Source organism: Bordetella genomosp. 13 (assembly GCF_002119665.1).
Lineage (GTDB): Bacteria > Pseudomonadota > Gammaproteobacteria > Burkholderiales > Burkholderiaceae_B > Bordetella.
The window spans coordinates 2658759-3567259 of the sequence record NZ_CP021111.1 but is presented as its reverse complement, the minus strand read 5'-3'; the positions used below and the strand labels follow the sequence as shown (position 1 = coordinate 3567259).

The window sequence follows — 908501 nt, the reverse complement described above, 5'->3', positions numbered from 1 at the left end:
GCCCGGCGCGACCTGCTGGGCCATGCGCTGCCCATCTGCCCGTCGGCCTTCGACTATGCCAACGTGGCGGCCGAGCACTCGCGCTACAACACGCCGCCGGCCTACGCCATCTACGTGGCGGGGCTGGTGTTCAAGTGGATCAAGGCGCAGGGCGGCGTGCCCGGCATCGAAGCCGCCAACGCGGCCAAGGCGGAACTGCTTTACGGCTATCTCGACAGCAGCGCCTTCTATCGCAATCCGGTGCACGCCCCCGTGCGCTCGCGCATGAACGTGCCCTTCGTGCTGCGCGACGAGTCGCTCAACGACGCCTTCCTGCGCGGCGCCGAAGCGGCCGGCCTGATGGCGCTGAAGGGGCACAAGAGCGTGGGCGGCATGCGCGCGTCCATCTACAACGCCATGCCCATCGAGGGCGTGCGGGCGCTGGTCGAGTACCTGAAGGAATTCGAGCGCACTCATGGATGACGATACGCTGCAGTCCAGGCTGCGCCCGCTGCGCGATCGCATCGACGCCATCGACGCGCAGATCCTCGACCTGCTGTCCGAGCGCGCCCGCACGGCGCAGGCGGTGGGCGAGGTCAAGCACGAAGTGCAGGCCGACGGCGCGGTGCTGCGCCCCGAGCGCGAGGCTGCCGTCATCCGCGGACTGCAGCAGAAGAATCGCGGGCCGTTTCCCAATGCGGGCGTGGCCGCCGTCTGGACCGAGATCATGTCGGCCTGCCGCGGTCTCGAGCGCGGCATGACGGTCGCCTACCTCGGTCCGCAGGGCTCGTTCTCCGAGCAGGCGGCGCTGGACCATTTCGGACACTCCGTGCAGCGGTTGCCGTGTCCCTCGTTCGACGAGGTGTTCCGCGCCGTCGAGGCGGGACAGGCCGACGTGGGCATGGTGCCGGTCGAGAACTCCACCGAGGGGGCGGTCAACCGCAGCCTCGACCTGCTGCTCGCCACGCCGCTGAAGATCCTGGGCGAACGCTCGCTGGTGATCCGCCATTGCCTGATGACCCGCAGCGGCGGCATGGACGGCGTCACCACCATTTCGGCGCACCCGCAGGCGCTGGCGCAGTGCCAGGGATGGCTCACCCGCAATTACCCCGACCTCGAACGCGTGGCGGCCGCCAGCAATTCCGAGGCCGCGCGCGTGGCGGCCGAGAATCCCGCCGTGGCGGCCATCGCCGGCGAAGTCGCGGCCGAGCCCTGGGGCCTCTCGGTGGTCGCCGCCGGCATCCAGGACGACGCGCAGAACCGCACACGCTTCGTGGCCGTGGGCACCCTGCAGCCCGGTCCCAGCGGCCGCGACAAGACCAGCCTGATCCTGGCCGTGCCCAATCGCGCGGGCGCCGTGTACGAAATGCTGGCCCCGCTGGCCGCCAGCGGCGTGTCCATGACGCGATTCGAGTCGCGCCCGGCGCGCACGGGCCAGTGGGAGTACTACTTCTACATCGATCTTCAGGGGCATCGCGACGATCCCCAGGTGGCGCAGGCGCTGGCCACGCTGCAGTCCCAGGTCGCATTCTTCAAGGTGCTGGGGTCTTACCCGGCGCAACAGGCTTAGGTCACCATGAGCAACGACAAGACATTCGCCGCGCCCGCGCACATCGGCGCCATCGCTCCGTACCAGGCAGGCAAGCCGATCGAGGAACTGGCGCGCGAGTTCGGGCTCGATCCTGCCGGCATCGTGAAGCTGGCCTCCAACGAGAATCCGCTGGGCATGCCGGCCTCGGCCCGGGCCGCCATCGCCGTCGCCGCCGAGGCGCTGGCGCGCTACCCGGATGCCAACGGCTTCGACCTGAAGGCCGCGCTGTCCAAGCGCTACGGCGTGCCCATGGACTGGATCACGCTGGGCAACGGTTCCAACGACATCCTCGAGATCGCGGCGTCGGCGCTGCTGTCGCCGGGCGCATCCACGGTCTATGCGCAGCACGCGTTCGTGGTCTACCGGCTGGCCACGCAGGCGCGCGGGGCGCGCCACATCATGGTGCCCGCGCGCGACTACGGCCATGACCTGGACGCCATGTTCGAGGCCATCGCCGACGACACGCGCCTGCTGTTCATCGCCAATCCCAACAACCCCACCGGCACGTTCGTCACCGGCCAGCAGCTCGACGCCTTCCTGCAACGCGTGCGCGACGCTCATGGCGAGCGCGTCACGGTGGTGCTGGACGAGGCCTACAACGAATACCTCGATCCCGAACTGCGCTTCGACAGCACCGAGCTCGTGCGCCGTTTCCCCAACCTGATCGTGTCGCGCACATTCTCCAAGGCCTATGGCCTGGCGGGCCTGCGCGTCGGTTTCGCGCTGGCCCAACCGCGCCTGACCGACCTGCTCAACCGCGTGCGCCAGCCGTTCAACGTCAACACGCTGGCCCAGGCCGCCGCCATCGCGGCGCTGGCCGACACGGCCTTCATCGAACAGGCGTACGCCGGCAACAAGGCCGGCAAGGCCCAGCTGTGCGACGCGTTCGATCGCATGGGGCTGCAGTACGTGCCCAGCTACGGCAACTTCGTGCTGGTGCGCGTGGGCGACGCCGCGCACGTCAACCTCGAACTGCTCAAGCGCGGCGTGATCGTGCGCCCGGTGGCCGGCGACGGCCTGCCCGAATGGCTGCGCGTCACCATCGGCCTGCCCGCCGAGAACACGCGCTTCCTCGAGGCGTTGGCGCAAGTACTGCCCGCCGCGCGATGAGCCAGCCGTCCGTACTGGCCGTCGTCGGCGTAGGCCTGATCGGCGGCTCGTTCGCCGCCGCGCTGCGCCGGGCCGGACGGGTGGGGCGGGTGCTGGGCGTGGGGCGCAATGCCCAGTCGCTGCAGCGCGCCGTCGACCTGGGCCTGATAGACGAGGCCGTCAGCGCCGAAGAGGCCGCCCGGCGCGCCGACATGATCATGCTGGCCACGCCCGTGGGCAGCCTGGGCGCGGTGCTGGCGCGGATGCGGCCGCACCTGCGCGCCGGCACGGTGCTGACGGATGCCGGCAGCACCAAGGCAGAGGTGGTCGAGGCCGCGCGCGCCGCGCTGGGCGACAGGCTGTCGTGCTTCGTGCCGGGCCATCCCATCGCGGGGGCTGAACGCACCGGTCCCGAGGCTGCCGATGCCCTGCTGTACCAGGGGCGCACCGTGGTGCTGACCCCGCTGCCCGAGAACCCGCCCGAGGCATTGGATGCCGTGCGCGCCGCCTGGCAGGCATGCGGGGCGGCCGTCATCGACATGGATGCCGACACGCACGATCGCGTGCTGGCCTCGGTCAGCCACATGCCGCATCTGCTGTCCGCCGTATACATGGCGCAGGTGGCCGCCGCGCCCGACGCGGCGCAGCGCCTGGCCCTGGCAGGCAGCGGTTTTCGCGATTTCACCCGCATCGCGGCCGGGTCGGCCGAGATGTGGCGTGACATCTTCCTGTCCAATCGTCCCGCGCTGCTGGCCGAGCTGGCCGAAGTGAGGACTATGCTCGACCAGGCCGAGGCCGCGTTGCGCCAGGGCGATGGCGCGACCCTGCACGACATGCTCGAGCATGCCGCCAGCGCGCGCCGCAACTGGCGCAAGGAACCCCAATGAGCGCCTGCGCCAGGCCGTCCTTACACGGCGCGCCGCGCGACATGCCGCCGCCTAGCGACACGAGGGAACACCGTTGAACGCCTCCGACTATCTCGACCTGCCGCACGTCGCGCAAGCGCGCGGCGAGGTGGCCCTGCCGGGCTCCAAGAGCATCTCGAACCGGGTGCTGCTGCTGGCCGCGCTGGCCGAAGGCGTCACGGAAATCGCCGGCCTGCTCGACTCCGACGACACGCGCGTCATGCTGGCCGCGCTGCGCCAGCTGGGCGTGCAAGTCGATGATCATGGGGCAGGGCGGGTGTCGGTGCACGGCGCCACGCCGTTCCCGTCCAGCCAGGCCGACCTGTTCCTGGGCAACGCGGGCACCGCGTTCCGGCCGCTCACCGCGGCGCTGGCGCTGATGGGCGGCGAGTACCGCCTGTCGGGCGTGCCGCGCATGCACGAGCGGCCCATCGGCGACCTGGTCGACGCCTTGCGCGGCCTGGGCGCCCAGGTCGACTACCTGGGGCAGGACGGCTATCCGCCGCTGCGCATCGGCCCGGGCGCGCCGCGCGGCGACGCGCCCGTGCGCGTGCAGGGCGGCGTCTCCAGCCAGTTCCTGACAGCGCTGCTGCTGGCCTCGCCGCTGCTGGCGCGTGCGGCCGGGCGCGAGGTGGCCATCGAGGTCGTGGGCGACCTCATCTCCAAGCCCTATATCGAGATCACGCTGAACCTGATGGCGCGCTACGGCGTGGCCGTGCGCCGCGAGGGCTGGCAGCGTTTCACCGTGCCGGCCGACGCCGCGTACCGCAGCCCGGGCAGCATCCTGGTCGAGGGCGACGCCTCGACCGCCTCGTACTTCCTGGCGCTGGGCGCCATCGGCGGCGGCCCGCTGCGGGTCACGGGCGTGGGGGTCGACAGCATCCAGGGCGACGTGGCGTTCGCGGACACCTTGCGCGCCATGGGCGTTACCATCGAGGCGGGACCCGGCTGGCTGCAGTCCAGCGGCGTGCGGGTGGCGCGCGGCGAGCGCCTGCGCGCCTTCGACGAAGACTTCAACCTCATTCCGGACGCCGCCATGACGGCGGCCGCGCTCGCCTTGTACGCCGACGGCCCGTGCCGGCTGCGCAACATCGGCAGCTGGCGGGTCAAGGAGACCGACCGCATCCACGCCATGCACACCGAGCTGGCCAAGCTCGGCGCGCAGGTCGAGTCGGGGCCGGATTGGCTGCGCATCACGCCGCCGGCGGCCGGCCAGTGGCGCGACGCACACATCGGCACCTGGGACGACCACCGGATGGCGATGTGCTTCTCGCTGGCGGCCTTCGGGCCGGCGGCGGTGCGCATTCTGGATCCGGGCTGCGTCAGCAAGACGTTCCCGGGCTATTTCGACGTATATGCGAGCCTCGTCGGCTCGTGAATTTCCTGGGGAACCGGATGACTCAATCCCCCATTCCGCGCGAGGACGGCGCCGTGCCGGTCATCGCCATCGACGGACCCACCGCCTCGGGCAAGGGCACCATCGCGCATCGCGTGGCGCAGGCGCTGGGCTGGTCGGTGCTGGACAGCGGGGCGCTTTACCGGCTGACCGCGCTGGTGGCGCTGCAACGCGGCATCCCGCCCGACGACGAGGCGGCGCTGGCCGAGGCGGCGCGCACGCTGGACGTGCGCTTCGAGGGGGCCTGCATCTTTCTCGAAGGCGCAGAGGTTTCCGAGGCGATCCGCCACGAGCAGGTGGGCAACCTGGCCTCGCGCATCGCGGCGTATCCGGCCCTCAGGCAGGCCCTGCTGGCGCGCCAGCGCGCCTTTCGCCGGGCGCCGGGCCTGGTGGCCGACGGGCGGGACATGGGCACGGTGGTGTTTCCCGACGCCGAACTGAAGATATTCCTGGTGGCCGACGTCGAGGCCAGGGCGCAAAGGCGCTGTAAGCAGTTGATCGAAAAGGGAAATCCCGCTAATATTGACGACCTGTTGCCCGCGGTGCGGGAAGACTTGCGCGCACGCGATGCGCGCGACACCCAACGCGCCACGGCGCCGCTGGTAGCGGCGGCAGATGCCCGCGAACTCGATTCGTCGAACCTTACGATCGAGCAGACGGTGCAGGCAGTGCTGGATTTCTGGGGGTCGGCCCCGCGGCAACCGCAGTAGCAAAGCAGCAGCAAACGTCGAGCAGTAAACATCATCGATGGCCCTGGCGGCCTAGCGCGCATTCCCACGGGACCACCCCGCAAGAATTCGTGATGCTTCCAGGTTTTTTCCACTCCGCTGTGGCGGGCAATCCGCCCTGGCGTGTATTCAACGGCCATTTTGGCCATGGACGCTTAACCTAATGTCTTCCGTTTCCACTTCCGCCACCGGCGGCGAAAGCTTTGCCGCCCTATTCGCAGAGAGCCTCAAGAACCAGGACATGAAGTCCGGTGAGGTCATCAGCGCCGAAGTCGTACGCATCGACCACAACTTCGTGGTCGTCAACGCCGGCCTGAAGTCCGAAGCTCTCGTTCCGCTGGAAGAGTTCCTCAACGACCAGGGCGAACTCGAAGTCCAGCCCGGCGACTACGTCTCGGTGGCCATCGACTCGCTGGAAAACGGCTACGGCGACACCATCCTGTCGCGTGACCGCGCCAAGCGCCTGTCGGCCTGGCTGCAGCTGGAAACCGCGCTCGAGAACGGCGAGCTGGTCACCGGCACCATCACCGGCAAGGTCAAGGGCGGCCTCACCGTCATGACCAACGGCATCCGCGCGTTCCTGCCGGGCTCGCTGGTCGACCTGCGTCCCGTCAAGGACACGACGCCGTACGAAGGCAAGACCCTCGAATTCAAGGTCATCAAGCTCGACCGCAAGCGCAACAACGTCGTGCTGTCGCGCCGCCAGGTGCTGGAAGCCAGCATGGGCGAAGAGCGCCAGAAGCTGCTCGAAACCCTGCACGAAGGCGCAGTGGTCAAGGGCGTGGTCAAGAACATCACCGACTACGGTGCGTTCGTCGACCTGGGCGGCATCGACGGCCTGCTGCACATCACCGACATGGCATGGCGCCGCGTGCGTCACCCCTCCGAGGTCCTGCAGGTGGGCCAGGAAGTCGAAGCCAAGGTCCTCAAGTTCGACCAGGAAAAGAGCCGCGTCTCGCTGGGCGTCAAGCAGCTGGGCGAAGATCCGTGGGTGGGCCTGGCTCGCCGCTACCCGCAAGGCACCCGCCTGTTCGGCAAGGTCACCAACCTGACCGACTACGGTGCGTTCGTGGAAGTCGAAGCCGGCATCGAAGGCCTGGTGCACGTCTCCGAAATGGACTGGACCAACAAGAACGTCGACCCGCGCAAGGTTGTCACCCTGGGCGAAGAAGTCGAAGTCATGGTCCTGGAAATCGACGAAGACCGCCGCCGCATTTCGCTGGGCATGAAGCAGTGCCGCCAGAACCCGTGGGAAGAGTTCGCCACCAACTTCAAGCGTGGTGACAAGGTCCGCGGCGCCATCAAGTCGATCACCGACTTCGGCGTGTTCGTCGGCCTGCCCGGCGGCATCGACGGCCTGGTGCACCTGTCCGACCTGTCGTGGACGGAAACCGGCGAAGAAGCCGTGCGCAACTTCAAGAAGGGCGACGAACTCGAAGCCGTGGTCCTGGGCATCGACACCGACAAGGAACGCATCTCGCTGGGCATCAAGCAGCTGGAAGGCGATCCCTTCAACAACTTCGTCGCCACGCACGACAAGGGCGCCGTGGTCCCGGGCACGATCAAGTCGGTCGAGCCCAAGGGCGCCGTGATCACCCTGTCGGTCGACGTCGAAGGCTACCTGCGCGCTTCCGAGATCTCCTCGGGCCGCGTCGAAGACGCCACCACCGTGCTGAAGGCCGGCGACAACATCGAAGCCATGATCATCAACATCGACCGCAAGGCGCGTTCGATCCAGCTGTCGATCAAGGCTCGCGACAACGCCGAAACCGCCGAGACCATCCAGCGCATGTCGGATGCCAGCGCTTCGTCGGGCACCACCAACCTGGGCGCCCTGCTGAAGGCCAAGCTGGACCAACAGCGCAACGACGGTTGATAAGTGACCAAGTCGGAGCTGATCGCCGCGCTGGCGGCCCGCTATCCACAGTTGGCCGCCCGCGACACCGACTACGCCGTCAAGACCATGCTTGACGCGATGACCCAGGCCCTGGCCTCGGGTCAGCGCATCGAGATCCGCGGTTTTGGCAGCTTCTCGTTGTCGCAACGGTCTCCCCGGATCGGGCGCAACCCCAAGTCGGGCGAACAAGTGCTGGTACCTGGCAAACAGGTGCCGCACTTCAAGGCCGGCAAAGAACTGCGCGAGCGCGTGGATCTGGTTGCCAGCGAGCGGGACGGCACGGCCAGTGCGGGAACGGCGGACTCCGATCCGCTGCCCTCGGCGCTGGACCTCCATGCCATGCACTGACGCAAGCACGACCGACACGAAGGTTCACCCCACGAAGCCCTCCGATAGGAGGGCTTCTTGCTTTCTGGCCCTCCGACAAGAGGGCTTCTTGCTTTTGGAGACAGCGGACGGGCTTCGGAGGCAGCCGACGGCGTCAGATCACGTCCAACGCTCCGGCATCGAAGTGCCGCAGATTCGGGAACACCAAATCCATATCGGACCGGCTGGCGCCGAACCAGGCTCCCAGCGCGACTCCCAACTGTTCCACCGCGAGCGTAGGCAGCAGCCGCCCGTTGTCCACGAACCCCGGCCCATCCCGGGCGATCTCCGGATGCGTGCCGTAGTACCGACCGCCACGCACCGCGCCGCCCAGCACGAAGTGATGCGAGCCCCAACCGTGGTCCGACCCGTTGCCGTTCGAGCCCAGCGTGCGGCCGAACTCCGAGGCCGTGAACGTGGTGACCTGGTCGGCCACGCCCATCGCCGTCAGCGCTCCCTGGAACGTCGCCAACGCCTGTCCCAGTTCGCGCAGCAGGGCAGGGTGCGTGTCCGCCAGCCCGGTGTGGTTGTCGTAGCCGTTCTGCGAGACGAAGAACACCTGGCGCCGCGCGCCCAGCGCCTGCCGCGCGCCGATGATGCGCGCCACGATCTTCAACTGCTGCGCCAGCGGCGTGCCGAAGTCCCCGGGCACGGCCACGTCCTGCAGGGCGGCGCGCAGCTGCGCGTCGGCGACGATGGACTTCGCGGCGATGCGCGACAGCTCGCTTTCCATCAAGTGCGTGCGCGGCGCGGTGATGAGCTGTCGCAGCAATGCCGTGCAGGCGGTGGAGCCATACATGTCTCGCCGCAGGGGCTCGATCGGGGTCGAGCCCTCGGGGCCGACGCGATAGCCCGTCACGCGGGATCCGGCCAGCAGTACGGTATTGCCGCCCGCGGTGATGCCGGTGAAGCTGCCGCGCACGTTGTCGGCCGCGGCACGGTCGGCCAGCCGTCCGAACCACCCCGAGGCGGCGCCTTCGGGCGCCAGGGCCTGCCAGTACGCCTGCTGGTCGTTGTGCGAGAACAGCTTGGGGGGCAATGGCACGCGCGCGCCGATGTAGTCGCGCTTGCTGGTGGGCCGCACCAGCGGCCCGATGTTGAGCACCACGGCCATCCGCCCTTGGTCGAACAGCGGCTTCAGCGGTGCCAGCGACGGCGCCAGTGCGAACTGCGGTTCGCCGGCAGCCGGACGGCGGCTCTTCAGCGCGGTGGCCGCCAAGGACTCGCGCGGCAGGGCGATGTCGGGGCGCGCCGCGGCGTACGCGCGATGCCAGGCGGGTTCATAAGGAACCACGGTGTTGTAGGGATCGTTGCCGCCATAAAGAAACACGCAGACCAGCGCCTTGTACGAACCCGCCGGCGCCGAGGCCGCTGCCGCCCCGCCCAGCGCGGCCAGGTTCAACGCCAGGGGCGCGGCCAGTCCCGTTGCGCCGAGCGCGGCGGCGCGCAGCAGCAGTGCACGGCGCTCGGCATCCTGTACGGTCTTCATTTCTGCACCAGATATTCAGGGGTGGCGGCGACCAGCATGATGGTCGCGCGCACGCGGTCCAGCGGCCGATCCGGCGGCAGCGTCGCCACCGCCTGTGCGATGAGGGTGGCCGTCTGCGCGCTGAAGGCATCGCCCGCCAGCAGCAGCACGACGCGCGCCACCAGCGCCGCGGGATCGTGCGCCACCGCGACTTCGGCGGCGTAACGCGTCTGAAGATCCTCCCAGCCGCGATCCACATAGATCTCGAGAAAGTTCAGGTAGCCCGCGATGCTGGTCTCGTCGGTGATCTGCAGTTCGGGCGCTGCCAGGCGCCGCTCGGCCAGCGGCGTTGCCGGCGGCACGTACTGGGGCCGGAAGAAATTGAACACGCTGGCCGAACGCATCGGACTCTGGGCCAGCCGTATGGTGTTGTCGGTGGTGTCGGGCATGGTCCACTTGCCGTTGGTGGATTGCGCCCCGAAGGCCCGCGCCCATGCCGCGAAGCGGACGATGGGCTCGCGCACCTTGCCCCACGTGGGCGAGGCCAGATCCGGGAAGCGCGCCTCGCGGTCCAACAGGATTGCGCGCACCACCGCGCGCAGATTGCCGCGCGCGCCCGTGCCGTCGTCATCGAACACCGCGGCGACGCGAGCGACGTACGCAGGGCTGGGATTGCTGGTGACGAGACGCTGGATCAGCTGCCTGCCGATGAACGGTCCGACATTGGGATGCGCGCTCAGCACGTCCATGGCAATAGCCAGCGAGCGATGGCCATCGGTGCCGGCGGGAATCACCGTGCCCAGGAAGCGCTTCTCGGACATCGAGTGCTGCGCGCGGTCCAGCGCCATCGGGCGTCGGTGAAACTCCACATCGGTCTCCGGGCCGTCCAGGTCCCATCCCGTGAACACCTTGGCCAGGCCCTGCACGTCCGCGTTGGTATATGTCTCGACCGGACCGCCTTCGGCCAGGCGGGGCGTGCCGTCCCGCTGCAGCTCGACCAGCCCGATGCTCATCAGCTGCATCACCTCGCGCGCGTAGTTCTCGTCCGGATGGCGGCCGGTAACAGGATCCTCTTTGCGGTTGCCGCGAAACGTCAGCATGCATGCCATGGAGAGATTGCGCGACACGGCGCCGAGCAGGGCGCGATAGCTGCCCAGGGCGTGCTCGGCCAGCAGGTCCATGAAGCCCGCCGCGCCGAACAGCGGCCACGATGCCGTGATTGATGACACGCCCACCACGAAGATCTCCGACAGCGCAAAGGCGACGCGCGTACGCACCTGGTCGGGGGCCGAGATGAACTTGCGCCACAGCGTGGACTCCAGCGGCGCGTTGATGCCGTTGCCCTTGAATTCCTCGGTGTTCTTGCCCTGCGCCACCAGCCAGTCGAAGTGGCTCTGCGAAGGCGGCATGCGCAGCTGCGCGTCCAGCCAGCGGGCATAGCCCTGCGCGACGACCGCCTCGATCTGTGCCGGCGTCGGGCCGAAAGTGGCCTGCGCCAGGAAGCGCGAGGCCTGGCCGGGGGTGGGTTGCGGATAGCGTTCGGGCTCGGTGGCGCCGGCCTTGGAAAGCGGGTCGGGCATGGGCGAAGATTCTGAAAACCTAGGCCCCACGGTATCGAAGCCGCGGGCTTGGTTCAACACCCCCCTACGGACGAAGGGCTCATCCGTAGGCATGACGCCATGTTCATCGGGCGTCGTGGCTTGCGGATGGCGCCTCAGGCCGTCGGCAACGCGCCGTCCAGATACGCCCTGACGTCCACGTGGTCGATCTGTTGCGGAGCCAGGTAGGCCTCGGCATAGCGCCTGTACACGCCCGAACTGAGAAACAGGTCGAACAGGCTGCCGTCGATGTGCCCGCGGGTCTTGAAGCCCGCCAGGATGTGCACGGCCTCGGACAGAGGCTTGGCCTTCTTGTACGGACGGTCGGAGGCCGTCAAGGCCTCGAAGACGTCCGCGATGGCCATGATGCGCGCCGGCACCGACAACTGCTCGGCGCGCAGGCGGCGCGGATAGCCCGTGCCCGTCAACGTCTCGTGGTGCGTGCCCGCGTACTCGGGCACGCGCCGCATGTTGGCCGGCAGCGGCAACTGGTCCAGCATCACGATGGTCTGCGTGATGTGCTCGTTGATCTTGTAGCGTTCCTCGGGCGTCAACGTGCCGCGCTTGATGGAGAGATTGTGCAGCTCGCCGAAGTTGTACAGGTGCTCGGGCACCTCCATGCGGAACCCGTACCGCTCGTCGTGGCGGTCGCGATCTGTGCGGGGCACCACGTGCTCGGGGCGATCCGCCAGCAGTGGCTCGCGCACGGGCAGCGCGGGCGCCGGCACCTGCGCGATGCGCGCCTCCTCGGCATGCGACAGGCCGATCCGGTCGTCGAAATAGCGCAGCCAGGTGCGCTGCCCGATCTGGCGCAACCGTTCGGCGTGGCCATCGGGCATCGACTCTCCGCCGATGTTGCAGCGGGCCACGAACGCGAAGTCGGCCAGCAGCTGGGCGCGCTCCGCGTCGTAGGCCCGCTGCGCCTCGGCGCGGTCGCCGCCGGACAGCAGCGTCTCCAGCCGCCGGATGTCGGCGTCGCGCAGCATCACCTCGAAGCGCGTGCGGATCTCGTGGATGCGGTTGTAGATGGTCTCGAGCTTCGTGGCCTTGTCCACCACGTGCTCGGGCGTCGTCACCTTGCCGCAGTCGTGCAGCCACGTGCCGATGCGGAACTCGCGCCATTCCTCTTCGGTTTCGAAGCGGAAGTCGGCCAGCGGGCCGCTGTCGACCTTGCAGGCTTCCTCGGCCAGCATGCGCGCCAGTTCGGGCACGCGCGCGCAATGCGCGCCGGTGTACGCGCTCTTGGCGTCGATGGCGCCCGCCAGCAGCTGCAGTATCGCGTCCATCAGCTCGCGTTGCGCGGCCACCAGATCCATGTTCTCGAGCGCGATGGCCGATTGCGCCGCCAGCGTCTCGGCATAGCGCACGGTTTCGGCATCGAAACCGGCTGCGCCAGCGGCCGAGCGGCCGTGTTCGGACAGCACCAATACCCCGATGGGCTTGTGGCCGCGCGCGAGCACGGGCACCGCCAGCAGGGCGCTGGGCATGCCGCCCGGCAGCAGCGCCTGCGTGCTCAGGTCGAACTCGTGCACAGTGCTGTCGATGCGCAGCGGACGCTTGTGCGACAGCGCCCATGCGCACGGATCCAGCGCCGCGCCGTCCAGCGGCACATGCAGCGCGGGCGTCGGCCAGTCGTCGTTGCCGGCGTGCACGTGCGCGGCAAGCTGCAGCGTGTCGTCGCGAGTGCACAGCCAGAACTGTCCGGCCCGCGCATGCGACAGGCTGCGCGCGCTATCCAGCGTCTGCTGCAGCACCGTCTCGCGGCTGCGGCGCGAGGCCAGCTGCATGCCGCTGTCCAGCAGCGCCTGCAGATTGACCCGTGCGCGATCCAGTTCCTCGGTGCGTTGGCGGATGGCCGCCTTCATCGTGTGCTGCGCGCGGCCCAGCAGGTCGATCTCGCGGAATATCGAGTGCACGGTGCGGCCGCCGCTGAAGTCCAGGCGCTGGATGCGTTCGGCGTCGGCCGCCAGTGTTTCCAGCGCGCCCGAGATGCGGCGCGCCACGAAGTACGTCAGGGGCAGGAAGATGCACAGCACGGCCAGGCCGAACAGCATCAGGCCGTTGCGCGCATTGTCCACCGCGCCCGTGTACAGGCTCATCGGCGCGAAGGCCACCACGTGGATGGAAGCGGACGGCGTGATCGCCAGCGAGCGGCTGGCGTAGGCCAGCTCGGTGCCGTGCACGTCCACGATCTGCGTGCCGCCGTGGCGGATCATCTCGGCCGCATGCGAAAACATGGGGTTGGCCGAGCGCGCCGCGGGCTGCAGCGAATCCAGCAGCGGCGCATTGAAGTGGCGGCTGGCATGCGCGGCCAGCACGCGGCCGCGGTCATCGGTGATCAGCACGCCGCCTTCGCGGCCCTCGAGCGTCTGCGCGGCGAAGCTTTCCAGGTCGCCCAGCGCGACGTCGGCCCCGAACACGCCGTTGCCGTTGCGCAAGGCGCGGGACAGCGTCAGGCCCAGCCCCTGCAGCGATTCATACACGTAGGGCTCGGTCACATGCAGGCCGGGCGCGGCCAGCGCGCTGTCGTACCAGGGCCGCGAACTGGGCACGTAGGCCGCCTCTTGCGACAGCGCGCCCAACTGCTTCTCGTTGGCCGCGAGGAATCGCCAGTTCTCCAGCCGCGGTTGCCCGCCGTCGGCGGACCCTCCTTCGATGAGCCGGATCGCGAAATGCGTGCCGGCCGGCGCCCGGATCCTGTCGGCGATGCGGGCATCGCCGCGCACGCCGATCACCTGCAGGAACGTGCCGTCGCCGAAACCGTAGTAGACGCTGTAGATATGCGGATTGGTGCGCAGTGTGGCCATCAGCGCGGGCGCCAGCGTGACCTCGTTGACCCTGCCGCCCCGTTCGATCTGCTGCGGCAGCAGCACCGATTGCGCGTCGACCACGCTGCTCATGCTGGCCAGCAGCGCCTGCAGCTGGTCGGCATTGCGCTGCGCGATCAGCGAGAACACCGTGCTGGCGCCGTCTTCCGAGAGACTGCGCAGCTTGGACATGGAAAACACGATCATCACGGCCGTCAGGGCCAGCACGAACGCGCCCAGCAGCATCGTGGGCAGCAGGTGGAAGCGGACTTTCATCGATGATTTCCTACGCGAGGACGCCGCGGCCGATCCGTGCAAAACCCACGCGATCGCAAACGATAGTGTGTTAATTCGACATTATTCGTTACAACGACAGCAGGATTTCGGCACGGAGGCCTGGCGTTGCGCGCGGCAACCAGCGAGGGCGGCGCAGGGGCGGGCGGACCGTCGCGCCGCCTCTGGCCGGCAAGCCCCTGAAGATCGTATCGTCAGGCGGTCTCGATTGCGCTGGCGATGGCCTTTCCAGCCTCGGTGGTGGAGGCCTTGCCGCCCAGGTCGGCCGTGACGTTGCCGTCGACCAGCGTCTTCTCGATGGCGCGCAGGATGGTGTCATGCGCCTCGCGGTACTGGCCCTGGCCGTGGCCCAGGAAGTCCAGCATCATGGCGCCCGACCAGATCATGCCGATCGGATTGGCGATGTTCTTGCCATAGATGTCGGGCGCCGAGCCGTGCACGGGTTCGAACAGCGACGGGAACTTGCGCTCGGGATTCAGGTTGGCCGATGGCGCGATGCCGATGGTGCCGGTGCAGGCCGGGCCCAGGTCGGACAGGATGTCGCCGAACAGGTTCGAGGCCACCACCACGTCGAAGCGTTCCGGGCTCAGCACGAAGCGCGCGGCCAGGATGTCGACGTGATATTTGTCCCAGCGCACGTCGGGATACTGCTGGGCCATGGCTTCGACGCGCTCGTCCCAGTAGGGCATGCTGATCGAGATGCCGTTGGACTTCGTGGCCGAGGTCAGGTGCTTCTTGGGCCGGCTTTGCGCCAGGTCGAAGGCGTACTTCAGGATGCGATCGGTGCCGCGGCGCGTGAAGATCGATTCCTGCACCACGAACTCCTGGTCGGTGCCTTCGAACATGCGTCCGCCGATGGACGAATATTCCCCTTCGGTGTTCTCGCGCACCACGTAGAAATCGATGTCGCCGGGCTTGCGGCCGGCCAGCGGCGAGGGCACGCCGGGCATCAGGCGCACCGGACGCAGGTTCACGTATTCATCGAACTGGCGGCGGAACTTCAGCAGCGAGCCCCACAGCGAGATGTGGTCGGGCACCGTGTCGGGCCAGCCCACCGCGCCGAAGAACAGCGCCTCGCAGTCCTTCAATTGGTCGTACCAGTCGGCGGGCATCATGTCGCCGTGCTTGGCGTAATAGTCGCAACTGGCCCAGTCGATGTGCACCATTTCCAGCGGGATGCCGAACCGTTTGGCCGCGGCTTCGACCGCGCGCACGCCTTCGGGCATGACTTCCTTGCCGATGCCGTCTCCGGGGATGACTGCGATTTTGTGAGCTTTCAAGGCTACCTCTTGTCTTCAGTACGGATGAGAACGCGGGGCGGGCGTACCGTTGCCGCGGCGCGCCGCCGATCGCGTCCATCATAAACTCCCCACCCGGAGCGGGGCGCGGCAGCTTGCGCTTACAATCTAAGTCTCGAATTATTGGGAGCACGCGCCATGCGCTATCTCGTCTGGGCCCTGCGGTTGCTCGTCTTCGTCGCGGTGCTGATGTTCGCACTGAAGAACACGCAGCCGGTAGAAGTCACCTTCTACGCCGATTATGTGGTTCATAACGTGCCGCTTATCGTCGTGATGCTGGCCACCTTCGTGGTAGGCGCCCTGTTCGGTCTGCTGCTCAGCGTGCCGGCCGTCATGCGCCGCCGCCGCGAGGCCATGCGGCTGCGCCGCGAGGTCGAGCGCCTGCAGGCCGCCGCCAACGGCACCGCCACGCCCAATCCGGCCACGGTCGCCCCCGAGTCCGTCGCGCCCATGTCGCCGCTGTAAGGGCCATCCCGGCCGCTTGCCCGATCCTGTTTTCTCGCACGAGCCCGATCCGTGGATTTTGAGCCCTGGTGGTTGATTTTCGTGCCCATGCTGTTCGCATTGGGCTGGCTGGCGGCGCGTTTCGATTTCAGGCAGATGCTGCGGGAAACCCGCACGCTGCCCGATTCGTACTTCCGCGGCCTGAACTTCCTGCTGAACGAGGAGCCCGACCGCGCCATCGACGCCTTCGTCGAGGTGGCCAAGCTCGATCCCGAAACCACCGAACTGCACTTCGCCCTGGGCAGCCTGTTTCGCCGCCGCGGCGAAATGGAGCGCGCCATCCGCGTGCACCAGAGCCTGCTGAACCGTTCCGACCTGCCGGTGGCCGATCGCGAGAACGCGCAGCACGAACTGGCGCAGGACTTTCTCAAGGCCGGCATGCTCGACCGCGCCGAAGCGGCCTTCGGGCAATTGAAGGACACGCGCCACGCCTTGCCGGCGCTGCGCTCGCTGATCCGCATCTACGAATCCGAGCACGACTGGGTGCGCGCCATCGATGCGGTCAAGACCCTGCAGGGTCTGGCCGACGAACCCGTGCCGCAGATCGTGCACTATCACTGCGAACTGGCCCAGGCGGCGCTGGGCACTAAGCCCGCCCCCGATCTCGAGGCGGCACACGCCGCCCTGGACGCTGCCGACAACGCCGCACGCGCGTCCGAGCGCGCCGGTCATCCCGCCCATGGCGGCCGTGTGCGCATCGCCATGCTGCGGGCCAAGCTGGCCGCGCTCGAGAACGACCCGAAGGCCGAGCGCCTGTACCTGGGATCGGTGCTGGCCGAGGCTCCCGAATTCGCGGGCCTGGTCGCCGAGCCGCTGCTGGCCAACTACCGCCAGGCCGGCCAGCAGGAACAGGGCCTCGAAGAACTGCGCAAGCAGTACGTACGCCACGCCTCGCTCGATCTGTTCGACGTGGTGTTCCGCGAACTGCGTGTGCAGCAGGGCGCCGGCCCCGCATGGACCTTCGCCCGCGAGGCGCTGCGGCATCACCCCTCGCTGCTGGGCCTGGACCGCCTGCTCGAGGCCGAACTGGCCACGCCGGCCGACGCCGACACGCCCAAGGATGCCGCCGTGCCGGGCGGCGACCTGAGCCTGCTGCGCAGCCTCATCCACAAACATACCCAGCGGCTGGACCGCTACGCCTGCCGCTCCTGCGGCTTCCAGCCGCGCCGTTTCTATTGGCAGTGCCCCGGTTGCAACGCGTGGGAGACCTACGCGCCGCGCCGCCTGGAAGAGCTTCAATGAGCATGGAATTTCCCACTCAATCCATCACCGGGGCCCGCGTGCTCGTGGTCGGCGACGTCATGCTGGACCGGTACTGGTTCGGCGAAGTCGACCGCATTTCGCCCGAGGCCCCCGTGCCCGTCGTGCGCGTGGCTCGCCGCGAAGACCGCCTGGGCGGCGCGGCCAACGTCGCGCGCAACGTGGCCGCGCTGGGGGCGCAGGCCACCCTGATCGGCGTGGTCGGCGCCGACGAGGCGGGCGACCGTATCGAGCGCCTGGCTTCCGAGGCCGGCGTGCAGGCCGACCTGATCCGTGATGCCGAGCATCCCACCACCCTGAAGATGCGCGTGCTGGGCCGTCAGCAGCAGTTGCTGCGCGTCGATTTCGAACAGCATCCGGCCATTGCGGCCTTGGACGGCATCGACTCGGCCCTGGCCGCTCACGTGGCGCGTCACGACGTCGTGGTGCTGTCCGACTATGCCAAGGGCGCGCTGGACCGCGTATCCGGCCTGATCGCTGCGGCGCGCGCCGCCGGCGTGCCGGTGCTGGTCGATCCCAAGGGAGACGACTATGCGCGCTATCGTGGCGCCACCCTGGTCACGCCTAACCGATCCGAGATGCAGCAGGCAGTTGGACGGTGGAATACCGAGGCCGAGCTGACCGAGCGCGCGCAACGCCTGCGCACGGAACTGGAACTGGAGACGCTGCTGGTCACACGTTCCGAGCAGGGCATGACCCTGTTTACCGATGCCGGGCGCGAGCATGTCGACGCCCAGGCCCACGAGGTATTCGACGTATCTGGCGCGGGCGATACCGTGCTGGCGACGCTGGCGGTGATGCGCGCCGTGGGCCTGCCCTGGCTCGAGGCCATGCGCTGGGCCAACCGCGCCGGCGGCATCGTGGTCGGCAAGCTGGGCACCTCCATCGTCACCGCCGCAGAATTGGCAGGAGAACCGACATGATCATCGTCACCGGCGCCGCCGGCTTCATCGGCAGCAACATCGTGCGCGGCCTGAACCGCCGCGGCATCCATGACATCATCGCCGTCGACGACCTGACCGAGGGCGACAAATTCCGCAACCTGGTGGATTGCAGCGTCGCGGATTATCTGGACAAGGACGACTTCCGCGCGCGCGTGCTGAACGGCTCGCTGCCCGCGCCCCAGGCCGTGTTCCACCAGGGCGCCTGCTCGGACACCACCGAGCGCAACGGGCGCTACATGCTGGACAACAACTACCGCGTCACCCTGGAGCTGTTCGAGTATTGCCAGGCGCGCAAGGTGCCGTTCATCTATGCGTCGTCGGCGGCGGTGTATGGCGGGTCTTCAGTGTATGTGGAAGATCCGGCCAATGAAGGGCCGTTGAACGTGTATGGGTATTCGAAGCTGCTGTTCGACCAGGTGTTGAGGCGGCGCATGGCTGCGGGGTTGGCGTCGCAGGTGGTGGGGTTGCGGTACTTCAACGTATACGGTCCGCATGAACAGCACAAGGGGCGCATGGCTTCCGTGGCGTTCCACAACATGAACCAGTTCCTGGCCGAAGGGCATGTGAGGCTGTTCGCTGGGTGGGACGGGTATGCCGATGGCGGACAGAGCCGGGATTTCATCTCGGTGGAAGACGTGGTCGCCGTCAATCTGCATTTTCTGGATCATCCCGAGACGTCGGGGATATTCAACTGCGGCACCGGCCGCGCGCAGCCGTTCAATGACGTGGCGGCGGCGGTGGTGAATACCTTGCGGATGGAGCAGGGGGATGCGGAACTGCCGCTGGAAGAGCTGGTGAAGGCCGGGTTTATCCGGTATATACCGTTTCCGGAGGATTTGAAGGGTAGGTACCAGAGCTATACTCAGGCCGATGTCAGCAAGCTGCGCGAGGCGGGGTTTGATGCGCCGATGCGGGATGTGCGGACGGGGGTGTCTGAGTATGTGAGGTATTGGCGGGGGAAGGGGTAGAGGCCTTTCGCACGAAATTCAGGGTAGCCACGCTAGTTCGTGGCTATTTTTTTGTCTAGGGCAAGCGTCAAGTGCCGTCCGACTTGCAAGGTTACAGCTCCTCCTGGCGTTTCTAATTGAAATAAAAGATTCACAAAAATCCGGGTGGATTTAGATACATTTAGCTCGGTCGTACGGATTCATCCCGGCAATGGCTATATGCCCGGTGTTGCCTTCAATGGTGTGCGCAAGAGCGAATATTCTGAGGTTGCGCATCGGAGCGTCCCCGGGGAATTGCCGTTCGTCAGACGGACCTGAAAAAAAAACCGTGGCCATACCGATATGGATTTGGACGAGTAAGACGCTCAGAAAGCTATGCGTCGGATTTCTTTGTATTGGCATATTGATAATTGATTCAGTTTGAGCGCAGGTTTCATGACGAAATGTTCGGATGTTGTTGTTTGCTGAATTTAAGATGTTTATTTTAAGGTCCCGTTGAATGAATTGGTTGTCGCGCGTTAAGCGGCCGGAAGTGCTGCTGGAACTTTGTGGTGTGATGCTTCTCGCCTTGTATATGAGTGTGCTGCCGCACGCTCATTTGTATTGCCAACCTTACTCACAGGCTCTAACGACGCAGACGACAGAAGGGGTGTTGGATTTTCGGCGCAACAACAAGACGGGGCAAGTGATATTAATTAACGGCCAAGTGTTTACTTGCGCTCAGGACACAATAGTTCGGAATGACTGCTATTACCGTTCAGGCGATGGAACAAGCGTGTCATTGCCTAATGAATTGGTTGGTAAACACGGGATTGTGCAGTGGACATCATTTGAGGTGTTTCCCTGGCAAACTCTAAAGGTTGTCATTAGTTTGTCGGTTGATGGAAAGTTTTACCGCACTGCTGCTGATTTCGATAGAAGTCTTGCTTTTTCAAAAAAATCTGCCATGCAGTGGGATTTGTTTGTGATCCTACTGTTTTTGGTATATGCCTGGTTTCGGCTGTATTTCCGCCCAAGACTTTATAAGCATTAGCACCAGTTCCTGGACGAAGGGCACGTAAGGTTGTTCGCTGGGTGGGACGGGGATGCCGATGGCGGACAGAGCCGGGATTTGATCTCGGGTGAAGACGTGATCGCCGTCAATCTGCATTTTCTGGATCATCCAGAGCAGTCGGGGATATTCAACTGCGGCACCGGCCGCGCGCAGCCGTTCAATGACGTGGCGTCGGCGGTGGTGAATACCTTGGAGCTGGGGGATGCGGAATTGCCGCTGGAGGAACTGGTGAAGGCCGGGTTCATCCGGTATATACCGTTTCCCGAGGATTTGAAGGGCAGGTGCCAGAGTTATACGCAGGCCGATGTCAGCAAGGTGCGCGAGGCTGGGTTTGATGCGCCGATGCGGGATGTGCGGACGGAGTGTCGGAGTATGTGACGTACTGGCGGGAGAAGGGGTAGGCCGCCTTCCTCGCATGAATGTTCAAAATGGCCGCGCTAGTTCGCGGCCATTTTTTTATGGACGAATGGCATGAGTTCCTACAGTTTTATTACGCGCCGTCGTTGTGGGCCGAAGCGGAAATAAAAAGTTCATAATAATCATCAGAAAGTTCGATACAGTCCCCGTTGGCTCCGCCAAAACGGGCATGCGGCTTCACCAGACTCGATATTCGTAAATCCTGCAATCGCGACGCATGCGGAACAAGGGCGTTGGTGCGAGTCGCGGCGATTGCTGTGTGCTCAGTCTGATTGGGGAAAGGATGAAACGGCGGAGAAAGTGGATGGCCGGATTGGCCTGCGGCGGGCTCGTGTTGGCGGCGGTCGCGGCATGGGAGATGTGGCGGAATTACGAGATGCAGCAGTATCGGCATTTTCTGCTCGCGGGAAAACAGTGGTTCGTCCCCAAACCATACGGACTATTCCTGAACAGTCGTACTCGCCCTACCTTATTTGCTACGCAGCTTGAATATCCCGACATGACCTCGCCTACGACTTACGATCTGTCCAGTGGCAACCGCGTGTCGGTCACGGTCAGGCTGCGGTCGTCCAAAGAGCAAGATAGCGTGTCCCAGGGCAGGCTTAAGCTACTGAGGGAACTGAAGGAGCCGGTCTATATCGGTGAGAACAACGGATTCGAGCAATATCGAGTCGCTGGCAAGCCGCCCGATTCGCATACGGTTTATTGGTTCAAGAAGGACGAGTCCGATTACTCCATGTATGTTTGGTATCAGGAAAACCCACAGCTGCACGCTTATGACGTAATTCGTAGTCTCGGCGGAGATTTGGTCCTAGAGTACTCGGCAAAGAAGGTCCATTTTGACAGGTTTGAGAAAGTGGACGAATTGGTTGTCGGAAAGGTGAGGTCTTTCGCTGTGTCGGCAAAAAAGGTCGATGAATGAAGCATGTCGCAGTGACACTGCTGATAGGAATTATCCTGCTTCTAGGTGCTTTGGTTGCTGCCGACTTCTTACGGGGTGCCTGGTTATTGTTTGGCCCTAAACCTAAGGAGTACACATTTGTTCTTGGAGGGCAGAGGTGGGAAATCCCTAGCCGTTATTCGATCATTCGTGACGGAGAGCTTCGGGCATCGTCGCTAACCATCCATCTGCAGTACCCCGATATGTTACCTCGAAGCGGTATCACACCCCCTGACGACAACATGATAATCGCGACTGTGAAATCGCAACAGTTGCACGGTGAGGATGGTGTTTCGCAACCCGTGCTGAGATATATCAAGGAACAAGGGGCTGCATTCCTTGGTGAAATGGATGGGTTTCTCGTCTACAGGAAAGAGATGGTGAAGAGCCCATCGGAAATATACTGGTTCAAGAGTGAGGAATCTGATTATTCCATGTACGTGCACTTTGCTGACAGCGAGCAATTTCTTGCCTACCACGTAACGCGCAGTTTGGGGGACGCCATGACGTTGTCTTACTCAGTTCAAAAGGTACATCTGAGCGAACTTGCGGAAATAGATGCGCGTGTGGTAGCTCGTCTTGCGTCCTTCATCAAAGGCCCGGAGATTTGAAATGGCCGGATTCCAGTACGTACTGCAGGGGAACGACATCGCGATTCTTGAGAGCTGCCAGGGGAAATAAGGACTATGGTGCCGCGTATAGGCGCATTCGGGAAATAATCGCAGACGCCATTTGGACAGGTTTTAGATAGTGTACGAATTGGCTATCGGAAAAGTCAGTTCCTTCACCGTGCCGGCAAAACAAGGTGGATGAATGAAGCATCCTGCTGTGAAGCTGCTGATAGGAATTCTCTTGCTTCTAGGAATTTGGGTCGCTGTTAATTTCCTGCGAGGCGCTTGGATCTTGTACCGCCCAAAGCCTGAGGCGTATAGCTTTGTCCTAGCGGGGCATAAATGGCTAATTCCTAACACCTATTCAATAATCCGGGATGGTGAAAGTGAAGTGTCTTCACTACGCATATATCTCCAGTATCCGGATATGTCTCCCAGACACGGCCTGAAGACTCCCGATGACACCTGGTGGTCGTGTCAATCACGGAGAGGGCGCCGAGTGAAAAAGCGAGCGTAGCGGCACCGACTCTGGCCCTCATTAAGCGCGCTAAAGACGCCGAATATGGTGGGGCGGAAAACGGGTTTGATGTGTTTAGGCGGCCGATAAACGATCATCTGTGGGGCGTCTATTGGTTCAAGCGCGACGAGTCGCAATACTCGATGTTCGTCGACTATGTCGATAGCAATCAGTTCTACGCATACAACGTGACCCGTAGCTTACGGGACACGATGAAGGTGACGTACTCGGTTCAAAAAGTTCATATGTCTGAATTCGAAGACATAGATGCACGCATCGTTGAAAAGGCGAACTCATTCATCCAGGGCTCGGAGAAGTGAAATGGCTGGCGTCCAGTATCCCTTGCAGGCTTCCGATGTGGCAATACTCGACAACCACGTGAAGAACGAGAACTACGTGGCGGCGTATGGGTACATTCGTAACGTTATCGAGGCTGGATTGGAAAGCCAACTGGACGCTGCGAATAGAGAGAATCTGGAAAGCTTGGCCACTTGGTACAACATTGCATGGCATGTTAATCAAAACGATGGGTCATTTTGGTCTGAATACGTACGTGGCGCCACTCAGCGGGTCGCCGAGATCCATGGCAGCACATTAAGCGAAACCGCATTCAATGCAGCTTCTAATCGACTTGCGGGAACTCTGCTAAGCGAGATCGTGCGGACGGGCACGTTGCTCTCCCCAGAGGATACTGTTCGGGCGGATGCTCAGAATATGCAGCAGGAGTTTGGAGTCCCGCCCTGGACCTGGCCCGGCACGTTCTTCGATTGGGTCCCGTCCGGTATGGGTGGTTTGGGCGGAGACTATGTTGGCTTCCGCGGTGAGTCACTTGCCGATTACTTGCACGCCTATGGCATCGCTCTTCAAGGCATTGATGCAGGCACAGCCCGCGTGGCCGGCCAAGTCCTCGTGGACGTGCAGACGGCCATCAGTGATGGCTTCGTCGATGGCTTGCTGGGGCTTCGCGCAGCGCTGGAAGCATTCAACTCGGGCGACGGTGCGATGCTGGGCTTCGATTTGGGGTCAGCCGGCTCGTTGACGGTAGACTTATTCCAGCGCGGCACGACCTTCTCGGTCGACCCGGGCAAGCTTACCAGCATCGGCCTGGACGACAAAGGCCAGCTTACATTCGGCTTGACCTTAAGCGACCGGCAGGGCGACTGGGGGCCATCCTTGGTCTGCCTGCCCGACGGCACCACGACCGCCACGGTCCTAGGCCGAGGGGTACTGGACATCGCCCCGGGCGCGTCGATCCGGGTGGACGGGCAGTCGTTGTCCATCGCCTTGGGCGAGGGAGCGCTTTCCGGAGAGTGCGTGGTACAGCGCGACAGTCTAGCCGTGAGTTGGAGCAGTTCCAGCACCGATTTCGCCTTCTCGTACACGATAGACTTGATCGATTCGAGCGTGATCTACCAGATACGCTCGGACGGCAAGATCTATTCGGGAACGGCCGACAATATCGGCGAAGTGCTCGGCAATGCCATCCAGACCGAAGTGCTGGGGCTGGCACCAGGGGAGAACGCATCGTTGCTGCAGATCATCGGGCGCCAGTTGGGGGTGGCGCCGGAGGGTTACGATACCCTCATCGACAATCTACTGGCGGTGTTGGCTGGGCATGGCCGCTCTCAACTATGTCGCCCATTTGCTGTCAATCGGCCTCATCGCCTTGCAAGGCGACCTTTCTACAGCCGAACTACAGCGCGAGATCACACTGCGTCTACTCGTCACGAGTGTCCTTAGTCTGTTGCAGGTCCCGCTAATCTGGCTGGTCATTCGGCTTGTGGGCAGGCGGTTTCCCGACCCGCCCAGTGTTTCCGGCCAGACGGCCGCATAGGCATATCACGGGATATCGCCGTCTCAACCCAGAGCAATAGAGATGTAAAAGGGGGCGGTATGTGCAGGGACCCTCATCAGGGAAAGTCCACCGTGGCCAAGGCGAGCCGTCAGTACGATCTCTCGCCATCGGAGATTGGACAGTGGGTCGATACACACGCCCGCCACATCTCAGCTCGGCTCGATACCCGCCGCCTTCACCACCCGCGCGTACTTCTCCATCTCCGACCGGAAGTAGGCGGCCGTCTTCTCGGGCGGCATCAGCACGATGCGGTTGCCTTGCGCGTCCATCGCCTGCTTCACTTCCGGCGCCTGGAAAGCCGTGCCCAGCGCCGGGTAGATGCGCTGCACGTCGGCGGCTGGAAGCTTCGCCGGGGCGACCACGGCGAACCAGCCTTCGACCACGTAGTCCGCCAGGCCCTGCTCGCGCAGCGTCGGCAGGTCGGGCAGCGCGGCCATGCGTTCGCCGCCGCAGGCGCCCAGCGCCTTCAAGGCGCCGCTCTTGATCTGCGGCAGCACGGAGGGCTGCGACAGCACGCCGAAATCCACCTGGCCGCCGATCAGGTCGGCCATCATCGGTCCCACGCCCTTGTAGGGAATATGGCGCGCCCGGACGTTGGCTTGCTGCAGGTACATCTCCACCGCCAGCTGCAGGATGGTGCCGTTGCCCGACGAGGCGTAGTTGTAGCGCCCGGGCTGGTTCTTCAGCAGTGCCGTCAGTTCGCGGACGTTGTTGGCCGACACTTTCTGCGGGTTGGCCACGATCATCAGCGGCGTGTTGCCCACCATGCTGATCGGGGTGATGTCGCCCAGCGGATCGAACGGCACTGACTTGTATACGCTGGGGAAGATGACGTGATTGTTCGACACCATGCTGAGCGTGTAGCCATCGGGCGGCGAGCGCACCAGCGCGGCGGTCCCGACGATGCCGCCGGCCCCTGGTTGGTTCTCGACCACCACCGTATGGCCCAGGGCGGCCGACAGGCCGGGGGCCGCGGCGCGGGTGATGGTGTCCACGCCGGATCCCACGCCGACCGGCAGGATGAATTTGATGGGCCTGTCGCTTTGCGACCAGGCTGGCGCGCCCACGCAGGGCGCGCCCATTGCGCCCAGGGTGCCCAGCAATAACTTGCGGCGGCCCGGGCTGCCGATTCCATGGTTCATGTCTCTCTCCTTTTGATTATGAACGGTCCGTCGACGCGGCCGTGGTGATGAGGTACTTCGCTGATCTCCTGCGGAGAATGGTCTAAAGAAACGATGCGATGGGCACGGCGGGTCAGGCGGCGATGCGCCGTTCGCGCATCCCGGCGATCTGTCCCGCCGAATACCCCACGCCGGCGAGCAGGTCATCGGTGTGCGATCCCAGCACGGGCGGGTGTTCGCGCACGCCCAGCCGGCGGCCGTCCATCATCAGCGGAAACAGCGGCGCGCCGGCGGTCTGGCCCGCGCGCTCGCCGTCGGGCAGGCGCACGTCGGCCAAGCCTCCGGTGGCGCGGAGATGCGGGTCTTCGTAGAGCTCTTCCGGCTTGAGGATGGGCGCGAAGGGCAGGCCGATGCGTTCGAACACGGCCGCGAGCTCGCTCGCGGTGTAGCGCGCCAGGCGCTCGCGCAGGTCGGCCAGCAGCGTGGGCCGCACGCGCACGCGGTCATTGTTTGTCGCCAGCTTGGGATCGCTCTTCAGGTCTTCGAAGCCGAACGCGTCGCAGAAGGTCATCCATTGGCTGTCGCTGACCGCCGCCAGGAAGATCTGTTCGCCGTTCTTGACGGTGAAGACGTCGTACAGCGCCCAGGCCGACACGCGGTCCGGCATGGGCGCCGAGGCCTGGCCGGTGATGGCGTACTGCAGCATGTGCTGTCCCACCAGGAACACATTGTTCTCGAACAGCGAGGACTGCACTTCCTGTCCGCGGCCCGTGATGCCGCGCTTGATCAGCGCGGCCAGCGCGCCGATCGCGCCGAACATGCCGCCCATGATGTCGTTCACGCTGGTGCCGGCGCGCACGGGGTCGCCGGGCCGGCCGGTCATGTAGGCCAGACCGCCCATCATCTGCACGACCTCGTCCAGCGCCGTGCGCATCTCGTAAGGACCGGGCAGGAAGCCCTTGTGGCTGACGTAGATCAGGCGCGGGTTCACCGCCGACAGCGACGCATAGTCGAGCCCGTACTTCGCCATGGTGCCCGGCCGGAAGTTCTCGGCCACGACGTCCGCGCTGGCGGCCAGTCTGCGCGCCGCCTCGCCGCCTTCGGGCGACTGTATGTCCAGCGCGATGCTCTTCTTGTTGCGATTGAACATGGGGAAGAAGCCGGCGCCCACGCCCAGCAGGTGGCGCGTGCGGTCGCCCTGCACCGGCTCGACCTTGATGACTTCCGCGCCCAGGTCGGCCAGCACCATGCCGCAGGTCGGGCCCATGACCATGTGAGTGAATTCGACGACGCGCAGGCCGGCCAGGGGGAGGGCGTCGGAAGAAAGGGTCTCGGTAGTCATGACTCGTTGGTCCAATGAATAGCGGTTCCAGGATACGATCGCGCCCGCGGCGGCGGGAAAGGTCTTGGGCAGGCCGGCGCGCCATATCGAGCCGTGCAGGGGTTGGCCTTGCAGCCAGCCGGCCGCGGCCTCGCGCAGGGCCAGCAGCTTCGGCAGGTCGACGCCCGTGGCGATGCCCATGCTTTGCAGCATGAAGACGAGGTCTTCCGTGCTGACGTTGCCGCTGGCGCCCGGGGCGTGCGGACAGCCCCCGATGCCGGCCAGGCAGGCGTCGAACCGCGTGATGCCGGTCTCCAGCGCGGCCAGCGCATTGGCCAGTCCCAGACCACGGGTGTCGTGGAAGTGGGCGCAGCACAGGCGGTCGCCGACGCGGTTCAACGCCGCTTCGAACAGGCGCCGCACCGCCGCCGGATCGGCATAGCCCACGGTGTCGGCCAGGCTGACGCGGTCCGCGCCGGCGTCCAGCAGCGCCTGCAGAAGGTCCAGCACGGTGTCCGGGGCGACCGCGCCTTGCAGCGTGCAGCCGAAGGCCGTGCCCACGCCGCCTTCGATCAACATCGATGAGCCCGCCGCGTCGCGCGCGGCGCGGATCTCCGCCACCATGGCCACCACTTCCCCGGGCGTCTTGCGCAGGTTGGCCAGGCTGTGGTCGCGGCTGGCGGATAGCGGGACCAGCATCAGGTCGGCGCCGCTCTCCAGAGCCCTTTCCGCTCCCTTCACGTTGGGCACCAGCACCGACACGAACAGCCCCTCCAGCCGCTTCGCATGCGCCACCAGCTCGGCGGTATCGGCCATCTGCGGCAAGAGCCGCGGCGGCACGAATGACCCCACTTCGATCTCGCGCTGGCCCGCCCGGTAGGCGGCGTCTATCCATTCGCGCTTGATGTGGGTGGGCACTACGACGGGCAGGCTTTGCAGGCCGTCGCGCAGCCCGACTTCGCGGACGGTGACGGCTGAAGGGAAGGAGGTCGACGCCATGCTCGTTGCACCAGATGAAAAAGTCGATGCGCTAGTTTAGGTATTCTCGGCCGGCAAATTTTCGCAATTTCGGAACGGATAAAATTCCGTGAAGGAAAATCTCATCGAGGCATGAATTCCATGCGCGACCTGGACATCACCACATTGCGGCTTTTCATCAAGGTGTGCGAAACGGGCAATATCGCCCGCGTAGGGCAGGATGCCAGCATCGTGGGCTCCGCCATCAGCAAGCGCCTGGCGCAGCTCGAGGACACCGTCGGCGCCAAGCTGCTGGTCCGCAAGCGGCATGGCGTCGAGCCCACCGAAGCCGGAGAAACCTTGCTGGAACACGCGCGAGCCATCATGGCCAGCTCCGACCGCATCGAGCGCGACATGGCGGCGTATGCCAGCGGCGTGCAGGGACAGGTCCGCATCCTGGCCACCGCTTCGGTCATCGCGCAATCGCTGGCGGCAGACATCGCGGGCTTTCTGCAGGCCGGGCAGCACCGCAACATCCGCGTGGACCTGGAGGAGCGCGTCAGCCACGAGGTGGTGCGCGACGTGAAGGCCGGCATCGCCAGCCTGGGCATCTGCTGGGACGCGGCCGATTTCCGCGGGCTGCAGACCCGGCCGTATCGCGGCGACAACCTGGCGGTGGTGACCGACCCGCGCCATCCGCTCGCGCAGCGCGATGCGGTGTGGTTCGAAGAAACGCTGGACTACGAATACGTCAACATGCACGCGGCCGGAGCAGTGCTGCGCATGCTGCAGGCCGCGGCCGCCCGCGATGGCAGGACCATGCGCCACAGGGTGACGGTAAGCAACTTCGATTCGGCTTTCCGCGTCGTGGAGGCCGGGCTGGCCATCAGCGTGGTGCCCGCCGAGGTGGCGATGCCGCAGGCCGCCGCGCACGGCCTGCGCGTGCTGCCCTTGAAGGACACCTGGAGCAAGCGGCGTTTCGCCATCTGCATGCGTGACGAGCAGGCCCTGCCCGTGGCGGCGCGCCGCGTACTTGAGTACCTGGTCGAAGCGGCGCGGCTGGAGCGCGGCGCGGAGAGGGAGTGACGCGTCGGCGCTCAGGCCCGCCCGCGGTTCAGGCGGCCAGCTCCAACCCGTGTCGCTGCATCACCGCGCGCATCTTCGCCATGTCTGGCGGACCGCCGGCGCCCAGCACCTCGGCCACCTCTTGGAAGTAATCGGGGCCGATGTTGGCGGGCGAGAACACCACGAGCGCGCGCGCCGGCACGTCGCCGGGATTGGAGAAGTGATGCACGCTGCCGCGCGGCGAGAAGCACTCGTCGCCCGCGGTCAGCACGCGTACGTCGTCGTTCACCCGATAGGTCAGGGTACCTTCCAGCATGTACATCGTCTCGTCCACGTCGACGTGCCGGTGCGGCGGCGGCACTTTGGCCTGCGGCTGCACCACCATCTCCGCCATCGCCACGTTGCCCGCGGTGTGGCGCCCGTCGACGAGGAAGCGCATCGAGATCGATCCGATGATGATCTCGGGTTCGCGCGTTATAGTCATGGCCGGCTCCTTTGGGTTGGTAAAGTAACTTTACTCGAATATGTCCAAACGTCAAGCGTCCGTGGACCCACATTTTCCCGGCGATCCGGATACTGGCGATCCGCTGATCGGTGCAAGGCTGCGCTACGGGCTGGAATATGTGGAGCGGCGCATCGGCCAGGCGCTGGCCGACGCCGGGTATGCCGACATCCATCCCGCGCATTTCAAGGTACTGCGCTTCCCGCCGCCGGACAACGAGCGCCCCATCGATCTGGCTGCGCGCGCCGGCATGACGAAGCAGGCGATGAATTACCTGCTGGTCCAGCTCGAGGAGATGGGTTATGTGCGGCGAGTGCCGGTGAAGGGCACCCCGGCACGGTTGATATCGTTGACCGACAAGGGTTGGAAAGTGGCACAGATCCAGCGCGCCACGGTCCATGCCATCGAAGACGAATGGCGGCAGCGGATCGGCGAACGGCGCTTCGACGTGTTCTATGACGTGCTGACGGAATTGACGGATGCCGAGCAGCAGCGGGCCACCGGGCCGCTGCCGGAGTAAACGGGACAGGTTCGGCAGTACGTGGAAACCGAAGTGCCGTTTCCATGCACTGCCCGCCCCGTGCGCCGGGGTGCTGCCGCAAGATGCATGCAGGGCGGACGCTCCCATCCGCCCGCGTTCATCAGGAGAACCGCATGAATCCCTTCATCCATGATCCCGTTGCGCGGCACCGGCCCGAGCCCTGCCGCTTCACCGCGCAGATTCCCTTGGCCGCTCGCCGTCCGACGCGTCGCTTGCTGGCGCGCGCGGTGGGCAGGCTGGCAGTGGCCGGCGGCCTGGGTTTGGCCATGCTGCCCGCGCACGCGCTGGACGTGAACAGCGCCAATGCCGAGCAACTGGAGACCATACGCGGCGTGGGCCCGCGCATGGCGCAGATCATCGTCCAGGAACGTACGCGAGGCGGACGCTTCGAATCGATGGACGACCTGTCCGACCGGGTGCGCGGCATCGGTCCCAAACGCGTGCAGGCCTTGCAGGCGGCGGGGCTTACCGTGGGGCCAGGCGCGCCGGCCGCGCCCGACGCCGCGCCTGGCAAGCCCGCGGCGGCGGCGCCGGCGAACGCGGCGGCCGCGCGCCGACCCGCGACGAAGTAGGGCGACAGGCCGAAGCGTCCAGGCCGCGGGCCGCCGTATCCCTTGCGGCAGCCGGGCCATGCCGCCCGCCGCCGCCGGGCGGAGTTATCATGCCCCGCATGAGCGAGCACACCTACCCCACTATCGAGCAGACCGTCGGCAACACGCCGCTGGTCCGCCTGCAACGCATCCCCGGCAATGCCGGCCAGCCGCGCGGCAACGTCATCCTGGCCAAACTCGAGGGCAACAACCCGGCCGGCTCGGTGAAAGACCGCCCCGCGCTGTCGATGATCCTGCGCGCCGAGCAGCGCGGCGAGATCCAGCCCGGCGACACGCTGATCGAGGCCACCAGCGGCAACACCGGCATCGCCCTGGCGATGACGGCGGCCATGCGCGGGTATCGCATGATCCTGATCATGCCCGACAACCTGTCGGTCGAGCGCCGCGCGGCCATGACGGCCTACGGGGCTCAGCTGATCCTTACTCCGGCGGCCAAGGGCGGCATGGAATATGCCCGCGACCTGGCGATGGAGATGCAGTCCGAAGGCAAGGGTAAGGTGCTGGACCAGTTCGCCAACCCCGACAATCCGCAGGCTCACATCGACGGCACCGGCCCCGAGCTGTGGCGCCAGACCGATGGGCGCATCACGCACTTCGTCAGCGCCATGGGCACCACGGGCACCATCATGGGCGTGTCCGCGTACCTGAAGTCGCAGAATCCGGCGATCCAGGTGGTGGGCGCCCAGCCCGCCGAAGGCTCGCAGATTCCCGGCATCCGCAAATGGCCCGAGGCCTATCTGCCCAAGATCTTCGATCGCAGCCGCGTGGACGCGTACGAATCCATCGTGCAGGCCGAGGCCGAGGACATGGCGCGCCGCCTGGCTGCCCAGGAAGGCATTTTCGGCGGCATCTCGTCGGCCGGTGCGCTCATTGCCGCGCTGCGCGTGGCGCAGCGGGTCGAGAACGCCACCATCGTGTTCATCGTCTGTGACCGCGGCGACCGCTACCTGTCCACCGGGGTATTCGATCCCCCGGCATGAGGCCATGCGCCGGCGAACGCCGGCCGCGATGTGAAAGAGGCGTCCCACGGACGCCTCTTTGCTTTTGGGCATTCGCCCGCGTATTCGATCCTCAATACGAAACGCCGACTCCCGTCGCGATCGCATCCGCCAGGTCGGACACCGACGTGGCGTAGAAATAGCTGCGGTTGTATTGCGTCAAGGCGAAGAAGTTGGGCGTGCCGGTGCGGTACTGCGCGGTGCCGCGCGCTTCCTCGACCAGGTCGACCACGCCCAGCGGCATGGACAGCCAGGCCGCGCCCGGGTTGGCGCCCGCGCCGAGCCGCGCGCCCGCGGCCTGCAGTCGCGGCCAGTCCTGCGTGGGCTGCAGCCCGCCGGAGGCCAGCGCCGAGGGATCGGCCGGCAGCACCACCGGCGCGAACACCGGCGCGCCGCGCTGCCAGCCGTGCTGGGCCAGGAAACTGCCCACCGACATGATCGCGTCGGGCAGGCTGTTGGCCAGGTCGATGTGGCCATCGCCATCGCCGTCCACCGCATAGCGCAGGATGCTGCCCGGCATGAACTGCGGCATGCCGATGGCGCCGGCGTACGAGCCGCGCGTTTCCAGTTCCAGCTTGCCTTGCAGCACCAGGACGATGAAGTCGCCCAACTGGTCGCGGAACAGCTGCACGCGCTCGGGCCGGGCGGGCTGCGGATAGTCGAAGGCCAGCGTGGTCAGCGCGTCCATGACGCGGAAGCTGCCCATGTTGCGGCCGTAGATGGTTTCCACGCCGATGATGGCGGCGATGATGGGCGCCGGCACGCCATATTGCTGCGCGGCGCGCTCGAGCAGCGCCTGGTTGTCCTGGTAGAAATCGATGCCCCAGCGGATGCGCTTGGGCTCGACGAAGCGCGAGCGATAGGTCAGCCAGCTGCGCCAGACCTTGCGTCCCGGCGGCGCGGGCGCGATCAGCCTGGCCACGGTCGCGTTGTAGGTCGATCCCGCCAGGCTGGCCTGCACCTGGGCCAGCGGGAGGCCCGCGCGCGCCGCAAGATCGCGGGCATAGGCGGCGACCTCGGGACGCAACTGGCCGGTGGGCGTTTCGGTGGAAGAGGGCTCGGGCGCCGGCGCGCTGGGGCCGATGCGGATGGCGCCGTTGGCGTCCGGAGTGAGGGCCGGGGCGGGGGCCGCCTGGGCCGTGGGAACGGCGGCAAGGGGTGCGGGGGGCTTCGAGGCGGCGCAGCCGGTCAGGGCCGCGAGTATGCCGAGTTGCAGTATTCGCCTACAGATGAACATAATCTTCCCTATGGAGACCATGTATCTTACCCACCCGTCTTGCCGCCTGCATGAAATGGGGGGCTGGCATCCCGAATGCCCGGAGAGGCTGGATGCCATTTCCGACCAGCTGCTTGCCAGCGGCGTGATGTCCTACCTGGACGAGCGCGAGGCGCCGGAGGCCACGCGCGCCGACATCCTGCGCGTGCACGCCGAAGCGTATCTCGATGCGCTGCAGGCGCGGCAGCCGGCCAGCGGCTACACGCCCATCGATCCCGACACCCTGATGAACCCGCACACCTATCAGGCCGCCTTGCGCGCGGCGGGCGCGGCGGTGGCGGCGGTGGACGCGGTCATGGGCGGCGAGGTCCCCACCGCGTTCTGCGCGGTGCGCCCGCCCGGCCATCACGCGTGCCGGGCCCGGGCCATGGGCTTCTGCTTCCTGAACAACGTGGCCATCGCGGCCGCGCACGCCATGGCCGTGCACGGCGTCCAGCGGCTGGCCATCATCGATTTCGACGTCCATCACGGCAACGGCACCGAGCAGGCCTTCGCGGGCGATCCGCGGGTGCTGATGTGCAGCTTCTTCCAGCATCCGTTCTATCCCAATTCGGGCACCGAGAACCCCGCCGCCAACATGCTGAACGTGCCGGTGCAGGCCTACACGGCAGGGCCGGCGGTGCGCAGCATCGTGCTGGATCAGTGGCTGCCGCGCCTCGAGGCGCATCGTCCCGAGCTGGTGCTGATCTCGGCAGGTTTCGACGCCCATCGCGAGGACGACATGGCCCAGATGGGTCTGGTCGAGTCGGACTACGCCTGGATCACCGAGCAGCTGGTGCAGGTGGCCGAGCGCCATGCGCAGGGCCGCATCGTCAGCACGCTCGAGGGCGGCTACAACCTTTCGGCGCTGGGTCGCAGCGTCGTCGCGCACATACGCGCCCTGGCAAAGCTGTAGAATCAAAAAATTGTGCATTGCGGGCCCGGGAAGTGCCGGGCGACTATTTCCATATCTGGAGGCTGCTGGATGAAGGTGCTTGTTCCTGTCAAGCGCGTCGTTGACTACAACGTCAAGGTGCGCGTGAAATCGGACCAGACGGGCGTGGACATCGCGAATGTGAAGATGTCGATGAACCCGTTCGACGAGATCGCGGTCGAGGAGGCGACGCGCCTGAAAGAGAAAGGCGCGGCCGCCGAGGTCATCGCCGTCTCGTGCGGCGCGTCCCAGGCGCAGGAAACCCTGCGCACCGCCATGGCCATCGGCGCCGACCGCGGCATCCTGGTGCAGACCGATGTCGAGCTGCAGCCGCTGGCCGTGGCCAAGCTGCTGAAGGCGGTGGTCGACAAAGAGCAACCCCAGCTGGTCATCCTGGGCAAGCAGGCCATCGACGACGACGCCAACCAGACCGGCCAGATGCTGGCCGCGCTGCTGGACTGGCCGCAGGCCACGTTCGCCAGCAAGGTCGAGCTGGCAGACGGCAAGGTCACGGTCACCCGCGAGGTCGACGGCGGCCTCGAGACGGTGGCCCTGACGCTGCCCGCCATCGTCACCACCGACCTGCGCCTGAACGAGCCGCGCTACGTCACGCTGCCCAACATCATGAAGGCGAAGAAGAAGCCGCTGGACACCGTGTCCGCGCAGGATCTGGGCGTGGACCCCGCGCCGCGCCTGAAGACGCTGAAGGTCACCGAGCCTCCCGGCCGCAAGGCGGGCATCAAGGTCGCTGACGTGGCGGCGCTGGTGGACAAGCTGAAGAACGAAGCGAAGGTGGTGTGATCATGACGACTCTGGTAATTGCCGAACACGATAACGCCCAGCTCAAGGGCGCGACCCTGAACGCCGTGGCCGCCGCCGCGAAGATCGGCGGCGACGTGCACGTCCTGGTCGCCGGCTCCAACGCCCGCGGCGTTGCCGACGAGGCCGCGCGCGTGGCCGGCGTGGCCAAGGTGCTGCTGGCCGACGCGCCGCAACTGGCCGAAGGCCTGGCCGAAAACGTCGCGGCGCAGGTGCTGGCCGTGGCCGCTTCGTACAGCCACATCCTGTTCCCTGCCACCGCCGCGGGCAAGAACGTGGCTCCGCGCGTGGCCGCCAAGCTCGACGTCGCGCAGATCTCCGACATCATCTCGGTCGAATCCGCCGACACGTTCCAGCGTCCCATCTACGCCGGCAACGCCATCGCCACCGTGCAGTCGGGCGACTCGGTCAAGGTCATCACGGTGCGTACCACCGCGTTCGACGGCGCTGCCGCCGAAGGCGGCTCGGCCGCGGTCGAAGCGGTCGAGGCCGTGGCCGACTCGGGCAAGTCGACGTTCGTCGGCCGCGAAGTCGCCAAGAGCGACCGTCCCGAACTGGCCGGCGCGCGGGTAGTGGTCTCGGGCGGACGCGGCCTGGGCAGCGCCGAGAACTTCAAGATCCTGGATCCGCTGGCCGACAAGCTGGGCGCGGCCCTGGGCGCCTCGCGCGCCGCGGTCGACGCGGGCTATGCCCCCAACGACTGGCAGGTCGGCCAGACCGGCAAGATCGTTGCCCCGCAGCTGTACGTGGCAGTGGGTATCTCGGGCGCCATCCAGCACCTGGCCGGCATGAAGGATTCCAAGGTCATCGTGGCCATCAACAAGGATCCCGAAGCCCCGATCTTCGGCGTGGCCGATTATGGGCTCGTCGGCGATCTGTTCACGGTCGTGCCCGAACTGACGTCGGCGCTGTAAGGCCGTCATCGCCTGCGGCCGGCCGCGCCTGGCCGCGCCGCCTGTTCCATGCAAACGCCCGTCCAGTTGCCTGGACGGGCGTTTGCATTCCTGCCGCCCGGCGGCGTGCGGCCGCGGCCTACCAGCGATACCGGACGCTGGCGATCACCGTGCGCCGGCTGCCGAGATAGCAGTAGCCCGCGTCGCAGGTGGTGTATTCGCGATCGAACAGGTTTCGGGCGTTGACCTGCGTGCTCCAGCCCTTGAAGCGCGAGTCGAGGCGCTCCAGGTCGTAGCTGATCTTCGCGTCGGCCAGCGTGTGCGGCGAGTTGCTGAAGGTGTTGCCGGCATCGCCCCAGCTGGTGCCGGTGTAGCGCACGCCGAATCCCAATCCCAGGCCGGCCAGCGCCGTATCGGGTTGGAATTCGTAGTCGGCCCATAGCGAGAAGTTGTGCCGCGGCGTGCCCGACAGCGTACGTCCCACGGTGGCCTCGTCGCCCGCGCGGTTGACGGCCGCCAGGTAGGTATAGGCGCCGCGCAGGTTCAGTCCGCGGACCACCTCGAGGGCGGCTTCCAGTTCGACGCCTCGCGAACGCACCTCGCCGGTCTGGACCTGGAAGAGCGGGTTGTCCGGATCGGTGACGAGGCTGTGGTTCTGCGTCAGCTGGAAGAGCGACGCGGCCACGTAGCCGTCCTGGCCCGGCGGAGCATACTTGACACCCACCTCCACCTGTTTGGCCGTCGTGGGCGCGAAAGCGCTGCCGTCCATGCCGGCGCCCAGGTTGGGCGAGAACGAGGTGGAGTAGCTGGCGTACGGCGCGATGCCGTTGTCGAACACGTAGGTCAGGCCGGCGCGTCCGGTGAACTTCCGGTCGATGGCCTTCTGCCGGCTGCTCGCCAACAGGTCGTCGGTGATGGTGGTGCTCCAGTCGTGGCGGCCGGTAAGCGTCAGGACCCAGCGGTCGAACCTGGCCTGCTCTTGCAGGTACAGGCCGGTCTGGCGCTGGCTGCGGTTATAGCGCGAGTATGTCGACGGCGGATCGTTCACGGGGCCCAGCGGCTCCAGCGTGCTCGCGTCGACGGGCGAGGCTTCGCCGAAGCCGATGCCGCCGTCCAGCGACAGGCGCGAATAGTCCAGGCCGGCCAGCACGGTGTGCCGCATGCCGGCGGCCGAGAAGTCCGCCTGGACCTGGTTGTCGACGACGAAGGAAGTCATCCGGTCGTGGACGTAGCCGGTGGAGCGGCCGATGGTCTGCGTGGCCTCGTCAGTCTCGCCCAGGGAGGTGTAGCGCACGTGGGTGTTGGCGCGGCCGTACCGCAGGTTCTGGCGCACGGTAAGCGCGTCGTTCACGCGATGTTCGGCCAGGTAGCCGACGCGGTACTGCTCCTGCGTCTGCTCGTTGTAGTCGTCCAGCACGCCGGGCGAACCGTCGTCCGCGGATCCGGTCCAGGCATAGGCGGGAAGCGCGGCCGGCGTCTTGGACTTCTGGTATTCGCCCAGCAGGGTGATGCTGGTGCGCGCGTCGGGCTTCCAGGTCAGGGCCGGGGCGATGAAGGTCATGTCGTCCGTGCCGCGACCCAGTATGTTGGGCGAGCCGGCATCGCGCACCACGCCGGTCAGGCGGTACAGCCACTGGCCGCTGTCGTCGGCGCGGCCTCCGATGTCGAACTGGCCCTGCTTGCGCTGGTAATTGCCGGTCTGCAACTCGACCTCGCCGAACGGCTCATCCACCGGGCGCTTCGAGGTGACGTCGACCACGCCGCCCGGCGAGCCCAGCCCATACAGCGCCGAACTGGGGCCCCGCAGCACGGTGACGCTTTCCACGCCATAGGGCTCGATCTTGAACACCGACATGCTCGAGCCGGGCAATCGCAGACCATCGCGATAGATGCCGTTGTAGGTCATATCGAAGCCGCGGACCGTGAAAGCGTCGAAGCGGGGGTCGAAGCCGCTTTGCTCGGTGCGCACGCCCGGCGTGTAGGCGATGGCCTCGGTCAGCGACTGCACCTTGCGATCGTCCAGTTCCGTCCGCGTGGTGACGGTGACGGCCTGCGGCGTCTCGATCAGCGGCGTGTCCGTCTTGGTGCCGGCGTGGCTTTCCTCGGCCACGTAGCCGGCGCCCACCGCGCTGTTCCAACTGCCTACCGTGGTGACGGCGGGCAGCGTCGGCACGGCCTGCGGCGCGGCCGGTGGCGCCGGGCGCAGCACGTAGCCCGACCCGGTGCGGCTGGCGGCGTAGCCGCTGCCTCGCAACAGCTGGTCGAAGCCTTCCTGGACCGTATGGCGGCCCTGCAGGCCCGGTGTGTTCAATCCGCGCAGCCGGCCGGCGTCCATGACGATGGAGACGCCCGATTGCTGTGCATAGCGGTTCAGCGCGGAAGCCAACGGTCCGGCGGGTATGTCGTATTCGATGGCGCCGGGCGCGGCCTGCGCGTGCGCGGCGGCCACGCAGGCCGATCCCAGCGGAACGAAGGCGGCCAGGGCGGCGCGCAGCGCCAGGGCGGCCGGCGACAGGCGCGCCGGACGGCTGCGTCCGTCGTTCGGCGCGGCAATGAAGAAGGACATGAGACGTTTCCTCGTGTTTGTGGTTTCCCACGGTTTGACGAACGAGAAACGGAAAGTGGAACCGGAGGATGCGACGACCCGCTTCGCCCCAAGACTCAGCGCGGGGCGCGTGGCGGGGCGTCGACGAGCACTAGGTAAGGGGTGTAGGTGCGCACCCGCAGCGCCGGGAAACTGGCCTGCAGCAGCGCTAGCGCGCGGTCCGGGGCGTCGAGCGGCAATACCGCGCTGACGCGGATGTGTGCGATCTGGGCGCGGTCGTAGCGCATCATGCCCGGCCGGTGCCGCCGCAACGTGTCCAGGACCTCTGACAGCGGCCGGTCGTCGACCACCAGTTGCCGCCGTCGCCACGCCTCTTCCAGCGCCTCAGCGTCGACGGGACGCACGGCGCCGACCGAGGTGGCCGTGATACGCACCTGCTCGCCGGCGTGCACGCGCACCGCGGCCTCATCGCCGGCATTGCGCTGGGCGGCCGCCTGCACCGAGGTGGCGGATTCGATCATGCCCAGCCGCGTGGCGTCGTCGCCGCGCTCGACCACGAAGCGCGTGCCCAGCGCGCGGATGCGTCCGTGCGATGTGTCGACCAGGAAGGGCCGGCCGGCGTCGCTGGCCACCTCGATGAGTATGTCGCCCCGCAACAGCTCGATCTCGCGGCGATGACTGTCGTAGCGCAGGTCGACGGCGCTGTCGCTGCCGAGGGTGATGCGGCTGCCGTCCGGCAGGGTCTGCATGCGCCACTGTCCCGTCGAGGTGCGCAGGTCGGCCGTCAGGTGGGCGAAGGTCGGCACGCCTAGCGCTGCCCAGAGCGCCGCGCCCAGTACAAGCGCGACGGCGGCGAACGCGGCATTGCGGCGCCTGGCGCGCTGGCGCTTGCCGGCATGGGCCCGTGCGGCGTCCAGGGCCGCGCGGACCGGGCGGGCGCTGCCCGCGGCCTGGCCGCGCAGGGTCCTCACGCGGCCGAGCAGGGCTTCCATGTCCGCCGCCGCCGCGGCATGGCGCGGATCGGCGCGCTTCCAGTCGTCGAACTCGCGGTGTGCGCGTTCGCGCTCGGCCGCGTCGTCGTCGGTCAGCAGCACGATCCATTGCGCTGCCTGCTCGGCCAGCGCATCGGGCGGCGGCGCGGCAGCGAAAGGCGGGGACATGCCGGACGTCATGGGCGGCACTCGTCCAGGGCCGGACACAGCGCGCGGCACTGCAGCAGCACCTGCACCAGGTACTTCTGCACCATCCGTTTCGAGACGCCGAGGTCCGCAGCGATAGCCGCGTGGGTCTGCCCATCCAGGTAATGGCGCAGGAATGCTTCGCGCATCCGGGGCGACACCGCGTCGAGAGCGGCGCCTATCTGTTCCAGCGCCTGCACCGCCATCAGCACCTCGTCTGGCGAAGGATGGCAGGGCAGCGAGTCGGCCAGCACCGCCAGTTCGGCCAGATAGGCCTGTTCGATCGCCTGGCGTCGGGCGCGGTCGGCGAGCAGCCATTTGGCGGTGGAGGTCAGGTAGGCGCGCGGTTCCCGGATGCCCAGCAAGGCATCGCGCGAGGCCATGATGCGCACGAACGTGTCCTGCGCCAAGTCGGCGGCATGATGGGCGTCGCCGAGCTTGTGGCGCAGCCAGCGCTGCAGCCAGCCATGATGGTCGGCGTACAGGGTTTCGATCTGCTGGGGATGGGAAAGCGGGTTGGAGGCCACCGGGATCTTTCTCGTGTCCGCGGCGTACGTCCGGCGGTGCTGAGGATGCGAATTATTTTCATTCTAGTGGATGCCGCGCGGCGCTGGCAAGCGCGTGCGCAAGGCGGGGATGCCTCCGGATTTCCGGGTAGCATTGGGCTTGGAGTCAGCCGCGACAATGGCGCGGTGGTCGGTAAGTTCCCCCGGCGGCGCAGAACGCCGGTCGGCCCCTGGCACAACAGCAAATGGAGACGAGCTTGATCCCCTTCACTCCCCCTGTGCGCGATATCCGGTTCGCGCTCGATGAACTGGCTGGATTGGCCGACGTGCTCAAGCTGCCGGGCTTCGAGGAAATCACTCCGGACCTGGTGGACGCCATCCTCGAAGAAAACGCGCGCTTCGTCGCCGAGGTGGTGGGGCCGCTGAACGACAAGGCCGAACGGCAGCCCCCTGTGTGCGAGAACGGCTCGGTCACCACCACGCCCGGTTACGCGCAGGCGTTTCGGCAATACGCCGAGGGCGGCTGGCAGGGCCTGCAGCATCCCCAGCGTTGGGGCGGCCAGGGCCTGCCGCACCTGGTGGCCGCGCCCGCCGGCGAGAACATCCAGGCGGCCAGCCTGGCTTTCTCGCTGTGCCCCATGCTGACTGACGGGGTGATCGAGGCGCTGTTGACGGTGGGTTCCGAGCCGCAGCGCAAGCAGTTCGTGCCCAACCTGATCGGCGGCAAGTGGACCGGCACCATGAACCTGACCGAACCGCAGGCCGGTTCGGACCTTGCGCTGATTTCCACGCGCGCCGTGCGCCAGGACGATGGCAGCTACCGGCTGACGGGCCAGAAGATCTTCATCACCTATGGCGAGCACGATCTCGCCGAGAACATCATCCACCTGGTGCTGGCCCGCACGCCGGACGCGCCGGCTGGGGTGAAGGGCATCTCGCTGTTCATCGTGCCGAAGTTCCTCGTCGACGACGCCGGCAACCTGGGCAAGCGCAACGACGTGTGGTGCGCCTCGCTGGAGCACAAGCTGGGCATCCATGGCAGCCCCACCGCGGTGTTGCTGTATGGCTCGGGCAAGGGCGAGGTGGGCGAGGGCGCCGTCGGCTATCTGGTGGGCGAGCAGAACCGCGGTCTCGAGTACATGTTCATCATGATGAATGCGGCCCGCTATTCCGTGGGACAGCAGGGCATCGGCGTGTCCGAGCGAGCCACCCAGCAGGCGCTGGCCTATGCGCGCGAGCGCATCCAGGGGCGTGCGGTGGAGGGCTCGGCGGGCCCCGTGTCGATCGCCCACCATCCCGACGTGCAGCGCATGCTGCTGACGATGCGCGCGTTGACCGACGCGGCGCGCGCCGTGTCCTACGTCGCCGCGGCCGCGCACGACAAGGGCACGCACCATACCGATGCCGAGGTGCGGTCGCGCAACCGCGCGCTCTATGAGTACCTGGTGCCGGTGGTGAAAGGCTTCTCCACCGAGTCCGCGGTCGAGGTGGCCTCGCTGGGCGTGCAGGTGCACGGGGGCATGGGTTTCATCGAGGAGACCGGCGCCGCGCAACACTATCGCGACGCGCGCATCCTGCCTATCTATGAGGGCACCACCGCCATCCAGGCCAACGACCTGGTCGGCCGCAAGACGCTGCGCGACGGCGGCGCCACGGCGTATGCCATCGTCGCCGCGATGCGCGACACGCTGAAGGCCGTCGAGGCCGAAGTGGCGCGAGCCGACGAGGCCGACCGCGCCGGCCTGCGCCTCTTGCGCGACAACCTGGACCAGGCCATCCAGGCCTACGAGCACGCGGTGGGCTTTATTCTCGAGAACGCCTCGTCGAACGTGCGCGCCGTCTTCGCCGGCAGCGTGCCCTATCTGATGCTGGCCGGCACGGTGCTGGGCGGCTGGCAGATGGCCCGCGCGGCGCTGGCATGCCGGCGCAAGCTGGCGGCACGCGCCGACGCCGATCCGTTCTACCGCCACAAGCTCGCCACGGCGCTGTTCTATGGCGCGCACATACTGCCCCGCGCGCTGGCGCTGTCGTCGGCGGTGCGCAGCAGCGATGTGGCCGACGCCTGCGCGGCGCAGGCGGATATTGCATAAGGTTATATGCGTTCGATATTTCCGCCCGATTTGGTTTGATGAAAGAATCGATCGGCTCACCAACCTGACATCAGGGAGATAAACATGCCTCAACTCCGCCTGGGCGATACCGCCCCCGATTTCGAACAGCAATCGTCGCAGGGTCTCATCCGCTTCCACGAGTACCTGGGCGACAAATGGGGCGTGCTGTTCTCGCATCCGGCCGATTTCACGCCCGTGTGCACCACCGAACTGGGCTACACGGCCAAGCTGGCCGATGAATTCGCCCGCCGCAACGTCAAGGTGCTGGCCCTGTCGGTGGATGGCGCCGAGTCGCACACGAAGTGGATCGACGACATCAACGACACGCAGTCCACCACGGTGAACTTCCCCATCCTGGCCGACGAAGACCGCAAGGTCTCCGAGCTTTACGACATGATCCACCCCAACGCCAGCGCCACCGCCACGGTGCGTTCGGTGTTCATCATCGATCCGGCCAAGAAGGTGCGCCTGATCATCACCTACCCGGCCAGCACGGGGCGCAACTTCAACGAGATCCTGCGCGTCATCGATTCGCTGCAGCTGACCGACAGCCACAGCGTGGCCACGCCGGTCAACTGGGAAGACGGCGACGACGTCATCATCGTGCCCTCGCTGAAGGACGAGGCGGTGATCGCCGAGAAATTCCCCAAGGGCTACAAGGCGGTGCGTCCCTACCTGCGCATCACCCCGCAACCCAACAAGTAGCAGCCGCGGCGCATGCCGCGCCTGCCACGACCATGCCGGCCTCGCGCCGGCATTTTTTTGGCCGTCGGCGCGGCATATATCGTCTGGCGATGAACAACCAATAAATCATTAGTTCCGTTCACAAGCGTCGCCGAGCAGACTTGCTTCCAGCTTTTCACAACTTGAAGAAACGGACGGAAGCATGCGACTCAAGAAGCTCGGACTTTTCAGTGCAGTGCTCGCCTTGGCGGCCGCCACGCTGGTCGGCGCGCCCGCCGCCCAGGCGCAGAAGACACAGGCGTTGCTGAACGTCTCGTACGATCCCACGCGGGAGCTCTACCGCGCCATCGATGACGCCTTCATCAAGCAGTACAAGGACAAGGCCGGCGTCACGCTCGCCATCCGTCAGTCGCACGGCGGCTCGGGCAGCCAGGCACGGTCGGTCATCGACGGCCTGGAAGCCGACGTGGTGACGCTGGCGCTGGCCTATGACATCGACGCGATCTCGGCGCGCGGGCTCCTGCCTGCCGACTGGCAGAAGCGCCTGCCGAACAACAGCTCGCCCTACACCTCGACTATCGTGTTCCTGGTGCGCAAGGGCAATCCCAAGCAACTGCGCGACTGGGACGACCTGCTGAAGGACGGCGTGCAGGTCATCACCCCCAACCCCAAAACGTCTGGCGGCGCCCGCTGGAACTATCTGGCGGCCTGGGCCTATGCGCTGGAGAAGAACGGCGGCAGCGAAGAGAAGGCCCGCCAGTTCGTCGGCGATCTGCTCAAGCACGTGCCCGTGCTCGACAGCGGCGCGCGCGGCGCCACCACCACCTTCGTCGAGCGCGGCGTGGGCGACGTGCTGCTGGCGTGGGAGAACGAGGCCTTCCTGGCGCGCGAGGAACTGGGTCCCGACAAGTTCGACATCGTGGTCCCATCGCTGTCCATCCTGGCCGAGCCGCCGGTGGCCGTGGTCGACAAGGTGGTCGACAGGAAAGGCACCCGCGAGGCCGCGCAGGCCTACCTGAGCTACCTTTACACGCCCGAGGCGCAGGAGATCATCGCGCGCAACTTCTACCGTCCCACAGACAAGACCGTTGCCGCCAGACATGAAAACCGCTTTCCCAAGCTGAAGCTCGTCACCATCGACGACCCGATCTTCGGCGGCTGGCAGGCCGCGCAGAAGAAGCACTTCAGCGACGGCGGCACGTTCGACCAGGTCTACAAGCCGCAGCGTTGACAGGCGATACGAAGATGCAGCCATCCGAGGGACGGGCCGCCCCACTGCGCGGCATGAAGGGGCACACATGATTGCGGCGAATCCGGCAGGCGCGCAGGCGCCTGTCCGCCCACGGCGAAACCGGCCCGGCGTGCTGCCGGGTTTCGGTCTTTCGATGGGCTACTCGGTCTTCTATCTTTGCGTGCTGGTGCTGATACCGCTGGCCGCGCTGCCCATGAAAAGCGCCGGACTGGGGTGGGGCGGGTTCTGGGAGACGGTGACTTCGCCCCGCGTGGTGGCCTCGTACCAGCTCACGTTCGGCGCCTCGCTGCTGGCGGCCTTCGTCAACCTGGTGTTCGGCTCCATCGTGGCGTGGGTGCTGGTGCGCTATCGATTCGCCGGCAAGCAGATCATCGACGCGCTGGTCGATCTTCCTTTTGCGCTGCCCACCGCGGTGGCTGGCATTGCCCTGACGGCGCTGTACGCGCAGAACGGCTGGCTGGGCAAGCCGCTGCAGCAATGGTTCGACCTGAAGGTGGCGTTCACGCCGCTGGGCATCGTCATCGCGCTGATCTTCATCGGGCTGCCCTTCGTGGTGCGCACGGTGCAGCCGGTGCTGGAAGACGTGGAACGCGAGCTCGAGGAAGCCGCCGCCAGCCTCGGCGCCGGGCGGTGGCAGACCCTGCGCCGCGTGCTGTTGCCGGCGCTGCTGCCCGCGCTGTCCACGGGATTCGCGCTGGCCTTCGCGCGCGCGGTGGGCGAGTACGGGTCGGTGGTGTTCATCGCGGGCAACATGCCCATGGTGTCCGAGATCACGCCGCTGCTGATCATCGTCAAGCTCGAGCAGTTCGATTACGCCGGCGCGGCCGCCATCGCCACCGTGATGCTCGCCATTTCGTTCGTGCTGCTGCTGTTGATCAATCTTCTGCAGGGTTGGCAGTCGCGACGCGGCGGGAGGGCCCGATGAGCGCCGTGCCGCGTCCGCCCCACCTTACCGAGCCGCGCTGGATCCGCGGGCTGCTGATATCTGTGGCGCTGGGCTTCCTGGCCCTGTTCCTGCTCGTGCCGCTGGCCGCGGTGTTCGCCGAGGCGCTGCGCAAGGGCTGGGACCTGTACCTGGCCGCCATCGTCGAGCCCGACGCGTGGGCCGCCATCAAGCTCACGCTGCTGGTCGCCGCGATCGCCCTGCCGCTCAATCTGCTGTTCGGCGTGGCCGTGGCCTGGGCCGTCACCAGGTTCGAGTTCCGCGGCAAGCAGATACTGGTCACGCTGATCGACCTGCCGTTCTCGGTGTCGCCGGTGGTGGCGGGCATGGTGTTCGTGCTGCTGTTCGGTTCGCAGGGATGGTTCGGCCCATGGCTGCAGGACAACGACCTGAAGATCGTCTATGCGCTGCCTGGCGTGATCCTCGCCACGCTGTTCGTCACGTTTCCGTTCGTCGCGCGCGAACTGATTCCGCTGATGCAGGCGCAAGGCAGCGAGGAAGAGCAGGCCGCCCTGACGCTGGGCGCCAGCGGCTTGCAGATCTTCTGGCGCGTCACGCTGCCCAACATCCGATGGGGCCTGCTGTACGGCGCGATCCTTTGCAACGCGCGGGCCATGGGCGAATTCGGCGCGGTGTCGGTGGTGTCGGGCAAGATCCGCGGATTGACCAACACCATGACCCTGCACGTCGAGATTCTCTACAACGAGTACCAATTCGCGGCGGCATTCGCGGTGGCCTCGCTGCTGGCGCTGCTGGCGCTGGTCACGCTCGTGGCCAAGAACCTGGTGGAGTGGCGCGGTGCGCGGCAGGCGCGCTCTGCTCCTGTCGCCCGGCCTTCCGGCGCATCGCCCGCGGCGTTGCCCGCACGTCTCGAGGAAGCGGCATCATGAGCATCGAAGTCAGGAATCTCCACAAGCAGTTCGGCGCATTCCGCGCCCTGGACGACGTGTCGCTGCACATCGACACCGGCGAACTCGTGGCGCTGCTGGGGCCCTCGGGCTGCGGCAAGACCACGCTGCTGCGCATCATCGCCGGCCTGGAGACGCCGGATACCGGCAGCGTGCTGTTCTCGGGCGAGGACGCGACCGACGTCGACGTGCGCCAGCGCCAGGTCGGCTTCGTGTTCCAGCATTACGCGCTGTTCCGCCACATGACCGTGTTCGAGAACGTCGCGTTCGGCCTGCGCGTGCGGCCGCGCTCGCAACGGCCTTCCGAAGCGCAGATCCGCGCCAAGGTGCACGAGCTGTTGAACCTGGTGCAGCTGGACTGGCTGGCCGACCGTTATCCGGCGCAACTGTCGGGTGGGCAACGCCAGCGCATCGCGCTGGCCCGCGCGCTGGCGGTGGAGCCGCGGGTATTGCTGCTGGACGAGCCGTTCGGCGCGCTGGACGCCAAGGTGCGCAAGGAACTGCGGCGCTGGCTGCGGCGCCTGCACGACGAACTGAACGTCGCCAGCGTGTTCGTCACGCACGACCAGGAAGAGGCGCTGGAAGTGGCCGACCGGGTGGTGCTGATGAACGCCGGGCGGATCGAGCAGGTTGGCACGCCGCGCGAGGTCTGGGAACGTCCCGCCACGCCGTTCGTGCACGGCTTCCTGGGCGATGTGAATACGCTGCACGGCCACGCGGCGCGCGGGCTGTGGCAGGCCGACGGCATCACGCTGGCCGCGCCCGGGCTCGACCAGGACGAGCGCCTGCCGGCCATCGCCTACGTGCGCCCGCACGACATCGACCTGGTGCGCGACGAGGGCGGCGCGTCCGGCGGCATACGCGTGCGGGTAGGGCACGTCTACATGGCCGGACCCAGCGCCTGCCTCGAGCTGCAACGCCTGGACCAGGACGCCATCATCGAGGCCGAGCTGCCCGAGCCCCTGTATCGCGGGCTTGGGCTGAAACAGGGCGACGTGCTGCTCGCGCAGCCGCGCCGGGCCGCGGTGTACGCCTCGCAAACAGGGGCTGCGCGATGAGCGGGCAGTCTTTCGGGCCGACCGAGCAAGCCGCGCCGGCGCTTTCCGCCGCCGTCGCGGCGCGCTGGCGCGCGTTGCAGGACAGCCTGGCCGCGATAGCGGAAAGCCATCCCGATGCCGTCCTGGCTTCGTCGCTGGCCGCAGAAGACATGGTGCTGACCCACGCGATTTTCCGCGGGGGACTACCGCTGCGCGTGTTCACGCTGGACACAGGGCGGCTGCATGCCGAGACCCTGGCCATGCTGCCGCGCATCGAGACGACGTACGGGCGCGCGGTGGACGTGTGGCGGCCCGATGCGCAGGCCGTCGCCGCGCACGTGGCCCGGCACGGCGCCTATGCGTTCTATGAAAGCGTGGAGCTGCGCAAGGCCTGTTGCCAGATCCGCAAGGTCGACCCTCTGCGGCGCGCGCTGGCCGGGCACAGCGCCTGGATCACCGGCCAGCGCCGCGAACAGGCTGCCACGCGCGGCGAGTTGCCCGAGTCCGAGCACGACCCGGTGTTCGGCCTGCACAAGTTCAATCCGCTCGCGGCCTGGACCGGGGACGAGGTCTGGCAACTCATCCGCGTGTTCGACATCCCCTACAACCCGCTGCACGACCAGGGCTATCCGTCGATCGGCTGCGAGCCCTGTACGCGCGCCATCCGCCCCGGCGAGGACGTGCGCGCGGGGCGCTGGTGGTGGGAGTCGTCCGACTCGAAAGAGTGCGGCCTGCATGCGGGCAACCGCGTCATACCGGTGACGGCGCGTTGAGGCGCGGCGCCGGGGCATTCGATACACACTGAGGAAATTCCATGTCCATCGTGACCCATCGCAGCCATCTCGATTGGCTTGAGTCGGAGGCGATCTACATCCTGCGCGAGGTGGCCGCGGAATGCGCGCGCCCCGTGCTGCTGTTCTCGGGCGGCAAGGATTCGGTGGTGCTGCTGCGCCTGGCCGAGAAGGCCTTCCGGCCGGGCCCATTTCCTTTCCCGCTGATGCACGTCGACACCGGCCACAACTTCGACGAGGTGATCGCGTTTCGCGACGCCCGCGCGGCGGAGCTGGGCGAGACGCTGATCGTGCGCAGCGTCGAGGATTCGATCCGCCGCGGCAGTGTGGTGCTGCGCCATGCGAACGATTCGCGCAATGCGGCGCAGGCCGTGACGCTGCTCGAGGCGATCGAGGAATTCGGCTTCGACGCGTGCATCGGCGGCGCGCGCCGCGACGAAGAAAAGGCGCGCGCCAAGGAGCGCATCTTCTCGTTCCGCGACGCGTTCGGGCAGTGGGATCCGAAGGCACAGCGCCCCGAACTGTGGAACATCTTCAACACCCGCGTGCATCCGGGCGAGAACATGCGGGTGTTTCCCATCTCCAACTGGACCGAACTGGACGTGTGGCAGTACATCCAGCGCGAGAGCCTGGCGCTGCCCTCCATTTACTACAGCCACGCGCGGGACGTGGTGCGCCGCAAGGGACTGCTGGTGCCCGTGACGCCGCTGACGCCGCCCGCCGAGGGCGAGACGGTCGAGCGGCTGGCGGTGCGCTTTCGCACGGTGGGCGACATCTCGTGCACCTGCCCGGTGGCATCCGAGGCGGCCGACCCCGCCGCGATCATCGCCGAGACCGCCGTGACCGACATCACCGAGCGCGGCGCCACGCGCATGGACGACCAGACTTCCGAGGCGTCGATGGAACGGCGCAAGCGCGAAGGCTATTTCTGAATGCGGGCAACGCCGCAGAGGGCTGCATGAATACCATCAACGATTCGTTCCTGGGCGGGGCCGACAACGGCGTGCTGCGCCTGATCACCGCCGGCTCGGTGGACGACGGCAAGTCCACGCTGATCGGCCGGCTGCTGTACGACAGCAAGGGTGTGTTCGCCGATCAGCTGGATGCCATCGCGCGCGCCAAGTACAAACGCGTGGCGGGCGACGGCATCGACTTCTCGCTGCTGACCGACGGCCTGGAGGCCGAGCGCGAGCAGGGCATCACTATCGACGTGGCCTACCGCTACTTCTCCACGCCGCTGCGCAAATTCATCATCGCCGACGCGCCGGGGCACGAGCAGTACACGCGCAACATGGTCACGGGCGCGTCCACGGCGGATGCGGCCATCATCCTGATCGACGCCACGCGCGCGGCCGACGGCAATCTGTTGCCGCAGACCAAGCGCCACAGCACGATCGCGCGGCTGCTGGGCATCCGGCACATCGTCGTGGCGGTGAACAAGATGGACCTGGTCGATTGGGACCGCGCCGTGTTCGAGCGCATCCGCCTGTCCTACGCCGAACTCGCGGGCCGCCTCGACCTGCCGGATTTCCACATCCTGCCGCTGTCGGCGCTGAACGGCGACAACGTGGTGAGCGTCTCGGCGCACACGCCGTGGTACCCGGGCCCGCCGCTGCTCGCGCTGCTGGAGACCCTGGCTGTGGCCGATGACGGCCGCGGCCTGCCGCTGCGCCTGCCGGTGCAATGGGTGCTGCGGCATGGCGGCGATCGCGCCGACGATTTCCGCGGCTACGCGGGGCGACTGGCCAGCGGTGTGCTGCGCGTGGGCGATGCCGTGGCCGTGCAGCCCTCCGGGCAGCAGGCGATTGTCAGCCGCGTGCTGCGCGGCGGGCGAGACGTGGACGAGGCGGTGGCCGGCGATTCGGTGGCCGTGGTGCTGGACCGCGACGTGGATGTGTCGCGCGGCGACACGCTGTCGCATCCCGGCGCGCAGGCGCGGACCGCCCGGGAGTTCGAGGCGGAGCTGTGCTGGCTCGATGCGCAGCCGCTCAACCCGGCGCGCCGCTACCTGCTCAAGCATGGCGCCCGGCTGACCTCGGCCAGGATACGCGCCGTGCATACACAGCGCGACATCCACGAACTTCGCGAGATCGCGAACGAGGGCGGCACACTGGCGATGAACGACATCGGCACGGTGTCGCTGCAGACGCGCGAGATGCTCGCGGTGGATGGCTACCACGCTTTGCCGGCCAATGGCGCCTTCATTCTCATTGACGAGGCCACTCACCAGACCGCGGCCGCCGGAATGCTGCGTTGAGCCCTTGTTGTTTTTTGGCAAAACCCAACGCCGGCGCGGGTTTGCAGGCGGTGCCAGCGGCCTTTCGTCCGCTGTGCCGGCGGCGATGCGACGCGGCGGCCGTCTTGGAGTAAATTGAGGCGTCGCCAGAGGCGTTACGGGGCTTGTCAAAAGTACTGTGTTTTTGTACAGTACTTTCATGGCACGCACCGAACAATCTTTTTCCGCCGGTTCTGGGTCCCCGGCTGCCGCCCCCGCCGCCTTGCGCGGTCGGGGTGCGGTTACTAATGTTCGGCATCGTTTCCAGCAAACCGAGCGCCAGGCGTCGGCCGATGCGGTCGACATGTTCGCCGACACCGCCCCGGTCGGGCTGCGCACCGAGGTCAGGGCCGAACAGGCCCGCTCCATTCTTTCCCGCAACGATTCCCCCGACGTTCCTTTCGACGTCGCCATCAACCCCTACCGTGGTTGCGAGCACGGCTGCGTGTATTGCTTCGCCCGGCCTACCCATGCCTACCTGGGATACTCGCCGGGGCTCGACTTCGAAACCAAGCTGGTGGCCAAGGCCAATGCGGTCGACGTGCTGCGTGCCGAACTGTCGCGCCCCGGTTATCGGGTGTCGCCCATCAACCTGGGTTCTGCCACCGACATCTACCAGCCAATCGAGCGCAACTGGCGCCTGACGCGCGGCATTCTGCAATTGCTGCTGGAAACCGGGCATCCCGTCACGCTGGTCACCAAGAACGCGCTGGTCGAGCGCGACATCGACCTGCTGCGTGTCCTGGCCGAGCGCAATCTGGTCATGGCGTTCGTCAGCATCACCACGCTGGATGCCGAAATGGCGCGCACCCTCGAACCGCGCGCTTCCGCCCCGTGGCGCCGGCTGCAGGCCGTGCGCACGTTGGCCCAGGCGGGCGTGCCGGTGGGCGTGCTGGCCTCGCCGCTCATCCCTTTCATCAACGACGAATTCCTCGAAGCCATCCTCGAAGAAGCCGCCAATGCCGGCGCTCGCTTCAGCGGCTACACCGTGGTGCGACTGCCATGGGAAGTGAAAGACGTCTTCGAAGAATGGCTGCAGGCTCATTTTCCCGATCGCGCCCAGCGCGTACTGCACCGCATCGAAGACATGCGTGAAGGCCGCCGCAACGATCCCGAGTTCGGCACGCGCATGCGCGGCACCGGCATCTGGGCTGACCTGCTAAGGCAGCGCTACACGCTTGCGGTGCGCAAGTACGGTCTCAATGCCATGCGGCCGCAGCTTGACTGCAGCCAATTCGTTGCGCCTCAGCCGCCGGCGCGTACGTCCGGCAATAGCGCCTCGCCTAGTGCCGTGCCAGTGCGCTTCCACGAAGGCGGCCGCCGCGTGGCGGCCGCAGCCCTGGCCGTGCAGGCGCAGCGGGCAGGGCAGTTGTCGCTGTTCGACTAACGCTTACCACCGATCTGTTCAACGGACGCCCGCGTCTCGCCGCTTCGTCGTCCAGCCGTTCCGTACGCATACCGACATACCCATCGCCAGTCCTACCAATCTCGCCGCATCGCCCAGGAGCCCGTCATGACCATCGCCACGCTTCCCTCCGTTTCCGCGCCGCTTACCGGCGCCGCAGTGCGCCGACTGTTCCCGGGCTGGGGGCGCCGCTTCGCACGGGCTCAGGCCACGATGCAAGGCGGGGCTTTGGCCGGGATGTCCGAAGCTGCATTCGGCTCGATTCCCGCGCGCAAATGGCCTTTCCCGCCGCAGCAGCCGGCGGCTCAGCTGCCGGTCGATGGCGGCAAGGGGCAGGCGGCGCCCACCCCGGCAGAGGCCAAACGCCCGGCGGCGTCCGATGGCGGCCTGGCCGATGTGCGCAGCCTGTCCACCGTGCAGGCGCTGGGCATGCGCCGCATGGTCATCGACGTGCTGCTGGTGGCTGTGTGGGGCGCCCTGATCCCCGCACTGATGTGGCTGGGCGCGGCAGCCGGGTTCTGACACGACGTGCGTTACCGGCGCTTTTGAAGTAGAATGCCTGGTTTGCCAAATCTCATCCTCTGCTTGCGGCAACAACACGGTGGCAACAACGCGGTGGCAACAACGCGCTGTCACTTCTTCCCGAAGAATCATGCTGGCAAAAATTTCGGGAAAACTCGCGCGCAAAGACATGATGACCAAGGAGTTTTCGTGAATCTCATCGCTATCCTCGAACAGGAAGAAATCCAGCGCCTGACCGGCGGCAAGGCTTTCCCTGACTTCAACCCCGGCGACACCGTCGTGGTCAACGTCAACGTGGTCGAAGGCACGCGCAAGCGCGTCCAGGCCTACGAAGGCGTCGTCATTGCCAAGCGCAATCGTGGCCTGAACTCGTCGTTCATCGTGCGCAAGATCTCGTCCGGCGAAGCCGTCGAGCGTACGTTCCAGCTGTACTCGCCGCAGATCGCTTCCATCGAAGTGAAGCGCCGTGGTGACGTGCGTCGCGCCAAGCTGTACTTCCTGCGCAACCGTTCGGGCAAGTCGGCTCGCATCAAGGAAAAGCTGGTCAGCAAGGCTGCCAAGGCGGCATAAATTGCTCGAGGCCGCATACCGGGCTGTCGTACGCTTTGCGTGCCGGCCCGCTGCGGCCCGCCCGGTGGGCACCAGAGGCACCTTTCGAGGTGCCTCTTCCATTTCTGGCCCCGGTTACTGATTCCGCCCATTCCCTACGGTATGTCGGATACTCCTTCCTCTCGTCCCCGCCGCCCGTTGGTTCGTCCCGGCTTCGATCCGGCCGCCCAGCCCTGGCAGGCGGCCGACCAGGGGCTGCCCGCCATTCCCGCCGAGCGGCTCACCGCCGATGCGCTGCGGCACGCCTGGCAGGCGCAAGCCCCCTGGCAGCTCGATCCCGTGGTGGCAAGCGAATTGCGCTATCCCGGACGCGAGGGCGCGCCGGTGCTGGCCGCCGTGCTGATTCCGATGGTGCTGCGGCCCGACGGCGTGCGGGTCATGCTGACGCAGCGCGCGGCCCATCTGCACGACCACGCCGGGCAGATCAGCTTTCCGGGCGGGCGGATCGAGACCGATGATGCCTCTCCGGTGGCGGCAGCGCTGCGCGAGGCGCAAGAGGAAACCGGGCTGCCGCCCGAATATGTGGACGTGCTGGGCACCATGCCCGCGTATGTCACGTCCACGGGGTTTTCGGTTACGCCCGTGGTGTCGCTGGTGCGACCCGGCTTCACGCTGGTGGCCGACACCTTCGAGGTGGCCGAAATCTTCGAAGTGCCGCTTTCGTTTCTGATGAATCCCGCGCACCATCGCCTGTACGAGGCCACGCAGGACGACGGCCGGGTGCGGCAGTACTACGCCATTCCCTGGGAGCGCTATTTCATCTGGGGTGCGACGGCGGGCATGCTGCGCAACCTGTACCACGCCTTGCGCGCGGCGCTGCGCTGATGCCGCCGGCCGCCGGGCTGCCCGGCTCGGCCGTCGATAATCAGTAACGCTGCTGGCCCGCCTCGTTTTCCTCGAGGATGCGGCAGTACAGCGCATAGCGCCCCGCATCTATCCGACCGGCCTGCAAGGCGGCCACCACGCCGCATCCCGGTTCGTGCCGGTGGCTGCAGTTGTAGAAGCGGCAATACTCGATCGGCTCGAGGAATTCGGGGAATCCCCGCACGATGTCTTCCCGCGTCAGGTGCTGCAGGCCGAAGGCCTGGAAACCCGGCGAATCGATCAGGTCGCCGCCCGGCGCAGGCAGGTGATACAGCCGCGTGCTGGTCGTGGTGTGGCGCCCCATGTCCAGGGCGGCCGAGTATTCTCGCGTGGCCGCCTGGGCCTCGGGCGCCAGCGCGTTGAGCAAGGTGGACTTGCCCATGCCGCTTTGACCCAGCAGCAGGTTCACCTGGCCGGCCAGCAGCGGCGCCAGGCGTTCGCGCGCGCCGTGGGTGTCGTGCGCGCTCAGTTCGATAATGGGTACGCCCAGGGCGCGCACCGGCGCCAGGCGCTCGCGCGCGGCCGCCAGCCCGGCGTGCAGATCGGTCTTGTTGAGCACGATCAGCGGCTTGATGCCGGCGCTCCATGCGCCGGCCAGCGCGCGGCCGGTCAGGTCGTCGGAGAAGGTGGGCTCGACCGCCACGACGATCAGCAACTGGTCGACGTTGGCCGCGAACTGCTTCGTGCGCATTTCGTCGGAGCGGTACAGCAGATTGGTGCGAGGCAGCACCGCGTCGATCGATCCCTCGTCCCGCCCCTGCGGCGTGATGCGAACCCGGTCTCCGACGGCAGGGCCGGTCTTCTTGCCGCGCGGATAGCATTGCCGCAACGCGCCGTCGGCCATTTCCACCATGTAGTGGCGGCCGTGCGCGGCGATGATGCGCCCTTCGGTGTCGCTGTCTTTACCGACCTGCATGCTCATGCAGTCGTCAGATGGCGGATGCGCACGGCGGCGGGAGGGTGGCTGTCGTAGAACGCGGAATGCACGGGATCCGGAGTCAGGGTGGCGGCGTTGTCATCGTACAGTTTGACCAGCGCCGAAACCAGCTGATTCGATGAACTTTGCTGCGCGGCGTAGCGGTCGGCCGCGAACTCGTCGCGACGCGAGTACCAGCTTGCCAGCGGCGTCAGCATGAAAGTGAACACGGGTACGGCCAGGAAGAACAGGATCAGCGCCATGGCATGGTTGGGGCCGTCCAGGCGCGGCAGCACGCCCAGGCCGTCGTAGAACCACGGCTGCTGCGCCAGCCAGCCCAGCACCGCGAAGAACAGCAGCGCGCCCGCGAAGCCCAGCACGACGCGCTTGATGATGTGCCTCAGCGCGAAGTGGCCCAGTTCGTGTGCCAGCACGGCCTCGATCTCGTCGGCATTCAGACGGGCCAGCAGGGTGTCGAAGAACACGATGCGGCGGGTCTTGCCGAAGCCGGTGAAATAGGCGTTGCCATGCGCCGAGCGCCGCGAGCCGTCCATGACGAACAGCCCGTTCAGCGCGAAACCGCAGCGCTGCGCCAGGCGCTGGATGCGCTCGGCCAGCGCCGGGTCGGACAGCGGCGTGAACTTGTTGAACAGGGGCGCGATGAACGCGGGGGCGATGAACAGCAGCAGCACGTTGAACACCATCCACAGACACCACGCCCACAACCACCAATAGGCGCCCGCCTCGGCCATCAACCACAGTATGGCCGCGGCAAGCGGCACGCCCAGCACGAGCCCGACCGCGATGCCCTTGACCGCGTCGACGGCAAACAATGCCGGCGTCATGCGGTTGAACCCGAAGCGGGCTTCGAGCCGGAACTGGCGCCACAGCGTGAAGGGCAGCCCCAACAGGCCCAGCACGGCGAACACGGCAACCATCAGCAGCAGCTGGCGCAGCATGTCGTCGTCGACCAGCCGCGCCACGGCCAGGTCTATCCATTGCAGGCCGCCCATCAGCGTAAGGCCGATCAGCACGACGGCGTCGAACACCCGTTCGACCATGCCCAGGCGGACACGCGCGATGGTGTAGTCGGCCGCGCGCTGGTGGCTGGGCAGCCCGATGCGCGCCGCGAACTCCGGCGGCACGTGGTCGCGGTGGCGCGCCACGTGGCGGATCTGCCGCGAAGCCAGCCACAGGCGCACGCAGATGTCGGCGAGCAGCAGGAAGACGAACAGCAGGGTGAAGAAGGGCAGGGAGTGGGGCACGACGTGGGTATGAGAAAATGGCGTGTTTTCAAAGGCAAATTATATGGCTGCGAACGAGAATCGCCTGGTCTGGCTCGACATGGAAATGACGGGGCTCGATCCCGAGAAGGAACGCATCATCGAGGTGGCCGTCGTCGTGACGGAGCCCGACCTGAGCGTCGTGGCCGAGGGTCCGGTGCTGGTGGTCCACCAGCCCGACAGCCTGCTGGACGCCATGGACAACTGGAACAAGTCCACGCACGGCAAAAGCGGCCTGATTGACAAAGTCAGGGCGTCCACGCTTACCGAGGCGCAGGCCGAGACCGAACTGCTGGCCTTCCTGTCCCAGCACGTGCCGGCCGGCAAGTCGCCGCTGTGCGGCAACACCATCAGCCAGGACCGGCGCTTCATGTACGCGTACATGCCCAACCTCGAGCGCTTTTTCCACTACCGCAACCTGGACGTCAGCACGCTGAAGGAACTGGCGCGCCGCTGGGCGCCCACGGTGTACAAGGGCTTCGAGAAGAAGAGCCGGCACGAGGCGCTGGCCGACATCTACGAATCCATCGACGAACTGAAGTACTACCGCGAACACCTGCTCAAGGTGTAGGCGGACGTCCGGGGCGCTCATGGAACTGCCCGTGGACCGGATCCGGCGCATCGAGCGCGACGCGTTGGCCCGCGGCGTTCCGCTGATGCCGCGTGCCGGGCTGGCCGCGGCGCATTTCGCGGCCGCGAAACTGGGGGCGGCAGGCATGAGACCCATGGGCGCGGCCCCGGGCATGGCGGCAAGCGTCGCACCGACATCTGCGGCTGACACACCGACCCGCCCCGTCGGAGATGTCGCGGCAGGCACAGTGCTGGCGCTGGCGGGGTCCGGCAACAACGGCGGCGATGCCATGGTGGCGGCCACCTGGCTGCGCCGATGGGGCTACCGGGTACAGGTGGTCCTGTTCGGTGATCCGGACCGCCTGCCATCGGATGCCCGGCAGGCGCTCGACGGCTGGCGCGACGCCAGCGGCCCGCTGCTTTCCGATCTGCCCGCCGATCCACCCGCAATGGTGCTGGACGGACTGTTCGGCATCGGCCTGAACCGTCCCCTCGACGCCGCCTGGCAATCCCGCATCGACGCGGTCAATGCCTGGGGCATTCCCGTGCTGGCCTTGGACGTGCCCAGCGGCCTGGATGCCGCCGCGGGCCGCCCGCTGGGCCGGCCGATATGGGCTACGTGGACGCTGTCATTCATCGCGTCCGCGCCTGGCTTGCGCCAGGGCGTCGGACCTCAGGTTAGCGGGGAGTGCCATCTCGATGAACTGGGGCTGAATGTCGCGGATCCGGCATCGCCTAGCCATGCACCGACCCATGCGCCGGCGACCGCACCGGCCCCCACCCCGCCCGACGCGGCGTCCGGCGACGACGCTCAGGCGCCGTAGTCCCCCGCCGCCTCCGGCTGGTAGACGATCTCGGCCAGAACCGCCTCGTGGCGCACGCGGTCCGGCCCCTGCCAATGCATGGACTGGCCGGCCCTGTGCCCCAGCAGGCCCAGGCCCAGCGGCGACATAACCGAGATCTGGCCTGTCGCCGCGTTGCTTTCCGCGGGATAGCACAGCACGACAGTCATGTCCTCGCCATCGGCGGTAACCAGCCTGACGCGCGAGCGCATGGTGGCGACGTCCGCGGCGACCTCGCGGGCGGGCACGGTGACGACTGAATCGAGCAGTTCCTGCGCGGCTTCTTCGACGCCGGCGGGCAGGCCGTCATTGGCCATGCGGGCAAGCAGGCTGCTCAACCGGGCATGGTCGAGTTCGGTAAGAATACGTTCCTGGTCCAGGGTAGGCATGAAACACTCCGGTGTGCCGGGCGCCGCGGGTGGCGACGCCATGGTGGTTTGCGCGGGGTGGCCCGACGACCTGGGTAATGCGCTTTGAATGAAAGAGAAGGTGGCGGTCGCCGGGCTCAGGCATGTGCGGCGAGAGCCGCTGCGTGTCCGTGTGCGCTTGCCTGAAGCCGGCTCGCGCGCGCACCCGTGCGGCGCCGGAAAAGGCGGCCGTACGAAGCAGGTATGCGCGCGGCGGGGCGGGGTGTCATGAAACGATTGTAGGCGCGTGCCCGCGGATCGCCAACCCGAACGGCGGGCGGCATGCCGCAGCGCGCGGCAGCCCCCGTCAGTCCGCGTCCGGCCGCCCGCCGAACCGATCCAGCGCCGCCGGGTCCAGTTCGCGATAGCCCGCGTTCTCGCGGCCGGCCAACCCAGCCACGTGCGCTTCCGACGCGTCGAAGAGCTTCCAGTACAGGCGCCCGCACAGGTCGCGCGCCGGATGTCCGGGCCAATTGTCGGGCAGCATGGGCGCGGGCAGCTGCGGGTCGTGCAGTGCGATGCGCCGCCAGCTGTGCAGCAGCAGCACCCGCGCCGCGAAGGCCTGGTCGGGCGAGGCCGGCGCCTCGTCCAGCAGTTTCTCCAGCGGCCCGAAGTTGCGCGTGAACTGGCGGTACTGCTCGGCCACTTCGTCCAGGTTCCAGCATTGCGTGGCCAGGCTGGCAATGGGCAGGCCGCCCGCGTCGGCCAGGTCGCGCGCCGACAGCACCAGCGCCTTGTCGGGGATGCCCAGCTTGTCCAGGATGGCGTGAGCGGCGCGCGCCTCGGTTTGCGGATGCGCGAACAGGCCCGGCGCCACCATGCCGAAGCCCTCCCACAGCAGTTCGCGGCGCAGCTCCGCCCGCTCGGCCAGGCCATTGTTGCCGTTGCGCGGCAGGGCCACGAGGGTCCATTCCCCGTTCCACTGGCGCGCCGGGCCCTCGTAGATGCGTTGCGACGCGCGCGCCGTGTCGCGCAGGCCCCGTTCGGTCATCAGGTACAGGCTGCGGCGGCCGTGGCGCTCGGACCGCAGCCAGTCCTGCGCCACCAGGCGGAACACGCTGGTGCGCAGCAGGCGTTCGTTGATGCCCACCGGGGCCAGCAGCTCGATCAGGTCGCCCAGCCAGATCGCGCCGCCGTGCGGTGCCAGCGCATCGCCCAGCAGGCTGACGCACAGGGATTTGGCACGGGGCGGGTCCTGCTTGAGCAGGCGGGCGAGGAAGCGATCCAGCGAATTGGGGGCAGTTGCCATACGAAAGCCGGAAGCCGGCGGCTAGGGTGGGTACGCCGCCGCCCGCGCCCGACAAAAAGGCGCGGCAGGACTGCGTCGCGACCGTCCCGCGGAAGGGCCGGGCCGGTCATCCGTGACATGATACATAATTCGAACGTGATACGGAATTTCGTTTGACAATCGTTTTTCTGTATTAAATAATGATCTCTATCGAGCGGCATCCGGCCGCGGGCGCAAAGCCCGCGCAGCCGCCCAGCAAGGAGACAAACCATGTACGCGCAATTGGTCGAAACCGGCGTCAAGCGGGTGCGCAGCGTCGACGAGCTCACCGGGCCCGAACAGGCCTTCCAGCAACGCATCGACGACGGCGTGCGCATCGAGCCCAAAGACTGGATGCCCGAGGCCTATCGCAAGACGCTGGTGCGCCAGATCTCGCAGCACGCCCACTCCGAAATCGTCGGCATGCTGCCCGAGGGCAACTGGCTCACGCGGGCGCCGTCCCTCAAGCGCAAGGCCATCCTGCTCGCCAAGGTGCAGGACGAATGCGGCCACGGGCTGTACCTGTACAGCGCCGCCGAAACGCTGGGCGTGTCGCGCGACGAAATGGTGGCCGACCTGCACGCGGGCAAGGCCAAGTACTCCAGCATCTTCAATTACCCCACGCTCACGTGGGCCGACATCGGCATGATCGGCTGGCTGGTCGACGGCTCCGCCATCATCAACCAGATCCCGCTGTGCCGCTGCTCCTATGGTCCCTACGCGCGGGCAATGGTGCGCGTCTGTAAAGAAGAGTCCTTCCACCAGCGGCAGGGCTACGACCTGCTCATCCAGATGTGCCTGCACGGCACGCCCGAGCAGAAGGCCATGTGCCAGGACGCGCTGAATCGCTGGTGGTGGCCGGCCCTGATGATGTTCGGTCCTCCGGACGCCGATTCGCCCAACAGCGCGCAGTCGATGCAGTGGAAGATCAAGCTCTTCTCCAACGACGAGCTGCGCCAGAAGATGGTCGACCAGAGCGTGCCGCAGGCCGAGTATCTGGGCCTGACCGTGCCCGATCCCGACCTCAAGTGGAACGCCGAGCGCGGCCACTACGACTTCGGCGAGATCGACTGGAGCGAGTTCCACGCCGTGCTGAAGGGCAACGGCCCGTGCAACCGCGAGCGCCTGGCCGCGCGCGTCAAGGCGCACGAAGAGGGCGCCTGGGTGCGCGACGCGCTTGTCGCCTACGCCGACAAGCAGGCCCGCCGCAAGGCAGCCTGATTCCGTCCCATCGCGGGCGGCCGGCATGCGCCGGCCGCCGTCCGATATCCGTCATGCCGGGCGCGCGGCGCCCCAGGAACGCATCATGAGCAAAGAGTGGCCCCTGTGGGAAGTCTTCATCCGCAGCCAGCACGGGCTGGCGCACAAACACGTCGGCAGCCTGCATGCGCCCGACGCCGAGATGGCCATCAACAACGCGCGCGACGTGTACACGCGCCGCAATGAAGGCCTGAGCATCTGGGTGGTGCGCGCGGCAGACATCGTGGCCAGCAGCCCCTCCGACAAGGAACCGCTGTTCGAGCCGGCCAACAACAAGGTCTACCGGCATCCCACCTTCTTCCCCATGCCCGACGAAATCAAGCACATGTAAGGCGGGGTACCATGGATAAATCCCTGTTCGAATACGTGCTGCGGCTGGGCGACGGCAACCTCGTCCTGTCGCAGCGGCTGGTGGCCTGGACCGGCCACGGCCCCATCCTCGAAGAAGACCTGGCGCTGACCAACACCGCGCTGGACCTGCTGGGGCAGGCCCGCCTGTGGCTGACGCTTGCCGGCGAGATCGAAGGCGCCGGGCGCGACGAAGACGCGCTGGCCTATCTGCGCGATGCGCCGCAGTTCCGCAATCCGCTGCTGGCCGAGCGCCCCAACGGCAACTACGCCGACACCATGGCGCGCCAGTATTTCTACGACGTCTGGCATTACTACCTGCTGCAGGGCCTGCAGCACTCGGCCGACGAACGCGTCGCGGCCATCGCCGCCAAGTCCATCAAGGAAGTCACCTATCACGTGCGCCGTTCGGCCGACCTGGTGGTGCGCCTGGGCGACGGCACCGACGAAAGCCATGCGCGCATGCAGGCCGCGGTGGACGAGGCATGGCGCTACACCGGCGAACTCTTCTCCGACGACGACGTCGACCGCGACGTGGCGGCGCGCGGCATCGGCTGTGAACTGGCCGCGCTGCGCGAGCCCTGGCTGGCGCACGTGCGCGAGGTGCTGAGCGAAGCCACGCTGTCCATCCCCGACGAGGCGCAGGCCTTCCATGCCGCGCAGCGCGGCGGACGCCAGGGCCGCCACACCGAAGAACTGGGTTATCTGCTGGCCGAGATGCAGCACCTGCAGCGCGCCTATCCCGGAGCCGCGTGGTGAACGCGCCGCACGCTTCCAACGCGGCGCCGCATGCGCCGGCCGGGCAGGTGATGCACTGGCTGCACGACGTGCCCGATCCCGAGATCCCCGTGCTGTCGGTGGTGGACCTGGGCGTGGTGCGCCAGGTCGACTGGGACGGCGACACCTGCGTGGTCACCATCACGCCCACGTATTCGGGTTGCCCGGCCATGCGCGAGATCTCGCAGGACATCGAGCGCACCTTGACCGCGCGCGGCGTGCCCAGCGTGCGCATCGAGACGCGCCTGGCGCCGGCCTGGACCACCGACTGGATGAGCGAACGCGGCCGCCAGGCGCTGGCACGGTACGGTATCGCGGCGCCGGCGCAGCGCGCCATCGACGTGTCCGGCATCAGCCGCCGCGCCGCCCAGCCGGCCGTGGCATGTCCGCTCTGCGGCTCGTCCAATACGCGGCTGGTCAGCAATTTCGGCTCGACGTCGTGCAAGGCGCTGTACCGCTGCGGCGCCTGTCGCGAGCCCTTCGATTACTTCAAGACTCACTGAGCGGGCCCGCTATGAGCCAGACTGCCTTCCATACGCTGAAAGTGGCGTCCGTGGCGCGCAACACGCGCGACGCCGTCGTGGTCACCTTCGACCTGCCGCAAGACCTGGCGGGCGACTTCGCATTCCGGCCGGGGCAATACCTCACCCTGCGCACGCAGCTGGCCGGCGAAGAGATCCGCCGCTCGTACTCCATCTGTTCGGCTCCCGATGACGGCGTGCTGCGCGTGGCCATCAAGAAGGTGGACGAGGGCGTGTTCTCCAGCTGGGCCAACCATCAGCTGCAGCCTGGCCAGACGCTGGAGGTCATGCCGCCCGCGGGCAACTTCACCGTCGACTTCGATCCCGCGCAGTCGCGCCGCTACGTGGCGTTCGCCGTGGGTAGCGGCATCACGCCGGTGCTGTCGCTGGTGAAGACGGCGCTGTCCACCGAGCCCGACAGCCGCTTCACACTGTTCTTCGGCAACCGTGCGTCGTCGTCGGTGCTGTTCCGCGAAGAGATAGAAGACCTGAAGAACCGCTACATGGAGCGCTTCTCGCTGGTCTACATCATGAGCCGCGAGACGCAGGACATCGAGCTGTTCAACGGCCGGCTGGACGGCGAGAAGGTCGACCAGCTGCTGCGGGTATGGATGCCGCCGGGGCAGATAGATTACGCTTTCGTGTGCGGCCCGCAGACCATGATCGAGAGCGTCGTCGAGCATCTGCAGGCCCAGGGCATTCCGAAAGACCGCATCAAGTTCGAGCTGTTCGGCGCGCCCAAGGGACCGCGCGCGCTGCGCACCGGCCGCGAGGTCGCCGCCGCCCCGGGCAAGGGGCAGTGCGAGGTCACGGTGGTGCAGGACGGCCACAGCCGTACGTTTTTCATCGACAAGAACAAGGACAGCGTGCTGGACTCCGCGCTGGCGCAGGGCATCGAGCTGCCGTACTCGTGCAAGGGCGGCGTGTGCTCCACCTGCCGCTGCAAGGTCATCGAGGGCGAGGTCGACATGGACGCCAACTTCGCGCTCGAAGACTACGAGGTCGCGCGCGGCTTCGTGCTCAGCTGCCAGAGCTATCCGGTCAGCGACCGGCTGGTGATCGACTACGACCAGGAAACCTAGAACCCGATTCCGTCCGCCGCCTAGCGCCGCGGACATTGCCGTACAACAAGCATGCGGCCTGCCGGCCGCATCGCCACTACTGGAGAGCGCCCCGTGTCACAGGATTTCTTCGAACGCCATCAGGCCGTGCTGGAACAGGCGCAGCGCGCCGCCGCCGAGCGCGGCTATTGGAGTCCGCACGCCGAATCGCCCAGCCCGCGCAACTATGGCGAAACCGCCGCGGCCGACGGCCAGGCCGCCTTCGAGGCGCTGCGCGGCAAGCCGTTCCCGCTCGATCTTCCGCTGGCCGACGGCAGCGTCGGCGGCGAGGTGTCGCCCTTCGGCTTCGCGCTGGACATCACGTATCCGCGCGTGCGCCCCGACGCGCTGATCCAGGCCGGCACGCGCGCCCTGGAAAAATGGCGCCGCGCCGGTCCGCGCGCCTGGGTGGGCGTGTCCCTCGAAATCCTGCACCGCGTGAACCGTCGCAGCTTCGAGATCGCCCACGCCGTGCAGCACACCACGGGCCAGGGCTTCATGATGGCCTTCCAGGCCGGCGGCCCGCATGCGCAGGACCGCGGCCTCGAGGCCGTCACGTACGCCTGGCAGGAAATGTCGCGCGTGCCCGGCAGCGTCATCTGGGAAAAGCCGCAAGGCAAGAACGACCCCATCCGCATGGAGAAGCGCTTCACGATCACGCCGCGCGGCATCGCGCTGGTGATCGGCTGCTCCACCTTCCCGACCTGGAACGGCTACCCCGGCCTGTTCGCCAGCCTGGCCACGGGCAACGTGGTCATTGTCAAGCCGCATCCGGGCGCCATCCTGCCCCTGGCCATCACGGTGCAGGTCGCGCGCGAGGTGCTGGCCGAGGCGGGCTTCGATCCCGACGTGGTGCAGCTCGCCGCGCATGAGGCCGGCGACGACACCGCGCAGGATCTTGCGCTGCGTCCCGAGGTCAAGATCATCGACTTCACCGGCAGCACCGCCAACGGCGACTGGCTCGAGGCCAATGCGCGCCAGGCGCTGGTCTATACCGAGAAGGCCGGCGTGAACCAGGTCATCATCGACTCCGCGCCCGACCTGAAGGGCGTGGCGCGCAACCTGGCGTTCTCGCTGGCGCTGTACTCGGGCCAGATGTGCACGGCGCCGCAGAACATCTACGTGCCGCGCGACGGCATCCGCACCGCCGAGGGTCAGGCCAGCTTCGACGACGTGGCCGCGGCGCTGGGCACCGCGCTGGAAAAGCTGCTGGGCGATCCGGCCAAGGCGGTGGAAGTCACCGGCGCCGTGCAGAGCGAGGCCACCGCGGCGCGTATCGAGAAGGCGCGCGCGCTGGGCCTGCCCATCGTGGCCGACAGCCGCGAACTGCAGCATCCCCAGTTCGCCCAGGCCCGCGTGCGCACGCCGCTGGTGCTGCGCGCCGATGCGGGCAACGACGCGCTGCGCCAGGAGTGGTTCGGGCCGATCGCCTTCGTGGTCGCCACCGATTCCACCGAGCACAGCGTCGAACTGGCTCGCGAATCCGTGCGCCAGCATGGCGCGCTGACGCTGGCTGCCTATACCACCGATGATGACGTGGCCGCGCGCGTGCAGGACGCCGCCGAGGTGGCCGGCGTGTCGCTGTCGCTGAACCTGACCGGCGCGGTGTTCGTGAACCAGACCGCGGCATTCAGCGACTTCCACGGCACCGGCGCCAACCCCGCCGCCAATGCGGCATTGTCCGATGCCGCCTTCGTCGCCAACCGCTTCCGCGTCGTGCAGACGCGCTGGCACGTCTGAGCCCGTAGGGGCCGTCCCGCGCTGCCGGAAGGCGAACTCGCGGGCGGCCCGCCATCGACCACGCCTGCAACGCATAACGAGAGACAAGCCGCCATGGCCTATGAAGACATTCTGTTCACCCTGGAAGGCGGCATCGCGCGCCTGACGCTCAACCGTCCCGACAAGCTCAACAGCTTCACGGCGCGCATGCATGGCGAAGTGGCCGACGCGTTGACGCGCATCGAGACCGAAGGCGCGCGCGTGCTGGTGCTGACCGGCGCGGGCCGCGGCTTCTGCGCCGGACAGGACCTGAGCGAGCGCCGCCCGGCTCCCGATGGTTCGCCGCCCGACCTGGGCGAGACGGTCGAGAAGTACTACGCCCCGCTGGTGCGCCGCCTGCAGGCGCTGCCGATGCCGGTGGTGGTGGGCGTGAACGGCGTGGCCGCGGGGGCTGGCGCCAACCTGGCGTTCTCGGGCGACATCGTCATCGCCAAAGAGTCGGCCACCTTCATCCAGTCCTTCTGCAAGCTGGGCCTGATCCCGGACACGGGCGGCACGTACGCGCTGCCGCGCCTGGTCGGCCGCGCCCGCGCGCTGGGCCTGGCGCTGCTGGGCGACAAGCTGGGCGCGCGGCAGGCGCAGGAGTGGGGCCTGATCTGGCAATGCGTGGCCGACGACGAGTTCGACGCCACGCTGGACAATCTGGCTCGGCATCTCGCGCAGGCGCCCACCAAGGGCCTGGCCTTTACCAAGCGGGCGCTGCAGGCCAGCCTGGGCAACGACCTGGCCACGCAGTTGGATCTGGAACGCGACATGATGCGCGAGCTGGGCCGCAGCGCCGACTACGCCGAGGGTGTGGCGGCTTTCCTGGACAAGCGCGCGCCGCAGTTCAAGGGGCAATGATGAGCAGCACCAGTCTCTCCGCGGGCGTGCCCGCCGATCCCCAGGCGCTGGCCGAGGCCGTGCGCGAAACGATGTACGCGAACGACGCGGCCTCGCAGGGCCTGGGCATGGAAGTGGTAGCCATCGCGCCGGGCCATGCGCGCGTCACCATGAAGGTGCGCGCCGACATGCTCAACGGCCACAAGACCTGCCACGGCGGCTTCATCTTCGCGCTGGCCGACAGCGCCTTCGCGTTCTCGTGCAATTCGCGCAACGTCAGCACCGTGGCGTCGGGCTGCTCCATCGACTTCCTGGCACCTGGGTTCGAAGGCGACCTGCTCACGGCGGAGGCGCAGGAGCGTTCGCTGGCGGGCCGCACCGGGGTGTACGACATCACCGTCACCAACCAGGACGGCCGGCTGGTCGCGGTGTTCCGCGGCCGCTCGTACCGCATCAAGGGGCAGGTGGTGGGCGAGGCCGCCGACGCCGCGCAGCCCTAGGATCACGTCCGGGCGGCGGGCGCCGCCCGGGGAAATTTCAGGAGAGAGACTTCATGTCCAACACCATGAGCAAGCCGGGGCTCGATCCCATCGAGCATGCCAGCCGCGACGAGATTGAGGCGCTGCAACTCGAGCGGCTCAAGTGGACGCTGAACCACGCCTATCAGAACGTGCCGCACTACAAGCGCGCATTCGATGCCGCGGGCGTGCATCCCGACGACCTGAAGCAGTTGTCGGACATTTCGCGCTTCCCGTTCACCGTGAAGCAGGACCTGCGCGACAACTATCCGTTCGGCATGTTCGCGGTGCCGCGCGAGCGCGTGTCGCGCGTGCATGCGTCCAGCGGCACCACGGGCAAGCCGACCGTGGTGGGCTACACCACGCGCGACCTGGACAACTGGGCCAACCTGGTGGCGCGCTCGATCCGCGCGGCGGGCGGCAAGCCGGGCGACATCGTGCACGTGGCCTATGGCTACGGCCTGTTCACGGGCGGGCTGGGCGCGCACTACGGCGCCGAGCGGCTGGGCTGCACGGTCGTGCCCATGTCCGGCGGGCAGACCGAGAAGCAGGTGCAGCTGATCCAGGACTTCCAGCCCGACATCATCATGGTCACCCCTTCCTATTTCTGCAACATTCTCGAGGAGCAGCGCCGGCAGGGCATTGATCCACGTCAAAGTTCGCTGCGGGTGGGCATCTTCGGCGCCGAGCCGTGGACCGGCCAGATGCGCGCCGACATCGAATCGCAGGCCGGCATCGACGCGGTGGACATCTACGGGCTGTCGGAAGTGATGGGGCCGGGCGTGGCCAGCGAGTGCGTCGAGACCAAGGACGGCCCCGTGGTGTGGGAAGACCACTTCTACGCGGAGATCATCGATCCCGTCACGGGCGAGCCCGTGGCAGACGGCGAAGAGGGCGAACTGGTGTTCACCTCGCTGTCGAAAGAGGCCATGCCGGTCATCCGCTATCGCACGCGCGACCTGACGCGCCTGCTGCCGCCCACCTCGCGCAGCATGCGCCGCATCGGCAAGATCACCGGCCGCAGCGACGACATGCTGATCGTGCGCGGCGTGAACCTGTTCCCCACGCAGGTCGAGGAACTGGTGCTGAAGGTGGCGCAACTGGCCCCGCACTACCAACTGGTGCTGACCAAGGCCGGCAACCTGGACGAGCTCGAGATCCTCACCGAGGTCCGCCCCGAGTTCTCAGGCCTGGCGGGCGGCGAGCGCGAGGCGCTGGCCAGGCAGTTGCAGCACGCCGTGAAGGCCTACATCGGCATCAGCGCACGCGTGCAGGTGGCCGACACCGGCTTCGTCGAGCGCACGCTGACCGGCAAGGCGCGCCGCGTCGTGGACAAGCGTCCGCGCGGCTGACGCAAGCGCCCCATGCGGGGCGGATGTTGCCGGCCGCCGCCACTGGTCGCCGCGAGATGCCGCGCCGACCGGGCGGTCGGGAACCAAATACGGGGCCGCCCCTGTCCAAGGGGCAGGGTGCCCGCCTGGCGGGCGCCTTTTTCGCGCCCCGGCCGCACCCGCGACGGCCGGCGGGTATTCTTCCAGAAGCCGCGGGCTTTCCGCGGGTTCTTCCCTAGGTTGTGACGATCGCCCCGATGACGGACTCTCCCGAACTCCGGCCGCGCGTGCGCGCGGGCCTTGCCTCTTCCGTGCGCCTGGGCCTGCGCATGATGCTGCGCGACGCGCGCGCCGGCGAACTGCGCCTGCTGGTGCTCGCCCTGGTGGTGGCGGTGGCCGCCATCACCAGCGTGGGCTTCCTGGCCGATCGCGTGTCGCGCGCGCTCGAGCGCGACGCCAGCCAGATGCTGGGCGCCGATCTGGTGCTCGAGGCCGACGAACCGGTGCCGGCCAGACAGCTCGACGAGGCCCGCGAACGGGGCCTCACGGTGTCCTCGGCGGTGCAGTTTCCGTCCATGGCCAACGGGGGCGGGGGCGCGCAGCTGGTGTCGCTGAAAGCCGTCGAGCCCGGCTATCCGCTGCGTGGCACGCTGCGCGTGGCCGACGAAGCCTATGGACAGGATGCCGCCACGCGCGAGGTGCCCGAGCCCGGCACCGTGTGGGTCGATCCGCAACTGCTGTCCCTGCTGGGCATCAAGGTGGGCGATACGGTCGGCCTGGGAGACATGCGGTTTCGCGTGTCCAAGGTGCTGACCTACGAGCCCGACCGCGGCATGCAGTTTGTGAACGTTGCGCCGCGCGCCATGATCCGGCTGTCCGACCTCGAAGCCACCGGGCTGGTCACGCTGGGCAGCCGGCTGGACTACTTCATGCTGGTGGCGGGCCAGCCGCCCGCCATGGGCGAATACTCGGCCTGGCTCAACCAGAACCTGCAGCGCGGGCAAAAGGTGGCCACCGTCGAATCGGGCCGTCCCGAGGTGCGCCGCACGATGGACCGCGCGCAGCGCTTCCTGTCGCTGGTGGCCATGCTGGCGGTGATGATCTCGGCGGTCGCGGTGGCGCTGGCGGCGGGCCGCTTCATGCTGCGGCACCGCGACGGCATCGCCGTCATGCGCTGCCTGGGCGCGCAGCAGGGCGACATCGCGCGCATGCTGACGGCCGAGTTCGCCATGGTGGGCCTGCTGTCCTCCGCGGCGGGCGGGCTGCTGGGCTATGGCGTGCACGAACTGCTGGTGGCGGTGCTGGCCGGCCTGATCGACACCACGCTGCCCGCTCCCTCGATCGTTCCCGCGTTGCAGGGCCTGCTGACCGGCCTGCTGATGCTGCTGGGCTTCGCGCTGCCTTCGCTGGGCCAGCTGCGCCACGTGCCGCCGGCCCGCGTGTTGCGCCGCGATGCCGAGGGATTGCGGGTGCGCAGCGCCGGCGGCTACGCGCTGGGCGCGGTGGGCCTGGCGCTGCTGATCTGGTGGTTCGCCGGCGATGCCCAGCTGGGCGCCGTGGTGGCCGGCGGCTTCCTGGCCGCCTTTCTGCTGTTCGCGCTGGCCGCCTGGGCCTGCGTGCAAGGCCTGGCGCGCGTGCGCCGCGCGGCCCAGGGCCTGCCCGCGTTGCGCTTCGCCCTGGCCGGTGTGGTGCGGCGGCGCACGGCCACCATCACGCAGGTGTGCGCGCTGGCGATCGGCCTGATGGCGCTATTGCTGCTGACCCTGACGCGCACGGACCTGATCGACGGCTGGCGCGGCACGCTGCCCGACAACGCGCCCAACCGCTTTCTCATCAACGTGCAGCCCGACCAGCGGGAAGAAGTGCAGCGCCAGATGACGGCCAACGGGCTGGGGCAGGCCCGGCTGTGGCCCATGATCCGGGGGCGGCTGGTCGCCATCAACGAGCGCCCGGTCGGCCCGGCGGACTACGAAGACCCGCGCGCCAAGCGCCTGGTCGACCGCGAATTCAACCTGTCGTACGGCGAGACCCTGCCCAGCTCGAACCGCGTCGAGCAGGGCCGCTGGATGGAGCCCGGCAGCCAGGGCGAGGTGTCGATGGAGTCGGGCCTGGCGACGACGCTGGGCGTGAAGATGGGCGACAAGCTGAGCTTCGACGTGGCCGGACAGATGGTCGAGGTGTCGGTCACCAGCCTGCGCCGGGTCGACTGGGACTCGATGCAGGTCAACTTCTTCGCCATTCTTTCGCCGTCGTCGCTGGCCGATGCGCCGCAAAGCTGGATCACCTCGTTCCACCTGCCGGCCGACAAGACGCCGGTGCTGCGCGAGCTGGTGGCGCGCTTTCCCAACCTGACCGTGTTCGACGTGGGCGCCATCCTGCAGCAGCTGCAGACCGTGCTGGACGAGGTGTCGCGCGCGGTGCAACTGCTGTTCCTGTTCACGCTGCTGGCCGGCGTGCTGGTGCTGGCCGCCGCGCTGACCGCCACGCGCGACGAGCGCATGCGCGAGGCCGCCGTGCTGCGCGCCCTGGGCGCGACGCGGGCACAGCTGGCGCGCGCCCAGCGCATCGAACTGCTGGCGGTGGGCGGCCTGGCCGGCCTGCTGGCGGCCGCGGGCGCCACGGCGGTGGCCTGGGGCCTGGCCACGTATGTGTTCCATTTCGCCATGACGTATAGTCTCTGGCCCTGGCTGGCGGGCCCCGCCGCCGGCATGGCCGGCGCATGGGCGGGCGGCGCGCTGGCCCTGCGCGGCGTGCTGCGCACGCCGCCCCTGGTTACCCTGAGAGAAGCCTGATGACCGCAACCACCCGGGTCGAACCGATCTTCGAGCCGCTGGACACCAGCAAGACCCTGTACGAACTGCTCGGCGGCGAACCCGCCGTGCGCGCCATCGTCGAGCGTTTCTACGACCTGATGGACCTCGAGCCCGATTTCCGCGAACTGCGCGCGGCGCACGGCCCCAGTCTGGACGACGCGCGCCAGAAGCTGTTCCTGTTCCTGTGCGGCTACTTCGGCGGCCCCAATCACTACATCGAGCGCTACGGCCACCCGCGCCTGCGCGCGCGCCACCTGCCGTTCTCCATCGGCGAGATCGAGCGCGACCAGTGGGTGGCCTGCATGGGCCGCGCGATGCAGGACGAGGGCGTGCCGCCCGAACTGCTCGACCGCCTGCTGCATTCGTTCTTCGGCGTGGCCGACTGGATGCGTAACCGTGCCGGCTGAGCCGTCATCCCAAGCGAAAGCGCGCCGCCAGGCGTGGCCCGCGCCCGCCACCGGCGCGATGCTGTGGAACGAGGCGCGCCTGGGCGATGCGCTGCCCGTACGCTGGTTCGACCCGGCCGCATACGGGCAGCGGGCGCGCCCGGTGCAGGCCGGCGGCCGGCAGGCGGCATGGTTCGTGGCGGGGCAGGGCTGGGAAGGCGTGCTGCGCGCCTATCGGCGGGGCGGGCTGGTGGCGCGGGTCAGCCGCGACGCCTACTTCTGGCAGGGCGAGGACCGCACCCGTAGTTTCCGCGAGTACAGGCTCCTGGCCGCGTTGCACGACAAGGGTTTGCGCGTGCCCGCCCCGTTGGCGGCGGGCTACTGGCGCCAGGGCGTCGCGTATCGGGCCGCCATCCTGGTCGAACGCATCCCCGAGGTGCGGCCGCTGGCCCAGGCGCTGGACGCGCCGGCCGACGAAGTGGCCGGCGCCATCGCGCGCATGCATCGCGCCGGGGTATGGCATGCCGACCTGAACGCGTACAACGTCCTGCTGGATGCCGACGGCCGGGCGTGGCTGATCGATTTCGACCGCGGCACGGCCGGAGGGCTGAGCGACCGCGCCCGGGCAGGCAACTTGCTGCGCTTGCGGCGGTCTCTGCGCAAGGTGGCGGGCGAACGGGGCGAGGCCTGCTGGCAAGGGCTGCACAAGGCGTACGAGCGCGCCTGGTCGGCCGGTGGCTGAAGCCGGCTGGCGGCATCGGCCTCGATGGCGCCCGATGCGCCAATTGTCGCGGAACCGCGCTATCTCGCGGCTAAGCCGTCTGCATCTCACTGTGAAAAGGCTTTATTATTTTGCCTTTTGGTTTCCATCACGCGTTTTGGCAAGGGGTACGCGATGAAATTCTCGGCGGGGGCGCGGCTGGCGCTGGGTGTGACGCTGGCGGCGGCCGCAGGCGGCGGGGCCATCCCGGCCCAGGCGCAGGACGGCAAGGTGGTCAACGTCTACAACTGGGCCGAGTACACGGCCCCCGACACGATCCCGGGCTTCGAGAAGCAAACCGGCATCCGCGTCCGCTACGACGTGTATGACAGCAACGATACCCTGCAGGCCAAGCTGCTGACCGGCAAGTCGGGCTACGACGTGGTGGTGCCGTCCACGCATTACGCGTCGCGCCAGATCGAGGCCGGCGTGTTCCAGAAGCTGGACAAGTCCAAGATCCCCAACTGGAAGTACCTCGATCCCGACATCATGGCCCTGGTGGCCACCATCGATCCGGGCAACCAATACGCCATTCCATGGGGCTACGGCACCAACGGTCTGGGCTACAACGTCACCAAGGCGCGCCAGGCGCTGGGTCCGGACGCCGACCTGGGCAGCTGGGACATGCTGTTCAAGCCCGAGAACGCCGCCAAGCTGCAGTCCTGCGGCATCTCCATGCTGGACGAGGCCGCGCAGGTCTTCCCCGCCGTGCTGCACTACCTGGGCAAGGATCCCAACAGCGACAAGCCCGACGACTACAAGGCCGCGCTCGAGGTCCTGAAGAAGATCCGTCCGTACATCCGCCAGTTCAGTTCGTCGGGCTACATCGACGAACTGGCCTCCGGCGACCTGTGCATGGTGTACGGCTTCTCGGGCGACGTGATGATCGCCCGCCGCCGCGCGCAAGAGGCCAAGCGCACCGACGAGATCAACTACTTCATCCCGAAGGGCGGGGCGCCCGCGTGGTTCGACGTAATGGTCATTCCCAAGGATGCGCCGCATCCCGAATCCGCGCACGCGTTCATCAACTACATCGAGACTCCGCAGGTGCATGCGGCCATCACCAACACCATGTACTACCCGAACGCCAACAAAGAGGCGCGGAAGTACGTGAGCAAGGAAGTGGCCGACAACCCGATGATCTACCCGCCGGCCGACGTGTCCAAGACGCTGTTCGTCATCAAGGCGCAGCCCCTGCCGGTGCAGCGTCTGCAGACGCGCATGTGGAACGAGCTGAAGTCCGGAAGATAAGCACCATGAGCGATAGCCGGTATTCGGCGCCGCACGGCGGCGACGCGGACGCGTTCGTCAAGGTCGTCGACGTCGTCAAGATTTTCGGCGACGTGGTCGCCGTGCAGTCCACCAACCTGTCGGTACGCCGCAACGAGATTTTCGCCTTGCTGGGAAGCTCGGGCTGCGGCAAGTCCACGCTGCTGCGCATGCTGGCGGGCTTCGAAGAGCCGACCTCGGGCCAGATCCTGCTGGACGGCGAGGACATCACCTCCGTGCCCCCGTACCGGCGGCCGGTCAACATGATGTTCCAGTCGTACGCGCTGTTCCCGCACATGACGGTCGAGGCCAACGTGGCCTTCGGCCTGAAGCAGGAAGGCGTGCCGCGCGTCGAGATCCACGACCGCGTGTTCGAGGCGCTCGACCTGGTGCAGATGGCCGGCTATTCGCGCCGCAAGCCGCACCAGCTGTCGGGCGGCCAGCAGCAGCGCGTGGCGCTGGCTCGCAGCCTGGTCAAGCGGCCCAAGCTGCTGCTGCTGGACGAGCCCATGTCGGCGCTGGACAAGCAGATCCGCCAGAAGACGCAGATCGAGCTGGTGAAGATCCTGGAGAAGGTCGGCGTGACCTGCATCATGGTCACGCACGACCAGGAAGAGGCCATGACCATGGCGCATCGCCTGGCCGTCATGACCGAAGGCCAGATCGTGCAAAGCGGCACGCCGCAGGACGTCTACAACTTCCCGAACTCGCGCTTCGTGGCGGGCTTCATCGGCAACACCAATCTGTTCACCGGCCCCATCGTCATCGACGAGCCAGATCACGTGGCCATCGAATGCGAAGACCTGGCGCGGCCGCTGTACGTCAGCCATGGCGTCAGCGAACCCCTGGGCATGCAGGTGCACGTGTCGGTGCGGCCCGAGCGCCTGGTGGTCTCGCGCGAGCAGCCGCAAAGCCAGTACAACTGGGCGCGCGGCGTGGTAAGCCACATGGCATGGATGGGCGGCTACGCGCTTTACCAGATCCGTCTCGATTCGGGCAAGTCCATCGAGGCCAGCGTGCCCAGCCTGGTGCTGGCGCGCATGGACGCCCCGGGCTTCGACGAAGAAGTGTTCGTCAGCTGGGACGCCGACAGCGCGACGGTGCTGGCGTCATGATGCGCTTGCCGCTGCGCCGACTGGCGCCCTCTAGCCGCGCGCTGGCGATCATTCCGCCCTACGCCTGGCTGGTGCTGTTCCTGCTGGTGCCGTTCCTGCTGGTGCTGAAGATCAGCTTCGCGGAACTGCAGTTCGGCATTCCTCCGTACACGCCGCTGGCGCAGTTCGAGGAAGAGGCGCTGCAGATCAGTATGCACCTGCGCGGCTACGTGCTGCTGTTCACCGACAGCCTGTACGTGGCCACCTACCTGAACTCGGTGAAGATGGCCGGCATCACCACGCTGTGCTGCATCCTCATCGGCTATCCGGTGGCCTATTACATCGCGCGTTCGTCGCCATCGGTGCGCAACGTGCTGCTGCTGGGCGTGATACTGCCGTTCTGGACCTCGCTGCTGCTGCGCGTGTATGCCTGGGTGGGTATCCTGCGCAACGACGGGCTGCTGAACAAGGCGCTGATGTGGCTGGGCGTCATCTCGTCGCCGCTCGAAATCTACCGCACCGACCTGGCCGTGTACATCGGCATGGTGTACGCCTACCTGCCGTTCTTCATCCTGCCCTTGTACGCCAATCTGGTGAAGATGGACCTGCGCCTGCTCGAGGCCGCCTACGACCTGGGCGCGCGGCCCTGGCAGGCGTTCTGCCGCGTCACGGTGCCGATGTCCATGCCGGGCGTGATCGCCGGTGCCATGCTGGTGTTCATCCCCTGCGTGGGCGAGTACGTCATCCCCGAGATGCTGGGCGGCGCCAACACGCTGATGATGGGCCGCGTCATGTGGAACGAGTTCTTCAACAACGCCGACTGGCCCATGGCCTCGGCCGTGACCTGCGTGATGGTGCTGTTGCTGCTGGTGCCGCTGGCCCTGTTCCAGTACAACCAGATGCACAGCCAGGGCGCCGGAGGCCGCCGATGAAAGGCCCGAACAAGACGCTGCGCCTGCTGGCGCTGGCGGTGGGGTACGGATTTTTGTACATCCCCATCCTCAGCCTGATGGTGTTCTCGTTCAACGATTCGGCCATGGTCACCACCTGGAGCGGTTTCTCGTTCCGCTGGTACGGCCAGCTGCTGCAGGACGACGCGCTGCTCTCGGCCGCCTGGCTGTCGCTGCGCATCGCGCTGCTCACGGCCACCGCCGCCGCCATCATCGGCACCTGGGCCGGCTACGTGCTGGCGCGCATGCGCCGCTTCCGCGGCTTCGCGCTGTACGTGGGCATGCTCAGCGCGCCGCTGGTCATCCCCGAGGTCGTGCTGGGCATCTCGCTGCTGCTGATGTTCGTGGAGCTGCGCGGGCTGATGGGCTGGCCGGCCGAGAACGGCATGTTCACCATCTGGATCGGCCACGTGACGCTGTGCATGGCGTTCGTGGCGGTGGTCATCCAGTCGCGCGTGCGCGACCTGGACCGCTCGCTCGAAGAGGCCGCGCTCGACCTGGGCGCCACGCCGCTGCGCGTGTTCTTCACCATCACGCTGCCGCTGATCGCGCCCGCCGTGGTGTCGGGCTGGCTGCTGGCCTTCACGCTGTCGCTGGACGACGTGGTGGTCTCGTCCTTCCTGTCCGGACCCGGCTCGACCACGCTGCCCATGGAAGTCTTCTCGCGCGTGCGCCTGGGCCTGAAGCCCGAGGTCAATGCCCTGGCCACGCTGTTCATCCTGGCCGTCGGCACCTGCGTGATCGTGGCCAACCGCATGCAGTGGGGCAAGGAGGCCCGCAAATGACCCAACCGACCCTGTACGGCCTGGCCAAATGCAGCACGTGCGTCAAGGCGCGCCAGTGGCTGGACCAGCATGGCGTGGCCCACACATTCGTCGACTATCGCGACCACCCCGTGCCGGCCGTCACGCTGAAGCAGTGGGCCGAGAGGCTGGGCGGCTTCGAGAAGCTGGTCAACCGCACCTCCATGACCTGGCGCGCGCTGTCCGACGACCAGAAAGCCGCGTCCACCGACGCGCAATGGACGATGCTGATCGCCGAATACCCCGCGCTGGTGCGCCGCCCCGTCACCGTCACGCCCGACGGCGAGGTGAGCGTGGGCTTCTCCGAGAAACGCTACGGCGAACGCTTCGCCTGAGCGCGGACGGCGCGGCATGGCTGGCGGCAACCGCTCAGCCCCCGACCCTGCCGTCCGGCAGCCGCAAGGCGCACTCGCGGCCGATGCGGCGGCCACGCCCGGCCGCGCGCTGTCCGACGCCTTCTTCGACCGCGACGCGCGCCTGCTGGCGCGCGAACTGATCGGCAAGGTGCTGCGGCGGCGCCTGGGCGGTCTGTGGCTGTCCGCCCGCATCATCGAGACCGAGGCCTATTACCTGGACGAAAAGGGCAGCCACGCCTCGCTGGGCTACACCCACAAGCGCCGCGCGCTGTTCATGGACGGTGGCGTCATCTACATGTACTACGCGCGCGGCGGCGACTCGCTGAACTTCAGCGCCGGCGGCCCCGGCAACGCCGTGCTGATCAAGTCCGGCCATCCCTGGCTGGACGCGATGTCCGGCCCCGAGTCGCTGGCGCGCATGCAGCAGCTCAATCCCGACGCCCGCGGCGAGCCACGCCCGCCCACGAAACTGTGCGCGGGCCAGACCCTGCTATGCCGGTCCCTGGGCCTGAAAGTGCCCGACTGGGACGCGCGACGTTTCGATCCGCAAGAGTTCTACGTGGAAGATCTGGGCCACACGCCGGACCGCCTGGTCTGCACGCCCCGGTTGGGAATTCCCGCGGGCCGTGACGAACACTTGTTCTACCGGTACGTGGACCCCGCTTATGCCGCCTTCTGCACCCGCAATCCGTTGCGGCGCGGGCAGGAGGCGGGGCGGGACTATCTGTGGGTGGACCTTTCCGGAGCGGTGCTGGTTTAACCCTTGTTGCCGCACTGCCGGTTCGGCGCGATGCGCCTAAGTCTGCATTCTTCTGCCGCCGCGTCCATACCTGCGACGTCCCGTCCTCGCGCTGGCGCGCTGCGGGCGCGACTTCTCCGGCACGGACGCGGCTCAGATCAACGAAGTGAGACGATCGTTCGCGTCTGCACGGTGCGCATTTCCCGCTGCGAGCCTGCCTGATCGACGCATGACGAAACCTTGAGCCTGGTCCATGGCGGAGGGTTCGCGCCCGCAGCGCGCCAGCGCGAGGACGAGAATCCGCAGTCATGGACCAGGCGCTCAAGAACTCGACTCCCGCCCCGCATCAGGCAGGCGGACCCTCCGCAGTCATGGACCAGGCGCTCAAGAACTCGACTCCGTCCCGCATCAGGCAGGCGTCTACGGCGCCACCGCCGTCAAATCGATCGAGTACACCGCCCGCCCCGAACCGTCGTTCGCCGTTTCCAGGCTGATCTCGCTCAGTCCCGCGTCCTGCGCCACGTCGATGGCGTTCAGGCCGGACTTGAACAGGACCTTGCCGGCCATGGAGGGCTGCTCCGTGAAGTACCAGCTGCGGGCCGAGCCGTTGGCCGCACGGGTGATCGTCGGGTTCGCCTTGATGTAGTTGATCACCACGTCGCGGTTCGCGTCCGGCGAGGCATAGACGATGTCGAAGCTCTTGCCTTCGCCCAGGATGAAGCGGGCGCTGCTCTCCGCGCGATAGTTGTTCGTCGCGACGATGAACTCCATGCCGCTGGTCACCGGGGCGCCCATGTACTGCAGGTTGCGGATGCGGTCGTTCTCGGCACGCGTGACGTCGATCTCGTACTGAAGGTCGGGCGTGGTGAACATGTCGAAGTTGTAGCCCGCGAACGCCGACTGGCCGGCCGGCACCATGCCGGTCTGCGTGTCCTTGATCAGCCACTGGTCCGCCGTCTCGGTCGGATCGATCCGGTTGAAGCGCTTGGCGGCGTTCTCCAGCCACAGCTTCAGCTCGTCGCCGTTCACCTTCACCGCGTATACGGTGTTGGGGTACAGGTACAGGTCGGCCGCGTTGAAGATGGCGACCGGGCCCTGGGCCACGTCGGTGTAGTCGGTGCCGCTCTGGAACCCGGCCTTGAATGGCGCGCTGATCGACAGCACCGGCAGCGACGCGTGCTGCGGCAGGTTGTCCTGGATGTACTGCGACACATACGCGGCCTGCGCCTGGTTCACCAGCTGGATCGCGGTGGGGTCGCCCACGTCGGCGAACAGCGTGCTCATGCGGAAGTCGGACTCGCCGATTTCCTCCTGCACGTACTCGACCGCGGCCTCGTGCTGCGCCTGTACCGCTTCGGCGACGGCGGCGTCGGCGGCCACATACTGGGTGGAACCATCCTGGCCGGTGGTCTGGATATTGCGCAGCTCGACCTTGGTCTGGGCCTTGTTCACCTCCCAGTCCTGGGCCTGGGCGTTCCAGGTCAGCGAGTAGTCGATCACGCCCAGCGCCTTGCCCCACGAGCTGGCCATCACGGCCGGCACGCCATGCACGGTGCCGGCGGTGTTGTCCACGCCCAGGTAGGTGTAGGCCGGCGAACGGCCGCGGTCCGGGAAGACGCCGTGCTGGTGGCCCATGACCAGGCCGTCCACGCCGGGGATCTGCGCGATGTACAGCCCGGGGTCATCCATGGTGGTGGAGTAGGGGGCGTCGCTCATGCCGCCATGCAGCAGCACGAAGACCAGGTCGGCGCCGGCTTCGCGCGCCTGCTCGACCGACTGTTGCGCGGCCTCGCGGCTGTCGCGCATCTCGACCTTGCCGTCCAGGTAGCGCTTGTCCCAGTTCATGATGCCGGGGGTAGTCAGGCCCACCACGCCGATCTTGATGGGCAGCGTGACCGCGTCGCCGTCTTCCTGCGTGGCGCTGACCTCGCGGTCCAGGATCACGTACGGCGGCAGCAGTTCCTTGTCGGTCTTGGTGCTGGTCACGTTAGCCAGGGCCATCGGAAAGCCCGGGCCCGCGCACGTCGCGGCCGGGTCCACGCCATCCACGTCCAGGCCGCCGCCCAGGACCTGGTTCAGGAAGGGCAGGCCGTAGTTGAATTCGTGATTGCCCAGGGTGCCGGCGTCGAACTGCAGCACGGACATGGCCTTGTACATCGACAGCTGCTGCGAGCACGGGATGGGCGCGACCTGCGCCTCGTAGTCTGCCAGCGCGGTGCCCTGGATGGTGTCGCCGTTGTCGACCAGCAGCGTGTTGGGATACTGGTCGCGCGCCTGGCGGATCAGCGTGGCCGTGCGTTCGAAGCCGAACGAGCGGTCTTCGGCCAGCTTGAAGTAGTCATAGCTGCGCACGTTGTAGTGCAGGTCCGTCGTGGACAACAGCGCGAGCTGGGCGGTGGCGTTCTCCTGCGCCGCGGGGGGCGGGGTCGAGCCGTTGTTGTTGTCATCGTCATCGTCGTCGCTGCCTCCGCACGCGGACAGGGTGACCGCCAGGCCCAGGGCCAGCGCGGCGTAGAGCATGCGAGGACGGAACGTTCGGGTCTCGAAGGGCGACGCAGGGGCGGACATCGTGGCTCCTAAGTACAGGGGAAAGCGACCGATTATTCCGACGCGCGCTTTCCGGCCCATGACGAGGCTGCGTAGCAAATGACGACCATGTGTAGCAAAACATGCCTCCCTCTGAAGCGGCGTCCATGAGGTCCCGATACGTTGCGTGCAGGCCACGCATACGCGGCCGGTGACCCGCCATGGGCGCCGTCCGGCGGCCTTTAGAATTGGCGCTTTGCGGAGAACTGCTTGGAACCCATGATCCTGCTTTGGGTGGCCGCCTGCGCGTCGTGCGCGGCGCTGCTGGCCAGTCTGGTCGCGCTGTGGCGCCAGCCCGCGCGCGCGGAGCCCGTGTCCGACACGCTGATGCGCCTGGAGCGCGCGATGCGCGCCGAGCTGGCCGACAGCCAGCGCAGCCTGCGCGACGAACTGGCCGAGTCCATCCGCGGCCTGCGCGGCGAGCTGGCGCAAAGCCACGAAGAACTGCGCGCCGCCCTGGCCCGCGATGCGCGGGCCGCACGCGCGGAGCACGGTGAGTCCCTGGCACGCTTCGCCAGCCAATTCGGTGAACGCCTGCAGGGCCTGGTCGAGTTGAACGACCGGCGCATGGCCGAGGTGCGCCATACGGTCGACCAGCGGCTGCAGGCCCTGCAGGCCGACAACGGCGAACGTCTCGAGGCCATGCGGCGCACGGTCGACGAGCAGCTGCATGCCACGCTCGAGCAGCGCCTGGGCGAATCCTTCCGACTGGTGTCCGAGCGCCTGGAGGCCGTGCACAAGGGCCTGGGCGAGATGCAGGCGCTGGCGGCCGGCGTGGGCGATCTCAAGCGCGTGCTGACCAACGTGAAGTCGCGCGGCACCTGGGGCGAAGTGCAGTTGGCGCGCCTGATCGAGGACGCGATGACGCCCGAGCAGTACGGCCGCAACGTCAAGCCGATACCGGGCAGCGACGCGGTGGTGGAGTTCGCCATCCGGCTGCCGGGCAGGGCGCAGGACAGCGAGCCGGTGTGGCTGCCCATCGACGCCAAGTTTCCGAAAGAAGAGTACGAACGCCTGGCCGACGCGCACGAGGCCGCGGACCCCGAGGCCGCGCGCGCCGCCGCGCAGGCGCTGGGCCGGGCCGTCGAGACGCAGGCGCGCCTGATTTCGTCGAAGTACGTCGCCCCGCCGCACACGACCGACTTCGCCATCATGTTCCTGCCCACCGAAGGCCTGTACGCGGAGGTGCTGCGCCTGCCGGGCCTGCACGATCGGCTGCAGGCCCTGCGCGTGAGCGTGGCGGGCCCGGGCAACCTGGCCGCCATGCTGAACAGCCTGCAGATGGGCTTTCGCACCTTGGCCATCGAGCGGCGCTCGTCCGAGGTGTGGCAGGTGCTGCGCGCGGTGAAGACTGAGTTCGGCAAGTTCGGGGCCGCGTTGGCCAGTGTCAGGAAAACACTGGACAGCGCCAGCAGCAAGATCGGCCAGACCGAGGTGCGCACCCGCGCCATGCTGCGCAATCTGCGCGAGGTCGAGGCCCTGCCGGACGCGCAGGCGGCCAGTCTGCTTGGCGCGGACGATGTGGACGATGGCGACGACGGGAACGGCGGAGAGAACCCGGCGCCCGCCGGCGCGCCGGACCCGTCGGATCGCCGAAGTGGCTGAAGAACGCGGCGGATTCGGGCGGGATTCCGGCCATTTCGGGCGGCAAGCGTTGACACTTTTGCGCGCCGGTTGTTAGCCTAGCGCCTATCTGTATACAAGACGGAGGTCGCGTGGCGACCCGCAAGGACGATTCCGAAGGACCTTTGGCCAACCAGGTGTTCGATCACCTGCTCGACGCCATCTATCAGGGCAGGCTGCTGCCCGGCAGCGTGGTCAACGAGGTGGCGCTGGCACAGGAGTTCGGCGTCAGCCGCGGACCCGTGCGCGAGGCGGTGCGGCGGCTGCAGGGCATTCAGCTGATCACCCGCGAGCCCTACCTGAAGGCACGCGTCGTGTCGCTGTCCGCCGAATCCGCGCTCGAGCTTTTCCAGATGCGCATGGCGCTGGAAGGCATGGCCTGTAACCTGGCCACGCGCTACATGAGCGACGACGAGATCGCGGTGCTGCTGTCCGAGCTCGAGCAGGATCGTCATTCGCAGATCCTCGGCGAAGGCAATGCGCGGCCGCGCATCTTCGACTTCCATGAGCGCATCGTGCGCGCCAGCCGCAACCAGCGCATCATCAACACGCTGTGCGGCGACCTGTACCACCTGCTGCGCATCTATCGCCGCCATTCCGGCACGGTGCTCGAACGCAAGGACGACGCCTATGCCGAGCACTGGCAGATCCTGCGGGCCATCAAGGCCCGCGACGCCACGCTGGCCGAATCGCTGATGCGCTCGCACATCGAGCGCGCCGCCAATCACCTGTTCGAAAACCTGATGGACGAGCCGGTGCGCGCAGGCGTCGCGACGCGCCAGGGCTAGGGCTGGCGCCGAAATAAATCGGCCGCCGCCGTTCCGTGGAACGACGGCGGCCGAGGCCCTCCGGCGCCGCTTTTTTTTGTCATGCGGACATGCCTGCCCGCAATGCGGCTGCCTTGGTCGGCGCCCTGACGGGCGCCATGACTGGGTGCGCTTCGCCGTGCTTGCCCAGTATTCGTTGAACCTATGCCGCGCGCATGTCGCGCACTGCGGCGCGGCCGGCCAGATATCCCAATCCCAGAGCCGACAGCAGCCCGTTGCCCGACATGTACCCCGTGCTGCCCTGGTTGCCGCTGATGCCGGCTGCCGCGCCGCCGCCCGCATACAGGCCGGGTACCGCGCTGCCGTCGGCGCGCAGTACGCGCCCGTCATCGTCCACGCGCAGGCCGCCCTGCGTGTGGAACAGCGCCGGGCCGATGCGCGTGGCGGTGTAGGGCGCCTGCAGGGCGCCCAGGCCCCAGTGGGTGCGGCCATGCGGATCCTCGGCCTCGCCGCGCGCAGCCGCCGCGGCGGCAGACAGCGTATCGGCCAGCGCATCGCCGGGCAGGCCTAACCGCGCGGCCAGCGCGTGTGCATCGTCGGCCTGCAGCACGCCGTTGTGAGCCACCAGTTCCGCGTACTCTTCCTGGCCCGCGGCGGTAAGGTCGCGCACGCGGGTATCGGCCACGACGTAGAACGGGCCGGCGCGGTCCAGTTCCAGTGCGGCGAAGGCGGAGTAGCCCATGCTCTCGTCGCCGAAGCGCCGTCCCTGGGCATCGACGACGACGCCGCCTTTCTCCACCACGGTCCAGGTCACCAGCGAACCGTGCGGGTCGGCCAGGCTGGCATGCGCCTGGTAGGCGCCCATGTTGGCCAGCGAGGCGCCGAGCGCCTCGCCCCATACCACTGCCTCGCCTTCGCTACCCGTGCTGCCGCCGTATGGCGCCGCCGCAAGTTCGGGGCAGAAGCGCGCCAGCAGCGGCCGGTTGGCGCCGAAGCCGTTCGAGGCCAGCACGACCGCGCGCGCCGCGATGACGGTACGCACGCCATCCGGTGTCCGGGTGATCGCGCCTTGCACCGCGCCGTCCGGACCGGCCAGCAATTCGACGGCCGGGTTGCCGAAGGCCAGCGGGATGCCGCGCGCGTCCAGCGCGCGCGCCAGGTCGTCCATCAGGTCGGCGCCGCGCCGCGAGGGGGGCGAATGCAGCCGATACTGGCGATGGCCGATGTGCTTGTAGGTTTCGACCAGCGTGAGCTCGACACCGGCGGCATCGACCAGCCATTCCACCAGCTCGGCCGAGATGCCTGCCAGGCGCGCGGTCAGCGCCGGCATCTCGTGCGGACCCGCGATGCGCTGCAGGTCTTCCACGAAGTCGGCCGGGCTGTCCGCCAGGCCGGCCTGGCGCTGCATGCGCGTGCCGGCCGCCGGGATGGAACCGCTGGACAACATGGTGTTGCCCTGCAGGCGTTCCGCTTTCTCGACCACCGCCACGGACACGCCGTCGCCCGCGTCGTGCGCGGCCACCGCCGCGGCCAGGCCGCAGCCGCCCGCGCCGATCACCAGGACATCGAACTCGGCGTCCGGCACGACGGAATCGGAAGAGACGATGGCCATCGTTCAGTCGACCTGCGCGCCGGAGATCTGCACCGCCTCGCGCCACTGCGCGATCTGCCTGGACAGGAACGCCGCGAACTCGGCCGAGGTCGTGGGCTGCACTTCCAGGCCCAGCTTGTGCATTTTTTCCTTTACGTCGTCCTGGCCCAGCACCGCCGCCAGGTCGGCCGACATCTTGTCGACGATGGCCTTGGGCGTGCCCTTGGGCGCGAAGATGCCCGAGAACGCGGCGGTGTCGAAGCCGGCGAATCCCTGGCTGGCGATGGAGGGATAGTTGTTGCCGCTGTAATCGCGCGCCGACGTGATGGCCAGCAGTTTGAGCTTGCCGGACTGGATATAGGGCGCGGCGGAGGGCAGGCCGGTGATGCCGACGGGCACGGTGCCGCCCAGCAGATCGTTGAGCAGCGGCGCGCTGCCCTTGTACGGGATGTGCGTCATCTCGATCTTGGCCTGCGCCTTGACGAGCTCCATCGACAGGTGGCTGGCCGCGCCGTTGCCGTCCGAACCGTAGGCGTACTTAGCGGGCTCTTTGCGAGCCAGGGCGACCAGCTCCTGCAGCGTATTGGCGGGCACGCCGGGGTTGGCCACGATCGCGTTCGCGTAGATGGCCGCCATGCCGATCGGTTCGAAATCGGTCTGCGGGTCGTACGGCAGGTTCTTGTACAGCCACTTGTTGATGGCGTGCGAGCCGGTGACGCCGAGCACCACGGTGTAGCCATCCGGCTGCGCCTTGGCCACCATGGCCGAGCCGATGTTGCCGCCCGCGCCGGGACGGTTCTCGATGATCACCGGCTGGCCCCACTTCTTGGCCAACGCCTCGCCGATGATGCGGCCGGTGAGGTCGGTCGGGCCGCCGGGCGTGTAGGGCACCACCAGCGTGACGGGGCGCTTCGGAAATCCGGCGGCGGCATCCTGCGCCCAGGCGGACGCAAATGGCGCCAGCGCCAGGGCGGTCACGCCGCCGAGTACGGCGGTACGGCGGGAAAGATTGAAAGCGGTGCTGCGGTACGTCATCGAACTCCCCTGTTTTAGTGTTAACACTCTAGGCCGACGGGTCGATGAAGTCAAACCTCTGCCGCCCGTCTGCCTGCCGAAAATAGCTTGAATTAGGGAAAATGCTGAGATCGCGGTTGGGAGATCACGTTGCGTATGTCACCCCGCGAGCCAAAACTGTTAACAATCTAGCTGACCGCCGATTGCGATGCCGAGTTGCTGGCATCCGGGTCCAGCACGGCCATCGAATCGCCGATTTCCTCGGCCGACATGTCCTGCGCGATGACCACGATGGCGGTGGCTGGCGCGTCCCGCTTTGCCGGCCCCAACGCGTGAGGAGGGCTGAACAGGTGCCGCACGCCATGGATGGCATAGCGCTCGCCGTCGGCGAAATCCAGGATCGCCTTCACGCGCAGCAGGCGGTCCCCGCCGTGCCGCTGCAGATGCGCGACCCAGCGTGCGTAGGCGGACCATGTCACAGGCCTGCTCACGTGCAGGATGTACGACGCGATGCCGTAGCGCAGCACGTGCGCCAGCGGCGTGGCGAGGCTGTTGCCGGCGGACGGCTCAGGCATGCGTGGCGCGGCCTGGATGCCCGCGAAGAAGTCCGCCTCGCCTTCCGACGTATCGGCCGTGGCCAGTCGCACCTGGGCGGTGCCGTTCAGCCCGCCCAGCGCCGTGCGCACCTGCGCCACCTGTTCCGGCGCGCACAGGTCCGTCTTGGTGATGATCAGCACGTCGGCCAGGGCCGCCTGCGCCGAGGCTTCGCGATAGGCGTCGAGCGTGGCCGGTCCGTTGACGGCATCGACCGTGGCGATCACGCCGGCGAAGCGATAGTGACGCGCCACCGACGCGTCGCCGGCCAGGGTGTTGATCAGCGGCGCCGGATCGGCCAGGCCCGAGGTTTCCACCACCATGCGTGCGTACGGCGGAATCTCGCCGCGCACGCGTCGGTAATACAGCGATTCCAGGCCGTCCTGCAGCGAGCTGTTCAACGCGCAGCACAGGCAGCCCGAATCCAGCAGCACGGTGTCCTCGTCGCTGGCCTTGCCCAGCAGGCGATGGTCGAGCCCGACCTGGCCGAACTCGTTGATGATGACGGCCGTATCCGCGAACGCCGCGCTGCGCACCAGCCTGGACAGCAGCGTGGTCTTGCCGCTGCCCAGGAATCCGGTCAGCAGGTAGACCGGAATGGGGCCCGCCGGGATATTCGTCATGATCGTGCCGTGTTCCGACGCGCCCCGCTTATTCTGCCTTGGCGGCGGGCGCGGGCAGGCTGGCCAGGTACTCGCCGACTTCCTTGCTGGGGATGACGTCCGCGTACTTGCAGTTCAGGTCGAACAGGTTGATGGCGTGGCTGGCCTGGAAGCGGTCGAACGCCGCTTCCTCGGGGATGATGACCTTGAAGTTGTACGAGTACGCATCCACCGCCGTGGCGCGCAGGCAGCCGGAACTGGTGCAGCCCACCAGGATCAGCGTGTCCACGTCCAGGAAGTTCAGGTGGCTCATGAAGATGGTGCCGAAGAAGCACGAGGGCTTCTGCTTCGAGATGCGGATGTCCTGCGGACGCGGCGCCAGCGGCTCGACGGTCTGCGTGGCATGCGTGTTGGCCACCACGGTCTTCTCGCCGCCGCGGTGGTTCTTGCCCACCTGCACGCCGCTGTCCAGCAGGTCGGGACGGCGGCCGCTTTCGGTGTAGAACACAGGGATGTTCTTCTCGCGCGCCAGTTCCAGCAGCGGCACCATGTGGGCCACGGCGTCCCAGGCTTCCTTGCCGCAGTGCGTGCGGTACTGCTTCAGGCCCTCGAGGATGTCCTCGGGCTTGTCGCCGCAGAAGTTGTACTGCACGTCGATGATGAACAGGGCCGGGCGCTTGCCGAAGCCGCCGCGCTTGCCGTAGCCGGCCTGGGCCAGCACCAGCTTGTCGCGCTCGGTCAGGAAGTCGTCCCAGATTCGTTTGTTGTCGCTCATGAATTTCCTCTTCGGATGATCGGTGCGGATGGGCGCTCAGCGGCGCAGGAAACGGCCGCCGGGGTTGGTTCGGGCGTCGTCGGTGATGCGGCCGTCCTGCATGACGGTGCGGCCTCGCACCAGCGTGCGGATCGGCCAGCCCTTGAGCGTCATGCCTTCGTACGGCGAATAGTCGGCGTGCGACTCCAGCGTGGCCGGGTCCACGGTGCGCTCCAGGTCGGGGTCGACGATCAGCAGATCGGCGTCCTTGCCGACCACGATGCCGCCCTTCGAGGGCATGTTGTAGATGCGCGCCGAGGTGCCCGAGGCGATCTCCATCAGCCGCTCCAGCGGCACGCCGCGGCGGTGATATCCCTCGTGCAGCAGGATGGGCAGGATCATGCCCGTGCCGGGGAAGCCGTTGCTGGCGGCCCAGATGTCCTTGTCCTTGGTCTCGCGCTTGCGCGGCACGTGGTCCGAACCCACCGTGGTGATGGAGCCGTCCAGCACGCCTTCCCACATGGCCTCGACGTCGTCCTGCCCGCGCACCGGCGGATTCACCTTGGCGTAGGGGCCGGCCGGCGATTCGTCGTTCAGGAACAGGTAGTGCGGGCAGGTTTCGACGTAGATCGGCGCCGTGCTGCGGCGGCGGTGGCGCCGCACTTCGTCCAGCGCCTCGCGACTGCTCAGGTGCACGATATTGACCGGGGTCTGCGTCTTGGACGCGAAATAGCACACGCGGTGCACGTTCTCGGCTTCGAGAAAGTCGGGGCTCTGTTCGTTCCACGCCTTCAGGTCGTCGCGCCCGGCGGCGCGCAGCGGGTCGCGCAGCACCGGGATCACCTCGACGTTCTCGCAGTGCACGCCCAGGATCGCGCCGGGAATGCGCGCGGTGGCGCGCAGCGCCTCGAACAGCAGGCCGTCGTCGATGTCGGTGAAGCCTTTGGACAGGCCAGCCGCGCCCTTGTACATCATGTACAGCTTGTACGAGGTCACGCCGAACTGCTTCGAGATCGCTTCGAGCGTCTCGACGTGCAGGTGGCTGGTGATGCCGAAGTGAAAGCCGAAGTCGATGCAGCTCTGGCTCTCGCCGCGCTCGCGCGCCGCGTCGCAGGATTCGCGGATGTCCTTCGAGCGATGGAACGACAGCACCGAAGTCGTGCCGCCCAGCACGGCCGTGCGCGCCTCGGTCTCGAAGTCCGTCTCGGGCGATCCGAAGCCGAAGTGCACGTGCGGGTCGATGACGCCGGGCAGCACCCACAGCCCGCCGCAATCGATGATTTCGGCGGCCGTGAGGTCGGCGCCGTGCTCGGCGATGACGGCGATGCGGCCGTCCTTCACGCCCAGCGTGCCCAGGGTCAGGCCCTGTCCGGGCAGCATCATTCGGGCGTTGGTCAGTACGAGATCCAGGGACATGGGATTGGGGTCTCTGCGCGGTTGATGAAGGAGTCGATAACGGGATATTGGATCAGACCGCGGCGCCTTCGTGCGCGCCGGCGGCCAGGAAATGCTGCAGGACCTGTGCCGGGATGCCCCCGTCGGCCAGCAGTTCGCGCTCGGCCTGCGTCAGCACCTGAGGCACGGCTTCGAACTCGATGCGGCCGTTTGCGCCTTCGGCCGCCACCCGCACCGGCGTGCCGTCGCGCAGGGCCTGCGCCACATTGCTGAACGTATAGGTTTCGGTGCCGCTCAGGCCCAGCTGACGCCATCCCTGGCCCGGCAGGAAGGCCAGGGGCAGGATGCCCATGCCGACCAGGTTGGCGCGATGAATGCGCTCGAACGATTCGGCGATGACGGCGCGCACGCCCAGCAGTGCCGAACCCTTGGCGGCCCAGTCGCGGCTGCTGCCCGTGCCGTACTCCTTGCCGGCCAGCACGATGGTGCTGACGCCATCGGCCTCGTAGGCGCGCGAGGCGTCGAAGATGGACATCTGGATGCCTTCTTGCCGGGCAGCTGGGGCCTCGCCTTCGGCACGATCGGAAGGGGCGGCCTCGGCCCCACGCGGGAAATAGCGCGTGACGCCGCCCTCGACCTCGGGCACCAGCAGGTTCTTCACGCGGATGTTGGCGAAGGTGGCGCGCGTCATCACCTCGAAGTTGCAGCGGCGCGCCACATAGGTGTTGAAGTCGCGCGGCGCAATGCCGGCGTCCATCAGGTAGCGGCCCGCCGGAGAGTCCTGCGGGATCTCGCCTCCGGGCGAGATGTGGTCCGTGGTGAGCGAGTCGCCGAAGGCGGCCAGCACGCGCGTGCCGCGCAGCTGGCGCTCCAGGCGCGACAGCGCGTCGCCGTCGTCCGCCGCTTTGAAGAAGGGCGGCTCGACCAGGTAGTACGACTGCGGATCCCACGGAAAACGCAGGCCCTGCGGCGCTTCCATGTCGCGCCACAGCTTCAGGTCGTCGTTCTCGTCCGACGAGGCCGTGTACGTCTGCAGGAAGGCGGTGCGCTGCTGCGCCAGGGGCAGCAGCGCCGCGATCTCTTCCGGCGTGGGCCAGATGTCGCGCAGGTATACGGGCTGGCCGGACTTGTCCGTGCCCAGCGGGTCGTTGTCCAGGTCCAGGTCGATGCGGCCGGCCAGCGCGTAGGCCACCACCATGGGCGGCGACGTGATGTAGTTGGCGCGGATCAGCTTGTGGATGCGCCCTTCGAAATTGCGATTGCCCGACAGCACGGCCGCGGCGACCAGTTCGCCGGACTCGATGGCCTGCGGCACGCCCTCGGCCAGCGGACCCGACTTGCCGCCGCAGGTGGTGCAGCCGTACCCGATGACGTAGAAGCCCAGCGCCTCGAGTGCGGGCAGCAGGCCCGCCTGCTGCAGATAGCCTGTGACCACGCGCGAGCCCGGGGCCAACGAGGTCTTGACCCACGTCGCGGGCGCGAGGCCGCGGGCCACGGCCTTCTGCGCCACCAGCCCGGCAGCCAGCATGACAGCGGGGTTGGAAGTGTTGGTACAAGAAGTGATGGCCGCCAGCACCACCGAGCCGTGATGCAGCGGTCCCGACGTGACGCCCGGCGTGGCGTTGAAGCCGCCTTCTTTCAGCGGCAGCGGCAGGCGCTCGGCGAAGTCGGCGGGCACGCGCCCGATGGGCATGCGGTCTTGCGGACGGCGCGGGCCGGCCACGCTGGGCTTGGCGGCCGACAGGTCGATCTCGATCACGCGCGAATAAACTGGATCGGGCGACCCGGGCGCGCGGAACAGGCTGTTGGCGCGGCAATAGGCCTCGATCAGCGCCACATGTTCGGGGCTGCGGTCGGTATGGGCCAGGTAGGCCAGCGTGCTCGCGTCCACGGGGAAGAAACCACAGGTGGCGCCATACTCGGGCGCCATGTTGGCCATGGTGGCGCGCTCGGGCACGCTCAGCGCGGCCACGGCCGGGCCGAAGAACTCGACCATGCAGCCCGCCACGCCCGCGCGCCGCAGGGTTTCGGTAATGAGCAGCGCCGCGTCCGTGGTGACGGCGGGCGCCGCGATGCGGCCGGTCAGTCGCACGCCCACGACCTCGGGCACCGGGAATGTGTAGGCCTGGCCAAGCAGCGCGGCCTCGGCATCGATGCCGCCCACGCCCCAGCCCAGCACGCCCAGCGAATTCACCATGGGCGTGTGCGAGTCGCCGCCGATGACGAAGTCGGGATAGGCCCAGGCCTGGCCGTCGCGCTCGGCGCGCACCACCACGGGGGCGATGTGCTCGATGTTGACCTGGTGGATGATGCCGGTGCCCGGCGGAAACACGCGCAGGCCGCGGAACGCCTGCTGCGCCCACTTCAGGAAGCGATAGCGCTCGGCATTGCGTTCGAACTCGCGCCCCAGGTTGCGGGCCACGGCCTGGTCGCTGCCCCAGTGGTCCACCTGCAGCGAATGGTCGACGATCAGGTCCACCGGCAACTGCGTATTCACCGCGGCGGCGTCGCCGCCCTGGCGCGCCACCGCGTCGCGCAGCGCTGCCAGATCCTGCAGCACCGGCAGTCCGCTGGAGTCGGGCAGGATGACGCGCGCCACGCGCAGCGGCAGGTCGGCGCCGGTGCGTTGGTTCCAGGCCGCCACCGCGTCGATCTCGGCGTCTGCCACGGGCAGACCCCATTGCTGGTTGCGGCCCAGGTTCTCCCACAGCACGCGGATGACGTAGGGCAGCGTGGCGATGTCCAGTCCGCGGTCGCGAGCCGCGGCAGCGATATCGAAATAGCGGATGGCGTCGCCGGACAGGTGGAATACAGAGAGCATTGAATCGATGGGCAGTATGGAAACGGCGATTGGATAGTAAGTCTGCCTGATTTTACTGTCAACACTTATACCGTTTTTCTAAGATCATCGCCCGGTGGATGAAACCTGCCTTCGGCGGCTTGGCGGGGCACCGTCTCGCATGCCGAGTTCTCCATGTAGAACGATGCTGCGCTGCATCGTGCCGCGGCCTCTCCGCCCGGTGGCGCAAGCCTCGTGAGGATGTCCGCGCCGCGTATCGTTCTATCCAAAAGAGTTGACACTTTTGACGCGTGTTTGTTAGGCTACCCATCATTCGGCCCGGCTGCGGCTGTCGCGCCGCCGTACTCGACCAGGCTTTTCAATTGGAGCAAGCAATGACCAGCGCACAGAAATTCCGCCAACTGCTGCAGAGCGGAGAGTTCATCGTCTCGCCCGGCGTCTACGACGGCTACAGCATCCGGCTGGTCGAAGCCGCCGGCTTCAAGACGGCCTGCACCAGCGGCGCCGCGGTGTCGAACGCGCTGCTGGGCGTGCCCGACATCGGCGTCATGGGCCTGACCGAGAACGTCAACCACTGCCGCAACCTGGCGCGCTCGGTATCGATTCCGCTGACGGCCGACGCCGACACCGGCTACGGCAATCCGGTCAACGTGTTCCACACCGTGCGCCTGTTCGAAGAGGCCGGCGTGGCGGGCGTCAACCTCGAAGACCAGGTCAGCCCCAAGCGCTGCGGCCACATGCCGGGCAAGGACGTGGTGCCCCAGGAAGAAATGGTCCGCAAGATCGAGGCTGCGTGCCAGGCGCGCCGCGATGACGCCTTCGTCATCGTCGCCCGTACCGATGCGCTGGCCGTCGAAGGCATCGAGGGCGCGGTGCGCCGCGCCAAGGCCTATGCCGCCGCGGGCGCCGACATGCTGTTCCCCGATGCCGTGCGCAGCGCCGACGACATCAAGCGCATCGTCGATGCGGCCGGCATCCCGGTCAGCATCAACATGGGCTTCGGCATCCGCAACCGTCCCACCACGCCGCTGATTCCGCTGCCCGAACTCAAGGCCCTGGGCGTGCGGCGCATCAGTCTGCCGCGCATGCTGCCGGCCGCGGCCATCCGTTCGATGACGCAGGCCCTGCAGGTCATGCGCCAGGTCATGGAGACCGGCGAGCCGGCCGACCGCCCCGACCTGCTGGCCAGCATCGAGGACATCATGGAGCTGATGGGCTACAAGGATGCGCGCGCGCTGGAAGCGCGCCTGCTGAACTGAGTCCGCGCGGGGCGCTTGCCTGACGGCGGGCGCTGCTGCTAGCGTGTGGTTTCGGGCCCGTCGGACGCAGCCGCGCCGTACGGGCCGGCCAGGGAGGGCCCATGCACGCTTTCAGCACGCATCAGGTGGTGAACCAGGTCCCGCCGCTCGAAGACTACTCTCTGTACGACACCGATCCGGTGCTGCGCGAGGCCGTGCTGCGTGAAGGCGCCGCCGCCTGGCAAGAGGAACTGCGCGAACACGGCGCCTGGCTGGGCCGGGCCCAGACCCTGCAGGCGGCCGAACTGGCCAATCGCCACGGCCCCATCCTGCATGCCTACGACCGCACGGGCCAGCGCGTCGACCGCATCGAATTCCATCCCGCCTGGGCGCAACTGATGCACGGCATCGCGGCGCGCGGGCTGCACAGCAATGCCTGGCTGCAGCGCAAGCCGGGGGCCCACGCGGCGCGCGCCGCGGCCTATCTGATGCAGGGCCAGGCCGAGGCCGGCACGCTTTGTCCCACCACCATGACGCATGCCGCCGTGCCGCTGCTGATGCGCGAGCCGGCCGGCGCGCTGGACTATGCGCACGAGTGGCTGCCCGTGCTGTTCACGCACGAGTTCGACGGCGGCGATGTGCCCTTGGCCGGCAAGCGCGGCGCGCTCATCGGCATGGGCCTGACCGAGAAGCAGGGCGGATCCGATCTGCGCGCCGTGGCCACCACGGCGGAACCCGTCGGTACGGCCGGCCGTGGGCAGGCCTATCTTCTTACGGGCCACAAATGGTTCTTCTCGGTGCCGCAGGCCGACGCGCATCTCGTGCTGGCGCGCGTGGACGCGGGCCCGTCGTGCTTCTTCGTGCCGCGCTGGATTCCCGAAGGGCCGCGCAACGCCGTGCGCATCCGCCGGCTGAAGGACAAGGTCGGCAACCGCAGCAATGCCAGCGCGGAGGTCGAGTTCGAACAGGCTTGGGGCGTGATGCTGGGCGAGCCCGGCCGGGGGCTGGCCGTGCTGCTGGAAATGGCCGCCGCCACACGGCTGGATTGCGTGCTGGGCAGCGCCGCGCTGCTGCGCCAGGCGCTGGCCCAGGCCTTGCATCACGCCACCCACCGCCAGGCTTTCGGCCGCAGGCTGCTGGACCAGCCCGTCATGCGCGGGGTGCTGGCCGACCTGGCGCTCGAAAGCGAGGCGGCCACCGCGCTGGCCATGCGCCTGGCGCGGGCGGTGGACCATGCCAACCAAGCGGGCGAACGCGCGCTGTTGCGCGTGGGCACGCCGGCGGCCAAGCTGTGGGTATGCAAGCGCGCCATCGTCGCCGCTGCCGAGGCCATGGAGGCGCTGGGCGGCAATGGCTACGTGGAAGAGGGCCCATTGGGCCGCATCTACCGCGAGGCGCCGGTGAACTCCATCTGGGAAGGCTCTGGCAACATCATGGCGCTGGACGTGCTGCGGGCGCTGGCGCGCGAGCCCGAGACCCTGCCGGCGCTGCGCGCCGAGCTGGATGCGGCGCGCGGCGTGCTGGCTTCGTACGATCAGGCCATGGATGTCTGGCTGCGCCTGTTGGACGATCCAGCGGGCGCCGAGCCGTTGGCGCGCCGCGTGGCCGCGGGGCTGACGCGGCTGTGGCAGGCGGCTCTGCTGATCCGCCATGCGCCCGCGCCGGTCGCCGCCGCCTTCGCGGCGACCCGGCTCGCGCAGCCGGCCGGCATCGTCGGCGAATGGCCCGAGGGCCACGATACGGGCGAGGCGCTGGCGCGCGCCTGGCCGGGGCTGGGATAGCGGCGACCGCGGGACAGTAGTGCGGACGCATCTGCTACATTGCCGGACTGGCTTTCCGTTTTACCGATTTGCGCGGCGCGCGCCGGACATCACATCATGCTTACTCAGCAGGAACTCAAGCAGCAGGCGGCCGATGCCGCCCTGGAATTCGTCGACGCCGTCGCGGCGCCCGACGTGGTCATCGGCGTGGGCACCGGCTCCACGGCCGACCTGTTTATCGACGGCCTGGCGCGCTTCAAGGGACGCGTGCGGGCCACCGTGGCCAGTTCCGAGCGCAGCGCGGCGCGGCTGGCCGGCCATGGCCTGGCCGTGCTCGATCTCAACGATGTCGAATCCATGCCCATCTACGTGGACGGCGCCGACGAGATCGATGCCAATCTGCACATGATCAAGGGCGGCGGCGGCGCGCTGACGCGCGAGAAGATCGTGGCCTCGGTTGCCGAGCGCTTCATCTGCATCGCCGACGAGTCCAAGCTGGTGCAGCGGATGGGCGCCTTCCCGCTGCCCATCGAAGTGATTCCCATGGCCCGCGAGGCAGTGGCCCGGCGCATGGCCGCGCTGGGTGGGCGGCCCCGCCTGCGCGAGGGCTTCGTCACCGACAACGGCAACGTCATCCTCGACGTGGCAGGTCTGTCCATCGCCGATGCCAGGGCGCTGGAAACCGACATCAACGGCATGGCGGGCGTGGTGACCTGCGGCCTGTTCGCGCTCGCCGGGGCAGACGTGGCGCTGCTGGCCACGCAGAGCGGCATCCGGCGCCTTGACAAGCCGGCCTGACCGGCCGGGCGGCCCGCTGCGCTTCACATTGCTGTCATATACAAGTCATAAGCTGGCGGGCCGAATAGGTTTCCCTTGGGGCGGTCGCGGTCGCCCCTTGTGATTACGCAGCCCGCGGGGCACTATTATCCAGGCGACGTGCCTGCTCATAACCACGCAAGGAATCCGGATGACGGAGCACACCAACAAGCAGTTTGACGCCGACCTTGAACACGTACGCTCGCAGTTCCTGCAAATGGGCGGCGTGGTCGAGGCCATGATCTACGAGGCCGTCGAAGCGCTGTCGTCCCATGACCCGCAACTGGTCGAAAAGGTCCGCGAGCGCGAGAAAGAGGTCAACCGCTACGAGGTCGAGATCGACGAGCGCATCAGCCTGCTGCTGGCGCGCCACCAGCCCACCGCCATCGACCTGCGCACGCTGCTGGCCGTGTCCAAGATGCTGACCGACATGGAACGCTCCGGCGACGAGGCCGACAAGATCGCCACCACCGTGCGTCGCATGCAGGACACCGACCGCCCGCAGATCCAGCTGGTCGAACTGCGCCACATGGCCGACATGGTCGGCAACATGCTGCGCCTGTCGCTCGACGCATTCGCCCGCCTCGACGCCGTGCAGGCCGCCAAGGTGGTGCGCAGCGACAAGGAAGTCGACAAAGAGTGGAAGGCTGCCCTGCGCAACCTGATCACCTACATGATGGAAGATCCGCGCACCATCTCGCGGGCCATCGACATGGTGTTCATCGCCCGCGCGCTAGAGCGCATCGGCGACCACGCGAAGAACATGTCCGAGCGCGTCATCTACATGGTCAAGGGCGCCGACGTGCGCCACACCGGCGTGCGCAACACCGAGCGCCAGGCGCGTGGCGACGAGGAAGGCGAGGCCGCGGAAGGCTGAGCTTTCGCTCTCATGGATTGCCGCCCTCCGCGGCGGCATGTCGGACAAGGACCCGCAAGGGTCCTTTTTCTTTTCGGGCCGAATGCATCAACGTTGTAGAGAGGGCACGGTTTGATGCTAGCCATGTCAATATCAATGAGAATGATTCTGTTTTTGCTATCATCGCCCCTTGCTTTGCAGTTCCTATTTCTCTACACCCCCGAACCGTCGCATGAAACTACGTCCCCTGGCTTACCTGATCGCCACGCTGCCCTGCATGGCCGCCCCCGTCCACGCTCAAACTCCGGCCGCGCAGCAGAACAGCGCTCCGATCACAACGCTGGAGACCGTGTCGGTCGAAGCCAGCGCCGACGCCTCGGCCGAAGGCTTGGCGCCGGCCTATGCAGGAGGGCAGGTCGCCACTGGAGCCAAACTCGGCATCCTGGGCACCAAAGACAACATGAGCGCGCCCTTCAGCGTGACCAGCTACACCAACGAGCTGATCCAGGACAAGCAAGCCCGCAGCGTCGCCGACGTGTTGCTGAACGATCCCAGCGTGCGCGTGGCGCGTGGCTTCGGCAATTTTCAGGAAACCTATTTCATCCGCGGCCAGGTTCTGTATTCGGATGACGTGGCCTACAACGGCCTGTACGGCCTGCTGCCCCGCCAGTACATCGCCAGCGAATTCTTCGAGCGGGTCGACGTGCTGCGCGGCGCCTCCACCTTCCTGACTAGCGCGCCTCCGGGAGGCAGCGGCGCAGGCGGCGTGGTGAACCTTGTGCCCAAGCGTGCTTCCAACGAGCCGCTGACGCGCTTGACCACCGGCGTGGGCAACGACGGGCAGGGCTCGCTGTCCACCGACATCTCGCGCCGGTTTGGCCCCGACGACAGCGTGGGCATCCGGCTGAACGCGGTCGCCCGCGGCGGCGATGGCGCGGTGGACGACGAGAATTCGCGCCTGGGCGGTGGGATGCTCGGTCTGGATTGGCGCGGCGACCGCCTGCGGCTGTCAGCCGACGTGGGCTGGCAGGAAAACCGCCTGAAGCGCATCCGTCCCAGCGTAGATGTGCTAGATATGTCCGGCCTGCCTTCCATCCGCGATGCCGAGCACAACTGGGCACAGCCGTGGACGTACTCCAACGAGCGAGACGTATTCAGCACGCTGCGCGGCGAGTACGACATTTCCGATAACGTCACGACCTGGGCCGCGTTCGGTCTCCGCGACTCCACCGAAAAGAACCAACTGGCCGGCATGGACGTGACCAATTCGTCTACCGGCGACGGCTACATCTCTCGCTTCGACAATAAGCGCGAGGAGTTCGTGTACACCGGCGAGGTGGGCATGCGCATCAAAGGCCGCACCGGCCCAGTCGGCCATGAAGTGGTGTTGTCCGCGACCTACTTCGACAAGAAAGAGAAGAACAACTATGCGATGACGTTCTCGAATTCGTGGCCCAGCAATCTGTACCATCCCACCATGTACGATAGCAGGGATGTTGCCTACGAGTTCCAGGGCGGCGATCTGGACAATCCCTTGGTGCGCAACCGTGTGCGCACCAGCAGCTTTGCCATCGGCGACACGCTGTCCTTGCTGGACGACAGTGTACTGTTCACGTTGGGGCTGCGGCATCAGCGCCTCGCGATGCGCACGTTCGACTATGACACCGGCGAACTGATCGACGGCGGCGACTACAAGACCAGCCGCGATTCTCCGGCGTTGGGTCTAGTGGTCAAGCTGAATCCGGCGTTCTCTGTCTATGCCAATTACATCGAACAGCTGGCGCAGGGCTCGGTGGTCGGTGATCGCGACGCCGACAACTATGGCGAGATGCTGCCGCCCTATGTGGCGCGCCAGCGCGAGGTCGGGATCAAGTACGATGGCGGCCGGATCGGCGGCGGCCTGGCTTTCTTCTCCACCAATCGCCCGCACGGAACTCGCACGTCCGACAACCGCGTCGCCATCGCTGGCGAGGACCGTTACCAGGGCATCGAACTGACCGTTTTCGGCGAAGCCGCGCGCGGCGTGCGCGTGCTGGGCGGCGTCACCTGGTTCAATGCCAAGCAGCGCGACACCGGCACTGCCAGCATCGACGGCAACCGCGTGGTCGGCGTGCCCCGCTACCAGGCCAACATGGGTGTCGAGTGGGACCTGCCCGGTCTGGACGGGGTGACCATCGACGGCCGGATGGTGTACACGGGTTCGTTCTATGCCGACGACGCCAATGAATTGCGCGTGCCATCGTGGACGCGCTTCGATGCCGGCGCGCGCTATGTCACTGAGGTCGGCGGTCGCATGCTGACCTTGCGCGCCCGCGTCGAGAATATCGCCAACAAGGCCTATTGGGCTTCGGCAGGTGGGTATATCGGATCCGGTGCCACCTCCGGCTACCTGGTGGCCGGCGGACCGCGCACATTCTGGCTGAGCGCCAGCATGGATTTCTGATTCCGAAGCCGGCAGTTCGGCAGCCGGCAAACGCCGACCTCGCCGAATTGCCTGCGGCGAGAACGAAGAAAGGCCCCCGATGGGGCCTTTTTTGCGCGCATCGCGTGTGCGTGCTTCGTTTGCCGGGCGCAAAACATCTCATGCATCGCCCAAGGGATCGGAGCGATCCAAGGCCTTTGTGCTTCCGGCGGTGAGCAGGCCATTGCGGCCCGCTGTCGCTTTAGTTCGCTACCGTCACGAACACCGGATTCGAGTAGAACCACAGGTCGTTGTAGTTCCGAGCGTTGATCGCGTTGAAACGCGCGACGTTGTCGGCGAAGTTGATGGTCTCGTCGGCCAGCGGCTCGCCGTCGGCCATCTCGTTGGCGACGTCCACGCCCAGGTTCGTGCCGCGCAGGCGCAGGTATTGATTGCCCGAGACCGTCATGCGGTACTTGATGACGTTGTAGCCTTCCTCGTCCACGGTCCAGTCGTCGCGGTCGAAGCGCGCCAGCACTCGGGTCGAAGGATTCGTGGCGGCGGCATACTCGGGCGTGCCGGCTTCGGCGCGTTCGCCCACGTCACCCACGATCAGGTCCACGTGATCGACCGTCGGCTTCACGTACGTCGGGTTGCCGCTTTCGATCGGGTACTCGTAGTTGTTGCGCTCGGGGCTGCGGAAGCGGATGGTGACTTCGACTTCCTCGCCGGCAGCGGCCTGCAGTTCACCGCCCATCTGGGCGGTGCCGGCCGCGCTGGTGGCGGAGAAGTCCAGCGCGTCGATCAGGTCGCCGAACACGCCGAACACGCGGCCGCTCTTCAGCCCCGCCACCACGGCCGCCATGTCGTCGCCGTCCTTGTGTACGTAGGTCTTCGAGTACTCGCCGGGGGCGTAGCCGCTGCTGTACAGGCCCAGGCGGGTGCGGAAGTGATAGTCGGAGTCCGCCACCGTCCAGATGCGGCGGCCTTCGCCCAGCAGCGAGTCCCAGATGCCGCCCAGTTGCGCGACCATGGGGTCCGCGCCGCCATAAGTGCGCGCCGGCGCCACGTAGCCGCCACGATCGGGTTCCATCTGGTTGCCCACCATGCCTTCGATGGTGAAGAACTGGTCGGGCGCCAGGTCATGCATCTCGCGCACGTTCTCGGCGCTATAGCGGCCCACATAGCGCAGTGGATGGTTCAGCAGCATGTAGCTGTCGGGATGGTTGTCGCGCAGCCAGGCGAGCGCGGTCAGCGCGTCGGCATGCGTGGTATAGGCGCGCGTCTCGCCGCTGAGGCGATCGACCAGCACGGGGTCGAACAGGGCGGGGGCGCGATTGGTGAACAGATATTCGAACTCCGCCACCGCCTCCAGCGATTCGGCCGACATCGGATCATTTACGCCGATGCCGATGTTGACGTGGTCATGCGTCGGCATGTCCCATTCGAAGGACGAGAAGATGATCTTGCCTTCGTACCGGCCGAGATCTTGCTGCTGCTTGATGAACGGTACTTCGTACTCGGCCATGCCGCGCGAAAAGGCGATCGGGCCGCCGGCGATGGTGGCGCCGGTATGGTCGCGGGTCGACGTACGCAGGTGATTCGAGATGGACGCCCAGTCCAGTTCATAGCGATCGAAGGCCTGATCCAGTGCATGTTCCAGGCTCACCTGTGCGTCGTCCGACTGATAAGTGTGCACGTGCAGGTCGCCCTTGCTCCAGGCTCCGGTCTCGACGGGCTCGGGCTCGGGCGTGTTCTCCGGCGGCGTTTCAGGAGCGGGCTGTTCCGAAGCGGGCGGCGCCGGCTTGTCGTCATCGTCGTCGCTGCCGCATGCCGACAGCAGGGTTGTGCAGGCGAGGAGGGCGGGCAGGAGTGCCCGGCGAAGCTGGCTTAGGCCGTACTGCAATGTCATGGCTTGAGAGTCCCCATGGGAAGGCGGCCGGGGTGCCGCCTTTTGAAGAGGCGCCAGTATGGTCAGCAGTAATGACTCGATCGTGACATAGTGTCGACAGATTTTGCGGTTGTGAGGCGAATGTTATGAGATAACATTCTATAGTGTAGACAGTTGGTCAGAAATGCAGAAGGCCTCGGATCGCTCCGAGGCCTTCTGTCCGAGTGCCGGAAGGGCGGCGGTCGCCGCCTTTGCCTTACACCTCGATCACGTCCGCCACGTCCTTGTAGTCGGCGATCTTGTCGAAGTTCAGGTACTGGTAGATCTGGTCGCCGCTCTTGTTGATGACGCCCATGTCGGCCATGTACTCGTCCTTGGTCGGGATGCGGCCCAGGCGCGAGCAGATGGCGGCCAGTTCGGCCGAACCCAGGTACACGTTGGTGTTCTTGCCCAGGCGGTTCGGGAAGTTGCGGGTGCTGGTGGACATCACCGTCGCGCCTTCGCGCACCTGCGCCTGGTTGCCCATGCACAGCGAGCAGCCCGGCATCTCGGTGCGCGCGCCCGCCGTGCCGAACACGCCGTAGTGGCCTTCCTCGGTCAGTTGCTGCGCATCCATCTTGGTGGGCGGCGCTACCCACAGCTTGACGGGGATGTCGCGCTTGCCTTCCAGCAGCTTCGACGCCGCGCGGAAGTGGCCGATGTTGGTCATGCAGCTGCCGATGAACACTTCGTCGATCTTGGCGCCGGCCACGTCCGACAGGGTCTTCACGTCGTCGGGATCGTTGGGGCAGGCCACGATGGGTTCGTGGATGTCGGCCAGGTCGATCTCGATGACGGCGGCGTACTCGGCGTCGGCATCGGGTTGCAGCAGCTGGGGATCGGCCAGCCAGGCTTCCATGGCCTTGATGCGGCGGCCCAGCGAGCGCTCGTCTTCATAGCCGTTGGCGATCATCCACTTCAGCATCACGATGTTGCTGTTGATGTATTCGATGATCGGTTCCTTGTTCAGGTGCACCGTGCAGCCGGCGGCCGAGCGCTCGGCCGAGGCGTCGGACAGCTCGAACGCCTGTTCCACCTTCAGGTCGGGCAGGCCTTCGATCTCCAGGATGCGGCCCGAGAACACGTTCTTCTTGCCTTGCTTGGCAACCGTCAGCAGGCCCTGCTTGATGGCGTACAGCGGAATGGCGTTGACCAGGTCGCGCAGCGTGACGCCGGGCTGCATCTTGCCCTTGAAGCGCACCAGCACCGACTCCGGCATGTCCAGCGGCATCACGCCCGTGGCGGCGGCGAAGGCCACCAGGCCCGAGCCCGCGGGGAACGAGATGCCGATGGGGAAGCGGGTGTGCGAGTCGCCGCCGGTGCCAACTGTGTCGGGCAGCAGCATGCGGTTGAGCCACGAGTGGATCACGCCGTCGCCCGGGCGCAGCGAGATGCCGCCACGCGTGCTGATGAACTGGGGCAGCGTGTGGTGCGTCTTCACGTCCACTGGCTTGGGATAGGCGGCGGTGTGGCAGAACGACTGCATCACCAGGTCGGCCGAGAAGCCCAGGCAGGCCAGGTCCTTCAGCTCGTCGCGGGTCATGGGGCCGGTGGTGTCCTGGCTGCCCACCGAGGTCATGCGCGGTTCGCAGTAGGTGCCCGGGCGCACGCCCTTGCCTTCGGGCAGGCCGCAGGCGCGGCCGACCATCTTCTGGGCCAGCGTGTAGCCGCGGCCGGTGTCGGCCGGGTCCTTGGGCAGGCGGAACAGCGTCGAGGGCGGCAGGCCCAGCGCCTCGCGGGCCTTGGCGGTCAGGCCGCGGCCGATGATCAGCGGAATGCGGCCGCCGGCGCGCACTTCGTCGAACAGCACGTCGGACTTCACTTCGAAGGTCGAGATGACTTCGCCGTTCTTCAGGGCCTTGCCTTCATAGGGACGCAGCTCGATGACGTCGCCCATTTCCATCTTGGACACGTCCACTTCGATGGGCAGCGCGCCGGCGTCTTCCATGGTGTTGTAGAAGATCGGGGCGATCTTGCCGCCCAGGCACACGCCGCCGAAGCGCTTGTTGGGCACGAAGGGAATGTCCTCGCCCGTGAACCACAGCACCGAGTTGGTCGCCGACTTGCGCGACGAACCCGTGCCGACCACGTCGCCCACGTAGGCGACCAGGTGGCCTTTTTTCTTCAGGTCCTGGATGAACTGCACCGGACCGCGCTTGCCGTCTTCCTCGGGCTGGAACGCCGCGCCTTCGCGCTTGTTCTTCAGCATGGCCAACGCGTGCATCGGGATGTCGGGGCGCGTGGTGGCGTCGGGAGCGGGCGACAGGTCGTCGGTGTTAGTCTCGCCGGGCACCTTGAAGACCGTAATGGTCAGGCTCTGCGGCAGTTCGGGACGATCGGTGAACCACTCGCCATCGGCCCAGCTCTGCATCACGGCGCGCGCATTGGCGTTGCCCTTGTCCGCCTTCTCCTTCACGTCGTGGAAAGCGTCGAACATGAGCAGAGTCTTCTTCAGCGCGTCGGCCGCCACGGTGCCCACTTCGGCATCGTCCAGCAGCTGCACCAGCGGTCCGATGTTGTAGCCGCCCAACATCGTGCCCAGCAGCTCGGTGGCCTTGGCGCGGCTGATCAGCGCACACGATTCCGTGCCCAGCGCGATGGCGGCCAGGTACGAAGCCTTGACCTTGGCGGCGTCGTCCACGCCAGCCGGCACGCGGTGGGTCAGCAATCCCAGCAGGTTCTGCTCTTCGCCGGCGGGCGGATTCTTCAACAGCTCGATCAGGTCCGCGGTCTGTTGGGCCGAGAGGGGAAGGGGAGGAATGCCCAGCGCGGCGCGTTCCGCCACGTGTTTGCGATAGGTTTCCAGCATGGTGCCTGCCTAAGTAGTCGGGTTGGCGTGAAGGTACGGCGGCGATTGTAGAGGCAACGGGGCCATGAGGGCAAACGTCTTATATCTTATATAAGAGTTGCAATCGACTCGCATTCTCTGGTCGCCCCGGTGGCGGCTTGGCGACTCGGCGGGCACGCCGCTTGCGATGGCCAGGCTCTTCCAAAATTGGCCGTGTCCTACCGCGGTCCTCACCTTCGAAGGAGCCTCGCATGACCTACGACTTCTGGTATTGGGACGGCATCCCCGGACGCGGCGAATTCGTCCGCCTGGCGCTGGAAGCGGCCGGCATCGACTATCGCGAACGTGCCCGCGAACCGGGCGCCACGGCCAAGACGGTGGTCCAAGACATGAAGTCGGATCGCGCGCAACCGCCGTTCGCCCCGCCGTATCTGCAGGCTGGCAACATCACGCTTGGCCAGACCGCAAATATTCTGCTGTACCTGGGCGAGAAGCACGGCCTTGCGCCGGATACGGTCGCCGGCCGTTATTGGGTGAACCAGTTGCAGCTGACCATCGCCGACCTGGTGGCCGAAACGCACGACGTGCATCACCCGATCGCCGCCAGCGAGTACTACGAAGATCAGCGCGACGAGGCCGTGCGGCGCGCCGCGAATTTCCGTGAAGAGCGCATACCGAAGTTCCTGGGCTATTTCGAGCGCGTGCTGAACGGCTCCGATGGACCATGGCTGGCGGGCGGCCAGCGTTGGAGCTACGCCGACCTGTCGCTGTTCCTGGTGGTGGACGGCCTGCTGCACGCGTTTCCGCGGCGCATGTCCACGGTTGCCGCGCGCTGCCCCAAGGTGATGGCGCTGCACGAACGCGTGGCCGCCTTGGCCGAGCTGCAGGATTACTTCGCCAGCGACCGTAGGCTGCCCTACGGCGACGGCATATTCCGCCATTATCCCGAGCTGGACGCGGAATAGCGGCAAGGAACGAGCCGGATCACGGCCGGGCTGGCAATCGAGAAACAGGGCGCGGCATGGTGATGGCAGGGCCGCGCGGGCTGCGCGATCCGGCCGGCCTACAATGGCCGTTTTCGCCCACCGTCCGCCGCGCATGGCCTACTACCGTCGCCGATACTCCACGCCGAATCCCTACGCCGGGGCCTACGCCGATCCGTATTCGCCCGTGGCGGCCGACCCCGCTCACGTACCGGCCATGCTGCCCGCGCGACCCGCGCCCGTGGCGCGCCAGGCCAGCGCCGCGCTGCGTGCGCTGGGCGCTCCGTTCGCGGTGGCCGACCTGGAAACCACCGGCCTGTCCTGTTCGTCTTGCGAGATCCTGGAGTTCGCCGCGGTGCGCGTGTCGGCCTGTGGCGAGGTCGAGCGCGAGTACACGCAGGTCGTGCGCCTGCGGGGCCGCCTGCCTCCGTTCATCTCGCGGCTCACGGGAATCACGCAGGCCGAGGTCAATCGCGACGGCATACCGATGCAGGATGCCTTCAGCGGTTTCCTCGACTTCGTGGGCGACGTGCCCGTGTTCTTCCATAACGCTTCGTTCGACCGGCGCTTCCTGCTGGCCGCGTCCGAGATCACCGGCATGTCGTTCGCCAATCCCACGCATTGCACCTTGGCGCTGGCGCGCAAGGCCTGGCCCGAACTGCACTCGCACAAGCTGGGCATCCTGGCGCAGCACCTGGGCGTCAGCGCGCCCACCCACCGCGCGTTGGCCGACGTGCGCACCACCGTGGCCGTCGCCCTGGCGGCGCGTACACGTCTGGCCACCGATTGATGGCCAAATGTTGCGGCGGCGCGGCCGCTATTTCAGTGGATTTCCAGCCCCTTCCGCAACCTGACGCGATCCTTATACTGAAGTCTCCCTGATTCGTATGAGGACGTGCCATGTACAAACGCTTGCTCGCAGCCGCGCTCAGCTGCTCGCTGCTGGGTGTCAGCTCCATGGCCTGGGCCGATGACCATCGCGGACGGGATCGCGACCGCCATGAACATCGCAAGGAACACCGGCACGAACATCGCGGCGATCGCCATGACAAGCACGACCGCAAGGAGTGGCGCCGCGACGATCATCGCGACGACCGATGGCACCATGCGCGCCGCGGCCCGCCACCTCGCGTCGTGGTCGAGAAGCACTACCACGCGGCGCCGCGACCCCATCACCGCTGGTCGCGGGGCGAATATGTGCCGCGGATGTATCGCGGCGGCCATTACGTGGTGGCCGACTATCACGCCTATCACCTCGCGCCTCCGCCGCGCGGCCATCACTGGATCAATGTCGGAGCGGATTATTTCCTGATCGGCGTGGCCACCGGAGTCGTGCTGCAGGCCGTACTGGGCGGCTGAAAATACCGAAGGGGCCGGGGGCGTCGCGTGGCGGCGCCCCGTCATTCTCCCGATCGCGGCGCGCAGGTATGCAGGCGGGCTGGCATGGCGTTAGCATGAACATACCCTGGCTCGCCCACCGCGGCAGCCGCGGCCGCATATGTCCGCCATCATCGACCCTCCCGCCAACCTGGATGCCCTCATCGCCAGCTGTCGCCGATTCGAGGCGGAGCTGCGTTCAGGCACGGCCGGCGGGCTCTCCGACATTCCGCGCCCCGTCCGCGATTTCTTCCCTCCGGACAATCCCTATCCGCGCCTGCCAGGTATGTGGGCGCCCTTGATGTGGCTGCTGTCGTGCTCGCTGGCCCTGACGGGCATCGACGCGATCATCCTGCAGGTGATGCCGCGGCCATTGGGCGACGCTTCCGGCAGGGTGCTGTTGATCATGCTGGTCAATGTGCTGGCTGCCATCGCGGCGGTGGCCGGCATCGTCGGGGCCGCGCGCGCATCGAGCCAGGCCTTCGATGGCCTGCGCCGCATGACGCAGGGCATGCTGCTGGTGGCCGCGAGCACGGCGGTGCTGGGCGCGCGCGCCGGCCTGTTCTGGATGTTTCCCACCATGACCATGCTGGGTGCGCTGCTGATGTGGCTCACGCTGAATTCGCGGCCGTTCTGCCTGTGGGGCGGGTACCAGCTGGCGGGACGGATGGTGCGCACGCTGCGCATACAGGCGCGGCGCGCCTGAGCGGCCATGCGCGCGGCGCGGCATGCCGCGCGCCCGTAGCCTGCTACCAGCCGGCCGCCGCGCCGTCGCTGCGCGGATCGTTCCCGCCTTCGAACAGTCCGTCCGCATGGCGCACGATGGCGCCGGCGTGGCCCATGGTTTCGTCGTAGCCGTGCAGCACTTCCACCGGATGGCCCAGTGCGCGCAGCGTGTCCACGGTGGCCTGCGGGAAGCGCGACTCCAGCTTCAGCGTCTCGCTGCTGTTGCCCCAGGTGCGTCCCAGCAGCCAGCGCGGCGCATCGATCGCCGCCTGCGGATTCATGCCGAAGCGCGCGATGCGGCTGAACACCGCGGCCTGCGATTGCGGCTGCCCGTCCCCGCCCATGTTGCCGTACACCATCGTGCGGCCGTCGGAAAAGCGCGCCAGCGCGGGGTTGAGCGTATGGAACGGCTTGCGTCCCGGCGTGAGCGGATTGCGCGCCTCGGGATCGAGCGAGAAGCTGCAGCCGCGGTTCTGCCACTGGATGCCGGATTGATCCAGCACGATGCCGCTGCCGAACTCATGATAGATGCTCTGGATGAAGCTGACCGCGACGCCGTTGGCGTCGATCACGCCCATCCACACCGTATCGCCGGGGCCCTTGCCGCCCGCCCACGCGCCGGCAAGTCCGGGCCGCACGCGCGCGGCCAGCGTATCGAGATGGTCGGCTTGCAGCAGCTGCTGCGGATCGATGCTCATGTACGCGGGATCGGTGATGTCGCGGTCGCGTATGGCAAAGGCCTGCTTGGTGGCCTCGACGCAGGCATGCACGAACGGCGCGCCCAGCGGGTCCATGTCCGGCGTCAGCAGGCGGTCCAGTTGCCCCAGGATCAACAGCGAGACCAGCCCCTGCGTGGGCGGCGGCATGTTGTAGATCGTGCCCAGCGAGTGCGTCAGCGCGAGCGGCGTTTTCCATACGGCCTTGTGCGCCTGCAGGTCGGCCAGCGTGAGCGGGCTGCCGGCCTGCTGCAGATCCTGCGCGATGCCGTGGGCCAGGTCGCCCTGGTAGAAGTCATCCAGTCCCTTCAGCGCCAGGTGTTCCAGCGTGGCGGCCAGTCGCGGTTGGCGAAAGCGGCTGCCGACGGCCGGCACCGCGTCGTCCGGAAGAAAGGTGCGCGCGAAGCCGGGCACCGCGGCCAGCTCGTCACGCTTGGCGGCGATGCAGGCCGACAGGCTGCGCGATACCGGGATGCCGTCGCGCGCATACGCGATGGCGTCTTCCAGCAGACGCGCCACCGGCATGCGGCCGCGCAGCTCGTTGCGCGACCAGCCATAGGCGGCGTCCCATCCCGACACCGTGCCCGCCACGGTGTTGGCCGCCAGCCCGCCGCGAAACGGAATGCTGGACAGGCCCAGTGCGCGATAGGACTCGATACTGGCCGCGCCCGCCGCGGCGCCACAGGCTTCCAGGCCGATGGGCGCATGGCCCGGCCGGCTGATCAGCCAGAAGCCGTCGCCGCCCAGGCCATTCATGTGCGGGTACACGGCGGCAATGGTCGCGGCCGCGGCGATCATGGCCTCGACGGCGTTGCCGCCTTCGCGCAGGACAGCCAGCGCGCTTTGCGAGGCGAGGGCGTTGGGAGCGGTTGCCATGCCGCAGGTGCCGCGCACGGGATGATTGGGATGCTGCATGGAAGGACTCACGAAGCGGGCGGCGCCGCGGCGCCATGTCGATGAAAGGGTCGCGGCATTGTAGGCCGCCGCTATATCCTGCGCCGGCGCTACAGGACCTGCTGCTCGTGGTGCACTTCGGGAGGCTGCTCGAAATGCTCGCCCACCAGCTTGCGCCATTCCTGGAAATCCTCCGATTGGCGGAAGTCGACCATGTGGTTGTCCACTGTCTCCCAGTCCACCACCAGCGTGTACTGCAGGGGCTCCTCGATGCTGCGGTACAGCTGCATGCCATGACAGCCGCGGGCGCGCAGGAACAGCGGCTTGGCCTTGGCCACGCCGGCTTCGAAGTCGGCTTCGTGTCCGGCACGGACGCGGATGCTGGCGATTTCCTGGATCATTGTGTGTCTCCGATGATGCCGGGCCCGGAACGGCGCCGGTCAGTCCGCCAGTATGGCGCAACCGGCCCGGCCGCGCGACGACCTCCGCGTTTATGATGATGCGCCTGCGCATATTCCTTTGCGCGAGGAGACCGCCATGCATTTCCTGCTGTTCTACGACGTAGTGCCCGATTACGTGGTGCGGCGCGCCGCCTGGCGCGATGAGCACCTTGCGCTGGCGCGCCAGGCTGTGCAGCGTGGTGAGCTTGTGCTGGCCGGCGCGTTGGCCGATCCGGCCGACGGCGCCGTCCTGCTGTTCCAGGGCGACACGCCCGCCGCCGCCCAGGCGTTCGCCGCCGCCGACCCCTACGTGCGGGAAGGCCTGGTCACCCACTGGCGCGTGCGCCCGTGGATGACCGTGGTGGGCGAGGGCGCGGCGCATCCTGTTCCCTGAGTCCATCGCGCCGCAATTCAGCCGGCATGCCATGCCGGCTTCGGTACACTCTTGCGTTTCCCGGGCGTACCGCCATGCCCACGCCGTTCCCTTTGTCCTGACATGCCCTTATCCCACCTGCTGCTGGCGTTGTCCGTCGTCTTCGTATGGGGCACGAATTTCGTCGTCATCAAGTGGGGGCTGGACGAGTTCCCCTCGTTCCTCTTCTCCGCGCTGCGCTTCGTGCTGTCGGCGTTGCCGTGGGTCTTCCTGCTCAAGCGCCCGGCCGTGCCGTGGACCCGCATGGCGGCCCTGGGCACGCTGTTGAGCGTCGGCCAGTTCGGGCTGCTGTACTGGGCCATGCGACACGACATCTCGCCCGGACTGGCGTCGCTGGTGGTGCAGGCGCAGGTCTTCTTCACCATTCTGCTGTCCATGGCGATCAGCGGCGAGCGGCTGCGGCCCCTGCAGGTGCTGGCGCTGGGGCTCGCCGTGGCAGGCTACGTCGTGGTGGCTTGGCACAGCATCATCGATCCGGCCGCCGCGGTCACGCTGGCGGGGCTGGCCATGGTGCTGTCGGCGGCTTTCTGCTGGGGATGCGCCAATACGCTGGTGCGGACGGCGGGGAAGGTCAACATGCTGGCGCTTACCACCTGGAGTTGCCTGTACGGTTGCGTGCCGGTGCTGGTCCTGAGCCTGTTGGTGGACGGCCCGCAGGAGATCGCGCATGCGCTGGCGAACGCGACCTGGCATGGCTGGCTCGCGGTGCTGTGGCAGGCGCTGGGCAATACCACCTTCGCCTTCGGCGTATGGAACTGGCTGATGGCGCGCCATCCCGCTTCCACGGTGGCCCCCACGGCCTTGCTGGTCCCGGTGTTCGGCATGCTGTCGTCAGCCTGGCTGGTGGCCGAGCCGCTGCCCGACTGGAAACTGTACGCGGCCGTTCTCGTGCTGGGCGGCCTGGCGTTGAACCTGTACTCCGGGCGCCTCGCCGCGCGGCGCCACGCCTGATTGTCCGCGGCGAACCTCAGGCCCTGGGCGGAGGCGGAGGACCCATGTCGGCCGAGCCCGACGCCTGGGCCGCGAGGTCGTCGCGGGGCGGCGGCACCGCGCTGCTGCCGGGCGGCTGCGCGGCCTCGGCCTCGTGCCGCGCATCGCGCAGCAACATGGTCGCCTGCGGTGCCATCTCCAGTCCTGCGGCGGCCAGGCGCTGCAGAATCTCGAACAGCAGCTTGCTGCGCACCACATAGGCCGCGCGCGGCGAACTTACATAGCCCACGGCGTTGAATATCAGCCGGTCGCCTTCGATGCCGTCCAGGAACACGTCGGCGGCGGGCGTCTCCAATATCTCTTCGCGCTCGGAGAAGGCCGACAGCATCAGGTCGCGCACCTCGGCCGCATGCGTGCTGAGCGGCATGGGCAGGCGTATCTGCACGCGCCCCAGCGGATTCGAGTGCGTGACGTTGCGCACGGTCTTGGTGATGAATTCCGAGTTCGGCACGATCACCGTCGAACGGTCGCCCATCTGGATCTCGGTCGCGCGCACGTTGATGCGCTGGATGTCGCCCTCGATGCCGCCCAGCGATACCCAGTCGCCCACGCGCACTGGCCGTTCGGCCAGCAGTATCAGCCCCGACACGAAGTTCTGCACCACCGCCTGCAGGCCGAAACCGATGCCCACCGACAGGGCGCTGGCGATCCACGCGACCCGCTCCAGTCCCAGGCCCAGCACGGACAGCGACAGCGAGACGGCGAACACGATGCCGGCATAGCCAAACAGCGTGGCGGCCGAGGTCTGCATGCCCGGGTCGAAATTGGTGGTGGGAAGATAGCGTTCGGTCAGCCAGCGCTTGAGCACGCGCACCGCCAGCACGCCTAGGGCCAGCGCCATCAAGGCCTGCACCAGCGACCCGGGGCGCAACTGCACCTCGCCGATCTGCAGGCCGCGATGCAGCAGCCCCAGGCGATGGATGAGTTCGCTCGGCCCTTCGCCGAACGGGCTTACCAGCAGCACGGCAGCCACCGCCAGCACGGCGATGCGGCTGGCGCCCGACAGCAGCACCGCGGCCTGCTGGCGCAACTGCGACTGCGGCGTCTTCTCTTCCTGCTGCTTGCCGGCCAGCACCGTGGTGAAGCCGTCCTCCAGCAACAGCGAGATGAGGTAGGCCGAGGACAGCACGATCAGCACCCACAGCACCTGCCCGATCACGAAGCTGCCGAACGCGGCGTATCCGATCAGCAGTCCCGCCAGCCCCACGATCAGAGCCGCCCACGCCAGGTTGGTGGCGACCCCGACCCAGAACGGCCGCGGCGGCGTGGGCTGATCGGCATCGGCGGGCGCCGCCGCCGCTGCGGCCTGGCGCCGCAGCCGTTCGCCCCGCCGCAGCGCCACGACCAGTACCACGCCGAGCGCGGCGGCCGCGAGATTATTGAGCGCGATGGTGGTGGTCAGGCTGACATTGAGCAGGGCAGGCAGACGTTGCGACAGCCACACCGCCACCGCCAGTATGGCCAGGCTGCCGGGCAGCCAGCGCAGCCCTTCCGCCACGGCATCGGGCAGCGGCAGCAGGCGCCACGAGGGCCGACTGGCCGACAGCAATGCGTAGCCCATCCCCGCGATATAGCCAGCCAGACAGATGACGCCGACCAGGTCGGCAAGCAGGGTCTGCGTTGCGTCGGGCAGCGCGCCGTTCCAGGTCAGGCCCACATTGATCAGCGCGGCGACCGCGCCGGGCACCGCCGCGCCCAGCAGCGCGAACGCAGCCGCCAGGAAGGAGCGGCGCAGGCGGCCGGGCGGAACCCGCGTGCTGGTCAGCTTCAGCAGCAGGGCCCGCAGCCATCGCCGCACGAACAGCAGTGCGGCCAGCAGTGCCGCCAGCGCCAGCCATGCCCAGGCCGGCGTGCCGCGCATGCCGGCCAGCAGGTCCCGGCCCAGGTTGCCCGCACGGCTCAGGTCACGCGGCATCTCGCTGCGCAGATCCCGCCAGAAGCCGCCGGAAAGAAAGGTGCCGCGTCTTTCGCCCAGCGTTTCCTGGAATTGTGTGCGCCGTAGCGCGGATATGCGCTCGGCGGTCTGGCCGGCTTCTACCGACAGTAGGCGCGCCAGCTTGATCTGCGCGTCGATGCTGCTGCTGGACTTGCCCAGTTCGCGCCGTTGCTCGGCCACGTCCGGCGCTTCCTTCACCTCTTCGGACACGGGGCCCAGCTGGTTCAGGCGCGCCGTCACGTCCGCCAATTGCGGCGTCAGCGCCTCGGCGAGCGCGTCGGCCTGCGACTGGACCTTCTGCACGTCGGCGCGCCATTGGTTGAGGTCGCTATCGCTGGGTTTGCCCTCCAGACCCTTGCGGATGGTGTCGATGCGCTCGCGTGCCTCGGTCAGCTTGGCCTCGGCGTCGGCCACGTCTTCCTGCTGCGCATGGACCGCGCCGGCCGCCATGAGGGAGGCCAGCGCCAGGCAGCAGCACAGCAGCCAGGCATACAGGCGGTGGGAGCGACGGAAGTGGGAGAAGGTCATGCAGCACGATCAGAGTCTTTGCGATCGCGGCAGCATAGCAATTCTGGATGGGGGCGGTTGCGACAAAATCTGTCGCTGCGCGGCGGCGATCCGGATCGTCCGGACGCCGATGAGCGGGTCGAAGAAGAAAGCCGCCGCGCGCTGCGGTATGGGCCCTGTGAAGCTGGACGACGATCCGGCTTCGAAAGGCCCCCACCAGGGCGACTGCACAGCGGCGGCTGGGCGTCCGATCAGGTCGCCGGGTCCACGATCACGTCGGGAGTACCGGCGGCGATCCGCAGAATGGTCTCCGACTCGACGGCCGGCGAGGCGGGCGCGCGGTCGCCGTCCAGCGGCTTCAGCCTCTTGAAGCTGCACACCAGCTGGCTCGGCGTCAGCGTCACCACGGCAAAGCCCTGCGCGTCGGTCTCGATATAGCGCAGCCAGTTGGAGTTGAACTGCGTCAGCGTGTCGTTGAACGCGTTGGTGATCACGCCCGCGGCTTCGCTATAGATAAGCGGTTTGGCCGCCGAGAACACCGGGTTGCTATCCACCACGTTCTTGAAGTAGCTGAAGAACGAGTTGCTCGACACGCCCGCCGTGACCAGGTCCACCATCACGGGAACGGGCGTCGCCGCGTCGTAGTCGTCCATCACCGGCCCGGCGAAGAAGGCATGGATGTCGCCCGTCAGCGCCACCAGGTTCTGGATGTTTTCGTCGCGCACGAACGCCATCATGTCCTTGCGCTCGGCATTGAAGCCGTCCCACTGGTCGGCATTGAGCAGATACTCGTCCAACAGGATCGACGGCGGCAACTGGCCGTCCAGCGCGGCCGTGATGACGGCAATGTTCGCCGGCGGTACGTTCAGCGGAGGGGCGGCGAGCAGTGCGGAAAGGTTGGGATAGGTCGTCACAGGCTGCGCCCCGGTCTTGTCCGCGGCGGCCAGGTCCAGCACCAGTGCGGTAAGAATCTGGCCTGCCGCCGAGGAGAGGGCCGGCGTGGAGGCAACCAGCCCCTGCGTGAGAAGCGCTGCCACGGCCTGGATGCCGTTGAACTGCATGCGCAGCAGCGAGACTTCATTGCCCCAGAGATTCCATGTCGTGGTGCTGTCGCGCAGCTGCGTCTTCCACCACGCGCGCTGGGTATCGCCCAGGATCGACACGGGCGTCAGCGTGCCGCCCGCGGCGCCCATTTTCATCGCTTCCACGCCCGCCAGCGTTGCCTTGGGCACGAAATAGCGGCTGCCGATCTCGCTGCCGGCTTCCTGCTCCGGAAGAACGTGGTCGCTGCGATACAGGCGCTCGTCGGTCATCACCAGCGTGGCAAGGCTGCCGAAGCGGAAGGCGCGGTAGATCTGGATGTTGTCGAAGGACGGATCGTTCAGGTCCAGGCGCACGTCGGCCGGCATGAACTCGAACCAGGCCTGGTTCGCGCTGCGGCGGCGGCTGGTGCGCGGCGTCTCGTCCTCGCCCACCGCGTATGTCTGGCGGTCTTCCCAGCAATCGTCCGAGAACTCGTGGTCGTCCCAGATCGCGATCATGGGAAAGCGCGCATGCAGCGCCTGCAGGCGCGGATCCGAACGGTAGCTGCGGTACAGCGTGCGATAGTCGGCCAGCGTGGTCGCATAGATCGCGCCATCGTCGCGGCGCGTGCCATCGGGCAGCGTCAGCGCGCCATGGGCGCTTTCGACGACGCCGGTCTGGAAGGCCGCGTCCACCGTCTCGTACACGTAGTCGCCCAGGTGCACGATGAAGTCCAGGTCTTCCTTCAGCATCTCATCGAACGCGGCCCAATGGTTCACGCTCCAGTCCTGACAGGAGATGAAGGCGAAGCGCAGCTGCGCCACCGCGGCGCTGTCGGCGGGCGCGGTGCGCGTGCGGCCGATGACGCTCGCGTTGTCGCCGGCCACGAAACGGTAGTAGTAGTTCGTGCCGGCATCCAGGCCGGTGACCTTGTGGCGCACGGTGTGATCCCAATCGGGCTCGGCGCTGATGCGTTCGTTCACCAGCAGTTGCGTGAAAGCTTCGTCGCGCGCCAACTGCACGGTCACCGGAACGGCTGCGCCATCCTCGCCGATCACGCGGGTCCACAGGATGATGCCGTCCGGCCGCGGGTCGCCCGAGGCGATGCCTTGCGGATAGGTGTAGCGGGTCGAGCCGCCGCCAGCGCCGCCGTCGCCATTGCCGTTGTCATCGTCATCATCGTCGCTGCCGCCACAGCCCGCCAGGCCGGTGGTGGCGACGGAGACGGTGAGGAAGCTGCCCCATTTCAGGAATTTTCTGCGGTCCATGGATGTGTGCCCGATGTGATGGTCGATGAAGACGGGGCCGGCGCGTGGCGCGGCGGCCCGTTGCTGTATGTTTCCAAGCGCGGGTATTACCGCACCGACCTATTGCATCGGCGTGACAACAAAGGGCAGCCTACCCTGATTCGGGCATATGGCGCAGTTTGGTTTGCGCGGCCCGCAGTTCCTGCCGCAGCCAGAGGCGCAGGGCCCGCAGCGGAGGCCAATCGCGCAGCTCCGGCCTGTACGCAAGGTGGTAGGTCTGCGTGTCCTCATAAGGTACGGACAGGGGTGACAGCCGCACCAGCTTGCCGGCGGCCAGTGCGTCCGCGGCCAGTAGTTCGCGCGTCAATGCCAGGCCGATCTGCTGTTCCGCGGCTTGCAAAAGCAGCCCCGCATCGTTGAACACCGCCACGGGCTTCACTTGAGCACGTACGCCGGCCGCCTTGAACCACGCATGCCACAACTCGTCCTCGCCCAGCAGGGGTTCGCGCGTGTAAGCCTCCGGCGGTGCACCCAGCAGCCTGCGGGCGGCCGAGGGCGAGCCGACCACGATCCAGGGCAATGGGGCATCCAGCAAGGGCTCCGACTCGAGTCCATGCCATGGGCCGCGCCCATAACGTATCGCCGCGTGCAGCCCCGCGCGGTGCAGGTCCACCAAGTTTTGCGAGGCATCGATCTCCAGAGCCAGATGCGGATGCTGTGCGCGCCAGTCGCCCATGCGGGGCAACAGCCAGCGTTGCGCGAAGGAGGGCAGGACAGTGATGCGCAGCCGCTGCTCGGTGCCGCTGGCCACGGCGGCGGCCGCCTGCATGCCATCCTCCAGCAGGCCCAGTGCCGGCTGCACGCTGCGCAGCAGTGCTTCTCCCGCCGCGTTCAGCACCACGCCGCGGCCGCGTCGATCGAACAGCGCGAAACCGAGCTGCGTTTCCAGCGTCTTGATCTGCTGGCTGACGGCGCTATGCGTGAGATGCAGCGCCGCCGCGGCCGCGCGCAAGTTCTGCATTTCGGCCACGCAGCGGAAGACGGGCAGGGTGCTCAGGGGAAGACGCATATTGGTAAGGTTTCTCGACCGATATGGACGGAATATATCGATTTTCGACGCGGAAGTGGATGGATATTCTGACCAATAAGCCGCTCAGGCTACAGATCGAGGAGATATCCATGTCGACCGACCCCATGACCAGCACACCGCTGATCGCCATGCCTTGTCCCGAGCGCGGCGCTGCTCCGCGTCTACGTTCGCGCCTGGGCCGTTGGTGGGGGCGTCTCTGGGCCTTTGGCGATGGAGCGGGCTGCCACCGTACAGAGGTCCTGCATATGGACGACAGGCTGCTGCGTGACATCGGCGCGCCCAGTGACATGCGCGATGCAGCGTCGAGCGCGCGTGACAGGGCCGGACGCATCGGATGGGATGTGCAGCCGTGGTAGTCCCGGGAGTGCGGTATGCCAAAGAGGGCGGTATGTCAGGAGTACGGTATGCCAGGAATGCTGTATGCGGAGTATGCGAGAGAGGACACCATGCGTCTGACGCGTTGGTCGCAGGATGTCGTCGTGCCTACCATGAGGCACCGACAAGGCGTTCCGGCGCGATCCTGCGGCGCAGATAGGGCGTTGTTGCGTATGCATGGGGCCCCATTTGCATCCGCCAAAGCAGTTGTGCTATAGTTTCTGGCTCGGCAGTTGATTGCGACATGCATGCGCAGGTCTGAAGAAATTCAGATGCAGGCGCGGCGGTCAGGTTGGCAAGCCGAGGGTTGTGAAGTAGGTCAGGTCAGCGGTTCTGCGCAGTAGGGGCAGGGCGGCTTGGCGAAGCAGGGTCGGGTGGCGCGAGGCGCGGCCGGATCCGGTGGATGAAAGATCCGCCCGCTTCGCGAAGCGAAACAAGCTGATTTGACACGCTGAAAAAACTTCTTCATAATCTCGTTTCTCTGCTGCTGACACAGCAGCGGAGGCGAAAGTAGAAAGTGAAGTAGGCAAGACCAAGCAACAAACCCGCCGGTGGCGCGACGCAGCGATGCGATGTGTAGCCGGGCAGGCGCAGGCAGTACCCGCTCTTTAACAATTGAACAACCGATAAGTGTGGGCGCTTGATGCGTGTGCGCGGTACGGGCAACTGTACCGAAGCAAAAGTATCATCAAGCGCTCATATAGAAGTAAGGTTTTTAATAAACCTCACTTCCTTTGAGAAGCTAGCGAAGTCGTCTTGTGTTTTGTCTACGGATGGGATGCAAGGCGCGAAACAGAGATTGAACTGAAGAGTTTGATCCTGGCTCAGATTGAACGCTGGCGGGATGCCTTACACATGCAAGTCGAACGGCAGCACGGACTTCGGTCTGGTGGCGAGTGGCGAACGGGTGAGTAAAGTATCGGAACGTACCCAGTAGCGGGGGATAACTACGCGAAAGCGTAGCTAATACCGCATACGCCCTGAGGGGGAAAGCGGGGGACCGAAAGGCCTCGCACTATTGGAGCGGCCGATATCGGATTAGCTAGTTGGTGGGGTAAAGGCCTACCAAGGCGACGATCCGTAGCTGGTTTGAGAGGACGACCAGCCACACTGGGACTGAGACACGGCCCAGACTCCTACGGGAGGCAGCAGTGGGGAATTTTGGACAATGGGGGCAACCCTGATCCAGCCATCCCGCGTGTGCGATGAAGGCCTTCGGGTTGTAAAGCACTTTTGGCAGGAAAGAAACGGGCCCGGTTAATACCTGGGTCAACTGACGGTACCTGCAGAATAAGCACCGGCTAACTACGTGCCAGCAGCCGCGGTAATACGTAGGGTGCAAGCGTTAATCGGAATTACTGGGCGTAAAGCGTGCGCAGGCGGTTCGGAAAGAAAGATGTGAAATCCCAGAGCTTAACTTTGGAACTGCATTTTTAACTACCGGGCTAGAGTGTGTCAGAGGGAGGTGGAATTCCGCGTGTAGCAGTGAAATGCGTAGAGATGCGGAGGAACACCGATGGCGAAGGCAGCCTCCTGGGATAACACTGACGCTCATGCACGAAAGCGTGGGGAGCAAACAGGATTAGATACCCTGGTAGTCCACGCCCTAAACGATGTCAACTAGCTGTTGGGGGCTTCGGCCCTTGGTAGCGCAGCTAACGCGTGAAGTTGACCGCCTGGGGAGTACGGTCGCAAGATTAAAACTCAAAGGAATTGACGGGGACCCGCACAAGCGGTGGATGATGTGGATTAATTCGATGCAACGCGAAAAACCTTACCTACCCTTGACATGTCTGGAATCCCGAAGAGATTTGGGAGTGCTCGCAAGAGAACCGGAACACAGGTGCTGCATGGCTGTCGTCAGCTCGTGTCGTGAGATGTTGGGTTAAGTCCCGCAACGAGCGCAACCCTTGTCATTAGTTGCTACGAAAGGGCACTCTAATGAGACTGCCGGTGACAAACCGGAGGAAGGTGGGGATGACGTCAAGTCCTCATGGCCCTTATGGGTAGGGCTTCACACGTCATACAATGGTCGGGACAGAGGGCTGCCAACCCGCGAGGGGGAGCCAATCCCAGAAACCCGATCGTAGTCCGGATCGCAGTCTGCAACTCGACTGCGTGAAGTCGGAATCGCTAGTAATCGCGGATCAGCATGTCGCGGTGAATACGTTCCCGGGTCTTGTACACACCGCCCGTCACACCATGGGAGTGGGTTTTACCAGAAGTAGTTAGCCTAACCGCAAGGAGGGCGATTACCACGGTAGGATTCATGACTGGGGTGAAGTCGTAACAAGGTAGCCGTATCGGAAGGTGCGGCTGGATCACCTCCTTTAAGAGCTTAAGTGCGCGTGTTAAGCGTCCACGCTTATCGGTTGTTCGAGAAATGACTGCCCGGATTGCTTTAGGGGGTCTGTAGCTCAGTCGGTTAGAGCACCGTCTTGATAAGGCGGGGGTCGTTGGTTCGAATCCAACCAGACCCACCAGTCGATCAAAGGGGGATTAGCTCAGCTGGGAGAGCGCCTGCTTTGCAAGCAGGATGTCGTCGGTTCGATCCCGTCATCCTCCACCAAGACCTTCAGGCGCGTGAAGCCAGGCATAAAGCGCAACGATGAATGCTGTGAATCAGTATTGATCGTTGGGTTTTACACCAACAGTCATTTCGTTCTTTAACAATGAGGAAGAAGCACAACGTAAAGTGTTTCCGAGTAATCAGAGCCCACCAGGGGTGATGATGAAAGGGGATACGGGTTGTGATTGCATGATTTTAGTTCTCAAAAGTCTCAAAGTCGGCCAGTAGCAGGCAGTACCGGGGGGAAGCTTCCGGGGGTGGCGAAGGTCGATGAGCTTTGAATGAACGGCACAAGCGCGAACTCAGCACCTATAAGACTTTAGTGTTATAGGATCAAGCGACTAAGTGCATATGGTGGATGCCTTGGCGATCACAGGCGATGAAGGACGTGGTAGCCTGCGAAAAGCTGCGGGGAGCTGGCAAACAAGCATTGATCCGCAGATGTCCGAATGGGGAAACCCACTGCGCAAGCAGTATCCCTGGCTGAATACATAGGCCAGTGGAGGCGAACCGGGTGAACTGAAACATCTCAGTAGCTCGAGGAACAGAAATCAACCGAGATTCCGAAAGTAGTGGCGAGCGAAATCGGAAGAGCCTTTACGATTTAGCATTTTATCTAGCCGAACAGTCTGGAAAGTCTGGCCGTAGCAGGTGATAGCCCTGTAGGCGAAAGGTAGAGTGTGGAACTAGGCGTAAGAGAAGTAGGGCGGGACACGTGAAATCCTGTCTGAAGATGGGGGGACCATCCTCCAAGGCTAAATACTCGTGATCGACCGATAGTGAACCAGTACCGTGAGGGAAAGGCGAAAAGAACCCCGGAAGGGGAGTGAAATAGATCCTGAAACCGTATGCATACAAACAGTCGGAGCCTCTTTATGGGGTGACGGCGTACCTTTTGTATAATGGGTCAGCGACTTACATTCAGTGGCGAGCTTAACCGGATAGGGAAGGCGTAGCGAAAGCGAGTCCGAATAGGGCGTCCAGTCGCTGGGTGTAGACCCGAAACCAGATGATCTACCCATGGCCAGGTTGAAGGCACGGTAACACGTGCTGGAGGACCGAACCCACTAGTGTTGAAAAACTAGGGGATGAGCTGTGGATAGGGGTGAAAGGCTAAACAAATCTGGAAATAGCTGGTTCTCTCCGAAAACTATTTAGGTAGTGCCTCAAGTATTACTGCGGGGGGTAGAGCACTGTTATGGCTAGGGGGTCATGGCGACTTACCAAACCATGGCAAACTCCGAATACCCGCAAGTACAGCTTGGGAGACAGAGCACCGGGTGCTAACGTCCGGACTCAAGAGGGAAACAACCCAGACCGCCAGCTAAGGTCCCGAATTATCGCTAAGTGGGAAACGAAGTGGGAAGGCATAGACAGTCAGGAGGTTGGCTTAGAAGCAGCCATCCTTTAAAGAAAGCGTAATAGCTCACTGATCGAGTCGTCCTGCGCGGAAGATGTAACGGGGCTAAGCGATAAACCGAAGCTGCGGGTGTGTACTATGTACACGCGGTAGGAGAGCGTTCTGTAAGCCTGCGAAGGTGGCTTGTGAAGGCTGCTGGAGGTATCAGAAGTGCGAATGCTGACATGAGTAGCGATAAAGGGGGTGAAAAGCCCCCTCGCCGTAAGTCCAAGGTTTCCTGCGCAACGTTCATCGGCGCAGGGTGAGTCGGCCCCTAAGGCGAGGCAGAGATGCGTAGCTGATGGGAAGCTGGTTAATATTCCAGCACCGTCGTACAGTGCGATGGGGGGACGGATCGCGGAAGATCATCAGGGTGTTGGATGTCCCTGTTGCTGCATTGAAGAGGGCACTTAGGCAAATCCGGGTGCGTGACTCAAGGGTGTGGCGCGAGCGAGCATAGCTTGCGAAGTGATTGGAAGTGGTTCCAGGAAAAGCCTCTAAGCTTCAGCTGTACGAGACCGTACCGCAAACCGACACAGGTGGACGGGATGAATATTCCAAGGCGCTTGAGAGAACTCGGGAGAAGGAACTCGGCAAATTGATACCGTAACTTCGGGAGAAGGTATGCCCCGGTAGTGTGAAGCGCCTGCGCGCTTAGCATGATGGGGTCGCAGAGAATCGGTGGCTGCGACTGTTTATTAAAAACACAGCACTCTGCTAAGACGAAAGTCGACGTATAGGGTGTGACGCCTGCCCGGTGCCGGAAGGTTAAGTGATGGGGTGCAAGCTCTTGATCGAAGCCCCGGTAAACGGCGGCCGTAACTATAACGGTCCTAAGGTAGCGAAATTCCTTGTCGGGTAAGTTCCGACCTGCACGAATGGCGTAACGATGGCCACACTGTCTCCTCCCGAGACTCAGCGAAGTTGAAGTGTTTGTGATGATGCAATCTACCCGCGGCTAGACGGAAAGACCCCATGAACCTTTACTGTAGCTTTGCATTGGATTGTGAACCGGCCTGTGTAGGATAGGTGGGAGGCGCAGAAACCCAGTCGCCAGATTGGGTGGAGCCGTCCTTGAAATACCACCCTGGTTTGTTTGCGGTTCTAACCTTGGTCCGTTATCCGGATCGGGGACAGTGCATGGTAGGCAGTTTGACTGGGGCGGTCTCCTCCCAAAGCGTAACGGAGGAGTTCGAAGGTACGCTAGGTACGGTCGGAAATCGTGCTGATAGTGCAATGGCATAAGCGTGCTTGACTGTGAGACTGACAAGTCGAACAGGTGCGAAAGCAGGACATAGTGATCCGGTGGTTCTGAATGGAAGGGCCATCGCTCAACGGATAAAAGGTACTCTGGGGATAACAGGCTGATACCGCCCAAGAGTTCATATCGACGGCGGTGTTTGGCACCTCGATGTCGGCTCATCTCATCCTGGGGCTGTAGCCGGTCCCAAGGGTATGGCTGTTCGCCATTTAAAGAGGTACGTGAGCTGGGTTTAAAACGTCGTGAGACAGTTTGGTCCCTATCTGCCGTGGGCGTTGGATACTTGACGGAGCCTGTTCCTAGTACGAGAGGACCGGAATGGACGTACCGCTGGTGTACCGGTTGTCATGCCAATGGCATTGCCGGGTAGCTAAGTACGGAAGAGATAACCGCTGAAGGCATCTAAGCGGGAAACTCGTCTGAAGATTAGGTATCCCTGGGGGCTTGACCCCCCTGTAGGGTCGTTCAAGACCAGGACGTTGATAGGTCGGGTGTGCAAGTGCAGTAATGCATTGAGCTAACCGATACTAATTGCCCGTGAGGCTTGATCCTATAACTCTACAGTCTTGGGCAGGGAACAATCCCTGCCCCGGTGCAGCGCGCACCACGTGCCGGCGAGAACGCCGTGCAACACAACCCCATACACACACACTGTGCTTCTTCTTCAGAGCGGTTGACCCCAGCGTCAACGGCTCAACCCCTTACGCCTGACGACCATAGCAAGGCGGTCCCACCCCTTCCCATCCCGAACAGGACCGTGAAACGCCTTAGCGCCGATGATAGTGGATGTACATCTGTGAAAGTAGGTCATCGTCAGGCTCTTATCCCCAAAACCCCGTAGGCACCGCCTGCGGGGTTTTGTCTTTGCGGCGCCAGAACAGGCAGCCCCACCGCTACGCGGCATCACTAAGCGGCATCACGACGCGGCATCCACTGCTCGCGCCATCAGTGGGCAACTCGCAACCGCGCGGGAAGCCCCCGGTCCGATAAACCGCGGATCTGACAAGCACCAAGTAAAAGGCCATTCTCTCGAATAAAAGGCCATTCTCTCGAATGGCCTTTGTTGTCTGAGCGCAGTCCATGTCGGATGGCACTCTCAGTGCAGACCATGTTGATGCCCTCTCATTGCGCTCTCGACCAGCCCTTGGTCGTCTGTTGCGCGCGCAACGCCGCGCCGCAATGTCATCAGTCGTCCGCGCGGTCGGAGCGGGTTCCAGACGGCGTCGGCTCGGCATACGACTGCCGATCGATCCCATGCTTACGCAGCTTGTCGTAGAAGGTCTTGCGGGGCAGGCCTAGCGCCTGCAATGTGGCGCGGACGTCGCCGCTGTTTTCGGCCAACGCCTGGCGGATCAACTGCGCCTCGTACCGTTCGACGCGCCGGTTGAGGGGGAGGGGCGCCTCTTCGGGCTGGTCGTCCGCTTGCGCCTCAGCGGGCAATACGCCCAGCACGAACCGCTCCGCGTAATGCGCCAGTTCGCGGATATTGCCGGGCCAGTCATGCCGTTCCAGATGAGCTCGCACGGCGGCCGACATGGGTGGAATCTCGCGCCGGAAGCGGCGCGCGGCCTGGCCCACGTAGTGGGCAAACAGCAGGGGGATGTCGTCCCGGCGCTCGCGCAGCGGCGGCAGCGGCACCGTGACGACGTTCAATCGATAGTACAGGTCGTCGCGGAACTGGAACTGGGCGCGGACCGCGGCGTCACCCAGGTCCACCTTCGCCGCGGCAACCACTCGAAGGTCCACGTCGCGAACCTCGTTGGTGCCCAAAGGCGCCACTTGGCGATTTTCCAGCACGCGCAGCAACTTCACCTGCGCCGAGGGCGGCATGCTCTCTATCTCGTCCAGGAACAGCGTGCCGCCGCTGGCGTGCTCGATGCGGCCGATGCGCTTCTTCTGGGCGCCGGTGAAAGCGCCCGCCTCGTGGCCGAACAGCTCGCTTTCGATCACCGTCTCGGGCAGGGCTCCGCAATTGATGGCGACCAGCGGATGGTCGCGGCGCGGGCTGAGCTTGTGCAGCACGGTGGCGACGACTTCCTTGCCGGTGCCGGTTTCGCCTTCGATCAGTACGTCCACGTCCGCGCTGGCGACGTGGCGCAGCATGCTCTTGATCCGCTGCATGGCAGGCGTGGCGCCGATGAAGGCGAGATCGTCGAACTCGGATTCCAGCGCCGCCTGGCGCAGTCGCCGGTTCTCGAGCAGCAGGCGGCGCTTCTCCGCGGCGCGGCCCACCGCGGCCAGCAGCATATCCGCCGGATAGGGCTTGGCCAGGAAGTCGTAGGCGCCGTCGCGCATGGCCTGCACGGCCATGCCAATGTCGCCATGACCCGTGATGAGGAGGACGGGGATCTCGGCGTCGATGCCGCGCACGCGGCGAAAGAGTTCCAGGCCGTCCATGCCAGGCATGCGTACGTCTGTCACCACCACGCCGGGATAGGCATCGTCGAGCTGTTCCAGGGCCTGTTGTGCGTCGGCATGGGCGTGCACCTCGTATCCATGCAAGGCCAGCGTTTGCGCCGTGGCGCGCAGCAAATCGACGTCGTCGTCGATAAGCACGACGGGACAGCCGGATGGAAGAGGCGGCGCAGTCGCCGAGGATGCGTGGTCAGCGGGTAATGTCATTCGGTTCGGGCCCTGGCGCTGCCGCCAGCGTGACGGTGAATATGGCGCCGTGCGGCGTGGCATCCGCGGCATGCAGCGCCCCGCCGAATTCGGTAAGGATGTCGCGCGAGATGATGAGCCCCAGCCCCAACCCTTCGGGTTTGGTGGTCTGGAATGGCGTGAACAGGCGCTGGCGCAGATGCGGCGCCAGGCCGGGGCCGTTGTCCTGGATATGCACGAGCACGGCCGCCGCTCCCGAGGCCTCCGCCGCGGATGGCAAAGCGTCTTCCGTGCCGGCGCTGAAGCGCGTGGGCGCGGGCTCGCCTGCGCCCGCCGCGCGGCATCGCGGCGCTTCGACGATGATGTCGATACGCGGCTCGTCGGCTTCCAGCAATGCGTCCAGTGCGTTCTGCAGCAGGTTCACGAACACTTGCTCCAACCGCATGCGATCGGCCACCACCCACAGATCGGGCACGACGCCGGACTGGTGCAGTCGCACGTTCTGCCGCTTGATGCGGGGGCCGACCAGCAACAGCGCGCCCTCGAGCGCATCGTTCAGCAGCGTGGGCGCGATGCTGGCCGAGGCCTTGCGCGAGAAGGCGCGCAGCTCGCCGGTGATGCCGCCGATGCGGTCGGTGAGCGAGCCGATGGCGCGCAGGTTCTCCATGACCGCGGCATCCTGGCCGCGTCGGGCGAATTCGATCGTGTTGTCGGCGTAGGCGCGGATGGCGGCCGCCGGCTGATTGATCTCGTGAGCCACGCCCGCGGCGACCTGGCCCAGCAGCGCCAGCTTGTTGGCCTGCACCAGCTCGTCCTGCATGCGGTGCAGCCGCGCTTCGGCCTGCTGGCGTTCGTCGATCAACGTCTGCAGTTCGACGTTTGCGCGCCGCAAGTCCGCGGTACGCTGCAGCACCTGGCTTTCCAGCTCAGCCTGTACCGAGGCCTGAGCCTGCGCGCGTCGGCGCGACCGGCCGCGCAGGTAGATGACGAGGCTGGCGGCCAGGCCGAAGGCGATCAGGGCCAGCAGTGTGGCCAGTTGAGCATTGGCCGCGGCACGTTCGACGGCCGGTTGCACGGCGGATAGGGTGTGCAGGGTCCAGCCGTCCGACCCAGCGATCGGCCGGGCCGTATGCAGCAGGCTGGCGCCGGCAGGCTGCGCGCGGACGGGCTCGGCCACTCGCACGACGGTGCCGGCATCGTGTTGCCCGGATGGCAAGGCCGCGGGCACAAGATCGAAAGGCGCGTCGCCGAACTGCTGCTGCTCGCGCATGGCTTCGGTGGCCTCCGCCGGCAATGGGGCGGTGGCGCGATAGCGCCAGGCGGTGACATTGCCCATGAGCACGACGCCATTGCGGTCGGTGACGAACAGGACTTCGTCCAGCGCCTGCCAGTCCCGTTCCAGCGTGAGAAAGTCCATCTTCAGCACAATCACGCCCAGCAGACGCTCCGCCTGGCCGGAGACGCGGCGCGACAGGTACAGCCCGGGTTCGTGGCTTACGGTGCCCAGGGCGAAGTACTCGGCCTGGCCCTCGTCGACCGCGCGGCGGAAGTATGGGCGGAACTGATAGTCCACGCCGACGAAGGTGGCGGGCTCGTTCCAGTTGCTGGCCGCGATGGCCGTGCCGGAAGTATTCAGCAGATAGATCGCCGAGGCGCCCACGCCTAGGCTGAGCGCCTGCAGCTTCTGGTCGAGCTGCAGGATCCTGGCGGCGTCCGGCGCGGCCAGCGTGGCGCGGACTTCAGGATCCTGCGCCAGAACGAAGGGCACCGAGCGGAACTTGTCCAGACTGCTGCGCAGCGCCACGGTGTTCATCTGCGCCGACGCTTGCGCCTGAGTGGCGGCCTCGCGCAAGGCGCGTGCTCCGCCCCATTCTCCCGCCAGCGCCAGCAGGCCGAGCGCCGCGCCCGTCGCCAATGCCGCCGCGACGCTGCGCCCCAGCCAGCGGCGCACGGCGGCCCCCGGGCCGGCGCGCCTGGTAGCGGTGGCAGATCGGAGCGGGGTGGCAGAGGTATCCGAGGACGTCTGATGCGCGGCGGGAGGCGGGGGGATGTCTGAAGTCATGCGGTGCAAGCGCGCGCGGCCGGCCGATGCAGTCTCGTGCGGCTTATGGATGCCGGCGCTGAGGCGCACTGGGCCCCACGTTGTGCGGAATTTCTCACATTTTACACGTCGCCGTGCGGAGACCCGCCCAACGGCGTCATCGACGGCCGCGCACTAGGCTTCGAATATCTTTATTTCTCAAGGGTTTGTGAACCATCAACCGCGGATGGCAAAGCTGGCATGGACCTTGCATGGTGGTTCGGGTTGCCGCGCCCGCCGTGCGGCAGGATTTCAGAAGAAACGTCCGGATCGGCCCTGGCCGGCAGACCGGTTTTTGGTGGGGACACTCCCGATGCTAGACGCAAGCCAGGGCGCCGCCGCGCCCGTACGCAAACAAAAGTTCTACCAGATCCTTTACGTGCAGGTCCTGTTCGCCATTGCGGTGGGCATTCTGCTGGGGCATTTCCACCCGGTATGGGGCGAAGCCATGAAGCCGCTGGGCGATGGCTTCATCAAGCTGGTGAAGATGATCATCGCGCCGGTGATCTTCCTGACGGTCACTACCGGCATCGCCGCCATGAGCGACCTGAAGAAGGTCGGACGCGTGGTCGGCAAAGCCATGATCTATTTCCTGGTGTTCTCGACGCTGGCCCTCATCGTGGGCATGATCGTCAGCCACATCGTGCAGCCCGGGGCCGGCCTGCACATCGATCCGAAGTCGCTGGACTCGCGCGCGGTGCAGGACTACGTGACCAAGGCGCATGATTCCACCATCACCGGGTTCCTGCTCAACATCATTCCCAACACCATGGTCAGCCCGTTCGTGTCGGGAGACATCTTGCAGGTGCTGTTCGTCGCAGTGCTGTTCGGGATCTCGCTGGCCATGGTCGGCGAGCGCGCCCGGCCCGTGACGGCCTTCCTGACCACGCTGGCGCAGCCGGTGTTCAAGCTGGTCGCCATCCTGATGCGCGCGGCGCCCGTGGGCGCGTTCGGCGCCATGGCATTCACCATCGGCAAGTACGGCATCGGGTCGGTGGTCAACCTGGCCATGCTGGTCGCCACGTTCTACGCGACCTCGCTGCTGTTCGTGGTGTTCGTGCTGGGCGCGGTGGCGCGCTACAACGGGTTCTCGATCCTGCGCCTGATCCGCTACATCCGCGAGGAACTGCTGCTGGTGCTGGGTACCAGCTCGTCCGAGGCGGCGCTGCCCACGCTGATGCAGAAGATGGAGCGCGCGGGCTGCGCGAAATCGGTGGTAGGCCTGGTCGTGCCCACCGGGTACTCGTTCAACCTGGACGGCACCAACATCTACATGACTATGGCCGCGCTGTTCATCGCGCAGGCGTGCGACATTCCGCTCTCGCTGGGCGACCAGATCCTGCTGCTGCTGGTGGCGATGCTCAGTTCCAAGGGCGCGGCCGGCGTGACGGGCGCTGGCTTCATCACCCTGGCCGCCACGCTGTCCGTGGTGCCCACCATTCCGGTCGCCGCGATGGCGCTGATCCTCGGCGTGGACCGCTTCATGTCCGAATGCCGCGCGCTGACGAACCTGGTGGGCAATGCCACCGCCGCCGTCGTCGTGGCGCGCTGGGAAGGGGAGCTGGACAAGGATCGCCTGGATGCCGCGCTCAGCGGCCAGGCGTTGCCGGATGGTGCTGACGTGGCCGCCGATCACGGTCATGGCCGGGCGCACGCGCCCGCGCATTGACGCGAACGGGGCGACACGACCGATATCGCCATATGGCGGCCAGAGGTGAAAAGAATGAGCCGGGGTATCCGGCTCATTTTGCTGTCCAGCGCGATGGGGCCCGCGGCGCGGTATCGATCAATCTTTCGCCGATGGCTGTGCATCAGCTGCCGGCAGGGCTGTCGCAAGTGGCGGGATGTCCCGGAAAGATCGGCTCGACGCGATCTCAGGGCACGTGGATGCCGGCGCGGCCCAGCAGGGCCGTGGTCTCGTACAGCGGCAATCCCATCACGCCGCTGTAACTGCCGGCGATATGCGCGATGAAGGCGCTGGCCAGGCCCTGGATGCCATAAGCGCCCGCCTTGCCATAGGGTTCCCCGCTGTCGCAGTAGCGTTCACGCTCGCCTGGCGTGGTGGCGCGCATGCGGACGCGCGTCACGGACACCGCTTCGTGCAGCTGGTCTGCCGTGGCGAGCACGACCGCGGTATGCACCTCGTGTTCGCTGTCGGAAAGCGCCTGCAGGATGCGCAAGGCGTCGTTGCGGTCGGCCGGCTTGCCCAGTACTTCGCCGTGCAGGATGACGGTAGTGTCCGCGGCCAGCACGGGCAACACGGACAGGCCCTGGTCGCGCATCCACTGCTCGCCGCGCTGTGCCTTTTCGCGCGCGGTGCGGCGTACATAGTCATCGGCGCTTTCGCCGGCAAGCCGCGGCTCGTCCTCGCCGGGCGGCGCCGGCACGCGCAGCACCTCGTGCGCCAGGCCGATCTGCAGCAGCAGTTCGCGGCGCCTAGGGCTGGCCGACGCCAGATACAGGCGAGGAGAGGCGGAGGAGGTCGCGTCGGACATCGTACTCAATGGAGCGCGTCAGGCCCGGTGATAGGGGTGATTCGTCATGATGGCCCAGGCGCGGTACAGCTGTTCGGCCAGCAGCACGCGCACCATGGGGTGGGGCAGCGTCAGCGAGGACAGGCGCAACAGGCCATCGCACGTGGCCTTGAGCCCGGCGTCCAGCCCGTCCGGGCCGCCCACCAGAAAGGCCACGTCGCGTCCGCCGCCGCGCCATTGCTCGAGCTGTTGCGACAGGGCCATGGTGGTGAGGTCGCGTCCGCGCTCGTCCAGGGCCAGCTTCAGGGAGCCGGAGGGCAGCGCGGCCTCGATGCGGCGGGCTTCCGCCGCCATCATCTGCGCGGGCGTCTTGCCCGTGGTGCGGGGTTCGGGCTTGATCTCGCGCAGTTCCAGCGCACAGTCCGCCGGCAGGCGCTTGGCGTAGTCGTCCCAGGCGGTCTCGACCCAGCCGGGCATGCGCGTGCCCACGGCAAGCACGAAGAGCTTCATCGGGGCGCGCCGGCCTCAGGCCGGGTCGTCGCTGCTGAACACGGCCGGGCGGGCGCCCGATTCGGGAAGCAGCTTCACGCGTACCGGCTTGCCGCCCCAGATCTCTTCCAGGTTGTAGTACTGGCGGATGGCCGGCTGCATGATGTGGACCACGATGTCGCCCAGGTCGACCACCACCCATTCGCCCGTGTCCTCGCCTTCGACCGTGATGCCCGTGAGCTTCAGGGCACGGCCGCGGTCGGCCACGCTGGAGGCCAGGGCGCGGGTCTGCCGGTTCGAGGTGGCGGTGGCGAGCACCACGCGGTCGAACAGGCTGGTGAGATGCGTGGTGTTGAAGACCTTGATGTCTTGCGCCTTGACGTCTTCGAGGGCATCGATGACGTTGCGCTGCAGTTTCTGTATATCCATGTTTTCCAAATATAACCCCCGCGGCGAGCCCGCGAGGCGTCGGACATTGGGGACAGCTTAACGGTAAAGGCCGTGCCGCGCGATGTAATCGGCCACGGCAGGGTTCAGCAAATGCGATGCCGAGGCGCCATGGGCGAGGCGATCGCGGATATCGGACGCGGAGACGTCCATGGGCGCGAAGGGCACTTCTCGCAGCGGGCGCTCGTGGGCGGCCAGCCACTGCGCCAGTTCGTCGGGCACGCGCAGCGCGGTTCCCGGGCGCACGGCCACGGCCAGGTCGACGCGCGTGGCGATTTCCTGCCAGCCGCGCCAGGTGCAGAAATTGGCCAGCTGGTCGGCGCCCAGCAGCCAGACATAGTGGCCGGGCGGCAGGGCGCGCAGCGTATCGAGGGTATAAGTGGCGCCGCCGCGGGAAATTTCAATGGGATTGACCGACAGCCCCGCGTGACCGGCCACCGCCAGTTCGAGCATGCGCAGGCGGTGCTCGGCGGATGCCTTGAGCGGTTCGCGCTGCCAGGGGTTGGCCGCGGGGATCAGCTGCACTTCGGAAAGCGCGAGCGCCTGGAGGGCGGCCTCGGCCAGGGCGATGTGCGCCTCGTGCACCGGGTCGAAGCTGCCGCCGAGCAGCCCGATGGCCGTCGCGCGGCCGGACGGGCTCATGCCCAATCCCGCGGCGTCAGGTAGGCCGCCAGTTCGCCCTCGGGCGTGCCGGGCTGCGGCTGCCAGTCGTAGCGCCAGCTGGCCAGCGGGGGCATGGACAGCAGGATGGATTCGGTGCGGCCGCCGGACTGCAGCCCGAACAGCGTGCCGCGGTCGTAGACCAGGTTGAATTCGACATAGCGCCCGCGCCGGTAAGCCTGGAAGTCGCGTTCCCGTTCGCCGTAGGGCAGGTCGCGGCGCCGCTGCACGATGGGCATGTAGGCGTGCAGGAAGGCGTCGCCCACGGAACGCATCAGCGCGAACGAGGCGTCGAAGCCGGGCTCGTTGAGGTCGTCGAAGAAAATGCCGCCCACGCCGCGCGTCTCGTTGCGATGCTTGAGGAAAAAGTACTCGTCGCACCAGCGCTTGTAGCGCGGATAGTAGTCGACGCCGTGCGGGGCCAACGCATCGCGGCAGACCTGGTGGAAGTGCCGGGCGTCTTCGGCATGGGGGTAGTAGGGCGTAAGGTCGATGCCGCCGCCGAACCAGAAGACGTCTTTCTCGTCATGGCCCGGGCGCGCCGCGGCCAGAAACATGCGCACGTTCATGTGCGTGGTGGGCACGTGCGGATTGCGCGGATGCAGCACCATGGACACGCCCATGGCCTGCCACGGACGGCCGGCCAGCTCGGGCCGGTGCGCGCTGGCCGAAGGCGGCAGGCGCGTGCCCATGACGTGGCTGAACAGCACGCCGCCGCGCTCGAGGAACTGCCCGCCCTCGATCAGCCGCGAAATGCCGCCGCCGCCTTCCGCGCGCTGCCATACGTCGGTGCGGAAGGGCTCGCCGCCGGCCTGCTCGAGCGCTTGCACGATGCGGTCTTGCAGACCGGTGAGGTAATCGCGGACGGTTGCGGCGGGGACGGCTTCGATCATAAAGCGGAGACGAGGATTACGAGCGCGGCTTCTGCTGCGACGGCTTCAGTGCGCGCCAGCCGATGTCGCCGCGGTACTGGCGGCCATCGAAATGGATGGCCGACACGGTTTCATAGGCGCGGTCGCGCGCGATGCGGATGGAGTCGCCCAGCGCAGTGACGCAGAGCACGCGGCCGCCCGAGGTCTGCACCTGGCCGTCCTTGCGCGTCGTGGCGGCATGGAAGACCATGCGGTCGTCGGCGTCGGCGGGCAGGCCCGTGATGGCATCGCCGGTGCGTGGCGTGCCCGGATAGTTGTGTGCGGCCAGCACCACGCCCAGCGCGGTGCGGCGGTCCCAGACGATGTCGGCCTGGTCCAGCGTGCCCTCGACCGCGTGCTCCAGCGCGTCGAGCAAGTCGCTCTTGATGCGCATCATGATGGGCTGGGTTTCGGGATCGCCCATGCGGCAGTTGAACTCGAGCGTCTTGATGGGACGGTCTGCGCTGTCGCCCGGCGCGATCATCAGGCCCGCGTACAGGAAGCCGGTATACGGAATGCCATCGCGCGCCATGCCCTGCACGGTGGGCAGGATGATCTCGCGCATGATGCGGTGGTGCAGTTCGGGCGTGACGATGGGTGCGGGGGAATAGGCGCCCATCCCGCCGGTGTTGGGACCGGCGTCGCCGTCCTGCAGCCGCTTGTGGTCCTGGCTGGTGGCCAGGGCCAGCACATGGCGGCCGTCGCACATGACGATGAAGCTGGCTTCTTCGCCGGTAAGGAACTCTTCGATGACCACGCGCGCGCCGGCCTCGCCCAGCGAGCCGTCGCCCAGCATGGCGTCGATGGCCGCATGCGCCTCGTCGGCGGTCATGGCCACCACCACGCCCTTGCCCGCGGCCAGGCCATCGGCCTTGATGACGATGGGCGCGCCTTGCTGGTCGATGTAGGCGTGCGCCTGCGCCGGATCGGTGAAGGTGGCGTAGGCGGCGGTGGGAATGCCGTGGCGCGTCATGAACGCCTTGGCATAGTCCTTCGAGCTTTCGAGCTGCGCCGCGGCGCGGGTCGGGCCGAAGATCTTCAGGCCGCGGGCGCGGAACACGTCGACCACGCCGGCGGCCAGCGGCGCCTCGGGGCCGACGACCGTGAGCGACACCCCCGATTTCTGGACGAAATCCGCCAGCTCCTCGGCATTGGTCAGGGGCACGTTCTCGAGCAGGTCGCCCGCCTCGGTGCCGCCGTTACCCGGCGCCACGTAGACCTTGTGCACGCGGGGCGAACGGGCGAGCCGCCAGGCGAGGGCGTGTTCGCGGCCGCCCGAGCCGATAACCAGGAGTTTCATGAGGATATTGTGATGGTTCTGGAGGTTGCCACTTCGGCCCGCAGTGGAATAGGTGCCAGGCCGGCACGCGCCGGCAAGGCAGGTCCGCCGGCGTTGCGCGGCGACGGATGCCGCTGCAGCGCCGCCCGCTTCATTGCGCTTCGTCGAAGACGACGTTGGTGTAGACGTCCTGCACGTCGTCCAGGCCTTCCAGGGCGTCGAGCAGCTTCTGCATCTTGACGGCGTCCTCGCCGGTGAGTTCGGTTTCGTTCAGGGCCTTCATGACGATGCCGTCGACTTCGGCCTTCAGGCCGGCCGCGTCGAACGCCTGGCGCACCGCGGCATAGTCCGCCGGGGCGCACACGACTTCGATCACGCCTTCCTCGTCGGTGGTGACGTCTTCGGCGCCGGCCTCGAGGGCGGTCTCCATGACCTTGTCCTCGGACGTGCCGGGCGCGAATACGAACTGGCCGCAATGCTTGAACATGAACGCCACCGAGCCTTCCTGGCCCAGGTTGCCGCCGTTCTTGGAGAAGGCGTGGCGCACTTCGGCCACGGTGCGGGTGCGGTTGTCCGTCATGCAATCGACGATGACGGCGGCGCCGCCGACGCCGTAGCCTTCGTAGCGGACTTCCTCGTAGTTGTCGCCGTCGGCTCCGCCAGCGCCGCGCTGGATGGCGCGCTGGATGTTGTCCTTGGGCATGTTGGCGTCGGTAGCCTTGTCCCAGGCCAGGCGCAGGCGCGGATTGCTGTCCGGATCGGCGCCGCCGGCACGCGCGGCGACGGTGATCTCACGGATGATCTTGGTCCAGAGCTTGCCCCGCTTGGCGTCTTGCCGGCCCTTGCGATGCTGGATATTGGCCCATTTACTGTGTCCGGCCATGGCTACTCTTATCTAATAATGGTGTCAAAGGCGGTTATTTTAGCCTGCCAGCCCTGGGCGCGCCGCGCGATGTGTGTCACGCGCGCCACGCCGCAGACCCGCGCCAGAGGCTCTACACTTGCGCAACCATCGCTCGCCCGGAGACCCGCCGCCATGATTTCCCCGCTCATCGTCGCCAGGAACGCCCACGCCGAACTGGCGCTGCTGCCCGCCCTGGCCAACCGCCACGGCTGCATCACCGGCGCGACCGGCACGGGCAAGACAGTCACGCTGCAGGTGCTGGCCGAGGCCTTCTCTCGCATCGGCACGCCGGTCTTCATGGCCGACGTGAAGGGCGACCTGACCGGCATCTCGCAGGCGGGCGCCAGTTCGCCGAAGCTGCAGGAGCGCCTTCAGCGGCTGGGCCTGGCCGAGCCGGCCTGGGGCGCGAGCCCTGTCGCGCTGTGGGACGTGTTCGGCGCGCAAGGCCTGCCGGTGCGCGCGACCGTCTCCGACATGGGGCCGCTGCTGCTGGCCCGCATGCTGGAACTGAACGATACCCAGGAGGGCGTGCTGACACTGGTGTTCCGCGTGGCCGACGACGAGGGACAACTGCTGCTGGACCTGAAGGACTTGCGGGCCATGCTGCAGGACGTGGCCGATCGCGCTTCCGAGTTGAAGACGCGCTACGGCAACGTGTCGGCCGCGTCGGTGGGCGCCATCCAACGCAGCCTTCTGCGGCTCGAATCCGAGGGAGCGGACCAGTTCTTCGGCGAGCCCATGCTGGACGTGGCGGACCTGATGCGCACCGACGCGCAGGGCCGCGGCATCGTCAACATCCTGGCGGCGGACAAGCTGATGCAGGCGCCGCGCCTGTACGGCGTGTTCCTGCTGTGGCTGCTGGCCGAGCTCTATGAGATGCTTCCCGAAGTGGGCGACGCCGCCCAGCCCAAGCTGGTGTTCTTTTTCGACGAGGCGCACCTGCTGTTCAAGGACGCGCCGGACGCGCTGCTCGAGAAGATCGAGCAGGTCGTCCGTCTGGTGCGATCCAAAGGCGTAGGCGTGTACTTCGTCACCCAGAATCCGCTGGACATCCCGGACACGGTGCTGGGGCAGCTGGGCAACCGCATCCAGCATGCGCTGCGCGCCTTCACGCCTCGCGACCAGAAGGCCGTGCGCACGGCCGCGCAGACGATGCGGCCCAATCCGGGCCTGGACATCGAGGCCGCCATCACCGAACTGGGCGTGGGCGAGGCGCTGGTGTCGCTGCTGGACGACAAGGGGCGTCCGATGCCCACCGAGCGCGCGTGGGTCGTGCCGCCCGGCAGCCGCATCGGTCCGGCCACGGATGCCGAACGTCAGGCGCTGCGCCAGGGCAACACGCTGGCGGGCAAGTATCAGAACGCGGTGGATCGCGAATCCGCGTACGAAGTGCTGACGGCGCGTGCCGCGACGGAAGTGGCGCAGGCGCCCGAGTCCAAGGCGGGTGGCAGGAACGGTGCGCCCGCGGGCGCCGCGCCGCAGCAGGAGCAGGGGGGCCTGATGCAGAGCGTCAACGAGGTCCTGTTCGGCTCGGTAGGGACGCGTGGCGGACGCCGCGATGGGGTGGTGCAGTCGGTGGCCAAGAGCACGGCGCGATCCATCGCGCGCGAACTGGTGCGCGGCGTGCTGGGATCCCTGCTGGGTTCGCGCCGCCGGCGCTAGCCGCCTGTCCTCGGGGCGCATCGGGGGCGCTCGAAACGCTGCTCGATGACCTCTGTGCCCCACCGCTTGCCAGGAGCCTGTTCCACCAGTACGAAGCCCGCCCGTTCGTATAGCGCGCGCGCCGCGTCCAGGCCCTGGAAGGTCCACAGATACGTCGTCTCGAAGCCCTGCGCATCGCAGAAGGCGAGGGCCTGCTCCAACAGGCGACGCCCCACGCCGGCGCCGCGCAGGCCGTCGTCGACGATGAACCAGCGCAGATGCGCATGGTGTCCCGCGGCGCCATCGATGGCTACGGATGCCACGATGCGGCCCAGATGGACCGCCAGCCACAGGCCGTTGCCAGGCTCGTCCAGGCGTGTGCTGAATTCGGCCACGCCTTCGGCGACCTGCCGCTCGAAGTATGCCCCGAAGCCGTTGGCCCGCGCGTAGTAGCAGGCGTGCATTTCGGCGATGCGGCCGATGGCGCCCGGCTGGTAGCCCGTCACGATGGCGGGGGCGGCGGCGGGCGGGACGCTGCCGCCCTGGCGGCCGGCCGCCAGCGCCTGCGCATAAGCCGACAATCCCTCACGCACCGCCAGGCGCTGCGGCTCGTCGAGCTGACGCAGCGCGGTGCGCACCTGGTTGCGGCCATAGGCCTGGATGGCCGCATACGTGCGCCTGCCCTTGCCGGTGAGGGACAGCAGTTTGGCGCGGCCGTCCTGCGGGCTGGCGGCCTCGGCGATCTCGCCGGCCTGCACGAGCTTGGCGATCATGCGGCTGACGCTGGACTTCTCCAGCCCCAGATGCGCGCTGAGGTGCGCCGCGGTGGCCGTGCGGCGCGCGCCGATCTCGAGCAGCGCATGCACGAACGATGGCGGATACGTGGTGGCGGCCAGCGTGGACTGCATGAAGCCGAGCTCGCGCACCATCTGGCGGGAGGCGGTCCGGATGTCGTCGACCAGCGCGGAATCGGATGAGGGCATGCGGCACCTTTGCGGAAAGGTTGTATGATACAACCAAATGGCGGTTCGCGGCGGCCGGCACGGTGCGCGGCGGCGACATCGCGGGATGCGTACGATGGACCTTTCCGTGGAAGCGGGATGGAATGGCGGCCGTCCCCGGCTGCTGGCCGGGCGCGTATGCCTGGTGACGGGCGGAGGCTCCGGCATCGGGCGTGCCGCGGCCCTGCGCATGGCGGCCGAAGGCGCCCGCGCGGTGGTCATCGCCGGGCGGCGCGTGCCGCAGGGCGAAGCCGTGGCCGCCGCATGCGCCAAGCAGGGCGCCGAGGCGCTGTTCGTGGCCGCCGACGTCACCGACGCGGCGCAGGTCGAGCGCCTGTTCCGGACGGTGGCGCAGCGCTACGGTCGGCTGGATGCCGCGTTCAACAACGCGGGCTATCAAGAACCGCGCGCGCCGATCGAGCAGCAGGGCACAGAGGCCTATCAGCGCGTGTTCGATGCCAACGTCAGGTCGGTGTTCCTGTGCCTGCGGCATCAGGTGGCCTTGATGCGCGCCCAGGGCTCTGGCCGCATCGTGATCAATACGTCGGTGAGCGGGATGCGCAACCCGAATCCGGGGCTGGCGCTGTATTCGGCCTCGAAGGCGGCGGCGATCTCGCTGACCCGTTCGGCGGCCAGCGAGGCGGCGCCGCATGGCATACGCATCAACGGCATCGCGCCGGGGCGGGTCGACACGGCGATGCTGCGCGGGTCGGGCATCGCCGACATGGATACGGTGGCGGCCGGACTGCCGATCCGGCGGCTGGGACGCCCCGAAGAAGTCGCCGCCGCGGTGGCCTGGCTGCTGTCCGACGAGGCCTCGTTCGTCGTCGGCCACGTGCTGGCGGCCGACGGCGGTTTTCTCGCGGCGTAGGGCGGGGCCGAGGGCCGCCTGCCTGGCCTGTGCGGCCTGGCGGACGGCCTCAGGCCACGTGTTTCGCCACGTCTTCGAGCGTGCGCTCGAAGCGATCGACCATGTCGCGCACCTGTTCGGGCTGGATGATGAGCGGCGGGCAGAAGGCGATGGTGTCCTGGATGCCGCGGATGATGAGGCCGTGGTCGTGCGCGCGTTCGTAGGCATACGCGCCGGCCTTGCCCAGCGGATCGAACTGCCGCTTGCCGGCCTTGTCGGCCACCAGCTCGACGCCGGCGATCAGGCCCACGCCGCGCACTTCGCCCACCAGCGGATGGTCGGCATAGGCGCGCAGCATCTGCTGCATCTGCGCGCCGACTTCGTCGGCCTGTCCGATCAGGTTGCGCTCGTCGATGATCTTCAGGTTTTCCAGCGCCACGGCCGTCGCGACCGGATGGCCGCTGGCGGTGTAGCCGTGTCCGAAGCTGCCCAGCTTGCCGCTGTGCTCGGCCACCGGGCCCGCCACGCGGTCATTGATGAGCACCGCGCCCAGCGGCTGGTACGAGGAGGTGATCTGCTTGGACAGCACCAGGATGTCGGGCTCGATGCCGAAGCGTTCGTAGCCGAAGCGCGTACCCAGCCGCCCGAAGCCCGTGATGACTTCGTCGGCGATGACCAGCACGTCGTGCTTGCGGCACACGGCCTGGATCTTTTCCCAATACGTGCGCGGCGGCACGATGACGCCGCCGGCCCCCATGACGGGTTCGCCGATGAAGGCGGCGACCGTATCGGCGCCCTCTTGCTGGATCAGCGCGTCGAGTTCGCCGGCCAGGCGGGTGGCGAAGTCTTCTTCGCTTTCGCCGGGCAGGGCATTGCGGTAGTGGTGCGGACAGGCGGTGTGCCGCACCTGCGGCAGCGGCAGGTCGAAATCGGTGTGGTTGCCGGCCAGGCCGGTCAGGCTGGCGGACGCCACGGTGACGCCGTGATAGCCGCGCTGGCGCGCGATGATCTTCTTCTTGTCGCGGCGGCCCAGCGCGTTGTTGTAGTACCAGACCAGCTTGATGACGGTGTCGTTGGCCTCGGAGCCCGAGTTCGTGAAGAACGCCTTGGACATGCGTCCTTCGGTGTAGCCGATGAGGCGTTCGGCCAGTTCGATGACGGCCGGATGCGACTTGTGCGTGAACGTGTGGTAGTAGGGCAGACGGGCGAGCTGGCGCTGCGCCGCCTCGACCAGGCGCGGCTCGCCGAAGCCGACCGCCACGCTCCACAGGCCCGACATGCCTTCGAGATAGCGGTTGCCCTGGTCGTCGTACACATAGATGCCCTCGCCGCGCTCGATGACGCGCGGGCCGACGGCGCGGTGCTTGACCGCGTTGGTGTACGAATGCAGGTGGAACTGGACGTCTTGCTGCTGGGCGGGACTGAGCGGAGGCATGGCGAGGTCTGGAATGGGACGGTGGGGGAAGCGCGCCGCGTCGCAGGCCCGGCGCACATGTCATCACGCATTATCCGCCAATTGCCCGCCGTGCTGCAGCGCCGGCCGTGTTTTCCGTATTCAGTAGCCGCGCGCTCGCCCGACCACGCCGGTGATGGCTTCGCCGCGCGCCAGCGCGCGGATCTTGGTGCTGATCTGCGCCACCGTCTCGCGCCGCAGGCTGGCCGCGCCGATGTGCGGCGTGATGGCGATGCGCGGGTCGGTCCAGAACGGATGGCCCGCGGGCAGCGGTTCTTCGCGGAACACGTCCAGCGTGGCGCCGGCCAGGCGGCCGCTGTCCAGCAGGGGGATCAGGTCTTCCTCGACCAGGTGCGGCCCGCGCCCCAGGTTGATCAGGTACGACTGCGGCAACAGCTGCGACAGCGTTTCGCGGCGCAGGATGTTTTCGGTGTCCGGCGTGAGCGGCAGCAGGTTCACCAGCACCCGCGTGCGGGCCAGGAAGGCGGGCAGGGCGTCGATGCCGCCGTAGGCCTCGACGCCCTCGGGCGCCTGGCCGCTGCGCGACCAGCCGGCCACCGGGTAATCGAGCGCGGCCAGCGTGCGCGCCACGCTGGCGCCCATCGCGCCCATGCCCAGCACGCCCACCGGCCACTGTTCGCGGCGCAGCTCGGGCAGCGCCTGCCACTTGCCGGCACGCTGCTGGGCGGTGTAGTCCTCGAAGCGGCGGCTGGCCCGCGTGAGGAAATGCACGACGTATTCGGACATCTGCACGGCCATGCCCGCGTCTTCCAGGCGCACCACCGGCAGGTCGGGCGGCAGCGTCGGCAGCTTCAGCAGGGCGTCCACGCCGGCGCCCAGGTTGAACACGGCGCGCAGCCCGCGTTCGCGCTCGAACAGGCTGGCCGGCGGGCGCCACACCACCGCCACGTCGGCATCCTGGGTCGGCAGGTCTTCGTGCCATTCGATGACCTGGGCCTCGGGCAGGGCCTGCGACAGGAGTACGGGCCAGACGTCGCGGTCCGGCAGCGTTTGCGAGCAGCAAAGGATTTTCACGTGGAGTCTTCTGCGGAGGGTTGCTTGAAGCCGGCGGCGCCTGTGTATCGGGGGCGCCTGACCAGCATGATGCCTGCCGCGGCGATCATCGCCATGCCGGCCATGGCGAGTATATCGGGCGGGCGCTGGAAGATCGTCGCGCTCAGCAGCACGGCCATGAGCAGCTGCAGGTAGTTCAGCGGCGCGAGCGTGGCGGCGTCCACGTGGCGGAACGCCGCCAGCATCAGCATCTGGGCCGCGCCGTTCAGCGCGCCCAGGCCCAGGATGAGGCACCAGTCCAGCAGCGGCGGCCACTGCTGCGGCGGAAAGAGCAGGGCGGGCGGCAGCGTGGCGGCCAGGCAGATGAGGGCCGTGCAGACATACTGCACCGTGGCGTCGACCTTGCCCGCCAGCTTGCGGGTGAGCAGCTGGAACAGGGCATAGCACACCGCCGAGATCACCATCAGCACGGTGCCCAGGGGCGGCAGGCTGCCGCCGGGCCGCACGATGAAAAGCATGCCGCCCAGTCCGATGGCCACCGAGATCCACTGCGCGCACGAGACGCGTTCGCCCAGCAGCCAGGGCGACAGCGCCACCATGATGAGCGGCGCCGTGAAGTAAATGGCCGTCGCCTCGGACAACGGCATCCAGATCAGCGCGGTCATGAAGCAGGTGCCCACGACGGCCAGCGCCAGCCCGCGCGCCAGCAGCAGCGGCTGTGCGCGCAGCATCGACCAAGCCGGCCACTTCCCCTCGCGCAGCACCAGGAATACGCCCAGTGCGGTGACGGTGCCGTAGCGCATCACGTTCAGGAAAGGCGCCGGATAGCTGGCCAGCAGATGCTTTGCGCCCGCGTCGAACAGCGCGTTGGCCGACAGCGCCAGCAGGAAGCACGCGATGCCCGTATGCCGCGCGGAAGCGGACCAGGAGGGCATGGGCGGTCAGGCGATGCGGGCCAGGCGCAGCATCGCGCCCAGCAGCACGTTGGCGCCGGCCTCGAGGTGCGCCGGATCCGCGTCTTCCACTTCGTTGTGGCTGATGCCGTCCTTACAGGGCACGAAGATCATGGCGGTGGGCAGCACGCTGGCGATGTGCACGGCGTCGTGCCCCGCGCCGGTGACGATGTCCATGCAGGAGTATCCGCGCGCGTGTGCCTGCTCGCGCACCGCCGCGACCAGCTCCGGCGCGAACGGCGTGGGCGGAAAGTACGCGGTCTGGCGCAGCGCGACGGGCATCGGGTGGCCGGTGGTGACGCCCGACTGGACCCGGGCGATGGCGTCGAGCAGGCGCCCGTTCATCTCGGCCAGCTTGGCGGCGTTCTCGTGGCGGATGTCCACCGTGAAGGTGACCGACCCCGGGATCACATTGGGCGAGCAGGGATGCACCTGCACCGAGCCCACCGTGCCGCGCCCATGCGGCGCGTAGTCCAGCGCGATGCGCACCACCTCCTGCATGAGGAAGGTGGACGCATACAGCGCGTCGCGCCGCAGCGGCATGGGCGTGGGGCCGGCGTGCGCTTCCATGCCGGTTACGGTGACCTCGTACCAGTACATGCCCAGCGAGCCCGTGACCGCGCCGATGACGGTGTTCTCGGCCTCGAGTATGGGACCCTGTTCGATGTGCGCCTCGAGGTAGTGGCCGAAGCGGTCCTGGCCGACCGGCTCGGCGCCGGCATAGCCGATGCGCCGCAGTTCGTCGCCGACCCGCTTGCCGTCGATGTCGGCGGTGGCCAGTGCGGTTTCCAGCGGCAGCTTGCCGCAGTACACCGCCGAACCCATCATGAAGGGCACGAAGCGGCTGCCCTCTTCGTTGGTCCAGATGGCGAGTTCCAGCGGGGCCTCGGTCTGTATGCCGCGGTCGTGCAGCGTGCGCATGATCTCGAGCCCGGCCATCACGCCGAAGCAGCCGTCGAAGCGGCCACCCGTGGGCTGAGTGTCGATGTGGCTGCCCGTGCATACCGCGGGCAGCGCGGGATTGCGGCCGGGGCGGCGGCCAAATATGTTGCCGATCTGGTCGACCGTGATTTCCAGGCCGGCCTCGCGCATCCAGCCGGTGACCAGATCGCGCCCCTGCCGGTCCAGGTCGGTCAGGGCCAGCCTGCAGTTGCCGCCCTTCTGCGTGGCGCCGATGCGGGCCAGGTCCATGAGCGACTGCCACAGCCGCCGTCCGTCGATGCCGATGCCTTGCAGGTCGTTGGTGTCCATTTCCGTCTCCCTTGTCGTGTGCGTGATGCCGGTCAGGCCGCGGCCATGCCTTGCAGGAAGGCGTCCAGCGCCAGGCCGATGCTGTCCACCTGGTATCCGCCCTCCTGCACCACGACGGTGGGCAGGCCCAGCCTCTGGATGCCGTGGCCGATGTGGCGATAGGTGTCGAGATCGAAGCGCAGTACGCTGATGGGATCGTCGCGATAGGTGTCGAAGCCCAGCGCTAGCACCAGGGCGCGCGGGCGGTAGGCGCGCAAGGCGGCCAACGCCTGGTCGAGCACTGCGCGATAGGCCGTGCCGTCGGTGCCGTGCGGCAGCGGCAGGTTGAGATTGCAGCCCGCGCCCGCGCCTTCGCCGCGCTCGCCGGCATGGCCCGTGTAGAACGGGTAGTAGCCCGCGGGATCGGCATGCGTGGACACGGTATAGACGTCGTCGCGCTGGTAGAAGATGTTCTGCGTGCCGTCGCCGTGGTGGGCATCGACGTCCAGCACCGCCACGCGGCCCAGCTCGCGCACCAGCCGCTGCGCGGCCGCGGCCGAACTGTTCAGGTAGCAGAAGCCGCCCGCGCGATCGCGATGCGCGTGGTGGCCCGAGGGCCGGCACAGCGCATAGGCAGGTTCGCCGGTCCGCAGCACGTGCTCGGCCGCCGCGACGGCGTCGTGCGTGGAGCGCAGCGCCGCGCGCCAGGTGTGCGGGCCCACGGGGCAGGACAAGTCGCCCAGGTAATAGCCGGCCTGGGCGATGACGGATGGCGCGGGGCAGGGCGGCCGTCCGGCCTGGTCGGTGCGTCCGCTGTAGTACGGAGAGAGATTGGGCAGCACCTCGATGCCCGGCTCCGGCCCTTGGCCGCGCAACGCCTGCCAGCGCTCGTACGCGTTCTCCAGGAAGTCCAGGTAATCGGCGCTGTGCACGCCTTCCAGCGGCGCGCGCCCGAAGTCGGGGGGCGCTTCGACCGCGATGCCGCGGGCGGCCAACATGGCGCGCAGCGTCTCGGCGCGCGCCGGCACATCGGTAGGCTTGCTGATGCGGCCGACCCGCATGAACTGCTGGGGGTCGTGCAGCAACTGATCTTCGGAGAAGAAGGCCTTCATGTCTCGGGTTCAGGGTGGTTGTCGGGTTGCTTTGCTGCTGAGGTATTGCGTTGCGTAGTGTGGTTTGGTGTTTGGTGTTTGGGATTGGGTTCTGAACACGCCTCTGTCCGTCGGCTGGGGCCGCGCCGGCCAAGTCGTCGGGCTCGGGCGCGCCATCAGGCGCCCTCGGTCCCCTGCGGGGACTTCCCCTCCTCCAATTGGCCGTCGCGTCCCCATCCGACGGACAGAGGCTTGCATCGAATCAATGCCGCGCGACACCATGACAAGCCGAGGTGCATGGTGGAGATGGCGACGACCGGGGGGCGGTTGTCGAGGCGAAGCCACGGCTTAATTGCAATGCCGCTCACACGGAGAGTGTCTTGCGGTCGTTCGCCTGCCGCTGGTGTGAGTCCTCTGTGCGGCTGGGGCGTGCGGGACGGGCAATTGGAGCGAGGGGAGCCCCCGTAGGGGGCCGAGGGCGCCTGATGGCGCGCCCGAGCCGAGCGACTTGCCCGGACCGCGCGCCTCAGCCGCACAGAGGACGCCTTCGAGCGACAACGCCCGCAATCACCCCCAGCCGCACCCGATGCCATGACGATCAGCCTCTCTTCAACTCGATCTCGACGAACACGAACTCGCCATCGCCAGGATTGACGACGTTGTGCTCGACGCCCACGGGCCTGCTGTATGCCACACCTGTGGTCAGCTGGCTGCGCACTTCGCCCTGCGGCGTCTCGAGCAGAAGCTCCCCGGTCGTCTGCGGCACGACTACGTAATGCATGGCGTGCCGATGCCAGCCCGTCTCGCCGCCCGGCGGAAAGCGCCATTCGGTCACGCGGACGTGTTCGTCGTCGATCTGTACGGTGGGGATGGCGGCGGGGCGCTTCATGATGGGTGGCTCGATGGCGTCAGGCCGTGCGGGCCTGGGTGGGATCCCAGTGCTGGCCCGGAATGGCGGCGATCAGTTGCTGGGTGTAGGGGTGCTGCGGCTGATCGAAGATCTGCGTCGGGCTGCCGTGCTCGACCACCTTGCCGCGATGCATGACCAGCACGGCGTTGCAGATCTGCGCGGCCACGCGCAGATCGTGGGTGATGAAGATCATGGCGATGCGCAGCTTCTGCTGCAGGTCGTGCAGCAATTGCAGCACCTGCGCCTGCACCGAGACGTCCAGCGCCGACACCGACTCGTCGGCCACCAGCAGTTGCGGTTCCAGCGCCAGGGCGCGGGCGATGCCGATGCGCTGGCGCTGGCCGCCCGAGAACTGGTTGGGATAGCGGTCGAAGGCCGACGGGTCCAGGCCCACCAGCTCCAGCAGTTCACGCGTGCGCGCGTCGGCCTGCTGGCGCGACCGGCCGTTGGCCACCGGTCCGTCGCTGATGATGCGCCCCACCGTCTGCCGCGGATTCAGCGAGGCGAACGGGTCCTGGAAGATCATCTGGATCTCCTTGCGGATGGGACGGAACTGGTTCTCCGGCAGGCCCGCGATGTCGCGGCCGTCGAAGATCATCTCGCCGCCGTCGATGCCCACCAGCTTCAGCAGGCACTTGCCGATGGTGGACTTGCCGGAACCCGACTCGCCCACGATGCCCAGCGTCTCGCCGCGGCGCACCTCGAAGCTCACGCCGTCCACGGCATTGACGGTGCGCTTCCTGCCGAACCAGCTCGAGCCCACCGTGTAGGTCTTGCGCAGGTCGCGCACCCGCAGCACGGGCTTGTCGTGGAAGACGTCGGCGCGCGCTCCCTCGCGCTGGTGCGGCACCGCCGCGATCAAGCGTTGGGTGTAGGGATGCCGCGGCCGGTTCAGCACCTCGTCGGCGCTGCCCTGTTCGACCAGCACGCCTTTCTCCATCACGGCGACGCGATGCGCGATCTCGGCCACGACGCCGAAATCGTGCGTGACGAACATCACGCCCATGCCCTTTTCCTTCTGGATGCGAGCGATCAGCGCCAGGATCTGCGCCTGCGTGGTCACGTCCAGAGCCGTGGTGGGCTCGTCGGCGATCAGCAGGGCGGGCTCCAGCGCCAGCGCCATCGCGATCATCACGCGCTGGCGCTGGCCGCCGGACAGGCGGAACGGGTAGGCATGCATCAGCGTGGCCGGGTCGGGCAGGCCGACGAAGTCCAGCAGCTCGAGCACGCGGCGCTCGCGCGCCGCATGCCGATTGAGGGGGCGCCCGCCGCCGGGCCGCCCCAAGGCGGGCGCGGCCCCCTCGGGGGATGAGCCCGGACTGGGTACAGTCCTTGAGGACTGTACCCAGCCTGGCGAATCCGAGCGGCTTGCAAGCCGCGAGGTGGACAGCAAGCCCGATGGGCGCGGCGTGGGGGCACTCCCATGCACACGCATGACCTCTGCGATCTGCTCACCCACCGGCATCAGCGGATTCAAAGCCGACAGCGGCTCCTGGAAGATCATCGCGATGTCCTTGCCGCGCAGCCCCAGCAGGCGCTCTTCGGTCATGGACAACAGATCGTTGCCGCGAAACAGGATCTGGCCCGCCTGCGGTTTCAGGTAGTCGGGCAGCAGTCCCATGATGGCGTTGGCGCTCATGGACTTGCCCGATCCGGACTCGCCCACGATGCACAGGATCTCGCCGGCATGGATGTCGTACGAGACGTCCTGCACCGCGTACGGACGGTCGCCTCCCGCGGGCAGGGCGATGCTGAGGTTGCGTATCGACAGCAGCGCGGGCCGCGCGGACCCGGAATCCGTGTTCATCCGTGGTCTCCTTATTCGCCGCGCTTGCGCAGCTGCGGGTTGAGGGCGTCGTTCAATCCCTCGCCCATCAGGTTGATGGCCAGCACGGTCAGCAGGATCGAGATGCCGGGCCACACGCTCATCCACCAGGCTTCGCGGATCATGGTGCGGGCCGCGCCGATCATGAAGCCCCAGCTCATCATGTTGGGATCGCCCAGTCCCAGGAACGACAGCGAGGACTCGGTGAGAATGGCGGTGGCCACCATGAACGACGCCGAGACGATGATAGGCGCCATGGCATTGGGCAGGATCTGCGACCACACGATGCGCCCCGGCGTCTGGCCGATGACGATGGCGGCCTGCACGAACTCGCGCTGCTTCAGCGTCATGAACTCCGACCGCACCAGCCGCGCGGCCGGCGGCCAGGACACCACCGCGATCGCGCCCATGATGGAGTACACCGAGGGCCCCAGCACGGCCACCAGCACCACGGCCATCGCCAGCTGCGGAATAGTCTGGAAGAACTCGGTGAAGCGCATCAGCGCGTCGTCGATGCGTCCGCCGCAGTAGCCGGACACCGTGCCGACCAGGATGCCGAACAGCAGCGCCACGCCGGTCGACAGCAGGCCGACCAGCAGCGAGACGCGCGCGCCCCATACCAGTCCGGCGGTGATGTCGCGGCCCAGCATGTCCGTGCCGAAGGGGTAGGCCATGTCGGTGAAGGGCGGGATCAGCGGCGAGGCCACCATCATCCAAGGTGATTCCTCGTAGAGCAGGGGCGCTGCCAGCGCCACGGCGATCACCGCGGCGATGATGACCAGGCCGATGACGGCGCCGCCGTTGCGGGCATAGCGTCTGGCGAAATTCCTCATGCCGTGGCTCCCTGTCCGCCCGCGGCGATGCGCGGGTCGACCCACCGGTACACCAGGTCGGTGATCAGGTTGAACACGACCACCATGATCGAGGTCGCCAGGAAGATGCCCAAGAGCAGCTGATAGTCGCGCTGCAGCAGCGCGTCGAACATCAGGCGGCCGATGCCCGGCCACGCGAACACGGTTTCGGTCAGCACCGCGCCGCCGGCCATCTGGCCCAGCTGGATGCCGGCGAAGGTGATGACGGGCAGCAGTGCGTTCCGCAGCACGTGCGCGCGGATCACGCGGCCCGCCGGCACGCCCTTGGCGCGCGCCGTCTTCACGAAGTCCATGCCTATCACTTCCAGCATCGACGCGCGCGTCAGCCGCACGTATACCGCCATGAAGAAGCAGCCCAGCGTGACGGTGGGCAGGATCAGGTGCTGGGCGATGTCCCAGGCGCGGTCCCAGCCCTGCAGATTGGCGCCCACGCTTTCCATGCCGAAGGCCGGCAGCCAGCCCAGGAACACCGAGAACAGCAGGATGCCCATCAGCGACAGCCAGAACAGCGGCGTGGCATACAGCAGCAGCGCGCCGGTCATGATGGTGCTGTCCATCCAGCGCCGCTTGTTGGCGTAGCGCGCCTTGGCCGCGGCCACGCCCAGCAGCACGCCCAGCACCAGCGAGAAGACGAAGGCGCAGGCCATCAAGAGGAACGTGGCCGGCAGGCGTTCCAAGATGAGATCCAGCACCGGCAGCTGGCTGCGGTACGAGAAGCCCAGGTCCAGCGTCAGCACGCCCTTCAGGTACAGGCCCAGCTGCACCAGCACGGGCTGGTCCAGCCCGAACTGCTGGCGCAGCTGTTCCACGAAGGCCGGGTCGCCCGCGCCGGCCTGCCCCGCCAGCACCTCGGCCGGGTCGCCCGGCGCCAACCGGATGAGGAAGAAGTTGATGACGACCACGCCCAGGACGACCATCACGGCCTTGCCCAGGCGCGCGGCCAGGAACGACAGATTGCGCACGGCTTATTTCTCGATGTAGACGTCGTCGAAGGATTCGTTCAGCCCGATGGCCGTCTTCACGAGGTTCTTGACCTTGCCGCGATACAGCGTCGGGAACTCCAGGTCGAGCAGATAGCCGTTGGCCACTTCGGCGACCAGGGTCTTCTGGATCTCGCTGTACATCTGCTGCCGCTTGGCGGGGTCCACCTCGGACGCGGCGGCCGTCCACAGCTTGTCCGTCGCGGGGTTGCTGTAGCCCTGCACGTTGGCGAAGGGCGAGCCCTTGACGATGTTCGACGAGATGAACAGGCGCTGCACGCCCAGCGCGGGGTCGCCGTACTGGTACGTGAAGTTGGTGGTCAGGTCGAAGTCCCAGTTGCCGGTGCGCGAGGCCCAGCCGCCCGCATCGGTCGATTCCGTGGTGACCTTGAAGCCCAGTTGTTCCAGTACCTGCTTGGTGTACTCGCCCAGGCGGTCCCAGGTGGATCCGTACGGGAAGCTGAGCTGGCGGATGGTGTAGTCGCCCGGCTTGATGCCGGATTCCTTGATCAGTTCGCGCGCCTTCTTCATGTCGAATGGAATGGCGGGAATGCTCTTGTCGAAGAACATCTCGCTGGCCACGAACGGGCTGGTCGACACGCGCCCCAGGCCGAAGAAGATGTTGTCGGCCACCAGCTTGCGGTTCATGGCGTGCATGACGGCCTGGCGCACCTTGACGTTGTCGAACGGCGGCTTGCGCTGGTTGAAGATCAGGTACGACTGCGGCGAGAACATCTCCCAGCCCTGCGTGGTGAACTCGGTGCCGGCCACGGCGCGCAGGCGCTTGATGTCCACGTTGTCGACGTCGCCTCCGCGCAGCACGTCCACGCTGCCGCGTTCGTAGGCCACGGCGCGCGAGGCCGAATCGGGAATCACGTTGAACACGAGCTCGTCCAGATAGGGCTTGCCTGCTTTCCAGTAGTTGGGGTTGCGCTCGAGCTTGATGTACTGGCCGCGCTTCCATTCCTTGAACATGAACGGGCCGGTGCCGATGGGCTTCTGGTTGGCCGGGTTGGCGGCGTAGTCGGTGCCCGCGTAGACATGCTTGGGCATCATGGGGGCGAAGCCCGGCTCGAACATCAGCATGAAGGCCGGAAAGGGCGACTTCAGCGTGACGATCACCGTGTGGTCGCCTTCCTTCTCGATCTTGTCGATGAAATTGCCCAGGATGACCTTGGCGCGCGCATGCGTCTTGGGCAGCATCTCGCCCAGCGAGAACACCACGTCGTCGGCCGTGAAAGGCTTGCCGTCATGCCACTTCACGCCTTCCTGCAGCTGGAAGGTGTACTTCAGGCCATCGGGCGACGCGGTCCACGACTTGGCCAGGCCGGGCTGCGGCTTCAGGTCGAAGGTGTAGGTCAGCAGGCTTTCGTAGATCTTGCCCGCCACGAACTGCGTGGGACCCTGCTGGTTCAGCGCGGGCACCAGGATGGGCGGCTCGGGCTGCACGATCATGTTCAGCGTGCCGCCGCGGGTCTGGGCGACAGCGGAGCCCGAGGGCAGGGCGGCGGCCAGCATCACGGCGCAGGCGGACAGTTTCAGGATTTGCTTGAACTTCACGATCAACCTCCGGACTGGGAGAAAACGAACGATGAGTCGGGTCGCGCGGGCGGCGCGCCCGGCGGCTTCAGCGGGTGGCGGGTTCGACGCCGCACCAATCGACCATGAACTGCGCCATGGACGCGGCCACGCGCTTCATGCTGGCGATGGACACGGCCTCGTCGATGCCATGGATATTGCGGGCCTCGGGCCCGTAGCAGGTGACGGGTATGTCGGCCTGCCTGAAATGCTTGGCGTCGGTGGTGGCCGTGCAGGCCAGCGTCGCGGGGGCGGCGCCGGTGACCTTTTCATGCGCGCGGGCCAGGGCCTGCATAGGCGGCGCATCCAGGTCGAACAGGCAGGCCTCGGCATACTGGCCCTGGTAGTCGATGCGCACTTGCAGCGTGGCGTTGGCTCGCTTCGCGGCCGCGCGGATGCGTTCGGAAACGATGGCGCGCGCCTCGGCCGGATCCATGCCGGGATAGAAGCTGATGCGTATGCCCAGCGTGCAGGTGCAGGGCACCGACGAATGCCATTCGCCGCCCTGGATGCGCCCCAGGTTGAAATTGATGGGGTGAGGTTGGGCCGCGAAGGCGGGATGCTTGAACGACGGCGCGTTCCATTCGGCCTCGAGCTGCTTCAAGTCTGCCATGATGGCAATGCCCGCCTCGATGGGATTGACCCCGCTGCCCATGTACGCCACGTGCGCCGGCACGCCGGTCAGGTGCACCGTGAGCCAGCACACGCCGACCTGGGCCGACAGCAGGGCCTCGCCGAAGGGTTCGGGTATGACCACGGCATCGAAGTCCGACAGCCGGGCCTGCGCCATGGCGTTCTGCAGGGCGTGCACGGTGGCCAGCGTGCCGTTGCCGGTGTTCTCCTCGTCCAGCACGGCGTTGAAGCCCACCGTGCCGGCGGGCTGCACGCCGAGCTCGCGCAGAGTCTTGTACGCCACGAGCGCGCACACCAGCCCGGCCTTCATGTCGCCGCTGCCGCGGCCATGCAGCCAGCCATCCACCACCGCGGGCTCGTACGGCGCGCGCGACCACATCTCGTGCGGGCCGGTGGGCACCACGTCGAGATGGCCGTTGAACAGCACCGACCGGCCCTGCGCCTGGCCCGATGGCAGGTGGCGCGCCAGCAGATTGCTGCGTCCGTTGTCGGGCGAGCAGGGACAGGCGTAGTAAGGCATGGCCTCGAGCTGCGCGCTGTCCAGCACGATGCGTTCGGGCGCCAGGCCCAGGTCGCGCAGCGCGCCCTCGAAGAAGGCGGCCGCCGGTTCCTCGGCGCCCGAAGGGCTTTCGGCCCGTACGAAGTCGGCCAGCGTCCGGAGCATATAGGGCTCCAGCGCATCGACCGTTTCGGTGATGCGTTGCGTGTCAGGCTGCAAGTTTTTCCCCTTGCCTGTCTGGTGGGCGGATTCCCGCCGCGTTGTATGTACGCCGGGTCGGGCCCGGGCGATACACAAGTGTCACCCCATACGGCCGATGTGCAAAATTCGCTTTTTCAATTCCAAGTATTAGTGCGGTTTATGCTTGACCGCTGTGCATATAGGCAAGCAATATGCACGAACGCGTGCATGCCGCCCCTCCGCAATTTCCCCGACTCTTTCCCGAAGATGAAAGTCCCGCCTGGCACCGATCGGCCCGATACCCTGCTGAACGACCGTCTGGACTGGAACCTGCTGCGGACCTTCCTGGCAATCGCGCGCGAACGCAGCGTCAGCCGCGCGGCCATGCGCCTGCACCTTACGCAGCCCGCCGTCAGCCAGGCGCTGCGCCGTCTCGAAGATCGCCTGGGCATGCGCCTGGTCGACCGCCACGGGCCGCGCATCGAGGTCACCCAGGCCGGCATCGAGGTGCAGAAGATCGCCGAGGAAATCTACGGAACGATCTCGCGCCTGGCGCTGGCCGACGTCGACCGCGAGCACGACATCTCGGGCACGCTGCGCATCGGCTGCTGCAGCGGCATCGATTTCCCGGCCTACGATGAATTCCTGTCGCAGTTCCATCGCACCTATCCGCGCATCGAATTCGAGATACTGGTGATGCGCAGCACCGACGTGGTCAACAGCCTGCAGCAGAAGGCGATCACGCTGGGGCTGACGCCGCGCCGCACGCTGCCGGCCAACATCGAAAGCCGGGTCTTCCTGCGCCAGCGCTATGCCCTGTATTGCGGCCAGCACCATCCGCTGTTCGGCCGCGACGACCTGCGCATCTCCGACATCACGGGCTATCCGCTGGTGTCGTTCAACAGCGACCGGGTGGGCGGGCACCTGTCGCCGCTGGCCATCTTCCGCGACGAGATGGGTTTCACCGGGCGGGTCATGGGCTCGTCGTACAGCATGGCCGAGATCAAGCGGCTGATCTACGCGGGCATCGGCATCGGCTGCCTGCCCGAGCACACCGTCCACGACGACGTGCGCAGCGGCCGCTTCCAGCGCCTGCCGCCGGACCAGGGCGTGGCCGACGTGGACGTGCATCTGCTGTGGTCGCCCAACCGCAAGCTCAGCGTGGCCGAGACCGAGTTCATCGCGGCCCTGCATGCCTTCATCGACAAGCAGGACACGATGACGGGACTGGTGGTGAGGCGCGGCGCGGCGTGATGCGCGCGCGGCCGATGGCCCGCGCGCCGTCGCGGCGCACGAGGCCGCGTCAGCTTCGGTAGTCGGAGGCCGGGTCGTCGACCAGGCGCAGCGCGGCCTGCCAGGCGGTGTTCATGATCTCCGCCGACTCGTCGCGCGAGAACTGCGCGGCGACGCGCGTGCGCACTTCCTCGGGCGGAAAGACGAGTTTCGCGCCGCCCGACATGGCCTGTATCTGCGCCTGGCAGGCGCGCTCCAGGAAATAGATTTCATGGAAAGCTTCGGCGGCCGTGGCGCCGCCTGCCAGCAATCCGTGGTTGCGCAGGATCATGGCCTTGTGCCGGCCCAGGTCGCGCACCAGGCGCTCGCGCTCGCCCAGGTCCAGCGCGATGCCCTCGTACTCGTGATAGGCCAGCTTGCCGTAGAACTTCAGCGCATGCTGGCTGATGGGCAGCAGGCCGTCTTCCTGCGCGGATACCGCGATGCCGGCCGCCGTGTGCGTGTGCACGACGAAGTTCAGGTCATGTCGGGCCATGTGTATGGCCGAATGGATGGTGAAGCCCGCGGCGTTGACGCGAAAGCGCCCGGGGTCATGCAGCGCCCGCTCGTCCACGACGTTGCCGGCGTGGTCGATCTTGACGAGATCCGACGCGCGCATCTCGTGGAACAGGATGCCGTAGCGATTGATGAGAAACGTGGGCTCGTCGCCCGGCAGGCGCGCCGAGATGTGGGTATCGATCATGTCCGTCATGCGGAAATGCGCGACCAGGCGGTACAGCGCGGCCAGCTCGGTGCGGATGGCCCATTCCTGCGCGGGGATGTCGGTGCCGGCGGGCGCGGCGTCTGCGTGCGAAATCAAGATCTCTCCGTGTCGATGCGGGCATGAGGAGAGTGAGTGTTCGGCCGCCGCGGCACCCCGGTCAATATCTTTGTACTAATACTTTCCATTACTGCCGTGAATACTCGCGGCGGCCCGTGCCGCGTGCACCGCATCAGTGCGCGCCGGCCGCCGCCTCGGCCGCGCCGTCGTCCTTGCCCTTGTTCAGCTTCGGCTTGGCAAACCACACCAGCACGGTCAGGAACAGGAAGATGATGGCCGATGCGTGGAACACGTCCACCGCCGACAGCGTGGCGGCCTGCGTGTTGATCAGCCTGTCTATCATGCTGAGCGCCTGCTGCTGCGTCACGCCCAGCGTGTGCTGGAAAGTGTCCATGAACTGGTCGAAGGCCTGTACGCCGGGCTTGGCCACCTCGGTCAGCTGCGCGTGATGCAGCGTGGTGCGGTTCTCCCAAAGCGTGGTGGCGATCGACGTGCCGAAGGCGCCCGCCGTCAAGCGCGCGAAGTTCGACAGGCCCGACGCCGCCGGAATGCGCCAGGGCTCGAGACCCGACAGCGTGATGGAGGTGAGCGGCACGAAGAACGCTGCCATGGCGGCGCCCTGGATGATGGTGGGGATCATCAGTCCGCGCACGTCCACGTCGGTGTTGAAGCCGGAGCGCATGAAGAACACCAGCGCGAAGATGATGAACGACACGGTGACCAGCTGCCGCGGATCGCGCGAGGCCAGCAGCTTGCCCACCACCGGCGTCAGCACGATGGCCAGTATGCCCACCGGGGCGGTGACCAGGCCGGCATAGGTGGCGGTATAGCCCATGTTGCTCTGCAGCCAGAGCGGCAGCAGCACCACGTTGCCGAAGAACACGCCGTACGCGACGGCCAGCGTGACCGCGCCCACCGTGAAGTTGCGCAGCTTGAACAGCCGCAGGTCCACGATGGGATGCGCGTCGGTCAGCTCCCAGATCAGGAAGAACACGAACGTGACGAAGGACACCAGGGCCAGGCCCAGGATGACGGGGCTGGCGAACCAGTCCAGCTCCTTGCCCTTGTCCAGCATGATCTGCAGCGCGCCGACCCACACCACCAGCAGCACCAGTCCGACCTTGTCGATGGGCAGCTTGTGCGTGACGGACTCGCGGTCCTTGTAGATGGACCAGCTGATCCACGCGGCCAGCAGGCCCACGGGCACGTTGATGTAGAAGATCCAGGGCCAGGTGTAGTTGTCCGAGATCCATCCGCCCAGCAAAGGTCCGGCCACGGGCGCCACCAGCGTCGTCATGGCCCATACCGCCAGGGCCATGCCGGCCTTCTCCTTGGGAAAGCTGGCCAGCATCAGCGTCTGCGACAGCGGAATCATGGGTCCGGCGACCGCGCCCTGCAGCACGCGAAACGCGATCAGGGCCTCGAGCGAGGGCGAGAAGCCGCACAGCCACGAGGCCAGCACGAACAGCAGCGTGGAGATCAGGAACAGCCGCACCTGGCCGAAGCGCTGCGTCAGCCAGCCGGTCAGCGGCACGGTGATGGCGTTGGCCACCGCGAACGAGGTGATGACCCAGGTGCCCTGGCTGGTGCTGACGCCCAGGTCGCCCGAGATGGTGGGAATGGACACGTTCGCGATGGACGTGTCCAGCACGTTCATGAACACCGCCGTGGACAGCGCCACCGCGCCCAGGATGCGCTTGCCGCCTTCCAGCGGCGGATGGGCGCGCGGCGCGGGCGGCTGCGAGGAGGCGGGCGCGGAGGCCTGGGTATCGTCGCTCATGGCGGGTCGGGCCTATTGAAGGTTGGCCTGCACGATCGTGGCGATGCGGGCGTCGGCCTCGCCGTGCGGGGGCTCGAAGGCGCGGGTCGACCACGCGGGCTCGGTGCGCGCGGCCTGCGTCAGCGATACACCGTGCTCCTGGTCGCTGAGATCGACCTCCACGTTCATCGACAGGCCCAGGCGCAACGGATGCCGCTTCAGTTCCTCGGGGTCCAGCGCGATGCGTACGGGCACGCGCTGCACGACCTTGATCCAGTTGCCGGTGGCGTTCTGCGCGGGCAGCAGGGCGAACGCGCTGCCCGTGCCGGCGTCCAGGCCCACCACCTTGCCGTGGTAGGCGACCGAATCGCCGTACAGGTCGGCGGTCAGCGTGGCGGGCTGGCCGACGCGCATCTTGCGCAGCTGGCCTTCCTTGAAGTTGGCCTCGATCCAGATCTGGTCCAGCGGCACCACGTTCATCAGTACGGAACCGGGGGCGACGCGCTGGCCGACCTGCGCGCTGCGGCGCGCCACCATGCCGTCGACCGGCGCGGGCAGCACGGTGCGCGACTTGTCCAGCCAGGCGCGCCGCACCGCGGCCGCCGCGTTGAGCACGTCGGGGTGATGGGCCACGTCGGTGCCCTGCGTGAGCGCCTGGTTCGTGGACAGCTCGGCCTGCGCGGCGGCCAGCGCCGCGCGGGCCTGCGCCAGACCGGACTGTGCGCTCTTGAGCGTGGTCTGCGCGTGCAGGATCTCTTCGCCGCTGACGCCGCCCGAGCGCGCCAGTTCCTGGCGGCGCTTCAGGTCGCTCTGGGCGCGGTTGAGATCGGCCTGCGCGCGCTCGATCTCGGCCTGCCGCACGGCGACGTTGGCCGCCAGCGAGTCGTTCTGCACGTAGCGCGTGCGCACCTGCCGCACGGTCTGCGCCAGCTGCGATTCGGCCTGCTGCAGCGCCACGTCGGCATCGGCGGGATCGATGCGCACCACGGGCTGGCCCGCCTTGACGGTCTCCGTGTCGTCGGCCTCGATGGCGATCACCGTGCCGGCCACCTGCGGCGTGATCTGCACCAGGTTGCCGTGCACGTAGGCGTCGTCGGTGCTCTCGTAATGCGAGCCGACCAGCGCCCACCACACGGCATAGGCGATGGCAAACAGGATGAATACACCTGCCGCGATCAGCAGCAGGCGCTTGCGCTTGGGATTGGGAGTTGCGGTTGTCATGGCGTCGAGGGCGGGGTTGTTCTTGGGATATTCGGTATCTGGGATCAGCGGATCGGCGCGGCGTCCGCTTGCGCAGTCTCGGCCTGGGAGGCGCGATAGCCGCCGCCCAGCGCGTAAGCCAGGTCGGCGTCGAGCTGGTAGGCGCGGGCCTGCAGGTCCGTGTCCAGGCGAGCCTGGGCCAGCACGCTGGTCTGCGCGATGAGCACGGACAGGTAATTGCCCATGCCGGACTTGTAGCGCTGCACTGCCACCTCGTAGGCGGCTTCGATGGCTTCGCGCGCCTGGCGTTGTTCCTGCTTCTCGCGGTCGATCAGGCGCAGCGCGTCCAGCGCGTCGGCGGTCTGCTGCACGGCGGTGAGCACCGTCTGGTTGTAGTCGGACACGGCCACGTCGGCGTCGGCGCGCCGGCCCGCCAGGTTGGCGTTGAGCTCGCCGCCATGGAAGATCGGCAGCGTGATGGCGGGACCGATGCCGGCCGCGCGAGATCCCGCATCCAGCAATTGGCCGGTACCCAGCGACTGGAGCCCGGCGAAGGCCACCAGGTTCACGTTGGGATAGAACTCGGCCTTGGCGGCGTCGATCTGGTGGCGGGCGGCTTCGGCGCGCCAGCGTGCGGCCGCCACGTCGGGGCGATGGCCCAGCAGGTCCAGCGGCAGCGCGGCGGGCACCACGCCGGAAGGCGCGGTCAGGCGCACCGGCTGCACCGACAGGCCGCGCGCCGGACCGGCCGCGGCCAGGGCGGCGACCTGGTTGCGCAACTGGGCGATGGTGGTCTCTTGTTGCGTCAAGTCGACCCTGGCCGCCGCCAGCGACGATTCGGCCTGCTTGACCTCGACCTGGGTATCGAGCCCGGCGCGTTCGCGGCCGCGCGTCAGATCGAGCACGTCGGCGCGCTGCTTCACGGTGCGTTCCAGCACTTCGCGCTGCGCGAAGCCGTTCTGCAGGTTCAGGTAGCTGCGCACCATGGCGCGCGCCAGCATGTTGCGGGCAGCCTGCGCATCCGCCGAGGCCGCGTCGCGCTGCGATACGGCCGACTTCAGCAGCGCGCGGTTCCTGCCCCAGAAATCGAGCTCGTAGCTGAAGTCCAGCGCCAGGCGGTTGTCGCTCTGCACCGAACCGCCCAGCGGGGCAGGATATATGTAGTTCTTGGGCAGGTGCTCGCGCGTCAGGGTGTAGTTGGCGTCGACCCGCGGCAGCAATGGCGCCCGCGAACGCGACACCGCCGCGTTGGCCTGTGCCAGCCGGGCTTGCGCCGAGGTCAGCGAGGGATTACTGGCCAGCGCCTCTTCGACCAACTGATCGAGCTGCGCATCGCCATAGCGGCGCCACCACTGCGCATCGGGCCAGGTCACGTCCTGCTGCGCCAGGCCCAGGCGGGCGCCGTCGATTTCGGCGACGCTCGGCGGGGCGGGATCCATCAGCGCGCATCCGCTCAGGGCAAGCGCCAGGGCGGTGAGTATTAGCCGTTTCATTCTGACGATTAGCTGAAAGTAGTTGATTAAGCTGTATTTGACTAGGCAGATATATAGCCCAAAAAAACGGGCCTGGCCCGGGCAACCTTGCTGACCGCAGGGTTGCCCGGTGCGTCAGGATCCGTCGTCCGAGCCGTTGGCCAGCATGCGCCGCAGCAGGTGGCGCAACTGCGACACTTCCTCGGGAGAGAAGCCGCGCAGATGATGATTGAGCACCTTGGCGATGTAGCCGGGAATCTGCCGGCCTTTCTCCTTGCCCATGTCGGTGAGTGCTATGCGTATGACGCGCCGGTCTTCCTGGCTGCGCGAGCGGCGCACCAGGCCTTTGGCCTCGAGGCGGTCGAGCGTGCGCGTCATGGCGCCGGTATCGACGCCGGTGAGGCGGGCAAGCTCGGCCGGGGTGTCGGCGCGGCCCTTGCACAGCAGCGCCAGCGGCCGCCATTGCATGGCGGTGAGATCCAGCGGAGCCATTTCCTGGTCGAGCATGCGGTTGAGCGAGTTGTAGACCAGCTTGACCAGATAGCCGGTGTTGTCGTCGCTAAGGTGCTGCTGGGTGTCGCTGCGGTAGTGCGACACGCCGTCGGAGGAGGGAGCAGGCGCGTTCATGGCGCGCAATTTATCTGACTAGGCAGATATTGTCAATGCGACTTGCGCAAGCCCGACCACACGATGGCGGCAATGATCAGCAGGCCTCCCGCCAGCATCCGCAGGCTGGGCTGCTGGTTGAACAGCACCCACGCGAAGGCGACGGCATAGACGGGTTCCAGCGCGATCACCAGACCGGCGGTGCGCGCGTTCAGCCGCGTCAGGCTGGAGACGAACAGATAGTGGGACAGCCCCGTGCAGAACACGCCGAGCAGCGCCAGCCACAGCCAGTCGACGGCCGCCATCGCGGGCAGTTGCACCGCCGCGGCCGGCAGCAGCGCCAGCACCACCACCACGTTCTGATAGCACGCGACGCGTATGGGGTCCATGCCGGCTGCCGCCCGGCGGTTGGTCACGGCCAGCAGGGCAAAGCTGAGTCCGGACAGCAGGCCCCAGGCCAGGCCGATCGTGCCCTGGTCGGCCAGGTCGAACGACGGGGTGACCAGCACCAGGCCGGCCGTCACCATGGCCAGCACGATCCATTCGGCCATGCGCACGCGTTCACGGAACACCAGGCCTTCGATCAGGGTGATGAAGGCCGGGAAGCTGGCGAAGCCCAGCGTGGCGATGGCGATGCCGCCTTCCTTCACCGAAATGAAGAAGGTCACCCAGTGCCCCGACAGCAACAGGCCCGCGATGACGAGCACGAACAACTGGGCCGGCGCCAGGGGATCGAGCAGCGGCCTGCGCTGGACGCGGGCAAAGAAGACCAGGGCCATGACCGCGAACAGGGCGCGGCCCAGCGTGATGGCCGCCGCGCCCGCCTGGATCAGTTCGCCGAAGACGCCGGTAAGGCCGAACAGCACGGCGGCGAAGTGGATCTGGAGCAGGGCGCGTCGATGGGTCATGGGCTGCGCCGGCGCGCGAGGCCCGGCCTGTGTGAGGATGCGGCGGCAAGCGGCGCGCGCCGCCAAATATAAAATGATCGCATGAATCCCACCGCCCAATCCCCGCGCACCGCTTTCGGCTCTCCAGCAACCCAGGCGCTCGCGGGCTTTCTACTGGCGGGATTGGGGGCGATTCTGTTCGCCGGCAAGGCCATCGTGGTCAAGCTGACGTATCGCTACGGCGTCGACGCGGTCACGCTCATCGCCTTCCGCATGCTGTTCTCGCTGCCGTTCTTCGCGGCCATCGCATGGTGGCAATCGCGCAAGGCCGATCGCGGCGAACTGCCCGTGCTGACCTGGCGCGAGCGGCTGCAGATCTGCCTGCTTGGCCTGCTGGGGTACTACCTGTCCAGCTTCCTGGATTTCCTGGGGTTGCGCTACATCACGGTCAGTCTCGAGCGGCTGATCCAGTTCCTGTCGCCCACCATGGTCGTGCTGCTGTCGGCCGCGCTGTTCCGGCGTCCGGTGCTGCGGCGCCAGTGGGGCGCCATGGGGCTGTCTTACCTGGGCGTGGTGCTGGTGTTCGCGCACGACCTGGCGCAGGGTGTGGGATCCGACGTGTTCACGGGGTCTTTCTTCGTATTCCTGTCGTCGCTCAGCTATGCTGTGTACCTGATCTGCTCGGGCGAAATCGTCAAGCGTGTCGGCGCCACGCGTCTGGTGGCGTACGCGATGACGGTGTCGTGCATCGCCTGCCTGATCCAGTTCCTGTTCGTGCATCCCGCGTCGCTGCTGCTGGCGCAGCCGGCGGGCGTGTACGGATATTCCATCGTCCACGCCACGCTCAATACGGTGCTGCCGGTGTTCATGCTGATGTGGGGCGTGGCCCTCATCGGCGCGCCCACCGCGGCCCTGCTGGGCATGGTGGGGCCGATATCGGTGCTGTTCCTGGCGGCATGGTTCCTGGACGAGCCCATCACGGTCTGGCAGCTGGCCGGCACCGCGCTGGTGCTGGCCGGCGTGTTCGTGCTGTCGGGGGGATACCGGCGCGCCGCCTAGGGCGTGCCGGCCACGTAATCGTGTGTGCCTACGGCCGCCGGGCGGCCAGGGCGCTTTGGCGTTTCCATTCAGAAAAAGGAGGCCGGCAATGGCCAGCAATCTCGTGAAGGCGGTCCGCATCGAAAAGCATGGCGGACCGGAAGTCCTGCAGGTCGTCGAGGTCGAGGTGCCCGCTCCGGCGCCCAACGAGGTCACCATCCGCCAGCACGCCGCCGGGCTGAACTTCATCGACATCTACTACCGCACCGGCCTGTATCCGCATCCGCTGCCGCATGGCCTGGGCTTCGAGGCGGCCGGCGTGGTCGAAGCGGTGGGCGCCGAGGTCGGGCACCTGAAGGTGGGCGACCGCGTGGCCTATGGCCAGAGCCCGCTGGGCGCCTATGCGCAGGCGCGCAACGTGCCGGCGGCGCAGGTGGTCAAGCTGCCGCGCGGCATCGAGTTCGACGAGGCCGCGGCGTTGATGCTCAAGGGCCTCACCGTGCAATACCTGTTCCGCCAGACCTATCGCCTGCAGGGCGGCGAAACCATTCTGTTCCATGCGGCCGCGGGCGGCGTCGGCCTGATTGCCTGCCAGTGGGCCAAGGCACTGGGCGTGAAGCTGATCGGCACGGTGTCCAGCCCCGAGAAGGCCGAGCTGGCGCGCGCCAACGGCGCCTGGCAGACCATCGACTACTCGCGCGAGAACGTGGTCGAGCGCGTGCTGGAGCTGACCGGCGGCAAGAAGGTGCCGGTGGTGTATGACGGCGTGGGCAAGGACACCTGGGAAACCTCGCTCGACTGCATCGAGCCGCGCGGCCTGATGGTCAGCTTCGGCAACGCCTCGGGCCCGGTCACCGGCGTGAACGTCGGCATCCTGAACCAGAAGGGCTGCCTGTACCTCACCCGTCCTTCGCTGGGCGTGCACGTCAACACGCAGGAAAAGCTCAAGGCGGCCGCCGACGAACTGTTCGGCCTGGTGGCCAAGAAGAAGATCAAGGTGCGCATCGACCAGCGCTACACGCTGGAAGAGGCCGGCGACGCGCAGTCGGCGCTGGCCTCGCGCAAGACCACCGGCGCCACGGTGCTGACGCTGGACTGAGGCGACGCACGCGCCGCCCCCGCAAGGGCGGCGCAAGGCGCTTCAAAAGCAATCGGGCCGGACTGCCATGAGGCGGTCCGGCCCGATTCACTTGCGTATCGCCCGTGTGCCGGGATCTGCCAAGGGGGGGGGGCCCGCGGACTGCTGCGGCCCTGTGCCACCCGCACGATTACGGGGCGCGGTTTTGCAGGGCCGCGATGCGCGCCTGGATGGGCGGATGCGAGGCGAACAGCGCCGACACGGCGCCGCGGCCCGAGATGCCCGACGCTTCGAACGACTTGGGCAGGTCGCCGGACTCGAGGCCGCCCAGGCGGGCCAGCGCGCGGATCATGGGTTCGCGAGAGCCCATCAGATGCGCGGCGCCCGCGTCGGCGCGGTACTCGCGCTGGCGCGAGAACCAGGCCACGATGATCGAAGCCAGGATGCCGAAGATGATTTCACAGACCAGCACCGTGATGTAGTAGCCTGGCCCAATGCCGCGTTCGTTCTTGAACACCGCGCGGTCGATGAAGTAGCCCACCAGGCGTGCCAGGAATACCACGAAGGTGTTGACCACGCCCTGGATCAGCGTAAGCGTGACCATGTCGCCGTTGGCGATGTGCGCCACCTCGTGGCCCAGCACCGCGGCCACTTCTTCCTCGGTCATGCTTTCGAGCAGGCCGGTGGACACGGCCACCAGCGAATCGTTGCGGAACGCGCCGGTGGCGAAGGCGTTGGGCGCGCCCTCGTAGATGGCGACCTCGGGGCGGCCGATGCCGGCGCGGTCGGCCAGTTGGTGCACGGTTTCCACCAGCCAGGCCTCGCGGTGGCTGGCCGGCGCGTTGGGGTCGATGACCCGCGCGCCGGTGCTCCACTTTGCCATGGGCTTGCTGATCAGCAGCGAGATGATGGCGCCCGTGAAGCCGACCACCGCCGAGAACACCAGCAGGGCGGACATATTGATGCCCTGGGCCGTGATGTAGCGATCGACCCCCAGGATGCGCAGGGTGGCCGACAGCACGACCAACACCGCGATGTTGGTCATGACGAACAGGAAAATGCGCTTCATGCTTGTTATGTTCCTATGCGAGCGGAATGACCCGTTGGACTGCCCGCCGGGCGCCGGGTTCCCCGCGGAACGCGGTGCGCCGGCCGGGACGGGCCGTGGGGGGGAGTATAGTATCGCTTTCCCTTATTTCTATATTCTCAGCGGCTGTCCCCATGCAGGCTCTCTGGATGTTATTGGCGTCCGCGATGTTCGCCATCATGGGGTCGTTCGTGAAGCTGTCCACCGATCACGGCGCCAGCCTGCCCCAGATCGTGCTGTTCCGTGGGTTTCCCTCGGTGGTGCTGCTGCTGTTGTGGGCCCGGGCCGGGCGCCAGTCCATCGTGCCCACCAGCTGGAAGCTGCACTTGTGGCGCAACCTGGCCGGGGTGTCTTCCATGTGGCTGGGCTTCTTCGCCCTGTCGCACCTGCCGCTGGCCACGGCCACCAGCCTGAACTACACCGCGCCCTTGTTCATCGCCTGCTGGATGCTGGGCTGGGGCGGCACGCAACGCGACCCGGTGCGCATCGCGGCCGTGGCGGTGGGCTTTCTGGGCGTGATCGCCGTGCTGCGTCCCAGCATCGGTGAAGACCAGTGGCTGGCCGCCAGCGGCGGCCTGGTGGCGGGCGCCATGTCGGCCATCGCCATGCTGCAGATCCGCCAGCTGGGCCGCATCGGCGAGCCCGAGTGGCGCACCGTGCTGTTCTTCTCGGTGGCCGTCTGTTTCAGCAGCGTTGCGGGGCTGGGCATCGAAGGATGGGGGCACGCCGACCTAGCCGGCTACCTGTCGCTGGTGGGCGTGGGCACGGCCGGGCTGTTCGGGCAACTGGCCATGACGCGGGCCTTCGGCCATGGTTCGGCGCTGCTGACGGCGGCGCTGCAATACTCCACCATCATCTTCGCCGCGCTGATCGGCATGGCGTTCTGGGGCGACACGCTGGACGTGCTGGCCTGGGCCGGCATGGGCATGATCATCTGCGCCGGCCTGCTGTCGGTGTGGCGGACGATGCGCGAGCCTGCGTCCGCCAAGTAGTCCGGATACACTGGCCGACGCGGGCCGGCCGGCATGCGCCGCGCCCGTCCGACCAGGAGCTTCCCATGACCATGACACTGATCCCGGTTTCCGAACTGTCCGCGCGCGTGGCCGGCGGCGATGCCGAAACCGGCGCGCTGCGGATCTTCGACGTCCGCCACGATCTCACCGACCACGCCGCCGGGCGCCGCGCCTTCGAGCAGGGTCACGTGCCGGGCGCGCGCTACCTCGACCACGAGGCAGAGCTGGCCGCGCCCAAGACCGGCCGCAACGGACGCCATCCGCTGCCCGACCGCGACCGCTTCGCCGGCCTGATGGCCGCGCACGGCGTGCAGCCGGATACCGTGGTGGTGGCCTACGACGCCAGCGGCGGCATGTTCGCCGCGCACCTGTGGTGGATGCTGCGCTGGCTGGGCCACGACAACGTGGCCGTGCTGGACGGCGGCTGGCAGGCCTGGAATGCGGCGGGACTGCCGGTGCAGGCCGGTCCGGCGGCACCGCTGGCGCCGCTGCCCGGCGTGTCGGCGGGCCAGCCGCGTGCCGGCTCGGTGGATGCGGCGGCCGTGCTGGCCAATATCGAGCGGCCCGAATTCGTCGTGCTGGATGCACGGGCGGCCAATCGCTACCGCGGCGAGGTCGAGCCCATGGACCCCGTGGCCGGCCACATCCCGGGCGCGCTGAACCGGCCCAACGGCGAGAACCTCGAGGCCGACGGCCGCTTCAAGGCGCCGGCCCGGCTGCGCGCCGAATTCGAGTCGCTGCTGGGTGGACGCGACCCGTCGGCGGTCGTGCATCAGTGCGGGTCCGGCATCACGGCCTGCCACAACCTGCTGGCCATGGAAGTCGCGGGGCTCGGCGGTTCGCGGCTGTATCCCGGCTCGTGGAGCGAATGGGTCTCCGATCCCGCTCGGCCCGTCGCCAAGGGCTGACGCCCTAGTGCCTGTCAACAGGCCCTAGCGATGCAAGGCCGGAACGCGGGAGACGCTTTCGGCCACCATCAGGAAGTGCTCCAGCGGTTCGGTGCGCATGTCCGCCGACTTGGCCTGGTCGTCCCAGCGGCGCAGCCGGATCGCGTCCGGCGCGCCGGGCAGGGCGGCGAACTCGGTGGCCTGGTCGGCATCGAAGCTGCCGCCCTGCAGTATCAGGCTGCGCCGCGAATCGGGCGACAGCCGGGTAAGGTAGCCCGGTTCGACGAAGCCAAGATAGCGCTTGGCCTCGACGTGCAGCCGGATGGGTTCGAGCACCTCGCTGCCGAACAGTCCGCGCAGGAACGGCAGCACGAAATACTGGTGTTTGTCGTCGATGCCTTGCAGCGTGGGGGTATCGGGATGATCGGCCAGCAGGTGTCCGAGGTCGTGCAGCAGGCAGGCCGTGACCAGCTCGGCGCCGGCTCCGGCCTGCTCGGCCAGCGTGGCGGTCTGCAGCGCGTGACGGAGGTGGCTGACGGGTTCGCCGTCATAGGCGCGGTGGCCGCGCTCGAGGAAAACCCGTTCGATGTCGCACAGGCTCAGGGCCATGGTATTACTCCTTTCAGCCGGTGCTTCCCGTGTCGGCGGCGGGCGCCATCTCGAGGAAGCGGGCGATCAGCTGCGCGGGCTGGCGCTCGCGCAGGCAATAGAGATACTCGTGCATGAGAATTTCGGGGCCTGCCACCGCCAGGGTGGCAAGTTCAGTATGCGCCGGTATTTCGCGCGTCGGAATCAGGCTGATCCCCAGGTTCACCAGCACCGCCTGCCGGATCGACTCGCGGCTGCCGATCTCGAGCGTCCGCCTCGGGCTGACGCCCGCGTCCCGCAAGGCCTGCTCCGTCAGTTGCCGCGTCATCGAGCCCGGCTCGCGAAGCAGCAGGGTGTATTCGCCGATCTCGGCCAGGCTGGCCGACGCCCGCCCCGCCAACGGATGCGAGCGATGCACCACCACGCGCAATGGATCGACGGCGATGTGGCGGCGGTACAGGTGCGCGTCCTGCATCAGGAACGAGGAGGTGGCGACCTCGATGCGGTAATCGTGCAGGGCCTGCAGCATGGATTGCGAGTTGCCGATGGTCAGCGCAAGGTCCACGCCGGGGTAGCGCTGGTTGTAGCGCTGCACGGTGTCCATGATGTAGTACGGGCCCGTGGCGCCGACGCGCAGCAGGCCCTCGCGCAGGTCGCTGGCGTCGCGCAGCCGGAACTCGATCTCGGTTTCCTGCTGCACCAGTTTCTCGACCAGCGGCATCAGCCTTCTGCCGGCCTCCGAAAGGTGTAGGCCGCGGCCCTGGCGGTGGAACAGCTCGAGACCGTAGCGCGATTCCAGCTGGCGCAGCTGGGCCGTGACGGTGGGCTGGCTGACGCCCAGCTGGGCGGCGGCCTTGGTGACGGTGCCGCAGCGCGCCACGGCGTAGAAGGATTTCAATTCGGCGACCAGCACGGTACGCGGGACCTGTCGTGAGAATGCGAGCCGGCCAGTTCACCAAAATTCCTTGATGGTTTCATTACTGCACTTTCGAGAAGTGTAATAAATGGTGCATGCGCAGCTCCGATACTGCTGGGTACTTGTTCTGGCGCGAAAGGAGTCGTCATGCCACATCACGAGCAGGCGTTCCTGTCGGTGCGCAACCTGGTCAAACGATACGGCGCCCAGCTTGCCCTGTCCGACGTGTCGCTCGACATTCACGCGGGCGAGCTGGTGTGCCTGCTGGGCCCGTCGGGCTGCGGCAAGAGTACGCTGCTGCGCGCCATTGCCGGGCTCGAGCCGCAGGACGGCGGCGCCATCGTCCTGGGCGGGCGCGATATTTCCACCGCGCCGCCGCAGGCGCGCGACTACGGCATCCTGTTCCAGTCGTACGCGCTGTTTCCCAATCTCACCGTTGCCCAGAATGTGGGCTACGGGCTCAGCGGGCGGCTGACTCAGCGCGCCAGGGTGGTGGCCCGCGTGGCCGAGATGCTCGAGATGGTGGGGTTGGCCGGCATCGCCGGAAAGTACCCCGGGCAGATCTCGGGCGGCCAGCAGCAGCGGGTCGCGCTGGCGCGCGCGCTGGCGCCCGCGCCGTCGCTGCTGCTGCTGGACGAGCCCATGTCGGCGCTGGACGCGCGCGTGCGCGACCATCTGCGCGGCGAGCTGCGCGCGCTGCAGCGCCGCCTGTCCATCACCACGCTGATGGTCACGCACGACCAGGAAGAGGCCATGGTGATGGCCGACCGCATCGCGGTGATGCGCGCGGGCGTGATCGAGCAGGTGGGCACGCCGCGCGAACTCTATCGCGCGCCGAAGTCCGCGTTCATCGCGGACTTTGTGGGCGAGGCGAACTGGCTGCGCTACGAGCGCGTCGAGTCCCATCGGGCGCGCGTGGGACGGCACGTGCTCGCGGTCGCGCAGCCTCTGGACGACGCGGCGGGCCGGCTGTTCCTGCGGCCGGAGTCGGTGCGCGTCAGCGCGACGCGGCCCGAAGGCGCTGCCAATGCCATGCTGGCCGATGTGCTGGACGGCGTGTTCCTGGGTCGCGGCTACCGCATGTCGCTGCAGCCCGAGGGCATGCCCGGCACCACGCTGCATTCCATCGTTTCCGCTGAAACCGGGGATGCCCTGCTGGGCGCCCACGCTGCCGGCCGTTGCTGGGTGGAGCTGCCGCATGACGCGCTACGTGCCTACGCTTGATACGCGCGACATCGCGGATGCGGCAGCCGATGCCGCCGCCGACGGGCGCAGGCGGGCTTGCGCAAGCACGATCGCGGCCACTCCTGCCGCCACGCATTCCGTACCCGCCCGCCGGCCTCTGCCGGGCTGGGCATCGCGCCACGGCGCGCCGGCCGGGCAGTCGGTGTATGCGCTCTTGCTGACGCTCTTCCTGGCGCTGCCGCTGGCCGCGATCCTGTTCCGTGCTTTTGGCGGCGGCGAGGGCGTCGGCCTGGCGGTGATCGCCGGCATCGTCAGCGATGCGGCGTTCCTCGGCATGGTGGGCCGCAGCCTGGCGGTCGGGGCGACCACGGTGCTGCTGGTGGTGCCCTGCGCCTACGTCTATGCCTACGGACTGATGCGCACGCGACTGCCGGGCAAGGGCCTGCTGCGGCTGGCGGCGCTGCTGCCGCTGCTGGCGCCCTCGCTGCTGCCCGGCATCGCGCTGATCTACCTGCTGGGCAACCAGGGGCTGTTGAAGGAACTGGCGGGAGGCGCCACCATCTATGGCTTCTGGGGCATCGTTGCCGGCGAGGCGTTCTACACGTTTCCCCACGCGCTGATGATCCTGCTGACCGGTCTCAGCCTGGCCGACGGCCGCCTCTACGACGCGGCGCGCGCCATGGGCGCGGGCTCGCTGCGCACGTTCTTCACCGTCACGCTGCCCGGTACGCGCTACGCGCTGTTCTCCGCCTGCTGCCTGGTGTTCACGCTGACCGTCACCGACTTCGGCGTGCCCAAGGTCGTGGGCGGGGACTACAACGTGCTGGCCATGGAGGCCTATAAGGCCGTGGTGGGGCAGCAGAACTTCGCGAAGGGCGCGGCCATCGGCATCCTGCTGCTGGTCCCCGCCGCGCTCACGTTCCTCTGCGATCGCCATCTGCGGGCAAGGGCCGGCGCCCAACTGGGCGGCAGGGCGCAGCCCTATGCGCCGGCTCGGCATCGGGGGCGCGACGCAGGGTTCGTGGTCGTGCTGGCGCTGCTGGCGCTGCTGATCGTCGGCATCGTCGGCGTGGCCGTGTGGGCCTCGTTCGTGAAGATGTGGCCCTACAACCTGTCGCTGGGCCTGCGCTCGTACGACTTCGACAACATGGACGGCGGCGGTTGGCTGGCGTGGCGCAACAGCGTGCAGCTGGCGGCGTGGACGGCCGTGCTGGGCACCGCGCTGGTGTTCACGGGCGCCTGGCTGCTCGAGAAGCTGCCGTCCCGTGGCGGCCCAGCCCAGGCGGTCCGTGGCGCGACACGCGCCCTGGCGCTGACTCCCATGGCGGTGCCGGGACTGGTGCTGGGCCTGGGCTACATCTTCTTCTTCAATCATCCGGGCAATCCGCTGGCTGCCCTGTACGGCACGCTTCCGCTGCTGGTGGCGTGCACGGTGGTGCACTTCTACACCAGTGCCCATCTGACGGCCACCACCGCGCTGAATGCGCTGGATCCCGAGTTCGAAGCCGCGTCCGCCTCGCTCAAGGTGCCTGCGCCGGTCACGTTTCTGCGCGTGACGCTGCCCATGTGCCTGCCCGCGGTGGTCGACACCGCGCGCTATCTGTTCATCTCGGCCATGACCACCGTGTCGGCCGTGGTGTTTCTCTACAGCCCTCAGACCGTGCTGGCCTCGGTGGCCGTGCTCAACATGGACGACGCGGGCTTTATCGGACCCGCCGCCGCGATGTGCACCGTGATCATGGCCACCTCGGCCGTGGCCGCACTGGTGCTGCACCTGGCCAGCCGCGCCCTGGTGGCGCGCAGCCAGGCCTGGCGACGGCCCGCGCTTTCCTGACTGGACCTCAGCAATGACGACTAAGCATTTACCTGTCCGCCTCGAGGCGGTGATCTTCGACTGGGCCGGCACGCTGGTGGATTTCGGCTCGTTCGCGCCTACGCGCGTCTTCGTCGATGCCTTCTCCGAATTCGGCATGACGGTGTCGCTGCAGCAGGCGCGCGGCCCCATGGGCATGGGCAAGTGGGACCACATCCGCACGCTGTGCAACGACGCGGGCATCGCGGCGCAGTACCGCGAGCGCTTCGGCCGCACGCCCACCGACGAGGACGTCACCGCCATCTACGAACGCTTCCTGCCGATGCAGATAGAGAAAGTGGCGCGTTATTCCGCGCCCATTCCGGGCGCGGCCGACGTGCTGCGGACGCTGCGCGGGCAGGGCTTGAAGCTGGGCTCGTGCTCGGGCTATCCCGCCAGCGTGATGCGTCACGTGCGCGAGCGCGCCGAGCCCGAGGGCATCCGCCTGGACTGCGTGGTCGCCAGCGACGAGGTGCCGCGCGCGCGGCCCGCGCCGGCCATGGCGCTGCACAACGTGGTGGCGCTCGGGCTGGCCGACGTGGCCGGCTGCGTCAAGGTCGACGACACCACGCCCGGCATCGAGGAAGGCCGCCGCGCCGGCATGTGGACCGTGGGACTGCTGCTGTCGGGCAACGCGGCCGGCCTGTCGCTCGAGGCATTCCTGGCGCTGGACGAAGCCGGCCGCGAGGCGGCGCGGCAGCGCGCCCGCGTGGAGCTGGCCGCGGCCGGGCCCCATTACCTGATCGACACCATCGCGGACCTGCCCGCCGTGCTGGCGCAGATCGACGCCCGCCTGCAGGCCGGCGAGCGTCCGCAGCAGTCCTGATTTCTTGCTTTGCGTCATGCCGTTACCCGCCACACCAGAACAATCCATCCCAGGAGTCTCTATGAAGCGATACGCCCTTACTCTCGTCGCGCTGGCCTTGGCCGGCGCCGCCGGTGCCGCGGCCGCGGACACCACGCTGACCGTCTACACCGCACTGGAAGCGGACCAGATCAAGGCCTACCAGGCCGCCTTCGAGAAAGCCAACCCCGACATCAAGATCCAGTGGGTGCGCGACTCTACCGGCATCGTCACGGCCAAGCTGCTGGCCGAGAAGAACAATCCCAAGGCCGACGTGATCTGGGGCCTGGCCGGCACCTCGCTCGGCTTGATGGCCAAGGAAGGCATGCTCGAGCCCTACGCACCCAAGGGCCTGGACCAGATCGACCCCAAGATGCGCGATTCGGCGCAGACGCCCAGCTGGGTCGGCATGGACGCCTTCGCCGCCGCGGTATGCGTGAACACCATCGAGGCAAAGAAGCAGAACCTGCCCATCCCCAGCTCGTGGCAGGACCTGACCAAGCCGGTGTACGCGGGCAAGATCGTCATGCCCAACCCGGCATCGTCGGGCACCGGATTCCTCGACGTCAGCGCCTGGCTGCAGATCTTCGGCGAAGAAAAGGGCTGGGCCTTCATGGACGCCCTGCACAAGAACATCGGCAGCTACACGCACTCGGGCTCCAAGCCGTGCAACATGGCGGCCGCCGGCGAGTTCCCCATCGGCGTGTCGTTCGACTATCGCGCCGCCAAGCTGAAGGCCGACGGCGCGCCCATCGAGCCCGTGTTCCCGGCCGAGGGCCTGGGCTGGGAGGTCGAGGCCACGGCCATCGTCAAGGGCACGAAGCACCTGGACGCGGCCAGGAAACTGGCCGACTTCTCCGCCAGCCGCGAGGCCAACGAGCTGTACAAGACCAACTTCGCCGTGCTGGCCATCCCGTCGGTGGCGACGTCCAACCCCAATCTGCCGGCCGACCTGGGCAAGCGCATGATCGAGAACGACTTCGTGTGGGCAGCGACGAACCGCGACAAGATCCTGGCCGAGTGGACCAGGCGCTACGACGGCAAGTCCGAGCCGAAGAAGAAATGAAGACGTATGACGTTGTCGTGGTCGGCGCCGGCATGCTCGGCGTCGCCCACGCCTGGGCCGCGGCGCGCCGCGGGCTGTCGGTGGCGGTGGTCGAGCGCAGCCGCAGCGCGCATGGCGCCACCGTGCGCAACTTCGGCCAGGTGCTGGTGACCGGGCAGGCGCCCGGCCTGATGGCCCGGCATGCGCGCCAGGCGCGCGAACTGTGGCTGCAATTGGCCGCCAAGGCCGGCTTCCACGTGCGCGCCAATGGCTGCCTGGTGTTGGCGCGCACCGCCGAAGAAGAGGACGTGCTGCAGGAGTTCGCGGACACGCGCATGCACGCGGAGGGCTATCGCGCCGAGATGCTGTCGGGCCGCGAACTGGGCAGGCTGTACGAAGGACGGCTGGACCATCACCGTTCGGCGCTGCGCGGCCTGGACGACCTGCAGATCTACTCGCGCGAGGCGCTGCCGGCGATCACGTCGTATCTGGCCGAAGGCCTGGGCGTGCAGTTCTTCAATGCCACGCTGGCGCGCTGCGCGACCGCAGGCGAGATACACACCTCGGCGGGCGAGCTGCGCGCGCGCCATGTCTTCGTGTGTCCCGGCCATGATTACCTGACGCTGTATCCCGACCTGTTCGCGCCGCTGAAGCTGGAGGTGTCGCGCCTGCAGATGCTGCGCGCCCGTTTCGAGACGCACGCGTTCGACCTGGACCGTCCGTTGCTGACGGGGCTGTCCTGCGTGCACTACGGTGCGTTCTCGGACCTGCCGTCGGCGCAGGTACTGCGCCGTACGCTGGAACGCCGGCATCCCATGCTGCTGGAGAACGGCATCCACCTGCTGATCAGCCCCACGCCGCACGGCGACCTGATCATCGGCGATTCGCACGCCTATGGCGAGGACGCGCCGCCCTTCAACGACGAGGCGGTCGACGATGCCTTGCTCGACTTGGCCGCGCAGACGCTGGCCTGCCGGTTGCGCGTCGTCGAACGCTGGCAGGGCGTGTACGGAGCCCATGGCCCGGCGCCATTCTCGGTGCTGCAAGCGGATCCGCAGACCACGGTCGCAGTGATGCACTCGGGGGTGGGGATGACCGTCGGGTTGGCGATAGGCGAGAATGCGGTGGCTGCCGTGTTCGGGTAAGGTAATGGGCGCTGGCGACGTATCACGTATGTGATTCTGGCCTATGCGTTTTGCTGGGGCGTTATGTTTGGGTTCTTTAGCCGCCGCCGCATGTCCTGCCGGGCCGCGCCGGCCAAGTCGTCGGGCTCGGGCGCGCCATCAGGCGCCCTACGGGCGACTGCCCCTCCTCCAATTGGCCGTCACGGCCCGGCAGGACATGCGGCGGCTGCAAGATCTCAAGCCTCCACGCCATTGGACGAGACCGTAAAAACCGCTCATGCGAAGCACAGCAGCGCAGTGAACTTGCGGACTCGCGCATGCCGCTGCAGTGAGTCCTGGTGGGCTATCGGCGCCCGTGCCGGCCAATTGGAGGGAGGGCAGCCCCCGTAGGGGGCCGAGGGCGCCTGATGGCGCGCCCGAGCCGACCGACTTGGCCGGCGCGGGCGCCGATAGCCCACCAGGACGCCCTACAACGACACGATCCGCACCAAGAACACCCCCGTCGCCATCACGACGAAGGCTCGTCCATCACCCTCCGGTACCACTCGTGGAAGTGTTGCATGCCGTCTTCCATGGGCGACTGGTAGGGGCCGGATTCGGTGGTGCCGCGTTCCATCAGCGCGCGGCGGCCGGCGTCCATGCGTTCGGCGATCTCGTCGTCCTCGATCGCCGTTTCCATGTAGGCCGCGCGTTGCGCCTCGACGAATTCGCGCTCGAAGGCGACGATTTCCTCGGGGTAGTAGAACTCGACCACGTTCACCGTTTCCTGTGGGCTCTTGGGATAGAGCGTCGACAGCACCAGCACGTGCGGATACAGCTCGATCATGTGGGTGGGAAAGTACGTGACCCACACGGCGCCGAAGTCCGGCGCCTTGCCGGCGCGGAAGTCCAGCAGGCGGTCGTGCCATTGGCGGTAGACGTCAGAGCCCGGCTGCGCCAGGGCCTGGTGCACGCCCACCCGCTGCATGCTGTACTGCTCGCCGAATTCCCAGCTGAGGTCGTCGCACGTGACGAAGCGGCCCAGGCCGGGATGGAACGGTCCCACGTGATAGTCCTCGAGGTAGACCTCGATGAACGTCTTCCAGTTGTAGTTGCACTGGTGGATCTCGACGTGATCCAGCACGTAGTCGCCGAAGTCGAACTCGGGACGAGCGAACAGCGGCGCCATGTCGGCGGCCGGATCGCGCGGGCCCTCGAACAGCAGGCCGTGGCAGTCGCGCAGGCGGAAGCGCTGCAGATTCATGCAGGGCGTGGCTTCGAACTGGGGCGCGCCCAGCAGTTCGCCGCGATTGTTGTAGGTCCAGCGGTGCAGCGGGCAGACGATGTTGCCGCCGGTGGCCTTCAAGGTGCCGTGCGTGTTGACGTTGCCGCTGACGTTGCCCGCGGCGCCGCCCAGCATCAGCGCCTGGCGATGGCGGCAGACATTTGAGATGAGTTCGACGCCGTGCTGGTTGCGAACCAGTGCGCGCCCTCCGTTCTCTTGGACCAACGTACGCCAGTCGCCCACTTCGGGCACGAGTTTCTCGTGGCCGACGTACAAGGCAGACTGCTTGAAAATGCGCTCTTGCTCGCGCGCAAAGCGGGCTTCGTCAAAATAGGCATTGACAGGAAGCTGGGTGCGAGCTGGCACGACGTGTGCCATCCGACCAATGTCGGTCATGATTCCCTCCGCACGGATCAAAATGCCAGGTCGGGGGCGCGGCGCGAATAATCTACAGCCACCCGCGTATGCGAGCTTGCTGCAATAGCGAGTGGTCGTGAAACGAGGCTATGGAAGGACTATCGATGCGAGCGGGGTGGATCTTGCTGCCCCAGTCGCGCTTGCCCGCCTATCCATTCGCCAACTTAGCCGCTAGCCGTGCTGCCTGCCTGGCGCGAAGAAAAATCGGACTGGCCGATACCAAACGTTAGATTGTACCCCATCCAAAAATAGGGTGCCCGCGGATCGGGGAAGAGGGCAGAGGCTAAGCTTCGGCATGGTTCACACCAACGCACGAGTGGCCGGCGTCCGGCGCAGCAGCCAGCTCATCAGCGCCGATATCGCAAACACGGCGGCGGCAATGAGGGGCAGCTGCCAGGCCTGCGCCGCGCCGGCCGTATACAGCCCGGCACGTTGCGCGAGGTCGAGGAATACCGGATGGATCAGGTACACGCCGAAGGTCAATGGGGCCAGCCGCGGCAGGGCCGGAATGCCGGGCGAGTCGACGATCCACTGAAACGTCGCCAGCGACATCAACGGCACGGTGAGACTGAAGTAATCGTAGAAGTACAGGTTCAGCGCTTCGCCGCTGGACAAGCCATACACGCCGGCCGCCGTCGCCGCCATGCTGCCCAGCGCCAGCAGACCAGGGCGGGGCAGCCGCAGTTCGCCGTCGAAGATCATCCGGCCCGCGACGAAGTAGCCCAGATACGGCAGGCACCACGTCAGGAAGAAGCCGCTGCTGATGTCCAACGCCTGGCGATACAGCGCGTCCAGCACGGCCACCCCCAGTACGCCCACCACCCACAGCTGGCGTCCCTCGGGGCTGGTGCGCGCATACAGGATGCGCACGAGCGGGGCGAAGAGGTACAGCCCCACGATCATGTACAGGTACCACAGGTGATAGTAGGGGGCGCCTTCCGCCACCTTGCGCGGCCAGTACGAGACGTCCAGCGTGCCGTCGGTCCACCAGTCCAGCGCCGTGCGCCATGCCAGGTAGAACACAGTCCAGAATGCCAGCGGCGCGCAGATGCGGGCTACTCGCCGGCCGTAGAAATCCCGGATGCCTTGTTCGCGTGCCGGATCCAGCAGCAGGGCGCCGCTGACCATCACGAATACGGGCACGCACCAGCGTACGGCCGAGTCGTACAGGTTGGCCGCCAGCCACGCATCGCTGCCATAGGATGCCGCGTCGGATACGGTTTGCGCCGCGCTGTGCAGCAGCACCACGGCCAGCGCTGCCAGCCAGCGGGCAGCGTCCAGTCGGGTGTAGCGATCGGTGGTGTCGGGCATGGTGTTCATGGTGGCGCGGCCTGGCGTCGGCCCGCGTTTCGTCCATGATCACCTTAGCAGCGGCCGCCGTGTAGCCGCTGTTTCGAGCTGTTAGCCGCCGGGGCGCGCGCCGCGGCGGGCGCGCGTCCGTCCCAGGGCGCGCGCTTGCGCACGTCTTGTTACTGCACCTGCACGTTGGCCTGCTTGATCAGCTGGCCCACGATCGGTTGCTCGCTCTTCATCTGTGCGACCAGTTCCTCGGCCGTGCCGCTGCGCGGGTTGATGCCCATGTCGAGCATCTTCTTGCGCACGCCCTCGTCCTTCAGCGTGGTCTGCAGGGCCTGCTGGAGACGCGCCACCACGTCGGCGGGCGTGCCCTTGGGGGCCACGAAGCTGAACCAGGCCGTCATGTCGAACTTCGGATAGCCCTCTTCGGCCAGCGTGGGCAGGTTGGGCAGCGTGGGCAGACGCGTCGGGCTGGAAATGCCGAACACATTGACCTTGCCCGCGTCGGCCTGCGGCATGCCGGTGGCGACCATGTCGAAGAAAATATCCACGTCGCCGCTGATCAGGGCCGGGAGGGCCTGGGTGGCGCCCTTGAAGGGCACGTGCAGGATGTCCACGCCGGCCTGCGACTTGAACAGTTCGCCGGCCAGGTGCGACGAGGTGCCCGAGCCGAAAGTGGCGAACGTCAGCTTGCCGGGATGCTGCTTCGCGTAGGCGACCAGTTCCTTGGTGTTCTTGAAGGGCGCCTTGGGGCTGGACAGCAGCACCAGCGGGCCGATGCCGACCATGCCGATGGGAGCGAAGCCATCGGGGTCGTACGGCAGTTCCTTGTACAGGAAGCGGTTGGTGACCAGCGTGGAGTTGGTCGCCATGAGGATCGTGTAGCCGTCCGCCGCGGCGCGCGACACGTAGGCGGCGCCGATGTTGGTGCCCGCGCCGGCCTTGTTCTCGACGATCATCGACTGGTTCAGTTCCTTGGCCATGCGTTCGGCCAGCACGCGCGTCAGCGCGTCGGTGGCACCGCCGGCGGGAAACGGCGAGACCACGGTGATCGGGCGTTCAGGATAGCCCGCGGCCAGGGCAGCGGTGGCGCTGGCGGCGGACAGCAGGGTGGCGGCCAGAAGTTTGATTCCGTAGCGAAGCATGATTTTTCCCTTGTGTTGCGTGTGTAGCGGACTGACGTTAAATTCCATAGCGTGGAATTCAATTTTGTTATTCGAAACAGACTATAAAAAGCTTGCGAAGGTGATGCAACCCTTTTCTGAAAGCGACGAGGATTCGCCACAGTCCACCGGACCGGCGCGCCGCAAGCGGGCCGCACCCGACAGCGACGCACCCGGCCGGCCCGATTTCGTCACGGCCCTGGCGCGCGGGCTGGCGGTCCTGCGCTGTTTCCAGCCTGGCGTGCGCACGCTGGGCAACCAGGAATTGGCGCGCCTGACGGAGCTGCCCAAGGCCACGGTCAGCCGGCTCACCTTCACGCTGACGGAACTGGGCTATCTGCGCTATCACGCCGACACGGGCAGGTATTCGCCGGGTTACGGCGTGCTGGCGCTGGGCTTCGGCCTGCTGGCCGGCCTGGAGGTCCGCGAGCTGGCCCGCAACGCCATGCAGCAACTGGCACGAAAAACGGGCGGGGCGGTCGCGCTGGGCGCGTTGGACGGCGATGCCATGGTCTACCTCGAGGCCGTGCACGGCTCCTCCGCGCTGTACCTGCGCCTGCCAGTGGGGTACCGGGCCAGCCTGGGCACGGCGATGGGCCGCGCCCACCTGGCCGGCCTGCCGCGCGCGCAGCGAGACGCCTTGCTGGCCGGGCTGGGGCAGGCCGCGCCGCCGGCCGCCGCGGTGGCGCGCGCCGTCGACGAGCTGGCCAACGAAGGCTGTTGCTATGCGGTCGGTGAATGGCAGCCCGGCATCAATGCAGTGGCCGTGCCGTTCACCGCCATCACCGGAGAAGGCCGTTTCGTGCTCAGTTGCGGCGGTCCGGACACGCTGCTGCCCGAGGCTGAACTTCGAGGGCGTATCGCCGGCATGCTGCGCCGTACGGCCGCGCAACTGTCCGGGCCTGGCGGCGCCTGAATCGCGCGGGGCGGGCGGCGGCGGCCGTCGCCCGCTATCCCGTACAATCCCGGATTACCCTCCCGACTTTTCGCGCCCCGGAGATCCGTTTGGCCTCGACGAAGCAAGCCGATCCGCAGAACCCCGACGACCGGCCCCTGCCGCAGGACTTCGAAACGGCACTGGCCGAGCTGGAAGCCCTGGTGGCCGCCATGGAAGACGGCGCCCTGCCGCTCGAGCAATCGCTGGCGGCGTACCGCCGCGGCGTCGAACTCTCGCGCGTCTGCCAAGAACGCCTGGCGCAGGCCGAGCAGCAGGTCAAGGTTCTCGAAGGCGACCTGCTGCGGCCGCTCGATCCGGCCGCGCTCGACGACGAATGAACGGATGAAGCAGAATCACCTCGCCTTCGCGGACTGGCTGCAGGATTGCGCCACGCATGTCGAGCAAGTGCTCGACGAACTGTTGCCCGCGGCCGACACCGCGCCCGCGCGCCTGCACGAGGCCATGCGCTACGCGGTCCTGGGCGGCGGCAAGCGCGTGCGCGCCGCCCTGGTGTATGCCGCCGGCCAGGCGTGTCCGATCAGCGGCAGCACGCTGGCGGTCGATGCCTCTTTGGACCGCGCCGCTGCCGCGGTCGAACTGATACACGCGTATTCGCTGGTGCATGACGACCTGCCTTGCATGGACGACGATACGCTGCGCCGCGGCCGTCCCACCGCCCATGTACGGTTCGACGAGGCGACCGCCATGCTGGCGGGCGACGCCATGCAGCCTCTGGCCTTCGAACTGCTGGCAGAGATGCCCATCGCGCCGGCGCTGGCGCTGCAGGCCAGCCGCGTGCTGGCCCGCGCGGCGGGCAGCCTGGGCATGGCGGGCGGGCAGGCCATCGACCTGGACAGCGTGGGGCGCTCGCTGACGCGCGACGAACTGCAGACCATGCACAGCATGAAGACGGGCGCCATGCTGGCGGCCAGCGTCTCGCTGGGCGGCATCGTGGCCGGCGCCAGCTCCAGCGTGCGCCAATCGCTCGACACCTATGCGCAGGCCATCGGCCTGGCGTTCCAGGTGGTCGACGACATCCTCGACGTCACGGCCGACAGCGCCAGCCTGGGCAAGACCCCCGGCAAGGACGCCGCCGACAACAAGCCCACCTATGTTTCCCTGCTCGGCCTGGATGCCGCGCGCGACTTCGCCCGCGAACTGGGCGCCGCCGCGCACCAGGCGCTCGAGCCGCTGGGCGAGGGCGGGGCGCGGCTGGCCCAACTGGCCGACTTCATCGTACTCAGAGACCGTTGACAACCTCGCGCGGCGGCCACGCGCCGCGCGCCCCGGATATCCCGATACGCACCGGTATGACCACAGAAATTTTGGACCGCATCGCTTCCCCTGCAGATCTCCGGCGCATGGATCGCCGCGAGCTCAAGCGCCTGGCCGACGAACTGCGCGGCTTCGTGCTCGAATCGGTCTCGCGCACGGGCGGCCATCTGTCCTCGAACCTGGGCACGGTCGAACTGACGCTGGCGCTGCACTACGTCTTCGACACGCCGCACGACCGCATCGTCTGGGACGTCGGCCACCAATCGTATCCGCACAAGATCCTGACCGGCCGGCGCGAAGGCATGGCGCACCTGCGGCAGCAGGGCGGCATCTCGGGCTTTCCCAAGCGCAGCGAGTCGGAATACGACGCCTTCGGCACCGCGCACTCGTCCACCTCCATCTCGGCGGCGCTGGGCATGGCGGTGGCCTCGCGCAACGCCGGCATTCCGCGCCAGCACATCGCCGTCATCGGTGACGGCGCCATGTCGGCGGGCATGGCCTTCGAGGCCATGAACAACGCGGGCGTCACCCCGGACGTGAACCTGCTGGTGGTGCTCAACGACAACGACATGTCGATCTCGCCGCCGGTGGGAGCGCTCAATCGCTACCTCGCGCGCCTGATGTCGGGCCGCTTCTACGCCACCGCGCGCAACGTGGGCAAGGCCGTGCTGCAGCACGTGCCGCCCATGCTCGAACTGGCGCGCCGCTTCGAAGAACACGCCAAGGGCATGGTCACGCCGGCCACGCTGTTCGAAGAACTGGGCTTCAACTACGTGGGCCCGATCGACGGCCACGATCTCGACGCCCTGGTGCCCACGCTGCAGAACCTGCGCGCGCTGCAGGGCCTGCAGTTCCTGCACGTGGTCACGCGCAAGGGGCAGGGCTACAAGCTGGCCGAGGCGGACCCCGTGCTGTATCACGGTCCGGGCAAGTTCGATCCCGCGGTCGGCATCCAGAAGGCCAAGACGCCCGCCAAGAAAACCTACACGCAGGTGTTCGGCCAGTGGCTGTGCGACATGGCGCAGCAGGACGAGCGCCTGGTCGGCATCACGCCGGCCATGCGCGAGGGCAGCGGCCTGGTCGAGTTCGAGCAGCGTTTCCCGCAGCGCTATTTCGACGTGGGCATCGCCGAACAGCACGCGGTCACGTTCGCTGCCGGCCTGGCCTGCGAAGGCCAGAAACCGGTGGTCGCCATCTATTCCACCTTCCTGCAGCGCGGCTACGACCAGCTCATCCACGACGTGGCGCTGCAGAACCTGGACGTGACCTTCGCGCTGGACCGCGCCGGCCTGGTGGGCGCCGACGGCGCGACCCACGCCGGCAACTACGACATCGCCTATCTGCGCTGCGTGCCCAACATGGTGGTGGCCACGCCCTCCGACGAAAGCGAGTGCCGCCAGCTGCTTACCACCTGTTATCTCCATCCCGGCCCGGCCTCCGTGCGCTATCCGCGCGGCGCGGGCATCGGCGCCGAGGTCGGCGCGTCGCTCGAAGCGCTCCCGCTGGGCAAGGGCGTGGTGCGCCGCGAGGGTCGCCGCATCGCCATCCTGGGCTTCGGCACGCTGGTGCATGCCGCCCTGCAGGCTGCCGAGAAACTGGATGCCACGGTGGCCGACATGCGCTTCGTCAAGCCCATCGACCGCGACCTGCTGCTCGACCTAGCCTCGCGCCACGAGGCGCTGGTCACGGTGGAAGAGGCCGCGATCATGGGCGGCGCCGGCAGCGCCGTCACCGAGGCGCTGAACGAGGCCGGCATCAGCCTGCCCGTACTGCAGCTCGGCCTGCCCGACGTGTTCATCGATCACGGCGACCAGGCGGCCCTGCTGGCCGGCATCGGTCTGGACGCGGCCGGCATCGAGGCGTCGATCCGGGCCCGCTTCGGCGAGCCGGCGGCCTGAGGCACGCGGCGGCCCGCGCGCAATGGAACAGTCCGTTGCGGCCGCACCACCTACGCGCAAAAGGGTTTTCCCGGGCCCGGGCAATGATTTCGGCGATAATGGCCCTCCAGTTTTGTTTCCGGAGCGCGTGCGTTCGCACGTCCTGACTAGGTAAGCGACATGAATTCCCCGATCGATCCCGCCATTGTGATGCCCGATGTGCAGAGTTCCGCGGACACGCGGCACATCCCCATCCAGCGCGTCGGCATCCGCGGCGTGCGCCACCCCATGCTCGTGCAGGCCGCCGACGGCGCCGCGCAGCCCACGGTGGCCAACTGGACGCTGACCGTGGCGCTGCCGCCGGAAGAGAAGGGCACGCACATGTCGCGCTTCGTCGCGCTGCTCGAGAAATACCGCGCCATCCCCATGACGCCGGCGCTGTTCGCCGATATGGCGCGCGAGATGCTGCCGCTGCTGCACGCCGAGCGCGGCGACATCACGGCGTCGTTCCCGTACTTCATCAACAAATCCGCGCCGGTGTCGGGCGTGCAAAGCCTGCTCGACTACGAAGTCCAGTGGATCGCACGGGCATCGGGCCAGGACGTCGAGTTCGAGCTCGTGGTCCAGGTGCCCGTCACCAGCCTGTGCCCCTGTTCCAAGGCCATCTCCGAATACGGCGCGCACAACCAGCGCTCGCACGTCACGGTGTCGGCCATCCTGGCGGGCGAGATCGTCATGGACCAGGTCATCCGCCTGGTCGAGGACGAGGCGTCGTGCGAGTTGTGGGGCCTGCTCAAGCGCCCCGACGAGAAGTACGTCACCGAGCGCGCCTACGACAATCCCAAGTTCGTCGAAGACCTGGTCCGCGACGTGGCCGCGCGCCTGCACGCGCATCCGGGCATCGTGCGCTTCCGCGTCGAGGCCGAGAACTTCGAGTCCATCCATAACCACTCGGCCTACGCCGTGGTCGAGGGCTGATCGGGCGGGGCGCCGATCCGCAACACCCGCCGCTTGCGAACCGCGGGTAAATCAGCAATAATCGCAGGCTTTCTTGCTCGACCGCCAGAATTCTTTGGCGGCGGGCTGCTGGAAAGGCGAACCCAAGGGTGGGTAGAAACCACGCAAGGGCATAGCCGTTTCAGGCATCCTCAAGGAGTTTTACCCTATGCGCCACTACGAAGTAGTGTTTATCGTCCATCCCGACCAGAGCGAGCAGGTGCCCGCCATGGTCGAGCGCTACCAGTCGCTCGTCACGGGCCAGGGCGGTGCCGTGCACCGTCTGGAAGACTGGGGCCGTCGTCAACTGGCCTACCCGATCCAGAAGCTGGTCAAGGCCCACTACGTCTGCATGAACATCGAGTGCGGCCAGGCTACCCTGGACGAGCTCGAGCACTCGTTCCGCTACAACGACGCCGTGCTGCGCCACCTGGTCATCAAGACCAAGAAGGCCCCCGCCGCCGCCTCGATCATGATGAAGTCGGTCGAGCGTGAAGAGGCCCGCAAGGCTTCGGCGGAATCGGCGCCCGCGGCTCAGGCCGCCGAGTAAGCAGGAACGACGGGCCGGACCGTCGGCCGGTTGTGGAACGCAGCATGAATACCGTGGAGCTGGACGCGCGCGTCATCGAACGCGAGCCTCTGCGCCATACGCCAGGCGGACTGCCGGCGATCGAAATGCTGTTGTCCCATGAATCGGACGTCGTCGAGGCAGGACATCCGCGCCGAGTCTCGCTCACCATTGCCGCGGTGGCATTGGGCGACCTGGCGATGCTGCTGGCCGATATCCCGCTGGGCACCGACCTGCGCATACAGGGTTTTTTGGCCCCCGTACGCAAGGATTCGGTAAAGCTCAGGCTGCATATGCAGCGGGCGGGCAGGATCGGCGGCAGCGCCGGAGGCGACCCTCCGGTGGCGTGACGGCGGTTCGGACAAATACAGATCAGGGCAGGCGAGACGGTTGAACGGCTCGCCCGGCCAAGCAAACAAAGGCATACATCATGGCTTTCGGAAAACGCAAGGAAAAACGTAAATTCACGCAGCAGAACCCGCTCTTCAAGCGCCGCAAGTTCTGCCGCTTCACCGCCGCCGGCGTTGAAGAGATCGACTACAAGGATCTCGACACCCTGCGCGATTTCGTGCAGGAAAACGGCAAGATCATTCCGGCCCGCCTGACGGGCACCCGGGCAATCTACCAGCGCCAACTGGATACGGCCGTCAAGCGCGCCCGCTTCCTGGCCCTGCTGCCCTACACCGACAACCACAAGTAATCGGGGGCACTGACATGCAAGTAATCCTGCTCGAAAAAGTCGTCAACCTCGGCAACCTGGGCGAAGTCGTCCGCGTTCGCGATGGCTACGCTCGCAACTTCCTGATCCCGCAGAAGATGGCGCGCCGCGCCACCGACGCCGCCCTGAAGGAGTTCGAGGCCCGTCGCGCCGAACTGGAAAAGGTCCAGGCCGAGAAGCTGGCCGCCGCCCAGGCCCTGGGCGAGCGCGTCAACGGTTACCAGCTGAAGATTTCGCAGAAGGCCGGTGTCGACGGCCGCCTGTTCGGCTCGGTCACCAATGCCGACGTGGCCGACGCGCTGCGCAAGGCTGGTTTCGAAGGCATCGAAAAGGCGCAGGTGCGCCTGCCCAACGGCCACCTGAAGGCCGTCGGCGAATACCCGCTGCAAGTCGCCCTGCACCCCGACGTGATGGTCGACGTCACGGTTCAGGTCGAAGGCGAAATGGCCTGAGGCCTTTCGTACCGTACCGCTGCGTGGCGGCGCTGGCAGACAGCTCCGCCACCGACTACAAGCCGGCCCATGCCGGCTTTTTTCATCTGTTCCATCGTCAAGCCTCGATGGCGCCCGTATCGCGGAGGAGCGGCGCGCAAGGCGCGGCCAGCGGCCCGCCGCCTCGGTCGCGGATCCGGATCGGGTATCCATGGCATGCCCCGGCGGATACCCTGAGGTTACTATTGCATCCATGAATACTCCTGCCGATTCCCAGCTCGAATACCTGCGTGTCCCACCCCATTCCGTCGAGGCCGAGCAGTCCGTGCTGGGCGGGCTGCTGTTGGACAACGCCGCCTGGGACCGTATCGCCGACGTGCTGGTCGAGGACGATTTCTACCGGCACGACCATCGCCTCATCTGGCAGCACATTGCCCGCCTGATCGGACTGGCGCGTCCCGCCGACGTGATCACGGTGCACGAGTCGCTGCACAGCGCGGGCAAGTCGGAAGAGATCGGCGGGCTGGCCTACATCAACGCGCTGGCGCACAACACGCCTTCGGCGGCCAACATCCGCCGCTACGCCGAAATCGTCCGCGAGCGGGCCATGCTGCGCAAGCTGGTGTCGATCGCCGACGAGATCTCGTCGGCGGCCCTCAATCCGCAGGGCAAGGAAGCCCGCCAACTGCTGGACGAGGCCGAGTCCAAGGTGTTCAAGATCTCGCAAGAGGGCGAACGCGGCTCCGCCGGCTTCCAGGAAATCCAGCCCCTGCTCAGCCAGGTGGTCGAGCGCATCGACGAGCTGTACCACCGCGACAGCGATTCCGACGTCACGGGCGTGCCCACCGGCTTCGACGACCTGGACAAGATGACCTCGGGCCTGCAGCCGGGCGACCTCGTCATCGTGGCGGGACGTCCGTCCATGGGCAAGACCTCGTTCTCGATGAACATCGGTGAACACGTCGCCATCGAGCAGGGCCTGCCCGTCGCGGTGTTCTCCATGGAAATGGGCGCCGTGCAGCTGGCCATGCGTATGCTGGGCTCGGTGGGCATGCTGGACCAGCATCGCATGCGTACCGGCAAGCTGCTGGCCGAGGATTGGCCGCGCGTCACGCATGCCGTGCAGCTGATGCAGGACTCGCAGGTCTACATCGACGAGACGCCCGCGCTCAGTCCCATGGAAGTGCGCGCCCGCGCGCGCCGGCTGGCGCGCCAGTGCGGCCAGCTGGGCCTGATCATCATCGACTACCTGCAGCTGATGTCGGGCAACGGCGGAGGCGAGAACCGCGCCACCGAAATCTCGGAAATCAGCCGTTCGCTGAAGGGCCTGGCCAAAGAGTTGAACTGCCCGCTGATCGCGCTGTCGCAGCTCAACCGAAGCCTCGAACAGCGTCCCAACAAGCGTCCCGTGATGAGCGACCTGCGCGAATCCGGCGCCATCGAACAGGACGCGGACCTGATCCTGTTCATTTACCGGGACGAGGTCTACAACCCCGACTCGCCCGACAAGGGTACGGCCGAGATCATCATCGGCAAGCAGCGTAACGGCCCCATCGGCACCGTGCGGCTCACCTTCCAGGGCATGAGCACGCGCTTCCTGAATTTCGCGGCGGCGCCGCAGTACTGAGGCCGCGGTGCCAAAGCCGCGGCACCGAGTTCTTACTCGGCGGTTTCAGGGCGGCGCGCATAGCGTGCCGCCAGCACGGCGCACACCATCAGCTGGATCTGGTGGAACAGCATCAGCGGCAGCACGATGGCGCCCACGGCCTGTCCGGCGAAGATGACCTGCGCCATGGGCACGCCGGTGGCAAGGCTTTTCTTCGAGCCGCAGAACAGCAGCGTGATGCGGTCGGGCAGGCTGAAGCCGAACAGTTTGCCCAGCAGCTGCGAGCCCAGCAGCGCCAAGGCCAGGATCACCGCGCAGCATGCCACCAGGCCCAGCAGCGCGGGCAGCGGGGTGTTCTGCCACAGGCCTTCGTTCACGGCTTCCGAGAACGCGGTGTAGACCACCAGCAGGATCGACCCCTGGTCGACCCATTTCAACAGCGCCTTGCGCTTGTGCACCCAGGCGCCGATCCAGCGCCGCGCCAGTTGCCCCAGCACGAAGGGCAGCAGCAGCTGCAGCATGATCTTGATCACGGCGTCGAACGAGATGGGGGCGCTGGCCGCGCTGGCCACCACGGTGCCCACCAGCAGCGGCGTGACGAAGATGCCGAGCAGGCTGGAGGCCGACGCGCTGCATACCGCGGCCGGCACGTTGCCGCGCGCCATCGACGTGAACGCGATGGCGGATTGCACGGTGGCGGGCAGGCAGCACAGGAACAGGATGCCCACGTACAGCTGCGGCGTCACCAGCGGCTCGAGCACCGGCTTGAGCAGCACGCCCAGGATGGGGAACATCAGGAACGTGGCCGAGAAGATGGTGGCGTGCAGGCGCCAGTGCGTGATGCCGGCCACGATAGCGTCGCGCGACAGCCGGGCGCCGTGCAGGAAGAACAGCAGCGCGACCGCCAGGTTGGTGATCCAGCCGAACGCGACAATGCCTTGCCCGTGCGCGGGGACGAGGCTGGCGATGATGACGGTGGCGATGAGGAGGAGGGTGAAGCGGTCCGGCAGAAAGCGGGCAAGGCGTGACATGATGACTGGGGCGGGCTGAGTGCGGCGCCTATTGTAGTACCGCGGCCAGCGCCGCCCTGATGGGCCGCGATCGCGCGTCGCGGCGTTCAGCGGCTTGCAAGCACCAGGTCGGCGTAGGCCTTGCCCTTGCCGATGATGTGGTCGCGCATCGCGTCGCCGGCGGTTGGCGCATCGCCGTCACAGATCGCCTGCACGACCAGGTCGTGCTCCGCGTGCGAAGTCTGCAGGCGGCCGGGGCGGTCGAACACATTGCGTCGGAAGGCCGCCAGGCGGCGCCGCGCGTTGGTGATCTGTTCGAGGATGACGGCGTTGCCGCCGCCATGGTGGATCGCGGCGTGGAGCTGCAGGTTGGCGGTTTCGTACGAGCCGCGATCACCGCGCCGGGCCAGTTCGGCGCACTGCGCATGCAGTGCCCGCAACTGGTCGCGCTGGTCCGAGGCCATGCGGCTGGCGGCCAGCCGCGCCGCCAGGCCTTCCATCTCGCCCAGGCACTCCAGCAACGCGATCAACTCGTCGGCCGCCGGCCGGTGCACGTAGGTGCCCGAGCGCGGCACGATCTTGACCAGCTTCTGTGCCGCCAGCATCAGCAGCGCCTCGCGCACCGGCGTGCGGGACACGCCATAGCTGCGTGCCAGGGCCTTCTCGTCCAGCGGCGAGCCAGGCAGCAGTCGGCCCTGCTCGATCTCCCGTTCGATCAGCACGCGGATGCGTTCCGGCGTATTGACTTGCGGGCTTTGCGCGGCGGCGGCATGGGTCACGGGGTATTCGCGAGCTTGTGTAATTACGGAGGGCGTGTAAATTTTTTACGAAATTCTACAGTTCCCTCAACGGTACCACAGGAGACACCATGCGCCCTTACGCGCGCTTTGCCGCAGCCTTGCTTGGTCTTGTCGTTTCTGCCCCCGTGCTGTCGCAGTTTCCGGAACGGCCCATCGTCGTGACGGTGCCCGTGCCCCCGGCAGGCATTATTGACCAGGTCACCCGCATAATTACACCGGCCATGTCCAAGAGCCTGGGGCAGACCATCGTTGTCGAGAATCGGCCCGGCGCCAGCGGCAACATCGCGGCCAACAACGTCGCACGCGCGAACCCCGATGGCTACACGTTGCTGTCCGGCTACTCGATGTTCCACGTCGGCAATCCGGTGATGTTCAAGAACCTGGACTGGGACCCCGTGCGTGACTTCGCGCCGGTGGCCATGCTGGTAGTGTCGCCTCATGTGGTCGCGGTGCATCCGTCGGTGCCCGTGAAGACACTGAAGGAATACGTCGAGTACGCGCGCGCCAATCCAGGCAAGCTGAACTACGCCACGTCGGGCAACGGGTCGGTTCCGCACGTGGGCATGGAGCTTTTCAAACAGACCAACAAGATCCAGGTGGTGCACGTGCCCTACAAGGGCGCGGGCCCGGCGGTGCAGGACGTGCTGGCGGGCAATGTCGAGAGCATCGTTGCGACGCTGCCGTCGGTGGCCAGCTTCGTCAATGCCGGCAAGCTGAAAGCCCTGGCGGTGGCCAGCAAGACGCGTTCCCCCTTGCTGCCTGACGTGCCGACCGCCGCCGAGGCCGGCTTCCCGGGCTTCGAGCTCGAGGCCTGGGTGGCATTGTTCGCGCCCGCCAAGACGCCTCAACCCGCGATCGACAAGCTGTCGTCCGCGGTGCGCGACGCGCTGAAGGATCCTTCCGTGGTGCGCTCGCTGGACGCGGCCGGCGCGCAACCCAGTTACCTGTCGCCGGCCGACCTGGCCAAGCAGGTGGACGCGGACATCGCGCATTGGCAGCCGGTCATCCGAAACGCCAACATCAAGGTCGATTGACCACCCATCACGGAGCCTTCAGCCATGACCACCCAAGATCGCAACGTCGCCCGCGCCGCCGAACTCGACTGCGCCGCGCTGAGCGACGCGCTCGACCGCCTATGCATCGCCGGGCAGTGCTACAAGATCAAGCCCTGCGATCCGTCCTTCCGCATGACGGGCCGCGCGTACACGGTGCAGTACGAGCCGGCCACGAGCTCCGAGGGGCACGTCGGGGAGTACATCGACGACGTCGAGCCCGGCAGCGTCATCGTCATCGACAACCGCGGCCGCGACGACGTCGGCACCTGGGGCAACATCCTTACCGAAATGGCGCATCGGCGCGGAATGGCCGGCACGCTGATCGACGGCAATTGCCGCGACGTGGCGCTGTCGCGCGGCATCGGCTATCCGATTTTCAGCCGCGACTGGTGGATGCGCACGGGCAAGGGCCGTATCCAGCTCAAGGCGCTGCAGGTACCCGTGACCATCGGCGGCGTGGTGGTCAGCCCTGGCGACATCGTGCGCGGCGACGCGGACGGCGTGGTGGTGCTGCCGCGCAGCCGCGAGACCGAGCTGCTCGACATCGCCGAGGACATCTCGCGCAAAGAGGCGGCGATCCGCGACGCCATCCGTGCCGGATCGCGACTGGACGAGGCCCGCAGCAAGCACCAGTATCACGCGCTGCAAAGCCCCGACTACAAGGAAAAGTAGGCTGCCGCCCAGGCGCCGCGCGGTTCAGCCCTGCGGCGTCATCGCCAGCGCCAGGTCGAACGCGGCCACCAGCGACGCGTGGTCCGCCACGCCTTTCCAGGCAATGTCGAACGCCGTGCCATGGTCCACGCTGGTACGTACGAAGGGCAGGCCCACGGTGACGTTGACGCCGTGGTCCACGCCCAGGTACTTCACCGGAATCAGGCCCTGGTCGTGGTATTGCGCCACCACGATGTCGAACTCGCCGCGGCGCGCACGCATGAAGATGGTGTCGCCCGGCCAGGGGCCGGACACGTCCAGTCCCTCGGCGCGGGCCTGTTCGATCGCGGGTGCGATCACGTCCAGGTCTTCGCGCCCGAACTTGCCGTCTTCGCCGGCGTGCGGGTTCAGGCCCGCCACCGCGATGCGCGGCCGCACGATGCCCATCTGGCGGCACGCCCGGTCCGCCAGCCGGATGGCGCGCACCTCGGCCGCCTGCGTGATGCGCGCCGGAACTTCCGACAGCGCCACGTGGATGGTGACCAGCAGCACGCGCAGCTCGTCGTTGGCCAGCATCATGGCGTAGTCGGCGGTGCCCGACTTCTCGGCCAATATCTCGGTATGGCCCGGCTGGTCGATGCCCGCCAGGTGCATGGAGTGCTTGTTCAGCGGCGCGGTGACGATGGCGCGCAGCGCGTCCGACCGGGCATCGTCTATGGCGGCGCACAGATAGCCATAGGCCGCGGCGCCTGCGGCGGCGTTGACCTTGCCCGCGGGCAGGTCGACGGGCAGGGCGGGGGCGCAGGCCACGACCTCGATACGGCCCGCCGTACCGCGCGCCTGCCGCACCGAGGCGATCTCGGCCACTTCGACGCGCGCGCCGAGCAGTTCGGCGGCGCGCCGCAGCGTGCCGGCATCGCCGTAGACCACCGCCGGCGCCCGCAGCCCCTGGGCGCAGGCCTTGACGATGATCTCGGGGCCGATGCCAGCGGCATCGCCCATGGTGATGCCGACGGGCGCGCTGTGTGCCATGGCGCTACAGCACGTCGCCCGCGTAGTCGGCCAGGCGCGAGCGCTCGCCGCGTTGCAGCGTGATGTGACCCGAATGCGGCCAGCCCTTGAACCGGTCGACCACGAAGGTGAGGCCGGAACTGCCCTCGGTGAGGTAGGGTGTGTCGATCTGCGCCACGTTGCCCAGGCAGACCACCTTGGTGCCCGGACCCGCGCGCGTGACCAGGGTCTTCATCTGCTTGGGCGTGAGGTTCTGCGCCTCGTCGATGATGAGGTACTTGTTCAGGAAGGTGCGCCCGCGCATGAAGTTCAGCGACTTCACCTTGATGCGCGAGCGGATCAGGTCCATGGTGGCCGCGCGGCCCCAGTCGCCGCCGCCTTCGCCGTCGCCCATGTTCAGCACGTCGAGGTTGTCCTCGAGCGCGCCCATCCAGGGCAGCATCTTTTCTTCCTCGGTGCCGGGCAGGAAGCCGATGTCTTCACCGACCGGCACCGTGACGCGCGTCATGATGATCTCGGTATAGCGCTTGGTTTCCAGCACCTGCGTGATGCCGGCGGCCAGCGCCAGCAGCGTCTTGCCGGTGCCGGCCTGGCCCAGCAGCGAAACGAAGTCGCACTCGGGATTCATCAGCAGGTTCAGCGCGAAATTCTGCTCGCGGTTGCGGGCGGTGATTCCCCACACATTGTTCTTGCCGTGCGTGTAGTCGCGCAGCGTGGCCAGCACGGCGGTCTTGCCGCTGACTTCGCGCACCTGCGCATACAGCGGCATCTGGCCTTCGAAGTACACGAACTGGTTGACCACGAATTGCGCGCACAGCGGGCCGCGGATGCGGTAGAACGTGGTGCCGCCCTGCTGCCAGGATTCCACGTCCTTGCCGTGGCGGTTCCAGAAGTCCTCGGGCAGCTGCATCACGCCCGTGTACATCAGGTCGCTGTCTTCCAGGACGTGGTCGTTGTAGTAGTCCTCGGCCAGCATGCCCAGCGCGCGCGCCTTCAGGCGCATGTTGATGTCCTTGGACACCAGCACGACTTCGCGCTGCGGATACTTTTCTTGCAGGGCGCGCACCACGCCCAGGATCTGGTTGTCGGCCTTGCCCATGGGCAGGTCGGACGGCAGCGTGCTGTGGATGGCCGTCGTCTGGAACATCAGCCGGCCGGTCGCGTCCTTGTTGCCCAGCGCGCTGAGCGCCAGGCCCTCGTCCAGGTCGGCCGCGTCCTGCACCAGCGAATCCAGCGAGCGGCTGACCTGGCGCGCATTGCGCGCCACTTCTGACATGCCCTTCTTCTGGTGATCGAGCTCTTCCAGCGTCATCATGGGCAGGAAGATGTCGTGTTCTTCGAAGCGGAACAGCGAGGACGGATCGTGCAGCAGCACGTTGGTGTCCAGCACGAACAGCTTGCGAGAGGCCGTCTGGGCGCCTGCCTTGGACTTGCGCGACGCGCCCGTCGCGGCTGCCTTGCCGGCGCGCGGCGCACCCTCGGCGCGAGGTTGGGCAGCCGGCTTGGCGGCGGGCAGCGGGGTTGGCGCCACGGACACTTCGTCGTCCACGGGCGCGCGCAGCGGCGTCAGGCCGGACAGCTCGGGCTGGACGGAAGACAGGTCGGCGGGCGGCGTCGCGGGCTTCTCGACCCGCGCCGGCGTTCGGGCGGCTTCACCCTTGGGAAAGGTCAGGATGGCTGCGGGGCGGGTGGGCAACTTCGGAAGCGGCATACGCGTCACTCTCCTGTGTGGGCCGTGAGGCCCGGGCGGCTACGAGACCTTGATAACGGGACCTGCAAGGATTCAGCCGATGCTGCGGGCGGCCTGCAGGACCTCCTTGGCATGATTGGGCACCTTCACGCCGCGCCATTCCTGGACCAGCATGCCGTATGCGTCGATGAGGAAGGTGCTGCGTTCGATGCCGCGCACCAGCTTGCCGTACATGTTCTTCTGTTTGATGACGCCGTACAGATTGCAGACCGCCTCGTCGGTGTCGGCGATGAGCGGGAAGGGCAGTTCGTACTTGGCGCGGAAGTTCTCGTGCGACTTCAGCGTATCGCGCGAAATGCCCACCACCACCGTGCTGGAAGCCAGGAAATCGCCATGCAGGTCGCGGAAGTCCTGGCTTTCCGTGGTACAGCCCGGCGTGTTGTCCTTGGGGTAGAAATACAGGACGACGGCGCGGCCGCGGCATTGTTCCAGGCTCAGCGGACCGATGGTGCTTTCGGCCACGAACAGCGGGGCGGGCTTGCCTATCAGGGCGGGCATGTCAGGCATCTTCTCCGTGGGTAGGGATGAGGGCGACGACCACGCGCCGTCCTTCGGCCATCAGGATGTTGTAAGTGCGGGCGGCCGCTTCGGTGTCCATGGACTCGACGCCGATGCCCATGGCCAGCAGCGGCCGCAGCGTGTCGGGCGGCAGCATGCGCTGGCGGCGGCCGGTGCCCACCAGCAGCACTTCGGGCGCATCGGCCGGGCGGGCGGGAGTCAGCTCGGGTTCGTCGAGGAACGCCAAGGGGTCGCGCGCGGCGGGCTCGATGCCGGCGGCCTGCTGCAGAAGGGCGGGGGTGATGTCGGCCGGCGTATGAGCCGGCCATTCGGTGACGGGGCCTTCGGGACCGAAGGCGACCGAATGGGAAAAGCGCACCTGGTTGACCTCGATATAGCCATCACCGTATGCGGTGACGGTATTGAGCGCCGTCGCAGGATCGTTATGCAGCTTCAATAAAAAACTCCGCTAGACGGCCCGATAATAGCGCATCGGATGACGCAGCGCCGCAGGGAAATATGGGGGCAGTGAACGGATTGTTCCCATTTGCCGCCCAGCCGGGCTTGCGCTAGATTACAGGGTTTCCCTGCGCGATCCGTGCTGCCCGCGTCCTTGCACGCGCCTTCTCCTTCGCGTGCCCCTATCCCAGGATCGATCCCATCATGAGGAAGTTCTCTCGCATCGAGCGTCTGCCGCCGTACGTGTTCAACATCACCGGCGAGCTCAAGATGGCGGCGCGCCGCCGCGGCGAGGACATCATCGACATGTCCATGGGCAATCCCGACGGGCCCACGCCTAAACACATCGTCGACAAGCTGGTCGAGGCCTCCACCCGCCCCACCACGCACGGCTATTCGGTTTCCAAGGGCATCCCGCGGCTGCGCAAGGCGATCTGCGACTGGTACCAGCGCCGCTATTCGGTAGAGTTCGATCCCGATTCCGAGGCCATCGTCACCATCGGTTCGAAGGAAGGGCTGGCGCACCTGATGCTGGCCACGCTGGACCAGGGCGACACGGTACTCGTACCCAATCCCAGCTACCCCATCCACATCTACGGCGCGGTCATCGCCGGCGCCAACATCCGCTCGGTGCGCATGACGCCGGGCGTCGATTTCTTCGAAGAACTCGAACGCGCGGTGCGCGAGTCGATCCCGAAGCCCAAGATGATGATCCTGGGCTTTCCCAGCAATCCCACCGCGCAGTGCGTCGACCTGTCGTTCTTCGAGCGCGTGGTCGCCCTGGCGCGCGAGCACGACATTCTGGTGGTGCACGACCTGGCCTATGCCGACATCTGCTTCGACGGCTACGTGGCGCCGTCCATCATGCAGGTGCCGGGCGCGCGCGACGTGGCGGTCGAGTTCTTCACCATGAGCAAGAGCTACAACATGGCCGGCTGGCGCATCGGCTACATGGTGGGCAACCGCGAGCTGGTCAACGCGCTCGCGCGCATCAAGAGCTATCACGACTACGGCACGTTCACGCCCATCCAGGTGGCGTCCATCGCCGCGCTGGACGGCCCGCAGGACTGCGTTTCCGAGATCGTCGAGCAGTACCGCAGCCGCCGCGACGTGCTGGCGCGCGGCCTGCACGAGGCCGGATGGGACGTCGAAGTGCCCAAGGCCTCCATGTACATCTGGGCTCGGATACCCGAGCCATACCGTGCGATGGGCTCGCTCGAGTTCGCCAAGCGCGTGCTGTCCGATGCCAAGGTGGCGGTCTCGCCCGGCGTGGGCTTTGGCGAATACGGCGATGAATACGTGCGCTTCGCGCTTATCGAAAACGAGCAGCGCACCCGCCAGGCGGTGCGCGGCATCAAGGATATGTTCCGCAAGGATGGACTGTTGAAATGAACCAGGCTGTAAAAACGCTGCACCCGCAATCGGCCGCCCCCGCGGCACAGGGCATGCAGCCCATGAAGGTCGGCCTGCTGGGCCTTGGCGTCGTCGGCGGGGGCACCTGGTCGGTGCTGGCGCGCAATGCCGAGGAAATCGCGCGGCGTGCGGGCCGCCGCATCGAGGTCGCCCGCATCGCCGTGCGCGACGTGGCCAAGGCGCGCAGCCGCGTGGGCGACGGCATCGAAGTCTCCACCGACGTCCAGGCGCTGGTGCGCGATCCGCAGATCGACATCGTGGTCGAACTCATCGGCGGCGATACCCTGGCGCGCGAGCTGGTGCTCGAGGCCATCGCGCAGGGCAAGCACGTGGTCACCGCCAACAAGGCGCTGCTGGCCAAGCACGGCAACGAGATCTTCGCCGCCGCCTCGGCGCGTGGCGTGATGGTGGCCTTCGAGGCCGCGGTGGCGGGCGGCATTCCCATCATCAAGGCGATCCGCGAGGGCCTGACCGCCAATCGCATCCAGTGGGTCGCCGGCATCATCAACGGCACCACCAATTTCATCCTGTCCGAAATGCGTACGCGCGGACTGCCGTTCGCCGACGTGCTGGCCGAGGCTCAGCGGCTGGGCTACGCCGAAGCCGATCCCACCTTCGACGTGGAAGGCGTGGACGCCGCGCACAAGCTGACGCTGCTGGCCTCGCTGGCCTTCGGCGTGCCGGTGCAGTTCGAGCGCGCCTACGTCGAGGGCATCTCGCAGCTGGCCCGCGAAGACATCGAGCACGCCGAGCGCCTGGGCTATCGCATCAAGCTGCTGGGCATCACGCGCCGCCGCGCCGAAGGCATCGAGCTGCGCGTGCATCCGGCGCTCGTGCCGGCCGAACGGCTGCTGGCCAACGTCGAGGGTGCGATGAACGCCGTGCTCGTGTATGGCGACGCCACCGGCCCCACGCTGTACTACGGGCAGGGCGCGGGCGAAGAACCCACCGCTTCGGCGGTGGTGGCCGACCTGGTCGACGTCACGCGCCTGCATACGGCCGATCCGGGCAACCGCGTGCCGCACCTGGCCTTCCAGCCCGACGCCATGGCCGATCTGCCCATCCTGCCGATCGAGCAGGTCAGCACCTCGTATTACCTGCGCCTGCGCGTCGACGACCAGCCCGGCGTGCTGGCCGACATCGCCCGCATCCTGGCCGACCGCAGCATCTCCATCGGCTCCATGATCCAGCAGCCATCGCACATCGGCGGGGCCGACATCATCTTCCTCACGCACGAGGCCCTCGAGGGCGACGTCGACCTGGCCATCGGCCAGATCGAGTCCATGCCGTTCGTGCGTTCCAAGGTCACGCGCCTGCGCGTGGAGCATCTATGAACTACGTATCCACCCGCGGCGGCATGGCCCCGCAAGGCTTTTCCGACATTCTGCTTGAAGGTCTGGCGCCGGACGGCGGCCTGGCCGTGCCCGAAGCCCTGCCGCGCGTCGACGCCGCCACGCTCGAATCGTGGCGAGGCTTGTCGTACGCCGACCTGGCCTTCGAGGTCCTGTCCCGCTTTGCCACCGACATCCCCGCCGACGATTTGCGCACCTTGACGCGCGCGGCATATCGGCAAGGTGTGTTCAACAGCGAAGACATCGTGCCCCTGCGTCCGCTGTACGACGGGCTGCACCTGCTGGGCCTGTCCGAAGGCCCGACGCTGGCGTTCAAGGACATGGCCATGCAGTTCCTGGGCCAGGTCTTCGAATACGTGCTGACGCGCCGCGGCACCACGCTCAACATCGTGGGCGCCACGTCGGGCGATACCGGCTCGGCCGCCGAGTACGCGCTGCGCGGCAAGCGCGGCGTGGCCGTGTTCATGCTGTCGCCGCATGGCCGCATGAGCGCCTTCCAGCGCGCCCAGATGTACTCGCTGCAGGACGAGAACATCCACAACATCGCGGTGCGCGGCGTGTTCGACGAGGCCCAGGACATCGTCAAGGCCCTGGCCGGCGACCTGGAGTTCAAGACGCGCTGGCGCCTGGGCGCGGTCAACTCCATCAACTGGGCGCGCATCGCGGCCCAGGTCGTGTACTACTTCCACGGCTGGCTATGCGCCACGACGGGCCGGGGCCAGCAGGTGTCGTTCGCGGTGCCCTCGGGCAACTTCGGCAACATCCTGTCGGGCCACATCGCGCGCCGCATGGGCCTGCCCATACGCCGACTGGTGCTGGCCACCAACGAGAACAACGTGCTCGAAGAGTTCTTCCGCACGGGTCTCTATCGCCCGCGTGGGCCGGCGCAGACGTATGCCACCTCCAGCCCCTCGATGGACATCTCGCGCGCCTCGAACTTCGAGCGCTTCGTCTACGACCTGGTGGATGCGGACGCGGAACGCGTGAAGGCGCTGTGGGCCCAACTGGCGCGCGACGGGCAGTTCGACCTGTCCGCGCAGCTGTCGCGCTTCGATGCCGAACATGGCTTCGTGGCGGGGGTCAGCACGCATGCCGACCGGCTGTCCACCATCAAGTCCACGTACGACACCTGCGGCGTGCTGGTCGATCCGCATACTGCGGACGGCGTAAAGGTGGCGCGCCAATACATGGAGCCCGGCATACCGATGCTGGTGCTCGAGACCGCGCTGCCCGCGAAATTCTCCGAGACCATCGAGGCGGCCCTGGGCCAGCCCGCGCCGCCGCCCGCGGCGCTGGCCAATCTCGAATCGCTGCCGCAGCGCGTCACCGTGATGGACTGCGACGAAATGTCGGTGCGGCGCTACATCGAGGCGCACGCCAAAGTGTAAGAGTTCCGTACGCGGGCCGGTGTCTGCGAGCTTTGGGAAACAAGGCCTGACACAGCCCGCGCGCGCTTTACATTTTCAAGACATTCGGTCATGCGCCACGGCCAGCGGGCCTCTACAGTGAAGTCACCCTCATGACAACACGGAGGTCTTATGAGTCCGAAGAATCTGATGATGGTAATCGCCGCCACCAGCCTGACCGCACTGGCCGGCTGCTCGACACCGACCACTATCCACAAGGCCGACGGCACGCAGGTCCATACCGCTGACCGCCCGGACTACGACGAGGATAGCGGCTTCTACAAGTACGAGAAGGGCGACCGCGAGATCCGCGTCAACAAGGACGACGTCAAGTCGATCGAAGACGTCGACGACTGATGCGGCCTGGCCAGCGGCTGCATGCCGCCGGCCGCCCGGATGCCTCGCGGCACGCATCCGCAAGAGAGTCATCCGGCGCAGCCGCCCGCGTGGCTGCAGTCGAACCCAGCAGGACTACTTCTGCGCGGCTGCCTCGGTGTGGTAGCGGCCGACGCGTTCCACTTCGTTCTTCGACCCCAGGATCACGCTGACGCGCTGGTGCAGCTTCTCGGGCTGCAGGTCGAGAATACGCTGCGTGCCGTTGATGGCCGCGCCCCCCGCCTGTTCGATCAGCAGGCTCATGGGATTGGCTTCATACATCAGGCGCAGCTTGCCAGCCTTGTCCGGTTCGCGGGCGTCCCAGGGATACATGAAGATGCCGCCGCGGGTCAGGATGCGGTGCACGTCGGCCACCATGGACGCGACCCAGCGCATGTTGTAGTCCTTGCCGCGCGGGCCGGTGGAACCGGCCAGGCACTCGTCGATATAGCGGCGCACCGGCGGCGCCCAGTGCCGCATGTTCGACATGTTGATGGCGAACTCTTTGGTGTCTTCCGGCACGCGCATGCTTTCGTGCGTCAACACCCACGAGCCCATTTCGCGGTCCAGCGTGAAGCCGACCACGCCCTTGCCCACGGTAAGCACCAGCATGGTCTGCGGACCATACACCGCATAGCCGGCCGCGACCTGCTGGCTGCCGGGCTGCAGGAAGTCCTGTTCGGTGACGGCGGTGCCCACGTCGTGCGGCGCGCGCAGCACCGAGAAGATGGTGCCGATGGACACGTTGACGTCGATGTTCGACGAGCCGTCCAGGGGATCGAACAGCAGCAGGTACTCGCCCTTGGGATAGCGGTTGGGAATGTGGTGGATGGTCTCCATCTCTTCGGAAGCCATCGCCGCCAGGTGGCCGCCCCATTCGTTGGCCTCGAGCAGGATCTCGTTGGACAGCACGTCCAGCTTCTTCTGCACTTCGCCCTGGACGTTCTCGCTTTCCAGGCTGCCCAGCACGCCGCCCAGCGCGCCCTTGCTGACGGCGTGGCTGATGGCCTTGCAGGCGCGCGCCACCACTTCGATGAGCAGGCGCAGCTCGGGTTGCAGCAGCTGCTCGGAGCGCTGCTGCTCGACCAGGTATTGAGTAAGCGTTTTGCGTTTCAAGGAGTTCTCCTATGCCTGTGCGGCGAATTCCAATGCTTTCGAGGTGATTTCCAGTACGTTGCGCGACAGGCCGGGATGCGCGCTGACGCGTTGCAGCGCCTGCTGCATGGGCTGACGCAGCGCCGGCACGAAGCGCGACCAGTTGTCCAGCGCGCGCGCCAGGCGGGCGGCGACCTCGGGATTCAGGGCGTCCAGCGCGATGACCTGCTCGGTCCAGTAGGCATAGCCCTCGCCATCGGGCCGATGCATGCCGCGCGCGTTGTTCAGGCAGAACTGGAACACCAGCGCGCGGGCGCGGTTCGGATTGCGCAGCGTGAAGGCGGGGTGCTGCATCAGGCCGCGTATGGACTCGACGGTGGCCGAGCGGGCGGTCGCCTGCAGCGTGAACCACTTGTCCACCACCAGCGGATCGTGCTGCCAGCGGTCGTAGAAGGCCGCGAGGGCTTGCGCGGGCGCATCGCCCGTGCCGTAGTTGAGCAGCGCCGACAACGCCGCCATGCTGTCGGTCATGTTGCCGGCCGAGGCGTACTGTTGCTGCGCGAGTTCCTGCGCGCCGTCGGCGCCGGCTGCCATCAGGTGCGCCAGCGCCTGGTTCTTCAGGGCGCGCTTGCCGGCCGGTCCGGGAGCGGGGCTGTACTCGCCGGGTGTCTGGCTGGCATCGAAGGCCGCATGCCATTCCGCGCGCAACTGCCTGCCCAGTTCGGCGCGCAGGAAGTCGCGCGCGACGGCCAATGCCGGCGGATCGATCTGTTCCATGCGCTCGGCCAGCGTCTTCTCGGACGGCAAGGCCAGCGTGCGCGCGCGATATGCCGCGTCCAGCGCCGGATCGGTCAGCAGCGCGCGCCAGGCCTGCACGAAGGCGTCGTCGACCCGCAGCGGCTGGTCGCCCTGATGCTGCCGCACGAGCGCAAGGATCTGCCGCGTCGCCAGTTCCTGGCCCGCTTCCCAGCGAGCGAAGGGGTCGGTGTCATGCGCCGACAGCAGCGCCAGGTCGGCATCGCTCCAGCCATATTCCACGATGACCGGCGCCGAGAAACCGCGCAGCAGCGAGGGAACGGGCGCCGACGGTATGCCTTCGAACACCCATTGCTCGCGTGCCGTGGTGAGCTCGAGCAGTACGGTCTCTTGCTCACGGCCGTCGTGGTGCAGCAGGATGGGGTTGCCCTGGCGGTCGAGCAGGCCCATGGCGAAAGGGATGTGGAACGGCTGCTTGTCCAGCTTGTCGGCGCGGCGCTCGACGCCCACGGGCCGGCACTGCTGCGCCAGCGTGATCGTGCAGCGGCGCGCCGCGGCATCGTAGTCCAGCGTGACGCTGACGCGCGGCGTGCCGGCCTGGCGATACCAGTTGCGGAACACGTCGAGCGTGCGGCCGGGGTGTTGCTTCACATAGACGGACTCCATGGCCGCGACGAAATCGTCGCAGGTGACGGCCTGACCGTCGTGGCGTCGGAAGTACTCGTCCATTCCCGCGCGGAAACCCTCTTCGCCCAGCAGCGTGTGCTGCATGCGGATGACCTCGGCGCCTTTCTCGTACACCGTGGCGGTGTAGAAGTTGCCGATCTCCTGGTAGCTGTCGGGGCGGATGGGGTGGGCCATGGGACCCGCGTCTTCGGGGAACTGCGCCGCGCGCAGCGTGGCCACGTCGTCGATGCGCTTGACCGCGCGCGCGCTGGCGGCCGCGGCAGGATCGAGGCCGCGGGCCATCATGTCCGCGCTGAACTCCTGGTCGCGGAATACCGTCAGGCCTTCCTTCAGGCTGAGTTGGAACCAGTCGCGGCAAGTGACGCGATTGCCCGTCCAGTTGTGGAAGTACTCGTGCCCGATGACCGACTCGATGGCTTCGTAGTTGGCGTCGGTGGCCGTGTCCGGGTCGGCCAGCACGTAGGCGGCGTTGAAGATGTTCAGGCCTTTGTTTTCCATTGCGCCCATGTTGAAGTCGCGCACGGCGACCACCATGAAGCGGTCCAGGTCCAGTTCGAGACCGAAGCGGGCTTCGTCCCATTGCAGCGAGCGCACCAGCGAATCCAGCGCCCACTGGGTGCGCGATTCGGAGCCGGGGTCGCTATACACCTGCAGCAGCACCTCGCGGCCCGTGGCGGTCTTCACCCGCGTTTCGCGATGGGTGAGACGCCCGGCCACCAAGGCGAACAGATAGCAGGGCTTGGGGAAGGGATCTTCCCAGCGCGACTCGTTGCGGCCGTCGGGCAGCGCGCGCGTGTCCAGCAGATTGCCGTTGGACAATAGCACCGGATAAGCCGCCGGCGCGCGCAGTGTGACGCGATAGCGCGACATGACGTCGGGGCGGTCGGCGAACCACGTGATGCGCCGGAAGCCTTCGGCCTCGCACTGCGTGAAGAAGCTCTCGCCGGATACGTACAGGCCCATCAGCGTGGAATTGGCCGCGGGATGGCAGCGGCTGACGGTTTCGACCTCGGCGCGTTCGGGCAGGCCGGAGATGACCAGCGCATGCGCTGACACCGTGTACTTGGAGTCGGGCCACGGCTGGCCGTCGACGTGCAGGGAAACCAGTTCCAGCGCTTCGCCGTCGAGGTGCAGTTCGGCATCCGCGCCGGCATCGGCACGGCGTTCGACCTGCATGGTGCAGCGAACCGTGGTGGTGTCCGGATCCAGGTCGAATTCCAGCGCCACCTGCGGAATTGCGTACGGATAGGGCCGGTAATCCTTCCGGTAAATCGTCACGGGCGTGTCGGTACGCATGGGGTTTCCACGATGCAAAGGGAAGACCGGGTTATTGTAGTGGCATGCCGCGCGAAAACTTTCCGGGCCGCGCGCTGTCTGTATCTGCATGTCGCCGAACGGCGCGAAGGAACTCAGTCATGTCTCCATTCTCCTGGTCGCGCAGCCTGCGCATGGCCGGGGCGGCCATGGCCTTGGGCAGCGTGCTGCTGACGGGCTGCGCGGCGCCCACGGTCTCCACCCACGTCACGTCGTTCCAGCGCTGGCCGCAGGGAGTCGAGGGACAACGCTACGCGTTCGCCGCCGTTCCTCCCGAGCTGGCCAATAATCTCGAGTACCAGTCATACCGCGACACCATGCGCGCCGGCCTGGGCGCCACCGGCCTGGTCGAGGCGACGCAGAGCCAGCCGGCGCGCTTCACGGTTTCGTATCAGTACGGCACCACGCAGACCACGATCATGGTGCGCCAGCCCTATGACCCGTACTTCTACGGCGGGTACGGCGGCTTCTACGGCCCGCGCGGCTGGGGTTATGGCGGATACTGGGGCCCGGGCTTCTGGGGGCCCGAGTGGATCGACGTGCCGGCCGTGGCATATCGGCACTACCTGAACGTCAAAATCGATGACCGCGAAAGCGGCGGGGCCGAAGTCTATCGTTCGTCGGCGTATACGCTCGGACGTACCGACAACCTGCTGCGCGCCATGCCCTACCTGGTGCGAGCCATTTTCGACGGTTTCCCCGGCAACAACGGCAGCGAGCGCCAGATCGAATATCCCGTGGGCCGCTGAGGCGGGCCCGCGCATTGGGGCCGCGCAAATGAAAATGGCGCGCCGCGGCGCGCCATCCGGTACGACGGATCGCGATTATTCGGCGATCAGGAAGCTGGCGCGATCGGCGCCCGCGGCTTCCTCGGCGGCCAGCCAGCGCGGCGCCTTGCCGCGGCCGCTCCAGGTTTCGCCGGTCTTGGGGTGGCGGTACTTCGGGGCCACGGCGCGCTTGGTCGCCGTGCCGTTGGCCGCGGCTTTGCGGCGCGCCCCGGCAGAGGGCGTGCGAGCGGGCTTGGCAGCGCCGAACGCGGCGGCGATTTCCTCAGGAGTAATATCGTAGTCGCGCATCGACTTGACGATAGAGGCGAGCACCGGCTTGCGGCGCTTGGTCAGCAGTACCTCGGCTCTCTTCTGGAGCTTGTTGATCTCCTTCTCGATCTTGGCCTGCTGTACTGCGTAAGACTCACGGGGCATGGTTTTAATTCCTGATTATCAATAGTTGATAGCCTTCGCCGGCTGATGAACAACGCGTTACTGTTTTTGTGCGTGAATAATACTAGCTTATTCCGTTGAAACTGTATCCGAGCGGAGACAATTTTGTATCATGACTGAAATGCAGCCGAAAGAATTGTCGGGGCCGTGGCGGGTAGCCGCCGTTCAGATGGTAAGCACTCCCGACCTACGGGAAAACCTGAAACAGGCGGGTGAGTTAATCCAGAAAGCCGCCGAATCGGGCGCCCGTCTGGTTGCGCTGCCCGAGTACTTTTGTTTCATGGGACAGCGCGATACCGACAAATTCGCGATTAAAGAGACGGAAGGCGCCGGCCCGATTCAGGAGTTCCTGTCAGGCGCCGCCCAGCGCCATGGCGTCTGGATCGCCGGAGGCACGCTGCCACTCGCGTGCCCGGACCCCGGCCGGGTATTCAATACGGCATTCGTGTATGGCCCCGACGGCAAGCAGCGGGCGCGATACGACAAAATCCACCTATTCAATTTCCAGCGCGGCGCCGAGTCATACGATGAGTCGATCGCCATTCATCCCGGAAAAACCGTCCAGGTTTTCGAGGCGCCGTGCGGGCGAGTGGGGCTTTCCACCTGCTACGACCTGCGCTTTCCGGAGCTCTACCGTGCCATGGGCCAGGTGAGCCTGATGCTGGTGCCGGCGGCATTCACGTATACGACCGGCAGGGCGCATTGGGAAATCCTGCTGCGCGCACGGGCCATCGAGAATCAATGTTACATATTGGCGCCCGCCCAGGGCGGCAAGCATCCCAATGGCCGCCGCACCTGGGGACACTCCATGCTGGTCGACCCTTGGGGCGACATCGTGGACGTGCTGCCGGAAGAGCCGGGCGTGATCAGCGGTACGATAGAGCCTGATCGCCTCTCCGAGGTGAGGGCCGCGCTGCCCGCCCTGCGTCACCGAGTCCTGTAGACCGCCACACTCATGAAATTGATCGATCCCGCCATCCAGTCCCTGGCCACCGCCAAATCCCTGCTGCTGGACCCCTGGGGCCTCACCGAAGCCGACCTGGCCCGGGCCCTGGGTGAAATATTCACGCACCGCGTGGATTATGCAGACCTGTATTTCCAGTACACGCGCAGCGAAGGCTGGAGCCTGGAAGAGGGCATCGTCAAGACCGGCAGTTTTTCCATCGGCCAGGGCGTCGGCGTGCGCGCGGTCAGCGGCGAAAAAACGGCGTTCGCCTATTCCGACAGCCTGTCGGTCGACGCACTGCTGTCTGCGGCCGATACGGTGCGCGGCATCGCGCGCCGCGGCGCGGGACGCGTCAAGGTCTCGGCCCACGTGCCGCAGGACGACAGCCGCAGCCTGTACGCCGACATCGACCCGCTTGCCACGCTCAGCGCCGCCGAGAAAGTCGCGCTGCTCGAGCGTGTCGAGCGCATGGCGCGCGCGGCCGATCCGCACGTGATCCAGGTGATGGCCGGCCTGGGCGCCGAATACGACGTGGTGCTGATCGCCGGCAGCGATGGCCGCCTGGCCGCCGACGTACGGCCGCTGGTGCGGCTCTCGCTCACCGTCATTGCCGAGCGCAATGGCCGGCGCGAGATGGGACACGGTGGCGGCGGCGGGCGCACGGGCCTGGATTTCTTCACCGACGATCGGTTGCAAGAGTACGTGGACCGCGCCGTGCACGAGGCCCTGGTCAATCTCGAGGCTCGGCCCGCGCCCGCCGGCGAGATGACCGTCGTGCTCGGTTCGGGATGGCCCGGCATCCTGCTGCACGAGGCGGTGGGGCATGGCCTGGAAGGCGACTTCAACCGCAAGGGCTCGAGCGTCTTCTCGGGCCGCATCGGCGAGCGCGTGGCGTCGCCGGGCGTCACGGTCATCGACGACGGTACGCTGCCGGATCGCCGCGGTTCGCTGAACGTGGATGACGAAGGCAATGCCACTCAGCGCAACGTGCTGATCGAGGACGGCATCCTGCGCGGCTACATGCAGGACACGCTGAATGCCCGGCTGATGAAGACCGGCGCCACCGGCAACGGCCGGCGGGAATCGTTCGCGCACCTGCCCATGCCGCGCATGACCAACACCTACATGCTGGCCGGCGCCACGCCGCCCGAAGAGATCATCGCGTCGGTGAAGAAGGGGCTGTACGCCGCCAACTTCGGCGGCGGGCAGGTCGACATCACCAACGGCAAGTTCGTGTTCTCCGCGTCCGAGGCTTACATGATCGAGGACGGCAAGATCACGTACCCGGTGAAGGGCGCCACGCTGATCGGCAACGGCCCGGACGCCATGAATCGCGTCAGCCTGATCGGCAACGACATGCGGCTGGATTCGGGCGTGGGCACGTGCGGGAAGGATGGCCAGAGCGTGCCTGTGGGGGTGGGGATGCCCACCGTTCGCATGGACGGGCTCACTGTGGGTGGCACTGCCTGATTGCCGTAGCGCTTCAGGTTCTTGAGTCGCCTCCGTCCGTCAGCCGGGGCCGTGCCAGCCAAGTCAGTCGGCTCGGGCGCGCCAGCAGGCGCCCTCGGCCGTTGCGCGGCTTCCCTCCTTCCAATTGGCCGGCACGGCCCCGGCTGACGGACGGAGGCTGGCTCCGAGCCATGCCGCGTTTCTGAAACCGTGGACGCCCGCCATCGGGTCATGCCGATTGTTATCCGTGTCGACTCCGACTATCGCTCATACGAAAGATCTCTGTCATGACACATCCCGCTTTTTTGTGCTAGAGTCGCCGACATGAACTTTCCGCGTCCCGCCTCGTTTTACTTTTATTTTTTTGCTTTTCTGAAGCCGCTGGCGGAGGAAGGGTCGCGTTCAAACTGAAAAGTCGCAGAATCCCTCAAAAAAGCCGCCAGCAAACCTGGCGGTTTTTTTTTGGCCGTCAGCCGGCGGGTGTTCCAGGAGCCGTCCCGTGTCCCACAATACCGATGACCTTCGCATCCGCGAAATCAAAGAACTGAATCCCCCCGCGCACGTCATGCGCGAATTTGCGTGCACGCGCGAGGCGTCCGATACGGTGTATGCCGCGCGGCAGGCGGCGCATCGCATCCTGCACGGCATGGACGATCGGATGATCGTGGTGATCGGGCCGTGCTCGATCCACGATACGCGCGCGGCGATGGAGTATGCGCAGCGCCTGCGGCAGGCTCGCGAGCGCCACGCAGGCGAACTCGAGATCATCATGCGCGTGTACTTCGAGAAGCCGCGCACGACCGTGGGCTGGAAGGGACTGATCAACGATCCCGACCTGGACGGCAGCTTCAACATCAACAAGGGCATCCGCATGGCCCGCGAGCTGCTGCTCGAGATCAACAGCCTGGGACTGCCCGCGGGGTGCGAATTCCTGGACATGATCACGCCGCAGTACATCGCCGACCTGGTCTCGTGGGGCGCCATCGGTGCGCGCACCACCGAAAGCCAGGTGCATCGCGAACTGGCCTCGGGGCTGTCTTGCCCGGTCGGGTTCAAGAACGGCACGGACGGCAACATCCGGATCGCGGTCGATGCGATCAAGGCGGCCTCGCAGCCGCATCACTTCCTGTCCGTCACCAAGGGCGGACATTCGGCCATCGTGTCCACCGCGGGCAACGAGGACTGCCACGTCATCCTGCGCGGCGGCAAGACGCCCAACTACGACGCGGCAAGCGTCGAAGCGGTGTGCCAGGACATGGCCAAGCTGGGCATGGCACAGCGCGTGATGATCGACGCCAGCCACGCCAACAGCAACAAGAAGCCCGAGAACCAGCCCTTGGTGATCGACGACGTGGCGCGCCAGATGGAGCAGGGCGAGTCGCGCATCGTGGGCGTGATGGTCGAGAGTCATCTGGTGGCGGGACGCCAGGATCTGGTGCCGGGCAAGCCGCTCGCGTATGGCCAGAGCATCACCGATGGCTGTATCGATTGGGAGGCGTCCGAGCAGGTGCTGCAGCGTCTGTCCCAGGCCGTACAGGAGCGCCGCCGGGTCGCGCTGACCAGCGGCAAATAGGACTTCTGCCGGCTTGCGCGGTCCTGAGGGGGCGGGCGTAAAATCCCGCCATCTATCACCCTTACGGGCCTCAGCCATGAATGCTCCCTTGCAAGCCGAAACGCTGCGCCGCGAAATCCCTGCCGCCTGCCTGCAGTCGCTGCAGGCCCTGCTGGGCGACCGCCTGTCCGTGGCCGCCGCGGTGCGCGAGCACCATGGCCGCGACGAATCGCCATATCCCGCCATGCTGCCCGACGCGGTGGTGTTCGCCGAAAGCACCGAAGAGGTCGCGGCCGTGGCGAAGCTGTGCAACAGCCATGGCGTACCGATCATTCCCTACGGCGCGGGCTCTTCGCTCGAAGGCCATCTGCTGGCCGTGCAGGGTGGCGTCAGCATCGACCTGTCCCGGATGAACGCGGTACTGGCGGTCAACCCCGAAGACCTCACCGCCACCGTGCAGGCCGGCGTCACCCGCAAGCAGCTCAACGAAGCGGTGCGCGATACGGGGCTGTTCTTCCCCATCGATCCGGGCGCCGATGCCAGCCTGGGCGGCATGGCCGCCACGCGGGCCTCGGGCACCAATGCCGTGCGCTATGGCACCATGCGCGAGAACGTCATGTCGCTCACGGTGGTCACGGCCGATGGGCGCGTCGTACGCACCGCCGGCCGCGCCCGCAAGTCGTCGGCCGGCTACGATCTCACCCGCATCTTCGTGGGCAGTGAAGGCACGCTGGGCATCATCACCGAAGTCACCGTGCGGCTGTATCCGCAACCCGAGGCCGTGTCCGCCGCGGTGTGCAACTTCCCGACGCTCGACGACGCCGTGCGCAGCGTCATCGAGATCATCCAGATGGGCGTACAGGTGGCGCGCGTTGAGTTCATGGACGCCGCCGCGGTGCGGGCCGTCAACCTGCACAGCAAGCTGAACCTGCGCGAATCGCCGCTGCTGCTGTTCGAATTCCACGGCAGCCCGTCGGGCGTGCAAGAGCAGGCCGAAACCGTGCAGGCCATCACCGCCGAGCATGGCGGCATGGACTTCGACTGGGCGGAGCGCCCCGAAGACCGCAGCCGCTTGTGGACGGCGCGCCACAATGCCTACTTTGCGGGGCTGCAGCTGCGCCCGGGCTGCCGCGCCAGCACCACCGACGTATGCGTCCCCATCTCGCGGCTGGCCGACTGCGTGCGCGAAACCGTCGACGACCTGGACCGCGCCAGCTTCCCATACACCATCGTTGGCCACGTCGGCGACGGCAACTTCCACGTGCAGATGTTGCTCGATCCGGACAGCCAGTCCGAGTGGCAGGAGTCCGAGGCGATCAGCCACCGCCTGGTCGAACGGGCCATCTCGGCAGACGGCACATGCACGGGGGAACATGGCGTGGGCCTGCACAAGATGCAATTCATGGAGCGCGAACATGGCGCCGAGGCCCTGGCGCTCATGCGCAGCCTGAAGCATGCGTTCGATCCGAACAACATCCTCAATCCCGGCAAGATCATCGCGTGGTAAGCGGCGTGGGCTGCTCACGCGGCCGCGCCATATCCTTCCCGCACCGGGCAGGTGCGGGTAAATCCGGTCGTGTGCACCGCTTAGGCTCGCGCTATTGTTGATTCATGAACACCCTGGTCGAAACTGGCCTGGCCTCCAGCGGCCAGGAGGCCTACTCCGCAAAACCCGTGATCGATGCACTGTGCGCCATACTGCCGGCGCACAGCGTGTTGTATCGCGAGGAAGACACGCGGCCGTACGAGTGTGACGGACTTTCGCTGTACCGCTGCCTGCCGGCGGCGGTCGCCTTGCCCGAGACCGAGGCGCAGGTGCAGGACATCATGCGCCTATGCAAGCGCTTGAACGTGCCGGTGGTGGCGCGCGGCGCCGGTACCAGCCTGTCGGGCGGCGCCATGCCGCATGCGCGCGGCGTGCTGCTCGGCATGTCCAAGTTCAATCGCATCAAGCGGGTCGATCCCCAGGCATGCACGGCGGTGGTCGAGCCCGGCGTGCGCAACCTGGCCGTGTCCGAGGCGGCAGGCGTGCATGGCCTGTATTACGCGCCGGATCCCTCGAGTCAGATCGCCTGCACCATCGGCGGCAACGTGGCCGAGAATTCCGGCGGCGTGCACTGTCTGAAGTACGGGCTTACCGTGCACAACGTGCTGCGCGTGCGCATGGTCACCATCGAGGGCGACGTGGTCGAGCTGGGCTCCGATGCGCCCGATGCGCCGGGGCTGGACCTGCTGTCGGTCTTCGTGGGTTCAGAAGGCATGCTGGGCATCGTCACCGAGGTCACCGTCAAGCTTGTGCCAAAGCCGCAGTCCGCGCGAGTGGTGCTGGGCAGCTTTCCCAGCGTGGAGGCCGCGGGCAACGCGGTCGCGCAGGTCATCGGCGCCGGCATCATCCCGGCCGGCCTCGAGATGATGGATCGTCAGGCCGTACACATGGTCGAGCCTTTCGTCCAGGCCGGCTACGACCTCGATGCCCAGGCGCTGCTGTTGTGCGAATCCGACGGCACCCCTGAAGAGGTCGAGCACGAGATCGGGCGTGTCGAACAGGTCTTTCGACAGGCCGGGGCCACGCGCCTGCAGGTCTCCACCAGCGAGGCCGAGCGGCTGCGCTTCTGGGCCGGCCGCAAGAACGCATTTCCCGCCGCGGGCCGGGTATCGCCCGATTATTACTGCATGGACGGCACCATTCCGCGCCGCCACTTGGGCCGCGTGCTCAACGCCATCGAACAGATGGAGGACGAGTACGGCCTGCGCTGCGCCAACGTATTCCATGCCGGAGACGGAAACCTGCATCCGTTGATCCTGTTCGATTCCAACAAGCCGGACGAGATCGAACGCGCCGACAAGTTCGGCGCGGCGATACTCGAACTGTGCGTGCAGGTAGGAGGCACCGTGACGGGCGAACACGGTGTGGGTATGGAGAAGATCAATCAAATGTGCGTGCAATTTTCGCGAGACGAGCTGGACGCCTTTCTTGCCGTGAAGCGGGCTTTCGATCCGCCCTTGCTGCTCAATCCTGAAAAGGTCATTCCAACGCTGGCGCGCTGTGCCGAGTACGGCAAGATGCACGTGCACGCCGGAGAAATGCGCTTCCCTCAGTTGTCCCGCTTCTAGGGAACGTCGATGGAATTCGTTCTGTCGGAACTGTGCGATCAGGTCCTGACCGCGCGCGCCGGGCACAAGCCTTTGTTCATCTGCGGCGGCGGCAGCAAGTCGTTCTATGGCAATCATCGTGCGCTGACGCCGCAGGATGGCCATTGCCTGCTCGACATGACGGCCTATCGCGGCATCATCAATTACCAGCCCTCCGAACTGGTCGTGACGGCGCGCGCGGGCACGCCGCTGGCCGATCTCGAGGCCGAATTGTCCGCGCAGGGCCAGATGCTGGCTTTCGAACCGCCGCATTTTGGCGGCAGCGCCACGGTGGGCGGCTGCGTGGCGGCCGGCCTGGCGGGGCCGCGCCGCATGGCTGCCGGCGGCGTGCGCGACTTCGTGCTGGGCGCGCGGCTGCTGGACTCTCATGCCCGTATCCTGTCCTTCGGCGGCGAGGTGATGAAGAACGTAGCGGGATATGACGTCTCCCGCCTGCTGGCCGGCTCGCTGGGCATCTTCGGCGCCATCCTCGAGGTGTCGCTGAAGGTGCTGCCCAAGCCCATGGAAGAGCGCACGCTGCTGCTCGAATCCACGCAGGAAGAGGCGCTGGCGGCGTTTTCGCAATGGCGAGCCAAGCCCATGCCCATCTCGGCCTCGTGCTGGGTGCCGCACGAGGACGGTCGTGGCCGGCTGGCGGTCCGCCTGTCGGGCGCGCCGCCAGCCATCGTCGCCGCCGCGGCACGCATCGGCGGGGAAGTCCTGGACAACGCCGACGCGTGGTGGCGCGATCTGCGCGAGCACAGCCATCCGTTCTTCGATGGCGCGCGGCCGCTGTGGCGCGTATCGGTGCCGCCCACGGCGCCCGCCATGGCGCTGGCGCCCATGTTGCTCGAATGGGGCGGGGGCCAGCGCTGGTACAGCGGCGCCGCCGATGCGCGGGTGCTGCGCGAGGCCGCGGCGCACGCTGGCGGCCATGCCACGCTGTTCCGTGCCGCGCGGTCTACACCGCCCGCGGACGGCGTATTCCATCCCCTGGCGCCCGGCGTGGCCACCCTCACGCGGCGCCTTAAGCAAGAGCTCGATCCGGCCGGCCTGTTCAATCCGGGCCGCCTGTACCCGGAGCTATAGACCATCCTATGCAGACGAATCTGGCATCCTGGGTGCAGGGCACGCCCATGGGGGAAGACGCGGACGCCATCCTGCGGCGTTGCGTGCATTGCGGCTTCTGCACGGCCACCTGTCCCACGTATCAGGTGCTGGGCGACGAACTCGACGGACCGCGCGGCCGCATCTATCTGATCAAGCAGGTGCTCGAGGGCGTCGAGCCCACCCAGGCCACGCAGCAGCACCTGGATCGTTGCCTTACCTGCCGCAACTGCGAGACCACTTGTCCTTCGGGCGTGCAGTACGGGCACCTGGTGGACATCGGCCGGCAAGTCGTGGACGAGCGGGTGACGCGCAGCTGGGCCGACCGCATGCGCCGCCTGTTGCTGCGCAAGGGCATGAATTCGCCGCTGTTCGCGCCCGCCATGCGGCTGGGCCAGGCGCTGCGGCCCATGCTGCCGCGTGCCTTGAAGCTGAAGGTGCCGCCCCGTCGCGCCGCGGGCCGCGTGCCGGATGCGTCGCGCCATGCGCGCCAGGTGTTGCTGCTGGCCGGATGCGTGCAGCCGGCCATGATGCCGACCATCGACGCGGCCACCATCCGCGTGCTGGACGCCATCGGCATCGGCGCGCGCGTGGCGCCTGCCGCCGGCTGTTGCGGCGCCATCAACTTCCACCTCGACGCGCAAGATGACGCGCTGGCGCAGATGCGCGCCAACATCGATGCGTGGTGGCCGCTGGTGGAGCAGGGCGGGGTGGAGGCCATCGTGATGAATGCGTCCGGCTGCGGCGCCATGGTGAAGGAGTATGCGCACCACCTGCGGCGCGATCCCCGCTATGCCGAGCGTGCCGCGCGCATCGTCGCGCTGGTGAGGGACGTGGCCGAGATCGTCGCGCCGCACGCCGCCGAACTGCGCTCGAAGCTGGCCGCCGTGCCGCGCGCGGTCTTCCATCCGCCCTGCACCCTGCAGCACTGGCAGGGGCTGCGTCCGCTGTCCGAGCAGATGCTGACGGCACTGGGCTTCGATCTGCAGCCGTTCAACGAGACGCACCTGTGCTGCGGCTCGGCGGGGGCGTACTCGGTACTGAACCCGGGCATCTCGCAGTCGCTGCGCGATCGCAAGCTCGGCAACATCGCGCGTGCGGAACCGGAGATCATCGTGTCCTCCAACATGGGCTGCATCGGGCATCTGCAGGGCGGCACCGACGTGCCGGTGCGGCACTGGATCGAGGCGGTGGACATGGCGCTGGCGCGCTGAGGCGCAGGAGGGACGGCACTCAGACCCTCATCCGGCCGTTGCCATGTCCAGCCGCGCATGCGTGGAGCGAGTCGGCCGCGCCGGATGAGCAGTGCGATACGCGTCAAGCCGATCGCGACTGTGGAAACTACTGCTGCGGCTTCTGCGTATATCGTCGAGGCACTGTTTTCGGTATCTTGATTCCTGCTTAGTGCGGTGATTATCCGACCAGTCCGATTGGTCGCTCACCTCGTGCCGCGCTACGATCCTTGGCATCAGGACTCCATCGATGAACGACATGGTCATCCCCTTCGATACCCTTGAAATCACCGAACGCCTCGAGCGCGGCGGCTTCACGCGCGAACAGGCCAGGACGCAGGCCGCGGTCCTCGCGGACGTGGTCAACGTCGATCGATTGGGCATCGTCACGCGCGGAAATCTGCTCGACACGGAACGTGCGCTCCGTGGCGGCTTCGACCGCGCCTGCAATGAAATCCGGGGCGATTTTGACCGCACCTGCAATGAAATCCGGGGCGATTTTGACCGCACCTGCAATGAAATCAAGGCTGATATCGCCAGCGTCCGCAGTGAAACCAAGACCGAGATCGCCGGCGTCCGCAGTGAAATCCAAAGCGTACGCAGCGAACTGAAGACGGAAATCGCTGATGTTCGCCACGAACTGAAGGCCGAGATCCAGGGCACGCGCAGCGAATTGAAGGCAGACATCGAGGGCGTTCGCAGCGAACTGAGTGTCGGCCTCGCCAACGTCAAGGGCGAAATAACCCGGCTGCATTGGGTACTGGGTGTCGTGGTAACGGGGCTCGGATCCGTGATTTACAAGCTGTTCCTCGGCTCGGCGCCCCTTCCATGACCGTGAATCAGGGGCTTGCCATGCACGATGAAGAATTTGAAAAAACGATGCGCAAAATCAGGTCGAATTTCGCCTGGATTTATTGGTCGCTTGGCTTCATTTCAGCCTGTCTCCTGTTGGTGAACTGCAAGCTTTATTTCGGCTGACTTTGTTTCGGCTGACCTACTGTCCTGCCAGCGGCCATTTCACTCAACCGCTTTCACCATGTCCTCCAGCACCTTCTTCGCATCGCCAAACACCATCATCGTCTTGTCCAGGTAGAACAGTTCGTTGTCCAACCCGGCATACCCGGCCGCCATCGATCGCTTGTTAACGATCACCGTACGCGCCTTGTAGGCTTCCAGTATGGGCATGCCGGCAATGGGCGACTGGGGATCGTTCTTCGCCGCCGGGTTCACCACGTCGTTGGCGCCCAGTACCAACACCACGTCGGTCTGCCCGAATTCGCCGTTGATGTCGTCCATTTCGAACACTTGGTCGTAAGGCACCTCGGCCTCGGCCAGCAGCACGTTCATGTGGCCCGGCATGCGGCCCGCCACGGGGTGGATGGCGTACTTCACCGTGATGCCTTTCTCGCCCAGCTTGGCGGCCAGCTCCTTCAGTGCATGCTGGGCGCGAGCCACGGCCAGGCCATAACCCGGCACGATGGTCACGGATTCGGCGTTGCTCATCAGGAAGGCCGCGTCGTCCGGGCTGCCCGACTTCACGCTGCGCTGCTGGCCGTCACCAGCCGCGCCGGCGCTGCCGCCCTGGCCGCCGAATCCGCCCAGTATCACGTTGAAGAACGAGCGGTTCATGGCCTTGCACATGATGTACGACAGGATGGCGCCCGACGAACCCACCAGAGAGCCCGCGATGATCAGCATGGGGTTGTTCAACGAGAAGCCGATGCCCGCGGCCGCCCAGCCCGAGTAGCTGTTCAGCATCGACACCACCACCGGCATGTCCGCGCCGCCGATCGGAATGATGATGAGCACCCCCAGCACGAAGGCGATGGCCGTCATCAAGACGAAGGGCAGCCATTGCTGAGTGACCATGAACCAGAGGCCGCAGCCCAGCATGGCCAGCGCCAGCGCCAGGTTGAGCATGTGCTGGCCGCTGAACACCACGGGGGCGCCTTGAAACAGCCTGAACTTGTAGCGACCCGACAGCTTGCCGAACGCGATGACCGAACCCGAGAACGTGATGGCGCCCACGAAGGTGCCGATGAACAGCTCCAGCCGGTTTCCCGTGGGGATGGGCATGCCCGCGGCCGCGATGCCGAAGGCGTGCGGCTCGGCTACCACGGCCACGGCGATGGCCACCGCCGCCAGACCGATCATGCTGTGCATGAAGGCCACCAGTTCGGGCATCTTGGTCATCTCGACGCGCTTGGCCATCAACGTGCCGATGGTGCCGCCCACCAGAAGGCCCAGCAATACCCAGCCCAGTCCCATGGCCGCGGTGCCCTGGCGCGCTAGGCCCACGATGAGCGCGGCGGTGGTAAGCACCGCGATGGCCATGCCTATCATGCCGAACGCATTGCCGCGTCGCGAGGTGGTCGGGTGCGACAGCCCCTTCAGCGCCTGGATGAAGCATACCGAGGCGACCAGGTACAGCAGTGTGACGACGTTCAGGGAGACCGTCATGGCTGTTTCTCCTGCGCCGGCGCCGGCAGCTTGCGCTCTTTCTTCTTGAACATCTCGAGCATGCGGCGCGTGACCAGGAAACCGCCGAACACATTCACCGCGGCCAGCGCCACGGCGGCCACGCCCATGCCGCGCGCGAGGCCGCCTTCGGTCAGCGCCGCCGCCAGCATGGCGCCCACGATGATGATGGCCGAGATGGCATTGGTGACGGCCATCAGCGGCGTGTGCAGCGCCGGCGTCACGTTCCAGACGACGTGGTAGCCCACGTAGATGGCCAGCACGAAGATGATCAGGTTGATCAGGGTGTGGTCGATGCCTTCCATCGCTATGTCCTTTATGCCTTGCGCGTGGGAGAGCCGTTTTCGCACAGCAGGCAGGCGGCCACGATCTCGTCGTCGCGGCGGATCGCCAGCCTGCCTTCGGCGTCGGTGATCAGTTTGAGGAAGTCGAGCAGGTTGCGCGCGTACAGCGCCGACGCATCGGTGGGCACCAGGCCGGGCAGGTTGGTCAGGCCTACCAGCGTCACGCCATGCTTTTCGGCCACCTGGCCTTTGTCGGTAAGCGGGCAGTTGCCGCCGCGCTCGATGGCCATGTCCACCACCACCGAGCCGGGCCTCATGGCCTGTACGGTTTCGGGGGTTAGCAACAGCGGGGCGGGCCGGCCGGGGACCAGCGCGGTGGTGATGACGATGTCTGCCTGCCTGCAGCGCTCGGCCACCAGCACGGCCTGCCTTGCCATCCACGCGGGTGGCATGGGGCGGGCGTAGCCGCCCGTGCCCTGCGCGATCTCGCGCTCCTCGTCGGTTTCGTAGGGCACGTCGATGAACTTGCCGCCCAGCGACTCGATCTGCTCGCGCGCGGCGGGCCGGACGTCGGAGGCCTCGACCACCGCGCCCAGCCGGCGCGCCGTGGCGATGGCCTGCAGGCCGGCCACGCCCGCGCCCAGCACCACCACGCGGGCCGCCTTCAGCGTGCCAGCGGCGGTCATCATCATGGGAAACAGCCGGCCGTAGTACTGGGCCGCCAGCAGCACCGCCTTGTAGCCGGCCAGGTTGGCCTGCGAGGACAAGACGTCGAGGCTTTGCGCGCGCGTGATGCGCGGCGCGGACTCCAGGGCGAAGGCCACCAGGCCGGCTCGCGCCATGGCTTCCACGCCTTCGGCGTCGTAGGGGTCGAGGATGCCGGCCAGCACGGCGCCCGGCTTCATGTGCCGGAGTTCGTCGGTGGAAGGCGCACGCACCTTCAAGACCAGTTCACTGCCCAGCGCCCCGGCGGCATCGCACAGCTCGGCGCCGGCGTCTTGATAGGCCTCGTCCGGATAGCGCGCGGCCATGCCCGCGCCGCGCTCGACCCGTACCCGGTGATGGGCCGCGGCATAGCGCTTGACTGTCTCCGGCGTTGCTGCGACACGGGTCTCCCCGTCTCGGGTTTCTTTGGGTATCCCGATCTGCACGACGCGTCTCCTCGGAAGGGTGCGCATAGTTATACACGAAGCCCTACCAAGGGCTAGAGGGGGATATACCGACCTGCGCGCGAACCCCAGGGGACCAGATGAGCATGTCGCGACGATCGGCGTGACCAAAAAAAGCCCCCATGGCGTGGTCTCCATGGGGGCTTGCGCCCAGCGGACTGCGGGTAGTCCGGCGAGCTGGCGCGCGCAGGCGCCGGCCTGCTACGCGTGTATCAGGTCACCTGCGCGCGCGTCCAGTCGACCAGCGCGGCGGTCAGGTCGCGCAGGTCCTGCTTCAACCTGCCGTACTGCGCCGTGGGGCGCAGCGACACTTCATCCATGTACAACTTGCGGTTGATCTCGATCTGCAGGCTGTTGCGGCCTTCGGCCGGACGGCCGAACTCGCGCACCAGCTCGACGCCCTTGTAGGGATCGTTGATGGCGACGTCGTAGCCGCGGGGACGCAGGAAGTCGGCGACGAATCGGGCGAACGAGGGATCGGCGGTGGTGCCGTCACGGTCGCCCAGCACGAAGTCGGGATGCACCAGGCCGGGCTTGTCGGTGGCGAACTTGCCGGCCACGCTGGGCATGGAATGGCAGTTGATGTGCCAGACTTTGCCGAAGCGCGCGTGGGCCTGGTCCAGCAAACGGCGCAGCGCGTCATGATAGGGCTGCCAGCATGCTTCGATGCGGTGGCGCACTTCGTCGACGCTGAGCTTGCGGTCGTACAGCGGCGTGCCGTCGTCCAGCATGCGCCAGATCAGGCCCTTGCCAAGCTTGATCTTGGGCGAGCCCGAGAGGGGGCCGGGCCAGGGCGCGTCGAGCATGTCCGGATCGATGTCGGACGGGCTGCGGTTGCAGTCGATGTAGCTGCGCGGGAAGGTGGCGCCCAGCAGGGGCACGCCCAGTGCGACGGCGTCGCTCCACAGGTCATCGACCCAGGTGTCTTCGGCGGTGCGCAGGACGCCTGCTTCGATCACCGACTTGAAATCGGGAGGGTACGTCGTGCCGCTGTGCGGAGAATCGAGCACCAGCGGCGCCGACCCGGCTGCGGTCGGATAATCGGCGGGCAGTTCTAGGCGGTAAGAAAGTGGCTGCTGAATGGACATAAAGGGTTGCTGCGGTTTGGGATCGCGGCCCCGCATCGAGAGGCGGGGCCCTGGGTCAGCGAGACTCAGTCGATCTTGACGTTGGCTTCCTTGGCGATGCGCTTGTTCTTCTCGACTTCGGCCTGGATCTGCTTGGCGTAGTCGGCCGGGCTGTTGGCCACGGGGGAGGCGCCCAGGCCTTCCAGCTTGCTCTTGACGTCGGCTTCGGCGCTGACTTCCACCACGGCCTTGTACAGCTTGTCGACGATGGGCTGCGGCAGCTTGGCCGGGCCCACCAGGCCGAACCACGACGAGTCGTTCACGGGCGCCAGGCCGACTTCGGCGAAGGTCGGCACGTCGGGCAGCGCGGCGACGCGCTTGGGCGCGGCCACGGCCAGCGCCACCAGCTTGCCGGCCTGCGCGTGCGGCAGCGACGAGGGCAGGTTGTCGAACAGGATGTCGACCTGGCCGGCCAGCGTGTCATTCAGGGCCGGGCCGACGCCGCGGTAGGGCACGTGCATCAGGTCGGTGCCCGACGCCATCTTGAACATCTCGCCCATCATGTGCGAGACCGAGCCGTTGCCGGCCGACGCGTACGTCAGCTTGCCGGGCTCGCTCTTGGCCAGCTTGACGAAGTCGGCCATCGTCTTCGCGGACACCTTGCCGGGGTTGACGACCATGACGTTCGGCACAGCCGCCAGGTTCGAGATCGGCGTGAAGTCCTTGGTGACGTCGAAGGGCAGGTTCGGGTAGATGGCCGGGTTGATGCCGTGCGTGCTGACGGTGGCGATGCCCAGCGTGTAGCCGTCCGGCTGGCTGCTCGCCACGAAGGCGCTGCCGATCGAACCGCCGGCGCCGCCGCGATTCTCGACCACGACGGTCTGGCCCAGCGCGCGGGTCAGCTTGTCGGCGAACAGGCGGCCGACGATGTCGGTGGTGCCGCCAGGCGGGAAGGGCACGATCAGGCGGATCGGCTTGGTGGGGTAGTCCTGGGCATGGGCCAGGCCGGAGGTCAGCGGCAGGGTGGCGAGCGCGGCGGCCAGCGACAGACCCAGAATGGCATTGCGGCGTTGCATGGGCTTCTTTCCTGTGGGTTGTTCTAAGAGGTAACGATGCAGAGGTGGATAAATGCTAGGTACAACCGCCGATTCTTGCCCGCGTCGGCGGTTTGCACAAACGAAACTTTCTCCGTAACCTATTCCTTTTTGTCATGCTTGACCCTGCGGCCGACACGCGCCCAGTCTGGTCTTCTCCGCCCCTTTTTTCGTACCGGTGCCCGGTCTCCCGCCGGCCACCCGTTTCATGCGCCGCTTCTGCCCCTCTCTTACCGACCTGCAGGCCTTCGAAGTCGCGGCCCGCCACAGCAGTTTCACGCGCGCCGCGCAAGAGCTCTGCGTCACGCAGGGCGCCGTCAGCAAGCAGGTGAAGCACCTCGAGGAATTCATCGGGGTCCAGCTATTCCTTCGCATCCGGCAGGGGCTGGTGCTGACGGAGGCGGGGCGCAGCTATCTGACCAAGATCCAGGCCGGCCTGGGGCAGATCGAGGCCGCCACGGTGGAACTGATGGCCCACCAGGGCCGCGGCGGCACGCTGCACCTGACTTGCATGCCCACGTTCGGCGCGCGCTGGCTGATCCCGCGGCTGACGGCCTTCATGCGGCTGCGGCCCGACATCCACGTGGAGTTCCTGCCGCATCGCCAGGGCTACGATTTCTCCACGCCGGAACTGGACGCGGCGGTGCGGTTCGGCGAGGGCTTCTGGCCGGGCAGCGGGGCGGACTATATCGTGGGACGCGACGTGGTGCCGGTGTGCAGTCCGCGGCTGATGCCGCGAGCCGGCGTGCAGGCCGCGGACCTGCTGAGCTATCCCTTGCTGCACCATACCTCGGCGCTCGAAGGCTGGACGGACTGGCTGCAGCAGGCCGGCTGCGACACGCGGCGCAGCCGGGAAGGCGCGCGCTTCGACCAGTACTCGCTGCTGACGCAGGCGGCCGCCGCCGGCTTCGGCGTTGCGCTGATCCCGCGCTGCCTGATAGGCGACGAGCTGAACGACGGATCCCTGGTCGAGCCCGTGCGGCTGCCCATACGCGCTCGCCAGGGCTATTACCTGTGCTATCCCGAGCAGAAGGCCAGCCTGCCCATTCTGCAGGCATTCCGCACCTGGCTGATGGAAGTGTCGCGTGCCGCGGAGCCGCGTCCCGATGGAGAGTCCTAGTCCGCGTCTAGCCCGGCCCGGCGCGCCCGGCCGGCAGGCGTAATGCGCGGCACGAAGGGCATGCCGCGGTCCCTTCCCGCCGCAGTCTAAAATACCGCCCATCATGTCCGTATCCACCACCAAGCCTGGCCGCGTCGTCGTCGGCATGTCGGGCGGCGTCGATTCTTCCGTCACCGCCTGGCTGCTCAAGCAGCAGGGCTATGAGGTCGTCGGCCTGTTCATGAAGAACTGGGAAGACGACGACGACTCCGAGTATTGCTCCACCCGCCAGGACCTGCTGGACGCCGCCAGCGTGGCGGATCGCGTCGGCGTCGAGTTCGAGTACGTCAATTTCGCGTCCGAGTACAAAGATCGCGTGTTCGCCGAGTTCCTGCGCGAGTACGCCGCCGGCCGCACGCCCAATCCCGACGTGCTGTGCAACGCCGAGATCAAGTTCAAGGCTTTTCTCGACCACGCCATGGCGCTGGGCGCCGAGCACATCGCCACGGGACACTACGCGCGCGTGCGGGCGGTCGACGGTCCCGAAGGACGCGAATACCAGTTGCTGAAGGCGCTGGACGGCAGCAAGGACCAAAGCTACTTCCTGCACCGCCTGAACCAGGCGCAGCTGGCCCGCACGCTGTTCCCGCTGGGCGAGCTGCACAAGACCGAGGTGCGCCGCATCGCCCACGAGATCGGGCTGCACAATGCCGCGAAGAAGGACTCCACGGGCATCTGCTTCATCGGCGAACGCCCGTTCCGCGAGTTCCTCAACCGCTATCTGCCGACGGCGCCGGGACCCATCCTGACGCCCGAGGGGCTGGGGGTCGGCCGGCACCATGGCCTGTCGTTTTACACGCTGGGCCAGCGCAAGGGGCTGGGGGTGGGCGGCGTCAAGGGCCGCCAGCGCGACGATGGCACGGCGGAGGCGTGGTACGTGGCGCGCAAGGACCTGGAGCGCAATGTGCTGTACGTGGTGCAGGGCCACGATCATCCCTGGCTGTTGTCCGGCACGCTGAAGGCGCAGGACTCCAGCTGGATTGCCGGCCGCGCGCCAGCGCCCGGCGCGTACGGAGCCAAGACACGGTATCGCCAGGCCGACGCGGCTTGTGCGCTGGCCGATGCCGATGCCGAGGCCGGGACGTTCGCGCTGTCGTTCGACCAGGACCAATGGGCCGTCACGCCGGGGCAGTCCGCGGTGCTGTACGACGGGGACGTCTGCCTGGGAGGCGGTATCATCGCGTGACCGCGCCCAGGGGGATGGGCGCATCAAGGTATGCATCAGCGAGCCGGATCCGCCGGCCGCCATAAGTTTCCAAAGAAAGAGGAGTTGAGCGTGGACATTAGTGTCGTACTGTGCCTGTTGGCATTGGGCGCAGTGGCGGGCTTTGCAGCCGGCCTGCTGGGCATAGGCGGGGGCATGCTGCTGGTGCCCTTTCTGACGATGGTCTTCACCTGGCAGCAGTTGCCGCCCGACCTGGTGGTGCACGCGGCGATCGCCACGTCCATGACGTCCATCCTGTTCACCTCCCTTTCCAGCATACGGGCTCACCAGAAGAAGGGCACCATCCAATGGCGCATCGTCGCCATGATGGCCCCGGGCATCATCATCGGCGGCCTGCTGTCCGGTGGCGCGGCGTTCTCGTTCATCAGCACCGCGTGGCTGTCGCTGTTCTTCGCCGTGTTCGTGGGCTATTCGGGCTACAACATGCTGCGCAACGTCAAGCCCAAGCCCACCCGCCAGATGCCTGGCGTGGTCGGCACCAGCGCGGCGGGCGTGGGCATCGGCTTCATCTCGGGCCTGGTGGGCGCCGGCGGCGGCTTCCTGTCGGTGCCGTTCATGGTGTGGTGCAACGTGGCGCTGCACAGCGCCGTGTCCACCTCGGCCGCGCTGGGATTCCCGATCGCGCTGGCTAACAGCGCCGGCTATGTGATCTCGGGCCTGCGCGAAGACACCATGCAGCCCGGCATGATCGGCTATATCCACTGGCCGGCGCTGCTGGCGCTGGTCTGCGCCAGTGTGCTTACCGCGCCGTTCGGGGCCAACATGGCGCATCGCCTGCCGGTGGCCACGCTCAAGCGCGTGTTCGCCTTCCTGCTGTTCGCCCTGGCGGCCTACATGCTGGTGAAGGCCTGGCAGGCGTTCGCATAGTCGTTCGCAGCGCACGCTGCAAAGAAAAAGGCGGGCCGCTGGCCCGCCTTTTTCATGTCCGGTGACGTCGCCTTTCGGGGCGGCAGAGCTGGCGCGCCTCAGGCGGCCGGCGGCGCGGTGTCGACGAACGACTGGCGCGTGGACAGCTTGTCGTAGTGGCGGGCCAGGTTGGCGTGGTTGGCGCGCCAGTCCAGGTCGGGGAAGCGCAGGTCGAGATAGCCCAGCGCGCAGCCCAGTGCGATGTCGGCCAGGCTGTAGTTGATGCCCATACAGTGCGGATGTTCGCCCAGGCTCTTGTTCATGGCGTCGAGGCTGGCCTCGATCTTGCCGTACTGGCGCTGGATCCATTCGTCGCTTTGCTGCGACTCGGGGCGCTGACGCTCTTTCACGATGATGATGCCGGCATCGAGCAGGCCATCGGCGATGGCTTCCCAGCACTTGACCGCGGCGCGCTCGCGGCCGGACTGCGGCAGCAGCCGCGCCACGGGCGACAGGGTGTCGAGGTATTCGACGATGACGCGCGAGTCGAACAGCGCGCCGCCGTCTTCCATGACCAGGCAGGGGACCTTGCCCAGGGGGTTGAACTTCTGGATCTGCGTGTCGGCAGCCCAGACGTTCTCGAGCTCGAGCTTGTAGTCCAGCTTTTTCTCGGCCATGACGACGCGCACTTTACGGACGTAAGGACTGGTAAGCGAGCCGATCAGTTTCATGGAGTCACGGAAAATGCGAAGTCGGAAAGCGGCCGAAGTATAGCAGGCCGGGCCAGGGCCCCGGCTTTGTCAGCCCAGGGGCGATGCGTGGTTGCGACAGTGCTGCAGGGGCCGCGATGATAAAATCGGGCCCGCCTTTGGTGCCATGCCCCTAAGGTTACGCCCCCCATTTTTCCTCCGCCATTTCGCTACGCCATCCAGGCGCCGCTTTATCGACGGTGCCGCTTACTTTATCTCCACACCATCATGCAGATTGCCGATCAGCTTACCCAACTCAATGCGCTTTCGCCACTGGATGGACGTTACGCGTCCCGCGGCGACGCGCTGCGGGGGCTGCTGTCCGAGGCCGGTTTCATGGCGCATCGCGTCGAGGTCGAGGTGGCCTGGCTGGTGGCGCTGTCGGATGCCGGCCTGCCGGAACTGCCCGCCTTCAGCCAGGACGCCCGCGATCGCCTGGCCGCCCTGGTGCGTGACTTCTCCGAGGCCGACGCCCGCCGCATCAAGGAAATCGAGCGCACCACCAACCATGACGTCAAGGCCGTCGAGTACTGGCTGAAAGAGCGGGTGGCCGATCATGCCGAACTGGCCGCCGCCGCCGAGTTCATCCATTTCGCCTGCACCTCCGAGGACATCAACAATACGTCGCATGCGCTGATGCTGGGCCGCGCCCGCACCGACGTGCTGGTGCCGCGCCTGCGCCAACTGGCCGACAAGCTGGCCGGCATGGCGGCCGCCTACGCCGACCAGCCCATGCTGTCGCGCACGCACGGCCAGCCGGCCAGTCCCACCACGCTCGGCAAGGAATTCGCCAACGTCGCGGCCCGTCTGCAGCGCGCCATCGCGGCCGTCGAGGCGGTCGAGCCGCTGGCCAAGCTCAACGGCGCCACGGGCAACTACAACGCGCACCTGTCCGCCTATCCCGAGATCGATTGGCCCGAGTTCAGCCGGGGCGTGCTGGCCGGCCTGGGCCTCACGCAGAACCGCCACACCATCCAGATCGAGCCGCACGACTGGATGGCGGCGCTGTTCGACGCGGTGGCCCGCGCCAACGTCATCATCCTCGACCTGGATCGCGACATCTGGGGCTACGTGTCGCTGGGCTACTTCAAGCAGCGCCTGAAAGAAGGCGAGGTCGGTTCTTCGACCATGCCGCACAAGGTCAATCCCATCGACTTCGAGAACTCCGAAGGCAACCTGGGCCTGGCCAACGCCGTGCTGCGCCACCTGTCCGAGAAACTGCCGGTCTCGCGCTGGCAGCGCGACCTGACCGACTCCACCGTGCTGCGTAACCTGGGCGTGGGCCTGGGCTATTGCCTGGTGGCCTGGGATGCCTGCCTGCGCGGGCTGGAAAAGCTCGAGGTCAATGCCGCGGCCATCGACGCCGACATCGACGCATGCTGGGAAGTGCTGGCCGAGCCGGTGCAGACCGTCATGCGCCGCTACGGCCTGCCGCAGCCCTACGAGCAGCTCAAGGCGCTGACCCGAGGCAAGGGCATCACCCAGGAAGCGCTGCGCGAATTCATCACCGGCCTGGAACTGCCCGACGACGCCCGGCAACGTCTGCTCGACATGACGCCGCGCTCTTATCTGGGTTTGGCCGCGAACCTTGCGCGACAGGTATAGTCCAAGCGGGGCGCGCCGCTGCTGCCATCGCTCCTGAAGCCGCCGCAGCGGTGCGCTTGCGACAAGCGCTCACCGCTAGAACATTCACTCCAGGAGTTCATACATGAAGAAGTTGTCCGCGGCTGCCGCCGTGCTCGCCTGTATGGGCGCGGCGTTCTGGGCGGCGCCGTCCTCCGCGCAATTCGCCAAGCCCGAAGACGCCGTCAAGTACCGGCAATCGGCCCTGAGCCTGATCGCTTCGCACTTCGGCCGCATGCAGCCGGTGGTGCGCGGCCAGGCCCCGTACGATGCAGCCCAGATCAAGGCCAACGTGCAGGTGCTGCAGACCCTGTCGGCCTTGCCCTGGACGGCGTTCGGCGCCGGCACCGAGGGCGGCCATGCGCGCCCCGCGGTCTGGAGCGGCGCCGCGGACTTCAAGCAGAAGCAGGACGCCTTCCGGGCCAATGTCGGCAAGCTGGCGGCGGCCGCGGATTCGGGCGACCTGGCGCAGCTGCGCGCGGCCTATGGCGACGTGGGCGCCAGCTGCAAGGCCTGCCACGACTCTTATCGCCAGCGGCCCTGAGGCCTTGAAAGCGGCGGCCGGTTCTGGTCGCCGCGCGGCGCTTCAATAGGAAAAGCTCGCCGCCGCTTCCAGCGACTGGATCCACCAGATCAGTCCCGCGGCGCAGGCGGCCAGTACGATGGCCCTCAGCCACACGGCCGGGCCGTCGTCACTGGAGATCGCATCGTCGGCCAGATGGCCGGCCGGCATGTTGCCGGTGATCATCGCGCCCACCAGCCGCTGGCGGCGCACCAGCGCATACCAGATGATGGCGGCCAGGTGCAGCGCCACCAGCGCGATCATGATCCATTCGTTGGTGTGGTGCACCCACGCCATCAGGTTGGACGTGGACTCGTCGACCCGGCCGAACAAGGGGCCCTGCACCATGATGTCGTCGGTGATGAACAGCCCGGTGGCTGCCTGTACGCCGATCGCCAGCAGCATGGCCAGCACGGACAGCGCCCCCAGCGGGTTATGGCCGCCCCGCGTGGCGGCTCCGCGCAGATAGGCGACAACGGCGCGAGGACCGCGTACGAAGTTGAAGAATCGGGCGTGATGCGGGCCGATGAAGCCCCAGACAATCCGGAACACCACCAGCCCCAGCGCCGCAAGACCTAACCGGACGTGCCAGTCCATGTACAGGCCGCCCAGCTTCACGCAGACGTAGGCTCCGACGACACAGGCGGCGAACGCCCAGTGGAACAGGCGGGTCGGCAAATCCCAGACGTGCACCGGGTGGCGGGTATAGGACATGGCGTGAGCGGAGATACGGACGACCGGCGCACTTTATCACGCACCCGGCGCGAGGCCGCCGGCCGGCCGACCGGCGCCCGCGATCAGGCGACGGCCGCGCGGCGCCGTGCGGGCTCGATGCGATGCACGTGCTCGTGGCGGAAGCGGATGCGCGTCTTGTTGCCGCTGTCGCCGCCGGCGCAACGCACCAGGTCGGTGGTGTAGGTGACCTGGCCATTCAGCGGCGCGTTGTAGATGACCTGCGCGCGAATGGCGGGACCATCGGCCGGCTGCAGATGCACGATGTCGCCCACGTGGATGGGCGTGTCGTCCAGCGCGATGTGCTGCGGACGGCGCAGCAGGGGGGTAGTCAATTTGCTCATGTTTTCTCTCTTTGCGTTGTAGTTATGGGAACTGCTTGTGCCCCGGAGAACCGGAGCGATGGCACGGACCACTATGGCCCGAGTGCATTGCAGCTGCGTGACCGCACGGCGCCGTCGGCGCCATGCGTCAGCGGGCTCTGGACGGGAGCTGGCATGCGCGACGTCGGCGGAATTCGCGGACGGGTTGAGCGGATGCTGGACCAGAAGGAGCCAAGCCTGTGCCTGATGGCGCAGGCGGCGCATGCTTGCCGACTAGCGTTGGAAACCCGGGGATCGATTGCCAGCCCAAGCCTTGCTAGGCGGGGTGGCGAGGACAAACCTGGAAGAGACCTGCTCGGGGCGCCGCAGCTGTTTTGCGTAGTTATTCTGTGGCCGCGTCGGCGAAGTTTCAACACTATAAGCGTAACCGCTTGTTTTGTCAAGATAATTTGTCGCCGTCCTGTCACAGGCCGCTTCGATGGCAACAAAATCCGAGGGTGGCGGCTTGTTCGGCAGGGTATCGGATAAGCTGCGCAACCAGAGCAGCCATGCAGGAGGACGGCAAGTCGATGGGATTTTTCTACCGCCTGTCCTGCCTATGGCTGTTCGCCGGCGTGCTGGCCCTGGCCGGCTGCGTCGACCGCGAACCGCAGCAACGGGCGGCGTTCATCCATTTCCTTCAGACGCGCGTGCTGGATGCCCCCGGCGCTCTGGCGCCTCGGCTTTCCGACCACGAGCGCGAGGAACTGGGTGACTACGACGAGCACTACGAAGTCATCGAAGCGTTCCAGCAGGCGCTTGGGGCCGGCATGGACGAACTGGACCAGGCGCTACGGACGCTGAGCCTGCACAGCTTGGGAGAAATCGCCGAGCGCGGCGCACAGTTCGAAGCGCTGCGCGGGCGTCTGGAGCAGCGCCGCCGGGACTTGATGCAGGCGCTGGCGCGGGCGGACGAGGCGCGCGCGACGCTGTTGCAGGCCGACGACTTGAAGCAGGCCTATGCGCCTGCCTATCACCATGCGGTGACCGAGCCGGCGGCTGCGCTGCTTGCCGTCTACCCCGCCATATTGGACACGCTGGCCGATGCCCATCGCGTCGCGCAATTCGCGCAGACGCATGCGGGGCAGTTGCTGATCGACGGGCCGCTGGCCCAGGTGCGCGACCCATCGGTCCAGGCCCGGTTCAACACACTGCTTACCCAACTGAACGGGCGTTCGGGCGACATCGACGCGGCGGCGCGGCAGCTGCAAGCGTTGCGCTCGCCCACGCCCTGAGCGGTTCGGATACCAGTACCTCTCTGTACAATGGCCCGTCTCGCGGTGGCCGCGGCCTTATGGATGGCTCATGACCAAGTCCAGCTTGATGCACGACAGAACCTTCCATTACCTGCTGATCGTGGTGTCCGTGGCGTTCGCCTGGGTGCTGCTGCCGTTCTGGGGCGCGGTATTCTGGGGCGCCATCCTCGCCATCATCTTCGCGCCGGTGCACCGCCGCATCCTGACGCGCGTGGGAGGGCGGCGCAATGTGTCCGCGTTGCTGACTCTGCTCATCGTGTTGCTGCTGGTCATCCTGCCCATGACGCTGATCGCCGCGTCCTTGGTGCAAGAGGGCGCGAACCTTTACCAGAGCATGCGGTCGGGCAATCTGGATTTCGGCGTGTACTTCCAGCAGGCCATCGCCGCCTTGCCCACGCCCGTGCAGAACCTGCTGGCCCGCTTCGACGTGGGCGACGTCAAGGGCATCCAGGACAAGCTGACGTCGGGCGCCATGCAGGCGAGCCAGTTCATGGCGACGCAGGCCTTCAACATCGGCCAGGACACGTTCCAGTTCCTGGTGAGCTTCGGCGTGATGATGTATCTGCTGTTCTTCCTGTTGCGCGATGGTTCGGCGCTGTCGCGCCGCGTGCGGCGCGCGGTGCCCCTGAGCGACATGCACAAGCAGCACCTGTTCCGCAAGTTCACCACCGTGATCCGCGCCACCGTCAAGGGCAACGTGGCGGTGGCCGCGGTGCAGGGCGTGCTGGGCGGCATCATCTTCTGGATACTGGGCATCCAGGGCGCGCTTTTGTGGGGCGTGGTGATGGCGTTCCTGTCGCTGTTGCCAGCCATCGGGGCTGGGCTGATCTGGGCGCCGGTGGCGGTCTATTTCCTGCTGACGGGCGACACGTGGCAGGGCATCGTGCTGATCGCGTTCGGCGTGCTGGTCATCGGAATGGTGGACAACGTGCTGCGCCCGCTGCTGGTCGGCAAGGACACGAAGCTGCCCGACTATGTCGTGCTGATTTCCACGCTGGGCGGCATGGCGCTGTTCGGCCTGAACGGCTTCGTCATCGGGCCGCTGATCGCCGCCTTGTTCGTGGCGTGTTGGGACCTGTTCTCGCCGCCGGACGATACCGACACCGGTATCCCGCCGCGCAACGTGTCCTGAGTTCGTTGCGCGACGCGCTTGCGCGGGGCGCTGTGGAGGAGGTGCTGTTCAGCGTGACGCGTTCAGTGCGACGCTATTCAGCGGGACGCTATTCAGCGCGACGCCGGTTGCAGGCCGATCAGGGCCATGCCGGCCAGCGCCAGGACTGCGCCGGCCAGGTCCCAGCGTGTCAGCGCGACGCCGTCCACCACACGCAGCCATATCAGCGCCATCGCGATGTACATGCCGCCGTAGGCCGCGTAGACCCGGCCGGCCGCGGCGGGATGCAGCGTCAGCAGCCATGCGAAGAGCGCCAGCGAACCAGCGGCCGGCAGCAGCAGCCATGCGCTGCGATGCTGGCTGACGACCAGCATGGCGAGCCAGCAGCCCACGATTTCGGCTACGGCGGTGACGGCATACAGGGCGGATAGTTTCAGCAGGGGCATGGGTATGGGGCCTGGGTCGAGAGCCGCATTGTAGGCATGGAAGGGCGCCGCCCCTGGTGGGAACGACGGTTGCTGATCGGCGCGATCGTTCTTCCATACAGGAGCCGATCATGGCCGATTCGATGGCACGTACACACATATTGCATATCACCCTGGCAGCCGCCGCGGCGGCGTTCGCCGCCACGGGCGCCAGCGCACAGCAGGCTCCCGCGCAGTCGGGCGCCGCGTCGCAGCAGGGGCAGGACAAGGAGCGGCAAACGCGACAGCCCGGCCAAGCCAAGCCGCCGGCCGACGATTCCATGACCCAGCGTGCGGGCAGGCCCTCGACCAAGGAGGCCGCGCAGAATCCGGCCGCGGGGAACAAACCGGGCGCCGCGATGGATGGCCAGGGACAGCAGAAGAAGCCAGGGCAGCAGGGGCAGCAGAAACAGCAGGGGCAACCAGCGCAACAAGGACAGCCGGGACAGCAGGGGGCACCGGGACAGCAAGGCACGCCGGGGCAGTCGGGGCAGGGAACCGCCACGCCGACGGCCCCGTCGCAGTCGAGCGCTCCGACCCAGCCTTCGGCCGGACAGGGCACTGTGCAGGGCTCGACGGCAAATCCGGTTCCGGACGGCAAGATGCCGGCGGGGCAGGCTGGATCGGCGGGGCACAAGGCTGGGGCGGGCCGGTAGATCCTCTCAGGCTGCCGGCTGCCAGGCCGGCCGTCACCAGGCCGGCCGTCACCAGGCTGGCAGTCATCAGGCTGGCAGTGATCAGGCTGGCAGTGATCAGGCTGGGGTCATCAGGCTGGCCGTCATCACGTGTGGGTGGCCAAGCGGCGCCTGCCGATCGGCAGGCTGCGCGTCGTCGCGGTCCGGGTCGCCGGGACGCAGATTGGCGGGAATAGAAGCGTCGTGAAGACGCCGCATTCCGTGCCCACATATGCAAACTCGCATTTCGTCTGGAACGTTTGCGGCGGCCGCCGTATATTCCCGCGCATGACACAGACACACGACCCCAACGTTCCTGCCACCGCTGGCCTGCTGAACGCGCGTTATGGCGAAGAGATCGGCCACGCATACGACCTGATCGACAACGCGATCACCCGCCACATCCTGAATCACCGCTCGGTGCGGGCGTTCTCTCCCCGCGCGCTGCCGGCCGACCTGCTGCCCACACTGGTGGCCGCCGCGCAGTCGGCCTCCAGTTCATCCAATCTGCAGGTGTGGAGCGTCGTGGCCATCCAGGATCCCGACCATAAGGCACAGCATGCGGTGTGGGCGAAGAATCAGGACTTCGTCAGGCAGGCCCCGCTGTTCCTCATCTGGCTGGCCGACTATTCGCGCGCGCGGCTGGTGGCGCAGCAACAAGGGGCGCAGGTGAACGGTGCGGACTACGTGGAGTCGGTGGTGTTGGCAGCAGTGGATACCGCGCTGGCCGCCCAGAATGCCGTGCTGGCCGCCGAGTCGCTGGGCTTGGGCGCCGTATACGTAGGTGCGATCCGCAGCAACATACGGCCCATCGCCGCGGACCTGAAGTTGCCCCCTTACGTATTCCCGGTGTTCGGCATGGCCATCGGCTATCCGGCGGACGGATTGTCCACGCACGTCCGGCCGCGGCTGCCCCAAGAGAGCGTGCTGCATAACGAGTACTACGATGCCGCGCCTCATGCCGAGGCGGCCGAAGTGTACGACCGTGCGTTGGACGCGTTCTGGAAGAAGCAGTCGATCGATCATCCGCTATGGACGCGCCACATCGTCAACCGGTTGACGGCCGATCCGCGCGATCAGCGTTATGAGTTGGGCGACGTGCTGCGGGAGTTGGGCTTTCCGCTCAGATAATGGCATCGAGGCGGAAAGCGTCCATCGATGTAAGCTACCGCTAGAGTTGGGTTCGGCCCGATTGCACGTCGTCGATGGTGTGCAGCGGGTCGTTCATGGACCTGATGGAAACCGCGAGCGAGACGCTTTCTTCCTGGATTTGCCGAGTAAGCGCGATCACCTTGCTCTGAACCTCCAGCATCTTCCGAGGGTCGGATTGCATTGCGCCGGCCTTTGTCAGCTCCGCTTTTCGCCGCATAAGGGCGCTCAGCTCTTTTGCAGCGCAGTATTCCTGTCCATCTTGTCGGTCAGGTATTGCTGCAGACCTTCATCCCGCCTCAGCAAAGACGCAGCAACGACTTCTTTCGTGCTCTGCTGCCCATCGGCTAGCGCGCTAGCTTGATTGATGCTGCCCGTAGTAAGGCCGCCCGTAATCGGACTTGTCGACATTTTCGGCTCCTGCAGCACCAGGCTGTTCAAGTGGGTAACGGAAAGCCGACGTAGTTGCCGCATGACTTCCCCTCCTGGGGGCGTGGCCCCTCAATGCGCGTGAACTCACCACCTATACTCGAGGGGTGGCATCTCAGGGCCGGGGCCGTTGATGCTCTCCCAGGGGAAGGCGATCCCGTTTCGATGGGCGTACCGCTCGCCATCAGCGGCATGTCGAGTAATTGCCGTTGGCGTGCGCCGCAGTATTGAAAACCAGGGCCTCGGCGCCTTCCACCTGCGCGTCGGCCTGGCGCGCCTGACTGCTGCAGGTGCTCCACGCGCACGCCGATTATCTCCGAAGCGTCGCAGGCAGCGCCGCGGCGCTTTTTATTGTGCTAGCGCAGAGGCGGATTCCCCAGCATCTGGATGTGCGAAGGGGCGTTGCCGCTCGAGATAAAGACATGAGCGTCCCAGGTGAGTCGCCAATAGCCTTGGCTGACACGCTGGAGGTAGCCTGCGTCAACGAGAATGTCGAGATGGTGCTCCATAACGTGCGTCGTCACCGTCACGCCCGTTGGCTTCAGTTTCGTCAGGACCCATTCCAGAATCGAGTCGAAGTCCATGGAACTGTGGGTGTTCTCTTCCAGCGCGGCCAGTATGGCCAACCAGACTTTATATTGCCGTTTCATGACAGCGCTCCTGTTAGCTGAATGCCTGCGAATCTATACGCTCGCGGTGGCAGGCAGATAGTAGCCGTTCGGCAGGACCATCCCCAACCCCAATGACTCCCGTATCCTGTGCCGAACCCGGGTGCAGCGCAGCCCTGCGCGCTTGATACGCGCAGGCTCCGTGGCGCGGCGCTGAACCCGATGCAGTTGAAGTTCGTGCAGTTGTATGTGTCGGCTGGGGAGAAGAACGAAGGCGGCGTACATGGCGGCGGGCTACAAGTCGACAGCAATGCGGCCGAGGTGAGTGTCGGCCAGCTTCAGGTGCAAGCTGCGCTGGAAGCAGCGGCCCGTAAGGCGGCAATGGCCAAGCTGGAGGTGACCAAGGAGCGGATCATCGGCGAGGTGGTTACGCTGGCGTTCTACGACATGGGCGACTTGGTGCTGGACGATCCGGAGCGCCCTGGCGAATTCCTGGGGCATCTCCAGCCCGAAGGACATCCGCAAGCTGCCGGAGCGGATCCCGAAATGCATTACCGGCTGGTGGTGGGACAAGCAGGGCAACGTCGTGCTGAAGCTCGCGGACCGCAACGGATCGCTATGCGAACTCTCTGCCTGCTGGCTGCCGCCCTGATGTTTTTCGGGTGCGCACCCTCACAGATTCAGTATGTGCCGCGCGCGATGCCGCCGCTGGACAGCGACTGCTGGCGCCGTGCCCGCCGATCCCCGACCCGCCACAGGGCCCTGCCAACTACGACGCCTGGCAGGCCTGGGCGCAGGACCAAGTGCTTGTGCTGTGAGGGGGTGTGCCGCCCGGCATCGGGAGACGGTAACCGCATGGCCTAACTGACTGGGCTCGAAAGCACGCGCGGCCGTAACGTCGCCAGACGGGCGGCTTGCATTATTGGTCTTGAGTAGAAGTGTCACGACAATCCAAGGGGTCGGCTGGCCAAGCGGACTCATAGCTAGTCGTTCGAATGGTAAAGGGCGCTTTCGAGCGCGCTTCTGGCCGAATCGAGCTTTTGGATTGCGCGGCTCAGATGGGCGCTCTGCTCGTTGGGCAGTTTGTCGCTCAGGCGTCGCAGGTCGTGAAGGACACCTTCGACCTCGCTTTTCGCTTCGTAGATGTAACTCTTGGCAGACATGGCGCTGTGGATCTCCGTTGTTATCTATGAGTCTACTTGCTGTTGTCGCCGCCAGCACCCCGGCACGAATCGTGCAGGCGGCGCGTCGGGATGCGCCCACCCGCTTGGGCCACGTCGGAGTTGTGGCACACGCCCATGCGGAACAACTTCTCGCGGGCTTTGATGCGCTGTTAGTGCCTGCACATCTCATGCCCCTAGCGTTGTCGGCCAACGCCCAGCATAGCCTTGGGAATTGGAGAATTGCGGAGCAGACGGGGAATTGCGGAGCAAAAACAAAACGGCCCGCATCGCTGCGGGCCGCATGAATACTTGGTGGCGCATCCCTGATTCGAACAGGGGACCTGCGGATTATGATTCCGTCGCTCTAACCGGCTGAGCTAATGCGCCATGCATCTGACGATGCGCGCTTCACCGCGCCAAAGAAGTGCCGTGAAGCGAAGAACGAAATTCTAGCACGGTAAAACGCGGCGCTGCAAGCCGATGCGACCCAACGGCAAACCCGAGCCAGACCGCCCCGACCCCGACCGTCGTAGGCCAAGCCCGGCTCAGACATCCCGCGCCAGCCGTATCCCCGAAAACTGCCACCGCGCATCGGCCGGGAAGAAGTTTCGGTAGCTCGCCCGGATGTGATCCCGCGGCGTGACGCAGGACCCGCCGCGCAGCACGTACTGATTGCACATGAACTTGCCGTTGTACTCGCCGACGGCGCCCTCGGGCGGTGCGAAGCCGGGATAGGCCTCGTACGAGCTGCAGGTCCATTCCCACGCGTCGCCGTACATCTGGCTGGGGTGGGCCGCATCGGGCGCCGCGGCGGGACGCGGGTTCAGGTGCCCGGTATCCAGCATGTTGGCGCGAGTCCCGGCCAATGCGCCGCCCGAATCGGCCAGCGCGGCCTCGCGCAAGCGCGCGGCGTGTTCCCATTCCGCCTCGCGAGGCAGGCGGGCGCGCGCCCAGCGGGCGTACGCATCCGCCTCGAAATAGCTGACATGCGTGACCGGCGCGTGCGGATCCAGGGGCTGCATGCCGTGCAGCGTGAACACGCGCCACTCTTCCTGATGTTCTTCCCAATACATCGGCGCGCGCCATTGAGCGCCGTTCACCATGTCCCAGCCCAGCGACAGCCAGAACTCGGGCCGGCGATAACCGCCGTCCAGCATGAACTCGAGGTATTCACCCTGCGTGACCAGGCGGTCGGCCAGACAGTACGGGCGCAGCAGCACCTCGTGCGACGGTCCCTCGTTGTCGAAAGCGAAGCCTGTGCCCTCATTCCCCACACGCACGATGCCGCCGTCGTAGCGCGTCCAGCCGGCGGGCGTGGCCGGCGCCGCCGAGACGCCCGCCGGCTTGTCGAGATACGCCGGCCGCAGCGGGTTGCAGGACAGCAGGTGCTTGAGATCGGTGAGTATCAGCTCTTGATGCTGCTGCTCGTGATTCAGGCCCAGCACGACCAGGGCCTGGAATTCGGCATCGTCGGCATGGCGCTTCAGCAGCGCCTGCATGGCGCCGTCGACGTGTTCGCGGTAGCGCAGCACGTCGGCCAGCGGCGGACGGGTCAGCAGGCCGCGCTGGGGGCGCGGATGCTTGTCGCCGATCGCGTTGTAGTACGAATTGAACAGCATCCGGTATTGCGGATGGAAGGGTTCGCGGCCCGGGTCGTACTTGCCCATCACGAAGGTTTCGAAGAACCATGTGGTGTGCGCCAGGTGCCACTTGACCGGACTGCAGTCCGGCATGGACTGCGCCTGGCAATCCTCCGGGCTGAGCGGCCGGGACAGCTCCACGCTGAGGGTGCGCACGGCGTCGTAGCGCTGCGAGAGCGTGCGCTCGGCCGCCGCTGGCCTGGACCGCGCGCCGATGGGCTGCGGCGACTGGTAAACGGTATCCATCGTGGCTCCTGGATGGGTCGTGCGGCGCTCTTTCAGGCGCGCGCGCTGAACACGGAAAACCAGTCGCGTCGATCCGACCAGTGCTGGATCTTGCCGAATCCGGCGCGTCGCAACAGGTCGGCAAAGCCGTCCACCGTGTACTTGTACGAGCATTCGGTGTGGATGCTCTGGCCGCGCGCGAAGTGGCGCTCGCCGCCGGGCCATTTCACCAGCACGTCGGCGGCGGCGCGCAGGTGCATTTCCACGCGCGATTCGGTCTCGTTATAGCGTGCCTCGTGCCGCCAGTCCTCGACCCGAAAGTTGCTGCCCAACAGCGTATTCACGTGACGCAGCATATTCAGATTGAAAGCGCCGGTCAGGCCCAGCGCGTCGTCGTATGCCGGCTCGAGCACGCCGCGCGGCTTGACGCGATCGACACCCACCAGCAGGCCGCCTCCGGGGCAGAGCGCATGGATGCGCTGCAGCAGCGCCAGCGCTTCGTCGGGCGACAGATTGCCGATGCTCGAGCCGGGATAGAAGAACAGGCGGTTCTCGGCAGGCACGCTTTCGGGCAGATCGAATGTGTGCGAGAAGTCGCGCCCCAGCGCGCGAATCTCCAGGCCGGGATGCGCATGGCGCAACCGCGCCACGGCATCGTTCAGGTAGTCCGCCGAGATGTCGATCGGCACGTAGCGCGTGGGCTGCAGTACCGGGAACAGTCTCTCGGCCTTCACGCAGTCGCCCGCACCCAGGTCGATCAGCGACTCGACGCGTCCTACGTGATACGCAATGCGCGAGGCCTGCTCGCGCAGGATCTCGGCTTCGCAGCGCGTGGGGTAGTACTCGGGAAGCAGGGTGATGGCGGTGAACAGGCTGGAGCCCAGCGAGTCGTACAGGTACTTCGGGCTGATGGTGGGGACGGCGGCCATGAGGCCGGCGCGCAGTTCTTCGTCGGCGGTGCCGCCGCGCGATACCTGGGCCGGGGCGGCCGAGGCGAGGGAAGTCAGGGAGCGTGCCATGCGGTCTTGTCCTTCCTTGTCGGCTGTGGAGCGGGGCGCGTGGTGCGAGCCATCTTCTTTATGCCGCGTGGGGCAGCTTCTTATTCTCTGGCGTTATTGTGCCCGCGCGCGGGCCGCGGATGTCAATGCGCGCGCTCCGGATTGCAAAGGACTTTTACGAAATGCGCGTCCGGACGCCTGGCGGCGCCACCCAGAAATACCGTGCTACGGCTCGTTGCCAATCATCAGGGCGGCCGTCGACCGCATTGGTAAGAATACGGTCATGTCGTGGCGCCGCCGCGCTAGCCTGGGAGGTCCGCATGTCCACCATTGTCGTTGCTCGCTTCGATAGCCTCGCCTCGGCGCGTAGCGCGGCGCATGCCTTGGTCGCGGACGGATTCGCCGAAGAAGCCGTCAGCATGTTCCATGGAGAGTCCTCGGTAGGCGATACGGCCGAGAACGCGCTGCGCAATGGTCCGGATCTGGGCACGGCGGCTGGCCGCAAGGGCGCGGTGTCGGTCGTGGCCGCCCTGTCCGCGCTGGGGGCGCTGGTCGGCGCGGCCCTGTGTTCCCTGCCGCAATGGAGCGACGGCATGGCGCTGGCCGCCGGAGGCGCCGCGGGGGCATACCTGGGCGCATTGCTGGCCTCGTTGTGGATGGTGGGCGGCTTGCCCGGCCAGGCCGGCGGGCTGAGCAGCGGCCTGTTCGGCAAGACCATCCTGGTCGCCGTGCAGGTGCACCCCGCGGGCGTACCCATGGTGACCGCGCTGCTGCATGATGCCGGCGGCGTGCACGTGGCGCAGGCCCGTGGGCCGTGGCAGCTGGCCGAACACTACACCCCGCCCGCTCCGGTGCAAGCGCCCGCATGGCGCCGAGCCACGGCCGGCGCCCGCCCCGCGCCGGCGCGTCGCACGCAATGGCAGCCTTGAATGTCCCTCGTGCCCGCCGATACCTGAATAAACTGGCGCGCTGCGGCGCGGCCGGGCTGGCGCTGCTGCTCGCGGCATGCGCCAGCGTGCCCGACACCACGCTGCTGCGCCAGCGCGGCGAGCAGGCGGCGCGGTCGGCGGACGCGGGCTGGCGAAGCTACGAGCAGGGCCGAGACCTGGCGGCACGGCACAATGAGCAGCGCGATTTCCTCGCCTATCACCTGGAAGTGGAAGAGGCCATCAGCGGCACGCCGCTGGTACCGGGCAACCAGGTGCGCCTGCTGGTCGACGGGGCGAGCGCCTACGACGCCATGCTGCAGGCCATCGACCAGGCCGAACGGTTCGTGCACATGGAAACGTACATCTTCGACGATGACGAAGATGGCCGGCGTTTCGCCGACGCCCTGATCGCGGCCCGCGCGCGCCACGTCGAGGTGGCGCTGATGATCGACGCCGTCGGCACCATCTCCACGCCCGACGCCCTGTTCGAAAGAATGCGCCAGGCGGGCGTGCAGGTGACGGTGTTCAATCCCGTCAATCCCGTCGAGGCTCGCGCCGGCTGGTCGATCAACGAGCGCAATCACCGCAAGGTGCTGGTCGTGGACGGCCATGTGGGCTACCTGGGCGGCATGAACATCAGCAGCGTGTATTCGTCGAGTTCGAGCGGCTTGGTGGTCAGCGCGTCGTCCGCTTCGGGCTCCGATTCCGAAGCGGAGAAAGAGCCCGAGGCGCCATGGCGCGATACGCACATCGAGATCCGCGGCCCCGGCGTGGCGCAGCTGGAACAGGTGTTGCGCGACGGGTGGGAATCGCAGAAGGGACCGCCGCTGACGGAATGGATCACGGCCTCGCCGCCGCCGCGGCAGGGCGACCTGGCGGTGCGCATCCTGGCCAACCAGCCGGACGAGAGCGATGGCTATACGGTGTACCTGACGATGATGTCGGCCTTCGCCAGCGCGCGCCGCTCGATTCACATCACCATGGCGTACTTCGCGCCGGACCCGGCCTTCGTCCAGGTGCTCGCCGATGCCGCGCAGCGGGGCGTCGAGGTAGTGATGGTGCTGCCGGGCTTCAGCGATTCGTCGCTGGTGCTGTATGCCGGCCAATCGCACTATGAAAAACTGCTGCGCGCGGGGGTGAAGATTTATGAAAGGCGCGACGCGCTGCTGCACGCGAAAACCGCGGTGGTGGACGGCGTGTGGTCCACGGTGGGTTCCAGCAACATGGACTGGCGCAGCTTCGCGCTGAACTACGAGGTCAATGCCGTGATCCTGGGCGGCGATTTCGCCAGCCAGATGGAAGAGATGTTCCAGCAGGACGTGGCGCAGGCCACGCAGGTCGACCTGCAGGCCTGGGAGGACCGCGGCTTGGGCGATCGCTTCATGGAAGGCTTCTCGCGGCTGTTCGAGCGCTGGCTTTGATGGTTCACGCCGCCGCCGGCTGCAGGGGGCGCGCGGCCTCGGCGGGACGGTTCAGTTCGGCCAGGGCCGAGGTGATGTCGGTGGCCGGCTGGAACGAATCCGCGCGCGCCATGCCCCAGCCCACCCGGTACACGTCGTGGCGGAATTCGCCTCGCAGCAGTTCGCCGGGCGCCAGCTCGGGAAACAGCGCGGACAACAGCTTCACCTCGGAAGACGACACGCGCCGAGCGATGTGGTGCGGGCGCAATTGGCCGGGATGCGTCAAGCCGGCCGCGCCGATCAGTTCGGCCAGCGCGTGCAGCGTATTGCGATGGAAGTGCGCTACGCGCTGCGCCTTGTCGGGCACCACCAGCGCGCGCTGGCGCAGCGGGTCCTGGGTGGTGACGCCGGTGGGACACTTGCCCGTATGGCAGGCCTGCGCCTGGATACAGCCGATGGCGAACATGAAGCCGCGCGCGGCGTTGCACCAGTCGGCTCCCATGGCCATGACGCGCGCCATGTCGAAGGCAGTGATGATCTTGCCGGATGCGCCCAGACGGATGCGGTCGCGCAGGTTCACGCCGATCAGCGTGTTGTGCACCAGCCGCAGGGCCTCGCGCAAAGGCGTGCCGACGTGGTCCACAAACTCCACGGGCGCGGCCCCCGTGCCGCCCTCCGCACCGTCGACCACGATGAAATCCGGCGTGATGCCGGTCTCGAGCATGGCCTTGACGATGGCGAACCATTCCCAGGGATGGCCCACGCAGAACTTGAAGCCCACCGGCTTGCCGTCGGACAGCTCGCGCAGGCGCGCGATGAAATGCATCAGCCCGATGGGCGAATCGAACGCGCTGTGGCTGGACGGCGAATTGCAGTCGCGCCAGGGCTGCACGCCGCGCGCCTCGGCGATCTCGATGGTGACCTTGCCCGCGGGCAGGATGCCGCCGTGGCCCGGCTTGGCCCCCTGCGACAGCTTGATCTCGATCATCTTCACCTGCGGCAGCCGGGCATTGCGCATGAAGGCCTCATCGGAGAACGCGCCGTTTTCGTCGCGGCAGCCGAAGTAGCCCGAGCCGATGTTCCATATCAGCGCGCCGCCCGGCTCGCGGTGATAGCGGCTGATGCCGCCCTCGCCGGTGTCGTGCGCGAAATTGCCTTGCCGGGCGCCGTCGTTCAGCGCCAGCACGGCATTGGCCGACAGCGCGCCGAAGCTCATCGCCGAGATGTTGAAGGCCGACATGGAATAGGGCTGCCGGCAGTCGACGCCGCCCACGGTGACGCGGAAGTCGGGGTCCGCCACGTGCGCGGGCGTCATGGAATGGTTGATCCATTCATAGCGGTCGCCGTACACGTCTTCCTGGGTGCCGAAGGGGCGCTTGTCGATCTCTTCCTTGGCCCGCTGATACACGATGGAGCGCTGCGCGCGCGAGAACGGCGCGGCCTGCGTGTCGTCCTCGAGGAAATACTGGCGGATCTCGGGCCGGATGAACTCGAACAGGAAACGCAGGTTGCCCAGCACCGGATAGTTGCGGCGGATGGCGTGGCGCGTCTGCACCAGGTCGTAGACGCCCAGCAGCGACAGCATGAGCAGCGGCGCGGCCGCCAGCAGCCACCATGGCGATTGCGCGACGGCCAGCGTTAGCGTGACGGCCGCGCCTGCCAGGATCAATACGAAGGCCGTGAATCGGCCGGCAATCCAGCTCATCCCATTTCTCCGGACACGAGAGTCGGCGTCACGTTAACAGAAGCGCGTCGCCGCGGTCATGAATGGCCCCGCCGCGACGCGCCGGTCAGGGCTGCAGCCGCCACGCCAGCGCGGCCAGCGTCACCAGCAGCACCGGCAGCGTCAGCACGATGCCCACGCGGAAGTAATAGCCCCATCCGATCGTCAGGCCCTTGCGTGCGAGTACGTGCAGCCACAGCAGTGTCGCCAGGCTGCCGATGGGCGTGATCTTCGGGCCCAGGTCGCTGCCGATGACGTTCGCGTAGATCATGGCCTCGCGCACGGCGCCCGTGGCGCTGGTGTCCGCGATGGACAGCGCGCCCACCAGCACGGTGGGCAGGTTGTTCATCACCGAGGACAGGAACGCGGTGATCAGGCCCGTGCCCAGGGCAGCGCCCCACACGCCGTATTCGGCGCAGCGGTCCAGCAAGCCGGTAAGGTAGGCGGTCAGGCCGGCATTGCGCAGGCCGTAGACCACCAGGTACATGCCCAGCGAGAACACGACGATGTGCCACGGCGCGTCGCGCATGATGCGGCGCGTGCCGATGATGTGCTGGCGTCCGGCCACCAGCAGCAGGCCCGCGGTGCCGGCCGCGGCGATGGCGCTGATGGGGATGCCCATGGGTTCGAGCACGAAGAAGCCCGCCAGCAGCAGCGCCAGCACGATCCAGCCGGCGCGGAAGGTGACAGGGTCGCGAACCGCGCTGCGCGGCTCGGGCAACTGCGACAGGTCATATCGCCGCGGGATGCCGCGCCGGAAGAACAGCATCAGCACCGCCAGCGTGGCCGCCACCGCGGCGACGTTGACCGGCACCATGACCGCGGCGTACTGGCCGAAACCGATGCCGAAGAAGTCGGCCGACACGATGTTGACCAGGTTCGAGACGATGAGCGGGATGCTGGCGGTATCGGCCACGAAGCCCGCGGCCATCACGAACGCGAGCGTGGCGGCCGGCGCGAATCCCAGCGCCAGCAGCATCTCCATGACGATGGGCGTGAGGATCAGCGCCGCGCCGTCGTTGGCGAACAGCGCCGTGACCACCGCGCCCAGCAGGACGATCAGCACGAACAGCCTGCGCCCGCGGCCGCGGCCCCAGCGCGCCACGTGCAAGGCGGCCCATTCGAAGAAGCCGGCCTGGTCCAGGATCAGGCTGGTGATGATGATGGCGATGAAGGTCGCGGTGGCGTTCCAGACGATCTGCCATACCTCGCCGATGTCGGTCCAGTGGACCACGCCGGTCAGCAGCGCCAGCCCCGCGCCGATGCAGGCACTCCAGCCTATGCCCAGGCCGCGGGGCTGGGCGATGACGAGTACCAGCGTGAATATGAAGATGGCGACGGCGAGCGGCATGGCGGGCGGGGGTTCGGCGAAAGCGCGATGGTACCCGTTTCGCCTGTCACGGTGGCCTCGTGCCCAGTGCCCGCTTCAATAGCCCGATGCCGCCTCGCGCGCGCGCTTGACCTCCAGCGGCGTCACGCCGCCGGCCGCATTGCCCCAGCTGTTGCGGATGTACGAGACCAGCAGGGCGGTGTCGTTGTCGTTCAGGATCTGGCCGAATGGCGGCATGCCGTGCGGCCGCGGGTTGGACGCCGTGGCCGGCGCGAAGCCGCCTTCCAGCACCATGCGGATGGCGTTGGCGGCGGACGGCGCCGTCACCGTGGGGTTGCCGGCCAGCGGCGGCCAGGCCTCGCCGCTGCCTTCGCCGGATGCCTGGTGGCATTGCGCGCAGTGCTGCCCGTACAGTTTGCCGCCCAGTTCCATCGCGCCGGGCGCCGTCGCGCCGGGCGCCGTTGCGCCGGCGCGCGGCGCGGGCGACGCGGCGGGCAGGCTCTTCAGGTAGGTGCCGATGGCCAGGGCATCGGCTTCGGTCAGGTGCTGCGTGCTGCCCTGTACCACCTCGGCCATGGGGCCGCTGGCGGTAGAGTGCGCCGACATGCCGGTGCGCAGCAGCGCGGCGATGTCCTGGGCCGACCAATTGCCCAGTCCGGACGCGGCGTCGCCATTGAGCGGCGGCGCATACCATTCCAGCATGGGGATGAGGCCGCCGCTCAGGCTGGCGCCGTCCACGGTGGCCCCCAGCCCGTTGCGCGGCGCGTGGCAGGCCGCGCAATGCCCCGGGCCTTGGGTCAGATAGCGCCCGCGGTTCCATTGCGCCGACTGCCCCGGGTCGTCCTCGTGCACGCCGGGGCGGAAGTACAGCGCGCGCCATGCCGCCAGCAGCACGCGCTGGTCGTAGGGAAAGCGCAGCTCGGGGGCGAGGCTGGGCTGTCGAACCGGTTCGACGGTGCGCAGGTAGGCATAGAGGGCGTCGGCATCGGCGCGCGAGATGCGCGTGTATTCGGTGTAGGGGAAGGCGGGATACAGCAGCGTGCCGTCGCGCGACTTGCCATTGTGCAGGGCGTTCCAGAAGTCGGCGGCGCTCCATTCGCCGATGCCGGTCTGCGTGTCGGGCGTGATGTTGGGGCCGTACAGCGTGCCGAACGGAGTGGGTACCGGGGTCCCGCCCGCGTAGGCCTTGCCGCCCTGCGCCGTGTGGCAGGCCATGCAGTTGCCCGCGCTGGCCAGGTAGCGGCCGCGCTCGATCTGCTGCGCCGGATCGCCCGCGACAGCCGGCGCCGCCGGTCCGGCGTCCTCGCGTGTGCCCATCCAGTACAGCGCGGCTATGGCCGCCGTGCCCAGCAGCAGCAGGGTCAGGAGAATGCGTGATATCAGTTTCATGGCAGCACGGCGATCAGCGTTGGGCCTGGCTGCCGCACGTCAGCGGCAGCGTGGTCGAGCCGGCCGGCTCGGCGGCGTACGCCGCGGGCACGGGCCGCGAGGCCAGCCAGGCCGACACGGCGCTGAGGTCTTCGGGCGTGAGCCTGGTCGCCACCTCGGCCATGCAGTCGGGCGCCAATGCCTGGCGCCGGGCGTTCTGCCATGCGCCTACTTGCGACACCAGGTAGTCGCGCGGCAAGCCCAGCAGGCCCGGGATCGCGGGCAGCATGCCGCCCAGTTCGGCGCCGTGACAGGCCGCGCAGGCGGGCAGCCCGCGCGCCGCGTCGCCATGCAATGCGAGCACGCGCCCCTGCTCGAGCAATGCTGGCGAGGCGTTGGCCGGGACGGGCGGAGGGTAGGGCACGTGCTGCTCGGCGAAATAGCCGGCGATCTCGCGCAGATAGTCGTCGGGCAGGTTGACCAGCAGGTGCTGCATGGGGCGGTATTGGCGCCGGCCGTCGCGGAAGTTCAGCAGTTGCTGGTACAGGTATTCCTGCGGCTTGCCGGCCAGGCGCGGATAGTAGCCGTCGTTGCCGGCGCGGCCCTGTTCGCCATGGCATGCCGTACAGGCCGCGACCCGGGCGTCCATGGTGCCGGGCTGCAGCGCGGCCCGCTCGGCCGCGCGCGTACCGCCGGTGGGCGCCGCGGCGCCGGCCAGCGTCAGCGCCAAGGCTGCCCACGAAAGACGGATGGGAATCGTCATCTGCGTTGTCTCGGTATTGTCGTTATGCCGCCCGATCGCGCGCGGACGGGCCCGTGCCTGCAGGCTTGCAAGCATACGCTGCCTGACGATCAGGCGCACAGGCAAGGGCGCGCGCCGGCGCGAGGTCGTGCCGCGCGGCCGCGTATTGCGGTCACGACGACATGCCGGCGGCGCCCATCGCCAGCCGCAGCAGATAGGCAAGCGCGCCCAGGCCGGCCACGCTGGCCGCCCATATCAGCACCAGCCACAGCATGCGGCGCGCCCATTTGCGTTCGGTGGGGGGATCGGTCGGCTGCATCAGTGGTAGCCCTCGCCAGCGCGGACCTTGCCGCGAAATACGTAATACGACCAGGCCGTGTACATCAGGATCACAGGAATGATCAGCAGCGCGCCCACCAGTGCGAAGCCCTGGCTTTGCGGCGGCGCGGCGGCGTCCCAGATGGACAGCGACGGCGGCACGATGGATGGCCAGAGGCTGATGCCCAGGCCGCTGTAGCCCAGGAACACCAGGCACAGTGACAGCACGAACGGCCACGCATGGGGCCTGCCGCGCAGCTTGTGCAGCAGCATCCACCCGGCCGCGGCCACCAGCACGGGCACCGGCGCGAACCACAGCACATTGGGCAGGCTGAACCAGCGCCGCGCGATGTCGGGCTGGGCGAGCGGCGTCCACACGCTGATGACGGCGATCACGGCCAGCAGCGCATAGGTCAGCGGTCGGGCGTGGCGGCACATGCGCTGCTGCAGCTCGCCTTCGGTCTTCAGTATCAGCCACGTGCAGCCCAACAGGGCGTAGGCCACCACCAGCCCCAGCCCCGTGAACAGCGGAAAGGGCGCCACCCAGTCCAGCGGGCCGCCGGCGTAGGCGTCCTGCGCCACGGGAATGCCCTCGATATAGGCGCCCAGCGTGACGCCCTGGAAGAACGCCGCGACGAATGAGCCCCACGTGAAGGACCGGTCCCAGAATGGGCGATGGCGGTCATTGGCCTTGAAGCGGAACTCGAAGGCCACGCCGCGAAAGATCAGTCCCAACAGCATGGCCAGCAGGGGCAGATGCAGGGCGTCGAGTATCACCGAGTACGCCAGCGGAAACGCCGCGAGCAGCCCCGCGCCGCCCAGCACCAGCCAAGTCTCGTTGCCGTCCCAGACGGGCGCCACGGTGTTGACCATCACGTCGCGGTCTTCGGTGTCGGGCGTGAAGGGAAACAGGATGCCGATTCCCAGGTCGAATCCGTCCATCACCACGTACATCATGATGCCGAACAGGATGATCACGGCCCAGATCAGCGCAAGGTCGACTCCCATGGTCACGCTCCTTCGCGGGACGGCGCGGCCGCGCCGTCGGTGGACGAGGCGCCCGACAGCGGGCGCATGGGCTGGCGCGGCTCGCCCGGACCGCCGGACAGCGGGGCATGGCCCGCGGGCGGCGTGGGACCGATGCGGATCAGGCGCAGCACGTACGAAATGCCGGCGCCGAACACCAGCAGATAGGCGACCACGAACACGGCCAGCGTCACGCCCACGTCCACGGTGCTGTGGGGCGTGGCGGCATCGGCGGTGCGCATCAGTCCATACACCACCCAGGGCTGGCGGCCGATCTCGGTGGTGTACCAGCCCGCCAGGATGGCGATCACGCCCGCGGGCCCCATCCACAGCGCGAAGCGGTGCAGGGCGGCCGAGTGGTACAGCTTGCCGCGCAGCCGCGCCCATGCCGCCCAGGCGCCCAGCGCGATCATCAGCAGGCCCAGCCCCACCATCACGCGGAAGGTCCAGAACACGATGGTGGCATTGGGCCGGTCTTCCTTCGGGAAGGACTTCAGGCCGGCGAACTGGCCGTCCCAGCTGTGGGTGAGGATCAGGCTGCCCAGGCGCGGCACCTGCACTGCGTAGCGCGTGGTCTCGTTCTCCATGTCGGGAATGCCGAACAGGGTCAGCGGCACGCCCGCGCCGGGCTCGTTCTCCCAATGGCCTTCCATGGCCGCGATCTTGGCTGGCTGGTGCTTCAGCGTGTTCAGGCCGTGCAAGTCTCCGACCACGGCCTGCAGCGGCGCCACCAGCACCAGCATTCCCATGGCCATGGCGAACATCTTGCGCACTGCCGGGCTGCGGTCCCCGCGCAGCAGGTGCCATGCGCCCGATGCGCCCACCATCAACGCCGTGGCCAGGAAGGCGGCGATGCCCATGTGCACCAGCCGGTACGGGAACGAGGGGTTGAAGATCACCGCCAGCCAGTCGGTGGGCACGACGCGGCCGTCGACGATCTCATAGCCCGCCGGCGTATGCATCCAGCTGTTGGAGGCGAGGATCCATGTGGCCGACAACAGCGTGCCCAGCGCCACCATCACCGTCGACATGAAGTGCAGGCCCGGCCCCACGCGCGACCAGCCGAACAGCATCACCCCCAGGAACCCGGCCTCGAGGAAGAAGGCCGTCAGTACCTCGTAGGCCAGCAGCGGCCCGGTGATGCTGCCGGCGAAGCGCGAGAAGCCGCTCCAGTGCGTGCCGAACTGATAGGCCATGACCAGGCCCGACACCACGCCCATGCCGAAGTTGACCGCGAAGATGCGCAGCCAGAAGTGGTACAGGTCGCGGTACACCGTATCGCGGGTGCGCAGCCAGCACGCTTCCAGCACCGCGAGATAGCTGGCCAGCCCGATGGTGATGGCCGGGAAGATGATGTGGAAGGTGATGGTGAAGCCGAACTGAATGCGGGATAGCAGCAGCGCGTCGCTGTCCATTGCGTATGCTCCAGTGTGTGCGGCGCGGGTTGCGGGTGCGGCCGCAGGCGCACGGCCAGCATTTCGCGTGCCCGAAGCGGCAAGGGGCAATGGATGGGGGGGTAGAGGCGCCGCGGATGCGGCACGATGGAGCCGAAAAGCAAAAAAGCCACGCTTGCGCGTGGCTTCATGCTGTTTGCCGGGGTTGCCGACGATGCTGCGAGACCTGAAGTCTATGAGACCTAAAGCGGTGGTGCCCAGGAGAGGACTCGAACCTCCACACCTTGCGGCACATGGACCTGAACCATGCGCGTCTACCAATTCCGCCACCTGGGCACTGTGTTTTCCGCAAAACGGATCGCTGGGTCGCTGGATGTGCCCTGCCGGGCTGGTCCGTTGATCTGCGATTCGCTGTACTCAACAGCAGAGAAGCGAGATTATGCACATGTTTTTTGGATCGTGCAAGCGATTTGCGGGGGCCGTCATCGGCACGAGTCACCGCACGGGCCGTCGTCGCGGTCATTTATAGTGCCGCCATGTCCCGCTCCGCCTGTTCCCGCTGCGTCCGGCCCGCCACGCACTGCCTGTGTCCGTTGATTCCGGCGCTGGCAAGCCGCACTCGTGTGGTGGTGCTGCAGCATCCCGCCGAGGCCCGCCATCCGCTGAATACCGCGCGCCTTGCGGCCCTGGGGCTGTCCAGCGCGCGCGTGCTGGTCGGCGAGCGGTTCGAGCCGGCGCAGTGGCAGGTGCCGGGTCATGCCCCGCACCTGCTGTTTCCGGGTCCCGAGGCGCGGTCGCTGGCGCCGGGCGGCAGGTCGGCGTCGGACCTGCCGCTGCTGCTGGTCGTGCCCGATGGCACGTGGCGGCACGCGCGTTCGCTGCTGCATCGCAATCCCGAAGTGGCCGGGCTGCCGCGTCTGGCGCTGCCGACGGGCACGGGTGCGCGCTATCGCGTGCGCCATGCGCGCGAAGAGGGAGCCCTGTCCACGCTCGAAGCCATCGTGCATGCGTTGAATGCGCTGGAGGCGCCCGCCTGCTACGACGCGTTGCTGCGGCCGTTCGACGCGCTGGTGGAAGGCCAGATCGCGGGCATGGGCGCGGAGGTGTACGAACGCCATCACGTGCGGCGGCAGGGCACGCGATGATCCAGCGCGGCCGTCCCTATCGCGTGCTGCGTGAACTGCTGTGCGGCTTCGTGCGCTTCCTGGTCGGCGCCTATCCCAGCGGCGACATGCCGCCCGCCCATCGGCAGACGCTGTACTTCGCCAACCACACCAGCCATCTCGACACCCTGGTCATCCTCGCGGCGCTGAAGTTGCGCGCGCGATCGCGCGTGCGTCCGGTGGCCGCGCGCGACTACTGGTGCAAGACGGCGCGGCGCCGCTGGGTGGCCGAGCGGATCCTGAACGTGGTGTTCATCGACAGGCAGCGCAGCAACGGCGGCGATCCGCTGCAGCCGGTGCGCCAGGCGCTGGAAGAGGGCGCTTCGCTGATTTTCTTTCCGGAAGGCACGCGCGGCGACCAGGCGCTGCCTGGCGCCTTCAAGAGCGGGCTGTTCCGGCTGGCGCAGGATTTCCCGGCGCTCAGCCTGGCGCCGGTCTACCTGGAGAACCTGCATCGCATTCTGCCCAAGGGAGCGCTGCTGCCGCTGCCCTTGATCAACAAGGTCCATTTCGGTCCCGTCCTGGCGCGCGTCGACGGCGAGACCAAAGAGGAATTCCTGGAGCGGGCGCACCGCGCCGTCAGCCAGCTCGCACCCGGCCATTGAACGCATGAACACTGATTTCTGGCTGCTCGCCCTGGGCGTCGTCGTTTTCCTGTCGGTCTCTTCCGTGATCAGCCACGTGCTCGCGTGGCGAGCGGGCCGCGGCGACGCCGTGCTGAACAACCTGGCCGAACGCGTCGATGCCTGGTGGCTGCTGGTGGGCATCGGCATTCCTGCCATCGCCGCGGGGCGCGGCGCCGCGATCGTGCTGTTCGCCATCGCCTCGTTCCTGTCGCTGCGCGAATTCCTGTCGCTGACGCCCACGCGGCAGGGCGACCGCCCCGCCATGTTCGCGGCCTTCTTCATCGCCATTCCGATGCAGTACGTGCTGGTGGGCGTGGACTGGTATGGCCTGTTCGCGATTTTCCTGCCGGTGTATGGCTTTCTGGCCATCTCGGCGCTGACCGCAGTGGCCCAGGACACGCAGCACTATCTCGAGCGCAATGCCAAGCTTCAATGGGCGGTGATGGTGTGCGTGTACGGCATCAGTCATGCGCCGGCGCTGATGTTCCTGGACATCCCCGGCTACGACGCGGCCGACGGCGTGCTGCTGGTGTTCTTCCTGTTGGTGGTCCAGGCGTCGGAAGTGCTGCAGTACGTCTGCGGCAAGCTGTTCGGCCGGCGCAAGCTGGCCGCGGCGCTGAGCTCGCACAAGACCTGGGAAGGGCTGGTGGTCGGCGGCCTGCTGGCCACGGCGGTGGGCACGAGCCTGTATCCGTTCACGCCGTTCCGGCCGTGGCAGGCGGCGCTGCTTTCGCTGGCGATCGTGGTGGCGGGGCTGTTCGGCGGACTGGTGCTGTCGGCGGTGAAGCGCTCATTGGGCGCGCAGGACTGGGGATCGAGCCTGTCCGGCCACGGCGGCATGCTGGATCGCATGGACTCGATCGCGTTCTCGGCGCCGATCTGCTTTCATTTGACGCGGTTCTGGTTCGCGTAGATTGCAGGCCTCAGGCCGCGCAGCGTGTCGTGACGCAAGCGGTGCGGCAAAGCAAAAAGCCCGCATCGGCGGGCTTTCTCGTACTCAAGTAGCTGGTGCGAGGCCGGCTGGCTTTGCGGGGAAGGCGCGGTCATGTTCGCACATGGCCGTTGGTAGCCGCCTTCCTAAAATCTGTGGTGCCCAGGAGAGGACTCGAACCTCCACACCTTGCGGCACATGGACCTGAACCATGCGCGTCTACCAATTCCGCCACCTGGGCACTGCTGTTGCACCTGCTATAACAACTGCTGTTATACCCGTTGTTATAGCAATACTGCCTCGTTTCACACAGTTTGCCGCACGCGGTAGTTGCACGCACTTGTTGCACGCACTTGTTGCATGCAGTTAGTACACGCCGTTAATGCAATCAGCGCGCAGCGGGCTTTGTGATACGCTTTCCGTTGAATTTGCGCTACTGGATAGCCCAGAGGCAAAACAGAAGCTCGGCATTATATACGGGATTTTCACCTTTGGCAAAACGACCGAATAACGACTCGAATAACAACCGCTCCACGTCCGTCTTGCCCGATGCGCCGCCCGACTTCGATCCCGATGTTCCATCGCGCGAAGCCATTCTGACCGCATTGCGTTCGGCCGCCGTACCCCTGTCACCGGAAGAGCTGGCGCAGCGCATGGGCGTCGAACGGCCGGCCACGCTGGTCGGTTTCGAGCGCCGCCTGGGGGCGATGGAGCGGGACGGCCAGTTGATGCCCAACCGCAAGGGAGTCCTGCTGCTGGCCACCAAGCTCGACTTCGTGGCCGGCAAGGTGCAAGGGCATCGGGACGGCTTCGGTTTCCTGCTGCGCGACGACGGCGGCCCGGACATCTTCCTCGCCACGCGCGAGATGTCCAAGGTGCTGCACGGCGACCGCGTGCTGGTCAAGCCCACCGGCGAATACCGCGGCAAGCCCGAGGGCACCATCGTCGAGGTCATCGAGCGGCGCACCAACCGCCTGGTGGGGCGCTTCCTGCACGAGCACGGCCTGTCCATCGTGGTGCCCGAGGACCAGCGCATCAAGCACGACATCCTGATCCCGCCCGGCGACACCAATGGCGCGCAGCATGGCCAGGTGGTGTCGGTGCAGATCATGGAGCAGCCCACCCGCCACACGCAGCCGCTGGGCCGCGTGTACGAGGTGCTGGGCGAGATCGACGATCCCGGCATGGAGATCGAGATCGCCGTGCGCAAGTTCGATGTGCCGGTGGACTTCAGCGAGCCCGCGCAGAAGCAGGCCGCCCGCCTGCCCGACAGCGTGCGCAAGACCGACCTGAAGAACCGCGTCGACCTGCGCGACGTGCCGCTGATCACCATCGACGGCGAAGACGCGCGCGACTTCGACGATGCCGTCTATTGCGAACCCGTCGACCTTGGCACCGGCCAGCGCAAGCGGCCGGGCTGGCGATTGCTGGTGGCCATTGCCGACGTCAGCCACTACGTGCGCAGCGAGGACCCGCTGGACGTGGATGCGTTCGAGCGCGGCACCAGCGTGTACTTCCCGCGCCGCGTCATCCCGATGTTGCCCGAGTCGCTGTCCAACGGGCTGTGCTCGCTGAATCCCCACGTCGACCGCCTGGTGCTGGTGTGCGACATGGTCATTCCTGCCAGCGGCGCGAAGGCCGGCACGGTCACCGCCTATCAGTTCTACAACGCGGTCATGCACTCGCATGCGCGCACCACCTACACCAGCATCTGGGAAGCGCTGCAGCAGCCCGGCGGCCCCGCGGCCAACGCGCTGGGCCCCGTGCTGCCGCACGTGCAGCACCTGTACGAGCTGTACCAGCTGCTGGCCCAGTCGCGCCGCAAGCGCGGCGCCATCGACTTCGAAACGGTCGAGACCAAGATCGTCTGCAACCAGCTGGGCCGCATCGAGCAGATCGTGGGCGTGGTGCGCAACGACGCGCACAAGCTCATCGAGGAATGCATGCTGGCCGCCAACACCTGCGCGGCCGACTTCATGAGCCGCAGCAAGCATCCCGGCCTGTATCGCATCCACGAAGGTCCCACGCCCGAACGCCTGCAGTCGCTGCGCGAATTCCTGCGCACGCTGGGCCTGTCGCTGGGCGGCGGCGACGAACCCACCGCCAGCGACTATGGCGAGTTCCTCGACAGCGTGCGCGGCCGTCCCGATTTCCCGCTGCTTCAGACCATGTGCCTGCGCTCGATGCAGCAGGCCATCTACAGCCCCGACAACGTGGGCCACTTCGGCCTGTCGTATCCGGGCTATACGCACTTCACCTCGCCGATCCGCCGCTATCCCGACCTGCTCACGCACCGCGTGATCAAGGCGCTGCTGGTGGCGGAGCGCTACGTGCCCAAGCTCGAGGACCAGCCCATCATGGTGGGCGGCACGAAACACGAGCACGAGCACGCCATCTGGGAAAAGATGGGCCTGATCCTGTCGGCCAGCGAGCGCCGCGCGGACGAGGCCTCGCGCGACGTCGAGGCCTGGCTCAAGTGCTGGTTCGTGAAGGAGCGCGTGGGCGAGGACTTCAGCGGCACGGTCACCGGCGTGGCCAGCTTCGGCATCTTCGTCACGCTGGATACGCTGCATGTGGAGGGACTGGTGCACGTGTCCGAACTGGGCGGCGAGTACTTCCAGTTCAACGACGCGCTGCACGAATTGCGCGGTGAGCGCACCGGCATGCGCTACCGGCTGACCGACAAGGTGCAGGTGCAGGTGGCGCGGGTCGACCTCGAGGCGCGTCGCATCGAGTTCCGCCTGGTCAAGGGCACCAGCTTCGACGCGCTGCGCAAGCAGGCCGCCAAGAATCCCGACGAGCCGCGCCGTGTCAAGCGGGCCGCGGCGCCCAAGCCCCTGGCGTTGAAGGGCACGACGGCCAAGCAGCGCCGCGCCGAGGCCAAGCGCGCCAGCAAGCCCGCGAAACAGGCGCGCCCGGCCAAGAAGGCTCCGCGCGCAGGCCGCTAGACGGCATCGCGGCTACCGCACCCCGGCCACCGGAGGCACGCTCCGGTGGCCGGGGTGTTTTTCATTGCGCGCCACCGGGCGCGGCAGCGGGCGGCGCATGCGGGCCCGCTCGGCGGTAACATTGCGGAAACGGCGCCGTGGCGAACCGCGCGCTGCTCATCTTTCATCAGAAGGTATCTGCTCTATGGCTTCGGCCCAAGTCCTGGCGGGGTTCCATGCGGTCATCGCGCGCCTGCGCCATGCCCCCGAATCGGTCAAGGAAATCTATGTAGAGGCCTCGCGGCGCGACAGGCGCATGCAAAGCCTGATCGAACAGGCCGAGCGCGCCGGGCGCCGCGTGCATCCCGTGGCGCCGGACCGGCTGGACGGCCTGGCCCGCGGCACGCGCCACCAGGGCGTGGTCGCATTGGCCGACGAGCGCCAACTGGCCGTGGACGTGGACGAGGTGCTGGACGTCATCGAAGGTCCGGCCCTGCTGCTGATACTGGACGGCGTGACCGACCCGCACAATCTGGGCGCCTGCCTGCGCACGGCCGATGCCGCCGGCGTGCACGCTGTGATCGCGCCGCGCGACCGCGCGGTGGGCCTTACCAGCACCGTGCAGCGCGTGGCCTGCGGCGCGGCCGACACGGTGCCCTACGTCACCGTCACCAACCTGGCCCGCACCATGCGCAGCCTGAAAGAACGCGGCGTCTGGCTGATCGGCACCGATGACCAGGCAAGCGACAGCATGCACGCAGTGGACGCGCGCCAGCCCATGGCCTGGGTGATGGGCGCCGAAGGCGAGGGCATGCGTCGCCTGACGCGCGAGACCTGCGACCAGCTGGTGAACATACCCATGCTGGGCTCCGTCGAGAGCCTCAACGTCAGCGTCGCCAGCGCGGTGTGCCTGTACGAATCCGTGCGCCAGCGCCAGGCCTGAGCCGCACTTCCATTTCCTTTTCGCGAACCGACACCATGCATCAGAACGGCTTCACCACCGCCATCCTCCATTCCGATCGCACGCAGGCCGTCGAACACGGCGCCGTGCACAAGCCCATGCATCCTTCGTCCGAATACGCGTACGAGGACGCGCGCGAACTGGCCGCGGTGTTCCAGGGCAAGGCGGGCTTCACGTATGCGCGTCAGGGCACGCCCACCACCACGGCGCTCGAGGCCAAGATCACGCGGATGGAAGGCGGCAAGAACTCGGTCAGCTTCGCCACCGGCATGGCCGCGCTGGCAGGCATCTTCAATACGCTGCTGCGGCGCGGCGACCACCTGATCTCCAGCCAGTACATCTTCGGCAACACCAACAGCCTGCTGGGCACGCTGACCGACCTGGGCGTCGAGGTCACCACGGTCGACGCCACCGACGTGGAGCAGGTAAGGGCCGCCTTGCGTCCCGAAACGCGCATGGTGTTCACCGAGACCATCGCCAATCCCGGCACGCAGATCGCCGACCTGCAAGGCATCGGCGAACTGTGCCGCGAGCGCGGACTGGTGTACGTGGTCGACAACACGCTGACCTCGCCGTGGCTCTTCCAGCCGCGCGTCGTGGGCGCCTCGCTGGTGATGAACTCGCTGTCCAAGTACATCGCGGGGCACGGCCATGCGCTGGGCGGCGCCGTCACGGATACGGGCCTGTACGACTGGGCGGACTACCGCAACATCTACGAGGCCTACCGCAAGGGGCCGTCCACCGGCTGGGGTTTGACTCAGGTCAAGAAGAAGGGATTGCGCGACATGGGCGGCACGCTGGCCGCCGAACCCGCGCATCGCATCGCGATCGGCGCGGAGACGCTCGCGCTGCGCATGGACCGCCATTGCAGCAATGCGCTGGCGCTGGCGCGCTTTCTGAACGGGCACGCAGGCGTGGCCAAGGTGCACTACCCGGGCCTGCCGGGCCATCCGCAGCACGAGCGCGCGGCCACGCTGTTCGGCGGCCGCTTCGGCGGCCTGCTGGGCGTGGAGCTGGCCGAAGGCATCGACTGCTTCGACTTCCTCAACCGGCTGCGCATCGTGTTGATGGCCACGCATCTGGGCGACACACGCAGCCTGGCGCTGCCGGCCGCGCACACCATCTACTACGAGATGGGACCCGAGCGGCGCAAGCAGATGGGCATCGCCGACAGCCTGATCCGCGTGTCGGTGGGCATCGAGGACGAGGCCGATCTGCTGCACGATTTCGATCAGGCGCTGCAGGGCTGCATGCGCTGATTCGCGTTGCGCGCGGCATGCCGCCGCAGCCCGCTCGCGCATTGCCTCCAAGGCCGCAAACCCAGTAACGACGCGGCTTGTAAAGCTGTTTATGCTTGACAGCCGCTGTGGCCCGATGCCTAATACGTGTCTACGCCGCAGCGGCCTACATGGCGCTTGAAGCAGCAAGCAGTCGCGACGTAGCAGTCAATTCGTTGTGCTTTGCAGCGCAAAAAACAAGCCATTCCACTCGTCAGTTCTACCGTCGCCGACGCAACGGGCGCGTTCTGTCGCCAGCGCGGTCGACACATATTTTGTGAGGGGTATTCCTGAATGAATAAAACCGAACTCATCGATCACATCGCCAGCAAGGCTGACATCTCCAAGGCGGCCGCCGGCCGTTCGCTGGATGCCCTGATCGGTGCCGTCAAGACTACGTTGAAGAAGGGTGGCACGGTAACGCTGGTGGGCTTCGGCACGTTCGCCGTGTCGGCGCGCGCTGCCCGCACGGGCCGCAATCCGCGTACCGGTGAGACCATCAAGATCAAGAAGGCCAAGGTGCCGAAGTTCCGTCCCGGCAAGGCCCTGAAGGACGCCGTCAACTGATGATGGCCGCGGGTGCGCGGCAAATGCGAGGACGCTTCCTCAACGCGAGGCCCCTCGATTTGCCCACCCGCACGGTGGTCCGCTATACTCGCGAATCGCGTCAGGCAGTGGCCCCCACGAAAGGCACGGGGTGCTTAGCTCAGCTGGTAGAGCGGCGCCCTTACAAGGCGTAGGTCGGGGGTTCGAACCCCTCAGCACCCACCAACCAACGCAATAGCAACGCAACAGCAACGCAACACCAAGCGCATCATCAAGACGGCTGCTATCACGCAAGCCGTTTTTTTATTTCCGATCGGTTCGTCGCCGTTCGTCGATTTCCACGCCATTCCCGTACGCGCCGGCCTGTGCGGCATTGCGCCGCTCCGTGCATGCGGCCGCATCAGCATCATGCATCAGCAGTCGGCACGCTTGCCGCTAGCTCGCGCTAGACTTGCGAATCATTCGCATTTATTTTATCCTGCTGGATTCCGAATCCGCCGGCAGGCGGGCGCCGCCGTTGCAGGCGGCGCCGCGCGCTGGCCTGATAGTCCATAGTTTCTCGGCTGATTCATGCCTAGCCCTCAACGCGGTCGGTACGCTTCCTCTTCACCTTCATTCGTCTTGCGTGCCGGAGCCGGCGCCGTCGTGGTCGCGCTGCATGCGGCGGTCATCGCCGCGGTCATGTTCGCCAAGACCGAACAACCCCAGCTGCTCGAGCAAGAGCCTGTGATGGTCAGCGTGATCGAAGCGCCCGAACCGCAGATGGCGCAGGCCCAGCCCGAACCCGAGCCCACGCCGCCGCCGCCCGTCGAAGAGCCGCCTCCGCCCGAGCCTCCTCCGGTCGAAGAGCCGCCTCCGCCCGAGCCCGAACCGCAGGTCGAACCCGAGCCCGAACCCGAGCCGATCGTCGAGAAGCCGCCCGAGCCCGCGCCCAAGCCCAAGCCGAAGCCCAAGCCCAAGCCGCAGCCGAAACCGCAGCCGAAACCGCAGCCCAAGCCCGAGCCTCAGCCCAAGCCCGAGCCGCGGCCGCAGACGCCGCCGCCCGCGCCGGTGGAAGGCAACCAGCAGGTCACGCAGGCCCCGCGCGCGGCGCCGCAGCCCACCGAGCCGGTGATGCTGACGAACGTCGAATACCTCGGCGCGCGTCCCATGCCCAACTATCCGATGGTGTCGCGCCGCATGCGCGAAGAGGGCCGCGTGGTGGTGCTGGTCGACATCAATACCCAGGGTCTGGTCGACCGCGCCGTCATCGATGCTTCGTCCGGCTTTTCCCGGCTTGACGAGTCGGCGCTGGCCGCCGCGCGCCAGGCCCGCTTCAAGCCGCTGATGCGCAACGGCGTGGCCTTGCCGGCGCGCGCCCGTATTCCATTCGATTTCACGATGAGGAACTGAGATGTCCAACGCGATCCAACACGCCACGCTGCTGGCTCAGGCGACGACGGGCGCACCCGCCGCACCCGCCGCTCCAGCCGCCGCCGCGCCGGTACAGCCCGCCGCCGAAGCGCTGGGCGCTGCCGCCGCCAACGCGCCGCTGCCCGCGCCCGACATGGGCTTCATGCACTTCATCGCGCAAAGCGATTTCGTCGGCAAGACGCTGTTCCTCATCCTGATCGTGATGTCGCTGGTGACCTGGTACCTCATCGTGGTCAAGGCCTTCAGCAACATGCGCATGCGCAGCCGCACCAGCACCTTCCTCGCCAAGTTCTGGAACGCGGGCTCGCTCGAGCAGGTCGAGAACGAGATCGCCACGCATGGCGCGCACGACCCGTTCTCGCACCTGGCCAGCCACGCCATCCATGCGCAGAGCCATCATGCCCGCTACGGCGCCACCAAGCTCGAAGAGGTGGGATCCAACGGCGAATTCGTCACGCGCACCATGCGCAAGGTCATCGACGAGGAAACCGCCAAGCTCGAGAACGGCCTGACCGTGCTGGCCTCGGTGGGTTCCACCGCACCCTTCGTGGGCCTGTTCGGCACCGTGTGGGGCGTGTATCACGCGCTGGTGGGCATCGGCCTTGCCGATGGCGTCACCATCAACCGCATCGCCGGTCCGGTGGGCGAGGCGCTCATCATGACGGGGCTGGGCCTGGCCGTGGCCATTCCGGCAGTGCTGGCCTACAACGCGTTCGTGCGCAACAACCGCGTGTACCTGTCGCGCCTGGACGCCTTCGCGCATGACCTGTTCGCGTTCCTCACCACCGGCCAGCAGGTCGCTCTGCCCAACGGCAAGGTGCGCGCGCTGCGCGGCCAGGCGCCGGTGGCCGGCGCGCCCCGCGGGAGGGAATGATGGCGTTCGGCGGCTTCGACAACAAGGGCTCGGGCAGCCACACGGTCTCGGACATAAACATGGTGCCGCTGATCGACGTCATGCTGGTGCTGCTGGTGATCTTCATCATCACGGCGCCGCTGCTGGCGCACTCGATCCGCATCAACATGCCGCAGGTCAGCGCCGAGCAGATCCAGGAAGATCCCAAGACCATCGACCTGGCCATCGATGCCAACGGCGCGCTGTTCTGGAACGAACAGCCGGTCGCCATCGACGACCTGCCCAATCGTTTCCTGACGGTGGCGCGCGACAAGCCCCAGCCCGAGGTGCGCATCCGCGCCGACCAGAACACGCGCTACGAGACCCTGGCCAAGGTCATGGCCTCGGCGCGCCGGTCGGGCATGTCGCGCATCGGCTTCATCACCACCCCGGCGCCCGGTGCGGCGCCTGCCCAGCCGGGCGCCGCGGGCGCGGGCTCTGCCCCCGCCAGCCAGCCGGCTGCCGCCGTTCGCTGACGGGGCGCTTACCGTCTGCTGACCGCCGGCTGACGGCCTCTCGAGCAAGCGTGATCCCTGCCGTCGGACCCCACCGCATGGTCCGGGATCGCGCTAGAATCGCGCCATGCGAGTTCTAGTCATCGAAGACGACACCACCCTGGGGCATGCTCTCCAGGAATTCCTGTCCGACCAGGGGTATGCGGTCGACTGGCTTACCGAGGGCGACACGGTACAGGGCGCCATGGTGGGGCAGTCGTACGAACTCATCCTGCTCGATCTCAATCTGCCGGGCGTGGGCGGCCTCGAAGTGCTGCGCCAACTGCGCCAGGACGGCAATCAGGTTCCCGTGCTCATCCTCACTGCGCGCGACGGCCTGGACGACCGCGTGGCGGGCCTGGACGCCGGCGCGGATGACTACGTCACCAAACCCTTCGACCTGCCCGAGCTCGCCGCCCGCGTCCGCGCCCTGGCGCGACGCCGCACCGGCGTGGCCCAGCCGCTCATCGAGGTCGGTCCGCTGGTGTTCGACACCGTGGGCCGCGAAGTGCGCGTCAACGGGCAGCGCCTGTCTCTGTCGGTGCGCGAGCTCTCCGTGCTCGAGATGCTGATGCAGCGGGTCGGACGCGTGGTCACCAAGCGCCAGATCGTCAACTCGTTGTCCGCCTGGGATGCGGACTTCAGCGAGAACGCGGTCGAGGTCTATGTCTACCGCCTGCGCAAGCGCCTGGAGGGCACGGGGGCCAGCATCCAGACCGTGCGCGGCTTCGGCTATCTTCTGGAAGTGGGATCGGACGCGTGACGCGCCCGGCCCGCCGCCCGCGGCCGCACGGCAGGCCAGTCCTGCCGCCCATCCTGCCATGCCTCAACATCCTTCCGCCACGCCGCCCGTGATTGCGCCCGGCGGCCGATGGCTGCCCGTGGGTTCGCTGGCGCGCCATCTCGTCATCCGGCTCATGCCGCCCATCCTGGTGCTGGTGCTCCTCGACCTGGCGGCCACGTGGGTCATCACGCACAAGATCGAACTGTCCATGTGGATGCTGGAAGACTTCTTCTGGCTGATGGTCGTGTGCCAGGTGCTGCTCATCGGCTTGTTCGCCGGCGTCATCATCCAGGGCGTGCGCTCGGGCCTCAGTTCGGTCAATCACCTGGCCGACGAGATCAGCCAGCGATCCATCGACGACATGCAGCCCATGGCCGTGGCCGACCTGCCGGCCGAGATCGCGCCGCTGGTCACCCACATCAATGACCTGCTGGGCCGCCTGGACGCATCGTTGAAAGCGCAGCGGCGCTTCATCGGGCACGCGGCGCACCAGCTGCGCACGCCGCTGTCCGGCCTGCGGCTCGAATCCGAACTGATGCTGGCGCGGCCGCTGCCGGACGACGTGCGCGCCCGGGCCGAACGCATCAAGGTGGTCAGCGACCGCATGATCCGCCTGGGCCAGCAGCTGCTGGTGCTGGCGCGCGCCGACCCCGATGCGAGGCCGCAGGACCGGTTCGTGCGGCTGGACCTGTGCGAGTGGGTGCGCGTGAGCGGCGCCGAATGGCTGCCGCGCGCGATGGCCCTGCAGGTCGAGGTGGATCTGGTCGCGCCCGACTTTCCGGTATGGATCGACGGCGACCCGCTGCTGCTGGACGAACTGCTCGGCAACCAGATCGACAACGCGCTGCGCTACGGCAAGCCGCAGGGGCGCATCACGCTCACCGTCGGCGCCAATCCGCCGTCGCTGACCGTAGAGGACGATGGGCCGGGCATTTCGCCCGAAGAGCGCGAGAGCGTGTTCGAGGCCTTCTACCGTTCGCCCACCGCCGCGGCCGGCGGCTCGGGCCTGGGGCTGGCCATCGTGCGCGAGATCGCGCACGCGCACGGCGCATGGTGGAAGCTGTCCAGCCGCCCAGAGTATCCCGGCACGCGGTTGTCCGTGGTGTTCCCCGGCCCGCGCAAGGGCACGCAATTGAACCGGCACGAGCGTAGCGCATGAGCGCGCCGGGCCGCCCCAAGCGCGAATCCGTAGTGCGCAGCACGGAGGATATCCCTATCGGCGCGCCGGGCCGCCCCAAGCGCGAATCCGTAGTGCGCAGCACCAAGAAAATCCCCATCGGCGCGGCGCGCCCGCAGCACACGAGAGTACCCCAATGAGCCTTCCCAATCCCGCCAACGGCTCTGCCTCGTCCAGGCGCGTGCTGATCCTCGGCGCGCTCGGGGTCGTCTATGGCGACATCGGCACCAGTCCGCTGTACACGCTGCGCGCCTGCCTGACGGCCTTCGACGAAGTCCAGCCCGGCCACGTGCTCGGCATTCTGTCGATCCTGTTCTGGCTGTTGATGCTGGTGGTGTCGTTCAAGTACGTGTCGCTGGTGCTGCGCGCCGACAACCGCGGCGAGGGCGGCACGTTGGCGCTGCTGGAGCTTGCCGTGCGCGGCCGGCAAGGGCGCAGCCGTGCGGTGCTGATCGGGCTGGGCATCTTCGGCGCGGCGCTGTTCTACGGCGACAGCATGATCACGCCCGCGATCTCGGTGCTGTCGGCGCTGGAGGGCATCGGCGTGGTGTCGCACCGGCTCGATCATTGGGTGGTGCCGATGGCCATCGTGGTGCTGGTGCTGCTGTTCGGCATCCAGTCGCGCGGCACGGGCACCATGGGCCGGCTGTTCGGCCCGATCATGGCGCTGTGGTTCGGCACGTTGGGCGTGCTGGGCGTGTGGCAGATCGTGCAGACGCCCGAGGTGCTGGCGGCGCTGAACCCCTTGCTCGCAATGCGTTTCGTGCTCGACCATCCCGGCGCCAGCTTCCTGCTGCTGGGCGCCATCGTGCTGGCGCTGACGGGCGCCGAGGCGCTGTACGCCGACATGGGCCATTTCGGCCGGCCGGCCATCCGCACCGCATGGTTCTACATGGTGCTGCCCGCGCTGACCGCCTGCTATTTCGGGCAGGGCGCGCTGCTGCTGCGCGATCCCGCGGCGTTGCGCAATCCCTTCTTCCTGATGGCGCCGGACTGGGCGCTGGTGCCATTGGTGGCGCTGGCCACGGTGGCGACCGTGGTGGCGTCGCAGGCCGTCATCTCGGGCGCTTATTCGGTCACGCGCCAAGCCGTGCAACTGGGCTTCTGGCCGCGCATGCAGATCCTGCACACCTCGGCGCTCGAGAAGGGCCAGATCTACCTGCCGCAGGTCAACGCGCTGCTGCTGTGCGCGGTGCTGGTGCTGGTCCTGATGTTCCGCAACTCCGAGAACCTGGCGGCGGCGTACGGCTTCGCCGTCACGGGCACGATGCTCACGACCTCCGTGCTGGCCTTTTCGGTACTGCCGGGCGTGATGGGCGGGCGTCGCGTGCTGTGGCTGGCCGTGCTGGGCGTGCTGCTGGTGGTGGACGTGCTGCTGTTCAGCTCCAACGTGCTGAAGGTGCACGAGGGCGGCTGGCTGCCGCTGGCGGTGGGGGTGGTGGTCTATGTGCTGATGATGACGTGGCGCCGCGGCCGGTACCTGCTGGCCGAGCTGCAGGCGCGCGATCGCCAGCCGCTGCCGGAGTTCATGAACCAGCTCGAGGAATATCCGCCGGCGCGCGTGGACGGCACCGCGGTGTTCATGACCTTGAACCCGGGCTTCGTGCCACCCGCGCTGCTGCACAACCTGAAGCACAACAGGGTGCTGCACGAGCAGGTGCTGTTCCTCAGCATCTGCGTGGCCGACGTGCCGTATGTCGCGCCGGACGAGCGCTTCAAGCTGGCGCGAATCAGCCACTCCAGCTGGCAGTTGGCGGTGTACTACGGCTTCAAGGAAGATCCCGACGTGCCGGTATCGTTGCGCGAGGTGGCGGAAGCTTATCCCGAGCTGGACCTGGAGCCCATGCGCACCTCGTTCTTCCTGTCGCGCCAGACCGTGGTGGCCGGGCATCGGCCCGCCATGTCGCGCTGGCGGCGCGCGGTGTTCGCCTTCATGGCGCGCAACGGCACGCGCAGCACCAGGTTCTTCAAGATACCGCCCAACCGCGTGGTGGAGATGGGCATGCAGGTGGAGCTGTAGGGCAAAGCCGTGCCAGGCAGCGCGGGCGCGCCTGTCGAGCCGGCCTGCCCCAGCCCTTCTGTCGAGCCCGCAGCCGACGCGTCAGTCGTGCCGGGACGTCACCCGTTGCACCGCGGCCACCATGTCGTCCAGCGCCATGGGCTTGCGCAGGAACGCCGCGTAATTGCGGCAGTCCCGCGGCACGTCGTCCTCGGAACGCCCGCTCATCAGGATGACGGGCGTATCGGCCAGGTAGGCGTTTTCCTGCATTGCGGTCAGCATGGGCACGCCGCCCATGCTGGGCATCATCAGGTCGGAGATGACCACGTCGGGCCGCAGCGTCAGCATGGTCTGCAGCGCATCCAGCCCATTGTGCTGGATGACCACCTCGAAGCCTTCGGCCTCGAGGCGGTCTTGCAGCATTTCAGCCACCAGCGGCTCGTCGTCGACGATGAGGATCTTGGTCATTGCGCCTGCGCCGTCCGGGCCATGCTGATTCAAGGCTTCTTCTTGCCGGACGCGCCGTCCTGCAGCTGGGGCAGGGCGGCGCCGCCGGAGGAGGCCAGGAGCCCGGTCTTGACGTAGGTGAAGAGCTTTTCGCGGGTATCGACGATGTCGAGGTTGCGCATGGTGAGCTGGCCGATGCGATCGGCTGGCGTGAACGGCGCGTTCTCGACCTTTTCCATGGACAGGCGCTCGGGCGCGTAGGTCAGGTTGGACGACACCGTGTCGAGGATGGAGTAGTCGTTGCCGCGGCGCAGCTCGACCGTGACCTCGCCGGTGATGGCGCGCGCCACCCAGCGCTGCGCGGTTTCGCGCAGCATGATGGCTTGCGGGTCGAACCAGCGGCCCTGGTACAGCAGGCGACCCAGCTTGCGGCCGTTGTCGCGGTACTGCTCGATGGTGTCTTCGTTGTGGATGCCGGTGACCAGGCGCTCGTAGGCGATGAACAGCAGCGCCAGTCCCGGGGCCTCGTAGATGCCGCGGCTCTTGGCTTCGATGATGCGGTTCTCGATCTGGTCGCTCATGCCCAGGCCGTGGCGGCCGCCGATGCGGTTGGCTTCGGCCAGCAGTTCGACGGGGTCGGCATACTCGACGCCGTTCAGCGCCACCGGCTGACCTTCCTCGAAGCGCACGGTGACTTCCTCGGCGGCCACGGCCACGTCGTCGCGCCAGAACGCCACGCCCATGATGGGCTTGACGATGCGGATGCCGGAGTTCAGGTTCTCGAGATCCTTGGCCTCGTGCGTGGCGCCCAGCATGTTCGAGTCGGTGGAGTACGCCTTTTCGGCCGACATCTTGTAGTCGAAGCCGGCGCGGCGCATGTACTCGGACATCTCGGCGCGGCCGCCCAGTTCGTCGATGAACTGCTGGTCGAGCCAGGGCTTGTAGATCTTCAGCTCGGGGTTGGTCAGCAGGCCGTAGCGGTAGAAGCGCTCGATGTCGTTGCCCTTGAACGTGCTGCCGTCACCCCAGATGTTGACGCCGTCTTCTTTCATGGCGGCCACCAGCATGGTGCCGGTGACGGCGCGGCCGATGGGCGTGGTGTTGAAGTACGTGATGCCGGCCGTCGAGATGTGGAAGGCCCCGGCCTGCAGGGCCGCGATGCCTTCGGCCACGAGCTGCGCGCGGCAGTCGATGAGCCGGGCGTTCTCGGCGCCGTACTGCATGGCGCGACGAGGAATGTCGTCGTAGTCGGGTTCGTCGGGCTGGCCCAGGTTGGCGGTGTAGGCGTACGGAATGGCGCCTTTCTCACGCATCCAGAGCAGGGCGGCGCTGGTATCCAGGCCGCCGGAGAAGGCGATGCCGACCTTCTGGCCGGTGGGAAGGTTCGGGAGGATAGTGGTCATTGCTCGACAGTGAACGCCAACGAAAAAGCGGCAGGCCGCCGCCACACGGGTGTAACACGTGATTCTAGCGCGTTTGGACGACCCGGACCTCGAAGCGCCGGACCGCTACGTCCGCCTGCGGGCGGATGCGGCAACCATTCAGCGGATATATCCAAATGCAAATCTAAACGTTCGTCCTCGGGCCATCCATGCGCAGAATCGCTAGTTCGATTTTCATGGCGCAGTCCCGCCTCGGAGCGTTTTCCCATGTCTACTACCGTCCTGCGCCGGCTGGCGCATCTGGTCATGCTGGCCGTGCTGCCCCTGGCGCCCGCGGCCCACGCCGTGCAGCCCTATCCCGCCAAGCCCATCACGCTGGTGGTGTCGTACCCGCCGGGCGGCAGCGTGGACGTGGCGGCGCGCATTCTCCAGGCGCCGCTGGCGAAGTCGCTGGGCCAGCCCGTCGTGATCGAAAACCGGGGCGGCGCGGGCGGCACCATCGCCACCCGCCACGTGGCGGAGGCCGCGCCCGACGGCTATACCTTGCTGATCACGCTGTCCTCGCACACCATCAACCCCGCCATCTACGCCAACCTGCCGTTCGATACCTTGAAGGATCTGGCGTCGGTCTCGCTGGTGGCTTCGGCGCCGCAGGTGCTGGTGGCCAATCCCAATGTGCCGGCCGATACGCTGGCCGAACTGATCGAGTACGCGGGCAGGCAGCAGCAGCTGCCCTATGGTTCGGCGGGCACCGGTTCGCCCAGTCACATCGCCGGCGAGCTGCTGCGGCTGCGTACGCAGAAGCCGCTGCTGCACGTGCCCTATCGCGGCGGCGGTCCGGCCACGGTGGACGTGCTGGCCGGGCAGATTCCGCTGCTGTGGGTTTCGCTGCCCTCTGTAACGGGCCACATCAAAGAGGGGCGCCTGAAGGCGCTCGCGGTCTCCACCGCCAAGCGCACGCCCGTGCTGCCCGACGTGCCGGCCGTGGCCGAGACAGTGCCCGGTTTCAATGTCGATTCGTGGTACGCGGTGTTCGCGCCGGCCGGCACGCCGGCGGCGGTGGTGGACAAGGTGCAGGCGGCGCTGGCTGCCGCGGCCCGCGACCCCGCCGTGCAGAAGGCCTTCCTGGAACAGGGCGCCGTGGCGGTGGGCAGCACGGCCAAGGAGCTCGACGACGTCGTGCACGCCGAAGTGCCGGCCTGGCGCAAGCTGGCGAAGGAAGCGGGCATCAGCGTGCAGTAGCGCCTAGCCCGGCGCGCCGCGTGATGGATCAGTCGGCGATCTGGCCCAGCAGCAGGAACTCCATCAGCGCCTTCTGCACGTGCATGCGGTTCTCAGCCTCGTCCCACACCACGCTTTGCGGGCCGTCGATGACGTCGCCCGTGACTTCCTCGCCGCGGTGGGCGGGCAGGCAGTGCATGAAGATGGCCTGTGGATCGGCAGCCGCCATCATGTCGGCGTCGACGCACCAGTCGGCGAACGCGGCGCGGCGCTCTTCGTTCTCGGCCTCGTAGCCCATGCTGGTCCACACGTCGGTGGTGACCAGGTGCGCGCCGCGGCAGGCTTCCATGGGATCCTTGAACTGGCGCAGCGTGCCCGCCGGCGGCGTGCCGATGCGCGCCGGCTCGAGCTCGTAGCCCGACGGCGTGGACACGTGCAGCGTGAAGCCCAGCAGTTCCGCCGCCTGCAGCCACGTATAGGACATGTTGTTGGCATCGCCGACCCATGCCACCGTCTTGCCGGCGATGGGGCCGCGGTGCTCGATGTACGTGAAGATGTCGGCCAGGATCTGGCACGGATGGTATTCGTTGGTGAGGCCGTTGATGACCGGCACGCGCGAGTGCGCGGCGAAGCGTTCGATGCGCGTCTGCTCGAAGGTGCGGATCATGACGATGTCGACCATGCGCGAGATGACGCGCGCGGTATCTTCGATGGGTTCGGCGCGGCCCAGCTGCGAGTCGGTGGACGTCAGGTTGATGACCGAGCCGCCCATCTGGTACATGCCCGCCTCGAACGAGACGCGGGTGCGCGTGCTGGCCTTCTCGAACACCATGGCCAGCGTGCGGTCGTGCAGCGGCATGTGGGGTTCGTAGCGTTTGAACTTGTTCTTGATGAGACGGGCGCGCTCGAGCACGTACGTGATCTCGGCGGACGACAGGTCTTTGAACTGCAGGAAATGCCGCAAGGGGCCGTTTTGATTCGCAGGAGGAGTCATGGTGGTTTCGCGGTGCTTGGAGCCGCGGAGGGCGCTCGTGACGCCGCTCCGCGCGGGAATTATGCCTGGTCCGCCAGGAACTGCGTGATCAGCGGCACAAGCAGGCGGACGATCTCGTCGGCCTCGGCGCGGCTGAGGATGAGCGGGGGCAGCAGGCGCACCACGCGCTCGCGCGTCACGTTGATCAACAGCCCGGCGTGCATGGCGCGGGTTGCCAGGATGCCGCAGGGGCGGTCGACCTCGATGCCCAGCATCAGGCCGCGGCCGCGCACTTCGGTGACGCCGGGCACGCCGGACAGCGCCTGCGACAGGGCGTCGTGCAGATAGGCTCCGACCTCGGCGGCGTTATCGAGCAGGCCTTCGTGTTCGAGCGCGTCGATGACGGCCAGGCCGGCCGCGCAGGCCAGCGGACTGCCGCCGAAAGTGGTGCCATGGCTGCCCGGCGTCAGCACGCCGGCGGCCGGACCCGCGGCCACCATGGCGCCGATCGGCACGCCGCCCGCCAGGCCCTTGGCCAGCGTCATCACGTCGGGCCGGATGCCGGCCCACTGGTGAGCGAACCACTTGCCGGTGCGGCCGATGCCGGACTGCACTTCATCGATCATGAGCAGCCAGCCGCGCGCATCGCACAGTTCGCGCAGGCCGCGTACGTATTCGAGGTCGGACGGGCGGATGCCGCCTTCGCCCTGCAGCACCTCGAGCAGCACGGCCACGGTGCGTGGTTCGTCGTCGCCGGCGCGGCGCACGGCGTCCAGGCTGTTGTACGGCACCTGGATGAAGCCGGCCGGCAGGGGTTCGAAACCCTTGCGCGCCTTCTCGCTGCCCGTGGCGGCCAGCGTGCCCAGCGTGCGGCCATGCCACGACGAATCCATCGAGATGATGTGCGGCAGGTCGTTGCCGCGCTGGTGGCCGTAGTAGCGCGCCAGCTTGATGGCCGCCTCGTTGGCTTCGGAACCGCTGTTGGCGAAGGCGACTTCCTCCATGCCCGACAGCTCGGCCAGACGCTGCGCCAGCGCGGCCTGCTGCGGAATCTCGTAGATGTTCGAGGTATGGATGACGCGCGCGGCCTGTTCGGCGATGGCGGCGACCAGGCGGGGGTGGCCGTGTCCCAGGCACGAGACGCCGATGCCGGCCAGTCCATCGAGATACTTGCGACCCTGCGCATCGAACAGCCATACGCCCTGGCCATGCGTGAACGAGACGGGCAAGCGGGAATAGATGTTGACCAGTGGCGATGACATCGCGGGTACTCCGTGAGGGGAACCGCGCTGCGCCTGCGCGGGGCCGCCGGCGTGGCGGGCGAATTCCTGCGGGCGGCGCGGCGGCAATGGGCGCGGGACGAGCGAGCCGGCCGTCGGCCGCTCGCCGCGCGCAACTCGCCGCGTACGCGTGTTTCCGGTTTATTGGGGAACGAAGCGCGGGGCGAAAGGATCAATCATATACAATTCGCGGCGCGGGTCGCTTTTTTGTCGGGGAGCCGCTCCCAGGGCAAAAGCGCCTCTCAGGGGCAGCAAGTCGAAGACGCGGCCGATCCCGGCGTCCCATGCGCGGCCCGCATTGAAGAATCCATGGCAAATCCTGTCAGACAATTCATTATCCACGGCGTCACCGAAAGCGGCGCCCGATTCCGTCCCAGCGATTGGGCCGAGCGCCTTGCCGGCGTGATGTCGCAGTTCAAGCCGCCCGGCTGCGGCGGCAACCACCTGACGTATTCGCCCTATGTGCTGCCCGTCGTCATGGACGGCGTGCGCGGCATCGTGGTGGACCAGCGGCTGCGCGAACTGGAGCCGCTGGCCTACAAGTTCGTGGTCGAGTTCGCGCGCGACAATCAGCTGAAGACCGAGGAACGCGAAGTCTGACGCCGCGGGCGGCAGGCCGTTGCGGCCCGTGCGCCCGCGCATGCTCACTCCACTGGCGTGATGACCTTGCCGGTCTCGAAATACGCCTTCACGTTGTCCAGCATCAGGTTCTCCATCGCCAGACGCGTTTCATAGGTGGCGCTGCCGATGTGCGGCAGCAGCACCGTGTCGTCGTGCTGCTTCAGGGCATCGGGCACCTTGGGTTCGTGTTCGAACACGTCCAGCGCCGCGCCTCCCAGCTTGCCGGCCTGCAGTGCCGCCACCAGCGCCGCCTCGTCGATGACCGGGCCGCGCGCGATGTTCACGATCAGGCCCTTGGGACCCAGCGCTTCGATGACCTGCTGGTCCACCAGGTGGCGCGTGCCGGGGCCGCCCACGGTGGCGACCACCAGGAAGTCGGACCAGCGGGCCAGTTCGACCAGCGAGGCCTCGTAACCGTACGGCACGTCGTCGCGCTGGCGGCGATTGTGATAGCGCACCTCCATGTCGAAGCCCTGGCCGCGGCGTGCGATGGCCTCGCCGATGCGGCCCAGCCCGATGATGCCGAGCTTCTTGCCGCTGACGCGCGTGCCCAGCGGGATGCTGCCGTGCACCTGGCCCCATTTGCCTTCGCGTACGAAGCGGTCGCCCAGGCTCATGCGCCGGGCACCAGCGATCATCAGGCCCCAGGCCAGGTCGGCCACGCAGTCGGTGAGCACGTCGGGGGTGTTGCTGACCTGCACGCCGCGTTCGCGCGCCGCGTCCAGCGCGATGGTCTCGAAGCCCACGCCCCAGCTGCAGATGGCCTTGAGGGACGGCAGGGCGTCGATGAGTTCGGCGTTGGCGCCCATGTTGGCCGAAGTGACCAGCACGGTGATGTCCTGGGCATGCTCGGCCAGCGCGCGTGCGCGGTCTTCATGCTTCCATAGTTCGAATACGTCGTACGTATCGGCCAGGCGCGCGTTGGCAGAGGGGGATCCGGCCAGCGATCCGACTTGGAGAATGCGGGGTTTGGTCATGGTTGCGGTGTGGAGTGAGGGCGAAACAGATGCTACTTGATTCCGCGGCCGGCGGCGTGCGCGCCGGCCGCGGCTGAAGCGTCACTGCAGCTCGATGCCGGCCTTCTGAATGACGTCCTTCCAGCGCTTCACTTCGGCCTGCTGGAACTTCGCGAACTCTTCGGGCGAGCTGGCGACCACCTCGAAGCCCAGTCCCTGCAGCGTCTTCTCGACCTGCGGATCGCGCAGCGTGGTGCGCAGCGCATCGGAGAGCTTCTTCACGACGGGTTCCGGCGTGCCCTTGGGCACGGCGAAGCCTTGCCACGAGTACACGACGGTATCGGGAATCCCGGCCTCGGCGAGGGTCGGCACGTTGGGCAGGTCGGGCACGCGCGATTCGCCCGTGACGGCCAGGGCCTTCAATTTGCCTGCCTTGACGTGCGTCAGCACCGCGCCCAGGTTCTGGAACGATACGTTGACCTGTCCGCCGATCAGGTCCGCGATGGCGGCGGCGCCGCCCTTGTAGGGCACGTCCACGCCGGTGGTGTTGGTGCGCTGGCGGAACAGGATGGCCGACAGGTGGTCGGACGAGCCCGTGCCCGACGAGGCATACGACACCTTGTCCGGATTCTTCTTGGCGTAGGCGACCAGTTCAGCCACCGTGCTGGCCGGGAAGGACACGGGCGCGACCAGCAGGTTGGGATTGCGCACCGCCTGGGTGAGGTACGTGAAGTCCTTGCTGGGGTTGTACGGCAGCGACTTGTACAGGGCCTCGTTGATGGCGAAGGTGCCGATCGAGCCCACCATCATGGTGTAGCCATCCGGCGTGGCGCGCGCCAGGGCCTGCGCGCCGATGGCGCTGTTGGCGCCGGCCTTGTTCTCGACCACGAAGGTCTGGCCCAGGAGCTTGGCCAGGCCGGGCGTGACCGAGCGTCCCGTGATGTCGGACGAGCCGCCCGGCACGAAGGGCACGATCATCGTGACCGGCTTGTCGGGGTACTGCTGGGCCTGGGTGGGGGCGGCCGCGCCGAGCAGGGCGCAGGCCATGGCGATGACGCTGGTCAGTCTGTACACGATGTCTCCTGGTGCGCGTGTGTCGTTGTATCGGGCGCCGCCGGCCGCGCGTCGCGACGACGTCCTCTGAGGCCCGCCATGCTGCGCGAGCCGGGTCTGGTGTGCGTCCGGCGCCTTCAGTCCACCTTGGCGCCCGACTGCCGGACCACCTTGGCCCACTTGTCGGTTTCCTGCGCCATGAAGGCCTTGAAGGCGGCGGGCGTGATGCCCGAGGGCTCGGCGCCCTGGGCCTGCAGCTGACGTTTCACATCCTCCTGCTGCAGCGCGCGCGCCACGTCGCGCTGCACCTTGTCGATGATGGCGGGCGGCGTGCCCGCCGGCGCCAACAGGCCGAACCAGCTGGACGCCTCGTAGCCCGCGATGCCGGCCTCGGCCATGGTGGGCACGTCGGGCAGCGCGGGCGAGCGCTTGGCGGTGGTGACCGCCAGCGGCCGCAGCTTGCCCGCCTTCAGGAAGCCCATGGACGAGGGCAGGTTGTCGAAGATCAGGTCGGCCGAACCGGCCATCACGTCGGTCAGCGCAGGGCTGCTGCCCTTGTAGGGAACGTGCGTCATCCGCGTGCCCGTCATCGCCTGGAACAGCTCGCCCGACAGATGCGTGGAGGTGCCGTTGCCGGTGGACGCCATGTTGACCTTGCCCGGGTTCGCTTTCAGGAACGCCACCAGGTCGGACACGCTGCGGATGTTGTTCCGGTCGGCGAAGGCAGGATTCAGTTCGAGGATGTTGGGCACCGGTATCACGAGAGTGACCGGGTCGAAGTCTTTCACCGGGTCGTACGGCAGCTGGGCGTACACGGATTGATTGATGGCATGCGTGCTGACGGTGCCCATCAGCAGGGTGTAGCCGTCAGGCTTGGCGCGGGCGGCTTCGCCCGTGCCCACGTTGCCGCCCGCGCCGGCCTTGTTGTCGACCACGACCGGCTTGTTCCAGGCCTTGCCGAGTTCGGCCGCCACCACGCGCGCGGCGATGTCGGTGGTGCCGCCGGCCGGAAAGGGCACGAGGATGCGGACCTCGCGATCGGGGTAGCCCTGGGCGTTCTGGGCGTGAGCGGGCATGGTCAGGCAGGCGCCCGCCACCAGGGCGGCGCAGGCGGCGCGCAGGCGTAGAGGTACGACAAGCATGGATTCGTCTCCTGGGTGTGCGCGTGACCGCGCATCTATCGTCGAACTGCTGGCCGCGCCGGCATATCCCGCGTGCCGGCGGCGGAGTGGCGTAGGCCTTGCGTATGCTTGCTTGTAAGACAATATAGGTATAGAGTTTTTACTTGTCAATCAAGTAAACGGCTGCCGAGCCAGTCATCAGACAACGGGCCGTGTCGGCTGTCGGGCCGCGTCCTGTGCGCGGTGCCGTGGGTCTTTCCTCCGCGCTTTCCAGGAGCCTGCCTCTCCATGAAAACCACCCCGGTCACCGCCGCAGACCTGCGGCGCTCCGTCATCGCGGTGCCGCCGCTGGCGCGCAGCGCCGACCTGTCGCTGAACGAGGCGGCCAATCGCGCGCTGCTGCGCCATCTCGAAGATGGCGGCGTACGCAGCGTCATGTACGGCGGCAACGCGAACTTCTACAACGTGGGCGTCAGCGAGTACGCCCGGCTGGTGGATTTCCTGGCCGAGGCGGCCGGCGCGGACACCTGGGTGCTGCCTTCCGCGGGGCCCGATTTCGGCAAGCTGATGGACCAGGCCGCGATCCTGCGCACGCGCGAATTTCCCACGGCCATGCTGCTGCCGATGTCGTTCCCGTACACCGACGCCGGCCTGGCCGACGGCGTGCGTCGCTTCAGCGATGCGCTGGGCAAGCCGGCAGTGGTCTACATCAAGAGCGCCGACTATCTGGCGCCTGCGACGGTGGCGCGCCTGATCGAAGAAGGGCGCATCGCCGCGCTGAAGTACGCGGTGGTGCGTGACGATCCGGCGGACGATCCCTACCTGTCGGCGCTGCGCGAGGCGGTCGATTCGCGCTGGATCGTCAGCGGCATCGGCGAACGTCCGGCCATCGAACACATGCGGGGTTTCGGACTGCAGAGTTTCACGTCCGGTTCCGTCTGCGTGGCGCCGCGCGGCTCGATGCGCCTGCTCGGTCTGCTGCGCGACGGCCATTACGAGGAAGCCGAACAGGTCCGCCAGGCCTATCTGCCGCTGGAGGATTGCCGCGATGGCATCAGTCCCATCCGCGTGCTGCACGACGCCGTGACGCTCTCCGGCGTGGCAGACATGGGGCCGATGCTGCCCCTGCTGACCGGTCTGTCCGAGTCCGAGCGCCAGCGTGTCGCGCCGGTTGCCCGGGCCCTGCTCGAATGGGACCGCGGCGTGGCGCCGGCCTGAGCCAATGCGCGAATGAACCGGCCCGCCGAGCGGTTCCGCGCGCCGGGCCGCTCATGACTCATCGCGGGTCATGCCGCGACCCCTGCAACGGCGCGACGACGCCGCCGCTTCGAACGAGGAGACACGCATGCATGAAGCAGATCGGCCGTCCGGCGACTTGCCGGTGCACGCAACATCGAGGTCCATGAAACACAACGTCAGCGCGGGGCGGCGCACGGTGTTGCGCGCCGCGGGCGCCGCGGCGCTGTTGCCTGGCATGGCGCACGCCTGGCAGCCCGCGCAGCGCTATCCCGACCCGGCCATCGTGTCGCTGGACCCGGCCTTCGACAAGTATCGGCTGTTCAATGCCGCGGTCGAGCAGCTCGCCACGGGCATGCGATGGTGCGAAGGTCCGGTGTGGTTCGGCGATGGACGCTATCTGCTGTGGAGCGACGTGGCGGCCGATCGCATCATGAAGTGGGACGAGGAAACCGGGCAGGTGAGCGCGTTCCGCCGGCCGTCGAACTATTCCAACGGCAACACGCGCGACCGCCAGGGGCGGCTGCTGACGTGCGAGCATCTCACGCGGCGCGTCACGCGCACGGAATACGACGGGTCCATCACCGTGCTGCTGGATCGCTATGAGGGCAAGCGCCTGAACTCGCCGAACGACATCGTGTGCCGCTCGGACGGGTCGGTGTGGTTCACGGATCCGCCCTTCGGCATCGGCGGCAATTACGAGGGGCGCGCGGCGCAGTCCGAGCTGCCGCAGTCGGTGTACCGCATCGACGGCAAGACCGGCGCCGCCACCGCCGTCATCACCGACCTCAAAGGCCCCAACGGCCTGTGCTTCTCTCCCGACGAAAGCAAGCTGTACGTGGTCGAGGGGCGCGCCACGCCGCATCGCCTGATCCACGTCTACGACGTGCTGGACGGCGGCACGCGGCTGGGCAACCGCAACGTATTCCTCGAGGCCGTCGACGCCACCATCGACGGCATGCGGTGCGACGTGGACGGCAACCTGTGGTGCGGCTGGGGCATGGGCGAGGGCAAGGACGGGGTGATGGCGGTGTCGCCGCAAGGCAAGCTGCTGGGCCACATCAAGCTGCCCGAGCGCTGCGCCAACCTGTGCTTCGGCGGTCCGCAGCGCAACCGGCTGTTCATGGCGGCCAGCCGCTCGGTGTATGCGGTATACGTCAACACGCAAGGCGTGGCGGGCGGATGAGGGCGGTGCGGCGGCGAACGGGCTACCATAGCCCCGCCACACGCCGCCATGCTGCATAAGGAAGACAGGTGCCCCCCAGAAAAGCCCCGATAGCCATGCCCACCGAGCGGGGCCGCGACGAGGCCGTGCGCGCGCTGGAACGGGGCCAGCGGGTGCGGCTGGCCGACCAGCTGTATGGCCAGATATTCGACCAGATCGTCGAAGGCCGCCTCAATGTGGGCGACAAGCTGCCCTCGGAACACGAAATCTGCGAGATGTATGGCGTGTCGCGTCCGGTGGTGCGCGAGGCCCTGCTGCGGCTGCGCGCCGACGGGCTGGTCATGGCGCACCAAGGCCTGGGCACCTTCGTCAGCCACCAGCCGGCGCCGCGCCTGAAGACCTTCGATGGCGTGCAGAACGTGGCTGCCTATCTGCGCGCGCAGGAGGTGCGGCTGGCGCTGGAGGCCGACGCCGCCCGCCTGGCCGCGCTGCGCCGCACCGACGACCAGCTGCGCCGCATCGTGCAGGCGCACAATGCCTTCATCGACGCCTTGCAGAGCGGCCGCGTGTCGGCCTCGGCGGACCTGGCTTTTCATGCCGCCATCGCCGAGGCCAGCGGCAACGATTACTTCCTGGGGGTGCTGGAGAGCATCCACGAATCCATCAGCGGCTTCATGCGCCTGACGCTGAACCTGACGCGCACCGGCTCGCGCCAGCGCGCGCAGCGCGTGGCGGACGAGCACGCGGCCATTCTGGACGCGATCCGCGAGCAGGACTCCGAGCGCGCCAAGGTGACCATGCAGTTCCACCTGGGACAGGCGCTGCACCGGCTGGTGGACCGCGAGCGCGACGATTAGCAGAGCGAGGTACCGCCGCGCGGCCGTGCCGCGGCGTGGCGGAAGAACACGAGCACGCGGGCGGCGACCCGCATGGGAGACAGGCAGTGGCAGGCGATCCGGCAACGACGGCGTGCGTGCGCATCGAGGCGGTGCGAGAACAGATACTGATGGTGCTGACGGCATGGGGCATGCCGCGGGACCTGGCCGATACGGCCGCCGGCCTGATGGCCGAGACCGATCTGCTGGGGGTGGATTCGCACGGCATTTCCATGCTGCCGAGCTATGAGGACCGGCTGCGCGCGGGCACGCTGCGCATCGACGCCAGGCCGCGGCTGGCCCGCGACGGCACCGCCAGCGCGCTGCTGGACGGTTGCGGCGGACTGGGCCATCCGGTGTCGGCGCAGGCCATGGAGCTGGCCGTGGACAAGGCGCTGGCGCATGGCGTGGGCGCGGTGGCGGTGCGCAATTCGCATCACTTCGGCGCGGCGGGCGTGTATGCGCGCCTGGCGGTGCGGCGCGGCCTGGTGGGGCTGGTCACCAGCAGCGCCACCACGCTGATACTGGTGCCCACGCACGGCGCCATGCCCGTGTTGGGCACCAACCCCATCGCCTTCGGCGCGCCGGCCGAACGCAACGAGCCGCTGGTGCTCGACATGGCCACCACCACCGTGGCCGCCAACAAGGTCAAGGTGTACGACTTCCATGGCAAGGCCCTGCCGCCCGGCTGGGCCGTGAACGGCGCGGGCGCCAGCGTCACCGATCCGGCCGAGGCCATGCGCTACATCTTCCAGCATGCCGAGGGCGGCCTGACGCCGTTGGGCGGCACGCCGGCCATGAGCAGCCACAAGGGCTACGGGCTGGCCCTGCTGGCGCAGGTGCTGGGCGGCACGCTGGGCGGCAGCGCGCTTGCGGCGCGCCATGCGCGGCGCCGCAAGCCGGGCGACCCGGACGACATCGGCCACTTCTTCCTGGCGCTGGATCCGTCGGCGTTCCGCGAGGCGGGCAGCTTCGCGCAAGACATGGACGAGCTGATCGACACCATGCACGAGACCCCGCCCGCCGATGCGTCCCAACCCGTGCTGGTGCCGGGCGATCCCGAGGCCGCGGAACGCCAGCGCAGGCTGCGCGACGGCGTGCCCATTCCCGAGGCGCTGGCCGCGCGCCTGCGGCCGCTGTGCGAGCGCTGCGGCGTACCCTATCTGCTGTCGCAGGGCTGAGCCCCATACGCCGCGCTCCGTCGCGAAGCCGCGCGCCGGCCCCACACGCCATACAAGGACAACGAGACATGACCACTTCCCGCAAACGCAAACTGCCCGAGGAACTGCGCAGCCACCGCTGGTACGGCGTGCAGGACCTGCGCGCCTTCGGCCATCGCTCGCGCACGGCGCAGATGGGCTATCACCGTTCCGACTACGCCGGCAAGCCGGTGATCGCCATCATCAACACCTGGAGCGACATCAATCCCTGCCACAGCCACTTCAAGCAGCGCGTGGAGGAGGTGAGGCGCGGCATCTGGCAGGCCGGCGGCTTCCCGGTGGAGATGCCGGCCATGAGCCTGTCCGAGCCCTTCCAGAAGCCCACCACGATGCTGTATCGCAATCTGCTGGCCATGGAGACCGAAGAGCTGCTGCGCTCTTATCCCGCTGACGGCTGCGTGCTGATGGGCGGCTGTGACAAGACCACGCCCGCGCTGATCATGGGCGCGCTGTCCATGGACCTGCCGACGCTGTTCGTGCCGGCCGGCCCCATGCTGCGCGGCAACTGGAACGGCAACACGCTGGGCTCGGGCTCCGACACGTGGAAGTACTGGGCCGAACTGCGCGCAGGCAACATTACCGAGGCCGACTGGCAGGGCGTGGAGGACGGCATCGCGCGCTCGCCCGGGCACTGCATGACGATGGGCACGGCCTCGACCATGACGGCCGCCGTCGAGGCGCTGGGGCTGTGCCTGTCGGGCTATTCGTCGATTCCCGCGCCCGACTCGCGCCATGCGCAGATGGCGAGCCTGTCCGGCAAGCGCATCGTCGACATGGTCTGGGAAGACCTGAAGCCCAGCGACTTCCTGACCGCCGCCTCGTTCGACAATGCGGTGCGCACGGTGCTGGCGTTGTCGGGCTCGACCAATGCCGTGGTGCACCTGATCGCCATGGCGCGTCGCGCGGGCCACGCGCTGGACCTGGAACGCTTCGATCGCCTGGCGCGCACGACGCCGGTGCTGGCCAACCTGCGGCCGGCCGGCAAGTACCTGATGGAAGACTTCTACTACGCGGGCGGCCTGCGCGCGCTGCTGGCGCAGATGGGCGACCTGCTCGATGCCTCGCAGCAAACCGTGGACGGACGCACGCTGGGCGAGAACATCGCGGGCGCGCGGGTCTTCAACGACGACGTGATCCGATCGCGCGAACAGGCGCTGGTCGAACGCGACGGGCTGGCCGTGCTGCGCGGCAACCTGGCGCCGGACGGCGCGGTGATCAAGCCGCCCGCCATGGAGGCGCGGCTGCAGCGGCATACGGGCCGCGCGGTGGTGTTCCACGACTACAACGACATGGCCGCGCGTATCGACGACGCGGATCTGGACATCGACGCCGACAGCGTGATCGTGTTGCAGAACGCGGGACCGCAGGGCGCGCCGGGCATGCCGGAATGGGGCCAGCTGCCGATCCCGCAGAAGCTGTTGAAGCAGGGCGTGCGCGACATGGTGCGGATCTCGGATGCGCGCATGAGCGGCACGAGCTACGGGGCCTGTGTGCTGCATGTGGCGCCCGAATCGTATGTGGGCGGCCCGCTGGCGCTGGTGCGTTCGGGCGACCGCATCGCCCTGGACGTGCCGGCGCGCCGCCTCGATCTGCTCATCTCCGACGAAGAGATGGCGGCGCGCCGTGCCGCCTGGCAGCCATCGCCGCCGCGCTTCGAACGAGGCTTCGGGGTGCTGTACCTGAAGCACGTGGGGCAGGCCGACACCGGCTGCGATTTCGATTTCCTGCAGACCCGCGGGTCGCAGCAGCCGGCCGGCGAACCCGAGATTCACTGATTCCCGCCGCGCATTGCGCGCGTGCGTCCCGCCTTCAGATCGTTTTGCCAGGAGCTAGTCTTTCCATGACCTCACCCATACCCAACCGCTTCCGCCAGCGCATCCTGGCGCGCGACCGCCAGGTCGGCTTCTGGCTCAGCATGACGAGCCACATCACCACCGAACTGGCCGGCCTGGCCGGCTTCGACTGGCTGCTGCTGGATGGCGAGCATTCGCCCAATGACGTGCCGCTGTTCGTGCACCAGTTGCAGGCCCTGCAGGGCAGCCAGAGCGCCGCGGTGGGCCGGCCAACGTGGAACGATCCCGTCGAGATCAAGCGGCTGTTGGACATCGGCTTCTACAACCTGCTCATTCCCTTCATCGAATCGGCCGAGGACGCACGGCGCGCCGTGGCGGCCACGCGCTATCCGCCTGCGGGCATGCGCGGCGTGGCTGGCCTGCAGCGCAGCAACCGCTATGGCACCGTGCCCGAGTATCTGCGCGAGGTGAACGACAACATCTGCGTGCTGCTGCAGATCGAAAGCCGCCCCGGCGTGGAGGCGGTGGACGCGATCACGGCGGTGGAAGGAGTGGACGGCATATTCATCGGCCCTTCGGACCTGGCCGCCGCGCTGGGCCACCTGGGCAATCCCGGCCATCCCGAGGTGCAGGAGACCATTGCCCATCTGTACCGGCGTGTGTCGGCGCAGGGCAAGGCGGTGGGCATCCTGGCTCCGGTGCCGGCCGACGCGCAGCGCTACCTGGACATGGGGATCCAGTTCGTGGCCGTGGGCACCGACCTGGGCGCGTTCAAACAGGCCGTATTCGGGCTGCGCCAGGCGTTTCCCAGCTGACCCGCTGACCGCCGCCTGGCGGCCAAGTGGCGTGCACCCAACGCAAAAAGGATGCCCTGGGGCATCCTTTTCACTGGCCGGACATCGCGATCGCGCGGCGCGCAGGGCGGCTTCGATGCGAGGCAGGCAGGGCTACGGCGCCGCATTGCGCGGTGCCGGACGTTGTAGCGGGCTGCGTGGCGCGGGCCCGCGAGGCACTATCAGGCCAGCGCCTTGACGGCAGCCGACAGGCGGCTCTTGTGGCGAGCGGCCTTGTTCTTGTGGATGATGTTCTTGTCAGCCACGCGGTCGATGATGCTGGTGGCCTTTTGCAGCGTTTCCGCGGCGGCAGCCTTGTCGCCGGTGGCGATGGACTGGCGAACGCGCTTGATGGCGGTGCGCAGCATCGAGCGCAGGCTGGAGTTGTGCTTGTTGCGTTCGACCGACTGACGGGCGCGCTTGCGGGCTTGGGCGGTATTGGCCATAAGGAATAGGACTCTTACTTGATGACTGGGTCTGTCCCGGCGACCCGTCGACGGTTTCGACGACAGGGTCTGGCCCGGATTCGATTATTGGTGCAGCGACTCAAGCCTGGGCGCCTGTACGAAAGACATCCACGTAGTTATCCACACGGTTATCCCACGTAGCGAGCCTGCCTTTCGCAGCCCGCCTTTGCGCCGTCGCTTAAGCTTTCAGCCGGGTATTCCAGCAGAGTAATTCCGCTATATACCGCAGCTGGCCTGTAAATTCGGCAAAGTCCAACATTGTATCAGCTTGGCCTGCGATTGCAAGGGAAACAGCTTTGTGGTGGATATGCGTGGCGTCCGGGCCGCAGCCCGGCAGGCCGTGCCTCAGGCGCTGAGTACGTTGATGGACACGAACCACGGGGTGACGCGCGACACCTTGATGGGCATGCTGTTCTCGAGCGCGCGCAGCGCGGCGTCGGAGTCGTCCAGCGGGTAGGTGCCGCGCACCGGCAGGCCGCCGGCGGCCATGGACACGCGCAGCGTACCCTGGCGATACGGCCGCAGGGATGCCACCACCTCGGCCAGAGGGCGGTCGTGCGCCTCGATCCAGCCGTTTTCCCAGGCCGCGTCCGAGACCAATTCGGTGCGCGGCAAGCCGATACGGGCGTCGTCGAAGCGGGTGCCCGTGCCGGCGGGCACCAGCGCGCGGGCGCCGGAGCGGGTTTCGATCTCGACGTCGTTCTGGTGCACCACGACCAGCGTGCGGCGGGCCTGCTGGCGCACCATGTAGTGGGTGCCCAGCGAGCGCACGACGCCTTCGGCGGTGCGCACCAGAAAGGGCCGGTTGGGATCAGCCTGCACGTTCACCGAGATGGCCCCCTCGCGCAGGTGCAGCATGCGATACGTGGCCGTGTACTCGAGATCGACGCGGCTGCGGGCGTCCAGCAGCAGCTGGCTGCCGTCGGCCAACAGGTAGCGGCGGCGTTCGCCGGTTTGCGTGGCCGCGTCGGAGGCGAGACCGTTAATGGGGTAGTAGGCGTTGCCCACATAAGCCGCGGCGGCCAGCCCGCCGCCCACGGCCAGCGCGCCGGTGAGGAAATGGCGGCGGCCGAGGGAGACTCCGGCGCTGGCGGCCGCCAGTGCGGGAAGGGCGCTGTCGGGTACCGGCGGCTCGGCCTGGCCCGTGTAGCCCGACGGATAGGCGTCGCTGAGGCGGCCCGCCGTGGGGCCGCCCAGCACCCCGGTGAGTTGCTGCCAGGCGTTCTCGTGCTGCGGGTGAGCATCGCGCCAAGCCAGGAAGTTGGCGTAATCCTTGGGCGTGGCGCGCCCCGACCGCAGCAGCACCAGCCATGTCACGACCTGGTCGGACAAAGGCGGCTGGGGGGCAGCGTTCAAGTCGGGTTCCACGCTAGGCCCTATGGGTACCTGGGTTGCAAACTGCAAGATGGCGGTTTCGGCGAAGTCGGCCTGCGTTTCCGCAGATGGTTAGACAATACGGATCTTTACGAAAATTTACCTTAAAGAAACGTCAATTGTCGACCCCGCCAAAGAGTTTTGGCTTTATATCGGACAGAAAAGGCGAAAAAGTCGGGTATTTAGGCGCGGATGGCGCGACGGCCGAAGTCGCGGGGACGAAAGCCGCAGGCAAACAGTCCGCCAAAATAGGCCAATCCGCTGGCCGCCAGTACGCCAAACAGATACAGACCGCGCAGTGCGGGCTCCGTCTGCAGGCCGACCCAGTCGATGCGCGCGTCCGCGTAAAGCAGTACCGCGCCCAGCGCGGCCAGCGCGGGCACCACGCGCAGCAGAAAGACGCCCCAGCCCGCGGCGGGGCGGTAGATGCCGCGCCGGCGCAGCCCGAACAGAAGCGATCCGGCGTTGATGCAGGCGCCCAGCCCGATGGCCAGGGCCAGGCCGGCATGCGCCAGCACGGGCACCAGCACGGCGTTCAGCAACTGGGTCAGCACCAGGACCATGACGGCGATCTTCACCGGCGTGCGGATGTCCTGCCGCGCATAGAAGCCAGGCGCCAGGATCTTCACCGCCAGCAGGCCGATGAGGCCCACCGAATACGCCACGACCGCCACGCGGGTCTGTTGCACGTCCCGTGCCTCGAAGGCGCCGTAGTGAAACAGCGTGGCCACGAGGCCATCGGACAGCAGCATCATGCCCAGGCTGGCCGGCAGGCCCAGCAACAGCACCAGGCGCAAGCCCCAGTCGAGCAGGCCGCTGTAAGCGGCCTGGTCCGAGCGCGCGTGCGCCGCGGACAGGCTGGGCAGCAGCACCGTGCCCAGCGCCACGCCCAGCAGCGCGGTGGGAAACTCCATCAGCCGGTCGGCGAAGGACAGCCACGTGACGCTGCCCGGCGTCAGCCAGGTGGCGATGTTGGTGTTGATCAGCAGCGAGATCTGCGCCACCGAGACGCCCAGGGTGGCGGGCGCCATCTGCTTCAGGATGCGCTGCACGGTCGGGTCGCGCCAGGCGGTGGCGGGGCTGGCCGACGGACGCGGCGCCATGCCCAGGCGCGCCAGCGCGATCCACTGCACCGCCAGTTGCGCCACGCCTCCCGCCATGACGCCGATGGCCAGACCGTAGATCGGCGTTTCCAGACGCGGCGACAACCCGATGCAGGCGGCGATCATGCACAGGTTGAGCAGCACCGGGGTGAAGGCGGGCACGGCGAAGCGCCGCCATGTGTTGAGCACGCCGGACGCGAAGGCGATCAGCGACATGCAGAGGATGTACGGAAACATGATGCGCGTCATCACGACCGCGCTGGCGAACTCGCCGCCGCGCCCGGGGTCGCGCAGGCCGCTGGCCATCAGCGTGACCACGAAGGGGGCGGCCAGGATGCCCACCATCGTCAGCAGCATCAGGGCCGCGGTCAGCAGCACCGCGACACGGTCCAGCAGTGCGCGCACCTCGTCGTCGCCGCGATCGTTGCGCGCCGCGCCCAGGATGGGCACGAAAGCCTGCGAGAAGGCGCCTTCGGCGAACAGGCGGCGCAGCAGATTGGGAATGCGGAAGGCGACCCAGAATGCGTCGGTGAGCGGACCGGCGCCGAACGCGCGCGCGATCAGGATGTCGCGCGCCAGGCCGGTGATGCGCGACAGCAGCGTGAAGCCGCTGACGGTGGCGGCCGATCTGAGCAAAGCCATGCGGATTTTCTTGGAGGGCGCGGCGGCCGCGGCCGCCGGGTATCGAGCTGCGCGGCGGCAGGCGCCGCGGCTTTCCGTTTACTTCGGCGGCATGCGGATCGCGCCGTCCAGGCGGATCGTCTCGCCGTTCAGCATCTCGTTGGTGACGATGCTGTACACCAGCTTGGCGTAGTCTTCGGGGCGGCCCAGGCGGGCAGGGAAGGGGATGCTGGCGGCCAGCGAATCCTGCACTTCCTGGGGCATGCCGAAGATCATCGGGGTGCCGAAGATGCCGGGGGCGATGGTCATGCAGCGGATGCCGGTCTTGGCCAGGTCGCGCGCGATGGGCAGCGTCATGCCGGCCACGCCTGCCTTCGAGGCCGCATAGGCCGCTTGGCCGATCTGGCCGTCGAACGCGGCCACGGAGGCCGTGTTGATCAGCACGCCGCGCTCGCCGGTGGGCTCGGGGTCGTTGGCGCTCATGGCCTCGGCGGCCAGGCGCATCATGTTGAAGCTGCCGATCAGGTTGATCGACACCACCTTCTGGAAGAGGTCCAGCGGGTGGGCGCCGTTCTTGCCGACGATCTTGGCCGCCGGCGCGACGCCCGCGCAATTGACCAGGCCGAACAGCTTGCCCAGCGACTTGGCCTCGGCCACCACGCGCTGGCCGTCCGCTTCCTGGGTGACGTCGCAGTGCACGTAGCGTTGGCCGAGTTCCTCGGCAAGCTTCTGGCCCGGCTCGTCCTGCAGGTCGGCGATGACGACCTTGGCGCCATGCTCGGTCAGCATGCGCACGGTGCCGGCGCCCAGGCCCGATGCGCCGCCCGTCACGATGAATACCTTGTTCGCGATTTCCATGTGTGCTCTCTCGATGTGGGACTGTATGCGTTCCGGCCGCCATGGCGGCGGCCGGTCGGTCGATCAGCTTTGCAGGGCCTGCGCCAGGCGGGCCTTGATTTCGTCGACCGCGCCCACGCCCGAGATCTTGCGGTACTTCGGCGCCTGGTCGGCGTCCTGCCGAGCCCAGCCGGCGTAGTAATCGACCAGCGGCCGGGTCTGCTGCTGGTAGACCGACAGGCGGTGGCGCACGGTTTCCTCGCGGTCGTCGTCGCGCTGCACCAGCGCTTCGCCGGTGACGTCGTCCTTGCCTTCGACCTTGGGCGGGTTGAAGCGGACGTGGTAGCTGCGGCCGCTGGGCTGGTGTACGCGGCGGCCGCTCATGCGTTCGATGATGTCGGCGTCGGGCACCTCGATCTCGACCACGTAGTCGAGCTTGACGCCCGCGCTCTTGAGCGCGTCGGCCTGCGGAATGGTGCGGGGAAAGCCGTCGAACAGGTATCCCTTGGCGCAGTCGTCCTGCTTGAGCCGGTCTTGCACCAGGCCGATGATGATGTCATCCGATACCAGGCCCCCCGCGTCCATGACCTTCTTGGCCTCGATGCCCAGCGGGGTGCCGGCCTTCACGGCCGCGCGCAGCATGTCGCCAGTGGAAATCTGCGGAATGCCGTAGTGCTGGGTCAGAAAGGCGGCCTGGGTACCTTTGCCGGCGCCGGGCGGTCCGAGCAGGATGAGACGCATAGTTGCTCCTGAAGAGAGTTTAGTTTTTGTGGTCGGGGGCGATTATGCCGCAATGCAGCATCCGCTGCCGGATCGCGAGACGGAAGAAATCTTATAACCGATTTGCGTACCACGCCCGCACGCGGGCGAGGTCGGCGGGCGTATCGACGCCCGCCGCCGGCGCCTGCGCGGCGCGGTGCACCACGATGGCGTGGCCGTGCTCGAGCGCGCGCAGTTGTTCCAGCGATTCGAAGCGCTCGAGCGGCCCTTGCGGCAGCGCCGGAAAGCGGCGCAGGAAGGACACCCGGTAGGCATACAGGCCGATGTGGTGCAGGGCCGGCAGGCCGGGGGCCAGCAGGCGCTCGCCGCCAGCCAGCGCATCGCGCGCCCAGGGTATCGGCGCGCGCGAGAAATACAGCGCACCGTCGTCGGCGCCGCATACGACCTTGACGACGTTGGGATTGAACAGCGCTTCGGCATCGGCCAGCGGGCAGGCGCAGGTGGCGATGTCGGCCCGCGGGGCAGCCAGCAGCTTGGCAGCCACGGCGTCGATCAGTTCGGGTTCGATCAGCGGCTCGTCGCCCTGGACGTTGACGACCACGGCGTCGTCGGGCAAACCGAGCTGCTGTACCGCCTCGGCCAGCCGGTCGGTGCCGGTGGCGTGGTCTGCGCGGGTCAGCAGGGCCGAATAGCCATGCGACTGCGCGGCCTGGCGCACGCGGTCGTCGTCGGTGGCGACGTGAACGGCCGATGCGCCGGATTGCGCGGCGCGCTCGGCCACGCGCACCACCATGGGCTTGCCGGCGATGTCGGCCAGGGGTTTGTCGGGCAGGCGAGTGGAAGCGGCGCGGGCTGGGATGAGGGCCACGAAGCTCATCGGTACTCGCCCTTGAGGCGGCTCGGCACCCTCATGGCGCAGCCGGAGGGGCGGGGGCGGGGTCCAGGTCGCGGGCCTCGGATTCGAGCATGACGGGGATGCCGTCGCGCACGGGGAAGGCCAGGCGGTCTGCCTTGCATATCAGTTCGGCGTGCGGGCGGTCGAATTCGAGTCGACCCTTGCACAAGGGGCAGACGAGGATGTCGAGCAGGCGGGATTCCATGCCGGAATTCTAGAACAGAACGCGGTCCCTCGGGCCGCCCGTGTGCTGTAGTGGAAAAGTCGCGGGCCTCGCCGTGACCTGCGCGGCTTGCGGCCTGCAATGTGAGCTCGAAGGGCTGCGCAGTGACGCGTCTACGCGGACTTTCCCGGCTGTGTGCGCGCCGAACGCAGCGTCGTCGCCAGCCAGCCGGCGAAGTCGCCGCTGAAATGCGCTGCCACATGCACCTCCCACAACCGAGGTTCTTCCAGGCCGGCGCATTTGATGGCGTCTTTGGGGGTGATCAGGATGTGTTCGCCCGGCATCGCGACGAAGGGCGAACGGGCATAGTCGTAGTGATCGGGCAGCGGCAGTTCGGTGGCCGGCGCGATGCCCGCATCGCGCAGGGTCTGAAAGAAGCGCTGGGGGTTGCCGATGCCCGCAGCTGCCGCGACCCGCCCGGTTCGAGGCGCCTGGGCGAACCACGACAGCGGCTGGTGCGCGCCGTCGATCAGGCGTCGGGCGCCGGTCGGCTCGAGACGCATCTGGAAGCGGCGCGGCGTGTCGGCGTTCGGCGTGCCGGCGTGTGCGCCGTCGAGGCGGTGCACGTTCGTGACGATTGCGTCCACTTCGTCCAGCCGCGCCGCGGGTTCGCGCAGCGGGCCTGCGGGCAGCAGCCGGCCGTTGCCCACGCCGCGCTCGTCCTGCACGACGATTTCCACGTCCCGTGCCAGCTGCAGGTGCTGCAGCCCATCGTCGGAGACGATCACGTCGACCTGCGGGAACTCGCGCAGCAGCGCCTGCGCGGCCAGGGCGCGTTTTGGATGCACCGCCACCGCAGCGCCTGACGCCCGCGCGATCAGGGCCGGTTCGTCGCCGAACTCGGCAGGCGCCAGCTCACCCTGGCCGACGCGCGGCGCCCCGCCCACGTCGACGCCATAGCCGCGGCTGACCACGCCTGGCGTCCAGCCATGCGCGCGGAGGCCTTCCACCGCCGCGATCACGACCGGCGTCTTGCCCGTGCCGCCCACGTACAGGTTGCCCACCACCACCACCGGCACGGGAGCCCGCCAGGCTTGGCGCCGGCCGTCGCGATACGCGGCGCGCTTGTGGCGCACGGCCAGCGCGGTGACGGCGGACAGCGGCGCGAGCAGGGTCGACAGCCAGCCGCCGTGCCGCCATTGCCGGTGCAGGAAGGCCAGCAGGGGGGATGGAGCGGTCACCGCGCGGTCTGGGCTGCGAAGTTGACGCGGCCGATGCCCGCCTGCCGCGCGGCTTCCATGACATTGACCACGGACTGGTGGGTGGCCTGGGCGTCGGCGTTGATCACCAGCACCGCGTCGGGCCGGCCCTGCGAGGCGTGGGCCAGGGCCGCGGCGATGTCGGGCGGCGACACGGCGTCCAGCAGCGTGCCGTTGAGGGCGTAGTGGCCGTCCTGGCTGACCGCCACCTCGAGGGCGGCGGGCGCCTCTTGTTCGGCAGCGGCCTGCGGCAACACGACTTTCAGCTGCGTATAGCGCGCGAACGAGGTGGTGGCGGCCAGGAAAATGAGGATCACCAGCAACACGTCGATGAGCGGGATCAGGTTGATGTCCAGCTCATCGCGCCCCGCATCGCGTCCGCGGAAGTTCATGCGCGGGGTCCCCCTGCCCGGGGTTCCACGGCGCGGTATTCGCCGGAACGCGGCTCCGTGGCATGCGGTTCGGCCCCGACGTGGCGAGCCAGGCGGCCGGCCATCTGCTCCATGGTGGCCAGATACCCGTCGACGCGGGCCCGCAGCCAGCGGTGCGCGATCATGGCGGGAATGGCGATGAGGATGCCGAATCCGGTGTTGTACAGGGCGATGGAGATGCCATGGGCGAGCTGGGCCGGATCGCTGGCATCGGGAGCATAGGCGCCGAAGATCTCGATCATACCCACCACGGTGCCGAACAAGCCCATCAGGGGCGCCACGACGGCAATGGTGCCGATGGCGGAGATGTAGCGGTTCAGGTCGTGGGCGACGGCGCGGCCGGTGTCCTCGACCGCCGCGCGCAGTTCGGTACGCGGCAGGTGGCGCTGGCGCAGCACCTCGGCCAGCACCCGGCCCAGCGGCGAGTTGCGCTCGAGCCGGGAAATCGCGTCGGGGGTGTCCTGGCGGGTGCGCAGCATTTCCGCCACCTGTTCGGTCAGCCCGCGCGGCAGCACCAGTCCACGGCGCAGCGACAGCAGGCGCTCGACGATGAGGGCCAGGCCGAGCACGGACGTGGCGAGCAGCGGCCAGATGGGCCAGCCCGCGGCATGGATGATGGCTAACAAGACGGCGTACTCCGGACGAAGTAGGGCGGGGAAAGGGCTCGCCCGCGACTCCTGGCCGAGACTGTAACGGCGCGCCTGGCCCCTGGCAAGCCAGCCAAAATATCCACAGAAAATGTGGATAATTCTGTGTAGAACTTCGCCGCAAGCCGTTCCTGCGTTGGCTTCGGGCTGGGTCGGGGTTCCGGCCGATATATGGGGCTCTATGATTTATTTATATAAAACAGGGGCTTGCACCGAATTTGCTGGCTCTCCGGGCTGCGAGGGGCTTCAGGCGGGTTTGCGGTATCATGCACGCCCGCTCCATGCGGCCTGTGGACATATACCTGCCCGGAAAGCCTCATGACAACTGGATTCTCCGTCACAAACGACGTATTCGCGCGGGATATCCTCACGGTTGCCCAGCTCAACCAGGCTGTAAGCCAATTGCTGGAGCGCACCATCCCCGCCCTGTGGGTGCGCGGCGAAGTTTCCAATTTCACGCAGGCCGCGTCCGGCCACTGGTATTTCACGCTGAAGGACAGTCGCGCCGCGGTGCGCGTCGTGATGTTCCGCAGCCGCGCGAGCCTGGTGGGCTTCGTGCCGCGGCCGGGGGACCAGGTCGAGATCCGGGCGCGCGTGTCGCTCTACGAGGCTCGCGGCGATTTCCAGCTGCAGGCCGACGGCATGCGCCGAGCCGGGGTGGGGAACCTGTACGAGGCCTTCCTGCGGCTGAAGACGCAGTTGGCTGACGAGGGCCTGTTCGATCCCGCGCGCAAGCGCGATCCGGTCCGCCTGCCGCGCGCCATCGGCGTGATCACCTCGCTGCACGCGGCCGCGCTGCGCGACGTGCTCTCCGCGCTGGCGCGGCGCGCGCCGCAAGTGCCCGTCATCATCTACCCCGCGCCCGTTCAGGGCGCCGACGCGGCGCCGCGCCTGGCGGCGCAGGTGGCGCTGGCCAACGCGCGCGCCGAGGTCGACACTCTGTTGCTGGTACGGGGCGGCGGCAGCATCGAAGACCTGTGGAGTTTCAACGACGAGGCGCTGGCGCGCCAGGTGGCGGCCAGCCACATCCCGGTGATCAGCGGGGTGGGGCACGAAACCGATTTCACCATCGTCGACTTCGTCGCCGACCTGCGTGCCCCCACGCCTACCGCGGCCGCGGAGCTGGCATGCGTGCCGCGCTCGGAACTGCTGCGCGCCGCGGACCACGCCGCGGGAGCGCTGGCGCGTGCGCAGCGCCGCCGGCTCGATCAGGCCGCCCAGCGCCTGGACCGCGCGGCGGCCTGCCTGGTGTCGCCGGCCCAGCGGCTGGCGCATCAGCGCGAGCGCCTGGCGTCGCTGCGGCATCGCCTGCTGGCCGCATGGCGCGCCCCGCAGGCGCGGCGCGGCGCGCGGGTCGAGCTGCTGATGCAGAGGCTGGCGCATCGCGCGCCGCGCGTCGCGCCTGCGCAGCAGCGCGTGCAGGCGCTGGTCGAGTATCTGCGGCGTGCTCATGCGCGGCTGCTGGCGGCGCGCCACAGCAGCCTGGCCGGCGCCACGGGGCAGTTGCGCGCCTTCGATCCGCACAACACCCTGGCGCGCGGCTACGCCATCGTGCGCGATGCCGAAGGCGCCATCGTGCGAGACGCGGCGCAGCTTGCCGTGGGCCAGCGCCTGGAGCTCAGCCTGGCGCATGGCGGCGCCGCGGTGGACGTGGCGCAGGTCCGCAAGCCCGACGCGTGACCAGCCGCGCGCGGCATGCCGCGGCCGCCGTTAACCCCGCGCGGCTGCCGGGTTAAAGCGGGTGGGCCCGGAAACAGCCGATACAATGCAGTGGCTTGATCGCGTATACCCAACAAAGAAGGAACCGACACATGGCACATACTCTTCCTCCCCTGCCTTACGAGCTCGACGCGCTGGCGCCGCACATCTCGAAAGAGACGCTGGAGTTTCACTACGGCAAGCATCACCAGACGTATGTCACCAACCTGAACAACCTGATTCCGGGCACCGAATTCGAAAACGCTTCGCTGGAAGACATCGTCAAGAAGTCGTCGGGCGGCGTGTTCAACAACGCGGCGCAGGTCTGGAACCACACCTTCTATTGGAACAGCCTGTCGCCCAAGGGCGGCGGCGAGCCCACCGGCAAGCTGGCCGACGCCATCACCGCCAAATGGGGCAGCTTCGACGCCTTCAAGGAAGCCTTCAACAAGTCCGCCGCCGGCAACTTCGGTTCGGGCTGGACCTGGCTGGTGAAGAAGGCCGACGGCTCGGTGGACATCGTCAACACCAGCAACGCCGCCACGCCGCTCACCACCTCCGACGTCGCCCTGCTGACCTGTGACGTGTGGGAGCACGCCTACTACATCGACTACCGCAACGCGCGTCCCAAGTACCTGGAAAACTTCTGGGCGCTGGTCAACTGGGAATTCGCCGCCAAGAATTTCGGCTGATCGCCGCCGCAAGCCGGCTCGCGGCCGGCATGCCGCACGTACGAGCCCTCCCTGGTGGAGGGCTTTGTTTTGGGCGGAAGGGGGCGTGCGCCAGAACGCCTGTGTCCATTCTGCGTACGAATTATTCGTCCGTACAATGGACATTTAGAGGCCCTTTGCGGCGTCCGGCAAGGCCCTGCGATAACATCGACGGGTCAACAATTCTTCCTAGACGACGAGACGAGCTTCCCATGACTGTGCATGCCTTCATCTGCGACGCCATCCGCACTCCCTTCGGCCGATATGGCGGCTCGCTGGCCTCGGTGCGTACCGACGACCTGGCCGCAATTCCCATCAAGGCGCTGATGGCGCGCAATCCCGGGGTGCAGTGGGACGAGCTCGACGACACGCTGTACGGCTGCGCCAATCAGGCCGGCGAGGACAACCGCAACGTCGCGCGCATGGCCACGCTGCTGGCCGGCCTGCCCGTCGAAGTGCCCGGCGCCACGCTCAACCGCCTGTGCGGCTCGGGCCTGGACGCGGTCGGCAGCGCCGCGCGCGCCATTCGCGCGGGCGAGGCCCGCCTGATGCTGGCGGGCGGGGTCGAGAGCATGAGCCGCGCGCCCTTCGTCATGGGCAAGGCGAACACGGCCTACGCGCGCGACGCGGCCATCTACGACACCACCATCGGCTGGCGCTTCGTCAACAAGCTGATGAAGGCCCAATATGGCGTGGACTCGATGCCCGAAACCGCCGAGAACGTGGCCGATGATTTCGGCGTCAATCGCGAGGACCAGGACAAGTTTGCGCTGGCCAGCCAGATGAAGACCGTCCGCGCCCAGCAGTCCGGCTTCTTCGATGCCGAGATCACTCCCGTCTCGATCGCCCAGAAGAAGGGCGAGCCGATCGTCGTATCCAAGGACGAGCATCCGCGCGAAACCAGTCTGGAAGCGCTCGCCAAGCTCAAGGGCGTGGTGCGCGAGGGCGGCACGGTCACGGCCGGCAATGCCTCGGGCGTGAACGACGGCGCGGCCGCGCTGCTGCTGGCCGACGAGCAGAGCGCCGCGCGCCATGGCCTGACCCCGCGGGCCCGCGTGGTAGGCATGGCCACCGCCGGCGTCGCGCCGCGCATCATGGGTATCGGCCCCGCTCCCGCCACCCGCAAGGTGCTGGCGCAGACCGGCCTGACGCTGGAGCAGATGGACGTCATCGAATTGAACGAAGCCTTTGCCGCGCAGGGCCTGGCCGTGCTGCGCCAACTGGGCATCGCCGATGACGACGCGCGCGTCAACCCGAATGGCGGCGCCATCGCGCTGGGCCACCCGCTGGGGGCCAGCGGTGCGCGGCTGGTCACCACCGCCGTCAACCAGCTGCATCGCGCCGGCGGCCGCTACGCACTGTGCACCATGTGCATAGGCGTGGGGCAGGGCATCGCACTGGTGATCGAACGCGTCTGACCGGCGAACCGCCGCGGATTGCAAAATAGGGAGCCCTCGGGCTCCCTATTTCATGGGTGCGCGGCCCACGGCTCGCCCCGTCGCGCGCAGCTGCTGCCACTGACGCTCGTCAGGGCAGCCCGTCGAACTTCGCGCCGGCCTTGATGCCGCGTTCGGCGAACCAGCCCTGGGCCATCTCGAGCACGTAGCGTACGGGCTTGCGGCTGCAGTGGGGGGTTTCGGTGCGCGGCGCCATGTCTTCGATGTTGACGATCGTGCCGTCGTCCGAAATGAAGGCCACGGACAGCGGCAGCAGCGTGTTGCGCATCCAGAAGCACTGCAGGTCGGGCGCCTCGAACACGAACAGCATGCCGTCGTTGCCCGGCAGTTCGGTCCGGTACATCAGGCCCACACGCCGTTCTTCGGGTTCGTTCGCGACTTCGGCATGGACGACGTGGATACCGGTGGACAATTGCGTGACCGGCAGCTTGTCCTGGGCGCGCCCTTCGCCGGGGCCCTGCGCGGCGGCCGGCAGCAAGGGCGCCGCGGCCAGCGTGAAAAGAGCGACGAGGCGAATAACGGCATGGTATGGCGTGCGGCGTGCGCGAGAGGTCGGCATGGGGAAGCGAAACGACGGAAAATAAAGGACGAGAAAAAGAAAATATGGATTAAGCCGAAAGGGCGGTGGCCCATTCATCGCTCGAAAATGCCGGCAATCGGCAACGCCGGACAGTAGCAGGCCCGCAAAATGCGGACAACAAAAAAGGCGGGGATGTTTTCCCCGCCCCGCATGATACCGGCGGCCTGCGCCGGCGTGTAGGCTTGCCTGGATTGAGCCGCTTCGGTCGGTCAACCTGGGCGTGCCAACGTGGCCCAACCCGGTCTGGCCGGCCGACGCGCCCCGGTCAGGCCGACGTAATATTGAGAGCCTGCTTGCCTTTGGGACCCTGAATGATCTCGAACGAGACTTTCTGCCCCTCCTTCAGTGTCTTGAAGCCATTCATTTGTATGGACGAGAAATGCGCGAACAGGTCTTCTCCGCCGTCATCGGGCGTGATGAACCCGAAGCCCTTGGCGTCGTTGAACCATTTGACGGTGCCCGTCGATTTTGGATTGTCCCCTTGGACAGTAGTAGCGGTCGTATCAGACATGCGGACTGCCTCATTGAATCGTATGTTGATAGAAGGGCATATATGCCCCTTCCCTCCCAGGCGTCCGGTGCGGCCACAGCGATTTGCAAGCATCCGGAATGCGCTGATAATGCGCCGCTTTTCTTTGTCACGTCAAGTATGGAAACTACGCATGTCTGTTTGTAATTTTGCGTAATTGCAGCGATCGCGATGCACCGTTTAACTAGAATAGCCGCCCTATGAGTTCTACCGATATCCATCATGATCAGGTTGTCGAGAAGGCACCCGCGCGCACCGCGCCGCCTCCGATGTACCAAGTCGTGCTGCTGAACGACGACTACACCCCGATGGAGTTCGTCGTGAAGGTCCTGCAGAAATTCTTCGGCAAGAGCCACGAAGAGGCTACCCGCATCATGCTGCAGGTCCATCACGAAGGGCGCGGCGTGTGCGGCGTGTATCCGCGCGACGTCGCCGCGACCCGCATCGCCCAGGTCGCCCAGTACGCCCGCGCCAGGCAGCATCCCCTGCAATGCGTGATGGAGCCGGTATAAGGGCCTGCTCCCGTCTTTTCCGGGATCGGGCATAGCGTTGCCTTTCTGCAAGTGAGCGGCGCGCAGCCTCGGGCAGGTCGGCTGACGCGAGAATCAGAATCGATGTCGCCGTAGAGGTGTGCTGTGTCGGGAAAGAGGAAGGGGGCCGGTCTGGCCCTGGGCATGGTGCTGGTCGTCGCCGCGGCGGCAGGCCTGGGATGGTGGGCCGGCCGCAGCGGCAGTCAGCAGACCGATCGACAGGCGCCGCCCGCCGCCACACAGCAGACACCGACCGCCCAGGCGCCGATCCGTCCTCCGGCGCCCGTCGCACAGCCCGCTGCGCTGCCAGCCAGCGCCGTGGTCGGCCAGGCGGATCCGTTCGCGGCCCTCAGCTGCCACGAGCGCGAGTACGGCGACGCGCCGGCGCTGGCCGTGACGTTCACGCAGCCGGTCGACCGCCGCGCCAACCTGGATTCTTATCTCGAGGTGATTGAAACCGCACCGTCCGCCGACCGCTCGTCGCAATCCGACGACGTGGCGCAGGCCGCGGCCGACGGTTCCGATGCGCCCGGCGCCGTCCAGTCCGGCGACCCGGGCGCGAAGGGCAAGACGGCCCAAGGCCGCTGGATCGTGGGCGACAACCCGCGCGTGGCCTATTTCCCCTATGTACAGCCGCAGCGTGCGTATACCGTGCGCCTGCGCGCCGGCCTGCCCGCGGCAGCGGAGAAGGTCACCCTGCCGGCCGCCGGCTACTGCCAGGTGGACACCCAGGCCATGCCGCCTTCCTATTACTTCGCCAGCCGCGGGGTCGTGTTGCCGGCTGGCCAGAACGGCGGTTTGCCTGTGGTCACGGTCAACCAGCCCGAGGTGGACGTGCAGTTCCTGCGCGTGCCGCCCGAGCGGGTGCCCGAGTTCTTCGGCGATGTGCTGCGCGTCGGTCCGGCGACGGCGCAACCGCAGGACGGCGATTCCTCCGACGACGACGGCGAAGACGCGGTCGATTGGGAGTACTCGGACAACCGCGGGCTGAAGGGCCTGGTCAGCAACTGGGAGCTCGATCGGCTGCACGCGCTGACGCAGAGCGTCTACCAGGGCCGCTTCATCACGGACGCCACGCCCAACCGCCGGCACGTGACCTTCCTGCCCGTGGAGCAGATCGCCGAACTGAGGCAGCCGGGCATCTACGTCGCGGTGATGAGCCAGCCCGGGCGCTTCCGCTATGAATCGCAGGTCACCTATTTTTACGTCAGCGACATGGGCCTGATGGCGCGGCGCTATCCGTCGCGCCTCGAAGGCTATGTGGTGTCGCTGAAATCCGGGCAGCCGGTGTCCGGCGCGACGGTCGAATTGGTCGACCAGGCCGGCAAGGTGCTGGCCAAGGCCGGCTCCGATGCCGAGGGCCACGTCCGCTTCGAAGGCGCCCACAGCGCCGCGCGCTTGATCCGCGCGGTGCGCGGCCAGGAAATGACGGTGCTGGCGCTGGGCGAGCCCTCGCTGGACCTGTCCGAGTTCGACGTCGGCGGCCATCCCTCGCGCAACAACAACCTGTTCGTGTATGCCGGCCGCAATCTGTACCGTCCTGGCGAGACCTTCACCGTGTCCGTGCTGCCGCGCGATCCGGATGGGCGTCCGCTGCCATCGGCGCCGCTGACTGCCACGCTGAAGCGGCCCGACGGCCGCGTGGCCCGCACCGCGCTGTGGCATCCGCATGCCGACGCGCCCAACTATCTCGAGCAGTCCATCGACATGCCCGTCGACGCGCAGACCGGCACCTGGTCGCTGGAGCTGCGCGTGGACCCGGCCAGCCGCGTCGCGGACGCCTCATGGTGGTTCCAGGTCGAGGAGTTCCTGCCCGAGCGCATGAAGCTGGTCCTGACCTCGCCGGAAGGACCCGTGGCGCGCGGCGAATCGTGGCGCGTCGACGTGCAGGGCGACTATCTGTATGGTGCGCCGGCCGCGGGCAACCGCCTGCTGGGCAGCGTGGCGGTGCGGCGCAACCGCAACGCGCTGCCGCAGCAATGGCCCGGCTTCGTCTTCGGCGACGTGGACGACGACGGCAAGCGCCAGTTCCAGACGCTGCCGGAAACCGAACTGGATGACGAGGGCAAGGCCTCGCTGGACATCGACGACCTGTCGCAGGGCGCGAACTCTCCGATGCTGATGCGGCTGTCGGCGAGCCTGCTCGAGTCGGGCGGCCGTCCCGTGGTGCGTTCCCTCGAGCGCACCATATGGCCTGCCGACAAGCTGATCGCGGTGCGGCCGTTGTTCGACCGCGACGTCGCGCGCGAGGGCGCTCCTGCGGGCTTCGAACTGATCCGCGTCGACGCGCAGGGCCGCGACGTTCCCCTCAAGCAGGCGCAGATGCGCCTGTACCGCGAGGATCGCCGCTATTACTGGCGCTATGACGACCAGCGCGGCTGGAACAGCGGCTACATCCTCAACGACGAATTGAGCGACTCGCGCACGCTGGACATCGCGGGCCGGACATCGTTGACGCTGGCGGTGGGGTGGGGCACGTATCGTCTTGAGATCGCGGATCCCGAGACGGGCCAGACCCTGCGCTACCGCTTCTATGCCGGCTGGGGCGCACAGGACGCGGAGTCGGTGGGCAACCGGCCGGACCGCGTGCAGATGAAGCTGTCGGCCGTGCCGGCCAAGCGGGGCGATACGGTCAAGCTCACGCTGACGCCGCCGCACGACGGCCAGGCGCTGATCACGGTGGAAGGCGACCGCATGCTGTGGTCCAAGTGGGTGAGCGCCAGCACCGCGGGCACCGAAGTCGACATTCCGCTCGATCCATCGTGGAAGCGCAACGACCTGTACGTGTCGGCCACCGTGCTGCGGCCGGGCAGCCAGGGCGACCGCGTCACGCCGGCGCGCGCCGTGGGCCTGGCTTATCTGCCCATGGCCAATGATGATCGCAAGCTGGACGTGCGGCTGAGCGCGCCGGCCAAGATCAAGCCCGAGACGCGCGCGACGGTGCGCGTGAAGGTCGACGGCGCGCAGGGCGGCCAGGCCATGGTGACGCTGTCGGCCGTGGACGTGGGCATTCTCAACATCAATCAGTACGCCACCCCCGACCCCTTCGATTTCTTCTTCGGCAAGCACCGCTATGCGCCCGATCTGCTGGACATGTATGGCAAGCTGATCGAGAAGATGGACGGCACCGCGGGGCGGCTGAAGTGGGGCGGCGACGCAGCCATGCGCGGGGACAGCCGCAGCCTGCCCAAGAAGGTCAAGCTGGTCGATCTGTATTCCGGGCCGGTCAGGCTGAACGAGCGCGGCGAAGCCGACATACCGCTGGACGTGCCCGATTTCAACGGCACGCTGCGCCTGATGGCCGTGGCCTTCACGGCCGAGCGCTATGGCAGCGCGGATGCGCAGATGCAGGTGGCCGCGCCCATCGTGGCCGAGCTGAACACGCCGCGCTTCATCACGCCCGGCGACCATGCCGCCATCGCGCTCGACCTGACGAATCTCAGCGGTGCGCCGCAGAAGATCACGGTGAACCTGCAGGCGCTCGATCCGCTGGCCATCGCCGACGGCACGCGCACCGTCACGCTGCGCGACAAGCAGCGCACGACGGTGCGCTTCACCGCCACGACCACCGGCTCGTATGGATTGGGAATGATGCGCCTGTCCGTCAATGGCGATGGCGGACCCGAGCCCGTGCGCATCCTGCGCGAGTCCGTGCTGCAGGTGCAGCCCGCGTACTCGCCCGAGCGCAGCGTGCGGCGGCTGCGGCTTGCGCCCGGCGAAACGCTGGCCGGACAGGCCGACTGGCTCCGCAATTACTTCCCGGATTCGGTCAGCGTCAGTCTCACGTTGTCGAACCGGCCGCCGTTCAACGTGAACCGCCTGGTCGACGGCCTGCTGAACTATCCGTATGGCTGCACCGAACAGACCATCAGCGCGGCGCTGCCATGGGTACTGATCGACGAGGCCACGGCCAAGCGCTTCGGGCTGAAGGCTCGCACCCAGAAAGAGCGCCAGGACAGGATCGCCGGCGCGCTGCAGCGCCTGTCGGGTATGCGCGGGGCGACGGGCTCGTACTCGTTGTGGGGCGATACCTCGACGCGCGACGTGTGGCTGACGGCCTATGCGGTCGGGTTCATGCAGGACGCGCGCGACCAGGGCTTCGAGGTGCCGCAGGCCTCGTTCGAGGGCTCGCGCAACTGGCTGCTGACGCAGGTGCAGCAAGCCTCGGGCGACTTCGGCACGTGGTCGCCGAACCTGCAGCGCAACGCCGCCGCGGGCCGCTTCGACAGCAACGATGCCGAGATCCTCAGGCGCGATCATCAGCGCTTCGCGGGGCTGGCCACGGCGGCACTGGTGCTGGCGCGAGACGGCAAGGTGCCGCTGTCCGCCGTGCGCCTGCTCTACGACAACTATGGCGAACGCGCGCGCTCGCCGCTGCCCTTGATGCAGCTGGCCGCGGCGTTCAAGCTGCTGGGCGACGAAGGGCGCATGAAGTCCGCGCTGAACGACGCCATGACGCGCGCTTACGGCCTGGGCCGGCAGGGCGGCAGCTATGACGACTGGCTGGGCGACTACGGCAGCGGCGTGCGCGATTACGCGCTGGCCTATGCCATCGCCATGCAGCACGGCCTGCGCGACGCGCGTGCCGAGACGTTGCTGGACCAGGTCGCGGCGCGCCTGGGCGGACGCTCGTATATGTCGACCCAGGAACAGATGGCGCTGCTGCTGGCCGCCCGCTCCACCGGCAGCGGCGGCGCGTGGCGCGCCGCACTGTCTCGCGGCGCCGCGGGCGCTGGCGAGCAGGCCTTGAGCGGTTCGACGGACCAGACGCTGTCGGTCGCGCCCGCCGAATTGGCTGGCCTGCAGCTGCGCAACACGGGCGAGCAGCCGCTGTATGCCGAACTCGATGTCCAGGGTACGGCGCTGCAGCCGCCCGCGCCGCGCGGCGACGTGATCCGCCTGGCGCGCCGCTGGTACACGCCGGATGCCAAGCTGTGGAACGGCGGCACGCTGCGCACCGGCGACATGCTGGTGGTGCGCATCCAGGCCGATGCGCGCCAGTTGGTGCCCGATGGCCTGATCGTCGACCGCGTGCCGGCGGGCTTCGAAGTCGAGAACCTGAATCTCTCGCAGGGCGAGAACATGCAGGACTGGACCATCGGCGGGCGCCGCGTGGCCGAGGCGCTGGCGGATCCCAACATCAAGCACCGAGAGTTCCGCGACGACCGCTACGTCGCCGCCGTGTCGCTGGGCCGTGGACAGGTGGACGTCTTCTACCTGGTGCGCGTGGTCACGCCGGGCCGCTACCGCGTGCCTTCCACAGTGGCCGAAGACATGTACCGGCCTGAAGTCCGCGGGGTGGACACTCCGTGGAGCGACATCCACATACTCGATCGCGGGGCGCCCGGGTCGTGATCCAGAAAGCCGGCCGTCCCGCGGACGGCCAGCCATCCGGCTGGCGCCGCGGCGCGCGCCGGATGGCCGCGATGTCATTCGGCGCGTTGCTGTTGCTGATCGCCGCCGTGCTGGTGCTCGATCGCCTGATGCCCCTGCCGCGCATCGGCACGGCGGGCGCCGCGGTAGTCGTGGCAGCCGACGGCACGCCGCTGCGCACCTATCCCAGCCGCGACGGCGCGTGGCGCTATCCGGTAGCGCCCGCGCAGGTTTCGCCGCTATACCTGCAGGCGCTGCTCACTTACGAAGACCGCTGGTTCTACTGGCATCCCGGCTTCAATCCGCTGGCGATGGCGCGCGCGGGCTGGCAGTGGCTAACCGAGGGCCGCATCGTGTCCGGCGGTTCCACCCTGACCATGCAGGTGGCGCGGCTGGCGGATCCGGCGCTGGCCGGCCGTCCGTCACGTTCCATGGGCGCGAAGCTGCGGCAGATCTGGCGCGCCGTGCAGCTGGAACTGCACTACGACAAGGACGAGATTCTCTCCATCTATCTGACGCACGCGCCCATGGGCGGCATCGTGCAGGGGGTGGAGATGGGTTCGCGCCTGTGGCTGGGCAAGTCCGCCACGCAGCTGAGCCGGGCCGAGGCCGCGCTGCTGGTCGCGCTGCCGCAGGCTCCGTCGCGATTGCGCCCCGATCGTCACCCCCAAGCAGCGCAGGCCGCGCGCGACAAGGTGCTGGAACGCATGGCCCAGTTGGGCGCTTGGGACGCGAACGACGTGGCCGATGCGCGTATCGAGAATGTGGTGGCGCCGCCGCTGCGCGCGCGCTGGCTGGCTCCGCTGGCCGCACAGCGGCTGATGGCAGCACATCCGCGCGCGGCAGGTTCCGCGGTCGTGCGCTCCAGCGTGGATGCCGAGATGCAGGCGGTGGTGGAGCAGATGCTGCTGGACCGCATCGACGCGCTACCGCCGAAAGTGTCGATGGCGGCGCTGGTCATGGACAACGACACCCTGGAGGTGAAGGTCTACGCCGGTTCGGCGGACTTCGCCGACGATTCCCGATACGCCCACGTGGACATGGTGCGCGGCGTGCGTTCGCCGGGATCCACGCTCAAGCCTTTCCTGTATGCGCTGGCGCTGGACGATGGGCTGGTGCATTCGGAGAGCCTGCTGATGGATGCCCCCATGTCGTTCGGGGGCTATGCGCCGGGCAACTTCCAGGCGTCGTTCTCTGGCCCGGTGAGTGTGGCGCAGGCGTTGCAGCGTTCGCTGAACGTGCCGGCCGTCGACCTGCTGGACAGGCTCGGACCCGCCCGCTTCGCATCGGTTATGCTGGGGGGCGGTGTGCGCCTGCGCATGCCCGCCAGCACCCAGCCGAATCTGAGCTTGATTTTGGGCGGGGGCGGCACCACATTGGAAGAACTGGTGGGCGCTTATCGCGCCCTGGCGCGCGGCGGACTGGCCGGGCGGCCCCGGCTGGATCCGGCCGATCCGCGCGTCGAGTCCCGTATGATGAGTGACGGCGCCGCCTGGATCGTGCGCGATATTCTCGAATCCGGGGGCGATCCGGAACGGCCGTTTTTCCAGTCCGCGTCGCCGGGACGGCGATTGGCCTGGAAAACCGGCACCAGTTTCGGTTTCCGCGATGCCTGGGCCGTGGGGGTCACCGACCGATGGACCATCGGGGTCTGGGTCGGCCGTCCCGACGGCACGCCCAACCCCGGGTTCTTCGGCGCCAACGTGGCCGCGCCGCTGTTGCAGGACATCGTGGCGGCGCTGCCGCCCGGTCCGCAGATGGCTCGCGTGCAGCCTGCTTCGGTGCGATCCGTGCTGACCTGCTGGCCGCTGGGTTGGCGCCAGGAAAGCGCGCCCGGCGGCCGCTGCCCCGAAGCGCGGCGCGCGTGGGCGCTGGACGACACGGTGCCGCCGTCCTTTCCCGGATATGCCGACGTCGCGCAAGGTCCGTTGCGCATCGAGGGCGTGGCCCAGGGTTCGGTGCTGCGGCCGGTGCCGGGCCGGCATGAAGTAACGCTGGACGTCCGCGCGCAGGGCGCGCGCGGTGAAGTATGGTGGATGTTGGACGGCCGGGTGCACCGACAGGGCGCAGCCGGCCAGCAGCAAAGTTTGTCCCTGACTCGCAATGGACGGTACACACTTACCGTCATGGACGAACAGGGTCGGTATGCCGGTCTTGCATTTGAAATCTCTGGCGTTACGCCATGATCGGCATAGAATATGAATCGTGTACGTGACCGCTTCGATGCGTTACGGAGGAAGCGTGATTTCCCAAGAGCTTGAAGTCAGCCTGCATATGGCATTTGTCGAGGCTCGCTCTGCCCGGCATGAATTCATCACCGTGGAGCACCTGCTGCTGTCGCTGCTCGACAATGCATCGGCGGTGGAAGTGCTGCGCGCTTGCGCTGCCAATCTGGACGACCTGCGCCGCAACCTGCGCCAGTTCGTCACCGAAAACACTCCGGTCATCCCCAGCGGGGCCGAAGTCGATACGCAGCCCACCCTCGGTTTTCAGCGCGTCATCCAACGCGCCATCATGCACGTGTCCGCCGGCGGCACCGGCAAGAAGCCGGTCACCGGCGCCAACGTGCTGGTCGCCATCTTCGGCGAGAAGGATTCGCACGCCGTCTATTACCTGCAGCAGCAGGGCGTGACGCGGCTGGACGTGGTCAATTTCCTGTCTCATGGGATCACCAAGCAGCCCCAGGAGGAGACCTCCGCCGTGCAGAAAGAACAGCAGACCAACGGGGAAGAGCAGAGCGAAAGCCGGCAGTCCCCGCTCGACCAGTACGCAACCGATCTCAATGCCGCCGCCCTGGCTGGCCGCATCGATCCGCTCATCGGCCGCGAACACGAAGTCGAACGCGTCATCCAGGTGCTGTGCCGCCGCCGCAAGAACAATCCGCTGCTGGTGGGCGAGGCGGGCGTGGGCAAGACCGCCATCGCCGAAGGCCTGGCGTGGCGCATCACGCGCGGCGAGGTGCCCGAGGTGCTGCAGGCCGCGCAGGTCTACGCGCTCGACATGGGCGCGCTGCTGGCCGGCACCAAATACCGCGGCGACTTCGAACAGCGCCTGAAGGGCGTGCTCAAGCAGGTGCGCAGCAATCCCGATTCCATCCTGTTCATCGATGAAATCCACACGCTGATCGGCGCGGGTTCGGCCTCGGGCGGCACGCTCGACGCCTCCAACCTGCTCAAGCCGGCGCTGTCGTCGGGCCAGCTGAAGTGCATCGGCGCCACCACGTACACCGAATATCGCGGGGTCTTCGAGAAAGACCACGCGTTGTCGCGCCGCTTCCAGAAGATCGACGTGCCCGAGCCCAGCGTCGAACAGACCGTGCAGATCCTGCGCGGCCTGAAGAGCCGCTTCGAAGAGCATCACAACGTGCGCTATTCGGCCGCGGCGCTCAGCGCCGCCGCCGAACTTTCCGCGCGCTACATCAACGACCGCCATCTGCCCGACAAGGCCATCGACGTCATCGACGAGGCCGGCGCGGCGCAGCGCCTGCTGCCGCGCTCGCGGCAGAAGAAGGTCATCGGCAAGGGCGAGATCGAGAACATCGTCTCCAAGATCGCGCGCATTCCGCCGCAGTCGGTGTCCAACGACGACCGCAGCAAGCTGGCCACGCTCGAGCGCGACCTCAAGACCGTCGTGTTCGGCCAGGACCAGGCCATCGAAGCGCTGGCCGCCGCCATCAAGATGGCGCGCTCCGGCCTGGGCAAGCCGGACAAGCCGATCGGCGCCTTCCTGTTCTCGGGTCCCACCGGCGTGGGCAAGACCGAAGTGGCCCGCCAGCTGGCGTTCACGCTGGGCGTCGAGCTGCAGCGCTTCGACATGTCCGAGTACATGGAACGCCATGCCGTGTCGCGTCTGATCGGCGCGCCGCCGGGATACGTAGGCTTCGACCAGGGCGGGCTGCTGACCGAGGCCATCGCCAAGCAGCCGCACTGCGTGCTGCTGCTCGACGAAATCGAGAAGGCGCATCCGGACATCTTCAACATCCTGCTGCAGGTCATGGACCACGGCACGCTCACGGACAACAACGGCCGCAAGGCGGACTTCCGCAACGTCATCATCGTCATGACGACCAACGCGGGCGCCGAGACGCTGAACCGTCCGTCCATCGGGTTCGCCAACAGCCGCGTCGCGGGTGACGAAATGGCGGAAATCCGCCGCATGTTCACGCCCGAGTTCCGCAATCGCCTGGACGCCATCATTCCGTTCGGCGCGCTCACGCGCGACATCATCCTGCGCGTGGTCGACAAGTTCCTCATGCAGCTCGAAGACCAGCTGCACGAGCGCCGCGTGGCAGCCGTCTTCACGGAGAAGCTGCGCGACCACCTGGCCAAGGCCGGCTTCGATCCCGTCATGGGCGCCCGGCCCATGCAGCGCCTCATCCAGGACACGATCCGGCGCGCGCTGGCCGACGAGCTGCTCTTCGGCAAGCTGGTCGACGGCGGCAACGTCACGGTCGATCTGGACGAGGGCGACAAGGTCGTTCTGCGTTTCGACGAGGACAGGTCCTCGGACGATCCGGCCGCCAAGCAGGAAGTCGCCCTGGCCGAATAAGCGCAGCACCAAGTGTTGGATCGCGAGCCGCTCATCGCCTGCGAGCACTGTGCCAGCGTCTATCGCCGGCACGCGCTGCAGCGCGATGAGGCCGCCACCTGTTCGCGTTGCGGCACGCTGCTGTGGCGTTACACCAGGTTGACGCCTTCCGAGTGGCTCGCGCTGGTGATGGCTGCGCTGGTCGTGTTTGTCGTGGCCAACGCGTATCCCGTGGCCAGTCTCAGCGTACAGGGTGTGGAGCAGCGCGCCACGCTGCTGGACGCCGTGCTCATCACATGGCAGCAGGGGCACCAGGCCGTCGCCATCATGACCGGGCTTGCCGGCTTCGCGCTGCCGCTGCTGCAGATGGCCACGCTGCTCTGGGTATTGGCGCCGTTGGCGCAGGGCCGCCGCGCACGGGGCATGTCGCTGGCCATCCGGCTGCTGGGCTGGCTGCGGCCCTGGAGCATGGTGCCCGTGTTCCTGCTGGGCGTGCTGGTGTCCGTCGTGAAGCTGGCCGGCATGGCGGCGGTGCAGCCCGAGATCGGGCTGGCCGGCTTTGCGTTGCTCACGGTCCTGTTGACCATGCTGGGCCGCCTCTCGCCGCACGCGTTGTGGCGTTATGCCGAGGCCTGCGGCGCCGCCCCCGTGCACGTGCCCAAGCTGGGGCAGGGCGAGGTGCTGGCCGGCTGTCACGTCTGCGGGCAGGTGCAGGCGCTGCCCGATCTCCCCGGACACGCCGGCGATGCGCATTCGTGCGTGCGCTGCGACGCCACGGTACATCTGCGCAAGCCCGATCACCTGGCACGCACGTGGGCCCTGCTCATCGCGGCTTCCATCCTGTACATCCCCGCCAATCTGCTTCCCGTGATGAACATTTCGTCGCTGCTGGGCGACAGCGAACACACCATCCTGGGCGGCGTGGTCGAGCTGTGGGACGGGGGCTCGTGGGACATCGCGCTCATCGTCTTCGTGGCCAGCGTGGTAGTGCCGCTGACCAAGCTGCTGGCGCTGGTGGTGCTGCTGGTTTCGGTGCAGCGTCGCAGCGCGCGCAACCTGCGCGCGCGCACCCGCATGTACGAGCTCGTCGAATTCATCGGCCAATGGTCCATGCTCGACGTCTTCGTGGTCATCGTGCTGGCGGCACTGGCCGACTTCCAGGGGCTGATGCAGATCAGCGCCGGCACGGGGGCCGCCGCGTTCGGCCTGGTCGTCATCCTTACCATGCTGGCCGCCATGAGCTTCGATCCCCGGCGCGTCTGGGACCACGCCGCCCCGGGCGACGACGAGGAGCCTTCCGCGTCGGCCCATTCCCATGAGCACTTCCAGGCTGGCCCGCTGCCAGGCAAGCCGGCCACGGCTCCGGTAGGATATGGGTCTCATCCCGACCGAGAGTCCTAGTTCCTATGGCCGACCCGACGCCTGACCAGACGCCCGAGCGGCGCCCGCGCACGTCCGTCAGCGTGCCCGACGTAGCAAGGAAGAAGCAGCGCCGCATCTCGTGGATCTGGCTGGTGCCCGTGGTGGCCGCGTTGGCCGGGCTGTCGCTGGTCGTCAAGACCTGGATGCAGGCGGGGCCCGAAATCACCATACAGTTCGATACCGCCGAGGGGCTGGAGGTCGGCAAGACCCAGGTGCGCTACAAGGACGTGGTCATCGGGGTGGTCAAGGGCGTGGGGTTCAACGAAGACCGCAGCAAGGTCATCGTCGAGGCCGCGCTGTCCAAGGACGTGGCCGATCTGGCGCGCGAAGGCACCAACTTCTGGGTGGTGCGGCCGCGGCTGGGTTTCACCGGCGTGTCGGGCCTGGGCACGCTGCTGTCCGGCGCCTACATCGGCGTGGACGCGCCGGAAGGCGAGGGCGGCAACGGCGGCAAGCCCCAGAAACTGGCCTTCGTGGGGCTCGAGACGCCGCCCGCGGTCACGCATGACCGCTCCGGCAAGCGCTTCCTGCTCAAGGCCAGCAACCTGGGCTCGCTCGACATAGGCTCGCCCGTCTATTTCCGCCGCATCAGTGTGGGCCGCGTGGTGGGGTACGCGCTGGACGAGAGCGGCAAGGCGGTCAACATCGAAGTGTTCATCGATGCGCCCAACGACAAGTTCGTCACCAAGGGAACACGCTTCTGGAACGCCAGCGGCGTGGATGTGTCGGTCAATGCCGACGGCCTGAAGATGCGCACCCAGTCGCTGGTCTCGCTGGCCATCGGCGGCATCGCTTTCGAAAATGTGTCCACGCGGGGCAGCGTCGAGCCCGCCCCGGCCGATTCGAATTTCGACCTGTATCCCGGCGAGGCGGATGCCAAGGTCAATCCGGACAGCAAGCCGTTCCGCATCCGCATGCGTTTCGATCAGTCGATACGCGGGCTGGCGGTGGGCGCGCCGGTCGACTTCCAGGGCATCACGCTGGGCGACGTCACCGCCATCACCATCGACTTCGATAGCGAGAAGAAGCGGTTCTTCGCGATCGCCGACGCGACGCTCTATCCCGAGCGCCTTGGCCCGGTGTACGACAAATTGCGGGCCGCGGAGGACGAGCACCAGTTCGCGGGCTTCAAGCTGATGGGCACGATGATCAAGTACGGCCTGCGCGCGCAATTGCGGTCGGCCAACCTGCTGACGGGGCAGTTGTATGTCGTACTCGATACCTTCCCCAATGCCAAGCCGGTCGAGTTCCATCCCAGCGACCCGGCCATGATCCCGACGGTGCCCGGCCAACTCGATCAGTTGCAGGAGCAGATCGGCAACATCGTCACCAGGATCGAGAAGATCCCCTTCGACCAGATCGGCAAGGAACTGCGCAACACGCTGGCCAGCACCTCGAGCCTGGTGAGCCAGATCGACAGGCAGTTGGCGCCCGATGCGCGCAAGGTGCTGAAGCAGGCGCAGCAGTCGCTGCAGCGGGTGGACCAGATGCTGGCGCCCGATGCCTCGATACCGGTCAATGCCGACCGCGCCATGCAAGAACTGGCTCGTGCCGCGCGTTCGCTGCGGGCGCTTTCCGAGTTCCTGCAGACCAATCCCGAGTCGCTGCTGCGCGGGCGCGGCGAAGATCCCATCCCGGGCGCGGGGCCCGTAAGGAACTGACATGACGACCACCCTGGCGCTTGCCTCGCTGCGTTCCTATCCCCGCCGGGCGGCTTCGGCAATCATGGCGGCCTCGATGGCCGCCGCGCTGGCCGCCGCGCTCGCCGGCTGCGCGGATTCGCCGCCGGTACGCTATCACACGCTGGTGGCGCCGCCCCAGGCGCCTGCCGGCAATGGCGGCGCCGTGGCGGCGGCCAACTACATGATCGAAGTGCTGCCGGTCAGCGTGCCGCCCCAGGTAGACCAGCCGCAGCTCATGCTGCGCAACGGCACCGGCCAGCTGACGGCCGTGTATTCCGACCGCTGGAGCGCGCCGCTGGCCGACGAGATGCGCGACGCCCTGTCGGATGCGCTGACGCGTCAGTTGGGTGTGCCCGACGTGCGCGTGGTCAAGCCGCTGGGGTCCACGCCCGTGTGGAGGGTGCTGGTCGACATGCAGCGCTTCGAATCCACGCCGGGGTCCTCGGCCGTCATCGAGGCCACCTGGCGCGTGCGGCGCGATGCGCAGGGCGAGGCCAAGGTCGCGGGCCTGCTGTGCCGCTCCCGTGTCGACGTGCCCGTGTCCGGCGGCGGCGGAGCCGAGCCCTCGGCCGCGAGCGAATCCGACGCCGTGGTGCGGGCTCACCAGCAGGCCATCGCGCAACTGGGCTCCACCATCGCCTCGGCGATACGTGCGCAGGGCCAGGGCGCCACGCCGGCCTCGGACCAGGTGCAATTGCTGGGTTGCGTCGCGGCCTAGGTCCAGGTTCCAGGCCGAATGAAGGGTAAACCCTTAAAGGTTAACCAGTATTACAAATCGGTTGCTACTTCCTTAGTATCGCGGTTTACCGATAGTAAGCCGCGTTCTTTTTCACGGTTCCTGCCGTGGCGCGGTTTCCGCACTAAGGAAACGTCTTGGCAACCACCGCTACGCCCGTCATGGGCGCCGATGCGCCGGGCGCCGCCGCGCCGGCTCCCGTCCGGCGAGGCCGCTTCCCCCTTGCGCGCATCCTGCATCGCGCTTTCGTCGTCCTGATGTACTTCTTCATGCTCTGCCCGCTGATCTTCGTGGTCTGGCTGAGCTTCTTCAAGGACGCCATTCTCTACTTCCCGCCGTCCGGCTACACCACGCAGTGGTACGTCAAGGCCTGGGCCAACGAAGCGTTCGCCAACGGATTCCTGTTCAGCCTGCAGGTGGCCGTGCTGGCCGCGGTGTGCGGCGTCATCATGGGCGTGCTGGCCGCGCTGGGCATCATCCGCTACCGCTTCGCCGGGGGCAAGCCGGTGAACACGCTGTTGCTGTCGCCGCTGCTCATTCCGGGCATCGTCGCCGGCATCGCCATCTACCTGTTCTACCTGGCCGCCGAAAACTACCTGGACATGGACATCGTCGGCACCTACGGCGGGCTGGTCATCGCCCACGTGTGCCTCACCATTCCTTGGACAGTGCGGCTGGTGTCGGCCAGCATGGCCGGCCTGGATCCCTCCATCGAAGAGGCGGCCCGCAACCTGGGCGCCAGCGGCCGCGTGGCCTTCATGCGCGTCACGCTGCCCATGCTGCGGCCCGCCATCGTGGCCGCGGCCCTGTTCAGTTTCGTGGTGTCGTTCGAGAACCTCGAACTGTCGCTTTCCCTGGTGGGACCGGGCAACACGACCCTGCCCATCGCAATCATGCAGTACCTCGAATTCAATCTGGACCCGACTATCGCCGCGGTGTCGTCGGTTCAGATCCTGCTGTTGGGCATCATCATGCTGGTGACCGACCGCTTCGTGAAACTCAGCCAGGTGGTGTAAGAATAATGGCCAAGGTCTCCATCGAAAGACTCAAGAAGCAGTTCGGCAACTCGGTTGCGGTTGCGGATTTCTCCCTGGACATCGCGGACGGCGAACTGGTGGCCTTCCTCGGCCCCAGCGGCTGCGGCAAGACCACGACGCTGCGCATGATCGCGGGCTTCATCGAGCCCACGGCGGGCACGATCCGCATCGGCGACGTCGACGTCACGCCGCTGCCCGTGCACAAGCGCGACACCGGCATGGTGTTCCAGCGCTATGCGCTGTTCCCGCACATGACCGTGGCGCAGAACGTGTCCTTCGGCCTCGAGATGCACAAGGTGCCCGCGGCCGAGCGCGACACCCGCATCCGCAACGTGCTGGACATGGTGCGCATGACCGAACTGCGCGACCGCTATCCGCGGCAGCTGTCGGGCGGCCAGCAGCAGCGCGTGGCCATCGCCCGCGCGCTGGCCATCCAGCCCAAGGTGTTCTTGCTCGACGAACCCTTGTCCAACCTGGACGCCAAGCTGCGCCTCGAGGTGCGCGAAGAGATCCGCGCGCTGCAGCAGCGCCTGGGCCTGACGACCATCTTCGTCACGCACGACCAGGAAGAAGCGCTGGCCATCGCCGATCGCATGGCGATCATGCACGACGGCAAGGTGCAGCAGGTCGGCGCGCCGCAGGCGCTGTACGAGCATCCGGCCAACCTGTTCGTGGCCGACTTCCTGGGCAAGATGAATTTCTTCCGCGGCGGCCTGGAAGGTTCGAGCTTCGTGACCGAGAAGGGCACGCGCATCGCCGTGCAGAGCGACGTGCGCGAGGCGCGCCACCTGGGCGTGCGGCCCGAGCGGGTCCGCCTGGCAACCAGCCAGGTGCATCGCAATGCGCTGCCGGGCGTGGTCGAGTCGGCCGTGTACCTGGGCTCGCTGCTCGAGGTGCGCGTGAAGCTGGACAGCGGCGAGGTCGTCACCAGCCAGGTGGCCAACGGCGCCGAGCGCCTGGACGCGCCCATCGGCAACGGCACCCGCGTGCACGCGTGCTTCCAGCCCGCCGACTGCGTGCTGTTCTCGGAATGACGGCCATGAATACCGCTGTCGCCCGACCCAGCCGAGAGTCGCGCCTGCTCGGCCCCAGCATGGCCTTTCCGGCCTCGCTGGTGGTGCTGCTGATCATCATGGTGCCGATCCTGCTGCTGTTTCGCTACAGCTTCAACAGGTTCGACCCGAACGAGATGATGCAGGAAGCGTTCACGCTGCAGAACTACGTGCGCTTCTTTTCTGATCCGTACTACCACGACGTGTTCGTCGACACCGTAGGCGTGGCGGCGCTGTGCACCGTGCTGGCCCTGGTGCTGGGCTTTCCGGTGGCCTACTTCCTGGCCAAGACGCAAAGCCGCTACAAGAGCCTGTTCATCATCCTGCTGGTGTTTCCGCTGATGGTGGGCAACGTGGTGCGCGCGGCCGGGTGGATGGTGATCCTGGGCAACGCGGGAGCGCTCAATTCCCTGCTGAAGTCCCTGGGCCTGATCACCGAATCGGTGCAGTTCATGTACACGCCCACCGCGGTCGTCATCGGCACCACGGCGGTGGTCATGCCCTATCTGATCCTCACGCTGCAGAGCGTGCTGGAAGGCATCGACTTCTCGGTGGAAGAGGCCGCGCAGAATCTGGGCGCCAACTTCTTCACCACGTTCCGCCGCGTGGTCCTGCCCATCGCCGCGCCGGGCGTGGCAGCGGGCACCATGCTGGTGTTCATCCTGTGCATGAATGCGTACGCCACGCCGGTGCTGCTGGGCGGCACCGGCCTCACCATGATGGCTCCCGCGCTGTATGACCAGATCACGCGCGCCTCGAACTGGCCGTTCGGTTCGGCGATGGCGCTGATCCTGGTGCTGGCCACGCTGATCATGGCGATGCTGTCCAACTGGCTGATCCATCGCCGCTACGTCAAGACGATGGGCTCTTGATTCCTTCTTCCGACTCATCACACATAACGATACGTACGGAGCAACCAGAATGACCGCTGTACTGTTCAAGAACGCCGCCTTGCTCGATCCGCTGCAGCCCGAGCTGCAGGAGGGCTTCCACGTGCTGGTGGAGGACGGGAAGATCAAGGAGGTCTCCGATCGTCCGCTGTCGGCCTCGTCCGCGCAGGTCATCGACGTGGCCGGCAAGACGCTGATGCCCGGCCTGATCGACCTGCATGCGCACGTCATGGCGACGCAGCTCAACCTCAGCTCGCAGGGCGTGCTGCCCGACGCGCTGGTGATGATGCGCGCCGTGCCCATCATGGCGGCCATGCTGCGTCGCGGCTTCACCACCGTGCGCGACGCGGGCGGCGCGGGCTGGGGCCTGAAGTGCGCCGTGGAAGAGGGCACCGTGGCCGGACCGCGCCTGTTCATCTCGGGCCGCGCCATCAGCCAGACCGGCGGCCACGGCGATCCGCGGCCGCGCTCCGACCACCTGCGTCCCATGAGCTTCTGCGGCTGCTGCTTCCGCGCCGGCGACATCGGCCGCGTGGCCGACGGCATCGAGGACGTGCGCAAGGCGGTGCGCCAGGAACTGCAGATGGGCGCCGACCAGATCAAGATGATGGCCTCGGGCGGCGTGGCGTCGCCCACCGACCCCATCGCCTCGTTCGGCTATTCCGAGGACGAGATCCGCGTCATCGTCGAAGAGGCCGCGGGCCGCCAGACCTATGTGATGGCGCACTCGTACACGGCCGACGCGATCGAGCGCGCGGTGCGCCTGGGCGTGCGCACCATCGAGCACGGCAATCTGGTCGACGAGCGCGTGGCCGGGATCATGGCCGAGAAGGGCGCCTATGTGGTGCCGACGCTGGTCACGTACGAGGCGCTGGCCAATGAAGGCGCCGACTACGGCCTGCCGCCCGACAGCGTGGCCAAGATCGCCACGGTGCGCACGGCCGGCCTGCATTCGCTCGAGATCTACAAGAAGGCCGGCGTGAAGATCGGCTTCGGTTCCGACCTGCTGGGCCCCTCGCAGCGCCTGCAGAGCGATGAATTCCGCATTCGCACCGAAGTGCTGTCGCCCTGGGAAGTGATCCAGAGCGCCACCACGACCGCCGCCGAGGTGCTGCGCATGGAAGACCGCCTGGGCCGCCTGGTGCCCGGCGCCCATGCCGACGTGCTGGTGGTCGATGGCAACCCGTACCGCGACGTGTCCTGCCTGCTGGGCCAGGGCGATCACATCCCCCTGGTGATGAAGGACGGCACGATCCATCACAACGAACTCAAGGCCTGAATCCGTCATGGTCAGCACAACTCTGGGCGTCAAGGTGGACGACGCCTTGCGTGACCGCCTGAAGGCGGCCGCGCAAAAGCTCAACTGCACGCCGCACTGGCTGCACAAACAGGCGCTGCTGGCTTACCTCGACAAAATCGAGCGCGGCCAGCTGCCCGCGGAAATGTCGCACCTGGCGGCCGACGATTCCCAGAGCGAAGACTCCGATACCGTGGCGGGAACCGCCATGCCGCCGTTCTTCGAGTTCGGCCAGGACGTGCAGCCGCAGTCCGTGCTGCGCGCCGCCATCACGGCGGCCTACCGGCGCCCCGAGCCTGAATGCGTGCCCTTGCTGCTGGGCCAGGCGCGCATGCCGAACACCGAGAAGATCCACGCCATGGCCGCCGGCCTGGTGCAGACCCTGCGCGGCAAGCGCAAGGGCGGCGGCGTGGAGGGACTGATCCAGGAGTTCTCGCTGTCCAGCCAGGAAGGCGTGGCGCTGATGTGCCTGGCCGAGGCGCTGCTGCGCATTCCCGACCGGGCCACGCGCGACGCGCTGATCCGCGACAAGGTGGCGCGCGGCGACTGGAAGTCGCACCTGGGCGGGCGCCAGTCGCTGTTCGTGAACGCCGCCACGTGGGGCCTGATGCTGACCGGCAAGCTGGTCGCGGTGAACAGCGAGCAGACCTTGTCGCGCGCGCTGACGCGCCTGATCGGCAAGGGCGGCGAGCCGCTGATCCGCAAGGGCGTGAACCTTGCGATGCGCATGATGGGCGAGCAGTTCGTGTCCGGCCAGACCATCTCCGAAGCGCTGGCGAACAACCGAAAGATGGAAGCGCGCGGCTTCCGGTATTCGTACGACATGCTGGGCGAGGCGGCCACCACCGCGCAGGACGCGGATCGCTATTACGCCTCGTACGAGCAGGCCATCCACGCCATCGGCAAGGCCGGCGCGGGCCGCGGCATCTACGAGGGCCCGGGCATCTCGATCAAGCTGTCGGCCCTGCATCCGCGCTACGCCCGCGCGCAGCGCGAACGCGTGATGACCGAGCTGCTCCCGCGCGTGCGCGCGCTGGCCGTATTGGCGCGCAGCTACGACGTGGGCCTGAACATCGACGCCGAAGAGGCCGATCGCCTCGAGATCTCGCTGGATCTGCTGGAGGCGCTCTGTCACACCCCCGAGCTGGAAGGCTGGAACGGCATCGGGTTCGTGATCCAGGCTTACCAGAAGCGGGCGCCTTTCGTCATCGACTTCGTCATCGACCTGGCGCGCCGCAGCCGCCACCGCATCATGGTGCGGCTGGTGAAGGGCGCGTACTGGGACACCGAGATCAAGCGCGCCCAGATCGACGGCCTGGAAGGCTATCCGGTCTACACGCGCAAGATCTACACCGACGTGGCCTACCTGGCCTGCGCGCGCAAGCTGCTGGGCGCGCCGGAGGCGGTCTATCCGCAGTTCGCCACGCACAATGCCTATACGCTGTCCGCCATCTATCAGCTGGCCGGCCAGAACTACTACCCCGGCCAGTACGAGTTCCAATGCCTGCACGGCATGGGCGAACCGCTGTACGAGGAAGTGGTCGGGCCGGTGGCGCAGGGCAAGCTGAACCGTCCGTGCCGCATCTACGCGCCGGTCGGCACGCACGAAACCCTGCTGGCCTACCTGGTGCGGCGCCTGCTCGAGAACGGCGCCAACACCTCCTTCGTCAACCTGATCGGCGACGAGAGCGTGCCCGTGGAGCAGCTGGTGGCCGACCCCGTCGAGGCCGCCTCGCGCGTGGTGCCGCTGGGCGCGCCGCACGAGAAGATTCCGCTGCCGCGCGAGCTGTATGGCGCGAACGGCAACGGCAATGGCAATGGCCCCGCCGGCGGTGCGCGCCTGAATTCCGCCGGCCTGGACCTGACCAACGAACACCGCCTTAGTTCGCTGTCGGCCGCGCTGCTGGCCAGCGCCGCCACGGCATGGCGCGCCGGCCCCATGCTGGGCGAGGCGGCGCCGTGGGACGAATCGCGCGCGGCCGACGTGCGCAACCCGGCCGACCATCGCGACCTGGTGGGGCGCGTGATCGAGGCGGACGCAAGCGAGGTGGCGACCGCGCTGCGCGAAGCCGCCAATGCGGCGCCGATCTGGCAGTCCACGCCGGTCGAGGCGCGCGCGCAGTGCCTGCGCCGCGCCGCGCAATTGCTCGAAGAGCGCATGCAGGGCCTCCTGGGCCTGATCGTGCGCGAGGCCGGCAAGTCGCTGTCCAACGCCATCGCCGAGGTGCGCGAGGCGGTGGACTTCCTGCGCTATTACGCCGACCAGATCGAACGCGAATTCGGCAACGACACCCATCGGCCGCTGGGCACTGTGCTCTGCATCAGCCCATGGAATTTCCCGCTGGCGATCTTCACGGGCCAGGTGGCCGCCGCGCTGGCGGCGGGCAACACCGTGATCGCCAAGCCCGCCGAGCAGACGCCGCTCATCGCCGCGCAGGCGGTCGAGATCCTGCGCGAGGCCGGCGTGCCGGCCGGCGCGGTACAGCTGCTGCCGGGCCGCGGCGAGAGCGTGGGCGCGGAACTGGTGGCCAGTCCGGGCGTGCACGGCGTGATGTTCACGGGCTCGACGGAAGTGGCGCGGCTGATCGCGCGCGCGCTGGCCGACCGGCTGGACGACGCAGGCCGCACCATACCGCTGATCGCCGAGACCGGCGGCCAGAACGCCATGATCGTCGACTCGTCGGCGCTGGCCGAGCAGGTGGTGGCCGACGTGCTGAACTCCGCATTCGACTCGGCCGGCCAGCGCTGTTCGGCGCTGCGCGTGCTGTGCGTGCAGGAGGACAGCGCCGACCACGTTCTTACCATGCTGCGCGGCGCCATGCGCGAACTGCGCGTGGGCAACCCCGACCAGCTGTCCACCGACGTGGGCCCGGTGATCGACGCCGAGGCGCGCGCCGGCATCCAGCGCCACGTCGAGGCCATGCGCACCGCCGGCCGCCGCGTGGACCAGGTCGAGATGGATCCGCGCGCGCGCTACGGCACGTTCGTACCACCCACGCTGATCGAGATAGACAGCCTCAGCGAACTGACGCGCGAAGTGTTCGGCCCCGTGCTGCACGTGCTGCGCTACGCGCGCGACGACCTGGACGGCGTGCTGGAACAGATCAACGCCACGGGCTATGGCCTGACCTTCGGCGTGCACACGCGCATCGACGAGACCATCGTCAAGGTCACGTCCACGGTGCATGCGGGCAACATGTACGTCAACCGCAACATCGTCGGCGCCGTGGTGGGCGTGCAGCCCTTCGGCGGCGAAGGGCTGTCGGGCACCGGTCCCAAGGCCGGCGGCCCGCTGTACCTGTACCGGCTGCTGGCCGTACGGCCCGCCGGGCTGCCGGCCTGGATGGATGCCGCCCAGGGCCAGCCGCCCACGCTGGTGCTGCCCGGCCCGACCGGCGAGCAGAACAGCTATCGCCTGCTGCCGCGCGGCCGGGTGCTGGGCGTGGCCGCCACGGCGGCCGGCGCGCAGGCCCAATGGGCCGCCGCGCAGCTCACGGGCAATTCGCTGCTGCTGCTGGACACGCCGGCGGCACGCCAGTGGCGCGCCTCGCAGGACGAGGCCACCCAGGCCCGCATCGCGCTGGCGCAGGACGCGGACATCGACGGCGCCGACTACGACGCGGTATTGTTCGAGGGCGACAGCGATGCCTTGCGCGAGCTGAACAAGCGCGTGGCGGCGCGCCCGGGTCCGATCCTGTCGGTCCAGGGCCTGACCTCGGATGCGCTGGCGGCCGGCGCGGCCTACGTGCCCGACCGGCTGCTGACCGAGTGTTCCATCAGCATCAACACCGCCGCCGCCGGCGGCAACGCCAGCCTGATGACCATAGGCTGATTGCAGGAGATCCCCATGCCGGTAGACAACCCCCACGCCCATGCCGAGGTCGGCGAGGAGTCGCGAGACCTCAACGCCGCCAAGGGCTGGCATCCGCCGCACGCGGCCAGCACGCGCGACCGCGGCGACGGCCCGTTCAAGCGCCTGGTGCTGCGCGGCGCCACCATCATCGACGGCACCGGCGCGCCGCCCTGGGGACCGGTGGACATCGTGGTCGAGAACGACCGCATCGTGGCCATCGTCAACGTGGGCACGCCGCACAAACCCATCAATCCCGACCGCCGGCCCGCCGCGGGCGAGCACGAGATCGACTGTCACGGCAAGTACGTCACGCCGGGCTTCATCGATTCGCATGCCCACATCGGCACGCCGTATCACTCGATGAGCGGCGAGGTGCCGCCGGCCGACTACATCTACAAGCTGTGGCTGGCGCATGGGGTGACCACGATCCGCGAGATGGGCTCGATCAACGGCCTGGGCTGGAACCTGGAACAGAAGCGGCTTGCCGCCAGCCACCAGATCGCCGCGCCCAACATCGTGGCGCACGTGGCGTTTCCTGCGGTCAACGATCGCGTCAAGACCATCCACACGCCGGAGCAGGGCCGCGAGTGGGTGCGCAAGCTGCATGCGCGCGGCGCCGACGGCATCAAATTCTTCGGCGCGCCGCCGGCCATCATGCAGGCCGCGCTGGACGAAGCCCGCAAGCTGGGCCTGCGTTCGGGCTGCCATCACGCGCAGATGGCGGTCACGCGCGTGAACGCGCTGAAGTCGGCCGAATGGGGCCTGACCAGTTCCGAGCACTACTACGGACTGCCCGAGGCGCTGTTCGAGACGCGCGTGGTGCAGGACTTCCCCACCGACTACAACTACAGCGACGAGTACTACCGCTTCGCGCTGGCCGGCCAGACCTTCATGCAGGCCGCGCAGCCCGGCAGCGCCAAGTGGCGCGAGGTCATGGACCGCTTCCTGGAACTGGGCCATACCTTCGTGCCCACGTTCAACATCTACGACGCCAACCGCGACCTGATGCGCGCGCGCCGCGCCGACTGGCACGACGACTACACCTGGAAGGCCATCTGGAAGTACTTCCAGCCGCAGCGCGGCGGGCATGGCGCCTACTGGTATCGCTGGAGCACCACCAACGAGATCGAGTGGAAGCAGAACTACCGGCTGTGGATGCAGTTCGTCAACGAGTACAAGAACCTGGGCGGGCGCGTCTGCGCGGGCAGCGACTCGGGCTTCATCTTCCAGATCTATGGCTTCGGCTTCGTGCGCGAACTCGAACTGCTGCAGGAAGCCGGTTTCCATCCGCTGGAAGTGCTGCGCGCGGCAACCTCGCTGGGCGCCGAGCTGCTGGGCATCGACGAAGACACCGGCTCGGTGGACGTGGGCAAGCGCGCCGACCTGCTGGTGCACGACCAGAACCCGCTGGAAGACTTCAAGCTGCTGTACGGCACGGGCGCCATGCGCCTGAACGACGACAACGGCCAGGTCGAGTGGAAGCGCGCGCTGCGCTACACCGTCAAGGGCGGCGTCGTGTACGACACCGAGCAACTGCTGGCCGACGTGCGTGATCTGGTGAAAGGCAGTTGGCAAGGAGATCCGGATGGTCCCCCCCACGCCCGTTGACCTGGTCATCCTGTCCGGCTTCCTGGGCAGCGGCAAGACCAGCCTGCTGGTCGACTTCCTGGAGGGGGACGATGCCGCCGACACGGGCGTCATCGTCAACGAGGCGGGCGAGATCGGCATCGACGGCGCCATCGTGGCCGACAGCAACGACAGCGTGCGGATGACGCTGCTGGCCAACGGCTGCGTGTGCTGCTCGCTGCGCAGCAGCCTGGTGCATACGGTGAACGCGCTGCTGGACGCGCCGCGTCCCGAAGGCCATGGCCCGCTGAAGCGCATCATCCTCGAGACCAGCGGCCTGTCGCGGCCGGGGCCCATCATCGCGTCGCTGGCCGATCCGGAGCTGGCCTCGCGCGGGCTGCGCCTGACGGTGGTCACCACCTACGACTGCCAGGCGGGCGCGCTGCGCGACGAGCAGTTCGAAGAGGCGGCCGCGCAGTTCGCCGCCGCGCAGCGCATCGTGCTGACCAAGACCGATCTGGTGCCGGCCGCCGAACTCGACGCGCATCGCGCGCGGGCCCAGGCGCTCAATCCGCTGGCGCGCATCGTCGCCGAAGCCGATCGCGCCGTCGCGGTGCGCGAAGCTTTTGCCGCGCTGCCCGGCGCCCAGGCGGTGGACCTCGCGCTGCAGGCGCTGCGCGATGCGGGGGCCGCGGGGCCGTTGCGCCATCCCCGCATCCGCGTGTGGACCGGCGGCGCGACGCAGGCGCTGTCATGGACCGATTTCTCGATGTGGCTGGACGATCTGGCCGGGTTCTGCGGCGATCGCCTGCTGCGCGTGAAGGCGCTGCTGCGCGTGACCGATTGCCCGGAACCGGTGCTGATCCAGAGCGTGGGCACCACCTTCGGCATGCCGCGCCGCATGGCTTCGGCGCCCGCCGACCGCGACGTGCTGGTGGTGATCACGCGCGATCTGGAACTGGAAGACCTGCAGGCCATGGCGCCGGACGCGCCGGTGCGGCTTCAGGCATTGGCATAGCGCGCCCGGCGGATTTGTCCCGCCCACGCGCGGCACGAAGGGCAATCCCTAGGCAGGGTTATCGGTAGTACCGGTAAGGTGCTACCGAGAGCAGAATACGGGTTGTACAAGGCAGTTTTCTCGTCACACGCAGTACCTACGTTCGTAAAGAGGACAAACATGGACCGTCGCAGCTTTCTGAAAACCGCATCCGGCCTGGCGCTCGCGCCCGCACTGCCGATGATTCCGGGCATGGCCCATGCCGCCGGCGGCAACGTGGTAGTGGGCACCTGGGGCGGCGACTACCAGAACCTGCTGCAGCAGTACATTTCTCCGATCGTGCAGAAGCAGGGCGTCGAGGTGGTGTTCGACACCGGCAACGCCGTGCCGCGCGTGACCAAGCTGCGTGCCGAGCGCAACTCGCGTCGCGGCAGCATGGACGTGGCGTTGCTGGGCGAGGTGGACATGTTCGACGCCTCGCTGTCCGGCGCGCTGGCCCCGGTAGAAGAGAACGCCAAGTTCCTGCCGAACCTGGGCAACGTGCTCGAGCAGTTCCGCACGCCGTACTCCATCCCGCACATCTTCAGCGCGATGACCCTGGTGTTCAACACCGAGAAGTTCCCCACCGCGCCGGATTCCATCGAGGTCATGCTGGATCCGAAGAACAAGGGCCGCGTCGGCTTCTCGGACATCCTGTACCAGTACAACGGACTGTTCGTGGGCGCGGGCGGCAGCGGCGGCCGGCACAGCAGCTATGATCCCGCGAAGAAGTTCCTGGACCAGCTGAAGGGCAACGCGCCGCGCATCTATCCGTCCAACGAGGCCGTGGCCGCTGCCTTCAAATCGGGCGAGATCTGGATCGCCGCCATGTGGAAGGCGCGCGCGCTGCAGTGGCGCGACGCCGGCCTGCCGCTGGGCTTCGTCATTCCCAAGGAAGGCACGATACCCGTGGCCTTCGAGGCCGCCGTGGCCAAGAACTCGCGCAACGCCGAATCGGCGTGGACCTACCTCAACGCCATGCTCGACCCGGCGGGCCAGATCAACTTCGCGCGCGGCATGGGCTATGCGCCCACCGTGCGCAACGCCAACCTGCCCGAAGACCTGCGCAAGCGCGTGAGCTTCACCGATGAAGAACTGAAGCGCATCTATCCCTACGACCTGCCCAAGCTGGCTCCGGCCAAGGCCGACTTCCTCGACTACTGGACCAAGTCGTTCAAGGCCGGCCTGTAGTCGGGGCATGTTCCGCGGCGGGCCTGGCGCCCGCCGCAACGCCGCAGACGGCCCGCCTCGCGCGGGCCGTTTTTCGTTGGCTCGCTCGCTCGCAGGCCATTATTTCCATCGCATGTCAGCCCGGGTTATCGCCAATATCGACCCGGTTCTACCCAGGCGCAAAATCCCGGTGCAACTTGACCGCCCGGTCAGGCGGGCGGCCGCACCACAAGTGGCGGGACGACCGGTACCCTCCCTCACACCCTGGAGGCAAGCAATCATGTACGCACTTCACCGACGAGTTCTGGCGGCCGGCATCGCGGCCCTGTGCCTGGCTGGCGGCCCGCACGCTGCCGCGCAAGCGGCGGAAATCCGCTTCGGCTATGCCGGGCCTTTGACCGGCCCGCAGTCGCACTACGGCGAAGACATGCAGAACGGCCTGACGCTGGCGCTCGAAGAGGCCAACAAGCAGGGCATCAAGATAGACGGCGACACGGCGCGCTTCGTGCTCGTCTCGCGCGACGACCAGGCCGATCCGCGCGTGGGCGTGCAGGTGGCGCAGCAACTGGTCGACGAAGAGGTGGTCGGCATCCTGGGCCACTTCAATTCGGGCACCACCATTCCGGCATCGCGGGTCTATCACGAGGCCGGCCTGCCGCAGATCGCCATGGCCACCTCGCCGGAATACACCAGGCAGGGCTACGAGACCACGTTCCGCATGATGACCAGCGACACCCAGCAGGGCGCCGCGGTCGGCAAGTTCATGGTCGAGACGCTCAAGGCGAAGAAGATCGCCATCATCGACGACCGCACCGCCTACGGACAGGGCCTGGCCGACGAGGTCGAGAAGGCCGTGAAGGCGGCCGGCGGCACCGTGGCGCGCCGCGAGTACACCACCGACAAGGCCACCGACTTCAATGCCATTCTCACCAACGTGAAGGGCGTGGCGCCCGACGCCATCTTCTACGGCGGCCTGGACGCGCAGTCCGGACCCATGAAGCGGCAACTGGTCTCGCTGGGCATCAAGGCGCCGCTGGTGTCCGGCGAGATGACGCGCAGCGACACCTACCTGAAGCTGGCGGGCGACGCCGCCGAGGGCACCTATGCCTCGCTGGCCGGCGTGCCGCTGGAGCAGATGAGCGCCGGCAAAGAGTTCGCCCAGCGCTACGAGGCGCGCTTCAAGAAAGCGCCCGGCGTGTACGCGCCGTATGCGTACGACGGCGCCTGGACCATGATCACCGCTATCCAGAAAGCCGACTCCGCGGATCCTTCCGACTACCTGCCCGAGCTGGCCAAGATCGACCGCAAGGGCGCCACCAGCGAGCACATCGCCTACGACAAGAACGGCGACCTGAAAGAGATCTCGGTCACCATCTACCAGGTGCGCGACGGCAAGTGGCAGATGGTGCAGACCATGGTCAGCCAGGCCAACTGAGTCCTGCCCAGCCGTATCCGTCCATCCGGCGCATCGCGCCGGATGCGACGCCGCCGCGCCGCTGCCGCGACCCCCATACCTTTTCATGAAGCTTCGGGCCGCATGGATATCTTCGTTCAGCAACTCATCAACGGATTGACCCTGGGCAGCGTGTATGCCCTGGTGGCCCTGGGCTACACCATGGTGTACGGCATCATCGGACTGATCAATTTCGCGCACGGCGACGTGGTCATGCTAGGCGCCATGGTGGCCACGATGGTGGCCGCCGCCCTGGTGGGCGCGGACCCCTCGGTATCGGCCTATGGCGTCATCGGCCTGGGCCTGGCGGCCGCCGTGCCGCTGTGCATGGCGGTGGGCTGGACGGCCGAGCGCGTGGCCTACCGGCCGCTGCGCCGCGCGCCCAGGCTGGCGGCGCTGATCACCGCCATCGGCGTGTCCATCATCCTGCAGAACCTGGCCATGATGATCTGGGGCCGCAATTACCTCAACTTCCCGCAGGTGCTGACGCCGCGCGTGCTCGAACTGGCCGGGGCGCGCATCAGCACGCTGCAGATCGCCATCATGCTGATCGCGGCGGCCATCATGGTGCTGCTGCTGGTGGTGGTGCATCGCACGCGGCTGGGCACCGCCATGCGGGCCACGGCGCAGAACCGCGAAGTGGCGGGGCTGATGGGCGTGAACATCAACACCGTGATCTCGGCCGCGTTCCTGATCGGTTCGGCGCTGGCCGCGGTGGCCGGCATGATGGTCACCACCTACTATGGCGTGTCGCAATACACCATGGGCTTCATGCTGGGCCTGAAGGCCTTCACGGCGGCGGTGCTGGGGGGCATCGGCAACCTGGCCGGCGCCATGGCCGGCGGCCTGCTGCTGGGCATCATCGAGGCCATGGGCTCGGGCTACATCGGCGACCTTACCGGCGGCTTCCTGGGCAGCCACTACCAGGACGTGTTCGCCTTCGCGGTGCTGGTGCTGGTGCTGATCTTCCGCCCGTCCGGCCTGCTGGGCGAGCGGGTCGGAGATCGCGCTTGAGGCGGAAATACCAATGACGGATACACGCAAACGCGCATGGGCGCCGCGCCAGCTCGCGGCCATCGTAATCATCGGCGTGGTGCTGGCGGTGTTGCCCTTCGTGGTGGGCCTGGCCGGCCAGGGCTGGGTGCGCATCATGAACTTCGCGCTGCTGTACGTGATGCTGGCGGTGGGATTGAACATCGTGGTGGGCTTCGCGGGCCTGCTCGACCTAGGCTATATCGCCTTCTATGCCGTGGGCGCCTACACCTGGGCGCTGCTGGCCTCGCCGCATTTCGGACTGCACCTGCCGTTCTGGGCCATCCTGCCCATCAGCCTGGGCCTGGCCGCGCTGTTCGGCGTGCTGCTGGGCGCGCCCACGCTGAAACTGCGCGGCGACTACCTGGCCATCGTCACGCTGGGCTTCGGCGAGATCATCCGCATCTTCCTGAACAATCTCAACGCGCCGATCAACATCACCAACGGTCCGCAAGGCATCAACCGCATCGACCCGTTCCGGCTGGGCGATTTCTCGTTCAGCCGCACGCAGACCCTGCTGGGGGTGCGAGTGACCGGACCCGAGAAGTACTACTACCTGCTGCTCGCGCTCACCTTGTTGATCCTGCTGGTGTGCGTACGCCTGCAGAATTCGCGCATCGGCCGCGCCTGGGAAGCCATACGCGAGGACGAGATCGCGGCCAAGGCCATGGGCATCAACACTCGCAACGTGAAGCTGCTGGCCTTCGCCATGGGCGCGTCGTTCGGCGGCGTGGCGGGCGCGCTGTTCGCCTCGATGCAGGGCTTCGTCAGTCCCGAGAGCTTCAGCCTGACGGAATCCATCTCGGTGCTGTGCATGGTAGTGCTGGGCGGCATGGGGCACATTCCGGGCGTGATCCTCGGCGCGCTGATACTGGCGGCGCTGCCGGAGTTCCTGCGCGCCGTGGTCGAACCCGCACAGCGCCTGCTGTTCGGCGAAGTGGTGCTCGACCCCGAGGGCATCCGCATGCTGCTGTTCGGCCTGGCCATGGTGTGCGTGATGCTGTTCCGTCCGGCCGGCCTGTGGCCGTCGGCGGTGCGCCGGCGCGAGCTGGCCGGCAGCGAGGCGCGGCAGTCATGACGACCATTCTGCAAGCCCAGGGATTGAGCAAGCGCTTCGGCGGCCTGCAGGCCTTGTCCGGCGTCGCCTTCGACATCCAGGCCGGCGAGATCTACGGCCTTATCGGCCCCAACGGTGCAGGCAAGACCACATTGTTCAATGTGCTGACCGGGCTGTATGTGCCCGATGCGGGCCAGTGCCTGTTCGACGGCTGGTCGCTGATCGACCGCAAGCCGCACGAAGTGGCGCACGCCGGCCTGGCGCGCACGTTCCAGAACATCCGGTTGTTTGCCAATCTCAGCGCCATCGAGAATGTGATGATCGGCCGCCACGTGCGCACCCGGGCCGGCGTGCTGGGCGCCGTGCTGCGCACGCGCGCGCAGCGCGCCGAGGAAGCGGCCATCGAGGCCCGCGCGCACCAACTGCTGGAATACGTGGGCATCGGCGCGCGCGCCAATGACCTGGCCCGCGCGCTGTCGTACGGCGACCAGCGGCGCCTGGAGATCGCGCGCGCGCTGGCCACCGAGCCCAAGCTGCTGGCGCTGGACGAGCCCGCCGCCGGCATGAATGCCTCGGAAACCCGCGTGCTGCGCGGCCTGATAGAAAAGATCCGCGCCGACGGCGTGACGGTGCTGCTGATCGAGCACGACATGAAACTGGTGATGGGGCTGTGCGATCGCGTGCTGGTGCTGGAATACGGCAAGGTGCTGGCGATGGGACGTCCGGCCGAGGTGCAGAAAGACCCGAAGGTGATCGAGGCGTATCTGGGCTCGGGCGCCGCGGCGGCCGGCGCGCAGGTGCCGACAGGGGAGGCAGGCGCATGAGCCCGGCAGCGACCAACGAGCCGCTGCTGGCGCTGAACGACCTGCAGGTCACGTATGGCGGCATCCGCGCGGTGCGCGGCGTGACCCTGCACGTGAATCGCGGCGAGCGCGTCTGCATGATCGGCGCCAACGGCGCCGGCAAGAGCACCACGCTGCGCGCCATCTGCGGCCTGGTGCCAGTGGCCGGCGGCGACGTGCATTACGACGGGCACGCGATAGCCGGGCGGCCCCCGTTCGAACTGGTGCGCCAGGGCCTGGTCATGGTGCCCGAAGGGCGCGGCATCTTCGGTCAGCTCACCATCGAAGAGAACCTGGCCATGGGCGCCTATGTCCGCCGTGACGCGGCCCAGGTGCGGCGCGACATCGAACGCGTGTTCACGCTGTTCCCGCGCCTGGCAGAGCGCCGTCGCCAGGCTGCCGGCACGCTGTCCGGAGGCGAGCAGCAGATGCTGGCCATCGGCCGCGCCATGCTGGCGCGTCCACGCCTGTTGCTGCTGGACGAGCCCTCGATGGGCCTGGCGCCGCTGATGGTCGAGAAGGTCTTCGAGGCGGTGCGCACCGTCGCCGCGGAAGGCGTGACCATACTGCTGATCGAGCAGAACGCGCGCCTGGCGCTGGAACACAGCGACCGCGGCTACGTGATGGAGTCCGGCGAACTGACCTTGTCGGGCCCGGCGACGGAGTTGCTGAACGACCCCAAGGTGCGCGCGGCCTACCTTGGGGAATAGCCGCCGTCGCCCGCGATGCGAATCGCAGGGTCGGCGGCAAGTCGGGCGGGCTGGACACGAACCGCCCGGCATACGCCGTCATTCTGCGCTTGCGGCCTCGGCCTCGTCGGCCCGCGCGCCCCGCGCCGCGCGGACCTGTCCGATGCGCAGGCCGTCGCGCCGCGTGATCTCGAAGGTCCAGCCGCCCCACTCGATGACTTCGCCGGCCTCGGGCAGACGGCCGCATACTCGCAGCAGCGCACCGGCCAGCGTGGCGTCCTGCGCCGGCTGCACCATGTCGGCGCCGTCCAGCAGCATTCGCACTTCCTCCACCGGCATGTCGGCGTCCACCAGCCACGCGCCGTCTTCCAGGCGCGTGGCGCGAGGCGCCTCGCTGCTGCTTTCGGGCAGCTCGCCGCCGACGGCCGTCAGCACATCCAGCGGCGTGACCAGGCCCTCGCAGCTGCCGTGCTCGTCGACCACGATCAGCATGTGGTCGCGCGACTGCCGCAGTTCGTCCAGCACCTTCAGCACGGGCACGGTCTCGAGGATGTAATGGGGCCTGCGCGCCAGTTCGATCAGGTCGATGGGGCCGGGCGCCTGCAGCTTCGGCATCACGTCCTTGAAGTGCAGCACGCCGATGACGTTGGACGCGTCGCCCTCGCACAGCGGCAGCCGGGCGTGGCCCGATGCGAACTTGCGCACCACGGCGTCCGTCGGGTCCTTCACGTCCAGCCACACCATCTCGCCGCGCGGCACCATGATCGAGCGCACGTCGCGCGAGCCCAGGCCGAGCACGCGCTCGATCAGGCTGCTTTCCTCGGGCGCGAACGCCGGCGCGTCGGTCACGCCATCGACCAGCGCGGCCACGTCCTCGACGGGATTGTGCAAATCGCCTTCCCTGCCGCCGCGCAGCAGACGCAGCACGGCCTGGGCGGTGCGCTGGCGGCCGGTCAGGCCCTGGGTGCGGCGGCTGCGATTGCGGCGCGCCAGCTGGTTGCACATCTCGACCACGATGGAGAAGCCGATGGCCGCATACAGATAGCCCTTGGGCACGTGAAAGCCCAGGCCTTCGGCCACCAGGCTGAAGCCGATCATCAGCAGCAGGCCCAGGCACAGGATGACCACGGTGGGATGGCGTCCCACGAAGGCCATCAGCGGACGGCTGGCCAGCATCATCACCGCCATGGCAACCACCACGGCGATCATCATGATGCTCAGTTCCTGCACCATGCCGACGGCCGTGATCACGGAATCCAGCGAGAACACGGCATCCAGCACGATGATCTGCAGGATCACCTGCCAGAACACCGCATGCTGGACCTTCTGCGTGCTGCCGTGCGCGCGCCCTTCGACGCGCTCGTGCAGTTCCATCGTGCCCTTGAACAACAGGAACACGCCGCCGAAGATGAGGATCAGGTCGCGGCCGGAGATCTCTGCGCCGAACACGGTGAACAGCGGCGCGGTCAGCGTCACCACCCAGGCGATGCTGGCGAGCAGGCACAGGCGCATCAGCATGGCCAGCGTCAGGCCGATGACGCGCGCGCGATTGCGCTGCTCGGGCGGCAGTTTGTCGGCAAGAATGGCGATGAACACCAGGTTGTCGATGCCGAGGACGATTTCAAGAACGATCAGCGTCGCCAGGCCAAGCCAGGCGGTGGGGTCGTTCATCCAGTCGAAAATCATGGAGTATCCCGATGAGGGCGATAGCGAACGTCAAGGCGCGCGGCGGCCGTGACGATGAAGGAATGCGGAAGTTCGGCGGGATGGGCGGGCGCCGGGCGGGGCGCGCGACGCGACGCAGGCGTCCCCATGCAGGGACGCCACGCGCAGCGGCGATGTGGGCGGCGGCGCCGCAGCGGGCTTGCCGTGCCGGGGTAGAGGCTGCGCGGGAAGGGCAGCCTCGCGGAGGAAGCGCCACGGACCTGTGGGACGTGGCGCGGTGGTACTGGGAGGTTCGGTGGTCATGGGCGAGGACGGTGCCGCCGCGTGGTCGGCGGCGGCCGGAAATGCGGAACCGTCCTTTTCTTACGGAAAGCTGAATAGTACAGGAGGGACGCCGATTTGCAATGGGCGTCCGGCGGCGGGACGCCGGCTCAGGCGGGCTGCGTCTGCGCTGCGGGCCGGCGCCGGACCAGCAGCGCGATCACCGCGGCAGCCAAGCCGGTGATGCCCGCCAGCACGAAGGCCGTCAGATAGCTGCCCGTGGTCTGGCGCACGAAGCCGCCCATCCACGCTGCGCTGGCCGCGCCCAGCTGGTGTCCCGCCACGATCCAGCCGAACACCACCGGAGCGTCGCGCTCGCCGAAGGCCTCGGTGGTCAGCCGTAGCGTGGGCGGCACGGTGGCGATCCAGTCCAGGCCGTAGAAGATCGCGAAAATCGACAGGCTGTAGAACGAGAAATCGGAATAGGGCAGGTACATCAGCGAGAGCCCGCGCAGCGAGTAATACACGAACAGCAGCTTGCGCGGGTCGTAGCGGTCGGTCAGCCAGCCCGAGGCGGTGGTGCCCACCAGGTCGAAGATTCCCATCAGCGCCAGCAGGCCGGCCGCCTGCACTTCGGCGATGCCCTGGTCGCCGCAGAGCGCGATGAGGTGTGTGCCGACCAGGCCGTTGGTGGTGAAGCCGCACACGAAGAAGGTGGCGAACAGGTACCAGAACACGCGCGTGCCGGCGGCCCGCCGCAGCACGCCGAATGTGGCGGCCACCATGCCCGTGCGTAGAGCGGGCGCGCTGGGCGCCGCGTCCGGCTCGCTGCCGTAGGGCGCCAGGCCCACGTCGGCGGGACGGTCGGGCACCAGCAGCCAGGCCAGCGGCACCACGGCCAGCGCGCCCGCCGCCACCATCCACACCACGCGGGTCCAGTCGCCGGACGCCGCGAGGGACGCCAGCACCGGCAGGAACACGAGGTTGCCGGTGGCGGTGCTGGCGGTCAGCAGGCCCATCATCAGGCCGCGGCGCTTGACGAACCAGCGGTTGACCACGGTGGCGCCCAGCACCACGGCCACCGCCCCGGACGCCATGCCGGAGAACAGGCCCCAGGTGGCGAGCAGGTGCCAGGTCTCGGTCATGTAGGCGCTGGCCGCGCTGGAGGCCGACATCACCAGCAGGGCGGTGATCAGCACGCGGCGCAGCCCGAATCGCTCCATGGCCGCGGCCGCGAACGGCCCCATCAGTCCATAGAAGAAAATGCCGATGGCCGCCGACAGCGAAATCGACGAGCGGCTCCAGCCGAACGCTTCTTCGAGCGGCACGAGCAGCACGCTGGGGGTGGATCGCAGCCCGGCGGACACCAGCAGCGCGAGGAAGATGACGGCGACGACCACGAAGGCATAGCGCTGGCCCAGGCGGGGAAACACGGAAGTACGAGGGGAGGGAGTCATGTTACTGACCGGTACGTATCAGGAGAGGCGTATAATACGTACCGGTCAGTAACGTCGTCAAGACGCCAGATCGTCTTTTTTTCGGAGTCGTCCATGTCGAGCAAAACGCCATCCACTGCCGAGGCCCGGCCGGCGCCGGCAGCCGACCGCATCCGCCGCAGCGCCCGCGAACTGTTCTATCACCAGGGCATACGGGCGGTGGGCGTGGACGCCATCGTGGCGGAGGCCGGCGTCACCAAGCCCAGTCTCTATCGCAGTTTCTCGTCCAAGGACGAGCTGGCCGCGGCTTACCTGCGCGACTACGAGGCCGAGTTCTGGGCGCGCCTGGACCAGGCCGCGGCCGAGCACCCGGACGACCCGCGAGCGCAGATCCTGGCCTACTTCCAGGGGCTGTCGCAGCGCGCCGCGCGTGGCGGCTCGTACCGGGGTTGCGGGCTGAGCAACGCGGTGGTCGAGTATCCCGAGGCGGACCATCCGGCGCGGCTGGTGGCGGTGGCGCACAAGCGCGAACTGCGTACGCGGCTGGTGGCGCTGGCCCGCGACATGGGCGCCCGCGATCCCGACGTGCTGGGCGACGGCCTGCTGCTGCTGCTCGAGGGGGCCTTCGTGTCGGGCCAGATATTCGGCAAGGGCGGTCCGGTGGTGCATCTGCGCGAGGTGGCCGATCGCCTGATCGCGGCAAGCCTGTAGCGCGACAGCCCCGGCTGCAGCGGCATGCTTTGCCGGTGCGGCCGGGACGGTGCATCCCAGGCTGCCCAATGCAGGACTATTCGCCCGCGGCCTCGCGCCGCTCTTCGAACAGTTCCGCCAGCACCTGCGATGCCGAGATGGCGCGCGGGAACCCCGCCGGCACGGTCACCAGATAGATGACCTCTTTCAACTCTTCCTCCGTCACGCCGATGTTCAGCGCGTAGCCCGCGTGCACGCGCATCGTGCCGGTCTCGCCCAATGCGGCCATGGTGGCCACGGCGACCAGTTGGCGCGTGCGGTCGTCCAGGCCGGGACGGCTCCAGACGTCGCCCAGCGCATAGGCTTCCGTGGCTTCGGCCAGGAACGGGAACTCGCGCCGCATCGCCTCGAGGGCCGGCTGCTCCTTGCCCTTGTTCAGGTGGCGGATGACGTCCGCGCCGCGCTGGGCGCGGGCTTCGACGGTGGTGGCCTGGGCCAGGCCCGAAATGCCGGCGGCCAGCGCCAGCGCAGTCAGTGTGGACAGCAGTCGCTTCATCGGGTTCTCCATCCGGAAAGGGGGCAGGCCTTACACGCAGGCCGTCGGGCGCACCACGATTTCGCTGGTGTCCACGTCGGCCGGCTGGTCGATGACGTGCGCGATCGCGGCGGCGATCGCCTCGGGCTTGAGCGCGATCTGGCGATAGGTGCGCATGGCTTCGGCGGCGGTCTCGTCGGTGATGGTGCTGGCCAGCTCCGACTCGACCACGCCCGGATAGACGCAGGTCACGCGCAGCTTGTCGTTCTCCTGCCGCAGGCCGTCCGAGATGGCGCGCACCGCGTACTTGGTGGCGCAATACACCGCGGCGGTCGGCACCACGTACAGTCCGCCGATCGACGACACGTTGATGATCTGGCCGCTGCCCTGCCCGTGCATGGTGGGCAGTACGGCGGCCACGCCATGCAGCACGCCGCGGATGTTCACGTCGATCATCCGGTCCCATTCGTCGACCTTCAGCGAGGCCATGGGCGACAGCGGCATCACGCCGGCGTTGTTGACGATGACGTCGATGCGGCCGTGGCGCTGCAGGGCGAAATCGGCGAAGGCCTGCACGTCGGCACGGCTGGTCACGTCCAGGGCGCGATACTCGACCTGGCCGCCTTCCGCGCGCAGCGTTTCGGCAAGGGCCTGCAGCCGGTCGGTGCGGCGCGCGCCGATCACCAGGCGATGGCCGCGGGCGGCGAGCATGCGGACGGTGGCGTCTCCGATGCCGCTGCTGGCGCCGGTGACGAGGATGACTTTGGATGGTGCGGACATGGAGGTCTCCTGAGCGGGGACGGCCGGTGGCGCGGGATGCGCCGCAGCGGTGCTCGTCCATGGCTTCCATGGTAGGAAACGAGGCCGGCCGCGCGAAGGTCGGTTTCTCTCCGAAGCTTGCCTAAAAATATCCTGAAGCCGACAAACGGTGCGCCGTCCTGCTATCTTCTGGCCTATTGCTGGCATTTCTACAGGGCACGCGATGGACCAGGCCACGTATATTCCTTCCGCGCGGCAGGCGCGCATGGTCGAGCTGCTGAAGCAGCTCGCGCCCACCGAGGGCTACACGCGCTCGATGTTGGAAGGCGTGTTGTACATGCGGGCGAACCGGCCGGTGGCGCGCACGCCGGCGCTGTACGAACCGAGCATCGTGCTGGTGATCCAGGGCTGCAAGCGCGGCTTCCACAACGGCAACATGTACGTGTACGACGCCCAGCATTATCTGGTGCTGTCCGTGCCGCTGCCCTTCAACACCGAAACCGAGGCCAGCCCCGAAGCGCCCATGCTGGGGCTGGCGCTGCGCATCGATCCGGTGATGACGGCCGAACTCGCCATGGGCCTGGACGAAGGGCCTGCGCGCGCCGAGTCCGCGCCGGTGGCGCTGTATGCCACTCGCATGGAGGACAAGCTGTCGGACGCCACGCTGCGTCTGCTCGAGGCCCTGGCCTCGCCGGCCGAGGCCCGCCTGCTGGGCCCGTCCATCCTGCGCGAGATCACGTATCGCGTGCTGACCGGCGAGCAGGGCGGCGGCCTGCGCGCGGCCATGCAGCAGGGCAGCAGCTTCGGCAGGATCGCGAAGGTGCTGCGGCGCATCCATGCCCAGTACGCCAGCAACCTCGACGTGAGTTCGCTGGCCGACTACGCCAACCTCAGCGTGCCGGCGTTCCATGCCCAGTTCAAGGCGGTGACCGCCACCTCGCCGATCCAGTACATCAAGGCCATGCGCCTGCACGAGGCGCGCCTGATGATGATCCGCCAAGGCGTCAGCGCGGCCAGCGCCGCCGGCCAGGTCGGCTATGAAAGCCCGTCGCAGTTCAGCCGCGAGTTCAAGCGGATGTTCGGCCGCAGCCCCAGCGAAGAGGCGCGCAGCCTGAAGGAGTTGCTGGCGCTGTCGTAGGCCGCCAAGAAAGGGCCGGTGTCGAGCCATGCGTGCAAAATACGCTGGGTTTGAAAGCCTATACGCGGCGATAAGTCAGCTCGTGCCCTCTGCGTAGGAGCCGTCGTTGTGGGCCGCCACTTACTTCAGGCAGAACTGCAAGATGGCGTCCGCGACTGATTGCCCCGCTTCGCGCTGCGGGAAATGCCCCACGCCATCGAGCACCTGCCGCTCGTAGCGGTCCTGGAAGAACGCCTCCCGCCCCTTGGAACTGTCGGGGTGGTTGCAGGTGTCGGCGCCACCGTGCAGCACCAGCGTCGGCACCGACAGCACCGGCGCCGGATGCAGGCGCGCCTCATCCCCAGCGTAGGCCGGATCGCCCTCGGCGAAGCCCCAGCGGTGGCGGTAGGAGTGCAGCACGATCTCGGCCCAATCCTTCCCCTGGAATGCGCGTGCCGCTTCGTCGAAATCGGCGGGGTCGTACCAGCCCGCCGGCGCCCAGGTGTCCCACATCATCCGGGTGAATGTCTCGCGCTCGTCCTGCACCACGCGGGCGCCGCGCGGCGTGGCCATGTACCAGTGATACCAGTAGTTGCGCGCCTGCGGCAGCGCCAGCGGCTGGTTCGGATCGTTGGTGCCGTAGCCCACCGACAGCATCACCAGATGCGAAGCCACGCCATCGCGCAGGCCGCAGGCGTTGGCCGCCGCGCGTGCGCCCCAGTCATGGCCGATCAGCGCCGGGCGCTCCAGCCCCAGCGCGTCGATGAAGTCGAGCAGGTCGCGGCCCAAAGCGGACAGCTGGCCGCTGCGGGGCGTGGCGGCGTCACGGAACCGCGTCGGCGCGAAGCCGCGCAGCGCCGGCGCCAGCACGCGATGGCCGGCATCGGCAAGCGCTGGGGCGACGGTCTTCCAGCACTCGGGGCTGTCCGGCCAGCCGTGCAGCAGGATGGCGGTTCGCGCTCCCTGCGGGTTCCATTCGAGATAGGCAATGTCGAGCCGTTCGGTCGCAGCGAAGTGGTAGTTGTGCACGGGCTTTTCCTCATCATGACGCTGGGTCAGCGTAGCTGGACGGCTCAATTCGATTAGAGAATAATCATTCATCATTGATGATTTTTCGCGTTGAATGTCCGGATGAGCACATACCGCGACGCCGATGGCCCGCCGCTGGAGACCGTGCTGTTGCGCACCTTCCTCGAGATCGTGGACAGCGGCAGCTTTGCCACTGCCGCCGAGCGGCTGGCGTTGACGCCATCCGCGGTCAGCGGCCACATGCGCCGCCTGGAGCAGATCACCGGTGCCAGCCTGCTGGCCCGCACCACGCGCCGCCTGGAGCTGACCCAGGCCGGCGACACCTTGTATGCCTATGGCCGCAACATCCTCGATCTGGAGCGCGAGGCCCGCGCCAAGCTGCGGGGCACGCCGCTGCGCGGTCGGCTGCGTATAGGCGCCTCGGAGGACTTTGCCGGTGCCTGGCTGCCCCAGGTGCTGCAACGTTTCCGGCAATCGCACCCCGAAGCTACGGTCGAGCTGAAGGTGGGCATCACCGCCAGCCTGCTGCGTCAGCAGGAACGTGGCCGGCTGGATCTTGTTTTCGGCAAGCAATGCAGCCGCATCGAAGGCAGCGGCACGCTGCTATGGGAAGAACCGCTGGTCTGGGCTTATGCGGCGGATCAGCCCCTGACGGCCAGCGAGCCGCTGCCGCTGGCCGTCTTCCCCGAGCCGTGTGTGTACCGCGAGTCGGCCGTGACCGCGTTGGCCCAGACGGAGCGCACCTGGCGCATCGTCTTCGAGAGCAGCAGCATGGCTGGGTGCCTCTCGGCCGCGCGTTCGGGCTTTGCGGTCACCGTCATTGCCGACAGCCAGCGCAGCGAAGGCTTGCGCGTGCTGGGCAGCGAAGAGGGACTGCCCGCCCTGCCGGCGGCGCGCTTCTACGCTTTCACCAGCAAGGACAGCCCGGCCAGCGCGGCGCTGATCGAGGCGGCCCGACGCGCCGGCCAGGGCCGCTTCACTGCGCGCGCGCTTCGGGACTGACGGACGCCGAGACGGCGTTCGCGGATCGCTGTCGACTGCTGTAGCGGGCTTGGGCGTAGTCCAGCGACATGCCGAGCTGGAGTCATCGTGAGACAAAAAACGGCGCCGCATGTTGCGGCGCCGTTCGTACTGCCAGCCTTTGCGGCTTTTTTCCCCCGGGGGTTGCAGGGCGGGCGTATCGTGCCCGCCTCTGTCGTCGTTCTCAGCTGTGGTAGGCGGATTCGCCGTGGCTGGTGACGTCCAGGCCTTCGCGCTCCTGGTCTTCCGGCACGCGCAGGCCGCACAGCATGTCCGCCACCTTGTAGGCGATCCAGGCCACCACACCCGACCACACGATGGTCAGCAGCACGCCTTCGAGCTGCACCCACACCTGGCCGGCGATGGCGCCCACGCTGTCCAGGCCCGGGCCGCCCAGGGCCTTGGCGTTGAACACGCCGGTCAGCAGGGCGCCGACGATGCCGCCCACGCCGTGCACGCCGAACACATCCAGCGCATCATCGGCACGCAGCATGCGCTTCAGGCCGTTGACGCCCCACACGCAGATCACGCCGGCGGCGATGCCGATCACCAGCGCGCCCACCGGGCCGACCAGACCGGCGGCCGGGGTGATGCCGACCAGGCCGGCGATCGCGCCCGAGGCAGCGCCCAGCATCGAGGGCTTGCCCTTCAGGGCCCATTCGGTCAGCGTCCACGCCAGCACGGCGCCCGCGGTGGCGATCATGGTGTTGAAGAAGGCCAGCGTGGCGCCTTCGTTGGCGGCCAGCGCCGAGCCGGCGTTGAAACCGAACCAGCCCACCCACAGCAGCATGGCGCCGATGAAGGTCATGGGCATGTTGTGCGGCTGCATGGCTTCGCGGCCGTAGCCCACGCGCTTGCCCACCACGTAGGCGCCCACCAGGCCGGCCACGCCGGCATTGATGTGCACCACGGTGCCGCCGGCGAAGTCCAGCGCGCCCTGGGCATTCAGCAGGCCGGGCGAGGTTTCGGAAATGAACCACACCATGTGGGCGATGGGCACGTAGGCGAACGTGAACCAGATCGCCGTGAACACCAGCACCGCCGAGAAGCGCGCGCGCTCGGCGAAGCTGCCCACGATCAGCGCGCAGGTGATGCCGGCGAACGTGGCCTGGAAGGAAGCGAACAACAGCTCGGTCAGCGTGGCCGACATGGCGTAGGTGCCATCGGCCGGTGTGAACATGCCTGAGAAGAACACTCGCGAGAAACCGCCGAAGAAGGCGTTGCCTTCGGTGAAGGCCAGCGAGTAGCCGTAGATGAACCACAGCACGATGCCGAGGGCGAAAGTGCAGAGCACCTGCATCAGCACCGACAGCACGTTCTTGCTGCGCACCAGGCCGCCGTAGAACAGCGCCAGGCCAGGGACCGCCATCATCAACACCAGCAGTGTCGAGACCAGCAACCAGGAGATATCCGCTTTATCCATTTCCAATGGGCTCCAATGAGTCTTTCTCTTATTGCTTTACAGCGCAGCTTCCCCGGATTCGCCGGTTCGGATACGAATGACTTGCTCCAGCGGAGCGGTGAAGATCTTGCCGTCCCCGATCTTGCCGGTACGGGCGGCCTGCTCGATGGCTTCGATGACCTGGTCGACCAGGTGGTCGGGCACGGCGGCTTCCACCCGCAACTTGGGCAGAAAGTCGACGGCGTACTCGGCGCCGCGGTACAGCTCGGTGTGGCCTTTCTGGCGTCCGAAACCTTTCACCTCGGTGACGGTCAGTCCCTGGACGCCGATGCCGGACAGAGCCACCCGCACTTCGTCGAGCTTGAAGGGCTTGATGATGGCGATGACGAGTTTCATGGCTTTTCCTCTCATGGTTGCGCGTAGGCATCGGCAATCAAGCAAGATCCATGCCATGTTTGCCTCGTCGACTCGCGCGGCAAGGAGCACCCGTCGTGCGCCGCGCTTGTGCATGACTTGGTGCACATGTGCATCGATATGGGGCATTGCCGCCCGTTGCTCGCACCAAAATGGGCCTGCGCGCATCGACACGTTCGAATGTTTGCAACCAAGTATGATTCGCGCCCGAAATTTGTAGCAAATTGCTGGCACCCTACGTCGGGCGCGTCCAGGCGCTGATACGCGGCATTACAGCTGGCGCTTGTGAGGGCAGGGCGTCTCGTGAAGAATCAATGACACGTGGTCGCAGCGATGCGCCGCGTTCGGTCTGGGCAACCGGACCGACCAGGGGTGTGCCTGATGGCAGCTTCTAGGAATCGCTACGGCGATTCGGTTTTTCTCCTGTGCTTTTGAAAGGCGGCATCGCTTCGGCGGGCCGCTTTCTTTTTGCCCGGGCCCTGCCGCTGCGGCGCAACGCGCAAGGCTCTACACTGACGGGTGTACGCCAGTATTCGAGGAACAAGGCCATGATGAATCGCACGCAATGGATGGAAGACCTGCAGAAGAACCTGTCCGACCTGATCGCGCGCAGTCCCGCTGCCGACCTCGAGCGCAACGCGCGCGCCATGATGACGCAGGCGTTCTCGCGCCTGGACCTGGTGACCCGCGAAGAGTTCGAGGTGCAGACCGACCTGCTGGCGCGCGCCCGTATGCGCGTGGACGAGTTGTCCGAGCAGGTGCAGCAGCTGCAGGCGCGGCTGGACGCGCTGGACGCGCGTAGCGGTCCTCAGGGCTGAGCCACGCGGAAAGAAAACTTCACGCGGCCCCGGGCCGAAGCGCACCGGACGGTCGCCGGGCGGTAGCCGTCGGTCCAGCCGACGCGCCGCCTCGCCCGATTGCCATCTCTCCACGCACTACCTGATCTGGCAGGCGTTCAGCGTGACGTTCCCGTCACGCTGCGGGCAGCCGAGCGCCTGCCGGCCGCGCATACTGGCTCGCTCACATCCCCGAGCGAGCCCTCAGATGACCCTAGCCGTATTCGCCAGCCGCGCCTTGTCGGGGCTGGACGCGCCCGCCGTGCGGGTCGAAACCCATCTGGGCACCGGCCTGCCGTCGTTCAGCGTGGTGGGACTGCCCGACGTCGAAGTGCGCGAGAGTCGCGAACGCGTGCGCGCGGCGCTGGCCAATAGCGGTTACGAGTTTCCGCCAGGCCGCATCACCGTCAACCTGTCGCCGGCCGACCTGCCCAAGGCGTCGGCGCGTTTCGATCTGCCCATCGCGCTGGGACTGCTGCTGGCATCCGGACAGTTGAGCCTGCCGGCGGACATGCCCGCGCACACGTTGGCCGACGTGATACTGGCGGGCGAGCTGTCACTGACTGGCGCGCTGGTGCCGGTGGCTTCGCCGCTGCCCTTGGCGCTGGCCGTGGCGCGCGAGCGCCCCGGCGCGGTGCTGGTGCTGCCGGCGGGCAGCGCGGAGACGGCGGCATGGGTGCCGGGCCTGCGCGTGCTGGCCGCGCGCACGCTGGCCGAGGTGGCCGCGCACCTGGCAGGCACGGCGCCGCTGCCCGAGGCGCGGCCCGCCGCCTGGCCCGCCGCGGCGCCGCCGCCGTGCCTGTCCGACGTGCGTGGGCAGCCGGCCGCGCGGCGCGCGCTGGAAGTGTGCGCCGCCGGCATGCACAGCCTGCTGATGGTGGGGCCGCCCGGCGCGGGCAAGAGCATGCTGGCGCAACGGCTGCCCGGCCTGTTGCCGCCGCTGCGGGTGACCGAGGCGCTGGAGACGGCGGCCATCGCGGCGCTGGCCGGGGGCGCCGTGCCGCTGGGCCAGCCTCCGTTGCGCGCGCCGCATCACACCGTGTCTGCCGTGGCGCTGGTGGGCGGCGGCGGCAAGCCGCGGCCGGGCGAGATCAGCCTGGCGCACCATGGGGTGCTGTTCCTGGACGAACTTCCCGAGTTCGGCCGGCGGGCGCTGGAATCGCTGCGCGAGCCGCTGGAGACAGGCAGGGTGGCCATCTCCCGGGCGTTGCACCAGGTCGAGTATCCCGCTCGGTTCCAACTGGTGGCGGCCATGAATCCCTGCCCGTGCGGCTGGCGCGGCCATCCCACGCGTCCGTGCCGCTGCAGTCCCGAGCAGGTGGAGCGCTACGCCGGCAAGGTCTCGGGACCGCTGCTGGACCGCATCGACGTGCACCTTTCCATTCCACCGGCCGACCTGCGCTGGCTGGATGAACCGCCTGGCGAGCCTTCGGCGGCGGTGCGCGAACGCGTCATGCGATGCCGGCAGCGTCAGCTCGACCGGCAGGGCATGCCCAATGCCGGCCTGCAAGGCGCAGATCTGGAACGGTACTGTCCCATGCCCGTCGCCGCGCGCAATCTGCTGCAGCAGGCCATCCGCAAATTGGACGGGTCGGCACGCGCTTTGCACCGCGCGCTGCGGGTGGCCCGCACGCTGGCCGATCTCGAGCAGGCCGACCAGATCGACGCCCGGCACGTCGCCGAAGCCGTCCAGTACCGCCGCGCATCCGTATAAGTGCGCCTTGCATTTATGATTTCCGTATACGAAAATATTTTTCATCACACAGAAAAAGGAGTCACCATGCCGAGCACTCCCCGCTGGCTGGTACGCGAGGCCGACGTGCCGGGCTATCACCCCGCCAACCACACCGGCACGCTGAACCGGCGGCTCATTGGCCCGGCCACCGTCGGGTCTCGCCATGTCGAGGTGCTGCTGGGCGTCATCGAGAAAGGCAGCGGCGCGCTACCGCACGCGCATCCCGGCATCGAGCAGGTCTGCTATCTGCTCAGCGGCACGGCGCGGGCGCAGGTGGGCGACGAGTCGGCCGACATGGCCGCCGGCGACTGCTGCTATTTCCCTCCCGATGTGCCGCACGTGTTCACCGTCACCAGCGACACGCCGGCGCGGCTGCTGGTCATCTACACCCCGCCTTACGAAGAATCGCCCGACCGGGTGATACGCGGCGCCGCATAGCGCCGGTTTTTGCCGCTGCTGAAACCGGCGGCTCTATAACGACATACAGGAGACAACATGCACTTGCGAACCTTGCTCGGCGCTGCCGCGCTGGCCGCCGCCGCACTCTGCGCGGGGCCGGCCGCCGCGGCCGACGCCTATCCGTCGCGCCCCATCACGCTGGTCGTGCCTTTCCCCGCGGGGGCCGGCACCGATGCCGTCGGCCGCATCTTCGCCGGCGAACTCGGCGCCATCCTGGGACAGCAGGTGGTGGTCGAGAACCGGCCGGGCGCCAATTCCACCATCGCGGGCAACTTCGTGGCGCGCGCCAAGCCCGACGGCTACACCTTGTTCGTCACCACCAATACCTCGCACTCGGCCGCTCCCTGGCTGATGAAAAGCATCCCGTACGATCCCGTGAAAGACTTCACGCCGATCGCGCGCGGCGGCAACCTGCCGTTCATGCTCGTGGTCAATCCCAAGCGGCCGTACAAGAGCGTGGCCGAACTGGTCGAGTACGCGCGCAAGAACCCGGGCAAGGTCACCTATGCCAGCGGCAACAGCACCGGCATCGTGGCCGGGGCCACGCTGGCGCGCCGCACCAACACGCAGATGCTGCACATTCCGTACAAGGGCACGCCGCAGGCGCTGACCGACGTGGTGGGCGGACAGGTCGACTTCATGTTCACCGACCTGACCTCGGGCATGCCCTTCGTGCAATCTGGCCAGCTGCGCGCGCTGGCCGTGTCCACCGCGCAACGCAGCACCATCGTGCCCGACCTGCCTTCGATGCGCGAAGCTGGCGTGGCCGACTTCGACCTGAACTCCTGGAACGGCTATTTCGGCCCGGCGGGCATGCCGCCCGAGGTCGTCGCGAAACTGAACCAGGCCATCAACCAGGTGGTCGCCAAGCCCGAGGTGCGCCAGCGGTTGGCGAGCCTGGGTTTCGATGCGTTCAGCGGTACGCCGCAAGAGTTCGCCGCCTTCGTGGGCCAGCAGCTCGAGCTGTGGGGCAAGCTGATCCGCGACGCGGGCATCCAGCCGGAATGATGGACGCAACGCTACCCGAACCGGGCCAGGCCGGCCCGCTGGCCGGCCTGCGCGTGCTGGATCTCAGCGCGGTGGTCATGGGACCCTACGCCACGCAGATGCTGGGCGACCTGGGCGCGGACGTCGTCAAGATCGAGCCTCCTGCCGGCGACAATCTGCGCGCCGTGGGACCCATGCGCAATCCCGGCATGGGGCATCTGCACCTGCACCTGAACCGCAACAAGCGCTCGCTGGTGCTGGACCTGAAGACCGAGGCCGGACGCGATGCCTGCCTGCGCCTGGCCGAGGGTTGCGACGCGCTGCTGTACAACATCCGGCCGCAGGCCATGGCGCGATTGGGTCTGTCGTATGAGGCGGTGGCGGCGCGCAACCCGCGCATCGTCTACGTGGGCGCCTATGGTTTCAGCGAGGCCGGCCCGTACGCGGGGCGGCCCGCCTACGACGATCTCATCCAGGGCCTGGCAGGCCTGGGCGACCTGTCGCGGCGCCAGGGGTCCGACGTGCCGCGCTATGCGCCGTTGACGCTGGCCGACCGCAGCGTCGGCCTGCAGGTGGCCATCGCCCTGCTGGCCGGCGTGCTGCACGCGCGGGCCACGGGCCGCGGCCAGGCCGTGGAAGTGCCCATGTTCGAGGGCATGGCCCACATGGTGCTGGGCGACCATCTGGGCGGCGCCACCTTCGATCCGCCGCTGGGACCCACCGGTTATGCGCGCCTGCTGGCCGAGCATCGCCGGCCCTACGCCACGGCCGACGGCTACATCTGCCTGCTGATCTACAACGACAAGCACTGGCGCGCCTTCTTCGACCTGATCGGGCGGCCCGAGCTGCGGCAGGATCCGCGCTTCTGCAACCATACGGCGCGTGCCGCGCATATCGACGAGGTCTATGCCTATGTGGCGCAGGTCATGCTCACCCGCGGCAGCAAGGCCTGGCTGGACGAACTGACGCGCGCCGACATTCCCGCGGCGCCGCTGTACTCGGTGGAAGACCTGATCGGCGACGCACACCTGCAGGCCACCGGCTTCGTGCGCAGCGTGGATCATCCCACCGAAGGGCGCCTGCGCACCCCCGCGCCGCTGGGCCGCTATGCGGCCACGCCCACCGCGCTGCGGCGCCCCGCGCCGCGCCTTGGCGAGCATGGCCGCGAGATCCTGCGCGAGGCGGGATTCGACGACGCGGCCATCGATCGCCTGATCGCCGAACACGTCACCATCGGAGACGCATAGATGGATTTCGAGCTTTCCCCCGACCAGACCGCGCTGTGCGACGCGATCGCCCGCGTCTGCGCCCGCTACCCCGACGAATACTGGCTCGAGCGCGATCGCGACGGCGGCTTTCCCCATGACTTCCATGCCGATCTGGCGCGCGACGGCTGGCTGGGCATCGCCATGCCGCCGGAGTATGGCGGCGCCGGCATGGGAATGACCGAGGCCGCGCTGATGATGCAGGCCATCGCGGCGTCGGGCGCCGGTTTCACGGGCGCCTCGGCGGTGCACATGAATATCTTCGGGCTCAACCCGGTGGTGGTGTTCGGCTCGGATGAGCAGCGGCGCCGCTGGCTGCCGCCCCTCATCGCCGGCGAGCACAAGGCCTGCTTCGCCGTCACCGAGCCCGATGCCGGCCTGGACACCACCAAGCTGACCACCCGCGCCATGCGCGAGGGCGACGCGTATGTGGTGCACGGCCGCAAGATCTGGATCTCGACCGCGCAGGTCGCGCACAAGATGCTGCTGCTGGCGCGCACCACACCGGTGTCCGAGGTGGCCAAGCCCACGCAGGGGCTGTCGCTGTTCTATACCGACCTCGACCGGGAACGCGTCGAAGTCCGCGAGATCGACAAGATGGGCCGCAAGGCGGTGGACTCGAACATGCTGTTCATCGACGGGCTGCGCATCCCCGAGGAAGACCGCATCGGCGAAGAGGGCAGGGGTTTCGAATACATCCTGCATGGCCTGAACCCCGAGCGCATCCTCATCGGCGCCGAGGCCGTGGGCCTGGGGCGTGCAGCGCTGGACCGCGCGGTGCGCTATGCGGGCGAGCGCTCGGTATTCGGCCGGCCCATCGGCCAGAACCAGGGCATCCAGCACCCGCTGGCGCAGGCCTGGATGCAGCTCGAGGCGGCCAACCTGATGGTGATGCGCGCCGCCAGCCAATACGACGCGGGGCTGCCCTGCGCGCCCAGCGCCAACGCCGGCAAGTACCTGGCCGCGGAAGCTGGCCACAACGCCTGCCAGACGGCCGTGCTCACGCTCGGCGGCATGGGCTATGCCAAGGAATATCACGTCGAACGCCTGCTGCGCGAAAGCTACATTCCGCGCATCGCGCCGATCAGTCCGCAGCTGATCATGTGCTTCATCGCCGAGAAGGTGCTGGGGCTGCCCAAGTCGTACTGATCCGCGCTTCTACCGCGGCCGCACACTACCCCGCCCACGTGCCTGCGGGTCTCCACCGCCTCGTGTGCCGGATCGCGCGGCGATGGATCGGGCGGATCCCGATCCCGGTTCGAGGCTAGCGGCTGGGCAGACCCAGCACGGCCTTGGCGACGATGTTGCGCTGGATCTCGCTCGAACCGCCGTAGATCGTCGTGACCAGCGACTGCAGAAACGGCGCGCAGGGCACGAGTTTCGTGCCGTCCGCCATGGGCATGCCCTGCCATGTCGCACCGGCCTCGTCGGCCCAGTGGACGATCTCGCGGGCGATGCGCACATAGGTCTCGGTGGCCAGCACTTTCAGCGCGGAGACCGACGGCGGCAGTAGTTCGCCGCGTCGCACGATGTCCGCATAGCGTCCGTACAGGGCCTCGAGTTCGCGCACCGCGCCCAGCAGTTGCCCATAGACCTGGCAGAACTCGGGCAGGTCGTACAACGCCTGGCTTTCGGCCAGTTGTTCCAGATGGTGCAGCGCCTGCCTGGACTGTTGCGGGCTGCCGGCGAAGATGCGTTCATAGCCCAGCAGGTCCTTGGCGATGCTCCATCCCTGGTTGGGCGCGCCCACCAGGTTGGCCCGCGGCACGCGCACGTTCTCGAAGAACACCTCGCAGAATTCCTCTTCGCCGATGATGTTCGTAATGGGCCGGATCGTCACTCCCGGCGTGGCCAGGTCGATCAGCAGGAAGCTGATGCCGGCCTGCGGCTTGCCCGTCTTGTCGGTGCGGACCAGCGCGAAGATGTGGGTGGCGTCGTGCGCCAGGGTGGTCCAGATCTTCTGGCCGTTGACGATGAAGTCGTCGCCGTCGGGTATGGCCTCCGTCCGCAGCGAGGCCAGGTCCGATCCGGCATTGGGCTCGGAGTAGCCCTGACACCAGATGTCCTGACCGGACAGGATGCGCGGCAGATAGCGTTCCTGCTGTTCGGGCGTGCCATGCTTGATCAGCACCGGCCCCAGGTTGATGATGCCCTGGTCCGGCAGTCGCGCGGCGCCCCAGTTCTCCATTTCTTCGAAGAAGACCAGGAGCCTGGCCGGCGAAAGCGCCATGCCGCCGTGCCGGCGCGGCCAGGCCGGGGCCAGCCAGCCCCGCTCGGACAGCTTCATGTACCAGTCGCGCACCTCGTGCAGCCGCAGGCGGCGCGGCACGTGGCGCAGCTCCTGCGGGTAGTGCTCGCGCAGGAAGGCGCGCAGCATCAGGCGGAACCCGTCTTCCGACATGGCCTCGTAGTCGTCGCCCTCCGCGGCCGGACCCTCGGGCTGCACCGGGCCACCCTGGTGCTGGGCCAGCGCCAGGTGGCGGGCCTGCAAGGTGCGGGGGCTGCCCAGCCAGCTGGCCAGGTGCAGCGCGCGTTTCAGGTACAGGCCCACGTCGTACTCGTCGGTGTAGCCGATGGCGCCGTGCAATTGCACGGCCTCGCGGCACAGCGCGATGACGCGTTCGGCGATGCGCGACTTGGCCAGCGCGGCGGCGCGCGGCAGGGCGGCGGGTTGCGCGGCGACGTCGTGATAGGCCTGGTCCAGCAGGGCGCCGCAGACCATGACGCTGATGTAGGCGTCGACCATGCGATGCTGCAGGGCCTGGTTCGCGCCGATGGGTTTGCCGAACTGCACCCGCGTGTTCAGGTAATCCAGCGTCATCGTGTAGACGCGGCGCGCGATGCCGTACAGCTCGCTGCATTGCAGCAGGCGCACCGACTCGATGGCGTGCTGGCAGGCACGGTCCACGTCGGGACCTTGCGCCAGCAGGCGTTCGGCGGGCAGGCAAGTGTCGATGTGCAGCGTGCACAGCAGGCTGCCGTCCGCGCGCGCCTCGGTATCCACCGTCACGCCCGCATCGTCCGGCTGCACCCAGACCAGCGTGGGCAGGGCGCCCAGGCGCGCATGCAGAAGCCACCCGTCGGCGCCCGCCGGCGCGACCCAGCGTTTCGCGCCCACCACGTGGATGCGCGAGCCGTCGCGGCTGACCGAGGTCGATACCGAGGTCGGTACGACCTCGCCCGGGTCTTCCTGCCAGGCCAGGCCCAGTACGGTGGCGCCCGCGAGGACGTCCCGCAGCAGTCCGGCGGCGGTCGGCTGTCCCGCGATGGCGGGCAGCACCAGGGCGGCCATCACGCCGCCGCCCAGGTAGGGCTCGGGCAAGGGGGAGGCGCCCACGGCGGTGGCGATGGCGCCCCAGGCTTGCAGGTCCAGGCCCAGGCCGCCTTGCGCCTCGGGCACGCCCGCGGCGATCCAGCCCGCCTCGGCAAGGTCGCGCCACGTCTGGCGTTCCCAGCCTGGATTCGTCGCGCGCAACTTGCGCAGCCGGCCCAGGGGCGAAAGCCGGCCAAGCAGGTCTGCGGCCGCGTCCATGAACTCGGCATGGCGGGACAGGGGGCCGAACAGCGTATGGGAGTCGAGTGTCATTGAGATCCTTCCTGGATGCATGCGGGAAGCATTGCCTGCGTGGCGGAATTCTAGGTAGGAACCGGTGGGCGGTTCATAACGGAAAGCTAAGGACTGCTATCAGGAATTCCATGTCTCCACATGGCGGCGACTCCTTAGAATTCCCCATGGATTCAGAACAGCCGCATAGGCGAGGAGACAAAGGCGATGGGCACCTGGAAGACATGGCTGGCGGCCGGCATCGGCGGGCTTGCATTGAACCTGGCTTGCGCGGCGGCATCCGCGCAAGCGGCCGATTCCGCGGACGCGCAAGTGGAGCGCATCGTGGTGCCCTATGCGGTGGGAGGCATCACGGATCTGTACGGACGCGTGCTGGCCGAGCAGCTGCAAGAGGGGCAGAAGCAATCCGTCCTGGTCGACAACCGGGCCGGAGGAGGGGGCGCCATCGGCACTGCCTTCGTCGCCAAGAGCAAGGGCGACGGCCGCACGCTGTTGTTGGGCAGTGTCGGCACCGCCACCAACCCCGCCATGATCAAGGCCCTGCCGTACGAGCCGCGCGATATCGTGCCCGTGGCGCAGGTCGCCATCAGCCCGTTGATCCTGTACGTGCGATCCGGCCTGCCGCAGGATCTGCCAGGGCTGATCGCCTATGCGAAGCAGGAGCCGGGGCGCATGACGTTCGCCAATTCCGGCGTCGGGTCGAGTCCCAACCTGGCTGCCGCGTTGTTCGCGCGGCAACTGGGCCTGCGTGTCACGCATGTCAGCTATCGCGGCACGTCCGCCGCGATCAACGATTTCCTGGGCGGCCAGGTCGACGCGTACTTCGACACGGCGCAGGCGATGCCGCACGTGCAGTCCGGGCGCATCCGCGCCATCGCGGTGGCGGCCCCCGAACGCCTGGCCGAGGTTCCGGACTTGCCGACGCTGGACGAACTGGGCGTGCGCGGTGTCTATGCCTCGAGCTGGTGGGGCATCTTCGTGGCCGCCGGGACGCCGCAACCCGTGGTGCAGGCCTTGCAGTCCCGCTTGCGCCAAGTGGTCGAGAACCCCGTCGTGAAGCAGCGCGCCGCCGACATGGGCGCGGTGGCGATCTACCGCGACCAGGCCGCATTCCGGGCGTTCTTCGACAGCGAGGTCGAACGCTGGAGCGCCATCATCGCCGCCGAGAAACTGTCCGCGCAGTAAGCCCATGGCCAAGACCAACGAAGTCCAGGGCTGGGACTTGCGCGCGCTGCGCATCTTTGCCCGCGTGGCGCGCAGCGGCAGCATCACGAAGGTGGCGATCGACCTGGGCGTGAGCCAGCCCGCCGTCAGCCGCTACCTGTCCATGCTGGAAAAGCAGTGCGGCGGCTATCTGTTCACCCGCAACGGCCGTGGGGTCGGCCTGACGGAACTGGGCCAGCAGGTGCTGCCCGTGGCCGAACAGGTGCTGGCCGGCGCGGACGCGCTGAGCGACGTCGTGGCCGCGGCTCATGGACGCGTAACCGGAACGGTGCGCATCGGCACGCTCCCGTCGCTCAGCGAGGCGCTGATCGTGCCGCTGCTGCTGCGCGTGCAGAAAGAGTATCCGGGCATCCACATGCAGATCGTCGAGAGTGCGGCCGGCCAGATCGAGACCTGGCTGCAACGGCGCGAGATCGACATCGGCCTGCCGTACCGCAGCCACGATGCGCTGGGCAGCGACGAGCAGGTGCTGCTGCGCCTGCCTTCGTACCTGATCGGACCGCCGGGCGACCAGGTGACGGCCGGTCCGCAGGTGCCGTTCGTCCGGCTCGACGGCCTTCCGCTGGTGCTGTCCCGCAAGCCGTCTTCGGTGCGCATGATGCTCGACGAGATGGGACGACGCCACGACGTGGACATCCGCGTCCCGGTCGAGGCGGACTCCGGCTTCATACAGAAGCAGATGGTGGTCAGGCGGGCCGGCTACACCGTGCTGCCCTGGCACACGGTCTGCGCCGAGGTCGAGCGCGGCGAGCTGCAGGCTGCCGAGATCGTGCAGCCCAGCGTGCTGCGCATGGTGTCGCTGATGCTGACCGACCGGCCCACGCAGGCGGTGAAAGTGGTGACCCGGCTGTTGCACGAGGTCGTCGAGGCTTCGCTGGCCAGGCTCGATGCGCTGCCGCCCGAGCATGACTGAACCATTTCCAGATATCACAACGAGCCTGCGACCGCGGGCATGCACCGAGGAGACAACCATGCTTAGATTCCTGATGCGCGTCTGCGTGCTGGCGCTTGTGGCCGGCGCGGCGCACGCGGCGTATCCCGACCGCCCGATCCGCATGATCGTGCCGTTCGCGCCCGGCGGCGGCGCCGACCTCACGGCCCGCGTGGTGGCGGACACCCTGAGCAAGAAACTGGGGCAGCCGGTCATCATCGAGAACAAGGCCGGCGCGGGCGGCGTGATCGGCGCCGCCGCCGTGGCGCGTTCGGATCCCGACGGCTACACGCTGCTGTACACCACGCCCGGCCAGCAGATGACGCTGCCCTATCTGATGAAGAACATGCCCTACGATCCGGCCGATCTGCGCCCGGTGTCGCAGGTGTCGCTGGCGCCCAGCGTGCTGGTCGTGAACAAGAAGCTGGGCGTGACGTCGCTGCCCCAGCTGATCGAGCTGGCAAAGAAGCGGCCGGGCGAACTGAATTTCGTCAGCGCGGGCATAGGCGCCTCGAGCCACCTGAACGGCGAACTGCTGCAGATGCTGGCGGGTATCAAGCTGCAGCACATCCCGTACAAGGGCACCGGCGATGCGGTGAAGGACCTGGTGGGCGGCAACGGAGACATCGCCATCGACACCGTGGGCATCTACACGGCGTTCATCAGCGACGGCCGCCTCGTCCCGCTGGGTGTGACCACCACCGAGGAACTGCCGATGCTGCCCGGCGTGGCGCCGATTTCGCGGGCGCTGCCGGGCTACGACGCGTCGCCGGTGAACTACATCACCGTGCCCAAGGCCACGCCGGAGGCCGTGGTGCAGAAGCTTGCCGGCGCCCTGCAGGCCACCATCGCCGAACCCGAGGTCAAGAAGCGCATGCTCGAGCAGGGAATCCTGGCCATCGCCAATACCCCCGAGCAGATGGCGGACCTGCTGCGCAAAGAGCAGGCCCGCTGGCGCGGCGTGATCGAGAAAGCCGGTATTCAGAAACAATGAGCGGAGTCCCCAGCACCATGCCGTCCCAGCAGCCTCATCCCTTGTCCCACATCCGCGTGCTCGACCTGAGCCGCGTGCTCGCCGGTCCATGGGCCAGCCAGACCCTGGCCGACCTGGGCGCATCGGTGACCAAGATCGAACAGCCCGGCGTGGGCGACGATACGCGGGCCTGGGGCCCTCCGTTTCTGCGCAGGCCCGATGGGGAGAAGTCCGGCGAGTCTGGCTACTACCTGATCTGCAATCGCGGAAAGCGCTCGGTGACGATCAATCTGAAGTCGCCGCGCGGCCAGGCGCTGGTGCGGCGCATGGCGCGCGAGGCGGACGTGGTGCTGGAGAATTTCAAGGTCGGCGTGCTGGACGGCCTGGGCCTGGGCTACGAGCAACTGCGGGCCGAAAATCCTCGCCTGGTCTATTGCTCGATCACCGGCTTCGGCCAGACCGGGCCGCGCGCCCGGCAGCCCGCCTACGACTTCATGATTCAGGCGATGAGCGGCCTGATGAGCATCACCGGCGAATCGGATGATCGCCCAGGCGGCAGCCCGATGAAGATCGGCGTGCCCATGGTCGACCTTATCACCGGCCTGTACTCGGCCACGGCCATCCTGGCCGCGCTGGCGCGGCGCGAGGTGAGCGGCGAAGGCGAGTACATCGACATGTCCATGCTCGACGTGGGCGTGACGCTGCTGGCGAACCAGGCCATGAACTACATGCTGAGCAATCAGGTGCCGCCCCGGCGCGGCAACCGTCATCCCAATATCCAGCCGCAGCGGGTCTATCAGTGCCGCGACGGCAGCATCATCATGGCCGTCGGGTCCGACGCGCAGTTCGAGAAGCTGTGCCGCGTGCTGGGGCAGCCCGAGATGGCGCGCGACGAGCGCTTCCGCACCAATGCCGGCCGCGTGGAGAACCTGCCGCTGCTCGACCAATGGCTGGACGAGCAATTGATCCAGCACGACAAGGGCGCGCTGCTGGCGGCGCTGGAGCGCGAGGGCGTGCCGTCCGCGCCGATCAACGACATCCGCGAGATCTTCGAGGATCCGCAGGTCCGGCATCGCGAGATGCGTTTTTCCGTGCCGCACCCGGACGGCATGGACATGCCGCAGGTGCGCAGTCCGTTCCGCTTCCGCCATGCCTCGCTGCGCCTGAGCGACGGTCCGCCCACACTGGGGCAGCACACCGACGAGGTGCTGGCCGAACTGGGGCTGTCCGACGCCGAGATCTCCGACCTGCGTGCCGAGCAGGCAATCTGATTGCCGGTCGTGGCCGCGGCCACCCGGTGTCCATCCGCAATCCATCATCGCTGCCGACAGAGGAACGACATGTCCGACACGCCCGATTACCGCTTCGACACCCTGCACGTCGAATTGAAGGACCATGTGGCCACCGTGTGGCTGGATCACCCGCCCGTCAACGCCGTGAACACGCAACTGCTGCTCGACCTGACCCTGGCCATGGACCAGTTCGGCCAGGACCCGGCCGTGCGCTGCGTCGTGCTCACGGGTCGCGGGCGCGTATTCTGCGCCGGCGCGGACCTGAAGAACCGCGGCCAGATGCTGGATGCACCGGGCGGGCTGGCGCAGCACTCGCGTCGCACGCGCGAACTGTTCCATGCCATCCGCGAATGCCCCAAGCCCGTCATCGCCGCTTTGAACGGGCCGGCCCTTGGCGCGGGCCTGGGCATCGCGGCATCGTGCGACATTCTGCTGGCCGCCGAAGGGTCATGCCTGGCATTGCCCGAGGTCGACGTCGGCCTGCTGGGCGGCGTGAAGCACGCGCAGCGCCTGTTCGGCCATTCGCGGCTGCGCCGCATGATGCTGACCGGCATGCGCGTATCCGGCGAAGAGTTGTATCGCCTGGGCGTGGTCGAGGCCTGCGTGCCGGCCGATCGGCTGTTGGAAGAGGCCGCGTCGATTGCCGGCCAGATCGCTGCCAAGAGCCCGGTGTCGGTGCAGCTGATGATCCAGACCGCCAACGCGATCGAGGACATGAGCCTGCGCGACGGCTATCGCTACGAGCAGGACATGACGGCGCAGGTGGCCCGCAGCGAGGATGCCCGCGAGGCGCGCCAGGCTTTCCTGGAGAAGCGGGCGCCCGTTTTCAAGGGGCGTTAGGAATGGCGGGGGGGTTCTTTCCAGGTCATGTCGGACCGGAAAGGCTTGGAGGCGTTCTGGAAAGGCTTGTAGTGTGTGCGCAGCGGCATTTCTTTAGGATGCTGGGTTTCGCTGTCAGCCCACGTGCCCATGCTCCATCTGCGACGGATTGCTTCATGCCTGCCACGCTTCATCGTATTGGTCCTGCTGTACGGCGCGGGTGGCCTGGCATTCGCGGATACCGTATGGCTGAACAACGGTGACCGCATCTCGGGCACCATCCGGTCGCTGGATGCGGGCAAGCTGCTGATACATACCGATTACGGCGGCGAGATCCGCATCGCCATCGAGAAGGTCAAGACCATGCAGAGCGATGGCGAGCTGGTCTTGCGCGACGAAGAATACGAGCGCGCGTACCGGGCGACGCTGAAGCCGGCGCAGGCGGGATCGGTGGTCGTGTACGGCGCCCAGGGCGATGGCGATGGCGATGGCGATGGCGATGCGGTCGAGGCCCCGCTCGGCGAGCCGCTGCCGCTATCGTCGCTCAACAGCGCCGTGCGGCCTCGCCCCTTCCTCAATGATGCGCTGTTCACGGGCCGGCTGGACCTGGCCGCGAACCTCAAGAGCGCGTCCACCGACACACAGGATTACTCGGCTGCCCTGCAGGGCGGGTTGCGGCACGGGCTGTGGCGGCACGCGCTGAACGCCACTTACGCCCGCAGCGAGGAAGACGCCAGCGTCAACACCGACAACTATGGCGTCGACTACACGCTGGACCGATTCCTGTCCAAGCAAGCCTTCTGGCAGGGAAGGGTGCTGCACAGGCGCGACTGGGTGGAAGACCTGAACCGCCAGACCGCCTACGGCACCGGGCCGGGCTATCAGTTCTGGGACGACGAGCGCGGCGCTTTCTCGCTGTCGGCGCTGTTCGGACGCGTGCACTATGGCTACTCGGACGGCGGCAGCGACAACAGCTATGCCTACAGCCTGAGATGGGATTACGTGCACTATTTCAGCGGCAAGCAGTTCGAGCTGTTCGCGCGCGGCGAGCTGCTGCGCCCGTTCGACGGCGACGCCGACGTGTCGGTCTCGGGCGAAATGGGCGCGCGCTACAACATGAACAGCTGGCTGTCGCTGTACATGAAGTACGCCCGCAACCAGGTCAGCAGTTCAAGAGAGTCGCTGAACGAATCGATCTACAGCACCGGCATCGGCGTGCGCTGGTAGGGCTCACTGCAGCCGCCGCAGCCGCAGTCACAGCCACAAGGCGCGGGTCAGGCGGGCTGGCCGCCGCGCTAGCCGCCGCGCTAGCCGCCGCGCTGCTCCAGCGCCGCGCAGGCCTCGCGCAGCAGCGCCGCATATTCTTGCTGGCGGGGTTCGATGCGCTGCACCGGACCTCCGATGGAGATGGCGTAATGCTCGCCCGACAGCGCCACCGGCCAGGCGACGGCTCCGACGTCGGCGATGGACTCGCCGATGTTGGCGAACCAGCCCCTGGTCCGCGAGCGCGCCAGTTCGTCCTCGATGGCGTCCACGCTGACCAGCGTGCGGTCGTTGTAGCGGGTAAGCGGGCGGCGCGACAGCAGTGCCCGGCGCCTTTCCTCCGTCAGCGTGGACAGCAGCGCCTTGCCCAGCGAGTTGGCATGCGCCTCGCGGAACTCCCCGGCCATGGCCACGTAGCGTATGGTGTGCGGCGAATCGAGTACGTCCAGATACACTACGCGTCCCTCGGCGTCGAGCTTGGCGATCACCACGGTTTCCTGCGTGGCCTCGCGCAGCTGGGCCAGCCGGGGGTAGGCCCGGTCCAGCACCGGATCGGCGCGGGCGATGGCCTGCGCCATGGCCAGCAGGCGCGACGTGGGGTAATAGCCCTGGCGGCGGCCGGTCTCGTACAGGTAGCCCAGGTCGGTCAGCGTGCGTATCAGCGCCAGGCAGCTGGACACCGGCACGTCGGACAGGCGGGCCAGCTCCGACAGCGACAGCGGGCGTTTCTCGCGCGCGTAGATTTCGATGATTTCTATGACTCTCAGCGCGGTTTTGACGCTCATGGCGGGGAAAAGGGTCGACAGGGCGGCCCAGCGGGGCTGCCGCCGGGATGGTTGCGGGTATGGTACCTGAGGGGCGGCGGGGGGCTCCCATGCGCGCCCGGCCGCCCATGCCCCGCGGCGATTCGACACCACTGGCAAAATTGCCATATAATCAAAGACTTTTCCGGATTTGCCGCAGTTGATTCGACCATTGAGTCGCCAGCCGCGGTCGCTTTGCCTGGAAAAAACCAGAAGTGGCGCAGGTTCGACAAGTTTTGCCTCGGGGCTTTTTCATCCGCTGCAAGCACCTGTCTGCCATGCAATATCAACACACCCAGGAATCATCATGCCCAAGATGAAAACCAAGAAAAGCGCTGCCAAGCGCTTTCAGGTTCGCGGCAGCGGATCGATCAAGCGCGGTCAGGCGTTCAAGCGTCACATCCTGACCAAGAAGACCACGAAGAACAAGCGCCAACTGCGCGGTTCCGCCGCGGTCCACGAAACCAACGTCGCCTCCGTCAAGGCGATGATGCCGTTCGCTTGATAGGAGATCCCACATGCCTCGCGTCAAACGCGGCGTAACTGCCCGCGCCCGTCACAAGAAAGTCCTCAACGCCGCCAAGGGTTACCGCGGCCGCCGCGGCAATGTCTTCCGCATCGCCAAGCAGGCGGTCATGCGTGCCGGCCAGTACGCCTACCGCGACCGCCGCAACAAGAAGCGCACCTTCCGCGCCCTGTGGATCACCCGTATCAACGCCGCCGTGCGTGAACAGGGCATGAGCTACAGCGTGTTCATCGCCGGCCTGAAGAAGGCTGCGATCGAACTCGACCGCAAGGTTCTGGCCGACCTGGCCGTGCGTGACAAGGCTGGCTTCGCCGCCATCGTCCAGCAAGCCAAGGCCGCTCTGGCCGCCTGATCGCGTTCTATCGCGCATCGCGCTTGCAAACGGGGCTGTCATGGCCCCGTTTGCGTTTTGAAGGCTGACACGCCATGACTCAACAGCTCGACGACCTGGTTTCCCAGGCGCAAGAACGCTTCGCCTCGGCCAGGGACGCCGCGGCGCTCGAGAACGAAAAGGCTCGATTCCTCGGCAAGGACGGCGCGCTGACCGTGCTGCTCAAGGGGCTTGCCAAGCTCGACCCCGAGCAGAAGCGCGTCATGGGCGCGCAGATCAACCAGGCCAAGCAGAAGGTCGAGGCGCTGCTGGGCGAGGCGCGCGCCGCGCTGGCGCAGGCAGAGCTCGACGCCCGACTGGCCGCCGAGACCATCGACGTCACGCTGCCGGGCCGCGGCAAGGCCGCCGGGGGCATCCATCCCGTCATCCGCAGCTGGGAACGCGTCGAAGAGATCTTCCGCTCCATCGGCTTCGACGTGGCCGACGGCCCCGAGGTCGAGAACGACTGGACCAATTTCACGGCCCTCAACAACCCGCTGGACCACCCGGCGCGGTCGATGCAGGACACCTTCTACGTCGACATGAACGACAGCCAGGGCCTGCCCCTGCTGCTGCGCACGCACACCAGCCCGATGCAGGTGCGCTACGCGCGCATGCACAAGCCCCCCATCAAGGTGATCGCGCCTGGCCGTACGTATCGCGTCGACAGCGACGCCACGCATTCGCCGATGTTCCACCAGGTCGAGGGCCTGTGGATCGACGAGAACATCTCGTTCGCCGACCTGAAGGGCGTGTACACCGATTTCCTGCGTTGCTTCTTCGAAAGCGACGACCTGGTGGTGCGCTTTCGTCCGTCGTTTTTCCCCTTCACCGAGCCCTCGGCCGAGATCGACATGATGTTCACGTCGGGTCCGAATCGCGGGCGCTGGCTCGAGATCTCCGGCTCCGGCCAGGTGCATCCGCAGGTGGTGCGCAACTTCGGCCTGGATCCCGAGCGCTACATCGGCTTCGCCTTCGGATCCGGCCTCGAGCGCCTCACCATGCTGCGCTACGGCGTCAACGACCTGCGCCAGTTCTACGAAGGCGACCTGCGCTTCCTGCGCCAGTTCAACGAATGAATAGGGCCCACCCCCTACGCGCTTCGCGCGCCCCCTCCAGGGGGCGACACCGACGGACCGGCGGAGCCGGATCCGTGGTGTCCTCGATGCCCGAGGTTCTTCTGATCCATGAAGTCCTCGATGCCCGAGGTTCTTGACTTCAATTCGTTTTGGATGGCGCCTTGAGCGCTATGGCAGACTGACATGCAAATCCCCGAATCCTGGCTGCGTTCGCTGGTCAATCCGCCGATCGCGTCCGAAGAGCTGGCTCACCGGCTCACGATGGCCGGCCTCGAAGTCGAAGACACCGCCACGGCCGCGCCGCCTTTCAGCGGCGTGGTGGTGGCCCGCATCGCCGAGATCGCGCCGCATCCCGATGCCGACAAGCTGCGCGTGTGCCAGGTCGACGATGGCTCAGGCCAGCTGCTGCAGATCGTCTGTGGCGCACCCAATGCGGCGGCCGGCCTGACGGTGCCGTTGGCCCGCGTCGGCGCCGAACTGCCCGGCGGCATGAAGATCGGGGTGGCCAAGATGCGCGGTGTGCAGTCCTCGGGCATGCTGTGCTCGGCCCGCGAGCTCGGCCTGTCGCAGGACCATGCCGGCCTGCTCGAGCTGCCCGGCACGCTCGCGCCCGGCCAGGACATCCGTCAGGCCCTCGACCTGGACGACACCGTCTTCACGCTGAAGCTCACGCCCAACCGCGCCGACTGCCTGTCCATCCTGGGCGTGGCGCGCGAGGTGGCGGCGCTGGCGGGACTGCCCGTGTCGCTGCCCGGCTTCGAGCCGGTGCCGGTCACCATCGACGATCGCCTGCCGGTCACGGTGCAGGCGCCCGAGCTGTGCGGCCGCTTTGCCGGCCGCGTGATCCGCGGCGTGAACGCGCGCGCCGCCACGCCCGCCTGGATGAAGTCGCGCCTCGAGCGCGCGGGCCAGCGCTCGATCTCGGCGCTGGTCGACATCTCGAACTACGTCATGCTTGAACTCGGCCGGCCGTCGCACGTGTTCGACCTGGACAAGATCCAGGGCGACATCGACGTGCGCTGGGCGCGCGAGGGCGAGACGCTGGAACTGCTCAACGGACAGACCATCACGCTGGACGGCCGGGTCGGCGTGGTGGCCGCGGGCGACCAGGTCGAGAGCCTGGCCGGCATCATGGGCGGCGAGGCTACCTCGGTCACCCTCGACACCCGCAACATCTATCTCGAAGCCGCGTTCTGGTGGCCCGGCGCCATCGCCGGCCGCGCGCGCCGTTACAAGTTCAGCTCCGACGCCAGCCACCGGTTCGAACGCGGCGTCGACTACGCCAGCATTCCCGAGCACATCGAACGCATCACCCGCCTGATCGTCGACATCTGCGGCGGACAGGCCGGCCCATTGGACGACCAGGTCGTCAACCTGCCGACCCGCGAGCCCGTGCGCATGCGCCTGGCGCGCTGCCACCGCGTGCTGGGCGTGGCCGTGCCCGCCGAAGAGGTGGCGCGCATCTTCACCAGCCTGGGCCTGCCATACACCCGCGAAGGCGACGACTTCGTGGTGCAGCCGCCTTCGTACCGCTTCGACCTGGTCATCGAAGAAGACCTGATTGAAGAAGTGGCGCGCATCCATGGCTTCGAGAACATCCCCAGCGTGCCGCCCGTGGCGCGCGCCAAGATGCATTCGCGGCCCGAGGCGCGCCATGGCCTGCACGGCCTGCGCCGCCAGGTCGCCGCGCGCGACTACCAGGAAGTGGTCAACTACAGCTTCGTCGAGGCGGACTGGGAGCGCGATTACGCCGGCAACGAGACGCCGGTGCGCCTGGTCAATCCCATCGCCAGCCACCTGTCGGTGATGCGATCCAGCCTGATCGCCGGCCTGGTCTCCATCATCCGCCACAATGCCAACCGCAAGCAGTCGCGCGTGCGCCTGTTCGAACTGGGCCGCGTCTTCATGCGCGATGCGCAGGCGCAGGATGGCGAACTGGCCGTGGCGGGCCTGACGCAGCCCCTGAAGCTGGCCGGCGCCGCCTGGGGCCCGGCCGTCGCCGAACAATGGGCCGAGCCTGTGCGCCAGGTCGATTTCTACGACGTGAAGATGGACGTCGAGGCCTTGTTCGGCGCCCGCGCGGCCGACCTGCGCTTCGTGGCCGACCGCCATCCGGCCTTGCATCCCGGCCGCGGGGCCCGCATCGAACTGGACGGCCGGGTCATCGGCTGGCTGGGCGAGCTGCACCCGCGCTGGGTGCAGCAGTCCGAGCTGGCCCACGCACCGGTGGTATTCGAACTCGACATCGAGGCGCTGCAGGCCGGCCGCCTGCCGCAGGTGCGCGAACTGTCGCGCCAGCCCGTGGTGGTGCGCGACCTGGCCCTGTGGGTGTCGGCCGACGTGCCCGCGCAGGACCTGCTGGACACGGTTGCCGAGATGCGCCGCACCGGTAAGCTGCCGCTGGTGCAGGACGTGCGCCTGTTCGATGTGTGGCGCGAGAAGCCGCGGCAGGGCCACACCGACTCCGCGGGCGAGGGCGCCGCCGAACGTTCGGACAAGAGCCTTGCCTTCAGATTCTGGCTACAGGACACTGAAGTCACGCTGGACGAGGCGAGGGTGTCGCAGTGCATGGACAGCATCGTCTCGAGGCTCGAAACCTTGCACGCCGCCCGCCTGCGCGATTGACCATGGGGACCGCTATGATTGCCGAACCGCGCACGTTGACCAAGGCCGAACTGGCGGAGCTGCTCTTCGAGCGGGTCGGCCTGAACAAGCGCGAAGCCAAGGACATCGTCGACACTTTTTTCGAGGAAATCCGCGAGGCGCTGGCGCGCGGCGACGCGGTGAAGCTTTCGGGCTTCGGCAATTTCCAGGTAAGGGACAAGCCGCCGCGTCCCGGCCGCAACCCGAAAACCGGCGAGACCATTCCCATCGCGGCGCGCCGGGTGGTCACGTTCCACGCCAGCCAGAAACTGAAAAGCGTGGTCGAGCAGGCCCCGCCTGGGGCGGAGCCGGAAACGGATGCCGAACCCTAGTCGCAGTGATACGCTTTGTCGGCAATTGTCATCGGTCTCCACGGAATCAGCGGCATAAAATCTCTCTATGACACGTTCCGAATCCACCGCCGTCGTTGTTCTTCCTCCCATTCCTGCCAAGCGCTATTTCACCATCGGTGAGGTCAGCGACCTCTGCGGCGTGAAGCCGCACGTGTTGCGCTACTGGGAGCAGGAGTTCACGCAGCTCAAGCCGGTGAAGCGGCGCGGCAATCGCCGCTATTACCAGCACCACGAAGTCCTGCTCATCCGCAAGATCCGCTCGCTGCTTTACGAGCAGGGGTTCACCATCAGCGGCGCGCGCAATCGCCTGGGCGATGCGCGCGACACCGTGGCCAACGATCCCGAAGCCGCGGTACGCCTGTCGCCCGCCGAAGTGCAGGCGCTGCGCGCCGAACTGGGCGGGATCTCGGCGATGCTGGGCGAGGCGCTGGCGCCGCGGTCCTGACGGGCGCCGATAAGGGCCGTCGAAGGCCCGGTCGCTATCTGTCGTTTACCGTCTGGTGAATCACGGTGCCTGCGCCGATGAGAGAGCCCGGGCCGGTGCCCATGCCCCGGTTGCTCGTGCCGGCGCCCGGGCCGCCGCGAGGCCTGATTTCCGGAGTGGCCGCCCCCGTCTGGCTGCCGGACATGGTCGAGCTTGGCGCCTGCTCGACGGACGTATTGGCGACCAGCGCGGCCCGTACGGCGTTCAGCCGAGCCAGCTGATTCGCGTCCGGGCTCTGCAGTGTGTTCAGCGCCTTGTATTCGTCCAGTAGCGCCGCGAGTGACTTCGTGCGGAAATCCAGGCGGGCGCCCAAGTCTTCCTTGCAGTGCTGTGCGGCGATCGAGTTCGTCTGGCTCGAGTCCCGGTACAGGCTCAGGCATACGCTGACTGTCTCGTCCGACTGCATGGCGGCCAGCATGATCTGATGCACGGCCGTCACGGCCGCGGCCACGAGCGCATCCCGATCCGGATTGCCCGCATCGAATACCTCCACGGTGGCCTTGCCTCCGGTTGCCGCGCCCTGCATGTTTTTCAGCGCCGCGCCCAGGTCTTCCCGATTTTTCTTTTCATCCGTAATCTCCTGCGCGACCTCCGCCTTGCGCTTGTCCGAGAGGTTTGCCCCCTTGCTCTCTTCATCGAGCTGCGCCAGCCTGGCATCGATGGCGGCGAGTTCTTTCCGTACCTTCGGAATCGACAGCGCCGCGCTTGCCTGGCTGTCGGTCGAAATGGCCATCGGCGGCGTGCGCACGATACCGGTCAACTGCTCTATGCCCATCAGCGCCACCATGTACTTCTGATATCGGCGCATGTCCGTATCGAACTGATCGGCGGTCAGGGCCTTGTTCATGTACGCCTCGCACAGCCGGTACATCCCGTCGCGCAGCAGCTGTATCGTGTGTGTGCGATTGCCGATATAGGCCGCGGCCTCCTGCGACGCGGCCGCCAATCCCGCCGCCACGCCGCTGGGCGTGTCGACGTTCGCCGCCAGCTCGGCCGCGTATGCCGACATCGCGTCTGGACTGACTTCCGCGCATACCACCGGGTAAGGAACCGCGCCGGCCGCTTCGGTGCGCGATGCGACCAGCACCGCTCGCTGCTTGACGTCCACCATCACGCTCTGGCGGTCGTCGACGCTGAAGGTGCGGTAGACGCTGTTGAAGTTTCCGCAGCCTGCCGCGGCGAGCAGCAGAGGCAGGGCGATGGTGGCTTTCACGGCGCTTTTCATTGTTCTTTCTCGGTTGTGCGGATGGGTACGAGGAGCCGGAAAGCCCGGAGCTGTTGCGGCGCTCGGCAGTGTATGTAGGGCTTATCGCTTCCGCATCAGCCAATCGGATGAGAAGTGTCGAAGCGCGAAGAGTCCTCACACTCGGGGACAAAACCTGATATACTTTCGTTCTTTCGGGGCGTAGCGCAGCCTGGTAGCGCACTTGCATGGGGTGCAAGGGGTCGCGAGTTCGAATCCCGCCGTCCCGACCAGCAGTTCCAAGGCCGCTAGTGATGCAGATCACTAGCGGCCTTTCTCATTGGCCTTTCTCTTTGTGGGCCTTTTTTCTCTTTGGCCTTTTCTCTCTGCGGCGCGTCCGTCTCTCCGGTTTTTTTACCGCTGCGGTTCTCATCGCGCCTTGTAAGCGAGCTTCGCGCAAGATTTTGCCCGCTGTATCCGCCGTGTATCAGGCGCTCGCGCGCGGCATGCCGGCCGCCATTGCGCCGAAAGCCGCTTGCAGCAACGCTTTGCCGCCGACGGCGAGCGCTTCCGCGGCCCGTGCCGTCCGCATCCCGACGGCGCCTTTTCCCTGGGAAAAGACCCGGCAGCCCCGGATCCGTCAAAAAAATGGTTCTTGTAACCGAGTCTGGGAAAGCCATTCCCCCGCGGGCCGTTCCGGAATTAGGATGCATCCGTGCCCCGGCGTGATGCGACAACGATCCACGCCGTGGCGTCCCAGCACCACATGACGAGAAAGGAGACGACCATGGATCCGCTGTTCACGACGTTCCTTCAGTTCCTGGGTTTCTGGATGGCATTGATGGTGGCGGTCGCCATACTGGGGCCGCGCCTCGCGCAGCTCATCCGCCAGCGGATGCTGCGTCCCGCGCCCATCGCGGTCCGCGTGACCCGTCCGGACGACCGCACGCTGTCCTGAGCCTGCCCGGGCCAGCTTGCCGCCGGCGGCGAGTCCGGCGCGTCGTGCTATCGTCGGGGTTCTGCATCATCGCGCTTCACACGACACCATGACCGCCGCCCGCATCCAGCAAGGAGAACTGGCCTACTGGCTCGGCATCCTGGCCGCGGCACGCGAGCCGCGCTCCGGCGCCGCCGCCGAATCCGCACACGACATGCCGTCTCACATCGCCGAGGCCCTGCAGATCCTGCGCTGCATCGAAGCGACCGACGATGGCTTTCGCCTCACCGACAAAGGGCGGCTGGCACTGCGCATGGCCGACCCGGCCGCCATTCACCTGCACTAAGCCAGGCAGCAGTAGGGGGCAGCTCCGCCCCGCAACAGCGTAATCCACTGAAACCGGCATGCCGCAGGCTGAATTGCCGGAACTGAACTCAGGCCCATGGCCCGGGTCCAATTTTGACAACGACGGGTCGTACGCTGCCCGCCGACGTCGCGTGGAACGAATCACGCGCCTATGTAGCAACCGACTGGGAGGGCGCCATGCAGCATCATGACCAGGAAGTTCTGATCGACGTCTCCACCGCCGCCATGGATACCGGCGGGTACGGCGTACTGTTGACGGTCACGGCCGAAGGCGGCACGGAAGTCGATGCCGCGTTCTCTTATCTGGGCGCCTGCGCGTCCCTGGACGAGGCGCGCGATCGCGCCGAAGCGTTCGCGATGGACTGGCTGCAGGAGAATGTCTATCGGTGATGCCGCGCCAGGCGCACCGCGGCCCGCGCCGCGGCTGCCTGCGGCGTTTCGGGTTATCGTTGCGCGAGCGCGCGCCTGCGCCGCCGCTCCAGGCGGCCGGCCGGCGTGCGTGGCCGTCCCTCGCGAACAAACGATTTCATGCCTCACCCCCTGGCCGACACCGTGCGCGCGCTGCGCCGACATTACGATGACGTGATCCTGCCGCTATGGCGCGGCGCGGGCTTCAATGCCGCGCTGGGCCTGCCGCACGAGGCGTTGTCCCAGGATGGCGTGCCGCTGCCCGACCAGCGCTATCGCGCGATGGCCTGCGCCAGGCAGATATACGTGCATGCGCGGGCGGCGGGCGACGCCGGTCCCGCGCACGCCGGCGCGCTGTTCGATGCCATGCTGCGCCATTTCCATGACCCCGCGGACGATACGTGGCACTTCAGCGTCGACCCGCAGGGCCTGGCGCTGGACCGCACCCAAGACTTGTACACCTACGCTTTCGTCACCCTGGCATGCGCGGTGTACTTCGAGCGCACCCGCGAACCGCGCGCCCGACAGGCTTTGCTGGCCACGGCGCGCCTGATCGAGAAGCGCTTCCGCCGTGCCGACGGCGGCTATGACGCGGCCTTGCGGCCCGACGGCGGGCCGTTGCGCGGACCCGAGCAGAATCCGATCATGCACCTTACCGAGGCCTACCAGGCGGCGGCGCGCGTGGCTGAGCCCGCGTGGTTTGCCGGCCTGCTGCGCGACATCGCCGAAGACGTGGCCGCGCGCTATCTCGACCCCGCTACCCAGTGCATCGCGGAGTTGCCGCTGGCGTCGGTTGCGCTCCGCGCACCCGATACCGGCTCCGGCGGCAACCGGCTGGAGCCCGGGCACCAGTTCGAATGGCAGTCGCTGCTGTTGTCCGCTTTGCAGGTGTACGACGGGCTGGCGCTCTTCCTGGCCGTGCCCCGAGGCTGCGCCTGGGCGCGAACCGCCGGTGTGGACCCGCTGACCGACGGCGTGTGCGCCGCGCTGGACGGCGACGGGCGAGTGCGCGATCCCGCCCAGCGCATCTGGGCCCAGACGGAATATGCGCGCTATCTGGCGCTGACGGGCGACCATGCCGGCCTGGAGCGACAGCTGCAACACTTTCGCGACCGCTTCCTGCACGAGGGCGGCTGGCGGGAGGTGCTGCAATCGGACGGCGCCCTGGCGCGCCCCGACATGCCCTCCACGACGCCCTATCATCTTGCGACGTGTTACGAAGCGCTGGAAAACGTGGCGACCAAAACGTCCGTTTGAACAACATGCGTGGGAAATTTGACGCAACAAGTGACTTCAGGCGTTCGAATTTGACGAAACCCCTTACAATTCGTTGGTTACGCAATTGGGGGTGAGTCGTGAGTGTGATGTGTCCATCGTGCCGAGCCATTTCACCGGGCCTGTCCGGTGTCTCGCCACATCCCGAACTCGGCTACCAAGGTTTCACCAATCCCACGCAACAAGGTCGCGAGCAGAACCGGGTCGAGCATTTCCGGTGCGTACGCTGCGAGGCCAAGTGGTTGCGCGAGACGGATCGCTGGGGCTTCGACCTGGGCTTTCGCCTGGCCCCCTGATCGTCGCGGGCGTCCTCTGCCTGGCATGTCGCGGCACCACCCGCCCGGCAGCAGGCTTCTTAAGCGCGTGGTATTGCCTGTCGTTACCGGTCAGTAGTGTGCCGCGCATGGCGGCGAGAATGGGATGCCAGCATGTCTTCGAAAGTACTTGATGGTTTCAACCTCGTTGCCTACGCGACGCACCCTGAAGGCGGCGTGCCGCCGCGTGCCTTCATAGAATCCAGGCCGGCCCAGGGCGAGGGCGAGCCGCAGGTGTTCGAGATCTTTATTTCCCGCCGTTTCCGCAGCACTGTCGAAGCCATGTCGGCCGCGCGCAACGCGCTGGCCGCGGTACGCTCGGTTGACTCCCAGGGCGTGCCTGACCACCTGCCCGGATAGCGCCCAGGCCTTTTCAGCGCGCCGTCAGGCGCCCTGCGCTTCGGCGCGGGCCAGTTCCTGCTGCCGCGCCCACAATCCCGCATACACGCCGCCCTGTGCCAGCAGCGCATGGTGGCGGCCGCGCTCGACGATACGGCCATCGCCCAGCACCAGAATCTCGTCGGCGTCCGCCACGGTGGACAGGCGATGGGCGATGATCAGCGTGGTGCGGCCGCGGCTGACCTCGCGCAGGTTGGCCTGGATCTCGCGTTCGGTGTGCGTGTCCAGTGCGCTGGTCGCCTCGTCGAACAGGAAGATCGCCGGATCTTTCAGTATGGTGCGGGCGATCGCCACGCGCTGCTTCTCGCCGCCCGACAGCTTCAGGCCGCGTTCGCCGACCACGGTGTCGTAGCCGTCCGGCATGGAAAGGACATGCGCATGGATGTGCGCCAACCGGGCCGCATCCTGGATCTCGGCGTCGCCGGCGCCGGGGCGGCCATAGCCGATGTTGTAGCGGATCGAGTCGTTGAACAGCACCGTGTCCTGCGGCACGACGCCGATCGCGGCGCGCAGGCTTGCCTGGGTCACCTGGCGGATGTCCTGCCCATCGATCAGAATGGCGCCCGCGTCCGCGTCGTAGAAGCGGAACAGCAGGCGCGCGAGCGTGGATTTGCCCGCGCCCGACGGGCCCACGACCGCCACGGTGCGTCCCGCAGGCACGCTGAAGCTGACCCCCTTCAGGATGGGACGGCGCGGATCGTAGCCGAAGTGCACGTCGCGGAATTCGACGGTCGCCCCGTCCACGCGCAATGGCAGGGCGCCGGGCGCGTCGGCCACCTCGCGCTGCTGGCCCAGCAGTTCGAACATGCGTTCCATGTCGACCAGGGACTGCTTGATCTCGCGGTAGATGAAGCCAAAGAAGTTCAGGGGCTGGTACAGCTGCAGCAGATAGGTGTTGACCAGCACGAAGTCGCCCAGCGTGTAGCGGCCGTCCACGATGCCCTTGGCGGCCATGGCCATCACCAGCGTCAGGCCGGCCGAGATGATGACCGCCTGGCCTACGTTCAGCAGCGACAGCGTGACCTGGCTGCGCACCGCGGCGCGCTCATAGCGCTGCAGCGAGGCGTCGTAGCGGGCGGCCTCGTGCGCCTCGTTGCCGAAGTACTTCACCGTCTCGTAGTTCAGCAGGCTCTCGATGGCCTTCGTGTTGGCCTCGGAGTCGGTGTCGTTCATCTGCCGCCGGAATTTGGTGCGCCATTCGGTGATGGCCAGCGTGTACGCCAGGTACAGCGCCACCGTGCCGGCGGTGGCCAGCGCCAGCCAGACGTCGAACATGCGCCACAGGATCACGCATACCAGGGCGATCTGGAAGAAGGTGGGCAGCACGCTGAACAGCAGGTACGACAGCAGCGACTGGATGCCCTTGGTGCCGCGCTCGATGGCGCGCGTCAGGCCGCCGGTCTGGCGGGCCAGGTGAAAGCGCAGCGCCAGCGCGTGCAGGTGCTGGAATACCTGTAGCGCGACCGACCGGATGGCATGCTGGCCGACGCGCGCGAAGACGGCGTCGCGCAGTTCGGAGAACAGCAGGGACAGCACGCGCGCGGCGCCGTACGCCAGGATGATGCCCAGCGGCACCGTGGCGAGTGCCGGCGCCGGCACGTCCAGGTGGTCGACGGCATGCTTGTACAGAATGGGGACATAGACCTGGGCCACTTGGGCCGCCAGCAGGCTCAGCACGGCCGCCACGACGCGCCAGCGCAAATCGCCGCGGCCGGCGGGCCACAGGTACGGCAGGAGTGGCCGCAGGGCCGAAAGGCGTCCGCGCCCGGAGGGAGATTCGGGGTGGTTCATGGGGGAGTTTTCAGGGATGTCGCAGGGGGCTCGCGGCCGCTTCGGCACGCATTATGCTTTACGAGGCTATCATTCAGCTGATGTCCCGTCGCCGTAGCAGGCCAGGACGGGCCATTTCTCCAGTCTCACGTGCTGCATTCGCGGACCGTCGGCAGGGCGCTTTCCTGCCGCGCAGGCACGGTCTCGTACGCGGCAACAAGTTTTCAGGGAGGTTGTATGGCGCAAGTCCCCTCATTCAAGTTGAACGACGGCAATACGATGCCGCAGCTGGGTTTCGGCGTATGGCAGGTTCCCAATGATCAGGCCAGCGCCGCGGTGCAAGAGGCGCTGGCGGCCGGCTACCGGTCCATCGACACGGCAGCCATCTACGGCAACGAGCCGGGCGTGGGCGAGGGGCTGCGGGCCGCGCGTCTGGCTCGCAAAGACCTGTTCATCACCACCAAGCTGTGGAACGACAAGCACGGCTACGACGAAGCCCAGCGCGCGATGGACGAAAGCCTGCAGAAGCTGGGCCTGGCTTACGTGGACCTGTACCTGATCCACTGGCCGGTGGCGGGCAGCGACCGCTACGTCGACGCGTGGCGCGCCATGGTGGCCATGAAGGAAGACGGGCGCGTGCGCTCGATCGGCGTATCCAATTTCACCAAGCCGGCCTTGCAGCGCCTCATCGACGAGACCGGCGTGGTGCCCGCGGTGAACCAGGTCGAACTGCATCCCGGCTTCGCGCAGCGCGAACTGCGCGCCTTTCATGCCGAGCACGGCATTGCCACCGAGGCGTGGAGCCCGCTGGGGCAGGGCGGCTCGCTGCACGACGAGACCATCGCCGGCATCGCGCGCAAGCATGGCAAGACGGCCGCTCAGGTCATCCTGCGCTGGCACCTGCAGAGCGGCCTGATCGCCATTCCGAAGTCGGTCACGCCCGAGCGCATCCGGGCCAACATCGACCTGTTCGGCTTCGAGCTGACGGCCGAGGACGTGGCGGCGATCGACGCCATTCCGGACAGCGGGCGCCTGGGTCCCGACCCGGAAACCTTCAAGTAAGACGCGTATCGCGTCCGGTGGCGCCGGTATCGATGCCGGCGCCACCGGACGGGCGGAACTCAGCGCAGTGCGTGGTTCGGCCCCGCCGTTTTACAAGCCAGGCGCGCGGCCATGACGCCGCGCGCCTGATAGCAGCCTGCGCGCCTACTCGCGCCTGAGCGGACGCATCCAATAGCGCGCGATCACCACGAGCAGCCACGCCAGGGACAGCCAGGAAGCCCAGTGCCAGATGCCGGTGCCCAGCAAGGCGGCCAGCAGGCCGAAGACGCTGAGCGCGCCCAGGGCCAGCGGCATGCCCCATACAAACATGAAGCGGGAGCGCTGCGGGGCCGTCATGCGGGGCTCCGCTGCGGTTGGGCGGCCTGGTGGCGGCGCACCAGTTCGGCCACGCGGGCGTCGGTGGCCTTGCGGCGCGCCACCCACAGGTACAGGCCGCTGCCCAGCACCACGATGGTGATGAGGTCCAGCAGAGCCCACAGAATCTTCAGCGGCATGCCGGCGTAATCGCCGAAATGCAGCGGCCGCGAGAGTTCGAGCGCGGTCAGGTACCACGGCATCTGGCTGACCTTGGCCAGTTCACCGGACACCGCGTCGACCAGCACCGGCGTGTTCAGTTTGGAAGTAAGGGGCGTATCGCCGCGCAGCCACACCAGGTAGTGGTGCGGGCTGCCGTAGGCGTTGCCGGGATAGACCAGGCTGGTGAGCTCGCGGCCGGGCACGGCCTTCAGCGCGGTGTCCACGGCCGCCTGCGGGGCGGCCAGTTCGGTGGGCACGGGACGGCCCTGGTAGGGCGCCAGCAGCGGCGGCAGCTCGGTCGATTGCCACATCCGGAACATGGGCGTGGACAGCTCGTTGATGACGCCGGTGACGCCCACCACGAAGCCCCACACCAGGGTGACGATGCCCAGCAGGTTGTGCAGGTCCAGCCATTTGACGCGCGTGGAACGATCGGCGCGCACGGTGCCGAATTCCAGCTTCTTCATGAAAGGGCCATATAGCACCACGCCGGATACGATGGCCACGACGAAGAGCAGTCCCATGAAACCCAGGAACAGTTCGCCCGCCAGGCCGGCGTACATGTCGGTGTGCAGCGCCAGCATGATGCCCATGAAGCTGAACCGGTCGTCCGAATACAGCGGGCCGTCGTCCAGCACTTCGGTGGTGCGGGCGTCCAGGCGCACGGCGTGGCCGGAGTTGACGCCGTCGCCCAGCTTGGGCGTCATCCCCACCCACACCTGCGGCTCGTGGTCGTCCATGTACACGTAATCGATGTACTCGGTGGGATAGAGGGACTTCGCCTTGGCCACGTAGGCGTCCATCGACGCATTCGGCGTGCCGGCCGGCAGTTCGGCCACGGGCTTGGCATCGCTGAGCATGTCCTCGATCTCGTGGTGGAACACCAGAGGCAGGCCGGTGATACAGATCACCAGGAGGAACAGGGTGGAGATCAGGCTGGTCCATTTGTGGACCAGATACCAGGTCTTGATCTTGGCGGCGGTGCTCATCGGGATGCGGCTCGGCTGGGCAAAATGCGCGAAAAATAGCAAGAATAATAGTTATTCTCAGCGATTGGCGCAAATTCCCTTACGCAGACCTGAGAGGCGGAGCCGGAATGTACCGGGGAAGCCGCGGTGTGTGGCCCGGACAACGGGCAGCCCGGGCGCAGTGGACGGCGATGCCGCCCGCTGCGATGGCTTGCGACGGCTACAGCGGTCGCGCGCTGCTCGAACCCACAGGCGCTACCGGGCGGGCGCGTATGGCGCCGTCCGACAATTCGGGCGGCGCGGCGGCCGGCAGCGCGGGCGCGGTCTGGCCCGGGTTCCGGCCGGCGGGCAGCGCAGGCGCCATGGCGCCGGGCGCCTGGCCCCGGCCGACCGGCTGCCCCGCCAGCGGCGCGGCGTACGAGCCCAGATCGGCGCTGGGCACGGGGATGGGCGGAATGGGCGCCTGGCCGCCGGGCGAAGGAGGGGCCTGCCCGGGCTGGATGACGCGATTCGGCGAGTCGTCGCTGGGACGATAGTTGTTCAGGAAGTCCTGCAGCTGGTCGCCCGTGGACAGGTCGAGCGCGGCGACAGCCTGGCCGGGCGGAAATTCGTCGAAATAGTATTCGCCGTCGGCCACGATGAGCCCCTTCGGTCGCGGCGCCTGCGGCGTCTGCGGCACGCCCTTCAGCGCCGGTTGCATGTAGTCGAGCCAGGTGGACAGGGCGAGGCCGCTGCCGAATTCGTTGGTGCCCAGGGAGCGCGGCTGGTCGAAGCCCATCCACACGGTGGTGGTCAGGCCGGGCGTGTAGCCCGAGAACCACACGTCCGCCGCGCCGTTGGTGGTGCCGGTCTTGCCGCCGACGTCGTTGCGGTTGAGCGTGCGGTGCGCGCGCGCGGCGGTGCCCTGCGTGGCGACCCCGCGCAGGATGTCGTCCATGACCCAGGCGGTGCGTGGATCGACCACGCGCACGGCTTCGTCGCCCGCCTTCACGGGCTGCGCCTGCATCAGCACCTTGCCCGAGCGATCGGTGACGTGGTCGATGAGATAGGGCGTGAGGTGATAGCCGCCGTTGGCGAACACGGAGTAGGCGGTGGCCACCTGCAGCGGCGTGGCGCTGCCGGCGCCCAGCGCCATGGGCAGCACCGCTGGCCAGCGGTCCTTGTCGAAACCGAAGCGGGTCAGATAGTCCTGTCCGTACTGCGGCGTGATGGCCTGCAGGATGCGGATGGAGATCATGTTCTTCGACTTGTACAGGCCCTGCCGCAGCGTCAGCATGGGCTCGTAGCGGTCGCCGTCGTTCTTGGGGCTCCAGTCGCGAGAGCCGGTCTGCGCGGCGCTGAGGAAGAAGGGCTGGTCGGAGACTTGCGTGGCCGGCGTCATGCCGCGCTCGAGCGCGGCGGCGTAGATGAACGGCTTGATGGTGGAGCCGGGCTGGCGCCAGGCCTGCACCGCGCGGTTGAACGAGCCGCGCCCGAAATCGAAGCCGCCCACCATCGCGCGGATGGCTCCGTCCTGAGGCGACAGGGAGATCAGCGCGGCCTGCAGCGCCGGCATGTTGATGATTTCCCAGTTGTCGCCGTTCTTGCGCACGTAGACTACCGAGCCGCGCCGGATGCGCAGCTCGGGCTTGGCGCGCTGGCCCAGCGCGCGCGCCACCACGGCCAGCGACTTCTTGTCGTCGATGGTGATGATCTGGCTGGCGCTGCGCGCCACCTTCACCTCGGTGGGGCTGGCCGACAGCACCACGCCGGACAGCAGGTCGTCGCTGTCGGGAGAGCCTTCCTGCACGGCGTCCAGCACTTCCTCGAATGCGGCGCTGTCGTTCTCGATGCCCTCGGGCAGGTCGATCTGGTCTTCAGGACCGGGGTACGGCGCGCGCCGCGTGTAGTCGAGCACGCCGGACCGCACGGCCTGATACGCGGCCTGCTGATCCTTCGAATCGATGGTCGTGTACACGTCGATGCCCTGCGTGTAGGCATCTTCCTTGAACACGCCGTACATCAGCTGGCGCACGAGCTCGGCGGGATAATCGCCGCGCACGGCATAGCCGCGGCCCGGGCCGCCTTCGGAGCCGCGGATGACCAGGGGCTGCGCCAGCGCGGCCTGCACCTGCTCGGCCGTCAGGGTGCCGAGCGACTGCATGCGGCCCAGCACGTAATGCTGGCGGGTGCGGGCGCGTTCCAGGTTGGTGATGGGGTTGGCGCGCGACGGGGCCTTGGGTATGCCCGCCAGCAGCGCGGCCTCTGCCGGCGTGACTTCGGACAGCGGCTTGCCGAAGTACGTGCGCGACGCCGCCGCGAAGCCATACGCGCGATGCCCCAGGTAGATCTGGTTCATGTACAGCTCGAGGATCTGGTCCTTGGTGAGCTGCGATTCGATCTTGAAGGTAAGCAGCAGTTCGTAGAATTTGCGCGAATAGGTCTTGTCGGACGACAGATAGAAATTGCGCGCCACCTGCATCGTGATCGTGCTGGCGCCCTGCGACTTGCGCATGTTCACGATGTTGGTCAGGCCCGCGCGCAGCACGCCCGCCCAGTCGATGCCGCCATGCTGGTAGAAGCGGTCGTCTTCCGCCGCCAGCACCGCGTCCTTCATCACCTGCGGGATTTCATCGGAGCGCAGCACGTTGCGGTGCTCTTCGCCGAACTCGCCGATAAGCACGCGGTCGGCCGTGTAGACGCGCAGCGGCACGCGCGGCCGATAATCGGTCATTGCGTGCAGTTCGGGCAGATTGGGCCAGGTCAGGCCGATGGCCAGGCCGACCAGCACCAGGCCGCACAAGCCAAGGCCGGCAAGCACCACGCCGGCCCGTACGAGCAGGCCACGCACGCGTTCACGCCGCGTGACGGAGGGGGATTCGGAATTCTTCATCGGAGCCGATTTTAGGGGGTGGACCCCAGGACCCGGAAATAGACATGGTGACGGCAATAAGGTTTCCGTAACCAAATCTGGCGATTTGGGGGCGCCTTTGTCTCTTCTTGCGGTCGGCGTCCGTCCGTGGGGGGCAGGTTCCGGTCATGGGGAGGGTTCCGTTCATGGCTGCGTTTTGGGTTCTTGAGGCGCCGCGGCCGTACCTGCGAAGTCTCGTCCTCGCGCTAAAGCGCTGCGGGCGCGACTTCTCCGGCACGGCCGCGGCTCACAGTACCGCTATACGGGGCATGGATGGGCTCGTCCAGGTGTCGTGAGCGGCTGGGCGGATCGCGTAATTGGCAGGGCGGTCGTGGTGGCGATGGCAATCGCGGTTGCAACTGGAGGGCAGGGGCGTGCAACTTGGGGGGGCTGCGGCAACTGGCAGTGGCGATGGCAATCGCGGTTGCAATGCTGGTGATGGCGGCCGTTGCAATGGCAGTGGATGCGCGGCCGTGGCATCGCGTTATCGTGAGCCTGGAACATGGCGGAGGACTCGCGCCCGCAGCGCTTTAGCGCGAGGACGAGAGTCCGCAGTCATGGGCCAGGCGTCTCAAGAACGCCGACTGTCCAGGAGAGGCGAATGTCGATCAGCAATGATCAGCGACCAACGACCAACGGCCAACGACCGACGACCGATATCGACGAACGAGGCATCGACGATCGATCGTTTCGCCGGCGACGATGCGGTCGGTGGTCAGTATCGTCTACGGCTTCAGGTGCTCGATGAAGAACTTCTCCATCGCTGCGTAGAACTCGAACTTGTTCTCGTCGTTGTGGAATCCGTGGCCTTCGTTTTCTTTCACCATGTATTCGACCTCGACGCCGCGCTTGCGCAGGGCTTCGACCACCTGGTCGCTTTCGGCCTTGTTCACGCGCGGGTCTTTTGCGCCCTGGGCGATGAAGAGCGGCGTCTTGATGCGGTCGACGTGCAGGGCGGGAGAAGTTGCGGCCAGGCGTTCCTTGTCGCGTTCGGGGTCGCCCACCATGTCGTGCATCTTGGCCAGAAGCGGCTTCCAGTAGGGCGGGATCGTGTTCATGAAAGTGAACAGATTCGAGACGCCCACGTAGTCGACCGCCGCCGCGTACAGGTCGGGAGTGAAGGCCACGCCGGCCAGCGTGGCGTAGCCGCCGTAGCTGCCGCCGTAGATGCCCACGCGCGCGGGATCGGCGATGCCCTGGCCGATGAGCCACTGCACCCCGTCGGTGATGTCGTCCTGCATCTTCAGGCCCCACTGGCCGAAGCCCGCTTCCCAGAACTTGCGCCCGTAGCCGGTGGAACCGCGGAAGTTCATCTGCAGCACGCAGAAGCCGCGGTTGGCCAGGAATTGCGCTTCGGCGTTATAGCCCCAGCCGTCGCGCGCCCACGGGCCGCCGTGCGGATTGACGATGCAGGCCAGGTTGCGCGGATCGCGGCCCACAGGCAGCGTCAGGTAGCCATGGATGGTGAGGCCGTCGCGGCTGGTGTAGCTGATGGGCTTGACCGGCGCCATGTCCTTTTCCGGAATGGCGGGATTGATGTCGGCCAGCTTGTGCAGCGTGTCGGTCTTCATGCTGTACAGGTAGCGCGAGCCCGGCGTGCGGTCGTTGTAGGCCGCCACGATGAAGGTGTCCTCGTCGCGGTTCCATCCTTGCAGCGCGAAGTCGTAGCCGGGCAGCAGCTGGCCCAGGCGCGTGTACAGCAGCTCGGTCTGCTTGTCGAAGAAGTGGTAGCGCGGCTTGTCGGTGTGATAGGCCGCCACCGTCAGCACCTTGCGCTTGCGCGAGTAGCCCGCCGCGTCCAGGTCCACGGTCTGCGGTTCGTAGATCAGTTCTTCCTGCTCGGGCCTGGCGGGGTCGAGAACCACTAGTGCCAAGCGATCGCGGCCGCGGTTGCTCAGCGCGTACATCCTGCGGTCGTCGAAGGTGAACAGGGCCGGACTGACGCTGGTGCGGTAGTCGGTGGTAAGCAGCGGGCGGAACTCGTCCTTCTCGTCGTCGCGGTACAGCAGCGTGGTGTTCAGGCCGTCACTGGTGACGGCGGCGCGCACGCGGCCGGCGTGGTCGGTCTGCCATCCCACCACGTTGCCGGGGTTCTGCGCCACCAGGTCGGACTGGCCGGTGCGCACGTTGACGCGGTAGACGTCGAACACTTCGGGGTCGCGGTGGTTGTGGCTGATGAGCACGTGGTCGGGATCGTCGGGCAGGTCGTCCTCGATGTGGGCCCGCGCGCCGTCGAAGGGCGTCAGGTCGGCGATGGCGCCGGTGCGCGCGTTGACCGCCAGTACGTGGAAGTTCTCGTCGCCGCCGAAGTCCTTCTGGTAGAGCACGATGTCCGAGCCCTTCCAGAAGAAGTTGCTGATGTCGCGCTCGGTTTCGGCGGTGAGGCGGCGCGGCTCGCCCACGGGCTTGCCGTCGCGCAGGTCCTGCACGTGGATGTTCATGCGGGCCGGATGGCCTTCGATGCCCACGGGCTGCATGAAGCCCAGCGTGGCGCCGTCATCGGCCAGCCGGAAGAAGCCGCGCTCGGGGTTGCGGAAGAAGTCCTGCAGCGGATAGATGCGCGGCGGCGGGGCGGCGGCGCCGGCGCTGGCGGCGGTGAGGCTGGCAGCCAGCAGCGTGCGGAGCGTGAATTTCAGCAAAAGAGTCTCCGGAGGAGTCGCGGAAAGCCGAGGCGCGGCGCGATGCGCGCGCGGCCGGGGAGTCGCTGTCGATCATGCCACACGGCTTGCCGCGGTGTCGAACCGCGCGGATTGCGGGATAATCGGCGCCATTACCGATGGAGGAATCATGGCTGGAAATTGGATGGCGGCGGGCATGGCCGCGCTGGCGCTGGCGGGCTGCTCGGTGGGCACCGCGCCCGGCGGCGGCGACCTGTCCGGCAGCTTCGACGCGGCCGTCGGCCTGCAGCGGGCCTACCAGGCCAGCCGCCAGCAGGCCGAGCGCTGCCTGGTGGGCGACGGCGGCTACGAAGTCGTGAGCAACCTCGACCAGTCGGCCAGCCGCGGGCATCTGTATGTGCGCCCCAAGCTGGTCGAGGGCGAGGTGGCGCGCGTCGAACTGTCGGCCATCGATGCCAACCGCACCCGCGTGCAGGTCAGCATGTGGGGCAAGAGCATATGGAACGAAGGCGCCATGCGCGCGATGCATGATGCCGTCGTGTTCGGCGTGCCCTCGTGCACCACCTACATGCCTACGGACAAGGACAGCAACAAGAATTCCTGGTTCATGCAGGGCAAGTAAGAGGGCAAGTAAGCACTAGACTCAGTCGCCGCCCGGGCGGCGCCGCACCGCCTTGAACGTGGCGGTGGCGCGCGCCACCAGCGTGCCCTCGGCATCGCGCGCCTCGCCCTCACAGAAGGCGATCGACTTGCCGCGCCGCAGGCAGCGCGCGCTGAAGCTGAGGTCGCCGCGGCCCGGCGACAGGAAGGTGGTGTTCATGTCGATGGTAGCCATGCCCAGCTCGCGATCCAGGCCGCGGGCCGCGGCGCTGAGCGTGAAGTCCAGCACGCTCATCAGCGTGCCGCCGTGGATGTCGCCGCGGCTGTTGGTCAGCTCGACGCGCCAGGGCAGGAAGGTACGGGCGCTGTCCGCGTCGACGTGCTGCGGCACGAGGCCCAGCAGTTCCATCAGGGGAATCGTCAGGCCGAAGTAATCGGTGGGGGTGGAAGCCATTGCAAGGGTCCGCGCGACGGCGCGGGTGTAGTAGCGGATAGCGCGCCATAATAGGGGGTTTTCGCATTCCCCGTCGTCCAAGTTCCAGTATGGACCCATCCGTGGCCTCAACCACGTCCGAAATCGCGTCCGAAGCCACGGTGCCGGCCGGGCCGCATGCCGAGCGGGGCGATGCCCGCACCGCCCGCAAGATCGTCCACGTCGACATGGACGCCTTCTACGCCTCGGTCGAGCAGCGCGATCGCCCCGAGCTGCGCGGCCTGCCGGTCGTCGTGGCCTGGACCGGACCCCGTTCGGTGGTGTGCGCGGCCTCGTACGAGGCGCGACGCTATGGCGTGCATTCGGCGATGTCCGCGATGCGCGCGGAGCGGCTGTGCCCCGGCGCCGTGTTCGTGCCGCCCGACTTCAATCGCTATCGCGCCGTGTCGCGCCAGGTGCGCGAGATCTTCGCCCGCCACACCGACCTGGTCGAACCGCTGTCGCTGGACGAGGCCTATCTCGACGTGACGGCCAACAAGCGCGGCCTGGCCACGGCCACCGAGGTGGCGCAGGCCATCCGCGCGGAGATCCGTGCCGAAACTGACCTGACGGCCTCGGCCGGCGTGGCGCCCAACAAGTTCCTGGCCAAGATCGCGTCCGACTGGAACAAGCCCGACGGGTTGTTCGTCATCAGGCCGCATCGCGTGCTGGAGTTCCTGCAGGACCTTCCGGTGCGCAAGATCCCCGGCGTGGGCAAGGTCACGCAAGGGCGGCTCGAAACGCTGGGCATCCGCACGGTGGGCGACCTGCGCCAGCGCGCGCCCGCGGAGCTGGAACTGCATTTCGGCCGCTACGGCTACCGGCTGCACGAACTGGCGCACGGCATAGACGAGCGCGAGGTCGAGCCCGATCAGGTGGCTCAGCAGGTGTCCGCGGAGACCACTTTCAGCACCGATCTGCGGCTGGACGAATTGGGGGAGACGCTGGACCGGCTGGCGCTGAAGGTATGGGAGCAGGGGCGCCGCAAGGGGATGATGGGGCGCACCATCGTGCTCAAGCTGAAGACCGATCGCTTCCGCATCCTGACTCGCAGCCTGACCCAGCCGCAGTCGCCGGCCTCGGTCGAAGAGCTGGCCGCCGTGGCGCGCGCGCTGTGCGCGCGAGTGCTGTTGCCGGCGAACACGCGCTATCGGCTGGCGGGAGTCGGCATGAGCAATTTCGCCGATCCGCAAGAGGAGGGCAGGCAGCCGGACCTGTTCGCGCACATTCCAGATCTGTCGAGATAAGACGCCACGAGGCTGCGCAGTCACCGCGGTTCAGCCCGCACGCTGTCGGAGCGAGCGGGTCCGGATGTCGCGATCGAGCATCATCGACGCCTCGTCGGCGGATGTCTGATCCAGACACGGGCGGACCGCAATACGGTCGCGCGCCAGGCCTGCGTGCGGCCGGCACGCGCGCCGTCGACGAAGGGCGGCTCAGGTCAGGACAGGCGCGCCTTCAGCTGTTGCGACACGGCGGACATGTCGGCCTTGCCGGCCAGCGAGGCCTTGAGGATGGCCATGGCCTTGCCCATGGCGGGCGCGCCGCTGACGCCCTGTGCGGCCACTTCGGCCAAGGCCGCATCGATGGCGGCGGCGATTTCCTCGGGGCTGGCAGCCTGCGGCAGGAACTCCTGCAGCACGGCGACCTCGGCCTTTTCCTGATCGGCCGTTTCGGTGCGGCCGGCCTGTTCGAAGGCGGCGATCGACTCGCGGCGCTGCTTCACCTGCTTTTCGATGATGGCCGTGATCTCGCCGTCCGTCAGGTCGCGGCGCTCGTCCACTTCCTTCTGCTTCACCGCGGCCAGCAGAAAGCGCAGGGTGGCCAGCCGGGCGCTGTCCTTGGCGCGCATGGCGTCCTTGACGGAGTCGGACAGACGGGTCTTGAGCGTGGCAGTGCTCATGGTGTGGATCCTGAAAAATGTTGCTGCAAAGCCGGTGTTTTAACCGCCGCGCGGCCATGGCGGCAAGTTGGCGAACGGATGTATGCGGTCTCGATCCGTACGTGCCTGTCCGCGTGCGTCACGGCAGGCCGGCCTGCACCGACAAGGCGGCGGTGAGGACCGTGCAAACGGCTCGACGTCGCTTGGACGCGGTCGTCGTGTAGTCAGCGCCGGCGTGGTGCTTTAAAGATGTATAATTAATGCATCTTATGTCCGGCAACTCAGGAGTTCGCATGCTCAGCGATACCGTCCGCGCCCAGGTCAAGGCCACGGCGCCCGTCCTCCAGGTTCATGGAGAGACCTTGACGCGTCACTTCTACCAGCGTCTGTTCAAGGGCAGCCCGCATCTGCGGCAGTTGTTCAACCAGGGCCATCAGCACAACGGCCAGCAGCAGCAGGCGCTGGCGATGGCGGTGGCGGCCTATGCGCAGCACATCGACGACCCGTCCGTGCTGATGCCGGTGCTGGAACGCGTGGCGCACAAGCACGTCAGCCTGGGCATCCGGCGCGAGCACTACGACGTCGTCGGCTTCCATTTGCTGGCCTCCATCCGCGAAGTGCTGGGCGAGGCGGCCACCGACCAACTGGTCGATGCCTGGGCGCAGGCCTATGGGCAACTGGTGGACGTGCTGGCCGGCCTGGAGGCTTCGATGTATGCCAGTGCGGTGGCGCGCGAGGGCGGCTGGACGGGCTGGCGCGCCTTCCGCGTGGTGGGCAAGGTGCCCGAGAGCGCCGAGATCACGTCCTTCTATCTGTCGCCGGCCGACGGCGGCCCGGTGCCCGACTATCTGCCTGGCCAATACCTGTCGGTGCGCGTCTTCGTGCCGGAGCTTGGCATCATGCAGCCCCGCCAATACAGCCTTTCCGATGCCCCCGGCACTGGCCGGCTGCGCATCTCCGTCAAGCGCGAGAGCGCGGCCAGCGGCCGTCCCGCCGGCCAGGTCTCGAACCTGCTGCACGATCGCTACGACGAGGGCGACATCCTGGACGTGGCGCCGCCACAGGGCGAGTTCACGCTGGATGTGGAAGGCACCAACCCGATCGTGCTGATCAGCGGCGGGGTGGGCCTGACGCCGATGATGTCCATGCTCAACACCGTGGCGGCGCGCCGCGACGGCCGCCAGGTGCGCTTCATCCATGGCTGCCGCGAAGGGTCGGTGCACGCCATGCGCGAGCATCTCAGTTCGCTGACCGGGCGCCTGCCCAACGTGCGCAGCAAGGTGTTTTACGAGCGCGTGGGCCCGGCGGACCGCCAGGGCGTGGACTATCATCACGCCGGCCGCATCGACCTGCATGCCATCCGCGACGACGTGCTGCTGGACGACGCTGATTACTACCTCTGCGGCCCCGTGCCGTTCATGCAGGCGCAGCGCCAGGCGCTGCGCGACCTGGGCGTGGCGCCGGAGCGCATCCATGCCGAAGTGTTCGGCACCGGCGGCATGGACGCGTAAGGCGCGCCGGCCCGCAAACAGCGCGGGCGGCAGGTGTATTCTTGCCGCTTGCGCCGCCAGCGAGCCTCAGCAATGCAACTGAACCGTTTCACCGACTTCGGCCTGCGCGTCATGATGTACCTGACGCAATGCCAGGATCGCGCCAAGCCCGTGACCATACCCGAGATCGCTGAGCGCTTCGGCATCTCGCGCAATCATCTGGTCAAGGTGGTGCATTTCCTGTCGCAGCAGGGCTGGGTGGCGGCCACGCGCGGCAAGGGCGGCGGACTGGCGCTGGCGCGGCCGGCGGATACCTATCGCGTGGGGCAAATGGTGCGGGTGCTCGAGCACCAGGGGCCGCTGATCGACTGCGCCGAACCGCCCTGTGCGCTGAACGGGGCGTGTCGGCTGGCGGGCGCGCTGAACGAGGCGTTGAACGCGCTGGTCGATACGCTGGACCGCCATACGCTGGCCGACCTGGTGGTGGCGCCGACGGCGGCGGCCATCATAAAGCTGCACCGCGCGGCGTAGCGCCGCGTCCTGCCGCCGGGCATCGAGCGCCCGGACTCCTTCTTCGCATGCGGCCGGACCGACGATCCGCCGGTACCGCCCGGGCCATAGACCAAGGTTATGGGTGCTGCCGGACTGCTCATTGGCGCCGCGCACGAGGGCGGACCAGAATAGGGGCTTGTGCAATCAGGGATCGGGATCGGGCATGCGTATCTGCGTCGTCGGAGCCGGTGTGGTGGGCGTGACATCGGCATATTTCCTGGCCCGCGACGGTCATGAGGTGGTGCTGGCCGATGCGCGGCCGAGGCCGGCCGAGCTGGCCAGCTATGCCAACGGCGGCCAATTGAGCTATAGCTACGTGGCCCCGCTGGCGGGTCCGGGCGTGCTGTCGAGCGTGCCCGGCTATCTGCTGCACAGCGATTCTCCGCTGCGTTTCCGGCCGCGGCTGGATCCGCATCAATGGCGTTGGTGCCTGCAATTCGTGGCGGCCTGCCGGGCTTCGGTGGCCCAGGCTTCGACGGCGCAGCTGCAGGCGCTGGCCTATCTCAGCCGCGACACGCTGCATGCGCTGCTGCGGCACGAGCCGCTGGAGTTCGGCCACGTGCGCAACGGCAAGCTCATCGTCTATCGCGATCCCGCCATGCTGGACAAGGCGCGTGCGCTGGCCGCCTACCAGGCCACGCTGGGCGCCCGGCAGCAGGTGCTGGATGCGGAGGGCACGCTGGCACTGGAGCCTGCGCTGGCCGGCATGGGTTCCGCGCTGGCGGGGGCGGTCTACACGCCCGGGGAAGAGGCGGGCGACTGCCTGCGGTTCACCGAAGGCCTGTACGAGAGATTCTGCAAACTGCCTGGCGCCACCGGCAGCCTGGGCAATCCGGTGCATGGCCTGGTGCGCCGTGGCGGCCGCATCGCGGCCGTGCGTACCGAGGCCGGCGAGATCGAAGCCGATGCCGTGGTGCTGGCCACGGGGCTGGGCACGCGCGCGCTGCTGCGTCCGCTGGGCGGCGACGTGCCCATCTATCCGCTCAAGGGGTATAGCCTCAGCGTGCCGCTGGCGGCCGAAGACCGCACGGCGCCCGCCATCAGCGTGACGGACTATCAGCGCCGCATCGTGTATGCGCGCATCGGTTCCGTACTGCGCATTGCCGCCATGGTCGATATCGGCGCGGAGGCGGGCATCGATCCCGCGCGCATCGCGCTGTTGAAGCGCCAGGTGCGAGAGGCGTTTCCCACGCTGGACCTGGACCAGGCCGTGGCCTGGGCCGGGCAGCGCCCGGCCACGCCGGGCGGCAAGCCGCTGATCGGACGCAGCCGGGTGGCGTCGAACCTGTGGCTGAACGTCGGGCAGGGCGCGCTGGGGTTCACGCTGGCGTGCGGCAGCGCGGCGCTGCTGACGGCGCTGATGGACGACGCGCCGCCGCCGCTGGATCCGGGGCCGTTCGCGCCTTGAGCCATCGGGCCTATTGAAAATTCCGGCTGCGCGCCGGCAGATCCCCCAGCAATTCCGTCAGGTCGACCAGCCGCTGCGCGATCAGGTGATGCACTCCATCCCGGCTTTGCCAGGTGCCGTAGATGCCCAGCAGGGTGGCGCCCAGCAGTTCGCGCCGCTGGCGTTCGATCAGTTCTAGGCGTACCACCGCGTTGACCGGGCCGGTCTCGTCTTCGATGGTGACGAAGATGGTGCCCTTGGCCGTCTGCGGCCGCTGGCGCACGGTGACGATGCCGCAGGCGCGCGCCGGGCGCCGGTCGGGATAAGTGTTCAGCACGTTGGCGGGCTGGAAGTTGCGGGCGGCCAGTTGCGCCCGCAACAGCGCCACGGGGTGGGTGCGCAGCGTCATGCGCAGGGTGCGGTAGTCGGCCGCCACGTTCTGGCCTTCCGAGGGCGCTGACAGCTCGGGGATGGTCGGTTCGGCGAGCGGCGCCGCGCGCAGCAGGTCGCGGCTGGGCACGGCGCCGGCGGCGGCCCAGCTGGCGTGGCGGCGATGGCCGGCCAGCGTGCGCAGCGCATCGGCGGCGGCCAGGGCGTCGAGCTCTTGCCGGTTCAGCTGGGCGCGCAGCGCCAGGTCGCGGGTATCTGCATAGGGCTGCGCCTCGCGGGTCTGCGCGATGCGGCGGGCGGCGTCTTCATTGAGGCCTTGAACCATGTTCAGGCCCAGCCGCACCGCGGGCCGTGCCGAGCCATGCACAGGTTCCAGGGTGGCTTCGTAGTCGCTGACGATGACGTCGGCGGGCAGCACCTCGACGCCGTGGCGGCGCGCGTCCTGCACCAGTTGGGCGGGCGCGTAGAAGCCCATGGGCTGCGAGTTGAGCAGCGCCGCCAGGAAGGCCTCGGGCTCATGGCACTTGATCCACGAGCTGGAATACGCCAGCAGCGCGAAGCTGGCCGCGTGGCTTTCAGGAAAGCCGTATTCGCCGAAGCCCTCGATCTGGCGGAACAGGGATTCGGCGAACTCTTCGGTATAGCCGTTTTTCCGCAGGCCCTTGATGAGCTTGTCGCGGTGCTTCTCGATGCTGCCGTTGCGCCGCCATGCCGCCATCGAGCGGCGCAGCTGGTCGGCCTGGCCCGGCGTGAAGTCGGCCGCCTTGATGGCAATCTGCATGACCTGTTCCTGGAAGATGGGCACGCCCAGCGTGCGTTCCAGCACTTCCTTGACGGCGGGGCCGGGATAGGTGACCAGGGCCTTGTTCTTGCGCCGCTCGAGATAGGGATGCACCATGCCGCCCTGGATGGGCCCGGGCCGCACGATGGCCACCTGCACCACCAGGTCGTAGTATTCCTGCGGACGCAGGCGCGGCAGCATGCTCATCTGCGCGCGCGATTCGATCTGGAAGACGCCCACGGTGTCGGCCTTGCAGATCATGTCATACGTGGGCTTGTCGTCCTGGGGAATGTCCTGCATCGTCATCTTGCAGCCGCGCCGCAGGGATATCAGTTTCAGGGCGCGCTGCAGCATGCTGAGCATGCCCAGCGCCAGGATGTCCACCTTCAACAGGCCCAGCGCGTCCAGGTCGTCCTTGTCCCACTGCACCACGCTGCGGTCCGGCATGGCGGCGTTCTCGATGGGCACCAGGCGCGACAGCTTGTCGCGCGCGATGACGAAGCCGCCGGGATGCTGCGACAGGTGGCGCGGAAAGTTCATCAGGGTCTGCGCCAGTTCCGCCCAATGGCGCGACACGGGCGCGTCGGGATCCAGGCCGGACGATTTCAGCGTGCGCAGCAGGGACTCCTTGCCGTCCCACCATTGATGCGCGCGCGCCACCGTGTCGATGATGACCGGGTCCACGCCGAGGGCCTTGCCGGTGTCGCGCAGCACGCTGCGCGGGCGGTAGCTGATGACCACGGCGGTCAGGGCCGCGCGATGCCGGCCGTACTTTTCGTAGATGTACTGGATGATCTCTTCGCGCCGCTGGTGCTCGAAGTCGACGTCGATGTCGGGCGGCTCGCCGCGTTCCTTGCTGATGAAGCGCTCGAACAGCAGGCTGCTGCTTTCGGGACGGACTTCGGTGATGCCCAGGCAGAAGCACACGACCGAGTTGGCCGCCGATCCGCGGCCCTGGCAGAGAATGTCCCGCCTTCTTGCCTCTTTCACGACGTCGTAGACGGTGAGGAAATAGGCTTCGTACTTCATCTCGGCGATCAGCTCGAGTTCCTTCTCGATCTGCGTGAGGGTGGACGGGGGCACGCCTTGGGGATAGCGCCGCTTCGCGCCCGCCAGGGCTTCGCGGCGCAGATAGGACTGGGCGGTGTAGCCCTTGGGCACGATCTCGTTGGGATACTCGTACTTCAGTTCGTCCAGCGAGAACCTGCAGCGGCGCATCACGACCTGGGTCTGCGCCAGCGCCTCGGGCGGATAGAGATTGGCCAGGCGAATGCGCGTGCGCAGATGGCGTTCGGCATTGGCCGCCAGGTCGTAGCCGCATTCTGCCACGCTGCGGCCTGTGCGTATGGCGGTCATGGTGTCGTGCAGCGGCTTGCGCGAGCGCAGGTGCATCTGCACGTCGCCCACCGCGACCACCGGCAGGTCCGTGGCGCGCGCGGCCTGCTCGATGGCCGCGCGGTGCAGGTCGTCGCGCGGGCCGTACAGCAGCGTCAGGCCCAGCCAGGCACGCCGGGGAAAGGTGCGCGCCAGCCAGCGCGCCTGTGCGATGAGGGTGTCGGCGTCCATGCCGCAGGCAGGCGCCAGGATGGCCAGGCATTCGGGCAGGTTGCGCAGCGTCTTGAGGTCTTGCGCATCGAGCCGGTATTCGCCCTTGGCGGCACGCGTGCGGCCAAGGGTGATGAACTCGGACAGGTTGCCATAGCCTTCGCGGGTCTGCGCCAGCAGCACCAGCCTGATGTCGGCCGCGCCGGGCCCGGCCCGCAGCGTGAAGCTGGCGCCGATGATGAGTTGCAGTTGGTGGTTCAAGGAGGCGTCGCGCGCCGCCTCGTTGAGCCGCCTGGCCTGGGTGTGCGCGCGCACCACGCCGGCCAGCGAGCATTCGTCGGTGATGGCCAGCGCGGCATAGCCCAGCTCGAAGGCCTGGTCCACCAGCTCTTCGGGCTCGGACGCGCCCTGCAGGAACGAGAAGTTGGATTGGCAGTACAGCTCGGCATACGGCGGCAGTACGGCGGGAGCGGCGGTGGCGTTGTCAAACATGATCGAGCTTCAGGCATAGCGGCCGTGCAGGAACCAGCGCGCGTCCTCGCTGTCGCGCTCGCGAAAAAGCCAGTAGCGCGCGGCGCCGGCGTCCTCGGCCACGAAGTAGTCGCGCAGGGTCAGGCCGCCGTCCCACCAGCCGCTTTCGATGCGTTCGGGGCCGCGTATCAGGCGCAGGGCCTGGCCGCCGTAGACGGGACGGTTGCGTTCGATGCGCAGCGGCACCGGCGGATTGCACAGCCAGAAGGGACGCTCGAGGCCGGGCGGCAATTCGGGTGTGCGAAGCGTGGCGCCCGCGGCCTGCGCCTGCTGCCACCCATTGGCTTCTTCGGGCCGATGATCGGCCTTGGGCTGCGGGCGCAGCACGCGTTGCGCGCCCAGCCGCGCCGCCAGCAGATCCAGCAAGCGTGCATGGTCGGCGGGTTGGCTGGCGGGATCGGGGAACAGCGTGGCGCTGGCATCCGGACGCTCCACGGTTTGCGGGGCGTGCAGCGTGACGGCGATGACGGGCGCCGGCAGTTCGAACCGGCCCAGCCGTTCGCGCAGCAGCTCGATCAGGTGGCCGCCGTGCCAGGCCGGCTGGGCCAACGCCAGCGGCAGTTCGGTAGGCGGGCGGGCATGGCGGCCGCGTTCGTGCGAAAGCTCGAGCGTGATGTGCCGCACCGCGCGCTGGTGCGCGGCCAGCCAGCCGCACAACTGGTCGGCCAGACGGCGCGCCACGGCCAGCAGGGCGTCGGCATGCTCGATGTAGTCGGGCAGTTCGATGCGTTGGCGAAAGCTGGGGGGCGGGATGATCCAGTGATGCAGTTCGGGCGTCGCGCCATAGGCGGTATCGAGTGCCTGCAACAGCGCGCCGCAGCCGCGCCGCTTGAGGCCCGCGCGCGGCAGGCGCCGCAACTGGCCGAATGTCTGGCAGCCCAGGTCGTTCAGCCAGTCGAGGCGTTCCTGGGCCTGCGGCAGCAGGCGCAGCGGCAGGCCGTCGAGCATGCGTTCGAGGCTGGCCAGGCTGAGCGCGGCACGCCGGGGCGCGCGACGATGCGGCGCATCGGCGACCGCATCGGCGGCCATGCCGCTATCGCGGCGCGGCGGCTGGTGAGCCAGCAGCCAGGCGCCCAGCGCGGTAGGCGCCACGCCCAGCGTGGCCTGCACACCCTGATCGGCCAGCGTGGCGGCCACCCGGCGCGCCAGCGCGCGCGGGCCGCCGAACAGCTGCAGGCTGGCGCCCACGTCCAGCAGCAGGGCGGACTCGTCGGGGATGGCCAGTTGCGGCGTGTATTGAAGCAGCGCGAACGCGGCGCCTTGGCGCACCTGGGCTTCGGTGGCCGGCTGGCGCTCGGCCTGCGCACATTGCGGCGCGATGGCCGTCAGGCTGGCGCGACGCATGCCCACGTGCGCGCCGGCCCGCCGGGCCGCCGGGGTGAGGGCGACGACGCGGGCCGCTTCGAGCACCGCGCAGCCCGCATCGCCGTCGTCAAGGCACCAGTGCGGGCGCACGGCGTCCAGCGGCAGGCTGTGCAGGAACACGGCGATCCAGAGGCGCATGGGGAACGGGCAGGCTGCCCGGCTCGAAGGGAATGAAAAACGGGGTATCGGATACCGGACCGCGGCGCTTGAGCACGCGCACCGACAGGCCCGCCGGCGCGCTGTCCAGCGCCAGCCGCAGCGGCGCGGGCGAGGCCTGGCGCGCCGCCGTGGCCGGCCGCAGGGCGAAGCACAGCGTGTCGCTGCCCGCCGCGGCCAGGTGCAGGCGACGCAACGCCTCGTGCCGGGCGCGCGGCAGCCAGCACAACACGGCGCCGCAGGTGCCATGGCGCAGGATCTGCTCGGTCGCCCACAGCGCATCTTCGGGCGTGGCTGGATCGACCCACAGCAACTGCGCGGGATCGAGCCGCCATTGGCTCCAGCAGGCGATGTGCGGCACATAGGGCGGCTGCACCAGCGCGATGGCGCGCGGACCGTCGAGCCGCGCCAGCGCGGGTTGCACCAGGCGGACCTCGCCGATGCCGGGATGCGGTTGCAGCAGCTCGATGAGCGCGCCCAGCGGCCAGCCGCCGCCGGGCAACTGGCCGGCCAGGGCGGCATGGCCCGTGGCCACGCAGCGCGCGGCGCCCTGCGCCAGTTGCGTGGCGCGCCAGAGGGCGGGGTGGATGTGTTCGGGGCGCATCGTGGACAAACCAGAAATCTACTGTACGAATATACAGTATTTTGGTGGGGCGGCGCCGATGCCGAATAGGCCATCATGCGGGGATCTTGCGCCCCATTGTCTGGCTTTGGTGCCCCATTGTGGTGCGTACAACAGATGCCGTCAGCGTGCCTCGCCATGAGGGCCTTTCCGTCGGCACAAGTCCAACCACCCCGTCCGAATCTTCCTTCGCAATGACCTGGCACGCATCCTGCTTGATCGACATCAAGACTGTCTCCTCGTCCAACTCTTTGCCGTTCGAAAGGAGCAAGCAGCATGGCCCATCATCCCGAAATGATCGTCGAGTTATCGCGCCGCGTAGAGAAGATTTCCAACGAGAAAATCTCGAACATCGTCGACATCAACCAGCAAGCCAAATACCTTTCCCTGAATGCCCGCATCGAGGCCGCGCGTTCGGGCGAGGCGGGACGCGGCTTCGCGGTGGTGGCCAACCAGGTGCAGCAGGTGTCCGAACAGATCACGCACATCGCGGATGCGCTGAAGATGGAGCTGGCCGGTTCCATCGCCGACCTGATCCGCCTGGGCGAGAACACGCTGGAAGAGATCCGCGGCTACGAGGGGCGCCGGCTGGGCGACCTGGCCCTGAACATGATCGAGACCATGGACCGCAACCTGTACGAACGCTCGTGCGACGTGCGCTGGTGGGCCACCGATTCGTCATTGGTGGATCTGCTGCAATCCCCGGACGACCAGGCCGCGCGCCATGCCAGCCAGCGACTGGGAGTGATTCTGGACAGCTACACGGTGTACCTGGACTTGTGGGTGGCCGATGCGCAGGGCCGCGTTGTGGCCACGGGGCGTCCCGACCGCTATGCGCACGCTTGCGACGCGAATGTCGCGCACGCCGAATGGTTCCGGCGCGGCATGGCCACGGCCGATGGCGGCGATTACGCGGCGCTGGACATCTGCCATGAACCCTTGCTGGATGGTGCGCAGGTCGCCACCTATGCCACTGCCATCCGGGCAGGGGCCGAGCGCGATGGCAAGCCGCTGGGCGTGCTGGGCATTTTCTTCGACTGGGCCAGGCAGGCCGAGACGGTCGTGCGTTCAGTCGGGCTGAGCGACGAGGAATGGGCGCGCACGCGTTGCCTGCTGGTCGACAGCCGGCAACGCGTCATCGCCGCTTCCGATGGCGCCGATCTGCAGGAGCGCTACGTCCTGCTCGATACCGATGCCCAGGCGCGCGGCTTCTATCGCGCGGGCGAGCGACAGGTCGACTACGCCCTGACGCCGGGCTATGAAACCTATCCGGGCCTGGGCTGGTACGGCGTCATCGAACAGCAGCCGCGCCGCTACTTCGAATGATCCCGCGCCCACTGGCCGGAGCGACGCGCCGCTGGGGATAGAATGGACCATGGATACCGGGCCGGACAGATCGCCCGGTGCGTTTTTCGGAGTCCTGCCGCATGCCCGCATCCAATTCCATCGAATTCTGGCCCAACCCCGGCACCGAGGTGCGGCAGCTGTTCGTGCTGCTGCACGGCGTGGGCGGCACGCCCGATGGCCTCGAATCGCTGGCGCTTGCGCTGCGCGTGGCGTTTCCGGGCGCGGTGGTGCGCATTCCCGAAGGCTTCGAGGCCCACGACGGCAGCGGAACGGGCCGCCAGTGGTTCTCGGTGCGGGACATCACCGAAGCAAATCGGCCCGAACGGGTGGCGCAGGCCCTGCCGGCATTGGTGGAGTACGTGCAGGCGGCGCAGTACAGCCTGCGGCTGAAGTCGGCGGACACCGCGCTGGTGGGGTTCTCGCAAGGCGCCATCATGGCGCTCGAGGCCGTGCAGGCCCATCATCGCCTGGCCGGCCGCGTGCTGGCCTTCTCGGGGCGCTATGCGACCCTGCCCGAGGCTGCACCGCCATACACCACCATCCATCTGCTGCACGGCGCCGACGACGCCGTGATGCCGGTCGCCCATGCGCAGGCCGCGCAGGGCCGCTTGGCCGAACTGCACGGCGATTCCACCATCGACGTGGCCTCGCGCGTGGGCCACGAACTGCATCCGGTGCTGGTGCAGCGGGCCATCCATCGTTTGCAAACATGCGTGCCGCTGCGCAGCTGGGCGGCGGCGATGGCGATGGATCCGGCGCCGCCCGAGGGGACGTCGCTGCATTGATCGGAAGACCGCTCTTCAGCCCTGCGTGAGGTCATGTGCCAGCCATGGATGGCGCACCATGGGTGCGATGCGCGATGTTTGCGCCACATGCGACAAATCGATCCGATTTCGCTGGCAGATGGTTGTCATTAGAGTGTTGCCGGGCATAGTCCAACACCCGGGATACATGCTTTGACGTCTTCCGCTTTCCTTCAACGGCCGCGCCGCCTGCAGTTGTCCAACGATGTCGTCTTCAAGGCACTGTTCTGCGGCCATCCGCATCTGCTATCCGACCTGATCGATGCCGTGCGTCATCCGGCCACGCCTACCTCCATCGTTCGCATCCTGAATTCCGACATCCCGCCCGAAGCGCCCCAAGGCAAGGCGATCTCGGTGGACATCCTCGCGCAGGACGCGGACGGCCGTTATTACGTACTCGAGATGCAACGGTTCGGCCAATGTCACTGGCCCGCCCGCAACATGTATTACCTGGCGCGCAATCTGGTCCGTCAATTGCGCAGGGGAAACGACTACGACAGCCTGCAGCCGGTCATCGGCATCAGCCTGCTGGGACAAAATCTGTACCCCAAATTGTCGGATCAGGCTGATTGGCGCTTCGCCATGCGAGATGGCTGCCGGCCCGCCATAGAGTTCGATGACAGGCTGCAACTGCATATCGTCGAACTCGACAAGGCTGAATCGCTACCGTCGCCTGCTCTGCGTGCGTGGGCCAGTTGCCTGCGCGATAGCAACAATGAGGCACTCATGAGCCAGATCACCCATCCGCCCGTACTCGAGGCGTTGCAACTTCTTGAAGACATGCAGGCGGACGACGTATTGGCCTATACGGCCCTGTCGCACGAAATCGCCTTGATGGACCAGCGGGTCGCATTCCGCCATGCCCGCAAAGAGGGGCGAGCAGAAGGACGAGAAGAAGGACGAGAAGAAGGGCTGGAGGAAGGCCGAGCGAAAGGTCAGGCAATGGGCCGGATCTCCTTGCTCGAACGCCAGATCGCGCATCGATTCGGTACCGTGCCGCCCGATGTCCTGGCGCGCCTGCGTGAGGCCGATGCCACCCAGGTCGAGTCCTGGGCGCTTCAGTTGCTCGATGCTCCCTCGCTCGACGCGGTCTTTCGCTGATTCTTTGTGGCTATGTCCGGGCGGCAACCGCTCCGGGTTGAACCTCAGCGGCCGGCAATCTTCGCCGTATCCTGCCAGCCTCCCCCCAACGCCAGGAACAGCGCCACCTGGTCGGTCGACAGCGCGGCGCGCGAAGCCGCCAGCGCGCTTTCCGCCCCGGCCAGCGTGCGCTCGGCATCGAGCACCGTCAGGTAATCCGTCTTGCCCGCCTGGAACAGGCGCCGCGCCTGGTCGGCCGCGGTGGCGCTCTGGTCGCGCGCGGCCTGCAGCGAGGCGTCGCGATCCAGCTGGCGCGCATAGCTCACCAGCGCGCTCTCGGTTTCGCGCAGCGCGTTCAGCACGGTGGCGTCGAACCTGGCCAGCGCGCCTCGCGTGCCGGCCTCGGCCTGCGCGATGCGCGACTGGGCCGCGCCGGTGTCGGGCACGGTCCATGAGATCAACGGCGCGATGCTCCAGCTGAAGGTGCCGCGGTCGCCGAACATCGAGGCCGGGCCCGCGGAACCGCCATTCAACCCCAGCGTGATCTTGGGATAGAGATCGGCGGTGGCCATGCCGATGCGCGCCGTGGCCGCGGCCAATGCGCGTTCCGCCTGCCGTATGTCGGGCCGCCGGCGCAGCAGCGAAGCGCCGTCGCCTACCGGTATGGCCTGCGCCAGCCGCGGCGGTTGCGCACACGTCAGCAACGACTGCGGCATCTCGCCGGGCGCATGGCCGGTCAGGGCGGCCAGCTGGTACAGCGCGGTGCGCTGGCGCGCCTGGAAGGGCGGCACCTCGGCCTGCAACTGCTCCAGCTGAGCGCGGGCGCGCGAGACGTCCAGCGCCGTGCCGCGGCCCGCGGTCTGCAGACGCCGCACGGCATCGAGGGATTGGCGCTGTACGTCCGCCGAATGCCTGGCCGATGCCAGCTGCATGCCGGCCGCGCACAGGTCGGCATAGGCGCGCGCCGTCTCGGCCACGACCGTGACGCGCGCGGCGTCGTAGGCGGCCTGTGCGGCCTGCGTGTCCGCGTCGGCGGCTTCGACCGCGCGGCGTATCTGGCCGAACAGGTCCAGTTGGTACGACACGCTGATGCCCGAGGAATAGCTCCACTGGTTGCGCGGCCTCGCATCGGGCTGCAGTTCCTGTATGCCCGACACGTGACCGTATGACGGCGAGGCATTCACGCCCACGCCGGGCCGTTGCTGCGAGCGCGCCTCGTCGGCCACGGCCCGCGTGCGTTCGAGGTTGGCGGCCGCCTGCCGCAGATCGGTGTTGGCGGCCAGGGCCTGGCCGACCAGCGCGTCCAGCCGCGGGTCCTGGTACAGGCGCCACCAGTCGCCGGGCGGTTCGTCCTGCACGAACCGTTGCGCATCGCCGGAGCCGGAGCCCGCCTGGGCGAAGGGCGCGGCGGCGGCCGGCTTGCGCACCGCGGCCTGCTCGGGCACGGCATAGTCGGGGCCCACGGCGGCGCAGCCGGCAAGCGCCAGGAGCAGGGGAACGAGAGAAAACAATCGGGTAGTCATGGCATTGGCGAAATCGTGATTCACGAGCGCGCGGGCTGCGGATGGCCGGCCGCGGCCGGTTCCGCGCCGTCTACCGACACCGTGGCCGTCTGGCCCGCCACCAGGCGCACGCCTTCGGGCACGCTGTCGATCTTCACGCGCACGGGGATGCGCTGCGCCAGGCGCACCCAGTTGAAAGTGGGATTGACGTTGGGCAGCAGATTGGCGCCGGTGCTGCGGTCGCGGTCGGCGATGCCCAGGGCGATGCTTTCGACGTGGCCGGTGATGCGGCGGTCTTCGCCCATCAGCAGCACGCTGACGGCGTCGCCTTCATGGATGCGCGGCAGCTTGGTTTCCTCGAAATAGCCCTCGACGTAGAACGAGTTCGCATCCACCAGTGCCATCACGCCGTGTCCCGCGGTGGCGTACGAGCCTGTCCGCAGATCCAGGTTGGTGATGCGGCCATCGGTGGAGGCCACCACGCGGCTGCGTTCCAGGTTCAGGCGCGCGATGTCCAGTTGCACTTCGGCCTGGGCCAGGTCGGCCGCGCTTTGCTGCAGCCGGGTCTGGCTCTGTTCCACCACTTCGGCGGCCACCAGCTGGCCCAGCGCGCGGTTGCGCTTCACGTCGCGCTGCGCCTGGGCCTGGGCCACCTTGCGGGCCTCGACCGCGGCGCGAGCCTGGTCGTACGCCAGCTGGAAGCGCGCGCGGTCGATCTCGAACAGCACGTCGCCGGCATGCACGTCCTGGTTGTCGTGCACGGGCACGGCCGTGACCAGGCCGGACACGTCCGGCGCCACCTGCACCACGTAGGCCTTGACGCGGCCATCGCGCGTCCAGGGCTCCATCTCGTAATGGACCCACAGCTGCCAGCCCGCCCAGGCGGCGGCCGCCACCACCACCGCCGTCAGAACGAAGCGGCCCAGGGCGGCGGGACGGAGCATGTCGGGAAGTTTGCGAGTCATGATGCTATCTCTGCAGAAAATAAGGAGCGGCCAGCGAGGTGCCATACAACAGCACCATGAACAGCGCCAGGTCGAACAGCGCCGGGTGCCAGACCAGGCGATAGAAGCCGGCGCGCGCCAGCACGCGCCGCAGCGCCCAGTTGGCGGCCCAGGCGATCACGCCCAGCACCAGCAGCCAGGGGAAATAGATGCCGTAGAAACTGAATTCGCCGATCATGGCGCGGACTCCGAAGCGGGGTGGCGTGCGGCGGACGCCTGGGGATACAAGGCCCGGCGGATGCCTACCAGCGCCACGGCGGCGCGGCTGCGCGCGGTCGCCGCGCCATCGGCGGCGGCCACGCCGGCCAGCGCCCGGTCGATGTGCGCCAGCAGCTCGGGCGACTGTTCCCGCCGGCCGGTGCGGCGCGCGCGGAAGAATTCCGCCAGGGCGCGCAGCACCTGCTGGATGGCCGCATCGGCCACCGGCAGCTGACGCCGCGCGTGCTGCAGTTCGACGATGTCCTTGCCCACGCGCAGGTCTTTCAGTGCGTCGGCGGCCAGCAGGTCGTCGCGCCGCGTGGCCATGGCCAGGCGCGGCTGCAGCAGCCCGATGCGGTCCAGCAGGCGCGAGGCATACGCATAGGCATCGCGGTCCGAGCGCGCCTTGGGCGAGGCGGCCAGTTCGGCCAGTTCGTCCCAGTTGGCGGCCTGGATGCGGCGCGCGCTCCAGTCGGCGCTGGCGGTGCGGAAGATCGCGGCGACGATGGCCGCGGTGGCCACGCCGAGGATCTGCCCCACCGTGGCATCCAGGAATGAAACCAGGTCGGCGGTATTGGTGTCGTGCAGCGCCAGGGTGCCGGTGACGCCGAACAGCAGCGCCATGCCCTGCAGCGTGTACTCCGGCCGCGCGATCAGCGCGCCCAGCACGAAGGCGACCGGAAACAGCGTCAGCGCCAGCATCTCGAACGAATGCACGGCCGGCAGAATGCCCAGCAGGTACAGTGCCGACAGCGGGATGGAATATACGGTGAACTTCAGGAACTGCATGATGCCGGGCACGGGGTTGTCCTGCGCGGCGAAGAAGCAGCTGAACACCACGGCCATCATCGCGGCGGTGGAACCGTTGGTCCACGCGGTGCCGATCCAGAACAGGCAGCACACGGCGATGGCGATGCCCGCCGCCAGCGCCGACCACAGCGCGATGCCGCGGTCGCGATGCAGCACGGGACCGCGCGTCAGCGGCCGCATGCGCAGCGCCGAGCGCGGCGCGCCCCGCAGGCCGTCGTGGATGTCCTCGCGCAGCAGCAGGCATTGCTCGAAGGCGTCGATCAGCTCGCCCACGCGCGTCAGCAGGCTTAGCTGCAGCAGGCCCGGCCAATCGGTGCCGTGATCCAGCGGGGGCGTAAGCGCGGCCAGCTCGCGACGCAGGCTCGCGGCCTCGGCGGTGGTGGCGTTCTTGCCCTGGCCCACCCAGGCCGAGATGCGCGCCAGCAGCTCGGCCACCGGCTGCGGCAGCGGCTGGCCGGCCTCTTGCAGGGCCTGCAGGCGGTCTTCCACGGCCGATACCGACGGCGTCAGCGCGGCCAGGCGATCCTGCATCACGCGCAGCGCGTTGGCGGTCCAGCGGATGTTGCCGGTGTCGAAGGGCACGTGCGTGGACATCAGGCGCAATTGCGTGATGTCGTTGGCCAATTGGCGGCGGTCCTGTCCCTGCCGCGCGGCATCGCCATCGAGCACCGCGCGCACCCAGTCGCGCGCGTCGCGCAGGGTGGCGTCCAGCCTGCCGATCACCGCGCGGCCGATGCCCTGCGGCAGCACCACGCTGTGGACCAGCGAGGCGCACAGGATGCCCAGCGTGATTTCCTCGACGCGGGCGAGCCCCGTGTCGAACACGGTGGACGGGGCCGTCACGCTGGGAAAGCCGATGAGCGCGGCGGTATAGCCGGCCAGCATGAACAGGTACGAGCGCGGCGTGCGGTCGAGCACCGAGATGTACAGGCAGATGCCCACCCACAGGGCCATGGCCAGCGTCATCAGCACTGGATAGTTGGCCAGGCGAGGGACGGTGTACACCACCATGGCCGAGCCGAAGAAGGTGCCGCCCAGGCGGTACAGCGCCTTGGATCGCACCGCGCCCGACCACGGTTGCGACACGACGTACGCGGTGGTGACGGACCAGAAGGGGCGCGGCAGCCCGATCGAATACGACAGGTACAGCGCCAGCATGGCCCCCGCGTAGCACTTGGCCGAGAACAGGTATTCGGCGGCGGAGGGCAGGCGCTTCATGGCTGCGCGTCCTTGCCGGCGGCGGCGTCGATGTCGTCCGGCATCGGGACGCCGCGCGCCAGGGCGGCGGTCAGCTGTTCGAACACGCGCAGGCAGGCCTCGATGTCATTGCCGTCGATGCCCTTGAACAGCTCGCGCCGGATGCGGGTCAGTACGTCTTCGAGCTTGGCGCGCAGCGCCTGGCCGGACTCGGTCAGATGCAGGGTACGGGCGCGCCGGTCGCTGGGATCTTCGCGGCGCTCGATCAGGCCGGCCGCCACCAGATGGTCGAGCAGGCGCACCAGCGACGGGCCTTCGATGCCCAGGGCGTCCGCCAGCGCACCCTGGCGCACGCCGTCGCCCAGTCGGCCGGCCAGGACGACCGGCCATGCGGTGGCCTGGGACAGGCCGTAGCTGGCAAGCACCTTGTCGGCGGCGGAGCGATAGGCGCGCGCCAGCACGGGCAGGGTGGTGGAGACGGCCAGGAGCTGGCGATCGGTGGGTCGTTTCATGGAATCGATTGTAGCCTATCTATTAGGAAGCTAACAATCGAGAATGGCTACGGCCCCGATAGCCTTGAAGGCCTGATCGATAATGCCGGCGTGTCTGGCGGCTAGGCGTCCGGCGCGTCGCAGTCCGCCCAGCAATTGGGCGTTTCGTACAGCCGCACACGCTGCAGGCGCAACGCATGGCCGTAGTGGCCGCGATAGTGCGGCGACAGGGTCTCGAATGCTATGGCCGCCAGGTTCTCGACCGTGGGAATGCGGTCGAGCACCACGGTTTTATGGCCGGGCAGGGTGTCGAGAAAGCCGCGCACGGCCGTGTCGCCCGCATACACCAGAAAGGCGTGGTCCCATACGTTGACCACGTGCGTCTGCGCGATGGATTTGATTTCGGAGAAGTCCATCAGCATGCCGTTGTCCGAAGCGCCGGGCGCCTGCACGATGTCGCCGCACAGGGTGACTTCGAGCACGTAGCGGTGCCCGTGCAGATTGCGGCACTGGCTGCGGTGATCGGGGATGCGGTGGCCCGCGTCGAATTCCAGCCTGCGGGTAACGGAGATCATCGGGCGCCTCGCGCGGGGCGGGGGTGCATCATGGAATGCCTATGTATTTGTGGGTTTGCAGGCTGAGGCGCCATTGCGGATGCTGCATGCAGTACTGCACCGCGCGTTCGGTGTGGGCGCCGCGCGCGGGGCCGTCCATGGGCTGAAGGAAGAAATGCTGGAAATCCAGGTGCGCGTAGGCCTCGGGCGGGGCATCGGCCTGGGGGTAGACCAGTTTGAGCTCGTTGCCGCGTTCAATGACCACGGGCGACTTGCCCTTGGGGCTGACGCAGATCCAGTCCACGCCCGCGGGCGGCGTCAGCGTGCCGTTGGTCTCGATGGCCACGGTGAAGCCGTGCGCGTGCACCGCCGCAAGCAGGGCGTCGTCCAGCTGCAGCAGCGGTTCGCCGCCGGTGAATACGACGTAGCGGCGCTCGGCCTGGTCGCCCCAGGTGGCGGCGATGGCATCGGCCAGTTGCGCGGCCTGCGCGAACTTGCCGCCGCCAGGGCCATCCGTGCCGATGAAGTCGGTATCGCAGAAGGTACAGGCGGCGGTGGCGCGGTCGCTTTCGCGGCCGCTCCAGAGGTTGCAGCCGGCGAACCGGCAGAACACGGCCGCGCGGCCCGCGTGGGCGCCTTCGCCCTGCAGCGTCTTGAAGAGTTCTTTGACGGCGTAAGTCATGGGGCACCGCCGGCATCGGCCGGGGCGGGAGAGGGAAATCGGGGAAGACGTCATTTTACCGGGCTTTTGCGGCCGGCCCCGTCGCGGCCGGACTTGCAGCGATGGCGGGCCGGGGTAGACTGCCCGGATGCTGCACGTCTCCGGCAATCTCTATCTCGACGAACGTGAGATCACGTTCACCATGGTGCGCGCGCAGGGCGCGGGCGGACAGAACGTCAACAAGGTGTCCAGCGCCGTGCACCTGCGCTTCGACGTGCGCGCCTCGTCGCTACCCGATCGCGTCAAGGACGCGCTGTGCGCGTTGGGCGATTACCGCATCACCAAAGAGGGCGTGGTGGTCATCAAGGCGCAGTCACACCGCAGCCAGGAGCTGAATCGCGCCGAGGCGATCGAGCGTCTGCTGGATATGGTGCGCGTTGCCGCCCGTCCGGTTGTCCTGCGCCGCGCCACACGGCCCACGCTGGCGTCGCAGCGGCGTCGCGTCGAGGGCAAGACCCAGCGAGGGGCGATCAAGCGCCTGCGGGGGCGGGTAAGCGACGGCTGATTGTCGTGGCCTCGGACTGGCGTCAACCAGGACCGGAGTGGCGGCTGGCCGGCTACGCTGGCGTGTCCTGCCCGGACTAGGCTGCCGTCCAGGCGAAGGCGAGGTCTGTCTCCCCCGTCGCCTCGCCGCGCGGATCGAAGCGGCGTTCGTGCAACTCGCCGCGGCCGTCGGCGTGCAGCGCCATGATGGTCGAAGACCGCGTGCCATAGTTCGGGCTGACGATGAACGGGCTGCTCAGCATGCGCTCGCGTTCCAGGCCTACGCCGGTGTCCGGCAGCTCGACGTCGGCGGCGGGCGCGCGGTCGGCCAGGGCGGCGTACAGGGCCGGCAGGTCCGGCTGCGCGGCCTGTGCGATCACCTGCGCGAAGGCCGCCTTGGTGCGCGCCAGCTTGGGCCACGGCGTATCCAGCAGATGATTGGACAGCGCATAGATGCCGGGCCGCAGTTCGTGCGGCGCGGCGCCACGGTTGCCGTAGTACCAGGCGCTGTCCGTATCCCCGACGATCAGGTTGAAGCCGTTGTAACGCTGGCCTTCGCGCGCCACTCGCGCCAGGTAACCCCCGGGGCGGTCGGCGCCGCGCAGATAGGCTTCGACCAGCGCGCCGCGCGAGGGCGCGTCGGCGATCAGCGACGTGGGGTCGCGAAAGTTGGTCACCACCGCATAGCGGCCGTTTTCGTTCACGCCCATCCATGTGCCGCCCGCCTGCAGGTCGCGGCCGGCATAGACGGCCGGCCCGTCGCCAGGCCAGCGCGCCGCGGCCGCGGTAGGGCGGGCATGGAACTCGTCGCGATTGGCGGCCATGAGCACGGGCAGGCCGGGAACGTGGCGCAGGGCCAGGACAGCGAGGCACATGGTCAGGAGCGGATGATGGTGGCCTGGTCGGGCCGGGCCACGCGGAAGTAGTCTTCGGTGCGCATCAGGATGGAGGCGTCCAGCCGGCCCGCGTTGAACACGATCTCGTCGTGCCGCGTGCGCAGCGTGGGGTCCACCACCAGCGCCAGTTCGGGATTGAAGGAGAAGGGCGGGATCGCCCCGATCTCGCAGCCGGTCAGTTCGCGCGCCACGTCGTGCGGCACCAGCGAGGCCTTCTTGCCGCCCACCGCCGCGGCGATCGCATCCAGGTCGGCCTGGCGATCGGCCGGAAACACCGCCAGCACGTTGCGGCGCTGGGTCGACGTGATCTTCACGCGGCATACCAGCGCCTTGGCGCCCTGGCTGACCTCGGTGCCGCGGATGGCGGCCACTTGCACCGACCGGCCCTCGGCATGGTGTTCCAGCAGCTTGTACGTAATCTGATGGTCGGACAGCAGTCGTTGCAGGCGGTCGAAGACGGTCATGGGGCGGACGGGACGGCAATTGACCGCTGCATCATACGCCGTCACGCCGCGGGATGCCCCCGAGCCGGACGCTGTAGTAGAGTGGATCTGTTCGCCGCCCGGGCGGCCAGACGCACGGAGTCCGCATGAAGATCCTGATGATCCTGACCTCGCACGACACGCTGGGCAGCACCGGCCGCAAGACCGGCTTCTGGCTCGAGGAATTCGCCGCGCCGTACTACGTGTTCGCCGATGCCGGCGCGACGGTGACGCTGGCGTCCCCGCTCGGCGGTCAGCCGCCGCTCGATCCCAAGAGCGACGAGCCGGACGCGCAGACCGACGCCACGCGACGCTTCCGCGGCGACGCGCAGGCCCAGGCGCGGCTGGCCGCCACGCTGCCTCTGGACGAGGTGCGCGCCGCCGACTACGACGCCGTGTTCTACCCCGGCGGCCACGGCCCCTTGTGGGACCTGGCCGAAGACCCGCGCTCGATCGCGCTGATCGAAGCCATGCTGGCCGCGGGCAAACCCGTTACCGCCGTCTGCCATGCGCCGGGCGTCCTGCGCCACGTCAAGGCCTCCAGCGGCGATCCCCTCGTCTCGGGACGCAAAGTCACGGGCTTCAGCAATACCGAAGAAGAAGCCGTGCAGCTGACCGACGTCGTGCCCTTCCTGGTCGAAGACGAACTGAATCGCCTGGGCGCGCGCTATGAACGCGCCGCGGACTGGCAGTCGTACGTGGTCAGCGACGGCATGCTGATCACCGGGCAGAATCCGGCTTCATCCGAGGCGGCGGCGCAGGCTTTGCTCGAATGCCTGCGGCAGCGATGAGGCGACGGATGTCGCGGCTTGGCGTGACGTGAGGGTAGCCGCGCGTGTCCGGTCATGGTGCATGCCGGGGATTCGTCCGGCTGTCACGATCCCGGGTTCTTCTGGCCGCCGCCTCCGCACCTGCGAAGTCCCGTCCTCGCGCTGGCCGCGCTGCGGGCGCGACTTCTCCGGCAAGGATGCGGCTCAGGACAACGTAATGGGACGGTCGTGCAAACCTTGCTTTGAAGCGGTCGCGATGCCAGTGCCTGCGCCTGCACCAACCTTGGAAAGCAGGCACACATCCCGTGGATCGTGACGCAGCGCCTCTCGCGCCACGATAACGAATCGAACGGACGTCCGGCATTGGGGATGTCTGAACCGTGAATAATCGGAAACTTGAGCCTGGACCAGGGCGGAGGGTTCGCGCCCGCAGCGCTTCAGCGCGAGGACGAGAATCCGCAGTCCTGGTCCAGGCGCCTCAAGAACCCGATAACCCCACAAAACAAACACCATCGAGGTCCCGCCGAGACGACCGATTCACTCCAACCGATATTGCGCCGCCAACTCCCCGAACGCAGCCACTTCCCGCTGCTGCCACGCGGCATCCAACGACAGCTCTTCACCCATTACGCGAGCCACCTCCGGCGCCGCGAGCAAAGCCGCCTCGACGTCCAGGAACAGCGCCCGGTTCCGCCGGGCAAGTACGTCTTCCACGGTGCGCGCCATCTCGTACCGCACGGCATAGCGCACGTGGGCTTCCGACAGCCCGGTGGCAGGCGCCAGCATGCGGTCCGCGCCGGGCAGCGCGCGCAGCGCCGGCAGGTCCGTTCCGTAGTAGGCGTCCGGCGTGCCCGGCGGCACTCCAGACGCCACGCCGTCGTCAGGCGCCCCGTGCAGCCGCAGCGTTTCGGTGCGGCAGTGCGCCGCCGGCAGCAGCTGGTTCGCCACCGCGGTGTTCAGCACGTCCTGCGCCATGCGGCGATAGGTGGTCCACTTGCCGCCGGTCACGGTAAGCAGCCCCGAGGGCGACAGCGCGATGGTGTGCTCGCGCGACAGGGTCTTGGTGGCGGCGTCGCCGGTGGCGCGGACCAGCGGGCGCAGGCCGGCCCATACGCTGGTGACGTCGGCGCGCGTGGGCTTGCGGCTGAGGTAGCGCGCCGCGGTCTGCAGGATGAAATCGACGTCGCGGTTCTCGGCGCGCGGCTCCAGCGGCAGGTCGTTGCGCGGCGTGTCGGTGGTGCCGACCAGAGTGTGGCCGTTCCAGGGCACCACGAACAGCACGCGGCCATCGTCGGTCTTGGGGATGAGGATGGCTTCCCTGCCGGGCAGGAAGTCGCGCGGCAGGGTCAGGTGCACGCCCTGGCTGGGCGCCACCATGCCGGTGGCCGACGCGTCGTCCAGGCGGCGCACCGCGTCGACCCACACGCCCGCGGCGTTGATCACGCAGCGCGAGCGGACCGCGAAGGACGCATCGCCCAGCGCATCCCGCAGCACCACGCCGTCGAGGCGGCCGCCCTTGCGTGTAAGGCCGCTGGCGCGTAGGTAGTTCACCGCCGTTCCGCCCAGGTCTTGCAAGGTGCGCATCAGGGCGAGCGCCAGGCGGGCATCGTCGAACTGGCCGTCGTAATACAGCACGCCGCCGCGCAGCGTGCGGCCGCCTACCATGGTCGACAGGGTGGCCGCGCGTTCCAGGGTCTCGCGTCGTGTCAGCCAGCGGCTGGGCGCCAGGTTCGACTGGCCGGCCAGCATGTCGTAGACCTTCAGGCCCGCGCCGTAGAAGGGCTGGTCGAACAGCCCGTAGGCGGGCACCACGAAGCCCAGCGGCCAGGTCAGGTGCGGCGCGTTGCGCGCCAGCAGTCCGCGTTCGTGCAGGGCCTCGCGCACCAGCGCGATGTTGCCTTGCGCCAGATATCGCACGCCGCCGTGCACCAGCTTGGTCGCACGGCTGGAGGTGCCCTTCGCGAAGTCCGCCGCCTCTATCAGCAGCGTGCGGTAGCCGCGCGCCGCCGCGTCCACCGCCGTGCCCAGCCCGGTGGCGCCGCCGCCGATCACGACGATGTCCCACTCGGTGTCGGGCAGGCTGGCCAGCAGGGCGGCACGGTCGGCGGTGGGTGCGATGGAGGCAGGCTTCATGAGGCTTCTGGGCGCCGCGCTGGCGGCCATTGGTTGCGATGGCCGCATGGCGCGCGGGGGCGGGTGCGAAGAGTCATGGGCGCGGCGGGCGAATCAGACGTCGGGCAGCACGATATCGGAGGTATGCGGCCGCACCCAGCGTGCGCACTCGCGCGTGGCGTCGATGCAGCCGCCTTCCTCGTACACGCCCTGCGGATCGCGGATGCGCAGCATGCGCGCCAGCACGCGCGCGGTTTCCTGCGGATCCGCCAGGGTGGCGGCGCTGCGCGCCTCGACCACGGACTCGTCCATGGCGAGCTTGCCGTCGGCGGTTTCGTAGGCGCCATGCCGCCAGTGGTAGATCTCGACGCACTTGGCGGTCAGCGTATAGGGCTGGTCGCGCTTCCAGAAGTTGTTGAACAGCCCGCTGCCCAGATAGAAAACCCACGAGCCTTCGTAGCCTTCGATGTTCGACGAGCGCGCATCGGGATTGCGGAACCACAGGCGGTCGCCGGGCACGTAGTAGCCGGGGGGCAGCGGCTGGTCGAGCGACCCGTACTCGCGCAGGAATACCTCGTGGAAGCGACCCGACATGATGGCGCGCGTTTCCCATTGGCGCTGCAGAGCGTCGTAGAGGCCGGGGTTGACCTGTTCGAGCTCCTGCGCGATGCCCAGCACCGTGACGTACTCGGTTGCGCGATAGCACGAGAACGCGTACAGGCGGCCCGAGTCTTCGGGCTGGGTGGCCTGCTGCAGGGCCTTGATGAAGGACTTGCCCGGCAGGATGGTGAAGCCGCGCTCGGTATCGTAGGTCCAGTAGCCGGGCGGGCGTTCGGCGGCTTCGGTGTCGAAGGCCAGCGCGGTGCGCCGCGCCGCCTGCACGATGCGGCGCCGGATGCGCACGGCCGACAGCAGCTCTTCGAAATCGGGAAACTCGAATGCCACGGGGCAGGCCAGCATGGACAACAGGATCTCGCGATCCAGGTCGGCCTCGGATTCGGTGGTGCGCAGGCCCAGCGTGTCGGCCAGGTCGATGGTGCCGCCCGCGTGCAGCGCACGTTCCCACAGCGATTCGCTGGGGGCCAGCGTAATGGTGGCGTCGCCGTCCGCGTGCCGCTGGACGATTTCGTGTTTCAGGTCCAGCGACGCGATGTAATGCCGCAGCTCCTTCAGCGAGACGGCGGCCAGGGCAGGGGTGGGGGCGGCGATGCGGATGCCGCCTTCAAACTCGGTGTTCATGGAATAGGACGTCATGGCAGTGGCGACAGGGCCGCGGCCGCCGGGCAGGCGCGTCAGCGGTCCACGGGCAGGTACAGCGTTTCCTTGATTTCTTCCATCACTACGTAGCTGCGCGATTCGGCGGAAGCCGGAAGGCGCTTCAGTATTTCGCCGAGCAGGCGGCGATACTCGTTCATCTCGGACAGGCGGGCCTTGACCAGATAATCGAAATCGCCGGATACCAGGTGGCATTCCATGACCTCGGGCACATACAGCAGCTCTTTGCGAACCTTGTCGAACACGTCGCCGGACTTGGCCGACAGCTTGATCTCGAGGAACACCAGCAAGGTCTTGCCGAGCGCGGCCGGGTTCACGCGAGCATGGTAGCCGGTAATCACGCCTTCGCGTTCGAGGCGCTTCACGCGCTCGGAGCACGGCGTGGCGGAAAGGCTGATGCGCTCGGCCAGTTCGGTGATGGCAATGCGGCCTTCGCGCTGCAGGACATCGAGGATTTTGAGGTCGACGCGATCGAGTTGGCGCATTTCACTTCCCACTAGGCGCTTATGCCGGATGTCGGCAGGTATATTCGCTACCAGATAGACTTATTTTAGTGATTTTCCATGCATATGGGCTCATAGACTACCCGAATCACTTAGACGTTCGAGTTAAAGCGGGGCATCCATGCACGTCATCGTCCTGGGCAGCGGAGTGGTCGGCACCACCACCGCCTATTATCTGGCCCGCCAGGGCGCCCGGGTCACCGTCCTGGACCGCCAGGCCGGGCCCGCGGCCGAGACCAGCTACGCCAACGCGGGGCAGGTGTCGCCCGGCTATTCCACGCCCTGGGCCGCGCCGGGCATTCCCCTGAAGGCGGTGAAGTGGCTGTTTCAGAAACACGCGCCGCTGGCCATCCGCGCCGATGGCTCGTGGTACCAGTGGCGTTGGCTGGCCGCCATGCTGGCGAACTGTTCGGCCTCGCGCTACGCGGTCAACAAGGCCCGCATGCTGCGCCTGGCCGAATACAGCCGCGATTGCCTGCGGCAATTGCGCGCCGACACCGACATCCAGTATGAACAGCGCATGCAGGGCACCCTGCAGGTGTTTCGCACCCCGGCGCAGCTGCATGCCGCGCAGCGCGACATCGAAGTGCTGGAAGAGTGCAAGGTGCCGTACGATCTGCTGGACAGCAACCGCCTGGTGACGGCCGAGCCGGCCCTGGCGCGCACGCGGCACAAGCTCACCGGCGGCCTGCGGCTGCCCAATGACGAAACCGGCGATTGCCGCCGCTTCACCCTGGCGCTGGCCGAACTGGCTCGCGCCAGCGGCGTGGAGTTCCGCTTCGGACAGTCCATCGACGGCGTCGAGCAGCGCAACGGGGAAATCACCGGCCTGCGGATGGGCGGCGAGATGCTGCGCGCCGATCACTACGTGGCAGCATTGGGCAGCTACACGCGCGACCTGATGCGACCGCTGGGCCTGGACCTGCCGGTCTATCCGCTCAAGGGCTATTCGCTGACCATTCCGCTGATCGACGAAGGCGCCGCGCCCACGTCCACCGTGCTGGACGAAACGTACAAGATCGCCATCACGCGCTTCGACAATCGCATCCGCGTGGGCGGCATGGCCGAGGTGGCTGGCTACGACCTGAGCCTGCGCGAGGCCCGCCGCCGCACGCTGGAATTCGTGGTCTCCGATCTGTACCCGGGCAGCGGGGACCTGCCGCGCGCCGAGTTCTGGACGGGGCTGCGTCCCATGACGCCCGACGGCACGCCCATCATCGGTCCCACGAGCTACCGGAACCTGTTCCTGAACACCGGCCACGGCACGCTGGGCTGGACCATGGCCTGCGGGTCCGCGAAGGTGGTGGCCGATCTCATCACCGGATCCCGGCCGGAGATACGGGCGGACGATCTGGCGTTGTCCCGATATCGCCGCGGGGCGGCGCCGGTGCGGCGTACGCTGGTTCCCGCGGGCTGAGCTTCGTTCCGTCATCGGGATGGGTTTGCGGTGTAGGTCGCGGGGTTGCGGTGGCAGGTTTGCGGTTTTCGGCGCAGGTTTGCGTTCTTAAGTCGCCGCAGCCATCCCTGCGAAGGCTCGTCCTCGCGCTACTGCGCTGCGGGCGCGCCTTCTCCGGGATGTCTGCGGCTACCACCAACGAAATGCGTCGAAGCCACACGCCGAAGCGGGGTTGACAGCATGGCGCAGCAACGGGCTCCACATCGTGGCGCTGAAGCGGTCGGGCTCCAACCGCATGTTGCAGTGGGCGGCAGGAATGCATCCGCATCGAGATCGATGCGTGATGCTGACCCGGGATTGGAGACGATGTCAGCCGGGGACATGGCGGAGGACTCGCGCGCGCAGGCGGCCAGCCGAGCACGAGAGTCCGCAGTCATGGCCGCGGCGGTTCAAGGACTCCGACCTGTGCCAGCGACAGAAAACGACGTCACATCGTATCGCCGGGGTGCCTCCCGCTTCGTCTATCCTTACGGGTTGCTATCGATACCATTCGGGTTCGACATGACTGTTGTCGCCAAGCCGTGATCCGCTTTCTCCATACCGCCGACTGGCAGATCGGCCGCCAGTACGGCCAGTTCGAACAGGAAGATGCCGCCGTGCTGGCCGAGGCGCGCTTCGATGTCGTGGCGCGCATCGCCGAGCTCGCCGCTCGGCAGAGCGTGGGCGCCGTGCTGGTGGCGGGTGACGTCTTCGATACGCAGGCCGTGTCCGATCGCACCATCCGGCGGTTGTTCGGGGCGATGCAGGCTTATGGCGGGCCGTGGGTCATGATCGCCGGCAATCACGATGCCATGCTGGCCGACAGCGTGTGGACGCGCGCCCGGCAACTCGATTGCATCGGGCCCAACGTGCGCGTGGCGTCGCAGTGCGGCGTCATTGAACTGCCCGAGGCCGGGCTGGCCGTGCTGGCCGCGCCGCTCACGCAGCGGCATACGTATGACGACGTCACGCAGCCTTTCGACGACCTCGACACGCCGCCGGGGCTGGCGCGCGTGGGCCTGGCGCACGGCAGTGTGCAGGGTCGCCTGCCGGGCGATGCCGATGCCGCCAACCCCATTGCCGCGGACCGTGCGGCGCGGGCGCGGCTGGACTATCTGGCGCTGGGCGACTGGCACGGCTGCCTGTCGGTGGACGCGCGCACCTGGTATGCGGGCACGCCCGAGCAGGACCGCTTTCGCGGCAACGCGCCTGGCTACGTATTGGATGTGAGCATCGCCGCGCCGGGCGCCGAGCCCGAGGTGCGGCAGGTGCAGACGGGCCGCTACCGCTGGTCGCTGTGGACCGAACGGCTGGCGCTGGACAGCGATGCCGAGGCGCTGGCGCGGCGCCTGGACGAGGTGCAGGCCGATGCGGTGCTGCGCCTGGTGCTCGAAGGCGAGACCACGCTGGCGGCCTGGGAGCAGCTGCAGCAGGCGATCGGCCGCGCCGCGGCGCGCGCCAGGGCTCTGCTGTGCGACAGCACCGCCCTCAGCCTCGAGCCCCAGGCGGCCGACCTAGCGGCCCTGCAGGCGGGCGGCTATGTGGCCGACGTGGCGGCCCGGCTGCAGGCCATGCAGCACGACGCGGCGCAGGCCGACGTGGCGCGCGAGGCCCTGCGCCAATTGCTGCGCCTGCAGCGCGAGACCGGCGCGGGGGCGGCATGAAGATCGACCGCATCGCGCTCGAGTCCTTTCGCCGCTTTCGCGAACCCGTCTTCCTCGAAGGACTGGACGAGGGCCTGAACATCGTCGCGGGCCCCAACGAGGCGGGCAAGAGCACGTATGCCGCCGCCATACGCGCGGCCTTCCTGGAACGGTACAAGACCGGCACGGTCAGCGACTTCGCGCCCTGGGGCATGGCCGGCGCGCGCCCTGGCGTGGAACTGGCCTTCAGCCACGGCGGACATGACTATGTGCTGCGCAAGCACTTCCTGGTGCGCCAGCGCTGCGAACTGGTGATCGACGGCGGCGCACAGCGCCTCGAGGGCGAAGAGGCCGAGAACGCGCTGGCCGCGCTGCTGGGATTCGAGTATTCCAATCGCGGCCAGAGCAAGCCCGAGCATGCCGGCGTGCCGGGGCTGCTGTGGATATCGCAGGGGCAGGGCCAGGACCTGCTGGAGCCTGCCGCGCATGCCGCCGTGCATCTGCGCGAGGCGCTGACTCGACTGACCGGCGAACTGGCTGCCGGCGACGGCGACCGGCTGTTCGAGCGGGTGGCCGATGAACGCGCCGCGCTGCTGGACGCGCGCAGCGGCAAGCCCAAGGGCGCCTGGCGGGAGGCCGAGGACGCGCATGCGCGCGCGGCGCAACGCTGCGTCGAACTGGAGCAGGCCAAGTCCCAGCTGGATGCCGACGTGGACCGGCTGGATCGCCTGCGTGCCGAACACGCGCGTGCGCAGCGCGAGGCGCCGTGGGCAGAACTGGACGCCCGCGCCGCGCAGGCGCGCGAGCGCCTGGCATCGATCGCCCGAGAGCGCGATGCGCTGGCCGGCTTGCGTCGCGAACAGGAGCAGGCCGCCGGTACGCTGGCGCTGCTGCAGGAGCAGGCCGCGCGCGACCAGCGCGACGCGCAGGCGCTCGCCGCGCTGGAGGCGCAGGTCACCGAGGCCGATACGGCGGCGCGCCAGGCGGCGGAAGCGGCGGCGCGCCTGCGCGAGACGTCGCAGGCGCATGCCGGGAAGGTCGAGACGGCCCGCGCGGACAAGGCTCGCGCCCAGGCCGCGGCGTCGCGCCGCGATCTGGACGAACAGCATGCGCAGCTCGAGCGCGAGCGCGCCCGGCTTCATGAAGCATGGACGCAGGCGGACCGGCTGGCCCGGCGGGCGCAGGCGCTGCAGGCCGAACGGGTGCGCGACGAAACCGATCCCGCCGAATTGCGCCGCCTGCGTACGCTGGAACAGACCCTTGCGACGCTGCGCGCGCAGCAGCAAGCCGTGGCCACCCGGCTGCGCCACCGGCTGGAACCCGGCATCCGGGCCGAACTGAACGGCGCGGCGCTGGCGGACGAAGGCGAAACCCTGCTGACCCATGCGGCCGAACTGCGCATCGCCGGCGTGGGCGTCTTGCGCATCGAACCGGGCGGCAAGGACCTGCCGGCCCTGATGGCCGAATTGACCGCGCGCCAGTCCGAGCGCGAGGCCTGTCTGGCCAGGCTGGGTGTGGCGGATCTGGACGAAGCCGAGGCGAGAGCGCGCCGCCACGAACGCAGCGGCCATGACCTCGACGCCCTGAACCGCGAGCTGGCGATCCACGCGCCGAAAGGGCGCGAAGCCCTGCGCGCCGCCCTGGACGAAACCACGCTGCGCCTGCAACGCCTGGCCGAGCGCCGCGCGGCGCTGCCCGCCGACACCGCACGGACCACCGTGGCCGACGACCAGGCCCAGGCCGAGGCGGACCACGGCGAGTCCGGCGCCGATACCCCATCCGGTGCCGCGGCGGCCGATGCCGCGCCCGCCGATGCGGCCTCGGCCGCCGCGGCCCTGGCCCGGGCCAGCCAGCTACTGGACGAGGCCGAGGCGGCCGCGCGCCAGGCCGATGCGGCATTGGCCTCGGCCCAGGCCACGCTTCAAGCCCGCCAAGCCCAGGCCAGGCTGCTGCAGTCCCAGCTCGACGCGCTGCGCGCCGAAGCTGCCGACCCCGCGCGCCTCGCCCAGCGCCAGGCGCGCGATGCCCGCCTGGCCGACGCGCAGCAGGCGCGCGACGCGCTGCGCCTGCGGGTGGAGCAGGCCGGCGAGGCGCTGGCACGGCAGCAGCCCGAACTGGTCGAGCAGGACCTCAAGCGCTTCGAACGCTCGGCCGCGTTCGAGCGCGAGGCCCAGCAGGCCCGCCACACCGAGTTGCTGCAGTTGCAGGGCAAGCTGGAGCAGGCCGGTGCGCAGGGCCTGGGCGAGAAGCTGGCGGAAGTCCGTGCCGATGCCGAGCGGCTGTCGCGCCGCCGCGCCGAGTTCGCCCGTCGTGCCGAGGCCCTCGACCTGTTGTGGCGCCTGCTGGGCGAACATCGCGCCGCCGCCACCCAGCGGCTGCTCGAGCCGCTGGCTCGCCGCCTGGGGTACTACCTGGGCCTGTTGATGCCGGGCGCCCAGCTGCGGCTGGACGAGGCCCTGTTGCCCGCCGCCCTGCGGCGGGGCGCCGACGAGGACCCGCTGGCCTCCCTGAGCTTCGGCACGCGCGAGCAGCTCGGCGTGCTGGCCAGGCTGGCGTATGCCGATTTGCTGCGCGAGGCCGGGCGGCCGACCCTGCTCATCCTCGACGATGCGCTGGTGCACGCCGACGACGGCCGGCGCGACCTGATGAAGCGGGCGCTTTTCGACGCGGCGTCGCGTCATCAGGTCCTGCTGTTCACCTGCCATCCCGAACACTGGAAGGACATGGGCGTGGCCATCCGGCGGTTACCCTAGTCCCGCGAACGTGTCGGCATCGTGCACGGAACGGGGCAGAATGCACAAGCTTCATGCATGAATAGAAATAATCTGATATTTTCCGGGTGATACCCCCGGAGTCCCATGCTGCTAGCTCTGATCCTCGCGTTGCCGTTTGCCGGCAGCCTATGTGCCGCAATGCTGCCCGCCAACGCCCGCAATGCCGAGTCCTGGCTGGCCGGCATCACGGCGCTCAGCTGTACTGTCCTTACCGCCGTGTTGTACCCGCGCGTCGCCGCCGGCGAGGTCATCCGCCTGGACCTGCCTTGGGCGCCCGCGCTGGGGCTGCATTTCACCCTGCGGATGGATGGCTTCGCATGGCTCTTCGCGTTCATCGTCGCCGCGATGGGCACGCTGGTGGTGCTGTATGCGCGCTACTACATGTCGCCGAAAGATCCGGTGCCGCGCTTCTTCTCCTTCTTTCTCGCCTTCATGGCGGCCATGCTGGGGCTGGTGCTGTCCGGCAACCTGATCCAGCTGGTGCTGTTCTGGGAAATGACGAGCCTGGCGTCGTTCATGCTGATCGCCTACTGGCACCATCGGCAGGACGCCCGGCGCGGCGCCCGCATGGCGCTCACGGTCACCGCCGCGGGCGGGCTGTGCCTGCTGGCGGGCGTGCTCATCCTCGGCTATATCGCCGGCAGCTACGACCTGGACGTGGTGCTGCAGTCCGGCGCGCAGGTGCGGGCCGACGCCTGGTACCCCGCCGTGCTGGGCCTGATCGCGCTGGGCGCCCTGACCAAGAGCGCGCAGTTCCCGTTCCAGTTCTGGCTGCCCAATGCCATGGCCGCGCCCACGCCGGTGTCGGCCTACCTGCATTCGGCCACCATGGTGAAGGCCGGCGTGTTCCTGCTGGCGCGTTTCTGGCCGGTGCTGTCCGGCACCGACGAGTGGTTCTGGATCATCGGCGGAGCGGGCCTGTGTTCGCTGGTGCTGGGCGCGTACGCCGCGATCTTCCAGCGCGACATGAAAGGCGTGCTCGCCTATTCCACCATCAGCCACCTGGGCCTGATCACGCTGCTGCTGGGCCTGAACAGCTCGCTGGGACTGGTGGCGGCCATCTTCCACATGGTCAACCACGCCACCTTCAAGGCCTCGCTGTTCATGGCGGCCGGCATCGTGGACCATGAAACCGGCACGCGCGACGTCACGCGGCTCAGCGGCCTGTACCGCGCCATGCCGATCACCGCCACGCTGGCCATGGTGGCCGCGGCCTCGATGGCCGGCGTGCCGCTGCTCAATGGCTTCATCTCGAAAGAGATGTTCTTCGCCGAAACCACCTTCATCAGCGGCGATTCCATCATGCAGGTCGGCTTGCCGCTGCTTGCCACGCTGGCCGGCGCCTTCAGCGTGGCCTATTCGCTGCGCTTCATCCTGCAGGTCTTCTTCGGGCCGCCGCCGTCCGAAGACCTGCCGCGCGCGCCGCACGAGCCGCCGCGCTGGATGCTGCTGCCCAGCGCGCTGCTGGTGTTCGTTTGCCTGGTGGTGGGAGTGCTGCCGGCCGTCACGCTGGGCCCCATCCTGGATCTCGCCGCGCGCAGCGTGCTGGGCAGCGACATGCCTCAGTACGACCTGGCCGTCTGGCACGGCTTCAACCTGCCGCTCATCATGAGCCTGGTGGCGCTCGGTGTCGGCATCGTGCTGTATCTGGCGCTGCGCGCGCACCAGCGGCGGCATCCGGGGCGAGTGCCCTTCATCTACCGCCTCGACGGCCTGCGTACGTTCGAGTGGCTACTGGAGAACTCGAGCGTGGGATCGGCCTGGCTGCTGCGCTACGTCTCGTCGACCCGCCTGCAGGTCCAGATGCTGCTGATCGTGGTGGGCACACTGCTGGTGGCCTGGCTGCCGCTGCACGACGGGGGGTGGCTGGATGGCGGCATGTCCCTGTCGCCGCCGGACCCGGCATTCCTGGGCCTATGGGTCGTGGGCGGCGCGTGCGCGCTCGGCGCGGCCTACCAGGCCAAGTACCATCGCCTGGCCTCGCTCACGCTGGCGGGCGCCGCCGGGCTGTCGGTGTGCCTGACCTTCGTCTGGTTCTCGGCGCCCGACCTGGCGCTGACGCAGCTGGCCGTCGAAGTGGCCACCGCGGTACTGCTGCTGCTGGGCCTGCGCTGGCTGCCGCGCCGTGTCCAGGACGTCGATCCCGAGGCCGGGCGCGACAGCCGCGCGCGGCTGCGCCGCGTGCGCGACCTGGTGCTGGCGGTGCTGGCCGGCACGGGCATGACCGCGCTGACCTATGCGGTGCTGACGCGCCCCATCGGCGACACCATCTCGGCCTTCTTCGTGCGCCAGGCGCTGCCCGAGGGCGGCGGCACCAACGTGGTCAACGTCATCCTGGTCGACTTCCGCGGCTTCGACACGCTGGGCGAGATCACCGTGCTGGGCATCGTCGCGCTGACGGTGTACGCGCTCCTGCGCCGTTTCCGGCCCGCGCCGGAAAGCATAGACATGCCGCTCCAGCAGCGTTCCGATCCGGACGGAAAGCCGATCGACAAGCTGCCCGATCCGCGCCGTCCCATTCCCGACGGCTTCATGATGGTGCCCGCCGTGCTGGGCCGCCTGCTGCTGCCGATCGCGGGCCTCGTGTCCATCTACCTGCTGCTGCGCGGCCACAACGAGCCGGGCGGCGGCTTCGTCGGCGGACTGGTGATGGCCACCGCGATCATCCTGCAGTACATGGTGGGCGGCGTGCACTGGGTCGAGACCCGCAGCCGTCTCAATCCGCAATACTGGCTCGCTTTCGGCCTGTTGTCGGCGGGCGGCGCGGCGGTGGTGGCCTGGGCCGCCGGCCGGCCCTTCCTGTCGGCCCTCGCCGCCGATCTTGCCCTGCCTCTCATCGGCCACGTGCACCTGTCCACCGTGCTGGTGTTCGACCTGGGCGTGTACATGCTGGTGGTGGGCAGCACGGTGCTGGTGCTGGTGGCGCTGGCGCACCAATCGCTGCGCGCGCAGCGCAAGGCGGCGGCCGATGCCCAGGCCGCCGCGCAACCCGCAACGCAGGGGCATGCCTGATGAAACGATTGCCAAGCTCACTGTACTTCCCGCGACACGCATGGGCGTCCGTTTCCCGCGCGCGACGGGCCGGAGGCTGACATGGAGATGATCTATGCCATCGCCGTCGGCGTGCTCGCGGCCTCGGGAGTCTGGCTGGTGCTGCGGCCCCGCACGTTCCAGGTCATCATGGGCCTGACGCTGCTGTCGTACGCCGTCAACCTGTTCATCTTCGGCATGGGCCGGCTGACCGTCGGCCGTCCGCCCGTGATCGATGCGGCCGCGCCCGCCGACCCGGCCGCGCTGGCCGATCCCATGCCGCAGGCGCTGGTCCTGACGGCCATCGTCATCGGCTTCGCCACCACCGCGCTGTTCCTGGTGGTGCTGCTGGCCTCGCGGGGCCTGACCGGCACCGACCACGTCGATGGACGGGAGCCCCGATCTTGATGTCCGCGTTGTTGAATCACCTGCCCATCCTGCCCGTTGCCATACCCTTGCTGGCGGGCGCGGCCATGCTGCTGATGCCCGAAGGGCGGCGCGGCCTGCGCGGCTTCGTCGGCGTGACGGCCGCGCTTCTGCAGCTGGCCACGGCCATCGCGCTGCTGGCGGCCTGCGGCGGCATCCTGCCGATCTGGCCCACCGGCATCGGCGTGTATCTGCTGGGCGACTGGCCCGCGCCCTTCGGCATCGTCGTGGTGGTCGACCGGCTGGCCGCCGTCATGCTGGCGCTGACTTCGGTGCTGGGCCTGGCCTCGCTGATCTACTCGCTGCCGCGCTGGGAACGCTCCGGCGTGCATTTCCATCCGCTGTTCCAGTTCCTGCTGATGGGCCTGAACGGCGCGTTCCTCACCGGCGACCTGTTCAACCTGTTCGTGTTCTTCGAGGTGCTGCTGGCCGCGTCGTACGGCCTGATGCTGCACGGCTCCGGCACGGCCAGGGTAGGGGCGGGGCTGCACTACATCGCGGTCAACCTGGTGGCCTCGTTCCTGCTGCTCATCAGCATCGCGCTCATCTACGGAGTCACCGGCACGCTCAACCTGGCCGACCTGGCGGTGCGGGCGGGATCGCTGGTGGACGGCGACCGACGCCTGTTCGAGGCCGGCGCCGCCATCCTGGGCGTGGCCTTCCTGGTGAAGGCGGGCGCCTGGCCCCTGAATTTCTGGCTGGTGCGCGGTTATGGCGCGGCGGCCGCGCCCGTCGGCGCCGTGTTTTGCATCATGACCAAGATCGGCATCTATGCGGTGCTGCGCATAGGCTCGCTGCTGCTGCCCACCGGCGCGCCGGCGGCCTTCAGCCTGGACTGGATGTACGCCGCGGGCCTGGCCACGCTGCTGTTCGGCGCCATCGGGCTGCTGGCCACGCAACAGCTGGGCCAGCTGGCAGGCTACTGCGTGATCGTATCGGCCGGCACCCTGCTGACCGCGCTGGGCATGCCGGGCGTGACGCTGACCGGTCCGGCGCTGTTCTACCTGATCAGCTCGGTGCTGGCCACCGGCGCCATGTTCATGCTGGCCGAACTCATCGAGCGCACGCAGTCGTTCGGCGCGAACGTGCTGGCCGTCACCATGGACGCGTTCCATCTCGATGACCCGATGTCCGAGAACCGTTCCGACGACGTGGTGGGCGTGGCGATTCCCGCAGCCATGGCGTTCCTCGGATTGGGCTTCGTGTCCTGCGCGCTGCTCGTCATCGGCCTGCCGCCGCTGTCGGGCTTCGTCGCCAAGCTGTCGCTGCTGTCGGCCGCCGTGTCCGCAGCCAACGACCAGGTGCGCCACATGGACGCATGGATCCTCGTCGCGGCCGTGCTGGTGTCGGGCCTGGCCGGCATCATCACGTTCGGTCGCGCCGGCATCCGCATCTTCTGGAGCGCCGACGACCGCACCACGCCGCGCCTGCGCTGGAGCGAGGCAGGGCCGGTGGGCGTGCTGATCCTGTTGTGCGTCGCGCTGTCGGCCGGGGCCGGGCCCGTGTCCGCCTATCTGGACGCGGCCGCGCAGTCGCTGGACCAGCCTTCCGCCTATATCGACGCGGTGATGGGCGAACCCGTGGTGCGTCCGCTGGGCGCGGGAGGGCACTGATGCGCCGCGCCTACCTGATACTGCTGCCGCTGTTCCTGCTGGGCCTGTGGCTGTTGCTGAACCGTTCCGTGTCGCCCGGCCACATCGCATTGGGCGCCGCGTTGGCCATATGGCTGTCGTGGGGTTCGACGCGGCTGCGCCCGCTGCGCGCCAAGCCGCACCGCCTGTGGCTGCTGGCGGGGCTGGCGGCTCGTCTGCTCGTGGACGTCACCCGGTCCAACCTGGCGGTGGCGAGGCTGGTCTGGCGGCCGGGCCGCGACCTGAGCCCGGGCTTCATGACCATCCCGCTGAAGCTGCGCGATCCGCATGCGCTGGCGGTGCTGGCATGCTGCCTGACCTATACGCCCGGCACGGTCGTGGTCGACATCAAGCGTGGCGAAAGCGTGACGCTGCACGTGCTCGACCTGCAGAACGAAGAGGCCTGGGTGTCTTTCGTCCAGGACCGCTACGAGCGTACCCTGCTGGAGGTATTCCAATGAACACTTTGCTTGTACTGGCGGCGTGGTTCGCGCTGGTGTGTTTCGTGCTGGGCATGGCGTGCGCCGCGCTGCGCATGCTGCGCGGACCCGCCGCGCAGGACCGCGTCCTGGCGCTGGACGCCTTCTACATCAACGGCATGCTGGCCATGCTGGCGCTGGGCGTGCGCTCGGGCACCGAGGTGTACTTCGACGTGGCCCTGCTGATCGGGCTGTTCGGCTTCGTGGGCTCGACCGCCATGGCCAAGTTCCTGCTGCGCGGCGAGGTGATCGAACCATGATGAACGACATTCCGATGTGGGCGGCCGTGCCGGCCGCGATCCTGCTGGTGCTGTCAGGCGTGCTGGCACTTACCGGCTCGATAGGGCTGCTGCGCTTTCGCACTTTCTACATGCGCATCCACGCGCCCACGCTGGGGTCGACGCTTGGGCTGGGCTGCATGCTGGGCGCGTCGGTGCTGGTGTTCTCGGCGCAAGCGGGGCGCCCGATCTTCCACGAGATCGCCATCGCGCTGCTGCTGATGCTGACGTCGCCCATCACGGCAATGCTGCTGATGCGCGCGGCGGCTTATCGCGCGCGGCGTCGCCAGGCAGGCGCGCTGGAGCAGACCGAGCCGCCGCGCAACTGAAGCGCCGCCAGGCCATGGTTTACCCTTTAGCGGAGCTTGTAACATTTCCAGGCGGAGGTTGTCCGCGTAATCCCTTACCGTAGTGTTCAAGTGGTGGCGACATCCCGTGCCGCCGCGCGTTTTTCAGGAGGGAACCATGCAGACTTCCGCAATCTCGCGTCTTACCTCGCTGTGCGGTGCCCTGGCACTGGGCGCCGCCCTGCTGCCGGCCGCGTCGATGGCCCAGTCGGCCGCCAAGTCCGCCCAGGAGCAATACAGGCTCGACGTACAGCGCTGCAATGCCGGCCAGACCAACCAGGACCGCCGCACCTGCCTGCAGGAAGCCGGCGCCGCACTCGAAGAGTCGCGCCGCAACCGTCTCGACGACAAGCAGCAGGGCCGCTACGACCAGAATGCCCTGAACCGCTGTTCGGCACTGCCCGCCGCGCAGCAGCAGGATTGCATGACGCAGATGCAATCGCCGACCCGCGTGCACGGCAGCGTGATGGGCGGCGGCGTGCTGCGCGAGACCATCATCCAGGTGCCGGCCGGTACGCCGGGCTCCACTCCGTCGTCGGGCTATGCGCCCGCTCCGGCCGCGGCGCCCGGCTCGGGCTACGCCCCGGCTCCGGCCCCGGCCTCGGGTTATGCCCCCCCGCCGAACCCCGGCTATGCTCCCGCCCAGCCCCCGGGCGTGGTGCCTGCTCCGGGTGGCGGCCTGACCCCCGCGCCGGCGGTGCGCTAAGCAGAAAGCCTCACGCAGCCATCTCGCAAGGCCGGGCGCATGCCCGGCTTTTTCATGGGCGCTCCATGCGCGGCGGCCCGTCGCGGCGATCGCGGACCAAGCGTGACGTCGCAAAAACGTTACCAATTTTGGTGGGCGACGCCGATCAGGCAAAATGGCGGCTGTTTCCCGAATCCGCTTCCCGCCATGTCCGACGTCATCGCACTGATCTTCGATTTCGACGATACGCTGGCTCCGGACAGCACCACCGGCTTTCTGGACAGCATTGGTGTCGACACCAAGGCCTTCTGGAAAGAGTCGGTGGACCCGCTGCTGCTGCAGCAGGACTGGGATCCGGTGCCTGCCTATCTGTACCGCATGATCGAGCTGTCGCGCGGCGGCGCGCACGGGCCCATCACGCAGGAACGCCTGCGCCAATGGGGCGCCAGCCTGCCGCTGCACGACGGCGTCACCACGCTGTTCCAGCGCCTGCGCGACGCGGTGCGAGCCGATCATCCCAAGATCCAGCTCGAGTTCTACCTGATCTCCAGCGGCATCGGCGACGTGGTGCGCGCCACGCCCATCGCCAAAGAGTTCACCGAGATCTGGGCGTCGGAATTCATCTATGACGACGACGGCGGCATCAGCTTTCCCCGCCGCATCGTCAGCTACACCGACAAGACGCGCTACCTGTTCCACATCCAGAAGGGCATCATCGGCCGCGAGTACCGCGGCAAGCCGTTCGAAGTGAATCGCAAGATTCCCGAAGACCGTCTGCGCGTGCCGTTCGACCAGATGGTGTTCGTCGGCGACGGCTATACCGACATCCCATGCTTCTCGCTGATACGCCGCGCTGGCGGCTTCGCGTTCGGGGTCTGGGACCCGCGCCACAAGGACAAGCGCAGCCGGGCATGGGGCTTCATCGAGGAAGGCCGCGTGTCCAACCTGAACCAGGCGCGCTACGACGAGAATGCCGAGCTCTATCAATGGCTGGAAGAGGCCGTCACGAGTCAGGCCAGCCGCATCGCCCTGAAATCGCGTGTTTACCGTGGCTAGGAGAGCGCAATGACCGCAGGCATGGACGTGACGACGGACCCGGCGGCCGAGGCCGCGCTGGCCCGGGCCGAGTTCGACGAACGCATGATGAACCTGGCCCTGGAGCAGGCGCTGACGGCGGCGGGCGCCGGCGAGGTGCCGGTGGGCGCGGTGGTGGTGGATGCGGCCGGCAATGTGCTGGGCGCCGGCTACAACCGCACCATCACCGACAGCGATCCCACGGCCCATGCCGAGATCGTCGCGCTGCGCCAGGCGGCCGCGCGCATGGGCAATTACCGCCTGCCGGGCCTGAGCCTGTACGTCACGCTCGAACCCTGCGTGATGTGCGTGGGCGCGATGCTGCATGCCCGGCTCACGCGCATCGTGTACGGCGCACCCGATCCCAAGACCGGCGCGTGCGGCAGCGTGCTCGACGTGGGCGCCATCGCCCAGCTGAATCACCAGACAGACATCCACGGCAATGTGCTGGCCGAACCATGCGGCAGCATCCTGCGCGGATTCTTCCGCGAACGACGTCGCAAGGACACCAGCGTATGAGCAAGAAGAAAGCGGGCAAGAACGCCGGCGCCAGCCACGATTGCGGCGAGCATTGCGGACACGAGCATGCCGATCATGGCCAGGCGCAACAAGCGCACGATCATGAGCACGCGCATCACACGCACCACACGCCCGACGCGAGCGGCATCTACATCGTCTCGCCGTCCTCCGCCGTGCAGGATCCGGCCTCCATCGAGCTGGCCTGCCAGCGCCTGGCCGCCGAGGGTTTCAAGACGCGCGTGGACCGCGGCGCGCTGTCGGTGCACCAGCGCTTCGCCGGCACCGACAAACAGCGCCTGGCCGGCCTGGACCGCGCCATCCGGCAGAAGCATCCCATCGTGCTGGCCGCTCGCGGCGGCTACGGCCTGGGCCGCCTGCTGCCGGCCATAGACTGGAAGGCCATGGCCGACAGCGGCAAGCGGTTCGTAGGCATGAGCGACTTCACCGCGTTCAACCTGGCGCTGCTGGCCCGCACCGGCGCCGTAAGCTACAGCGGCGCCAGCGCCGTGGCCGACTTCGGCTGCGCCGAGGCCGACGAACTGACCACCGCGCTGTTCGGCGAGATCATGCGCGGCGAACTCGAGATTCTCAGCTTCGAGACCGCCGATGCCGATCCGGTGGATTGCCGCGGCGTCCTGTGGGGCGGCAACCTGGCGGTCTTGTGCTCATTGATCGGCACGCCTTATTTCCCCAAGGTGCGCGGCATTCTGTTCCTGGAAGACGTGGCCGAGCACCCCTACCGCATCGAGCGCATGCTGATCCAGCTGTGGCAAGCCGGCGTGCTGCAGAAGCAGAAGGCCATCGTGCTGGGGCATTTCTCCAACTACCGCTTGGCTCCCCACGATGCGGGCTTCGATCTGCCCGAGGTGGTGAAGTGGCTGCGCCGCACGGTGAAGGTGCCGGTGATCACCGGCCTGCCATACGGCCACGTGCCCACCAAGGCCACGCTGCCCGTCGGGCAGAAGGTGGGGATCGCCACCGAGAAGGGCATGGCGCACCTGGTCATCGACGAGCATGTGCACTGAACGCGGCGCGTCGGCGACGCCGTCGCCTTCGCGGCAAACGCGCATGCCGTACGGACGGTGATACTCAGCGGTCTTCTTCCCATTGCGGCACCCAGCCCGGCACGCGCTTCTCGAGAAACGCGGTCATTCCCTCCAGCGCATCGTTGCTGGCGCGACGCGCCGCCAGGCGGGTGGCCGTGTCTTCCATCAATGCGTCGTCGATGTCCGCGCCGGCCACGTCGCGCACCAGGCGCTTGCATTCGGCCACCGCCTCTGGCGAGGTCATCATGAACGCGCCCAGCAACTCGTTGACGAGCAGGTCCAGTTCGTCGGCCGGACTCAGTTCGTGCACCAGCCCCAGCCGCCAGGCTTCGGAGGCTTCGAACAATTCGCCGGTCAGGAACCAGCGGCTGGCGGCGCGCGCGCCGATGGCCCGCATCACATAGGGCGACACCATCGCGGGAATCAGGCCCAGCCGCGTCTCGGACAGGCCGAAGCGCGCCTCGTGCGAGGCCACCGCGATGTCGCAGGCCGCCACCAGGCCCACGCCGCCCGCCAGACAGGCGCCATGTACGCGCGCGATGGTGGGCTTGGGGCAGGTGTGGACCGTCTGCAGCAGCGCGGCCAACGCCAGCGCGTCGGCGCGGTTTTCGGCGGGCGGGGCGGCCGCGCTGGCACGCATGTGGTTCAGGTCGGCGCCCGCGCAGAATGCCTTGCCGCGCCCGGCCAGCACGATGGCGCGCACTTCCCCGTCGCGGCCCAGCTCATCGAACACCTCGGTCAATTCGGCGATCATGCGCGGATCCAGCGCGTTGCGCTGGTCCGGACGATTCATCCAGACTACGGCGGTCTGTGGGCCGTAGGCCACTTCCAGGGTTTGCAGCATGGCGGGTGTCCTGTACGAATCCATGAATCACCGGTATAGCACCGTCGGCAGCCACATGCCGATACCGGGAAACATGTAGAGCAGGAAAATCGCCACGAGCTGGATGCCCATGAACGGCATCATGCCCAGGAAGATCTGGTTCAGCGTCACGTGCGGAGGCGACACGCCCTTCAGGTAGAAGGCCGACATGGCCACGGGCGGCGACAGGAACGCCGTCTGCAGGTTCAGCGCCACCAGCAGGCCGAAGAACAGCGGATCGATGCCGAAGGCGTTGAGCAGCGGCACGAAGATCGGCATGAAGATCACGATGATCTCGGTCCATTCCAGCGGCCAGCCCAGCAGGAAGATGATGACCTGCGCCAGCAGCATGAACTGCAGGGGCGTGAGGCCCAGCGACAGCACCCATTCCTCGATGATGCGCTGTCCGCCCAGCAGGGCGAACGCCGCCGAGAAGATGGACGAGCCGACGAACAGCCAGCACACCATGGCGCTGGTCTTGGCCGTGAGGAACACCGATTCCCTTAGTACCGGCAAGGTCAGGCGCCGGTAGGCCAGCGCCAGCAGCGCGCCGCCCATGGCCCCCATGGCGGCGGCTTCGCTGGGTGTGGCCAGGCCGAAGGCGATCGAGCCCAGCACCGCGGCAATCATCACCGCCAGCGGGAAGAACGAGCCCAGCAGCATCTTGAAGATTTCCAGGCGGGCCCAGGTCAGCAGTCCGTAGAACGCTGCGAGCACGGCCACGCACACGCCCAGGAAGATCCAGAAGCCCTGCGGCGCGGCGGGACGTTCTTCATCGACGCCCGTGTCCGCGGCGGCCTTGGCCGCGGCCGCGCTCGTGCCCGCGGGCTCGGCAGCGGCGGCGGGACGCGGCGTGCCGGGCGGCTCGGCCAGTCCGCCCTCGACCGGCGGTTCGGCGAGGCCGCCTTCGACCGGCGGTTCGGCCAGGCCGCCTTCGAGCGGCGGTTCGGCGAGACCCGAATCGAATCCACCGGAGCCCAGCTGCAGCTCGGCCGGAATGTCGTAGACCTCGTCGGGTTGCGTGACCGCGCGGTGCACCGTGCCGGCCAACGCGAAGATCACCAGCAGCGGCACCAGCGCCAGCACGAGGTTGCGGGACACGTAGCCGCGTTGCACGCCCGCCGGGCGCCGCCCGCCGAACAGCGCGGCCAGCATGCCGGGCACCGCGTTGCGCGGTCCCGAGGCGGCCAGGGCGGCGCTCTGCGGCGGCAGGGCCACGCCGCGTTCGTTCTCGGGCAGAGGCGGCGCCATGTCGGGCCGCAGCTTGGCGATGAGGATCACGTACAGCATGTACAGGGCGGCCAGCATGATGCCGGGAAACAGCGCGCCGGCGTACAGCTGCACCACCGACGTGCCGGTGGTGGCGCCGTACACGATCAGCATCACGGACGGCGGCAGCAGGATGCCCAGGCAGCCGCCGGCCGTGATGGCGCCGGCCGTCAGCCGCACGCTATAGCCCGCCTTCAGCATGGCCGGCATGGCCAACAGGCCCATCAGCGTGACCACGGCGCCGACGATGCCGGTGGCGGTCGCGAAGATCGCGCACGTCGCCAGCGTGGCCACGGCCAGCGCGCCCGGCACGCGCGCCAGCGCCAGGTGCATGGAGCGGAACAGCTTTTCGATCAGGTTGGCGCGTTCGACCAAATAGCCCATGAACACGAACAGCGGGATCGAGATGAGCGAGTCGTTGGTCATGGTGGCGTACGTGCGCTGCACCATCAGGTCCAGCGTCTGTCCCAGTGACCGTCCCGCGTCCGCGCTCTGCATGTAGTAGGCGAAGAAGGTGAACAGCACGCCCATGCCCATCAGCGTGAAGGCGGTCGGAAAGCCCAGCATGATGGCCACCACGATCAGCGCCAGCATCAGCAGGCCGATGTGTCCTGTCTCCAGACTGCCCCACGGCGTGAGGAAGGCGATCATCATCAGCACCAGGCCGATGCAGGAAAGGCCGAACCACAAAGCCTTGTTGATCTTCATCGGGCATGCTCCCCGTTGGTGACGTAGCGGTCCAGCTTGGCGATGTCTTCGTCTTTCACTTGCACCATTTCCTTGAGCTTGTCGACGTCGACTTCCTCCACGTCCTCTTCGCGGGACGGCCACGCGCCGTGCTGCAGGCACAGCACGCAGCGCAGGATCTCGGCGATACCCTGTACCAGCAGCACCGCGCCGGCCAGCGGGATGAAGGCCTTGAAGGGATAGATGGGAGGTCCGTTGGCCATCAGGGACGAGTGCTCGCGGATGGCGATGGAATAGCCGGCGTAGTACCAGCCGGCCCAGACCAGGGCCACCACGCCGGGGATGAAGAACACGATGTACAGCACGAGGTCCAGCGTGGCCTGCACGCGAGGGGGCAGGAAGCCGTACAGGATGTCGCCGCGCACGTGGCCGCTCTTGGCCAGGGTGTAGGCGCCGGCCATCATGAACATGATGCCGTAGTACATCATCTGCATGTCGAAGGCCCAGGCGCTGGGCTGGTTCAGCAGGTAGCGCGCGGCCACCTCCCAGCAGACGTGCAGGGTCAGCACGACGATCAGCCACGCGAAGGCCTGGCCGACCCACGTCGAGATGCTGTCTATGAAGCGTATGAATCGAATCATCGGACGTCCTGGTGAAGACGCGGGATCGCACCGCGCGCGACGCATGGCGTGCGGCTGGGGGCGAGCAGGGCAGGGGGGCTATGCACGCAGCGGCAACGTGCGCCGGTCCGCGCGCCGCGGCCGCCCGTCCGTGCGACGGCACGGACGGCGTGTGGCGGACGGAACCGAACGAGGCCTACGCGGCCTTGTTGCTGCGCGTGAAGTAGTGGTTGAAAGCCATCCGGTAATTGACCATGGTGTCGCCCTGCCAGCGGCCCGTGCGTTCGGCGAAGGCGCGCTGCGAATCCAGCACCTTCTTGAACAGCGGGTTTTCGGCCGAGCGCTTGGCGATCATGTCGTCCCAGATCTTCAGCTGCTGCTGCAGGATGGAGTCGGGCGTCTTGTAGAACTTGACGTTGTGCTCGGTCTGCAGCTTGATGTAGTCCTGCGAGTAGCGGTGCGCGGCTTTCCAGGACATGTCGGCGCTGCTGGCCTGCGCGGCGTAGCGCAGCAGGTGACGCAGGTGTTCGGGCAGGCTGTCGTACTTGGCCTTGTTGAACATGATCTCGAACTGTTCGGCGCTCTGGTGGAAGCTCTGCAGCATGCAGACCTTCGACACGTCGGCGAAGCCCAGCGAGAGGTCGGACGAGGCATTGTTGAACTCGGCTCCATCGAGCAGGCCGCGGTCCAGCGCCGGCACGATCTCGCCGCCGGGCAGGGCGTTCACGGCCGCGCCCATGGCGCTGTACATGTCGATGGCCAGGCCCACGGTGCGGAACTTCAGTCCCTTGACGTCTTCGACCTTGGTGATAGGACGCTTGAACCAGCCGAAGGGCTGGGTAGGCATGGGGCCGTACATCAACGACACCACGTTCACACCCATGGCCTTCTGGATTTCCTGCAGCAGCTCCTTGCCGCCGCCGTACTCGTGCCAGGCCAGCAACATGTTGGGGTCCATGCCGTATGACGGGCCCGAGCCCCACAGCGCCACCGCGGTGTTCTTGCCGTACCAGTAGGCCACCACGCCGTGGCCGCCATCGAGCGTGCCGGCCGACACGGCATCGAGCAGGTCGAAGGCCTTGACCACCGCGCCAGCGGGCAGCACTTCGATCTTCAGTTGGCCGCCCGCCATGTCGTTCACCTTCTTGGCGTAGTCGGTGGCGAATTCGTGGAAGATGTCGTTGGCGGGCCAGGTGCTCTGGAAGCGCAGGCTGACGGGCGTTTGCGCGCTGACGATGGCCGGGAATCCCAGCGCTGCGGTGCCCGCGACCGCCGTGGCGCCGGAAATGAACTTCCGGCGTGATTGCGTAACGTGTTGCATGGTGTGTTGTCTCCTGATTGGACTACATGGACCAGCTTGTTGTTACTGCTTTCTGTTATGCGAGACGTGCTGCGGGCGCCTCGTGCGAACCCGGTTTTTATCGATGCATTGAAGCAATGGGTCATCGCACGGAGATTAAACCTGCCTGAATTAATCCTGACAATCAAAACGGCGTCCGGAATAACCCTAGCCGCAGCATGTTTTGCGTTGTCGGCATGTGAGTGGATGCGGTTGCCGGTTTTGGGTGGGCCTTCGTTTTGTGTTCTTCTGGCGCCGCATTCGTACCTGCGAAGTTTCGTCCTCGCGCACAAGCGCTGCGGGCGCGACTTCTCCGGCACGAATGCGGCTCGGAGCAACGCAATGCGAAGGTCGTCAAACTCGCCGTTCGACACTGATGAATCAAATGCGCGGCCAGGGATGCGACGCCAGAATTGCTGCGCCGCAAATCGTTCGGCCTTTTTGACGCTACAACGATTTCACGAACGCGAATATCGCCCATATCGCCGATGCTCGAATCGGACACAGTGAATGAGGTAATTCGAACGACGGAACTGGAGAAACTCGAGTCTGGGCCATGGCGGAGGGTTCGCGCCCGCAGCGCGGAGCGCGAGGACGAGAATCCGCAGTCATGGCCCAGGCGCGCAAGAACTCAACTCGCCGCCACGAATTACGACACTCGTTCCACGCGTCGCGACCCACCCCGAAGCAGCGCCCGACATCCCTCCTTGCTACACTGTTGTGTTTCGCCCCGCGGAAAGAGTACGCCTGCAATCGCGCGCTCGCGACAATCCGCCCGGGCCCAACGGCGTCCCCAACCGCATGGCCGACGCCCAGCCACATTCCAGCATCGTGATCTCCACTGCCAATCTCACCATCCAGTTCGGTCCCAAGCCCCTGTTCGAAAACGTCAGCGTCAAGTTCGGAGAGGGCAACCGGTATGGCCTGATCGGGGCCAACGGGTCGGGCAAGTCGACCTTCATGAAGATCATCGGCGGCGACCTCGAACCGTCCAGCGGCAACGTGTCGCTGGAGCCGGGCGTGCGCCTGGGCAAGCTGCGCCAGGACCAGTTCGCATACGAAGACGTGCGCGTGCTGGATGTGGTGATGATGGGCCACACCGAGATGTGGGCCGCCATGTCCGAGCGCGACGCCATCTACGCCAACCCCGAGGCCAGCGAAGACGACTACATGCGCGCGGCCGACCTCGAGGCCAAGTTCGCCGAGTACGACGGCTACACCGCCGAAGCGCGGGCCGGCGAGCTGCTGCTGGGCCTGGAGATCGCCGTGGACCAGCACAACCTGCCCATGCGCGAGATCGCGCCGGGCTGGAAGCTGCGCGTGCTGCTGGCCCAGGCGCTGTTCTCGAATCCCGACGTGCTGCTGCTGGACGAGCCCACCAACAACCTGGACATCAACACGATCCGCTGGCTGGAAGACGTGCTCAACGGCTACCAGAGCACGATGATCATCATCAGCCACGATCGCCACTTCCTGAACCAGGTGTGCACCCACATGGCCGACCTGGACTTTCGCGAACTGCGCGTGTATCCGGGCAACTACGACGACTACATGCTGGCCTCGACGCAGGCCCGCGAGCGGCTGAACGCCAACAATGCCAAGGCGAAGGAGCGCGTGGCCGAACTGCAGGATTTCGTGCGCCGCTTCTCGGCCAACAAGTCCAAGGCTCGCCAGGCCACCTCGCGCCTGAAGCAGATCGACCGCATCAAGGCCGAGCAGGTCGAGGTGAAGCCTTCGTCGCGCCAGAACCCTTATATCCGCTTCGAGCAGGCCAAGCCCATGCACCGCCTGGCAGTCACGGTGGAAAACCTGTCCAAGTCGTACGACGCGCCCGTCATCCGGAATTTCTCGGCCATGATCGAGGCCGGCGAGAAGATCGCCATCATCGGCGCCAACGGCGTGGGCAAGACGACGCTGCTGCGCCTGCTGGCCAACGACCTGGAGCCCAGCGGCGGTACGGTGAAGTGGTCCGAGAACGCCGACCTCGGCTACATGGCGCAGGACGTGTCCGACCAGTTCCTGCAGACGGACATCAACCTGTTCGACTGGATGACCGATCATCGCCAGCCGGGCGACGACGACCAGGCCATCCGCTCGGCCCTGGGCCGCCTGCTGTTCTCCAGCGACGACCTGCCCAAGGCCCCCAAGGTGCTCTCGGGCGGCGAAAAGAACCGCATGACCTTCGGCCGCCTGATGCTGGGCCGCCACAACGTCATGCTGCTGGACGAGCCCACCAACCACCTGGACATGGAGTCGATCGAATCGCTCCAGTTCGCGCTGGAAAAATACCAGGGCACGCTGATCTTCGTCTCCCACGACCGCGAATTCGTCTCCGGCCTGGCCACCCGCGTCATCGAAATCCTGCCAACCGGCGAAATCGTCGACTACCGGGGTACGTACGAGGAATACCTTGCGTCGCGCGGGTTGTCCAACTGACGAGCAGATCTGTTCGTCGGGGGATCGTTGTGTCTCTGGGCGGATATTTGAGTTCTTGAGCGCCCGGTGCATGACTGCGGATTCTCGTCCTCGCGCTGGCGCGCTGCGGGCGCGAACCCTCCGCCATGCACCGGGCTCAAGCCTTCCCATACCCCCGGGTCCATAGTTCATTGGATCCCTGTCCGCTGCAGCTTATTCGCCATTGAATCGCGCGCGGATAAAGGGGAAGGGGGTTGGATTCCTGCGGATCTGAATTGTTGTGAGCCGCGGCCGTGCCGGAGAAGTCGCGCCCGCAGCGCGCCCAGCGCGAGGACGCGACTTCGCAGGTACGGCCGCGGCGCCAGAAGAACGCAAACCTCCGACAGCAATCAAAAACCTAGCTCTATATTTCTAAAAGCTATTAAAACATTCGATAAATATAGTTCGGATTCATATGAACGTTAAGTAGAGTACGCGGTGCCTTACTTCGTCCATTGCGTAGCCCTGCCCATGAATCTGACTTTCGACCACGTCCACAAGAGCTTCGGCTCCCTTCAGGTAGTGGATGGTTTTTCCAGCGAGTTCAAGACCGGAGAGCTGGTCGCGCTGGTAGGTCCCTCGGGCTGCGGCAAGTCGACCCTGCTGCACCTGGCCGCGGGCCTGGAAAAAACCTCGCAAGGGCGTGTGCTGGCCGATGGCCAACCCGTGCAGGGTCCGCATCCCAGCCGCACGCTGGTGTTCCAGGAACATGCGCTGTACCCCTGGCTGACCCTGCGAGACAACGTCTCGCTGGCGCTGGAATTCCAGCGCGTTCCCAGGTCGCGTGCGCGCCAGCAGGCGGTGGCCTGGCTGGAACGCGTGGGCCTGGGCGGCTTCGAGAACTACTATCCCCACCAGGTTTCGGGCGGCATGCGCCAGCGCTGCGCGCTGGCCCGCGCCTTCATCGCGCAGCCGCAGACGCTGCTGATGGACGAGCCGTTCGGCGCGCTGGACGCGCTGACGCGCCTGAGCCTGCAGGACGTGCTGCGCCAGCTGATCCAGCAGGAAAAGCCCACGGTGCTGCTGGTCACGCACGACGTGGACGAGGCGCTGTTCCTGGCCGACCGCATCGTGGTGTTCAGCCCGCGCCCCGCGCGTGTGCTGCGCGAGTTCAACCTGGCGCATCACACCAAGACGCACGATCTGTCCGGCCTGGCCAACGAAAAGCGCGAGATCCTGCGCCTGCTTGGCATCGCCGTCGACGATCATGGCGGACAGCCCGCGCACGGCGACGCCGCGCTCACCGCCTGACGGCCCGCCGCCACCGGACTTTCGTCTCCCCATTCAAGCATCCGCACGCCGCCACCCGGCATGCCCATCCATCACCCTGGAGTCCCCATCATGAAGATCAAGCATTGGCTGTCCCTGTCGTTGGCGGGCGCGCTGCTGGCCGCCGCCCCGGCCATGGCCGCCGAGAAATTCCGCGTCGGCTACCTGCGCGTCATGGACGATGCGCAGGCCATCGTGGCCCAGGAAGGCGGCTATTACCAGAAGGCCGGCCTGGACACCGAACTGGTCGAGTTCAAGTCCGGGACTGACCTGATCAAGGCGATCGTCGGCGGCCAGCTGGACATCGGCGTGCTGGGCTTCACCAACGCCGTCGCATGGGCCTCGAAGGGCGCCGACCTGAAGGTGGTGGGCGGCGCGCAACAGGGCTATCACTCGCTGGTGGTGCGCGACGATTCGGGCATCAAGGACATCGCCGGCCTGAAGGGCAAGACGCTGGCCTCGCAAAGCGAAGGCAGCACGGCCGACGTGGTGTTCAAGGGCGTGGTGCTGAAGCAGGGCAACCTGAGTGCCGAGGACGTCAACATCATGGGCGTCAGCCCCGCCGTGGCGGTGCAGTCGCTGGTGGGCAAGCGCGTGGACGCGGCCTTCCTGTTCGAGCCCTACGACCGCATCGCGCAACTGGTGGCGCCGGTCAAGCAGATCTATGAGGTGGGCCAGTCGTGGCCGTTCCCGTGCATGGTCGTCATCACCTCGGGCGAAGTGCTGGCCAAGCGCAAGGATGCCGTGTGGAAGGCGCTGGACGCCCAGCACCAGGCCATCGAACTGCTGCAGCAGAAGCCGAACGACGCGGCCAAGCTGATCGCCTCGTACTTCATCGCCGAGCCCACCCTGAAGACGCTGACGCGCGGCGAGCTGCCCCGCGAGACCGTCATCAGCGAAGCCATCAGCACCCAGGTGTTCACGCCCAAGCTGACCGACAAGGACACCGCGCGCATGCAGGAGATCGCGGACATCCTGCAGGCCCAGGGCGCGCTGAAGACGCGTGACGGCAAGCCGTACGACGTATCCAGCATCGTCGACCTGTCGTGGCAAGAGGCGCGCAAGCTTTGAGCGCTTCCACTCGCGTCACCGGCGCACGCAAGTACCTCGCCGGAGTATTGGGCGTCGCCTTCATTTTCCTGCTGTGGCAGTCGGCGGCATGGGTGCTGCCCGACTTCCTGATGCCGGGCGTGCCGGCCGTGATGGAGCGCCTGGCCGAAGAGGTGTCGAAGGACTCCTTCCACCAGAGCCTGTCCGGCACGCTGGGCCGGCTGGGCATAGGCTATGGCCTGGCGCTGGCGGCCGGCGTGGGCTTCGGCCTGATCGCCGCGCTGCTCTACTTCTTCCGCGAAGTGCTGCGCAGCGCCATCGTCATCCTGCAGGCCATTCCGTCCATCGCCTGGGTGCCGCTGTTCCTCATCGTCATGGGCTTCGGCAACGCGCCCATCATCATCGTGGTGGCGCTGTCGGCATTCTTCCCGGCCGCTCTCAGCGTGATGAACGCCACCGAGTCGGTGCAGCGCGTGCACGTGTCCGCGGCCCGCGTCATGGGCGCCACGCCGTGGGACCTGGTCAAGCGCGTGTACCTGCCCGCCGTCATGCCCGAACTGATCACCGGCGCGCAGCTGGCATTCGGCAACGCCTGGCGCGCGCTGATTTCGGCCGAGATGCTGATCGGCTTCGGCAAGGGCCTGGGCCGTTCGCTGGCGTACTCCGGCGAGATCGCCGACATGACGGGCGTGATGGCCAACATCCTGGTCATCGCCGTGCTGGCCGCGCTGATCGACCAGTTCGTGCTCGAGCGCCTGAAGCATCGGCTGCTGCGCTACCAGTACGTCTGAGGCGAAAGGCATGGCGCGCGCGCGATTCGTCAAGGGCAGGGCCGGCGGCCGCCGCGTGTTCGCGGCTGCCTTGCTGGTCTTGGCGTTGGCCGGCGCAGCCGAGCCGGCGACCGAGGCCGCGCCTACGCCTGCCGATCGCACCGCCGACAACACAGATTCATCCGCCGCGCCATTCCTGCGTGCGCGCGCACGCGGCACGCTGGTCATCGGCATACCGCATCTGGCGCCGCCACCCGCGCCCGGCGCCAAGATACGCACGCCGGAACGCCTGGATACTCCTGTCGCCGAGCGACTTGGTGCGGCGTTGGGCCTGCCCGTGACGCTGCGCCAAGTGGCGCCCGGCGAGGCGGCCGCACTGTTGGCCGCGGGTGAGGTCGACGCGGTGCTGGCCGACCAGGTGGAGGGCCAGTCCGCTGCGGGTGCACGGGCACCCGACGTGGCGCGCGTGCCCACCGGCTATGTCGTGCGGCCGCAGGCCGTCATACGCAGCGATACGCCCATGCGACGCTGGCAGGACGCGGCCGGGCGCAGCGTCTGCATGGCCGGTGCGGCCGCGCACGCGCAGGAACTGGCCGCCCGATGGGGCGCCAAGGTGCGGACATTCCGCGTGCCGTCCGATGCGCTGGTGGCCGTGCGCGAAGGCGCTTGCGACATCGGCATGATTGACGACGCCGTCTGGGCGCCGTTGATGCGCTTTCCCGAATGGAAGAATTTCTCGGCCACCTTGCCGCTGGACGGCCCTCTCGCCGAACGCGTGTGGCTGGTGGCCGGACAGGGCGGCCAGGCCGAGTGGCTGGAACGCCAGATGCGCCAGTGGCGTCGCGACGGCGCCTGGAAGACCATGACGGACCAGTGGGCGCGCGACGTGGCGTTCGACGTCTACCTGGACCAGGAAGTGCCCGACTGCCACGGCTGAGTGCGCCACGTTCGACGCCGACCCGCTAATGAAGGCGTGGTATGTCGCGGTTCTCCGCGCTCGCCGCCGCTTACAATCCGCGCCATGACCCACACGCTGGCCGCCCTCTGCACCCACGAAGAAGAAATCAAGAAAAGCCGCTTCCTGGCTTTTGCGGGGCCAGCAGCTTCGATCGACGAAGCCATGGCCCTGATCGCACGGCATAGCGACCCGGCCGCCACGCACAACTGCTGGGCCTACCGCATCGGCAACGAATACCGCAGCAACGACGACGGCGAACCTGGCGGCACGGCTGGCCGCCCCATTTTGCAGGCCATCGATGGACTGTGCCTGGACCGCGTGGCCGTCCTTGTGGTGCGCTGGTATGGCGGCATCAAGCTGGGCGCGGGCGGCCTCGTACGCGCCTACGGGGGCTGCGCAGCCAATTGCCTGCGGCAGGGAGAGCGCGTCGAACTGATCGACACCGTCGCCGCCTGGTGCCGGTGCGATTTTGCGGACCTGCCTCTCTTGCGGGCAAGACTGGCGCAGGCGGGAGCTGTGGTCGAGTCCGAGAACTTCGACGAGCGCGGGCCGGAACTGGTCCTGCAGGTGCCTCGGTCGCAGTTGTCGGAGCTGGAACAGGTGGTGGCCAACGTGACGCGCGGGCGCGGGGATTGGCGGATTCACGATGACAGGCAGTGAATTTGCCGTACGGACGCTTAGCCGTTGCGTGGTTCGTCTGAAGGCGTAGCCGATCGGTTGCCAGGCGTCTGGGGCGGGTCAGTCAGCTGAGTCGGTGAGGTATCTGGGTTCTTGCGCGCCTGGTCCATGACTGCGGATTCTCGTCCTCGCGCTCCGCGCTGCGGGCGCGAACCCTCCGCCATGGCCCAGGCTCAAGACATCTCGATGCCTCGCAGACCAAGCATCACTGTCACGACACTCCGGGACAATGATCGTGTGACCGCCGACGGTGCGCCATGGCACTGAACGGCCAGTGGTCTGCGCGGCCGACCCCGCTACGAGAGGTGACTGCCGCATTGCGTTGCGAGAGGCGACCGCCGCATTGCGTGGATCTGAGCCGCGCCCGTGCCGGAGAAGCCGCGCCCGCAGCGCGGCGCGCGAGGACGGGGCTTCGCAGGTACGGGCGCGGCGCCAGAAGAACTCAATCGCCATCGCCCGCACGCAGCGACGCGGCGCCAGAAGAACTCAATCGCCCGCGCGCCGGCCGTCACGCGCACGCGCCCCGTTCCTTCACCCGACGGTGCTGTCGCCGCCCGCCCCGTCAGACTTCGCGCGCGCGTCGGCGATGTCCTTGTGTACCTGCGCCATGTCCACTTCCTTTACCTTGGTCAGCAGTTCGTTCAGCTGTCCCGCGCTCAACGCGCCCGGCTGCGAGAAAAGCAGCACCTGTTCGCGGAACACCATCAGCGTGGGAATCGAACGGATGCCGAGCGCACCGGCCAGTTCCTGCTCGAGGTCGGTGTTGACCTTGGCGAACGTGACGTCCGTGTGCTCGGTGGCGGCCTGCTCGAACACCGGCGCGAAGCCCTTGCACGGGCCGCACCAGGGCGCCCAGAAATCGACGATCAGCGTGCCGTCGGGGGAAATGGCATCCTGGAAGGAGTCCTTGGTCAGTTCTACGATGCTCATAAAGCCTTCCTTGCCGCGCCGGGGCGCGGAGCTTGCAGGCCGGTGGGGGCCGGCCTCGGTTGAGCGCGGCGGACTGCGGCGCGCCGCGCTAGGTGCCGCAACCGGCGTGCCTGCCCGGTGCGGTGCATGATGAAAAAGGGGCGACAACGCGCACCGACGCCGCCACGCGCATTGCCCCGCAGGCGCGCGACGCCAGCGCGACGCTCAGGCTGCCTGCGCCGCGGGCGCGCCTTTCAGTGACGCCACGATCTCGTACGAACGCAACCGGTCTTCCAGGCTGTAGAAATCGGAGACGATCATCACTTCGTCCGCCTCGGTCTGCGCGATGAGCGCTTCGAGTTTCTGCCGTACGGTTGCGGGGCCACCCACGATGGAGGCGCCCAGCTTCTGCTGCACGGCCTGGCGTTCCCACTCGTTCCAGTGGCCGTCCATGCTGTCCACCGGCGGCTGCAGCGCCAGGCGGTTGCCGCGCACCAGCGACAGGAACTTCAATTGCTGCGTGGTGGACAGGCGGCGCGCCTCTTCGTCGGTCTCGGCGGCGATGATGGGCACGCCGATCATCGAGTACGGCTTTTTCAGCGTGTCCGAGGGCTTGAACAGGTGGCGGTACAGGCGCATCGCCGCCATGCCTTCGGGCGAGAAGTGGCCGGCGAACGAAAACGGCAGGCCCAGTTCGGCCGCCAGCCTCGCGCTGAAGTCGCTGGAGCCCAGCAGCCAGATGGGGATGCGCCATAGTCCTTCGCCGGGAATCGCCCGCACCTGCTGGCCCGGCTGCGCCGGCTCGAGGAAGGCGCGCAGTTCGTCCAGCAGGGCGGGGAACTCTAGGCCGCTGCGCGGCCCGCGGCGCAGCGCGTGCTGCGTGGCCCCGTCGCTGCCGGGCGCGCGGCCCAGGCCCAGGTCGATGCGGCCGGGGTACAGGGTTTCGAGGGTGCCGAACTGTTCGGCGATGATCAGCGGGGCGTGGTTGGGTAGCATCACGCCGCCCGAGCCCACTCGCAGCGTGCTCGTGTGTCCGGCGACGTGGCCGATGAGTACGGCCGTGGCGCTGCTGGCGATGCCGGTGATGTTGTGGTGCTCCGCCAGCCAGAAGCGGTTGTAGCCGAGTTTCTCGACGTGCTGCGCCAGCGCGACCGTATTGCGGAACGCGTCCGCGATGCTGCCGCCCTCGACGATGGGGGCGAGGTCGAGCACGGACAAGGGCACATTGGCCAGGACGCTCATGAATACCTCTGCAAAAAACGTGCGGGGCATGACGCCCCGCCTGTTACGTATATGGAGAGTGTATCGGCGAATTCAACCACGGACCGCAGCAACCTTGCAGCCTTCCGGGTCGATAGGCTGAGTATATGAAGGGGATGGGCGCGCCCAACGGCACGGCCTGGCGCCCGATCCCTCGGCCGAACGGCACGAACCCGATGTATCGGCCCGCACCTATTCCGGAAAGAATGCGAACCGTACGACGAACAGCGCCGCCACCAGCCACGTGGCCGGATGCACCTCGCGCACGCGCCCGGTGCAGGTCTTCAGCACGGCATAGCTGATGAAGCCGAACGCCAGGCCATTCGCTATGGAATACGTGAACGGCATGATCAGCGCGGTCAGCGCGGCCGGCGTGGCCTCGGATACGTCGTCCCAGTCGATGTCGATGAGCTCGCGCATCATCAGCCCCGCCACGTACAGCAGCGCGGGCGCGGTGGCGTAGGCCGGCACCGAGCCGGCCAGCGGCGAGATGAACAGCGCGGCCAGGAACAGCAGCGCCACCACGAGAGCGGTCAGCCCGGTGCGGCCGCCGGCCTGTACGCCCGACGCGCTTTCGACATAAGCGGTGGTGCTGCTGGTGCCCAGCAGCGAGCCGCCCACGATGGCCGTGCTGTCCGCGAACAGCGCGCGGCCCAGGCGGTTGGGGCGGTCTTCGGGGACCAGCCCGGCACGCTTGGCCACGCCCATCAGCGTGCCGGTGGCATCGAACACTTCCACCAGCACGAACACGATGATCACATGCAGAAAGCCGGTGTGCAGCGCGCCCATGATGTCCAGCTGCAAGAACGTGGGCGCCAGGCTGGGCGGCGCGGCGAACACGCCGCGGAACTCGTTGTAGCCCAGCAGCATCGACAGCACCGTGACCGCCAGCACCCCGATCAGGATGGCGCCGCGCACGCGCAGGGCATCGAGGCTGGCGATGATGAAAAAGCCCAGCACGGCGAACAGCGGTCCCGGCTGGCGCAGGTCGCCCAGCGCGACTTTGGTGGCGGGGTGGTCCACCACGATGCCCGAGCTGGACAGCGCGATGATGGCGAGGAACAGGCCGATGCCCGCCGCGATGGCGCTGCGCAGCGAATGCGGGATGCCCTTGATCAGCCAGGCGCGCACGCCGGTCAGCGTCAGCAACAGGAAGATAACCCCCGAGATGAACACCGCCCCCAGCGCCTGTTCCCACGTGTAGCCCATGCCCTTGACCACGCCGAACGCGAAGAAGGCGTTCAGCCCCATGCCGGGCGCCATGCCGATGGGCCAGTTGGCCACGAACGCCATCACCAGCGTGCCCAGCGCCGCGGCCAGGCAGGTGGCCACGAACACCGCGTTGCGGTCCATGCCGGTGGACGCCAGGATGTCGGGATTGACGAAGATGATGTAGGACATCGTCAGGAACGTGGTGATTCCGGCGATGATCTCGGTGCGCACGGTGGTGCCGTGTTCGCGCAGGCGGAATAGCTTCTCTAGCATGTGGTCAGGTCCCCTTCGTTCCTGGTGATGTTTGGCGTGGCCGGAAGCGCCCGGCTGTCGACTTCGTTGCATGGCCGATGTGGCGACTCGGCCGCGATGCCCGCCAGGCGCATGGCGCAGGCAGCAAGCGGACGGCCGAGATCCGCCATTTTCGCACCGGTTGTAAACTTCGCTGCATGATCATCCTGGGATTCGAAAGCTCGTGCGACGAGACCGGCGTGGCCGCGGTCTGTACCGAGCGCGGCCTGCTCGCGCACGCCCTGCATACACAGATCGCCATGCACCAGGACTATGGCGGCGTGGTGCCGGAGCTTGCGTCGCGCGACCATATCCGGCGCGTGGTGCCGCTGACCCGCCAGGTGCTGAATGAAGCCGGCCTGCAGCTGTCCGACGTGGACGCCGTGGCCTATACCGCGGGGCCGGGCCTGGCGGGCGCGTTGCTGGTCGGCGCCAGCGTGGCGCAGGCGCTGGCCTGGTCGCTGGGCCGTCCGGCCATCGGCATCCATCACCTCGAAGGCCATCTGTTGTCGCCGCTGCTGGCCGACCCGCGGCCCGACTTTCCCTTCGTGGCCCTGCTGGTGTCCGGGGGCCATACCCAGCTGATGAGGGTCGACGGAGTGGGCCGCTACGAACTGCTGGGCGAGACGCTGGACGACGCGGCCGGCGAGGCTTTCGACAAGTCTGCCAAGCTATTGGGCCTGGGTTATCCGGGCGGCCCGGCGCTGTCGAAGATGGCCGAACGGGGCGATGCCAACCGCTTCGAACTGCCGCGCCCCATGCTGCACAGCGGCGACCTGGACTTCAGCTTCAGCGGCCTGAAGACCGCGGTGCTGACACGCGTGAAGGCCGCCGAGCAGGCCGGCGGGCTGGACGAACAGACCCGGGCCGACCTGTCCGCGGCCACGCAGGCGGCCATCGTGGACGTGCTGGCCGCCAAGGCCGTGCGCGCGCTGCGCAAGACGAAGCTCAAGCGTCTGGTCGTGGCGGGCGGGGTAGGGGCCAACTCACTGTTGCGCTCGCGCCTGGCGCGCGAACTGGCTCCGTTGAAGGCGCAGGCCTACTTTCCGCCGCTGTCGCTGTGCACCGACAACGGCGCGATGATCGCGTTCGCGGCGGCGGAGCGGGTCAAGACGGGCCTGGCGCAGCTGCGTGAAGACGACCACGCCTTCACGGTACGCCCGCGCTGGGACCTGGCCGAGATCGGCTCGGCGTAGCGGCCGGCAGGCCTTGCGCTACTTCTTCTTTCCGCCGATCCGGCTTTCCTTGCCCTCGATCAGCCGCTTGATGTTGGCACGATGCCGGTAATACAGCAGCACGCTCATCACCACGATGGCCACCACCACCGGCGGCCGCGCCACCCAGGCCACACCCGAGCCGAACACGTAGTACAGCGGCGCGAAGAAAGCCGCCGCCAGCGCGGCCAGCGACGAATAACGCGAGAACACCGCCACGATCAGCCAGGTGGCGATGGTGGCCACCGCCAGCCACGGCTGGATGGCCGCCAGCACGCCCAGCGCCGTGGCCACGCCCTTGCCGCCCTGGAAGCGCAGGAACACGGGATACAGGTGCCCCACGAACACCGCCACGGCCGCCACCGCATACACGGTCCACGACAGCCCCGGCGCCAGCGCCTGGGCCAGCCACAGCGCGAACCAGCCCTTGAAGGCATCGCCCAGCAGCGTCAGCACCGCGGCGGCCTTGCTGCCCGAGCGCAGCACGTTGGTGGCGCCCGGGTTCTTCGAGCCATAGCTGCGCGGGTCCTGCAGGCCCATGACTCGGCTGACGATCACCGCGAAGGAAATGGACCCGATCAGGTAGGCCATCAGGACCAGGGCGGCATTCAGGGGCAGGGAAGGAGCGGCTTCGACCATGGAGGGATCCGGCAAGGGTTGAGGCTGCGGATTCTACCGCCACCGGTGGGCGGCGGCGGACCGTCCGCCTGCCGTACAATCGGTTGCCTCTCGGCGCGGTCTGTCAGACAGTGGAAGGATTGATGCGTATTCTGGTTTCGAACGACGATGGTTATAACGCCCCCGGGCTGCAGGCGCTGGTCGACGCGCTGGCGGGCCTGGGCGAGCTCACCGTGGTCGCGCCCGAAACCAATCACAGCGGCGCTTCCAACTCGCTCACGCTCAATCGCCCGCTCACGGTGCGCACCGCGTCCAACGGCTTCACCTACGTCAACGGCACGCCGTCCGACTGCGTGCACGTCGCGCTTACCGGCGGCCTGATGGAAGGCCGCCCGGACCTGGTGGTGTCCGGCATCAACAACGGCGCGAACATGGGCGATGACACGTTGTACTCCGGCACGGTCGCCGCCGCCACCGAAGGCTATCTGTTCGGCATTCCGGCCATCGCGTTCTCGCTCATCGAAAAAGGCTGGGAGCACATCGATTCCGCGGCCCGCGCCGCGCGCCAGGTGGTCGAGCGCCAGCTGGCGAAGCCGCTGGCCGCGCCCGTGCTGCTCAACGTCAACATTCCCAACCTGCCGTTCGAACAGCTGACCGGCTTCCAGGTCACGCGGCTGGGCAAGCGCCATCCTTCCGAGCCGGTGGTGCGCACCACCACGCCATACGGCGATCCGGTCTACTGGATCGGGCCGGTGGGCCTGGCGGCGGATGCCGCGCCCGGCACGGACTTCCACGCCGTGGCGCAGGGCGCCGTGGCCATCACGCCGCTGCGGCTGGACCTCACTCACCATGGCCAGCTCGACGAGGTGCGCGCGTGGGCGGAACCCCTATGAACACCAGGCGACCCTCATCCGGCCCGCCGCGCTACGGCAGCAGCGGCATGGGCGGCATCACGCCCGCCAACAGCAATACCCGCATCTCGTCGGCCACCCTGCAGCGTCCCGATGCGCAGCGCGGCGCCGTGGCGTCCGGGCCCAATCTGGGCCTGAACTCCGACCGGCTGCGCCAGGCGATGGTGCAGCGCCTGCGCGAGCAGGGCATCACCGACGAGCGCGTGCTGGCCGCCATGGGCGCGGTGCCGCGCCACTTGTTCGTCGACGAGGCCCTGGCCAGCCGCGCCTATGAAGACGCCGCGCTGCCCATCGGCCACTCGCAGACGATCTCGCAACCATGGATCGTGGCGCGCATGCTGGCGGCGGTGTGCGAAGACCGCGAGCCCACCCGGGTGCTCGAGGTCGGCGCGGGCTGCGGCTACCAGGCCGCGGTGCTGGCGCAGTTCGTGCGCGAAGTCCATGCCATCGAGCGCATCCGAGGCCTGTTCGAGCTGGCGCGCACGCATCTGCGCGCCCTGAAACTCGCCACGCGCGTGCGGCTGGTGCATGGCGACGGCATGCTGGGCTTGCCCGGCGTGGCGCCGTTCGATGCTATCGTTGTGGCTGCGGCGGGCCTGAGCATTCCTCAGGCCCTGCTTGCGCAACTGGCGCCGGGCGGCCGCCTTATCGCGCCAGAAGGCGGCGCCAGCCAGCGGCTGGTGCTGGTCGAGCGCACCGGCACGGCCAGTTGGAATCGCCGCGAGCTCGAAGCCGTGCGCTTCGTGCCTCTGCGAGCTGGAATACAAACTTGAGCAACAGGAGAATCGTATGCTCAACGGGCAGTTGCCACTGACCGCTGCAATATCCTCGCGCGCGCTCGCGCGTCCGTCCGGCCGGGTCCTGCAGGCCACGATGGTAATTCTTGCGCTGGCGCTGGCCGGCTGCACCAGCACCCGCCAGGCGCCCATCGTCGACATGTCGCAGCAGCCCGCGGGCGACAAGGCCGCTCCCGGCGGCACCTATGTGGTCAAGCCGGGCGACAGCCTGTATCGCATCGCGCGCAGCAACAATGTCGACGTCGACAGCCTGCGCCGTTGGAACAACATCACCGATCCAAACCAGATCTCGGTGGGGCAGGTGCTGAAGCTGTCCGGCTCGGCCGCGGGCGGCTCCGGCGCCGCGCCGTCCACGCCTCCCAGCGCTCCCCAGCCCATCGCGACCGCGCCCAGCAAGCCTTCCGAGCCCGTGCCGCTGGATGCGCCGCCCGCCGATCCCGACAAGCCGGCCACCCCCACGGACGGCGGCACGCCGCCCGCGGCCACGCCGGCCACCCCGCCCGAGACGCCCAAGCCCGCCACCCCGGCGCCGCCGCGCGCTTCCGATGCCAACGTCATCGCGTGGGGCTGGCCCGCCAGCGGCGCGATCATGCAGCAGTTCAACTCCAACACCAAGGGCATCGACATCGCCGGCGCCGCGGGCGACCCGGTGGTCGCCGCCGCCGACGGCAAGGTCATGTACAGCGGCAACGGCGTGCGCGGCCTGGGCAACCTGGTCATCATCAACCACCAGAACGGCTTCATCACGGCCTATGCGCACAATCGCGCGCTGCTGGTGAAGACGGGCCAGGACGTCAAGCGCGGCGCGAAGATCGCCGAGATAGGCCAGACCGACACCACGTCGCCCAGGCTGCACTTCGAGATCCGCCGCCAGGGCACTCCCGTCGATCCGCTGCAGTACCTGCCCGCGCGATGATCGCCGCGCGCCACATCGAACCGCACATCCCGGCCCGGCCATGACGCCCACCCTCGTCTTCGACCTCGAAACCCTGCCCGACGTGGCCGGCCTGCGCCGGCTGCACGGCTGGGGCGCCGACGTGCCCGACCTCGAGGTCGCCGAGCGCGCCTTCGCCGCGCGGCGCGAGGCCGTGGGGCATGATTTCCTGCCGCTGCACCTGCATCGCGTGGCGGTGGTGGGCTGCGTGTTCCGCGACGACCAGGGCTTTCGCGTGAAGTGCCTGGGACAGCCGGACGATCCCGAACCCGCGCTGTTGTCGATGTTCTTCAAGACCATCGAGCGCTATACCCCGCGCCTGGTCAGCTGGAACGGCTCGGGCTTCGACCTGCCCGTGCTGCACTACCGAAGCCTGATCCACGGCGTCCAGGCCCCGCGCTATTGGGACATGGGCGAGGAAGACCGCGACTTCAAGTACAACAACTACATCAGCCGCTATCACGCCCGCCATTGCGACCTGATGGACCTGCTGGCCAAGTACAACGGCCGCGCCAACGCGCCGCTGGACGAGCTGGCCAAGCTGTGCGGTTTTCCCGGCAAGCTGGGCATGGACGGCAGCAAGGTGTGGGAGGCCTGGAACAACGGCCAGGCCGATGCCGTGCGCGCCTATTGCGAGACCGATGTGGTGAACACCTGGCTGGTGTACTGCCGCTTCCGCTTCCTGCGCGGCGAACTCGACCACGCTGCGTACGAGGCCGAGATCGCGCTGGTGCGCGACACCCTGGCGGCCAGCGACGCGCCGCACTGGAAAGAGTACCTGGCGGCCTGGGACGCGGCCTAGCCGCCATGCTGCCCCGCCGGGCGCGCGCATCCCGCCGCGCCCGCTCCCATTCTTCCCCGACAGCAGCACCGCCCGACCCGCCGAAGCGGCGCCGCGGCGGGCATGCGCATTCGAGCCGCGAAAACCGTATATCGGCACGGGTGGCGCATCTTGCCTGCGACAGCCGTCGTTGCGCTCCTCTCTCATCTTCGCACAATCGGCCATGACGCCCGGCTCGGCCTAGTCGCCGACCAGATGCCCGAGGCATGGGCGCGGGCTACGCCGATTGAAAACTTCCGTAGCGTATAGCGACGATTTCGCGGCGGTATTGACCGCAACGAGCTAAGCATCCGGGCGGGGATCGGCGTAGCCATTTCACGCATATGGCGGATGTCGTTCCGCGAATCCCGTATGCCGCTCGTCCCTTCCTCGGTGTTTCGTCCTAGGGCCGACGCTCGATGGCTGCGGGCGCGCTCATGGCGATACGTTACGGTCAATCGGAGACGCGCATAAGGACGGATGTCCGAGACTTTCGAGGAGACTGAAAGTGATGAGCCAGGAGAACGGAATGATCGAAGACGCCGCCGTGCTGTCCGACGAGGAAACGTCCCTGTACCGCCGTCAGGGATATCTTTCGGTCGAGGAGATTTGTCCCAGGGATGAGGTGCATCAGATACGGACGATTCTCTTGAAGCTCTTCGAGGAACGCACGGGCTACGAGGAGGGCGCCCAATACGACTTCGCCAGTCGCGACGACCCGTCGGCGCCGCCCAAATTCCCCAGTCTGCACGACCCGCGGCATTACGCGCCGGAACTCTTGAAGACCCAGTATTTCCAACGGGCCACGGCGCTGGCGCGCCAACTGCTGGGCGACGAGGCGGCGTTATACGGCGAGCATGCGCTGCTCAAGCCGGCCTTCATCGGCCCGGAGACGCCATGGCACCAGGACGAGGCCTTCCGGTCGCCGGATTTCGAGTACCGCGAACTCAGCATCTGGCTCGCGCTGCAGCCCGTGGACGAGACCAACGGATGCATGCAGTTCATCCCGGGGTCGAACCGGTGGGACGTGCTGGAGCACCGCTCGCCCGGCGGGGACAAGTCGCTGCACCCGCTGCAGTGCTGCGGCGAGTTCGATCCCGGCCAGGCGGTGCCGGTGCCGTTGCGGGCGGGCGACTGCACCGTGCACGACGCTCGTACCTTGCACTACACCGGGGCGAATATCTCGCCGAATCCGCGCCTGGCCTACATCATGATTTTCAACACGCCGCCCGTATACAAGCCGGGGCGGCGCGAATCGCCGTGGCTGGTCGGGCGCTGGACCGACAGCCAGACGCGCAAGAGGGAATGGCATCGGCGCGGGGGCATCGCGGTCGAGGCGATGCGCCGACTGCCCGCGGCGCGCTGGACCAGCCCGCGCTGGGTGGCGTGGGCCACGATACGCGCGATGTCCAAGCTGCGATTCAGCCGATGAGGTCCGGCGTGCGGTACCGCGTGGCGCCGTGCCGCATGCCGCATCGGACCTGACTGATAGGCGCCCTCACACTGCGCGATGCGCGCAACGCAGCCCTAGCATTTCTGCAAGGCCGCGTCACAACCCTGTCGATGACACCATGAACCCTATCCGCCGTCCTGCCTTGCCCTCGGCCTCCGAACCTGCTGAAGTCGTATCTTCCGTGCAGCCGCCGCGGGTCGATGCGTCGCGGCGCCATGCGGCATGGGAGGACGAGCAGGCGGCCTTGCGCTGCGCGCGCGAAGGAGGGCGGTCCAGCTTCATGGAACACCTGATCGCACAGTGTTTTGGCACGGTGTCGGCGCAACTGCGCGACCGCCTGCGCACCGCCGACCAGGTACAGCTTGCGGCCTGGGGCCTTTGCGGCATCGACGCCCGCGCCATCGCGGATCTCCTGCAAAAACGCGGGCAATCGACTGAAACAAGCGGGACGCGCGCGAAACTCGACTGAAACCGGGCTCGACGCACAATGGCCTCGCGTTCCCACCCTCAGGAGATTCCTCATGTCCCGATACGCACTTCGTTCCACCCTGGCCGGCCTCGGCATGGCCATCACCGCGGGCCTGCTGAGCGCTCCGTCCATCGCCGCCACGGCCGACAGCGCCGCGCCGTCCGCCACCCAGCAGTCGACCGCGCCGGGCGCGTCCGAGGCCAAGAAAGAGCATCGCGGCCATCACCGCCGCCATGGCCACATGGGCCGCGACGGCCTGCTGATTCCTGGCCTGGGCCCGGTATCCAAGGCTCAGCTCGAATCGCTGAAGCTGGATGCCAAGCAGCAGGGGTTGGTCGAACAGGCCCGTACGGCCCAGCGCGATCTGTTCAAGTCGCGTCACGAAGCCGGCGCGGACCGCCGCTCTCTGCTGGACAAGCAACTGGCCGACGGCAAGCTCGATCCGCGCGCGTTGATGGCTTCGTCCGAAAGCGGTCGCGAGCAGTTCCTGGCACAGAAGGGCCAGGTGCGTGACAAGTGGCTGGCCGTGTGGGACAGCCTGAACGACACCCAGCGCGGCCAGGTGGCCGAACTGATCAAGGCCCGCCAGGCCCGCATGAAAGAGCGCCATGAGCAGCGCGCCGAGCGCGTCCAGCAGCGGCGCGCGCAGCATCAGCAGGCCACGCCGTCGTCGGCCGGCTGACGCCAGATCTCTCCCGTCTCTCTCGCCACGCCGCCATCGTTCTGCCGATGGCGGCGTTCGGCCGTTCCAGGCTCGTGTGCAGGATGGCCGCTCGTTTCCAGCGGGCCAGGCCGGCCGGTTCCGTGCCGAACCGGGGCAGGCGCGCCCTCAGCAGCACCACAGCGGTGCACACATCCGGGTCTCCGTTCGCGTCTTCCGTACCAAATCGGTGCGGCAATCGCCTCTTCGGTGTAGCGCGTGCTAGCGAAGAAAGTTGGCATGGTTCGTGCTTCAGGTTTTGCAAGCTGGTAGCGAATCTGACGATTCGTATCCGGTTCGCAGGGCATCTGGAGCCTGCCCTTACTCCATTCTTTCGCTCAGGAACGTACTCATGAAGAAGACGCTGCTTGCCTCCTCATTCGCCATCGCCGCCGCGTGCGGGGCCCCGTCGGCCGTGCACGCCGAACCCACCGATCTGGGCGCAGGCTTCTCGCTGACCGGCAACGCCGCAATTGTCAACGACTACCGGTTCCGCGGCTTCTCGCAGACCGACTTCCGTCCGGCGGCACAGGTGGGCATCGATCTCACGCACAGTTCCGGCTTCTACCTGGGCAACTGGAACTCGAACGTGTCCGATTTCGTGATCGCCGATGGCAACCTGGAAATGGACTTCTACGGCGGCTGGCGCGGTCCCATCGCGGGCGACCTGGGCCTGGACGTCGGCGCGCTGCATTACTACTACCCGGGCTCGACGGCGCCCAAGGACGGCGACAGCATCACGAACACCGACATCTACCTGGGCCTGACCTACAAGACGTTTTCGCTGAAGTACTCGTACACGCCCAGCGATTTCTTCGGCGTGGACGACACCAAGAACACGTGGTACCTGGACGCCAGCGGCACCTATGACCTGGGCGACGGCTGGGGCCTGGTCGGCCACGTCGGCTACCAGCGCCTGAAGGGCGCCGTGTCGTACACGTCCGAAGGCGAGCACATCAGCGGCTACGTCGACTACAAGTTCGGCGTCACCAAAGACCTGAAGGGCTGGGTGCTGGGCGCGGCGGTCGTGGGCGCCAACCACGACGACTGGCTGCCCACCAAGAACGGGCATCCGTCCGGCCGCATCGGCGGCGTGTTCTCGGTGTCGCGCACGTTCTGAGGCCGAGACGGCCGCGTCCGCGGTCTCATCGCACCCCTGGCCCGGAATCGCCCGGCCCAGGGGCGTTTTTCATCGCCGACGCACAACTCTTACAATGCCGGGTTGCCCGTGAATCTGGATTGCGTGTAAGAGATGTCCGACGTATTGAAAATCGAGTCCCTGGACCTGGAAGCCCGGGGCATCGCCCGCCGCGACGGCAAGGTCGTGTTCGTCGAGGGCGCCCTGCCTGGCGAACGCGTGGCCACGGCCACCGTGCGCCGCAAGCCGTCCTACGAGATCGCGCGCGTCGAGTCCGTCCTGACGCCGTCCTCGCAGCGCGTCGTGCCGCGCTGCCCGCACTTCGGCGTGTGCGGCGGCTGCGCCATGCAGCATCTCGAGCCCTCCGCGCAGGTCGCCATCAAGCAGCGCGCGCTCGAGGACACCTTCTGGCACATCGGCAAGCTGCGTCCGTCGCGCATGCTGCCTCCGCTGCACGGGCCCACGTGGGGCTATCGCTATCGCGCCCGCCTGTCGGTGCGGGTGGTGCCCAAGAAGGGCGGCGTGCTGGTCGGCTTTCACGAACGCAAGAGCAGCTATGTGGCCGACATGCGCGAATGCCACGTCCTGCCGGCGTCGGTCAGCGCGCTGCTCATGCCGCTGCGCGCGCTGATCGCCAGCATGTCGGCGCCCGACCGCATGCCGCAGATCGAGGTGGCGCTGGGCGATGCCGTGACCGTGCTGGTGCTGCGTCATCTGCTGCCGCTTACCGACGGCGACGTGTCCTTGCTGCGCGCCTTCGCCGACAAGCACGGCGTGCAATGGTGGCTGCAGTCCAAGGGGCCCGATACGGTGCAGCCGCTCGAACCCGCGCACGCCGACGCGCTCGCCTATTCCATGCCCGAGTTCGGCTTGCGCATGCCGTACCGGCCCACCGATTTCACGCAAGTCAACCATGCCATCAACCGCGCGCTGGTGTCTCGCGCGCTGACGCTGCTGGATCCGCGGCCCACCGACCGCGTCGCCGACCTGTTCTGCGGCCTGGGCAATTTCACGCTGCCGCTGGCCACGCGTGCGCGCGAGGCCGTGGGCGTGGAAGGCAGCAAGACGCTGACCGACCGCGCCATGCAGGCGGCGCGCCAGCACGGCCTGCAGGACAGCACCAGCTTCGCCACGCTGAACCTGTTCGAGGTCGACGTGGAGTGGCTGCGCGGCCTGGGCCACTTCGACCGCATGCTGATCGACCCGCCGCGCGAGGGGGCGCAGGCGGTGGCGCAGGCGCTGTCGCAACTGAGCCATGCCGAGCGGCCCGTGCGCATCGTGTACGTCTCCTGTAATCCGGCCACGCTGGCGCGGGACGCGGCCATCATGGTGCACGAGGGCGGCTATGCGCTGCGCGCGGCGGGCGCGATCAACATGTTCCCGCATACCGGCCACGTCGAGTCCATCGCGGTATTCGAATCCCTGGACGAGCAGGCCGTCGTGGCGGCGCAGACCCAGGCGGCGCAGAAGCGGCTGGCGGAGGGGGCGGATCAATCGCCCGACGGCATGGACGCGGCTGCCTGACGGCGCGGCCGCGCCTAGGACGCCGCGATCCCGCGCCTCAGTGCCCCACCACCATCATTCAGGCCTGGACCACAGCCAGCACAGCACCACCGCCATGCTGATGCATGCCGGCCACACCACCCAGGCGTGCGGCAGGGTATAGATCATGAGCAGCGCCGCGGCCGCCATGGAGAGCGCGGCGGCGATCTTCGAGCGGCGCGCCACGCGGCGCCCGTCGCGCCAGTCGCGCAGCATCGGTCCGAACACACGGTGCCGGTGCAGCCACGCATGCAGCCGCGGCGAACTGCGTGCCGAGGCCCAGGCCGCCACGAGCAGGAAGGGCGTGGTGGGCAACCCCGGCAGAAAGACACCGATGATGGCCAATGCCAGGCTGACGCCCGCCAAGGCGATGAGCAGCGCGCGCTGCCATGCGCTGCGGGTCGGCGGCATGGGCGGCATGGATTCCGGCCCGGCGCCGGTAGGTTCGGGCGTCGAGGCCGGCGCGGACTCGACCTTGGTGGGAGCGGACTCGACCTTCGCGGGCGCGGGATCGGCCGTTTCGGGCATCATGCCGCCAGCTTGAAATGGCGGACCAGCAGGTCGCCGAAACGGTCATAGGCCGCGTGGGCGCCGGCTACGACCGCGTCATGCGCGTCGCGGCTGAGGGCTTCGCTGTCCAGTGCGGCCACGAAGCGGCGCCACGCCACCGCGCGGCCCTCGGGATAGGCGGCCAGGTTGCGCGCGCCGAAATCGGCGGACAGGCCCAGGCGCGCCTGCGCTTCCTTGTACAGGAAGGCCGCGCCCAGCGTGGAGCCTTCGGACACATACAGCCAGCCCAGGCTCTGGGGCATGCTTACCTCCCTGCTGGCGATGTCCTCTTGCGGCACGGGCGCGCCCAGGTCGCGCAGGTCCTGCAGCGAGGCCTCCTGCCGGCCCCGCACCGCCAGGTCGGGCACCGCGGCCCGCACCGAGGCGTCCTGGAACAGATGTTCGACGTCGCGCTGGAACAGGTACTGCGCGGCCACGAAGCGGGCATAGGCCTCGCGGCTGGCCATCGGGTCCGCGCGCTCCATCAGTGCGTGCATGCGCTCGTGCTGGACCGCGGTCTCATGCTTCAGGCGTTGCGACAGCGTGAGGCGTTCGGTGGTGTCGGTGTTCATGGCGGGATGTGATGCATCGATGCGGCTGAGGCGATGCGGCGGCGCGGCCACAGCGGAAGATCGGCCTCATGATAACTAACGGCGCCGCGCCAGGCTTGCAGGCGCACCGGACCCCGCGCCGTGGTCAGGCGTGGTGCGCCGTAACGGCCGAGCCGCTGAGTTCGTCGATGATGGGGCAGTCCGGCCGCTTGTCGCCATGGCAGTGCCGCGCCAGGTGCTTCAGCGTATCGGCCATCTGTTGCAGTTCGGCGGCCTTGCGCTCGAGTTCCTCGACGTGGCGCAGCGCCACGCGCTTGACGTCGCCGCTGGCGCGGCTGCGGTCGCGCCACAGCGCCAGCAGTTCGTGCATCTGCTCCACCGAGAAGCCCAGGCCGCGCGCGCGGCGCACGAAGCGCAGCGTATGCACGTCGTTGTCGCTGTACACGCGATAGCCCGCGTTCGAGCGCTGCGCGGGCCCGATCAGGCCGATGCTTTCGTAATAGCGGATCATCTTGGCCGAAATGCCGCTGGCTTGCGAGGCTTGTCCGATGTTCATGGCATAGAATTCCGGAATGTGTGCGGAGGGCTTTCTAGCCGCGCGGATCGGCTGATCGCGGCCCGGCGGATCGCGGGTCGCCGCGTCTGCGTCCGGCCATCGCGAAGGTCTTCAATCGCAGCGCGTTGCCCACCACGAACACGCTGGACAACGCCATGGCGCCGGCCGCGAGCATCGGCGACAGCACCATCCCGTAGGCGGGATAGAGGGCGCCCGCCGCCAGCGGTATCAACGCGGCGTTATAGGCGAAGGCCCAGAACAGGTTCTGCCGGATATTGGCCAGCGTGGCGCGGCTGAGCGCGATGGCGGTGGGCACGCCGCGCAGGTCGCCGGTCATCAGCACCACGGACGCGGCCTCGATGGCGACGTCGGTGCCCGTGCCGATGGCCACGCCGACGTCGGCGGCGGCCAAGGCGGGCGCGTCGTTGATGCCGTCGCCCACGAACGCCACCTTGCGGCCGCCGCTGCGCAGCGCCTCGACCGCGCGCACCTTGGCGTCGGGCAGCACCTCGGCGCGCACGTCGTCGATGTCCAGGCCGCGCGCCACGGCCTGTGCGGTGTCGCGGTGGTCGCCAGTGATCATGGCGGTGCGTATGCCTTGCGCATGCAGGGCCGCGATGGCCTGCGCGGCCGAGGGCTTGACGGGGTCGGCCACGGCCGCCATTGCCGCGGCGCGGCCGTCGATCGCCACATAGATCGGTGTCCAGCCCTGGCGCGCCCAGTCGGCCGCCTGGGGGCCGAAGCCGGACACGTCCACGCCATGGTCCGCCATCAGGCGCGCGGCGCCCGCCGACAGCGCGTGCCCGGCCACTCGCCCCTGCACGCCCGCGCCCGATACGGCGCGGAAGTCCTCCGCGGGCAGCAGGGCAAGCCCGCGTTCCGCGGCAGCGGCGACGATGGCTTGCGCAATGGGATGTTCCGAGCGCGCCTGCAGCGAGGCCAGCCAGCGCAGCAGTTCATCTTCCGTGGCGGCGGCCGCGCCCGTGGCCAGACGCAGCGCGGCCAAGGCAGGGCGGCCCTGCGTCAGCGTGCCCGTCTTGTCGAACGCCACCACGTCCACGTCGCGCAGCGCCTGCAGCGCGTCTCCATGGCGAAACAGCACGCCGAGTTCAGCGGCGCGGCCCGTGCCCACCATGATCGACGTAGGGGTGGCCAGGCCCATGGCGCAGGGGCAGGCGATGATCAGCACGGCCACGGCGTGCACGAGCGCATGCGTCAGCGCGGGTGGCGGTCCCCAGACCAGCCACGCCACGAAGGTGAGCAATGCGGCCGCCATGACCGCGGGCACGAACCAGCCGGTGATGCGATCCACCAGCGCCTGCACCGGCAGCCGCGCGCCTTGAGCGTCCTCGACCATGCGGATGATGCGCGCCAATTGCGTATCGGCGCCGACGTGCGTGACGCGCAGCGTGAAGCCGCCGGTGGTGTTCAGCGTGCCGCCCGCCACGTTGTCACCGGCCTGCTTCTCCACCGGCACGGGTTCGCCGGTGAGCATGGATTCGTCGACGTAGGAACTGCCTTCGATGATCTCGCCGTCCAGCGGCACCTGTTCGCCGGGGCGCACCAGCACGCGGTCGCCGACCCGCACGTCGGCGATGGGCAGGTCCATGGGCTGGCCGCCGCGCAGCACCCTCGCGCTGCGCGGCTGCAGCGCCACCAGGCGACGGATGGCCGCGCCGGTCCGGCCCTTGGCGCGCGCTTCCAGCATGCGGCCCAGCAGGATCAGCGTGACGATGACGGCTGCGGCCTCGAAGTACACGGCCCGCGCGCCGGCGGGCAGCCATTGCGGCACGAACGTCGCCACCGTCGAATAGCCCCATGCCGCGCCCGCGCCCAGCGCCACCAGCGAGTTCATCTCGGGCGCGCGGCGCCACAACGCGGCCAGGCCGATGGTGAAGAAGTGGCGGCCAGGCCAGGCCAGCACGGCCGTGGTCAATACGAACTGCAGCACCCAGCTGTTGCGCTGGCCCAGCGTCGCATCGATCCAATGGTGCCAGGCCGGTACCAGGTGGCCGACCATCTCGAGCAGGAATACCGGCAGGGTCAGCGCCACGGCCACGGCCAGCGCCCGTTCCAGTCGGCGCGCCTCGGCGTCGCGCGCTTCGGCCTGGCGGTCGGCATGGTCGTCGTGCGGCGCGATGGCATGCGCGGCATAGCCTGCCTTGCCGACCGCGGCCAGCAGCGCCTCGGGCGCCGCCGCATCGGGGTCGTAGGATACTTGCGCGCGCTCGGTGGCCAGGTTGACATTGGCGACGTGCACGCCGGGCACGTTGGACAGCGCTTTTTCGACGCGCCGGACGCATGAGGCGCACGTCATGCCTTCCACGGAAAGGTCCAGTTGGGCGAGAGTAGGGGTAGCGGCGGTCATCGAGCCGTCCTGCCATTGATGTTGGAAACGTTTGCAGTATCAGCCTTCCCATCATGGGAAGGTCAAGCGGGATTGTAGGCTTGACCTTGCCATGATGGGAAAGTTTAAGCTTCCGTCATCCGGGTCGCGACGGCCCGTGCTTTCACAGGAGCGACAGCAATGACCATTGAATTGACGGTGCCCGACATGACCTGCGGCCACTGCGTGAAGACGATCACCGAGGCCGTGCGGGCCGCCGCGCCGGAAGCTCAGGTGCAGGCCGACGTGGCTACGCATCAGGTGCGCGTTAGCGGCACCCAGCGTGGCGAGGCGGTGCGTGCGGCGATACGCGAAGCGGGTTACGACGTGCAGGGTTGAGCAGCGGGACGGCTGGCGGACGGCGCCTCGCAGACCGCGTGGCGCCGTCGTCTGCCGGTGGCCGATTATGATAGATATAAAAAATCACTAAACTTCTGTATAAAGGTTTTGCCTATCAATAAGTTTGGATAATTAAATTAGATCAATTGATAGCTGGTGTTTATGATTCTTCTTCATGACGGCGCGCATCCAGCCGCCGATACCCCCGAGGAGAATTACGAATGCTGCAATCCCGCGAAGGCCAACGCGTTCCCGACGTCACTTTCCCCGTCCGTGACGGCAATACGTGGAAGACGCTGACCAGCGACGACCTGTTCAAAGGCAAGACCGTGGTCGTCTTTTCGCTGCCGGGCGCGTTCACGCCCACCTGCTCGTCCTCGCACCTGCCCCGCTACAACGAACTCGCCCCCGCCTTCCGCGCGGCCGGCGTCGACGCCATCGTCTGCGTGTCGGTCAACGACACCTTCGTGATGAACGAGTGGGCCAAGGACCAGGAATCGGAGAACATCGTGCTGCTGCCCGACGGCAATGCCGACTTCACGGACGGCATGGGCATGCTGGTCGACAAGCGCAACCTCGGCTTCGGCAAGCGCAGCTGGCGCTATTCGATGCTGGTGCGTGACGGCGTGGTCGAGAAGATGTTCATCGAACCCGAAAAGGACGGCGATCCCTTCGAAGTGTCGGACGCCGACACGATGCTGAACTACGTCGCCCCGCAGGCCAAGAAGCCCGACCAGGTCGTGGTGTTCTCCAAGCCCGGCTGCCCGTTCTGCATCGAAGCCAAGGACCTGCTCGAATCGCGCGGCTACTCGCCCGTCGAGATCCCGCTGGAGCACAAGGTGCGCGGCCGTGTGATCGGCGCCGTGTCCGGCAAGGGCACCGCACCGCAGGTGTTCATCAACGGCACGCTGGTGGGCGGTCTGGAAGACCTGAAGGTCTACCTGGGCTGATGCCGCAGCCGGCGGCGCGCGGGCAGTCCGCGCGCCGCGCCACGAACCACGAGGGATGGAAATGAAGACTTTGCATACCGATGTCGCCGTGATCGGCGCCGGCACGGCCGGCCTGGCCGCCTATCGGGCCGCGCGCGCCGCGGGCAAGCGCGCCCTGCTGATCGAGGGCGGCGTCTACGGCACCACCTGCGCGCGGGTCGGCTGCATGCCGTCCAAGCTGCTCATCGCCGCCGCCGAGGCCGCCCATGCGGCTGCCCACGGCGCGCCGTTCGGCGTGCACGTGGACGGCACGGTGCGCGTGGATGGCGCCGAGGTGATGGCGCGCGTCAAGCGCGAGCGCGACCGCTTCGTGGGATTCGTGCTGGAAGGCGTGGAGAACATCCCCGCCGAGGACAAGCTGCGCGGCCACGCGCGCTTCGTCTCGGACTCGGTGCTGCGCATCGACGGTCATACCGACGTGCACCCCGCCAGCGTGGTCATCGCCAGCGGTTCGTCGCCGTCGATACCCGGTCCGCTGCGCGGCCTGGGCGATCGGCTGGTGGTCAACGACGACGTGTTCGCCTGGGACGACCTGCCGCGCCGCGTGGCCGTGTTCGGTCCCGGCGTGATCGGGCTGGAACTGGGCCAGGCGCTCTCCCGGCTGGGCGTGCAGGTGCGCGTCTTCGGCGTCAGCGGCAGCCTGGGCGGCATCACCGATCCCGCGGTGCGCCAGCGTGCCCGCAAGGCCTTCCAGGAAGAGTTCTACCTGGACCCCGATGCGCGCGTGCTGGAAATCGCGCGGATCGGAGACGAGGTCGAGGTCCGCTACGTGGCGCTGGACAATACCGAGCGCACCGAACGCTTCGACTACGTGCTGGCTGCCACGGGCCGGCGTCCCAATGTGGACGGCCTGGACCTGCAGAACACCACGCTGGCGCTGGACGCGCGCGGGGTACCCGTCTATGACCGCGTCACCATGCAGGCCGGCCAGTCGGCGATCTTCATCGCGGGCGACGCGAATGCCGATGCGCCGCTGCTGCACGAGGCCGCCGACGAAGGCAGGATCGCGGGCGACAATGCCGCGCGCTTCCCGGACGTGCGGCCAGGCATGCGCCGCGCGCCGCTCGGGGTGGTGTTCTCCGATCCGCAGATCGCGCTGGTGGGCGCCTCGTACGCGCGCCTGGAGCCGGGCAGTTTCGTGGCGGGCGAGGTCGACTTCGGCGACCAGGGCCGCTCGCGGGTCATGCTGAAGAACCGCGGCATGCTGCGCGTGTATGCCGACATCGAGACCGGCCGCTTCCTGGGGGCCGAGATGGTGGGGCCGAGCGCCGAGCACATCGGCCACCTGCTGGCCTGGGCGGCGCAGCAGGAACTGACCGTGGCCCGCATGCTCGAGATGCCGTTCTACCACCCTGTGGTTGAGGAAGGGCTGCGCACCGCGCTGCGCGACGCGCAGGCGAAGCTGGCCCAGGCGCAGGAGCGCGCACGCGCCGAGGCGCAGGCAGCGGTATCGGCCGCGCAGGTCTGAGGACGGGCAGGCCGGCCAGACGGGGCGATTCATCTGGCCGGCGTTCGATTCGATAGGCTGCCATGCCACCTGGCGAGAACAACAGGCGCTTGTGACGGTAATCGGCGCCGGGCGTACACCGGTGTCGCGGCGGCGATTCCGGAGCGATAATGGCCGGCAACCCGGTCCGTAGACCGGAACTGCCCGTCGAGGATATCCGGATGCCCGCCACCGCGTACCTGAATCTCATTGCCACGCATCTGAACGCGCCCTACGGTGCCGTCGTGCGTCCGCAGGACGTAGCCGCCGCGTTCAGGACGGGCAATCTCGATTCAGTGTTCGCCAGTGATTTGGCGAAAGAGCTGCTTGCAACTATGTTCGTCGAACTCTCGCCCGAGATCGTCGGCCGTGCCTGCTTCGAGGCGGGCGTGCGGCTGGAAGAGGCTCAGGCGCTGTACGAACACGTCCGGAAAGAATGGGACGGTCCGAGGTCGCTCACCTGGGAGGAAGCGCTGGAGGGCGTGCTGTGATGGCCGTTTCCATGCAGCAGATCCTCGATCGACGATGGCCGTCGGCATGGCGGCGAATCTTTCTCGCCTGCCCTGGGGGGCGGGACGCGCCTGATGCTCGCCCTGAACCATCGCATCAGTGACGATATCGATCTCTTCGTCGACTCTCCGGGCTGGTTGCCCTTCGTATCGCCGCGTCTGAACGATCGCTTCGACGACGAGATCAGGGGCTATAACGAGGACAATATCCACGTCAAGCTGCGCTTCGCCGAGGGTGAGATCGATTTTGTCGTCTCCGCGCCGCTCTTGGTCGACGCGGACCTCTGGAACCCCCCGGCGGCCGAGACGTTGCTACCTCTGGAGCCACCCGCAGAGGTCCTGGCCAAGAAGCTGTTTCTCCGCGGTTGGGCCCTCACCGCGCGAGACCTTTTCGATTGGGTCATGCTTCAAAATGAAGGACCCGTGGAAGCGGTACCCGAACAGGAGCTGGCGGTGTTGCTTGCCGCCAAACTGGACGGCATCGACGAGGCGCTGGATCATTTGGGCAAGCGGCCGACCCAGTCTCACGCCTGGGCCAATATCCGTTCGCCGTTTCAGCCGGAGTTCGATTGGGCGATACGATGGGCGCGCGACAAGGTCGCGGCGTGGAAGACGATCGCGCAAGCCCCGCATTCGAGTATCCATCGTCTGCGACAGGCATCGAAACCGCGGCCGCCCCGCTAGGAATCCGCACGTCCCAACGGGCCCGATCCCACCGCGCGACGCATCACGCCGCGCGATGATCCAGCGTGAATCCCGCCCGGTCGTCCTGCGCCAGTTCGCGCGCCAGGAACGGCATGGCCGTCTTCAATGCGTCGTGCAGCGTATACGGCGGATTCACCAGGAACATTCCGCTGCCGTGCAGCCCAAAGCCATCGGACGCGGGCTTCTTCACGGCCAGCGTGACGTTCAGCCAGTTCTTGACCTGCAGGTGCTGCAGCTGGCGCGCCAGTTCGCCCGCCTCGACGCGCTGCACCAGCGGGTACCACACGACATATGTGCCGGTGGCGAAGCGCTTCAATCCTTCCTTCACCGTGAGCAGCGTGCGGCGATAGTCGCGCTTGTCCTCGTACGACGGATCGATCAGCACCATGCCGCGGCGGGTGGGCGGCGGCAGCAGCGCCTTCACGCCCTCGAAGCCGTCGGCTCCGAACACCGTGGCCTGGCGCAGAGACACGCGGTCGCGCTTTTCCAGGTTGCGCACCAGCACGTCCGATTCGGTGGGATGCTGTTCGAACATGCGCAGCCTGTCGCGATCGCGCATGGCGTCCAGCGTCAGCCAGGGTGAGCCCGGATAGTGGCGCAGCCGGCCATCGGCGTTGTAGTCGCGCACGCGCGCCACATAGTCGGCGAGGATGGGAGGCAGGTCGGTGCGGTCCCACAGGCGCCCCACGCCATCGGCATGTTCCGCGTTCTTGGAAGACCAGTCGCTGTCCAGCAGGTACAGGCCCGCGCCCGCGTGCGTGTCCACCACCCAGTACGGCGCGTCCTTGCGATTCAGGTAATCCAGCGTGTGGACCAGGATGGCGTGCTTGAGCACGTCGGCATGGTTGCCCGCGTGGAAGGCGTGTCGATAGCTGAACAAGGCGGTTCCTAGGCGGCCGGACGGATGGCGGCCAGTTCGTCGGTAAAGATGGCGTCCACGCCCCAGCCCAGCAGTTGGCTGGCGCGCTCGGGGTCGTTGATCGTCCAGAGGCACAGCCGGTAGCCGGCGTCGTGCACGGCCTGCACCACCTGCGGCGTGGCGTTCTTGTGATTGATGTTGAGCGCCACGCAGCCGTGCTGCCGCAGGCGCTCGGCCCAGTCGGCCGGCACGGCGTCCACCAGCAGGGCGCGCGGCAGGTCGGGCGCGGCGTGGCGGGCGGCGGCCAGCGCGGTTTCCGAGAAAGAGGACAGCAGCGGCGGCAGCGCCGCGCCGCTCCACAGCCGTTGCGCCAGGCGCGCGACGGCCTCGCCCGTTTCGGCATCGCGGCCGGGGCATGGCTTGATCTCGACGTTGCATGCCAGCCCGGTGGCGCGCGCATGCCGCGCCACGGCCTCGAACGTCGGCACCGGTTCGCCCGCATACTCGGCGCTGTGCCAGCTGCCGGCATCCAGCCGCGCCAGTTCGGCATAGTCGCGCGCCGCGGCGGGGCCGTGGCCGTTCGTGGTGCGGTCCAGGTCGTCGTCGTGCAGCAGCACGGCCACGCCGTCGCGGCTGAGCTTCACGTCGAACTCGGCCATGCGGTAGCCGTGATGCCGGCCGACGCGCAGCGCGGCCAGCGTGTTTTCGGGCGCCAGGCGTCCGCCGCCGCGGTGCGCGATGTGGGTCGGGTAGGTCCAGGAGAATGGGGCGGTCATGAGGCGGGCGCGGTGCCGCACGGATTGCGGCGACGGGCGTTTCGGACTTGCAAGCATACCAGCGAGGGGGGGTCGACGATGGCGGGCATATGGACGGCGCTATCGAGGTCCTTATGGCCCGTTTGGCGATGCCGCGGGGCATCTGCGCAGCGGGCGTAACACGGCGACGGGAATGGTAAACTCCGCGCACTTGGCAAGGGTGGCCGCCCGCGCGGCGCACGTGCTTTTGCCGCCCGGGCGCCCAGGCATTGCAAGCCGAAGGCGCCGCAACAACGTAGCTTCATCCACATGCCGCCGGGCCTTCGGCACGCGAACCGAAGTATGGTGCGGCTTTTGATCGTTTTCTCGAAGTCCGGGGCGGCTGCGCCGGACGCGGCAACAGGGATTCCATGTTCGATTTCATTCGCACTCACCGTCGCTGGATGCAATTCATCCTGCTGCTGTTGATCGTGCCTTCTTTCATGGTCGTCGGCGTCTCCAGCTACGAGACCTTCGTCAACCGCGAGCCCGAACTGGCCGACGTCGGCGAACAGCAGATCTCGCGCGCCGAGTTCGACGCCGCCCACCGCAATCAGCTCGAGCAGATGCGCCAGCGCCTGGGTTCGCGCTTCGACGCGGCGCTGGTCGACACTCCCGCCATGCGCCGCCAGCTGCTGGACGACCTGATCGACCAGCGCCTGCTGGCCCAGGTGGCCGCCGACAACCGCTTCTCGGTGTCGGACGGCGCGCTGCGCAACACCATCGCCGCCATCCCGCAGGTGCAGGACAACGGCCGCTTCTCGCCCGAGCGCTATCGCCAGGTGCTGGCCGCGCAGGGGCTCACTCCCACCTCGTTCGAGGCCGGCCTGCGCCGCGACCTGGCCGTCTCGCGCGTGCTGGATCCGGTGTCCGCCACCTCGCGCCTGCCGGCCTCGGTGGTCGACGGCATCGAAAGCGCCTTCGTGCAGCAGCGCACCGTGCAGACGCGCGTGTTCGCCGCGGCCGACTACCGCGACAAGGTGCAGGTCTCGCAGCAGGATATCCAGGCCTGGTACGACGCCAACAAGCAGCAGCTCGAAGTGCCCGAGCAGGTTCAGGCCCAGTACCTGGTGCTGGACGAGGCCGCCGCTTCGCAGGGCGTGACCGTCAGCGATGCCGACGTCGACAGCTACTACAAGCAGAACCAGTCGCGCTTCGGGCAGCCCGAACGCCGCCGCCTCAGCCACATCCTGATCCAGGTCGCGCCGGGCGCTTCCGAGGACGACCGCAAGCAGGCGCGCCAGCGTGCCGACCAGATCGCCAAGCAGGCCGCGGCCAACCCCGCTGGCTTCGCCGATCTGGCCCGCAAGGAATCGCAGGACGCCGGCTCGGCGGGCCAGGGCGGCGACCTGGGCTGGGTGGTGCCGCCCACGCTGCAGCAGGCGGCCGGCGCGCTGTCCAAGGACCAGGTCTCCGGCGTGGTCGAGACCCCCGCGGGCTTTCACGTGCTGAAGGTCACCGACTTCCAGGCCGGCGCGGTCAAGCCGCTGGCCGAGGTGAAGGACCAGATCACGGCCGAGATCCGCAAGCAGCTGGCCTCGGCGCGTTTCGCCGACATGGCCACCAGCCTGACCAAGCTGGTCTATGACCAGCGCGACAGCCTGCAGCCGGCCGCCGACGCGCTCAATGTGAAGCTGCGCACGGCCTCGGGCATCACCCGCACCGGCCTGCTGCCCGCAGGCCAGAGCGGCGCCGATGCCGCCTCGGCCAGCCCCGACGCCGCGCTGCTGGACAATCCCCGCGTGCGCCAGACCCTGTACTCGCCCGAAGTGCTGCGCGACAAGGCCAACTCGGGCGTCATCGAACTGGCTCCGGACACCATGCTGGCCGTGCGTGTGCAGCAGGTGAAGCCGGCGCACGTGCCGCCGCTGGCCGAGGTGCAAGACAGCATCCGCCAGCGCCTGGTGTCCGAGCGCGCCGCCCAGGCCGCGCGCCAGGCAGGCGAGGCCGCGCTGAAGGCGCTGCAGGAAGGCACGCAGGCAGGCGCCGCGCCCGAGGGCTTCGGCGAGGCTCGCACGCTGTCGCGCCAGGACCCGGGCCAGACGCCGCGTCCGCTGCTCGAAGCCATCATGGGCATGACGCCGCCCGCCGAGGGCAAGCCCGGCTACGCGGGCGTCGCGATGGGCCCCGATTACACCGTGGTGCGCCTGGAGCGCGTCGCGCCCGGCACAGTGTTCTCGCCCGAAGATCACACCATGCTCAGCAGCCAGCTCAGCAGCGCCTGGGGCGCGGCCGAGCAGGATGCCGTGGTGAAGCTGCTGCGCCAGCAGTACGAGGTGAAGGTGCTGCCCGCGGCCGAACCGCTGATGCAGGCGCAGACGCCCGACGCGGGCTAAGCACGCAGGCCGCTACAGCAGCGGCTTCAGGTGCGGCCAGACGTTGTCCAGCAGCCTCGGCTGGGCGTCTTCGTTGGGGTGGATGCCGTCGGCCTGGAACATCCCGCGGTCCGCGGCGATGCCGTCGAGCAGGAACGGCACCAGCGGCGCCGACTCCTCCTTGGCCACCGTGGCGAAGGCCTGCATGAAGCGCTCGGTGTATTCGCGGCCATAGTTGGGCGGTATGCGCATGCCCACCACCAGCACCTTGGCGCCGGCCTCTTTCGCGCGCTGGGCCATCGTGCGCAGGTTCTTCTCGGTCATCTCGAGCGACAGCCCGCGCAGGGCGTCGTTCGAGCCCAGTTCCAGCAGCACCACCGCGGGCTCGTGCTGCTTGAGCAGGGCGGGCAGGCGCGTCACGCCGCCGCTGGTCGTGTCGCCGCTGATGCTGGCATTGACGACACGATAATTGGGGTATTGTTCGGCCAGCCGTCGCGACAGCAGCGGCACCCATCCGGTGCCGCGCGCGATGCCGTATTCGGCCGACAGGCTGTCGCCTACCACCAGCACGCTGCGGGTTGCGGAACCCGCGGCGGGCGGGCTGGTCTGAGCCTGGGCGGTGGAAAACAGTGCGACCGCGGTCGCGGCCAGAAACACACGGGAAAGTAGGCGCATGGATAGCATCAATTCGATCGAGGTGAAAGGGCTGGGCAAGCGCGTGGCCGATGCCGGCGGCGAGCTTTCGATACTCGATGGTATCGAATTCAGTGTTGCAGCCGGCACCGCGGTGGCAATCACCGGCAGCTCGGGCTCGGGCAAGTCCACGCTATTGGGACTGCTGGCGGGGCTGGACGTTCCCTCGTCGGGCAGCGTGCGGCTGGCCGGACAAGACCTGTTTTCCCTGGATGAAGACGCGCGGGCCCGCCTGCGTGCCAACCACGTGGGCTTCGTGTTTCAGTCCTTCCAGCTCTTGCCGAATCTCACGGCCCTCGAGAACGTGATGCTGCCGCTGGAACTGGCGGGCCAGGCCGCGCGCGAGCCGGCGCAGGCCATGCTCGAACGCGTGGGCCTGGGCGAGCGACTGCATCATTACCCGCGCACGCTGTCCGGCGGCGAGCAGCAGCGCGTCTCGCTGGCGCGTGCCTTCGTCGTGCGGCCCGGCCTGTTGTTCGCCGACGAGCCCACCGGCAGCCTGGACGCCGCCACGGGCGAGACCGTCATCGATCTCATGTTCGAATTGCACCGCGAACATGGCGCCACGCTGGTGCTGGTCACGCACGATCCGGAACTGGCCGCGCGCTGCGGCCGGCAACTGGTGCTGTCGGCCGGCCGGCTGATGGCGTAGCCGCCGCGATCCAGGCGGCGGCCGCGATCCGACTCAGGCCCTGCCGGCCGCCCGCGAACGTCGCCACTCGATCATCCCGATGGCGATGCCGCTGGTGCAGATCACCGCGATGCCCAGCCAGGTCAGCGCATCGGGAAAGTGTCCCCACATCAGCCAGCCCACCGTCGTGGCGCTGATGATCTGCAGGTACGTGAACGGCGCCAGCGTCGAGGCCGGCGCGTTGCGATAGGCTGCAATCTGCAGCAGATGGCCCAGCGCGCCGGATACGCCGGTGGACAGCAGGGCCAGCCAGGTCCATACGTCGAGTTCGCGCAGCACGGGCAGGGCCGGCGGCAGCGTCAGCGGCAGGGCCAGCGTCAATGCCACGGTGCCCACCGCGCCGCTCCAGACCAGCGAGGTATACGGATCGTCGCGCGCCACGCGGCGCGTCAGGACGTACTGCGCCGCGAAGCAGAAGGCCGTCAGCAGGCCGGAAACCACGCCGATGAAGGGCAGGCCGCCGCCCGGCCGGATCACGATCAGCACGCCGGCGAAAGCCACGCCGGCCGCGACCCAGCGCGACAGGCGCGGCGGTTCGCGCAGCACCCAGGGCGCGCTGGCCAGCACGATCAGCGGCGCCAGGAAGTTGATGGCGGTGGCCTGGGCCTGGGGCAGATAGCGCAGGGTGGTGAAGAACATCAGCGTGGCGCACAGCATGGCGGCGCCGCGCAGGATCTGGTCGCGCGGGCCCACAGAGCGCACCACGCCCCAGCCGCGGCGCGGCACCATCAGCGCCAGCACCAATACCAGGTGCACGGCATAGCGGACCCACGACAGCACCAGCAGCGGCACGCCGGCGGCCATGACCCATTTGCCGCTGCCATCCAGACAGGACAGCGTGAACAGCGACAGCACCAGCAAGCCTATGCCTGCCAGGGGGCGTGTGATGGGCGCGGCCGAGGCGGGCGCGGCTGGGACGGAACGGGCCCCGTGCATGCGGGTCTCCTGGAGGTCTTTGGTCTTGTTCGGGCCGCGCGCGGCGGCCGGCAGGGCGACATGATACGCCGCTCGCCGGTGCGTCCGGGCGCACCGCGGCCGTACGCCCGGCCCGCAAGGGCCAGGCCGGCGTGCTACCCTCGTGGCCTGTCCGCACGCAAGCCATGATCGACCTACGCCATATCGAGACTTTTTTCTGGGTGGCCTCCCTGGGCAGTTTCCGTGCCGCGTCCGAGAAGCTCAACACCACCCAGCCCGCGATCTCGCAGCGCATCGCCTCGCTCGAAAGCGACCTGGGCGTGCGCCTGTTCGAACGCGACGCGCGCGGGGTCACGCTGACGGGCAAGGGCCACGAACTGCTGTCGCATGCCGAGCGCATGCTGCAGGTGCGGCGCGACATGATGCAGGCCGCGCGCGAGCAGAACGTCATGAGCGGCACCTTGCGCATGGGCGTGGCCGAGACCATCGTCCAGACCTGGCTGCCCGCGCTCATCGAGCACGTGCATGCGGCCTATCCGGCGCTGGTCCTGCAGATCGAGGTGGACACCACGCACGTGCTGCGCGGCCAGCTTCTGGCGCGCCAGATCGACCTGGCCTTTCTCATGGGACCCGTGCGCGAGGCCCGCGTCGAGAACGTGCCGTTGTGCACGTACCCGCTGGCATGGGTGGCCAGCCCCAGGCTGGATCTCGGTCCCGAGCCGCTGACGCTGGCGCGTGTGGGCCAATTGCCCGTCATCACGTATCCGTCCAGCAGCAGTCCGTATCGGGCGGTGCAGGACATGCTGGTGCGGGCCGGCGTGGCGCCCCGCATGTACGGCAGCGCCTCGCTGTCGATGGTGGTGCGCATGACGCTGGACTGCATCGGCACCAGCGTCATCGCGCCGGTGTTCCTGGGCAAGGAGCTGGCCAGCGGCGAATTGCGCCTGCTGTCGGTGCAGGCCGACCCCTTGCCCGACCTGGCGTTCACGGCGACGTGGGTGGAAGGACCGGACAGTCATGCCGCCCGCGCAATCGCCCGCCTGGCGCAGCGCGCCGCCGCGGATCACGAACGCCAGCGCGACGCCGCGCAAGGCGGCGAAAGCGCCTCCCGCCAGGCCTCCTGAAGCGTGGCCGCACCCTAGGAATTACCCTTGCCCGCCGTGCGCACACGGCGTGCCGCGGCCCCATCCAAGAGTCTGCGCGCAACGGGCCGACCGCCCGGAAAGCCGCGTCGCCATTGGCTCTGCGGCCAGTCTCTTCATGCGCGCCAACCAAGACTTAAGCAGAATTTATACCCCTCCATCCGAACATTCGATTGGACGCAGTTCTTGCAAGGGGATGGAATGCGGCCATTGGTCATTTACTTATAACGACGCAAGGGGAGAGCCCGCGCAGCCGTGCGTGGCGGGGCGACTCTTTGCTGTTTCCACGGCGTGCCGCCAGGGTGACGGGGCCCGGCGCGCCGACGCGATCCCGCCTCTGCCAGGAGTTTTCGATGCACAAGCCTTACGCCCATATTGCGCTGGCCGCCGCGCTAGCCGCCGCGCTGTTCGCCGGTGCGGCCCATGCCCAGGAACTGCCCAAGACCCAGCTGAAGGTGGTCGGTGGCCTCAGCAACCTGACGGCCTACCAGGACTACGAAGTGCCGTTCTGGACCAAGACGATCCCTGAACTGTCCAAGGGCCAGGTCAAGGCCGAGATCAAGGGCTTCAACGAGATGGGCCTGAAGGGCCCCGAGCTGCTGCGCCTGATGTCGCAGGGCGTGATCGAATTCGGTACCGCCACGCTGTCGTACTTCGCCAGCGACAACCCCATCAACGAGGCCATCGACCTGGCCGGCATGGCGCCGGACGTGAAGACCGCGCGCCAGGTGACCGACGCCTTCGCGCCGGTGTACGCGCGCATGTATGGCGAAGGCGCCAACGTGAAGCTGCTGGGCATCTCGACCTATCCCGCCCAGGTGCTGTTCTGCAATGCCACCATCAATGGCCTGGCGGACCTGAAGGGCAAGAAGGTGCGCACCAGCAGCCGCACCACCGCCGAGTTCGTCGAGGCGCTGGGCGGCACCAGCGTGACCATGGCGTTCGGCGAAGTGGTGCCGGCCCTGCAGAACAAGGTGGTGGATTGCGCCATCACCGGTTCGCTGTCGGGCTATTCGGCCAAGTGGTACGAAGTGTCCACCCATCTGGTGGCGCTGCCGATCAACTGGAACCAGCAGATCCACGCGGTCAACCAGAAGGCCTGGGACAAGCTCGATCCCAAGGTGCGCGAGTTCCTGCAGACCAACATCAACAAGCTGGTCTCGGACATCTGGGACGCGGCCGCGCGCCAGACCCAGCAGGGCTATGACTGCAACACCGGCGCCGCGGCGTGCACGCTGCCGGTGAAGGGCAAGATGGTGCTGGTGCAGCCCAGCGACGCCGACCGCCAGCTGCTGAAGAAGGTGCTCGAGGAATCGGTGCTGCCCAAGTGGGCGGCGCGCTGCTCGGCCCAGTGCGTGAACGACTTCAACGCCACCATCGGCAAGCAGCTGGGCCTGGTCGCCAAGAAGTAAGCAGGCCCGCTTTGCAATCCCATCCGGCATGGCGGCACCGCGTACGGCGCGGGCCATGCCGGCTACAGGATCCATCATGACTCGTACCGAACATTTCCGAACGCTCGGCGCGCTGTTGCGGGGCGCCGAGGCGTGCTCCCGCGTGGCGGTCTGGGCGGGCGGCGCGCTCACCATCGCCAGCGTGCTGTTGATTTCCTTTGACGTGCTGGCCCGCAAGTTCGTCGGCTACACCGTCGGCGGGGCCGACGAGCTGTCGAGCTATGCCTTCGCCATCAGCACGTCATGGGCGCTGGCCTTCGCCACGCTGCAGCGCGCCAACGTGCGCGTGGACGTGGTCTACCAGTACCTGCCGGTACGCCTCTCGGCCATCGTCGACTGGATCTCGCTGGTCGCACTGGGCGTCTTCATGGTCGTGCTCACGCGCTACGCCTACGACATGGTCGACACCTCGTGGACGCAGCAGTCCGCCGCCAATACGCCGCTGGCGACGCCCCTGTGGATTCCCCAGGCGCTGTGGCTGCTGGGCCTGGCATGGATGTGCATCACCGTCGCGCTGATGCTGGTGCGCGCCAGCGCCGCGCTGGTGACCGGCGATGTGCAACTGGTCAAGGCCATCTGCGGCGTGCGATCCGCCCAGGAAGAGGCCGAGGAAGAAGCCGCCGCAGGCGAGCGCATGGTCAAGGGAGACGCCGCATGATCGCCACCGCACTGATACTGCTGCTGGTCCTGATCGGCATCTCGATCCCGGTGGGCGCCGCCCTGGGCGTGCTGGGCCTGATCCTGGACCCGCTCTATTCGATGCTGCCGCTGACGCGCGCCATCGGCGAGCTCGCCTGGAGCACGAACAACGAGTTCCTGCTGGTCGCCATCCCGTTGTTCATCCTGCTGGGCGAAGTGCTGCTGCGCTCCGGGTTCGCCGAGAAGATGTACGGCGCCATGAGCCTCTGGCTGTCGTGGCTGCCCGGCGGCCTGATGCACGCCAACATCGGCGCGTCCACGCTGTTCTCGGCCACGTCCGGTTCCAGCGTCGCCACCGCCGCGACGGTGGGCACGGTGTCCATCCCGCAGATCCGCAAGTACGGCTACAACGAACCGCTGTTCCTGGGCAGTCTCGCCGCGGGCGGCACGCTGGGCATCCTGATTCCGCCGTCGATCAACCTGGTCATCTATGGCGTGCTGACGAACTCGTCGGTGCCGAAGCTGTACCTGGCCGGCATCATTCCGGGCTTCGCGATGGCCGGGCTCTTCATGCTGACCGTCATCGTGGCCTGCCTGATCCGTCCGGCCTGGGGCGGGCGCAAGATCCACGCGTCGTGGGGCGAGCGCCTGGCCAGCCTGGTGCACCTGGCGCCTCCGCTGGGCATCTTCCTGCTGGTGGTGGGCTCAATCTACGCCGGCCTGGCCACGCCCACCGAGGCGGCCGCGCTGGGCGTGCTGGGCGCGTTGATACTGGCGGCCTGCTTCGGCCGGCTGACGCTGACCATGCTGCGCGAAGCGGTCGAGGGCACGATGCGATCCACCGCGATGATCATGCTGATCGTGCTGGCGGCGGGCTTTCTCAACTTCGTCATGTCGGCCACGGGCCTGACCGACGCGTTGACGCAATCGATCAGCGGCCTGGGGCTGTCGCCGGCCTGGATGCTGCTGATCGTGGTCGTGTTCTACCTGGTGCTGGGCTGCTTCATGGAAACCCTTTCCATGATGATCACCACCATTCCCATCGTGGCGCCCATCATGATCGGGCTGGGCTACGACCCGATCTGGCTGGGCATCCTCATCATCATCCTGGTCGAGGCCGCGCTGATCACGCCGCCCGTGGGCCTGAACCTGTTCGTGGTGCAGAGCCTGCGCAAGAGCGGATCGATGAGCGCCGTGATCAACGGCAGCCTGCCTTTCGTGCTGGCGATGTTCGTGATGCTGTTGCTGCTCGCGCTGTTCCCCGGACTGGCGCTGTGGCTGCCGCAGGCATTCAGTTGATGTTGCGCGCCGGCCGCCGGCCGGCGCCTTTTTGAAGCAGGGCACTATCCATGAAAACCGTATTCCAGATCGAGACCGCCGGCGCCGTGCGCACCGCAGAGGTGGACGTTCGCAACCTGGTGGTGGCCGGCTGGGCCGGTCGCGACCGCGCCGCCATCGAGCACCACATCGAGGAACTGGCCGCCATCGGCGTGCCGCGTCCCAGCAGCGTGCCGCTGTACTACCGCGTCGCCTACAACCAACTGACCCAGGATGAGCGCGTGCAGGCCGTCGGCGATGCCTCGTCGGGCGAGGTCGAGCCCTTCGTGTTCATGCTGGACGGCGAGCTGTACGTCAGCATCGCGTCCGATCACACCGACCGCAAGCTCGAGGCCCACAGCGTGGCGCTGTCCAAGCAGCTGTGCGTCAAGCCGGTGGCGCGCCACGCATGGCGCTACGCCGACGTGGCCGGCCACTGGGACGAACTGGTGCTGCGCGCCCACATCGTCGAGAACGGCACCGAAGTGCTGTATCAGGAGGGCGCGCTGTCCGCCCTGCGCACGCCGCTGGAGCTGATCGAAGGCTACACGCAGGGCGGCCGCGCGCTGCCCGACGGCACCGGCATGACCTGCGGCACGGTGTCGGCGATCGGCGGCATCCGCCCCTCGACCACCTTCATCATGGAACTGCACGATCCGCGCCTGGGCCGCACGATCCGCCATCGTTATGATGTCGAGGTCCTGCCCGAAGTCGCCTGAGACCACCATGTCGATCCCCTCACTGCATGAACAGCGCGCGGCCTTGAACGAAGGCCGCGCCACCTCGCTCGAACTGACCGAAGCCGCGCTGGCGCGCGCCGCCGATCCGGCCGGCGAGGGCGCCCGCGTATTCACCAAGCTGTACGCCGAGCGGGCGCGCGCCGCCGCGAGCGCTTCAGATTTGATGCGAGGCGCGGGCCTGGTGCGCTCCGCCATCGACGGCCTGCCCGTGTCCATCAAGGATCTGTTCGACGTGGCCGGCGAGGCCACGCCGGCCGGTTCGATGGTGCTGCGCGATGCCGCACCCGCCGCCGCCCATGCGGTGGTGGTGCAGCGCCTGCTGGCCGCCGGTGCGGTGCTGGTGGGCCGCACCAACATGACCGAGTTCGCCTACTCCGGCCTGGGCATCAATCCGCATTACGGCACGCCGCTGAACCCGTGGGACCGCGCCACGGGCCGCATTCCCGGCGGATCGTCGTCGGGCGCCGCCGTGTCGGTCACGGACGGCATGGCCGCCGGCGCCATCGGTTCGGACACCGGCGGCTCGGTGCGCATCCCGGCCGCGCTGTGCGGCCTGGCCGGCTTCAAGCCCAGCGCGCAGCGCGTGTCCATGGAAGGCGTGCTGCCGCTGTCCGTCAATCTGGATTCCATCGGGCCGCTGGCGCCCACGGTGCGCTGCTGCGCCGCGCTGGACGCCGTGCTGGCCGGTGAAACTGGCCCGCTGCCCGGGCCCGCGGCGCTGCGCGGCCTGCGCCTGGCGGTGCCCACCACGCTGGCGCTGGACGGCATGGACCAGCAGGTCGGCGCCGCGTTCTCGGCGGCCCTGGCACGCCTGTCCGCGGCCGGGGCACAGGTAGACGAGATCGAGACGCCCGAGTTCGCACAGCTGGCCGCCATCAACGCCAAGGGCGGCTACACCGCGGCCGAGGCCTGGGCCTGGCACCGCGACCTGATCGCTCGCGCGGCCGACGGCTACGACCCGCGCGTGGTGTCGCGCATCCGCCGTGGGCAAGAGATCACCGCGGCAGACTGGATCGACCTGATGGCCGCGCGCCGCGCCTGGGTGGCCGCCGTCGAGCGGCGCATCGCGGGCTACGACGCCGTGCTGATGCCGACCGTGCCCGTCGTGGCGCCGGTGCTGTCCGAACTGGTCGAGTCCGACGCGGCCTACACGGCCGCCAACCTGCTGATCCTGCGCAACCCCACGCTGATCAACTTCCTGGACGGCTGCGCGCTGTCGGTGCCGTGCCATGCGCCGGGCGCCGCGCCGGTGGGGCTGATGATCGCGGGGGCCAATGGCGCCGACCGTCGCATCCTGTCCATCGGCATGGCCGTGGAAGACCTGCTGGCCGCGCGTTGACGCGAAAGACGTCGCGCCGCGCGCGGCGTCGCCCGCTACCGCACCCATGGCACCCACCGCGCCGCGCCCGCGGCGCCAGGGTGTGCATACACACGAACACGAAGAGGTAACCCATGACGCAGCACGTCGACGCCGCCTATCAGGCGCGGCTGGACGCCCGCAGCGGCAAGCTGTCGGGTCCCACGGCCAACCTGGCTCCCGGCCACGTACAGGCCAACCTGGCCATTCTTCCTCGCGCGCTGGCCGCGGATTTCCTACACTTCTGCCAGCGCAATCCCAAGCCGTGCCCCTTGCTGGCGATGTCCGAGCCCGGCGATCCGGCGCTGCCCGAGCTGGGCCGCGACATCGACATCCGCACCGACCTGCCGCGCTATCGCGTGTGGCGCGACGGCGAGCTGGTGGCCGAGCCCACCGATGTGCGCGACGTGTGGCGCGACGACCTGGTGTCGTTCCTGATCGGCTGCTCGTTTTCCTTCGAAGAGGCCATGCTGCAGGACGGCCTGCCGGTGCGGCACATCGAGCAGGGTCGCAACGTGCCGATGTATCGCACCAATATCCAGACTCATCGCGCGGGGGTGTTCGGCGGTTCGCTGGTGGTGTCCATGCGGCCGTTGAAGGCGGCCGACGCGATCCGCGCCGTGCAGGTCACGTCGCGCTTTCCGGCCGTGCATGGCGCGCCGGTGCACCTGGGCGACCCCGCGCAGATCGGCATCGCGGACATTGACACGCCCGACTATGGCGATGCCGTCGAGATACGCGAGGGCGAGATCCCGGTGTTCTGGGCCTGCGGCGTGACGCCGCAATCGGTGGTGGCCGCGGTGCGGCCCGAGTTCTGCATCACGCATGCGCCGGGGCACATGCTGGTGACCGATCTGCTGAACAGCCGCATGGCCGTGCTGTGATCATGCCGCGGCCGGCGGCGCGACTGCCGCGCCGCCGGCCGCGTTGCGCCTCGCTAGCGCATCTGCATCGGCAGCCAGGTGGCGATGCCGGGCACCCAGTACAGCAGCAGCACGGCCGCGATCATCAGGAAGAACATCGGCATCGACACGCGGGCGACGTAGGGCAGTTCGCGGCCGCTCATGCCGGACAGCACGAACAGGTTGAAGCCCACCGGCGGGGTGATCTGCGCCATCTCGACCACGAAGACCACGAAGATGCCGAACCAGATCAGGTCGATGCCGGCCGCCTGCACCGTGGGCAGCAGCACGCCCATGGTCAGCACCACGATCGAGATGCCGTCCAGGAAGCAGCCCAGCACGACGAAGAACACCATCAGCGCCATGATCAGCCAGAACTGCGACAGCCCCAGCCCGCCGATCCATTCGGCCAGCGCGCGCGGCAGACCGATATAGCCCATGGCCAGCGTGAGGAACTGCGCACCCGCCAGGATCAGGGCGATCATGCAGTACAGGCGCGTGGCGCCCAGCAGCGATTGCATGAAGCTGGCACGTGTCAGCGAGCGTTGCAGCCCCGACAGAAGCAGTGCCCCCACGACGCCCACGGCGGCCGCTTCGGTCGCCGTGGCGAACCCGGTGTAGATCGAGCCCAGCACCGCGGCGATCAGCAGCATCACCGGAATGAGGTGGCGCGACTGATGGAGTTTCTGCGGCAGCGACAGATGGGCGTCGGCCTTCGGCACTTCGTCGGGATTGCGGATGGCCCACCACGCGATGTAGCCCATGAACAGCAGCGCCAGCACGATGCCGGGCACGATGCCCGCGATGAACAGCCGCGAGATGGACACGTCGGCCGCCACGCCGTAGACGATCATGATGATCGATGGCGGGATCAGCAGGCCCAGCGTGCCGGCGCCCGACAGCGTGCCCAGGATCTTGGACTCGGGATACCCGCGGCGTTTGAGCTCGGGAATGGTCATCTTGCCGACCGTGGCGCAGGTGGCTGCCGATGAGCCGGACACCGCCGCGAAGATGGCGCAGCCGATCACGTTGGTGTGCAGCAGCCGGCCGGGCAGGCGGTTCAGCCACGGAGCCAGCCCCTTGAACAGGTCTTCGGACAGGCGCGTGCGGAACAGGATCTCGCCCATCCACAGAAACAGCGGCAGGGCCGTCAGCGTCCAGCTGGAGGACGCGCCCCAGATGGTGACGGCCATGGCGTCGCCCGCCGGGCGGCTGGAGAAGATCTCCATGCCGATCCATGCGGTGCCCGCCAGCGTGAGGCCGACCCACACCCCGCAGCCGAGCAGGGCGAAGATCGAGACGACCAGCATGATAATTACCAGGATTTCATTCATGGGTTTGCTGCGATGAGGGCGCGGGCTTGCCGCGCAGGCGGCGCACCAGTTCGTCGACGATGGCCACCAGGAACAGGACCGTGCCCACCGCCATGGTGATCTGCGGGATCCATAGCGGCGTGGCGTCGTTGCCGGTGGAGACGTCGTTGTAGAGCCACGAATCGTGGGCGAGCTTGATGCTGTAGTAGGCGAACGCCGCGCCAAGCACGGCGGCCACGGCCAGCGCGAAGACGTCCAGCCGCCGGCTGCCGGCAGGGGGCAGCGAATTCAGCAGCAGGGTGACGCGGATGTGCTCGCCGTGCTTGAACGTGCTGGCCAGGGCCAGGAAACCCGCCGCGGCCATGAAATAGCCGGCATAAGCATCCGTGCCGGGCAGGTTCAGGCCGAGTTGCCGGGCGGCGATGCCGCCCAGGATCGCGAACAGCACGCCCACGGTGCACAGACCGGCCAGCAGGCCGGCCGCGCCGTACAGGCAATCCAGAAAACGGCGCATGGCGGTTTACTGCTTCCGGTACGCGTCGATCATGGCCTGGCCGTCCGCGCCGGCCTTCTTCAGCCAGTCGTCCAGCATGCGCTTGCCGATCGCGCCCAGGCCCTCGCGCAGCTCGGGGGTGGGCTTCACGATCTCCATGCCGTTCTTCTGCAGCTGCTCGAGGTACCACTTGTTCTTTTCCTCGGACAGCTTCCAGCCGCGCTCTTCGGCTTGCGCCGCGGCCTTCTTCAGGGCCTCTTGCGCGGCCGGTTCGAGGGCGTCGAACGCGCGCTTGTTCACGATGATGGCGTTCTTGGGCAGCCAGGCCTGCGTGTCGTAGAACTTCTTGATGTACTCGAAGGTCTTCGTGTCGTAGCCGGTGGAGCCGGACGACATGTACGAGTCGATCACGCCGGTGGCCATGGCTTGCGACAGCTCGGCCTGCTGCACGGTGACGGGTTGCGCGCCGACCAGTTCGGCGATCTTGGCCGTGACCGGGCTGTAGGCGCGCCACTTCAGGCCGGCCATGTCCTTGATCTGGCGCAGCTCTTTGTTGGCGAAGATGCCCTGGGGCGGCCATGCCACGGCGTACAGCAGGATCATGCCCTGCGAGGCCAGCTTCTTTTCCAGGTAGGGCTTCTGTGCCTGGTACAGCTTGTACGAGGCCTGGTAGCCCGAAGCCAGGAAGGGCAGGCCGTCCAGTTCGTAGACCGGGTCTTCGTTGGCGAAGTTGCTGAGCAGGATCTCGCCCGCCTGCGCCTGGTTGCCCTGCACGGCACGCTTGATCTCGGGCGCCTTGTACAGCGAGGCGTTGTTGTGCAGCGTGATCTTGAGCTTGCCGCCGGACAGGGAGTCGACGTCCTTGACGAAATTGGTCAGGTTCTCGACGTGGAAGTTGCTGGCGGGATAGGCGGTGGGCAGATCCCATTTGGTCTGCGCGCTGGCAGCCGTGCCGAAGGCCAGCGCGGCTGCGCCGGCCAGTAGGGTGACTCGCTTGTACATGGGGGATGTCCTTGATGATGAAGGAAGAAAGCAGAAGCGCTGTCGTAGGCGCGCGGCGTCACTGAAGCCCAGCAATTCTACGGCGCGTGCGGGCCGGAGAGCCGCATGGGCAGTGGGTTTACGGGTAATCACTAGGGCTGTTCGGCAACTGTCTTTGCCGCATGCAGGTCGTCGGCGCGCAGGTCCCACAACAGGTCGAAGGTGCGCGCCTGCGCGGCGGGCAGGCCCAGGCCGTGGGCCTGCTGATGTATCGCGTCGGACGCCGCTGCGCCCGATGTGGCCTCGACCAGCAGCACCGGCTCGAGCACGCGCGTGGCGAGGTCTTCCGAGGGCAGGGGCGTGGACAACGCGGGGTCTGGCGTGAGCACGCGCAGCGCCAGCACGCCGTCGATGCGCAGCGCGGCCTCGGCCAGGTCCGCCGCGCGTCGCGCCTTCGCGATGTCGCCCAGGCACAACAGGCCCAGGGCGCTGCCGGTGCCGGCGCCGCCCAGCGGCGACACCGTCATCACGCGGCGGCGCGTGTCGCGCATGCGGGCGAAGTTGGCGTGCGACCATTCGGTCTGCTGGCCGAAGGCCTGCCGGTAGGGCTCGCTGTGGAAGACGTCGAGCGACTCGGTGCGATACAGCGCCAGGTACGGACGTACGCCCGCGGCGGCGCGATAGCGGCGCGACCACACGAAGCCCGGGATGGCCGCGCGTTCGGCCATGTGCTCGCGGTCGTACCAGCGGTTGAAATCGGTTTCGTGCGCCGGGTCGATGTCGGTCCAGATGAACAGCTCGCCCATGGCTGCGCGATCGGTTCGGATGGGAGGGGTCATGTGGGCACCTGCTGCCTGAAGTCCTGATGGCAGCAGATTCTGGGCGGGCCGCCGCCCGTGCTCAAACGGTTTATTGTGGTTCGGCGGATTAAGAAAAACTTATCTCGCGCTCAGCCCGCGCCGCTGCGTGGCCTCGGGGCGGGCTGGACGGGCTGGACCGGGGGAAAACCCCGAAGGCGCGCCGCGGGTTCGTCGGCGTGCTACAGCGCCATCACGCCGCTGTCCAGCGGTGGCGCCGCGTCGGGGCACTGCTCGGCGTAGACGCGCGCCTCGTCCAGCGCGAGGCGGACCACCGCTTCGGCCAGCCCCGATACCGGATCGGGCCGCCAACTGGCCACCAGCCTCATGTCGGGCAGCACGTCGGGCGAATCCACCCATTGGAAGCGGCCGCTGTCGATGCCGTCGCGCACCGCGGCCACGGGCAGGGCGGCCACGCCCAGTCCGGCCTCGATGAACTGTATGGAGGCCGAGATGGAAGACACGAAATGGATGCGGCCCTGGCGCACGCCGGCCTGCGCAAGCACGTCCAGCAATTGGAGATGCGGCTGCGAATGGCGCGGAAAGGTGATCAGCGGATGGCGCGCCAGTTCGGCGGCGGTGGCCCGCTGCGGCACGCCCGCCTTGGGGCTGCATATCCAGGCCATGCGCAGCGTGCCCAGGTCGCGATTGCGCACGTCCTCGGCCACGACGGGATCGGTCTGCAGCGCGGCATCCACATTGCCCTGCTTCAACATGTCCTGCAGGCGGCGCGTGGAAGCCGCCGTCATCTCGATGTCCAGTTCGGGATGGGTGTCGTACAGCCGCCGTATGAAGGGCGTGAACCAGGTGTGGACGATGGATTCGACCACGCCCAGCCGCACCACGCCGCGCAGCACCGGCGGTCCCTTCAACGCCTGGCGCATCGACTGGTCGGTCTCGAGCATGTGCTGGGCATAGTCGAGCAGGGTGCGGCCCGCCGCGGTCAGCCGTATGTCGCGGCCGCGCTCGAACAACTGTTCGCCCAGGTCGCTTTCCAGGGCGGCGATGCGGCCCGAGATGGCGGCCTGAGTCAGGTTCAGCTTGCCGGCCGCGGCCTTGAAGCTGCGCAGGCGTGCCGCCCACAGGAATGTCTCGAGAAAGCGGATGTTCATGATTTCCCCTGGCCGGCGCACTACGGGAAACCCCTGTGCCGTCCGGCGGTATTCGATGCGTTTTTTTGTTGATGAAATATAGATAAATTATTAGTATTTCGTCCACAAAAACTTGCCAAGCCATCATGGCCAAATCAAACCCCATCGCGTCGTCCGCCCATCTCGTCAGCCCTCGCGCGCCGGACCTGTCCGAGGTCGAGTTCGGGCTGATGATCGCCAGCCATGCCTTCGACCGCTGGACGGTGCGGTGCATGGCCGCCGCCGGCTTGCCGGATCTCACCGCCACCGACATCATGGTCCTGCATCACGTGTACCACCGGCAGCGGCCCAAGAAGCTGGCCGACATCTGCTTCACGCTCAATGTCGAGGACACGCACATCGTGAACTACGCACTCAAGAAACTGGAGCGCCAGGGGGTGGTAAGCGGCGAGCGCAACGGCAAGGAAGTGTTCTACAGCGTCACGCCGCAGGGCGCGCGCTACATCAAGCGCTACACCGAAGTGCGCGAGCAGTGCCTGATCGACGGCCTGGAGGCCGGCGCCGCCGGCGGCCTGGAGTTCTCGCGCCAGCTTGCGCACACGCTGCGCTCGTTGTCCGGGCTGTACGACCAGGCTGCCCGCGCCGCCACTTCGCTTTGATCCATTCTTTCCCTGCGCGCCGCACCTGGCCCGAAACGCCGCCGCGCCGCGCATGCACAACCCTGTTTTCGAGGTATTCATCATGAAGTGGCAATTCTGGGTCGACCGTGGGGGCACGTTTACCGACATCGTGGGCCGCCGTCCCGATGGCGGCACCGTCACCGCGAAGATGCTGTCGGAGAATCCCGAGCAGTACCGCGACGCGGCGGTGGCGGGCATCCGCAAGCTGCTGGGCCTGCCGGCCGGCGAGCCGGTGCCCGCCGAGCAGGTCGAGTGCGTGAAGATGGGCACCACGGTGGCCACCAATGCGCTGCTCGAGCGCAAGGGCGAACGCACGCTGCTGGTGGCTACGCGCGGCTTTCGCGACGCGCTGCGCATCGCCTATCAGAACCGGCCCCGCCTGTTCGACCGCAACGTGGTGCTGCCCGAAATGCTGTACGAATCGGTGGTCGAGGCCGACGAGCGGCTGGACGCGTCGGGTGCGGTGGTGCGGCCTCTGGACGAGGCGGCGCTGCGCGCCGACCTTCAGGCCGCCTACGACCAGGGCCTGCGCGCCGTGGCCATCGTTTTCATGCACGCGTGGCTGCAGCCCGCGCACGAGCAGCGCGCCGCCGAACTGGCCCGCGCCATCGGCTACACGCAGGTGTCGGTCTCGCATGAGGTCAGCCCGCTGATCAAGTACGTGTCGCGCGGCGACACGACGGTGGTGGACGCCTATCTGTCGCCCATCCTGAAGCGCTACGTGGACCAGGTCGCATCCGAACTGCCCGGCATCCGACTGATGTTCATGCAGTCCAGCGGCGGCCTGACCGACGCCTACCGCTTCCGCGGCAAGGACGCCATTCTTTCGGGCCCCGCGGGCGGCATCGTCGGCATGGTGCGCACCAGCGAACAGGCGGGCTTTCAGCGCATCATCGGCTTCGACATGGGGGGCACGTCGACCGACGTGTCGCACTACGCCGGCGAGTTCGAGCGCGAGTTCGAAACCCGCGTGGCGGGCGTGCGCATGCGCGCTCCCATGATGAGCATCCATACCGTGGCCGCCGGCGGCGGTTCGGTCCTGCACTTCGACGGCGCGCGGCTGCGCGTGGGCCCGGACTCGGCCGGGGCCAATCCGGGGCCCGCCTGCTATCGGCGCGGCGGACCGCTGGCCGTGACCGACTGCAACGTCCTGCTCGGCAAGATCCAGCCCGATTTCTTCCCCCGCGTGTTCGGCCCGCAGGCCGACCAGCCGCTGGACCGCGATGCCGCGGCCCAGCGCTTCGCCGCCATGGCGCAAGAGGTGCGCGAGGCCACCGGCCGCGAGATGACGCCGGAACAGCTGGCCGAGGGCTTTCTCGAAATCGCGGTGGGCAACATGGCCGAGGCCATCAAGCGCATCTCGGTGCAGCGCGGCCACGACGTCACCGGCTATGCGCTGACCGTGTTCGGCGGCGCCGGCGGGCAGCATGCCTGCCTGGTGGCCGACGCGCTGGGCATGAGCACGGTGTATGCCCATCCCCTGGCGGGCGTGCTGTCGGCCTATGGCATGGGCCTGGCCGACCAGAGCGAGATGCGCCAGAAGACCGTCGAGAAGGTGCTGGAGCCCGCGCTGATGGAGGAACTGTCCGCGCTGCTGGACGGGCTGGCCGGCGAGGCCGAGGCCGAGCTGCGGCGCCAGCACGTGCCGGCCGAGGCGATCCGCGTGCAGCGCCGCCTGCACCTGAAGTATCGCGGCACCGACACCGCGCTGGAAGTCGCATTCGGCACGCTCGACGAGGCGCGGGCCGCGTTCGAGGCCGCCTATCGCCAGCGCTATTCCTTCCTGATGCCGGGCCGCGAGCTGGTGGTGGATACGGTGTCGGTCGAGGCCACGGGCGGTGGAGAGACCGGCGCCGAGGCCGTCGTGCCGCGCGAGCGCGCCGCGCCGCTGGCCGCGCGCCGCGTCGTCAGCATGTACAGCGGCGGCGCATGGCGCGACACGCCCCTGTACGTGCGCGAAGACACGCTGCCCGGCGACGTGATGGCCGGTCCGGCCATCATCTCCGAGCCCAACCAGACCACCATCGTCGAGCCCGGCTGGCAGGCCGAAGTGACGGCGCTGGACCACCTGGTGCTGCGCCGCGTGGAGGCCCGTCCCGAGCGGCGCGCCATCGGCACCGACGCCGATCCCATCATGCTCGAGGTCTTCAATAACCTCTTCATGTCCATCGCCGAGCAGATGGGCTATCGGCTGCAGAACACGGCTTACTCGGTCACCATCAAGGAACGGCTGGACTTCTCGTGCGCCATCTTCGATGCGCAGGGCAACCTCATCGCCAACGCGCCCCACATGCCGGTGCACCTGGGGTCGATGGGCGAATCCATCAAGACCGTGATGCGCGCCAACGCCGGAAAGATGCAGCCGGGCGATGCCTACGTGGTCAACGACCCGTACAACGGCGGCACGCACCTGCCGGACCTCACGGTGATCACGCCGGTGTTCGACCGCGAGGGCCGCGAGATCCTGTTCTACGTGGGCTCGCGCGGCCACCATTCCGACATCGGCGGCACCACCCCGGGCTCGATGCCGCCCGACTCGCGCACGGTGGACGAGGAAGGCGTGCTGTTCACCAACTTCCAGATCGTGCGCGGCGGCGAGTTCCGCGACGCGGCCGTGCGCGAGGTGTTGGGCTCGGGCCGCTGGCCCGCGCGCAATCCCGACCAGAACATCGCCGACATCCACGCGCAGATCGCCGCCAACGAGAAGGGCGTGCAGGAACTGCTGCGCATGTGCGACCAGTTCGGCCTGGACGTGGTGCGCGCGTACATGAACCACGTGCAGGCCAATGCCGAAGAGGCGGTGCGGCGCGTGATCTCGGTGCTGAAGAACGGCAGCTACGAATACCCGCTGGACAACGGCGCGGTGATCAAGGTGGCCGTCAGCGTGGATCACGAAGCGCGCAGCGCGGTGGTGGATTTCACCGGCACCTCGGCGCAGCTGGACAATAATTTCAACGCGCCCGGCGCCATCTCGGTGGCCGCGGTGCTGTACGTGTTCCGCACGCTGGTCGACGACGAGATCCCCATGAATGCGGGCTGCCTGAAGCCGATCGAGATCATCGTGCCCGAGGGATCGATGCTCAAGCCGCGTCCGCCGGCCTCGGTGGTGGCGGGCAATGTCGAGACCTCGATGTGCGTGGTCAATGCGCTGTACGGCGCGCTGGGCGTGCTGGCGGCCAGCCAGGGCACCATGAACAACTTCACGTTCGGCAACGCGCGCTACCAGTACTACGAGACCATCTCGGGCGGCACCGGCGCGGGACCCGTGCGCATCGACGCCACCGGACCCGACGACGAGGGCTTCGCCGGTACCTCGGTGGTGCAGGCGCACATGACCAACTCGCGGCTCACCGATCCCGAGGTCCTGGAGTTGCGCTTCCCGGTGCGGCTCGAGTCGTACGAGATCCGGCATGGCTCCGGCGGCGCGGGGCGCTGGCGCGGCGGCGACGGCGGCGTGCGCAAGGTGCGTTTCCTGGAGGACATGACGGCGGCCATCCTGTCGAACAACCGTCGCCATGCGCCGTTCGGCCTGGCGGGCGGCGGGTCGGCGCAGATGGGGCGCAATTATGTCGAACGCGCCGACGGCACCGTGCAGGAATTGGGCCCGCAGGACAGCGCGCAACTGCGCGCGGGCGACGTGTTCGTGGTCGAGACCCCGGGAGGAGGCGGATACGGCAGGCAGTAAGGCGTGCGCGAGGGCGGCCGCTGGACGAGCGAGGCACCGCCGTCTCGCTGTCATGTCGCTGTCACTACGTTTGGCTACCTTGCGCGTTCGCCAAATTCACGCCCGCTCTGCCGCGGGCGGCCCTGCCGGCATGTATCCACTGTCAGCTTCCTCGCTACGCGTATGGCCCGCTACCGCGCAACGCGCGTCCTGGCGCGGTTGACCGTGGCTGGCGCGGCGGTGGCGATGCCCGCGGTGTCCAAGGCGCAGCCAGCCATCCCGCAGCCGGCTCCCATCGAATTCAACATCCCCAGCCTCGCGCTGCACGAAGCCCTGCAGCGTTACAGCCGGGCTACGGGGCTGTCGCTGCTGTATGACGGCGAGCTGGTGCGCGGCAAGATGTCGCCAGCCCTGCATGGCCGCCATACGGCGCCGCGGGCCTTGGCCCGGCTGATCGAGGGCACGGGCATGACGGCCCGCTACACCTCTCACGATGCGCTGGTGCTGGTGCCCGATGACAGGGCGGCGCCAACGCCGGGCGCGCTGCCCGCACCCGGTCCCGAAACGCTGCGGCGCCGCTATTACGCGCACGTGCAGCGACAGGTGCTCCAGGCGCTGTGCCGGGATCCGGCCACGCGGCCCGGCGGCTATCGCACCGCGCTGCGCTTTCGCATCGATGACGCACATGCCGTCGCGCAACTGGAAGTCCACGCGCAGGACCGTCCCGAGCTGGAACAGCAGATAAGACAGCGCCTGAGCGGCCTTTCCCTCGATGCGCCGCCGCCCGCCGGCGTGGCCCAGCCGCTGACGCTGGTGGTGCTGCCGGCGCCGCGCGGCGGGTCCGGGAGTTGCGATGCGTACTGAACCGAGCGACGCGCCATGAGCACGGGCGGACTGGCCGAACTGCGTCGCCTGCTCGTCGAGCGTTACGACACGATCAAGGCGCAGCTCACGCGCCGGCTCGGCAGCGCCGAGTTGGCGGGCGACGCGTTGCACGACGCGTGGTTGCGCCTGGCCGCCAAGGACAGCCTCGAGGAGGTGCGGTATCCGCAAGCCTACCTGGTGAACACCGCCATGCACGCCGCCATCGACCGCATGCGCGGCCAGGCGCACGAACTGAACGAAGGCGAGGTGCAGGCGCTTTTCGACCTGGCCGACCCCGGCGCCGGTCCCGCCGCCGCCGCGCAGGCCAGGCTGGAACTGGCGCGCGTGGTGGATGCCATGGAGTCCTTGCCGCCGCGCCAACGCGATATCCTGTTCTCGATGCGGGTCGAGGGCGCGACGCGCGAAGAGCTGGCCAGGCGCTATGGCATATCGGTGCGCATGGTCGCGCGCGAGCTTCGTACCGCCCATGAGTACTGCGCCAGGCAGATGCGGCGATGACGCGGCACGATCATTCCTTGGAATCCGCGTCCGACGCGGTCTCGGCCGCGCTGGACGCCGAGGCGCGCGCCTGGGTGCGCCTGCTGGCCACGGGCCGTCCCGATTCGGACGACGCGCAGGCTTTCCGCCAATGGCACGCCTGCAGCGCCGCCCATGCACGGGCGTGGACTCGCGCCTGCCGCGAATGGGACGACGTGGGCCAGGTGGCGCACGCCTTCCGGGCACGCCATGGCCATGCGTCCGCCGCGGCCGCATGGCCACCGCGCTCGTCCGGACGCCGCTGGTTTCTGGGCGCCGCGGCATCGGCCGTGGCGGCCTCGGCGGCGGTCGCCGTGGTGCGTCCGCCATTCGGGCTATGGCCCTCGTGGTCCGAACTGGGCGCGGACTACCGCACGGCCACCGGCGAGCAGCGCGACATCGCGCTCGAGGGCGAGGTCAGCCTTGCGTTGAACACGCAGACCAGCGTGGCCGTCGCCAGCCTAGACGGCATGCCCCGCATCGAGCTGATCGCGGGCGAGGCCGCGGTGCGCAATCCCGGCCTGCGGCCGCTGGAAGTGGTGGCGGGACCCGGCCGCATCCGCCTGGCCGATGGCGGCGTCGAGGTACGCCGGCTGGCCGCGGGCGACATGCGCGTGCGCTGCACCGCCGGCGGCGCCCAGCTGTGGCATCCGCTGCGTACGGTGGCGCTGCGCGAGCATGACGAGATCGCGTACGACATGCGGTCGATCGGCACGCCCACGCGCCGGACCGCCGCGGCCGGCTCGGCGTGGCGCCAGGGCATGGTCGTCTTCGAGGACACGCCGCTGTCGGCCGCCGTGCAAGAGATCAACCGCTATCGTCCTGGGCGCGTGGTGCTGCTGGACGACGAACTCGGACGCCGGCGCCTCAGCGGGCGCTTTCGCATCGATGCGCTGGACCAGGCCATCGAGCAGTTGCAGCAGCTGTACGGCGCCCAGGTGCAGCGGGTGGGACAGGTGGTGCTGCTGAGCTGAGGGCCAGGCATTGGCTCGCGGCGTGCGAGGCGCCAACGCGCTGTAAGAAAAACATCACGAAAAAACTGGTTCCCGCCGTCGCGCCGGCGGTCGTCTATAGGGGGAAGCCGCCCGCTTGGCGTCTTTCTACCTAACGCCGCAACCGTCTCGCCAGGGATCTCCAGTCATGATGCGCTCGTCCGTACCGCAGCTCCGCCCGACCACTTCCGCCTCGCCAGCCCGATACGGCGAGAGCGCCGCGCTGCGCCTGACGCCCGTGGCCGCGGCGATGGCGGCGTTGCTGCTGGCCGCCGGCGCGGCCGCGCCGCAGGCCGTCGCGGCGCCCGGCGGCGGCGCGTGGTTCGCGGCGCAGGGCCAGGCCAAGGACCAGGCTGGCCGCTCCGCAGCCGCCATGCATGCCGCGCGCCAGGGCTCGCTGCAGGCGCAGCGCCAGCAGGCGCAGACCCAGCGCAACCTGCAGCGGTCCCTGGACCACGTCAACCGTTCGGCAGCCGCCATCGCCGCGCACCAGGCGGCGCAGCGCGCGGCACGCGACGCGGCAAACGCCGCGCCGTCCGACATCCCTGACGGCCTGGCGCAGGGCGGACTGGAAGCCGATGCGGCCGCGATCTGGCTGAACGCCCAGGCGCCGACCCAGCGCCAGAGCGGCGGGCGAACCGAGGTCACCATCCGGCAGACCGACAGGAAGGCCATCCTGAACTGGAAAACCTTCAACGTCAGCCGCGACACCACCGTGCGCTTCGACCAGAGCGGGGGCAACGACGCCAAGACGGGCAACACCTGGTCGGTGCTGAACCGGATCGACGATCCCAGCGGCAAGCCCAGCCGCATCGCGGGGCAGATCCAGGCCGAGGGCGCCGTCTACCTGGTCAACCGCAACGGCGTGGTCTTCCATGGCGGCAGTCAGGTCAACGTGCGCACGCTGATCGCTTCCAGCCTGAAGCTGACCGACGACCAGTTCATGCGAGGCATCGCCGCGCCGAACATGATCGAACTGCCCGGCGGCACCGGCATCGCTCGGCCCCAGTTCGGCGAGTCCGCCGAGGAACAGCACTTCTATGTCGGCGAAAAGTTCGTTCCCGGTCCCGCGCCGGGCAGCGTGTCGGTCGAGGCGGGCGCCTTGCTGACAGCCCATTCGGCCGGCAAGGTGATGCTGTTCGGCCCCAAGGTGCGCAACGCGGGCGAGATCTCCGCGCCCGACGGCCAGGTGATTCTGGCGGCGGGCGAGAACGTCTTCCTGAAGGCGCCGCGCCCCGAGGATCCCGATGGGGGGCGCGGCCTGGACGTGGCGGTGGCGGCGCCGGCGCCGCGCCTGTACAGCTACTTCCAGCTCACCGACGCCTTCTTCCGCGGCGGCGACCCGAATGCCAAGCTCATCATGGACACCGACGTGCTGCCCGGCATGCGCGCGCGGGCCGCCGAGGTCGGCTACGAGGCCGTCAACACCGGCATGGTGTCGTCCGACCGCGGCAACATCACCATGCAGTCGCTCAACGTGACGCAGGGCGGCGTGCTGCAGGCCACCACGGCGCTGAACAACCGCAACGGCTCCATCGTGCTGCGCGCCTGGGGGCAGGGCACGCATGCGCGCAGCGCCGATCTGGACAAGATGAGCAGTTGGGATTCCGGAACGCTCACCCTGGCCTCGGGCAGCGTCACGCGCATCCTGCCCGATGCCGGGGATACCGGCGAGATCGAGCTGGCCGCCCTGGCCACTCGCTACGAGCCCGGCCGGGTGACGCTGTACGGCAAGGTGGTCGACGTGCGCAGCCAGGCCAACGTATGGGTGCCGGCCGGCAACATCGACGTGCAGTCCGCCGCCAATGCCTTCTACATCCAGGAGAGCGCGTACCGCGACGCCGTCAGCAGCCATGCGCCCGACGGCAATCGCATCTACATCGACGCCGGCGCGTTCCTGGGCGTGGGCGGACTGCGGGACGTCAGCGTGCCCATGGAGCGCAATTTCATCGAGGCGGAGTTCCGCATCAACGAACTGCGCGATTCGCCGCTGCTGCGCGAATCGTGGCTGCGCGGGCAGAAGGTGGTGATCGACCGCCGCGCCGGCGGCACGTTCACCGACGGTCCCATGGCCGGCGTGCAATGGGTCACGGATGCGGACGGCAAACCGGTGCCGGGCGCGTGGGTCGGCACGCGCCTGGGCGACATGAGCGGCTGGGTGGGCGTGGGCGCCACCGACCTGCAGGAGCTGTCCACGCAAGGCGGCAGCATCTCGCTGGTCACCCAGAACGGCGACGTCATCACGCGGGCCGGCTCTTTCATCGACGTCTCGGGCGGCTCGGTGCGCTATGCCGGCGGCTTGAACACGTCGACCGTGCTGCAGGGCGCGGACGGGCGCTATTACCGCATCGGCAGCGCGTCGCCCGACATGGTCTACGTGGGCGTCGCGGGCGAGTATGTGCGCGAGCACGCCCGCTGGAACGTGTCCACGACCTGGAAGAATCCGCTGATCGGCCCGCGCTACGAACCGGGCTATGCCGAGGGGCGCGACGCGGGTTCGCTGGAGATCAAGGCCGGGCGCAACATGGCGCTGGAGGGCGACCTGTGGGGCGGGACCATCGCGGGCGACCAACGCGCCGATTCGGCGGGGCCGGCAGGCGGCAGCCTGGTGGTGGGCGGCAGCGCGGTGTCGGACACCACGTGGTCGCCGGGGCGCGTGTACATCAGCGCGGCGCCGACCCTGCTGCCCGCCGATTTCACGGTCGACTCGCCCGAGAACGGCGCCTGGTTCCGCTACCTGAGCCCCGACGAGACGGGCACCGGCGAAGACGCCAGCATCAAGCAGACGTGGCTGTCCGATTCCGTACTCAGCGGCTCGGGCCTGGGCGAGATCAACCTCTTCATCACCGACCATGCGCACATCGAGGAGGGCGCGCGCGTGGAGCTGGCGCCGGGCGCATCGCTGGTGCTGTCCCGCGTCGAGAACTCGGAGATGGACATCCACGTGGCGGGCACGCTGCGCGCGCCGGGCGGCCGTATCGTTCTGGACAGCGGCGGCGGCGTGGTCACGCTGGCGGGGACCGCGCGATTGGACGTCGCCGGCGAGTGGATCAACGCGCGTCTCGATGGGTCCGGCGCCGTCGCGCCGGCGCTCGACGGCGGGTCGGTGATGATCAACGGCGAGCTGCCTCGCGGCCCGCTGGTGGCCCGCGCGGGCAGCGTCATCGACGTCTCGGGCGGCGGCCTGGTGCGCGGCGGCAGCGCGGGCGCCGGGCTGCAGGCTGGGGACGCCGGCAGCATCGTACTGGGCGGAGTGGACGCGCGAACCGGTCTGGATCAGCTGGACCTGCGCGCGCATGCCGCAGGCTCCGGCGGATCGCTGCAACTGCTGGCGGACGCCGATGTGCAGATAGGCGGCGCGGGCACCGACGAGGGCGCAGATGCCGACACGCTGGTGCTGCCCGCCACGCTCTACGGCGAGCGCGGCTTCCGTTCGGTCGAGGTGCAGGCCGGCCCGCACCGCATCCGGGTGCCGGAAGGCGTCACGGTGCGGCAGCGGCCGGCGTCGATGCTGCTCGAGCCCGCCGCCTACGTCGACGCGCCCACCGGTTCACGCGTGGCCGACATGGGCGCGCCGGCTGCCGCACCGCTGCAGCAAGCCCTGGACCGGGCCCCCGCGCAATTGACCTTCGGAGCGCATCACATCGAGATCGGCGCCGGTGCATCGCTGACCACCGATGCGCGCGGCAGCCTGACCCTGGCGTCCGATGGACTCGGGGGAAGCATAGCCGTGCACGGCACGTTGGAGGCGCCCGCCGGCGTCATCGCTCTGACGGGCGAGACAGTGCGCCTTCATTCCGGCGCGCAGCTGCTGTCGCGGGGCGCGGCCGCCATCTACATGGGCGCGCATGGGCGCCGCACCGGCCAGGTGCTGGGCGGCGGCAAGGTCAGCCTGAGCGGCATGTCGGTCGACGTGCCGGCCGGAGCCCTGATCGATGTGTCGGGCGCCGCGGGCTGGATCGACGCGCCGGCCGGCGGGCTGGGCGGCGGATCGGCGTTGTCTCGACCGCTGCGGCTGGCGAGCGATGCGGGCTCGATCTCGATCTCGGGCACCGGCACGGTCGCGGGGCGCCTGGTAGGGCATGCGGGCGGGCCGGGCGCGGCGGGCGGCACGCTGCAGGTCGACTATGCCGTTTCAGGCGCGGGCGAGCCTGCACTGCTCGATCAGATTCTCGAGATGCTCAGGAGCCTGGACCCCGACTGCTACGGCCTGGCGGGCAATGGCGTCTGCGCCTTCGACGATCCATGGGAGGCCGTCGGAATCGACTGGGCGCCGCTGGTGCGCGACGGTTACGGCGTGCCCGTGGATGATCCGATGATCATCACGCGCGAGTTCCTGGCCCGGCTCGAGGACGTCAGGCGCTTCGCCGTCTCCGAGCGGGTCGAGGGGCCGAAGGGCCTGGTTCCGCCGCTCGATCCCGCCGACTTCGGGCTGACACCGGCGGCGCTGGACATGTTCCGCGACTATCTGCTGTCCACCGACGTCCTGCGCGAGGCGGCCGCGCGGCCGGGACAGAACTATACGCTGGCGCTGCGGCCCTCGGCATTCGCCGATGGCGGCTTCGCCGACCTGGGCCTGAACGGCGGCGACAAGATGCCCATCGAGATCGATCCGGTCAATCTGACGTTGGGCCGCTCGATCTCGCTGAACGGCACGCTCACCTCCACCGGCGCGGGCGAGGTGCTGCTGCGGGCGCCGTATGTGTCGTTGTCGGGCGGCGCGCCGGTCGCGCCCGCCACCGACGGGCTGTCCGGCCGCCTGTCCGTCGAGGCCGCGCTGATCGACGTCGCGGGCGTCCCGTTCGTGAGCGGCGAGGGCGTGCACATCGCGGGCTTTGAGGACACGCTGCTGCAGGCGCAGGACCTGCGGCTGGGCAGCCGGTACGGCGAGATCGTCACGCTGACCGTCGACGGCCGCCTGACGATGCGGGCCGGACAGGTGTATCCCGCCACGGCCGTCCGGGCCGATGTCCGCGCGGGGCAGGCCATCCGCCTGGAGCGCCTGGGAGAGGCGCAGGCGCCGCTGTCGGCCGGCGGCACGCTGCGCCTGGAGGCGCCCGTCATCGAACATGCGGGCGTGCTGCGCGCGCCGGCCGGGCAGATCGTGCTGGCGGCGGGAGAGCGTCTCGGCCTCGAAGCGGGCAGCATCACTTCCGTGTCGAGCGCGTGGACGGTGCCCTACGGCACGCTGAGCAACAACGAATACTGGCTCGATCCGGCGCTGCGGCAGGAGCAGGGCGAGACGCCCAGCGACTACCAGCTCGCCGCGCCGCCCGAGAAGCGCATTCTGTTCGAGTCTCCCGAGGTATCGATGGCGCACGGTTCGCTGGTCGACATCTCGGGCGGGGGCGACCTGCATGCGTGGGAGTTCGTGCCCGGCCCGGGCGGATCGCACGATGTGCTGGCCCAGCCGGGCATGTACGCGGTGCTGCCGGGCTATCGCGGTGTGTCGCCCGTGGTCGGCGCGGCGGCGGGCGCCCAGGTGTGGCTGGCGGGCGGCAGCGGCCTGCAGGCCGGCTGGTACACGCTGCTGCCGGCCCGCTATGCCCTGCTGCCCGGCGCCTACGCCGTGCAATCCACCGGCAGGGCCTGGACCAGTGCGGGGCGGGCGCCGGTGCGCCTGGCCGATGGCGGCGCGATCGCTCAGGGCCGGCTGGGCAATGCCGCGGCGGGCACCCGGGACGCGCTGGACACTGCCTGGCGCGTCATGCCCGGCTCGGTCGTGCGCCGCTACACGGAGTACAACGAAGCGCATGCCAACGTGTTCTTCGCATCCGACGCCTTCAAGCGCTCGCAGTACAGGCTGACCGGCCAGGACGTGGTTACGCCGCGCCTGCCGCGCGACGGCGGCGCGGTGGTCTTCAAGGCGGACCGGCAGCTGGTGCTGGACGGCGGCCTGCAATCGCACGCCGCACCGGGCGGCCGCGGGGGCATGGTGGACATCGCCAGCAGGAAGATCGCCATTGTGGGGCCTGGCCGGGACGAGGCGGCCCTGCGAGCCGACGGATACCTGATCATCGATGCCCGCAGCCTGACGGGCTTCGGCGCGGGCAGCCTGCTGGTGGGCGGCATGCGGCAGGGCGATCCGCTGGGCACGCGCGTCGACGTGACGGCAACGGACATCCTGGTGCGCAACGGCGCCGATTCGGTGTTGAGCGGGCCGGAGATCATCCTCGCCGCATCGGATGAACTGGCCATCGCAGAGGGCAGCCGCATCTCGGTCGCGCAGGGCAGCGCGGCGGGCAGCGATACAGTCATCGTGCAGCCGCAGCGCGCGGCCGTGTACACGGATCCCGACGGCGTCCTGGACGACAACTGGGACGGCGTGATCGACGATTTCGATGCGCAGGACGACGTGCTGACCGAGCCCGCGCGCGACTGGGGCGCGCTGGTGCGCCTGTCCAGCGGCTCGGCCGCGCGCGTGGTGCGTACCGGCGTCGACACCGGCGTGGGCGGCCGCGTCAGCATCGGGGCCGATGTCCGTCTGGATGGCGGCGCCGCGCTGTTGATCGACGCCACGCGCACCACCGACCTGGCCGCATCGGCCCGACTGGCCGGAGATGACCTGTCGGTGGCGTCGGGCCGCATCGGCTTCGGCGGTCCGGAGGGCGGCATGGTGCTGGACCAGAACGCGCTCGCCCAACTGGCCCGCTCGCGGCAGCTGACGCTGCGCAGCTACTCCACGTTCGATTTCCACGAGTCGGTGGACCTGTCCGGTGCGGGCCTGCAATCGGTCGTCCTGGACGGCGCACAGCTGGTGGGCCATGGCGCACATGACGTGCGCGTGGCTGGCGGCACGATCACGCTGCAGAACCTTACCGGTACGGCCGGCGGCGCGGCGACGGCCGGCGGCGGCACATTGACCCTGGAGGCCGACCGGCTGGTGCTGGCCGCGGGCGAGAAATCCGCATCAGGGCTGGGCGCCGTGGTCCTGGCGGGCAAGAGCGAGATCGTCGTGGAGGGCGGGGGCACATTCGATGCGGGCGACAGCGCGCTGACGCTGCGCACGCCCATGCTTACCGCCTCCGGCGCGGCCAACCATACCGTGCGCACGCGGGGGGCGCTGCAAGCGCTGTCGGAGCCGGGTGCAGCGGCCGGCGCCGGGCGCAACAGCCTGGGTGCCAGTCTGGCGCTGTCCGGCGGCGAGGTGATGTTCGCCGGACGCGCCGGGCTGCAGGGCGGCGTGCTGGCCTTGACGGCCACGCGCGGCGACCTGGTGGTGGCCGACGGTGCGCACATCGCCGTGGGCGGCTCCGCCCGCGCCATCTACGACCAGACGGAGTATGCCGACGCGGGGCGTGTGGAGCTGACCGCCCTGGCCGGCGACGTGCGGCTGCAGCCCGGCAGCCTGCTCGACCTGGCCGCCCATCCGGACGGCGGCAATGCCGGACGGCTGGCCATCGTGGCCGAGGGCGGCGGCACGGTCGCGCTGGACGGTGCCATCCACGCATTGGCGGGCCGGGGCGGGCTGGCCGGCGCCTTCTCGCTGGACATCGACGCGCTGCCGGACTTCGGCGGCCTGGCCACGCGGCTGAACGAGGCCGGCTTCGCTCGAGCGCGTCACTTCCGCGTGCGCGAAGGCGACGTCGTGATCGACGGCCTTACCCGGGCGCAGGATTTCGTGCTGACGGCCGATCGCGGCGCCGTGCTCGTGCGCGGTTCCGTGGATGCCCGTGCCCCGTATGGCGGCTCGATCCGGGTGACGGGCGGCGACGGCGTGGCCACGGACGCGGCTGCCCGCCTGCTGGCCGGCAGCACCGGGGAACTGGGCAGCGGCCGGGTGACGCTGGAGGCGGCCGGCGGCTGGCTGGACGCGGGCGCCGGCCTGATCGACGTGGCGGGCGGCGAGGGCGGCGTAGTGCGCCTGCGCGCGCCGCGTACGGCGGACAATCACGACCTGTCGGCGCGACCGGTGGGCGTGCGGGTGGACGGCGCGCGGCTGGCCGTGCTCGAGGGCATGCGGGTCTACCTGAGCGACACGGTGGAAGCGGTGAGGAACCCGGCCGTCTCCGACGCGCTGGACTTCGCGGACCATGCGTCGGCCATCGCGGCACGGGTAGGCGGCGGCCTGGCCATCATGCCGGGCATCGAGATCCGCAGCGACGACGACCTGTCGATGCGCTCGGACTGGAACCTGTACGCCGACCTGGGCGCCGCGCGAGCCGGCAGCCTGACCTTGCGCGCCGCGGGCAACCTCAACCTGACCGGCCACCTCAGCGACGGCTTCGATATCGCGGGCCGGGAAGGTTCTCTGCAGACCGGCGATTCGTGGAGCCTGCGTCTGGTCGCGGGCGCCGACCTGGCGTCGGCCGACGTACTGGCGCTGCGGCCCATGGCGTTGCTGGATGCGGGGCAGGGCGCCATCACGCTGGGCACGGTGGACAGCAGCGACGATGCGGCCGATGGCGTGGGCAACCTGGTGCGCACCGGTACCGGCGACCTGATCGTGCGGGCCGGCCGCGACCTGCGCCTGGTTCACAAGGACTCGGCCATCTACACGGCCGGGCGCCGCGACACCACCACCTGGAGCGATTTCACCACCGCGGCGCCCGATGCCGTCTATGGCGTGCACGGCGGTCACGTGGACGTCATCGCTCAGGGCAACGTAGAGGCCAGGCATTCCGGCCAGCGCTTCGTCGAATGGTTGAAGCGGCAGGGCAATATCAACGAAGAGGGCTACTTCGGTCCTTTCCTCGCGGGCCGCAACCAGTTCATCGACGAGCCCCCGTACGTGCTGCCGCTATACGAGGATCCGCAGCAGTCGAGCTGGTGGATCGACTTCGGCGGTTTTCGCCAGGGCGTGGGCGCGCTGGGTGGCGGCAACGTGTCGCTGGCCGCGGGCGGCGACCTGGACAACCTGGTCGTGGCGCTGGCCACCAACATGCGCATGCGCGGCGGCCGCACGGCGACCGAGACCATGCGGATGGAGCTGCGCAACGGTGGCGCCATGACGGTGGACGCGGGCGGGGCCATACGCGGCGGCCAGTATTACGTGGCGCGCGGCGCCGGCCGCATCGACGCGGGCGAGACGGCCATCGGGCATCGCGTGGTGATCACCCACGAAGTCAACATGACGAGGCGCGAGTACGACATCGCGCCGGTGCTGGCGCTGGGCGATGCCGAGCTGACCCTGCGCACCTCGGGCGACTTGCGTCTGCAGGCCATCATCGACCCGCTGCTGGTGCGCCCGACTTACGATGGCACGGGCACGCCGCCCGAGCCCGACGAGCTGGGACCGTACGGCGCCTACATGAGCGGCTATACCGACCGCACCTCGCTGCGGCTGGTGTCCACCGGCGGCGACGTCACGCTGGTCAACCAGGCCGATTTCGTCTTCCGCGACGTGACGATATACAACTACACCACCCCCACGGATGACCTGGTGGGGGCGGGTGGCAACCTCTATCCCGCGCTGTCGCGGGTCGTGGCCCTGGACGGCGCGCTGGCGGTGCAGGGGCCGATGTACGTCATGCCGGCAGCGCGGCAGGACCTCGGCCTGCTGGCGCAGCAGGACCTGCGTTTCGAGAACATCGACGTCGAGGCGATGCAGCAGTTCCTGTTCCACCAGCGCATGCCGATGGCAGAGGTGATCCTGTCGGCGGCCACGCCGGCCATGTTGCCCTCGCCCTACCGGCCAGCCGCCAGCTGGGGGGCGGCCGATATCGAGTTGCGCAACGCGCCCAACGGCGCGCACCATACCGACCCGAGGCTGGTGGGACGCACCAATCCGTCGGAACTGCCGCAAGCTGCCGACTTCGAGCCCAGCCGCATCTATTCCGCGCAAGGTTCGATCACCGGACTGAACCTGGACGCGTCCGAGCAGACCTGGGTGCGCGCCGGCCGCGATATCCGCAGCTTCAACGTCCAGGCTCGCAACGTGCGCGCCAGCGACGTGACGCTGCTGGAGGCGGGCAACGATATCGTCGCCCTGCAGCCCGTCTATGGCTTCCTGGTGCCCAATGGCCTGCGCGCGCTGGGGCCCGGCCTGGTTTTGCTCTCGGCGGGACGCGACGTCTACGCCGGCGACCTGGAAATCCAGACGCTGGGCAACCAGTACTACGACGGAAACAACCGCCCGCTGCCCAACACCCAGGTGCTGGGCCTGCCGCAGCAGGGCGCCGCCATCACGGTGATGGCGGGCATGAACCAGCCGGCGGCCTACGACGCGTTCGCGCAAGCCTATCTGGATCCGGCGTACGTGTCGGCCATGCCGGATCACCTGAAGGATTCCTCGTCGGGGGCTTTGCTGCCCATCTATCTGACCGACGCGGTGGAAAGCCGCGCGGGCGGGCTGGAGAAGACCGTGCGCCGCGGCCTGGTCTCCTACGTGGCCGCGATGACCGGCGAGACGCTCGAGCCCCTGGCTGCCTGGCAGCGCTTCGGCGAACTGCCGGCGTTGGCGCGGCAGCAGTTCCTGCGCCAGGTCTTCCTGCACGAACTGCGCGATGCCGGCCGCGACCAGAACCACCCCGGCGCGGATGGGCTGCCGCGCAACGGCGGCTACAACCGCGGCCATGTGGCCATCGATGCGCTGTTCCCGGGCGACCAATGGCGCGGCGACGTGGCGGCCAACAGCCTGTCGCTGCGCACGCAGGCGGGCGGCGACATCCAGGTTCTGACGCCCGGAGGCGGTGTGCAGGTGGCCGCGCTGGGCGCCACCATCGCGCCAGGCGCGGGGCTGGTGACGCTGGCCTCGGGGCACATCAACATCTACGCGCACGAGGACGTCACGGTGAACCGTTCGCGCATCCTGTCCTTCGTGCCCGAGACCACGCGCCAGGGCAGCGACCAGATCATCTGGTCCACGCGCGGCGACATCGACGCGGGACGCGGGGCGAAGACCGTGCGCGTGCCGTCGGCGCCGGACATCGTCACCGACGACGACGGCAACACGCGCATCCTCGAGCGTTCGGACATGAGCGGTAGCGGCATCGGCACGGTGGGCGAGGGCGACGTGGACCTGGTGGCGCCGGAAGGCACGATCAACTTCGGCGATGCCGGGGTGCGGGTCGCCGGCAATTTCAACGTGGCGGCGCTGCATGTGCTGAATGCCGCGAACCTGCAGGTGCAGGGCGAGACCACTGGCATGCCGGAGATGGTGAGCGTGAACGTCGGCGCGCTGACGGCAGCCAGCTCGGCCAGCACCGCGGCGGCGTCGACCGCGCAGGACCTGCTGGCGCGCCAGCGCGGCGAGGCCCGCCGCAATCTGCCTTCGGTCATCAGCGTGCAGATCCTGGGCTTTGGCGCGGAGCCCTCCGGATCGCGAGCGGTGGTTCCCGCGGCAGGAGCGAGCGGGCCCGCAGATCGCGCCGATCCCCTGGCATACCGCACCGAGAGCCCGGTGCAGGTGGTGGGCGACGGCGCATTGAGCGCGGCGCAACTGGCGCGGCTGACGCCGCAGGAGCGGCGCCGCTTCGGGCTGTAGGCCCAGTCCGGCAGGGCGGCCTTGGGCGCCGCCCGCCACCTCATACGATAGGCAGGCTGGCCACTTCCTTGCCGCGGTCGTACAGATGCAGCGACAGCCCGCCGTCGCGCATCTCGAACAGCGCGGTGGCCAGCGTGTTCTCCCCGTCCGGGTCGTTGGCCGAGTGCCGCAGCACGGGGGCGTCGCCCTCGGTATCCTGCAGCGCCGCCAGGATCTGCTGCGCGCCGCTGTCCGCGTCCCATTGGTCCATCAGGTTCTCGACGCGCCGCTGGCGCGCGCGCGATGAGTCGGTGACCGCCTGGCGCATGGTCGCCGCGCCGGAGTGCACCAGGTGGTTGGTATGCGCGGCCCCGCGCTCGATGGACGCCACCGAGCACAGCCCCGGGGCGCTTTCCACGCCGAGCAGGCGCGGATCGTTCGCGGCGCCCAGCAGGTGATGGAGGCCGCCGGCGCGCGGATGCGTCTGCAGCATCTGCACGGCGTCGTCCAGCGTTTCGCAGTCGAGCACGGCGCGCGCCAGGAACAGCCGCGGCACGCCGGGCCGGCGCGAGCGCATGCGCACGCTGTCGATGGCCTGCACCAGCCCGGCATGATTGGCGCCGAAGGCATGGCCCGGCAGCGAGCCGGGATAGGCGAAGGCCACATACCCAGGGGCATCGCCGGGTCGCACGTCCACCATCGCGCACTTGCCGTGCAGATAGGCATCCCCGTCTTCGTTGTGCCCGATCCAGCGGACGCCGTCGCGGCCGCGCCAGGCGATGGACGTGCAACCATCCGCGGCGGGATGCAGCAGGTCGCCCCTGCATTGCCACAACAGCAGGTCCGTGGGCGCCATGCGCAGGCCCTCGGCCATGCCCTCGAACTCTTGCCAGATTGCGGGCAGCGCGCTTTGGGCGCGCCCGGCGAGCTCGTCCAGATAGGCATGGCCGCACCATGGGCGCAACGCGGCCCACAACGGACTTTGGTCCAGGTACGGCTCCAGCCGACCGCGGCCGAGCTTGCCGAGCTCGATGCCGACGCGCCGCCGCGTACCGGAAATGCTCACGGGTTTGGGCCACATGGCAGCCTCCAGATTCGCTTGATTGTAGGTGTGGGGCGCGCAGTCGCAAGCGGCCCTTCTGGCGACAAAAATTTACGGCCATGGCGTAGGCGGGGACACATTGCTAAGATGCCCCCAGCCGTGCCGCCCGCGATCCCTGGACGGCGCGCCGCGGGCCTCTACCAAAAACAGGCGGCCGGCCACGTTGCGCGCGGGTATCCAACCAGGATCCAGAACGAGAGGAGCAACTTCATGATCAAAGCCAAATTCGCCGCCGTCCTGGCCGGCATGTCCATGGCCCTGTGCGCTCTGGCGCCATCCGCCTCGGCCCAGAACCGCGAACTCATCGTCGCCACCGACACCGCCTTCGTCCCCTTCGAATTCAAGCAGGGCAATACCTACACCGGCTTCGACGTCGAGCTGTGGGCGGCCATCGCCAAAGAACTGAACCTGAAGTACCGGCTGCAGCCGATGGACTTCAACGGCATCATCCCGGGCCTGCAGACCCGGAACATCGACGTGGCGCTTGCCGGCATCACGATCCGCGACGACCGCAAGAAGGTCGTGGACTTCTCCGATCCCTATTACGAAAGCGGCCTGGCCATCCTGGTCAACACCAAAAGCGACGTCAAGCAGGCAAAAGACCTGGCCGGAAAGACGGTGGCCGTAAAGACGGGTACCGCCACGGTGGACTTCATGCGGGACCAGGTGCCGGACGCCAAGCTCAAGCTATTTCCCAATATCGACAACGCCTATCTCGAACTGGCCACGGGCCGCGTCGATGCCGCCGTGCACGACACGCCCAACGTGCAGTACTACGCCAACACGGCCGGCAAGGGCCGCGTGAAGGTGGCCGGGTCGGTCAAGAGCGGCGATTTCTACGGCATCGCCTTCCCCAAGGGCAGCGAGCTCGTGCCCCAGGTGAACAAGGCGCTGGCCACGCTGAAGTCCAACGGCCAGTACGACGCGCTCTACACCAAGTGGTTCGGCCAGAAGCCCTGAACCGGCTTCCCACGTTTTAGGGAGCGACCGTGGAATTCGACTGGTCCGTAATCTGGGGGGCGCTGCCGAGTCTGCTCGATGGCACACTGATGACCATCAAGATCACCGTATGGGGTCTCGTGGGCGGCTTCCTGCTGGGCGTGCTGGCGGGCGTGGCGAAGACGTATGGCCGCGCCGGCGTGCCCGACGCGGCGCTGCGGTACGGCCGGCGCGTGACGGCGCTGCCCTGGGTACTGATCGCGGCGCTGGCGGCGTACTTCATCTGGATCTACGGCGCCGCGCCGTTGGTGCAGCTGGTGTACTGGGCGGTCGTGCTGGCGGTGGCGGCCGCGATGCTCGCGCCGGCGCTGCGGGCGGCCGGCCCCGCCGTGCTGGCCGCGCCGTTCGCAATGCTGGCCAGCGACGTGGCAAGCCTGTATGTGGCCGTCATGCGCGGCACGCCCATCGTGGTGCAGGTGATGTTCATCTACTTCGCGCTGCCCGTGCTGGCCGACATACGGGTCGAGGCCGAGCCCGCGGCCATCGCCACGCTGATCATCAATTCGGGCGCCTACATCGCCGAGATCGTGCGCGGCGCGCTGCAATCGGTGCACAAGGGCCTGCGCGAGGCGGGCCAGGCCATGGGGCTGCCGTTCCACAAGATCCTGCTGCACATCATCGGGCCCGTGGCGTTCCGCCGCATGATTCCGCCGCTGGGCAACCAGTGCATCATCAGCCTGAAGGACTCGTCGCTGTTCATCGTGATCGGCGTGGCCGAACTCACCCGGCAGGGCCAGGAAATCATGGCAAGCAACTTCCGCGCGCTGGAGATCTGGACGGCCGTGGCCATCATCTATCTCGTGCTCACCGGCCTCATTGCCCTGGGGCTGCGGCTGCTGGAGAAACGGATGCGCATACTGTGACCCGTACTCGGGAAAGCGGCGTGCAGCGACAGGAGACAACTCAATGAGCATGGTCGAATTCCGCGACGTCATCAAACGCTTCGGCACGTCCACGGTGCTCGACGGCATCACGCTGGACATCGAGGCGGGCGAGGTCGTGGTGGTGGTGGGACCGTCGGGCTCGGGCAAGTCCACGTTCCTGCGCTGCATCAACGTGCTGGAGACCATCCAGGAAGGCGATCTGCTGGTGGATGGCCTCAGCGTGCGCGGCTCGGCAGGGCAGGTGCGCGAGATCCGCCGCGAGGCGGGCATGGTGTTCCAGCAGTTCAACTTGTTCCCGCAGATGACCGCGCTGCAGAACGTGATGTTCGGTCCGGTCCACACGCGCGGCACGTCCCGCGCCCAGGCCCGCGAGATCGCCCGGGAACTGCTGGACAAGGTGGGGCTGGCCGAACGCATGGACCACTATCCCTCGGAGCTGTCGGGCGGGCAACAGCAGCGCGTGGCCATCGCCCGGGCGCTGGCCATCCGTCCCAAGCTGATGCTGTTCGACGAACCCACGTCGGCGCTCGATCCCGAACTGCGCCACGAGGTGCTGAAGGTGATGCGCGACCTGGCCGAATATGGCATGACCATGATCGTGGTCACGCACGAGATGGAGTTCGCGCGCAAGGTGGGCAGCCGGCTGTTGTTCATCGACGGCGGCAAGATCGCCCACGACGGACCGCCCGCCGAACTGCTGGCCAATCCGCCCAGCCAGCGGCTGAGGGATTTTCTGCAGCACGTGGCCTGAGCAGCGGATAGGCCCCGGAGTGTGGGCCGGCGATCGGGCGAATCAGCCCTTCACGCGTACGATTTTCTGCACCTGCGGCACGTGGCGGATGGCGCGGATGACCTGTGCCAGGTGCTTGCGGCTGTCCACCTGCACGGTCAGATGCAGCGACACCGTGGATACGGCATCGTCGTGCATGGTGACGTGCACGATGTTGGCATCGGCGGCGGTCACTTCTGCCGCCAGCCTGCCCAGCACGCCGCGTTCGTTGCGCGTGACGATGTCCAGGCGGGTCGGCAGGTGCTTGGCGGTGTGGGCGTCCCAGGCCACCGGCACCCAGCGCTCGGGTTCGCGCGCCTGCGCGCGCGTGGCGATGGGACAGTCGGTGGTGTGCACGACCACGCCCTGGCCCAGCCGCATGCCGGCGATGATGGCGTCGCCGGGCAGCGGGCCGCAGCACGGCGCCAATTGCACGGCCTGGCCCTCGTTGCCCTGGATGAGGATGGGGGCGGCGCGCGCCGAGGTGATCTCATCGACCGCCGCGGCCGTGGTGGCCACCAGCGGATTGTCGGGCGCGAAGCGACGCGCCACCACGGCCGCCAGGCGCTTGCCCAGGCCGATGTCGGCCAGGATCTCGTCGCGGGAGCTGGCGCCCGTGCTGCGCGCCAGCTTCTCCCATTGCGGGTCGTCCGCGGACGGCAAGGTCAGGTGCAGCGACTGGAAGGCCTGCGTCAGCAGGCGCTCGCCGAAGGCGACCGACTCTTCGTACTTGACCGTGCGGAGGTAGTGGCGGATTTCGGACCGGGCGCGGCCGGTGCGCACGTAATTGAGCCACTGTGCGTTGGGACGCGACGCCGGCGAGGTGATGATCTCGATGGTGTCGCCGCTTTCGAGTTCGGTGCGCAGCGGCACGAACTCGCTGTTGATCTTGGCCGCCACCGCCTGGTTGCCGATGTCGGTGTGGATGGCGTAGGCGAAGTCCACCGGCGTGGCGCCGCGCGGCAGTGAGATGATCTTGCCGCGCGGGGTGAACACGTACACCGCGTCGGGGAACAGGTCGACCTTGACGTGCTCGAGGAATTCGCCCGAATCGCCGGTCTGGCTTTGTATGTCGAGCAGCGACTGCAGCCATTGGTGCGTGCGCTTCTGCAGGTCGTTCAGGCTGAGGTCGTCTTCCTTGTACAACCAGTGCGAGGCCACGCCTTCCTCGGCGATGTGGTGCATGTCGCGCGTGCGGAACTGGAACTCGACCGGCGTGCCGTAGGGGCCCACCAGCGTGGTGTGCAGGGACTGGTAGCCATTGACCTTGGGAATGGCGATGTAGTCCTTGAACTTGCCCGGCACGGGGCGGTAGAGCTGGTGCAGCGTGCCCAGCGCCAGATAGCATTCGGGCAGCGTGTGCACGATGACGCGAAACCCGTAGATGTCCAGCACTTCGGAGAAGGACTTTTTCTTCTCCTGCATCTTGCGGTAGATGCCGTACAGCGTCTTCTCGCGTCCGCTGACCTCGGCCTCGATGCCGGCGGCGGGCAGGGCGGCGCGCACGGCGTCCTCGATCTTGCCGATGACCTCGCGCCGATTGCCGCGCGCAGCCAGCACGGCGCGGTACAGCACCTGGTAGCGGTTGGGGTACATGGCCGCGAAACACAGGTCCTGCAGTTCGCGGAACAGCAGGTTCAGGCCCAGTCGATGCGCGATGGGCGCGTAGATGTCGAGCGTTTCGCGCGCGATGCGGCGGCGCTTCTCGCCGCTGACCGCGTCCAGCGTGCGCATGTTGTGCAGGCGGTCGGCCAGCTTGATGAGGATGACGCGTACGTCGCGCGCCATGGCCAGCAGCATCTTGCGAAAGCTTTCGGCCTGCTGCTCGGCCTTGGTGGCGAAGTCGAGCCTGTCCAGCTTGGACAGGCCGTCGACCAGTTCGGCCACTTCAGGACCGAACTTCTCGGCAAGCTCGTGCTTGGCAATGCCCTGGTCTTCGATGACGTCGTGCAGCAGGGCGGCAGACAGCGCATTGGCGTCGAGCTTCCAGCCGGCACAGATCTCGGTGACCGCGATGGGATGGGAAATGTAGGGCGACCCGCTGGCGCGGAACTGGCCCAGGTGGGCCTGGTCGGCGAAGCGGTAGGCTTCGCGCACCCGCTCGACCTCTTTGGGGTCGAGGTAGCTGGCGATGATCTCGGTGAGCGGCGCCAGCGAGGCGACCGGCGAGACGGCGGGTTCTTCGGCCGGCGCCTCGGCATGGGCGCCCGCGGCGGCATTCTTGCGGCCCGATCGGCGGCCCAGCCGCGATCCGGCGCGAAGCGCGGCCAGCAGCCCAGACGATGCGTATCTCAGTCCGGGAAATGCCATGCCGCGCCTCGAGTCCCGATCAGGTCGGGACTTTACGCAGCATCTCCAGGCCGGTCAGGCCAGAGGCGATTTCGCGCAGGGCCGTGACCGTCGGCTTGTCCTTGGTGTCCAGACGCGGGGCGTGGCCCTGCGCCAGTTCGCGCGCACGGTACGTAGCGGCCAGCGTGAGCTTGAAGCGGTTGGGGATCTGGTTCAGACAATCTTCGACGGTGATACGGGCCATGGACGTTACCTGGATGAATGCTGGGGGAAGGGATGACTGCGAGCGGAGGAGAGGACTAATGCGCCGCGGGGATGCCCAACTGGGCGAACAACTGGGCATTGCGCGACGCCTGGGACGCAAAACGCAGCCGCGCTGCGCTGACGATCTGGCCCAGTTCGGCTAATGCCACGCTAAATTCTTGATTAATAATAACATATTCGCATTCCGGCGCATGCGCGATCTCGCCGCCGGCCGCCAGCAGCCGGCGCGCGATCACAGCGTCCTCGTCCTGGCCGCGCGCCTTAAGCCGACTGGCCAGTTCCTCGATGGAGGGCGGCAGGATGAAAATGCCGATTGCCTGCGCAAAGCGCTGCTTCACCTGCCGCGCGCCCTGCCAGTCGATTTCGAGCAGGACGTCGTGGCCGGCGCGTGTGGCGGCGTCGATGCGATCGCGCGGCGTGCCATAGAAGTTGCCGTGGACCTCGGCCCACTCGAGCAGTTCGTCATTCTGGCGCATTTGCGCGAATGCTTCGTTTGTGACGAAACGGTACTCGCGGCCGTCGACTTCGCCGGGCCGCGGCGCGCGCGTCGTGCACGAAATCGACAGCACGATCGACGGATCCCGGTCCAGCAAGGCGCGAACCAGGCTGGATTTGCCGGCGCCGCTGGGCGCGACGACCATGAAGACGTTTCCGGGCGTATGAGTCATGAGTTTGCAACACGGACAGCGAGACACGAAGAATAGCAAATCGGCAGGCCGTGTTGCGGATTGTCCGTCGGTCTTGCGCCATTGCTCTGTTAGCATCCTCCGGTTCCTTGCCGCAGAATAAGGAGATGGCATGCAGACGAACGAGCAACCGGCCAAGGTCGCGCTGGTTACGGGTGCAGGTACCGGCATCGGGCGCGCCGTGGCGCTCGAATTTCTGGCGCGCGGCTACCGCGTCGTGCTGGCAGGGCGTCGCCGCGAACCGCTCGAGCACACGCGGATCGCCGCCGGCGAGGACAGCGCCCGCGCGCTGGTGGTGCCCACCGACGTCACGCGCGAAGCCTCGGTTCGAGAGCTCTTCGACGAGACGCAGCGCTCGTACGGCCGGCTGGACGTCCTGTTCAACAATGCGGGGCGGGGCGCGCCGGCGGTGCCGATCGAGGAACTGCCCATCGAGACCTGGCGCGAAGTCGTGGACACCAACCTGACCGGCATGTTCCTGTGCGCCCAGGCCGCCATCCGCCTGATGAAGGCGCAGAACCCGCGCGGCGGGCGCATCATCAACAACGGCTCGATCTCGGCGCATGCGCCGCGGCCGTACTCCATCGCTTATACGGCCACCAAGCACGCGGTCACGGGCCTCACCAAATCCATCTCGCTGGACTGCCGCAAGGACGACATCGCGTGCGGCCAGATCGATATCGGCAATGCCGCCACCGACATGACCGAGCGCATGGCAGCGGGCATTCTGCAGGCCGACGGCAGCACGCGGGTCGAGCCGCGCATGGACGTGGGTCACGTGGGACGGGCCGTCGCCGACATGGCGGCGCTGCCGCTGGACACGAACGTGCAGTTCATGACCATCATGGCCACGACCATGCCGTTCGTCGGGCGCGGCTGAGATCCGCGCCGTCCGCGTCGGGGTCAGGGATTCCCGGCGCGGGCCACCAGCGTCTCGCTGCCCTTCAGGTAGCGGCGCGCGCCCGCATAGGTGCGCTTCCAATAGTGGTTGTCCAGGCGGTCGACACGTACCGATTCGCCGCGGCTGGGCGCATGCACGAACTCGCCGCGGCCCACATACAGGCCGACGTGCGAGATACCGCCGCGGCGTCCGCGCGTGGTGAAGAACACCAGGTCGCCGGGCTGCAGCTGGTCGCGCGCGACCGTCTTGCCGGTCTTGCGTTGCGCGCGGGCGGTGCGAGGCAGTTCCATGCCGGCGGTTTCGCGATAGACGAACAGCACCAGGCCGCTGCAGTCGAAGCCGTCGTCGGGATCGTCGCCGCCCCAGGTGTAGGGCGTGCCGATGGCGTCCAGGCCGGCGCGTACGACCATGTCACGCAACGTGGGAACAGTGGCTTCGCCGATGAGGCGCAAGCCGTCGAGGCTCGCGCGTGCGGGAGTGGACGACAGGGTGGCTTGCGCGGGGGCGGCGATGAGGCTGAGCGCGAGAGCCGAGGCGGCGAGTACGGAAGAGGAGATCAGTATCGTGATTGGTTTTTTTCGCTGGGGCGGGGTCATGGACGTCGTGAATAAGGCGCGGATGACAGAGGCTAGCCAGAGGAAGCCGGCGAAAAAGAGCGAGATGACGGCGGCACGGGACCGAGGCGTCGGAAAATTTGCGACGATTATAGTGGGATAAAGTTTCATTGTGATCGTCATATTTCATGAATTCTTTCAGAAATATGTCGGTTGTCACGATTGAAATGCCTCTTTCCGGGGCGTTTGCGTCGTGCGGGCGGGCGCGCGGCGGCGGCGTTGCGGCGGGCGCTGGGGCATAATCGACGGCAGGCATCGTCACGGTGCACGGCGCCGGCGGGCCAGAGGAGCCGAACGATGATGAACGCAGTCCCCGGGCCTTCCGCGGTGCGCAGGCCCGATTTCCTTCCGTTCCAACCTTTTGACGAGGCGGGCGCGGCGGTAGATCGGTTGATCGAGATCTACACGCGCAATACCGCCTTCCTGCGGCAGGCATTCCAGGACGTGCTGGAGGGGCGGGCCATCTGCCGCGCGCGGGCATGCTATCCGGCGGTTCGCATCACTGTTGTCACCCACGACCTGGTGGACTCGCGGCTGTCGTATGGCCAGGTGGCCGAACCGGGCGCCTACCAGACCACCGTCACGCAACCGCTGCTGTTCCGCGACTACCTGGTGCGGCAGATAGGACTGCTGCTGCACAACCACGGCAACGTGGTCGAGGTCGGTGAATCCGACACGCCCATCCCGCTGCATTTCGCGTTTCCCGACGGCGCCTACGTCGAAGGGGAGCATCTGCAGAACATCGGCCGGCCGCTGCGCGACCTGTTCGACGTGCCCGACCTGGCGGTGACCGACGACGCCATCGTGAACGGCACCTGGCGCGGCCAGCCGGGCAAAGTGCGGCCGCTGGCGCCGTTCACGGCCACCCGGGTGGACTACTCGCTGCATCGGCTGCAGCACTACACCGCGACGGCGCCGACGCATTTCCAGAACTTCGTGCTGTTCACGAATTACCAGTTCTATGTGGACGAGTTCTGCGCGAGGGCGCGCGCCATGATGGCGGCGGGCGAGGGCGACTACGACGCGCTGGTCGAGCCGGGCAACCGCATCCTGCTGCGCGGCCAGCCCGAACCGTCCACGCCCGGACTGGCCCGGTTGCCGCAAATGCCGGCTTATCACCTGGTGCGGGCCGGGCATTCCGGGATCACGCTGGTCAACATCGGCGTGGGGCCGTCCAACGCCAAGACCATCACCGACCACATCGCCGTGCTGCGCCCCCATGCCTGGCTGATGCTGGGGCATTGCGCCGGCCTGCGCGATTCGCAGCGTCTCGGCGACTACGTGCTGGCCCACGGCTACGTGCGCGACGACCATGTGCTGGATGCCGACCTGCCGACCTGGGTGCCGGTGCCGCCGTTGGCGGAGGTGCAGGTGGCGCTGGAGCAGGCGGTGGAAGAGGTGGCCGGTCTGTCGGGCTGGGACCTGAAGCGCATCATGCGCACCGGCACCGTGGCCACCATCGACAATCGCAATTGGGAACTGCGGGACCAGGGCGAACTGGTGCAGCGCTTCGCGCAATCGCGGGCCATCGCCTTGGACATGGAGTCCGGCACCATCGCGGCCAATGGCTTCCGTTTCCGGGTGCCGTACGGCACGCTGCTGTGCGTGTCGGACAAGCCGCTGCATGGCGAGTTGAAGCTGCCCGGCATGGCCAGCGCTTTCTACCAGCGGCAGGTCAACCAGCATCTGGAAATCGGCATCCGCGCGCTGGAACTGCTGCGGGAGATGCCGCCCGAGCGCCTGCACTCCCGGAAGCTGCGCACCTTCATGGAGACGGCATTCCAATAGTGGGCGGTCGGTCTCCGATGTGGCATTAAAGTAGTTTTTGTACGAAAAATACTACTTTATTGCTATTTTTCTATCGCCGAATGTGGCAACATAGTAGTGGATCGATCATAAACACTACTTTGCTGCCATGAATACCATTCCAAGCCTGTCCGCCCAATTGAAGGCGCGTCTGGCAAGCCAGGGCTGGACGCAGGCGACCCTGCGCGAGGCCGCGGGCGTATCGCAGCGCACACTCACGAACGTGCTCAGCGGCGAGCAGGATTTCAAGATCAGCACGCTGCTGGCCCTGGCCGACCGCATGGGGCTGGACGTGGTGCTGGTGCCCAAGGGGGCGCGGGCCGCACTCGACGAGGGCGGCGCGGCCACCCCCGCGCGCATTCCCACCAGGGTGCAGCGGGCGCTGCGCCGGCTGCGCGGCGCCGATGACGACCAGGAGCCGCGATGAACCTCAGGGCGCTGGCCATCATGCTGGGAGCTCGGCGTGTCGGCGTATTGTTCCAGTACGCCATGCCTGGGGCCGAGGCCGTCACGCGCTTCGTCGCCGAGTCCGGCTATGCGCGCGACGCGGCCGCGCCGGTACTGTCGGCGGCGTACGTAGCCGACACCGTGGACGAGCAGGCCGCATTCTGGGCCGACGTGCGCGCCGAACCGCTCAATGGACGGCATTCCGCGCACAACGGGTGGCTGCTGCCCGCTTTCTTCCAGAATCTGCTGCCCGAGGGCGTGTTCCGCGACCATGTGGCGCGTCTGCGCGGGTGCGATCCCAAGGACCATTTCGAGATGCTGGCGGCCTGCGGCGCCGACCTGCCAGGCAACGTCTACGCGCGACCCGTCGAGCTCTCGCGCGATGAACTGGCGGTGTACGTCACGCAGAACCAGGACGCGCTGGAAATGACGGTGACCGCCGACCCGATGGAAGACGGCGTGTCGCTGTCGGGCGTGCAGCCCAAGGTGGGCGTGATCGCGGCGGGCGGGCGCTACGTCGGTCGCACGAAGGACCACGACACCCACATCATCGCCAAGCTGCCGGTGGTGGGGCAGCCTCTGCTGCCCGAGCTCGAGGCCCTGTCTCTGTCGCTGGCCCGGGCGGCGGGCGTCACGGTCTGCGAGGCCCGACTCGAGCCGCTGCGCAAGCTTCAGGTCGAACATGGATACGACCTGGGCGATGCCGGCGAAGACACGCATTTCCTGGCCGTGATCCGTTATGACCGCCAGGCGGGCACGCGCGTGCATTGCGAAGACTTCGCGCAGATCCTGGGCGCCATGCCCGAAGAGAAATACTCGGCGGCCAGCTACCTGGACGTGGCCGCCGCCATGCTGGCCTTTCCGTCGATGGGCGAGGACGCCGTGCACGAGCTGCTGCGCCGCATTGCCGTCAACGAGATGCTGGGCAATCCCGACATGCATCTGAAGAACCTGGGGGTCATCTATCCCGATGGTCGGGACCCGCGGCTGGCGCCGGCCTACGACGTGGTGGCCTATTCCGCATATCAGCCCTGTGCCGGCCACGCGCTGCGCATCGTGCCCGCGGGGCTGGAGCCGCGCGGCGCTCAAGCCGGCGGCGGACGCAAGCCCAGCCTCACGCCCGCCATGCTGCGCGTCTTCTGCGCCGAATTGGGGATCCCGGAAAAGCCGGCCTCGCGGGTCGTGCGCGAGTGCGCGAAGGCGGCCTGGCAGTCCTGGCCCGGCATGATCGAAAGCGCCACGCTGACGCCCCGGCAGCGCGCCAACCTGCAGGCGCATTTCATGGCGCAGCCCATGGTGCAGTCGGTGGCGCGTCGCGCCGCGGGCGCTTGAATGCGGACTACGCGATCATTGCCGGGTAGAGTTGCCTGCAACTGTCGCGCAGCGCGGCGGCGAACAGCCGCTCGGCGGCTCGCGGCGTCTCGTCGGCACGCGTGAACAGCGCGATGGGCGGCGGATTCCACGCGAAGGTGTAAGGCACCACCGCCACGCCGGCGACCCGCACCAGTTCCTCGGCGATGTCGGCGGGCAGGATGGAGATGGCGCGCTCGCTGGCGACGATCATCTCGCCGATCAGGCGCGGCGAGCCGCTTTCGGCCAGGGGCAGCGGGGCGGCGATGCCCGCGCCCAGGAAGATGTCGGTCAGTTGCGCGCGCATGCCGGTCTGCGGCGCGCCCAGTATCCAGTCCAGTTCGGCAAGCATGCGCCAGTCCATGCGCTGCCGCCCCAGGCGGGCCGCCAGCCGGCGGCTGGCGATCAGGCGCGGCGGCTGGCGGTACAGCATCTCGAAGCTCAGTTGCGCCAGGTCCAGTCCCGAGGTGGCCGGACCCACCACCAGGTCCAACGCATGGCCGCGCAACTGCGGCAGCAGGTCGGCCACCGCGCCTTCGTGCAGGGTAAGGGTCAGCCGGCGGCCGTCGGGCTGCGCCTGGTGTACCGCCGTGGCAAGAATGCGCCCCGGAATGAAGGGCGTGACGCCCACGTGCAGGTGGGCGGCGTGCCCCGAAGCGACCGCCTCCATGTCGTCGACCAGGCGCTGCAGGTCTTGCAGCATGGCCTGGGCGCGGGCCAGCACCACCTCGCCCAGGGCGGTGGGGGCCATGCCGCGCACCGAGCGGTCGAACAGCGGTGCGCCGAACATGGCTTCGAGCTCGGCCAGGGTGTTGGTCAGGGCGGGCTGGCTGATGGCCATGCGCTCGGCCGCGCGCGTCAGCGAGCCGTGCTGGCGGATCTGCAGCAGCAGCGCCAGGTGCCGCATCTTGAGGCGGGAGGCCAGGCGCCTGGCGGTCTCATCGGACTGAAAATCGGCCATGCGGGCAATGAGGAATAAGGTTTTTCTTATGGGAGCATAGCAAATCCGAATAATTGCCTTATGGCAGGCGCGTAGGATGTCACCGGTTCGTCATCTCACTTACACAATCGGTACGCAATGAACACGAATAACCGCCAGGCCGCCCTCGATTACCACGAATTTCCCAAGCCCGGGAAAATCTCGGTCAACGCCAGCAAGCCCCTGGTCACCCAGCGCGACCTGGCGCTGGCGTATACGCCCGGCGTGGCGGCTGCCTGCGAGGAAATCGTTGCCGAACCGATGGACGCGTTCCGCTACACCGGCCGCGGCAACCTGGTGGGGGTCATCACCAACGGCACGGCGGTGCTGGGGCTGGGCAACATCGGCGCGCTGGCGTCCAAGCCGGTGATGGAAGGCAAGGCGGTGCTGTTCAAGAAGTTCGCCGGCATCGACGTGTTCGACATCGAGATCAACGAATCCGATCCGGACAAGCTGGTGGACATCATCGCGGGACTGGAGCCCACGTTCGGCGGCATCAACCTCGAGGACATCAAGGCGCCGGAGTGCTTCACGGTCGAGCGCAAGCTGCGCGAGCGCATGAAGATCCCGGTGTTCCATGACGACCAGCACGGCACGGCCATCACGGTCTGTGCGGCCTTCATCAACGGCCTGAAGGTCGTGGGCAAGGACATCTCGCAGGTCAAGGTGGTCACGTCGGGCGCGGGCGCGGCGGCGCTGGCCTGCCTGGACCTGATGGTGGACCTGGGCCTGCCGCTGGAGCATGTGTGGGTGACCGACATCGAAGGCGTGGTCTACGAAGGCCGCACCACGCTCATGGATCCGGACAAGGCGCGCTACGCGAAGCGGACCGATGCGCGCAAGCTGGCCGAGGTGATCGAAGGCGCCGACGTGTTCCTGGGCCTGTCGGCCGGCGGCGTGCTCAAGCCCGAGATGGTGGCCAGGATGGCCGCGCAGCCGCTGATCCTGGCGCTGGCCAATCCCAATCCCGAGATCCTGCCGGAACTGGCGCATTCGGTGCGCGACGACGTGGTCATGGCCACGGGCCGTTCGGACTATCCGAACCAGGTCAACAACGTGCTGTGCTTTCCGTACATCTTCCGCGGCGCGCTGGACGTGGGGGCCACCACCATCACGCGCGAGATGGAGATGGCGGCGGTGTACGCCATTGCCGGCCTGGCGCAGGAAGAGCAGAACGAGGTGGTCGCCGCCGCGTACGGTACCTACGATCTGTGCTTCGGCCGTGAATATCTCATTCCCAAGCCCTTCGATCCGCGCCTGATCGTGCGCATCGCGCCGGCGGTGGCCCGTGCGGCCATGGAAGGCGGCGTGGCCACGCGGCCGCTGGCCGATCTCGACGCTTACGTCGAGCAGCTGCAGCAGTTCGTGTACCACTCGGGCGCCTTCATGAAACCGCTGTTCGGCGCGGCCAAGCGGCTGGTGCGCGAGGGCGCCAAGGCTCGCATCGTGTTCACCGAAGGCGAGGACGAGCGGGTGCTGCGCGCGGTGCAGGTGGTGGTGGACGAAGGCCTGGCCAAGCCCATCCTGGTGGGCCGCCCGTCGGTGCTGTCGGCGCGCATCGAGAAGTTCGGCCTGCGGCTGAGGCTGGGCCAGGACGTGGAAGTCACCAACCCGGAATACGACGAGCGCTTCCATCAGTACTGGACCACGTACTGGGAACTGATGTGCCGCCGCGGCATCACCAAGGAAATGGCGCGCGTCGAGATGCGCCGTCGCCTGACCTTGATCGGCGCGATGATGGTGCGGCTGGGTGACGCCGACGGCATGATCTGCGGCACGGTGGGCGCGTACCACGACCACCTGCGCTTCATCGACGAAGTGATCGGCAAGTGCCCCGGCGCCAACACCTACGCCGCGATGAACATCCTGCTGCTGGACGAGCGCACGGTGGCGCTGGTGGACACGCACGTCAACGACGACCCCACGGCCGAGCAGATCGCCGAATTCACCGTGGCCGCGGCCGACGAGATGCGGCGCCTGAACCTGGCGCCCAAGGTCGCGCTGCTGTCGCGCTCGAACTTCGGCACGGGAAACTGGACCTCGGGCACGAAGATGCGCCGCGTGCTCGAACTGGTGCGCGAGGCCGCGCCCGAACTCGAGATCGACGGCGAGATGCATGGCGACTGCGCGCTGGACGAGGCGCTGCGCCTGCGCATCCTGCCGTCGTCCACGCTCAAGGGCGAGGCCAACCTGCTGGTGTGCCCCAACGTCGATTCGGGCAACATCGCGTACAACCTGCTGAAGACCGCGGCCGGCGGCAACGTGGCCGTCGGCCCCTTCCTGCTGGGCGCCCGCGCGCCGGTCAGCATCCTGACCTCCAGCGCCACCGTGCGTCGCATCATCAACATGACCGCCTTGACGGTCGTCGACGCCAACACGCCGCGCTAAGGACGTGACATCCGGCTTGCCGGTCCTGCAGCGGCCCTCGTCCAGGTCGACCGGCCTGGTGCTGACAGGGGGCGGCGCGCGCGCCGCCTACCAGGTCGGCGTGCTGGCCGCCATTTTCGATATCCTGGATCCGGAGCAGCGGCCGGGCTTCGTCAATCCTTTCCCCATCATCTGCGGCACGTCGGCCGGCGCCATCAACGCCGCGGCGCTGGCGTGCCGCGCGCACACGCCGCAGCGGGCGGTGCGGCGCATGCGGCGCCTGTGGGAGACGCTGGAGACTTCGATGGTCTATCGCGCCGACGCCTCCAGCCTGGCGCGCACCGGCGTGCGCTGGCTGGGGCTGCTGTCGCTGGGCTGGATGATGTCCGGCAAGGCCGCCAAGCGCCCCAGGTCGCTGCTGGACAATACGCCGTTGGCCGAACTGCTGACGCGCGTGGTGAACCTGCATCGGCTGCAGGTCAATCTTCAGCGCGGCTTCGTATCGGCGCTGGCCGTCACCGCATCGGGCTACACCAGCGGCGAGCATCTGACGTTCTACCAGGCCGGCCGGCCCATCGAGCCGTGGCATCGCTTCCTGCGCCGGGCCGTGCCCACGCCCATCACCGTCGATCATTTGATGGCCTCCTCGGCGATTCCGTTCGTGTTCCCCGCCCGTGCGGTGCGGGTGCACGGCCAGGTCGAGTGGTGCGGCGACGGCTCGATGCGCCAGCTGGCGCCCATCAGTCCCGCCATCCATCTGGGCGCCGACCGCGTGCTGGTGATCGGCACCGGCTACCGCGACGATACGCATCCCGAAGATCGCACCGACGAACCGCCGTATCCCTCGCTGGCGCAGGTGGCGGGGCATGCCATGTCCAGCATCTTCCTGGACAGCCTTGCCGTGGACGTGGAACGCCTGGAACGTACCAACGCGCTGCTGGAGCATGCCATGCTGCCCAACGGGTCCGCCACGCGGCGCGTGGACGTGCTGACGCTCACGCCGAGTTGCTCGCTGGATCAGCTCGCGCTGGACCACCTCGATGACCTGCCGTCGGAGGCGCGCACGCTTTTCCGCGTGCTCGGCGTATCGTCCGAACCGGACAGTCCAGGGGGCGGCGCATTGATGTCCTACCTGCTGTTCGAAGCTGGATACACACGGCGATTGATCGAACTGGGTTATGCCGATACGATGCGGCGTATTGATGAAGTCGCCAGGTTTTTCGAGGAGGCCCGGGCATGACGCGGAATGGCCAATCTACTCTGCTGCGCCAGTTGCGACGTGGTGGTGCCATCGACCACGATGGCGTCGAAAAACAGGCCATGGTCGATGCCGCGCAAGAGCTCGGCATGACGCTGCAGGTGGCTGACTGCGACCGCGCGCGCAGCCGCTCGGCCGTGCTGCGGGCCATCGCCAAGGCGGTGGATTTTCCCGAGTATTTCGGCGGCAACCTCGATGCCCTCTACGACTGTCTGTGCGACACCGTGCTCGATCACAAGGAAGGCGTGGTGCTGTGGCTGTATCGGCTGCATTCGGGCGACCCCGCCCTGGCCGAAGATGCCGCCAGCATCGAGGGCGTGTGCGCCGACGCGGCGGAATTCGCGCGCGAGAACGGGCGCCTGTTCTGCTATGTGGTCGAGCATGCGGGACGCCATCCCGATCCCGAGCCCGGCGTGGCCGCGGCGCCCTACGGCGAGGCCTGAGCCGCCGACGACGCCTCAATCATTGAGCTACCAACCGAGCAGGGCCGTGGCGGCGGCGATCAGCGCCAGGCCCGCGGTCTCGGTGCGCAACACCCGCGGACCGAAGCGCACCGCCTGTACGCCGGCCTGCCGCGCGGCCTGAAGCTCGGCGTCCGACCATCCCCCCTCGGGGCCTACCAGCAATTCCAGATGCGCCGGCGCCGGCCGTACGGACAGGGCCGTGGCCAGCGTGTCGGCGGCCTCGGGATGGCACAGCAGGCGCAAGCCCTGCGGCGGCTGGCGCAGCCATTCGGCCAGGGCGCAGGGCGTGTCCACCTGCATCAGACGGTTGCGCCCGCATTGTTCCGCGGCGGACTGCGCGATGCGTCGCCAGTGCGCCAGCCGCTTGTCGGCCCGCGCGCCGGCCAGCTGCACCACGCTGCGCTGTGCGCTGATGGGCGCGACGCGCCCCGCGCCCAGCTCCACGGCCTTCTCGACCACCCAGTCCATTTTGTCGCCGCTGGGCAGGCCCTGCACCAGCGTGATGCCGCCTTTCAGCTCCGCCTCGCGCGGCAGCAACTCGCCCAGCTGCGCGCTGGCCTGGCGCCCGTCGACATGCAGTACCGCGGGGTATTCGCCGCCCGTTCCGTCGAACAGCACCAGTCCGTCGCCGTCGCGCAGCCGCAGCACGCGTACCGCGTGATGGGCCAGCGCTTCGGGCAGCGGCAGCAGCGCGCCGGAGGCCAGCGGAACGTCGCAGAAGAAGCGGGGAAGGGACATGGGCGGAATGCGGGACAGGGGGTCGTGGCGGGCAAGCCTACCATTTTGCCGTGCGCGGGGCGCGTCCCGCGGTCCGGCCGGGCCGTCCGCGCCCGGGTGCTAAAATCTTGAGCTTTTGCAGGCCTGCGCCTGGCGCCAGCCGCTGCGTTCAACCCGCTTCGATCAAGAGCCCGTCGAATGAGTCTTTCCTCCGCCCCCAACCCCTTGGCCGACGCCCTTCGCGTACTCGCGATGGACGCCGTGCAGCAAGCCAATTCCGGGCATCCCGGGGCGCCCATGGGCATGGCTGAAATCGCGCAGGCGCTCTGGACCCGAAACCTGCGCCACAACCCCGCCGATCCCGCCTGGGCCAACCGCGACCGCTTCGTGCTGTCCAACGGCCACGGCTCGATGCTGATCTACGCGCTGCTGCACCTCACCGGCTACGACCTGCCGCTCGACGAGATCAAGCAGTTCCGCCAGCTGCATTCCAAGACCCCAGGCCACCCCGAAGTGGGCATCACCCCGGGCGTGGAAACCACCACCGGCCCGCTGGGCCAGGGCCTGTCCAACGGCGTGGGCATGGCGCTGGCCGAAGCGCTGCTGGCCGCCGAGTTCAACAAGCCCGGCCACACCATCGTCGATCACAGTACATACGTGTTCGTGGGCGACGGCTGCCTGATGGAAGGCATCTCGCACGAAGTGTGCTCGCTGGCCGGCACGCTCAAGCTGTCCAAGCTGGTCGTGCTGTACGACGACAACGGCATCTCCATCGACGGCCACGTCGAACACTGGTTCGCCGACGACACCGCGGCGCGCTTCGAAAGCTACGGCTGGAACGTGGTGCGCGGCGTTGACGGCCACGACGTCGACGCGGTGGACGCCGCCATCAAGCAGGCGCGCGCGCAGTCGGCCAAGCCCACGCTCATCGTGTGCCGCACCGTCATCGGCAAGGGCTCGCCCAACAAGGCCGGCACGCACGACGTGCACGGCGCCCCGCTGGGCAAGGACGAGATCGCCGCCACGCGCGCCGCGCTGGGCTGGCACGGCGAACCCTTCTCCATTCCGCAAGAGGTCTACGACGGCTGGAATGCGCGCGAGTTCGGCGCCGAATCGCAGGCCGACTGGCAGGCCGCCTTCGACGCCTATGCCGCCGCCTATCCCGCCGAGGCCGCCGAGTTCACGCGCCGCATGCAGGGCGACCTGCCCAAGGGCTTCGCCGACAAGCTGCAGGCCTACGTGGCCGCCACCGTCGAAAAGGCCGAGACCGTGGCCTCGCGCAAGGCCTCGCAGTTCGCCATCGCCGCGCTGGCTGAGGTGCTGCCCGAGATGCTGGGCGGCTCGGCCGACCTGACCGGCTCGAACTTCACCGACTGGAAGGGCGTGGCCCCGGTGCGCGCCGGTGAAGGCGCCATCAACTTCGGCCGCCACATCAACTACGGCGTGCGCGAGTTCGGCATGGCCGCCGTCATGAACGGCGTGGCCCTGCACGGCGGCTACCTGCCGTTCGGCGGCACGTTCCTCACGTTCTCCGACTATTCCCGCAACGCCATCCGCATGGCCGCGCTGATGAAGCAGCGCGTGGTGCACGTGTTCACGCACGACTCCATCGGCCTGGGCGAAGACGGTCCCACGCACCAATCCATCGAGCACGCGGCCAGCCTGCGCCTCATTCCCAACCTGTCGGTCTGGCGTCCTTGCGACACCACGGAAACCGCGGTGGCATGGGGCTCGGCGGTAAGCCGTCCCGCCAGCATCGGCATGACGGTGCGCGACGGCGGCCCCACGGCGCTGCTGCTGTCGCGCCAGAACCTGCCCTTCGTGCCCCGCGACGCCGACACGGTGCAGGCCATCGCGCGCGGCGGCTACGTGCTGCGCGACGCCGAGGGCGCGCGCGCGGTCATCATCGCCACCGGCTCGGAAGTCGCGCTGGCGCTGGATGCGCAGGCGCAGCTGGCCAAGGAAGGCATCGCCGTGCGCGTGGTCTCCATGCCCAGCACCGACGTGTTCGACCGCCAGGACGCGGCCTGGAAGGCCTCGGTGCTGCCGAAGGGCCTGCCGCGCGTCGCGGTCGAGGCCGGCGTCACCGCCTTCTGGCACAAGTACGTGGGCCTGGAGGGCGCCGTGGTCGGCATCGACCGGTACGGCGAATCGGCCCCCGCGGGCGCGCTGTTCAAGTTCTTCGGTCTGACCGCCGACAAGGTGGCCGAGACCGTCAAGCAGGTTTTGCAATAAAACGAGGAGCTTCAGTCATGACCATTCGCGTTGCCATCAACGGGTACGGCCGCATCGGCCGCAATGTCCTGCGCGCTCACTACGAGGGCGGCAAGAAGCACGACATCGAGATCGTCGCCATCAACGACCTGGGCGATCCCAAGACCAATGCGCACCTGACGCGCTACGACACCGCCCACGGCAAGTTCCCGGGCACCGTCGAAGTCGACGGCGACTACATGGTCGTCAACGGCGACCGCATCCGCGTGCTGGCCAACCGCAATCCGGCCGAGCTGCCCTGGGGCGAGCTGAAGGTCGACGTGGTGCTCGAGTGCACGGGCTTTTTCACCACCAAGGAAAAGGCCGGCGCGCACCTGAAGGGCGGCGCCAAGAAGGTGGTCATCTCGGCCCCCGGCGGCAAGGACGTCGACGCCACCATCGTGTACGGCGTGAACCACGGCGTGCTGAAGGCGTCGGACACCGTCATCTCCAACGCCTCGTGCACCACCAACTGCCTGGCCCCGCTGGTCAAGCCGCTGAACGACAAGCTGGGCGTCGAGTCCGGCCTGATGACCACGGTGCACGCCTACACCAACGACCAGGTGCTCACCGACGTCTACCACGAAGACCTGCGCCGCGCGCGCTCGGCCACGCAAAGCATGATCCCCACCAAGACCGGCGCCGCCGCCGCGGTGGGCCTGGTGCTGCCCGAACTCAACGGCAAGCTGGACGGCTTCGCGATCCGCGTCCCGACCATCAACGTCTCCATCGTCGACCTGTCGTTCATCGCCAAGCGCGACACCACCGTCGAGGAAGTCAACAGCATCCTGAAGGCCGCCTCGGAAGGCGAACTGAAGGGCATCCTGGACTACAACACCGAACCCCTGGTCTCGGTGGACTTCAACCACAACCCGGCCTCCAGCACTTTCGACGCCACGCTGACGAAGGTGTCCGGCCGCCTGGTGAAGGTCTCGTCCTGGTACGACAACGAGTGGGGTTTCTCGAACCGCATGCTCGACACGACCGTGGCGCTGATGTCGGCCAAGTAATCGCCGCAGGGTTACGGCGTAGGGGCAGATTCGTTTTCCGCTTTCATGCGGGGAAGGGTCTGCCCTTTCTTATGGCCAGTTCTCATGTGCCGTGCGCCATGCTGGTTGCAGTATCGTGCGGGCGGACGATGGCGTTGTCGGGAAGTCATCGGTAGGTTGATTGGCGTTCTTGCGTGGGATTCGTGCTTGTGGGGAGGCATTCTGTGTTCTGAGGCGTCCTCTGCCTGTGCCATCGGGCCGCCCCGGCCAAGTCGGTCGGCTCGGGCGCGCCATCAGGCGCCCTCGGCCCCCTGCGGGGGCTGCCCTCCCTCCAATTGGCCGGAGCGGCCCGATGGCACAGGCAGAGGACTCAGAGCAGCGGCATGCGCGAGGCCGCGGCATGCGACGGTATGCGTGTTGTCCTCCGCATTACGCTGACGGCGGCCCAAGGCGTACGCGGCTTTGTGTAGTTGCAGCCTCTGTATGTCGTGCGTGGCCGCGCCGGCCAATTGGAGGAGGGGAAGTCCCCGAAGGGGACCGAGGGCGCCTGATGGCGCGCCCGAGCCCGACGACTTGGCCGGCGCGGCCACGCACGACATACAGAGGCGGTTCAAGAACTCAAAAACGCCCGGAAGCGAAGAGAAACCCCTGTCACAACAGAACCCTGCCACCATTCAGCCCGGCGCGGCGAAGAATTCCGCATTATCTATTTACATCGAAGAATCGAACAACCAGGAGCATCGATCAATGTCCAAAGTCAATACGCTGTCCGCGCTGGCCAAGGCCGGCCAACTGTCCGGCAAGCGCGTGTTCATCCGCGCCGACCTGAACGTGCCGTTCGACGATGCCGGCAACATCACCGAGGACACCCGCATCCGCGCGTCGGTGCCTGGCATCAAGCTGGCGCTGGATGCCGGCGCCGCCGTGATGGTCACCTCGCACCTGGGCCGTCCCACCGAGGGCACGCTGGGCGAGGGCGATACGCTGGCGCCCGTCGCCAAGCGCCTGTCCGAGGCGCTGGGCGCGCCCGTGACGCTGGTGCAGAACTGGGTTGACGGCGTCGACGTGGCGCCCGGCCAGGTCGTGCTGCTGGAGAACTGCCGCGTCAACGTCGGCGAGAAGAAGAACGACGAGGCCCTGTCCCGCAAGCTGGCGGCCCTGTGCGACGTCTACGTCAATGATGCCTTCGGCACCGCGCATCGCGCCGAGGCCACCACCCACGGCATCGCGCGCTTCGCGCCCGTGGCTTGCGCCGGTCCGCTGCTCGAGGCCGAACTGGACGCCCTGGGTCGCGCGCTGAACCAGCCCAAGCGTCCGCTGGTGGCCATCGTCGGCGGTTCCAAGGTGTCGACCAAGCTGTCCATCCTGCAGTCGCTGGCCGGCCAGGTCGACCAGCTGGTGGTGGGCGGCGGCATCGCCAACACCTTCATGCTGGCCGCCGGCCTGCCCATCGGCAAGTCGCTGGCCGAGCCCGAACAGGTCGAGCAGGCCCGCGCCGTGATCGACCTGATGGCCAAGCGCGGCGCCGCCGTTCCCATTCCGGTGGACGTGGTGTGCGCCAAGTCGTTCGGCGCCGATGCGCAGGCCACCGTCAAGGCCGCGGCCGACGTGGCCGAGGACGACATGATCCTGGACATCGGTCCCAAGACCGCCGCGCAACTGGCCGACGTGCTGAAGCAGGCCGGCAGCATCGTGTGGAACGGTCCGGTGGGCGTGTTCGAGTTCGACCAGTTCGCGCATGGCACCGAGGTGATCGCGCGCGCCATCGCCGACGCGGACGCGTTCTCGATCGCGGGCGGCGGCGACACGCTGGCCGCCATCGCCAAGTACGGCATCGGCGACCAGGTCGGCTACATCTCGACGGGCGGCGGCGCCTTCCTGGAATTCCTGGAGGGCAAGACCCTGCCTGCGGTGCAGGTGCTGCAGGAACGCGCCGCCTGAGTCGGCGGACGCGGCTCAGGCAGGGGCGGCAGCCCCTGCCGTGACTTCCCCGATCGCCCGCAGCGCCTCTGCCACGTCCAGGTTCCACACCGTGCGCGTGTCGTCGTAGTCGGGAATGAAACAGGTCGAGCGGTGCGACCTGGCCATCGCCACCACGGGCACCCGCAGCGCGGCCGCGATGTGCATGGGCCCCGAGTCGGGAGTCACCAGCACGCTGGCGCGTTCCAGCATGGCCGCGAACTCGCGCAGCGGCCGGGTGCGGCACAGCCGGCCGTGCGGCAGGGCCGCCAAAGCCTGCTCGATGCGCGGCGCCAGGGCCTGTTCCTCGGGGCCGACGAACACCACGAAGCGCCGCTGCCCGCCGTCCAGGCCACGGAACAGTTCGGCCCAGAACGAGGCCGGGCACACCTTGTCATCGTGGCCGCCCACGAACACCGCCACGAAAGGTTCCGTCCGTCCGTCCCGCGCCGTGGCCAGGCCCAGCGACTCGAGTTGCGCGGCGGCCTGGGACCTCTCTCGAGGGCACAGGACCAGTCGCGGACGGGCGGGGCAGCCCACCACGCCCAGGGCGCGCGAGAAGACCGAGGCGGTGTCGTAGGCGTGCGTCACGTCCTGGCGGACGTTCACGTCGTACCAGCACGCGTCCCCCTTGGGCTTGCCGATCACGTAGCGCGCGCCGATCGCGCGCGAGATCAAGAGGCCGGTCAGCGATCCGTCTTCCAGTTGCACGGCCAGGTCGTAGCGCCCGCGCCGCAGCTGCCGCAGCAGCGACACCATGCGCCACGGGCGCGAGATGGCGGCGCGCGACAGCGCGGCCACCGTGCCCACGGGCAGGTTCCGGAACACCGACGTGGTCTTGTCCGTGGCCAGGAAGTCGATGGTGGCGCCGGGGTACTTCAGCTGCAGCGGCTCGAGGATGGAAGTGCTGATGACCGCGTTGCCGATGCGGTAGTTCGGCCGGATGACGATGATGCGCGAAATACCGCGCAGCTCATCGATGTGTTTTTCGGTGCGGCTCGAGTCGCGAAAGGCCAGCAGTTCGAGCAGGCGGCGTTTGGTGGAGCGTTCTGCATGGCGGGCCGCCTTGCGGATGGCGCCGCCGGCCGCGAGGGCCTGGCGCATCAGGAAGTTGCCGCGCGCGGACGTGCTGCTGGGTACCATAGGCCGCCGATGATCTCATTCGTGTTCAGCGGTTGGCCGCCTGGGACGTCCAACCGTCGGGCCGAAGGCATTCCGGCCGGGCGCTGCCCGCTTCAGGCAGCTGCTCGAGTATGGCTGGCGTCTATGACAGGAAATGGCGCGGTCTTGCTATCTGCCGTTCTGGCGGCCGATGCACGCGGCGGGCGCAAAAAAACGCCTGGCCCCTCGCGGGGCCAGGCTGGGGTAAGCCGTTCTCGTCCGGGTGGCGTCAATCTTCCCGGGCGAGTACTGCTTGCACGGCTTTCTGCAAAGCCGGGTGGCGGCGCACATGGCCGTCCACCTCGGCTACGTACCTGTCATTCGCCCGCCAGCACATCGTTGCGCGCGGCGGCCTGCGCCACGAACGGCGTGTCGTTGGGTTCGACGTTGGACAGCTCGCCAGTCCGGCGGGCCTGGGCGGCCTCCGCCTGGACGTCGGCGCGGCTCGCGCCAGCCGAGGCCGAGGCGCCATACGCCGCCTGGAAGGGAACGTCGTTGGGCTCGACGTTCGTCACCAGCCCGGCAGCCTTGGCCTGAGCCAGTTCCGCCTGCACCTGGGCGCGGGTCAGGGCGCCGGGTTCGGATTGGCCGTACACGCCCTGGAACGGGACGTCGTTGGGTTCGATGTTCGAGCCGGCAAAAGCGCTGGCGCTCAGCAGGCCAGCGGACATCATCAGGGCAGCAGCAAGGGTCTTCATGATCGATCTCCTGGATTCGGTCTAGGGAGCGAAACCGGCGGAGGATTCCGTCGTTATCTGGGTTTTGTTTCGCGGTGAAGACATGGTGCGCCTGAGCGACCCTAGGAAAAACCCTTAGATGGGAAAATATTTTTCCATGAGTGGTGAAATGACAAATTATTAAGCCCCAGAGTTGCAGACTTGGCGTAATGGGTTGGGCAGTGGGCACCTGCTTGGCGGAAGCCCTATGCGCCAGTGCACGGATCTCCCCGAGCAAGCCGCGCGCATCGCATCAACGAAAAACCCCGCCGCGGAAAAGCCGGGCGGGGCGCGGATTCAGCGTGACGGGGGCTGGATCAGGTCTTGCTGCGGCGCGCGCTGCGCGCGCGTCCCGTCTTGGCGGCCGGCACTGTCCGGTCCGTTTTCTTCGCCACGGCCTTGTTCGCGGCAGCGCGCTTGGTGGGCGCCTTGCGCGCGGCGGCCGCCCGCTTGCGAGGCGTGGTCGGCGCCTGTTCGTCGTTGGCGCTTTCCAGGGGCTGCGTCGCCGAGGCACGCGCCACGGCCTTCGATTCCGCCGCGGGGGAGGTCTTCACGGGCAGGGCCTCGGCGGCCTGGGCCGCCGGCGCATCGGCGGGCGCCTGGGGACTGCGCCCGGCGCGGCGGCGTCCGGCGCGTTCGGCCTCGCGCGCGGCCGTTTCGAACAGCGCTTCCATCTCGCGCAGGCTGTTCTGGGCGCGCTCGCTGAGCGGCTGGGCGGCTTCCAGCACCTGCTTCATGTCGGCCAGGCTGGCGCGGATTTCCGCGGCGCTCGAGCGCTCCAGCAGCGTGGGCATGGCGCGCAGCGCGCCTTCCGCATCCAGGCGCATCACCAGCGCCTGTTCGCGCACCACGTCCTTGAACTGCTGCAGCGACAGCACGTGATCCTTCTCGGCGCGCATGCGGCGGATGCCGGCGAAGCTGCGCTCATCGATGCCGCCTTTGGCGCCGGCCACGTACAGCAGCATGCGGATGGCGGCTTCGCGCAGTCCGCCCACCGACATCAGCGAGCGCAGTTCGGCGTTGCGGTCTTCCATGAAGCTGCGGTGCTCGGGCGAGACGCCCGGATGGCGGCGCGGAGCGTCGGCCTTGGCGCCGAGCCCGGCCCAGTCCTGCACCAGCGGCGAACCGTACACGTTCATGAACAGCGCTTCCTGCGACCAGTCGCGCAGCTCCTGGTAGATCTCCAGGCTGGTCTCGATGGTCTTGGCCATCATCTGCTGCGCCAGCAGGAAAGGATTGTCGGGCGACACTTCCTGGCGATGCTCGCGCACCTGCTCGGCCACCTGCGCCACGGGCGCAATCATGGGGTTGCGGTCCGACATCAACTCGTACGGCAGGCGCAGCGGATGCATGCGCTGCATCCATTCCGCTGACTGCGGCGTGACCGTGGCCCGCACCCAGGGCTGCAGGAAGGTGCGATACAGGCCCAGGTTGATGTCCGAGATGCGCGCCACGGCAGCGAAGCGTCGATCGTCGTCCTGGCGCTGTTCCACGATGTCGCGCACGTCGTCCAGGCGACGGCCCTCGAACGACAACACATAGTCGCCCTGCACGAGGTCGGCGTTGATGGTCTCGGGTGTCTTGTCGGCGATCTCGGCCTGATAGATGCCGGGCGGCAGCACGTCGATCATGTCGATGTTGCTGGTGAACTCGTGGTGCTCTTTGCGCGCCACGCTGCCCGACACGAAGATGCCCAGGTGGCCGATGCTTTCATGCACGGCGTAGACGATGGTCTGGCCGTGGGCGCGCACTTCCTGGTCGTTTTGATACAGGTCGGTGATCCAGCCCAGCGCCTGCGGCGGCGGCGTGATGTTGTCGCCGCGCGAGCAGAACACGATGATGGGCGACCGGATGTTGCGCAGATCGATGCGGATGCCGTCGGAAGTGACCAGCCCCGCGGTGGCCAGGCGGTTGCCGATGAAAAGATTGTCGACGATGTACTGGATCTCGGGGCCGTTCAGATACACGTGCCCGCCCCACCATTTCTCGAAGCCCAGATAGCGGCGGGCTTCGGTGTCCACCTTCTCGTACAGGTTGTACTGCTTGGTCCACAGCGTGTTGGCCGGATTCAGGTTCTCGAAGTTCTGCACCAGCCAGGCGCCGTCGAACTTGCCCGCGCCCAGGTCGCTGGTCATGGCGGTGAGCCAGCTGCCGCCCAGAAGGCCGCCCGCATAGCGCATGGGATTCATGCCGCGCCAGCCCGCCCAGTACGACAGCGGGGCGCCCGCGATGATGATGGGGCCGAACAACTCGGGCCGCATCGCCGCCGTCATCATGATCTGCCAACCCGCCTGACAGTTGCCCACCGCCACGGGCTTGCCCTCGGCTTCGGGATGGCGCGCGATGATCTCTTCCATGAAGCGGGCCTCGGCGCGCATCACGTCTTCCACGGTCTGCGTGGGCATCGGATGCGGCAGGAAGCTGGCGAAGTAGCAGGGGTGGCCGGCTTGCACCGCCACGCCGATCTCGCTTTCCGGCTTGAAGCCGCCGATGCCGGGCCCGTGGCCCGCGCGCGGATCGACCACCAGGAAGGGACGCTTTTGCGGATCGACCTCCATGCCCTCGGGCGGCAGGATGCGCAGCAGGCCATAGTTGACCGGGCGTTCCAGCTCGCGGCCGTCCAGGATGAGCTCGGACTTCATGCTGAGCACGTTCGGCGCGCGCTTGGCGATGTGGCGGTGATACTGGTTGCCGCGCTGGCGCATCACGTCCGTGTACAGCACGCCGCGCTGCCAGGCATCGACGGCGTATTCGTAGGCCGCGGCCCACGGGTTGAAGGACAAGGTATGGAGTGGCGTGGGGGATTGATCGGCGGCGGATGCTGCCATGGCGATCTCCTCGTAGGGGACTTCCGGCCCGGTAGGCTGGCGCCGCCCGTCGCGGGCGGCAGGGCGATCTCGTCATTACACCGCATTGTATGTTGCAGTGCAACAACAGGATTATGACCATTCCTTGCCAAGCTTTGCGTTCAAAAAAAAGCAGGCCGGAAGTTTGTCAAGGCTTCCGCTAAAGAAAACGCCTGTCCGGCCGATAAGCTACGTAGCCGGGTAGTCATGGCCGTGTCGCATCGTTCGCAAATAGCGCGCCCCCGATGGTGACCAGCGCATGCCGGGATGCACGTCTTCGGCAGCGAAATCCTGCTCAGGATGGTTCAGCAACACTGGCCGCAGCCGTCGCTCGCGGCCCAGCGGGATACGCACGACATGGGTCACTCCCATAGCTTGTTCATCGATTCTTCCAGCGATGTGATGTACCTGCACGGCGCCCACAATCCCGGGCTCGTGCTGCTTTCGGTCCTTGTCGCGGTGCTTACCTCCGGCATGGCGCTGCAGACCGCGCACATCGCCCGCTCGGCCGATACGGTGCGCCACCGCAACCTGGCCATCGGCAGCGGCGCCATCGCGCTGGGCGGCGGCATCTGGACCATGCATTTCATCGGCATGCTGGCCTTCGAGCTGCCGACGCTGGTGATGTACAGCGCCTCGCTGACGCTGTTGTCCAGCCTGCCGGGTTTCGCCGCCGCATGGCTGGCCCTGCGCATCCTGTCCCGTCCCGACGTATCCGGCTGGCACCTGATGGGCGCGGGCGTGCTGGTGGGCCTGGGCATCGGCGCGATGCACTACAGCGGCATGGCGGCCATGCAGATGGTCGAGCTGCGCTATGAACCGCGCCTGTTCGCGCTGTCGCTGGTCGTCTCGGTGGCGCTGGCCACGCTGGCGCTGTGGATACGCTTCGGCCTGAATCGCACCAGCCTGGGACCCACGCGCCGGCTCGCGCTGGGCGGCATCGTGATGGGCCTGTCAATCTCCGGCATGCACTACACCGGAATGGCGGCCGCGCGCTTCACCGGCGAGCCGGGTACGCAGCAGCACCAGATCGCGCTGGATCCCGTGTTCGTGTCGCTGGCGTTGTCCACGTTCACGCTGACGGTGGCGGTCCTGGTCACGGCCGCCAATGGCTTGATCCGTTATCGTGACCTGTTCCGCAAGCTCAGCGAGAACGAATCGCGGCTGCATGCCATCGTCGACACGGTGGTCGACGCCGTGGTCACCATCGACAGCCGTGGCATCGTGCAGGCCTTCAACCGCTCGGCCACGCGCATCTTCGGCTGGGAGGCCAACGAGGTCATCGGCCGGAACGTGCGCATGCTGATGCCCGAGCCCGACCGTTCGCTGCACAACGACTACATCGACAACTACCGCTCTTCGGGCCAGCCCCGCATCATCGGCTCGGGCCGCGAGGTGACGGGGCAGCGCAAGGACGGCAGCCTGGTGCCGATACGGCTGGCGGTGGGGCAGGTCGAGCTGCGCGGCGAACCGCTGTTCGTCGGCATCATGACCGACATCACCGACCGCCACGCCATGGAGGCCTCGCTGCGCGAAGCGGCCGAGCAGGCGCGCCAGGCGGCCGAGGCCAAGAGCGCCTTCCTGGCCAACATGAGCCACGAGATCCGCACGCCGATGAACGCCATCATCGGCTTCACCGAACTGCTGCTCAAGGAAGACCTGACGGCGCTGCAGCGCAGCCACCTCGGCACCATCCGCCAGTCGTCGCGCTCGCTGCTGGCGCTGCTCAACGACATCCTGGACACCACCAAGCTCGAGAAGAATTCGCTGGAGCTGGAAAGCATCGATTTCTCGCTGAAGGAGCTGGCGGGCCACATCGAGGCCTCGATGTGCCTGAGCGCGCAGTCCAAGGGCCTGACGCTGGATACCGACTATCCGGACGGCATGCCGCAGTACTTCAAGGGAGACCCGCTGCGCGTGCAGCAGGTGCTGACCAACCTGATCGGCAATGCCATCAAGTTCACCGAACAGGGCCATGTGAGTGTGATCTTCCGCCACGAGGGCGGCCAGGTGCACGTGCAGGTGCGCGACAGCGGCATCGGCATGAGCCCCGAACAGCTGCAGACCATCTTCGCCCCGTTCTCGCAGGCGGACGCTTCGATCAGCCGCCGCTTCGGCGGCACGGGATTGGGCACCACCATCGCGCGCCAGCTGGTGGAACTGATGGGCGGCACGATAGACGTGGAAAGCACGCTGGGCGAGGGCAGCGTGTTCCACGTCCGCCTGCCCCTGCTGCCCGGCAGCAAGCCCGGCGCGCCGGCGCCCGAGGTCGGCACGGCATCGCTGCCGCCGCTGCGCATACTGATCGCGGACGACGTGCCGCAGAACGTGGAGCTGCTGAAGCTGATGCTGGAAGGACGCGGCCACCAGACGGCGACCGCCCGGGACGGCGACGAGGCGGTGGAAATGTATATGGCCCAGTCGTTCGACCTGGTGCTGATGGACATGCACATGCCGCGCACCGATGGCCTGCAGGCCACGCGCCGCATCCGTCAGTACGAGCAGGCCAGGTCGCTGCCGGCCATCCCCATCATCGCGCTCACCGCCAGCGTGATGGAGTCCGACCGCCGGTCGGCACGCGATGCGGGCATGAGCGGCTTCGCCACCAAGCCGCTGGATACGCCGCGCCTGCTCAACGAGATGGCGCGCGTGCTGGGCCATACCTCGGCCGGCGCCTACGGCGGCCGCCAGGCGGCGGGCATGGTCGCCAGCCACCGCACCCTGATCGACTGGACCTCGGGCGTCGCCTTGTGGGGCAACAAGGCCAGGCTGGCGCAGGCCTTGCAGACCTTCCTGGCCGAGGCGGCCATGCGACATCCGCTGCCCGCGGAGGACGCCGCCGAGATCGACTGGGACGCGACGCTGTTCAGCCTGCACGGGCTGCGCGGCGCCGCGGGCAATCTGGCGCTGCCGCAGGTCACCGAGCTGGCGGCCTCGCTGGAGGAAAGCATCAAGCTGGGTTCGCGCGACGACGTACGGCCGCGCCTGGCCGAGCTGCGTCGGCTGCTCGCCAGCGCGGCGGAGGAACTGCGCGGCTCCGGGGCGCTGGCCGCCAGCGTGCCCCCGCCGCAGCAGGCGGCGCCCAGCGAGGACCTGCAGGCGCAGCTGCGCGAGCTGATCGCCGGGCTGGAACGCAGCGAACTGCCCGCGCCCGCGCTCGACGCGGTCAGCCAGCATCTGCGCGCGCAGGGCCAGCATGCGCTGCACGACGCGCTGCATCACGCCATAGACACCTTCGATTTCCACAATGCCAGGCTGCTGTTGTCGCAGCTGCAGGCCGGCGGTTCGGCCGGAGCGGGCTCCGCATCATGAGAAAGATCGTCGACGCGCGCCCCACTCTGCTATTGGTGGACGACGAACCCACGAACCTGCAAGTGCTGCGCCACACGCTGCAGGACGACTATCGCCTGTTCTTCGCGCGCGACGGCCTGAAAGGGATGGAGCTGGCGCGCATGGAACAGCCCGACCTGATCCTGCTGGACGTCATGATGCCCGGCATCTCAGGGTACGAGGTCTGCGCCGCGCTGAAGCAGGACACCGCCACCGAGACCATACCGATCATCTTCGTCACCGCGCTGGCCAATACGATGGACGAGCAGTATGGCTTCGACCTGGGCGCGGTGGACTACATCACCAAGCCATACAGCCCGGCGATCGTGAAGGCGCGCGTGCGCAACCACCTGTCGCTGGTGCAGGTGCAGGTGCTGCGCGACACGCGGCTGCAGATCATCCAGCGGCTGGGCGCGGCGGCCGAGTACAAGGACAACGAGACCGGCCTGCACGTCATCCGCATGAGCCACTATGCAAAGGTGCTGGCGCTGGCGGCCGGTTACAGCGCCACGGCCGCCGAAGAGGTGCTGAACGCCGCGCCCATGCACGACATCGGCAAGATCGGCATTCCCGACGCCATTCTGAAGAAGCCGGGCAAGCTGACCGATGAAGAGTGGGTGGTGATGCGCCGGCATCCGATCATCGGCGGCAAGATCATCGGCGATCACCGGTCGGGCCTGTTGCGCATGGCCCGCATCATCGCCGAGGGCCATCACGAGAAGTGGGACGGCACCGGTTATCCGCGCGGGCTGCGCGGTGAACAGATCCCGCACGTGGCGCGCATCGTCGCGCTGGCCGACGTGTTCGACGCGCTGACCAGCGAGCGCCCGTACAAGGCCGCCTGGCCGGTGGACGAGGCGGTCGCCCACATCGTCAAGGAAAGCGGCACGCACTTCGATCCCGAACTGGTGCCCCTGTTCGTCGAGTGCCTACCCGAGCTGCTGGCGATCCGCGACCAGTGGGTCGACACGGACGCCAGCCGGATCCCGCTGTTCTGATCCGGCGCCCTGGCGCTGGCGGCCGTCGTCGCCGCCGACGTGGGGCAGCCACAGGTTGAGCAGCCAGCCGTTGGCCATCGAGGTTTCCTCGACCCGGTATACGCTGCCGTCGTGCATGGCCTGCAGGAAGCTGCGATGCGGCTCGCGCCTGCGTCGGGTGTCGGCGATGGACAGCCAGGTGCGCACGCTGGGCATGTCGATGCGCGGGCCGCAACGCAGCCGGTGGCAGTTGTGCATGATGTCCGCGAAAGTGCGCGCCGAGGGCGGCACGCAATACAGCCGGCGGAACGCCTCGTTGGCCCAGGCCAGCCGGTCGGACGGATCGAAGATCGCGGCGGCGATGCCGCCCAATTCAAGACCCACCATCAGGCGCCGTTCCAGCGGCAGCAGCGGCTGCATGGCCGCGCCGAGCGCGTCGGCCTGATCGGACTCGTCTTCGCTCTCGTCCCCCGCCACCGCCACGCGGTTGCGGCCCTGGTCCTTCGCGCGATAGAGCGCCGCGTCGGCCTGCTTCACCCAGGCGGTATGGCTTTCCAGTTCGGGCGCCAGGCTGGCGATGCCGATGCTGATCGTCACGCGCCGTTCCTCCAGCAGGGGCTCGTCGTGCAGGTTCTGCTGCAGCCGCTTCATGAAGCGGCTGGCGTCGCGCGCGGTGGTGTGCGGCATCAGCACCACGAATTCCTCGCCGCCGTAGCGGCCGGGCGTGTCCGAGTTGCGCAGGCTCATGCGCAGGCGCTTGCCGAAGCGGCGGATCGCCTTGTCGCCCACGGGATGGCCGAGGTCGTCGTTGATGCGCTTGAAATGATCGAAGTCGATCAACACCAGCGTGGCCGGCTCGCCGTGGCGCAGATAGCGCTGGTACTCGGCGTGGATCACCGCGTCCATGTGGCGGCGATTGTGCAGACCGGACAGCGGATCGTGCAGGCTCAGCTGCGACAGGTCTTCGCGCTGTTCGCGCAGCTCATCCAGCGCCCGGTATGCGACGCGCCCGGCGACCGGCGGATACAACAGCAGCAGGGGCAGGCAGGCCCAGATCTGTTCGGGAGACGAGACCGGCAGCCAATGGAGCCCGAACACGAGCAGGCCGGCAAGCGCGCCGGCGGCGTGCAGCCCCAGCCCGCGCAGGAATTGCCGCCAGCCGCCGGCGATCATGCTGTCCATCAGCAGCAGGGCCAGCATCAGGATGGCGGGCAGCGCATTGAAGGCAATGGCGGCGGTCCACATGCCCGCCCCGAAATGATCCACGAGCAGGTGCCGGCGATTGGCGTCGGCAGGCGGCGCGGCGCGTCGCGACAGCCGCCAGGCGAGGTACGGCCACAGAAAAGCGTGCAGCGCCGGGCCGATCCAGTACCACAGGGGCGCGTCGTGCTGCAGCAGCACCGCGCCCACCGCCGGAAACATGAGCCCCAGCGCCAGCGCCCGAGAAGGGTAGCTGCCACGTAAGAAGCTCTCCCATGCCTTGCTCGTCAGGACAGGCACGCACACCTCGCGTGGGCACGCGGGCAGGAGTGTAGTGCGTCGTGTCTGACATCGGAGGGCATGGGGAGACGACCGTTGGTCCTGCTGTTGTTGTTTACGTTCGCTTACCGGGCAGCCCGCGATTATAGACACGTAACACGGTGGTGGTGTTCAGCCGCTCGCGGCGGCGTGGTGCCGCACCCATTGCTGGACGGAAGGGCGCTGCCACTGGGCCGCGGCATAGCCGCGCAGCTCGGCGGGCAGTTCGTCGCCGCTGCTGGCCAGCCGTTGCAGCATCAGGGCCAGGTCCACGTCGGCGATGCACCAGCTTCCGAACAGGTGGGGACCTCCGTGCGTCAACAGCGTCTGGGCGACGCGGATCAGTTTGGCCGCGGCCGCGTGGGCGGCATCGCTGAGCGGCGTATCGCTCGGCTTGTCGAATACGGAAGCGGTGGGGCGTTCTTCGCGCAGCGCCAGCAGGTCCGAGCGCAGCCAGGACTGCAGTTGGCGCGCCTGGGCGCGCTGGCGCACGCCTTCGGGATACAGCGCGGGGTACTGCGGGGGCGGGAAGGCGTCTTCGAGATATTGCGTGATCGCCGAGGATTCGGTCAGGTGGAAGTCGTCGTGCGTCAGGGCAGGCACCTGGCCGGTCGGCGAGCGCATCAGGTACGGACGCATGCGCTGCTCGCCGCTGTCCAGGTCCACCGGCCGCAACTGTAAGGGCAGGCCTTTTTCGACCAGCGCGACAAAGGCGGACATTGCGTAGGGACTGAGAAAGGCGGCGTCGACGTAGAGGGTGAGAGGGGCTGCCACGAAGCATCTCCGGCAATGCGGCGCGAACAGGCCTTTCCTGCCGCGCAGCAGGAAGGGTAACAGTAATTCAGCGGCGGCGCGGTTCGCCGGCCGGCTGCCGTGTCGCGGTCGCGACAGGGCGGTCCGGGCCGATGCCGTCCCGTGGCGGCGTGGCGCCGCTGTCGGCGAGCGCCGGACCGGCGGATTCCGTCCAGCACGCGGCGCCCGCCATGAGGGCGGCCAGCACCAGCAGCGCCGCCGCGCTGCCCGCCATATCCCAGATGGCGCCGAACAACGGCGCTCCCGCCGTCTGGCCCAATGCGATCATCAGAAAGGGCAGGCCCAGGCCCATGTCGGGCCGATCGGAATAAATCCGGATGCCCCACAGCAGGAAAGCGCCGCTCGATACGATGTATGCCACGCCGAACAGGCCCATCACGGCGTAAGCCAGCATCGGCGCAAGCGGCGCGGCGGCAAGCCCGGCAATGGCCAGGGCCATGGCGAACACGGCGGCGCGATGGACCGTGCCGATGCCGTAGCGCGCGCTGAGCAAGCCCGTGCCCATGCCGGCGAGGCCGGCCGCGCCCAGCACGATCCAGCCCAGCGCGATGGCGCCGTCCTGCATGCCGAGTTCCTCGCGCATCAGGTTGGCGCCGAAGGTCCATATGGCGGTGCTTGCGGCGCCCATCAGGAAAGCGCTGGCGCAGAGTCCGGCAGCTCCGGCCCGAGCCATCCCGCGTGCCGACAGGCGTTCGCCCATGCGGTGGCCACTGCCCTTGGGCATGGCGACCCACAGCCACGCCGTCACCGCGGCCCCGATCGCGGCGAAGCCGCCGTACAGCCCGCGCCACTGCCCGGCGAAAGCCATGACCGAGATGCCGGAAAACATGATGCCGGCGGCCGTGCCGGCATTGATCGCGCCGTTCGCTTTCGGGCGGGCCGTGCCGTCCAGCCACCGGCTGACCGCGGTGGCAAGCGGCGGCGACGTCAATCCCGTGCTGAGTCCGCCCAGCGCGATGGCCAGGCCCAGGCCGAGGCCCGATGCCGCCATCGATACCAGCGCCAGGGAGCACGTGGCCGCCAGGCCGGCCGCCACGGTCAGGCCGCGCTCGCCCAGCCGTGCTGCGCCCATGATCGCGAAGACGATGCCGAAGCAATAGGCGGCGAAGGCGCTGCCCGCGACCCAGCCTGCCGCGGTCGCGCTCAGCGAGAGTTCGGCCCGTATGTCGGGCAGCAGCAGCCCATAGGCGAAACGCGCAAGGCCATAGCTGAGCGCGGTGAGGGCGAACGCCGCGGCGACGAGGTTGAGGCGGCCGCTCATCGCGTTCGCCCCCGGGCCGCCATGACCAGCACGGCGGCCGCGCGCCTGGCCGCGGCGACCACCGACAGATCGGCAACGCTCGCCGCCGCCGTGGCGCCCTCGAACAGCAGCCATATCTGCGTGGCCAGTCCTGCATTGGCGCGGCCCAGCACCGCGCGGACGCGCCGCGCGATCTCGCGCTCGAACTCTTCTTTCTGCCCGCGCACCAGGGCGACGATGTCCTCGTTGGCGGCGGCATATTCGCTGCGCGCGCGCAGCAGCAGGCAGCCTCGGGCGCCGTGTTCGACCAGCCATCGCTCCAGCACGTGGAACAGCTGGGCGACGGGATCGCCGGTCTCGCCGCGCGCGTGCAGCCGCTGCATGAAGTCGCGGTGCCGCGCCTGCAGTACCGCGAGCACGAGCCCGTCGCGCGAGCCGAAGTGCTTGTACAGCGTGCGGGTGGATGCCCCGGAGGGAGCCAGGACCTCGTCGACACCGATGCCCCGGAATCCCCGGGCCTCGAATGCCTGCGCCGCCCCGTCGATCATGTCTGTGCGCCTGTCCATGCCCCCAGTGTAAAACAATCGTTTTACACCGCAAGGCCGATGGCGCGACCGGCCTTCAGTCGACGATGAAGAGCTTCGCGCCGGTAGCGGTGGACGAGCGGTGCGGTTCGGCGCCGTCCGCGACCTGATAGCTCATTCCGGGCCGCAGCGTGTAGGTCCGTCCGTCCTCCAGCTCGGTGTGCAGTTCGCCTTCGAGGCAGAACAGGATGTGCCCCTTGGTGCACCAGTGGTCGGCCAGGTAGCCCGGCGTGTACTCCACCATGCGCACGCGTACTGCGCCGAACTGCCGAGTGCGCCAATAAGCCGTGCCGGTCTCGCCGGCATGCTGCGTAGGTTCGACCTCGGACCAGTCGGTGGTGCCGAAGGGGATGTCCTGCATGTGCATGTAGATGCTCCGTATGAATGCGGCCGTTGTTCAGCTGGGCCGCGACTGGTCGGGTATGCGGGCCGGCAGATCCGTCAGGCCGCCAGCTTCTTCTGCCAGAATTCGGCGCGGCCGTTCCCATCCTGCAGCGTATACGCCTCGTAGCCCATCTTGCGGTACAGCGCCCGCGCGGGCAGGTTGCCCTCGAGCACTTCCAGCGTCAGCTTGCAGCAGCCCAGCCGCAGCGCGGCCTGCTCCAGCGCCCACAGCAGCGCCTGGGCGATGCCGAGGCCGCGATAGCGCTCGGACACCATGAAGTCGTGCAGATTCAACAGCGGCTTGCAGGCGAAGGTCGAGAAGCCCTCGAAGTAGACGGCCAGGCCGGCTGGCTCGCCGTCCACCCGGGCAAGCAGTGCATGCGCCCAGGGCCGCGCGGCCAGTGCCGAAGGCAGGTCGCGGCGCGCTGCCTCGGGCAGGGGCTCGCCGCTGCCCATGTCGCCGCGCGCGTACTCGTCCAGCAGGCCGACCACGGCGCGCGCGTGGGCCGGGTCATTGAAATCGACGTCGATGATCTCCAGCATGAGGAGGCGTCCTGTGTGCGGGGCCGCGGCACGCGGCGGGGGTGACGCAGCAGTATAGAAGCAGACGTGCACAGCCTCGTGCGGCACGATGACGTGGCCGAAAGCACTGCGCCGTCGTACCGGCGGCAGGGCAGCCGCCCTGGCCCGTATATTGAAAAAGCCGCCTGCCGCCCCCATCTGCAGGGCATCCCGGGCCGGCGACGCGCCAGCGGCGTGGCCGCCCTTCACACCCTACACAAGAGAGCCGTTCATGGAGTTCAAGGACTACTACGGCATCCTCGGCGTGGCGCGCACGGCGTCGAACGACGACGTCAGGCGCGCCTACCGCAAGCTTGCCCGCAAGTATCACCCCGACGTCAGCAAGGAACCCGACGCCGACGCGCGCATGCGCGACATCAATGAAGCCAACGAAGTGCTCGGCGACGCCGCCCGGCGCGCCGCCTACGACCAGTTGCTGGACGGCGTGTCCGTTGGCGACAACCGGCAGCCTCCGCCCGGCTGGGAACGCGGTTTCGCATTCCACGGCGCCGAGCCCGGCGCGGACGGGTTCAGCGAATTCTTCTCGTCGATCTTCGGCGGTCGTGCCGCGGGCGGCCAGCAGGGCTATCGCGCGCGCGGCGAAGACCATCACGCCGTCATCGAGGTCGACCTGGAAGATGCGCTGCATGGCGCCACGCGCGAGATCAGCCTGCGCGCCATGGAAACCGACGCCCACGGCCTGCCACAGATCCGCACGCGCACGTTGAGCGTGCGCATTCCGGCCGGGGTGCGGGAAGGGCAGCAGATCCGCCTGGCCGGGCAGGGCCTGCCCGGCGTGGGCGGCGCCGCCAACGGCGACCTGCTGCTTGAAGTGCGCTTCCGGCCGCATCGCCTGTATCGCGCCGAAGGACGCGACCTGTACCTGACGCTGCCCGTGGCGCCCTGGGAGGCCGCGCTGGGCGCGACGGTGCATGTGCCCACCCCCAGCGGCACGGTCGAAGTCTCCGTGCCGGCGGGATCCCGCAATGGCCGCAAGCTGCGGCTGAAAGGGCGCGGGCTGCCCGGGCGGCCGGCCGGCGACCTGTACCTGGTGCTGGACGTGGCGCTGCCGCCGGCCGACACGCAGCGGGCGCGGGAACTATACGAGCGGATGGCGCGCGAACTGGCCTTCGATCCGCGACGGGCGGCGTTCGGAGGCTAGCGCCGGGCCGCGCTGCCGGCGCGCGTGGCCGCCATGCGTTTGCGCGGCCCGAGCCGGCCGGCGGACGAGTGGTCTCGGGCTCGCTCAGGTCCGCATGAGCCCGATCCGCAGGTCCACGCCGGTGATGTATCCCACGGATGCGCCGTAGCCATCCTTGTAGTTGTGCTTCACCAGCGGGTCCAGTTTGTCCCGGACCTGCGCGTGCAGCTTGCTCCAGTCGCCCGCGTGCTGGAAATTGCTCATGATGTAGGTCCAGCCGTTGATCTCGTCCACGGCATGCAGGCCGGTGGACTCGGCGCCGGCCGGGCACGACAGCACGCGCGACAGTTCCCTGGTGTCCACGTGGTAGGCCCACAGGAAATTGTTGACGTGGTTGCCGCTGTCCTCGCCGATGAACAGCGTGCGCAGCTTCTCGGAGAACTTCAGGTTGTCGGGGCTGGCGATGTGGTCGGGATGCGCGGTGTTGCCCAGCGCGTCGGCGGCGATGTCGCGGCCGGTCAATAGCGTGGACGACTCGGTGGGCACCCATTCGCTCGGTATGGGCTGTCCCGAGGTGTCCTTCTGGCCGCCTTCCAGCCTGTGTGCCAGGATGGCGCCCGCCTGCAGCTTCTTGTCCAGGGCGATGCCGCTGCCTTCATACCAGCCCTTGCCGCCCTTCACCATCGAGTCGACCACATTGGCCAGCGCCGAATAGGCGATGCGGTCGCGGGCGTTGACGGTGGTGCCTTCGTTCTTGCTCAGCGCCATGCTGCCGCCCACATAGGCCGCATAGCGATGTGTCTCGAGAAAGGCCGCGGCCTTTTCCATGCCGGGCTTCACGCGGATCCAGTTCGGCTTGCCGTTGCAGTGGATGAACTTGTAGGTGTCGTCCGCGGGATCCTCGGTGAGCAGGTCCAGGATGTCGCCGATAGTCAGGCGCGCCGCCATGGCGCGGATCTCGTCGCTGGCGGCATGGCCCAGCCGTATCCATTGCAGCGTGCCCGCTCCCGCGCCTTCAGCCGAGGTCTGGTTCCACCGCGCGACGTACAGCGTGCCGGCCGACAGGTCGGCTGCGCGGTCGGCCACGAACATGAACAGGCCGCCGTTGGTGGCGTCGTCGCCCATCAGCGCGGTGCGCTGGTCGGGCATCACCTGGATCAGCTCGTGCGAGATGCGGCCCAGGCAGTAGTGCTTCCTGATGCTGCCCGTGCCGTCCGGGTGGACGACGACCTCGGGCAGGTGGCCGTAGTCGTAAGGATTGGCCATGCGGTCGGCGGCGCCGTACAGGCTGGCACTGAACGCCTTCATCTGCGCACTGGCGGGCGTGGCGGCGTCGGGCTCGTACTCTTCGCTGGCCAGGTGCGTGTTCCACGGCGACAGGCTGGCGCCGCAGGTGATCCACAAGCCCTGCACGGAAGACGTGTCGACGTTGTGGTACTTCACCAGCTTCAGCGCCCCGGTGTCGGGATCCTGGTCCAGTGTCAGCACGGCGATGGGCGAGGGCAGCCGGCCGTACATCTCGTCGCCTCGCAGGTTGCGCGAGGCGTACTCGAACTGCACCACCGCGAACACGGTGTTGCCCTGCACGCCCGGCACGCTCGCCCGCGGAAGCCGGATAAGCGAGCTGCCGTCCGGACAGTCCGAATAGAACTGGCGCGGCGCGCTGCCCGAAGTGTCGATGATGGGTCTGTTGTGGATGTCGTAGTAGCCGCCGGCCAGGATCGTGCCGCCCTTGCCGTCGGGAACCATGTCGCCGGTGACGAAGAAAGGCTCGTAGCCCAGCCGGTAGGTCTGCTTGCTGCCGTCGCTGTAGGTCACTTCCAGCGCCGACTTGACGGTGGTGGCCGCCATCTCGGCGGGATCCGCCAGCGTGGGGGCGTCCATCGAGACGAAGCGCGCGGAGAGGAACGTGGCGCCGTCGGCGCGCGCGGCCAGCGCCGGCTGCGTCACGCCGAAGGCCCCGATGGGCAGCAGCGGTGCGCCGGCAAGCAGCTTCAGCGCGCGGCGGCGCGAGGCGGAGGTCGTATCAGGCATGTCGAGGTCCGAGGCGTATGGAGGCGGATGGGGCCCGCCCATGCACGACCCGGCAGGCTACGCCATGTTCGACCGGCAGGATGAAGAAAACGTGACAGGAGTGTCCGTCCCCCGAGACGCACGCCAGTGGTTCTCTGTGCCCGCATCGGGCGTCCGTTCGGTGCCACGCGGTCGCCGCGTCAGGCCGCGGAAGACGGGTGTCCTGTCTCAGGCCTATCCTGCCGCACGAAAAAAAGCGCCCGCGTCGCGCATCGAGCCTGCAGGAGGGCAGGCCGATGCACGGCGCGGGCGCGCCGGATGCGGGGCCGTCGAGAGACGGCCCGCAAGCGGATTACTTGTTTTGCATGGTCAAGCCGGTGATGTAGCCGACCGAGGCAGCGTACTTGTCCTTGTAGGCCGCGTTGATCAGCGGATCCACGGCGTCGATGACGGCGTCGGCAGTGTCACGAGTGTAGTCGCCCGCGTGCTGGAAGTTCGTCATGATGTAGGTCCAGCCGTTGATCTCGTCCACGGCATGCAAGCCGGTGGCCTCGGCGCCAGCGGGGCACGACAGCAGGCGCGCGAACTGCTTGGTGTCGACGTTGTAGGCCCACACGAAGTTGTTGACGTGGTTGCCGCTGTCTTCGCCGATGAACAGAACGCGCAGCTTTTCCGAGAATTTCAGGTTGTCGGGGCTGGCGGGCAGCTCGGGGTCGCAGGTATTGCCCAGTTCGTCGGCGGGGATGTCCGTGCCCACGAACAGAGTCGAGTACTCGAAGGGCACCCATTCGCTGTTGATCGCGCTGCCAGCGGTGTCGGCCTGGCCGCCAGCCATCTTGCTGGCCATGACGCCGCCGGCGTTGATCGTCTTGTCGACGGCGGGGCCGCCTGCGGGGTTGCGGCTATCGCCGGCGACCATGGAGCTGTTGATGTTGGCCAGCGCCGAGTAGCAGATCTTGTCCTGGGCGTTGACAGTGGTGCCTTCGTTCTTGCTCAACCACATGGTGCCGCCCATGAGGTAGGCATAGCGGTGCGTTTCCAGGAATGCCGCGGCCTTCTCCATGCCCGGAATGACGCGCACCCACTCCTCGGCGCCATTGTTACGGATTTGCGTGAAGCCGGGATCGCCCGCAGCTCCCTTCTCCATGATGTCTTCGAAGTTCAGGCTGGCGGCCATCGCGCGGATCTCTTCGCTGGTGGCATGCCCGAGCTTCACCCATTTCAGGGTGCCCGCGCCCGCGCCGGCTGAGCCGACGGCGCCGCTAGCTTGGGTGAATTCCGCGACGTACAGCGTACCGGCCGACAGGTCGGCTTCACGGTCGGCCACGAACATGAACAGGCCGCCGTTGGTGGCATCGTCGCCCATCAGGCAGGTGCGCTGGTCGGGCATGACCTGGATCAGCTCATGCGAGATGCGGCCCAGGCAGTAGTGCTTCTTGATGGTGCCCGTGCCGTCCGGGTTCACGATGACTTCGGGCAGGTGGCCGTAGTTATACGCACGGGCACGCGCGCCCGAGTTCGCGTACAGATAATTGCCGAAGGCTTCCAGCTGCGGGTTGCTGGCCAGCGAGGCATCGGGCTCGTACTCTTCGCTGGACAGGTGGGTATTCCAGGGCGACAGGCTGGCGCCGCAGGGAATCCAGATGCCGTTGACCGAGGAGGTGTCGACGTTGTGGTACTTGACCAGCTTCAGTTCGCCGGTCTCGGGATTCTGGTCCAGCGTCAGCACGCCGTACGGCGAGGGCAACTGGCCGTAAGTGCTGTCGCCCGCCAGGTCGACGTCGTTGTACTCGAACTGGACCACCGCGAACACGGCGTTGCCGGTGACGCCGGGGACGTTCGGGTTCTCGAGCTTCAGCAGCGACGTGCCGTCAGGGCTGCCCGAGAAGAACTGGCGATGCGTCGCCGTCGAGCGGTCGATGATGGGGTTGTTGTTGATGTCGTAGTAGCCGCCGGCCAGGATGGTGCCGCCGTTGCCGTCCGGCACCATGTCGCCGGTGTTGAAGAAGGTGGCGTAGCCCAGCTGGACGGTTTCGACCGTGCCGTCGTCATAGGTGATTTCCATGGCCGACTTCACCGAGGTGGTGGCCATTTCGGCGGGGTCGGCCATCGAAGGCGCAGCCATCGGAATGAAGCGGGCCGACTGGAACTGCGCGCCAGGAGCCGGCGTGGTGGGCGGCGTCTCGGGCGACTCGTTCTCGTCGTCATCGTCGTCGCTGCCGCCACAGGCCGCCAGCAGGGCGGACGCGCCGGCGGCGGTGCCCAGGGGCAGCAGGGGAGCGCCGCTGAGCATCTTCAGAAGGCGGCGACGGGAAATTTGAGTCAGGTCGGTCATGGTCTGGTCCGATGGCTGGTTGTAGGGAGCGTGAAAGCATGTGTCGCCGTTGCAGGCTGGCGACAGGTGAGGAAAGGCGTGCGGGGACTTGAGGCGCAACTGGAAACTGCCGGCATGATGAGATGTAAAAATGAAAGTTGAATGACATCTCGCTGTCGCGCAGGTTAAGCACCACGTCATCATGCGGTAGCATTTCGCTGTTGCCGCGCGCGTGCCGCGCGATCGGCCCATTACGTTCCCAAAGCCATGACCGACGCCGTACGCCTTGTCCGCCGCTATCCCGACGAACTGCTCGTCGGCCTCGTCTCCATCTCCGATCGCGCCTCGTCGGGCGTGTATCAGGACCAGGGCCTGCCGGCCCTGCACGCGTGGCTCGATGGCGCGCTGTCCTCGCCGTGGCAGGATGTGCAGCGGCTCATTCCCGATGACGCCGCGGGCATCTCCGCCACCCTGGCCGAACTGGTCGACGTGTGCGGCTGCGACCTGGTGCTGACCACTGGCGGCACCGGACCCGCGCGCCGCGACGTCACGCCCGAGGCCACGCTGGCGGTCGCCACGCGCGAGATGCCGGGCTTCGGCGAGCAGATGCGCCAGATCAGCCTGCGCTTCGTACCTACCGCGATCCTGTCGCGCCAGGTGGCCGTGATCCGCGAAACGCCCGACCACGCGGCGCTCATCATCAACCTGCCCGGCCAGCCCAAGGCGATACGCGAGACGCTGGAAGGCCTGCGCGGCGACGACGGCGAAACGATCGTGCCCGGCATCTTCGCGGCCGTGCCTTACTGCATCGACCTCATCGGCGGCCCGTATGTCGAGACGCGGCCCGCGGTGGTGCGCGCGTTCCGTCCGAAGTCCGCGCAGCGGCCCGCCGCGGCCTGAGGGCGCGCGCCTCGCGTCCGCGCCTGCGTCGCCCGCGAGGCGCGTTCCATGCGGCATGGCGCCGCAGGCCGCGGCGGCCGGTCCGCTTGCCGCACTGCGCTATAGTGGTCGGCGTTTTTCCAAGAACAGCAAAGAGTCCTTCCCATGAGAATCCGTATCGCCGCCATGCTGGCGCTGGGCCTTGTCGTCACGGCCTGCGCCAGCGTCGAAGCCGTCAGCAAGCTCGAGCCCTCCTTCTTCGGCAGCACGCCGCGCACGGCGCAGGACTACAGCGACTGCGTGATGGCAGCGTGGGAAGGGCAGGGCAACACGGTGCAACGCCGTCCCATCCAGGACGGCTTCCAGGTTTCGGCCAGCAGCAGCATCAGCGTGGAAGGCGTGCTGACCGTGATCACGTATCGAGGCAAGACCGACGTCAAGATGTCGACCCGCCTGCAAGCCCGAGCGCAGCCGCTGATCGAGGCGGCCAACCTTTGCATGTGAGGCCGGCAATGCAGGCTTTGCGACGCATGCTGCGCGCCGCCGTCTTTGGCGCCTTGGGATTGATGGCCGCAGCCGCGGCCCATGCCGAGGGCTATATCTCGCGCAAGCTCAACGCCGCGGTGCCGGGCGGCGTCGCGGTGGTCGCGCTGGGCGAGGGCGCCCAGGCGCCCCAGGCCAGTTTCGGCGGCCATCGCGTGCTGGTGGTGCGAGAGGACGGCCGGCGCTGGGTGGCCATCGTCGGCATCCCGCTGGACGCCAAGCCGGGGCAGGCCGTGCTGCAGGTGCGCGATGCGGAGGGCTCGCGCGGCGTGTCCTTCGCGGTAAGCGACAAGGAATACGTGGCGCAGCACATCACGCTGAAGAACAGGCGGCAGGTGTCGCCCGATCCCGAAGACCTGAAGCGCATCCAGCGCGAACTGGACGAGCAGATGGCGGCCTACGCGGTCTATCGCGCCGACGTCACTCCCAGCAACGTCATCCTGGACCGTCCCGTGGACGGCGGCCGCCTGTCCAGCCCGTTCGGCCTGCGCCGATTCTTCAACGGCGAGGCGCGCAATCCCCATTCGGGACTGGACTTCGCGGTTCCCGCGGGCACGCCCGTGACCGCGCCCGCGGCGGGACGCGTGGTGCTGGTGGGCGATTACTTCTTCAATGGCAGGACCGTGTTCGTCGACCACGGGCAGGGCATGATCAGCATGTTCTGCCATCTGTCGGAGATCGATGTGAAGGTGGGCGACGAACTGGCGCGCGGAGCGCCCGTGGGCAAGGTGGGCGCCACGGGGCGCGCCACCGGTCCGCATCTGCATTGGAACGTGAGCCTGAACAATGTACGGGTCGACCCCGCCATTTTCATCGGGGCGTTCAAGCCCTGAACGGCCGGGCGCTCAGGCGTCGCCGGAATTGCGCTGCAGTTCCTGGCACATCGACTGGTACAGCCGTTCGGCGTATTGCAGGCGATGCATTTCCTGCTGGTGGATGCGCTGCTGCTCGTCCACGCAGTTGTCGTATTTGGTGCGAGCCTGCGCGTAGGTAAGGCCCGTATTGCGCAGGCTGTGTATGAATGCCGTGCGCGAGCGGCGCAGCAGCATCAGCCCTTTTTCGCCGCGTTCGAAAGCGCGCCGCGCCTGTTGCAGGCGGTCCGCGGCTTGGCGAAGTTCGGTGCTGGGATCTGACATGGGCCAATCTGTACGGAGCGGGGCTCGCGCCTGACGTGCATGTACTACGGCAGCGGCCGGCGCGAATTTTACCCCGCTCGACAGATCAGCGGCGGTACTGCGACGGACGGTTGGGCGGCGGGGCGCCGCGTTCGTCCTTGTGGCGGAAATTGATGCGGCCCTTGGTCAGGTCGTAGGGAGACATCTCGAGGGTGACGCGGTCGCCGGCCAGGATGCGGATGCGGTGCTTGCGGATGCGTCCGGAGGCATAGGCACCCACCTCGACGCCGTTGTCCAGCTTCACGCGATAGCGGCTGTCGGGCAGCACTTCGTCGACGATGCCGTCCAGTTCGATCAATTCTTCTTTCGCCATGATGACTCCTTGGTAGTAAGGCGCAGGCCCGCGAGGCGGATGCGCCGGATGCCCAGGCGGGGCGGCCGGCAGCGCAGGGGCATGCCGGCCGGCAGGGGTACGGGTCGTGGCCCTGGGAAGGGGAGGGACGGGTACCCAGGCCGCTGGGGCGGTGGGCTGGCGGAACGGTGCGCGCCTGAAGATCTCAGGCCGTCGCCGCCTCGGTGTTCGGTAAAACCAGGTGGACAGGACAGGCTGGGCCTGCGAAGCATGCGCGGCAATGCATGCGCACGGCGTAAGGCTTCATCAGCCAGGGGTTTTACAGTCGGACCTTGCAGTCAGGCTGCAGGGGGTGGGCGCCGGCTGGAGCGTGCCAGCCGGAAATAGCAGCTGAACCACTACAGCTGAGCAACCGCACCGCGTTTTTGCTTGCGCGTTTTGCTTGCATTATATTCAATTGCCGCCCTGGTTTGGGCAGAAAATGACTATAACCCATTATCGGGCCGCGTGCCAGTATCCAGATCGGCGCCTTCGGGATATTGCGGCAGCGCGTCCGTGATGTCGTGCCAGGGCGCCTTGCTGGCCACGTGCATATGGCCCTGCGCCTTCACGCCCGGGTCGTCGTCCAGCGCGCCCAGCGGCAGGCCGTAGACCTCGGGGGTCTGGTCGAAGCGGGTCAGCAGGGGTGTGCCGCACGCGCTGCAGAAGCCGCGGTAATTGCCGGGTGACGAGGCATACCAGGTGACGTGGTTCTCGCCGCGAATCCAGGCGAAGTCCTGGGCGTTGATCGTGGCGCGTGTGCGGAATGCCGCGCCGTGCGATTTGCGGCACACGCTGCAATGGCAGTTCAGCACGCTGGTCAGGGGGCCGTTTACCGTATATGCAATGCGGCCGCACAGGCAGGAACCGTTAAGCATGGAAATCCGGAAATGACAGGGATTCCCGACTATATACCCGTGGACGTAACGGTTCCCCATTCACTGCAACCGCGGCTACAATTGCTCCGGTTTTTTTACATGTGGCTACCGCGACGGGGCCCGTACCAGAAGCCCCGGGCCCAAAGTCTGCCGGGGACCGACTGCAATAGGTATGCCGGGCAGTGACGCATGCGGTTTGCAGATTGACTACCCAGAACCGGTTTTCCGAATCGGATACAGGCGGGACGTCGGAACGATGTTGAACGGCAGCTACGACTTGGCAACGGTGGCCGTGTCCATTCTGGTCGCGGCCTTTGCTTCTTTGACTTCCTTCGAACTGGCAAGCCGCATCGACAGCGCGCACGCGGCGGCCGGCCGCTATTGGCTGGCGGGCAGCGGCTTCGTGCTGGGCCTGGGCATCTGGTCGATGCACTTCATCGGGATGCTGGCCTTCAGCCTGCCCATTCCCGTGGGCTACGACGTGACGCTGACCGTGCTGTCGCTGCTGGTCGCGGTGGTGGGCGCGCTGCTCGCGCTGCACATCGTCTGCCGCCCCGAGCTTCGGCCGGCCATGCTTCTTCTGGCCGCCCTGCTGATGGGCGGGGCCGTGCTGGGCATGCACTTCACCGGCATGGCCGCCATGCGCATGTCGCCCGCCATCGTCTACGCGCCGGCCCGGCTGGCCGCGGCCGCGCTCATCTCCATCGGCTGTTCGGCGGTGGCATTATGGATGGCCCACTGGATCTGGCAGGCGCGGCGCGGCCTGCGCTATCGGTTTGCGGCCGCCAGCGTCATGGCGGCCGCGGTATGCGGCATGCACTACACGGGCATGAGCGCGGCCATGTTTCCCGCCGGCAGCGTCTGTATGGCGGCCGGGGCAGGGTTGTCCGTGGAATGGCTTGCGGCGGCGGTGGCGGTCGTCACCACCGGCATCCTGGCCATGGCACTGGTGGTGGCGGTGCTGGACGCCCGGCTCGAATCGCGCACGGCGGTGCTGGCCCGCTCGCTGGCGGGTGCGAACGAAGAACTCCTTCGTCTGGCCCTGCATGACAACCTTACCAAGCTGCCCAACCGCATCCTGCTCGAGCAGCAGGTGAAGCAGGCCATCGAGACCGCGCGCCGCTCGCGCGGCACGTTCGCGCTGCTGTTCCTCGACCTGGACGGTTTCAAGGCGGTCAACGACGCCTATGGCCACCATACCGGCGACGCGCTGCTGGTCGAGCTGGCCGGCCGCATTCGCCGCCAGCTGCGCGGCGCGGACACGGCCGCCCGCCTCGGCGGGGACGAGTTCGTGGTCATCAGCGAGGTCGCCGAGCCCAACGACGCGGCGGCGGTGGCGCAGCGGCTGATCAAGGTGTTGTCGCGGCCGGTCACCGTCATGGGCCACCGGGTGGCGGTCTCGGCCAGCGCGGGCATCGCCCTGTACCCCGCCAACGGCGACAACGCGCGCACGCTGATGCGCAACGCCGATGCCGCGATGTACCACGCCAAGCGCATGGGCCGGGCCCGCTTCAGTTACTTCGAGCCTTCCATGAACAGCAACGCGCAGGAGCAGCTGGCCATGCTGCACGACCTGCGCCAGGCCCGCGCACGCAAGCAGCTGGTGCTGCATTACCAGCCCAAGTTCCGGCCCGACGGCGGCATCATGGGCGCGGAGGCCCTGATCCGCTGGCTGCATCCCGAAAAGGGCCTGATTCCGCCCGACCGCTTCATTCCCCTGGCCGAGCGCTCGCGGCTCATCGTGTCCATCGGCGAATGGGTGCTGGACGAGGCCTGCCGGCAGCTGCACGAATGGCACAACGCGGGCCATACCGACTGGACCATGTCGGTCAACCTGTCCACGGCCCAGTTCGTGCACGAGGGCCTGTACGAGCTGGTGCGCCAGGCGGTCGAGCGGCACGCCCTGCCGCCGCGCAGCCTGATACTCGAGATCACCGAGTCCACCGCCATGCGCGACGCCGAAGCCACGCTGGCGCTGCTGCGCCGGCTGGTGAGCCTGGGGGTGCGCATATCCATCGACGACTTCGGCAGCGGCTATTCCAGTCTGCTGTATCTGAAGCGCCTGCCGGCCACCGAACTGAAGATCGGCCGCGGCTTCGTGGGCCAGCTGCAGGGCGACAGCGAGGACGCGGCGGTGGTGTCGGCGATCGTCGCGCTGGGCCAGAAGCTCAAGCTGAAGGTGGCCGCTGAAGGCGTGGAGACGGCCGAGCAGCAGTCCTTCCTGACCGCGCTGGGCTGCGACTCGCTGCAGGGCTTCCTGCTGGGCAAGCCCATGCCGCCCGACCAGTTCGAAGGCAGCGTGGGCGGGGCCTGAGCCCGCCCCGCGCCTTACGCCGCAAAGACCGCGACGCCGCTAGCGACCCCGCGCCATCAAGCGCCCGACTTCTGGCCGACTGCCTCCGGGCGAGGGCTGCAACGGATGCTCACAAGGCCCGCCCGGCATTCCCGTAAAATCCCGCTGTTCTGCATGACTTCAATTCGATAACACAAGTCCAGGAGGTCCCCCATGGCCCTAGTTTCCATGCGCCAATTGCTCGACCATGCGGCCGAGAATGGCTACGGCATTCCCGCGTTCAACGTCAACAACCTGGAGCAGGTGCAGGCCATCATGGAGGCCGCGGCCGAAACCGACAGTCCCGTGATCATGCAGGCGTCGGCCGGCGCCCGCAAATACGCCGGCGAGGGCTTCCTGAAGTACCTGATCCAGGCGGCCGTCGAGTCCTATCCCAACATCCCCGTGGTCATGCACCAGGACCACGGCCAGTCGCCGGCGATCTGTCAGGGCGCCATCGACCTGGGATTCTCCAGCGTGATGATGGACGGCTCGCTGAAGGAAGACGGCAAGACCATCGCCGAGTACGAGTACAACGTCGAAGTCACCCGCAAGGTCGTCGAGCTGGCCCACAAGGTCGGCGTGTCGGTCGAAGGCGAACTGGGCTGCCTGGGCTCGCTGGAAACCATGAAGGGCGACAAGGAAGACGGCCATGGCACCGACGACACCCTCACCATGGACCAACTGCTCACCGACCCCGAGCAGGCTGCCGACTTCGTGCGCCAGACCCAGCTCGACGCGCTGGCCATCGCCATCGGCACCAGCCACGGCGCCTACAAGTTCACGCGCAAGCCCACCGGCGACATCCTGTCGATCTCGCGCATCAAGGAAATCCACGCCCGCCTGCCCAACACCCACCTGGTGATGCACGGCAGCTCCAGCGTGCCGCAGGAACTGCTGGCCGAGATCCGCGAATTCGGCGGCGACATGAAGGAAACCTACGGCGTGCCGGTCGAGGAAATCCAGGAAGCCATCAAGTTCGGCGTGCGCAAGGTCAACATCGACACCGACATCCGCCTGGCCATGACCGGCGCCATCCGTCGCTTCCTGTCCGAGAACCCCGCGAAGTTCGACCCGCGCGAGTACCTGAAGCCCGCGCGCGCCGCGGCCAAGGCCATCTGCGTGCAGCGCTATCAGCAGTTCGGCACGGCGGGCAACGCCAGCAAGATCAAGGCGGTGCCGCTGACCGACATCGCCAAGCAGTACGCCGCCGGCCAGTTGAAGCAAGTGGTCCGGTAAATCCGTCGCGGCCGGCCGCGTCAATGCCGCGCAGGGCTGCCGTAGGGATCGGCAGCCCTTTTTTCCGGCCATTTGCAGTAAGCTTCCCCTTTGTCCGCGGAAGCCGGCTGCAGCCCGCTACCGCCGCCTCCGGATTCACCCAGATTCCCGCCACGGCGGGAATCGTTCATTCTGTTCAGGCCATCCCGTGACCTCCGCTCTGCACCAATCCACCATCAAGTCCTTGCCGCTGCTGGGCCGCGGCAAGGTGCGCGACATGTACGCCGTGGGCGACGACAAGCTGCTGATCGTCGCATCCGATCGCATCTCGGCGTTCGACGTGATCCTCGACGATCCCATTCCCGGCAAGGGCCAGGTGCTGACCGAACTCACCGAGTTCTGGCTGAAGAAGCTGGCGCACGTGCTGCCCAACCACTCCACCGGCGTCGCGCCCGAGGACGTGGTGGCGCCGGACGAACTGGACCAGGTGCGCGGCCGCGCGGTCGTGGTCAAGCGCCTCAAGCCCATCCTGGTCGAGGCGGTGGCGCGCGGCTATCTAATCGGTTCGGGCTGGAAGGACTACCAGGCCACCGGCTCGGTTTGCGGCATCGCGCTGCCGGCCGGCCTGCAACAGGCCGACAGGCTGCCGCAGCCCATCTTCACGCCGGCGGCCAAGGCCGAGTTCGGCAACCACGACGAAAACGTGGACTTCGCCCACGTGGTGGCCGAGGTGGGGCAGGAGATGGCCGAACGCATCCGCGACGTCACCCTGCGCCTGTACAGCGAAGCCGCGGCCTACGCCGCCACCAAGGGCATCATCATCGCCGACACCAAGTTCGAGTTCGGCCTCGATGCCGACGGCACGCTGCACCTGATGGACGAAGTGCTGACGCCGGATTCCTCGCGCTTCTGGCCCGCGGACGGTTATCGCGTGGGCATCAGCCCGCCCTCGTTCGACAAGCAGTTCGTGCGCGATTGGCTCGAGACGCAGGTGTGGGACAAGACCCCGCCCGCGCCGCGGCTGCCCGCCGAGGTGCTGGAAAAGACCGCTGCCAAGTACCGCGAAGCGCTGGACCGCCTCACCGCCTGAAGCCTTGCATGGCAAGCCCGCCGTCACGGCGGGCCGCTTGCGATACGAACTGCGCGCTTTTGCGGAAATCGTATCCTTTGTATTGCTTCAATTTCGAATTGTTACCTATACTTCGTCCCGTCGATTCAACGGGAGCGAAACCATGGCGATGATATTGCCGTTCTTGGCCGGCGCCGCGGCCATCTGGTACGGCATGCTGGGCAGGCGCCCCGCCTGTTTCGCGCTGTGGGTGGTCACCTTCGGCCTGCTGTTCGCGGCAGCGCATCCGCACATGGCCGGCAGGCTGCCCTTCGTGCTGTAGGGGGGGTACATGCTGTTCGTGCACAACGCCGGCGGGCGCTCGCGCCTGGGCAACATCCTGGCGCTGCTGGTCGTCTCCGCCGTGCTCATCCTGGCCGTGGCCTGGCAGCTGCTGCACCGCCTGCCGGCCTGCCCGCTTTGCATCCTGCAGCGCGGCGCGCTGCTGCTGGCCGGCGTCGGCCTGATGCTCAACGTGCGGCTGGGCCCGTCGCCCATGCACTATTCCATGGTGATCGCGGCCTCGCTGGGCGGGCTGGCGGTCGCCCTGAGGCAGATCCTGCAGCAGGTCATTCCCGGCGCCGCCGTGACGGCGGACACCTTGCTGGGCCTGCGCTGGCCGACGTGGAGCGCGCTGGGCTTCCTGGCCCTGACACTGTTCTCGCTGCTGATGCTGATCATCGACCGCAAATGGGGCGACAACGCGCTGAAGCGGCCGGTCGGCATGCCGGGCGCCATCGTCATGGGCTTGTTCGCGTTGGCGGTGCTGGCCGCGCTGGCGGGCGCCGCTTTGCATTGCGGCGCGGGCGACTGCCCGGCGCCGCACGTGGCCGGGCCGATGCCGGCGGCCCGCGCCTAGGGCACCAGCGTGGCGGCGTGGCGCGCCGCGATCCATTCCTCGTTGGTGGGCTCCACGGCAACCACCACCGCACTATCGGGCTCGCTGATCACCGCGGCATGCGACCCGTTCGCCGTTGCGTCCAGCCGCAGGCCGATGAAGGACAGGTGCTCGCAGACGCGCCGGCGTATCTCGGCGCTGTGCTCGCCCACGCCGGCGGTGAACGCCAGCAGGTCCACGCCGCCCATCACGGCCACCAGCGCGCCGATCTCGCGCACGATGCGGCGCACGTAGAGATCCAGCGCGGCGCGCGCGCGTTCGTCGTCCGCCTCCCGCGCCAGCAGCACGCGCGGTTCCGACGAGATGCCGGATACCCCCAGTAGCCCCGACTCGTGGTACAGCACGTGGCCGACTTCCTCGAGACTGAGCTTCTCGATCTCCATCAGATAGATCACCGCGCCTGGGTCCAGCGAGCCCGTGCGCGTGCCCATCATCAGGCCGTCCAGTGCCGAGAAGCCCATGGTCGTCGCGATGCTGCGGTGGTCCTGCAGCGCGCACAGGCTGGCTCCGCTGCCCAGGTGCGCGGCGATCACGCGGCGGCCGGCCAGCGCGCCGTGGCGCTCGGCCAGGGCCACGGACAGGTACTCGTAGGACAGGCCATGGAACCCATAGCGTCTCAGTCCGCGTTCCCACGCCGCATGGGGCAGGGGCAGCATCTGCTCGACCTTGGGCAGCGTGGCGTGGAAACCCGTGTCGAAGCAGGCTACCTGCGGCAGGTCGGGCCGCGTGCGCAGCAGTACCTCGATGGCCTCTAGCGCGAAGGGCTGATGCAGGGGCGCCAGTGGAATATAGGACTTCAGGTCGGCCAACACGGCGGCGTCGACGCGCGCGGGCGCGAAGTATTTGCTGCCGCCATGCACCACGCGATGGGCGATGGCGCGCAGCCGCCGTCCGTCCAGCCGCGCCAGCGCGCGCTGGCGGATATGCTCCAGCGCATCGTGATACGGCTGCCTGGCATCCAGTGTCAGCGGGACTGGAGCCATGTCCGACTCGACGAAGGTCGGGTCCGGACCGCCGATGCCCTGCGCCTTGCCCTTCCACTCGGGCTCGCGCGGCAACGGCAGCGTGCCCGCATCGAACAGGGCGAACTTGATGCTGGACGAGCCGCAGTTCAGCACCATGACGAGATCGCCGCGCGCGGCAGGAGTGGGGTTCATGGAGGGCTGCTCCGGAAGTGGTGGGCAAGCATCTGCGCGATGGCGCAAGAGGCCAGGCGGGCCTGGCGCGAGTCCGCGCGGCTGGTCAGCACGATGGGCACCCGGGCGCCCAGCACGATGCCCGCGCTGCTGGCGTCGCCCATGTATTCCAGCTGCTTGGCCAGCATGTTGCCGCTTTCCAGGTCGGGCACCACCAGGATGTCCGCCTGGCCCGCCACGGGCGAGACGATGCCCTTGATGCGCGCGGCCGCGGGCGAGACGGCGTTGTCGAACGCCAACGGCCCGTCCAGCCGCCCGCCCGCGATCTGTCCGCGATCCGCCATCTTGCACAGCGCGGCCGCGTCCAGCGTGGCCGGCATGCCGGGATTGACGGTCTCGACGGCCGCCAGTATCGCCACGTGCGGGTCGTTCACGCCGATGACGTGCGCCAGCTCGATGGCGTTGCGCACGATGTCGGCCTTGGTATGCAGGTCCGGCGCGATGTTGATGGCGGCGTCGGTGATGATGAAGGGGCGGGGATAGGCGGGCGTCTGCATCAGGAAGCAATGGCTGATGCGCCGCTTGGTACGCAGGCCGCCCGCGGAGGCCACGACCTCGGCCATCAGCTCGTCGGTGTGCAGCGCGCCTTTCATCAGGGCTTCCACGTCGCCCCGCGCGGCCATCTGCACGGCGCGCGCGGCCGCGGCATGGCTGTGCGGCACCTCCTCGATCTCGAATCCCGAAAGATCCAGCCCGGCCTCGCTCGCCACGGCATGCAGCTTGGCGGGCGGCGCGACCAGCACCGGCACGATCAGGCCGGCCCGTCCGGCCTCCAGCGCCGACGACAGGCTCAACGCGTCGCAGGGATGGACCACGGCCGTGCGCACCGGGGGCAGTCCGCGCACTTTCTCACGCAGGCCGTCCAGGCCCTCGCCCGCGGCATGCAGGCGGATCTCGGGCAGCGTGGCGTTGGGCAGCTCGACGGGCTCGCGCGGCGCATGCACCTGCGCCTCGCCTTCGATGACGACGGCGCCATGCTGGTTGACGCCCGAACAGTCGAACGTGACGATGCCGCTGCCGCGGTCGATGGCGCTGACCGTCACGGAGATCGTCAGCGTGTCCCCCACGCGCACCGGCTGCACGAAGCGCAGCGTCTGGCTGTGATACACCGTCCCCGGACCCGGCAGGCGCGTGCCCAGCACGGCCGAGATCAGCGCGCCGCCCCACATGCCGTGCGCCACCACTCCCTGGAAGCGCGTGGACGAGCCGTACTCGCGGTCCAGGTGCTGGGGGTTGACGTCGCCCGACATGATGGCGAACAGCTGGATGTCTTCGTAGCTGAGGGTGCGCGACAGGCTGGCGGTATCCCCGATGGCGAGTTCGTCCAGCGTACGGTTGCGCGTGGTCTGCAAGGCGTGGCTGACGTCGGAAAGCGAAGAAGGACTCATCGTTGGCGGACTCCGGTGGCGGAACACGATGGTAGAGCGGGGCTGGGTGCTGCCCGTTTGATGTGCATCAAACCGCACGCCCGGCGGCCGCGGGCGCGGCGCGGCACGGCGACGACGGGGCGGCCCGCGCGGGATGAGGACGGGCGCGGTTCGCGCGGCAGGACCGACGTCTCGCGCGACAGGTAAAATTCCCTTTTTCCTGCCTGCCCGGACCGGCGCGCCGGGTTTCTCGCGAATTTACTGAAAGCTTATGACAGCCTCAATGCCAAACTCGTCTCCGGATGCGCCGCTGGTCGGCGTGATCATGGGCTCTTCCAGCGACTGGGATGTGATGCAGCACGCGGTGGCCATGCTCCATGACTTCGGCGTGGCATACGAGGCGCGCGTCATCTCCGCGCACCGCATGCCGCACGACATGGCCGAGTACGGCGCCGCCGCGCACGCGCGCGGCCTGCGCGCCATCATCGCCGGCGCGGGCGGAGCGGCACACCTGCCGGGCATGATGGCGGCGCTGACCGACGTGCCGGTGTTCGGCGTGCCGGTGCCGTCCAAATACCTGCGCGGCGAAGACTCGCTGTTGTCCATCGTGCAGATGCCCAAGGGCGTGCCGGTCGCCACCTTCGCCATCGGCGAGGCGGGGGCGGCCAACGCCGCCCTGCACGTGGTGGCCAACCTGGCCACCACCGATGCGGCGCTGCGCGACAAGCTGCTGGCCTTCCGCGCGCGGCAAACCGAGGCGGCGCGAGCCATGCAGCTGCCTCCCGCCGGAGCGCGCGCATGAGCCGTACATCGCACGATTCCGCGACGGGCCTCGCCACCATCCCGCCCGGCAATTGGCTGGGCCTGTTGGGCGGGGGCCAGCTGGGACGGATGTTCTGCCATGCCGCGCAGGCCCTGGGCTACAAGGTGGCCGTGCTCGACCCGGCTTCCGACGGGCCGGCCGCCATGGTGGCCGATCGCCATATCCTGGCGGCCTACGACGATCCCGACGGCCTGGCCGAACTGGCCTCGCTGTGCCGCGCCATCACCACCGAGTTCGAGAACGTGCCGGCCGACAGCATGCATGCGCTGTCGGCGCGCTGCCGCGTCAGCCCGGCCGCGCAGGCCGTGGCCATCGTGCAGGACCGCATCGCCGAGAAGGACTTCATCGCCGCGCAGGGCATCGCCGTGGCGCCGCATGCGGCCATCCGCAGCGCGGCCGAGCTGCGCGCCGCGCCGGACAGCCTGTTCCCCGGCATCCTGAAAGTGGCCCGCCTGGGCTATGACGGCAAGGGCCAGGCGCGGGTCCGCACGCTGGACGAGGCGCTCGAGGCCTTCGCCGGCTTCGGCGGCGTGCCTTGCGTGCTCGAGGCCCTGCTGCCGCTGGATTACGAAATCTCGGTCGTGCTGGCGCGCGGCTTCGACGATTCCGTGGTGGTGTTTCCGGTGGCGCGCAATGTGCACCGCGACGGCATCCTGGCCGTATCCACCGTGGCCGACAGCGCCAGCCACGCGCAATACCATGCCGCCGCCACGCACGCGGCGCAGACCATCGCGAAGGGCCTGGGCTATTACGGCGTGCTGTGCGTCGAGTTCTTCGTGCTCGCCGACGGCAGCCTGCTGGTCAACGAGATCGCCCCGCGGCCGCACAACAGCGGCCACTACACCATGAACGCGTGCGTCACCAGCCAGTTCGAGCAGCAGGCGCGCGCCATGGCCGGGCTGCCGCTGGGCAGCGCGCGGCTGCTGGCGCCGGCGGTCATGCTGAACATCCTGGGCGACATCTGGTTCCCCGGCGACGTCACCGCGCCGCGCGAGCCCGACTGGGCCGCGGCGCTGGCCGCCGCACCCAACGCCAAGCTGCATCTGTACGGCAAGCGCGACGCGCGCCGTGGCCGCAAGATGGGCCACATCAACATCGTGGGCGATACGCTCGACGAAGCGCAAGCCGCCGCGGCCCGCGTGGCGGCCGTGCTGGGCATGCCCGCGCCGCAATAGCGATCCGTCCGCAGCCATGACACAGCAAGCGACGCATCCGGCAGTGTCCGCCGCTGCCATCGAAGCGGCCGTGCGACGCCTGCTGGATGGCGGCCTGGTGGCCTTTCCCACCGAAACGGTCTACGGGCTGGGCGCCGACGCCGAGAATGACCGCGCGGTGGCCGGCATCTACGCGGCCAAGGGCCGGCCGTCCAATCATCCCGTCATCGTGCACATCGCGCCCGAAGGCGATCCGGCCTACTGGGCCGCCGAAGTGCCGCACGAGGCCCGGCTGTTGATGCAGGCCTTCTGGCCCGGCCCGCTCACCTTGATCCTGAAGCGGGCCGCGCACGTCGGCAGCGCGGTCACGGGCGGGCAGGACAGCGTCGGCCTGCGCTGCCCCTCGCATCCCGTGGCGCAGGAGCTGCTGCGCGCCTTCGCCCGCGCTCGGCCCAACGGGCAGGGCGGCCTGGCCGGGCCCTCGGCCAACAAGTTCGGGCAGGTGTCGCCCACGCGCGCCGAGCACGTGCGCGCCGAGTTTCCCGACGAAGTCTCGAAAGGCATGCCGGTGCTGGACGGCGGCGCGTCCGAGGTCGGCATCGAGTCCACCATCATCGACCTGTCGCGGCTGGACCAGGGCGTGGGCGCCGTGCTGCTGCGCCCGGGCCACATCAGCGCGGCGCAGATCGCCGCCGTGCTGGGCGCTCCGGTGGCGCAGCCCGACCGCGCCGCGCCGCGCGCGTCCGGCACGCTCAAGGCGCACTATGCGCCGCATACGCCGCTGGAACTGGTCGATGCGGCCCGGATGCAGCAGGCGTTGCGTGGCGTAGGCCTGCCCGCCGGGCGCGTGGCGCTCGTGGCCTATGCCGGCCAACCGGCTTCGGCGCCCGGCGCCGGCGCGACGGACCAACTGCATTGGCATGCGGTGCCGGACGACCCGGCGCGCTATGCCCAGGCGTTGTATGCCACCCTGCGCGAACTCGACGGCCAGGGCTATGCGCGCATCCTGCTGCAGGCGCCGCCCCGCGCGCCCGAGTGGGACGCCGTCAATGACCGGATCGGCCGGGCCGCCGCCGCGTTCAGCTTGGATACGACCGGACTGGCGTAGCACGGGATCAGCGGTGGCGCGGCCCACGGATGTCCGCAGCGAACCTCTTGCCGACGCGTGAGCGTATACCCCTAGGCTGTCATGCATCGGACAGCGATATAGTTGGCTCGAGATGCGCTACGCTACGCGCTTTCGTCCACGTCGCGCCATGTCCACCGCTTCCTACGAAGACTCGCCCCTGTTCGTTTCCGCGCTGGCTCGCGGCATTTCGCTCCTGCGCGCGTTCAGCGAGAGCCGGCCCGCCATGACGCTGCCCGAACTGGCCGAGGCCACGGGCCTGACCAAGAGCGCGGTGCAGCGCTTCGCGCACACGCTGTGGACGCTGGGCTATCTGCGCAAGCATCCCACCAGCAAGAAGTTCTCGCTTGCCCCGTTGTCTCTGGAACTGGGCATGCGCTACACCCAGACCAGCTCGTTGGTGCTGGGCGGCAATCCCTTTCTGCATTCGCTGAACCGCACCAGCCAGGAAACCTGCAGCCTGGCGGAGCCGGACGGCACCGACATGGTCTACGTGGCGCGCTTCGCCACGCACAAGCAGATGTTCGTGCACATGCCCGTGGGCATGCGCCTGCCGCTGTACTGCACCGCGGCCGGCCGCGCCGTGCTGTCGCGGCTCGATCCGGCGCGCGCGCGGGCCTTGCTTGAACGCTGCCAGCGCGTGGCCTACACCGCCTCGACCATCACGGACATGGACCAGTTGATGCAAGAGCTGGAGTTCGCGCGCCGGCACGGGTATTCGCGGTCCGACGGCGAGTTCTATCCCGGCGACATCACCATCAGCGCGCCCGTGCTGGACGCGGGCGACACGCCCGTGGGCGCGGTCAATATCTCGGTGCCCTCCAGCCGCTGGACGTTCGCGGAAGCCCAGGCCGTATTCGGGCCGCAGGTGCTGGAGACCGCGCACGCCATACGCGCCTCGCGCACGCTGGGGCGTTCGCATCCGTTCTACGAAATGGCCGCACCGACGGCCATGGACGCGGCCGCCTAGGCAGCGCTGCCGCACCACGCCGCGGCACGCGGGGCCGACAAGGCGCCCATCGCACCCGGGCTGTGCAGTCCGCCTCAAAACCCAACTAATCCGCTCAGGTTTAAAAGACCGGCTCAGGGGCTTTCCCTAGCTTGTATGGGGATTGGCGCGTTGATAATCTGTTTACGCCATGATCGTATCGCACAACGATACAACGACGTGTGCGGCGCCAGCCCCGTCGCCGACGCCGAATCCACCCCGGGAGTCCTTCTTGCAGCAGTCCGACCAGCCTCTTTTTTCGCCCACGCTGACGTTCATGGGCCTGCCCGCCAGCCGTCCCGCGCAGGACGGCGCGCCGCGGGCATGCGTGGTCGGCATTCCGTTCGACTGCGGCACGCACCCGTTCCGCGTGGGGTCCCGCCAAGGGCCGGATGCCATCCGCGAGCAGTCGCGTCTCCTTCGTCCGTTCGATCTGTATCGCCGCGTGGGCGTGGACAATCCTTCCGAGTTCCTGCGCGCCGTCGACCTGGGCAACGTGATATGCCAGCCCGGTGACGTCGACGCGTCGTATCCCCGCATCGAGGCGGCCATCGCGCAGGTGCTCGATGCCGGCGCCATCTCGATCTCGATGGGCGGCGACGGCGCCGTCACGCTTCCTCAGCTGCGCGCCGTGTCGCACCGCCATCCCGGCTTCGTCGTGCTGCACATCGATTCGCATACCGACACCTATCCCATCCCCGGCTACAACACCGCCACCACCTTCACGCGCGCCGCGGAAGAGGGGCTGCTGGACGTCGGCGCCAGCTATCACGTGGGCGCGCGAGGCCAGTCGTTCATGGGCGGCGTCATCGAATACGGCCGCGAAGTGGGCTACACGGTGATGCCGTTCGACGAGTTCATGGCGGACCGCCACGCCGCCATCGAGACCATCAAGCGCAGCATCGGCGACCGTCCCGTCTACCTGTGCTTCGACATGGACATCTTCGACCCGTCCTGCGCGCCCGGCGTGTGCACGCCCGAATGGGGCGGCCTGTCGCCGCGCGAGGGCCTCGAGCTGCTGCGCAGCCTGTCGGGCCTGAACTTCGTCGCGTTCGACGTCAACACGGTCTCGCCGCCGCAGGACGTGCAGGGCGCCACTGCCTTCCTGGCCGCCACCGTGCTTCAGGAATGCTGCACCCTGGCCGCCGCAGCGGTCCAGGCCTATCCGCAAGACCGGCCCGCCTGAACCGCTGGCCGCCATACTCACAAGGGGAATACACATGACGTTCAAGACGATCGCCGCCGGCCTGCTGGTCGCCGGCCTGCTGCTGCAGCCCGCCGCCGCGCGCTCGCTCGACGAGGTGCGCGCCGACGGCACGCTGAAGGTGGTCACCACCGCCTCGGCGCCGCCGCATGGTTTCAAGAATCCGGCCTCCAACCAGCTGGAGGGCATCATGGTCGACGTGGCAGCCGCTGTGGCCAAGCACGTGGGGACCAAGGTGGCGTTCACGGAAGTGCCGTTCGCGGGCCTCATTCCCACGCTCACCTCGGGCCGCGCCGACCTGATGTCCGGTCCTCTGTTCATCACCGAAGAGCGCGCCAAGGCCGTCGACTTCACGGCGCCCGTGTACGAGTGGGGCGAGGGCGTGGTGGTGTCCGAGAAGTCGGCCCAGCCGTACACCCGCATCGAGGACATGCAGGGCAAGCGCGTCGGCGTGCTGGTCGACTCGGTGCAGTTCAACATGATCAAGGACATGCCCAAGACCCGGGTCTCGACCTATCCCGACTATGTCACGCTGCTGGCGGACGTGCGGGCCGGCCGCATCGACCTGGGCGTGGTCGATCCTCCCAGCATCGTCTACCAGATCAAGAGCAAGGGCATCCCCGGCGTGAAGCTCGACGCCGCCTATCAGCCGCAGAAGAAGTGGCAGGTCGGCATGGCCGTCGAGAAGGGCAACGCCGCGCTGCTGCAGGCCGTGAACCAGGCGCTGGCCACGATGAAGAGCAACGGAGAGCTGGTCGAGATCGGGCGCAAGTGGGGCGTGCCCGAGCTGATGAGCAAGTAAGGCCACGGCAGCACGCGGGAGCCCTCAATGACCCTCGACACCTTGCGCATGTATCTCACGCCGCTAGCCGAAGGCGCCACGTGGACGCTGGCGCTGTTCTTCTGCTCCGCTTTCCTCGCCGTGGCGCTGGGCCTGCTGGTCTGCCTGTGCCGCATGTCGCGTTCGCCGGTGCTCAGCCGCGCGGCGCGCGGCTACATCGAGATCATCCGCGGCACGCCGCTGCTGCTGCAGCTGTTCTACATCTATTACGGCCTGCCCGAGCTGGGCATCGTCATCGATGGCTTCGCGGCCGGCGTGCTGGGCCTGTCGCTGAACTTCGGCGCCTACCTGGCAGAGCTGTTCCGCAGCGGCATCCAGTCGGTGGACGGCGGCCAGTACGAGGCGGCGCGCGCGCTCGGCCTGAACCGGCGCCAGCGCCTGCACCGCATCGTGCTGCCCCAGGCGCTGCGCACGATATTCCCGGCCCTGGGCAACTACACGCTGGTGCTCATCAAGGAAACCTCGCTGGTGGCCGTGATCAGCGTCTACGAACTGATGCGCGCGGGCGAGATGCTGGCCGGCGCGACGTTCCAGGCGCTGCCGGTGTACACGATGGTGGGCCTGATCTACTTCGCCATGTGCAGCGTGCTGTCCTGGCTGTTCCGCCGCTCCGAGAAGCGGCTGACGGTGCCGGGCTACTGGAGCGGCGCCGGCGACAACCACGACGTCAGCAAGGCATGAACATGGACGGTACTCGCAACATGGCCGGCAAGCCGATGATCTCGCTGTCCGGCGTCTGCAAATGGTATGGCCAGCACCAGGTGCTGCATGACGTGACGCTGGACGTGCATGCCGGCGAACGCCTGATCCTGTGCGGCCCGTCGGGGTCGGGCAAGTCCACCACCATCCGTCTCATCAATCGCCTGGAAGAGCACCAGCGCGGGCGCATCGTGGTCGACGGCATCGAGCTGGGCGAGGACACCTCCAGCGTCGAGCGCATCCGCGCGGAGGTGGGCATGGTCTTCCAGCACTTCAACCTGTTTCCGCACCTGACCGTGCTGGAGAACTGCACATTGGCGCCGCTGCTGGTCAAGCGGCTGCCGGCCGAACAGGCGCGCGAACGCGCGATGCAGTACCTCGAACGCGTGCGCATTCCGCAGTTGGCGGACAAGTACCCCGGGCAGATCTCCGGCGGGCAGAAGCAGCGCGTGGCCATCGCGCGCGCGCTGTGCATGCAGCCCAAGGTGATGCTGTTCGACGAACCCACTTCGGCACTCGATCCCGAGATGGTGAAGGAAGTGCTGGAGACCATGGTCGAGCTGGCGCGCGACGGCATGACCATGATCTGCGTGACGCACGAAATGGGCTTCGCGCGCGAAGTCGGCGACCGCATCGTGTTCATGGACCAGGGCAGGGTGGTCGAGGCCGACTCGCCCGAACGGTTCTTCCAGTCCCCCTCCACCGAACGGGCGCGCGCCTTCCTGGGCCAGATCCTGGCCTGACGCCGGCGCCGGCGAGGCATCGCCGGATCGGCGCGTTCTTCCTGCCGCCGCGGCGCATGCAGGGCGCTGCCCCTGGCGGCGCGTGACGCGCCATTTTTTTGATCCCGGAACGCAACAGAGAACGGCGACGCCGCGCTCTGCGCATCGCCATCGAGCTTGCCTCGACGTACGCCAGTAGTGCCACGTGCGGAGCCCCGCATTGCGTGGGCGGTCCGGCAGGCGTAAATTGCCCCCGTCCGTAAACATCGGACGTCATGTCGCAACCGTCCTATCCGGACGCGCGCGGCCTATCCATATTCAGGAGATCAGTGCTATGAAGCGGCAATTTGCCATGGTGGTGGGGGCGCTCGCGCTGGCGTGCGGCATGCAGGCGGCGCACGCGGGCCCGACGCTGGATGCGGTGAAGAAAAAGGGATTCGTGCAGTGCGGCCTGACCGACGGCGTTTCCGGCTTCAGCGCGGTCGACAGCAAGGGCGTCTGGTCGGGCATGGACGTGGACATCTGCCGTGCCGTGGCCGCGGCCGTGTTCGGGGATTCCGAGAAGTTCAAAGGCCTGGCCCTGTCCACGCAGCAGCGCTTCACCGCACTGCAGTCCGGAGAAGTCGACGTGCTGCTGCGCACCGTCACGCTGACGCAGACGCGCGACACCTCGCTGGGCCTGGCCGCCGTGGCCCCCAGCTTCTATGACGGCCAGGGCGTGCTGGTGCGCAAGGCATTGGGCGTGAAGAGCGCCAAGGAACTGAACGGCGCCACCGTGTGCGTGCAGCCGGGCACCACCACCGAACTGAACCTGTCCGACTGGTTCCGCGCCAATGGCATCAAGTTCACGCCCGTGGTCATCGACAAGGTTTCCGAAGTTGTGCGTGCCTTCGAATCCGGCCGCTGCGATGCCTTCACCGACGATGCCTCGCAGCTGGCCGCGGTGCGCGCCACGCAGGTGTCCAAGCCCGACGACTTCGAGATCCTGCCCGAGCGCTTCTCGAAAGAGCCGCTGGGGCCCATGGTGCGCCAGGGCGACGAGAACTGGCTGGGCATCGTGCGCTGGACCCTGTTCGCGCTGATGGAAGCCGAGGAGTACGGCATCAACCAGAAGAACGTCGACGAGATGTTGAAGAGCAGCAACCCCAACGTGCTGCGCATCCTGGGCGTGACGCCCGGCGCCGGCAAGAACATGGGGCTGGACGAGAAGTGGGCCTACAACGCCATCAAGGCGGTGGGCAACTACGGCGAGATCTTCGAACGCAACGTCGGCAAGCAGAGCAAGCTGGGCCTGGCGCGCGGCATCAATGCGCTGTGGAACCAGGGCGGCGTGATGTATCCCTGGCCGGTGCGTTGACGCACTGAAGCCGCGCACGTGCAGGCGGGCCGTGCACCACGCAGGTGCCCGGCCCACCCGCGCCACGCAGGCCCGGGAATGGTTCCATGCGCCGGCCTGCCAATGGTTCTAGCGCGGGTCGCCTTCTATCCCTATCATGCCCACAGGCACGGGCGGCCGCACGGCCGCCTTTTTCTTTTATCTTCCGGACATCGCGATCTTCCATGAACGGCGCCGACAGCCTCTGCGACACCCTGCTAGCCAACGACATCGACGTCTGCTTCGCCAATCCCGGCACCTCGGAAATGCACTTCGTCGCGGCGCTCGACCGCAAGCCGCGCATGCGCTGCGTGCTGGGCCTGTTCGAAGGCGTGGTCACCGGTGCGGCCGACGGCTACGCGCGCATGGCGGGCAAGCCCGCCGCCACGCTGCTGCACCTGGGCCCCGGCCTGGGCAACGGCCTGGCCAACCTGCACAACGCCAAGCGCGCCCGCACGCCCATGGTCAACGTGGTGGGCGATCACGCCACCTATCATGTCCAGTACGACGCGCCGCTCACCAGCGACGTCGACGCCGTGGCGCGCCCCATGTCGCATTGGGTGGGCCGCATCAGCGACGCCGCGTCGCTGTCGGGCCAGGCCGCCGAGGCCATCCGCGTGGCGCGCCAGGCGCCGGGCAACGTCACCACCCTGATCCTGCCGGCGGACGCCGCCTGGACCGACCTGCCCGCGGATGCGCCGGCGCCGGTCGTGGTGCCGCAAGAAGCGCCGAAGGCGCCCGACGCGCAGGCCATCCGAGCCGCCGCGCAGGCCATCCGCAGCGGCCAGCCCGCCATGCTGCTGCTGGGCGGCGCCGCGCTCCAGGGGCGCGCGCTGGCCGCGGCCGGCCGCATCGCGCAGGCCACCGGCGCGCGCCTGGCCTGCGAAACCTCGAATCGCCGCATCGAACGCGGCATCACGCGCACGCCGGTGCCCCGCCTGCCGTATCCGGTCGACCAGGCCGTGCAGTTCCTGGCCGAGGTGCGTCAGCTGATCCTGATCGGCTCCCGCGATCCGGTGGCGTTCTTCGCCTACCCCGGCAAGGTCAGCAAGCTCGCGCCCAAGGATTGCAATGCCATCCAGATGGCCACTCCCGAGCAGGACCTGGCGCATGCGCTGGAATGGCTGGCCGAAGAACTGGGCATCGCGGCCGATGCGCCGCAGCTGCGCGCGCCCGACACCAACGTGGCCGAGATTCCCGTCAGCGGCAAGCTGACCAGCAGCGCCATCAACCGCATCACCGCGCACCTGCTGCCTGAGCACGCCATCGTGTGCGACGAGTCGATCACGCAGGGCCGAGAATTGGCGATGTACAACATCTCGGCCCGTCCGCACGACTGGCTGCAGCTGACCGGCGGCGCCATCGGCATCGGCCTGCCGCTGGCCGTCGGCGCCTCGGTCGCATGCCCCGACCGCAAGGTCGTCACCATGCAGGCCGACGGCAGCGGCATGTACACGGTGCAGGCGCTCTGGACACAGGCTCGCGAGCGCCTGGACTGCCTGACCATCGTCTACGCCAACCGCACCTACGCGACGCTGCACGGCGAAATGAAGAACGTGGGCGTGCAGCAGATGGGCGAAAACGCCCGCCGCATGCTCGACCTGGACGATCCCAGCCTCGACTGGGTGCATCTGGCTCGCGGCATGGGCGTGGAGGCGGTACGCGTCGACACCGTCGAAGCCTTCACCAAGGCCTTGCAGGATGCGTTCTCGCGCAAGGGGCCTTACCTGATCGAAGCCCTGATCTGAGCGCCCGCCAGGCATGACGGACGGCGCCGCGTCCACCTGCCGCGACGCGGCGCAGGCAGGACGGCGCCGTTTGGTCTATGCTGAATGCTGCACTGCAATGTAGACAGGTGCCGCGCGCTGGCGTCCCACCCGGCGCAGGCGAGCGCCGCCATAGGAAGGAAGACAGCGATGAAATTCGCCGAGTTGCGCGAGGGCATGGTCATCAAGGGCGGCCCGCTCAAGGTCACCCAGGAAGATATCCTCGAATTCGCCCGCAAGTACGATCCGCAGTGGTTCCATACCGACGTGCAGCGGGCCGCCGAGGGCCGCTGGGGCGGCCTGATCGCCAGCGGCTGGCACACCTGTGCGCTGGCCATGCGGATGGCGGTGGACAGCATCCTGCACGATTCCGAGTCGTTCGGCTCGCCCGGCCTGGGCGAAGTGCGCTGGCGCGTGCCCGTGCGGCCCGGCGACGAACTGCGCCTCGAGGCCCGCGTGCATGCCGCGCGCATCTCGTCCTCGCGCGAAGGCCTGGGCATCATCACCTGGGCATGGATCATCTACAACCAGCACAATGAAGCCGTGCTCGAGCTGGACGCCACCAGCCTGTTCGACCTGGCCGACAACTGACGCGGCGCGCCGGCTTCCTGCAAGCTGCATAGCCGGGCACGGGCGCGCGGCCCCGTGCGTCGTCCAAAACCCCAATGAAAACGCGCCGCGGGCATGCTGCCGGCGGCGCGTGCGGCTGGCCAAGCGCCGGGCGCGATGCCCGGCGCCGCGTCAGGCGATGATCAACTGAACGCCTGGATGCCGGTCTGGGCGCGGCCCAGGATCAGCGCATGCACGTCATGCGTGCCTTCGTAGGTGTTCACGACTTCCAGGTTCACCAGGTGGCGGGCCACGCCGAACTCGTCGGAGATGCCGTTGCCGCCCAGCATGTCGCGCGCCAGGCGCGCGATGTCCAGCGCCTTGCCGCACGAATTGCGCTTCATGATCGAGGTGATCTCGACGGCGGCGGTGCCCTCGTCCTTCATGCGGCCCAGGCGCAGGCAGCCCTGCAGGCCCAGCGTGATCTCGGTCTGCATGTCGGCCAGCTTCTTCTGGATGAGCTGGTTGGCGGCCAGCGGACGGCCGAACTGCTTGCGGTCCAGGGTGTACTGGCGGGCCGTGTGCCAGCAGGCTTCGGCCGCGCCCAGCGCGCCCCAGGCGATGCCGTAGCGGGCCGAGTTCAGGCACGTGAAGGGGCCGCGCAGGCCCGACACGCCGGGCATCATCTGTTCGGCGGACACGTCGACTTCGTCCATCACGATCTCGCCGGTGATCGAGGCGCGCAGGCCGACCTTGCCGTGGATGGCGGGGGCCGACAGGCCCTTCATGCCCTTTTCCAGGATGAAGCCGCGGATCTTGCCGTCGAACTCGCCGCCCACGCACTTGGCCCACACGACGAACACGTCGGCGATGGGCGAGTTGGTGATCCACATCTTGTTGCCGCTGATGCGATAGCCGTCGGCGGTCTTGACGGCGCGGGTTTCCATGCCGTTGGGGTCGGAGCCGTGGTTCGGCTCGGTCAGGCCGAAGCAGCCGATCCATTGGCCGGCGGCCAGCTTGGGCAGGTACTTCTGCTTCTGCGCTTCGCTGCCGAATTCGTTGATGGGCACCATCACCAGCGACGACTGCACGCTCATCATCGAGCGGTAGCCCGAGTCGATGCGCTCGACTTCACGGGCGATCAGGCCGTAGCTGACGTAGTTCAGGCCGGCGCCGCCGTACTCGGTGGGGATGGTGGCGCCCAGCAGGCCCAGTTCGCCCATCTCGGCGAAGATGGCCGGGTCGGTCTGTTCGTTGCGGAACGCGTTCAGCACGCGCGGGCCCAGCTTGTCCTGGGCGTACGCCGCGGCGGCGTCGCGGATCATGCGTTCTTCGTCGGTGAGCTGCTGATCCAGCAGCAGGGGGTCTTGCCAGTGGAAAGAGGGCGTCGAGGACATGCGGGTGACTCCGTGAGAATTCGGAAAGTTTAAATCTAAAGTGTTCGGTGCGGCCCGCGGCAGGGATGCGGGCCGCGCAGGCTCAGCCTTGCGCCTTCAGGGCGGCGGAGCGGATCTTTTCCAGCGTGGTGCTGGGGCTGATGGTTTCGGGATCGATCAGGCAATGCAGGATGGCGGGCTTGCCGCTGGCCAGCGCGCGCTCGAGCGCGGGGGCGAACTGCTCGGTGGTCTCCACGCGTTCGCCGTGGCCGCCGAAGGCCTGCGCGTACGCCGCGAAATCGGGATTGCGCAGTTCGGTGGCGGACACCCGGCCGGGGTAGTGCTTCTCCTGGTGCATGCGGATGGTGCCGTACATGCCGTTGTCGATCAGCACCACCAGGATCGGCAGGTCATACTGCACCGCCGTCGCGAATTCCTGGCCGTGCATCATGAAGCAGCCGTCGCCCGCGAAGCACACCACGGTCTTGTCCGGCTGCACGCGCTTGGCGCCCACCGCGGCGGGCAGGCCATAGCCCATCGAGCCCGAGGTCGGCGCCAGCTGCGTGCCGTAGCGGGTGAAGCGATGGAAGCGATGCAGCCAGGTGGCGTAGTTGCCGGCGCCGTTGGTCATGATGGCGTCGGCGGGCAGGGTCTTTTCAAGGTGGGCCATGACGGCGCCCAATTGCAGCTTGCCCGGCGTCTGGATGGCGGCGGGATCGCTCCACTTCAGGTACGACTGGCGCATGGCCTGCGTGTCGGCGGCCCAGGCGGGCGCGGCGGCCGGTGCGGGCAGCTCGGACAGCGCCTGCGCGAAGGCGGTGGGCGAGGCGTTGATGGCCAGATTGGCGCGGTAGACGCGGCCCAGCTCGGCGGCATCCGGATGCACGTGGACCAGCTTCTGGCGCGGCACGGGGATGTCGAGCAGCGTGTAGGCCTGACTGGGGCTTTCCGACATGCGGCCCCCGACCAGCAGCACCAGGTCGGCTTCCTCGACCCGCTTTAGCAGGGCGGGATTGATGCCCAGGCCCACGTCGCCGATGTAGCAGGGATGGTCGGCCGGGAACAGCATCTGGCGACGGAAGGACACCGCCGTCGGCAGCGCGTGGCGCTGCGCGAAGTCGGCGAACTGCTGCACCGCGCGGGCATCCCAGCGCGTGCCGCCCAGGATGGCGACCGGCGAGCGCGCCGCGGCCAGCATGCGGCCCAGCGACTCGATCTGGCTGGCCGAGGGAGAGGTCTCGATGACTTCGTAGCGCGGGGCGTCGGGCACGCTGGCCGTCTCGGTCAGCATGTCCTCGGGCAGCGCGATCACCACGGGGCCGGGCCGGCCCGAGGTGGCGACGTGGAACGCGCGCGAGATCAGTTCGGGAATGCGTTCGACCTGGTCGATTTCCGTGACCCACTTGGCCTGCGTGCCGAACACGGCGCGGTAATCCATTTCCTGGAAGGCCTCGCGCTCGCGCATGCCGCGCTCGATCTGGCCGACGAAGAGGATCAGCGGCGTGGAGTCCTGCATGGCGATGTGCACGCCGGCCAGCGCGTTGGAGGCGCCCGGCCCGCGCGTGACCATGCAGATGCCCGGCTCGCCGGTGAGCTTGCCGTGCGCGTCGGCCATCATGGCCGCGCCGCCTTCCTGGCGGCACACCGTGATGTCGATGTTGGCGTCGTGCAGGCCGTCCAGCACGGCCAGGTAGCTTTCGCCGGGGACACAGAAGACGTGCTTGACGCCGTGGATGGCCAACTGGTCGACCAGGATGTGTCCGCCCAGGCGGGCGGTGTGCGCGGAAGTGGAGGTCTGGGTCATGGCTGAACGGTATGAGAGCGTTCGAGCATAGTGTGCCTGGCGAGCACAATGCAATTGATAAAATTGCACAACATCTTGACCTGCGCGAACGTCGATCGCGTGTTGCGCCGCACCACCGGCAAGGCTCTACGCCCCATGAGAAACGGCATTCCCAACCTTAGCGCGCTGCAGGCCTTCGAAGCCACCGCCCGGCTCGGCAGCTTCTCGCGCGCGGCCGAAGAGCTGGCGCTGACGCACAGCGCCGTCTACCGCCAGGTGGCCAGCCTCGAGGCCCGCCTGGGCGTGCAGCTGTTCACGCGGGTGCGGCGCCGCATCGTGCTGACCGACCATGGCGCCGAGTACGCCGGACGCATCCGCCATCACCTGGACCAGATCGAGAAGGACACGTTCGGCCTGGTCAGCCGCACCGGCATGGGACGCAGCATCCACGTGGCGGTGGTCCCGACGCTCGCCACCACCTGGCTGATCCCGCGGCTGGCCGATTTCCAACGGCTGCAGCCCGACATCACCGTCAGCCTGTCGGTGCGCACGCTGCCCTTCCAGTTCAAGGACCAGCCCTTCGATGCCGCGCTGTATCACGGCGACGGGCTGTGGCCCGGCACGCAGGGCGTGCTGCTGTTTCCCGAGCGCGAGCTGGTGCCGGTGTGCGCGCCGCACCTGGCCGAAGGCGGCAAGCGGCCGCGGGCCGGGGCGCTCGCGCTGCCGCACCTGCACCTCAGTTCGCGTCCCGATGCGTGGCGCCATTGGTACGAGGCCAATCAGCTGCCCTACGGTCCCAGTGCGGCCGGCGGCCCCCGCTACGAACTCTTCACCATGGTGATGGCCGCGGTGCAGGCGGGGCTGGGGGTCGGGCTGATACCTCGTTTCCTGGCCCAGCCGGCGCTGGACGCCGGCATGCTGGCCATGCCGGTGCCGCAGGCGCTGGCGGTGGAGCAGGGCTACTACTTCGGCTACCCGCGGCGCGACGAACGCTCCGAGGCGCTGAAGGTGTTCGAGACCTGGCTGAAGTCCACGGCGGCCACGCCGTAGAATGCGGCATCGGCCCAAGGCCGGCGCCCGCGCGGCGCGGGCGGGCCCACAGGGCCTCTTTCACGCGACATGTCCGTCTCCGCAACTCCGCTGGCCTCGCAGGCCGATATCGACGCATTCATCGACGCCGTCTGGCTGGAAGACGGCCTGGCGGCCAACACGCTGGCCGCGTATCGCCGCGACCTGACGGCCTTCGCAGCCTGGATCGAGACCCCCGCGGCCAGCGGCTGGCCCGCGCCCGTGCCGCTGGCGCAGGCCGAGGCCGCGCACATCGAGGGCTGGTTCGCCGCGCGCCACGAGGACAGCCGGCCCACCACCGCCAACCGCAGGCTGGCCGCATTGCGGCGCTTCTATGCCTGGGCGCTGCGCGAGCGCCGCAGCCCGCGCGATCCCTGCCTGACGCTGGTGGCCGCGAAGCAGCCGCCGCGCCTGCCCAAGACCTTGTCCGAGGCGCAGGTGGATGCGCTGCTGCGCGCGCCCGACCTGGACACGGCGCGCGGCCTGCGCGACCGCGCCATGCTCGAGACGCTGTACGCCACGGGGCTGCGCGTCTCCGAGCTCGTGGGCCTGCGCGCGCTGGACGTCAGCCTGAACGAGGGCGTCGTGCGCGTGGTGCTGGGCAAGGGCGGCAAGGACCGCCTGGTGCCGCTGGGCGCCGAGGCGGCGCACTGGATCGACCGCTATCTGCGCCAGGCCCGGCCCGAACTGGCGGGCGCGCGCGTCAGCGACGCGCTGTTCATCACCGCGCGCACGCAGGCCATGACGCGGCAGGCCTTCTGGCAACTGGTGAAGAAGTATGCGCTGCAGGCCGACATCCGCGCGCCGCTGTCGCCGCACGTGCTGCGCCACGCCTTCGCCACGCACCTGCTGAACCACGGCGCCGACCTGCGCGTGGTGCAGATGCTGCTGGGCCATGCCGACATCTCCACCACGCAGATCTACACGCACGTGGCGCGCGAGCGCCTGAAGGCCCTGCATGCGGCGCATCATCCAAGAGGTTGATGCGGCGTCGCCTACACTTGCTGCCGTGAACGCCGCCCGCGCCGACGCGGACGACAGCTTTCAACCGATCGCGCCATGAGCAAAGCCCGCCACGTCTCCGAAACGCCCGCCACCCAGTTCCTGAAGCAGCACAAGGTGGACTACACCGAACACCCCTACGACTACGTCGACCACGGCGGCGCCAACGAGTCGGCGCGCCAGCTGGGGGTGGACCCGCACATCGTGGTGAAGACGCTCATCATGGAAGACGAGGACGCGCGGCCCCTGGTGGTGCTGATGCACGGCGACCGCGAAGTCTCCACCAAGAACCTGGCCCGCCAGGCCGGCCTGAAAAAGGTCGCGCCCTGCAAGCCCGAGGTGGCCCAACGCCATTCCGGCTACCAGGTAGGCGGCACCTCGCCCTTCGGCACCCGCAAGCGCATGGCCGTCTGGGTAGAAGCCACTGTCCTCGAATGCCCCCGCATCTACATCAACGGCGGCCGCCGCGGCTACCTGGTCAACATCGACCCCAAGGTACTGGTGGCGCTGCTGGATGCGAAACCGGTGAGCGTGGCGCTGGAGTAGTTTCCTCTCTCCTCTGCCTGCCTTTGCTCCGAATTGCGTTGCTGACAGCGGCAGGCGTGCCGGAGAAGTCGCGCCCGCAGCGCTTCAGCGCGAGGACGAGACTTCGCAGGTGCGCCTGCCGCGGCCAGAAGAACACAACCCTCCGCAGCACACGACAACGGCTACAAAGTCCGCGAGGCACATAGCGGAGGCGACCAACGGCGGCAAGAGGTATCCACATACCACCTATCCATCCCGCTGCCCAAGCACAATGTCCCCGCGACAACACCAATAACAATCGTGACACTCTGCGGCCGGATGGTCCGCGCCGCGCCCTTTTGCGGAGACGACATGAGCAAGACACTGCTGATGCTGGTCGGCGACTACGCCGAAGACTACGAGACCATGGTGCCGTTCCAGACCCTGCTGGCAGTCGGCCACGCGGTCCACGCCGTGTGCCCCGACAAGAAGGCCGGCGACACCGTGGCTACCGCCATCCATGATTTCGAAGGCGCGCAGACCTATAGCGAAAAACCCGGCCACCGCTTCAAGCTGACCCACGACTTCGACCAGGTCGACCCGAAGTCCTACGACGGCCTGGTCATCCCCGGCGGACGCGCGCCCGAATACCTGCGCCTGAACGAGCGCGTGCTGGACATCGTGCGGCACTTCGATCAAGCGAAGAAACCCATCGCCGCGATCTGCCACGGCGCGCAGCTGCTGGCCGCGGCCGGCATCCTGAAAGGGCGCACGTGCTCGGCCTATCCCGCCTGCGCGCCCGAGGTGCGCCTGGGCGGCGGCACCTACGCGGAGATCGGCATCGACCAGGCGCACACCGACGGCAACCTGGTCACCGCGCCCGCGTGGCCGGCGCATCCCGCCTGGATGGCGCAGTTTCTCGAAGTACTGGGCACGCGCATCTCGCACTGAACCTGGCCCCGGTCTCGCTGCGCTGTCCCGGTCTTCCTCCGTGAGGGAACGCACCGAGGGGCAGACCGGGCCGTCCCGGCGCGGCGGACATCGGCCGGTGGGGGGCCGCCTTGCCGCGCGGGCCGCGATGATCGTACATTGGCCGCAGCGCTCGCCACCAGGAGACTGCCATGTGCGAAATCTTCATCCGCGCCGACCCGGATTCTTACGCGCCCGAGTCGCGCTCGCTGCGGCTGCACGGCGCGGCCACCAGCGTGCGCCTCGAGAAGCTGTTCTGGAACGTGCTGCAGGAGATCGCCGCCCGCGACGGCATGCGCGTGACGCAGCTGATCGAGCGCCTGTACGACGAACTGGTCGCCCACCGCGGCCAGGCCGCGAACTTCACGTCCTTCCTGCGGGTGTGCTGCCTGCGCTATCAACTGCTGATCGCTCAGGGCCGCATCCCGGCCGATGCCGGCGTGCCCATACGCGGGCTGGACGTGCGCGAGGTGCTGAGGGGATTGCCCGAGGGGCTGTACGACGAGGCGCCCTCGGCGCGGGCCGCGTAGCGTCCCGACAGGCGCCGGCCCGCCGCGGCGGCCGGCCGATCCGCATCAAAGCATCAGAGCATTGCCACCTGGTTCTGCAGGATGCGGCGGATGCGCACAGCATCGCCGATGCGCGACAGCTTGCCTTGCGAGTCGAGCAGCACGATGGCCAGGTCGCGGCCGTCGATGCGCGCCATCATCACCAGGCATTCGCCGGCTTCGCTGATGTAGCCGGTCTTGGACACCTTGATGTCCCAGTCCGGCTTGCGCACCAGCAGGTTGGTGTTGCGGAAGGTCTGGGTTCGGGTCTTGACCTCGACCTCGTACTCGGTGTCGGTGGAGTAGCGGTGGATCAGCGGGCGCTGCGAGGCGGCGCGCACCATGCGGGCCAGGTCGCGCGGCGAAGAGACGTTTTCGCTGGACAGGCCGGTGGGTTCGACGAAGTGCGTGCTGGTCATGCCCAGCGCCTGCGCCTTTTGATTCATGGCGGCCACGAAGGCCGGCAGGCCGCCCGGATAGTGGCGGGCCAGCGCGTGCGCGGCGCGGTTCTCGGAAGACATCAGCGCCAGGTGCAGCATGTCGCCGCGGGTAAGCTGCGTGCCCACGTCCAGGCGCGAGCTGCTGTGCTTGAGCACGTCGACGTCTTCTTCCGAGATCTGCAGCACCTCGTCCATCGGCAGGTTGGCATCCACCACCACCAGCGCGGTCATCAGCTTGGAGATGGAGGCGATGGGACGTACCACGTTCTCGTTCTTGGCGAAGAGCACGTCCGACGTTTCGAGATCCTGGACATAGGCGGTGCTGGAACGCAGCGCGGCGATGTCTTCGCGCGGATCGGAAACGGCGGCCAGCACCGTGGGGTCGGAAACGACCTTGCGGGCGGCGGCACGCGAGCGTTCGCGCGCCGCGGCCTTGGCGCTGCGCTTCTGGGCGGCCGTTGTCTTGGCACTGGCCTTGGCCGTTCTGGAGGACTTGGCGCTGCTCTTGGCCGCGGACTTGGACGACGATTTGGCGGAGGACTTGCCCGACGTCTTGGTGGCCGATCTGGCGCCGCTCTTGGCGGAGGCGGTCTTGGAGGATGACTTGGCCGCGGCCTTGGACTCGGACTTGGCGGTCGACGCTTTCTTGCTTGCGCTCTTGGTCTCGGTTTTCTTCGCGCCGGTCGACTTGGCGCTGGCCTGCTGTTTCTTGCACGCCGCGGACGAGGGTTGGCTCTTGCAGGGATTCGCGGCCGCGTACGCCATGGGCGCGGCCAGCACGCCCGCCCCTATCGCCAGGGTAGCCGCCGCCACGGTTGCGCGGATCCAGTGTAGAGCCATGGTGTAAGCAGATCCAGAACTTGTATGGGGATATTGCGCCGTGCCGATTCGAACGGTGCTAAAAAAGCCCAGCCAAATTAGTGAGTTACGTGCGGAAATTAAACAGACTTTTTAGCTGCTTCGCAAGCATGCCGCACATCATTGCACAGTTTTAATTAGGTCCGTATTGCAGATGCGGCAAAAACACCCAGGCAAACCAACATCGTCGGTGCTGCGGGGCGCGGGACAGGCTGGAGGGGAAAGGACAACGGAGGCGATGGCCTCGCCGGGTGGAATCGAACCACCAATTGACCCTTAGGAGGGGCCGGTTATATCCATTTAACTACGGCGAGACGCTTTCCGCCGCGGCGGGCGGAAAGACCGTAAGTCTACCAGTACGCGCCGTCCGGCGGCGCGCGCGGCGGCGCCCTCGCGTCGACAGCGCGTATGATGACGGTCGCCTCGCGCGCCGGGGCCGCCCCGAGGAGGGGGCGCCGCCCATCACAACACTCATAAGGCCGGTTCCATGCCGCAATCCGAATCCGCTTCCATGCGCATCATCGCGCTGGGCACGCTCGTCGTGCTGCTCGCCATGGGCGTGCGCGCCACGTTCGGCCTCTTCATGCCGCCGATGGGGCTGGCCCACGGCTGGGGGCGGGACGTGTTCTCCATGGCCTTCGCTTTGCAGAACCTCGTGTGGGGCCTGGCCTGCATCCTGATGGGCATGATGGCGGACCGTTATGGTTCCGGCCGCACCATCGCGCTGGGCGCGGTGCTGTATGCGCTGGGCATGATAGGCACGCGCTACGCCGGCGACGAGCTCACCCTGTATCTGACGGCCGGCGTGCTGGTGGGCCTGGGCCAGGCGGGCACCACCTTCCCCGTGATCCTGCCCATCGTGGCGCGCGCCGTGCCGCCCGCCCATCGCAGCACCGCCATGGGCATCGCCAGCGCGGGCGGCTCGATGGGCCAGTTCGTCGTCGTGCCGTCGGGTCAGGTCCTGATCGACGGCCTGGGATGGCAGTCGGCGCTGTGGGCCTTGTCGCTGCTGATCGCCACGGCGGTGCCGATGGCCTGGTACCTGCGCGGCCGTGTCGCGCAGGCGGCGGCAACGGGCGCCACGCAATCGCTGGGCGCCGCCGTGCGGCAGGCGGTGGGGCACCCGTCTTTCCATTTTCTGTTCTGGAGCTATTTCGTCTGCGGCTTTCACACCGCCTTCATCACGCTGCACCTGCCCGCCTTCGTGCAGGACAACGGCATGAATGCGGGCCATGGCGCCACCGCCATCGCGCTCATCGGGCTGTGCAACGTGTTCGGCTCGTTCTATGCGGGCAAGCTCGGCGGAAAGTACAGCAAGAAGCGGCTGCTGGCGGGGATGTATGCCCTGCGCGCCGTGGGCATCGTGCTGCTGCTCGCGCTGCCCTTGTCGCCGCCGGTGCTGTATGCGTTCGCGGCGTGGATGGGTTTCTTCTGGCTGGGCACGGTGCCGCTCACGCAGGGCCTGATCGGCCAGATATACGGGCTGCGCTACGCCGCCACGCTGTCGGGCATCGTGTTCCTCGGCCATCAGGTCGGCAGCTTCAGCGGCGTGTGGCTGGGCGGCTTTGTATATGCCCGCGATGGCAATTACGATCTGGTGTGGTGGGTGTCCGTGGCGCTGGCCGTGGCGGCCGCCCTGCTGTGCCTGCCGGTGAAGGAACGCCCGGTCGGACAGCCGGCGGCGCAGGGCGCCTAGTTCCCTGATCGAGGAGCCTCGCATGATGACGCGAACGTGGCGCTGGATAGGCGGATTGGCGCTGGCGGCGGTGCTGGGATTGGCCTTTCTGGGCTACCGCAGTCCGCAGATGCGCGCCAGCTGGGAAACACTGGCCGCGATGTGCGGTTTCTGAGGCGGCGGCGGACGCTATCCTAGCGCCTTCGTGATCGCTCATTCGACCCGCGCGCCGGCCTCGGCGCGCTTGCATCCATGATCCAAGAATCCTCCGTGCGTGCGGCCATCGCGCTGCCGGACGTGGCGGCATTGCCCGCGGCCGGCACGCTGGTGCTTACCGTCAACAACCGCCTGGCGCGCCGGCTGGTGCTCGACCTTGCGCAGCAGCTGCGTCGCGAGCGCCAGGTCAGCGAACTGCCGCGCGTGGTGCCGCTGTCGGCCTGGCTCGGCGAGGCGGCCGACGAACTGGCCTTCGAGCCCGGGGCCGACCTGCCTGCCTATCGACTGGATGCATTCGCCGCGCAGATGTTGTGGGTGAGCGCCATCTCGGAGGAAGAATCCGAGCGCGTGCTGCTGGACACGGCGCAGGCCGCCCGGCTGGCCGTCGATGCCGACGCGTTGATGGACGAGTGGCGACTGCGGGTGCCGGCGGGCGGAGAGACCGACGAGTACCGCGGCTTCTCGCGCTGGCGAGCGCACTATCGGCGGCGCCTGCGCGAGATCGATGCCGAGGATGCCAGCCGCGTCTACGAACGCGTGCTGTCTGCGTTGCAGCAGAGAACGCTGCGCGCGCCGCCCCACGTGGTGCTGGCCGGATTCGCCGAGGTGTCTCCGCGCTTCGAGTCGCTGCTGCAGGCCTTGCGCGACGGCGGCGCGCAACTGGCCTGGCTGACCGACGGGCAGCGCGATGCGGCCGTGCCGCAGCGCTACGGCGCGCACGATCGCGGCACCGAATGGCGCTGTGCGGCACAGTGGGCGGCGCAGCGGCTGGCCGAGCATCCCGAGGGCCGCTACGCCATCGTCTCCGCTCAGCTCGAGGACGAGTCTCCCTTTGCCCGCCGCGTGCTGGGCCGCGCGCTGGCCGAGGGCGGTCATGCGTACAACGTGGCGGTGGGCCGGCCGTTGTCCGAATGGCCGGCCGTGCGCGCGGCGCTGGCCTGGCTGGACGCGCTGGCGTGCATGGCCCAGTCGGGCCGCGCCGAGGCGTCCGTCATGGGCGGCGCGCTGCTGGCCGGGCATTGCGCGGGCGACGTGCGCGATGCGGCGCGCCTCGCGGCCGCCGATGCGCGCTGGCGCCGGCGCGGGGCGGCCACGCTGGCGCAGTCGCGTTGGCTGCGCGACCTGGCGGGCACCGCGGTGGCGGCGGCGTGGCCGCAGGCCATCGAGGCATGGCGGGCGCTGAACGGACAGGCCGCCACCGACGCATGGATGCCTGTCATGCGCGCGACGCTGGGCGCGCTGGGCTATCCCGGCGAACGTCCGTTGGACAGTGTGGCGTACCAGGTGGTGGGCGCGTTCGGCGAACTGCTGGGCCGGTACGGCGCGCTGGCGCCGGCCGCGGGTCCGCTGGACGGACGCGCCGCGGTGCGCCTGCTGGCGCGTGCGGCCGAGGCCACCACCTTCCAGCCGCAGCGCGATCCGCTGGCGCGGCTCGACGTGCTGGGCCTGCTCGAGGCCGAAGGCGGTTCGTGGGACGGCATCTGGCTGCTGGGCCTGACCGACGACGTGCTGCCTGCCTCGCCCAAGCCCAATCCATTGTTGCCCTTGGCCGTGCTGAAGGCCGCGGGCGCCCCACGCGCGACGCCCGAGCGCGAGCGCCAGTGGGCCGAGACGCTCTACGCGGCCTTGTGCACCTGCGCGCCCGAGGTCATCGTCAGCCACGCGCACACCGAGGGCGAGCGCGAACTGCGGCCCTCGCCGTTGATCGCCGACCTGCGCGAGACCGAGTGGCGGCCTTCCGTGGCGACAGCCGCGCCCGCATTGCCGCAACAGGTGCTGGACGACGAACGCGGCCCGCCGCTGCCGGCGCCCTCCGGCGACGGGCACGCCGTGGGCGCAACCGGCGGTCTGGATGTGCTGGACACGCAGGCGCGCAATCCGTTGTGGGCCTTCGTGCGGCATCGCCTGGGCGGACGCGCGCTGGCCGACTACGCCGACGCCGCGGCCATGAGCGTGCGCGGACAGTTCCTGCACCGCGCCCTCGAACTGGTGTGGGGCATGCTGCCCGACCAGGAGCGCCTGCATGAAGCGATGGAGCAGGGCCGCCTGGCCGCGCTGCTCGAGCAGGCGATCGCGCAGGCCTCCGACGATACGCTGGCCGACTACCCCGCGGCGCTGCGCGCGCTGGAGTGCGGCCGCGCGCACTCCGTGCTGCGCGACTGGCTCGATCTCGAGGCACAGCGCACCCCGTTCGAGATCGGCCAGGTCGAGGCCGAACATCAGTGGACGCGCGGCGCGCTGTCGCTGACGGTGCGGCTGGACCGCATGGACCGCCTGCCGGATGGCAGGGCCGTCATCGTCGATTACAAGACGGGCATGAGCCCGTCGAATCCGGAATCCGACTGGTCGCGCGCGCGTCCGGTGAACCTGCAGCTGCCGTTCTATGCCGCGGTGCTGGCGGACGAGCAGCCCGAGGCGGGCGTGGCCGCGCTGGTGCTGGCGCAGATCCACGCGCGCCAGGTCGCGGCGCAGGGGCTGGCCGATGCCGACCTGGGCCTGGCCGGCGTGTCGCCCGCCGAAGCCACCAAGGCTTTCGAAGGCGTGGCGTGGACCGACCTGCTGGCGCGCTGGCGCGGCGCCATCGAAGGCCTGGCCGACGAATACGCCTCCGGCTACGCGGCCAACTTTGCGGCGCGGCCCGACGACCTGAAGTACTGCGATGCCATGCCGTTCCTGCGGCTGAACCTGGAGGCCGAGGACGAGGAATGACGAGCATGACAGCGAATTCCGGAAACTCCTGCGCGGGAGCGCGGCGATGAGCGCCCAGCAGCCTTCCGACCACGCCGCCCGCGCCCGCGCGCTGGACCCCTTCCATTCCTTCCTGGTGCAGGCTCCGGCAGGTTCGGGCAAGACCGAACTGCTGACCGACCGCATCCTCGCGCTGTTGGCCACGGTGCAGCGGCCCGAGGAAATCGTCGCCATCACGTTCACGCGCAAGGCCGCATCCGAAATGCACGCGCGCGTGCTGGGCAAGCTGCGCGATGCGATGGGTCCCGCGCCCGACAGCGAGCATGGCCGGCGCAGCTGGGAACTGGCGTGCGCGGCGCTGGCGCGCGATGCCGAGCAGGGCTGGAAGCTGTTGCGGCATCCGGCCCGGCTGGCCATCCGCACCATCGATTCGTTCTGCGCCGGCCTGGTGCGCGGCATGCCGTGGCTGTCGGAGCTGGGCGGCATGCCGCAGATCGCCGACGACGCCGGCGCGCATTACGAGGCCGCGGCGCGCGCCACGCTGGACCTGGCCGATGACTTCGAAGCGGTGCGCATCCTGCTGTCGCACCTGGACGTGGACACGCAGGCCGCGCGCGAGGCCCTGGCCGGCATGCTGGGCCAGCGCGACCAATGGCTGCCGCTGCTCGAGCACGGCACCGACCGCGAAGCCCTGCAGGATGCACTGGCCGAGGCCATCGCCGAGGATCTGCACGCCGTGCATTCGGCCATGCCGCTGGGCTGGCAGGAGGCGCTGCGCGGGCCCGCGCGCATGGCGGCCGCCGCGCTCGACGAAGGCGGGCCCGCACATCTCCTGGCGGCCCTGCGCGACTGGGACGACGAGCTGCATCCGCACGCGGCCATGCTCGATCGCTGGCAGGCCCTGGCGCACCTGCTGCTGACCGGCAAGGGCGAGCTGCGCAGCTCGCGCGGCGTCAACAAGAACCTGGGCTTTCCGCCCAAATGCGAACACAAGGCGCCCTTCGCGGACTGGCTGGACTCGGCCGACGTCACGGGACGCTGGATCGGCCTGCTGCATGCGTTGCGCAACGCGCCGCCCGCCCAGTTCAGCGACGAACAGTGGCGCGTGCTGGGCGCGCAGCTGATGACCTTGAAGCTGGCCGTGGCGCAGCTGCACCTGCGCTTCGCCGAAACGGGCGAGGTCGATTTCATCGAGATCGCGCAGCGCGCTTCCCTGGCGCTGGGCAGCGCCGAGGACCCCGGCGAACTGCTGCTGAAGCTCGACGCCTCCATCCGCCACCTGTTGGTGGATGAGTTCCAGGACACCAGCCTCACGCAGATCCGCCTCTTGTCCACGCTGACGGCAGGATGGCAGCAGGGCGATGGCCGCACGCTGTTCCTGGTGGGCGACCCCATGCAGTCCATCTACCGCTTCCGCAAGGCCGAGGTGGGATTGTTCCTGCAGGCCGCCGAGCGCGGCGTGGGCGAAATCCTGCCCGACTTCCTCAACCTGGCCGACAACTTCCGTTCGCAGGCGGGCGTGGTCGACTGGGTCAATGCCACCTTCCGATCGCTGCTGCCGGCGCGCAACGACGCGGCGGCCGGCGCCATCGCGTATACCGACTCGCAGGCCTTCAACCCCGAGCTGCCCGGAACCGCGGTGCGCTTTCACGGCGCCTTCGGTCTGGCCGGCACCGGGCAATCGGACGCCGAGGCCGAACGCCTGGTGCTGGACCTGGTGCGCCAGGCGCTGGACGAAGCCGGCCCGCACAGCCGTCATCCCGTGGCCATCCTGGTGCGTACGCGCAGCCACCTGGGGCAGTTGGTGCGGCGCCTGACGCAGGAAGGCATCGCCTGCCGCGCCGTCGAACTGGTGCGGCTGGCGCAGCGCGAAGTGGTGTCGGACCTGGTGCAACTGGTGCGCGCGCTGTCGCATCCGTCCGACCGGCTGGCGTGGTTGTCGGTGCTGCGCGCCCCATGGTGCGGGCTGACGCTGGATACGTTGCATGCCTTGTTCGGCCACGATCTCGAGACGCCGATTCCGGTGCTGTTGGCCGAGGCCCTGCGCGAGGACGTCGCGCGTCCCGCCGCGGCCGCGCGCGACGATGCGCCGCAGAGGGGATTGTTCGACGACCCGGCGCCCCAGATGGGTTTGTTCGACGAACCTGCGGCGCAGCCCGGCCGCGCGCGGCAACTGCTGCCCGAGGCCGAGCTGCGCCGCCTGCTGCACGCGGCCGATGTGTTGCTGGACGACACCAACCGCGCGGGCGCGCTGCCGCTGGCCGCGTGGATAGAGTCTTTGTGGCGGCGGCTGGGCGGAGCTGCGCTGTATGCCGATGCCAGCGCCGCCGAGGACGCCGAGAGCCTGTTTGCGCTGCTGGAACGCCTGGCCCCGCACGGCGGGCTGGATCCGGCCAGGCTGGACGCCGCGCTGGCGCGCCTGTATGCCGCGCCGGCGCCGGCCACGGAGGGGCAGGGCGGCACGGTCGAGATCATGACCATGCACAAGTCCAAGGGCCTGCAGTTCGACACGGTGATCCTGTACGGCCTGCACCGGTCGCCTCGCGGCGACCGCGCGCCGCTGGTCATCTTCGAGCAGCGCGGCGAGCGCGTGCTGTTCGGGCCGGTCAAGCCGCGCGCCGAGCGCGAGCCCGATCCGATCTCGCGCTACCTGATGCAGCGCGAGCAGCGCCGCGCCGCCTACGAGACCGATCGCCTGTTGTACGTGGCCGCCACGCGCGCGCGCCATCGCCTGCATCTGGTCGGCAACGTGACCGTGGACCCCGAAACGGGCAAGGCCAAGCCTCCCGTGGCGAGCAGCCTGCTGGCGCGCCTGTGGGATGCCCTGCCCGAAGCAAGCCGCCAACCGCCGCCCGACTGGCGCGCCGACTCGGCGGACGATGCCGACGCCCGCAGCGCGGTGCGCGGCCGCCCGCTGCGCCGCCTGGCCGACGAATCCGTCACGCGCCTGGCGGCGCAGCCCGCCGCGTGCGCGAACCCCGGCTTCGCCATGCCGCCGGCCGGCGCCCGCCAATGGAACCAGGGCGCCGACCATCCCGCATGGCAATTGGAGGCGGCCTACGATGCCGCCATCGGCACGCTGGCTCACGCGTGGCTGGCCCGCATCGGCCAGGACGGCCCGCAGGCCTGGCCCGCCGACGCGCTGCGCCAGCGCCTGCCATTGCTGCGCAAGCAACTGACGCGCGCCGGCGTGCCGGCCCGCCTGGCGGGCGATGCCGCCGACGCGGTACTGGAAACCCTGGTCGCCACGCTGACGCACGAGCGCGGGTTGTGGCTGCTCTCCCAATCCGGCGCCCGCCGCGAATGGCCCCTGATCGACGCGACGGGCCGCGTCTCGGTGATCGACCTGGCGCTCAGCACGGAAGACGGCTGGCTGATCGTCGACTACAAGACGGGCCGCCCGCGGCCCGGCGAGCCCGAGGCGGCCTTCGCCGAACGCATGCGCCAACGTCACGGCGACCAGCTCGAACGCTACTGCCGCCAGGTCACGGCGCTGGACGGCCGCGCGGCGCGCGCGGCGCTGTATTTTCCACGCGCGAAAATGTGGCTGGACCTGTAGACGGGCCCGAGGGCTGGCGGGCGCCATGCGCCCCACGCCGCCCGCCAGCCACTTCTCCAGCCAGCAAAAGCTCCCAAACCCTGGCGCCAACCGCCCCTCCACCCAAGCAAAAGCCCATCCCCCCTGGCGCCATGCGCCATCCTGCTCCCGCCAGCCACCCCTCCCGCTAAAGCAAAAGCCCCAAAACCCTGGCGCCATGCGCCACCCCCTCCCCCTCGGGGGGAGGGCCGGCGAGGGGGCGCACATACAGGCCCCCCGGGGCCCGCCGACTTGCATCCGTCGCAGAACGGGCGTCCAGCCCGTTCTGCTAGAATGCAAGTCGACGGGCCCCTTCGCATGGTTCGGCGGTGAACCTGGTCAGGTCGGGAACGAAGCAGCCATAGTCGTTTAGGATCAGTGCCGAAGTCAGGCTCGTCATCGGTTTCTCCAAAAGGGGCGCCGCATCCGGCGTGTAACGCGATTCCACGAATCCGCTTGCATGCCGGACGCGGCGCCCCTTTTGAGTTTGCGCTGGCTTGTTTCATGGCAATGCAGCCCCACCATCGTGGGGACATGTCCAGGCATCAGCGTGCCTGTCGGCGCGTGCAACTGGTTCTACAATCCGCCCATGACTTATCTGGTACTGGCCCGCAAGTGGCGCCCGCGATCGTTCGAGACCCTGGTGGGACAGGACCACGTGGTGCGCGCCCTGACTCACGCGCTGCAAACTCAACGTCTGCATCACGCCTGGCTGTTCACCGGCACTCGCGGGGTAGGCAAGACCACGCTGTCGCGCATCCTGGCCAAGTCGCTCAATTGCGAAACCGGCATCACGCCCACGCCTTGCGGGCAATGCCGCGCCTGTACCGAGATCGATGCGGGCCGCTTCGTCGACTACCTGGAACTCGACGCGGCCTCGAACCGCGGCGTCGAGGAAATGACCCAGCTGCTCGAGCAGGCGGTTTACGCACCGGGGGCGGGGCGCTTCAAGGTCTACATGATCGACGAAGTGCACATGCTCACCGGGCACGCGTTCAACGCCATGCTCAAGACGCTCGAAGAGCCGCCGCCGCACGTCAAATTCATCCTGGCCACCACCGATCCACAGAAGATCCCGGTCACGGTGCTGTCGCGCTGCCTTCAGTTCAACCTGAAGCAGATGCCGCCCGAGTCCATCGTCGGTCACCTCCAATCGGTGCTGGCCCAGGAATCCATTCCGTTCGAAGTGCCCGCGCTGCGCCTGGTGGCCCAGGCCGCCGCGGGCTCGATGCGCGATGCGCTGTCGCTTACCGACCAGGCCATTGCCTATAGCGCCGGCAACCTGACCGAAGACGCCGTGCGCGGCATGCTCGGCACCATCGACCAGCGCCATCTGGTGCGCCTGCTCGAGGCCCTGGCCGGCGGCGATGCCGGCGGCGTGCTGTCGGTGGCCGACGAGTTGTCCACCCGCGGCCTGTCGTACGCCGGCGCGCTGGCCGACCTGTCGGTGCTGCTGTCCAAGGTGGCCATCGCCCAGCGAGTGCCCGGGGCATTGCCCGCCGAAGATCCTCTGACGCAGGACATCGTGCGCTTGGCCAGCGTGCTGCATCCCGACGCGGTGCAGCTGTTCTATTCCGTTGCCGTGCACAGCCGCGGGGAACTCACCCTGTCGCCGGACGAGTATGCCGGCTTCGTCATGGCCTGCCTGCGCATGCTGGCGCTCAATGGCGACGCGGGGCCCGCCACGGCGCCGCAGTCGCCGGTGGCGACGCCGCAACCGGCGGCGGCCGCCGCTGTTGCCGCAAGCGCGGCTCCGGCCTCGGCGTCTGCCGCGGTGCAGGCCGCCGCGCCGGCACCTTCGCACGTGGCCGCCGGCGGCGCTGCACCGGCGGCGGTCCAGCCGATGACGGCACCGGATGCCGCAGCGTCGGCGGGCGCCGCCTCGAATCACGCAGCGCAGGATCAGGCAGCCCAGGATCAGGCAACCCAGGATCAGGCAACCCAGGATCAGGCAACCCAGGATCAGGCAGCGCCTGGCGGTCCCGCGCCGACCCCCGCGCCACCGGCGAACCATCAATCCGCGTCCGCATCGGCGCAGGCGGCTGCGACGGCATCCGCGCCAGTATCGGCGCAGGCGGCTGCAATGGCGCCCATTTTCGCAGCGGCCCCGGACTCTACCGCATCCCCGGCCAGTGTCCCGCAGCCTGACACTGCGGTAGCCACGCCCGCACCCGCGCAAGCCGGCCACCAAACTTCGGCGTCTGTCGCGCCAACTGGCCTCGAATCCGCGGCTCCTGTCGCGCCGGCGCCCGCGCCCGCACGCGAATCCGCGGCACAGCCTGCCGCCTCCGCCGCCTCGCCGGCCAGTGTGCCGCCGTGGGAAGACAGTCCGTCGCCAGCCTCGGCTACGTTCGCGCCCGCCCCGTCCGACGCTCCGCCGCCCGCCGAAGCCTTCTCCGACGAACTCGTGGCCGCCCAGGACGACGGCCCGCCCCCTTACGACGACGGCCCGCCCACGTGGGTCGACGAAGACATCCCGTACGACGCCGACGCCTACACCCCCGATCCCGAAGACGACTTCGAGACGCTGGCCGTAGCAGGCGCGGCCTCCGAACCGCGGGAAGCCCGCGCGCCCGCCGCCGCGCCGCGTGCCGCGCGCAAGCCGAAGGGCACGCCCACCGCGCGCCTGTCCGACATGTCCGCCGCCAGTTGGCCGCAACTGGCAGCGCGCCTGCCCGTCACCGGGCTGGCCGCCGAGCTGGCCAAGCAAAGCGAATGGCTGGGCGTGCAGGGCGATGCCGTCGTGCTGCGCGTGGCCGTGAAAACGCTGGCCGAAAGCGAAAGCCGCGTGCGCCTGCAGACAGTGCTGTGCGAACATTTCGGCCAGGGCCTGCGGCTCGAGATCGAAGTCGGCGCCACGGGAGACGGCACGGCGCATGCCGTGGCCAAGATCGAACGCGCCGCCAGGCAGCAGGCCGCGGAAGAGGCGGTGCAGGCCGATCCTTTCGTGCAGGCGCTCATCTCGCGCTTCGGCGCCCACGTGGTGCCGGGCTCCGTGCGCCCCTTCGACGCGACGCGCCTCCACTAGGCGCCGCGGTCCCGACGCAACTGTTCCCCCATACAAGGAATCACGATCATGATGAAAGGACAACTTGCCGGTCTGATGCGCCAGGCGCAACAGATGCAGGAAAACATGAAGAAGGCGCAGGAAGCGTTGGCCGACATCCAGGTCGAAGGTGCCTCCGGCGGCGGCCTGGTGAAGGTCACCATGACCTGCCGCAACGACGTCAAGCGCGTGGCCATCGATCCCAGCCTGCTGGGCGAGGACAAGGACATGCTGGAAGACCTGGTCGCGGCGGCCTTCAACGACGCGCTGCGCAAGGCCGAGGCCACCGCGCAGGAGAAGATGGCCGGCGCCACCGCCGGCATGCCCATGCCCCCCGGCATGAAGTTCCCTTTCTAAGCACGCGTCGCACGCGCGGCAGTCCTGCGCAATGGAATCACAACTTCCCGAGCCCGAACCCCTGGTCGCGCTGATCGAGGCGCTGCGGCGCCTGCCCGGCGTGGGCGTGCGCTCCGCGCGCCGCATGGCTTACCACTTGCTGCAGCATGACCCGCAGGGCGCCGACCTGCTGGGCCGGGCCCTGGCGGGCGCGGTGCAGAACCTGCGCCATTGCGCGCGCTGCAACGGCTTCACCGAAGACGAAGTCTGCGCCACCTGCGCCAATCCCAAGCGCGATCCCACGCTGCTGTGCGTGGTCGAAACGCCGGCCGACCAGAACATGATCGAGTCCAGCCACGGCTATCGCGGCCTGTACTACGTGCTGATGGGCCGCGTGGCGCCGCTGGAGGGCGTGGGGCCGCGCGAACTCGATTTCCAGCGGTTGATCGAACGGGCGTCCGATGGCGTGGTGCAGGAGGTCATCCTGGCCACCAACTTCACCGCCGAGGGCGAGACCACGGCCCATTTCGTCAGCGAAGCGTTGGCGGGGCGCGGCCTGAAGGTCACGCGCCTGGCGCGCGGCGTGCCGGCCGGCAGCGAACTCGAATACGTGGACGCGGGCACCATCGCCTGGGCGCTGATGGAGCGCCGCGAGTCATAGCGCAGACCGCCAGCATGTCCCCCGGCTAGGGGAACATCCCGACGAGAAGCCCCACGGTGCTGGGGTATGATGCTGCGGCGATTGCAAAGCCGACGTAGAGCGGCGCATCGAAGACATGCAGTCCCCGCGGGCCTGGCCCCGGGGCACGTGCAGCAGCGCGCGGCCACGCCGCGCGCGCATTGCCGCCTCGTGCGGCCATAACGGAGACAACGTCCATGTCAGTCACTCGTCGTGAACTGCTGAAGCTGGCGGGCGCCGCCGGCACGCTCAGCCTTGCCCCCGCCATCGTGCGCGCCCAGAAACTCGAAAAGTCCAAGGTCCAGATCGCCGTCGGCGGCAAGGCCCTGGTCTACTACCTGCCGCTGTCCATCGCCGAGGCGCGCGGCTACTTCAAGGACGAAGGGCTGGACGTCAGCATCGCCGATTTCGCCGGCGGATCCAAGGCGCTGCAGGCCGTGGTGGGCGGCAGCGCCGACGTCTGCTCGGGCGCCTACGAGCACACCATCAACCTGCAGTCCAAGGGCCAGTTCTACCGCGCCTTCGCGCTGCAGGGCCGCGCGCCCATGATCGTGCTGGGCGTCTCCAAGAAGCTGGGCTACAAGACCCCGACCGACCTGAAGGGCAAGAAGATCGGCGTCACGGCGCCGGGTTCGTCCACCAGCATGCTGGTCAACTTCTTCCTGGCCAAGCACGGCATGAAGCCCAGCGACGTGTCCTTCATCGGCGTGGGCGCGGGCGCCGGCGCGGTCACCGCGCTGCGCACCGGCCAGATCGACGCCATTTCCAATCTCGACCCCGTCATGTCCGCGCTCGACACGGCGGGTGACGTCCAGATCGTCGTCGATACGCGCAAGCTGAAGGACACGCTGGACGTGTTCGGCGGCAACATGCCCGCCGGCTGCCTGTACGCCTCGCAGGACTTCATCAGCGCCAATCCCAACACGGCGCAGGCCCTGGCCAACGCCATCGTGCGCGCCGACAAGTGGATCCAGAAGGCCAGCCCGGACGAGATCGCCAAGGCCGTGCCGGCCAGCTATCTGCTGGGCGAGCCCGAGGTCTACAAGGCCTCGCTCACCAAGAGCAAAGAGGGCATCTCGCCCGACGGCTCCTTCCCCGCGGACGGCGCCGCCACGGCCCTGAGGGCGCTGCAGAGCTACGTGCAGCTGGACGAGTCCAAGCTCGACCTGTCCAAGACCTGGACCAACGACTTCGTCAAACGCGCCAACGAGAAGTATGCCAATGGCTGAAGCAGCACTGTCGCTCGAGGGCATCACCTGCACGTTCGCGGCCAGGGATGGCCGCGGCCAGCGCTACACGGCCGTGCAGGATGCCTCGCTGTCCATCGCCCCGGGCGAGTTCGTCTCCGTGGTCGGACCCACCGGCTGCGGCAAGTCCACGCTGCTGAACGTCGGCGCCGGCCTGCTGGCGCCGTCGGCCGGCCAGATCAAGGTGTTCGGCAAGCCGCTGTCCGGCATCAACGAGCGCGCCGGCTACATGTTCCAGGGCGAGGCCCTGCTGCCGTGGCGCAGCGCGCTGGACAACGTCACGGCGGGGCTCGACTTCGCCGGCGTGCCGCGCGCCGAAGCCCAGCAGCGCGGACGCGAATGGATGCGCCGCGTCGGCCTGGGCGGCTTCGAAGACCGCTATCCGCACCAGATGTCCGGCGGCATGCGCAAGCGCACCATGCTTGCGCAGACGCTCATCCGCGACCCCGACATCATCCTGATGGACGAGCCGTTCTCGGCGCTCGACATCCAGACCCGCCAGCTGATGGAGAACGAGGTCCTCGACCTCTGGATGGCCAAGCGCAAGGCCGTGCTGTTCATCACGCACGACCTGGACGAGGCCATCGCCATGAGCGACCGCGTGGTGGTGCTGTCCGCCGGCCCGGCTACGCACCCCATCGGCGAGTTCGTCATCGACCTGCCGCGCCCGCGCGACGTGGCCGAGGTGCGGATGCAGCCGCGCTTCGTCGAGCTGCACGCCGCCATCTGGGACGTGCTGCGTGAAGAAGTCCTCAAGGGCTATGCCCAGCAGAAGCGAGCCTGAATCCATGTCCAAGTCGTTGAAATCGGGCCCCGCCATCCTGCGGGTCTACCAGGCAGGCCTGTTGGCCGCCATCCTCGCCATCTGGCATGTCGCGTCCGCCAATCCGCGCGTGGCGTTCTTCTTCGGCCAACCCGTCGAAGTGGCCGGCCGCATCTGGAACTGGTTCGTCGCCACGGGCGACATCTACGCCCACCTGTGGATCACGCTTACCGAAACGGTGCTGGCCTTCGTCATCGGCACCGTGGCAGGCCTGGGCGCCGGCCTGTGGCTGGGCCTGTCGCGCCGCACCAGCGCCGTGCTCGATCCCTTCATCACCGCGGCCAACTCCATGCCGCGCGTCATCCTGGCGCCCATCTTCGGCATGTGGTTCGGCCTGGGCATCTGGTCCAAGGTGGCGCTGGCGGTCACGCTGGTGTTCTTCATCGTGTTCTTCAACGTGTACCAGGGCGTGCGCGAAGTCAGCCCGACCCTGCTGGACAATGCCCGCATGCTGGGCGCGCGCCGCCAGCAGCTGCTGCGCCACGTGTACCTGCCTTCGGCCACCAGCTGGGTGTTCTCCAGTCTGCACACCTCGGTGGGCCTCGCCTTCGTGGGCGCCGTGGTCGGCGAATACCTGGGCTCGGCCAGCGGCGTGGGCTACCTCATCCTGCAGGCCGAGGGCACGCTGGACGTGAACACGGTCTTCGCGGGCATCATCGTCCTGACGGCCTTCGCCCTCGTGCTCGACTACATCGTGTCGGTGGTCGAGAAGCGCTTGATGAAGTGGCAGCCGAAATCGGGCGAGACCGAGAAGCTCTGAGCCGAAACCGGCGGGCGCCGCTGCGCGCCGCATGCTTTCGATAGCCCCCTGCCCAGGGGGCTTTTTGCTGGCCGTGAGGACGCCGACGCGGGCCCCGAAAGCGTCGTCCAGGAATCTCAGTGCTTGGCGTTCAGCGCCTGCGCGGCGCTGATTACCAGCGGCCCGAACCGCTGGGCGAATTCCTCCGGCGTCCACTGCGACAAGAGCCCGTAGATGTGGACCGCGCCCACTGGCAGGCCCGTGCGGTCAAGCACCGCGGATGCCACCGCGAGCTCTCCCATCAACGACTCCTGCGCCGTCAATGCGAATCCGTTGGCGCGCGCCTGTGCGACCTTCTCGCGTATCCCCTGGGGATCCACGATGGTATGGGGCGTGGCCGCCACCAGGTCGGAACGCGCCAGGATGTCGTCGACGCGGTCATCGGGCAGGTGCGCCATGATGGCCCGTCCGGCACAGGTCCGGTACACCGGCATGGTGCGGCCCACCAGGGTGGCGTAGTAATAGTGGCGCCGCGTCTGCCGCCGCAGCGCATAGACGATGTCCAGGTCGTCGTGCAGGCTGAGGTCCACGCCCTCGCCGCACTCCTGCTGCAATTCGATCAGCACCGGGTTGGCGCGCTCGATCAGCGGGTTGCCGCGCAAGTAGTCGAAGGTCCGGTGCAGGATCTTCTTGCCCAGCACATAGCCCCGCTGGTTGGGCCCGCGTTCCAGATAGCCCAGCGCCACGAGCGTGTGCAGCATGCGCAGCGTCGAGTTGCGATCCAGGTTCGAGATCTCGATCAGTTCGGTCAGACTCAAGGGGCCGGGACGCACGCCGAAAGCTTCGAGGATGTCGAACGCCTTGGCGACGGATTGATTGAAACGGGTGTCCACGCTGGCCATGAATTATCTCTGTCGGATGTGATCGGGGGCCGGCCGCCAAGGTGCCGGAACACCCTGACTTGTCCTTGCCCAAGCCGCCACTTTAACGGCCTTTCCCGATCGATCTTAGGGAAACCACCCCTTTCCGGAATTCCGTCCGGGGTTGATAGTCACTCCTATGATATCAATCATAGCCTCGTAAGTATCAATATTTGATACTTATTGGCGTGAATAGATTCCGGCCGCCTGTGCGGGCGGATGCCAACCCGTTATTTGCCGAGCGCCTTGCCCGCGTGGCGAGGCCTGGAGGGACGAGATGAGCGAAGTACAGGTGCGCACGTTGAGCGCGAGCGAGATCGAGGCCGCGGTCGAGGGGCTGGAGCATTACATGACCGACACGCTGTCGCGCTTCGTGCAATGCCGCAGCCTGCCCGGCCAGGAGACGCCGGCCGCCGAATTCATGGAAGCCGAACTGGCCAGGCTGGGCCTGCAGAGCGAGCGCATCGCGTTGCGCACCGACGCCATCAAGGACCTCCCCCTGTATTCCCCCGCGTGCTGCCCGGACGGCGGCCGCTACAACGTGCTGGCCTGCCATCAGCCGCAGCGGCCCACCGGACGCTCGGTGCTGTTCAACGGCCACCTCGACGTGGTGCCTACCGGCCCGGAAGCGTTCTGGACCGAATCTCCGTTCAAGGGCGGCCTGCACGACGGCTGGCTGTACGGACGCGGCGCGGGCGACATGAAGGCCGGCATCGTATGCGCGCTGGCCGCGTTCAAGGCCCTGCAGAGCCTGGGCGTGCAGCCGGCCGCCATGGTCGGCTTCAACGGCGTGCTCGAGGAAGAGAACACGGGCAACGGCACGTTGGCGACGGTGTCCGCGCTGCAAAGCGCCATCGGCGCGGCCAAGCTGACGTCCTTCGATGCGGTGCTGATTCCGGAGCCGACGCAGGAAGGCCTGATGTCGGCACAGGTCGGCGTGTTCTGGATGTATGTGGATATCGTCGGCAAGCCGGCCCATGCATCGTTGATGACCACCGGCATCAATCCCGTGGACATCGGCCTGCGCGTGATGGAAGCGGTCAAGAAGATCGAGCATGAATGGAACCTGCCCGAGAACCGCCACCCCGCCTACCGCGAGCACGCCCATCCCATCAACTTCAACCTGGGCCAGATCCATGCCGGCGACTGGAATTCGTCGGTGCCTAGCGTATGCACCCTGGGCCTGCGCCTGTCGTGCTATCCGGACATGCCGATCGAGACCGCCAAGGCGCGCATCGAAGCCTGCATCCGCCAAGTCGAGCAAGACGTGGCCCAGCCCGACACCCGGTTCAACATCCGCTACGAGGGCTTCCATGCGCCGGGCTGCGAATACGACCTGGACGTGCCCGCGCTGCAATTGCTGGCCGATGCGCACCAGCGGGTGGCCGGCGAGCCGCCCAGGCCCGTGGCGCTGACCGGCACCACCGACGGTCGCCATTTCCATTTCATGATGGAAGCGCCCGTGACGTGCTACGGGCCCATCGCCCGCAATTATCACGGTTTCAACGAAAGCGTCAGCGTGCAGAGCATGCTGCGCGTCGCCAAGACATATGCGCTGTTTCTGCATGACTGGTGCGGCGTCGAGCCCAGGCTAGCCTGACGCCGCCCATCCATACACGTCGTCAACAGGGGGAATCATGCCGTTGGTCAATCAGGCCCGCCGGGCCATCGTCAAGTGCGCGTTCGCCGTGGCCGCCGCAGCCACGATCCTCACCCACTCCGCGCAGGCGGCCGAGACGCCGCAGTACGGCGGCGTGCTTACCGCCATCCTGCACCCCGAGCCTCCCAGCCTGAATCTGGCGGTGCAGCAGGTGGCCGGCACGCAAATGGTGGCCGGCAAGATCTTCGAGAGCCTGCTGACCTACTCGTTCGATCTGAAGCCCATGCCGAGCCTGGCCAGTTCATGGGATGTGTCGGACGACAAGCTCACCTATACCTTCCATCTGCAGAAGGGAGTCACCTGGCACGACGGCAAGCCGTTCTCATCCGAGGACGTGGTGTTCTCCTACGAGAAGGTGTTGTCCAAGACGCCGCGCACCCGCGGCCTGATGGACAACGTCGCTTCCCTCACCGCGCCCGATCCGGACACCGTGGTCTTCAAGTTGAAGGCGCCGTATGCGGCATTCCTGTATGCGTTCGACATCGGCGGTGGCGCGATCCTGCCCAAGCACCTGTACGACGTGGATACACCCATTGGACAGAATCCGGCCAATGCCCACCCCATCGGCACCGGGCCGTTCAAGTTCAAGAAATGGGAGCGCGGAGCCTACATCGAGCTGGTGAAGAACGAGAAATACTGGAAAGAGGGGCGCCCGTATCTGGATGGCATCACCTACCGCGTGATCCCCGATGCCGCATCCCGGCGCGTGGCGATCGAGCAGGGCACGGTGCTGCAGGCGTGGCTGCAGGACCTCGAGCCGGTGGACGCGCCGCGCGTGGCCAAGCTGCCCCACATCAACTACACCAACAAGGGCTACGAGTACTGGTCGACCATGCAGTGGCTGGAGGTGAACAATGCCCGTCCGCCCTTCAACGACAAGCGTTTCCGCCAGGCGATGATGCATGCGATCAATCGCAAGTTCATCGCCGAGAAAATCATGTTCGGCCAGGGCGTGGTCGCCACCGGGCCGATCCACCACAACACGCGCTTCTACGACGCCAACGTCAAGAAGTACGACTACGATCCCAAGAAGGCCATTGCCCTGCTCGACGAAATGGGCCTGAAGCCCAACGCCGACGGCGTGCGGGCGACCATCAGCCTGATTCCGCTGCCGTACGGCGAGATGCCGCGCCGACGCGCCGAGTACATCAAGCAGAATCTGTCGAAGGTCGGCATCATGGTGAATCTCGAGGCCACCGACGTGGGCGGCTGGGTCTCGCGCGTGGGCAACTGGGATTTCGACATGGCCGGCAACGGCGTGTTCCAGTACGCGGATCCGGCCATCGGCGTGTCGCGCACCTACTTGGGCAGCAACATCCGCAAGGGCGTGATGTTCAGCAACACCTCGCAGTACAACAACCCGAAGGTCGACGAGCTGTTCAACCTGGCCGCGCAGGCCGGCAGCGATGCCGAGCGCCAGAAGTACTACTCGGAAGCGCAGCGCATCCTGGTCGAGGACGTGCCGCTGTTGTGGCTGATCGACACCAACTATGGCACCCACCTGAACAAGCGCGTGCACGATGCCATCACGACCGGCCTCGGAGCGGCGGGCAACTACGCCGACGCCTGGCTGTCGAAAGAATGAACAGGATCGCCGCCTTCCTGGGCAGGCGGATCGTCAAGAGCATCCTGGTGCTCTTCATGATCGCCTTGTTCAACTTCTTCCTGGTGCGCGCCGCGCCGGGCGACCCGGCCGAGATCCTGGCCGGACAATCGGGCGCGGCGGATGCCGAGTACATCGAGAAGCTGCGCAAGGACTTTGGCCTGGACCAGCCCCTGCCGGTGCAGCTCGCGTCCTATCTAAAGCACGTCGCCGTCTTCGATCTCGGCTATTCGCATCGCCAGCAGGCGCCGGTGTCCACGCTGATCCTGAATCAGCTGCCAGCCACCCTGTTGCTGGCGCTGACCTCGTTCGCCTTCGCCCTGCTGGCCGGCATGGCGCTGGGCATCCAGGCGGCGCTGCGGGTGGGCAAGTGGGGAGACACCGTCATCACCACGATGGCCATGCTTGCGTACGCCACACCGCTGTTCTGGGTGGGGCTGATGCTGGTGCTGGTGTTCTCCGTGCAACTGCAGTGGCTGCCGGCCTTCGGCTATGAAAGCGTGGGGTCGTCGCTCTCCGGCTTCGCGCGATTCATCGATATCGCCCGCCACCTGACGCTGCCCGCCATCACGCTGGGCCTGTTCTACATGGCCGTCTATACGCGCCTGACGCGCGCCTCGATGCTGGAGATCCGCCAGCTCGACTTCGTGAAGACCGCCCGCGGCAAAGGCCTGTCCGAACGCACCGTCATCACGCGCCACGTGCTGCGCAACGCCTTGCTGCCCGTCATCACGTATGCGGGCATCCAGGCGGGCCACCTGATCGGCGGCGCGCTGCTGGTCGAGACCGTGTTCGGCTGGCCGGGCATCGGCCGGCTGGCGTTCGACGCGCTGGTGCAGCGCGACTACAGCGTGCTGCTGGGCGTGTTCTTCATGGCTTCCATCGTCGTCGTGGTGGTCAACCTGATCACCGACATCCTCTACACGGTGGCCGATCCCAGGATCGAACTGAAATGAACGACTTCTTCCACGCATTCCGCCGCCACAAGGGCGGCATCATCGGCCTGGCCGCGCTGGCGCTGGTCAGCGTGATGGCGATCTGCGCCGGCTGGCTGTTCCCCGACAGCCCATGGGACATCGTCAACGCGCCCTACATGCCGCCGTTGTCCGACGACGCCTTGCTGGGCACCGATACCCTGGGCCGCGACATCGCCACGGGCATCGCGTACGGCGCGCGGGTCACGCTGGTGCTGGCGGTGATCTCCACCGCGGTGTCCATCCTGGTCGGCATCACCGTCGGCGCCATCGCAGGCTTCTACGGCGGCAAGGTCGACCAGGCGATCGTCGGGTTCATCGAACTGTTCCAGACCATTCCCGGATTCTTCCTGGCCGTGGTGCTGGTCGCGATTCTCACGCCCACCATCGGCACGGTGATCCTGGCGATCGCCCTGGTGTCGTGGCCGCCGCTGGCGCGCCTGGTGCGCGCCGAGTTCATGAGCATGAAGCATCGCGAGTTCGTGCAGGCCGCCGTGCTCAGCGGGCAGTCCAATACCCGCATCATTCTCACGCAGATCCTGCCCAACAGCCTGTCGCCGGTGATCGTGTCGGGCTCGCTGATGGTGGCCAGCGCCATTCTGCTGGAGTCGGCCCTGAGCTTTCTCGGCCTGGGGGACCCCAACGCCATGACCTGGGGCTACATCATCGGCGCCTCGCGCAGCGTGCTGCGCGATGCCTGGTGGATGAGCGTATTCCCCGGCGTGGCCATCCTGGTGACGGTGCTGGCGCTGAACCTGGTGGGCGAAGCGCTGAACGACGCCCTGAATCCCAAGCTCGCGCGCAAGAGGACAAGCTGATGGCCGCACTTCTGGAAATCCGCGACCTGGTGGTGTCCGTCGTGCAGGACGGTCCCGATGCGCCCGTCGTGAACGGCGTGTCCTACGAAGTCAACCAGAACGAAATCCTGTGCGTCGTCGGCGAATCGGGCTCGGGCAAGTCGGTGACCGCGCACGCCTTGATGGGCCTGCTTCCCGAAGGCGAACTGCGTGTGAGCCGCGGCAGCATCCGCTATCGCGGCCGCGAACTGGTCGGACTGTCTCGCAAGGAATGGTGCGGCCTGCGCGGCAAGTCGTTCGGCATGGTGTTCCAGGAGCCCATGACGGCGTTGAACCCCATCATGCGGGTCGGCCGTCAGGTCGACGAGGTGCTCGAACGCCACACCGACCTGGGCGCCGAGGCCCGGCGCGGCAGGGTGCTGGCCCTGTTTCGCGACGTCATGCTGCCCGATCCCGAGCGGCTCATCGACGCGTATCCGTTCCAGTTGTCGGGCGGCCAGCGCCAGCGGGTAGTCATCGCCATGGCGCTGGCCATGGAGCCGGACATCCTGATCGCGGACGAGCCCACCACGGCGCTGGACGTCACCACGCAGGCGCAGATCCTGGCGCTCGTCAAGGACATCCAGGCCCGCATGGGCATCGGCGTGATCTTCATCACCCACGACTTCGGCGTAGTGGCGGAGATCGCCGACCGCATCGTGGTGATGCGCCATGGCGCGGTGGTCGAGCAGGGCGCGGCCGCCGACATCCTGAATCGTCCCCGGGCGGCCTACACGCGCCAGCTGATCGCCGCGGTTCCGCACAAGCCCGAGGGCAAGACGGCCGCGCTGCCCGCGCCGCCGCTGATAGCCGTGGACAAGCTGGGGAAGACGTTCCGGTCGGCCAACGGCCGCGAGGTGGACGCGCTCAAGGATATCTCGCTGACCATCCAGCAGGGCGAGACCCTGGGGCTGGTGGGCGAGTCGGGATCCGGCAAGTCGACCCTGGGCCGCACGCTCGTCGGCCTGATCCGGCCGGACCGTGGCAGCGTGAAGCTCGAGGGCCAGGAGCTGGTCGGCCTGTCGTCCGCGCAATGGCGCGAGCATAGACGCCATATCCAGATGGTGTTCCAGGACCCGTACGCATCCCTGAACCCCCGCCACCGCATCGTCGATGCAGTGGCGCAAGGCCCGATCGCCTTCGGCGAGAAGCGCGGCAAGGCCCTGGCCGACGCGCGCGAACTGCTGGAGCTGGTGGGGTTGGGCGGGGATGCCGGCGACCGTTATCCGCACCAGTTCTCGGGCGGCCAGCGCCAACGGGTGGGCATCGCCCGCGCGCTGGCGCTGCGGCCCCGCCTGCTGGTGGCCGACGAAGCCGTGTCGGCGCTGGACGTGTCCATCCAGGCGCAGGTGCTGGACCTGCTGAAGACCGTCAGCGGGCAGTTCGACCTGTCGATCCTGTTCATCACGCACGACCTGCGGGTCGCCGCTCAGATCTGCGACCGCATTGCGGTGATGCGGCAGGGCGAGCTGGTCGAACTGGGCCGCGCCACCGACGTCTTCTATCGCCCCCAACACGAATACACCCGCCGGCTGATCGATTCGATTCCCGGCAAGAAATGGTCCAAGCCCGATTTCTCCCAACTGGATGGCGTCGAAGGAGCAGCAATTCATGCAGCATGAAGAGTACGAGTCCCTGGATGGCCTGGCGCTGGCGCAACGGCTGGCGTCCGGCGAAACCACGTCCGAGGCGCTGATGCGCTGCGCGGTGGAACTGGCGCGAAGCCGGGCGCCGGCGCTCAACGCGCTGTGCTACGAACAGTACGAGGCCACCATCGAGCTGGCGAAGGCCTGGCGGTCGCGCGGCGCGTTCGGCGGCATTCCGTTCCTGCTGAAGGATTCGGGCCTGCCGTCCAGGCGGTTTCCGTCCAGCCTGGGCTCGCGCCTGCTCAACGACACCACCTACGACATCGACAGCACGCTGACCCGGCGCTTCGACGAGGCCGGCCTGATCCCGTTCGCGCGTTCCACCGTGCCCGAGTTCTGCATGGTGGCGACCACCGAAGCGGTGCGCAACGGCGGACCCACCCGCAACCCCTGGGACTTGACCCGTTCCGCCGGCGGCTCCAGCGGCGGCGCCGCGGCGGCGGTGGCCGCGCGCATTGTCCCGATAGCGCACGGCAGCGACGGGGGCGGGTCGATCCGCATCCCGGCTGCCTGCTGCGGCGTCTATGGCCTGAAAGCGTCGCGCGGGCGGGTGCCGATGGGGCCGCTGCGCGGCGAAGGCTGGGGCGGCATGGCTACCGACGGCGTGCTGAGCCTGACCGTTCGGGATACGGCCGCTGCCATGGACGCCATCTCGGGCTACGAGGCGGGCGCGCCCTATGCCGCACCGCCCAAGGCCGGTCCCTATCTCGAAGCCATCGCCCGGGCGCCGGCCAGGCCCTTGCGCATCGCGGTGTGGCGCTCGGCCTGGAACGACATCCCCGTCGCCGCGGAACCGCTGCAGGCCGTCGACCATACGGCGGATCTGCTGCGCGCCCTGGGGCACACTGTGATCGATTCCGCGCCGCCCGCCATCGACTACGACGGTTTCGTCAACGCGCATGCCCGCATCCTGGCCAGCAACATCGTGCTGTACGTGGATGCCCGCGTAGCGCTGACCGGCAGATCCTTGCAGGCGGACGACCTCGAACCCGTCATGCGGTCCGGCTACGAGTTCGGCAGGGGCCTGATGGCCACCGACTACGTCGCCAGCATCAATCGTCTGCACGCGATCAGCCGCGCGATGGAGGCCTACATGGAGGACTTCGACCTGGTGCTGGCCCCGGCGCTGACCGAGCTGCCGCTGAAGCTCGGCGAGCTGTCCATGCAGCGCGGCACATTCATGGACCTGCGCAAGCGGGTGTCGCGTTACGCCACGTTCATGGCGGTGTTCAACGCGTCGGGCCAGCCGGCCGCGAGCCTGCCCCTGTATGCCACGCCCGAAGGCGTACCCGTGGCCACGCAGCTGATCGGGCGGTTTGGAAGAGAAGACCTGATCCTGCAGGTGTCCGCGCAGCTTGAAAGCGCGGATCCGTGGCGGGACCGCAAGCCAGCCTTTTAAGGCGAAGGCTGGCTGCCGGCCAGACCGGCCGCCAGCCGGCTCAGGCCCGCGCCGCCTCGATCAACGCATCCAGCTTCTTCGCATCCGCCACGAATGCGCGGATGCCTTCGGCCAGCTTCTCGCCCGCCATCGCATCTTCGTTCAGCAGCGTGCGGAAGCTGACCTCGTCCGTCGGAACGCGCTCGACTGCCTCGCCGGCCATGCCGGCCTGCAACACCGGCTGGACGGTGCCCTCGGCGCCCGCCAGCTCGGTCAGCAGCTCGGGGCTGATGGTAAGCAGGTCGCAGCCCGCCAGCGCCAGGATCTGGCCCGTGTTGCGGAAGCTGGCGCCCATCACCTCGGTCTCGATGCCGAAGCGCTTGAAATAGCGGTAGATGCGCGCCACCGACTGCACGCCGGGGTCGTTGACGCCGGCCCGCGCGGCCTCGTCCCACGATGCGCCGGCCGACTTCTTGTGCCAGTCGTAGATGCGGCCGACGAAGGGCGAGATCAATTGCACCTTCGCGTCGGCGCACGCCGCGGCCTGCGGCAGCGAGAACAGCAGCGTCAGGTTGCAGCGAATGCCCTCGGCCTGCAGCGCGCGCGCCGCCTGTATGCCTTCCCAGGTCGCGGCGATCTTGATCAGCACGCGCTCGCGCGTCACGCCGGCCGCTTCGTACATGGCCACCAGGCCGCGGGCGCGTTCGATGGTGGCGCGGGTGTCGAAGGACAGGCGGGCGTCCACCTCGGTGGACACGCGGCCGGGGACGATGGACAGGATCCGGGTGCCGAAGGCCACCAGCAGCCGGTCGGCCAGTTCGGCGGTGGACGCGCCGCGATGGGCGCGCGCCGTCTCGGCCAGCAGCGGACGATAGGCGTCCTGCTGCACGGCCTTCAGGATCAGCGAGGGGTTGGTGGTGGCGTCGGTCGGGCGCAGCGTGCGAATGGCGTTGAAATCGCCGGTGTCGGCAACCACTGTGGTGTACTGGCGCAGGGAATCGAGCAGGCTGGTCATGGATGCGGAGGGGATCGTTGCGGAAAACCCATCGGCCGCGCGCTTGCCGCGCGGACCGGGCGGGACGCCCGCCCGGCAGGGATAGGGTACCTCAGCCGCGTGACCGCCTGGCCGTCGCCGGCGCTCCGGTCGGGTCGCCCAGATGGCCTATCTGGCCTTATCTGGCGCGGTTTTCCGGGGAAAACGGCCGTCCAGGGTATAATCGAAAGGTTTAATTATCGATTTTGAAACCGGGGTTTACTGTGCTGCCGCAACTTTTTCCCGAGGGGGCTGATCGCTTCAATCGCTTCCCTCCCGCAATCCTGGCTTTGGCGGACGGTACCATTTTCCGGGGCGTATCGATAGGCGCGCCAGGCCACACGGTGGCCGAGGTGGTGTTCAACACCGCGATGACCGGCTACCAGGAAATCCTGACCGATCCCAGCTACAACGGCCAGATCGTCACGCTGACCTATCCCCACATCGGCAATACCGGCGTCAATCCCGAAGACGTCGAAGCCGGCCGTGTGTACGCCGCCGGGCTGGTGGTCCGCGACTGCCCCGCGCGCGTGTCCAATTTCCGCGCCACCCAATCCCTGCCCGAGTACCTGGCCCAGCAGGGCATCGTCGCCATTTCCGGCATCGACACCCGCAAGCTCACCCGCATCCTGCGCGACAAGGGCGCCCAGGGCGGCTGCATCCTGGTCGGCGATGACGCCGAGCGCGCCGTCGAACTGGCGCGCAGCTTCCCCGGCATGGCCGGGCAAGACCTGGCCAAGGTAGTCTCGCTGAAGGAAAGCAAGCCCTGGACGGGCGGCACCTGGCAGCTGGGCTCGGGCCACGGCACGCCCGAACAGAACCGCTTCCACGTCGTGGCCTACGACTTCGGCGTCAAGCACAACATCCTGCGCCTGATGGCCGACCGCGGCTGCCGCATCACCCTGGTGCCGGCGCAGACGCCCGCCGAGGAAGTGCTCAAGCTCGATCCGGACGGCGTGTTCCTGGCCAACGGCCCCGGCGATCCCGAGCCCTGCGACTACGCGGTCGACGCCACGCGCGTCTTCCTCGAGCGCAAGCTGCCCACCTTCGGCATCTGCCTGGGCCATCAGCTGATGGGCCTGGCCGTGGGCGGCAAGACGGTCAAGATGAAGACGGGCCACCACGGCGCCAACCATCCGGTGCAAGACCTGCAGAATGGCCGCGTGTTCATCACCAGCCAGAACCACGGTTTCGCGGTCGATGCGGCCACGCTGCCGGCCAATACCCGCGTCACGCACGTGTCGCTGTTCGACGGCACGCTGCAGGGCTTCGAGCTTACCGACCGCCCCGCGTTCTGCTTCCAGGGCCACCCCGAGGCCAGCCCCGGCCCGCACGACATTCTGGTGCTGTTCGACAAGTTCATCAGCCTGATGTCCGGCCCGCAGCAATAAAAGATTCCACGATATGCCCAAGCGTACAGACATAAAGAGCATCCTGATCATCGGCGCCGGCCCCATCATCATCGGGCAGGCCTGCGAGTTCGACTATTCCGGCGCGCAGGCGTGCAAGGCGCTCAAGGCCGAGGGTTACCGGACCATCCTGGTCAACAGCAACCCCGCCACGATCATGACCGACCCGGAAACGGCCGACGTCACCTACATCGAGCCCATCATCTGGCAGGCCGTCGAGAAGATCATCGAGCGCGAGAAGCCCGATGCGCTACTGCCCACCATGGGCGGCCAGACTGCGCTGAACTGCGCGCTCGACCTGGCCCGCCACGGCGTGCTGGCCAAGCATGGCGTCGAGCTCATCGGCGCCAACGAGCACGCCATCGAGAAGGCCGAAGACCGCCAGAAGTTCAAGCAGGCCATGACCGACATCGGGCTCGAGTCCGCCAAGTCGGGCGTCGCCCACAGCATGGACGAAGCCTGGGAAGTGCAGCGCCGCATCGCGGCCGAGATCGGCACCTCGGGCTTTCCCGCCGTCATCCGCCCCAGCTTCACCATGGGCGGCTCGGGCGGCGGCATCGCCTACAACGCCGAAGAATTCGAGACCATCTGCCGTCGCGGCCTGGAAGCCTCGCCCACCAGCGAGCTGCTGATCGAAGAGTCGCTGCTGGGCTGGAAGGAATTCGAGATGGAAGTGGTCCGCGACAGGGCGGACAACTGCATCATCGTCTGCTCGATCGAGAACCTCGATCCCATGGGCGTGCATACCGGCGACTCCATCACCGTGGCGCCCGCGCAGACGCTGACGGACAAGGAATACCAGATCATGCGCAACGCGTCGATCGCGGTGCTGCGCGAGATCGGCGTGGACACCGGCGGATCGAACGTGCAGTTCGCGGTCAATCCGCAGAACGGCCGCATGATCGTCATCGAGATGAACCCGCGCGTTTCGCGTTCGTCGGCGCTGGCCTCCAAGGCCACGGGCTTTCCCATCGCCAAGGTGGCCGCGCGCCTGGCCGTGGGCTACACGCTCGACGAGCTGCGCAACGAGATCACCGGCGGCGCCACGCCGGCCTCGTTCGAGCCCACCATCGACTACGTCGTCACCAAGGTGCCGCGTTTCGCGTTCGAGAAATTCCCGCAGGCCGACGCCCGCCTCACCACGCAGATGAAGTCGGTGGGCGAAGTCATGGCCATCGGCCGTACGTTCCAGGAATCCTTCCAGAAGGCCCTGCGCGGCCTGGAAGTGGGCGTGGACGGACTGAACCAGAAGACCACCGACCGCGAGAAGCTGCAGGTCGAGCTGGGCGAACCCGGTCCGGAACGCATCTGGTACGTGGGCGACGCCTTCGCCCAGGGCTTCACGCTCGACGAGGTGCACAACCTCACCAAAATCGACCCGTGGTTCCTGGCCCAGATCAAGGAAATCGTCGACATCGAGCTGGCGCTCGAGCAGAAGACGCTGGCCGACCTCGACTACGCCACGCTGTGGGAGCTGAAGCGCCGCGGCTTCTCCGACCGCCGCCTCGCCTATCTGCTGGATTCGGCGGAATCCGAGGTGCGCAAGCTGCGTCACCAGCTCAACGTGCGTCCGGTGTACAAGCGCGTGGACACCTGCGCGGCGGAATTCGCCACGCGCACGGCCTACATGTACTCCACCTACGAGGAAGAGTGCGAGGCCCAGCCCACCGACCGCAAGAAGATCATCGTGCTGGGCGGCGGTCCGAACCGCATCGGCCAGGGCATCGAGTTCGACTACTGCTGCGTGCATGCCGCGCTGGCGCTGCGTGAAGACGGGTACGAGACCATCATGGTCAACTGCAACCCGGAAACCGTGTCCACCGACTACGACACCTCCGACCGCCTGTACTTCGAGCCGCTGACGCTCGAGGACGTGCTCGAGATCGTGCACAAAGAGAACCCGGTCGGCATGATCGTGCAGTACGGCGGCCAGACGCCGCTGAAGCTGGCCCGCGCGCTCGAGGCCAACGGCGTGCCCATCATCGGCACCAGCCCCGAGTCCATCGACGTGGCCGAAGACCGCGAGCGCTTCCAGAAGCTGCTGCACAAGCTGGGCCTGCGCCAACCGCCCAACCGCACCGCGCGCACCGAGAACGAAGCCCTGGCCCACGCCGCCGAAATCGGCTATCCCCTGGTGGTTCGCCCCAGCTACGTGCTGGGCGGCCGAGCCATGGAGATCGTGCACGAGCAGCAAGACCTCGAGCGCTACATGCGCGAGGCGGTCAAGGTCAGCAACGACTCTCCGGTGCTGCTGGACCGCTTCCTGAATGACGCCATCGAGGTCGACGTCGACTGCCTGGCCGACGGCGAAACGGTGTTCATCGGCGGCATCATGGAGCACATCGAGCAGGCGGGCGTGCACTCGGGCGACTCGGCGTGCAGCCTGCCGCCGTACTCGCTGTCGGCCGAAACGGTCGCCGAGATCAAGCGCCAGACCACGGTGATGGCCAAGGCGCTCAACGTCAGCGGCCTGATGAACGTGCAGTTCGCCATCCAGAACGGCGACGTGTACGTGCTCGAGGTCAACCCGCGCGCCTCGCGCACGGTGCCCTACGTGTCCAAGGCCACCGGCCTGCAGCTGGCCAAGATCGCCGCGCGCGCCATGGCCGGCCGCACCCTGGCCCAGCAGGGCATCACGCGCGAAGTGGTGCCGCCTTACTTCTCAGTGAAGGAAGCGGTGTTCCCCTTCGTCAAGTTCCCGGGCGTGGACACCATCCTGGGCCCCGAGATGAAGTCCACCGGCGAGGTCATGGGCGTGGGCACCAGCTTCGGCGAGGCCTTCGTCAAGTCGCAGCTGGCCGCCGGCGTGCGCCTGCCCGAGTCCGGCACGGTGTTCATCAGCGTGAAGAATCAGGACAAGCCGCGCGCCGTCGAGGTGGCCCGCGGCCTGCACAACCTGGGCTTCAAGCTGGTGGCCACGCGCGGCACCGCCGCGCAGATCGAGGCCGCGGGCATCCCCGTCCAGGTGGTCAACAAGGTCACCGAAGGGCGTCCGCACATCGTCGACATGGTGAAGAACGGCGAAGTGTCGCTGGTCATCAACACGGTCGAAGAGCGTCGCAACGCCATCGCGGATTCGCGTACTATCCGCACTCAGGCGCTGAACAACCGCGTCACGTTCTTCACCACGATCGCCGGCGCGCGCGCCGCGGTCGAGGGCATGCAGTTCATGCGGCAGGGCCTGGGTCTGCAGGTCTATCCGCTGCAGGAACTGCACGGCGCGCTGACGAAGCAATAAGCAAGTACCGGGCGGGCGGCCATTCTTCCGGCAGGAAGGGGCGCCCGCAGTAGCGGAAAGCGCTGGCCGTGGTGCAGGCCGGCGCCCGCGCAGTACGTCGCATCGGGCCTGTTGCACGCACGGCCGGCGCGGCAGGGAAGCGGCTATCTCCGGGTAGGGCCGGGCTGCCGATTCGCACGGAGTCATTCGCTCATGAAATGGTTCGTCCTTGCGTTGTTCGTGGTGTCCGCCACCGTGGTGCATTTCCGCGGAAGAGTCCGACACCGGTTCTCCCGCCAGGCGCTCGACCATTCCACCTTCACCGCGCCCATCAACGTCTTCATGTACGCGTTCTCGCGCGTACCCAACCAGCCGTACATCGACCTGGACGAGTTTCCGCAGCTGGCTCCGCTGATGGCGCGCTGGCAGGACATCCGCGCCGAGGCCGAACAGCTGTTCGGCGATGGGCACATCAAATCGTCCAGCCGCTACGACGACGCGGGATTCAATTCGTTCTTCAAGAGCGGCTGGAAGCGCTTCTACCTGAAGTGGTACGACACCGACCATCCCTCGGCCCGCGCGCTGTGCCCGGTCACCACCGAACTGCTGGCCGGCATTCCCGGCATCAAGGCCGCCATGTTCGCGGCCCTGCCGCCGGGCAGCAAGCTGCCGCGCCACCGCGATCCGTACGCGGGCTCGCTGCGCTTTCACCTGGGCCTGATCACGCCCAACAGCCCCGAGTGCTACATCAACGTCGACGGCCAGAGCTATCACTGGCGTGACGGCGAGGCCGTGGTGTTCGACGAGACCTACATCCACTTCGCCGAGAACCGCACGGACCAGAACCGCATCATCCTGTTCGCCGACATCGAGCGTCCGATGAAGTTCGGCTGGGCGCGGGCGGTCAACCACTTCTTCGGCAACGTGCTGCTGCGCGCCGCGTCCTCGCCCAACCAGGAAGGCGACCGCACCGGCGGCATCAACCGCATATTCGGCGCCGTGTATGCCGTGCGCCGCGTGGGCAAGTCGATCAAGAAGCAGAACAAGACCCTGTACTACATCCTGAAGTGGGCGCTGGTGCTGGCCATCTTCGCGCTGATCTTCCTGTAAGTCTCATCACTCAGGAACCCGCCGCATGACGCAGAACATCTTCATCACTGGCGCCAGCAGCGGTCTGGGCATGGCGCTGGCGCGGCGCTATGCCGCGGGCGGTGCCACGCTGGGCCTGGTGGGTCGACGCGCCGACGCGCTGAACGAGCTGGCCCGGTCGCTGCCGGGCGCGCATCAGTGCTATGTGCTGGACGTGCGCGACCGCGCGGCGCTGCACGAGGCGGCCCGCGACTTCATCGCGCGTTGCGCGGGCAAGGTGGACGCGGTGGTGGCCAGCGCCGGCATCAGCGCGGGCACGCTCACCGGCCACACCGAAGACTACGCCGTGTTCGAAGCCATCTTCGCCACCAACGTGCTGGCCACCATGGCCACGTTCGAACCCTTCATCGAGCCTATGCGCGCCACGCGCTCGGGCAAGCTGGTGGGCATCGCCAGCGTGGCCGGCGTGCGGGGTTTGCCGGGCGCGGGCGCCTACAGCGCCTCGAAATCGGCCGTGGTCACCTATTGCGAAAGCCTGCGCCTGGAACTGGCGGAAAGCGGCGTGCAGGTCGTCACCATCACGCCGGGCTACATCAAGACGGCGATGACGGCGCACAACCCCTACCGCATGCCTTTCCTGATGGAGGCCGACGACTTCGCGCTGCGCGCGCAGCAAGCCATCGATCGTGGAGCCTCGTACACGGTCATCCCGTGGCAGATGGGCGTGGTGGCGAAGTTGATGCGGCTGCTGCCCAACGCGGTCTATGACCGCCTGGCGCGCAACGCGCCGCGCAAGCCCAGGCGGCCGGGAAGCGAGGGCTGAGGCCCTGGTTGCGTGCCTGCGCGTTGCGTGTTGAAGCGGGCCGGTTCAAACGATGTCGTCGCGCGCCAGTTCGGCCATGTGCGCAACGTCGCCCCAGTCCAGCACCTGCCAGCGTCCGTCGGCCACCGCCACGCGGTTGATGCTGGCGTTCAGCATGGCCGCATCGCGCGGCGCGTTAAGCGGAACTCCGCGAGCATGCCGCCAGATGATGTCCAGCACGCCGCCGTGCGTGAAGGCGAGCACGCGTTCGCCGGCATGGCGCGTCGCGATGTCGTCGATCGTGGCCACCACGCGGGCATGGAACTGGCCCAGGGTCTCGCCGCCTTCCAGCAGCCGCAGCGGATCGCGGCTTTTCCATGCCGCGGCCGCCTGCGGCGCCAGCGTGTCCAGGTGCTCCATCTCCAGCCCTTCCAGCACGCCGAAGCCGCGCTCGCGCAGTCCCGGTTCTGAACGTACGCGCAGGCCCAGCCGCTCGGAGGCGGGCAGAGCGGTATGGTGGCAGCGCTGCAGGTCGCTGCTGTAGATGGCGTCGATGCGCGTGTTGCGCGCCTCGACTTCGAGGCGCTTGGCCAGCAGCCCGGCCTGGCTAGCGCCCAACTCGTTGAGCGGCGTGTCCTGCCATCCCTGCAGCCGGCGCTGCTTGTTCCACCCGGTTTCGCCGTGGCGGATGAACCAGAATTCAGTCATGCAAGATTGTCCGTGCGGGGATGGGATGCTGCGGCCCCGCCATGCCGCGCGTCGCGCCTGTCGCGCCGCATCCGGCAGCTTAGCGCCTGCGCCCGTGGGTGCCAACACGTCAGCGCCGGCGCCTCAGCCCCGCGCCGCTGCGCTCGCGGCCAGCGCGGCCAGCTTTTCGCCCATCAGCTTCTGGATCGATCCCTGGATGGTGGCGGCCTGCGCATTCAGCGCCTGCAGCTGGCTGGCCTTCTGTTCGGGCGTGGCGCCGCTGTTGCGCACCCGCTCCATCTGCCGCTGGACGAGCCGAAGTTGCCGCTGCAGTTCCTTGATGGCCTTGTCGGTCGGGTCTTCGTTCTGCGAGGCGCGCGAGGCGGCTTCTTTGCGGGCCGCGGCGAAAAGCCCGGGCGTCGGCACGTCGAGGAGGCGGGACAGCGGCGAAATGGCCATGGCGGTTCCAGTGGGTGGATGACGCTACTACGGCGTCGCCCCGATCAACTTAACCCTGCCTGTCGACGGGACGCAACGCCGCCCGTGCCTGCCCTCATCCGGCTTTAGTGCCGGCCCCGATTAGCCTTTACACTGGCGCCCGCCTGTCACCTGGAACCGAGAATCAACGAGGGGGCTCATGTCCAATTCCTATTTCCCGCGCTGGCGCGTGGTCGACGATGCCGCGCCCGGCGCCGTCATCGCGCCCGACGAGCGCCTGTCCTGGCCCAAGAACGTCGCCATGGGCGCACAGCACGTGGTCGCCATGTTCGGCTCCACGGTGCTGGCCCCGCTGCTCATGGGCTTCGACCCCAACGTCGCCATCCTGATGTCGGGCATCGGCACGCTGATCTTCTTCCTGTTCGTGGGCGGCCGGGTCCCCAGCTACCTGGGATCCAGCTTCGCCTTCATCGGCGGGGTGGTGGCCGTGACCGGCTACGCGGGCGGCGGCGCCAACGCCAACATCGGCGTGGCGCTGGGCGCCATCATCGCCTGCGGCCTGGTGTACGCGCTGATCGGCCTGGGCGTGTCGGCGGCCGGCGCGCGTGCCGCGGGCTGGATCGAGGCGCTGATGCCCCCGGTGGTCACCGGCGCCGTCGTGGCGGTGATCGGCCTGAACCTGGCGCCCATCGCCGCCAAGGGCGCCATGGGGCAGGGCAGCTTCGACGCGGCGATGGCGCTGGTCACCATCGTGTGCGTGGGCGGCATCGCGGTCTTCACGCGCGGCATGGTGCAGCGCCTGCTGATCCTGGTCGGCATGCTGTTGGCCTGCGTCATTTATGCGGTGTTCGCCAACGGCATGGGCCTGGGCAAGCCCATCGATTTCTCCGGCGTGGCCGCGGCCGCCTGGCTGGGCCTGCCGAGCTTCTCCGCGCCGGTGTTCCGCGCCGACGCCATGGGTTTGATCGTGCCCGTGGCCATCATCCTGGTTGCCGAGAACCTGGGCCACGTCAAGGCGGTGGCCGCCATGACAGGCCGCGACATGGACCGCTACCTGGGGCGCGCCTTCATTGGCGACGGCGTGGCGACCATGGTCTCCGGCGCGGTGGGCGGCACGGGCGTCACCACCTATGCCGAGAACATCGGCGTGATGGCGGTGACCCGCATCTACTCCAGCCTGGTGTTCGTGATCGCGGCTTTCATCGCCATCGCGCTGGGCTTCTCGCCCAAGTTCGGCGCGCTGATCCAGACCATACCCGGCCCGGTGCTGGGCGGCATGTCGGTGGTGGTGTTCGGCCTGATCGCCATCGCGGGGGCGCGCATCTGGGTGGTGAACCGCGTGGATTTCAGCGACAACCGCAACCTGATCGTCGCGGCCGTCACGCTGGTGCTGGGCGCCGGCGATTTCACGCTGAAGCTGGGTGACTTCATGCTGGGCGGCATCGGCACCGCCACCTTCGGCGCCATCCTGCTGTATGCGCTGCTGCGCGTCGGCGCGCGCCGCATGGAATAGAGCCGCGCACGGAAATTCCGCAGGTCCGGGCCGGCTTGCAATTCGGGCCGAGTTTGCCCACAATGACGTTTGATCAGCCCCGGTTCCGACCCGAGCCGGGGTTTTGTTTTGGTCGACGCACCGCCGCCTGTCTGCTGGTCCGCCCGTCCGTAGGTACGCAGGTCCATTTTCCTGGGGCCGTGTGCCCGGACTGTCGTGCAGACCGTTACAAGGGACTGCTCGCAGGCCTGTTTTCTTAAGCCTGTTCCCAGGCTTATCGCGGCCCGTACGATCCATAAAGGGGAGACAACACGTAGCTGCGGGCGGTATGCCCGCGCTTTCTCCTTTTTGGATCGCCAGTCCGGCATCACCGCCGGTTTCCTGCGGAAACCGGCTTGGCGGTTTGCTCGACCTTTCACCCAGAAACGCTCCGTTGGGGGCGTTTTTCTACTTTTGTTTGGGAAACGACATGGCTGCCATTCCTTTGACCGTGCGCGGGGCCGAGCGCTTGCAACAAGAGCTGCATCGGCTCAAGACCGTGGAGCGCCCCTCCGTCATCAATGCCATCGCCGAAGCGCGTGCGCAGGGTGACCTGTCCGAGAATGCCGAATACGATGCCGCGCGCGAGCGCCAAGGCTTCATCGAAGGCCGCATCGCCGAGCTCGAGGGCACGCTTTCCAATGCCCACATCATCGACCCGACCGCGCTGGACAGCGAAGGCCGCGCCGTGTTCGGCGCCACGGTCGAGATCGAAGACCTGGATTCGGGCGACCGCCTGACCTACCAGATCGTGGGCGACGTCGAGGCCGACATCAAGTCGAACCTGATCTCGGTTTCCAGCCCGGTGGCGCGCGCGCTCATCGGCAAGTCCGAGGGCGACGTGGTGGAAGTGCAGGCCCCGTCGGGCGTGCGCGAATACGAAGTGATCAACGTGCGCTACATCTAAGCGCCGCATGGGCGGGGCGTCCGTTGGCGGCGCCCGGCCCGGCTGTCAGCCCGGCGTTGCGCCGGGCGTCTTGCGGGGCAGGGCAGTTGCCCCACCGCTCCGGATATCATTTCTTGACGGTCCTGCTGGTCTTGCGGGCGGGGCCGGTGGCGCGCCGCGCGCCGGCGCGCAGGCTAAGTGCGCTGCCCGCACGGCGCGGCACGCCATGGCTGGAAGCGGCCTTGCGCGTGCTGGGGCGTGGCGGCCGTCCGGCCTGCAGCGCGTCGCGCGCGGGCCGGGCCGGGCTGGCGGCCTCATCCTCGGTGCGGCGCGGGGCGCGCGTCTTGGTGACGCGCTTGCCCTCGGCGGCCAGCTTCTTGGGCGTGTAAGGTTCGGACGCCTTGCGCTTGGGCGCGGCGTCGGTCTTGGCGGCCTGCACGTTGCCTGGCTGGCGGCGATACAGGATCAGCGTCTTGCCCAGGTGATGGACCGGCGCGCAGGACAGAGTGTCGCAGATGGTGGCCAGCATGGCTTCGCGCGCATCGCGGTCTTCGCCGCCCGCGCGCACCTTGATCAGGCCGTGGGCGTTCAGGGCCGAGTCGATCTCTTTGAGAACGGCTTCGGTCAGGCCGTTGTCGCCGATCAGCACGACCGGGCGCAGCGGGTGGGCCGCCGAACGCAGCTCGCTGCGTTCGCGAGAGGTAAGTTCTAATATAGGCATGCGTGGAATTGTACGGGAATGGCCAAGAATAAATTCTCCAAAGACTGGATTCACCAGCACATCAACGATCCGTACGTCAAACTGGCGCAGCAGAAGGGCTACCGGGCGCGGGCGGCATTCAAGCTGATCGAAATCCTGGATACCGAGAAGCTGATGCGGCGCGGTGACGTCGTGGTCGACCTGGGCTCGGCGCCGGGCAGCTGGTCGCAGGTGGCTCGCGAGCGCCTGGCCGGTCCGGGCGGCGTGGTCGACGGTCACATCATCGCGCTGGACATCCTCCCCATGGAGCCCGTGGCCGGGGTCGAGTTCATCCAGGGCGACTTCCGCGAAGAGACCGTGCTGCGCCAGCTCGAGGAAATCGTGGGCGAACGCGCGGTGGACCTTGTGATTTCGGACATGGCCCCCAATCTGTCCGGAGTCGGCGTTGCGGATTCGGCTCGCATCCAGCATCTGTGCGATCTGGCGCTCGAATTCTCGTGCGCGCATCTGAAGCCCGACGGCGCCCTGATCGTGAAGGCTTTCCATGGCAGCGGTTTCTCGCAGATCGTGGAGTCCTTCAAGCAGCGGTTCCGCCGGGTGGTCGAACGCAAGCCCAAGGCGTCGCGGGACAAGTCGTCCGAGACATTCCTGGTCGGTCGCAACCTGAAGCAGCACGCGTAGCCGGGCGCGCGCCGTCGTCCGAAATGTAACTTGCCTCGAGAGGTCATCTTCCGGGTCCGCCCCGGTTACACGCGTACAACAGCGTGGAAACGCGTTCTTTCCCGACAGGGTAGAATGAGTCATTCACATTAAAAGTGGCTGCGCCGCGGGGCTTTCCGGCCCGGGGCATACCAGATATCGATCGCAGCCACCGGTCGGAATCGAGAGCAGGAGATCGACCTTGAACAATTCGTTTTCTAAAGTCGCGGTCTGGATGGTGATCGCACTGGTGCTGTTCACGGTATTCAAGCAGTTCGACGGACGTGCACAGAGCCAGGACGGCGTCACCTACACCCAGTTCATGGACGACGCCAAGGCGGGCCGCATCCGCAAGGTGGACGTGCAGGGCGATGTCCTGTATGTCACGCCTGACGCCGGCCGCCAGTACACGCTGACGTCGCCCGGCGACCTCTGGATGGTGTCCGACCTGCTGAAGTATGGCGTGCAGGTGTCGGGCAAGGCCCGCGAAGAGCCGTCGCTGCTGATGAGCATCTTCGTCTCGTGGTTCCCGATGCTGCTGCTCATCGGCGTCTGGATCTTCTTCATGCGCCAGATGCAGGGAGGCGGGCGCGGCGGCGCGTTCAGCTTCGGCAAGTCGCGCGCGCGCATGCTCGACGAGAATACCAACCAGATCACCTTCGCCGACGTCGCCGGCTGCGACGAGGCCAAGGAAGACGTGCAAGAGCTGGTCGACTTCCTGCGCGACCCCAGCAAGTTCCAGAAGCTGGGCGGCCGCATCCCGCGCGGCGTGCTGATGGTGGGCTCGCCCGGTACCGGCAAGACGCTGCTGGCCAAGGCCATCGCCGGCGAGGCCAAGGTGCCGTTCTTCAGCATCTCGGGTTCCGACTTTGTCGAAATGTTCGTCGGCGTGGGCGCGGCCCGCGTGCGCGACATGTTCGAAAACGCCAAGAAGCACGCGCCCTGCATCATCTTCATCGATGAAATCGACGCGGTCGGCCGCCAGCGCGGCGCCGGCCTGGGGGGCGGCAACGACGAACGCGAGCAGACCCTGAACCAGATGCTGGTCGAAATGGACGGCTTCGAGTCGGGCCAGGGCGTCATCGTCATCGCCGCCACCAACCGTCCCGACGTGCTGGATCCCGCGCTGCTGCGTCCGGGCCGCTTCGACCGCCAGGTCGTGGTGCCGCTGCCCGACATCCGCGGCCGCGAGCAGATCCTGAAGGTCCACATGCGCAAGGTGCCGCTGGCCACCAACGTCGACGCCACCATCCTGGCGCGTGGCACGCCCGGCTTCTCGGGCGCCGACCTGGCCAACCTGGTCAACGAGGCCGCGCTGTTCGCCGCGCGCCGCAACGGCCGCACCGTCGACATGTCCGACTTCGAAAAGGCCAAGGACAAGATCATCATGGGCGCCGAGCGCCGGTCGATCGTCATGCCCGAAGAGGAACGCAAGAACACTGCGTACCACGAGTCTGGCCACGCCATCGTCGCGCGCATGCTGCCCAAGACCGATCCGGTGCACAAGGTCACCATCATCCCGCGCGGCCGCGCGCTGGGCGTGACCATGCAGCTGCCCGAGAACGATCGCTACAGCATGGACAAGACGCGCCTGCTGTCCACCATCGCGGTGCTGTTCGGCGGCCGTATCGCCGAAGAGCTCTTCATGAACCAGATGACCACCGGCGCCTCGAACGACTTCGAGCGCGCCACGGCCATCGCCCGCGACATCGTCACGCGCTACGGCATGACCGACGAACTGGGCCCCATGGTCTACGCCGAGAACGAAGGCGAGGTCTTCCTGGGCCGCAGCGTCACCAAGACCACGCACGTGTCCGAAGCGACCATGCAGAAGGTCGATTCCGAGATCCGCCGCATCATCGACGAGCAGTACGGCGTCGCACGCAAGATCCTGGAAGAGAACCGCGACAAGGTCGAAGTCATGACCTCGGCGCTGCTCGAATGGGAAACCATCGACGCCGACCAGATCGACGACATCATCAACGGCCGTCCGCCGCGTCCTCCCAAGACGCCGCAAGGCCCGTCCGATTCGCCGGACTCGCCCCCTCCGGGCCTGGCCGCCGGCGGCAACACGGCCGCCGCAGTCTAAGCGCCGCGCGCCGCGGCCGGTCTGCCGGACAAATGGCAAATACGTTCCTGTGCGGGCGCTTCGAGTTCGATCTCGAGCGCCCGTTGGTCATGGGCATCGTCAATGTCACGCCGGATTCGTTTTCCGACGGGGGCGAGCATGACGATGCCGATTCGGCCGTCGCCCACGCCCGCCGACTGATCGCCGACGGCGCGCATATCCTCGATCTGGGCGGCGAGTCCACCCGGCCCGGCGCCGAGCCCGTGTCCGCCCAGGACGAGCTGCGCCGGCTGCTGCCGGTCATCGAGGCCCTGCGCGACTGCGGCGTGCCGTTGTCGGTCGACACCTTCAAGCCCGAGGTCATGAGCGCGGTGCTCGATGCCGGCGCCGACATGATCAACGACATCTACGGTTTCCGGCAGCCGGGCGCCATCGAAGCGGTGGCGCAGTCGCGCTGCGGCGTGTGCGTCATGCACATGAAAGGCGAACCGCGCACCATGCAGCAGTCGCCCGAATATTCCGACCTGCTGGGCGAGATCGGCATGTTCCTGGGTTCGCGCGCGCAGCGGCTGCGCGCCGCCTGGGTCGACCCCCGTCGCATCGTGCTCGATCCCGGCTTCGGGTTCGGCAAGACGGCGGAGCAGAATTATCAGTTGCTGCGCAGGCTCTCCAGCCTGCGTGTTTCAAGCTATCCGCTGCTGGTGGGCCTGTCGCGCAAATCCATGATAGGCGCGGTCACGGGGCGTCCCGTGCAGGACCGCCTGGCGGGCAGCATCGCGGCCGCTCTGGCCTGCGTGGCGCGCGGCGCTGCCATCGTACGTGTGCACGACGTGGCAGAGACCGTCGACGCGCTCAAGGTCTGGCAGTCGGCCGAACAAGGAGCCATACGTTCATGAGTCAACGCAAGTATTTCGGTACGGATGGTGTGCGCGGCGAAGTGGGGGGACCGGTGATCAACCCGGGCTTCGCGCTGCACCTGGGCTATGCCGCGGGCAAGGTCCTCGCGCGCAAGCAGGCGATCCGCGGGGGCGGGCGGCCACAGGTCGTCATCGGCAAGGACACCCGCATTTCCGGCTACATGCTCGAGTCCGCCCTCGAGGCAGGGCTGTCGGCGGCCGGCATCGACGTGCTGCTGGCCGGTCCCATACCCACGCCCGCCGTGGCCTATCTCACGCGCGCGCTGCGGCTGGTGGCGGGCATCGTCATCAGCGCCTCGCACAATCCCTACCAGGACAACGGCATCAAGTTCTTCTCGGCGCAGGGCATGAAGCTGCCCGACGAAGTCGAGGCCGAGATCGAAGCGGAACTCGAGCAGCCGCTGGGCTGCGTGCGCTCCGAGGAACTGGGCCGCGCGCGCCGGATGCAGGATGCCCAGGGCCGCTACATCGAATTCTGCAAGAGCACCTTCCCGTCCGACCTCGACCTGAACGGCATGCGCCTGGTGGTCGACGCCGCGCACGGCGCCGCCTACCACACCGCGCCGCACGTGTTCCGCGAACTGGGCGCCGAGGTGCACACCATCGGCGTCTCGCCCGACGGTTTCAACATCAACGACGGCGTCGGCGCCCTGCATCCGGACATGCTGGTGCGCGAGGTGCGCGCCCGCAACGCGCACCTGGGCATCGCGCTGGACGGGGATGCCGACCGCCTGCAGATGGTCGACGGCGATGGCCGCATCTTCGATGGCGACGAGTTGCTGTACGCCATCGTCCGCGAGCGCCTGCAGCGCGGCCCGGTGGCCGGGGTGGTGGGCACGTTGATGACCAACTACGGACTCGAACGTCAGCTGCAGAAGATGGAAGTGCCCTTCGAGCGGGCCAACGTGGGCGACCGCTACGTGCTCGAGCAACTGCTCGAGCGCGGCTGGCTGTTCGGCGGCGAAAGCTCCGGCCACCTGCTGTGTCTCGATTGCCATACCACGGGCGACGGCATCGTCGCGGCCCTGCAGGTGCTGACGGCGCTGCGCCGCGGCGGCCAGCCGCTGGCCCAATGGGTGGGCGACCTGCGCCTGTATCCGCAGAAAATGATCAACGTGCCGCTGGCGCCGGGCTTGGACTGGAAAACCCACGCGGGATTGGGCGGCGCGCGCCAGGCGGTCGAGGCCGAGCTGGCCGGCCGCGGCCGGGTGCTGATCCGCGCTTCGGGCACCGAGCCCAAGCTGCGCCTCATGGTCGAGGCGGAAGACGAACAACTGGCCGCGTCCTGCGCCCAGCGCCTGGCGGACGCCCTGTCCGCTTGACGATACGCGGCGGCGGCCGCAATGGCCGCCGCATTCACCCCGTCCAGGCCGCACCAGCACCAGTGTCGGTGGCATCGTATCAAAGGGTTACTTTGCCCTAAGCCTGCACCCGCTCGGGTCTCTTCGGGCATAAACTTCACAATCACGTAACATATCAGTCAGATTACTGACATGACGCGCGTCCAAACTGGCAGGATATTTAGGAGTTCCGCGCAATGCTCGAACTAGCCCGCATCGATACCGCTCCCGAAAACACCCAGGCTTGGTCCGGGGCCGCCCAGCGCGGGCTTGCCGTGGGGCTGGCGCGCACCACCGAGGAAGTCGAACAGATCCAGCGTCTGCGCTACACGGTCTTCACGGAGGACATGGGCGCCGTGTTCCCCGACGCCCAGGACGGCATCGAGCAGGACCGCTTCGATCGCTGGTGCGAGCACCTGATGGTGCGCGAACTGGATACGGGCCGCGTCGTCGGCACCTATCGCATCCTCACCCCCGAGAAAGCGCGCGAGGCCGGTGGATATTACTCGGAATCCGAATTCGACCTGTCCGGGCTGGGCAACCTGCGCGACCAGTTGGTCGAAGTGGGCCGCTCTTGCACGCATGCCGACCACCGCAACGGCGCGGTCATCATGCTGCTGTGGTCGGGCCTGGCCGAGTTCCTGCGCCGCGGCGGCTACAGCTATCTGCTGGGCTGCGCCAGCGTCAGCCTGCGCGACGACGGCGTCACCGCCGCCGAAGTGTGGCGCACCGTCTCCAAGCACCTGCAGGATCCCACCCTGCCGCGCGTCAAGCCGCTGCACCGCTATCCGGTCGAGCGCCTGAACAGCACGCTGCCGGCACGCGTGCCTCCGCTGATCAAGGGCTACCTGAAGCTGGGCGCCAAGGTCTGTGGCGAACCCGCCTGGGATCCGGATTTCAACGCCGCCGACTTCCCGGTGTTGCTGACCATGGCCGGCATGGACGAGCGCTACCGGCGCCACTTCGGCTTCGATCGCGCCGCGGAGCGCTGAACATGCTGAACCTGCTGCGTCGCGCCAAACACCGGCTGATGCAGCGGGTCAGCCGGCAATTGCTTCTAGAGCTCGAGCAGCTCGAACGAGAAACCGACCTTGCGCCATTCTGATTCTTCGGAACGCAAGGTGAAATCGCTCAGGGGGTGGCTGGCCAGCCACTCGCCATCCACTCGCACCACGATCGAATCGCCCTTCACCGACACGCGCAGCGGAATGGGCGAAATGTCTTCGCGGCGGCGGAACAGCAGCGCCGCCAGCCGCAGGCACAGAATCGCGATCCACTGATCGCGCCGCGGCGACAGGATCTCGAGCTTGGACAGCTTGCCCTGGTGGCCCAGCGCCAGCATCGCCATCAATTGCTGGTCGGCCCGCGAAAACCCCGGCATGTCGGCGTTTTCCAGCACGTAGGCCGTGTGTTTGTGGTATGTGTTGTGCGCGATCGACAGTCCGACCTCGTGCAGGTCGGCGGCCCAGCCCAGCGCATGGCGCAGGTCGGCGCTTTCGTCGGTGGATTCGGTCACCAGCCCGTCGTAGAAGCCCAGCGCGGCCTGGCGCACCCGGCGCGCCTGGTTGACGTCCACGTGGTAGCGCTTCATGAACAGCCGCACCGATTCGTCGCGCTTGTCGTGCGCATCGTCGCGGCCCAGCAGGTCGTACAGCACGCCCAGGCGAAGCGCGCCGTCGCCGGTATACATGACGTCGATGCCCAGTTCGTCGAACAGGGCGCTCATGATGGCAAGCCCGCCGGGCAGCACGTCGGCGCGCTCGAGCTTGATGCCCGGCAGTTCCGATGGGATGACCCGGCCGGACCGGATGATGCGGTCTTTCAGCTTGTTCATGCCGGCGCGCGTGATGCCGGTCTGCGAGAAACCGCATTCCGTCAGGATGGCATACAGCGCCTTGGCCGTGCCTGACGAGCCGTAGGCTTCCTTCCATCCGGTCTTGCGGTATTGCTTGGCGATGACTTCGATCTCGCGGCGCGCGGCCAGTTCGGCCAGCTTCATCTGGTGGGCGTCCACCGAGCCGTCGCCGAAGAACTGGCGGCTGTAGCTGACGCAGCCCATGTATAGCGACGACATCAGGTTGGGCTCGAAGCCCTTGCCGATGATGACCTCGGTGGAACCGCCGCCGATGTCGATGACCAGGCGCTTTTCGGACGAGGGCGGCAGGCTGTGCATGACGCCCAGGTAGATCAGGCGCGCTTCTTCGCGGCCGGCGATGACCTCGATGGGAAAGCCCAGCGCGGCCTCGGCCTGGGGCATGAATTCCTGCGTGTTGCGGGCCACGCGGAACGTGTTGGTGGCGACTGCTCGCACCCGGTTGGGATGGAAGCTGCGCAGGCGTTCGCCGAAGCGCTCGAGCACGGCCACGGCGCGCTGCACGGCTTCGGCGTTCAGACGCTTGTCGGCGTCCAGTCCGGCGGCCAGGCGTACGGTTTCTTTCAGGCGGTCGATCTGGTAGATCTGCGCGACGCCGTCCTGCTGGACGACGCGTCCGATCGAGAGACGGAAGCTGTTGGACCCCAGGTCCACGGCGGCCAATAAATGGTCCATGCGGCTCGTTTGAAGCTGTCGATTAGGCAGAATTATAGTTAGGCCACGGCGCGGGGCCGTTGTGGTCCCATTTTCTGCTTGCGGAACAAAGGCTTGCCAGCGCAGCGAGCCGAATTTGGCGTACCCTTATGAATTGCCTTGCCGTTTAAGACAGGAACGCACAGTAGTCCCATGACAGATCAGGATCTCGACCGCAGCACCGGAACCGAAACCACCGCCGATACTGCCGAGGCCGGCACCGCCGCCGATGCGGCGGCCCCGCTCGCAGCGCCTGCACCGGCCGATCGCGGCCCGGCCGAGCCACGGATGCTCAATCGAGAGCTGTCGCTGCTGAAGTTCAACGAGCGCGTGCTGGCCATGGCCGAGAATCCGCGCGTGCCTATCCTGGAGCGCCTGCGTTATGTCTGCATCGTCAGCGCCAACCTGGACGAGTTCTTCGAGATCCGCATTTCGAGCCTGAAGGAACAGCAGCGCCTCACCCCCGGGGTCGTGGGCTGCGACGGCCTGACGCCAGGCGAAGCCTTCGAACGGGTGCAGGCCAAGGTGCACGCCCTGGTCGAACGCCAGTACGAGCTGCTAGACAGCCAGATCCTGCCGAGCCTGCAGTCCGAAGGCATCGTGCTGCTGCACGCGTCCGAGTGGAACGGCCAGCAGCAGGAGTGGGCGCGCGACGTATTCAGTCGCGAGGTCATGCCGCTGCTCACGCCGATCGGCCTCGATCCCTCGCATCCATTCCCCCGCGTCTACAACAAGAGCCTGAACTTCATCGTGGCGCTGTCCGGGGCGGACGCGTTCGGCCGCCGCGCCTCCATCGCGGTGGTGCAGGCGCCGCGCGCGCTGCCGCGGCTGATCCGCATGCCGGCCGAGGTGTCGGGCCATCCCGACGGCTACGTGCTGCTCACGTCGCTGCTGCGGGCCTTCGTGGGCGAGCTGTTCCCGGGCCTGGAAATCCTCGGCTGCTACCAGTGGCGCGTCACCCGCAACAGCGACCTGTTCGTCGACGAGGAAGAGGTCACCAACCTGCGGCTGGCCCTGCAGGGCGAACTCTCGCAGCGCAATTTCGGCGCGGCGGTGCGGCTGGAGATCGACCGCATGACGCCGCCCGATCTCGAGGCCTACCTGCAGCGCGAGTTCTCGCTGACGCCGGTGGACACCTATCGCGTCAACGGCCCGGTCAACCTGTCGCGCCTGATGCAGCTGTGCAGCACCGACACGCATCCCGACCTGCTGTTCCCGCCGTACCACGCCGTGGTGCCCGAGCCCTTCGCGCGTCTGCGCGACAAGCCGGCCGAGCTGTTCGCCGCCGTGGCCGAGCGCGACCGCCTGCTGCACCACCCCTACCAGTCGTTCCAGCCCGTCATCGACTTCCTGACCGCCGCGGCGCTGGATCCTGACGTGATGGCCATCAAGCAGACGATCTATCGCACCGGGGAAGACTCCGAGCTGATGAAGATACTGCTGGCGGCTGCGCGGGCCGGCAAGGAAGTCACCGTGGTGGTGGAGCTGATGGCGCGCTTCGACGAACAGACCAACATGAACTGGGCGGCGCGCCTGGAAGAGGTGGGGGCGCACGTGGTGTACGGCGTGGTGGCGCACAAGACGCACGCCAAGATGGCCCTGGTGCTGCGACGCGAGCACGGCCGCCTGCGCCGCTATGCCCACCTGGGCACCGGCAACTATCACCCGCGCACCGCGCGCCTGTATACCGACTTCGGCCTGCTGACCGCCGACCCCGACCTGTGCGAGGACATGGACAAGGTCTTCGGGCAACTGACGGGGCTGGGCGCGCGCCGCACGCTCAAGGCGCTGTTGCAGTCGCCGTTCACGATGCACGATTCGATGGTGGCCGCGATCCGTGCCGAGGCGGACGCCGCGCGCGCCGGACGTCGCGCGCACATCATGGCCAAGATGAATTCGCTGCTCGAAGAGCAGGTCATCGACGAGCTGTACAAGGCCAGCCAGGCCGGCGTGCGCATCGACCTGGTCATCCGCGGCGTATGCACGCTGCGGGCGGGCGTGCCGGGCCTGTCCGAGAACATCCGGGTGCGTTCCATCGTCGGCCGGTTCCTCGAGCATTCGCGGGTGTTCTATTTCCACGCCGACGGACAGGAAACCGTGTACCTGTCGTCCGCCGACTGGATGGACCGCAATTTCTTCCGCCGCGTCGAAATCGCCTTTCCGGTGCGCAACAAGGCGCTGAAGAAGCGCGTCATCGACGAAGCCTTCACCTACGCGCTGCGCGACAACCAGTTGGCCTGGCAGCAGCAGCCGGACGGCACCTACGCCCGGGTGCGCACCCGCCGCGAGCCCTTCGACATGCACGATCATCTGATGCGCACGCTGGGGCAGTAACCAGCGATCCGGCCTGCAGAGGAGGCGCCGATGGGCGCCTTTCTTTTGTCCCTATTATGTGTTTGCTGCGTTGCGGCATCGCGCCTACAATTTGCACCAGCGCAGGGCGTAACGCGTCAAATGCCCCGTCCCCATAAAGAATCGTCAATTCCATGTGCCCCGGCAAGGCCATTTGTGACTGTCACTATCCTGTCATTTTTGACTTCTAAGATGCGCCTGTCGGTCGAGACCAAGCATCTTGACCCTCGCCGGAATTCCTCAACAAGCACAGAAGGAACCACGATGTTCAAACGTGTCTTCAAGCAAGTTTCCCTGAGCGTCGCCCTGAGCGCCGCTGCTTTCACCGCTCACGCCGTCGACATCACCGGTGCTGGCGCTTCGTTCCCGTACCCGATCTACGCCAAGTGGGCGTCCGACTACAAGGCTGCCACCAACAACGCAGTCAACTACCAGTCGATCGGTTCGGGCGGCGGCCAGCAGCAGATCAAGGCCAAGACGGTCGACTTCGGCGCGTCGGACGATCCCCTCAAGGCTGAAGACCTGGAAAAGAACAACCTGCTGCAATTCCCCGCCGTCATCGGCGGCACGGTTGCCGTGGTGAACCTCGACGGCGTCAAGGCCGGCCAACTGAAGCTGTCGGGCAAGGTCCTGGGCGACATCTTCCTGGGCAAGATCAAGAAGTGGGACGACGCCGCCATCAAGGCGCTGAACCCCGACGTCAAGCTGCCCTCGGCTGACATCGTCGTGGTGCACCGTTCGGACGGTTCGGGCACGACCTTCGGTTTCACGAACTACCTGTCCAAGGTCAACCCCGAGTGGAAGTCGTCGGTCGGTCAGGGCAAAGACGTCAAGTGGCCCACCGGCCAGGGCGGCAAGGGTAACGAAGGCGTCGCCGCCTACGTTGGCCAGCTGAAGAACTCGATCGGCTACGTCGAGTACGCCTACGCCAAGCAGAACAAGCTGTCGTGGACGCAACTGCAGAACGTCGACGGCAAGTTCGTGCAACCCGAACAAAAGGCCTTCGCCGCCGCTGCTGCCAACGCCGACTGGAAGAGCGCTCCGGGCATGGGCGTGGTGCTGACCAACGAGCCGGGCGCCGACTCGTGGCCCATCACCGCCGCCACCTTCATCCTGATCCACAAGTCGCAAGACAAGCCCGCCCAAGGCAAGGCTGTCATGGACTTCTTCGACTGGGCCTGGAAGAATGGCGCCAAGTCGGCCGAAGCCCTGGACTACGTGCCGCTGCCCCAGAACGTGACCGACCAGATCCGCGCCCAGTGGAAGTCGGAAGTCAAGTCGGCTGACGGCAAGGCCGTGTGGCAGTAAGCAGTTAACGACCGCGGTTGTCCGGGTGGAGGCGCTTTACCCGGGCGCGATGACCGCAAATCGGCGCCGGCCCCAGGCCGGCGCCAGAAGACTCGGGGGGCGCACAGAAGCTGGGCGCCCCTTTTCATCTCCTGAGATTTCCAAGGAAAGCCTATCCATGAGCGCGGTAATGGACAATAGCGCCTCGATTCCGTCGGACAGAGCGACACCGACGCCGGTCATGACGGCCGGCAACCCAACGCCCGCCAGTCCGAACAACAAAAACGCCCTGATGGATACGCTGTTCAAGAATCTCACGCGCACGTTCGCGTTCCTGGTGTTCATCCTGCTGGCGGCGATCATGGTGTCGCTGATCTACGGCAGCCATGAATCCCTCTCCAAGTACGGCCTGTCGTTCCTGTGGCTGAACGACTGGGATCCCGTCAACCAGGTTTATGGTGCGGTGGTGCCCATCGTCGGCACGCTGCTGACCTCGTTCATCGCCCTGATCATCGCGGTGCCGGTGTCCTTCGGCATCGCCATGTTCCTGACCGAACTCGCGCCTGCCTGGCTGCGCCGCCCGCTGGGCACCGCCATCGAGATGCTGGCCGCCATCCCGTCGATCATCTACGGCATGTGGGGCCTGTTCGTGTTCGTGCCGGTCTTCCAGCAGTATGTGCAGCCCCTGATGATCTCCGTGCTGGGCAGCATCCCCGGCGTGGGCATGCTGTTCCAGGGGCCCGCATTCGGTATCGGCATCTTCACCGCCGGCCTGATCCTGTCGATCATGGTCATCCCGTTCATCGCGGCCGTCATGCGCGACGTGTTCGAACTGGTGCCCGCCATGCTGAAGGAATCCGCCTACGGCCTGGGCAGCACCACCTGGGAAGTGATGTGGCGCGTCGTGCTGCCCTATACGCGTTCGGGCGTGATCGGCGGCATCATGCTGGGCCTGGGCCGTGCGCTGGGCGAGACCATGGCAGTCACGTTCGTCATCGGGAACGCGTTCCGCCTGTCCGAGTCGCTCTTCGCCCCCGGCAACTCGATCGCTTCGGCACTGGCCAACCAGTTCAACGAAGCGTCGGGCATGCAGCGTTCGGCGCTGCTGGAACTCGGGCTGATCCTGTTCCTGATCACCACCGTGGTGCTGGCCATCTCCAAGGTCATGCTGCTGCGCCTGTCCGCCTCCGAAGGCACCAAGTCCTGAGTCCGCAAGGAATATACGCAATGGCTCAATCGGTACTCAACATGGGCAACGCCGTCTACCGGCGTCGCCACCTTACCAACAAGGTCATGCTGACCTTGTCCATGGTCACGCTGGTGTTCGGCCTGTTCTGGCTGTTCTGGATCATCCTGACGCTGCTCACCAAGGGCGCTCCCGCCCTGTCGTTCGCGCTCTTCACCGAGATCACGCCGCCTCCGGGGCAGCAGGGCGGCCTGCTGAACGCGATCCTGGGCAGCGCGATGATGGCGGCCCTGGGCACGCTCATCGGCACGCCGATCGGCATCCTGGCCGGCACCTACCTGGCCGAGTACGGCCAGAAGGGCTGGCTGGCTCCGGCCACGCGCTTCCTGAACGACGTGCTGCTGTCGGCGCCGTCCATCATCATCGGCCTGTTCATCTATGCCGTGTACGTGGCGCAGGTCGGTCACTACTCGGGATGGGCGGGCGCCTTCGCGCTGGCGATCCTGGTGATCCCGGTGGTGGTGCGCACCACCGACAACATGCTGCTGCTGGTGCCCAACAGCCTGCGCGAAGCCACCGCCGCGCTGGGCTGCCCCAAGTGGCGCATGATCATGCTGATCTGCTATCGCGCCGCCAAGACCGGCATTCTCACCGGCATCCTGCTGGCCATCGCCCGCATCTCCGGCGAGACCGCACCGCTGCTGTTCACCGCGCTGTCCAACCAGTTCATGACGACCAACATGAACGCGCCGATGGCCAACCTGCCCGTGGTCATCTACCAGTACGCGGCCAGCCCCTTCAAGGACTGGAACGACCTGGCCTGGGCCGGCGCCACGCTGATCACCCTGCTCGTGCTGGGTATCAACATCATCGCCCGCAACCTGTTCCGCAAATGATCGCAAGCCGGCGCGCCGAGCGCCGGCACTAGGAAAGCCAAATGGACACCACCGCTACCGCTACCAAAGCCAAGCTCGAGGTCAGGAACCTCAACTTCTACTACGGCAAATTCCACGCGATTCGCAACGTGAATATGTCGATCCGCGAGAACAAGGTCACGGCCTTCATCGGTCCGTCGGGCTGCGGCAAGTCGACGCTGCTGCGCACGTTCAACCGCATGTTCGAGCTGTATCCCGGCCAGCGCGCCGAGGGCGAGATCCTGATGGACGGCGAGAACCTGCTCACCTCCAAGACGGACATCTCGCTGATCCGCGCGAAGGTCGGCATGGTGTTCCAGAAGCCCACGCCGTTCCCGATGAGCATCTACGACAACATCGCCTTCGGCGTGCGTCTGTTCGAGAAGCTCAGCAGGGGCGAGATGGACGAGCGCGTCGAATGGGCGCTGTCCAAGGCCGCGCTGTGGAACGAAGTGAAGGACAAGCTGCATCAAAGCGGCAACGGCCTGTCGGGCGGCCAGCAACAGCGCCTGTGCATCGCGCGCGGCGTGGCCATCAAGCCCGAAGTCCTGCTGCTGGACGAGCCCTGCTCGGCGCTGGACCCGATTTCGACCGCCAAGATCGAGGAACTGATCGCCGAACTGAAGAACGACTACACGGTCGTCATCGTGACGCACAACATGCAGCAGGCGGCCCGTTGCTCGGACTACACCGCCTACATGTACCTGGGCGAGCTGATGGAATTCGGCGAGACCGACCAGATCTTCGTGAAGCCGGCCCGCAAGGAAACGGAAGACTACATCACCGGCCGCTTCGGCTGATCGATGCGCGGGGCAGGGCGGGCCACACGTCCTGCACAGCCGCCGCCCGGCAGTATCACCCACGGCGGGCCTACGGCCCGCCTTTCACATTCTTCACGATGCAAGCCAGCAAGTTGGCGTTTCCGGCGGTTGCGCCGATGGTATCCCGGCGCAGGCTGCTGGCCGCGCTGTGCATGGCGGGCTGCGCGCCGGCGTGGGCGGCGCTGCCGCCGGTCGTCGACGGCACGCCCTTGCCCTCGCTGGCGCCCATGCTCGAGCAGGTCACGCCTTCGGTGGTCAGCATCGTGGCGCAGGGCGGCAATCAAGAGGTCGCCGGTTTCGGGCGCATGCCCGGCCGCGGACGGCAGAACTCATCGGGCTCGGGCGTCATCGTCGACGGCGCGCAGGGCTATGTGCTGACCAATCACCACGTGGTGCGGGGCGCGCAGTCCATCCAGATCACCCTGCAGGACGGGCGCACGCTGCCCGCCCAGGTGCTGGGCAGCGATCCCGATACCGACATCGCGGTGCTGCGCGTGCAGGCCGACCGCCTGCAGGCCTTGCCGTTGGCCGATTCCAGCGGCGTGCGCGTGGGCGACTTCGTGGTGGCCATCGGCAATCCCTTCGGGCTGGGACAGTCGGTGTCGTCCGGCATCGTGTCGGCGCTGGACCGCTCGAGCCTGCGCGCGGCGGGCTACCAGAACTTCATCCAGACCGACGCGTCCATCAACCCGGGCAATTCCGGCGGAGCGCTGGTGAACCTGCGCGGCGAACTGGTGGGCATCAACACCATGATCTACACGCCTTCGGGCGGCAACGTGGGCCTGGGCTTCGCCATCCCGTCCAACCTGGCCGGGGACGTGATGCGCCAGTTGCTTGCGCATGGCCGCGTGCTGCGCGGCACGCTGGGGCTGGACGTGCTGGACCTGACGCCCGCGCTGGCGCGCCAGTTGGGACTGGCGCCGAATGCGACGGGCGTGGTGGTGACGCGCATCAGCGACGGCACGCCCGCGCAGCAGGCGGGCGTGCTGGCGCGCGACGTGATCGTGGCGCTGGACGGCAAGCCCATCTCCACCAGCCAGCAGCTGCACAACGCCGAAGGCCTGCTGCCGGTGGGCCAGCAAGTGCGCCTGACGCTGCGCCGCGCGGGGCGGCAGATGGAAGTGACGCTGCGCATCGAGCCCGAACGCGACGAACGCCTGCACGCGGGCAGCCTGGACCCGCGGCTGAACGGCGTGGAATTCGCCGAGATGCCGCTGGCGCAGCGCCGCCAGGGCAACGACGGCCTGCTGGTCACTTCCACCTATCCCGGGCGCAGCCCCGCCGCCTCCAACCTGCGGCGCGGAGACATTCTCATCGGCATCAACCAGCGCCCCGTCAGCCGGCTGGGCGACCTGCGCAATCTGCTCGATCTGCTGGACGGCCAGCCGATGCTGCTGACGCTGATACGCGGACGCGGCATCTTCTACATGCAGGTCCGATAGGGCGGCCGTCGCAGGGCTACCACTGGTAGCCCATGCCCACCGTGCCGCCCAGGTCGCCGCGCGACGTGGCGTTGGCGGCCGCGCGCAGCACCCATCGGCCATTCGGCACGATGTGCGATACACCTACCGCATAGCCGGTCTCGCCGTTCCATGCGCCGCCGGCCACCGACACCATGCTGCGGCCCGGCAGATAGGCCTGCGGCAGGCCCGCGGTGGCCATGGCCGCCGCCACGCCGCCGCGCAGGCCGCGTTCCATCTGCTGCACGTCCGAGCGCAGGCGCGACAGGCCCTGTTCGTTCTGCGTCAGGCTGCTGCGCAGCTGTTCGTTCACCGAGCGCAGCTGCGCCACGTTGACGGCATCGCCGTCCTGGCTGCCCGCCGCCACGCCCGTCAGCTGGCGTCCGCCCACGTTGACCTCGCCGGCCGAGGACTGCGGCGCCTCGCTGGCGTAGGCCTGGTATTCGGCCTGCGCGCCGCGCGTGGCCTGCGAACCGGCGCCCAGCGCCACGCTGCCGGCGGCGGCCACGCTGCCCGTGCCCACGGCCACGCCATCGCTGCCCGCCTGCGTGCCCGCGCCGATCGCGACCGCGCGATCGGCCACGGCGCCGCGGTTGGCTTCCGAACCGATCGCCACGTTGTCGCTGCCCTGCATTCCGATGGCCGCGCCGGTGCCGCTGGCCACGTTGTCGCTGCCCGCCACGTTGCGGCCCGCGCCCATGCCGGTGGCGATGTTGTTGTTCCCGGTCACGCCGGCGCCCGCATACGAGCCGCTCGCCATGTTGTTGTCGCCGGTGACGCGCTGGCCGGCGTTGGTGCCGTGCGCCTGGTTGCCGTTGCCGCGCACCTGCGCGCCGGCGTACGAGCCGTCGGCCAGGTTGTTGTTGCCCGTCACGCCGCGGCCTGCCTCCTGGCCTACCGACTGGTTGCCGTCGCCGGCGACGTCGCGCCCGGCGTTCGATCCGATCGCCGTGTTGTTGTTGCCGCGCGTATCGGTGCCGGCCCAGAAGCCGATGCCCTGGTTGTAGTCGCCGCTGACGTTCTGGCCCGCGCTGCGGCCGAAGGACTGGTTCCACCCGCCATTGACGTTGGTGCCCGCGTAGTAGCCGATGGCCTGGTTGGCGTTCTTGCCGCCCACGTTCGAACCCGCGCCTTCGCCGATCGCCGTGTTCCAGTTGGTGGTGACGTTCTGCCCGGCGCCGTTGCCCAGGGCCTGGTTGTTGCTGCCCGACACGTTGCGGCCCGCGTTCGAACCGATGGCGTTGTTCTGGCTGCCGGTGACGCCCGTGCCGGCCCAGAAGCCGATGCCCTGGTTGTAGTCGCCGGTCACGTTCTGGCCCGCGCTGCGGCCGAACGACTGGTTCCAGCCGCCCACCACGTTCTGGCCGGCGTTGAAGCCGATGGCCTGGTTGGCGTTCTTGCCGGATACGTTGACGCCGGCGTCCTCGCCGATGGCGAGATTCCATTTGGTCGAGACGTTGGCGCCCGCACCGTCGCCGATGGCGACATTGGAGGGATCCGGAACGGGCTGCGACTGCGCGGTCGAGCCCAGCGCGGCCAGCAGCAGGGCGAACACGCCCGCGCCCATGCGCGACCCCTGCGGGGCCGTGTGGATGTGCTTCATGGAAAGTCCGATTAGGAGGAGGGTCGACGGGCCGGCCGGGCCGGCCCGTCGCGGATCGTCAGGAGGGAAGCGCGGCGCCCATGGCCGGATCGCTGACGCTGGGCTTACCGGTTTCGACGCGTCCCGCGAAGCGGCGCGACAGCCCGTTTGCGCTCAGCGTGAAGTCGTACCAGTTGCCGCTGTCGGCCAGGTTCCAGTGCTGTTCGGCGACGCCGCCGGCCGGCACGTCGAGCGTCCACGGGCCGTCGCCGCGATACGCCTCGGCCTGCAGCGAGGCCTGGGCGGCCGACGTTCCGCGGTTGCTGACCTTGGCGTACACCGAACCATTGGCGACGTCGTAGCAGACCTGCAGCTCGAGCGCGGCGCCGCTGGCGGTATTGCCGCCGAAGGTGCGCACGAATCCGTTGGTGCTGTAGACCCACAGGTCGTAGTCGCCGCCGTCCACGGTGGCGTCCCATACGTCTTCCAGGGACTTGCCGGCTTCGACGGTGTAGCGCCTCGGGATCAGGTCCAGGTGCTTCTTGTCGTACACGTGGAAGACCGCGCCGGCCGAGCCGGTGTTGCTGAAGATCAGCGTGACCTTTCCGTCCGCACCCACGCGCGCGCTCGTGTGCAGTTCATAAGGCAGGGCGCGCGACGGACGCGTGCCGGTCTCCTGGTACAGAGGCTGCGGCGTGGCGGGCGCGGTGGTCACGGGGGCCGTCGGCAGCAGCCTTTGCGCGGCATTGACCGCGGGGAAGTTGCTGGTGTCGGGCAGCGTGGGAACGACCGGGTCGTTGGGGCTGGCGAAGTCGAAGCAGGACGTCAGGTCGCCGCAGACCGCGCGATGCCACGGGCTGATGGCCTCCACGGTGATGCCGAAGCGCTTCTCCAGGAACATGCCCACCGAGGTGTGGTCGAACACCTGCGAATCGACCCAACCGCCCTTGCTCCATGGCGACACCACGTACATCGGCACGCGGGAACTCAGTCCCCAGGGGCGGATGGTGCCGCTGATGGTGTCGTTGGCGCTGAGGTAGTTGCCCACCGAGGCGTCGAAATACTCGCCGTCCAGCGGCACGGTGGACTTGCCCATCAGCTTGCCGTTGACGTCGTACGACGGCACCGCCGGCATCGCCAGATGATCGAAGAAGCCGTCGTTCTCGTCGAAGGTCACGAACAGGGCCGTCTTGCTCCAGACCTCGGGATTGGACGTCAGCGCGTCCAGCACCTGGGCGATGAAGTCCGCGGCGCCGGCAATGCCTTCGCTGCTGCCGGGATGCTCGGCCAGGGCCTGCGTGGGCAGCACCCACGAGACTTGCGGCAGGGTGCCGTTGGCCACGTCCTGCCTGAGCTGGGCCAGGAAGTTGACGGCGCCGTCGTCCCGCTCGGGGCCGCCCGTCAGGCCGTGCTCATAGATCGGCGAACCCGGCTGCGCGGTGCGGAAACTCTCGAAGGCCAGGCAGCCGTGCATGGCGCCCGTCCAGTTGTTGTTCATGTTCTGGTAGATGTGCCAGCTGACCCCCGCCTCCTGCAGCACGTCGGGCAAGGTCTTCCACCGGAAGGCGGTGTTGGTGTACCGGTAGTTGTAGGCGCCCGTATCGGGGTCGATCTGCCCTGAACCATCCGTTTCCTGCGGCCTGCCGGCCACCCAGTTCGACGGGTTGGGCCAGCAGCGCGAGTTGACGGGTTCGGAATCGGCGACCGTGCTGTTGATGCCCAGCTTGGCCAGTTCCGGGTTGAAGTTGGAGCCCGACCAGAACACGATGCGGTTCGGGTCGGTGCCGGTGAGGATGGAGCAGTGGTAGCCATCGCAGATCGTGAAGGCGTCGGCCAGCGCGAACTGGTACGGAATGTCCTCGCGCAGGAAGTAGCCCATCGTCGCCTGGTTCTTGAACTGGATCCAGCGATCCATCTTGCCCTGGGCCCACGCGGCCTGCTGGTCGGGAAAGTTGTGCGGCGTGCCGGATCCGATCAGCGCATTGGCGATGCTGGAATCGCGACGGAAGGGCGAGATGTCCTGGCCGCCGTTGGGATTGGGCTGGAAGAACACCGACTTGCCGGTGGCCAGCGGAATCGGGAAGCGGTCGCCGAAGCCCCGCACGCCGCGCATGGTGCCGAAGTAGTGGTCGAAGCTGCGGTTCTCCTGCATCAGGATCACCACGTGCTTGATGTCCTGGATGGTGCCGGTTTCCACGCTGGCGGGCACGGCCAGGGCGCGCTGGATCGAGGCGGGCAGCAGGGAGGCGGCCGTGAGGGCGCCCATGGCGCCGGCCGACTTGCGCAGGAAGTCGCGGCGGTTGGCGTTGTCCGGGGCGCCGGGATGCGTATGGTTCATGATGGTCTCTCTCGGTGATGTCTGGACGTGGGTCAGGGCGCACAGCGCAGCTGCGGTGCGGGCTGCGGCTCTCCGGGATCGCCGGGTTCGCCGGGCGGGTTGGGCTGCGACGGCGTGTCGTCGTCGTCGCTGCCGCCGCACGCCGCGAGACTGAGGCTGATCAACAGGCAGGCGGCAACCGCCCGCCCGCGCGAGAGGGAAATAGGCATTGAGGTCTCCTGGGAGGGACTGGCGACCGGTCCGGGAATGGACCGGCGGGATCAAAGAACGGCGCCTTCCGCGCAAAGCGGACGGCGTGAAATCAGCCGATCCGCCGGCGCAGCCGCGCGGCAAGCTGGTCGAGCACGAATACAGCGATGAAGATGGCCATCAGGATGGTTCCCACGTGGCCGTACTGGTACATGTCGTAGCGGCCCTTCAGTTCCTGGCCGATGCCGCCCGCGCCGACCAGCCCGACCACCGTGGCCATGCGCATGTTGCGATCGAGCACGTACAGCGTGTAGGCGATGAATTGCGGCATGACCTGCGGACCCACCGCGTAGGCCAGCACGCGCAGCTTGCCGGCGCCGATGGCGCGCAGCGCTTCCTGCGGCTTGGGATCGGCGGTCTCGATGTCCTCGGCGTAGAACTTGCCCAGGAAGCCCATCGTGTGTATCGCCAGGGCCAGCACGCCGGCGATCGGGCCGAATCCGTATGCCAGCACCAGGAACAGCGCGGTGACCAGTTCGGGCAGCGAGCGGAACAGGCTGACCAGGCCGCGCGCCGCGACGTAGGCGGCCCTGCCGGGCGTGTAGTTGCGCGCGCTGAAGTACGCCAGCGGCAGGCTGCCCATCACCGCGAGCAGCGTGGCCCACAGTGCGATCTCGAGCGTCTCGACCATCTTCAGCGCCACGTGGCCCACGTAGCCCAGCGGCTCGACCAGGTATTCCTTGCGCACCACCTCGGTGTCCATCCGCAGCGTGTCGGGATTCAATCGCTGCTCGCGTGTCTCCTGCGTCTCGATGCGCGCCAGCCAGGGCAGGTCATTGCGGTCGAAGTTCTCGATGCGCGCCACTTCGGTACGTTCGGAGACCTGGATGGGAAACAGGCTGTGCGCCAGCTTGCCCAGGCCCGATCCCACCTGCGACTGCTCGCGCAGTCCCGCGGTGGCGAGCACGCCGTCGGCGGACAGGCTCAGCATGCGGTCCATCTCCACACGATGGCCGGCCGCCAGGAAGACCAGCAGCGCGACGATGGCGATGGCCACGGCGCGCGGGCCATAGGGCGGGTCGATGCGCCAGGCCGCATTGGATGTGGTGGAGGGATTCATGCATGCCTCACTTGCAGCGGCGCGGCCGCGCGCGGGGGAATGCCGTGGTCAGGCCACGCGGCCGCCGCCGTGGGCGCGGCGCCGTACAGCGCTTGCGCCGCGGCGTCGTCGAACGCATGGGCGGGACCGTCGAAGGCGACCTGGCCGTGGCGCAGCGCCACGATGCGGTCGGCGTACTCGCGCGCCAGGTCCACCTGGTGCAGGCTGCACAGCACCGTGGCGTTCCGCTGGCGCGCCTGCGCCTGCAGCAGATCCATGATGTCGCGGCTGATGCGGGGGTCCAGGCTAGCCACCGGTTCATCGGCCAGCAGCAGGGCGGGGGCCAGCATGAAGGCGCGCGCGATGCCCACGCGTTGCTGCTGGCCGCCCGACAGGTCGCGGGCGCGGCGCTGCAGGTGCTCGGGCTGCAGCCCCACGGCGGCGATCAGTTCGCAGGCCCGTTCCCGCATGTCCGCCGGAAAGCGCGCCAGCAGCGCGCGCCACGCCGGCAGCACCGGCAAGGCGCCGCACAGCACGTTGGTGGCGACCGTGGCGCGCGGCACCAGGTTGAACTGCTGGTGGACCATGCCGATGCGGGGGCGCAGCGCCTGCAGCGTGCGCGGCCCCACCTCGATTCCGTCCACGCGCACGCTGCCCTGCGTGGGCGCGACCAGGCCGTTGACGGTGCGCAGCAGCGTCGACTTGCCCGCGCCCGACGAGCCCAGCACCACGCAGAACTGGCCGCGCGGCACGTCGAAGCTGACCGATTTCAGCGCGGCGGTGCCGTCCGCGTAGCGCACCGCGATGGATTCGAAACGGATCATGTGCGTTTCCGTGTGCGGGCGGCTCAGCGCTGCGCCGACTTCTTCAGAATCTCGCTCTTCACCTCGTCGGTCAGCAGCGCCATCTTGCCGGCCGGACCGGCGAATTCGTCGTCGGAGAAGGTGGTGTCGTAGCGCTGCACCTTGGCGCCGCCGTAGCCGCGGATCATCTCGGGCGTGATGCCGGGCGCCTGGTGCACGCCGGCGAATGCTTCCTTCAGGCGGGTCTTGAGCGCCTCGGGCAGCTTGGTGTTCATGGCCAGCGGCGGGTTCGGGATGGGCTCGCTCTTGAAGATCACCTTCACGGTCGACGGATCGACCGCGCCCTCTCGCACGGCCTTGTCGAACGAGTCGAACGAGAGGGCCGCGGCGTCGACCTGGCCATGCACCAGCGCAGCCAGGCTGGCGGCGTGGCTGCCCGTGAGGTTCAGCGCGGCGAGGTCGCGCGCCGGGTTCATGCCCTGGTCCAGCATCGAGGCGATCTGGAAGGTGAAGCTGGACGTGGAGTTCACGTCGCCGAACGCGGCGCGCTTGCCCTTCAGGTCGGCCAGGTTGGAGACGGGCGAATCTTTCTTGGCGAACATGCCGGCGTAGTAGATGGACTTGCCTTTTTCGACGCTGACCGCCAGCAGCTGCGCGCAGCCGCGGTCGCGCGCCTGCACGTACGACACGGGACCGAAGAACGCGATGTCGGCGAGCTGGCTGCACATGCCCTCGACCACCGCCGAGTACGATTGGCCGACCTTCAGGTCGAACTTCAGGCCGGTGCTGCGCGAGATGGCGTTGAACACGGGCTCGTAGTCGGCCTTGGTGCCGGATTCGGTGCCGCCGTCAGCGGGAATCAGCATCACGCGCAGCGGGCGCGCCTCCGAGCCGTCGGCGACCTGCGCGCCGGCTTGGCCGGCCGCCAGCAGAGAGGACAGGATCAGGGCGAGGGGAATCAGGCGGGACGGCTTCATGGTTCGGAAGTCCTTGCGGAAGGGCGCACGGGGCGCGTGTTGTGGATCGCTTCGGACGCAAGTTTGGGCAGCGAAGATGACAGGCAAATGAAATTTACTCAATTAAAAAATTGGATTCGATTGAGCGTTATTCAATTAGAATGCCGGGCTTACGCTGCCGATCCTCGTTTCCATGACCTCTCTTTTTGCCCGCACCCTGACCCGCTTGCCCGCGACGCCGCCCGCCGAACCCTGGAACGCCGGTCATCCCGGCCTGATCCTGGACCTGGACGGCACGCTGATACGCGAGCACGAGGCCATCGAGGGCGCGGCCGAACTGCTGCGCGTCTTCCATGACCGCTACGTCGTGGTGTCGAACAATTCGACCCATACGTCGTCGCAGCTCGCGCGCCGGCTGCGCGCCGCCGGGCTGCGCGTGGATCCGCAACGACTGGTGCTGGCCGGCGAGGTCGCGGTGCAATACCTGCGCGACCGCCATCCCGACGCCCGTGTGCTGATGTGCGCATCGGCGGGCCTGAAGCGCTATGCCGCGCACCTGGGCTGCCGCATGGTCGACGAGGGCGCGGACATCGTGATGCTGGCGCTGGACAAGCGCTTCGGCTATGGCGCGCTGGAGAGGGTGACGCAGGAGCTGGCGCGCGGCGCGCGGCTGGTGGTCAGCAACACGGACGCCACGCATCCGGGGCCGCTGGGACGCATCGTGCCCGAGACCGGCGCGCTGCTGCAGGCGGTGCTGGCCTGCTCGGCCGATGCGCCGCTGCACGTGGTCGGCAAGCCCGAGACGGCCATGTTCCAGGAAGGCCTGCGGCGCCTGGGCCGGGAGACCGGCGGGGTGGTGGTGATCGGCGACAACCCCGATACCGATGCGCTGGGGGCGGTGCGGGCCGGGCTGCGCTATGTGCTGGTGGGCGGCAGCGCGCACGCCGACGCGGCGACCGTAGGCGAACTGATGCGATGCGCCGTCGCGGCGCGCCGCGAGCTGCCGCGGACGTCCGCCGCCGCGGCATGAAAGGCCGCCGGATGCGGATCAGTAGCGCTTGAGCGACAGCACGTCGAACGTGCTTTTCAGCGTCGCCACCGACGTGTCGTAGTCGGTCAGCGCCAGGCAGGCGATCAGCGTGTCGATGATGGCCAGCTGCGCCAGCCGGCTGGTCATGGCCTCGGTGCGAAAGCGCGTTTCGCGCGCCATGGTGTAGAGCAGCACGTCGGCGAAGGGCTGGATCGGCGACTTGCCGAAGTTGGTGATGCAGACGGTATGCGCCCCGGCTTCCTTGGCCAGGCGCGTGGCCAGGACGGTTTCGTAGCTGCTGCCCGAGTGCGAGATGGTCAGCGTCGCCACGTCGGGACCGGTGCGCGAAGCGCTGATGGACTGGATGTGCGAGTCGGTGACCGCAACCGCGTTCAGGCCGATGCGCAGCATGCGGTAATAGGCGTCCTCGGCGATGGTGGCCGAGCTGCCGATGCCGTAGATTTCGATGCGCGAGGCCTGCTTCAGCAGCCGCACCGCCTTGGACAAAGCCCCGCGGTCGAGCAGCGAGGCGGTTTCCTGCAGGGTCTGGATGTTGCTGTTGAATATCTTGCCCACCACGGCATCGACGCTGTCCTGCGGCGAGAGGTCTTCGTGGATGTACTGCACGGGCTGCACGATTTCCTGCGCGAGCAGGATTTTCAGCTGCTGGAACCCCTTGGCGCCGAGCATCTTGCAGAACCCGATGACGCTGCCTTCGCTGGATTCGGTGCGTTCGGCCACCTCGCTTACCGACATGTGCACCACTTCGTCGGGATGGTTGATGACGAACTCGCCGATGCGCTGGGCCACCGGACCCATGGTGGGCAGCAGGCTTTGGATGCGTCCTCGCGTGGCGGGCAGCGCGGCCGCCTGCGGGGGCGCGTCGTTGTCGGATGCCGGCCGTGCGGATTTGTGGGTGGACGTCATGGGGCCTGCGTGCGAGGGAAGGGTAGGCCGTGCGGCCGGGCTGAAAATTGTAGCGGCCAAATGCGACGGTAACCCTTCTTTGCGGCGGCGCCCCGGCTTTGTCGCGGAAAGCCCGCTTCGTCGTGCGCAGCCGCGGACCTCAGCTGCCCGGCTGGTCGTGGATCTCGGGGAAGAAGTAGTCCTTCCACGAAGCGGCCTTGGTCTTCAGCACGCCGACCTCATGCAGTTCGTTCGCGTACACCGCGGTGCGCTGCGGCACGATGGTGAAGTCGTTCTCCGGGTCTTCCACGATCTTGCGCACCAGCTCGGGCGCGAGCTTGGACTTCTGCACGCGGATGAAGGTGTCGGCGGCTTCGGCCTTGTGGTCGCGGATCCATTGTGCGGCCTCGGCCAGCGCGGCGTACAGCGCACGGTAGGTCTTGGGGTTTGCGTCGTGGAACTTCTGCGTGGTGTACAGCACGTTGAACGTGGCGGGGCCGCCCACGATGTCGTAGGAGCTGATCAGCTTGCGCACGTCGGGATTGCCGGCCAGCGCCTGGTAGTAGAAGGGCGCGCTGGAGAAATGCGCGTTCACTTCGAGGCCGCCCGAGATCAGCGCGGCCGTGGCGTCGGGGTGCGGCAGCGACACCGAGATGTCGTCGAAGCGCTTGAATTGCGGCTTGCCATAGCGGCGGGCCGCCTCGATCTGCAGCGTGCGCGACTGGAAGCCCACGCCGGCAGCCGGCACGGCGATGCGGTCTTTGGCGCCCAGGTCGTCCAGGGATTTCACGGCCGGGTTGTTGGTCAGCAGGTAGTTGGGTTGCGAGCCCAGCGCCGCCACCAGCTTCACGTTCTGCCGGCCGGCGGTGCGGTCCCACAGCGTCAGCGCGGGCGGCACGCCCGCCGACACGATGTCCAGGTTGCCGGCCAGCAGCGCCTCGTTCATCGCCGTGGCGCCCGAGATCTGGGCCCATTCCACCTGGATGTCCACGCCAGCCGCCTTGCCGTGCTTCTCGATCAGCTGCTGGTCGCGCACCACGTCCAGCACCAGGTAGCCGATGCCGAACTGCTGCGCGATACGGATGCGTCCTTCGGCGTGGGCGGCGGCGCTGCCCACGCATAGGGCCAGCGCGGCGGCGAACAGGGCGGCGGGACGGCGGGACAGCAGGTCGGCGATGCGCATCGAATCGGTTCTCGGTAGTCGGAGGACGCGGTCCCGCCTCATCGGGATGAGGAGCGGGGCCGCAGGGAACCGAGGATTCTAGGAGGCGCTGCCGCGGCCTCTAACGAATTTCTGCTTCTGTGCAAATAGCGGGCGGTGCGTGGCCGCCCGCAGGCAGGCGCGCTACGGCACGAAGGTCCACACCATCACGAAATGGCAGGCGGTGCCGGCGATGGTGAAGATGTGCCAGACGCCATGCGCATGGACCCAACCGGAGCGATTCCGATAGAAGATAAGTCCCACGGTGTAGAGCACGGCGCCCGCCACCAGCCAGGTCAGGCCAGGGGTGGGCACATGCTGCGCGATGGGCAGGGCCATCAGCAGGCCCAGCCAGCCCATTGCCACGTACAGGCCCACGGCCGGCGTGGCGGCCCGCTTGCGGCCGAGGATCTCGCGCGCGATGCCCAGCGCCGCCAGCGCCCATGCCGTGGCGGCCAGCACATCGCCCCAATTGCGCTGCAGCGGAATGAGGCCCAGTGGCGTATAGGTGCCGGCGATCAGCAGGTAGATGGTGCAGTGGTCGACGCGTTCCCAGAATGCCTTGCGTGCGCCGCGGCTGCAGTGATAGATGGTGGAGGCCGCGTAGGCGGCGATCGCCGCGGCGGCGAACACGGCGCAGGCCACCACATGCCACGTGTCGCCCGACTCGGCGACCACGCGCGGCATCAATGCGATGGCGCTGCCCACCGCAAGCAGCAGTCCGATCAGGTGGCTCCAGCTGTTGAATCGTTCGCCGTAGTACATGGGGCAGCGCGCTCCGGAGATGATGCGCGGCATCAGGGAAACGGGACCTTTGAATGATGCAGCGGCGGCATGACAGGAACAACCCGAATGGGTCTCCATTTTCAACGCTCGTATCATGAATTTTTGATGACAAACGGTATATCCGGCCGCCGCCAATCGTCTAGACACCAGAGCAGCCGGGCGGAGCCAGGCTTTTTCAACCGTCTCTCTGTCACGGCCCGGCAATGGCACATCCCTATTCTTTCCAGCCCATCGTTGCCGACGTACACAAAAACATGCATATGGCAACCGCGGTGCGCAATTCCCCGATACGCCGGCCCGGGTTCATGGCGACGGCCCTGGCCGCGCTGCTGGCCATGGGTTTCGCGGCCCGCGCGACGCCGGTCATCGGCAGCCTCGAAGCCCATGCCACGGGCGTGTTCATCAATGCCGCGGGCGACGTGCTTACCGCGCATCACGCCGTGGCCGACTGCGGCACTATCTTCGTGGTGAAGGACGGCCGCGTCGTTCGGGCCACGCAGGGCCCCAGCGATGCGGGCCTGGACCTGGCCGTATTGAAGACCACCCTCAAACCCTATCTGGCGGCCACTTTCGTGGCGGGGCCCGAGATCAAGGCGGGCCGGCAGGCCGTGTTCGCCGAAGGCTACAACGTGCTGCAGCGCATGCCCGACCGGGCGCGCACCCTGTTCAACGCCTTTGCCGAGCCCGGCAACCCGGTCAGCGAAGACCTGTCGCTGATCTCGTCCGTGCGGCCCGGGGCCAGCGGCAGCCCCGTGCTGGGCGCGGCGGGCTTGATGCTGGGCGTGGTCGTCGAGCGCTTCTCGCTGGACGGCCGCCCGTCCGGGCGCGTGGCGCTCAGCGCCGCGCAGGCCAGCGGCGCCACGGGCGCCACGCGCGTCAAGGCCGTGTCGGCAACCCACGTCAAGTCATTCCTGCGGCGCGAAGGCGTCGCGTTCACCGAAAGCGACCAGCCGCAGCTCGGTCCCATGCAGGCCCAGGCGCCGCGCGCGGCCACGCTTTCGGTCGGGGTGATCTGCGGCTGATGGCCGCCGTTCGTATCGGCCACCCCGCAACATAATCTCTGGAGATACGCCATGCATGAAGACGCCACTTCCGCCAAGACGTCCCGCACGCCGTTCTGGCGCCGCATGTGGGGCGCCGCGGCGGGCGCGCTGGGCCTGGGCCTGGCGCTGGCGCCGCCCGCACCCGTGCAGGCGCAGGCCGCCGTGCCGCAGCACTGGATCAGCTATGCGCAGCTGGTCAGCAATCAGTTCCAGGCCTGGCTGGCCGACCCCGCCAACGAGGCGGTGGTGCGGCTGCACGAGCGCATGCAGCAGCGTGTGCTGGAAAGCAACGGCTCGCCCGCCGCGCCGGTGATCGTGCGCGTGTGGGTCAGCAACGCGGGCGTGGTCGAACGCGTGACGTTCGACACGCTGGGCGATGCGCAGTCCGACCAGGACCTGCGCACCGTCCTCACCGCGCAGCCTCTTTCCGAGCCGCCGCCGTCCGACATGCGGCAGCCCATGGTGCTGCGCCTGAAGCTGGATTTCGCGACCTGAAGCGAACCGCCGCGTTCAGGGCGGCATGCGATACCGCAGCATCAATGAATCGGGCCGCTTGCGCGGCCCTTGATCGTTGCCGAAACGCGCTCAGCGCGTGGGCAGGGGCGATTGGAACGATGGGTTGGGCGGGCGTTGCGGCAAGGCCGACTTGCCGAAGTTGTTGCCCATGCGGTTGCTGGTGGCCGCGCGATTGAACAGACCCAATTGATTGGACGGCATGCGGGCCACGTCTTCGGACGCCAGCGCCGGGTTCTCGTGCGGCGCGCGCGGGCGGGGCGCCATCTGCTGGCTGAGGCAGTCGTAGGACAGGCTGCGGTACCCGGCGACTTCGACGTCCACGCAGGCGGACGAGTCGGCCTGGCGGGCGGGGGCCGCGGACTGGGCCAGGACGGCGGCGGGCAGCGCCAGCCCGAGCGCAAGAAGGAATCTGGCAGCGCGTAAGGGGAGGTCAGACATGGCGACTCCTTATCGAGGCGGATCGCCAGCCGGTGCGGCTGACGGCGATCCTGTTGCGGGAAAGTGTACGCGCGGCCCGGCCTCGGGTGGTGACAAGTCAGTGTCACTTTCCGTACGCAAGTCCGTCACAGTCGCAAGCTGTCACGGAACCGTCACTACCCCTGCCTACACTGCCGCCCTGAACTCGCCCAGGGCGGCGGGCTTGTGCGAGCCTGATCTCTACCCACCTAGCCACATGACCGTACGGCGCCATGCGCTTCGAGCCGTCCAGGCGGCGCTGTGGTGCACCCTGGCCTGCGTCGCGCAGGCGGGCGGACAGGCCATGCGCATTTCCTCGCAGCCGCTCGGCCAGGCGCTGGCGCAGTTCGACGCGCTTACCGGCGTGTCGGTGTTCTATCCCTCCGAGCTCGTGGTCGGGCGCATCTCGGCCGTCGTGCAGGGACAGTACTCCGCCGACGAAGCCCTGCGCGCCATGTTGCGCGGCACGGGGCTGCAGGCGCGTCACGTCGCACCCGACGCCTATGTGCTGGCGGAGCGGCAACCCGAGCCCGCCGGACCGTCGGCGCAGCCCAGCTACGGCGGCCTGCTGCAATCGCGCGTGCAGCGGGCGCTGTGCGCCGAGCCGACGCTGGCGTTGGGCAGTTATCGGCTGGCGCTCAGCCTGCAGGTCGATCCGGCCGGGGCGGTGCGCCAGGCGCGGCTGCTCGATACGACCGGCGATGCCGCGCGCGACGCGGCAATCCTGCGCGCGCTTTCCCGGGTGCAGGTGGGGCGCGGACCTGCCAGTCCGGACCGCCCCTTCGTGCTGCTGGTGCAGCCCCGCGAAGGCGGCGCATGCCCGCAAGGGCGCAGTGAATCTTCGAACAACGACGAACCGGCAGGCGGGCGAGGGAACGTACGATGAGCGGCAACGCGCAGTACCAGGCGGCAGCGGGGGCCGGTGTCCGATGAGCGCATCAGGCCTGTTCGCACTGCGCGATCTGCTTGCCGCGCGCTACGACGACTTCAAGCGCCGCCTGACCTGGCGGCTGGGTTCGGCCGACCTGGCCAACGATGCGCTGCACGACACCTGGGTGCACCTGGAACAGCGCAACGAACAGAATGGGCCCGTGCAGAATCCCTCGGCCTATCTGCTGCGCATGGCGACCAACCTGGCGCTGGACCGGTTGCAGCGCGACAAGCGCTACATGGACGCCGACGAGCTGGACGCGCTGCTTGCCGACCTGCCGGATCCCGCGCCCGGCCCCGCCGAGGTGGCGGCCGCGCGCAGCGACATCGATGCGCTGGCCGACATCATCGGCACGCTGCCGCCGCGGCGGCGCGCCATTTTCCTGGCCATCCGGGTGGAGAACCTGTCGCATGGCGAGGTCGCCAGCCGCTTCGGCATTTCCGCGCGGCTGGTCGGGCTGGAGCTGAAGCGCGCCCACGAATACTGCATGAGCCGCCTGCCGCGGGAAGGGACCTGACATGAGACAGGCCTTCCGCACTTCTGATTCCCGCGCGCTCGATGCCATCGAACGCGATGCCCATGCCTGGATGCGACGCGTCGCGGCCGGGCAGATGACGCATGCCGACGGTGCCGCGCTCAAGCGCTGGTGCCTGGCCGATCCCGCGCACGCGCGGGCATTCGCCGAGGCGCGGCGCCGCTGGACGCAGCTGGGCGAGGCCGCCGAGCTGGCTTCCGCCCGCCTGCCGGCCGAGCGGTCCGCGCACGCGCGCGCCGCCGTGCCGAGCCCGGGCCGCCGCTGGTTCGTGGGCGGCGCGCTCGGCGCCGCGGCCGCGGGCGCCGCCGTGGCGGCGGTGCATCCGCCGCTGCAGCTGTGGCCCTCCGCCGCCGAATGGTCCGCCGACTATCGCACCGGGGCAGGGGAGCGCCGCCGCGTGGCGCTGGATGACGCCGTGTCGGTCGAGCTGAACACGCGCACCAGCGTGGCGCTGCGCGCGCCCGAACCCGGACTGGCCGGCGGCATCGAACTGATTGCAGGCGAGGCCGCCATCGACCTGGGCCGCGTCTCGCGCGGCTTCGCCGTCGTGGCGGGCGCCGGCCGCTCCATCGCGCAGAACGGCAGCTTCGAGGTCCGCATGGTGGCGGGCGGCGTGTGCGTGCGCTGCCTGTCCGGGCAGGTGCGGGTCGAGCACGCCGCGGGCCAAACCGTGCTGCAGGCGCAGCAGCAGCTGACGTACGACGCCAGCGGCGCGGGCCGCGAGCAGTCCTTCGATCCGGCCGTCGCATCGGCCTGGCGCGAAGGCTTCGTGCGTTTCGTCGACACGCCGCTGGGCGAGGTCATCGATGAACTCAACCGCTACCGGTCGGGTCGTATCGTGCTGCTCGATTCGGCACTGGCCCAGCGTCCCGTCACGGGGCGCTTCCGTATCGACGCGTTGGACGTGGCCGTCGCGCAGATCCGCGAATCGCTGGGCCTGCAGGCGCGCAGCCTGCCGGGCGGCGTGCTGCTGCTGGCCTGATCATGAGTCGCCCGGATGTGCCGACGCGGTGCGCCGGCGCGTCCTGGGGCGCCTGCGTTGGCCCGCGCTGCCGAATGCGGCTTGTCACCTAATCTTCACGAAAAAAGTTTGCCGATCGGTTCGAGCCCATCGGTCTAGGTTCTGGGAGCCGGCGGATCGTCCGTCCGGCGCGGAATCGATGGACCCGGGCGCCGGCATGCGGCGGCGCCCGGCAGTGGAGATATGGGCATCATGCTGAACGACAAGCGGGTCGGAAACACGGAGCTGGGCAAGGGCGGGCGCGGCGCTGCGCAGCGGCATCGGCTGACGCCGGTGGCGGCTGCCCTGTCCGCATTGCTGGCGCTGGCTGCTCAGGCTCCGGCGCAGGCGGCGCCGCGGACGGGCGCGTGGTTCGCCGCCTCCGGCCAGGTGCAGTCCCAGACCGCGCGCAACCGCGCCATGCCGGGGTATCAGCCCAACAATCCCGCGCAGCGCCAGCAGGCGCAGACGCGGCAGAACCTGCAGCGCTCGCTGGACAAGCTGAATCGCACGGCCTCGTCGATCGCCGCGCAGCAGGCCATGCAGCAGGCCGCGCGGCAGCGCGCGATCGATGCGCCGTCCGACATTCCCGACGGCCTGGCCGAGGGCGGCCTGAGGGTGGACGTCAATCCCGCCACGCTGGGATGGCGCGATGCCGCCAAACCGGTCCAGCGCAACAACGGCGGCCGCACCGAGGTGCTGGTCACGCAGACCGGCGAGAAGGCCATCCTGAACTGGGAGACCTTCAACGTCGGCAAGAACACCACCGTGCGCTTCGACCAGAGCGCCGGCACCGTGGACGGCAAGAACGGCTGGGTGGCGCTGAACCGCATCAACGACCCCAGCGGCCGGCCCAGCCGCATCGCCGGCCAGATCCAGGCCGAGGGCTCGGTGTACCTGGTCAACCGCAACGGCGTGATCTTCCATGGCTCAAGCCAGGTCGACACGCGTGCGCTGGTCGCCTCGACGCTGGCGTTGAGCGACGAGCAGTTCGATCTGGGCATCAACAACCCGCGCAGGATCGGCGTCATCGGCGGCAACGACTACGGCCTGCCGCAATTCGGCGAGCACGCCAGCGGCGGCGATTTCGGCCAGGAATATGTGCCCTCGTACGTACCGGGCGAGGTGCAGGTGGATGCGGGCGCGCAACTGAAGGTCGGCGACGGCGGCAAGCTGATGCTGTTCGGCACCAAGGTGCGCAACAGCGGCCGGCTGCAGGCCGTCGATGGCCAGGTCATCATGGCCGCCGGCGAGCAGGTCTGGCTGACTTCCGACCTGAGCGGCGTGCGCGGGCTCGACGTCGCGGTCTCCGCGCCGGCGTCGCGGCTGTTCAACTACAGCGACCTGACCGGCGCGCTGGGACTCGGCACCATCTGGGGACCTTTCGGCATCCATCTGCGCGACGTGATCCAGCCGCAGATGGAGGCACGCGCGAAAGAGGTGGGCTATCAGGTCAGCAACACCGGCTTGGTCGATTCGCAGCGCGGCGACATCACGCTGCAGGCGCGCGAGGTGTTGCAGGACGGCGTGCTGACCGCGACCTCGGCGCTGAACAACCGCGAGGGCTCCATACGCCTGCGTGCCTGGGGGCAGGGCATGCTCTCCCACAGTTCGTCGCTGGAGTTTTCGCAGATGGCCAACTGGTCCGCCGGCACGCTGACGCTGACGCCGGGCAGCGTCACGCTGATCACGCCGGACCCCACCGATACCGGCGAGATCGAGCAGTCCGCGCTGGCCACGCGCTACAAGACCGGCAGCATCGATCTGCGTGGCAACCTGATCGACGTGCAAAGCCGTGCCAACGTCGTCGCGCCTTCCGGCCAGATCAGCCTGGTGGCCAACCGCGTTCCCATATCCAATCCGGGCCGTCCCGTGGACGGCTCGGCCGAAGAACCGTTCAGCGGGGAAAAAGGCGACCGCGACGGCAGCCGCGTGTACCTCGACAGCGACGCGTTCCTCAGCGTCGCGGGCCTGCGCGACGTGCTGGTGCCGATGGCGCGCAACTTCGTCGACGTCGAGCTGCGCATCAACGAGCTGCGCGATTCGCCGCTGCAGCGCGACAGCTGGCTGCGCGGGCAGAAGGTCACGGTCGACCGCCGCGCCAGCGGCTCGTTCGATGGCGGTCCGATGGCCGGCGTGCAATGGGTGCAGGAGGGCGGCGCCTATGTCCCGGGCGCGTGGGCCGGCACGCCGCTGGCCGACGCGACCGGCTGGATCGGGGTGGGCAAGACCGACCTGCAGGAATTGTCCACCGCGGGCGGCCAGATCGTGCTGAAGGCCGGCGGCTCGGTCATCACGCGCCAGGGCTCGCTGCTGGACATCTCGGGCGGCACGGTGCGCTATGGCGACGGCATCAACCGCGTGACGTGGCTGCAAGGGGCCAATGGGCGCGTCTATGCGATGGATCGGGCCATGCCCGACATCGCGTACCTGGGCCTGGCAGGCGTGTACAAGCAAAGCAGCCCGCGCTGGGGCGTAGACCGCGAATGGAAGAACCCTCTGATGGCCGGCGGTCGTGCCGAGAAGGGTTACGTCGAGGGACGCACGGCCGGCGCCATCGCCGTCTATGGCGGCGAGGCGCTGGTTCTCGAGGGCGACTTCTGGGCCGGCACGACGCCGGGCGACCGCCAGGACGGCGACAACGCCCCGCGCGGCGGCGAGCTGGTAGTGGGCGGCGGCAGCGACCCCGACCGCATCTGGTCGATGGCCGATCTGCGCATCAGCCGCACACCGACGGTGCTGCCCACCGACTTCAAGGCCGACACACCGGTCGGCGCCGGGTTCTACCATCCGGATCCCGTCGGCGTGGCCGCGTCCAAGACCAGCTGGCTGAACGCCGCCACGCTCGGACAGGCGGACTTCGGCTCGATCGAGCTGTACGCCACGCACGGCTTCACGCTCGAGCAGGGCACGGTGCTGGAACTGGCGCCGCGCTCTTCCTTCACGGTGCAGTCCAACGCGCCCGTCACCAGCGGGCGGACCTTCCATGTGGACGGCGCCATCCGGGTGCCGGGCGGGCGCATCTCGATCGGCACCGCAGGCGCGGGCCTGAATTCCCTGACGCTGGGCGCGGGCGCAGTCATCGACGTCAGCGGGCAGTGGGTCAACGGGCCCGGCCCTACGTGGCCCGGCATGGCCCCGGCCATCCATGGCGGCTCCATCGACCTGTCGGCCGGGCACCTTGTGGCCGCGCCGGGCGTGGTGCTGGACGTCTCCGGCGGCGGCTGGGTGGTGCAGCAGGGCGGCAGGCGCGTTGCGCGTGCCGGCGATGCCGGTTCGATCTCCATGCCGGCGGGCCAGGGCGTTGCGCTGGAGGACCTGGATTTTCGCGCCTATGCAGCCGGTTCGGGCGGCACGCTGCGGCTCGAGGCCGGCAGCGACGTGCAGATCGGCGGCGTGGCGCCGGCACAACCCGGTGTGCTCCACATGCCGGACACTCTGTACGCCGATCGTGGCTTTCGCCGCGTCGCCGTGACAGCGCTGGGCGACATCGTCGTGCCTGACGGCGTGCAGGTGGCGCAGTTGCCGCGCACCATCGACCTCTCCGACGGCGCCTATCTCGACCTGCCGACCGGTTCGGACATCCTGCAACTGGGGGCGCTGCGCGCGCTGCCTGTCGAACTGCGCGGCGATCGCGGCCAGGCCGCGCTGGAATTGAGCGCGCATGGCAACCTGTCCATCGGCGCGGGGGCGGCCATCCTCACGGATGTCGGCGGACGGATTGGCCTGGCGGGCGGAGCCGGCGGCAGCATCACCGTCCTCGGCACGGTCGAGGCCCCCGCCGGCAGCATCGACATCACCGCGCAGGGCGCGCTGCGCGTGGCTCCGGGCGGCGCGCTGCTGGCGCGCGGGGTTCCGGTGCTGTATGTGGGAAGTCGCGGATATCGGACGGGCCGCGTACTGCCGGGCGGATCGATTGCGCTGGACAGCACCTCGATGCAGCTGGAGCGTGGATCGCTGGTGGACGTGTCTGGCGCTGCCGGCGTCATCGAGATCGCGCCCCCCGCCTTCGGCAAGGGCCGGCCCGAGCCCGTGCAGGTGTCCAGCGATGCGGGCTCGATTTCCATCGAGGGCGTCGGCATGATCGAGGGCAGCCTGGTGGGCCGGCCCGGCGGCCCCGGCGCCGAGGCCGGACGTCTGCGCTTCGAACACAGCGCGCCGCCGGCCGGCGACTCGCCCGGTCCGGTGCTGGATTCGATCCTGACGCAGCTCGATCCCACCTGCTACTTCGCTCCGTACACCTGCGAATCCAATCCGGACAACGCCATCGGGTTCGACCTCAGCGTCATCCTGGCCAGCTGGGGCTACACCGACCTGCCGCCGATGATCCTGACGCGGGAACTGGTGGATTTGCTGCGCGTGCCTCCCTCGTCCGCGCTGGTGGTGTCCGATGACGCGCCCCCTCCGCCGTTGCCCAGCGGTCCGCTGGACCCTGCCAGCTTCGGCCTGTCGGCCAGCGCCCTCGACGCCTTCCGCGACTACGTCTTCGGCAGCGACTTCCTGCGCGACAACCTGGCCTCGCCGCCGAGAGGTTCGATCCTGATGGTGCGCCCCTCGGCTTTCGCGGACGGAGGCTTCGCCGACCTGAGCCTGAGCTCCGCTGCCGGCATCCACCTCGACGGCGTGCGGGCGTCGGCGGGGCGCTCCATCAACCTGGCCGGACTGCTGGCCAATGCGGGCACTCGCGACTCCACGCTCATCGCTCCGTACATCAGCCTGACCGGCGATCGCGGCCCCGCCGCGGCGGCGACGTCCCGGCAGGGCCGGCTTGCGCTGCAGGCGGGCACCGTGGAAATCACCAACGTCGTCAGCGTGCGCGGCTTCGAGCGCACCGTGCTGCAGGCCGACGACATCCGCCTGTCGGCCACCGCGCAGACCAATGGCCTGCTCGATCCCACCGCGCTGGACGTGGATGGTCCGCTCCTGCTGCGCGCCGGCCAGGTCTATCCCGGCACCGGCGTGAAGGCGACGATACGCTCCGCGGAGTCCATCGTCGTCGAGCAGGGCAACCCGGTGGCCGCGCCCTGGTCGGCCGCGGGCCAGCTGACGCTGGAGGCGCCGGTGATCGAGCAGGGCGGCACGCTGCGCGCGCCCTTCGGTCAGATAGTGCTGAAGGCCAGCGAAAAACTCGTGCTGCTCGGCGGCGGCGTGGTGTCCGTGTCCGGTGACGGCCTGATCCTGCCCTATGGTTGGCTCAGCAACGGCGAATTCTGGATCGATCCCACCAAGTCGCGGCAAACCCAGGATCCCGCCGCCGCCTACCTGAATACCCCGCCCGAGAAACGCATCCTGCTGGACGCGCCGGTCGTCGAGTCGCAGGCCGGCTCGGTGATCGACATCCGCGGCGGCGGCGACCTGTACGCGAATGAGTTCGTGCCCGGCCCCGGCGGCTCGCACAACGTGCTGGCCGACGCGGGCGTCTATGCGATCGCGCCGGGCTATCGGGCGCCGATGTCGCCGTCCGGCACGCAGGGTAGCCTGGGCCAGCAGATCTGGCTGGAAGGCGCGCCGGGCCTGGCCGCGGGATGGTACACGCTGCTGCCCGCCCAATACGCGGCCCTGCCCGGCGCCTTCGCCGTGTCGCTGGCAGGGCCCGGTCCCGCCACGACGGGCCGGCGCGCGGTAGTGCTGAACGACGGTTCCGCCGTGGTGGCCGGCCGCCTGGGCAACGCGCTGACCGGCACACGGGAAGCGCTGCCATCGTACTGGCGGGTGATGCCGGGCGCAGCCATACGCCAATACAGCGAATTCAACGAGGCCCTGGCCAACGACTACTTTTCGTCGGAAGGATTCAAACTGACGCAGTACCGCGTCACCGGCAAGAACGTCGTCACGCCGCGCCTGCCGCGCGACGGTGGCGCAGTGGTGTTCAAGGCCACGGACACGCTGGTGCTGGACGGCGCGCTGCGCTCGCAGCCGGGCGAAGGCGGGCGCGGCGGCCTGGTGGACATTGCCGGCGAGAAGATCGCCATCGTCGGGCGCAACCAGGACGGGGCCTCGCTGCGCGCCGACGGCTATCTGGTCATCGACGCGGCCAGCCTGTCGAGCTTCGGCGCGGGTAGCCTGCTGGTGGGCGGCACGCGCACCGGCGACCTGCTGGGCCTGCGACTGGATCTCACCGCCAGCGACATCGTGGTGCGCAACGATGCCGACTCCGCGCTGATCGGGCCCGAGATCATCCTGGCGGCCACCGACCTGGTCAACGTCGATGCCGGCAGCGTGATCCGCGCCCAGGGCGAGGCCAGCGCCGGGGCCGGCGACCTCGTCATGACGCCGCAGCAGGCGCCGGTCTACACCGACCCGGAAGGCTGGGACGATGGCAACCCCGCCGACGACGTCCTGACGACCCCCGGTCGCGATTGGGGCGCCTTGATCCGCGTGTCCAACGGCGACGTGACGCGCGTGCTGCGCGACGGCGTGGACACCACGATCGGCGGCCTGGTGTCGGTAGGCGCGGGCGCCGAGATCTCGGGCGGCCGCGCGCTGCTGATCGACGCCACGCGCGACACGCAGTTGGCCGGGTCGGCCCGATTGGCGGGCCTCGACCTGTCAGTGGCCTCGGGCCGCATCGGCATCGGCGGCGGCAGCGAAGGACTGGTGCTCGAGGCCGCCACGCTGGCCCAGCTGGCCAACACGCAAACCCTGACGCTGCGCAGCTATTCCACCATCGACTTCCACGGCTCGGTGGACCTGGGCGCGGCGGGCCTGCGCAAGGTGGCGTTCGACGCCGCCGCGCTGGCCGGCTATGGCGATGGCGCCATCACCGTGCGGGGCGGCACCATCGTGCTGACCAACACCGGCGCCGTGGACGCTCCCGCGTCCGGCGTGCCCGGTTCGGGATCGCTCACGTTGGACGCCGACACACTGGTGCTGGGCGGCGGCAGCAAGGCCGTACGCGGCTTCCACACGGTAGTGCTGGGCGGTCGCGAGCAGATCGTGGGCGAGGGCAATGGGTCCATCGACCTGGCGCAATCCTCGGTCACGCTCGATACCGCCTTGCTCACCGGATTGCGCGGCGCTTCGCAATCGCTCACTACGGGCGGCGCGCTGCGCGTGGTGGGCAACCCGTCGCGGCCGGTCGGCAACGGTCAGGACAGCCTGGGCGCGAGCTTGGCGCTGACCGGCGGCACAGTCGAGTTCGCCGGCCGTGCGATGGCGCTGGGCGGCAGTGTCAGCCTCACCGCCACTCGCGGCAACCTGATTGTGGCAGACGGTGCGCTGATCGACGTCAGCGGCTTTGCCAAGACCTTCTACGACGTGCAAGCCTACGCCGACGCCGGCCGCGTCGGCCTGACGGCGGTGGGCGCCGACGTGCGAGTGGCCTCGGGCGCGCACCTGAACCTGGCCGCCGATGCGGATGGCGGCAGCGCCGGCTCGCTGGCGGTGGCTGCATCGGGCGGCGGCGTGGTGTCGCTGGACGGTCGCATCGACGCGCAGGCCGGCGCGGCCGGGCAGGGCGGCTCGTTCTCGCTGGATATCGACGCGCTGGCGGATTTCGCCGGACTGAGCGAGCGACTGAACGGGGCCGGCTTCTTCGCCGCGCGCCAGTTCCGCATCCGCAACGGCGACCTGGTGATCGACGGCGCCACCACCGTGGCCGACTTCTCGCTGGTGGCCGACCGCGGCCAGGTGACGTTGGCCGGCGCCGTCGATGCCACCGCGCCGTACGGCGGCCTCATCGCCGTCACGGGCGGCAACGGGCTGGTGATGCTGCCCTCCGCGCGGTTGAAGGCCGGCTCGAGCAGCGAGCTGGGCGGCGGACGCATCACGCTCGAGGCCATGGGCGGCGAGCTGGACCTGCGCGGCGGCGTGCTCGACGTGGCGGGCGGCGACGGCGGGCGCGTGCGCCTGCGCGCCTTGCAGAACGCGGCGCACGACGACGTCGCCGTGATGCGCCTGGATGCGTCCATCGTCGGTGCGCGGTCGGCCGTGCTGGAGGGCGTGACCAAGTACGAGAACGTCACTTCGGTGGCGGCCGTCAAAGGCCAGGCCGTGCAGGACGCGCTGGACTTCGCCGCGAACGCGCCGGCCATCGCCGCGCGCCTGGGCAATCCGGCCGTCGCCGTGATGCCGGGCATCGAGATCAGCAGCAACGGCGACCTGACGGTCGAGTCCGACTGGAACCTCTGGCAGGACTTCGCCGCCGTGCGCGAGGGCGGCCTGACGCTTCGCGCCGCGGGCAACCTGGTGGTCAACGGCAACATCAGCGACGGCTTCGCGCGCGAGATCGACTACGACGTACTGGTCGACGCCGCGTCGTGGGACCTGCGCCTGGTGGCGGGCGCGGACCTGTCCTCGGCTTCTTCGGTCGCGCTGTCTCCTTTGGCCGGCCTGGCCAATGGCAGCGGCTCGCTGGTGGTCGGCTCGGCCGACGCCGGGCGCCACATCCGGACCGGCAGCGGCGACATCGCGGTGCGCGCCGGCCGTGACGTCAGGCTGGCCGACAACGATTCGGTCATCTACACCGCCGGCCGCCGCGACATGACGGTGTTCGACGACTTCGTGGCCAAGCCCATCCAGGCGATAGGGGGCACCATCTACGACGGCAGGATGCCAGGGTACGGCGTGTACGGCGGCAACCTGGACCTGGCCGCGCAGGGCGATGTGTCCACCACGCTGCGGCCGGGTACCGGCGAGATCTTCGGCCGTTGGCTGCGCCGCACCGGCAACATCAACAGCGATGGCTACTTCGGCCCCTATACGACCCCGGGCGGCCACCATACCGGCGAGCAGGCCAGCTGGTGGATCGAATACGGCGACTTCCAGCAGGGCGTGGGCGCGCTGGGCGGCGGCAATGTCCGCGTCGATGCGGGCGGCGACCTGATAGACCTGCTGGTGGCGCTGCCCACCAACGGCCGCGTGCGCGGCGGCCGCACCGCGGGCGAACGCATGCTGCTCGAGTTGCGCAACGGAGGCGCGCTGAACGTGAGTGCGGGGGGCGCCATCCGCGGCGGCCAGTATTACGTAGGCCGCGGTGCGGGCTCGGTGGATGCCGGCACGCTGGCCAATGGCCGCAGTGTCAGCAGCGTCGACCAATACGGAGGCCTTACTGTCTATGACGTGGCGCCCGTGCTGGCGCTGGGCGATGCCAGCCTGGATGTGCGCGCATCGGGCGACCTGCGCGTGCAGAGCGTGATCGATCCGCTGATGACCACGCTGCCGCTGGGCACGGACTACTGGGGCAGCCCCGCCGACTACGGCTCGTACATGCTGGGCCAGACCGCTGCGGCCAGCCTGTCGCTGACCTCGGTGGGCGGCGACGTCACGCTGGTAGGTCAGACGAATCACATCGCGCGGGACGGCAACCCCGCCGATGGCGTATACCTGCCCACCGGCAAGGCAGGCAACATCTATCCCGCGCTGACCCGCATCACGGCCATGAACGGCTCGTTCGTGAACAAGGGCCTGTTGATGATGCTGCCCGGAGAGCAGACCGAGCTGCGCATCCTGGCGGATCAGGACGTGCACCTGGGCCTGATCCGCATGGCGCGCGGCAATTGGGAAGGCTATCCCACGCCGTTGCGGGCGGGAGCCGCGCCCGACCTGCCGGTCTGGACCGTGAACGCCGAGCCGTCAAATGGCACGCCATTCGTCAATCCCGAGGCGCTGCTGCTGGCCGGCGACCACGAGGCCAGCCGGATCTATGCGAACGAGGGCTCCATCGTCGGCCTGCCGCCCAATATCTTCGAGCCTACGGTCACGCATCGGGCGAGCCTGGTGTCTGCGGAGCAGACATGGCTGCGCGCGGGCAACGACATCCGCGGCATCGCTTATGCGTTCCGCAACAACCACGCCACCGACGTGTCGGTCGTGCACGCCGGCAACGACATCATCGCGGGTTTCGGCCCAGGCGGCTCGCAGATCGATGTGGAAGGCACGGGCGCCGTGCTGGTGACGGCAGGCCGGGACGTCTACGGGGGAGCCTCCACCGACAACGTGAGCAGCCCGGCCGAGAGCCTGAACGTCACCACGCGCGGCAACCGCATGTTCGATTCCAACAACCGTTCCCGCGACGAAACCATCCTGAAGGCCCTGCCCGAACAGAGCGCGGCGATCACCGTGATAGCAGGCCTGCAGGGCAGCGAGCCCGACTACGCGGCCTTCATGGCGGCCTACCTCGACCCTGCCAATGTCGCGTCGATGCCCGGGCACCTGAAGGCCGCGGGCGAGGACGGCACCGTGCTGCCCGTCTACCTGACGGACCTGGTCGAAGCGCGCAAGACCGGCGACCGTGTCGCGCGGCGCGGGCTGACTTCGTTTGTCGAGCAGGTCACCGGCGACAGGCTAGAGCCCCTGGCCGCCTGGCAGCGGTTCCTGGCCCTGCCGCAACTGACGCAGCAGCGCTTCCTGCGCCGCATCTACATGCAGGAGCTGCGCGACGCCGGCCGCGACCAGAACCAGCCGGGCGCCGATGGCACGCCGCGCAACGGCGGCTACAACCGCGGCTACGACGCCATCGCCAAGCTGTTCCCCGGCGAGGCGTGGAACGGCGACGTGTGGGCCGATTCGCTGAAGCTGCGCACCATGGCGGGTGGCGACATCGAGGTGCTGACTCCGGGCGGCAGCCTGCAGGTGGCCGGCCTGGGAACGGCGGTGACCGCAGGCGCGGGCATCATTACGCTGGGCTCGGGGCACATCGACATCTTTGCGCACGAAGACGTCGTGGTGAACCGCTCGCGCATCCTGACCTTCGTGCCCGAGGCGACGGATCCGGGCAGCGACATGGTGATCTGGTCGTCGGTGGGCGACATCGACGCGGGCCGCGGCGCCAAGACACTGCGCGTGCCGTCGGCGCCCGACGTGGTCACCGGCGTGGACGCCATCACCGAGATCCTGGAGCGCTCGGACATGAGCGGCAGCGGCATCGGCACGGTAGGCGACGGCGACGTCGACCTGGTGGCGCCGGAAGGCACCATCAACTTCGGCGACGCCGGCGTGCGCGTGGCGGGCAACTTCAACATCGCCGCGCTGCAGATCCTGAACGCGGCCAACCTCGAGGTGCAGGGCGAGGTCACCGGCATGCCGGAGGTGGTCAGCATCAACACCGGCGCGCTGACGGCGGCAAGTTCAGCAAGCACCGCGGCGTCCACCGCCGCGGCCGACATGGCCACGCGCCAGCGCAATGAGGCGCGCCGCAATCTGCCGTCCATCATCTCGGTGCAGGTGCTGGGCTTCGGCAACGAGCCGGCGGCGCCGGCGCCGCGCTCCACGGACCCGCAGCGCTCGGGCGCGCGCGGGACCGCCGCGCAACCCGTGGCCTACGACCCGGACGGCGTGGTGGAACTGGTGGGCCAGATGGACCTGACCCCGCCCCAACTGGCCCGTCTCACCGAGACGGAGCAGCGCAACCTGCGGCGTTGACGGCCCGCAGCCGGCAGCGCCCTGCCGCGGCAACTCGTTTCTTTTTCTTGCATGCGGGCGTTCGCGTTTATTGCGAACGCCCGTTTTCTTGCGCGTACGCGCCTTCGCGCGACGCAATTCCATGTGGCGCGTCGATGTCGGTGGCGCCAATACGCAACGTCCCTAGGGTGCTCCGGGTGGACGGCGGCTTCTTTCTGTTACGAGTCAGTTTCTTCGTGAAATTTTTATTACATCGCGCACAGGCGGCCTCGCCCGAACGTCTAGTAACAAGCAGACGCCGATCGACGCTGAATGCCCAGGCCACCACAACGGACGCCTTCGCAGCGAAGTGCCTGGCCTGGCTGCGCAAGGGTCGCCACACACGGCGCGACGGGTAGAGCAGGACATCAGATTAATTTGAGGACTGAGTGCATCCCTATGCAGGATTTTGATAAAGCAGGCGCATCGGCCTGCGCCAGGGCGACCCTAGCGGCGTGCCTGGCGCTGGGGCTGCAGGCCGGTGCAGGCGCGCAGCAGGCGCAGCCGGGGCAGAGCCCGCAAGGCGCCCCGGCGGAACAGGCCGCCGCCCCGGCCGACACACGCAAGGTCAACGTCAACGAGTACATCGTGCGCGGCAACACCGTCCTCGACGCGAAGGCGATCGAGAAGGCGGTGTACCCGTACCTGGGGCCCGACCGCACGCTGGCCGACATCCAATCGGCCCGCGATGCCCTGCAAACCGCCTACCACGAGCTGGGCTACCAGTCCGTGTACGTCGACCTGCCCGAGCAGCAGGTCTCCGATGGCGTGGTCATCCTGCAGGTCGCCGAAACCAAGATCGGCCGCCTGCGCGTGGTCGGCGCCAAGAACTACTCGCCGCTGGCCATCCGCGACGAAGTGCCCGCGCTGCAGGAAGGCCAGGTGCCCGACTTCAACAAGGCCCAGGCCGAGCTTACCGAGCTGAACCGCTCGGCCAGCCGCCAGGTGCTGCCCGTCGTGCGCGAAGGCAAGATCCCCGGCACCATGGACGTCGACCTGAAGGTCGAGGACAAGAATCCCTGGAACGCCAGCGTCGGCCTGAACAACGACCACAGCGCCGACACCAAGACGCTGCGGTCCACGGCCACCATCGGCTACGACAACCTGTGGCAGCGCGGGCACGCCTTCTCGCTCACGTTCTTCACGGCGCCGCAGGAAACCGACAACGCCAAGGTGTGGTCGGCTTCGTACACCCTGCCGCTGTCCGACAAGTGGAGCCTGCAATTCTCCGGCTACAAGTCGGACAGCAACGTGGCCACCATCGGCGGCACCAACGTGCTGGGCAAGGGCCATTCGTTCGGCGTCAACGCCACGTACACGTTCGACCCCGTCGGCAGCTGGTACAACTCGTTCTCGGTGGGCCTCGACTACAAGGACTTCGACGAGTCGCTGGTCTTTGGCGGCGAGGGCGACACGGTGCCGCTGAAGTACGTGCCGTTCACGCTCGGCTACAACGGCTACCGCTACACCGAGGCTTCGCAAAGTTCGGTGGGCCTCAGCGTCGTCGGCGCCACGCGCTCGTTCTTCGACCTCGGCAGCAGCGCCGAAGAGTTCGACTACAAGCGCTATCGCGCCAGCCCCAGTTTCGCCCTGCTCAAGGGCGACCTGACCCACACGCAGAACTTCCCGCAAGACTGGCAGATCTTCGGCCGCGGCGGCTTCCAGTTCGCGTCGGGCGCGCTGGTTTCCAACGAACAGTTCGCGGCCGGCGGCGCCAGCAGCATCCGCGGCTACCTGGCCGCCGAGCGCACCGCCGACGACGGCCTGCTCGCCTCCCTCGAGTTTCGTACCCCCTCGCTGGCCCGCTATCTCGGCCCCCACGTGAACGAATGGCGCCTCTACACCTTCGCCGAGTGGGCGTGGCTGCGCCTGCGTGACCCGCTGCCCGAGCAGGAAGCTTCCTTCCGCTTGGCCAGCGTCGGTCTCGGTACCCGCATGCAGGTGCTCGACTGGCTGTCCGGCAGCCTCGATTGGGGCTACCCGCTGAAGGATGGCGCCAATACCGAGAAGCACGACCCTCGCATCAACTTCAACCTGCGCGCCAGTTTTTAACCCCATTCGGATGACGGATTTCGGAGTAAGACAATCATGCAACGCCTAATGATGTACCTGCTGGCTCTCATGGTCAGCGCAATCCCGGCGGTGGCCAACGCCTGGTGGCAGCCCGACTGGCAATACCGCAAGCAGATCTCCATCGACACCACGCAACAGGGCGCGGCCATCAACGAGGCCGCCGGCCGCGTGCCGCTGCTGGTGCGCCTGCACACCGGCAACTTCACGTTCGACGGCGTGAATGCCAATGGCCAGGACCTGCGCTTCGTCGCCTCCGATGACCAGACCGTCCTGAACTACCAGATCGAAAGCTTCGACCCGCTGCTGGGCATGGCCGTGATCTGGGTCGACGTGCCCGACGTTGCCGGCGCCCAGCGCCGCGACATCTGGATGTACTACGGCAACGAGAAGGCGCCCGCCGCCAGCAATGGCCAGGTCGCGTTCGACCCCAACTACACGCTGGTCTACCACTTCAATGGCGCGCCCGAAGCTCCCCCGCGCGACAGCACCGGCTTCAGCAACCACGCCCAGACGCCCGTTGGCGGCATGGTCGACGGCGTGGTGGGCCGCGCCGCCCAGTTCGCCGGCGGCGCGCCGATGATGCTGCCCGCCAGCCCCTCGCTCACCGTCGCGGCTGGCAGCGCCTTTACGTTCAGCGCCTGGGTCCGTGCCGATCAGCCGTCCGGCGACCAGCTCATCTACGCCCGCCGCGATGCCGGCAACGCGCTGCTGGTCGGCGTGTCCAACGGCGTGCCCTTCGTCGAGGTCAACGGGCAGCGCACGCAGCCCGGCCAGCCCCTGACGCCCGCCGCCTGGCAGCACGTGGCCGTCACCGCCAACGGTGGCCAGATCACGCTGTACGTCAATGGCCGCGCCACCGGCACGCTGGCCGCGAGCCTGCCCGCGCTGAACACGTCGGCCGCCATCGGCGGTGACGTGCCCGCGCAACCCGCTGCCGCCGCCGCGCCTGCCGCCACCGGCGACGCCGCTGCCGCCGCCGCCGCTCCGGCTCCCGCCGTCACCTACGCGCCCTTCATCGGCGCCATCGACGAAATCCGCCTGTCCAAGATCGCCCGTCCCGCCGCCCTTATCTACGCCGACGCCACGGCCCAGGGCAGCGAGTCGCGCCTGGTGCAGTACGGCGCCGACGAGGAACAGTCGGGCATGGGCTTCGGCGAACTGGGCTTCCTGCTCAATGCCGTGCCGATCGACGCCTGGATCGTTATCGGCGTCCTGATCATCATGATGATCCAGTCGTGGGTGATCATGATCAGCAAGAGCCGCAACGCCAAGCGCGTCGAGAAGGCCAACGCCGACTTCCGCACCGTGTTCGCCAAGGTCGGCAACCGCCTGGAACTGCTGGCTGACGACGTCCGCCTGAACGAGCAGCTGCAGAACGCGCCGCTGTGGCGCCTGTACTCGGTGGCCATCAACGAAATCCGCGTGCGCCGCGCGCAGGGCGCCGATACCAACTCGGTGTCGGCCGCCACCATCGAAGCCATCCGAGCCTCCATGGACGCCGTGCGCACCAAGGAATCGCAGCAGCTGTCCAAGCGCCTGGGCTCGCTGTCCAACGCCATCGCCGGCGGCCCGTACATCGGCCTGCTCGGCACCGTGCTGGGCATCATGGTGGTGTTCCTGGGCACCGCCATGGCCGGTGACGTGAACATCAACGCCATCGCCCCGGGTATGGCCGCCGCGCTGCTGGCCACCGCCATGGGCCTGTTCGTCGCCATCCCGGCCCTGTTTGGCTACAACCGCCTGACCACGCGCAACAAGGACATCAATGCCGACATGCGCGTATTCGTCGACGAGTTCGTCACGCGCCTGGCCGAAGTCCACGGCGAAGGCTCGCGCGCCGAAGCCGAGCACGCCGCCGCGGTGCTGCGCGGCCGCGCCGCCGACTCGCGTACCGGTAGCGGCAACCTGGCTCCGGCCGCCGTCTAAGGAGACGCCAGATGGCTTCCGTAACCGCGCAAGACGACGATGACGGCGCGCCCGTCGACGGCATCAACATCACGCCCCTCGTGGACGTGCTGATGGTGGTGCTGGTCATGTTCATCCTGACCGCCACGGCGCAGATCGCCGGCATCCAGGTGAACCTGCCCAAGGCGAGCTCCACCGTCTCGTTGTCGCAACCCAAGACCAAAGCCATCTCGATCAACGAGGCCGGCCAGGTGTTCCTCGACGCCTATCCGGTCACGCTGCCCGAGTTGGAAGACCGGCTGCGCACCGAGAAGGCCCTCAATCCCGACTTTCCGGTCATCGTGCGCGGCGACGCCGTCGTGCAGTACCAGAAGGTGATGGAGGTGCTGGATCTGCTGCGCCGCCTGGAACTGCCGCAGGTCGGTCTCGTGACCGGCAAGCCGACTTGAAGTAGAAGGGCGATCCCGCGATGTCGTCGAATACTCCTGAATCCCCCGATCGCCGCGAGGACGAGTCCTCGCGCCTGTCGGCGCTGCTGGACCAGGGCCAGACCAAACGGCAGCGATCGGTCGGACGCATAGTCTGGCCGGTCGTGGCGGCCGTGCTGGTGGTCGGGCTGGGCTATGCCATCTACCTCTGGGCCAATGACATGGCGGGCGTCAAGCGTGAAGCGCCGAAGATGGCCGCGATCATTCCGCTGCCTCCTCCGCCGCCGCCTCCTCCGCCGCCGGAGAAGCCGCCGGAGGAACCGCCTCCGCCCGAAGAGGTGGCCGAGCCCGAGCCCGAACCGGAGACCAAGCCGGTCGAGCAGCCCAAGCCGGACGAGGCGCCTCCGAAGCCCGCCAACGACCTGGCCAACGCGATGGAGATGAACACCGATGCCCAGGCCGGCAGCGATGCATTCAACATCAGCGCCGGCTCGGGACGCGGCATGTCGGGTTCCGGTGGTGGCGGCGGCTTCGGCAACGCCACTTACGGACAGTACATGTCCTACATGCTGCAGAAGATCCTGCGCGAGGACGAACGCACCCGCAACCTGGTGTACCGCGGCGTGGTGATGAACATCTGGCTCGATGCGTCAGGCCAGCTCACCCGCGTCGAAGTCGCCAAGTCCAGTGGCGACGCCGAGATCGACGAGAAGCTGGTCGCCACGCTGCGCGCCGTCGGGCGCGTGGACGAGCGCCCGCCCGCGTCCACTCCCATGCCCCTGCGGGCGTCCATCAGCAGCCGGCGTCCCTCCTAGGCGCGACGCACCTTCGATTTCCTTACCGGAGTTTGATCAAGATGAAATTGCAACCCAACCGACTGGCCACTGCCCTGGCCGTCGCCCTGGCGCTCTCGGCAGGACAGGTTGCGGCCCAGACCGCCGCGCCCTCCGAGAACGCCACCATCAACCTGATCCGCCTGCTGGTCCAGCAGGGCGTGCTGAAGAAAGAACAGGCCGATGCGCTGGTGCGCCAGGCCGAAGCCGAAGCAAGTCAGGCGCGCGGCGCGGCCGCCGGCGCTGCCGCGGCGGCCCCGGTCGCCGGCGCGGCGGGCGCCGCCATCGCCCAGCCGGGCGACGTGCGCGTCCCGTACATTCCGGCCACCGTCCGCGACCAGATCCGCGACGAGGTCAAGACCGAAGTCATGGCGCAGGCCAAGGCCGAGAACTGGGCCGCGCCCAACACGTTCCCCGACTGGGCCTCGCGCATCACCATCGAAGGCGACGTGCGCTTCCGCACCGAGTCGCGTTTCTTCGACAGCGGCAACAGCGATGAAATCATCAACTTCGCCGCCTGGAACCGCAATGGCCCGATCCCGACCTTCATCGGCGGCGAACCGTACGGCCTCGAGTTCCCGTACATGAACACCCGCCAGGATCGCCGCAACCTGCTGCGCATCCGCGGCCGCCTGGGCGTCAAGGCGCAGCTGGCCGACCAGTGGCTCGCCGGCATCCGCCTGGCCACCGGCAGCGACGACAGCCCCGTGTCGACCACCGACACGCTGGGCGGCGGCATGAGCAAGAAGGACATCTGGCTCGACCAGGCCTACCTCAGCTACAGCCCCTACACCTGGTCGACCATCACGGCCGGCCGCGCGGCCAATCCGTTCGTGTCCACCGACATGCTCTACTCGGGCGACCTGAACTTCGACGGCATCTCGGCGATCTTCAAGCATCCGCTGCAGGGCCGTCCGGTCACGCTGTTCGGCACGCTGGGCGCCTACGCCCTCGAGTACGCCAACAACCCCTTCAGCAGCGACACCTTCTCCGAAGGCAAGAGCGAGAACAAATGGCTGCTGGGCGCGCAGGCCGGCGCGGAGTGGAAGATCAACACCGACAACAAGCTGCGCGGCGCGGTGGCCTACTACCAGTTCCAGAACTACGAGGGCCAGCGTTCGGCGCCCTGCGATTCGCTGCTGACGGTCTGCAGCACCGACTGGTCGCGTCCTGCCTTCATGCAGAAGGGCAACACGCTGTTCCTGCTGCGTGACGTGGTCCAGACCTCGGCCGACCAGTCCGAGTGGAACGAATACCAGTACGTGGGCCTGGCTTCCAAGTTCAACCTGCTGAACCTGAACCTGCGCTGGGATACCCGCCTGTTCGAGAACCTGGCCCTGCGCCTGGACGGCGACTACGTCCGCAACCTGGCCTACGACAAGGACAAGATGATCCGTCGTGCCGGCGGCGCGGCCAACATCGTCAACTCGCGCGAGAACCTGGACGACATCGAAAGCGGCGGCAACGCCTGGATGATGCAGGCCACCATCGGCAGCGGCCTGGATCTGGCGCGCAAGGGCGACTGGCTCGCCTTCGCCGGCTACAAGTACATCCAGCCGGATGCGCTGCCCGACGGCTTCAACGATTCCACGTTCCACCTCGGCGGCACCAACGCCCGCGGCTACTTCCTGGGCGGCGGCTACGCGTTCGAGAAGAACGTCTACGGCCTGCTGCGCTGGACCAGCGCGAAGGAGATCTATGGTCCCCCGCTGGCCATCGACGTCCTGCAGCTCGAAGTCAACGCAAAGTTCTGATCCCATCATGAACAGCCACTCATCTCAACTCGCGCGCGCCCCGCGCGCCGCCAAGGCGCCGATGTCCCCGGCGCTGCGGCAGGTCGCCTGGGCGCTGAAGGCCACCGCCGCGGCGATGGCCGCCATGATGGCGGTGTCGCCCGTCCAGGCCCAGACCATGGAAGAACGCCTGCGCACGCAACTGCGCAGCGCCACGCAACAGCTGCAGCAGCTGCAAAGCCAGCAGGCCCAGCTGAACGCCGCCAAGACCACCGCCGAGACCCAGCGCGACGCTGCCCAGAAAGAACTGGAGCAGTTGCGCGCGCAGCTCGGCAAGGCGCAAGGCCAGGCCGAACAGATGGCGCAGCAGCAGGAAGCGGTGCGCGACGCCGCACGCGCCCAGGCGGCCGCCAGCAACGAGCAGCTCGGCAAGTTCAAGGCCGCGTACGACGAGCTGCTGGGCATCGCCCGCGCCAAGGACGCCGAGGGCCGCAAGCTGCAGGTCGCGCTTACCGAGCGCGATTCGCAGCTGAAGCTGTGCGAGCAGAAGAACGACCAGATGTACGCGGCGGGCAAGGAAATCCTTGCCGCGTACGAATCGTTCAGCACCGGCGACCTGCTGAAGATCCGCCAGCCGCTGGCGCGCGAAGCCCGCGTGCAGTTCGACGAGCAGGCCCAGGCCTACGGCGACAAGCTGTACGACGGCAAGTACGACCCGCGCATGGCGCAACAGCAGCAACAGCAGCAACAGCAGCAACCCGAAGGCAAGCCGGTCCAGCAATGATCGCGGCGGTCTGACCCGCAGTACCCCGGCGGCATATCCGCCGCCGGGACGTTTCCACACGCACGAGACTTTCAAATGACGGATACCACCCTGATCCAATCCCTCAGCGCAGCCAAGCTGCAAGAAATCCTCCAGAGCATGGGGTATCGGGTTACCAGCACCGAGCAGAACGGCATGGTGCAACTGCTGAGCGCCACGCAAGGCATCGGCTTCGCCGTCCGCTTCGGCAATCCCGCGCGCACCGAAGGCGAGTTCGTCGACTACACGCTCAGCTGCGCGCTGCGCGTGCAGGGTGAGCTGCCCCAGGGCCTGGTCGAGGCCTGGAACATCGGCAAGCGCTTCGCGCGCATGGCCCAGCAAGGCACCTTCCTGGTCCTCGAGATGGACGTGATCGCCGCCGGCGGCGTGTCCGAGAACCACCTGCGAGCCACCACCGAACTGTGGGACCGCCTGCTGCAGGAGTTCCTGCTGTTCCTGCGCCAGTACGCCACCGAAGCGCAGGCTGCCCAAGATGGCCACGGCGATGAGCCCGCCGCTGTCGAGGCTGCCGTCGCCGCCGAAACGGCCGAGGCCGAGGCCGGCAAGGGCAAGACCAAGGCGTGATGTCCCGGCCGCGAACCGGGTAGCATTCTCCCCCGGCCTCGCGGCCCGTATCGAATGGAATGACTGTGATGAAGAACCAGGACAAGGCGGCGCTGCGGATGCGCTGGATGAGTGCATTCGGTTTGGCGCTGGTGCTGTGCGGCTGCGGCGACAAGGGCAATGCCGAGCAGACGCAGAAGCCCGCCGACACCAAGGCCGCTGCCGCTCAACCCGCCAGCAAGCCCGCAGCTGCCCAGCCCGCCAGCAACTCGCCCGCGGTGGTCACCATGGGCAACCTGACGGTCAGCGCCGAAGACATGCAGCAGGTGCTCAGCTCGCTGCCGCCGGCGCAGCGCCAGCAACTGGCCGCCAACCGCGCCGCGCTCGAGCAGATCGCCCGCAGCCGCCTCGCGGAAAAGGCGCTCATCGCGCAGGCACGCAACCAGGCATGGACCGACAAGCTCGAGATACAGCGCGCCATCAAGGCCGCCGAAGAGCAGATCGTGCTGCGTTCGTATCTGGATTCGGTCAGCATGCCGCCGGACACCTATCCGTCCGAAGCCGAACTGCAACAGGCCTACGAACAGAACAAAGACCGTTTCGTGCAGCCCGCGTCGTACCGCCTCAGCCAGATCTTCCTGGCCGCGCCGTACAACGATGCCGAGGCCGTCGCCGCCGCACGCAAGAAGGCCGCCGAACTGCTCAAGCGCGCCCGCGCGCCGCAAGCCGACTTCGCGCAGCTGGTGAAGGAAAGTTCGCAAGACAAGGAAAGCGCCGCTCGCGGCGGAGACACGGGCTTCATCCCCCTGCAGCAGGTGGTGCCGGAGTTGCGCGGTACGGTCCAGCGGCTGAAGAAGGGCGAAGTCAGCGATGTCGTGCAGCTGCCCAGCGGTTTGCATATCGTCAAGCTGGTCGACGTGCGCGAATCGCGCCAGGTACCGCTGACCGAGATGCAAGTGCAACTGCGCGACACCATGCGCGCGCAACGCCAGCAAGATGCCGCGCGAGCCTATCTCGAGGGACTCCTCAATGCGGGAACTGTCAGTATCGACGGCAAGGCGCTCCAGAGTGCCGTCGACGCCGCCAAGTAAGGCGAGCGCTCCGGTACGCCTGTCTTATCGCAACGTGCGCGACGTGCTGAATGCACGTCTGCGCAAAGTGGTGGGGCATAGCCGCGCCACACGCAGCGCCACGCTGGGCATCAAGCTTTTTCCCGTGCTGCGCGAAGCGATTCCGCGGCATCCCGAGTGGCTGGAGCTGGTGCCCACCATCAATGCTCTGCACGAACCCCACGACGCGGCGGCGCTGCGTCCCACCGAGGCCGTGGCGCTATACCGCCTGCTGCGCCTGGTGTGGCTGGCCGAACTGGTGTTCGGCGACGACGAGCTGGCTCGCCAATGGCTGTCCACGCCCAAGGCGCAGCTGTATGGCGTCGTGCCCGTCCGGCTCATCGGCTCGGCGCGTCATGCCGGCCACATCGAGCGCTGGTTGCTGAATATCGAAGAAGGGAATGGTCCGTGATGCAGCTGTGGCGTCTAAGCAATAGCGGCCTCTTGAGCGGCGGATTCTACCCGGGCGGGCGATGGCTGCCCGCCGGCGCCCACGTGGTGCTGCTCGATTCCACGCCCTTGGCCGCGATCTGCGCCCGCCTGGCGCTGGTCGAGGCCGGACACCCGCGCCAGTTGCCCCGCGCTTATCGCCTGCTGGAAGTGCAGGTGCCTGAAGCCGCGCGCGTGCACGTATGCACGCCGCCGCGCAACTGGCGCACCGACCTGCCGGCCACGCGGGCACTGGGGCATGCATGGCTCGAGGCCGGCACCGATCTCATGTTCAAAGTGCCGACCCTGGCGGGCGGGGAACAGTATCTGCTGAACTGCGCGCATCCCGGCGCGGCCGACTGCCGGGTGCGCTTCGTTGCCGAGCAGCCCTTCGAAGAACGATCCGAACTGTTCGGCGGCGTGGCCGCCTGGTCAGTGGACCGGGACTGGCTGGCCAAACCCTGACCTTCCAGGGGCAAAATTCTCCGTCCTCTGGCGGGCCGCATTACGCCATAGGGATAACTCCCTGTGCGCCAAAACTTGCGCCTGCTACGGGAAAGGAGTATTTGTTATATCAACCAAAAATCATTCAAAGCAAAGAGACAAACCCCGGCGGCACACCCCCGCCGGCAGAACGTAGGTATCAGTGCGCAATATCAATCGGCAGGAGGAGCTGATGATGACTGCAACGATGTTCGACCGTTCTCGCAACCCGGCAGCCGACCAGGCAGGTCGCGCCGCCTGGAATGAACTGTTCCAGGCACGCCGTCGAGCCCTCATGACGTTTGCCCTCGTGGCGCCTCTTACCGGCGTGGTCGGACCACTGCTGGTCGTGCCGTCGATGGGTAGCCCGGGTTGGCTGCTGGTCGGCGCAGGCCTGCTCACCTGTGTGGCGCTGCTGTTTCATCTGGCCCGCATCGATGCCGACATGAGCGATTACCAACTGCAGCCAGTGGCCGCCGAGCATGCGTATTCCTTGCGCCAGGCCCGGCATGCGTCGCGTCCGCCGCATCTGGTGCAGTCGCTGTCCGGGGCTCGCGCCCGGCGGGCGGCGGCGCAGTTGCAGTTGCAGCCGGTGTTCCACGGGGCGCGGCGTCGGCCTTATCGGCTGGCGCATTGAACCTGTAGGGCGTAGGCGCCAGGCTCTGCTTTCCGATTCAAGGAGCAGGGCGGGGCGCCGCGCCGGAACGAGAAAGCTTCGGCCCCTTGCGCATCGTGATGCGCAAGGGGCCGATCGTTTATGCGGGCAGGCAGTTCGAAGGCGATCCAGGGTCGGCATTGGCCGCCCTGGCCGCGATCAGGACCGGGAGCGTTGCTCGGCGTCGTCTGCCGTTTGTTCCGAAGTGGACGCGTCCGAAGTCACCGAAGCTGCCTCGGTCTCCGGCTTGTTCTGTTCGGCTTCGGCATCCGGCTTGTCGGCATCGGCCGACTGCTGCTCGGCGTCCACGCCGGTCTGGGCCGATTCGTCCCACGGCGCCTGGCCTTCGGCCGCGCCTGTAGCTTTCTGAGCGGCGGCTGCGTCGGTCTGCGTCGCGGGGGTGTCGGCATCCTTTGCCGAGCCGTCCGCACCAGCATGCTCGCTAGTATCGGCAGCCTGCACAGCTGATCCATCCTGGCCCTGGGCTGCATCCGTCGCCGTGGCGCCGGCCGCACCTGCCCCACCAGCCGCCGCCGCTTGCGCCGCGGCCTTCTCCGCCTTCTCGGCCTGCTGCTTCTCCTTGCGCTGCTTGCGCGCCAGGAAGCTGGCGTGAGCGGCCTCTGCAGGCGTTACGGTACCGGCAGGCTCGCCATTCAGGTCCAGCCGCGGCGCGTCCTTCACCAGGCAAGCCCAGTAGCGCTGCGCCGAGCACCAGGTGGCCACGGCCTGCTTGATCTCGTCTTCGCTCAGATGCAGCTTGCCCGCATGCGCGTACAGATCCTCGATGATGCCCAGCTTCAGCGGCACACGCGGATCGGGACGCTTGGGGAATGCCTTCGGGAAATGCTTCTGCAGCCGGCCGATGGCCACCAGCAACGGATCGCGCGGCGGCTCTTGCGGCTTCTCGGCGCGGCGCTGTTGGCCCGGACGACCGCCGCCGCGAGCCTCGCCCTGCGGACGCGGACCGCGTCCTTCGCCCGGCTTGCCGTGACGTCCTTCGCCCGGGCGACCTTCGCCCTGGCGATTCTGGTTGCCGCGATTCGGTCGCCCGGCGTTGGCGCCCTCGCCGGCGGGCTTGCCACCTGCCTTGGCTTGATTTGGCTTGGCCCCGTGCTTGTCGCCAGGCTTGCCGCCGCCCTTGGGCTGGCGCGGCTGCTGCTTGGCCTGTTCCTGCCGCTCGTCAGCCTTCTGCTTGGCCAACAGGTCTCGGAGCGCAGCCAGTTGTTCGAATCCCATGTTCTTGCGTGTTGCCTGCTTGGTCGGTGTAGCCCGCCATTGTATTCAACAATGCGGGCGCCGGGCCGAGTGTGTCGCGCGGGAGCGTCGAAGTGCAACACGGGGATGGAACAGGTTGCCCGACCGAGGTATGAAAGCGGTTCGATTGGGGGTGATCGAATGCGTGAAGTTGGGCGGGATAGCGTGCAGAAGTGCGGTGCTTCATGGCATGCCGTCGGGCTAGGGTACAATTCAGCGCCATCGCCGCGAGAGGCTGGATTTCGGCTTTTCGTGGTGGTTGAACAAGTAGTTCCGTCGGGGCGTAGCGCAGCCTGGTAGCGCATCTGCTTTGGGAGCAGAGGGTCGCGAGTTCGAATCCCGCCGCCCCGACCAATGAATTAAAGGCCTTACAGAGGTGGCTCTGTAAGGCCTTTTTCTTTGGCAAGTTTTTTACCCCACCTTTTACCCCACCGTCGCCGGCAAGGTGTTTTCCTGTCTAGCCCTTCGACTTCGCCTGGCCTCGGTCCTTCTCTTCGTGGATCAGCAGATCGAGCAACTGCGAGCGAGAAACGCCACGAGCGCTGGCCAGCTTGTCCAAAGCTCGATCCGCACTCTTCGACAGTACGAAGTTGAACTGCTTTTTGTCTTTGTTCGTCTCCCTGTACTTACGCTGGCTCCAGCGGGTCTTCACCGTGTTGATGATGTAGTTGATTTCGTCAGCTCGTAAGCCCGCGTCATTGAAAAAGTGTTCGACGTGGACTCGGAACTCGAACGATCTGCGGCCCTCCACCAGAGAAGGTCGATTCTTATGCAGCCAAGCCCACAAAAGGTCGCATTTCTCGTACTCGTCGTCATCGAACCAGCGCAGCGTCCGATGCCGCTTGTTGCTAGCGACCCACCCGTCACGCAGCTTTTCGATGAGGTCACGCTTGGTGTCCCGGTGAGTCTCCCATAGATCCAACTCTGCCAAGAGTTCATCCTTAGGTTCGAGTGGTAAGCGGGTTAGTGCTCCAACCCGGCCTTTTTGCCTGGCCTCGCCTCGAATAGCCTTTAGTAGCCATTGGAGTTGCTCCGCATCCGTCGTGATCCAGAGCACATCGGCGTCAGGCAGGATCTCCGCCACCCCTCTTTGCAGGGACAGATAGCGACCGTTGCTTTGGTCTAAAACGTCGTGGATGCGAGTACGCATCTCGTCCCAGTCGATCTCCCCTTCCTGTCCAATTGGCGCTGCGATGACCTCGCCGCGCTCCCGCTCGAGCATCGTGAACAGCCAGATTGCTTGCCGCCTCGTCATAGGAAACTCGGATCGTCTAGCAGGATCAAAAAAAGCAATCTTGTCGGACACGCGGTTCGGCATAGGACATCAATGGCTGCATAGCGATGGACAATTTTAAAGAATGTTTATTGCATTGTTCAAGCGTTATGGGGGAATGCTTATAGGAGCGTTACTGGATGCTTTCGAAGAATTTAAAAAGACTGATTTGTTGAAGCTATTCAAGAGTCTATTCTTGAATGTATTCAAGAGTGTCATCAAGGAAGAATTTTGCATTTTAATGCGAAGAATCAATTGCTTATGGGAATGGCGATAGAAAATTAGTCTCTTTTTCGATGAAATGCCAGTTGGAAACGGATGCAATATGACCTGGTTTCATCGCAAAGCAAAGAAGATAATTTTGACAGTACCTATCCGAATCATCGCGAGCCTTCCGGTCTGCTTCCCGGCTAGAGGAGCGTTGCAAGAACGAGAAGCCGATGGTCTTACGCAGGCAGGTTGGCCAGTCTGCTGAGCCGCGTGGAGCGTCAGCAGGAAGCGCGAGAGCCTCGACACGCACAAGGTGAGCGAAGCAGCAAAAAAATATTGCCGCCCTGGATGTTCTGGACTAACCAGACAGGAGTGCCGCCATGCGACTTATTCGTCTCAACGATGTGACTCGAGCGACCGGGCTACGCCGATCTACCATCTACAAGTACATCTCCGATGGATGCTTTCCGAAAGCTGTCCCCCTAGGAGGTGGCCGCGTGGCTTGGGTCGAGCGGGAGATCCAAGACTGGATTGTGGATCGCGTCGCAGCCAGAGACGCTGCTTGACTGACCAGCAAGAGGACATGATCGGTAGGGATAGCCCTCCCGATCATGTCTATGCGTAGCTTGGGGGCGATAACTACCCGTCTGCCTGACGTTGTCTATGGGGGGCAGATGCGGAAGATTAATGGCCTAACCGAGCGTTCGAAGCAATTGCCATGGAGTGGGCCTCGTTGCTTCTTATGGAATAAGTAAGAAAGAAAGAAAGAAGAGCCTCTCCAAGGAAACGGAACAGAGCTAGATAGGCTCGGTCGTTAGCTTACGAAAATATATTCCTAGTGGCATAGCCGATCTGTTGAACCTAACACAGGAGATTCAACATGAACGGTGACCATCGAAGCAGCCGATTGGAAGCACGAGGCATCGCACTTGAAGAGCGATTGTTCGAGAAGCGTTCCCGCTACCTCGTTCTCTTCCTCACTTTGAACTACAAGGCCCAGTGTCGAGATGACGTCACAATCGATGATCTGCGCCGAGATCGCGACAGACTACTGAAAAACATCGAGAGCAACCCTCTGCTACAAGGAATCCAAGGGTATATCTGGAAGATCGAGGAAGGCGGAAAGGCCGGGCTGCACATCCACCTTCTGCTCTTCTATGCGGGTGATCATCGCGCAGATGTCTACATAGCCAAGCGCATCGGTCACTACTGGGAGACGGTGATTACTGGCGGCGCCGGCGCATACTGGAATAGCAACGCAGACAAGGCTAGCTTCACAGAGCGTGGGTTGCCTGTGGGGGTAGGCCAGGTGAATCGCAAGGATAAGGCGTGCCGCGATGCGATACGCACGATTATTCGCTACATGGGAAAGCCCGATCAGCGAATCACGGAACGTCGGCCTAGAACGCGCACGTTCGGTACAAGCGAGTTGCGTTGATCAGACTGCGATGTCAAACAGAGGACATCATGGAGATGTCCTCTGCCGTTGACGCCGCTTATTGCGCAAGTTGGAGGTCCACATCCTCCATGCCGTTACGGATAGGCCTCTTAGCAAGACATTGAACCGTCGCGGCCACCTTCCCGTTGATCTCCACCTCCACGCCAGCATCAGGGGAATGGCTAGGGTCCCTGTCGGAAGACCAGAAGACGGTATAGGATGTGCCGCCATTCGGCACGCGGACGTTGTAGGCCATTGGTCCCATGCCGCTCCACTGCCGCGTCGTCACCTTGTCCCTTTCGGCGGCCAGGACGATGTCCGGTTGCTTGGGCGTTCCAAACGTGTACTCGATAGTCTTGCCTGCGTCGCATACTTGGATGACCCTGCCTTTCGAGGCTTCGCAGAAAAAGACTTCCTTGGCGCTGTGTGCACACTCAGCCGAGGCGACAACAGGGGTCGCGATGGCAGCGACAAGAATGGCAGAAATCCGGAGGGTGACTATTATTTGCATAACACTTGATCCTAACGGTGCTGGTTGCTGGTGCGGCTTGGGCGCTCGAGAAGGTGTGTGTTGCTGGTGCTGCGCTCCTTCGTGAGCGCCCATGGGCATGGCGCTACTGCCGACTGAAGGTGTAGGTGAAGCTACCTTGGTCAGTATCGAGAACAACCTCCCGAACCTTGCAGTTGTGAGCAAAGATCTTGGTCGCTTCTCCGTACTGAAACTTCGATGGCGGGTTGTACACCTGGTTGATGAAAGCGTTGCCGCAGTTGCCGCGGTTGACCTTGTATCCCGTCAGCGTGACGCTATCTGCCACGGACTCAAGTTGGATGACCGGCACGTTCTGGATGCTCACAAGGGAGACTTCGAAAGGTGCCTCGTCTGCCGCCGACGCCAAGGAGAAACCTGCCAAGCCAATGGCAAGTACGAGTTGTTTGATGTTCATCATGTGTTCGCAGAGTGAAAAAAGGCCCGCATGCGCAGGCCGGGGTTTGGGGAGGATCGTGTCAGCGCTTCCGCTTTTCTTCGTCGATACGCTTTTTGACGAGGGGAGCAGCTGCAACGGCAACCTTGCCGACGCCGATGGCCGTGTTGGCGACGACGGCACCTAGTAGCTTCGTGCCGCTGACGACCTTGCCGCCAGCAGTTGATGACCACTTGACGTCGTCAAGACGATCCTTGAGGCTGAAGAATTTCATGGCGTTGTGTTCGACAGCGTGATGACGTTGGACATCGCTTCAGTCATCGTCCTCGTCAGACTTGCCCGTGCCGCCGCAGTCAGGGCACGTCACGCGGTTTCCGCCGCTGCAACTCGGGCAACTGCTCGGGTGACGATCCGTGCCGTACTCCAAGGGGCATTCGACGTTGCCCTTTCCGCCACATTCACCGCACTTTTTTGCCATAACTTCCTCTTTAGTCTCAAAAGGTTGTGATCGAACTCTTGTGCCGGCCAATCCTGGCAGGATTGGCTGGCGCTTCGAATAGTAGAATATAGTCAACAAATATTGAAGAGTTTATAACGTCGTTAATTAGTCTTCGACTAGGCATTCTGCCAAGTCATGGCTACTCGACGTCCCACGACCTCTGCCGCACAGCCGGCCCCTATCTCCATTGCCCTGGGCAAGCGGGTCAAACAGTGCCGTCACGCCGCCGAAAAGTCGCAGGAGACCCTGGCGTTCGAAGCGCACGTAGACCGGACGTACATTTCGGCCATCGAGAGGGGGCTTGCCAATCCTTCAGTCGAAACCTTGGCGAGCATCTGTCATGTGCTGGGTGTGACTTTGGCCGAGCTATTCGAACCGTTGGGGGATGTCTCATTGGCACCCACGGGTGACCGCAGGGCCAATGCGGCGACGCCGCCTGAGATCAAGCGGAACCGGTTCCGGTAGCAGCGGCCCGTGTCGACGTCGTCCGGGCAGCCGAGGAGCCGAGTCGGCCAGCCTTTGCCTCCAGCTTGGAAGCGAGGTCCGTCGCCTTTGCATCGGGAAAGAACTCCTCGACAACTGCTGGTACATCCTCGACAGACTCCTCGAATGCGCCGTTCGCAAACCCGAGCCGAGCTGCCTTGTCCAGTGCGTCCTGATCGAAACCAGCTTCCCGCCGCTGGGCGTCAAGCCGCTGTGCATCGCGGATAGCTTCTGCCAACGTCATGCCATAGCCGATGACCAGATCAACGTAATAGATAGCAGTGCGAAAGCTCTGGGTGGTGGACTTACCGCGCAGGCGCAGTTCCAAGGGCATGCAGGCCAGCAGGCCGCCCGAGACAGCGTGGAAATAGCGCATGCGAGCTGCTAGCGTCCTGATCGAGTTGTACGAAGTCGTTCTGAGTACGAAGGTGCCCAGTTCGTCCTGATCGCCAATGACGACGTACAGACGGCCGTAGGGTTTGCACTCTCGGTTGTGAAAGCCGCAGTTGTCCGGCGTGTAGCAGGGCATGGTCTGCATTCCTTCGTCGGTGTCTCGCCGGCAGGTTTCGCCGTCGCCGATGCAGATCGGGCGACCGTCTCCCCGGTCGAAGTACGCGTACTCGGCGCGCAGGTTTAAGTCTGGGTCATTGAAGGGGAGCAGGATGTCGATGGAGCGCAGCTTGTCACCGCCATGTTGCTTGCGCTGCGCCTCGTCTTGGGGGTGGAGCAGCCAGCCGTCGCGGGTCTGCACCTGGGTAGTGATAGTGAATTGGTCGTCCTTCTCGGGAAGCCGCTTGCCGTTCTTCTCGACTACGCGGCCAATGGAAATCCGTCCAACCACGGGCGGCGTGATCGCCAGGCCCTTGAGCATGGTGTTCTCCTGTGACAGTCGGGGTGGATCAATCGCGGATCAGAAACCGGCGCGTGCCGGGCTTGGTGGCGGCGTATTCGACGGCCAGCTCGGGATGGTTCAGCAACAAGAGATCTGTGTCGATCGTCGTGCTGTCCTGGCTGCGTCGAAACAGCACACGACCCGTCCCGAATCGGGCCTCGGACGCATCGCCCATCGCCTGCTGGATGACTTGCTTGAGCTTTTCGGCCTGTGCTTCCCTGGCCTTGATGTCTGCGCGCAGGCTGACCAGCTCAGCGAACGTGGCCGACAGGTTGCGGTCGTCGCTGAAGTCCACGGCAGGGGCGTTGCCGGGGTACAGCACACGCAAGGCGCGATCCGCCGAATCGGAGCCGTCCGCAGGCGGCGGGATGTCGGTTGTGACGTATTCCCAGAAGCGCGCTTCCAGCGCGATGAGCCGGGAGATTAGTTCGTCCTCGCGCCGGATGAGATGGATTTCTAGCTTCTGGCCGCAGAGCAGCACGGCCACGTGCGCGGCCTGTTTGCCGGTGACGGCGAGCTGATGCTGTACCTGGAGCTGCACGTATTCGGGCACGCCGTCTTGCCAGAGCTTGGCACCGAACTCGCCCGCTGTCTTGCATTCCAGCAGTTGCACGAGCGGCGTGCCGATTACTTCCCGGTCGAGGTTGGCGAGCATGAAGGGGAATTTCGGGTGTTGCAGGACTGAGTTGACCTTGCGCACGCGGTTGCTTGTCTGCTGCGTGTAGGCCGCCGCCACAATGGGTTCCAGGTACGTGCCCCAATACGTCGGGTGGGCCGTGTCCTTCGGGTCGATCTTGGGCAGGCCGGCATCGCGGCCCGTCTTCTCCATCCAGAGTTCGAGCGGGGACTTGTAGGGAGACAGGCCGACGGCCGCAGCCGCGTCGGAACCGCCAATGCCTTGCTTGCGCACTTCCAGCCAGTCGGCGCGCTCGATCTTGCGGGTGTCGATCAGGCGCAGGGCGGGCCGGTTGTCGGATCTGCGTTTCGGTAAAGCCATGATGGAAACCTCCAATAATGAAGAAGCCCGGCCAGCGCATGTGCGCTGCCGGGTTCATGGGGATGTGAGGCAATGCCTGTTGAGCTGATTCACGCCACCAGCTTCAATGCCTCGTCCAAAGCTTTCTGCTTGAGGGCAGCGCCCGCGCCAAACCAGGCTGCATCCAGCCGGTGATCGCTGGATCGGGCGCGACGGTGGTGATCGACGTATTCCGTGACGCTGTTCAGCAGCCCCCAGGCCGTGCCGGATGTCGACGCCATCTCAGCACCCTTGCCCCGGCCTGCGTAAAGTTCCTGCACGGTCTTCATGGCGCGGTCGTTGACGGCGGTGGCATTGCCCTCGGTGCCGGGATTGACCGGATAGGTCAGCACGCGCTTAAGGAACGCTTCTACGGCATCGTCCTTCACCTTGCATTCGGCCAGCGCCTTTATGCGGGCCAAGAAAGCATCCCAGCCGGATACCGCGATGCCGAGCTGGCGCTTGACCGCTTGCGGATCGAACTGACTGCGGTGGGGGACCTTAACTACGCCATCGCCATCGCGCAAGGCAATGGCAAGGGTGTTGTTGCAGACCACGCGAACGGACGTGAATTGCGCCGTGGTCGCCAGCGTGCCGTCGCAGGCAGTGGCCAGCAGCAGATAGCCGTTCACCCGGTCACGGCCTTTGAGGCAAGCGCTTTGGCCGGTCTTGGCCAGTGCCCACAGCTTGCGGCCTTCTTTTAGGACGCCAGCGGTCTCCAGCTCGAAGCCGCCCGCTTCGGTGAGGTCGCGGTAGAACTCCAGGACGTCATGCGGCTGCACGACTTGGAAGCGCTTGGACACGACCGAGAGCGGGGCCTTGGTGTCCGAGCGGTACAGCACCTTCTGTTCGGGGAAAGCATGAATGGAGCCGAGACCGTCATCGTTGGCGACGTAGCGCACATCCGCCGACTCGATGTGCCAAGCCATCCCGGCCTGTTGCGCCCAGACTTCCAGCGGTGAGTTCGGGGATAGTTGGTTGCCCAAGCCGTGCCAGGGTTGTTGGCCGACATAGGCCATCGTTTGTACGAGGTGCATGGTGTGCTCCTTGAAATGAGATTGAGGGACATGGAACGCAAAACGCCTACAGCCCGGTCAGGGCTGTAGGCATCTATGCAGAGAGGAAAAGCAGAAGGCGGCTGGTCAGCCTTGGGACAACTTCTTGTGGCCGAAGGTATGACCGCAGTCTTTGCACTCGAAGTTGTCGAGCAACGTGTCGTCGATGACTTCGCCGACCGCGCCTCCAGCGGTGGAACCGGCTACGGCGCCGAACAGCGCGCCCATCAACGCGCCGGCGATGCCGCCAAGGAATGCGCCGGGCGGGCCAGCGAACGCACCGACGGCGGTGCCGGTTTGAGCACCAGCCATTGCGGCGGCGGCAGCGCCGCCCGCGCCGGCTACACCACCGACGACACTGCCCGCGGTTCGGGCGTAGTCATGAGTGATGACGCGGGTCGAGTGGCAGCGGGGGCAAGAGGGAGGGGGGGATGAAGAGGGAAAAGGGAGGGACATATCAGCCTCATGGATGTGATGGCACACGGGGGCGTGCTCAGTGAGGTGATATATGGGTGAAGAAAAATAGACTTTCCAAGCGGCCGGGCGAGATGTGGCAGCTCTGACCGTTCTTCTGCAGTACGTAGACTTCAGTGCTTAGCGAAAGTCGCGACTGACTGTCTCCAGTTCGCCGAGCAGGTGCGTCAGATCTACCAGCCGGCCCACCACCAGATGCTGCACACCGTGTTCCGACTGCCACGTGCCGTATGCGCCAAGCAAGCGGGAGGTAAGCAACTCAGAACGCTGACGTTCGACCAACGCAGGTCGCACAATCAAGTTCGTCACGCCATCCTCATCCTCCAGGGTTACGAAAACGACCCCTTGCGATGTGCCTGGACGCTGCCGGATCGTCACAATACCGGCCGCGCGAACGAGTCTGCGATTTGGCATTGCGCGCAATTCCGACGACCGGGAGAAGCGCATTTCGGCCAAGCGCCGACGCAGCAGCGTCAGTGGGTGTCGGCCCAGCGTCAGGCCCAGATGTCGGTAGTCAGCGACGAGGGCTTGTCCCTCCCGCATCGCAGGTAGTTCCGGACGCTCCGCCTCCAGGATGTCCGCATTGCGCAGCAGTCCTTTCTGCGGTGCACTCACAACGGACTCCCATAGTGCATCACGGCGAGCGCCGGCTATCGAGCGCAACGCATCGGCGGCGGCGGACACCTGCAGGTCGTGGCGATCCAGGTCTGCTCTCCGTCCTAGGTCAGCGACAGAATCAAATCCTCGTACCGCGCGCGCCACCTCGATTCGATAAGCAGCCTCTTGTCTCATGCCGTTGACCTGGTTCAGCCCGAGGCGAACGGCCGGCCGCGAGTCTTCAGCATGCTCCACGGTCGCTTCCCAGGCGCTCGTCCCGACATCAGCTGGGAGCACCTTGACGCCGTGACGCCGGGCATCCTGCACAAGCGCAGAAGCGCTGTAAAAGCCCATAGGTAGAGAGTTCAGAAGCGCGGCGAGGAATGCCTCGGGTTCGTGGCACTTGAGCCAGGCGCTCGCGTACGCCAGCAGCGCAAAGCTGGCGGAGTGGCTCTCCGGAAAGCCGTATTCGCCAAAGCCGTGAATCTGCTGATAGATCTGCTCCGCGAAATCGCGGTCGTAGCCGCGTGCCGTCATGCCGTCGACGATCTTGCGGTAGAACTTGTCCAGCCCACCTTTCCTTTTCCACGCCGCCATGGAACGACGGAGCTCGTCAGCTTCGCCGGCAGAGAACCCGGCTGCTCGCATGGCGACTTGCATCACCTGTTCCTGGAAGATGGGAACTCCCAATGTGCGTTCTAGTGCTACGCGGACATCATCGCTCGGATATGTCACCGGCTCGAGCCCTTGGCGACGACGAAGGTATGGGTGGACCATGCCGCCCTGGATTGGCCCGGGTCTCACGATTGCGACCTGGATGACTAGATCGTAGAAGACGCGCGGACGCAGCCGTGGCAGCATGCTCATCTGAGCTCGCGATTCGATTTGGAACGTTCCGACGGTATCAGCCGCGCAAATCATGTCGTAGGTGGCTTCATCCTCTGCAGGAATATCCTGGAGCTCAAACACTTCGCCTCTCTGCGCACTGACCAGGTCAAGGGCACGGCGAATTACCGAAAGCATTCCGAGTGCCAAGATGTCAATCTTCAGCAAGCCTAGGGCGTCCAGGTCATCCTTGTCCCATTGGACGATGCTTCGGTTTTCCATGGCGGCGGGTTCAATGGGCACCAGGCGGCGAAGAGGGCCGCGGGAGATGACGAAGCCACCAGGATGTTGAGAAAGATGCCGAGGAAATCCGAGCAGGCTCTCCGCTAGGATGATCCATTGCTGAGCTGCGGGAGACGTTGGATCGAGACCGCATTCTGCGAGGCGTGCCGCCATGTTCGCGCGGCCATCCCAGTATTGATGGGACTTGGCCACTGCATCGACCAGCAGCGGGTCCATTGCTAGGGCGCGCCCTGCATCCCGGAGCGCGCTTTTCGTCCGGTACGTAGTGACCACGGCGGTTAGTGCGGCGCGGCTTCGGTCATATTTCTCGTAGATGTATTGGATGACCTCTTCGCGCCGGTGATGTTCGAAGTCTACGTCGATGTCGGGCGGTTCGGCACGTTCGCGGCTGATGAAGCGCTCGAAAAGGCAATTTCCTCGTGCAGGATCTACTTCGGTGATGCCCAGGCTATAGCAAACGGCAGAATTGGCGGCCGAGCCACGTCCTTGGCATAGGATGCCGCGCTGGCGCGCGAACATCACTAGGTCGTACACAGTCAAGAAATAGGGCTCGTATCGCAACTCTTCGATCAACGTCAGCTCGTGCTCAATCTGCTCCTGGACGTTAGTTGGAATGCCGCCACGAAACCGTCGCTTCGCACCGATGTAGGTCTGCTCACGGAGGTACTCCGCGGGTGTTCTGCCCGCGGGACAGACCTCGTCGGGATACTCGTATCGCAGCTCGTCCAGGCTGAAGGGACATTGAGTGGCGACCTCCAACGTTTGTTCGAGCAGCTCGCGTGGATACAGATTGGCCAGGCGCAAACGAGCACGCAGATGATGCTCTGCGTTCGGTGCACGCTCAAAGCCACACGCCTCGATCGTCGTGCGCAATCGCGTAGCAGTCAGCGTGTCATGCAGCGGCTTGCGGGACCTCACATGCATTTCCACTTGGCCGGTGGCCACGACAGGAAGATTGCAGAAGCTCGCCGCTTCCATCACATGGGCGCGATGCACGTCGTCCTGGGCCCGGTGCAGCAATGTCAGCGCCATCCAGCAGCGGCCGGCAAAGGTTGACGCGGCCCATTCTGCCTGCGCGATTAGTCGCTCGAGCGGGGCACCGTACTCGGGTGTCAGCAGCACCACGCACTCGGGCAGGCCTTGGAGGTGAGCGTATGCAGCATCGGTGGGCCGATCAAGGTCGGACGGCATTGCACGGTACTGGCCCTTGGGAGCACGGCTCCGTGCGAGCGTAATCAGCTCGCACAAGTTCCCGTAGCCTTGACGTGTCTGCGCCAGGGCGGACAGTTGTACTGCCGGCGTGCCGTCGGCGTTGCGCAGCACGAAGCTGGATCCTATCAACAGTGGAAAGCTGCGCTTCTTGGCTTCTAAGTGCGCGCGCACTACGCCTGCCACGGAGCACTCGTCGGTGATGGCCAGTGCGGAATAGCCCAGCTCGATCGCGCGCGCGACGAGCTCTTCAGGATGTGATGCGCCGCGCAGAAAAGAATAATTGGTGATGCACTGGAGCTCCGCATATGGAGGCAGAATCGCTTCCATGGTTCTCTACCCAAATAGCCCATGCAAGAACCAACCGCTCGGATCGTCGCGGTCCTGGTATAGCCAATACCGGCTGCCATCTGGAGCTTCCGCCACAAAGTAGTCTCGGACAGTGAGGCCATTCCACCATCCGTCCTCGATGCGTTCGGGTCCCTGGACAATCTGCAGCGGGGCGCCGTAGTACGGGCGGTGGCCACGCGTCAGAAGAGCGATGGGTTTTTGTAGGAGCCAGCTGGGGCGCACTGCGCCGACGGCGTAGACGTGCGACGATGCCACCTCGTCGACGGGCACCCACCGATTGGCTATATCCGGCCGATGGTCCGCCACGGGATGTGCATGGAGTACGTGGTCGCGGCCGAGGCGTGCGACCAGCAATGCCATGACGTGGTCGCGGTCCGCGGCGCTCCCGCCGGCTTCAGGAAACAGGTCGGTAGGTACGGGAGCAAGGGGCTCGAGCTGTGCCGCCTGAAGCGCAATCGCGCGTGCCGGCGCAGCCAGTGTTAGGCGGTTCAGTTGCTCTGCCATCAGGGGCAGCATGCGGCTTGGGATCCATGCGGGGCTGGCCAGGCGCACGTCCAGCACGGTAGGAGCGCATGCGTGCCGCCCCAATTCGTGCTCGATCGTCAGGTTCACGCGAGTCGCTGCGAGATGCGCGGCCGCCAGCCATCCGCATAACTGTTCCACCAAGCGTTGTGCGATGGCCAGGACGTCAGGCGCATGCTCGATGTTCTCGTCCAGCTCGATGCGTCCTGCGAACACCGGCGGCGCCTCGATCCATGTATGCAGTTCCGGGCCTTCGCCATAAGCGCGGTCCAAGGCTTGGAGGAGCGCCGCATGCGTACGCCGCTGGAGTGCCCCGCGCGGTAGGCGTCGCAGTGCACCGAGGTCGCTGCAGCCGATACCGGTCAGCCACTCGAGGTGACGCTCTGCTTCCGGCATACGAGAGCAGGGCACCCTATCCAGCCGACGGGCCAGGGTAGGGAGAGTCAGCACTCGGGGCTGCCGAGCCGGCGCGGTTGCCAGCAGCCAGGCGCCGCAGGCGGTCGGGCCGACGCCAAGGCGTGCTGCCATGCCCATGCCTCGCGCTGTTGCGGCCACTCGTCTGCAGAGCGCCCGAATGCCGCCGAACAGCTGCAGGCTGGCGCTGACCTCGAGCGCTACTGTGTCGGACGGCAATAGCGCCACTTCGGGGGTGTACTGAAGAAATCCGAGCGCGGCGTCCTGCACGTACTGCGAATGCAGAACGGCATCATAGGAGCGAAGTGACGCGGTCGGGCAGAGCGCCGACACGCCGCCGGCACGTTGCCCCGGTCGGACGCCGGCCTGCGCTGCTAACGGAGAGCAGGCCAGCACCTGCCCAGCGTCCAGCACAGCAGCTGGTTCAGTTCGCCAGCGTGGACACAGGCCGTCGAGGATTGCGTGCGTCAGGTGCACGACGATCCAAACTCGCATGATGATCTACCGCGCGACGGCGCATCTGATACAGGGGAACAAAGATTGGCGCGTCCAATGTGGCACCTCGGCGCTTGAGGACACGCACGGATACGCCGCCTGGTGCTGGCGCTAACGCCAGGCGCAGTGGAGCCGCGGATGCTTGCTCGGCCGCCACCATCGGGCGCACAAGGATGAAGAGGGCATCAGCTGCTTGCGCGGCGAGCTGCAGCCGCCGAACAGTGGCGCTGCGCACGGCATCCTGCCAAAGGATGACGCATGCGAAACAGCCGCTCCGCACCGCTTGCTCGGCCGCCCAAAGTGCATCGGCGTTGCGTTCAGGACGCAGCCATACGATCCGCGAAGGATCCGTACCCCAGCCCGCCCAAGCTGCCGCCTGCGGCATGTGTGGTGGCCGGGCGAGAATGATGGGCCGCTTGTCGGGTGCGGCTAGTGCCTCACGCAGCAGCTGCAGCTCTCCGATGCCGGGCTGCTGCACCATGAATTCGACCACGTTGCCCCGCGGCCAGCCTCCGCCAGGCAACTGGTCTGAGAGGGCTGGTATGCCAGTAGGCGCATACCGTCCCGGTGCTCGCGACAGCTGGGAGGCACGCCATAGGGCGGGATGGATATGCTCCGGCGCCAAACAATCGGTAGCAACCATGGGGGGACGCTCAAGAATTCAATGTACTGTACAAATATACAGTATTTCAGGGCGTCCCTCATAACCTGTGGCGAGAAGGTCAGCGTCTCTAGTGTGGGTGCACGTCGAACGCGTCGTATAGCGGTTGGCCTGCTCAGGAATTGCCCATCAGCTAGGCAAAAGGCCCGGCACGGATCTTCTATCCGCGCAGATGAGTTGAAGTTCTTGCCAAAGTGAAGTTGATCTGGCGTGCACGCATCCTTGCCGGACGGGCACACCCTGTGCCCGTCCACTTGGCGCAGTCAGCTTAGAAGCTGTGACGCAGACCAACGCCGATGGATTGCGTCTTGTTGCCCGACACAAAGGCGATGTTGCGGCCATAGGCGCCTTGCGCGTACAGATTGGTGCGGGCCGACAGCTTGTAGGTGTAAGCCAGGCTGAAGATGTGCTGGGACTTCAGGTCGCGGCCGGCATATCCGGTGCCGCCATCACGCGGATCGACCATGCCCCAGCCGGCCAGTACCTTGCCGCCCGAGCCTGCCTTGACGCTCATGCCCACGCCGTACGAATACGCGCGAAAGCCATCGTTGAAGGCGCGGATGCTGCCAAAGCCCATTTCCGAATTGCGTAGTTGCGACGGCGTGCCGAACCAGCCGTCATCAGTGATGCCGAAGCCCAGATTCACTTCGAGCACTTCGAAATCGTAGCTGCCAGCTAGGTTCCAGGACTTCGCCTTCACACCCGTGGCGGTCTCGGCATCCTTGCTCTGGTCGTAGGTCAGCACGGCTTTCAGGGGGCCGTTGGTGTAGCGCAGGCCGGTAGTCAGGGCGCGCGTGTTGGGATCTTGCCCGCCGTCCTGTTTGAACCGCTGGTCGCCGTCAGCGTTGAACGAGTAGCCCACGCCCACCTGGAAGCCCGAGAAGCTGGGGCTCAAGTATTGCACTTGGTTGTCGTAGCGGACCTCGGCGGGACTGAATGTGCCGGCAGCGCGGGACTGGTTGTAGTTGTTGCCGAACGGCGTGACTACGCCGGCCAGCCAGCGGTAGGCGATGTTGCCCTGGCGGCCCAGCGTCACTTCTCCCAAGGACGCCGATCTCAAGCCAACTACGGCTTCGCGACCAAACAGGCGGCCGCTCTGGCTCTGTGTCCCGTTCGTCAGGCTGTAGCCGCCTTCAAGGGTAAAGATCGCCTTCAAGCCATCTCCCAGGTCTTCGGTGCCGCGCAGGCCCCAACGGCTGCTCGACTGGCCGCCATCCCATGCTCCGAAGCGCGAACTCTTAGCATCGTCGCTCTTGAATTGGGTATATCCCACGCCACCGTCGACCAGCCCATACATCGTGACGGATGATTCGGCGTAGGCTGCGCCCGAGGTAGCGGTGATGATCGCGGCAACCACAACACTTTTCTTCATGAAAACTCCAGAATTGATCTTCCCCAATCGATGGCAGGAAAGAGCCATCGGGGACTTCGTGTGAAGTGGCGGCATTTCATCAAGACCGCATTGCATCGCCTGTGAAGGAACGCCGCATTCCGTGTTTCATGACGCAGATGTAATCAACGAGAAAGTCCACCGTTAGAAAAGGCTGTCTGCCGCCACGGATTCAACTGCCTGTTGTCGCGCGCAGGCTACACACGCTTACGCCTCGGCAACGCGGGCTACGCCAGCTTGCCGAAACGTAATTCCACCGTTCGCGAATTGCCGTGGTCGACTCTTTAGACTGGTTCCCATGCCCTTCGACTCGATGCGGTTGTGCAGCGGACGAGGGGTCAGACTCAACTCATTCTCTTTGAGAGGCCACCATGAACATCCCCAAGATCCGATACGCCATCATCCTGGCCGCCTGCTTCGCAGCTGGCAACGCCATGGCATTAACTTCCTCCGCAGCAACGAATCTCCCCGACACGCGTGAGTTGACTCGTGCCGAAGTCCAAGCGGACCTGGACGTTTGGAAGCGCGCGGGAATGGAGGAATTCTGGGTGGGCGAGAGCACGCCCGACATCTATAGCACCGAGTATCGTGCCGCTTATCGAAAGTACCTGCAGATGCGCCACGGCGCCGAGTATCAGGAAGCATTGCGCGAGCGTAGTGCTCAATAAGCAGCATGGCCGGCGTGCTTTAGACCGGTCGATCGAAAGCAGTGCAATAAGGCGGATGGCGGGATTGCGGCCATCCGCCTTGTCGTTTGCATCTCATATGTGCGCATTGCCCGGGCGCGATGCGGTGGGCATGACGAACCTTACGGTTGTGTAATCGTGCTGTTCGTGGATTGTCGACGTCACGACATTAAAGTTCAACGCAAATAGCAATAGGTCGTGCGGCCGTGGCATGGCGACCAACTGAAGGGGTCCGCAATCCGTTTCCCAAGGGAATCGAACGCTTCCTGGCTCGAGATAGGCAGTATCCGCAGTGAAAATTCTGATCATCGATGACGACCACGCTTTCTCGGCATACGTCGGCCAGGCCTTGCAGCAGGACGGCCACGTGATCGATATCGCCCGCGACGGGGTCGGGGGCCTGCAGCGCGTACGAGGGGCTCCATTCGATCTCGTTCTAATTGACTCCGCGTTGCCGGACATGAACACGTTCGAGCTGCTGTCCCAGCTACGCCGCCACGACAATCTCTTCATCATGATGCTGAGCCGGGACGCGCGAATCGATGTGCGGGTTCGCAGTTTGCGTGAAGGTGCGGATGACTACCTGCTCAAACCCCTTTCCCTGTCGGAATTGCTGGCCAGAGTGTTCGCGCTTGGCCGCCGGAATTTGCGGCATCGTGCCAACAGCGAAGAAAGCGGGTTGCTCAAGGTGGCGGATCTCGAGCTGGACCTCTTTCGCCGCCGTGTCTCCAGAAACCGCAAACGCATCGACCTGACCGCGAAGGAGTACAGCTTGCTGGCTTTGATGATGCGAAAGCGTGGCGAGGTGCTGTCTCGGCTGGTGTTGGCTGAGCAAGTATGGGACATGAAGTTCAAGAGCAACACCAATGTGGTCGAGGTAGCGATCAGGAGACTGCGCAGCAAGGTAGATGATCCATTTCCGCGGCGGCTGCTGCACACGGTGCGCGGAATGGGCTATGTGTTGGAGGATCGCGGCCCCGTACCTGAATCGCGTTTGTTTGCCCACTGAAGCGCTTTTCCTCGATCTGGCTGCACGCCAAAAAACTGACATCCCACACCGGCAAGAGACCAAGATAGGCGCAGCCAAAAACGCCTTACGAAAACGTAATCTCAGAGACTGGGAACTGTCGAAAGCACGTCATTAAAGTACGTTCATGCGCCTTCGTGCGCTCAACCCCACGATCGAGGTCATCGACATGAAGTACTTTCCCAGCGCCATTCTGTTGACTGTTGCTACTAGTGCGGCTTGGGCCGCACAGGCAGAAACCTGGCATCCCACGAACACCGAAGCCGGCTACGAGATCCATATAGAGGACAAGGCCGGCAAGAGCTCCGAGACGGTGCGCCAGGAGTTGCAGGCCGCCAAGGCCAACAAGCAAACCTGGTTCTACTCCTATCGTGCACAAGCCGAACCCTTCTGGTTGTTGAAATCCGAGAAGACGCGCGAGCAGGTGCGAGTTGAGCGTGACACGGTCACGCCGAAGGAACGCGCTCGACTGGCTGAGATTTACGCCGGCGGAGCATGACGCATCAATAGCGCGACACGCCTGCTTGCAAAGTCATCTTTGAATTAGCCCGCACGACGCGGGCTTTTTTCATCGGTCACGCAGCGCAGCGGGTTGGCAGGCAAGCACGTTCCAGCCACAGAGAGTCGACGAAAAAAAAAACGCATACCACCGAAGTGGTATGCGTGAAGAAGGACCTCTTCCCTTCGCGGTGGAGGAGGTCACTCAGGACCGTCGGATTACTGCGTCAGACGTTGCAGTTCCTGTTGGTATTCGGGGCCGTTGCGCATGCGACGGTACTCGGCTTCGGCGGTGCGGTACTCGCGGCTGTAGAAGTCGGGCGTGGTGCTCTTTTGCCAGAACTTGTCCATGCCTGCGCGTCGCCACACGGCCAGATCCGCCTTGACTTCGGCACGGGAAAGTTCGCGAGGCTGGTACGTACGGCTGTCCGATGGCTGCTGCGAAGTCGTGGCTGCGTTGACGGTAGCTACCGCGGCAAAAGCCAGCGTAGCGCAGAGGAATTTCACGGGTGTCTTCATTGGTCGCTCCTTCTGGACTGATCCGCACATCTCGAACGTTGCGGATCGTTGGGTACGTCGATCACTGATTCATCAGAACGTGAAAACATTCTAGCGACGCACCCTCGACCAAATACCCACTGCGAGATTACGTTTTCGTCAGCATTTTGATATCGCCGCTCCCGGGGCGGGATAGGACTGAAAACACATGTCAGATGTGGTGATATTGCGACAGGGAAGTGCCTCATCGCTCGTCTCAAGATTCTTTTCGAGCAAGGACAGGCACGGTGCTCAGGTCCGATCATTCGATTGAAAAACATAGGCTTGGCGCGTTGCCTCCGCCCGCAAAAAAACCATTGATGACAGCGGACGAACATATTTGTAATTCCCACGTTCGATTCCTGTCGATTGCCCCTGCACACACTTGCCTTGGCTCATGCCGATGGACGTACGGGCTGTCATTTTTCTTGGCTACGCAGCGACCCCCTACGCCCGCTTCGACTATCGGCCTGGCACTCCAGTCTGACTTTGTGCAAAGGAGCACATCTTGAAAAAAGCGATCCTGCTGGCCGCATCCGTGGCCGCCTTTTCCACCGCCGCACAAGCGGAGACTTCGGTCACTCTGTATGGCCTGATCGACACCGGCATCGGCTACGCCAACGTCGACGGTTCGGTAACGAACCCTGCCACGGGCGCGCGCTCGTCGTTCGACGCTAGCCGCATTGGCAGCACCACCGGCAACACAGCGGGCTCGCGATGGGGCCTGCGCGGCAAAGAGGATCTTGGCGATGGTCTGTACGCCAGCTTCCGCATGGAATCGGGCTTCGACAGCAACAACGGCAATTCGCTGCAGAACGGGCGTCTGTTCGGTCGGGAAGCAACCGTCGGACTGGGCAGCAAGGCCTGGGGTGACTTCACCATCGGTCGTCAGTACAACGTGGCCAGCCGTCTGTATGTTTCAATGTTCGGTCCGCAGTTTGGCGGCTTCACTCAACTGAACACCGGCGCCGGCCTGGGCTTCAGCGCCGCCAACTTCGTGCGTTATGACAACCTAGCCTTGTTTGAAAGCGCGCGCTTCGCGGGCTTCCAAGTCTCGGCGGGCTATTCCTTTAACGCCGACGACCGCAACACTGCGCAGACCGGCTTCGCCACGGCAGAAAACACCCGTGCCATCACTGCGGGCGTGAACTACGCCAACGGCCCGCTGGTGGCTTTCTTCGCCTACGACCAACTTAATCCCTCGGGCAAGCTCTCAAGCGCACAAAAGGCGACCACGCCTCGTTCGTTTACGGTCGGCGGTTCGTACGATTTCGAAGTGGTGAAGCTGGCGCTGGCCTACGAGCGCATCAACGATGGCTGGTTTGCCGGCAAGAGCCTGCCGAATGGTGCGGCGATCGGCTCGTTCCGGGGTGTGCCGTCGACGTCGTTCGTCGATGGCTTTAGCGCCAATTCGTACTTGTTGGGCCTGTCCGCGCCGCTAGGCAAGGCGGGCACGATATTCGGCTCGTGGCAACGTGTCGACCCCAACAACAATTCGCTGACGGGTGGAGACTCGACCACGAATACGTTCTCGCTTGGCTACAGCTACGCCATGTCCAAGCGCACGAGCCTTTATGCGTTGGGCCAGTATTCCAAGAACTACGCGTTCATGGATGACGTGAAGGCGACGGAAGCCACCGTGGGCATCCGACACGCGTTCTAATGCGCCAATGACTGCGTGATACCCGAAAGCCGGAAGGCGCATGAGATGTACATTCCGGCTTTCGCATCAAAAAAATCTCCTCGCATTCAGTCTGGTTGATGCTCGAGCATATAGCCCATGCCGCGCACGGTATGCAACAGCTTAATGTCAAAAGGATCGTCCATCTTGGCGCGTAGGCGCCGGATCGCGACCTCGACAACATTCGTGTTGCTGTTGAAGTTCATGTCCCACACTTGCTCCGCCAATACCAAGCGGGACAACACCTCGCCTTGGCGACGCATCAGAAAGGTGAGCAAGCCGAACTCTTTGGCGGTCAGGTCGATGCGTGCACGGCCACGCATGACGCGCCGACGCAGCAAATCGAGTTCCAGGTCTGCCACGCGCAAGACGTTTTGACCCTGCACTGTTTCCGCGCCCGTGCCCCGACGTTTAAGTGCTAGCACGCGTGCGTTCAGTTCGGACAGCGCGAAGGGCTTGATGAGGTAGTCGTCCGCGCCTTGTTCCAATCCCCGGACGCGGTCCTCCAGACTGGTCCTAGCGGTCAGCATCATTACCGGGACGGCATCGTTCTGGCGGATGCGGTGCAGCACCTCGAACCCGTCCATGTCCGGTAGATTGACGTCGAGGATGATTAGGTCGTACTGAGCTTCATAGGCCAAGTGCAGGCCGCTAGTGCCATCCATGGCGATATCGACGAAGTATCCGTTCTCCGTCAAGCTGCGACGGAGCGTCTCTGCTAGTTTCTTCTCGTCATCGATAACAAGTATTTTCATCTGATCGTCGGAGCTGCCTGCCACGTCTGCGGCATAAGAGTCATGTCGCGTGTGCTGACCTGTAGCGGCGCTGGACGGCGTAGCATCATATGGGAGCGGACGCCGTCGCAGCGTGATGCGCTGCACGCCAGCGCCTGCGATCGTAGACGTCCACTGTAGCGGCGTGGCCGCGTCAGAATGCGAACGCTTGAATTACGAATATGCAATCACCGCAAAGGCCGTTTGTAATCCTGTTGACGGAAAGCCCAGGCGTTTGATCAGGCCATTTTGACAGACATGCAAAAGCCGATCCGGGTGATGCCGCCCTCCGAAGTCGCATGCGGCCGTCCACCGTGCATGCGGGCGATGGCGGCGACGATCGCCAAGCCCAGGCCATGATGGTTGCCATCGTTGGCACGCGAGGCATCCTGCCTGTAGAACCGGTGGAACAGGCGAGGCAGATGTTCGGCGGCGATAGGATCGCCTTCGTTCTGTACGCTTATTAATACCTGGTCCGGTTCCTGGCTGTCGATGAGGACCAGGACTTCCGATTCCGGACGTGCATACCGCACGGCGTTGCTCAGCAGGTTCGAGATGGCTCGCTTGAACAGCGATGCATCCACCTGCGCCAGATGATCTCCCGTGACGGAAAGCCGAAGCCCCGCGTCCAGGGACTCGGCCTCGTGGTATTCCATTACCTCTTCGACTAGTGCGCGTAGCGGAACAGCCTGGCTGACCCGGGCCTGTGCGCCGCGGTCAGCTTGCGACAGGAACAGCATGTCGTTGATGATGGCCGACATGCGCTGCAGCTCTTCCAGATTCGAACCCAGCACTTCGAGCATATCCACGCGTTGCCGGCGTGACGACAACGCCAGTTCTGTTTCTCCGATGAGTGTGGCCAGGGGGGTACGCAGTTCGTGCGCGACGTCTGCGTTGAAACCCTCCATCTGCACGTAGGCGCGTTCGAGGCGTTGCAGGACAGCGTTGAACTGACGAACCATGGGCTTCAGTTCCTCGGACAGGCCGCTTTCGTCCAGGCGTTCCCCAATGCGATCAGGCGAGAGCATTTCGGCCTGCTTGCCGACGTCATGCAACGGCCACAATGCACGCCGCACCATGACGTCGCCGATCAGACTGACCACCAGTGCGCCGACTACCGTACATGCAAACAGTGTCCAGGCGAGTACTGCGCGCAGGTGCTGATCCGATGAGGTGTCCAGCAACAGCTCCGCATGCATGCTGAGGGCAGGTTGCTCCGGGATCGACATGTTGAAGATTACCTGCCTGAAACGTCCTTCATTCCCGGTCAGGTCATTCTCGCCGTAGATAGCGGTGTCGTCGCCGATCATCAGATGCAGGCTGAATTCCGAGCGCCCATAGAAGAAGTCCCGCAGCTTGTGGTCCAGCTGCGAGAGATCTCCCTGCCGTGCAAACTCCTCGACCAGGTGCTCGATGACCTCCTTCTTCTGCTCCAGCAGCGCCCGCTGGCGGGACTGCAGGTTCAGGTTGACCGATGTGTACACCACCAGGCAGATCAGTCCCAGGGCGGCGAACGTCACCAGGGCCAGCCAACGCGACAGCCAGCGGCGCAGGGATCGGGGCGCGCGCAGCATCATGCGGTATCCCGCAATTCCAGCACGTAGCCCATACCTCGCACCGTGTGCAGCAGCTTGCTGGGGAATGGGTCGTCGACCTTGCCGCGCAGCCGGCGCACGGCGACTTCCACCACGTTGGTGTTGCTGTTGAAGTTGATGTCCCACACCTGCTCGGCCAGGTCCAGCCGCGACAGGACCTCGCCCTGGCGGCGCATCAGCAGCGCCAACAGAGTGAATTCCTTGGCCGTCAGGTCCAGGCGCGTGCCTGCCCGAGTGGCGCGGCGGCGCAGCAGGTCCAGCTCCAGGTCGCCGACCTTGAGCACATTCTGGCGGCTGGGTTCGATGATGGCGTTGCCCCGGCGGCGTCCCAGCGCCAATACGCGCGCTAGCAGTTCAGACAGCGCAAACGGCTTGACCAGGTAATCGTCGGCACCGTCATGCAGCCCGCGAACACGGTCCTCCAGCTTGTCGCGGGCAGTCAGCATCAGCACCGGTACGCGATCGCTCTTGCGCAGCTCTGCCAGGACGGAAAAGCCATCCATGCCCGGCAGCATGACGTCAAGCAGGATCAGGTCATAGGGCGTCTCACGGGCCAAGTGGAGCCCGCTGACGCCGTCGTGGGCGACATCCACGACGTAATTGTGTTCGGACAGCGCCCGCTTGAGATATTCCGCGAGCTTTCGCTCGTCTTCGATGATGAGGACTTTCATGGATTGCCACTCGGAAGGTGGTCTGGGAGGCGAGCATTTTTCAGGGCCTGGCTGATGGGGCAGGGCAGGCCAATTACGGTCATTCTACGAACGCGGCCACGCCAATTCGCGTACCGCCAGATTACGAACCCGTAATGCGCGCGCTGGGTACTGGAAGATTACAAAATTGTCATTTTTCTGTCGAAGTTCTGACTGTCGCCTTTCGCTAGAGTACCAGCCGTCACGCCGTCTCCCTCCCGGCTTCCCTCCCTCCAAGCGCTCCGCGCGTCGTGTGCCGCTTCCCCAGTCAGGTCGAATCATGCGTTTCAAGCCTATGCCGCTTCTGGTGGCGGTCTTTTTTTCTTTTGCTTCACCGGTGTGGGCTCAGCAGCCGGCGTTGGTGCCCCTACAGCCCGCTACCGTCGGCACGCTGGCGATGCCGGGGCCCGGCGGGGTTCTGACTCTGCAACAGGCAATCGATCGTGCATTGTTGGACAGTCCAGCGTTGTCCGCCGCGCGCAATGAAGCCAAGGCCTCGGACGGGCTGCTGCAACAGGCGGGGATTATTCCGAATCCCAGCCTGGACGTTAGCGTCGAGGATCAACAGAAGGCAACGCGCACTACCACCGCCATGCTAAGCGTGCCGATCGAATTGGGAGGCAAGCGCGGCGCACGAACGGAAGCGGCGCGCCTGGCTCGCGACGTGGCGCGGCTCGACGCCGATGCCACACTGGCGGACGTGCGGGCCTCGGTGATGGCGGCATTCTTCGACGTGGCAATCGCGCAGGAACACGTACGGGTGGCGCGGTCCGCCCGAGACATCGCCCGCGAGGCTTTGCGGATCGCATCGCAACGGGTCGAATCGGGCAAGGCGGCACCGATCGAGCGCACACGCGCCGAAGTCGAAGTGAGCAATGCCCGGCTGGCAGAAAGCACCGCTCAAATGGGTCTGGACAACGCACGCCGCGCGCTGGCCTTGTCCTGGGGCGAAAGCGCACCGGATTTCGAGCGGGTCGAAGTGTCGATGGAAAGCCTCCCCCCTAGACCAGCGCTGGACGAATTGCGTAACAGCCTGCTGTCGTCGCCACGTATGGCCTCGGGCCGAACCACGGTGGATTTAAGCCAGGCCGAACTGGAGGTTGAGCGGACCAAGCGGATTCCCGACATCACGGTCAGCGCGGGCGTGGCACGCGACAACGAGATGGGGCGCAACCGGGCACAGCTGGGCATCTCGGTTCCGTTGCCGCTGTTCGACCGCAATCAGGGCAATGTCTACGCGGCCTCGATGCGCGCCTACAAGGCGCAGGACGTCTATCGCGACATGGCGGCGCGCAGCACATCCGAATTGCTGCAGGCTGCCTCGCGCTATGACCTCGCCGCCGCTTCTGCGCAAGAGTATCGCCAAGCAGTGCTGCCGGGCGCGACCAAGGCGTTCGATGCCGCCCGAAAGGGCTTCGAGGCCGGAAAGATGGGCTATCTGGAAGTCCTGGACGCGCAACGCGCATTGTCGCAGGGAAATGTCTCCTACCTGAATGTACTGGCCGAGGCCTATCAGGCCCGCGCGCAGATCGATCGCATCATTGGCCGCTAAATGAAAGAGCATCTCATGAAACGTCGTCCTTACTTCCTGTTTTCTTTGCGCACCCTAGTGCTGGCCGCGGCCCTGCTCGGGCCGTCTGCGGCCTGGGCGGATGAAGGCGACCATGGCGCCGAAGGGCACGAGGAGCAAGCCTCCGGCCCTAATGGTGGCGTAGTCACGCAGGACGGCGCCGACGCCGTCGAACTCAATGTGATCGAGGCGGGCGGTCAGAGTCGGCTCCAAGTCTGGGCGACGGCGGGCGGTAAGCCTGTCAAGCCCGCCGATCTGACGGTCAGTGCGACGCTGAACCGCCCGGGAGCGAAGCCCGAGCCGCTGGCCATGACGGTCGAAGCCGGCAAGGTCGCAAGCAAGGGCAGCATCGACGAGCCTCATTTCTTCGACATCGACGTCGAAGTGAAATGGCCGGGCCGCGCTACGCCATTGCGCGCCGAGTTGCACAAGGACGAAGGCCTGATCGCCCTGACTGGCGAGCAGATCGCCAATGCCGGCATCAAGACGGCGGTGGCGGGCGCAGGCAAGGTCGCGACCCGAGCGCGCTTTCCAGGCGAAGTGAAGTTCAACGCCGACCGCACGGCGCACGTGGTGCCGCGCGTGGCGGGTGTCGTTCAGCAGGTGTCGGCCGAGCTGGGCCAGGCAGTCAAGAAAGGCGACTTATTGGCGACGATCTCCAGCCCGACCCTGTCCGAGATGCGCAGCGAGCTGGAGGCCGCCACCCGCCGGCGCGAACTGGCGCGTTCGACCTATGACCGCGAGCAGCGGCTGTGGAAAGAGCAGGTGTCCGCCGAGCAGGATTTTCAACAGGCGCGCACCGCCCTGCAAGAAGCGCAGATCGCCGTACAGAACGCCGAACAGAAGCTGCGCGCGATCGGAGGCGCGTCGCGCGCCAAGGATCTTAGCCTGCTAGAGGTGCGCGCGCCGTTCGACGGCATGGTTGTCGAGAAGCACATTGCCCTGGGCGAGGCCCTGGCCGATACAGCCAACATCTTCACCATTTCCGACCTGAGCACTGTGTGGGCCGAGTTTCTGATCGCGCCCAAGGACCTGCAGCAGGTCCGCGTGGGCGAGGCGGCCGAAGTCAGCGCGTCGGCGTTCGACCAGACCGCGCAGGGCAAGGTGTCGTACATCGGCTCGCTGCTGGGCCAGCAGACCCGCACGGCCACCGCGCGCGTCACGCTGGAGAATCCTTCGTCGGGTTGGCGTCCTGGCCTGTTCGTGTCGGTCAGCGTGGTGGTCGATGACGCTGGTGTCGCGGTAGCCGTTCCGGCCGGCGCGGTGCAGACGGTGGAGGACAAGCCCACGGTGTTCATCGAAGTGCCGGGCGGTTTCCTTCCGCAGCCCGTCGTCCTGGGCAAGTCGTCGGGGCAGGAGGTCGAGGTCGTGTCCGGATTGGCGCCGGGCGCGACGTACGCATCCGAGAATTCGTTCGTGCTGAAGTCGGAACTCGGCAAAGCCAGCGCCGAGCACAGCCATTGAGCGGAGCGACGCGACATGTTTGAACGTCTCATCCGCTTCGCCATCGAGCAACGATGGCTCGTGCTGTTCGTGAGCCTGGGCATGGCCGCGATCGGCATGTTCAACTACAACCGCCTGGCCATCGATGCAGTGCCTGACATCACCAACGTACAGGTGCAGATCAACGCCAGCGCGCCGGGGTACTCGCCGCTGGAAACCGAGCAGCGCGTCACCTATCCCATCGAGATCGTCATGGCCGGCCTGCCCGGCCTGCAGCAGACCCGGTCCCTGTCGCGTTACGGCTTGTCCCAGACGACGGTGATCTTCGAGGACGGCACCGACATCTATTTCGCGCGGCAGCTCGTCAGCCAGCGCCTGCAAGAGGCCAAGGAGAACCTGCCGGAGGGCATCACGCCGGTGATGGGGCCCATTTCGACCGGGCTGGGAGAGATCTTCCTGTGGACGGTCGAGGCCGAGCCCGCCGCGCGCAAGCCGGATGGCACGGCCTATACGCCCACGGACCTGCGCGAGATCCAGGATTGGGTCATCAAGCCGCAGATGCGCAACGTGCCAGGCGTGACCGAAGTGAACACCATCGGCGGCTACGCCAAGGAGTACCAGGTCGCGCCCGACACCGAGAAACTGGCTTCCTATGGCCTGTCCCTGTCAGACATCATGACTGCGTTGGACAGGAACAACGCCAATGTCGGCGCGGGCTACATCGAACGCAAGGGCGAGCAATATCTCATCCGCGCGCCGGGCCAGGTGAAATCCATCGACGACATACGGAACGTGGTGCTGACCGCGTTCCAGGGGCAGCCCATCCGCATCCGCGACGTGGCTGAGGTGGAGATCGGCCGTGAGCTGCGCAGTGGCGCGGCCACGGACAATGGCAAGGAGGTCGTGCTGGGCACGGTCTTCATGCTGATCGGCGAGAACAGCCGGGCGGTGTCGCAGGCGGTATCGGAGCGGCTGGAGGCCATCAACAAGACCCTGCCGGATGGGGTGAAGGCCATCACGGTCTACGACCGCTCGACGCTGGTAGATAAGGCCATCGCGACGGTGAAGAAGAACCTGCTCGAGGGCGCCACGCTGGTCATCGTCATCCTCTTCCTGTTCCTGGGCAACATCCGCGCCGCGTTGATCACCGCGATGGTGATCCCGCTGTCCATGCTGTTCACGTTTACGGGGATGGTCACCTATAAGGTGAGCGCTAATCTGATGAGCCTGGGTGCATTGGACTTCGGCATCATCGTCGATGGCGCGGTCGTGATCGTCGAGAACTGCGTCCGGCGCCTGAGCCACGCGCAGGAGCACCATCGCCGCCCGCTGACCCGCAGCGAGCGCTTCCATGAGGTGTTCGCCGCGGCGCGCGAGGCACGGCGGCCGCTGCTGTTCGGCCAGCTCATCATCATAGTTGTCTATCTGCCGATCTTCGCCCTGAGCGGCGTGGAGGGTCGCATGTTCCACCCAATGGCTTTGACAGTAGTGATGGCTTTGCTGGGAGCGATGATTTTGTCGGTGACCTTCGTACCCGCTGCGGTCGCGTTGTTCATCGGCAAGCGTGTCAACGAGAAAGAAATTCGTCTGATGTCCTGGGCGCGCCGCCGTTACGAGCCTCTGTTGGATCTGGCGCTGCGCCGCACGCCGGTCATGCTGGGCGGCGCGCTGGCGCTGCTGGTGGTGTGCGGTGTGATCGCCACGCGCCTGGGCAGTGAGTTCATTCCCAATCTGAACGAGGGCGACATCGCCATCCAGGCTTTGCGCATCCCCGGAACCAGCCTCACGCAGTCACTGGAGATGCAGAGCCGGCTCGAAGTGCGGTTGAAGGAGAAATTCCCCGAGATCGAGCGTGCCTTCGCGCGTACCGGTACTGCGGAGATTGCCTCCGACGCCATGCCGCCCAATATCTCCGACGGCTACATCATGCTCAAGCCCGAGGACCAATGGCCGGAGCCTCGCAGGACGCATGCCGAACTGCTTGCCGCGATCCAGGAGGAAGCCGCGAAGCTGCCTGGCAACGTCTACGAGTTCTCCCAACCCATCCAGCTGCGGTTCAATGAGCTGATCTCGGGCGTGCGCAGCGATGTCGCGGTCAAGATCTTCGGTGACGACAACGATGTGCTGAACAAGACGGCCGCAGAGATAGCCGAGGCGCTGCAGGAAGTGTCCGGCGCGTCCGAGGTCAAGGTCGAACAGACCACCGGATTGCCGATGCTGACCATCGACATCGACCGGGCCAAGGCGGCGCGCTACGGATTGAGCATGTCCGACGTGCAGGACACCATCGCGATTGCCGTGGGCGGCATGGAAGCGGGTACGTTCTTCCAGGGAGACCGGCGCTTCAAGGTCGTCGTGCGCCTGCCAGAAAAGGTGCGCGAGGACGTGGACGCGTTGCGGCGCCTGCCGATCGCGCTGCCGAGCTCGGACGGACAGGCGACGACGGCCTATATTCCGCTGTCGGAGCTGGCCACGCTGACCGTCTCGCCGGGGCCCAATCAAGTGTCCCGCGAGGATGGCAAGCGACGCATCGTCGTCAGCGCCAACGTGCGTGGCCGGGACCTGGGCTCGTTCGTGCAGGAGGCGGAACAGGCCATCGCGCAGGTCAGCATCCCGGCGGGGTACTGGACGGCGTGGGGCGGCACGTTCGAGCAGCTGGAATCGGCCACCAAGCGCCTGCAGGTCGTGGTGCCGGCTGCCCTGGTGCTGGTGTTCGGCCTGCTGTTCGCCATGTTCGGCAACGTCAAGGATGGCCTGATCGTGTTCACCGGCATTCCCTTCGCGCTGACGGGCGGCATCCTGTCGTTGTGGATGCGAGGCTTGCCGCTGTCCATCACCGCCGCCGTGGGCTTTATCGCACTGTGCGGGGTGGCGGTACTCAATGGCCTGGTGCTGCTGTCGTTCATCCGCACGCTGCGGGAGGAGGGGCGGCCGTTGGACGTGGCCGTGCGCGAAGGCTCGCTGACGCGGTTGCGGCCCGTGCTGATGACCGCCCTGGTCGCGTCGCTGGGTTTCGTGCCCATGGCGCTGGCCACGGGCACGGGCGCCGAGGTGCAGCGGCCATTGGCGACGGTGGTGATCGGCGGAATCATTTCTTCCACGATCCTGACGTTGCTGGTCCTGCCAGCGCTCTACAGGCTGGTGCACCGGAAGGATCCCGAGGAACTAGAACTGGCGCGGGTGAAGGCCTGATCCGGAGGGTCTTAAGAGCTTGAGGGGCCACCGTTCCTCAAGCTTACGAATTTGTAATGTACGAGTCGATGGATTGTCGCAGCGCCACTTATAGAGTGGCGCTTCGTCTTTTCCCTATATGGCTTTTCATGCAAGACCGCACACGTCTCCGGCAACCGGAGTCAGATTCCTCTATAGGCCTGTCCATAGTCATTCCTTTCCTGAACGAGTTAGAGGTGCTGCCTCTGTGTCTGCACCGTTTGGTGCCGCTGTTAGAGCAGGAGGAGGGGATATACGAGATCGTCTTCGTCGATGATGGAAGCACTGACGGTAGCGTGGCATGGTTGCGCGAGGCAATGCGCATCAATCCTGCAATTCGCATCGTGCGCTTGAGCCGAAACTTCGGCAAGGAAGCCGCGATGACGGCGGGTTTGGCGCATGCACGGGGCGCCGCTGTCATCGTGTTGGACGCGGACCTCCAGGACCCGCCGGAATTGATTCCAAAGATGGTGCAGGCATGGCGAGATGGTGCGGACGTAGTGAGCATGCGGCGCCGCTCGCGCGATGGCGAAGGATGGGCCAAGCGGCTTTCCGCCCACTTGTTCTACCGCGTGCTGCGGAGGTTGAGCCGCTCCGACATTCCCGCCGACACCGGCGATTTTCGCCTGATGAGCCGCACGGCCGTGGATGCGCTACTCAGCCTGCCAGAGCGCAGCCGCTACATGAAGGGGCTGTATGCCTGGATTGGCATGCCCACGCGTGTCATCGAGTACGACCGTGCGCCGCGCGCCGCGGGCAAGACGAAATGGAGCTACTTCGCGCTGTTCGGGCTGGCGATGGAGGGCATCACTTCGTTCTCGATCCGGCCGCTGCGCTGGGCTACTGGCATCGGCGCCGTGGTGGCGTTGGCGGGAGGAATCTTTGGCGTGGTGATCGTGCTGAAGACGCTGATCCTTGGCCACCAAGCGCCGGGTTATCCCTCTCTGATGGCGGTAATCACGTTGTTCAGCGGCCTGCAACTTCTAACGATCGGCCTGCTCGGCGAGTACTTGGGCAAGGTGTACATGGAAACTAAGCAGCGGCCCATCTTTCTCGTCAGGGATGTTATCGAAGTGCAAGGATGGGCCGATACGCGCGGAGCGCACCTGGAGTTGGTCGATGCGCATCAGCGGTAAAACATTCTGGTTGCTCTTAGGCGCGGCTGCTGCGGCTCGACTCTTTGCTATGGCGGTTATGCCGCTGGCCGATACGTCCGAGCCGCGCTATGCCGAAGTGGCGCGGCTGATGGAGCAGACCAACGACTGGATCACACCCTGGTTCGAACCCGGTGTGCCGTTCTGGGGCAAACCGCCATTGGCCTTCTGGTTGCAGGCTTTGAGCATGCGAATATTCGGCATCGGCGAATTCGCCGTGCGTTTGCCTGGTTTCATCGCCATGGCTGGCCTGTTGAGCATGCTCTACGTCCGCGCGCGTCACATGTATGGGGTGCCTGCCGCTCGATGGTCTTGCCTGATTCTCGCCACCATGCTTCTGCCCTTGGTAAATGCAGGGGCGGTGCTGACGGATCCGTTCCTGGCGTTCGCGGTCACCTTGTCCATGCTCTCCTTCGTTGCGGCTCAACAGGGTGGCCCGTGGTATCGCGGCTTGGGGTTCTTCGTCGGTTTGGCGCTCGGGATGCTGGCAAAGGGACCGCTGGCAGTCGTGCTGATTCTTGGCGTCTGCATGGGTTGGATGCTATGGCAGCGCAGTTGGCGCGCGCCAATGCGTTCCTTGCCTTGGGCGCGTGGAATGACCCTGGCATTGGTGCTTACCGTACCCTGGTATGTGGCTGCAGAGATCAAGACCCCGGGTTTCCTGCATTACTTCATCATCGGCGAACATGTTCTGCGATTCATCGACTCAGGTTGGGAGGGCGATCGCTATGGCACGGCGCACGCGCGGCCGTTGGGTGCGATCTGGATAGACTGGATAGGCGCCGCCGCGCCCTGGAGTCTGGTCATACTGGTCGGGGGTGTGGCGGCGGCGGTCAAGCCGGCGTCCATGCGCGCCATTCGTACGCGTCTGAGCGACGCCAGATTACGTCTTCTGCTGCTTTGGGCGCTCGCACCTCAAGTCCTGTTCACGCTGTCAGGCAACATTTTGTGGACCTACGTGCTGCCTGGGCTGCCTGCGGTCGCGCTCTTGCTGGGCATCTGGCTGGCCGGTTGGCAACCGTCGCGTTGGTATTACGGTACCGCTTGGCTGCTGCGGGCGGCTGCGATGCTGGTCCCCGCAGCGGCATTGGCGCTTGGCGTCCGTGCATGGGGCGATCCTCAGCATCTGAAGACAGAGAAAGGACTGGTGGATGCGGCACAAGCCGTCATGCGTTCCGGCGACGTTCTGTATTACGTCGAAACCAGGCCATTCTCGGCACGCTTCTACTCATCAGGGCAGGCGCAGTGGCTACCTTGGGACACCAATGATTTGCGCCAGCAGTGCCAAAGCGGGAGGGTGTTGGCCGCAGTCCCGCGCGATCGCTCGTGGCCCGCGCTCGATGGGCAAGGTACCAGCAAACGCGTGCTGTACTTGAGTCGTCGCTTCGCCTTATATGAAATTTCGGGGTGCGGCCCTGCTCGCTAACGCGGCGCATTCCTCGCCATTATCGCCTGTTCATGAAACACACCGATATGACTGAAATGCTCCGCTTGGAACTGCCCATCATTCTGCCGGGTTTTGCGGATGCAGCAGATAAATGCGTCGATCGGTTGGTCAATGCATTGCAGTATCGACCCGCTGTGGAAAAGGTTCATATAAAGCGTGCTCACACAGGTCCGGCACAACTGTGCATCCAATTCGATCCGCGGCAATTGCCGCTGGCACGTATCCGTGCGATCGTAGATGCCGCGGGAGCGGAGATGTCCGAGCGAATCGGCCATGCTGCATGGAGAGTTAAGGGCATCACGCACATGCGAAGGGCCGCTACTGTAGCCGTCCACCTGCGCGGCGTCGCCGGAGTGTTTGATGCCTCCGTGGACGCGATGGGGAATGTCCGCGCCGACTTCGACCGGCAGAAGACGGACGAGGAGGACATCCTCTACGAACTTGCGTCAATGAACGTATTCCCTATCGGTAACGTGTCCCGTGGCTCACAACGCGATGCAGCGCGCACGCATGACTGCGGCGCGCGTCGATGGTTGAGCTCCAAGAGTGAACTCGCTTTTTCGCTGGCTTGCGGTGGCTTCTTGGGCTTAGGCGTTCTGTGCGAGGAGCTCTGGCCATCTGCGGGGAACTGGGTACCGTTGATGTTCTTCCTGGCCGCGTATACCGCCGGCGGCATCTTCACGCTGCGAGAGGCGTTAGACAATCTGCGCATGCGCCGGATCGAGATTGACACATTGATGCTGGTTGCGGCAGCGGGCGCCGCAGCGATTGGAGCCTGGGACGAAGGGGCCTTACTGTTGTTCCTATTTAGCCTCGGTCATGCTTTGGAGCGCTATGCGATGGGCCGAGCGAAGCGTGCAATAGAGGCTCTGGCCATGCTAGTGCCAGACACCGCCACGGTCCGGCGAGGTGGCTTGATCCAGCAGGTACCGGTGCGGGACTTGGTCGTCGGTGACATCGTCTCGGTACGATCGCACGAGCGGCTTGCCGCAGACGGCTTTGTTCTAAAGGGCACGGCGAGTGTCGATCAGTCGGCCGTCACAGGTGAAAGCATTCCGGTGGACAAGCGCCCCGTATCGGACCCGGCCGCCGCGCGGGAGCGATTTGATCGCGTGAGCGCCGAATCGCGCGTCTTCGCTGGCACGGTCAACCGATCGGGTGTACTCGAGGTCGAGGTAATGCGACTCGCCTCCGACTCGACGCTGACGAGGGTGGTTCAGATGGTCAGCGAGGCCACGGTGAACAAGTCACCGACCCAGCGGACAACTGATCGTTTCGAGCGAATTCTCATTCCTGGGGGGTTGCTGCTCGCTGTCGTTATGCTGTTTTCATGGGTACTTTGGGATGAGCCAATTCGTGACAGCTTTTATCGGTCGATGGCGGTGTTGGTCGCCGCCAGTCCGTGCGCGCTGGCCATTGCGACGTCCAGCGCCGTGCTCTCAGGCATTGCGCGCGCTGCGCGCAGCGGTGTGCTGATAAAAGGCGGCGCGCCTTTAGAGGCATTGGGAGGCTTGGAGGCGATTGCATTCGACAAGTCGGGTACGTTGACGCAGGGTCGTCCGCGCATCACGGAAGTCGTGTCCGTCGCTGGAGTAACAAAGCAGGAACTGCTTGCCGTTGCTGTCGCTGTTGAAGAGCGAAATGACCATCCATTAGCTTCGGCCATTACCCGCGACGGTAGGGCGCTCTTGAAGAGTGTCCCAAGCATGCGCGCGGAGGACGTCCGCAGCCTACCGGGGCGTGGCCTGAGAGCACGTATCGGGCTGGACACTGTACTGATCGGCAAAGCTGAGATGTTCGGGCGGGGTAGCATCGCACCGCTGCATGAGGATGCAGAGCGAATGATTATGGAACTGCGCGGTGCGGGGCGCACCACCGTGGTCGTGCGCAGGGGCGATCAGGACCTGGGCGTAATCGGGTTATCGGATACGCTGAGAAGTGACGCTTGGGATGCGGTTCAAGCATTGAGAGGTCTTGGTATCTCACGCATAGTCACGATCTCCGGCGATCATCAGCGAGTGGTGCAGGCCGTCGCCCGAGAAGTAGGACTGGAAGAGGCATGGGGCGATTTGATGCCTCAGGATAAGGTGGACGCTATACAGAAGTTGCGGGCGAAAGCGAACGTGGCCATGGTCGGTGATGGCGTGAATGATGCTCCCGCAATGGCCAGCGCTGATGTGGCAGTTGCCATGGGGGCTGCGGGGTCCGACGTGGCGTTAGAGACCGCCGATGTCGCGCTGTTGGCCGATGACCTGCGTAATCTTCCCTTCGCGGTTGGATTGAGCCGGAGAGCGCGCGCCGTCATTCGCCAAAACGTTTACGTCAGCCTGGGAGTGGTTGCGATACTCGTGCCTGCGACGATGCTAGGAATGGGCATCGGAGCAACTGCCGCTATTCACGGAGGGTCTACGTTGTTGGTGGTGACCAATGCACTCAGATTGTTGGCCTATCGTTCGCGGGAGGCCCCCACCCAATTCCATTAAGCCCTTGCGGGCAGTGCCGCAGTCTGTTCCTACTTCGCTGGCAAGTGGTGTCCAGTGCGTAGCTGTCCTGGCGGGTCGACCTGGACGGTTACGTGATCAATTGCGTAGCGTTCTTTCAACCAGGCTGCGACCAGCGGGGGCAACGTCAGCGGATCCACGCCCGCCACCGGCGTGACGTGTACGGTGGCGATCGCAGTGTCATCGGTCAGCGTCCACGCGTGGAAGTGGCCGGCCTCAGCGATTTCGGGAAGCGCGGCTACGCCTGCCTCTGCCTTCACGGCATCGAGCCCCTGGGGTACTGCTTGCAACAGGACTCGTATCGAGTCGGTGACTAGGCCCCAGGCCGACCGCACTACCAAGAGTGCGACGAGGACAGACAGTATCGGATCCAGCAAAGTCCAGCCAGTGAGCATGATGCCGATGGCCGCTGCGATTGCGCCGATCGAGCCCAGCAGATCGCCCATCACGTGCAGCAATGCCCCGCGCAGGTTTCCGTCGCCCTTGTCTCCTGACCACAACGCCCAGGCACCTGCTAGATTAACCAACAGGCCTACTACTGCGACGATCAGCATGGGACCCGCTAGGATAGCTGCCGGCGAGTTGATCCGCGCCACCGCCTCCCATGCGATCCAAGCTACCAGCGCAAGAAGGGCGGCGCCGTTGGCGAGGGCTGCAAGTACGCGCACGCGATGGAAGCCATAGGTGCGCGTGGCGTCGGCCGGGCGACGTGCAATTCGATACGCTATGAGCGCTAGCAGAAGCGCAGCGGCATCCGACACCATGTGCCCGGAATCAGCAATCAAAGCCAGCGAGCCCGAGATCCATCCACCAACGGCCTGCACGATGGCGTAGCCAGCGGTGAAAAGAAAAACGAGTCTGAGCCGGCGCTCATTGCCGGCAGTCACAGTTTGTTTGTGATCGTGCTCGCCTGAATGGGCGCCAGCAATGTCAGAATCTTGGGATGACTTTGATTTCATCTGAGCTGCCATTCTGTCTCGAGCGTCTACCTGTGAACTATGCGAAATTTGCCATCGCCCCAAATTCAGTGCGAGGGCGGCATATCAACAATGACCAGGACCGACTGTCTAGGAAGGATTGTGACGGTAAGCGCGACTATGAAGTCGCAGCGGCGCGGTACCCCCAGGAGCTTACCGCAACGGCGACTAACGTAGCTTGCAAGGTGGCGACTTTCTCCTTACGTTTTCGCAAGTTTTCCTCAAGATGCTAGCCGGATGCGCATGCTTGTGCGCACCGTCCAGCCTTTTGGCCGAGCAGCCGAATCTCCGTACTTACTGTCGATCTTCATAGTCTTCGGTGGCATTGATCTGCGACCGGTACTGGGTGCCCTCCCAGTTTGTTGTCGCCTGCCGTACTAGTCTCCTCGCACGCGCGAGCTGCAAGGTCCGTTCCCGGCTAGAAGAGTGCGGCCTGATGTGGCTCGCCTGGTCGTTCCGGTTCCGCCGTCCACCTTTCAGCAGTGAAGGGCACCAGGAGTTCGCGAGCGCGGGCGACGGGCGCCATCAGCCAGTCGCCAAGCGTACAGTCCGGCAGGACGACATCCATTCGATTCTCCTCATCCGGCCTATGGTAGTGACGAAACAGCGGGTGCCGGGCTGCATTGATGTTCAACATCGCGTAGCTGAGCTGAAATCGAACTGCCGCGTCTTTGTACGTATTCGAAAGTCCTGCGAGCGCTAACGGCTCGCCTTTGGCCCTCGAGAACCGTGTAGGGACTGCTCCCTTTGCTCGGAGAGCCAGCTTGGTTTCCAAGCGGTGGTCCGGCTCGTAGATCGCGTCCGCCTGGATAATGCACCGCCTGCCGGCAGCCCACGCCTGCCGGAACGTCGGCAGCATATCGACGGTCTCAGGCCTCGCATTGAAGCTATGCGTGTTCGCGAGCGCGCGATCGAGAGTCGCGGCTGTGACTGCTGGCGCGACCGTTCCCCAGAGGGCTGGAACCAGCTCGCGGCCTTGTCCGTCATCGTCGGTGATGTCCCATTCCCGCGGTTGCCGAATTATTTCCCCGAGCTGCAGGGCCAGAGGTCGACCGGTGGTTGTGGAAGAGCGCGCAGGCTGAATTTCCTTTGCAACTTCCCGCGGTTCACCGTTTGGTAATGCGTACACATGATCCACTTCATGAGCTACGCAACCGATTGTAGGCACGGTCTGCGGATGGGCCACTCAGCCTGACAGCTGATGGGCTCGGTCAGAGCCCGTGGCATTGACGGACGCCGTGGTGTCAGGCCTGGGCGCATCTTGACCCTGCGCGCCTTACGCGCAAGGAGCTTTCGCGGCATATCCTCGCGCGGGCCCGCGCTGCGGTATTCCACGTCCCCTGGCGCGAAACGCTTATTCCGCAGGGTCCTAGTGCTCCCGTTCCGTCACTCGGCGGACGCCAACCCAAGGAGCCATCATGACCCATGTCACCACGCTTGCTACGCTCGTTCCGGACGACCCCGTCTCGACTTCCTGCTCAAACACTTCGGGGCACAGTGCGGTCGATCAGCAGTCTTTGACCGACGAGGCGGTCGATGCTTACAGCCAGGGCTGCAGAAGCCTCATTGACGAGTTCTCGAGCGCGGCCAGTTTCACCGAGGATGCTTCACCTGGAGATGGCCTCTCTCAGCAGAGGCTTGTTCTGTTTGCGGCGATGGTAGGTGCGGGATTGCTTGCCCGCGGCGCTGGATCGGCGACCTGGGTCAAGAACCTTCAAAAGGTGATCCTTGCGCAAAGCAGGAATTTGGCGGCGAACGATTCAGCATCGGACGCGCGCATCCCACCATGATGCTGCGCTTCGCACCCCGATAGGCTTCCTGCACCGACGACGCAGTTGCGATCGTGACCCGCGGAAGGACGGGCGCTCGGGGATTCCAGCGCCGTCGCACGGTCTCAGTCCACCAGCCCATTGGCCTTGGCGAACGGATCATGATCGGGGTCCTCATTCCATTCGTACTCCGCGCCATGCGCGACCTGCAGCGCCGCCTCCTTGCCGACGAGCCGTTCGATCAGGGCAAGCGACATGTCGATGCCAGCGGAGACGCCGGAGGACGTGAAGTACTTTCCGTCCTCCACCCACCGAGCCTGCCGGACCCAGCGCACATTCGGGCCCTGGCTGGTCGCCCACTGGTAAGCCCGCTTGTTGGTCGTGGCCTGGTGCCCATCGAGCAATCCCGTCTTAGCGAGCACCGCCGATCCCGTGCATACCGAGGCGACGTGCGGGGTGCGCTGCGTCAGTTGGCGAACGGCGGCGATGAAGGACGGATTGTCGACCTCGCGCCGGGTTCCCATGCCTCCCGGGACGATCAGGACGTCCAGCGCGGGCGCGTCGGCGAAGGTATGGTCTACGACAACTGCCGGGCCGCCGCTACTTGCCGCCTGCCCCGCACGGTCGGCGAGCATGACGATGCGAACCCGGTCGCGCAGCATGCCGAACATTTCGAGCGGGCCGAACACGTCCAGGAGTTCGAAACCCTCGAAAACGACCATGCCGACAAGCAGGATGCGATCATCCCCGCTCGCATTGGCGAGAGGGGGCTGTGGCTGGTTCATGCGTAGCCTCTTGAGGTTGCGTGGAACGGAAATCGCCGCTTCGGCGTTCGCTCCAGTTTACGAGTCTGACGGCGCGCCGTGGAACAGGCCTCGGAGGCGCCATCGAGTGCCCCGGCGGAACGCCGTTGAAAGGTATCTCCGGGGTCGACCGCCTACCTCTCGATCGACCCGCTACACGCCCCCTGGCTTCCCCGCGATCAAGTTCCGCAGGATCGAAGCCGTGTCGAGGGCAAGGCGCGTCATGGACTGGCCCTTGTCGACGGCCAGCATCGTCCGGTTCCGTATCTTCGGCGGCCCGATGGGCGCCGACTACAGGCGCAGGTCGACCGTGAGGCCGTCCAGGTGCAGCGCGCTTTCGGGCAGGATCGTATAGCCCGCGCCCCCCCGCCACCATCGCGAGCATTGTGGCGACGGCGCCCACTTCCGTCGTGACGTTCAGCGTCACGCCCTGCGGCTGCAGGACTTCGTCCAGGACGTGGCGTACCGCGTTGGGAAGGCTTGGAAGAATCAACGGATAGCCCGCTATGGCGGTCAACGAGATGTTGGCGTGCAGGGGCTTGGCATCGGCGGGCGCGACCAGCACCAGGTGCTCCCTGGCCAGCAACTGGTATTCGAGATGAGGGGGGCGGGACGCGGATCGAAAAGAACCGCGATGTCCAGGCGGTCTTCGGAAAGCGGGTTCCGCAGATGCAGACTGAGGCCTTCCGTGATCGTCAGCATCGCCAACGGGAAGCGGGCCTTGAATTGTCTTGCCAGCGCGGCGGCGCATTGCAATGCGACCAGAGGCAGCATGCCGATGGTCACGTGCCCGCGCGGCGCCGAGGCTAGGTTTTCCAGTTCGCGTCGAGCGTGCTGTGAACTGGCAAGCATGGTACGGGCGTGGCCGAGCAGGATGCGACCCGCATCGATCAAGGCAACGCCCCGGCCGGTGCGGGTAAGCAGGGGTTGCCCAACGTCCTGCTTCAGCTCCGCGTTCTAGGCTGCTTCGTGGTCAAGATCTCGAGAAGGCGTTGGCCAAGCCGCTCCCAGGCTTCAGCTTTTTCTCGTGCGTAGTCATGGTGCAAGTAGTGTCTGCGCACCTTAGAGCCCGCCATCACGTGGTTCTGACAGCGGTCAATAATGTCCGGCAAGACTCCCAACTGTTGCATCATGGTTGCCCCAGTGCGACGTAAGTCGTGTGGTGTCCAGTTCCCTTTCTTACCGCCTGCCAGCACCAGCGTATTGTCATGCTTCCGGCGCTTTAGGGGCTTGCGCTTCATGAATCTTTCTTGCCGATCTCCGATTTGTTTAGAAACTGCGGAAACGTTCACATGGGTCTCTGCCACGTTGCGAGCAGGAAAGCACCAGGGAGTCTCTCCAGTGAGCACGTGGAGAGCTTGAAACTGATGCAACACGAACGGCGAGAGCCGTACATGGTGATCCTGCTTCTTGCCCCGCCGCCCTTTGACGTTCTCCTTAGGAATAAACCATGTTCCAGCATCCAGATCTACATGTTCCCATTGCGCCATCAGTAGCTCGCCAATTCGACATAGGGTGCCGAGGCTGATCCACACCGCAAGCTGACTTTCCTTCTTGAGCGGACGTTCGTGCTGGTACTTGGTACCTGAAGAGGCCGCCTCGTAGCTTGCTGTCATGTTGGTAAAGATCTCGTGCAACTCTCTAATCTCGTCCGGAGAAAGTACGCGCGTACGCTCTTCTTCGTGCTCGGGAGGAAGGATCGAATCCTCGCTGATCAGATCGGCAGGGTTTCCATCGATCAGTAATCCGCGCCACGGCTGGCGCTTCTCGGCCCATGCAAGCATCTGCTTCACGCCGAGCAGCATGTGGGCCGCCTTGCTTACCGTTCCGGCATTGATGGCGGAACGAAGCACGGCGCGCAGGGCGGATTCGGTCAAGCCAAGCAACGGAGTGGTGCCAATGTCGGGCAAGATGTCTCGCTTGAACATCCGCGCGACTTCCTTGTTGCCGTCCTTGCGATTGAGGCCCTCGACTATCCAAAGATCGAACAAGTCTTGCACCGTGAGCATCTGCACCCGGTCACGTTCCGCCTCCGCCAGCGTGGTGGCAACGGCTTTCTGTTTCTCGATCCGCGCCGCCTTCTTGGCAGCCGTAGGATCGATGCCATCTGCGGCGATTACGCGCACTCGATCACGCTCTGCCCGGATATTCGCAAGGCTCTTCTTTGGCCAGGATCCCAACGCGTAGTCTCGTTTTGACCCTGCAAGCTTGTATTCGTACCGGAACGATACTGTCACACCGCGCGTGCCCGCTCGGACCCGTCCAACGACGCCCCCGTCCTCGCGAAGGATTCGGCCATCGTCCGCCGCGGTCAACGCTTCAAGTTCTCGATTGGTGATCTTGCTCATGATGCCATGTGTGTTAGATTTTTACCCCACTTTTACCCCACCGAGCAGACCGGCTCGCCTCGGATTGGAATGGACGCTCCCGGACAGTTTATCAGCTTGGAAGCCGCATGAATATTGGGTTGTAGCCATTCCGGGCATGTCTCGGACGATCCACTTTGGTCTATCTTATATCTGCTTTGGGAGCAGAGGGTCGCGAGTTCGAATCCCGCCGCCCCGACCACACCATCCTGCTCGAGAACGGAGAACGAGCCTGCCGCTGCGCCAGCGGCCGCACCTGCCGCTTTTACGGCTGACACGGCGCCGCCGGCGGGGGCGACTGTCGGCGGCGGTGGTGCTCCGATTCAACCTATCCCCCTGGCGCATGGCCGGCTCGGCCGTAATGCCGCCAGCCATCGTGCGGCCAGCCATCACGCCGTCTCCCGTTGTGCCGGACCGCTTTGCGCTGACAAATGCCGCAATACGTCAATCGGCATCGGAAATACGATCGTCGAGGTCTTGTCCCCTGCGATATCGTGCAGCGCCGACAGATAGCGCAACTGCATGGCCTCGGGCACCGCGGCCAGCGCGCGGGCCGCATCCACCAGCCGTTCGGCTGCCTGGTGTTCGCCTTCGGCATTGATGATCCGGGCGCGGCGGTTGCGCTCGGCTTCGGCCTGGCGGGCGATGGCGCGGACCATGCTCTCGTCGATGTCCACGTGCTTGATTTCCACGTTGGCGATCTTGATGCCCCAGCTGTCGGTTTGCCGATCCAGGATTTCCTGCAGATCGGCGTTGAGCCTGTCGCGCTCGGACAGCATCTCGTCCAGATCGTGCTTGCCCAGCACCGAGCGCAGCGTGGTTTGCGCCAACTGGCTGGTTGCTTCACGGTAACGCTCCACCTGGATGATTGCCTTGTCGGGGTCGACCACGCGGAAATAGACCACGGCGTTGACTTGCACCGAGACGTTGTCCCGCGAAATGATGTCCTGGCTGGGCACGTCCAATACGATGGTGCGCAAATCGACCCGCACCAATTGCTGGACAAACGGAATCAGGATGATCAGGCCGGGGCCTTTGACGCCGCTGTAGCGGCCCAACGTGAACACCACCCCGCGTTCGTATTCGCGCAGAATGCGCAAGGACCATAGGATGATCGCGACGACCAGTGCGGCAATGACGAGATACGGAACCCAAGTCAAGATCATGATTCGTCCTCCTCGTTGATGGAATGGATGGGCTTGACGGTCAGCATCAGGCCATCGCGAGAAAGAACCCGCACCCGGTCGCCGGGGGAAAGCGGCCAGGCCCCGATTGCCTGCCAGCTTTCCCCGTTCACCAGCACGCGTCCCGATCCGTCGGACCAGTTCTGCACCTGGCCGGCCTGACCGATCAGTGCGTTGCCGCCGCTTTCGACCTTGCGCCGATGCGCCCTGAGTACAGCAACCAGCATGACGCCCAGCAGTGCAGCCATGACCATCGTGGCGGTCACGACGACGGGCAGCGACAGGGCGAAGGCGGGATGCTCGCCGTCGAACATCAACAGCGATCCAAGACCGAAGATCACGGCCCCGCCCAGCCCCAGCAGGCCCAGGGTGGGCGTGAAAGCCTCGGCGACCATCAAGGCCACACCCAGCAGCAGCAGTCCCACGCCGGCGTAGCTGACCGGAAGAAGGTTCAAGGCAAACATCGCGGTGACCAGCGCCACGCCGCCCAGCACGCCGGGGAAGATCGCCCCCGGACTCATCAGTTCGAACAGGATGCCGTAGATGCCCACCAGCATGAGGACGTAGGCGATATTCGGGTTGGTGATCACGCTCAGAAAGCGGGTGCGCCAGTCGGGCCCCTGTTCGAGGACCTCGGCGCCGGCGGTGGCCAGGGTGACGGGCTTGCCGCCCATGCTGAGCTGTCGGCCGTCGGCCTGCGCCAGGAGGTCCGCGACGGTAGGCGCCACGATGTTCACAACGTTTTCTTCCAGCGCCTGCGGCGCCGCGATGCTGTCGCCCTGGCGCACCGCCGATTCGGCCCATCGCGCGTTGCGACCGTGCAGCTCGGCCAGGCCGCGGATGAACGCCACGGCGTCGTTGACGGCCTTGCGCGTGCCGGCGGCCTGCCCGGACTCGTCGTCGCTGGGGCGGTCGCTAGCCGGTTCGGTGTTGCCGTCTTTCGTTTCCGGCGCCTTCCGGCGTTCGGCGGGCGAGGCGCCGGAGCCCAGCGGGACCGGCGTGGCCGCCCCCATGTTGGTGCCGGGCGCCATGGCAGCCAGGTGGCTGGCGTAGACCAGATACGTTCCCGCGCTGGCCGCCTGCGCGCCGCCAGGGGCGACATAGGCCAGCACGGGAATGGGTGAGGCCAGTATCGCTTGGACGATCTCGCGCGTGGAAGAGAGCAATCCGCCGGGCGTGTCGATGCGGATGACGACTGCCGCGGCCTGCCGCTCAGCGGCAGCGTCCAACCCCCTGCGCAGGTATTGCGTGGTGGCTGGCCCGATGGGCCCCTTGACCTCCAGCAGCAGCACCGAAGGCGGCGCCGCTTCGGCTCGCGCCGGGCCCGGCATGAGGGAGGTGCAGAGCAGGGCCGTCCACAGACACAACACCGTCCACACGACCGTCGGGCCGTATTTCTTGTGAGACCTGCGACACAGGCAAGCTTGCACGGGTTTCTCCGGCGTCGTCTCCTTGAGCCGACACATCAGGGTAGTGCGCGAGCCCGGGACTTGGCTGTGTCATACGGTTTCGACCGGTGTCGGGATCGCGATCTCGGAGGCCACCGGCACCTGCCGCATCGATACCTCGACCTCCAGCCCGGCCGTTCCCTGCCGGGCCGCGATCTGCCATCCATGCGCCTGGGCGATCTCCTTGCACAAGGCCAAACCCAGCCCGGAGCCGATGTCGCGCCGGGCGGAACCCCGCCAGAATCGCTGGAAGATCTTGTCCAGGTCATCCGGATCCACGCCGGGTCCCTGGTCGGCGACGACGAATCCGGCCGGCGTGGCCGCCAGCGTGACCAAGCCGCCGACCGGACTATGCTGGATGGCGTTCTCGAGCAGGTTCTTGATCAGCGTGAACAAGGCGCCCCGGTCGGCCTGCCAAGAGCTGGCATCCCCCTCGTAGCCGCACTCGATGCGCATGCCGTGGCGCTCGGCCATGTGCGCCATATAGCCGCAGACTTCGTTGACAACCGACATGGGTTCGACGTCCTCGATCCTGTAGTTGTGCAGTTCGCTCGCTTCGGCAAGCAGGAGCAACTGCTGGACTTGCCTGGCCATGCGATCGACGTCCTGGATCAGGTGCCGGTTGGCCTCACTGCGAGGATTCAGTTCGAGTTGCGCGCGAATCAGCGACAGCGGCGTCTTCAGTTCGTGAGCGGCTTGCGCCAGGAATTCCTGCTGTACCCGGAAGCCGGCCTGCAATCGCTCCAGGGCCTGGTTGAACGCCAGTACCAACGGCGAGATATCGTCCGGCAGGTGTCGCGCGTCGAGACGGGCATCCAGCGTTTGCGGCGTGATGCGCTGGGCAGCGCGCGAGGTCTGCTCCAGCGGGCGGAGCACGCGCGGCAGGACCACGTGGGTCGTGAGAAGGAACACGCCCAGGAAGGTCAGGCAGATGAGCAGCGCTCCACGATACAGCACCGGCATGCCGACGGAGTTCCTCATCTGCATCACGAAACGGTCGTTGATCGCCAACTGCACATACCAGGTCTTGCCATTGCGGCGCACGGGCGCCATGCCCACGTGCGCCGGTACGCCGTCGATCTCCAGCGCGAATCCTTCGATGCCAGGATCGAAGCCGCGGCCGTCAGGAGCGAGCAGCGAGGTCTCGCCGGTCGGCGAGAAGATCACCTTGCCCGTGGCGTCCGCCACACGAACCGTGACCTCGTCGTGCAGGCTGGAAAAAAGCCAGCGCTCGATTCTTGTCTCATCGATGCCTACCGGAACGCCATGCTCGTCGAAAACGATACGATCGACGATCTCGTAGGCGTCGTCGACCGCGCCGCTTTCGAGCAGGTAGCGATTGAGCGGAATCGCAAAGGCGGCGAGCAGTGTGCCCACGAGCAGGGCACTGAAGCCCAGGCCGAACGCGTAGGCCAGCAGCAGCTGGGATCGCAGGCTACGTGGCCACCGGCGTGTCGCAAAGCGCATAGCCTTGGCCTCTTACGTTGACGATCTGGAGCGTGGAGCCGAGCGCATCGAGCTTTCGACGCAGCCGGTGGATGGCGACATCCAGTGCGTTGGGAGTCACGGCCTCCGACATGCCCCAGGCTGCGGCGTCCAGCGCCCCGCGGCGAACCGTCGTGCCGCCTTTTCTGATCAGGCAGAGCATGATCTGCATCTCTGTCATGGGCAGCACGACGGAGTGTTCGGCGCAGCGCAGCACGCCGCTTGCGGGATCGAGCTGCAAATCGGCGTAGGCGGGCAGCGGTTCGCGCAACTGCGCGGGGCGCCGCAGCAGGGCGCGCACCCGGGCGACGAGCTCCTCCATGGGGAACGGCTTGGCCAGATAGTCGTCTGCGCCGGATTCCAGCCCGTCCACGCGATCGTGCAGGGCGTCGCGCGCGGTAAGCATCAGGCAGGGCGTGGGCCGGGATGCCGCCCGCAAGCGCTTGATCAGTTGCAGGCCATCGCCGTCGGGCAAGCCCCGGTCGACAATGAACAGCTCATAGTCGACGTGTGCGGCCGCATGCCAGGTGGACTTGATGTCGTGAAAGACGTCGGCGGCGATGCCGGCGTTCTCCAGTGCCTGGCGGACCAGCTTGGCCAGCCGGTCGTGATCTTCGACAAGCGCGATGCGGCTCATCCTTGCGTTCTCGATGATCGACGCGTCTTGTGCGACTGCGCGATGAGGGGATGGGTCAGAACCGGTAGAGGTAGCCGACTGTAGCACGCGAGACAGTGGACCGATCGACGATCGGGCTGTCCTTGATTTCGTCGGGCAGCCTGGTGACGGCCAGGTCGAGAAAGACCGCGTGGTGCCCGTCGAACCGGTAATCCATGCGCAGGCCCGCGCCTTGCGCCACGCCGGATCCGCCCTCGTACCGGGGGCGGTTCGCCAGCGCCTCGTGGGCCCGGACGCCGAAGTAATAGTCCACATACTTGCCGTCGAGCCATTGGGCCTGCAGCCGGGGCGTCAACGAAAGCCGTCCGAAGTCGAAGCGGCGGTCGAGCTTGAGTTCGAAGAGGCGGCCTTCGCTTTCGCTCGATATGTCGGTCATCCAACTCGCCGACAGGCGCGCAATGGGGTTGCTCCAGGCGATTGCACCGCCGGCCCAGAAGCCTCCCTTGCGTTCGTCCATGCCGTCCAGGGCGGATGAGTCGTCCTCGTCATAGCCTGCGCCGTCGTACTTCACGACGCCTTCGAACGAGACGGCGTTGTTTGCTCCCAGCCGCCATGTCGGCGCCTTGAGCGCCGCCGAGGTGCCCAGGAAGCGGAACCAGGCGTTTTCGTAGTACAGCAGCGGCAGCCCGCCGAAGTTGCTGCCATCGCCCCGGTAAGGGCTTTGCGAGGCGCTGGCGGCGACGCCAAGGCCCCATCGGGATGCGCCGGGGGAGCCGAGCTCGATGTCGGGGGTGGCGGATTCGTTTGCCGCAGTTTGGGCCGAGGCAGGCACACAGAAAGTCGCACTGGCCATGGCCAGTGCAAGGGGATAGACGCGGCCGCGGGGGAAGGCAGGCATAGTGGCCATGGCGATGCACGCTCGATTGAGAGAAGGAGCCATATCCTCGTGCACGCATTCTTACTGGCGACTTACCAGCCAGACCCAGATACGGCGCCGCTCGAGGCAGCCGCCTATCGCCGCTTCAAAGCCTGAAGCGCGTCCAGCACATGCTGGGTGGCGCGTTCCAATGCGCCGGCGCGATGCGCTATTCCCAGGGGACGCCATAGCGGCGGACGCAGCGGCCGCATGGCGATACGGGGGTCGGGAGGAGGGGCCGAAGCCTCTTGCGGCAGCAGCGTGGCGCCGTACCCGGCCGCCACCAGGCTCTTGATGGCGTCGTTGTAGTTGAGCTGGATGCGGGCGCGCGGATGCAGTCCGGCGGCGGCGAACCATTCTGTGGAGATCTGCGACAGCCGTGTGCTGTTGTCGTTGAGGATGAGCGGGCGCGCCTCCAGCCACGCCGGGCTCACGCGCGCGGGCGGCTGCCAGGCGGCCGGTATGAAGGCCATGACCGGATCGCGTCGCCACGGCAGCACCGTCAATCCAGGCTCGGTGGGCAGCGGCAGCGCCACCAAGGCGATGTCCAGCGTGCCATGCGCGAGGCGCGCAAGGCTTTCCCGGGACGTCAGCACGGTCACGTGTACATCGATGCCGGGATGGTCGCGGTTCAGGTTCTCCAGGGCTTGCGGCAGCAGGTGGGCGATGGCGCCGGTGGAGGCGCCCAGCCGCACGCGTCCGGCCAGCCCCTGCACCTGCCGCTGCACGTCGTCGAGCGCCTGTTCGGCTTCGGCGAGTAATCGGCGCGCGCGTTCCAGCAGGGTCTCGCCCACCGCGGTCGGCGTCACTTGGCCGCGCGTGCGCGTAAGCACCGGCGCGCCCACGCGCTCCTCGAGGTCGGCGATGTGCAGGCTGACGGTCGGAGGGGCGAGGTTCAGGGCGCGCGCGGCTGCGGCGAAAGATCCGAGGTCGGCAATCGTCACCAGCGTGCGCAGGCGGTCAAGGCTGATTTCTCGCATGGCGATTAGATTTAGGATTTCTGAATTTCATGATTATAAAATTCGACTTTTCTTAGTTTATGGCATGTCCGAAGATTGCCTATCGGCGATTCTCGAGGACTATCACCATGACGCAGGCGCTTGTATTCATTGACGGAGACCAGGGCACCACCGGGCTGCAGATCCACGAGCGTCTTCAAGGGCGACAGGACATCCGGATCCTGACTTTGCCGCCGGACGAACGGAAGAACAGCCAGCGTCGAGCCGATGCGATCAACAGTTGCGACATCGCGATCCTCTGTCTACCGGACGCGGCAGCGCGCGAGGCCGTGGCGGCCATCCGGCGCCCCGGGGTGCGCGTGCTGGATGCCAGCTCCGCCCACCGTACGACACAGGGTTGGGTCTATGGGTTTCCGGAAATGCAGGCGGGGCAGGATGCGGCGATCGCGCATGCAGACCGCGTCAGCAATCCAGGGTGTTATCCGACCGGCGCGGTAGGCTTGTTGCGGCCGCTCGTTGCAGGCGGTTTGGTGCCCGCCGATTATCCGATCACGGTACACGCCGTGTCAGGCTATTCCGGCAAAGGCAGGGCGGGAGTTCAAGAGTACGAAGGCGAGGACGCTGGCAGCGCCCCGCCGTATGTCGCCTATGGTCTTGGATTGGCCCACAAGCATGCGCCCGAGATAGAACGCTATGCGCAGTTGTCTTCGCGCCCGGTCTTTATCCCGGCCTATGGTGCGTTCCGCCAGGGCATCGTACTGACTATTGCCTTGCAGCAGCGCCTATTGCCGCCTGGGACGGACGGTGCTGCCCTACAGGCTTGCCTGGCGCGCCATTACGCAGGTTCGGCCCATGTGAGCGTGGCCGGGCTGGCCGAGGCGGCCGCGATGACGCACCTGGACCCGCGTGCGGCAAATGGCAGCAATGACCTGTGCCTTTACGTATTCGAGAACGCCGGCGCGGGGCAGATACTGTTGGCCGCGGTGTTCGACAACCTTGGAAAAGGCGCCTCCGGCGCGGCCGTACAGAATCTGGAGCTTATGCTGCAGCGTTCGCACTAAGCCCGCCGAATCGCGGCCGTCCGCAGGACCGCCCCGGCCGCATCAGTCGCGCTTGGCCGCGGCGCCGGAGAAGTGCTCGCGCGTGAGTTTCACCACGACAGGGGCCAACATGATGAGCGCGATCAGGTTGGGCACGGCCATCAGCCCGTTCAAGGTGTCTGCCAGCAGCCATGCGAACTCCAGGTGCGCAATGGCGCCGAAGGGCACGGCCAGCACCCACACGATGCGAAACGGCAGGATGCAGCGCGTTCCGATCAAGAACTCCCAGCACCGCTCGCTCAGGTAGCTCCAGCCGAGTATGGTGGTGAAGGCGAAAATCGCCAGGGCCAGGGCGATGACATATCGCCCTATGCCGGGCAGCGCGGCATCGAAGGCTGCCGAAGACAGTACGGCGCCGCTATCGCCGCTGGTCCACAGGCCCGAGCACACGATGACCAGGCCTGTCATGGTGCAGATGATGATGGTGTCGATGAAGGTGCCGATCATGCCGATCATGCCCGAGCGCACGGGGCTGTTGCTGGTGCCCGCGGCTTGCACGATGCCGGCCGTGCCCAGCCCGGCTTCGTTCGAAAAAATGCCGCGTGCAACGCCATAGCGCATGGCCGCCATGACCGCCGCGCCCGCAAAGCCTCCGGTGGCCGCCACGGGGGAGAATGCGTGCGTGAATATCTGCTGGAACGCCGACGGTATGGCGTCGGCCATGATGACCAGCGCGATGAGTGAAGCCAGGATATACGCCAGGCACATGATAGGCACCAGGGCCTCTGCCACGGCGCCGATGCGCCGGATGCCGCCCAGCACCACCAGGCCGATCAATACCATGGTGACGACACCGGTGATCCAGTCGGATATGCCGAACGTCGCGTGCAACGCGTCGGCCATGCTGTTGACCTGCACCATGTTGCCTATGCCGAAGCCGGCCAGGCCGCCGAAAACGGCGAACAGCACCCCCAGCCATGCCCACTTCGGGCCCAGGCCGTTGCGGATGGCGTACATCGGGCCGCCGCAAAATTCTCCGCGCACGTCTTTTTCGCGGTAATGCACCGCCAGCAGGACTTCGCTGTACTTGGTGGCCATGCCGACCAGGGCGGTCACCCACATCCAGAAGAGCGCGCCGGGCCCGCCCAGGAAGATGGCGGTGGCAACGCCTGCGATGTTGCCCGTGCCTACGGTAGCAGCCAGGCTCGTCATGAGCGCTTGAAAGGGGCTGATGTCGCCCGTGGAATCGTCGCCCTTGGCGCGGCTGCGCCACGCCAGGCGAAAGCCGGTGGCGATCTTGGTCAAGGGCTTGAAGCGCAGCCGCAACATCATGAACAGCCCGGTACCCAGGATGAGCACCAGCATGGGTGGCCCCCATACCAGGCCATTGATGCCGTTGACGAAGGAATCCAGGAATTGCATCGACGGTCTTCCCTTGCAGACGATACGGGTCGAAGTAGACGGTCGCGGGATACGCCCGGTGCGGACGTCAGGGTGCTGCGTACCCTACCGCAAGCGGCGCAACTGCGTGGACGGCATTGTACTTGCCGTCATGTTGCGACCCGCTGGTTCTTCGCCCATGTGGTCTAGGCTGCATTGGCGCTACGACTTCCCTTCTTGAATGATCGCCTGCAGTTTGGCCTGATTCGGATGCTCGTGGATGTCCATGAGCATCGCACGCGACGCCACGTCCAGGTAGGAAACCGGCGGAAAGCCCGCGGCCACCGCCAACTGATGAAGCCTCGATGCGCGCTCCTTGTAGTAATTCCATGCAAAGGGCGTGAAGCCGTTGAGTCGGTCGAGCGTCTCCAACCCGAAGGCGTATTGCTCCAAGGCGCGGTCCAGATCATTCATCACAAAACTCCTGCTACGTTGAATAAGGAATTTTCTCATGGGGGTAGGCAGTCCGGGCCCCGAGCTGTTCGATGCAGCTGGGCGGGCTCGGGCCCAACCGCCAGCCGCACCGGCGAGATGCGGCGCACCTCGCCATCCTTTGCGATGTCGTCGACGACCGGCAAGCCTCGGCCGGCCCGCAGCAGCGGCCCGGAGCGCTACAGTGATCCGATGTCTTGCCCAGTGCCGCGCTCCATCGTGGACTGCGCGCCGGGCGTGGAGAGACCAAATGGCTGACACTGCTACCCCGGACACGAACGACGCGCCGCGCGCCGCCGATGATCCCTACGACCTGCAACGTTTCGTCGATGCCCAGCAGGGCGTGCACGAAGAGGCGTTGCGCGAACTGCGCGCGGGCCGCAAGCGCAGCCATTGGATGTGGTTCGTGTTTCCGCAGTTGCGCGGGCTGGGGCATTCGCCCATGGCGGTGCGCTATGGCGTGGCTTCGCTGGACGAGGCGCGGGCTTATCTCGCGCACCCGGTGCTGGGGCCGCGGATCGAGGCGGCGGCGCTTGCCGCGCTGGAGAGCCCGGGCCGGACGGTGGCGGAGATCTTCGGGTCGCCGGACGATATGAAATTCCGGTCTTCGATGACCTTGTTCGCCCTGGCGGCCGGTGATGAAAGCGTGTTCCGCCGGGCCTTGGCGGGGCGGTGCGGCGATGCGATGGACGAGCGCACCTTGGAAATGCTTGCCACGTCCAGGGACTGAGGGCGCATGCCGTTCGGCACTCAGGGTAAATACTCAAACAAGAATACGAGCATTCAATAATACAATCCGCCGATAATACGTAAAAAGCAGAGGACAGCCGCCTTCGCGAACGCCGCGATCCAGTGAGCCAGTCCTGTAGAACAACCCGAGACAATACGCGGCGCCCACCCCAGACGCCGCCAGTGCAATCGCATCAGGCCCGCGCGCGGGCAAGGGAGGCGGTATGGCATTACTGGATGGGAAGGTCGCCGTTGTCACCGGCGGCGCCGGCGGCCTGGGCCGCGAGATCGCGCGGGCCTATGCGCGGGAAGGCGCGCAGGTAGGCCTGCTCGACATCGACGAGGCGCTGCTTGCCGAAACCACGCGCGAGATTCCGCGCAGCCAGGCTCTGCCTTGCGACGTCTCCGACCGCGCGGCCGTACTGCGCACCGTCGACGCGTTCGTCAAGCAGACCGGCGGCCTCGACATCCTGGTCAACAACGCCGCCTACTTCTACTACGCCCCGCTGGTGGACATGCCCGAGGACGCGGTCGACAGGATGCTGGACGTGGGCCTGAAGGGCGCGCTGTGGGCGCTGCAGGCCGCCACGCCGCACCTCATCGCGCGCGGCGGCGGGGTGGTCATCAACATGTCCTCGGTCGTGGTCTCGGTGTCGGTTAAGAACGCGGCGGTGTACAGCGCCGTCAAGGGGGCACTGGACACGCTGACGCGGCAACAGGCCGTAGAGCTCGGCCAGCACGGCATACGCGTCAATGCGCTGGCTCCGGGGCCGGTGGTCACACCGGGCGCCAGCTCCGTCATCACGGAAGAGGGCTGGGCCGCTCGCCGCCGCCGTACGCCGCTGGATCGGCTGGCGACGGCCGAGGACATTGCCGGGGCAGCGGTATTCCTGGCCTCCAACGCAGGCGCCAGCGTCGCCGGCGTGACTCTGAAAATCGATGGCGCGATGACGGTACAGGGCTATTAGCCCGCTGACCTGTCGATCGCCCGGACGGGTACCTACGCAATGGACATTTCCGATACGCAGGCGTCGCGCATCGTGCGCGAGGCGCTGCGCGCCACGCCGGATACGTTCGGCGCCGACGCGCTGGCGCATGCCAGGCGCTGCCTGCTCGACTATCTGTCATGCGCCTTCGAAGCCTTGCCCCTGCCATGGAGCACGCAGGCGGCCGGGTTGGCTGACCCTGCTGCAACAGGCGCGCACGTGGTGGGCCGCGCGGCGCCGCGCGCGCTGGCGCAGGCCGCATTCGCCAACGCGGTTGCAGGCCATGGCCTGGTGCGCGAAGACATGCATGCGGGCAGCGTGGCGCATCTGGGCGTGGTGGTGTGGCCGACGGTGCTGGCGCTGTCCGAACGCCATGCCGTGTCGGGCGCGCAGGCGCTGGCGGCGGCGGTGGTGGGCTACGAGACCGGCGCGCGCATCGGCCGCGCCGTCATCACGCGCGAGCTGGCGCGCCTTTTCAGGCCCACGGGCCTGGTGGGGCCGTTCGCCGCCGCGATGGCCGGCGCGCGCGTCATGGGCCTGGACGAAGCGCAAGCGCTGCATGCCTTCGCATTGGCGGGCAACTGCTGCGCCGGCCTGAATCAATGGGCCTACACGGGCGGCAGCGAGATGTACTTCCATCCGGGGTTCGTGGTGCGCAATGCGCTGGCCTGCCTGGATCTCGCCCGGTTGGGTGCGCAGGCCTCCGCCTCCATCCTGGAGGGCGAGGCCGGCTTCTTCCAGGCTTACGCGCGCGCGCCGCTTGCCGACCCGATCCGCCTGTTCGCGGACGGCAAGGCCGAGATCGCCCAGGTGTTCAACAAGCCCGCGCCCGCGTGCAACTTCGCGCAGACGCCTTGCCAGGCGGCGCTGCGCGCGCTGGGCCGGGTGCCGAAGGGCCGGCGCATTACGGCGGTGCGCATCGAGACCACGCACGCGGCGGTGGCGTATCCGGGCTGCGCGTCGGCCGGGCCGTTCGAGCACGCGCTGCAGGCCAAGATGAGCATTCTGTATGGCGTGGCGGCCGTGCTGGCGAGGGGCGCCATCGAAGAGGACAACTATCGCCGCCTCGACGATCCCGAGATCGCCCGCCTGGTCGACGCGACCACGCTGGCGCGTGACGAGGCCTTTACGAGAGCCTTTCCGGCTCGCCAGGGCGCGAGGGTGGCGCTCGCCCTCGATGACGGCTCGACCGTGCAGGCCGAGCTGGACGACGTGGCGGCTGCCGGCGACGCGCTGATCCGCGAACGCTTTCGCCGCGCCGCGAGTCAGGTGCTGGGCGCCGAGCGCGCACTACGCATCGAGCAGATGGTCGACGGTTATGAGCACGAGCCCGACGCGGGCGCGCTGGCCAGGCTGTGCGCCGCGCCCGCCCACCACACGACCCCCGGCATGGAAATCACGACACCATGACAGAACTGCAAATCCACCTCGAGGCGTTCCTGCAGGCCCTGACGGCGGGCGTGCTGGTGGGCGGCATCTACGGGCTGATGTGCGTGGGCCTGGCGATGATCTTCGGCATCATGCGCGTCATCAACTTTGCCCAGGGCGATTTCATGATGCTGGGCATGTACGTCACGTACTACTTCTTCATCCTGGTCGCGGCGAATCTGTTCGCCGGCTCGGCGCTGGGGCCTTATCTGTCCATCGTGCTGATGGTGCCGGTGATGTTCGGGGTCGGCTATCTGGTGCACCTGCTGCTGATCTCGCGCGTGACCGGCAACCGCGGCGCCGCGCTGGAAGGCGAGGGGCACTACGCGCAGCTGATCCTTACCCTCGGCATCGCCCTCATTCTGCAGAACGGCGGCATGATGCTGTTCGGCCCGCAGCTGGAGTCGCTGCGCACGCCGCTGTCCAGCAGCGCATGGGAGGTCGGCCCGCTGTGGGGCGAGTTCGTCAGCGTGTTCGCCAACAAGGGGCGCGGCGTGGCGGCGCTGATCTCGCTGGCGGCCATGGCGGCGCTGGGACTGCTGGTGACGCGCAGCCGCCTGGGCAAGTCGCTGCGGGCCTCGGCCGACAATCCCGTGGCCGCGCTCTACATGGGCATCGACGTCAACCGCGCCTATCGCATCGCGTTCGCGCTGGGCACGTGCATCACCGCGCTGGCGGGCGGCCTGCTGGCCACGAACCTTCCCTTTCATCCCTTCATCGGGCTGGAGTACGTGATCATCATGTACGCGGGCGTGGTGCTGGGCGGCATCGGCAGCATCTTCGGCGCGTTCTGGGGCGGCATGGTGATCGGCCTGGTGCAGCAGCTGTCCGCGCTTGTGCTGCCCACCCAATTGCAGAACGCCGCCATCTTCGTGTTTTTCCTGCTGATCGTCACCATCCGGCCGCAAGGGCTGTTCGGCCGCGTCTCGGAGCGAACCTGATGAAGCGACCCCCGACCTCCCTGATGCTCGCGGCCGGCGCGGCCGCCTATCTCGGGGCCGCCCTGCTCGTGCAGAACTCGTACCACCAGCTGATCTTCACGCTGGTGCTGGTGTGGGCCTGCTTCGGCCTGTCGTGGAATACGCTGAGCGGCTATACGGGCCTCGTTTCCTTCGGACATGCCTCGTTCTTCGGCCTGGGCGCTTTCGCCACGGTGCTGGCGCAGATCCACCTGGGGCTGTCGCCCTGGGTGATGCTGCCGCTGGCCGCCGTCATCGGCGCGGTGGCGGGCCTGCTGGTCGGCCTGCCTACGTTCCGCCTGCGAGGCCACTACTTCGCGCTGGCCATGCTGGCCTATCCGCTGGCGCTGCTGTACGTGTTCGAATGGCTGGGCCTGCAGGAAGTCACCTTCCCCATGAAGCGCGAGGACGCGGCGCTGTACATGCAGTTCTCCGACCAGCGCTGGTACACGGCCATTGGGCTGGCGATGCTGCTGGTGTTCGTGCAGATCACGCGCCACATCGAGCGCACGCGCTTCGGCATGGCGCTCATCGCCATCAAGCAGAACGAGGCGGCGGCCGAGGCGGCCGGCATCGACACGCTGCGCTGGAAGCTGCGCGCCATCGCGCTCAGCGGGGCCATCGCCGGCGCCACGGGCGCGTTCTACGCGGTGGTGCTGCTGGTGGTGACGCCGGTGTCGGTGTTCGGGATGCTGGTGTCGGCACAGGCGCTTACCGTCGCCATGTTCGGCGGGGTGGGCTCGGTGTGGGGCCCCATCATCGGCGCGCTGATCCTGGTGCCGCTGGGCGAGATCCTGCATGCGGAGCTGGGCTCCACCTATCCCGGCATCCAGGGCGTGATACTGGGGCTGGCCATCATCGGGGTGATCCTGGTCGCGCCCGAAGGCGTGTATTGGAAGGCGCGCGACTATCTGCGCCGGCGCGGGCCTGCCGCACAGCCGGCAGCCCCGGGACACGGTGCCGCACCCGCACCCGCACCGGCGTCCGCGTCCGCGCCCGCAGCCATGCCTGCGACGCCTGCCGCGCCGCCGCGCCAGCCTCGCCTGCGGCCCGACGAGGTCATCATGGAAGTGCAATCCCTGTCGCGCAGCTTCGGCGGCCTGAAGGCGGTCAGCAACGTCAGCTTCAAGGTGCGCCGCGGCATGATCCTGGGCATCATCGGCCCGAACGGCGCGGGCAAGACCACACTGTTCAACCTGCTCAACGGCTTTCTGCGGCCGGATGCCGGCAAGGTGATGGTCAAGGGGATAGACATGGTGGGCCGCAAGCCGCACGCGCTGTGCGCGGCGGGAGTGGGCCGCACTTTCCAGGTGATGAGGCCGTTCATGCGGCTGACGGTGGCGCAGAACGTGAAGGTGGGCGCCTACGTGCGGGCCGGCAGCGAGCGGGAGGCCGAGACGCTGGCCGCGCGGGCCATCGAACGCGTGGGCCTGCAAGCCTCGGCGCAGAAGCTCGCTTCGGTGTTGACCACGCGCGAGCTGCGACTGATGGAGCTGGCGCGCGCGGTGGCCGGACAGCCCGAGATTCTGCTGTTGGACGAGACGCTGGCCGGCCTGGGCCATGGCGAGGTCGATCACGTCGTGGCGGCGATCCGCTCGCTGTCCGAGTCCGGCATCACCATCGTGATCATCGAGCACACCATGCAGGCCATGGTGCGGCTGGTGGACGAGTTCGTGGTGCTGGACCACGGCGAGGTGCTGACGGTGGGCGATCCGCAGGCCATCACGCGCGATCCGCGCGTGGTGCAAGCCTACCTGGGCAAGAAATGGAGCGCGCAGCATGCTGCTTGAAATCAGCGGTCTCGTGGCCGGCTACTCCGCCCTGCCGGTGCTCAAGGAAATCTCGGTGGCGGTGGAGGAGGGCCAGTTCGTGTCCATCGTCGGGCCCAACGGGGCTGGCAAGAGCACGCTGTTCAAGACCATCTCGGGCAGCGTGCCCGCCATGTCGGGCGCCATCCGCTTCGATGGCCGCGACCTGCTGGCCGTGCCCATCGCGAAGCGGCCGCACCTGGGCATCGCCCACGTGCCCGAAGGCCGACAGGTGTTCGCATCGATGAGCGTGCTCGAGAACCTGGAGATGGGCGCCTACACCGCAGCGGGCCGGCGCGACTGGGCGCGCAACATCGAGCGCATCCACGAGTGGTTTCCCGTGCTGAAGCAGCGCAGCCGGCAACTGGCCGGCACGCTGTCGGGCGGCGAGCAGCAGATGGTCGCCATCGGGCGCGGGCTGGCCTCGTCGCCGCGGCTGCTGATGCTGGACGAGCCTTCGATGGGCCTGTCGCCGGCCATCGCGGATTTCATTTTCGAACGGCTGATCGACATTCGCCGCGACGCGAAGCTGACCATCCTTTTGGTGGAGCAGCGCGTGGCGGAGGCGCTGCAGTACGCCGACAGGGGCTACGTGCTGGAAACCGGACGCGTGGTGCTGGAAGGCACGCACCAGACGCTGCAGGCGGACGACCGCGTGCGCCGCGCGTATCTGGGCATGTAGGGATTCGGCAGGCATTTATCCATATCGCCCCGCAGGGCGGAACACCAGGAGACGAACGTGAACACAAGCACCTTTACCCGCCTGGCGGGCGCGGCGGCGTTGGCCGGCCTGCTGTTGTCCGCCGTGCCGCGGTCCGCCGCGGCGGCCGAGCCGCCCACTGTCAGCGTGGGCCTGATCGCGCCCATGTCGGGCATTTATGCCCGCTACGGCCAGGTGATGCGCATGGGCGCCGAGATGGGCGTGAACGACGTCAACGCGCAGGGCGGCATCAAGGCGCTGGGCGGCGCGAAGCTGAAGCTGGTGGTGGTGGACTCGGGCGACACCACCGAGAAGGCGAAGAGCGCGGCCCAGCGCATGGTGGCCGACTATCCCGACCTGGTGGCCGGCACGGGCGCGTACCTCAGTTCGTTCACGCTGGCCGTCACGGAGGTGACGGAGCGCGCCTCGTTGCCGATGCTGACGCTGTCGTACTCCGACCTGATCACTTCGCGGGGCTTCAAATACGTGTTCCAGACCTCGGCGCCCGCGGGCCGGCAGGCCGCGATCGCCCTGCCCAGCATCCTGGACCTGGCGGAAAAGGCATCCGGAAAGCGGCCCAAGACGGTCGCCATTCTCACGGACAACACGGCCGCCTCGCTGTCCACCGTGAAGGCCCTGAAGGAAGGCTTGCTGGAGAAGAACGGCCTGTCGCTGGTGGTGGACGAGACCTTCACGCCGCCGCTGGCCGACGCCTCGTCGCTGATCCAGCGCGTGCGCTCACGCCGGCCCGATCTGGTGTTCTTCCTGCCCACGGTGATCTCGGACGCCAAGCTGATACTGGAGAAGATGAACGAAACCAATGTGCGCGTGCCGGTCATCTCGTTCGGCATCGCCATCGCCGAGCCCGAGGTCTTGAACACGGTGAGCGCGCAGTTGCTCAACGGCGTGATGTCCGCGGTCGGCAACTGGGGCGCCAAGGGCCAGGAAAACCTCATCGCGCGCATGAAGACGGAATACAAGGAGCCGTGGATGACGCAGAACGCCATCTCAACGTACGGCGACATGTGGATCGTCAAGGCCGCGCTGGAGAAGGCGGGCAAGGCGGACCGCCAGTCGGTGGCGCAGGCGTTCCATCAGCTGGACGAAGGTCCCAGCACTCACTACCCGGGCGGCGAGATCAAGTTCGACGAGGCGGGCCATCGCGTGGGCGCCACGCTGACGGTGATCCAGTGGCAGAACGGCGTGCCCGTCACGGTGTTTCCCGAAGCGCAGGCCGTGGCCAAGCCGATCTGGCCCGGCAAGCAATGACCTTTTCCCGCGGCCGTCGCCGCGTTTCACGCATGCACCTGTGGAGTGTGAAGCAATGATCAAGGACCGAGTCGGATTCATCGGGTTGGGCAACATGGGCGGGCGCATGACGCGCCGCCTGCTGGATGCGGGCATCGGCGTGATGGGCTACGACACCGATTCCACGCGCGTCGCCGCGGCCGGAGCCGAAACCGCGGCATCGATGCGCGAGGCGGTGGAATACGCGGACGTGGTGCTGCTGTCGCTGCCCGACAGCCGCGTGGTCGAGGCCGTGGTCGAAGGCGAGGGCGGCGTATTGGCCAGCTGCCGGCGGGGCCAGACCGTGATCGACCTGAGCACGGCGTCGGCCAGCTCGACGCGGCGCCTGTACGCGCGCTTTCGCGAGCGCGGCGTGAACTACATCGACGCCGGCATTTCCGGCGGAGCGGCGGCCGCGGAGAAGGGCACGCTGACGCTGATGGTGGGCGGCGACGCCGATGCCGTCGACGCCATCCAATGGGTGTTCGCGCCCATCAGCGCCAAGGCCGTCACAATGGGCGCCAGCGGCGCGGGCCATACCGCCAAGCTGCTGAACAACTTCCTCAACGCGGTTAGCCTGGCCTCCACGGCCGAGATCATGGTGGCGGGCAAGAAGGCCGGCCTGGACCTGCACAAGCTGCTGGACGTGCTGAACAGCAGCACCGGCGTGAACTTCGCCACGCTCAACCGCTTTCCGCACATCGTCGATGGCAACTATCTGGAAGGCGGGCTGACCAGCAAGCTGATGACCAAGGACGTGGTGCTGTACGTCGACCTGGTGCGCGAACTGGGCGTCGCATCGATGAACGCCTCGGGCCCCATGGCCAGCTTCGGCCTGGCCACGGCGTTGGGCTACGGGGACCAGATCAGCAACCGGGTCGTGGACGCCATCGGCGACGTGTCGGGCGGCGTGCGCCTGAAGGACGCGTGACGGCCGACCCCATGCAACACATGACCGCAGACAGGAGACTCTGATGAAAGTGATACGCGGCAGGGAACCAGGCAGGCCCTCGGACCAGCGCGGCCCGACCTTCACCGGCGTGGTCTGGGCCGACCCGGTGATGCCGACCACGGACAACGTGACCATCAACAACGTGTTCTTCTCGCCGGGCGCACGCACGTACTGGCACACGCATGAGGTGGGGCAGGTGCTGCAGGTGACGGCGGGAAGAGGCTGGATCTGTCTCGAGGGCAGCGCGCCCGAGGAGATCCGCCAGGGCGACATGGTGTGGATAGGGCCCGGCGAGCGGCACTGGCACGGCGCGGCCGCCGACAGCTACCTGGTCCACCTGGCGATCTCGGTCGGCAAGACCGACTGGCAAGAGGAAGTCTCGCAAAACGATTACGCTAGGCCTGGCCGCTGAGTACGGCCCCATCCGTCAAATATTCAGGGAAGAACAACATGATCGTCGAAATGCGCGTCTACCATTGCCTGCCGGGCCGGCTGCCGGCCCTCAACGAGCGCTTCAGCAAGACCACGCTGGGCTTCTTCCAGAAATACGGCATCAGGCAGATCGGCTTCTGGACGACCCTGATCGGACCCAGCAACCATGCGCTGACCTATCTGCTGCAGTGGGAAAGCCTGGAAGAGCGGGAGCGCAAGTGGAATGCGTTCCAGGCGGACCCCGAGTGGATCGCCGCTCGCGCCGCCTCGGAGGCCGAGAAGCCGATCGTCGAGCGGGTGGAGAACAGTTTTCTCGCGCCGACGGCGTACTCGGCGATGCGCTGAGCGTGGCCAGACGTATTGCGGGCCGATAGGGGGGCGAAGCACAGGGGCAGGCGCGTCCCTGGCTCCGTCCGTCATGCTGACGCGTCCAAAACCCGATACGCACATTTACAGGCCTCGTCACACCAAGCAGATACACTGCGGCCTTTCATGGCTTTCAAAAGGCTGAAAAATGGCGGGCAGTAGTTTTTTCGCGGTGTTCGACGACATTGCCATGCTGCTGGACGACGTGGCGGCCATGAGCAAGGTCGCGCTGAAGAAGTCGGCCGGCGTACTGGGCGACGACCTGGCGCTCAACGCGCAGCAGGTCACGGGCGTGCCCATCAATCGCGAGCTGCCGGTGGTGTGGGCGGTGGCGAAGGGTTCGCTGATCAACAAGGTCATCCTGGTCCCGGCCGCGCTGCTGATCAGCGCGTTCGCGCCGTGGCTGGTGACGCCGCTGCTGATGCTGGGCGGAGCCTTCCTGTGCTACGAGGGCTTCGAGAAGGTGATGCACAAGTTCCTGCATGCCAGGGACGTCGAGCATGCGCAGCGCGTGCAGGCCCTGCAGGACCCCAATGTGGACGTCGTGGCCTACGAGAAGACCAAGATCAAGGGTGCGGTGCGGACCGACTTCATCCTGTCGGCCGAAATCATCGCCATCGCACTGGGCGCGGTGGCCGGCGCCAGCCTGGTCACTCAGGCGCTCGTGCTGTCCGGCATCGCGCTGCTGGTCACGGTGGGCGTGTACTGCCTGGTGGCCGGCATCGTGCGGCTGGATGACTGGGGGCTGGCGCTCAGCCAGCGCAGTTCCGCTTTCAGCCGGAGCATGGGGCGCGGCATCGTCGCCGCGGCGCCTTTCCTGATGAAGGCCCTGTCCATCGTCGGCACGGCGGCCATGTTCATGGTGGGCGGCTCGATCCTGGTGCACGGCGTGCCCGCGGTCGCCCATGCCGTCGAGGCGGCGGTGGCCGCCAGCGGGCCCAACGCGTTGGTGCAGGGCCTGGTGAACACCCTGCTGGGGGCGATCGTCGGCGTCGTGGCCGGGGGCATCATCGTCGGCGCATTGGCGCTTGTGAAGAAGGGGCTTGGAAAAGCCGGCTGAGCCGCGTGGCGGCCGTCGACCGTCAGAACGCCACGGCCTGCCGCCCCTTCAGTCCCAAGGCCTGACGCGCTTCATCCGGGGTGGCCGCCTCCAGCGACAGCTCCTGCAGTATCCGCCGTATCCTGGCCACCTGTTCGGCGCACGAGCGCGCCAGTTGCCCCCTGCCCAGGTACAGGCTGTCTTCCAGCCCCACGCGCACATGGCCGCCGAGGATGGCGCCCATTGTCACCAGCGGCATCTGGTGCCGTCCCGCGCCCAGCACCGAAAAGCGGTAGCCGTCTCGTCCGAAGAGCCGGTCGGCGGTGGCCTTCATGGCGACCAGGTTCTCAGGGTCCGGCCCCATGCCGCCGAGGATGCCGAATATGCACTGTATCAGCAGCGGCCCGCTGACCAGTCCTTCGTCGACGAAGTGCGCCAGGTTGTACAGGTGGCCCATGTCATAGCATTCGAATTCGAAGCGCGTGCCGCAATCCTCTCCCAGCACCTTGAGAATGTGCCGGATGTCCCGGAATGTGTTGCGAAAGATCAGGTCCTCCATGCCTTCGATGTACGGACGCTCCCATTCGTGCCGCCATTGCGTGATGCGCCGCGCGGCGGGATGGATGGAGAAGTTCATGGAGCCCATGTTCAACGAACACATCTCGGGCTGGGCGCGCAGCGGATAGGCCAGGCGCTCTTCGAGCGTCATGCGGGTGCTGCCGCCGGTGGTGATGTTGATGACGGCGTCGGTGGCGTCGCGGATGCGCGGCACGAAGGCGTCGAACACGGCGGGGTCGGCCGTGGGCCGTCCGTCGGACGGGTCGCGCGCGTGCAGGTGCAGGATGGCGGCGCCGGCCGCCGCGGCTTCGATAGCCTGTTCGGCGATCTGGTCCGGCGTCAGCGGCAGGTGGGGCGACATGGAGGGCGTGTGGACCGATCCGGTCACGGCGCACGAGATGATGACTCTATCAGGGCTGTTTTTCATGGTGGTGGTCGTCCGGTGTGATGAAGGAGGCGGCGGTGCGTCACACGGCCAGCCATTGCGAGACCATGGCTTCGTTGGCGCTCAATTCGGCGGGGCTGCCTTCGAAGACGACGCGTCCATGCCCCATGACGCAGACGCGGGTCGAGACCTTCAGGGCGATGGTCAGTTTCTGCTCCACCAGGATTACTGACACGCCCTTGCGGTGCATGTCCTGGATGCACTCGCCGACCTGGGCAACGAGCTTCGGCGCCAGGCCTTCAGTGGGTTCGTCGATCAGGATCACCAGCGGATTGCCCAGCAGCGAGCGGCAGATGGTCAACATCTGCTGCTCGCCGCCCGACATGCTGCCGGCCTTGGTGTTGCGGCGTTCCTTCAGGCGCGGGAAGTAGTCGAACATCTCGTCGAGGGTCCAGCGGTGGGCGCCCGGGACGGGCGGCTGCTCGCCCATGCGCAGGTTCTCGTCCACGGTCAGGTTGGCGAAGACCTCTCGTTCTTCGGGTACGTACGAGATGCCGGCGCGGCAGATGGTGTAGGGGCGCGCGCCGGCCAGGTCGCGACCGCGCAGGCGGATGTGACCGCCGCTGGGCGCGACCAGTCCCATGATGGCCTTCATGGTGGTGGAGCGCCCCGATCCATTGCGGCCCACCAGGCTGACCACTTCGTTGTGCGCCAGGCTCAGGTCGACGCCATGCAGCACGTGGCTTTTGCCGTAGTGGGCGTGCAGGCCGCGGACTTCCAGCAGTGCGCCGCTGGCGGTGTCGGAATTCATGCGCTCACCTCGTCGCCAAGGTAGGCCTCGCGCACACCCGCGTCCGCGCGGATCGCTTCCGCTGTGCCGGTGGCGATCACCTGCCCGTACACCAGCACGCTGATGCGGTCGCTCAGCGAGAAGACGACATCCATGTCGTGTTCGACGATCATCAGCGTGCAACCGACGGTCGCCTCGCGTATCAGCTGCGCGGTGTAGGCGGTCTCTTCATTGGACATGCCGGCCATGGGTTCGTCCAGCAGGATCAGGCGCGGTTTCGAGGCCAGCGTCATGGCGATCTCCAGCGAGCGCTGTTCGGAATAGGCCATCTCCGCGGCGATGGCGTGGGCCTTGGCGGTCAGTCGCACCAGCTCCAGCAGGCGCTCGGTCTCGGTGCGGATGCGGCGGTCGCGGTCGATGAAGCGCCAGAAGGCATATTGCAGGCCGTAGGCGCGTATCACCGCCAGGCGCACGTTTTCGTAGGTGCTCAGCCCGGGAAAGATATTGGTTATCTGGAATGAGCGCGCCAGGCCCAGCCGGTTGACGGCCTGCGGCGGCTTGCCGGCGATGTCGCGGCCCTCGAAGCGTATCGCGCCGGCGCTGGGCGCGAGCTGGCCGGATATCAGGTGGAACAGCGTGGACTTGCCCGCGCCGTTCGGGCCGATCAGCGCGTGCCGTTCGCCTTCGCGCACGTCCAGGTCCACGCCGCGGATGATGTCGGTGGGCCCGAATGACTTGCGCAGCCCCTCTAGCACCAGTACGGGTTCGTTCATGCCAGCTCCTGCTCGTCGGGCACGGTGGCCGGCGTGCGGGCCTGCAGCGTCTCCCGTTCAATCAGCGCGGCCAGTAGGCGGCGGCAACAGCACAGCAGCAGGCCGCCCACGCCAAGCAGCAGCAACGGCACGCCCCAGGTCGACACGGCGCCCGGCAGCCAGGCGCGGTCGAACAGCGTGACGGCGGGCCATGCGACCGCGGCATCGGCCGGGATCAGCGCGCGGTAGTCTTGCGAGAAGAGACGTTGCAGCAGCTCGACGAGGAATACCGCGCCGCCCGCCGCCAACGCGGCGCCGCCCACGGCCATCAGCAGCACGGGCGCTGCGCCGAGCCGATGGCGCGCATGCAGCTTCAGCACGGCGGCGACCAGCCCGCTCAGGCCCGTGGGCATGAACATCATGACCAGAACGAAGAGGATGCCCTGGTACAGCAGCCACGAGCGGGTCAGATCGGACACCGCATAGCCGAAGAAAGTCATCAGCGCCGCACCCAGCGCGGGTCCCAGGAAAGCCTGCACGCCACCGATATATGTGTTGAGCACCGCCGCGGCCGACAGCGCGGGATCGAACAGCACGTAGTTGGCCGACTCGTTGGACAGCACCAGCAGGCCGCCGGCCATGCCCGAGAACATGGCGGAGATGGCGAACACCAGGGTGGCCAGCGCGTGCACGTTGTAGCCCAGGAACTTCAGCCGGTGGCTGTTCTCGCGCAGGCCCAGCGTCAGCCTGCCCAACGGCGTGCGCGTGTACAGGTACAGCATGAGCATCGACAGCAGTACCCAGGCCAGCGTCAGGTAGTACACCTGTGTGGTGGAGCCGAAGTCGTAGCCCCACGCGGGCATGCGCATGGTCGAGATGCCCGCCTCGCCGCCGAAGATGCCTTTCAGGTGCGGCGCCAGCGAATGCACGAGTTCGGCGATGGCCAGCGTGATCATCGCGAAGTATGTGCCGGTGCGCTGAGTGGCGAACCACCCGGCGACAGCGCCAAAGGCCAGGCCGCCGAGCGCGCCGGCCAGCGGCAGCAGGGGCGTGGGCAGCAGGCCCGCGCCGTCCAGGGCGTTCATGGCATGGATGGTTGCGAAGGCCCCCACACCGAAGTAGGCCGCGTGGCCGAAGGACAGCATGCCGGCCTGCCCGCACAACAGGTTGTAGGCGCTGGCGAACAGCGCGGCGATCAGCATCTGGATGGCCGCATTCAGCAGTCCTTGGGGCAGCAGCAGGGGCAGGGCGGCCAGCACGGCGACGCCGGCGACGCATGCGATGGGGGCGGTTCTCATCGCATCACCCCTTCTCGCCCATGAGGCCGCCCGGTCGAACCAGCAGGATCAGCAGCATCAGGGCGAAAGGCAAGGTGGCGGCCAGGCTGGACAGCCTGAGGGTCATCAGTCCGCCCATCTCGTGCGCCCATGCGCCCGCACCCACCAGCGAAAGCAGGTCAGCCATGCTGGTGTCCACCGACACAGCCAGCGAGGTCAGTATGCCGATCAGCAGCGAGGCCAGCATGGCGCCGGCCAGCGATCCCAATCCGCCGACCACGACCACCACGAACACCATCACTCCAAGTTCCAGCGCCATGTTCGGATTGGTGGTGTAGAAGGCGCCGGCCACGGCCCCGGCCAATCCTGCCAGCGCCGCCCCGGCCCCGAAGACGGCCATGAACACCAGCGGCACGTTGTGGCCAAGAGCCTCGGCCATGCGCGGCCGGTGGATTGCGGAGCGCACCACGATGCCCACGCGGGTACGCGTCAACACCAGGTAGATGATGACGAACATGGCGATGGCAATGCCGCCCATCAGCAGCCGGTAGGCCGGATACTGCGTGCCGCCGAGGGTGAAGGCAGCGAAGTCCAGGAAGGCCGGCACGCGGTAGTCGACCGGATAGTTGCCGAAGAACAGCTTGATGGATTCGGCGATGATGAAAGACAGGCCGAAGGTCAGCAGCAGCTCGTGGGCATGGCCGTGATGGTGGACGCGGCGCAGGAAGTAGCGCTCGACCGCCACGCCTACCAGCCCGACCAGCAGCGGCGCGGCGACGATCGCAGGCCAGAAGCCCACCGAGCCCTGCAGCGTGTACGCGAAGTAGGCGCCCAGCATGTAGAACGACGCGTGCGCGAAGTTGAGCACGCCCATCATGCCGAAGATGAGGGTCAGACCCGCAGACACCATGAACAGCAGCAGCCCGTAGACGATGCCGTTCAAGAGCGAGAAAAGAAGTTGTTCCATGGGAGTCTTCGGATAGCCGTGGAGGGTGCGCCCCATTCGCCCGCGCATGGCGCGGCCATGCGCCCGCCCGGCGCGGCGGACGGGCGTGTAAGGTCCGCCTAGTCGGGGCGCTTCATCTTGCAGCTGGCCTGTGCCGGCGTGGACGCCTGCTCGGCCGACAGCGTCAGAACGGGCTTGAAGCCCAGTTCGGTTCCGTCCACCTTGTACTTGGCATCGCGCGCCACCACCGACACCACCATGGGCAGTTGCGCCTGGTGGTCGGCGGCGCGCATGCTCATCGGACCCATCGGGGTGTCGATGCGGGCCGTCTCCAGGGCCAGCGCGAAGGTGTTGACGTCCAGCGCGCCCTTGTCGGCCGGGGTGCGCTTCAATGCGTCGGCCACCATCTTCATGCCGTAGACGGTCTGCGGCTCGATGAAGACGGGCGGCCGGCCGGTCCTGGCCTGGTAGTCGGCCACGAACTGTTCGCCCTGTGCGCCGCCGGCCTCGGCATTGAAGGTGTGGACCACGAAGCTGCCCGCCGCCAGCTCGCCGGCATTGGCCAGGTTGCCGGGCTGGTCCAGGTACACGGTGCCGTAGCGCGCCTTCAGGCCCGCGGCCCGGGACGCCTTCATCAGCAGCAGCAGGTCGTTGGACCAGTTGCCGGTGATGACGGTATCGGCTCCCGAGCCGGCGATCTTGGCGACGTAGGGGGCGAAGTCCTGGATCTTGTTCACGTCGTGCAGCGTCTTGTCCACCACGGTATAGCCGCCGGCCTGCTGGTTTTCGACGACGGCGCGTTCCATGTCCTGGCCCCAGGAGTAATTCTGGTTGATGGCGTAGACCCTCGTTCCCAGGGCGCCGGCCTTCTTCATGCCCTCGACCAGCGCGCGCGTGCGCACCTGGGCGTTGCCGGCGAAGCGGAAATGGTAGAAGTTGCACTTCTCGCCGGTCAGCTCCAGCGCCTCTGCGCCCATGTTGATGTAGACCATTTCCTTGCCGGGATTGCGCAGGTTGTGCTTGCGCACGTCTTCCGTGATCTGCCCGCCGATGGCCGACGAGGCGCCCTGCACGACGATCTGCACGCCGTCGGCCGCGGCTGCCTTCAGCTTGTCGGCCGCGCCGGCAGGTCCGCCCTGATTGTCGTACTCCAGCAGCTGGACCGGTTGGCCGTTCCAGCCGCCCTGCGCATTGATCTGGTCCACGGTGTAGCGCACGGCGGCACGGTAGGCCTGCCCCGACGAGGCCTGCGGCCCGGACAGCGTTTCCACCAGGCCGATCTTCACGGGAGCGGCCGCCGCGGGCGCGGCGCAGCACAGGGCCAGTGTGGCCGCCGCGAGTGCTCTGCGATCGTAGGTCTTCATGGTTAGTCTCCTTGTGTTCTGATTGATAAGGGCGCCAGGATCGACCGCGGCGCTAGAGATACTCCAGGTTGCCGTCCACGCTGATCGCCTGGCCGGTGATGTTGCGCGCCGCGGGCGAACACAGGAACAGCGCCATGGCCGCCACGTCGTCCACCGTGACCATGCGGCGCAGCGAGATCTTGCGCAGGTACTCGTCGCGCATGGCCTGCGCCGACACGCCTGCCGCCGCGGCGCGGGCGCCGATCACGCGCTCCATGCGCTCGCCTTCCACGGTGCCCGGCAGGATGGCGTTCACGCGTACGCCCTCGGGACCCAGTTCGATCGCCAGCGATTTCACCAGGCCGACCAACGCCCATTTGGTCGAGGCATACGGCGTGCGCAACGGGTACCCCAGGCGGCCGGCCACCGAGCTCATGGCGATCAGGCAGGGGTTGCTGTCCGAGCGCTTGAGCAGCGGCACGGCCTGGCGGGCGAAATAGAAATGGCTGTTCAGGTTGACGTCCACCGTGCGAGCCCAATCGGACTGCTGCAGCGTTTCGATGGGTCCGGTCGGACCGGCGATGCCTACGTTGCTGACGAGAACGTCCAGGCCGCCCAAGGCGCTGCGCACGTCGTCGAAGACTGCGTCCACGTCCCGCGGCGCCGACGCGTCCGCCAGGGTCGTGGTGATGCCGGGAGCCTCGTCGGTCAGGCGGTCCAGCGCCGCGCGGTCGATATCGCATACGTGCACGCGGCCGCCCACCTCGCGGAACGCGCGTGCCACGGCGGCGCCGATGCCCGCTGCGCCCGCTGTCACCAGTACGCGCAGCCCCGGAACGGGCCGCAATGCATCGATGAGGCTCGTGTACACCCGTGTCTCCTGGTATGTCTGGTGACCAGTCTCGCGGACCTCGTTGCGCAAAGCTATGTGGCTTGTGCATACGCTCGGCGGGTAATTGATATGATCTTTGCACTGTGTCCGGAGGGGCGCGCCGCGCCTACCATCGTTTATCGCCTGTGCTGTCACGCTCCCATGCCCTCGACATCTTCAGAACGGAACCGGACGCCGGCCGCGAGTCCCCATGCGCAGCAACCGCAAGAGGTGGCCGCCGAGCTGCTCGGCCTGCTGCACGGCAACGCCGGCCTGCACGAGTTCGGCAAACGTCTGGCGGCGCTCGAGGGCCTGCCCGACGCGCTGCCCGAGAAGAACGGCCTCATCGAGCTGGCGCGCATGGCCATGGGCCTGCGCAACCGCCTGGAGCAGCACGAGCAGCGCGAGCGCGGCATGCTGGCGGTGATCGAGTCGGCCCAGGACCTGGCCGGCCGGCTGGACCTGTCCGAGCTGCTGCGGGCCATCGTCACGCGCGCACGCGACCTGCTGCGCGCGCACCTGTGCTGGCTCACCATCTACGATGCCGAGGCGGGCGAGTTCAAGGTGGTGGTGTCGGAAGGCGCTATCGCCGCGCGCACCGGGCGGATGACGGCGCGTCGCAACCTGGGTGTGGCCGGCGTGGTGATGTCGACGCGCTTGCCGTTTGCCACGCCGGACTATCTGCACGACAACCGCTTCAGCCACGATCCCGCGCTGGACGACATCTTCCGCGACGAGGGCGTCGCAGCGCTGGTGGGCGCTCCGCTGATCTGGGACGACGCGGTCATCGGGCTGCTGTTCGTGGCGGATCGATATCACCGCACGCACACGGCCCTGAACGTGTCGATCCTTTGCACGCTGGCCACACATGCGGCAGTGGCGATCAACAACGCCAAGGCCTTTTCGGACGCGCAGTCCGCGTTGGAGAAGGCCGACGCCGCACGGGCCGAGCTGGAGCGGCACGCCAGCGACGTGCAGGGAGCGGTGGAGGCGCACGAGCGCCTGACGTCGCTGCTGGCGCGCGGGGCATCGCTGGACGAACTGTGCCAGTCGATCGCGGAGCTTCTGCAGGGCTGCGTCCTGGTGCTGGACGAGATGCACCACGTGATCGGCAGGGCCAGCGCGGCGGGCTACGCCAGCGAAGCCGCCGAGGCCTATGCGCCGCATGGCCCGCACAGCGCCGCCCTGACTCGCGCGCTGCGCGAGAGCCGCCGCGCCGGCCGCTCCATGCTGGCCTATGACAGCGATGGCGAACAATGCCGCGCCATCGCGGTGATCGGAGGCGAGGGCGTGCTCGGAGCCATCCTGCTGTTTCGGCGCCACGAGATGCGCGACATTTCCGTGCGGACTTTCGAACGCTCGTCCAGCGTGATAGGAATCGTGCTGCTTTCACAAGAACGCATGGAGGCCAGCCATAGCCGCGACGTATCCGAGCTGCTGCGCTCGCTCGTCTCGCCGCGGCAGGGCGAGCATGCGCTGGCGCGCGACCGCGCGAGCCGCCACGGGCTCGATCTGGCGCAGCCGCTGGCGCTCATGCTCGTCGAGGCGGACGGCCACGAACCCGGCTTCCTGGCCAGGCGACTGCGCGCCGGCCTGGCCTTGCCCGGACTGGTGCTGGACGAGATCGACGGGCTGCTGGCGTTCGTCTGCGCGGCCGAGCGCGCGCCCGCGCTGCAAATCGCCTTTGCGGAGATCGGCCGGCGCGACCTGGCCAACGCGTATCGGGGGGTGATCTCCCGGCCGGCACGCAGCGTGGCGGAACTTCCGGGGCTGTACGCCGCGCTGCGCCGCGCGCTGCCCGTGGCGGGCCGCCTGGGCATGCAGGGCGGCATCCTGGGCCAGAACGAACTGGCGCTGTACTCGGTGCTGTTCGAGACGCAGGACCGCGCCAGCCTGGCGACGTTCCTGGATTCGACCATCGGCCCGGTGCTGCAGCACGATCGTCGGCGCGGCACGACGCTGGCGGAAACGCTGCTGGCGTACTTCGACGGCGGCCAGAATGCCAGGGCCACTGCCGCGCGCCTGGGCATCCACGTCAACACAATGCGTCAACGGCTGACGACTCTGGAGACACTGGCCGGTCCCTGGAACGACAGCCGTCGCGGGCTGGAGATCCACGTGGCGCTTCGGCTGTGGCGGATTGGCGCCGATGACGGCTGAGACAGCCTGCGGGCCTGGCCGCTATGTCGCGGCCGGGCGATGGGCCGCCTCGAGCACCAGCCCGCGCAACGCCTGCGCCGCGGGCGACAGCGGCCGGTTGCGCAGCGTCATCAAAAAATAGGGCGACACGCGCATGTCGCCGCCCAGGGGCAGCACGGCGAACGCGCCGCCCATGTCCCGCTTCGTCAACAGGTCCGCCACTTCTTCCGACAAGGCGGCGATGGCGTCGGTCGCGCGCAGGTAGGCAAGCGTAAAGACCAGTGAAGGCGAGTTCACGATGTTGCGCGGTTCGCGCAGCCCCAGTTCGCCGAACGATTCGAGCGTGGTCTCCCGGATCGGGTTGCCGCGCGCCTGCATGATCCATTCGTATTCGGCGAGGTCGCCCAGCTGCACCGGCCGCCGGCGGGACAAAGGGTGCGCGCGCCGCACGACCACCGCCACCTTTTCGTCGCGCATGGGCTGCAGGGTGTAGTCCTGGCTGTCGAATTCGGGCAGCAGCCGAGCCAGCGCGAAATCGAGTTCGCCCTTGGACAGATGCTGGACCAGGTCTCGGGACGGCAGGACCTCGACGGTGACGGCGGCGGTTGGACTCGTCTGCTTGAAGGCTCGGATGGCGTCGACCAGCACGCCGGCGGCGGGACCGGTCACTGCGCCGATTCTGACCTCGCCGCCGGCGCCCGAGCGATAGACGTCGATGTCTTCGCTCAGGCTCTGCAGTTCGCGCAGCAGCGCTCGTGCACGGCGTATCACCAACTGACCCAGTTCGGTGGGCACCATGCCCTTGGCATGCCGATGAAACAGCGCCCCGCCTGCCGCCGCCTCCATGTCGGCCAGCATCCGCGATGCGGCGGGTTGGGACATTGCCACCTTCCGCGCGGCGAGCTGCAGCTGGTTCAGGTCTGCGATCGCGGCGACCAGTTGCATCTGCGTGGGCTTGAGCGAGAAACGGGGGCGCGTATGCATGATTATTTTGGTATGCAGTCAGGCATAAATAGCATTTTACTGTTATACGGCTCGCAGCGTAGGATTGCTGGCACCGGCTGTCCGCCGACGGCCATGGAGGCGTGTGGAACATACCCCGCCCCGCCAAAAAAAGGAGAGAGACATGTTCAAGTCAACGCTGGCCGCCGTGTTGGCGGCCGGGGCGGCATGCGTGGCTTCAGCCGCCGCCGCCGCGACGGTCGGCATCGCCATGCCGACCCAGTCGTCCCCGCGCTGGATCGCGGATGGCAACGCCATGGTCAAGCTGTTCCAGGAGGCGGGCTACGACACGCAGCTGCAGTTCGCCGAGGACGACATCCCGAACCAGTTGGCCCAGATCGAGAACATGATCACCCGCGGTGTCGACGTGCTCGTCATCGCTGCCATCGATGGCAGCGCACTGACCAGCGCGCTGGAGAACGCGGCGGCTGCCGACGTCAAGATCGTGGCCTACGACCGCCTGATCCGCGGCACTGAGCACGTGGACTACTACGCCACGTTCGACAACTTCAAGGTGGGCGTGCAGCAGGCGCAGTCCCTGGTGCAGGGACTGAAGCAGCGCTTCGGCGACGTCAGGCCATGGAACGTCGAACTCTTCGGCGGCAGTCCGGACGACAACAACGCCTATTTCTTCTACGACGGCGCCATGTCCGTGCTCAAGCCGCTGATCGACGCGGGCGACATCCGGATCGCGTCGGGCCAGACGGGCATGTCGAAAGTCGGCACCATGCGGTGGGATGGAGCCGCGGCGCAGGCCCGCATGGACAACCTGCTGTCCTCCGCCTACACGGACAAGCGCCTGCAGGGTGTGCTGTCGCCCTACGACGGCATGTCCATCGGCATCCTCTCCTCGCTGAAGGGCGTGGGCTACGGCTCGGCAGGGCAGCCCATGCCGGTGGTCACCGGGCAGGATGCGGAGCGGCCGTCGATCAAGTCGATCCTGGCGAAGGAACAGTACTCCACCATCTTCAAAGACACCCGGGAGCTGGCCAAGGCCGCGGTCGGCATGGTCGACGCCATGCTCAAGGGCGGCAAACCCAAGGTCAACGACACCAAGACCTACGACAACGGCGTGAAGGTCGTGCCCGCGTTTCTGCTGCAGCCCACGGTGGTCGACGCGGCGAATTGGGAAGATGTGCTGGTTCGCTCGGGCTACTACACCAAATCCGATCTCCAGTAGGCCGCGACCATGGCCTATCTGCTCGAGATGCGCGCCATCACGAAGACCTTTCCGGGCGTGAAGGCGCTGAACCGGGTCAGCCTCGCCGTCAGGCAGGGCGAGATTCATGCGATCTGCGGCGAGAACGGCGCCGGAAAGTCCACGCTGATGAAGGTGCTGTCGGGCGTATACCCCCACGGCTCCTACGACGGCGATATCGTCTACGACGGCGAGGTCGTGCGCTTTCGCTCGATCCGCGACAGCGAGTCGCGCGGCATCGTCATCATCCATCAAGAGCTCGCGCTGGTGCCCCAGTTGTCGATCGCCGAGAACCTTTTCCTCGGCAACGAGCGGGCGGCGGGCGGCGTGATCTCGTGGCACGAGACGTTCCGCCAGGCCGGCGCGCTGTTGTGCAAGGTCGGACTGGCCGACCCGCCCGGCACCGTGGTCGGCACGCTGGGCGTGGGCAAGCAGCAACTGGTGGAAATCGCCAAGGCGCTGTCCAAGGACGTGCGGCTGCTCATCCTGGACGAGCCCACGGCGGCATTGTCCGAAGCCGACAGCCAGGCCTTGCTCGACTTGCTGCTGGGGCTGAAGGCGCAGGGAATCACGTCGATCATCATCAGCCACAAGCTGAACGAGGTGCGGCGCGTCGCCGACCGCGTCAGCGTGATACGGGACGGCACGACCGTCTCGACCCTGGACGCCGAGGCGGGGCCACTGTGCGAGGATCGCATCGTTCGCGACATGGTGGGGCGCGACCTGTCGCAGCGCTATCCGCCGCGCGAGCGCCGGGCCGGCGCAGCGGTGTTCGAGGTGCGCGACTGGAACGTCTGGCACCCCAGGCAACCCGGCCGGCAGATGATCCGCAGCGTCTCGCTCACCGTGCGCGCGGCGGAGGTCGTGGGCATCGCCGGGCTGATGGGGGCCGGCCGCACCGAGCTTGCCCTGTCGCTGTTCGGGCGCAGCTACGGCCGCGACATCTCGGGCGAGGTGCGGGTGCGGGGACGGCCGGTCGACGTATCGGACGTGCCCCGCGCCATCGAGGCCGGCATGGCCTACGTCACCGAGGACCGCAAGTCGCTGGGTCTGCTGCTGGAGGATTCGCTGTTGCGCAACGTGACGCTGGCCGGACTGCGGCGGGTGTCGCGGGCCGGCGTACTCGATCGCCGCCGCGAGATTGCGGTGGCCGAGAGGTACCAGGCCGCCATGCGCATTCGCACGCCCTCGGTATTCCAGAAGGTGGGCCATCTGTCGGGCGGCAATCAGCAGAAGGTGGTGCTGTCCAAGTGGCTGTTCACCGAGCCCGACGTGCTGATCCTGGACGAGCCCACGCGCGGCATCGACGTGGGCGCGAAGTACGAGATTTACGGAATCATCAATGAACTCAGCGCCCAGGGCAAGGCAGTGCTCATGATTTCGTCGGAGCTGCCGGAGCTGCTTGGCATGTGCGACCGCATCTACGTGATGAACGAGGGCGCGTTCGTGGGGGAGCTCGATGCCGAGCAGGCGACCCAGGAACGCATCATGTCGCTCATCGTCCGGGACCAGGAGCAGGCAGCATGAGTACATCCATCATCCAGCGCGAGCCGGGCGACCGCCGGATCGGCGCCTATCTTTCGAGCCACGTGCGCGACTACGGGCTGCTGGTGGCGCTGGTCGCCATCCTGGCCCTGTTCCAGGTGCTGACCGACGGCACCCTGATGCGGCCTGTCAACATCACCAATCTGCTGCTGCAGAACAGCTACATCGTCATCATGGCGCTGGGCATGCTGATGGTGATCGTATCCGGCCACATCGACCTGTCGGTCGGATCGGTGATGGGATTCATCGGGGCGCTGTCCGCCGTGCTCATCATTCAGCTGGGCTGGCCTGTCTGGACTGCGGTGCCCGCCTGCCTGGCGGCCGGCATGGCCATCGGCGCGGCCCAGGGGTACTTCATCGCGTTCTGGAAGATTCCCGCCTTCATCGTGACCTTGGCCGGCATGCTGATATTCCGCGGCCTGTCGCTGTGGCTGCTGGAGGGCCAGTCCGTCGGCCCGTTCCCGCGCGAGTTCCAGCTGCTGTCCACGGGCTTCGTGCCTGACCTGTTCGGCGCGGGCAAGCCCAATCTCACGGCCCTCGCCGTCGGCCTGGCCAGCGTGGCGCTGCTCGTCCATCTGTCGCTGCGCACCTGGTCCCGCAACCGCCGCTATGGCATGGACGTCGAGCCCGCGGCATTCCTCGCAGCGCGCCTGCTGATCGTCTCGGCGGCCATCTTGTTCGTCACATGGAAGCTCGCGGGTTTCCGAGGTCTGCCCAACGTGCTGGTCTCGATGGCGGTGCTGACCGCGGTGTACGTCTTCATCACTGAAAGGACCACGCTGGGGCGGCGCATCTACGCGCTGGGCGGCAACGAGAAGGCTGCGCGCATCTCGGGCATCAAGACCGAGCGGCTGACCTTCCTCACGTTCGTGAACATGGGCTTGCTGGCGGCGTTGGCCGGGCTGATCTTCGCGGCGCGGCTGAACACCGCCACGCCTCGTGCCGGCTTCGGGCTCGAGCTGGACGTGATCGCGGCGGTGTTCATCGGCGGCGCCTCGGCATCGGGCGGCACGGGCAAGATCATCGGCGCCGTAGTGGGCGCCTTCATCATGGGCGTCATGAACAACGGCATGTCCATCCTGGGCATCGGTATCGATTACCAGCAGGTGATCAAGGGATTCGCGCTGCTGGCCGCCGTGTTCTTCGATGTCTACAACCGACGCAGACAGGGCTGATCATCATGTTCATTTCCCAGATCCGAACCGAACAGGGCGCGCGCGCCGTCGTGGCGCGCGAGGGCGACGCCGCCCACGTCGTGCCCGGGGCTGCCAGTGTTCTCGAGCTGGCCCGCGCGGCATGGGCCTCCGGTCGCAGCCTGGCCGACGAAATCCGCTCGCGCGGGCGCGCCCAGGCGGTAGACCTGGCCGAGGCGTTGCGGCAGGGGCGCGTGCTGGCCCCGGTCGATCATCCGGATCCCGCGCACCTGCACCTGACCGGCACGGGCCTGACGCACCTGGGCTCGGCAGCCACGCGCGACGCGATGCACGCCGCGCAGACCCAGCAGATGCCGCAGACAGACTCGATGCGCATGTTCCACATGGGAGTGGAGGGCGGCAAGCCCGCGGCCGGCATGGTGGGCGTCCAGCCCGAATGGTTCTACAAGGGCAACGGCCATGCCGTGACGGCGCCCGAGGCAGCCCTGGCATCGCCCGCATTTGCGCTGGACGGGGGCGAGGAACCCGAGGTCGCGGGCATCTACTGGATCGCCGACGACGGCACGCCCTGCCGCCTCGGCTTCGCGCTGGGCAACGAGTTTTCCGATCACGTCATCGAGCGCGGCAATTATCTGTGGCTGGCACATTCCAAACTACGCCCCGCGAGCTTCGGGCCCGAGTTGCTGCTGGGGGAGTTGCCCGCCCACGTCGAAGGCGTATCGCGCGTGCGCAGGCGAGGCGAGGTGATCTGGGAGCAGGCTTTCGTGTCGGGCGAGGCCAACATGAGCCACAGCGTGGCGAACCTGGAGCACCATCATTTCAAGTATGGGCTCTTCCGACGTCCCGGCGACGTGCACGTTCATTTCTTCGGCACGGCGACGCTGTCCTTCGCCGACGGCATCCGTACCGAGGACGGCGACGTCTTCGAGATCGACGCGCCGCAGCTCGGCCTGCCGCTACGCAATGCGGTGGCGGCATCACGCGATCCGGACGCGCTGGTTCGGGTCAAGCCGCTGTAAGGAGACATCCATGACCTTCAAGCCCGCCGCGTGGCCGCGCCCGCTGCGTTCGCAGCATTGGTATGGCGGCAATACGCGCGACGTCATCTATCACCGGGGCTGGCTGAAGAACCAGGGCTATCCGGACGACCTGTTCGACGGTCGCCCCGTCATCGGCATCCTCAACACGTGGTCCGACCTCACTCCCTGCAACGGACACCTGCGCGAACTGGCCGAGAAGGTCAAGGCAGGCGTGTGGGAGGCTGGCGGTTTCCCGCTGGAGGTGCCGGTCTTTTCGGCATCCGAGAACACCTATCGCCCCACCGCGATGCTGTATCGCAACCTTGCCGCCATGGCGGTCGAGGAGACGCTGCGGGGCCAGCCCATCGACGGCGCCGTGCTGCTGGTCGGCTGCGACAAGACCACGCCGTCCCTGCTGATGGGGGCGGCTTCCACCGACATTCCGTCCATCGTGGTGACGGGCGGGCCGATGCTCAACGGCCACTTCCACGGCGAACGTGTGGGATCCGGCACGCACCTGTGGCGCTACTCCGAGGCCGTGAAGGCGGGCGAGATGAGCCAGGAAGAATTTCTCGAGGCCGAGCAGTCCATGTCGCGGTCCTCCGGCACGTGCAATACCATGGGCACGGCCTCGACCATGGCGTCCATGGCCGAGGCGCTGGGGATGGCGCTGTCGGGCAATGCCGCGATCCCCGCCGTCGACAGCAGGCGGCGCACTCTCGCGCACCTATCGGGGCGGCGCATCGTGCAGATGGTCAAGGACGACTTGAAGCCGTCGGACGTCATGACGCGGCAGGCATTCGAGAATGCCATCCGCACCAATGCCGCGATCGGCGGCAGCACCAACGCCGTCATACACCTGCTGGCGATCGCAGGACGCGTCGGCGTGGGCCTGACGCTGGACGACTGGGACCGCCTGGGACGGGATGTGCCGACGATCGTGAACCTCATGCCCTCGGGCGAATACCTGATGGAAGAGTTCTTCTATGCCGGAGGGCTGCCCGTGGTGCTGCGGCGGCTGGGGGAAGCGGGCCTGCTGCACAAGGAGGCCCTGACCGTGTCGGGCGGTGCGATATGGGAGGAAGTCCGGAGTGTTCGAAACTGGAACGAGGCAGTAATACTTCCAGAAGGCAAGGCACTGGCCGACTCGGGCGGCATCGTCGTGCTCAAGGGCAACCTGGCGCCGAACGGCGCTGTGCTCAAACCCTCGGCCGCCAGCCCGCACCTGATGGTGCACCGGGGACGCGCGGTCGTCTTCGAGGACATCGACGACTACAAGGTCCGCATCAACGACGAATCGCTGGACATCGACGAAACCTGCATCATGGTGCTGAAGAACTGCGGGCCGCGGGGCTATCCGGGCATGGCAGAGGTGGGCAACATGGGCCTGCCGCCGAAGGTACTGCGCAAGGGCATCACCGACATGGTGCGGATCTCGGATGCCCGCATGTCCGGAACGGCCTATGGCACGGTCGTGCTGCATGCATCGCCCGAGGCGGCGGCTGGTGGCCCGCTTGCCGTGGTTCGCGATGGCGACATGATAGTGCTGGACGTACCCGCCCGCGCGCTGGTGCTCGAGGTCTCCGACGAAGAGCTGGCCGCCCGTCTGGCGACGCGACGGTCGGTCCATCCGTCGGCAGCCTCCGGCTACGTCTGGCTGCATCAGCAGCACGTGGGCGGCGCCGATACCGGCGCGGACCTGGATTTCCTGAAGGGCTGCCGCGGGTCGGCGGTAGGCAAGGAGGCCCATTGATGAAGATTGCGCTAGTGGGGGTCGGCAGGATCGCGCAGGCTCAGCACGTGCCGGCCCTGCAGGCATCGCCGCACTGGAGCCTGGCGGCGACGGTTTCGCTCGGGGGCAGTGTGCCGGACGTGCCGGCGTACACGGATTTCACGCGCTTCCTGTACGAGAATCCTGACGTTCCGGTCGTGTCCCTCTGCGTGCCGCCCGTCCCGCGATTCCAATATGCCCGCCAGGCGCTCGAGGCGGGGCGCCATGTCATGCTCGAGAAGCCGCCCGGCGCCACCCTGGCCGAGGTAGAGATACTGGCGTCCCTGGCCCGGCGGCGCGGCCTGGCGCTGTACGCCACCTGGCATTCGCGCATGGCCTATGCCGTCGCGCCCGCGAAGGCGTGGCTGCGCGACAAAACGGTATCCGCGGTGCGGGTGGTGTGGAAGGAAGACGTGCGGCACTGGCATCCCGGCCAGCACTGGGTGGCGCAACCAGGCGGCATGGGCGTGTTCGACACGGGCGTCAATGCGCTTTCCATTCTTACCGATGTATTGCCCGAACCGATCTACCTGCAGTCGGCCGAGCTCGACGTCCCCGCGAACTGGCACGTCCCCATCGCAGCCCGTCTGAGCTTCTCCGGCAATGTGCATGCGCAACTGGACTGGCGCCAGACCGGGCCGCAGACCTGGGACATCGAGATCGACACGGACGGGGGCGCTCTCGCCCTGCGCATGGGCGGCAACGTACTCGAGATCGGGGGCAAGGCGGTCACGGGCCAGTACAGTGTCATGGGAGAATATCCCGCGCTGTATGCGCGCATGGCTCAGCTCGCTGCGCGGGGCGAGGTCGAGGTCGACCTGACGCCCATGGTGCACGTGGCCGATGCGTTCAGCCTGGGCAGGCGCACCGTGATCGCGCCGTTCGCACTATAGCCTCGTACCCGACCGCGCCATTGCCGACACCGCGCCGCGACATGACCACCGTCTTCGACAGCCGTCCTTGCCACCTCGGAGAAGGCGCGCTCTGGCATCCCTCGCGTCAGATGCTGTTCTGGTTCGACATCCTGAACAATCGCCTGCTGGGGCGCGGCGCGCTCGCGACCTACCAGGCCGAGTTGCCCGAACGGCATTCGGCCGCCGCATGGATCGACGCCGACCGCCTGTTGCTGGCCTCCGAGACGGGCCTGTGGTGGTTCGACCTGGATAGCCGGCGCCGCGGCCTCCTGGTTGAGGTCGAGGCGGACGACCCGGCCACGCGATCCAACGACGGGCGCGCCGACCCCTGGGGCGGCTATTGGATCGGCACCATGGACAAGCAGGCTAGGCCGGGCGCAGGCGCGCTCTACCGGTTCTTCGGGGGCAAGCTGGTGCGCCTCCGGACCGGGCTATCCATACCGAATTCGATCTGCTTCGCGCCTGACCGGAGCCTTGCGTATTTCGCTGACACGCCGCGGCAACGCGTCTGGCGTTGGGCGCTGGACGAGAGCGGTTGGCCGAGGGGCGAACCGACGACCTTCCTGAATCTGACGGCGGCGGGGCTGTACCCCGACGGCGCGATCACGGCCACGGACGGTACGTTGTGGATGGCACATTGGGGCGCGGGTTGCGTCGGTCACTATGACGCCGCGGGGGCATGTCTGGGGCGGCGCGAATTGCCCTCGCCGCAGCCTACGTGTCCGGCCTTTGGAGCGGGGCGGCTCTACGTCACCTCGGCGTGGGAAGGCATGGCGCCGCAGGCGCGCATCACGCACCCTCTGGCCGGACAGACCTTCGACCTGGGGCAGATCGCGCACGGGCGCGACGAGCCCGCGTTCCGCTTGTGAGGCACGCCCGCACCAGCCTCCCGGGGCCCGGCCGAGGTTGCTCCGGCCGCGGCCCGGGATGCCAGCCGCCAGGGGCTCCGAGCTATGGCGCCTTACCAGGGGGCGCCATAGTAGTCATACACGCGGCGTCCGTAGTCGTCGGTGTACTCGGGATTCTGGCTGGTCTCGTAGCGCGGCGCATTCTCCAGCTGCGCCTTGTCCACAGGCACGACGTAGCCGTCCAGGTCCGTGTCGTACTTCAGGATGTTCCAGGGCAGGGGGTAGCGGTCGGTCCCCATTCCCAGGAACCCGCCGAATTCCAGTACGGCGTACCGGACTTGTCCCGAGCGCTTGTCGATCTGCAGATTATCGATGGATCCCAGTTTCTCGCCCGCCTGGTTGTATACCTTCGTGCCTTCTACCCGGTTCGACGAGATCATGCTCGATGCGCTCGTGCCGGTGGCTGGATTCGAAATCGAACTCATGATATTGCTCCGATGAACTGTGTTGCGGGGGCCGCCGCGGCATGCGGCGACATCGGAGTGTCAGCAAGAGGCGTGCCGATGGTCGTCTCGTCCAGCGCCGGGAAGGCGAAGCAACGCTTTCGACGATGTTTTGCAAAGTGGCGCCGAAGGGCGGTTGGCAGAAACCGGACTGTTCAGAATCCCGCCATCCGATACACCCCTTGGGGGTGGGATTTGTCGCCCGCGAAGCCGCGCCGAACCAGTTCGGTGATATACAACTCATCCCACTCCAGGTTCGCCAGGTTCACATCGGTGCCCAGCTCTCGCACCAGCCAGGTGGCGGTCTGGTGCTTGAAGTCGCGGCTGATGCCGGGAATGATCACCACCGGCAGTTCATAGATGAGGCGCTCGGCCGGAAAGCGCTCGGCGAGCTTGGCGATCAGGTCCTGCCGGATGACGCCTTCCGCGTACAGCTCCGACGCTTCCAGGAATATCCAGTCGGCGCCCGAATCCAGGCAGTTGGCCACGTCCGCCAGGAAGGCGGCGGCGTCCTGTACGGCGTCCTTGCGCCCCACCTCGCCAAACACCTTCAGTCCCCGCGACTTCGCATGCCGGATGGCGGCGGCCTTCTCCGCCAGCGTCATGTCGAGCAGGTTGTCCGATATCTCGATGCCCGTGAAGCCCACGTCCATGGCCTGGGCGACATAGTCCTCGAAGCGTCGCATCTTCATGGCCACCTCGGCGAACAGTCCGCCCGGCGAGGTGGATATGCCGTGTGCCCGGTAGTGCTCCAGCTTGTCGGCCAGCACGGCGCGCGGCATGAAGCGGGCGATGCCGGCCGCGATCTTGGCGAAATCGATCCATTGCGACGTCGAGTCCAGCAGGTCGGCCTGGCGCTGCAGGCCCATGCCCCAGTCGATCATCATCGACAGGCCGCGCGTGCGCGGCTTGAGCTGGCGCTCGGGCATGGGGAAGTCCGCGAATGCGGTCTGGTAGGTGCTCATGGATGCGGTGACCTCGATGACGTTCAGTTCAACGGCAGGTTGCTCTTGACGGCAAGGTCGCGCCAGCGGGTCTGCTCGCCGGTCACGAAGCGCGCCGTGGCCTCGGGCGACGCGGGGCTGGGGTCCACGCCCACCGCGGCGAAGGCGGCCTTCACGTCCGGCAGCCCCAGAATGCCGCGGATCTCATCGTTGAGGCGCTGCACGTGCGCGGCGGCCACGCCCTTGGGCGCGGCCAGGATGAACCACTGGCTGGCGTCGAAGCCGGGCAGCACCGATTCGGCCAGGGTGGGCGTATCGGGCAGCGCGGCCGAGCGCGTGCCGGTGGTGACGGCATAGGCGCGCATCTTGCCGGTCTTCACGTGCGGCAGTATCGAGGTGATGCCCAGCACGCCCAGCGGCACCTGGCCCGAGATGATGTCCAGCGCGGCCTGGCTGCCGCCCTTGTAGGGGATGTGCGTCATCTTCAGCCGCGCCTGCTGCTTGATCATCTCGCCCGCCAGGTGCTGGCTCGTGCCCGTGCCGGACGAGGTGTAGTCGTAGCGGTCCGGGGCCGCCCGCACGGCGGAGAATAGCGAGTGCACGTCCGCCGGCATGTCCCGCGCGGTGGTGCCGACCAGCACCATGGGGCCGCGCGCCAGCTCGCTGATCGCGGCCAGTTCTGCGCTCACTTCCGGCATCCTGGTGTTGGTGATGACCGGGCCCGGCACCGTCACCAGCGTGTACCCGTCGGGTTCGGCGCTGGCCGCGCGGTTCAGGCCGATGGCGCCCGATGCCCCCGCGCGATTTTCGACCACGACGGGTTGACCCAGCCGCTCGCCCAGGTGCCGGGCCACGACGCGCGTGACGGTATCCGCGCTGCCGCCCGGCGGCCAGCCGACCACCCAGGTAATGGGGCGCGCGGGCCAGGCGGCTTCCTGGGCCGCGGCGGTGCCGGCCCAGGCCAGCGCGGCAGCGGCCGCCGAACCCACCAGCGTGCGCAGCAGCAGATGTCGGTTCAATGGTTTCATGTTTTCCCTTGAGATTTTCCTGGACGTGGACGTCCTGTGTTGTGGGCGGGCACGTACGCGCCCTTGCCCGGCTCCGACGCGCGGCGCTTCAGTCTTCCTTGCCTGGCGGCGTATTGGGATGCGCCTTCACGCTGTCGTTGAACGCCTTGACCATCTTCAGGATCGGGCCCAGCACCCAGGTGTTGTAGACCAGCACGTCGGTCTCTTCCTTGGGGTCGCGCGTGATGTTGAACAGGTACGGCGATTCGAGCTTGCCCTTGCCTTCGTTGACCTCCGGTTCCCAATAGAAATGCAGCTTCCAGTCGCGCCACTTGGCTGCGCGCATGTCCTGCTTGATGTAGAACAGGAAGCCTTCGCGCGCGGACTTGGCCGCCGGGTCGTCGCTGGTCAGAAAGCCCAGCTGGTCCACGCCGTCGATGGGCCGGTCCCGCGGAATCTCCGCGCCGGCCACGGCCGCCAGCGTGGTGAACAGGTCGGTCACGTGGACGATCTCGTTGCTGACCCGTCCCGCGGCGATCCTGCCCGGCCAGCGGGCGATGAAGGGCACGCGCAGGCTGCCTTCCATGGCCGTGTGGTACGTGCCGCGCCACGGGCCGGCCGTTCCGCGATAGGGCGCGCGGAACTCCGGGCCGTTGTCGCTGCAGAAGATGAACAGCGTGTCGTCGGCCGCGCCCAGCTGGTCCAGCGCGTCCATCACCTGTCCCACGCGATGGTCCATCTCGACCATCGAATCCGCGAAGTCGCCCGCCCCGGTCCTGCCGGCGAAGTCGGGATGCGGCAGTGTGGGGAAGTGCATATGCACCAGCGGCAGGTACAGGAAGAACGGCCGCTTGCTTGTGTGATGGCGCGTCATGAAGTCCACGGCGCGCTCGACCAGTTCCTCGTCGATGCCGCGGCGCGAGTCCAGGTCATATACCTTGACCTTGCGGGAAGGCTCGCCGGCCTTTCCCTCCATGATGTGCGGGATATCCGCCACCGAGGGATCGAAGCCCACCGTCGACGTGAACTGGCTTTCGTCGGTGGTGCGCGGGATGCCGTACCACTCGTCGAAGCCGCGGTCCGACGGATAGCGGCCTTCGATGTCTCCCAGGTGCCACTTGCCGTAGTGGGCCGTGGCATAGCCCTGCGCGCCGAGCAGCTGCGCCAGCGTGATTTCCCAGCGGGTCAGGCCCTGCGGCAGGCCCGGCGGCACCGACTGCAGGCTGCCGGTTCGGATGGGATGCCGGCCGGTCATCAGCGCCGAGCGCGTCGGCACGCAGTCGCTTTCGACGTTGAAGTTCTGCAGCAGCATGCCCTGCCGGGCCAGCGCGTCGATGCGCTCGGTGGGAGCGCCGCGCAACGCGCCGCCGCCATAACAGCCCAGTTCCCCCCAGCCGAGATTGTCGGCCACGATCAATACGATGTTCGGTCTCGCCACGGCGCCTTCCTGATGCTTGAAGTCCATGGCCGCACTATAGGAGCGGGGCAAGGCGCGCTCGATTCCTGCCGTTGCGATTGGCGATTACCGCCGGGAATGAATAGGGTAAGTCCGTACGCGGCCGTCAGGCGGCCGGCCGGCTGTACCGCAGCAGCAGATCGCGGAAGGCTTCCATCAGCGCGGACCAGTGGCCGCCCGGCCGCGACAGCAGGAGCAGCCGTCGCGTGAAGGCAAGCTGTTCTACCGGTACGGCTTCGATGCGGCCGGCCCAGGCGCGCAGGCTGATGGCGGGACACAGGGCCAGCAGGTCGGTGGCGGCGACCAGGCCCAGTGCCGCTTCGGACATGTACTCGGCCTCGACCATGACGCGCGGCTCGGGCATGCCGGCTCGCTCGTAGCGCGCGCAGATCGTGCGGCGAGCGCCGCTGTCGCGGCTGGGCATCAGCCATCCGTAGTCCGCTAGGGTATCGAGGCCGGGCTGCGGGTGTTGCAGCACAGGATGGCCGGTGCGCGCCACGACCAGCATGCTGTCCTGGTCCAGATCGATCTGGTCGCACGTGTACGTGATGCCGGCAGGGCAGGGCACCACCGCCAGGTCGAGGTCGCCGGCCAGGATGGCGGCGTTCAGCGCATCGGACTTGCCGATGATCAGCCGGATGCGCACGCCTGGACGGCGGCGCAGCATCTCGGCCATGGCGCGTACGGTATCGCTGTCGCCGGTGGGATTGGTCACGCCCAGCCGCAGCAGGCCGCTGTGATGCGCGCGCAGTTCTTCCGACACCCGCGTCAGTTCGTCGTGCTGCATGCTGACGCGGCGCGCCTGTTCGTGAAAGAGCCGGCCTTCGCCGGTCAGGCGGGCGCCATGCGCGCCGCGTTCGAACAGCAGCACCCCCACGGTGTCTTCCAGCCGGCGCAGCGCCTTGGTGATGGCGGGTTGGGTAACGCCGCATTCCTGTGCGGCGCGTCCCAGGTGGCCGTGGCGCACCACGGCGAGGAAATAGTCGATGTCGGGAAGGGAAAAGGGCATCGCCCGCTCCTTGAGGCTGCTGCGGCGCGGCTCAGTCTATAACCGAGCGCGCACGGGCAGGACGCCTGCCCTTCGGCGACTCCGCGGCGCGGTCCGATGCGGCCGCATCCGGCGCCGCCGGTTCGGCCGACAGGCTGAACACACCCTGCCGGGTCAATCTGGCGAATTCAGCCTGCAGCATCTCCTGCACCACCGGCAGCGCCGGGTTCTCGCGCCAGTCGATCCGCGTGGCGAGCACCAGCAGGCGATTGAGCTGCACGCCGGAGATCTCGGACATGGCCAGCTCGCGCAGCGACTGCCTGTCCTTGAACACCGACACGGGCATGATGGTGGCGCAGCTGCCGCGCAGCACCATCTCGCGGATGGAGTCCACCGAGTCGATCTCGGCCTGGATATCCAGCTTGCCGCGCATGGGCCGCAGCTGCCGCTCGATGATGCCGCGATGCAGCGACGTCATGAACAGCGGAATGCGCGCCAGTTGCGCGATCGACACGATGGGCCCGATGCGCCGCGACCGATGCGAGACGAGCGCGAAGGGCTCGCCCAGCAGCGCGTGAAGCGCCAGCATGCGCCCCGGATCGGGGTTGGTGACCACGGCCATGTCCACCATCCCCCGCTCGAGCCAGTCGAGCAGGGCGGGCGTGAAGGCCTCGCGCGCGCGCAGCTGGATGTCCACGCGTGATCGCTGGAAATTCTCCAGCAGGCCCGGCAGCACGACGCGCGCCAGGGTCGGCGACACCCCCAGCACCACGGACGCGCCGGACACCGTCGGCTGGCTGGCCAGCTGCCGGCGCACCAGCGCGGCCTCGGCCAGCATGCGCTGCGCGGACTCGTACAGCGTCACCCCGGCCTGCGTCAGCAGTACGCCTCGCGGCGTGCGCTGCAGCAGCTGCACGCCCAGGTCCTGTTCGAGCTCGCGCAACTGGCGCGTGAGCGCGGGCTGCGCGATCGAGATGGCCTGCGCGGCGGCGGTGAGGCTGCCCGCATCGGCGATGGCGACGAAGTAGCGCAGGGCGCGCAGGTTCACGTCGTGGCTCCGGTTCGCACCATATCGAGTTGATATGGCGGAGGACGAATTCAGCATTGGACGCCAGTATGCCACCTTCCTAAACTTCATTAAAAAATGAAGCGGGCAGGCCGAAGCCACACACGAGACAACATGACAACGGATAACAAACCGGTATTGGTGCAAGCCGGGCGCCTGGCGGGGTTCATCGATCGCTCGCTGCAGGCGGCGGGGCTGCCGGCCGCGGACGCGGCCAAGGTCGCGGGGCTGATGACCGAGGCCGACCTGCAAGGGTCGGACGGGCACGGCGTGATCCGCCTGCCGCAGTACGTGAAGCGGATCCGGGCAGGCGGCATCAACACCCGGCCCGATATGCGCGTGGTCAGCGAACGCCCCGGCATGGCCGTGATCGATGGCGACAACGGCATGGGCCATCTGGTGGTGTCGCGCGCGGTGGAGCTGGCCATCGACAAGGCTGCCGCCTCGGGCGTGGCGTGGGTCGGCACGCGAGGCAGCAACCACGCCGGACCCGCGTCGCTGTATGCCCGCATGCCCGTCAGGCACGACATGATCGGCCTGTACTTCGCGGTGGGCAGCGCCAATCACTTGCCGCCCTGGGGCGGCATCGACATGCTGCTGTCCACCAATCCCATCGCCGCGGGCATACCCGCCGGACACGAGCCGCCCGTCGTGCTCGACATGGCAACCACTGTGGCGGCCTATGGCAAGGTGAAGTCCAAGGCCAAGCGCGGCGAACCCATGCCGGAGGGCTGGATGATCGACCGCGAGGGCAGGCCGCTGCTGGATCCGACGCGTGCGCACGAGGGGTTCCTGCTGCCCATCGGCGGCTATAAGGGCTACGGGCTGGCGCTGATCGTAGGCCTACTGGCCGGCACGCTGCAGGGCGCCGCCATGGGGCGGGACGTGGTGGACTTCAACAAGGATCACGCCACCGTCACTAATACGGGCCAGGCCATCCTGGTCATCGATCTCAAGGCGTTCGGCGACCCCGCGGCGTTCAAGACGTCGGTGGACCGCCTGGTGCGGGACCTCCGGGCAAGCGAGCGCCTGCCGGGCGTGGACCGCATCTGGGTGCCGGGCGAGCAAAGCCATGCGCGCCGCGAGGCCTATGCGCGCGATGGCATCCCCCTTGCCGCTGAACTGGTGGCCGAGCTGCGGGACCTGGCGCGACAGTGGGACGTGGCGCCGCTGGAGGCGGCGGCATCATGATCGAGTTCTTCAATCCCGCGACCTGAAACCTTTACATCGAGGAACCGTGCCATGGATACCGCCACGCGACAGCCCGCCGTGCTGCGTCCCGACCAGATCAAGAGCCATGACCGGGGCGGCGGAGCGCGCACCACGCCCCTGGTCGGTCCGGCCGTGGGCGCCAGCGCATTCATCAACGGCATCACCGAATTCGCGCCAGCCACGGCCATTCCGTTCCACAGCCACAATTGCGAGGAAAGCGTGATGCTGCTGGAGGGGGACGCCATGCTGGACATCGACGGGCAGGAGCACAGGTTGAAGCCGCTGGACACCACCTGGATACCGCCCAACGTGTCGCACCGCTTTCGCAACCTGTCGACCACGCAGCCGATGAAGATCCTGTGGATCTATGCATCCGTCGACGCAACCCGTACGCTGACGGCAACCGGAGAGACCCGGCCGGTATCGGCCGAACACAAGAACTGAGGGCACGCCGGTCACGCCACGCTCGCGCACTCACCGGCGCGGGCCATCATGCAAGGAGGAGACGAGCATGGGACTGCGATTCATGGAGCACATCCTGATTCTTACGCACGACCCCGAAGGCACACGCGACTGGTTCTGCCAGAACCTGGGTTTCCGCGATGGATACCACCCGGAGTTCGGGTTTCCGGTGTACTGGCTGTACATCGGCGAGCAGGACGTGGTGCACATCGGCAAGGCGCGCCATTCCGAACACCAGGACACCTATCTGCGCACGCCCACCGACAAGGAGGGCGAAGACTATTCCGCAGCGGGAGCGCCGGGCTCGGGCCGCATCGACCACGTGTGCTTCAACTGCGAGAACATCGACGAGTTCATCGAACGTCTCACGCGCAATGGCGTCACGTTCAGCGAGCGCAAGGCGCACAACTCCGACCTGTACCAGCTCTTCATGCGCGAGCCGATCAACGGCATCAAGGTCGAGCTGAACTTCTCCGCGCAGGAAGCCGTGCGGGCCGGACGGGTGCCGGGCTGGACGGATGCGGGCGGGAGCCCACGGGCTGGCGCACCGATAGAACAATGACCCGCGAGGCAAGCATGGCGATCTATCCCGAACTGTCGGGCCGCAGCGTCGTCGTCACCGGCGCCGCGGGCGGCATTGGCGAGCAGGCGGCGCGCGCGTTCCACGCGCAGGGCGCGCACGTGTTCCTGCTGGACATCCATGCCGAAGGCGTGAAGGCCGCCGCGGGCGAGCTCGGCGAACGTGCAACGGGCCTGGCGGCGGACATCACGGACGAGGCGCAGGTGGCGAGGGCTTTCGACGCCATCCAGTCGACCGGGCGGGGCCTGGACGTGCTGATCAACTGCGCGGGCGGCTACCGCAAGCTGCTGACGGTTGAACAGATGGACCTGGAGGAATGGGACCGCACCGTGGCGCTCAATCTGCGCAGCGTGTTCCTGTGCTGCCGCGCGGCCATCGCGCCGCTCAAACAGTCGCGCGCGGGGCGCATCATCAACGTGACGTCGATCTCGGGGCGCACGGTGCATGCGGCGTCCTCGCCGGCATACGGCGCGGCCAAGGCCGGCGTCACGCAACTGACGCGCTTTCTCGCCTACGAGCTGGGACCGCACGGCATCACCGCCAACACCATCGCGCCATTGACGACGCTGACGCCGCGCGTGGCGGCGTTGCGGTCGCAGGAGGACCTGGACCGCATCGCGGCCCAGGTGCCGCTGCGGCGGCTGGCAACGGTCGACGACCACGTCGCTGCCATGCTGTATCTGGCATCGGATGGCGCCTCGTTCGTATCGGGCGTGAACCTGGACACCAACGGAGCGCGCGTCATGCTGTAGCGATGTTCCACCCACGGGATAGTCCCCGCCAGACGGGACGCCCACCACGACAGGAGGAGAGACATGAACCACTGTTTCGACACGGCGGGCCGTCGCTTGCGCGCGGGCCTGGCCGCTTCATTGTTCGGCGTCGCGGCACTGGCGACCGCATTGACCCCGGCACCGGCCGGCGCGCAGGCCTGGCCCCAGCGGCCGGTTACGCTGGTCACGCCGCTGGCCACCGGCAGTGCCTCCGACGTGGCGCTGCGCATCGTCATCGAGCGGCTGGCGGGGCCATTGGGACAACCTCTGGTCATGGAGAACCAGACCGGCGCCTCCGGCGCCATCGGCGCCGAGAAAGTGGCTCGCGCCGCGCCGGACGGCTACACACTGTGCGGCTGCAACAACGCCATCCTCGGCGTGCTGCCGCACGTGCGCAAGGTCGGCTATGACCCGGCCGCGCAGTTCCGGCCGGTGGGCATGGTGGCCGTGCTGCCCACGGTGCTGGTGGTGCATCCCTCGCTGCCGGTGAACAACGTGCGCGAGCTGCTGGACTATGTGAAGGCCAATCCCGGCAAGGTGTCGTATTCGACCGGCGGCGTGGGCAGTCCGCAGCACATCGCCATGGCGATGTTCGAATCCGGCGCCGGCGTGAAGATGATGCACGTGCCCTACAAGGGCGCCAGCCCGGCGGCGGTGGGCCTGGCGGCCGGGGAGGTGCAGGTGATGTTCAACGCCATCGGCACCGTGCTGCCGCTGGTAAAGGCCGGCAAGCTGCGTCCCATCGCGGTGGCCGGGGCGCAGCGCACGCCCATCCTGCCCGACCTGCCCACCGTGGCCGAGTCCGGCGTGGCGGGCTACGACTACGCGTCATGGATAGGCATCGTCGCGCCCGCGGGAACGCCCGATCCCGTCGTGCAGCGGCTGTCCGAGCAACTGGCCCGGGTGCTGAAGTCCCCCGACACCATCGCGCGGCTGTCCGAGAACGGCATCGACCCTTTCGTGATGACGCCGCAGCAGATGGCGACCTACATGGCCGACGACTATCGGCGCATGGGCGAGGTGGTGAAGCGGGCGGGGATAGAAGCGGAATGAAAGCTGCCACTCCATCTACGGCCGCCCGTTGGCGCGGCCGCCAGTTCCACTATCAGCCCGCCGCGAGCCACGTGCATCCCTTCCTGGTCGACCTATGGAACGCCGTGCGGGAAGAGACCGCGGGACGGGTCGATATCGAGGTCGTGCCGGACAACGGCGGCCTGAAGAAATCGCATCTCGAGATCGTGGAGGCCGTGATCGACGGCGAGATCCAGTTCTATGCGCTGATGGGCAGCATACTGGGACCGCTGGCGCCCGCGATGAACGTGCAGAGCCTGCCTTTCGCCTTTCGCGACAACGACGAGGTGTACCGCGCCATGGATGGCGCGCTGGGCGATGCGCTGCGCGGCGATCTCGCCGCGCGCGGTCTGTGGCTGATGCCGCACGGGCTGATGGAGAACGGCTTTCGGCACATCGCCACCACCGGTCGCGTGATCGCCGGCGCCAGCGACCTCGAGGGGCTGTCCATCCGCATTCCGGAAGGCAAAGTGTTCGAGGAAACGTTCCGCACGCTCGGGGCCGATCCGGTGCCGCTGTTCGTGCTCGAGCTGTACGACGCGCTGAAGACAGGGCGGCTGCAGGCCCAGGAGAATCCCCTGGCCATCCTGGATTCGCTGCGCTTGCACGAGGTGGTCACCCATGTATCCCTGACCTCGCACATGTGGTCGGGCTTCAACATCGTGGGGAATCTGGGCTTCTGGCACTCGCTGCCCGAAGACGTGCGCGAGATCGTCCTGCGCAACGTCAAGCTGCACGTGGGCCGCCAGCGCAGCCACACCATCGCGCTGAACGAGGCGCTGGCGGGCACCCTGCGCCAGCGTGGGCTCCAGTTCAACACGGCCGACACCGGCAGCTTCCGGCAGCGGCTGGCCGGCGGCTTCTACCGCCAGTGGAAAGACGAACTGGGCTCGCGCGTGTGGAACCTGCTCGAGACCGAGGTCGGCAGGCTGGGATGATCCGCGCGATCCGAGGCATCGAGCCAGATAGGAGACAAATCATGAGCACGACGACACCGCGCCTTACCCGAACGCGCCGCGGCGCGGGGGCCATCCTGCTGGCAAGCCTTGCATTGACCGGCGGCGGCGCCATGGCGCAGCAGGCATGGCCGGCCAAGCCCATCCAGGTCATCGTGCCGCTGCAGGTGGGCAGCGCCGCCGACGTGGCGACCCGCGTGGTGGTGGCCAGGATGGGCGAGAACATGAAGCAGACGTTCATCGTCGAGAACCATGCGGGCGTGTCCGGCCTGTTGGGCGCGGAGCGCGTCGCGCGCGCCGCCCCGGACGGCTACACGCTGGGCGGCATCACCGACAGCGTGCTGAATTACGCGGTCAACCTGTCGGACAAGGTCAGCTTCGATCCGCTCAATGATTTCGCGCCCGTCAGCCAGATGGCCAACATCGCCTGGGTGCTGGTCGCCAACAGCGGCTTCGGCGCGAAGACCGTGCCCGAGCTGCTGGCGCAGGCGCGCGCCAGGCCGGGCAAGATCGATTATGCGACGGCGGGCATCGGTAGTCCGCACCACATCGCAATGGAGCTGTTCGCCGCCGGCAATGGCGCGTCGTTCGCCCACGTGCCTTACAAGGGGGCGACGCAGGCCACCACCGACGTGGCGGGCGGGCAGCTGCCCATGATGTTTTCGGCGGTGTCGGTGGCGCTGCCCTTCATCAAGGATGGCAGGCTGCGCGCTCTGGCGCAGCCCAACGAGCAGCGTTCGGCGCTGCTGCCTGACGTGCCTACCTTCGCCGAGGCCGGCGCCCACGTATTCCGCTTTTCCACGTGGCTGGGCCTGTATGCGCCCAAGGGCACGCCCGCCGACATCGTGGAGCGCCTGCATGCGGAAGTGGCCAAGGCGGTGGCCGATCCCGCCGTGCGCGAGCGCCTGGCCGCGCTCGGCCTCGAGCCGGTCTCTTCGACGCCGGCCGAGCTGGGCGCCCTGACGCGCGAAGGCTATGCGCGCGTGGGGCAGGCCATCCGCAGCGCCGGGATAAAACCGCAATGAGGGCCGATCCCCAGGCCGTACGGACGGTCGGCATCGCGGGGTTGGGGCTGATGGGCACGGCCAGCGCGCAGCGGCTGGCCCAGGCGGGTTTCGGCCTGGTGGGCTACGACGTGGACGCATTGCGGTGCGCGGCGTTCGCCGCAGCGAGTCATGCAGGCCGCGAAGCCGCACGGTCGCTCGCGGACCTGGGCAGGCAGTGCGACGCCATCGTCCTGGCGGTATTCGACACGGACCAGGTGGAGCAGGCCCTGTTCGGGCCGTGCGGCATCGTCGCCGCGGCGCTGGCCGCCGGCCGCGCGCCGGCCGTGGTCTGCATCAGCACCTGCGATCCGGAACGCATTGCCGTCCTGGGCCTCCGGTGCGCCGCGCAGGGCCTGCCTTTCGTCGAGTCTCCCATTTCAGGCACCAGCCAGACGCTGGCGAAGGGCGAGGCCGTGGGGCTGGTGGCCGGGCGCGAGCAGGACCTGGCGCGAGCCGCGCCCGTGCTGGACGCGCTGTGCCCGCGCCGTTACGTCATGGGTGCGTCCGGCAATGCCGCGCGCGCCAAACTGGCGGTCAACCTGGTGCTGGGCCTGAATCGCGCGGCCATGGCCGAGGGGCTGCAATTTGCCGCGCGCCTGGGGCTGGATCCGACCGACTTCCTGTCAGTGCTGATAGGGTCGGCGGCTTACTCGCGCGTCATGGAGGTCAAGGGAGCGGCCATGGCGCAGCGCCGGTTCCATCCGCCTCAAAGCCGGGTGGACCAGAGCCTGAAGGATTTCCGCCTGATCCTGGCGCAGGCCGGCGCCCGCGAGCAGCGATTGCCGTTCGCGGAAGTCTACGTGCAGTTGCTGGAGGAATGCATGCGAGAAGGGGAAGGCCAGCTCGACAACGCAGCCATCATCCAGGCGATCGCGCGGCGGGGACGTTGATGGGGTTCCGCGGTCAGGCCGAGTCCGCGCCGCCATAGGGCGCGCGCCCATACCCGTGCGCATGCACGACCTTCAGCACCAGCGCCGCGGCCAGGGACTTGATCACACCGCCCGGCACGAACGGCGCCACGCCCTTCATCAGCGCCTTCTCCCAGCCTATGGTGACGGCCAGCCAGGCGCCGCCGAACAACAGGCACAGCGCGGTGGCGGCCAGCATCGCGGCAAAGGCCAGGCCCAGGCGGCCGCCGTCCCAGCCGCGCTGCACCAGGCCGCCGGCCAGCGCCGCGGCCAGCGGAAAGGCGAACAGATAGCCGGCCGTGGGACCCATGAACTTCTGCAGGCCCGACCCGCCATCGGCCAGCACGGGCAAGCCCGCCGCGCCGAGCGCCAGCCACACGGCCACGCTGACCGTGCCCATGCGCCACCCATACAGCGCGCCGACCAGGGTGACAGCGAGTGTCTGCATGGTGATGGGTACCGGCGCCATGGGGATGGCGACGTACGAGGACAGCGACAGCAGCAGCACGCCGATGGCGAGCAGCGCCAGCCTGGCGGAAGGGGAGCGCGCCGACACGATGGGCGGGCGTTGAGCAGGCAGGGGATGGGACACGGTAATCCTTCGTTGGCGGGGGGCCAGTGTATGGTCGGGTGTGTGCGGGCGGCGCCAGCGGTGGCGTCAGCCGAAGATGGCGTATACCTTGCGCAGGGCGGTCTCCACATTCCACACGCCGCGCGTGTTCGCCGGGAAGTACACCGTGTCGCCCGCGCCGAACTCGACCGGCTCGCCGCCTTCGGGGGTGAACGTGCACTTGCCCGCCAGGATGTGCATCAGTTCGGCATTGGCCAGATGACGCTTGAAAGTGCCCGGCTGGCATTCCCATACGCCGCTGCGGTTTTCGCCCATGCCTTCCACATGGACTTCGCGGCCCACGGTGGTGACGGCGGGCTGGCTGACGGGCGCGGCGACCGGACCCTCATCCTGCAGGTCGGTGATCTGTGCGGTCTGGGAAAGAACGGTGATGGACAAAGCGAGCCTCGTATCTCTGATATGAACCGGGGCTCAAAAGTATGCGTTGCGGTGGGCGGTGGTCAATAGGCGCATCCGATAACGGCCGGCGCCCGAGCCGCCTCTGCGCAAGGCGGGCAGCCGGGCCGCGTGGCCCGTCGCCCGTTCAAGGCGTGCCGCTCAAAAGATCAGATTCAACACGCCCGTCACGGTAAGCAGGCCGACGAGGAAGATGATGGCGATGATCCACAGGAGGATTTTCATGAGGCGTCCTTTTTCGGGTTTCGATGAGCATTCCGCAGGGGCTTTCAACGCGGCCGCCGCCGGGTCGCGGCAGCGGTCTTCAGGCGGGGGCCGGAGTCAACTGGTCCTGCCCGTTGCCGGCGTCTGCAGATACGCAGTCACGTCTTCCACCGACGTGCCCACCTGGTGCACGGCCTCCCGCAGCTGATCATCGGTCACCCCCAGCTTCTCGCTCCAGTAGCGGCACTCCCATTCTTCCTCTACGTTGATGCGTGAACGGTCCTGCGGTCCGCGATTGTTCAGATTGTCAGTCATGACGGTTCTCCTTTACTGCGAACCCGAACCGAAGCAAGCGCCGTGCCTGCTGGTGTCAGCCTGTGCGCGCATGGCTCGCTGCAGTTCGCCATCGGCAAGCGCCTGCGCCAGTTCCTTGCGGCGTGCCGCGACGTCCGCCTCGCCAAGGCCCGCCGGCCCCACCACGGCCATCCAGGTCTCGACGTCGAAATCCGGCAGGCCGCTTTCCCGCAGCGTCGGCACCTGCGGCGCCATGGCGCTGCGCTGGGCGGTGGTCACGGCCAGGCCCTTGAGTTTTCCCGCCGCGACCTGCGGCGCTCCGCTCTGGACCGCGACCAGACCCACGTCCAGGATGCCGCCCAGCAGGTCGTTGACCACCTGCGCGGAGCCCTTGTACGGGATCGGATTGGTGACCACGCCGGCCTGCTGCTTGAACACCTCGCCGGCCAGGTGATAGATGGTGCCCGAGACCACTCCCTCGGCGAGCGGCGTCGTCGCGGACCTGGACAGCGCGGCCAGTTCGGACGGCGTGTTGGCCGTAATCCGTGGGTTTGCCACGAGGATGGCCGGCACGGTGCCTATCATCGCAATGGGTGTGAAGTCGGCCAGTGCGTCGTACGGCAGGTTCTTGTACAGCCACGGGTTCATGGTGTGGTTCGAGCTGATCAAGCCCAGCGTCAGGCCGTCGGCGGCGGCCCGCGCGAGTTGGCGGGTGCCGATCGTTGTGCCCGCGCCCACCACGTTCTCGACCACGATGGCGCGGCCGCTTGCCTTGCCCCAGGGCGCCGACATCGCGCGCGCCAGCGCGTCGGATGCCGATCCGGGCGGCGTCGGTACGATCAGGCGTATGGGACGCGACGTGTCGGCCGCCCATGCCGGCAACGCGGCCAGCGACAACAGCAGGCCGCAGGCAAAGGCTCTTCCTGCTTTCGCAGCGATCATGATTCAAACCCCTTGTCGTCTTGTGTGCCGCTATTCTTGGACAGCGGCCGTTTTCGACACAAGCCACTTTTGTTGCGGCGGGGTGCAGTGGCGCTAATGCCCGGATGCCGTTCAGCTGATGGCGATCTGCTCGGTGTCGAACAGCGCGTCGCGCTGCTGCATGAACTGGCGGGCCTCGTCCTGCAGCCAGGACAGGAGGGTGGCGGCTTCGGGGTGCGAGGGACTGCCGATGAATTGATACGACGCCTGCAGGCGCACGCGTTGGCGAAACGGCACCACCAGCCGGCCCTGCATCAGGTAACGCAGCACCAGCGCCAGCCTGCCCATGGCGATGCCCTGGCCGCCCAGCGCGGCCTGCATGGCCAGCAGCGAATGATTGAATTGCGTGCCCAGCCGCAATGCGGTGGCCGGAACCGGCACGCCCACGGCGGCCAGCCACCTGGCCCACTCCTCGGTCGGTTCGGTGCCTTCCCACGGGTCCGCCGCGTGCAGCAGGTGCGTGCCGCGCAGGTCGCCGGCTTCGCGCAGCCCCGGATTTTCCTGCATGAAGGCGGGCGTGGCCACGGGCACCAGCCATTCGTCGAACAGGGTGACGGCATCGTCGCTATTTCCGTCGGCGGTTTCGAACCGTATGGCCGCCGCGATGTTGTCCTGCGCCATGCGCGCGGGGTCCGCCGTGTCGGATTCGCCGATGATGCGCAACGCCATATCGGGATGGACACGATAGAAATTGCCCAGCCGCAGCGTCAGCCAGAACATGGCGAACGAGGGCGAACAACTGACGTTGACGGGCTCGCCGACGTGCGCGGCATGCAGGCGCTGCAAGGCCGATTCCAGTGCCCTGAACGAATCTCGGGTGGCCGCCGCCAGCTGTTCACCTTCGGGGGTAAGCGTCAGTCCGGCGGGCGTGCGGCGCAGCAGCACATGGCCGACGCGGTCTTCCAGCTTCTTCACCTGCTGGCTGACGGCGCCTTGCGAGACGTGCAGTTCGAGCGCAGCCCTGGTGAAGCTGCCGCAGCGCGCAGCGGCATCGAAGCAGCGCAACCACGCGAGAACCGACGGAGACAAGGATGCGGGGGAACTCGGGCTCATTAGTTTCGCTGGGGGCTGCCGCACTATAAATGGATTGTCCTGGCCGGTATGCCGGATCAAGAATGCCGGCAATGAAACCGAAGGGAACCGGCATGCGCGTACTAATAGCAGGATTCAAGCACGAGACCAATACCTTTGCGTCCAATCGCGCCGACTGGGCCGCCTTCGAGCGCGGCGAGATGTTCCCCAAGCCTACGCACGGGCAGGCCACCATCGAGATGCTGGACACGGTCGACGTGTCCGCGACCGGCTTCGCGCGGCAGGCACGCGCGCGCGGCTGGACCCTGGCGCCCGGCTTCTGGTGCGGCGCCGTGCCATCGTCGTACATCACCGATGAGGCGTTCGAGAAGATCTGTTCCTCCATACTTGCCGACGTCGAGCGGCGGGATTTCGACGCGATCTACCTGGAACTGCATGGCGCCGCGCTGTCGGAGACGTACGACGATGCCGAGGGCGAACTGCTCACGCGCATCCGGCGCGTGGTCGGCCCTTCGGTGCCCATCGTGGCGAGCCTGGACCTGCATGCCAACGTGACCCGCGCGATGCTCGAGCATGCGGACGGCCTGGTCGCATTCCGTACTTACCCGCACATCGACTACGTCAAGACCGGCGAACGCGCCGCGGAACTGCTCGATCGCATCATCCAGTACGGGCGACGCGAACCCATGCGGTGGGCGCGCCTGCCGTACCTGATCTCGATCAACTCGCAGGGCACGGCCTCGCAGCCGGCCAAGGGCTGCTATGAACTGCTGGAGTCGGTCGATGAAAAGTTCGGCACCGTCTCGAGTTTCTGCATGGGCTTTCCCGCATCGGACTTCGAGGAGTGCGCGCCGGTGATATGGGTGCATGGCGAGCGTGCGCACGAAGCCCTGCAGGCGCTGCACGAGCGCATCGCCGAGCCGACGCAGTGGCGCCTGACCGCCCAGAGCGCGGCCGAGGCCGTGAAGCAAGCGATCGAGCGCGCCGCCGCCAGCCCCCGCGCCATCGTGATCGCGGACACGCAGGACAATCCGGGCATCGGAGGCAGCAGCTCCACGACAGGGGTGCTGCATGCGCTGCTGGACGCGAAGGCTGGTCATGTGTATCCGGGCCGTGTGGCGCTGGCGGTGCTGTATGACCCCGCTGCGGCCGCGCTGGCGCACCGGGCCGGGGTGGGCCAGGAGATCGAATGCGCCCTGGGCGAATCGATGCAGACCCCCGCGGGCCCCAGCGAACCGCCCGTGGCGGGACCTTATCGCGTGCGGGCGCTGTCCGACGGCATCGCGACCTTCAAAGGCCCGAAGATGACCGGCTTCCAGACCCGGCTGGGCCCTAGCGCGTGCCTGGAGATCGAAGGGATACTGGTGGTGGTGGCCAGCGGCCGGATCGGCGCGCAGGACCGCGAGCTCTTCCGCATGGTGGGCGTGGACCCCGAAGCGATGAAGATCGTGGTGGTGAAGAGTTCGCATCACTTCCGCGCGGACTTCGACCGGCTGGTGGAAACGCCCGAGACCGATGTGCTGTTCGCGCTTGCGCCGGGCGCGCTGCTGGTCGACCCCGGCGACCTGCCATGGAAGAAGCTCTCCCCCGCGACGCGGCTGCGGCCTTGACGCCATTCGGCTCGTGCCGCGCATCGGCACATGTTGCCGAGGCATAGCCGCAACATGGAGCCTCCCGCATCCGGCGATATATCGAGACCGTACGGATGATGTGGCCGCGCCGGGCAGCGCAATGGCGCCCTGAGCGGGCGGTTTCCCAACTGCCGGGTACGAGTTTGGTCTACAGTCGGTCCATCACTTACTCGAGGGCGAGCGTCGCGGCTCGCCCGTTGGCCGGAGAGCACCATGCGAATGGAGTCCTGGCATAGCGCCGATCCCGCATTGGCCGGCGCGCTGGCGCCGGTGTTCGACGAGCGGGACGACGTGGACCTGTGTATCGAGGGCGAACTGCCCCAAGGGCTGCGCGGCGTGTTCATGCGCAACGGGCCCAATCCCGCGTTCGAGCCCGGCCCGGGCTACCACTATCCCTTCGACGGCACGGGCATGATCCACGCGGTCTACCTGGACCACGGCCGCGCACGCTATCGCAATCGGTGGGTGCGCACGCGCGAATTCAACGAAGAGATGGCAGCGGGACGCCGGCTCTACAACCCAACCTTCGGTCCGCCGCCGCACGCCAACCTGGCCAATACCAGCATCGTGCGCCACGCGGGCCGATTCCTGGCGCTGTACGAAGGCGGCCTCCCCTACGAAATGGACGCCGAGCTGGATACCGTGGGCGCGTTCGACGACCACGGCAGGCTGCCGGGCGCGATGTCCGCCCATCCCAAGCTGGACCCCGCCACCGGCGAACTGCTGTCGCTGTCCTATGACCTGCGCGCGGGCACGCTGCATTACCTGCGCGTCGCGCGTACCGGTGAGTTGGACCGCTGCGTGCCGATGGCCTCGCCGTGGCCGGCCATGGTGCACGACATCGCCATCACGGCCAACTACGTCGTCGCCTTCCTGTGCCCGCTGGTATTCGACTTCTCGCGCGGCGGTCCGCCGGCCGAATGGAAGCCCGATCGCGGATCGCGCATCGCGCTGATTCCGCGCGACGCGAACTCGGCCAGGGACGTGCGCTGGATCGATGGTCCCGCCTTCTTCCATTGGCATACGGTCAACGCGTTCGAAGAGGATGGCCGGATCGAAGTGACCATGCCCTGGTATGACTCGTTCTCGCTGGGCCCGGGCAAGCGGCGCCTGGAGCTGCATCGCATCGTGATCGACATGCACGGCGGTTCCGTGGTGGACGCGACGCTGGACGAGCGCGCCTGCGAGTTCGGCCGCATCAACGACGCGTACCTGGGCCGCAAGGCGCGCTGGGGCTACGTGGGCCTGCGAGACCCGCGTCCCGACGAGGCCCCGCAGCCCGGCGCATTCGAGGCCATCGCGCGCTATGACCTGCAGACCGGCGAGAAGCGCGTCCATCGCCTGCCCGCCGGCGTGACCACGGGCGAACCGGTGTTCGTGGCGGACCCCCACGGCAAGAACGAGGAAGACGGCTATCTGTTCGCCTTCACCCACGACGCGAACAGCCACGAGGGCCGCTTCCTGATCCTGGATGCGCGCGATCCCGCCGCGGAACCCGTGGCCGTCATCCGCCTTCCCCGGCGGGTGCCCGCGGGCCTGCACGGCAACTGGATGGCGCTGTAGAGGCGCCGCCATTGCCCTGCGTACTCTCTGTGAGGAGTTCGTCATGGCATTGCTTTTGGCATTCTCGCCCTTCATCGCGTTCGTGATCATCGAGCGCATTCTCGGCATCGTGCCCGGACTGATCGCCGCCGCGATCGCATCGGCGGTGCTGCTGCTGCGCGATGCGCTCAGCGGCGAGCGCCAGGTGAAGATCCTCGAGGTCGGCACCTTCATCCTGTTCGCGGGCCTGGCGGCCTTCGCGATGTCGGAGGGCGCGGACAGCTGGCTCATTGCCTCGGTGCGGCTGCGCGTCGATGGCGGCCTGCTGCTGATCGTGCTGATCTCGCTGGCGGTCCGCCGGCCATTCACGATGCAGTATGCGCGGGAAAGGACGCCGGAGCAGGCCTGGGATACGCCGGCGTTCATCCGCGCCAATTACATCATCACCGCGGCGTGGGCGGCGGCCTTCGCGCTGATGGTGGCGGCCGACCTGTTGCTGGTGTATGCGCCGCAGCTGCCGCACGCCATCGCCATCGTCGTGACGATCGCGGCCCTGTATGGCGCCTTCATGTTCACCAAGTGGTATCCGAAGCGGGCCAGGGCAGAGGTGGCCGGGGGTACGCAAGGTTGAGCACCAGGGGGCGGTTGGCTCGTCGGGCGGATTGCCACTACGATGTATCGGTCCGGAATGGAGCGATGCATGTACAAAGCCACCGTGGGCAGGCGCACCCATAGCTTCGACGACCTGGCGGTGCTGATGGCTTGCGCCACGCCGCTGCGCAGCGGCGACGTGTTGGCGGGGGTGGCGGCGCGCAGCAGCGAAGAGCGCGTCGCCGCGCAGTACTGCCTGGCCGACGTGCCGCTGCGCGCGTTCCTCGAGCAGCCGCTGATTCCCTACGAAAGCGACGAGGTGACGCGCCTGATCATCGACACGCACGACGCCGCCGCGTTCGCGCCGGTCGCGCACCTGAGCGTCGGCGGCCTGCGCGACTGGCTGTTGGACGACGGCACCGATGGCGCCGCGCTCGAGGCCCTGGTGCCGGGCCTGACTCCCGAGATGGCGGCGGCGGTCAGCAAGCTGATGCGTCTGCAGGACCTGATGCTGGTGTCCGCCAAATGCAGCGTGGTCACGCGTTTTCGCACGACGGTGGGCTTGCCGGGGCGGCTGTCGGTGCGCCTGCAGCCCAATCACCCCACCGACGACCCCCGCGGTATCGCCGCCAGCATCCTCGACGGTTTGCTGCTGGGAGCGGGCGATGCGCTGATCGGCATCAACCCGGCCGGCGACAGTCCCGGCCACACGCACGACCTGCTGTGTCTGCTGGACGACGTGCGACAGCGGCTGGCCATCCCGACGCAGAGTTGTGTGCTGTCCCACGTCACGACCACGCTGGAGCTGATCGACCGTGGAACTCCCGTCGACCTCGTGTTCCAGTCCATAGCCGGCACGGAAGGCGCCAATCGCAGTTTCGGCATCAACCTGGCGATGCTGAAAGAGGCTGACGAAGCCGCGCGGTCGCTGGGCCGCGGCACGGTCGGGTCCAACGTCATGTACTTCGAGACCGGGCAGGGCAGCGCGCTGTCGGCCGGCCAGCATCATGGCGTCGACCAGCAGACGCTGGAGGCGCGGGCGTATGCGGTGGCGCGCGCCTGCCGGCCGTTCCTGGTGAACACGGTGGTCGGCTTCATCGGTCCCGAGTATCTCTACGATGGCAAGCAGATCACGCGCGCGGCTCTCGAGGACCACTTCTGCGGCAAGCTGCTCGGCGTGCCCATGGGTTGCGACGTGTGCTACACCAACCACGCCGAGGCCGACCAGGACGACATGGACTCGCTGCTGACGCTGCTGGCGGTGTCGGGCATCAACTATGTGATGGGCGTGCCCGGTGCGGACGACATCATGCTTGGCTACCAGAGCACCTCGTTCCACGATGTTCTTGCCATCCGCGACCTTCTCGGTCGGCGTTGCGCTCCGGAGTTCGAGGCGTGGCTGCAATCGCAGGGGCTGTGCGATGCCCAGGGACGCGTACGGCCGGCCGCCCTGCCGGAGCGCTTCACCGCGCTGCTGCCCCAGGAGTAGATCATGGCCCGTTTACGAAGCCAGGCCTCGAGCGACCTCGACACTCTGTGGGATCCGCTGCGCAGGTTGACGGCCGCGCGCGTCGGTCTGCCGCGCAGCGGAGCCTCGCTGCGCACGCCGGCGCTGCTGGACTTCCGCCTGGCGCATGCGCAGGCGCGCGATGCCGTGCATGCGGTGCTGGACATGGACGGCCTGCAAGAGGAGCTGGCGGAGCTTGGCCTGCCGGTGCTGAAAAGCCGCTCCGCGGCTGTCGACCGGCATACCTACCTGGTGCGTCCCGATCTGGGCCGCCAGCTGCAGCCGGCATCGCGCGCCGAGCTTCAAGCTCAAGAGGGCGGTCACGATCTGTGCATCGTCATTGCCGATGGGCTGTCGGCCACGGCCGCGCAGCGGCACGCCGGGCCGCTGGCGCGGGCGCTGGTTCCCGCGTTGCGCGCACAGGGCTGGACGCTGGCGCCGCTGGTGCTGCTGCGCCATGGCCGGGTGGCGACAGGCGATGACATCGGGCAGGCGTTGCGGTCCCGCTGTGTCGTGGTGCTGATAGGCGAGCGGCCCGGTCTGTCGGCGCCGGACAGCCTGGGCGCCTATCTGACCTGGGGCCCGCGGGTGGGCCGCGTGGACGCCGAGCGCAACTGCGTGTCGAACATCCGGCCCGCGGGGCTACCCCCGGCCCAGGCCGCGGGAAAACTGGCTCAACTGCTGGGCAGGATGCGCACGCTCGGGGTGTCGGGCGTCGCCCTGAAAGACGACGCGCGTCCCGAGCTTGCGTAGGCGCGCCGCGTGCCGCGCCCCGCGCATCCTCAATCCAGCTTGATGTTCGCCTGCTCCACGACCTGGCGCCATTTGTCTATCTCGGCCAGCAGCGCGGTCTCGAATTCCTTCGGCGAGCTGCCGACGGTTTCGATGCCGTCCTGCGCCAGCTTGGCCTTCAGCGCCGGATCCTCCAGCACTTTCCTGATGGCATCGTTCAATGTGGCGATGACCTCGGGGGGCGTGCCGCGCGGGGCCAGCACGGCATGCCATGCAGTCGCCTCGTAGCCTGCCACGCCGGCTTCCTGCACGGTGGGCACCTCGGGCAGCAGCGGCGAACGGCGGGCGCCCGTCACGGCCAGCGCCTTCACCGCGCCGGCGTGGGCCTGCTTGGATGCGGACGCCGCGTCGCCGAAGGTCATGTCGACATTGCCGGCCACCACGTCCAGCAGCGCCGGGCCCGCGCCCTTGTAGGCCACGGCGATGACGTCGATCTTTGCCTGCCGCTTGAACAGTTCCACCGCCAGGTGCGACGAACTGCCATGACCGGCGGTGGACAGGCTGAGCGTGCCGGGCTTGGCCTGAGCCAGCGCGATGAGCTCGGCGAGCGTGTTGGGCGGCAAGGACTTCTTCACCGCGATGACGTAAGGGTAGCGCGTCAGCTGGGTCACCGGCGCGAAGTCGCGCCGCGCGTCGTAAGGCAGCTTGTTGTACACCGAGGGGTTGATGGCATTGGGGCCGCTCTGGCCCAGCAGCAGCGTATAGCCGTCCGGCGCGGCCTTGGCGACGGCGTCGGTGCCGATGATGCCGCCCGCGCCGCCACGGTTCTCGATGACGAAGGGCTGGCCCAAGGCTTGCGACACGCCCTGGAAGACCTGCCGTGCCACGATGTCGGCCCCGCCGCCCGCGGCAAAGGGGACGATCACGCGCACCGGGCGATCGGGGTATTGGGCCGCGGCCGCCGCCGAGGTCAGGGAAAAGACCAGTGCCGTGCGCGCCAGATGGCGCATGAAGGTTTTCATTGTTGTCTCCCGCGGCCGCCTGCATGGCCGCCGTCGTGTTTGTCGTAATGGATCCGCAGTGCGGACGTTGCCGCTTTATCCGTTGGCTGGCGCCTGCCAGGGCACGCCGCCCGCGTAGGTCTTGTAGCTGACGCCCGCGCTCCAGCCGGCGTCCACGGGCAGCAGCACGCCGGTGATCATGCGTGCCTGTGGCGAGCATAGAAAAGCCACGGCATCGGCGATGTCGTCCGGCACAGGCAACTGCGCCAGCGCATGCACCGACATCATCTTGTCCAGGTCGCGGTGGCCCGCGTCGATGCGCGCCTGCAGCGCGGGCGTCATCACGTAGGTGGGCGCAACGCTGTTCACACGCACCTGGTGGCGGCCCAGTTCGACGGCCAGTAGCTGCGTAAGGCGCTGCAACGCGGCCTTGCCCGGGTTGTAGGCGGGCAGGGGCAGGGGATGCAGGGTGTTGATGGAGCCCAGCGTGACGATGGCGCCGCGCGTGCGCTGCGCCATGATGCGCCCCACCGACCGGCACGCGTGCAGGGTGCCGTGGTAGTTCACGCGCCACATGCGATCGTGGCCGGCCATGTCCATGTCCAGGATGGATTCGGTGTTGGGAATGAGCGCGGCGGAGGTCACCAGCACCTCGGGCTCGCCCAGCTCGGCGCGGCTGGCCTGCACGCACTGTTCGACGGCGGTTTCGTCGGCCACGTCGCAGGGGTAGAAACGTGCCTGCGCACCGGATCCGGCCAGCTCGTCGGCCAGCGCCTGGCCGGCCTGCCGGGCCACGTCCAGCAGGGCGACCGCATATCCCTCGCCGGCGAAGCGCCGCGCGCAGGCGGCGCCGATGCCGCTGGCGGCGCCGGTGATGACGGCAAGCTGACGCGCCTGGCTCATTTGACGGCCGCCTTGCCGCGCACCTCGACACCCGCCTGGTCTTCGACGTAGCGGATGATCTCGGTCATGTCGGCCTGGTCGCCGAACTTGTCCCGCGCCGCGTTCAGCAGTTCGCGGGTGGCGTTGCCCACGTGCAGCGGCACGCCCAGGCGTTCGCTTTCCTCCAGGCACAGGCGCACGTCCTTGGCCGACAGCCCGATTGCGAAGCCGAAGCCGAAGCTGCGCGTCAGTACGTACTTGGGAATCTTGTCTTCCGACGCATTCGTGCGTCCCGAGCCCGCGTTGATGACTTCCAGCATGCGGTCCGGGTCCAGGCCGGCCTTGGCGCCCATCACCATGGCTTCGGAGGTGATGCTGAGCGCCGTGACGGAGATCAGGTTGTTGATGACCTTCATGGTCTGCGCCTGGCCCGGACGCTCGCCCACGTAGAAGGCGCGGCCCAGCACGGCCAGCACGGGCTGCAGGCTTTCGTAGACCTTGGCGTCGCCGGACACCATCAGTGCCAGCGTCCCCTTGGTGGCGCCCGCCACGCCGCCGCTGACGGGGCAGTCGATGGTCGTGATGGATTTCTCGGCAAGGCCGGCCGCCAGTTCGGCGGCGGCTTCCGGACCCGTGGTCGACAGGTCGATCACGGTACGCACGGCGGAGCCCGAAGACAGCCCGTTGTCGCCCAGGCCCACGGCCACCACCACCTGCGGCATGGGCAGCGAGATCAGCACCGTTGGGGCGGCGTCGGCCACCGCCTTGGGCGAGTCGGCCACCTGCGCCCCCTTGGCGGCCAGCGCGTCGGTGGCCGTCTTGTTGGGATCGTAGACGGTGAGCGTGTAGCCGGCCTGGATCAGGCGTTCCGCCATCGGGGCGCCCATGCGGCCGATGCCCACGAATCCGAGATGCTTGTCAGTGTTCGTCATGTCGTATTGCCCAGGAAGAAAGTGATGAAGGAAAAGGTCCGGCGCGGCGCGCGGGCGATGAACCGCGCGCCGTGCCCGGGGATCAGGCCGCCGTCCAGCCGCCGTCTATGGGCAGCGTGGCGCCGGTGATGTCGCGTCCGGCCTCGCTGCACAGAAATCCGATCAGCGCCGCCACGTGTTCCATGGCGACGAAGCGCCCGGTGGGCTGCCGCGCGGCCAGGTAGTCGCGCTCGGCCCGTTCGACGGCGATGCCCTGGTCCCGTGCGATGGCGGCGATGCGCGAGGTGATGGCGGGCGTGGGCACCGTGCCGGGCGAGACCGCATTGCAGGTGATGCCCGTGGTGCTGGTCTCCACCGCCAGCGCGCGCGTCATGCCCAGCAGCGCCGTCTTGGTCGTGATGTAGCCGATGCGATTGGCCGTGGCCTCGCTGCCGTACACCGACGACAGGTTGATGATGCGGCCCCAGGCTTTCCCGCGCATGGCGGGAATGGCCAGCCGCGCGAGATGGAAGGCGGCCGACAGGTTCACGGCCAGGCACTCGTCCCAGTCCGCGCGCGGCAGTTCGTCGGCGGGAGAGAAGTGGCGCACGACGGCGTTGTTGACGACGATGTCCACGCTGCCGAATGCGGCATGGGCGCGGCTCATCATGGCTTCGATCTGGTCCACGTCGCGCAGGTCGGCGTGTTCCAGCAGGACCTGCACGCCGTGGGCGGCGGCCATCTGTTCGCGCGCGTGGCGGGCGGCGTCGTCGGCCGCCAGTCCGTGCAGCACGATGTTGGCGCCGGCGGCGGCCAGCGCGTCGGCGATGGCATGGCCCAGGCCGGCCGTCGAGCCGGTGACCAGGGCCGAGCGGCCTCGCAGGTCCAGCGCGAGCACCGACCGCGTCATCGCGAGGTCTCCAGCAGCGTGGCGATGGCGGGCTCGACGTCCAGGCGCACCACCTTGCCTTCCGTGGCCGGCGAATAGGCGGGATAGCGCGCCATGACCTTGGGATCGTGGCCCGGGACGATGTGGGCCTCGGAATCGGCAAGTTCGCGCACGATGCGATAGCCCTCGAGCATCGCGCCCACGTTGTGCACCGCGGGGAAGGGCGCGTCGTTGCCGATGTTGCCGTACAGGTGCGTGGCGTCGGAGGCCAGCACCACCCAGCCGCGCCGGGTCCAGACGCGCACCACTTGCAGGCCCGCGGTGTGGCCGCCGACGAGGTGCACGCTGAGGCCCGGGGTCAGGGTCTGCGTGCCTTCGTGGAAGCGCACGCGGCCGCCGTAGACGCGGCGCACGAAGGTGACGATGTCTTCGACGTCGTACGGAAAGCGCAACGGACCATGGCACATGCAGCGGCCGGTGGCATAGGCAGGTTCGGCGTCCTGGATGTGCAGGGTGGCGGCGGGGAAGTCGTCGAGCGTGCCGGCGTGGTCGTAGTGCAGGTGGGTCAGGATGACGTGCTTCACCTCGGCCGCGTCGATGTCCAGCAGCTTCAGGCCCTCGGCCGGGCGCATCAGCAACGTGCGGCCGCGCTGCCGCGCCGCCTCGGCGCCGAAGCCGGTGTCGACCACGTAGACCTCGTCGCCGCGCCGCAAGACCCAGACGTAATAGTCGAGATCGGACTCGGCGTCGTGGAAGTCGACCTTGCCGATGTAGTTGTCAGCCGCGTGGCGCCCGCTGTGGTTGGCGTAGCGCACCGCGAAGACTTCGAACGGAACCGGACCGTTGTGTGATGGGAGGTTGCTCACCGCCATGTCTCCTGCTTTTCGTTGTTGTGCACTTCAAGAATACAGTAGGATTGTATTATAGTATGAAGGACGTGCACAGCAGTTTTTGCCGTGCCTCACGAGCTTATCCATGGAGACAATGAATGGCTATCCGCCCGGAGTTTGAGACAGAACAATTCGCAAAAGGCCTGGCAATCCGCCGCGCGGTCGTGGGCGATGTCTATGTCGACAAGTCGCTCAACAGCGCCGACGACCTCACCGCGCCGCTGCAGAAGCTGGTCACGGAATACTGCTGGGGCGAAGTCTGGGGCCGTCCGGGCCTGGACCGCAGAACCCGCAGCTTCCTGAACCTGGCCATGCTGATGGCGCTGAACCGTCCGAACGAGCTGCGGCTACACATCCGCGGCGCCGTGAACAACGGCATTTCGCGCGAAGAGATCACCGAGGTGGTGTTGCAGGCGGCCATCTATTGCGGCGTGCCCGCGGCGCTGGATTCGATGAAGGCCGCCAAGGAAGTCATCGCCGAGATGGAAAAGGAAGGCGCCTTCGCCTGATCGCAAGTGGGCCGAGCGGTACGCCGGCCCGGCAGCAAGTCACACAAAGGAAGCGGGAGACAAGATGTCCAACAGGAATATCGGGTTCGTGGGCCTGGGAGCGATGGGCCTGCCCATGGCCATCAACCTGGTCAAAGGAGGATTCCGGGTCAGCGGCTTCGACCTGGACCCAAAGGCGCGCCAGGCGCTGGTTCAGGCGGGGGGAACCGAGGCGGCCAGCGCCGCGCAGGCTGCGCAGGGCGCCGGCATCGTCATCACGATGCTGCCCAATGCATCGCACGTGAAGGCGGCGCTGTCAGGCGCGGACGGCATCCTGGCCGCCCTGGGCGAGGACGCCATCTTCATCAACATGTCCACCATCCTGCCGCAAGAGACCGACGCCATCGCGGCCATGGTCGGCCAGCACAAGCGCCGCATGCTCGATGCGCCCGTCGGCCGCTCGGCCATGGAGGCGCAGCGCGGCACGCTGCTGATCCTGGCCAGCGGCGGCGCGCAGGACAAAGAGGCGGCGCGCGAGGCGCTGCTGTGCATGGGCAATCAGATCATCGATTGCGGCGAGGTGGGTTCGGGTTCGCGCGTGAAGGTGGTGAACAACTTCATGGGCATTTCGCTGAACGCGCTCACGGCCGAGGCGCTGACGCTGGCCGAGGCCAGCGGGCTCAGCGTGGAGCTGGCGCTGGAAGTGATGCGCGGCACCATCGCCGGCCTGGGCCACATGAACATCACCTATCCCAACAAGGTGCTGCGCGGAGACCTGTCTCCCGGGTTCCAGGTGGACCTGGCGCACAAGGACCTGGGCCTGGCCCTGGAGATGGCGGCGCGCGCCAACGCCGCGGTGCCCATGGGCGCCGCGGCATACCAGTCGTACACGGCGGCGCGGGCGCAGGGCAGGGGCGGGCAGGACTACAGCGCGATCTATCCGCTGATGCGCAGCATGGCCGGCCTGCCGGAAGAACTGCCTTACAAGGTGAGCACGCCGCTGAACGCCGATCCGTTCGGTGCGGCGGCAGGCAAGAAAGCTGAACGTTGAGCCGTGGGGCGCCCGGTCGCGCAGGCGCCGGGCGTCGTCCATTGCGCCAGGGCCGAGCGGCCCGGCTGCAGGCTCACGCCTGCATGCCGTTCTTCTTCTCGGCCTCGAGGGAGGCGCGCAGGATGCCGATGGCGGTTTCGGCGGCATTGCGCACGTGCAGACAGCCGGCCTTGCGCGCGGCCTTTGCGTTGCGGGCCACCAGCGCGTCCAGCAGTTCGGAGAGCTCAGCCACGCTTTGCTTGGCCCGGCCGGGCGCCTGCATGGAGGTGGAGCGCAGCAGCATCACGCGCGAGTTCAGCAGGCGCAGCGTGTTGGTAAGGGCCTCGTTGCCCGCGCCGTCCAGCAGCCGCTGGTAGAACGCGTTCTTGGTGGAGAGCTGGTCGAGCGGCGAGCCGTGCAGCAGGGCCTGCTTGAGCGCGGCGAAGGCTTCCTGCAGGGCCATCAGGTGCGCGTCGGTGGCGTGCTTGGCGAACAGCTGACAGGCGAGTCCTTCGAGTTCTTCGCGCACCTGGTAGATGCCCATGGCCTGCTCGGGCGTGACGCGGTCGACCACCGGGCCGCGGTGGGGGATGACGTGGATGAGGCCTTCGGATTCGAGCTGGCGCAGCGCCTCGCGCACCAGGGTGCGGCTGACGCTGGTCATCTCGCACAGTTCGCGCTCGGGCAGGCGCTCGCCGGGCTTGAAGCGCCCCACCAGGATGGCGTTGCGTATGCTTTCGGTAACGCTGTGCCGCAGCACGGAGGCGGTTCGTTGAACCTTGAATTCGGCGTCTGGCGCGTTCATGCGTAGTGTCTGGCCTGGTGTGGGAAAGCCGCCGTCCGGGGAGCCGGCGCCGGCGCGGGCACCGGACGCCGGCTTTTGCCGTCATGGGATCAGGCCATCAACCGGCCTGATCCTTGCCCAGTACCTTGCGGACCTTTTGAATATAGGCAGGGCCGTCGAAGCCGACCTGGGATGCCCGCTTGTTCCAAGCGTCATAGGCTGGCCCGACGTACTGCTTCTGCATGATTTTAGCCCGTTCCTCTTCCGGAGCGACCCAGAAGGTGACGCCGCGCTTCTCCATGTCGGCCCGGGCATTGGCGACGAACTGGTCGTAGTTCCCGAAGGCTTCCTTCTGCAGTTGATCCATGGCGCCCTGCACCTGCTGGCGCACGTCGGCGGGGATCTTCTCCCAGCTTTCCGGGTTGGCCAGGATGGCCCAGCCGTTGACGGGGCCCAGGCTCCAGTTCTGCACGTTCTTGGCGATGCGCCAGAACTCGAGGGCGCCGCCCACGCAGGTGGAGATGAACAGGCCGTCGATCACCCCGCGCTCGAGCGCGGGAAAGATTTCGGTGGTGGGCATGGCCACGGGCTTGCCGCCCAGCGCGTTCACCACCTCGGCGGTCTGCGGGTTGTGCACGCGCAGGCGCTTGCCCTTGAAGTCCTCGACTTTGTGGATCGGATCTTTGGAGAACAACTGTTGGGTGCACCAGGCGCCTTCCGCCAGCACGATGGCGCCCCATTTGTCCTTCCAGATCTTGCGCGTGTCTTCGCACCAGAAGGCGTCGCACACTTTCTTGTATTCGCCGATGTCGTTGATGAGGCCGGGCAGGTTGAAGATGCCCATGCGCGGTTCGTCGGCGGCCAGATAGGTGTGCAGCGCCGCGCTCAGGTCGACGCGGCCTTCGCGTACGGCCGTGGCCATCTGCGCCGGCGGCACCAGCGAGTCGCTGACCGTGACCTTGACCTTGCCGCCCGTGGCCTTGGCGACCCGCTCGGGCACCGAGGCGGTCAGGATGGAATAACCGTCGCCGGGCGAGGTGATGACCGCCATGGTCAGGTCGTAGTTCTGGGCCATGGCCTGCGGCAGCGCCAGCGCGGCCAGGGCGCTGAAGGCGCCGGCGGCCAGCATGGGCGCGAGGCGGCGTTGGGGCTTGGTGCGCGGGGTGGGGGTGCCGTGAGTATGCATGCGTGTCTCCTCTGTGGGGCGCTTGGCGCGCTGTGGATGTTCTCGCTCGAATTCCCTAATGCGGAAATTCGAGCAGTCAATCATACAATATGCCTATAATACCGGCACAGAAAAATTTCAAAGAACCAAAGGATGAGGGCGCGCAGCCCGACATCCCGACGCGCCGCAGATAGGAGACACCATGAGCGCTTTGGAAATCCCGGTCCCCGCCGCGCCGGCAGTCACGGACGCCGGAGAAATCATCTCGGCGGCCTCGCCATATCCGCTGTCGGACAGGAACGACTTCATCGTCATCCGGGTGCTGGACCGCATCGGCCGGTGTTCCGGCTGGCTGGCCACCGCGGTGCTGCTGGCCATGGCGGCGATCATGTCGTACGAGATCTTCTCGCGCTATGCCTTCAACTCGCCCACGTCATGGGCCACCGAGATCTCGGGCTATCTGCTGGTCGCCATGGTGTTCTTCGGACTGTCGGCGGCGCAGGCCGGCAATGCCCACGTGCAGGTCGAGCTGTGGGTGGACCGGCTGCAGCCGGCCGCGCGCAGGCAGGCCGAACTGGTCGGCCAGTGGCTGGCCTTGCTGTTCGCCCTGGTGCTGGCCTGGCAGATGGCCAGCTTCAATGTGCGCGAGTACATCAACGACACGCGAGACTGGGGACTGTTGTCGACGCCGCAGTGGATGCCGCAGCTGTCCGTCTCCATCGGTATGGCGGTGTTCAGCATGTCGATCCTGGTGGATATCTACCGGCTTGGTCCGCCGGCGCAGGCATGGCGCCGCTGGCTGTTCCCCATCCTGCTGGCCGCGCTGGTCGTCGTACTACTGTCGCTGGGCAGCCGGCCCGTCACCATCGCGGGCACGCGCTTCGACTGGGCCATGGCGGCGATCGCCGTGACCATGGTGGTGGGGATGTGGGCCTGGAGCGGCTGGCGCACGCTGTCGTACGTGGTGGCGGTGGCCGGCGGATGCGCGCTGCTGTATGGCCTGGCACGGGGCGAATCCCTGGCCACGGTCGGCGCGCTGCTGGTGGCCTCGATGATGCTGCTGCTGTTCCTGGGTGTGCGCATCGGCGTGGCGCTGGGGCTGGTGGGGCTCTTCGGCGTGTACTTCCTGCTGTCCAAGCCGCAGCTGTCGCTGCTGGCCGAGCGCGCATGGAGCGGCACCAATACCTTCACGCTGACCGCGGTGCCCATGTTCATCTTCATGGGCGGCCTGTTGCTGCGCAGCGGCATCACGACGGGCATGTTCGATTCGCTGGTGCGCTGGTTCGGCCGCGCGCCTGGCGGCCTGGCGCATGCCTCGGCAGGCGCCTCGGCGGTGTTCGCCGCGGTGTCGGGTTCCAGCCTGGCGACCGCCGCCACACTGGGCAAGGTCGCCTGCCCAGACATGATCGCGCGCGGCTACAGCCCCAAGCTGACTTACGGTGTGGCCGCCGCGGGCGCCACGCTGGGCATCCTGATCCCGCCCAGCATTCCCATGATCATCTACGGCACGACGGTGGGTGCCTCGGTCACGCATCTGTTCCTGGGCGGCATCGTCCCGGGGCTGCTGCTGATGCTGTGCTTCATGAGCGGGGCGCTGGTGTGGGCGCTGCTGCGGCCGGGCTCGGCCCCCGCGTCGCGTTCATACACGATGCGCGAAAAGCTCGCCGCTTCCACGGGCATGGTGCCCTTCATTGCGATCATCGGCGCGGTGCTCGGGTCCATGTACGCGGGCATCGCCACGCCGACCGAGGCCGCCGCCATCGGCGCGGTCAGCGCCTTCGTGCTGTGCCTGGTGCGGCGCACGCTCAGCTGGCGCGCCCTGTGGGAGATCGCCTTCGACTCGGCCAAGGTCACGGCGCTGCTGCTGCTGATCGTGGTGGGCGCGGCCATCTTCAGCTGGATCTTCGACTTCCTGCGGGTGCCGCGCGCGCTGGTCGACCTGATCGAGGGATCGTCGCTCGAGCCGTGGATGATCGTGGCCGCGATGGTGCTCTGCTATGTGGTGCTGGGCATGTTCGTCGAGTCCATCGCGATGATGCTGATGACGCTGCCCGTCACCTTCCCGATCGCCATGTCGCTGGGCATCGACCCGATCTGGTTCGGCATCTTCCTGGTGCTGATGATCGAGGTGGGCCTGATCACGCCGCCGGTGGGCATGGTGCTGTTCGTGCTGCGCAGCATGAACGACAAGGCGCGCTTCACCGACATCATGCAGGGCGCCTTGCCCTTCGTGCTGATCATCCTGCTGTTCCTGGTGCTGCTGTATGTCTTTCCGCAGATCGTGATGTGGTTGCCTCAACAGGTTGAATGACGATGCATGAGAAAAATCCGGATGCCGCCGTGCATGTGACCGGACCGCTGGCGCGCTTTACCGCGCAGTGCCGGTGGCAGGACGTGCCCGAGGCGGTGCGCCACGAAGCCCGGCGCTCGCTGATGAACTTCTTCGCGGTGGCGCTGGCGCCGGCGCACGATCCGACGCTGGACATCGCGCTGCGCACGTATGCCCGCTACAGCGCGAACGACCGCGCCACCGTGATCGGTCGCCGCGCGCGGGTCGACATCCTGACCGCCGCGGCGCTGAATGCGATGGCGGCGAACGTCTACGACTTCGATGACACGCACCATCCCACCATCATCCACCCCACCGCGCCGGTGGCGCCTGCGCTGTTCGCCCTGGCCGAAGAACGGCCCATGCGCGGCGAGGACCTGCTGCTGGCGTTCGTGCTGGGCGTGGAGGCCGCCTGCCGCATCGGCAACGCCATGTCGCCGGAACACTATGCGCGGGGCTGGCACATCACGTCCACCTGCGGGGTGTTCGGCTCGGCGCTGGCCGTGGGCAAGCGCCTGGGCCTGGGCGAGCAGGCGCTGACCTGGGCGCTGGCGTCGGCCGCCGTGCAGGCGGGCGGCCTGGTCGAGACGCTGGGCACCATGGCCAAGAGTGTGAGCGTGGGCAATGCCGCGCGCAACGGACTGCTGTCGGCGCTGCTGGCCGAGGAGGGCTTCGACGGCCCGCCGTGCGCACTGGAAGGCGAACGAGGCTATCTGCGGGTGGCCGCCAGTTCGCCCGACATCGCGCCGGTGGCGCAAGACCTGGGCACCCGCTGGGAGATATTGAACAACACCTACAAGCCATATCCCTGCGGCGTGGTGCTGAACCCGGTGATCGAGGCGTGCCTGGACCTGTCGCGCGACGAACGCTACCAGCGGGCAGGCGTGGGCAGCGTGCAATCGGTGCTGCTGGTGGGGCATCCGCTGCTGCGCCAGCGCACCGATCGCCCGGGCATCCGGACCGGGCGGCAGTCGCAGGTCAGCGCGCAGCACGCCGTGGCGGCCGCGCTGGTGCGCGGCCGCGCCGGCCTGGACGAGTTCTCCGACGAGGCCGTCGCCGAGCCCGCCTTGCGCGCCCTGGGCGAACGCGTGCGGTTTCGCGATGACGAGGCCTGCTCGGTCGATGCGGTGCAGGTTCGCGTCGAGCTGGCCGATGGCCAGGTGCTCGTGCGCGACATCGAGGCAGCCCAGGGGTCGCGCGCGCGGCCGCTGTCGGATGCGGCGCTGGAGGACAAGCTGCGCACGCTGTGCCGCCACGGCGGCTCGGGCGTGGATGCCGAGCGGCTCATCGCCGCGGTATGGGAGCTCGAGCAGGCGCCCGACGCGGCGCAGGTGATACGCCTGGCCGCAGCATGAATCATTTTCAGTGGAGGAGCAGAACGATGCAATCGAACAAGAAGTGGATCACGGCGATGATGTTGTCGGTGGGCGTGCTGACGGCCGGCGGCCCCAGCCTGGCCGCGTATCCCGAGCGGATGATACGGGTGGTGGTGCCCTTCGCGGCCGGCGGCGGCGTGGACGCCCTGGCGCGCCCCTTCGCCAAGGAGCTGGGCGACATCCTGGGCCAGAGCGTGGTGGTCGAGAACAAGGCCAGCAACACGGGCCAGATCGGCGCGACCGACGTGGCGCGCTCCAAGCCGGATGGCTACACGCTGCTGCTGAGCTCGGCCGCGTTCGCCACCACGCCGGCCTTCTATCCTTCGGTGCCGTATGACCCGGTGAAGGATTTCTCGCCCGTGATGATCATGGCGGCCGCGCCGCAGGTGGTGGTGGCCAGCAACAACTTCAAGGCCAACACGCTTACCGAGGCCCTCGAGATGGTCAAGCGCAAGGAGCGCGTGAATGTGGCGCTGAGCGGCAGCACGGGCATGCAGGCGCTGGCCACCGAGAAGCTGGCCGCGCAGGCCGGCGTCTCGTTCATGAAGATCCCGTACAAGGGGGCGGGTGCCGCCTTTGTCGACCTGATCAGCGGCGAGGTCGACATGATGGTCGACAATCCCGCGTCCTCGCTGGTGCACGTGCGATCGGGCAAGCTCAAGGTGCTTGCCACCACCGGCAGCAAGCGCATGGCCATCCTGCCTGACGTGCCGACCGTGGCCGAGACCATGCCGGGCTTCGAGGCCCGCAACTGGTTCGTGCTGGCCGCGCCCGCCGGCACGCCGCCCGAGGCGATCCAGGTATTGAACAAGGCGGCGCGCGAGGCGCTGTCGCGTCCCGCCCTGCAGGAGATGCTGGCGCGCGACGGCACCGACGTGATGGCCGGCAGTCCGCAACAGGCGGCCGACTTCCTGAAGAGCGAGATCGCGACGTGGAGGAAGGTCGTGAAGGACGGCAATCTGCAGCCCAGCCTGTGAGGGCTTGCGGAAACGATCCGTCGGTGGGCATAGGACGGTAAACTTGCGCCACCATGCCCACCGCCAAGCCGCCCACCTATGCCTCGCTGCGCAGTACGGACACCGTGGGCGGCGCGCAAAGCATTCTGCGGGTCTTGCACATACTGAAGTACGTCGGTGCGGCATCGGCTCGCGGCGTCAGCCTGACGGACGTGGTGCGCGACCTGGGGCTGACGCCGCCCACCGCGCACCGCATGCTGTCCGCGCTGCTGCAGGAAGGGTTCCTCAGCCTCAACGCCGCCCGCAAGACGTACAGCCTGGGCCGCGAGGCCTATATCCTGGGGCTGGCGGCCGAGAGCCGGCACGGCATCAAGGCCATCGCCGAACCCGCGGTTCGCCGGCTGGCCGACGGCACGGGCGACACCAGCTTCCTGTCCATCCGCTCGGGCTATGAGGCGGTCTGCGTGGATCGCAAGACAGGTGACTTCCCCGTCAAGATTCTCACGCTCGAGGTCGGCCATCGCCGTCCGCTGGGCGTGGGGGCGGGCAGCCTGGCCCTGCTGGCCTTCATGCCCAACGATGAGGTCGAGCGCGTGCTCGCGCAATACGACGTCGCGGCCGCGCCCGATCTGCCCACGCTGGAAATGCTGCGCGCCGACATCGCCGCCTCGCGCAGCAACGGCTATGCCCTGAATCCCGGACGCATCATTCCCGACATGCTTGGTGTGGGCGTGCCGGTCTACGACCGCGAGAAGCGCGTGGTGGCGGCGCTGAGCGTGGCGGCCATTCGCTCGCGCCTGTCGGGGCCGCGCCTGCAAGAGGTGGTGTCGGCGCTGCAGCGCGAGTCGGCCGCGCTGACGGCCGAACTGCGCTGATCAGCGGCCCGCGCAGGCCTTGCCGCCGTCGACCGGCAGGCACACGCCGGTGATGTACTTGGCCTCGTCGCTGGCCAGGAACAGCGCGGCATGCGCGACGTCCCAGGCGTCGCCCATCCGGCCCATCGGGCTGGCGGCGTTGCGGCGCCGGCGCATTTCTTCCACGTCCTCGAACTGGCCGGCGATCTGCGTATAGATCAATGGCGTGTCGATCACGCCGGGCAGCACCGCGTTGACGCGGATGTTGTTCGGCGCGTAGCGCACAGCCAGCGACCGCGTCAGGTGGTTCAGGCCTGCCTTGGCGGCGTAGTAAGAGGTGTAGGGATACTGGTTGACCTGGATCGAGGCGAGCGACGAGATGTTGACGATGCTGCCCGAAGACTGCTTCAGCATGACGGGCAGCACGTGCTTGCACGTCAGGAACACCCCGGTCAGGTTCGTGTCCATCACGCGATGCCAGCTTTCCTCGCTGGCCTCGATGGGGTCGCCCATCTCGGTGATGCCCACGTTGTTGTGCAGCACGTCGATGCGGCCCTCCTGGTCCAGCACCGCGCGCACGACGGACTCGATCTGCTCGGATCGCGTGACGTCCGCCGTGAGCGCCGTGCATACGTTGCCCTCGCCGGCAATGACGGCGCGGGTCTCCTCGGCGGCCTCGGCGCGCAGGTCCACCGCATAGACGCGCGCGCCTTCACGGGCGTACAGCGCCGCCGCCGCCTTGCCGTTGCCCCAGCCCGGGCCCGACGAACCCGCGCCGAAGACCAGAGCCACCTTGTTGGCCAGACGCTGACCCATGGTTCACTCTACCGTGATGTTCGCGGACTCGGCCACCTTCTTCCATTTGGCCACGTCTTCCTTGATGACTTGTGCGAACTCCTGCGGGCTGTCGGCCACCACGTAGGCGCCCACGCCGGCGTACTTGGCCTTCACCTGCGGATCGGCCAGCGCCTTCACCGATGCCGCGTTCAGCTTGCTCAGCACGTCGGCCGGCAGGTTGGCGGGGCCGAGCAGGCCGTTCCACATCTCGGCGTCGTAGTCGGGCAGGCCGACCTCGGCGAAGGTGGGCACGTCGGGAAGCTGCGTCAGGCGCGTCTTGGCCGCCACCACGATGGCGCGCAGATTGCCGGCCTGGATGTGCGGCATCGACGATGCCGCGGTGTCCCAGATCATGCCCACCTGGCCCGCGATGACGTCGTTCAGCGCCGGGCCGGTGCCGCGATAGGGCACGTGCATGATGTTCAGCCCGGAGAGCGATTTGTAGTATTCCATGGCCATGTGCGTGGCCCCGCCGTTGCCCGAGGACGCGTACGAGTACTTGCCGGGTTCGCGCTTGATCAGCTTGACGAAGCTGTCATAGTCCTTGGCCGGAAAGTTCTTGTTGACCGCGATCACGCCGGGCACGCGGATGATCTGCGTGACGGGCGTGAAGTCCTTCACCGCATCGTAGGGCAGCGTCTTGTAGACCGCGGGGTTGGTGCCGTTGGTGCTCGAGGTGGCCAGCAGCAGCGTATAGCCGTCCGGCGCCGCGGAGGCCACGGCGCGCGTGCCGACCGAGCCGCCGGCCCCGCTGCGATTCTCGACCACGACGGTCTGCCCCAGTTCCTTGCCGAGCGCGTCGGCGAAGATGCGGCCGACCACGTCGGACGTGCCGCCCGGCGGGAAGGGCACGATCAGCTTGACCGGACGGTCGGGATAGCCGGCGGCCTGCGTGGCGGTGCACAGCGTCAGCGCCGCGACGCCTAGCCAGGTACGGATGTTCTTCATGGTTGTCTCCTCCTGTGGATGATGGTGGCCGGCGTTACGCGATGCGATCGCCCGGCTTGATCTTGGCCGCCCGGCTGTCCACGCCGGGCAGCATGTGCGCGGGATCGCGCGTGACGACGACGTCCAGCACCGTGGGGCGGCCCTTGCAGGCGTAGGCCTCGCGCAGGGCGTCCCGGATGCGGTCCGGGTCTTCCAGGCGGATGCCGTGGCAGCCCAGCGCGGTCGCGACATCGGCGTAGCTGGTCTCGGCCAGGTCCGACGATTGATAGCTGCCGCTGCCGTACATCAGGTGCTGCAGGGCCTTGATGTAGCCCGATGCGGCGTTGTTGACCACGATCAGCGTGAACGACAGGCCCATGCGCACGGCGGTTTCCAGCTCGCCCAGCGACATGTTGCAGCCGCCGTCGCCCGTCAGGCTGACGACCTGGCGGCCGGGCGCCGCGATCGCCGCGCCGATGGCGCCCGGGATGCCGTAGCCGATGGATGCGAAGCCGCGGTCCGGCACGAAGCCTCGTCCGGCGCGCTTGGTGTCGAACAGCAGGCCGCCCCAATGCGCGGCGAAGCCGCCGTCCGCCACCAGAATGCCGTCTTCGGGCAGCGTGGCGTTCAGTTCGTGCATCAGGCGGGCCATACCGATCGGGCGGTCGGTTGAGGTCAGCTTGGCCTGCACCGATTCGCGCCATTCGGCGTTGGCCTGCGCCACTTCCTCGGCATAGGCCTGGCGCTGTTGCCTGATGCCTTCAGCCGGGCCCATCGCCTCGCCCAGTTCCTGCAGCGTCGCACGCACGTCGCCCCACAGGCGCAGCGTGGGCTGTGTGGTGCGGTCGAACTCCTCGGCCACGATGTCCAGGTGGATGATGGGCGCGCCGCCGGCCAGCAGTTCGTAGCGGCGCGTGGCCACCTCGCCCAGCTTGCAGCCGACCACGAACAGGCAGTCGGATGTGGCGATGAAGTCGTTGGCTTTGCGGCTGTAGCGGCCGAACAGGCCCGCGCTGAGCGGATCGCTGCAGGCGATGGCGCCCTTGCCGCTCATGGTGTGGGCGACCGGGATGTTGAAGCGGCGGGCGAAGTCCTGCACCGTGTCCGCCGCGTCGCTGATGTGCACTCCGCCGCCGCACAGCATCAGCGGGCGTCTGGCCTTGGCCAGCAGGTCCGCGGCTTCGCGTACGGCCTGCGCATCGGGACGGCAGCGCAGCGCGGGCGCCCGGCGATACACCTCACTGGCCTGGAATGCAGAGGCGTCGAACGCATGGACCTCGTGCGCGATGTCCTCGGGAACGTCCAGCACCACGGGGCCGGGCCGCCCGCTGGTGGCGATGCTGAAGGCGCGGCGCACGAGTTCAGGAATGCGCTCGATCTTCTCCACGCGCAGCACGTCCTTGACGACGGGCCGCAGCACTTCGAGCTGACGCGCCTCCTGCGTCATGTTCTTCCACGAATGCAGGCGGTGCGAGTCGCCCACCAGCGCGACCATGGCCGTACCCGCGTTGTAGGCTTCGGCCAGGCCTGTCACCAGATTGGTGGCCCCGGGGCCCAGCGTGGCGTCGCATACGCCCGGCTTGCCGCTGACCTTGGTGTAGGCGTCGGCGGCGAACACCGCGCAGCGCTCATCGTTGATCAGGTGGTGGTTCAGCCTCAGGCGCCGCACCGCGTCGTAATAGGGCAGCAGCTGAAAGCCGCCCATGCCGAACATTAGTTCCACGTCGTGCGCCGCGAACATGCGGGCGATGGCTTCGCCGCCGGTGATTTCCAGTTTTTCCGACATGCGCGTCTACTCCTTGTTGATGGGGCCCGCGAGCAGGGCCGATATGCATTGTTGTAGGGACAGGCCGACGCGCAGACCCAGTTCCAGGGCGCTGTCGTTGGCGCAGGAGATCACGCCGGTCTCGTAGCACGAGCGCGCGTCTCCGATGCGGGCGCTGGCCGCGGCCACCGTCACCGCGGCAATGCCGCGAGCCTGCAGCAGCGGCAGCCGGCTGGCGCCGGCGCCGTCCTTGCCCATGCCGGCATCGTTGAAGCTGACCAGTGCGGGGCGGGCCTTGACGCCGTCGTGGTCCAGGCCTGCCAACCGCTGGCCGTGCGACGCGGTCACCGCGATCAGGCCATCGTCGCGCGCATCCAGCAGCGATACGGAATCCAGGCCCACGACGCGGGCATGGCCCTGGGCGTCGGCGACCAGCACCTGCCGCGATTCCGTCTGCGCGGTTGGGCGCATGCGGTCGCCAGTGGCGGATCGCAGGCATTCGGCGGCGCTGCGCACCGTCATGCCCGGCGCGCAGCCCAGCGCCTGTGCCGCCGCGTTGGCATGGCTGATGCGGCCATGCGCGGCCATGTCCTGGCCATCGCCGATACGGCAGCTGCGGTAGTCGGCGGCCGCAGCGGGGATGTGGATGGTTTGCAGATAGTCGAGGCCGGCAATGCCGGCCCGGTCCTTGCCGACGCCCGCATCGTTGAAGATGACCGCCCTCACTGCGCCGGCCGCCGCGCAATAGGCCGCATACAGGCCGCCGTGCGAAGCGGCGATGACCACCTGGGCTGCGTGGGCGGGCGCGAGCTTGGTGATGCTGTCCAGTACGGCGACGGCGGATGCCGAGCTGGAATCCATATTATGGAAGTCGTCGTGCCTATATGCTTGGGGTTCCGCGGGCATAGCTTATGGGTTCTATAGTCTCCGTTGGCCGGATTCTATAGACGCCCGTCGAGCGGATGCAATCAAACATCCACAATATGGAAGCGATTCGTCGGGGCGAGGTGGCTGTCACGCTCAATGCCTGCGCTCAGGCAAACAACCTCTTCATATCCAGCCCGCGGATGATCTCCGCCGCCGCTTCGACCAGCGGGGGCAGCGGCCTGCGCGCCGGCGTGGCCAGCGTCAGGTTGTTCATGATTACCGGCTCGACGATCTCGGAGTACCCCAGGTGATCCTGCCCCGGCACGTCGTGCAGCGCCGAGCGCGGCAGGATCGTGTACAGGTTGTCCTCGGTCATGGTTTCAAGGATGGTGTGCACCACGTCCACCTCGGCCACGATGTTCAGCACCACGTCCAGCTCGCGGCAGGTGCTGTCGACCAGCGCGCGGATGGTGTTGGGGGCGCTGGGCAGCACCAGGGGATAGGCGCTGAGCGCCCGGGCCGGCAGACGCGGCGGCGCGCGCCGTGAGGTCTTGCGCCAGGCCAGGACCAGGTCTTCGCGATAGACCGACTCGAAGCGCGCCAGAGTGGAAGGGGGCGGGTCGTACAGCAGCGCCAGGTCCACCCGGTCCTTCACCAGCCACTCGTTCATCTCCGAGCTCAGGCCTTCGGCCAGCGTCAGCGATGCCTCGGGATGCCGCCGGCGGAAGGTCTGGACGATTTGAGGCGCCAGCCTGCGCGCCACCCGATGCGGCATGCCGAGCCGCACCTTTTCCTGAGTGGTGGAGGCATAGGCGCGCATGTCCTGCCTGGCATGCGATGCCATGGCATCGAGCGCCTTCGCATGCGCAAGGAAGCGCAGGCCCGCCGGCGTGGGCTCCACGCCGCGGCCCGTGCGGACCAACAGGTGATGGCGCAGTTCGGCCTCGAGCAGCTGGATCTGCCGGCTGAGCGAGGGCTGCGACAGCCCCAGCACCTCGGCGGCGCGGGACAGGCTGCGCATCTCGCACGCCATGATGAAGTAGCGGATTTGCTTGAGGTCCATGGCGCGATGGTATACGTTTTTTCTATATCAGAAGTCAGCCGGACGCCATTGCCGGGGATGCCCGGGCTGCGGATGATGCGGTATTCGACAGCCATCGAACTCCGCCCATGCCCGATTGCGCGCCGCCGCTGGAACACATCACACCGCCCGACCACGCGCTGCCCGCCGGCGCGTGCGATAGCCATTTCCATGTCTTCGGTCCGGCGGATGTGTTCCCGTATGCCGAGAACCGCCCCTATACCCCGCCGGACGCGCCATTCGAGGCACTGCGCCAGTTGCATCGCAAGCTGGGCATCAGCCGCGGCGTGATCGTGCATCCCGGCTGCCACGGCTACGACCTGTCGCCCACGCTGGACGCGCTGGATCGTGGGGCCGGGCGGTACCGCGCAGTGGCCTTGCTGCCGCGCGACGTCGACGAGCCGCGCATCGCGGAGCTAGACCGCCGCGGCGTGCGCGGCGTGCGCTACAACTTCGTGGCGCACCTGGCCAATGGCGGATGGGACGAGCTGGCCGCCATGGCGCCGCGCATCGCGCCATTCGGCTGGCATCTCTGCGTGCATTCCGACCAGGCCTCCCTGCCGGGGCTGCTGCCCCGGCTGAAGCAGCTGTCCATCCCGTTCGTGATCGACCACATGGGCCGCGCGTCGGCCGCGCAAGGCACCCACAGCGAGGCCTTCGAGGCCCTGCTGGGCTTGCGCGATCATCCCGGCGCCTGGGTGAAGGTCTCGGGGCTGGACCGCGTGTCAGCGAGCGGCAAGCGTCCGTTCGCCGACGGCGAGGCGCTGGTGGCGGCCCTGCTGCAGGCCATGCCCGAGCGCCTGCTGTGGGGCACCGACTGGCCGCATCCCAATGTAGGCGGCGACATGCCTGACGACGGCGAGCTGCTCAATACCTTCCTGCGCCTGTGCCCCGACCCCGCGATGCGGCAACGGATCCTGGTGGACAACCCGCACGCGCTGTACCGATTCGAATCCTGACAGTCCCACAAGAGAACAAGCATGGAACAAATGCTGATCAAATTTCCGGAAGAGACGATCACACACGCGGCACTGCGCGCCCTGCCGGGCGTGGGGCAGGGCGATGCGTGGATCTACCAGGCCGCCGACCATCTCGAGACCTATGCGCTGCTGGCCAGGCCGGCCGGTGCGGCGGCGCTGCGCGCGGCGCTGCAGGCGCGGCATCCGCGGGCGCATGCCGTGGCGCTGGACCTGACCACCGACGTGGCGGGCCAGGCCGCGGGTCAGCCGGCGCCATGGTTCTACGTGGTCGAGACCGACATCAAGCAGGGCGCCGAGGCCGACTTCGACCGCTGGTACGAAGAAGAACATCTGCCCGGCCTGGCCGCGGTGCCGGGCACCGTGCGCGCGCGCCGCTATCTGGCAAAGGAAGGATCGCCGCGCTACTACGCCTGCTATGACCTGGCCAGCCGCGAGACCTTCGGATCGCCACCCTGGCTGGCAGTGCGCGGCACCGACTGGAGCAGCCGCGTACGCCCGAATTTCATCAATACCAAGCGCACCATGTTCCACGCGGTGCCCGCCAACCAGGAGACCTGACCATGCCTCGCCTGAATCCTCCCGACGTAGCCGGTATGTCGGAACACCAGCGCCGCATCCACGACGCCATCGCCAGCGGCCCGCGGGGCCGCGTTCGCGGGCCGCTGGCGATATGGCTGCACCGTCCGGGGCTCGCCGAGCATGCGCAGGCGCTGGGCCAGTACTGCCGGTATGACTCCAGCCTGAGTCCGCGCCTGTCCGAGCTTGCCATCCTGACCATGGCGGCGTGGTGGCGTTCGTCCTTCGAGTGGTGGGCCCATCATCCCATCGCCTTGAAGGCGGGCCTGGATGCCGCCGTGGCCGATTCCATCCGCGTGGGCGACGAGCCCGTTTTCGAGAAGGTGGATGAATCGGTCGTGTACCGCTTCGTGCGCTCGCTGCTGCAGACGCGTCAAGTGCCCGACGCGCTGTACGACGAAGCGGTGCGGACACTGGGCCAGGAAAGCGTGGTCGATCTGGTCGGCATCTCGGGCTACTACACGCTGATCTCGATGACCATCAACGTGTTCGACATCCAGCCCACGGACGGCAGCACGGTCAGCTTCGAGCGTTGAGGCGGCGTCGTCCACAAGGAGGAGAAAAGACATGACGGATCGATTGAAGGGCAAAGTGGCCATCGTCGCGGGCGCCGGCAGCGTCGGGCCCGGCTGGGGCAACGGCCGCGCCATCGCCTACCGGTTCGCCCAGGAGGGCGCACGGGTGTTCGCGGTGGATCTCGACCTCGCGGCCATGGAAGAGACCGTGGCGCGCGTGCGCGAGGTCGGCGGAGAGATCGCCACCTGGCAGGCCGACGTCACGGACACCGACGCGGTGCGCGACATGGTGCGTGCGTGCGCCGGTCAATGGGGGCGCGTGGACATCCTGGTCAACAATGTGGGCGGGTCGCGCAAGGGCGGGCCGGTGGGCCTGGACGAAGCCGGCTGGGACAGGCAGATCGACTTCAACCTGAAGAGCGTGTACCTGGGCTGCCGCCACGTGCTGCCGCTGATGGAGCAGCAGGGCGGGGGCGCCATCGTCAACATTGCGTCCACCTCGGGCATACGCTGGACGGGTTCCGCGCAGGTGGGCTACGCCAGCGCCAAGGCCGGCGTGATCCAGCTGTCGCGCGTGGTGGCGCTGGAATACGCGAAGAAAAACATACGCTGCAATACGGTCATTCCGGGCCAGATGCACACGCCCATGGTCGAGGTGCGCTTGGCCGGCCAGCGCGCGGGCGGCGACGTGGAGCAGTTGCTGGCGCAGCGCCAGGCGCGCATTCCGCTGCCTTTCATGGGCGACGGCCTGGATACCGCCAATGCCGCGTTGTTCCTCGCCTCGGATGAAGCGCGCTTCATCACGGCGACCGAGATCGTCGTCGACGGAGGCATGAGTGCACGCTGCGACTGATGCCGCCATGCCCATGGTGCGCTATCCCGACCCCGCGGTCATCGCGCTGGACCCCCGTTTCGAGAAGCTGGTGCTGCCGCTGGCCGCCGTCGAGCGCCTGGCCGCCGGCAGCCGCTGGGCCGAGGGTCCGGTATGGTTCGGAGACGGCCGCTATCTGCTGTGGAGCGACGTGCCCAATGATCGCATCATGCGCTGGGATGAGGTCAGCGGGCAGACGCACGTATGGCGTCCCGCATCGAACCACGCCAACGGCAACACGCGCGACCGACAGGGCCGGCTGATCACCTGCGAGCACCTGGGGCGCCGCGTGACACGCACAGAGCACGACGGCCGCATCACCGTGCTGGCCGATCGCTACCAGGGCAAGCGCCTGAATTCGCCCAACGACGTCGTGGTGAAGTCCGACGGATCGATCTGGTTCACGGATCCGCCGTTCGGCATCATCGGCTATTACCAGGGCGAGAAGGCCGAGCAGGAGCTGCCCGCGGCCATCTACCGCATCTGTCCCGAGACAGGCGAGGTGTCGATGGTATGCGACTCGGTGAACGGCCCCAACGGCCTGGCGTTCTCGCCCGACGAGCGGCGACTGTACGTCATCGAGTCGCGCTCGCGTCCGCGCAACATCCTGGTGTTCGACGTGGCGGATGGCGGCCGCGCGCTGGCCGGGCGGCGCGTGCTGTTCGACGCGGCCGACGGCACGCCCGACGGCTTGCGCGTGGACGTAGAAGGCAACCTGTGGTGCGGGTGGGGCATGGGCACGCCCGAGCTGGACGGCGTGCGGGTCTATTCGCCGGAAGGCGACCTGCTGGGCCGCATCGCGCTGCCAGAGCGCTGCGCCAATCTGTGCTTCGGCGGCAAGCACCGCAACCGCCTGTTCATGGCGTCGTGCACGTCGATCTACTCGTTATTCGTCAACACTCAAGGGGCGACAGCCCTGTAAAGCCGGTTTCATCAATAACTAAGCAGAGGAGAAAAACCATGTATCTCAGCATCCTGAAGCGTCTGGCCGTCGGCGTGCTAGGCCTGGCGGCCGCCGCCGCGGCGCACGCGCAGTCCACCACCAGCCTGGTGATCGCCTTTCCCGCGGGCGGGCCCGCCGATTCGCTGGCGCGCATCGTCGCCTCGCAACTCGAGAAAGAACTGAAGCACCCGGTGCTGGTCGAGAACAAGCCGGGCGGCAACGGCGCGATCGCGGCCACCTACGTCGGTCGTTCGCGGCCCGACGGCAACACGCTGTTCCTCAGTTCGGTGGGCGCCATCTCGATCAATCCGGCGATCTATCCCAAGCTGATCTACGACCCCATCAAGGACTTCGCGCCCATTTCGCTGCTGGTGTCGGTGCCCGAGGTGCTGATCGTCGGCGCCGGCAGCCCGATCCAGAGCGCCAAGGAGTTCGTCGCGAAGGCCAAGGGCGAGGGCCTGTCGATGGCGTCCTCGGGTGTGGGCAGCATGCCGCACATGGCGATCGTGCAGCTGAAGAAGGCGGCGGGCGCGAATATCCTGCACGTGCCCTACAAGGGCGCGGCGCCGGCCATCACGGACACCATCGGCGGGCAGGTCGCCGGCTTCATCGGCGACGTGTCGGGCCTGCTGCCGCAGGTCAAGGCCGGCAAGGCCCGGGCGCTGGCCATCGCCGCGCCCAAGCGCTCGGCGGTGCTGCCCGACGTGCCCACCTTCGACGAGCTCGGCGTGCCGGACGTGTATGCCAACAACTGGTATGGCCTGTTCGCGCCCAAGGACACGCCCGCCGAGAAGGTGGCCGAACTGAACAAGCTGATCGTCAAGGTGATGGCCTCGCCCGAACTGAAGGCCTACGCCGAGTCCACCGGCGTGGAGCTGTCGCCGACCTCGGCGCAGCAGTTCGCCGACCTGGTGCGGGACGACACGAAGAAGTGGGGCGACCTGAGCCGCGCCGAAGGGATCCAGATGGAGAACTGAGGCCGCGGATGCCGTATGCGGGCTTAGAAGGCCCGCAGCACGGTGCGGCCATACTGGTTATTGGCCTCTACCAGCGTACCAAGCAGTCGCATGAACACTTCCCGGTTGCGGGCGGTGAGCGGCTCGAGCAGGCGCTCCTGCGCACGGGCCATTCCGGCGTGCAGTTCTTCCACGATCTGGATGCCGCTTTTGGTCAGTTTGGCCTGACGCGATCGTTTGTCTTCCGGGTTGATCCGCCGTTCGATCAGGCCGCGCTCCTGCAGCCGCTTCACGACGTCCGCGGTCGTGGTGCGATCCAGGCCGAGATCCATGCCGATCTCGGTCTGGTCCATCCACGGAACCACCGACAGGGCGGTGAGAATCCCATACTGCACCGGCGTGATGTTCTGGGTATGGCACTCTTCGAAGAACATCGCGTAGTGGATCTGGTTGAGCCGCCGCACCAGGAAACCGGGCCGCTCCCACAGCACCTCGCGCGCCGCATCCCCCGCGTCTTCGGCAATATGCGGGCGTGCCTTGCGAGCGGCGGATTTGCGCGCCACCACGATTTTCTTTTTGGGAGATGCCATGCGGCGGGTTTCCTGTTCCGATTAATGAATGAAAGTGTACTGACGGTTATACAGGATAGACCAGGTCATTTGCCAAAATGTTGGTGTCGTATATGACGTCGCGCAATTTCAGGCGCAATGCGCCGTCGTCGTCGCGGACGAAAATATCGCGGTAAGTGCCCGCCAGGTGCACCGTGGTGGGGCCTTCCACCAGTGTCTGCATCAGCAGGAATGCGGCCTGGGATTCGATGTCGCCCGTCTCGCCGGCGTCGATGACGCGGATATTGCTGACAATATGCAGCAGATAACGCGGCGCGTACATCTGCGTGCGCGCGATCGCCACCGCCCGGTCATGCATCATGTCGCGTCCCTCGGCATATACCAGGCCCACGGGCAGATTCAATTCGGCGTTTTCCCGCGCGGTAACGCGATAAAGCGCGTCGCTGACGAAGAACTCGGGCCAGCGTTCGACGTCGCCGCCGTCCAGGGCCGCGCAGTATTCGGCATGGAACAGTTCGATTTCGGCTTTCAGGGGCGCGGCTTTCTGCGCAGACAGGCGGCTGGGCACATAGACATTGTTCTGGTTCATCTCGTCGGGTCCTTTCAAAATCCCATGACCTGGCGGTAATACTGATACATGGACCGGATCGCGGCCTCGGAGATGAGCGTGTCCGAGGTGCCGAGCTTGCCGCTTTCCAGTTTCAGCACGTTCAGGTCGGTGCTGGAGCGGCGCACGCCTTCCTGCACGAACTTCATGGCTTCGTTGTCTTCCAGGCCCAGGAAGCCCGCGGGCCCCATCAGGTTGCCCTGGCGCAGGCGGTGGCGCTGCATTTCGTCGGTATCGTCCTCGTAGCCGAACATGGTCCATTGCATGATCATGCTGTCCGGACCGTTCGGGATGATGTGCCGCACACCCAGCGTGTTCATCTCGCGCTGCACGATGAGGTTGGGCCAGATGGTCTGCATGGTGACAGACCACGGCGAATCGAATTCCTTGACGTACTCGAGGAAGCGGTCGTCGCGCAGCCGCAGGCCGTCATGGAACGAGCGCATCTCTTTCTTGTTCTCTTCGCTGACGGTGGCGTACTTCTCTTCGCTCTTGGCCGAGGCCATGGTGCCGTGGCGGCCATGCACCTTGTCCACCGTCATGGCCGACTTGTTGCCGGCCACCAGCAGGCCGAACACCACCAGGAACGAATGCAGCAGGGTCGCGTGGTACGGATCCTTGAGATTCTCGTGGTACATCTTCCAGTTGCAGGGCAGCTCGTTGCGGTAGTAGCCCAGTATCTTCAGCGGACGACCGGGGAACACGGCGTCGAAATCGACCAGCATCTCGGGCGTCAGGTATTCGTCAAGCGGCTCGACCTCGTCGGAGTACGAGGCGAAGATCACGCCGTGGCGGGTGGTGACGTTCAGCTTGCGCAGGCCGTGGTCCTCGTTGCGGAAGTCGCGCGGCATGCCGCCCGCCTTGTTCACGCCGCGCTTGAAGGGCACGCCCTGCAGGTTGCCCTTCAGGTCGTACGACCATTGGTGATACGGGCACACGAATTCCTTGGCCTTGCCCTGGCCGTGGCGGCAGAACTCGGCGCCGCGGTGGGCGCATCGGTTCTCGAACACGTGCAGGCTGCCGTCTTCGGCGCGCGACACCACGACCGGCACGGCGCCCACATAAGAGCGCTTGTAGCTGCCCGGCTCGGGCAGCTCGGCTTCCAGGGCCACGTAGTTCCAGGTCTTGCCGCGGAAGATGCGCTCCTGTTCCTGCTCGTACACGGCCTGGCTGGTGTAGACCCAATCGGGCACGTAGTGCAGGGCGTCCTGCGGCCAGATGCAATCGGCCAGGGGAGGATCTTTGCGCGCCGGGGTGATGCCGATCACGGTCTGTGACTGATACATGGTGGGAGGCTCCTGGATGGCCGCGCGCTCAGGCAGAGCGCTGCAGGCTGGATTTGACGAAGGGTTTCAACGCGGTGGCCGGATCGGCGTAGACGTCCGCCTGGATGGGAATGGCCTGCTCGAACAGCGGGCGCAGCACGCGCAGGTCGCCGCCGGCGTTGACGGCCACGCCGTGCACGGGCACGTCGCCTTGCAGGCCCAGGCACAGCAGCTTGGGCGCGGGATCGTCGGCCGCGGACGCGCCGCGCGTCACGTAGCGCAGGCCGGGCTGCGGAGCGCCCAGGATCTGGATGTTGCAGCCGAGCTGGTCGGTCCAGAACCAGGGGTAGGGCACTGACGGGCGGGCGGCCGCCAGCATGGCGGCGGCGGCGATCGCGCCCTGGGTATTGGCGTTCTGCCAGGATTCGCGCCTGACCGGCGTGCCGTCGGCTTCCAGGCACTGGCTGGCGCAGTCGCCGGCCGCCCAGACGTGCGGATCCGAGGTCCTGCAGTCGGCATCGACCAGCACGCCCGCCGTGGCGCCGCACAGGGCCAGGCCCGCGGACGCCGCCAGGTCGGTGTTGGGCTGCAATCCGATCGAGACGAGGATGTGATCGGCCCGGATCCGGCTGCCGTCCGCCAGTACGAGCGTGGTGCCGGCATCGGCGGCGGCTGCCGGCATGGCGCCGGTGACCGCGGCGCCCAGCCGAACCTGAAGGCCGGATGCCAGAGCGCGTTGCAGCAGCCAGTCGCTGAGGTGAGGCGGCAGCACGCGGCCGAGCAGCGCACCGGCGCCTTCGAGCACCGTGACCTCGGCGCCGCGCTGCCGCGCGGTCCATGCGGCTTCCAGGCCGAGGAATCCGCCGCCGATCACCACCAGGCGCACGCCGGGCGCCAGCGCGGCGCCCAGCTTCATCGCGTCGTCCAGGGTGCGCAGGGTATGCACCGCCGGCAGGTCGTCCGGCAATAGCGGCAGGCGCCGGGCGCGGCCGCCGGTGGCCAGCAGGCACGCGTCGTAGCCCAGGCGACGGCCATCGGACAGCAGGACCTCGCGGCGCTGCGCGTCCAGCGCGCTTGCGCAGGCGCCCGCCAGCAGGTCGATGTTGAGCCCCGCGTAGAAGTCGGCCGGGTGCAGCCGGCCCACGCTGGCGTCCACGCCGGCGGCCAGCGCCTCTTTGGACAGGGGCGGACGCTCGTACGGCAGGTGTGCTTCGTCACCCACCAGCGTAAGGCTGCCGGCATAACCCAGTTCGCGCAGCGTGCGCGCCGCGACGGCTCCGGTCTGGCCGGCGCCGACGATGACGATGGAGCCCGGAGCGGCCATGGCTCAGGCATCCAGCTGCGCGTAGACCGCGCCGTCTTCGACGCGGACGGGATACACGCGGATGGGAATGGTGGCGGGCGCGCATTCGGGTTTTCCCGTGCGCAGGTCGAAGCGCGCCTGGTGCAGGGGGCATTCGACGCAGCCGTCCTCGACATAGCCATCGGCCAGCATCGCATGGCCATGGGTACAGATGCCGTCGGAAAGATAGTATTCGCCGTCGCACTTGTAGAGCGCCAGCTGGGCCTGGCCGATGGTAAGCGCGACCGCGCTGTCGTCGTCGACGTCCTGCGTGGATGCGATGCGGGTCCAGTTCATGCAAATCTCCAGCGAAATGATCAGTACACTGACAAAAGTCTAGCAGCGATGCGGCGAATCGGCCAGTGTCTGGAATGCGGGTTTTCCAAGGGTGTCGCGCGCTTCGCACAAAGGCCGAATCACACGTCCTACATTGGTGCATTGCGGCACGATAGTGGGCGTGGAGGGGACTCATGTTGGTGCAGGCGGCAAGCGTCCCGCGCGCAGCCGGAACTGAGGAATAAACCTATTGACGAATGCTCGAACTCGTCAGCATACTGATTAAAAGGCCGGCGAATAAATGCCGGTGTACTGAGCTTTTTGTCAGGTGGCACGTCCCTTGTCCAGGCATGCGCGTCACCCACAACCAAGGTCCTCAGGGCCGCTCGAACAAGGGGAAGTTGAATGCAACGTCGTCGTTTCCTGACCCAGGCCGCAGGCGTGGGCGCCGCCATCGCCGCGGCTCCGGCCATCGCGCAAGGCGCGGCCACCGTGCGCTGGCGCATGTCCACCAGCTGGCCCAAGAGCCTCGATGCCATGTACGGCTCGGCCGACGAACTGGGCAAGCGCGTGTCCGAACTGACCGAGGGCAAGTTCGAGATCCGCGTCTTCCCCGCGGGCGAAATCGTGCCTCCGGCGCAGAACATGGACGCGGTCAGCAACGGCACCGTCGAGTGCAATCACGTGCTCAGCACCTTCCACCTGGGCAAGAACACGGCGCTGGCCTTCGATACGGGCCTGTCTTTCGGCCTCAGCGCGCGCCAGCACAACGCCTGGATCCACTACGGTGGCGGCCTGGAGAAACTCCGCGCGCTGTACAAGAAGTACAACATCGTCAACCACGTCTGCGGCAACGTCGGCGTGCAGATGGGCGGCTGGTTCCGCCGCGAGATCAAGTCCGTCGAAGACCTGAAGGGCCTGAAGATGCGCATCGGCGGCATCGGCGGCATGGTGCTGTCCAAGCTGGGCGCGATTCCCCAGCAGATTCCGCCCGGCGACATCTATCCTTCGCTGGAAAAGGGCACCATCGACGCAGCCGAATGGATCGGCCCGTACGACGATCTCAAGCTCGGGCTGAACAAGGTGGCGCCGTACTACTACTCCCCCGGCTGGTTCGAAGGCAGCGCCTCGATCACCACCATGGTGAACGCCGACGCGTGGAACGCCTTGCCTCCACTGTTCAAGGCCGCCTTCGAGGTCGCGTGTTCGGAGCAGACCATGAAGATGCTGGCCAAGTACGACGCAGGCAACCCCGGCGCGTTGAAGTCGCTGCTGGCCGGCGGCGCCAAGCTGTCGTTCTTCCCGCGCGACGTCATGGACGCCGCGTACAACACCTCGCAACAGCTGTGGAAAGAACTGACGGCCGCCAACCCCGATTTCGCGGCCATCTTCCCGCAGTGGTCCGAGTTCCAGCGCGACCAGGCCAGCTGGTTCCGCGTGGCTGAAAGCGCCCTGGACAACTACACCTTCCAGGCCGTCACCCGCCGTTGACGCAGCGTCGCCTGACGGCGCGCCGCCACTCATCACCGAGGTATTCCATGCAAGACAAGCCACAGGCCCCCGATGGCGCGAAGTCCCAGGGCGTGGGCGCGCGGGTTCCCCGCAAGGAGGACGCACGCCACCTCATGGGCAAGGGCCAGTTCGTCGGGGACATGTCCATGCCGGGGCTGTGCGAGGTCGCGTTCCTGCGCAGTCCGCTGGCGCACGCCCGCATCGGCGGCATCCGCATTCCCGAGTCGCTGAACGGGCGCGCGTTCACCCGCGAACACATGCAGGTGCTGGACATCGTCGCCGATTCCACCTTGCCCACGTATCAGCGGTCGGCGCAGCCGCCACTGGCGCGCGGCAAGGTGCGCTTCGTCGGCGAGCCCGTGGCCATGGCCTTTGCCCCCACCCGGGCCGAGGCCGAAGACCTGGTCGAGGAGATCGGCGTCGACTACGACGAGCTGCCGGTCTATGCCACCGCCGAAGCGGCGCTGGCTGCGCAGGGCGACCTGGTGCACGAGGAATGGCGCGACAACCTGTTCGTCACGTTGAAAGCCGAGCGCAACTTCGATCCGGAGTCGCTGGATGCGCCCGTGGTGGTGCGCCGCCGGGTGGAGCTGGCGCGCCAGTGCATGGTGCCGATGGAAGGCAAGGCCGTGCTGGCGTACTGGGACCACCGCGAAGACCAGCTGGTCGTGGTCAGCGCCACCCAGGTTCCGCACATGATCCGCACGGGCCTGGCGCAATGCCTGGAGCTGGACCAGGCCAAGGTGCGCGTCATCTCGCCCGACGTGGGCGGCGCCTTCGGCTACAAGTGCGTGATGCAGCAGGAAGAGCTTTGTGTGGCCTGGCTGGCCAAGACCTACAAGCGTCCCTTCCGCTACCTGGAAGACCGCCGCGAGCATCTGATCGCGGGCGCGAACACGCGCGAGCACAACTACGAGATGACGGCGTACGCGGATCGCGACGGACGCCTGCTGGCGCTGGACGCGCACATCGTCATTGACGGCGGCGCCTATTCCGTGTGGCCGTTCACCATCGGCCTCGAGCCGGGACAGGCCACCGGCAATCTTCCGGGTCCCTACGATTTCCAGAGCTATCGCTGCCTGACGCAGTGCGTGGCGACCAACAAGCCGGGCTTCGTGCCGTATCGCGGCGTGGCGCGCACCGGCGTGTGCTTCGCCATCGAACTGATGATGGACGCCATCGCGCACGAGGTGGGCCGCGAGCCCTGGGAAGTGCGCATGCTGAACCTGGTCAAGCCCGAGCAGATGCCGTATGTGAACGTGGCCAACAAGCACTTCGACAGCGGCGACTATCCGGCCAGCCTGCGCCGCGCGCTGGAGATGATCGACGCCTCGGCGGTGCGGCAGCGCCAGGCGCGCGCCGAGGCCGACGGCCGCCTGATCGGGCTGGGCGTGGCCACCTACACCGAGCAGTCCGCGCACGGCACCTCGGTGTTCGCGGCCTGGGGCACGCCCGTCATCCCCGGCTACGACCAGGCCGCCGTGAAGGTGACGCCGGACGGCGGCCTGGAGGTTCGGGTGGGCGTGCATTCGCATGGCCAGGGCATGGAGACCACCTTCGCGCAGATCGCCAACGAGATCCTCGGCACCGACGTGGCCCGCGTCAAGGTCATGCATGGCGACACCGGGCAGACGCCGTTCTCCACCGGCACCTATGCATCGCGCTCGCTGGTGATGTCGGGCGGCGCCGTGTCGCAGGCGTGCAAGCGGCTGGCGCCGCGCATCGTGCACATCGGGGCGCATATGCTGTCGGTCGAGGCATCGGCTGCCGAGCTGCGCGGCGGCGCGGTGTGGGCCGGCGACCGTTCGGTCAGCCTGCGCGAGATCGCGGATGCGTGGTACATCAATCCGCACAAGCTTCCGCCGGACGCCGACATCGGCGGCCTGGAAACGACGGTGGGCTACAAACCGAAGGTCGATACCGGCTCGTTCACCTACGCCAGCCACGCGGCCGTGGTCGCGGTGGATCCGGGCACCGGCGCGGTCGAGATCCTGGACTACGTGGCCGTGGAAGACTGCGGCACCATGATCAACCCCATGGTCGTGGAGGGGCAGACCTTCGGCGGCATTGCCCAAGGCCTGGGCACGGCGCTGTACGAAGAGACGCCGTACGACGAGAATGGCCAGCCGCTGGCCTCGACCTTCGCCGATTACGTCATGCCGGGCGCCACCGAGGTGCCCAACATCCGCATCGATCATTTCGAGACGCCGTCGCCGCACACCGAGTTCGGCGCAAAGGGCATGGGAGAGGGCGGGGCGATCGCGCCGCCTGCCGTGATCTACAACGCGGTGAACGACGTGCTGCGTCGTCTGCACGCGCCGCTGGTGCAGCGCACGCCGCTCACGCCCAGGCGCCTGATGCATGCGCTGGCGCAGGCGGGCATGGCGCAGGCCGAGAGCCAGGCAAAGCCTGCGCCGACCCCGGCGCCCGTGCGTGAACTGGCGGAGGATCGCCTGTGAAAGCCGCCCGCTTCGAATACTCCTGTCCGGCCAGCCTGGCTGACGCGTTGAAGAGTTTGCAGAACCCGCAGGCGCCGGCCAAGCCCATGTCGGGCAGCCAGTCCCTGGGCCCCATGCTCAATCTGCGCCTGGCGCGTCCGCCGGCCGTAGTGGATGTGTCCCGCATCGGCGAACTGCGCACGGTCGAGCGCCGTGGTGACCGCGTGCGCGTGGGCGCCGCGGTGACGCACGCCGAGATCGAGGACGGCGTGCACGAGATGCTGAAGGGCCATCCCATGCAGGGCGTGGCGGGCCGCATCGCCTATCGCGCCGTGCGCAACCGCGGCACGATAGGCGGCAGCCTGGCGCACGCCGATCCGGCCGCGGACTGGGTGGTGGTGTGCGCGGGCCTGGGCGCGCGGCTGGAGATCGCCGGAGAGAAGGGCGCCGTGCGCCACGAGACCGTGCAGCGCTTCATGGCGGGCGCCTATACGACCTCGTTGCAAGAGGGCGAGCTGATCGTGGCCGTCGACGTGCCCGCGTTCAACGCAGAATCGCGCTTCGGCTATTACAAGTTCTGCCGCAAGACGGGCGAATTCGCCGAGGCCAGCTGTGTGGCCTGGTTCGATCCCGCCAGCCGCACGGCCCGCATCGTGCTGGGCGCCGTGGACGCCACGCCGCGTTCGCTGACCGCGCTGGCGCATGCGTGCGCGGCGCGGGGCGCGGCGGCGGTGACGACGGCGGCGGTGCGCGACGCCGTCGCGCAGGCCCTGCCCGACAAGGACGAGGTGGAACGCCGCCTGTACGAAACGGCGGTGGCGCGCTGCCTGGCGCAGGCGCTGGGCACTGCCGCCAACCTGATGGACCCCATACCGCAGCGCGGTACGAGCGAGGCATAAGCCATGAGTCTGGTTTCGATGAAAGTCAATGGCGAGGCGGTGTGCCGCGAGGTTCCCGCGCGCATGCACCTGGGCGACTACCTGCGCGACGAGGCCCGGCTGACGGGCACGCACCTGGGGTGCGAGCACGGCGTGTGCGGCGCGTGCACGGTGCTGGTGGACGGACGCCCGGTCCGCTCGTGCATCACCTACGCCGTGGCCTGCGAGTCGCGCGACGTGCGCACCGTGGAGGGCTACGACGACGATCCCGTCATGCGGCGCCTGCGCGCGGCCTTCACGGCCCATCATGCCTTGCAATGCGGCTTCTGCACGCCCGGCATGCTGGCCACCGCGCGCGACATCGTGCTGCGCCTGCCCGATGCCGACGAGAAGCGCATCCGCATCGAGCTGTCGGGCAACATCTGTCGCTGCACCGGCTACATGGGCATCGTGGCGGCGGTGCGTTCCGTGCTGCAGGCGCTGAAAGAGCAGCCGGACCCCGCGGTGGACGCGCTGCGTGCCGCGCTGCCCCGGCCACAGCCTTTGCCGGTGCTGGATGGCAGGCCCATGCAGGCGTTCACGCCGCGCGAGGACGAGGACGCCATCGCCGCTCCAGTTCCGGCCGCCAAGCCGGCCGGCGCCAGGACGGAAGGCAAGGGCAAGGGACAGCATATCGATGGCGAGTTCAGCCTGCCGTTCCCGCCCGCACAGGTGTGGGCCTTCATGGTGGATCTGCCCGCCGTGGCGGGCTGCCTGCCGGGCGCCCGGATCACATCGCAGCACGGTGACGAGGTGCAAGGCCGCATCGGCATCAAGTTCGGTCCGATGCAGGCGGCCTTCGAAGGGGCCGCCCGGCTCGAACGCGACGACGCCAGCATGGCGGCGGTGCTGCACGGCTCGGGCCGCGACACCGTCAGCCAGTCGCGCGCCCAGGGCGACATCGGCTACCGGCTGCACGCCGAAGGCCAGGGCACGAGGGTGCAGATCGACATGGATTATTCCCTGCAGGGTCCGCTGGCGCAGTTCTCGCGTTCGGGCCTGGTGCAGGACTTCGTGCGCCGCATGATCGCCGAGTTCGGCCGCAACGTGACGCGGCGCATGCAGAACCCGGGGGCGGCCGATGACGCTCCCGCGGCAGCCATCAATCCCGTCGCGCTGTTCTTCGGCGTGCTGAAGGACCGCATCCTGCGCCTGTTCCAGCGACGGCGGCAATAGCCAGTCCCGTCAGGTCCCACGCGCTTTCACTCTTTTTCGTATCCCGTTTTCGTTGGGAGGCATCATGCCGCGCTTACTCAAGCACTTGCTGTTCCTGGCCGTCGCCTGCGGCGTGCTGGCATCCGGCGTCGCGCAGTCCGCTGAGCCGGTGCGCGTAAGGCTGGATTGGACGCCGTGGGGCGTGCATGCGCCGTTTCACCTGGCCGCCCAGAAGGGCTGGTTCAAGCAGGCCGGCCTGGACGTCAGCCTGGAAGACGGCAACGGATCGGTCACTACCGTGCAGATCGTCGGCAACGGCGACAGCTTCGACGTGGGCCATGCGGCGCTGGCTTCCATGATGGTGGCGCGCGACAAGGGGCTGCCCGTCAAGGCACTGGCGGTGTTTGCCCGGCAGGGCGACATCGGCGTGCTGGTGCCGGCCGATTCGGGCATAGACGGTCCGGCGGGCCTCAAGGGCAAGCGGGTGGCCTATACCGCGGGCTCGCTCGAGGCCCCCTTCATCGACGCTTTCCTGGCGCGCGGCGGACTGCGCCGCGACGCGCTGACGCTGATCAACGTGGACGCCGCCGGCAAGGCCAGCACCTATGCCATCGGCCGCGCCGATGCCGCGTTCTCCACGATTCCCTTCTTCCTGCCGGTGGTGTCGCAGACGCGCGCCTCGCGGGCGGTGCGCTTCGCCGATTACGGGCTGCACATGCCGGGCTTCGGGCTGTTCGCCAGCGAGGCGCGGCTGGCGCAGCGCGGCGAGGTGCTGGGGCGCTTCGCCGGCGTGGTGGCGGCTGCCTGGGAATACATCTACGCGGGACACCAGGACGAAGCCGTGGCGGCCATCCTGGCGGCGCGGCCGCAGGCCCGGCTCGACGCCAAGGTGCTGCGCGGCCAGATCGATGCGCTGCGAGATTACTTCGGCCCGCTGGACGGCGTGCGCATCGGGCCGCCCGCGGCCCAGGACTGGACGCAGGCGGTGCAGACGCTGTCCTCGGTGGGCCTGGTCTCCGCGGAGCGTCCGGCCGCCGACTACTACGTGGAAAGCGGCGTCGCGCTGCGCCAGCCCTACCAGGACGCGAAATGACTGCAATGGCCATCGCCGCCCGCGGGGCGGGCAAGCGCTATGCCGGTGAAAGAGGCGTGCAGGCGCTGTCCGGCGTGAACGTGCAGGTGCCCGCCGGCCGCTTCGTCAGCCTGCTGGGCCCCAGCGGTTGCGGCAAGAGCACCTTCCTGCGCTGCGTGGCGGGACTGGAGGCCATCAGCGAAGGCAGCCTTGACGTCTATGGCCAGCCCGTTGCCGGCACGCCGCCCGGAATCGGCTTCGTCTTCCAGCGCGACGCGCTGCTGGAGTGGCGCTCGATCCGGGACAACATCCTGCTGCCGGTGGAGTTCGCCGGCAAGAAGCGGCCGGACTACCAGGCCAAGGTGGATGCCCTGCTCGGGATGACGGGGCTTTCGGCCTTCGCGGATTGCTATCCGCGCGAGCTGTCCGGCGGCATGCGCCAGCGCGCGGCCATCTGCAGGGCGCTGGTGGACGATCCCCGCCTGCTGCTGATGGACGAACCCTTTGGCGCGCTGGACGCCATGACGCGCGACCAGATGAATGCCGAGCTGCAGCGCATCTGGATGGGCACACGCAACACGGTGCTGTTCGTCACGCACGGCATCGCAGAGGCGGTGTTCCTGGGCGACGAGGTCATGGTGTTTTCGCCCCGGCCCGGCACGGTGCGGGAGATCGTTACCATCGACCTGCCGCGCCCGCGGCCACTGTCCATCCGCGAGACGCCGGCCTTCGGCGCGTATGTCTCGCACCTGCGAGGCCTGTTCCAGGAGATGGGGCTGTTCCAGGAGCAGGAGGTGGCGCGATGACGGCGGCAACGCGTTTTAAGGCATGGTGCGGCGGTCCGGTCGGGGCCGGCGCCATCTCCATCGTGCTGGCGCTGCTGGCCTGGGAAGCGTCGGCCCGCGTGCTGGACGTGCGCGCCATCATGCTGCCCTTGCCCTCGGCGGTGATCCGCGACCTGGCGCAGGATTGGCGCTGGTACGCCGACCACGCGCTCTACACGCTATTCACCACGCTGTGCGGATTCGTGCTGTCGGTGGTGGGCGGAGTGGCCATCGCGCTGCTCTTGGTCGGATCGCGGGCGTTCGCGCGCTTCGGCTATCCGCTGATCGTGGCGCTGAACAGCGTGCCCAAGGTCGCGGTGGCGCCCCTGTTCGTTATCTGGATGGGGACCGGCGCGGAGCCCAAGGTGGCTATCGCTTTCCTCATCGCCGTCTTCGCGATCATCGTCGACGCGGTCCACGGTTTGCGTTCGGTTCCGCCGGACGTGCAGGACCTGGGCCGCGTGCTGCGCGGTTCGTGGCTGCAGTTCTTCCTGAAGGTGCGCCTGCCGGCCGCGCTGCCGTCGCTCGTGGCAGGCATGAAGGTGGCCATTTCGCTTGCCCTGGTAGGCGCGATCGTGGGCGAGTTCGTGTCGTCGCAGCGCGGCCTGGGCTACGTGATCATGAGCGCGCAGGGCACCTTCGACACCGTACGCGTATTCGCGGCGCTGTTCGTGCTGGCCGCCCTGGGCCTGGCGCTGTACGGCGCCCTGGTATGGGTGGAACGCCGCGCCATGCCCTGGCGCGCGCCTCATTGAACCCGCCCACGACCTCCCTGTTCATGTTTCTTCAATGATCTGAGACTGCAATGCAAGCCCTGCTCCAGTTATCTCGTGCGATCGATGCACTGAACGCCCTCGTCGGGCGTGTCGTGGCCTGGCTCATCCTGGCCATGGTGCTGATCAGCACGGCCAACGCCTTCGGGCGGAAGTTCTTCCATGCCAGCTCCAATGCCTGGCTGGAGATCCAGTGGTACATGTTCGGCGCGCTGTTCCTGCTGACCGCGGGTTATTCGCTGCTGCGCAACGATCACGTGCGCGTGGACATCATCGCGCAGCGGTTCTCGCTGCGTGCCCAGGTCCGCATGGAGATCTTCGGCATTCTGTTCTTCCTGCTGCCCGGCTGCGGAATCATCATGTGGCTGGCGTGGCCCATGTTCTGGGAGTCGTACGCCAGCGGCGAGATGTCATCGAACTCGGGCGGCCTGATCCGCTGGCCCGCCAAGCTGCTGGTGCCGGTGGGCTTCATGCTGCTGATCGCCGCGGCGCTGTCGCACCTGATCAAGTGCATCGGCTTCCTGCGCGGCGTCTGCCGGGATCCGCGGCAGCGCGAGGCGACGCCCGACGAGCAGGCGCTGGCCGACGAGATCGCGCAGCGGCTGAAGGAAAGCGGCGTTCCCGCCGCGTCGACGGACGCGGGCGGGCGCGCCGGGCAAGTCGACGCCCAGAACAAGAAGGTGCATTGACATGGATTTTCTCATCGCCAACATGGCGCCGATCATGTTCGCCACGTTGATCGTGCTGTTGCTGACGGGGTTTCCCGTCGCCTTCGCGCTGATGGCCAACGGCATCTTCTTCGGCTTGATCGGGATGGAACTGGGGCTGCTCTCGCCCGCGCTGCTCCAGGCGCTGCCTCAGCGGGTCTTCGGCGTGGTGTCCAACGACACGCTGCTGGCGCTGCCGTTCTTCACCTTCATGGGGCTGATCCTCGAACGTTCCGGGATGGCCGAAGAACTGCTGGAAACCGTGGGTCAGCTGTTCGGGTCGGTGCGCGGCGGCCTGGCCGTCGCCGTGGTTGCCGTGGGCGCGGTGCTGTCGGCCACCACGGGCGTGGTGTCGGCGTCCATCATCTCGATGGGGCTCATCTCGCTGCCCATCATGCTGCGTTACGGGTACGACCGCAAGCTGGCCACCGGCGTCATCGCGGCGTCGGGCACCTTGTCGCAGATCATTCCGCCGTCGCTGACCCTCATCATCCTGGCCGACCAGCTGGGCCGCTCCGTGGGGGATATCTATCGCGGCGCCATCCTGCCCGGGCTCCTGATGATCGGGCTGTACCTGGCCTACGTGTTGATCCTGACGTGGATGCGGCCCGCCACCGGTCCGGCCATGCCGGCCAGCGCGCGCGAGTTCCGCGAGGCCAATGGCAGCCAGGGCACGCGTTCGCTGCTGGTGCTGATGCTGATTTCGTGCGCGGCGGCGTATCTCCTGACGGTCAATCTGATCGATCCCGGAGCGCCGGTGGACGAGACCGCGGTGGTGTCCATCCTCTGCTGGGGCGTCGTGGCCTTCACGCTGGCCTCGCTCAATCGCGTCCTGCGCCTGGGATGGCTGTCGAAAATCGCCGAGCGCGTGACCTTCGCGCTGATCCCGCCGCTGGCGCTGATCTTCCTGGTGCTGGGCACGATCTTCATCGGCCTGGCCACGCCGACCGAAGGCGGGGCCATGGGCGCCGTGGGGGCACTGATCATGGCCATGGCCAAGCGCCGGTTGACGCTGCCGCTGCTGAAGCAGGCCATGGATTCCAGCACGCGCCTGACCTGCTTCGCGCTGTTCATCCTGATCGGCTCCACGGTGTTCGGCCTGACCTTCCGCGCGGTGAACGGCGACCTGTGGGTCGAGCACCTGCTGGTGTCCGTGCCGGGCGGTGAGACGGGTTTCCTGATCTTCGTGATGGTGTTCGTCTTCGTGGCGGCCTTCTTCCTGGATTTCTTCGAGCTGGCGTTCATCGTGGTGCCGCTGCTGGGGCCCGTCGCCGACAAGCTGGGCATCGACCTGATCTGGTTCGGCGTGCTGCTGGCGCTGAACATGCAGACCTCGTTCATGCACCCGCCTTTCGGCCTGGCGTTGTTCTACCTGCGCTCGGTCGCGCCGCGCGACGATTACCGCGACCGGGTGACCGGGGCGGTGATACCGAAGGTGACCACCGGACAGATCTACTGGGGTTCGATACCGTTCATCGGCATCCAGCTGCTGCTGGTGATCATCGTGCTGTGCTTTCCGTCGCTGGTGACGCATTACAAGGACGATGCCAAGCCGGTGGATACGTCGAACGTACGCATCGAGATGCAGGGAGGAGGGTTCGACAGCAACTATGGCGGGGAACCGAGCAACCCATTCGGGAATTGAGCAGGGAACGGGGCTATCGATACGCGACGGGAAGCGGCTGGCGCCGCCTTCCGGCGCGGCACGACCGGCCCTCGGTGTGCCTTATATAGTCAGTATACTGATGAAAATTTCGAATCTACAGGTGGTAAAGCCATGCGCAAGATTGCATTTGAAGAGCACTACACCGCTCCGGGTTTCCAGGAGTATTCCAAGGTCTTTGCCCAGCACATCGACGCCGAATCGCTGGCGGAGCTGGGCCGGCGCTTGAATGACTTCGATGAGCTGCGCCTGCAGGACATGGACGAGAACGGCATCGACTACGTCATCCTGTCGCAGACCGGGCCAGGCGTGCAGGCCGAGCGGGACCCCGCCGTGGCACTGCAGCGGGCTCGGCAGAACAACGATTTCCTGGCCGAGCGCGTGGCGCGGCGCCCACAGCGCTACGGCGGCTTCGCCGTGCTGCCCATGCACGATCCCAAGGTGGCGGCCGACGAGCTGGAGCGCACGGTGCGCGACCATGGCTTCAAGGGCGCGCTGATCAACGGCCACACGAACGGCACCTATTACGACGGCCGCGAGTACGACGCGTTCTGGGAGCGCGTGCAGGCGCTGGAGGCGCCGATCTACCTGCATCCCGCCGACGCCTATGTGATGCCGCAGGCCTACGCCGGCTATCCGGTGATCGAACGGGCCACCTGGGGCTGGGGCGTCGAAACCGCGACCCATGCGTTGCGTCTGCTGTTCGGCGGCGTGTTCGACCGCTTTCCCGGCGTGCGGCTGATCCTGGGCCACATGGGCGAGGGCCTGCCGTTCCAGCGCTGGCGCTTCGACAGCCGCTTCGCCGTCTATCCGCATGGCGTCACGCTGCAGCGCCCGCCTTCGGCCTACCTGGGCTCGAACATCCTGATCACCACGTCCGGCGTCTGCTCGCATCCCACGCTGGTGGGCGCCATCGCGGAGATGGGCGCCGAGGCGGTGATGTTCTCGGTGGACTATCCGTACGAGTCCAGCGCCATCGCGGCCGAGTTCATCGAGACCGCGCCGCTGGACGAGGCCACCCGCGCCCTGGTGTGCCACGGCAACGCCGAACGACTCTTCAAGCTGTGACCGTCTGACCCACGACCGCCCTACGCAAGGAGCATCCATGACCCGAACCTACCGCATCGGCCAGATCGTGCCGAGTTCGAACACCACGATGGAGACGGAAATTCCCGCCATGCTGCTGGCACGCCAGCAGATCCGTCCCGAGCGCTTCACCTTCCACTCCAGCCGCATGCGCATGAAGAAGGTGGTGAAGGAAGAACTGGCCGCCATGGACGCCGAATCCGACCGCTGCGCCGTCGAACTGTCGGATGCGCGCGTGGACGTGCTGGGCTATGCGTGCCTGGTGGCCATCATGGCGATGGGCCACGGCTATCACCGTGTCTCGCAGGAACGGCTGTCGGGCCACACCGCGGCCAACGGCGCCAGCGCGCCCGTCATCACCAGCGCCGGCGCGCTGGTCGATGCGCTGAAAGTGATGAAGGCGAAGAAGATCGCCGTGGTGGCGCCCTACATGAAGCCGCTGACCGAGCTGGTGGTGAGCTACATCGCCAACGAAGGCTACGAGGTGACGGACTATCGCGCGCTCGAGATCCCCGACAACCTGGACGTGGGCCGCCACGACGCCGCGCGCCTGCCGGAGATCGTGCAGGGCCTGAAGTACCAGGACGCCGACGTGATCGTGCTGTCGGCCTGCGTGCAGATGCCGTCGCTGCCCGCCATCGCCAAGGTCGAGGCGCTGACCGGCAAGCCCGTCGTCACCGCGGCCGTGGCCACCACCTACGCCATGCTCAAGGCCCTGGATCTCGAGCCGGTGGTGCCCGGCGCCGGCGCCCTGCTGTCGGGCGCCTACTGAGACGAGGAGCGGGTCATGAGCACCTATCAGTACGGCGCGCAGGTCCACGCCAACGGCATCCGCCAGCACTACCTGCGCTATGGCGGCGCGAAGCCGGGGCGCGATCCCGTCATCATCGTGCCGGGCATTACCAGCCCGGCCGTCACCTGGGGCTTCGTGGCCGAGCGCTTCGGCCAGGTGTTCGATACCTATGTGCTGGACGTGCGCGGCCGCGGCCTGTCGCAGGCCGACGCCTCGCTGGACTACGGCCTGGACGCGCAGGCGGCCGACCTGCTGGCCTTCGCCCAGGCGCTCGGCTTCGAGCGCTACAGCGTGGTCGGGCACTCGATGGGCGCGCGCATCGGCATTCGGGCGGCGCGCAGCCAGCCAGCGGCGCTGGCCACGCTGGTCATGGTCGATCCGCCGGTCTCCGGTCCCGGCCGCCGCCCCTATCCGGCCAAGCTGCCCTGGTACGTGGGCTCGATGGCGCAGGCCCGCGCCGGCATGAGCGCCGAGGACATGCTGGCGTATTGCCCCACCTGGACCGAGGAGCAGCGCCAGCTGCGCGCCCAGTGGCTGCACACCTGCGACGAGCGCGCCATCCTGGCAAGCTTCGACGGCTTTCACATGGACGACGTGCATGCCGACCTGCCGCGCCTGAAGGCGCGCGCCATGCTGATCACCGCTGAGCGCGGCGACGTGGTGCGCGACGAGGACGTGGCGGAAATTTCCACGCTGGTCCCCGGGCTCGCGCATCATCGCGTGCCCGATGCCGGCCACATGATTCCGTGGGACAACGAAGAGGGCTTCTATGCCGCCTTCGGCACGTTCCTCGGCACGGCCCTGCCGGGCCCCAACCAGTCCTGAGGTGACACCATGCCAGTCAGTGACCACGCAATGATCGAAGCCTGGAAGGAGGTGCTGACGCTGTCCCGCCTGCAGGCGGGACAGACGGTGACCATCCTGACGGGCGCCACCACGCATCCGCAGACCCTGTCCACCGCGCTGATCGCGACGCAGTCGCTGGGCGCCATCGTCAACCGCCTGGACCTGCCGCCGGTCAACGGCGAGAAGGCGCTCAGCCGCGACACGCTCGCGTATCTGGGCACCATCCCGCTTACCGGCAACCAGGCCGCCATCGCGGCGCTGAAGGCCAGCGACCTGGTGCTGGACCTGATGACCCTGCTGTTCTCGCCCGAGCAGCACGAGATACTGGCCGGCGGCACCAAGATCCTGCTGGCGGTCGAGCCGCCCGAGGTGCTGGCGCGCATGGTGCCGACGCCTGCCGACCGCGAACGCGTGAAGGCGGCGTCCGCCCGCATCGAGGCAGCCAGGACGATGCGCGTCACCTCGCCAGGCGGCACGGACGTGCGCTTCGCGCTGGGCGAGTTCCCGGCCATCAGCGAGTACGGGTATGTGGACGAGCCGGGGCGCTGGGACCATTGGCCCAGCGGCTTCGCACTGACGTGGCCGAACGAGGGCAGCGCGGAGGGCACGATCGTCATCGACCGCGGCGACATCCTGCTGCCGCAGAAGTGCTATGTGAACGAGCCGATCCGGCTGACCGTGAAGGGCGGCTACGCCACGGGCATCGAAGGCGGCGTCGACGCGGAGCTGCTCAGCGAGTACATGGCCTCGTTCGACGATCCCGAGGGCTATGCGATCTCGCACATCGGCTGGGGGCTGCAGCCTCGCGCGCACTGGAGCACGCTGTCGCTGTACGACCGCGAGGCCACCATCGGCATGGACGCGCGCGCCTACGAGGGCAACTTCCTGTTTTCGCTAGGCCCCAACAACGAGGCCGGCGGCAGCCGCACCACGGCATGCCACATCGACATTCCCCTGCGCCGCTGCACGGTGCGCCTGGACGACGAAATCATGGTGCAGGACGGCAAGGTGCTGTTCCCGCCCAAAGCTGGAGAAAAACAATGAATGACGCGGTTCGCGAATCCGATGCAGACGTCTATCGGCGCCAGAGCTTCGGCACGGCCATGGCCCCCAAGGCGCCCTATGGGCTGCTGATCGTGGATTTCGTCAATGGCTTCGCCGACCCGGCGGTGTTCGGCGGCGGCAACATCCGGCCTGGCATCGACAACACCGTGGGCCTGCTGCAGGCGGCGCGCGAGCGCAGGTGGCCCGTGGCGCACACGCGCATCGTGTATGCCGATGACGACGCCGACGCGAATGTGTTTTCGTTGAAGGTGCCGGGCATGCTGGGTCTGAAAGAGCATGCGCGCAACAGCGCCATCGTCGACGAACTGACGCCCGCCGCGGGCGAGCTGGTGGTGCGCAAGACGGTGCCGTCGGCCTTCTTCGGCACCGGTTTGGCGGCGTGGCTGTCGTTCCACGGCGTGCAGACCCTGCTGGTGGCCGGCGCGGTCACCAGCGGCTGCGTGCGGGCCAGCGTGGTGGATGCCATGCAGTATGGTTTCCGGCCCCTGGTAGTGACCGATTGCGTGGGCGACCGGGCCATCGCCCCGCATGACGCCAACCTGTTCGACATGGGCCAGAAGTACGCGACGCTGATGACCCGCGACGAGGCGTTGAGCGCGACGCGGTGACCCGGGGGCGGACACGGGCGCGCGGGAGGAAGTATGAAAATCGCCGCGCGCCGGATGCCCGCGCGCCCTGAAATAATCGCCTGTAACGGAACGTCCTTATCGGACCCTAATTAAAAATCAAATAAGTTAATTAGGCTCCGTATGGGAGCAAACCCCTAATTGACGGCCTTGCCGCGCATGGGCAATATCCGCGGGGTCTCATTCAGACCCTAGTCAGGAGTAACTTATGCGCCGCACCTTGATTGCTATCGCGATCGCCGCCGCAGTGGCCGTCCCCACCATCGGACACGCCAAGCCGTTCCGCTGGGCCGCCCAGGGCGATATTCTCACCATGGATCCGCACTCGCAGAACGAGGGCATGACCATCGCGGCCAATAGCTATATCTATGAGCCCCTGGTGGATTATGACGCGTCGTTCAAGGTGGTGCCGCGGCTGGCCACGCAGTGGCAGCAGGTTTCTCCGACCTTGTACCGATTCACCCTGCGCCAAGGGGTGAAATTCCACGACGGCGCGCCATTCACCGCTGACGACGTGGTGTTTTCGGTGCACCGCGCCATGGCGCCCACCTCGAATTACAAGGCCTATACCACCGGCATCAAGGAAGCGCGCAAAGTCGACGATTTCACCGTGGAAATCGAAACCACCGCGCCCAATCCGGTGCTGCTGCGCCAGCTGCCCAACGTGTTCATCATGAACAAGGCCTGGTCCGAAAAGCACAACGTCACCAAGCCGCAGGATTTCGTCAATAAAGAAGAAACCTACGCCGCGCGCAATACCAACGGCACCGGTCCGTACATGCTGAAAACCCGCGAGGTCGACGTGCGCACGGTATTCGTAGAGCATGCGGGCTGGTGGAACAAGAAGGACAAGGTCGGCAACGTCACCGAGGTGATTTTCACGCCCATCAAGCAGAACGCCACGCGCACCGCGGCGCTGCTGTCCGGCGAGATCGATTTCGTGCTGGACCCGGCGGCCCAGGACCTGGACCGCCTGCGCCGCGAGGCCAAGGTGGTCGAGGGCAACGAGTACCGCACCATTTACATCGGCTACGACCAGAAGCGTCCCGAACTGCTGTACTCCAGCGTCAAGGGCAAGAATCCCTTCCAGGACGTGCGCGTGCGCGAGGCCCTGTACCGCGCCATCGACGTCGAGGCGATCAAGCGCGCCGTGATGCGCGGCCTGTCGGCCCCCACGGGCACGATGATCGCGCCCCAGGTGCACGGCTGGACCGAAACCCTGCACAAGCGCGTGCCGTACGACATCCAGAGGGCCCGCGCCCTGCTGAAAGAGGCCGGCTATGAAAACTCGCTGAGCTTCACGCTGGACTGTCCCAACAACCGGTACATCAACGACGAGGCCATCTGCCAGGCCGTGGTGGGCATGTGGGCCAAGGTGGGCGTGAAGGCTTCGCTGAACGCCATGCCGCGCGCCACGTACTTCCCCAAGGTGCAGAACCGCGACACCAGCGTGTTCCTGTTCGGCTGGGGCGTGCCCACGTTCGACGCCATGTACACGCTGCAGAACCTCATCCGTACCAAGGGCGAGGGCGCAGACGGCATGTACAACCTGGGCGACTACAGCAACAAGGAAGTCGACGCCATCATCGATCGCGTCAAGACCGAGACCGACGAGGCCAAGCGCGACGCCGACATCCACAAGGCACTGGAGATCCACGCCAAGGAATTCGGCCACATCCCGCTGCACGACCAGGTCATCCCGTGGGCCATGCGCAAGAACGTCAGCGTGACCCACCGCGCGGACAACCGCCTGGTCGCCGACTGGGTCAAGATCGACTGATCCTGGTTCGTTCCTTTCCCCGCGGCGGCGTCGAAAGGCGCCGCTGCACTCCGCTTCGACACCCCATGCTCGCATTCATTCTTCGCCGCCTGTTGCAGGCCGGCGCGGTCATGCTCACCGTCGCGCTGCTGGCGTTCGTGCTGTTCCAGTACGTCGGCGACCCGGTCTCGATCATGCTGGGCCAGGACGCCACGGACGCCGACCGCACCGAACTGCGCCACAGGCTGGGCCTGGACGATCCGCCGCCGGTGCAGTTCGCCCGTTTCGTCGGCAATGCCGTGCAGGGCGAGTTCGGCATCTCGCTGCGGCAGAGCGAGCCCGTCTCCAGCCTGATCCGCAGCCGCCTGCCCGCCACGCTGGAACTGTCTTTCGCCGCCGCGCTGTTGGCGCTGGTGGTGGGCCTGCCGCTGGGCGTGTATACCGCGCTGCGCCGGCACGGCCTGCTGGCGCAGCTCGTGCTGGCCGGCTCGCTGCTGGGCGTGTCGCTGCCCACATTCCTCATCGGCATACTGCTCATTCTGGTGTTTTCCGTGCAGCTGGGCTGGCTGCCCAGCTATGGCCGCGGCGATACCGTGGCGCTGGGCTGGTGGACCACCGGGCTGCTCACGCCCACGGGGTGGCGACACCTGATACTGCCCGCGATCACGCTGTCGCTGTTCCAGATGACGCTGATCCTGCGGCTGGTGCGATCCGAGATGCTGGAGGTGCTGCGCACCGACTACATCAAGTTCGCGCGGGCGCGCGGCATCCGGCGCCGCGCCATCCACTTCGGCCATGCGCTGAAGAACACGATGGTGCCGGTCATCACCATCACGGGGCTGCAGCTGGGCGGCATCATCGCCTTCGCCATCGTCACCGAAACGGTGTTCCAGTGGCCGGGCCTGGGGCTGCTGTTCATCCAGGCCGTGCAGTTCGCCGACATCCCCGTCATGGCGGCGTACCTGTGCCTGATCGCATTGGTGTTCGTGGTGATCAACCTGGCGGTGGACCTGTTGTATTTCGTCGTCGATCCGCGCCTGCGCGCCGGACTCGGCCGTGCCAGGGGAGGCCACTGATGCGCGTGTTGCTGAAACGCTGGTGGAACAGCGATCTCTGTTGGTCATGGCGGCACGCGCCGGTGGCCATCGTGTCCACCGTCATCCTGCTGTTGCTGCTGGTCGGCTCCTTCGGGGCCGGGTGGGTGGCCCCGCACAACCCCTTCGACCTGGCGTCCGTGGAGCTGCTGGACGCGCTGCTGCCGCCCGTGTGGGAGGACAACGGCATCTCGAAGTATCTGCTGGGCACCGACAGCCAGGGGCGCGACCTGTATTCGGCGCTGCTGTACGGCATGCGCGTGTCGCTGCTGATCGGCCTGGCCTCGGTGGTGCTGTCGATGCTCATCGGCATCGCGCTCGGCCTGCTGTCGGGCTATGTGGGCGGGCGTCTGGACGCCTTCATCATGCGCGTGGCCGACGTGCAGCTGTCGTTCCCGGCCATCCTGATCGCGCTGCTCATCGATGGCGTGGCGCGCGCCGCCGTGCCGCGCGAGCTGCACGAGGTGATCGCCTTCCCGGTGCTGATCGGCGCCATCGCGCTGGCGGGCTGGCCGCAGTATGCGCGCACCGTCCGCGGTTCGACGCTGGTGGAGAAGAACCGCGAGTACGTGCAGGCGGCCCGCGTGATCGGGGTGGCGTCGCCCGTGATCATGTTCCGCCACGTCCTGCCCAACGTCATGGGCCCGGTGCTGGTGCTGGCCACGGTGCACCTGGCCACGGCCATCATCACCGAAGCCACGCTGTCGTTCCTGGGCGTGGGCGTGCCGCCCACGGCGCCGTCGCTGGGCACGCTGATCCGCATCGGCAACGATTTCCTGTTCTCGGGGGAATGGTGGATCACCATCTTCCCGGGCGCGGCGCTGGTGCTGCTGGTGCTGTCGGTCAACCTGCTGGGCGACTGGCTGCGCGATGCGCTGAACCCGCGACTGAACTGAGGCGACCATGAGTGAACTGCTTGAAGTGAAGAACCTCTCGGTCGAGTTTCCCACCCGCCATGGCGTGCTGAAGGCGCTGGACGACGTGTCGTTCTCCATCGCGCCGGGCGAGGTCCTGGGCGTGGTGGGCGAGTCCGGCGCGGGCAAGTCGCTTACCGGCGCGGCCATCATCGGCCTGCTCGAGCCGCCGGGGCGCATCAGCGGCGGCCAGATCCTGCTGTCGGGACGCCGCATCGACAACCTGGGCGACGAGCAGATGCGCCGCGTGCGCGGCCGCGAGATCGGCGCCGTGTTCCAGGACCCGCTGACCTCGCTCAACCCGCTGTACACCGTGGGACGGCAGCTTGCCGAGACCATCGTCACGCACCTGCCGATGTCCTGGAGCCAGGCGCGCACGCGCGCCATCGAACTGTTGGCCGCCACGGGCATACCCGCGGCGCGCGAGCGCATCGATCATTATCCGTATCAGTTCTCCGGCGGCATGCGGCAGCGCGTGGTGATCGCACTGGCCCTGGCCGCCGAGCCGCGGCTGGTGGTGGCCGACGAGCCCACCACCGCGCTGGACGTCTCGATCCAGGCGCAGATCATCGAGCTGCTGAAGAAGCTGTGCCGAGAGCAGGGCGCCTCGGTGATGCTGATCACGCATGACATGGGCGTCATCGCCGAGACCGCGGACCGCGTGGCGGTGATGTATGCCGGCCGGCTGGCCGAGATCGGGCCGGTGGCCGACGTGATCCACCGTCCCAGCCATCCCTATACCGTGGGCCTGATGGGATCGATCCCCTCCATGAAGAGCCAGGCCGAGCGGCTGGTGCAGATCGACGGCAGCATGCCGCGCCTGAACGCCATCCCGCCGGGCTGTGCCTTCAATCCGCGCTGCAACCGGCGCATGCCGCGCTGCACGCAGGAGCGCCCTGAGTTGATGCCGGCGGGCACTTCCCGCGCGGCCTGTTGGTTGCATGATGTGGAGGTGGCGGCATGACGGCCCCCCTGGTTTCCGTACGCGACGCGGCCCGCTGGTTCGACGTGTCGCAACCCTGGCTGGAACGGGTGCTGGCGCGCAGGCCCAGGCAGGTGCTGCGCGCCGTGGACGGCGTGTCGTTCGACATCCTGCGCGGCGAGACGCTGGCGCTGGTGGGCGAGTCGGGCTGCGGCAAGTCCACCGTGGCCCGCATGCTGGTGGGCCTGTACGACCTGACGCGCGGCGCCATCGAGTTCGACGGACAGCCCGTCGAGCGCATGCAGGGCCGCTCGGGCCGCGGTCTGCGCCGCCGTCTGCAGATGATCTTCCAGGATCCGTACGCCAGTCTCAATCCGCGCTGGCGCGTCGGGCGCATCATCGCCGAGCCCATGCTGACGCATACCGACATGAGCCCCGCGCAGCGGCAGGCCCGCGTGGCGGAGCTATTGACCCAGGTCGGGCTGGACCCCGCCGATCAGATCCGTTATCCGCACCAGTTCTCGGGCGGGCAGCGCCAGCGCATCTCGATCGCGCGGGCGCTGGCCGTGCGGCCCGAGTTCCTGGTGTGCGACGAGCCGACCTCGGCGCTGGATGTGTCGGTGCAGGCCCAGGTGCTGAACCTGATGAAGTCGCTGCAGCGCGAGCTGGGCCTGACCTACCTGTTCATCTCGCACAACCTGGCGGTGGTGCACCATGTGGCCGACCGCGTGGGCGTGATGTATCTGGGCCGCATCGTGGAGGTGGCGCCGCGCGACGCGCTGTTCGCGCATCCGCGCCATCCGTACACGCGCATGCTGCTGGACGCCATTCCGGACCTGGAGGGTACGGGGCGTCCGCGCACCGCGGTGGCGGGCGAGGTGCCGAACCCGCTGAATCCCCCCACGGGATGCGCCTTCAATCCCCGCTGTCCGCATGCCAATGACCGGTGCAGGCGCGAGGTGCCGGTGGCCTTGCAGGCCGGTCCGGGCGTGGTGGCCTGCCATGCGGTGCAGGAGGGAAGGCTGGCCTGAACGGCTGCGACACGCGCACGGCGACGGGGGCGAGGCGCATGGCGGGTACACTGCTCTGGTCTCCCGTACGTCGTTGTAATGTCCTCGATTTCCACCATCTCCGACACGCTTCCGCCGGTACTCGCCGGCCCCATCCTGCGCCGCCTGGAACCGCAACGCCTGGCGTTGTGGCTGGCGGGCAGCGCGCCGTTGCGCCTTATCCTGCTGCTGGAGCCCGCCGGCGAGGGGGCGCGGCGCATTCCGCTGGACGACCATAGCTGCCGGGCGATACGCGTGGGCGAGCACGCGTATCTGCATCTGGTCGACGTGTCGCTGGACGAGCCTCTGCCGCGCGACGTCGTCATCGCCTACGACCTCATCGCCACATTCGAGGACGGCACGCAGGGCGGCGTGGCCGCGTGGGCGCCGCATCTGCTGCACGGCGGCGCGCAGCGGCCCAGCATGGTGCTGCGCAGCCGCGCCGACGACATCCTGTTCGGCTCGTGCCGCAAGCCGCATCATGCCTCGCGCGACGGCCTGGCGCGCGCGGACGTCTTGCTGTCGGGCCATATCGACGAGGCCGCGCGCCGGCCCGCGATGCTGATGCTGTGCGGCGACCAGGTCTACGCCGACGACGTGGCCGGACCCATGCTGGCCGCGATTCATGCGCTCATCCGGCGCCTGGGCCTGTACGGCGAATGCCTGGAGGGCGCTGTCGTGGACGACAGCGACGCGCTTTACGCGCATCCCGCCGGCTACTACCACCGCGAGGACCTGCTGCCGGCGTTCAAGTCCAACGAGGCCCTGCGCGAGCGCTTCTTCGGCGGGGTGGACAAACCCATATTCACCACGGCCAACGCCCACAACCACCTGGTGACGCTGGCCGAAGTGCTGGCCATGTACCTGCTGGTCTGGTCTCCGGTGCCGTGGGGCCTGCTGCCCGAGCCGCCGATGCCCGCGCTCGATGCGGACCACGAGCGCCGATGGCGCCGGGAGAACGCGGCCCTGAGCGGGTTTCGTGCGGAACTGCCGCGTGCCGCGCGGCTGCTGGCGCATGTGCAGACGCTGATGATCTTCGACGACCACGACATCACCGACGACTGGAACCTGTCGGCGAAGTGGGAGACCACCGCCTACGAGCATCCTTTCTCGCGGCGCATCGTCGGCAACGCACTGGTGGCCTATATGCTGTGCCAGGGCTGGGGCAATCGCCCCGAGGCATTCGGAGAGGTGCTGGACAGCACGGCCGCGCTGACCGCCGCGCCCGACGCACGCGGCCGGCTGGATGCCGCGCGCCAGGATGCGCTGATCGGCCGGCTGCTGTCGTTCCATCGATGGGGCTACCTGCTGCGTACCGATCCCATCGTCATCGTGCTGGACACCCGCACGCGCCGATGGCGCAGCCGGCGGCTGCCCAGCCGGCCGTCCGGCCTGATGGACTGGGAATCGCTGGTCGAACTGCAGCAGGAACTGCTGGACGAGAAGGCGGCGGTAATCGTGTCGCCCGCGCCGATGTTCGGGGTGAAGCTGATCGAGATCCTGCAGCGTATCAGCACCTGGGCGGGGCAGGCGCTGACCGTGGACGCCGAGAACTGGATGGCACATCGCGGCGCGGCCAGCGTGATGCTGAATATTTTCCGGCACTCGCGCACGCCCGGCAATTACGTGATCCTGTCCGGCGACGTGCACTATTCCTTCGCCTACGACGTACAGGTGCGCGACCGCGACAGCACGCCGCACATCTGGCAGATCACCAGCAGCGGCATCAAGAACGAGTTTCCGCGCCGGCTGCTCGACTGGCTGGACCGGCTCAATCGCTGGCTGTACTCGCCGCGCTCGCCGCTGAACTGGCTCACGCAGCGCCGCCACCTGGCGATCCAGCCGCGGCTGCCCGACCGGCGCCGCAGCGGCGAGCGCGTGTGGAACGGAGCGGGCATCGGCCAGGTGTTCCTGGACGAGCAGGGGCGGCCCGTGCACATCCTGCAGCACAACGCCGACGGCTCGGCGTCGACGCGCTTTCTGGTCGACGATGCGAAGCTGCCCGAGATGGCCACTGCGGGCCAGCCCGAGGCCCCGTCATAGCGTAGGCCGTGGCAACGGGATGTTGCGCCGCGCGCGCCGCGCCATAGCGCGGCGCGCAATACTTTGATGCCAATTGGCGTGGCGCGCATGCAAGGCGCGATGCTCCGGCACCATTTCGGCACCTAGAATGAACGGGCGACACAACGCGGGCCGTTCCGCCGGCTCCGCACAGCGGGCACGTCCGGGCGCGTGGGACATGCCTCTACGTGCCGGTTGCATTGCTGCCGGCCAGGCAGCGCCGTCGCACCTTGCGCTGCCATCCATCGAACCTGCGCGAGGAAGCCCATGAGATCCCATGCCCTGCAGTGCCGCTCGAGGCTGGCCACTGCCATCTTCGACCTGCTCGATCCCATCGCGTTCGGCCTGTTCGTGGCCGCGCTGATCTTCGACGTGATCTACGCCAATTCTCCCCAGGTGATGTGGGTGAAGGGCGCGGCCTGGCTGGTGTCCATAGCGCTGGTCTTTGCCATCATTCCGCGGCTCATCAACCTGGTGCATGTGTGGATTGTCGGCCGCCGCTGGGTATCGGGCGCCGAGAAGCTGGACTTCTGGTTGAACCTGCTGGCCATCGTGGCCGGCATCCTGAATGCCTTCGTGCATACGCGCGACGCCTATGCCGCGATTCCGCAGGGGGTCTGGCTGTCGGCTGCCACGGTGGCGCTGCTGTGCCTGGCACGCATCGTCTTGGCTTTCAGCAAGTCGGACATCAAGGAGCTGCGCCATGGATAAGACGTTCTGCATGAAGGCCACGGGCTTGGCGCTGGCGCTGGTGCTGGCCGGCTGCGGCGACAACAAGGCGCTCGATCCCGCCGAGCAGATGGGTCCCGATCCCCGGCTGCCGCGCGCCGAGAACTTCCTCTTGCCGCCCATGCAGGTGCCAGAGGGCGTGCGCTGGCAGGGCGACGCCATGCCGAAGGTGGCCGCGGGCCTGAAGATCGAGAAGATCGCAGGCGGCCTGCAGCATCCGCGCCAGGTATACGCGCTGTCCAACGGCGACGTGCTGGTGGTCGAGTCCAGCAGTCCCGGCACCGCGCCCACCACCACGCCGAAGCAGCTGGTCTCCTCGCTGGTGAAGAACCGTTCGGGCAAGAGCGGCAAGGGCGGCAACCGCATCACGCTGCTGCGGCCGAAGGGCGGCAGCGGCGAATGGGAAAAGCACGTGCTGGTCGAGAAGCTGGACTCGCCGTTCGGGGTGGAGGTGATCGGCGACACGCTGTATGTGGCCAATACCGGCAACATCACGGCGTATCCGTTCACGGTGGGCACGACCCGCATCACAGATCCGGGCCGCGAACTGGCCGACCTGCCCAACACGGTCAACCACCACTGGACCAAGACCTTGCTGGCCAGCCCGGACGGCAGCAAGCTGTACGTGGGCGTGGGCTCGAACAGCAACGTGGGCGAGAACGGCATGGAGATCGAGTACCGCCGCGCGGCGGTGCTCGAGGTCGACGTGGCCTCGGGCGCCAGCCGCGTATACGCATCAGGCCTGCGCAATCCGACCGGCCTGGGATGGGAGCCGCAGACCGGCGCGCTGTGGGCCATCGTGAACGAGCGCGACGAGATCGGTACCGACCTGGTGCCCGACTACCTGACCTCGGTGCGGGACGGCGGCTTCTATGGCTGGCCCTACAGCTATTTCGGGCAGCACGTGGATCCGCGCGTGTCGCCGCCGCGGCCCGATCTGGTCGCCAAGGCCATCAAGCCCGACTATGCGTTGAGTTCGCACGTGGCGCCGCTGGGCATGGTGTTCTACCAGGGCGACAGCCTGCCGCAGCAATACCGTGGCGGCGTCTTCATCGGCGAACACGGCAGCTGGAACCGGTCTCCGCTCAACGGCTACAAGGTCGGCTTCGTGAAGTTCGAGAACGGCAAGCCCGTCGGCAAGGTCGAGCCTGTGGTCACGGGCTTCGTGTCCGAGGACCACAAGCAGCTGTACGGCGCGCCCGTGGGCGTGGCGCAGGGCGCGGACGGCGCCCTGCTGATTGCCGACGACGTGGGCAACGTCGTGTGGCGGGTGACGTCTTCGGGCGGTTGAGTCGTCGCGGGCGGATCTGCGCCGGCGCCTGCGCCGCGGCGCAGGCCCGCATGACGCACGGTTGTGTTTTTATTGGCAAACTACGCGGGCCACGCACAACCGAGAGAACGACGATGGATGACCTGAGAGGGCTGGCCACGCTGGCCCTGGTCGTGGAAACGGGCAGTTTCCGCAAGGCCGCCATGACGCTGGGCGTCGCCCCGCAAGCCACCAGCAAGACCGTGCGCCAGCTCGAGGCGCAGCTGGGAGTGCGGCTGCTTCATCGCACCACGCGCTCGCTCAACCTTACCGAAGAGGGGGCGCAACTGCTTGCGCAGGTCGGCCCCGCGCTGGCCAACATCCGGACGGCGGTGGACGAGCTGCGCGACAGCAAGAAGGAAGTGGGCGGCACCTTGCGCGTCACGGCGCCGCGTTCGGTGGGCCGTCATTTCGTGCTGCCGCTGGTGCCCCGTTTCATGGCGCTCTATCCTGAACTGCGCATCGAGTTCGAACTGGAGGACCGTCTGACGGACAGCGTGCAGGAACGCGTGGACGTAGGATTCCGCATGTGGTCGGGCGTGGATCGCAACGTGGTGGCGCGCCGCCTGCTGGACATCCAGCAATGGGTATGCGCGTCGCCGGAGTACATCCAGCGCCACGGCCGTCCGCGCAAATGGGCGGACCTGGCGCGGCACCGCTGCACCGGCTTTCGCCACGCCACGTCCGGTCGGGTCATGCCCTGGGAGTACGTGAACGAGGGCAACGTCACCTGCACCGACCTGCTGCCCCGCTTCGTCACCAACGACATCGAGGCGGAGCTGGACGCCGTGCTGGGCGGCGCCGGCATCGGGCAGATCCCGGACTTCGTGGCCAGGCCGCTGGTGGATTCAGGACGGCTCGTGCACCTGCTGAAGACGCACCTGACGGAACGGATCGGCCTGTACATCTATTACCCGCAGCGCACGCAGATGCCGCAGCGCACGCGGCGCTTCATCGATTTCGTGATCGAGCGGATCGGCCAATGAGGGCGGTAGCGGGGCCGCGACTGTGTGCCGCGCTGTCAGCCCGCCAGCAGCTTGATGTCGTCGGGCCCGCCGGCAAGCAGGGCGCCGAGCAATTTGCTTCGATGCTTGGCAGCCTTCTGGCGAGCGGTGAATTTCTCGATCCACCGCAGGGCGCAGCGCACCCGGTATTCGGCGTTGAAGCGCTTTCCGCCCAGCCCATCGATGAAAGCCAACTGGGGGCGCGAGTGCGATGCCCGGATCAGCACCACGTTGTCGACACTGGCGTCCACCCACACGACGCCGTGTTTCACCAGCCACGTCAGGGCTTCGTCGAGCAGTTCCCTGGCCTCGTCCATCGAGATGCGGTGCTGTTCCAGGGCCTGTCTCAGGGTCAAAGCGGGCAGGCCGCTTCCGTCGTGGATCAGGTCCGTCACCAGGCCCCAGCCGCGGTTCGTTTTCTTCCAGCCATGCACCCGCGGCAGACGCGGGCTGATGACCCCGCACTTGTACAGATGCTCGGCATAATGGCTTTCGAGCACGCTCTGCATGTGCGCTTTAGGTTTGGCTTTCGCCACCTTGATACAGAGCGATGGATTGTCGGGATGCCGCCAGCATTCGCGCTTGCCGCCTTCGCCTATCTTGTCGGTCAGGACCAATTCCGGTTCCGCCGCGGACAGTTGCGGCGCGAATCCAGGCGGGAAGGCGATTGCGGTGCTATTGGTGGTTGTCTCCATAGTGAAATATTGCCGCCGTTTGACAACTCTTACTCGAAACTGAAAGTAACTTAATCGCTTCAATCATTTCTAATTGTCAATTTCTGGCATCTGCCGCCAAAGCAGCTGCAAAACCGCTATCGCGGCGGACAAAACGGTAAGCGGCGCCCCCGTTAGGGCGCCGTACAGTGTGGCGCAAACGCGACGGTAATCAGATGCCGTTCCTGCGGCCGGTCGAAGGCGCGGCTCAGGCGGCCCGCGCGGCGTCGTCGTAGTCGGTGGATACCGCCAGTCCTCGCCATTGCGCCATTTCCGCTTCCACATGGCGGTTCTTCTGCTCGATACGGGCCATCGTGTCCGATCCCAGAGGCAGGCGCACGGGCGGGCTGTCGCTGTCCGCAAGCGCCAGCATGGCGAGCGCCAGCTTCCGTGGGTCGCCCGGTTGACGATGGCTGACGTCGGCCATCCGGCTGCGCGTCGCGCCCACCGTGTCCGCATACGCGGGGTATTCGACGGCGGTCTTGACCAGCGAGGAAGCATCCAGGAAGTCTGTGCGGAAAAAGCCGGGCTCGACCACCGTGGCGTGCACGCCGAGCGGGGCCAGCTCGAGCGCCAGCGCCTCGGTCAGTCCTTCGACCGCGAATTTGGTGGCGCCGTAGACGCCCCAGCCCGGATACGCCGAGTAGCCGCCGATGGACGACATGTTCACCACCAGTCCGCGCCGCTCGCGGCGCATGTGGGGCAGCACCGCGCGCGTCACGTTCAGCAGGCCGAAGACGTTGGTGCCGAACAGGTCCGCGACTTCCTTGGCGCTCGATTCCTCGACCGCGCCCAGCAGGCCGTAGCCCGCGTTGTTCACCAGCACGTCTATGCGGCCGAAGCGGCGGATGGCCTCATCGGCGGCGGCGTGCGCCTGGTGCTCGGCATTCACGTCCAGCGCGACCGCCAGCAGGTTGTCGTGCCTGCCCAGCGCGGCTTCCACGGCGGCGGGGTTGCGCGCGGTGGCGACCACGTGGTCGCCGCGTTGCAGCGCGGCCTGCGCGATCTCGAGGCCGAGGCCGCGCGACGCGCCGGTGATGAACCAGACTTTGGCGGCCTGGGCGGTGTGGGTGTCGATGGTGTGGCTCATGCGGATCTCCTGGTGTCGTCTGCCGTGCGGCGGATTGCCGTGGCGTGAGACGAAATTTAAAGAAGTCCGGATGTGCCAACTAGACGCATAATCTGCGTTTCATTGACAACATAAGATTGTCAATTGGGGGCATCGAGGGCGTTGGCCGACGAAGTCGCGATGACCTTCGGTATGGCCCCGCCGAACGGCCCGCCGCCGCCATCGGGCAAGGCCCCCAGTGCGGTGGCGGGTGACCACTTGCCGCCGCGGCGCGCCAGCACCTGATAGTCCTGCGCCAGCCCGGCGTTGCGCGCCACGAGATACAGCGTGCCGTCGACGAAGCGCATGGCCGGCAGCGAATTGGCGCTGGCCTGCAGGCGCATCGGCAGCCCGTGTTCGATCAGCCACAGGGGCCCGCCCGCGCGCTCGAGCACCGACAGGACGACATTGCCGCGCTCGTCCGCACCGATCGCGGGCTTGCCGACGTACTCGATGCCCAGGTCCGTGGGCGCGGACCATCGCGTGCCATTGGCATTGCCCGTGCCGGCGTCCTTGGCGCGCGCCGGGTCCTCGGGCTCTTCGATCATGCGCAGCAGACGGCGCGTATCCCGCTGGCGCAGATAGAGCTCTATCCGCCCCTGAGCGTTGCTGATGGCGGCCAGGCCGCCGCCCGCCGCCGGCGCGGGCAGCCGCTGCCAGGCGTCCCAGCCCGCATCGGGGTCAGTGGCGCGCTGCGCGGTCCGGTAGGTGTGGCCGGCCTTGTCGATGGCGTACACCACGAAGCGGCCCGCGGCATCGCGTGCGATGGCGGGGCTGCCCATGGCGTCGGCCAGCGCCGGCAGGGGGCGCCAGGCATGCCAGTCGGCGCCCACGCCCGCGGGCGCCGTCCAGTAGTAGCGCCCGTCATGCGCCATGGCCACCGCCGCGGCCTCGCCGCGCGGCGCCACGGCCGGCAGATGCGAGAAGCGCACGCCGCCCGCCATGGCCTGCCAGCCCTTCCACGTGCCGTCCAGGTTCTGCTTGTTGACCCACAGGCCGCCCAGCGTGTCGCGCGCGAAGACGCCCGCGGTCGAGTCGGGATACGAGAACGACACCAGCGGGCCGGCGGTGCGCCCGCCCAGCGTGGTCCAGCGGCCCTGGCGCGAATCCCACAGGTTGACCGCGTCGTTGGCCTCTCCGGCAGCGAACACCATCAGGCCGGCGCGCGGGTCGGCATAGAGCTCGGGCGCCATGTCGTGGCGCGACACATAGTACGCGCGCCGCACCCAGGCCGCCGCCGGCCCCGCGGGTTCCTGGCAGTTCTTCGGGCCGGAGCAGTAGTGGTAGTCGTTCCACGCGTAGTGGCGAAAGATCTCGGACTTGTGATCTATCTCGGCCTGGGCCAGGTTGGTCTCACGCTCCTGGCTGGGATAGTCCACGTAGCCGGCCTCGGCATAATTGCCGGGCGCCAGCAGCATGGCCTCGCGCACCAGGCGAGCGCTGGCAATGTGGTCGGGGTGTCCATGTCCCGCGCAGCGCCAGCACAGCTCGGTGTACGGTACGCTGATCGTGTCGTCCAGGTGCCGCACCGTGGTGGGCGCGTAGTCGCGTATCAGCGCGGCCAGCGTCTGCACCAGCGCATCGCGCGTGTACGACTCGTAGTGCGGTCCCAGCGTGTCGGCGGTGCGGCCCGGCACCGACTCGGCCTGGCTGAGCGGCGTCAGGCTGCCCCATCCCTTGCCCAGCCAGGGATCCTTCAGGCGCATGTGCAGCAGCTGTATGCGAGGGTTGCCTTGCAGCGTGAAGCGCGTGAAGGTTCGCCCGGCGGCTTTCGCCGCATCGGTCTGCCACAGGTCGGGTTGGCGCGCCATGTAGGCATAGGCCGCGCGTACGCCGCGTTCGCGGCCCAGCATGTAGCCTTCCCCTTCGCCCGCGTCGCTGGCGGTCAGGTACACGACGCGCACGCAGCCGCCCGCGTCGATGTTCGACGCGACGTCGGGATTCATGAAGAGCAGGTCGTCGTCCAGGTGCGCGACGAAGGCCATGTCCTTGATGCCGTTGCATGCTTGCAGCGTGGGGGCTGGCGTGGCCGCATGGGCGCCGGACAGAACGGTGCACAGGGCGGCTGCGCAGGGCAGGATCAGGAGCAGGAATTGGCGGCGCAGGGCCACGGCGGCGGACATGAAGGCTGAAGCGGCGCGGGGCCGGCGCGATGGGCGCGCGGGCTGGCGCGCCTTTACAGGACGTGACACGACATTGTGTTGTGTGGCGCGCCGAGTATAGCGGCCAACCGCGCCCATCCTGCGCCGGCCGGGATTGGGACTTACGCGAGCTCTGTGACGTAACGCAAATCTGCGTAACGTGGTTTTTCCAGAGGTGGGCCGGGTCACCGACATTCGTTATCTTTGCGCGTTCTTTGACTCGACAAGGGATCGGGGATGGCACGCAGACCGGAATTCAATTTGGCTTGGGGCGCCTTCGCGCGCGTGAACGGCTCGGTGCAGCAGGTCGGCCGGGTAATCGGCGGCAAGGTCCAGACCAACATCGACGCGGGCATCTTCACCAATGCCTGCGCCATCCGGATGAGCTACGTGCTGAACCAGACCGGTTTCGCCGTGCCGTCCAGCGCCGGCGCGGTGTCATCGGGCGCCGGCGGCGCCAAGTACCTGTACCGCGTGAAGGACTTGCTGCCGCACCTGCAATCACTGTTCGGCAAGCCCGACCTGACCGTGCAGGGACCCACGGCCACGGCCTTCGCGGGCAAGAAGGGCATCCTGGTGTTCGAAGTCGGCGTGTGGAGCGACGCCACAGGCCACGCCACCTTGTGGAACGGGACCACGTGCTCGGACTCCTGCTATTTCGGCGAGGCCACGCGCGCAAGCCTGTGGGTGCTGCAATGAGCGCCCGCTGGATGGCGGCCGCCCTGCTGGCCTGGCCGTTGGCGGCGTGCGCGGCGACGAGCGGGCAGGCGGGCGGGCAGGCCCGAGGCGCCCAGACCGAGGCGCAACGGCTCGAGAAGTTCGCCGTCAGCCAGTGCCTGATGCGCGCGTTCCCCGATACGCCGGTGGCGGCGGATGCCCGTCGCGCATCGGGCGGATACGTCGAGCTGGGCTCGGCCCCGGAAGACGTATATGGACAGATCGTGGAAGTGGTGCAGGCGTACCGCGCCAAGCCGTACCGCTCGAAGAGCGGCGAGTCGCTGCACGTGATGCAGTGCCTGGACTTGCTGAACGATCCGGCATTGCAGACGCTGGTCGAGCCCTATCGCTGACCGGCCGCGAAGCGGCGGCCTGCCTGGTCATGACGCGGCGGCGGACCGCCGGCCCGCCGCGCTGGCCGCCCGTGCTCAATACGTCTTGTACGGCAGGAACTTGCCGCTCATCACGATCTGCACGCGGTCGCCTTTGGGATCGGTCTCGCGCGAAAGATCCATCTTGAAGTCGATGGCGCTCATGATGCCGTCGCCGAATTCTTCGTGTATCAGCGCCTTGAAGGTCGTGCCGTACACGCTGACCAGTTCATAGAAGCGGTAGATCAGCGGATCGGTGGGCACGGTCGTGGGCAGCGAACCCTTGTACGGCACCACCTGCAGCTGCACCACGGCGTCGGCCGGCAGATCGAGGATGCGCGCGGCGGCCTGCGCCTGTTCTTCGGTCATGGTCATCTGCCCCAGCAGCGCGGCGGTGGTCCATTCCTTGCTCTGGCCCACGGCCTCGGCGATGGCCGTCCAGGTCAGTTTCTTTTCCAGCTTGCGGGTCACGACCAGTTCGGTGACTTCATTGCGGGTCATCATTGCTCAGGCTCCTTCAGTGGGACGCTTTGTTGTCGACCAGGAAGTCGACGAGGTGGTTGCGGATTTCGTAATAGCGCGGCTCGTGATGCAGGCTGGCGCGCGTGCGGTCGCGCGGCAGGTCCACGGACACGGACTCGGCGATGCGGGCGTGAGGCCCTGCGCTCATCAGCAGGATGCGGTCGGACAGCAGGATGGCCTCGTCCACGTCGTGCGTGATCATGAAGACGGTCTGGCGCGTGTCGCGCACGATGCCGCGCAGCTCGTCCTGGATCGTGCCGCGGGTCAGCGCGTCCAGGGCGCCGAAAGGCTCGTCCAGCAGCAGCATCTTGGGCTGGATGGCGAAGGCGCGGGCGATGCCCACGCGCTGCTTCATGCCGCCGGACAGCTCGCTGGGACGCTTGTCCAGCGCATGCGCCAGACCTACCATCTGCAGGTGTCGCACGCTGTGTTCGCGCACCTCCTGCCGCGACTTGTCCGGCCAGCGCGAGCGCACGCCGAACTCGACGTTCTGCAAGGCGGTCAGCCAGGGCAGCAGCGCATGCGCCTGGAACACCACGCCGCGATCCAGCGAGGGACCCGATACTTCGCGCCCGTCCATGATGACCACGCCGTCGCTGGCCTGGTCGATGCCGGCCAGGATGTTCAGGATGGTGGTCTTGCCGCACCCGGAATGACCGATCACGCAGACGAACTGGCCGCGCTCGATGCCGAAGTCGATGTCCTCGAACACCGTCTGCTGCGGCTTGCCGCCGCGCCCGGGGTAGCGCTTGGCCAGGCCCTGTACCTGCAGGAAGGTGGTCATGCGGCTATTCCTTGTAGCTGACCAGGCGCGCGGCGCGCGCCAGCAGAGTGTCGAGCAGCATGCCGATCAGCCCGATGAACAGGATGGCGCACAGGATATTGGTGATCGACAGGTTGTTCCATTCGTTCCATACGAAGTAGCCGATGCCGGTACCGCCGATCAGCATCTCGGCGGCCACGATCACCAGCCACGCGATGCCCACCGAGATGCGCATGCCGGTCATGATGGTGGGCGCCGCGGCCGGCAGCACGACCTGCAGCGCGGTGCGCAGGCGGGATACCTCCAGCGTGCGCGCCACGTTCAGCCAGTCCTGCCGCACCGAGCCCACGCCGAACGCGGTGTTCACCAGCATGGGCCACAACGAGCAGACGAAGATCACGAAGATGGCAGAGGTGTTCGCGTCCTTGATCGTGTACAGGGCCAGCGGCATCCACGCCAAAGGCGAGATCGGCTTCAGCACCTGTATGTACGGATCGAACGCGCGATACACGACCGGCGACATGCCGATCAGAAAGCCCAGCGGTATCGCCACCAGCGCGGCCAGTCCGAACCCGGTCAACACGCGCGCGATGGAGTAGCCCAGCTGGATGCCCAGGCCCTTGTCGTTCGGGCCGCGGTCGTAGAACGGGTCGCCCAGGTGCTTCCACAGTTGCGCGCCGACCTCGGCGGGACCGGGAAAAGGCGTCTGCGCGCCGCTGGCCGCGGCATTGCCGACCAGGGCCGCGTAGGCCGGATCCATCGAGCCCGTGCCGGTTTCCGGGCGCGTGGCCACGTGCCACGCGGCCAGCAGGACCAGCAGCAGCGCGATCGACAGGACGGCCGCTCGGGCGCGCACGCGCGCTTGGGTAGCGCTCATCAGGCCCTCCGGATGGGGAAGCTGGCGAGGTAGGCCTCGGGTTGCGTCGCATCGAACGGCTTGCCCATCACCGAGAAGGTCTTCGTGGTGGCGGACGGCGGCGTCAGCCCCGCCTCGCGCATCAGGCGCACGGCATCGGTGGCAAGAAACACCTCGCTGGCCACCTTGGCGTAGTCCACGTCGCCCTTGACCTGCCCCCAGCGCTTCATCTGCGTGAGGATCCATACCGCGAAGGACTGCCAGGGCATGGGATCGAAGTCGATGCGGTCCGGCACGTTCAGCACATTGCCCAGGCCGTCGGCGAAGGTGCCGGTCAGCACCTGCTCCACCACGGTGACGGGCTGGTTCAGGTAGTTCGGCGTGGAGATGGCGGCGGCGATCTCCTTGCGGTTGGCGGGTTGGCGCGCGTAGGCCGTGGCCTCGATGATGGCCTTCAGCAGAGCCTGGTAGGTGTTGGGCATGCTGGTGACGAACTGCTTGCTGGCCGAGAAGGCGCAGCAGGGATGGCCGTCCCAGATGTTCTTGGACAGTATGTGAATGAAGCCCACGCCGTCGTATACCGCGCGCTGGTTCACCGGGTCGGGCGCAAGGAATCCGTCGATGTTGTTCGCGCGCAGGTTGGCCACCATCTCGGGCGGAGGCACCGAACGGATCTGCACGTCCGTGTCGGGATCGATGCCATGCTCGGCCAGGTAGTAGCGCAGCAGGTAGTTGTGCATCGAATAGTCGAACGGCACGGCCAGCTTGAAGCCCTTCCAGCTCTTGGGATCGCGCTTGTCCTTGTGGCGGACCGACAGGGTGATGGCCTGGCCGTTGATGTTCTCCACCGCCGGCATGGTCCACGGCGTGGCGCTGGTGGTGCCGGCGCCCAGCGACATGGCCAGCGGCATGGGCGACAGCATGTGGGCCGCGTCGTACTCGCCCGACAGCGCCTTGTCGCGGATCAGCGCCCAGCCGGCCGTCTTCACCACCTCGACGTCCAGGCCCTGCTTGGCGTAGAAGCCCATGGGGTGCGCCATGATGATGGGCGTGGCGCAAGTGATTGGGATGAAGCCCACCTTCAGCTTCTGCTTCTCCAGCGGCCCGGTCGTCTGGGCGAAGGCTTCCTTCGCCGCGGCCAGCGGGAACAGCGTAGCCACCGCCGCCAGCGCGGTGCCCGAGCCCACGGCGCGCAGGAAGCGGCGGCGCAGCGCGTCGTCGGGGAACAGCGCGCGCATCACCGCGCTTTCCACCGCGCGGTCCTGCGCCGCCTGTCCCGACAGGGCCTGGTCGTGTTCGGCGGCGCTGGCGTGGCGCCCGCAGGCGCAGCCCAGGCGGGCGCGGGCATCGAAGGGATTGCGAAACAGAGACATGGCGGACTCCGGCGGTGTCAGAGGGGTTGCGGAAGGGATTCGGGTGCGGGCGCGGCGTATTCGACGTCCTCGCGGTACAGCTCGTAGGCGTGGCGGTACTCCAGCACGCGGGCGATCTCGTCGAGCAGCGCGTCCGAATAGCCCGCCCGGCGCAGCAGGTGCATGCCCAGGTCGGTGGCGGCGGACGGGCCGCCCGCGCTGACGAAGCGGCCGCTGTCCACGATGCGGGCGCGCTGCGTGCGGCAGGCCGGGGCCAGCATGGCCAGCCTGTCGATGGGCGGACAGCCCAGGTGCGAGGCCTCGACGCGGTCGGGCTCCTTGCGGCTGGTGGCCGCATGGCCGTCCAGCAGTCCCATGGCGGCATAGACCCAAGCGCCCGAGCCGGTGCTGGCCAACAGGCAAGTGGCCGGCAGCGAGGCGATGTAGCGGTGCAGCCTGCGGTTGTGCATCTGCTGCCGGGCCCCCGGTCCGCCCGGCACCAGCAGGGCGTCGATCGCCGGCGCGTCGGCCAGCGCGCAGGAGGGCAGTATCGTCAGCCCGCTGGCCGTGCTGACCGCCTGCAGGCTGTCGCCGATGGCGCGGACGTCGATCTCGGGATCGAAGCGCCGCGCGACCGACAGCACGCCATAGGGTGCGGCGTAGTCGAGGACTTCGGCGTCGCGGTATACGTAGACGCCCAGGCGGAAGCCGGAGATTCTCATCTGTCCGTGGCAGCGATTGATCGGTGGAACAGATGATGCGCGCGGGCCGGCGGGCCCGGTATCCCGCTTTCCATGATCCGCGTGTAGTGCCCGCACTACGCGGTGCCGCAGGCGCCCCGGCGTGGTGCGGCGCGCGGCCGGCCGGCGTTAATTCGCACCCAGATGGTGCTGGCGCGCGTAGCCGATCAGTTCCACCAGCGTGCGCACGCCCAACTTGTCGAAAATGCGGGCGCGGTAGGTGGAGATGGTGTTGGCCGACAGCGAGAGCTGTTCGCCGATGGCCGATACCGACTTGCCGGCCACCAGCAGCTGCAGCACCTGGAACTCCCGGTCGGACAGGGCCTCGTGCGGCGCCTGCCCGTTGTCGTGGCGCACGTTCCGCGCCAGCAGGTCGGCCACGGCCGGGGTGACGTACGGGCGGCCCTGGGCCGCATTGACCAGCGCTCCCATCAGCGCCTCGGGATCGCAGCCCTTGTTGAGATAGGCCTGCGCACCCGCACGCAGCGCCCGCACCGCGAACTGCGCCTCGGGATAGACCGACAGCATGACCACGCCCACGCGCGGATGCTCGGCGCGCACTGTCTTCAGCAGGTCGAGCCCGTCGCGCTCACCCAGCGCCACGTCCAGCACCATGGCGTCGTAGTGGGCCGAGCGCAGGGCACGGAGGGCGGCCGGGCCGTCGGCGGCCTCGTCGACGCGGGCGATGCGAGTATCTTCGGCCAGCAGCCGCGCCAGCCCGCGGCGGATGATGAGATGGTCGTCGACGATCAGGATGTGCAGGGACATGGAAGGGTCGGGTGGAACGTGATGAAGAACGGTGTGCTCAATCCGCCGCCAGGCTGGCTACGTCAGAAGCCGCCGATGCGCAGGCTGGCGCGCGTGCCCGCGCCCGGTGCGCTGTCCAGCGCCAGCGCGGCGCCGATGGCGCGCGCCCGCTCGTGCATGCCGAGTATGCCGAACGACTGCGTGGACGGCGGCTGCGCGGGCAGGCCGACGCCATCGTCCTCCACCGCCAGCTCGAGGACGTCCTGGCGGATGGCGATGGTCATGTCGACCCGGCTTGCGCCCGCGTGGCGCTGCACATTGGTCAGCAGTTCCTGGACGATGCGGTAGACCTCGATCTCGGCGGCACGACCCAGCCGCAGCCGCTCGGCGGCTGGCGAACAGACGTAGCGGCAAGCCAGGCCGCTGCGGTCCCGCAGGTCCTGCATCAGGGCCTCGAGCGCGGCCCACAGGCCCAGGTGGTCCAGCACCACGGGACGCAGGTCGTTGAGAATGCGGCGCGTGGCGTCGACCGCATTGGTGGTGACCTCTATCATGCGCCGCAGGTTCTGCTGCAGCGCCGGTTCGTCGGGCAGGCGCCGCGCCAGCCAGTTCAGGTCGAACTGCAGCGCCGTGAACGAGGCGCCGAGTTCGTCGTGGATGTTGCGCGCGATGCGCGCCCGTTCTTCTTCGCGCAGCGTGCTCAGATGCGCGGTGAGACGGCGCAGCGACTCGTGCGCGCGGCTGAGTTCGGCGGTGCGTTCGTCCACGCGGCGCTCCAGCAGCGCGTGGGTGGCATGCAGCTCGCGCTCGATGCGCTTGCGCTCGGAGATGTCGGCGAACGTGACGACGGCGCCGACCACCTGTTCGTTGTCGCGGATGGGGTACGACGCGTACTCGGCCGGGAAACTGCTGCCGTCGCGCCGCCACAGCACCTCGTCGTCGACCTGCACGCCGCGTCCATCGCGAAACGCCATGAAGATGCGGCAGTCGTGCACCGGCATCAGCTGCGCATCGGCGTGCGAGTGATGGATGAGATAGTGCATGTTGCGCCCGATGACCTCGTCGGGCGTGTAGCCCAGCAGGGCCGCGCCGGCGCCGTTGATGAAGATGCAGCGTCCGCGCAGGTCGATGCCGTAGATGCCGAAGCCGGCGGACTCCAGCAGCATTTCGAGCTGGCGTCGCCACGCCGCGTGGTGCGACAGGTGATTCAGGTCGGCGAACATGCGATGCCCTATGCAGGGGCCGCGGCGCGCGCGGCGGTGCCCGCGCACGGCCGCGCCAACCTGCATTCCCCTGGGATGTCGTTGTGGCCGCGTCGTGCGCGCGGCATGTGGCGGGCAGTGTACGCCGCGGCCCCGGCCGTGTCAGGGCAGGGTTTGCACCAGATGCCGGGCCGCGGGCGCGCGGCGCCGGCTCAGAACGGCAGCTGCAGCTCGGGCGAGGCGCTCAGCAGCTGGCGCCGGAAGTCTTCCTGGATGCGCGACAGCGCCATGCCGTTGTCGCCCTCGAAGCGCAGCACGAGGGCGGATCCTGAGTGAGACGGCCGCACCAGGCCGAAGCCGTCGTCGTACTCGACCCGCAGGCCTTCCACGTGGATGACGTCGCGAGCCCCGCGGAATGCGCCCTGCGTCCGTACGGCCTCGACCAGGCGGTCCGGCTCGCCTTCCTTCATCTCAAGACGCAGCTCCGGCGTCGCGCAGGCCTGGGGCAGGGCGTCCAGCGTCGCGCTGGCATCCTCGCTGCGCGACAGGATCTCGAGCAGCCGGGCCGCGGCATACAGGCCGTCGCTATGGCCGTACCAGCGATCGCGAAAGCGGATGCGGCCATTCAGCTCGCCGGAAAGCAGCGCTCCGGATTCGCGCATGCGTCCCGCGATGCGCACTTCGCCGCTGCGGCACATCAGCGGGGTGCCGCCCCGTTCGCGGATCTCGCGCGACAGGTTGCGGCTGCTGCCCACGTCGTGGATGATGCGCGCCCCTGCCCGGTGGCGCAGCATGTCGCGCGCCAGCAGCAGGGTAAGGCGGTCGGCGCCGATGACGACGCCCGAGCGGCTGACCACGCCGATGCGGTCGCCGTCGCCATCCAGCCACAGGCCGAGCTCGCAGTCGGCGTAGCGCAGATAGGCAGCCAGCGCCAGCAGCCGGTTGGGTTCGCCATGGTAGCCGTTCTCCGTCCGCCCCATGACCTCTTCCGGCCGTTCGATCAACTCGCATCCCACTTCGCCCAGCACTTCGGCCGCCGCCATGCCGGCCACGCCATTGCCGCAGTCCAGCGCCACTTTCATGGTGCGCGCCAGGTGCACGTCGCCGGCCAGCCGAGACGCATAGCAGCGCGCCGCATCGATCTGCGCGCGCGTGCCCGCCGTGCCATGCCGGCCGCCGCGCCGCGGGGGCGCGCGTTCCAGCAGCGCGCGCAGCGCCGGTCCGCCTAGGACGACGCCGTTCAGCATGACCTTGAACCCGTTGTAGCCCTCGTCGTCGTGGCCTCCGGTGACCGACACGGCGGCGCCGGTCTCGGTGAGGCGCGCGGCGAACCACGCCATGGGCGTGGCCGCCATGCCGATGTCGATGACGTCCATGCCGGTGGCCCGTATGCCGGCCTGCAGCGCGGCCGCCAGCTCCACGCTGCTCAGGCGGGCATCCCGGCCCACGACCACGGCCCGGCACTGGGATTGCATCGCGCGGCTGCCCACGGCCTGTCCGAAGGCATGCGCGAAACGGTGGTCGATCTCCACGCCCACGCGGCCCCGCACCTCGTCCTCATGGAAGACCGCAGGCGCGAACTCGAGCGGGGCCGGGACGTCGCTCGTCGTCATGGCGTTCCTCGCGGCGCTAGGGCTGTCCATCGCCGTAGTAGTAAGAAGCGCGCGAGTACCGATACCGTCCGTACTTCGGTCGATAGCCCAGTCGCGGCGACTGCAGTTTCAGGCCGTTGAAGACGACGCCGGCCAGGGGGGCGCCCACCTGCTCGAGCCGCTTGGCGGCCTCTCGGATCTCGCCCACGGTGTTCATGCCCGAGCGCACCACCAGCATGACGGTGGAGGCGTGCGCGCCGACCACGGCCGCGCCGGAGGACGACAGCACCGGAGCCGTGTCGACGATGATCAGGTCGTAGTCGTCGCCCAGGCTGCGCAGGCATGCGCTGAACCTTTCCGACGCCAACAGTTCCGACGGGTCGAATGTGACCTTGCCCGTGGGGATGAAGTCCACGCCGTTCATCACGTTGCGCCGCGTCGCGCTGGCCAGCGGGATTGCGCCGGCCAGGACCTCGAACAGGCCGTTCTCCGCCGGCGTGGCGAAATAGCGGTTCAGGGCGCCGCGCCGGAAGTCCGCGTCGATCAGCAGGACGCGCTTGCCTACGGCCGCCTGGATGAAGGCGAAGTTGGCCGACAGGAACGACTTGCCCACTCCCGGTATCGGTCCGGTGAACACCACGACGTTGTTGGGCGCGTCGCGCATCGCCACCTGCAGCACCGTGCGGAAACTTCGCAAACTCTCGATGGGCGGCGTACTGCCGTTGCTCTGCGCCAGCAGTGCCGGTATGCGCGAGTTCTTGCGCCGCGCGCGCCGCCACAGGCGGCTCTGCAGTTCGCTGAACGGCACGGTGGCCAGCACGGGCAGGCCGGTATAGCGCTCGATCTCGTCGGGGTCCGTCAGGCCGCCGAACATCGCGTTGCGCACGAAGGCGATGATGACGCCCAGCACCAGGCCGGCCAGCAACGCCACGCCGAACACCATGGGGGCCTTCGGGCTGAGAGGCCGCTCGGCGGGCAGCGCCGTGTCCACCACGCGCACGTTGCCGACCTTGCCCGCGCGTATCATGCGCAGCTGCTGCGCATTGTTCAGCAGGGCGGTGTACAGGTCGGTGCTGACCTTCACGTCGCGGGTCAGCCGCACCACGTCCTGTTCCAGGTCGGGCAGTTCGCGGATCCTGGCGTTGAGCTTGTTCAGGTCGCCTTGCAGCGACGCGATCTGGCGATCGACGGCCTCGATGCCGGGATGCGAGCGCGCGAAGCGCGTGGCCAGTTCCTGGCGCCGCGCCCGCAGTTCGAAGATGCGGTTCTGCGCCTCGACGGATTGGCCCAGCACCAGCTTGGCCTCCTCGCCCAGGTCGATGGTGCCGCGAGCGTTGCGCAGGGCGTTGTAGCGCGACTCGGAATCCTCGAGCTGCTTCTTCAGGATCGGCAACTGCTGGTCCAGGAACGTCAGCGACTTCTCCGCCTGCGCGGTCTTGCGGTTGGTGTTCTGCTGCACATAGACCTGGCCGATCTCGTTGAGCACCGCCGCCGTCAGCGTGGGGTCGCTGCCTTGCAGCGTCACGCCGATCACGTTGGACTGGCGGCCGCGTTCGAAGATGCCCATCCGCTCCTGCAGGGCGCCGATGGCCTCCAGGCGCGAATTGCGCACCACCGAGAAATGCGTCTCGGGCCTGGCCTCCAGCGTGTCGATCTGTATCTCGATCGCGCCGCCCGGCACTTCGAAGCGTTCGGGCCGGCCCACCAGTCCCTCGAAACGCATCTTGTTGACCGGGTCGACCAGCTCGTACATGCCGGATGCCAGCGCCACGACTCGCAGCTTCTTGCCCTGCAGGGCGTCGGGAACGTCGATGTGCCCCACGACGATGCGCTCGCCGCCCCAGGCGTAGCGGCCGGGCAGCGCGTCCGTCCATGCGGGCGGCAGCCCGAGGTTGTCGCGGCGCTTGGCGATCCACTCGCCTATCACGGGGAAGTAGTCGGGCCTGGCCTGCACGTACAGGCGGAAGGCGTCGACCGCCTGCCCCACGACCAGGCGCGATCGCAGGATCTCCATTTCTCCGGAGGCGGCCTGCTTGACGTCGAAGATGGCGGACACGTCGCCCAGGATGCTTTTTGCCGCGGTGGGGGTCTCTTCCTCCACCTGCACCGCGATGTCGGATTGGTAGACGGGAGGGGTGAGCAGGTAATACACGGCGCCCGCCAGTATCGCCAGCACGGCCATCGTCGCGATGACCAGCCGGTTGGCCAGCAGGACGTCCATGTACGACATCATCGGTGTTTCGGGCGCGCGGCCTTCGGTGTACTCGAGCTGGAGAGGATGCTGCTTCATTGTCGACTCGCTATGAAGAAGGAACCGCATGCGGGTCTACCGTCGCATGCCACGGCTCGCAGGCCGTGACTGTCGGCATCTGCGGGAAAGGCATTACTCCGTGGTGGTATCCACGGTTTGAACCGTCTGTGTGGTCGGGAACAGCAGCGAAATGAAGCGGTTCCATCGCACCAGATTGCCTGCATCGACGAACACGACGTCCTTCGATTCCAGCGGGAACTTCTGCGCCACCGCCAGTGCCTGCGGCGACGAACTGTCCAGGTGGAACACCTGTGGCCGGGCGTCGGGCAACGCACGCACCACGTAGATGTCCGCCGGGTTACTGGTCAATTGGCTGGGCCCCCCGGCTTCACCCAACGCATCGCCCAGCGAGAGTTCGCCGTCGCGCATCGTCAGCGCTGCGGGCGTGGTCACTTCTCCCATCACGTACACCTTGTTGTCGCTCCGAGCCTGCACGCGCACGATGTCGCCCGTCTGCAGCAGGATCGATGTCTGGTCTATGCCCGCCGCCTCCAGCGCGGGCAGGTCCAGCCGCGTGGTCTGCCCGTGGCGGGTCAGGAAAACGCGGCTGCGGTCGGCTGTCGGCAGCAAGCCCCCGGCCCGGTTCACCGCCTCCGGCAGCGTCATCGGCACGTCGGTGATGGGCGCCGGTCCGGGGGTTTTCACCTCGCCTTCCACATAGACACGCTTGCTGCGATAACCTAGCACGCGCACCGTGATCTGGGGATCGGGTATGTAGTCGGCCAGGCCGCGCAAGAGGCTGTTCCTTATCTGTACCTCGGTCAATCCGGCTACCTTCAATAGGCCTACATACGGGAACTGAACGTAGCCATCCGACGAGACGGGGTAGCCCGGAATGCCGGCACTAGTGTCTCCAAGCGAAAGCTCGGTGGGACCTGTCCCGATGCTGTAAGTCTGAGTCGGAAGCACAAGTTCCGGGTGGTCCCAGACCACGATAGAAATGATGTCACCCGGCCCGATGACGTAGGGCTGCGGCTTGCCGGTCAGCTTGCGCACGTCGTCGCTCACCGGCACCTGCCGCGCGCGAGTCGCCTGCATGGCCAGCGTGGGCGTTATCTGGCTCACCTCCACCTTTGAATTCGGATCCGCGGGGTCCACCAGGAAACCGGATTGATAGCGCATGCCCGGCGCGAAAGCGCAGGCGCCCAGCAGGGACACGAGCGCGACCATCAGGCCGGTGCGGTACAGCGTTCGAATGGCGATGTTCATTGGCGTTCCACAAGAGGACTTCTATTTCGTGAGGCTACGGCCGGGTAACCGGCTGCGACATTCCACGCGAATTCCCGGGTGTCGCACATTGGGCTGATGGACTAATGCTTCGCTTAAGTCCTTTGGACGTTTCGGCCTTGCATGCCTGTTTCCTAAGATGCTTTCGCAACGCCGAATGCGGCGACGTGCAGCCGTAGGGCTGCCTACGACGACACGTACCGCCCCAGGAGCGCATCATGGATTCGCCACCGCTGACCGGAAGGCTTCCGGATACCGGGCTGTTGTTTCGATTGACGGATGCCGCCATCGTCGCGGCGGCTGGGCTGGCATCCGTGCAGTGGCTCGCCGCGCGGCAGGACACCGAGCTCGCGCAGATATATGCGCTGCTGGTCTATCTGTGCAGCTTCTGCACGATCGCGCTGTTCCCCGCGTTCCGCCTGTATGCGTCATGGCGCGGCCGCAGCCTGGTCGAGCTCGCCGGCCGCGCTTTCGCGGCCTGGACGACGGTGTTCGCGCTGGCCATCCTCGTCAGCTTCCTGACTCATCAGACGGCGGTCATATCGCGCGGATGGGCGGGCGTGTGGTTCATCGGCGCCGCGCTCGGACTGATCGGCGTGCGGCTGGCCGTGTACGGCATCCTGAGCCGCATGCGCGATCGCGGCCTGGATCAGAAGCGCGTGGTGCTGGTGGGCTTCGGCGTGCTGGGACACGACCTGTGGCGCCGCGCGCACGAAGCAAGCGGCGCCGGCTACGAGATCATGGGCATCTATACCGACACGGACGAACACACGCCGGCGCGCGCGCATCGGCTTGCCGGTCTGGACGAGCTCTCGCCCTTCATCCGTCAGCATCAGATACGCGAAGTGTGGATCGCGCTGTCCATCGAGTCGGGGCAGTTGGTGGGGCAGGTCATGCATCACCTGCGCCACGATCCCATCGACGTGCGCTGGATCCCCGACGTGATGTCGGTGCGGCTGCTGGGTCATCGCGTCGACGAGTTCCTGGGCGTGCCCGCCATCGCGCTGAACAGCCTGCCGGCGGCCGGCATACGCGGCATGGCGAAGGAGGTGTTCGACCGGGTGTTCGCCGCCTGCGTGCTGGTGGCGCTCGCTCCGCTGCTGCTGACCATCGCGCTGTTGATCAAGCTGGGTTCGCGCGGGCCGGTGCTCTTCACCCAGGCGCGCCTGGGCGTGGACGGCAGGGTGTTCCAGGTCTACAAATTCCGCAGCATGACGGTGCACCAGGAAGAGCATGGCGTGGTCACGCAGGCCACGCGCAATGACGCGCGGGTCACGCGGCTGGGAGCCTTCCTGCGCCGCACCAGCCTGGACGAACTTCCGCAATTCCTGAACGTGCTGCGCGGCGAGATGTCGGTGGTAGGGCCTCGGCCGCATGCGCTGGAGCACAACGAGCAATTCAAGGACGCGGTCACGCACTACATGATGCGCCATCGCGTCAAGCCCGGCATCACGGGCTGGGCCCAGATCAACGGCGCGCGCGGCCAGACCGATACCGTGCACAAGATGCGCGACCGCGTCGAGTTCGATCTGTACTACATCCAGAACTGGTCGTTCCTGATGGACCTGCGCATCATCGCCAAGACCGCCGTGTCGGGCTGGACGGGCAAGAATGTCTACTGAAGCGCAGCAGGTCGAATCCCGTCCGCTCAGTCCCGCTCGATTCCGCCAGGCGGTCGACATGCTGCCGCTGGTGTCCATCGACCTGCTGGTGTGCGATGCCGACGGCAGGTATCTGCTTGGGCTGCGCGGCAATCCGCCCGCCAGCGGCAGGTGGTTCGTGCCGGGCGGGCGCATCCGCAAGGGCGAGACGCTGGACCGCGCCATGACCCGGCTGACGCGCGAAGAACTGGGCAAGGCGATGGCGCTTTCGCGCTGGAGCCTGCGCGGGGTCTACGAGCACTTCTACGACGTGAACTTCGCCGGCGAGTCCGGCAGGCGCACCCATTACGTGGTGCTGGCCTACCAGACCCGGCTGCCCGCCGGCCCCCTGGACCTGGGACTGCCGGCCGACCAACACCTGGGCTTTCGCTGGGACACCCCGGCCCAGGCTGCCATCGACCCGGACGTTCATCCCTATACGCGAGCTTATTTCACGGAGCATCTGTAATGACCTGCCCCTATCCCGACGTGCGTCCCGTGGTTCTCTGCGGAGGATCCGGATCCCGCCTGTGGCCGTTGTCCCGCCAGTTGCTGCCCAAGCAGTTCATCCGTTTGACGGGGTCGCGCAGCCTGCTGCAGAACACCGTCACGCGCCTGGCCGCCGCCACGGGCTCGACGCAGCCGCTGCTGGTGTGCAACGAGGCGCATCGCTTCGTCGCCGCGGAACAGATGCAGGAGCTGCCGGACATCGACGCCGACCTGCTGCTGGAGCCGTGCGCCCGCAACACCGCGCCGGCCATCGCCGCCGCCACGCTGCGCGCGATGCGCGACGGCGCCGATCCCATCATGCTGGTCGTCCCTTCGGATCACGTCATGGAGGAAGGCGAAGCTTTGCAGCAAGCCTTCGCGACGGCATTCGACGCGGCCGCCGAAGGCGCGCTGGTCGCGTTCGGCGTGCATCCCACGGCGCCGCTGACCGGCTACGGCTATCTGCGCACGCAGCCGGGCGAAGGCGCGTGGCGCAGGGTGGAGGCCTTCGTCGAGAAACCCGACGCGCAGCGGGCGGCCGAGTTCCTCAACGAGGGCGGCTACTACTGGAACAGCGGGATGTTCGCCTTCCGCGCCTCGGTGCTGCTGTCCGAGCTGGAACGCCTGGTGCCGGAGATGCTCGAGGCCGTGCGCGCCGCCGTCCGGCACGGCGCCGGCGACGACCGGGTGTTCAGGCTGGATGCCGATGCGTTCGGCGCCTGCGCCGGCGATTCCATCGACTATGCGGTGATGGAGCGCACCGACAGCGCCGTCGCCGTGCCGCTGGCCACCGGCTGGAGCGACGTGGGCGCCTGGGATGCGGTGTGGGACATCGCCACGAAATCGGAGGACGGCAACTCGACCACCGGCGACGTGCTGGTGCAGGGCTCGCGCAACTGCCTGGTGCATGCCACGGGCAGGCTGGTCGTGACGATAGGCCTGGACGACATCATGGTGATCGAGACCGCCGACGCGGTGCTCGTGGTGAAACGGGATCACGCGCAGGACGTCAAGCGCGTGGTCGAGACATTCCGCATGCAGCAGCGATCGGAGATGGAGCATCACCGCGAGGTCAGGCGCCCGTGGGGGTCGTACGACTCGATCGGCCAGGGGCCGCGCTACCAGATCAAGCGCATCACCGTGAAGCCGGGCGCGCGCCTTTCGTCGCAGATGCATCACCACCGCGCCGAGCACTGGGTCGTGGTGTCCGGCACGGCGCGCATCCATAACGGCGACCGCAATTTCCTCTTGACGGAGAACCAGTCCACCTACATCCCGCTGGGCGAGGTCCATTGCCTGGAGAACCCCGGCAAGATCCCGCTCGAACTCATCGAAGTCCAGTCCGGCGCCTATCTCGGCGAGGATGACATCGTCCGCTTCGACGATGTCTATGGGCGCGTCTAGGACGAAAGACCGTCCGCTACGGCGCCTGGCGGCGCCGTGCACTAAACCTTCCGGCGGATATGCCGCATAAAACGGCGCCGGTAATCTTCATTCATACCTAGCCTAAAGGACATCATCATGCCAAAACGGGCACTGATCACGGGTATCACCGGTCAGGACGGAGCCTACCTCGCCGAGTTCCTGCTCGCCAAGAACTACGAGGTGCATGGCATCAAGCGCCGCGCCTCCATGTTCAATACGGCGCGCATCGACCATCTGTACCAGGATCCGCACGACAATCCGCGCAGCCTGGTCCTGCACCACGGCGACATGACCGACGCCTGCAGCCTGATCCGCATCGTGCAGGCGGTTCAGCCCGACGAGATCTACAACCTGGCCGCCCAGAGCCACGTGGGCGTGTCGTTCGAAGAGCCGGAATACACCGCCAACGCGGATGCGCTGGGCACGCTGCGCCTGCTCGAGGCCATCCGCATCCTGAAGATGGAAGACCGTACGCGCCTCTACCAGGCATCCACGTCGGAGCTCTACGGCATGGTGCGCGAGGTGCCGCAGCGCGAGACCACGCCTTTCTATCCGCGCAGCCCCTACGCCGCGGCGAAGCTGTATGCGTACTGGATCTGCGTGAACTACCGCGAGGCCTACGGCATGTACGCCTGCAACGGCATCCTGTTCAACCACGAGTCGCCGCGGCGCGGAGAGACCTTCGTCACGCGCAAGATCACGCGGGGCCTGGCCCGCATCGCGATGGGCCTGGAGACCTGCCTGCACCTGGGCAACCTCTCGGCGCGGCGCGACTGGGGCCACGCGCGCGACTATGTCGAGATGCAGTGGCTGATGCTGCAGCAGGACAAGCCCGAGGACTTCGTCATCGCCACCGGCATGCAGTACAGCGTGCGCGACTTCATCAATCTGGCGGCGCGCTCGCTGGGCATCCTGCTGGCGTGGGAGGGCGAGGGCGTGCACGAGACCGCGACGGTGCTGATCAGCCCGGCCTACGAGGCGGTGAAGCCGGGCCAGGTGATCGTGCGCGTGGATCCGCGCTACTTCAGGCCGACGGAAGTGGAGACGCTGCTGGGCGATCCGTCGAAGGCTCGCGAGAAGCTGGGGTGGACGCCGCGCACCACCTTCGACCAGCTGGTCCGCGAGATGGTGGCGGCCGACCTGAAGGACGCGCAGCGCGATGCCCTGGTCGAGCAGAACGGCTACGAAGTGTACGCCTACAAGGAGTAACGCCATGGCGGATCTCGCAAAGCGAGTCTACGTCGCTGGGCATCGCGGCATGGTCGGATCGGCGATCGTGCGCGAGCTGCAGCGGTGCGGGTACCGGCACATCATCACCCGCCGGCACGATGAACTCGACCTGGAAGACCAGGCCCAGGTCGAGCGCTTCTTCCGCACGCAGCCCATCGACACGGTGTACCTGGCGGCGGCCAAGGTAGGCGGCATCCTGGCCAACGACACCTATCCCGTCGACTTTCTTTATCGCAACCTGATGATCGAATGCAACGTGATCCAGGCGGCGTTCGCGGCGGGGGTGAGGCATCTGTTGTTCCTCGGGTCGTCCTGCATCTACCCGCGGCTCGCGCCCCAGCCCATGCGCGAGGATGCCTTGCTGACCGGTCCGCTGGAACCGACCAACGAAGCGTACGCCATCGCCAAGATCGCCGGGTTGAAGCTTTGCGAGGCCTATACGCGCCAGTATGGCGCGCACTACGTCTGCGCCATGCCGACGAATCTGTACGGCCCCAACGACAACTACGACCTGCACAGCAGCCACGTGCTGCCGGCCCTGATCCGCAAGTTCCACGAAGCGCGCGAGCACGGCCGCTCGCACGTGACCATCTGGGGCTCGGGGCGGCCGCGCCGCGAGTTCCTGCACGTGGACGATCTCGCCCGCGCCTGCGTCCTGCTGATGGAAACCAGCAGCGCGCGCGGCGTCTACAACGTCGGCGTGGGGCGGGACGTGTCCATCAGCGAGCTGGCGGCGCTGGTGGCCGACGTGGTCGGATTCAAGGGCGAGCTTGCGTACGACGCCAGCAAGCCCGACGGCACCCCGCGCAAGCTGCTGGACGTCAGCCGCATGGAAAAGCTGGGCTGGCAGGCGGGCATCGGTCTGCGGCAGGGCATCGCCGCGACGTACGGCGACTATCTGCGGCGCGTCGCGGCGCAGGCGTTGCCGCTGACCTGATCATCACCACACCAACGGAGGTGGCGTCCATGCGCGCGCTCATGCGAAAGTACGTCGCCGGCAATGCCTCGTTCTGGGGCCTGATGGAGTATGGCCTGGGGCCGGTGGTGGCCCTGGCCGCCACGCCCGTGCTGCTGCGCCAGCTCGGCACCGTGGGGTTCGGCCAGTTCGCCATGATCATGGCCCTGGCCGGCTTCGGCAACGTCGCCAATCTGGGCGCCGCGGTCACGGGCACCAAGCTGGTCTCCGAGCGCGTGGACGAACCCGGCGGGGCCATGCGCGGCGCCGGCGTCGGCCTGGCCCTGATCGCGTGCGCGCTGGCGGCCGTCGCGCTGCTGGCGCTGGCGGGATGGGCCACGGTGTCGGTGGGCTGGCCGCAGGCGACGTTCGGCGGCATTCCCGTCGCCACCCTGGCGCTGCCCGCGCTGGCGGTGTACCTGGGCCAGCAGATGGACCAGCTGTTCACCGGCCTGCTCAAGGGCCGCGAGGCCTTCGCCACGACGGCGATGTGCGAGGTCGGCGGCAGGCTGTTCGCCTACTCGGCCAGCTGCTGCGTGGCGTTGCTGACCCATTCCGCCACCCTGGCATGTCTTGCCCTGGCGGGCGGGGTGCTGACGACCGGCCTGGTCAAGATGCACGTCTTCGCGCGGCGCGAGGGCCATGTCCTGGTGCGGCCGCTGTGGGACCGGGCCGCCATGGGCGCGGCGTTCCGGTTCTCGCGCTGGTCCTGGCTGAACAGCCTGAGCGCGGTCGCCTTCGGTTCGGTAGACCGCATCCTGGTGGGGTCGTTGCTGGGGCCCGCCGCGCTGGCCATCTATGCCGTGGGCGCCCAGGTAGGCCAGATGATCCATACGCTGTCCGTGGCCGTGTTCCAGAAAACCATGCCGCGCGTCAGCCGGCTCGCCGCGCAGGCGGAAGGCCTGCGTGCGGTCGGCGCCGAGGTGCGTCGCCAGATGACTGCCAACATGATCCTGTCGGTGGCGGGCACGGCCGTGGCGCTGGCCGTCAGCGGTCCCCTGCTAGCTCTGCTGGTGGGAGCGGGGCAGGGCGCGGAGCATCTGGGCACGTTCCGCCTGCTCATCGTGGCCGCGGGCCTGCTGTCGCTGAACGCAGTGGCGCATTTCTCTCTGCTGGGCATGGGCAACGGCAGAGCCGTGGCGGTGTTGAACGGTCTGGGCGGGGTGGCGATGATCGCCGTGCTGTTCGCGCTGGTGGCGCCCGTGGGCGAGCACGCCGCCGGCTGGGCGCGCATCGCCTATTCCATCACCACGCTGGGCGGCATCTACCTGGCGTTGAAGCAGTCGCGGCCCCAGGGGCTCGTCCGTCCTTTTCCCGTAACACGGTAAACGAGAGAACATGTTGAGGTCATTGATGCACAGACGCTATTCGAGATCCTCCCGCATGGTGGCCGACTTCGTCAGCCGCCTGCAGGTGCCCGCGCCGCCCGCCGAGAAGCTGCCCAAGCTGACGGTGGTGACGCCGTCGTACAACCAGGCGCGCTTTCTGGAGCGCACCATCCTGTCGGTGCTGAACCAGGGCTATCCCGACCTGGAGTACATCATCATGGATGGCGGATCGACCGACGGCAGCGTCGAGATCATCCGAAAGTACGAGGCCCATCTGGCGCATTGGGAGAGCACGCGGGACCGCGGGCAGTCGCATGCCATCAACAAGGGCTTCGAGATGGCCACCGGCGAGTACTTAGCCTGGCAGAACTCGGATGACCTGTATTGCCCGGGGGCCCTGGTCAAGCTGGGCCGCGCGGCCTTGCGCGAAAGAAGCGCCACGCTCATCAGCGGGAACATGTACATCGCCGACTCGGAGAACAGGATCTTCCGGCAGGTGTCGTACACGCCGATGAGCCGCGCCGACCTGACCGCGATCTGCGCATCGATCCCCAATCAGGTGGCGATCTTCCGCCGCGACGCCTTGCTGCGGCACGGCCTGCTGGACGAGGGGATGCGCTACTGCATGGACCTGGAGCTGTGGAGCCGGCTGCTGCGTGACGGCCCCAACGTGGTCGTGCCCGAGGCCCGCGGCGTATACACCGCGCATGCCGAGACCAAGACCTCGACGATGCTGGACGTGCTGGACAGCGAGCGCGACGTGATCATCGACGGCATTCTCGCCGAAGGCGAGGGCGGCGGCCGGCTGTTCGGCCTGTCGTGCCGGGCGGGCAAGGTGGCCACGCATGCGCGCCAGGGCGATTACGACTACCTGATGGAAAAGCTGGTGCACAAGCTTGCCGGCCGCGACCACTGGCACGCTTACTGAGGAGGGCCCGCCATGCAAGCCCGCTATCGGCACATCTCCACGTTGCCCCTGCTGTGTCTCTTCGTCTTCAGCGCCCTGGCGTTGAGCAACGAAGGCCTGACTCTCGCGGTGGGAGGATTCAAGCTGTCCGCCTTCGACGTGGTGTTCGTCGCCATCGTGTTCGTGAAGTGCCTCAGGCTGGCCGACCCGGCCGCCTACACGCTGCCTCCGGCGCGCGTCACGCTGCTGATGAGCCTGAACGTACTGGCCACCGGCTATCTCCTGTTCATGTCGGCGTCGCCCGCGCCCGGCATCCTGGGCGGCGACGTCGCGCGCGACCTGCGCATCGTCTTCTACTTCCTGGCCACGCCCTACCTTTGCTACAAGGACATCGACAGCCCCGCCGCCTACCGCAGCCTGCAGTGGACCATTGTCGCCAGCGGCGTCGCCGTGTCCGTGCAGATGCTGGTCCAGCAGGTCATCGGCTTCAGCCTGGTCGAGCCGGTGCGAGATCCCAACCTGGGCATCTGGGCGCTGCCCATGGCGGTCGTCTCGATCCTGTACTTCCGCGAGCAGCTCCGCCTTACGCCGCGCACGGCTTACCTGCTGATCATGTTCCTGGTCATGGCGCTCGTGTTCTCGCTGAATCGCAGCCAATACCTGCAGCTGGCCATCACGCTCGCCCTCGCGGTGCTGCTGGGCGGCGGCACGGGCATCCTGCGGCGCGTCTTCCTGATGTTCGCTCCCGCCATCCTGGCCGGCCTGGTCGTCTTCCACGCCATCGGCTACCTGGACGTGCTGTCGCAGCGGGTGCTGACCGTGGAGGCCCTGGACGAGGACTCCAGCTACGGCGCGCGCGTGCAGGAGTACGAGGGGCAGATGAAGCTGTTCCGCGAGAAGCCGATGCTGGGCCATGGCGCCGGGCTGCGCAGCTGGGTGATGGGCGAGGAAGGGTTCGAGCTCAGCACCTTCTCGCACAATTCGTGGAGCTTCTACCTGATGAAGTTCGGCATCGTGGGCACCGTCGTCATCATGGGGCCGTGCCTGTTGCTGCTGCTGATGTCGCTGGGCCGCCGCTACGGCGACCCGGCCCTCGAGACGCACCGGCGCTACCTGCTCGCCTGCGTGCCGGTGTACGTGTTGATCGACTCCATGTCGGCGGGCCTGGCCTATGCGCCGAAGACCGCATTCACGGGGTTCCTGCTGTGCTATTGCCTGTCGCTGCTGCGCAATTACAGCCCGCCGGCCGCGATCGTGGCCTCCCCTGCGCTGCGGACGGCTGGGCCGCCCCGGCCGGTCCCGGCCCGGGCATCCGCGTGGCCCCCCGCGCGCGCGGCGGGGATGGCGACGCCCCGGCCGGCGCCCCGCAAAGTCTCGTTCCCCAGGCTGCCTCATCATGGTTGATGTCCTATTCGTGGTACCGGATCTGCATCAGGGCGGGGTGGGGCGATGCGTACACATGATGCTCGAGTCGCTGCCCGGCTATGGCCTGTCGACGTCGATCTTCTGTGCCCGGGCGGTCGACAACGAACTGCAGCCCGCGCGGGCGACCGTCAGGCGCGGCGTGGCGCGCAAGCTCAGCGGACCGGCCATGTATGCGCTGGCTCCCTGGATACTGTGGCGGCTGATGGCCGAGATCCGCCGCGGCAGGCCGGCGGTGGTGTGCTCGCACGGCCTGTTCTGCAATCTGCTGGTCGCGGCCGCCCGCGTGCTGATGCCGGGCGCCTTCCGGTCCGTGGCCTTCGAGCACAACAGTCCCCGCGCGCATTACCAGACCACCGAGCATGGGTGGCTCAAGCGCTTGCTGCTGCGCCTGGGCTACGGCATGCACGACAGCGTGATCGGCGTGTCGCGCGGGGTCGTGGCGGACCTCGTCGAGATGGTGCCGTCGCTGCGCCAGAAATGCCGGCACATCTACAACGGCGTAGACCTGAACAGGGTGCGCAGCCAGGCTCGCGAGGCGTTCGCCGCCCGGGCGGATGACGGCCTGGTGCACGTCGTCGCGGTGGGACGCCTGGTGCAGGGCAAGGGCTTCGAGACCTTGATCGGCGCGGCCGGCCTGCTGGATGACCCGGGCATATCCATCACCATCATCGGGGAGGGGCCGCATCGCGGGCAGCTCGAGGCCCAGATCGCGCAGCAGCAGCCGCGCAGCCCGGTGCGCCTGGCGGGGTATGCCGCCAACCCATTCCCCGAGGTAGCCGCCGCGGACATCTTCGTGTCCACGTCCGAACGGGAGAGCTTCGGCATCGTGCTGGTCGAGGCGCTGTGCCTGGGCGTGCCGGTGGTGGCGACGAACTGTCCCACCGGGCCGGCGGAGATCCTGGACGACGGGCGTTTCGGCGAACTGGTGCCGGTGGGCAATGCCGGCGCCGTGGCGCGCGCCATCGCCTCGCTGGCGCGGGATCCCGTGCGCCGGCGCCAGCTGTCAACCCTCGGCCCCCGGCGCGCCGCGGATTTCGCGCTCGATCGCCATTGCAAAGAGCTGGTCAACCTTTTCGAACCGTTGGTGCGGCGCCAGGCGCCGGACCGAGCAGGAGCCCGTACATGAATCGCATTCTGGTATCCGTGGTCGTGATGACGAAGAACGAGGAGAAAAACATCGACAAGTGCCTGCGGGCGCTGGTCGACTTCGATGAAGTGTTCGTGGTGGACTCCGACAGCACCGACCGCACGGTGGAGATGGCACGCGGTCTGGGGGCGCGGGTCGTGCCGTTCCGCTGGAACCGCCAGTACCCCAAGAAGAAGCAGTGGTGCCTGGAGAACCTGCCGTTCTCGCACGACGTGGTGCTTTACGTCGATGCCGACGAGGTGATGACGCCCGCGGTGGCGCAGGAAATCCACGCCTGCCTGCCCCGCTTCGCGCAGGGAGCGGGCGGCGCCTTCGTGGGCTTCGACTACGTGTTCTGCGGCAAGTTGCTCAGTCATGGCCACCGCGCCTACAAGCTGGCGCTGCTGCATCGCGGGCGGGCCAGGTTCCTGGACTACGACGACCTGAACGTGGCGAACATGTGGGAGGTAGAGGGCCATTACCAGCCGCAGGTGGTCGGCGAGACGTTCGCGCTGCGCAACCGCATGGTGCACGAAGACCACGACACGCTCTATCACTACTTCGACAAGCACAACCGCTATTCCGACTGGGAAGCCAACCTGCGCGTGCGAGGCCTGATGAACGATCCGCGCGAAGCCAACACCGGCTCGCGCGCTTTCCTGAAGCGGGTATTCGCCATGCTGCCCTTCAAGGGCCTGACGATCTTCGTGCACAGCTACCTGCTGCGGTTCGGCTTCCTCGATGGCAAGGCCGGCCTGGACTATGCCATCGCAAGAGCCGGGTACTACTGGCAGATCGGCCTGAAGGCGCGGGAACTGCGCGCCGCCATGCAGGCAGACGAACTGGCGGCCGAAGGCGCCGCGACGCGCGATGCAAGCTGAAACGGGAGGACCGTCATGGAGACTTTCCAGCGCCTGGACATGTTCCGGATGCCGGCCGGGTTCCGGGGCCGCAATGCGGTGGTGGTGCAGCTCTGGTGGCTGGTGGACAGCACGCTGTTTCGCGGCTCGCCGCAGTTCGCGTACGGTTTCCGGCGGTTCCTGCTGCGCCTGTTCGGCGCCCGCGTGGGGCGCGACGTGTTGATCAGGCCCAGCGCGCGCATCACGTACCCGTGGAAACTGCGCATCGGCGACCACTCCTGGGTGGGCGACGACGTGGTGCTGTACAGCCTGGCCACCATCGACATCGGTTCGCATGCGGTCGTGTCGCAGCGCGGCTATCTGTGCGCGGGTTATCACGACCATGGCGCGCCCGACTTCCCCATACGCGGCGGCCCGATCGTGATCGAGGACGGCGCCTGGCTGGCCACGGACGTGTTCGTCGCGCCAGGGGTGACGGTGCGGCGCAATGCGGTGATCGGGGCGCGCAGTTCGGTGTTCGCCGACATGCCGCCGGACATGATCTGCCATGGATCGCCGTGCCGGCCGGTCAGGGAGCGCATGAAGCGCCCATGACCATGAAGATCCTCATCTACGGCATCAACTTCGCGCCCGAGCTGACCGGCATCGGCAAGTACAGCGGCGAAATGGCCGCGTGGCTGGCGGCGCGCGGCCACCAGGTGACGGCCATCGCGGCGCCGCCGTACTACCCGCAGTACCGCGTGCATGCGGGGTATCGGGCGGACCGCTATGCCACGCAGTGCTGGCAGGGCGTGAAGGTGCTGCGCGCGCCGCTGTGGGTGCCGGCGCGTCCGGGCGGGCTCAAGCGCCTGCTGCACCTGGCCTCGTTCTCGCTGTCCAGCCTGCCGCTGCTGCTGTACGCGGCGGCGCGGCGGCCGGACGTCATCATCGTCGTCGAGCCGCCGCTGTCCTGCGCGCCCGCCGCGGTGGCGGCCGCCAGGCTGTGCGGCGCGCGGGCGTGGCTGCACATCCAGGACTACGAGGTGGACGCCGCGTTCGAGCTGGGCCTGTTGAAGGGGCAGGCGCTGCGGCGGCTGGCCGTGGGCGTGGAGCGCTGGCTGATGCGCCGGTTCGACCGCGTATCGACCATATCGTCTCGGATGATGGACCGGGCGCGGGACAAGGGCGTCGACCCTTCCAGGCTCGTGTTGTTTCGCAACTGGATCGACGTGGCGGCGGCAAGGGGCGGGGCCGACTCCGCCGACTATCGCGCCGAACTCGGCATCCCGCGCGACGCGACGGTGGCCATGTATGCCGGCAACATGGGCGGCAAGCAGGGCCTGGAAACCCTTGCCGAGGTGGCTCGCCTGCTGCGCCGGGTTCCCGATATGCACTTCGTGTTCTGCGGCGAAGGACCGCAGAAAGCCGACCTGCAGGCGCGCTGCGCGGGATTGCCGCACGTGCACTTCCTGCCGCTGCAGCCGGCGGAACGTCTGCCCGCCCTGCTGGCCGCCGCCGACGTGCACCTGCTGCCGCAGCGGGCAGGCGCCGCCGATCTGGTCATGCCATCCAAGCTCACCGGCATCCTGGCCAGCGGACGGCCGGTCGTGTGCGGGGCTGCGCCCGAGACCGAGCTCGGGGCCGTGGCGAGGCAATGCGGCGTGGTGGTGCCGCCCGAGAACGCCTTCGCGATGGCGCGCGCGCTGCTGCGCCTTGCGCGGTCCGCCGAACGGCGCCAGGGGCTGGGCGCCGCGGCTCGCCATTATGCGCAGTCACAGCTGCACGTCGATATGGTGCTTGGCGCCTTCGAGCAGGCGCTTACCGAACTCTGCCCGCCGCGGGACGTGCTGCGCGGCACGCATTGAGCAGCGCGCGCCGCCGCGCCGGAAGCGCGCGGCGGCCGCGACGTCACGGCCGCCGCGCCCGTCACTCCGGCTTGTCCGCGGCATCGGGCTGCTCGTCCTTCAACAAGCCTTCCTGCACGGCGATGTAGGCCGCTTCCGCCAGGTTGCGCGCGTTGAGCTTCCAGTACAAAGTGCGCGCATGGCTCTTGACCGTGGCCACCGATATGCCGATCTCGCGGCTGATCTCGCGCATCGTGCGCCCCTTGGCCAGCAGGCGCAGGATCTCTTCCTGCCGCGGAGTCAGCATGCGCACGGCGGACGGCCCTCGTCCCGGCATGGGCGCGCGCGGCTGCGCGGCCTCGACGATGGAATACGGGAAGCACTGGCCGCCGGCGAGCACCAGGTCCACCGCCGCGGCGATCGCAGCCGGGGTGGAGGACTTGGGCAGCAGCCCGGAGATGCCGGCGCGCGCCGATGCCAGCATGAAGCGCGCATCCAGCGCGTCGTGCAGCACCAGCGTATGGTGCGGCTCCAGCAGCGATAGCGCGCTGGTCAGCATTTGCACATCGTTGTCGGTCTGGCCGCTGATGCCAAGCACCAGTAGGTCGACCGGTCGAGCCAGCGACATGGAGATCTCGCTCAGCTTGCGCGGATCGATCGCCATGACGCTTTCGGGGCGGAGCGCTGTCTCCAAGGTATGTTGGATGGCCACGCGCAGGATGGCATATTCCTCGATCAGGACGGTGGTCATTCGCCAGCAGCCTTTTCACAATACACGCAGGTCCCTGCGGAACACCGCGACCCCGATTTCTGTTGGTTGCTCGGGAACGGTCGATGTCATCGTATCAGTGCCGATATCGCATGCCTCTCGGCCTTGCGGATGAATCGGCGCATGGGATGAACAGACCAGCAGGCGTATGCGTTCGCATGCAATGGCGAGGGAGCGTCCTTCCGGCGCGGCACCGTGCCTTTGGAATGAGAGGGAGCAACGGCGACATGAGTCGCCGGCCTTGCAGGGTCGTTCGTCAGGCCGCGCCGGGGCGCTTACAGCGGATTGCGCTCGTAGGTGGTGCCGTTGGTGTGGTTGGCCTCCCAATCGAGCGTGGCGCCGCGTTGCAACGCCGTGTAGACCGCTTCGCCCTTATTCTTGACCTGCAGCCGCTGATACAACGTGCAGGCATGCGTCTTGGCGGTGGCTACCGAGATGTTCAGCATGCGGCTGACCGTCTTGATGGGGTAGCCGCGCGAAAGCAGCACCAGAACTTCGTATTGCCGGGGCGTGATTTTCAGCAGCTGGGCGCCTGATGCGGCCTGCATGCTGATGTGCGTCGAGACGCCTTGGTCGAATTCTCCCATGGGCAGCAATTGCTTGGGGCGGATGTCCGTGGCGGGATTGGCGTTCAGCTCGGCCGGCGCGCTGCGATGGGACAGCTGCCCGCTGGGAAAGCACTGTCCGCCGGCCATGACCAGGCGGATGGCGGCCTCGAGCACTTCGATGGACGCCATCTTCATCAGGCATCCATGGATGCTGCCTTCGGGCAGGCGGTGCAGCGCCTGGGTCGGCATGTTGTCCACGAGCAGCAGGATCCGTTTGGGCGCCAGCACGCGCATGACGTCGGCCAGGGCTTGCCAGCCCGGCTGCGTGTCGATGGGCAGGCCGAAGATCAGCAGTTCGGCCTCGCGGTTGTGTTCGGCGGCTTCATCAAGGTTGGCCAGGTCATGCGCAATGATCTCCCAGCCTCCCTCTACCTTGCTCAGTATTTGGCGCAGGCCCAACCGCAGCAGCGGGTGAGCTTCGATCAAAACCATCTTCGACATAGGTTTCCCCAAAATTCCATCATCAGTTGCAGCTGCAGCAGTTCGGAAAGGGTTGCGTACTACGGACACACCGGGATAATCGTTTGCTCGGTGCTGAAGACAGCATGGATGGTGGAACCGACCGAAACTTGTGACGTCAACGATTCAATTAACGCAATAATGTTAGGGTCCGCTCCAACCAAAATCAAGCAGGTACCAATGGCATAGTCCAACCGGTGGCGCCGCCCATCCATAGGGCCTAGTCGATTGGTGCGCTTTGGTTTGTTCGTTTGGTTTTAACCATCTAAATGGCTTACCCCATATGGGGAAAGCCTAAATAAATAGTGCGTTCATTCCACATCGGCGCAAAATATTTTTGCTGACTGCAAACTGCCCATGAAGGGTAGCCCGGCCTCATTCCATGAACGCAAAATCAAAAACCGTATGCCCTCCATGGTGATGCCAATGGTGCATGGATGCAAACGGTTTGTGCAGGAAATTGGGATAATGCACCGGACCGCCGGTCTCGCGATAGATGCTGGGCGTCAGTTCTTCGATGCGGTTCAGCGACACGCCCTTGCCGTAATGCAGGAACCCCTGCGTCTGCGCGCACCGTATGACGCCGCCGTCCGGCGCCACGACCATCCCGGCGTTGCGCGCCTTGACGGGGCTGTTGACGATGGGATTCTGGGCATGCGGCTGCCAGTCGGTCGAGTCCGGGCGATCGGCATAGAAGGCGAACAGCTCGTCGCAGTGGCTCTGCCCGTCGGTGCGGTCGACGTTGGTGAACAGCCACCAGCGGCCACCATGCGGGAAGACGATGGTGTCCACGGCGGAGATGTCTTTCATCAGCGTGGCGTGCAGCTCCCATTTGAGCGGAAACTCGGCACAGCGCCACAGCTCGATGGTACGGTTGCCGCACGTCTCGGGGACCATATAGGTGTCGTCGCCGTATTCGAAGATGTAGGGAAAGCTCAGGTGGTAGGGAAGGTCCAGCACCACGCCCAGGAATTCGAACTCGCCGTTGACGTGCGTGGCCACGGAGATCTTGCCCTTGCGTTCGCGGAAGTAGTAGTCCTCGAAAAAGATGTAGGGCTGGCCGTTGCGCGTATAGACGAACGGGTCGGCGAAGAAGCGTCCCTTGGGCGGCACCAGTACGGCTGCGTCCGAATTGACGACGCCCTGGTGGCCGGTGGGACACATTCCGATACGCCAACGGACATTGCGCTTCATGGCCCGCCGAATCACCAGGCCCAGAACCAGCCAGGCCTGGCGCGCCAGATAGGAGGCGCCGTCCCATTGCGCGGGCCGCGGCCGCGCGATCGCCGTATGGATCTGCAGCGCTTCGTCGCGCGGCTTGCGCCGCTCCGGGCGTGCAATGGCGCGCAGCATGTCGAACACCATCAGGTTGCTCAGGCTGAGCGCGCGCGCACGGTTCTTCAGCCAGAATGTTTCCGTATTGAAACTGCGGGAGTCGAGCAACTCGTCGGCTTCCTCGGTCGCGCCCAGCCGCCACAGTTTCACTGTGGTGTGGTCAGCGCGCTGGTATACCTCCCAGAATCCGGCGTGAGTCGACTCGGGCTGGTCCTTCAGTTCCGAATGCACGGGCATCCAGACCCCGTGGGCCGGCAGGGAGGCAAGGGCGCCTCGTACGGCCGGCTGGCCCAGCACCAGGATCACGTCCGGCCGCAGATCGGCCACGGCGCGGACGGCGGCCTGGTCCGCCATGACGCGGATGCCCGCGGCTTCGGCCACCGGCAGATCCAGCACCGGCGTGCCCGCAGGCAAGGAGTCGCGCAGGTCACGAGTCTGCAGTTGCAGGCGGTGACGGCTGTCCAGCATGCGATTCTCCAGCCTGGCGACCGCGCTCAACGGGTCGCGGATGCCGGGCGCGGCTTGTGCGGGCGAATGCTGGCCGTCGCGGGAAATGATCAGCGCCGCCACGCGGAACCCCTCTTCTTTCGAGAGCCACTTGGCAAGGTCGTGCATCCAGCCTGCCTGGTTGGCGGCATCGACCATCAGTGCAACGGTTGTCTTGTCCATGTCATATCCGGATAAAGCGTTCACGTCAGGCTTACCATTTCGTTGGAAAAGATGGTGCGCGCAGTAATGCGTGAGTTCCAGAATGCGTTCATCCTAGGCCGGACGGGTGAGCGCGGGCCGGTTTACGTAGGTCGCGGGCGGGTGTCTCATCCCATTGGCGCATGCGTATACGGCGCCGCTTCGGCCATCCGTCGATGTAGGGCCGTGGAGCGAGGGGACGCATTTCGAGGCAGTCGCGCGTCGCGAAGCCGTACTGCTTTCAGTCGAGCGGCGTGACGGGGCGGCACCGAGGTCGGCAGCGGGGCGCCCGCCTGCCGGTCCGGCTCATCCCTTGTGATTAGCCGCGTGCTCATGCCTGGGGCGGCGGGGCTCGCCCTGGAGTCCGACACCGGTTCGCGGCCGCGCGCGGCGTGCGCGCCGATTCGCCATGCCGCGGACAGTGGGATGCTCCGTAAGTCCATGGCCGTCTTGCCGATGGCGAGTCCGGCCGGCGGGAAGGAGGGGGCGAGAGTTGGATACCCCGGCTTGCGGGCCGCGTCGAAGCACGCCGCCGCGATGCGCCTTGCGCCGAATCTAGACGCCGAAGCGCGCCGACATGTGCTCGAGGCAGGCGCTGGCCAACGGAGCGCGGCCGCGCAGGAACGCCAGCGGGCCGGTCTCGGCGAAGTGCCATCGCGCGTTGCCCAGGCGCAGCCGGCCATGCACGGTGCAGCGGGTGCGCAGCGGTCCCGACCGCCCATCCTGCACGGTCCACAAGGAAAGACGGGCGGGCAACGGCATGCGCCGTCCGGGCTCGAAGTCCATGGTTACCAGTTGCAGGTCCTGCTCGGTCAGGCTGGCGCGGCGGGAAGCCATGCCCGCGGTCGGAAATCCCTCGAGCGGCGCCGCGTCGAACACTCCCAGCCGCTTCGGAATGCCCCACAAGTGCTGGCCCCCCGCGGCGGCGACGTGGTCGTCGACCCAGATCGGCCCCACTGTGCAGGCCGGCCCCAGCACGCCCGCGCCTCGTACGGCCACCGCGAACAGGAACTCGCGATAGCTGAGCGTGCCGCCCGGCTCGTAGTTGGCCCACGCGGTGACCACCAGGGCATGGCCGGCCAGCGACAGGGCGCGTGCCCGGCCAGGCGGCTGCCACGGCAGATCGCCGACGGGCACGCGCCATAGACTGGCGCACATCGAGCCGTGCAGCGACCAGGGCGCGGCGGGGCCGTCGTAGACAGGGTGGGCAGGGACGGGGGAAGGCTGTTCCATGGTCGTACCTCGTGCGAGGCCATTATCCCCGCATACCCATCGAGGGAGAAGTTTCAATCTGTCCCGCGCTTTTTCGCGAGGCGGCGCGGGCGAGGGGCGTGGCCGGCGGCGCGGGGCCGCGCTGCCCCACCTGCCGGAGCCGGGAACGCGGCATGCGGGAAGCGCCTACCGGCCCGCGAGGCGGGCCCAGAACGGGAGACTGGAATGGAAAAGGACAAAGCCGCCGGCGCCGTCACGAAGCCCGAGGTGCATCCCGGCGACGACGCCCCGGCCGGCACGCCCGGAACCGGTGAAGTGCCATGCCCCGAATGCGGCGGTTCGGGCCGCATCGGCCAGGAACAGTGCCGCACCTGCGAGGGCACCGGCACGGTGATCAAGGGCGTGGGCGGCGCCTAGCCGCCGCGGCGGACAGCGTGCCGCCGACCCACTCACGACTCACGAATGGAGGCAAGCGCAATGACGAAACCCATTTTCCACGCAGACTCGGAATCCGAGCGTCACAAGGGACAGCCCACGGCGAAGGCGCCGCTGTCGGACAAGGAAAATCCCGATCCGCGCACCGGCTCCGGTTATCCGGCCGGTGGGCAGACGCTGGAGGAAGGCCGGGACTCGTATGGCCGCGGGCCGCTGCAGCGGCGGCAGGCCGGGCTGCCTGAAAACGTCGAGGACGAGCAGACCGCGCGCGGCACGAAGCCGGGCAAGGGAAGCTAGCAAGTCCTGCCGCCCAGCATTCCGGTGATGCCGCCGGGAGCGGGAACGGGAAGCGCCAGCCGGCGAGGCCGGCCCAGAGACTCGAGCGACGCCTCGGCCGCCAGCGCGCCCGCGCGACTGGCGCTTTCCATGCAGAACGGCAGTCCGGTATCCGCCCAATCGCCGGCCACGAACAGTCCGGGAAGCTGCCGTGTCGCGGGCCGCGCCGTTTCCATGCCGGGCAGCGCGCAGGGTACCGACATGGGGATGCGGTGTACCGCGGCGTGGACCAGGTCGCCTGGCGACGCGGATGGGGCGAAGTCGCGTATCTCGCGCACGGTCGCCGCGACGATGTCCTCGTCGGCCATGCCGTGCGCGCGGTGGCTCCAGATGATGTTGGTGGCGACGATCGATCCTTGCGCGGCGCCGTCGCGAATATTCGCCAGGTCGTAGAAGTCGGTGTTGAATTCGCGGGGCGACCATGGCCGTGCCCAGAAGCGCGCGTCGCTCAGCCTGCGCCGGAACCACAGATAGCAGCTGATGTAGGGGCTGGGTTCGAGCCGGGCCGCGGCGCCGGCAAGCGGCAGGGCGGCCGGCAACAAGGCCGACGCTGCGGCCGGCGGCACCGCCATGACGACCGGCCCCAGCATGCGCATGCCCTCGCCGGTACGCACGCCGACCACCTTGCCTTGCTCCGCCACCAGCGCGCGGACGCCGCAGCCCAGGCGCACCTGCCCGCCGTGGCGTTCGACCTGCGCGATGGCGGGCCACGCATAGAGCTCGCTCAGCCCCACCTTGGGAAAGCCGAACGCGACGTCATTGTGGCCGAGCATATGGGCGAACACGCGCATCAAGGCCGCCGCGGAGCATTGCTCCACAGGCACGTTGAGCAGCGCCATGCTGGCCGAGGCCCAGAACCAGTCGATGAACCGCCGGTCCACGCCGCTGGCAAGCAGATAGTCCAGCCCGGTGCGGTCATCGAGCGCGCGTATGTCGGCCCAACTGGCGCGCGCCGTGCGCCAGGCGAGCGGCACATTGCTGAGCAGCGCATGCAGGGGCACGCTGGGCAGGATCCTGAACAGGTTTCTGAGATAGTGCAGCGGCGCGGGCGCCCGGCCCAACCTGACATGAATGTGCCGGTGTTTGTCCAGGACCGTCAGCAGTTCCTCGGTGTGCCAGCAGACCTGGTCCGCCGTGCCCAGCCGCGACAGCAGGGCGCGCATGTTGGCGTATTTGTTCAGCAACACGTGCGGGCCGATGTCGACGGCGTCGCCCATGCGCGGATCGGCCCAGCTGCGCGCGCGCCCGCCGGGCACGGCGCTTTCCTCCAGCACGAGCACGCGAAGCCCCGTCTGCGCGAGGTACGTGGCGCAAGACAGCCCGGCGACTCCCGCTCCCACGACGATGACGTCAGCTTGCATCACGGTTCCGCGACTCCGATGAGGTCCCGGTGTGTAGCAACCCTCGTGCCGGTGCGTCCGGCCGGCGGCCGGACGCGGAAAGTCCGGTGCGGCCTTACCTGGGTTTGTCGCCGTTGCCGCTGGCGACCAACTGGTCAAACGCCCTGTCCAGCTCGGCCAGCGAGCCGTCGATGAACGCGCGGCGCTCCTTGATCCACGTATCCTGCGCTGCCAGACGCTCGTTGGCTTCCTTCAGCATGCGCTGCATCTCGGCGGGCTGCGGGCCGCCAACGGTGGCGCGGTTCTTCACGATGGCCACCGGATCGAGCGTGGCGCGGAACTCCTTCTCGTCCATCGGCAGTCCGGCGGGGTACTTGCTGTCCTTGACCGCCTCGGCATAGATGCGGCGCGCCTGGTCGTACGGGAAGTCGAGCGGCTTGATGTTCTTCTCTTTCGCGTACTCCACCACCTCGGAGGCGAAGTGATGGCCCACGCGGAAGGGCAGCTTGTACTTGCGCATCAGCACGTCGGCCAGTTCCTGCGAGGCGGTCCAGTCGCTGCTGAGCTCCTCCAGCGCGCGGTCGGGGCTGATCACCATGGCCTTCAGCACGCGGTCCCAGCGCTTGAGCGCGCTGATGGCGCTGTCGACCATGGCCGAATTCTGCTTCACGTCCTTGGGATCGCTCATGCCCGGCGTGATGTTGTGGGTCTGGATGATGGGACCCATGGCCAGCGTGATGGCGGTGGATGCGGCGCTGCGCGTGTCGTTGAGCAGGCCCGGGTTGCGCTTCTGCGGCATGGCGCTGGACACGTAGGTGTTGCCGCCGCCCTCCTGCAGCAGGATCCATGGGCGCGATTGCGCGTACTGCGTCATCACGTCTTCCACGAAGCCGCCCGTGCGCAGCGCGATGCTGGTGACGATGGAGCCGACTTCGACGGGCTCGTCCATGGACGAGATCTGCGAGGCGTCGTAGGCGTTGTCCACCAGCGCGCCGAAGCCCAGATATTTCGCCATGCGCTTGCGGTCCAGCGGCCAGCTGGTGCCGTTGAGCACCGTGGTGCCCATGGGCGACCGATCGACGCGCGCGTAGGCTTCGCGGATGCGCTGCGCATCGCGGTCCAGTCCGGCGGCGAAGCCCAGCAGGTAATGGCCATAACTGTTGGGCTGGGCGGCCACGCCGTTGGTGTAGTTGGGCACCACGGTGTCGGCGTGGCGCTCGGCCAGGCCGACCAGGGTCTTGGCGGTGGCGTTCAGCTGATCGGCCAGCTCGAGCAGCTTGTCCCGCAGGATGGCGGCGCGATAGGTGGCATGCATGTCCTGGCTGGATCGGCCCGCGTGCAGCAGCGTGATGTCCTGGCCGGCGGCCTGGATCAGCAGGGGCTCGAACGTGATGACCGTGGCCGGGCGCTTGCCGCCGGGCTGGTTGCCGTCGGCGATCACCTTGGCCACGCCGGCCGCCAGGCGCGGCGCCATGGACTTGTCCAGCAGGCCCTGGTCGGTGTTGATGACGGCGGTGGCCTTGTTGATCTCGCCCAGCCAGAAGAACGGGTCGCGCGGCGGGGTCTGGGCGGGCGAGGGCTTCGCGGGGGAGGTGGTGGACGACGCGGCAGGCGCGGGTGCGGCCTGCGCGCAGGCGAACGCCGGAAAGGCCAACGCCAAGGCGATGCCGAGGGCAGGAAGGGAATGTCTCATGGGCTCTTCGTGGCTTGAATGATGGAGCGCGTAGTGTATGCCTGCATACCTGTAAGCCGGCTTACCGCTCCATCCCGACCATACCGGACGGCATGTGTACTCGCTGCGGTTCCATTGATGGAACGGTCTGTGTCGCCGTGGGCCATGTCATGCGGGATTGGCCGCCGGTAGAATCGCCGCACCTCTGCAACCGCTGGAAAGTCTCAACGCCATGAGCAATGCATACATCGCCGCGCTGAAGCAGCGCCGCACCCAATACGCCCTGGGCCGCAACGTCTCGCTGTCCAAGGAAGCCCTGGTCGCCCTCATCCAGGAAGCCATCAAGCTTTCGCCGTCTTCGTTCAACTCGCAGTCCTCTCGCGCGCTGATCCTGTTCGGCGCCGAAAGCCAGAAGATGTGGCGCATCGCCGTGGACGAAGTGCGCAAGGTCGCCCCGGCCGAAGGCTTCGACAAGACCGAGGCCAAGCTGAACAGCTTCGCCGCCGGGGTGGGCACGGTGCTGTTCTTCGAAGACCAGGACGTGGTGCGCAGCCTGCAGGAGAAGTTCGCGCTGTACGCGGACAACTTCCCGGTGTGGTCGGAACAGTCGGGCGGCATGGCGCAGCTGTCGGTGTGGTCGGCGCTGGCCAATGAGGGCGTGGGCGCGAGCCTGCAGCACTACAACCCGCTGATCGACGCCGCCGTCGCGCGCGAGTGGAACATTCCCTCCTCGTGGAAGCTGCGCGCGCAGATGCCGTTCGGCTCGAACGAAGCGCCGTTCGGCGACAAGGCCTTCATGGACGACGTCGAGCGCTTCAAGGTCGCCGGCTGACGGGCGCGGCGCTTCACTCCAGGCCGAGCATGCCCGCCAGGCTTTGCTCGGCCGCGGGGCTTACCAGGCGGATGTGCTGTTCCAGCGCACGCAGGTGAGCATCCATCTCGGCTACCGCCTGGGCCACTTTCCCCTGTTCCAGATACTCGACCACGCGGGCATGTTCGTCGTGCTCGCAGGTGGCGTTGCCCGGAGGCTGGAAGATCGCCACCACCAGCGAGCAGCGCGAGATGATCTCGTTCAGGTAGCGCTGCAGGATGGGATTGCGCGACAGCTCGCCCAGCCGCTGGTGGAAGGCGCTGGCCAATCCCGCCCATTCGGTCTGCGCGTAGTCGTGCATGGCGCGGTGCTCCGCGCGCAGCTGGCGCCTGAGCGAAGCGAAGTCGGCACGGGTGGCATGCTGCGCCACCAGCGGCAGGATGGCCGCCTCGAGCGCGCGACGCGCTTCGAACAACTGGCCGACTTCTTCCCGGCTGGGCATGGCGACCATGGCGCCGCGATTGGGCCGCAGTTCGACCACGTGATCGTGCGCCAGTCGTTGCAGCGCCTTCTGCACCACCGAGCGCCCCACGCCGAACAATTCGCACAAGGCGGCCTCGGGCAGCTTGGTGCCGGGCCGCAGGCGCTGGCTCATGACGCTGGCGACCACGGATTCGTAGATGCGGGTCTCGACGTCGTCGCCGGCATCGACCGTGCCCTTGGCCAGCGCGCCCGGACGCACTTTGGGCCGGCCGCGCGCAGCTGCCGGCGCGGTCTGCGGCGCGGGGGCCGTGCCGCGCCGGCTGCGCGACGTCGTGACGGAAACGGGGGCGGCGGCTTTCTTCATGGACGCGTTGCGTGTACGGCTGGGCCGGGCGTGCGCTATTGTGCCACCGGCTGCGCGGTCGTCCCGGCATCGGATGCGCCCAGCGCGCCCGCGCGCCGGCCCAGCTCGCAAGCCAGCCGGATCAGCGCCAGGTCGCTGCCGGCCGGGCCCAGCAGCGACACGCCGTACGGCAGGCCATCGCTGCCGATGAACGGGATGCTGACCTGGGGCAGGCCGGCCAGCCCGGCCAGGGAGGTGATGCGGAAGGTCTGGGTGCGCACCTGGTCCACCACGGCCGGGTCGGCGTCGCGCGGCATCGCCGCGCTGGAGGCCGACGGCAGAATCGCGTAGCGATCGTCGCCCAACAGGCCGCGCAATTCGGCGCGCAGCGCCTCGTGCACGGACGCGGCCTGGCTGGCGGCGTGCGGATCGACCGACGCGGCCGCGCGCCAGCGGCCCTCGATGGCCGGGGCGAAGCGCGGACTGGCGCTGGTTATCCAGGCGCCATGCGTGCGCCAGGCATCCTGGGCCGAGACGGTGATGTAGGTCTGGCGCCAGGTTTCCAGGTCGGTGGAGGACGCACGCACGGCTGGCACCGGCGCGCCGGATGCTTCTTGCGCCAGCGCGGCCACGCGTTCGATCAGCGGCGCGAAGACCGCGTCCGCCTGTTCGCAGGCGTCCTGCAGCACGACCGCACCGCGCCAGGCGCGCGCCGGTTCTTCTCCCAGCAGCACCGGCGCCACACGTGCGAACACGTCGGCCCGCGCGGCAAGCCAGGTCACGGTATCGAACATGGGCGACAGCGGCACCAGGCCTTCGGCAGGGATGCGGCCGTGCGTGGTGCGCAGGCCCCACAGGCCGCAGTAGCTGGCGGGCACGCGGGTCGAGCCCCCGGTGTCGGTGCCCAGCGCGAAATCGCACAGGCCGGCGGCCGCGGCGGCTGCCGAGCCGCTGGACGAGCCGCCCGTCACGCGGTCGGGAGCCCTCGTGTTGCGCGGCGCGCCGTAATGGACGTTGTCGCCGTGGATGCTGTAGGCGAGTTCGTCGGTGATGGTCTTGCCCGCCAGCGCCGCGCCGGCCTGCAGCAGCGCGGCCACCACGGGGCTGTGCGCCTGGGCCGGCGGGTGCGACAGCAGCCAGTCGGGGTTGCCCGCGCCGGTGGGCTGGCCCGCCACGTCGAACAGGTCTTTGGCGGCGAAGCGCAGGCCGTCCAGCGGGCCGGACGCGCTGGGCGCCATCAGGAAGCGGCCGTGAGGCACCCAGGCGCCGGCGGTGTCTTCGAACGGCAGTGGAGTCGGGGAAGGCATGAAGCGAGTCCTTTACAGCGGAAACAGGGTGTCGACGTGGCGGTGGATTTCGCCCGGCGTGGTGATCCAGACCTGGCCCGGCGCGCGGTGCGCCGCGATGTGGGCCAGCGCGCGGCGCAGGTGGCGCAGCCGATAGGGCTGCCCGACCAGATAGGGATGCAGCGCGATGCCCATCACCAGCGGCTGGCGCTGCGCCTGCACCAGCATCTCGTCGAAGTTGTCGATGATGAGCTGCGCGAAATCCTTGCCGTCCATCTGGCGCGCCACGATCATCGGGATGTCGTTGACCTCTTGCGGATAGGGCAGGGACCACAGCGTGCCCTGGCGCGTGCGCATGCGGACGGGCTGGTCGTCGTGGCACCAGTTCAGCGTGTAGCCGTAACCCGTCTCGGCCAGCAGGTCGGTGGTGAGCGGCGACTCGGCGATCCAGGGTGACAGCCAGCCCTGCACAGGCGCGTCGCCGGCCTGGGACAGGCGCTGATGGCAGTGCAGTAAAAGTTCGCGCTCCTGCGCCTCGTCGTAGCGGCCATGGTGTTCGGCGTTGGTGTGGCCATGGCCGATCAATTCGTCGCCGCGCGCCACGCAGGCCTCGATCAGTTCGGGGCAGTGGTCCAGGATGGCCGTGTTCGCGATGATGCCCGCCGGCATGTCCAGCGCGTCGAACAGTTCCAGGCAGCGCCACGCGCCGACCCGGTTGCCGTACTCGCGCCAGCTGTAGTTCAGCACGTCGGGCTCGCCGAAGCTGGCGCCCAGTTTGGCTCCCAGGCCGTCGCCCCAGGCGAAGTGCTCGATGTTGAAGCCCAGGTACACCGCCAGCTTGCAGTCCCGTGGCCAGGCGTAGTGCGGCCGGCGCGTGATGGGGCTGTAGTCGAAGCGGTCGTGCGTAGCGAGGGGGCGCGGGCTCATGGTTGCGCCAGCCCGGCGCGCACCAGCATCCATTCGGCGCTGTCGTTCCAGACGTCCATCTCGGTGATCAGGCCGTCGCGCAGCACATAGCGATCGACGTAGCGGTTGCCTTCGAACGGCGTGCCGTCCAGCCACTCTCCATACAGCGTGCCGCGGTTGTACACCACGGCGTGCCGCGCCGTGGCGCCCGCCACCACGTCGGTCGACTCGAAGCGCTTCTTCACCCAGCGATAGCGCGACTGGTTGAAGACGGTGCACTCCGCCGGTTCGGACATGGCGCGTCCGCCGGTGAAGCGGATGCGCAGGTCGGCCGCGACGTAGCGCTTCGCGCCTTCGGGGTCGGGTTTCATCAGGACGGTGAGATAGGTGTCGACGATGTCGCGCGCCGCGGCCGCCGCGTCGCGCATCGTTTCGGTGCCGGACATGGATCCCGATGTTGGTGCATCGCGCATGTTTTTCCCCATGAATTGCTTCGTTATGGTGCATTGCGCCGTGGCGCGCGGTGCCGTTCACACGCTCGCGCCGCGCCGCGGCAGGAAAAATTTCGACGACAAAAAAATGAATTTTTGTCGGAAATTAATAGTGATTGATTGAGCGCAAAAAAACAAGAACCGATGTGTCGCGGAGCCTGCGGCGCAAACATGGCATGCGGATTGCTTGGATAGCTGTGCTGCCCGGCGGCGCGGCCGCCATCCTTACACCGCAAATCCTTGGGGAGAGTTCCATGTCCTGCTTCACCCGCCGCACCTTCATCTCGGCCGCGCTGGCCTCCGCGCTCGCCGTGCTGGGCACGAGCTACGCGTCCGGCGCCCTGGCCGCCGAACCCATCAAGATCGGCCTGATCACCGCCCTCTCCGGCCAGTCGGCATTGGCCGGCGAAGCCATCACGCGCGGCATGCAGGTCGCCATCGACGAGATCAATGCCAAGGGCGGCCTGCTGGACGGCCGCAAGCTCGAGCTGGTGCGGCGCGACGACGAGGCCAACCCCGCCAAGGGCGTGGTGGCCGCGCGCGAACTCATCTACAAGGAAAAGGTGGCCGTGATCTTCGGCGGCCTCGACACTCCCGTGTCGATGGCGATCGTGCCGCTGGTGAACCAGGCCAAGATGCCTTTCATGGGGCCGTGGGCCGCTGGCACGCCCATCACCAAGAACGGCGCCAAGCCCAACTATGTGTTCCGCGTCTCGGCGGTCGACGAGATCGTCGACCAGGGCATGGTCGAGTACGCGCAGAAGACCTTCAAGACCAGCAAGTTCGGCCTGATCATGGTCAACAACCCGTGGGGCGAATCCAACGAGAAAGGCATCGTGGCGGCCCTGACCGCCAAGGGCATGAAGCCCGTGGGCAGCGAGAAGTTCGAGGGTAACGACGTCGACGTCGTGCCGCAGCTCAGCCGCCTGAAGGCCGCCGGCGCCGACACGCTGTTCATGGTGGGCAACGTCGGTCCCTCGGCGCAGGTCGTCAAGTCGCTGGAACGCATGGGCTGGAAGGTGCCGGTGGTGTCGCACTGGGGGCCGGCGGGCGGGCGCTTCACCGAGCTGGCCGGCCCGGGCGCCAAGGACGTGCACTTCGTGCAGACCTACAGCTTCTTCGGCAAGCAGTCGCCGGTGGGCGAGAAGGTGGTCGCCGCGCTGAAGGCCAGGTATCCGGACGTGAAGGGACCCGAGAACATCACCCCGGCCGTCGGCGTGGCCAACGCCTACGACGCCATGCAGCTGACCGCGCTTGCCATCGCGCGCGCCGGCTCGACCGACGGCGACGCGATCCGCCAGGGCTACTACAAGATCGACAGCTACGAGGGCCTCATCAAGACCTACAAGCAGCCGTTCACGCCCGAGGTGCACGATGCCCTGAATTCCAGCGACTACGTGTGGGCGCAGTTCATCGACAACCGCATCCTGCCCGTGGGCATGGCGCAATAAGGCAGGGGATTTCGCCGATGCAATTGCTGGCCGCACTGATCAGCGGGCTGGGACTGGGCAGCATGTACGGTCTCATGGCGCTGGGATTCCACATCACCTATTCGGTATCGGGAACCGTCAACTTCGCGCAGGGCAGTTCCATGATGCTGGGCGCGGTGCTGTGCTTCACCTTCGCGCAGACGCTGGGCTGGCCGATGCCGCTGGCCATCCTGCTGGCCTTGCTGCTGTGCGCCGCGTATGGGGTGGTGGTCGAGTTCGCCGCCGTGCGGCCGTTCGCCAGCCGCGATTCCAACGCCTGGCTGATGTCCACCGTGGCGCTGGGCATCGTGCTGGACAACGTGGTCATGCATACGTTCGGCAAAGAGCCCCGCAGCCTGCCGTCGCCGCTGGCCAGCGCGCCGGTCGAGGTGGCGGGCCTGGGGCTGGGCATCTATCCGCTGCAGTTGCTGATCCCGGTGCTGGGCCTGGCGCTGGCGGCCGCGCTGCACCTGGTCGCGCGCCGCACCCGCTGGGGGATCGCGCTGCTGGCCGTGGTGCAGAACCGCGATGCGGCGCGCCTGATGGGCATTCCCATCAAGCGCGCCATCGCCGCGGCCTTCGCGGTATCTACGCTCCTGGCCGGCGTGGCCGGCATACTCATCGCGCCGCTGTTCAACGTGAACGCCGACATGGGAACGCTGTTCGGCCTGAAGGCCTTCGCCGTCGCCATCCTCGGCGGCATCGGCAGCGCCTGGGGCGTGATGCTGGCCGGCCTGCTGTTCGGCGTGGCCGAGGGGCTGGTGACCGTCACGCTGGGATCGAGCTATACGCAGATCATCACCTTCTCGCTGGTGATCGCCGTGCTGGCTTGCAAGCCGAACGGCCTGTTCGGGCGCGCGGAGGTCAAGAAGGTATGAACCGTCGACTGCTGGGCATCACATTCGTCGCGGCCGCGCTGGGCATCGCGCTGGCGCTGACGCTGAACAGCTATTACGTCTTCGTTCTGGCCAACATCGCCCTGATCGCGATTGTGGGCATCGGGCTCAACGTGCTGCTGGGACTGACCGGCCAGGTCTCGTTCGGGCACGTGGGCTTCTATGCCGTGGGCGCCTACACCGTGGCCATCCTCACCACCAAGGCGGGCTGGAGTTTCTGGCCGGCCTGGGCGGCCGGCACGCTGCTGGCGGCCGCGCTGGGCACGCTGCTGGTCCTGCCCGCGCTGCGCGTGAAGGGGCCTTATCTGGCGATGATCACCATCGCCTTCAGCTTCATCGTGCAGCATGCCGCGGTGGAACTGCGCGACCTGACCGGCGGGCAGAGCGGCATCATGGGGCTGACCGCCCCGGTGCTGTGGGCGGGCTGGGGGCCCGAGCAGACCATCGCCGTGCTGGCCATTGTGGTGGCCGCGGCGCTGGTGCTGGCCTATGCCCGCCTGTCGGTCGGCGCCTGGGGCGCGGCGATGCGCGCCGTGAAGGACAGCGAGACGGCCGCCGCCTCGGTGGGCCTGAATCCGCTGGTGATGAAGACCGTGGCGTTCACGCTGTCGGCCGCGGCGGCCGGCCTGGCGGGGGGACTGTTCGCGCCGCTGTCGGGCTTCGTCACTCCCGAAACCTTCAGCTTCATGCAGTCCATCCTGTTCGTGCTGGTGGTCGTGCTGGGCGGCGCGGGTTCGGTGGCAGGTCCCATCGTGGGCGCAGTGGTGGTGGGCGCCTTGCCCGAACTGCTGGCCTCGCTGGAAGCCTATCGCCTGCTGCTGTTCGGCGCGCTGCTGCTGGTGGTGCTGTGGGTGGCGCCTGAAGGCGCCGCGGGGCTGGCCCGCCAGGTGCTGGGCCGGCGCCGCGCGACGCCGGCATCCGGGCCCTCGCCCGATGCCGATCCCGATGCCGATCTCGATGCCGGCGCGGTGCTGTCCGATCGGCCTCGCGCGCAACTGCGGGCCAATGGGCTGGGCATGACGTTCGGCGGCGTGCGCGCCGTGGCCGATCTCGACGTGCAGGTGGCCAGCGGCGCGGTCACCAGCCTGATCGGCCCCAATGGCGCCGGCAAGACCACCGCGCTCAACATGCTCAGCGGCTTCTATCGTCCCACCGCGGGTGGATTCGAACTGGTCGCACAGGGCCGCACGGTGCCGCTGGCCGGGCTGCCGGCATTCCGCATCGCCCGCTGCGGGGTGGCACGCACCTACCAGACCTCGCAGCTGTTCGGCAGCCTGAGCGTGGAAGACAACGTGGTGCTGGCCATGGGGCGCGGACGGCTGGGCGGACTGTTCGGCGCGGGCGACCATGCCGACCCCGCATCGCGCGCCCGGGCGCGTGCGCTGCTGGCGTTCTGCGGCTATCGCGGCGACCCGTCGGAATCGGCCGCGGGCCTGGCCCACGTGGATCGCCGCCTGGTCGAGATCGCGCGCGCCCTGGCAACGGACCCGGACGTGCTGTTGCTGGACGAGCCCGCGGCCGGCCTGTCGCGAGAGGACAAGGAAGCCTTGGCGGCCCTGCTGGCGCGCATCAGCGCGGCCGGCGTGGGGGTGGCGCTGGTCGAGCACGACATGGCGCTGGTCATGGGCATCTCGAATCACATCCTGGTGCTGGACGCGGGCCGCAAGCTTGCCTGGGGCGATCCGCAGCAGGTGCAGCGCGATCCGGCGGTGCGGCAGGCCTATCTGGGAGAGTCCATGGCCGTGGCGCCGCGCGTGCCGCGGGCGGCGTCGACCATGCCCGCGCCCGAGCTGCTGGCCGTGGCCGACCTGGTGGCGGGCTATGGCGCGGACCCGGTACTGCATGGCGTCAGCCTGCGCGTGCGCAGCGGCGAGATGGTGGCCCTGCTCGGCGCCAACGGCGCAGGCAAGTCCACGCTGATGCGCTGCCTGGCGGGCCTGCACCCCAGCCTGTCGGGCGGCATGCACATGGACGGCCATGCGCTGGAGCGTCGCCCCGCCGAGGAAGTGGTGGGCCTGGGCCTGGTGCTGGTGCCCGAGGGGCGCCAGGTGTTCCCCGAGCTGTCCGTGCTGGACAACATCCGCCTGGGCGGCTTTCTGCATCCGCAGGGACGGGAAGACCGTGTGCAGGACATGCTGCGCCGCTTCCCGCGCCTGCGCGAGCGGCAGCATCAGCGAGCCGGCCTGTTGTCGGGCGGCGAGCAGCAGATGCTGGCCGTGGCGCGCGGCCTGATGGCGCTGCCTCGCGTGCTCCTGCTGGACGAGCCCTCGCTGGGCCTGGCGCCGAAGATCATCGCCGAGTTGTTCGCGTCGCTGGACACGCTGCGCGAGGAGCAGATGACCATTCTGCTGGTCGACCAGATGGCGGGATTGGCCCTGGCCCTGGCCGACCGTGCCTACGTGCTGGAGAACGGCCGCGTGGTGGCCGAGGGCACGGCCGCCGAGATCTCGGCGGACGAGAGCCTGGCCGAGGCGTATCTGGGCGGCCACGGGTAGGCCGTCATGCGGCGGCACAGGGCGCGTGCCGGATCGGCACGGCGCGACAGGCCGGCGCGGCTCGCGCCGGCTTTTTCTTATTCCGAACCGGTAGGTCTCGCGGCAGACATGCGGCGCGTCATTGTGGTGCGCTGCGTCGCGATGGTGCGGCGTCGTGGGCGTTGCTGGTGCCGGGCTCGTGCCTGGGGATATTCACGCGCGCGGCCCAACGCGTTCACGCATGCCTCTCGAGAGCCAACGGCCTCTGTGTCGACGCTCGACTGTCCAAGCATTCGCCCAGCCGCAGGGTGTCCCGGCTAAGTTGGCACAGCCTTTGCTTGTACGCCTTGTACACAAGTTTGGATTTCATGCTCGGCCACGTACCACGCGCTTCGTCGCCGGAGCCCATGCCCACGTGGGATTGCGCCGGTCCTTCCCGACTTCATCTGACTTCGACCTTTGGAGCCCTACATGAACAAACGCATTTCCAGGACCGCCGCCCAGCCGGATGCCGGCCGCCGCCGCACCCTGATCACCGGCGCCGCGGCACTGGGCGCGCTGGCCGCGCCGGCCTTCGTGCGCGCGCAGTCCGCGCCCAGGATCCGCATCGGCTATTGGCCTGTGGCGGCCGGCCTGCCGTTCTATGCCGCGGTCGAGAAGGGCTACTTCAAGGAAGCCGGCCTGGAGGTCGAGCCGCTGAAGTTCGCCGGCGCGCAGCAGGTCATGGAAGGCATGCTGGCCGGCCGTTGCGACGGCAGCGCCAACGGCACCGGCGCGGCCAATCTGGCCATCGGCGAGATCGCGCAGCCCGGCCTGTTCAAGATCTTCTGCACCAATCCCAGCAACGCGAAGAACGTGCTCGAGGAATTCCTGGTCGCCAAGGACAGCCCCATCAAGACGGCAGCCGAGCTGAAGGGCAAGCGCATCGCCAGCGGCCCGGGCATCCAGAACGTGACCTTGGCCAAGACCATGCTGGAACGCGCCGGCGCCACAGGCGCCACGGTGGTCGAGCTGCCCATCGGGCAGCATGTGGCCGCCATCGCCAGCGGGCAGGTCGACGGCGCCTATACGCTGGAACCCACCGGCACGGTGGGCCGCCTGAACGGAACGACCCGCGTGCTCGAGGCCGGCGTGGTGGCCCATTACATCCTGGGCGATCCGCTGGCGCCCTGGCACGGCGGCGCGGCCAGCCTGACCACCGAGTTCATCAAGAAGCATCCCGAAGCCACCGCCAAGTACATCGCGGCCTACAAGCGCGGCATCGAGCTGGTGCGCCAGCACCCCGATCAGGCGCGCGAGTTCATGAAGGGCTACACCGCCATCGAAGGCGAACTGACCAAGGAAGTGCCGCTGGCGGCGTACATGCTGCACGACGAGTTCAAGGACAGCGACGTCGCGTACTTCCAGAAGTTCTACGACCTGTTCACCGAGAAGGGCATCTTCGCGCGCAAGGTCGAAGTCGCTCCGCTGCTCTACAAGGCCTGATCATGTCCAAGTCCGCTACCTCCGCCACGGCGGCCGCCGCGCCCGGGTGGGCGCCGCCGGCCTCCGCCGACGCGGCCCCGCCCAAGGCGCCGCTGCGCGACCGGCTGCTGCCCTTCGTCGGGCCGGCCGTGCTGTTCGTCATCTGGGACCTGGTGGTGCGCGCCGGGATGGTGAAGGCCATCCTGCTGCCCAGCCCGGCCGACACGCTGGTGGCGCTGGTCACCGGCCTGGCCGGCGGGCCGCTGCTGACGGACTTCGCCGTGACGGTGGCCCGCACGCTGCAGGCCTTCGCCGTCGCCGCGGTGGTGGGCATGCCGCTGGGCGTGGTGCTGGGCAGCAACGAACGCGCGTACCGCAGCGTCGAGTTCCTCATCGACTTCTTCCGCTCTACGCCGTCGTCGGCGCTGATCCCGCTGTTCCTGCTCATCTTCGGCGTGAGCGACATCAACAAGGTGGCCATCGCCGCGTTCGGCGCGTTCCTCATCGTGGTGTTCAACAGCGCCTATGGCGTGATGAACGCGCGCAAGCAGCGCGTGATGGCGGCCAAAGTGATGGGCGCATCGCGCTGGCGCATCTTCAAGGACGTGTTGCTGTGGGAAAGCCTGCAGCCCAGTTTCGTCGGTCTGCGGTCCGCGGTGTCGATGGCGCTGGTGATCGTCATCGTGGCCGAGATGTTTATCGGATCCGAGAACGGCCTGGGCCACGCCATCATCGACGCGCAGCAGGTGCTCAACGTCAAGACCATGTACGCCGCGATTCTCGCGGCGGGCGCGCTGGGCTATGTGCTGAACATCCTGTTCCTGCTGCTGGAGCGGCGCGTGGTCCACTGGAGCGGAAGATAAGCATGAGCACCGTGATCAATCCTCCGGCATTCGCCGACGTGCCGGCGCAGCGCTTCAAGCCGGGGCCCGCGGGCACGCACATCACCATCCGCGGGCTGACCAAGTACTTCGCCGGCTGGCCGCTGTACGAGAACTTCGACCTGGACATTCCCAAGGGCAAGATCGTCTCGGTGTTCGGCCCGAACGGCTGCGGCAAGAGCACGCTGATCAATATGATCGCCGGCCTGGTGCCGATCGACCGCGGCGAGATCCTGTTCGACGGCAAGTCGCTGAAGGACACGCGCATCGGCTACGTGTTCCAGAACTACCGCGAGGCGCTGTTCCCGTGGATGCGCACCATCGACAACATCGCCTATCCGCTGCTGCTGGAAGGCAGGAGCAAGGCCGAGGTCGACCGGCGCATGGAAGAACTGGTGGCGTCGTTCGACGTGAAGTTCGACCTCAAGCGCTATCCGTACGAACTCTCCGGCGGACAGCAGCAGACCGCCTCGATCATGCGCGCGCTGGCGCCTCGTCCCGAAGTGCTGTTCCTCGACGAACCGTTCTCCGCGCTGGATTTCGAGATGACGCTGTTCATCCGCGAGAAGCTGCAGGAAGTCTTCATGCAGACCGGCACCACCATGCTGCTGGTGTCGCACGACCTGGAGGAAGCCGTCTACCTTGCCGACCAGATCCTGCTCTTGACCAAGCGGCCGACCAAGGTGGCCGAGATTCTCTCCTACGACGACGCGCGGCCGCGCACGGTCGAAACGCTGTCGCAGGACAGCTTCGTGCAGGCCAAGAAGCGCAGCCTGGAAATTTTCCAGCGCGAGGTGCGCCGGTGAGCGACGACGCGGCCATCGTGCAATACGTGCGTGCCAGCGCGGAGCTGCTGAGCCTGCCGCTGGACGAGCCCGCCGTGCAGCGCGTGGCCGCCCATCTGGGCCGCACCGCCGCCATGGCGGCCATGCTGGACGGCGCGATGCTGGCGCCCGAGGACGAGCCAGCGGCGCTGTATTGCCCGGCGCCGTTTCCGCAGGAGCCGCAATGAGCGGCGCGCCGCAGGACACCTTGGCCCGGCTGCGGGCCGTGGCCGATGGCACGCTGCGCGCACGCGACTGGCTGGAGCAGTGCATCGCACGCATCGAGGCCACCGACGCACAGGTCAATGCGTTCACGCTGAAGGCCTGGCGGCGCGCGCGCGATGAGGCGGACGCCATCGATGCGCATCGCGCCGCTGGCCGCGCGCTGCCGCCGTTGGCCGGGCTGCCTTACGCGGTGAAGAACCTGTTCGACGTGGCGGGCGAGGTGACCCTGGCCGGCTCGCGCATCAACCGCGACCATGCGCCCGCAGAAACCGACGCCGTGCTGGTGCGCCGCATGCGCGAGGCCGGCGCGGTGCTGCTGGGCGCGCTGAACATGGACGAGTTCGCGTACGGCTTCACCACCGAGAACACGCACTACGGACCGGTGCGCAATCCGCATGATTCCGCGCGCGTGGCCGGCGGGTCGTCGGGCGGCAGCGGCGCCGCCGTGGCCGCGGGCCAGGTGCCCATGACGCTGGGATCGGACACCAACGGATCCATACGCGTGCCCGCCTCGTTGTGCGGCGTGTGGGGGCTGAAGCCCACCTTCGGCCGGCTGTCGCGGCGCGGCACGTATCCCTTCGTGCACAGCATCGACCACCTGGGGCCGCTGGCCGATTCGGCAGAGCTGCTGGCACGCGCCTACGACGCCCTGCAATGGCCCGATGCGCAGGACCCGGGCTGCCACGCCCGCGCCGTGCAGCCCGCGGCGCCGCACCTGGAGCAGGGCGTCCGTGGCTTGCGCGTGGCCGTGCTCGGCGGCTACTTCGACGAGCACGCCGGACCGGCGGCCCGCCAGGCCGTGCAGGCGGCCGCCGGCGCGCTGGGCGCCACGCGGACGGTGCAGTGGCCCGACGCCGCGCTGGGCCGGTCCGCCGCCTTCATCATCACCGCCGCCGAGGGCGGCAGCCTGCACCTCGACGAACTGCGCACGCGCGCCGCCGACTTCGAGCCGCTGTCGGTGGACCGCTTCATCGCCGGCGCACTGCAGCCCGCGCACTGGGTGTCGCGCGCGCACCGGTTCCGCCGCATCTACCGCGAACGCGTCAATGCCTTGTTCCGCGAGTGGGACGTGCTGCTGGCCCCGGCTACACCGGTACCCGCGACGCCCATCGGCACCGAATGGCTGGACCTGAACGGCGCCACGTATCCGTGCCGTGCCGCCATGGGCCTGCTGACACAGCCCGTGTCGTTCGCGGGCTGCCCGGTGGTGGCCGCGCCGCTGTGGCCCTCCGCGGCCCAGGGCCTGCCTCTTGGCGTGCAGGTGATCGCTGCGCCGTGGCGCGAAGACCTCGCGCTGCGCGCGGCGTGGCAACTCGAACGCGAGGGCCTGGCCGGCATGCGTACGCCGCGGGCGATGGTGACCGGATGAGCGGGGCGGGTCGACCCATGAACGGATGTCGCGCGCCAGGGGCGAGGGCGGTGCCATGACCCTCGCCATGCGGACGCAGCCGTCCGTCCACCGTACGCGCGCGGACGACGTCTATGCATTGCTCAAGCGCGACATCGCCGAGTTCCGCCTGGTGCCGGGCGACCGCTTCACCGAGGGCGAATTGAGCGAGCGATTGGGCGTATCGCGCACGCCCGTGCGGCAGGCGCTGATCCGGCTGCAGCAGGAAGGCTTCGTCGAAGTGCTCTTTCGCAGCGGCTGGCGCGTGCTGCCCTTCGACTTCGAGCAGTTCGAGGCCCTGTATGACCTGCGCCGGGTGCTGGAGTCCGAGGCCGTGCGTCGCCTGTGCACCGCCTCGCCGCGCATCGACCGCCGCGCGCTCGACGAACTGGCCGCGATCTGGCTGGTGGCGCCGGGCGACCGTTGCGCGGACATGGCGCAGGTGGGAGCGTGGGACGAGGCGTTCCATTGCACCCTGGTGGCGGCCGCGGGCAACAGCGAGATGACGCGCGTGCATCGCGAGCTGACGGACCGCATCCGCATCATCCGGCGCCTGGACTTCACGAAGCGGCCGCGCGTCGAAGCCACGTACGACGAACACGCGCGCATCCTGCGCGCGATACTCGCGCAGCGCGGCGACGAGGCATGCCGGCTGCTGGGCGCGCACATCGCCTCCAGCCAGGCCGAGGTGCGCAAGATCACGCTGCACGAGATCTACCTGGCCCGCCACGCTCACCTGCAAGGCCGCGCCGCATAGGCCGCGGCTGTCACACGGATTTCATCCTTACCGACGGATACGGACGCCGCTGTCCGCTCTTTGCATAATGCCTGCTGCCACGATGCGTCGCCCCTGCGATGTCGCATCACTGACAGGAGAGCAAGAGTGGCCCAGGCCGATTCCCCGCGTTCCTCGCTGTTCGTATTGCTGCCCAACGTCAACATCTGGAATACCGACGATCCCGGCAGCAGCCAGTCCTTTCTTCGTTCCGCCAGCCGCATGGCAGCGCGCGGCCCGGCCGCCAGGCCGGCGGCGAGCCCCGCCATGCTGCAGGCGGCCTCGGCGCTGGACCGCGTGGCCCCGAACGACACCGTGCTACTGGCCCTGGACCCGACGCAGCGCCTGGCCCTGCAGCGCGACTATCCCGGGCTGCGCATCGTGCCCGTCACGCGCCTGGCGCCGCTGTGGATGCGTCGCATCGACGTGAGACCGGTGATGGGCGCATCCGCGGGCCGCAAGCAGATGCTGGAGGTGAGCGTCGCGGATGCCGCTACCGGCAAGCCGCTGGCAGGCGTCGAGGTGGTGGGATTCACCGACAGGTCGGAGCGCGTGGGCAATACGGGCCGCACCAACGCGAAGGGCGTGGTGCGGCTGGCCTTTCCGGCGGGAGTGAAGACGCTGGAGTCCGTGGAGGCGATTCCCGATTCCGGCTACTGGCCCGGCTATGTGCGTCGGGTGGCGCTGACGGACGGAAACGTGCGGGTGCAGTGTCCGCCCATCGACCTGGCCCAGCCGGACCTGCGCAGCCATTACGGCATGGTGGGCGAGGATGGCGACGGACGCGGCGTGAAGGTCGGCGTCGTGGACAGCGGCGCGTCGAAACATGCCGACCTGCGCGTGCGGCGCGGCCGCACCGTGGTGAAGGGCGAGACGCCTTCGGACGTGACCGACCAGATCGGCCACGGCACCCACGTGGCCGGCATCATTGCCGGGCGCGGCAAGCCGGGCAGGGGCGTGCGCGGCGCCGCGCCGGCCGTCGACCTGCACGTGTACAAGGTATTCGGCAAGGACGAGGAAACGGCTTCGTCCTTTCACATCGCCAAGGCCATCCGCCACGCCGTGGACGACGGCTGCGACCTGATCAACCTGTCGCTGGGCGGCGAGAGCGAAGTGCCCGACGTGCTCCGCGAGATCCAGCGCGCCCGGGCCATGGGCGTGGTCTGCATCGCCGCGGCCGGCAATGATTTCCGTGCACCGGTGGATTACCCCGGCCGCTACAGCCAGGTGCTGGCCGTCAGCGCCTGCGGCCGCAAGGGCGCCTATCCCGCTCATGCCGCCCAGGCGCTCGGCGCGGCCAGGCCCTACGGCACGGATCCCAAGGACTACGTGGCCGATTTCAGCAACGTGGGCAGCGAGATCGCCCTGATCGGGCCGGGGGTGGGCGTGGTGTCCACCTATCCCGGCGGTTATGCGGTGATGGACGGCACCTCGATGTCCTGCCCGGCGGTCACGGGTACGCTGGCGCGGCTGCTGGCCCGGTCGCCGAAAATACTCGGCATGGAACGGAACCAGAAGCGTTCGGATGCGGTCGTAAAACTGGCCCTGGACGCGGCGCGGTCGCTGGGGCTCGGCGCCACCTTTGAGGGGGCGGGAATTTTGGTGTAGGATGAATTCATGAGCCGCTACGTCATCTGCTATCAGGGCGATCGCGATCCTCCCCGCCAGGAAGAACGCCGGCTCGTCTCGTCCCTGAACAAGCACGCCAAGGTCATCGAACAGATACCCGGTTCCATCCTCGTGGACGGCGCCGAGGCCGAGATCGCCGCCGCGCTCGACCGGCTAGAACTCTGGACCTTCTCTCCCGAGCGTAGCGTCCGCATCCGGCCGCCGCACAAGCGGATCAAGCAGCCCGCCTAGGCGGGCACTCTTCAAGAAGCCCGGTCAACGGGCTTTTTCATGCGGCCCGCCTGGCGGGTCTCACCGGCAAGTCGCCCGGTCATCGGGGTATCCCGTCAATCCGAGCCCCGGAAAGGCCGGGATCGTTGCAATCAGAGGCGGCTCAGCATGGCATCTGCACGCAAGACGACCCCGCGATTCCGGTTCGCGCCGATCGCCGAACTCGATGCCAAACGGGTGGACGCGACGCCCGATCCGGTCGAGAGCTATGACGATCGCGAGGGCTACGCGCCCGACTTCATCGATCCGCTAATGCCGGTGGCGCTGCCCGTGCTGGGCAAGGCGCTGCAGCGCGACGCCGCCACGCACAGCTGGCGCGGCGCCACGACGCACGTGCTGCCCTACACGCATTTCTCGACAGCCGTGTCCAAGTCGCGCCGCCTGCCGATCTACAGCGCGTGCAATGTCGACGGCGCCAAGGCGGTGTCGGTTCCGCGCAGCAATGTGTGGAAGTACGACCCGCGCATTCCGCAGCAGTATCAGATCTTGCGCGAAGTCTACGGCGCGGAGAATCGCGGCTATTTCAGCCGCGGCCACATGACGCGCCGCCAGGACCCGAACTGGGGAAGCAGGAAGGTCGCCGTCCGGGCCGACGCGGATACCTTCCATGCCACCAACGCCGCACCGCAGGTGCAGCGCTTCAACGGCGGCGTGTGGGGCGGCATCGAGGACTACATTCTCGAGAACGCCCATGCCGACCGGATGCGCATCAGCGTGTTCACCGGGCCGGTATACGCCGAGGACGATCCTGTCGTGCACGGCGTGCGCGTGCCGGTGCGATTCTGGAAGGTGGTGGCTTTCGTGCACGACGGGACCGGCGAACTGACGGCCACCGCCTACCTGGCCTCGCAGGCCAAGGCCGTCGCCGACCTGCGGCCCGCTTTCGTGTTCGGCGACTTCGAGCACCAGCAGCGCCCGCTGGCGGCCATCGAGGCGTTGGCCGGACTGACGTTTCCGGATCTGGCGGAGCGCGACGTGCTGGCGGGCGCCGGCCTCGATTTCGCGGCCGCCCTGCGCGACGTGCGCGACATCATGCTAGCGTAGCGGTAGTCCCGACGCCCGCCGCAGGGGGCGTGATACGATCGCCGCGGCGCGCGGCCGGCGATGTCTCGGCCGCGCGCCGTTCTCCTTCTTCATACGGACCGGCCGGCATCGGCAGGCCCAATCATCCGCAAGGCCGCATGGGCAGGTTGATTCTCAAGCCGGGCAAAGAGCGTTCGCTGTTGCATCGGCATCCCTGGTTGTTCGCCGGCGCGGTGGACCGCGTGGAAGGACGCGTATCCCCGGGCGCCACGGTTTCCCTGATCGGCCACGACGGCCGCTTCCTGGCGCGCGCCGCCTACAGTCCCCATTCGGCGATCCGCGCCCGGGTATGGACCTTCGACGAGGCCGAGCCCGTCGATCATGCATTCTTCAAGCGCCGCATCCAGCGGGCGCTCGCCTATCGCGCCGCGCAGGTCTGCGGCACCGGCGCGGTGCGCCTGGTGTTCGGCGAGGCCGACGGCCTGCCGGGCCTGGTGGTCGATCATTACCGATCCGTCGACGGCGGCCGCCAGCAACTGGTCTGCCAGTTCATGGCGGTGGGCGTGGAAGCCTGGAAAGGCCCCATCGTCGACGCGTTGGTGCGCGAGACAGGCTGCGCGCACGTCTACGAACGCTCGGACGTGTCCATACGCGAGAAGGAAGGCCTGGAGCAGACCACCGGCTTGCTGGCGGGCGACGAGCCGCCCGAACTGCTGCTGGTCGACGAAGGCGGGGTGCGTTATCAGGTGGACGTGCGCAAGGGCCACAAAACGGGCTTCTACATCGACCAGCGCGACAGCCGCGCGTTGATCGCGCGGAATTCGGCCGGGCGCGATGTGCTGAACTGCTTCTGCTACACGGGCGGGTTTTCGCTGGCCGCGTTGAAAGGCGAGGCGCGCAGCGTGCTGTCCATCGATTCGTCCGGCGAGGCCCTGGCCCATGCGCGCGCCAACGTGCTGGCCAATGGTTTCGATTCGCAGCGGGCGCAGTGGCTGGATGCCGACGCGTTCCGCACCCTGCGGTCGCTGCACCAGGACGGCCAGAGCTTCGACCTGATCGTGCTCGATCCGCCCAAGCTGGCGCCGTCGCAGCAGCACGTCGACCGGGCGGCGCGGGCCTACAAGGACATCAATCTGTCCGGGCTCAAACTGCTGCGCCCCGGCGGCCTGCTGGCCACGTACTCGTGTTCGGGAGCCATCGGCGCGCCGCTGTTCCAGAAGATCGTGGCCGATGCGGCCGCCGATGCGGGGGCCGACGTGCGCATCCTGGGACGGCTGGGGGCGGGCGCGGACCATCCCATGCTGGCCGGCTTTCCGGAAGGCGAATACCTGAAGGGTTTGTGGCTGCAACGCATCTGAACAAGACTTTCCCACCTGGAGACTGCGTCATGAAGCTGTTTTTCTCGCCCGCATCACCCTACGTGCGCAAATGCATGGTCGTGGCACACGAGGCCGGCCTGGCCGACCGCATCGAGCAATTGCCCAGCGCGGCCAATCCGGTCAATCGCGACCAGACCGTCGTGGCGGCGAACCCGCTGGGCAAGGTGCCCACGCTGGTCAACGACGCGGGCGAGGCCATGTACGACAGCCGCGTCATATGCGAATACCTGGACGCGCAAGGCGCCGGCAAGCTGTTCCCGGCCGGCGCGGCGCGGTGGCAGGCGCTGACCCTGCAGGCGCTGGCCGACGGCCTGCTGGATGCCGCGCTGCTGATTCGCTATGAAGGCAACGCGCGTCCCGAAGCGCTGCGCTGGACCGACTGGACGCGCGGCCAGATGGAAAAGATCTCGAGCGCCCTGGCGCGTTTCGAGGAAACCGCGCCCGCGCTGGGCGACCGGCTGGACATCGGTGCCATCAGCGTGGGATGCGCGCTGGGCTACCTGGACTTCCGATTCCCCCAACTGGACTGGCGCGCCGGCCATCCCGCCACGGCTGCCTGGTTCGCCCGGTTCAACGAGCGGCCCTCCATGCAGGCGACACTTCCCAAGTAGGCGTCCACTTCGTTGTAGCGCGGCGGTTCCGGCCATTCGGGCTCGCGCCGCCGCGTTACATAAAAGAACGGTGAACGTCACAGAAATCGTCGGGTCGTCTGGTAAGATTTCGCGTCAGTTGTTACTTTTTAATACGCCGGCGGATGCGCAAGCGCCGGCGTGCCGCGTCCGCGCTTTGGCCGGAAGCGGCCTTTGGCACTGCGTGATCCCTGCTTCCAGGTTGCCCTCATGGACGACTCCGACCAGTTCTATTCGATCAATTCCGCGCTCGAGATCGCGCGCCTGCTGAAAGTGGCGCAAACCCGCCAGGCCTTGGTGATGATGCGAATCCCCGGCCGGCCGGTCAACGGACTGACGACCGTGCTGCACGCTGATGCGGCCACCGACACGCTGATACTCGACGCCGCCCAGGACGTCGACCTGAACCACCGCCTGGTCAGCGGGGGCCGCGTGGTGTTCGAGGCCAACATCGACCAGATCAGCCTGGGCTTCGAGACCTCGGGCGTCACGATCCGCGATTACGACGGCCGGCCCGCGCTGTATTCGCGTCTGCCCGACAGCGCCACCTACGTCCAGCGCCGCGACAATTTCCGCATGGACATCCCCACTCAGCAGCCGGCCATCTGCGAAATGTGGCCCGAGCACGATTACGATTCGGCTCCGCTGCGCCTCACGGTCCGCGACATCAGCTCCACGGGGCTGGCCCTGGCCGATCCCGCCATGGCCATCAACGTGGCGCCGGGCTCGGTGTATCGCGCCAACCTCGAGCTGCCCGGCATCGGCACGTTCGAACTGAAGCTGCGCGTGGTCCACCACCACGACGACGAACTCGCCAAGGGCGGCATGGCGCGCCGCGTGGGTTGCCAGTTCGAGCGGCTCGACGGCTCGACCAGCATCCGCATCCAGGCGTACGTCAACCTGTTGCAGCGCGAGCAGATTTCGCGGCATCGCGGCATGTCCTGATCCCGCGTCAGCCGGGGCGACAGGCGCGGCGCATTCCCTCGCGCCTGTCAAAAAAATGATCGAAACGGTTTGATAGCATCCCGGCGCATCGACGCCCAGGCTGCGTGAACGGCCCGTCGTGGCCGCGATGAATTCGATGTCCACGGTGTGCCGACAGGCCGCGCAGTTCGCGTCTCGTCTGTTCCGAGGACCCGTATGGATCTGCCGTCTACATCGCGCCTGGCAAGCTCTGCCACTGAAATCGTCAGCCTGCTCGAACTGGTCCGCGCGCAGCGCGTGCCGCTGACGATGTCCCTCGCCGAGGATCCCGCCACTGGCGTGACCACGGTGCTGTACGCCAATGCCGCCACCAATACGCTACTGGTGGATGCCGTGGGGGAAGAGGACGTGGACCAGCGGCTGGTGCGCGGTGGCGCGGTCACTTTCGAAGCGCCGCGCGACCAGATCGGCCTGGCATTCGAAACGCCGGGCGTGTCGCTGGTGAATTATTCGGGGCGTCCCGCCCTGCATTCGCATCTGCCTGCCACGGCAAGCTACGCGCAGCGCCGCGATACGTTCCGCGTCGACATTCCCTCCGCGCATCCGGTCAGCTGCGAACTGTGGCCCTCGCAGGGCCAGCGCAAGACGCCGTTCCGGTTGCAGGTACGCGATCTCAGCGCTACCGGCATCGCACTGGTGGACACTTCGCGGTCGCTGCCCGCCGCGCCCGGCACGCCGTATCGCGCGCGCTTGAAGCTGCCTGAAATGGAAGCGCTGGACCTGACGCTGCGCGTGGTCCACCACCGTGACGAGGTGCTGGCCTTGGGTGGCAAGGTGCGTCGCGTGGGATGCCTGTTCGACGAACTCGACCGCATGAACGAGATGCGCATCCAGTCGTACGTGAACGTGCTGCAGCGCGAACAGATCGCGCGCCAGCGCGGCCTGTCATGATGCGGTGAAGGCATTGCACGGCGCGGCCGTCGCGCCGCGCCGCGCGCCGGCATCAGGGAACGATGGACAGCCCGATGCGGAACTGCGACTTGTGGCGCTCGTTATAGCCCAGCAGCGTCTCGCCGTAGCCGTTGAAGTACTGCAGGTGCACGTAGCCGTTCAGGTCGAACCACGAACGCAGCGGCCAGGCCACGTCGAGCTGCGTGGTGCGGCGGCGCTGGTCGCCCTGGCGATACATGGCCGAGACCACAGGACCGTTGTCCTGTTCCCAGCGCAGGTTCCAGTCCACGTAGCCGGCGTAGTCGGCATAGTCCTCGTTCTCGTCTCCCTTGCTGACATAGGCCTTGATCTTGGGCGCGAAGGACAGCGTGCTGCCGCTGTCGAAGCGATAGTTCAGCGAAGGCTGGATGTAGGCGTCGTTGATCGAGCGCGAGTCGTCTCCGTCCTTGCCGTTGGAGGCGTGCTCCAGGCCCGTGTTCATGCCCACGCGCCAGTTGCGGTTGCCCGATTCCCAGATATTGTCCGACAGCCAGAAGATGCTGGGGTTGAACGTCGTGTCCACGAACGGCCGCGAATCGCTTTCGAGGTCCCACAGCGACGTCTGCGTGTAGCCCAGGTAGAAGTTCTCGGAGAAGCGCGCGGGGCGATCGCTGGGCGGCGTGAACAGCCTGTATTTCGCGCTGAGCTGGAAGCGCGCGCTGGTGCGCTCGCGCGTGCCCACCACGAAGTACGAGGGCTGATAGGCCGAAAGGGCGCTGCGGAACCCATCGAAGGCCGAGTGTCCGTCGGGCGACGAGCGTCCGGCCACCGCGGCCTGCGGCGCCGGGCCGCCGGCCGGCGAGGCGCCGATCTGCGTGACCTCGGCGGGCGGCAGCGGCTCGCCGCTGCGCGCGTCCACCACCGGCACGTTGGCCGGGGCCGCCGCTATCGCGGGCGCGCCGTTGGGGCCGGTGGCTTCCAGCGCGAGCAGGGCGGGTTCGCCTTCGATGGACACGGCCTGCATGCCGCGCGCCTGCGCGGGAACCACGACGTTCCAGTTGACGCGCGCGAAGTTGTTGACTGGGATGCTGAGGATGGCCGACTCGCCGGGCAGCGTCGCCACGGTACGCACGATGCCGCCCGCGCCGTCGCGCCATTGCAGCACCAGTTCGCGCGGCGCGCCCCAACGGACGGCGGCGTCGCCGTCGTTGAAGTAGATGGCCTGGAGCTGCACGGTCTCGCCGGGGGCGGCGGCCGGGCGGTCCAGCCGATACGTGACGCCCGCCGCGGCGGACGAGGCGGCCGCGGCCAGTGCCGCGGCAACCAGGGTACGGCGCCAGGCCTGGCGCGAGCGGAAAGCGGAAATAGCTAGGGTACGCATGGCGGGCAGGGTAGGAATGCAAAGACGCTGCACTGTATCAACCCGCCTGTAAACGCCTTGCAACGGCCTGTAAGTATGGCTGGCAACACGCTGCCGAGACATGGCGCGTTGCCGCCTATAATAGGCGCCGCAATTTTGCTTCGGCCGCCCTTAGCTCAGTTGGATAGAGCACTCGCCTTCTAAGCGAGCGGTCACACGTTCGAATCGTGTAGGGCGGGCCATCGAAGACTGCGGCCGGAATCAGCCTCGCGGCTCCGTCGTCGGACGCGCAGCGGACTGGCTCGGCGCGCCGTGGTGTTCGACCAGGCGCTGGTATTGCGCATACTGCGCGCGATACTGCGGGCTGTCGATGTCGGGCGTCTGCTCGCTTTGCCACACTTCATCCATCCCCGACTCGCGCCACGCGCGCTGGTCCTGCATCACTTCTTCGCGCGTCAGGTTGCTGGTGCTCTGGGGCACGACGGTGGCCTCTTGCGCCTGGGCGGCGCCGAGGACGGCCAGCACCGACAGGGCGGCGATGGGTACGAGCTTCTTGATGGTCTGGGCTTTCTGCATGGTCTACCTCGCTGGGTTGGTTGAACAGGACGCCTGGGCCTGCCTGGGTTCAGGCAGTTCGCCGTCCATGCATGCACTCTAGGGACCTGCGCCGGACCCGACCTTGACGCGTTCCGGTCATTCCTGTCAGGGTTGTTCCGAACTTGTAAACGTGGCGGATCGCATGCCGCGCGGCCCGACTAAACTTCGGGATGGGGGCGCGGTCAGTGTCTGCACAACGCGCCGCCAGCGGCCGTACTTGGCGCAGGCATCGCAAAGGCTGGCCGTCTTTCGTTCCTGACAGAAATGTCAGCCGGCTGACAGCCGGCCGACCCGGTCCAATCCTTACAGTCCGCCACTGAGACAGCGGTTCCGTGGCGGACCCATCAAACAGCGAGAGCCTCTCGTGCGAGTGCTGATCATCGAAGACGAGGAGAAGACCTCCTCCTACATTCATCGCGGCCTGGTGGAACAGGGCTATACCGTGGATACGGCGGCCACCGGCACGGACGGGCTGCACTACGCGCTCGAGTTCGACTACGACGCGATCGTGCTGGACCTGATGCTGCCCGGCATGAACGGCCACGCCGTGCTGGACAGCCTGCGCCGCCAGAAATCGACCCCCGTGATCATGCTGTCCGCGCGAGGCGCCGTGCACGACCGCGTCGAGGGCCTGCGCAAGGGCGCCGACGATTACCTGGCCAAGCCCTTTTCCTTCGTCGAGCTCGTGGCGCGGCTGCAGGCGCTGACGCGCCGGCGCAGCGAAACGCTGGAAGCCACGGTGCTGTTCGTCGACGACCTGGTCATCGACCTGCTGGCCCGCCGGGCCACGCGGGCGGGACAGCGGCTGGAGCTGACGGCCAAGGAGTTCTCGCTGTTGACGCTGATGGCACGGCGCCAGGGCGAGGTCCTGTCCAAGCTGATGATCGCCGAGCAGGTCTGGGACATGAACTTCGACAGCGACGTCAATGTGGTCGAAGTCGCCATCAAGCGGCTGCGCGCCAAGGTGGATGCGCCGTACCAGAACAAGCTGCTGCATACGGTGCGCGGCATGGGCTATGTGCTCGAGGCGCGGCCCGGCCTGCCCGTCGCCGACGCGGCATGATCCGCCGGCTCTCCATCGCCGGCCGCCTGGCGGCCATGTTCGCGATCACGGCCGCGGTCGTGTTCGGCAGCGTGGCCATGCTGCTGTACCACGTGTTCACCGAGGCGGTGCGCGGACAGATCCAGGGCGAGCTCACGTACCAGCACGTCCTGCTGGATCCGATGCTGTCGGAGCGCGGCACGGACGAGGAGTGGCGCGCCACGCGGGGCAAGCTGAACGGCATGCAGGAAAGCGGACGGCTGCGCTATTGGGTGCTTTCCGACGACCCGCGCTGGCGCCATGGGCCGCCGCTGGTGCCCAAGTACGGCGAGCTGCCGAAAGACGAGGTCGTGAAGTTCGTGCACGATACCGAGTCCAAGCGCATATGGTGCATCATGGCCCGCACCATCCAGGCCATGGGCGAGCGGCCGGCCGTGCGCTTCGTCGTGGCGCTGGATTCCACGTCGTACCTGCAGACCAAGGAACGCTTCACGGACATGATGAGCGCGGCGTCTGTGTTGGGCATCCTGCTGGTGGCCATCCTGGGCTACTGGATCACCAAGCTGGGGCTGCGGCCCCTGCGCAGGCTCAGCAGCCAGGCCAGTGCGCTGCCGCCTCACGATCCGCGGCAACGGCTGGGCGTGCACGGCGCCCCTCCCGAGATCCTCGAACTGGCGGCGTCGATCAACCATTCGCTGGAACGCCGCGAGGCGGCCTGGCTGCAGCTCGAGGGCTTCAATGCCGACGTGGCCCACGAGTTGCGCACGCCGCTGACCAACCTGATCGGACAGACGCAGGTCGCGCTGAGCCAGCGCCGCAGCATGGACGAGATGCAGGACCTGCTGGCATCGAACCTGGAAGAACTGGAGCGCATGAGCAGCATCGTCAACGACATGCTGTTCCTGTCGTGCGCCGAGAATGACAACCGGGCCGCGGAACTCAGCCATATCTCTTTGCGCGAAGAGGCCGAGAAGACCGCTGAGTATCTCGAAGACTCGCTTGCCGAACGGCAGATGACGCTGGTCCTGCGCGGCGACGCGGAAGCGGTCGCGGATCGCAGGCTGTTCCATCGCGCGCTGGCCAATCTCATCGCGAACAGCGCGCGATATGCGCATGCGCGCTCCACCGTGACCGTGTCGATATCGGTGGAGCAGCAGCACGCCGTGGTCGCGGTGACCGACCAGGGCGACCCCATTCCGCCCGAACAGCAGCACCGTCTGTTCGAACGCTTCTATCGGGCGGACGCCGCTCGCACGCGCAGCGGCGCGCACCATGGCCTGGGATTGTCCATCGTGCGCGCCATCGCCAGGATGCATGGCGGCGACGTGCTGGTGAAGAGCGAGAACGGCATGAACACCTTCGGCTTCCGGATCCTCATGGCGCCATGAGGCCGGCGGGCGCGGCGCTACGTGTACTGCATGTCGTTGTCGATGGACAGCATCTGGCCCGAGATTGACTTGCCCGCATCCGACGATAGAAACAGCGCCAGGGCCGCGATGTCGCGGGGATCGACGAAGCGCTGCAGGGACTGCGACGCCATGGCCAGCGTGCGCTCTTCTTCGAGGGATCGTCCGCTTGCTTTCGCGCGGCCCTGCAGCACGGCCTCGATGCGCTGGCCCGCCACCGCGCCCGGCAGGATGGCGTTGACCCGGATGCCGTGCTCGCCCAGCTCGCGCGACAGGGTCTTGGTGAAACCGACCAGGCCCCACTTGCTGGCCGAATACGCGCTGCGGTTGGGATAGCCGTAGCGTCCGGCCACCGAGGACATCACGATGATGGATGCGTCGCGGGACTGTTTCAGGCGCGGAATGGCCAGGCGTGTCACGTTGAACGTGCCGGACAGGTTCACGCGCATGACCAGGTCCCATGCGAGCGGATCGAAGTCCTGCACGGACGCCGTGGGCCCCGCGATGCCCGCGTTGTTCACCAGCACGTCCAGCCCGTTCAGCGCCTCGATGGCCGAGGGCACCGCCTGCTCGATGTCTTGCAGCTTCGACAGGTCGCATAGCTCGGTGTGTACGGCGGGCAGCTCGCGCCGCAGGGCGGCCAGGCCGGCGTCGTCGATGTCGAGCACGGCCGCCTGGTATCCCGCCGCCACGTAGGCGCGGACCATTTCCAGCCCGATGCCGGATGCGCCCGCGGTGATCAGTACTTTCCTGCCGCTCATGCCGGCCGCTCCTGCTGCGTGTCGGCTGCCTTCAGGCGCAGCAGCTCCAGCAGCAGGCGGTCGCGCCGCGCTTCGAGGTCGGACGTGCCCGCGCTGCCGGCGGAGTGGGCCACGCCGGAGATCAGCTTATGCTTCAACGCCTCGGTAAGCCGGGGCGAGCCGAGGTCGCGCCACCATTCCTCCATGGGCGGGCCCAGGTGGTCCAGCAGGTGTTCGATGCCCCCGGCGCCGCCCGAGAGATGCAGGTTCAGGAACGGGCCCAGCAGTGCCCAGCGCAATCCGGGGCCATGCGCGATGACCGTATCGATGTCGGCCACGCTGGCCACGTCCTGCTCTACCAGGTGGATGGCCTCGCGCCACAGGGCCGCCTGCAGGCGGTTGGCGATGTGGCCGCTGATTTCACGACGCACGTGCACGGGCCGCTTGCCCAGCGCGGCATAGAACGCCATGGCGCGCTCGATGGCGCGCGCCGAGGTGTGCGCGCCGCCGCCCACTTCGACCAGCGGTATCAGGTGGGGCGGGTTGAAGGGATGGCCCAGCACGACGCGTTCGGGATGGGCACAGGCCTGCTGCATGTCGCTGACCGCCAGGCCGGAGGAACTGGAGGCCAGAACCGTGTCGGGGGGCGCCGCAACGCCCATGCGGCGGAACAGCTCGATCTTCAGGTCCAGTCTTTCCGGCGCGTTTTCCTGCACGAAGGTCGCGCCGGACACGGCCTCTTCGAGCGAGCGGGTGAAACGCAGCCGGCCGGGGTCGGCGCCTTCGGCCAGGCCCAGCGCCGTCATCGTGGGCCACTGCGCGGTCACGCGGGCGCGCAACAGCGCTTCGGCGTCCGGCGCGGGATCCGTCGCGATGACGTCGTGGCCCCGGGCCAGGAACAGCGTGGCCCAGTTGGCGCCGATCACGCCGGTCGATACGACGGCGATCTGCTCTTTGTCGTGCTTGCTCATGTGTCTCCTCCTGCCCAGGCGCATCGCGCGGGAGGGGAAACAGTACACCAGTCAGCCTAAGCTCAGCATCACGGTGGCGTGCCTTTCAAGCCTGTGTGTCGCGCCACGCCTCTACCTCGACCAGGCAGCTCATCGCATTCGGTCCCTGCGTCAGCGACGAGGTGCCGATGTCCAGCGTCAGCACGTTGGCGGTGCCGGCCTGTTCGGGCTGGTCGTCCTCGCCGGGCTGATACCAGGCGCCCGTGGCCATGGCCACCGTGCCGGGCAGCATGCCGTCGTCCAGCACCACCCCGACCAGGCAGGCGCCGCGCCCGTTGTAGGCGCGCGCTGTGTCGCCCTGCCGCAGGCCGCGCCGCTGCGCGTCGCCGGGATGCATGCGCAGCGCCTCGCGGCCGGCCACCTTGTTGGCGCGCGCCAGCGGAGCGGGGTCGAGCTGGCTGTGCAGACGGTCAGCGGGCTGCACCGTGAGCAGGTGCAGCGGGAACTCGCGCGCCGTCGAGGCGCCCAGCCATTCGCGGGGCGGGATCCAGCGCGGATGCGGGCCGCAGTCGTCCAGGCCGTAGCCCGCCAGCGTTTCGCTGTACAGCTCGATACGCCCGCTGGGCGTGCGCAGCGCGTGGCGCCGCGGGTCGTGGCGGAAATCCTCGAACAGCACGAAGTCCTGGTCGGGCGGGGGCAGGGTCACGTGGCCGCGTTCCCAGAATTCGTCGAAGCCCGGCACCTCCACGCCCACGTGCCGCTGCGCAAGCGCGAACTGCGTGTAGATGCGCTCGATCCACTGCATCTCGGTGCGGCCGTCGGTATAGGCGTCGCGGTAGCCCAGTCTTTCGGCCAGGTCCGCGAACACGTCGTAGTCATTGCGGGCCTGTCCCACCGGCGCGATGGCCTGCTGCATGGCGATGGTATGGCTGTCGCGCGAACAGCCGCCCACGTCGTTTCGCTCGAGCGAGGTGGTGATGGGCAGCACCAGGTCGGCGTGGCGCGCGGCCGGGGTCCACCAGATGTCCTGCACGATCACCGTGGAAGGCTTGCTGCGCCACGCCCGGCGAAGCCGGCCCAGGTCCTGATGATGGTGGAAGGGATTGCCGCCCGCCCAATGGATGAGGTGGACGTCGGGGTAGTGCTGCGTGCGCCCCTGGAACGCATAAGGCTGGCCGGGGCGTTCGAGCATCTCGGTCAGGCGCGCCACCGGAATCGCCAGGTCGGCGGGATTGCCGCCCACGGGCACTTCGGGCCCAGGCGTGGCCAGGCGCGGATTGCCCACGCCGTTCATCGAGCCATGGCCGAAGCCGAAGCCTCCGCCCGGCAGGCCGATCTGGCCCAGCATCGCGGCCAGGGCGACCAACATCCAATAAGGCTGCTCGCCATGCTGGGCGCGCTGCACCGCGTAGGCGCAGGTCAGATAGCTGCGCCTGCCGCACAGCGCCTGCGCCAGGCCGCGGATGCGGTCGGCGTCGACGCCGGTGATGGCAGCGGCCCATTCCGGCGTCTTGGGCGTGCCGTCGGACTGGCCCAGCGCGTAGGCCTCTAGCGCGGCGTAGCCCACGCAGCAGCGCTCGAGGAAGGCCGCGTCGTGCGCCTCGCGGCGGCGTATCTCGTGGGCCAGCGCCAGCATCAGCGCCACGTCGGTGTTGGGCCGGATGGGTATCCATTCGGCATTCAGGAAGGCGGGGCAGTCGTCGCGCATGGGGCTGATGTTGATGATCCGCGCGCCGCTGGCGGCCAGCTGGCGCAGCCAGCCCTCTTGCGTGTGGCCGGTGGCGCCGCCAGAGGACACCTGGCCGTTCTTCAGCGCCAGGCCGCCGAAGGCGACGAACACTTCGGTGTGTCTCAGGATGCTGGGCCAGGCGGTGACGCGTCCGGTCAGCGGCGCGTACGTGCCGATGACGTAGGGCAGCAGAAACTGGGCGGTGCCCCAGCTGTAGTTGCCCACCTGGTCCACGCCGCCGCCGCCCTGGAAGTAGAAACGGCGCACCAGCGTGCGCGCATGGTGCAGGCGACCCGCCGAGGCCCAGCCGTACGAGCCGCAGAACAGGCCCGACGGCCCGTGTTCGGCGCGCACCTGCGCGATCTGTTCGGCGGCCAGGTCGAGCGCCAGGTCCCAGTCGATGTCGATGAATTCGTCTGAACCGCGCCCGCCGCCGCCGCGCGCGCTGCGGGTCTCCAGCCAGCCGCGGCGCACGGCCGGCCGCGCGATGCGCCGCGGCGAATACACGGTGGGAACGATGCTGTCGAGCATCGGCGATGGGTTGGGATCGTGCGCGAAGGGCTCGCATCGCACCAGCCGGCCGTTCTCGACCACGGCGGTGTAGGCGCCCCAATGCGCCAGTTGGGGATGGCGGCGTGTACCGGTGGTCATGGTGGCTGGGCTCATGCGGGAAATGTGCGGCGCGGACAGGGCAGGTTAGTCTATCCAGCGCTTGCGGCGCGTCAGTTTCCACACCTGTGCCGGCGGCACGTTCAGGTAGACGATGCTGACGCGGCGCGCCCGCAGGCCCAGGCGCGCCAGCACGCGCGGCGAGATGGGGCAGCGCCAGCCGTAGGTGAACAGATAGCACGCGCCGCCCGGCTGCAGGTGCGAGAACGTGCCGCGCATGATGTTGGCCTGCTGGCGCACCGGCATGTTCAGCAGCGGCAGGCCGCATATGGCCGCCGCGGCCTGGCGGCCGCCGAACAGCGGCGTGTCCATCAGCCGGGCGGCGTCCGCCTGGCAGACCTGCGCGTGCGGAAATCGCTGCGCCAGCTGCTCGGCGAAAGCGTCATCCATCTCGATGAGCGCCAGGTCGGACTGCGCCACGCCGCGCGCCAGCAGCGCTCGCGTGAAGACGCCGGTGCCGCTGCCGAGCTCGAGCACGGGACCGTCCTCGGCGCGGATCTCGCGCGTGATGGCCGCGGCCAGGCCGGGACTGGAGGGCAGCACGGCGCCGATGCCCTTGGGGTTGGCGCGCCAGGCGCGATAGAAATCCAACTGTTCGGAGAACCAGCGGACGATGCCGCCGGCGTGGTCCGGCTCGGGGCGGCATTGGCTGACGCGTTGCCGGACCATGCCGAACATGGCGTAGATCGGATCGAGATGCTGTCGTAGTCTGTATGCCATCGTGCGATTCCTGAATAGCGGTGATGCTCCTGCCGATCTCGCGGATGCGGCCGGGCCTCGATGACTGAGGCTCCCGGTGCGCAAAAGTTCCGGTGCGGGCAGGGACGGCGGCGCGCACGTCGCGCCGTGGGCGGATGTCGGGGTGTTTCGGCCGGGTGGCGGGGCCGCTTCGGCGCTGCCTCGTCCAGGCTGGCGGGACGCTCGGCCCGGGCCGCTTCCGCAGCGCTACGCGGTGGACCCGGTCACGCGGCGGCGAACCGCGCGTGAACAGGGTGTAGCGTATCAAAGATATGGAGAGGCCAGCCAGATCACGCGATTGCGCAGGCGCTGCAGAAAAGGCAGCTTGCGCAGTTCTTCCAGCGTGACGGCGTGGGCCTCGGCGATCAGCGCGTCGATGCGCGCGCCGATCCACATGGCGAGCTCGTGGTCGTACACCTCGGTGTCCAGCTCGAAGTTCAGGCGCAGGCTGCGCGGGTCGAGGTTGGAAGAGCCCACGTACGACCAGGCGCCATCCACCGTCATCAACTTGGAGTGGTCGAATGGGCCCCGCGTGCGCCAGACGCGGCAGCCGGTGCGCAGCACCTGGTCCAGCTGCGCCGTCATGGCGCAGTTGACCAGCAGCAGGTTGTTCCTGCCGGGAATCACGATGTCCACCACGATGCCGCGCCTCGCGGCGGTGGCCAGCGCGCCGATCAGGGTCTGGTCGGGCAGGAAGTAGGGCGACTGGATGCGCACGTGGCGCTGGGCCACTGCCAGGGCGCCCAGCAGCATCGCATGCGTCGCGCCCAGCGCCCGGTCGGGGCCCGAGGGCACGCAGCGCATCGGCACCGTGCCCGCGCCTCGCATCAGCTCGCAAGGAAACCAGCGCTCGCCTTCCAGGGTCTCGCCCGTGGTGAAGTTCCAGTCGTGCGCGAACACCGCCGTCAGCTGACCCACGACCGGACCTTCCAGCGCGAAATGCGTGTCGCCGTTGGTGTAGCCGCCCGACAGCGCGTGCACGAAGGCGGCGCGCACGTTCATGCCGCCCGTGAAGCCGCGCACGCCGTCCACCACCATCACCTTGCGGTGGCTGCGCAGATTGGCGTAGGGCATCCGCAGCAGTCCCAGGGGATTGGTCATGAAACGGGCGGTGGGTACGCCCGCGCGCGCCAGCATGCCGACGATGGGCGGGCGCGAGTAATGGCTGCCGATGGCGTCGATCAGCACGCGCACCTGCACGCCGCGTTCGTGCGCCTCGATCAGCGCCAGCGCCATTTCGCGCCCGACGGGGTCGTTGTCGAAGATGTAGCTTTGCAGGGCGATGCTGATGCGTGCGCCGCGGATGGCCTCGAGCATGGCGGGATACGCCTCGTCGCCGCCCGCCAGCGGCCGTATCGCGTTGCCGCCCACCAGTCGGAAGCGGCTGACGCGGTCGCCCAGCAGGCGCAGCGACGAAAACTGTGCGGCGCTGTAGGGCACCACGTCGATCACGTCGCGCGATTCCAAGTGTTCGGCATAGCCGACCATGCTCTGGTCGCGCTGCTGCGACATGCGGGTCTGGCGGATACGGTTGATGCCGGCCGCGAAATAGAACAGCGCCCCGAACAGCGGCGAGAACAGCGTCAGCCCCACCCAGCCGATGGCCGCGCGCACGTCGTTCTTGGTCATGGCCGCGTGGACTGCGGCTCCCGTGCCCGCCACGATGCTCAGGCCCAACGCCACGTGCGGCCAATAGCGATTGACGAACTCCTCGATGGCTTCCATGGGCATGTTGTGTCGAACCTTGGGGCGCCGGCACAGGGGCTCGGACATGGGGGACGGAAGGGCAGGCACAAGGATAGCAAGGCCCGGGCAGAAAGGGCATTGGCCAAAGCGAGAAAATCCGTGATAGAATTTCGCCTCTTTACTGCGGTGGCTGTAGCTCAGTTGGTAGAGTCCCGGATTGTGATTCCGGTTGTCGTGGGTTCGAGTCCCATCAGCCACCCCACCGAATTTGCCGGAAAACGGCATGAAAACAGGCACTTACGCGAAAGCGAAGTGCCTGTTTTCTTTTCGCCATACGAAAATTAGAACGAAATCGCGAATTTTAGAACGGGCTACTCGGTTGCCGTGGCCCGTTTGACGACGCGGCGGTCATAGTGTCGGTGGGTCGTTTGCGGGTTGGCGTGGGCAGCAAAGTCGTATGCGTCCTGTGCGCGCTGCTCCAGTTTTTTCGTGATGGCGGCTGGCCGGATGTCCTGTAGTGCGAAATACCAGGGGTGCTCAGTAAGATTTTGCGCGGTCACGTCGGGCTCGTATGCCAATATCCATGCGAGCATGGCGTCCGCCCAGGACGAGCCCCAACTGATCTTTCTTGCGCTTCGCGGATATGACGCTCACGTCCTCAGCGGTAATTCCGGTTTTGCGAAATGGCCGAACCTTTGAGGCGCGGAACCCGGTGAGGTAGGTGCCGGCGTCTGCATAAGACGTAATGGCTCGTCCGCTTCATCGCTCCAAGCGGGGACGCTGCGCACTCAACAGTATTGATATCCGCAGAACGAAAATACCTGCGTCTTACGGAACCTGGCGGTGAGGGCGCAACACGTCACCATCTATAGACCTGCTGCTGTCTTGCAGCACTGGCGGCCCCATACCTGACACAAATGTAATCAAGCGTGGTCGCCGGTATGGCACCATCTTTCTCGTTACATTGGCTGAAACTGCCACATGACCAGATGGCACGCGTCCGACCGGCGAACCGGGGCAAGGCAGCGTACGGTCGCTTCGTGGAAACTCTATGCAAGGTCCTAAATCAAGGCGAACTTTCGTCAAGGCGCTCGGTGCGGGCGCCGTACTGAGCGGGATGGGCTTGGGCCGGGCGTCGGCAGTCATCAATAGCCCAGGCCAGGTCGGCGTATTGACGGGCACCCAATTTGACCTGTCAATCGAAGAGGCGCTGGTTAACTTCACGGGTACTCGCCGGCCGGCCATCACGATCAATGGCGGCATACCGGGGCCCGTCCTGCGTTGGCGCGAGGGCGATACCGTCACGCTGCGCGTGCAAAATAAACTTCGAGAGACAACTTCGATTCACTGGCACGGCATCGTTCTGCCCGCCAACATGGACGGAGTGCCTGGCTTGAGTTTCCATGGCATCGAGCCGGGTGGCATGTACGTCTATCAGTTCAAGGTCAAGCAGAACGGTACCTACTGGTATCACAGCCATTCCGCCTATCAAGAACAGTCCGGTGTCTATGGGCCGTTGGTGATCGAGGCCAAGCAGCTGGAACCGTTTACCTATGACCGCGACTATGTGGTAATGCTGTCGGACTGGACGGACGAGGATCCCTCTGACGTCGCCAGGAAGCTGAAGAAGCAATCCGACTACTACAACTTCCACAAGCGTACGCTCGTCGATTTCGTCAGGGACGTAAAGTCCAAGGGGTGGAGCGCGACTGCCGATGACCGGATGATGTGGGCCGAGATGCGGATGAACCCCACGGATCTGGCAGATGTCAGCGGCTACACGTACACCTATCTGATGAATGGCACGGCACCGGAACCTGGCTGGACCGGCATTTTCCAGCGAGGCGAGCGCGTGCGCCTGCGCTTCATCAATGGCGCTTCGATGAGCTACTTCGATGTGCGGATTCCGGGCTTGAAGATGACGGTAGTCGCCGCCGACGGCCAGTATGTCAAGCCGGTCAGCGTGGATGAGTTCCGAATCGCTGTGGCGGAAACGTACGATGTGCTGGTCGAACCGGCGGGCGAGGACGCTTACACCATATTTGCCCAGTCCGTGGACCGTACCGGTTACGCCAGAGGCACACTGGCGATTGCCGCGGGACGAACTGCGCCAATCCCCTCTATGGATCCGCGTCCCTTGGTCACGATGGACGACATGGGCATGGCCGGCATGGACCACGGTAGCATGCCGGGCATGGAAAATCATAGCCAAATGCCAAGCATGCAGGGTCAGATGCAGAGTATGGACCACGGCAGCATGCAAGGCATGGACCATAGCCAGATGCAAGGCATGGACCATGGCAACATGCAGGGCATGGACCATGGCAACATGCAGGGCATGGACCATGGCAACATGCAGGGCATGGATCATGGCCAGTCGCAGGGTATGACCGGTATGCAGGACCACCCGGCATCCGAGAAGGAGAACCCGTTAGTGGACATGCACGCCATGAACCCGGTGCCCAAGCTAAATGACCCGGGCATTGGCCTACGTGAAAATAGGCGCCGAGTTCTGACCTATGCGGATTTACGCAGCACCTTCGAGGATCCTGATGGGCGGGAGCCGAGTCGGACCATTGAATTGCACCTGACCGGCCATATGGAAAAATTCGTGTGGTCCTTCGATGGCGTCAAATTTTCGGACGCCAAGCCTGTCCCGCTCAAGTACGGCGAGCGCGTTCGAATCGTGCTGGTCAACGACACGATGATGAGCCATCCGATTCACCTGCACGGCATGTGGAGCGACCTGGAGGACGAGGAAGGCAACTTCATGGTACGTAAGCACACGATCGATATGCCACCTGGCTCGAAACGCAGCTACCGGGTCACCGCCGATGCCCTGGGCCGATGGGCCTACCACTGCCACCTCCTGTACCACATGGAGATGGGCATGTTCCGCGAAGTTCGGGTGCAAGAGTGAACGGCATCAAGATGGCGACGTTCTACCGCCCAGCCGGGATCGCGAGGGCCGCCGCGGTCGTGCTGGGCTTTGCACTTCCGTTCGCGGCATCCGCGCAGTCCAACGCGCCAACGCAAAGCCGCACACCGATTCCGGTCTTGACCGATGCGGACCGTAAGGCTGCCAACTTTGATGCGGCCGGGCACGCCGTTCATGATACGTCGATCAATTACCAGTTTCTGTTCGACGAACTCGAATGGCAGGAGGCCAAGGATGGCAGCGCTCTGAATTGGGACTTCACAGGCTGGGTCGGTGGCGACATCGACCGCCTGTGGCTGCGATCGGAAGGCGAGCGGACCAATGGCAAGCTCGAACACGTGGAAGTGCAGGCTTTGTGGGGCCATTCGATCACCCCCTGGTGGGACTTGGTCGGTGGCATTCGCCAGGACTTCAAGCCGGGACCCTCGCAGACCTGGGCGGCCTTCGGCCTACAGGGCTTGGCGCTCTACAACTTCGAGTCCGAGATAACCGTTTTTGTCGGCGACAGTGGCCAGACCGCCCTGCGCTTGAAAGGCGAATACGACATTCTCATCACCAACCGGCTGATCCTGCAGCCGATGGCCGAGGTGAACTTCTATGGGAAAAACGATCCCGACCGAGACGTCGGTGCCGGCTTGGCCAATTCCGAAGTCGGGCTGCGCCTGCGCTACGAGATTCGGCGTGAATTCGCGCCGTATATCGGGGTGACCTGGAATCGCTCGTATGGGAATACCGCCGACTTCGTGCGCGCCGCCGGCGAAAATCGCAACGAAACCCGGTTCCTGGTCGGCGTTCGCATGTGGCTCTGACCGTCACGCGCGGCCTTGCGAGATCGCAGCTGACACACTATCTGATCTCCGCGGCCTTGATCTTCTCGATTTACGCGACTATCTGCCGAATTCGATCATGACTTTCGTTCGTACCACCTATAGCGCCGCTGCGCTCATCGCAGGCCTGATCGTCGGTGGTCCGGCGCAGGCCCACCCCAAACTCGTATCGACGGTGCCGCAAGCACAAGCCCAAGGCCCGGCGCCCAAGCAGATCGAGCTGCATTTCTCGGAGTCGCTCGTGCGTCAGTTCTCGGGCGCCAAGCTGGTGATGACGGCAATGCCCGGCATGGGCGCCCATGCACCAATGGCCATCGAATCTCGGATCTCGGGTAGTGACGACCCGAAGGTGATGGTTATCACCCCTGCCCGGCCTTTGGCACCCGGGACGTATCGCGTCGAGTGGCGCGCGGTGTCGTCGGATACGCACCCGGTCACCGGGAACTTTTCCTTCCAGGTGAAGTAGGTGGAGGAAGGCCTTAATGTCTCGATTCGTTTTGCGCTATACCTAGACCTCACACTGCTTGCGGGCCTGCCGCTGATCGGCATAGTCGGATTCCGCAAGGATGCGCCCCAGGTCGCCGCTGCTATCGGACTGCGTTGGCTGCTGATCGCATTGGCGGGCATTGGGCTGGCAGTTTCGCTATGCCATATGGTGATGCTCGCCATGGTCATGAGTGGCGCTTCCGGGATCCGTGAACTGGACCGCCAGGTTTTTTCCACGATGATTACTGGCACTGACGCCGGGATCGCGTGGGCTGCGCGCATTGTGGCGTTGCTGCTTATCGCGCTGGTCGCGTTGTTCGGTCGTATTCAGGCAGCGGGACCGATGAAGATCGCTGCCGCGCTAGGACTCGTGTCGCTCGCGACGGTGGCCTGGAGCGGCCACGGGGCGATGGACGAGGGCATACTCCGGTATGTCCATTTCACGGCCGACATCGTTCACCTGATCGCCTCCGCCGGCTGGATTGGCGCCTTGGTGATATTTGCACTGCTATTGCGCCCCGGTCGACTGGAGTCACCCGGCCACCTGCGCCTGTTGCACCAGGGCTTGTCCGGCTTCGCGTGGATCGGTACCGGGATCGTTCTCGCGCTGGTGGCAACGGGCGTGGCGAATTATTGCCTGGTTGCCGGCGTGCAGCTTGCGGGGTTGCTCTCGACTCAGTACGGTCTACTGCTGCTTGGAAAACTCGGCCTCTTTGCGTTCATGCTGAGCCTCGCGGCGGCAAACCGCTATCACCTCACGCCGATGCTGGAGCGAGGCATCGCGAACGGGCAGCCAACCGCAGCGCTGTCAGGCCTGCGAAGGAGTCTCGTGCTGGAAACGAGCGCCGCGATCTCGATCTTGGCCGCCGTGGCGTGGCTCGGTACGCTGGACCCATCCCAGGGCATAACGGCGCAATTGCCCTAGGTAGTCGGCGGGCGCGGGTGGCGCCGATGCCGGCGCCGGAAAGCGGCAGGAAAGCAGCACGCGCCATACCTTCGATTGGGGCATGAAAGGTGCTGTTTTATTACGGAAATGTCAGCTTCGTGGCCGCGCCACGGCGTTCGCACCATCCCGTTCACTTCGCTGGGGGGGCAGCCGCTCGGTTGGTCGAATGCGCGATAACGTAAATCCGATAATGGTACGGCCACCTTCGGACAGCGCGAAGACGCGGCCGCCATGCATCTGCGCAATGGCACGAACTATCGCCAAGCCCAGCCCGTGTCCCTCGGAGCGGTGGGTGCGAGCGTCGTCCACGCGATAGAAGCGGTCGAAGATTCTGGGCAGGGCGTGAGGCGGGATGGCCGCCCCGGGGTTGACTACCCGAACCTCGACATCCGTCAATGATTCGATGCAGGCCACCTCCAGTGTGGCGCCGGCGGGGGAGGCCTTGATGGCATTAGAGATGAGGTTCGACAGGGCGCGACGCAGCAAACGGGGGTTTGCCGGAACCCGCGCATTTCCCGCCTGGCGTAAACTCAGCCGCGCCTCTTGTAGGGCCGCTTCATGATAGTCCGCGACATGGCGGATCTCGTCCTGCATCTCGAGCTCATGCACGTCGCGGGCGAGCTCGCCGCCGTCCGCACGCGAAAGAAAGAGCATGTCATTGATGAGCGCTTTCAGGCCCACCAGCTCTTCCAGGTTGGACTCCAACACGTCGCGCAGCTCTTCGTTGGAACGGTCCGAAGCCAGGACGATCTCGGTTCCATTGATGAGCGTGGCCAACGGGGTGCGCAGCTCGTGAGCCACATCGGCATTAAAACCTTCCAGCTGCCGATATGCAGCCTGCAGACGGTCCAGGGTGCTGTTAAAGGCCACGGACAGCTCGCGCAATTCCCGATCAATTCCTTGCACGGGTAGACGCAGGTCCAGGTGGTCGGGTTGGATGCGCGCGGCCTGATGCGAAAGCCGGTGTACGGGTGCCAGGCTGCGCCTAACCGCCCAGGCAGCCAGTAGTGCGGAGGCCCCTATCCAGAATATGCAGATAGCAACGAGCACCGAAGCAAAGCCATAGAGAAATTCCGCGCTGGGTTGCGTGTCAATGGCGACCGTAAGCAGGGCGTCCGGCACAGCTTGAGTCCTCACGGGCACTTGCAATGCCCGCATCCGAGTTCCGGTGACGGTCTCTAGCAGGACCGCGCGACCCTGCATGTGCTGTATCAAATGCGGCGGCGCGTCGCCATACAGGACGCCGCCGCTCGTATCGACGAGCCAGACTTTCAGAGTGGGGTGGCCCACCAGGATGTTGTCTAAGGTGCCTGTGAGTGCAGCAAGGCCTTCGAGCGTAGTTTGCATTCCGATCAGGTGATCGATCAGGTCTAGCTTGCCGGCGACTTCAGCCATTTCCCGGCGCTGGACCTCGTACTTGAGCGCCAGAAAAAGGGTATAGCCGGCTACGCTGGACACGACGAGCGCGATGGCTGCAAGAAGGAGAGTCAGACGACGCCGGATGGACGTGAGGTGAGGCCCCTTCATGTGTGACCACGCTTCAGTACATAGCCCTGGCCGCGTACGGTATGCAGGAGTTTGACCTCGAACGGGTCATCCAGCTTGGCACGCAGCCTGCGGACGGCCACTTCGATCACATTCGTGTCGCTGTCAAAATGCATGTCCCATACCTGCTCGGCGAGCGTGGCGCGCGATACCACCTCGCCTTGGCGGCGCAACATGAGGGAAAGCAGCATGTATTCCTTGACGGTCAGGTCGAGGCGAGTGCCGCCGCGCTGCGCCTTTCTGCGCACCACGTCCAGCTCGAGGTCTGCCAGTTTTAGCAAGGTCGCCTCGTGGCTGCGCCCGCGGCGCAGCAGTGCATGCACGCGAGCGAGCAGTTCCGAGAACGCGAAGGGTTTGACTAGGTAATCGTCCGCGCCGCCTTCCAACCCCCTCACGCGGTCCTCGACCTTGTCGCGCGCCGTCAGCATAAGCACCGGCGTATTGCCCGCTTGGCGCACCTGGGCCAGAATCCCGAAGCCGTCAAGCCCTGGCAGCATCACGTCCAGGATGATGAGGTCATGGTCGCCGGCAAGCGCCATGCGGCGCCCGGACAGGCCGTCACGCGCGACGGTCACCTCGTAGTTCTGCTCGGACAGACCTTTCTGCAGGTGATCGGCAAGCTTGTGTTCGTCTTCAATGATGAGCAGCCGCATGATGCGCCAGGCGGGAAGGGGGATAATCGCCATTATCCCGCACCACGGCCGGTCCTTTGCATGGGGCCGGGTCCTGCTTGCGCCCTGACCGCGGTGGCATCGTAAGCGCTGGGCGACATACACAAGGAAGCCATCAGCATGCTCCACACGCCAGAAACCCGCCGTCACACGCGCCGCGCCTTGCTGGCGGCCCTGGCTTGTGCGCCTGTCTGGGCATTGGCGGGCGGTGCCGGCCAGATATCGGTTTGGAAAACGCCCGACTGCGGCTGTTGCAAGGGCTGGGCCAAGCACCTGCAAGACAACGGGTTCGCGGTCACGGTGCACGACGTTCGGGATACCTCTGTCGTCCGTCAGCGCAACGGCATCCCGGACAATTATGCGTCATGCCATTCCGCCCAGATCGAGGGGTACGCCCTGGAGGGCCACGTGCCGGCGGCGGAGATCCGTCGCTTGCTCCGGGAGCGTCCCGCCGCCATTGGTCTCGCCGTACCTGGCATGCCCTTGGGCGCGCCCGGCATGGACGGGCCTGAGTACGGCGGGCGCCGCCTTCCGTACAGCGTCTATGTCATCGAGCTCGGAGGCGCCGCGCGCCTTTACCAGAATTACCTGTAGCACGGCGGGGCTCGCGCCGTGCCATGTTGGGCCTTGTATACACCTTGCCTTTTCAATGATGGAAAGCTCTACCGTGATCGAACCAGCGATCGAGCGGAGGTAGGTATGGACCACGGCGGATGGAATCGTCCCACGAGGAAGTGCTACAGCTGGCGAACAGAATCCAGGCGTAGTTCATGTTGCGTTCCCGAGCGGATCCATTGATGGCGAGACATAAAAGAGAAGAGGTGCCACGCGCTCGATCATCGATGCCCTCGCGCTGGCAGCTGGAAGGCCAGCCGCAATTGAACCGATTCGTGTAGTGTGCGGAGACTGGTCGATCGCCTGGCATTGAAAGAGCGATGGCGTCAACCCGGTTCGAATCCGGCCCGGCCGAGCCTGAACATCCCGAGCCAGGATTGCCTCGTCATTTGCACTGCTGCAACGCGATCTCCGTGATCGAATCGATTCGCGTGCGGATCTGGTTCTTCAGCGCCTCCGGCGCACGATCATCCTGGTAAATGCTTGCCAGCATCGAATGCATGGTCTTGTTGGCCATCTCCAGGGTGCTTTTGTCCTTCGTCACCAGGAACATCAGCAGCCCCAAGGCCGTGACGTCGGCGATGGTGTTTCCGGCATAGGTTGTGACATCGACGCCCTGGTTCGACATGGGGTTCTCCGATTGTGTTTCCTTGGGGACGCCGACTTTAACCCACATGCCGGGGCGCGCCTTTGCCGACCAGCGGCTTCACGCCCGCCGCAGCGTCTCGCTCGGCGACTCTCCGAACTTTCGCTTGTACTCCGCGCTGAACCGCCCCATGTGCGTGAAGCCCCAGCGCTGCGCGACCCGCGCGATGCTTGCGCTCGAGGGATTCCTCAGCTCGGCCCGCGCCTTCTCCAGCCGATAGTCCCGCAGATACTGCATCGGGCTCGTTCCCAGGAAATCCTTGAAGCCCAGATACAGGCTGCGCACGCTGACGCCCGCGTTCTCGGCGATGCGGTCGGCGTTGATGGGCTCGTGGGCATGGGTGTGCAGGTATTCCTGGGCTCGCCTGACGTGCCTGGGCAGTACGCGCGCGCCGCGGTCGCGAGTGCAGCCCGAATAGTTGTGCCTGTGGCAGGACAGCAGCAGCCCGGCGGCCATCTGTTCGAGCTGGTCCGCCATCATCGGGTGTTGCCCGTAGGCTGCGAAATACGGGGCCGAGGCGGCAAGGTACGACACGAAGTTCAACCAGGCGGGGTCGTTCTTCCAGTCGAAATCGAGTTCGAATTCCAGCGGGCGGTCCAGTGCCTGGCCGATATGCGATGCCAGGCGACGCTCTACCAGCGACTTCGACAGTCGCAGCATCAGCAGATCGCTGCCCGGGCTCCAGTCCATGCGCACGTCTTCTTGGGGATTCAGCACGGATGCCAGCCGCGTGGAGGCATCGAAGCGGCGCGCTCCGCTCTGCACGGCGGTCGCGCCGTTCAGCGGCATCTGCACCAGGAAGAAGTCGTTCAGGTGAGTGGTGCGCTGGATGCGAACGGCCGGGCCGTACGTCAGGCGGCTGATCTCGAGACCGGCCAGCGAACTGTGATGCATGCGGGCGTCCAGGCGCCCGCCGCCGCCCACCAGCGACAGCTGGTGCGGCTTGATCACCCGGCCGACCAGGGCACGGACTTCGTCGATGTCGGTGGATGCGAAGAGCTGAAGGTCGCGCTGCAAGAGACGGCTGTCGACGTCGATAACGCCGGTCCATTCCGGATGCTCCGGCGGCGTCGAGGCGGTGTCTGGCGTCGCGATAAGCATGTTGGCCCGTATGCTTGGAGTGCGTGGCAATCCTATGCCTGCCGCAGGGATTTTCAATGGATGAAAACCCGCGCCCGTGCCGCTATCCGATTCCTGCAACGCCTGTCCCCGTCCTGCATGAAGTGCGCTGTCGAGGTTGCCGGGGCATTGACCGGCGCGCGCGCGAGCGTGACAGTAGCCGTGTACGGCGGTGCGAACCTGCCGCCAGGAGCGGATGATCATGTCGAATGCATTGCTTGCGGACCTCGCGGCGTCCCTTTCCGAGGGAAAGGTGAGGGTCGTCGACCTTACCCAGACCTTGTCCGAGGATTTTCCCGCGCTGCAGCTGCCTGCGCAGTTTGGCCAGGTGAAGCCGTTCAGGCTCGAGCGCATCTCGTGCTACGACGAGGCCGGACCGGCCTGGTACATGAACAACTTTTCCTGTGGAGAGCACTTCGGCACGCATTTCGATGCGCCGGTGCACTGGGTGACCGGCCGTGCGCATCCCGACAACACCGTCGATTCGATTCCCGCGGCGCGGTTCGTGGCGCCGGCCGTGGTGATCGATGCGGTCGAGTCCGTCTCGCGCGACCCGGACTGGGTGCTGTCCGTGGAATACCTGAAGGCATGGGAAGCCGATCATGGCCGGATTCCCGCGCAGGCGTGGGTGCTGTTCCGAACCGACTGGTCGAAGAAGGTGAGCGATCCGGATGCCTTCGTCGGCATGCGCGAGGACGGCGCGCACACGCCAGGCCCCTCGCAGGCCGCCATCGAGTTCCTGATCCATGAGCGCGACGTGCTGGGCTTCGGCGTGGAGACCATCAATACCGATGCGGGCCAGTCGTTCTCGTGGCCGCTGCCTTACCCGTGCCATACCTTGATGCACGGCGCCAACAAGTACGGGCTTCAATGCCTCGCCAACCTGGACCAGCTTCCCGCCACGGGCGCCCTGGTGATTGCGTCGCCGCTGAAGATCAAGGGCGGGTCGGGCAGCCCGCTGCGCGTTATCGCGCTGGTGTCGTGAACACGCCGCGGCTGCTGCGCAAGACTGCAGCCCGTTTCCGGTTTCCGCAGTCCCTATCGATGGATACATCAAGTCCAGGAGCGCTACGCCCATGTCCCGATTGAAGACCCTCATCCTGCTGTTCGCCGCAGCATGCTGCACTGCCGCCGTCCCTGCATCGGCGCAGCCGGTGAAGATCACATTCGCCCATTTCCTTGGGCCGGCCAGTTTCTTTCAGGTGGACCTGGTGGAGCCCTGGGCCCGGCAGCTGGAAGCCAGGACCAACGGCAAGGTCCAGGTCGAGGTGCTCAACAACAGTTCGCCGCTGGGCGACGTGCGCAAGCAGGCCAGCCAGGTGCAGGCCGGAACGGTGGACATCGCGCTGGGCCTGCGCGGCGCGGAGGGCGACCGCTTCATGCGCAGTTCCGTGATCGAGCTGCCGTTCGTGGTGCCCGATGCCGACAGGGGGTCGAAGGCCCTGTGGGACCTGTATGAAAAAGGCGTCCTGGCGGAGGAGTACAAGGACTTCAAGCTGCTGGCCCTGTTCGTGCACAACCCTGGGCTGGTGCACACGAAGCATACGCGTGTCAGGACGCTGGCAGACCTGAAGGGACTGCGGCTGCGGGTGCCGAACAGAACCGTGTCGGTGGCGCTGGAATCGGTGGGCGCCGTGCCCATGGTGCTTCAGCCGGACGAGATCATCACCGCGCTGAAGGCCGACAAGCTCGACGGCATCGTCACCAACTGGGGCACGCCGATTCCGGGATTCAACGACCAGATGAAGCAGCACACCGCGGTGCCGTTCTATGCGTCGGCATTTTTCATCGTGATGAACAGGCAGCGCTACGAGTCGCTTCCGGCGGACGTGAAGCGAGCCATCGACGAGATGTCCGGCGCCGCCCTGGTGGGGCAATTCGGCGGCCTGTGGGACAAGTGGGACAAGCCCTTTTACGACGGCGCCCACGCTCCCGACCACGAGATCGTGCGCCTGAACGCCGAGGAGCTGCGCGGCTGGCAGGCCGGCCTGCAGCCGGTCACGGACCGGTACCTGGCCGACCTGGTCTCGAAGGGGTTCGCCGATGCTCCGGCTGTGCATGCGGATCTGGTGAAGAGATTGCAACAAGGGAAATGAGGACGGGCCGGTGTACGGCCGCGCCTGGCGGGCCATTCGGTGACGCGATGTATATCGGAACGCGGCTCGCAGGAGCTCGTACGCGCCGGCATTTCCATCTGGTTACATGGCTATGCCCCCATGGCGGATACCGGCGGATACACTGGGGCCCCTTTTCCAGAGGTGCCTAGCCATGAAGATACTTGCGGCCATCGCCGTTGCGCTTTTTGTCGGGGGCTGTGCGGTCCACACGCCCGATGGGTCGGTGATCGTCGACCCGAGTCCGAGCTACGGACATGGCAGCGGGAAGTTCTGTCCGCCGGGGCAGGCGAAGAAGGGCAACTGTTAAGCGGAGCCGAAGCCTGTAGAGGTTCGACGGCGCCTCCACGCGGCCGGGCATGTCGCGCCCGGCGGCCAGGTGCCAGTCCTCGCAGGTCCGGATGTCCCGGCCGGCACGGTGGCGCGGCCGGCGGCGGTCTACCGGAGAGGCTCATCGAAGCGCACAAGCCGGGTGCGAACCGAGCCGGTCAGTTCTTGTACACCTTGATCTGATCGCTCTCCAGCACCTCGGGCTTCAGCTTCTGCTCGATCCACGCCATGGACGTGTCCTCCGGGCCCGGAGTGACCAGCTCGGCCGGGATGATGGTGATGTCGCCCAGGACCTTGAACGGGTATTGATCGCTCTTGCGCGTGACACCGAACATCTGCGCTTCCAGGCTCTGTCCATCGGCGCGATGCAGCTTCAGCGGCCGGCCATATCCCTTGAAGTCCAGGTCATGCATGGCCGCGGCCACCTGCTCCGGCGTGGGCCACGCGCCGTCGTTGGCCTTGATGGCCTTCTCGTAGCCGGCCTTCAGGGCATGGATGGCCTGCACCATGTGATACACCGAGTAGATGGGATAGGCGCCGGTCTTGGCATGGAACTTCTTGATGAAGGCCTGGTGCTGCGGATCGTCCTTGGTTTCGGGATGCAGGAAGTAGTGGTCGCCGCGGGCGCCCACGTACACGCCCTCGGGCAGCGCGTTGCCCAGCCGTTCCAGTGAGCTTTCGGCCAGGGACAGCACGAAGGTGGAGTTCCTGAACAGGTTGCGCTGCGACGCCTGGCGCACGAAGTTGTCCAGGTCGCCGCCCCACGAGGTCGACACGATCACGTCGGGCTTCAACGCCTGCAGGCGGCTGATCTCGGTGGAGAAGTCGGCCGCGCCGAACTTGGGGAACATCTCGGCCACGACCTTCACGTCCGGCTTGAACTTCTTCAGCGCGGCCAGGAAGATGTCGCGCGAGTCGCGGCCCCACGCGTAGTCCTGGTTGACGATGGCCAGGGTCTTGAAGTCGGGCTTCACCTTCATCAGGTACAGCACCTGGGCCACCATCTCGGTGGTGGCATTGGCCTGCGTGCGCACCACGTATTTGTATTTCTTGCCCTCCAGCGCCTTCTCGGTGCCGCAGTCCCACAGCACGTTCAACACCTTCAGGTCCTCGGCCACGGGGGCGACGATATTGCAGTGGCCGCTCGAGATGGCCGACAGCATCACGCGGGTGCCGCCCTCCGCCAGGCGCCGGTACTCGGCCAGCAGTTTCTCGCCGCCGCCGCCCTCGTCGATGTAGCTGGGCACCAGCTTCACGCCGTCGATGCCGCCGGCCGCATTCAGGTCGGCAATGAGTATGTCGGCCGCGTCGCGCGCCGGTATGCCGAAGACCGAGGCCGAGCCGGACAGGTAGGTGGAAATGCCGATGTTGAGTTCCTTCGGCTTGTCGGCGGCCTGCGCCAGCAAGGCATGGGCCGACAGCAGGGTGGCGCCCAACAGGGCGGCCAAACGAGTCTTCATGATGTCTTCTCCGATTGGTGGGACGGGTCTATGCCCTTAAAAAACGATGGCGTCGCGCAGGCTGCCGCCGGTGGCGAGGTGGTCGAATCCCTCGTTGATCTGGTCCAGCGTGTAGGTCTCTCCCATCAGACGATCCACCGGAAGCCGGCCGGCGCGGTACAGCTCGATGTAGCGGCCGATGTCGACGGCGGGCACGCCGGATCCCAGGTAGCTGCCGCGGATCTCGCGTTCCTCGCCCACGAGCTGCGACAGCGACAGCGAGTAGCCGTGGCGCGGGTTGGGCAGCCCGGAAGTGACGGTGGCGCCGCCGCGGCGCGTCAGTTTGTAGGCGGTCTCGAAGGCGGGCACGGCTCCGGCCATGTCGAAGCCGTAGTCGACGTGTCCGCCGGCCATGTCGTAGAGGTCGTCGTCGCTCTGCACCTGCGCGGGATTGACCAGGTGCGTGGCGCCCAGGGTGCGCGCGAGCTCGAGTTTCTCGTCGCTGAAGTCCACCGCCACCACGCGCAGGGCGCCCGCGGCCACGGCGGCCAGCAGCGCGCTCATGCCGACGCCGCCCAGGCCGATGACGGCCGCGGTGTCGCCGGCCCTGATGCGCGCGCGGTTGATCACCGCGCCGGCGCCGGTCAGCACCGCGCAGCCGAACAGCGCCGCCTCGCGGTGGCTGAGCGGCGCCTGCACCTTCACGCACGAGCGGCGCGACACGACGGCATATTCGGCGAAGCACGACACGCCCGTGTGGTGATTGAGCCGGTCGCCGCCGATGTGCAGGCGGCGCTCGCCGCCCAGTAGCGTGCCCTGCGTATTGGCGGCAGCGCCCGGTTCGCACAGCGCGGGCCGGCCTTCCAGGCATGGCCCGCAGCCGCCGCAACTGGGCACGAACACCATGACCACGTGGTCGCCCGCGCGCAGGTCGGTCACGCCCGGACCCGTCTCGACGACTTCGCCCGAGGACTCGTGCCCCAGCACGATGGGCAGGGCGCGCGGCCGGTCGCCGTTGATGACCGACAGGTCGGAATGGCACAGCCCGGCCGCCTTGATGCGCACCAGCAGTTCGCCGGGGCCGGGCGGATCGAGCTCAACTTCGGTGATGGCCAGCGGGCGGGTCTGCGCGTAGGGACCCTGCACGTTGCTCTGGCGCAGCACTGCGGCTTGGATTTTCATGACGATACCTCGCGGGTGCAGGCCGGGCTCAAATGGTGCGGCCGCCGTCGACGGGAAACTCGATGCCGGTGATGAATTCGGCGGCGTCGCTGGCCAGGAACAGCGCGGCGGCGGCGACGTCGGAGGGCTGGCAGAAGCGGCCCAGCGGGATGGTGGACTGGAACTTCGCGCGGTTCTCCGGCGTGTCGGGCAGGCCCATGAACAGTTCGAACATGCCGGTCACGCCCATCACGGGGCAGATGGCGTTGACCCGGATCTTCTCGGGGCCGAGCTCGACGGCCATCGACTTGGACAGCACGTTCACCGCGCCTTTCGAGGCGTTGTACCAGCTCAGCCCGGGACGAGGCCGTATGCCCGCGGTCGAGCCGATGTTCAGGATGACGCCGCCGCCCTGGCTGCGCATCACCGGGACCACGGCCTGCGCCATGTGGTAAATGGACTTGACGTTGACCTCGAACATGCGGTCGAAGGTGGCCTCGTCCACGTCCAGCATGGGCTGGTTCTTGTGGGTGATGGCCGCGTTGTTCACCACGACGTCCACGGCGCCGAACCTCTCCCGCGCGGCGCGCACCACCGCGTCGATGTCAGTGCGGCGCGACACGTCGGCCTCGATGGACAGGGCGGCATCGCCCAGGTCGCCGGCGACGCGGTCGGCCGCGTCTTTCTTGATGTCCGCCACGACCACCTTGGCGCCTTCCTGCGCGTAGAGCCGCGCGATGCCTTCGCCGAAGCCGCCGCCCGCGCCCGTGACGATGGCGACCTTGCCTTGCAGTTGACCCATGAGTGTCTCCGTATGCGCGCGCTCAGGCGCCGTAGTATTGAATGATGGTCTTGGTCGTGCTCATCTCTTCGAGCGCGATGAAGCCTTTCTCGCGGCCGTGGCCGCTCTTCTTCACGCCGCCGAAGGGCAGTTCGACGCCGCCGCCCGCGCCGAAGCCGTTGATGTAGACCTGGCCGCACTGGATGCCGCGCGCCACGCGCTGCTGGCGGCCGCCGTTCTCGGTCCACACGGCGCCCAGCAGGCCGTAGTCCGTGGCGTTGGCCAGGCGGATGGCCTCGGCCTCGTCCTCGAACGGCACCGACACCAGCACCGGGCCGAAGATTTCCTGCGTGAAGAGGTCGCTGTCGTGGCTGGCGGCGCTGAACAGCGTGGGCTTGACGAAGTACCCGCCCGATGGAACGCCGTCGGCGATCCTGCCCTCGGCCACGACCTTCATGCCGTCGGCCAGGCCCTTTGCGATGTAGCGGTTGACGCGCTCGAACTGCGCGCGGTTCACCACGGGGCCGCAGGTCAGGTCCATGTCCGGCGTGCCCGCGCGCACCTTCGAGAACTCCTGCGCCAGTGCCTCCATGAAGCGCGGGTAGATGCCCTTCTGCACCAGCAGCCGGCTGCCCGCGGTGCAGGTCTGGCCCGTGTTGTGCACGATGCCCTTGACGATGGCGGGTATGGCCAGTTCGGCGCGCGCATCGTCGAACACGATGTGGGCGGACTTGCCGCCCAGCTCCAGCACGCACTTCACCGCGTTCACCGCGGCGGCCTGCTGGATCAGCACGCCCACCTCGTTGGACCCCGTGAAGGTGATGAAGTTGATGCCGGGATGGCGCGACAGCGCCGCGCCCGCTTCCTCGCCCAGCCCCGTCACGATGTTCAGCGCGCCGGGCGGGAATCCGACCTCGAGCGCCAGCTCGGCCACGCGCAGGATCGACAGGCAGGCGTCCTCGGCGGGCTTCACCACGGCGGCATTGCCCATGGCCAGGGCGGGCGCCACGCTGCGGCCGAACATCTGCGCGGGGTAGTTCCAAGGGATGATGTGCGCGGTCACGCCCAGGGGCTCTCGAACCAGCTGCACCGAGTAGTTCTGCTGGAACGGAATGGTCTGGCCGTGCACCTTGTCCGCCGCGCCGCCATAGAACTCGAAGTAGCGCGCCAGCACGGTGATGTCGGCGCGCGCGGTGGAGATGGGCTTGCCGGTGTCGCGCGATTCGATGCGGGACAGTTCCTCGTGGTGCGCCAGCACCTTCTCGCCCAGCCGCAGCAACAGGCGTCCGCGCTCCAGCGCGGACAGGCGGCCCCATTCGCCGCCCAGCGCGTCGCGCGCCGCGCGCACGGCCAGGTCCACGTCGGCGGCCTGGCCGCGCGGCAGGGTCTCGAATACCTCGCCGTCGACCGGCGACAGCACGTCCAGCGTGCGTCCGTCCTGCGCCGCCACGCGTTCGCCGTTGATCACCATCTTGCTCATGTCAGTCTCCATCGTTGTCAGTTCAGCGTGATCGAGCCACGCTCTATGGTCCAGATCTGGTCGGGCATGTCGCCCAGCAGTTTCACGTTCGATTCGGTGATGACGACGCACAGCTCGGGCTGCCATTCCCTCAGACGGGCAAGGGCCTCGGTGTAGTCGTGCGCCAGTTTGGGCGCGAGGCCCTGGAACGGCTCGTCCAGCATCAACAGCCGCGTGCCCACCATCAGGGCGCGGCCCAGCGCCACTATCTTTCCCTGTCCGCCGGACAACGCCGAGCCGGAGCGCCCGAGCATCGGCTCGATCTGAGGCACCACGCGCAGCACGGCCTGCAGCCGCGCGTCCACGTCGGCGCGCGCGTGGCCCTGCACTTCGCAGGGCAGGCGCAGGTTCTCCTCGACGGTCATGGTGGGGAAGATGACGCGGTCCTCGGGGGCGTAGCCCACCCGCAGCGCGGCGCGGCGGTGGCCGGGCAGGGCGGTCAGGTCGGCGCCGTCGAAGTCGATGCGGCCCGAGCGCACGCGCGTCAATCCCATGATGGCGCGCAGCAGCGTGGTCTTGCCGGCGCCGTTGCGCCCGACGATGCCGATGGTGCGCGACGAGGCGAAGCTGGCCGTGACGTCGCGCAGGATGCGGTTGCCGGCCAGGTCCACGTTCAGGGCGGAGATGTTCAGCATGGTCAGGCTCCCAGGACTTCGCTCTTGATCTGCGGATGGCTCAGCACGTCCTCGGGGCGCCCGTCCGCGGCCACCTTGCCGGCGATCCATGCGGCCACCCGCGTGGCGTAGCGCGACACGATGTCGACGTCGTGCTCGACGAACCAGCTCGTGACGCGGCGCTCGGCCAGCGCGGCCATCACCGTTTCCATCAGCACGTGCTTGTCTTCCGACGCGACGCCGCTGGTGGGCTCGTCCATGATCAGCAGCTTGGGCTGCAGGGCCAGCGCCATGGCCACGTCCAGCAGTTTGCGCTTGCCTTCCGGCAGTTCGATGCTGGCCTCGTCGGCGTCCTCGCGCAGTCCCACCAGTTCCAGCGTGGCCTCGACCTCGCGGCCGTCTATGGTGCTTTCCAGCGGGCGGAACCAGCTCAGGTCGCGGTTGCGCCGCGCCGTGGCGATTTCCACGCACTGCCTGACCGTGTGTTCGGTGAACAGCTGCGGCAGCTGGAAGGACCTGCCCAGGCCCAGCCGCACGATGCGGCGCGGCGCCATGGCGGTCACGTCGCGCCCGTCGAAGTACACCTTGCCGCGCGCGGGCCGCAGATAGCCGGTGCAGATGTTGATGAAGGTGGTCTTGCCCGCACCGTTCTGGCCGATGACGGCCAGCCGTTCGCCCTCGTGCAGCTCGAAGTCGATGTTGTCGGCGGCCACCACGCCGCCGAAGGCCAGGTACAGCCCAGTGGTCTTGATCAGCGCGCTCATGCCTGCACACTCCGTCGTTGCGGCTGGTCCAGACGCTTGTCGCGGGGACGTCTCGCGCCCAGCCGCTTCACGATCTGGCCCACGAAGCCGGTGGGAAACAGGAAGATCACCAGGATCAGCGTTAGCCCGAGCACGAACTGCCACAGGCCCGGGAAGTAGGCGCCGGAGGCCAGCTTCACCGTCTCGAAGGCAGCCGCGCCCAGGAACGGCCCGGCCGCATGGCCGGCGCCGCCCAGGATGGTGATGAACACGAACTCGCCCGAACGCAGCCACGAGCCGATGTCGGGCGTCACCAGGCCCTGCATCAGGGCCAGCAGCGCGCCCGACACGCCCACCACCACGGCCGACAGCAGATAGCCCTTCCACATGATGGCGTAGGCCGAGAAGCCCAGGTATTCGATGCGGGTCTCGTTGGTCTTGATCGCCGCCAGCGCCTGGCCGCTGCCCGAGCGGAAGTAGCGCTGCACCCACCAAGCCAGCAGCAGCGAAAGCAGCAGGGTCAGCAACAGCAGGCCGCGTTCGAAGTCGGCCCGCTCCAGCGCGAAGCCGGCCAGGGTGGGGCGCACGATGCGCAGCCCGTCCGACCCGCCCGTGATGGTGTAGAGCTTGCCCAGCAGCGCGAACAGCACCATGCTCAGCGCCAGGTTCAGCATGCCGAAGAAGATGCCGCGGTAGCGCACCACGAACGAACCCACCACCAGCGCCGCGGCAAAGCTGGCCGCCACGCCGGCCAGGATCAGCAGCAGCGCGTCGGCCTGCGGCATGGCGCGGGCCAGGAAGGCGACGGTGTAAGCCGAGATGCAGGCGTACATGGCATGGCCGAACGACACCTGGCCCGCCCGCGCCATGACCGAGACGCCCAGCGCCGCGATGGCATAGGTCAGCCCGAACACGATGGGCGTGATGGTCCAGGACCAGCCCAGGCCTATGGCCAGCGCCGCGGCGGCCGCGAGGATGCTCAATGCAACGACTTTCATCAGATCTTCCTCGCCTGCGCCACGGTGAACAGCCCATTGGGGCGGATGATGAGCACCAGCACCATGATGATGTAGGGGATCGCCACTTCGAGCTCGGGCGCGACGTACACCGAGATGGCGCGCACCACTCCGATCAGCAGCGAGGCGATCAGCGCGCCGCTGATCTGCCCCAGCCCGGCCGTGGCGACCACGGCGAACGACAGCACGGTCATGTCGGTGCCGGCGCCCGGCACCAGCGAGGTGGTCGGCGCGGCCAATGCGCCGCCCAGGGCGCCCAGCACGGTGGCGATCACGAAAGTGGTCAGGCCGATCTTCTTGGTGTTGATGCCCAGCGAGGTGGCGACCTCGCGATGGTGCGTGGTGGCCACGGTCTGCTTGCCCAGCCGCGTGCGATGCAGGAACCACTGCAGCAGCAGATAGGCGATGAGCGCGGTCGCCGGCACCACCACCAGCTGGTAGGTGGTGTAGGTGATGTCGCCGATGTCGATGTTGCCCAGCCGGGTGACCACCTCGCTGGCGCTGTACGGCTGCGCGCCCCAGATCATGCGCTGGATGTCCTCGAGCATCAGGAAGGCGCCGAAGGTAAGCAGCAGCTTGAGGATGGGGTCGTAGTTCTGGGCGCGGCGGATGAGCAGGAACTCCATCAGCGCGCCCAGCACCAGCCCGGCCACGACGGCCGCGGCGAACAGGGCGAGGAACAGCAGGACCGGCGAATCGCTGCGCGGCGCCAGGTACAGCACGGTGGAGGCGGCGGCGTAGCCGCCATAGGCATAGAACGCGCCGTGCGCGACATTCAGTATGCCCATCACGCCGAACACCAGCGTCAGGCCCATGGAGACCAGGAACAGCAGGCTGGCATAGGCCACGCCGTCCACGAGGGCCAACTTCAGGATATCCCAGGTCAAGCGTCGCTCCTTCTAGAAATGCGGGGATGGGCGCCGCGCCCGCATGGCCTGCATGGGCGCGCGCGTCTGGTAGTCGGGGACCACGCGCACGTCGGCCTCGCCCGGCACGCGCGCGTAGCGGCCGAAGCCGTCGGGAACGGGATCGCCGACCTCCAGGTCGGCCAGCGTCGCGCCGTCGTCGTCGTGCAGGGTGATGCGCAGATGCGGCGGCTGCAGCCCGTACGACTCGCCAGGCTGCGGCGCGAAGCGGCGTTCGCTGCGCAGCTGCGAAAAGGTCGCGACGAAGGCCGCGGCGTCGAAATCGGGCACGGGCAGTTCGCGCCACGCGGCGCGGTCGCTGCGCATGCGCAGCGTGACGTCCCGCGTGGCCAGCGTGATGCCGGCGACCTGGTCGGCGTGCCAGGCGTACAGGCGCTGAGGCGCGGCGGCGGAGTGGCCGTGGTCGTGGCCGTCATGGCGGCCCGGGCCCTCGTGCAGCGCCAGGCCCTGCCACAGCGACAGCAGCATGCCGGCTCCCAGCAGGCCGGCCCATGTCCAGCGCGAGCTGTGCGTCATCGGCGCCTCCACCAGACCAGCAGGCCGGCCAGCAATGCCAGCGCCGGCAGCGCCACGGTGCTGGTCCAGAACACGGCCTGCATCTGCCGGTTGGTCAGCTCGACGCGCTGGTTCTCGTAATGGCGCGGCCGTATGGCCAGCAGGGTGTCCTCGCCTGCCAGCAGCGATACGGCGTTGACGAACAGCGCGCCGTTGCCCAGTGCGGCGAAGTGCCGGTTGGTGGCGAAGTCGCTGTCGCCGAACACCAGCAGCATCGGGCGGGAGGCGCCGTGCCCGTCTTGCGAGGCCGGTCCGGTGGCAAGCGCCGCCAGGGTCAGGCGTTGCTCAGGGGCACCCGGCACGCGAGCCTGCGGCGAGGTCTGGGCCAGCGGCGTCACCAGCACGCCGTCGGGCAGGCGCTCGCCGGCGGGCAAGAACGCGGTAGCCCCGGGGAAGAAGCTCAGCGGCACGTTGCGCGTCATCTTGTGGCGCGTGTAGTCGCTGACCGCCGGGGTGCCGGGGTCGTTGCGGTAATGCGCGACCGGGTCGACCAGCGCGCCGCGCGCCTGCTCGATGCCGAAATCGGCCAGCACAGCGTCCAGCCCGTGCGGCACGCCCGGTTCCAGCAGCAGCAAGGCCTTGCCCCCATGGCGCACCCATGCGCGCAAGGCCTGTGCATCGCGCGTCTCGAAGGCGTGGCGCGGGCCCGCGGCCACCAGCACGTCGCAGCGCGGCAGGGCCTGTTCCAGGGAGCCCGCCGCGACGCCCGCGGTGGCGTAGCCCAGCGTTTGCAGCGCGTTGCGCGCCAGCGCCATGCCGTGCTGCTCGTGCACCTCGACGCGCGCCACGATGTTCTCGTCGCCGTCATGCTCTTCCAGGTCGTCGAGCGACGTCAGGCTGTCCAGCGGCGGCTCGCGGTGTCCTTGCGTGAAGCAGATGGTCTGGCCGTCCTGCTGGCCGATGCGGATCAGGGCATTGGTGAAGTCGGTCTCGGTGCCGCCGTTGATGGTCAGCCTGCGCTCGCCGCTTTGCAGCACGGCGCTACCCGCGAACTGGATGCCGGCCTCGCGGGCCAGCGCCGGGCGCAGGGCCGGGTCCACCGCGCGTATGCGCACCAGGGGATTGGCGCGCTCGTACTGGCGCAGCAGGTCCAGCGCGTCCACCATGCTCTTGTTGCGCAGGTCGTAGAACCACGTCACGTCCACCGGCCGGCTGACGTCGCGCGCCACCTGCACGCTCTCTGGCGACAGGCTGTAGACCCGCTGCGCGGTGAGATCGAGCTTGCCCAGGTGGCGGGACGACCACAGGTTCAGCGCCAGCAGCAGCGCCGCCACCGCGGCCGCGGGCAACCAGATGGCGAGCCGGCGCAAGGCCAGCCGGCTGGATCCGGCTCTCATCTCAGCCTCCAGCGCTTCAGGTTGAGGGCGGCCACCACGAGGGCGAACAGCCCCATGCTGGCCAGCGTGACGCTGGCCGGGCCGGGCAGCACGCCGCGGATGTAGTCCACGTGCTGCGCGGACAGCGACATCGCCTGGAACAGCGGCGACAGGGCGGGCAGGGCGTCGAGCGCGGCCGGGTAGTCGATGAACCACAGCAGCACCAGGATGCCCCAGGTGATGCTGGCGGCCACGACCTGGTTGCTGCACGCGCTGGAGACGGCGATGCCGATGGCCAGGAACACCGCGCCATACAGGAAGACGCCGATGTAGCCGCCCAGGATGGGGCCGTAGTCGGGCTGTCCGTACCAGACCAGCGGCAGCACGGCCACGCCCGTTCCCGCCAGCATCAGCAGCAGCATGGTCAGGCCGGCGCAGAACTTGGCCGCCACCAGGGCGGCATCCGACAGCGGCAGCGTCAGCAGCAGTTCCAGCGTGCCCTGGCGCGCCTCTTCGGCGAAGGCCCGCATGCTGACCAGCGGCATGACCAGGATGAGCAGGATGGTCATGTTGTGGAAGGCCGTGACCATCTGGCCCGTGCTGACGAAGAACAGGTTGAAGCTGAACAGGTAGCCGGACAGTGCCCAGAACACGGCCAGCACGGCAAGCGCCACCGGTGAGCCGAAATCGGTGCGCAGCTCTTTGCGGTACAGCGCGGCCAGGGCTCTCACGCGCGCCTCCGGATGTCGGGCGCGTTGGAGGCCAGCGCCAGCGCGGCGAGCAGGCGCGCCTCGACGGCCGGCTCGCCCGCCAGCACGGCCACTACCTGCGCGTGCGACAGCACGGTGCGCAGCACGGCGTCGCAGGTGTCCGACGGCGGCGACGCCGACCAGTGCAGCCGCCACTCGCTGCGTCCCGCATCGATGGACGCGACGTCGATCCGGTCTACGCCCGGGAACGCGGCCAGCGCCGTGCGAAGCGCCTCGTGGCGGTCGTGCGGCAGGGCGAGCCGCAGCGTCAGCGCGGCGCGGCCCGTGTGCAGCGAGGCGTCGTCGATGAGCCGTCCGTCGCGCAGGACGATGATGCGCGTGCAGAGCGCCTCGATCTCCTGCATCAGGTGGCTGCTGAACACCACGGCGCGGCCCTGTGCGCAGCGACGGATCATGGCGCGCGCCTCGACGATCTGCACCGGGTCCAGGCCATTGGTGGACTCGTCGAGCAGCAGCGCCGGCGGGTCCGCCAGCACGGCTTGCGCCAGGCCGACGCGCTGCCGCTGTCCCTTGGAAAGACGCCCCAGCGGGCGGTCCGCCAGATCGTCCAGGTCGAAGCCCGCCATGGCGCGCTCGACGGCGGCGCGGCGCGCCACGGCCGACTCCGGCATCTTGACGTCGGCCACGAAGCGCAGGTAATGCCGTACCGTCAGTCCGTCGTACAGGGGCACGCGTTCGGGCAGATAGCCCACGGCTCGCGTGCCGCGGTTGCCCGTGTGCGGACGGCCGCAGATCGTCACTCGGCCGGCGTCGGGCGCGTGGTAGCCCGCCATCAGCCGCAGCGTGGTGGTCTTGCCGCTGCCGTTCGGGCCGAGCAGGCCGACGATCTCGCCCGGCTCTATCGCCAGCGAGACGTCATGCAGGATCTGGCGCGAGCCGAACGACTTCGACACGCCCTCGAGCGCGATGACCGGGGCCATGCGGCGTCAGTCGAAGACTTTGGTCTTGGCGTTCTGCGCGTGCTGCTGCGCGTCGTGGCTGTACCAGATCTGTCCGCGCTGGGAATCGCGGATCTGCTTGAGCCGGTCGATGGCCTGCATCGAGGCGTTGGTGTTCCAAGTGATGCCGGGGATGACGCCCGCCTCGTTCTCCGCGGTGTAGATCGCGTCGGCGGCCAGCAGGACGGTGCCCGTGTTCTTCAGTTTCACCTGCAGCGACTGGTGGCCCTGCGTGTGGCCCTTGGTGTCCAGCAGCACGATCGTGCCGTCGCCGAACAGGTCGAAGTCGCCCTCCACCTGGATGAAGTCGTAGTCGCGGGTCGAGTCGTAATCCTTCAGCACATAGGCCGCTCGCTGGAATTTCTCGGGCCACCATGCCGCGCGCAGCTCCGCCTTTTGGACGACGTGCTTGGCGTTGGGGAACATCTTGATGTTGCCGGCATGGTCCAGGTGGAAGTGCGAATACACGACGTACTTCACGTCGGCGACCTCGAAGCCCGCCGCCTTCAGCTGCCGGTCGATGACTTCGTCGCGGCTCTGCATGGAGCTGAAGGCGCCGCACAGGCCCTGGCCCCAGTAATTGGCGCAGTTGCCATCGGCGGTGGCCTGGTTCATTCCGGTGTCGAACAGCACCAGCCCGCGCGGATGCTGGATGACGTAGGCCGGGACCGGAATCTTGATCTTGGTACCCACGTCGACCATCGCGGTCATGAAGCCCTTGTCGAGCTCGATCTTGCCGACCGACAACTGCATCAGCTTCACGTCCGGCCCGGCGGCGCCCGCGCCGTTGCCCGCCACGTCGGCTCCGTGCGCCGACATCCCCATCGCCATAGCCATGGCGCCCAGCAGCCCTGTCCAGACTCTTTTCATTGTCGTCTCCTCGTTATGCTGCACGAAACCGGGCGCTGCGCGCCGCAGGCGGATACCGGCGCGCCGGATGTATCCCCGGTCTTGCCGATGCAGATTCTTCTTATGGAAAAGCACTCTGCCCGAGGCTCTCGCGGCTGGCTATTAGGGTTTCCTTAACCGGGGGTTCGCTGCCACTAAAGTGGGTTATCGGAACTCCAGGATTGCCATGGCCTTTCCCAGCGACTGCGGCGTGTAGTCGTCCCACGGCGCGTTCCCCACGTCCAGGCGATCGTGCGCATTGGCGATCGTCCATTGCGCGGCGCCGGACAGTCGCGGCAGTTCGTCCCACGCGATGGGTACCGAGATGCCCATGCCGGAACGCGCCCGCGCGGACCAGGCCGCCACCGTGGTGGCGCCGAAGCCGTTGCGCAGGTAGTCGACGAAGATCTTTCCCACGCGGTTCTTCGGGCCGCTCTTGGCCACGAAGCGCTGCGGCAGCGTGCGGGCCAGGTGGCGCACGATGACTTCGGAGAACTGCCGCACGGCGTCCCAGTCGTATTGCTTGCGCAGCGGCACGACCACGTGCAGTCCCTTGCCGCCGCTGGTCTTCAGCCAGCACGCCAGGTCCAGTTCGCGCAGCAGCGCCTGCACCAGCTGCGCGCCCTCGCGAATGGCGGGCCACGCCACGCCGTCGCCAGGGTCCAGGTCGAACAGCATGCGGTCGGGCCTGGCGATGCTGGTCTTCACCGCGTTCCAGGTGTGGAACTCCACCACATTCATCTGCGCAGCCGACAGAATGCCCATGTCGGTCGCCACTTCCATCATCGGCGGGTGGTCGGGGTAGAGCTTCTCGGGCAGGTTCCGGACGTCGGGGATGGTGCCGTCCTGGTGCTTCTGGAAGAACAGCTGATGATGTATGCCCTGGGGGGCGCGCAGGAAGGCGACGGGCCTGCCTTTCAGGTGGGGCACCATCAGCGGCGCGACCAGCCCGTAGTAGCGGGCCAAGTCCAGCTTGGTCAGCCCCGTGGACGGATCGATGACGCGCTCGGGACTGGACAGCCGTCCCGACGCCGTCTTGCCCGAAGACGACTTCGACGCGGGCCGGGTCGTCGCGGGCTTGCTGCCCGTGGCGCGCGGCGTTTCCTTCGGCGGCGCCTGCGGCCGCTCGCGCACGATGGCGCCCGCCGGCTTGTCGCCGCGCAGCCCCCGGAACACCGGATGGCGCACGTGCCCGCCCTGGGTCCATTCCCCGAACGACACCTCGGCCACCAGTTCGGGCCGTACCCAGTGCGGCCGGCCTTCGACGCCCGCGCGGCTGCGCAGCGCGGACCGGTCGGTGCGCAAGGCGTCCAGCTGCTGCTTCAGCCGCCGGAGCATGTCGTCGTCGAAGCCGGTGCCCACGTTGCCCGCGTAGCGCAGGCCGCCCTCGTCGTCGTGCACCGCCAGCAGCAGGGATCCGAAGCCCACACGCCGCCCGCCCGGATCCGTGTAGCCCACGATCACGAACTCCTGCCGCTGGCCGCACTTCAGCTTGATCCAGTTATCCGAGCGGCGCGACACATAGGTGGAGTCGCGGCGCTTGCCGATGATGCCTTCCAGGCCCATGCCGCAAGCCGTGCGCACCAGTTCGCTCGGGCCGGCATCCAGCGTGGCGCTGAGCTGCACGGCCTTGCGCCGGATCGGCGCCACCAGCTGTTCCAGCAGCGCGCGCCGCACCGTCAAAGGTTCGCCGCGCAGGTCGCGGCCCGCCACGTAGGGCAGGTCGAAGGCGAAGAACTGGATGCCTGCCGTGCGCCCGTTGTCGAAGGCGTTCTGCAGCGCCTGGAAGCTGGGCGTACCCTGGTCGGTCAGCACGACGATCTCGCCGTCCACCCAGGCATCGGCCTTGGCCCGCGCCAGGGCTTCGGCCAGGTGCGGCATGCGGTCGGTCCAGTCGTGGCCATTGCGCGTGTAGAGTCGCGCCTGCCCGTTCTCGATGCGCGCCAGGATGCGGTAGCCGTCGTACTTGATCTCGTACAGCCAGTCCGCGGCGGAGGCGGGCGCGCGGTCCACCAGCGTGGCCAGCTGCGGCTTGAGCGTGCGCGGCATGTCGCTGGCCACGCCGGGCATGGCCGCTTCCACGGCAGGCGCCTGTTCCGTCTGCCGCGACCGCGTCGACGCTGCGCGCCGCTTGCCGCGCAGCGGGACCACGCTGTCGGGCATTTCGTCCACCACACTGAACTCGGCGTCGGGACGGGCCAGTTCGTCGCGGTCCTTGATCAGCAGCCACGTCGGCTGCTTTTCGTCCCCGCGCTTCAGGCGCACCAGGGCCCACTGACCCTGCATCTTCACGCCGCGCAGCGTGAACTTCAGGTGGCCTTCGCGATACCCCTTGCGAGGGTCGCCCACGGGCTGCCAGGTGCCTTCGTCCCAGATGATGACCTTGCCCGCGCCGTACTGCCCCTTGGGAATCTCGCCTTCGAACTGGTTGTAGGCGATGGGGTGGTCCTCGACCTGAACGGCCATGCGCTTGATGGTGGGGTCGTAGCTGGGGCCCTTCGGCACGGCCCAGCTCTTCATCGCGCCGTCCAGTTCCAGGCGCAGGTCATAGTGCAGCCGGGTGGCCCAGTGTTTCTGGATCACGAAGGCCGGCTCGCGCGTGTTGGCGCGGCCGCCGCCGGCCGGCTCCGAGGTGACGGAGAAGTTGCGCTTTTCCCGATAGGTCTTCAGCGAGGCCGGCATGGTTCAGGCAGCGGGTCGTACGGCTTGCGACGATGGGGCCGCAGGCCGTCACGCCGCCTTGCGTGCGCGCGAGGACTTCGCGGACGCCTTCTTCGCCGCCGTCTTGGCGGCGGTCTTGGAGGCCCGCTTGGCCGCGCTCTTGGCCGCCGTCTTGCGCGCCGCCTTGGCCGGTTCGGCGCCGGAGGACCCGCCGCGCTTGCCCTTCAGGCTGCGCTGCAGCAGCTCGGTCAGGTCGATGACGTTGCCTTCGTAGCTGGGCGCTTCCTCCTGCGGCTCGACCACCGTCTCGGTCTTGCCGGCCTTCACCTTCCTGTCGACGAGGTCCATGATGGCCTGCCGAAATTCGTCCTTGAAGTCTTCGGGGTCCCAGTCACCCGACATGTCGTCGACCAGCATGCGGGCCATCTTCAGTTCGGCGGCGCTGGGCGACATGGCCTTGGATCCGACACGCGGCAGGTCCAGGTCGGACATGGGCTTGATCTCGTCGCCCCAGCGCATCAGGTTCAGCACCATGGCATCGCCCGTGGGCACCAGCGCGGCCAGATGCTGCTTGGTCTGGATGACCACCTTGGCGATGCCGATCTTGCCGGCCTTGGCCAGCGTGTCGCGCAGCAGGGCATAGACCTTGTGGCCCTTGTTGATGGGCTCGATGTAATAGGGACGCTCGAGGTACATGAACGACACCTGGGCCGCGTCCACGAACATCTGGATCTCGATGGTCTGCGTGGTGCGCGGGTAGGCCTGCTCGATCTCCTCGGGCGACACGATCACGTACTCGCCCTTCTCGTACTGCACGCCCTTGACGATGTTCTCGCGATCGATTTCCTTGCCGGTGCGCTTGTTGATGCGCTTGTAGCCCACCGGATCCATCGACCGCTTGTCCAGCCAGTCGAAGTCCACGCCGGACTCGGTGGCGGCGGTGTGCAGGCCGACCGGGATGTGGACCAGACCGAACGAAATCGCTCCTTTCCATATGGTGCGTGTGGCCATGGTGTCCTCCTGTCGCGGCGCCGCGTGCGGTGTTATTGGGGACATTCCCTCAGCAAGCCGCGTGCCCGTGTGCGTATGGCGCAGGAGTGCCCGAGCGAGCACTGCGCGCAGCCGGCGCGGCGTGCTCGTGGGCTATGCTAGTCCGACGCGTACCGCTTCAGGACCCGCTCATGGATATCCGCTTCCGCGGCAACAAAGCCCAGGGCAATCCCTCCAACGGCTTGTGCGACGAATATCGGGTGAACGGCATCGCCAGCCTGCAGGACCTGATCGACGCCTACCGCCAGATCGCCGCCGACCATCCCACCTGCAGGCCGCTGTTCACGCTCGATAATCTTGCGCAGGCCTGCTATACCTCGGGCCACGCGCGCGGCCGCTACCATCTTGTGGACATCACGGGCCTGCACATGGAAGGCCTGCCGCAGGAATGGTTCGAGGATGGCACGTTCGTCGGAGACCTGGATTCGAAGGCCGAATTCCCCGTGTGCGCGTATGGCTACGAGCGCTTCGTCGCGCACGCCACGTTCGACCAGGCCTGCGCGCATGGGCTTGCCATGGATCCCGCGGCGCTGGAAGAGTGGACCTCGTTCCAGGACGATCCGGTGGCGCTGCTGGATCAGCCGCTATCGGCGCTGGTGGTGCCCGTGGTCCATTCGTACGAAGCGCTGGCGGCCTTTCCGAATGGGTACTTCAGCTGCGACCTGGGACCCCATCACTGCTTCGCCGTGGCGCGCCACTTCTGCCGCCAGCATGGTTACGAACTGATCGGCAGCGGCGCCTCATACCTGGGACTGCTGCGCGATGCGCCGCCGGATGCCGAGCGCGCCGAGGCCATCGCCACGGACGTCTGCGCGCTGTACAACGCGCGCGGCCGCGCGCGACAGGCCCTGGCCGCCGCGGTGGTCGAGGGCATCGCCGGCCGCCGGCATCTGTGGCTGCGTTATACCGAGTAGCGCGCGGCCGGGCATGCCGGTTGCTGGAATGGACACTCGTCAATCATGGAGGACTCAGCATGACGAACGATCGTTCCAGGGCGCCCGCCGATCCGCAACGCCCACAGCCCGGCGCCGGCGCGCACCAGAAGGGCCCCAACGAGGACATCCGCAGCCGTAGCGCGGACCCGGGCCAGAGCAGTTACGGCGGATTCAAGAACGAGGACACGCGCCGGCAGGCCCAGGACCTCGACAAGGAAAAGGGCGGCGGACAGCATTGATGTTTCACCCGCCCTACAGGGAAATCCCTGTTCCGTCCCTGTAGCGGCATGGCGACAGTCATTAATTCATGACAGTCATTGCGCGGTATGCTCGGCCTCAGAGAGGACGTCCGAGTGAACCAGAACAATGTGATTTACAAGGGCTATCGCCTGACGGCCAAGGTCGTCAGGGGGCCCCTAGCCGCGCTGGCCGACACGCCCAGCGGGCCGGTGTTCACGGCCACGGTTCTGGTGGTGCCCGCCAGCGCCATCCAGGATCCGGGCCATGAGTATCCCGTCCCGTGCTTCATGGAAGGCGGTTTCGTGTACAGCCCCCGCGAGGCCGTGCACGCGGCCGTCAGCCATGGCCAGCACATCGTCGATGGCCTGATGGGCGTGCAGCTTTAGCGTCAACAGGCCCTGGCTGCCGCCCGCCCTGCTCCCGGCCCGCGGCGCAGGCGGGCGCCGCGCTATGGCTGCGCCGCGCCAAAGGTATCGCACTGGCGCAGGTCCCCGCTTTCGTATCCCCGCTTGAACCAGCGCACGCGCTGCGCGGAACTGCCGTGCGTGAAGGCATCGGGCACGACGTAACCCTGGCTCTTGCGCTGCAGCGTGTCGTCGCCGATGGCGCTGGCCGCGTTCAGGCCTTCTTCGATGTCCCCGTCTTCGAGAATGTTGCGCGCCTGGTCCGCGCGGCGCGCCCACAGGCCGGCATAGCAGTCGGCCTGCAGCTCCATGCGCACCGACAGCGCATTGCCCTGCGCGGGATTGCGCCGCCGCAGCGCGTCGACCTGGCCCGCCGTGCCCAGCAGGTGCTGGACGTGATGGCCGACCTCGTGCGCGATGACGTAGGCCTGCGCGAAATCGCCGGGCGCGTTCAGCCTGCGCGCCATTTCGTCGAAGAAGCTCAGGTCGATGTACACCTTGCTGTCGGCGGGGCAGTAGAAGGGGCCCATGGCCGATTGCCCCGTGCCGCATGCGGTGGGCGTGGCCCCGCGGAACAGCACCAGCGTGGGCGGCTGATACGGCTGTCCGACGTGCTGTTTGAAGAGCTCGCTCCAGGTGTCTTCCGTCTCGCCCAGCACGCGCGCCACGAATTTCGTCTGCGGGTCGCTGGCGGGCGCCTGGCTGGGCTGCTCGATGGCGGGGCCTTCGGCCATCTGGAGCACCACGGACGGGTCGATGCCGAAGTACATGGCGACCAGCGCCAGCACGATGGTGCCTACCCCTATGCTGCCGCGCCCCACCCGCGGGCCGCGACCGCGGCGGTCTTCGATGTTGCTGCTTTCTCGTGAATCGCCCATGCGCATGATGTGTCTCCCCTTGGCCGTGCGGCCGTGGCTACCAGGGCAATGTTAGGATAATCGCCATGGCTCTGCTTCTCTCCATCCATCCGGACAACCCGCAGCCGCGGCTGATCAAGCAGGCGGTGCAGTGGCTGCGCGACGGCGGTCTCCTCGCGGTGCCTACCGATTCGAGTTATGCACTGGTGGCGCGGCTGGACGACAAGGCCGCGGCCGACGCGCTGCGCCGCATCCGGGGACTGGACGAGCGCCATCATCTCACGCTGCTGTGCGGCGACCTGGCCGAAATCGGCCAGATGGCGCGCGTGGACAACCGCCAATACCGCCTGCTGAAGGCGGCGACGCCCGGACCATGGACTTTCATCCTCGAGGCCACGCGCGAGGTGCCGCGGCGGGTATCGCACCCGTCGCGCAAGACCATCGGCATCCGCGTGCCGGATCACAAGGTCGTGCATGCGCTGCTGCAAGAAGCGGGCGCGCCGCTGTTGTCCACCACGCTGATCCCGCGCGGCGAAGAAGACGCATTGAACGACCCCGAGGAAATCGTCGCGCGCTACGCGCACGAGCTGGCCGCGGTGGTCGATTCCGGCGCCTGCGCGCAGGCGCCCACCACCGTGGTGGACCTGACCGGCGATGCGCCGCTCGTCGTGCGCCGGGGCCTGGGCGACCCAGCGGTGCTGGGGCTGGCCGCTTGAGGCGCCGCCCGCGGCCGCGCCGCGTCGCGCGCGGCGCCGATACGCCCTGGTACCCGACTCGCACACTACAATTGCGCTCGCCATGAACGACATCATCCAGACCATCACGGTCTATGCCATTCCGGTGATCTTCGCCATCACCCTGCACGAGGCCGCGCACGGCTACGTGGCGCGCATGTTCGGCGATCCCACGGCGTACGAGGCGGGCCGCATCAGCCTGAATCCCGCGCGGCACATCGATCCGATCGGCACGCTGCTGGTGCCCGCGCTGATCCTGCTGACGTCCAAGCTGATGGGCGGGGCAGGCCTGCTGTTCGGCTGGGCCAAGCCGGTGCCGGTCGATTTCGGGCGGCTGCGCCGTCCCAAGAAAGACATGCTGTGGGTCGCGCTGGCGGGTCCGGCGGCCAATCTTTTCATGGCCCTGGCGTGGGCGATCGCGCTGCGGATCTACATCCAGAACGGCACCACCGAAGGCTTCTGGGTCGAGATGTCCATGGCCGGCATCAACGTGAACCTGGCGCTGATGGCGTTGAACCTGCTGCCGGTGCCGCCGCTGGACGGCGGGCGCATCGTCTACAGCCTGCTGCCGCACCGCGCCGCCTACCAGTACGGCAAGCTCGAGCCGTACGGCCTGGTGATCGTGCTGGTGCTGCTGGCCACCGGCGTGCTGTGGGTGGTGCTGGGGCCCCTGCTGGCGCTGGGCCGGGCCGTGGTCGGCTGGTTTCTGTTCCTGTAGCGGGGCGCGTCGATATCCGCTGCGGACAATATCCGGTAAACTCTTCCGTTTAGTCGGGGCAAGCGTCCTGGCGGTGATGCCGGGGCAATGCCCCGGTAGGTCAGGGCACGAGGCCCTGGTTGATCAGGGCGGGAAGCCCTGGTGGTTATGCCGGGATGAAGCATCCCGGGTGCGGAGTTACCCCGAATGGTCTCTACTGCTCGCGCTGCGGATCCGGTCTTCCAAGGCAGCATGGTCGCATTGGTCACCCCCATGCGCCCCGATGGCAGCCTGGATTACGAAGCCTATCGCGCGTTGATCGACTGGCACGTCGCCGAAGGCACCGATGCGCTGGTCGTGGTCGGCACCACGGGCGAGTCGCCCACGGTGTCCATGGACGAGCACGCGGAACTGATCCGTGTGGCGGTCGAGCACGCCGCCAGCCGCATTCCCGTCATCGCGGGCGTCGGCGCCAACTCCACCGACGAGGCCATCCACCTGGCCCGCCACGCGCACGCGGTCGGCGCACACGCGGGGCTGTCGGTGGTGCCGTACTACAACAAGCCCACGCAGGAGGGCATCTACCGCCATTTCCGCGCCATTGCCGAGGCCGTCGAGCTGCCCACGGTGCTGTACAACGTGCCCGGCCGCACCGTGGCCGACATGAGCAACGATACTGTGCTGCGCCTGGCGCAGGTGCCGGGCATCATCGGCATCAAGGAAGCCACCGGCGACATCGGCCGCGGCGCGCTGCTGCTGCGCGAAGCCCCCGAGGGCTTCCAGGTGTTCAGCGGCGACGACCCCACGGCCGCGGCCCTGATCCTGCTGGGCGCGCGCGGCAATATCTCGGTTACGGCCAACGTGGCGCCCCGGCTCATGCACGAACTGTGCGCCGCGGCGCTGGCCGGCGACGTGCCGCGCACGCGTGAACTTAATGCGCGCCTGGCGCGTCTGAACAAGGCTTTGTTCGTCGAAGCCAATCCCATCCCGGTCAAATGGGCGCTCGCCCAGATGGGCCGCAGCGAACTGGGCTACCGCCTGCCGCTGGTCGAACTCGGCGCCGCGCACCATGCCACCGTGCGGCAGGCGCTCCATGAAGTCGGCCTGCTTTAAATACGTGAGGACGTGTATGAACAAACGTCATGCCGGCTTGTCGGCATTGATGGCCTTGGCCCTGCTGTCGGGCTGCAGCGAAGTCAGTCAGGTGCTCGGCACCGATGAAGCGATCGACTACAAAGGTACGCAGCGAGGGCAGCCCCTCAGCATTCCGCCCGACCTGACGCAGGCTGCGTCCGATCCGCGCTACCGCGCGCCGGCCAGCGGCTCCACCACCTATACGCAATTCCAGCTGCAGGGCCAGGCGCAGCAGCAGGCTGCCGCCAGTGCGGCAGGCTCGAACGTGCTGCCTTCCCGCACCGATATGCGTGTCGAGCGCGATGGCAACATCCGCTGGCTGGTGGTCGAGCGCCCGCCCGAAGAGGTCTTCCCCAAGGTGGTCGACTTCTGGACCGACACCGGTTTCTCCGTCGCGGTCAACAGCCCGCAGGCTGGCCTGATTGAAACCAACTGGGCCGAGAACCGCGCCAAGATCCAGGAAAGCTGGATCCGCCAGGCGCTGGGTTCGCTCATCGACATGGCCTACGATAGCGGCGAGCGCGAGAAATTCCGCACCCGCGTCGAGCGCGTCAACGGCCGTACCGAAATCTACATCAGCCACCAGCAGATGGTGGAGAAGCGCTACGGTTCGGACGATGCCCAGGTCGAATGGACCCACGGCACCGAAGATCCCGGCCTGAACGCGGCCATGCTGGCGCGCCTGATGGTCTACCTGGGCACCGACACCGACCGCGCCCGCCAACTGGTGGCGCAGGCCGAGGCCAATCCGCAGCGTCCCGCCATCCAGCAGGACGTGCGCGCGCAGGGCGCGTTGCTTGTCATCAACGAGTCGTTCGACCGGGCGTGGCGCCGCGTCGGCGTCGCGCTGGACTCGGGCGGCTTCACGGTGGACGATCGCGATCGCAGCGCGGGCGACTACTACGTGCGCTATCTCGATACCGACACGGGCGCCAAGCGCGAAGATCCCAACTTCTTCAGCCGCATGTTCGGCGGCAAGCCCGCCACCGCGCCGCAGTACCGCATCCACCTGAGCGACAGCGGCGGGCAGACCCAGGTCACTGTCCTGGACGCCAACGGCGGGCGCGACAACAGCACCACCGCGCAGCGTCTGCTGGGCGTGCTGCGCGAGAAGATGTAGTTGCTGGCGGAACGGGCCGCGCGTCAGCGGCCCGTCTCGACTAGACAAAGCCGGCGAGCATGTGACTGCTCGCCGGCTTTTTCATGGGCGTGTGAGGCGCGTCGGCCGCGCCTGGCCAGGCCGCGCTTCGTCGGCCGCGCCTAGCCGGCCGCGCGTAGCCGGCCGCGCCTAGCCGGCCGCACCCAAACAAATGCCCCGGATCGGCGATCCCCGCCCCTGTCACAGGGAACGGACCGATCCGGGGCGTCATGCCCGCTGCCGGCCGAAGCCGGCAGCAGCCGGGTGCTTACGACGCGGGCGTGGTGGTCGAGCCGCCCGAACCGCCGGTGCCCGGGGTGGTGCCGGGGCTCGAAGGCGTGGTCGACGGGGCCGTGGACGGCGCCGGGGTGGTCGTGGACGGGGTGGTGCTGCCAGCGGGCGGAGCTTCTTCGCTCTTCTTGCAAGCGCTCAGCGAAACAGCGGCAACCATGGCGGCGAGAATCAGCGATTTGCGCATCATCATGTCGAGACTCCTCTTTGAATGAGATGTATGGACCCCCCTAGGGGAAACCATGACCCAGGCTACAGGAATCAGCCATACGCCGTAGTGTGGAAATTAAAGCGGAGGCATCCCAACCGCAACAAATCTTGCGTGTTCGTGTATTGAATGTGGAAATGTCACGGCGGGTTCAGACCCGCTAGCGTTCTGTGCGATGCGGATACGCCGAAGTGTCGGGATGATACGAATCCGGGGCCGGAGCGCGGCGGGTTTGTTGCGCCCCCGCCGCAAGCGCTATGCCGGCCGGTAGTGCAGCCAGCCCGCATCCAGCCATTCGGCCAGACAATCGCGCGCGTCCTCGTCCACGACGCGGCAACGCCGGTCGGCGCAATCCAGTTCGCGCGCGTCGGCCAGCGCGCGCAGCGCGGGCGATGGCGGCACGGGCGCGGTTTCCCCATTGATGAACAGCTGGCGGCCGCGATACAGCATGCGGGTGCGGCGGTCCAGCACCAGCCGGCCTTGGTCGGGCCATGCCTCTGACAGGTCTGGCGCCTCGCCGGCCGTGTCGTCGTCGAACACGCTGAGCGAATTGGGTTCGGTCAGCCAGCAGCCGAGAAACCGCGCGGCCAGCGCTTCGTCGAAGCGCAGCTTGTCCAGGGTGTCCAGCGTGGCCTGCAGCAGGGCGTCGGGCAGCGCGGCCGGGGTGGCCGTGGCGGGCTGGCCGGGGTCCCGGTACAGGCCTGCCGGCGCGGGGCCGGGCAGGGGCGGATCGCCATAGGGGCCGGCGGGCTGGCCCAGCCGGGCCATGGCCTGGTCGGCCGCGGCCTCGAGCAGGCCGCGCGCCAGCGCGGCCATCGACGGTGCGCGAAAACCGATCGAGATGGTCATGCAGTCGTCGTCCAGCGCCACGCCGTCGTGCGCGGCCTGGGGCGGCAGGTACAGCATGTCGCCCGGCTCCAGCACGTAGTCTTCCTCGGGCTCGAAGTTGGCCAGGATCTTCAGCGGCAGGTCGGGCACCAGCGACAGGTCGCGCTGGCGGCCATAGCGCCAGCGGCGCCGGCCCGCGGCCTGGAGCAGGAACACGTCGTAGCTATCGAAATGCGGGCCCACGCCGCCGCCGGTGGAGGCCAGGCTGATCATGATGTCGTCCAGCCGGGCATCAGGCACGAACCGGAAGCGCTGCAGCAGCTCGCTGGCCGCATCGTCGTGCAGGTCCACGCTTTGCACCAGCAGCGTCCAGTCCGGCTCGGCCGGCTTGGGCAGCCGCGCGAAGGGGCCGTTCTCCATCTGCCACTCGCCCCGTTCGCGCCAGATCAGGCGCGACTCGACGTCGTCGCGGCGCGCCAGGCGCTTGAGCGCGGCGGCCGGCACGGGCGGCTTGAAGCCGGGGATGGCCTGGCGGATCAGCAGCGGCTTGCGCTGCCAGTAGCGGCGCATGAAGGCATCGGGGGTCAGGCCGCCCAGCAGGTCGCTGGGCTGGTCGGGCGCGGGATTCATGACTGGTGGGCCTTGAGTCGGTACAGCGCTTCCAGCGCTTCGCGGGGAGTGAGGCTGTCGGGATCGATGGCGGCGAGTTCGTCGCGCAGGGCGTGCAGGGCCTCGCTGGCATCCTGCCGATCGGCCTGCGCCTGCGCGTGCGCGTCGGCATCGATGGCCGCGGCGAACAGGCCGAGCTGCGGCGTGGGCGCGCCCTGGGCCTCGAGGCGTTCCAGTTCGCGCGAGGCCTGACGGATGACCGCGGGCGGGATGCCGGCGCGCTGGGCCACCTGGATCCCGTAGCTGCGGCTGGCCGGGCCTTCGCGCACCTCGTGCAGGAACACGATGCCGCCGGCGGATTCGGCGGCGGCCAGGTGCACGTTGGCGGACGTGGGCTGCTCGGCCGGCAGGCGCGTCAGCTCGAAGTAATGCGTGGCGAACAGCGTCAACGCGCGGTTGTGGGTGAGCAGGCGGCAGGCGATGGCCCAGGCCAGCGCCAGGCCGTCGTAAGTCGAGGTGCCGCGGCCGATCTCATCCATCAGCACCAGGCTGTGCGGCGTGCTGGCGGACAGGATGGCGGCGGCTTCGGTCATCTCCATCATGAAGGTCGAACGTCCGCCCGCCAGGTCGTCGGCCGCGCCGATGCGCGTGAAGATGCGGTCGATGGCGCCCACGCGGGCGCTGGCAGCGGGCACGAAGCTGCCCGTGCGCGCCAGCAGGGCGATCAGCGCGGTCTGCCGCATGTACGTGGATTTACCGCCCATGTTGGGGCCGGTGATCAGCAGCATGCGGCGCGTGGCGTCCAGCCGGCAGCCGTTGGGCGTGAAGCGCTCGATGGCGCGTTCGACCACGGGATGGCGGCCGGCCTCGATGTCGATCTCGGCGTTGTCGGTCAGCTCGGGCGCCACCCAGTCGTGGCGCCGTGCGTGATGCGCCAGCGCCGCCAGGGTGTCCAGTTCGGCCAGCGCGGCCGCGCACAGGGTCAGCGGCGGCACGTAGGCGGCCAGCGTGTCCAGCAGTTGTTCGTACAGCCACTTCTCGCGCGCCAGCGACCGGTCCTGTGCGGACAGCACGCGGTCTTCCCAGGTCTTCAGCTCGGGCGTGATGTAGCGTTCGGCGTTCTTCAGCGTCTGGCGGCGGCGGTAGTCGTCGGGCACCTTGTCGGCCTGGCCGCGCGTGACTTCGATGTAGAAGCCGTGCACGCGGTTGAACTCGACGCGCAGATTGCCGATACCGGTGCGCTCGCGCTCGCGGGCTTCGAGCTGCATCAGGAAGTCGCCGCCGTCGGTGGCCAGCGCGCGCAGCTCGTCCAGTTCGGCGTCGTATCCCTGCGCGATGACGCCGCCGTCGCGGATCTGCACGGCGGGCTCCGCGGCCACGGCCCGCAGCAGCAACTGCGCCAGCGCGGGGTCGGGCGCCAGCATGGCGGTCAGTTCCTGCAGCCGCGCCGTGGCGGGCTGCAGCTGGCCCAGCAGTTCGTGCAGCGCGGGCAGGGTGGCCAGCGCATCGCGCAGGCTGGCCAGTTCGCGCGGACGCACCGAGCGCAGGGCGACGCGCGAGGCGATGCGTTCGATGTCCGGAAAGGGGTTCAGCGCCTCGCGCAGGGTGTCGAGCATTTCGGCGGCGCCGAAGGCCTGCTCGGGATGCAGGCGCGCGCCCAGCAGCGCGGCGATGGCCTGCTGGCGCGCCCGCGCGGGCGCGTTTTCGCGCAGCGGATGATGCAGCCAGCGGCGCAGCAGCCGGCTGCCCATGGGCGTGCGGCAGCTGTCCAGCAGCGAGAACAGGGTGGGCGAATCTTCGCCCGCCAGCGTCTGGGTGAGTTCGAGGTTGCGGCGCGTGACGGGATCCAGCACCACATACAGGCCGGGACGCTCGGCCATCAGCTGCTGCACGTGCGCCAGGGCCTGCGACTGCGTGCGCGCCGCGTAGCGCAGCAGCGCGCCGGCGGCGCAGATGGCGGCGGGCATGTCCTCGACGTCGAAGCCGGCCAGCGAGTCGGTCTTGAAGTGGGCCAGCAGGTGCGCGCGCGCGCCGTCGCGTTCGAAGTGCCAGTCGGGTATGCGCGCCACCGCGCCGTCGAAGGCCACGGTGAGCTCGGCGCCATCGGCGCAGATGAGCTCGGCCGGAGCGATGCGGGCCAGTTCGGACTCGAGCTGCGCGGGCGCGCACTCGGTGACGCGAAACTCGCCGCTGGCCAGGTTCAGCCACGCCAGCCCGGCGCGCGCCTCGCGCGCCTTGCCGCTGGACCACAGCGCGGCCAGCGCCCGGTCCGCCTTCGCGGGCAGCAGCGCCTCGTCGGTAAGCGTGCCCGGGGTGACGATGCGCACGATGCGGCGCTCCACCGGGCCCTTGGACGCGGCCGGATCGCCGATCTGCTCGCAGATCGCCACCGATTCGCCCAGCGCCACCAGTTTCGCCAGGTACTGTTCCATGGCGTGCACCGGCACGCCGGCCATGGGGATGGGCGCGCCGTTGGAGGCGCCGCGCTTGGTCAGCGTGACGTTGAGCAGGCGCGCGGCGCGTTCGGCGTCTTCATAGAACATCTCGTAGAAGTCGCCCATGCGATAGAACAGCATCAGCGGCCCGGCTTCTGCTTTCAGCGCCAGGTACTGCTGCATCATGGGAGTGTGGCCGGAGGTGTCGGTCTTGGGCATCAAGTGGGGGCGGGTGGTCTTGTCCGGTGCGTGCACCCCGCGCGGCGTGACGCGACACGGGGGCGGAAAGCCGATTATTTGACCATGTTCGGGCCGCGCTGCGCCAATGGCGGGCGCGGCTTGCCCGTACCGCCCTGCGCAACGCTCACCTGGCGTCGTACCCGTTCGATGCGCCCGCGGCGACCGCCTGCGCCGGCACGCCGGCCGCCTCGTCGGCGCGCTCGTGCTCCATCGCGCCCTGCACCATGTCCTCGGTCACGCGCAGCTCCGCGCCCACCGGCGTCATCTGCGCCGCCGAGGCG

The 908501-nt window shown here is 67.5% G+C and carries 805 protein-coding genes, 11 tRNA genes, 3 rRNA genes, 1 other RNA gene and 2 pseudogenes (2 of these 822 cut by a window edge); 489 read left to right on the top strand and 333 right to left on the bottom strand.

Features of this window, described 5'->3' with window-relative positions:
• The 8 genes from serC to CAL15_RS15965 form a co-directional block, all read left to right on the top strand.
• Positions 1–462 carry the 3' portion of a 3-phosphoserine/phosphohydroxythreonine transaminase gene (gene serC / locus CAL15_RS16000; protein WP_086079502.1) on the top strand. It extends 669 nt beyond the left edge of the window, so the window shows 462 of its 1131 coding nt (coding positions 670–1131); its start codon lies off the left edge, out of view; it ends in the stop codon at positions 460–462.
• On the top strand, positions 455–1549 hold the full coding sequence (gene pheA, locus CAL15_RS15995; RefSeq protein WP_086079501.1) for a prephenate dehydratase: 1095 nt from the start codon (positions 455–457) through the stop codon (positions 1547–1549). The genes serC and pheA overlap by 8 nt, the downstream gene beginning before the upstream one ends.
• A gap of 6 nt (positions 1550–1555) precedes the next feature.
• A complete protein-coding gene (hisC, locus tag CAL15_RS15990) occupies positions 1556–2680 on the top strand; it encodes a histidinol-phosphate transaminase (protein ID WP_086079500.1) in 1125 nt (374 codons plus the stop codon).
• Complete coding sequence (locus tag CAL15_RS15985; RefSeq protein ID WP_086079499.1) at positions 2677–3546, top strand: prephenate dehydrogenase; 870 nt, start codon at positions 2677–2679, stop codon at positions 3544–3546. The genes hisC and CAL15_RS15985 overlap by 4 nt, the downstream gene beginning before the upstream one ends.
• A 73-nt stretch (positions 3547–3619) precedes the next feature.
• Positions 3620–4942, top strand: a complete 1323-nt coding sequence (gene aroA / locus CAL15_RS15980) for a 3-phosphoshikimate 1-carboxyvinyltransferase (RefSeq protein ID WP_086079498.1) — start codon at positions 3620–3622, stop codon at positions 4940–4942.
• A 17-nt stretch (positions 4943–4959) separates the two neighbouring features.
• Complete coding sequence (gene cmk / locus CAL15_RS15975; RefSeq protein WP_086079497.1) at positions 4960–5670, top strand: (d)CMP kinase; 711 nt, start codon at positions 4960–4962, stop codon at positions 5668–5670.
• Between the two features lie 181 nt (positions 5671–5851).
• The gene (gene rpsA / locus CAL15_RS15970) at positions 5852–7564 is read left to right on the top strand and encodes a 30S ribosomal protein S1 (RefSeq protein ID WP_086079496.1); all 1713 of its coding nucleotides are present in this window, start codon (positions 5852–5854) and stop codon (positions 7562–7564) included.
• 3 nt (positions 7565–7567) lie between these two features.
• Entirely contained in the window at positions 7568–7933 is a 366-nt protein-coding gene (locus CAL15_RS15965) for an integration host factor subunit beta (RefSeq protein ID WP_086079495.1), read from the top strand.
• A 133-nt stretch (positions 7934–8066) separates the two neighbouring features.
• On the opposite strand, the gene CAL15_RS15960 is transcribed toward CAL15_RS15965, so the two are convergent.
• The 4 genes from CAL15_RS15960 to CAL15_RS15945 form a co-directional block, all read right to left on the bottom strand.
• A complete protein-coding gene (locus CAL15_RS15960) occupies positions 8067–9440 on the bottom strand; it encodes a DUF1501 domain-containing protein (RefSeq protein WP_086079494.1) in 1374 nt (457 codons plus the stop codon).
• Complete coding sequence (locus CAL15_RS15955) at positions 9437–10999, bottom strand: DUF1800 domain-containing protein (RefSeq protein ID WP_086079493.1); 1563 nt, start codon at positions 10997–10999, stop codon at positions 9437–9439. Before CAL15_RS15955 ends, CAL15_RS15960 begins: the two co-directional genes overlap by 4 nt.
• A gap of 134 nt (positions 11000–11133) precedes the next feature.
• A complete protein-coding gene (locus CAL15_RS15950) occupies positions 11134–14100 on the bottom strand; it encodes an HD domain-containing phosphohydrolase (RefSeq protein ID WP_086079492.1) in 2967 nt (988 codons plus the stop codon).
• 212 nt (positions 14101–14312) lie between these two features.
• Positions 14313–15398: a tartrate dehydrogenase gene (locus CAL15_RS15945; protein WP_086079491.1), complete on the bottom strand. Its 1086-nt coding sequence runs from the start codon at positions 15396–15398 to the stop codon at positions 14313–14315.
• Positions 15399–15554: 156 nt separating this feature from the next.
• Between CAL15_RS15945 and CAL15_RS15940 the strand changes: the two genes are divergently transcribed.
• The 10 genes and pseudogenes from CAL15_RS15940 to CAL15_RS15900 all read left to right on the top strand — a co-directional run bounded on the left by CAL15_RS15940 (position 15555) and on the right by CAL15_RS15900 (position 24350).
• Positions 15555–15881 carry a LapA family protein gene (locus tag CAL15_RS15940; protein WP_086079490.1) on the top strand — a complete coding sequence of 109 codons (327 nt, stop codon included), beginning with the start codon at positions 15555–15557 and terminating at the stop codon, positions 15879–15881.
• 51 nt (positions 15882–15932) lie between these two features.
• Positions 15933–17162 carry a lipopolysaccharide assembly protein LapB gene (gene lapB / locus CAL15_RS15935; RefSeq protein WP_086079489.1) on the top strand — a complete coding sequence of 410 codons (1230 nt, stop codon included), beginning with the start codon at positions 15933–15935 and terminating at the stop codon, positions 17160–17162.
• 2 nt (positions 17163–17164) lie between these two features.
• Positions 17165–18103, top strand: coding sequence for a D-glycero-beta-D-manno-heptose-7-phosphate kinase (rfaE1, locus tag CAL15_RS15930; protein WP_086081135.1), 939 nt, complete (start codon positions 17165–17167; stop codon positions 18101–18103).
• Positions 18100–19092 carry an ADP-glyceromanno-heptose 6-epimerase gene (gene rfaD / locus CAL15_RS15925; RefSeq protein WP_086079488.1) on the top strand — a complete coding sequence of 331 codons (993 nt, stop codon included), beginning with the start codon at positions 18100–18102 and terminating at the stop codon, positions 19090–19092. The genes rfaE1 and rfaD overlap by 4 nt, the downstream gene beginning before the upstream one ends.
• Positions 19093–19570: 478 nt before the next feature.
• Positions 19571–20104: a hypothetical protein gene (locus tag CAL15_RS24530; protein ID WP_198299064.1), complete on the top strand. Its 534-nt coding sequence runs from the start codon at positions 19571–19573 to the stop codon at positions 20102–20104.
• Positions 20105–20526 (top strand): annotated as a pseudogene (locus CAL15_RS15920) (ADP-glyceromanno-heptose 6-epimerase); the annotation flags it as partial.
• A gap of 320 nt (positions 20527–20846) precedes the next feature.
• A complete protein-coding gene (locus CAL15_RS15915) occupies positions 20847–21464 on the top strand; it encodes a hypothetical protein (RefSeq protein WP_086079487.1) in 618 nt (205 codons plus the stop codon).
• Entirely contained in the window at positions 21461–22093 is a 633-nt protein-coding gene (locus CAL15_RS24445; protein ID WP_157666674.1) for a hypothetical protein, read from the top strand. The genes CAL15_RS15915 and CAL15_RS24445 overlap by 4 nt, the downstream gene beginning before the upstream one ends.
• 474 nt (positions 22094–22567) lie before the next feature.
• A complete protein-coding gene (locus CAL15_RS15905; RefSeq protein WP_157666673.1) occupies positions 22568–22930 on the top strand; it encodes a hypothetical protein in 363 nt (120 codons plus the stop codon).
• 1 nt (position 22931) lies between these two features.
• Positions 22932–24350: a hypothetical protein gene (locus CAL15_RS15900; RefSeq protein WP_086079484.1), complete on the top strand. Its 1419-nt coding sequence runs from the start codon at positions 22932–22934 to the stop codon at positions 24348–24350.
• A 264-nt stretch (positions 24351–24614) separates the two neighbouring features.
• Here CAL15_RS15900 and CAL15_RS15895 read toward each other — a convergent pair whose 3' ends face one another.
• The 3 genes and pseudogenes from CAL15_RS15895 to CAL15_RS24670 form a co-directional block, all read right to left on the bottom strand.
• On the bottom strand, positions 24615–25607 hold the full coding sequence (locus CAL15_RS15895) for a Bug family tripartite tricarboxylate transporter substrate binding protein (RefSeq protein WP_232467993.1): 993 nt from the start codon (positions 25605–25607) through the stop codon (positions 24615–24617).
• Positions 25608–25719: 112 nt separating this feature from the next.
• Positions 25720–26928: a CaiB/BaiF CoA transferase family protein gene (locus tag CAL15_RS24675; protein WP_232468243.1), complete on the bottom strand. Its 1209-nt coding sequence runs from the start codon at positions 26926–26928 to the stop codon at positions 25720–25722.
• Between the two features lie 189 nt (positions 26929–27117).
• Positions 27118–27906 (bottom strand): annotated as a pseudogene (locus CAL15_RS24670) (hydroxymethylglutaryl-CoA lyase); the annotation flags it as partial.
• A gap of 120 nt (positions 27907–28026) precedes the next feature.
• On the opposite strand from CAL15_RS24670, the gene CAL15_RS15885 reads away from it, so the two are divergent.
• The gene (locus CAL15_RS15885; protein WP_086081133.1) at positions 28027–28950 is read left to right on the top strand and encodes a LysR family transcriptional regulator; all 924 of its coding nucleotides are present in this window, start codon (positions 28027–28029) and stop codon (positions 28948–28950) included.
• A gap of 28 nt (positions 28951–28978) precedes the next feature.
• Here CAL15_RS15885 and CAL15_RS15880 read toward each other — a convergent pair whose 3' ends face one another.
• The gene (locus tag CAL15_RS15880; RefSeq protein ID WP_086079482.1) at positions 28979–29413 is read right to left on the bottom strand and encodes a cupin domain-containing protein; all 435 of its coding nucleotides are present in this window, start codon (positions 29411–29413) and stop codon (positions 28979–28981) included.
• Positions 29414–29453: 40 nt separating this feature from the next.
• Here CAL15_RS15880 and CAL15_RS15875 point away from each other — a divergent pair, with 40 nt between their 5' ends.
• The 3 genes from CAL15_RS15875 (at position 29454) to cysM (ending at position 31563) form a co-directional block, all read left to right on the top strand.
• Positions 29454–29951, top strand: a complete 498-nt coding sequence (locus CAL15_RS15875) for a MarR family winged helix-turn-helix transcriptional regulator (RefSeq protein ID WP_086079481.1) — start codon at positions 29454–29456, stop codon at positions 29949–29951.
• Positions 29952–30085: 134 nt separating this feature from the next.
• Entirely contained in the window at positions 30086–30544 is a 459-nt protein-coding gene (locus CAL15_RS15870) for a ComEA family DNA-binding protein (protein WP_086079480.1), read from the top strand.
• A 98-nt stretch (positions 30545–30642) separates the two neighbouring features.
• Positions 30643–31563 carry a cysteine synthase CysM gene (gene cysM / locus CAL15_RS15865; protein WP_086081132.1) on the top strand — a complete coding sequence of 307 codons (921 nt, stop codon included), beginning with the start codon at positions 30643–30645 and terminating at the stop codon, positions 31561–31563.
• Positions 31564–31654: 91 nt separating this feature from the next.
• Here cysM and mltB read toward each other — a convergent pair whose 3' ends face one another.
• Positions 31655–32818 carry a lytic murein transglycosylase B gene (gene mltB, locus CAL15_RS15860; RefSeq protein WP_086079479.1) on the bottom strand — a complete coding sequence of 388 codons (1164 nt, stop codon included), beginning with the start codon at positions 32816–32818 and terminating at the stop codon, positions 31655–31657.
• A 10-nt stretch (positions 32819–32828) separates the two neighbouring features.
• Here mltB and CAL15_RS15855 point away from each other — a divergent pair, with 10 nt between their 5' ends.
• From CAL15_RS15855 to CAL15_RS15845, 3 genes are all read left to right on the top strand, one after another.
• Positions 32829–33752: a histone deacetylase family protein gene (locus CAL15_RS15855; protein ID WP_198299062.1), complete on the top strand. Its 924-nt coding sequence runs from the start codon at positions 32829–32831 to the stop codon at positions 33750–33752.
• A 69-nt stretch (positions 33753–33821) separates the two neighbouring features.
• The gene (locus CAL15_RS15850) at positions 33822–34571 is read left to right on the top strand and encodes an electron transfer flavoprotein subunit beta/FixA family protein (protein ID WP_086079478.1); all 750 of its coding nucleotides are present in this window, start codon (positions 33822–33824) and stop codon (positions 34569–34571) included.
• A 2-nt stretch (positions 34572–34573) separates the two neighbouring features.
• On the top strand, positions 34574–35503 hold the full coding sequence (locus tag CAL15_RS15845; RefSeq protein WP_086079477.1) for an electron transfer flavoprotein subunit alpha/FixB family protein: 930 nt from the start codon (positions 34574–34576) through the stop codon (positions 35501–35503).
• A 118-nt stretch (positions 35504–35621) separates the two neighbouring features.
• On the opposite strand, the gene CAL15_RS15840 is transcribed toward CAL15_RS15845, so the two are convergent.
• The 3 genes from CAL15_RS15840 to CAL15_RS15830 all read right to left on the bottom strand — a co-directional run bounded on the left by CAL15_RS15840 (position 35622) and on the right by CAL15_RS15830 (position 39738).
• On the bottom strand, positions 35622–38048 hold the full coding sequence (locus CAL15_RS15840; protein WP_086079476.1) for a TonB-dependent siderophore receptor: 2427 nt from the start codon (positions 38046–38048) through the stop codon (positions 35622–35624).
• 95 nt (positions 38049–38143) lie between these two features.
• Entirely contained in the window at positions 38144–39199 is a 1056-nt protein-coding gene (locus CAL15_RS15835; protein WP_232467991.1) for a FecR family protein, read from the bottom strand.
• Positions 39196–39738, bottom strand: a complete 543-nt coding sequence (locus tag CAL15_RS15830) for a sigma-70 family RNA polymerase sigma factor (RefSeq protein ID WP_086079475.1) — start codon at positions 39736–39738, stop codon at positions 39196–39198. Before CAL15_RS15830 ends, CAL15_RS15835 begins: the two co-directional genes overlap by 4 nt.
• A gap of 233 nt (positions 39739–39971) precedes the next feature.
• Between CAL15_RS15830 and CAL15_RS15825 the strand changes: the two genes are divergently transcribed.
• The 13 genes from CAL15_RS15825 to CAL15_RS15765 all read left to right on the top strand — a co-directional run bounded on the left by CAL15_RS15825 (position 39972) and on the right by CAL15_RS15765 (position 53073).
• Positions 39972–41801 carry an acyl-CoA dehydrogenase gene (locus CAL15_RS15825; protein WP_086081129.1) on the top strand — a complete coding sequence of 610 codons (1830 nt, stop codon included), beginning with the start codon at positions 39972–39974 and terminating at the stop codon, positions 41799–41801.
• 84 nt (positions 41802–41885) lie between these two features.
• The gene (locus CAL15_RS15820) at positions 41886–42527 is read left to right on the top strand and encodes a peroxiredoxin (protein WP_086079474.1); all 642 of its coding nucleotides are present in this window, start codon (positions 41886–41888) and stop codon (positions 42525–42527) included.
• A 181-nt stretch (positions 42528–42708) separates the two neighbouring features.
• Positions 42709–43737: a sulfate ABC transporter substrate-binding protein gene (locus CAL15_RS15815; RefSeq protein WP_086079473.1), complete on the top strand. Its 1029-nt coding sequence runs from the start codon at positions 42709–42711 to the stop codon at positions 43735–43737.
• A 67-nt stretch (positions 43738–43804) separates the two neighbouring features.
• Positions 43805–44683 carry a sulfate ABC transporter permease subunit CysT gene (gene cysT / locus CAL15_RS15810; protein ID WP_086079472.1) on the top strand — a complete coding sequence of 293 codons (879 nt, stop codon included), beginning with the start codon at positions 43805–43807 and terminating at the stop codon, positions 44681–44683.
• The gene (cysW, locus tag CAL15_RS15805) at positions 44680–45591 is read left to right on the top strand and encodes a sulfate ABC transporter permease subunit CysW (protein WP_086079471.1); all 912 of its coding nucleotides are present in this window, start codon (positions 44680–44682) and stop codon (positions 45589–45591) included. Before cysT ends, cysW begins: the two co-directional genes overlap by 4 nt.
• Complete coding sequence (locus CAL15_RS15800; protein ID WP_086079470.1) at positions 45588–46667, top strand: sulfate/molybdate ABC transporter ATP-binding protein; 1080 nt, start codon at positions 45588–45590, stop codon at positions 46665–46667. The genes cysW and CAL15_RS15800 overlap by 4 nt, the downstream gene beginning before the upstream one ends.
• Entirely contained in the window at positions 46664–47419 is a 756-nt protein-coding gene (locus CAL15_RS15795) for a phosphoadenylyl-sulfate reductase (protein WP_086079469.1), read from the top strand. Before CAL15_RS15800 ends, CAL15_RS15795 begins: the two co-directional genes overlap by 4 nt.
• A 41-nt stretch (positions 47420–47460) precedes the next feature.
• Positions 47461–48369 (top strand): sulfate adenylyltransferase subunit CysD, encoded by a 909-nt coding sequence (cysD, locus tag CAL15_RS15790; protein WP_086079468.1) that lies wholly within the window; start codon positions 47461–47463, stop codon positions 48367–48369.
• A gap of 26 nt (positions 48370–48395) precedes the next feature.
• Positions 48396–49694 (top strand): sulfate adenylyltransferase subunit 1, encoded by a 1299-nt coding sequence (locus CAL15_RS15785; RefSeq protein WP_086079467.1) that lies wholly within the window; start codon positions 48396–48398, stop codon positions 49692–49694.
• A 178-nt stretch (positions 49695–49872) separates the two neighbouring features.
• Complete coding sequence (locus CAL15_RS15780; RefSeq protein WP_086081128.1) at positions 49873–51099, top strand: PA0069 family radical SAM protein; 1227 nt, start codon at positions 49873–49875, stop codon at positions 51097–51099.
• Between the two features lie 126 nt (positions 51100–51225).
• Positions 51226–51639 carry a hypothetical protein gene (locus tag CAL15_RS24435; RefSeq protein WP_157666672.1) on the top strand — a complete coding sequence of 138 codons (414 nt, stop codon included), beginning with the start codon at positions 51226–51228 and terminating at the stop codon, positions 51637–51639.
• A gap of 189 nt (positions 51640–51828) precedes the next feature.
• Positions 51829–52209 (top strand): 50S ribosomal protein L19, encoded by a 381-nt coding sequence (gene rplS, locus CAL15_RS15770; protein WP_086079466.1) that lies wholly within the window; start codon positions 51829–51831, stop codon positions 52207–52209.
• A 141-nt stretch (positions 52210–52350) separates the two neighbouring features.
• Positions 52351–53073 (top strand): CoA pyrophosphatase, encoded by a 723-nt coding sequence (locus CAL15_RS15765; RefSeq protein ID WP_086079465.1) that lies wholly within the window; start codon positions 52351–52353, stop codon positions 53071–53073.
• Positions 53074–53113: 40 nt separating this feature from the next.
• Here the strand turns inward: CAL15_RS15765 and rsgA are convergent, their stop codons facing one another.
• Together rsgA and CAL15_RS15755 are read right to left on the bottom strand one after the other, a co-directional pair.
• Positions 53114–54028: a ribosome small subunit-dependent GTPase A gene (rsgA, locus tag CAL15_RS15760; protein ID WP_086079464.1), complete on the bottom strand. Its 915-nt coding sequence runs from the start codon at positions 54026–54028 to the stop codon at positions 53114–53116.
• A gap of 2 nt (positions 54029–54030) precedes the next feature.
• Positions 54031–55293: a M48 family metallopeptidase gene (locus tag CAL15_RS15755; protein ID WP_086079463.1), complete on the bottom strand. Its 1263-nt coding sequence runs from the start codon at positions 55291–55293 to the stop codon at positions 54031–54033.
• Between the two features lie 43 nt (positions 55294–55336).
• On the opposite strand from CAL15_RS15755, the gene orn reads away from it, so the two are divergent.
• Both orn and CAL15_RS15745 read left to right on the top strand, forming a co-directional pair.
• Positions 55337–55882: an oligoribonuclease gene (orn, locus tag CAL15_RS15750; RefSeq protein WP_086079462.1), complete on the top strand. Its 546-nt coding sequence runs from the start codon at positions 55337–55339 to the stop codon at positions 55880–55882.
• A gap of 19 nt (positions 55883–55901) precedes the next feature.
• Positions 55902–56705, top strand: a complete 804-nt coding sequence (locus CAL15_RS15745) for an NAD(P)H-hydrate epimerase (protein ID WP_157666671.1) — start codon at positions 55902–55904, stop codon at positions 56703–56705.
• On the opposite strand, the gene CAL15_RS15740 is transcribed toward CAL15_RS15745, so the two are convergent.
• Positions 56693–57112: a GreA/GreB family elongation factor gene (locus CAL15_RS15740; protein ID WP_086079461.1), complete on the bottom strand. Its 420-nt coding sequence runs from the start codon at positions 57110–57112 to the stop codon at positions 56693–56695. The genes CAL15_RS15745 and CAL15_RS15740 overlap by 13 nt on opposite strands.
• A gap of 325 nt (positions 57113–57437) precedes the next feature.
• Positions 57438–58379, bottom strand: a complete 942-nt coding sequence (gene paaX, locus CAL15_RS15735; protein ID WP_086079460.1) for a phenylacetic acid degradation operon negative regulatory protein PaaX — start codon at positions 58377–58379, stop codon at positions 57438–57440.
• Positions 58380–58628: 249 nt separating this feature from the next.
• Here paaX and paaA point away from each other — a divergent pair, with 249 nt between their 5' ends.
• From paaA to CAL15_RS15645, 18 genes are all read left to right on the top strand, one after another.
• Positions 58629–59618 (top strand): 1,2-phenylacetyl-CoA epoxidase subunit PaaA, encoded by a 990-nt coding sequence (gene paaA / locus CAL15_RS15730; RefSeq protein ID WP_086079459.1) that lies wholly within the window; start codon positions 58629–58631, stop codon positions 59616–59618.
• A gap of 85 nt (positions 59619–59703) precedes the next feature.
• The gene (gene paaB, locus CAL15_RS15725; protein WP_066126010.1) at positions 59704–59988 is read left to right on the top strand and encodes a 1,2-phenylacetyl-CoA epoxidase subunit PaaB; all 285 of its coding nucleotides are present in this window, start codon (positions 59704–59706) and stop codon (positions 59986–59988) included.
• 11 nt (positions 59989–59999) lie between these two features.
• The gene (gene paaC, locus CAL15_RS15720) at positions 60000–60764 is read left to right on the top strand and encodes a 1,2-phenylacetyl-CoA epoxidase subunit PaaC (protein WP_086079458.1); all 765 of its coding nucleotides are present in this window, start codon (positions 60000–60002) and stop codon (positions 60762–60764) included.
• A 50-nt stretch (positions 60765–60814) separates the two neighbouring features.
• Positions 60815–61285: a 1,2-phenylacetyl-CoA epoxidase subunit PaaD gene (gene paaD, locus CAL15_RS15715; RefSeq protein WP_086081126.1), complete on the top strand. Its 471-nt coding sequence runs from the start codon at positions 60815–60817 to the stop codon at positions 61283–61285.
• 11 nt (positions 61286–61296) lie between these two features.
• Complete coding sequence (paaE, locus tag CAL15_RS15710; protein WP_086079457.1) at positions 61297–62385, top strand: 1,2-phenylacetyl-CoA epoxidase subunit PaaE; 1089 nt, start codon at positions 61297–61299, stop codon at positions 62383–62385.
• Between the two features lie 93 nt (positions 62386–62478).
• Positions 62479–64143, top strand: a complete 1665-nt coding sequence (gene paaN, locus CAL15_RS15705) for a phenylacetic acid degradation protein PaaN (protein ID WP_086079456.1) — start codon at positions 62479–62481, stop codon at positions 64141–64143.
• 93 nt (positions 64144–64236) lie between these two features.
• The gene (gene paaG, locus CAL15_RS15700; RefSeq protein WP_086079455.1) at positions 64237–65025 is read left to right on the top strand and encodes a 2-(1,2-epoxy-1,2-dihydrophenyl)acetyl-CoA isomerase PaaG; all 789 of its coding nucleotides are present in this window, start codon (positions 64237–64239) and stop codon (positions 65023–65025) included.
• Positions 65025–65504 (top strand): hydroxyphenylacetyl-CoA thioesterase PaaI, encoded by a 480-nt coding sequence (gene paaI / locus CAL15_RS15695; protein WP_086079454.1) that lies wholly within the window; start codon positions 65025–65027, stop codon positions 65502–65504. Before paaG ends, paaI begins: the two co-directional genes overlap by 1 nt.
• 53 nt (positions 65505–65557) lie before the next feature.
• On the top strand, positions 65558–66874 hold the full coding sequence (gene paaK / locus CAL15_RS15690; protein ID WP_086079453.1) for a phenylacetate--CoA ligase PaaK: 1317 nt from the start codon (positions 65558–65560) through the stop codon (positions 66872–66874).
• 236 nt (positions 66875–67110) lie between these two features.
• Positions 67111–69645, top strand: a complete 2535-nt coding sequence (locus CAL15_RS15685) for an ABC transporter permease (protein WP_086079452.1) — start codon at positions 67111–67113, stop codon at positions 69643–69645.
• On the top strand, positions 69645–70073 hold the full coding sequence (locus CAL15_RS15680; protein ID WP_086079451.1) for a group II truncated hemoglobin: 429 nt from the start codon (positions 69645–69647) through the stop codon (positions 70071–70073). Before CAL15_RS15685 ends, CAL15_RS15680 begins: the two co-directional genes overlap by 1 nt.
• On the top strand, positions 70063–70794 hold the full coding sequence (locus CAL15_RS15675; protein WP_086079450.1) for a 3-deoxy-D-manno-octulosonic acid kinase: 732 nt from the start codon (positions 70063–70065) through the stop codon (positions 70792–70794). The genes CAL15_RS15680 and CAL15_RS15675 overlap by 11 nt, the downstream gene beginning before the upstream one ends.
• 153 nt (positions 70795–70947) lie before the next feature.
• On the top strand, positions 70948–72063 hold the full coding sequence (locus CAL15_RS15670) for a polyamine ABC transporter substrate-binding protein (RefSeq protein ID WP_086079449.1): 1116 nt from the start codon (positions 70948–70950) through the stop codon (positions 72061–72063).
• A 5-nt stretch (positions 72064–72068) separates the two neighbouring features.
• Positions 72069–73196 (top strand): ABC transporter ATP-binding protein, encoded by a 1128-nt coding sequence (locus CAL15_RS15665; protein ID WP_086079448.1) that lies wholly within the window; start codon positions 72069–72071, stop codon positions 73194–73196.
• An 11-nt stretch (positions 73197–73207) separates the two neighbouring features.
• Complete coding sequence (locus CAL15_RS15660; RefSeq protein WP_086081125.1) at positions 73208–74107, top strand: ABC transporter permease subunit; 900 nt, start codon at positions 73208–73210, stop codon at positions 74105–74107.
• Positions 74104–74910, top strand: a complete 807-nt coding sequence (locus tag CAL15_RS15655) for an ABC transporter permease subunit (RefSeq protein WP_086079447.1) — start codon at positions 74104–74106, stop codon at positions 74908–74910. Before CAL15_RS15660 ends, CAL15_RS15655 begins: the two co-directional genes overlap by 4 nt.
• Positions 74907–75263, top strand: coding sequence for an arsenate reductase (locus CAL15_RS15650; RefSeq protein ID WP_086079446.1), 357 nt, complete (start codon positions 74907–74909; stop codon positions 75261–75263). The genes CAL15_RS15655 and CAL15_RS15650 overlap by 4 nt, the downstream gene beginning before the upstream one ends.
• A 16-nt stretch (positions 75264–75279) precedes the next feature.
• Complete coding sequence (locus tag CAL15_RS15645; RefSeq protein ID WP_086079445.1) at positions 75280–76044, top strand: DNA-3-methyladenine glycosylase; 765 nt, start codon at positions 75280–75282, stop codon at positions 76042–76044.
• 399 nt (positions 76045–76443) lie between these two features.
• Here CAL15_RS15645 and CAL15_RS15640 read toward each other — a convergent pair whose 3' ends face one another.
• Positions 76444–78591: a bifunctional 2',3'-cyclic-nucleotide 2'-phosphodiesterase/3'-nucleotidase gene (locus CAL15_RS15640; RefSeq protein ID WP_086079444.1), complete on the bottom strand. Its 2148-nt coding sequence runs from the start codon at positions 78589–78591 to the stop codon at positions 76444–76446.
• Positions 78592–78828: 237 nt separating this feature from the next.
• On the opposite strand from CAL15_RS15640, the gene CAL15_RS15635 reads away from it, so the two are divergent.
• Entirely contained in the window at positions 78829–80214 is a 1386-nt protein-coding gene (locus tag CAL15_RS15635) for a DNA recombination protein RmuC (protein ID WP_086081124.1), read from the top strand.
• Between the two features lie 110 nt (positions 80215–80324).
• Positions 80325–81020 carry a GntR family transcriptional regulator gene (locus CAL15_RS15630; protein WP_232467989.1) on the top strand — a complete coding sequence of 232 codons (696 nt, stop codon included), beginning with the start codon at positions 80325–80327 and terminating at the stop codon, positions 81018–81020.
• Positions 81021–81201: 181 nt separating this feature from the next.
• Here CAL15_RS15630 and CAL15_RS15625 read toward each other — a convergent pair whose 3' ends face one another.
• From CAL15_RS15625 to acnA, 6 genes are all read right to left on the bottom strand, one after another.
• Positions 81202–82611, bottom strand: a complete 1410-nt coding sequence (locus tag CAL15_RS15625; protein WP_086079442.1) for an FAD-dependent oxidoreductase — start codon at positions 82609–82611, stop codon at positions 81202–81204.
• Between the two features lie 3 nt (positions 82612–82614).
• Complete coding sequence (locus CAL15_RS15620) at positions 82615–83625, bottom strand: Bug family tripartite tricarboxylate transporter substrate binding protein (protein WP_086079441.1); 1011 nt, start codon at positions 83623–83625, stop codon at positions 82615–82617.
• Positions 83626–83792: 167 nt separating this feature from the next.
• Entirely contained in the window at positions 83793–84821 is a 1029-nt protein-coding gene (locus CAL15_RS15615; protein ID WP_086079440.1) for a CobW family GTP-binding protein, read from the bottom strand.
• A gap of 28 nt (positions 84822–84849) precedes the next feature.
• Positions 84850–85575, bottom strand: a complete 726-nt coding sequence (locus tag CAL15_RS15610) for an isochorismatase family protein (RefSeq protein ID WP_086079439.1) — start codon at positions 85573–85575, stop codon at positions 84850–84852.
• Between the two features lie 36 nt (positions 85576–85611).
• Positions 85612–86970 (bottom strand): dihydroorotase, encoded by a 1359-nt coding sequence (locus CAL15_RS15605; protein ID WP_086079438.1) that lies wholly within the window; start codon positions 86968–86970, stop codon positions 85612–85614.
• 52 nt (positions 86971–87022) lie between these two features.
• A complete protein-coding gene (gene acnA, locus CAL15_RS15600) occupies positions 87023–89770 on the bottom strand; it encodes an aconitate hydratase AcnA (protein ID WP_086079437.1) in 2748 nt (915 codons plus the stop codon).
• Positions 89771–90123: 353 nt separating this feature from the next.
• On the opposite strand from acnA, the gene CAL15_RS15595 reads away from it, so the two are divergent.
• From CAL15_RS15595 to CAL15_RS15575, 5 genes are all read left to right on the top strand, one after another.
• Positions 90124–91008 carry an isocitrate lyase/PEP mutase family protein gene (locus CAL15_RS15595; protein WP_086079436.1) on the top strand — a complete coding sequence of 295 codons (885 nt, stop codon included), beginning with the start codon at positions 90124–90126 and terminating at the stop codon, positions 91006–91008.
• 101 nt (positions 91009–91109) lie between these two features.
• Positions 91110–92768 (top strand): isovaleryl-CoA dehydrogenase, encoded by a 1659-nt coding sequence (locus tag CAL15_RS15590; RefSeq protein WP_086079435.1) that lies wholly within the window; start codon positions 91110–91112, stop codon positions 92766–92768.
• Between the two features lie 96 nt (positions 92769–92864).
• Positions 92865–93545: a ribose-5-phosphate isomerase RpiA gene (rpiA, locus tag CAL15_RS15585; RefSeq protein ID WP_086079434.1), complete on the top strand. Its 681-nt coding sequence runs from the start codon at positions 92865–92867 to the stop codon at positions 93543–93545.
• Between the two features lie 169 nt (positions 93546–93714).
• Positions 93715–94440: a phosphate signaling complex protein PhoU gene (phoU, locus tag CAL15_RS15580; protein ID WP_086079433.1), complete on the top strand. Its 726-nt coding sequence runs from the start codon at positions 93715–93717 to the stop codon at positions 94438–94440.
• A gap of 211 nt (positions 94441–94651) precedes the next feature.
• Positions 94652–96862, top strand: coding sequence for a TonB-dependent receptor (locus CAL15_RS15575; protein ID WP_086079432.1), 2211 nt, complete (start codon positions 94652–94654; stop codon positions 96860–96862).
• A gap of 220 nt (positions 96863–97082) precedes the next feature.
• Here CAL15_RS15575 and CAL15_RS15570 read toward each other — a convergent pair whose 3' ends face one another.
• A complete protein-coding gene (locus CAL15_RS15570; protein ID WP_420042509.1) occupies positions 97083–98732 on the bottom strand; it encodes an S-layer protein in 1650 nt (549 codons plus the stop codon).
• Positions 98733–98967: 235 nt separating this feature from the next.
• The gene (gene acnB / locus CAL15_RS15565; RefSeq protein WP_086079431.1) at positions 98968–101559 is read right to left on the bottom strand and encodes a bifunctional aconitate hydratase 2/2-methylisocitrate dehydratase; all 2592 of its coding nucleotides are present in this window, start codon (positions 101557–101559) and stop codon (positions 98968–98970) included.
• Positions 101560–101789: 230 nt separating this feature from the next.
• Between acnB and CAL15_RS15560 the strand changes: the two genes are divergently transcribed.
• The 4 genes from CAL15_RS15560 (at position 101790) to CAL15_RS15545 (ending at position 104604) form a co-directional block, all read left to right on the top strand.
• A complete protein-coding gene (locus CAL15_RS15560; RefSeq protein WP_086079430.1) occupies positions 101790–102503 on the top strand; it encodes a glutathione S-transferase in 714 nt (237 codons plus the stop codon).
• A gap of 235 nt (positions 102504–102738) precedes the next feature.
• On the top strand, positions 102739–103311 hold the full coding sequence (locus CAL15_RS15555; protein WP_420042559.1) for a 3'-5' exonuclease: 573 nt from the start codon (positions 102739–102741) through the stop codon (positions 103309–103311).
• Between the two features lie 110 nt (positions 103312–103421).
• Positions 103422–103880, top strand: coding sequence for an RcnB family protein (locus CAL15_RS15550; RefSeq protein WP_086079428.1), 459 nt, complete (start codon positions 103422–103424; stop codon positions 103878–103880).
• Between the two features lie 139 nt (positions 103881–104019).
• Entirely contained in the window at positions 104020–104604 is a 585-nt protein-coding gene (locus CAL15_RS15545) for a hypothetical protein (RefSeq protein WP_086079427.1), read from the top strand.
• 43 nt (positions 104605–104647) lie between these two features.
• On the opposite strand, the gene CAL15_RS15540 is transcribed toward CAL15_RS15545, so the two are convergent.
• Together CAL15_RS15540 and CAL15_RS15535 are read right to left on the bottom strand one after the other, a co-directional pair.
• Positions 104648–106255, bottom strand: coding sequence for a gamma-glutamyltransferase family protein (locus CAL15_RS15540; protein WP_232467987.1), 1608 nt, complete (start codon positions 106253–106255; stop codon positions 104648–104650).
• Between the two features lie 89 nt (positions 106256–106344).
• Positions 106345–106635, bottom strand: coding sequence for an antibiotic biosynthesis monooxygenase family protein (locus CAL15_RS15535; RefSeq protein WP_086079426.1), 291 nt, complete (start codon positions 106633–106635; stop codon positions 106345–106347).
• A 136-nt stretch (positions 106636–106771) separates the two neighbouring features.
• On the opposite strand from CAL15_RS15535, the gene CAL15_RS15530 reads away from it, so the two are divergent.
• Together CAL15_RS15530 and CAL15_RS15525 are read left to right on the top strand one after the other, a co-directional pair.
• On the top strand, positions 106772–107068 hold the full coding sequence (locus CAL15_RS15530; RefSeq protein ID WP_086081121.1) for a YciI-like protein: 297 nt from the start codon (positions 106772–106774) through the stop codon (positions 107066–107068).
• Positions 107069–107170: 102 nt separating this feature from the next.
• Positions 107171–108058, top strand: coding sequence for an EamA family transporter (locus tag CAL15_RS15525; RefSeq protein WP_086079425.1), 888 nt, complete (start codon positions 107171–107173; stop codon positions 108056–108058).
• Between the two features lie 16 nt (positions 108059–108074).
• On the opposite strand, the gene CAL15_RS15520 is transcribed toward CAL15_RS15525, so the two are convergent.
• The 3 genes from CAL15_RS15520 to CAL15_RS15510 form a co-directional block, all read right to left on the bottom strand.
• Positions 108075–110561, bottom strand: coding sequence for a DUF3772 domain-containing protein (locus CAL15_RS15520; protein ID WP_086079424.1), 2487 nt, complete (start codon positions 110559–110561; stop codon positions 108075–108077).
• A gap of 230 nt (positions 110562–110791) precedes the next feature.
• Positions 110792–112831 carry an alkaline phosphatase D family protein gene (locus tag CAL15_RS15515; RefSeq protein ID WP_086079423.1) on the bottom strand — a complete coding sequence of 680 codons (2040 nt, stop codon included), beginning with the start codon at positions 112829–112831 and terminating at the stop codon, positions 110792–110794.
• 130 nt (positions 112832–112961) lie between these two features.
• Positions 112962–113879 carry a LysR substrate-binding domain-containing protein gene (locus CAL15_RS15510; protein ID WP_086079422.1) on the bottom strand — a complete coding sequence of 306 codons (918 nt, stop codon included), beginning with the start codon at positions 113877–113879 and terminating at the stop codon, positions 112962–112964.
• A gap of 59 nt (positions 113880–113938) precedes the next feature.
• Between CAL15_RS15510 and CAL15_RS15505 the strand changes: the two genes are divergently transcribed.
• From CAL15_RS15505 to rrf, 6 genes are all read left to right on the top strand, one after another.
• Positions 113939–114256 (top strand): hypothetical protein, encoded by a 318-nt coding sequence (locus CAL15_RS15505; protein WP_086079421.1) that lies wholly within the window; start codon positions 113939–113941, stop codon positions 114254–114256.
• Between the two features lie 820 nt (positions 114257–115076).
• Positions 115077–116607: ribosomal RNA gene (locus CAL15_RS15500) — 16S ribosomal RNA — on the top strand.
• A gap of 74 nt (positions 116608–116681) precedes the next feature.
• Positions 116682–116758, top strand: a tRNA-Ile gene (locus CAL15_RS15495).
• Positions 116759–116768: 10 nt separating this feature from the next.
• A tRNA-Ala gene (locus tag CAL15_RS15490) sits at positions 116769–116844 on the top strand.
• Positions 116845–117175: 331 nt separating this feature from the next.
• Positions 117176–120056, top strand: a 23S ribosomal RNA gene (locus tag CAL15_RS15485).
• A 154-nt stretch (positions 120057–120210) separates the two neighbouring features.
• Positions 120211–120323 (top strand): 5S ribosomal RNA (rrf, locus tag CAL15_RS15480).
• The 16S, 23S and 5S rRNA genes sit together here with 2 tRNA genes alongside, the layout of an rRNA operon.
• Positions 120324–120689: 366 nt before the next feature.
• Here rrf and CAL15_RS15475 read toward each other — a convergent pair.
• Together CAL15_RS15475 and CAL15_RS15470 are read right to left on the bottom strand one after the other, a co-directional pair.
• Positions 120690–122126: a sigma-54-dependent transcriptional regulator gene (locus tag CAL15_RS15475; RefSeq protein WP_086079420.1), complete on the bottom strand. Its 1437-nt coding sequence runs from the start codon at positions 122124–122126 to the stop codon at positions 120690–120692.
• Complete coding sequence (locus tag CAL15_RS15470; RefSeq protein ID WP_232467985.1) at positions 122110–124056, bottom strand: sensor histidine kinase; 1947 nt, start codon at positions 124054–124056, stop codon at positions 122110–122112. Before CAL15_RS15470 ends, CAL15_RS15475 begins: the two co-directional genes overlap by 17 nt.
• 442 nt (positions 124057–124498) lie before the next feature.
• Here CAL15_RS15470 and CAL15_RS15465 point away from each other — a divergent pair, with 442 nt between their 5' ends.
• Positions 124499–125854 carry a dicarboxylate/amino acid:cation symporter gene (locus CAL15_RS15465; protein ID WP_086079418.1) on the top strand — a complete coding sequence of 452 codons (1356 nt, stop codon included), beginning with the start codon at positions 124499–124501 and terminating at the stop codon, positions 125852–125854.
• A gap of 205 nt (positions 125855–126059) precedes the next feature.
• Here the strand turns inward: CAL15_RS15465 and CAL15_RS15460 are convergent, their stop codons facing one another.
• From CAL15_RS15460 to CAL15_RS15430, 7 genes are all read right to left on the bottom strand, one after another.
• Positions 126060–126680 (bottom strand): Maf family protein, encoded by a 621-nt coding sequence (locus tag CAL15_RS15460; RefSeq protein WP_086079417.1) that lies wholly within the window; start codon positions 126678–126680, stop codon positions 126060–126062.
• Between the two features lie 18 nt (positions 126681–126698).
• Positions 126699–127169, bottom strand: coding sequence for a 23S rRNA (pseudouridine(1915)-N(3))-methyltransferase RlmH (gene rlmH / locus CAL15_RS15455; RefSeq protein WP_086079416.1), 471 nt, complete (start codon positions 127167–127169; stop codon positions 126699–126701).
• Positions 127170–127184: 15 nt separating this feature from the next.
• Positions 127185–127577 carry a ribosome silencing factor gene (gene rsfS / locus CAL15_RS15450; RefSeq protein ID WP_086079415.1) on the bottom strand — a complete coding sequence of 131 codons (393 nt, stop codon included), beginning with the start codon at positions 127575–127577 and terminating at the stop codon, positions 127185–127187.
• A 57-nt stretch (positions 127578–127634) separates the two neighbouring features.
• Positions 127635–128237, bottom strand: coding sequence for a nicotinate (nicotinamide) nucleotide adenylyltransferase (gene nadD, locus CAL15_RS15445; RefSeq protein WP_086079414.1), 603 nt, complete (start codon positions 128235–128237; stop codon positions 127635–127637).
• Positions 128234–129148, bottom strand: a complete 915-nt coding sequence (gene hemF, locus CAL15_RS15440; protein WP_086079413.1) for an oxygen-dependent coproporphyrinogen oxidase — start codon at positions 129146–129148, stop codon at positions 128234–128236. The genes nadD and hemF overlap by 4 nt, the downstream gene beginning before the upstream one ends.
• Positions 129149–129164: 16 nt before the next feature.
• A complete protein-coding gene (gene purD / locus CAL15_RS15435) occupies positions 129165–130466 on the bottom strand; it encodes a phosphoribosylamine--glycine ligase (RefSeq protein WP_086079412.1) in 1302 nt (433 codons plus the stop codon).
• A gap of 130 nt (positions 130467–130596) precedes the next feature.
• A complete protein-coding gene (locus CAL15_RS15430; RefSeq protein ID WP_086079411.1) occupies positions 130597–131328 on the bottom strand; it encodes a YebC/PmpR family DNA-binding transcriptional regulator in 732 nt (243 codons plus the stop codon).
• Positions 131329–131481: 153 nt separating this feature from the next.
• Here CAL15_RS15430 and CAL15_RS15425 point away from each other — a divergent pair, with 153 nt between their 5' ends.
• On the top strand, positions 131482–133011 hold the full coding sequence (locus tag CAL15_RS15425; protein WP_086079410.1) for a helicase HerA-like domain-containing protein: 1530 nt from the start codon (positions 131482–131484) through the stop codon (positions 133009–133011).
• Here the strand turns inward: CAL15_RS15425 and CAL15_RS15420 are convergent.
• On the bottom strand, positions 133008–133973 hold the full coding sequence (locus CAL15_RS15420) for a bifunctional helix-turn-helix transcriptional regulator/GNAT family N-acetyltransferase (protein WP_086079409.1): 966 nt from the start codon (positions 133971–133973) through the stop codon (positions 133008–133010). The genes CAL15_RS15425 and CAL15_RS15420 overlap by 4 nt on opposite strands.
• 94 nt (positions 133974–134067) lie before the next feature.
• Between CAL15_RS15420 and CAL15_RS15415 the strand changes: the two genes are divergently transcribed.
• A complete protein-coding gene (locus CAL15_RS15415; protein ID WP_086079408.1) occupies positions 134068–134862 on the top strand; it encodes an SDR family NAD(P)-dependent oxidoreductase in 795 nt (264 codons plus the stop codon).
• A 49-nt stretch (positions 134863–134911) separates the two neighbouring features.
• On the opposite strand, the gene CAL15_RS15410 is transcribed toward CAL15_RS15415, so the two are convergent.
• From CAL15_RS15410 to CAL15_RS15360, 11 genes are all read right to left on the bottom strand, one after another.
• Entirely contained in the window at positions 134912–136276 is a 1365-nt protein-coding gene (locus CAL15_RS15410) for an aspartate aminotransferase family protein (protein WP_086079407.1), read from the bottom strand.
• A gap of 120 nt (positions 136277–136396) precedes the next feature.
• On the bottom strand, positions 136397–137329 hold the full coding sequence (locus CAL15_RS15405; RefSeq protein WP_420042508.1) for a 2-hydroxyacid dehydrogenase: 933 nt from the start codon (positions 137327–137329) through the stop codon (positions 136397–136399).
• Positions 137326–138243 carry a DMT family transporter gene (locus CAL15_RS15400; RefSeq protein WP_086079406.1) on the bottom strand — a complete coding sequence of 306 codons (918 nt, stop codon included), beginning with the start codon at positions 138241–138243 and terminating at the stop codon, positions 137326–137328. Before CAL15_RS15400 ends, CAL15_RS15405 begins: the two co-directional genes overlap by 4 nt.
• A 6-nt stretch (positions 138244–138249) precedes the next feature.
• Positions 138250–139512, bottom strand: a complete 1263-nt coding sequence (locus tag CAL15_RS15395) for a Zn-dependent hydrolase (protein ID WP_086079405.1) — start codon at positions 139510–139512, stop codon at positions 138250–138252.
• 32 nt (positions 139513–139544) lie between these two features.
• A complete protein-coding gene (locus CAL15_RS15390) occupies positions 139545–140603 on the bottom strand; it encodes a histone deacetylase family protein (RefSeq protein WP_086079404.1) in 1059 nt (352 codons plus the stop codon).
• 577 nt (positions 140604–141180) lie between these two features.
• Complete coding sequence (locus tag CAL15_RS15385; protein WP_086079403.1) at positions 141181–141471, bottom strand: cupin domain-containing protein; 291 nt, start codon at positions 141469–141471, stop codon at positions 141181–141183.
• Between the two features lie 19 nt (positions 141472–141490).
• On the bottom strand, positions 141491–143299 hold the full coding sequence (locus CAL15_RS15380; protein WP_086079402.1) for an ABC transporter ATP-binding protein: 1809 nt from the start codon (positions 143297–143299) through the stop codon (positions 141491–141493).
• Between the two features lie 11 nt (positions 143300–143310).
• Entirely contained in the window at positions 143311–144150 is an 840-nt protein-coding gene (locus CAL15_RS15375) for an ABC transporter permease (RefSeq protein WP_086079401.1), read from the bottom strand.
• Positions 144147–145151, bottom strand: a complete 1005-nt coding sequence (locus CAL15_RS15370) for an ABC transporter permease (protein WP_232467984.1) — start codon at positions 145149–145151, stop codon at positions 144147–144149. The genes CAL15_RS15375 and CAL15_RS15370 overlap by 4 nt, the downstream gene beginning before the upstream one ends.
• Positions 145152–145154: 3 nt before the next feature.
• Complete coding sequence (locus tag CAL15_RS15365; RefSeq protein WP_420042558.1) at positions 145155–146687, bottom strand: ABC transporter substrate-binding protein; 1533 nt, start codon at positions 146685–146687, stop codon at positions 145155–145157.
• A gap of 109 nt (positions 146688–146796) precedes the next feature.
• Positions 146797–148044 (bottom strand): ArgE/DapE family deacylase, encoded by a 1248-nt coding sequence (locus CAL15_RS15360; RefSeq protein WP_086081117.1) that lies wholly within the window; start codon positions 148042–148044, stop codon positions 146797–146799.
• A gap of 282 nt (positions 148045–148326) precedes the next feature.
• Here CAL15_RS15360 and CAL15_RS15355 point away from each other — a divergent pair, with 282 nt between their 5' ends.
• On the top strand, positions 148327–149313 hold the full coding sequence (locus CAL15_RS15355) for a LysR family transcriptional regulator (protein ID WP_086081116.1): 987 nt from the start codon (positions 148327–148329) through the stop codon (positions 149311–149313).
• A gap of 49 nt (positions 149314–149362) precedes the next feature.
• Here CAL15_RS15355 and CAL15_RS15350 read toward each other — a convergent pair whose 3' ends face one another.
• The 6 genes from CAL15_RS15350 to CAL15_RS15325 form a co-directional block, all read right to left on the bottom strand.
• Entirely contained in the window at positions 149363–150148 is a 786-nt protein-coding gene (locus CAL15_RS15350) for a class II aldolase/adducin family protein (protein WP_086081115.1), read from the bottom strand.
• Positions 150149–150284: 136 nt separating this feature from the next.
• Positions 150285–151892 carry a DHA2 family efflux MFS transporter permease subunit gene (locus CAL15_RS15345; RefSeq protein ID WP_086079400.1) on the bottom strand — a complete coding sequence of 536 codons (1608 nt, stop codon included), beginning with the start codon at positions 151890–151892 and terminating at the stop codon, positions 150285–150287.
• 12 nt (positions 151893–151904) lie between these two features.
• Positions 151905–153092, bottom strand: coding sequence for an HlyD family secretion protein (locus tag CAL15_RS15340; protein ID WP_086079399.1), 1188 nt, complete (start codon positions 153090–153092; stop codon positions 151905–151907).
• Between the two features lie 44 nt (positions 153093–153136).
• Positions 153137–154564 (bottom strand): efflux transporter outer membrane subunit, encoded by a 1428-nt coding sequence (locus tag CAL15_RS15335; RefSeq protein ID WP_086079398.1) that lies wholly within the window; start codon positions 154562–154564, stop codon positions 153137–153139.
• Positions 154565–154678: 114 nt separating this feature from the next.
• Entirely contained in the window at positions 154679–155170 is a 492-nt protein-coding gene (locus CAL15_RS15330; RefSeq protein ID WP_086079397.1) for a MarR family winged helix-turn-helix transcriptional regulator, read from the bottom strand.
• Positions 155171–155202: 32 nt separating this feature from the next.
• The gene (locus CAL15_RS15325) at positions 155203–156057 is read right to left on the bottom strand and encodes a DMT family transporter (protein WP_086079396.1); all 855 of its coding nucleotides are present in this window, start codon (positions 156055–156057) and stop codon (positions 155203–155205) included.
• Positions 156058–156138: 81 nt separating this feature from the next.
• Here CAL15_RS15325 and CAL15_RS15320 point away from each other — a divergent pair, with 81 nt between their 5' ends.
• Both CAL15_RS15320 and CAL15_RS15315 read left to right on the top strand, forming a co-directional pair.
• Positions 156139–157095 carry a DMT family transporter gene (locus CAL15_RS15320; RefSeq protein WP_086079395.1) on the top strand — a complete coding sequence of 319 codons (957 nt, stop codon included), beginning with the start codon at positions 156139–156141 and terminating at the stop codon, positions 157093–157095.
• Between the two features lie 88 nt (positions 157096–157183).
• The gene (locus CAL15_RS15315; protein ID WP_086079394.1) at positions 157184–158173 is read left to right on the top strand and encodes a quinone oxidoreductase family protein; all 990 of its coding nucleotides are present in this window, start codon (positions 157184–157186) and stop codon (positions 158171–158173) included.
• 169 nt (positions 158174–158342) lie between these two features.
• Here CAL15_RS15315 and htpX read toward each other — a convergent pair whose 3' ends face one another.
• Entirely contained in the window at positions 158343–159221 is an 879-nt protein-coding gene (gene htpX, locus CAL15_RS15310; RefSeq protein ID WP_086079393.1) for a protease HtpX, read from the bottom strand.
• Positions 159222–159373: 152 nt separating this feature from the next.
• Between htpX and CAL15_RS15305 the strand changes: the two genes are divergently transcribed.
• The gene (locus CAL15_RS15305) at positions 159374–160231 is read left to right on the top strand and encodes a DMT family transporter (RefSeq protein WP_086079392.1); all 858 of its coding nucleotides are present in this window, start codon (positions 159374–159376) and stop codon (positions 160229–160231) included.
• Positions 160232–160296: 65 nt separating this feature from the next.
• Complete coding sequence (locus CAL15_RS15300; protein WP_086079391.1) at positions 160297–161160, top strand: sulfurtransferase; 864 nt, start codon at positions 160297–160299, stop codon at positions 161158–161160.
• A 24-nt stretch (positions 161161–161184) separates the two neighbouring features.
• Here the strand turns inward: CAL15_RS15300 and CAL15_RS15295 are convergent, their stop codons facing one another.
• Positions 161185–161748 (bottom strand): phosphonate degradation HD-domain oxygenase, encoded by a 564-nt coding sequence (locus tag CAL15_RS15295; protein WP_086079390.1) that lies wholly within the window; start codon positions 161746–161748, stop codon positions 161185–161187.
• Positions 161749–161761: 13 nt separating this feature from the next.
• Positions 161762–162640 (bottom strand): LysR family transcriptional regulator, encoded by an 879-nt coding sequence (locus CAL15_RS15290; protein WP_086079389.1) that lies wholly within the window; start codon positions 162638–162640, stop codon positions 161762–161764.
• 150 nt (positions 162641–162790) lie between these two features.
• Between CAL15_RS15290 and CAL15_RS15285 the strand changes: the two genes are divergently transcribed.
• The 5 genes from CAL15_RS15285 to CAL15_RS15265 all read left to right on the top strand — a co-directional run bounded on the left by CAL15_RS15285 (position 162791) and on the right by CAL15_RS15265 (position 168714).
• Positions 162791–163867, top strand: a complete 1077-nt coding sequence (locus CAL15_RS15285) for a putative 2-aminoethylphosphonate ABC transporter ATP-binding protein (RefSeq protein ID WP_086079388.1) — start codon at positions 162791–162793, stop codon at positions 163865–163867.
• A complete protein-coding gene (locus CAL15_RS15280) occupies positions 163842–165662 on the top strand; it encodes a putative 2-aminoethylphosphonate ABC transporter permease subunit (RefSeq protein WP_086079387.1) in 1821 nt (606 codons plus the stop codon). The genes CAL15_RS15285 and CAL15_RS15280 overlap by 26 nt, the downstream gene beginning before the upstream one ends.
• A 13-nt stretch (positions 165663–165675) precedes the next feature.
• The gene (phnX, locus tag CAL15_RS15275) at positions 165676–166506 is read left to right on the top strand and encodes a phosphonoacetaldehyde hydrolase (protein WP_086079386.1); all 831 of its coding nucleotides are present in this window, start codon (positions 165676–165678) and stop codon (positions 166504–166506) included.
• 61 nt (positions 166507–166567) lie between these two features.
• Positions 166568–167590, top strand: a complete 1023-nt coding sequence (locus CAL15_RS15270) for a putative 2-aminoethylphosphonate ABC transporter substrate-binding protein (protein ID WP_086079385.1) — start codon at positions 166568–166570, stop codon at positions 167588–167590.
• Complete coding sequence (locus CAL15_RS15265) at positions 167587–168714, top strand: TIGR03364 family FAD-dependent oxidoreductase (RefSeq protein ID WP_086079384.1); 1128 nt, start codon at positions 167587–167589, stop codon at positions 168712–168714. The genes CAL15_RS15270 and CAL15_RS15265 overlap by 4 nt, the downstream gene beginning before the upstream one ends.
• Positions 168715–169201: 487 nt before the next feature.
• On the opposite strand, the gene CAL15_RS15260 is transcribed toward CAL15_RS15265, so the two are convergent.
• From CAL15_RS15260 to CAL15_RS15250, 3 genes are all read right to left on the bottom strand, one after another.
• Positions 169202–170353, bottom strand: a complete 1152-nt coding sequence (locus CAL15_RS15260; protein WP_086079383.1) for an aromatic ring-hydroxylating oxygenase subunit alpha — start codon at positions 170351–170353, stop codon at positions 169202–169204.
• A 321-nt stretch (positions 170354–170674) separates the two neighbouring features.
• Positions 170675–171685, bottom strand: coding sequence for an acyltransferase (locus CAL15_RS15255; RefSeq protein ID WP_086081114.1), 1011 nt, complete (start codon positions 171683–171685; stop codon positions 170675–170677).
• 158 nt (positions 171686–171843) lie between these two features.
• Positions 171844–172815 (bottom strand): Bug family tripartite tricarboxylate transporter substrate binding protein, encoded by a 972-nt coding sequence (locus CAL15_RS15250; protein ID WP_086079382.1) that lies wholly within the window; start codon positions 172813–172815, stop codon positions 171844–171846.
• A 103-nt stretch (positions 172816–172918) separates the two neighbouring features.
• Between CAL15_RS15250 and CAL15_RS15245 the strand changes: the two genes are divergently transcribed.
• The 10 genes from CAL15_RS15245 to CAL15_RS15200 all read left to right on the top strand — a co-directional run bounded on the left by CAL15_RS15245 (position 172919) and on the right by CAL15_RS15200 (position 181262).
• On the top strand, positions 172919–173749 hold the full coding sequence (locus CAL15_RS15245) for an IclR family transcriptional regulator (RefSeq protein ID WP_198299061.1): 831 nt from the start codon (positions 172919–172921) through the stop codon (positions 173747–173749).
• A gap of 89 nt (positions 173750–173838) precedes the next feature.
• Complete coding sequence (locus tag CAL15_RS15240) at positions 173839–174108, top strand: exodeoxyribonuclease VII small subunit (protein ID WP_086079380.1); 270 nt, start codon at positions 173839–173841, stop codon at positions 174106–174108.
• A gap of 4 nt (positions 174109–174112) precedes the next feature.
• The gene (locus tag CAL15_RS15235) at positions 174113–175024 is read left to right on the top strand and encodes a polyprenyl synthetase family protein (RefSeq protein ID WP_086079379.1); all 912 of its coding nucleotides are present in this window, start codon (positions 174113–174115) and stop codon (positions 175022–175024) included.
• A 56-nt stretch (positions 175025–175080) separates the two neighbouring features.
• Positions 175081–176943, top strand: a complete 1863-nt coding sequence (dxs, locus tag CAL15_RS15230) for a 1-deoxy-D-xylulose-5-phosphate synthase (RefSeq protein WP_086079378.1) — start codon at positions 175081–175083, stop codon at positions 176941–176943.
• A gap of 159 nt (positions 176944–177102) precedes the next feature.
• Entirely contained in the window at positions 177103–177900 is a 798-nt protein-coding gene (gene folE2 / locus CAL15_RS15225; protein WP_086079377.1) for a GTP cyclohydrolase FolE2, read from the top strand.
• Between the two features lie 187 nt (positions 177901–178087).
• Positions 178088–178468: a 30S ribosomal protein S6 gene (rpsF, locus tag CAL15_RS15220; RefSeq protein ID WP_086079376.1), complete on the top strand. Its 381-nt coding sequence runs from the start codon at positions 178088–178090 to the stop codon at positions 178466–178468.
• Positions 178469–178512: 44 nt separating this feature from the next.
• Complete coding sequence (gene priB, locus CAL15_RS15215) at positions 178513–178836, top strand: primosomal replication protein N (protein ID WP_086079375.1); 324 nt, start codon at positions 178513–178515, stop codon at positions 178834–178836.
• A gap of 77 nt (positions 178837–178913) precedes the next feature.
• On the top strand, positions 178914–179186 hold the full coding sequence (gene rpsR, locus CAL15_RS15210; protein ID WP_086079374.1) for a 30S ribosomal protein S18: 273 nt from the start codon (positions 178914–178916) through the stop codon (positions 179184–179186).
• Between the two features lie 14 nt (positions 179187–179200).
• Positions 179201–179656 (top strand): 50S ribosomal protein L9, encoded by a 456-nt coding sequence (rplI, locus tag CAL15_RS15205; RefSeq protein ID WP_086079373.1) that lies wholly within the window; start codon positions 179201–179203, stop codon positions 179654–179656.
• 232 nt (positions 179657–179888) lie between these two features.
• On the top strand, positions 179889–181262 hold the full coding sequence (locus CAL15_RS15200; RefSeq protein ID WP_086079372.1) for a replicative DNA helicase: 1374 nt from the start codon (positions 179889–179891) through the stop codon (positions 181260–181262).
• A 32-nt stretch (positions 181263–181294) separates the two neighbouring features.
• Here CAL15_RS15200 and CAL15_RS15195 read toward each other — a convergent pair whose 3' ends face one another.
• On the bottom strand, positions 181295–182272 hold the full coding sequence (locus CAL15_RS15195; protein WP_086079371.1) for a bile acid:sodium symporter family protein: 978 nt from the start codon (positions 182270–182272) through the stop codon (positions 181295–181297).
• Positions 182273–182358: 86 nt separating this feature from the next.
• Positions 182359–183030 carry a GntR family transcriptional regulator gene (locus tag CAL15_RS15190; RefSeq protein ID WP_086079370.1) on the bottom strand — a complete coding sequence of 224 codons (672 nt, stop codon included), beginning with the start codon at positions 183028–183030 and terminating at the stop codon, positions 182359–182361.
• Positions 183031–183272: 242 nt separating this feature from the next.
• Here CAL15_RS15190 and CAL15_RS15185 point away from each other — a divergent pair, with 242 nt between their 5' ends.
• Together CAL15_RS15185 and CAL15_RS15180 are read left to right on the top strand one after the other, a co-directional pair.
• A complete protein-coding gene (locus CAL15_RS15185; RefSeq protein ID WP_232467982.1) occupies positions 183273–184085 on the top strand; it encodes a Bug family tripartite tricarboxylate transporter substrate binding protein in 813 nt (270 codons plus the stop codon).
• Between the two features lie 24 nt (positions 184086–184109).
• Positions 184110–184778 (top strand): RraA family protein, encoded by a 669-nt coding sequence (locus CAL15_RS15180; protein WP_086079368.1) that lies wholly within the window; start codon positions 184110–184112, stop codon positions 184776–184778.
• 24 nt (positions 184779–184802) lie between these two features.
• Here the strand turns inward: CAL15_RS15180 and pdxA are convergent, their stop codons facing one another.
• The 4 genes from pdxA to CAL15_RS15160 all read right to left on the bottom strand — a co-directional run bounded on the left by pdxA (position 184803) and on the right by CAL15_RS15160 (position 188473).
• Positions 184803–185789 (bottom strand): 4-hydroxythreonine-4-phosphate dehydrogenase PdxA, encoded by a 987-nt coding sequence (gene pdxA / locus CAL15_RS15175; protein WP_086079367.1) that lies wholly within the window; start codon positions 185787–185789, stop codon positions 184803–184805.
• 4 nt (positions 185790–185793) lie between these two features.
• Complete coding sequence (locus CAL15_RS15170; protein ID WP_086079366.1) at positions 185794–187479, bottom strand: PhoH family protein; 1686 nt, start codon at positions 187477–187479, stop codon at positions 185794–185796.
• 72 nt (positions 187480–187551) lie between these two features.
• Entirely contained in the window at positions 187552–188016 is a 465-nt protein-coding gene (locus tag CAL15_RS15165) for a peroxiredoxin (protein WP_086079365.1), read from the bottom strand.
• Between the two features lies 1 nt (position 188017).
• On the bottom strand, positions 188018–188473 hold the full coding sequence (locus CAL15_RS15160) for an Mth938-like domain-containing protein (RefSeq protein WP_086079364.1): 456 nt from the start codon (positions 188471–188473) through the stop codon (positions 188018–188020).
• Between the two features lie 206 nt (positions 188474–188679).
• Between CAL15_RS15160 and alaC the strand changes: the two genes are divergently transcribed.
• From alaC to CAL15_RS15140, 4 genes are all read left to right on the top strand, one after another.
• On the top strand, positions 188680–189867 hold the full coding sequence (gene alaC, locus CAL15_RS15155) for an alanine transaminase (protein ID WP_086079363.1): 1188 nt from the start codon (positions 188680–188682) through the stop codon (positions 189865–189867).
• Positions 189868–189920: 53 nt separating this feature from the next.
• On the top strand, positions 189921–191222 hold the full coding sequence (locus tag CAL15_RS15150; RefSeq protein WP_086081113.1) for a homoserine dehydrogenase: 1302 nt from the start codon (positions 189921–189923) through the stop codon (positions 191220–191222).
• Positions 191219–192628: a threonine synthase gene (thrC, locus tag CAL15_RS15145; protein WP_086079362.1), complete on the top strand. Its 1410-nt coding sequence runs from the start codon at positions 191219–191221 to the stop codon at positions 192626–192628. Before CAL15_RS15150 ends, thrC begins: the two co-directional genes overlap by 4 nt.
• A gap of 150 nt (positions 192629–192778) precedes the next feature.
• Complete coding sequence (locus CAL15_RS15140; protein ID WP_086079361.1) at positions 192779–193003, top strand: YgdI/YgdR family lipoprotein; 225 nt, start codon at positions 192779–192781, stop codon at positions 193001–193003.
• A 114-nt stretch (positions 193004–193117) separates the two neighbouring features.
• On the opposite strand, the gene CAL15_RS15135 is transcribed toward CAL15_RS15140, so the two are convergent.
• Both CAL15_RS15135 and pepN read right to left on the bottom strand, forming a co-directional pair.
• On the bottom strand, positions 193118–194137 hold the full coding sequence (locus CAL15_RS15135) for a class 1 fructose-bisphosphatase (protein ID WP_086079360.1): 1020 nt from the start codon (positions 194135–194137) through the stop codon (positions 193118–193120).
• A 9-nt stretch (positions 194138–194146) separates the two neighbouring features.
• The gene (pepN, locus tag CAL15_RS15130; protein ID WP_086079359.1) at positions 194147–196855 is read right to left on the bottom strand and encodes an aminopeptidase N; all 2709 of its coding nucleotides are present in this window, start codon (positions 196853–196855) and stop codon (positions 194147–194149) included.
• Between the two features lie 119 nt (positions 196856–196974).
• Here pepN and CAL15_RS15125 point away from each other — a divergent pair, with 119 nt between their 5' ends.
• Positions 196975–197622, top strand: coding sequence for a DUF4136 domain-containing protein (locus CAL15_RS15125; protein ID WP_086079358.1), 648 nt, complete (start codon positions 196975–196977; stop codon positions 197620–197622).
• A gap of 75 nt (positions 197623–197697) precedes the next feature.
• Here the strand turns inward: CAL15_RS15125 and CAL15_RS15120 are convergent, their stop codons facing one another.
• Positions 197698–198075, bottom strand: a complete 378-nt coding sequence (locus CAL15_RS15120; protein WP_086079357.1) for an H-NS histone family protein — start codon at positions 198073–198075, stop codon at positions 197698–197700.
• Between the two features lie 139 nt (positions 198076–198214).
• Between CAL15_RS15120 and CAL15_RS15115 the strand changes: the two genes are divergently transcribed.
• From CAL15_RS15115 to CAL15_RS24430, 9 genes are all read left to right on the top strand, one after another.
• Positions 198215–199036, top strand: coding sequence for a carbon-nitrogen hydrolase family protein (locus CAL15_RS15115; RefSeq protein ID WP_420042557.1), 822 nt, complete (start codon positions 198215–198217; stop codon positions 199034–199036).
• 12 nt (positions 199037–199048) lie between these two features.
• Positions 199049–200509: a metalloprotease TldD gene (tldD, locus tag CAL15_RS15110; protein WP_086079355.1), complete on the top strand. Its 1461-nt coding sequence runs from the start codon at positions 199049–199051 to the stop codon at positions 200507–200509.
• Between the two features lie 478 nt (positions 200510–200987).
• Positions 200988–202061, top strand: coding sequence for a 3-deoxy-7-phosphoheptulonate synthase AroG (gene aroG / locus CAL15_RS15105; protein ID WP_086079354.1), 1074 nt, complete (start codon positions 200988–200990; stop codon positions 202059–202061).
• A gap of 76 nt (positions 202062–202137) precedes the next feature.
• Positions 202138–203547 carry an FAD-binding oxidoreductase gene (locus CAL15_RS15100; RefSeq protein ID WP_086079353.1) on the top strand — a complete coding sequence of 470 codons (1410 nt, stop codon included), beginning with the start codon at positions 202138–202140 and terminating at the stop codon, positions 203545–203547.
• Positions 203548–203651: 104 nt separating this feature from the next.
• The gene (locus tag CAL15_RS15095; RefSeq protein ID WP_086079352.1) at positions 203652–205154 is read left to right on the top strand and encodes an FAD-linked oxidase C-terminal domain-containing protein; all 1503 of its coding nucleotides are present in this window, start codon (positions 203652–203654) and stop codon (positions 205152–205154) included.
• Positions 205155–205163: 9 nt separating this feature from the next.
• Complete coding sequence (gene glcE, locus CAL15_RS15090) at positions 205164–206261, top strand: glycolate oxidase subunit GlcE (RefSeq protein ID WP_086079351.1); 1098 nt, start codon at positions 205164–205166, stop codon at positions 206259–206261.
• A gap of 8 nt (positions 206262–206269) precedes the next feature.
• Positions 206270–207493 (top strand): glycolate oxidase subunit GlcF, encoded by a 1224-nt coding sequence (gene glcF / locus CAL15_RS15085; protein WP_086079350.1) that lies wholly within the window; start codon positions 206270–206272, stop codon positions 207491–207493.
• A 268-nt stretch (positions 207494–207761) separates the two neighbouring features.
• Positions 207762–208343, top strand: coding sequence for a hypothetical protein (locus CAL15_RS15080; RefSeq protein ID WP_086079349.1), 582 nt, complete (start codon positions 207762–207764; stop codon positions 208341–208343).
• Complete coding sequence (locus CAL15_RS24430) at positions 208340–208489, top strand: hypothetical protein (RefSeq protein ID WP_157666669.1); 150 nt, start codon at positions 208340–208342, stop codon at positions 208487–208489. Before CAL15_RS15080 ends, CAL15_RS24430 begins: the two co-directional genes overlap by 4 nt.
• A 39-nt stretch (positions 208490–208528) precedes the next feature.
• Here the strand turns inward: CAL15_RS24430 and CAL15_RS15075 are convergent, their stop codons facing one another.
• From CAL15_RS15075 to CAL15_RS15055, 5 genes are all read right to left on the bottom strand, one after another.
• Positions 208529–209971, bottom strand: coding sequence for an NAD(P)(+) transhydrogenase (Re/Si-specific) subunit beta (locus CAL15_RS15075; protein ID WP_086079348.1), 1443 nt, complete (start codon positions 209969–209971; stop codon positions 208529–208531).
• On the bottom strand, positions 209968–210294 hold the full coding sequence (locus CAL15_RS15070; RefSeq protein ID WP_086079347.1) for an NAD(P) transhydrogenase subunit alpha: 327 nt from the start codon (positions 210292–210294) through the stop codon (positions 209968–209970). The genes CAL15_RS15075 and CAL15_RS15070 overlap by 4 nt, the downstream gene beginning before the upstream one ends.
• A gap of 11 nt (positions 210295–210305) precedes the next feature.
• The gene (locus CAL15_RS15065) at positions 210306–211424 is read right to left on the bottom strand and encodes a Re/Si-specific NAD(P)(+) transhydrogenase subunit alpha (RefSeq protein WP_086079346.1); all 1119 of its coding nucleotides are present in this window, start codon (positions 211422–211424) and stop codon (positions 210306–210308) included.
• 230 nt (positions 211425–211654) lie between these two features.
• Positions 211655–212530 carry an N-formylglutamate amidohydrolase gene (locus CAL15_RS15060; protein ID WP_086079345.1) on the bottom strand — a complete coding sequence of 292 codons (876 nt, stop codon included), beginning with the start codon at positions 212528–212530 and terminating at the stop codon, positions 211655–211657.
• Between the two features lie 65 nt (positions 212531–212595).
• Positions 212596–213585 (bottom strand): Bug family tripartite tricarboxylate transporter substrate binding protein, encoded by a 990-nt coding sequence (locus CAL15_RS15055; RefSeq protein WP_086079344.1) that lies wholly within the window; start codon positions 213583–213585, stop codon positions 212596–212598.
• Positions 213586–213811: 226 nt separating this feature from the next.
• Between CAL15_RS15055 and gcvA the strand changes: the two genes are divergently transcribed.
• From gcvA to CAL15_RS15040, 3 genes are all read left to right on the top strand, one after another.
• Positions 213812–214723 (top strand): transcriptional regulator GcvA, encoded by a 912-nt coding sequence (gene gcvA / locus CAL15_RS15050; protein WP_086079343.1) that lies wholly within the window; start codon positions 213812–213814, stop codon positions 214721–214723.
• Positions 214724–214826: 103 nt separating this feature from the next.
• Positions 214827–215948, top strand: a complete 1122-nt coding sequence (gene mnmA, locus CAL15_RS15045; protein WP_086079342.1) for a tRNA 2-thiouridine(34) synthase MnmA — start codon at positions 214827–214829, stop codon at positions 215946–215948.
• A 90-nt stretch (positions 215949–216038) separates the two neighbouring features.
• The gene (locus CAL15_RS15040) at positions 216039–216854 is read left to right on the top strand and encodes a sulfite exporter TauE/SafE family protein (protein ID WP_086079341.1); all 816 of its coding nucleotides are present in this window, start codon (positions 216039–216041) and stop codon (positions 216852–216854) included.
• A gap of 98 nt (positions 216855–216952) precedes the next feature.
• On the opposite strand, the gene CAL15_RS15035 is transcribed toward CAL15_RS15040, so the two are convergent.
• Positions 216953–217564 carry a glutathione S-transferase gene (locus tag CAL15_RS15035; protein WP_086079340.1) on the bottom strand — a complete coding sequence of 204 codons (612 nt, stop codon included), beginning with the start codon at positions 217562–217564 and terminating at the stop codon, positions 216953–216955.
• 246 nt (positions 217565–217810) lie between these two features.
• Between CAL15_RS15035 and purB the strand changes: the two genes are divergently transcribed.
• Both purB and CAL15_RS15025 read left to right on the top strand, forming a co-directional pair.
• Positions 217811–219187, top strand: coding sequence for an adenylosuccinate lyase (purB, locus tag CAL15_RS15030; protein ID WP_086079339.1), 1377 nt, complete (start codon positions 217811–217813; stop codon positions 219185–219187).
• Positions 219188–219290: 103 nt separating this feature from the next.
• Entirely contained in the window at positions 219291–219749 is a 459-nt protein-coding gene (locus tag CAL15_RS15025; protein ID WP_086079338.1) for a c-type cytochrome, read from the top strand.
• A gap of 42 nt (positions 219750–219791) precedes the next feature.
• Here the strand turns inward: CAL15_RS15025 and CAL15_RS15020 are convergent, their stop codons facing one another.
• On the bottom strand, positions 219792–220481 hold the full coding sequence (locus CAL15_RS15020; protein ID WP_086079337.1) for a cytochrome b/b6 domain-containing protein: 690 nt from the start codon (positions 220479–220481) through the stop codon (positions 219792–219794).
• A gap of 83 nt (positions 220482–220564) precedes the next feature.
• Complete coding sequence (locus CAL15_RS15015) at positions 220565–220843, bottom strand: hypothetical protein (RefSeq protein WP_086079336.1); 279 nt, start codon at positions 220841–220843, stop codon at positions 220565–220567.
• Positions 220844–221370: 527 nt separating this feature from the next.
• Between CAL15_RS15015 and CAL15_RS15010 the strand changes: the two genes are divergently transcribed.
• The gene (locus tag CAL15_RS15010; RefSeq protein ID WP_086079335.1) at positions 221371–222096 is read left to right on the top strand and encodes a DUF3053 family protein; all 726 of its coding nucleotides are present in this window, start codon (positions 221371–221373) and stop codon (positions 222094–222096) included.
• Positions 222097–222166: 70 nt separating this feature from the next.
• Positions 222167–223249, top strand: a complete 1083-nt coding sequence (locus CAL15_RS15005) for an AI-2E family transporter (protein WP_086079334.1) — start codon at positions 222167–222169, stop codon at positions 223247–223249.
• Positions 223250–223341: 92 nt separating this feature from the next.
• Here CAL15_RS15005 and CAL15_RS15000 read toward each other — a convergent pair whose 3' ends face one another.
• Positions 223342–223674, bottom strand: coding sequence for a YnfA family protein (locus tag CAL15_RS15000; protein ID WP_086079333.1), 333 nt, complete (start codon positions 223672–223674; stop codon positions 223342–223344).
• Positions 223675–223784: 110 nt separating this feature from the next.
• On the opposite strand from CAL15_RS15000, the gene CAL15_RS14995 reads away from it, so the two are divergent.
• Together CAL15_RS14995 and CAL15_RS14990 are read left to right on the top strand one after the other, a co-directional pair.
• Positions 223785–224348: a hypothetical protein gene (locus tag CAL15_RS14995; protein WP_086079332.1), complete on the top strand. Its 564-nt coding sequence runs from the start codon at positions 223785–223787 to the stop codon at positions 224346–224348.
• A 306-nt stretch (positions 224349–224654) separates the two neighbouring features.
• A complete protein-coding gene (locus CAL15_RS14990; protein WP_086079331.1) occupies positions 224655–225497 on the top strand; it encodes an NADPH-dependent oxidoreductase in 843 nt (280 codons plus the stop codon).
• 246 nt (positions 225498–225743) lie between these two features.
• Here CAL15_RS14990 and CAL15_RS14980 read toward each other — a convergent pair whose 3' ends face one another.
• Positions 225744–225989: a hypothetical protein gene (locus tag CAL15_RS14980; protein WP_086079329.1), complete on the bottom strand. Its 246-nt coding sequence runs from the start codon at positions 225987–225989 to the stop codon at positions 225744–225746.
• A 311-nt stretch (positions 225990–226300) separates the two neighbouring features.
• Positions 226301–226594 (bottom strand): hypothetical protein, encoded by a 294-nt coding sequence (locus tag CAL15_RS14975; RefSeq protein ID WP_086079328.1) that lies wholly within the window; start codon positions 226592–226594, stop codon positions 226301–226303.
• A gap of 180 nt (positions 226595–226774) precedes the next feature.
• Between CAL15_RS14975 and CAL15_RS24425 the strand changes: the two genes are divergently transcribed.
• Positions 226775–227416, top strand: coding sequence for a hypothetical protein (locus tag CAL15_RS24425; RefSeq protein WP_157666668.1), 642 nt, complete (start codon positions 226775–226777; stop codon positions 227414–227416).
• A gap of 119 nt (positions 227417–227535) precedes the next feature.
• On the opposite strand, the gene CAL15_RS14965 is transcribed toward CAL15_RS24425, so the two are convergent.
• From CAL15_RS14965 to egtD, 4 genes are all read right to left on the bottom strand, one after another.
• Positions 227536–227715, bottom strand: coding sequence for a hypothetical protein (locus CAL15_RS14965; RefSeq protein ID WP_086079326.1), 180 nt, complete (start codon positions 227713–227715; stop codon positions 227536–227538).
• Between the two features lie 310 nt (positions 227716–228025).
• Positions 228026–228102, bottom strand: a tRNA-Met gene (locus CAL15_RS14960).
• 158 nt (positions 228103–228260) lie between these two features.
• Entirely contained in the window at positions 228261–229601 is a 1341-nt protein-coding gene (gene egtB / locus CAL15_RS14955) for an ergothioneine biosynthesis protein EgtB (protein ID WP_086079325.1), read from the bottom strand.
• Between the two features lie 32 nt (positions 229602–229633).
• Positions 229634–230599: an L-histidine N(alpha)-methyltransferase gene (egtD, locus tag CAL15_RS14950; RefSeq protein WP_086079324.1), complete on the bottom strand. Its 966-nt coding sequence runs from the start codon at positions 230597–230599 to the stop codon at positions 229634–229636.
• Positions 230600–230898: 299 nt separating this feature from the next.
• Between egtD and CAL15_RS14945 the strand changes: the two genes are divergently transcribed.
• Together CAL15_RS14945 and CAL15_RS14940 are read left to right on the top strand one after the other, a co-directional pair.
• Complete coding sequence (locus CAL15_RS14945) at positions 230899–231507, top strand: hypothetical protein (RefSeq protein WP_086079323.1); 609 nt, start codon at positions 230899–230901, stop codon at positions 231505–231507.
• Positions 231495–232928, top strand: coding sequence for a phospholipase D-like domain-containing protein (locus tag CAL15_RS14940; protein WP_086081112.1), 1434 nt, complete (start codon positions 231495–231497; stop codon positions 232926–232928). Before CAL15_RS14945 ends, CAL15_RS14940 begins: the two co-directional genes overlap by 13 nt.
• A gap of 4 nt (positions 232929–232932) precedes the next feature.
• Here the strand turns inward: CAL15_RS14940 and CAL15_RS14935 are convergent, their stop codons facing one another.
• From CAL15_RS14935 to CAL15_RS14900, 8 genes are all read right to left on the bottom strand, one after another.
• On the bottom strand, positions 232933–234612 hold the full coding sequence (locus CAL15_RS14935) for an FMN-binding glutamate synthase family protein (RefSeq protein WP_086079322.1): 1680 nt from the start codon (positions 234610–234612) through the stop codon (positions 232933–232935).
• Positions 234613–234697: 85 nt separating this feature from the next.
• Positions 234698–235981, bottom strand: coding sequence for an arsenic transporter (locus CAL15_RS14930; RefSeq protein WP_086079321.1), 1284 nt, complete (start codon positions 235979–235981; stop codon positions 234698–234700).
• A gap of 75 nt (positions 235982–236056) precedes the next feature.
• Positions 236057–237349 carry a cytochrome c gene (locus CAL15_RS14925; RefSeq protein ID WP_086079320.1) on the bottom strand — a complete coding sequence of 431 codons (1293 nt, stop codon included), beginning with the start codon at positions 237347–237349 and terminating at the stop codon, positions 236057–236059.
• A gap of 13 nt (positions 237350–237362) precedes the next feature.
• On the bottom strand, positions 237363–238091 hold the full coding sequence (locus tag CAL15_RS14920; protein WP_086079319.1) for a c-type cytochrome: 729 nt from the start codon (positions 238089–238091) through the stop codon (positions 237363–237365).
• A gap of 151 nt (positions 238092–238242) precedes the next feature.
• On the bottom strand, positions 238243–238389 hold the full coding sequence (locus CAL15_RS14915) for a DUF2474 domain-containing protein (RefSeq protein ID WP_086079318.1): 147 nt from the start codon (positions 238387–238389) through the stop codon (positions 238243–238245).
• Positions 238389–239396: a cytochrome d ubiquinol oxidase subunit II gene (cydB, locus tag CAL15_RS14910; protein WP_086079317.1), complete on the bottom strand. Its 1008-nt coding sequence runs from the start codon at positions 239394–239396 to the stop codon at positions 238389–238391. The genes CAL15_RS14915 and cydB overlap by 1 nt, the downstream gene beginning before the upstream one ends.
• 2 nt (positions 239397–239398) lie before the next feature.
• The gene (locus CAL15_RS14905; protein WP_086079316.1) at positions 239399–240829 is read right to left on the bottom strand and encodes a cytochrome ubiquinol oxidase subunit I; all 1431 of its coding nucleotides are present in this window, start codon (positions 240827–240829) and stop codon (positions 239399–239401) included.
• Between the two features lie 230 nt (positions 240830–241059).
• A tRNA-Leu gene (locus CAL15_RS14900) sits at positions 241060–241144 on the bottom strand.
• Between the two features lie 200 nt (positions 241145–241344).
• Here CAL15_RS14900 and CAL15_RS14895 point away from each other — a divergent pair.
• From CAL15_RS14895 to CAL15_RS14885, 3 genes are read left to right on the top strand one after another with little or no spacing between them, the layout of a single operon-like run.
• Positions 241345–241953 (top strand): tRNA-uridine aminocarboxypropyltransferase, encoded by a 609-nt coding sequence (locus CAL15_RS14895; RefSeq protein ID WP_086079315.1) that lies wholly within the window; start codon positions 241345–241347, stop codon positions 241951–241953.
• Complete coding sequence (locus tag CAL15_RS14890; RefSeq protein WP_086079314.1) at positions 241950–242576, top strand: lysophospholipid acyltransferase family protein; 627 nt, start codon at positions 241950–241952, stop codon at positions 242574–242576. The genes CAL15_RS14895 and CAL15_RS14890 overlap by 4 nt, the downstream gene beginning before the upstream one ends.
• 4 nt (positions 242577–242580) lie before the next feature.
• Positions 242581–243510, top strand: a complete 930-nt coding sequence (locus CAL15_RS14885; RefSeq protein WP_086079313.1) for a phosphatidate cytidylyltransferase — start codon at positions 242581–242583, stop codon at positions 243508–243510.
• 174 nt (positions 243511–243684) lie between these two features.
• Here the strand turns inward: CAL15_RS14885 and CAL15_RS14880 are convergent.
• A tRNA-Leu gene (locus CAL15_RS14880) sits at positions 243685–243769 on the bottom strand.
• A 250-nt stretch (positions 243770–244019) separates the two neighbouring features.
• Between CAL15_RS14880 and rnr the strand changes: the two genes are divergently transcribed.
• From rnr to CAL15_RS14825, 11 genes are all read left to right on the top strand, one after another.
• Positions 244020–246476, top strand: coding sequence for a ribonuclease R (gene rnr / locus CAL15_RS14875; protein ID WP_086079312.1), 2457 nt, complete (start codon positions 244020–244022; stop codon positions 246474–246476).
• 184 nt (positions 246477–246660) lie between these two features.
• On the top strand, positions 246661–247398 hold the full coding sequence (gene rlmB, locus CAL15_RS14870; protein ID WP_086079311.1) for a 23S rRNA (guanosine(2251)-2'-O)-methyltransferase RlmB: 738 nt from the start codon (positions 246661–246663) through the stop codon (positions 247396–247398).
• A 35-nt stretch (positions 247399–247433) separates the two neighbouring features.
• Positions 247434–248675 carry a cystathionine gamma-synthase family protein gene (locus tag CAL15_RS14865; protein ID WP_086079310.1) on the top strand — a complete coding sequence of 414 codons (1242 nt, stop codon included), beginning with the start codon at positions 247434–247436 and terminating at the stop codon, positions 248673–248675.
• Positions 248676–248987: 312 nt separating this feature from the next.
• The gene (locus CAL15_RS14860) at positions 248988–249260 is read left to right on the top strand and encodes an HU family DNA-binding protein (RefSeq protein WP_003812968.1); all 273 of its coding nucleotides are present in this window, start codon (positions 248988–248990) and stop codon (positions 249258–249260) included.
• Between the two features lie 128 nt (positions 249261–249388).
• A tRNA-Val gene (locus CAL15_RS14855) sits at positions 249389–249464 on the top strand.
• A gap of 345 nt (positions 249465–249809) precedes the next feature.
• Positions 249810–250631 (top strand): energy transducer TonB, encoded by an 822-nt coding sequence (locus CAL15_RS14850; protein WP_086079309.1) that lies wholly within the window; start codon positions 249810–249812, stop codon positions 250629–250631.
• Position 250632: 1 nt separating this feature from the next.
• Positions 250633–251526 (top strand): MotA/TolQ/ExbB proton channel family protein, encoded by an 894-nt coding sequence (locus CAL15_RS14845; protein ID WP_086079308.1) that lies wholly within the window; start codon positions 250633–250635, stop codon positions 251524–251526.
• On the top strand, positions 251526–252020 hold the full coding sequence (locus CAL15_RS14840) for an ExbD/TolR family protein (RefSeq protein ID WP_086081111.1): 495 nt from the start codon (positions 251526–251528) through the stop codon (positions 252018–252020). The genes CAL15_RS14845 and CAL15_RS14840 overlap by 1 nt, the downstream gene beginning before the upstream one ends.
• 106 nt (positions 252021–252126) lie before the next feature.
• The gene (locus CAL15_RS14835) at positions 252127–252801 is read left to right on the top strand and encodes a response regulator transcription factor (RefSeq protein ID WP_086079307.1); all 675 of its coding nucleotides are present in this window, start codon (positions 252127–252129) and stop codon (positions 252799–252801) included.
• Between the two features lie 58 nt (positions 252802–252859).
• On the top strand, positions 252860–253981 hold the full coding sequence (locus CAL15_RS14830; protein ID WP_086079306.1) for a sensor histidine kinase: 1122 nt from the start codon (positions 252860–252862) through the stop codon (positions 253979–253981).
• 154 nt (positions 253982–254135) lie between these two features.
• Positions 254136–256019, top strand: coding sequence for a potassium transporter Kup (locus CAL15_RS14825; protein WP_086079305.1), 1884 nt, complete (start codon positions 254136–254138; stop codon positions 256017–256019).
• Positions 256020–256100: 81 nt separating this feature from the next.
• Here CAL15_RS14825 and CAL15_RS14820 read toward each other — a convergent pair whose 3' ends face one another.
• Together CAL15_RS14820 and argG are read right to left on the bottom strand one after the other, a co-directional pair.
• The gene (locus tag CAL15_RS14820) at positions 256101–256466 is read right to left on the bottom strand and encodes a response regulator (protein ID WP_086079304.1); all 366 of its coding nucleotides are present in this window, start codon (positions 256464–256466) and stop codon (positions 256101–256103) included.
• A 29-nt stretch (positions 256467–256495) separates the two neighbouring features.
• The gene (gene argG, locus CAL15_RS14815) at positions 256496–257848 is read right to left on the bottom strand and encodes an argininosuccinate synthase (protein ID WP_086079303.1); all 1353 of its coding nucleotides are present in this window, start codon (positions 257846–257848) and stop codon (positions 256496–256498) included.
• A gap of 246 nt (positions 257849–258094) precedes the next feature.
• On the opposite strand from argG, the gene CAL15_RS14810 reads away from it, so the two are divergent.
• The gene (locus CAL15_RS14810) at positions 258095–259069 is read left to right on the top strand and encodes a tripartite tricarboxylate transporter substrate binding protein (RefSeq protein WP_086079302.1); all 975 of its coding nucleotides are present in this window, start codon (positions 258095–258097) and stop codon (positions 259067–259069) included.
• Positions 259070–259097: 28 nt separating this feature from the next.
• Here CAL15_RS14810 and argF read toward each other — a convergent pair whose 3' ends face one another.
• Together argF and CAL15_RS14800 are read right to left on the bottom strand one after the other, a co-directional pair.
• Complete coding sequence (gene argF / locus CAL15_RS14805) at positions 259098–260042, bottom strand: ornithine carbamoyltransferase (protein WP_086079301.1); 945 nt, start codon at positions 260040–260042, stop codon at positions 259098–259100.
• A gap of 59 nt (positions 260043–260101) precedes the next feature.
• Positions 260102–261283: an aspartate aminotransferase family protein gene (locus tag CAL15_RS14800; RefSeq protein WP_086079300.1), complete on the bottom strand. Its 1182-nt coding sequence runs from the start codon at positions 261281–261283 to the stop codon at positions 260102–260104.
• 327 nt (positions 261284–261610) lie between these two features.
• Here CAL15_RS14800 and CAL15_RS14795 point away from each other — a divergent pair, with 327 nt between their 5' ends.
• Positions 261611–261901, top strand: coding sequence for a DUF3579 domain-containing protein (locus CAL15_RS14795; RefSeq protein ID WP_086079299.1), 291 nt, complete (start codon positions 261611–261613; stop codon positions 261899–261901).
• Positions 261902–261945: 44 nt separating this feature from the next.
• On the opposite strand, the gene CAL15_RS14790 is transcribed toward CAL15_RS14795, so the two are convergent.
• The 3 genes from CAL15_RS14790 to CAL15_RS14780 form a co-directional block, all read right to left on the bottom strand.
• Positions 261946–262899 carry a 2-hydroxyacid dehydrogenase gene (locus tag CAL15_RS14790; protein WP_086079298.1) on the bottom strand — a complete coding sequence of 318 codons (954 nt, stop codon included), beginning with the start codon at positions 262897–262899 and terminating at the stop codon, positions 261946–261948.
• An 81-nt stretch (positions 262900–262980) separates the two neighbouring features.
• A complete protein-coding gene (locus CAL15_RS14785) occupies positions 262981–263925 on the bottom strand; it encodes a Bug family tripartite tricarboxylate transporter substrate binding protein (RefSeq protein ID WP_086081110.1) in 945 nt (314 codons plus the stop codon).
• Positions 263926–264068: 143 nt separating this feature from the next.
• Complete coding sequence (locus CAL15_RS14780; protein ID WP_086079297.1) at positions 264069–265073, bottom strand: Bug family tripartite tricarboxylate transporter substrate binding protein; 1005 nt, start codon at positions 265071–265073, stop codon at positions 264069–264071.
• A gap of 267 nt (positions 265074–265340) precedes the next feature.
• Between CAL15_RS14780 and CAL15_RS14775 the strand changes: the two genes are divergently transcribed.
• The 6 genes from CAL15_RS14775 (at position 265341) to garL (ending at position 272156) form a co-directional block, all read left to right on the top strand.
• Positions 265341–266270: a dihydrodipicolinate synthase family protein gene (locus tag CAL15_RS14775; protein WP_086079296.1), complete on the top strand. Its 930-nt coding sequence runs from the start codon at positions 265341–265343 to the stop codon at positions 266268–266270.
• A 184-nt stretch (positions 266271–266454) separates the two neighbouring features.
• The gene (locus CAL15_RS14770; RefSeq protein ID WP_086079295.1) at positions 266455–267474 is read left to right on the top strand and encodes an SMP-30/gluconolactonase/LRE family protein; all 1020 of its coding nucleotides are present in this window, start codon (positions 266455–266457) and stop codon (positions 267472–267474) included.
• A gap of 95 nt (positions 267475–267569) precedes the next feature.
• Positions 267570–268310, top strand: a complete 741-nt coding sequence (locus CAL15_RS14765) for a FadR/GntR family transcriptional regulator (RefSeq protein WP_086079294.1) — start codon at positions 267570–267572, stop codon at positions 268308–268310.
• Between the two features lie 149 nt (positions 268311–268459).
• Positions 268460–269509 carry an Ldh family oxidoreductase gene (locus CAL15_RS14760; RefSeq protein WP_232468237.1) on the top strand — a complete coding sequence of 350 codons (1050 nt, stop codon included), beginning with the start codon at positions 268460–268462 and terminating at the stop codon, positions 269507–269509.
• A 68-nt stretch (positions 269510–269577) separates the two neighbouring features.
• Positions 269578–271323 (top strand): L-arabinonate dehydratase, encoded by a 1746-nt coding sequence (gene araD / locus CAL15_RS14755; protein ID WP_086079293.1) that lies wholly within the window; start codon positions 269578–269580, stop codon positions 271321–271323.
• A gap of 65 nt (positions 271324–271388) precedes the next feature.
• Positions 271389–272156: a 2-dehydro-3-deoxyglucarate aldolase gene (garL, locus tag CAL15_RS14750; protein ID WP_086079292.1), complete on the top strand. Its 768-nt coding sequence runs from the start codon at positions 271389–271391 to the stop codon at positions 272154–272156.
• A 200-nt stretch (positions 272157–272356) separates the two neighbouring features.
• Here the strand turns inward: garL and rpsT are convergent, their stop codons facing one another.
• From rpsT to CAL15_RS14700, 10 genes are all read right to left on the bottom strand, one after another.
• Entirely contained in the window at positions 272357–272620 is a 264-nt protein-coding gene (rpsT, locus tag CAL15_RS14745) for a 30S ribosomal protein S20 (protein ID WP_086079291.1), read from the bottom strand.
• Between the two features lie 366 nt (positions 272621–272986).
• Positions 272987–273997 carry a FecR domain-containing protein gene (locus CAL15_RS14740; protein ID WP_086079290.1) on the bottom strand — a complete coding sequence of 337 codons (1011 nt, stop codon included), beginning with the start codon at positions 273995–273997 and terminating at the stop codon, positions 272987–272989.
• 200 nt (positions 273998–274197) lie between these two features.
• Positions 274198–275760, bottom strand: a complete 1563-nt coding sequence (murJ, locus tag CAL15_RS14735; RefSeq protein ID WP_086079289.1) for a murein biosynthesis integral membrane protein MurJ — start codon at positions 275758–275760, stop codon at positions 274198–274200.
• A 78-nt stretch (positions 275761–275838) separates the two neighbouring features.
• Positions 275839–276597, bottom strand: a complete 759-nt coding sequence (locus tag CAL15_RS14730) for a 3-hydroxyacyl-CoA dehydrogenase (protein ID WP_086079288.1) — start codon at positions 276595–276597, stop codon at positions 275839–275841.
• 63 nt (positions 276598–276660) lie between these two features.
• The gene (gene adk, locus CAL15_RS14725) at positions 276661–277317 is read right to left on the bottom strand and encodes an adenylate kinase (protein WP_086079287.1); all 657 of its coding nucleotides are present in this window, start codon (positions 277315–277317) and stop codon (positions 276661–276663) included.
• A 91-nt stretch (positions 277318–277408) separates the two neighbouring features.
• Positions 277409–278173 (bottom strand): 3-deoxy-manno-octulosonate cytidylyltransferase, encoded by a 765-nt coding sequence (gene kdsB / locus CAL15_RS14720; protein WP_086079286.1) that lies wholly within the window; start codon positions 278171–278173, stop codon positions 277409–277411.
• Between the two features lie 31 nt (positions 278174–278204).
• Positions 278205–278396: a Trm112 family protein gene (locus CAL15_RS14715; RefSeq protein WP_086079285.1), complete on the bottom strand. Its 192-nt coding sequence runs from the start codon at positions 278394–278396 to the stop codon at positions 278205–278207.
• Between the two features lie 131 nt (positions 278397–278527).
• Entirely contained in the window at positions 278528–279595 is a 1068-nt protein-coding gene (gene lpxK, locus CAL15_RS14710) for a tetraacyldisaccharide 4'-kinase (protein WP_086079284.1), read from the bottom strand.
• The gene (locus CAL15_RS14705; RefSeq protein WP_086079283.1) at positions 279592–280005 is read right to left on the bottom strand and encodes an ExbD/TolR family protein; all 414 of its coding nucleotides are present in this window, start codon (positions 280003–280005) and stop codon (positions 279592–279594) included. Before CAL15_RS14705 ends, lpxK begins: the two co-directional genes overlap by 4 nt.
• Positions 280002–280670, bottom strand: a complete 669-nt coding sequence (locus tag CAL15_RS14700; protein ID WP_086079282.1) for a MotA/TolQ/ExbB proton channel family protein — start codon at positions 280668–280670, stop codon at positions 280002–280004. The genes CAL15_RS14705 and CAL15_RS14700 overlap by 4 nt, the downstream gene beginning before the upstream one ends.
• A gap of 339 nt (positions 280671–281009) precedes the next feature.
• Here CAL15_RS14700 and xseA point away from each other — a divergent pair, with 339 nt between their 5' ends.
• The 3 genes from xseA (at position 281010) to pcaF (ending at position 284517) form a co-directional block, all read left to right on the top strand.
• Positions 281010–282371, top strand: a complete 1362-nt coding sequence (xseA, locus tag CAL15_RS14695) for an exodeoxyribonuclease VII large subunit (protein WP_086079281.1) — start codon at positions 281010–281012, stop codon at positions 282369–282371.
• Between the two features lie 131 nt (positions 282372–282502).
• Positions 282503–283081 carry a superoxide dismutase [Fe] gene (gene sodB / locus CAL15_RS14690; RefSeq protein WP_086079280.1) on the top strand — a complete coding sequence of 193 codons (579 nt, stop codon included), beginning with the start codon at positions 282503–282505 and terminating at the stop codon, positions 283079–283081.
• Between the two features lie 230 nt (positions 283082–283311).
• Positions 283312–284517 carry a 3-oxoadipyl-CoA thiolase gene (gene pcaF, locus CAL15_RS14685; RefSeq protein ID WP_086079279.1) on the top strand — a complete coding sequence of 402 codons (1206 nt, stop codon included), beginning with the start codon at positions 283312–283314 and terminating at the stop codon, positions 284515–284517.
• Between the two features lie 109 nt (positions 284518–284626).
• Here the strand turns inward: pcaF and CAL15_RS14680 are convergent, their stop codons facing one another.
• Both CAL15_RS14680 and CAL15_RS14675 read right to left on the bottom strand, forming a co-directional pair.
• Positions 284627–285115, bottom strand: coding sequence for a DUF192 domain-containing protein (locus tag CAL15_RS14680; RefSeq protein WP_086079278.1), 489 nt, complete (start codon positions 285113–285115; stop codon positions 284627–284629).
• 286 nt (positions 285116–285401) lie between these two features.
• On the bottom strand, positions 285402–285647 hold the full coding sequence (locus CAL15_RS14675) for a cold-shock protein (protein WP_086079277.1): 246 nt from the start codon (positions 285645–285647) through the stop codon (positions 285402–285404).
• A gap of 218 nt (positions 285648–285865) precedes the next feature.
• Here CAL15_RS14675 and clpS point away from each other — a divergent pair, with 218 nt between their 5' ends.
• The 20 genes from clpS to CAL15_RS14575 all read left to right on the top strand — a co-directional run bounded on the left by clpS (position 285866) and on the right by CAL15_RS14575 (position 316930).
• On the top strand, positions 285866–286177 hold the full coding sequence (gene clpS, locus CAL15_RS14670; protein WP_086079276.1) for an ATP-dependent Clp protease adapter ClpS: 312 nt from the start codon (positions 285866–285868) through the stop codon (positions 286175–286177).
• A 123-nt stretch (positions 286178–286300) separates the two neighbouring features.
• Positions 286301–291550, top strand: a complete 5250-nt coding sequence (locus tag CAL15_RS14665) for an alpha-2-macroglobulin family protein (protein ID WP_198299060.1) — start codon at positions 286301–286303, stop codon at positions 291548–291550.
• A gap of 62 nt (positions 291551–291612) precedes the next feature.
• Complete coding sequence (gene pbpC, locus CAL15_RS14660; RefSeq protein WP_086081108.1) at positions 291613–293754, top strand: penicillin-binding protein 1C; 2142 nt, start codon at positions 291613–291615, stop codon at positions 293752–293754.
• Between the two features lie 55 nt (positions 293755–293809).
• Positions 293810–296116, top strand: a complete 2307-nt coding sequence (gene clpA, locus CAL15_RS14655; protein ID WP_198299059.1) for an ATP-dependent Clp protease ATP-binding subunit ClpA — start codon at positions 293810–293812, stop codon at positions 296114–296116.
• 15 nt (positions 296117–296131) lie between these two features.
• The gene (locus CAL15_RS14650; protein WP_086079273.1) at positions 296132–297496 is read left to right on the top strand and encodes a paraquat-inducible protein A; all 1365 of its coding nucleotides are present in this window, start codon (positions 296132–296134) and stop codon (positions 297494–297496) included.
• A gap of 5 nt (positions 297497–297501) precedes the next feature.
• The gene (locus CAL15_RS14645) at positions 297502–299178 is read left to right on the top strand and encodes a PqiB family protein (protein WP_086079272.1); all 1677 of its coding nucleotides are present in this window, start codon (positions 297502–297504) and stop codon (positions 299176–299178) included.
• A 64-nt stretch (positions 299179–299242) separates the two neighbouring features.
• On the top strand, positions 299243–299917 hold the full coding sequence (locus CAL15_RS14640; protein ID WP_086081107.1) for a PqiC family protein: 675 nt from the start codon (positions 299243–299245) through the stop codon (positions 299915–299917).
• Positions 299918–300192: 275 nt separating this feature from the next.
• Positions 300193–300951 (top strand): ABC transporter permease, encoded by a 759-nt coding sequence (locus CAL15_RS14635; protein WP_232468236.1) that lies wholly within the window; start codon positions 300193–300195, stop codon positions 300949–300951.
• A 5-nt stretch (positions 300952–300956) separates the two neighbouring features.
• Positions 300957–302006: an ABC transporter ATP-binding protein gene (locus CAL15_RS14630; RefSeq protein ID WP_086079270.1), complete on the top strand. Its 1050-nt coding sequence runs from the start codon at positions 300957–300959 to the stop codon at positions 302004–302006.
• A gap of 5 nt (positions 302007–302011) precedes the next feature.
• Positions 302012–302896 carry an ABC transporter permease gene (locus tag CAL15_RS14625; protein WP_086079269.1) on the top strand — a complete coding sequence of 295 codons (885 nt, stop codon included), beginning with the start codon at positions 302012–302014 and terminating at the stop codon, positions 302894–302896.
• A 49-nt stretch (positions 302897–302945) separates the two neighbouring features.
• Positions 302946–304193 carry a metal-dependent hydrolase family protein gene (locus tag CAL15_RS14620; protein WP_086079268.1) on the top strand — a complete coding sequence of 416 codons (1248 nt, stop codon included), beginning with the start codon at positions 302946–302948 and terminating at the stop codon, positions 304191–304193.
• Between the two features lie 7 nt (positions 304194–304200).
• Positions 304201–308043 carry a trifunctional transcriptional regulator/proline dehydrogenase/L-glutamate gamma-semialdehyde dehydrogenase gene (gene putA / locus CAL15_RS14615; protein WP_086079267.1) on the top strand — a complete coding sequence of 1281 codons (3843 nt, stop codon included), beginning with the start codon at positions 304201–304203 and terminating at the stop codon, positions 308041–308043.
• Positions 308044–308058: 15 nt separating this feature from the next.
• A complete protein-coding gene (locus CAL15_RS14610; RefSeq protein ID WP_086079266.1) occupies positions 308059–309672 on the top strand; it encodes an amidohydrolase family protein in 1614 nt (537 codons plus the stop codon).
• A complete protein-coding gene (locus tag CAL15_RS14605; protein WP_086079265.1) occupies positions 309650–310648 on the top strand; it encodes a CobW family GTP-binding protein in 999 nt (332 codons plus the stop codon). Before CAL15_RS14610 ends, CAL15_RS14605 begins: the two co-directional genes overlap by 23 nt.
• 159 nt (positions 310649–310807) lie before the next feature.
• A complete protein-coding gene (locus tag CAL15_RS14600; protein ID WP_232467979.1) occupies positions 310808–311857 on the top strand; it encodes an ABC transporter substrate-binding protein in 1050 nt (349 codons plus the stop codon).
• 259 nt (positions 311858–312116) lie between these two features.
• Positions 312117–313271, top strand: coding sequence for a branched-chain amino acid ABC transporter substrate-binding protein (locus CAL15_RS14595; RefSeq protein WP_086079264.1), 1155 nt, complete (start codon positions 312117–312119; stop codon positions 313269–313271).
• Between the two features lie 42 nt (positions 313272–313313).
• Positions 313314–314303: a branched-chain amino acid ABC transporter permease gene (locus tag CAL15_RS14590; protein ID WP_420042507.1), complete on the top strand. Its 990-nt coding sequence runs from the start codon at positions 313314–313316 to the stop codon at positions 314301–314303.
• Between the two features lie 13 nt (positions 314304–314316).
• Positions 314317–315399 carry an ABC transporter permease subunit gene (locus CAL15_RS14585; protein ID WP_086079262.1) on the top strand — a complete coding sequence of 361 codons (1083 nt, stop codon included), beginning with the start codon at positions 314317–314319 and terminating at the stop codon, positions 315397–315399.
• Entirely contained in the window at positions 315396–316202 is an 807-nt protein-coding gene (locus CAL15_RS14580) for an ABC transporter ATP-binding protein (RefSeq protein ID WP_086079261.1), read from the top strand. Before CAL15_RS14585 ends, CAL15_RS14580 begins: the two co-directional genes overlap by 4 nt.
• Positions 316199–316930, top strand: coding sequence for an ABC transporter ATP-binding protein (locus CAL15_RS14575; protein ID WP_086079260.1), 732 nt, complete (start codon positions 316199–316201; stop codon positions 316928–316930). The genes CAL15_RS14580 and CAL15_RS14575 overlap by 4 nt, the downstream gene beginning before the upstream one ends.
• Before the next feature lie 78 nt (positions 316931–317008).
• On the opposite strand, the gene CAL15_RS14570 is transcribed toward CAL15_RS14575, so the two are convergent.
• Positions 317009–318595, bottom strand: coding sequence for a TerC family protein (locus CAL15_RS14570; RefSeq protein ID WP_086079259.1), 1587 nt, complete (start codon positions 318593–318595; stop codon positions 317009–317011).
• 410 nt (positions 318596–319005) lie between these two features.
• Positions 319006–320292 (bottom strand): MFS transporter, encoded by a 1287-nt coding sequence (locus CAL15_RS14565; protein ID WP_086079258.1) that lies wholly within the window; start codon positions 320290–320292, stop codon positions 319006–319008.
• Positions 320293–320385: 93 nt separating this feature from the next.
• On the opposite strand from CAL15_RS14565, the gene CAL15_RS14560 reads away from it, so the two are divergent.
• On the top strand, positions 320386–320982 hold the full coding sequence (locus CAL15_RS14560; RefSeq protein WP_086079257.1) for a TetR/AcrR family transcriptional regulator: 597 nt from the start codon (positions 320386–320388) through the stop codon (positions 320980–320982).
• Between the two features lie 76 nt (positions 320983–321058).
• On the opposite strand, the gene CAL15_RS14555 is transcribed toward CAL15_RS14560, so the two are convergent.
• Both CAL15_RS14555 and CAL15_RS14550 read right to left on the bottom strand, forming a co-directional pair.
• The gene (locus tag CAL15_RS14555) at positions 321059–321517 is read right to left on the bottom strand and encodes a carboxymuconolactone decarboxylase family protein (RefSeq protein WP_086079256.1); all 459 of its coding nucleotides are present in this window, start codon (positions 321515–321517) and stop codon (positions 321059–321061) included.
• A gap of 30 nt (positions 321518–321547) precedes the next feature.
• Entirely contained in the window at positions 321548–322276 is a 729-nt protein-coding gene (locus CAL15_RS14550) for an SDR family oxidoreductase (RefSeq protein WP_086079255.1), read from the bottom strand.
• Positions 322277–322478: 202 nt separating this feature from the next.
• On the opposite strand from CAL15_RS14550, the gene CAL15_RS14545 reads away from it, so the two are divergent.
• Positions 322479–323393 carry an AraC family transcriptional regulator gene (locus CAL15_RS14545; protein ID WP_232467978.1) on the top strand — a complete coding sequence of 305 codons (915 nt, stop codon included), beginning with the start codon at positions 322479–322481 and terminating at the stop codon, positions 323391–323393.
• Positions 323394–323513: 120 nt separating this feature from the next.
• Here the strand turns inward: CAL15_RS14545 and CAL15_RS14540 are convergent, their stop codons facing one another.
• Positions 323514–324401, bottom strand: coding sequence for an alpha/beta fold hydrolase (locus CAL15_RS14540; RefSeq protein WP_086079254.1), 888 nt, complete (start codon positions 324399–324401; stop codon positions 323514–323516).
• Positions 324402–324503: 102 nt separating this feature from the next.
• Here CAL15_RS14540 and CAL15_RS14535 point away from each other — a divergent pair, with 102 nt between their 5' ends.
• Positions 324504–325403, top strand: coding sequence for a LysR substrate-binding domain-containing protein (locus tag CAL15_RS14535; protein WP_086079253.1), 900 nt, complete (start codon positions 324504–324506; stop codon positions 325401–325403).
• A 202-nt stretch (positions 325404–325605) separates the two neighbouring features.
• On the opposite strand, the gene amt is transcribed toward CAL15_RS14535, so the two are convergent.
• Both amt and CAL15_RS14525 read right to left on the bottom strand, forming a co-directional pair.
• Entirely contained in the window at positions 325606–326844 is a 1239-nt protein-coding gene (gene amt / locus CAL15_RS14530; protein ID WP_086079252.1) for an ammonium transporter, read from the bottom strand.
• Positions 326845–326880: 36 nt separating this feature from the next.
• Positions 326881–327219 (bottom strand): P-II family nitrogen regulator, encoded by a 339-nt coding sequence (locus tag CAL15_RS14525; protein ID WP_029579579.1) that lies wholly within the window; start codon positions 327217–327219, stop codon positions 326881–326883.
• A gap of 566 nt (positions 327220–327785) precedes the next feature.
• Here CAL15_RS14525 and CAL15_RS14520 point away from each other — a divergent pair.
• The 6 genes from CAL15_RS14520 to CAL15_RS14495 all read left to right on the top strand — a co-directional run bounded on the left by CAL15_RS14520 (position 327786) and on the right by CAL15_RS14495 (position 333668).
• Positions 327786–328055: an accessory factor UbiK family protein gene (locus CAL15_RS14520; RefSeq protein ID WP_198299058.1), complete on the top strand. Its 270-nt coding sequence runs from the start codon at positions 327786–327788 to the stop codon at positions 328053–328055.
• 226 nt (positions 328056–328281) lie between these two features.
• The gene (locus tag CAL15_RS14515; RefSeq protein ID WP_086079251.1) at positions 328282–329787 is read left to right on the top strand and encodes a YifB family Mg chelatase-like AAA ATPase; all 1506 of its coding nucleotides are present in this window, start codon (positions 328282–328284) and stop codon (positions 329785–329787) included.
• A gap of 66 nt (positions 329788–329853) precedes the next feature.
• Positions 329854–330246, top strand: coding sequence for a cupin domain-containing protein (locus CAL15_RS14510; protein WP_086079250.1), 393 nt, complete (start codon positions 329854–329856; stop codon positions 330244–330246).
• Positions 330247–330303: 57 nt separating this feature from the next.
• A complete protein-coding gene (locus tag CAL15_RS14505) occupies positions 330304–331275 on the top strand; it encodes a Bug family tripartite tricarboxylate transporter substrate binding protein (protein WP_086079249.1) in 972 nt (323 codons plus the stop codon).
• On the top strand, positions 331275–332501 hold the full coding sequence (locus tag CAL15_RS14500; protein ID WP_086079248.1) for a CaiB/BaiF CoA transferase family protein: 1227 nt from the start codon (positions 331275–331277) through the stop codon (positions 332499–332501). Before CAL15_RS14505 ends, CAL15_RS14500 begins: the two co-directional genes overlap by 1 nt.
• The gene (locus CAL15_RS14495; protein WP_086079247.1) at positions 332502–333668 is read left to right on the top strand and encodes an acyl-CoA dehydrogenase family protein; all 1167 of its coding nucleotides are present in this window, start codon (positions 332502–332504) and stop codon (positions 333666–333668) included.
• Positions 333669–333783: 115 nt separating this feature from the next.
• On the opposite strand, the gene CAL15_RS14490 is transcribed toward CAL15_RS14495, so the two are convergent.
• Positions 333784–336105 carry an acyl-CoA dehydrogenase gene (locus CAL15_RS14490; protein WP_086079246.1) on the bottom strand — a complete coding sequence of 774 codons (2322 nt, stop codon included), beginning with the start codon at positions 336103–336105 and terminating at the stop codon, positions 333784–333786.
• 186 nt (positions 336106–336291) lie between these two features.
• Between CAL15_RS14490 and CAL15_RS14485 the strand changes: the two genes are divergently transcribed.
• The 6 genes from CAL15_RS14485 (at position 336292) to CAL15_RS14460 (ending at position 342550) form a co-directional block, all read left to right on the top strand.
• Positions 336292–337269: a Bug family tripartite tricarboxylate transporter substrate binding protein gene (locus CAL15_RS14485; protein ID WP_086079245.1), complete on the top strand. Its 978-nt coding sequence runs from the start codon at positions 336292–336294 to the stop codon at positions 337267–337269.
• A 4-nt stretch (positions 337270–337273) separates the two neighbouring features.
• Positions 337274–338221, top strand: a complete 948-nt coding sequence (locus tag CAL15_RS14480; RefSeq protein ID WP_086079244.1) for a LysR family transcriptional regulator — start codon at positions 337274–337276, stop codon at positions 338219–338221.
• A 58-nt stretch (positions 338222–338279) separates the two neighbouring features.
• On the top strand, positions 338280–339233 hold the full coding sequence (locus CAL15_RS14475; protein WP_086079243.1) for a Bug family tripartite tricarboxylate transporter substrate binding protein: 954 nt from the start codon (positions 338280–338282) through the stop codon (positions 339231–339233).
• Positions 339234–339250: 17 nt separating this feature from the next.
• On the top strand, positions 339251–340483 hold the full coding sequence (locus tag CAL15_RS14470; protein WP_086079242.1) for a CaiB/BaiF CoA transferase family protein: 1233 nt from the start codon (positions 339251–339253) through the stop codon (positions 340481–340483).
• A 69-nt stretch (positions 340484–340552) separates the two neighbouring features.
• Positions 340553–341344, top strand: a complete 792-nt coding sequence (locus tag CAL15_RS14465; protein ID WP_086079241.1) for an enoyl-CoA hydratase/isomerase family protein — start codon at positions 340553–340555, stop codon at positions 341342–341344.
• Between the two features lie 129 nt (positions 341345–341473).
• Positions 341474–342550, top strand: a complete 1077-nt coding sequence (locus tag CAL15_RS14460; protein ID WP_086079240.1) for a DUF481 domain-containing protein — start codon at positions 341474–341476, stop codon at positions 342548–342550.
• An 80-nt stretch (positions 342551–342630) separates the two neighbouring features.
• On the opposite strand, the gene CAL15_RS14455 is transcribed toward CAL15_RS14460, so the two are convergent.
• Positions 342631–343371, bottom strand: a complete 741-nt coding sequence (locus CAL15_RS14455) for an IclR family transcriptional regulator (protein WP_086079239.1) — start codon at positions 343369–343371, stop codon at positions 342631–342633.
• 325 nt (positions 343372–343696) lie between these two features.
• Here CAL15_RS14455 and rpmI point away from each other — a divergent pair, with 325 nt between their 5' ends.
• The 6 genes from rpmI to CAL15_RS14425 all read left to right on the top strand — a co-directional run bounded on the left by rpmI (position 343697) and on the right by CAL15_RS14425 (position 348805).
• On the top strand, positions 343697–343894 hold the full coding sequence (gene rpmI, locus CAL15_RS14450) for a 50S ribosomal protein L35 (protein ID WP_006387997.1): 198 nt from the start codon (positions 343697–343699) through the stop codon (positions 343892–343894).
• A gap of 13 nt (positions 343895–343907) precedes the next feature.
• Positions 343908–344267: a 50S ribosomal protein L20 gene (gene rplT, locus CAL15_RS14445; protein ID WP_086079238.1), complete on the top strand. Its 360-nt coding sequence runs from the start codon at positions 343908–343910 to the stop codon at positions 344265–344267.
• Positions 344268–344341: 74 nt separating this feature from the next.
• The gene (pheS, locus tag CAL15_RS14440) at positions 344342–345364 is read left to right on the top strand and encodes a phenylalanine--tRNA ligase subunit alpha (RefSeq protein ID WP_086079237.1); all 1023 of its coding nucleotides are present in this window, start codon (positions 344342–344344) and stop codon (positions 345362–345364) included.
• Between the two features lie 183 nt (positions 345365–345547).
• Entirely contained in the window at positions 345548–347989 is a 2442-nt protein-coding gene (gene pheT, locus CAL15_RS14435) for a phenylalanine--tRNA ligase subunit beta (protein WP_086079236.1), read from the top strand.
• Positions 347990–347991: 2 nt separating this feature from the next.
• Positions 347992–348339: an integration host factor subunit alpha gene (locus CAL15_RS14430; protein ID WP_086079235.1), complete on the top strand. Its 348-nt coding sequence runs from the start codon at positions 347992–347994 to the stop codon at positions 348337–348339.
• 67 nt (positions 348340–348406) lie between these two features.
• A complete protein-coding gene (locus CAL15_RS14425) occupies positions 348407–348805 on the top strand; it encodes a MerR family transcriptional regulator (protein WP_086079234.1) in 399 nt (132 codons plus the stop codon).
• A 34-nt stretch (positions 348806–348839) separates the two neighbouring features.
• Here CAL15_RS14425 and CAL15_RS14420 read toward each other — a convergent pair whose 3' ends face one another.
• Entirely contained in the window at positions 348840–350057 is a 1218-nt protein-coding gene (locus tag CAL15_RS14420) for a hypothetical protein (RefSeq protein ID WP_157666667.1), read from the bottom strand.
• 186 nt (positions 350058–350243) lie between these two features.
• On the opposite strand from CAL15_RS14420, the gene CAL15_RS14415 reads away from it, so the two are divergent.
• The 7 genes from CAL15_RS14415 (at position 350244) to CAL15_RS14390 (ending at position 353687) form a co-directional block, all read left to right on the top strand.
• Positions 350244–350320: transfer RNA gene (locus tag CAL15_RS14415), tRNA-Pro, on the top strand.
• A 494-nt stretch (positions 350321–350814) separates the two neighbouring features.
• Positions 350815–350985: a hypothetical protein gene (locus CAL15_RS24420; RefSeq protein ID WP_157666666.1), complete on the top strand. Its 171-nt coding sequence runs from the start codon at positions 350815–350817 to the stop codon at positions 350983–350985.
• 88 nt (positions 350986–351073) lie between these two features.
• Positions 351074–351310 (top strand): hypothetical protein, encoded by a 237-nt coding sequence (locus CAL15_RS14410; protein WP_086079232.1) that lies wholly within the window; start codon positions 351074–351076, stop codon positions 351308–351310.
• Between the two features lie 197 nt (positions 351311–351507).
• Positions 351508–351720: a hypothetical protein gene (locus CAL15_RS14405; protein ID WP_086079231.1), complete on the top strand. Its 213-nt coding sequence runs from the start codon at positions 351508–351510 to the stop codon at positions 351718–351720.
• A 138-nt stretch (positions 351721–351858) separates the two neighbouring features.
• Positions 351859–352995: an AGE family epimerase/isomerase gene (locus CAL15_RS14400; RefSeq protein WP_086079230.1), complete on the top strand. Its 1137-nt coding sequence runs from the start codon at positions 351859–351861 to the stop codon at positions 352993–352995.
• A 98-nt stretch (positions 352996–353093) separates the two neighbouring features.
• Positions 353094–353309, top strand: coding sequence for a hypothetical protein (locus CAL15_RS14395; RefSeq protein ID WP_086079229.1), 216 nt, complete (start codon positions 353094–353096; stop codon positions 353307–353309).
• 132 nt (positions 353310–353441) lie between these two features.
• Positions 353442–353687 carry a hypothetical protein gene (locus tag CAL15_RS14390; RefSeq protein ID WP_086079228.1) on the top strand — a complete coding sequence of 82 codons (246 nt, stop codon included), beginning with the start codon at positions 353442–353444 and terminating at the stop codon, positions 353685–353687.
• Between the two features lie 24 nt (positions 353688–353711).
• On the opposite strand, the gene CAL15_RS14385 is transcribed toward CAL15_RS14390, so the two are convergent.
• A complete protein-coding gene (locus CAL15_RS14385) occupies positions 353712–355517 on the bottom strand; it encodes an ABCB family ABC transporter ATP-binding protein/permease (protein ID WP_198299057.1) in 1806 nt (601 codons plus the stop codon).
• Positions 355518–355733: 216 nt separating this feature from the next.
• Here CAL15_RS14385 and CAL15_RS14380 point away from each other — a divergent pair, with 216 nt between their 5' ends.
• Positions 355734–356558, top strand: coding sequence for an aldo/keto reductase (locus CAL15_RS14380; RefSeq protein WP_086079227.1), 825 nt, complete (start codon positions 355734–355736; stop codon positions 356556–356558).
• A 144-nt stretch (positions 356559–356702) separates the two neighbouring features.
• Here CAL15_RS14380 and CAL15_RS14375 read toward each other — a convergent pair whose 3' ends face one another.
• From CAL15_RS14375 to CAL15_RS14360, 4 genes are all read right to left on the bottom strand, one after another.
• The gene (locus tag CAL15_RS14375; protein WP_157666665.1) at positions 356703–356894 is read right to left on the bottom strand and encodes a hypothetical protein; all 192 of its coding nucleotides are present in this window, start codon (positions 356892–356894) and stop codon (positions 356703–356705) included.
• Positions 356891–358063, bottom strand: a complete 1173-nt coding sequence (locus CAL15_RS14370) for a PepSY-associated TM helix domain-containing protein (RefSeq protein WP_086079226.1) — start codon at positions 358061–358063, stop codon at positions 356891–356893. Before CAL15_RS14370 ends, CAL15_RS14375 begins: the two co-directional genes overlap by 4 nt.
• A gap of 199 nt (positions 358064–358262) precedes the next feature.
• A complete protein-coding gene (locus tag CAL15_RS14365) occupies positions 358263–360914 on the bottom strand; it encodes a penicillin-binding protein 1A (protein WP_086079225.1) in 2652 nt (883 codons plus the stop codon).
• A gap of 743 nt (positions 360915–361657) precedes the next feature.
• Positions 361658–363571 (bottom strand): alpha/beta hydrolase family protein, encoded by a 1914-nt coding sequence (locus CAL15_RS14360; RefSeq protein WP_086079224.1) that lies wholly within the window; start codon positions 363569–363571, stop codon positions 361658–361660.
• A gap of 148 nt (positions 363572–363719) precedes the next feature.
• Between CAL15_RS14360 and CAL15_RS14355 the strand changes: the two genes are divergently transcribed.
• Positions 363720–364172 carry a BPTD_2524 family lipoprotein gene (locus CAL15_RS14355; protein WP_086079223.1) on the top strand — a complete coding sequence of 151 codons (453 nt, stop codon included), beginning with the start codon at positions 363720–363722 and terminating at the stop codon, positions 364170–364172.
• A gap of 21 nt (positions 364173–364193) precedes the next feature.
• Here CAL15_RS14355 and CAL15_RS14350 read toward each other — a convergent pair whose 3' ends face one another.
• A complete protein-coding gene (locus CAL15_RS14350) occupies positions 364194–364604 on the bottom strand; it encodes a PaaI family thioesterase (RefSeq protein ID WP_086079222.1) in 411 nt (136 codons plus the stop codon).
• 206 nt (positions 364605–364810) lie between these two features.
• Between CAL15_RS14350 and dinB the strand changes: the two genes are divergently transcribed.
• Positions 364811–365869, top strand: coding sequence for a DNA polymerase IV (gene dinB / locus CAL15_RS14345; RefSeq protein ID WP_232468235.1), 1059 nt, complete (start codon positions 364811–364813; stop codon positions 365867–365869).
• A gap of 194 nt (positions 365870–366063) precedes the next feature.
• Here dinB and CAL15_RS14340 read toward each other — a convergent pair whose 3' ends face one another.
• Entirely contained in the window at positions 366064–366525 is a 462-nt protein-coding gene (locus CAL15_RS14340; protein ID WP_086079220.1) for a GatB/YqeY domain-containing protein, read from the bottom strand.
• Between the two features lie 272 nt (positions 366526–366797).
• Between CAL15_RS14340 and hmpA the strand changes: the two genes are divergently transcribed.
• From hmpA to CAL15_RS14325, 3 genes are all read left to right on the top strand, one after another.
• Entirely contained in the window at positions 366798–368015 is a 1218-nt protein-coding gene (hmpA, locus tag CAL15_RS14335; protein ID WP_086079219.1) for an NO-inducible flavohemoprotein, read from the top strand.
• A gap of 72 nt (positions 368016–368087) precedes the next feature.
• Positions 368088–368525, top strand: a complete 438-nt coding sequence (locus CAL15_RS14330) for an Rrf2 family transcriptional regulator (RefSeq protein ID WP_086079218.1) — start codon at positions 368088–368090, stop codon at positions 368523–368525.
• A gap of 184 nt (positions 368526–368709) precedes the next feature.
• Complete coding sequence (locus CAL15_RS14325) at positions 368710–369954, top strand: D-amino acid dehydrogenase (RefSeq protein WP_086079217.1); 1245 nt, start codon at positions 368710–368712, stop codon at positions 369952–369954.
• 10 nt (positions 369955–369964) lie between these two features.
• On the opposite strand, the gene CAL15_RS14320 is transcribed toward CAL15_RS14325, so the two are convergent.
• The 3 genes from CAL15_RS14320 to imuA (CAL15_RS14310) are packed head-to-tail and all read right to left on the bottom strand — an operon-like array spanning position 369965 to position 375305.
• Positions 369965–373141, bottom strand: a complete 3177-nt coding sequence (locus tag CAL15_RS14320; RefSeq protein WP_086079216.1) for an error-prone DNA polymerase — start codon at positions 373139–373141, stop codon at positions 369965–369967.
• 9 nt (positions 373142–373150) lie between these two features.
• Complete coding sequence (locus CAL15_RS14315) at positions 373151–374683, bottom strand: Y-family DNA polymerase (RefSeq protein WP_157666664.1); 1533 nt, start codon at positions 374681–374683, stop codon at positions 373151–373153.
• Positions 374613–375305 (bottom strand): translesion DNA synthesis-associated protein ImuA, encoded by a 693-nt coding sequence (imuA, locus tag CAL15_RS14310; RefSeq protein ID WP_086079215.1) that lies wholly within the window; start codon positions 375303–375305, stop codon positions 374613–374615. The genes CAL15_RS14315 and imuA (CAL15_RS14310) overlap by 71 nt, the downstream gene beginning before the upstream one ends.
• 294 nt (positions 375306–375599) lie before the next feature.
• On the opposite strand from imuA (CAL15_RS14310), the gene CAL15_RS24775 reads away from it, so the two are divergent.
• The 3 genes from CAL15_RS24775 (at position 375600) to CAL15_RS14295 (ending at position 378574) form a co-directional block, all read left to right on the top strand.
• The gene (locus CAL15_RS24775; protein ID WP_086079214.1) at positions 375600–376649 is read left to right on the top strand and encodes a methyl-accepting chemotaxis protein; all 1050 of its coding nucleotides are present in this window, start codon (positions 375600–375602) and stop codon (positions 376647–376649) included.
• A 101-nt stretch (positions 376650–376750) separates the two neighbouring features.
• Positions 376751–377455 (top strand): esterase, encoded by a 705-nt coding sequence (ypfH, locus tag CAL15_RS14300; RefSeq protein WP_086079213.1) that lies wholly within the window; start codon positions 376751–376753, stop codon positions 377453–377455.
• 171 nt (positions 377456–377626) lie between these two features.
• Positions 377627–378574 carry an Rpn family recombination-promoting nuclease/putative transposase gene (locus CAL15_RS14295; RefSeq protein ID WP_157666663.1) on the top strand — a complete coding sequence of 316 codons (948 nt, stop codon included), beginning with the start codon at positions 377627–377629 and terminating at the stop codon, positions 378572–378574.
• 44 nt (positions 378575–378618) lie between these two features.
• Here CAL15_RS14295 and CAL15_RS14290 read toward each other — a convergent pair whose 3' ends face one another.
• The 7 genes from CAL15_RS14290 to queE form a co-directional block, all read right to left on the bottom strand.
• Positions 378619–380076, bottom strand: coding sequence for an efflux transporter outer membrane subunit (locus CAL15_RS14290; RefSeq protein ID WP_086081100.1), 1458 nt, complete (start codon positions 380074–380076; stop codon positions 378619–378621).
• Positions 380077–380096: 20 nt separating this feature from the next.
• The gene (locus CAL15_RS14285) at positions 380097–381020 is read right to left on the bottom strand and encodes an efflux RND transporter periplasmic adaptor subunit (RefSeq protein ID WP_198299056.1); all 924 of its coding nucleotides are present in this window, start codon (positions 381018–381020) and stop codon (positions 380097–380099) included.
• Positions 381021–381024: 4 nt separating this feature from the next.
• Positions 381025–381237 (bottom strand): DUF1656 domain-containing protein, encoded by a 213-nt coding sequence (locus CAL15_RS14280; protein WP_086079210.1) that lies wholly within the window; start codon positions 381235–381237, stop codon positions 381025–381027.
• Complete coding sequence (locus CAL15_RS14275) at positions 381234–383285, bottom strand: FUSC family protein (RefSeq protein WP_086079209.1); 2052 nt, start codon at positions 383283–383285, stop codon at positions 381234–381236. Before CAL15_RS14275 ends, CAL15_RS14280 begins: the two co-directional genes overlap by 4 nt.
• Positions 383282–383776: a MarR family winged helix-turn-helix transcriptional regulator gene (locus CAL15_RS14270; RefSeq protein ID WP_086079208.1), complete on the bottom strand. Its 495-nt coding sequence runs from the start codon at positions 383774–383776 to the stop codon at positions 383282–383284. The genes CAL15_RS14275 and CAL15_RS14270 overlap by 4 nt, the downstream gene beginning before the upstream one ends.
• Positions 383777–383877: 101 nt before the next feature.
• Positions 383878–384330: a 6-carboxytetrahydropterin synthase QueD gene (gene queD / locus CAL15_RS14265; protein WP_086079207.1), complete on the bottom strand. Its 453-nt coding sequence runs from the start codon at positions 384328–384330 to the stop codon at positions 383878–383880.
• Positions 384331–384358: 28 nt separating this feature from the next.
• Positions 384359–384991 (bottom strand): 7-carboxy-7-deazaguanine synthase, encoded by a 633-nt coding sequence (queE, locus tag CAL15_RS14260; RefSeq protein WP_086079206.1) that lies wholly within the window; start codon positions 384989–384991, stop codon positions 384359–384361.
• Between the two features lie 127 nt (positions 384992–385118).
• Here queE and arfB point away from each other — a divergent pair, with 127 nt between their 5' ends.
• Positions 385119–385535, top strand: a complete 417-nt coding sequence (gene arfB / locus CAL15_RS14255; RefSeq protein ID WP_086079205.1) for an alternative ribosome rescue aminoacyl-tRNA hydrolase ArfB — start codon at positions 385119–385121, stop codon at positions 385533–385535.
• Between the two features lie 76 nt (positions 385536–385611).
• Here arfB and CAL15_RS14250 read toward each other — a convergent pair whose 3' ends face one another.
• Positions 385612–386388: an NRDE family protein gene (locus CAL15_RS14250; RefSeq protein WP_086079204.1), complete on the bottom strand. Its 777-nt coding sequence runs from the start codon at positions 386386–386388 to the stop codon at positions 385612–385614.
• A gap of 2 nt (positions 386389–386390) precedes the next feature.
• The gene (locus CAL15_RS14245; RefSeq protein WP_086079203.1) at positions 386391–386873 is read right to left on the bottom strand and encodes a YbaK/prolyl-tRNA synthetase associated domain-containing protein; all 483 of its coding nucleotides are present in this window, start codon (positions 386871–386873) and stop codon (positions 386391–386393) included.
• 125 nt (positions 386874–386998) lie between these two features.
• Here CAL15_RS14245 and CAL15_RS14240 point away from each other — a divergent pair, with 125 nt between their 5' ends.
• Positions 386999–387682, top strand: a complete 684-nt coding sequence (locus CAL15_RS14240; RefSeq protein WP_086079202.1) for a type 1 glutamine amidotransferase domain-containing protein — start codon at positions 386999–387001, stop codon at positions 387680–387682.
• A 516-nt stretch (positions 387683–388198) separates the two neighbouring features.
• On the opposite strand, the gene CAL15_RS14235 is transcribed toward CAL15_RS14240, so the two are convergent.
• The 3 genes from CAL15_RS14235 to CAL15_RS14225 all read right to left on the bottom strand — a co-directional run bounded on the left by CAL15_RS14235 (position 388199) and on the right by CAL15_RS14225 (position 391533).
• A complete protein-coding gene (locus CAL15_RS14235) occupies positions 388199–389794 on the bottom strand; it encodes a glycerol-3-phosphate dehydrogenase/oxidase (RefSeq protein WP_086081099.1) in 1596 nt (531 codons plus the stop codon).
• A gap of 93 nt (positions 389795–389887) precedes the next feature.
• The gene (locus CAL15_RS14230) at positions 389888–391012 is read right to left on the bottom strand and encodes a hypothetical protein (protein ID WP_232467974.1); all 1125 of its coding nucleotides are present in this window, start codon (positions 391010–391012) and stop codon (positions 389888–389890) included.
• A gap of 53 nt (positions 391013–391065) precedes the next feature.
• Positions 391066–391533: an Lrp/AsnC ligand binding domain-containing protein gene (locus tag CAL15_RS14225; RefSeq protein WP_086079200.1), complete on the bottom strand. Its 468-nt coding sequence runs from the start codon at positions 391531–391533 to the stop codon at positions 391066–391068.
• A gap of 139 nt (positions 391534–391672) precedes the next feature.
• On the opposite strand from CAL15_RS14225, the gene CAL15_RS14220 reads away from it, so the two are divergent.
• The 13 genes from CAL15_RS14220 to CAL15_RS14160 all read left to right on the top strand — a co-directional run bounded on the left by CAL15_RS14220 (position 391673) and on the right by CAL15_RS14160 (position 406897).
• The gene (locus CAL15_RS14220; RefSeq protein ID WP_086079199.1) at positions 391673–392968 is read left to right on the top strand and encodes a D-amino acid dehydrogenase; all 1296 of its coding nucleotides are present in this window, start codon (positions 391673–391675) and stop codon (positions 392966–392968) included.
• A 560-nt stretch (positions 392969–393528) separates the two neighbouring features.
• Positions 393529–394650 carry a metallophosphoesterase family protein gene (locus CAL15_RS14215; protein WP_086079198.1) on the top strand — a complete coding sequence of 374 codons (1122 nt, stop codon included), beginning with the start codon at positions 393529–393531 and terminating at the stop codon, positions 394648–394650.
• Positions 394647–397382, top strand: a complete 2736-nt coding sequence (locus CAL15_RS14210) for an AAA family ATPase (protein WP_086079197.1) — start codon at positions 394647–394649, stop codon at positions 397380–397382. The genes CAL15_RS14215 and CAL15_RS14210 overlap by 4 nt, the downstream gene beginning before the upstream one ends.
• A 105-nt stretch (positions 397383–397487) precedes the next feature.
• Complete coding sequence (locus CAL15_RS14205) at positions 397488–400415, top strand: monovalent cation/H+ antiporter subunit A (protein WP_086079196.1); 2928 nt, start codon at positions 397488–397490, stop codon at positions 400413–400415.
• 81 nt (positions 400416–400496) lie between these two features.
• Positions 400497–400841, top strand: a complete 345-nt coding sequence (locus CAL15_RS14200) for a Na+/H+ antiporter subunit C (RefSeq protein ID WP_086079195.1) — start codon at positions 400497–400499, stop codon at positions 400839–400841.
• Positions 400841–402472 carry a monovalent cation/H+ antiporter subunit D gene (locus tag CAL15_RS14195; RefSeq protein ID WP_086079194.1) on the top strand — a complete coding sequence of 544 codons (1632 nt, stop codon included), beginning with the start codon at positions 400841–400843 and terminating at the stop codon, positions 402470–402472. The genes CAL15_RS14200 and CAL15_RS14195 overlap by 1 nt, the downstream gene beginning before the upstream one ends.
• Positions 402469–402951 (top strand): Na+/H+ antiporter subunit E, encoded by a 483-nt coding sequence (locus tag CAL15_RS14190; protein ID WP_198299257.1) that lies wholly within the window; start codon positions 402469–402471, stop codon positions 402949–402951. Before CAL15_RS14195 ends, CAL15_RS14190 begins: the two co-directional genes overlap by 4 nt.
• Complete coding sequence (locus tag CAL15_RS14185; RefSeq protein ID WP_086079192.1) at positions 402948–403229, top strand: K+/H+ antiporter subunit F; 282 nt, start codon at positions 402948–402950, stop codon at positions 403227–403229. Before CAL15_RS14190 ends, CAL15_RS14185 begins: the two co-directional genes overlap by 4 nt.
• A complete protein-coding gene (gene mnhG, locus CAL15_RS14180; protein WP_086079191.1) occupies positions 403226–403576 on the top strand; it encodes a monovalent cation/H(+) antiporter subunit G in 351 nt (116 codons plus the stop codon). Before CAL15_RS14185 ends, mnhG begins: the two co-directional genes overlap by 4 nt.
• A 136-nt stretch (positions 403577–403712) precedes the next feature.
• Positions 403713–404300: a hypothetical protein gene (locus CAL15_RS14175; protein WP_086079190.1), complete on the top strand. Its 588-nt coding sequence runs from the start codon at positions 403713–403715 to the stop codon at positions 404298–404300.
• Positions 404301–404486: 186 nt separating this feature from the next.
• The gene (locus CAL15_RS14170; RefSeq protein ID WP_086079189.1) at positions 404487–405335 is read left to right on the top strand and encodes a haloacid dehalogenase-like hydrolase; all 849 of its coding nucleotides are present in this window, start codon (positions 404487–404489) and stop codon (positions 405333–405335) included.
• A gap of 87 nt (positions 405336–405422) precedes the next feature.
• Positions 405423–405872, top strand: coding sequence for a tRNA adenosine(34) deaminase TadA (gene tadA / locus CAL15_RS14165; RefSeq protein ID WP_232468234.1), 450 nt, complete (start codon positions 405423–405425; stop codon positions 405870–405872).
• Positions 405869–406897 (top strand): LD-carboxypeptidase, encoded by a 1029-nt coding sequence (locus CAL15_RS14160; protein ID WP_086079188.1) that lies wholly within the window; start codon positions 405869–405871, stop codon positions 406895–406897. Before tadA ends, CAL15_RS14160 begins: the two co-directional genes overlap by 4 nt.
• A gap of 64 nt (positions 406898–406961) precedes the next feature.
• Here CAL15_RS14160 and CAL15_RS14155 read toward each other — a convergent pair whose 3' ends face one another.
• The 4 genes from CAL15_RS14155 to CAL15_RS14140 form a co-directional block, all read right to left on the bottom strand.
• Positions 406962–407762 (bottom strand): enoyl-CoA hydratase/isomerase family protein, encoded by an 801-nt coding sequence (locus CAL15_RS14155; RefSeq protein WP_086079187.1) that lies wholly within the window; start codon positions 407760–407762, stop codon positions 406962–406964.
• A gap of 27 nt (positions 407763–407789) precedes the next feature.
• Positions 407790–409757, bottom strand: a complete 1968-nt coding sequence (locus CAL15_RS14150) for a TRAP transporter large permease (RefSeq protein WP_086079186.1) — start codon at positions 409755–409757, stop codon at positions 407790–407792.
• Positions 409754–410377, bottom strand: coding sequence for a TRAP transporter small permease subunit (locus CAL15_RS14145; protein WP_086079185.1), 624 nt, complete (start codon positions 410375–410377; stop codon positions 409754–409756). Before CAL15_RS14145 ends, CAL15_RS14150 begins: the two co-directional genes overlap by 4 nt.
• Before the next feature lie 175 nt (positions 410378–410552).
• Complete coding sequence (locus CAL15_RS14140; protein WP_086079184.1) at positions 410553–411677, bottom strand: TRAP transporter substrate-binding protein; 1125 nt, start codon at positions 411675–411677, stop codon at positions 410553–410555.
• A gap of 849 nt (positions 411678–412526) precedes the next feature.
• On the opposite strand from CAL15_RS14140, the gene CAL15_RS14135 reads away from it, so the two are divergent.
• From CAL15_RS14135 to CAL15_RS14110, 6 genes are all read left to right on the top strand, one after another.
• The gene (locus tag CAL15_RS14135) at positions 412527–414131 is read left to right on the top strand and encodes an ABC-F family ATPase (protein ID WP_157666743.1); all 1605 of its coding nucleotides are present in this window, start codon (positions 412527–412529) and stop codon (positions 414129–414131) included.
• A gap of 489 nt (positions 414132–414620) precedes the next feature.
• Positions 414621–415400, top strand: a complete 780-nt coding sequence (locus CAL15_RS14130; RefSeq protein WP_086079182.1) for an ABC transporter ATP-binding protein — start codon at positions 414621–414623, stop codon at positions 415398–415400.
• Positions 415401–415490: 90 nt separating this feature from the next.
• The gene (locus CAL15_RS14125; protein WP_086079181.1) at positions 415491–416489 is read left to right on the top strand and encodes an ABC transporter substrate-binding protein; all 999 of its coding nucleotides are present in this window, start codon (positions 415491–415493) and stop codon (positions 416487–416489) included.
• Positions 416486–417259 carry an ABC transporter permease gene (locus tag CAL15_RS14120; RefSeq protein ID WP_086079180.1) on the top strand — a complete coding sequence of 258 codons (774 nt, stop codon included), beginning with the start codon at positions 416486–416488 and terminating at the stop codon, positions 417257–417259. Before CAL15_RS14125 ends, CAL15_RS14120 begins: the two co-directional genes overlap by 4 nt.
• Before the next feature lie 10 nt (positions 417260–417269).
• Positions 417270–418175: a transporter substrate-binding domain-containing protein gene (locus CAL15_RS14115; RefSeq protein WP_086079179.1), complete on the top strand. Its 906-nt coding sequence runs from the start codon at positions 417270–417272 to the stop codon at positions 418173–418175.
• Between the two features lie 84 nt (positions 418176–418259).
• Positions 418260–418856, top strand: a complete 597-nt coding sequence (locus CAL15_RS14110) for an IMPACT family protein (RefSeq protein WP_086079178.1) — start codon at positions 418260–418262, stop codon at positions 418854–418856.
• A 549-nt stretch (positions 418857–419405) separates the two neighbouring features.
• Here the strand turns inward: CAL15_RS14110 and trxA are convergent.
• From trxA to CAL15_RS14095, 3 genes are all read right to left on the bottom strand, one after another.
• Complete coding sequence (gene trxA / locus CAL15_RS14105) at positions 419406–419804, bottom strand: thioredoxin (protein ID WP_086079177.1); 399 nt, start codon at positions 419802–419804, stop codon at positions 419406–419408.
• A gap of 204 nt (positions 419805–420008) precedes the next feature.
• Positions 420009–421025: an LLM class flavin-dependent oxidoreductase gene (locus CAL15_RS14100; protein WP_086081097.1), complete on the bottom strand. Its 1017-nt coding sequence runs from the start codon at positions 421023–421025 to the stop codon at positions 420009–420011.
• A 210-nt stretch (positions 421026–421235) separates the two neighbouring features.
• Positions 421236–422528, bottom strand: coding sequence for an NCS2 family permease (locus CAL15_RS14095; protein ID WP_086079176.1), 1293 nt, complete (start codon positions 422526–422528; stop codon positions 421236–421238).
• Between the two features lie 176 nt (positions 422529–422704).
• On the opposite strand from CAL15_RS14095, the gene tsaD reads away from it, so the two are divergent.
• A complete protein-coding gene (gene tsaD, locus CAL15_RS14090; RefSeq protein WP_086081096.1) occupies positions 422705–423742 on the top strand; it encodes a tRNA (adenosine(37)-N6)-threonylcarbamoyltransferase complex transferase subunit TsaD in 1038 nt (345 codons plus the stop codon).
• A gap of 18 nt (positions 423743–423760) precedes the next feature.
• Here tsaD and plsY read toward each other — a convergent pair whose 3' ends face one another.
• Positions 423761–424399 (bottom strand): glycerol-3-phosphate 1-O-acyltransferase PlsY, encoded by a 639-nt coding sequence (gene plsY, locus CAL15_RS14085; protein WP_198299055.1) that lies wholly within the window; start codon positions 424397–424399, stop codon positions 423761–423763.
• Between the two features lie 122 nt (positions 424400–424521).
• On the opposite strand from plsY, the gene surE reads away from it, so the two are divergent.
• The 9 genes from surE to rlmD all read left to right on the top strand — a co-directional run bounded on the left by surE (position 424522) and on the right by rlmD (position 433124).
• Complete coding sequence (gene surE, locus CAL15_RS14080) at positions 424522–425271, top strand: 5'/3'-nucleotidase SurE (RefSeq protein WP_086079174.1); 750 nt, start codon at positions 424522–424524, stop codon at positions 425269–425271.
• Positions 425268–426062 (top strand): protein-L-isoaspartate(D-aspartate) O-methyltransferase, encoded by a 795-nt coding sequence (locus CAL15_RS14075; protein ID WP_198299054.1) that lies wholly within the window; start codon positions 425268–425270, stop codon positions 426060–426062. The genes surE and CAL15_RS14075 overlap by 4 nt, the downstream gene beginning before the upstream one ends.
• A 16-nt stretch (positions 426063–426078) precedes the next feature.
• Positions 426079–427002, top strand: coding sequence for a peptidoglycan DD-metalloendopeptidase family protein (locus CAL15_RS14070; RefSeq protein ID WP_086079173.1), 924 nt, complete (start codon positions 426079–426081; stop codon positions 427000–427002).
• A 40-nt stretch (positions 427003–427042) separates the two neighbouring features.
• Positions 427043–427822, top strand: a complete 780-nt coding sequence (locus tag CAL15_RS14065; RefSeq protein WP_086079172.1) for a 3'-5' exonuclease — start codon at positions 427043–427045, stop codon at positions 427820–427822.
• Between the two features lie 547 nt (positions 427823–428369).
• Positions 428370–429272 carry a phytanoyl-CoA dioxygenase family protein gene (locus tag CAL15_RS14060; RefSeq protein ID WP_232467972.1) on the top strand — a complete coding sequence of 301 codons (903 nt, stop codon included), beginning with the start codon at positions 428370–428372 and terminating at the stop codon, positions 429270–429272.
• Positions 429273–429411: 139 nt separating this feature from the next.
• On the top strand, positions 429412–429762 hold the full coding sequence (locus tag CAL15_RS14055; RefSeq protein WP_157666662.1) for a hypothetical protein: 351 nt from the start codon (positions 429412–429414) through the stop codon (positions 429760–429762).
• Between the two features lie 52 nt (positions 429763–429814).
• Complete coding sequence (locus tag CAL15_RS14050; RefSeq protein WP_086079170.1) at positions 429815–430444, top strand: hypothetical protein; 630 nt, start codon at positions 429815–429817, stop codon at positions 430442–430444.
• 370 nt (positions 430445–430814) lie between these two features.
• Positions 430815–431582, top strand: a complete 768-nt coding sequence (locus CAL15_RS14045) for a TorF family putative porin (RefSeq protein ID WP_086079169.1) — start codon at positions 430815–430817, stop codon at positions 431580–431582.
• Between the two features lie 132 nt (positions 431583–431714).
• The gene (gene rlmD, locus CAL15_RS14040) at positions 431715–433124 is read left to right on the top strand and encodes a 23S rRNA (uracil(1939)-C(5))-methyltransferase RlmD (RefSeq protein ID WP_086079168.1); all 1410 of its coding nucleotides are present in this window, start codon (positions 431715–431717) and stop codon (positions 433122–433124) included.
• Positions 433125–433178: 54 nt separating this feature from the next.
• Here the strand turns inward: rlmD and CAL15_RS14035 are convergent, their stop codons facing one another.
• The 4 genes from CAL15_RS14035 to CAL15_RS14020 form a co-directional block, all read right to left on the bottom strand.
• Positions 433179–433673, bottom strand: a complete 495-nt coding sequence (locus CAL15_RS14035; protein WP_232467971.1) for a YbaN family protein — start codon at positions 433671–433673, stop codon at positions 433179–433181.
• Positions 433670–434263: a biliverdin-producing heme oxygenase gene (locus tag CAL15_RS14030; RefSeq protein WP_086081092.1), complete on the bottom strand. Its 594-nt coding sequence runs from the start codon at positions 434261–434263 to the stop codon at positions 433670–433672. The genes CAL15_RS14035 and CAL15_RS14030 overlap by 4 nt, the downstream gene beginning before the upstream one ends.
• 124 nt (positions 434264–434387) lie before the next feature.
• Entirely contained in the window at positions 434388–434798 is a 411-nt protein-coding gene (cueR, locus tag CAL15_RS14025; RefSeq protein ID WP_086079167.1) for a Cu(I)-responsive transcriptional regulator, read from the bottom strand.
• 34 nt (positions 434799–434832) lie between these two features.
• Complete coding sequence (locus CAL15_RS14020) at positions 434833–437166, bottom strand: heavy metal translocating P-type ATPase (protein ID WP_086079166.1); 2334 nt, start codon at positions 437164–437166, stop codon at positions 434833–434835.
• 159 nt (positions 437167–437325) lie between these two features.
• Here CAL15_RS14020 and CAL15_RS14015 point away from each other — a divergent pair, with 159 nt between their 5' ends.
• From CAL15_RS14015 to CAL15_RS13995, 5 genes are all read left to right on the top strand, one after another.
• Positions 437326–437523, top strand: a complete 198-nt coding sequence (locus tag CAL15_RS14015; RefSeq protein ID WP_086079165.1) for a heavy-metal-associated domain-containing protein — start codon at positions 437326–437328, stop codon at positions 437521–437523.
• A 221-nt stretch (positions 437524–437744) separates the two neighbouring features.
• Positions 437745–438473: a glutathione peroxidase gene (locus CAL15_RS14010; RefSeq protein WP_086079164.1), complete on the top strand. Its 729-nt coding sequence runs from the start codon at positions 437745–437747 to the stop codon at positions 438471–438473.
• 61 nt (positions 438474–438534) lie between these two features.
• A complete protein-coding gene (locus tag CAL15_RS14005) occupies positions 438535–439980 on the top strand; it encodes a dihydrolipoyl dehydrogenase (RefSeq protein ID WP_086081091.1) in 1446 nt (481 codons plus the stop codon).
• A gap of 149 nt (positions 439981–440129) precedes the next feature.
• Complete coding sequence (locus tag CAL15_RS14000) at positions 440130–440489, top strand: hypothetical protein (RefSeq protein ID WP_232467969.1); 360 nt, start codon at positions 440130–440132, stop codon at positions 440487–440489.
• A gap of 93 nt (positions 440490–440582) precedes the next feature.
• The gene (locus tag CAL15_RS13995) at positions 440583–441191 is read left to right on the top strand and encodes a nucleotidyl transferase AbiEii/AbiGii toxin family protein (RefSeq protein ID WP_086079162.1); all 609 of its coding nucleotides are present in this window, start codon (positions 440583–440585) and stop codon (positions 441189–441191) included.
• Positions 441192–441234: 43 nt separating this feature from the next.
• Here CAL15_RS13995 and CAL15_RS13990 read toward each other — a convergent pair whose 3' ends face one another.
• Complete coding sequence (locus tag CAL15_RS13990) at positions 441235–442092, bottom strand: 23S rRNA (adenine(2030)-N(6))-methyltransferase RlmJ (RefSeq protein ID WP_086079161.1); 858 nt, start codon at positions 442090–442092, stop codon at positions 441235–441237.
• Between the two features lie 8 nt (positions 442093–442100).
• Entirely contained in the window at positions 442101–442847 is a 747-nt protein-coding gene (gene ugpQ, locus CAL15_RS13985; RefSeq protein WP_086079160.1) for a glycerophosphodiester phosphodiesterase, read from the bottom strand.
• Positions 442848–443236: 389 nt separating this feature from the next.
• On the opposite strand from ugpQ, the gene CAL15_RS13980 reads away from it, so the two are divergent.
• Positions 443237–445201, top strand: coding sequence for a SurA N-terminal domain-containing protein (locus CAL15_RS13980; RefSeq protein ID WP_086079159.1), 1965 nt, complete (start codon positions 443237–443239; stop codon positions 445199–445201).
• Positions 445202–445213: 12 nt separating this feature from the next.
• On the opposite strand, the gene CAL15_RS13975 is transcribed toward CAL15_RS13980, so the two are convergent.
• Entirely contained in the window at positions 445214–445855 is a 642-nt protein-coding gene (locus tag CAL15_RS13975; RefSeq protein WP_086079158.1) for an arylesterase, read from the bottom strand.
• Between CAL15_RS13975 and CAL15_RS13970 the strand changes: the two genes are divergently transcribed.
• Complete coding sequence (locus CAL15_RS13970; protein WP_086079157.1) at positions 445854–446525, top strand: ABC transporter ATP-binding protein; 672 nt, start codon at positions 445854–445856, stop codon at positions 446523–446525. The genes CAL15_RS13975 and CAL15_RS13970 overlap by 2 nt on opposite strands.
• Before the next feature lie 33 nt (positions 446526–446558).
• On the opposite strand, the gene CAL15_RS13965 is transcribed toward CAL15_RS13970, so the two are convergent.
• Positions 446559–447500 (bottom strand): DMT family transporter, encoded by a 942-nt coding sequence (locus CAL15_RS13965; protein ID WP_086079156.1) that lies wholly within the window; start codon positions 447498–447500, stop codon positions 446559–446561.
• Between the two features lie 164 nt (positions 447501–447664).
• Between CAL15_RS13965 and CAL15_RS13960 the strand changes: the two genes are divergently transcribed.
• The 7 genes from CAL15_RS13960 to CAL15_RS13930 all read left to right on the top strand — a co-directional run bounded on the left by CAL15_RS13960 (position 447665) and on the right by CAL15_RS13930 (position 455009).
• On the top strand, positions 447665–448603 hold the full coding sequence (locus tag CAL15_RS13960) for a LysR family transcriptional regulator (protein WP_086079155.1): 939 nt from the start codon (positions 447665–447667) through the stop codon (positions 448601–448603).
• 371 nt (positions 448604–448974) lie between these two features.
• Complete coding sequence (locus tag CAL15_RS13955; protein WP_086079154.1) at positions 448975–450033, top strand: TRAP transporter substrate-binding protein; 1059 nt, start codon at positions 448975–448977, stop codon at positions 450031–450033.
• 76 nt (positions 450034–450109) lie between these two features.
• On the top strand, positions 450110–450730 hold the full coding sequence (locus CAL15_RS13950; protein ID WP_086079153.1) for a TRAP transporter small permease subunit: 621 nt from the start codon (positions 450110–450112) through the stop codon (positions 450728–450730).
• Positions 450727–452010 carry a TRAP transporter large permease gene (locus tag CAL15_RS13945; protein ID WP_086079152.1) on the top strand — a complete coding sequence of 428 codons (1284 nt, stop codon included), beginning with the start codon at positions 450727–450729 and terminating at the stop codon, positions 452008–452010. Before CAL15_RS13950 ends, CAL15_RS13945 begins: the two co-directional genes overlap by 4 nt.
• Before the next feature lie 50 nt (positions 452011–452060).
• The gene (locus tag CAL15_RS13940; protein WP_086079151.1) at positions 452061–452747 is read left to right on the top strand and encodes a DUF2848 domain-containing protein; all 687 of its coding nucleotides are present in this window, start codon (positions 452061–452063) and stop codon (positions 452745–452747) included.
• A 7-nt stretch (positions 452748–452754) separates the two neighbouring features.
• A complete protein-coding gene (locus CAL15_RS13935) occupies positions 452755–454107 on the top strand; it encodes an amidase (protein ID WP_086079150.1) in 1353 nt (450 codons plus the stop codon).
• Between the two features lie 113 nt (positions 454108–454220).
• Positions 454221–455009, top strand: coding sequence for a putative hydro-lyase (locus tag CAL15_RS13930; RefSeq protein ID WP_086079149.1), 789 nt, complete (start codon positions 454221–454223; stop codon positions 455007–455009).
• 53 nt (positions 455010–455062) lie between these two features.
• On the opposite strand, the gene CAL15_RS13925 is transcribed toward CAL15_RS13930, so the two are convergent.
• The 5 genes from CAL15_RS13925 to CAL15_RS13905 form a co-directional block, all read right to left on the bottom strand.
• Positions 455063–456361 (bottom strand): TRAP transporter large permease, encoded by a 1299-nt coding sequence (locus tag CAL15_RS13925; RefSeq protein ID WP_086079148.1) that lies wholly within the window; start codon positions 456359–456361, stop codon positions 455063–455065.
• A complete protein-coding gene (locus tag CAL15_RS13920) occupies positions 456354–456854 on the bottom strand; it encodes a TRAP transporter small permease (RefSeq protein ID WP_086079147.1) in 501 nt (166 codons plus the stop codon). Before CAL15_RS13920 ends, CAL15_RS13925 begins: the two co-directional genes overlap by 8 nt.
• A 6-nt stretch (positions 456855–456860) precedes the next feature.
• Entirely contained in the window at positions 456861–457835 is a 975-nt protein-coding gene (locus CAL15_RS13915) for a TRAP transporter substrate-binding protein (protein WP_086079146.1), read from the bottom strand.
• A gap of 131 nt (positions 457836–457966) precedes the next feature.
• Positions 457967–458653 carry a DUF4286 family protein gene (locus CAL15_RS13910; protein WP_086079145.1) on the bottom strand — a complete coding sequence of 229 codons (687 nt, stop codon included), beginning with the start codon at positions 458651–458653 and terminating at the stop codon, positions 457967–457969.
• Positions 458654–458853: 200 nt separating this feature from the next.
• Positions 458854–459783 carry a LysR family transcriptional regulator gene (locus CAL15_RS13905; protein WP_086079144.1) on the bottom strand — a complete coding sequence of 310 codons (930 nt, stop codon included), beginning with the start codon at positions 459781–459783 and terminating at the stop codon, positions 458854–458856.
• 125 nt (positions 459784–459908) lie between these two features.
• On the opposite strand from CAL15_RS13905, the gene CAL15_RS13900 reads away from it, so the two are divergent.
• The 6 genes from CAL15_RS13900 (at position 459909) to CAL15_RS13875 (ending at position 477924) form a co-directional block, all read left to right on the top strand.
• A complete protein-coding gene (locus CAL15_RS13900) occupies positions 459909–460421 on the top strand; it encodes a winged helix DNA-binding protein (protein ID WP_086079143.1) in 513 nt (170 codons plus the stop codon).
• Positions 460422–460503: 82 nt separating this feature from the next.
• A complete protein-coding gene (locus tag CAL15_RS13895; protein ID WP_086081090.1) occupies positions 460504–464127 on the top strand; it encodes a hydantoinase B/oxoprolinase family protein in 3624 nt (1207 codons plus the stop codon).
• Positions 464128–464289: 162 nt separating this feature from the next.
• Positions 464290–464970: an STN domain-containing protein gene (locus CAL15_RS13890; protein WP_086079142.1), complete on the top strand. Its 681-nt coding sequence runs from the start codon at positions 464290–464292 to the stop codon at positions 464968–464970.
• A gap of 15 nt (positions 464971–464985) precedes the next feature.
• Positions 464986–465489: an RNA polymerase sigma factor gene (locus CAL15_RS13885; protein WP_086079141.1), complete on the top strand. Its 504-nt coding sequence runs from the start codon at positions 464986–464988 to the stop codon at positions 465487–465489.
• A gap of 17 nt (positions 465490–465506) precedes the next feature.
• Positions 465507–466481, top strand: a complete 975-nt coding sequence (locus CAL15_RS13880; RefSeq protein WP_232467968.1) for a FecR family protein — start codon at positions 465507–465509, stop codon at positions 466479–466481.
• 166 nt (positions 466482–466647) lie between these two features.
• Entirely contained in the window at positions 466648–477924 is an 11277-nt protein-coding gene (locus CAL15_RS13875; protein WP_086079139.1) for a filamentous haemagglutinin family protein, read from the top strand.
• 40 nt (positions 477925–477964) lie between these two features.
• Here the strand turns inward: CAL15_RS13875 and CAL15_RS13870 are convergent, their stop codons facing one another.
• Positions 477965–478984 carry a C45 family autoproteolytic acyltransferase/hydolase gene (locus CAL15_RS13870; RefSeq protein ID WP_086079138.1) on the bottom strand — a complete coding sequence of 340 codons (1020 nt, stop codon included), beginning with the start codon at positions 478982–478984 and terminating at the stop codon, positions 477965–477967.
• A 231-nt stretch (positions 478985–479215) separates the two neighbouring features.
• On the opposite strand from CAL15_RS13870, the gene glnH reads away from it, so the two are divergent.
• From glnH to glnQ, 3 genes are all read left to right on the top strand, one after another.
• On the top strand, positions 479216–479965 hold the full coding sequence (glnH, locus tag CAL15_RS13865) for a glutamine ABC transporter substrate-binding protein GlnH (RefSeq protein ID WP_086079137.1): 750 nt from the start codon (positions 479216–479218) through the stop codon (positions 479963–479965).
• Positions 479966–480297: 332 nt separating this feature from the next.
• A complete protein-coding gene (locus CAL15_RS13860; RefSeq protein WP_232468233.1) occupies positions 480298–480867 on the top strand; it encodes an ABC transporter permease subunit in 570 nt (189 codons plus the stop codon).
• Between the two features lie 43 nt (positions 480868–480910).
• Positions 480911–481639, top strand: coding sequence for a glutamine ABC transporter ATP-binding protein GlnQ (gene glnQ / locus CAL15_RS13855; protein ID WP_086079135.1), 729 nt, complete (start codon positions 480911–480913; stop codon positions 481637–481639).
• Positions 481640–481681: 42 nt separating this feature from the next.
• Here the strand turns inward: glnQ and CAL15_RS13850 are convergent, their stop codons facing one another.
• From CAL15_RS13850 to gmk, 3 genes are read right to left on the bottom strand one after another with little or no spacing between them, the layout of a single operon-like run.
• Positions 481682–483967 (bottom strand): RelA/SpoT family protein, encoded by a 2286-nt coding sequence (locus CAL15_RS13850; protein ID WP_086079134.1) that lies wholly within the window; start codon positions 483965–483967, stop codon positions 481682–481684.
• A 19-nt stretch (positions 483968–483986) separates the two neighbouring features.
• Positions 483987–484190 carry a DNA-directed RNA polymerase subunit omega gene (gene rpoZ, locus CAL15_RS13845; RefSeq protein WP_025516363.1) on the bottom strand — a complete coding sequence of 68 codons (204 nt, stop codon included), beginning with the start codon at positions 484188–484190 and terminating at the stop codon, positions 483987–483989.
• 55 nt (positions 484191–484245) lie between these two features.
• Positions 484246–484878, bottom strand: a complete 633-nt coding sequence (gene gmk, locus CAL15_RS13840) for a guanylate kinase (protein ID WP_086079133.1) — start codon at positions 484876–484878, stop codon at positions 484246–484248.
• A gap of 130 nt (positions 484879–485008) precedes the next feature.
• Here gmk and CAL15_RS13835 point away from each other — a divergent pair, with 130 nt between their 5' ends.
• Complete coding sequence (locus tag CAL15_RS13835; RefSeq protein ID WP_086079132.1) at positions 485009–485776, top strand: SDR family oxidoreductase; 768 nt, start codon at positions 485009–485011, stop codon at positions 485774–485776.
• Positions 485777–485799: 23 nt separating this feature from the next.
• Here CAL15_RS13835 and CAL15_RS13830 read toward each other — a convergent pair whose 3' ends face one another.
• A complete protein-coding gene (locus tag CAL15_RS13830) occupies positions 485800–486393 on the bottom strand; it encodes a C40 family peptidase (protein WP_086079131.1) in 594 nt (197 codons plus the stop codon).
• Between the two features lie 315 nt (positions 486394–486708).
• On the opposite strand from CAL15_RS13830, the gene CAL15_RS13825 reads away from it, so the two are divergent.
• The 3 genes from CAL15_RS13825 to CAL15_RS13815 all read left to right on the top strand — a co-directional run bounded on the left by CAL15_RS13825 (position 486709) and on the right by CAL15_RS13815 (position 489996).
• Positions 486709–488199, top strand: coding sequence for an AMP nucleosidase (locus tag CAL15_RS13825; RefSeq protein WP_420042506.1), 1491 nt, complete (start codon positions 486709–486711; stop codon positions 488197–488199).
• Between the two features lie 127 nt (positions 488200–488326).
• Positions 488327–488644: a helix-turn-helix domain-containing protein gene (locus CAL15_RS13820; protein ID WP_086079130.1), complete on the top strand. Its 318-nt coding sequence runs from the start codon at positions 488327–488329 to the stop codon at positions 488642–488644.
• Positions 488641–489996 (top strand): type II toxin-antitoxin system HipA family toxin, encoded by a 1356-nt coding sequence (locus CAL15_RS13815; RefSeq protein ID WP_086079129.1) that lies wholly within the window; start codon positions 488641–488643, stop codon positions 489994–489996. Before CAL15_RS13820 ends, CAL15_RS13815 begins: the two co-directional genes overlap by 4 nt.
• Positions 489997–490003: 7 nt before the next feature.
• On the opposite strand, the gene CAL15_RS13810 is transcribed toward CAL15_RS13815, so the two are convergent.
• A complete protein-coding gene (locus CAL15_RS13810) occupies positions 490004–490975 on the bottom strand; it encodes a LysR family transcriptional regulator (RefSeq protein ID WP_086079128.1) in 972 nt (323 codons plus the stop codon).
• Between the two features lie 117 nt (positions 490976–491092).
• Here CAL15_RS13810 and CAL15_RS13805 point away from each other — a divergent pair, with 117 nt between their 5' ends.
• From CAL15_RS13805 to CAL15_RS13795, 3 genes are all read left to right on the top strand, one after another.
• A complete protein-coding gene (locus CAL15_RS13805; RefSeq protein ID WP_086079127.1) occupies positions 491093–493381 on the top strand; it encodes an NADP-dependent malic enzyme in 2289 nt (762 codons plus the stop codon).
• A gap of 61 nt (positions 493382–493442) precedes the next feature.
• Positions 493443–494600: a patatin-like phospholipase family protein gene (locus tag CAL15_RS13800; protein ID WP_086081088.1), complete on the top strand. Its 1158-nt coding sequence runs from the start codon at positions 493443–493445 to the stop codon at positions 494598–494600.
• Positions 494597–495061, top strand: a complete 465-nt coding sequence (locus CAL15_RS13795) for a barstar family protein (RefSeq protein WP_086079126.1) — start codon at positions 494597–494599, stop codon at positions 495059–495061. The genes CAL15_RS13800 and CAL15_RS13795 overlap by 4 nt, the downstream gene beginning before the upstream one ends.
• A 27-nt stretch (positions 495062–495088) precedes the next feature.
• On the opposite strand, the gene CAL15_RS13790 is transcribed toward CAL15_RS13795, so the two are convergent.
• Positions 495089–495820: a 16S rRNA (uracil(1498)-N(3))-methyltransferase gene (locus CAL15_RS13790; protein WP_086079125.1), complete on the bottom strand. Its 732-nt coding sequence runs from the start codon at positions 495818–495820 to the stop codon at positions 495089–495091.
• A gap of 177 nt (positions 495821–495997) precedes the next feature.
• Here CAL15_RS13790 and tkt point away from each other — a divergent pair, with 177 nt between their 5' ends.
• The 3 genes from tkt to CAL15_RS13775 all read left to right on the top strand — a co-directional run bounded on the left by tkt (position 495998) and on the right by CAL15_RS13775 (position 500982).
• Positions 495998–498034, top strand: coding sequence for a transketolase (gene tkt / locus CAL15_RS13785; RefSeq protein WP_086079124.1), 2037 nt, complete (start codon positions 495998–496000; stop codon positions 498032–498034).
• 17 nt (positions 498035–498051) lie between these two features.
• Positions 498052–499062, top strand: a complete 1011-nt coding sequence (gene gap / locus CAL15_RS13780; protein ID WP_086079123.1) for a type I glyceraldehyde-3-phosphate dehydrogenase — start codon at positions 498052–498054, stop codon at positions 499060–499062.
• A gap of 726 nt (positions 499063–499788) precedes the next feature.
• The gene (locus CAL15_RS13775) at positions 499789–500982 is read left to right on the top strand and encodes a phosphoglycerate kinase (protein ID WP_086079122.1); all 1194 of its coding nucleotides are present in this window, start codon (positions 499789–499791) and stop codon (positions 500980–500982) included.
• A gap of 15 nt (positions 500983–500997) precedes the next feature.
• Here CAL15_RS13775 and CAL15_RS13770 read toward each other — a convergent pair whose 3' ends face one another.
• The 3 genes from CAL15_RS13770 to CAL15_RS13760 form a co-directional block, all read right to left on the bottom strand.
• Positions 500998–502143: a glycosyltransferase family 9 protein gene (locus CAL15_RS13770; protein ID WP_086079121.1), complete on the bottom strand. Its 1146-nt coding sequence runs from the start codon at positions 502141–502143 to the stop codon at positions 500998–501000.
• Between the two features lie 335 nt (positions 502144–502478).
• Positions 502479–502859 carry a DUF4148 domain-containing protein gene (locus CAL15_RS13765; RefSeq protein WP_086079120.1) on the bottom strand — a complete coding sequence of 127 codons (381 nt, stop codon included), beginning with the start codon at positions 502857–502859 and terminating at the stop codon, positions 502479–502481.
• A 335-nt stretch (positions 502860–503194) separates the two neighbouring features.
• A complete protein-coding gene (locus CAL15_RS13760) occupies positions 503195–505705 on the bottom strand; it encodes a DUF3141 domain-containing protein (protein ID WP_086079119.1) in 2511 nt (836 codons plus the stop codon).
• A 375-nt stretch (positions 505706–506080) separates the two neighbouring features.
• On the opposite strand from CAL15_RS13760, the gene CAL15_RS13755 reads away from it, so the two are divergent.
• Together CAL15_RS13755 and CAL15_RS13750 are read left to right on the top strand one after the other, a co-directional pair.
• Positions 506081–509035, top strand: a complete 2955-nt coding sequence (locus CAL15_RS13755; RefSeq protein ID WP_198299053.1) for an MHYT domain-containing protein — start codon at positions 506081–506083, stop codon at positions 509033–509035.
• Positions 509032–510051, top strand: coding sequence for a response regulator (locus CAL15_RS13750; protein ID WP_086079118.1), 1020 nt, complete (start codon positions 509032–509034; stop codon positions 510049–510051). Before CAL15_RS13755 ends, CAL15_RS13750 begins: the two co-directional genes overlap by 4 nt.
• Here CAL15_RS13750 and CAL15_RS13745 read toward each other — a convergent pair.
• The 6 genes from CAL15_RS13745 to CAL15_RS13720 all read right to left on the bottom strand — a co-directional run bounded on the left by CAL15_RS13745 (position 509983) and on the right by CAL15_RS13720 (position 515112).
• Positions 509983–511452, bottom strand: a complete 1470-nt coding sequence (locus tag CAL15_RS13745) for a diguanylate cyclase (protein WP_086079117.1) — start codon at positions 511450–511452, stop codon at positions 509983–509985. The genes CAL15_RS13750 and CAL15_RS13745 overlap by 69 nt on opposite strands.
• Before the next feature lie 228 nt (positions 511453–511680).
• Complete coding sequence (yfcF, locus tag CAL15_RS13740; protein ID WP_086079116.1) at positions 511681–512322, bottom strand: glutathione transferase; 642 nt, start codon at positions 512320–512322, stop codon at positions 511681–511683.
• A 67-nt stretch (positions 512323–512389) separates the two neighbouring features.
• Positions 512390–513622: an MFS transporter gene (locus CAL15_RS13735; RefSeq protein ID WP_157666661.1), complete on the bottom strand. Its 1233-nt coding sequence runs from the start codon at positions 513620–513622 to the stop codon at positions 512390–512392.
• A complete protein-coding gene (locus CAL15_RS13730) occupies positions 513619–514149 on the bottom strand; it encodes a TetR/AcrR family transcriptional regulator (RefSeq protein WP_198299051.1) in 531 nt (176 codons plus the stop codon). The genes CAL15_RS13735 and CAL15_RS13730 overlap by 4 nt, the downstream gene beginning before the upstream one ends.
• Positions 514150–514222: 73 nt before the next feature.
• On the bottom strand, positions 514223–514552 hold the full coding sequence (locus CAL15_RS13725; RefSeq protein ID WP_086079113.1) for a DHCW motif cupin fold protein: 330 nt from the start codon (positions 514550–514552) through the stop codon (positions 514223–514225).
• Between the two features lie 74 nt (positions 514553–514626).
• Positions 514627–515112 carry a GNAT family N-acetyltransferase gene (locus CAL15_RS13720; RefSeq protein WP_086079112.1) on the bottom strand — a complete coding sequence of 162 codons (486 nt, stop codon included), beginning with the start codon at positions 515110–515112 and terminating at the stop codon, positions 514627–514629.
• Positions 515113–515362: 250 nt separating this feature from the next.
• On the opposite strand from CAL15_RS13720, the gene CAL15_RS13715 reads away from it, so the two are divergent.
• On the top strand, positions 515363–516292 hold the full coding sequence (locus tag CAL15_RS13715; RefSeq protein ID WP_086079111.1) for a DnaJ C-terminal domain-containing protein: 930 nt from the start codon (positions 515363–515365) through the stop codon (positions 516290–516292).
• Positions 516293–516376: 84 nt separating this feature from the next.
• Here the strand turns inward: CAL15_RS13715 and CAL15_RS13710 are convergent, their stop codons facing one another.
• Complete coding sequence (locus CAL15_RS13710; RefSeq protein WP_086079110.1) at positions 516377–518305, bottom strand: PhoX family protein; 1929 nt, start codon at positions 518303–518305, stop codon at positions 516377–516379.
• Between the two features lie 331 nt (positions 518306–518636).
• Complete coding sequence (locus CAL15_RS13705) at positions 518637–520619, bottom strand: PhoX family protein (protein WP_086079109.1); 1983 nt, start codon at positions 520617–520619, stop codon at positions 518637–518639.
• Positions 520620–520865: 246 nt separating this feature from the next.
• On the opposite strand from CAL15_RS13705, the gene mog reads away from it, so the two are divergent.
• The 3 genes from mog to CAL15_RS13690 all read left to right on the top strand — a co-directional run bounded on the left by mog (position 520866) and on the right by CAL15_RS13690 (position 522853).
• The gene (gene mog / locus CAL15_RS13700; RefSeq protein ID WP_086079108.1) at positions 520866–521498 is read left to right on the top strand and encodes a molybdopterin adenylyltransferase; all 633 of its coding nucleotides are present in this window, start codon (positions 520866–520868) and stop codon (positions 521496–521498) included.
• A 144-nt stretch (positions 521499–521642) separates the two neighbouring features.
• Complete coding sequence (locus CAL15_RS13695) at positions 521643–521981, top strand: hypothetical protein (protein WP_086079107.1); 339 nt, start codon at positions 521643–521645, stop codon at positions 521979–521981.
• Between the two features lie 26 nt (positions 521982–522007).
• A complete protein-coding gene (locus tag CAL15_RS13690) occupies positions 522008–522853 on the top strand; it encodes a peptidoglycan DD-metalloendopeptidase family protein (protein WP_420042505.1) in 846 nt (281 codons plus the stop codon).
• A gap of 12 nt (positions 522854–522865) precedes the next feature.
• On the opposite strand, the gene CAL15_RS13685 is transcribed toward CAL15_RS13690, so the two are convergent.
• The 3 genes from CAL15_RS13685 to CAL15_RS13675 form a co-directional block, all read right to left on the bottom strand.
• The gene (locus CAL15_RS13685) at positions 522866–523156 is read right to left on the bottom strand and encodes a hypothetical protein (RefSeq protein WP_086079105.1); all 291 of its coding nucleotides are present in this window, start codon (positions 523154–523156) and stop codon (positions 522866–522868) included.
• 85 nt (positions 523157–523241) lie between these two features.
• Entirely contained in the window at positions 523242–523508 is a 267-nt protein-coding gene (gene infA / locus CAL15_RS13680; protein WP_086079104.1) for a translation initiation factor IF-1, read from the bottom strand.
• A gap of 464 nt (positions 523509–523972) precedes the next feature.
• Entirely contained in the window at positions 523973–524404 is a 432-nt protein-coding gene (locus tag CAL15_RS13675) for a GFA family protein (protein ID WP_086079103.1), read from the bottom strand.
• A gap of 256 nt (positions 524405–524660) precedes the next feature.
• Here CAL15_RS13675 and CAL15_RS13670 point away from each other — a divergent pair, with 256 nt between their 5' ends.
• The 5 genes from CAL15_RS13670 to CAL15_RS13655 all read left to right on the top strand — a co-directional run bounded on the left by CAL15_RS13670 (position 524661) and on the right by CAL15_RS13655 (position 529921).
• Positions 524661–526718, top strand: coding sequence for a putative bifunctional diguanylate cyclase/phosphodiesterase (locus CAL15_RS13670; RefSeq protein ID WP_086079102.1), 2058 nt, complete (start codon positions 524661–524663; stop codon positions 526716–526718).
• A gap of 192 nt (positions 526719–526910) precedes the next feature.
• Positions 526911–527975, top strand: a complete 1065-nt coding sequence (gene fba / locus CAL15_RS13665) for a class II fructose-bisphosphate aldolase (RefSeq protein ID WP_086079101.1) — start codon at positions 526911–526913, stop codon at positions 527973–527975.
• 187 nt (positions 527976–528162) lie between these two features.
• Positions 528163–529044 (top strand): phosphoribosylaminoimidazolesuccinocarboxamide synthase, encoded by an 882-nt coding sequence (locus tag CAL15_RS13660; RefSeq protein WP_086079100.1) that lies wholly within the window; start codon positions 528163–528165, stop codon positions 529042–529044.
• 142 nt (positions 529045–529186) lie between these two features.
• Complete coding sequence (locus CAL15_RS24525) at positions 529187–529345, top strand: DUF5993 family protein (RefSeq protein WP_198299050.1); 159 nt, start codon at positions 529187–529189, stop codon at positions 529343–529345.
• Positions 529346–529354: 9 nt separating this feature from the next.
• On the top strand, positions 529355–529921 hold the full coding sequence (locus CAL15_RS13655; protein WP_086079099.1) for a disulfide bond formation protein B: 567 nt from the start codon (positions 529355–529357) through the stop codon (positions 529919–529921).
• Here the strand turns inward: CAL15_RS13655 and CAL15_RS13650 are convergent.
• Positions 529918–531117 carry an acetate/propionate family kinase gene (locus CAL15_RS13650; protein WP_086079098.1) on the bottom strand — a complete coding sequence of 400 codons (1200 nt, stop codon included), beginning with the start codon at positions 531115–531117 and terminating at the stop codon, positions 529918–529920. The genes CAL15_RS13655 and CAL15_RS13650 overlap by 4 nt on opposite strands.
• Positions 531114–532544 (bottom strand): bifunctional enoyl-CoA hydratase/phosphate acetyltransferase, encoded by a 1431-nt coding sequence (locus CAL15_RS13645; protein WP_086079097.1) that lies wholly within the window; start codon positions 532542–532544, stop codon positions 531114–531116. The genes CAL15_RS13650 and CAL15_RS13645 overlap by 4 nt, the downstream gene beginning before the upstream one ends.
• Positions 532545–532806: 262 nt before the next feature.
• On the opposite strand from CAL15_RS13645, the gene purE reads away from it, so the two are divergent.
• The 11 genes from purE to CAL15_RS13590 all read left to right on the top strand — a co-directional run bounded on the left by purE (position 532807) and on the right by CAL15_RS13590 (position 543812).
• Complete coding sequence (gene purE, locus CAL15_RS13640) at positions 532807–533325, top strand: 5-(carboxyamino)imidazole ribonucleotide mutase (RefSeq protein ID WP_420042504.1); 519 nt, start codon at positions 532807–532809, stop codon at positions 533323–533325.
• Positions 533322–534521, top strand: coding sequence for a 5-(carboxyamino)imidazole ribonucleotide synthase (locus tag CAL15_RS13635; RefSeq protein WP_086079095.1), 1200 nt, complete (start codon positions 533322–533324; stop codon positions 534519–534521). The genes purE and CAL15_RS13635 overlap by 4 nt, the downstream gene beginning before the upstream one ends.
• Positions 534522–534537: 16 nt before the next feature.
• Positions 534538–535608, top strand: coding sequence for an L-threonylcarbamoyladenylate synthase (locus CAL15_RS13630; protein WP_086079094.1), 1071 nt, complete (start codon positions 534538–534540; stop codon positions 535606–535608).
• 148 nt (positions 535609–535756) lie between these two features.
• Complete coding sequence (locus CAL15_RS13625) at positions 535757–536596, top strand: IclR family transcriptional regulator (protein ID WP_086079093.1); 840 nt, start codon at positions 535757–535759, stop codon at positions 536594–536596.
• Positions 536597–536891: 295 nt separating this feature from the next.
• Positions 536892–537800, top strand: a complete 909-nt coding sequence (locus CAL15_RS13620; RefSeq protein WP_086081086.1) for an arginase family protein — start codon at positions 536892–536894, stop codon at positions 537798–537800.
• Between the two features lie 34 nt (positions 537801–537834).
• Positions 537835–538620 carry an ABC transporter substrate-binding protein gene (locus CAL15_RS13615; protein ID WP_086079092.1) on the top strand — a complete coding sequence of 262 codons (786 nt, stop codon included), beginning with the start codon at positions 537835–537837 and terminating at the stop codon, positions 538618–538620.
• A gap of 27 nt (positions 538621–538647) precedes the next feature.
• Complete coding sequence (locus tag CAL15_RS13610; protein WP_086079091.1) at positions 538648–539340, top strand: amino acid ABC transporter permease; 693 nt, start codon at positions 538648–538650, stop codon at positions 539338–539340.
• Positions 539341–539360: 20 nt separating this feature from the next.
• Complete coding sequence (locus CAL15_RS13605) at positions 539361–540101, top strand: amino acid ABC transporter ATP-binding protein (RefSeq protein ID WP_086081085.1); 741 nt, start codon at positions 539361–539363, stop codon at positions 540099–540101.
• A 313-nt stretch (positions 540102–540414) separates the two neighbouring features.
• Positions 540415–541437, top strand: coding sequence for an amino acid ABC transporter substrate-binding protein (locus tag CAL15_RS13600; protein ID WP_086079090.1), 1023 nt, complete (start codon positions 540415–540417; stop codon positions 541435–541437).
• Positions 541438–541640: 203 nt separating this feature from the next.
• Positions 541641–543203: an acetolactate synthase large subunit gene (locus CAL15_RS13595; RefSeq protein WP_086079089.1), complete on the top strand. Its 1563-nt coding sequence runs from the start codon at positions 541641–541643 to the stop codon at positions 543201–543203.
• A 168-nt stretch (positions 543204–543371) separates the two neighbouring features.
• Positions 543372–543812 carry a MaoC family dehydratase gene (locus tag CAL15_RS13590; RefSeq protein WP_086079088.1) on the top strand — a complete coding sequence of 147 codons (441 nt, stop codon included), beginning with the start codon at positions 543372–543374 and terminating at the stop codon, positions 543810–543812.
• A 161-nt stretch (positions 543813–543973) separates the two neighbouring features.
• On the opposite strand, the gene CAL15_RS13585 is transcribed toward CAL15_RS13590, so the two are convergent.
• Positions 543974–545167, bottom strand: coding sequence for an acyl-CoA dehydrogenase (locus CAL15_RS13585; RefSeq protein WP_086079087.1), 1194 nt, complete (start codon positions 545165–545167; stop codon positions 543974–543976).
• 82 nt (positions 545168–545249) lie between these two features.
• The gene (locus CAL15_RS13580) at positions 545250–546950 is read right to left on the bottom strand and encodes a thiamine pyrophosphate-binding protein (RefSeq protein WP_086079086.1); all 1701 of its coding nucleotides are present in this window, start codon (positions 546948–546950) and stop codon (positions 545250–545252) included.
• A gap of 135 nt (positions 546951–547085) precedes the next feature.
• Between CAL15_RS13580 and CAL15_RS13575 the strand changes: the two genes are divergently transcribed.
• The 5 genes from CAL15_RS13575 (at position 547086) to CAL15_RS13555 (ending at position 551002) form a co-directional block, all read left to right on the top strand.
• Entirely contained in the window at positions 547086–547979 is an 894-nt protein-coding gene (locus CAL15_RS13575) for a LysR substrate-binding domain-containing protein (protein WP_086081084.1), read from the top strand.
• 69 nt (positions 547980–548048) lie between these two features.
• Positions 548049–548981: a site-specific tyrosine recombinase XerD gene (gene xerD, locus CAL15_RS13570; protein ID WP_086079085.1), complete on the top strand. Its 933-nt coding sequence runs from the start codon at positions 548049–548051 to the stop codon at positions 548979–548981.
• Between the two features lie 75 nt (positions 548982–549056).
• Complete coding sequence (gene ybaK, locus CAL15_RS13565) at positions 549057–549545, top strand: Cys-tRNA(Pro) deacylase (protein WP_086079084.1); 489 nt, start codon at positions 549057–549059, stop codon at positions 549543–549545.
• Between the two features lie 330 nt (positions 549546–549875).
• A complete protein-coding gene (locus tag CAL15_RS13560; protein ID WP_086079083.1) occupies positions 549876–550454 on the top strand; it encodes a DJ-1/PfpI family protein in 579 nt (192 codons plus the stop codon).
• A 170-nt stretch (positions 550455–550624) separates the two neighbouring features.
• Positions 550625–551002 carry a ribbon-helix-helix domain-containing protein gene (locus CAL15_RS13555; RefSeq protein ID WP_086079082.1) on the top strand — a complete coding sequence of 126 codons (378 nt, stop codon included), beginning with the start codon at positions 550625–550627 and terminating at the stop codon, positions 551000–551002.
• Between the two features lie 53 nt (positions 551003–551055).
• On the opposite strand, the gene pbpG is transcribed toward CAL15_RS13555, so the two are convergent.
• Positions 551056–552300 carry a D-alanyl-D-alanine endopeptidase gene (pbpG, locus tag CAL15_RS24660; protein WP_232467966.1) on the bottom strand — a complete coding sequence of 415 codons (1245 nt, stop codon included), beginning with the start codon at positions 552298–552300 and terminating at the stop codon, positions 551056–551058.
• A gap of 257 nt (positions 552301–552557) precedes the next feature.
• Positions 552558–552632, bottom strand: a tRNA-Arg gene (locus tag CAL15_RS13540).
• Positions 552633–552805: 173 nt separating this feature from the next.
• Here CAL15_RS13540 and CAL15_RS13535 point away from each other — a divergent pair.
• The 11 genes from CAL15_RS13535 to CAL15_RS13490 all read left to right on the top strand — a co-directional run bounded on the left by CAL15_RS13535 (position 552806) and on the right by CAL15_RS13490 (position 567365).
• On the top strand, positions 552806–554014 hold the full coding sequence (locus CAL15_RS13535; protein WP_086079079.1) for an MFS transporter: 1209 nt from the start codon (positions 552806–552808) through the stop codon (positions 554012–554014).
• Positions 554015–554036: 22 nt separating this feature from the next.
• Positions 554037–554168, top strand: coding sequence for a hypothetical protein (locus CAL15_RS24770; protein ID WP_269768274.1), 132 nt, complete (start codon positions 554037–554039; stop codon positions 554166–554168).
• A gap of 77 nt (positions 554169–554245) precedes the next feature.
• Positions 554246–556918, top strand: coding sequence for a PD-(D/E)XK nuclease family protein (locus tag CAL15_RS13530; protein ID WP_086079078.1), 2673 nt, complete (start codon positions 554246–554248; stop codon positions 556916–556918).
• A gap of 46 nt (positions 556919–556964) precedes the next feature.
• On the top strand, positions 556965–560456 hold the full coding sequence (locus CAL15_RS13525; RefSeq protein ID WP_086079077.1) for a UvrD-helicase domain-containing protein: 3492 nt from the start codon (positions 556965–556967) through the stop codon (positions 560454–560456).
• Positions 560457–560777: 321 nt separating this feature from the next.
• Positions 560778–560875: signal recognition particle sRNA small type (gene ffs, locus CAL15_RS13520), an RNA gene on the top strand.
• 188 nt (positions 560876–561063) lie between these two features.
• Entirely contained in the window at positions 561064–563502 is a 2439-nt protein-coding gene (dnaX, locus tag CAL15_RS13515; RefSeq protein WP_086081083.1) for a DNA polymerase III subunit gamma/tau, read from the top strand.
• Between the two features lie 48 nt (positions 563503–563550).
• Complete coding sequence (locus CAL15_RS13510; RefSeq protein ID WP_086079076.1) at positions 563551–563877, top strand: YbaB/EbfC family nucleoid-associated protein; 327 nt, start codon at positions 563551–563553, stop codon at positions 563875–563877.
• A 31-nt stretch (positions 563878–563908) separates the two neighbouring features.
• The gene (gene recR / locus CAL15_RS13505; RefSeq protein WP_086079075.1) at positions 563909–564517 is read left to right on the top strand and encodes a recombination mediator RecR; all 609 of its coding nucleotides are present in this window, start codon (positions 563909–563911) and stop codon (positions 564515–564517) included.
• A 215-nt stretch (positions 564518–564732) separates the two neighbouring features.
• Complete coding sequence (locus CAL15_RS13500; protein WP_086079074.1) at positions 564733–565764, top strand: ABC transporter substrate-binding protein; 1032 nt, start codon at positions 564733–564735, stop codon at positions 565762–565764.
• Entirely contained in the window at positions 565757–566566 is an 810-nt protein-coding gene (locus CAL15_RS13495) for an ABC transporter ATP-binding protein (protein WP_086079073.1), read from the top strand. The genes CAL15_RS13500 and CAL15_RS13495 overlap by 8 nt, the downstream gene beginning before the upstream one ends.
• Positions 566567–566570: 4 nt before the next feature.
• Positions 566571–567365 (top strand): ABC transporter permease, encoded by a 795-nt coding sequence (locus CAL15_RS13490; protein WP_086079072.1) that lies wholly within the window; start codon positions 566571–566573, stop codon positions 567363–567365.
• A gap of 116 nt (positions 567366–567481) precedes the next feature.
• Here the strand turns inward: CAL15_RS13490 and CAL15_RS13485 are convergent, their stop codons facing one another.
• Positions 567482–568246, bottom strand: coding sequence for an IclR family transcriptional regulator (locus CAL15_RS13485; RefSeq protein ID WP_086079071.1), 765 nt, complete (start codon positions 568244–568246; stop codon positions 567482–567484).
• Between the two features lie 295 nt (positions 568247–568541).
• On the opposite strand from CAL15_RS13485, the gene CAL15_RS13480 reads away from it, so the two are divergent.
• The 6 genes from CAL15_RS13480 to CAL15_RS13455 are packed head-to-tail and all read left to right on the top strand — an operon-like array spanning position 568542 to position 576382.
• Complete coding sequence (locus CAL15_RS13480; protein WP_086079070.1) at positions 568542–569864, top strand: ArgE/DapE family deacylase; 1323 nt, start codon at positions 568542–568544, stop codon at positions 569862–569864.
• 37 nt (positions 569865–569901) lie between these two features.
• Positions 569902–571509: an ABC transporter substrate-binding protein gene (locus CAL15_RS13475; protein WP_086079069.1), complete on the top strand. Its 1608-nt coding sequence runs from the start codon at positions 569902–569904 to the stop codon at positions 571507–571509.
• A complete protein-coding gene (locus CAL15_RS13470; RefSeq protein ID WP_086079068.1) occupies positions 571506–572483 on the top strand; it encodes an ABC transporter permease in 978 nt (325 codons plus the stop codon). The genes CAL15_RS13475 and CAL15_RS13470 overlap by 4 nt, the downstream gene beginning before the upstream one ends.
• Positions 572480–573319: an ABC transporter permease gene (locus CAL15_RS13465; RefSeq protein ID WP_086079067.1), complete on the top strand. Its 840-nt coding sequence runs from the start codon at positions 572480–572482 to the stop codon at positions 573317–573319. The genes CAL15_RS13470 and CAL15_RS13465 overlap by 4 nt, the downstream gene beginning before the upstream one ends.
• Positions 573319–574959, top strand: a complete 1641-nt coding sequence (locus CAL15_RS13460; RefSeq protein WP_086079066.1) for an ABC transporter ATP-binding protein — start codon at positions 573319–573321, stop codon at positions 574957–574959. The genes CAL15_RS13465 and CAL15_RS13460 overlap by 1 nt, the downstream gene beginning before the upstream one ends.
• Positions 574949–576382 carry an amidase gene (locus CAL15_RS13455; protein ID WP_086079065.1) on the top strand — a complete coding sequence of 478 codons (1434 nt, stop codon included), beginning with the start codon at positions 574949–574951 and terminating at the stop codon, positions 576380–576382. Before CAL15_RS13460 ends, CAL15_RS13455 begins: the two co-directional genes overlap by 11 nt.
• 40 nt (positions 576383–576422) lie before the next feature.
• Here the strand turns inward: CAL15_RS13455 and tal are convergent, their stop codons facing one another.
• Entirely contained in the window at positions 576423–577376 is a 954-nt protein-coding gene (gene tal, locus CAL15_RS13450; RefSeq protein WP_086079064.1) for a transaldolase, read from the bottom strand.
• Between the two features lie 242 nt (positions 577377–577618).
• On the opposite strand from tal, the gene carA reads away from it, so the two are divergent.
• The 4 genes from carA to CAL15_RS13430 all read left to right on the top strand — a co-directional run bounded on the left by carA (position 577619) and on the right by CAL15_RS13430 (position 583932).
• The gene (carA, locus tag CAL15_RS13445) at positions 577619–578785 is read left to right on the top strand and encodes a glutamine-hydrolyzing carbamoyl-phosphate synthase small subunit (RefSeq protein ID WP_198299049.1); all 1167 of its coding nucleotides are present in this window, start codon (positions 577619–577621) and stop codon (positions 578783–578785) included.
• Positions 578786–578798: 13 nt separating this feature from the next.
• On the top strand, positions 578799–582041 hold the full coding sequence (carB, locus tag CAL15_RS13440; RefSeq protein ID WP_086079062.1) for a carbamoyl-phosphate synthase large subunit: 3243 nt from the start codon (positions 578799–578801) through the stop codon (positions 582039–582041).
• 192 nt (positions 582042–582233) lie between these two features.
• Positions 582234–583130 carry a lipid A hydroxylase LpxO gene (lpxO, locus tag CAL15_RS13435; RefSeq protein ID WP_086079061.1) on the top strand — a complete coding sequence of 299 codons (897 nt, stop codon included), beginning with the start codon at positions 582234–582236 and terminating at the stop codon, positions 583128–583130.
• A 25-nt stretch (positions 583131–583155) separates the two neighbouring features.
• Positions 583156–583932 (top strand): SDR family oxidoreductase, encoded by a 777-nt coding sequence (locus tag CAL15_RS13430; RefSeq protein ID WP_086079060.1) that lies wholly within the window; start codon positions 583156–583158, stop codon positions 583930–583932.
• 45 nt (positions 583933–583977) lie between these two features.
• Here the strand turns inward: CAL15_RS13430 and CAL15_RS13425 are convergent, their stop codons facing one another.
• The gene (locus CAL15_RS13425; RefSeq protein ID WP_086079059.1) at positions 583978–584619 is read right to left on the bottom strand and encodes a histidine phosphatase family protein; all 642 of its coding nucleotides are present in this window, start codon (positions 584617–584619) and stop codon (positions 583978–583980) included.
• Positions 584620–584742: 123 nt separating this feature from the next.
• Positions 584743–585057, bottom strand: a complete 315-nt coding sequence (locus CAL15_RS13420) for a hypothetical protein (RefSeq protein ID WP_086079058.1) — start codon at positions 585055–585057, stop codon at positions 584743–584745.
• Positions 585058–585235: 178 nt separating this feature from the next.
• Between CAL15_RS13420 and CAL15_RS13415 the strand changes: the two genes are divergently transcribed.
• Both CAL15_RS13415 and greA read left to right on the top strand, forming a co-directional pair.
• Positions 585236–586549, top strand: coding sequence for a solute carrier family 23 protein (locus tag CAL15_RS13415; RefSeq protein ID WP_086079057.1), 1314 nt, complete (start codon positions 585236–585238; stop codon positions 586547–586549).
• 448 nt (positions 586550–586997) lie between these two features.
• Positions 586998–587474 (top strand): transcription elongation factor GreA, encoded by a 477-nt coding sequence (gene greA / locus CAL15_RS13410; protein ID WP_086079056.1) that lies wholly within the window; start codon positions 586998–587000, stop codon positions 587472–587474.
• Positions 587475–587580: 106 nt separating this feature from the next.
• Here greA and CAL15_RS13405 read toward each other — a convergent pair whose 3' ends face one another.
• Positions 587581–588174: a YhbY family RNA-binding protein gene (locus tag CAL15_RS13405; protein ID WP_086079055.1), complete on the bottom strand. Its 594-nt coding sequence runs from the start codon at positions 588172–588174 to the stop codon at positions 587581–587583.
• A gap of 18 nt (positions 588175–588192) precedes the next feature.
• Here CAL15_RS13405 and CAL15_RS13400 point away from each other — a divergent pair, with 18 nt between their 5' ends.
• The 5 genes from CAL15_RS13400 to CAL15_RS13380 all read left to right on the top strand — a co-directional run bounded on the left by CAL15_RS13400 (position 588193) and on the right by CAL15_RS13380 (position 594169).
• Positions 588193–588834 (top strand): RlmE family RNA methyltransferase, encoded by a 642-nt coding sequence (locus CAL15_RS13400; protein ID WP_086079054.1) that lies wholly within the window; start codon positions 588193–588195, stop codon positions 588832–588834.
• Between the two features lie 220 nt (positions 588835–589054).
• Entirely contained in the window at positions 589055–590941 is a 1887-nt protein-coding gene (gene ftsH, locus CAL15_RS13395; RefSeq protein ID WP_086079053.1) for an ATP-dependent zinc metalloprotease FtsH, read from the top strand.
• A 32-nt stretch (positions 590942–590973) separates the two neighbouring features.
• On the top strand, positions 590974–591816 hold the full coding sequence (gene folP / locus CAL15_RS13390; RefSeq protein ID WP_086079052.1) for a dihydropteroate synthase: 843 nt from the start codon (positions 590974–590976) through the stop codon (positions 591814–591816).
• Positions 591813–593159 (top strand): phosphoglucosamine mutase, encoded by a 1347-nt coding sequence (glmM, locus tag CAL15_RS13385; RefSeq protein WP_086079051.1) that lies wholly within the window; start codon positions 591813–591815, stop codon positions 593157–593159. The genes folP and glmM overlap by 4 nt, the downstream gene beginning before the upstream one ends.
• A 215-nt stretch (positions 593160–593374) precedes the next feature.
• Entirely contained in the window at positions 593375–594169 is a 795-nt protein-coding gene (locus CAL15_RS13380) for a GNAT family N-acetyltransferase (protein WP_086079050.1), read from the top strand.
• Between the two features lie 65 nt (positions 594170–594234).
• On the opposite strand, the gene ppx is transcribed toward CAL15_RS13380, so the two are convergent.
• Positions 594235–595725 (bottom strand): exopolyphosphatase, encoded by a 1491-nt coding sequence (ppx, locus tag CAL15_RS13375; RefSeq protein WP_086079049.1) that lies wholly within the window; start codon positions 595723–595725, stop codon positions 594235–594237.
• 306 nt (positions 595726–596031) lie between these two features.
• Here ppx and ppk1 point away from each other — a divergent pair, with 306 nt between their 5' ends.
• The 6 genes from ppk1 to CAL15_RS13345 all read left to right on the top strand — a co-directional run bounded on the left by ppk1 (position 596032) and on the right by CAL15_RS13345 (position 603745).
• Positions 596032–598077, top strand: a complete 2046-nt coding sequence (ppk1, locus tag CAL15_RS13370; protein ID WP_086081082.1) for a polyphosphate kinase 1 — start codon at positions 596032–596034, stop codon at positions 598075–598077.
• Positions 598078–598359: 282 nt separating this feature from the next.
• Positions 598360–599403, top strand: coding sequence for a phosphate ABC transporter substrate-binding protein PstS (gene pstS / locus CAL15_RS13365; RefSeq protein WP_086079048.1), 1044 nt, complete (start codon positions 598360–598362; stop codon positions 599401–599403).
• A 157-nt stretch (positions 599404–599560) separates the two neighbouring features.
• Positions 599561–600589, top strand: a complete 1029-nt coding sequence (gene pstC / locus CAL15_RS13360) for a phosphate ABC transporter permease subunit PstC (protein WP_086079047.1) — start codon at positions 599561–599563, stop codon at positions 600587–600589.
• Positions 600590–600609: 20 nt separating this feature from the next.
• On the top strand, positions 600610–601464 hold the full coding sequence (gene pstA / locus CAL15_RS13355; protein ID WP_086079046.1) for a phosphate ABC transporter permease PstA: 855 nt from the start codon (positions 600610–600612) through the stop codon (positions 601462–601464).
• Positions 601465–601505: 41 nt separating this feature from the next.
• The gene (pstB, locus tag CAL15_RS13350; protein ID WP_086079045.1) at positions 601506–602282 is read left to right on the top strand and encodes a phosphate ABC transporter ATP-binding protein PstB; all 777 of its coding nucleotides are present in this window, start codon (positions 601506–601508) and stop codon (positions 602280–602282) included.
• Between the two features lie 98 nt (positions 602283–602380).
• Positions 602381–603745: a trypsin-like peptidase domain-containing protein gene (locus CAL15_RS13345; protein WP_086079044.1), complete on the top strand. Its 1365-nt coding sequence runs from the start codon at positions 602381–602383 to the stop codon at positions 603743–603745.
• A 16-nt stretch (positions 603746–603761) separates the two neighbouring features.
• On the opposite strand, the gene CAL15_RS13340 is transcribed toward CAL15_RS13345, so the two are convergent.
• The 6 genes from CAL15_RS13340 to CAL15_RS13320 form a co-directional block, all read right to left on the bottom strand.
• Entirely contained in the window at positions 603762–605366 is a 1605-nt protein-coding gene (locus CAL15_RS13340) for a YadA family autotransporter adhesin (RefSeq protein WP_086079043.1), read from the bottom strand.
• A 58-nt stretch (positions 605367–605424) separates the two neighbouring features.
• The gene (locus CAL15_RS13335; protein WP_086079042.1) at positions 605425–607683 is read right to left on the bottom strand and encodes a phosphocholine-specific phospholipase C; all 2259 of its coding nucleotides are present in this window, start codon (positions 607681–607683) and stop codon (positions 605425–605427) included.
• A 32-nt stretch (positions 607684–607715) separates the two neighbouring features.
• Entirely contained in the window at positions 607716–607892 is a 177-nt protein-coding gene (locus tag CAL15_RS24520) for a hypothetical protein (protein WP_198299048.1), read from the bottom strand.
• A 92-nt stretch (positions 607893–607984) separates the two neighbouring features.
• Positions 607985–608992, bottom strand: coding sequence for a phosphonate ABC transporter, permease protein PhnE (gene phnE, locus CAL15_RS13330; protein WP_086079041.1), 1008 nt, complete (start codon positions 608990–608992; stop codon positions 607985–607987).
• The gene (gene phnC / locus CAL15_RS13325) at positions 608989–609795 is read right to left on the bottom strand and encodes a phosphonate ABC transporter ATP-binding protein (protein WP_086079040.1); all 807 of its coding nucleotides are present in this window, start codon (positions 609793–609795) and stop codon (positions 608989–608991) included. The genes phnE and phnC overlap by 4 nt, the downstream gene beginning before the upstream one ends.
• Positions 609796–609818: 23 nt before the next feature.
• Entirely contained in the window at positions 609819–610751 is a 933-nt protein-coding gene (locus CAL15_RS13320) for a phosphate/phosphite/phosphonate ABC transporter substrate-binding protein (protein ID WP_086079039.1), read from the bottom strand.
• Positions 610752–610923: 172 nt separating this feature from the next.
• On the opposite strand from CAL15_RS13320, the gene CAL15_RS13315 reads away from it, so the two are divergent.
• On the top strand, positions 610924–611760 hold the full coding sequence (locus CAL15_RS13315) for an HAD-IIA family hydrolase (protein ID WP_086079038.1): 837 nt from the start codon (positions 610924–610926) through the stop codon (positions 611758–611760).
• An 18-nt stretch (positions 611761–611778) separates the two neighbouring features.
• On the opposite strand, the gene CAL15_RS13310 is transcribed toward CAL15_RS13315, so the two are convergent.
• The 3 genes from CAL15_RS13310 to trhA all read right to left on the bottom strand — a co-directional run bounded on the left by CAL15_RS13310 (position 611779) and on the right by trhA (position 614665).
• Positions 611779–612687, bottom strand: a complete 909-nt coding sequence (locus CAL15_RS13310) for a MurR/RpiR family transcriptional regulator (protein ID WP_086079037.1) — start codon at positions 612685–612687, stop codon at positions 611779–611781.
• A gap of 139 nt (positions 612688–612826) precedes the next feature.
• Positions 612827–613849, bottom strand: a complete 1023-nt coding sequence (locus tag CAL15_RS13305) for an ABC transporter substrate-binding protein (protein ID WP_086079036.1) — start codon at positions 613847–613849, stop codon at positions 612827–612829.
• Positions 613850–614011: 162 nt separating this feature from the next.
• Entirely contained in the window at positions 614012–614665 is a 654-nt protein-coding gene (trhA, locus tag CAL15_RS13300; RefSeq protein ID WP_332455533.1) for a PAQR family membrane homeostasis protein TrhA, read from the bottom strand.
• A 242-nt stretch (positions 614666–614907) separates the two neighbouring features.
• On the opposite strand from trhA, the gene CAL15_RS13295 reads away from it, so the two are divergent.
• A complete protein-coding gene (locus tag CAL15_RS13295) occupies positions 614908–615675 on the top strand; it encodes a S1 family peptidase (protein WP_157666660.1) in 768 nt (255 codons plus the stop codon).
• Between the two features lie 51 nt (positions 615676–615726).
• Positions 615727–616191, top strand: a complete 465-nt coding sequence (locus CAL15_RS13290; protein WP_086079033.1) for a hypothetical protein — start codon at positions 615727–615729, stop codon at positions 616189–616191.
• Positions 616192–616281: 90 nt separating this feature from the next.
• Here CAL15_RS13290 and CAL15_RS13285 read toward each other — a convergent pair whose 3' ends face one another.
• Positions 616282–616650 carry a hypothetical protein gene (locus CAL15_RS13285; protein WP_086079032.1) on the bottom strand — a complete coding sequence of 123 codons (369 nt, stop codon included), beginning with the start codon at positions 616648–616650 and terminating at the stop codon, positions 616282–616284.
• A gap of 235 nt (positions 616651–616885) precedes the next feature.
• Between CAL15_RS13285 and CAL15_RS13280 the strand changes: the two genes are divergently transcribed.
• The 15 genes from CAL15_RS13280 (at position 616886) to CAL15_RS13210 (ending at position 641509) form a co-directional block, all read left to right on the top strand.
• Positions 616886–617554 (top strand): STN domain-containing protein, encoded by a 669-nt coding sequence (locus tag CAL15_RS13280; protein ID WP_086079031.1) that lies wholly within the window; start codon positions 616886–616888, stop codon positions 617552–617554.
• Between the two features lie 43 nt (positions 617555–617597).
• Entirely contained in the window at positions 617598–618116 is a 519-nt protein-coding gene (locus CAL15_RS13275) for an RNA polymerase sigma factor (RefSeq protein ID WP_086079030.1), read from the top strand.
• Between the two features lies 1 nt (position 618117).
• Complete coding sequence (locus tag CAL15_RS13270; protein WP_086079029.1) at positions 618118–619116, top strand: FecR family protein; 999 nt, start codon at positions 618118–618120, stop codon at positions 619114–619116.
• A gap of 231 nt (positions 619117–619347) precedes the next feature.
• Positions 619348–630495, top strand: a complete 11148-nt coding sequence (locus CAL15_RS13265) for a filamentous haemagglutinin family protein (RefSeq protein ID WP_198299047.1) — start codon at positions 619348–619350, stop codon at positions 630493–630495.
• 417 nt (positions 630496–630912) lie between these two features.
• Positions 630913–632565, top strand: a complete 1653-nt coding sequence (locus CAL15_RS13260) for a ShlB/FhaC/HecB family hemolysin secretion/activation protein (RefSeq protein WP_086079027.1) — start codon at positions 630913–630915, stop codon at positions 632563–632565.
• A 36-nt stretch (positions 632566–632601) separates the two neighbouring features.
• Positions 632602–634512, top strand: a complete 1911-nt coding sequence (locus CAL15_RS13255; RefSeq protein ID WP_086079026.1) for a DUF2341 domain-containing protein — start codon at positions 632602–632604, stop codon at positions 634510–634512.
• A gap of 11 nt (positions 634513–634523) precedes the next feature.
• The gene (locus tag CAL15_RS13250) at positions 634524–634940 is read left to right on the top strand and encodes an ExbD/TolR family protein (protein WP_086079025.1); all 417 of its coding nucleotides are present in this window, start codon (positions 634524–634526) and stop codon (positions 634938–634940) included.
• Between the two features lie 20 nt (positions 634941–634960).
• Positions 634961–635734: an energy transducer TonB family protein gene (locus CAL15_RS13245; protein ID WP_198299046.1), complete on the top strand. Its 774-nt coding sequence runs from the start codon at positions 634961–634963 to the stop codon at positions 635732–635734.
• Positions 635735–635775: 41 nt separating this feature from the next.
• Positions 635776–637506: a putative porin gene (locus CAL15_RS13240; protein ID WP_086081080.1), complete on the top strand. Its 1731-nt coding sequence runs from the start codon at positions 635776–635778 to the stop codon at positions 637504–637506.
• Between the two features lie 7 nt (positions 637507–637513).
• Positions 637514–638269, top strand: a complete 756-nt coding sequence (locus CAL15_RS13235; RefSeq protein WP_198299045.1) for a DNA repair protein — start codon at positions 637514–637516, stop codon at positions 638267–638269.
• 75 nt (positions 638270–638344) lie between these two features.
• The gene (locus tag CAL15_RS13230) at positions 638345–638872 is read left to right on the top strand and encodes a YbjN domain-containing protein (RefSeq protein WP_086079024.1); all 528 of its coding nucleotides are present in this window, start codon (positions 638345–638347) and stop codon (positions 638870–638872) included.
• 68 nt (positions 638873–638940) lie between these two features.
• Positions 638941–639942, top strand: a complete 1002-nt coding sequence (locus tag CAL15_RS13225) for a peptidylprolyl isomerase (RefSeq protein ID WP_086079023.1) — start codon at positions 638941–638943, stop codon at positions 639940–639942.
• Positions 639943–639985: 43 nt separating this feature from the next.
• Positions 639986–640372 (top strand): MbcA/ParS/Xre antitoxin family protein, encoded by a 387-nt coding sequence (locus tag CAL15_RS13220; protein ID WP_232467965.1) that lies wholly within the window; start codon positions 639986–639988, stop codon positions 640370–640372.
• A 32-nt stretch (positions 640373–640404) separates the two neighbouring features.
• Positions 640405–640854, top strand: a complete 450-nt coding sequence (locus tag CAL15_RS13215; RefSeq protein ID WP_086079021.1) for an RES family NAD+ phosphorylase — start codon at positions 640405–640407, stop codon at positions 640852–640854.
• 181 nt (positions 640855–641035) lie between these two features.
• A complete protein-coding gene (locus CAL15_RS13210; protein ID WP_157666659.1) occupies positions 641036–641509 on the top strand; it encodes a hypothetical protein in 474 nt (157 codons plus the stop codon).
• A 177-nt stretch (positions 641510–641686) separates the two neighbouring features.
• Here CAL15_RS13210 and CAL15_RS13205 read toward each other — a convergent pair whose 3' ends face one another.
• Positions 641687–642763, bottom strand: coding sequence for a ProQ/FinO family protein (locus CAL15_RS13205; RefSeq protein ID WP_086079019.1), 1077 nt, complete (start codon positions 642761–642763; stop codon positions 641687–641689).
• A gap of 295 nt (positions 642764–643058) precedes the next feature.
• On the opposite strand from CAL15_RS13205, the gene CAL15_RS13200 reads away from it, so the two are divergent.
• Positions 643059–643135 (top strand) — tRNA-Pro (locus CAL15_RS13200).
• 103 nt (positions 643136–643238) lie between these two features.
• Here the strand turns inward: CAL15_RS13200 and CAL15_RS13195 are convergent.
• Positions 643239–644087, bottom strand: a complete 849-nt coding sequence (locus CAL15_RS13195; protein WP_157666658.1) for a hypothetical protein — start codon at positions 644085–644087, stop codon at positions 643239–643241.
• Positions 644088–644644: 557 nt separating this feature from the next.
• Between CAL15_RS13195 and CAL15_RS13190 the strand changes: the two genes are divergently transcribed.
• Both CAL15_RS13190 and CAL15_RS13185 read left to right on the top strand, forming a co-directional pair.
• Entirely contained in the window at positions 644645–644830 is a 186-nt protein-coding gene (locus CAL15_RS13190; protein WP_086079017.1) for a helix-turn-helix transcriptional regulator, read from the top strand.
• 314 nt (positions 644831–645144) lie between these two features.
• The gene (locus tag CAL15_RS13185) at positions 645145–645702 is read left to right on the top strand and encodes a rolling circle replication-associated protein (RefSeq protein WP_086079016.1); all 558 of its coding nucleotides are present in this window, start codon (positions 645145–645147) and stop codon (positions 645700–645702) included.
• Between the two features lie 58 nt (positions 645703–645760).
• On the opposite strand, the gene CAL15_RS13180 is transcribed toward CAL15_RS13185, so the two are convergent.
• From CAL15_RS13180 to CAL15_RS13170, 3 genes are all read right to left on the bottom strand, one after another.
• Complete coding sequence (locus CAL15_RS13180; protein WP_086079015.1) at positions 645761–646213, bottom strand: hypothetical protein; 453 nt, start codon at positions 646211–646213, stop codon at positions 645761–645763.
• 103 nt (positions 646214–646316) lie between these two features.
• Positions 646317–646649, bottom strand: a complete 333-nt coding sequence (locus CAL15_RS13175) for a hypothetical protein (protein ID WP_086079014.1) — start codon at positions 646647–646649, stop codon at positions 646317–646319.
• A 58-nt stretch (positions 646650–646707) separates the two neighbouring features.
• Entirely contained in the window at positions 646708–646899 is a 192-nt protein-coding gene (locus CAL15_RS13170; protein ID WP_086079013.1) for a hypothetical protein, read from the bottom strand.
• 360 nt (positions 646900–647259) lie between these two features.
• Between CAL15_RS13170 and CAL15_RS13165 the strand changes: the two genes are divergently transcribed.
• The gene (locus CAL15_RS13165) at positions 647260–647589 is read left to right on the top strand and encodes a helix-turn-helix domain-containing protein (protein WP_086079012.1); all 330 of its coding nucleotides are present in this window, start codon (positions 647260–647262) and stop codon (positions 647587–647589) included.
• Here the strand turns inward: CAL15_RS13165 and CAL15_RS13160 are convergent.
• The 8 genes from CAL15_RS13160 to CAL15_RS13125 all read right to left on the bottom strand — a co-directional run bounded on the left by CAL15_RS13160 (position 647567) and on the right by CAL15_RS13125 (position 657840).
• The gene (locus CAL15_RS13160; protein WP_086079011.1) at positions 647567–648478 is read right to left on the bottom strand and encodes a recombination directionality factor; all 912 of its coding nucleotides are present in this window, start codon (positions 648476–648478) and stop codon (positions 647567–647569) included. The genes CAL15_RS13165 and CAL15_RS13160 overlap by 23 nt on opposite strands.
• 28 nt (positions 648479–648506) lie before the next feature.
• Positions 648507–649496, bottom strand: a complete 990-nt coding sequence (locus CAL15_RS13155) for a YqaJ viral recombinase family nuclease (RefSeq protein ID WP_086079010.1) — start codon at positions 649494–649496, stop codon at positions 648507–648509.
• Positions 649497–649585: 89 nt separating this feature from the next.
• A complete protein-coding gene (locus tag CAL15_RS13150) occupies positions 649586–650551 on the bottom strand; it encodes a DUF932 domain-containing protein (protein ID WP_086079009.1) in 966 nt (321 codons plus the stop codon).
• A 105-nt stretch (positions 650552–650656) separates the two neighbouring features.
• On the bottom strand, positions 650657–650881 hold the full coding sequence (locus CAL15_RS24655; RefSeq protein WP_232467964.1) for a hypothetical protein: 225 nt from the start codon (positions 650879–650881) through the stop codon (positions 650657–650659).
• Between the two features lie 282 nt (positions 650882–651163).
• Positions 651164–654307, bottom strand: a complete 3144-nt coding sequence (locus tag CAL15_RS13140; protein ID WP_086079007.1) for an error-prone DNA polymerase — start codon at positions 654305–654307, stop codon at positions 651164–651166.
• 6 nt (positions 654308–654313) lie between these two features.
• Positions 654314–655759, bottom strand: a complete 1446-nt coding sequence (locus CAL15_RS13135) for a Y-family DNA polymerase (protein WP_086079006.1) — start codon at positions 655757–655759, stop codon at positions 654314–654316.
• Positions 655689–656402, bottom strand: a complete 714-nt coding sequence (gene imuA, locus CAL15_RS13130) for a translesion DNA synthesis-associated protein ImuA (RefSeq protein ID WP_086079005.1) — start codon at positions 656400–656402, stop codon at positions 655689–655691. Before imuA (CAL15_RS13130) ends, CAL15_RS13135 begins: the two co-directional genes overlap by 71 nt.
• A gap of 286 nt (positions 656403–656688) precedes the next feature.
• The gene (locus CAL15_RS13125; protein ID WP_232467962.1) at positions 656689–657840 is read right to left on the bottom strand and encodes a porin; all 1152 of its coding nucleotides are present in this window, start codon (positions 657838–657840) and stop codon (positions 656689–656691) included.
• A 341-nt stretch (positions 657841–658181) separates the two neighbouring features.
• Between CAL15_RS13125 and CAL15_RS13120 the strand changes: the two genes are divergently transcribed.
• The 3 genes from CAL15_RS13120 (at position 658182) to CAL15_RS13110 (ending at position 660022) form a co-directional block, all read left to right on the top strand.
• Entirely contained in the window at positions 658182–658478 is a 297-nt protein-coding gene (locus CAL15_RS13120; RefSeq protein WP_086079003.1) for a DUF4148 domain-containing protein, read from the top strand.
• Between the two features lie 310 nt (positions 658479–658788).
• Positions 658789–659505: a winged helix-turn-helix domain-containing protein gene (locus tag CAL15_RS13115; protein ID WP_086079002.1), complete on the top strand. Its 717-nt coding sequence runs from the start codon at positions 658789–658791 to the stop codon at positions 659503–659505.
• Positions 659506–659692: 187 nt separating this feature from the next.
• Entirely contained in the window at positions 659693–660022 is a 330-nt protein-coding gene (locus CAL15_RS13110) for a DUF4148 domain-containing protein (protein WP_157666657.1), read from the top strand.
• A gap of 218 nt (positions 660023–660240) precedes the next feature.
• Here the strand turns inward: CAL15_RS13110 and CAL15_RS13105 are convergent, their stop codons facing one another.
• Positions 660241–660540, bottom strand: a complete 300-nt coding sequence (locus CAL15_RS13105) for a DUF4148 domain-containing protein (RefSeq protein ID WP_086079000.1) — start codon at positions 660538–660540, stop codon at positions 660241–660243.
• Positions 660541–661066: 526 nt separating this feature from the next.
• Here CAL15_RS13105 and CAL15_RS13100 point away from each other — a divergent pair.
• The gene (locus CAL15_RS13100; protein ID WP_086078999.1) at positions 661067–662221 is read left to right on the top strand and encodes a porin; all 1155 of its coding nucleotides are present in this window, start codon (positions 661067–661069) and stop codon (positions 662219–662221) included.
• An 86-nt stretch (positions 662222–662307) separates the two neighbouring features.
• Here CAL15_RS13100 and CAL15_RS13095 read toward each other — a convergent pair whose 3' ends face one another.
• From CAL15_RS13095 to CAL15_RS13085, 3 genes are all read right to left on the bottom strand, one after another.
• Positions 662308–662994 carry a heavy metal response regulator transcription factor gene (locus CAL15_RS13095; RefSeq protein ID WP_086078998.1) on the bottom strand — a complete coding sequence of 229 codons (687 nt, stop codon included), beginning with the start codon at positions 662992–662994 and terminating at the stop codon, positions 662308–662310.
• Between the two features lie 257 nt (positions 662995–663251).
• Complete coding sequence (locus CAL15_RS13090; RefSeq protein WP_198299044.1) at positions 663252–664589, bottom strand: heavy metal sensor histidine kinase; 1338 nt, start codon at positions 664587–664589, stop codon at positions 663252–663254.
• The gene (locus CAL15_RS13085; protein ID WP_086078997.1) at positions 664586–665278 is read right to left on the bottom strand and encodes a heavy metal response regulator transcription factor; all 693 of its coding nucleotides are present in this window, start codon (positions 665276–665278) and stop codon (positions 664586–664588) included. The genes CAL15_RS13090 and CAL15_RS13085 overlap by 4 nt, the downstream gene beginning before the upstream one ends.
• A gap of 298 nt (positions 665279–665576) precedes the next feature.
• Between CAL15_RS13085 and CAL15_RS13080 the strand changes: the two genes are divergently transcribed.
• From CAL15_RS13080 to CAL15_RS13055, 6 genes are all read left to right on the top strand, one after another.
• The gene (locus tag CAL15_RS13080; protein WP_086078996.1) at positions 665577–666848 is read left to right on the top strand and encodes a TolC family protein; all 1272 of its coding nucleotides are present in this window, start codon (positions 665577–665579) and stop codon (positions 666846–666848) included.
• Between the two features lie 15 nt (positions 666849–666863).
• Positions 666864–668330, top strand: a complete 1467-nt coding sequence (locus CAL15_RS13075) for an efflux RND transporter periplasmic adaptor subunit (protein WP_086078995.1) — start codon at positions 666864–666866, stop codon at positions 668328–668330.
• Positions 668331–668345: 15 nt separating this feature from the next.
• Positions 668346–671501: a CusA/CzcA family heavy metal efflux RND transporter gene (locus tag CAL15_RS13070; protein WP_086078994.1), complete on the top strand. Its 3156-nt coding sequence runs from the start codon at positions 668346–668348 to the stop codon at positions 671499–671501.
• 128 nt (positions 671502–671629) lie between these two features.
• Positions 671630–672655 (top strand): glycosyltransferase family 2 protein, encoded by a 1026-nt coding sequence (locus CAL15_RS13065; protein WP_086081077.1) that lies wholly within the window; start codon positions 671630–671632, stop codon positions 672653–672655.
• Positions 672639–674099, top strand: coding sequence for an ArnT family glycosyltransferase (locus CAL15_RS13060; protein WP_086078993.1), 1461 nt, complete (start codon positions 672639–672641; stop codon positions 674097–674099). Before CAL15_RS13065 ends, CAL15_RS13060 begins: the two co-directional genes overlap by 17 nt.
• Positions 674100–674131: 32 nt before the next feature.
• Positions 674132–676603 (top strand): heavy metal translocating P-type ATPase, encoded by a 2472-nt coding sequence (locus tag CAL15_RS13055; RefSeq protein WP_420042503.1) that lies wholly within the window; start codon positions 674132–674134, stop codon positions 676601–676603.
• 29 nt (positions 676604–676632) lie between these two features.
• On the opposite strand, the gene CAL15_RS13050 is transcribed toward CAL15_RS13055, so the two are convergent.
• Both CAL15_RS13050 and CAL15_RS13045 read right to left on the bottom strand, forming a co-directional pair.
• Positions 676633–677592 (bottom strand): cation diffusion facilitator family transporter, encoded by a 960-nt coding sequence (locus tag CAL15_RS13050; protein WP_198299043.1) that lies wholly within the window; start codon positions 677590–677592, stop codon positions 676633–676635.
• A gap of 424 nt (positions 677593–678016) precedes the next feature.
• A complete protein-coding gene (locus CAL15_RS13045; protein ID WP_086078991.1) occupies positions 678017–678784 on the bottom strand; it encodes an SOS response-associated peptidase family protein in 768 nt (255 codons plus the stop codon).
• Between the two features lie 232 nt (positions 678785–679016).
• On the opposite strand from CAL15_RS13045, the gene CAL15_RS13040 reads away from it, so the two are divergent.
• Complete coding sequence (locus CAL15_RS13040) at positions 679017–679388, top strand: hypothetical protein (protein WP_086078990.1); 372 nt, start codon at positions 679017–679019, stop codon at positions 679386–679388.
• 104 nt (positions 679389–679492) lie between these two features.
• Here CAL15_RS13040 and CAL15_RS13035 read toward each other — a convergent pair whose 3' ends face one another.
• The 10 genes from CAL15_RS13035 to CAL15_RS12990 all read right to left on the bottom strand — a co-directional run bounded on the left by CAL15_RS13035 (position 679493) and on the right by CAL15_RS12990 (position 689165).
• Positions 679493–680152 (bottom strand): DJ-1/PfpI family protein, encoded by a 660-nt coding sequence (locus CAL15_RS13035; RefSeq protein WP_198299042.1) that lies wholly within the window; start codon positions 680150–680152, stop codon positions 679493–679495.
• Complete coding sequence (locus CAL15_RS24845; RefSeq protein WP_420042502.1) at positions 680109–680735, bottom strand: LysR substrate-binding domain-containing protein; 627 nt, start codon at positions 680733–680735, stop codon at positions 680109–680111. Before CAL15_RS24845 ends, CAL15_RS13035 begins: the two co-directional genes overlap by 44 nt.
• Entirely contained in the window at positions 680684–681064 is a 381-nt protein-coding gene (locus CAL15_RS13025) for a LysR substrate-binding domain-containing protein (protein WP_086078987.1), read from the bottom strand. Before CAL15_RS13025 ends, CAL15_RS24845 begins: the two co-directional genes overlap by 52 nt.
• Positions 681065–681114: 50 nt before the next feature.
• Complete coding sequence (locus CAL15_RS13020) at positions 681115–682518, bottom strand: tyrosine-type recombinase/integrase (protein WP_086078986.1); 1404 nt, start codon at positions 682516–682518, stop codon at positions 681115–681117.
• A 407-nt stretch (positions 682519–682925) separates the two neighbouring features.
• Complete coding sequence (locus CAL15_RS13015) at positions 682926–683702, bottom strand: slipin family protein (RefSeq protein WP_086078985.1); 777 nt, start codon at positions 683700–683702, stop codon at positions 682926–682928.
• Positions 683699–685051, bottom strand: coding sequence for an NfeD family protein (locus CAL15_RS13010; RefSeq protein WP_232467959.1), 1353 nt, complete (start codon positions 685049–685051; stop codon positions 683699–683701). Before CAL15_RS13010 ends, CAL15_RS13015 begins: the two co-directional genes overlap by 4 nt.
• A 168-nt stretch (positions 685052–685219) precedes the next feature.
• Complete coding sequence (locus CAL15_RS13005) at positions 685220–686635, bottom strand: sensor histidine kinase (protein WP_086078983.1); 1416 nt, start codon at positions 686633–686635, stop codon at positions 685220–685222.
• Positions 686604–687290 carry a response regulator transcription factor gene (locus tag CAL15_RS13000; RefSeq protein ID WP_086078982.1) on the bottom strand — a complete coding sequence of 229 codons (687 nt, stop codon included), beginning with the start codon at positions 687288–687290 and terminating at the stop codon, positions 686604–686606. The genes CAL15_RS13005 and CAL15_RS13000 overlap by 32 nt, the downstream gene beginning before the upstream one ends.
• A 55-nt stretch (positions 687291–687345) precedes the next feature.
• Positions 687346–688176: a MipA/OmpV family protein gene (locus CAL15_RS12995; RefSeq protein ID WP_157666655.1), complete on the bottom strand. Its 831-nt coding sequence runs from the start codon at positions 688174–688176 to the stop codon at positions 687346–687348.
• A gap of 104 nt (positions 688177–688280) precedes the next feature.
• Positions 688281–689165, bottom strand: a complete 885-nt coding sequence (locus CAL15_RS12990) for a LysR family transcriptional regulator (RefSeq protein ID WP_086078980.1) — start codon at positions 689163–689165, stop codon at positions 688281–688283.
• Positions 689166–689272: 107 nt separating this feature from the next.
• On the opposite strand from CAL15_RS12990, the gene argC reads away from it, so the two are divergent.
• A complete protein-coding gene (gene argC / locus CAL15_RS12985) occupies positions 689273–690205 on the top strand; it encodes an N-acetyl-gamma-glutamyl-phosphate reductase (protein WP_086078979.1) in 933 nt (310 codons plus the stop codon).
• A 42-nt stretch (positions 690206–690247) separates the two neighbouring features.
• On the opposite strand, the gene CAL15_RS12980 is transcribed toward argC, so the two are convergent.
• The gene (locus CAL15_RS12980) at positions 690248–691606 is read right to left on the bottom strand and encodes an alanine/glycine:cation symporter family protein (protein WP_086078978.1); all 1359 of its coding nucleotides are present in this window, start codon (positions 691604–691606) and stop codon (positions 690248–690250) included.
• A gap of 180 nt (positions 691607–691786) precedes the next feature.
• Positions 691787–692038: a hypothetical protein gene (locus tag CAL15_RS12975; protein ID WP_086078977.1), complete on the bottom strand. Its 252-nt coding sequence runs from the start codon at positions 692036–692038 to the stop codon at positions 691787–691789.
• Between the two features lie 268 nt (positions 692039–692306).
• On the opposite strand from CAL15_RS12975, the gene CAL15_RS12970 reads away from it, so the two are divergent.
• The 11 genes from CAL15_RS12970 to CAL15_RS12920 all read left to right on the top strand — a co-directional run bounded on the left by CAL15_RS12970 (position 692307) and on the right by CAL15_RS12920 (position 702763).
• The gene (locus CAL15_RS12970) at positions 692307–692786 is read left to right on the top strand and encodes a DUF1810 domain-containing protein (RefSeq protein ID WP_086078976.1); all 480 of its coding nucleotides are present in this window, start codon (positions 692307–692309) and stop codon (positions 692784–692786) included.
• A gap of 223 nt (positions 692787–693009) precedes the next feature.
• Entirely contained in the window at positions 693010–693753 is a 744-nt protein-coding gene (locus tag CAL15_RS12965) for an SDR family NAD(P)-dependent oxidoreductase (protein ID WP_086078975.1), read from the top strand.
• Between the two features lie 39 nt (positions 693754–693792).
• A complete protein-coding gene (locus CAL15_RS12960; protein WP_086078974.1) occupies positions 693793–695181 on the top strand; it encodes an MmgE/PrpD family protein in 1389 nt (462 codons plus the stop codon).
• Positions 695178–696140: a branched-chain amino acid ABC transporter permease gene (locus CAL15_RS12955; RefSeq protein WP_086078973.1), complete on the top strand. Its 963-nt coding sequence runs from the start codon at positions 695178–695180 to the stop codon at positions 696138–696140. The genes CAL15_RS12960 and CAL15_RS12955 overlap by 4 nt, the downstream gene beginning before the upstream one ends.
• Positions 696140–697948, top strand: coding sequence for a branched-chain amino acid ABC transporter ATP-binding protein/permease (locus CAL15_RS12950; protein ID WP_086078972.1), 1809 nt, complete (start codon positions 696140–696142; stop codon positions 697946–697948). Before CAL15_RS12955 ends, CAL15_RS12950 begins: the two co-directional genes overlap by 1 nt.
• Positions 697938–698648, top strand: a complete 711-nt coding sequence (locus CAL15_RS12945; RefSeq protein WP_086078971.1) for an ABC transporter ATP-binding protein — start codon at positions 697938–697940, stop codon at positions 698646–698648. The genes CAL15_RS12950 and CAL15_RS12945 overlap by 11 nt, the downstream gene beginning before the upstream one ends.
• Positions 698649–698705: 57 nt before the next feature.
• Positions 698706–699935 carry an ABC transporter substrate-binding protein gene (locus CAL15_RS12940; RefSeq protein WP_086078970.1) on the top strand — a complete coding sequence of 410 codons (1230 nt, stop codon included), beginning with the start codon at positions 698706–698708 and terminating at the stop codon, positions 699933–699935.
• 55 nt (positions 699936–699990) lie between these two features.
• A complete protein-coding gene (locus tag CAL15_RS12935) occupies positions 699991–700884 on the top strand; it encodes an NAD(P)-dependent oxidoreductase (protein ID WP_086078969.1) in 894 nt (297 codons plus the stop codon).
• A gap of 43 nt (positions 700885–700927) precedes the next feature.
• Complete coding sequence (locus CAL15_RS12930; protein ID WP_086078968.1) at positions 700928–701317, top strand: cupin domain-containing protein; 390 nt, start codon at positions 700928–700930, stop codon at positions 701315–701317.
• A 38-nt stretch (positions 701318–701355) separates the two neighbouring features.
• Positions 701356–701682, top strand: a complete 327-nt coding sequence (locus CAL15_RS12925) for an NIPSNAP family protein (RefSeq protein ID WP_086078967.1) — start codon at positions 701356–701358, stop codon at positions 701680–701682.
• 169 nt (positions 701683–701851) lie between these two features.
• Positions 701852–702763, top strand: a complete 912-nt coding sequence (locus CAL15_RS12920) for a DUF808 domain-containing protein (protein ID WP_086078966.1) — start codon at positions 701852–701854, stop codon at positions 702761–702763.
• A 22-nt stretch (positions 702764–702785) separates the two neighbouring features.
• Here the strand turns inward: CAL15_RS12920 and CAL15_RS12915 are convergent, their stop codons facing one another.
• The 7 genes from CAL15_RS12915 to CAL15_RS12885 form a co-directional block, all read right to left on the bottom strand.
• Positions 702786–703727, bottom strand: a complete 942-nt coding sequence (locus CAL15_RS12915; protein WP_086078965.1) for a 3-keto-5-aminohexanoate cleavage protein — start codon at positions 703725–703727, stop codon at positions 702786–702788.
• A 40-nt stretch (positions 703728–703767) separates the two neighbouring features.
• A complete protein-coding gene (locus CAL15_RS12910) occupies positions 703768–704496 on the bottom strand; it encodes an ABC transporter ATP-binding protein (protein WP_086078964.1) in 729 nt (242 codons plus the stop codon).
• Complete coding sequence (locus CAL15_RS12905) at positions 704493–705248, bottom strand: ABC transporter ATP-binding protein (RefSeq protein ID WP_086078963.1); 756 nt, start codon at positions 705246–705248, stop codon at positions 704493–704495. The genes CAL15_RS12910 and CAL15_RS12905 overlap by 4 nt, the downstream gene beginning before the upstream one ends.
• A complete protein-coding gene (locus tag CAL15_RS12900) occupies positions 705245–706525 on the bottom strand; it encodes a branched-chain amino acid ABC transporter permease (RefSeq protein WP_086078962.1) in 1281 nt (426 codons plus the stop codon). The genes CAL15_RS12905 and CAL15_RS12900 overlap by 4 nt, the downstream gene beginning before the upstream one ends.
• A 4-nt stretch (positions 706526–706529) precedes the next feature.
• The gene (locus tag CAL15_RS12895) at positions 706530–707471 is read right to left on the bottom strand and encodes a branched-chain amino acid ABC transporter permease (RefSeq protein WP_086078961.1); all 942 of its coding nucleotides are present in this window, start codon (positions 707469–707471) and stop codon (positions 706530–706532) included.
• Positions 707472–707569: 98 nt separating this feature from the next.
• Entirely contained in the window at positions 707570–708814 is a 1245-nt protein-coding gene (locus CAL15_RS12890; RefSeq protein ID WP_086078960.1) for a branched-chain amino acid ABC transporter substrate-binding protein, read from the bottom strand.
• A 52-nt stretch (positions 708815–708866) separates the two neighbouring features.
• Complete coding sequence (locus tag CAL15_RS12885; RefSeq protein WP_086078959.1) at positions 708867–709664, bottom strand: SDR family oxidoreductase; 798 nt, start codon at positions 709662–709664, stop codon at positions 708867–708869.
• A gap of 231 nt (positions 709665–709895) precedes the next feature.
• Between CAL15_RS12885 and CAL15_RS12880 the strand changes: the two genes are divergently transcribed.
• Positions 709896–711824: a helix-turn-helix domain-containing protein gene (locus CAL15_RS12880; protein ID WP_232467957.1), complete on the top strand. Its 1929-nt coding sequence runs from the start codon at positions 709896–709898 to the stop codon at positions 711822–711824.
• Positions 711825–711845: 21 nt separating this feature from the next.
• Here CAL15_RS12880 and CAL15_RS12875 read toward each other — a convergent pair whose 3' ends face one another.
• Positions 711846–712787 carry a LysR substrate-binding domain-containing protein gene (locus CAL15_RS12875; protein WP_086078957.1) on the bottom strand — a complete coding sequence of 314 codons (942 nt, stop codon included), beginning with the start codon at positions 712785–712787 and terminating at the stop codon, positions 711846–711848.
• Between the two features lie 142 nt (positions 712788–712929).
• Between CAL15_RS12875 and chvE the strand changes: the two genes are divergently transcribed.
• Genes chvE through CAL15_RS12840 form a run of 7 tightly spaced genes read left to right on the top strand, consistent with a single transcriptional unit; the run spans position 712930 to position 721275 of the window.
• Positions 712930–713985 carry a multiple monosaccharide ABC transporter substrate-binding protein gene (gene chvE, locus CAL15_RS12870; protein WP_086078956.1) on the top strand — a complete coding sequence of 352 codons (1056 nt, stop codon included), beginning with the start codon at positions 712930–712932 and terminating at the stop codon, positions 713983–713985.
• A gap of 9 nt (positions 713986–713994) precedes the next feature.
• Complete coding sequence (gene mmsA, locus CAL15_RS12865; RefSeq protein ID WP_086078955.1) at positions 713995–715530, top strand: multiple monosaccharide ABC transporter ATP-binding protein; 1536 nt, start codon at positions 713995–713997, stop codon at positions 715528–715530.
• Positions 715527–716723 carry a multiple monosaccharide ABC transporter permease gene (gene mmsB, locus CAL15_RS12860; protein WP_086078954.1) on the top strand — a complete coding sequence of 399 codons (1197 nt, stop codon included), beginning with the start codon at positions 715527–715529 and terminating at the stop codon, positions 716721–716723. The genes mmsA and mmsB overlap by 4 nt, the downstream gene beginning before the upstream one ends.
• Positions 716724–716728: 5 nt before the next feature.
• The gene (gene araD1 / locus CAL15_RS12855) at positions 716729–717721 is read left to right on the top strand and encodes an AraD1 family protein (protein WP_086078953.1); all 993 of its coding nucleotides are present in this window, start codon (positions 716729–716731) and stop codon (positions 717719–717721) included.
• Between the two features lie 10 nt (positions 717722–717731).
• Complete coding sequence (gene araD, locus CAL15_RS12850; protein ID WP_086078952.1) at positions 717732–719474, top strand: L-arabinonate dehydratase; 1743 nt, start codon at positions 717732–717734, stop codon at positions 719472–719474.
• On the top strand, positions 719474–720385 hold the full coding sequence (locus tag CAL15_RS12845; RefSeq protein WP_086078951.1) for a Gfo/Idh/MocA family protein: 912 nt from the start codon (positions 719474–719476) through the stop codon (positions 720383–720385). The genes araD (CAL15_RS12850) and CAL15_RS12845 overlap by 1 nt, the downstream gene beginning before the upstream one ends.
• Positions 720386–720426: 41 nt before the next feature.
• Complete coding sequence (locus CAL15_RS12840; protein WP_086078950.1) at positions 720427–721275, top strand: SMP-30/gluconolactonase/LRE family protein; 849 nt, start codon at positions 720427–720429, stop codon at positions 721273–721275.
• Between the two features lie 92 nt (positions 721276–721367).
• Here the strand turns inward: CAL15_RS12840 and CAL15_RS12835 are convergent, their stop codons facing one another.
• From CAL15_RS12835 to CAL15_RS12810, 6 genes are all read right to left on the bottom strand, one after another.
• The gene (locus CAL15_RS12835; RefSeq protein ID WP_086078949.1) at positions 721368–721739 is read right to left on the bottom strand and encodes a PRC-barrel domain-containing protein; all 372 of its coding nucleotides are present in this window, start codon (positions 721737–721739) and stop codon (positions 721368–721370) included.
• 173 nt (positions 721740–721912) lie between these two features.
• A complete protein-coding gene (locus CAL15_RS12830; RefSeq protein WP_086078948.1) occupies positions 721913–722722 on the bottom strand; it encodes a phosphosulfolactate synthase in 810 nt (269 codons plus the stop codon).
• 23 nt (positions 722723–722745) lie between these two features.
• Complete coding sequence (locus CAL15_RS12825) at positions 722746–723729, bottom strand: tripartite tricarboxylate transporter substrate-binding protein (protein WP_086078947.1); 984 nt, start codon at positions 723727–723729, stop codon at positions 722746–722748.
• Between the two features lie 88 nt (positions 723730–723817).
• Entirely contained in the window at positions 723818–725173 is a 1356-nt protein-coding gene (locus CAL15_RS12820) for an arylsulfatase (RefSeq protein WP_086078946.1), read from the bottom strand.
• Positions 725174–725270: 97 nt separating this feature from the next.
• Positions 725271–726173: a LysR family transcriptional regulator gene (locus CAL15_RS12815; RefSeq protein WP_086078945.1), complete on the bottom strand. Its 903-nt coding sequence runs from the start codon at positions 726171–726173 to the stop codon at positions 725271–725273.
• A gap of 31 nt (positions 726174–726204) precedes the next feature.
• A complete protein-coding gene (locus CAL15_RS12810; RefSeq protein WP_198299041.1) occupies positions 726205–727200 on the bottom strand; it encodes a LysR family transcriptional regulator in 996 nt (331 codons plus the stop codon).
• 132 nt (positions 727201–727332) lie between these two features.
• Between CAL15_RS12810 and CAL15_RS12805 the strand changes: the two genes are divergently transcribed.
• The 8 genes from CAL15_RS12805 to CAL15_RS12770 all read left to right on the top strand — a co-directional run bounded on the left by CAL15_RS12805 (position 727333) and on the right by CAL15_RS12770 (position 734208).
• The gene (locus tag CAL15_RS12805; RefSeq protein WP_086078943.1) at positions 727333–728409 is read left to right on the top strand and encodes an Ldh family oxidoreductase; all 1077 of its coding nucleotides are present in this window, start codon (positions 727333–727335) and stop codon (positions 728407–728409) included.
• A 51-nt stretch (positions 728410–728460) separates the two neighbouring features.
• Positions 728461–728874, top strand: a complete 414-nt coding sequence (locus CAL15_RS12800; RefSeq protein ID WP_086078942.1) for a cupin domain-containing protein — start codon at positions 728461–728463, stop codon at positions 728872–728874.
• A gap of 67 nt (positions 728875–728941) precedes the next feature.
• On the top strand, positions 728942–729454 hold the full coding sequence (locus tag CAL15_RS12795) for a VOC family protein (protein ID WP_086078941.1): 513 nt from the start codon (positions 728942–728944) through the stop codon (positions 729452–729454).
• Positions 729451–730224 (top strand): SDR family NAD(P)-dependent oxidoreductase, encoded by a 774-nt coding sequence (locus CAL15_RS12790; RefSeq protein ID WP_086078940.1) that lies wholly within the window; start codon positions 729451–729453, stop codon positions 730222–730224. The genes CAL15_RS12795 and CAL15_RS12790 overlap by 4 nt, the downstream gene beginning before the upstream one ends.
• Before the next feature lie 63 nt (positions 730225–730287).
• Positions 730288–731298 (top strand): Bug family tripartite tricarboxylate transporter substrate binding protein, encoded by a 1011-nt coding sequence (locus tag CAL15_RS12785; protein ID WP_086078939.1) that lies wholly within the window; start codon positions 730288–730290, stop codon positions 731296–731298.
• Positions 731295–732254: a TRAP transporter substrate-binding protein gene (locus CAL15_RS12780; protein ID WP_086078938.1), complete on the top strand. Its 960-nt coding sequence runs from the start codon at positions 731295–731297 to the stop codon at positions 732252–732254. Before CAL15_RS12785 ends, CAL15_RS12780 begins: the two co-directional genes overlap by 4 nt.
• A gap of 41 nt (positions 732255–732295) precedes the next feature.
• The gene (locus CAL15_RS12775; RefSeq protein ID WP_157666654.1) at positions 732296–733297 is read left to right on the top strand and encodes a Bug family tripartite tricarboxylate transporter substrate binding protein; all 1002 of its coding nucleotides are present in this window, start codon (positions 732296–732298) and stop codon (positions 733295–733297) included.
• The gene (locus CAL15_RS12770) at positions 733294–734208 is read left to right on the top strand and encodes an NAD(P)-dependent oxidoreductase (RefSeq protein WP_086078936.1); all 915 of its coding nucleotides are present in this window, start codon (positions 733294–733296) and stop codon (positions 734206–734208) included. Before CAL15_RS12775 ends, CAL15_RS12770 begins: the two co-directional genes overlap by 4 nt.
• A 13-nt stretch (positions 734209–734221) precedes the next feature.
• Here the strand turns inward: CAL15_RS12770 and CAL15_RS12765 are convergent, their stop codons facing one another.
• The 6 genes from CAL15_RS12765 to CAL15_RS12740 all read right to left on the bottom strand — a co-directional run bounded on the left by CAL15_RS12765 (position 734222) and on the right by CAL15_RS12740 (position 737761).
• Complete coding sequence (locus tag CAL15_RS12765; protein ID WP_232467955.1) at positions 734222–734818, bottom strand: biotin transporter BioY; 597 nt, start codon at positions 734816–734818, stop codon at positions 734222–734224.
• A 66-nt stretch (positions 734819–734884) separates the two neighbouring features.
• Complete coding sequence (locus CAL15_RS12760; protein WP_086078935.1) at positions 734885–735235, bottom strand: cupin domain-containing protein; 351 nt, start codon at positions 735233–735235, stop codon at positions 734885–734887.
• 159 nt (positions 735236–735394) lie between these two features.
• Complete coding sequence (locus CAL15_RS24875; protein ID WP_086078934.1) at positions 735395–735478, bottom strand: hypothetical protein; 84 nt, start codon at positions 735476–735478, stop codon at positions 735395–735397.
• A gap of 96 nt (positions 735479–735574) precedes the next feature.
• The gene (locus CAL15_RS12750) at positions 735575–735772 is read right to left on the bottom strand and encodes a DUF3606 domain-containing protein (RefSeq protein WP_086078933.1); all 198 of its coding nucleotides are present in this window, start codon (positions 735770–735772) and stop codon (positions 735575–735577) included.
• A 12-nt stretch (positions 735773–735784) separates the two neighbouring features.
• Complete coding sequence (locus CAL15_RS12745) at positions 735785–736693, bottom strand: tripartite tricarboxylate transporter substrate-binding protein (RefSeq protein ID WP_086078932.1); 909 nt, start codon at positions 736691–736693, stop codon at positions 735785–735787.
• 111 nt (positions 736694–736804) lie between these two features.
• On the bottom strand, positions 736805–737761 hold the full coding sequence (locus tag CAL15_RS12740; RefSeq protein ID WP_232467954.1) for a LysR family transcriptional regulator: 957 nt from the start codon (positions 737759–737761) through the stop codon (positions 736805–736807).
• 95 nt (positions 737762–737856) lie between these two features.
• Here CAL15_RS12740 and CAL15_RS12735 point away from each other — a divergent pair, with 95 nt between their 5' ends.
• From CAL15_RS12735 to eutC, 5 genes are all read left to right on the top strand, one after another.
• Positions 737857–739374 (top strand): M81 family metallopeptidase, encoded by a 1518-nt coding sequence (locus CAL15_RS12735; RefSeq protein ID WP_232467953.1) that lies wholly within the window; start codon positions 737857–737859, stop codon positions 739372–739374.
• 234 nt (positions 739375–739608) lie between these two features.
• Positions 739609–740958, top strand: a complete 1350-nt coding sequence (locus tag CAL15_RS12730; RefSeq protein WP_086078929.1) for a carotenoid oxygenase family protein — start codon at positions 739609–739611, stop codon at positions 740956–740958.
• Positions 740959–741001: 43 nt separating this feature from the next.
• Entirely contained in the window at positions 741002–741568 is a 567-nt protein-coding gene (locus CAL15_RS12725; protein ID WP_086078928.1) for a hypothetical protein, read from the top strand.
• A 69-nt stretch (positions 741569–741637) separates the two neighbouring features.
• On the top strand, positions 741638–743017 hold the full coding sequence (locus CAL15_RS12720; protein ID WP_086078927.1) for an ethanolamine ammonia-lyase subunit EutB: 1380 nt from the start codon (positions 741638–741640) through the stop codon (positions 743015–743017).
• A gap of 3 nt (positions 743018–743020) precedes the next feature.
• On the top strand, positions 743021–743788 hold the full coding sequence (gene eutC / locus CAL15_RS12715) for an ethanolamine ammonia-lyase subunit EutC (RefSeq protein WP_086078926.1): 768 nt from the start codon (positions 743021–743023) through the stop codon (positions 743786–743788).
• Between the two features lie 29 nt (positions 743789–743817).
• Here eutC and CAL15_RS12710 read toward each other — a convergent pair whose 3' ends face one another.
• The 5 genes from CAL15_RS12710 to CAL15_RS12690 form a co-directional block, all read right to left on the bottom strand.
• Positions 743818–744789, bottom strand: a complete 972-nt coding sequence (locus CAL15_RS12710) for a Bug family tripartite tricarboxylate transporter substrate binding protein (protein WP_086078925.1) — start codon at positions 744787–744789, stop codon at positions 743818–743820.
• A 75-nt stretch (positions 744790–744864) separates the two neighbouring features.
• A complete protein-coding gene (locus CAL15_RS12705) occupies positions 744865–745671 on the bottom strand; it encodes an SDR family NAD(P)-dependent oxidoreductase (RefSeq protein ID WP_086078924.1) in 807 nt (268 codons plus the stop codon).
• Positions 745668–746582: an NAD(P)-dependent oxidoreductase gene (locus tag CAL15_RS12700; RefSeq protein WP_086078923.1), complete on the bottom strand. Its 915-nt coding sequence runs from the start codon at positions 746580–746582 to the stop codon at positions 745668–745670. The genes CAL15_RS12705 and CAL15_RS12700 overlap by 4 nt, the downstream gene beginning before the upstream one ends.
• Before the next feature lie 82 nt (positions 746583–746664).
• Positions 746665–747471, bottom strand: a complete 807-nt coding sequence (locus tag CAL15_RS12695) for an SDR family oxidoreductase (RefSeq protein WP_086078922.1) — start codon at positions 747469–747471, stop codon at positions 746665–746667.
• A complete protein-coding gene (locus CAL15_RS12690) occupies positions 747468–748316 on the bottom strand; it encodes an N-acyl homoserine lactonase family protein (RefSeq protein WP_232467951.1) in 849 nt (282 codons plus the stop codon). The genes CAL15_RS12695 and CAL15_RS12690 overlap by 4 nt, the downstream gene beginning before the upstream one ends.
• A 122-nt stretch (positions 748317–748438) precedes the next feature.
• Here CAL15_RS12690 and CAL15_RS12685 point away from each other — a divergent pair, with 122 nt between their 5' ends.
• Positions 748439–748849, top strand: a complete 411-nt coding sequence (locus CAL15_RS12685; protein WP_086078920.1) for a carboxymuconolactone decarboxylase family protein — start codon at positions 748439–748441, stop codon at positions 748847–748849.
• Positions 748850–748913: 64 nt separating this feature from the next.
• Complete coding sequence (gene yihU, locus CAL15_RS12680; RefSeq protein ID WP_086078919.1) at positions 748914–749879, top strand: sulfolactaldehyde 3-reductase; 966 nt, start codon at positions 748914–748916, stop codon at positions 749877–749879.
• Between the two features lie 73 nt (positions 749880–749952).
• Here the strand turns inward: yihU and CAL15_RS12675 are convergent, their stop codons facing one another.
• Together CAL15_RS12675 and CAL15_RS12670 are read right to left on the bottom strand one after the other, a co-directional pair.
• Positions 749953–750663 (bottom strand): GntR family transcriptional regulator, encoded by a 711-nt coding sequence (locus CAL15_RS12675; protein WP_086078918.1) that lies wholly within the window; start codon positions 750661–750663, stop codon positions 749953–749955.
• A 97-nt stretch (positions 750664–750760) separates the two neighbouring features.
• Positions 750761–751771, bottom strand: a complete 1011-nt coding sequence (locus CAL15_RS12670) for a TRAP transporter substrate-binding protein (protein ID WP_086081074.1) — start codon at positions 751769–751771, stop codon at positions 750761–750763.
• Positions 751772–752009: 238 nt separating this feature from the next.
• Here CAL15_RS12670 and CAL15_RS12665 point away from each other — a divergent pair, with 238 nt between their 5' ends.
• From CAL15_RS12665 to CAL15_RS12650, 4 genes are read left to right on the top strand one after another with little or no spacing between them, the layout of a single operon-like run.
• The gene (locus CAL15_RS12665; RefSeq protein ID WP_086078917.1) at positions 752010–754118 is read left to right on the top strand and encodes a TRAP transporter large permease; all 2109 of its coding nucleotides are present in this window, start codon (positions 752010–752012) and stop codon (positions 754116–754118) included.
• A gap of 2 nt (positions 754119–754120) precedes the next feature.
• Positions 754121–755491, top strand: a complete 1371-nt coding sequence (locus CAL15_RS12660) for an MmgE/PrpD family protein (protein WP_420042501.1) — start codon at positions 754121–754123, stop codon at positions 755489–755491.
• 26 nt (positions 755492–755517) lie between these two features.
• Complete coding sequence (locus CAL15_RS12655; protein ID WP_232467948.1) at positions 755518–756489, top strand: Bug family tripartite tricarboxylate transporter substrate binding protein; 972 nt, start codon at positions 755518–755520, stop codon at positions 756487–756489.
• Positions 756490–756542: 53 nt separating this feature from the next.
• Positions 756543–757343 carry an IclR family transcriptional regulator gene (locus tag CAL15_RS12650; RefSeq protein ID WP_086078915.1) on the top strand — a complete coding sequence of 267 codons (801 nt, stop codon included), beginning with the start codon at positions 756543–756545 and terminating at the stop codon, positions 757341–757343.
• Here CAL15_RS12650 and CAL15_RS12645 read toward each other — a convergent pair whose 3' ends face one another.
• The 5 genes from CAL15_RS12645 to CAL15_RS12625 form a co-directional block, all read right to left on the bottom strand.
• Positions 757344–758138 carry an SDR family NAD(P)-dependent oxidoreductase gene (locus CAL15_RS12645; RefSeq protein WP_086078914.1) on the bottom strand — a complete coding sequence of 265 codons (795 nt, stop codon included), beginning with the start codon at positions 758136–758138 and terminating at the stop codon, positions 757344–757346.
• Positions 758139–758141: 3 nt separating this feature from the next.
• Positions 758142–759107, bottom strand: coding sequence for a Bug family tripartite tricarboxylate transporter substrate binding protein (locus CAL15_RS12640; protein ID WP_086078913.1), 966 nt, complete (start codon positions 759105–759107; stop codon positions 758142–758144).
• A gap of 34 nt (positions 759108–759141) precedes the next feature.
• Positions 759142–760872, bottom strand: coding sequence for a thiamine pyrophosphate-binding protein (locus tag CAL15_RS12635; protein WP_086078912.1), 1731 nt, complete (start codon positions 760870–760872; stop codon positions 759142–759144).
• A gap of 6 nt (positions 760873–760878) precedes the next feature.
• On the bottom strand, positions 760879–761712 hold the full coding sequence (locus CAL15_RS12630) for a hypothetical protein (RefSeq protein ID WP_086078911.1): 834 nt from the start codon (positions 761710–761712) through the stop codon (positions 760879–760881).
• Positions 761713–761884: 172 nt separating this feature from the next.
• A complete protein-coding gene (locus tag CAL15_RS12625; RefSeq protein ID WP_086078910.1) occupies positions 761885–762781 on the bottom strand; it encodes a LysR family transcriptional regulator in 897 nt (298 codons plus the stop codon).
• Positions 762782–762888: 107 nt separating this feature from the next.
• Here CAL15_RS12625 and CAL15_RS12620 point away from each other — a divergent pair, with 107 nt between their 5' ends.
• Genes CAL15_RS12620 through CAL15_RS12595 form a run of 6 tightly spaced genes read left to right on the top strand, consistent with a single transcriptional unit; the run spans position 762889 to position 767661 of the window.
• Positions 762889–763758, top strand: a complete 870-nt coding sequence (locus tag CAL15_RS12620) for an amidohydrolase family protein (RefSeq protein WP_086078909.1) — start codon at positions 762889–762891, stop codon at positions 763756–763758.
• Positions 763759–763779: 21 nt separating this feature from the next.
• Entirely contained in the window at positions 763780–764337 is a 558-nt protein-coding gene (locus tag CAL15_RS12615; protein ID WP_086078908.1) for a DUF4286 family protein, read from the top strand.
• A 2-nt stretch (positions 764338–764339) separates the two neighbouring features.
• Positions 764340–764891, top strand: coding sequence for a carboxymuconolactone decarboxylase family protein (locus CAL15_RS12610; RefSeq protein WP_198299040.1), 552 nt, complete (start codon positions 764340–764342; stop codon positions 764889–764891).
• Positions 764892–764922: 31 nt separating this feature from the next.
• The gene (locus CAL15_RS12605; protein ID WP_086078906.1) at positions 764923–765723 is read left to right on the top strand and encodes an SDR family NAD(P)-dependent oxidoreductase; all 801 of its coding nucleotides are present in this window, start codon (positions 764923–764925) and stop codon (positions 765721–765723) included.
• A 7-nt stretch (positions 765724–765730) separates the two neighbouring features.
• The gene (locus CAL15_RS12600) at positions 765731–766663 is read left to right on the top strand and encodes an SMP-30/gluconolactonase/LRE family protein (RefSeq protein WP_086078905.1); all 933 of its coding nucleotides are present in this window, start codon (positions 765731–765733) and stop codon (positions 766661–766663) included.
• 38 nt (positions 766664–766701) lie between these two features.
• The gene (locus CAL15_RS12595; RefSeq protein WP_086078904.1) at positions 766702–767661 is read left to right on the top strand and encodes a Bug family tripartite tricarboxylate transporter substrate binding protein; all 960 of its coding nucleotides are present in this window, start codon (positions 766702–766704) and stop codon (positions 767659–767661) included.
• Between the two features lie 23 nt (positions 767662–767684).
• Here the strand turns inward: CAL15_RS12595 and CAL15_RS12590 are convergent, their stop codons facing one another.
• Genes CAL15_RS12590 through CAL15_RS12570 form a run of 5 tightly spaced genes read right to left on the bottom strand, consistent with a single transcriptional unit; the run spans position 767685 to position 771720 of the window.
• Positions 767685–768230, bottom strand: a complete 546-nt coding sequence (locus tag CAL15_RS12590) for a MarR family winged helix-turn-helix transcriptional regulator (RefSeq protein WP_086078903.1) — start codon at positions 768228–768230, stop codon at positions 767685–767687.
• A gap of 46 nt (positions 768231–768276) precedes the next feature.
• On the bottom strand, positions 768277–768798 hold the full coding sequence (locus CAL15_RS12585; RefSeq protein ID WP_086078902.1) for an aromatic-ring-hydroxylating dioxygenase subunit beta: 522 nt from the start codon (positions 768796–768798) through the stop codon (positions 768277–768279).
• 14 nt (positions 768799–768812) lie between these two features.
• On the bottom strand, positions 768813–770102 hold the full coding sequence (locus tag CAL15_RS12580; RefSeq protein ID WP_086078901.1) for an aromatic ring-hydroxylating dioxygenase subunit alpha: 1290 nt from the start codon (positions 770100–770102) through the stop codon (positions 768813–768815).
• Positions 770103–770130: 28 nt separating this feature from the next.
• Complete coding sequence (locus CAL15_RS12575) at positions 770131–771405, bottom strand: NAD(P)/FAD-dependent oxidoreductase (protein ID WP_086078900.1); 1275 nt, start codon at positions 771403–771405, stop codon at positions 770131–770133.
• A 3-nt stretch (positions 771406–771408) separates the two neighbouring features.
• Entirely contained in the window at positions 771409–771720 is a 312-nt protein-coding gene (locus CAL15_RS12570; protein ID WP_086078899.1) for a non-heme iron oxygenase ferredoxin subunit, read from the bottom strand.
• 384 nt (positions 771721–772104) lie between these two features.
• Here CAL15_RS12570 and CAL15_RS12565 point away from each other — a divergent pair, with 384 nt between their 5' ends.
• From CAL15_RS12565 to CAL15_RS12455, 23 genes are all read left to right on the top strand, one after another.
• On the top strand, positions 772105–773190 hold the full coding sequence (locus CAL15_RS12565; protein ID WP_086078898.1) for a TRAP transporter substrate-binding protein: 1086 nt from the start codon (positions 772105–772107) through the stop codon (positions 773188–773190).
• 47 nt (positions 773191–773237) lie between these two features.
• Complete coding sequence (locus CAL15_RS12560) at positions 773238–775670, top strand: xanthine dehydrogenase family protein molybdopterin-binding subunit (protein ID WP_086078897.1); 2433 nt, start codon at positions 773238–773240, stop codon at positions 775668–775670.
• Positions 775667–776548 carry an FAD binding domain-containing protein gene (locus CAL15_RS12555; protein WP_086078896.1) on the top strand — a complete coding sequence of 294 codons (882 nt, stop codon included), beginning with the start codon at positions 775667–775669 and terminating at the stop codon, positions 776546–776548. Before CAL15_RS12560 ends, CAL15_RS12555 begins: the two co-directional genes overlap by 4 nt.
• A gap of 3 nt (positions 776549–776551) precedes the next feature.
• Positions 776552–777742: a xanthine dehydrogenase family Fe-S subunit gene (locus CAL15_RS12550; RefSeq protein WP_086078895.1), complete on the top strand. Its 1191-nt coding sequence runs from the start codon at positions 776552–776554 to the stop codon at positions 777740–777742.
• Between the two features lie 64 nt (positions 777743–777806).
• On the top strand, positions 777807–778814 hold the full coding sequence (locus tag CAL15_RS12545; protein ID WP_086078894.1) for an ABC transporter substrate-binding protein: 1008 nt from the start codon (positions 777807–777809) through the stop codon (positions 778812–778814).
• The gene (locus tag CAL15_RS12540; protein WP_086078893.1) at positions 778811–779599 is read left to right on the top strand and encodes an ABC transporter ATP-binding protein; all 789 of its coding nucleotides are present in this window, start codon (positions 778811–778813) and stop codon (positions 779597–779599) included. Before CAL15_RS12545 ends, CAL15_RS12540 begins: the two co-directional genes overlap by 4 nt.
• Entirely contained in the window at positions 779596–780372 is a 777-nt protein-coding gene (locus CAL15_RS12535) for an ABC transporter permease (RefSeq protein ID WP_086078892.1), read from the top strand. Before CAL15_RS12540 ends, CAL15_RS12535 begins: the two co-directional genes overlap by 4 nt.
• Positions 780373–780422: 50 nt before the next feature.
• A complete protein-coding gene (locus tag CAL15_RS12530) occupies positions 780423–781079 on the top strand; it encodes a TRAP transporter small permease subunit (RefSeq protein ID WP_086078891.1) in 657 nt (218 codons plus the stop codon).
• 1 nt (position 781080) lies between these two features.
• Entirely contained in the window at positions 781081–782742 is a 1662-nt protein-coding gene (locus CAL15_RS12525; protein ID WP_086078890.1) for a TRAP transporter large permease, read from the top strand.
• A 132-nt stretch (positions 782743–782874) separates the two neighbouring features.
• On the top strand, positions 782875–783828 hold the full coding sequence (locus CAL15_RS12520) for an amidohydrolase family protein (protein ID WP_086078889.1): 954 nt from the start codon (positions 782875–782877) through the stop codon (positions 783826–783828).
• 37 nt (positions 783829–783865) lie between these two features.
• Positions 783866–784618 carry a maleate cis-trans isomerase family protein gene (locus CAL15_RS12515; RefSeq protein ID WP_086078888.1) on the top strand — a complete coding sequence of 251 codons (753 nt, stop codon included), beginning with the start codon at positions 783866–783868 and terminating at the stop codon, positions 784616–784618.
• Between the two features lie 15 nt (positions 784619–784633).
• Positions 784634–785464: an alpha/beta fold hydrolase gene (locus CAL15_RS12510; protein ID WP_086078887.1), complete on the top strand. Its 831-nt coding sequence runs from the start codon at positions 784634–784636 to the stop codon at positions 785462–785464.
• Positions 785465–785473: 9 nt separating this feature from the next.
• Positions 785474–786529, top strand: a complete 1056-nt coding sequence (locus CAL15_RS12505) for a 2,5-dihydroxypyridine 5,6-dioxygenase (RefSeq protein ID WP_086078886.1) — start codon at positions 785474–785476, stop codon at positions 786527–786529.
• Positions 786526–787158 carry an isochorismatase family protein gene (locus CAL15_RS12500; RefSeq protein WP_086078885.1) on the top strand — a complete coding sequence of 211 codons (633 nt, stop codon included), beginning with the start codon at positions 786526–786528 and terminating at the stop codon, positions 787156–787158. Before CAL15_RS12505 ends, CAL15_RS12500 begins: the two co-directional genes overlap by 4 nt.
• A 226-nt stretch (positions 787159–787384) precedes the next feature.
• On the top strand, positions 787385–788956 hold the full coding sequence (locus tag CAL15_RS12495; protein WP_086078884.1) for an ABC transporter substrate-binding protein: 1572 nt from the start codon (positions 787385–787387) through the stop codon (positions 788954–788956).
• A gap of 65 nt (positions 788957–789021) precedes the next feature.
• The gene (locus tag CAL15_RS12490) at positions 789022–790011 is read left to right on the top strand and encodes an ABC transporter permease (RefSeq protein WP_086078883.1); all 990 of its coding nucleotides are present in this window, start codon (positions 789022–789024) and stop codon (positions 790009–790011) included.
• Positions 790011–790925, top strand: a complete 915-nt coding sequence (locus CAL15_RS12485; RefSeq protein WP_086078882.1) for an ABC transporter permease — start codon at positions 790011–790013, stop codon at positions 790923–790925. The genes CAL15_RS12490 and CAL15_RS12485 overlap by 1 nt, the downstream gene beginning before the upstream one ends.
• 7 nt (positions 790926–790932) lie before the next feature.
• Positions 790933–791907 carry an ABC transporter ATP-binding protein gene (locus CAL15_RS12480; protein WP_086078881.1) on the top strand — a complete coding sequence of 325 codons (975 nt, stop codon included), beginning with the start codon at positions 790933–790935 and terminating at the stop codon, positions 791905–791907.
• On the top strand, positions 791904–792896 hold the full coding sequence (locus tag CAL15_RS12475) for an ABC transporter ATP-binding protein (protein WP_086078880.1): 993 nt from the start codon (positions 791904–791906) through the stop codon (positions 792894–792896). Before CAL15_RS12480 ends, CAL15_RS12475 begins: the two co-directional genes overlap by 4 nt.
• Positions 792897–792974: 78 nt before the next feature.
• A complete protein-coding gene (locus CAL15_RS12470) occupies positions 792975–794957 on the top strand; it encodes an alkaline phosphatase D family protein (protein ID WP_086078879.1) in 1983 nt (660 codons plus the stop codon).
• Between the two features lie 285 nt (positions 794958–795242).
• Positions 795243–795686, top strand: coding sequence for a hypothetical protein (locus CAL15_RS12465; RefSeq protein ID WP_086078878.1), 444 nt, complete (start codon positions 795243–795245; stop codon positions 795684–795686).
• The gene (locus CAL15_RS12460; protein WP_198299039.1) at positions 795679–796995 is read left to right on the top strand and encodes a PQQ-dependent sugar dehydrogenase; all 1317 of its coding nucleotides are present in this window, start codon (positions 795679–795681) and stop codon (positions 796993–796995) included. Before CAL15_RS12465 ends, CAL15_RS12460 begins: the two co-directional genes overlap by 8 nt.
• Before the next feature lie 113 nt (positions 796996–797108).
• Complete coding sequence (locus CAL15_RS12455; protein WP_198299038.1) at positions 797109–797999, top strand: LysR family transcriptional regulator; 891 nt, start codon at positions 797109–797111, stop codon at positions 797997–797999.
• A gap of 35 nt (positions 798000–798034) precedes the next feature.
• On the opposite strand, the gene CAL15_RS12450 is transcribed toward CAL15_RS12455, so the two are convergent.
• The 3 genes from CAL15_RS12450 to CAL15_RS12440 all read right to left on the bottom strand — a co-directional run bounded on the left by CAL15_RS12450 (position 798035) and on the right by CAL15_RS12440 (position 801961).
• Positions 798035–798712, bottom strand: a complete 678-nt coding sequence (locus CAL15_RS12450; protein ID WP_086078876.1) for a YrbL family protein — start codon at positions 798710–798712, stop codon at positions 798035–798037.
• A 226-nt stretch (positions 798713–798938) separates the two neighbouring features.
• A complete protein-coding gene (locus CAL15_RS12445; RefSeq protein WP_086078875.1) occupies positions 798939–799820 on the bottom strand; it encodes an oxidoreductase in 882 nt (293 codons plus the stop codon).
• 119 nt (positions 799821–799939) lie between these two features.
• A complete protein-coding gene (locus CAL15_RS12440; RefSeq protein WP_086078874.1) occupies positions 799940–801961 on the bottom strand; it encodes a PIG-L family deacetylase in 2022 nt (673 codons plus the stop codon).
• Between the two features lie 279 nt (positions 801962–802240).
• Between CAL15_RS12440 and CAL15_RS12435 the strand changes: the two genes are divergently transcribed.
• Both CAL15_RS12435 and CAL15_RS12430 read left to right on the top strand, forming a co-directional pair.
• Positions 802241–802678, top strand: coding sequence for a type VI secretion system amidase effector protein Tae4 (locus tag CAL15_RS12435; protein ID WP_198299037.1), 438 nt, complete (start codon positions 802241–802243; stop codon positions 802676–802678).
• Complete coding sequence (locus CAL15_RS12430; RefSeq protein ID WP_086078872.1) at positions 802675–803049, top strand: T6SS amidase immunity protein Tai4 family protein; 375 nt, start codon at positions 802675–802677, stop codon at positions 803047–803049. The genes CAL15_RS12435 and CAL15_RS12430 overlap by 4 nt, the downstream gene beginning before the upstream one ends.
• A 75-nt stretch (positions 803050–803124) precedes the next feature.
• Here CAL15_RS12430 and cynS read toward each other — a convergent pair whose 3' ends face one another.
• The 10 genes from cynS to CAL15_RS12380 form a co-directional block, all read right to left on the bottom strand.
• Positions 803125–803568, bottom strand: coding sequence for a cyanase (cynS, locus tag CAL15_RS12425; protein ID WP_086081071.1), 444 nt, complete (start codon positions 803566–803568; stop codon positions 803125–803127).
• Positions 803569–803584: 16 nt separating this feature from the next.
• Positions 803585–804373: an ABC transporter ATP-binding protein gene (locus CAL15_RS12420; protein ID WP_086078871.1), complete on the bottom strand. Its 789-nt coding sequence runs from the start codon at positions 804371–804373 to the stop codon at positions 803585–803587.
• Positions 804374–804377: 4 nt separating this feature from the next.
• Positions 804378–805229, bottom strand: coding sequence for a nitrate ABC transporter permease (gene ntrB, locus CAL15_RS12415; RefSeq protein ID WP_086078870.1), 852 nt, complete (start codon positions 805227–805229; stop codon positions 804378–804380).
• Complete coding sequence (locus CAL15_RS12410) at positions 805229–806581, bottom strand: CmpA/NrtA family ABC transporter substrate-binding protein (protein WP_086078869.1); 1353 nt, start codon at positions 806579–806581, stop codon at positions 805229–805231. The genes ntrB and CAL15_RS12410 overlap by 1 nt, the downstream gene beginning before the upstream one ends.
• Before the next feature lie 17 nt (positions 806582–806598).
• Positions 806599–807282, bottom strand: a complete 684-nt coding sequence (locus CAL15_RS12405; protein WP_086078868.1) for a DJ-1/PfpI family protein — start codon at positions 807280–807282, stop codon at positions 806599–806601.
• A 147-nt stretch (positions 807283–807429) separates the two neighbouring features.
• On the bottom strand, positions 807430–808068 hold the full coding sequence (locus tag CAL15_RS12400) for a response regulator (protein ID WP_086078867.1): 639 nt from the start codon (positions 808066–808068) through the stop codon (positions 807430–807432).
• A 62-nt stretch (positions 808069–808130) separates the two neighbouring features.
• Positions 808131–809270 (bottom strand): sensor histidine kinase, encoded by a 1140-nt coding sequence (locus CAL15_RS12395; RefSeq protein ID WP_086081070.1) that lies wholly within the window; start codon positions 809268–809270, stop codon positions 808131–808133.
• A gap of 191 nt (positions 809271–809461) precedes the next feature.
• The gene (locus tag CAL15_RS12390) at positions 809462–810862 is read right to left on the bottom strand and encodes a phosphomannomutase/phosphoglucomutase (RefSeq protein ID WP_086078866.1); all 1401 of its coding nucleotides are present in this window, start codon (positions 810860–810862) and stop codon (positions 809462–809464) included.
• Positions 810863–810878: 16 nt separating this feature from the next.
• Positions 810879–813131, bottom strand: coding sequence for a polysaccharide biosynthesis tyrosine autokinase (locus CAL15_RS12385; RefSeq protein WP_086078865.1), 2253 nt, complete (start codon positions 813129–813131; stop codon positions 810879–810881).
• Positions 813132–813224: 93 nt separating this feature from the next.
• Positions 813225–814361 carry a polysaccharide biosynthesis/export family protein gene (locus CAL15_RS12380; RefSeq protein WP_086078864.1) on the bottom strand — a complete coding sequence of 379 codons (1137 nt, stop codon included), beginning with the start codon at positions 814359–814361 and terminating at the stop codon, positions 813225–813227.
• A 236-nt stretch (positions 814362–814597) separates the two neighbouring features.
• On the opposite strand from CAL15_RS12380, the gene CAL15_RS12375 reads away from it, so the two are divergent.
• The 12 genes from CAL15_RS12375 to CAL15_RS12320 all read left to right on the top strand — a co-directional run bounded on the left by CAL15_RS12375 (position 814598) and on the right by CAL15_RS12320 (position 827608).
• Positions 814598–816001, top strand: a complete 1404-nt coding sequence (locus CAL15_RS12375; protein ID WP_086078863.1) for an undecaprenyl-phosphate glucose phosphotransferase — start codon at positions 814598–814600, stop codon at positions 815999–816001.
• Positions 815991–816488 (top strand): GDP-mannose mannosyl hydrolase, encoded by a 498-nt coding sequence (locus tag CAL15_RS12370; RefSeq protein WP_157666653.1) that lies wholly within the window; start codon positions 815991–815993, stop codon positions 816486–816488. Before CAL15_RS12375 ends, CAL15_RS12370 begins: the two co-directional genes overlap by 11 nt.
• Complete coding sequence (locus tag CAL15_RS12365) at positions 816488–817912, top strand: mannose-1-phosphate guanylyltransferase/mannose-6-phosphate isomerase (RefSeq protein ID WP_086078861.1); 1425 nt, start codon at positions 816488–816490, stop codon at positions 817910–817912. The genes CAL15_RS12370 and CAL15_RS12365 overlap by 1 nt, the downstream gene beginning before the upstream one ends.
• Positions 817913–818029: 117 nt before the next feature.
• Positions 818030–819142, top strand: coding sequence for a GDP-mannose 4,6-dehydratase (gmd, locus tag CAL15_RS12360; protein ID WP_086078860.1), 1113 nt, complete (start codon positions 818030–818032; stop codon positions 819140–819142).
• Between the two features lie 4 nt (positions 819143–819146).
• On the top strand, positions 819147–820100 hold the full coding sequence (fcl, locus tag CAL15_RS12355; protein ID WP_086078859.1) for a GDP-L-fucose synthase: 954 nt from the start codon (positions 819147–819149) through the stop codon (positions 820098–820100).
• A gap of 41 nt (positions 820101–820141) precedes the next feature.
• Positions 820142–821446: a lipopolysaccharide biosynthesis protein gene (locus CAL15_RS12350; protein ID WP_232467947.1), complete on the top strand. Its 1305-nt coding sequence runs from the start codon at positions 820142–820144 to the stop codon at positions 821444–821446.
• A 55-nt stretch (positions 821447–821501) separates the two neighbouring features.
• Positions 821502–822374: a glycosyltransferase family 2 protein gene (locus CAL15_RS12345; protein WP_232467945.1), complete on the top strand. Its 873-nt coding sequence runs from the start codon at positions 821502–821504 to the stop codon at positions 822372–822374.
• Between the two features lie 12 nt (positions 822375–822386).
• Positions 822387–823757 (top strand): O-antigen ligase family protein, encoded by a 1371-nt coding sequence (locus CAL15_RS12340; protein WP_086078856.1) that lies wholly within the window; start codon positions 822387–822389, stop codon positions 823755–823757.
• 55 nt (positions 823758–823812) lie between these two features.
• Positions 823813–824904 (top strand): glycosyltransferase, encoded by a 1092-nt coding sequence (locus tag CAL15_RS12335; RefSeq protein ID WP_232467944.1) that lies wholly within the window; start codon positions 823813–823815, stop codon positions 824902–824904.
• Complete coding sequence (locus CAL15_RS12330) at positions 824901–825785, top strand: glycosyltransferase family 2 protein (RefSeq protein ID WP_086078854.1); 885 nt, start codon at positions 824901–824903, stop codon at positions 825783–825785. The genes CAL15_RS12335 and CAL15_RS12330 overlap by 4 nt, the downstream gene beginning before the upstream one ends.
• 15 nt (positions 825786–825800) lie before the next feature.
• Positions 825801–826358, top strand: coding sequence for a putative colanic acid biosynthesis acetyltransferase (locus CAL15_RS12325; RefSeq protein ID WP_086078853.1), 558 nt, complete (start codon positions 825801–825803; stop codon positions 826356–826358).
• A gap of 2 nt (positions 826359–826360) precedes the next feature.
• A complete protein-coding gene (locus CAL15_RS12320; protein ID WP_086081069.1) occupies positions 826361–827608 on the top strand; it encodes a glycosyltransferase WbuB in 1248 nt (415 codons plus the stop codon).
• 61 nt (positions 827609–827669) lie between these two features.
• On the opposite strand, the gene CAL15_RS12315 is transcribed toward CAL15_RS12320, so the two are convergent.
• The 4 genes from CAL15_RS12315 to CAL15_RS12300 all read right to left on the bottom strand — a co-directional run bounded on the left by CAL15_RS12315 (position 827670) and on the right by CAL15_RS12300 (position 832678).
• Positions 827670–828338, bottom strand: a complete 669-nt coding sequence (locus tag CAL15_RS12315; protein WP_086078852.1) for a helix-turn-helix transcriptional regulator — start codon at positions 828336–828338, stop codon at positions 827670–827672.
• A gap of 293 nt (positions 828339–828631) precedes the next feature.
• Positions 828632–829405: a response regulator transcription factor gene (locus CAL15_RS12310; protein ID WP_086078851.1), complete on the bottom strand. Its 774-nt coding sequence runs from the start codon at positions 829403–829405 to the stop codon at positions 828632–828634.
• Between the two features lie 393 nt (positions 829406–829798).
• Positions 829799–831427, bottom strand: a complete 1629-nt coding sequence (locus CAL15_RS12305) for a glucosamine inositolphosphorylceramide transferase family protein (RefSeq protein ID WP_086078850.1) — start codon at positions 831425–831427, stop codon at positions 829799–829801.
• A gap of 573 nt (positions 831428–832000) precedes the next feature.
• Complete coding sequence (locus tag CAL15_RS12300) at positions 832001–832678, bottom strand: acetoacetate decarboxylase family protein (protein WP_086078849.1); 678 nt, start codon at positions 832676–832678, stop codon at positions 832001–832003.
• A gap of 204 nt (positions 832679–832882) precedes the next feature.
• Between CAL15_RS12300 and CAL15_RS12295 the strand changes: the two genes are divergently transcribed.
• Both CAL15_RS12295 and CAL15_RS12290 read left to right on the top strand, forming a co-directional pair.
• On the top strand, positions 832883–833074 hold the full coding sequence (locus tag CAL15_RS12295) for a hypothetical protein (RefSeq protein ID WP_086078848.1): 192 nt from the start codon (positions 832883–832885) through the stop codon (positions 833072–833074).
• A gap of 60 nt (positions 833075–833134) precedes the next feature.
• The gene (locus tag CAL15_RS12290) at positions 833135–833389 is read left to right on the top strand and encodes a hypothetical protein (RefSeq protein ID WP_086078847.1); all 255 of its coding nucleotides are present in this window, start codon (positions 833135–833137) and stop codon (positions 833387–833389) included.
• Here CAL15_RS12290 and CAL15_RS12285 read toward each other — a convergent pair.
• On the bottom strand, positions 833386–834789 hold the full coding sequence (locus CAL15_RS12285) for a hydroxysqualene dehydroxylase (protein WP_086078846.1): 1404 nt from the start codon (positions 834787–834789) through the stop codon (positions 833386–833388). The genes CAL15_RS12290 and CAL15_RS12285 overlap by 4 nt on opposite strands.
• Before the next feature lie 94 nt (positions 834790–834883).
• Positions 834884–836461, bottom strand: a complete 1578-nt coding sequence (locus tag CAL15_RS12280; protein WP_086078845.1) for an argininosuccinate lyase — start codon at positions 836459–836461, stop codon at positions 834884–834886.
• A gap of 211 nt (positions 836462–836672) precedes the next feature.
• Between CAL15_RS12280 and CAL15_RS12275 the strand changes: the two genes are divergently transcribed.
• Positions 836673–837272, top strand: a complete 600-nt coding sequence (locus CAL15_RS12275; RefSeq protein WP_086078844.1) for a nitroreductase family protein — start codon at positions 836673–836675, stop codon at positions 837270–837272.
• Between the two features lie 13 nt (positions 837273–837285).
• Here CAL15_RS12275 and CAL15_RS12270 read toward each other — a convergent pair whose 3' ends face one another.
• From CAL15_RS12270 to CAL15_RS12255, 4 genes are read right to left on the bottom strand one after another with little or no spacing between them, the layout of a single operon-like run.
• Positions 837286–838098, bottom strand: coding sequence for a GntR family transcriptional regulator (locus tag CAL15_RS12270; protein ID WP_086078843.1), 813 nt, complete (start codon positions 838096–838098; stop codon positions 837286–837288).
• A 35-nt stretch (positions 838099–838133) separates the two neighbouring features.
• Positions 838134–839384, bottom strand: a complete 1251-nt coding sequence (locus CAL15_RS12265; protein WP_086078842.1) for an amidase — start codon at positions 839382–839384, stop codon at positions 838134–838136.
• Positions 839385–839396: 12 nt separating this feature from the next.
• Entirely contained in the window at positions 839397–840290 is an 894-nt protein-coding gene (locus CAL15_RS12260; protein ID WP_086078841.1) for a polysaccharide deacetylase family protein, read from the bottom strand.
• On the bottom strand, positions 840287–840715 hold the full coding sequence (locus CAL15_RS12255) for a hypothetical protein (RefSeq protein WP_086078840.1): 429 nt from the start codon (positions 840713–840715) through the stop codon (positions 840287–840289). Before CAL15_RS12255 ends, CAL15_RS12260 begins: the two co-directional genes overlap by 4 nt.
• On the opposite strand from CAL15_RS12255, the gene CAL15_RS24415 reads away from it, so the two are divergent.
• The 17 genes from CAL15_RS24415 (at position 840714) to CAL15_RS12175 (ending at position 857960) form a co-directional block, all read left to right on the top strand.
• The gene (locus CAL15_RS24415; protein ID WP_157666652.1) at positions 840714–840884 is read left to right on the top strand and encodes a hypothetical protein; all 171 of its coding nucleotides are present in this window, start codon (positions 840714–840716) and stop codon (positions 840882–840884) included. The genes CAL15_RS12255 and CAL15_RS24415 overlap by 2 nt on opposite strands.
• A 130-nt stretch (positions 840885–841014) precedes the next feature.
• Entirely contained in the window at positions 841015–842211 is a 1197-nt protein-coding gene (locus CAL15_RS12250; protein WP_086078839.1) for an ABC transporter substrate-binding protein, read from the top strand.
• 17 nt (positions 842212–842228) lie between these two features.
• Positions 842229–843107 (top strand): branched-chain amino acid ABC transporter permease, encoded by an 879-nt coding sequence (locus CAL15_RS12245; RefSeq protein WP_086078838.1) that lies wholly within the window; start codon positions 842229–842231, stop codon positions 843105–843107.
• Complete coding sequence (locus CAL15_RS12240; protein ID WP_086078837.1) at positions 843104–845620, top strand: branched-chain amino acid ABC transporter ATP-binding protein/permease; 2517 nt, start codon at positions 843104–843106, stop codon at positions 845618–845620. The genes CAL15_RS12245 and CAL15_RS12240 overlap by 4 nt, the downstream gene beginning before the upstream one ends.
• Before the next feature lie 450 nt (positions 845621–846070).
• Positions 846071–847084, top strand: coding sequence for an ABC transporter substrate-binding protein (locus CAL15_RS12235; protein WP_086078836.1), 1014 nt, complete (start codon positions 846071–846073; stop codon positions 847082–847084).
• Between the two features lie 2 nt (positions 847085–847086).
• Positions 847087–847926: an ABC transporter permease gene (locus CAL15_RS12230; RefSeq protein WP_086078835.1), complete on the top strand. Its 840-nt coding sequence runs from the start codon at positions 847087–847089 to the stop codon at positions 847924–847926.
• A gap of 2 nt (positions 847927–847928) precedes the next feature.
• Entirely contained in the window at positions 847929–848750 is an 822-nt protein-coding gene (locus tag CAL15_RS12225) for an ABC transporter ATP-binding protein (protein ID WP_086078834.1), read from the top strand.
• Positions 848747–848956 carry a DUF4089 domain-containing protein gene (locus CAL15_RS12220; protein WP_086078833.1) on the top strand — a complete coding sequence of 70 codons (210 nt, stop codon included), beginning with the start codon at positions 848747–848749 and terminating at the stop codon, positions 848954–848956. The genes CAL15_RS12225 and CAL15_RS12220 overlap by 4 nt, the downstream gene beginning before the upstream one ends.
• The gene (locus CAL15_RS12215) at positions 848953–850362 is read left to right on the top strand and encodes an AtzE family amidohydrolase (RefSeq protein ID WP_086078832.1); all 1410 of its coding nucleotides are present in this window, start codon (positions 848953–848955) and stop codon (positions 850360–850362) included. The genes CAL15_RS12220 and CAL15_RS12215 overlap by 4 nt, the downstream gene beginning before the upstream one ends.
• A 55-nt stretch (positions 850363–850417) precedes the next feature.
• On the top strand, positions 850418–851137 hold the full coding sequence (locus CAL15_RS12210; protein ID WP_198299036.1) for a GntR family transcriptional regulator: 720 nt from the start codon (positions 850418–850420) through the stop codon (positions 851135–851137).
• A 126-nt stretch (positions 851138–851263) separates the two neighbouring features.
• Complete coding sequence (locus CAL15_RS12205; RefSeq protein ID WP_086078830.1) at positions 851264–852763, top strand: S8 family serine peptidase; 1500 nt, start codon at positions 851264–851266, stop codon at positions 852761–852763.
• Positions 852764–852772: 9 nt separating this feature from the next.
• On the top strand, positions 852773–853015 hold the full coding sequence (locus CAL15_RS12200) for a hypothetical protein (protein ID WP_086078829.1): 243 nt from the start codon (positions 852773–852775) through the stop codon (positions 853013–853015).
• Positions 853016–853162: 147 nt separating this feature from the next.
• Positions 853163–854098: a DNA/RNA non-specific endonuclease gene (locus tag CAL15_RS12195; protein ID WP_157666651.1), complete on the top strand. Its 936-nt coding sequence runs from the start codon at positions 853163–853165 to the stop codon at positions 854096–854098.
• A gap of 137 nt (positions 854099–854235) precedes the next feature.
• A complete protein-coding gene (locus CAL15_RS12190) occupies positions 854236–855435 on the top strand; it encodes a class I SAM-dependent rRNA methyltransferase (protein ID WP_086078827.1) in 1200 nt (399 codons plus the stop codon).
• A gap of 29 nt (positions 855436–855464) precedes the next feature.
• A complete protein-coding gene (locus tag CAL15_RS12185) occupies positions 855465–856067 on the top strand; it encodes a glutathione S-transferase (RefSeq protein ID WP_086078826.1) in 603 nt (200 codons plus the stop codon).
• Between the two features lie 228 nt (positions 856068–856295).
• Positions 856296–857030, top strand: coding sequence for a flagellar brake protein (locus CAL15_RS12180; RefSeq protein ID WP_086078825.1), 735 nt, complete (start codon positions 856296–856298; stop codon positions 857028–857030).
• A gap of 195 nt (positions 857031–857225) precedes the next feature.
• Positions 857226–857960: a flagellar brake protein gene (locus tag CAL15_RS12175; protein WP_086078824.1), complete on the top strand. Its 735-nt coding sequence runs from the start codon at positions 857226–857228 to the stop codon at positions 857958–857960.
• A gap of 52 nt (positions 857961–858012) precedes the next feature.
• On the opposite strand, the gene CAL15_RS12170 is transcribed toward CAL15_RS12175, so the two are convergent.
• A complete protein-coding gene (locus tag CAL15_RS12170; protein ID WP_086078823.1) occupies positions 858013–859320 on the bottom strand; it encodes a phospholipase A in 1308 nt (435 codons plus the stop codon).
• Between the two features lie 144 nt (positions 859321–859464).
• Between CAL15_RS12170 and CAL15_RS12165 the strand changes: the two genes are divergently transcribed.
• Positions 859465–859541, top strand: a tRNA-Arg gene (locus CAL15_RS12165).
• Between the two features lie 19 nt (positions 859542–859560).
• On the opposite strand, the gene CAL15_RS12160 is transcribed toward CAL15_RS12165, so the two are convergent.
• Entirely contained in the window at positions 859561–859875 is a 315-nt protein-coding gene (locus CAL15_RS12160; RefSeq protein WP_086078822.1) for a hypothetical protein, read from the bottom strand.
• 385 nt (positions 859876–860260) lie between these two features.
• Between CAL15_RS12160 and CAL15_RS12155 the strand changes: the two genes are divergently transcribed.
• Both CAL15_RS12155 and CAL15_RS12150 read left to right on the top strand, forming a co-directional pair.
• Positions 860261–860959, top strand: a complete 699-nt coding sequence (locus tag CAL15_RS12155; protein WP_086078821.1) for a heavy metal response regulator transcription factor — start codon at positions 860261–860263, stop codon at positions 860957–860959.
• Positions 860956–862326 (top strand): heavy metal sensor histidine kinase, encoded by a 1371-nt coding sequence (locus CAL15_RS12150; RefSeq protein WP_086078820.1) that lies wholly within the window; start codon positions 860956–860958, stop codon positions 862324–862326. The genes CAL15_RS12155 and CAL15_RS12150 overlap by 4 nt, the downstream gene beginning before the upstream one ends.
• A 17-nt stretch (positions 862327–862343) precedes the next feature.
• Here CAL15_RS12150 and CAL15_RS12145 read toward each other — a convergent pair whose 3' ends face one another.
• The 5 genes from CAL15_RS12145 to CAL15_RS12125 all read right to left on the bottom strand — a co-directional run bounded on the left by CAL15_RS12145 (position 862344) and on the right by CAL15_RS12125 (position 868895).
• Positions 862344–863105 carry an SDR family oxidoreductase gene (locus tag CAL15_RS12145; protein ID WP_086078819.1) on the bottom strand — a complete coding sequence of 254 codons (762 nt, stop codon included), beginning with the start codon at positions 863103–863105 and terminating at the stop codon, positions 862344–862346.
• Positions 863102–864055: a 3-hydroxyacyl-CoA dehydrogenase NAD-binding domain-containing protein gene (locus tag CAL15_RS12140; RefSeq protein WP_086078818.1), complete on the bottom strand. Its 954-nt coding sequence runs from the start codon at positions 864053–864055 to the stop codon at positions 863102–863104. The genes CAL15_RS12145 and CAL15_RS12140 overlap by 4 nt, the downstream gene beginning before the upstream one ends.
• An 85-nt stretch (positions 864056–864140) precedes the next feature.
• Positions 864141–866414 (bottom strand): molybdopterin-dependent oxidoreductase, encoded by a 2274-nt coding sequence (locus CAL15_RS12135; protein ID WP_086078817.1) that lies wholly within the window; start codon positions 866412–866414, stop codon positions 864141–864143.
• A gap of 45 nt (positions 866415–866459) precedes the next feature.
• Positions 866460–867152, bottom strand: coding sequence for a class I SAM-dependent methyltransferase (locus CAL15_RS12130; RefSeq protein WP_086078816.1), 693 nt, complete (start codon positions 867150–867152; stop codon positions 866460–866462).
• A 282-nt stretch (positions 867153–867434) separates the two neighbouring features.
• Entirely contained in the window at positions 867435–868895 is a 1461-nt protein-coding gene (locus CAL15_RS12125) for a phospholipase D-like domain-containing protein (protein WP_198299035.1), read from the bottom strand.
• A gap of 147 nt (positions 868896–869042) precedes the next feature.
• Here CAL15_RS12125 and CAL15_RS12120 point away from each other — a divergent pair.
• Positions 869043–869118, top strand: a tRNA-His gene (locus CAL15_RS12120).
• 109 nt (positions 869119–869227) lie between these two features.
• Here the strand turns inward: CAL15_RS12120 and CAL15_RS12115 are convergent.
• A complete protein-coding gene (locus CAL15_RS12115) occupies positions 869228–869416 on the bottom strand; it encodes a hypothetical protein (RefSeq protein ID WP_157666650.1) in 189 nt (62 codons plus the stop codon).
• Between the two features lie 491 nt (positions 869417–869907).
• Between CAL15_RS12115 and CAL15_RS12110 the strand changes: the two genes are divergently transcribed.
• The 4 genes from CAL15_RS12110 to copD all read left to right on the top strand — a co-directional run bounded on the left by CAL15_RS12110 (position 869908) and on the right by copD (position 874032).
• Positions 869908–871776, top strand: coding sequence for a copper resistance system multicopper oxidase (locus tag CAL15_RS12110; RefSeq protein WP_086078813.1), 1869 nt, complete (start codon positions 869908–869910; stop codon positions 871774–871776).
• Positions 871773–872603 carry a copper resistance protein B gene (locus CAL15_RS12105; protein ID WP_420042500.1) on the top strand — a complete coding sequence of 277 codons (831 nt, stop codon included), beginning with the start codon at positions 871773–871775 and terminating at the stop codon, positions 872601–872603. The genes CAL15_RS12110 and CAL15_RS12105 overlap by 4 nt, the downstream gene beginning before the upstream one ends.
• Positions 872604–872700: 97 nt before the next feature.
• Positions 872701–873087 (top strand): copper homeostasis periplasmic binding protein CopC, encoded by a 387-nt coding sequence (gene copC / locus CAL15_RS12100; RefSeq protein ID WP_086078812.1) that lies wholly within the window; start codon positions 872701–872703, stop codon positions 873085–873087.
• Positions 873088–874032 carry a copper homeostasis membrane protein CopD gene (gene copD / locus CAL15_RS12095; protein WP_086078811.1) on the top strand — a complete coding sequence of 315 codons (945 nt, stop codon included), beginning with the start codon at positions 873088–873090 and terminating at the stop codon, positions 874030–874032.
• 111 nt (positions 874033–874143) lie between these two features.
• Here the strand turns inward: copD and CAL15_RS12090 are convergent, their stop codons facing one another.
• Entirely contained in the window at positions 874144–875580 is a 1437-nt protein-coding gene (locus tag CAL15_RS12090; protein WP_086078810.1) for a heavy metal sensor histidine kinase, read from the bottom strand.
• Positions 875577–876251, bottom strand: a complete 675-nt coding sequence (locus CAL15_RS12085; RefSeq protein ID WP_086081067.1) for a heavy metal response regulator transcription factor — start codon at positions 876249–876251, stop codon at positions 875577–875579. The genes CAL15_RS12090 and CAL15_RS12085 overlap by 4 nt, the downstream gene beginning before the upstream one ends.
• A gap of 138 nt (positions 876252–876389) precedes the next feature.
• Between CAL15_RS12085 and CAL15_RS12080 the strand changes: the two genes are divergently transcribed.
• Positions 876390–876863, top strand: coding sequence for a DUF411 domain-containing protein (locus CAL15_RS12080; protein ID WP_086078809.1), 474 nt, complete (start codon positions 876390–876392; stop codon positions 876861–876863).
• 406 nt (positions 876864–877269) lie between these two features.
• Here the strand turns inward: CAL15_RS12080 and CAL15_RS12075 are convergent, their stop codons facing one another.
• Both CAL15_RS12075 and CAL15_RS12070 read right to left on the bottom strand, forming a co-directional pair.
• Positions 877270–877512 (bottom strand): hypothetical protein, encoded by a 243-nt coding sequence (locus CAL15_RS12075; RefSeq protein WP_086078808.1) that lies wholly within the window; start codon positions 877510–877512, stop codon positions 877270–877272.
• Between the two features lie 78 nt (positions 877513–877590).
• A complete protein-coding gene (locus tag CAL15_RS12070) occupies positions 877591–878631 on the bottom strand; it encodes an AraC family transcriptional regulator (RefSeq protein WP_086078807.1) in 1041 nt (346 codons plus the stop codon).
• Positions 878632–878851: 220 nt separating this feature from the next.
• Here CAL15_RS12070 and CAL15_RS12065 point away from each other — a divergent pair, with 220 nt between their 5' ends.
• Complete coding sequence (locus tag CAL15_RS12065; RefSeq protein ID WP_086081066.1) at positions 878852–879634, top strand: cyclase family protein; 783 nt, start codon at positions 878852–878854, stop codon at positions 879632–879634.
• Positions 879635–879725: 91 nt separating this feature from the next.
• Entirely contained in the window at positions 879726–880745 is a 1020-nt protein-coding gene (locus CAL15_RS12060; RefSeq protein WP_086078806.1) for a TRAP transporter substrate-binding protein, read from the top strand.
• Between the two features lie 506 nt (positions 880746–881251).
• On the opposite strand, the gene CAL15_RS12050 is transcribed toward CAL15_RS12060, so the two are convergent.
• From CAL15_RS12050 to ku, 15 genes are all read right to left on the bottom strand, one after another.
• A complete protein-coding gene (locus CAL15_RS12050) occupies positions 881252–882553 on the bottom strand; it encodes an ABC transporter substrate-binding protein (protein ID WP_086078805.1) in 1302 nt (433 codons plus the stop codon).
• Positions 882554–882589: 36 nt separating this feature from the next.
• Positions 882590–883714: a zinc-dependent alcohol dehydrogenase family protein gene (locus tag CAL15_RS12045; protein ID WP_086078804.1), complete on the bottom strand. Its 1125-nt coding sequence runs from the start codon at positions 883712–883714 to the stop codon at positions 882590–882592.
• 28 nt (positions 883715–883742) lie between these two features.
• Positions 883743–884495 (bottom strand): glucose 1-dehydrogenase, encoded by a 753-nt coding sequence (locus CAL15_RS12040; protein ID WP_086078803.1) that lies wholly within the window; start codon positions 884493–884495, stop codon positions 883743–883745.
• Between the two features lie 22 nt (positions 884496–884517).
• Positions 884518–885954, bottom strand: coding sequence for an aldehyde dehydrogenase family protein (locus CAL15_RS12035; protein ID WP_086078802.1), 1437 nt, complete (start codon positions 885952–885954; stop codon positions 884518–884520).
• A 17-nt stretch (positions 885955–885971) separates the two neighbouring features.
• Positions 885972–886628, bottom strand: coding sequence for an ABC transporter ATP-binding protein (locus CAL15_RS12030; protein ID WP_086078801.1), 657 nt, complete (start codon positions 886626–886628; stop codon positions 885972–885974).
• A 2-nt stretch (positions 886629–886630) separates the two neighbouring features.
• Complete coding sequence (locus CAL15_RS12025; RefSeq protein ID WP_086078800.1) at positions 886631–887371, bottom strand: ABC transporter ATP-binding protein; 741 nt, start codon at positions 887369–887371, stop codon at positions 886631–886633.
• A complete protein-coding gene (locus CAL15_RS12020) occupies positions 887368–888348 on the bottom strand; it encodes a branched-chain amino acid ABC transporter permease (RefSeq protein ID WP_086078799.1) in 981 nt (326 codons plus the stop codon). The genes CAL15_RS12025 and CAL15_RS12020 overlap by 4 nt, the downstream gene beginning before the upstream one ends.
• Positions 888348–889253, bottom strand: coding sequence for a branched-chain amino acid ABC transporter permease (locus tag CAL15_RS12015; protein WP_086078798.1), 906 nt, complete (start codon positions 889251–889253; stop codon positions 888348–888350). The genes CAL15_RS12020 and CAL15_RS12015 overlap by 1 nt, the downstream gene beginning before the upstream one ends.
• A gap of 12 nt (positions 889254–889265) precedes the next feature.
• Complete coding sequence (locus tag CAL15_RS12010) at positions 889266–889808, bottom strand: DUF4340 domain-containing protein (RefSeq protein ID WP_086078797.1); 543 nt, start codon at positions 889806–889808, stop codon at positions 889266–889268.
• Positions 889805–891184 carry a GldG family protein gene (locus CAL15_RS12005; protein WP_086078796.1) on the bottom strand — a complete coding sequence of 460 codons (1380 nt, stop codon included), beginning with the start codon at positions 891182–891184 and terminating at the stop codon, positions 889805–889807. Before CAL15_RS12005 ends, CAL15_RS12010 begins: the two co-directional genes overlap by 4 nt.
• Positions 891181–891894 (bottom strand): ABC transporter permease, encoded by a 714-nt coding sequence (locus CAL15_RS12000; protein ID WP_086078795.1) that lies wholly within the window; start codon positions 891892–891894, stop codon positions 891181–891183. The genes CAL15_RS12005 and CAL15_RS12000 overlap by 4 nt, the downstream gene beginning before the upstream one ends.
• On the bottom strand, positions 891891–892853 hold the full coding sequence (locus CAL15_RS11995) for an ABC transporter ATP-binding protein (protein ID WP_086078794.1): 963 nt from the start codon (positions 892851–892853) through the stop codon (positions 891891–891893). Before CAL15_RS11995 ends, CAL15_RS12000 begins: the two co-directional genes overlap by 4 nt.
• Positions 892854–892859: 6 nt before the next feature.
• Entirely contained in the window at positions 892860–893741 is an 882-nt protein-coding gene (locus tag CAL15_RS11990) for an N-acyl homoserine lactonase family protein (protein ID WP_086078793.1), read from the bottom strand.
• Positions 893742–893924: 183 nt separating this feature from the next.
• Positions 893925–896441 (bottom strand): DNA ligase D, encoded by a 2517-nt coding sequence (gene ligD / locus CAL15_RS11985; RefSeq protein ID WP_086078792.1) that lies wholly within the window; start codon positions 896439–896441, stop codon positions 893925–893927.
• A gap of 48 nt (positions 896442–896489) precedes the next feature.
• Positions 896490–897431 (bottom strand): non-homologous end joining protein Ku, encoded by a 942-nt coding sequence (gene ku / locus CAL15_RS11980; protein WP_086078791.1) that lies wholly within the window; start codon positions 897429–897431, stop codon positions 896490–896492.
• A gap of 170 nt (positions 897432–897601) precedes the next feature.
• On the opposite strand from ku, the gene CAL15_RS11975 reads away from it, so the two are divergent.
• The 3 genes from CAL15_RS11975 to CAL15_RS11965 all read left to right on the top strand — a co-directional run bounded on the left by CAL15_RS11975 (position 897602) and on the right by CAL15_RS11965 (position 899031).
• Positions 897602–898384, top strand: a complete 783-nt coding sequence (locus CAL15_RS11975; RefSeq protein ID WP_086078790.1) for a DUF4253 domain-containing protein — start codon at positions 897602–897604, stop codon at positions 898382–898384.
• Positions 898385–898443: 59 nt separating this feature from the next.
• Positions 898444–898644: a hypothetical protein gene (locus CAL15_RS11970; RefSeq protein ID WP_086078789.1), complete on the top strand. Its 201-nt coding sequence runs from the start codon at positions 898444–898446 to the stop codon at positions 898642–898644.
• Positions 898645–898758: 114 nt separating this feature from the next.
• Complete coding sequence (locus CAL15_RS11965) at positions 898759–899031, top strand: hypothetical protein (RefSeq protein WP_086078788.1); 273 nt, start codon at positions 898759–898761, stop codon at positions 899029–899031.
• Between the two features lie 62 nt (positions 899032–899093).
• Here CAL15_RS11965 and ypfJ read toward each other — a convergent pair whose 3' ends face one another.
• Positions 899094–899933, bottom strand: coding sequence for a KPN_02809 family neutral zinc metallopeptidase (gene ypfJ / locus CAL15_RS11960; protein WP_198299210.1), 840 nt, complete (start codon positions 899931–899933; stop codon positions 899094–899096).
• 59 nt (positions 899934–899992) lie between these two features.
• On the opposite strand from ypfJ, the gene CAL15_RS11955 reads away from it, so the two are divergent.
• The 5 genes from CAL15_RS11955 (at position 899993) to CAL15_RS24410 (ending at position 904115) form a co-directional block, all read left to right on the top strand.
• Positions 899993–900622, top strand: coding sequence for an L-threonylcarbamoyladenylate synthase (locus tag CAL15_RS11955; protein WP_086078787.1), 630 nt, complete (start codon positions 899993–899995; stop codon positions 900620–900622).
• An 82-nt stretch (positions 900623–900704) separates the two neighbouring features.
• Complete coding sequence (locus CAL15_RS11950; protein WP_086078786.1) at positions 900705–901358, top strand: site-2 protease family protein; 654 nt, start codon at positions 900705–900707, stop codon at positions 901356–901358.
• A gap of 186 nt (positions 901359–901544) precedes the next feature.
• Entirely contained in the window at positions 901545–902450 is a 906-nt protein-coding gene (gene dapA, locus CAL15_RS11945; protein ID WP_086078785.1) for a 4-hydroxy-tetrahydrodipicolinate synthase, read from the top strand.
• A 16-nt stretch (positions 902451–902466) separates the two neighbouring features.
• Complete coding sequence (gene bamC, locus CAL15_RS11940; protein WP_086078784.1) at positions 902467–903591, top strand: outer membrane protein assembly factor BamC; 1125 nt, start codon at positions 902467–902469, stop codon at positions 903589–903591.
• 248 nt (positions 903592–903839) lie between these two features.
• Positions 903840–904115 carry a hypothetical protein gene (locus CAL15_RS24410; protein WP_157666649.1) on the top strand — a complete coding sequence of 92 codons (276 nt, stop codon included), beginning with the start codon at positions 903840–903842 and terminating at the stop codon, positions 904113–904115.
• Between the two features lie 248 nt (positions 904116–904363).
• On the opposite strand, the gene CAL15_RS11930 is transcribed toward CAL15_RS24410, so the two are convergent.
• The 3 genes from CAL15_RS11930 to CAL15_RS11920 form a co-directional block, all read right to left on the bottom strand.
• Positions 904364–905566 carry a ribosomal protein uL16 3-hydroxylase gene (locus CAL15_RS11930; protein ID WP_086078783.1) on the bottom strand — a complete coding sequence of 401 codons (1203 nt, stop codon included), beginning with the start codon at positions 905564–905566 and terminating at the stop codon, positions 904364–904366.
• The gene (mutS, locus tag CAL15_RS11925) at positions 905563–908199 is read right to left on the bottom strand and encodes a DNA mismatch repair protein MutS (RefSeq protein WP_420042546.1); all 2637 of its coding nucleotides are present in this window, start codon (positions 908197–908199) and stop codon (positions 905563–905565) included. The genes CAL15_RS11930 and mutS overlap by 4 nt, the downstream gene beginning before the upstream one ends.
• Before the next feature lie 145 nt (positions 908200–908344).
• Positions 908345–908501: the end of an MFS transporter gene (locus CAL15_RS11920; RefSeq protein ID WP_086078782.1), read on the bottom strand. Its footprint extends 1163 nt past the window's final position; the window shows 157 of its 1320 coding nt (coding positions 1164–1320); its start codon lies off the right edge, out of view; it ends in the stop codon at positions 908345–908347.

Excerpts from the sequence above, each read along its gene's own strand:
- pheA (WP_086079501.1), top strand. The coding sequence starts at position 455 with ATGGATGACGATACGCTGCAGTCCAGGCTGCGCCCGCTGCGCGATCGC.
- hisC (WP_086079500.1), top strand. The coding sequence starts at position 1,556 with ATGAGCAACGACAAGACATTCGCCGCGCCCGCGCACATCGGCGCCATC.
- CAL15_RS15985 (WP_086079499.1), top strand. The coding sequence starts at position 2,677 with ATGAGCCAGCCGTCCGTACTGGCCGTCGTCGGCGTAGGCCTGATCGGC.
- cmk (WP_086079497.1), top strand. The coding sequence starts at position 4,960 with ATGACTCAATCCCCCATTCCGCGCGAGGACGGCGCCGTGCCGGTCATC.
- rpsA (WP_086079496.1), top strand. The coding sequence starts at position 5,852 with ATGTCTTCCGTTTCCACTTCCGCCACCGGCGGCGAAAGCTTTGCCGCC.
- CAL15_RS15960 (WP_086079494.1), bottom strand. The coding sequence starts at position 9,440 with ATGAAGACCGTACAGGATGCCGAGCGCCGTGCACTGCTGCTGCGCGCC.
- CAL15_RS15955 (WP_086079493.1), bottom strand. The coding sequence starts at position 10,999 with ATGCCCGACCCGCTTTCCAAGGCCGGCGCCACCGAGCCCGAACGCTAT.
- CAL15_RS15950 (WP_086079492.1), bottom strand. The coding sequence starts at position 14,100 with ATGAAAGTCCGCTTCCACCTGCTGCCCACGATGCTGCTGGGCGCGTTC.
- CAL15_RS15940 (WP_086079490.1), top strand. The coding sequence starts at position 15,555 with ATGCGCTATCTCGTCTGGGCCCTGCGGTTGCTCGTCTTCGTCGCGGTG.
- rfaE1 (WP_086081135.1), top strand. The coding sequence starts at position 17,165 with ATGGAATTTCCCACTCAATCCATCACCGGGGCCCGCGTGCTCGTGGTC.
- rfaD (WP_086079488.1), top strand. The coding sequence starts at position 18,100 with ATGATCATCGTCACCGGCGCCGCCGGCTTCATCGGCAGCAACATCGTG.
- CAL15_RS24530 (WP_198299064.1), top strand. The coding sequence starts at position 19,571 with ATGAATTGGTTGTCGCGCGTTAAGCGGCCGGAAGTGCTGCTGGAACTT.
- CAL15_RS15915 (WP_086079487.1), top strand. The coding sequence starts at position 20,847 with ATGGCCGGATTGGCCTGCGGCGGGCTCGTGTTGGCGGCGGTCGCGGCA.
- CAL15_RS24445 (WP_157666674.1), top strand. The coding sequence starts at position 21,461 with ATGAAGCATGTCGCAGTGACACTGCTGATAGGAATTATCCTGCTTCTA.
- CAL15_RS15900 (WP_086079484.1), top strand. The coding sequence starts at position 22,932 with ATGGCTGGCGTCCAGTATCCCTTGCAGGCTTCCGATGTGGCAATACTC.
- CAL15_RS15895 (WP_232467993.1), bottom strand. The coding sequence starts at position 25,607 with ATGAACCATGGAATCGGCAGCCCGGGCCGCCGCAAGTTATTGCTGGGC.
- CAL15_RS24675 (WP_232468243.1), bottom strand. The coding sequence starts at position 26,928 with ATGACTACCGAGACCCTTTCTTCCGACGCCCTCCCCCTGGCCGGCCTG.
- CAL15_RS15885 (WP_086081133.1), top strand. The coding sequence starts at position 28,027 with ATGCGCGACCTGGACATCACCACATTGCGGCTTTTCATCAAGGTGTGC.
- CAL15_RS15880 (WP_086079482.1), bottom strand. The coding sequence starts at position 29,413 with ATGACTATAACGCGCGAACCCGAGATCATCATCGGATCGATCTCGATG.
- CAL15_RS15875 (WP_086079481.1), top strand. The coding sequence starts at position 29,454 with ATGTCCAAACGTCAAGCGTCCGTGGACCCACATTTTCCCGGCGATCCG.
- CAL15_RS15870 (WP_086079480.1), top strand. The coding sequence starts at position 30,086 with ATGAATCCCTTCATCCATGATCCCGTTGCGCGGCACCGGCCCGAGCCC.
- cysM (WP_086081132.1), top strand. The coding sequence starts at position 30,643 with ATGAGCGAGCACACCTACCCCACTATCGAGCAGACCGTCGGCAACACG.
- mltB (WP_086079479.1), bottom strand. The coding sequence starts at position 32,818 with ATGTTCATCTGTAGGCGAATACTGCAACTCGGCATACTCGCGGCCCTG.
- CAL15_RS15855 (WP_198299062.1), top strand. The coding sequence starts at position 32,829 with ATGGAGACCATGTATCTTACCCACCCGTCTTGCCGCCTGCATGAAATG.
- CAL15_RS15850 (WP_086079478.1), top strand. The coding sequence starts at position 33,822 with ATGAAGGTGCTTGTTCCTGTCAAGCGCGTCGTTGACTACAACGTCAAG.
- CAL15_RS15845 (WP_086079477.1), top strand. The coding sequence starts at position 34,574 with ATGACGACTCTGGTAATTGCCGAACACGATAACGCCCAGCTCAAGGGC.
- CAL15_RS15840 (WP_086079476.1), bottom strand. The coding sequence starts at position 38,048 with ATGTCCTTCTTCATTGCCGCGCCGAACGACGGACGCAGCCGTCCGGCG.
- CAL15_RS15835 (WP_232467991.1), bottom strand. The coding sequence starts at position 39,199 with ATGACGTCCGGCATGTCCCCGCCTTTCGCTGCCGCGCCGCCGCCCGAT.
- CAL15_RS15820 (WP_086079474.1), top strand. The coding sequence starts at position 41,886 with ATGCCTCAACTCCGCCTGGGCGATACCGCCCCCGATTTCGAACAGCAA.
- CAL15_RS15815 (WP_086079473.1), top strand. The coding sequence starts at position 42,709 with ATGCGACTCAAGAAGCTCGGACTTTTCAGTGCAGTGCTCGCCTTGGCG.
- cysT (WP_086079472.1), top strand. The coding sequence starts at position 43,805 with ATGATTGCGGCGAATCCGGCAGGCGCGCAGGCGCCTGTCCGCCCACGG.
- cysW (WP_086079471.1), top strand. The coding sequence starts at position 44,680 with ATGAGCGCCGTGCCGCGTCCGCCCCACCTTACCGAGCCGCGCTGGATC.
- CAL15_RS15800 (WP_086079470.1), top strand. The coding sequence starts at position 45,588 with ATGAGCATCGAAGTCAGGAATCTCCACAAGCAGTTCGGCGCATTCCGC.
- CAL15_RS15795 (WP_086079469.1), top strand. The coding sequence starts at position 46,664 with ATGAGCGGGCAGTCTTTCGGGCCGACCGAGCAAGCCGCGCCGGCGCTT.
- cysD (WP_086079468.1), top strand. The coding sequence starts at position 47,461 with ATGTCCATCGTGACCCATCGCAGCCATCTCGATTGGCTTGAGTCGGAG.
- CAL15_RS15785 (WP_086079467.1), top strand. The coding sequence starts at position 48,396 with ATGAATACCATCAACGATTCGTTCCTGGGCGGGGCCGACAACGGCGTG.
- CAL15_RS15780 (WP_086081128.1), top strand. The coding sequence starts at position 49,873 with ATGGCACGCACCGAACAATCTTTTTCCGCCGGTTCTGGGTCCCCGGCT.
- CAL15_RS24435 (WP_157666672.1), top strand. The coding sequence starts at position 51,226 with ATGACCATCGCCACGCTTCCCTCCGTTTCCGCGCCGCTTACCGGCGCC.
- CAL15_RS15765 (WP_086079465.1), top strand. The coding sequence starts at position 52,351 with ATGTCGGATACTCCTTCCTCTCGTCCCCGCCGCCCGTTGGTTCGTCCC.
- rsgA (WP_086079464.1), bottom strand. The coding sequence starts at position 54,028 with ATGCAGGTCGGTAAAGACAGCGACACCGAAGGGCGCATCATCGCCGCG.
- orn (WP_086079462.1), top strand. The coding sequence starts at position 55,337 with ATGGCTGCGAACGAGAATCGCCTGGTCTGGCTCGACATGGAAATGACG.
- CAL15_RS15745 (WP_157666671.1), top strand. The coding sequence starts at position 55,902 with ATGGAACTGCCCGTGGACCGGATCCGGCGCATCGAGCGCGACGCGTTG.
- CAL15_RS15740 (WP_086079461.1), bottom strand. The coding sequence starts at position 57,112 with ATGCCTACCCTGGACCAGGAACGTATTCTTACCGAACTCGACCATGCC.
- paaX (WP_086079460.1), bottom strand. The coding sequence starts at position 58,379 with ATGGCAACTGCCCCCAATTCGCTGGATCGCTTCCTCGCCCGCCTGCTC.
- paaA (WP_086079459.1), top strand. The coding sequence starts at position 58,629 with ATGTACGCGCAATTGGTCGAAACCGGCGTCAAGCGGGTGCGCAGCGTC.
- paaB (WP_066126010.1), top strand. The coding sequence starts at position 59,704 with ATGAGCAAAGAGTGGCCCCTGTGGGAAGTCTTCATCCGCAGCCAGCAC.
- paaC (WP_086079458.1), top strand. The coding sequence starts at position 60,000 with ATGGATAAATCCCTGTTCGAATACGTGCTGCGGCTGGGCGACGGCAAC.
- paaD (WP_086081126.1), top strand. The coding sequence starts at position 60,815 with ATGCACTGGCTGCACGACGTGCCCGATCCCGAGATCCCCGTGCTGTCG.
- paaE (WP_086079457.1), top strand. The coding sequence starts at position 61,297 with ATGAGCCAGACTGCCTTCCATACGCTGAAAGTGGCGTCCGTGGCGCGC.
- paaG (WP_086079455.1), top strand. The coding sequence starts at position 64,237 with ATGGCCTATGAAGACATTCTGTTCACCCTGGAAGGCGGCATCGCGCGC.
- paaI (WP_086079454.1), top strand. The coding sequence starts at position 65,025 with ATGAGCAGCACCAGTCTCTCCGCGGGCGTGCCCGCCGATCCCCAGGCG.
- paaK (WP_086079453.1), top strand. The coding sequence starts at position 65,558 with ATGTCCAACACCATGAGCAAGCCGGGGCTCGATCCCATCGAGCATGCC.
- CAL15_RS15685 (WP_086079452.1), top strand. The coding sequence starts at position 67,111 with ATGACGGACTCTCCCGAACTCCGGCCGCGCGTGCGCGCGGGCCTTGCC.
- CAL15_RS15680 (WP_086079451.1), top strand. The coding sequence starts at position 69,645 with ATGACCGCAACCACCCGGGTCGAACCGATCTTCGAGCCGCTGGACACC.
- CAL15_RS15670 (WP_086079449.1), top strand. The coding sequence starts at position 70,948 with ATGAAATTCTCGGCGGGGGCGCGGCTGGCGCTGGGTGTGACGCTGGCG.
- CAL15_RS15665 (WP_086079448.1), top strand. The coding sequence starts at position 72,069 with ATGAGCGATAGCCGGTATTCGGCGCCGCACGGCGGCGACGCGGACGCG.
- CAL15_RS15655 (WP_086079447.1), top strand. The coding sequence starts at position 74,104 with ATGAAAGGCCCGAACAAGACGCTGCGCCTGCTGGCGCTGGCGGTGGGG.
- CAL15_RS15650 (WP_086079446.1), top strand. The coding sequence starts at position 74,907 with ATGACCCAACCGACCCTGTACGGCCTGGCCAAATGCAGCACGTGCGTC.
- CAL15_RS15645 (WP_086079445.1), top strand. The coding sequence starts at position 75,280 with ATGGCTGGCGGCAACCGCTCAGCCCCCGACCCTGCCGTCCGGCAGCCG.
- CAL15_RS15640 (WP_086079444.1), bottom strand. The coding sequence starts at position 78,591 with ATGTCCGCCCCTGCGTCGCCCTTCGAGACCCGAACGTTCCGTCCTCGC.
- CAL15_RS15635 (WP_086081124.1), top strand. The coding sequence starts at position 78,829 with ATGATCCTGCTTTGGGTGGCCGCCTGCGCGTCGTGCGCGGCGCTGCTG.
- CAL15_RS15625 (WP_086079442.1), bottom strand. The coding sequence starts at position 82,611 with ATGGCCATCGTCTCTTCCGATTCCGTCGTGCCGGACGCCGAGTTCGAT.
- CAL15_RS15620 (WP_086079441.1), bottom strand. The coding sequence starts at position 83,625 with ATGACGTACCGCAGCACCGCTTTCAATCTTTCCCGCCGTACCGCCGTA.
- CAL15_RS15615 (WP_086079440.1), bottom strand. The coding sequence starts at position 84,821 with ATGACGAATATCCCGGCGGGCCCCATTCCGGTCTACCTGCTGACCGGA.
- CAL15_RS15610 (WP_086079439.1), bottom strand. The coding sequence starts at position 85,575 with ATGAGCGACAACAAACGAATCTGGGACGACTTCCTGACCGAGCGCGAC.
- CAL15_RS15605 (WP_086079438.1), bottom strand. The coding sequence starts at position 86,970 with ATGTCCCTGGATCTCGTACTGACCAACGCCCGAATGATGCTGCCCGGA.
- acnA (WP_086079437.1), bottom strand. The coding sequence starts at position 89,770 with ATGCTCTCTGTATTCCACCTGTCCGGCGACGCCATCCGCTATTTCGAT.
- CAL15_RS15595 (WP_086079436.1), top strand. The coding sequence starts at position 90,124 with ATGACCAGCGCACAGAAATTCCGCCAACTGCTGCAGAGCGGAGAGTTC.
- CAL15_RS15590 (WP_086079435.1), top strand. The coding sequence starts at position 91,110 with ATGCACGCTTTCAGCACGCATCAGGTGGTGAACCAGGTCCCGCCGCTC.
- rpiA (WP_086079434.1), top strand. The coding sequence starts at position 92,865 with ATGCTTACTCAGCAGGAACTCAAGCAGCAGGCGGCCGATGCCGCCCTG.
- phoU (WP_086079433.1), top strand. The coding sequence starts at position 93,715 with ATGACGGAGCACACCAACAAGCAGTTTGACGCCGACCTTGAACACGTA.
- CAL15_RS15575 (WP_086079432.1), top strand. The coding sequence starts at position 94,652 with ATGAAACTACGTCCCCTGGCTTACCTGATCGCCACGCTGCCCTGCATG.
- CAL15_RS15570 (WP_420042509.1), bottom strand. The coding sequence starts at position 98,732 with ATGACATTGCAGTACGGCCTAAGCCAGCTTCGCCGGGCACTCCTGCCC.
- acnB (WP_086079431.1), bottom strand. The coding sequence starts at position 101,559 with ATGCTGGAAACCTATCGCAAACACGTGGCGGAACGCGCCGCGCTGGGC.
- CAL15_RS15560 (WP_086079430.1), top strand. The coding sequence starts at position 101,790 with ATGACCTACGACTTCTGGTATTGGGACGGCATCCCCGGACGCGGCGAA.
- CAL15_RS15555 (WP_420042559.1), top strand. The coding sequence starts at position 102,739 with ATGCTGCCCGCGCGACCCGCGCCCGTGGCGCGCCAGGCCAGCGCCGCG.
- CAL15_RS15550 (WP_086079428.1), top strand. The coding sequence starts at position 103,422 with ATGTACAAACGCTTGCTCGCAGCCGCGCTCAGCTGCTCGCTGCTGGGT.
- CAL15_RS15545 (WP_086079427.1), top strand. The coding sequence starts at position 104,020 with ATGTCCGCCATCATCGACCCTCCCGCCAACCTGGATGCCCTCATCGCC.
- CAL15_RS15540 (WP_232467987.1), bottom strand. The coding sequence starts at position 106,255 with ATGCAGCATCCCAATCATCCCGTGCGCGGCACCTGCGGCATGGCAACC.
- CAL15_RS15535 (WP_086079426.1), bottom strand. The coding sequence starts at position 106,635 with ATGATCCAGGAAATCGCCAGCATCCGCGTCCGTGCCGGACACGAAGCC.
- CAL15_RS15530 (WP_086081121.1), top strand. The coding sequence starts at position 106,772 with ATGCATTTCCTGCTGTTCTACGACGTAGTGCCCGATTACGTGGTGCGG.
- CAL15_RS15525 (WP_086079425.1), top strand. The coding sequence starts at position 107,171 with ATGCCCTTATCCCACCTGCTGCTGGCGTTGTCCGTCGTCTTCGTATGG.
- CAL15_RS15520 (WP_086079424.1), bottom strand. The coding sequence starts at position 110,561 with ATGACCTTCTCCCACTTCCGTCGCTCCCACCGCCTGTATGCCTGGCTG.
- CAL15_RS15515 (WP_086079423.1), bottom strand. The coding sequence starts at position 112,831 with ATGGACCGCAGAAAATTCCTGAAATGGGGCAGCTTCCTCACCGTCTCC.
- CAL15_RS15510 (WP_086079422.1), bottom strand. The coding sequence starts at position 113,879 with ATGCGTCTTCCCCTGAGCACCCTGCCCGTCTTCCGCTGCGTGGCCGAA.
- CAL15_RS15505 (WP_086079421.1), top strand. The coding sequence starts at position 113,939 with ATGGATATTCTGACCAATAAGCCGCTCAGGCTACAGATCGAGGAGATA.
- CAL15_RS15475 (WP_086079420.1), bottom strand. The coding sequence starts at position 122,126 with ATGACATTACCCGCTGACCACGCATCCTCGGCGACTGCGCCGCCTCTT.
- CAL15_RS15465 (WP_086079418.1), top strand. The coding sequence starts at position 124,499 with ATGCTAGACGCAAGCCAGGGCGCCGCCGCGCCCGTACGCAAACAAAAG.
- CAL15_RS15460 (WP_086079417.1), bottom strand. The coding sequence starts at position 126,680 with ATGTCCGACGCGACCTCCTCCGCCTCTCCTCGCCTGTATCTGGCGTCG.
- rlmH (WP_086079416.1), bottom strand. The coding sequence starts at position 127,169 with ATGAAGCTCTTCGTGCTTGCCGTGGGCACGCGCATGCCCGGCTGGGTC.
- rsfS (WP_086079415.1), bottom strand. The coding sequence starts at position 127,577 with ATGGATATACAGAAACTGCAGCGCAACGTCATCGATGCCCTCGAAGAC.
- nadD (WP_086079414.1), bottom strand. The coding sequence starts at position 128,237 with ATGAGCCCGTCCGGCCGCGCGACGGCCATCGGGCTGCTCGGCGGCAGC.
- hemF (WP_086079413.1), bottom strand. The coding sequence starts at position 129,148 with ATGATCGAAGCCGTCCCCGCCGCAACCGTCCGCGATTACCTCACCGGT.
- purD (WP_086079412.1), bottom strand. The coding sequence starts at position 130,466 with ATGAAACTCCTGGTTATCGGCTCGGGCGGCCGCGAACACGCCCTCGCC.
- CAL15_RS15430 (WP_086079411.1), bottom strand. The coding sequence starts at position 131,328 with ATGGCCGGACACAGTAAATGGGCCAATATCCAGCATCGCAAGGGCCGG.
- CAL15_RS15425 (WP_086079410.1), top strand. The coding sequence starts at position 131,482 with ATGATTTCCCCGCTCATCGTCGCCAGGAACGCCCACGCCGAACTGGCG.
- CAL15_RS15420 (WP_086079409.1), bottom strand. The coding sequence starts at position 133,973 with ATGCCCTCATCCGATTCCGCGCTGGTCGACGACATCCGGACCGCCTCC.
- CAL15_RS15415 (WP_086079408.1), top strand. The coding sequence starts at position 134,068 with ATGGACCTTTCCGTGGAAGCGGGATGGAATGGCGGCCGTCCCCGGCTG.
- CAL15_RS15410 (WP_086079407.1), bottom strand. The coding sequence starts at position 136,276 with ATGCCTCCGCTCAGTCCCGCCCAGCAGCAAGACGTCCAGTTCCACCTG.
- CAL15_RS15400 (WP_086079406.1), bottom strand. The coding sequence starts at position 138,243 with ATGCCCTCCTGGTCCGCTTCCGCGCGGCATACGGGCATCGCGTGCTTC.
- CAL15_RS15395 (WP_086079405.1), bottom strand. The coding sequence starts at position 139,512 with ATGGACACCAACGACCTGCAAGGCATCGGCATCGACGGACGGCGGCTG.
- CAL15_RS15390 (WP_086079404.1), bottom strand. The coding sequence starts at position 140,603 with ATGAAGGCCTTCTTCTCCGAAGATCAGTTGCTGCACGACCCCCAGCAG.
- CAL15_RS15385 (WP_086079403.1), bottom strand. The coding sequence starts at position 141,471 with ATGAAGCGCCCCGCCGCCATCCCCACCGTACAGATCGACGACGAACAC.
- CAL15_RS15380 (WP_086079402.1), bottom strand. The coding sequence starts at position 143,299 with ATGAACACGGATTCCGGGTCCGCGCGGCCCGCGCTGCTGTCGATACGC.
- CAL15_RS15375 (WP_086079401.1), bottom strand. The coding sequence starts at position 144,150 with ATGAGGAATTTCGCCAGACGCTATGCCCGCAACGGCGGCGCCGTCATC.
- CAL15_RS15365 (WP_420042558.1), bottom strand. The coding sequence starts at position 146,687 with ATGCTGGCCGCCGCCCTGCCCTCGGGCTCCGCTGTCGCCCAGACCCGC.
- CAL15_RS15360 (WP_086081117.1), bottom strand. The coding sequence starts at position 148,044 with ATGCTCCGGACGCTGGCCGACTTCGTACGGGCCGAAAGCCCTTCGGGC.
- CAL15_RS15355 (WP_086081116.1), top strand. The coding sequence starts at position 148,327 with ATGAAAGTCCCGCCTGGCACCGATCGGCCCGATACCCTGCTGAACGAC.
- CAL15_RS15345 (WP_086079400.1), bottom strand. The coding sequence starts at position 151,892 with ATGAGCGACGATACCCAGGCCTCCGCGCCCGCCTCCTCGCAGCCGCCC.
- CAL15_RS15340 (WP_086079399.1), bottom strand. The coding sequence starts at position 153,092 with ATGACAACCGCAACTCCCAATCCCAAGCGCAAGCGCCTGCTGCTGATC.
- CAL15_RS15335 (WP_086079398.1), bottom strand. The coding sequence starts at position 154,564 with ATGAAACGGCTAATACTCACCGCCCTGGCGCTTGCCCTGAGCGGATGC.
- CAL15_RS15330 (WP_086079397.1), bottom strand. The coding sequence starts at position 155,170 with ATGAACGCGCCTGCTCCCTCCTCCGACGGCGTGTCGCACTACCGCAGC.
- CAL15_RS15325 (WP_086079396.1), bottom strand. The coding sequence starts at position 156,057 with ATGACCCATCGACGCGCCCTGCTCCAGATCCACTTCGCCGCCGTGCTG.
- CAL15_RS15320 (WP_086079395.1), top strand. The coding sequence starts at position 156,139 with ATGAATCCCACCGCCCAATCCCCGCGCACCGCTTTCGGCTCTCCAGCA.
- CAL15_RS15315 (WP_086079394.1), top strand. The coding sequence starts at position 157,184 with ATGGCCAGCAATCTCGTGAAGGCGGTCCGCATCGAAAAGCATGGCGGA.
- htpX (WP_086079393.1), bottom strand. The coding sequence starts at position 159,221 with ATGAAGCGCATTTTCCTGTTCGTCATGACCAACATCGCGGTGTTGGTC.
- CAL15_RS15305 (WP_086079392.1), top strand. The coding sequence starts at position 159,374 with ATGCAGGCTCTCTGGATGTTATTGGCGTCCGCGATGTTCGCCATCATG.
- CAL15_RS15300 (WP_086079391.1), top strand. The coding sequence starts at position 160,297 with ATGACCATGACACTGATCCCGGTTTCCGAACTGTCCGCGCGCGTGGCC.
- CAL15_RS15295 (WP_086079390.1), bottom strand. The coding sequence starts at position 161,748 with ATGGCCCTGAGCCTGTGCGACATCGAACGGGTTTTCCTCGAGCGCGGC.
- CAL15_RS15285 (WP_086079388.1), top strand. The coding sequence starts at position 162,791 with ATGCCACATCACGAGCAGGCGTTCCTGTCGGTGCGCAACCTGGTCAAA.
- CAL15_RS15280 (WP_086079387.1), top strand. The coding sequence starts at position 163,842 with ATGACGCGCTACGTGCCTACGCTTGATACGCGCGACATCGCGGATGCG.
- phnX (WP_086079386.1), top strand. The coding sequence starts at position 165,676 with ATGACGACTAAGCATTTACCTGTCCGCCTCGAGGCGGTGATCTTCGAC.
- CAL15_RS15270 (WP_086079385.1), top strand. The coding sequence starts at position 166,568 with ATGAAGCGATACGCCCTTACTCTCGTCGCGCTGGCCTTGGCCGGCGCC.
- CAL15_RS15265 (WP_086079384.1), top strand. The coding sequence starts at position 167,587 with ATGAAGACGTATGACGTTGTCGTGGTCGGCGCCGGCATGCTCGGCGTC.
- CAL15_RS15260 (WP_086079383.1), bottom strand. The coding sequence starts at position 170,353 with ATGACCGACATTGGTCGGATGGCACACGTCGTGCCAGCTCGCACCCAG.
- CAL15_RS15255 (WP_086081114.1), bottom strand. The coding sequence starts at position 171,685 with ATGCCCGACACCACCGATCGCTACACCCGACTGGACGCTGCCCGCTGG.
- CAL15_RS15250 (WP_086079382.1), bottom strand. The coding sequence starts at position 172,815 with ATGCTTCGCTACGGAATCAAACTTCTGGCCGCCACCCTGCTGTCCGCC.
- CAL15_RS15245 (WP_198299061.1), top strand. The coding sequence starts at position 172,919 with ATGCAACCCTTTTCTGAAAGCGACGAGGATTCGCCACAGTCCACCGGA.
- CAL15_RS15235 (WP_086079379.1), top strand. The coding sequence starts at position 174,113 with ATGAAGCAGAATCACCTCGCCTTCGCGGACTGGCTGCAGGATTGCGCC.
- dxs (WP_086079378.1), top strand. The coding sequence starts at position 175,081 with ATGACCACAGAAATTTTGGACCGCATCGCTTCCCCTGCAGATCTCCGG.
- folE2 (WP_086079377.1), top strand. The coding sequence starts at position 177,103 with ATGAATTCCCCGATCGATCCCGCCATTGTGATGCCCGATGTGCAGAGT.
- rpsF (WP_086079376.1), top strand. The coding sequence starts at position 178,088 with ATGCGCCACTACGAAGTAGTGTTTATCGTCCATCCCGACCAGAGCGAG.
- priB (WP_086079375.1), top strand. The coding sequence starts at position 178,513 with ATGAATACCGTGGAGCTGGACGCGCGCGTCATCGAACGCGAGCCTCTG.
- rplI (WP_086079373.1), top strand. The coding sequence starts at position 179,201 with ATGCAAGTAATCCTGCTCGAAAAAGTCGTCAACCTCGGCAACCTGGGC.
- CAL15_RS15200 (WP_086079372.1), top strand. The coding sequence starts at position 179,889 with ATGAATACTCCTGCCGATTCCCAGCTCGAATACCTGCGTGTCCCACCC.
- CAL15_RS15195 (WP_086079371.1), bottom strand. The coding sequence starts at position 182,272 with ATGTCACGCCTTGCCCGCTTTCTGCCGGACCGCTTCACCCTCCTCCTC.
- CAL15_RS15185 (WP_232467982.1), top strand. The coding sequence starts at position 183,273 with ATGTCCAAGAGCCTGGGGCAGACCATCGTTGTCGAGAATCGGCCCGGC.
- CAL15_RS15180 (WP_086079368.1), top strand. The coding sequence starts at position 184,110 with ATGACCACCCAAGATCGCAACGTCGCCCGCGCCGCCGAACTCGACTGC.
- pdxA (WP_086079367.1), bottom strand. The coding sequence starts at position 185,789 with ATGGCACACAGCGCGCCCGTCGGCATCACCATGGGCGATGCCGCTGGC.
- CAL15_RS15170 (WP_086079366.1), bottom strand. The coding sequence starts at position 187,479 with ATGCCGCTTCCGAAGTTGCCCACCCGCCCCGCAGCCATCCTGACCTTT.
- CAL15_RS15165 (WP_086079365.1), bottom strand. The coding sequence starts at position 188,016 with ATGCCCGCCCTGATAGGCAAGCCCGCCCCGCTGTTCGTGGCCGAAAGC.
- alaC (WP_086079363.1), top strand. The coding sequence starts at position 188,680 with ATGAGGAAGTTCTCTCGCATCGAGCGTCTGCCGCCGTACGTGTTCAAC.
- CAL15_RS15150 (WP_086081113.1), top strand. The coding sequence starts at position 189,921 with ATGCAGCCCATGAAGGTCGGCCTGCTGGGCCTTGGCGTCGTCGGCGGG.
- thrC (WP_086079362.1), top strand. The coding sequence starts at position 191,219 with ATGAACTACGTATCCACCCGCGGCGGCATGGCCCCGCAAGGCTTTTCC.
- CAL15_RS15140 (WP_086079361.1), top strand. The coding sequence starts at position 192,779 with ATGAGTCCGAAGAATCTGATGATGGTAATCGCCGCCACCAGCCTGACC.
- pepN (WP_086079359.1), bottom strand. The coding sequence starts at position 196,855 with ATGCGTACCGACACGCCCGTGACGATTTACCGGAAGGATTACCGGCCC.
- CAL15_RS15125 (WP_086079358.1), top strand. The coding sequence starts at position 196,975 with ATGTCTCCATTCTCCTGGTCGCGCAGCCTGCGCATGGCCGGGGCGGCC.
- CAL15_RS15120 (WP_086079357.1), bottom strand. The coding sequence starts at position 198,075 with ATGCCCCGTGAGTCTTACGCAGTACAGCAGGCCAAGATCGAGAAGGAG.
- CAL15_RS15115 (WP_420042557.1), top strand. The coding sequence starts at position 198,215 with ATGCAGCCGAAAGAATTGTCGGGGCCGTGGCGGGTAGCCGCCGTTCAG.
- tldD (WP_086079355.1), top strand. The coding sequence starts at position 199,049 with ATGAAATTGATCGATCCCGCCATCCAGTCCCTGGCCACCGCCAAATCC.
- CAL15_RS15100 (WP_086079353.1), top strand. The coding sequence starts at position 202,138 with ATGAATGCTCCCTTGCAAGCCGAAACGCTGCGCCGCGAAATCCCTGCC.
- CAL15_RS15095 (WP_086079352.1), top strand. The coding sequence starts at position 203,652 with ATGAACACCCTGGTCGAAACTGGCCTGGCCTCCAGCGGCCAGGAGGCC.
- glcE (WP_086079351.1), top strand. The coding sequence starts at position 205,164 with ATGGAATTCGTTCTGTCGGAACTGTGCGATCAGGTCCTGACCGCGCGC.
- glcF (WP_086079350.1), top strand. The coding sequence starts at position 206,270 with ATGCAGACGAATCTGGCATCCTGGGTGCAGGGCACGCCCATGGGGGAA.
- CAL15_RS15080 (WP_086079349.1), top strand. The coding sequence starts at position 207,762 with ATGAACGACATGGTCATCCCCTTCGATACCCTTGAAATCACCGAACGC.
- CAL15_RS24430 (WP_157666669.1), top strand. The coding sequence starts at position 208,340 with ATGACCGTGAATCAGGGGCTTGCCATGCACGATGAAGAATTTGAAAAA.
- CAL15_RS15075 (WP_086079348.1), bottom strand. The coding sequence starts at position 209,971 with ATGACGGTCTCCCTGAACGTCGTCACACTGCTGTACCTGGTCGCCTCG.
- CAL15_RS15070 (WP_086079347.1), bottom strand. The coding sequence starts at position 210,294 with ATGGAAGGCATCGACCACACCCTGATCAACCTGATCATCTTCGTGCTG.
- CAL15_RS15060 (WP_086079345.1), bottom strand. The coding sequence starts at position 212,530 with ATGTCCATTCAGCAGCCACTTTCTTACCGCCTAGAACTGCCCGCCGAT.
- CAL15_RS15055 (WP_086079344.1), bottom strand. The coding sequence starts at position 213,585 with ATGCAACGCCGCAATGCCATTCTGGGTCTGTCGCTGGCCGCCGCGCTC.
- gcvA (WP_086079343.1), top strand. The coding sequence starts at position 213,812 with ATGCGCCGCTTCTGCCCCTCTCTTACCGACCTGCAGGCCTTCGAAGTC.
- mnmA (WP_086079342.1), top strand. The coding sequence starts at position 214,827 with ATGTCCGTATCCACCACCAAGCCTGGCCGCGTCGTCGTCGGCATGTCG.
- CAL15_RS15035 (WP_086079340.1), bottom strand. The coding sequence starts at position 217,564 with ATGAAACTGATCGGCTCGCTTACCAGTCCTTACGTCCGTAAAGTGCGC.
- purB (WP_086079339.1), top strand. The coding sequence starts at position 217,811 with ATGCAGATTGCCGATCAGCTTACCCAACTCAATGCGCTTTCGCCACTG.
- CAL15_RS15025 (WP_086079338.1), top strand. The coding sequence starts at position 219,291 with ATGAAGAAGTTGTCCGCGGCTGCCGCCGTGCTCGCCTGTATGGGCGCG.
- CAL15_RS15020 (WP_086079337.1), bottom strand. The coding sequence starts at position 220,481 with ATGTCCTATACCCGCCACCCGGTGCACGTCTGGGATTTGCCGACCCGC.
- CAL15_RS15015 (WP_086079336.1), bottom strand. The coding sequence starts at position 220,843 with ATGAGCAAATTGACTACCCCCCTGCTGCGCCGTCCGCAGCACATCGCG.
- CAL15_RS15010 (WP_086079335.1), top strand. The coding sequence starts at position 221,371 with ATGCAGGAGGACGGCAAGTCGATGGGATTTTTCTACCGCCTGTCCTGC.
- CAL15_RS15005 (WP_086079334.1), top strand. The coding sequence starts at position 222,167 with ATGACCAAGTCCAGCTTGATGCACGACAGAACCTTCCATTACCTGCTG.
- CAL15_RS15000 (WP_086079333.1), bottom strand. The coding sequence starts at position 223,674 with ATGCCCCTGCTGAAACTATCCGCCCTGTATGCCGTCACCGCCGTAGCC.
- CAL15_RS14995 (WP_086079332.1), top strand. The coding sequence starts at position 223,785 with ATGGCCGATTCGATGGCACGTACACACATATTGCATATCACCCTGGCA.
- CAL15_RS14990 (WP_086079331.1), top strand. The coding sequence starts at position 224,655 with ATGACACAGACACACGACCCCAACGTTCCTGCCACCGCTGGCCTGCTG.
- CAL15_RS14980 (WP_086079329.1), bottom strand. The coding sequence starts at position 225,989 with ATGCGGCAACTACGTCGGCTTTCCGTTACCCACTTGAACAGCCTGGTG.
- CAL15_RS14975 (WP_086079328.1), bottom strand. The coding sequence starts at position 226,594 with ATGAAACGGCAATATAAAGTCTGGTTGGCCATACTGGCCGCGCTGGAA.
- CAL15_RS24425 (WP_157666668.1), top strand. The coding sequence starts at position 226,775 with ATGCAGTTGAAGTTCGTGCAGTTGTATGTGTCGGCTGGGGAGAAGAAC.
- CAL15_RS14965 (WP_086079326.1), bottom strand. The coding sequence starts at position 227,715 with ATGTCTGCCAAGAGTTACATCTACGAAGCGAAAAGCGAGGTCGAAGGT.
- egtB (WP_086079325.1), bottom strand. The coding sequence starts at position 229,601 with ATGGATACCGTTTACCAGTCGCCGCAGCCCATCGGCGCGCGGTCCAGG.
- egtD (WP_086079324.1), bottom strand. The coding sequence starts at position 230,599 with ATGGCACGCTCCCTGACTTCCCTCGCCTCGGCCGCCCCGGCCCAGGTA.
- CAL15_RS14945 (WP_086079323.1), top strand. The coding sequence starts at position 230,899 with ATGTCCACCATTGTCGTTGCTCGCTTCGATAGCCTCGCCTCGGCGCGT.
- CAL15_RS14940 (WP_086081112.1), top strand. The coding sequence starts at position 231,495 with ATGGCAGCCTTGAATGTCCCTCGTGCCCGCCGATACCTGAATAAACTG.
- CAL15_RS14935 (WP_086079322.1), bottom strand. The coding sequence starts at position 234,612 with ATGAGCTGGATTGCCGGCCGATTCACGGCCTTCGTATTGATCCTGGCA.
- CAL15_RS14930 (WP_086079321.1), bottom strand. The coding sequence starts at position 235,981 with ATGCCGCTCGCCGTCGCCATCTTCATATTCACGCTGGTACTCGTCATC.
- CAL15_RS14925 (WP_086079320.1), bottom strand. The coding sequence starts at position 237,349 with ATGAAACTGATATCACGCATTCTCCTGACCCTGCTGCTGCTGGGCACG.
- CAL15_RS14920 (WP_086079319.1), bottom strand. The coding sequence starts at position 238,091 with ATGACGATTCCCATCCGTCTTTCGTGGGCAGCCTTGGCGCTGACGCTG.
- CAL15_RS14915 (WP_086079318.1), bottom strand. The coding sequence starts at position 238,389 with ATGCAGCCGACCGATCCCCCCACCGAACGCAAATGGGCGCGCCGCATG.
- cydB (WP_086079317.1), bottom strand. The coding sequence starts at position 239,396 with ATGGGAGTCGACCTTGCGCTGATCTGGGCCGTGATCATCCTGTTCGGC.
- CAL15_RS14905 (WP_086079316.1), bottom strand. The coding sequence starts at position 240,829 with ATGGACAGCGACGCGCTGCTGCTATCCCGCATTCAGTTCGGCTTCACC.
- CAL15_RS14895 (WP_086079315.1), top strand. The coding sequence starts at position 241,345 with ATGTCCCGCTCCGCCTGTTCCCGCTGCGTCCGGCCCGCCACGCACTGC.
- CAL15_RS14890 (WP_086079314.1), top strand. The coding sequence starts at position 241,950 with ATGATCCAGCGCGGCCGTCCCTATCGCGTGCTGCGTGAACTGCTGTGC.
- CAL15_RS14885 (WP_086079313.1), top strand. The coding sequence starts at position 242,581 with ATGAACACTGATTTCTGGCTGCTCGCCCTGGGCGTCGTCGTTTTCCTG.
- rlmB (WP_086079311.1), top strand. The coding sequence starts at position 246,661 with ATGGCTTCGGCCCAAGTCCTGGCGGGGTTCCATGCGGTCATCGCGCGC.
- CAL15_RS14865 (WP_086079310.1), top strand. The coding sequence starts at position 247,434 with ATGCATCAGAACGGCTTCACCACCGCCATCCTCCATTCCGATCGCACG.
- CAL15_RS14860 (WP_003812968.1), top strand. The coding sequence starts at position 248,988 with ATGAATAAAACCGAACTCATCGATCACATCGCCAGCAAGGCTGACATC.
- CAL15_RS14850 (WP_086079309.1), top strand. The coding sequence starts at position 249,810 with ATGCCTAGCCCTCAACGCGGTCGGTACGCTTCCTCTTCACCTTCATTC.
- CAL15_RS14845 (WP_086079308.1), top strand. The coding sequence starts at position 250,633 with ATGTCCAACGCGATCCAACACGCCACGCTGCTGGCTCAGGCGACGACG.
- CAL15_RS14840 (WP_086081111.1), top strand. The coding sequence starts at position 251,526 with ATGGCGTTCGGCGGCTTCGACAACAAGGGCTCGGGCAGCCACACGGTC.
- CAL15_RS14835 (WP_086079307.1), top strand. The coding sequence starts at position 252,127 with ATGCGAGTTCTAGTCATCGAAGACGACACCACCCTGGGGCATGCTCTC.
- CAL15_RS14830 (WP_086079306.1), top strand. The coding sequence starts at position 252,860 with ATGCCTCAACATCCTTCCGCCACGCCGCCCGTGATTGCGCCCGGCGGC.
- CAL15_RS14825 (WP_086079305.1), top strand. The coding sequence starts at position 254,136 with ATGAGCCTTCCCAATCCCGCCAACGGCTCTGCCTCGTCCAGGCGCGTG.
- CAL15_RS14820 (WP_086079304.1), bottom strand. The coding sequence starts at position 256,466 with ATGACCAAGATCCTCATCGTCGACGACGAGCCGCTGGTGGCTGAAATG.
- argG (WP_086079303.1), bottom strand. The coding sequence starts at position 257,848 with ATGACCACTATCCTCCCGAACCTTCCCACCGGCCAGAAGGTCGGCATC.
- CAL15_RS14810 (WP_086079302.1), top strand. The coding sequence starts at position 258,095 with ATGTCTACTACCGTCCTGCGCCGGCTGGCGCATCTGGTCATGCTGGCC.
- argF (WP_086079301.1), bottom strand. The coding sequence starts at position 260,042 with ATGACTCCTCCTGCGAATCAAAACGGCCCCTTGCGGCATTTCCTGCAG.
- CAL15_RS14800 (WP_086079300.1), bottom strand. The coding sequence starts at position 261,283 with ATGTCATCGCCACTGGTCAACATCTATTCCCGCTTGCCCGTCTCGTTC.
- CAL15_RS14795 (WP_086079299.1), top strand. The coding sequence starts at position 261,611 with ATGGCAAATCCTGTCAGACAATTCATTATCCACGGCGTCACCGAAAGC.
- CAL15_RS14790 (WP_086079298.1), bottom strand. The coding sequence starts at position 262,899 with ATGACCAAACCCCGCATTCTCCAAGTCGGATCGCTGGCCGGATCCCCC.
- CAL15_RS14785 (WP_086081110.1), bottom strand. The coding sequence starts at position 263,925 with ATGGCCTGCGCCCTGCTCGGCGCGGCCGCCCCCACCCAGGCCCAGCAG.
- CAL15_RS14780 (WP_086079297.1), bottom strand. The coding sequence starts at position 265,073 with ATGCTTGTCGTACCTCTACGCCTGCGCGCCGCCTGCGCCGCCCTGGTG.
- CAL15_RS14775 (WP_086079296.1), top strand. The coding sequence starts at position 265,341 with ATGAAAACCACCCCGGTCACCGCCGCAGACCTGCGGCGCTCCGTCATC.
- CAL15_RS14770 (WP_086079295.1), top strand. The coding sequence starts at position 266,455 with ATGAAACACAACGTCAGCGCGGGGCGGCGCACGGTGTTGCGCGCCGCG.
- CAL15_RS14765 (WP_086079294.1), top strand. The coding sequence starts at position 267,570 with ATGCCCACCGAGCGGGGCCGCGACGAGGCCGTGCGCGCGCTGGAACGG.
- CAL15_RS14760 (WP_232468237.1), top strand. The coding sequence starts at position 268,460 with ATGGTGCTGACGGCATGGGGCATGCCGCGGGACCTGGCCGATACGGCC.
- araD (WP_086079293.1), top strand. The coding sequence starts at position 269,578 with ATGACCACTTCCCGCAAACGCAAACTGCCCGAGGAACTGCGCAGCCAC.
- garL (WP_086079292.1), top strand. The coding sequence starts at position 271,389 with ATGACCTCACCCATACCCAACCGCTTCCGCCAGCGCATCCTGGCGCGC.
- rpsT (WP_086079291.1), bottom strand. The coding sequence starts at position 272,620 with ATGGCCAATACCGCCCAAGCCCGCAAGCGCGCCCGTCAGTCGGTCGAA.
- murJ (WP_086079289.1), bottom strand. The coding sequence starts at position 275,760 with ATGGCTTTGCTCAGATCGGCCGCCACCGTCAGCGGCTTCACGCTGCTG.
- CAL15_RS14730 (WP_086079288.1), bottom strand. The coding sequence starts at position 276,597 with ATGGAAATCGCGAACAAGGTATTCATCGTGACGGGCGGCGCATCGGGC.
- adk (WP_086079287.1), bottom strand. The coding sequence starts at position 277,317 with ATGCGTCTCATCCTGCTCGGACCGCCCGGCGCCGGCAAAGGTACCCAG.
- kdsB (WP_086079286.1), bottom strand. The coding sequence starts at position 278,173 with ATGAGCTTCGTGGCCCTCATCCCAGCCCGCGCCGCTTCCACTCGCCTG.
- CAL15_RS14715 (WP_086079285.1), bottom strand. The coding sequence starts at position 278,396 with ATGGAATCCCGCCTGCTCGACATCCTCGTCTGCCCCTTGTGCAAGGGT.
- CAL15_RS14705 (WP_086079283.1), bottom strand. The coding sequence starts at position 280,005 with ATGAACTTCCGCGGACGCGATGCGGGGCGCGATGAGCTGGACATCAAC.
- xseA (WP_086079281.1), top strand. The coding sequence starts at position 281,010 with ATGACAACTGGATTCTCCGTCACAAACGACGTATTCGCGCGGGATATC.
- sodB (WP_086079280.1), top strand. The coding sequence starts at position 282,503 with ATGGCACATACTCTTCCTCCCCTGCCTTACGAGCTCGACGCGCTGGCG.
- pcaF (WP_086079279.1), top strand. The coding sequence starts at position 283,312 with ATGACTGTGCATGCCTTCATCTGCGACGCCATCCGCACTCCCTTCGGC.
- CAL15_RS14680 (WP_086079278.1), bottom strand. The coding sequence starts at position 285,115 with ATGCCGACCTCTCGCGCACGCCGCACGCCATACCATGCCGTTATTCGC.
- CAL15_RS14675 (WP_086079277.1), bottom strand. The coding sequence starts at position 285,647 with ATGTCTGATACGACCGCTACTACTGTCCAAGGGGACAATCCAAAATCG.
- clpS (WP_086079276.1), top strand. The coding sequence starts at position 285,866 with ATGAGTTCTACCGATATCCATCATGATCAGGTTGTCGAGAAGGCACCC.
- pbpC (WP_086081108.1), top strand. The coding sequence starts at position 291,613 with ATGGCCGCGATGTCATTCGGCGCGTTGCTGTTGCTGATCGCCGCCGTG.
- CAL15_RS14645 (WP_086079272.1), top strand. The coding sequence starts at position 297,502 with ATGGCCGACCCGACGCCTGACCAGACGCCCGAGCGGCGCCCGCGCACG.
- CAL15_RS14640 (WP_086081107.1), top strand. The coding sequence starts at position 299,243 with ATGGCGGCCTCGATGGCCGCCGCGCTGGCCGCCGCGCTCGCCGGCTGC.
- CAL15_RS14635 (WP_232468236.1), top strand. The coding sequence starts at position 300,193 with ATGTACTTCTTCATGCTCTGCCCGCTGATCTTCGTGGTCTGGCTGAGC.
- CAL15_RS14630 (WP_086079270.1), top strand. The coding sequence starts at position 300,957 with ATGGCCAAGGTCTCCATCGAAAGACTCAAGAAGCAGTTCGGCAACTCG.
- CAL15_RS14625 (WP_086079269.1), top strand. The coding sequence starts at position 302,012 with ATGAATACCGCTGTCGCCCGACCCAGCCGAGAGTCGCGCCTGCTCGGC.
- CAL15_RS14620 (WP_086079268.1), top strand. The coding sequence starts at position 302,946 with ATGACCGCTGTACTGTTCAAGAACGCCGCCTTGCTCGATCCGCTGCAG.
- putA (WP_086079267.1), top strand. The coding sequence starts at position 304,201 with ATGGTCAGCACAACTCTGGGCGTCAAGGTGGACGACGCCTTGCGTGAC.
- CAL15_RS14610 (WP_086079266.1), top strand. The coding sequence starts at position 308,059 with ATGCCGGTAGACAACCCCCACGCCCATGCCGAGGTCGGCGAGGAGTCG.
- CAL15_RS14605 (WP_086079265.1), top strand. The coding sequence starts at position 309,650 with ATGGTCCCCCCCACGCCCGTTGACCTGGTCATCCTGTCCGGCTTCCTG.
- CAL15_RS14600 (WP_232467979.1), top strand. The coding sequence starts at position 310,808 with ATGGACCGTCGCAGCTTTCTGAAAACCGCATCCGGCCTGGCGCTCGCG.
- CAL15_RS14595 (WP_086079264.1), top strand. The coding sequence starts at position 312,117 with ATGTACGCACTTCACCGACGAGTTCTGGCGGCCGGCATCGCGGCCCTG.
- CAL15_RS14590 (WP_420042507.1), top strand. The coding sequence starts at position 313,314 with ATGCGACGCCGCCGCGCCGCTGCCGCGACCCCCATACCTTTTCATGAA.
- CAL15_RS14585 (WP_086079262.1), top strand. The coding sequence starts at position 314,317 with ATGACGGATACACGCAAACGCGCATGGGCGCCGCGCCAGCTCGCGGCC.
- CAL15_RS14580 (WP_086079261.1), top strand. The coding sequence starts at position 315,396 with ATGACGACCATTCTGCAAGCCCAGGGATTGAGCAAGCGCTTCGGCGGC.
- CAL15_RS14575 (WP_086079260.1), top strand. The coding sequence starts at position 316,199 with ATGAGCCCGGCAGCGACCAACGAGCCGCTGCTGGCGCTGAACGACCTG.
- CAL15_RS14570 (WP_086079259.1), bottom strand. The coding sequence starts at position 318,595 with ATGATTTTCGACTGGATGAACGACCCCACCGCCTGGCTTGGCCTGGCG.
- CAL15_RS14565 (WP_086079258.1), bottom strand. The coding sequence starts at position 320,292 with ATGACTCCCTCCCCTCGTACTTCCGTGTTTCCCCGCCTGGGCCAGCGC.
- CAL15_RS14560 (WP_086079257.1), top strand. The coding sequence starts at position 320,386 with ATGTCGAGCAAAACGCCATCCACTGCCGAGGCCCGGCCGGCGCCGGCA.
- CAL15_RS14555 (WP_086079256.1), bottom strand. The coding sequence starts at position 321,517 with ATGAAGCGACTGCTGTCCACACTGACTGCGCTGGCGCTGGCCGCCGGC.
- CAL15_RS14550 (WP_086079255.1), bottom strand. The coding sequence starts at position 322,276 with ATGTCCGCACCATCCAAAGTCATCCTCGTCACCGGCGCCAGCAGCGGC.
- CAL15_RS14545 (WP_232467978.1), top strand. The coding sequence starts at position 322,479 with ATGGACCAGGCCACGTATATTCCTTCCGCGCGGCAGGCGCGCATGGTC.
- CAL15_RS14535 (WP_086079253.1), top strand. The coding sequence starts at position 324,504 with ATGAGCACATACCGCGACGCCGATGGCCCGCCGCTGGAGACCGTGCTG.
- amt (WP_086079252.1), bottom strand. The coding sequence starts at position 326,844 with ATGGATAAAGCGGATATCTCCTGGTTGCTGGTCTCGACACTGCTGGTG.
- CAL15_RS14525 (WP_029579579.1), bottom strand. The coding sequence starts at position 327,219 with ATGAAACTCGTCATCGCCATCATCAAGCCCTTCAAGCTCGACGAAGTG.
- CAL15_RS14520 (WP_198299058.1), top strand. The coding sequence starts at position 327,786 with ATGATGAATCGCACGCAATGGATGGAAGACCTGCAGAAGAACCTGTCC.
- CAL15_RS14515 (WP_086079251.1), top strand. The coding sequence starts at position 328,282 with ATGACCCTAGCCGTATTCGCCAGCCGCGCCTTGTCGGGGCTGGACGCG.
- CAL15_RS14510 (WP_086079250.1), top strand. The coding sequence starts at position 329,854 with ATGCCGAGCACTCCCCGCTGGCTGGTACGCGAGGCCGACGTGCCGGGC.
- CAL15_RS14505 (WP_086079249.1), top strand. The coding sequence starts at position 330,304 with ATGCACTTGCGAACCTTGCTCGGCGCTGCCGCGCTGGCCGCCGCCGCA.
- CAL15_RS14500 (WP_086079248.1), top strand. The coding sequence starts at position 331,275 with ATGGACGCAACGCTACCCGAACCGGGCCAGGCCGGCCCGCTGGCCGGC.
- CAL15_RS14495 (WP_086079247.1), top strand. The coding sequence starts at position 332,502 with ATGGATTTCGAGCTTTCCCCCGACCAGACCGCGCTGTGCGACGCGATC.
- CAL15_RS14490 (WP_086079246.1), bottom strand. The coding sequence starts at position 336,105 with ATGACACTCGACTCCCATACGCTGTTCGGCCCCCTGTCCCGCCATGCC.
- CAL15_RS14485 (WP_086079245.1), top strand. The coding sequence starts at position 336,292 with ATGGGCACCTGGAAGACATGGCTGGCGGCCGGCATCGGCGGGCTTGCA.
- CAL15_RS14480 (WP_086079244.1), top strand. The coding sequence starts at position 337,274 with ATGGCCAAGACCAACGAAGTCCAGGGCTGGGACTTGCGCGCGCTGCGC.
- CAL15_RS14475 (WP_086079243.1), top strand. The coding sequence starts at position 338,280 with ATGCTTAGATTCCTGATGCGCGTCTGCGTGCTGGCGCTTGTGGCCGGC.
- CAL15_RS14470 (WP_086079242.1), top strand. The coding sequence starts at position 339,251 with ATGCCGTCCCAGCAGCCTCATCCCTTGTCCCACATCCGCGTGCTCGAC.
- CAL15_RS14465 (WP_086079241.1), top strand. The coding sequence starts at position 340,553 with ATGTCCGACACGCCCGATTACCGCTTCGACACCCTGCACGTCGAATTG.
- CAL15_RS14460 (WP_086079240.1), top strand. The coding sequence starts at position 341,474 with ATGCTCCATCTGCGACGGATTGCTTCATGCCTGCCACGCTTCATCGTA.
- CAL15_RS14455 (WP_086079239.1), bottom strand. The coding sequence starts at position 343,371 with ATGAGCGTCAAAACCGCGCTGAGAGTCATAGAAATCATCGAAATCTAC.
- rpmI (WP_006387997.1), top strand. The coding sequence starts at position 343,697 with ATGCCCAAGATGAAAACCAAGAAAAGCGCTGCCAAGCGCTTTCAGGTT.
- rplT (WP_086079238.1), top strand. The coding sequence starts at position 343,908 with ATGCCTCGCGTCAAACGCGGCGTAACTGCCCGCGCCCGTCACAAGAAA.
- pheS (WP_086079237.1), top strand. The coding sequence starts at position 344,342 with ATGACTCAACAGCTCGACGACCTGGTTTCCCAGGCGCAAGAACGCTTC.
- pheT (WP_086079236.1), top strand. The coding sequence starts at position 345,548 with ATGCAAATCCCCGAATCCTGGCTGCGTTCGCTGGTCAATCCGCCGATC.
- CAL15_RS14430 (WP_086079235.1), top strand. The coding sequence starts at position 347,992 with ATGGGGACCGCTATGATTGCCGAACCGCGCACGTTGACCAAGGCCGAA.
- CAL15_RS14425 (WP_086079234.1), top strand. The coding sequence starts at position 348,407 with ATGACACGTTCCGAATCCACCGCCGTCGTTGTTCTTCCTCCCATTCCT.
- CAL15_RS24420 (WP_157666666.1), top strand. The coding sequence starts at position 350,815 with ATGGATCCGCTGTTCACGACGTTCCTTCAGTTCCTGGGTTTCTGGATG.
- CAL15_RS14410 (WP_086079232.1), top strand. The coding sequence starts at position 351,074 with ATGACCGCCGCCCGCATCCAGCAAGGAGAACTGGCCTACTGGCTCGGC.
- CAL15_RS14405 (WP_086079231.1), top strand. The coding sequence starts at position 351,508 with ATGCAGCATCATGACCAGGAAGTTCTGATCGACGTCTCCACCGCCGCC.
- CAL15_RS14400 (WP_086079230.1), top strand. The coding sequence starts at position 351,859 with ATGCCTCACCCCCTGGCCGACACCGTGCGCGCGCTGCGCCGACATTAC.
- CAL15_RS14390 (WP_086079228.1), top strand. The coding sequence starts at position 353,442 with ATGTCTTCGAAAGTACTTGATGGTTTCAACCTCGTTGCCTACGCGACG.
- CAL15_RS14385 (WP_198299057.1), bottom strand. The coding sequence starts at position 355,517 with ATGAACCACCCCGAATCTCCCTCCGGGCGCGGACGCCTTTCGGCCCTG.
- CAL15_RS14380 (WP_086079227.1), top strand. The coding sequence starts at position 355,734 with ATGGCGCAAGTCCCCTCATTCAAGTTGAACGACGGCAATACGATGCCG.
- CAL15_RS14375 (WP_157666665.1), bottom strand. The coding sequence starts at position 356,894 with ATGACGGCCCCGCAGCGCTCCCGCTTCATGTTTGTATGGGGCATGCCG.
- CAL15_RS14370 (WP_086079226.1), bottom strand. The coding sequence starts at position 358,063 with ATGAGCACCGCCGCCAAGATCAAGACCTGGTATCTGGTCCACAAATGG.
- CAL15_RS14365 (WP_086079225.1), bottom strand. The coding sequence starts at position 360,914 with ATGAAGAATTCCGAATCCCCCTCCGTCACGCGGCGTGAACGCGTGCGT.
- CAL15_RS14355 (WP_086079223.1), top strand. The coding sequence starts at position 363,720 with ATGGCTGGAAATTGGATGGCGGCGGGCATGGCCGCGCTGGCGCTGGCG.
- CAL15_RS14350 (WP_086079222.1), bottom strand. The coding sequence starts at position 364,604 with ATGGCTTCCACCCCCACCGATTACTTCGGCCTGACGATTCCCCTGATG.
- dinB (WP_232468235.1), top strand. The coding sequence starts at position 364,811 with ATGGACGCCTTCTACGCCTCGGTCGAGCAGCGCGATCGCCCCGAGCTG.
- CAL15_RS14340 (WP_086079220.1), bottom strand. The coding sequence starts at position 366,525 with ATGAGCACTGCCACGCTCAAGACCCGTCTGTCCGACTCCGTCAAGGAC.
- hmpA (WP_086079219.1), top strand. The coding sequence starts at position 366,798 with ATGCTCAGCGATACCGTCCGCGCCCAGGTCAAGGCCACGGCGCCCGTC.
- CAL15_RS14330 (WP_086079218.1), top strand. The coding sequence starts at position 368,088 with ATGCAACTGAACCGTTTCACCGACTTCGGCCTGCGCGTCATGATGTAC.
- CAL15_RS14325 (WP_086079217.1), top strand. The coding sequence starts at position 368,710 with ATGCGTATCTGCGTCGTCGGAGCCGGTGTGGTGGGCGTGACATCGGCA.
- CAL15_RS14320 (WP_086079216.1), bottom strand. The coding sequence starts at position 373,141 with ATGTTTGACAACGCCACCGCCGCTCCCGCCGTACTGCCGCCGTATGCC.
- CAL15_RS14315 (WP_157666664.1), bottom strand. The coding sequence starts at position 374,683 with ATGCGCCTCTGGATCGCCGTGTTCCTGCACAGCCTGCCGCTGGACGCC.
- imuA (WP_086079215.1), bottom strand. The coding sequence starts at position 375,305 with ATGCGCCCCGAACACATCCACCCCGCCCTCTGGCGCGCCACGCAACTG.
- CAL15_RS24775 (WP_086079214.1), top strand. The coding sequence starts at position 375,600 with ATGGCCCATCATCCCGAAATGATCGTCGAGTTATCGCGCCGCGTAGAG.
- ypfH (WP_086079213.1), top strand. The coding sequence starts at position 376,751 with ATGCCCGCATCCAATTCCATCGAATTCTGGCCCAACCCCGGCACCGAG.
- CAL15_RS14290 (WP_086081100.1), bottom strand. The coding sequence starts at position 380,076 with ATGACTACCCGATTGTTTTCTCTCGTTCCCCTGCTCCTGGCGCTTGCC.
- CAL15_RS14285 (WP_198299056.1), bottom strand. The coding sequence starts at position 381,020 with ATGACTCGCAAACTTCCCGACATGCTCCGTCCCGCCGCCCTGGGCCGC.
- CAL15_RS14280 (WP_086079210.1), bottom strand. The coding sequence starts at position 381,237 with ATGATCGGCGAATTCAGTTTCTACGGCATCTATTTCCCCTGGCTGCTG.
- CAL15_RS14275 (WP_086079209.1), bottom strand. The coding sequence starts at position 383,285 with ATGAAGCGCCTGCCCTCCGCCGCCGAATACCTGTTCTCGGCCAAGTGC.
- CAL15_RS14270 (WP_086079208.1), bottom strand. The coding sequence starts at position 383,776 with ATGAAACGACCCACCGATCGCCAGCTCCTGGCCGTCTCCACCACCCTG.
- queD (WP_086079207.1), bottom strand. The coding sequence starts at position 384,330 with ATGATCTCCGTTACCCGCAGGCTGGAATTCGACGCGGGCCACCGCATC.
- queE (WP_086079206.1), bottom strand. The coding sequence starts at position 384,991 with ATGACTTACGCCGTCAAAGAACTCTTCAAGACGCTGCAGGGCGAAGGC.
- arfB (WP_086079205.1), top strand. The coding sequence starts at position 385,119 with ATGCTGCACGTCTCCGGCAATCTCTATCTCGACGAACGTGAGATCACG.
- CAL15_RS14250 (WP_086079204.1), bottom strand. The coding sequence starts at position 386,388 with ATGTGCCTCGCTGTCCTGGCCCTGCGCCACGTTCCCGGCCTGCCCGTG.
- CAL15_RS14245 (WP_086079203.1), bottom strand. The coding sequence starts at position 386,873 with ATGACCGTCTTCGACCGCCTGCAACGACTGCTGTCCGACCATCAGATT.
- CAL15_RS14240 (WP_086079202.1), top strand. The coding sequence starts at position 386,999 with ATGAAGATCCTGATGATCCTGACCTCGCACGACACGCTGGGCAGCACC.
- CAL15_RS14235 (WP_086081099.1), bottom strand. The coding sequence starts at position 389,794 with ATGAAGCCTGCCTCCATCGCACCCACCGCCGACCGTGCCGCCCTGCTG.
- CAL15_RS14230 (WP_232467974.1), bottom strand. The coding sequence starts at position 391,012 with ATGAACACCGAGTTTGAAGGCGGCATCCGCATCGCCGCCCCCACCCCT.
- CAL15_RS14225 (WP_086079200.1), bottom strand. The coding sequence starts at position 391,533 with ATGCGCCAACTCGATCGCGTCGACCTCAAAATCCTCGATGTCCTGCAG.
- CAL15_RS14220 (WP_086079199.1), top strand. The coding sequence starts at position 391,673 with ATGCACGTCATCGTCCTGGGCAGCGGAGTGGTCGGCACCACCACCGCC.
- CAL15_RS14210 (WP_086079197.1), top strand. The coding sequence starts at position 394,647 with ATGAAGATCGACCGCATCGCGCTCGAGTCCTTTCGCCGCTTTCGCGAA.
- CAL15_RS14205 (WP_086079196.1), top strand. The coding sequence starts at position 397,488 with ATGCTGCTAGCTCTGATCCTCGCGTTGCCGTTTGCCGGCAGCCTATGT.
- CAL15_RS14200 (WP_086079195.1), top strand. The coding sequence starts at position 400,497 with ATGGAGATGATCTATGCCATCGCCGTCGGCGTGCTCGCGGCCTCGGGA.
- CAL15_RS14195 (WP_086079194.1), top strand. The coding sequence starts at position 400,841 with ATGTCCGCGTTGTTGAATCACCTGCCCATCCTGCCCGTTGCCATACCC.
- CAL15_RS14185 (WP_086079192.1), top strand. The coding sequence starts at position 402,948 with ATGAACACTTTGCTTGTACTGGCGGCGTGGTTCGCGCTGGTGTGTTTC.
- mnhG (WP_086079191.1), top strand. The coding sequence starts at position 403,226 with ATGATGAACGACATTCCGATGTGGGCGGCCGTGCCGGCCGCGATCCTG.
- CAL15_RS14175 (WP_086079190.1), top strand. The coding sequence starts at position 403,713 with ATGCAGACTTCCGCAATCTCGCGTCTTACCTCGCTGTGCGGTGCCCTG.
- CAL15_RS14170 (WP_086079189.1), top strand. The coding sequence starts at position 404,487 with ATGTCCGACGTCATCGCACTGATCTTCGATTTCGACGATACGCTGGCT.
- tadA (WP_232468234.1), top strand. The coding sequence starts at position 405,423 with ATGAACCTGGCCCTGGAGCAGGCGCTGACGGCGGCGGGCGCCGGCGAG.
- CAL15_RS14160 (WP_086079188.1), top strand. The coding sequence starts at position 405,869 with ATGAGCAAGAAGAAAGCGGGCAAGAACGCCGGCGCCAGCCACGATTGC.
- CAL15_RS14155 (WP_086079187.1), bottom strand. The coding sequence starts at position 407,762 with ATGCTGCAAACCCTGGAAGTGGCCTACGGCCCACAGACCGCCGTAGTC.
- CAL15_RS14150 (WP_086079186.1), bottom strand. The coding sequence starts at position 409,757 with ATGAAGATCAACAAGGCTTTGTGGTTCGGCCTTTCCTGCATCGGCCTG.
- CAL15_RS14145 (WP_086079185.1), bottom strand. The coding sequence starts at position 410,377 with ATGATTCGATTCATACGCTTCATAGACAGCATCTCGACGTGGGTCGGC.
- CAL15_RS14140 (WP_086079184.1), bottom strand. The coding sequence starts at position 411,677 with ATGCAACACGTTACGCAATCACGCCGGAAGTTCATTTCCGGCGCCACG.
- CAL15_RS14130 (WP_086079182.1), top strand. The coding sequence starts at position 414,621 with ATGAATCTGACTTTCGACCACGTCCACAAGAGCTTCGGCTCCCTTCAG.
- CAL15_RS14125 (WP_086079181.1), top strand. The coding sequence starts at position 415,491 with ATGAAGATCAAGCATTGGCTGTCCCTGTCGTTGGCGGGCGCGCTGCTG.
- CAL15_RS14115 (WP_086079179.1), top strand. The coding sequence starts at position 417,270 with ATGGCGCGCGCGCGATTCGTCAAGGGCAGGGCCGGCGGCCGCCGCGTG.
- CAL15_RS14110 (WP_086079178.1), top strand. The coding sequence starts at position 418,260 with ATGACCCACACGCTGGCCGCCCTCTGCACCCACGAAGAAGAAATCAAG.
- trxA (WP_086079177.1), bottom strand. The coding sequence starts at position 419,804 with ATGAGCATCGTAGAACTGACCAAGGACTCCTTCCAGGATGCCATTTCC.
- CAL15_RS14100 (WP_086081097.1), bottom strand. The coding sequence starts at position 421,025 with ATGAGCGTCCTGGCCAATGTGCCCTTGTCCGTGCTCGACCTCGCCCCC.
- CAL15_RS14095 (WP_086079176.1), bottom strand. The coding sequence starts at position 422,528 with ATGCTAGAGAAGCTATTCCGCCTGCGCGAACACGGCACCACCGTGCGC.
- tsaD (WP_086081096.1), top strand. The coding sequence starts at position 422,705 with ATGATCATCCTGGGATTCGAAAGCTCGTGCGACGAGACCGGCGTGGCC.
- plsY (WP_198299055.1), bottom strand. The coding sequence starts at position 424,399 with ATGGTCGAAGCCGCTCCTTCCCTGCCCCTGAATGCCGCCCTGGTCCTG.
- surE (WP_086079174.1), top strand. The coding sequence starts at position 424,522 with ATGCGTATTCTGGTTTCGAACGACGATGGTTATAACGCCCCCGGGCTG.
- CAL15_RS14075 (WP_198299054.1), top strand. The coding sequence starts at position 425,268 with ATGAACACCAGGCGACCCTCATCCGGCCCGCCGCGCTACGGCAGCAGC.
- CAL15_RS14070 (WP_086079173.1), top strand. The coding sequence starts at position 426,079 with ATGCTCAACGGGCAGTTGCCACTGACCGCTGCAATATCCTCGCGCGCG.
- CAL15_RS14065 (WP_086079172.1), top strand. The coding sequence starts at position 427,043 with ATGACGCCCACCCTCGTCTTCGACCTCGAAACCCTGCCCGACGTGGCC.
- CAL15_RS14060 (WP_232467972.1), top strand. The coding sequence starts at position 428,370 with ATGATCGAAGACGCCGCCGTGCTGTCCGACGAGGAAACGTCCCTGTAC.
- CAL15_RS14055 (WP_157666662.1), top strand. The coding sequence starts at position 429,412 with ATGAACCCTATCCGCCGTCCTGCCTTGCCCTCGGCCTCCGAACCTGCT.
- CAL15_RS14050 (WP_086079170.1), top strand. The coding sequence starts at position 429,815 with ATGTCCCGATACGCACTTCGTTCCACCCTGGCCGGCCTCGGCATGGCC.
- CAL15_RS14045 (WP_086079169.1), top strand. The coding sequence starts at position 430,815 with ATGAAGAAGACGCTGCTTGCCTCCTCATTCGCCATCGCCGCCGCGTGC.
- rlmD (WP_086079168.1), top strand. The coding sequence starts at position 431,715 with ATGTCCGACGTATTGAAAATCGAGTCCCTGGACCTGGAAGCCCGGGGC.
- CAL15_RS14035 (WP_232467971.1), bottom strand. The coding sequence starts at position 433,673 with ATGATGCCCGAAACGGCCGATCCCGCGCCCGCGAAGGTCGAGTCCGCT.
- CAL15_RS14030 (WP_086081092.1), bottom strand. The coding sequence starts at position 434,263 with ATGAACACCGACACCACCGAACGCCTCACGCTGTCGCAACGCCTGAAG.
- cueR (WP_086079167.1), bottom strand. The coding sequence starts at position 434,798 with ATGAACATCGGACAAGCCTCGCAAGCCAGCGGCATTTCGGCCAAGATG.
- CAL15_RS14020 (WP_086079166.1), bottom strand. The coding sequence starts at position 437,166 with ATGACCGCCGCTACCCCTACTCTCGCCCAACTGGACCTTTCCGTGGAA.
- CAL15_RS14015 (WP_086079165.1), top strand. The coding sequence starts at position 437,326 with ATGACCATTGAATTGACGGTGCCCGACATGACCTGCGGCCACTGCGTG.
- CAL15_RS14010 (WP_086079164.1), top strand. The coding sequence starts at position 437,745 with ATGCTGCAATCCCGCGAAGGCCAACGCGTTCCCGACGTCACTTTCCCC.
- CAL15_RS14005 (WP_086081091.1), top strand. The coding sequence starts at position 438,535 with ATGAAGACTTTGCATACCGATGTCGCCGTGATCGGCGCCGGCACGGCC.
- CAL15_RS14000 (WP_232467969.1), top strand. The coding sequence starts at position 440,130 with ATGGCCGGCAACCCGGTCCGTAGACCGGAACTGCCCGTCGAGGATATC.
- CAL15_RS13995 (WP_086079162.1), top strand. The coding sequence starts at position 440,583 with ATGCTCGCCCTGAACCATCGCATCAGTGACGATATCGATCTCTTCGTC.
- ugpQ (WP_086079160.1), bottom strand. The coding sequence starts at position 442,847 with ATGACCGCCCCATTCTCCTGGACCTACCCGACCCACATCGCGCACCGC.
- CAL15_RS13980 (WP_086079159.1), top strand. The coding sequence starts at position 443,237 with ATGTTCGATTTCATTCGCACTCACCGTCGCTGGATGCAATTCATCCTG.
- CAL15_RS13970 (WP_086079157.1), top strand. The coding sequence starts at position 445,854 with ATGGATAGCATCAATTCGATCGAGGTGAAAGGGCTGGGCAAGCGCGTG.
- CAL15_RS13975 (WP_086079158.1), bottom strand. The coding sequence starts at position 445,855 with ATGCGCCTACTTTCCCGTGTGTTTCTGGCCGCGACCGCGGTCGCACTG.
- CAL15_RS13965 (WP_086079156.1), bottom strand. The coding sequence starts at position 447,500 with ATGCACGGGGCCCGTTCCGTCCCAGCCGCGCCCGCCTCGGCCGCGCCC.
- CAL15_RS13960 (WP_086079155.1), top strand. The coding sequence starts at position 447,665 with ATGATCGACCTACGCCATATCGAGACTTTTTTCTGGGTGGCCTCCCTG.
- CAL15_RS13955 (WP_086079154.1), top strand. The coding sequence starts at position 448,975 with ATGCACAAGCCTTACGCCCATATTGCGCTGGCCGCCGCGCTAGCCGCC.
- CAL15_RS13950 (WP_086079153.1), top strand. The coding sequence starts at position 450,110 with ATGACTCGTACCGAACATTTCCGAACGCTCGGCGCGCTGTTGCGGGGC.
- CAL15_RS13945 (WP_086079152.1), top strand. The coding sequence starts at position 450,727 with ATGATCGCCACCGCACTGATACTGCTGCTGGTCCTGATCGGCATCTCG.
- CAL15_RS13940 (WP_086079151.1), top strand. The coding sequence starts at position 452,061 with ATGAAAACCGTATTCCAGATCGAGACCGCCGGCGCCGTGCGCACCGCA.
- CAL15_RS13935 (WP_086079150.1), top strand. The coding sequence starts at position 452,755 with ATGTCGATCCCCTCACTGCATGAACAGCGCGCGGCCTTGAACGAAGGC.
- CAL15_RS13930 (WP_086079149.1), top strand. The coding sequence starts at position 454,221 with ATGACGCAGCACGTCGACGCCGCCTATCAGGCGCGGCTGGACGCCCGC.
- CAL15_RS13925 (WP_086079148.1), bottom strand. The coding sequence starts at position 456,361 with ATGAATGAAATCCTGGTAATTATCATGCTGGTCGTCTCGATCTTCGCC.
- CAL15_RS13920 (WP_086079147.1), bottom strand. The coding sequence starts at position 456,854 with ATGCGCCGTTTTCTGGATTGCCTGTACGGCGCGGCCGGCCTGCTGGCC.
- CAL15_RS13915 (WP_086079146.1), bottom strand. The coding sequence starts at position 457,835 with ATGTACAAGCGAGTCACCCTACTGGCCGGCGCAGCCGCGCTGGCCTTC.
- CAL15_RS13910 (WP_086079145.1), bottom strand. The coding sequence starts at position 458,653 with ATGACCCCTCCCATCCGAACCGATCGCGCAGCCATGGGCGAGCTGTTC.
- CAL15_RS13905 (WP_086079144.1), bottom strand. The coding sequence starts at position 459,783 with ATGAACATCCGCTTTCTCGAGACATTCCTGTGGGCGGCACGCCTGCGC.
- CAL15_RS13900 (WP_086079143.1), top strand. The coding sequence starts at position 459,909 with ATGGCCAAATCAAACCCCATCGCGTCGTCCGCCCATCTCGTCAGCCCT.
- CAL15_RS13895 (WP_086081090.1), top strand. The coding sequence starts at position 460,504 with ATGAAGTGGCAATTCTGGGTCGACCGTGGGGGCACGTTTACCGACATC.
- CAL15_RS13890 (WP_086079142.1), top strand. The coding sequence starts at position 464,290 with ATGGCCCGCTACCGCGCAACGCGCGTCCTGGCGCGGTTGACCGTGGCT.
- CAL15_RS13885 (WP_086079141.1), top strand. The coding sequence starts at position 464,986 with ATGAGCACGGGCGGACTGGCCGAACTGCGTCGCCTGCTCGTCGAGCGT.
- CAL15_RS13875 (WP_086079139.1), top strand. The coding sequence starts at position 466,648 with ATGATGCGCTCGTCCGTACCGCAGCTCCGCCCGACCACTTCCGCCTCG.
- CAL15_RS13870 (WP_086079138.1), bottom strand. The coding sequence starts at position 478,984 with ATGTGGCCCAAACCCGTGAGCATTTCCGGTACGCGGCGGCGCGTCGGC.
- glnH (WP_086079137.1), top strand. The coding sequence starts at position 479,216 with ATGATCAAAGCCAAATTCGCCGCCGTCCTGGCCGGCATGTCCATGGCC.
- CAL15_RS13860 (WP_232468233.1), top strand. The coding sequence starts at position 480,298 with ATGCTCGCGCCGGCGCTGCGGGCGGCCGGCCCCGCCGTGCTGGCCGCG.
- glnQ (WP_086079135.1), top strand. The coding sequence starts at position 480,911 with ATGAGCATGGTCGAATTCCGCGACGTCATCAAACGCTTCGGCACGTCC.
- CAL15_RS13850 (WP_086079134.1), bottom strand. The coding sequence starts at position 483,967 with ATGGCATTTCCCGGACTGAGATACGCATCGTCTGGGCTGCTGGCCGCG.
- rpoZ (WP_025516363.1), bottom strand. The coding sequence starts at position 484,190 with ATGGCCCGTATCACCGTCGAAGATTGTCTGAACCAGATCCCCAACCGC.
- gmk (WP_086079133.1), bottom strand. The coding sequence starts at position 484,878 with ATGACTCATACGCCCGGAAACGTCTTCATGGTCGTCGCGCCCAGCGGC.
- CAL15_RS13835 (WP_086079132.1), top strand. The coding sequence starts at position 485,009 with ATGCAGACGAACGAGCAACCGGCCAAGGTCGCGCTGGTTACGGGTGCA.
- CAL15_RS13830 (WP_086079131.1), bottom strand. The coding sequence starts at position 486,393 with ATGACCCCGCCCCAGCGAAAAAAACCAATCACGATACTGATCTCCTCT.
- CAL15_RS13825 (WP_420042506.1), top strand. The coding sequence starts at position 486,709 with ATGATGAACGCAGTCCCCGGGCCTTCCGCGGTGCGCAGGCCCGATTTC.
- CAL15_RS13820 (WP_086079130.1), top strand. The coding sequence starts at position 488,327 with ATGAATACCATTCCAAGCCTGTCCGCCCAATTGAAGGCGCGTCTGGCA.
- CAL15_RS13815 (WP_086079129.1), top strand. The coding sequence starts at position 488,641 with ATGAACCTCAGGGCGCTGGCCATCATGCTGGGAGCTCGGCGTGTCGGC.
- CAL15_RS13810 (WP_086079128.1), bottom strand. The coding sequence starts at position 490,975 with ATGGCCGATTTTCAGTCCGATGAGACCGCCAGGCGCCTGGCCTCCCGC.
- CAL15_RS13805 (WP_086079127.1), top strand. The coding sequence starts at position 491,093 with ATGAACACGAATAACCGCCAGGCCGCCCTCGATTACCACGAATTTCCC.
- CAL15_RS13795 (WP_086079126.1), top strand. The coding sequence starts at position 494,597 with ATGACGCGGAATGGCCAATCTACTCTGCTGCGCCAGTTGCGACGTGGT.
- CAL15_RS13790 (WP_086079125.1), bottom strand. The coding sequence starts at position 495,820 with ATGTCCCTTCCCCGCTTCTTCTGCGACGTTCCGCTGGCCTCCGGCGCG.
- tkt (WP_086079124.1), top strand. The coding sequence starts at position 495,998 with ATGAGTCTTTCCTCCGCCCCCAACCCCTTGGCCGACGCCCTTCGCGTA.
- gap (WP_086079123.1), top strand. The coding sequence starts at position 498,052 with ATGACCATTCGCGTTGCCATCAACGGGTACGGCCGCATCGGCCGCAAT.
- CAL15_RS13775 (WP_086079122.1), top strand. The coding sequence starts at position 499,789 with ATGTCCAAAGTCAATACGCTGTCCGCGCTGGCCAAGGCCGGCCAACTG.
- CAL15_RS13770 (WP_086079121.1), bottom strand. The coding sequence starts at position 502,143 with ATGGTACCCAGCAGCACGTCCGCGCGCGGCAACTTCCTGATGCGCCAG.
- CAL15_RS13765 (WP_086079120.1), bottom strand. The coding sequence starts at position 502,859 with ATGAAGACCCTTGCTGCTGCCCTGATGATGTCCGCTGGCCTGCTGAGC.
- CAL15_RS13760 (WP_086079119.1), bottom strand. The coding sequence starts at position 505,705 with ATGGCAGCATCCGCCGCCGATCAATCCCCCACGCCACTCCATACCTTG.
- CAL15_RS13755 (WP_198299053.1), top strand. The coding sequence starts at position 506,081 with ATGGGTCACTCCCATAGCTTGTTCATCGATTCTTCCAGCGATGTGATG.
- CAL15_RS13750 (WP_086079118.1), top strand. The coding sequence starts at position 509,032 with ATGAGAAAGATCGTCGACGCGCGCCCCACTCTGCTATTGGTGGACGAC.
- CAL15_RS13745 (WP_086079117.1), bottom strand. The coding sequence starts at position 511,452 with ATGTTTCCGGCGGTGGGCGCGGTGCTGCTGCAGCACGACGCGCCCCTG.
- CAL15_RS13735 (WP_157666661.1), bottom strand. The coding sequence starts at position 513,622 with ATGAGCGGCCGCCTCAACCTCGTCGCCGCGGCGTTCGCCCTCACCGCG.
- CAL15_RS13730 (WP_198299051.1), bottom strand. The coding sequence starts at position 514,149 with ATGATCGACGGGGCGGCGCAGGCATTCGAGGCCCGGGGATTCCGGGGC.
- CAL15_RS13725 (WP_086079113.1), bottom strand. The coding sequence starts at position 514,552 with ATGCACATGCAGGACATCCCCTTCGGCACCACCGACTGGTCCGAGGTC.
- CAL15_RS13720 (WP_086079112.1), bottom strand. The coding sequence starts at position 515,112 with ATGCTGGAGATCATCGACGTCGATTTCAATGACCCGGCCCACGCGCGC.
- CAL15_RS13715 (WP_086079111.1), top strand. The coding sequence starts at position 515,363 with ATGGAGTTCAAGGACTACTACGGCATCCTCGGCGTGGCGCGCACGGCG.
- CAL15_RS13710 (WP_086079110.1), bottom strand. The coding sequence starts at position 518,305 with ATGCCTGATACGACCTCCGCCTCGCGCCGCCGCGCGCTGAAGCTGCTT.
- CAL15_RS13705 (WP_086079109.1), bottom strand. The coding sequence starts at position 520,619 with ATGACCGACCTGACTCAAATTTCCCGTCGCCGCCTTCTGAAGATGCTC.
- mog (WP_086079108.1), top strand. The coding sequence starts at position 520,866 with ATGACCGACGCCGTACGCCTTGTCCGCCGCTATCCCGACGAACTGCTC.
- CAL15_RS13695 (WP_086079107.1), top strand. The coding sequence starts at position 521,643 with ATGAGAATCCGTATCGCCGCCATGCTGGCGCTGGGCCTTGTCGTCACG.
- CAL15_RS13690 (WP_420042505.1), top strand. The coding sequence starts at position 522,008 with ATGCTGCGCGCCGCCGTCTTTGGCGCCTTGGGATTGATGGCCGCAGCC.
- CAL15_RS13685 (WP_086079105.1), bottom strand. The coding sequence starts at position 523,156 with ATGTCAGATCCCAGCACCGAACTTCGCCAAGCCGCGGACCGCCTGCAA.
- infA (WP_086079104.1), bottom strand. The coding sequence starts at position 523,508 with ATGGCGAAAGAAGAATTGATCGAACTGGACGGCATCGTCGACGAAGTG.
- CAL15_RS13675 (WP_086079103.1), bottom strand. The coding sequence starts at position 524,404 with ATGCTTAACGGTTCCTGCCTGTGCGGCCGCATTGCATATACGGTAAAC.
- CAL15_RS13670 (WP_086079102.1), top strand. The coding sequence starts at position 524,661 with ATGTTGAACGGCAGCTACGACTTGGCAACGGTGGCCGTGTCCATTCTG.
- fba (WP_086079101.1), top strand. The coding sequence starts at position 526,911 with ATGGCCCTAGTTTCCATGCGCCAATTGCTCGACCATGCGGCCGAGAAT.
- CAL15_RS24525 (WP_198299050.1), top strand. The coding sequence starts at position 529,187 with ATGGCGATGATATTGCCGTTCTTGGCCGGCGCCGCGGCCATCTGGTAC.
- CAL15_RS13655 (WP_086079099.1), top strand. The coding sequence starts at position 529,355 with ATGCTGTTCGTGCACAACGCCGGCGGGCGCTCGCGCCTGGGCAACATC.
- CAL15_RS13650 (WP_086079098.1), bottom strand. The coding sequence starts at position 531,117 with ATGAACCCCACTCCTGCCGCGCGCGGCGATCTCGTCATGGTGCTGAAC.
- CAL15_RS13645 (WP_086079097.1), bottom strand. The coding sequence starts at position 532,544 with ATGAGTCCTTCTTCGCTTTCCGACGTCAGCCACGCCTTGCAGACCACG.
- purE (WP_420042504.1), top strand. The coding sequence starts at position 532,807 with ATGCCAAACTCGTCTCCGGATGCGCCGCTGGTCGGCGTGATCATGGGC.
- CAL15_RS13635 (WP_086079095.1), top strand. The coding sequence starts at position 533,322 with ATGAGCCGTACATCGCACGATTCCGCGACGGGCCTCGCCACCATCCCG.
- CAL15_RS13630 (WP_086079094.1), top strand. The coding sequence starts at position 534,538 with ATGACACAGCAAGCGACGCATCCGGCAGTGTCCGCCGCTGCCATCGAA.
- CAL15_RS13625 (WP_086079093.1), top strand. The coding sequence starts at position 535,757 with ATGTCCACCGCTTCCTACGAAGACTCGCCCCTGTTCGTTTCCGCGCTG.
- CAL15_RS13620 (WP_086081086.1), top strand. The coding sequence starts at position 536,892 with ATGGGCCTGCCCGCCAGCCGTCCCGCGCAGGACGGCGCGCCGCGGGCA.
- CAL15_RS13615 (WP_086079092.1), top strand. The coding sequence starts at position 537,835 with ATGACGTTCAAGACGATCGCCGCCGGCCTGCTGGTCGCCGGCCTGCTG.
- CAL15_RS13610 (WP_086079091.1), top strand. The coding sequence starts at position 538,648 with ATGACCCTCGACACCTTGCGCATGTATCTCACGCCGCTAGCCGAAGGC.
- CAL15_RS13605 (WP_086081085.1), top strand. The coding sequence starts at position 539,361 with ATGGCCGGCAAGCCGATGATCTCGCTGTCCGGCGTCTGCAAATGGTAT.
- CAL15_RS13600 (WP_086079090.1), top strand. The coding sequence starts at position 540,415 with ATGAAGCGGCAATTTGCCATGGTGGTGGGGGCGCTCGCGCTGGCGTGC.
- CAL15_RS13595 (WP_086079089.1), top strand. The coding sequence starts at position 541,641 with ATGAACGGCGCCGACAGCCTCTGCGACACCCTGCTAGCCAACGACATC.
- CAL15_RS13590 (WP_086079088.1), top strand. The coding sequence starts at position 543,372 with ATGAAATTCGCCGAGTTGCGCGAGGGCATGGTCATCAAGGGCGGCCCG.
- CAL15_RS13585 (WP_086079087.1), bottom strand. The coding sequence starts at position 545,167 with ATGTCCTCGACGCCCTCTTTCCACTGGCAAGACCCCCTGCTGCTGGAT.
- CAL15_RS13580 (WP_086079086.1), bottom strand. The coding sequence starts at position 546,950 with ATGACCCAGACCTCCACTTCCGCGCACACCGCCCGCCTGGGCGGACAC.
- CAL15_RS13575 (WP_086081084.1), top strand. The coding sequence starts at position 547,086 with ATGAGAAACGGCATTCCCAACCTTAGCGCGCTGCAGGCCTTCGAAGCC.
- xerD (WP_086079085.1), top strand. The coding sequence starts at position 548,049 with ATGTCCGTCTCCGCAACTCCGCTGGCCTCGCAGGCCGATATCGACGCA.
- ybaK (WP_086079084.1), top strand. The coding sequence starts at position 549,057 with ATGAGCAAAGCCCGCCACGTCTCCGAAACGCCCGCCACCCAGTTCCTG.
- CAL15_RS13560 (WP_086079083.1), top strand. The coding sequence starts at position 549,876 with ATGAGCAAGACACTGCTGATGCTGGTCGGCGACTACGCCGAAGACTAC.
- CAL15_RS13555 (WP_086079082.1), top strand. The coding sequence starts at position 550,625 with ATGTGCGAAATCTTCATCCGCGCCGACCCGGATTCTTACGCGCCCGAG.
- pbpG (WP_232467966.1), bottom strand. The coding sequence starts at position 552,300 with ATGGCTCTACACTGGATCCGCGCAACCGTGGCGGCGGCTACCCTGGCG.
- CAL15_RS13535 (WP_086079079.1), top strand. The coding sequence starts at position 552,806 with ATGCCGCAATCCGAATCCGCTTCCATGCGCATCATCGCGCTGGGCACG.
- CAL15_RS24770 (WP_269768274.1), top strand. The coding sequence starts at position 554,037 with ATGATGACGCGAACGTGGCGCTGGATAGGCGGATTGGCGCTGGCGGCG.
- CAL15_RS13530 (WP_086079078.1), top strand. The coding sequence starts at position 554,246 with ATGATCCAAGAATCCTCCGTGCGTGCGGCCATCGCGCTGCCGGACGTG.
- CAL15_RS13525 (WP_086079077.1), top strand. The coding sequence starts at position 556,965 with ATGAGCGCCCAGCAGCCTTCCGACCACGCCGCCCGCGCCCGCGCGCTG.
- dnaX (WP_086081083.1), top strand. The coding sequence starts at position 561,064 with ATGACTTATCTGGTACTGGCCCGCAAGTGGCGCCCGCGATCGTTCGAG.
- CAL15_RS13510 (WP_086079076.1), top strand. The coding sequence starts at position 563,551 with ATGATGAAAGGACAACTTGCCGGTCTGATGCGCCAGGCGCAACAGATG.
- recR (WP_086079075.1), top strand. The coding sequence starts at position 563,909 with ATGGAATCACAACTTCCCGAGCCCGAACCCCTGGTCGCGCTGATCGAG.
- CAL15_RS13500 (WP_086079074.1), top strand. The coding sequence starts at position 564,733 with ATGTCAGTCACTCGTCGTGAACTGCTGAAGCTGGCGGGCGCCGCCGGC.
- CAL15_RS13495 (WP_086079073.1), top strand. The coding sequence starts at position 565,757 with ATGGCTGAAGCAGCACTGTCGCTCGAGGGCATCACCTGCACGTTCGCG.
- CAL15_RS13490 (WP_086079072.1), top strand. The coding sequence starts at position 566,571 with ATGTCCAAGTCGTTGAAATCGGGCCCCGCCATCCTGCGGGTCTACCAG.
- CAL15_RS13485 (WP_086079071.1), bottom strand. The coding sequence starts at position 568,246 with ATGGCCAGCGTGGACACCCGTTTCAATCAATCCGTCGCCAAGGCGTTC.
- CAL15_RS13480 (WP_086079070.1), top strand. The coding sequence starts at position 568,542 with ATGAGCGAAGTACAGGTGCGCACGTTGAGCGCGAGCGAGATCGAGGCC.
- CAL15_RS13475 (WP_086079069.1), top strand. The coding sequence starts at position 569,902 with ATGCCGTTGGTCAATCAGGCCCGCCGGGCCATCGTCAAGTGCGCGTTC.
- CAL15_RS13470 (WP_086079068.1), top strand. The coding sequence starts at position 571,506 with ATGAACAGGATCGCCGCCTTCCTGGGCAGGCGGATCGTCAAGAGCATC.
- CAL15_RS13465 (WP_086079067.1), top strand. The coding sequence starts at position 572,480 with ATGAACGACTTCTTCCACGCATTCCGCCGCCACAAGGGCGGCATCATC.
- CAL15_RS13460 (WP_086079066.1), top strand. The coding sequence starts at position 573,319 with ATGGCCGCACTTCTGGAAATCCGCGACCTGGTGGTGTCCGTCGTGCAG.
- CAL15_RS13455 (WP_086079065.1), top strand. The coding sequence starts at position 574,949 with ATGCAGCATGAAGAGTACGAGTCCCTGGATGGCCTGGCGCTGGCGCAA.
- tal (WP_086079064.1), bottom strand. The coding sequence starts at position 577,376 with ATGACCAGCCTGCTCGATTCCCTGCGCCAGTACACCACAGTGGTTGCC.
- carB (WP_086079062.1), top strand. The coding sequence starts at position 578,799 with ATGCCCAAGCGTACAGACATAAAGAGCATCCTGATCATCGGCGCCGGC.
- lpxO (WP_086079061.1), top strand. The coding sequence starts at position 582,234 with ATGAAATGGTTCGTCCTTGCGTTGTTCGTGGTGTCCGCCACCGTGGTG.
- CAL15_RS13430 (WP_086079060.1), top strand. The coding sequence starts at position 583,156 with ATGACGCAGAACATCTTCATCACTGGCGCCAGCAGCGGTCTGGGCATG.
- CAL15_RS13425 (WP_086079059.1), bottom strand. The coding sequence starts at position 584,619 with ATGACTGAATTCTGGTTCATCCGCCACGGCGAAACCGGGTGGAACAAG.
- CAL15_RS13420 (WP_086079058.1), bottom strand. The coding sequence starts at position 585,057 with ATGGCCATTTCGCCGCTGTCCCGCCTCCTCGACGTGCCGACGCCCGGG.
- CAL15_RS13415 (WP_086079057.1), top strand. The coding sequence starts at position 585,236 with ATGTCCAATTCCTATTTCCCGCGCTGGCGCGTGGTCGACGATGCCGCG.
- greA (WP_086079056.1), top strand. The coding sequence starts at position 586,998 with ATGGCTGCCATTCCTTTGACCGTGCGCGGGGCCGAGCGCTTGCAACAA.
- CAL15_RS13405 (WP_086079055.1), bottom strand. The coding sequence starts at position 588,174 with ATGCCTATATTAGAACTTACCTCTCGCGAACGCAGCGAGCTGCGTTCG.
- CAL15_RS13400 (WP_086079054.1), top strand. The coding sequence starts at position 588,193 with ATGGCCAAGAATAAATTCTCCAAAGACTGGATTCACCAGCACATCAAC.
- folP (WP_086079052.1), top strand. The coding sequence starts at position 590,974 with ATGGCAAATACGTTCCTGTGCGGGCGCTTCGAGTTCGATCTCGAGCGC.
- glmM (WP_086079051.1), top strand. The coding sequence starts at position 591,813 with ATGAGTCAACGCAAGTATTTCGGTACGGATGGTGTGCGCGGCGAAGTG.
- CAL15_RS13380 (WP_086079050.1), top strand. The coding sequence starts at position 593,375 with ATGCTCGAACTAGCCCGCATCGATACCGCTCCCGAAAACACCCAGGCT.
- ppx (WP_086079049.1), bottom strand. The coding sequence starts at position 595,725 with ATGGACCATTTATTGGCCGCCGTGGACCTGGGGTCCAACAGCTTCCGT.
- ppk1 (WP_086081082.1), top strand. The coding sequence starts at position 596,032 with ATGCTCAATCGAGAGCTGTCGCTGCTGAAGTTCAACGAGCGCGTGCTG.
- pstS (WP_086079048.1), top strand. The coding sequence starts at position 598,360 with ATGTTCAAACGTGTCTTCAAGCAAGTTTCCCTGAGCGTCGCCCTGAGC.
- pstC (WP_086079047.1), top strand. The coding sequence starts at position 599,561 with ATGAGCGCGGTAATGGACAATAGCGCCTCGATTCCGTCGGACAGAGCG.
- pstA (WP_086079046.1), top strand. The coding sequence starts at position 600,610 with ATGGCTCAATCGGTACTCAACATGGGCAACGCCGTCTACCGGCGTCGC.
- pstB (WP_086079045.1), top strand. The coding sequence starts at position 601,506 with ATGGACACCACCGCTACCGCTACCAAAGCCAAGCTCGAGGTCAGGAAC.
- CAL15_RS13345 (WP_086079044.1), top strand. The coding sequence starts at position 602,381 with ATGCAAGCCAGCAAGTTGGCGTTTCCGGCGGTTGCGCCGATGGTATCC.
- CAL15_RS13340 (WP_086079043.1), bottom strand. The coding sequence starts at position 605,366 with ATGAAGCACATCCACACGGCCCCGCAGGGGTCGCGCATGGGCGCGGGC.
- CAL15_RS13335 (WP_086079042.1), bottom strand. The coding sequence starts at position 607,683 with ATGAACCATACGCATCCCGGCGCCCCGGACAACGCCAACCGCCGCGAC.
- CAL15_RS24520 (WP_198299048.1), bottom strand. The coding sequence starts at position 607,892 with ATGCCTATTTCCCTCTCGCGCGGGCGGGCGGTTGCCGCCTGCCTGTTG.
- phnE (WP_086079041.1), bottom strand. The coding sequence starts at position 608,992 with ATGAATCCCTCCACCACATCCAATGCGGCCTGGCGCATCGACCCGCCC.
- phnC (WP_086079040.1), bottom strand. The coding sequence starts at position 609,795 with ATGATCCGTTTCGAATCCATCGCGGTGCGCTACGCGGACGGCACCGCC.
- CAL15_RS13320 (WP_086079039.1), bottom strand. The coding sequence starts at position 610,751 with ATGAAGCCGTCCCGCCTGATTCCCCTCGCCCTGATCCTGTCCTCTCTG.
- CAL15_RS13315 (WP_086079038.1), top strand. The coding sequence starts at position 610,924 with ATGACCTCTCTTTTTGCCCGCACCCTGACCCGCTTGCCCGCGACGCCG.
- CAL15_RS13310 (WP_086079037.1), bottom strand. The coding sequence starts at position 612,687 with ATGACGTCCACCCACAAATCCGCACGGCCGGCATCCGACAACGACGCG.
- CAL15_RS13305 (WP_086079036.1), bottom strand. The coding sequence starts at position 613,849 with ATGCGCATCGCCGACCTGCTGTCCCGCCGTCCCGCCGCCCTGTTCGCC.
- trhA (WP_332455533.1), bottom strand. The coding sequence starts at position 614,665 with ATGCCGCGCATCATCTCCGGAGCGCGCTGCCCCATGTACTACGGCGAA.
- CAL15_RS13295 (WP_157666660.1), top strand. The coding sequence starts at position 614,908 with ATGCATATGGCAACCGCGGTGCGCAATTCCCCGATACGCCGGCCCGGG.
- CAL15_RS13290 (WP_086079033.1), top strand. The coding sequence starts at position 615,727 with ATGCATGAAGACGCCACTTCCGCCAAGACGTCCCGCACGCCGTTCTGG.
- CAL15_RS13285 (WP_086079032.1), bottom strand. The coding sequence starts at position 616,650 with ATGTCTGACCTCCCCTTACGCGCTGCCAGATTCCTTCTTGCGCTCGGG.
- CAL15_RS13280 (WP_086079031.1), top strand. The coding sequence starts at position 616,886 with ATGACCGTACGGCGCCATGCGCTTCGAGCCGTCCAGGCGGCGCTGTGG.
- CAL15_RS13275 (WP_086079030.1), top strand. The coding sequence starts at position 617,598 with ATGAGCGCATCAGGCCTGTTCGCACTGCGCGATCTGCTTGCCGCGCGC.
- CAL15_RS13270 (WP_086079029.1), top strand. The coding sequence starts at position 618,118 with ATGAGACAGGCCTTCCGCACTTCTGATTCCCGCGCGCTCGATGCCATC.
- CAL15_RS13265 (WP_198299047.1), top strand. The coding sequence starts at position 619,348 with ATGCTGAACGACAAGCGGGTCGGAAACACGGAGCTGGGCAAGGGCGGG.
- CAL15_RS13260 (WP_086079027.1), top strand. The coding sequence starts at position 630,913 with ATGCAGGATTTTGATAAAGCAGGCGCATCGGCCTGCGCCAGGGCGACC.
- CAL15_RS13255 (WP_086079026.1), top strand. The coding sequence starts at position 632,602 with ATGCAACGCCTAATGATGTACCTGCTGGCTCTCATGGTCAGCGCAATC.
- CAL15_RS13250 (WP_086079025.1), top strand. The coding sequence starts at position 634,524 with ATGGCTTCCGTAACCGCGCAAGACGACGATGACGGCGCGCCCGTCGAC.
- CAL15_RS13245 (WP_198299046.1), top strand. The coding sequence starts at position 634,961 with ATGTCGTCGAATACTCCTGAATCCCCCGATCGCCGCGAGGACGAGTCC.
- CAL15_RS13240 (WP_086081080.1), top strand. The coding sequence starts at position 635,776 with ATGAAATTGCAACCCAACCGACTGGCCACTGCCCTGGCCGTCGCCCTG.
- CAL15_RS13235 (WP_198299045.1), top strand. The coding sequence starts at position 637,514 with ATGAACAGCCACTCATCTCAACTCGCGCGCGCCCCGCGCGCCGCCAAG.
- CAL15_RS13230 (WP_086079024.1), top strand. The coding sequence starts at position 638,345 with ATGACGGATACCACCCTGATCCAATCCCTCAGCGCAGCCAAGCTGCAA.
- CAL15_RS13225 (WP_086079023.1), top strand. The coding sequence starts at position 638,941 with ATGAAGAACCAGGACAAGGCGGCGCTGCGGATGCGCTGGATGAGTGCA.
- CAL15_RS13205 (WP_086079019.1), bottom strand. The coding sequence starts at position 642,763 with ATGGGATTCGAACAACTGGCTGCGCTCCGAGACCTGTTGGCCAAGCAG.
- CAL15_RS13190 (WP_086079017.1), top strand. The coding sequence starts at position 644,645 with ATGCGACTTATTCGTCTCAACGATGTGACTCGAGCGACCGGGCTACGC.
- CAL15_RS13185 (WP_086079016.1), top strand. The coding sequence starts at position 645,145 with ATGAACGGTGACCATCGAAGCAGCCGATTGGAAGCACGAGGCATCGCA.
- CAL15_RS13180 (WP_086079015.1), bottom strand. The coding sequence starts at position 646,213 with ATGCAAATAATAGTCACCCTCCGGATTTCTGCCATTCTTGTCGCTGCC.
- CAL15_RS13175 (WP_086079014.1), bottom strand. The coding sequence starts at position 646,649 with ATGATGAACATCAAACAACTCGTACTTGCCATTGGCTTGGCAGGTTTC.
- CAL15_RS13170 (WP_086079013.1), bottom strand. The coding sequence starts at position 646,899 with ATGAAATTCTTCAGCCTCAAGGATCGTCTTGACGACGTCAAGTGGTCA.
- CAL15_RS13165 (WP_086079012.1), top strand. The coding sequence starts at position 647,260 with ATGGCTACTCGACGTCCCACGACCTCTGCCGCACAGCCGGCCCCTATC.
- CAL15_RS13160 (WP_086079011.1), bottom strand. The coding sequence starts at position 648,478 with ATGCTCAAGGGCCTGGCGATCACGCCGCCCGTGGTTGGACGGATTTCC.
- CAL15_RS13155 (WP_086079010.1), bottom strand. The coding sequence starts at position 649,496 with ATGGCTTTACCGAAACGCAGATCCGACAACCGGCCCGCCCTGCGCCTG.
- CAL15_RS13150 (WP_086079009.1), bottom strand. The coding sequence starts at position 650,551 with ATGCACCTCGTACAAACGATGGCCTATGTCGGCCAACAACCCTGGCAC.
- CAL15_RS24655 (WP_232467964.1), bottom strand. The coding sequence starts at position 650,881 with ATGGCTGGTGCTCAAACCGGCACCGCCGTCGGTGCGTTCGCTGGCCCG.
- CAL15_RS13140 (WP_086079007.1), bottom strand. The coding sequence starts at position 654,307 with ATGGAAGCGATTCTGCCTCCATATGCGGAGCTCCAGTGCATCACCAAT.
- CAL15_RS13135 (WP_086079006.1), bottom strand. The coding sequence starts at position 655,759 with ATGCGAGTTTGGATCGTCGTGCACCTGACGCACGCAATCCTCGACGGC.
- imuA (WP_086079005.1), bottom strand. The coding sequence starts at position 656,402 with ATGGTTGCTACCGATTGTTTGGCGCCGGAGCATATCCATCCCGCCCTA.
- CAL15_RS13125 (WP_232467962.1), bottom strand. The coding sequence starts at position 657,840 with ATGGCTCTTTCCTGCCATCGATTGGGGAAGATCAATTCTGGAGTTTTC.
- CAL15_RS13120 (WP_086079003.1), top strand. The coding sequence starts at position 658,182 with ATGAACATCCCCAAGATCCGATACGCCATCATCCTGGCCGCCTGCTTC.
- CAL15_RS13110 (WP_157666657.1), top strand. The coding sequence starts at position 659,693 with ATGAAGTACTTTCCCAGCGCCATTCTGTTGACTGTTGCTACTAGTGCG.
- CAL15_RS13105 (WP_086079000.1), bottom strand. The coding sequence starts at position 660,540 with ATGAAGACACCCGTGAAATTCCTCTGCGCTACGCTGGCTTTTGCCGCG.
- CAL15_RS13095 (WP_086078998.1), bottom strand. The coding sequence starts at position 662,994 with ATGAAAATACTTGTTATCGATGACGAGAAGAAACTAGCAGAGACGCTC.
- CAL15_RS13090 (WP_198299044.1), bottom strand. The coding sequence starts at position 664,589 with ATGATGCTGCGCGCGCCCCGATCCCTGCGCCGCTGGCTGTCGCGTTGG.
- CAL15_RS13085 (WP_086078997.1), bottom strand. The coding sequence starts at position 665,278 with ATGAAAGTCCTCATCATCGAAGACGAGCGAAAGCTCGCGGAATATCTC.
- CAL15_RS13080 (WP_086078996.1), top strand. The coding sequence starts at position 665,577 with ATGCGTTTCAAGCCTATGCCGCTTCTGGTGGCGGTCTTTTTTTCTTTT.
- CAL15_RS13075 (WP_086078995.1), top strand. The coding sequence starts at position 666,864 with ATGAAACGTCGTCCTTACTTCCTGTTTTCTTTGCGCACCCTAGTGCTG.
- CAL15_RS13070 (WP_086078994.1), top strand. The coding sequence starts at position 668,346 with ATGTTTGAACGTCTCATCCGCTTCGCCATCGAGCAACGATGGCTCGTG.
- CAL15_RS13065 (WP_086081077.1), top strand. The coding sequence starts at position 671,630 with ATGCAAGACCGCACACGTCTCCGGCAACCGGAGTCAGATTCCTCTATA.
- CAL15_RS13060 (WP_086078993.1), top strand. The coding sequence starts at position 672,639 with ATGCGCATCAGCGGTAAAACATTCTGGTTGCTCTTAGGCGCGGCTGCT.
- CAL15_RS13055 (WP_420042503.1), top strand. The coding sequence starts at position 674,132 with ATGAAACACACCGATATGACTGAAATGCTCCGCTTGGAACTGCCCATC.
- CAL15_RS13050 (WP_198299043.1), bottom strand. The coding sequence starts at position 677,592 with ATGGCAGCTCAGATGAAATCAAAGTCATCCCAAGATTCTGACATTGCT.
- CAL15_RS13040 (WP_086078990.1), top strand. The coding sequence starts at position 679,017 with ATGACCCATGTCACCACGCTTGCTACGCTCGTTCCGGACGACCCCGTC.
- CAL15_RS13035 (WP_198299042.1), bottom strand. The coding sequence starts at position 680,152 with ATGAACCAGCCACAGCCCCCTCTCGCCAATGCGAGCGGGGATGATCGC.
- CAL15_RS13020 (WP_086078986.1), bottom strand. The coding sequence starts at position 682,518 with ATGAGCAAGATCACCAATCGAGAACTTGAAGCGTTGACCGCGGCGGAC.
- CAL15_RS13015 (WP_086078985.1), bottom strand. The coding sequence starts at position 683,702 with ATGATCTTGACTTGGGTTCCGTATCTCGTCATTGCCGCACTGGTCGTC.
- CAL15_RS13010 (WP_232467959.1), bottom strand. The coding sequence starts at position 685,051 with ATGCCGGGCCCGGCGCGAGCCGAAGCGGCGCCGCCTTCGGTGCTGCTG.
- CAL15_RS13005 (WP_086078983.1), bottom strand. The coding sequence starts at position 686,635 with ATGCGCTTTGCGACACGCCGGTGGCCACGTAGCCTGCGATCCCAGCTG.
- CAL15_RS13000 (WP_086078982.1), bottom strand. The coding sequence starts at position 687,290 with ATGAGCCGCATCGCGCTTGTCGAAGATCACGACCGGCTGGCCAAGCTG.
- CAL15_RS12995 (WP_157666655.1), bottom strand. The coding sequence starts at position 688,176 with ATGGCCACTATGCCTGCCTTCCCCCGCGGCCGCGTCTATCCCCTTGCA.
- CAL15_RS12990 (WP_086078980.1), bottom strand. The coding sequence starts at position 689,165 with ATGCGAGAAATCAGCCTTGACCGCCTGCGCACGCTGGTGACGATTGCC.
- argC (WP_086078979.1), top strand. The coding sequence starts at position 689,273 with ATGACGCAGGCGCTTGTATTCATTGACGGAGACCAGGGCACCACCGGG.
- CAL15_RS12980 (WP_086078978.1), bottom strand. The coding sequence starts at position 691,606 with ATGCAATTCCTGGATTCCTTCGTCAACGGCATCAATGGCCTGGTATGG.
- CAL15_RS12975 (WP_086078977.1), bottom strand. The coding sequence starts at position 692,038 with ATGAATGATCTGGACCGCGCCTTGGAGCAATACGCCTTCGGGTTGGAG.
- CAL15_RS12970 (WP_086078976.1), top strand. The coding sequence starts at position 692,307 with ATGGCTGACACTGCTACCCCGGACACGAACGACGCGCCGCGCGCCGCC.
- CAL15_RS12965 (WP_086078975.1), top strand. The coding sequence starts at position 693,010 with ATGGCATTACTGGATGGGAAGGTCGCCGTTGTCACCGGCGGCGCCGGC.
- CAL15_RS12960 (WP_086078974.1), top strand. The coding sequence starts at position 693,793 with ATGGACATTTCCGATACGCAGGCGTCGCGCATCGTGCGCGAGGCGCTG.
- CAL15_RS12955 (WP_086078973.1), top strand. The coding sequence starts at position 695,178 with ATGACAGAACTGCAAATCCACCTCGAGGCGTTCCTGCAGGCCCTGACG.
- CAL15_RS12950 (WP_086078972.1), top strand. The coding sequence starts at position 696,140 with ATGAAGCGACCCCCGACCTCCCTGATGCTCGCGGCCGGCGCGGCCGCC.
- CAL15_RS12945 (WP_086078971.1), top strand. The coding sequence starts at position 697,938 with ATGCTGCTTGAAATCAGCGGTCTCGTGGCCGGCTACTCCGCCCTGCCG.
- CAL15_RS12935 (WP_086078969.1), top strand. The coding sequence starts at position 699,991 with ATGATCAAGGACCGAGTCGGATTCATCGGGTTGGGCAACATGGGCGGG.
- CAL15_RS12930 (WP_086078968.1), top strand. The coding sequence starts at position 700,928 with ATGAAAGTGATACGCGGCAGGGAACCAGGCAGGCCCTCGGACCAGCGC.
- CAL15_RS12925 (WP_086078967.1), top strand. The coding sequence starts at position 701,356 with ATGATCGTCGAAATGCGCGTCTACCATTGCCTGCCGGGCCGGCTGCCG.
- CAL15_RS12920 (WP_086078966.1), top strand. The coding sequence starts at position 701,852 with ATGGCGGGCAGTAGTTTTTTCGCGGTGTTCGACGACATTGCCATGCTG.
- CAL15_RS12915 (WP_086078965.1), bottom strand. The coding sequence starts at position 703,727 with ATGAAAAACAGCCCTGATAGAGTCATCATCTCGTGCGCCGTGACCGGA.
- CAL15_RS12910 (WP_086078964.1), bottom strand. The coding sequence starts at position 704,496 with ATGAATTCCGACACCGCCAGCGGCGCACTGCTGGAAGTCCGCGGCCTG.
- CAL15_RS12905 (WP_086078963.1), bottom strand. The coding sequence starts at position 705,248 with ATGAACGAACCCGTACTGGTGCTAGAGGGGCTGCGCAAGTCATTCGGG.
- CAL15_RS12900 (WP_086078962.1), bottom strand. The coding sequence starts at position 706,525 with ATGAGAACCGCCCCCATCGCATGCGTCGCCGGCGTCGCCGTGCTGGCC.
- CAL15_RS12895 (WP_086078961.1), bottom strand. The coding sequence starts at position 707,471 with ATGGAACAACTTCTTTTCTCGCTCTTGAACGGCATCGTCTACGGGCTG.
- CAL15_RS12890 (WP_086078960.1), bottom strand. The coding sequence starts at position 708,814 with ATGAAGACCTACGATCGCAGAGCACTCGCGGCGGCCACACTGGCCCTG.
- CAL15_RS12875 (WP_086078957.1), bottom strand. The coding sequence starts at position 712,787 with ATGCATACGCGCCCCCGTTTCTCGCTCAAGCCCACGCAGATGCAACTG.
- chvE (WP_086078956.1), top strand. The coding sequence starts at position 712,930 with ATGTTCAAGTCAACGCTGGCCGCCGTGTTGGCGGCCGGGGCGGCATGC.
- mmsA (WP_086078955.1), top strand. The coding sequence starts at position 713,995 with ATGGCCTATCTGCTCGAGATGCGCGCCATCACGAAGACCTTTCCGGGC.
- mmsB (WP_086078954.1), top strand. The coding sequence starts at position 715,527 with ATGAGTACATCCATCATCCAGCGCGAGCCGGGCGACCGCCGGATCGGC.
- araD1 (WP_086078953.1), top strand. The coding sequence starts at position 716,729 with ATGTTCATTTCCCAGATCCGAACCGAACAGGGCGCGCGCGCCGTCGTG.
- araD (WP_086078952.1), top strand. The coding sequence starts at position 717,732 with ATGACCTTCAAGCCCGCCGCGTGGCCGCGCCCGCTGCGTTCGCAGCAT.
- CAL15_RS12845 (WP_086078951.1), top strand. The coding sequence starts at position 719,474 with ATGAAGATTGCGCTAGTGGGGGTCGGCAGGATCGCGCAGGCTCAGCAC.
- CAL15_RS12840 (WP_086078950.1), top strand. The coding sequence starts at position 720,427 with ATGACCACCGTCTTCGACAGCCGTCCTTGCCACCTCGGAGAAGGCGCG.
- CAL15_RS12835 (WP_086078949.1), bottom strand. The coding sequence starts at position 721,739 with ATGAGTTCGATTTCGAATCCAGCCACCGGCACGAGCGCATCGAGCATG.
- CAL15_RS12830 (WP_086078948.1), bottom strand. The coding sequence starts at position 722,722 with ATGAGCACCTACCAGACCGCATTCGCGGACTTCCCCATGCCCGAGCGC.
- CAL15_RS12825 (WP_086078947.1), bottom strand. The coding sequence starts at position 723,729 with ATGAAACCATTGAACCGACATCTGCTGCTGCGCACGCTGGTGGGTTCG.
- CAL15_RS12820 (WP_086078946.1), bottom strand. The coding sequence starts at position 725,173 with ATGGACTTCAAGCATCAGGAAGGCGCCGTGGCGAGACCGAACATCGTA.
- CAL15_RS12815 (WP_086078945.1), bottom strand. The coding sequence starts at position 726,173 with ATGCCCTTTTCCCTTCCCGACATCGACTATTTCCTCGCCGTGGTGCGC.
- CAL15_RS12805 (WP_086078943.1), top strand. The coding sequence starts at position 727,333 with ATGACAACGGATAACAAACCGGTATTGGTGCAAGCCGGGCGCCTGGCG.
- CAL15_RS12800 (WP_086078942.1), top strand. The coding sequence starts at position 728,461 with ATGGATACCGCCACGCGACAGCCCGCCGTGCTGCGTCCCGACCAGATC.
- CAL15_RS12795 (WP_086078941.1), top strand. The coding sequence starts at position 728,942 with ATGGGACTGCGATTCATGGAGCACATCCTGATTCTTACGCACGACCCC.
- CAL15_RS12790 (WP_086078940.1), top strand. The coding sequence starts at position 729,451 with ATGACCCGCGAGGCAAGCATGGCGATCTATCCCGAACTGTCGGGCCGC.
- CAL15_RS12785 (WP_086078939.1), top strand. The coding sequence starts at position 730,288 with ATGAACCACTGTTTCGACACGGCGGGCCGTCGCTTGCGCGCGGGCCTG.
- CAL15_RS12780 (WP_086078938.1), top strand. The coding sequence starts at position 731,295 with ATGAAAGCTGCCACTCCATCTACGGCCGCCCGTTGGCGCGGCCGCCAG.
- CAL15_RS12775 (WP_157666654.1), top strand. The coding sequence starts at position 732,296 with ATGAGCACGACGACACCGCGCCTTACCCGAACGCGCCGCGGCGCGGGG.
- CAL15_RS12770 (WP_086078936.1), top strand. The coding sequence starts at position 733,294 with ATGAGGGCCGATCCCCAGGCCGTACGGACGGTCGGCATCGCGGGGTTG.
- CAL15_RS24875 (WP_086078934.1), bottom strand. The coding sequence starts at position 735,478 with ATGAAAATCCTCCTGTGGATCATCGCCATCATCTTCCTCGTCGGCCTG.
- CAL15_RS12750 (WP_086078933.1), bottom strand. The coding sequence starts at position 735,772 with ATGACTGACAATCTGAACAATCGCGGACCGCAGGACCGTTCACGCATC.
- CAL15_RS12745 (WP_086078932.1), bottom strand. The coding sequence starts at position 736,693 with ATGATCGCTGCGAAAGCAGGAAGAGCCTTTGCCTGCGGCCTGCTGTTG.
- CAL15_RS12735 (WP_232467953.1), top strand. The coding sequence starts at position 737,857 with ATGAAACCGAAGGGAACCGGCATGCGCGTACTAATAGCAGGATTCAAG.
- CAL15_RS12730 (WP_086078929.1), top strand. The coding sequence starts at position 739,609 with ATGCGAATGGAGTCCTGGCATAGCGCCGATCCCGCATTGGCCGGCGCG.
- CAL15_RS12725 (WP_086078928.1), top strand. The coding sequence starts at position 741,002 with ATGGCATTGCTTTTGGCATTCTCGCCCTTCATCGCGTTCGTGATCATC.
- CAL15_RS12720 (WP_086078927.1), top strand. The coding sequence starts at position 741,638 with ATGTACAAAGCCACCGTGGGCAGGCGCACCCATAGCTTCGACGACCTG.
- eutC (WP_086078926.1), top strand. The coding sequence starts at position 743,021 with ATGGCCCGTTTACGAAGCCAGGCCTCGAGCGACCTCGACACTCTGTGG.
- CAL15_RS12710 (WP_086078925.1), bottom strand. The coding sequence starts at position 744,789 with ATGAAAACCTTCATGCGCCATCTGGCGCGCACGGCACTGGTCTTTTCC.
- CAL15_RS12705 (WP_086078924.1), bottom strand. The coding sequence starts at position 745,671 with ATGAGCCAGGCGCGTCAGCTTGCCGTCATCACCGGCGCCGCCAGCGGC.
- CAL15_RS12700 (WP_086078923.1), bottom strand. The coding sequence starts at position 746,582 with ATGACGAACACTGACAAGCATCTCGGATTCGTGGGCATCGGCCGCATG.
- CAL15_RS12695 (WP_086078922.1), bottom strand. The coding sequence starts at position 747,471 with ATGACGCGGTCGGTGCTCGCGCTGGACCTGCGAGGCCGCTCGGCCCTG.
- CAL15_RS12685 (WP_086078920.1), top strand. The coding sequence starts at position 748,439 with ATGGCTATCCGCCCGGAGTTTGAGACAGAACAATTCGCAAAAGGCCTG.
- yihU (WP_086078919.1), top strand. The coding sequence starts at position 748,914 with ATGTCCAACAGGAATATCGGGTTCGTGGGCCTGGGAGCGATGGGCCTG.
- CAL15_RS12675 (WP_086078918.1), bottom strand. The coding sequence starts at position 750,663 with ATGAACGCGCCAGACGCCGAATTCAAGGTTCAACGAACCGCCTCCGTG.
- CAL15_RS12670 (WP_086081074.1), bottom strand. The coding sequence starts at position 751,771 with ATGCTGGCCGCCGGCGCCTTCAGCGCCCTGGCCGCGCTGGCGCTGCCG.
- CAL15_RS12665 (WP_086078917.1), top strand. The coding sequence starts at position 752,010 with ATGAGCGCTTTGGAAATCCCGGTCCCCGCCGCGCCGGCAGTCACGGAC.
- CAL15_RS12660 (WP_420042501.1), top strand. The coding sequence starts at position 754,121 with ATGCATGAGAAAAATCCGGATGCCGCCGTGCATGTGACCGGACCGCTG.
- CAL15_RS12655 (WP_232467948.1), top strand. The coding sequence starts at position 755,518 with ATGCAATCGAACAAGAAGTGGATCACGGCGATGATGTTGTCGGTGGGC.
- CAL15_RS12650 (WP_086078915.1), top strand. The coding sequence starts at position 756,543 with ATGCCCACCGCCAAGCCGCCCACCTATGCCTCGCTGCGCAGTACGGAC.
- CAL15_RS12645 (WP_086078914.1), bottom strand. The coding sequence starts at position 758,138 with ATGGGTCAGCGTCTGGCCAACAAGGTGGCTCTGGTCTTCGGCGCGGGT.
- CAL15_RS12640 (WP_086078913.1), bottom strand. The coding sequence starts at position 759,107 with ATGAAGAACATCCGTACCTGGCTAGGCGTCGCGGCGCTGACGCTGTGC.
- CAL15_RS12635 (WP_086078912.1), bottom strand. The coding sequence starts at position 760,872 with ATGTCGGAAAAACTGGAAATCACCGGCGGCGAAGCCATCGCCCGCATG.
- CAL15_RS12630 (WP_086078911.1), bottom strand. The coding sequence starts at position 761,712 with ATGGATTCCAGCTCGGCATCCGCCGTCGCCGTACTGGACAGCATCACC.
- CAL15_RS12625 (WP_086078910.1), bottom strand. The coding sequence starts at position 762,781 with ATGGACCTCAAGCAAATCCGCTACTTCATCATGGCGTGCGAGATGCGC.
- CAL15_RS12620 (WP_086078909.1), top strand. The coding sequence starts at position 762,889 with ATGCCCGATTGCGCGCCGCCGCTGGAACACATCACACCGCCCGACCAC.
- CAL15_RS12615 (WP_086078908.1), top strand. The coding sequence starts at position 763,780 with ATGGAACAAATGCTGATCAAATTTCCGGAAGAGACGATCACACACGCG.
- CAL15_RS12610 (WP_198299040.1), top strand. The coding sequence starts at position 764,340 with ATGCCTCGCCTGAATCCTCCCGACGTAGCCGGTATGTCGGAACACCAG.
- CAL15_RS12605 (WP_086078906.1), top strand. The coding sequence starts at position 764,923 with ATGACGGATCGATTGAAGGGCAAAGTGGCCATCGTCGCGGGCGCCGGC.
- CAL15_RS12600 (WP_086078905.1), top strand. The coding sequence starts at position 765,731 with ATGCCCATGGTGCGCTATCCCGACCCCGCGGTCATCGCGCTGGACCCC.
- CAL15_RS12595 (WP_086078904.1), top strand. The coding sequence starts at position 766,702 with ATGTATCTCAGCATCCTGAAGCGTCTGGCCGTCGGCGTGCTAGGCCTG.
- CAL15_RS12590 (WP_086078903.1), bottom strand. The coding sequence starts at position 768,230 with ATGGCATCTCCCAAAAAGAAAATCGTGGTGGCGCGCAAATCCGCCGCT.
- CAL15_RS12585 (WP_086078902.1), bottom strand. The coding sequence starts at position 768,798 with ATGAACCAGAACAATGTCTATGTGCCCAGCCGCCTGTCTGCGCAGAAA.
- CAL15_RS12580 (WP_086078901.1), bottom strand. The coding sequence starts at position 770,102 with ATGTATCAGTCACAGACCGTGATCGGCATCACCCCGGCGCGCAAAGAT.
- CAL15_RS12575 (WP_086078900.1), bottom strand. The coding sequence starts at position 771,405 with ATGGCCGCTCCGGGCTCCATCGTCATCGTCGGCGCCGGCCAGACCGGA.
- CAL15_RS12570 (WP_086078899.1), bottom strand. The coding sequence starts at position 771,720 with ATGAACTGGACCCGCATCGCATCCACGCAGGACGTCGACGACGACAGC.
- CAL15_RS12565 (WP_086078898.1), top strand. The coding sequence starts at position 772,105 with ATGCAACGTCGTCGTTTCCTGACCCAGGCCGCAGGCGTGGGCGCCGCC.
- CAL15_RS12560 (WP_086078897.1), top strand. The coding sequence starts at position 773,238 with ATGCAAGACAAGCCACAGGCCCCCGATGGCGCGAAGTCCCAGGGCGTG.
- CAL15_RS12550 (WP_086078895.1), top strand. The coding sequence starts at position 776,552 with ATGAGTCTGGTTTCGATGAAAGTCAATGGCGAGGCGGTGTGCCGCGAG.
- CAL15_RS12545 (WP_086078894.1), top strand. The coding sequence starts at position 777,807 with ATGCCGCGCTTACTCAAGCACTTGCTGTTCCTGGCCGTCGCCTGCGGC.
- CAL15_RS12540 (WP_086078893.1), top strand. The coding sequence starts at position 778,811 with ATGACTGCAATGGCCATCGCCGCCCGCGGGGCGGGCAAGCGCTATGCC.
- CAL15_RS12535 (WP_086078892.1), top strand. The coding sequence starts at position 779,596 with ATGACGGCGGCAACGCGTTTTAAGGCATGGTGCGGCGGTCCGGTCGGG.
- CAL15_RS12530 (WP_086078891.1), top strand. The coding sequence starts at position 780,423 with ATGCAAGCCCTGCTCCAGTTATCTCGTGCGATCGATGCACTGAACGCC.
- CAL15_RS12525 (WP_086078890.1), top strand. The coding sequence starts at position 781,081 with ATGGATTTTCTCATCGCCAACATGGCGCCGATCATGTTCGCCACGTTG.
- CAL15_RS12520 (WP_086078889.1), top strand. The coding sequence starts at position 782,875 with ATGCGCAAGATTGCATTTGAAGAGCACTACACCGCTCCGGGTTTCCAG.
- CAL15_RS12515 (WP_086078888.1), top strand. The coding sequence starts at position 783,866 with ATGACCCGAACCTACCGCATCGGCCAGATCGTGCCGAGTTCGAACACC.
- CAL15_RS12510 (WP_086078887.1), top strand. The coding sequence starts at position 784,634 with ATGAGCACCTATCAGTACGGCGCGCAGGTCCACGCCAACGGCATCCGC.
- CAL15_RS12505 (WP_086078886.1), top strand. The coding sequence starts at position 785,474 with ATGCCAGTCAGTGACCACGCAATGATCGAAGCCTGGAAGGAGGTGCTG.
- CAL15_RS12500 (WP_086078885.1), top strand. The coding sequence starts at position 786,526 with ATGAATGACGCGGTTCGCGAATCCGATGCAGACGTCTATCGGCGCCAG.
- CAL15_RS12495 (WP_086078884.1), top strand. The coding sequence starts at position 787,385 with ATGCGCCGCACCTTGATTGCTATCGCGATCGCCGCCGCAGTGGCCGTC.
- CAL15_RS12490 (WP_086078883.1), top strand. The coding sequence starts at position 789,022 with ATGCTCGCATTCATTCTTCGCCGCCTGTTGCAGGCCGGCGCGGTCATG.
- CAL15_RS12485 (WP_086078882.1), top strand. The coding sequence starts at position 790,011 with ATGCGCGTGTTGCTGAAACGCTGGTGGAACAGCGATCTCTGTTGGTCA.
- CAL15_RS12480 (WP_086078881.1), top strand. The coding sequence starts at position 790,933 with ATGAGTGAACTGCTTGAAGTGAAGAACCTCTCGGTCGAGTTTCCCACC.
- CAL15_RS12475 (WP_086078880.1), top strand. The coding sequence starts at position 791,904 with ATGACGGCCCCCCTGGTTTCCGTACGCGACGCGGCCCGCTGGTTCGAC.
- CAL15_RS12470 (WP_086078879.1), top strand. The coding sequence starts at position 792,975 with ATGTCCTCGATTTCCACCATCTCCGACACGCTTCCGCCGGTACTCGCC.
- CAL15_RS12465 (WP_086078878.1), top strand. The coding sequence starts at position 795,243 with ATGAGATCCCATGCCCTGCAGTGCCGCTCGAGGCTGGCCACTGCCATC.
- CAL15_RS12460 (WP_198299039.1), top strand. The coding sequence starts at position 795,679 with ATGGATAAGACGTTCTGCATGAAGGCCACGGGCTTGGCGCTGGCGCTG.
- CAL15_RS12455 (WP_198299038.1), top strand. The coding sequence starts at position 797,109 with ATGGATGACCTGAGAGGGCTGGCCACGCTGGCCCTGGTCGTGGAAACG.
- CAL15_RS12450 (WP_086078876.1), bottom strand. The coding sequence starts at position 798,712 with ATGGAGACAACCACCAATAGCACCGCAATCGCCTTCCCGCCTGGATTC.
- CAL15_RS12445 (WP_086078875.1), bottom strand. The coding sequence starts at position 799,820 with ATGAGCCACACCATCGACACCCACACCGCCCAGGCCGCCAAAGTCTGG.
- CAL15_RS12440 (WP_086078874.1), bottom strand. The coding sequence starts at position 801,961 with ATGTCCGCCGCCGTGGCCCTGCGCCGCCAATTCCTGCTCCTGATCCTG.
- CAL15_RS12430 (WP_086078872.1), top strand. The coding sequence starts at position 802,675 with ATGAGCGCCCGCTGGATGGCGGCCGCCCTGCTGGCCTGGCCGTTGGCG.
- cynS (WP_086081071.1), bottom strand. The coding sequence starts at position 803,568 with ATGACCCGCAATGAAGTCACCGAACTGGTCGTGACCCGCAAGCTGGAA.
- CAL15_RS12420 (WP_086078871.1), bottom strand. The coding sequence starts at position 804,373 with ATGACCACCTTCCTGCAGGTACAGGGCCTGGCCAAGCGCTACCCCGGG.
- ntrB (WP_086078870.1), bottom strand. The coding sequence starts at position 805,229 with ATGAGCGCTACCCAAGCGCGCGTGCGCGCCCGAGCGGCCGTCCTGTCG.
- CAL15_RS12410 (WP_086078869.1), bottom strand. The coding sequence starts at position 806,581 with ATGTCTCTGTTTCGCAATCCCTTCGATGCCCGCGCCCGCCTGGGCTGC.
- CAL15_RS12405 (WP_086078868.1), bottom strand. The coding sequence starts at position 807,282 with ATGAGAATCTCCGGCTTCCGCCTGGGCGTCTACGTATACCGCGACGCC.
- CAL15_RS12400 (WP_086078867.1), bottom strand. The coding sequence starts at position 808,068 with ATGTCCCTGCACATCCTGATCGTCGACGACCATCTCATCATCCGCCGC.
- CAL15_RS12395 (WP_086081070.1), bottom strand. The coding sequence starts at position 809,270 with ATGTTCGCCGACCTGAATCACCTGTCGCACCACGCGGCGTGGCGACGC.
- CAL15_RS12390 (WP_086078866.1), bottom strand. The coding sequence starts at position 810,862 with ATGACGACGAGCGACGTCCCGGCCCCGCTCGAGTTCGCGCCTGCGGTC.
- CAL15_RS12385 (WP_086078865.1), bottom strand. The coding sequence starts at position 813,131 with ATGAAGCAGCATCCTCTCCAGCTCGAGTACACCGAAGGCCGCGCGCCC.
- CAL15_RS12380 (WP_086078864.1), bottom strand. The coding sequence starts at position 814,361 with ATGAACATCGCCATTCGAACGCTGTACCGCACCGGCCTGATGGTCGCG.
- CAL15_RS12375 (WP_086078863.1), top strand. The coding sequence starts at position 814,598 with ATGGATTCGCCACCGCTGACCGGAAGGCTTCCGGATACCGGGCTGTTG.
- CAL15_RS12370 (WP_157666653.1), top strand. The coding sequence starts at position 815,991 with ATGTCTACTGAAGCGCAGCAGGTCGAATCCCGTCCGCTCAGTCCCGCT.
- CAL15_RS12365 (WP_086078861.1), top strand. The coding sequence starts at position 816,488 with ATGACCTGCCCCTATCCCGACGTGCGTCCCGTGGTTCTCTGCGGAGGA.
- gmd (WP_086078860.1), top strand. The coding sequence starts at position 818,030 with ATGCCAAAACGGGCACTGATCACGGGTATCACCGGTCAGGACGGAGCC.
- fcl (WP_086078859.1), top strand. The coding sequence starts at position 819,147 with ATGGCGGATCTCGCAAAGCGAGTCTACGTCGCTGGGCATCGCGGCATG.
- CAL15_RS12350 (WP_232467947.1), top strand. The coding sequence starts at position 820,142 with ATGCGAAAGTACGTCGCCGGCAATGCCTCGTTCTGGGGCCTGATGGAG.
- CAL15_RS12345 (WP_232467945.1), top strand. The coding sequence starts at position 821,502 with ATGGTGGCCGACTTCGTCAGCCGCCTGCAGGTGCCCGCGCCGCCCGCC.
- CAL15_RS12340 (WP_086078856.1), top strand. The coding sequence starts at position 822,387 with ATGCAAGCCCGCTATCGGCACATCTCCACGTTGCCCCTGCTGTGTCTC.
- CAL15_RS12335 (WP_232467944.1), top strand. The coding sequence starts at position 823,813 with ATGATGCTCGAGTCGCTGCCCGGCTATGGCCTGTCGACGTCGATCTTC.
- CAL15_RS12330 (WP_086078854.1), top strand. The coding sequence starts at position 824,901 with ATGAATCGCATTCTGGTATCCGTGGTCGTGATGACGAAGAACGAGGAG.
- CAL15_RS12325 (WP_086078853.1), top strand. The coding sequence starts at position 825,801 with ATGGAGACTTTCCAGCGCCTGGACATGTTCCGGATGCCGGCCGGGTTC.
- CAL15_RS12320 (WP_086081069.1), top strand. The coding sequence starts at position 826,361 with ATGAAGATCCTCATCTACGGCATCAACTTCGCGCCCGAGCTGACCGGC.
- CAL15_RS12315 (WP_086078852.1), bottom strand. The coding sequence starts at position 828,338 with ATGACCACCGTCCTGATCGAGGAATATGCCATCCTGCGCGTGGCCATC.
- CAL15_RS12310 (WP_086078851.1), bottom strand. The coding sequence starts at position 829,405 with ATGTCGAAGATGGTTTTGATCGAAGCTCACCCGCTGCTGCGGTTGGGC.
- CAL15_RS12305 (WP_086078850.1), bottom strand. The coding sequence starts at position 831,427 with ATGGACAAGACAACCGTTGCACTGATGGTCGATGCCGCCAACCAGGCA.
- CAL15_RS12300 (WP_086078849.1), bottom strand. The coding sequence starts at position 832,678 with ATGGAACAGCCTTCCCCCGTCCCTGCCCACCCTGTCTACGACGGCCCC.
- CAL15_RS12295 (WP_086078848.1), top strand. The coding sequence starts at position 832,883 with ATGGAAAAGGACAAAGCCGCCGGCGCCGTCACGAAGCCCGAGGTGCAT.
- CAL15_RS12290 (WP_086078847.1), top strand. The coding sequence starts at position 833,135 with ATGACGAAACCCATTTTCCACGCAGACTCGGAATCCGAGCGTCACAAG.
- CAL15_RS12285 (WP_086078846.1), bottom strand. The coding sequence starts at position 834,789 with ATGCAAGCTGACGTCATCGTCGTGGGAGCGGGAGTCGCCGGGCTGTCT.
- CAL15_RS12280 (WP_086078845.1), bottom strand. The coding sequence starts at position 836,461 with ATGAGACATTCCCTTCCTGCCCTCGGCATCGCCTTGGCGTTGGCCTTT.
- CAL15_RS12275 (WP_086078844.1), top strand. The coding sequence starts at position 836,673 with ATGAGCAATGCATACATCGCCGCGCTGAAGCAGCGCCGCACCCAATAC.
- CAL15_RS12270 (WP_086078843.1), bottom strand. The coding sequence starts at position 838,098 with ATGAAGAAAGCCGCCGCCCCCGTTTCCGTCACGACGTCGCGCAGCCGG.
- CAL15_RS12265 (WP_086078842.1), bottom strand. The coding sequence starts at position 839,384 with ATGCCTTCCCCGACTCCACTGCCGTTCGAAGACACCGCCGGCGCCTGG.
- CAL15_RS12260 (WP_086078841.1), bottom strand. The coding sequence starts at position 840,290 with ATGAGCCCGCGCCCCCTCGCTACGCACGACCGCTTCGACTACAGCCCC.
- CAL15_RS24415 (WP_157666652.1), top strand. The coding sequence starts at position 840,714 with ATGGATCCCGATGTTGGTGCATCGCGCATGTTTTTCCCCATGAATTGC.
- CAL15_RS12255 (WP_086078840.1), bottom strand. The coding sequence starts at position 840,715 with ATGTCCGGCACCGAAACGATGCGCGACGCGGCGGCCGCGGCGCGCGAC.
- CAL15_RS12250 (WP_086078839.1), top strand. The coding sequence starts at position 841,015 with ATGTCCTGCTTCACCCGCCGCACCTTCATCTCGGCCGCGCTGGCCTCC.
- CAL15_RS12245 (WP_086078838.1), top strand. The coding sequence starts at position 842,229 with ATGCAATTGCTGGCCGCACTGATCAGCGGGCTGGGACTGGGCAGCATG.
- CAL15_RS12240 (WP_086078837.1), top strand. The coding sequence starts at position 843,104 with ATGAACCGTCGACTGCTGGGCATCACATTCGTCGCGGCCGCGCTGGGC.
- CAL15_RS12235 (WP_086078836.1), top strand. The coding sequence starts at position 846,071 with ATGAACAAACGCATTTCCAGGACCGCCGCCCAGCCGGATGCCGGCCGC.
- CAL15_RS12230 (WP_086078835.1), top strand. The coding sequence starts at position 847,087 with ATGTCCAAGTCCGCTACCTCCGCCACGGCGGCCGCCGCGCCCGGGTGG.
- CAL15_RS12225 (WP_086078834.1), top strand. The coding sequence starts at position 847,929 with ATGAGCACCGTGATCAATCCTCCGGCATTCGCCGACGTGCCGGCGCAG.
- CAL15_RS12215 (WP_086078832.1), top strand. The coding sequence starts at position 848,953 with ATGAGCGGCGCGCCGCAGGACACCTTGGCCCGGCTGCGGGCCGTGGCC.
- CAL15_RS12210 (WP_198299036.1), top strand. The coding sequence starts at position 850,418 with ATGACCCTCGCCATGCGGACGCAGCCGTCCGTCCACCGTACGCGCGCG.
- CAL15_RS12200 (WP_086078829.1), top strand. The coding sequence starts at position 852,773 with ATGAGCCGCTACGTCATCTGCTATCAGGGCGATCGCGATCCTCCCCGC.
- CAL15_RS12195 (WP_157666651.1), top strand. The coding sequence starts at position 853,163 with ATGGCATCTGCACGCAAGACGACCCCGCGATTCCGGTTCGCGCCGATC.
- CAL15_RS12190 (WP_086078827.1), top strand. The coding sequence starts at position 854,236 with ATGGGCAGGTTGATTCTCAAGCCGGGCAAAGAGCGTTCGCTGTTGCAT.
- CAL15_RS12185 (WP_086078826.1), top strand. The coding sequence starts at position 855,465 with ATGAAGCTGTTTTTCTCGCCCGCATCACCCTACGTGCGCAAATGCATG.
- CAL15_RS12180 (WP_086078825.1), top strand. The coding sequence starts at position 856,296 with ATGGACGACTCCGACCAGTTCTATTCGATCAATTCCGCGCTCGAGATC.
- CAL15_RS12175 (WP_086078824.1), top strand. The coding sequence starts at position 857,226 with ATGGATCTGCCGTCTACATCGCGCCTGGCAAGCTCTGCCACTGAAATC.
- CAL15_RS12170 (WP_086078823.1), bottom strand. The coding sequence starts at position 859,320 with ATGCGTACCCTAGCTATTTCCGCTTTCCGCTCGCGCCAGGCCTGGCGC.
- CAL15_RS12160 (WP_086078822.1), bottom strand. The coding sequence starts at position 859,875 with ATGCAGAAAGCCCAGACCATCAAGAAGCTCGTACCCATCGCCGCCCTG.
- CAL15_RS12150 (WP_086078820.1), top strand. The coding sequence starts at position 860,956 with ATGATCCGCCGGCTCTCCATCGCCGGCCGCCTGGCGGCCATGTTCGCG.
- CAL15_RS12145 (WP_086078819.1), bottom strand. The coding sequence starts at position 863,105 with ATGAGCGGCAGGAAAGTACTGATCACCGCGGGCGCATCCGGCATCGGG.
- CAL15_RS12140 (WP_086078818.1), bottom strand. The coding sequence starts at position 864,055 with ATGAGCAAGCACGACAAAGAGCAGATCGCCGTCGTATCGACCGGCGTG.
- CAL15_RS12135 (WP_086078817.1), bottom strand. The coding sequence starts at position 866,414 with ATGACCACCGGTACACGCCGCCATCCCCAACTGGCGCATTGGGGCGCC.
- CAL15_RS12130 (WP_086078816.1), bottom strand. The coding sequence starts at position 867,152 with ATGGCATACAGACTACGACAGCATCTCGATCCGATCTACGCCATGTTC.
- CAL15_RS12125 (WP_198299035.1), bottom strand. The coding sequence starts at position 868,895 with ATGGAAGCCATCGAGGAGTTCGTCAATCGCTATTGGCCGCACGTGGCG.
- CAL15_RS12110 (WP_086078813.1), top strand. The coding sequence starts at position 869,908 with ATGCAAGGTCCTAAATCAAGGCGAACTTTCGTCAAGGCGCTCGGTGCG.
- copC (WP_086078812.1), top strand. The coding sequence starts at position 872,701 with ATGACTTTCGTTCGTACCACCTATAGCGCCGCTGCGCTCATCGCAGGC.
- CAL15_RS12090 (WP_086078810.1), bottom strand. The coding sequence starts at position 875,580 with ATGAAGGGGCCTCACCTCACGTCCATCCGGCGTCGTCTGACTCTCCTT.
- CAL15_RS12085 (WP_086081067.1), bottom strand. The coding sequence starts at position 876,251 with ATGCGGCTGCTCATCATTGAAGACGAACACAAGCTTGCCGATCACCTG.
- CAL15_RS12080 (WP_086078809.1), top strand. The coding sequence starts at position 876,390 with ATGCTCCACACGCCAGAAACCCGCCGTCACACGCGCCGCGCCTTGCTG.
- CAL15_RS12075 (WP_086078808.1), bottom strand. The coding sequence starts at position 877,512 with ATGTCGAACCAGGGCGTCGATGTCACAACCTATGCCGGAAACACCATC.
- CAL15_RS12070 (WP_086078807.1), bottom strand. The coding sequence starts at position 878,631 with ATGCTTATCGCGACGCCAGACACCGCCTCGACGCCGCCGGAGCATCCG.
- CAL15_RS12065 (WP_086081066.1), top strand. The coding sequence starts at position 878,852 with ATGTCGAATGCATTGCTTGCGGACCTCGCGGCGTCCCTTTCCGAGGGA.
- CAL15_RS12060 (WP_086078806.1), top strand. The coding sequence starts at position 879,726 with ATGTCCCGATTGAAGACCCTCATCCTGCTGTTCGCCGCAGCATGCTGC.
- CAL15_RS12050 (WP_086078805.1), bottom strand. The coding sequence starts at position 882,553 with ATGAAGACTCGTTTGGCCGCCCTGTTGGGCGCCACCCTGCTGTCGGCC.
- CAL15_RS12045 (WP_086078804.1), bottom strand. The coding sequence starts at position 883,714 with ATGAAAATCCAAGCCGCAGTGCTGCGCCAGAGCAACGTGCAGGGTCCC.
- CAL15_RS12040 (WP_086078803.1), bottom strand. The coding sequence starts at position 884,495 with ATGGGTCAACTGCAAGGCAAGGTCGCCATCGTCACGGGCGCGGGCGGC.
- CAL15_RS12035 (WP_086078802.1), bottom strand. The coding sequence starts at position 885,954 with ATGAGCAAGATGGTGATCAACGGCGAACGCGTGGCGGCGCAGGACGGA.
- CAL15_RS12030 (WP_086078801.1), bottom strand. The coding sequence starts at position 886,628 with ATGCTGAACATCTCCGCCCTGAACGTGGACCTGGCCGGCAACCGCATC.
- CAL15_RS12025 (WP_086078800.1), bottom strand. The coding sequence starts at position 887,371 with ATGAGCGCGCTGATCAAGACCACTGGGCTGTACCTGGCCTTCGGCGGC.
- CAL15_RS12020 (WP_086078799.1), bottom strand. The coding sequence starts at position 888,348 with ATGAAAGTCGTTGCATTGAGCATCCTCGCGGCCGCCGCGGCGCTGGCC.
- CAL15_RS12010 (WP_086078797.1), bottom strand. The coding sequence starts at position 889,808 with ATGACGCACAGCTCGCGCTGGACATGGGCCGGCCTGCTGGGAGCCGGC.
- CAL15_RS12005 (WP_086078796.1), bottom strand. The coding sequence starts at position 891,184 with ATGAGAGCCGGATCCAGCCGGCTGGCCTTGCGCCGGCTCGCCATCTGG.
- CAL15_RS11995 (WP_086078794.1), bottom strand. The coding sequence starts at position 892,853 with ATGGCCCCGGTCATCGCGCTCGAGGGCGTGTCGAAGTCGTTCGGCTCG.
- CAL15_RS11990 (WP_086078793.1), bottom strand. The coding sequence starts at position 893,741 with ATGAAAAGAGTCTGGACAGGGCTGCTGGGCGCCATGGCTATGGCGATG.
- ligD (WP_086078792.1), bottom strand. The coding sequence starts at position 896,441 with ATGCCGGCCTCGCTGAAGACCTATCGGGAAAAGCGCAACTTCTCCGTC.
- ku (WP_086078791.1), bottom strand. The coding sequence starts at position 897,431 with ATGGCCACACGCACCATATGGAAAGGAGCGATTTCGTTCGGTCTGGTC.
- CAL15_RS11975 (WP_086078790.1), top strand. The coding sequence starts at position 897,602 with ATGGATATCCGCTTCCGCGGCAACAAAGCCCAGGGCAATCCCTCCAAC.
- CAL15_RS11970 (WP_086078789.1), top strand. The coding sequence starts at position 898,444 with ATGACGAACGATCGTTCCAGGGCGCCCGCCGATCCGCAACGCCCACAG.
- ypfJ (WP_198299210.1), bottom strand. The coding sequence starts at position 899,933 with ATGCGCATGGGCGATTCACGAGAAAGCAGCAACATCGAAGACCGCCGC.
- CAL15_RS11955 (WP_086078787.1), top strand. The coding sequence starts at position 899,993 with ATGGCTCTGCTTCTCTCCATCCATCCGGACAACCCGCAGCCGCGGCTG.
- CAL15_RS11950 (WP_086078786.1), top strand. The coding sequence starts at position 900,705 with ATGAACGACATCATCCAGACCATCACGGTCTATGCCATTCCGGTGATC.
- dapA (WP_086078785.1), top strand. The coding sequence starts at position 901,545 with ATGGTCTCTACTGCTCGCGCTGCGGATCCGGTCTTCCAAGGCAGCATG.
- bamC (WP_086078784.1), top strand. The coding sequence starts at position 902,467 with ATGAACAAACGTCATGCCGGCTTGTCGGCATTGATGGCCTTGGCCCTG.
- CAL15_RS24410 (WP_157666649.1), top strand. The coding sequence starts at position 903,840 with ATGCCCGCTGCCGGCCGAAGCCGGCAGCAGCCGGGTGCTTACGACGCG.
- CAL15_RS11930 (WP_086078783.1), bottom strand. The coding sequence starts at position 905,566 with ATGAATCCCGCGCCCGACCAGCCCAGCGACCTGCTGGGCGGCCTGACC.
- mutS (WP_420042546.1), bottom strand. The coding sequence starts at position 908,199 with ATGCCCAAGACCGACACCTCCGGCCACACTCCCATGATGCAGCAGTAC.